Origin of the sequence: Dickeya sp. Secpp 1600 (assembly GCF_003049805.1) — a bacterium.
In the GTDB taxonomy this organism is placed as follows: domain Bacteria; phylum Pseudomonadota; class Gammaproteobacteria; order Enterobacterales; family Enterobacteriaceae; genus Dickeya; species Dickeya fangzhongdai.
The window spans coordinates 2,246,933-3,169,678 of sequence record NZ_CP023484.1 but is presented as its reverse complement, the minus strand read 5'-3'; the positions used below and the strand labels follow the sequence as shown (position 1 = coordinate 3,169,678).

Genomic DNA, 922,746 nt, shown 5'->3' with positions numbered 1-922,746 from the left:
GTCGCTCGCGCTGGTCAGCGTGACCCAAAATCCCTATCTGGCCATCATCCTGATTTCGATTGGCGGATTCGGCCACCAAATCATTTCCTGCATGCTGAGCGCCGTCGTGGTGGATTCGTTCGATAAAGGCCAGATGGCGACGGTCAACGGTATGCGCGGCGCCAGCGCGTGGATTGCCAGCTTCCTGTTTTCACTATTGATTGGCGTTACCGCCGACAGGATTGGCTTCAGTCCGCTGTTTGTCGCCATGGGCTTTTTTGATTTATTCGGCGCGCTGTTCCTGATTGCGTTCATCGCGGAACGTCGCCAGCGCGCGCACTGACAGAACTTCCGAATAGACGAGTGATGCTATGAAGACATTGAAACATTGGGTATTGCACCATCAGGCCGAGGATCGGGTTGAACTGCTGGTGGACGGCGCACACCGCTTTTTGTTGTACGTGCTGGCGCCGGGGCTGATGCGGGTACTGATTAAACAGCATGGGGAGCTGCGGTTGAATCGCACCTGGAGCATTGCGCCGCAGCAGGACGTACCGTGGCAGGGCAGGGAACGGGAGAGCAGCGAGGGATTTACGCTGCCGGGCTATACGCTAAGTTGGCAAGGCGATGCCTTGCAGATCAGCACCGGGCCATTGCGGGTGACGGTGCATCAGCCGCTGTGGCTGGCATGGGAATACCTTGATGCGCACGGGCAGTGGCAGCCGCTGGCGTCCGATCGGCCGACCGGCGCCTATCTGCTCAATATGCACGGCGACGGCGTGGCGCACTATCAGCGGCGTACCCCGCAGGAACGCTGCTACGGGCTGGGGGAAAAGGCGGGTGATTTAAACCGCGCCGGTCGTCGCTTTGAATTCCGCAATCTGGATGCGATGGGCTATAACGCGCAAAGCACCGATCCGCTCTACAAGCACCTGCCGTTCACCCTGGTCAATCAACCGGGGGCTAGCTACGGCGTGTTTTACGACAATCTCAGCACCACCTGGCTGGACCTGGGCAACGAGATCGATAATTACCACCCGGCTTACCGGCGCTATCAGGCCGACGCCGGGGATCTGGATTATTATTTTCTGCTCGGCCCCGCCATTCTCGATGTGACCAAAGCCTTTGTCCGACTCACCGGTAAAACCTGTTTCGGCCCCAAATGGAGCCTCGGTTACAGCGGGTCCACCATGCATTACACCGACGCGCCGGACGCTCAGCAACAGCTGTTGTCCTTTATCGAACTGTGTCGCCGGCATGCGATTCCGTGCGATTCGTTCCAGCTCTCGTCCGGCTATACCTCGATTGGCAACAAACGTTACGTGTTCAACTGGAACTACGACAAAGTGCCGCAGCCGGAGCAAATGAGCTGGGCATTCCATGATGCCGGTATGCACCTGGCGGCCAATATCAAGCCTTGCCTGTTACAGGATCACCCCCGCTATCAGGAGGTGGCGGCCAAAGGGCTGTTTGTGCGCGATTCGCAGTCGGACAATCCGGAACGCTCCAGCTTCTGGGACGACGAAGGTTCCCATCTGGATTTCACCAATCCGGACACCGTCGCCTGGTGGCAGGAGAACGTGACCCGGCAACTGCTGGAAAAAGGTATCGACTCCACCTGGAACGATAACAACGAATTCGAGATCTGGGACGGCGAAGCGCGCTGTCATGGCTTTGGTCAGCCGATTGCCATCAAGCATATCCGTCCGCTGATGCCGCTGCTGATGATGCGCGCCTCGATGGAGGCGCAGCAGCGGTTTGCGCCGGCGCTGCGGCCTTATCTGATTTCGCGCTCCGGCAGCGCCGGGATGCAGCGCTACGTGCAGACCTGGAGCGGGGACAACCGCACCAGTTGGCAGACGCTGCGCTACAACACCCGTATGGGGGTCGGCATGAGTCTGTCCGGCCTGTATAACGTGGGCCATGATGTGGGCGGTTTCGCCGGCAATAAGCCCGATGCCGAGCTGTTTGCGCGCTGGGTGCAAAACGGGGTGATGCATCCGCGGTTTACCATTCACTCGTGGAATGACGACGCCACGGTCAACGAACCCTGGATGTACCCGGCGGTGACGCCGATTATCCGTGACGCCATCCAACTGCGTTATCGGCTGTTGCCGTATCTGTATACCCTGCTGTGGCAGGCGCATGCGGATGACGAGCCGATGTTGCGCCCGACCTTTTTGGATCACGAGCATGACCCGCGTACCTTCGGGGAAACCGACGATTTCATGCTGGGACGCGATCTGTTGGTGGCGAGCGTGGTGAAGCCGGGACAACGCCGGCGGGAGGTCTATCTGCCGGATAATGGCGACGGCTGGTATGACTTTTATCGCGGCGGCTGGTTCAGCGGCGGGCAAACCGTGACGCTCGATGCGCCGCTGGAGCGGTTGCCGTTGCTGGTGCGGGCCGGAGCGATGCTGCCGCTGTCGGCGCGTACGGATTTCACCTGCCCGGCGGAAGATGACCAGCGCACCCTGTTGCTTTTCCCGCTGACGGGCAATGGCGTGCAGCAAGGGCTATTGTTTGAAGATGACGGAGAAACGCATCGCTGGCGCGACGGACAGGCGTTGTGGCTGCGTTGGGAGGTGTGTTGCAGCGCCCGGCGTATTGATATCACCTTCCGCCCGGAAGGCGACTTTATTCCGGCGTGGCGGATGTTGAGCATACAGCTACCGCCTGACGAACGGCGCGCACTCTATATCAACGGCGAGCGCAGCGCGCAGTATCGGTTGCCAGCCAACGGCTAACCCGACGGGCGGCGCGCGCCCGGTTGGTAGATGCGCCGCCCCGTGACCGGTATCGCCTTATTGCCTGCCGGATGCGGCGTCCCGTTTATCAATAGGCAGCGAAGGGGTATTATCAATCGCACATTGGAGGTTTTATACCGTCATACTTCAAGCTGCGGGTGTATTGGCCTTCCTGCAACTTGCAGTATGACGGGGATAGGCTTTTATTCAGGCACCGGGAAGACATATGCTGGATAATTCAGAAGTTCAACGCTATCTGCAACGTATTGGCGTCAGTTCATTGCCCGCGGAGCCGGCTTTACTGCTGCATCAGCTCCATCTTGCTCATCTTACGCACATTCCGTTTGAAAACCTGGATGTGGTGTTCGGGAAACCGATACGCCTGGACCCTTCCGCCATCTATCGCAAGATCGTTGATGAGCGACGCGGCGGGTTCTGCTACGAACTCAACTACGGATTTTATCTGCTGCTGAAGGCATTGGGGTTTGACGTGCAACTGCTGTCCGGTCAGGTGTGGAACGACGACGGTCATTACGGGCAGCCATTCGATCATCTGTTTCTGAAAGTCGAACTGCCGCAGGCGGCGGTGATCGCCGATATCAGTTTCGGCGATTCGTTCTGTGTGCCGGTGCCGTTGTCTGGCGCGGTGTCCCGCGAAGATCGGGTCAGCTATCGGGTGGCGGCCACGGATGACGGCTACCAGTTGCAGCAACTGACGGCGGGCCAGGCGTGGAAACCTCAGTACAAGTTTACGCTGCAACCCCGACAGCTGGAGGAGTACGCCGACATGGCGCATTACCACCAGACCTCGCCGTCGTCGCCTTTCACCAGCAAATCGCTTTGTACCCGCGTAACGCCGCAAGGGCGAGTGACGTTATCGGACAACCGTCTAATCGTGACCCGACATGGGCAGAAAAGCGAACGAAGGATCGACAGCCATCGTGATTATCTGGACTGCCTGCAACAGCAATTCGGGATTATGCTGACCGACGATTACGACAGCCAGCGCTGGTTTGAACGCCTCACGACAGCCGTGTCCTGAGGCGTTTGACGAACGGAATACCGTTTATCGGCACCGTGTTTTAACGGAATAATGTTTTAACGGGACAATGTCTTAACGGAACCGTGTCTTAACGGAACAGTGTCTTAACGGAACAGTGTCTCGGCCCAGCGGGCCAGTCCGGCGGTGACGGAACCGAAGTCGTCGCCGCTGGCGATCGGCACATCGGGCAGACATTCGCTGATGGCGGCGCGCAGCAACGGCGAGCGGGCGCTGCCGCCGGTCAGGTAAATCACATCCGGTCGGGTCTGACTGTTTTTCTGGGCCTGAATGAGCTGCTGTTTGATGTGCTCCAGCGGCTGGGCGATCGCCTCTTCCAGTTGATTCACGCTGACGCGGGTTTCCAGATCCGGCGCGATAAACGGCAGGCTAGCCTGTGAGGTGTCGGCCTGCGACAAGGCGATTTTCTGCTCTTCCGCCAGCCGAACCAAACGGTAGCTGAGCCGCTGGCGCCATACCGTCAGCAGGCGCTCTACCCGGTCGGGTTCGCGCGCATCGCGGATCAAATCGCGCAGCAGCTTGCCGCAGGCGCTGCTGTAGAATTCCGCCTGCGCCGGCACGTCGTTGATGGCGACGGCGTTCCACCAGGGCAACACCGGCAGCGCGGTGCCTTTCTCGGTGATGCCGTTCATCCCCAGCAGCGGGCAGAACTGCCGAAACGCCAGCATGATGTCCAGATCGTTGCCGCCGACCCGACAGCCGCTGTGACCCAGCAGACTTTCCTCGCGTTCGCGGCGGGCGCGCCAGTCTGGCCCCATCAGCAGCATCGAACAGTCGGTGGTGCCGCCGCCGATATCCACGACCAGCACCCGTTTTTCCTGCTGCAGCGTGGCTTCGAAATCGAGGCCGGCGGCCACCGGTTCAAACTGGAACGCGACCTGCCGGAACCCGGCGCGTTGCGCCGCCCGTTCCAGAATGCCTTGTGCCTGACGGTTGGACTCTTCGCCGCCTATTCCCTGAAAGTTGATCGGCCGGCCAATCACCGCCTGCTCGATCGGCTGGTCGAGCTGTTGCTCGGCCTGCTGGCGAATGTGCAGCATCATGGTGCAGACCAGATCTTCAAACAGCGCTATTTGCTGGGCTTTCAGCCCGGTGGCGCCGAGAAACGACTTGGGCGATTTCACGAACCACACGTCTTGCGGGTCATCCATGTAATGCGCCAGCGCCGCCAGCCCGAACCTGACGCTGTCCGGCTGAACCCGGATATCTTCCTCACGGTTGTGGTTGATGGCGCGTTGCAGCAGTTGGGCGTTTTCACCTTCCGCCGTGACCTGATGATGCCGCCACAGCCATTCGCTGACCGCCTCGCGGCTGGGCGCACACAGCATCGACTGCAAATAGGGAGACTGTTGCTCCAGCCGCAGCAAGCGCGGCGTCCCGTTTTCCATTACGGCCAGCGAGCAGTTGGCCGTACCATAGTCAAAGCCGACAAACATTGTTTTTTTATCCCCATGCCAGTAGAGAAGGGGCGGGAATTTACCGCTTGTCTCCGAGCTTGTAAAGACGGAGGGACGGATAAACCGTGTTTATCGTCAGACGTCGGTGAAGCGACACGCTGGCTCAGCGTTTGCTGAGCCAGGTTTGCGCCAGTTCGTCAAACGGCAGCGGTCGGGAGAAGAAATATCCCTGCATGAAATTGATCTGTTTGCGAGATAGAAACGCGGCCTGATATTCGGTTTCCACCCCTTCGGCGACGGTCATCAGGTTCATCTGTTGCGCCAGATCGATAACGCAGTTGACCAGCGTGCTGGATTGCGGATCGTCCTCGTCGATCATGCTGACAAACGACTGATCGATCTTGATGACGTTCACATGCAGTTTTCTGAGATAGTCAAAATTAGAATAGCCGGTGCCGAAATCGTCCAGCGCGATCAGCACGCCGGCGTCGCTTAGTTTTTTGAAGAAGGCGATAGTCTCCGGCGTAATTTCGATTTTTTCCCGCTCGGTAATTTCAATGATCAAATGCACTTTTTTCTCGCCAAAAGCGGCGATGAAGTTCTGACAGTCGGTAATAAAATCGTCGGACTGGCAGTGTTGGGCGCTGATATTGATGCCGATATGCAAATGGTCCGGCAGGGTGTCGAGATGGGATGTTAAATCGCGCACTACGCTGCTCATTAACGAGCGGGTCATCGGGATAATCAAACCGCTTTGTTCACACAGCGGAATAAAAATATCGGGGGAAATAAAACCGCTCTTCGGGTGATGCCAGCGCGCCAGCACTTCCACACCGTAAATTTCCTGTGATTCGGTGGCGATAACCGGCTGGTAATAGGGCAGCACTTCCTGATTTTCGATGGCGCGTCGAATGCCGTCATAAGGCGAGTTGAAACGTGTCGAATATTTATAAGCCAGAAAACCGGAGCCGAGGGCAATCAGGAACACCACCAGCAACGTCATTTTTTCCTGATCCCAAAAGTCGGCAAGAGAATATTTGTCGTCGTGGGGAAAAAGGATGGAAAAGTGGTAGCGGCTGGAAGGGATAATGACAAAATTACGCGAATCGTCGGGGTTAAATGCCGATACCTTATTATCACGCGATATCCAGGTATTGCCGACCAGTAAATACAGGTCCCGCCGCTTGCTGAGTAGATCCAGCACGTTGGTTAAATGCTGGCCATGTATCGCCACGCCGATGCTGCCGTCCGCCGTGGTGCCGAGATACATAATCAGCGTCCTTTCCGGCGTGACAGAGTTGCCGGCCAGCAGCGCCAGTTCCCGCATATGAAAGCGTCCCAGCGACGCCGGGCGATTATCCACGCCATACAGCGACGAACAGTACACCACATCATTTTTTATCAGGCTGACGGTACGCAGATGGCTGGCGATCGCCGCCGTCATATTCAACTGCCGGATGACGTCAGGCGTGCAGGACTGAGCCAGTAGCGGTTTGCTGTCTTCCACCGCATCTTTAGCTTCGTTGAGAATTTCCTCGATATTTCTAACTGCTCTTTCCGCATTGGCGTAAGCGCTCTTACGCTCAGCACGATAGTCCTGGTAGTAAATAGCACATAAGCCCACGGCGAACATCGCTAAAAAGGTCAAAAAAGCGATTAGTTTATTCATTTGTGTGTGGCCCTTTAGCTGACCTTATAGTTTTTCTATACCCGTTACATTTTAAGTTGCAGGTGTGTTGGCTTTATTACTCGGCCCTCCCTGGACCTTGCCTCTGCGGGGCTGCTGCACGCTGCGTTCAACTCTGCTTACTGTTGAGTTGTCGTTCCCCCGTCACTGATTTGAATAAGCGCCTGGGGATTCGCGCGGTTGCCGCCTTCCTGCAACTCGAATTACTTGGGTATATATCGGCGGTTATTCCTTTGATTTTAGTCGGGCCATCACAAATTAGGGCAGAAAAATAATCAGGCGGCACACGTATGCTGCGCCATCTCCTCCAACAGGGTGGTGATAAACGTCAGCCGTTGCGGGTATCCATTCAGATCCTTGATGAATTTCAACCGGCTGGGGCCATCCAGACGATAAACTTTTGGGTCGCGCTGCAGCAGGCCGATCAGATGGGTGGGATCGACGCGATTATGCTGGCTGAATTCGACAAAACCGCCCTTGTCGTTACCTTCGATACGCTTGATGCCCAGTATTTGCGCCTGCTGACGCAAACCGGCTACCTGCAACAGATGGCGGGCGGCGTCCGGCAGTTTGCCGAAACGGTCGATCAGTTCGGCCTTCAGGTCATCCAGTTCGTTGTCGTTTTTGGCGCTGGCGATACGTTTGTAAAACGACAAGCGGGTATTGACGTCCGGAATGAAGTCGTCCGGCAACAGGGCCGGCAAACGCAGTTCCACGTCGGTCTGGCTGCTGATCAGGTCCTCCAGCGATGGTTCTCGTCCAGCTTTGAGCGACTCCACCGCACTTTCCAGCAGGTCCATGTACAGCGAGAAGCCGACGCTTTCCATCTGGCCGCTCTGGTCTTCGCCGAGCAGTTCGCCCGCGCCGCGAATTTCCAAATCGTGGGTGGCGAGGGCGAAACCCGCCCCCAGATCTTCCAGCGAGGCGATGGCTTCCAGCCGTTTGTGGGCGTCGCTGCTCATCGCCTTGGGATTCGGCGTAAGCAGGTAGGCGTAAGCCTGATGGTGAGATCGCCCGACGCGGCCGCGCAGCTGATGCAACTGCGCCAGACCGAAGTGGTCGGCGCGTTCGATGATGATGGTATTGGCGCTCGGAATATCGATGCCGGTCTCAATGATAGTGGTGCATACCAGCACATTGAAACGCTGGTGATGGAAATCGTTCATCACCCGTTCCAGATCGCGCTCGCGCATCTGGCCGTGGCCGATGGTGATACGGGCTTCCGGCACCAGCTCGTTCAGCCGTTGGGCGGCTTTCTCGATGTTTTCTACGTCGTTGTAGAGGTAGTACACCTGCCCGCCGCGCAGGATTTCACGCAGGATAGCCTCACGCACCACCAGACTATCGTACTCGCGCACAAAGGTTTTGACCGCCAGACGGCGCGCCGGCGGCGTGGCGATGATCGACAGATCGCGGATGCCGCTCATCGCCATGTTCAGGGTACGCGGAATCGGCGTCGCGGTGAGCGTCAGGATATCGACGTTGGCGCGCATCGCCTTGATACGCTCTTTGTGGCGCACGCCGAAGCGGTGCTCTTCATCGACGATCAGCAACCCCAAATCCCGCCAGCGCACATCGCTTTGCAGTAATTTGTGGGTACCGATCAAAATATCCACCTTGCCTTCCTGCGTTTGCTCCAGCACCTGGGTTTGTTCTTTCTGGCTACGGAAGCGGGACAGCATTTCAATGCGCACCGGCCAGTTGGCGAAACGGTCGCGGAAATTGTCGAAGTGCTGCTGAGCAAGCAGGGTGGTCGGCACCAACACCGCCACCTGCTTGTGGTTTTCCACCGCCAGAAACGCGGCGCGCATCGCGACTTCGGTTTTGCCGAAGCCGACGTCGCCGCACACCAGACGGTCCATCGCCAGCGGGCGGCACATATCGCTCAGCACGGCGTTGATGGCCTGCGCCTGATCCGGCGTGGTATCAAACGGGAACCCCTGACAGAACAGCTGATACTGTTCCCGGTCGTGTTTGAAGGCGAAGCCGGTGTGAGCGGCGCGCTGGGCATAGACATCCAGCAGTTCGGCGGCCACGTCACGCACTTTTTCCGCCGCTTTCTGCCGCGCCCGCGTCCAGGCGTCGCCGCCCAGCTTGTGCAACGGCGCGCTGTCCTCGGCGCCGCCGGCATAGCGGCTGATAAGATGCAAAGACGACACCGGCACATACAGTTTGTCTTCGCCGGCGTAATGCAGAATCAGGTATTCCGCCTTGATGCCGCCCGCTTCCAGCGTGGTCAGCCCGGCATAACGGCCGACGCCGTGTTCGAGGTGCACCACCGGCTGGCCCGGGCGCAATTCCGCCAGGTTGCGGATCAGGGTATCGGTGTTGATGGTGCGGCGGCTGTCCTGGCGGCGACGGCTGACGCGCTCGCCCAGCAGATCGCTTTCGCAGATCAGGGTGCGCTGGCGCAGGGTATCAATAAAGCCGTGCTCGCTGGCGCCTATCATCAGGTAGCAACCCGGCGACGCCGTCTGCTCCAGGCTCTTCACCGGCGCAGGGGACAACTTGATACGGGACAGCAACTCCTGCAACGTTTCCCGGCGGCCTTCGCTTTCCACGGAAAAGACAATCTGCCCGCCGAACTGCTCCACGAAACGGCGCAGCGCATCCAGCGGCGATTTGTTCTGGTGCTGGACAGCCAGGTCCGGCAACGGCTGGTAACCCAGATTGATATTGGCGGCTTTATCCGGCAGCGTGTCGCTGCGCAGTTGTACGCGCGGCCATTGTTTGAGTTCGCCAAACAGCGAATCAACCGGCAACCACAGCGTATCCGGCGGCAACAGCGGGCGCATTGGGTCGACCCGGCGGCTGTCATGGCGCTGCTGGATATCCTGCCAGAAACGCTCGGCGCCTTGCTGAATATCGCCGGTATTAACCAGCAGCGTATCGGCCGGCAGATAGCTGAACAGCGCCGGCAACGGCTGACTGAAGAACAGCGGCTGCCAGTATTCGATCCCGGCGGGCAGGGTGCCTTTGCTCACCTGCTGATAGACGTGCTCGGCGTCGCGCCTGACCTCAAATTGCTCGCGCCACTGGCTGCGAAACAGCTCAATCGCGGTTTTGTCGGTAGGGAACTCGCGTGCCGGCAACAGATGAATGTGTTCGACTTCATTCAGCGTGCGTTGGGTATCGGCGTCAAACAGGCGCAGGCTGTCGATTTCATCGTCGAAGAAATCGATACGGAACGGCTCTTCGCTGCCCATCGGAAACAGGTCGAGCAGCGCGCCGCGGGTGGCGAACTCGCCATGCTCCATCACCTGATCGACGCTGCGGTAACCGGCCTGTTCCAATTGATTGCGCAGCCTATCGCGCGACAGACGCTGGCCTTTTTTCAGCATCAGCGCATGGCCGTGCAGGAACGCGTGCGGACACACTTTCTGCATCAGGGTATTGACCGGCAGGATCAACACGCCGCGCGTCAGCGAGGGTAACTGGTACAGCGTGGATAAACGGGCGGAGATAATTTCCTGGTGGGGCGAGAAACTGTCGTACGGAAGGGTTTCCCAATCCGGCAGCATCATGACCGGCTGAGCGGTAAACTGCCGAATTTCGTCGCGCAACCGCAGGGCATTCTGCATGTCAGGAGTAATCAGCACCACCAGTCCGGCGTGACGTTCAACGATCTCGGCGCATTCGACGGCGCAGGCTGCGCCGGTAAGCTGACCTAACAGGCGTTGTTCACCCGCTTTGCCAGGCAAGGTATAGCGATATTGTTCAGGCATCATCCGATTATCAGGTCTCGATATCCACTAAGAAAAAGTCGGGAAGAGAGAGGGTTAGGGTTCCATAAAGTGGTACTACCCTTTATTATCCTTGTTCACTTTGCTTTAGCAACCTCATCCAGACGGATTTCATGTATCAACCTGTCGCACTTTTCATCGGCCTGCGCTACATGCGAGGGCGGGCCGCGGACCGCTTCGGGCGGTTTGTTTCCTGGTTGTCCGCTATTGGCATCACCCTCGGCGTGATGGCACTGGTCACCGTGCTGTCGGTGATGAACGGCTTTGAGCGGGAACTGGAAAACAGCATTCTGGGGCTGATGCCTCAGGCCATCATCACCACGCCGCAAGGCTCCCTTGACCCGCAGACGCTGCCGTCTTCTTCGCTGTCCAGCCTGAAAGGCATCAGCCGTGTCGCGCCGCTGACGACCGGCGACGTGGTGCTGCAAAGCGCCCGCAGCGTGGCGGTGGGCGTGATGCTCGGCGTTAACCCCGACGAGCAGGAGCCGCTGGCGAACTACCTGGTCAATACCCGTTTGCAGCAACTGCAGCCGGGGCAGTATCAGGTGATTCTCGGCGAGCGGTTGGCCAGTCAGCTTGGCGTTAAGCCGGGCGACCAGTTACGGCTGATGGTCACCAGCGCCAGCCAACTGACGCCGATGGGGCGCGTGCCCAGCCAGCGTTTGTTTACCGTGGCCGGCACCTTTTCCGCCCGCAGCGAAGTGGATGGCTATCAGTTGCTGGTCAACCAGCAGGACGCCTCACGCCTGATGCGCTACCCGCTCGGCAACATTACCGGTTGGCGGCTGTGGCTCAATCAGCCGCTGGCGGTGGACACGCTCAGTCAGCAGGCGTTGCCGCCGGGGACGGCGTGGAAAGACTGGCGCGAACGCAAAGGCGAGCTGTTCCAGGCGGTGAGGATGGAGAAAAACATGATGGGGCTGCTGCTAAGCCTGATTGTGGCCGTCGCCGCGTTCAATATCATTACCTCGTTGGGCTTGCTGGTGATGGAAAAACAGGGCGAGGTCGCTATTTTGCAGACGCAGGGGCTGACCCGCCGCCAGATTATGGCGGTATTTATGGTACAGGGCGGCGGCGCCGGTGTGATGGGGGCGCTGGTCGGGGCGATACTGGGTATGGTGCTGGCCAGTCAGCTCAATACACTGATGCCGATGCTCGGGCTGCTGATTGACGGCGGCGCGCTGCCGGTGCAGATCCTGCCGGCGCAGGTGATCGCCATTGCGCTGGTGGCGATGCTGCTGGCGCTGCTTTCCACGCTTTATCCTTCCTGGCGCGCGGCCGCCACCCATCCCGCAGAGGCTTTACGTTATGAGTAATTCACCTTTATTGCAGTGTCGTCAGCTGTGTAAACGCTATCAGGAAGGCAACCTGTCCACCGATGTGCTGCGCGATGTGTCATTCGAGATGCAGACAGGCGAAATGATGGCGATCGTCGGCAGTTCCGGCTCGGGCAAGAGTACGTTGTTGCATTTGCTGGGCGGGTTGGATTCACCGACGTCCGGCGACGTGATATTTCAGGGCCAGACGCTGAACCAGCTGTCGGCCGCCGCCAAAGCGGCGATACGCAACCGCGAGCTGGGTTTCATCTATCAGTTTCATCACCTGCTGCCGGACTTCACCGCGCTGGAAAACGTGGCGATGCCGCTGTTGATAGGCAATGTGGCGCCGAAAGAGGCGAAAGAGAAGGCGCAGGCCATGCTGGCCGCCGTTGGTCTGGCTCAGCGCAGTCAGCACCGCTCTTCAGAACTGTCCGGCGGTGAGCGTCAGCGGGTGGCGATTGCGCGCGCGCTGGTCAATAGCCCGTCGCTGGTGCTGGCGGACGAACCTACCGGCAACCTCGATCAGCGCACTACCGACGCCATTTTCGAACTGCTGGGTGAGCTGAATGTGCGTCAGGGCACCGCTTTTCTGGTGGTGACCCATGACCTGCGTTTAGCCAGCCGCCTTGGCCGTCAGCTGGAAATGCGCGACGGTCAGTTGCAGCAGGAGTTGACCCTGATGGGGACGCCGCAATGACCTTTCCTCCGCTTTCGCTGCTGGTTGGATTGCGCTTCAGCCGTGGGCGCCGCCGCAGCGGCATGGTGTCGCTGATTTCGGTGATTTCCACCCTGGGCATTGCGCTCGGCGTGGCGGTGCTGATCGTCGGTCTGAGCGCGATGAACGGCTTCGAGCGCGAGCTAAACAACCGCATTCTGGCCGTGGTACCGCATGGTGAAATCGAAGCGGCCAACCAGCCGTTCCGGGACTGGCAACCGCTGTTGCCGAAGATTGAACGCGTTCCCGGCGTCGCCGCCGCGGCGCCTTACGTCAGTTTTACCGGGTTGCTGGAAAACGGCGCCAGCCTGAAGGCGATCCAGTTCAAAGGCGTGGATCCCCAACAGGAACTGAAACTTAGCGCGCTGCCGCAGTTCGTGCAGGATAACGCCTGGTCGCGTTTTCATGCCGGCGCACAGCAGGTCATTATCGGTAAGGGTGTGGCGGATGCGCTGGGCGTGAAAAACGGCGACTGGGTTACCGTGATGATCCCCAATAGCGACCCGCAGATGAAACTGTTGCAGCCGAAACGCATTCGGTTGCAGGTGGCCGGTATTTTGCAGCTAAGCGGCCAACTGGATCACAGCCTGGCGCTGGTGCCGCTGGCCGATGCTCAGCAGTATCTGGAACTGGGCGACGGCATCACCGGTATCGCCATCAAGGCGCAGGATGTGTTTGCCGCTCAGAAGCTGGTGCGTGACGCCGGCGAGGCCATCAATGTCTATGTGTATATTCGCAGTTGGATCGGCACTTACGGCTATATGTACCGCGATATTCAAATGGTCCGCACCATCATGTACCTGGCGATGGTGCTGGTCATCGGCGTGGCCTGCTTCAACATCGTTTCCACGCTGGTGATGGCGGTGAAAGACAAAAGCGGAGATATTGCCGTATTACGGACGCTAGGAGCGGGCGATGGCCTGATCCGCGCCATTTTTGTCTGGTACGGTCTGCTGGCCGGACTGCTCGGCAGCGTGGTGGGTACGGTCTTGGGGATTGTCGTCACGCTGCAACTGACCCCGATCATTCGCGGTCTTGAGGCGCTTACCGGCCATCGTTTTCTGTCCGGCGATATTTATTTCATCGATTTTCTGCCGTCGGAACTGCATATGCTGGATGTGATTATCGTGCTGGCCACTTCGCTGGTGCTGAGCCTGATTGCCAGCTGGTATCCGGCCCGCCGCGCCAGCCGCATCGACCCGGCCCGGATATTGAGCGGCCAGTAAACCCGCGCGTCACTGCGCGAGCGCAGTGGCGGCGTCATGCTGTCTGAAGCTGAGGGAGCGTCCATGTATTACGGTTTTGACATCGGAGGCACCAAGATCGAGCTGGCGGTGTTTGACGCCGATCTGCAGCGTATCTGGCAAAAACGGATTCCCACTCCCCGGGACGATTATGATCTCCTGCTGCGCACCCTGCTGACCCTGACTGAAGAAGCCGATGCGTTTGTCGGCGGGCGCGGATTGGTCGGCGTGGGGGTGCCCGGAATGGAGAATGCCGACGATGGTACTCTGTTCGCCGCGAATCTGCCCGCCGCCATGGGGCGGCCGTTGCGCGCCGATCTCAGCCGATTGCTGCAACGCGAGGTTCGGCTCAGCAACGACGCCAACTGTTTTGCGCTTTCGGAAGCCTGGGACGAGGCGTTTCGCTCCTATCCGGTGGTGCTGGGGATTATTCTCGGCACCGGCATGGGCGGCGGTCTGGTGGTCAATGGGCAGGTGGTGGACGGGAAGAATGGCATCGCCGGCGAATTCGGTCATTTTCGTTTGCCGGTTGACGCATTGGATATTCTCGGTGAGACGATCCCGCGCGTAAAATGCGGCTGCGGTCGCGTCGGTTGTGTGGAAAACTATCTCTCCGGGCGTGGGTTCGAATGGTTATATGCGCATTTCAACCCGCGTACGCTGTCGGCGCCGGAAATTATTGCGGCGTTCTACGCCGGCGATCCAGAGGCGCAGGCGCATGTGGATCGCTATCTGGCGTTGCTGGCGGTGTGTCTCGGCAATCTGCTGACGCTGGTTGACCCGCACCTGGTGGTGCTGGGCGGCGGCTTGTCGAATTTTGACGAGATTTATCGCCAGTTGCCGCAGCGATTGCCGGGCAGCCTGTTGCCGGTGGCCCGCGTGCCGCGTATTGAAAAAGCCCGTTATGGCGATGCGGGCGGCGTGCGCGGCGCAGCATTGCTACACTTGATGGGTCAGCCGACGCCGCGTCAGTCCTAATGACGGGCACGACTGACAATCCCGCTGTCAGGGCGGACGCAGAGCGTATTAGTCGATGCGCTCTCAAGACAATCTAAGGAGCAGACATGCACTCGCGTCAGCGATTACACCGTTTTCGGCAGCGAAAGCGTCTCCGTCATCAGCGTTTGTGTGCCCGCATTTTTCATCTTGATTATCTGGTGGTCAAAAACGTGAATAAACCACGTGTTGTTGTCCTTACCGGAGCAGGGATTTCTGCCGAATCCGGTATTCGCACGTTTCGTGCCTCGGATGGACTGTGGGAAGAGCATCGGGTGGAGGATGTCGCCACCCCGGAAGGGTTTCATCGCGATCCGCAAACGGTTCAGAATTTTTACAACCAGCGTCGCCGCCAGTTACAACAGCCGGAGATTGCGCCCAACGCCGCGCATCTGGCGCTGGCGGAACTGGAAGCGGCGCTTGGCGATCATTTTCTGCTGGTAACCCAGAACATTGACAATCTGCATGAGCGCGCCGGCAGCAAGCGCATCATCCACATGCATGGCGAGCTGTTGAAAGTGCGTTGCAGTCAGAGCGGGCAGGTCTTTGAGTGGACGGGCGACGTTTCGGTGGATGAGCGTTGCCACTGCTGCCAGTTTCCGGCGCCGTTGCGTCCGCACGTGGTGTGGTTCGGTGAAATGCCGCTGGAGATGGAACGCATTTATCATGCGTTGTCGCAAGCAGACCTGTTTGTTGCCATCGGTACCTCGGGCAACGTCTATCCGGCCGCCGGCTTTGTGCACGAAGCACAGGTACACGGCGCACATACCGTGGAACTGAACCTGGAGCCCAGCCAGGTGCAGAGCCAGTTCGACGAACACATCTATGGTCCTGCCAGCAAAGTGGTGGCGGAATTCGTTCGCACCTGGCTGGCGCGACACCCGTCAGCCTGAACCTGATGACTTGCCCGCCCAGCGCGGGCGTATGGCGCTGGGCATGGGGTCGTTCAGCGGCGGATGTTCCTGCATCAGCGCATCACGGCGGGCGCGCAGGCACTCTTCAATCTGGTCGAATGGCAGGTTGGCTTCGTGGTTGTAGAAGCTGTATTCGCATTCGACGCAGTTGCCGGATGGCTCGGTCTGCCGGCTTTCGTTTTTTCGCCGGCCGCGATACAGCGTGCGCCAAAGGGATGTCAGCATAATTTACCCCGCAGAATAACTGGTTGATGATGATCTAACAGATGTGTTGATAATGACCTATAGATATAAAGGTAGCCGAGATTGCGGCGATTAAAAAACAATCAATCTGGATAAGATAATCACATCTCATACAATGCGGCGGGGGAATGGGTCATGATCCCTGGCGGCATACTTTGCGAGCCGCTTTCCATTCCCTGGCGAAAATTCACGGCATCAGCTTGATATCACTGCGGATATGCGCATCATGATTGCCATTGTCCGATTTTTCATTGCAGGCGACCCCATGCAGTCAACCCCGGTGCGTTATACCCAACTGAAACAGCAGCAGCGCAGGCGAGATCGCCAACGGCTGTTGGGGTTATGGCTGTTGCTGGCGGTCGGCGTGGCGATAAGCCTGTGCGCCGGCGAGCGCTGGATTGGGCCGGCGCACTGGCTGGATTCGGACTCATCGTTGTTTATCTGGCAGCTTAGATTGCCGCGCACGCTGGCGGTGATGCTGGTCGGAGCGGGGTTGGCGATGGGCGGCGCGGTGATGCAGGCGGTGTTCGATAATCCGCTGGCCGAACCGGGGTTGCTCGGCGTATCCAGCGGCGCGGGCGTGGCGCTGGTGCTGGCGGTGCTGATAGGACAAGGGATGCTGCCGGTCTGGAGCCTCAGCCTGTGCGCCATCGCGGGCGCGCTGCTGGTGACACTGATGTTGCTGCGTTTTTCCCGCGCCGGGGTGTCCAACGCGCGCCTGCTGCTGATCGGGGTGGCGCTGAGCATTATCTGCAACGCGCTGATGACCTGGGTTGTCTATTTCAGCACCAGCCTCGATTTGCGCCAGCTGATGTACTGGATGATGGGGGGATTCAGCGGGGTCGACTGGCGTTACGGCGGATTGATGTTGCTGATGCTGCCGCTGCTGGCCTGGCTGGCGCGTTGCGGCGGGGTGCTCAATCAACTGGCGCTGGGCGAGCTGGCCGCCCGGCAGTTGGGGGTCGCGGTATTTTACTGGCGCAATGTGCTGGTGTTGGCTATGGGCGCGCTGGTGGGCATCAGCGTAGCGCTGGCTGGAGTGATCGGCTTTGTCGGGTTGGTCATCCCGCATATTTTGCGCTTGTGCGGGCTGACCGATCAGCGCTATCTATTAACCGGGTGCGGGCTGGCTGGCGCCGCTGTGCTGATGCTGGCGGATACGCTGGCGCGCACGTTGCTGGCGACGGCGGAGCTGCCGGTTGGCGTAGTCACCGCCACGTTGGGAGCGCCCTGGTTTATCTGGCTGCTGCTGCGCCATCAGGCGTGATCCCCGCAATGATGAACAGGCCGGCGGCAAGCCGGTGTGACGAAAAAGGAACAGACGATGAGCAATACGCTATACGCAATTCCCCTGCAAACTATCGATGGCCGTCAGGCATCGCTGGAAAACTGGCGCAACAACGTGCTGCTGGTGGTCAACGTCGCCTCGCAGTGCGGGCTGACCAAGCAATATGAAGCGCTGGAGAATCTGTATGAAACCTATCGTGACCGCGGGTTTGCGGTACTGGGGTTTCCCTCCAACGAATTTGCCGGGCAGGAGCCGGGCAGCAATGAAGAGATACACGCGTTTTGTCGCGGGACGTTCGGCGTACAGTTCCCGATGTTTGGCAAAATTGATGTCAACGGGAGCGGGCGCCATCCGTTGTATCAGGCGTTGATTCAGGCGCAACCGGAGGCGCTGCGGCCGCAGGGTAGCGAGTTTTACGAGCGCCGCGTCAGCAAAGGACAGGCGCCGGCTCATCCGGGCGATATCCTGTGGAACTTCGAAAAATTTCTGATCAATCGCCGTGGCGAGGTGATAGCGCGTTTCTCGCCGGATATGACGCCGGATGACGGCGCGATTATCAAAGCTATTGAGCAGGCGCTGGCGCAGTAACGGTGTCTGCCCAACCGCTGCTGTACCTGCACAACGTTAGCGTCGCCGGACGTTTGTCATCGGTGGCGGTGCGTTGCCGCCCGGGCGAACTGGTGCACATTATTGGCCCCAATGGCGCGGGTAAGAGCACGCTGCTGGCGTTAATGGCCGGATTACAGCCGGGGGACGGCGAGACGCTGCTGTTGGGGCAGGCGATTGCCGACTGGTCGGCGCGCGATCTGGCGAGGGTACGCGCCTACCTGCCGCAACACCATAGCGCACTGGCGTTGATGCCGGTGTTCCAGTACCTGCAGTTGCACCAGCCGTCGCGTTGCGATGCTGAAAGCGTGGATAAGGTGGTGCAGCAGTTGGCCGAGCGATTGTCGCTGACGGATAAACTACGTCGTCCGCTGGCCCGGCTTTCCGGCGGTGAATGGCAACGGGTCAGATTGGCGGCGGTGCTGCTGCAAGTCTGGCCGACGCTCAATCCTTCAGCCCGGTTATTGTTGCTGGATGAACCGGCCGCCAGTCTGGATATCGCCCAGCGTGTGGCGCTGGATTCATTGCTGGCAGAGCTGTGCCGGGCCGGGATTGCGGTCATCGCGTCGGGCCACGACCTGAACCATACCCTGCATCATGCCGACCGGGTATGGCTGATGTCGCGTGGCGGGCTGATGGCGCAAGGGGCGGTCGCTGATGTGATGCAGCCGGAAACGCTGTCCCCGGTATTTGGGGTGGCGTTTACGCGTTATGCGCTGGACGGCCGCCACTGGATGCTGGCGCAGCAGGAATGACGGCATCGGGGGAAGCCCCGATGCCGGGCCGATATGGTTTCCGGCTGGTTCGCGGGTGACGCCAGGCAAAATGTTCTTCGTAACGCGCTGTCACAACAGAAAAATTCTCTGTTTTCGGCCGATTAATGCCCGGGCGCAAATGATAATATGACGTAATTCGGTTTTTGTGGGTGTTCTTCACCAACAACTGTTCTTCATCAACAACTGTTCTTCGTCAACAGTTATTCCCCGTCAACAGCGAGCACGATGCATGAAGTTCTGGAGATTCTGGTTAATACTGATGGCGCTGTTTCTGGCTGGATGCAGCAGCCACGTTCCGCAGAGTACTCGCCTGGGCGATGCCGGCGAGGTGCGGGCGCAGTTGCACGCCCAACTGGCAAAGTGGCGTGGCACGCCATATCGCTATGGCGGGTTGGATCAGAACGGCATCGATTGTTCCGGTTTTGTTTATCTGACGTTTCGTGACCGGTTCGGCTTGACGCTGCCGCGCTCGACGGAGGAGCAGACTGAAGTCGGCACTCGCGTCGATCGTGACGCATTACTGCCGGGCGACCTGGTCTTTTTCCGTACCGGCAGCGGCGAAAATGGGCTGCATGTCGGCATCTACGACAACAATGATCAGTTTATTCATGCCTCCACCAGCCGTGGCGTTATGCGATCGTCGCTGAACAACGTTTACTGGAAACGGGCCTATTGGCAGGCCCGTCGCATCTGATTTTCCGACCGCCCGGCGGCGGTCAACTGCTATTCGGAGTTTCGCCATGCCTGCACTGCGTTTGCTGATTTCCGACTCTGTCGATCCCTGGTTCAATCTGGCGGTGGAGGAGTGCATTTTCCGGCAGATGCCGACCACGCAGCGGGTACTGTTTTTATGGCGCAATGCGGAAACCGTGGTGATCGGTCGGGCGCAGAACCCGTGGAAAGAATGTAATACCCGGCGCATGGAGCAGGATGGCATCAAACTGGCGCGGCGCAGTAGTGGCGGCGGGGCGGTATTCCACGATCTCGGCAATACCTGTTTTACCTTCATGGCGGGCAAACCCGGCTATGACAAGAGCGTTTCCACCGGCATTATCCTGCGGGCGCTGGCAATGTGCGGGGTGACGGCGCAGGCATCAGGGCGCAACGACCTGGTGGTTGAAACTGCGGATGGCGTGAGAAAGATTTCCGGTTCCGCCTATCGGGAAAGCGCCGATCGCGGTTTTCATCATGGGACGTTATTGCTGGCGGCCAACCTTTCCCGTCTGGCCGATTACCTCAATCCGGATGTTAAGAAATTGCAAGCCAAAGGCATTGCATCGGTACGTTCGCGGGTGGCTAATCTGGCGGAGTTGTTGCCGGGGATTAGCCATGAGACGATTTGCGATGCCGTTACGCAGGCATTTTTCGAACATTATCAAACCCGGTGCCAACCGGAGATTATCTCACCTGACGTTTTACCGGATCTGCCGGGGTTCGCTGAATTGTTCGCGCGCCAGAGCAGTTGGGCGTGGAATTTTGGTCAGGCGCCGGAATTTACCCATATGCTGGATACCCGTTTTGACTGGGGTGGCGTGGAACTGCATTTCGACGTGGAGCGTGGCGTCATCAGCCGTTGTCAGCTCTTTACCGATAGCCTCAATCCCACTCCGCTGGAAGCGCTGGCGGAGCGGCTGGAAGGGGTGTCATACCGTCCGGATGCGCTGGTGGCTGTTGGCGAGCGGCTGGCGGAGGATTTTCCCCAACAGCATAACGAAATAAACGCATTGATTGTCTGGTTATCGGAAAGTATTCGTTAATAATTTGAAATGGGTATTAGGGCTTTGTCTGAAAAATGAAAAACGGATTGTTTTTCGATACCACCGAATTATAGATTAGTGTCGGTTCCGGTAGTAACCAAATGGGTATTCGCGTGAAGAAAAGGATTGAGATTATTTATCATATCTTCTTACGGGTATTTAGGCGTACGATTGTTGAATCGGAATAATAGCTGCTGAATCAGCATAATATTATGCGCCCCGTTTGAGTATTATAGTTAATAATCTTTAATGTTTCTGGAGTGGTAGCAGCGAATAGGATTCAGGTCAGGCATGCATTGTCTGGCTGCCCGTTACGGCGGGTTTAACCTTTTTAATCTGGCTATAACACTATGCGTATCCAGCTTGAAGTTGACTATGTCAGTCAGTATCTTTTCTCTCCGATTTATCATCTGGATTCACGGTTGCTGGCGCTAGAGATGATCGGACGTTTTCAGAGCACGGCTGGAAGTCTGTCTATGCCACAGGATATCTTACTGGGCATGCTGAACCACCGGCAGAAGCGAACCTTGCTGAGAGAGCAACTGGCAATCCTGAAGGATAAATCAGCCTGGTTTATCAATAACCGGGTGACTGTTCTGCTGAAGATCGATCATACATTAACGAATTTTCTGATTAACGATGAATTGCTGGGCCAGGAGTTTCGCGCGCTGCCTTTTTTGCAGCTTGAAATTAATGAGAGTTTTCCTGATATATCCCGTGGGCGGGATAATTCCCAACTGACTAAATTAAGCCAGTCTTTCCATTTATGGCTGGATAATTTCGGTTCCGGGAAAATGAATCTGAAGCCATTTTATGATGGTATGGTTGCCAGTGTGAAAATGGACGCCGCGTTTATCAATAAATTATTAACCCGACCCGCGTCTGTTTCTATTATTAATCCGATGTTGCAGGTGATGAAAAAACATTGCCCTTCGCTGAAAGTCGTGGCGAAAGGGATTGATAATATAGCCAGTTTTGAAAAAATATGTGAGCTTGACGTCAACGCTGTCCAGGGACAATTATGGCCGAGCTTGCCGCCGGAAGCGTTGGATAATGCGCTGATGCCGGTTGCCTGTTACGGTTAGCCAATGCGGGCGTCCGGCTGCGGCTGGCGCCTGCTGCCTGTAGGCCATACGCTATCTATATTATTTGTTAATGTTTCCATACGGCTAATATCCCTGTATTTATTCCGTGTTAATTCTCCTGCCGCGGTTCTACACTGACGGAAAAGGGGGAATTATGTCGCATCACCTTCTGTTTAATAACCATTATCACCAGCAACTACCGGGGTTTTACACCGAGCTGACGCCCACGCCATTGCAGGGTGCGCGTTTGCTATATCATAACGCCACGCTTGCTCAGGAACTGGGGTTATCGGACGACTGGTTTGACGGCGACAACCGCCGAATCTGGACCGGAGAACAGCTGTTGCCGGGCATGGCGCCGCTGGCTCAGGTGTACAGCGGTCATCAGTTCGGGGGCTGGGCCGGGCAGTTGGGTGATGGACGCGGCATCCTGCTCGGACAACAGCAACTGGCGGATGGACGTACACAAGACTGGCATCTTAAAGGCGCGGGATTGACCCCCTATTCACGCATGGGCGACGGCCGGGCGGTATTGCGCTCGGTGGTGCGCGAATTTCTGGCGTCGGAAGCGCTACACCATCTCGGCATTCCCACTACGCGTGCGCTGACTATCGTCAGCAGCGACCATCCGGTACAGCGTGAGCAGGAAGAGCGGGGGGCGATGCTATTGCGAGTGGCGGATAGCCATGTCCGTTTCGGTCACTTCGAACATTTCTATTACCGCCGCGAACCGGAAAAGGTGCGTCAGCTGGCGGAGTATGTCATCGCATGCCATTGGCCGCAGTGGCAGCAGGAAACCGATCGCTATTACCTGTGGTTCAGCGATGTTGTGGAACGCACTGCGCGATTGATTGCTCACTGGCAGGCCGTTGGCTTTGCCCACGGTGTGATGAATACCGACAATATGTCCATTCTTGGCCTCACCATCGACTACGGCCCGTACGGTTTTATGGACGATTATCAGCCCGGCTACATCTGTAACCATTCGGACCATCAGGGGCGTTACGCATTCGATAATCAGCCGGCGGTGGCGTTGTGGAACCTGCACCGCCTGGCGCAGTCGCTATCGGGGTTGATGTCCAGCGATATCCTGCAACGGGCGTTGGATCGCTATGAACCCGCGTTGATGCAACGTTTCGGCGAACTGATGCGCGCCAAACTCGGTTTTGATACGCCGCAGGCGCAGGATAACGAGTTGCTGGTGGGGCTGTTGAAGCTGATGCAGCGCGAGCAGGCGGACTATACCCACATTTTTCGACTATTGTCGGAAACAGAACGGCACAGCAGCTACTCACCGTTACAGGACGTGTTTATCGATCGCCCGGTATTTGACGATTGGTTCAGCGCGTACCGTCAGCGGCTGACGCTGGAAAGCGTTGACGACGCTGAGCGCCAGCGTCGGATGAAGCAGACCAATCCGCGTTATGTGTTACGCAATTATTTGGCTCAGCAGGCGATAGCACAGGCGGAGCGGGAGGATATCGGCTTACTCGGGCGTTTGCACCGGGCGTTGCGTCAACCCTATGCGGAGCAGCCGGACATGGCCGATCTGGCCGCGTTGCCGCCGACATGGGGCAAGCATCTGGAGATTTCCTGTTCCAGCTAAAATACGTGGCCTCGGTAGGCGAGTCTGATGGGGAACGATAAGATAACTGACTGTATGATGGTCAGAATTAGGGGAGTAACTGGCTTATTATTTCCCATGCCACGCCGTAAAATCAGTATAAACTAGGGAGTACCCCGCCATTATTCGTGACGCGGTTTGCCCGTCAGGGCGAACTATTCCGAGCGCCACGGCGGTTTGTTGCAACGGATATATCGGTTGCGAAAAATAATTGGCTAACAGAAACAGGCCGGTTGCGAAAAACGCAGTGTGATAAAAGCAGTGTCATTTTATGTACAGGGGATAAATGGATGTTGTTAGTCAAACGAAATACACAAAGACTGCTTCTGGGGGTAGCCAGCTCGATTTGGCTGGGTAGTCTGTTGACTTCGTTTTCTGCTCAGGCGGCTTCGCCGATTGCACCGGGCAGTGCAGTGTCATCGGCCGCGTCAAAAAGTCATACCTCTGTTACCGCTGGTTTGCCCGCCGGTATTTCACCTCATTATCTTGGCGAATTGACCGCGCTTTATACGCGCCAGCACATGCAACCGATGTGGAGCGACAGCCACGTCGTCAAAGCGTTTCAGCAGCAACTGGCGGAAGTCGCGCTTTCCGGTATTCAACCGCAATTCACTACCTGGGTCACCTGGCTGACCGACCCGAAATTAAACGGTTTTGCCCGTGATGTGGTGCTGTCGGACGCCATGCTCGGGTACATGCAGTTTGTTGCCGGGGTGGAGAAAAACGGCAACAGCTGGTTGTACAGCAGCGTTCCCTATAAGTTGGCTATGCCATCGGCGGAGATGATTGAGCAGTGGCAGCGGGCGGTTGCATCGGGCAACGGGCTGGCGTTTATTGCGTCGCTGGCGCCTCGTCATTCCCAGTATGCAAAAATGCACGACGCGTTGAAAAACATGCTGACGGACAACCGTCCCTGGCCGAAACTTATACTGGCGGACTCATTGCGTCCCGGCGATGAAAGCAACGCGTTACCGGTTTTAAAAGAGATTCTGCTGCGAACCGGCATGTTGAATCAGGATGGTGCCGCGATGCCGCTGTTTAATGAGGCGTCGCCAGGTGATACATCGCCGCTGCGTTATGACGGGGCGGTTGTGGATGCGGTGAAACGCTTCCAGCACTCGCAAGGGCTGCAGGATGACGGCGTGATTGGTAAACGAACCCGCGACTGGCTCAATGTCTCTTCGCAGATGCGCGCTACGTTGCTGGCGTTGAATATCCAGCGCCTGCGGCTGGTGCCGGACAAGGTCAGCAGCGGCATCGTGGTCAATATTCCCAACTACTCGCTCAGTTACTATCAGAATGGCGCGGAGATTTTGTCGTCAAAGGTGATTGTCGGTCAGCCTAAACGCAAGACGCCGCTGATGAACAGTTCGTTGAGCAATGTGGTGATGAATCCGCCGTGGAACGTGCCTACCACGCTTACCCGTCAGGACATCATTCCTAAGGTGATTCAGGACCCGGGGTATCTGCAGCGCCACGGTTATACCGTACTGTCAGACTGGACCGAAAGCGCTCAGCCGATTGATCCTTCGATGATCGATTGGCCGATGGTTTCGGCCAGCAACTTCCCGTACCGCCTGCGTCAGGCGCCGGGGGACAGCAATTCGCTGGGGCGTTATAAGTTCAATATGCCGAATACGGACGCCATCTACCTGCATGATACGCCTAACCATAATTTGTTTCAGAGAGATATCCGGGCGCTGAGTTCGGGATGTGTGCGTGTTAACAAGGCATCGGAATTGGCGGCACTATTATTGCAGGATGCCGGCTGGAACAATGCCCGTATTTCGTCAACCCTTGAGCAGGGCAACACCACTTATGTGGCGGTGCGCCAAAGAGTACCGGTGAATTTTTACTACCTGACTGCCTGGGTGGCTGATGATGGCAAACCGCAGTTCCGCACAGATATTTACAATTATGATGATACGGTGAAAACCGGCGCGCTGGCTTTGTCTAAGGTTGGATTATTATTACAGTAAGTATCCGTAATGCGGGCAATTCTCGGGTTGCGTCCACGGGCGTTGTCAGGCGAAAAGCGGTGGGACCTCGCGCCAGAGTTGGCGTAAAGCCGGTTGACGCTCCTGCCGCAGGCAGTTAAGGTGCGAAGCGGTGCATTTTTTACGTACCGCTTCACCTGTTGTTCTTCTCTTCGCTTTTTTTAGCCCAGGGTACTCAAGCTTTATGGAACACATTGATAATCATCGACGCAAATGGCTGGCGCTCGGCGGCGCGGCGTTAGGGATAGCACTGCTACCGGGTCAATCGCTGGCTTCGTTATCTACGGCTCGTCCGCGCATTCTTACGCTGAACAATATCAATACCGGTGAGCGCCTCAAAGTCGAATTCTTCGATGGTCGTCGTTATAACAAAGAAGAGTTATCCCGGTTAAACCATTTCTTCCGCGATTATCGGGCGAACAAGGTCAAAACCATCGACCCGGCGCTGTTTGATCAGCTATACCGCCTGCAAGTCATGTTGGGTTCTGCCAAGCCGGTACAGCTGATCTCGGGTTATCGTTCTTACAGCACCAATGAGGATTTACGGTCGCACAGTAAGGGCGTGGCAAAACAGAGCTATCACACCCAGGGAAAAGCCATGGACTTCCATATCGAAGGGGTCCAACTGGCTAATATTCGAAAAGCCGCGTTGAAAATGCGTGCCGGCGGCGTTGGCTATTACCCGCAGAGCAATTTTGTGCACATTGATACCGGCGCGGTTCGCACCTGGTAACATGAATCACTGAGTAGGCGAAGTCGGCATTCCCTTGAACAAGGATTGAAGTAAAACGGAGCGGTATGAAGTACCAGATTATTCCTGTCACAGCTTTTAGCCAGAATTGCACGCTGTTATGGTGTGAAAAAACGTTGCAGGCTGCCATTGTTGATCCCGGCGGCGAAGCAGACAAAATCAAGCAGGTTGTGGCGCAGACCGGCGTGACGGTGACGCAGATTCTGTTGACGCATGGTCATCTGGACCATGTGGGCGCCGCCGCGGCGCTGGCTGAACATTTTCAGGTGCCGATCGTTGGCCCGCAACAGGCAGACGCCTTCTGGCTCGACGGGCTACCCGCCCAGAGTCGGATGTTTGGTTTGAATGATTGTCCGCCGCTGGTACCGACCCGCTGGCTGGAGGAAGGTGATACCGTCGCCATTGGCGAATCGGTATTATCGGTTCTGCACTGCCCGGGGCACACGCCGGGTCATGTGGTATTCATCGATGAACAGGCGCGTTTTGCACAGGTTGGCGATGTGATTTTTCGTGGCGGAGTAGGGCGTAGTGATTTCCCGCAAGGGAACCATCAGGCGCTGGTGGATTCCATCCGCAACAAGTTGTTCCCGTTGGGCGATGATATCGCTTTCATTCCGGGTCACGGACCCATGTCCACATTTGGTGAAGAGCGTCGTACTAACCCGTTTGTGCGCGATACTGACTGATTCCCATTGTATTGGGCAATAAAAAGGCCAGCATATTTGCTGGCCTTTTTGTCTGCATGCGCCCTTTAAAAAGGGCGGCAAGTATCATTACAGCACTGCAACGATGGCTTCGCACAGCGGCGCCATATTTTCCGGTGTCATGCCCGCCACGTTGATTCGGCCGGAGTTCACCGCGTAAATCCCAAATTCGTTGCGCAGACGCAGCACCTGATCCTTGCTCAGCCCGCTGAAAGAGAACATGCCATTCTGATTGATGATAAAGGAGAAATCCTGATTGGCGCCTTTTTCCTGCAGCGTACTGACGAACAGGTGACGCATGCGCTGAATACGTTCACGCATTGCCGTCAGTTCCTGTTCCCAGATGTTACGCAGCGACTCGTTGGAGAGCACCGTCGCCACAACCGCCGCACCGTGTGACGGTGGGTTGGAATAGTTGGCGCGGATCGCCGCCTTGACCTGGCTGAATGCGGTGTCGACAGTAGCGGTATCTGCCGCCACGATAGTGCAGGCGCCGACACGCTCGTTGTACAAGCCAAAGTTCTTGGAGTAAGAACTGGCGACGATTAATTCTTTGTGTTTGGCGGCAAAAATGCGCAACCCTTCGGCGTCTTCATCCAGACCACGGGCAAAGCCCTGATAGGCGAAGTCAAACAGCGGCAGCCAGCCTTTTTCCAGCGCCAGGTCGGCCAACTGCGCCCACTGCGCTTGTGTTGGGTCGATGCCGGTGGGGTTATGACAACAGCCATGGAACAGCACAACATCGCCGGCCTGAGCCGCATTGAGGCTGGTCAGCATACCGTCGAAATCCAGCGCGTGGTTAACCGCATCGTAGTAAGTGTAATCACAGACTTCGAGGCCGACGGCAGTGAAAATATTTTTGTGGTTCGGCCAGCTCGGGTTACTGACCCAGATACGCTTGGCGCTGGTCTGGTTGGCAATGAAGTCTGCGGCGACACGCAGGCCACCGGTGCCGCCCGGCGTTTGTGCGGTGCGTGCTCGTTTATTCGCAATGATCTCGCTCTGCTTACTGAACAACAGTTCCTGAGTGCAACGGGCAAATTCCGGTATGCCATCGATACTCAGGTAGTTTTTGGTGGTTTCTGTTTCCAGCAACAGCTGTTCCGCTTTTTTAACACTGGTGAGTACCGGCGTCTTACCTGTTTCGTCTTTATAGACACCAATCCCCAGATTGATTTTATGAGGACGCTCGTCAGCGCGAAACAGGTCGGCCAGCCCAAGAATCGGGTCGGCAGGTGCGGCAGAGATTTTTTCAAACATTGCGAAGTAATCCATGACAGAGAGTAAACAGAAATAGCAGGTTAACGCCAGCGCCCGGCTTTGCCAACCGTTTGCATCAAAAGAAACGGAAATAATGGCGGGAGGGAATGTGGTGGTATAAATACCCAGTAGAGAAGAAGCAGACGAGATACCGCAGAAATAATAAAGCCAGGAACATGTCCTGGCTTTGCCTCTTTACGTTGAAAACGTAAAAGGGATTAGAACTGGTAGGTCAGGCCGGTGAAGACGCTGTTGCCGGTTCTTACGCTGTACGGGTTGTTATCGTTGTCGATCAGGTTGATCGCGTATTCAACAGAGGCGGACAGATTCTTGTTGAAAGAATAAGTCGAACCCACGCTGACATACTTGAGGACATAACCGCTGGTACCTGCACCTGCGCCGGTTTCGTCATCTGCTTTAGCAGAGACGTAAGCCAGAGACGGTTTCAGACCGAAATCGAAGGTATACTGTGCAACAGCTTCAAAGACTTTGGTTTTATCAGCGAATGCAATATTGGCTGCGTTAACGAAAGTCAGGTTGCGGTACTGACCGTAGGTTGCGGCAACGTATACATTGTTCGCATCATATTTCAGACCGGTAGCCCAGGCTTCAGCTTTCTTGCCTTCACCCTGTGCCAGCTGCGCATCAGTGCGGTCCACGGCTTCATAAGAAGCGATGATACCTACGCCAAACGGAGCGGTGTAAGAAGAAGAAACACCCCAGCCGTCGCCATTCTGGCGTTTCAGAGCACGTTGCGGGTTGGAAGAAGAAACAGAGCCATCACCAGTGCGTTCATTTTTGGCCTGATACTGCAGACCAAAGTTCCAGCCATCAACCAGGCCGAAGAAGTTCTTGTTGCGATAGGTCAATACGCCAGAGTTACGGCCAGTAATGGTATCGGTGTAGCTGTTATCACCGCCCCATTCCGGCAGTACGTCGGTATAAGAAATACCGTCATAGGCGATGCCTTTGTTACGGCCGTAATCCAGAGAGCCAAATTGGGCAAACTTCAGACCGGCATAGGCATAGCGGGTTTTGCCTTTGCTGCCGTTGGTGTCTTCACCTTCGCTGCCATTGAATTCATATTCGAAACGACCGTAACCAGTCAGGTCGCTATTGATTTTGGTTTCGCCAGTGAAACCTAAACGGGCGTAGGTTTTGTCACCGTCGCCAAACAGCGTTTTGCTCTGATCACCGAAAATGTAACCTGCATGCAGTTTACCGTTCAGATCCAGTTTGTTGCCGTCTTTGTTGTAGATTTCAGCGGCGTTTGCTGCACCAGCAGCCAACAGCGCCGGGATAGCCACTGCCAGAATATTACGTTTCATCATTATGAATACCCTCATTGGTCATATCATCTCGGTTACAGGCAAAAATTCGTCACTAATGGAACTTTCAACCAGTACCGATGTCTTTTGTACCCGGAGGCAGTGTTTCATCCACTATAAGGTTTATCCACCTCACAAATGATACCAAATAGCACTTTGTGAAACAGAAAGAAACTCAATGTTTCAATATGTAAATTTAACTGTGTTTTTGAGTTTTTATCAGACCAATCGGATAGAAAAAAATGTAAACATTAATTTTTATTAAGATTTAAAGGTGATGTGGATGATTCTAAAATGAACATAATTAGCGATGTCATTCTTTTATTTTCATAAAATTGCAATGAAAGTCACATTTTATCGCAATGTATGTTGTGGAGAATGAAAGCGGCAAAAATGAGTTATGCATTAGCAATGTATAACTATTTTTAATTATTGTGACGCATGTAGCATAATTAAAAACGCTGGTTGCCGAAGCAAACCAGCGCTTTCTTGCATGATATTGGCCGATTAATTTTCTCGGCACTTCCCAATTTAGAACTGGTAAATCACGCCCGTTGCAACAGTGTTAGCAGTGCCAACGCCATATGGGTTGCTGTCATTGTTAATCAGATTGATTTTATACTCTGCAAACGCAGAGAAGTTTTTGTTAAATGCGTAAGTGGCTGCAACGCTGACATATTTAGTGATGTAAGCGCTGGTTTTCTGAGCTGAGGTATCATCGTCAGCTTTAGCAGAAACGTAAGCCAGAGACGGGGTCAGGCCAAAGTCAAAGTTGTACTGGGCGACAGCTTCGAAGATTTTGGTTTTATCAGCGAAAGTGTTAGGGCCTACAGCACTGAGGTTATGGTACTGACCGTAAGTTGCAGCAACGTATACATTGTTCGCATCATATTTCAGACCAGTTGCCCAAGCTTCAGCTTTTTCGCCGACACCGGTAGCTTTCTGAGCGTCTGTCAGGTCAACAGCTTCGTAAGAGGCGATAACACCAACACCAATCGGGGCGGTGTAAGATGAAGAAACACCCCAACCGTCGCCATTCTGACGGGAGATTTTACGCAGCGGGTTAGACGAAGAAACTGAACCGTCGCCAGTACGTTCGTTTTTGCTCTGATACTGCAGACCGAAGTCCCAGCCATCTACCAAACCAAAGAAGTTTTTGTTGCGGTAAGTAGCAACACCGCTTGAACGACCTGTGATGCTATCAGTTGCGCTCTGGTCGCCACCAAACTCCGGCAGAACATCGGTATAAGAAATACCGTCATAAGCGATACCCAGGTTACGACCGTAATCCAGAGAACCGAAATCAGCGAATTTCAGACCGGCATAAGCATAACGAGTTTTGCCTTTGCTGCCGTTGGTGTCTTCACCTTCTTTGCCATTAAACTGATATTCAAAACGCCCATAACCAGTTAAATCGCTGTTGATTTTGGTTTCGCCTTTGAAACCCAGACGGGCATAAGTCTGATCGCCGCTGCCATCTGCAGTGGTATTAGCATCAGAGAAATAGTGTTTTGCTGCAACACGGCCATTCAGATCCAGCTTGTTACCGTCTTTGTTGTAAATTTCAGCCGCGTTAGCTGCACCGGCAGCCAGCAGAGCAGGAATTACCACTGCAAGAACATTGCGCTTCATCATTATTAATTACCCTCATTGGTGTTATTCAGACTTCTGCATCACAATTAAAAACCTTAACGGAACTTTATTGCGAGCACAGTTGTCTTCCTGTGTCTTCACGCAGTTTTCCATTCACGCCCTCGTTTATCTACCGTTTAAATGATACTAATTTCGTAAAAACGTAATAATTAGAAAAAATATATTTCAAAATGTAAAAATAAGGGAACTTTATGACACATTCATTAAGCAAAAAAAGAAGGGCACCCATAAGGTGCCCTTCTTAGTGCAGATATCTGTTTTTCTTATGTTATTTTTTGCTTAGAAGGTGGCGCTGCGCGGTGTGCGCGGGAACGGAATAACATCGCGCACATTTTGTACACCGGTTACATAAGCAATCAAACGTTCAAAACCGAGACCGAAACCAGAATGGGGGATGGTGCCGTAACGACGCAGATCGCGGTACCACCAGTAGTCTTCTTTACTGAGTCCCATTTCCTCCAGACGGGCATCCAGTTGTTCCAGACGCTCTTCACGCTGGGAACCGCCGATAATTTCGCCGATGCCCGGCGCCAGTACGTCCATTGCCGCCACGGTTTTGCCGTCGCTGTTCATGCGCATATAAAATGCTTTGATATCTTTCGGGTAGTTTTTGACGACGACAGGCGCCTGGAAGTGTTTTTCTGCCAGATAGCGTTCGTGCTCGGAAGACAGGTCGATGCCCCAGGAAACCGGGTTTTCAAATGTCTGCCCACAGTTTTCCAGGATAGTGATGGCATCGGTGTAATCCACCTGGGCGAAGTCAGAGCTGACAAAACGCTCCAGCCGGCTGATGGCGTCTTTATCCACGCGTTCAGCAAAGAATTTCATGTCATCGGCACGTTCTTCCAGTACGGCCTTGAACACGAACTTCAACAGGTTTTCCGCCAGCGCGGCGACGTCGTCCAGCGTCGCAAACGCCACTTCCGGCTCGATCATCCAGAATTCCGCCAGGTGGCGGCTGGTGTTGGAGTTTTCAGCACGGAAGGTCGGCCCGAAGGTGTAGATTTTAGACAGGGCGCAGGCATAGGTTTCGCCGTTAAGCTGGCCGGATACGGTCAGGAATGCTTCTTTACCGAAGAAATCTTCGCTGAAATCCACTTTTCCCTGATCGTTGCGCGGCAGGTTTTCCAGATCCAGTGTGGATACCCGGAACATTTCGCCGGCGCCTTCGGTATCGGAGGCGGTAATGATCGGGGTGGAAACCCAGTAGAAACCGCTCTGATGGAAGAAGCGGTGGATAGCCTGCGCCAGCGTGTGACGCACACGGGCGACGGCGCCGACCAGGTTGGTGCGTGGACGCAAATGCGCGACTTCACGCAGGTATTCGATGCTGTGGCGTTTGGCCGCCATCGGATAGGTATCGGGATCTTCCACCCAGCCGACTACCTTGATTTCGGTCGCCTGCAGCTCAAAACTTTGGCCTTCGCCGGGAGATTCCACCACCTTGCCGGTGACTTCCACCGAACAACCGGTAGTCAAACGCAGAACATCGCTCTGGTAATTGGCAAGATTATTATTGACGACGGCCTGTAGCGAATCAAAGCAGGAACCGTCATAGACGGCAATAAAGGAAATACCGGCTTTAGAGTCTCTCCGGGTACGTACCCAGCCGCGCACGGTGACGTCACTGTCAACGGCGACACGGCCTTGCAGTACGTCGACTACAGGCACTACGCTCATAACATTCTCTCTATTGGTGAAATTTAATGGGTAACTGTCACTGCCCAGCAACGGGCGTTTCGTTATGTTACTTGTCGTTAGGCAGGACACAAGCAGAAATCACCGGAACGCGCCAAGTTTTACGCGATTCCGGTGCTGCCGGCTTAAAGAGTAGTCAGTCGTACAGGAGGCACGATGCTCAGGAGGCTTTTTTCACTCGCGGCAGATCAAACGCCTTGCGCAGCGCGCTGACGAACGCCTGATCCTGGCAAATGGTTTTTCCCGGGCTGTCTGACAGCTTGGCTACCGGTTTGCCGTTGCACTCCACCAGTTTGATGACGATATTCAACGGTTTGACGCCGGGGATATCGCAGGTCAGGCGGGTGCCGATACCGAAGACCACGTTGATGCGTTGCCCGAAGTGACGGTAAAGGTGCAGCGCTTTTTCCAGATTGAGGTTATCGGAAAACACCAGCGTTTTGCTCATCGGATCGATATCCAGCGCGTGATAATGGGCGATGGCTTTTTCACCCCATTCGATCGGGTCGCCGGAGTCATGCCGTAATCCCTGATAGCGCCGGGCGAATTGCCGGTCGAAGTCGCGCAGGAAAGCGTCCATGGTGATGCAGTCGGTCAGCGCGATACCAAGCTGCTCCGGATATTCCTGCAGCCAGGCGTCCAGCGCGGCCCGTTGACTGTTGGCCAGCGTCGGGCTGATCTGCTGATGGGCCTGGAACCATTCGTGCGCCTGGGTACCGACCGGCGTCAGTTGCAGGCGTCGCGCCAGATCGTAGTTGCTGGTGCCGATCAGATAAGGGAACTCCGCCTTGAGAGTCCGCACGATCTGGTGCTGAACCTCACGAGAGAAACGGCGGCGGGTGCCGAAATCCATCAGTCTGAAACGGCTGAGGTCGGTATCGGCGCTGTGCTGGCGAAAACGCGCCAGCGTGTCGTGCAACTGGCTGAGCGCGGCGGCGACGTGCTCGCCGGGCGTGCGGGCGCGGTGCACCACTTCACTGATGACCGCCAGCAGCGGCACTTCCCACAGAATCACTTCACGCCACGGCCCGGTGATACGAATATCCAGCTTGCCCTGATGATTGCTGACGCGGATTTGCGCCGGATTAAAGCGGAAGGTTTTCAGCCAGTCGAGATAATCGGTTTTGAAAAACGGCAGGGAAGCGAGGTAGGCGTACTCATCGTCATGCAGCGACAGTTGGCTCATGGCCTCTACCTGCGCCCGGATCTCATCGGCATAGCACCCTAACAACTCATCGCCGCGGCAGCGAAATTCAGCGGCCACATGCACATTATGATAGTGATGGTAGACCGCTTGCTGCATATGCAGTTTATAGGCGTCGGTATCCAGCAATGAGGTCAGTATCGGGGCAGTGTGTAAAGTCATAATGCGTTACCGCATCCTCGTTTAATACAATTTACAAGCTAATGCAAGTGACTGTCTTGGTCATCGACAGCGAGAGCCAACTGTCTGTTCAATTGGGCTTATCACATCATATTGGGCGGATGAAGGCGAGATTCAATCGTGCGATTGTGACAAAAAAGTATCTGTTTTTACCGCCTATTTAACATGAGTGGTTGAATTATAATGTTTTTTATACTAAACAAAATTACCGGGAAAATCGGCTTGCCGCCACGACAGCATATGAAAAGCAGGAAAGTTTGCATTCCGACAGTCACTCCCCTTTAATAGACGTAACAGCCTGTTGAATAACGGAACTGCGTACAAAGTAGACGGGATCAGGCGCGTAAGCAGGCGATAATGCGGTTTCCCGCTTACCGGCGGATAAATGCCGGCGCAGGGAGGCTGTTTACCCCTGTTTACTGTGTGAATACATAAAAGACGGCGATTATTGCCCGACTGCGCGGGTTCTTCGTAGCCGGTAGCATTCGGTGTGTTAACCGCGTTTTTGTTCTTCTATATATAAGGAAGAACGAATGCGCAGCCAGGGCATCCTGCGCCGTCATCATTACTGCTGTCATTAAGGTAATCAGTCATGAGTCAACAACCACAAGTCAAATACCGGCACGATTACCGCGCGCCGGACTATACCATTACCGACATCGCGCTGGATTTTGACCTGCACCCGGAACAGACCCGGGTGGTAGCCGTCAGTCAGGTAGTGCTGCAAGGAGAGCAGGGCGCAGCGCTGAAACTGGATGGTGAAGGACTGAAATTACTGAGCGTGCAGGTCGATGGTCAGGACTGGCAGGCTCACCGTTTGCTGGAAGGCGGCCTGGAACTGACCGGGTTGCCGGAGAAATTCACGCTGCGGATTGAAACGGAAATCAGCCCGGCGACCAACAGCGCGCTGGAAGGGTTGTATCAGTCAGGCGAAGCGCTGTGCACCCAATGCGAAGCGGAAGGATTCCGTCACATCACCTATTATCTGGACCGCCCGGACGTATTGGCGCGTTTCACCACCCGTATTACCGCCGATAAGGCGCGCTATCCGTACCTGCTCTCCAACGGTAACCGTGTGGCGCAGGGTGAACTGGGCGAAGGCCGCCACTGGGTGGAATGGCAAGATCCGTTCCCGAAACCCTGCTACCTGTTTGCGCTGGTGGCCGGCGATTTTGATGTGCTGCGCGACAGTTTCATCACCCGTTCCGGTCGAGAAGTGGCGCTGGAGCTGTTCGTGGATCGCGGCAATCTCGACCGCGCCGACTGGGCGATGACCTCGCTGAAGAACGCCATGAAGTGGGATGAAATCCGCTTTGGCCTGGAATACGACCTCGACATTTATATGATCGTGGCGGTGGATTTCTTCAACATGGGGGCGATGGAGAACAAGGGGCTGAACATTTTCAACTCCAAGTTTGTGCTGGCAAAGGCTGAAACCGCCACCGACAAGGATTACCTCGGTATCGAAGCGGTGATCGCCCACGAATATTTCCACAACTGGACCGGTAACCGCGTGACCTGCCGCGACTGGTTCCAACTGAGCCTGAAAGAAGGGCTGACGGTGTTCCGCGACCAGGAATTCAGCTCTGACATCGGCTCCCGCCCGGCCAATCGTATCGACAACGTGCGCGTCATGCGCGGCGCACAGTTCGCCGAAGATGCCAGCCCGATGTCCCACCCGATTCGTCCGGATCAGGTTATCGAGATGAATAACTTCTATACCCTGACGGTTTACGAAAAAGGGTCGGAAGTGATTCGTATGATGCACACGCTGCTGGGTGAAGAGAAATTCCAGGCGGGAATGCGACTGTATTTTGATCGTCATGACGGCAGCGCCGCCACCTGTGATGACTTTGTGCAGGCGATGGAGGACGCGTCCAGCGTCGATCTGTCCCAGTTCCGCCGCTGGTACAGCCAGTCCGGCACGCCGGTGGTGACGGTACGCGACGATTACGACGCCGCAACCCGTCAGTACCGCCTGCACGTCAGCCAGACGACGCCGGTCGGCGCCGATAAGCAACCCAAGCTGCCGCTGCATATCCCGCTGGATGTGGAATTGTACGATACCGAAGGGCTGGTGATCCCGCTGCGTCAGAAAGGGCAGAAGCTGGGTTCGGTGCTGAACGTGACCGAAGCGGAACAGACGTTCGTGTTTGACGATGTCCCCTGCCAGCCGGTGCCGTCGCTGCTGCGCGAATTCTCCGCGCCGGTAAAACTGAACTACCCCTGGAGCGATGAGCAACTGACGTTCCTGATGCGTCACGCCAGCAATGCGTTTTCCCGCTGGGACGCGGCTCAGAGTCTGCTGGCCAACTACATCCGCCTGAACGTGGCGCGTTATCAGCAGAAACAGCCGCTGTCGCTGCCGATGCACGTGGTGGATGCGTTCCGCGGCGTGCTGCTGGATGACCAACTGGATCCGATGCTGGCGTCTCAGATCCTGTCGCTGCCGAGCGAAAACGAAATGGCCGAACTGTTTGACGTCATCGATCCGGACGCTATTGCCGCGGTGCGTCAGTCGCTGGTGCAAACGCTGGCGCAGGAAATGGCGGATGAACTGCTGGCGGTATATCGCGCCAACAAACTGGCGTCCTACCGCGTTGATCAGCAGGATATGGGCAAACGTGCGCTGCGCAATGTGTGCCTGAGCTATCTGGCGTTTGCCGATCGCTCCCTGGCGGACGCGCTGGCGGCGGCGCAGTTTACCGATGCCGACAACATGACCGATTCGCTGGCGGCGATGGCGGCGGCTGTCGCTGCGCAACTGCCGTGCCGGGATACGCTGCTGGCGGCCTTTGACGAGCGCTGGCATCAGGATGGTCTGGTGATGGACAAATGGTTCGTCCTGCAGGCCAGCAGCCCGGCCAGCGACGTGTTGAACCGGGTGCGTGAATTGCTCAACCACCGTTCCTTCAGCCTGAACAACCCCAACCGTCTGCGTTCGCTGGTCGGCTCGTTCTGTGCGGGCAACCCGTCGGCGTTCCACGCGGTAGACGGCAGCGGCTATCAGTTCCTGACGGAGATGCTCAGCGATCTGAACACTCGCAACCCGCAGGTGGCTTCCCGTCTGATTGAACCGCTGATTCGCCTCAAGCGTTACGACAGCAACCGTCAGGCGCTGATGCGTCAGGCGCTGGAAACGCTGAAAGGGCTGGAAAACCTGTCCGGCGATCTGTTCGAGAAGATCACCAAGGCGCTGGGGGCGTAAGTCTCACATAAACAGCGGATGATTTATCTGTTCGCCGTAATGCTAAAGCCGGGAATAGGAATATCCCGGCTTTATTTTTGATTCCATCACATTTTCTGTTACTCCCTCAGTTATCTCTCTAACTGTGTTTCCTGCTTTATTGACATTTATTTATTCGGATGTAATAACTTCGGCCGTTAAACCGGATTGGTTTTTATTATTTTAATATAATTTAATTTCATGGGGCGGTTATGAGTACGAATAATAGTAGCGAGATTATTATTGATCTCGATAATGTATTTGACTTAAATCGATACGATGAAAACACCATGTTGCAGTATATGGCGAAAGAGCAGTTAGAGCAGTTGCTCACTGGGTTTGTTAAAAACCTGAAAAAGTATGGTGAGGATAGTTCGTGCCGTCAGCGTTGTGATGCTGACAAACGGTTAAATGATATACCCCGAAGCAATAATACCATTTTTATTAATGGCCAGCGCGGCACCGGTAAAACCACCTTCTTACGTGCGATGCTGGATTACTATTCAAATAATGATGAGGGAATTTGTCCGTTAGCATTTATCGACCCGACATTGATTGAAACGCATCAAAATATTCTTGTCGATATTGTGGTTAAATTTAAGCAATTATATGATGAAAGACTGAAATATTGTGCTGATGAAGAAATCAATCGCCACTTGAATACATGCCTTGAAGAAATGGCTGAAGGGCTGAGGATTGCCAGCCATCATAAAACAAACCATGATAAACATGACGATAGCTGGTTCTTGAGTCAGGCGTTGAAAAGTGCCAAAAGCGGGCAATATCTGGAAGAACGTTTTCATCATTTCATCAATGCGGTCGCTAAGGCATTAAATAAAGAATTGTTTATTATCGCTATTGATGATGTTGATACCCATACGCAAAAAGCCTACGACGTACTGGAGACCATCCGCCGCTATTTAAATCATCCCAGGTTGGTCGTGCTGATTTCAGGGGATTTACGGCTGTATAACCATATTGTCAAAAATAAAAAACAGAATGAATTACAGTCGGGTGGTAAAAAAGGAAATGATGATAAAGAAGCTGTGAGTTTGGTGAGTCATTTAACTCAGCAGTATATGACAAAAGTTTTTCCTGCGTATCAGCGAATAGATTTGAGACTATTGCTTCAATTATTCGAACGTGGAAATGTTCGCTTTGCAAAGAGTGGGTTGATATATCAAGGGATTGAAGGTGCAGAGCTGAACGGAGATAACATACCACCTGATCTTTTATCTAATATCATTTCTCTTTCACTAAAAATAAAGAACTCACAGCAAAAATATTATCGGGATTTTATTCTCTCTCAGCCAATACGAACCGTCGTTCAGTTGTTAAAAATGATACCCGTTAATCCAGATGGTAAACTGCTAAAATCGCCTGAACTGTCAGATACAGTAATCTCTGCATTAAGGCGACTTTTTATTAATGAAATCATTGGGAAAGGTGTTGGTGATTCTTTGTTGGGAGAAGGTGGTAAGGATGTTAATAAAATTGCCTGTGAGATATTTAGCTTATGTCATCGGCACGGCGACTTGGAAACCGGGTTTTATTTGCGTCCCGATAGTGACGATGAAGCCTATAATGCCGTCAAAATGTATTTGGCAATGCTGGTGAGCCGGTTATTAGAAAAAAATACATTATCAAACGCGCTGACCTTTATGTTAACCAGTGCGATGCCCGCCAATCTCTATATGCATTATCTGGCTGAAAAAGAGAATGTGGGAAACAATCTGCCACGAGCATATATTGAGTATCTTGGCTTAACCCGTGGTGAAAGCGTCACCGGCGTGGCAGCACATTGTAACCCAATTATTTTTCATGGGAATGATAAAAAATTAAAACAGATTCATGGTGGGGTGATAAATGTTGGCAGAAGGAGAAGTGAGAAATTTGTTGAAACCCGTTTTAAACGCATAACGGGATGGCAAAGAAAGGATGTTATAAGCTCGCTGGATTGGCTTTCCAGAAATTTAGGAGGAATTGATAATTATGTTGATGTAGTCGCGGCAGTGACTATTCTCGCATCATCCAGCAGTGTTCAGGAAGGGGCAGAAAAAAGAGATTATATTTCTATCTTTAGCTTACTGGCAGTGATGGCTCGATTGCTGGATAAAAATAGTAATTATTCAGTTGAGCGTTTTATTTCAGTGCTGACGTTCGGTTACCCAGCATTTTTAGATAGAAGAAAGGAGACGGATGATGAAGAAGGCGATGCTGATAGCAGTGATGATGATACACAGGATTCAGAAAATAAGTTTATAAGAACTCTGAACGAAAAAATCACTTTGTGGAAAGGCATGAGCGAATTGACCTGCTCCTCATTGCTGATGGGGAAAATATGGGAAAGAGTGCAATATACGTTGCTGTCTGCTTCCAAGGATTCTGCCAGCAGTAAATTCTCATATCCAGGTGGAGGTGAAAAAGAAGATATTCTACTCGGCCATCTTTTCTCATTTTTTGTCTTTGGGGTGATAAATGCTTTTCTGATAGAAGAGGTTTACTATAGTTCAAATACACCCGATGAACTTGTTGAGAGGTTTTATTCTGCTAAAAATACGGCCACTTCACCCAGAGAGCTAGTCAATAATATAAATCGCGTTGTTGGTTTCATTAACAGTGGTGCGAATGGTGTTAAGCCGTTTCTTGATTTACTTCCTGTAACCAGTGCAATTATTCGATGTCCGCTTGTTCTACCTTTTTTATTACCAGACACGAATTCATCATCTTTTTGTAAAGAAGATAAAGAAAAAATTTCTTTGCTAAAGATCAATGAGGAAGAGAAAGCAGATAGAGAAAAACTCTATCAGGCAATTTTATCTACTGGGTTATTGGAATGCTTATATTCTATTGAAGAAAATAACGCTGTGTCAGAGCAAGGGACTTCAGCATCTGCAACAGCTCAGAAAAACAGTACATCTTCGGGAGAAAAATATTTATATATTTCCCGGTTGCCTGTTTCCGGATGTTTTATAACCCCAAAAAAGAAGGAGTCATCAGCACCTGCAAGAAGAACGTCAACGGCAAACTCACAATCAGGTAGCAAATAAGGCCCCAACATGTTTATCAACCAATATCTCCTGTCCGAGCCTCGGTTGTATGAGCTTTTGCTAACGCAACTGCCGTTGTTGCTATCGGGTGAGTGCTCGATATTGCCGGAAAAAGACATTGAAGCAGTCACCTATAACAGTTGGTATCAGCGCCAGTTTATGCACACTGACCCGATGTTTGAGCGCCATTGGGATCATCTATTAGCGCGTCAGCGTGAAACCAAAGGCTGGTGCCGGGCGCTACTCGGGCAGGCGGCACGCTATCATCTGGAAGACGATTCGCGTCGGCTGGCGGTACGCCAGTCGCGCTTTGGCGAGTGGCAAAACTGGGTAGCGAATCAATCCGGTTTCCCGGTTATCGCTTATCAACTGGAACAGATGTGGTGCGGTAAGGTGTACCCACAGTCGTTTGAATTGCTGGCGCGGCTGAAGCAGACTTTGGGTTACCGGCCGATTGTGTCGCCCTGGCATCCACGGGTGGAAGATTATCTGCGGCGCGAAGGGCTACATGAAGCGCATATGCACCTTAACGGCACCACCTTTGTGGAACTGATGTGGCATCACAGCCTGCTGAATCCCGATGAGCTTATCAATGAAATGGAGAACTGCCGTAAAGATGACCCTACCCGGTTGCGGCGCTTTTATGCTGTAGCCAGTTCGCTGGATGCTCCGGTTAAAGTCAGCCGTATGCTGCATATCGCCCGTTATTGCCGCGAATGGCTATTGCGCTGGGCCGAGGGTCGGTATCACCCGGAATGTGAGGGTAAACCAGCACGGCAATGCTTTGCGGAGGTGCTGCGCTGTAACGATATTGTCGCTCCCGATTCGGGCTTTTTTGCCTGGGAGCAGGCGGCGTATGCCCAGGAGCAACAGTATCAGGGCCTGTGCGAGCTGCATTTTCATATTCGGGTGTTACATGCGCTACGCCAGCATCCGTCGGTGACGGAAGATGCCTGTTATTGGCTGTATGTATTGTGCATGAACCTGTTTCAACGCTTGCTGGTGCAGCGCACCGATCAGATAGGTTTTGATCAGTTCCAAAAGTTTACTGAATTGGGCCCGCGCGAGCCGATAGAAAAAGACTATGCCGCGCGCTTTTATCAGTTACATGGCGAGCAGGCATCGGGCACATCGGTAATGGCGACCGTTGAAGGACGCTTCGCTCCGAAGAGCAACATCGAGGAGAATGTCGCGTTAATAACACGCATTTTAGATGGGTTCTGGCGCTATCGGCATCCTTCAGTTTCATTGTTTGAGCAACCACAAGAGTTAAATGCGTTGGCGCGAGATTGCCATAGCGTTACGCGCCCGACGTTACGGCTGGTGGTGCATTTCATCAAACGTCGTTGGGATTATCGTGATGGCTCCTCCCATTTCAGCGTACTACGTGAAGATGTGTTGACGCGTGCTCACTCATTATTTCAGGTGTTGGACGAGTTTCCGGCGTTGCGATCGCTGCTTACCGGGTTTGATGCCGCAGCCAATGAGCGTGAGGCTCCACCTGACGTGTTTGCGGTGCTTTTTCGTCAGGCCCGCCGTCAGGGCATTGCCCATTTTACCTACCACGCCGGGGAGGATTTTGAGCACCTGATCAGCGGCATTCGCGCTGTCTACGACAGCCTGACGTTGCTGGAGTTATCGAATGGCGATCGTATCGGTCATGCCACGGCGATTGGCATCATGCCGACGTTTTGGCGCATGAAAATGACGGACACGCTGTTTATTAAGCAAGGTGAATGGCTCGAAGATCTGCTATTTGTGCGCAAATTGCTGCTGGAACAGCGTGAGGGAGGCGATTTATCGCTGGTACGACTGGATAGCGAAATTGCGATGCTGGCGTACCGGATTTTTGAACGGCATCCTTCAGCCGTCGTGTTACAGCACTTTTTTGACGGGCGCGGGCTTGACCCCATACAGGTGCGAAATTATCTGCAAGACCACTCTGACCGGCCGATAGGCTGGGTGGGTGAAGAGTTTGACCGGGTAGTCGAGTTTGCAAATCGCCACGGCCAAGAGGCGCTATCATTGCTAAAACAACGTTGGTTTGATGCAGAAGCGATCAAACGGTATGAAGTTTCTGCCGAGTTCGACACAGCCTTTCTGCCCGATGCCATCCTGTTGGCGGCACAGCAGTACGTGCAAAAGCGGATTCGTGAAAAGCAAGTGGTGATTGAAACGCTGCCCACCAGTAATGTCAGGATCAGTTATTACGATGATATTACCCAGCACCATGTGTTTCGCTGGATGCATATTCCTGGGCGTTATGTTGCAGGCGATCACCGCATGTCGGTGGCATTAGGGTCTGACGATCAAGGCATTTTTGTCACCGACATGAAAGGGGAGTTTTATCATCTGTTTACTGTGCTGATGAACGAATTTCACTACAGCGAGCAGGAAGCGCTGGCGCAGGTGGCGGCACTCAATGAAAACGGGCGTATTTATCGTTTTGACTATCCGCTCTGAGGGTAAGGTGCGGATATGACAAATACCGCACCTATTTTTATCAACGACATCCTTCACCAGCCGACGCGTTGAGGCTCGGCCAGCCCAACACGGGCGGAAGCATCAGCCGTAGGCATCAAAATCCGCTCCAGCACCTGCGCTTCCAGTTCCGCCAGCCGGGCGGAGCCGCGGCGGCGCGGTCGCGGCAGGTCAATCGCCACATCCAGCCCGACCCGGCCTTCTTCGATCAGGATCACCCGGTCGGCCAGCGCGACGGCTTCGCTGACGTCGTGGGTCACCAGCAGTACGGTAAATCCCTGTTGCAGCCATAGGGATTCGATCAACCCCTGCATTTCGATACGCGTCAGCGCGTCCAGCGCGCCAAGCGGTTCATCCAGCAATAATAGACCGGGGCGATGGATCAGCGCGCGCGCCAGCGCCACCCGTTGTTTTTGCCCGCCGGACAGCGCGGCCGGCCAGTCGGCGGCCCGTGATGACAGCCCGACCGCGTCCAGCGCCTGATGCGCAGCCGTGCGCCATTCGCCGCGCAATCCCAGTCCGACGTTGTCGAGCACCCGCTTCCAGGGCAACAACCGTGCTTCCTGAAACATCAGCCGGATATCGTCGCGCGCCTGATGCAGCGGGGCGCGGCCGGCCAGCAATTCCCCGCCGCTGGCGTGCTCCAGACCAGCCAGCAGGCGCAGCAGGGTGCTCTTACCGCAGCCGCTGCGGCCGACTACGGCGACGAACTGACCGGCCGGAATGTGCAGGTGTACGTCATGCAGAATAGTGCGCTGACCATAGCGCTTGGTGACGCCGTTGATCAGCAACGGGGTGCCGGCGTTAAGACGGGCCGGTGCGGCGGTATTGAGCGCAGTGGTGTCGAGAGTCATGCGTGTTCCTCCGTTAATTGCCAACTGGGGTGCCAACGCAGCCAGATGCGTTCCAGCGTCAGGGCGATGACGTCAGCCAGCTTGCCCAGCAGGGCGTACAGAATGATCGCCACCACCACCACATCGGTTTGCAGAAATTCGCGGGCGTTCATCGCCAGATAGCCGATGCCGGAACTGGCGGAGATGGTTTCCGCTACGATCAGCGTCAGCCACATCAAGCCGAGCGAGAAACGCACGCCGACCATGATCGAGGGCAGCGCGCCGGGCAGCAGCACCTCGCGGAACAGCCGGAAGCCGGACAGGCCGTAACTGCGCGACATTTCCAGCAGGCCGCTGTCGATATTACGGATACCGTGATAGGTATTGAGGTAGACAGGGAACAGGGTGCCGAGCGCCACCAGAAAGATCTTGGCGCTCTCTTCAATGCCGAACCACAGAATCACCAGTGGGATCAATGCCAGATGCGGCACGTTGCGCAGCATCTGCACCGAGGTGTCCAGCAGGCGCTCGCCGGTGCGGGACAGCCCGGTAATAAAGCCAAGCGCCAGCCCCAGCGCACCGCCGATGGCAAACCCGGTCAGCGCACGCCAGGTACTGATACTGAGGTGCTGCCACAGTTCACCGCTGCGGGTCAGCCGCCAGAAGGTCACGGCAATCGCTTCCGGCGAAGGCAGGATCCGGGTGGAGAGCCAGCCGACGCTGGACGCGAGCTGCCAGACCGCCACCAGCAGCAGCGGCAGCAGCCAGGGCGTCAGGCGTTCGGTAATAAGCGTCAGTGTCTTGCGCATGCGGCCGCCCTCAGCTCTGCGCCGCTTTCAGCAGCGGGACAAACTCGTTGCCGACGATTTCGCCTTGCGAACGCAGAGGCTGCGGTTGCGGCACTTCCGGTACCGCCACATCCAGATGTGGAAACAGCAGTTCGCCCACTTTGTAGGCTTCCTCCAGATGCGGATAGCCGGACAGAACAAACGTATCGATGCCCAGATCGGCGTATTCCTGAATGCGTTGCGCCACGGTTTGCGGGTCGCCCACCAGTGCGGTGCCGGCACCGCCGCGCACCAGACCGATGCCGGCCCACAGGTTGGGGCTGATCTCCAGCTTGTCGCGGCGACCGCCGTGCAGCGCCACCATGCGTTGCTGGCCCACCGAGTCAAAACGTTTCAGCGATGCCTGCGCCTGAGCGATGGTGTCGTCGTCCAGCCGGGATATCAGGCGGTTGGCGGCCTGCCAGGCCTCTTCATTGGTTTCGCGCACAATGACGTGCAGGCGGATGCCGAAACGTACGCTGCGCCCTTGTGCGGCGGCTTTGGCCCGTACGCTATCCAGCTTTTCTTTTACCTGCGCCGGCGGCTCGCCCCAGGTGAGGTAGAGTTCTACCTGTTCGGCGGCCAGATCCAGCGCCGCGTCGGATGAACCGCCGAAGTAGAGCGGCGGACGCGGCTGTTGTACCGGCGGGTAGTGCAGCTTGGCGCCTTTCACCTGAATGTGCTTGCCGTCGTAATCGACGGTTTCGCCCTCCAGCACCCGCCGCCAGATACGGGTAAATTCGGCGGACGCTTCATAGCGTGCTTCATGATCGAGAAACAGCCCTTCGGCGGCCAGTTCGTCCGGATCGCCGCCGGTCACCAGATTAAACAGCGCCCGGCCGTTGGACAGCCGATCCAGCGTGGCGGCCTGACGGGCGGCCAGCGTGGGCGAGATGATGCCCGGGCGCAGCGCCACCAGAAAACGCAGACGCTGGGTGACCGGGATCAGCGATGACGCCACCAGCCAGGAGTCTTCGCAAGAACGGCCGGTAGGGATCAGCACGCCGCCGAAACCCAGTCGGTCCGCCGCTTGCGCGATCTGCTGCAGGTAACCGTAATCAACCGGGCGAGCGTTTTCGCCTTTGCCAAAGTAGTGCCCATCGCCGTGAGTGGGCAGGAACCAGAAAATATTCAGACTCATTGTCATCGTCTCCATGAAATCAGGCAGGATTAGTGTGCTGCCGGGGCGCGCCAGATGCGGCTGGCGACATCCAGCCTGGTGGGAATCAGGCGGTTTTCGTAAAACAGGTCGGCGGTGTGCTGCTGCGCTTGCAGCGTGCGTTCATCCACCGGTTTGATCACCGTCACCGGACGATGATCGAAATAGGTGCTGATAACCGCTTCCGGCAACCCCATGGCGTTGGCCAGCAACGTAACGCTTTGCGAACGCTGGCTGATGGTCAGGGCGTCGGCCTGGGTCAGCGTATTGAGTAACTGTTGCAGGAACGCGCCGTGTTGTTCGGCATAACGGCGGGACGCCAGGTAAAACGAACCGGTCAGATTCAGGTCGGTACCGTCGGCCAGTACCCGCACGCCGCCTTGCAGCAGCGCGGCGGAATAGTAGGGATCCCAGATGGTCCAGGCATCGACGTTACCCTGCTGGAATGCGGCGCGAGCGTCGGCCGGCGTCAGGTAGGTCGGCTGAATATCGGCGAATGTCAGCCCTGCTTTCTTCAGATTGCGCAGCAGCAGGTTGTGGGAACTGGATCCTTTCTGGAACGCCACCTTGCGGCCTTTCAGGTCGGCGACGGTTTTGATCGGGCTGTCGCTCTTGACCAGAATCACTTCGGCTTTAGGTTTGGGCGGTTCGACACCGATGTAGACCAGATCGGCGCCGGCGGCCTGTGCGAAGAGCGGCGGGATATCGCCGGTACTGCCGACATCGATGCTGCCGATGTTCAGCGCTTCCAGCATTTGCGGCCCGGCTGGAAATTCAATCCAGCTGATTTTGGTGTGCGGGAACTGTTTTTCCAGCAACTGATGGGTCTTAGCCAGCACCAGGCTGACCGAACCTTTCTGAAAACCGATACGCAACTGTTCAGGGTCGCTGGCCGCGTGGGCGAGAGCGGACACGCCGAGCGCGCCAGAGAACAGCAGTGTCAGGGCGGCTTGTTTAATCCGGGACAACATAGCATTTCTTTCCTTATATAAAGCAGCCGGTCAGGCGCTCTGACGCAAGGGTTCGGGCTGACGGCGAATCAATGCCTGAAAGAAGATATTCAGGGCGTCTTGCAGACGGGCTTCCAGCGCATCGCTGAAGATCGGGGTACGGTCGTAGTGGCTGATCTGGCTGTCATCTGCGAACACGCCCTGCAGAATTTCCTGTGCTTTCAGCGCGTTCAGCACCGGTTTAAGGCTGTAATCCACAGCCAGCATGTGGGCGACGGAGCCGGCGGTGGACAGCGGCAGCACCACTTTGTGTTCCAGCGCTCGCTCCGGCAACACGTCCAGCAGCGCTTTCAGGCCGCCGGAAAACGACGCTTTGTAAATCGGGGTGGCGATCAGCAGGCCGTCGGCGCTGGCGAGTTGTTCATTCAGGGTTTGCAGCGCCGGGCTGTCGAAACGGGCATTGAGCAGGTCTTCCGGCGGAAAGTTGTGCAGGTGCCACGGCAACACCTCGGCGCCTTTGGCTTCCAGCCATTTTCCGGCGTGATGCAATAAAGCGGTTGAACGGGAAGGGTAACGCGGGCTACCTGCCAGTGTTATAACGCGCATGGTGACTCCTTATATACCCGTCATACTTCAAGTTGCCGATGCGTTGGCTTTATTACTCGGCCCATCCCTGGGACTCGCCCCTTGCGGGGCCGCAGCACGCTGCGTTCAACGCCGCCTTTCTGCAACTCGAACTATCTAGGGTATAACCAATAATTATCAATTATCACGATTTAATAACAGTTTGGTCAGTCTGGCAGACGCGGCGGCGGTTCGAAAAATGATTTATTGTGGAATGGAAAGTGAAAAAACGAATAAAAAATCCGCAATGCGCGGCGTATAAAGGAAAACGATTGCGTCGTCGCGGCGTTTTTTGGCCCAGGTCAATTCCCTTTCGCCTGACGATGGACGATAATACGCCCCCGGTTTGTAACCGGGAATCCAGGAGAAGTCATGTATCCCCTCATTCGTAAAGCGTTATTCCAGCTCGACCCTGAACAGGCGCACGAGTTTACCCTGCATCAGCTGCGCCGCATTACCCACACTCCGTTTGAATGGTTGGTTCGCCAGTCGGTTCCCACCAAGCCGGTGACCTGCATGGGGCTGTCGTTCCGCAATCCGCTGGGGCTGGCCGCCGGGCTGGATAAGGACGGCGAGTGTATCGATGCGCTCGGCGCCATGGGGTTCGGCTTTATTGAAGTCGGCACCGTTACGCCGCGCCCGCAGCCGGGCAATGACAAGCCGCGTTTGTTCCGGGTGGTGGAAGCCGAAGGGCTGATCAACCGCATGGGCTTCAACAATCGCGGGGTGGATAATCTGGTGGAGAATGTCAAACAGTCGCGTTTTGGCGGCGTGCTTGGCATCAATATCGGCAAGAATAAAGACACGCCGGTGGAACAGGGAAAAGACGATTACCTGATTTGTATGGATAAGGTCTATTCCCATGCCGGTTATATTGCCATCAATATTTCCTCTCCCAATACGCCGGGATTACGCACGCTGCAATATGGCGATGCGCTGGATGATTTGTTACAGGCTGTAAAAAATAAACAGGCTGAGCTGCACGCCCATTATCAGAAATATGTGCCGGTCGCGGTAAAAATTGCGCCGGATCTTTCTGAAGAAGAATTGATCCAAATTGCCGACAGTCTGGTGCGCCATAATATCGATGGCGTGATCGCCACCAATACGACGTTGGATCGTCAATTGATCCAGGGGCTGAATCATTGCGGGCAAACCGGTGGATTAAGCGGGCGTCCATTGCAGTCGCGCAGCACCGAAGTGATTCGTCGTCTGTCGCAGGAATTGCAGGGGCGGTTGCCGATTATTGGCGTAGGCGGAATTGATTCGGTGGTCGCCGCCAGAGAAAAATTAGCCGCCGGGGCGACGTTGGTTCAGATTTATAGCGGATTTATTTACCGCGGACCGCGCCTGATTAAAGATATTGTTACCCATATCTGATTTTTTCATTCCTGCTATACGGCGTGGGGGTTTATTTCTCCTCCGCGCTGGTCTATATTTTCTTCGTTTGTGCAAAAATACAGCATCACATGCCTGATGGGTTATTTTTAACGCGGTCGTACCCGATGACTCGCGTAATACCCTAAATAATTCGAGTTGCAGGTATGCTGGTTGCGCTAATTCATTCCGGTTGCTTATTGATGTGGTGGCCGATTATTCATCCGGGCCTGTTTTCCGGTACTTTGGCATCAGCAAGGCATAACTGAAGGTAATACGATGAAATTAATCCCTGACGATAGCTGGCGCTGGTATTTCGATACCGAACAGGCGCGCCTGATGCTCGACTTGGCTAACGGCGTGGTATTCCGTTCCCGTTTTTCTTCCTCAATGCTGACGCCGGATGCCTTTATGCCGAGCGTGTTCTGTGTGGAGGATGCCGCGCTGTTTTTCACCTATCAGGAGAAATGCCAGGCGCTGGCGTTGTCCGCCGAAGCCCGGGCTGAGCTGGTGCTGAATGCGCTGGTGGCTAACCGTTTCCTGAAACCGATGATGCCGAAAAGCTGGCACTTTGTGGCTCAGGGCGCGGTCGCATCATCACCGCAAACCGGCGATCAGGTTAGCGTGCAGTTGAATGAACGCCCGGAGGCGGCGAATTTCATGGTAGTGGAAGCCGGGGATAAAGCCAGCCTGTGCGTGCTGGCGCAGGAGCAGTTGGCACTCAGCGGCAAGACCATGCAACTGGGCGACGCCATCAAAATCATGCATGACCGTCTGCGCCCTGTTGCGGATAAGAACGACGAAGCATCGCCGCATTACGCTTTCGCCGGCTAAGAACCTATCTCAATCGGGCTTTTTACCGTCACTCATTCATCGCATTACTGGCGGCTGTCAGGCTAACTGGATATCTCCTGCCGGAATGCAACTGCACGCCAGAATCGTCCCGTCTTCGCCCAGCGCGCTGGCTTTCAGCGGCGATACTTCGCCATCGGTCAACGTCAGTCGGCAGCAACCGCACAACCCGGCACGGCAGGAATAGGGCACGCGGATCCCCTGTTGTTCGAGCTGTTCCAGCAGGATTTGCTGATTGTTGCCGGTAAAGCGCTGACCCTGATACGCGATCTGCACCGCTTTGACGGCGCTGGCCTGCGGCGTCAAACTTTCAGTGGCGGCGCCCGCGCCATAAGGCCGCGGCGGTTTGGTGGCGAGGATCTCGACGCTGTCGCCGGCGCGAATGACGCCGCTGTTGCGGGCGATCAGATTCATGCCGAAATCTACGTCGCCGTTTTCCGCCGTACGGTATTGCTGCAGCGTCGCCAACGGCTCGCCGGACGGATGACGGCACCCGCGTTCGACGCTCACCGTGGTCAGGACGCAGCGGCTGCAGGGTTTGGTCACATCGAACACTACTTCGCCGACCCGCACGGTCTGCCAGCTGTCTTCGGCGTAAGCCTCGGCGCCGCTGACGATCAGATTAGGGCGGAACTGCTCGATGCGGATGCCTGCGCTGCAACGGCGGCGCAGATCGTCGAATGAGGCGTCGTTGATCAGCAGGAAAGGGTAGCCGTCGGCAAATCCCAGCGGGATATCCGGGCGGCGTTTGACGCGGCGCGACGGTTCCGGTCCTTGCCAGCGCAGTTGCACCGGACGCTGCAGATAATCGCTCAGCCAGCGGTTAACCGCTTCCGGCGCGATGCGGGCCTGAAAATGGTTGCCCCAGACTTCGGTCGGTGCGGTAGCGGGGGCGAAATCGTCAAAGCGCACCAGGCATGTCCGGCCGTCGGGCGCGGACAGGAAAACGCCATCGTGGGTCAGCGCCGGCGTGAACAGCACCAGTTGCGGAAACTGGCGGGCGGTAATGAAGGTGCCATTGGGCTCGGTGATCATGAAGATGCGGTCAAACGCCAGGCCGCTGGCGCTGGCCATCGCCTGCGACAACTGGATACCGCGCATGGATTTGACCGGGTGAACAAAAAGCCGACTTAACACGATCACGGTGAGGATTTCCTTGCTGACGTAAAGCGGCAACTTTATGACAAGCCGCCGGGATTAGCTATAATGCGCCTCAATTTTCTTTAAGGCTCCCGGTTTTCCTGAGGGCGCGTTTTTCCAGGGCGCTTTCTGGTTGGGGAGCGTTCTTTATTAAGCTAGTTCTTCATTAAGGTACTAGTTCTTCATTAAGGTAATAGTCGCGATATGAACTCTCTGTTTGCCAGCACGGCGCGTGGTCTGGAAGAATTGTTAAAAAGTGAACTTGAAGCGCTGGGCGCGCAGCATTGCACCGTGGTGCAGGGCGGGGTGCACTTTCAGGGAGACGATCGGCTGCTGTACCAAAGCCTGATGTGGAGCCGGCTGGCGTCGCGCATCCTGCTGCCGCTCAACGAGTTTAAAGTCTACAGCGATCTGGACCTGTATCTGGGCGTGCAGGCGGTGGACTGGAGCTCGGTATTCAGCGTCAACCACACTTTTGCGGTGCATTTCACCGGCACCAATGACGAGATTCGCAACAGTCAGTACGGTGCGCTCAAGGTCAAGGACGCGATTGTGGACAGCTTTAGCCGCAAAACCGGCCAGCGCCCGGACGTCGCCCGTCAGCAGCCCGATATCCGTATTAATGTGTTTCTGCAACGCGAGAAAGCCAGCGTGGCGCTGGACCTGAGCGGCGAGAGTCTGCATCTGCGCGGTTATCGCGAAATGGCCGGGCAGGCGCCGCTGAAGGAGAATCTGGCGGCGGCGATCGTGTTGCGATCCGGCTGGGAAGCCGGCACGCCGATGGTGGATCCGATGTGCGGCTCCGGCACGCTGCTGATTGAGGCGGCAATGATGGCGGCGGATCGCGCGCCCGGTTTGCACCGTCAGCACTGGGGTTTCCTGGCCTGGCAGCAGCATAACCCGACGCTGTGGAAAAGCATCACCACCGAGGCGCAGGAGCGCGCCCGGGCCGGCCTGCAAGCCACGTCTTCCCGGTTCTTTGGCTCCGATGTCGACCGCCGCATGGTGGACATCGCCAGCGCTAACGCGCGTCGCGCCGGGGTCAGTTCCCTGATTCGGTTTGAATCCGCCGACGCCACGCAACTGAAAAATCCGTTGCCGCAGGGGCCGACGGGTACGGTGGTCAGCAACCCGCCTTACGGCGAGCGTCTGGAGAGCGAGCCGGCGCTGATTGCGTTGCATAACCTGCTCGGCCGCAAAATGAAAAGCGAATTCGGCGGCTGGAAACTGTCGCTGTTTAGCGCCTCGCCGGAACTGCTCAGTTGCCTGCAACTGCGTGCCGATCGCCAGTTCAAGGCCAAAAACGGCCCGCTGGAGTGCGTACAGAAAAATTATCAACTGGCGGAAAAAGAAGACGGCGCTGAGAACACGGCGACGTTCGCCGAGGATTTCGCCAATCGTCTGCGCAAAAACCTGCGCAAGCTGGAGAAATGGGCCGCGCAGCAGGGGATCGAATGTTATCGCCTGTATGACGCCGACCTGCCGGAATATAACGTGGCGGTGGACCGTTACGGCGAGCGGGTGGTGATTCAGGAGTATGCGCCGCCGAAAAGCGTCGATGCCCAGAAAGCCCGCCAGCGGTTGTTTGATGTGATCAACGCCACCCTGAGCGTGCTGGGGTTGCCCGCCAGCCATCTGGTGCTGAAAACCCGCGAACGTCAAAAAGGCAATAGCCAGTACGAAAAACTGGCCGAGAAAGGCGAGTTTCTGCAGGTATCGGAATTCAACGCCAAACTGTGGGTCAACCTGACCGACTATCTGGACACCGGGCTGTTTCTCGATCACCGCATCGCCCGCCGCATGCTGGGCGAGATGAGCAACGGCAAGGATTTCCTCAACCTGTTCGCCTACACCGGCAGCGCCAGCGTGCACGCCGGGCTGGGCGGCGCGCGTTCCACTACCACGGTGGACATGTCGCGCACTTATCTGGAATGGGCGGAGAAAAACCTGCGCCTCAACGGCCTGACCGGTCGCCAGCACCGGCTGCTCCACGCTGATTGTCTGGCGTGGATGCGCGAGACCCGTGAACAGTTTGACCTGATTTTTATCGACCCGCCGACCTTCTCCAACTCCAAGCGGATGGACGAGTCGTTCGATGTGCAGCGTGACCACCTGATGCTGATGACTCAGCTCAAACGTATGCTGCGCCCCCGCGGCACCATTCTATTTTCCAACAACAAACGCGGATTCCAGATGGATCTGGCCGGACTGGCCGCGCTGGGACTGGAGGCGAAGGAAATTACCGGACAAACCTTGTCGCAGGATTTCGCCCGTAACCGTCAGATTCACAACTGCTGGCTGCTGAAACACGCCGGCGAGGAAAAATAACTACTATGTCATTGATCAACTTATCCGGCGCCTGGCTGTCGTTCAGCGATGCGCCGCTGTTGGACAACACCGAACTGCATATTGAAGACAACGAGCGCGTGTGTCTGGTTGGGCGCAACGGCGCCGGCAAATCTACGTTGCTGAAAATTCTGGCGAAGGAAATACCGCTGGATGACGGCCGGCTGGTGTACGAGCAGGACCTGATTGTGGCGCGTTTGCAGCAGGACCCGCCGCGCGATGTGGCCGGCACGGTGTTCGATTTCGTGGCCGAAGGCGTGGCGGCGCAGGCCGAATACCTGAAAGCCTACCATGTCGCGTTGCGGCTGGTAGGGGAAGACCCCAGCGAGAAAAACCTGAACCAACTGGCGAAGATCCAGGAAGTGCTGGACCATCAGGGGTTGTGGAAGCTGGAAGACCGCATCAACGAGGTGCTGGAGCAACTGGGGCTATCGGCGGACACGCCGCTGTCGGCGCTGTCCGGCGGCTGGCTGCGTAAAGCGGCGCTGGGGCGTGCGCTGGTCAGCGCGCCGCGGGTGCTGTTGCTGGATGAACCCACCAACCACCTGGATATCGATACCATCGACTGGCTGGAAGGCTTCCTCAAGACGTTTTCCGGCAGCATCGTGTTCATTTCCCACGACCGTTCGTTTATCCGCAATATGGCGACCCGCATTGTCGATCTGGATCGCGGCAAGATGGTGTCCTGGCCGGGTGATTACGACAATTACCTGCTGGGTAAAGAAGAGGCGCTGCGGGTGGAAGAACTGCAGAATGCCGAATTCGACCGCAAGCTGGCGCAGGAAGAGGTGTGGATCCGTCAGGGCATCAAGGCCCGTCGTACCCGTAATGAAGGCCGCGTGCGGGCGCTCAAGGCGATGCGTCAGGAACGCGCCGAGCGCCGCGAAGTGATGGGCAGCGCCAAAATGCAGGTGGAAGAAGCGGCCCGCTCCGGCAAGATCGTCTTTGAACTGGAAGATGTTCATTATCAGGTGGACGGTAAGACGCTGGCGTCCGGTTTTTCCGCTCAGGTGCAGCGCGGCGATAAAATCGCGCTGGTCGGGCCGAACGGCTGCGGCAAGACCACGCTGCTGAAACTGATGCTGGGGCAACTGGCGCCGACGTCGGGACGCATTCACTGCGGCACCAAGCTGGAAGTGGCGTATTTCGATCAGCATCGCGCCGAGTTGGACCCGGAAAGAACGGTGATGGACAACCTCGCCGAAGGCAAGCAAGAGGTGATGGTCAACGGCCGTCCGCGCCATGTGCTGGGTTATCTGCAGGACTTCCTGTTTCACCCGAAACGCGCCATGACGCCGGTTAAAGCGCTGTCCGGCGGGGAGCGCAACCGTCTGCTGCTGGCCCGGTTGTTCCTGAAACCCAGCAACCTGCTGATTCTCGACGAACCGACTAACGATCTGGACGTGGAAACGTTGGAACTGCTGGAAGAGTTGCTGGAAAGTTATCAGGGCACGGTGCTGCTGGTGAGCCATGACCGTCAATTCGTCGACAACTCGGTGACCGAGTGCTGGATTTTTGAAGGGAATGGTCTGATTGGCCGCTATGTCGGCGGCTATTATGATGCCCAGCAACAGCGTGCCTCCGCCGCGCCGCTGCGAACGTCAGCATCGGTAAAAAGCGCGCCTCAGAAAGAAAACCGCAGCAGTGAGAACGTGCAGAGCGCGCCGGCCGCACAGCCAGCTAAACGCGGCGGCGGTAAGCTCAGTTATAACCAGCAGCGTGAACTGGAACAGTTGCCGCAACGTATTGAAGTGCTTGAGGCGGAAATCGAAAACCTGCAACAGCAGATGAACGATCCGGCGTTCTTTTCCCGGTCGCACGATGAAACCCAGCCGGTGCTGACGGCGCTGGCTGAAGCGGAGCAGCAACTGGAAACCTGCTTTGAGCGTTGGGAAACGCTCGAAGCCCAGAAGAATGGCTAAGGTATCGCCGGCGTTGACGGGGAGCGAGAATTCCCTGACCTAAACGCGACGCTGAGGCGAGCGCCTGTGTCGGTTGAACCGTCAAACGGGCATCATTAACCATGAGTTCGAGGCCAGGGCGGGGCGGCGGTTGCGCCTTTTCCTGGCCTGCGATCGTAGTGGTTGCAAGGAAGCGGTAGTTGCGAAGAAACACGCTGGCTTATCTCGCATGTTATCGTGCCTGTGCCGCCATAAATCCAGTATCGACAACATCGCGATTTTTCGTATCAGCCAGGCCACCGGAGGCGGCGAATGTGTGTTCATCACCATCACTATGACCGGCATATGCTGTGTCCGCACTGTGACTTGCTGGTAGAGCTGCCGACGTTGCATGATGGGCAGCGCGCGGTGTGTCCACGTTGTAAAACCTCGTTGTCCAGCCGTCAGCGTGAGCCGCGGTGGCGGCCGACCAGCTTTGCGTTTAGCGCGCTGATCATGCTGCTGCTGTCCATGCTATTTCCCTTTGTCTCGATGAGCGTCGCCGGTATTCGCAGCGAAATCACCCTGCTGGAAATCCCGCGGGTGATGGTGGCGGAAAACTATGCCAGCATGGCGACGCTGTTTCTGCTGTTTGCTCAACTGGTGCCGGCCTGTTCCATGGCGGTGATTCTGCTGCTGTGCCTGCGCGTGCCGTTGCCTGATACGGTGCGGCGTCTGTTCACCAAGACGCTGTTCCAGCTGAAAAGCTGGGGCATGGCGGAGATCTTTCTGGCGGGCGTGTTGGTCAGTTTTGTAAAACTGATGTCGTATGGCGATATCGGCATCGGCGCCAGTTTCGTTCCCTATATCGTTTTTTGCCTGTTGCAGTTGCTGGCGTTCCAGAGCCTCGATCGCCGCTGGCTGTGGGATGACGTTGCGCCGCCGCCGCCGATGCCGGCAGGGCTGGAAACCGGCCGCAGCGGGCTGGATCAAGGCGTGCGCGCCTGCACCTGCTGTAGCGCTATTCTGCCCGCCGATGAGGTTCGCTGTCCGCGCTGCCATACGCACGGCCATGCCCGACGGCGTCACAGCCTGCAATGGACGCTGGCGCTGCTGCTGACGTCGGTGCTGCTGTACGTACCCGCCAACGTGATGCCGATTATGGTTACCGAAGCGCTGGGTCATAGCATTACCTCGACGATCATGTCCGGCGTGATCCTACTGTGGGATTCCGGTTCGTGGCCGGTGGCGCTGGTGATTTTCATCGCCAGCATCATGGTGCCGACGCTGAAAATGCTGGCGATGGGCTGGCTGTGCTGGTGTGCCTACGGCTCGCGCCGTTACGATACTGAGCGGCTGCATCTGGTGTATGAGGTCGTGGAGTTTGTCGGCCGCTGGTCCATGATCGATGTCTTTGTCATCGCCGTGTTGTCGGCGATGGTGCGTATGGGCCGACTGATGAGCATTTATCCGGCCATCGGCGCGGTGTTGTTTGCCACCGTGGTCATACTGACCATGATTGCTGCGATGACCTTTGACCCCCGCCTGTTGTGGGATCGGCATCACGTGCAAGGAGAGGAGCGTTCCGTTGACGAAAACTAATCAAGGCATGGCGCAGATCGAAAGCATCAAACGCTGGTCGCCGGTATGGATTGTACCGATTGTGACCGTGCTGATTGGCGCCTGGATTCTGTTTTATCACGTGAGTCATCAGGGGCCGGAAATCACGCTGACCACCAGTAACGCCGAAGGGATCGAGGCGGGAAAAACGGCGATCAAGAGCCGCAGCGTGAACGTGGGAGTGGTAGAAAGCGTGATGCTGAGCGAAGACCTGCATCAGGTGGAAATCAAGGCGCGTCTTAACGACGGCATGGATAAACTGCTGAGCAAAGATTCGGCGTTCTGGGTGGTGAAACCGCAGATCGGCCGCGAAGGCGTTTCCGGGCTGGGGACGCTGTTGTCCGGTTCCTTCATCGAGCTTCAGCCGGGGTCCAGCAAGGAAGACAGCCGTGCTTTCAAACTGCTGGATTCGCCGCCGCTGGCGTCGCCTGACGCCAAAGGGATTCGCATCGTCCTGAATAGCGATCAGTCCGGGCAGTTGACCGCCGGCGATCCGGTGTTGTTCCGCGGCTACCGGGTCGGCTCGGTGGAAACCAGCCATTTTGATCCTACGGCCAGAAAGATGCAGTACCAGCTGTTTGTCGCCGCGCCCTATGACCAACTGGTAACGGCGAATGTCCGTTTCTGGAAAGACAGCGGCGTGGCGCTGAATTTGTCCGCGCAGGGGATGCGGGTGGAAATGGGGTCGCTCAGCACCTTGCTAAGCGGCGGCGTCAGCTTTGATGTGCCCACTGGTTGGGAGAAGGGCAATCAGTCCCATGAGCGCGACGAATTCCAGCTGTTTGACAACCAGAACAGCATTCAGGACTCGCTGTATACCGAGTACAAAGAATACCTGCTGTTTTTCGATGAGTCGGTACGCGGTCTGCAAGCGGGCGCGCCGGTCGAATTCCGCGGCATCCGGCTGGGAACCGTCGCCGAAGTGCCGTTCTTCCCGCGCAGTCTGCCGCAAAGTTTCGACAGCGACTACCGCATCCCGGTGCTGGTGCGCATCGAGCCGGGCCGGCTGAAACAAGGGCTGCGCGACCAGATCAATCTGGAACAGGAACTGAGCAAGGGCGCCGTATCTGGTCTGCGGGCGTCGATGAAAACCGCCAATCTTCTGACCGGCGCGCTGTACGTGGATCTGGATTTTTATCCGCAGCAGAAAGGCCGCGTGACGTCGCTGGCCTCGATGGAGGGGTATCCGGTGTTGCCGACGGTCAACGGCGGCCTGACGCAGATCCAGCAGAAGCTGATGTCGGTGCTGGATAAAATCAATAACCTGCCGCTCAACCCGATGGTGGAGCAGGCGACGAAGACGCTGGCGGAAAGCCAATCCACCCTGCGCGAACTGCAGAAAACGCTGGCGTCGCTCAACAAGCTTACCAACAGCGAGGCGATGCAGCAGTTGCCGGAGGACTTGCAGCGTACGCTGCGCGAACTGAACCGTAGCCTGCAGGGCGTACAGCCCGGTTCGCCGGCGTATAACCGTATGGTGGGCGATATGCAGCGTCTGGATCAGACGCTGCGTGAATTGCAGCCGTTGCTGCGTACCCTGAACGACAAGAGTAATGCTCTGATCTTCGAGGCACCGGGTGCCCGTGATCCACAACCGAAGAAGGCGAAACCATGATGAAACGATGGCCGTTGTGGCTGGTGTTGTTGCTGGGCGCCTGTAGCAGCCCGCAGAAAGTCTATTATCAACTGCCTGTCGCCACGCAGAGCACCAGCCTCTCGGTTGCGTCGACCGAAGGGCGCCAGCTGTGGGTGGCCCCGGTCACTCTGGTGGATTCGCTGGCAGGGAACGGCATCGTGTTCCAGACTTCGGCGGTGCGTTACACCATCGCGACCAATAATCTGTGGGCCAGCCCGCTGGACCAGCAGTTGCAGCAGGCGCTGGTGGCGTCGTTGCGTAACGGCCTGCCGGGCTGGCATGTCGCCGCCACCGGCGCCGCCAGCGATAGCGCCTCCAGTTTGCAGGTCAATGTGACGGCGTTCCAGGGGCGGTTTGACGGCAAGGCGGTGATTCGCGGCGAGTGGGTGCTGCAGGGGAGTAAACGTGTCGTCACCCAGCCGTTCAACATCGAAGTGCCGCAGGCCGAAGACGGTTATGACGCGCTGATCGGCGCGCTTGGCAAGGGCTGGCAGCAGGTGGCGGAGCAGGTGCGCCAGCGCCTGCAGGCTGGCGCCTGATACCCACCCGACAGTGGATACCGGGCTGCCTTATATACCGAGATGAATTGAGTTATAGCAAATACCTCTGGATCCCGTTTTTGTGATCGCGATCGGGTTCCAGGGGTTTTGTTTTTGTCTCAGCCTGTTAGGCCAAAATGTGGCTTTGTCTCACAGAAAATTTTTTATTCTGGTTCACAAATATGACAATGGCGTGAATTTTGCGCCTTGATCTTCGCCTCCCGAATGGCTATTCATAGGGTGTGGTTGCGCGAAAAGTAACCACTGTTTTCTTTCCACCAGAGTCGAAATGAGGGAAACAAGGCATGAAGAGACAGAAAAGAGATCGTCTGGCACGGGCGCATTCACGGGGCTACCAGGCTGGTATCGTTGGCCGGTCCAAGGAGCTCTGTCCTTATCAATCGATCGATGCCCGGTCTAACTGGTTGGGAGGTTGGCGAGAGGCCATGGAGGACAGGGCGGCGATTGCCTGATCGCACCTTGTCAATCGAAAAGGGAACGACCTCCGCCGCGGCGGAGGTTTTCTTTTTTAGAGCGCAACGATGCTTCGTAGCGGAATGATGCGCCGAATGGCTGTTGGTCAGTCCGCAAAACGACTGTCCACCGCATCCGCCAGCATCGCCAGCAGACGTTCGCTGTCCTGCCAGCCGAGGCAGGCGTCGGTAATCGACTGACCGTAGGTGAGTTGATCCGGATGGTGCAGCGGTTGGGTGCCTTCCACCAGAAAACTCTCCGCCATTACGCCGGCGATAGCGCCGGCGCCGCTGCGAATCTGGTCGCATACCGCCTGCGCTACGGTTAACTGGCGCTGAAATTGCTTCTGACTGTTGCCGTGGCTGAAATCCACCACCAGCCGTTCCGGCAGCGCAAATTCCCGCAGCGCGGCACAGGCTTCGGCAATGTGCTGCTCTTCGTAGTTGGGCGTTTTGCCGCCGCGCAGAATGATATGGCCGAACGGGTTGCCGTGGGTCTGGTACACCGTCATGCGGCCGTGTTTATCCGGCGACAAAAACATGTGGCGCGCCCGGGCGGCGCGGATGGCGTCAACCGCGATGCGCACATTGCCGTCGGTGCCGTTCTTGAATCCCACCGGACAGGATAGGGCGGAGGCCATTTCCCGGTGGATCTGACTCTCGGTGGTTCGTGCGCCGATCGCCCCCCAGCTAATGGTGTCGGCGATATATTGCCCGGTGACGATATCCAGAAACTCGGTGGCGGTCGGCAGGCCGAGCGCGTTGATATCCAGCAACAGCTGGCGCGCCTGCGTCAATCCCTCATTGATCAGGAAACTGCCGTTGAGCAGCGGGTCGGCAATCAGCCCTTTCCAGCCCACCACGGTGCGCGGTTTTTCGAAGTAAGTTCGCATCACGATTTCCAGCCGGTGCTGGTAGGTGGTGCGCAATGCCGCCAGCCGCTGGGCGTATTCTCTGGCGCTATCAATATGGTGAATGGAACACGGGCCAATGATCACCAGTAAACGGCGGTCTTGCCCGGAAAGAATGCGTTCTATGCGTGCGCGCGAGGCGATGACGGTGTCGGCGACATCCGGCGTGAGAGGAAGTGCGGTCAACAGTTCATGGGGCGTCATCAGACTGGCAAGTCGCTCACTGCGCAGCTCATCAGTTGGTTGCATGTGTAGTCTCTGAATGTACGTGGCGCCTATCCCGTTAGGTATAGGCTTTTTTATGAATAACCATCAGGTCTGGCAGAAAGCGCGGGGAGGTGGCCGTGGGGCCACCGATATTTTTCCGGGTCCGCCTGGCCGCGATGGCGATAGTCTATCACAGCCAACCCCTTACTCCGATGAGTGAAAAACAGCTAATACATACGTCGATTTATGCCCATCAGGTCGATAATGCGGGCGGAAATCTCTTCCACCGAATAATTAGTGGTGTTGATGTAACGGATTTGATGACGGCGGAACAGCGATTCCACCTCGCTCAGTTCCATACGGCATTGCCGCAGCGAAGCATACCGGCTGTTGCCGCGCCGCTCTTCACGAATGGCCGCCAGCCGTTCGGCGTCGATGGTGAGGCCGAACAGCTTTTGCTGATAAGGCTTGAGCGCTTCCGGCAGCAGCAGGTTGTCCATATCGTCGGCGGTGAAAGGATAGTTGGCGGCCCGGATGCCGAACTGCATCGCCAGATAAAGGCTGGTCGGGGTTTTGCCGCAGCGAGAAACCCCCAGCAGGATCACCTGCGCCTGATCGAGGTTGCGCAGCGAGATGCCGTCGTCGTGGGCCAGCGTGTAATCGATCGCGGCGATACGCGCGTCGTATTTGATCAGGTTGTTGGCGGTCAGCCCGTGGGTGCGGTTGGCCACCGGCATCGGCGAAACGTTCAGTTCCTGCTGCAACGGCGCCACCAGCGCCTGCACGATGTCCTGGCAGAATCCTTCGCTGCCGACGATGATATCGCGGATAGCCGGCGTGACAATCGAATAGAACACCAGCGGGCGCACGCCATGCTGACGGTACAGGGTGTCAATCTGCTCGCGGACGGCCGCCGCCCGGGCTTCGTTATCGACGAACGGCAGGGTATAACTGACGGTGCTAACCGGAAACTGGGACATCACCGCGTGACCGAGCACTTCCGCCGTGATGGCGGTGCCGTCGGACACATAAAATACGCTTCTTTCCATACAGACTCCTCCAATGCCTTCGCTGGCTATCATAAGACTTTTGTGCCGGAAATCAGGTGTTTCATGACTTTTTTATTAAAACGCCATTTCATTATCTTCATGATTACGATGGTATTATTCTACAATATTGGGATTTTTCTGACTTTTAGCAATCCAAAACCCTGAATTCCTCTTTTTTTCACCAGGTTGATCGATTCACCTTTCCGTCCTTTTTGAAACCCTGTGCTACGCTCATAAAGCCGAAACTCATTCATGGCGAAATATTTCACACCCTAATTCTTTACACCGTAACTGTATGCAAAAAGGATTATTTTCGATGTCTAACAACGGCCCTGATATGCGTAATGTCCTGTGGTATAACCAGCTTGGTATGCACGACGTTGAGCGGGTGGGAGGCAAAAATGCCTCTCTGGGGGAAATGATCACCAATCTGTCGGAACTTGGGGTGTCGGTTCCGAATGGTTTTGCGACAACCGCCCAGGCGTTTAATGACTTTCTCAACCAAAGCGGCATCAACCAGCGGATCTATGAACTGCTGGACCGTACCGATGCCGACGATGTCAGCCAGTTAGCCAAAGCCGGCGCGCAGATCCGCCAGTGGGTCATCGACACGCCGTTCCAGCCGGAGCTGGAGCAGGCAATCCGCGACGCGTACCGGCAACTGGCGGACGGCGAGCCGGACGCGTCGTTCGCGGTGCGTTCTTCCGCCACGGCGGAAGATATGCCGGACGCCTCCTTCGCCGGCCAGCAGGAAACCTTCCTTAACGTACAGGGCATTGATGCCGTGATGGTGGCGGTGAAGCATGTGTTTGCTTCGCTGTTCAACGATCGCGCCATTTCCTATCGCGTGCATCAGGGCTATGACCACCGCGGCGTGGCGTTGTCCGCCGGGGTGCAGCGCATGGTGCGCTCCGATCTGGCGTCTTCCGGCGTGATGTTTACGCTGGATACCGAGTCGGGCTTCGATCAGGTGGTGTTTATTACCGCCGCCTGGGGGCTGGGCGAGATGGTGGTGCAGGGCGCGGTCAACCCGGATGAGTTTTATGTGCACAAACCGACGTTGCTCAGTGGCAAACCGTCGATTGTGCGCCGCAATATGGGATCGAAAAAAATCCGCATGGTGTACGCCGCCACGCAGGAGCACGGCAAGCAGGTGCGGGTGGAGGATGTGGAAGAGGCGCAGCGCACTCGTTTCTGTCTGAGCGATGATGAAGTGCAGGCGCTGGCGCATCAGGCGTTGCTGATTGAAAAACACTACGGCCGCCCGATGGACATCGAATGGGCCAAAGACGGCCACACCGGCAAACTGTATATCGTGCAGGCGCGTCCGGAGACCGTACGTTCCAACGGCCAGGTGATGGAGCGTTATCATTTGCCGGCCGGCGGCAAGGTGCTGGTGGAAGGGCGCGCCATCGGCCATCGCATCGGCGCGGGCGAAGTGAAGATCGTCCATGACATTAGCGAAATGCATCGGGTGAATGCCGGCGACGTGCTGGTGACCGACATGACCGACCCGGACTGGGAACCGATCATGAAAAAAGCGGCGGCGATCGTCACCAACCGCGGCGGGCGGACCTGCCATGCGGCGATCATCGCTCGTGAACTGGGTATTCCGGCGGTGGTGGGCTGCGGCGACGCCACCGAGCGGCTGCAAAGCGGCCAGAAAGTGACGGTATCCTGCGCCGAGGGCGACACCGGCTATGTCTATCAGGACCTGCTGGATTTCACCGTAAAAAGCTCGCAGGTGGATGCCATGCCGTCGTTGCCGCTGAAAATTATGATGAACGTCGGCAACCCGGATCGGGCGTTCGATTTCGCCTGCCTGCCCAACGAAGGGGTGGGGCTGGCGCGGCTGGAGTTCATCATCAACCGCATGATCGGGGTGCATCCGCGCGCCTTGCTGGAGTTTGAACAGCAGACGCCGGAATTGCAGCGCGAAATCCGTATCCTGATGCAGGGATACGACGACCCGGTCGAGTTCTACATCGAACGGCTGAAGGAAGGCATCGCGACGCTGGCGGCGGCATTCTGGCCGAAGCGGGTGATCGTGCGTCTGTCCGACTTCAAGTCCAACGAGTACGCCAACCTGCTGGGCGGCGCGCGCTACGAGCCGGAAGAAGAAAACCCGATGCTGGGCTTCCGCGGCGCCGGTCGTTACGTGTCGCCGGACTTCCGCGCCTGCTTTGCGCTGGAGTGCGAGGCGGTGAAACGGGTGCGCAACGACATGGGGTTGAGCAACGTGGAAGTGATGATCCCGTTTGTGCGCACCGTGGCGCAGGCGCAGGCCGTGGTGGCCGAGCTGGCCAGTCAGGGGCTGAAACGTGGCGAGAACGGTCTGAAAATCATCATGATGTGCGAAATTCCGTCCAACGCGCTGCTGGCGGAGGAATTCCTGCAGCATTTCGACGGTTTCTCCATCGGTTCGAATGACATGACCCAACTGGCGTTGGGGCTGGACCGCGACTCCGGCGTGGTGTCTGAACTGTTCGACGAGCGCAACGACGCGGTGAAAGCGCTGCTGGCGATGGCGATCCGCGCCGCGAAAAAACAGGGCAAGTACGTCGGGATCTGTGGTCAGGGGCCGTCCGACCATGAGGATTTTGCCGCCTGGCTGATGGATGAAGGCATCGACAGTCTGTCGCTGAACCCGGACACCGTGGTGCAGACCTGGCTGAGTCTGGCAGAGAAACGCTAAGCCGTTATCCGTCTATTCGACGTTATTGAAGTCATACCCACCGCTCGCCGCACTGCGCCGGGCGGTTTTTTTATGCCCGCGTTTGGTGATGTGAGATAAGGCGAGTGAAGAAGACGGGAGGCAAAAACGGAGCAGGCGCCACAGGACGAGAAAGAGGGAAAGCAACAGATAAAAAAAAGCCCACCTCAGGGGATGGGCAAAGACTACACACAGCAATTCGTTACTAGCTCTGACGAGGAGAAACCTCACTGACAAACATTACGTTAACAATAGCTCCGGGTATGAATACTAGGTTTTGGGGCGATCGGAGTCATTAGGAATCATCCTAATGGTTAATTATTTTTGAATAATAGATTTGTCATGCAAGAATTTTTGTCAGGAAAACTGATCTAATAGCAGATTAACTGCCATAAATGATGAAAATCGGCTGAGAGGTTTCCTAAAAATATAAAATTATCTTACATATTAGGAGTAATCCCGATGCGTGATGCACCGGGAAATGGATGTGAAAATCAGGGTTTCTTGTGGTGGTGAGAAATTGCGCGGATCGGCGGCGGTTCCGGCGACTCTTTCATCCAGGCCGACAGCAGGCGATAAGATACCGCCAGCACGACCGGACCAATAAACAGCCCGATCATACCGAATGCCAGCAGGCCGCCGATCACGCCGGACAGGATCAGCAACATCGGCAAATCAGCGCCCATACGAATCAGCAACGGGCGGATGATGTTGTCCAGCGTGCCAACCACGCAGCTCCAGATCAGCAGGATGGTGCCCCAGGTGGTATCGCCGCTCCAGTAAAGCCAGATAATGGCGGGAATCAGCACCGTCAGCGGGCCGATTTGCGCCACGCAGGACAGAAACATCAGTACCGTCAGCAACGTGGTGTAGGGAATCCCGGCCAGCGCCAGACCAATGCCGCCCAGCACCGACTGCACAATCGCCGTCACCACCACCCCGAGGGCGACCGCCCGGATGGCTTGCGCCGCCAGAATCACCGCCGAGTCGCCGCCCTGACGCCCGAGGCGAATGGCGAAACGACGTACACCCAGCGCGACCTGGTCCCCCTTGCTGTACAGCAGTACGCTGAACAGCACCATCAGGGCGCAGTGCATCAGGAAACGGCCGATATGCGCCGCCTGTGATACCACCCAGGAAGCGGTCTGGCCGATATAGGGCTGAATTTTGGCCATCAGCGCCGGGCCGCCGCTGTGCGCCAGTGAATACCAACTGCTGTGCAGCTTGGCGCCCACCAGCGGGATGGACTGCAGCCAGTCCAGCTCCGGCGGGGTGATCCGCCCCTGCGCGCCGATCCAGCTAATCAGATTCGACGCGTTGTCAATCACGCTACTGACCAGAATCGAGGTCGGGAACACGAACAGCAGCACCAGCAGCACGGTCATGACCAGCACCGCCAGCGAGCGGGATCCCCAAAGTATTTGTTGCAGACGGATTAGCAGCGGCCAGGTGGCGATGACCACCATGCTGGCCCAGGCAAAGCCGAGGATAAACGGTTGCACCACCCAGAAACAGGCAATAATCAAAATACCAATAAACAACAAGCTGAACAGGATTCGCGCGAGGTCGAATCGCTGTGACTGAGATTGTTTCATCAAGAGAGGTTACCTCGTTAATTCAGGCGACAGGCCTAATGCAAAATGATGAAAACGGGGCTGGCTGTCGTCCCTGATGGCTGATAATGCAAAGGATTTGAGCCAGAATTTATCATGCGTGATTTCCGCCGGTTTGCACAGTGATTCCTGACCGGGAGGGCGAATCGTCAGCGTTATGCCGCAGGCGCGCCAGCCGCCGCAACCCTAAGTTTTTATTGATCCATTAACGCACAGCCGGGGGAAATGTGATAAAACGAAGGGGCCGCGGATGGCCGACGCGTCGCCTGCCGGCATTTAGTTTATTGGCAAACACCTCTCGCACGGACAGGGTCAACACATAATGATCCCACAGATCACACAAGCGCCGGGAATCGTTCAACCGGTGCTGAGCTTTTTGGAAGCCTTGAAGCAAAACGGTTTTACCGGCGATATCGCCACTCAGTACGCCGACCGCCTGACGATGGCGACGGATAACAGTATTTATCAACTGCTGCCGGACGCGGTGGTTTTTCCCCGCTCTACCGCCGACGTGGCGCTGCTGGCCCGTCTGGCTGATGAGGAGCGCTTTCGCGAGCTGGTCTTCACGCCGCGCGGCGGCGGCACCGGCACCAACGGACAGGCGCTCAATCACGGGATTGTGGTGGATATGTCCCGCTACATGAACCGTATTCTGGAAATCAACCCGGAGCAGGGCTGGGTACGGGTGGAAGCCGGGGTTATCAAGGATCAACTGAACCAGTACCTCAAGCCGTTCGGCTACTTTTTCGCGCCGGAGCTGTCTACCAGCAACCGCGCCACGCTCGGCGGCATGATCAATACCGACGCCTCGGGGCAGGGCTCGCTGGTGTATGGCAAAACCTCGGATCATGTACTGGGGCTGCGCGCGGTGCTGCCAGGCGGCGAACTGCTGGATACCCAGGCGATGCCGGTGGCGCTGGCGGAACAGCTGGCGCAGGACGATTCGCCGATCGGTCGCATTTATCACACCGTATTGCATCGCTGCCGTGAACGCCGCGAGCTGATTATAGAAAAGTTCCCCAAACTGAACCGCTTCCTGACCGGTTACGACCTGCGTCATGTTTTCAGCGATGACATGCAAACGTTTGACCTGACTCGCATCCTGACCGGCGCCGAGGGGACGCTGGCGTTCATTACCGAAGCGAAGCTGGATATCACGCCGTTGCCCAAGGTGCGGCGGCTGGTCAACGTCAAATATGACTCGTTTGATTCCGCGCTGCGCAACGCGCCGTTTATGGTGGAGGCGCGGGCGCTGTCGGTGGAAACGGTGGACTCGAAGGTGCTGAATCTGGCGCGCGAAGACATCGTGTGGCACTCGGTCAGCGAACTGATTACCGATGTGCCCGGCGAGGAGATGCTGGGGCTGAACATTGTCGAGTTCGCCGGCGACGACGAGCCGCTTATCGACAGTCAGGTGGCGTCGTTGTGCGAACGTCTGGATGGGCTGCTGGCTGCCCGCGAGGCGGGGGTGATCGGTTATCAGATTTGCCGCGATCTGGCGGGCATCGAACGCATTTACGGCATGCGCAAGAAAGCGGTCGGCCTGCTGGGCAACAGCAAAGGGCTGGCGAAACCGATTCCGTTTGCCGAAGACACCTGCGTGCCGCCTCAGCATCTGGCGGATTACATCGCCGAGTTCCGCACGTTGCTGGACAGTCACCATTTGAGTTACGGCATGTTTGGTCACGTGGACGCCGGTGTGCTGCATGTGCGTCCGGCGCTGGATATGTGCGACCCGCAGCAGGAAGTGCTGATGAAGCAGCTGTCCGATCAAATCGTGGCGCTGACCGCCAAATATGGCGGTTTGCTGTGGGGCGAACACGGCAAAGGCTTCCGCGCCGAATACAGCCCGGCATTCTTCGGTCCGGAGCTGTATGAAGAATTGCGCCGGGTCAAGGCGGCGTTCGACCCGGACAACCGCCTCAACCCCGGCAAGATCTGTGCGCCGCTGGGAGTGGACGCGCCGATGATGCAGGTGGATGCGGTGAAACGCGGCACCTACGATCGGCAGATTCCGCTGACGGTGCGCACCGCGTACCGCGGCGCGATGGAGTGCAACGGCAACGGCCTGTGCTTTAACTTCGATACCCGCAGCCCGATGTGCCCGTCGATGAAAATCACCGGCAACCGTATTCATTCGCCCAAAGGTCGCGCCACGCTGGTGCGCGAGTGGCTGCGACTGCTGTCGGAGCAGGGGGTGGATCCGCTGGCGCTGGAAAACGCGCTGCCGCATCAGCGCGTCAGTTTCCGCGGACTGATCGCCAAAACCCGCAACACGCTGGCCGCGCGTCAGGGCGTGTATGACTTCTCGCACGAGGTCAAAGAGGCGATGTCCGGCTGTCTGGCGTGCAAAGCTTGCTCCACCCAGTGCCCGATCAAGATTGACGTTCCCGGTTTTCGCGCGCGTTTCCTGCAGTTGTACCACACCCGCTATCTGCGGCCGGCGCGGGATTATCTGGTGGCCGGCGTGGAAAGTTATGCTCCGCTGATGGCGCACAGCCCGAAAACCTTCAACTTTTTCCTGCGCCAGCCGTGGGTGAATGCGGTCAGCCGCAAGTTCATCGGCATGGTGGATTTGCCGTTGCTGTCGACGCCGTCGCTGCGCCAGCAATTTGTCGGCCATCGGGTGATGACCACCACGCTGGAACAGCTGGAGCAGATGTCGCCGCAGGCGCGTGCCGATCATGTGCTGATCGTACAGGATCCGTTTACCAGCTATTACGACGCGCAGGTGGTGGCGGATTTTGTCCGGCTGGTGGAAAAGCTGGGGGTGCGACCGGTGCTGCTGCCGTTTTCGCCGAACGGCAAGCCGCAGCATATCAAAGGATTTCTGCAGCGCTTTGCCAAAACCGCCGGTAAAACCGCGGAATTCCTCAACCGGGTGGCCCGTCTTGGCCTGCCGATGGTGGGGGTGGATCCGGCGCTGGTGCTATGCTACCGGGATGAGTACCGGGAAGTGCTGGGCGATCGGCGCGGCGATTTTCAGGTGCAACTGGTGCATGAGTGGTTAACGGCGCTACTGACCCGCCGCGACGATCGCGCGCCGGCGCTGCGCGACGAACCGTGGTATCTGTTCGGTCACTGCACCGAAACTACGGCGCTGCCGGCCAGCGGGCAACAGTGGTCGGCCATTTTTGCCCATTTCGGCGCCCGGCTGGAAAACGTCAGCGTCGGTTGTTGCGGCATGGCGGGCACCTATGGTCATGAGAGCCGTAATCTGGCGCACTCTCAGGGGATCTATGCTCTCTCCTGGCAGCCGTCCCTGCAACGGTTGCCGCAGGCGCGCTGTCTGACCACCGGCTACTCCTGCCGCAGTCAGGTTAAGCGTATGGAAGGGCGTGGGTTGAAACATCCGTTGCAGGCGTTGCTGGAGCTGGTGTGATGCTGTGGAAACGTACCGTAGATATTGAGCAGTTGAATCAGATGGCGGTGGGCGGCATGGCCGGTCATATCGGCATCCGCATGACGCGCCTGACCGACGATACGCTGGAAGGCGTGATGCCGGTGGATCATCGCACGCGTCAGCCTTTCGGGCTGTTGCATGGCGGTGCATCGGTGGCGCTGGCGGAATCGCTGGGGTCGATCGCCGGTTATCTGTGTTCGGAAGGCGAGCAGCGGGTGGTGGGGGTGGAAATCAACGCCAACCATCTGCGCGCGGTAACGGAAGGCGAGGTGCGCGGCGTTTGCCGCGCGCTGCACACCGGCAAACGGATGCAGGTCTGGCAGATTGATATTTTTGACAGCCGGGATCGGTTGTGTTGCACCTCGCGGTTGACTACGGCGGTGATCACGCCGGACACTTGACCTCCCGCCAATCGTTACGCTGCTGTCGGGCACCCGGCCCGGCAGCCTCTCTCTTCAGGGTATAAAATTTCAGGGGATAAACGCCACCCGCTGCATAAAATCGGTTTGGAACGCGGTGGCTTTGTCCCAGTTGCCCATTAGGCTGAATTGCGTGCAGATGCGCTGCAACGTCTGGCGTGCAAAGTAGTAACTCTGTACCCGGAACAGGTGGTCGCGCTCGGCATTGTTGATTTCATGAATCAGGCGTTGGTGGATCTTGATCAGGCTGAACAGGTAACTGTTTTCGTCGCCCTGCTGCTGGCTCAGCTCCGCCATGTGAACACCGGTCAGGTAGTAGTGCCGCAATTCGCCAATCTCGCCGTTATCCCGCTCCAGCGATAACTCCGCCAGATAAAATTCCATCGTGGCATTCCGCAATTGCTGCCGGTAGTCATCAATCTGCGTCTGCAACCAGGCTCTGAACGGGAACATGTCCGGCACCTCATATCTTAAATAAGAATCATTATCATATTTTTAAGCGCCTCATCATGCAACGCTCCGGTGTGCATTCACCGGCAAGAGGCGATCGCGATCGCATTTTCTGCATGAAACGTGCTGAATTTATCATCATGTGCTTGCGGCGGAGAATTTTTGGCATGGCAGGGGCGTTCAAAAAATAGACTGATTCAGAGGTGTTATACTGATGATAAGAGAATGTTGATAGCACTAACAGGTAAAACCATAGGTATAAATTATCAATTTTTGCTATATCAATAGTCAGTTATTGGTTTTAGGGGCGGTGAGTGCCGAAACATCGCTTGCGGATGGCGCGTACTGAACCCTGTAACCGGGAAAAGCCCCACAATCATCCGGAAAAGCCCCCACAATCACCCGGTTGATGTAGTAATAATTATCATTAACATTGTGTGAGTTCTGACAGTATCGATATCCGAATCGATCAAGCCGAAGGAAACGGATGTCATGCGGTCGGTATCACAGCCCGCCGTGCGGGGGGCAATAACAGTAAACGAGGTGATTCCGATGCAAACGCACGATGTAGAAACTTTTTCACTGGACGAACAGGCATGGCAGGGATTGACGCTGACCGATAGCGCCGTGGCCCATATCAGTAACCTGATGCGGCGGGATGAGTCGGTGCAGGGTATCCGGCTGACGGTTAAGCAGTCGGGTTGTGCGGGTTTCGGTTATGTACTGGAACTGGTGCATCAGCCTGATCCCACCGATCTGCTCTATCAGCGCGAAAGCGCGCGATTGTTCATTCCGCTCAAGGCGATGCCGTTTCTCGACGGCACGGAAGTGGATTTTGTTCAGGAAGGCATCAATCAGGTATTCAAATTCAACAATCCCAAAGCCCGACATGCCTGTGGGTGTGGCGAAAGTTTTGGGCTTTAAGCGGCGACACGATTATGGCGCGTAGTAATGTAGACGTATCCGACGATGTCCAGACCTGGCTCGATGACGGCCGTTATAAAGAGGGCTTTTTCACCGAGCTGGCGATGGACCAACTGGCCCACGGCATCAATGAAGACGTGGTGCGGGCGATTTCCGCCAGACGTAATGAACCGGAGTGGATGCTGGAGTTCCGGCTCAGCGCCTACCGGGCCTGGTTGCAGATGGAGGAACCGCACTGGCTGAAAGCGCATTACGAGCGGTTGAACTATCAGGACTACAGCTATTACTCCGCGCCCTCCTGCGGGCAGTGCGACGACAGCTGCGGTTCCCAGCCGGGCGCACAGCAACAGCCGGCCGGCGATGTCGCCCACAGCAATTACCTGACCCGCGAAGTGGAGGACGCTTTCGACAAGCTGGGCGTACCGGTACGGGAAGGCAAAGACGTGGCGGTCGACGCCATTTTCGATTCGGTATCCGTCGCCACCACCTATCGGGATGAACTGGCGAAGCAGGGCATCATTTTCTGTTCGTTCAGCGAAGCGATTCAGGAACATCCGCAACTGGTGCGCCAGTATCTGGGCACGGTGGTGCCCGCCAACGACAATTTCTTCGCCGCGCTGAATGCCGCGGTGGCGTCGGACGGCACCTTTGTCTACATCCCGAAAGGGGTGCGCTGCCCGATGGAGCTGTCGACCTATTTCCGCATCAACGCCGCCAAAACCGGTCAGTTCGAGCGCACCATTCTGATTGCCGACGACGACAGTTATGTCAGCTATATCGAGGGCTGTTCGGCGCCGGTGCGCGACAGTTACCAACTGCATGCGGCGGTGGTGGAGGTGATCGTCAACAAGAATGCCGAAGTGAAATATTCCACGGTGCAGAACTGGTTCTCCGGCCAGGGCAGCGAAGGCGGCATTCTCAACTTCGTGACCAAACGCGCGCTGTGCGCCGGCGACCATTCGCGTATGTCGTGGACGCAATCGGAAACCGGGTCGGCGATCACCTGGAAATACCCGAGCGTGATCCTGCGCGGCGACTACTCGGTGGGCGAATTCTTCTCGGTGGCGCTGACCAGCGGTCACCAGCAGGCGGATACCGGCACCAAGATGATCCATATCGGCAAGAACACCCGCTCGACCATCATCGCCAAGGGGATTTCCGCCGGACGCAGCGAGAACACCTATCGCGGGCTGGTGAAGATCATGCCCAGCGCCACCAATGCACGCAATTTCACCCAGTGCGATTCGATGCTGATCGGCAGCGACTGCGGCGCGCACACCTTTCCCTACGTGGAGGTGAGGAACAACAGCGCACAACTGGAACACGAAGCCACCACTTCGCGCATCGGCGAGGATCAACTGTTCTATTGCCTGCAACGCGGTATCAGCGAAGACGACGCTATCTCGATGATAGTCAACGGTTTCTGCAAAGACGTGTTCTCGGAGCTGCCGCTGGAGTTCGCGGTGGAAGCCCAGAAATTGTTGTCCATCAGCCTCGAACACAGTGTGGGTTGATGATGCGCCAACACCACGGCACGCCATGCACCGCGCAGCGGTGTCGATAATCATGAGCGTCGGGTAAGACGCCGGAAGGGTAAGAGTATGTTAACGATTGAAAACTTGAACGTCAGCGTCGAAGACAAACCGATCATCAACGGGTTGAACCTGCAGGTTAACCCGGGCGAGGTCCACGCCATCATGGGGCCGAACGGTTCGGGCAAAAGTACTCTGTCCGCCACGCTGGCCGGGCGCGAGGACTATGAGGTAACCGGCGGGTCGCTGCGTTTCAAGGGCAAAGATCTGCTGGAACTGTCGCCGGAGGAACGGGCCGGCGAAGGGATCTTCATGGCGTTTCAGTACCCGGTGGAAATCCCCGGCGTCAGCAATCGCTTTTTCCTGCAAACCGCGCTGAACGCCGTGCGCGCCTATCGCCAGCAACCGACGCTGGATCGGTTCGATTTCGAGGATTTCATCGACGATAAAATCCGGCTGCTGAACATGCCGGACGACCTGCTGACGCGTTCGGTCAACGTCGGTTTTTCCGGCGGCGAGAAAAAGCGCAACGACATTCTGCAAATGGCGGTGCTGGAACCCGAGCTGTGCATCCTGGATGAAACCGACTCCGGGCTGGACATTGATGCGCTGAAAATCGTCTCCGGCGGCGTCAACGCGCTGCGCGACGGCAAGCGCGCCTTTATCATCGTCACCCATTACCAGCGTATTCTGGACTATATCCGGCCGGATTACGTACATGTGCTCTATCAGGGGCGAATTGTGAAATCCGGGGATTTCTCGCTGGTGAAACAGTTGGAGGAGCAGGGCTATGGCTGGCTTACCGACCAACAGTAAAGCGCAACAGGCGCTGCAGCAGTGGCAACGCCTGTTTGATACCGCAGCGCCGCGCGCCGATGAGGCGCAGCAGCACTGGCAACAGGTGATGCAACTGGGGATTCCCCACCGCAAGCTGGAGCACTGGAAGTACACCCCGCTGGAGCGGCTGCTTGAGCATGAATTCACCACGGTAGCGACCGAAAGCGAGGTCACGCCGGCGCAGCGCGACGCGCTGGCGCTGCCGGTCGACGGCTGGCGATTGGTGTTTGTCGACGGTTGCTTCAGCCGTGCGCTGAGCGACGCCGATACCGGGCCATATCAGGTGGAGGTGATTCCGTCAGCCCGGCGGCAGCCCGGTTTGCCGCCAATTCAGCCGGAGGTGTTTTTGCACCTGACGGAGAGCCTGGCGGCGGAACAGACGCTGATTCAGGTCGACAACGGCGTGACGGCGGAGAAGCCGCTCTATCTGCTGCATATCAGCAGTGGGCGGCCGGCGTCGCTCAATACGCTGCATTATCGCCATCATGTGCGTATCGGCGCAGGGGCCAACGCCACGCTGATCGAGCATTACGCCAGTCTGGAAGGGGCATCTCACTTTAGCGGCGCGCGCCTGACCATCGATGCGGGTGAAAACAGCCGTACCGAGCACTACAAGCTGGGGTTCGAAGCCGCCGACAGCTATCACTTCGCTCACAATGACTTACGTCTGGCACGAGACGCTCAGCTTCATAGCCATAGTTTTCTGCTGGGGGCCGGGCTGACCCGTCATCACACCAGCGCGCAGATAAACGGCGAAGGCGTGACGTTGTCGATGAACAGCCTGATGGTGCCGACCGGCAACGAGGTGTGCGATACCCGTACCTGGCTGGAACACAATCAGGGGTTTGGCGAAAGCCGCCAGTTGCACAAGGCGATTGTGCGCGATCGGGCGCGCGGCGTGTTCAACGGCTTGATCAAGGTGGCGCCCGGCGCCCTGAAGACCGACGGCAAGATGACCAACAACAACCTGTTGCTGGGGCGACTGGCGGAGGTGGACACCAAACCTCAGTTGGAAATCTATGCCGATGACGTGAAATGCAGCCACGGCGCGACGGTCGGGCGCATCGACGAAGAACAGCTGTTTTATCTGCGTTCACGCGGTATCGGCGAACAGGCGGCGCAGCAGATGATTATCTTCGCGTTTGCCGCCGAACTGACGGAGGCGATCCGCTATGACGCGCTGCGTGACGCGGTGCTGGAGCGAGTGGCCCGGCGCCTGCAGGCACTGGGAGGAGAAACAGCGTGAATTATTCCATCGATCATTACCCTATCGATCGGGTGCGGGCGGATTTCCCGATTTTGCAGCAATCGGTCAACGGGCAGCCGCTGGCCTATCTGGACAGCGCCGCCAGCGCGCAGAAACCGCTGGCGGTTATCGACCGTGAACGGGATTTTTACCTGCGCGAATACGCAGCGGTGCACCGCGGCATTCATACCCTGAGCGCCCGCGCCACCAGCGCGATGGAGGAGGTGAGGGCGAAGATCGCCACCTTTATTCATGCCGCTTCGGCGGAAAACATCGTGTTTGTGCGCGGCACCACCGAAGCGATCAATCTGGTGGCCAATAGTTATGGTCGCGTCGTGTTTCAGCCCGGCGACAACGTGGTGATCAGCGAAATGGAGCACCACGCCAACATCGTGCCCTGGCAGATGCTGGCGCAGGCGCGCGGGCTGACGCTGCGTATTTTGCCGATCACCGATGACGGCCAACTGGACATGGCGCAACTGCCGGCATTGCTGGATGAACGCACCCGGCTGGTGGCGGTGACGCAGGTTTCCAACGTGCTGGGCACGGTTAACCCGCTGGCGGAGATTATCCGTCAGGCGCATGCCTGTGGGGCGAAAGTGCTGGTGGATGGCGCGCAGGCGGTGATGCACCAGTCAATCGACGTACAGGCGCTGGATTGCGATTTCTACGCGTTTTCCGGCCATAAACTGTACGCGCCGTCAGGCATTGGCGTGCTGTACGGCAAAAGCGAGCTGTTGCAGGCGATGCCGCCGTGGGAAGGCGGCGGCGCCATGATCCGCGAGGTCAGCCTGACGCAGGGCACCACCTATGCCGATCCGCCGTGGCGCTTTGAGGCGGGCTCGCCGCATGTCGCCGGGATTATCGGTTTGGGAGCGGCGCTGGATTATGTCTCCGTGCTGGGTGTTGAGGCGATTCAGGCGCATGAGGACCAACTGATGCGCTATGCGCTGGCGTCGCTGGCCGAGGTGCCGACGCTTCATCTGTACGGTCCGGCGCATCGGCAGGGTGTGATCGCCTTCAATCTGGGGCGTCACCATGCGTTTGACGTCGGCAGCTTTCTCGACCAGTACGGCATCGCTATTCGCACCGGCCACCATTGCGCCATGCCGCTGATGAGCCGTTATGGCGTACCCAGTATGTGCCGCGCCTCGCTGGCGCTCTATTCCTGTCAGGATGAGATTGACCGATTAGTGGCGGGTCTGCACCGTATACATCGTCTGTTGGGTGAGTGAGCTGACGGCAGAAAGTCATTGTTTCTGGAGCATTGCTTCTGGAGTATTGTTATGGCGCAAATTGCTAGGGCGCAACTGCCGGAACCGCAGAAACTGCTGCGGAATTTTTCCCGTTGCAGCAACTGGGAAGAGAAGTACCTGTATATCATTGAACTGGGCGCCGGTCTGGCGCCGCTCAGCGACGCACAGCGTCAGGACGGCAACCGGGTGTCCGGCTGCCAGAGCCAGGTGTGGATCGATCTGGCCTGTGACGCACAAGGCAACGTGGTGCTGCACGGCGACAGCGATGCCGCTATCGTCAAGGGATTGATTGCCATCGTGTTCAGCCTGTATCAGGGGCTGACCGCCCGGGAGATTGTCGAGCTGGATGTGCGCCCCTTTTTCGCGTCGCTGGCGCTGACCCAGCACCTGACGCCATCACGATCGCAAGGGCTGGAAGCCATGCTGCGCGCCGTGCGGACGCGGGCGGCTGCGCGGGTATAACGCCCGCAGGGCGCGGCTCCCGCGCCCTGATACGTCACATTTCAGAATCCATCCGGTGGATTTCCTGCTAACCTGCTTTTATCCTTGGGAACTTCCAATGATCAAAAGAGATTCAACCTATTGATAAGCAATAAGAAAGAAGGTGTCTGCCAACGGCAATTCACCCGCGCCTTTTTAGGGCGTGACCTCGTGTCGCGCTCTGGCGCTCACCCGATCTTCAGCAGTAAAACAGGAAACCGATAATGAAACGTGCGCTTACCCTGATGGGATTATTGTTTACCTCCTGTCTGGCGGGCATGCAGCCTGCCAGTGCGACGGAATATCCTCTGCCACCCCCTGATAGTCGTCTGATCGGGGAAAATATCACCTATACCGTGCCCAATGACGGGCATCCGCTGGAAACCATCGCTTCCAAATTCAAAATCGGCCTGCTCGGTATGCTGGAAGCCAACCCCGGCACCGACCCCTACCTGCCCAAGCCCGGCTCCAGCCTGACGGTTCCGTTGCAGATGCTGCTGCCGGATACGCCGCGGGAAGGGGTGGTGGTCAATCTGGCGGAACTGCGGCTGTACTATTTCCCGAAAGGGAAAAATACGGTGGTCGTCTATCCGATCGGCATCGGTCAGCTTGGCCGCAATACGCCGGTGATGGTGACCCGCGTTATCGAGCGGCGTCCGAATCCGACCTGGATCCCTACCGCCAACATTCGTCGTCACTATAAAGAGCAGGGGATTACGCTGCCGGCGGTTGTGCCCGGCGGGCCGGACAACCCGATGGGACTGTTTGCGTTACGGCTGGAGAAAAGCGGCGGCGTGTACTCGATTCATGGCACGAATGCCGATTTCGGCATCGGTATGCGGGTGAGTTCCGGTTGTATCCGTCTGCGTCCGGAAGATATTGAAGCGCTGTTTAATGACGTGCCGGTAGGCACCCGGGTACAGATCATCAATGAACCGATCAAGATTGCGGTGGAACCTGACGGGAAACGCTATGTGGAAGTGCATCAGCCGCTGTCGCGCACCGATAAGGATGACCCGCAGACCATGCCGATTGCGCTGAGCCAGAAGGTAAAAGCCTTTATCCACAATGACGATACCGATGCCGAAGCGGCTCAGGACGCGATTGTGCGCCGTTCCGGTATGCCGGTGCTGGTCAATGCCGGGCAGAGCGTTCCTCATCAGCCGCTGCTGCAACAGCAAGGGGCGCCGATATCGGCGGTGGTGACATCCCCGTCGCACTGACTATTATTGCCTTAACTACTCACTTTAACTACTACCACCTTACCCACCACCTGTGTCAGGACGTCATAAACGGGCGTTCTGACACGCCAGACTTGTGTTTGGTAAGGCGATGCCCGGTAACGCGATGTGCAATAAGGCGAGCGGCACGCTCAGGAAGACGGTGTGGTGAGAGCAAAGGGAAGGGCAAAAAAAATGGCGCACAATGTGCGCCATTTTTCATTCAACCAGTTCTTACTTCTTGTAAGTACGAACCTGGTTGTCCAGGCGCTGGTTAGCACGAGCTGCGTCGTCTTTAGCAGCCTGCACGTCGGTAGCCAGAGCGTCAACTTTGCTGGTCAGAGCAGATACTTTTTCGTTCAGAGAAGAAACGTCAGAAGACAGCTGATCCAGTTTAGCATTGCTGGAGCAACCAGCCAGCAGAGTGGAACCCAGGATTACCGCGCCCAGTACCAGTTTAGTACGATTCATTATTAATACCCTCTAAATTGAGTTAATCTCCATGTAGCGTTACAAGTATTACACAAACCGTTTTCTGATGAGAATAAATTTTTGATGGGAACATGCTTAATTTTGATCGTTCGCTCAAAGAATCATCGAGTTTTACAGACAGGTTAAAAAAGTAAGGAAAACAGCGCTATCTTATCAGATTACTCCGACCTTCACGGCCGCGGATATACCTTTTTTGTATAACCGATCGCGCTATTTATCAGCGATAAACATGGCGACAAAATAAAAAGCGCCCCGCAGGGCGCTTTGAAATATTCTCATTATCGAATTACAGGCGGTGTACCGAAGAGGTATTGGTGGTGCCGCTCGACACCAGCGCGCCGGAAACCATCACCACTACGTCGCCTTCCTGAGCGAAGCCGCTCTTCAGCGCCGCTTCCTTGCCGATGCGGTAGAAATCATCGGTAGACGCGATCTCTTTCACCAGCAGCGTTTCCACGCCTTTGCTCAGCAGCAGCTGACGCGCGGTGATTTCGTTGGTGGTCAGCGCCAGAATGCGGGCATTCGGGAAGTACTTACGAATGGATTTGGCGGATTTGCCGCCGTGGGTGGCGACGACGATCAGCGGCGCTTCCAGTTTCTCTGCAGTTTCCACCGCACCGCGGCATACCGCTTCGGTAATGCGCAGTTTGCTGGTGTTTTGCAGTTTATCCAGACGCGATTTCATCACTTTATCGGTGCGTTCGCAGATGGTTGCCATGATGGTGACCGCTTCCAGCGGGTATTTGCCTTTGGCGCTCTCGCCGGACAGCATCACTGCGTCGGTGCCGTCGATGATGGCGTTGGCGACGTCACCGGCTTCAGCGCGGGTCGGACGCGGGTTCTTGATCATCGAGTCCAGCATCTGGGTCGCGGTGATCACCACTTTGCGAGCCTGGTTGCATTTTTCGATCATCATCTTCTGAGCGAAGATCACTTCTTCGACCGGGATCTCAACGCCCAGGTCGCCGCGGGCTACCATGATGCCGTCAGAGGCTTCCAGAATGTCGTCGAAGTTGTTCAGACCTTCCTGGTTTTCAATCTTGGAGATGATCTGGATGTGCTCGCCGCCATGCTGTTTCAGGTGGGCGCGGATCTCTTCCACGTCGGAACGTTTACGGATAAAGGACGCCGCTACGAAATCAACGCCTTGCTCGCAGCCGAAAATCAGGTCGCGTTTGTCTTTTTCCGCCAGCGCAGGCAATTGGATGGAAACGCCCGGCAGGTTAACGCCCTTGTTTTCACCCAGATCGCCGTTGTTCAGCACTTTACAGATAACTTCGCCGCCCTTGATCTCGATGACTTCCATACCGATCAGGCCGTCGTCGACCAGTACGGTGTTGCCGACGCTCAGGTCGTTGGCAAAACCGGCATAGGTTACCGCCACGCGTTCCTTATTGCCGATGACGCTCTGGTCGGTCGTGAAGGTGAAAGTCTGACCGGCGGTCAGGGAGGCGTCCGCGCCGTTTTCCAGCTTGATGGTCCGGATTTCCGGGCCTTTGGTATCCAGCAGGATCGCTGCTTTCTGGCCGGTTTTTTCCGTGATGGCGCGCAGGTTCTTGATACGTTGACCATGCTCGGCGTAGTCACCGTGGGAGAAATTCAGGCGCATTACATTCATGCCTGCGTTCAGCAGTTTGCCCAGTACTTCCTCTGATTCGGTTTTCGGGCCGATGGTACAAACGATTTTAGTCTTTTTCATAACGGTAGTTTCTACAAGTTGTGATGGATAAAAAAACAGGGTGACCGGCGGTTAACCGAAGCTGAACCTCCGGGGATAATACGTTTGCGACTGCGAGAGAATGATAAGTATAGATGGTGACAGGCGAGGGAGAGGAAGCTGCACGTGGCCGGATATTGCCCATAATCAAGAGTGGGCGAGGCGGCAATATCCCTGAGGATTGTGTTGTTAGTTGTGTTTTTGTCAGTGGCACGTGGATTCGCTGAAACCATTCAATGAAACGACGTTCCGTATTATAGTTATCAGGCAAAGAGATACAAGCCATTGAACGGAAGGATAACGCGTATTTTCGTGCTCTTGCGCAAAAAAATGTGCGATTTATTGTTTTTACACAAACTTGTTGCGCAAATGCACGAAGAATATCTGCCTGTCGGTGCGAAATGAGCCAGGTGCCTGGGGCGCTGCCGGCTGGTCTGGCAATGGTATACGCGGGTGATCCGGAGTTATTCAGGTACTATCGCCTGCTATCAAAAAATTGCCGTAATAATTTGATTCCTCAGTACATGGATTGCGGCGACTTGCGTCAGTCTGCGCCACCGGCTGGCGTTAACCCGTACAACGAGTGCTAACCTCATTCGGCGTTGAACGCCCCCCACGACTAACTGAACGCGGTATCCGACTCGAAAGCCGGTTATACCGCTAATATTCTCACTCACGGCACCCAAAAGGCGATGAGCTATGTGAGTAAAAAGGTGCAGCCTGGCTGATGTACAAAAATAGTTCCTCCCTGCTAACGGCTTGTTGTTAAGCTAATGCGATGAGTAATCGATAATTTGGGGAATATGATTCCCTAATTATGGGAAGGAAGGCACTTCCCTGCAAAGAGCGAGATTATGGAACTGAATCGTATAGGTGACATAGCGGCCTTTGTGGCTGCTGTTGACTTCGGGAGTTACACGCGCGCCTCCGGCAGTGTGGGTTTGTCCCGTTCGGCCATTGGAAAAAGCATCACAAGGCTGGAATCTCAGTTGGGCGTCAGGCTGCTCAACCGGACGACGCGCCAGCTCAGCCTTACGGAAGAGGGGCGCATCATGTATGAGCGGTGCAAACAAATTCTTGAGGATCTGGAAGAGGTCGACGCAACCATGGCGCGCCGGCGGGAAAAACCTACCGGAACCCTGCGGTTAACCGCGCCGCTCTCGTTAGGGCAACGGCACGTACTGCCCGTTATCGATCGATTTTTGAAAAAATGGCCGGAGCTGAGAGCCGATATTGTGTTTACCGATCGCTACGTCGACCTTATCGAAGAAGGGTTTGATATCGCTATCCGCATTGGCGAGCCCAAAGACGACTCGCGGATACTCACGCGAACCATCGCGACGCAGCATATGGTGACTTGCGCCTCGCCTGAATACCTGGCAAGGCGTGGCGTTCCTGTGACTCCGGAGGAATTAAGCAAACACGACACCGTTTTTTTCCGTAGCGCTGAGAAGCGCCGAAACTGGCGTTATATTACTCCGTCCGGGGAGTTTATTTATGACGGACCAAGCCGCATGGATATTGATAGTTCAGAAGCCATGTTATCTTCGGCCATTGCTGGATTTGGTATTATTCAATTACCCGATTATCTGGCCTTTCAGGCGCTTGAGAATGGCGAGTTGGTTGCTATCTTAACGGAATTTAAAATAGAACCTGAGCCGGTACGGATAATCTATCCATGTAAAAGACATCTGTCGCCCAGAGTTCGAGGCTTTGTTGATTTAATCGCCGATGAATGGCGAAACAAAGACGTACCCTGGCGAACAATAAGCTAGGTTAAATTCTTCTCATTTTTGTTTTTTTTATGTTATAGCCAAAATAATTCGCGTTGAATGACGGCGGTAACCGAGTGAATCTTCAGTTGTCTGAATAAATCAGTAACTGGGGGGCGCAAGTGCCGCCAGCGCACTTGTGACTTGAAGTATGACGAGGATATGGCATTAATGCGATGTATGGCGTTAATGCCTTCGTTTCACATCCGCTCTCCACGTTCCCCTGTTATGGGACGCACATTCCCTAATCTTTCCTCTAGTATGCGAATAACAGATAAATCTTACCGATGTAGTTATTATCATTCTGGAGCAAAAATGAAGGATTATCGTTTTATTAAACCTATAACACTTCCCAATGGCGTTGTGATTAAAAATCGTGTCGTGCTTCCACCCATGACTGAACAGATGTCTTTCGAGGACGGAACCGTAACGCTGGAAGAAATAAACTATATGCAACAGCGTGCGGGCGGCGTAGGTTTGTTTATTACACCGGTAGCGTACATTAATAAGGAAGGTAAAGGATTTGAAGGGCAACTGGGCGCTGATGACGACAGTAAAATCCCCGGGCTTGCAAAATTGGCTCATGCTATTAAATCACGCGGGGCAAAAGCCATTCTGCAAATTTTCAGCGCAGGGCGAATGACTAATTCATTGATAACCCGCGGGTTGCAGCCGGTTAGCGCCAGCGCCGTGGCCGCGCCGCGAAATGGTGCTGAGACGCCACGTGAACTCAGTTCCGCCGAGGTCGTCAGCCTAATCAGCGATTTTGCTCAGGCGACGCGAAGAGCGATTCAGGCCGGCTTTGATGGGATCGAACTGCATGGCGCCAATACGTATTTATTGCAGCAATTTGTTTCGCCTCACTCCAACCGGCGTACCGATGAATGGGGCGGAAGTCTTGATAAAAGATTAAACCTGCCCCTGACCGTAATCGATGAAGTGATGAAGATCAAAAACAAATATGCATCGCCTTCATTTATTGTGGGATATCGGTTATCGCCGGAGGAAATTGAAGAACCCGGCATCACGCTGGATGACACCAAATATTTCGTCGGGAAATTGCAGCAAACCGAACTTGATTATATCCATGTTTCTATGGGGTCGGTATGGCGTTCATCAATACGTGATAAAGACAATACGGCGCCGATTATTACGCAGCTTAAGCAAGAAAGTCATAAAAAACCGGTTATTGCGGTAGGTAATGTCAGAACGCCTGAACAGGCTGAAGAGGTGATGCAGAGCGGTATTGATTTTGTTGCGCTGGGTCATCAGCTTATTATTGAACCTAACTGGGTTGAAAAGGTGGTTTCTGGGCATGAAGATACGATTCGCTACCACTTGCATGCCGCCGATTTGGACGATTTAGGCATCAAACCTCCCTTCCTGGAGTTTATTCGGGATATGCCGGGTTTCGATATACTTGGCCTCAAAAATGACTCTGCCCGACAGATAGATAATGTGACTTATCTTTGATTGATATTCCCGTCAGCCCACTCATGCAGTGGGCTTTTTTTAATTCATGAACGGCAATAACAAATGTAGTGAATAAATACATCCCTTCACCTGGGAAGCATATTCCCCAGTTATTGTTTTATTGGATTGCAATACACTTCAGCGAATTATTTAACCGGTATTTACATGACCCAACTTATATTACCTCCGTACCTCCAGCAACATACCGCATTCAAACGTGTCCTTGCGGTAAATCGGATAAGGCGAGTGATCCATTTTCAGGGGTCGCTCGCCTCGGCCATAAACGTAGCGCTGCCCTTACGGCTGAGTATGGCAATCTGGCAGTGTGATGATTCAGGATTTCGTAAAATGATTAAAATGTGAAATCTGATGCCAATGTTGTTGGTTTTTACAACCAATACGCCCGCCAATTTCAACAGCGAAAATTTATAATATTCCTTCCTGAAAGGAGTATTTATGTCCCGCTTTTTTACATTTTCCCATGCCGGAACCTTTGCCTATGAATTCAGCAGGGGGCTGCTGGCCGCTATCCCGGTAATGATTGGGTTCGTGCCGTTCGGCTTATTGCTGGGCGCGCAGGCCGCGCAGAAAGGCTTTTCGGCGCCAGAATTGATGTTGATGACCGGACTGAATTTCGGTGGCGGTTCTGAATTCGCTGCGCTGTCACTCTGGACGTCACCTCCCCATGTTCTGACCATCGTGCTCGTCAGTATGTTGGTTAACAGCCGTCATCTTCTCATGGGGGCATCACTCGCGCCTTTTCTGGCCTATCTTCCGCGTCGTCACGCGTTTCTGGCGCTGTTTTTTATGTGTGATGAGAGCTGGGCAATGAGTGTCGCTGACGCCGCGAAGCGTCGCCGGCAGGGTGTTTCAGGCTTCAGTATGGGGTTTTATGCCGGGGTGGCATCTGCGCTGTGGCTCGCCTGGGTTATTTCAACGGGGGGCGGTGTCATTGTTGGACCGGTTCTCGGTGATGTGACTGCATGGGGCTTCGACATGGCATTCCCCGCCGTTTTTCTGGTGCTTTTAAAAGGGATGTGGCGCGGGTTGCTGCCCGCACTGCCGTGGCTGGTCAGCCTTGTTTGCGCGGCGGCGACCTATCATTTTTGGCCCGGCGCAGCCTATGTGCCTGTCGGCGCGACAACGGGGATCCTCGCAATATTGCTGCTGAACGGGAAAACATCATGAGCCTCACATTGCTGACCATCCTGCTGATGGCGATCACGACGTATCTGACACGCATAGCCGGTTATGCGCTGTTGCATGGAAGACGACTGGGGCCGCGTGTAAAAGCCGTGGTGGAGGCCGCTCCCGGCTGCGTGCTGATCACGGTCATCGCACCCCATTTCGTCACCACCGAACCGGCCGACCAACTGGCATTACTTATTTCATTGCTGGCCGCCATGCGATTTTCACTGCTCCCTGTGGTGATCATCAGCGTGCTGACAACGGCATTTTTACGCCATCTGCTTTGACGGAAGGCACCCGGCAACGGCGTTTGCAACCGACGTCATTACAATCGATGTCATTACAATCGATGTCATTACAATCGACGTCATTACAACCGAGCTCACGATAATGACGTCGATCCAGAAAGTCGTTCTGTATTCCTGTGTGGTCAGTATGGCGATGGTGATAGCGGGATGTCTGGAAAATCTGGTCTGGCGTCTGGCTGACAGTTATCCGCACGCGCTGTCACAGATACGTTATGTTGAGAAGGCGGAGTTGCTGACGCCGCAGGCGATGCGGCACATCTGCAATCTCCCGTTGACGCCACCGGAGCTGGTACGCAAAGCCAATGGCTTATTCTTGCGCTGCGGCACGCCGGGGTTTGAGGGGATGTACAGGATAGAACTCTACGGCAAGTGAAAGAGTGGATAAGCGTGGATGAAAGAATAGCGGGTGTGAGCCCGCTATTCTTCTTATCGGACCGGGAGTTCAGTTGTCTGTTTAATAGTCTGCATCGGGAGCTCGGTTTTGATGCTCTGCACCCCTTTAATCCGCGCCAGATGTTTGATCTGAAATTGCCGATAGGCATTTAAATCAGTTGCAACGACCCGCAAGATAAAATCGCAGTCGCCGACCATCAGATGACACTCAACGACTTCAGGCAGCCTCGCGACCTCGCGGCAGAAGTGCTCAACCGTTTCTTCCCCCTGACTTTGCAGCCAGATACGGACAAAAACGGTCAGGTTAAGCCCAACGGCCTGAGGATTCAGGATAGCCACATAGCGATCGATGGCGCCGCTGTCTTCGAGGTTTTTTACACGCCGAAGGCAAGGGGAGGGTGATAAGCCGACTTTTTCCGCCAAAATATTGTTTGGGATTCGGCCGTCTTTTTGCAATTCACGTAAAATGCGGCTATCAATTTCATCCATTTTTAGCATTGCATACCATTGGTAAGTGAGTCTTTGGTTCATTATGCTGCAAAATTCAAAATCATGCATTCCGGAAAGGTAAATGCGTGTTTTATAGCAATTTGATTGCGTTTCTGTCTGTATTTTTTGATTCCAGATTGGTATTTGCAGCCGGTGACAATTCATCGTACACCGCGATAAATTCTCCCGGTACGTCAGTGGATTGCAGTTCGAGAGTGAAGTCCCGGCCCATGTTGCCGTCAGAAGGCAATCGAGTTGTTGACGTCTGTTAATAATAGGCCGCGTTGGGTTTGTGTCGATCCCGGTCACGTTTCCGTCACCGGGAGGTTGAGCCCGCGCGCGCCGGTGGTAAGTTAGCGTCTACAGGTTGTGCCCGGTCAGCGACATTGTTGTGTTGCGGCGGCGCGCAATCCGGGGTTGCTACTGCCATTGGCAGGCAAAACCAGATGTTCGCGTTTGCGGCGAGCGTCTGGTTTTTTTGTTTTCAGGGGTCGGACAATGAAGATCGCCAAAATATTGAATAATAATGTCGTCACGGTCATGGATGAACAGAATAACGAACAGGTCGTGATGGGGCGGGGGCTGGGATTCAAAAAACGGCCGGGGGATACGGTGGACGCCGCGCTTATCGAAAAAATCTTCTCGCTGCGCAGCAGCGAGCTGACCGCACGGCTGAGCGACGTGCTGGAACGCATCCCGCTGGAGGTGGTGACCACCGCCGATCGGATCATCGCGCTGGCGAAAGAGAAGCTGAGCGGCAACCTGCAGAATAGCCTCTACATTTCATTGACCGACCATTGCCACTTTGCCATCGAACGCCACCGGCAAGGGGTGGATATCCGCAATGGGCTGCTGTGGGAGGTCAAGCGGCTGTATCAAAAAGAGTTCGCCATCGGGCTGGATGCGCTGGACATTATTCACCGGCGGCTGGGGGTCCGCCTGCCGGAAGATGAAGCGGGCTTTATCGCGTTGCATCTGGTGAACGCCCAGTTGGACAGCCATATGCCGGAAGTGATGCGTATTACCCGCGTGATGCAGGAAATCCTGAATATCGTCAAATACCAGCTGAATCTCGACTATAACGAGCAGGCATTCAGTTATCACCGGTTTGTGACTCACCTGAAGTTCTTTGCTCAGCGATTATTGGGGCACTCGCCGGTATTTAGCGAAGACGAATCGCTGCACGATGTGGTGAAAGCAAAATATACGCTGGCGTATCACTGCGCCGAGAAAATCCAGGATCACATTATGCTGCATTACGACTATAGCCTGACCAAGGAAGAGTTGATGTTTCTGGCCATTCATATCGAACGGGTGCGTTCGGAATTACAGGAGCAGGCGGCAGAGTAAATTTCGGGTACGGAAAACCGAAGTTTGCGTGATATCACAAAATAACAGATTGTCCGGGTGAAACGCTTGTCAGAATAAATCGCACTGGTAATCTGTAAAGCAATAAATATGGATTGCGACTGTATACCCCAGCGGAAAATACAGGCAAAACCTGAACCGTTTTTGCGAGCCTTGCGCCGCGATGAGACGGTTCAGGTTTTTTTTGTCTTGAATATGGGGTGTCCTGAAACCGTATATAGCGGTCACTCAGCGGTTTTCTCCGGGCATGGATCGAGCATTAAGGATGTAGCAATGAATTACGAAACATTAGCCAGTGAAATAAGAGATGGCGTAGGCGGTAAGGACAATATCATTAGCGTGATACATTGCGCCACGCGCCTGCGGTTTAAACTCAGGGACAATGCCAACGCCAATGCCGATGCGCTGAAAAATAATCCGGGCATTATCATGGTGGTGGAAAGCGGCGGTCAGTTTCAGGTGGTGGTGGGCAATCAGGTGGCTGATGTTTATCAGGCGCTGCTTTCCCTTGACGGTATGGCCCGCTTTAGCGACTCGGCCGCGCCGGAAGAGGAGAAGAAAAATAGCCTGTTTGCCGGTTTTATCGACATCATTTCCAGCATATTTACGCCATTTGTCGGCGTGATGGCGGCGACGGGGATCCTGAAAGGCTTTCTGGCGCTAGGCGTCGCCACCCATTTTATGTCGGAAAGCAGCGGCACCTATAAATTGCTGTTCGCCGCCAGCGACGCGCTGTTTTATTTCTTCCCCATTGTGCTGGGTTATACGGCCGGCAAGAAGTTTGGCGGCAACCCGTTTACCACGCTGGTGATTGGCGCCACGCTGGTGCATCCGAGCATGATCGCCGCTTTCAACGCCATGCAGACGCCGGATCACCCAACGCTCCATTTTCTGGGTATCCCGATTACCTTTATCAATTACAGCTCCTCGGTCATTCCGATTCTGTTCGCCAGTTGGGTATCCAGCAAACTGGAAAAACCGCTGAACCGCTGGCTGCATGCCAATATCCGCAATTTCTTTACCCCGTTGCTGTGTATTGTCATTAGCGTTCCGCTGACCTTTCTGCTGATTGGGCCGAGCGCCACCTGGCTGAGCCAGATGCTGGCGGGCGGATACCAGTGGCTGTACGGGCTGAATTCATTGCTGGCCGGCGCCGTGATGGGCGCGTTGTGGCAGGTGTGCGTGATTTTCGGGCTGCACTGGGGCTTTGTGCCGCTGATGCTGAACAATTTCAGTGTGATCGGACACGATACTCTACTGCCGCTGCTGGTGCCGGCGGTGTTGGGGCAGGCCGGCGCTACGCTGGGCGTGCTGCTGCGAACCCGCGACCTGAAGCGCAAGGGGATCGCCGGGTCGGCGTTTTCCGCGGCGATTTTCGGGATTACCGAACCGGCGGTGTACGGTGTGACGCTGCCGCTGCGTCGCCCCTTTATCTTTGGCTGTATCGGCGGGGCGCTGGGCGCGGCGGTGATGGGATATTCCCATACCACCATGTATTCATTCGGTTTTCCCAGCATTTTCTCCTTCACCCAGGTGATTCCGCCGACCGGCGTGGACAGCAGCGTGTGGGCGGCGGTGATCGGCACGCTGGCGGCCTTTACGTTTGCCGCGTTGACCAGTTGGTCGTTTGGCGTGCCGAAAGATGAAACGCAACCGGCGGCAGCGGATAGTCCGGCGGTACCGGTGGAAACGCAGGATAACGCTGGCGCCGTTCGTGACGAGACGCTGTTCAGTCCGCTGGCCGGTGAGGTACTGCCGCTGGAGCAGGTGGCCGATCGGACCTTCGCCAGCGGCGTGATGGGCAAGGGGATCGCCATTCGGCCTACGCAGGGACGGCTGTACGCGCCGGTAGACGGCACCGTGGCGTCGCTGTTTAAAACCCACCATGCCATCGGCCTGGCCTCGCGAGGCGGCGCAGAGGTGCTGATACATGTCGGCATCGACACCGTCCGGCTGGATGGCCGTTATTTTACCCCGCATGTGCGTGTCGGCGATGTGGTGCGCCAGGGCGACCTGCTGCTGGAATTTGATGGCCCGGCCATTGAGGCGGCAGGCTATGACCTCACCACCCCGATTGTGATTACCAACAGCGAAGACTATCGCGGGGTCGAACCTGTCGCCAGCGGCAAGGTGGACGCCAATGCGCCGCTGACGCAACTGGTGTGCTGAATGATTATTGAACAGAAAAAAGGAGACGAGTGATGAACAACCCTTTCCCGGAGCATTTTTTATGGGGCGGCGCGATTGCCGCCAATCAGGTGGAAGGCGCCTATCTGACGGATGGTAAAGGACTTTCCACGTCGGATTTACAGCCTCAGGGTATCTTCGGCGAGATTGTGACGCGCCAGCCGGGCGACAGTGGTATCAAAGATGTGGCGATTGATTTTTATCACCGTTACCCGCAGGACATCGCGCTGTTTGCCGAAATGGGATTTACCTGCCTGCGCATATCGATAGCCTGGACGCGTATTTTTCCGCAGGGTGATGAGGCAGAACCGAACGAAGCGGGGTTGGCGTTTTACGATCGGCTGTTTGACGAGCTGGCAAAGTACGGCATCCAGCCATTAGTGACGTTGTCACACTACGAAATGCCGTACGGACTGGTGGCAAAACACGGCGGCTGGGGCAACCGGTTGACCATCGATTGCTTTGAGCGCTACGCCCGCACGGTGTTTACGCGTTATCGTCACAAGGTCAAACGCTGGCTGACGTTCAACGAGATCAATATGTCGCTGCATGCGCCCTTTACCGGCGTGGGATTACCGGCGGGCAGCGATAAGGCGGCGATTTATCAGGCGATCCATCACCAACTGGTGGCCAGCGCCAGAGCAGTGAAGGCCTGCCACGACATCATTCCCGACGCGCAGATCGGCAATATGCTGCTGGGGGCGATGCTCTATCCGCTGACCAGCAAGCCGGAAGATGTGATGGAAAGCCTGCACCAGAACCGGGAATGGCTGTTCTTCGGCGATGTGCAGGTGCGCGGCGCGTATCCGGGGTATATGCATCGTTATTTCCGTGAACAGGGCATTACGCTGAATATTACGGCGCAGGATACGCAGGATCTGCAATCCACCGTCGATTTTATTTCCTTCAGCTATTACATGACCGGCTGCGTCAGCACCGATGAAGCGCAACTCGAAAAAACGCGCGGCAATATTTTGAATATGGTGCCGAACCCGTATCTGGAAAGCTCTGAATGGGGCTGGCAAATTGACCCGCTGGGGCTGCGTTATTTGCTCAATTTCCTGTACGACCGTTATCAAAAACCGCTGTTTATTGTCGAGAACGGTTTGGGTGCGAAAGATAAGCTCGAAGAGAATGGCGAGATTCACGACGATTATCGTATCCGCTACCTGAATGATCATCTGGTACAGGTCGGCGAAGCCATTGCCGACGGCGTTGAGGTGTTGGGGTATACATGCTGGGGGCCGATCGATCTGGTCAGCGCCTCGAAAGCGGAAATGTCCAAACGTTATGGCTTTATTTATGTTGACCGCGATGATGCCGGCCAGGGTTCGCTGGAACGTCGACGTAAAAAGAGTTTTTACTGGTATCAGTCGGTTATTGCCAGTCACGGAAAAACGCTGACGCGCTAATCTACCTCAATTTATTCGCATTGCAGGAAAGCCAATGTATCTGCAACGTGAATTATAGCGCGTATCAATATATCTGAAGTCAACCTGCGGGTAGTGATATCCGCAGGCTATTGACGCTCGCCGTTAATCGGCAGGCGTGAGTTGTTGTTTTTCTTTATCCGATTATCCGACGGGAATGAGAATATGAAAATAAAAAATAGCTATTTGGTGATAGCCAGTCTGTTATATCCGGTATCGTTTATTTCCACAGCGGCGCCATTAACAGTTGAACAACGACTGGCGGCGCTGGAAAAAGATTTACAGGAAACCAAACAGGAGTTGCAGCGTTATAAAGAACAGGAGAAGAAAAATAAAACCATCACCCTGGTCAGGGATAATTCCGCCGCCAGTACGGGGAATAAAAATAATACCGGCAGCGCAGCGAAAACCGCTACGCCGATCGCAGATAACGCCTTGTCTTCTGTGGCAGTATCACCCGACAGTCGCGCTTCCATGACATTGCATGAACTCAGCCAGTATGTAAAAGAGGATATCGGTTTTACCTATTCCGGTTATTTCCGTTCCGGCTGGGCCACCGGTTCGCAGGGGTCGCCCAAATCCTGGGCCATTGGTTCGCTGGGGCGATTTGGCAATGAGCACACCAGTTGGTATGACCTGATCCTTAAACAACGGGTGTTCAACAAAGACGGCAAATCCGCCTATGGGGTGATAAAACTGGACGGTAACGTCGGTCAGTCCTATTCCGGCGGCTGGTTTGGCGAAGACAGCAGCAATGAAAACAAATTGCAGTTCTCGGATATTTATCTCACCACCACAGGGTTCCTGCCGTTTGCGCCGGAGGCGGATTTCTGGGTCGGCAAGCATGCGTTGCCGGTGTATGAAATTCAGATGCTGGATTGGAAGAGTAATAAAACCGACTCCGCCGCCGGCGTAGGGGTGGAAAATATCAAAGCGGGCGTCGGCTCTATTGACTTGGCGCTGACCCGTGAAGACATCGATGTTTATAACCGCGACCTAACCAAATATCAGCAGATGAATACCAACGCGGTCGAGGCACGCTATAAAGGCATTCCGTTATGGAACGGCGCCAGCCTGATGATACTGGGGAAATACGCGATGGCTAATAAAAACGATACCCAGAAAAGTAATGAAGCCAACAACAACTATTTTCCGATGAAGGATTCCTGGCTGGGCGGCGTGGTGCTGCGTCAGGCATTGCCGAACAACGGCTTTAATGAGTTTACCGCCCAGATGGCCAATAACTCGATTGCCAGCAGCCTGGCGCGCTATGCCGGATCCAGCCCGTTTGTGGCGGTGAACGGTAAATACTACGGCGACCACAGCGGCGGCACGGCGCTGCGTCTGATTTCGCAGGGGGAGATGTATCTGCGCCCAGATGTGATCATGGCTAACGCGCTGGTGTATACCCGCGGGCAGGATGTCTACAGCTATGACACCGGCGCCCATACCGATTTCGACAGCGTGCGCGCGGTGGTCAGACCGGCCTACATCTGGAGCAATTACAACCAGAGCGGCGTCGAGCTCGGCTATTTCAGCCAGACCAACAAGAATCAGGCCGGGAAGTATTTTACCGAGTCAGGCTATAAAACCACGTTGTTCCACACCATCAAGGTCGACACCAGCATGCTGGCTTCCCGTCCGGAAATCCGCTTCTACGGCACTTATATCCGGGTGCTGGATAACGAACTGGATCAGTTCACCTTTGCCGATAGCAAGAAAAATCAATTTACCGCCGGCGTTCAGGCTGAGGTCTGGTGGTAAGCCCCCAGACACAGCCCGCCCGTTTTTACCCTGTACCAATAAAAAAGAGGTTGAGAATGAAAACCAGGAAAACCAGTCTGTGCCTGTTGCTCTCCGCATTGAGTTTATCCGCGCCGCTGGCGGCGCTGGCCGACGCGGGCGCTATCCCGGCGCTGCCGCGCGCCGACGTGGCGACCCGGCACTACCTGTCGCAGGTCAACGCGGATAACAGCATTACTTTCCGGCTGTTTGCGCCGGACGCCAAATCGGTAAGCGTGGTAACCGGCGCGACGCCGGAAACCTGGGTCGCGCACCCGATGACGAAAAACGATCTGGGCGTTTGGTCGTGGCGCAGCGAGCCGCAGCGGCCCAACCTGTACGAATACTTCTTTAATGTGGACGGCTTTCGCAGCATTGATACCGGTTCGGCGTTGCCCAAACCGCAGCGTCAGGTCAACACCAGCATGATTCTGGTGCCGGGCAGCGTGCTGGATACCCGGGCGGTGCCGCATGGCGAGCTGCGCACCGTGACGTATCACTCGGCGTCGCTGAAATCGGAACGGCAGGTCTATGTCTGGACGCCGCCGGGTTACACCGGCACCGGCAAGCCGCTGCCGGTGCTGTATTTCTACCACGGGTTTGGCGATGCCGGTGATTCCGCCGTCACGCAGGGCCGCATCCCGCAGATTATGGATAACCTGCTGGCGGAAAAAAAGATTACGCCGATGCTGGTGGTGATCCCGGATACCGAAACCGATGTTTCCGACGCCATTCCGGAGGATTTTCCACCGAAAGAGCGGCGCAAGACGTTTTATCCGCGTAACGCGGCGGCAGCCGATCGTGAGCTGATCCACGACATTATTCCGCTGGTCAGCGAACGGTTTAATGTGCGGCGCGATGCCGACGGCCGGGCGCTGGCCGGGCTGTCGCAAGGCGGTTATCAGGCGCTGGTGTCCGGGATGAGTCATCTGGAGCACTTCGGCTGGCTGGCGACCTTCAGCGGCGTGACCACCGAAACGGTGCCGAACGCTCAGGTCACGGCGCAGTTGGGTAACGCCGCCGGCATCAATCAGCAACTGCGCAATTTCACCGTGGCGGTGGGCGAGAAGGATACGGTGACCGGTAAGGATATCGCCGGGTTGAAAGCGCAGTTGGAACAGAAAGGCGTGAAATTCGATTACCGGCAGTATCCCGGTTTAGGGCATGAAATGGACGTCTGGCGGCCGGCGTACATCGAATTTGTGCAGAAAGTCTTCAAATAACCACCGTTGTCAGACTGCTGACAAACCCTATAAGTGCAAAATGACGGGTTTTCAGGCGTTAAAACTGTGCTGAGGTGGGTGACTTCGCCGGATGCGCGGCAGGGCAGCCGCGCAAGCCCGTGACGTGTTGGACAAAACGTCGGGAACGTTTTTGAACAGCGTTTACGCTGACCCGAAGGGCGAGCCCCAGGGATGGGGCGAGTAACCGCGTCACGGGCGGTCCGAACAGCGAAGGCAAACGCCGAAGGAACCGCGCAGCGGCACAGTTTAGCCATCAGCTAGTGGTCAAGGAGAGGTGGCGTTTGAGTAACCGTGTTGCCAGTCAAGTGTTTCAACTGGCTACCAACCCATAATTTGTATTAGCTCAGATTTGAACTGACATTTTTGTGGCTCAGGACCATACCTAATCTGACGGACAACTTTGTGCCAGAAACGGCCGTTGCTGGCACTATTTCTTCTTATTAAGCATCGACTTTAAATCGGCAAAGGGATTATAGGTGGCTGCGCCAACATCTTTTTGCGCGTCTTCCCCCGCCACAACGGTTGTACCGTACTGCTCGGCTTCAGTGTACTTCGCGTGTTCGTGGTCATGGCAATACAGACACAACAACTCCCAGTTGCTGCCATCTTCCGGGTTATTGGTATGGTCGTGATCGATATGGTGAACCGTTAATTCGCGTAGGTTTGAATAAACAAACTCCCGTGAGCAGCGCCCACACACCCATGGATAGATTTTTAGTGCTTTCTCACGGTAACCGCTTTCCAGCCGCGAGTAGTTTTTTGGGATCAAAGCCATTGCCGATGCCACCTGTTATAAAGAGATAATTTTACAATATATCCCATATATGGAACAGAAATAGACTGTTCGTCGTAGTCCGTTCCCCCGCTCGTTGCCGACTGTCAGGTTTAATCGTGTTCTAACACAGAACACTGCCAGACCAAGTTTGAGCCAATACACGCACGAAACTATTCACTTTCACTGACAAAATTCACTGACCAAACAACATTCATAAGACAACATGGCTGTTTGTCAACAGCCCCACGGTCACGGGCCCACGGGCAGGGTATCCTGCCCGTTTTTCTATTTAATATTCAAATCTTTATAGCGCCCAAAGATAATATAGGACCGGAGGGTGAAAAACCCGACAACAGCTCCCGAAGAGACGGCTAATAGCAGAATCATGGGAATGCTAAGAACATGATCAACCGCAATTTCCTGACGATAACCAATATAATAACGAAGAGGGAAATAGAGTAAAAAAATTGTAATAATAGAACACGTCCCCGGCACAGTTATTGTGCCTTCCTTACTGCCAGGGCTATAGATCTGAGATGAAAAAATTCGCTTTGCCGCAATCCCACCGACAATACAGCCCAATAACCATATCAGACTTGAAGTCAGGATGTTGCCTTGTCGTAGTAAAGAGATAATCGAAAAAACCATAAAACAGCCTGGGATAAGTAACAGCAGCTTAATGCTAACCTCTTTTTTAAAACAAAAACTTATACAATAAAATGTAGTTGAAACCAAAAGCACAATTACCCACGCAGGCATCCCTGTTACAATCTCTAACATAATAACTCCATTTAAAATATGCTATTCATCAGTAATAACAATTTGTCATCAATAACGCCATCAATATAGATAAAGGCCGTTTTTATGTTAGCTGACCGTCGTTGGTTGAACAAATAAAATCATTTCGTCCTCAATCCGGTTTTTTGTAATTTTTAGTATAAATAAGATTATTGTATGGCCAGGACGCCGAACGGTAGCCTCTGTCGTCCCTGTTCACAGGACATAATGTGTTATCAAACGCCGGGTATTGAGCACAATAGATTAACGCTCCCCAGGTAAAAGTCGTTGTTATATTTTTTAACGCGCAGCATTAATCATGGTGATAATGAATTCTTTGTATGCTAATTAATGTTGGTGGTCTTGATATGACATTTTGATGATGTTTTTATGACAATTTTATGATGCTTAAATATGTATTTAATAATTCGCAAGCGACTTAATTAAGATCTGGTAGATAATGTTGTGAAAAATATTTGCATTCCGTTATCTCATTAGTGAAATTTATTTTTTATGGTTTTTTCATTCTGAATATAGCGTAAGTTGTGTTTTTTTGTTTCAAGCATAATTTGATAAAAATCAGTATCTTATTGTTTTTCATCATTCGGATTTTTCTGATTGCATAGCCGTTATTTACATATTGACAAAAAAATTAAGAAAATTGCATTAGGTGGGTGAATGTTTTTGATGCAGTATTCGTTAAAACCATTTATTTAATGAAAATCGGATATCAAACTTGTTGATCTGCTAATGAGTCATACGTCGGAAAGACTATATCAAAAATAATTCGAATTGCAGGAAGGCGCGACGCAGCGAATCCCCAGGAGCTTGAACAAGTAAGTGGCTGGGGTGAGTGAGTAAAGCCAATGCGCCTGCAATTTGAAATGTGACGGGTATATTTGGTGGCTCAGGTGATGGCATCAATTCTTGCGGAAAATAATAAACATATGGACATGGATGATGGGTATGGATATTGCAATTATCGGGATCGCTTGTCGGTTCCCTGATGCCAATGACTACAATGAATTCTGGCAAAATATAATTCATCGGCGCAATTCGGTTGCTGAAGTTTCTGATGCTAACAAAGATACGTTGCCGTATAACCGAAAATTTTTACAGTGGCCAGACGCCAGTGAAAAACGATGGGCTGCTTTTGTTAATAACGTTGATGGTTTTGATAATCAATTCTTTGGCGTTATTCCTAAAGTTGCCGAGACAATGGATCCACAGCAACGGATTATGTTGGAACTTACCTGGTCTTGTTTGGAAGATGCAGGTATTCCTCCGTCAACACTGCGGGGGCATAAAGTCGGTGTTATTCTTGGTGTTTTCAATAACGATTATAAAGAATTACAGGAAAACACCAATGCGCCAATAGAGGCGCATCATTCTACGGGTACGGCAACATCTATTATTGCTAACCGTATTTCACATTTCTTTGGCTTTCACGGCCCGAGTATTGCCATTGATACCGCCTGTTCGGGTTCATTAAATGCGATTCACAGTGCGATTCAGGCAATCACTAATGGTGACTGCGATGTTGCTATTAGCGGCGGCGTGAATCTTATTTTAACCGCCACCCGGCATCAGTCTTTTGCCAAAATGGGAATGCTGTCGCCTACCGGCGCCTGCCACTCTTTTGATAGCCGTGCTGATGGTTATGTGCGTGGGGAAGGGGCGGGGGTTTTATTACTGAAGCCATTAGATAACGCGCTGGCTGACGGCGACGTTATTCACGGGGTCATCAAAGGCAGCGCCATTAACCATTGCGGCACCACCTATACGCTCACCTACCCAAGTGCCGAAGCGCAGGCGGAGGTGATTATTGCCGCCAATACGCACGCCGGCGTGCCGGTGCGTTCCATTGGCCTCATTGAGGCGCACGGAACCGGGACGCCGAAGGGCGATCCCATTGAGTTTGAAGGGCTTACCAACGCATTCAGCCGGCTCGCTCAGCAACAGGAAACCTCGCTGGATGAAGCTTTCTGCGGTGTGACGTCCGTTAAGAGCAATATTGGTCACCTTGAAGCGGCAGCCGGCGTTGCGGGCATCATCAAAGTATTGCAGGCTTTTAAACACCGCAAACTGCCGCCATTACGAAATTTCTCTGCGCTTAACCCTAAAATTGACACGACTTCCACGCCTTTCTTCTTCGTTGATGACGCCCGCGACTGGCCGCGTATTGATGCTGATACGCCGCGCCGGGCGGGGGTGAGCTCGTTTGGATTCGGCGGAACCAATGCCCATATCGTGCTGGAAGAAGCCCCTGAGCCGGTGAACCCGTCGCATCAGGACAACCAGCCTACGGCGGATACCCCTTATTTGATTGCGCTGTCTGCCAAAAGTCCGGCGGCGCTGTTGCAACGTCAAAAAGAGTTGATCGACTGGCTGGGTGAGCATCCCGAGGTATCGCTGAATGATGTGAGCGCGACCTTGCTGACTTGCCGCGATCACTTCGCTTATCGCTATAGCTGCGTGGGCCGTGATGGCACGGCGATTATTCAGGCACTGACGCAGGCGGCGGAGCAAGGCCCGCTGGCGTTGCAGGAACACGCGACGGATGATACGCAGGCCATGGAAAACGCCTGCGCTGAAGGGGCTGCTGTGCTTGATGCGATGCGCGAGGCGGATGCGACCGTAGCGAACCGGCTGTTGCAGCAACTGGGGGAATGTTATCAGCGTGGCGTGCCGCTTGATTGGGCCCGGCTATTTGACGGCGAGCGTCCAGCGCGCATTGCGTTGCCCGGTTACCCGTTTATTCATACGTCGTTTTGGCTGAGTGATGGTTACCGTACCGATTCCCCTTTCCCGGCGCTACGTGGCGCGCGTCACCGTGTGGTGAATGTCGGCAGTTCCCGTTATAAGGCTCAGCTTCAGGGCAATGAGTTTTTTATTGCCGGTCATCAGATCGGCGGTCAGACGATACTGCCGGGGGTGGCCTATCTGGAGCTGGTCCGTGCCGCCTTTACTGATGCCATTGATTTAAAAGACGTCGACGCGCTACGTTTCTCTCAGGTGGCCTGGTTAAAGCCGCTTGAGTTCCATGATGTCGCGACGGAACTGTACATTCAGCTTGATCCGCATGAACCCGGTAAACAGTGGCTGTTCCAGGTCCTCGATCACGAGCAAACGCTTTATTGTCGGGGAACTATCGGGTTTTCCAGAACTATCGGGTTTTCCAGGGAAGCGCGCCCGGCGTTGCCGACTGACGATGCGCATACACGCGATGCGATGGCCTGCTATCAACTGCTTGATAGTTTGCAGATGTGCTACGGCGCGGGGCTGAGGTCTATCCGTCAGATAACTTTCGATGACCGCGCCTGTGTGGCGCATCTGGTTCTGCCGGATGCGCATAGCACTGACTCGCATAGCACTGACTTTGTGATTCATCCGTCTTTGGCTGATGGCGCCTTGCAGGCTGCGGTGGTCTGGGCGACCGAGAAACGGCGTGCAGCGCTGCAGGAGAACGAGCCGGGGGCGCTGGTCATTCCCTTCGCGCTGGAAGGGCTGGAGTTATTGCGTCCTTGCAGTTCGGCGATGACCGCAACCATGACCTTGTCTGGCGAGCATACTACCCGCGATGGCGTCTTCAAGGTTGATATTCATGTCAGCGAGGCGAACCATCCTGAACGCGTGGCGCTGATATTCCGTGGCTTAAGCTTGCGCGTTCTCGGTGACAGCCTTGCTGCAACAGATCAGGCGAAATCCGAACATTCACCGCCTGCGCTGCCTGAAACCGTCAACCTCTATCAGCCGTACTGGATTGAAAAACCGGTGTCAGACGCTGATGAACCGATGGAGCAGGTGGTGCTGGTGGGCGGTGAACAGGATGTTGACTGGTTCGCCAACCTCATCGCGCAGTCGGAAAATCCGCCGCAAATGCAGCGGATCCTGTTGGCATCAACGCCTGATGTGAGCCGCGAACCGGATCGCGCGTGGGTTCGTGCGGGCAATCATGACGACTTCATCGCGGCGGTGGATGCGCTGTTGTCGCAGGGGGCTACGTTTGAACGTGTGCTGTGGGCCAGTGCGCCGCAGGCCGGCGCTGATTTTGCAGCTCGTCTGAACGACGGCCCGCATAGCCTTTTTGCCCTGACGAAGGCAATGATGCGTAAGGTTAAGAAGGCCCGGTTTGTCCATTTCCATCTGGCTGACGAGAGCCTGCCGGATGTCGCTGCCATCAGCGGCTTTTATCGGACGTTGCGTGTCGAAAAACCGGCCTACATTGGCCGTGTGGTGCACTGTGATTCGGTTGTGGAGGGCGCGCCGGATACGGGCATCGTCATCCCGGCGTTGATCAAAACCGAATTCAGTGACGTCTCCAAAGATGCGGATGTGCGCTATATCCAGGGCGTGCGTCGGGTGCGTCGTTTTGTCGTCGACGCGCCGTTGTCTGCCGCTGTCCACGCGTCATTGCGTGCAACGGATGCGGCGAATGTGGATGCGGTTAACCAACCGGTATCCGCCCCGGCGGCCTTGCGCCGACAGGGAACCTACCTGATTACCGGCGGGTTAGGCGCGTTAGGGCTGATTTTTGCCCGTTTCCTGTGCTCGCGCTATGACGCAACCGTTTATCTGAGCGGGCGCTCCGCGCTGGATGAAAAACGACAGCAACAGCTTGATACGCTTCATGCGCAGGGGGGCAATGCCATTTATCTGGCGTGCGATATGAGCGACCCTGATAGCGTTCATGATTTGATCGCAACGATCCGCGCATCGGGCCGCACGCTGAACGGCATCATTCATTCTGCCGGCGTCATCGAAGACAACTTTATTCTGCGTAAAAGCCCTGACGCGTTCGGGCGGGTCATTACCCCGAAGGCCATCGGCACCTGGCTGCTCGATGAGGCCACCAGCGACTTGTCGCTCGACTTTTTTGCGCTGTTCTCTTCGGTGACCGGCGTGCTCGGCAATATGGGCCAATGCGATTATGCCTTTGGCAATGCCTTTGAAGATTACTTCGCTTACCAACGCAATGTCCGGCAACAAGCAGGAGAGCGCAGCGGTAAAACCCTTTCGCTGAACTGGCCTTACTGGCAGGACGGCGGTATGCGGCTGACCGAGAAAGAAGCCGATTTCCTGAAGAGCCAGTTCGGGATTGTGCCGCTGCTGACCGACGACGGCATCGCTATTTTCGACTATGCCCTGCAAAGTCAGGCGTCGCAGATAGTGGTGATGCCGGGCGTGCCGGGTGAACGTGCGCGCATTGACGAGGTGCTGGGCGTTGTCGAACCCGCGCCGCAGCCTCTGCTGTCTGACCCGGCGGCGGCTGCCACGACTGATGCCAATGACCCTCACGCATTGCAGGATGTGGTGATCCGCTATTTGTCCGACTTGTTTGCCAAAAAGTTACACATCCCGCCGTATTTCGAGCGTCATGGCTTTTTTCGTGATTATGGCTTCGATTCGGTGGTGGTGATTGAACTGGTCAATGAGTTGAAAAACACCTTCGGCAGCGCGTTGCCGATGACGCTGTTCTTTGAATATCAAACCATGGACGAGCTGAGTCGCTTCCTGCTTGAAAACTGTCAGCAAGCCTGCCGTGGTTTGCCGGGCGGCGCACCGGCGGGCACTGGCGCGCCGCCTGCGCTGCATACCACCTCGTCGGCGGCGAATGCAGTACGTGCAGCGGCGCCAGCGCACCGGACGACGCAACCGAGGGTAAACGATGACGATATCGCCATTATCGGTATCGCCGGGCGTTACCCGCAAGCGGATAGTCTGGAGCAGTTCTGGAGCAACCTTGCTCAGGGGCGCGACTGCATCATCGATATTCCGTCCGATCGCTGGGATGCGCGTTGGTTTCAGGCCGGCGCGGCAACGCCAGGGAAAAGCTACAGTCGTTGGGGCGGGTTCCTTTCTGGCGTCGAACGCTTTGATTTCCGTTATTTCAATATTTCGCCGAAAGAAACGGAAATTATGGACCCGAACGAGTGGCTGTTCCTTGAAACGGCGACGCACGCCATTGAGGATGCGGGATACACCGCGGATCAACTGGCGCCGTTGCAGGCTGGGCGTGAGAACCGCGTCGGCGTCTATGTCGGCATCATGTGGGGGGATTACCAGCTTCATGCCGTCACCAGCCCGGAGAACGAGTGGACCACCTCTCACTCGTCTTACTGGTCGGTGGCAAACCGTGTTTCGCACTTCTTCAACTTCTCCGGCCCCAGCATGGCGCTGGATACGGCCTGTTCATCGTCATTGACGGCGATCCATATTGCGTGCCATGCCATTCGCAGCGGCGATATCTCGGTTGCCATTGTGGGCGGCGTCAACCTGTCGTTGCATCCTTATAAGTATCATCTGTTATCCAATATGCACTTCCTCTCTTCAGACGGTCGCTGCCGCAGCTTTGGCGAAGGCGGCACCGGGTATGTGCCGGGAGAAGGGGTTGGGGCGGTGGTGCTGAAGCCGTTGTCTCAGGCCCAGGAAGATGGCGACCATATCTACGGCATCATTCGCGGTACGGCGGTTAACCACGGCGGTAAAACATCGGGCTTTACGGTGCCTAACGCGAAACGGCAGGCGGAGTTGATCGCTGAGGCGCTGGAGACAGCCAATGTCAATCCGCGTCATATCAGCTATGTCGAAGCGCATGGCACCGGCACCAAACTTGGCGATCCGATTGAAGTCAGCGGCTTGAATAAGGCCTTTTCGATTGCCGGAGAGAATACCAAATACTGCGCCATCGGCTCGGTCAAGGCCAATATCGGGCATCTGGAAGCCGCCGCCGGCATGTCGGCGCTGACCAAAGTGCTGCTACAGATGAAACACCAGACGCTGGCGCCGTCCATCCAGTCAACGGCGATTAACCCGTTTATCGATTTTCAGGGCGGGCCGTTCCGTGTGCAGCAATCGCTGGAACACTGGCAGCGTCCGGTGCTCGACGTGACGCAGGAGGATGGTCAGCGCGTTAGCCGGGAAATTCCGCGTATCGCAGGCATCAGTTCGTTCGGCGCGGGTGGCAGCAATGCGCATCTGATCGTCGAAGAGTATATTGCGCCGCCGCCTTCGGCCGCTGACCCGCGAAAACCGGCGTTAATCGTGCTGTCCGCCCGTCGTGAGGCGGCGTTGCAGACGATGGCCGGGCAACTTGCCGACGCTATTGAACGCCATCCTGAACGGTCGCTACAGGATGTGGCTTATACGCTACAGGTTGGGCGCGTTGCGCACGAATACCGACTGGCTTTGGTGGCAGAGGTCGCGGCGGATGCGGTCAACATGCTGCGAGCGTATAGCCAGCAGCAGTTATCGGGATTGATCACCGGCCATCGCGACAACGCGCGTCAGGCGACCTCGACGCCGCCGTTGGCCGAGTGGATAAAGCAGGGGCGCCTTGGCGCGCTGGGCGAAGCCTGGGCCAATGGGCATGCGGTGGAATGGCGCCAGTTACACGCGGCGCATGCCCGTCGGCGTGTTTCTCTGCCCGGTTATGCGTTCCAGCGTCAGGACTGCTGGGCGCCGACCTTGCCCGCCGCCACGCTGTCAGGCTCCGCCGTGCCGGGCGCTGCTGCGCTGCACCCGTTGATTGACGCCAATATCTCCACGCTGGCCTCGCAGGCATTCCGCAAGCGGCTGCGTGCCGACGAGTTTTTCCTGAACGATCACCGTCTGGGCGATAACCGCATTTTGCCCGGCGCGGCCTATATTGAGATGGCATTGAGCGCCGGCGAGCTGGCGTGGCAAGGCCATGTGTTGCCGCTTACCGGCGGCAGGCCCCTGTTTGCGCAGGTGCAGCATGTTCAATGGCGTCAGCCGATTATGCTCGCCAGTGATGCTATGGAGATAGACATCTCGCTGGCGCCATCGCAGGGGGGGCTTGATTTTGAAATTTACCGGGCGGACGGCGAGCAACGTCATATCTATGGCTGTGGTCGCTTGTGTGACGAGACATCGCCTCAGCCAGAGCCTGCCAACCTGCAAAGGTTGTTGACCAACGGCCAGGTTTATCAGCGTAACGATATCGATGTGGCTTTCAAACAGCGTGGCTTTACTTTCGGCCCGACGTTTAAGGTGCTTGAGTGTTTGTACGCGAATGCGGAAGAGGCGCTGGCGGAGCTGAAGTTTCCTGACGGCTTGCAGATAACGCCGGTTGTGCAGCCGTTTATCCTGCCGCCTTCGCTGCTGGATGGGGCATTCCGCACCGCGCTGGGCATCGGCGGTTTTAGTGCAACGGCGAAGACGCTAGAGGTACCGGTGGCGCTGGCACGGTTGCAGATATTCAGGCCGATCGACGGTGTTTGCTATGCCTACGCCCGCCGCGACAACGCGCCCGGTTCGGCGACGGCAAGCTACCACATTGATTTGCTGGATAGCATCGGCAATGTGGTGGTCAGGCTCACCCAGTTGCAAACCCAGGCAGTGCCGCATCTGGGCATGAACGCTTCACGCGTCGTGACGCCGACGAAATCCACCGCGCCAATGCGTGCCGGCAATGCCGATGCGCCTCAGCCGGTTGCGACGACGCCGGCGATTTCTGCCTCGCCGCGCCAATCGTCCGGCACCGGTTCTGCGCATGATGCCGTCGTCAATACGTTAATCGCGCATGTCATCGAGGTGACCAAGCTGGATGCGGGCGAAGTCACCGCCAGCGGACCGTTAGCGAATTATGGCCTGGACTCCATGATGATTCTGGCGCTGAACGAGAAACTTGCCGCTGCGTTTGATGGCCTGCCGCAAACCCTGTTCTATGAATACCAGGACCTCGCTTCACTGGCGGATTTTCTGCTGGAAAACTACCCTGAGCAGGTGACGGCGCTCGCCGGCATCGCGTCGGCTGCGAGCGTGGCGGCGCCGGTGAGAGTAGGTACCCGCCCGGTACGTGACGACGTGTTGGATTATCTGATAGCCAGCATTATTGACGCCACGAAGCTTGATGCGAGCGAAGTGCGACCGGCTACGCAGTTGTCGGATTATGGCCTGGATTCCATGATGATCCTGGCCCTGAACGGTAAACTGGCGGCCACCTTCGGCGAGGTGTCGCAAACCCTGTTCTATGAGTATCAGGACCTCGACTCACTGGCCGATTTCCTCTGTGAGAGCTATCCCGAACAGGCTGCCGCCTTGCAGTCTGCGGCGGCGAGAGCCACGCCAGCGCCGGTAGCGTTGTCGCAGCCCAACGTCAGTCACGCTGCTGAACCGGATGGCGTGGTTAAACCGGATAGTTCGACAAACCCGGTGGCGGCGATCGGTGATGTGGTGTTTGACAGTTTGACGGCGGCTGTCGGTTCGGCGGCGGCAAACTGCTCCGTACTGACGCCGCTCTGGCAGTGGCCGCTGGATACGATCGATCTCATTCGCTTACAGCATGAGCTGGATGCGCGTGTTGCCGGCGTTGATGCCGCCGCCGTCTACCGTTATCAAACGCAGGCTGACTGGGCCGACGCGATACAGGTCGCGCAGCAGCCAGCGTCTCAGCACCCCGCCGCGACGCCGGTATCGTCCTCACGCCCGACGTTGGCCAGTCTGTTAAATCATTCTCGTCTTGATGCGCTGCGGCGTAATGCGCCGGGCGAAGCCGGATCGGCTGGTGTGAAAGATGACATTGCCGTTATCGGGCTCAGCGGCCGCTATCCGGGGGCCGGCAATGTGGATGAATTCTGGGCCAATCTTACCGGCGGCGTAGACAGCGTCACCGACATTCCCCTGTCACGCTGGGATTACCACCAACATTATTCGCCGGAGCGGGGGCCGAAGAATAAGGTCTACAGCAAATGGGGCGGGTTTATCGATGGTATTGATCAGTTCGATAGCCAATATTTCAATATATCGCCCCGCGAAGCGGAGCTGTTGGACCCGCAGGAGCGGCTGTTTCTGCAAACCGCCTGGGAGTGTATTTCGGACGCCAGCTATTCCCGTCATGCCCTGAGCAAGGCACAGGTCGGCGTCTATGTCGGGGTGATGTGGGCGCAGTATCAATGCATTGAAACGACGGAGAAACAGCATGAATCCGGCTGGGCCATGTCGTTGCACTCATCGGTCGCCAACCGGGTTTCCTTTTACTTCAATCTGAATGGTCCGAGCGTGGCGCTGGATACCATGTGTTCATCGTCACTCACCGCGCTGCATATGGCGTGCCAGGCGATCCAGAACGGTGACTGCAACATGGCGATAGCCGGCGGCATCAATCTGATCGTGCACCCGATGAAGTACTACCAACTGGGGCAAAACCAATTCCTGTCCAGCGATGGGCGCTGCCGCGCCTTTGGCGAAGGGGGCGATGGTTATGTTCCCGGCGAAGGGATGGGGGCGGTGTTGCTCAAACCGTTGCAACAGGCGATCACCGACGGCGACCAGATTTATGGCGTGATCAAGGCAACGGCTATCAACCACGGCGGCAAAACCAGCGGCTTTACCGTGCCGAATCAGGCGGCACAGAGCAACGTTATCAGCACCGCGTTAGCACGGGCAGGCTGGAACCCCGCCTCAGTGGATTATATTGAGGCGCACGGCACCGGCACCATGCTGGGCGACCCGATTGAAATCTCCGGGCTTGCCAAAGCCTTTTCGACTATCAACGCACAACGTAACGTACCGCAGGAGATCACCCTGCCGGGGCATTGCCGCATCGGCTCGGTGAAAAGCAATATCGGGCACCTTGAGTCTGCCGCCGGTATCGCCGGGTTGACCAAGATCCTGCTACAGATGCGTCATCGTCAGATTGTGCCGTCGCTGCACTCACAGACGCTGAATACGAAAATCAACTTCGTTGCCTCGCCGTTTCGCGTGGTGCAGTCGCTTGAGCCGTGGGAATCGGCGGCTGATCATCCGCGCCGCGCCGGCCTGAGCGCCTTCGGTGCGGGTGGTTCGAACGCCCATGTGTTGATAGAAGAAGCGCCGGCATTGGCAACGGCCGGCCTGCGGAGTGGCGAGCCGCGGTTGTTCGTGCTCTCGGCGGATAGTGAAGCGCGTTTATCGCGGTATGTAGAGCGCATGGTGCGCTTTCTCGGTCAGGCGGTACGTGAACCGCAGACGGCGCCTGATTTTGACTCGCTGGCCTTTTCTTCGCTGGTCGGGCGCGATGCCATGACGGAACGCCTCGCCGTGGTGGCGAGCAGTCTGGGCGACTTGCTGAGTCAGCTTGAGCAATACCAGCGCGACGGCGCGGCGAAACAGCTGTTCCGTGGGCGGATTGCCGGCGGCAGCGAGCGTCTGGATACCATTCTGGACGGCAAACAGCTTGATGAGCTGATCACCGGCCTGATGCAGGAACGTCAACTGCTGCGTTTAGGGCGGTTGTGGACCACGATGCTGGATGTGAACTGGCCGCAGTTCGCGCCAGCACTCTTTACTGGCAATGGTGCGGCGAGCGCGGTGCGCCGGGTGTCATTCCCGCCGTTGCCGCTGATGACGCGTAGTCACTGGCTGGCTCTGCCTGCTGAACAGGATAGACAAGGCCGCGTTAACTCGCTGCACCCGTTGATCGACGAGAATATTTCAACGCTGTCGCAGCAGAAATTTACCAAACAGTTGACCGGGCAGGAGCGCTATCTGCGCGATCATGTGGTGGGTAGCCGTGACGCACGGATGATCTTACCCGGTTCGGCTTACATCGAAATGATCCATGCGGCGGGCCAGTTGGCGATGGAAAGCGACTGGAGCGTGGCGTCAGTCCGCAACCTGATGTGGATGAACGCCATTCAGGTAGACGGCGAGCCGGTGGCGGTGGAAATCTCTCTGGCGCATGCCGGCGGCGATAACGTGCAGGTCACCATCCGTAACCGCCACACCGATGCGCTTTCGCTGGAAGCCGAACTGGTCTATCGCCCGGACACGGACGCGCCTGAAGAGGAGTGGATCGATCTTGACGCATTGCGTAACAGTGGCAAACACGACAGCGATCAGGCCGCCATCTACGCCGATTTTGCCAAAATGGGCTTTGCCTATGGCCCGAGCTATCAGGTAACGCGCGAGCGTTATCGCTTTGCGGATGCGGCGCTGAGCCACTTGTGCCTGCCGGATGGCCTACCTTCTGCCGATGCGTTTTATCTGCATCCGTCACTGTTGGACGGGGCGCTGCGTACCTGTCTGGCGGTGGGGCTGGAGCCGGTGGAACACGCCACGCCTATCGTGCCGTTCTCTTTGGGGGAGCTGGAGTTCCGCCACCCGCTCGGCGCAGAGTGCTATGCCTATGTCACGCCAGCCCAATCGCAGACGGCAGGCCAGCACCTGGGCAGCGCCATTCAAAAGCACGACATTACGCTGGTGGATACCACCGGCCGGGTACTGGCGCGTCTGAAAGACTTTGCCGCCCGCCGGCTGGAGAGTGATGCCGGCAATAAGGCACCGTCTGTGACGTCACAAGACGTGCAGTACTACGCCTATGAGTGGCAGGCATCGCCGCTGCCGGAGCGCGTATCCGGTACGGCGGTGAATTCTGAAGCGGCGCGGGTGTTGGTGCTCAGTGATGACGACACCCTGGCCGAGGCGCTGCGCGTGCGTTACGGCGATGACGCCAGCGTGATTGCGGCGATGTCAGCCAAGGCGTTTACCCAGCACGATGCCCATCGATTCAGCGTCGATACGCAATCCCAGGCCAGCGTACAGACATTGTGCGAGCAATTGGCGGCACAGCAGCTGTGGCCTACCCACATTGTGCATGCCATCGGCGCGGATAAGCACTTTGACGACTTGCCCGTCGCAGGCGCGGCGTCGTTATTGCATGCGGGATTGCAGTCGCTACGGCACCTGTTTGTGGCGCTGGAGACGGTAAAACCGGGGCAGGCGCTACGCTGCGTGAACGTTTATACCGCACAAGCGGAGCAGGTTGAGCCACAGCAGGATGCGCTCAGCGGCTATGCTCGCTCGTTGCTGACGATTAACCATCGCTTCGAGCTGTTCACCTTGCGTAGCGATGCGGATAACGCCACTACGCTGGCGAATGACGTTTATCAGGAGTTCGTACAACGCCCGATTCCGCTTGCCGGCGTCGAGGTGGCCTATCGGCAGGGTATCCGCTACCAGCGTCAGCCTGGCGAAATCACCCCGCCGGATGCCGACGGTATGGGAAGCCAGCCGCACCTGAATTTTGTTCATCGCGGTCACTATGTGATAACCGGCGGCGCCGGCAAGCTGGGGCTGCTGATGGCGCATTATCTGGCGTCCCGCTATCAGGCTCGCATCGTGTTGAGCGGCCGTTCGGCCCAGCCGGACGAGACGGTGCAGCAGCAATGGGTGGCGATGCGTGAGCACGGTGCCGAAGTGCGCTACATCGCGGCGGATGTGGCGCTGGAAGGGCAGGCGAAAGCCTTGATTGCCCAAGCCAAAGCGGCGTTCGGCGCGGTAGATGGCGTGCTGCACTGCGCGGGCGTCGCCAGCGCAACGCCTATCACGGCACTGTCGGATGCGGAGTTTTATGCGCTGATTGGCCCGAAGGTGGACGGTCTGGTCGCCCTCGACCGTGCCACGGCGCAAGAGCCGCTCTCTGTCTTTATCAACTTCTCTTCCGTTTCAGCGGTACTCGGTGATTTGGGATCTGGCGCTTACGCCGCCGGTAATCGCTTTATGGATAGCCATGCGGTATGGCGCGACAGCATGGTGAAAAAAGGGCTGCGCACCGGCCAGACGCTCTCGGTCAACTGGCCGCTGTGGGCCAGCGGTCAGATGAACATCGAGCAGGAGGATGCCAGCCTGTTTGAGTTTTCCGGTATGGCGGCATTAGGCCAGGACGCGGGCATTATCGCCCTCGAACGCGCCTTGCTCGAACAGCGTTCGGCATTACTGGTGGCGGTCGGCGACCGTAGCAAGGTTGCCCGCTCCCTGCGCATTCAGGCCGAGGCGATGGCGCTTCCTATCCCGCAAACCGCGGTGAGTGTCGTGACCGAAGCGCCGCGTCATCAGCCGACAGCGGCGGCAATGCAGCCCGGCGATAGCGCTTATCTGCACAGCGAACGCGCGCTCAAAGAGCGGATTTCCACCATCACCAAACTGCCGGCCAGCGATATCGCGGTGGACGCCACCTTTGAGCAGTTAGGGATGGATTCCGTCATGCTGATGGAACTGCGCGCGGTGCTGGAGAAAGAGTATGACGGGCTGCCGAAAACCGCGCCGTTTGAGTTTAATACCACCGCCAAACTGGCCGGGTATCTGTGTGAGCGTTATGGCGTAACGCCGGTGAATGATGGGGTAGCGGCGACGCGGCCGCATCCTGCTGCCGAAGCGGTAGATAGCCATCACGCCGGCGCGCCGGCTGCGGCGGATATCAAACGGACGATGCCTGCCGCCGCCAGGAATCCCCTGCGTTCACGGACGATGCGTACATCATTGTCGTCAGCCGCCAGTGCCGTCGGTTTTAATGCCGAAAGCGACGCCGTGGCGATTATCGGTGTGGCGGGCGAGTTCCCCGGCGCCGAGAATCTGGCGGATTTCTGGGCGGATATTCAGGCGGGCAAAGAAAATCTGACCACGATTCCGCAGGCGCGTTGGGCTATCACGCCGGACGATAACGGCAATCCGCATTACGTGAATCGCGGTGGTTTCCTCAACAACGTGGATTGCTTTGATCCCGAGATGTTCCGCATGAGCAGCGAGGAAGCCAGTCGCCTCGATCCGCAGGTTCGTGTGTTGCTGCGTAGCGCCTGGCATGCGCTGGAGAACGCGGGTTACACCCCGGCTGCGCTTAACGCGCAACAAGTCGGCGTGTATGTCGGGGCGATGAACGAAGATTTTACCTGGGTGATGGCCGAGATTTACGCCCGCACGGGGCGCTATCCGGGCGCCGGGTCGGTTGTCAGTGAGCTGGCGAATCGCATTTCGTTTTTGATGAATCTGCGCGGGCCTAGCTTCTGCGTTGCCACCACCTGCGCCTCATCGCTGACGAGCGTGCATGTCGCGCGCAAAGCCATCCTCGGCGGCGAATGCGATATGGCGCTGGCAGGCGGCATTAATCTGAGCCTGCATCCCAGCAAATATATGTTGCTGCAGGAGATGAAGGTGCTCTCTGCCGACGGCAAGGAGCATACCTTCGATGAGCGCGCCAATGGCCTGATCCCGAGCGAAGGCAGCGGCATGGTGGTGCTCAAACGCCTGAGTCGGGCGCTGGCTGATGGCGACCACATCTATGGCGTGCTGCGGGGTTCCAGCATCGGCCATGCCGGTACCGGGGCGGGGCAATACCTGCCGAACCTGACGGTGATGGAAGACACCGCCGTTCGGGCTATCAACGAGGCGCGTATCGATGTTAACGAACTGAGCCACATCGAAAGCCACGGTGCGGCGACCGAATTGGGCGACCCGATTGAGCTGAAGGCATTGTCCAACGCGCTGCGTCGTCAGACTAACGCGCAGCAGTTCTGCGCGTTGGGCACCAAAGCCAACCTGGGGCACATGGAAGCCGCATCGGGCATCTGTTCGTTGATTAAGGTGCTGTTGAGCATGCAGCACGGGCGTCTGTCGCCGTGCGTCAACCTGCACCGCATTAACACCTCGTTTGAACATGAAACCTCGGCGTTCCTGTTCCCGCGCGAGGCGCAGGAATGGCACGCCAATGCCAGAGGCACGCGTCTGGCCGGGATCAACGCCTATGGTATGGGCGGCTCTACCGCCTTTATGGTGGTGGAATCTGCCGAGGAGGTGGTAAGGCAGCACGCCCGCCACACCGCGACTGGCAGGGATAACGCGCCAAATAGTCCGCAAATCGTGGTGTTGTCGGCGCTGTCAGCGGAGCGTCTGGCGGCTTATGCCGTCGAGATGCGTGACTTTGTTAAGCAACAAGGCCGTGCGCTGTCGCTCGCTGACCTTGCCTACAGCAGCCAGATTGGGCGCGTCACGCTGGACCATCGGCTGGCGATCGTCGCCACCAGCATGGATGAGCTGGTGGCAAAACTGGACGGCTTTATTGCTCAACCGACCGCTGAACATAGCCTGCGGGAGATGTATAGCGGCAACGTACGCCACAGCAAAGACGTCCCGCAACTGATCGCCGGCGAGGCGGGTAAGAGCTTTATCCGTGCGCTGGTGCAAAACCAGCAGCTCGCCAACGTTGCCACGCTGTGGAGCCGAGGCTGCGACATCGACTGGAGCCTGTTGCACCACGGGGAACCTCGCCGTCGCGTGCCGTTCCCCGGCTATCCCTTTGCGAAAGAACCCTGTGATCTCTACGCCGCGCTGCGCCTTGACGCGCCGCAACGGCAAACCCCTCACCGCGACCCCGTGGTGGCTGATGCCGCAGACGCGCTCGCCCCGTTAACCGTGCCGCAGACATGGTTTGCCCGCACGTTGCCTGTGGGGGCGGTAGACGTTCGTAATGATGAGTCATTGCAGGCGTTCTGGGTGGAGCAGTTACACGCCAAAGAGGACGTGGGTTCGTTGACGGCGTCGGTATTGCTCGGCGGCGCCGCTGTGCAGGACGGCGAGGCGACTCAGCCGCTTAGCCTGTCTGTGGAGCAGCTAATCGACCCTGACACGGTGACGGCGGTGCAAGTCTGCACCCAGCGTCAGGAAATCGCGCTGGAAACGCTGGTAGCCGCCGGCTGGGCACTGCTCATCAATCGTCATGCGCGGGTCAAACAGGCGCAGTTTGGCCTGATCCGGCATGTTAATGACGACCGTTTCCAGATGATCCCCGCCCGTATTCAGGTGGTTGGCCGCTATAAGACCGCCGCCTGGCTCAACGGCGTTGAAACCCAACTGGAGAAATGCCTTGAGCATGCCGGGGCCACGCTTGAGCAGATAGCGCACTGGGTGGGCGATGCCGGACAGTTCGATAGCGCGGTGGCGCTCCTGGCCGACGGTATCGAGGTGAACCCGGCTATCCCGACGTTGTTTGCGGCGCACCCGCAGCTGCGTCTGGCGATGTTGGTCCGCACTGAGGAGAACGGCGTGCAGGTGCGTCTGGCGTGCCGGGGCGTGGATACCCAGATAGCACAGCTCAATCAACTGCTTGAGCAGTTCGTGCTGCTGCTGGAGGGGCTGGCCCGTCATCCTGATAAAAATCCGGCGGCGCTGCCGATGCGCAGTAAAGGGGAAGGGCGTAAGGCCTTTTTGAAAACGCTTGAAAAACTTCATCAGCAAGATCAAACACTATGAAAATACTGATTACCGGAGCAAACGGATTTGTTGGGCTCAACGTGGTAAAAGCGCTGGTTGCCGCCAACCATCAGGTAACGGCCTATGTGCGGGCGACATCCAACGTGAGCTTTCTGGAACCTTTCGGCGTCACCCTGGTGCGCGGCGAATTACAGGATAGCCAGCGCCTGCGCGCCGCGATGGCCGGGCACGACGGGGTGATCCATACCGCGGGCAATACCAGCAGCAACCCGCGTGACTGGCCGCTGCTAGCAGCCGTTAATGTGGAAGGGACCCGTTCGGTGATTGAGGCGGCGCTGGCGAGCGGGGTATCTCGCCTGGTGTATACCAGCACCAGCTCGACGATAGGGGCGGATAACGACCCGGCCGCCGAGGCGACTGAAAACACGGCGCTTGCCGGGTTTCGTGCCAAAAATCCGTATGCCCAAAGTAAGTTGCAGGCGGAGGAGCTGGTGTACCGCGCCTGCGATCGCGGCTTGTCCGCCGTCATCCTCAACCCGACGGAAGTGCTGGGGGCTTACGACTATTCCATGCAGTGGGGACGCATGGTGCTGGCTGTCGCCTATAACCAGCTGCCGTTCCTGCCCCCCGGCGGCGCCAGTTTTTGTGGCGCGAGCGCGGTGGGTGACGCGCACGTCAGTGCCTTGACCAACGGCAACGCCGGCGAGCGTTACCTGATTGCCGGAGCCAATACCCGTTATAGCGAGCTTATCAACACCATTGAAGCGGTTGTGCCGTGCAAGGCGAACCGGCCTCAAACCCCTTATTCGTCTGTCTATCTGAAAACGTGGCTTCAGGAAAAACTGCCCTGGCTGGTGCGTGGCGAACCGGTGCTGGACGCCTATCGTCTGCGTGTTTTCGGCGGGGTTTATTACTTTAGCAGCGCCAAAGCAGAGCGTGAGCTGGGCTATCAGCCTTCTCCCTTAAGCCAGATGGTGGATGAGTGCGTGTCCTGGTATCGGGGCAACGGTTTTATTGCGTCTTAGCGAGCGGAAGCATTCTCCGAGAGAGAATAAATAACCAAGGAGGTTTTTATAATGGATTTTCATGATCTGGTCGAACTTGAGCGTAAGCCTTTCAAAGAACGCGTCAAATTACGTTATGGCACCTATTTAAAAGAAGTAGAAAAAGGCTTTATGTTCAGCCGCCAGGGGATGGGGCCTGTCGATGCGCAGATGCAATACAAAGATCTGCACAGCGACGACTTCAGGAACGTGCTGGTGTTTGGCTCCAACAGCTATCTCGGTCTGGCTAACCATCCTTATGTAAAAAGTCAGGTGGTTGAAGCGGTAGAGAAATACGGTATCGGCACCGGCGGGTCACCGGCATTTTCCGGTTATACCAAGCAACATCGGGATCTTGAGCTGCGTCTGGCGGCGCTGGCCGGCCACGAAGACGCGGTGCTGCTGCCGAGCGGCTATATGGCAAACCTGTGCTGGGTTAACGGATTGATGAATCGTAACGACATCATCATCTATGACCAGAACAGTCATGCCAGCGTGATCAACGCCGTCAAAATGACCAACGTGCCGTTCTTTACCTTTGATCCCGAGCGTCTGGATGAGTTTGAGGCGATGCTGCCTAAAATTCGGGCGCGCTCCAAACCGAATGCCCAGATTTTCTCCACGGTTGAAGGGGTGCGTTCTACCGACGGTTCGATCATCGATCTGAAGCGTTATATCGAGATTTGCCGGGCGCACGACATCATCATCATTCTGGATGACGCTCATGGTTTAGGCACCATGGGGCGCACCGGCAAGGGGACGCTCGAACATTTAGACCTGTTAGGCCAGGTAGATTTGCGGATGTCCACCTGCAGCAAATCGCTGGGCGCGCAGGGCGCTTTTATTTCCGGCAGCCGCGAGCACATCTTTATGCTGCGGAACTTCTCTTACCCTTACCTGTTTACCTCGGGGTTGGCGCAACCGACGATTGCGGCGATTTCCGCGGCATTAGACGTGATGGAGCGTGAGCCGGAGCGCATTGCCCGCTTGCATGACAATGTGCGTTACATGCAAGACCTGCTGGAAGCGAAAGGCTTCAACATTCTTCGCGGCGAATCGGGGATTATCCCGGTCTTTTTCAGCAAGCTTTCTGTCGTAGGCAATATCAATCGCCGTCTTTTCGAACGCGGCGTGTTTGCCAACATCATGGAATACCCGATGGTTCCCCCCGATAAAGAACGCCTGCGTATTTCGGTGATGTCGACCCATACCCGGGAAGAGATCGAGCAGGTCGTTGAGCTTATCACTGAGGTAGCGCGCGAGTTTGACGCACTCTAATGGATTGGATGAAGGAGAGAAGAAATGGATGCTCAGAAAGAGATTCTCGCGGTGGTGCTCGACATTATTAACGGCATCAAAAATACCGGGTTTACGCCTGATGTCGTGGAGTTGGATTCGTTTATCGGCGGCGAGCTTGGCGTGGATTCGGTCGAGATGCTGGAGTCCTGGTACGAGATCGAGAAGCGGCTCCACATCAAGGTCAACGACGGCGATAAGCGCGGTATTTACACGCTTGGCGACCTGATCGGCACGATTGAGGCCCATCTACCGGCAGAGGCTGTCAAGTCCTGACCCCGCGAGCGGCTGGTGGGATAAGCAAGCAACGTTAAGTGACAATCCTAGGGAACAGTAATAGGAGATTTATGTCTTCTTCAATTTGGGTATTTCCTGGTCAGGGATCGCAGCAGAAAGGGATGGGGGATGGGCTGTTTGAGCGTTTCCCCGAACTCGTCAGAGAGGCCGACGACGTGCTCGGTTTCTCGATTCGAGAGCTGTGCCTCAACGATCCGCAGGGCGTACTTGGTGAGACGGAATTCACCCAGCCGGCGTTGTTTGTTGTCTCAGCGCTCGGGGTTCTTGCCAATCGACAAGACGGCGTGGACGCGCCGGACTGCTATGCCGGTCATAGTCTGGGGGAATTCGCCGCGCTGTTTGCGGCAGGGGCGTTTGACTTTGCCACCGGCGTCGCGCTGGTAAAAGAACGCGGTAGGCTGATGTCGACAGCGCCGCGCGGTGCGATGGCCGCCGTTCTGGGCATCGAGCTGAATCAGGTGACGGCGTTACTGGCTGCGTCACCGTTTAGCGGCATTGATATTGCCAACATCAACTGCGCGCAGCAGATCGTCATTTCAGGGCTGTATGATGACATTATTGCCTGTGAAACGCTGTTTACCGCTGCGGGTGCGCGTTATATCAAGCTGAATGTGAGTGCGGCGTTTCACTCGCGCTATATGCGTGATATCGAAGCCCGGTTTGCGCAGTTTGCCCAGCGTTTTACCTTCAATCCGCTCAATGCGCGGGTGATTTCCAACTATACCGCGCATGACTATCCCACATCCGATTACCTTGAGCTGTTGGCGCGCCAGATAAGCCACCCGGTCCGCTGGTACGAAAGTATGTCGCGGCTGCTGGCGTCTGGCGAGGTCAAACAGCACGAAATTGGGCCGGGGCAGGTGCTCACCAGCCTGTTTGCGAAAATCAGCGCGCAACCGATGACGTTGGCGGATGAGACGGCGCCCACGGTCAAAAACGTTGCCAGTTCCCCCGCCGCGCATGCATCCAACCATGCATCCAACCCCGGCGTGGTGTTTATGTTCGGCGGGCAGGGCTCGCAGTATTACGGCATGGGGCATGAGCTGTATCGTCGGAATGACGCGTTCCGCAGCCAGATGGACATCTGCGATGCCCTGTGTCGCCAACACACCGGCTACAGTCTGCTGGATACGCTGTATGACGACGCTCGCCGCCATCTGCCGCTCTCTGATGTCGCGTTGTCGAATGTGGCGTTACTCAGCGTGGGCGTCAGCCTGAGCCATATGCTGAAAGCCGAGGGCGTCAAACCTGACGCGGTTCTGGGATACAGCCTGGGAGAGTGCATCGCCGCGGTCGTCGCCGGCGTACTGACGCTGGATGACGCCATAAAACTGGTGGTGTCGCAGGCGCACTTACTGCGCGATAAAAGCGCAGGCGGCGGGATGATGAGTGTGCTGGCGCCGGTAGCGCATTTCCATACCCATGCCGCGCTGTATCAGGGAACCGAGTTAGCCAGCATTAATTTCCAGAATAACTTTGTGGTCAGCGGCAATCGGGCGAGTCTATCGGCGCTCAAAGAACGTCTGACGCAACGGGACGTTATCTCGATGCTGCTGCCGGTTGAGCAACCTTTCCACTCGTCCGGCATCGCCGCCATCGAGACGGATTTCCGGGCTCTGGTCGATACCTTGCCGAAACACCCCCCCGAAATGACGGTTTACTCCGCGCTGTTGGGGACGTCGGTTGAACGATGGGATAGCGAGTATTTCTGGCGCGTCCTGCGTGAACCGGTCGATTTCTACCGCTTAATGCAGGGGTTGGCGGCGAAAGACGAGGCATTTTTTGTTGATCTCAGCCCGACAGGCACCCTGTCAACGTTCATCAAATACGGTTTTGCCGCGCGCATTCAGCACGGCGCCGTCATCAATCAATTCGGCAGGAACGCCGAAAGCCTATCCAACTTACTGAATGTTATAAAAAATCATTCCAGGCAAGTTGTCACGGAGGGAGCATAACTCATGACTATCACGCAGGAAAATATGCTCTTGTCGCGTAAGGACACTGCCGTGGCGTATTGGCAGCGCTATCTTACCGGGGCGCAAACAACGGCCAACGCCAACCTTGTTAATGCCACGGAGAGCGAGGATGCCAAGGCCGCACTATCCTCCGCTGCGCAAAAGGCCGCACTATCCTCCGCTGCGCAAGAGGTCGGTGTGCTCGTCTCCCACGTGGGGCGGGCGCTGAGTACCGAACTGCTGGCGCTGGTGCAGCGTGAGTCCACTTCGTGGGATGTGTTGATGACGGCGGCATGGGCGCTGCTGTTAAGTAAGCACAGCGGCGAGGAGGAGGTGCTGTTCGGCAAGCGCTTTGCTGCCAGCGACGCAGGGGAAGACTGTGCCTTGCCGTTGCGGTTGATTATTGATGGCGACCGCTCCTTGCAGCACTGGTTTGGCGATATTGCCACCGTGTTTGAGCAGCATCAGCGCCATGCCGATCTGATGCCGGATGCCTTTGCGCACGGTGTCGGTTCCCCATCCAACCCACCGCTGTTTGAATCACTGATCGGTGTGTATGACGAGCAAGGCCCTGAGCAGGAAAGCCCCGTCGTGCCGGTGCCGCTGCAGCTTATCGTGCAGACCGGGACGACGTTGTCGTTAACGCTGCACTATCGTCAGGGCGAGATAAGCGATGCGGATGCGCATAACATTCTCAATCGGTTGCAGCAGCTGCTGTCCAGCTTTGCGCAAGGCAGCGAGCGGACAGTGGGTGAACAGTCACTGCTCAGTCGCGCCGAAAGTGAACGCGTTATTCACGAATGGAATGCGACCGAACTCGATGTGGCGTTGGATCGCTCGCTCTACGCCCTGTTTGCCGAGCAGGTCGCGGACAGAAACGACGCCACCGCGCTGGTGGCCGGTGATGAGCGGTTAAGCTATCGGCAGCTTGCCGAACGCGCCGAACAGATTGCCGAAGGGCTACGCCGTGTCGGCGTGACGCAGGGCGATCGCATCGTGCTGAGTATGGATAAAACGCCGAATCTGATCGCGTCCATGCTGGGTATCATCAAGTTAGGGGCCGCTTATGTGCCCGTCGGTCTGGATGCGCCGGCCGAACGTCGCGCCTTTATCATTAACGATGCGAACGTGCGCTGGACGCTGACCAGCCGGGCCGATCGGTCAAATTTCGACGAAGGCGCAAGCAGCGGCTTGCTGTGGGTTGAGGATTATCTGCAGCAGGCGCAGCCGGATGGCGGGCAGCGTGAGGATGCGTCCGCTGACACCATCGATCCGCACACCATCGATTCGCACGCTATTGCCTATATCATCTATACCTCTGGCACAACGGGCACGCCGAAAGGCGTGGAGATAGCGCATCGTAGCCTGATCAATTTCTGCGCCTGGTGCGAACACATCGGGATTTTTAGCGTCGGACAGCCCATTACCCAGTTCGCGCCTTATACCTTTGATGCGTCTGCGGGCGAAATTTTCGGTACCTTGACCCGCGGCTGTGAACTGCATCTGCTGTCGAATGCGGTGATCCAAAACCCGCCGGCGTTGATGGCGTACATGACCCAAAACGACATTCGTTTCTCGGCGTTCCCGCCGCCGTATCTCACGCACTTAGATCCGGCTCTCGTGCCGCAAGGCATGACCATTTTGACCGCGGGTTCGGCACCGACGATCGGGCTGATTGAGCGCTGGAGCGAGCGCTGCCGGTACATCAATGGTTATGGCCCGACGGAAACCACCATTATGTCGTCGGCATGGATGCGTGGTTTTGAGCAGAGCCAGGATACCCGCCTGAGTATCGGGCGGCCGATCGCCAATACCCGTATGTACGTTGTCGATAATCTGGGCCAGCTTTGTGCGCCCGGTATGGCGGGTGAAATCTGGATCGGCGGTGAAGGCGTCGCGGTGGGGTACATGAATCGCCCTGAATTGACCGCCCAGCAGTTTATCGCCGACCCCTGGGTTGCCGGGGGCCGAGTCTACCGCACCGGCGACATCGGGCGCTGGTTTGACGATGGTCGCATCGAGTTTCTTGGCCGCCGCGATCACCAAATCAAACTGAGCGGGTACCGTATTGAGCTGGGTGAAATCGAGTCGCGTATTGCCGCGCTTGAGCACATCAAAGACGCTACCGTTGTCGGTATCACGCCGGGTGGCGGCGAAGCGCGGCTGGTGGCGTATGTGGTGCCCGAGGCGGGTTGCAGCGGCGGTGCGATTGCGCAATGGCGCGAGGCGCTCGCCACGCAACTGCCCAGCTATATGATCCCGGCGGCGTTTGTGGTGATGGAGTCGCTGCCGCTGACCGTCAACGGCAAGATCGATCGCAAAGCCTTGCCGCTACCGGACAACAGCGCTTACGTGCAGCGTGACTTTGAAGCCCCCAACGCCGGTACGGAAGCGACGCTGGCGCAGTTATGGCAGACCATTCTTGGCGTGCATCAGGTCGGACGGCAGGACAACTTCTTCGAACTGGGCGGGCATTCACTGTTGGCGATGCAACTGCAAGCGATGCTGCGCGAGCAGCAGCTCTACACCGATGCGCCAACCATCTTCGCTCATCCGGTGCTGGCCGATCTGGCGGCACAGATTACCCATCAGGATGACGCTTCGCAGGCGTGGGTGGTTCCGGCTAATCGGGTGACGCCGGAAACCACGGCGCTTCATCCGGCGCTGTTCCCGTTGGTGTCGTTATCTCAGCAGCAGATAGATCAGATCGTGGCCCGCACGCCCGGTGGCATCGCCAATATTCAGGATATCTATGCGCTGGCGCCGCTGCAGGAAGGCATCCTCTTCCATCATCTGTTCGATGACGCCGGCGACCCTTACCTTCAGTGTGGTCACCTGTCGTTTACGCACCGACAGACGCTGGACCGATACCTGGAGGCTATTCAACGCGTTATCGATCGCCATGATATCTTGCGTACCGCGTTTATCTGGCAAGGCCTGGAGACGCCGGTGCAGGTTGTGCTGCGCGATGCACGTTTGCAGGTCACAACGCTCAGCGTTGACGCCCGGCATGGCCCGGTGGTGGCGCAGATGAAGGCGCGCTTTGATCCTCAATCCAACCGCATCGATCTCACCCAGCCGCCGCTGCTGCGCATGGTGGTAGCCTACGACGACGAGCAGGCATGCTGGCAAGCGTTGATGTACATCCATCATTTGGTGGATGACATTCCCTCATTGCAGATGTTGCTCGCTGAGATTCAGGCATTCCTCACTGGCAGGGGGGAGAGTTTGCCTGCGCCGGCGCCATTCCGTCATCACGTGGCGCGCCTGCAACAGCGTAGCGATACCCAGCAGCAACTGGCCTTTTTCAGCGACATGCTGGCAGATATCACCGAACCGTCGGCGCCGTTTAATCTCAAGAGCGGCCATCTTAACGGCCAGCGCATCAGTGAAACACGGCGTCCGCTTGAAGCTGCGCTTGCGCAGCGGCTACGCGCTCAGGCCCGCCGCCTTGGCGTCAGCGTGAGTAGTCTGTGCCATTTGAGCTGGGGACGGGTGCTGAGCGCCGCCTGCGGCAGCGATAGCGTGGTGTTCGGCACGGTACTGTCGGGGCGTATGCACGGCGAGAACAGCGATAAAATCATGGGACCGTGCATCAATACGCTGCCGCTGCGTCTTGACGTGGGGGCGGTGTATGCGGTTGATGCCGTGCGTCAGACGCATCAGCGTCTCTCTGCGCTGATAAAACATGAGCACACTACCTTATCGCTGGCGCAACAGGGCAGCGGCATTGTGGCGCCGACGCCGATGTTCAGTACGGTGTTCAACTACCGTCGTAACCGCCCGACAGACGTGGACGTGTTAGGGGGGATTGAGTTTGACGGCGTGGCCTGGCACGGCTTTGACGAGCGCACCAATTATCCTATCTCGATTTCTGTGGATGACGCCGATGTCGGCTTTGATATCGGCGTTCAGGTGATTGAGTCGCTGTCTGGCGAGCGCATTTGGGGTTACTTCCAGCAGAGTATGCTTAGCCTGGTGGAGGCGCTTGAAGTCGAGGCCACCGCGTCTGCTGCGCCGGTGCCGCTGTATGAACTGACGGTGCTTCCGCCAGAAGAGCGCCGGCATCTGCTGAACAGCTGGAATGATACGGCGCTGCCGTTCCCGGCGATGACGATGATTCATCAGTTGTTCGAGCAACAGGTCGCGCAACACCCCCAGGCGCCGGCGCTGCAAATGGGCCACGTCCGCCTCAGTTATGCCGAGCTTAACCAGCGCGCCAACCGGCTGGCTCACTACCTGATAGCGCAAGGCGTGGCGCCGGATACGCGCGTGGCGGTGTGTACGGAGCGCACCGAAACCATGCTCATCGCCTTACTGGCGATCCTCAAAGCCGGGGGCGCCTACGTGCCGCTCGACCCTGAATATCCCGCCACCCGGCTGGCCTATATTCTTGAGGATGCCACACCGAGGGTATTGGTGGTTGACCGGCGTGGGCGCGACCTCTTTGGGTCTGCGACCGGCGGTGATGTTACGGTGGTCGATCTGGAGCGTGACGGCGCACGTTGGGAAGAACTGCCTGGCGGCAACCCGGATGCGGCAATGCTCAACGCCAGACATCTGGCGTATGTGATTTACACCTCGGGGTCGACCGGCAAGCCGAAAGGCGTGATGGTTGAGCATCGTCAGGTGGTCAACTTCCTCACCGGGATGCAGGCGTTATTCCACCTCAGCGCTGAAGATTGCCTGCTCTCCGTCACCAGCATTTCATTCGATATTGCCGGGCTGGAGCTGTATTTGCCGTTGATGACGGGCGCGTCGATTGTGCTGGCGAGCCGTACTCAGGCGATGGATCCTTACGCGCTGCTTAATCTGTTGCAAACCCTGAATATCACTATCATGCAAGCCACGCCGACCACCTGGCGCTTGCTGGTGGATACCGACCCAACGCCACACCCGCAGTTGAAGATTCTCTGCGGCGGCGAAGCGCTGCCCAGTGATTTGGCCCGGCGTCTGCATGCCTTCGGCGAGTCACTGTGGAACCTCTACGGACCGACGGAAACCACGGTGTGGTCAACCTGCAATCGCGTCAATGCAGAGGACGTCACGCAATACAACCAGTCGATTGGCCGTCCGATTGCCAATACGCAGGTCTATCTGCTGGACAGACACGGCAAACCGGTGCCGATGGGTGCTATCGGGGAGCTGTATATCGGCGGTGACGGCGTTACCCGTGGTTATCACCAGCGCCCGGAGCTGACCGCCGAGCGTTTTATCCCCGATCCGTTCTCAACCGATCCGACCGCGCGTCTCTATCGCACCGGGGATTTCGCGCAATTTATGGACGATGGACGGCTGATTTTCCTCGGACGTACCGATCATCAGCTGAAGTTACGCGGGCATCGTATCGAACTGGGCGAAATCGAAGCGCGGCTGTTAAGCCATTCCTCGGTGCGTGAAGCGGTGGTGGTTGCCAGAGAAGATATTTCCGGGGAGACGCGGTTGGTGGCGTATGTGGTTCCCGGTGCGACCGAAGAGCGTGCAGCAGAGCCATCGCCCGACAGTAATCACCTTGATTTTAGCCTGTTCTTCTTCGGCGCGCATACTGATGCCCGACAGGGATATCACCATTGCGCCGAGGTGACGGAGTTCGGCGATCGGCACGGTTTCACCGCCGTGTGGACGCCGGAACGTCACTTCCACAGTGTCGGCGCGCTGTTCGCTAATCCGGCGCTGTTAAGCGCCTCGCTGGCGGCCAGAACGCGCCATATCCAGCTGCGCTCCGGCAGCGTGGTGTTGCCCTTGCACGACACGCTCTGCGTAGCTGAAGACTGGTCGATACTGGACAACCTGTCGAACGGCCGTGTCGGTATCGGCATCGCTTCCGGCTGGAATCAGCGGGATTTTGCGCTGGCGCCGCAGAACTACGATGCGCGTTGGGACGTGATGTATCAAGGCATTGAGGAACTGAAAACGCTGTGGCAGGGCGGTAGCGTTTCTCGCCGGGATCATCATGGGAATGACATCTCGGTACGGATTTACCCCACGCCGGTGCAAAAGGAGCTGCCGATATGGATAACCGCTGCCGGCGCGCCGGAAACCTTTGAGTATGCAGGCCGCAGTGGGGCGAATTTGCTGACCCACTTGCTGACGCAGAATATCGACAAGCTGGCTCACCATATCGGGATATACCGCACGGCGCGTGAAAACGCGGGGTTCGACCCCCGCACCGGCACGGTGACGGTGATGATCCATACCTACCTGGGGGAGAACCTTGACGAGGCATTAACGCAGGCCAAAGGACCGTTCCTTGATTATCTGGAGGGACATCTCAGCTTGCTCTCGGGCTGGCTGAAAGAGCAAAACATTCACCTCGATACGCTCCCCAGCGCGGATAAACAGAGCATGCTGGAGTTCGCGTTCAGGCGTTATACCCGTGAGTTGTCATTTATTGGTACGCCGGAATCCGCGCTGTCTGTGGCAGAGAGTCTGCAGGAAGCGGGGGTGAATGAGGTGGCGTGTCTGATCGATTGGATCGTGCCTGAGAATGCGTTATCGGCGCTGGAACACCTGGTGACGCTCAAAGGCATGGTTCAGAGCCTGTTTAGCCGTAAGGCATTGCGTAAACACCTGCAGGATGGGTTGCCGGATTATATGGTGCCGGCCGCCTTCGTGACGCTCAAAGCGTTACCGCTGACGCCGAACGGCAAGATAGACCGTAACGCCTTAGTGCCGCCGGATGAGATGTCTTTCGCCCGGCGCGCGTATGTTCCGCCACAGGGGAACATGGAAATCACGATGGCGTCTATCTGGGAAGAACTGCTCGGTGTCGAGCGGGTCGGCCGTCATGATCACTTTTTTGAACTCGGCGGATATTCGCTGTTAGCCGTGCGGTTGATTGAACAGTTGCGCCGCAGGGGGCTCAGTATCGAGATTCGCACACTTTTTGACACGCCTATTCTGGCAGACATTGCGGCCAGAACCATTGAGCTTGCGGAGACCCGACTGTGAGCAGGCTATTTCCCACATTTTTGCCAGACGGCCCTGACGGTTTCGTCGCATTGCATTACGTCAATCACTATCGACTACACGTTAGTATCACGGAGGATAAAGAATGAGCGATTTCGAACAATTACTGCTGACGTTGGAACAGGCAAAGATCTCGATATCGCTGGATAACGAGGATTTGGTTATTACTTCAGCCAAAGGCGCGCTAACCAGCGAGATTAAAAGTGCGCTACGCGAGCACAAAGCGACTATGGTGAACGCTCTGCGTAATGGGAAACGCCTGTCAAACGCGTTTGAGGTGGTGGTGCCCGAGAACAAGATTACGCCAGAGACGACGGTGATTACCCCTGAGCTGTTGCCCCTTATCGACTTCACGCAGAAAGATATCGATCACGTGGTGGAACAGGTGCCCGGCGGCGTGAGCAATATTCAGGATATCTACTCGCTGGCGCCGCTTCAGGAAGGGATTCTGTTCCATCACATGCTGGCCAGCAACGGCGACCCGTACCTGCAAACAGGGCAGATGACGTTTGATAGTCGCGAAAAGGTAGACAATTACCTTGCCGCGGTACAACAGGTTATCGATCGTCACGACATCATGCGCACCGGTTTTTACTGGGAAGGGGTATCGACCCCGTGCCAGGTGGTGCAGCGTCAGGCGACACTGCATGTGCTGGAGGTGGACTTGGATCCGGCAAACGGCCCGATCGCCGCACAACTGGCCGAGCGTTTCGACCCGTCACATTACCGCATCGACCTGGCTAAGCCGCCGTTACTGCACGCGTTTGTCGCTTATGACAAGCACAGCGAACGTTGGGAGATGTTCCGCGTGCTGCACCACCTGATCGATGACATTACCTCGGTGCTGATCCTGTCGGCCGAGATCCATACCTTTTTGGCCGGGCGCGGCCACACGCTGCCCCCGGCACAACCGTTCCGTCGCCTGATTGCGCAGGTTCGTCTTGGTAAAAGCCCGCAAGAGCATGAACGGTATTTCCGCTCGACGCTGGCGGATATCGATGAGCCCACCGCGCCTTATGGCCTGGTCAATATGCTGGATGACTTCGAGATAATCGAAGTCACGCGCAAGGTTCCCCAGCGTTTGAACGACACCCTGCGTGCGCATGCGCGTCGTCTGGGGGTGAGCCTCGGCAGTATTTGCCATCTGGCCTGGGGCCAGGTACTGGCCTGTATCAGCGGTCAGGATGCGGTGGTGTTCGGTACCATTTTGTTTGGCCGTATGCATGCCGGCGACGGCGCCGACCAGATTATGGGGCCATTCATTAATACGCTGCCGATCCGTCTTGATATGTCCGGCGTAAGCGTTGAGGACAGCGTACGCAACACCCACAAACGGCTGGCGGAACTGCTGAGTCATGAGCATGCCTCACTGGCATTAGCGCTGCGTTGCAGCGGCGTGAGCAGCTCCACACCGTTGTTCAACACCCTGTTTAACTATCGCCATAACCGCGAGTCGGAAAGTAAGTCGCTGGATTTTGTGGTGCCGGAAGCCGATCAGTGGGATGGCTTTGAAGAGCGCACCACCTACCCGATCACGCTGTCGGTGGACGACTACGGCAGCGCGCTGGGTTTGAATATTCAGGTGGTGGACTCGCTGGATCCCGAACTGCTGTTCGCCTATACGCAACAGGCGCTTGAGAATATCGCCAGGGCGCTGGATAACGCGCCCAATACGCCGATGCAGCAGATCGCGATTCTGCCCGAGTCAGAGCGCCATTTACTGCTGAATGAATGGAATAATACCGACAAGGTTTACCCTGATGTGGCCTATACGCATCAGATGTTCGAAGCGCAGGTAAAACTGACGCCAGCGGCAACGGCGCTGCGCTTTGGCGATCGTGAATTGAGCTACGCAGAGCTAAATGCCTTGTCCAACCAGCTGGCGCACCATTTGCACCAGCAGGGCGTCAAACCGGATGATCGCGTCGCCATCTGTCTGGATCGCAGTATCGAGATGGTGGTGGGATTGATGGGGATCATCAAAGCGGGCGGGGCCTACGTGCCGCTTGACCCTGATTATCCGCAGGAGCGCCTGTCCTACATTCTGCAAGACTCGGCGCCGAAGCTGTTATTGCTCGACAAACGCGGTCGTGAGGTGACCGCTGCACTCGATACCGCCGGTATCGTTACGCTTGAGCTGGATGCGGCGTCTCTGGCGCGCTCATCGTTATCGACAGCATCGCTATCGCCCGCTGAGTTGGGGCTGACGTCGCGCCATCTTGCCTATGTTATTTACACCTCTGGCTCGACCGGCAAACCCAAAGGCGTGGAAAACGAACATCGCGGGCTGATCAACCGCTTGCAGTGGATGCAGGATGCTTATCAGCTCGACGGCAGCGATGCCGTATTGCAAAAAACCACCTTCAGCTTTGACGTGTCGGTGTGGGAGTTCTTCTGGCCGCTTTCTGTCGGCGCGACGCTGGTGGTTGCCCCTCCGGGCGCGCATAAAGATACGCAGGCGCTCGCCGAGGTGATTCAGGCCAACAACATCACCACCCTGCACTTTGTCCCCTCGATGCTGAACCTGTTTCTGGCCAACGACAGCGTGGCGGCCTGCCGTTCACTGCGCCGCATTGTGTGTAGCGGCGAGGCGCTGAGTTCCGCCAGCGTGGCCCGTTGTCACAAATTGCTGCCGGACACGGCGGTACACAACCTGTATGGACCGACGGAAGCGGCCATCGACGTGACGTCATGGACCTGCCCGAAAGATTTGCCTGAAACCGCTACCGTGCCGATTGGCCGCCCCATCGCCAATCTGCGTATCTATTTGCTCGATCAGCACCTGCGCCCGGTGCCGCGCGGCGTGGTCGGCGAGTTGTATATCGGCGGGGTGGGGGTGGCGCGCGGATACCTCAACCGGCCTGACCTGACGGCGGAGCGCTTCGTTAACGACCCGTTTGTCGCCGATGCCGACGCCCGGATGTACCGCACCGGCGACGTGGCGCGCTATCTGGCGGACGGCGATATCGAGTACCTCGGACGTAACGATAACCAGGTCAAAATCCGCGGTTTCCGTATCGAATTGGGCGAAATTGACGCGGAGTTACTCAAACAGCCGTCGATTGGTGATGCCGTGGTGGTGGCCCGCGCCGATGCGCAGGGTGATTTGCGTCTGGTGGCGTATGTCGTGCTCAGCGCGCAAGCGCAGGCCGACGGCCTGAGCATCTCTGACCAGATCGCGCAGTGGCGCAGCAGCCTGGCGGCGCAGTTGCCGGAATACATGGTGCCTGCGGCATTCGTCAAACTGGATCAACTGCCGCTGACGGCCAATGGCAAGCTGGATCGCAAAGCGTTGCCGCAGCCCGATGATTCGTCGTTCTCTCGTCGTGCCTATGAAGCGCCGCAAGGCGATGTTGAAATCGCGATGGCGGAGCTGTGGCAGGAGTTGCTGGGCGTTGAACGTATCGGACGTCACGACAATTTCTTCGAACTGGGCGGTCATTCGCTGTTGGCGGTGCAATTAATGGAGCACCTGCGCCAGCGCGATTTGAGTACGGAGATCCGCGCCTTATTCGATAGCCCGACGTTGGCCGAGCTGTCCGCTCGCACCATTGAACTCGACGAGATGAGATTATGATCGATTTTGATGACCTTTTGCAGACACTGGATGAGGCCAACATCGCCCTATCGCTTGATGGTGAGGCGCTGGTCATCAAGGCAGCAAAGGGGTCGCTGACCCCTGATATCAAGGCGGCGTTGCGGGAGCACAAACCGGCTCTCGTTGACGCCCTGCGCCAGGGAAGAACGTTGTCCTCGCAAGGCGGGAATCAGGGTTCAAACGCGCCGGTGAATCGGATTACGCCGGCGACCACCCACCTGACGCCAGATATGCTGCCGCTGATCGATCTGACTCAGGCCGATATCGCGCATATTGTCGCCAATGTGCCGGGCGGTGTGGCGAATGTGCAGGATATCTACGCATTGACGCCGTTGCAGGAAGGGATCCTCTTTTTGCACCAGTTAAGCGACAAGGGCGACCCTTACCTGCAGTTTGCTAGGATCTCGCTGGCGAACCGCGAGGTGATGACGCAATACGTGCAGGCGGTTCAGCAAACCGTAAATCGGCACGACATTCTGCGCACGGCGTTTTTTTCGCGCGGGTTGTCGCGCTCGGCACAGGTGGTGCTGCGTCAGGCACGCGTGCAGCTCACTGAAATTGAACTGGATCCGGCCAAGGGTCCGATTATGGCGCAATTGGTCGAACGCTATCATCCATCGCATTACCGTATTGACCTGACTCAGGCGCCGCTGCTGAGTTTGTATACCGCGCAGGACCCGCAAAGCGGGCGCTTTGACATGCTGATGTTGCTGCATCATCTGATCGATGACATCGCGTCATTGCAGATCATGATTCAGGACATTACCGCGTTTCTGCTGGGCCGTGGTCAGCAATTGCCCGCGCCGCAACCCTTCCGCCGCCTGATCGCCAGCGTGCGTAACGGAACGACGGAGGCGGAGCACGAGCAATTTTTCCGTCAGATGCTGGGTGACATTGATGCCCCGACCCTTGCACTCGGCATGTCGACGGGAACGGCAAACAACGCCAGCGTGGTGGAACTGCGCCAGAATGTCGAACCGGCTGTTGTCGCGCGTTTGCGCGCGCATGCGCGTCGCCTCGGCGTCAGTATGGGAAGCCTGTGTCATCTGGTGTGGGGGCAGGTGATGGCGCGCGCCAGCGACAGCGATACGGTGGTGTTCGGCACCATCCTGCTGGGCCGTTTGCAGGCCGGGGAGGGAGCCGATCAGATCATGGGGCCGTTCATTAATACGCTACCGCTCCGCCTTGATCTGGGGAATGTGGGCGTGGAAGCGAGTGTGCGCTTAACGCACAAGCGGCTGGCGGCATTACTGAGTCATGAACACGCTTCACTCAGTCTGGCCCAGCGTTGCAGCGGGATTGCACCGCCAACGGCGTTGTTTAACGTGCTGTTCAACTACCGCCACAACCAGCAGGCTGAAGACGAAAGCGTGGATGTGTCCGGTGAACGTGATGACGTTGAATGGCACGGCTTTGAAGAGCGTACCGATTACCCGCTGACCGTGTCGGTGGATGACTTTGGTGAGACGTTGCGTTTGAACGTGCTCGCAGCGGCGCCGTTATCAGCGCAGCGGATTATTGGCTATCTCCAGCAGACCATGAAAAGCCTGGCCGAGGCGCTGGACAGCAATCCCGCGACGCCGATGCATGAACTGGAGATTCTCCCGGTCAGCGAACGCACCCAACTGCTGGTTGACTGGAACGCGACGGCGGCGCCTTATCCCGCGCAGGAACCCGTCCACCGCGTGTTCGAACAGCAGGTGTTACGTACACCGCAAGCGGTGGCGGTGATTGAGGGTGAAGAGCAGATTAGCTATTGCAGCCTGAATCAGCGTGCCAACCGTCTGGCGCAGACGCTGATTGCCCGGGGCGTCCGGCCGGGGGACGCGGTGGCGCTGCTGCTGCCGCGTAGCGGCGCATTGCTGGCGGCGACGCTGGCGATACTCAAGGCGGGCGCGGCTTACGTGCCGCTGGACCCGCTGGCGCCGCCAGAGCGCTTAACGTGGATTATTGAGGATTGCTCTGCTCGCTTTCTGATAAGCGATGCCCACCAAGAGCCGGCGGCGGCAATCAACCTGCCGGTGATTGATGTCAATAGCCCCGAGGCGGCGCAGGCGAGCGACGGCGCGGTAAGTGACGACGCGGTAAGTGACGACAAGGTAGAGGTGCGGGTTTCCGCCAGCGCGCCGGCCTATATCATCTACACCTCCGGTTCGACCGGCGTACCGAAAGGCGTCGTGGTGCCGCATTACGCCATTAACCGATTGGTGATAAACAGCGGCGTCGGTGTTTTTGCGCCCGGCGATCGCATGGCGCTGGCGGCCAACACCGCCTTTGACGCCAGCACGTTGGAAATTTGGGCGCCGTTGCTCAATGGCGGCAGTTGCGTGGTGATTGATCAGGATACCTTGCTCACGCCGGCACGGCTGGTACGCACCCTGCAGCATCAGCGCGTGAACCAGATGTGGCTGACTGTGGGCTTGTTCAATCAGCTTTATAACGAGCTGACCCCGGTTCTCGCCCAGTTCACGTCGCTGTTTATCGGCGGTGATGCGCTCGATCCGAACATTATTGCTCAGGTGCTGCGCACGGTGCCGTCGGCGAAGCTGGTGAATGGCTATGGCCCCACTGAAACCACCACCTTTGCCACCACCTATCCGATCCATGACGTGGCGACCCATGCCGCCGGCATTCCTATCGGGCGCCCCATCGGTAATACCCAGCTCTACGTGCTGGATAAGCATCGGCATCCGGTGCCATTAGGCGCCATTGGCGAGCTGTATATCGGCGGGGACGGCGTCGCGCTGGGTTATCTGAATCGTGATGACCTGACTGCCGAGCGTTTCGTGACCAATCCGTTTGTGGCCGACTCGCCCGCCCGCCTGTATCGCACCGGCGATCTGGTGTGCTATCAGGACGATGGCAACCTGATCTTTGTGGGGCGTAACGATCAACAGGTCAAGCTGCGCGGTTTTCGTATCGAGCTGGGCGAGATTGAGGCGCGTCTGACCGAACATCCACAGGTCGATAACGCGCTGGTGCTGGCGGTGGATAACGGCAGCGGCAAGCGTCTGGCGGCCTACGTCGTCGGCGCGGACTTGCAGGCTTCTGCGCCGGCATTCGCTGAGGAGATATCCCTTGAGGAAATGCTGCGGGATTACCTCAGCGAGCGCTTGCCTGACTACATGGTGCCCGCGCGTATCGTCGCGCTGGCGCAATTCCCGCTTACCGCTAACGGGAAAGTGGATCGCAAGGCGCTGCCAGCGGTTGAATTCAGTGATACCTCCACCTATCGGGCGCCACGCAATGCGCGCGAAGCGGTGCTTTGCGAGCTGTATGCCGAATTGCTTCAGCAGCCGCAAGTCGGCATTGACGATGACTTCTTTGCGCTGGGCGGACACTCGATTCTGGCTACCGGATTGATCGGGCGTATTCGCGCCAGGCTGGGTATTGAACTTCCGGTACGCGTGCTATTTGAAAACCCGACGGTGGCGAGCCTGGCGAAACAGCTTGATGATCACGCCAACGTGCGCCCGCCGTTAAGGAAAGTTGAGCCGCGTCCAGAACCGGTGCCGGTGTCCTACGGCCAGCAGTTGATGTGGGTTGGGCAGAATACGCGTGGTGATAACTCATCGCTCAATACGCCGATTGTCGTCTCGCTTGAAGGCGAGTTGGATCAGGCGGCGTTAACCGCCGCGCTGTACGATCTGGTGGAACGCCATGAGCCACTGCGCACCCGTTTTGCCGTGGTGGACGGGCAACCGGTGCAGGTGATCGAGCCCTTTGCCGCCGTAAATTTGGATATCCCGTATACGGAAGTGAGCGCAGAACAGACTCAACAGGCGGTGTTTGCGGCGATTACCTCGGTGTTCGATCTGTCGGTTGATCTGCCGTTTCGCCCTGCAATACTCCGGGTGGGGCCGCAGACGCACATTCTGGTGATGCTATTCCACCATATTGCCTGTGATGCGTTTTCACTGGCGCCGCTAACTCGGGATCTCACGCAGGCTTATCAGGCGCGTCTCGCCGGTCACGCGCCGCAGTTCACCCCGCTGCCCGTTCAATATGCCGACTACGCGGTGTGGCACCGTGAACTGCTCGGCTCTCCTGATGACCCGAACAGCGTATTTGCCGAGCAGTTGGCGTACTGGAAGACAACGCTCGCGGGCTTACCCGCGACGCTGGCGTTGCCGGAAGATTACCCGCGGCCGGAAAAACCCAGCTATCGCGGTGAGATGCTGCCTTTGCAGATCACTGCCCGTTTGCACCAGCGGCTGAGTACCCTGGCGCGTGAGCGCAACATGACGCTGTCGATGGTATTGCAGGCGGCGCTCGGCATCTATTACACCCAGATTGGCGCAGGCGAGGATATCCCGCTGGGGGCCGTTTCAGCAGGGCGCAGCGACGAAGCGTTGAACGATCTGGTGGGATGCTTCCTGACGCAGTGGGTGATGCGTGTTGATACCTCTGGAACGCCCCGGGTTAATGAGGTGCTCGAACGGGTACGCACGCAGGCGTTAAGTTCGTATGGTCATCAGGATATTCCTTACCTGAAACTGGTCGGTGAGTTATTGCCGGTGCGCTCGCCGTCGCATTATCCGCTGTTCCAGACCATGATGATCCTGCAAAACGCCCCATCGGAAACCTTTGCGGTCCCCGGTCTGGCGGCGCAGGTCTACCCCGCCCACAGCGGGAATGCCAAGTGGGATCTCTATGTCATGCTGTATGAAAAATATAGCGAGGAAGGGGAGCCGCTGGGGATGGAGGGCATTCTGGAATATTCCGTCGATCTGTTTCGCCGGGAAACGGCCGAGCGCATGGCGGCCGGCTACCTCGCAACGCTTGAAGCGATGGTCGCCAACCCTGATGCGCCGATAAACCAGCTCAATGCGCTCACTCACTCGATAGACGCCGGTGAGCCGCAACGCCCGGCAGCAGGTCAGACTTTCGCCGCGACGGCTGATTTCAAGCCGCTCATTACGTTGCAAAAAGGTACCGCCGATAGCACACCGCTGTTTTGTGTGCCCGGAGCCGGCGCGAGCGTCACGGACTTCCTGCCGTTCGTGCAGGCGTTGCCCGGCGGGCAGCCGGTTTATGGCCTGCTGCCGAAAGGGATCGACGGGGTTGGCGAACCGGATCCGTCGGTTGAGGCGGCGGCGATACGTAACCTTGCGGCGATGCGTCAGGCGGGTATCGGCGAGAAGACGCCCGTTCACCTGCTTGGTCACTCTTTTGGCGGGCAGGTGGCCTTCGAGATGGCGAGCCGATTGGCGGCTCAAGGCTACCGGGTGGCGTCGTTGACGCTGATCGATTCCGAAGCCCCGTCTGGCGGCAAGGAGGCGGCCGTCACGCCGAGCCTGGCTGAGTGCATGCGCGAGTACGTTGAGAGCATCGGCTTCACCTTAGAGATGGCGCTGGAGATGGATGAATCCCTTTACGCCGGTCACGACATTGAAACGATGCTGTCGGCTGTGCACCGGCATCTTCATCGCGTGGGGAAAATACCGGCCCATTCCTCTTCACGGTTACTGCAAGGTCCGTGGCAAACCTTTTATGCCGCGAGACAAACGCATTATCTACCGGCGGCGCACTACCACGGACAGGTCAACCTGATACAGGTGCGCGATCCGTGGATGAATACCGAAGCGGATCTTCAGCGCCGACATGACGATGCGGCGGCATGGGCCCGCTGGGCCAACGAGCTTGAAACCATCGCGGGGCCAGGGCAGCACTTTACGGTGTTGAAAGCCCCCCATGTGACCGAGCTGGTGCGATGGTGGCGTCAGTATGTTCATGCAGGCGCGGATCAATAAAGGTTTGCGCTTGCGTACCAGGGAAGGTGCCGGGGCAGGGTTCGCCAGGTGGCTCCTTCTGCAGTTACGTGCTGTAGCGCTATCGAGGCTCGCTATCGGCAGTGCTATAGCACATTCTCTAGAAACACAATGAGTGGATGAAAATGACGAAACAATTACAGGATGTTGTTGAGGATGTTAATGCTATCCCGTTAGAGAAAATTAACCCTGCGCGTCGGGATCGGTTTGTGAATGCGACTGAATTGCCGGTGTTTGAGCGTCTCAGACGTGAAGACCCGGTGCATTTCACGCCGGAAAGTGAGTTCGGGCCTTACTGGTCAGTGACATTGTGGGACGATATTCGCACGGTTGGCAATAATTACCACGATTTCACCTCCACCCAGAATATCGATCTGAAATCGCTTGAAGAGAAGGAGAAACTCGAAGCGGCGATGCAGGCTCTGGGTCATGAGCGGCGGAAAAATGTGGGTTTCATTACCATGGATCCCCCCGAGCATACTAAACACCGCAAGGCGGCGGCACCGTCGCTGGCTCCCTCCAACCTGGCTCAAATGGCGCCGATAATGCGTGAACGTGCGGGCATTATTCTCGATGGCTTGCCGATTGGCGAACCCTTTGACTGGGTGGATCGAGTCTCCAAGGAGATGACGGCGACGGTGCTGGCAACGCTGCTCGATTTTCCTTTTGAAGAGCGCCGTAAGCTGACGTATTGGTCTGACCTACTGATGTTTGAGCCGGGACATGGTCTGGTGAAAAGCTGGGAGCAAAAGGCGGAAGAAACCGTTAAATGCTATCAAGTTTTTGAGGAAATGTGGGAAAAACGCCGTAATGCACCGCCAAGCTATGACCTTATCTCAATGTTGGCCCAGCACCCCGACACGCGCGATATGACGTTAGAGCAGTACCGTGGCACCATTGTTCTGCTGATTATCGGTGGTAACGACACGACGCGTAACACGATTTCAGGCAGCCTTTACTTGCTGGATAAATATCCCGCCGAGTTTGCCAAGCTCAAGGCCAATCCTAAGCTGGTGATGCCAATGATATCGGAAACGCTGCGTTTTCACCCGCCAGTCAATTTTATGAGCCGTGTTGCCACCCGCGATGTTGAAATTCGTGGCAAAAACATCCAGAAAGGCGACCGTGTCGTGATGTGGTATGCGTCTGGCAACCGCGATGCCTCGGCGATTGAAGAACCTGATACCTTCAGCATCGACCGTGAGCGCGCCCGTCGGCATCTCTCCTTTGGTGTGGGTATACACGCCTGTATTGGCAGTCGGCTGGCTGAAATGCAACTGACGATTATCTGGGAAGAAATTCTCAAGCGTTTTTCCAGAATAGAGGTATTGGAAGAGCCAGAGCGTAATTACTCTAATTTTTTACATGGTTTTGAAAATCTGAAAGTCATTATTCATAAAGAGTAAGTTTCTTCTCCGGAGTCTGGTGACAACACCAGTGGAATATAGTCTGGAGTACAGTTTAAATAACCAGAAATGGGACGGCGATATCCGTACATCCTTATCGGTATCGCCGTAATTGGAATTGTTCATTGTTTTAAAATTTTCGTATGTGGCGAGAGCGGGATAATACCGACTGGATTGTTTTTGTATAGAGGTTTTATATCTTTAATTCTAACCAATGGTTGCGTATGGAAAACACAGTTGATTGGAATGCTTAACTGTTGGCATCCGGCGGATCTGTTCATGTTGGTAAGGGAGACTCGTGGATATGCGAGATGAAAATTATTTAAACGGCTATGTGAATAGTGCTAACGAGTACTTTATCGGAAGCGACGTAAGGGATGAAAGACCACCAAAGCTGTATTTTGATGATCTTAAAGTCGGTCAGGTTTTTCATAGTTCAGAGTATTATGTCAGTGCGGAAGAAATAGCTGAGTTTTCGATAAAATATGACCCGCAGCCCTTTCATATAGACGATGACCTGGCAAAGGATTCCATCTTCAGAGGCCTGGCGGCGAGCGGCTGGCACACCGTAAGTATTACCATGAATCTACTGGTTAAAAGCTTGCCTCTGGCACATGGCATCATTGGTAAAGGGGTGGAGAAGATCAACTGGCTTCGCCCTACGCGGCCCGGTGATATATTACGAATACGGGCAAAAATTACTGAAATAGATATCTCCCCAGCCAAACCGGATAGAGCATTGATGACGATTCATATTTCTACCATCGGCCAGGATAATAAAATCCGTCAGGAGCTGCTTGGTAAGCTTCTTATATTTCAGGGGAGTGGTACGGCCAAGACGCCTTAACCATGACCCTGTAATGAGGCTGCATGGTGTGAATGAATTTTTCATGCTTGCTGTTTGTTTATAACGGTAAGTTTTCCATAACGATTGACATTAAGGGATTAATTATTGTCTTCTGAACTCATTGATGAAAAACCAAACGCCTTATTGCAAGGTTCAATATTACGCTCACTGATAAAAATAGGCGTCCCTGTTATTTTGGCTAATCTTTTACAGTCAGGATACATCATGATTGATGCGTTCTGGGTAGGGCGTTTGGGTGATAAATCCGTGGCGGCGATATCGGTAAGTCAGCCCATCATTTTTCTTGCTTTTGCTTTGGGTATTGGCTTGAGTGTAGCGGGCACTACGCTGGTCGCACAGTGCATCGGCGCCCGTTTGCATCAGGATGCAAACGATATTGCGGCGCAGGTATTTATGCTGTCGTTGCTGTTTGCAATACCTATCTCGGCGGCAGGGTATTTTCTTGCCCCCTGGATGTTGCATTCGCTCGGCACTCAGGAAGAGGTCTTTCCGTTCGCACTCAGCTTTTTGCGCGTTATCATCAGTGGCTTAATATTTACCTTTGGTTTTGCCATGCTGCAATCCTTGATGAGGGGCTCAGGCGAAGTCCGTATCCCATTATTGATTACGCTGGGTACACTGATTCTTAACGCCATCATGTGTCCGCTATTTATCTTTGGTTATGGGATTATTCCCGCATTTGGCGTAACGGGGGCAGGCATTGCCACTCTCATTAATCAAGGCATTGCGATGACGGCTGGATTGCTGGTGTTACGGTTTGGTCATACTGGCCTTAAGATCTATTTTCGTGCGATGAAACCCAGATGGGATATGGTTAAATCCGTCGTTCGGCTGGGAATGCCATCGTCAATTGAACTGTGTGCTCATGCATTGGGCGCGAGTGGGATGATGTCCCTGGTAACAGGGCTGGGAACGGCGGTTACGGCGGCTTACGGTGTCGTTAATAATATTAATGCACTGGTTATTGTGCCCGCCATTGGTATGTCAATTGCTACAGCAACGCTTGTTGGACAAAATGTTGGCGCTGGACAATTTAAGCGTGCGCATGCCATTGGCCGTTTGAGCGCAACGATCTCATTTCTCACCCTGACCACTATTGGCCTGATAGGGTTCGTTTTTGCACCTTACATTATTGGGCAATTCGCCCCCGATCAGATCCAGGTTATTTATTACGGGACGAATTTCTTTCATATTATCGCGCCATGTTATGGATTAATTGGGCTACAGATGGCGCTAAATGGCGCCTTTCGCGCCACAGGGCGTACCATGACGACCATGACACTGGCGTTGGTGTCTCAATGGCTGATTCAGATCCCGCTGGCATGGGGATTATCCCACTATACCTCGCTAGGTATCTCTGGCCTGTGGTGGGCATTTCCGATGACTAACCTATTAATGGCGGCGATGACGATTATTTTGTTTGAACGGATTGATTGGGAACGCTCAAGGCTGAGCCATTCAATGACATCATCTGCTCAGTAACAAGCTGGAATCGAATTCACCCGTATTCGGGATGGACTTGAACCTGTACTTAAAATCATTGGGTACGGAAGAACTGCGATAGGTATTACTGGAAGGGGAGAAGATGAAAAATTTCTTTTTTTCAAGGTACTATAGACATCAGTGTACGTCTATAGAACATGAAATGGTGCGACCGAGTGGACTCGAACCACCGACCCCCACCATGTCAAGGTGGTGCTCTAACCAACTGAGCTACGGTCGCAAATTGAAGCGTTCATTTATCGGTATTTAAGGTAAGTACATGATAAATCATGCTGTTTCCTTTCCCGTTTTGAACGGGCGCTATTATGGCCTTGCACTGATGCAATGACAAGTATTTTGTTGCCATCCCCGTATCGAGTGCTGAATGTTTGGCCGGATTGAAAATCATTGCCGAAAGTGAGCAGGACAATCGCCGGTATGTGCTTGTCCTGCTTGCTTATGGTGCGTTCAGCGACGGCTTACAACAGCATGTCGTTGCCGTTAATCAGAACACAGAGTCATTGTGTGCAGCGGGCACCGCTGCAAGGCTTGAGTCGGCTAGCGGCGGGATAGCCAGGCGCTGGCCGGACGTTCAACAAATCGATAGAGCAACCATCCGCCCAAAATGCTCATTATACCGCCTAACACAATCAGGAGTGTGGCGTGAACGAGATCGTAGCTGGCTGTTCCCATTGTCCGTTTCAGCAATAGCAGAATCGCATAGTGGATCATGTAAAATCCAAACGAAATAGTGCCAAGCCATTGCATCAAGGCTGAACTCAAGAAATTAGGTTGGTTATTAATATCCCCCACGACCAGTGAACCCAGAAATAATACGAACGGTATCAACGTCACCAGATTAAAACTAAACTGAAAAGGCATGAAGAGATCGACCATATAGGCCAGAATGCTTAGTGCCACGCACGTTGTAATTGAAATTCGAATCCATTTTCCCTCTTGAATAATTCGCGCTGTGACCATGCCGATGAGGAACTCGTAAAGCCGCAATAGCGGAAAGGTATAGGCAAGGCACATCTGAGTATTGCCGATTGGCACGGGCCATCCACGAACGGGGAGGCCGGATGAGGTGAGTTCATATACCACTATCTGGCTGATAATCATACCCGCGTAACAAATCCAGATGGTCGGCCAAAGAAATGTCACCGGTATGCGTTTTACCAATTTAATTAACCAGGGGAAGGTCAAATAAAAAAATATGATGGCACTCAGGAACCAACTGGGTGTATTCGCACCAAAAAAAATATCAATATCAGGAATCCATGCCTGTATCAGTAACAGATTGGGTAGCCATATATCAGGTCGGTTAAAGCTGACGGCGCCGCATGCCATCAAAATAAGCAAGGTGACGACATGGCTGGGGTATATTTTCGCCAGTCTTTTCTTGTAAAAGCGAATCGGATCGTCAATGGGGCGTGCCGACCAGGTCATGACGAACCCACTGAGTATAAAGAAAAAAGAGACGCCTACCCATCCTGACTTGCTGAAGAAAAAGGCGTAACTATCGCTAATCTCAGCATCGGAGAATGGATTCCACATTCTTGGTATCGATACGTGAAATAAATAAACACCGATGGCAAGAATAAAGCGAATACCATTCAATGAAGGGAGTGTAGACGCAGTGCTTTTAACCTTTCTGTTTTCATGGGTAATAGCATGCGAAAATGTAGACGAGCTATGACTATAATCAACCATATTATTTACCACCTCCGTGAAGATTTATGAAAATAAAAAACGACCTGCCAGCCTGTTGGCCGGATAGGTTTTTGCTATAAAATCAAAACATTGCTTTTTGCAGGGTTTGGTTCTACTGGGTTCGATATTGTTGTCGATTGACGTGACAATATTTAAATTAAGGCCGTCTTATTGTGTAATGAGTAGGGTGCCTTGTTCTGTTATCAATAAATTCACATCTCATAAACAATAATTTAAACTTCGATGGCAATATAGGCAAGCGGTGAGATGGGTTTATTTCATCATCAATGTGGAATGCAATGAATTTATTGGGAAATTAGTGAGAAATTAATTAATGAGGCTATGCGGACACGAGGCCATTGGATAATATATTTTAGCTTGTTTATTATTTCTCTAATGTCTGGTTTTTATTTATGACGCATGACTATTCGGTATAAATAAATTAGTTAATGAATCGAGGTGTGTTTAATTTTTCTTTACGGATAACATAAGCCATCAAACCATGTCGCATGGCAATATTATCTGGATATGCCGCCGTCAAGCCACACAAGCCATATCCATATAAAGCCATATGTGGAATGCCTTATTTTTCCGTAAACTCGGTATCTTCGGCCCGAATGCCACCTCGGAACTCAACCGCTTCGTCGTGTATCTTGCGCTTCCCGCACTGCTTTTCGACATTATTGCGCATGCGCGCTGGTCTGATGTATGGCAGCCCGGTTTAATCATGGCGTTTGGTCTTGGCGCGGTGCTGGTATTCGCGGTTACTCTCATTTTCCAAATTTCCCGTTCGCGACATCTGGCCGATGCCGCGCTGGACGCATTGAATTCAAGCTATGCGAACACGGGTTTTATGGGGTTCCCGCTGGCGCTGGCGTTTCTGGGACCGACGGCGATGGCGCCGACTCTAATCGCGACGATTATCACGGTCTGCGTGCTCTTTGCATTTGCGATCGTGATTGTTGAAACGGGGATCCAGACCGAGAGGCGGCGTGCGCAACTGGTGGCGAAAGTCGTCGGGGCATTGGTGCGCAATCCGCTACTATACCGCCGTTCTGTTGGCTGCGCTGCCGACGGGAACTGGGCCTTTCATGTTGGCGGAGTTTTACCGCCGGGAAGCGCGCATTACTTCGCGAACCGTACTGTTTTCCACCATTATCTCGATTCTGACGATAACGCTTTATCTTTCCTGGATTCATCCGGAAGCCTGACTGGCGAAGGTATTTATCAACGGTCGGCATATTAACTTGCTTCATTTTTCAAGACTGGCGAGCATGAAGCGCAGCGATTAGGTTTTTCGACAGTCGGGTTGTTGGGAACGCGCGTCACGATGGAAGCGGATTTTTTCAAAAAACCGTTCCGTGAGGCGGGTATTAACGTGGTCATTCCCGACCGTGAAGCGATAACGTTTATTGCGGAAAAAATCCTGACGGAACTGGAACGGGGGATCGTCAGGCCGCAAACACAGGCGGTGTTTCTGAATATTGTGCAGCGCATGAAAGATGAACAGGGCATCGACGCGGTTATTCTGGGTTGTACCGAACTGCCGCTGTTGTTCAATGGGGTGACATTACCTGTGGCAAGCCTGGACACCATGCAAACTCATATCAATGCCTTACTTGACGTGATGCTGGCGGACAGGTCGATAGACTGATGGGGAAACCGTGCTGTGCCGGTTTTGTCGTCACGCCCGCATTTACACGCGGGCGTGCAACCGGCTATTACGGCGTACTAAATTAATAATTAATACGTACTAAATTAATACGTACTGAATTTCAGGCCGATAATTCCCGCTACAATCAGTGTCAAACTGATAATGCGCGGCGGGCTGACGGATTCGCCAAACAGGATAATCCCTGCCAGCGCAGTACCCACGGCGCCGATTCCCGTCCAGATGGCGTAAGCCGTACCGGTCGGTAAATTTTTTAGCGCTAAGGAAAGTAGCCCGATACTGGTGAACAGCGCGACAACGGTAATGACGCTGGGGACCAGACGGCTAAAGCCGTGGGTATATTTCAGGCCGATAGCCCAGACGACTTCTAATAATCCGGCAAGAAAAAGAATTAACCAGGACATGTTCACTCCATTATGAATAATGGGGTCGTCCCCACCACAACAAAAGCGCTTGCAGGTCGTCCAGCAAGGCGGAAAAGCCGAATGGCTTTTCTGACAGGATTAACGCTTACGGTTTATCCGGCGTGGTATTTTATTGCGCTGAGGTTTATTCCCGGCAGTCAGAACCGACAAGGGTCATCTCAATGCTGACCCCAGGCATCATGCGTTGCAGACCATCGCTCAGCCGTTCACCCGCGTCATATAATGCCGTCAACGGCATCACCGGCAAGCTTTCCAGAATAAACCACATTTGGCGGGTTTCTGAATTCAGCCGCGTTCTGACTCCCTGACGCCAGTTCCAGCGACGACAGGTTGCGCCTTCATCATCCCGCCAGATAACTTCTCCCGGTTCGGGGGACTCCTGAGCCGGCAGCCCGTCCTTCATGGTGTCGAACCGCTCGGTGCCATCTGCCATCGTCAGCCTGGGCGCACCGACATAGGCCGCGAGGTTTTCGCCGCCCACGGGGATTGCGTATTGAAGGCTAATGGCGTTGTAGAGATCCACCACCGGATCAATGCCCGGCATGCCGCCATCGCGCAGCACACGTTTACGCAGCGCCTCGGCTGAGCACGGGGTACGTTGCGGTTTAGCGCCGAACTTCCTGAAAACATCAGCCCAGGCGGCGAGGTGCGCATCAGCCCAGCGTGCTTCTCCCGCAATAACCGATTTGCAGGCAGCGACCAGCGCTTTATCAGCGATGTCAGGATCAGTGATCGGCGTTGCTGCCGCGGTGATGCTCAGTGCCCGGAAACCCGGTGCCAGTATAGCAACGCTGGCGTCGATTGACGGTAAAACGGAAAGCATTAGATAATCCTAAAATGACTAATTTATTTCACATTATCGACCGATGACCAAAAAAGTCAATATATCGACCGAGTCGGGCGCGGATATCCAGACGGTGAGCGAAGCCGTTTCCCGCAGAATCAAAGCGCACCGGAAAAAGCAGAAACTCTCGCTGGATGAGCTTTCACGACGCGCTGGCGTCAGCAAAGGTATGCTGGTGGAGATAGAGAAATGCACGGCCAATCCCAGCATCGCCATGTTGTGTAAGATCGCGGCGGCGCTTGGTTTGTCCGTTGCCGATATCGTCAACGTGACGGACGCTCCGGCGGTATACCTGATCGAACAGGGAAATATTCCAACGTTATGGAACGGCCCTCACGGCGGTACGGCGCGTCTGCTGGCGGGGACCAGCGGCCCCAACATGATAGAACTGTGGCGCTGGGAGATGTTCCCCGGTGAAGTATTTGAGTCGTCAGGCCACCCCCAGGGGACGCTTGAGCTGTTCCATGTTGAGACCGGGGTGTTGAGCATGAAGGTGGATAACACCGAGCTCATCATTCCTGCCGGGTGTTCAGCAGTGGCAAGAACCGATGTGCCGCATCGTTACGCAAACGTAGACGACGGCAAACTTATTTTTACGATGACGGTGGCTGAACTGCATCAATAGCCGGGAATAGTGGCGTTACTGGCGTCACCGGGTTTCCCGCTGGCGCTGGTTTGCTGTGATCATCAGGAAGAAAACAAACCGGAAAGCGGTAGCGCCAATGACTTGTGGGAAAGCGTATCGGTAAAAAAGGGGAGTCAGAGCTTTTACGTCGTTATAAACACGGGCTGAATGTTTATATTTGAAGGAATGGTGCGTTCAATTGGACTCGAACCAACGACCCCCACCATGTCAAGGTGGTGCTCTAACCAACTGAGCTATGAACGCATCGTGTTACTGAAACTGTCAGGGCGACAGCGGGGACGAATATTAACGGGCTACAGGGGCGCTGGCAAGGGAAAAAACGCAAAATTCCCGTTAGATCACACTGAGTGACGAGCTTGTAAGCAGAGCGCCGTTTTTTTCGGCGCTCTGCCGCCATCAACGAATCAACGTGCCGCCCGCGCCAGAATACGCGCCGGCGATTGGCGTTGCACCCAACGGATCCGCAGCACCATCATGGTGGCGGAGGAGGTCAGACCGATGATGAACCCCCACCAGAACCCGGCCGGCCCCATCCGCGGCACCAGTATGTCGGTCAGCGCCAGCGTATAGCCGCTGGGCAGCCCCAGTATCCAGTAGGCGATGAAGGTGATAAAGAAAATGGAGCGGGTATCCTTATAACCGCGCAGCACGCCGCTGCCAATGGTCTGCACCGCGTCGGAAATCTGATAGACCGCCGCCAGCAGCATCAGGTGCGAGGCCATCGCCACCACATCCGGGTTTTTGTTGTAAAGCATGGCGATGGGTTCACGCAGCGTGATGGTGAAGATAGCCGTGCACATCGCCAGCAACACGCCGGTAGCGATACCGGTATGCGCCGCTACCCGGGCAGCCTCCGCCGAACCTTCGCCCAGCCGGTGGCCGACGCGAATGGTGGCGGCGACGCCGACAGACAGCGGCAGCACGAACATCAGCGAGCTGAAGTTGAGCGCGATCTGGTGGCCCGCCACATCAACCACCCCGAGCGGCAATACCAGCAGCGCGACAATCGCAAACAACGTCACTTCGAACAGCAACGCCAGCGCGATGGGCAGCCCCATGCCGGACATCCGCTTGAGTACGGCCCAATCCGGCTTCAACTGGGTTTTGAACTGACGAATGTCTTTCAGCCAATAGGCGTGGCGGGAATAGGCCGCCATCATCAACATCATCATCCAGTATACCGAGGCGGTCGCCACCCCGCAGCCGACGCCGCCCAACTCCGGCATGCCCAGCTTACCGTGGATGAAAATGTAGTTGATGGGAATGTTGATCAGCAGGCCGATAAATCCGATCACCATCCCCGGCTTGGTCTTGGACAAACCTTCGCACTGGCTGCGAAATACCTGATAGAACAGGTAACCGGGCGCGCCCCACAACAAGGCATGCAGGTATTTCACCGCTTTGTCGGCCAGTTCCGGCGCGCCGTCATGCATCAGGTTAATGGCGTATTTTCCCTGATAGAGCACGAACATGGTCAGGATGGAGATAGCCGCGGCCAGCAAAAACGCCTGCTGAGTCTGATGAGCGATACGATCCCGGCGTCCGGAGCCGTTGAGGTTGGCCACGACCGGCGTCAGCGCCATCAGCAAACCGTGACCGAACAGGATGACCGGCAGCCAGATGGAGGTGCCCACCGCCACCGCCGCCATATCGGTGGCGCTATAGGAGCCCGCCATGATGGTATCCACCACACCCATTGAGGTTTGCGAGACTTGCGCGATGATGACCGGAATAGCCAGCGCCAGCAAATGACGGGCTTCTGATAAGTACTTCTGCACGAAAACACCTTCCTAAAGCAGGATGGAGAGAGATCTCTAATGGGGAGAGAAAGGCAATCATCCTTTATTTATAAAAAAAGATGAAGCATTGTAACGATTTGCCAACAGTAAACCAATGACTGACTGAACGGGAGTGATCCCGTTTGGTTTTCCTGAGGATATGGTGCAAACTGCCAGACATTAGTGAACGTTGTCTCTCCCGAGCGCAGGCTCGCCGCGCCATATCACTGTAGCGTCGCGTTCACGCTTAATACTGACCAGGAGGCAAGACCAGCACCATGTTTACCGGTATTGTTCAGGGCACGGCGACCGTCGTGTCGATTGATGAAAAACCCAATTTCCGCACTCATGTCGTTCAACTGCCCCCCGAACTGCTGCCGGGGCTGGAAACCGGGGCTTCCGTAGCGCACAACGGTTGTTGCCTGACCGTCACCAAAATCGATGGCGATCGGATCAGTTTCGACCTGATCAAAGAGACGCTGCGGCTGACCAACCTGGGCGAAGTCAAAGCCGGCGATCGGGTTAATGTGGAGCGCGCCGCCAAATATGGCGACGAAATCGGCGGGCATGTGATGTCCGGCCATATTATGTGTACGGCGGAGATCGTGAAAATCCTGACGTCGGAAAATAATCACCAGATCTGGTTCCGGTTGGCTGATGAATCGCAGATGAAATATGTGCTGCACAAAGGATTTATCGGCATTGACGGTATCAGCCTGACGGTAGGGGAAGTGACCCGCAGCCGTTTCTGCGTGCATCTGATTCCGGAAACGCTCCAGCGCACGACGCTGGGTCAGAAACGACTGGGCGACCGCATCAATATCGAAATCGACCCGCAAACCCAGGCCATCATCGACACGGTCGAACGCGTCCTGGCTCGTCAGGCGCAGCAGCAACAGGAGCAGGCCGCGGCGCAGGCGGAGCAGGGCGAATAAGCCATTCCTTCCCTGACGCTTTCTCCCCTATGAAAACCGGCAGCCTGGCTGCCGGTTTTTTGCTATTTAGGTACGATTCGCCGGATGGCGGTGATTATCTGGGGACTCGCAAGCCGCCTTCCACGCCGTCCACGCTGAACAACACCTGCCAGAGTTGAATGTTGCGGGCGCGGAATGAACCCGCGAAGCTGTTGAGATAATAGGTGAACATGCGCTGGAAACGTTCGGAGTAACGCCCGGACAATGCTGGCCAGTGCTGCTGGAAGCGGTGATACCAGGCCATCAACGTGCTGTCGTAGTCAGCACCGAAGTTATGCCAGTCTTCCATCACCAGATACGGCTCGCTGGTTACGGCGATTTGCTCTATCGACGGCAGGCTGCCGTTGGGGAAGATGTACTTGCTGGTCCACTTATCTCCCGTTGGCGTGGGGGTGTGAGTGCCGATCGTGTGCAGCAGGAACAGCCCATCAGGTTTAAGATTGCGCTTTACTATCTGGAAGTAGGTATCGTAGTTCTTGGCACCGACATGCTCGAACATGCCGACGGAAACGATACGGTCAAACTGCCGGTTCAGGTCGCGGTAGTCCTGCAGCAGGATGTTCACGTCCAGATCATGGCAGCGCTGTTGCGCCAGTTTCTGTTGCTCGCGGGAGATGGTCACGCCGGTGACGGAAACGCCGTAGTGACGCGCGGCGAATTCTGCCAGCCCGCCCCAGCCGCAGCCGATATCCAGCAGGGTCATGCCGCGGCGCAGCTGCAGTTTTTCGCAGATCAAGCGCAGCTTGTCCTGCTGTGCCTGCTCCAGGGTTTCGGCCTGTTTCCAGTAGCCGCAGGAGTACTGCATATAAGGGTCAAGCATCAGGGTGAAAAGATCATTACCGAGGTCGTAATGCTCCTTGCCCACGATCCAGGCCCGACGGCGGGACTGCAGGTTGGTCAGCCGCGCCATCAGGATCCGCAGCGTATCGCGCCAGCGGTGAGGGAGCTGGTTTTCCAACCCGGCGCGCAGCACGCGGTGGAAAAACATGTCCAGCCGCTCACACTCCCACCAGCCATCCATATAACTTTCGCCCAATCCCAACGAGCCTTCGCGCAGCACGCGCTTATACATGTCGGGATTTTTTACCTGAATATCAAACGGGCGTGAACCGTTAATGACGATGTCGGCGGCCGACAGCATTTCATTAACAATCTGGAACCAGGATAGGTTAGGGGTACCCAGTTCCTCCACATAAGATGAACTCATAACTTCTCCCTACCTTGCCGGAAAAATGCCTTTGCAAGGAAAAACATTAGACAAATGTACCCACGGAGGGCATTCGGTGGACCCAATCCATCGTCTACCCCTGAACGTCTCAGAGGAAAATAAGAGAAAAGCCGGTACGAAAGGCGTCTATCCCTGGCCGTAACAAAAAGGTGCAGCGGTCAACAGGCAGGATAGAAAAAGTAAGGCGATGCATGAGGCCGAAAGCATCGTCTGATCATGATTATTGTCGTCAACGACAGTGACAAGTGTATGACTGCTTTAACCCGACGACAAGATTCATTGGGTTAAAGCAGCACGTTAAGTCATGAGCTCAACAGCGATAGCATGCGCCGGCACCATGTGTGGTGCGGCCTGCCGCTTGATTGAATAGCCAGACAGAGATAACGGAATCGTCTGAATTTTAACGGCGGTAATCGAGGAACGGGCCGTCGGCGACGGAGCGGCGTTCGATCAGCGTCGGATGCACTTCAATGGTCTGGGCTTCCTCGCGTTTGCTGGTAATGCGGTCGAGCAACATGGAGAAGGCCGCCTGTCCCAGTCGCTCCTTGGGCTGGTGGATGGTGGTCAGCGCCGGGGTAAAATACCGGGAGTGGCGGACATTGTCATAACCGATCACCGAAATATCCTGCGGTACGCGCAGTCCCAGTTCGTCGGCGGCGCAAATGGCGCCCATCGCCATGATATCGCCGCCGCAGAACACCGCGGTCGGACGCTGTTTCTGGGCCAGAATCTGGTGCATCGCCTTGTAGCCGGATTCCGGTTCGAAGTCGCCCTGAACCACCCATTCTTCCCGCAACGGAATGTCGGCCTCTTTCAGCGCTTTCAGGAAACCCAGATAACGCCCACTGCCGGTATTGCGCCCCAGAGAACCGGGAATGGCGCCGATGTCGCGGTGGCCGCGCTCAATCAGGTAACGTCCGGCCATGTAGCCGCCAGCAAACGCGTTATCGATAATGGTATCGGTAAAATCGCTGTGGGCTTCGCCCCAGTCCATCACCACCATCGGGATATGGCGGTAATCCGCCAGCATCGATAGCAGTTCCGGCGGGTACTCGGCGCACATCACCAGCAGGCCGTCGACCCGTTTTTGCGCCAGCATGGACAGGTAGGCGCGCTGTTTGTCCTGATTATTATGGGAGTTGCACAGGATCAGCGTATAGCCTCTGGCGTAGCAGCTGTTTTCCACCGCCTCGATGATTTCGGCGAAATAGGGCGCCTCGCTGGATGTCGCCAGCAGGCCGATGGATTTGGTGTGGTTGACTTTCAGACTGCGGGCCACCGCACTCGGCGAATAATGCAATTCATCGATGGCCGCACGCACCGCAGCCTTGGTCTCTTCGGCGACGAAACGTGTTTTATTGATCACGTGTGATACGGTTGTGGTCGAAACGCCCGCGCGTTTTGCCACATCTTTGATCGTTGCCATCTAAAGTGACTCCTGAACTCATCTGTTACAGTAGCTTGTCTGTTACAGCAGTAAATATGTTGTTAATCGTTTGCCTGCGTGAATTCTTCTCCTGCCAGACAACAAGGCAACATTTCAGGAGGAGACATGCCGAGGTGTGTAGCTTGAAGGGAGGGCTGACGCTTCGACCAACGCAGTGTATACAGTAAACTGCGGATTTTGGCCGATTTAGAGCAAAAGTGGAAGAGGCAATTCGTTTTATCTCTGTGACGCAGAAACCGGTTTTTTGACGCTCGCCGGGTGATAATAGACCTATGCTTTATAATGTTTCCCCCGTCTGCCGGATAGGGGATTGATTCAGACATGACAGGATGACGGCGATCATCAGTCACATACAGGAGAATACTATGGATACCAACTTGAAAATGTCGCTGTTCACCACTGTGGCTTCACTGGCGATGATCATCATCTTTAGTCTGAGCGCGGTATTGAACTGACGGCGTGGCGCTAGCGGCGCCTGGAACGTCAGCGGCGCATCGTTGCCGTCAAAGACAGGAAAACAAAAAGGGGCGCGATGCCCCTTTTGTCGTATTGAGAACGGCCATTCCAGCGGAAGTTGTTTAGCGAATGGTTTTCGGCGTGACCACGCGACGGGCGCCGACATAGTGATCCTGCCAGTAGTCCTCGCTCAGTTTGCTGATTTTAATGTCAGAGCCGGAACGCGGCGACTGAATGAAACGACCATTGCCGAGGTAGACGCCGACATGGTCGGCGGCACCGCGGTTGGTTATCCGAAAGAACACCAGGTCGCCGCTTTCCAGCTCGCTTTTCTTGATAGGCGCGGCGTCACGTAAGTGGTACATCTCATTGGCGGTTCGCGGAATAGGGATTTTCACCACATCTTTATACGCGTAATACACCAGTCCGCTGCAATCGAAACCGGAGTAGGGGGTCGCGCCGCCCCAGTGGTAGGGTTTGCCGATTTGGCTCATCAGCTTGTTCATGGCGGTCAGTTTGGCATGCTGGTAGCGCTTTTGGTGAGCGGCGCTGATGGTCAGCGCGGCTTTATCCTGCCGGCCTTTTTTACTCTTGCCGTGTGGTGATGCGCTGGCGCTTTCTTCTCCGACGACGGCAGACTTGCCTTTTTTGCTCGCCGTTTTAGCAATCACGGTTTCGTGCGCCTTATGACTGCTTTTCGCCGGTGCCGGGGTGTCTTTTTTCGCGGTTTTGCCGGCGGGCGCTTTAGCCTGAACGCTTTTTTCCTGCTTCTGCGGCTTGCTGGTTGTGTGGGCTGCGGCCGCAGTGGTCACCGGTTTTTTATCATTGTGCGGTTTGACGTTTTTATCGTGAGCGGCGGTCGTTTTGGCAGGCGCGGTTTTGGTGGTTTTTTCCGGTTTTTTGTCATGAGTGGGCGCCGCACCCTTTTTGGTATTTTTGGCAACCTTGCTTTTTTTGGATTCCTCAATAGTTTTATTCGCCGTTTCTACGCCGGTTTTGCGCGGTAATACCGCAGCGCTATGTGGATTAGCCTGTGCCAGGTTAAAAAACAGATTACTGAAAAATAATACGAAAAGCGTAATAAATAAACGCATGATAATTCTGACCGAATGTTGTCCTCAATCGTTCAATCTTTACAGTATTCCCGAAAATGACCTGATAAAAAAGTGGGGAATAAGGCATTGTTACTACAAAATAGTGAGAAAACGTTAACAACGGAGCTCGCTGCTTAATTATCAGTCGATTCGGCGTTGTTTTGTGCTGGCGCGCGACCAGTCAGACAAAACCCTACAAAAGATAGCGTTTTTTTGTGGCCGTCGCTATCGTTAGAATACAAAACAACAGAAGCGGCACGGCACGGTATGCCGCGAGTCACATGAACAGCCGTTGATGGGCTGGTCATCACGCCCTTGAGGAAGCAATAGAATGACGACAACGACACTTGAAAAGATTCAGCGTCAGATCGCTGAAAACCCGATTCTGCTGTATATGAAAGGTTCTCCCAAACTGCCGAGCTGTGGTTTTTCTGCCCAGGCGGTACAGGCGTTGTCGGCGTGCGGCGAGCGTTTTGCCTATGTGGATATTCTGCAGAACCCGGATATCCGCGCTGAATTGCCCAAATACGCTAACTGGCCGACGTTCCCGCAGCTGTGGGTGGATGGTGAATTGGTTGGCGGCTGCGACATCGTGATTGAGATGTATCAGCGCGGCGAATTGCAGCAACTGATTAAAGAAACCGCCGACAAGTACCGATCCCAGCAGGCGGATCAGCAGTAATCCCCTTCTGTATCAGGCAGCCCGGCGCTGCCTGATGTCGTTTTACTCGTTACGATTATGGTGCTTTGATCGCGCAAGGTGTTTGCACGGACACACGCGTCCGCGCAGCCTTACTCTTCACTGCCGACAGCCAACGACGCTTCGGTATCGGTTCCCGATGCCAGCGGCCAGCCGCCCATACGCTTCCAGCGATTGACCAGTTCACAAAACAGTTGCGCTGTCCGTTCGGTGTCATAGAGCGCCGAGTGCGCCTGGCTGGCGTCGAATGGGATCTCCGCCGCAATGCAGGCTTTAGCCAGCACCGTCTGCCCCAGCACCAGCCCGCTGAGCGCGGCGGTGTCAAAGGTGGCGAAAGGGTGGAATGGGTTGCGCTTCAGGCCGCAGCGTTCTGCCGCCGCCATCAGAAAGCTGTGATCGAAGGTCGCGTTATGAGCCACGATGATGCCGCGATTACAGTTCTGATCTTTGATTCCCTTACGCACGGCCTTGAAGATTTCATGCAGCGCTTCATATTCGCTCACCGCGCCACGCAATGGGTTGGCAGGGTCGATGCCGTTGAAGGCCAGCGCTTCGGGCCGCAGGATAGCGCCTTCAAACGGTTCGATGTGAAAATGCAAGGTTTCGTCCGGCTGTAACCAACCGCTTTCATCCATTTTCAGCGTTACGGCTGCAATTTCCAGCAGCGCATCGGTTTTCGCGTTGAACCCGGCGGTTTCCACATCGATAACAACAGGGTAAAAGCCACGAAAACGCGCGTTCAGGGCGTTCAGGTTATTTTTCTCAGCCATTCGTTTCTTATTTCTTCAGTAACATGCAGTGCGCATTATGGCAAATTCCGGCGGGGGATGCAGCAGCCGTGCATGACGGCGAATAACCGTTCCCCCGAAAGACAGGCGCCTGTCGGCACCTGGACAGCAAAGGCGGGATGATCAGTTGCCCAGTCCCTGACCGGCCTGTGAACGTTCGATCAGCTCGATCTTGTAACCGTCGGGGTCTTCAACGAAGGCGATAACAGTGGTGCCGCCTTTGACCGGGCCTGCTTCACGGGTAACTTTGCCGCCGGCCTGACGGATACGTTCGCAGGCGCCCGCTACGTCATCCACGCCCAAGGCAATGTGACCGAAGGCGGTGCCCAGGTCATAGCTTTCCACGCCCCAGTTGTAGGTCAGTTCGATCACTGCGCCTTCGCTTTCCTCGGTATAGCCGACAAATGCCAGAGAATATTTGTATTCCGGATTGTCGCTGGTGCGCAGCAGGCGCATGCCCAGTACCTTGGTGTAAAAATCGATAGCGCGCTGCAGGTCGCCAACGCGTAGCATGGTATGAAGTAAACGCATAATGACCCCTATTTTGATCAGTGGGTTAACCGTCATGGGCGATATCGGTTGTGTTCCGTTACCGCCTGAAATAACAGGGCCTGAGTATAACGTCGTTGCCGGGGGGAGTCCAAACCTGTGGTCGGGCGCCGCTTTTCAGGCGCGGTTGCTGAAAAAAAGACGTGATAAGCGGGAAAATAGTAGTTAATTGCGCGCTAACGTTACGGAAAGCTTGCCAGTGACGGCAATCAAGGTTTCAATAAAGACGTCAGATGAGGAGGTCCTGTGGCTGAGCAGCTCGAACTTTTTCCTGTTCCCAACCCTTGCCGGGGTATCTGCCAGGCGGATGACCGGGGCTTCTGTCGTGGTTGTTTTCGAAGCCGCAGCGAGCGCTTTAATTGGGGAACGATGAGCGATGCGCAAAAACAGGATGTGCTGCGTTTGTGTCGGCAAAGGATGAAACGTTCGCAGCGAAGTGAAAAAAATTCAGCGCCCTCCGAGCCGGATCAACCAGCCTTGTTTTAACCGGCACGGTGATATTTAATGATATAAATTAAGTTCAAGATCATTTTTAATTAATTATTATTTGCTAGAATAGATTGATAACAATAAGACATTTTTTATTAGACTTTCGTTTTAAATCAGAGTTGATTGCAATCCAGGGAAGTTGCTTAGTATGCTAACTATAAGGAGAAGTGATGGAATTGCCGTTAGGTTCTGATTTAGCCCGGTTGGTTCGTGTATGGCGCGCTTTGATTGATCATCGATTAAAGCCTCTGGAACTCACGCAGACGCACTGGGTCACGCTGCATAATATTCACCAACTGCCTCCGGGGCAGTCCCAAATTCAGCTAGCCAAAGCGATAGGAATAGAACAGCCTTCGCTGGTGCGTACGTTGGATCAGCTTGAAGACAAGGGGTTAATTACCCGGCACATTTGTGCCCACGACCGACGCGCCAAGCGTATTCTGCTAACAGATATGGCGGATCCTATCATTCAGGCTGTTAATGACGTTATTGATCAGACACGCAGCGAAATATTAAATGGTATTACCCCGGAAGAAGTGGATGAGTTGGCCACTATTATCTCCCGGCTGGAAAAAAACATTTTGGCATTACATGAGAGTCAGTCTTAATTAATAGAAAAAGTAAATGTTTTGGCGGGCGAATTCGAATTCCAGGCAACATATACTTTAAATAATTCGCATTGCAGGATAAAACGCTCTCGTTTTGAACAATACAAAGCGTTGGCCCTTCAGGGTAAGGCACATTATGAGCCTTGCAACGCGACGATCGGTCAAATTCTCAGGAACTTGCATAAGTAAATGACTGGGATGAACGGCAACGTCGCCGGAAGCAGGGTTGAATGTGGCTTGTCGCAGCCCTTAAGGGCGAGGCCCACGGATGGGCTGAGTAATAAAGTCGGCGTACCTGCAACTCGAAATATGACAAGTATATGGCGTGAATGATGGTTATCTGGATATATCGAGCCGAATTGATGACATTAGACAATCACCACCCGGCGGGTGGTGATTGATAATCTAATCTTAGCGCGGAGAGACGGTGATGGAACGGCCGTTGCTGGCCATTGCCACACGTTGTCCAGCGTGGAATTTGGTATCGCCCTGTTTTTGCACCACCATGATGGTGCTGCCGTCGTCTTTACGGATTTCCAGCTCTACACCCTGAACGCGGTTGACCGCGCCTTCAATGCTGTTACCGGCAACGCCACCGGCAACCGCGCCTGCGGCTGTCGCCAGATTACGGCCGGTACCGCGACCGACGGTATTACCGACCAGCCCGCCCAGTACGGCGCCGCCGAGGGTGCCGATGACGTTACTGTCTTCACCGGCCTGAATCTGTACCGGACGAGTGGAGACAACGGTGCCGTAGGTTACAGTCTGAACCTGCTTGGCTTCGGATGCACTGTAAACGTCTCCTGACAGGGTGCTGGTATTGGCGCAGCCAGCCAGTGTGATACCTGCTAAAGTGATCACGAGAAAACGTTTCATCATAGAAAGACTCCTGTTATAGCTGTGTCTGTGTCGGGGGCGCAGCCTAAGCCGACGAATTATCTATTGTCACATCATGGTGTGGTCGAACGCACCATTCTACTGTTTCAATTGATGTTAAGGATAGAATAGCGCGCCTAAATTGATAATAAACGCGCTATAAAGTTCCCTGTGAATCCCGCTTTTTCTGAAAAACCGTGTCAAATGGCGATTTTTTACCTACGCTGGCATCAGTCTGACAAAAAAGACAAAATCTAAAGCCAATATACCGACAACGCGCCTGAATCGCCTGGTCATTTGAGGCCATTTCGTGACAGACGGTCATTTTACAAAACAAAGGTAATCCGATGAGGTCTGGAAGATATATTGGTGTGATGTCCGGCACCAGTCTGGATGGTGTCGACGTGGTGCTGGCCGCCATCGATGAGCACACCGTCGCACAGCAAGCCAGTTATTGCCACCCGATTCCGCCGGCGATTCGCCAGACGATACTGAGCATGAACCAGGGGCAGGCCGTGACGCTCTCCGAATTAGGGCGACTGGATACCCGGCTCGGGGCGCTGTTTGCCGAAGCAGTACAGGCGCTGCTGCGTCAGACCGGGTTGAGCGCGAGCGAGATTACCGCGATTGGCTGTCATGGACAGACGGTCTGGCATGAGCCGGACGGCGACGCGCCTTGCACCATGCAAATTGGCGATTGCAACCGTATCGCCGCGGTGACCGGCATCACTACGGTCGGCGATTTTCGCCGCCGCGACATGGCGTTGGGCGGGCAGGGTGCGCCGCTGGTGCCGGTGTTCCATCACGCGCTGTTGCAGCATCCGGTGGAGCGGCGAATTGTGCTGAATATCGGCGGGATCGCCAATATTTCGGTGCTGGTGCCGGGGCGCCCGGTAAAAGGCTATGACACCGGACCGGGCAATATGCTGCTGGATGCCTGGGTGTGGCGCAACCGGGCGCAGCCGTACGATAAAGACGCCGCCTGGGCGTTAACCGGCCAGGTGGATAACGCGTTGCTGAGCCACATGCTGTCCGATCCCTATTTCGGCTTACCGGCGCCCAAGAGCACCGGACGCGAGTATTTCAATCTGGCGTGGCTGGAAAGACAACTGGCGGCTTTTCCTCGTCTGCGGCCGGAAGATGTGCAGGCCACGCTGGTGGCGCTGAGCGCGGAAACCATCGCCGGGCAAGTGTTGCTGACCGGCGGCTGCGAACGTGTGCTGGTATGCGGCGGCGGAGCGCGCAATCCGCTGCTGATGAGTCAGCTGTCGGCGCGTCTGCCGGGCATTGAGGTCAGCGCGACCGACAATTTCGGCATTCGTGGCGATGATATGGAGGCGCTGGCGTTCGCCTGGCTGGCGTTCCGCACCCTGTCGGGGTTGCCGGGCAACTTGCCGTCCGTGACCGGCGCCAGCCGAGAAACCGTACTGGGCGCCATTTATCCGGCGATGATCGTGTAATCGGATTTTGCCGAGAGGTCCGTCAGCGGTCTGTTGATAGACTGCTCCGTTATTGGATTTATCTGGATGGGATGCCGGGATCCGCTAATAACAGGAGAAAAATAGAATGAAACCACTGCTGATTGCCGGTGTAGTGCTGTTAAGCGGCTGCGCTTACTTAATGCCGGCCGCGAAGCCGCAGACCTTGCACTACCAGTGCGGCACCATGCCGCTCACCGTCACCCTGAACCCCGGCCCGCAGAGCGACAGCGTGACTTTCCTGCTGGATGGCGAATCTCACACGCTGCCTCAGGTGCCCGCCGCGTCGGGCACGCGTTACAGCGATGACCGATACGCTTTCTGGAGTAAGGGAAATCAGGCGTTTATCGTGCGGGGCGATAGAATCATCGTCAATGATTGTGTGTTGAAGTAATCCGTGTCCATGCCGTTGCGGGCGTTGAGATTTTGGCGACGCGAGCGCAGAATGAGTCCTCTCTATTTCTCGCCCGGTTAGGCAACGGCAGGACCTCATGACCACAGAACACGATGATGCGCACACCCCTGACACCCGAAACCGCGTTGCGATCGCGCCCGGTGAAAATATTGCTTCCGGTGAAAACATTACTTCCGGTGAAAACATCGCCGCTATCGATATCGCCGATTTACGGCGCGAATATACACGTGGCGGGCTACGTCGCCACGATCTGACCGACAACCCGCTCGACCTGTTTGAACGCTGGCTAAAGCAGGCTTGCGAAGCGCAACTGGCGGATCCTACCGCGATGTGTGTGGCGACGGTCGACGAGCAGGGCCAGCCTTATCAGCGTATCGTGCTGCTGAAACACTATGATGAAAAAGGCATGGTGTTCTATACCAATATGGGCAGCCGCAAGGCGCAGCAACTGGCGGTGAATTCCCGTATCAGCCTGCTGTTTCCCTGGCACATGCTGGAGCGTCAGGTCATCGTGCTGGGCAAGGCGGAAAAACTGCCGATGCTGGACGTGATGAAGTATTTCCACAGCCGGCCGCGCGACAGCCAGATCGGCGCCTGGGTTTCAAAACAGTCAAGCCGTATCTCCGCCCGCAGCATGCTGGAAAGCAAGTTCTTCGAGATGAAGCAAAAGTTCCAGCAGGGCGAGATTCCGTTGCCGAGTTTCTGGGGCGGATTCCGCGTCACTATCGAGTCGATGGAATTCTGGCAGGGCGGCGAGCACCGCCTGCACGATCGTTTTCTGTACCAGCGCGAGAGCGATGGCTGGACAATCGACCGGCTGGCGCCCTAAATCACCGGAATTTGTTGCGCTAAGCGCTGGCACTCCCGGTGTCGGCGCTTTATTCTATGTCACCCTGAATTTTTCTTTCGCCAAAGAGGCGAAAAGTCGTGTACCGGCAAAGGTGCAGTCGTTTATACATGGAGACTTTGATGGCAAGCAATCTGATTCAACAATTGCAAGAGCGGGGCCTGGTGGCCCAGGTAACGGACGAGGGCGCGTTAGCAGAGCGACTGGCGCAGGGGCCAATTGCACTGTATTGCGGCTTTGATCCGACTGCCGACAGCTTGCATTTGGGACATCTGGTGCCACTGCTGTGCCTGAAACGCTTTCAGATGGCCGGTCACAAACCGGTGGCGCTGGTGGGCGGCGCGACGGGGCTTATCGGCGATCCGAGTTTCAAAGCCGCCGAGCGTAAGCTGAATACCGAAGATACGGTGCAGGAGTGGGTGGAAAAGATCCGCCGTCAGGCGGCGCCGTTCCTGGATTTCGACTGCGGCGACAACAGCGCCGTGGCGGCCAACAACTATGACTGGTTCGGCTCCATGAACGTGCTGACGTTTCTGCGCGATATCGGCAAGCACTTCTCCGTCAACCAGATGATCAACAAAGAAGCGGTCAAACAGCGCCTGAACCGGGACGATGTGGGTATTTCGTTCACCGAATTCTCCTACAACCTGCTGCAGGGCTATGACTTCGCCTCGCTGAACGCGCTGCACGGCGTGGAGTTGCAGATTGGCGGTTCCGACCAGTGGGGCAACATCACCTCCGGGATCGACCTGACCCGCCGTCTGCATCAGAAACAGGTATTCGGCCTGACCGTTCCGTTGATCACCAAGTCTGACGGCACCAAGTTCGGCAAAACCGAAAGCGGCGCGGTATGGCTGGATCCGAAGAAAACCAGTCCGTACAAGTTCTACCAGTTCTGGATCAACACCGCTGACGCTGACGTATACCGGTTCCTGAAATTCTTCACCTTCCTCGACATTGAAACGATTAATGCGCTGGAAGAGGAAGACAAGAACAGCGGCGTGGCGCCGCGCGCTCAGTATGTGCTGGCGGAAGAAGTGACCCGTCTGGTGCACGGCGAAGAGGGATTGACCGCGGCCAAGCGCATCACCCAGAGTCTGTTTAATGGCAACCTGAGCGACCTGACCGAAGCGGATTTCGCGCAGCTGGCGCAGGACGGCGTGCCGATGGTTGAGCTGGCGACAGGTGCTGACCTGCAGCAGGCGCTGGTGGATTCTGAATTGCAGCCTTCCCGTGGACAGGCGCGCAAGACCATCGCTTCCAACGCCATTACTATCAACGGCGAGAAGCAGTCGGATCCGGAATACGCTTTCACGGGCGCCGACCGTCTGTTCGGCCGTTACACCCTGCTGCGCCGGGGCAAGAAAAACTATTGTCTGGTCTGCTGGAAAGACTGATTGATCCATCAAAGGGAGCGAAATGCTCCCTTTGTTTTTAGGCGAGTTCCCCACCATGATGGGCGACGGGCCGACAACACCGGATAGTGCCGTATCGGTTACGCGCCGAGCGGCGCAACAAAAGCAACACGCGGTTTTATAGCAAGCTGCTTTATAAAAACAAGCACATCGCATTTGAGCAGGCAAGGGTAGTCACTTTCATGAAAAACATACTGTCGATTCAGTCTCACGTGGTTTTCGGTCATGCCGGCAACAGCGCGGCGGAGTTTCCCATGCGCCGGATGGGCGTGAATGTCTGGCCGTTGAATACCGTGCAATTTTCCAACCATACCCAATATGGTCAGTGGACCGGCTGCGTGATGCCCGCCGAGCATCTGACCGAGATTGCTCAGGGCATCAGTAATATCGATCATCTGAAGGACTGCGATGCAGTATTGAGCGGGTATATCGGTTCGCCGGAGCAGGGCGGGCATATTCTGGAAGTGGTACGCCGGGTGAAAGCCGCCAATCCGCGCGCCATCTACTTCTGCGACCCGGTAATGGGGACGCCGGAAAAAGGTTGTATCGTACCGGCGGGCGTGACCGATTTTCACTGTAATCAGTCACTGCTGGCGAGCGATATGATTGCCCCCAACCTGCCGGAGCTGGAACTGCTGAGCGGCCGCAGCGTGCATACGGTGGATGAGGCGGTGCAGGCCAGCCGCGAGCTGTGCCGGCGCGGGCCGAAGCTGGTGCTGGTCAAGCATCTGAGCCGCGCTGCCGCCAGCAAGGACAGCTTTGAGATGCTGCTGGTGACGCCGGAAGATGCCTGGCATATCCAGCGTCCGCTGGTGGATTTCGGGCCGCGCCAGCCGGTTGGCGTGGGCGACCTGACCAGCGGTCTGCTGCTGGTGAATCTGCTGAAAGGCGTTGCGCCGGAAAAAGCGCTGGAACATACCACCGCGGCGGTCTATGAAGTGATGCTGGTGACGAAAGAAATGGAGCAGTACGAACTGCAACTGGTGGCGGCACAGGATGGCATTGTGCAGCCACGCCATCATTTCCAGGCCGTTCGTCTCTAAACGACCATCAGCTCAACAACGGGGCGTGGCGTCCCGTTGTGTTCCTCTGTCTTGTACCCTGCTATCAGGGGGCGTCAGTATTTGACGTCAAGCCCTTCCGCCGTCAGCGCTTTTTCCACCGCCGGCCGCCCGGATACTCGTTCCAGATAAGCCGTCAGCGCCGGGAACTGAATCAGGTCGAATTTCAGATCGTGCGCCCAGCGACAGATGGTGAACAGGTAGGCGTCGGCGACGCCAAAGCGGTTGCCCACCAGATAGTCGTGTTCGCTCAATACCTGGTTCAGATAGCGGAAACGTTGCTCCAGATAGCTTTTCAGCAAATCTTTGTACAGCTCCGGCGTGCCGGGGCGGAACAGCGGCGTGAAGGACTTGTGCAGTTCAGTGGAGATGTAAGCCAGCCACTCGATGGCGCGGTAATGATGAATCGTGCTGGACGGCGCGATCAGATTGTATTGTGGTGCTTTGTCCGCCAGATACAGGGCGATGGCAATGGTTTCCGTCAGAATGGTGCCGTCATCCAACGCCAGCGCCGGCACCAGGCCTTTCGGGTTGATCAGCAGGTAATCATCTCCCTGCTCGGTTTTTTTGGTGCGCAGGTCGACTTTCACCAGCGTGAACTTGGTCCGGGTCTCGTGCAGAATAATGTGAGGAAACAGTGAGCAACTTCCCGGTTTGTAATAGAGTTTCATTCGCCATTCCTTCAGTAAACGTCTTTGCGGTGAGTCGCAGTGTCAGGTAAAGGTGTTAACAACGGTAAACGTTTTCACACGATCGTGTAAATCATATTGCAATAAATCAGTAGGGCTGGCTGTGCGCGGCATCGCAAGATAAGAGTGCTGTGAAATCAACGTACTGCCGGGCCATCGCTTTCTCCCGACATCCTTGTCCAGGGATAAACTGTCTCCTTTCTGTTGTTATCGGTTGCATCACGGGAATATTCACTCTCGCGTGTGGCTTATCTTGCTATCCAATATGTTGCAAATGCGTTAATCACAGTTTGTGTTATCTTTAAATAAGCGATACCTATCGCCGTAAGGCGATGCAACACCGATGGTTTTTAGCCATCCGATCATTTTGCAGCCATATCTGTGTGGCGTTCGCTGACGTGTGTCCGCCGTGCAGGTTGCCTGTCGGGGAGAAATCATGTCATCTCAATCTTATCGTGATGCTTGTCTCGCTACCCTTACGGTCCACAAGCAAACTTACCAATACTGGCGTTTACCGCTGGCGGCGCAACGGCTGGGGAACCTTGATCGGCTACCCAAGTCGTTGAAGATTCTGCTGGAGAATCTGCTGCGCCATCTGGACGGCGACACGGTGCAGGAAGCCGATCTGCAGGCGCTGGCGGACTGGCAGCGCGACGGTCATGCGGACCGCGAAATCACTTTTCATCCCGCCAGAGTGCTGATGCAGGATTTTACCGGCGTGCCGGCGGTGGTAGATCTGGCGGCGATGCGCGACGCGGTGCAGCGGCTGGGCGGGCAGGTCAGCCGGGTGAATCCGTTGACGCCGGTGGATCTGGTCATCGACCATTCGGTCACGGTGGATCATTTCGGCGATGAACACGCGCTGGTGGAAAACACTCGTCTGGAGATGACCCGCAACCACGAGCGTTACGCTTTTCTGCGCTGGGGACAAAAAGCCTTCCGGCATTTTCGCGTAGTACCGCCGGGCACCGGTATCTGCCATCAGGTCAATCTGGAGTATCTGGCGAAGGCGGTCTGGAGTCGGCAGCAGGACGATGTGCTGCTGGCTTACCCGGATACGCTGGTCGGCACCGATTCGCACACCACCATGATCAATGGGCTTGGCGTGCTGGGCTGGGGCGTCGGCGGTATCGAGGCGGAAGCGGCGATGCTGGGTCAGCCGGTTTCGATGCTGATCCCCGATGTGGTCGGGGTGCGGTTGAGCGGTAAATTGCGCGAAGGCATCACCGCCACCGATTTAGTGCTGACGGTGACCCAGATGCTGCGCCAGCACGGCGTGGTGGGGAAATTTGTCGAATTTTTCGGTGACGGTCTGGACCATCTGCCGCTGGCGGATCGCGCCACGTTGGCTAACATGGCGCCGGAGTACGGCGCTACCTGCGGTTTTTTTCCGATCGACGACATCACGCTGGATTACCTGCGGCTGACCAACCGCGGCGACGAGCAGGTCGCGCTGGTGGAGGCGTATTGCCGCGAGCAGGGCTTATGGCGTCATCCGGGCGATGAGCCGCGTTTCAGCAGTGTGCTGGAACTGGACATGGCGAGCGTTGAAACCAGCCTGGCCGGCCCCAAACGGCCGCAGGACCGGGTGACGCTGGCCGAGGCGCCGGGTGCGTTCAACGCCAGTCGGGAACTGGAGTTAACGACGGAAAACCGGGCGACCGTCGCACCGGCAACGCAGGAAAAGGACAAGCTGGCGCACGGCGCGGTGGTGATCGCCGCCATCACCTCCTGTACCAATACTTCGAACCCCAGCGTGTTGATTGCGGCGGGATTGCTGGCGCGGAATGCCGTCGCGCGCGGGCTGAAGGTTAAACCCTGGGTGAAAACCTCGCTGGCGCCCGGCTCCCGGGTGGTGTCAGACTATCTGGAACTGGCCAGGTTGACCGAACCGCTGGCGCAATTGGGTTTTCATCTGGTGGGATATGGTTGTACCACCTGCATCGGCAATTCCGGGCCGTTGCCGGAAGCCATCGAAAGCGCCATTCGTGAGGATGACCTGACCGTGGCGGCGGTGTTGTCCGGTAACCGTAACTTTGAAGGGCGCATTCATCCGCTGGTCAAAACCAACTGGCTGGCCTCGCCGCCGTTGGTGGTGGCCTACGCGCTGGCCGGGAACATGTCCCTGGACCTGACCCGCGATCCGCTGGGTGAGGACGCGCAGGGGCAGCCGGTTTATCTGCGCGATATCTGGCCGTCTGCCGACGCGGTGGCGGATACGGTACAGACGGTCAGCGCCGGGCTGTTCAGCAAAGCCTATGCGTCGGTGTTTGATGGCACACCCGAATGGCAGGCAATTGAGGTGGGCGAGGAGCAGACCTACCACTGGCCAGCGAACTCCACCTACATTCGGCGTACGCCGTTCTTCGACGATATGCAGAAAACACCCGCGCCGGTGCAGGATATTCGCGGCGCGCACATTCTGGCGATGCTGGGCGATTCGGTCACCACCGATCATATCTCGCCCGCAGGCAGCATCCGGCCTGACAGCCCGGCCGGGCGTTATCTGCAAGATCAGGGCGTCGCGCCGCCGGCGTTTAACGCTTACGGCGCGCGACGCGGCAACCATGAGGTGATGATGCGCGGCACCTTTGCCAATGTGCGCATCCGCAACGATATGGTGCCGGGCAAAGAGGGCGGTTTCACCCGGCATGTGCCGTCGCAGGAGGTGACAACGATCTATGACGCGGCGGTACGCTACCGCGAGCAGCACATACCACTGGCGGTGATCGCCGGGAAGGAGTATGGCTCGGGTTCCAGCCGCGACTGGGCAGCCAAAGGCCCGCGCCTGCTGGGCGTGCGGGTGGTGATTGCCGAGTCGTTTGAGCGTATTCACCGCTCTAACCTGATTGGAATGGGGATTTTGCCGCTGGAGTTTTTGAATGGCGAAAGCCGCAAAACGCTACACCTGACCGGCGACGAGCGGATTGAGGTCCTTGATCTGACAGACCTGACGCCGGGGGCGACGGTTGCGGTGACGATCACCCGACCGGATGGCGAGTCCCGGATGATTCAGACCCGCTGTCGTATCGATACCGCCACCGAACTGACCTATTTCCGCCATGACGGCATTTTGCACTACGTTATTCGCCGTATGCTTGGTGATTCGCCGCATACCTGATGCCTGAAAGGCCCCAGTCTTCTGTCTGCCATCAGCCTCCATCCGGGGGCTGATTTTTTTGCCATTGTGGCGGTGCCGCGGGAATTGTGCATTGCGCACTTGTACTGACCACTCGGATGCAGTATTAGTGTTTCATGGCTTAATGCCATGATTCATAACATAAAATTATCACACCCCAAATAGTTCGAGTTGTAGGATAAAACGCTCGCGTTTTGAGCAGCATATGCGTTGGTCCTTCAGGGCAAGGCGCATTACAAGCTTTGTAATGCGGCGACGCAGCGAATCCCCCGTGAGTTGGCGACAGACGTGAGTGGGGGAAGCAGCGTTGAACGCGGACCTGAGAAGGCGAGTCACCAAGCCAACGCACCTGTAACCTGAAGTATGGCGGGATAGAGGAGCAAGGAATGACGATAGACGAGGGTTGGCTGGCATCAATACTGGGTGTATTGAGCCTTACTGCGGTTTCGGTACAGGCGGCCGTGGTGCCTGCCGGCGTACAACTGGCGGATAAACAGGAACTGGTGCGCGCCAACGGTTCTGAACCCGCGTCGCTGGACCCGCATAAAGTGGAAAGCGACGTAGAAGGTAACCTGATCCACGATTTTTTCGAAAAACTGGTGTCGGTGCGCGATGACGGCACCGTGATGCCGGGCCTGGCGGATCGCTGGGAGAATAAAGATAACCAGGTCTGGACTTTCCATCTGCGCCCGGGGTTGAAATGGTCGGATGGTAGCCCGATCACCGCCGATGACGTGGTGTTCAGCTGGCAGCGTCTGGTGGATCCCAAAACATTGTCGCCGTACCAAACATATGTCAGCAGTATGCATGTGCTGAACGCCGCCGACATCATCGACGGCAAAAAGAGCCCGCAGGAACTGGGCATCAAGGCGCTGGACAAACAGACCGTACAGGTAACGCTGGATCAGCCGTTGTCCTATTTTCTGCCGATGGTGGATCACTATGTGATGATCACCGTCCCTAAAGCGGCGATTGAGAAATTCGGCGACAAGTGGACCCAGACCGCCAATTTTGTCGGCAGCGGCCCGTTTATTCCCTCCGAGTGGGTGGTTAACGAGCGCATCACCGCCAAGCGTAACCCCAACTATTGGGACAATGCCCACACCGTGCTGAACAAGGTGACGTATCTGGTGATTGTCTCCAACACCGCCGAAGTGAACCGCTATAAAGCCGGGGAAGTGGACGCGACTTACACTATGCCCAATCAGTTGTTTAAATCGCTGAAAGAAGAATTGCCGAATGAAGTGAAAGTCACGCCTTATCTCTCAACTTACCTCTACCGCTTCAATACTCAGAAACCGCCGTTTAATGACGCACGAGTCAGACGCGCGCTGGATCTGGCGCTGGATAAGAGCGTGATTGCCGACAAGGTGCTGGGGCAAGGCCAGGTGCCGGCTTATAACTATGTGCCGCGCGGTATGGCCGGCTATACCAGCAACCAGCCGGAATGGGCCGCTTGGACGCAGCAGCAGCGCAATGCCGAAGCGAAAAAATTGCTGAAGGAAGCGGGCTACGACGAAAGCCATCCGCTGAAATTCCAGTTGCTGTACAACACCTCCGAATCGCACCAGAAGATCGCCATCGCCGCCGCGTCAATGTGGAAGCAGAATCTCGGCGCGGAAGCCACCTTGTTGAATCAGGAATGGAAAACGCTGCTGGATACCTCTCGTACCGGCAACTTCGAGGTGGTGAGAAGCTCCTGGGGCGCCGACTATAACGAGCCGACGACCTATTTCGATACCCTGCGCGCCAACGACAGCAACAACACCGGCAAATTCAATGATAAAGCCTATGATGAGGTGCTGGATAAAGCGGTGAAAGCGTCGTCGCTGGATGACCGCAGCACACTCTATCATCAGGCGGAGGCTATCCTGCAACAGCAGATGCCGCTGATCCCGATTTACTACTACGTGCGCAGCCAGATGGTGAAGCCGTATGTGGGCGGGTTCCAACCCGATTTGAAAGGGGATTACTACAGTAAGGATATTTACATTATCAAGCATTGATGATGACACGCCAGGCGGGCGACCGCCTGGCGAGATGGCACGTATTTGGTGATGATACTTATTCGGTGTCCAGCAGGTGGCCCATCTTGGCCGCTTTGGTCGCCAGATAATGCTCGTTTTTCGGGTTGCGGCCGACAATCAGCGGCACGCGCTCCACGATGTTGATGCCCGCTTCGCTCAGGATCGCCACCTTTTTCGGGTTGTTGGTGAGCAGGCGCACCGCTTCCACGTTCAACAGCTTGAACATGTCGGCGCACAGCGTGAAGTCACGCTCGTCAGCGGCAAAGCCCAGTTGATGGTTGGCTTCCACCGTGTCGGCGCCCTGATCCTGCAAGGCATAAGCCCGGATCTTGTTCAACAGCCCGATGTTGCGCCCTTCCTGACGGTGATACAGCAGTACGCCGCGTCCTTCTTCGGCAATGTGATTCAGGGCAGCTTCCAGTTGAAAACCGCAATCACAACGCAGGCTAAACAGTGCATCACCGGTCAAACATTCAGAGTGTACTCTGGCCAGTACTGGTTCGGGACTGGAAATATCGCCATAAACCAACGCCAGGTGATCGCGCCCGGTCGCCGTTTCCTCGAATCCTACCATCAGGAAATCGCCCCACGGGGTGGGTAGTTTGGCTTCCGCCACCCGTTTTAGCTGCATGTTAATCTCCAACGCATAAATGATGAATTCCCGTTCCTCACAGGAAGAGAATTACGTATCGACGTCACCGGGCTATAACCCCGGCAGCGGGGTGGTCAGCCGTTCGCTGACCGGTGGCTGAATGATTCGGGATAATCGTGGTGTCGTTGACATAACTGACAAGTATTTTACGTCATACTGACAACTGATGTCCCCTTTTTTGATAAAATTGTGAAAATTTTGTTCTAATATCCTGCTGAATTATAGGGAGAAATAATGCACGACCTGGTCAGACGCATTCTGATTGGCACAATATCATTGATGGTGTTGCCCGTGTTGGTCTGGACGACGGGATGGCAGTGGCAGCCGACCGTGTCGGGGTGGTGGCTTAAGCCCTTGTTCTGGATGACGGAAACCGTGTCGGCGCCCTGGGGAATACTGACCAGCGTGGTGTTGTCGGCCTGGTTTTTATGGTTGCTGCGGGTGCGTATTCGCCCGGCGTTGGTGTTGGTAGCGATACTGCTCGCCTGCGTGGCGCTGGGGCAGGGCGTTAAATCGGTCATGAAAAACTGGACGCAGGAAGCCCGGCCGTTCGTAGTCTGGCTGGAACAGGCGCACCAGGTGGATGACCGCTATTTTTATTCACTGCCGGCCAGCGCGCGCGCCAGCCTGTTGGAACAGCAACTGCAGCAGGAATCACAACTGCCGCCGTGGCAGCGTCAGCATTGGCAGGAACAGGCTGATTATTCTTTCCCGTCCGGTCATGCCATGTTTGCCGCTACCTGGGCGTTGCTGGCGGTAGGATTGCTGTGGACCCGACGTCATTATGTGACGGTATTGTTAACCATCTTGTGGGCGAACAGTGTTATCGGTAGTCGACTGGCGCTGGGGATGCACTGGCCGCAGGATTTGGCGACCGCCACCCTGATTAGCGCCGGGTTGGCGGTGGTTGCCGTGTGGCTGGCGCAGCGTTGGTGTGGTCCGTTGTTCGCCGCCGCTGTGCCGCAGGCCGCAACCTATCACAAGCCTGCACGCCCGGACGCCTGACCGGTCACGTTCGTCGAACAGAAAGAAGGATGCCGGCGTTGGTCCGACATCCTTCTGCACATCGCTCGCTGTGCGCCGTCATCCGTTTTTCCCTCCGCTATTCCCGTTAGCGTTTCCCCTCCGATGAGGAAATGTTAAGTTAATAGGGTTCACTGCCGAAATTTGGCATAATTCATCCGTTTAAGGCGATATCACAGGAAGCGAACGTGAAATATATGCTGATTTTTTTTCTGGTGCTGGCGGTATTCATCGTATCGATCACGCTGGGAGCGCATAACGATCAGGTTATTACCTTCAACTATCTGCTGGCGCAGGGGGAATACCGGTTGTCGACGTTGCTGGCGACGCTATTTGCCGCCGGTTTTGCGCTCGGCTGGGTGATCTGCGGCCTGTTTTATCTGCGTCTGCGCATTGCGCTGGGGCGCGAACAACGTAAAATCAAACGTCTTGAGCAGCAACTGCCTGCCCCGGAGAACGCCAGCAGCGCCCCCTCCGCTGAGTCAGCTACCCACTAAGGATCGCTTCCATGCTAGAACTGCTGTTTCTGTTGCTGCCGGTTGCCGCCGCCTATGGCTGGTATATGGGGCGCAGGAGTGCACAGCAGGACAAACAGGACGAAACCAACCGCCTGTCGCGCGAATACGTCACCGGGGTTAACTTTCTGTTGTCCAACCAGCAGGATAAGGCCGTCGAGCTGTTCCTCGACATGCTCAAGGATGACAGCAACACCTTCGAAGCTCACCTGACCCTCGGCAATCTGTTCCGCTCGCGCGGCGAGGTGGATCGCGCCATCCGCATTCATCAGGCGCTGACCGAAAGCGCTTCCCTCAGTTTTGAACAGCGACTGCTGGCGGTGCAGCAACTGGGGCGCGACTACATGGTTGCCGGGCTGTACGACCGCGCCGAAGAAATCTTCAAACAACTGGTAGACGAAGAAGACTTTCGCGTCAGTGCGTTACAGCAACTGCTGCAGATTCACCAGTCCACCAGCGACTGGCCGAACGCCATCGATACCGCCGAAAAACTGGTCAAACTGGGCAAAACGCAGTTGCGCAGCGAAATCGCCCATTTCTATTGCGAGCAGTCGCTACAGGCGATGGGCAGCGATGATCTCGACAAGGCGATGGCGATGCTGAAAAAGGCCTCCGCTGCGGATAACCAGTGCGCCCGCGTGTCTATCATGCTGGGGCGCATCTATATGGCGCAGCAAAATTATGCCCAGGCTGTCGCCGTGCTGCAGCAGGTTCTGGAGCAGGATACGGAGTTGGTCAGTGAAACGCTGCCAATGCTGCAGGAGTGCTATCGTCACTTACAGCAGCCGGAAAACTGGGCGGCGTTTCTGCGTCGCTGCGTTGAAGAGAAAAGCGGTTCCACCGCGGACCTGATGATGGCTGATGTGCTCGAACAGTACGAAAGTAGCGAATCGGCTCAGACTTACGTCACCCGCCAGTTGCAGCGTCATCCCACCATGCGGGTGTTCCATCGGTTGATCGATTACCACCAGCGTGAAGCGGAAGATGGCCGCGCTAAGGAAAGCCTGCTGGTGCTGCGCAACATGGTTGGCGAGCAGATTCAGGCCAAGCCGCGCTATCGCTGTCACAAATGCGGCTTCACGTCGCAGTCGCTCTACTGGCATTGCCCTTCCTGTCGCACCTGGGCCAGTGTGAAACCTATCCGGGGGCTGGACGGGGAATAGACTCCCCGTCGTGCATCGTGGTTTGTCGTCCGTTCTATTAGTTACAACATACTAATGGACCTGCCGCCCGGCATGTCGGTCAGGCTATCGCGCGGTTTGGCATTTACCGGCAGGGGCGGGTAGAATGCGCGGCGGAAATGATTTAACTCACTCATGCTTAACGACGGGATCATACCAGTGAACGGCTCAAACACCTCTTCGAATACCACGGTTACAGGTTCTCCGATTATTGTTGCGCTGGATTATGCCGATCAGCGTGCGGCCTATGACTTTGTCGATCGCATCGACCCAAAAGACTGCCGGTTGAAGGTCGGCAAAGAGATGTTCACGCTGTTTGGGCCGCAGTTGGTCAAGGACCTGCAACAACGCGGCTTTGAGGTGTTTCTCGATCTCAAGTTTCACGATATTCCCAATACCACGGCCAGAGCCGTAGCCGCCGCTGCGGAGCTGGGAGTGTGGATGGTCAATGTGCACGCCAGCGGCGGCGCACGTATGATGACGGCGGCGCGTGAAGCGCTGACGCCGTTTGGCAGCGACGCGCCGTTGCTGATTGCGGTGACGGTGCTGACCAGCATGGATGACGCGGATCTGCAGGGGCTGGGGATTACCCTGTCGCCCGCGGAGCAGGCGGAGAAACTGGCGCGGCTGACGCAGCAATGCGGTCTGGATGGCGTGGTGTGTTCCGCCCATGAGGCCGTGCGGTTGAAGCAGGCCTGCGGCGCGAATTTCCGACTGGTGACGCCGGGAATTCGCCCGGCGGGCAGCGATGCGGGCGATCAGCGCCGCATTATGACGCCGCAGCAGGCGCAGCAGGCCGGGGTGGATTACATGGTGATTGGTCGTCCGATTACGCAGTCTGCCGAGCCAGCCCAGACGTTGAAAACTATTCTGGCTTCGCTGGGAGGCCAATAATGCGTGACGACAACAGCCGTCTGGTGTATTCCACCGCAACCGGGCGTATTGATGAGCCCGCAGCAAAAGCGGCCCGTCCGAAAGGGGACGGTATTGTTCGGATTCAGCGTCAGACCAGCGGACGCAAGGGTAAGGGCGTGTGCCTGATTACCGGTATCGATCTGGATGACGCGGCGCTGGAAACGTTGGCGGCGGAATTGAAAAAGAAGTGTGGCTGCGGCGGCGCGCTGAAGGATGGCGTGATTGAAATCCAGGGCGACAAGCGTGATCAACTCAAACTGCTGCTGGAAGCCAAAGGCATGAAGGTCAAGCTGGCCGGGGGTTAAGTCATGCTGCGCCGCGATATGCTGGCTGAAGAGTGAAAACAGTACAGGCTCCCGCGGGAGCCTGTTTGATTTTGTGGCGCGAGTTATTTGGTGGTCTGGTGACCGATGACGCCGCCCACCGCTGCGCCGCCAACGGTGCCGAGCGCGCTGCCGTTGGTCAGCACTGCGCCGCCGAGTGCGCCGATGCCGGCGCCGATGGCGGTATTACGCTGACGCTTGTTCATGCCCGCGCAGCCCGCCAGCGTGCTGACTATCACCATAGCCAGTACGGCTGCTGTAAATTTTTTATTGATTTGCATGGTTATTCTCCTGTTGTTCTCGCTCCATGATCTGCATAACCGCAGGCATGGAAAATCTTGTCGTAACGCGAAGTCAGCTTATGACATCGCGGTTACCTGCTGTGTGTTACCTGGCTGCCAGTATAATTACCGGCTGGGGCCGTAACAGGTGAAAAACTCTTAATTCACAGTGCCCTGACGGCGTTTGCCCATCTTTTGTCAAAAGCCCGTGTCGGCTCGATCCCTTTCCTGTGGTCCCAGCAGAACGCAGCCTGCTTTTCAGCCATTCAGCCCATACCTGCGCCGGTAGCCGGACGTGAGAATAAAGCAAATCACACAGGAGGGCGGATGATGTTGGAAGAACTGAAAATTCAGGTGCTTGAAGCCAATCTGGCTTTGCCCCGGCATCAGTTGGTGACCTTCACCTGGGGGAATGTCAGCGCGGTGGACCGCGAGCGTGGTCTGATGGTGATCAAGCCCTCGGGTGTGGAGTACGACGTCATGACTGCGCAGGATATGGTAGTGGTGGAGCTGGAAACCGGCCGGGTGGTGGAAGGCCAGCGCAAACCCTCGTCCGATACCGACACCCACCGCGTGTTGTATCTGGCTTTTGCATCGCTGGGCGGTATTGTCCATACCCATTCCCGACATGCCACCATCTGGGCGCAGGCCGGGAAAGATTTGCCGCCGTGGGGCACCACCCACGCCGATTATTTTTACGGCCCGATTCCCTGTACCCGGTTGATGACCGAAGCGGAAATCAACGGTCGCTACGAATGGGAAACCGGACAGGTCATTGTAGACACTTTCCGCGAGCGCGGCCTGTCGCCGCAGGATATCCCGGCGGTGCTGGTCAATGCGCACGGTCCGTTCGCCTGGGGAACCGACGCGCATAACGCGGTGCATAACGCGGTGGTGCTGGAAGAGATCGCTTATATGGGCATTTTCTCGCGCCAGTTAACCCCGGCGCTGGAGCCGATGCAGGCGGCGTTGCTGGATAAACACTATCTGCGCAAGCACGGCAAAAACGCGTACTACGGGCAGTGAGAATCTGAGCGTTCGTCGGTGCGTGGCGTGGCTGACGAACGTAACGATATTTTCACCTCGTTTGATGAGGTTTGGTCTATTTCGTCCTCTTCACTGCGATATAAATGAAATAATGATCTGTAAAAATAGAAACGTTGTTTTATTTATTTGCAGGCGATCACTTTTATCCCCTGACTAAACGACTACCTTCAGCAGTGAGAAGTGTTGGGCTGTGTCCCCCAGGAGTCGTTTTCTTCGTCGTCGCGCTGACGATGCATGTGCATGGATGTGGCGCAGCCCGGCCTTCGGGTGGGCTGAACGGGCGGTATCCGTCATGATGAGGATCATGACGGGTGGCGTCTGTATTGCTCATGGTTTCTGTCCCTTTCTCAGGCAATGAATCCTATGCATATCAAGCGTTCTATCGAAAAGATTCCGGGTGGCATGATGCTGGTGCCGTTGTTCCTCGGCGCGCTGTGCCATACCTTTGCGCCGGGGGCCGGCAAGTATTTCGGGTCCTTTACCAACGGGTTGATCAGCGGTACGGTGCCGATTCTGGCGGTGTGGTTCTTCTGTATGGGGGCGTCGATTCGACTGAGCGCCACCGGCACGGTGCTGCGTAAATCCGGCACGCTGGTCGTAACGAAAATTGCCGTGGCCTGGGTCGTCGCGGCGGTAGCTTCGCGCATTCTGCCGGAACACGGGGTGGAAGCGGGATTTTTCGCCGGGTTGTCCACGCTGGCGTTGGTGGCGGCGATGGACATGACCAACGGCGGGTTGTACGCCTCGATCATGCAGCAGTACGGCACCAAAGAGGAGTCGGGCGCGTTCGTGCTGATGTCGCTGGAGTCCGGCCCGCTGATGACGATGGTGATCCTGGGCACCGCCGGCATTGCCTCGTTTGAACCGCATGTGTTTGTCGGCGCGGTGCTGCCGTTTCTGGTGGGGTTTGCGCTGGGGAATCTGGATCCGGAATTACGTGACTTTTTCAGCCGTGCGGTACAGACATTGATCCCATTCTTTGCCTTCGCGCTCGGTAATACCATCGATCTGAGCGTCATTGCTCAAACCGGGCTGCTGGGGGTATTGCTGGGAATTTCGGTGATTATTATCACCGGCATTCCGCTGATAGTGGCGGACAAAGTGCTGGGCGGCGGCGACGGTACCGCGGGCATTGCCGCATCCAGCTCGGCGGGCGCGGCGGTGGCGACGCCGGTGCTGATTGCAGAAATGGTTCCGGCGTTTAAGCCGGTGGCGCCGGCCGCCACCACGCTGGTGGCGACGTCGGTGATTGTCACCTCCGTTCTGGTGCCGATCATTACCGCGATGTGGTCAAAACGCGTTAAAGGCGGCGATGGCACGGTGCCGCAGGAAGACGCGGCGGAAGAGAAGGCGGAGCAACAGCAGGCGGCGCATCGTTAAATGCCGGTCACGCCTCCTCCGTAAAAGAGGAGGCGTGCTCCGCCAGCGGAAACGCCCGGTGGGCATCAACGTTGGCGGGTACGGCTATCAGCCGTTATGCGCTTCCTCACGCCATGCCGCCGTTGTTTCGTGCGTGGTGGGTTTGTCGCTGCGCAGCGCCCGACGGATGGCGAAGAACGCGGCGACCAGCATGGTGACGGCGACCAGCATGAAGAAACCGCACAGGACGGCGTTAATCTGGTTGCTGAACACAATGGTTGCCATATCCTGCATGTTTTTCGCCGGGGCGATCAGCGTGCCGGATTCGATGCCGGTGGAGAAACGTTTGGCCTGCGCCAGAAAACCGATGCTGGGTTTTTCGTGGAAAATCTTCTGCCAGCCGGCGGTCATCGACGTGATGAACAGCCAGGCGGTAGGCAGCATCGTCACCCAGGCGTAGCGCTGTTTCTTCATTTTAAACAGCACCACGGTGCCGAGGATCAGCGCCATGGAAGCCAGCATCTGGTTACCGATGCCGAACAGCGGCCACAGCGTGTTGATGCCGCCCAGCGGGTCGATCACGCCCTGATAGACGAAGAATCCCCAGCCGGCCACCGCCACGGTGGTCCCGGACATATTGCCCAGCCAGGAGTGGCTCTTGCCCATATTCGGCACCACCAACCCGGCCAAATCCTGCACCATGAACCGGCAGGCGCGGGTACCGGCGTCCACGGCGGTAAGAATAAACAGCGCTTCGAACAGAATGGCAAAGTGGTACCAAAACGCCATCATGGCCCGGCTGTTGAAGATCTCCGTGATGATATGCGCCATGCCGACGGCAAAGGTCGGCGCGCCGCCGGCGCGGGACAGAATCGACGCTTCGCCCACGTCTTTGGCGATGTTGGTCAAATCATTCGGCGTGATGACGAAACCCCACCCGCTGATCACCTGCGCGGCGTTTTCCACGGTGGTGCCAATCAGCGCAGCCGGCGCATTCATGGCGAAGTAGACGCCGGGGTCGATCACTGAGGCGCAAATCAGCGCCATGATCGCCACGAAAGATTCCATCAGCATGGCGCCGTAACCGATAAAACGGATATGGCTTTCACGCTCAACCAGCTTGGGCGTGGTGCCGCTGGAGACCAGCGCATGGAAGCCGGAGATAGCGCCGCAGGCGATGGTGATGAACAGGAACGGGAACAGGCTGCCGGAGAACACCGGTCCGCTGCCGTCGATAAAGCGCGAAACCGCAGGCATTTTCAGCTCCGGCATCGCAAACAGAATGCCAATCGCCAGCCCGACGATCACGCCGATCTTCAGGAATGTGGACAGATAGTCACGCGGCGCCAGCAGCAGCCACACCGGCAGTACCGACGCGACAAACCCGTAAATCACCAGCACCCAGGTCAGCGTTGTGCCTTTGAGGGTGAAGAACGGTCCCCAATAGGGATGCGCGGCGATGTCGCCGCCGTAGACAATCGCCATCATCATCAGCACAAAGCCGATCAGCGACACTTCGGCAATCTTGCCCGGCCGCAGGAATCGCATATAGACGCCCATGAACAGCGCAATCGGGATGGTGGCGGCGATCGTGAACATCCCCCACGGGCTGTTGGCCAACGCTTTGACCACTACCAGCGCCAGCGCCGACAGGATGATGATCATGACGCCCAGCGCGCCCAGCATGGTGACTACCCCAGCGAGGGAGCCCAGTTCCTGACGCGCCATTTCACCCAATGAGCGGCCGTCGCGCCGGGTGGAGATAAACAACACCAGAAAATCCTGCACCGCACCGGCCAGCATGACGCCAATCAAGATCCACAACGTCCCCGGCAGAAAGCCCATCTGTGCGGCCAGAATCGGCCCCACCAGCGGGCCGGCGCCGGCGATGGCGGCAAAATGGTGGCCGAACAACACCCATTTGTTGGTCGGAACATAATCCAGCCCGTCGTTGCGGCGCTCGGCCGGGGTCAGACGGCGGTCATCCAGTTCAAACACCCGGCGCGCAATAAACAGACTGTAGAAGCGGTAAGCAATGCTGTAACAGGCGACAGCCGCAATCACCAGCCAGACGGCGTTCACATGCTCACCCCGGTTCAGGGCCAGCATGGCGAACGCCACGGCGCCCGCTATGGCTACGGCAATCCAGATCGATATGTTTTTAATGGTTTTCATCTCACTGACTCCTGACTGGTTGTCATTCCCGGCCGCTGGCGATGCCTGACGGCCTGTCAAGGCGTCGCCTTACGGCGAAACGGATAACGCGAGACATCATAAACACCGGGTCATCGCAGACGCCGGGATATCGATAAACACAGTGATATCAATAAATACCGTGTATCAATAAATAACATAGTGCAGCAGTTAGCCGGCGTAGCCAGAACAAGACAAAAATGTGAACAAAGCTATATTTTTGTTATGAAAACGGTTTTTCGCCGGTTTCCACAGCAGGAAGGGCAGTCGGTGCGCGGTGATGAAATGTGATGTCGGTACAGGCTGAATAACCTGCTGTCAGGGCAAAAGCGCGTAAGCGCGTGGGGATGATACGCCCGGCGAGCGCCGGGCGGAGATTTCAGGGCAGTTTGTTGCCGGCGGCACGGTAGATTTCGTACCACTCCTCGCGGCTGATGCGCAGTTCGGAAGCGGTGGCGATGTCTTGCAGACGATGCGGATCCATACTGCCGACAATCACCTGCATGCTGGCCGGATGGCGCAGGATCCAGGCCGCGGCGAGGGCGGTGGTGGACACGCCGTGCTGACCGGCGATGTGGCTCAGGGCGGCGTTCAGTTGCGGAAACTTATCATTATCTACGAACACGCCGTCAAAAAAGCCGTACTGGAACGGCGACCACGCCTGAATCGTCATCCCCTGCAACCGGCTGTATTCCAGCACCATGCCGTCGTGGTGGAGTGACGGCGCATGGGTCATATTGACGTTGAGGCCGACGTCGATCATCGGCGTGTGCATAATGCTGAGCTGCAACTGGTTGGCAATCAGCGGCTGGCGCACCGCGGTTTTCAGCAATTCAACCTGCAACGGATGCTGGTTGCTAACGCCAAAATGGCGCACCTTGCCGCTGGCTTCCAGGTCGTCAAACGCGGCGGCGACTTCGTCCGGCTCGCACAGCGTGTCCGGGCGGTGCAACAGTAAGGCATCAAGGTAATCGGTATTCAGGCGTTTCAGGCTGCCTTCGACGGCGGCGATGATGTGCGCTTTGGAGAAATCAAAAAAGCCGGGGCGGATACCGCATTTGCTTTGTATCAGCAGTTGGTCGCGGGCGATGCCGGCCTGACGCACTGCGGCGGCGAACACCTCTTCGGAACGCCCGCCGCCGTAGATATCGGCATGGTCAAAGAAATTGATCCCGGCGTCGAGCGCCGTCTGCAACAACGTCACCGCGTCCTGCTGCGTCTTGCCCGCCAGTCGCATGCAGCCCAGCGCAATGTTCGGGACCGACAGGGTACTTTTTCCCAGTGTGATGCTTTTCATGTTCACATCTCCGTTATGTCGCTATGTCTTGTAGGGGGAGGGCGGCGGTCGATCCGACGATAAAAAAAACGCCACCCGAATGGATGGCGTAGGACTGGCGTGAATCAGGCCGCCGGTTTGGCGATGATGCTGCGGGTTTCGAGCCGCACCTCGGTCAGCATCACCGTCAGGGTGTCGCTCTGACGGTAGACCGGTTCGCCTTTCACCGTGACGATGCCGGTGTCCTGACTGCACACCAGCTCGTCGCGCACCGCGTGAATGAACGAGGCCGGAATAAAGGCGGTGGCGCCATTGTCCAGCAACCGCACGCGCAGACCGCCGCGATTCACGTCGATAATCTCGGCGCTAAAACGAGCGTCGGTGCCGGCTTTGCCTTTCAGGAAACGGGCGTACAGCCAGTCGCTGACGTCGCGCTCCGCCATCCGGTTGAGACGGCGACGTTCGGCCAGTTGCAGCGTCACTTCATCCTGCGGTTTTTCCGCCGGGGTATGCGTGATGATCGCTTTCAGCAACCGGTGGTTGACCATATCGCCGTATTTACGGATCGGCGAGGTCCAGGTGGCGTAAGCCTCCAGCCCCAGACCGAAGTGCGGGCCGGGCGCGGTGCTGATTTCCGCAAATGTCTGGAAGCGGCGAATACGGCTGTCGAGGAACTGGGTCGGCTGGGCGTCCAGTTCGCGGCGTAAAATGCAGAAGCCGTCCAGCGTCAGCAGTTGCTGAGCATCGGCCTGAATACCGTTGCTTTCCAGTACCGCTACCGCCTGATCGATGCTGACCGGGTCGAAACCGTTGTGGACGTTGTAGATGCCAAAGCCCAGTTCGTCGCGCAATACCTGTGCCGCGCAGACGTTGGCGGCGATCATCGCTTCTTCCACGATGCGGTTGGCGATACGACGCGGTTCGGTGACGATATCCAGCACCTCGCCGTTTTCACCCAGCAGGAAACGGTAGTCCGGACGGTCGCGGAAAACCAGCGCGTGGGTGGTGCGCCAGGCGCTCCGGGCCTGACACACGCGATGCAGCAGGCGGATCTGGCCGGCAATATTATCGCTTTCCGGCTGCCAGTCGCCCTGTTGCTCCAGCCAGTCGGACACCTCGTCGTACACCAGTTTGGCGCGCGACTCGATCCAGGCGGCAAAGAAGCGAATCTGGCTCAGCGCGCCGTCGGCGGCGATCGTCATACGGCAGGCCAGCACCGGGCGACGTTCGTTCGGGCGCAGCGAGCAGATGTCGTCCGACAGGTGACGCGGCAGCATCGGAATATTGAAGCCGGGCAGGTAGTTGGTGAACGCGCGCTGACGGGCGATGGCGTCCAGCTCGCTGTCGGCGCGCACGTAGGCGGTCGGATCGGCGATTGCCACGGTCATGTCCAGCGTGCCGTCGCCGTTGTCCTGCACATACAGCGCGTCATCCATATCTTCGGTACTGGCGCTGTCGATGGTGACGAAGTCCAGCCCGGTCAGGTCTTCACGTTCAAGCTGGCCGTCGTCGAGATCGGCCGCGTCTGCGTCCGGCGCAACGCGTTCCAGATTATGGCGCGACAGCGTCACCCACCAGGGCGCCAGCGGGTCGTCGCCGGTGGTAATGTACTGTGTCAGATCGGCAAAAAATCCACGGTCGCCTTTCAGCGGATGGCGGCGCATTTCCGCTACCGCCCAGTCGCCTTCTTTAAAGTCCTGCTCAACCCCGCGCGCAGGGCGGCAGGGAATGGCGTCTTTCAGCAGCGGATGGTCCGGCACGATGGACAGACGGTCGTCTTTTTTCTGCACCCGACCGACAAAACGGGTCAGGAACGGTTCCACCAGCGTTTCCGGCTCGGCGATTTCACGTTCTTTCTCGGTATGCAGCGTGGCGATGATGCGGTCGCCGTGCATCACTTTCTTCATGTGCGGCGGCGGGATGAAATAGCTCTTCTGCGCGTCGGCTTCAAGAAAACCGAATCCTTTGTCGGTGGCTTTGACGATGCCTTCCGCTCGTGGCGTCTGAGAGTGGAGTTGCTGTTTAAGCTGCGCAAGCAGCGGATTGTCTTGAAACATAGCGTCCAGAATTGCGGTTAATAGTGGCTTTAGCGGCAGACAGTTTTACGCGAATCGGCCGCTGGCGGCAAGCGTTGCTGCACATGAATAGCCTGCGCAAGGCAGGTATGGTCGGGCCAAGTCTTGGGGTGTGCTGGTGGGTTACTCGCTGTTATTGGAAGGACGATATCTTCCAATAACAAACACTGAAGCCAGTCCGATTAAATCAAGGGTGATTAACGTCCCGGCAAATACCATTTCGCCCTTCCAGGCAAAAAGAGTTGCGATCACCAAGATAGTCATAGTAATGGCAAACGCCATCCATTGACCACGTTTGTCTCTGCTCATCTCACCGTCAAGACTCTTTTCAGTAATACGATGGCGATGAGCTTGCTCCCGCTCGCTTTTTGCCATGATCCTTTCAGCACCGTCTGGTACGATGTCGTTGTATTCCCTCAACATTTCTGGAGGGGGAAGAGGCCCACGGAAGAATGTGGAAGAAACCATGGCCTTGATCTGCGGCCGATCAAGCAGACGTTCAAGAAATATCGGGTTTTCAATCAGAGTGGACTCGACTTTTTCGGCAAGTGCTCGGGCTTCTTCATTTTCCCTATTATGCGTATCAGCGCTTTGCAATGCCTGATTCGATTCCTTTTTTTCTTCCGTATGCATTCATTGCTACTCTTAGGTCGTCGCCTATGGCCTGAAAATCACTGGCCATTCTTTCAGCATCGTTTTTCTTACCGATGTCTGCCAAATAGTCTGTCGCTGGCATCAGATCTAAAATGCTGCCGGCGGCGCGAAGATACCTGCGGGTTGCCTTCAACATGTTTTATCTCCTTGGGACCACAATTATTAAACCCTTCTTTTTAATCTTACTTGAGTATGGCGTGGTTGCAAATAACGACGAAACAATCCGTTGTCGTTGGTTGCTGGCAACCAGTCATGGATGGGGGATGTATCAGCCGGGTATGAAAGAAACCACCCGGCCCGATGCATCAGGCAATGCGTTGCAGCGCTACGGCCTCACTGGGCGTAATGCGTACCGGCACCGATTTGGAGGTCGGCGTAAAGGTGTCTTCGCCGTAGCTGGACAGCGGCACCAGCGGATTGGTTTCCGGGTAGTAGGCCGCCAGATTACCGCGCGGGATATCGTAGCTGACCAGCCGGAAACCGAGGACTTTGCGTTCGACATGGTCATGCCACAGGGTTTCGATATCCACCCGGTCGCCGTCCTGCAACCCAAGCGCGGCAATATCCTCCGGGTGCATGAACAGCACGTCGCGCTGGCCGTACACGCCGCGGTAACGGTCGTCCAGTCCATAAATGGTGGTGTTGTACTGGTCGTGGGAGCGCAAGGTTTGCAGCGTGAACGGCGCGGGCGCGTCGCCGGAAACGGGCACCACGCTGTCCGGCAGCGGCGCCGCGCCGAAACGGGCGTTGCCGGTGGCGGTGTTGAAACGGTATGCCGCCGCCGCGTTGCCGAGCCAGAAGCCGCCCGGTTCGGCGCAGCGTTGATTGAAGTCGGCGAAACCCGGCAGGGTGGCGGCGATGTGATCGCGGATCAGGTTATAGTCGGCGGCCAGCGCCGGCCAGTCGAGCCGGTCACGCCCCAAAACCGCGTGGGCGATGCCGGCGACGATGGCGGTTTCCGAGCGCTGCTGATCCGACAGCGGCGGGCTGATGCCTTCCGAGGCATGCACCATGCTGAACGAGTCTTCGACGGTAACAAACTGCGGGCCGCTGGCCTGCATGTCCCGTTCGGTGCGGCCCAGCGTCGGCAGAATCAGCGTATCCTGCCGCGCGGTAATCAGGTGGCTGCGGTTGAGCTTGGTGCTGATGTGCACTGTCAGGCCGCAACGGCTTAGCGCCTGTGCGGTGCGGTCGGTATCCGGCGCGGCGGCGGCCAGGTTGCCGCCCAGCGCGATCAGGACCCGAATCTCATCACGCAGCATCGCTTCCAGCGCCTGTACGGTGTTGTGGCCGTGGCCGCGCGGCGGGGTAAAGTTGAAATGACGCGCCAGACTGTCGAGCAGCGCATCAGCGGGTTTTTCATCGATCCCCATCGTGCGGTTGCCCTGTACGTTGCTGTGACCACGCACCGGGCACAAGCCGGCGCCCGGCTTGCCGAGCTGGCTGAACAACAGTTGCAGATTGACGATTTCCCGCACCGTCGCTACCGAATGCCGGTGCTGGGTGATGCCCATCGCCCAGGTGCAGATCACCCGTTCAGACTGCTGATAAATGCCGGCGACGTAGCGGATCTGCGCTTCGCTCAACCCGGACTGCTGTACGATTTTGTCCCACGAGGTGGCGTCCACCTGTTGCAGATACGCCGCCACGCCGTCGGTGTGCTGGTCGATAAAGGCCTGATCGAACAGTCCCGCTTCGCCCGCGGCCAGCCGCTGGCGGTGGGTTTCCAGCAGCGCTTTCACCATGCCGCGTACCGCCGCCATGTCGCCGCCCAGATGGGGTTGCAGATAGGTTTCGCTGATGGTGCCGGACAACGGCGTCAGCAGTTCCAGTGGGTTCTGCGGGTTGGCGAAACGTTCCAGACCGCGCTCGCGCAAGGTGTTAAACGCCACGATATGTGCGCCGCGATCGGCGGCGTGACGCAGGCTGTGCAGCATACGCGGGTGGTTGGTGCCGGGGTTCTGGCCGAAGACGAAAATGGCGTCGGCGTGTTCGAAATCCTGTAGTCGCACCGTGCCCTTACCGACGCCGATGCTCTGTTTCAGCCCGGTGCCGCTGGCTTCATGGCACATGTTGGAGCAGTCGGGGAAATTGTTGGTGCCGACCATACGGCCGAACAACTGATACAGATAAGAGGCTTCATTACTGGCGCGGCCGGAGGTATAGAGTTCCATCTGGTCCGGGTGGTCCAGTTCACGGATATGGCGGGCGATCAGCGCGAACGCGTCATCCCAGTCGATCGGCACGTAGTGGTCGTGTTCACGGTCATAGCGCAGCGGATGGGTCAACCGGCCCTGATACTCAAGAAAATAGTCGCTCTGGCGGCGCAACGTGCTGACGCTGTGTTCGGCGAAGAACTCTGGCCCGGCGGCTTTGCGGGTGGCTTCCCAACTGACCGCTTTAGCGCCGTTTTCACAGAAGCTAAAGGTGCTGCTGTTGTCGTCGCCCCAGGCACAGCCGGGACAGTCGAATCCTTTGCTTTTATTGACCCGCATCAAATTGCGGATATTTTTCAGGGCCTGTTTGCTGTCCAGGACAAAACGGGTGGTGGCTTCGAGAGAGCCCCAGCCGCCCGCGGCGGCGCGGTATGGCTTGATGGAGGATTTGAATTTCATGATTCGCTACGCAGGTGATGATGTTTTAAGTATGTAAAAAAATCTTTAAATCTTTGCTTGCTAACCAAGAGTGTAGGCGGCGGTCGGTATGGCGTCTAATCAAAGGGAGTGATAGTGGGATAGAGGCGGTTTATCGCGGCGTCGACCCCTGACGCAGATGGCGCGGTGGTATACTGACCCGGCCCGCAATGTTGGAGAACCTGATGGACATCAAGCAACTTATCTACTTGTGCAATCTGGAAAAAGAGCGCCATTTTGGTCGTGCGGCCGAAGCCAGCTTCGTCAGCCAGCCGACGCTGTCGATGCGGTTGAAGAATCTGGAGCGGGAACTGGGGCTGTCGCTCATCAATCGGGGCAACAATTTCGAGGGGTTTACCGCCGAAGGCGAGCGGGTATTGGCCTGGGCGCGGGAAATGGTGTCGGTGTATCAGGGGCTGCGGCTGGAGGTGGCGTCGCTCACGCGCGGCACCAGCGGGTTGCTGCGTATTGGCGCGGTGCCGCAATGCAGCATGGCGCTGCCCGAATTGCTGGCGGCGGTCAGCCGTGCTTACCCGGAGATGGACTATCAGGTATCGCTGTTCAGCGCCGATCGGTTGCTGGAGGCGCTGACCGCCCACACGGTGGATGTCGGGATCGGTTTTTTCGAATTGACCACGCTGCGCGAGCTGCATTTTCAGGCGTCGTCGCTGGCGGAGCAGGGCGCGTCGCTGCTGTATCATCCGCGCCATTTTCCTGAGCTGCACAGCGACAGTCCGCTGACGCTGTCGGATCTCGCCAATGTTCCGCTGTGTCTGGCTGAACCCAGCCGTTATTTCCGTCGCTATCTGGACAGTCAGTTCCGTGAAGCGGCAATCACGCCGCGGGTACGGGTGGAAAGCGCCTCGGTGCTGCAATTGATTCAAAGCGTGTTTGTCGGGTTGGGGTGCGGCATTGTGCCCAATGGCAGCCTGTTGCCGGCGATGACGCCGGCGCTGGCCTGGCGACCGTTGACGCTAGCGCCGATGCCGCGTCATGGCGCGGTGGTGATCGCCGAAGCCGGGCGCGCCACTATGCTGGCGCAGCATTTCTTTGAGGCGGCGCAGCAATGGCTGCTGGACCGCTAACGTAACGGCGGCGATTGGCGATTTTACTGAGAAAGAAAAGACGAGAAACAGCGGAGAGTACAGCAAACCGACAGAGAGCCGCGGAACTCACCACGCGGCAATCCTGTGCCGGACCGCTGCCCGGCACAGGGCGACGAGATTAATCGTTCAGTTCCAGCTCGTTCATCGCGGCGATGCTGAAACCGCCGTCAACGTGCAGAACTTCGCCGGAGATACCGGCGGCCAGGTCGGAGCACATGAAAGCCGCGGCGTTGCCTACGTCTTCAATGGTGACCACGCGACGGATCGGGGTGACCGCTTCGCAGTGAGACAGCATTTTCTTGAAGTTCTTGATGCCGGACGCCGCCAGTGTGCGGATCGGACCGGCGGAAACCGCATTGACGCGCACGCCGTCGCGGCCCATGGCGTTGGCCATGTAGCGCACGTTGGCTTCCAGCGACGCTTTCGCCAGGCCCATCACGTTGTAGTTCGGAATGGCGCGCTCGGCACCCAGGTAGGACAGGGTCATCAGCGCGGAATTCGGGTTCAGCATGCTGCGGCAGGCTTTCGCCATCGCCACAAAGCTGTAAGCGCTGATGTCGTGAGCGACGGCGAAACCTTCGCGGGTGACGGCGTTCACGTAGTCGCCGTCCAACTGGTCGCCCGGTGCATAGGCGATGGAGTGCACGAAGCCGTCAAATTTCGGCCAGACTTTCGCCAGTTCGGCAAACAGGGCGTCAATGCTGGCATCTTCCGCAACATCACACGGTAAAACGATGCTCGAACCAAACTCTTTGGCAAACTCTTCCACACGCGGTTTCAGCTTGTCGTTCTGGTAGGTGAACGCCAGTTCGGCGCCTTCGCGGTGCATCGCCTGGGCGATACCGTATGCAATGGAGCGGTTGCTGGCAACGCCTGTTACCAGAATGCGCTTACCGTTAAGAAAACCCATGGCAGTATCCTTTGTGATCATTGTTGCTGCGATCATCGTCAATAAAAATAATTATTTACCATGATCGGTGTGAATAAACCGGGCGATTCTAGCATGTGTGTCGGCTAAAGAAGTACTCCAACCACTTATCCTGCTGTCTCCGCCCGGCTAGTCAGACGTGGCTGCTGTCGCGGCGCCAGGCGTCGGCGCTTAGTGCTTCGCCAAAGTGACTGGTGATCAAACGCTTGGTCAGGTCGTGCAGCGGCGAGGCCAGCACATCGGCGGTGCTGCCGCGCTCTACCACTTCGCCGGCCTGCATCACCAGAATCTGGTCGCTGATGTGTTTCATCATGCCCAGATGCTGGGTGACATAAATATAGGAAATGCCGTGTTTTTCCTGCAGCTCCAGCATCAGGTTGATGATCTGGGAACGCACCGACATATCCAGCGACGCCAGCACTTCATCCGCCACGATGACCTTGGGCTGCAGGATCAATGCCCGCGCCAGCCCGATACGTTGTTTCTGACCGGGCGCCAGCGCGTGCGGGTAATAGGTCGCGTGATCGGCGCGCAGGCCGACCTGTCGCAGCGCCAGGTTAATGGCTTTTTCACGCTCCTGCGGCGTCAGGTCGGTATTGAGCCGCAGCGGCAATTCCAGTAACTGGCCGATGCGCTGACGCGGGTTGAGCGAGTTGGCCGAATCCTGAAAGATCATGCGAATACGCTGGCTACGATAGTTATAGTCGCCGTATTGCAGCGGATGATCGTCGATCACCAATTCGCCGGAGGTCGGCGGGATCACGCCGGTCAGCATCTTGGCCAGCGTAGATTTACCCGAGCCGTTTTCGCCGATGATCGCCAGCGTTTGCCGCTCCCGCAACGTAAAACTCACCGATTTCACCGCTTCGACGTGCTGACGCCGGAACCAGCCGGTACGGTAGCGGAAGGTCTTGGTGAGGTTACGGGCTTCCAGCAGGGTTTCCACCATCAGGATTCCTCCATGTTGAGCGGGAAGTGGCAGGCGTACCAGTGAGTTTTCACCGGGATGAGCGGCGGCGCCGTCATGCACTCTTTTTGTGAATAAGGGCAGCGTGGCCCCAGACGGCAACCCACCGGCAGGTGCGCCAGCGATGGGATCGCCCCCGGCAGCGCGTTAAGGCGGCTTTTGTGCGGCAGCGAGCAGCCGAAGTCCGGCATGGCGCGAATCAGCGCCTGGGTGTATGGATGATGCGGCGCGCTGATCAGCTCATCGCTGACCGCGCTTTCCACCGTCTGGCCGCAGTACAACACGTTGATGCGGTCCGCCCATTTGCTCATGGTCTGCAAATCGTGACTGATCAGCAAAATGGTGGTGTTGTTGTTCTGGTTGAGCCGGGCGAGCAGGCGGAAAATCTGCGCCTGCGTGGTGGCTTCCATCGCGTTGGTCGGTTCGTCGGCGATCAGCAATCTGGGCTGATTGGCGAGCGCGATGGCGATCATCACCTTCTGGCATTCCCCTTCGGTCAGTTCGTAGGGGAAGCTGCGCATGATGTCTTTGTGATCCTTGATGCCGACGCGGTGCAGCAGCTCGATGGCGCGGCGCTTGCGCCAGTTGAAACGCTGCCACCAGCGGCCTTTGTAAGTCCAGCCGGGGATCGATTGAATCAACTGACGGCCGACGCGGGCGGAAGGATCCAGACAGGACTGCGGCTCCTGAAAGATCATCGACATGTTGTGCCGCACCAGTTTGCGTCGCTGATGGGGCGTGAGTTGCAGCATGTCCACGTCATCGAAACGAAAACGGTCGGCGGTGATACGCCAGTTTTCCTTGTTGATGCCGCAGATAGCCTTGGCGATCAGGCTCTTGCCGGAGCCGGATTCGCCCACCAGTCCGCGAATTTCTCCCTCGTTGAGGCTGATGCTGACGCGATCCACCGCTTTCACCGGGCCGTCCGGCGTGAGGAATTCAATGGTCAGATTACGAATTTCCAGTAATGCCATGGTGTTGTTCCGTCACTATTCGGTTTGAGCAAGCAGGGCGCGGCGAATGCCATCCCCCAGCAGGTTGACGATCAGCACGCTGAGCGTGATGGCCGCGCCGGGCAGCATCACCGTCCAGGGCGCGGCGTAGACCAGTTCCAGCGAATTACCCAGCAAGACGCCCCATTCGGTGGTGGGTAACTGCGCGCCCAGATTGAGAAATCCGAGCGCGGCGATATCCAGAATGGCGATGGAAAGCGCGCGGGTCACTTCGCTGACCAGCAGCGGCAGGATATTGGGCAGCACCGCGTACCAGATAATGTAGCGCGTGGAGGCGCCGTCCAGCCGGGCGGCGGTCACATACTCTTTTTCCAGTTCGTCATGCACCGCGGTATAAATCGTGCGCACCATACGCGGCAGCAGCGCCATCCACACCGCCAACATGGCGTGCGTTAACTGCGGGCCGATAAAGGCGATCACTATCATTGCCAGCAGCAGCGAAGGAATCGACAACAGCGGGTCGAGAATGTGGTTCAGCACCGCGGAACGCAGGCCGTGGGTCACCCCGGCCAGCAGGCCGAGCAGAATGCCGGCCAGCATAACGGCCAGCGTGAGCAGCAATGCCGAACCAAAGGTCGGCGCCGTGCCGCTCAACAGTCGGCTCAGCAGGTCGCGCCCCAGATCGTCGGTGCCGAGAAAAAACGACACTTCGCCATAGCGCGACCAGGAGGGCGGCAGCAACTGGTAACCGAGAAACTGCTGATCCAGCGCGTAGGGCGCCAGCGTATCGCCGAACAGGCACAGCCCCAGCAGCAACAGAAACCCGTAGAAACCGACCATCGCCATCCGGTCCTGGCGGAACACAGTCCAGGTGTCGCGCCAGCGGCTGGGAAGCTCTTTCTCGCCGTAGATGTTATCGGAGTGCATACCATTCCTTATGTTTCAGCGGGTTTGTCATGGCGCCCCAGATATCGGACAGCACGTTGATGGTGATCACCAGCGCGCCGACCACCATCACCCCGGCGGCGATCGCCGCAAAGTCCTGCTGGCGGATGGCGTTGACCAGCCAGCGGCCGATGCCCGGCCAGTTAAAGACCACTTCGGTGATCATCTCCAGCGTCAGCATGGTGGAGAATTGCAAACCCAGTTGCGGAATGATCGGCGGTAGCGCGTTGTGCAGCAGGTGGCGGCGAATCACGGTGGAACGCGGTAGTCCGCGGATAACCGCCGCTTTGATGTAGTTCTGGGTGCCGACCTCGGTGGTGCTGATGCGCATCAGTCGGATAACTTCGGTGGTGGGGCCGACCGACAGCACCAGCACCGGCAGAATCAGGTGCTGTATGGCGCTGGCGATCATCTCTTCCCGGTAGGGCGAATTGGACAGCCAGGCGTCGATCAGCGCGAAGCCGGTCACCTGCGGCACCGGGTAGAGCAGGTCGAAACGGCCGGACACCGGCAGCCAGCCCAGATGCAGCGAAAAGAACAACGTCATCAGCAGCGCCAGCCAGAACACCGGCAGCGAAAATCCCAGCAACGCCAGCGCGCTGATAATCCGATCGGCGGCCTTGTGCTGGAGTACGCCGGTGGTGATGCCAAGCGGAATACCCACCAGCAGCGACAGCGAAAACGCCAGCAGACAGAGCTCGATAGTCGCGGGCAGCACATCGCGCAGCTGTTCGCTAATCGGCTGCCCGTTGGTGCTGGAAACGCCGAAATCCCACTGCAGCAGGCTGGCGAAATAAAAGCGGTAGGCGTCGAGCAGCGCCGCGCCGCTGAGCGGCGCATGCGGGGTGTAATACATCAGACTGAAGCCGATCAGCGACAGCAGAAATAGCGTGACCAGCAACAACAACAGGCGACGAAGCGTAAAGATAATCACGGTTGTTCTCCCTGGATCGGCGCGCTGGAGGAGGGATCCACGGCGGAGCCATCCGGTTTTTCCTCATTTTTTTCCTCACTGCCGTCATCGCGATAGACGCCGGCGAAGGAGGCGTTGCCGAACGGGCTGAGCACCAGTCCTTTCATGTCGTAGCGATAGGCCTGCATCCGCAACGACGACGCCAGCGGCAGCACCGGCAACTGCTCGGCCAGAATGTGGTGCGCCACCCGATAGTACTCCATGCGCCGGGATAGTTGCTGGGAAGAGAGCGCGTCCTGCAGCACCTGATCAAAGCCGGGATCGCACCAGTGGGCGTAATTGGTCTGGGAGCGGATGGCGGCGCAGCTCAGCAGCGGCCGGAATACGCTGTCCGGGTCGTTGCTGTCGGTGGCCCAGCCCGCCAGCGTCAGGTCATGGTTCATCTCCATCAGGCGCGCTTCCTGAAAACGCCCTTCCACCGGAATGATGGTCACCCGGATTCCCACCTGCGCCAGATCGGCCTGAATCAGTTCGGCGGTTTTCACCGGACTGGGGTTGTAGGACTGCGAGGCGCTCGGCACCCACAGTTGCAGTTGCAGGTTGGCGATCCCCAGCGCTTTCAACTGCTGGCGCGCTTTCTCCGGATTGTATTCGGTGACCTGCGCTTCGTTATCGTAAGCCCAGGAGGCGCGCGGCAGGATCGAGGCGGCGGTTTCCGCGGTGCCGTAGTAGATCGACTGCATCAGACGGTCGTTGTTGATCGCCAGCGCGATGGCGTGGCGCACGCGGGAATCGTCCAGCGGCGGTTTACGCACGTTGAACGCCAGATAAGCGACGTTCATCCCCGGTCGCAGCGACAGCCGCAGGCGCGGGTCGTTGCGCAGAATGGTCAGCTGGCTGGCGGCCGGGTAGGCCAGCACGTCGCACTCGCCGGTCAACAGTTTGGACAGGCGGCCGGTGCCGCCGGAGCCGAGGTCGACCAGCACTTGTTCCATACGCGGCAGGCCGCGCCAGTAATCGTCGTTGCGTTTTAGCCGCACGTACTGCCCGTAACGGTACTCATCCAGCCGGTAAGGGCCGGTGCCCACCGGCTGACGGTCAAGCAGTTCGCGCCGGTCCTGCTGGGTTAACTGTTGGGCGTACTCCGCCGACAGGATGGGCGCATAGTGGGTAGCCAGATGCCACAGGAACGAGGCATCGGGGCTGTGCAGACGGATCTCGATGCTGTAATCGCCCAGCTTGCGGATGCTCTGTACGTTGTCCGCCAGTTGCAGACTGTCGAAATAGGGGTAGTCGCCGCCGTTGACGTCGTGGAACGGGTGTTTTTTGTCCAGCATGCGCTGGAAGCTAAACAGCACGTCATCGGCGTTCATCGTGCGGCTGGGGGTAAACCAACTGGTGCGCTGGAACGGGACATCGCGGCGCAGGGTGAACCGGTAAGTGGAGCCATTGTCGGTGACGTCCCAGTGCTGCGCCAGCTCCGGCATCAGCCGGTAGGTGTACGGATCGACGCCCAGCAGACGGTCGTAGAGCTGGGCGGCCAGCGTGTCCACCATCAGCCCGCTGCGGGCCATCTGGGGGTTGAACGTGCTGAGCACGTCATTGACGCAATAAACAAAACCGCTGTGGCGGATGGCTTGCGCCGGCGTCGGAGCGGCGGGCGGCGTTTGTGCCAGAACCGGCAGCGCCAGCCAGGCCAGCGCCAGTGCGAGAGTGTGTTTTCCGGACATACGGTGTTTTTTCAGGCAATCGGCAATATACAGAGTGTACCGCACTCTGCCATTCCGCCCAATTTCTTACGTTTATCTGCCGGTTTTTTCAGCAAACTGATGGGGTTGTCAGCAGGATTGACAACGATTCACTCACGGCACGTATTCGCTCACGGCGCGGTCGGCTTCGTGAATGCTGTAATTGTTATGTTATAACATATCAATTATGATAATGTGCGTGCCCGAGTAGCGGTCATCCCGTTTCGGGCCGTAGATCAATCATTTCTGAGCAGGAGCACGCGTATGCAACCTTTACCCGTCACGGTATTGTCCGGTTTTCTTGGCGCCGGCAAGACCACGGTGCTGAATCATATTCTGAATAATCGCCAGGGGCGTCGGGTGGCGGTGATCGTCAATGACATGAGCGAAGTGAATATCGATGCCGATTTGGTCAGCCAGGAAGTGACGCTCGATCACCGCCAGGAAAAACTGGTGTCGATGAGCAACGGCTGCATTTGCTGTACCCTGCGGGAAGATTTGCTGGTGGCGGTGCGCGAACTGGCCCGCACCGGCCGTTACGATTATCTGCTGATCGAGTCCAGCGGTATTTCCGAACCGTTGCCGGTGGCGGAGACATTTACCTTTGAAGACGAGCAGGGGCAGTGCCTGTCGGATTTCGCCCGGCTGGATACGATGGTGACGGTGGTGGATGGCGCCGGTTTCCTGTCGCAGTATCAGGCGGCGGAAAGTCTGCAATCGATGGGGCAGAGCCTCGGCGAGGATGATATCCGCAGCGTGACCGACCTGCTGATTGAACAGATTGAGTTTTGCGATGTGCTGCTGGTGAGCAAAACCGATGAAATGACCGATAGCCAGCGTGATGAAGTGGTGGCGATTCTGCATACCCTGAATCCGTCGGCGCGTATTCTGCCGATCGCGCACGGCCAGGTGCCGCTGGACGAGGTGCTCAATACCGGGCGTTTCGATATGCAAACCGCGGCCACGGCGCCGGGCTGGCTGCAGGAATTGCACGGCACCCATACGCCGGAAACCGAACATTACGGCATCGGCAACTTTGTATATCAGGCGCGGCGGCCGTTTCATCCGCAGCGTTTCCATGATTTTCTGAGCAAGGATGAATGGGGGCCGGGCCGTCTGCTGCGTTCCAAAGGGTTCTTCTGGCTGGCGACCCGCCCGTTTCAGGCCGGTTCCTGGCATCAGGCCGGGGGCATTTTGCGCTACGGGCTGGCGGGCATGTTCTGGAAGGCGATTGCGCCGGAACGCTGGCCGCAGGATGAAGAAACGCGAGCGGCTATCAGGAATAAGTGGCAGGAACCGTTTGGCGATATGCGTCAGGAGATTGTGTTTATCGGTCAGCATCTGGATCAGGCGTGGATCGCCGCGCAGTTGGATGGCTGTCTGCTAACGGATGATGAATTGCTGGACGGCGTAGACAGCTGGCTGGAATTAGACGATCCGTTTGAGGCGTGGTAACCGCCGCGACGTTGTCCTGCCGAACACGGTGATCGCAGGCGCCTGACCGTGCGCGCCTGCGATCAGACAGGTTTGGCTTACGGGCTATTTCTGCGGTCGGTTGCCCGGGGCGCCGATAAGCGGAAGCGCCGCCAGCATGTTTTTCATCGCCAGCGCATCCCACGGCAAATGCTCCGTAATGCCAAGCCCGACGATGTCGGCTATTTGCGCCACCTCGCCAAGCAGGCGAACAACCTGTTCGATGGTCATTGCGCCCTGCGAGATGCCGTCAAACGTCCCGGCGGGTGTGTCGGGATTGGCAAACAGCAGGGCGCGAAACACCGCGGGGTCCAGCACGTCAAGGTCCAGGTGGACGGCAAGATGTTTTGCGCCGGTGGCGGCGAACCAGTCCATAACGGGCTGGCTGCTCTCCGCCAGCTGTGCCGGACCGGCATGTTTTAGCCCCAAACGCGTGATAAACGCCGTTTCCACATCCAGCGTTGGCTGAAGACCGGCGAACATGACGTTTTCAGGTTTAAGCGGCCGCTTAACCGCGTGGACAAAATCCTTGTCGCCTTCACCGAGCAGGTTGCCGAGCACCATGGCGTGGGCGTGTTCGAACGCTTTCGGGGTCATGACATCAGGGTGCGCGTCAAGCCACAGCACCGCCAGATCGCCGTCATAGCGTTCGTTGAGATAGGCGAATGGCGCCAGATCCACCAGACAATCGCCGCCCAACACCACGATGCGATCGGGACGGTGTTGGTCGATGGTTTTCCTCGCCCGGCGCAGTTGTTCAAGCAATACGCCGCGCCCGCGGATGCCGTCTTCCAGCGCCAGCGGGGTATCATGCGGTGGCGCGACGTCTACTGTTTCAACCGGTCCCGTAGGATCCGGCGCCAGCCATGACAGCAACTGTGCGCCGAAGTAATAGGGCGGATTGTTGCCGCCCTGCCATTGGGGGAAGAGTAAGCGAAGCGTATTTGCATGGTTGATAGGCATGGCGTGGTTGACAGACAGGGTGTAGTTGACAGACAGGGTGTAGTTGACAGACAAGGTGTGGTGACTCCGATTAGCACGCCAGTATTGAACGGCGCGGGAGAAGGGAGCGGTGGCATTGACGCATGCCCGCCGCGGTTGATGGCGCTGATTATCGCCATCAATCACGTCCGGCGCTTTGCTGTGCCGGCCAAACGCTGTGCCGGGGGCGTCAGATTGTCCGCATCCGGCGCGGTTTATGTCCGCTTAAGCACGTCCTGCGCGGACACGCCGAAAGCGCGCCGGAAGGCGCGGCTGAAGTGGGACAGATTGCTAAAGCCAAAACTCAGGGCGGCATCGCTGACGGTACGGAATTGACGGTGCCGGAGGGCGTCATGGCAGGCGGCGAGCCGTTGTTGCCACAGCCAGCGCATCACCGTGGTGCCTTCTTTGGCGAAAAGGCGGTTCAGCGTACGCGGCGAGACGTGCACCGCCTGCGCGATAACCTCGGGCGTGAGTGCGCGATTATCGAGATTGGCCAGCAAAAACGTCTGCGCCCGCCTCAACAGCTCGGTTTGATGCGAGTCGTGCGGTTCCCTGCCGCGGCCGTGCGCGGCTTCGAACGCGGTGTCCAGCACATCCAGTATGGAACCGATGAGCCTATCGCCGATCACGCCGGACAAGGGCGCCGCCTGCCAGGCTTCTTTGACCAGCGAACCGGCGAGCTTTCCCAGCGGCGAGTGGCCGTCCAGCGTCATGTTCAGCAGCCGATCCGGGTTCTGAATATGCGATAGCACCAATCCGCGGGGAAAGGAAAAGACGATCTGGTCATCACCCTGAGGATACTGGCAGACATACGGTCTGGCGCCGTCGAACAGCACGATATCCCCGGGGCGCTGCCGTGATTGCCTCGCATGTTGGGTCACGTAGGCTTCAGCACACAATGAAAAGGCGATAAAAAAATCGTCGGTGTTTTCCTTTCCCCGCTTTCCCTCGTACGCAATCGGCTGGGAACAGATTCGGGTGACCGCTGCGCCGCCCAGCGGTTTGACGCCGAGCCGGCCGTCAAAACTCGCGTTGGTCAACTGCTGATTGCAGGTGGGGCCAAACACCGAAGACGTCACTTCCCGCCAATAGGCAAAGCGATCCTTCTCTTGCAGGTGGTGTGTAGAAAATAGCCTTTCCATGTCATTCACTGTCATTGATGGCATGTTTCTTTAACAAGCCGCGAAACTGGTGGTAGGTCACCCCCAATAGTTCGGCCGCTTTGCGCTGGTTAAAGCGAGCCTGCGCCAGCGCCTGCTGCACCAGTTGCCGTTCCTGATCATGCTGCCAGCCGCGCAGGTCCAGCGGCAGCGCCGGGAGCGACGCCGATGCGGCGGTTTCCTTTTCGGGTATGAATGCCGCCAGCGGCTTGAACGGGTTGAGGATGATGCGATCCACCGGATCGCGGCTGTCGCCGTGCCGGTACAGCGAGCGCTCCACCACATTTTTCAGCTCGCGGATGTTGCCCGGCCAGGCGTAATCCAGCAGCGTGCGCTCCGCCTGCGGGCTGAAACCCGGAAACAGCGGCAGCCCCAATTCCCGGCACATCTGTACCGCGAAATGCTGCGCCAGCAGCATGATGTCCTGCTGGCGCTGGCGCAGCGGCGGCAGATGAACCACGTCGAACGCCAGCCGGTCCAGCAGGTCGGCGCGGAATTTCCCCTGTGCGGCCAGCGCGGGCAGGTCTTCGTTGGTGGCGCACACTAGCCGCACGTCCACCTGCAGCGACTGTCCGCCGCCCACGCGCTCCAGCACGCCGTATTCGATCACCCGCAACAGCTTTTCCTGCACCAGCATCGGCGCGGTGGCCAGTTCATCCAGAAACAGCGTGCCGCCGTCGGCGCGCTCAAAACGGCCCAGATGTCGCTTTTGCGCGCCGGTAAAGGCGCCGGCTTCATGGCCGAACAGTTCGGAGTCCAGCAGGTTTTCGTTCAGTGCCGCGCAGTTGAGCGAAATGAACGGCCCCTGCCAGCGCGGCGACAGGTAATGCAGGCGGCTGGCGATCAGTTCCTTACCGGTCCCCCGTTCGCCAATCACCAGCACCGGTTTGCTGAGCTGCGCCAGTTGCGACACCTGCTCCAGCACTTCCAGAAAACTGTTGGCTTCGCCCAGTAACGACTCTTGCTCATGCGCCATGACATTGCCTTGTATTTTTCACCACTTGTTAGTTAATTTGACCATAGCAAAGATAGCGCACGCTGTATACGCCGGTCGTTAATACGTTATTTATCAATGAATTATTTGATAAGGAAAAGTTGGCACGGCATTTGATTATGTCAGTGTGTCATCAGGCAACGGCTGATGGAGATAACGAACCGGGCGTCGCAGACGCCGGAAATCACTGAGGAGTAGAGTATGGGTATTTTTTCCCGTTTTGCCGACATCGTGAACGCCAATATCAATGCCTTGCTGGATAAAGCCGAGGACCCGCAGAAGCTGGTGCGGCTGATGATTCAGGAAATGGAAGATACACTGGTTGAAGTGCGTTCCACCTCCGCCCGGGCGCTGGCGGAAAAGAAACAGCTGGCCCGCCGCATTGAGCAGGCTCGTGGTCAGCAGGACGAGTGGCAGGAAAAAGCGGAACTGGCGCTGCGCCGCGAGCGTGAGGAACTGGCGCGCGCCGCGCTGGTGGAAAAACAGAAATTGACGGAACTGGTAGCGGTACTGGAACAGGAAGCGGCGGCGGTGGACGAAACGCTGGAACGCCTGAAACGGGAAATCGGCGAGCTGGAGAATAAGCTGACCGAAACCCGCGCTCGCCAGCAGGCGCTAACGCTGCGTCATCAGGCCGCCAGTTCATCCCGCGATATCCGCCGCCAGCTCGACAGCGGTAAACTGGATGAAGCGATGGCTCGCTTTGAACAGTTCGAACGCCGTATCGATACGCTGGAAGCCGAAGCGGAAAGCGTGGGTCTGGGCAAACAAAAATCGCTGGATCAGCAGTTTGCCGATTTGAAGGTCAGCGATGAGATCGATGCGCAACTGGCGGCGCTGAAAGCCAAAGTAAAACCGGCGGAGTAATCGCCACCGGCTGCCGCTGCGGCGGCAGCCTTGCCGCATTACCATAATAATTAAGGAGAAAAAATGGGTGCTCTGGTAATGACAATGATTCCGCTGACGGTGTTTCTGCTGTTTGTGGCGCCGCTGTGGCTGTGGCTGCACTACAGCCAGCGCCGCAACCGTGCGCCGCAATGGGATCCGGCTGAACAGCAGCGGCTGACCCGGTTAACGGAAGATGCACAGCGTATGCGCGAGCGGATTGACGCGCTGGAACAGATTCTGGATGCGGAGCATCCCAACTGGAGGCAATCCTGATGAACACCCGTTTTGAGCGAAAACTCTATCGTTTGCCGGAAGAGGGCATGATCAAAGGCGTATGCGCCGGGCTGGCGCGTTATTTTGATGTGCCGGTAAAGCTGGTGCGCCTCATCGCCGTGCTGTCGATTTTCTTCGGTCTGTTTCTGATTACCGTGGTGGCCTACATTATTCTCAGCTTCGTGCTGGACCCGGCGCCGCCGGAGGAATATCAGCCCGCCGACGCCGGCGTTTCGCCGAACACGCTGCTGGATCAGGCGGATGCGATACTGAGCGCCAGCGAGCAGCGGTTGCGTAGCATTGAACGCTATATCACGTCGGACACGTACGGCCTGCGCAGCAAGTTCCGTCAGCTATAATCGCCACGCCGGCCGACGGCTGGCCTATCTCTTCTGCGGGATTCGGCGCCCATCGAATCCCGTACATGATGTTGTCGTTTTTCATGTTGTCGTTTTTCGTTTTTTTGCGGCGGTCGCACCATAATGCGGTTATCGTCTGGCAGGACAATGAACAGGAGCGTCATGGCTTATTCCCTTCCTTTCAACCGGTTACAGAACGAATTCAACGCGCTGGTCAATCGCAGCGCCGATCGCCATCTGCGGCTGGCGGTCACCGGCCTGAGCCGCAGCGGCAAAACGGCGTTTATTACGTCGCTGGTCAATCAATTGCTCAACGCCCAGCATGGCGCGCGGTTGCCGTTGTTTTCGGTAGCGCGCGAAAACCGGCTGCTGGGCGCCAGGCGCATTCCACAACGGGATCTGGGCATTCCCCGATTTGCGTATGACGAAGGCATGGCGTCGCTGTACGGCGTGCCGCCCGCCTGGCCGACGCCGACCCGCGGCGTCAGCGAAATCAGGCTGGCACTGCGTTACCGTTCTCGCGACAGCCTGCTGCGCCACTTCCGCGATACCGCCACGCTCTATCTGGAAATCGTCGATTATCCCGGCGAATGGTTGCTGGATCTGCCGCTGCTGGAGCAGAGTTACGCCGACTGGTCGCGCCAGATGTCCACTATGTTGCAGGGCGATCGGCTCAATTGGGCGCAACCCTGGCTGGCGATGTGCGAAGGGCTCGACCCGCTGGCGCCGGCGGATGAGAACCGACTGGCGGCGATCGCCCGGGCATACACCGACTACCTGCTGCGCTGCAAACAGGAAGGTCTGCATTTCATTCAGCCGGGGCGCTTTGTGCTGCCGGGCGATCTGGCCGGCGCGCCGGTATTGCAGTTCTTTCCCTGGCCGTGGCCTGACGACCGGCTGGACGCCGCGCTGACGCAGGCCGGCGATCACACCCTGATCGGCATGCTGCGTCAGCGGTTTGATTACTACTGCCAGCATGTGGTGCGCGAATTCTACCGCCAGCATTTTGTGCGCTTCGACCGGCAAATCGTGCTGGTGGACTGCCTGCAACCGCTAAACCACGGCGTACAGTCGTTTAACGATATGCGGCTGGCGCTGACCCAACTGATGCAGAGCTTTCACTACGGCAAGCGCACGTTATTGCGTCGGCTGTTTTCGCCCTGCATCGACCGGCTGATGTTCGCCGCCAGCCAGTCCGACCATATCACCGCCGATCAGCACGCCAATCTGGTGTCGTTGCTACAGCAACTGGTGCAGGAAGCCTGGCGTAATGCGGCGTTCGAGGGGATTGAGATCGACTGTGCGGGGATTGCTTCGGTGCAGGCGACGCAAAGCGGCGTGGTGTCGCATCAGGGGCAGTCGCTGCCGGCTCTGCGCGGCAACCGGCTGGCGGACGGCGAGCCGGTCACCGTGTATCCCGGCGATGTACCGTCACGGCTGCCGGAACCGTCCTTCTGGCGCGAGCAGGGATTTCACTTTGAACCGTTTCGGCCGCTGGAAATGCAGACGGACGCGCCGTTGCCGCATATCCGCCTGGATACGGTGATGGAATTTTTACTGGGAGACAAATTGCGATGAATGAACCGTTGAAACCCCGCATCACCTTCGACAATACGCCGGTGGCGCCGGCCGATGCGCCGCTGCGGCCGTCGGTCGCCTTTGCCGGCGGCGAGGCGCAACGTTTTATTCCGGCGGCAACGGCCGACGACGACGAACCGGATGACGGCGAGAGCGCCGAGCAGGTGGTCAGCGACGCGTTGCGCCCGCGCCGAAGCCTGTGGCGGAGGATGCTGGGTCTGGGCGTGGCGCTGTTTGGCCTTAGCGCGCTGGCGCAGGGCGGGCGTTCGCTGTATCAGGCCTGGATGAGTCAGGACTGGATTGCGCTCGGCGGCGTGGCGGCGGGCACCCTGATTGTCGCCGCCGGCGTCGGAGCGTTGGCGGTCGAGTGGCGCCGGTTGTATCGGTTGCGCCAGCGGGCGGAAACGCGCGACCGGGCGCGGGAATTGCTCAACAGTCATGGTACGGGCAGCGCCCGCGCCTTCTGTGAGAATCTGGCCCGTCAGGCCGGGTTGGATGTCGGACATCCGGCGCTGCAACGCTGGCAGGCGTCGCTGCACGATACTCACAACGATCGTGAAGTCACCGAGTTGTACGCTCATATGGTGCAACCGGTGCTGGACGCCCGGGCGCGCCGCGAGATCAGCCGCTCCGCCGCCGAGTCGGCGCTGATGATTGCCGTCAGCCCGCTGGCGCTGGTAGACATGGCGTTCATCGCCTGGCGCAATCTGCGGCTGGTCAATCGCATTGCGCGGTTGTACGGCATCGAACTGGGCTATTTCAGCCGTATTCGCCTGTTCCGGCTGGTGCTGCTGAATGTGGCGTTTGCCGGCGCCAGCGAGCTGGTGCGGGAAATCGGTATGGACTGGATGTCTCAGGATTTGGCGGCGCGGCTGTCGGCGCGCGCGGCGCAAGGGCTGGGCGCCGGTCTACTGACCGCGCGGCTGGGGATTCGCGCTATGGAGCTGTGTCGCCCGCTGCCGTGGCTGGATGACAAACCCCGGCTGGGGGATTTCCGGCGTGAGCTGATTGGCCGGATTCGGGTGAAAACGCCGTCATCGTCGTCTGGGGAGTAATGCCCGGCGCTTGGCATAAAAGCACCTCCACAGGTTGTGCGTTATGTAACCAGTCATATCGCCCGTCGATCGCCATCACACTGCGGATGGCGATAACATCTGGATAACATTCGTAAAGCCCCGATGCAGGATATTGCCGCCCGGTTGCACTTTAATATCCTGCAAATAATGTTATCGACAAACAATAACAAATGATAATTATTGCCGCTATGGTTTGCCAGAACGTTTACCAACGACAACCGACCATCAATCAGGGGCAATACCATGGACTCGACTTTCAGTGCGCGCAACGCGCCGACGGTTTACGACGTCAATCATCCTCTTCCTCTTCACTCGCTGGCGACGCGTATTGATGCCTTACCCTCATCGTGGGGATTGTGGCGTTTCATCATCCTGCTGTCGCTGGGCGGCTTCTTTGAACTTTACGACCTGTTTCAGACGGCTTACATCAGCACCGGGCTGATTGGGGAGAAGATTTTCCACACCGGAAAGGAGGGATTGTTCGGCGTGTCGGATCAGGCTACGTTTGCGTCCGCCACCTTTTTCGGCCTGTTTATCGGCGCCAGCCTGCTAGCGCCGCAGGCGGATCGACTCGGGCGTCGCGCCGCTTTCATGTTTGCGCTGGCGTGGTATGGCGCGTTCTCGCTGTTGATGGCGTTCCAGACGCAGGCGGAATGGGTGATCCTCTGCCGCTTTCTGGTGGGGATTGGTTTGGGGGTAGAGCTGGTGACCATCGATACCTATCTATCCGAATGGGCGCCGACCCACCTGCGTAGCCAGGCGTTTGCGCTGGCATTCTTCATGCAGTTCCTGTCGGTGCCGACGGTGGCGCTGATGTCCTGGTGGCTGGTGCCGCAGACGTTCTGGGGGCTATCCGGCTGGCGTTATGTGGTGATCATCGGCGCGGTATGCTCGCTGGTGGTGTGGCTGCTGCGCCGTAATCTGGTGGAGTCGGCGCGTTGGCTGGCATCGCGCGGACGCTACCGGGAAGCGGAAAAGGTGATGACCGCGATGGAGCACCGCTGCGGCGTACCGCCGGGTAAGGCGCTGGAGCCGCAGACGAAGATTACGCTGCCGTCGCGCGGTCGATTTCTTGATATCTGGTCAGTGCGCTATCGCCGCCGCACCCTGATGCTGGTGGTCATGAATATCTTTCAGGCTATCGGGTTCTTCGGTTTTGGCAACTGGCTGCCGGCGCTGCTGGCGGGACGGGGCGCGACCGTGACCCACAGCCTGCTGTACGCGTTTTTCATTACGCTGGCCTACCCGCTGGGGTCGCTGCTGTGCAGTTGGTACGCCGGCAAACTCGAAAACAAGTGGCAAATCGTGTTGTCGTCGCTGATGACGGTGGTGTGCGGCACGCTGTTTGCCTTTCAGACGCAACCGCTGTGGTTGATTGTCTGTGGTTTTCTGATCACCTATTCCAACGCCTGGCTGACCATCAGCTATCACGCCTATCAGACCGAGGTTTTCCCCACGGCGATCCGCGCCCGCGGCGTGGGTTTCTGTTACTCCTTCAGCCGCCTGTCCACGGCGCTCAGCAGTATCGTCATCGGTTTGATTCTGCAACATTACGACACCAGCGGCGTGCTGGCGTTCATCATCATCAGCATGTTGACCGTGGTGGTGACGGTCGGTGTGTTCGGTCCGCGGACCCGCGGCGTCCGGCTGGAAAATATCTGATATCGGGGGAAAATGCTGTTCCTGCAGCCATAAAATGAATGGGTTGCGGCTTAAAAACAGCGGGGGTTTTGATATAGCCCGCATTCCGCTGCCACGAAGCATGCTTATCTATAAGTAGGTATAAAACCTAAGCAGGGATAAACCCAGGCAGGGATAACCCGGTGGGTGAATCGCGGCCAGATCGCTCAGGCGATGACCGATACTGCCGATAACCAGAAGATGGATGTTCTTTTTTTTCCTCTGGCTGGAAGGATACTTATGATGCTTCGTGGCAACAAACTCCTGTTGGCTGGCGCGCTCGGTGCGCTGGTGACGGCAGGTTCCGCTCAGGCGCAGTGGATCATGACGCCGACTGACGCCCAGCGCTTCGCTCAGGCCAGCTTTCCTGAATACCTCGACGGCTTGACGCTCAGCAACGATACCGACGTGGCGGCGGATATTCAGCGCAACCTCAACTGGCTGGACAAGGCTTTTCAGAAGCGGGGATTTACCACCCAGCAACTGGCCAATGGCGCGCACCCGATGCTGTATGCCGAGCTGGGGCCGATGCAACCCAACCGCCCGACCGTGCTGTTCCTGATGCACTTTGATGGTCAGTCGGCCAGCGCGTCCGAATGGAGTACCGACCCCTGGAAACCGACGCTGAAAATCAAGGATTCACGCGGTATCTGGGTGCCGCAACCCAACGAACGGCTGATGCAGCCGGGGCTGGATCCGGAATGGCGCGTGTTCGGGCGTTCGGCCTCTGACGGCAAAGGGGTCATCTCCCTGTTCCTGACCGCGGTGGATGCGCTGAAAAGCGCCAATACCGCCACCACGGTGAATATCAAGGTGCTGCTCGATTCGGAAGAGGAGCGCGGTTCGCCGCACCTGGCCGCGGTGGTCAATCAGAACGCCGCCCGGCTGAAAAATGACGGCGTGGTGATTTTTAACGGCGCAGTGAACACCAATAATGTGCCGGTGCTCACGTTTGGCTATCGCGGGTCGATACAGGTGGACATGACGGTGTTCGGTCCCGACCCGGCGGCCCACAGCGGCGCGTTCGGCAATGTGATCGTCAATCCGGTGCAACAGCTGGCGAGCCTGCTGGCTGGAATCAAAGACGCCAATGGTCGGGTGACGTTGCCGGGGTTTTATGACCGAGTCAAAATCTCCGATGACGAACGCAAACAGCTGGCCGCGCAGGCGCCGCAGCCGGGCACCATCGAAAGCCGCTACGGGGTGACCCAACTGGAAAAAATGGCGCCCAACCCGGTGGAAGCGGTGCAGTATCCGTCGCTGGACGTCATCGGTCTGAAGGCGGGCGATACCGGCCGCAAAGCCATCTACGCCATTCCGTCGACCGCGACCGCCAGCATCAACATTCGTACGGTGCCGGAAACCTCGCCCGATTACCTGTATGACCTGCTGAAAAGGTATGTAACCGCCAACGGTTTCTATATCGTGCGTTCCGACTCGCCCTCGCTGCAGGAGCGTAATCACAACCCCAAACTGATTTCGATGAGCATGATGACGTCGTCCGGTAGTTCGTTTGCCGTGCGTACGCAACTGGCGTCGCCGTTGGCGAAATGGGCGCAGGCCGGCGTGAAAGCGCCGCTTAAAGGCGATCCAGAGAAGAATCGTATGCTGGGGGTGTCGCCGCCGATCAACGGTGCGCTGGCCGCGCTGAAAAGCGCCTTTGCCGTGGTGTCGCTGGTGAATGCGGATAATAACGCCTACAGCAGCGACGAAAATATGCGCATCGGCAACTACATCGACGGTATCCGCATTATGGTGTCGATGATGACCACGCCGTTCCCGGAAGAGGAAAAAACCAAGTAAATTCGCTTTTCGGTTGCCGGGGTGTCAACTTTTGCTGACACCCCACTTCATCCGGTGGCGGTGAAAGGGTATGATGCAGCTCTCGTCCCTGCCGCACCTGATGAAGAAGGTTTTATTGATGCGTCTGGAAGTATTTTGTGAAGACCGGATTGGTCTGACTCGTGAGCTGCTCGATCTGCTGGTGCTGCGACATATCGACCTGCGCGGTATCGAAATTGATCCGACGGGTCGGATCTACCTCAATTTTACCACCCTCGGTTTTGATGCGTTCCGTGAGCTGATGACGGAGATTCGCCGCATTCCGGGCGTCAGCGATGTACGCACCGTGGCGTTTATGCCGTCCGAGCGGGAGCATCGGGCGCTGAACGCGCTGCTGGAATCGATGCCGGAGCCGGTGTTGTCGTTCGATCTCAAAGGCAAAGTGGAATTGGTCAACGCCGCCGCGCTCAGCCTGTTTGAGCTGACGCAGGAAAAAGCCCGCGTCCTTAACGTCAGCCAGTTGCTGAACGATTACCACTTTTCCCGCTGGCAGGAGCAGGGCGGCCAGCCGGAAACCACCCGTGTGGTGATCCGCGGGCAGGATTTTCTGCAGGAAGTGACGCCGGTTCATCTGGAAGACGATAAAGGCAAATCTACCGTCGCCGGCGCGCTGGTGACATTGAAGTCGGCAGCGCGCATGGGCCGTCAGTTACAGGACACGCCAGTCAACGACGAACGGGAATTCGACCATATTGTGGCGGTCAGCCCGCGTATGCGTCAGGTGGTGGAGCAGGCGCGCAAGCTGGCGATGCTGGACGCGCCGTTGCTGCTGGTGGGGGAAACCGGCACCGGCAAGGACATGCTGGCCCGCGCCTGTCATTTGCGCAGCCGCCGCGGCAAGCAGCCGTTTCTGGCGCTCAACTGCGCCGCACTGCCGGATGACGTGATGGAAAGCGAGCTTTACGGCCACGCGCCGGGCGCCTATCCCAACGCGCTGGAAGGCAAGAAAGGCTTTTTCGAGCAGGCTAACGGCGGTTCGGTACTGTTGGACGAAGTCGGCGAAATGTCGCCGCAGATGCAAACCAAACTGCTGCGTTTTCTCAATGACGGCACGTTCCGCCGGGTGGGTGAAGAACACGAGGTGCACGTGGATGTGCGCGTGATCTGCGCCACGCAGAAAAACATGCAGGATCTGGTGCAGCGCGGTCTGTTTCGGGAAGATCTCTATTACCGCCTGAACGTGCTGACGTTGCAACTGCCGCCGCTGCGCGAGTGCCCGGCGGATGTAATGCCGCTGGTGGAGCTGTTCGTGGCCCGTTTTGCCGATGAGCAGGGGATCGCGCGTCCCCACATCGCGCAGGAAGTGCGTAACCTGTTGCCCCAATACGGCTGGCCGGGTAACGTGCGTCAGCTGAAAAACACCATCTATCGGGCGCTGGCGCAACTGGAAGGGGACGAACTACGCCTACGCGATATCGACCTGCCTGCCTTCCAGCCGGAAATCGTCCACAACGACGATTTGCTGGAAGGGTCGCTGGATGACATCAGCAAACGGTTTGAACGCTCAGTATTGACCCGCCTTTATCAGACCTACCCCAGCACCCGCAAGCTGGCCAAACGGCTCGGCGTGTCTCATACCGCCATCGCCAATAAATTGCGGGAATATGGCCTGAGCAGCCGCAAGGGTGGGGATGAGGACGAGTAATTCTGATGAAAGTGAAAAAGCGGATGGTGTGCCATCCGTTTTTTACTACTGTATTAGTTCATACTTGGGCTGGCAGTGTTATGAGGTGAATAATGGTAAAAATTGGCTGTTTGGTTTGAGCGAGGAGCGGATGTTCATACGAGCCGCCATAACGCTTATGGACTGTAGCATCATTAATTTTCCAGAACGACGAGATATCATTTCCGCAACTGGAGAACCATTTCTATACAGTCACAAACTGACGGTTAATATTCAGTGTGCTTGCTGAGATTACTAAATGCTTAAAGGAATTTATATTTTTGCCGATAAGTATTTTCATCAAATGAAAAGTGACCATGGAACAAAAATACGGAAAAATATTATTTAAGGCGCAATGGAAACATAATGAACTGGTTGTGAAAATGGCATTTCAGTAAGTAAGGAAATAGTAATGAAGAAATTAATTGAGCTTGGTTTTATTTTGATTTTCGCATTTTTCATTTCAGGATGCAATACGCTTTTGAAACCTAATAAATTATATCGCTCTGATATTCACAAAAAAATTTATAACGAAGATAAACGTGTTTTTTTCGATTATAAAAATTATTCTGGGCCGATCCTTGCGGTAGGGTATGATAAGAGTACTGGGCTCGTGATGGAGGTTGGTCAAGGATGGCATTGGATTGGACGAACAGGTTGGGTAACGAAAGAAAACTATAGTACAAAAATGCTGCCTTTCATTAAATTCCTGGAATGGTGTGGCTCACCAAAAAAAGAGCAGGAATCACTGAGGTTAAAATATAATAGTGAAGATGTTATCAAAGATGCTGATGTTGAATTCCGCTACTTCAATGATGGTTCGCCTGCATTTGTTGACCTCGCATATTCACGTACGTCGACTTTAGAAAATATGCTGTTTGACCGTAGTTCAGACTACTACACTATGAAGGATGTTAATAATATGGTAAAGATGGTTAATGATACTTTAGAAATTAAATGAGACCATGAGTGAGGATATTTAAGCTTATCTCAGGTGACTCGGTAAATTAAGTATAACCAACACCATGTTAATTAACAGCTTGTGAAGTCGTTCGGAAAAGCCATTCTTCGGGGAGGTTTTTCACGTTTTAGTCCGTCAATAAGCCGATTGCCCCGTGGGCGGCAATCGCTGCGTAGAATATAGCGTATGGTGTGCAGGCACGCTATGGCGTATCAGGTCGGGCCGATGGTAAAATCAACGCAAGTTTTCGTCGCTACGGTTTCCCACGGACGCAGGCTGATTTAGCGATCCCTGCCTTGGGCTTGGCGTATGTCCCTGTAGAGCTGTTGCTTATGATTTAGAGCGTGGTGTACTTATCAGGGCCTTGAGGGATTATTCATTTATTACCTTCATCGCAATGTGTCACCCGCGCTGAGAATAGTTATTGAAACATTGAAAATTGATGGATGACGAAGGGTATTATCGCCATTCATTGAGACGTTGTAATCTGAGTCATGTCCGTTCCTGGCACACAGCGGACCTCTAATTAGGCATAGCTCAGAGCAGTAAAAATGTCAGGTCAGGTATGCGTCAATACCGATAAAGTCAATGAACCAGCACATCCCCCGGAATCAGCGAATACAAGGCCGCCGTTACCGGCTGGTCGCGAATAATAATCCGGTTGCGCAGCAATCCTTCGAAATGCGCGCCCACTTTTTCCGCCACCCGGCGGCTGGCGTGGTTTTCTTCCGCCGCGACGATTTCCAGCCGGGTCAGCCCTAGCGTGCCGAAACCGAACGGCACGATTTCCCGCACCGCTTCGGGAATCAATCCTTGCCCCTGTGCCGACTGGCGTACCCAGTAGCCGACATTACCGAGGCGATAGGCTTTGTTGATGCTGTTGATGGCGATGGTGCCGAGCAGGCGCCCGGCGGTGCGGTCGGTGATAGCTAGATCAAACGCCTCGCCCTCGTGGCGTTGCTGTTCGCAACAGGCTATCCAGTCCTGCGCCATCGGCAGATCGTAATCGGACATGCACCAGGGCAGCCAGCGCCCTACGGTTTCCTGCGATTCATGTATGGCGTCAAGCAGCGCGGCGGCATCGGAGGGGACAAACGGGCGCAGGCACAGGCGGGCGGTCAGTAACGGAAACATATCTCCTCCAAAAGCGACAATGGCAGATACAGGATGATACAAATGATAATGCAACAGTTTTCCGCCTCACGCTATTGTCATGATGGCTCGCCTGAATAACGAGGGAGGACAGGGTGGTGCGTTTGAACAACTGGCTACGGATAACGGTTGGCGGGCTGGCGCTGTGCGCCGTACTGGCGGCGGCGATCGCCATCGCCGTGTGGATGCTGTTGCGTCAGAGTTTGCCCCAGTTGGATGGCGAGCTGGGCGTGCTGGGGCTACATACGCCGGTGACGGTGGAGCGAGACGACGCCGGCGTGCCGATCATCCGGGCTGGCGACCGTCTGTCCGCCGCGTTCGCGCTGGGTTTTGTCCATGCGCAGGATCGCTTTTTCCAGATGGATTTGCTCCGGCGCAGCGCGTCAGGGGAACTGGCGGCGTTAGTCGGCGCGGCGGCGTTGCCGCTGGACCGCCAGCACCGGCTGTTTTTGCTGCGTCGGCTGGTTTCCGGACGCTGGCAACAACTGCCCGTCGACCAGCAGCAGATCCTGCGTAGCTATGCCGACGGCGTGAATGCCGGGTTGCATAGCCTGAAAACACGGCCGTTCGAATACTGGCTGCTGCGTGTTGAACCGCAAGTCTGGCTGCCGGAAGACACCCTGCTGACGATTGCCGCGATGTATTTTGATCTGCAGGATAATCAGTTCGGCCGCGAATACGCCCGCGGCTGGATTGCCAGCCAGAGCACGCCGGAGCAGGCCGACTTTCTGTTGCCGGACGCCAGCGTGTGGGATGCGCCGTTGGTGGGGCAATTGCCGCCAGCGCCGGCGTTGCCTGCCGCGCCGCCTGAGTGGTGGGGGCAGCAGAACAGTGCGGCGTTTGCTCCCGGCGGCGCCGACGAACAAGCTAAAGGCAGCAACGGTTGGCTGGTGCGTACGCCGGAGCGAGCGATACTGGCGAACGACATGCATCTTGGGTTGCGTTTGCCAACGGTGTGGTATCGCGCACAGCTTATCTATCCGACGGAAGACGGAACGCTGCGCCTGACCGGGCTCTCTCTGCCCGGCGCGCCCGCCATCGTCAGCGGCAGCAATGAGCATATCGCCTGGGGTTTTACCAATAGTTACGCCGATACCTTCGACTGGGTGAAACTGAATAGTGCCGAGGGCAATCCGCATCTGGTGCAGGAAACGCTGGCGGTCAGTCATGGCGAGTCGCAGTCAATGACGGTGCAAACCAGCGACTGGGGACCGATTGTCGATACCGGGCAAGGGCGCATGGCGATGCACTGGGTGTTGCAGTTGCCGGGCTCGCTGGATCTGTCGTTGATGGCGCTGGCGGAAACCCGCACGGTGCCGGAGGCGCTGACTACCGGGCAACGAACCGGCCTGCCGGTGCAAAATCTGCTGGTGGCCGACAGTCACGGGCACATCGGCTGGACGCTGGCCGGAGTGCTGCCGGACCGGCTGATGCCCGGCGTACAGAACAGTTTTCCGTTGACGAGCGTGCTGCAGGCGCGCTGGCGTGACACGGCGCTGCCGCCCGCATCCCATCCTCAACTGGTCGACCCGCCGCAAGGGGTGATTGTGACCGCCAACAACCGCTTGCTGTTTGATGAGCAAGGGGACATCGTCGGGGATGGCGGCGCCGACCCTGGCGTACGCGCGTCGGCGATTCATCAGGCGCTGGGCGACGTCAGGCAGCCGGATATCGCCGCGATGCATCGCATCCAGTTGGACAACCGTGCGCTGCTGGCGGCGAGCTGGCGTGACCGGCTGCTTGATTGCCTGAATGCCTCCGGCCCGGACGTTATCGCGGGTCAGTCGACAATCAACCTGTTATTGCAACAATGGAACGGGCAGGCGGCGGCCGACTCAACGGCTTATCTGTTGCTGAGCCGCTGGCGCGAGACGCTGTACCAGCGGTTGTTCGGCACGCTGGATCAGCAACTGGCGCAGGCGTGGCCGGAGGCCAGCTACCGTGCCGCTAATCCACGCTGGGATGTGACGGTGCAACAACTGATGCATGATGAAGCACGCCAGTGGGTGCCCGCGCCCGCTAAAGACTGGTGCCAGTTCTCGTTGCAACAGCTGGCGACGGTATGGCGGGAGAACGGGGAGGGCAGCCGTAAATGGGGGGACGTTAACCAGAGCCGCATTGCTCACCCGCTGGCCTCGTCGCTGCCGCTGCTGGGCCATCTGCTGCGGGTACCGGCGGAACCGCTCTCCGGAGACAATCATGTACCGCATGTTAATCGCCCAACGTTCGGCGCTTCGGAACGGCTGGTGATTTCGCCGGGCGATGAAGCCAACGCGACCCTAAGCCTGCCGGGCGGGCAGAGCGGTAATCCGCTCAGTCGCTGGTGGCTGGATGGGTATCGCCGCTGGATGAGCGAGGCGCTGACGCCGCTGCTGCCGGGCGTCGGCTCCAGCCGGCTGGAACTAAAACCGGCCTCCGCCCAGCCTTAAGGCGGCATCATAAGAGCCTATTCCATACGGCTATTTCACTTGCCATTTTGGCTCTGGGCAGTGCTCGAAATCCTCACGTACTACGTGTACGCTCCGGGTTCTGCGCGCTGCCCGTGTCTAAACTGGCTGCGCCAATAACGCCTACTGGGATAGGCTCTAAATCGCGGGGCGCAATCTGGCTTGTCTGAGGCTGTTCGCCGGGCGGCGGCAACTGCGCGAGTTGCGCCAGCCGCGCATTGTCCTGCTCGCTGGCAGGCATGTAAACCAGCATCCGGTCACCGTTGCGGGATGCGCTCCACCAGTTGATCTGACGCAGGGTGAAAATACCCAGCGTTGGATGACGAAAGCGCTTGATCTTGTCATCCACGCCTTGAATCTCGTAGCGCTGGTACCACAACTGGCGAAACTCTTCAGATGCGCTCAGGTAGCGCTGCAATTGTGCCTCCCACAGCGGTTCGTCCGCGTGTTCCGTCATCTGCGCCCGAAACATCGCCACCAGATTGGGTAACAGCTCGTGCTGATCCACCAGCCGTTCCCGCCAGTTCGGGTGGGTGAGCGCCAGCCAGATACAGTTGCGATCTTCCGGCGCCATCTGATGCAGGTCGATATCCAGCAACCGACACCAGGCGAGGTTAAACCCCAGAACGGTAAAGCGGGCGTTGACGATCACCGCCGGAAACGGGTTGAGCTGATCGAGGATACGCTGGCTATCGGCGCTGATTTTCTCGCAACTGGCCTGTGCGGCCGGGGAGAACGGCAGCCCCGCCAGCATAAACAGATGCCGGGTTTCCGCTTCGTTGAACTGCAGGGCTTTGGCAATGGCGGTCAGCGTTTTGGCGGAGGCGCGGATTTCCCGCCCTTGTTCCAGCCAGGTGTACCAGGTAATGCCCACGTCCGCCAGCAGCGCCACATCTTCGCGGCGTAGCCCCGGCGTACGCCGTTTACGAGGTAGCGACAGGCCCAGACGCAGTGGATCGAGGCTTTCACGTCGTGCGCGCAAAAACGCGCCCAGCCGTTTGCGGTTATCCGGTTGCAACGGTGTAACACGGGTGTCGGCCTGTGGGGTGGGTATCGTCATGACCATAGCGCGAGCCTCCGGATAACGCGGTGAATCGTTACAGACAGGTAGTTTTTATACCAGGATAAACAGGAACTGGTACCCGTTTAAATTATCGATAATGCTAACTGCCTCACAGAATTAGCACAATGGGTACATCGATGAAACAGGTTTCACTTTCACAGGGGCTTACCGGCATCGGCCTGATGGTGTTGCTGACCGGCCAGCTGCTGCCGATGATCGATTTTTCGATCGTTAACGTGGCGCTGGAAGCGATCGCCCATTCACTTTCCGCCAGCCCGGCTGAACTGGAACTGGTGGTGTCGGTTTATGGCGTGGCATTTGCCGTATCGCTGGCGATGGGCGGCCGGCTGGGCGATAACCTGGGTCGCCGCCAGGTGTTCATTGCCGGCGTGGCGCTGTTCGGCGTGGCTTCGCTGCTGTGCGGCATCGCTCAGGCGGTATGGGTGTTGCTGGCGGCCCGAGCGTTGCAGGGGATTGGCGCCGCGCTGGTGGTGCCGCAGATTCTGGCGACCATTCATGTCTGCCTGCGCGGGCGCGAGCATGCCCGGGCGCTGGGTTTTTATAGCGCCATCGGCGGACTGGCCTTCGTGGTCGGGCAGGTACTGGGCGGCTTTCTGATTCAGTTGGACATCGCTGGTTATGGCTGGCGCAGTGTGTTTCTGGTCAATCTGCCGGTCTGCCTGCTGGTGCTGCTGTTGGCGCCGTCGCGTCTGCCGGACACCCGCGGCGAAAAACCGGTGGCGCTGGATATGCCCGGTACGGTGCTGCTGTCGCTAATGCTGGCTAGCCTGCTGTTCCCGCTGGCCTTGGGTCCAATCTGGCACTGGCCGTGGTTCTGCGTTGCGGTGTTGCTGAGCAGTCTGGTGTGGTTTGCGCTGCTGTGGCGGGTGGAGCGTCGTCAGCCGGCGCCGTTGCTGCCGCCCGCGCTGTTTCGGCTGCCGGGGATCCGCTTCGGCTTGTTGTTGGCGCTGCTGTTTTTCTCCAGTTGGAGCGGCTTTATGTTTGCCGTTGCCTACACCCTGCAATCCGGCGCCGGTTTTACCCCGCTGCAGTCGGGCAACAGCTTTATCGGACTGGGGCTGTCCTATTTTGTTGCGTCGCTGTTCAGCGGCCGTCTCACCACCCGTATTGGCAATATAGGGGCGTTGCTGACCGGATGCGCCATCCAGATGAGCGGACTGGCGCTGCTGATGGCGTCGCTGGCGTGGCGCTGGCCGGTGTCGGTGCTGCAATTGCTGCCCGCGACCATGATGATTGGCTTTGGTCAGGCGTTTATCGTCAGCAGCTTTTATCGCATTGGGCTGTCTGATGTGCAGACGCATCAGGCCGGCGCGGGCAGCGCGCTGCTTTCCACCATGCAACAGGCGTCGCTGGGGCTGGGGCCCATTGTGCTGGGTACGGTGCTGGTGCAGGTGCTGCATACCAGCGGCGGGAATTTTGCCAGCGCGCTGATTGCCACGCTGATGGCGGAATGGGGACTGATGCTGGTATTGGTGTTGTGCGCGTTACGCAACCGGCTGACGCTGGCGCACCCACGATCAGTGGCATGAGGGCGATAACGGCGGCAAGGCGGTTTGGATAAAAAAATGCCAGTCGGTCGACTGGCATGGTTAACGCGGATATTGAGGACCGAACTTATTTCAGTACGGCGATAGCTGCGTCGTAGTCCGGTTCGGTGGTGATTTCGTTCACCAGTTCGCTGTGCAGCACGTTGTCGTTTTCGTCCAGCACCACGACGGCGCGTGCAGTCAGGCCTTTCAGCGCGCCTTCGGCAATCGCCACACCGTAGTTTTCCTTGAATTCGGCGCCGCGCAGGGTGGACAGCACCACCACATTGTTCAGGCCTTCAGCGCCGCAGAAGCGGGACTGGGCGAACGGCAGGTCGGCGGAGATGCAAAGTACAACGGTATTATCCAGGCTGGATGCCAGCTGATTGAATTTACGCACGGACGCGGCGCACACGCCGGTATCGATGCTCGGGAAAATGTTCAGGACTTTGCGCTTGCCTGCATAGTGGCTCAGCGCCACGTCAGAGAGGTCTTTGGCAACCAGTGAAAACGCCGGTGCTTTACCGCCGGCCGCCGGGAAAGATCCTGCTACCGGCACCGGGTTACCCTGGAAATGTACATTTGTTGACATGCTTACGTCCTTCATTACAGGTGATTAACATGTCGATCAGTGTAGGGCAACATGATCAACATTGGTATAAAAAATTATGGGTCAGCAGCCGGGTCAAGGCGGTCAGATAGCGGTGATTGGCGCTGTCGGCGGCAATCACCGGCAACTCGGCGGTGATGCAGTGCAGGCGGCGCTCGGCACACCAACTGCCAAATGAACCCGGCGTTGGGTATCCCACGCTGTCGACCAGCGGTAGCGCGAATTCACGCGCTAGCCAGCCGCCCAGCTCGGAACGTTGGGGATCGTCGATGCAGGCCAGCGGTTCATGAAAGGACACCACCCACGGCGGCGCCAACTGGTCGATCAGGCGGCACAACGCCTGGGTTTCCGGCTCGGAGCCGGGGCTATCGCCGGTGGAGAGCTGTACGTCGCGCACCGGGGTGTCTTCGCTCCAGCGATAGAGGGTGCCGTTCGGCTGCCAGTTGGTCGCCGGGAAATTACGGTTGAGATCAACGCCGCCGGCATTGGCGCGCAGGCCCAACTGACAGCCATCCGGGTTGACCGCCAGCACCACATGATGAGCCCGGCTGCCCGGCGGTAGCGTACGCAACGCGCAGGAGAGCGCCACCACCGATGCGGTTTCGTCGCCGTGCGTGCCGGCGAGGATCAAGCCGCTGTGTTTCCCTTCCACTTCCGCCGGGAACCACAGCAGCGGCGCACCTAGTCGTGAACGGCCATATTCCCGGCCCGGCGCAGCGAAGAACCCGCGTTCGGTACGGGGGCGATGAAGAAACTCGGCGTCTGTCATGGCGGCATCCTGAACAATAGTCGGCAGTGTTTTGCCTGATGATAACAAAAAATCCATGCTGGCCGCGGGAGCATGCCCGAAATCGCGGGACGCTCCGCAAACCGGTGTCGCGCCGCTGGCTGGAAGGCCGGGTTTGAGACTATGATAACTTCCAGCCTGATAACGATTTTTTCAGTAGATATGCCTTAAATGCTCTGGTGCGCCGGGCAGCTCACGCGCCTGCAACCTGAAGTATGCCGGGTATAGATGGATTCTTTTTTGACCGGTGATGATCGCGTGTCGCCTTCCGGGCGCAGAGATGACTCCCGGTCGTTCCTGAGTCGCTCCCGCGGCGTCGGCACGATGCAGCGGGCTGGCGAAGACAGGGCCTCTTTGGTTTAAGGACACAACATGCAATTTCGTTATTCCGCAGTTTCCGTGGGCGTGGTTTCCGCCGTGCTGATGACAGCCTTGATAACCCCGGCGGGCGCGGCGCAGGTTCCTCCCGGCGCCGTTCTGGCGGACCGACAGGAGATCGTCCGTCATATCAAGGATGAACCGGCTTCGCTGGACCCGATTAAAGCGGTTGGTTTGCCGGAGATTCAGGTGATTCGCGACCTGTTCGAAGGGCTGGTGAATCAGGACGCGCAGGGTAACCCGATTCCCGGCGTCGCCCAGCGCTGGCAGACTAACGATAACCGCACCTTCATTTTTACTCTGCGCCCTGATGCGCGCTGGTCGAACGGCGATCCGGTCACCGCTAAAGATTTTGTCTACAGCTGGCGGCGACTGGCGACGCCGCAAAATACCTCGCCGTTTAGCTGGTTCATCCGGCTGGCGGGGATCGCCAATGCTGATGATATCCTGGCTGGCAAGCTGCCCGCCGACAAGCTGGGCGTCATTGCGGTTGACGATCACACGTTAAAGGTGCAACTGAGTAAGCCGGTGCCTTATTTCATCAGCCTGATGGCTAATTTCAGCCTTTATCCGGTGCATCAGGCCACGGTGGAAAAGTACGGCAATGAGTGGATCAAACCGGGCAATCTGGTGGGTAACGGCGCCTTCGTGCTCAAAGATCGGGTGGTCAATGAAAAACTGGTGCTGGTGCCGAATAGCCATTACTGGGATCACGCCAATACCCGGCTGACGCAGGTCACCTTTGTGCCGATCAATCAGGAATCCAACGCCACCAAGCGCTATCAGGCCGGTGATATCGACATCACCGAGTCGTTTCCCAAGAATCAGTACCAGAAACTGCTGAAGGATCTGCCGGGGCAGATCTTTACCCCGGACCAGCTCGGTACTTACTACTATGCGTTTAACACGCAGCGCGCGCCGACCAACGACGTGCGGGTACGCAAGGCGCTGTCTTATGCCATCGACCGTAAGATTATCGCCGGGAAAGTGTTGGGAACCGGCGAGAAACCGGCCTATCGCTTTACGCCGGATGTCACCGCCGGGTTCAAACCGCAGCCGGGGCAACTGCAGCAGTATTCGCAGGCCGAACTGGATATGCAGGCCAAAGCGTTGATGGCGGCGGCCGGGTATGGTCCGTCAAAACCGCTGAAACTGACGCTGCTGTACAATACGCAGGAAGTGCATCAAAAAATCGCCATCGCCGTTGCGTCGATGTGGAAAACCAAGCTCGGCGTAGACGTGAAACTGGTGAATCAGGAATGGAAAACCTACATCGACAGCCGCAATACGGGGAATTTTGATGTCATACGCGCCTCCTGGGTCGGCGATTACAACGAGCCGTCTACCTTCCTGTCGCTGCTGACCGCCAGTCATAGCGGCAATATCGCCCGTTTCAACAACGCCGATTATGATCGACTGATGGCGGATACCGCCGGGCAGACTGACCGAAAGATACTGACCGAGGATTACAACCGCGCCGAGCAGATTTTGGCGGAGCAGGCGCCAATTGCGCCGATTTACCAGTACACCAACGGGCGGTTGATTAAACCCTGGGTGAAAGGGTATCCCATCACTAACCCTGAGGATGTTGCCTACAGCCAGACGCTCTATATTTTGAAACACTGACTGGCGGGCTTTCATACCGTTTGTTGCACACGGTGTTGCGCCTGCCACTCCGCCCAGGCACGGTGCAGCGGAGGATGCATCCCTTTCCGATTGCAGTCATTGATGCAGGCAGTAAGATGGACGCCGTGTGCATAGAGGGAGATAACGTGTGGAAGTGACTGAAAATAAAGCTATCCGACACACCGGCGCCGTCTTTACCTGTCAGTTGGACGGCAAGGGAGGCATTCTGCCGCTGGTGGAGAGCGCTCTGGGCGAGGAAGCGGAGCTGCCTGCCTGGCTGCATCTTGATTCGACGCAACCGGCCAGCGTGCGCTGGCTGCATGAAACCACCCTGTTGCCGGATAGCGTACGTAACGCGCTGGCGGGGGAGAGTGCGCGTCCTCGCGTAGTACGGCTTGGCGAAGGCACGCTGGTGACCCTGCGCAGCATCAATTACAACCCTAATGCCCGGCCGGATGAGCTGGTGGCGATTCGGGTGTTTATCTCCGACCGCCTGATTGTTTCCACCCGGCGCCGTAAAGTGGCGGCGATTGATGAGGTGATGAGCGATCTGAAAGAGGGCAACGGCCCTGCCAACAGCGGCGACTGGATAGTGTCTATCGCCGAGGCGTTAACGGATCACACCAGTGAGTTCATTGATGAGCTGCACGAAAAAATCATCGATCTGGAAGATGCGTTGCTGGAACAGCGTATTCCGCCGCGCGGCGAACTGGCGCTGATTCGCAAACAACTGATTGTGTTACGTCGCTACATGACGCCGCAGCGTGATATTTTCTCGCGCTTGTCCGGCGAGAAGTTTGGCTGGATGCAGGATGACGACCGCCGCCGCATGCAGGAGATTGCCGAACGTCTCGGCCGCGGTCTGGAAGATCTGGACGCCAGTATCGCCCGTACGACAGTGATTGCCGATGAAATCACCACGCTGATGACCGACGCCATGAACCGGCGCACGTATACCATGTCGTTGCTGGCGATGGTTTTCCTGCCTACTACTTTTTTGACCGGGTTGTTTGGCGTCAATCTGGGCGGGATTCCGGGAGCCAACAGCGGCATCGGATTTGGCGTATTCTGCCTGATGTTGGTGTTGTTGGTCAGCGGCGTTGCCTGGTGGTTAAAACGCAGTAAATGGTTGTGAGTGGCATGGCGAAATTATTGCGTGGGATATCACACAACCGCCGGCGGCGATAAAAACCATTGTTAATATTGCGCAATATCAACATTTTTGGTCTATGTCTGCGGCACTATCCTTCTCGCAGGTGAATGCAACGTCAAGCGATGGGCGTTGCGCTCCATATTGTCTTACTTCCTTTTTTGAATTACTGCATAGCACAATTAATTCACACCATGCCGACGTTTTGTCGGCTTTTTTTTGCCCGCGATTCCGGCGCGCGCCATGCTTGAACGAGTGCCTATAGCGAGTCTGTGAATGTGGGAGTCTCGTCTGAACAGCCGTTTTTATCTGGAAAGACAGCATGACGGAGAGAGGGGACGTTGGCGGCCGTGAAGCCGCCGGTGAATTAACGAATCTCCAGTACGTTCAGTCGCTCCAGCGGGCGGGCGTTGTCTTCTTCATCCTCATCCGGCTGCCAGCCTACCGGCTGTGATGGCATGTCTTCACGGTCGAACGCCAGATCGCCGCCGTCCACCACCTCGCTGCCCTGACGAATCGATTTGAAATCGAACAGGTTGGTGTCGCACAGATGCGACGGCACCGCATTCTGCATGGCGCTGAACATGGTTTCGATTCGGCCGGGATAGCGTTTGTCCCAGTCACGCAGCATGTCCTTGATCACCTGGCGTTGCAGGTTGGGCTGCGAGCCGCACAGATTACACGGGATGATCGGGAACTGGCGCGCGTCGGCAAAACGTTCAATGTCTTTTTCACGGCAGTACGCCAGCGGGCGGATCACCACATGTTTACCGTCGTCGCTCACCAGTTTCGGCGGCATGCCTTTCAGTTTGCCGCCGTAGAACATATTCAGAAACAGCGTTTGCAGGATATCGTCACGGTGGTGGCCGAGCGCAATCTTGGTGGCGCCCAGTTCGGTGGCGGTGCGGTACAGAATGCCGCGGCGCAGGCGCGAGCAAAGCGAACAGGTGGTCTTGCCTTCCGGAATCTTCTCTTTGACGATGCCGTAGGTATTCTCTTCCACAATCTTGTACTCAACGCCGATGCTGTCCAGATACTGCGGCAGCACATGCTCCGGGAACCCCGGCTGCTTCTGGTCCAGGTTCACCGCCACCAGCGAGAAATTCACCGGCGCGCTTTGCTGCAGATTGCGCAGGATCTCCAGCATGGTATAGCTGTCTTTGCCGCCGGACAGGCACACCATGATCCGATCGCCGTCTTCGATCATATTGAAATCGGCGATCGCTTCACCTACGTTGCGACGCAGGCGCTTTTGCAATTTGTTGAGGTTGTACTGCTGCTTGGGTGTAACGGATTGATTTTCTGACATTTAACGGTAACTCGTGTTCATGGGGCCGGTGCTCCAGCATTGCTGGGGGCTAAGTGTACCATTAAGTGCGTGGTAGGGGAGTCTGGTGGGGGGATAAACTGATAATGAATCATAACAGGTGGCCGTTTAAGCGACCACCTGTATCGGGACAGTGCTATATTCTCCCGTTATTAAGATCATCCTCTATTAATTTGGCTTCTCTTCCTCTTCTGGTCGGGTATTTATCGTGGAAATTGTTTAACTCTCTAACCAGTTCTTCCCATTGTTGATTTATTATGAATCCCCATGCTTTGGGTGTTTTCAATTTTAAATTTCCGTACTGATGTGCCAGATCTAAGATCATGGTTCGTGTATTTGCTGGTAATTGCGAGAATTTTACGCCTTTGCTTTCGCTATCAAATTCAGTTTCTAAAGACTGTATCGATTTTTGAATATATATGTTTGATAGTATACTGGCTTCATTCGATGTTAACCTTAATGGCATTTCCCGTATTTTTTGTATTGCATCTGTTTTCTTTAGTCTCATATAGGGCTTGAGTTTTTCTACAATGTTACCAGGTACACCATCACGTATTAAGTCTTCTGCTTTCCGTTGGCCTAAGTCAATCCCCATTCCTATAGTTACTCCTGAGTTTTCAACGGGAGTTCCATCTTTATTTAAAGGAACATATCCTTCAGTTTTCATTCCTTCAGAAACCCTTAAGAAGGATATATCTATATTGAATTCGTTGAGAAAATCTTGATCGGATGATATTGGTTTATTTTCCGATTGTGTAGACCTGGAGGCCGTAGTTCGGGGTGTTGGAACTGCAATGCGTGATGCTGGTACAGATGGTTGCACTGGTTGCGGCGCAGGGCGTGATACCGGCATAGACGGTCGTGCTGCAGGAGTAGCAGGGCGCGCAACAGGCGCCGATGTAGGCGACCGAGTAGCCTGAGTCACCGGACGCGTTACCGGCACAGCAGGTGCAGCTACCGGTGTTTGGGGTGCCGACTCGCCCCTCTGAGAAGCGTTGATGGCATTAATCTGAGCCTGCGTGGCAACCATTCGGTAAATGGTGTAGCCGGGCAGTGCCTTTCGGTAATCCTCGCCGGGATAGAATCCGGGTTGATGGAAGTCGGAAATCCATTTGCTGCCGTCGTACATGGCGGCATGACCATAAGGATGGTCTTTTTTGATCCCTTTACGCTCGTCTTGATTAAAACCTTCTAATACAACTACATCTCCAGGCAAGAGGTTGCTGCGGTCGTATTCGCTGGATGGTCTTGGCATGGAAAATATGGCGGTAAAACCTGCGGCAATTAGTTTTGGACCGAGATCCTTTGCGTTAGCACCTTCGATTCGTGTTCCGCCTGCTCTAATTGCATCTACAACGGCTCTTGCACAATATTTTGTGGATGCATTACCTGCATTGCGCCGTAGTGAACTTATTGTAGTCGCAGGATTCCAGGTTACCGTTGCGATAGGTTTGGGTGACGATGCTGTTGAATTACCGGCTAATGGCATGGCTGCAGGCGTTGATGCAGCAGACGAAGAAGCCGGTGTAACCGCGTTGACTTTAACATCAACCTCGATCGGCTTAACCTCAATGGGCTTGGCTTCCGCGGTGTTAACTGTTGGCGCTGTGTCTTTGGATTCAACCGGAGTCGGCTTGGATGTGGCTACGCTTGGCTTGTCTTTGGCTGCCTGCGCTATGGATTTAGACGCGGAAGAGAGCAATCCTGGAACTGTGCCCGCCAGCCGCGACAACGGTGCTGCCATCCCGGACATCAACTTGCTCAGCTGATTTCCAACTGCTGCATAGTCAGGAGCAAACGGTGGGGTAGTCGGTTCCTGTGCAGCCTCAGGTTCCGCGGTAGAAGCGGCGGCAACAGGCGCTGGCGCCGGAGACGGCAGGCTGGGTTGCGGCGCGCTGGCGGTTGATGGCTGTGCCGGTGGTGCGGACGGCGCTGCGGCCGCTTCAGCGTGCGGCTTGTTAAATTTGGGCAGCGGCGGAACGGTTGCCGCCGGCGGTGTGGCTGGAGGCGTCGGCTGGCTGGCGGCAGAGGCAGGAGCGCCCGGCTGGCTGGCTTGCGGTGCGGGCAAGCGAATATTGTCCAATCCGGCTGACGGGGCGTTGGGATAGCTCGATGCCGTGCCGTTGGCCGTAGCGGTATTTTGCCGGGAATGGGTCGTTATTTCTGTTTTCTTCGCAAAAGCGCGCGTTTTTTTTATCACGACGAAGAGTTGTTTCCGGGTGGTGTTATTTTTTTTCATAGGCGTTTAATAACAATATTATTTGACGTCAATCATGAAAATTAACGCCAATTGGATAAATGGGAGGCCGCTTCAGCGTTATTACGATCTGAAGTCGGGTATATTTCAGCGTCATGCAGAAGAACGATGGCGTTATATTATCGTTTGTGAGCGATTAAACTATTCAGGCGTGTTGGCTGGCGGCTCAGCAAACAGGTTGATGGATTTCAGGCGCAGGCTGGTGGTTGTCGATACGGATAAATATCCCCCGACTTGCCCCTTTTTCACTCCATCAACCCGCAGAATCACTGCTATTCTGTGGACGCGACCCGTTGCCTGCGTGTGTGTTGTCTGGCAGGTCATGACAGAAAAACTGGCCCGGCCCCTGTTCGGGGTGAAACTGTTGGCAAAAAGAGAAAAATACCCATGAAGAGACTGTTCCTGGCCGTGGCGGCCACGGTGATGCTGTCAGGATGTTCTATATTCAGTACGAAAACAACGAGCCTGAACAGTACGTTTATCTCGCCGTATTACTTTTCCTACACCACCGCCCATGTGCTGCAGGACAATACCAACTGGGTAGATTCCGTTTACCTGACGGGTAACCCGGCGCGTTGGGATGAGATCCGCGGCACCTATAAGGCGGCGTTGCCGAAAATTACCCTCAACTATCGGGTTGAGTCGTCCGGCGGCGATTATCGGATTACCTATAACGGCATGGTGAATTATCTGCTGTCGGCGCGGCATGGCGTTGAAAACGGCAAGGATATGATTGAGGGTGAGAGTGTACGCCAGTTCATCATTCCGCAGCGTACTGCGGTGGTAAGCCGGGATAAGAAGGCGATGCTGACCCTGACGGATGACATTAAGGTTGACGTGTCGCTGACGGAGAAAGTCGAGACGCATTCGATCGAGGATCGCTAACCGGGCAACCGCGGCAATGGCATAAAGTCCGTGGCGATTTACCAGGCTTCTTGTCAGAAAACCGGCATCCCTGCCGGTTTTTTTACTGCTGATGACAGCGGAAGGTTGTTCAGAAGCTTTCCCAGTCCTGCTGGCTCTGGCGGTTTTTACCGTTGAGGGCTAGCCTGGCCTGGCTCAAGGCGGGAGCAGGGGGGCGACTGGCGGGCAGCGCCGTGTGCCGGGGTAATAACGGTTGATTATCCTGCGCCAACCGGAAATGACTCACCAGCGCCTCCAGTTGTATCGACTGCTCTTCCAGCGAACTGGCGGACGACGCGGACGCCGTCACCAGCGACGCGTTTTGCTGGGTGGTGGAGTCCAGTTCGCCGACTGCGCTGGCGATCTGCTCGATGCCGCGGCGCTGTTCATCGGACGCCGAGGCGATTTCACCGATGATGTCGTTGACGCGGGAGACCGAGAGCAGGATTTTTTGCATGGCGTCGCCGGCTTCCGCCGCCAGCATCGAGCCGGTATCAATGCGGGTCACGGATTCGGCGATCAGACTGGCGATTTCACGGGCGGCCTGAGCGCTGCGCTGCGCCAGATTGCGCACCTCGCCGGCGACCACCGCGAAACCACGCCCTTGTTCGCCGGCGCGGGCCGCTTCCACCGCGGCATTAAGCGCCAGGATGTTGGTCTGAAAGGCGATGCTGTTGATGACGTCAGTGATATCGGAGATTTTTTTCGAACTGACGGCGATGTCATTCATGGTATTGACCACATTTTGCACCACGCCGCCGCCCGTGTGCGCGTCTCTGGATGCCTCCGCCGCGATTTGGCTGGCATGGCGGGCGTTGTCGGCGTTGTTTTTCACCGTTGAGGTTAGCTGTTCCATACTGGCGGCGGTCTGCACGACGGCGGCGGATTGCTGTTCGGTGCGGGACGACAGCTCGTGGTTACCGTGGGCGATTTGCGCCGCGGATGCCGCCACGCTGCCCACGCTGTCGCGGATATTGCCGATCATCTGACGCAACCGTTCGTTCATACCCGCCATCGCTGCGGTTAACTGGCCCAGTTCATCGTGACGGTCGGTTTCGATGTTGGCGGTCAGGTCGCCGCTGGCGATGCGTTCCGCCAACGCCAGATTGTGGGACACCGGCGCAGTAATCTGGCGGGTGATATAGCGCGATATCAGCAGGCCGAACAGCAGCGCCAGCAAGGCGAATGCGGAGGCGCCGGTGATGGCGTCGCTGGTGAGCGTGGTGTTGATCTCGCTCAGGCGGCTGATGACCTCTTTGGCGATATTGCTGACATTATCGCCGTCGGTCTTCACCGCCGCTTCTGCGCCCGACAACGCCTGGTAAGCGCTCAGGTAGCCTTCTGCGCCTGTTTTCAGGTTGACGATGTTGCCCCAGAATTCATCCAGCGCCGTTTTTTGATCGGCCGGGAGCTGCGCGGACAGGTCGCGGTAACTTTTCTCGATATCGCTGAAACGGCTTTGCAGGGTGCTAAGCGCGGCGGGAGTGCGCTCAATCACCACGGCATCGGCTGTCGCTTTATAAGACGCCAGCGCCAGAGCCAGTGCGGTCGCTTTTTCCCGGTCGCTGTCGGATGCAAAAGCGGGGGTCGCCAGGCTGCTGCGAAAGCGGGAGATAGCGCCGTCGACCGGAATGCGGCTGAACCGGGTGCCGGCGTCGGTCAGCGCCTGTTTGGCGCGGGCCATTTCGCTGATGGATTGCTGTAGTGCGGCCTGGTGTTTCTGCATGCGGGCCAGCGGATCCCTGAATTCGCTTTCGGTATATAACTGGCTGCCTTGCGCCAGATTTTTAGCCAGGTCATTGCTGTAGCTGAGCATGGTGTCGTAAGGCTCATTGTCATTGCTGGCGAAATATTTTGTTCTGGCGATTTTGACCTGAAAAATATCCATGATGACGGTGTGCATCAGGTCGGTCTTGCCGTAGTACGCCTTGATGGTGGAAAAACGGTGGATGCTCAGTGCTGAGGAAAGAACCACTAAAAACAAAATCATTGCAAAACCCAGGTACAGCTTGGTTGCGACATGCATGTCAAAAAAGCGTTTTCTTGCAGGTGCCATTATCTACTCCCGTTGGCGATGGCGCTGATTGCTTATCAGCCTAACCATTAATCGACCAACGATCTGCTGCCTTTAGTGGCTGAAAAATAAGATCATATAATTTATCCCCCTGAAAATAATTGTATTTGTTACTTACCGTGAGTAAAAACATGAGAGGTGAAAACCGGTGTCGAACCGTTGCTGCTCACACCGCAAAAATGTGGTAAAGAAGTGGGGCAAAGAAGTAGGGTAAATAGGATTAGGCCGAGTTCTGCTGCGTGGCGGCAAAATTGGCTGATTACCTTTCATATTTACGACATTTCATATTCACGACACAGGAATCGACAAAACATGACTATGCCGCAATGGCTGGTGGCGGGCGCCACCCTGATGCTGGTGGCTTGCAGTGGCGGACAAACGGAATCGGCGCAGGTGCCGGAATCGGTAGCGCCGCAGCGCGCGATGTGGCAGGGGCAGGGCACGCCGGCGGAGGTGAACTGTACGCTGGCGGGCGGGCGCATGGGGGTTTCGCGTCAACTGAGCGGAGCGAGCATCGGCACCTGTCTGCTGGCTAATGGCAAGCGCTGCGACGAAGCGGCGTTGATGAACGGTAGCTGTCCGGCGGGGTAAACCGCGTTAGCTGATAACCGGCGGCATGGCGCCACCGGTTGAACGATCAGGGATTGACCAGATTCGGGCAGGTTGTGCCTTCGTTAAGCTGCTTGATGTTGTGCAACGTGGTTTCGGAGATGCTGGTCAGCGCCTCTTCCGTCAAAAAGGCCTGATGGCCGGTGAACAACACGTTATGGCAGGCGGAGAGCCGGCGGAACACATCGTCCTGAATCACGTCGTTGGATTTGTCGGCAAAGAACAGATCGCGTTCGTTTTCATAAACGTCCATGCCCAGCGAACCGATTTTCTGCTGTTTCAGCGCGTCGATCGCCGCCTGAGAGTCAATCAGCCCGCCGCGGCTGGTGTTGATGATCATCACCCCGTTTTTCATGCGCGCAAACGCATCGCGGTCGAGCAGGTGGTGATTCTCCGGCGTCAGCGGGCAGTGCAGCGAAATGACGTCCGACCGGGCGTACAGGGTATCGAGATCGACATACTCCGCGCCCAGTTCCAGCGCCTGCGGATTCGGGTAAGGGTCGTGCGCCAGCAGCGTCATGCCGAACCCTTTGAGGATGCGCAGGGTGGCGATGCCGATTTTGCCGGTGCCTATCACCCCGGCGGTACGCTGATACATGTTGAAGCCAATCAGCCCTTCCAGCGAGAAATTGGCGTCGCGGGTGCGCTGATAGGCGCGGTGAATGCGACGGTTCAGGCTCATCATCATGCCTACCGCGTGTTCCGCCACCGCCTCCGGCGAGTAGGCCGGCACGCGCACTACCTGGATCCCCAGCTCGCGGGCGGCGTCCAGATCGACATTGTTAAAACCGGCGCAGCGCAATGCCAGTATTTTGATGCCGGTGTTCGCCAGTTCCGTCAGCACCTCACGTCCGGCTTCGTCGTTGACGAAGATGCAGACGGCATCGCAGCCGGCGGCCATTTTGACGGTGCGCGGACTAAGCATGAAATCGAAAAACTCCAGCTCATACCCGAACTGCTGATTCACCTGCTCAAGGTATTTGCGGTCATACTGTTTGGTACTGTAAATCGCCAGCTTCATGATTGTTTCTCCACAGGGTATTGTCAGCCGCGCCGTCATACGTGGTGACGGAGGCAGCCAGAGTAAGCTAGCAGAAAACCATGAACAGACAAACTGTTACCCTTGTCATGATAACAACTTGAAAAGGTTGTGACGGGTGAGCCTGCGGGAGCAATGCGGGAGAAATAAAGGAGGGGGAGTCCCCCTCCTGAATGGATGACGTCGTTTATTTTGACGCGCCGAATACCGAAACCGCCTGCGCCATGCTGGCGATTTGCTGCTGTAGGTGCCCGGTGGCGGAGTTGGACTGGCTGGCCAGCGCCGTATTCTGATGGGTCAGTTCATCGATACGGTTGACCGCGTCGTTGATCTGCTGCAATCCCTGCGACTGCTCCTTGGTGGCCTGGCTGATATCGTTCATCAGATGGGTGACGTCCTGCACTTTGACCAGAATGTTGTTCATCGAGCGGTTGGTATGCGCAACCTGCTGATCGCCGGCGCGAATGCTGGACAAGGTGTTGTCGATAAGCGCGGCGATGTCTTTGGCGGAAGCGGCGCTGCGCTGCGCCAGCGAGCGTACTTCGCTGGCTACCACCGCGAAGCTCTTGCCCTGTTCTCCGGCATGAGCGGCTTCCACCGCGGCGTTGACCGCCAGAATGTTGGTCTGGAACGCCAGATTGTCCAGCACGCTGATGATATCGGTGATACGTTCGCTGGCGCTGGTGATTGCCTCCATGGTATTGGCGACCTCCGATACCGCCTGTTCGCCCACATTCACCACCTGATTGACGTCTTCCGCGTACTGCGATGCACGCAGCGAGGCGTCGGCATTGCTCTTGATCGTGGCGGTTAACTGTTCCACCGACGCGGCGGTTTGCTGCAGGCTCTCTTCGGTTTTTTCGCAACACTCCGCCAGAATGTGATTGCCCTGCGCGATTTCGCTGCAGGCGATTTTCAGCTCCTGCAGGTTGGCGTTGACGTCATCGACAAAGGTGCGGAAGTTCATGCCGGATTGGTTGACGGCGCGCATCAGCATACCGATTTCATCGGCGCGATTGAGTTGGGCCAGGCTATTGGCCTGGCCGGCCGCGGAGCGCATCGCCTGTTCCAGAATCTGTTCCACCGGTCTGGCGACGTGTTGTACCAGCAGTTCGCAGAACAGGCAGGCGAACGCAATTAATGCCGGAAACAGCCCCCAGACCAGCGCCGTTTTGGGCAGCAGCGCGAACGCGACGGCCAGCGGCAGCAGCCCCAGCAAGCCAAAGTAGCTGCGGATGCGCCAGCGCAGCGGCATGGTTTTGAACAGGCTCAGCCATTTCAGCGGGCCGGTGTAAACCAGCAGGCCGTGATGGAAGGCACGGTTTTTCAACGTGCCCTGATTCACCTGGGCATAGAGCGCTTCGGCCTGGCTGATTTCCTCCGCCGTCGCCGCGGTACGTACCGACATGTAACCCATCAGCTTGCCGTCCCGCTTCAGAGGCGTCGTGCTGGAGCGTACCCAGTAGTGGTCGCCGTTCTTGCGACGGTTCTTGACCACGCCGGTCCAGATTTTTCCGGCTTTTAGGGTATTCCACATGTCCGCGAAGGCGGAAGGTGGCATATCAGGATGGCGGATAATATTATGCGGCTGATTCATCAGTTCTTCCGGCTCGTAGCCGCTGACTTTGATGAAATCGGCGTTGGCGTAGGTAATGCGGCTATCAGGGGTGGTCACCGACATCAGTTTGATCTTGGCATCCAGCGGATACTGACGTTGACTGACTGGATAATTTTTACGCATGGAGCATCCCTTTTTGCGATATTGAAGGGTAAAGCAGGTCCGTATTGTTTTAATAAGCAACAATATTGATGAATGTATAATCCGGGCAGGATTGACGCTCGCGCCACGGCGTCACAGAGCCTGTAACCGGCGCGTGGTGTAGTCAGATACTGCGCTTATGTAAAAATTTTATCACAATCAGGTAATTGACATGTACGGATTTTGCGGGGGAATGTGAACTGAATGGTGACTTTTAGTTCATAAACCGTAACTATTCGCACTGAATGACAAAGTGATGACGACCGGAATAAACCTGAAACATAACCCATGCTGAAGTTAATGCGCTATGCAGGCTGGCTGGTTGCGCTGGCGTTCGTGCTGGCGCTGGGCGTAGCGACCGCCTGCTGGACCATGCCGCGCTGGTTGCCGGTATTGCTGCGGCCCTATTTGCCCGTCGGGGTCAGCCTCGTGTTGCACGCGTCGCCGGGCTGGCGGCAAGGCGGATTCTGGCTGCCTGAGGTGCAACTGCGTCTGGCGCAGTGCCAGCCGGCCACGCTGTCGGGCCTGCTGGTTCGCTATCGGGAAGGACGCTGGCGGCTGGAGGCGGAGTCGCTGACGTTGGATGCCGCCTGTCTGCAACAATGGCCGGTTTCTTCCGGCATGACTACCCCACTGCTGGCCCAGTGGCAACAGCGGCTGCCGGAAGCCGAGCTTATACTGCATCGTTTCGCCATTACCCCCTGGCTGGCGCAGGCCGGCAGCCTGCAACTCTCTACTGACGCATTGCGTCAGCAACTCCGAATTCAGAGCGACCAGCTCCAGGTGCAGGCTGAACTGCACGGCACCGAGCTGACGCTGCAACAAGGTCAGATGCGTGCCACGACGGAGCGCCCGCCGTTGCAGATCAACGGCGCGATGCAACTGGCTCCGGCGCTCAACCGCCTGCCGGAACAGGGCGAAGTGCGGGGGCAGCAACTGCCGCTGTGGTTACCGGAACCGGCCAGCGCCACACTGCGCTGGCATGGCAATCAGGGCGAACTGACGGTCAGCGTGGCGTCGATGACGGAACCCTTGCTGACGCTGCCGTGGCAGGTGACCGACGGCAACCTTCGCATTCACGACGGTCGTTGGCGCTGGCCGTACGCCAGCCAGTCGCTGACAGGCGGCATCGCGTTGACGTTGTATGACGTGCTGAATTTGCACGATCCGTTACGGCTGGAGGCGCGGCTTAATGTTCTGACGCAAGGGCACAACGGTCGCGCCAACGCGGTGTTGTCGCTGGGGCCCGGCAATCTGGGCCTGACCGACAGCGATATCCATTTTCAGCTGACCGGGCAGGCTAATCTGCCCGATCTATCGATTTTCGCGTCGTTGCCGGGAACGGTGAAAGGCGCCGTGCTGGATCCAACCGTAGCGCTGTTGCCCGGGTCGTTATTACGGGCCTGGGGTTCGCCGCGCCCGACGGTAACGCTGGAAGAAGCGCGCTGGCCGCTGGCCGGCATCCAGCTCACCCGGCAGGGCGTCAGCGGCCGGTTGCAGGCGATTGTGAAAGTGCGCGATAGCTATTGGGGGCGTTTCCGGCTGCATCTGGATGGCAAGGCGCAACAGTTCTGGCCCGATAGCGGCGACTGGCGCTGGCGTTACTGGGGCGAAGGAGATTTGCCGCCGTTGCAGGGGCGCTGGGACATCGCCGGGCATGGCCGCTGGCAGGATGAACTGATAGAGATAGCGTCCTTATCCAGCGGTCTTAACCAGCTACGTTACGGCGTGGTGACGGTTGACCAGCCGCGGCTGACGCTGACCGAACCGTTGCGCTGGCGACGCGACCCGGCGGCGGCCTCGCTGCAAGGGGCATTGCGACTGGCGGCGGAACAGGTGACTTTTCAGGGCGCCGGCATGCTGCCCGCCACCGAACTGACCGTTGATATCCGCGGGCGCAATCCACAAGACTTCCAGTGGCGCGGTCAGTTGCAGGCGGATCCGGTCGGCCCGATCCAACTCAACGGCCGCTGGGACGGAAAACGCCTGCGCGGCAACGGTTGGTGGGCGCCTCAGCCGTTACGGGTGTTCCAGACGTTACTGCCGCCGAGCTGGGAACTGGCGATGCGTACCGGTCAGTTTTACGCGCAGACCGCGTTTTCCGCTGCTCGCGGCCAGGGATTCCGCGCCGGCGGCCATTGGGTGGTGAAAAATGGCGGCGCCTGGCTACAGGATGGCGAGGTTAGCGGCGTCAATTTTGTGCTGCCGTACCGGTTTGAAAACCACCGCTGGCAACTGGGAATTTCCCGGCCGGTGACATTGCGCATCAACCGGCTGGATAGCGTGTTCCCGATACGGAATATCGGCGTGCAGGTGTACGGCGCCTATCCCTACAGCGAACGCCGCCCGCTGACGCTGGCGCAGTTGGATATGGACGTGCTGGACGGTCATCTGTCGTTGTCGCCGCTGCGTCTGCCCGCGCGTGACGTCGCGGTGTTGCGGCTGCAGGGTATCGATCTCGGCGAACTGGTTACCGGGCTGCGGGCGAAAAAATTGTCGATGTCCGGCCGGGTAAGCGGGGTGTTGCCATTGAATTTTAATCATCCTTCGATGCTGGTGCAGGACGGTAAACTCACTAATGACACCCCGCTGACCGTAAAACTGGACCCGCAACTGGCGGACAAGCTGGCGCAAAACAGCGTAGCCAACGCTGCGGCGGTGGCCTGGCTGCGCTATATGGAGATCGGGCGTTCCTGGGTAACGCTGGATCTTAGCCAGCGCGGCGAATTGACGCTGGTGTCGCGTATTAGTGGCCACAGCGTGATGGATGACCAGTCGCGGCGCGACATTGTGCTGAATTACCGCCAGCAGGAGAACATTTTCCAACTGTGGCACAGCCTGCGCTTTGGCGATAACCTGAAGGCATCGCTGGAACAGCAGGCCGCCGAGTAACTAACGATGCGTCGGAATAACTCACTATGCCGCAAAGTAATTAACGATGAGGAAGGGGGATGAGATGAAAACAGCCTGTGCCGCGATGGCCGCCGTGTTGCTGGCCGGCTGCACCCCGCGCATTGAGGTGGCGGCGCCGAAAGAACCGATCACCATCAACATGAATGTACACATTGAGCACGACATTCGCATCCGCACGGATAAAGAGACGGTGCAACTGCTGGAGAAGTCGGATAACCGACTTGGCGATCAAATAAAGAAAAGCGCGCCGACAGACGCGCAAGACAAAGCCAGAATGCAAGATAAAAAACAGGAAGATTGAAATCCGCCGTGTACCGCGACACGGGGAGTTGCTGTCAAGGCAACACGGCGGCGAGTATGAGGGGAGTTAACGCGTAACTGTTACGCGGACGCCAGCTGGGACAGCTCTTCTTTAGCACCCTGCAGCGCTTTCTGCGCCATATCCGGGCCGTAACCGAAACCTTCCGCAAACACGAATTCCACGTCGCTGATGCCGATGAAGCCCAGGAACAGACGCAGGTACGGGGTCAGCAGATCGCTCGGCGCGTCTTTGTGGATGCCGCCGCGGCTGGTCAGCACCAGTGCGCGTTTACCTTTCACCAGACCTTCCGGACCCTGCTCGGTGTAGCGGAATGTCACGCCGGCGCGGGCGATAAAGTCGAAATAGTTCTTCAACTGGGTCGGGATGTTGAAGTTGTACATTGGAGCGGCCAGCACGATGACGTCGTGCGCCTGCAGTTCGGCAATCAGCTCGTCGGACAGGGCCAGCGCGTCCTGCTGACGCGGCGTCAGCGGTTTGTCGGAAGGACGCAGCGCGCCAACCAGTTCGCCATCCAACACCGGTACCGGTTTAGCAGCCAGGTCGCGCACGGTGATGGTGTCGGCGGGGTGGGCTGCCTGCCAGGAGGCGGTAAAGTGATCGGCCAGCTGGTTAGACTGGGAGAAGTCAGCCAGAATACTTGATTTCAGAACGAGTACTTTGCTCATTGCCAATTCCTTATTATGTGTGCCAGGGCGACAACCGTCGCCGAATGAATGCATCATAGGCGCGTTGCCGTCAGTGGGATAGCGTAATATTTCGAGACCTTTGTTCGATTTTATTGAACGATGCCCTCGAAACCGCGATGCGGTGCGGCGGAATCCCGCCTGATGGCGTATAGCCTGCGCGGTCAATGTGATACCATGCCCGCCGCACTATTTATGCCTGCAATACAATCAGGTTATGCCCGCAGTACCAGCAGGGCGCCGGAGCGTTGAGCGACCTTGTTCAACCGTACCCGGAATCAGACAGTAAGGAATTGCACCGTGACATCACCTCTCCATGCGTTAGAACCTCAGCTTAATGCGCTAATGCTGCGCGACCGGCAACGCCTGCGCCGCCGTTTGCAAGGCGCGATGAAAGTGGGAAATCCGCAGGCACAGGTTTCGATTGCGCAGGACATCAGCCAGGAAATCGATGCCGCGCGGCTGCGGGTGGAGCAGCGCAGGGCGTCGTTGCCGGCGATACGTTACCCGGAAGCCTTGCCGGTTAGCCAGAAGCGCGAGGCGATCCTCAGCGCTATCCGCGACCATCAGGTGGTGATCGTCGCCGGGGAAACCGGTTCCGGCAAAACCACCCAGTTGCCGAAGATGTGTCTGGAGTTGGGACGCGGCGTTACCGGGCTGATCGGTCATACTCAGCCGCGTCGGCTGGCGGCCCGCAGCGTGGCGGACCGCATCGCGGCGGAGCTGGAGACGCCACTTGGCAGCACGGTGGGCTACAAGGTGCGATTCAACGATCAGGTCGGCGACAACACGCTGGTCAAACTGATGACGGATGGTATCCTGCTGGCGGAGATTCAGCAGGATCGGCTGCTGATGCAGTACGACACGCTGATCATCGATGAAGCGCACGAACGCAGCCTCAACATTGACTTTATTCTCGGTTACCTCAAGCAACTGCTGCCCAGACGGCCGGACCTCAAGGTGATCATCACCTCCGCCACCATCGATCCGCAGCGTTTTTCACGTCACTTCGGCAATGCGCCGATTATTGAGGTGTCCGGAAGGACGTATCCGGTGGATGTCCGCTACCGGCCGGTGGTGGAAGAGGCGCAGGACAGCGATCGCGACCAGTTGCAGGCGATTCTGGATGCGGTGGATGAACTGTGTCGTGAAGGACCGGGCGATATTCTGGTGTTCATGAGCGGCGAGCGGGAAATCCGCGATACCGCCGACGCGCTGAGCAAGCAGGACCTGCCGCATACCGAGATTTTGCCGCTGTACGCGCGGCTTTCCAATCAGGAACAGAACCGGGTGTTCCAGTCTCACCACGGACGGCGCATTGTGCTGGCGACCAACGTGGCGGAAACCTCGCTGACGGTGCCGGGCATTCGTTACGTGATAGACCCCGGCACCGCACGCATCAGCCGCTACAGCTATCGCACCAAAGTGCAACGGCTGCCGATCGAGCCGGTGTCGCAGGCTTCCGCCAACCAGCGTAAAGGACGTTGCGGCCGTGTGGCGGCGGGCATCTGTATCCGGCTCTATTCCGAGCAGGATTTTCTCTCCCGGCCGGCGTTTACCGACCCGGAGATTTTGCGCACCAACCTGGCGTCGGTCATTTTGCAGATGACGGCGTTGGGGCTGGGCGATATCGCGGCGTTTCCATTTGTCGAAGCGCCGGATAAGCGCAACATTCAGGATGGGGTGCGGCTGCTGGAAGAACTGAGCGCGCTTCAGAGCAGCGACGACGGTCATTACCGCTTGACGCCGCAGGGGCGCCAGCTGGCGCAGTTGCCCATCGACCCGCGGCTGGCGCGCATGGTGCTGGAAGCGCGCCAGACCAGTTGCGTGCGCGAGGTGATGATCATCACCGCCGCGTTGTCGATTCAGGACCCGCGCGAGCGTCCGATAGAGAAAAAGCAGGCGGCGGAGGAGAAACACCGTCGTTTCGCCGACAAAGAGTCCGATTTTCTGGCCTTCGTCAAACTGTGGGATTACCTGCAAGAGCAGCAGAAAGCGCTGTCGTCCAGCCAGTTTCGCAAACTGTGCCGCAGCGATTACCTCAACTACCTGCGGGTGCGGGAATGGCAGGATATCTACACCCAATTGCGTCAGGTGGTAAAAGAACTGGGCTTCCCGGTCAACAGCGAGCCGGCGGATTACCGTAGCCTGCACGGCGCGTTGCTGACCGGGCTGCTGTCCCACATCGGACAAAAAGACGTTGAAAAGCAGGAATTCAGCGGCGCGCGCAACACCCGTTTCGCCATTTTCCCCGGTTCCGGTCTGTTCAAAAAGCCGCCGAAGTGGACCATCGTGGCGGAACTGGTGGAAACCAGCCGCCTGTGGGGGCGCATCGCCGCGCGGATCGAACCGGAATGGGTTGAACCGCTGGCGCAGCACCTGATCAAACGCAGCTACAGCGAGCCGCACTGGGAGAAAGCGCAGGGCGCGGTGATGGCGCAGGAAAAGGTCACGCTGTACGGTCTGCCGCTGGTGGCGGCCCGCAAGGTCAATTACGGCGCCATCGACCCGGTGGTGTCGCGCGAGCTGTTCATTCGCCATGCGCTGGTGGAAGGCGACTGGCAGACCCAGCATGCGTTTTTCCGCGCCAATCAGAAACTGCGTTTGGAAGTGGAAGAACTGGAGAACAAGTCCCGCCGCCGCGACATTCTGGTGGATGACGAGACGCTGTTTGCGTTCTACGACCAGCGCCTTCCTCATGACGTGGTGTCGAGCCGTCATTTCGACAACTGGTGGAAGCAGGCGTCGAAAACCGACCCGGATCAGCTGAATTTCGAAAAGACCATGCTGATCAAAGACGGGGCGGATCGCGTCAGCGCGCTGGACTACCCTAACCACTGGCAGCAGGGCGAGCTGCGTTTGCGGCTCACCTATCAGTTCGAGCCGGGAGCGGACGCCGACGGCGTCACCGTGCATATCCCGCTGCCGGTACTGAATCAGGTCAAAGAGGACGGATTCGAATGGCAGATCCCGGGGCTGCGCCGTGACGTGGTGGTGGCGCTGATCAAATCGCTGCCAAAACCGATACGGCGTAACTTCGTGCCGGCGCCCAACTATGCCGAAGCATTTCTGGCGCGGGTGACGCCGCTGGAGAAAGGGCTGCTGGAGGCGCTGGAGCGCGAGCTGCGGCTGATGACCGGCGTGACGGTCGATCGTGAGGCCTGGCAGTGGGATCAGGTGGACGAACACCTGAAAATGACCTTCCGGGTGATAGACGAGAAAAGCCGAACGCTGCGGGAAGGCAAGAATCTGCGTGCGCTGAAAGATCAGTTGCAGGAGAAGGTGCAGCAAACGCTGTCGGCGGTGGCGGATGACGGCATCGAACAGCGCGATCTGCATATCTGGAGTTTTGGCGATTTGCCGGAGCGTTACGAGCAGAAACGCGGCGGCTACGCAGTAAAAGCCTATCCGGCGCTGGTGGACGAGAAAGACAGCGTGGCGATTCGTCTGTTTGATTCGCCGCACCAGCAGCAACAGATGATGTGGCGCGGTCAGCGCCGCCTGCTGTTGCTCAACATTCCTTCTCCCATCAAGTATCTGCATGAAAAGCTGCCTAACAAGGCCAAGCTGGGGCTGTATTTCAACCCGTACGGCAAGGTACTGGAGCTGATCGACGATTGCATCGCCTGCGGCGTGGACAAGTTGATGGCGGTAGCGGGCGGCCCGGTGTGGCAGGAAGACGCGTTCCACCAGTTGCATGAGCGGGTACGTGCGGAACTGAATGACACGGTGGTGGACATCGCCCAGCAGGTGGAGCAGATTCTGACCACGGTCTTCTCGATCAACAAACGGCTCAAAGGCCGGGTGGATATGGCGCTGGCGCTGGCCTTGAGCGACATCAAGGCGCAGATGAGCGGGCTGGTGTTCCGCGGCTTCGTCACTGACAACGGCTGGAAGCGGCTGCCGGATGTGCTGCGCTATCTGCAGGCCATCGAGCGTCGGTTGGATAAACTGGCGCAGGACGTACACCGCGACCGCGCGCAAATGCTAAAAGTGGAGCAGGTGCAGCAGGCCTGGCAGCAGTGGCTGAACAAGCTGCCGCCGGAACGGCGTGAAGATGACGACGTGAAAGCCATTCGCTGGATGATCGAAGAACTGCGCGTCAGCTACTTCGCTCAGCAACTGGGCACGCCTTATCCTGTTTCCGATAAACGTATTTTGCAGGCGATGGGGCAGATCGAGGGGTAAGCCGCCAACGCTAGGCGGTGCTTGCGAACGTGGCGGCACCGCCTGTGCTGCAGTGGTTTATCCTGAAAAGAGATCGTTACCGGCGGATCGTTATCGGTGGATAGTTATTGGTGGATCGTTATCGGCGTCCAATCAAAGGACAAAGGAATCGGTTTGAAACCGGTAGCGCCATGCTTATCTGTCGCTGATGTTAATGGCGGGAAGGATCAGGCGCTGAATAGCCGGTATTTCAGGCAGAAATACCGGCGAAGGCGGATTAACGATCTTTTTTGGACAACGCTTCCAACTGCTGGCGGATGGCGGTGACCGCCACGGCGCGGTTGTCGGCAAGCTGGCGGTTGCTGGCGTCCGGCGCGGAGCTTTGGATACCCATCAGTACCCAACTGCCGGCGGTTTTCAGCATCAGCGGCGAGCCGCTGTCACCCGGTAGCGTATCGCAACGGTGAGCCATCACCGCTTTATGGACCCAACCGGTAATCAGACAGTCCTGATGACGGTACAGCGTATCCTGATGGTCTTCCGGGTAACCGGCCTGGGTGACCTTCTGTTGCGCGGCTTCCAACGCCGCTTTCAGTTCTTCCTGCGTTCCCTGCCAGATCGGCAACGGGCGGATGCCCGGCGGCGTCTGCTTGAGCCTAATCAGCGCGAAATCCCACGGTGCGGCGGAAGGCGGGACGATCCAGCCGTCGCCGTCTGCTTTCAGCATCCTGGCCAGTTTTTTATTGGTCAGCGCTTCAATTTTATCGGTTTCATAACGCCAGCCGTTTTCCGTTGCCAGAAAACGCAACGCCACCGGTTTGTCCGGCACGCCGGGCGGCGCCACCACGCAGTGGCCGGCGGTCAGCGCCAGATGCGGCGAGATCAGGGTTGCGGTGCAGAGGTTGCCGCTGGCGGTTTCCAGTTGACCAATTGCCTGCCACGGCCATTGGGTGGTATCCGGCACTTTGTCGCGGTCATCATGATTAAAGAACAGAGTCTGTTTTTGTTGTTCCGTCGTGGCTGACGGCTCGTTATCGGCCCACGCAGAAGCGGCGAGCACGCTCAATGAACATAACAACCAGGCTGATATGCGCATGTAATGAATGGCCTTTAAAGATGAAATTCAGCGTATTAACCGTCATCAATCCACTATAAACGTAGCATGCCGGAATCAGGCAGGAAACGACAGATTGGTTGGTCAGGCGAATCGGATGACCCGGTTTGGGCGCTCAGGCGAGGATGACATCGGGTTATAAGAAGAACACCACGATAACCAGCGCGCAGATAAGCAGGAAGGACAGCACGATTTCAAATGAGTAGCGTCGCAGCATTATCCGGTCCCCATGAAACAAACACCCGGCGAACCGGGTGTTTGATAACGCTATTGTCATGTCGGTAGTGGGGGAGCGTACTCCTGACTACCGGTGCTCATGACCATCAACAGTCACTTTGGTGAATTAAGCAGCCGGAGCGGTTTTTGCTTTTTTCACTTTTTTGTGTTTTTTAGCAGCCTGAGCCTTCTGGGCAGCCGGTTTTTTCTTGGCTACTTTTTTAGCAGCCTGAGCTTTCTGGGCAGCCGGTTTTTTCTTAGCTACTTTTTTAGCAGCCTGAGCCTTCTGGGCAGCCGGTTTTTTCTTGGCTACTTTTTTAGCAGCCTGAGCTTTCTGGGCAGCCGGTTTTTTCTTGGCTACTTTTTTGGCAGCCTGAGCCTTCTGAGCAGCCGGTTTTTTCTTAGCTACTTTTTTGGCAGCCTGAGCCTTCTGGGCAGCCGGTTTTTTCTTGGCTACTTTTTTAGCAGCCTGAGCTTTCTGGGCAGCCGGTTTTTTCTTGGCTACTTTTTTGGCAGCCTGAGCTTTCTGGGCAGCCGGTTTTTTGGCTTTTTTGTGTTTTTTAGCGGCCTGAGCTTTCTGAGCAGCCGGGGCTTTTTTCTTCGCTACTTTTTTGTGCTTTTTAGCAGCCTGTGCTTTCTGATCGGTTTTTTTCTTCTCAGCTTTTTTCACCGGTTTTTTGGCGGTGTCAGCTTTAGCAGCAGTAGTAGCAGTAGTAGTGGCCGGAGCAGCCGCCGGAGCAGTGGTACCTGCTGCGAAAGCTACAGAGGACAGACCCAGAGCCGCACCTGCGATCATCACTAAAAATTTATTCATCGTAAATTCCTCATTATCCAGTTCACGTTTCGAACCCCAGGGTGGGCCGATGACTGAAGAATAGGGGAACATAAGCTAGCGATCTGTGAGTGTTTGGTTTCCGCGTGTAACGGATTGTACAAGGTTTGCAGACGAAGAATTTGACGAGGATTTGTGCTCGATAATCGGCCAGCGGAACAGGAAGCGCGCGCCGCCCAGCGGGCTGCTGTCTACCTCGATCGTGCCGTTGTAAGCGCGCACGATGGCGTGAACAATCGCCAGCCCCAGACCACAGCCGCCGCTGCTGTTTTCGATACCGGCTTCCAACCGGATGAAGGGTTCGAAGATATGGGCGCGGTCTTCCGGCGCGATGCCCGGCCCGTCATCCTCCACCTGCAGGTAGGCGGTATGCTGGTCCAGCGTTAGCCCGACCCGCAGGCGATGCTGACAGAAACGCAAGCCGTTATTGACCAGATTGTTCAACACCCGTTCCATCAGGCGCAGGTCCACATAGCCGAAGTTGTTATCGCCGGTTACGTCCAGCTCAATCTGTTTATCGTCATGCACCAGCCGGAAATCGTCGATTCGCTTGTGCAGCCATTGCGACAGGTCGATCTCTTCGAGATGCAGCGTCACCTGCGGCCGGTCGAGGCGGGCGTAGGTCAGCAGTTCATCGATTAACGCCTCCAACTGGCCGACATCGCGGTTGATGGCTTCTTGTTCTTCGTCGGTCAGGTTGTCGCTCATCGCCAGCCGGTAGCGCAGCCGGACCAGCGGCGTGCGCAGCTCATGAGCGATATTGTCGATCAGCTGTTTTTTACTGGTAATCAACTGGTTGAGGTTGTCGGCCATGCGGTTGAACGCCACGCCGAGGCGGAACAGGCTGGAGGTGTTATCAAAGTGGGTTCGCTCTTCCAGATGACCGTCTCCCAGCCGCTGCGCGGCGCTTTCCAGTTGCAGCATCGCCTTCCAGTGCGGGCGTATCCACAGGAACACCGGCAGCGCCAGCGACAGGCCGATCAGCGCCAGAAACAGCAGGTTGACCAGCCGGATTTCGTGCAGGAAGAACAGATAGGGAATCGGGCCGACCGCCAGCACGTAGTGACTGCGCGGAATACGCTGGATAAACGTGTATTCGTCGTCCAGCGCGACGATTTCCCCCTGAATCAGCCGCTGCTGCGCCTGCGTGCTAAGCCGGTACTTGCTGATCGGCTCAATGTGCAACTTGAACGACAGGTTAAGGTCCATCTGGTTGATGGTCTTGTGCCACTCTCGTGGCGGAATGGAGCGTAGCTCGTTGCGGATCAGATACAGCGAGCTTTTCATCAGGTCATCCATCGACTGGCGTCCGGCCCGTTCCGCCGTGACTTTGTACACCAGCCCCACCAGCAGGGTCATCACCAAAAAGCTGGCGAACAGCAGCAGAAAGAACTGAATAAACAGTTTTTTCATGGCGTGAGGGTCTCCCAGGCATTGGGGGCGAACAGATAGCCTTTGTTGCGGATGGTTTTGATGCGCACCGGTTCCAGCGCGTTGTCGTACAGTTTTTTGCGCAGGCGGGAAATGGCGACGTCGATACTGCGATCCATCCCGTCGTAACTGACGCCGCGCAGCGCCTTAAGCAGCGCTTCGCGGTCCATGATCTGTCCGGCATGGGTGGCCAGCAGCCACAGCAGGTCGAAATCCGATGTGGAGAGGGCGATATTCTCGTCCGCCAGCGTGACGTCGCGGTTAACCGGATCGATGCACAGCAGGCCGAAGTGCAGCGATTTATGCACCTGAACCTGCGTTTTCACCGGCGCGCTTTTTTCCACCGCCGGCTGCGGCGCGGCGGCGTATTGACGGAAATGCAACCGCAAACGCGCCAGCAGCACCGCCGGCGGCGTGGTTTTCAGAATATAGTCATCGGCCCCCATTTCCAGCGACAGAATGTGGTTCATGTCGCTGTCGAGCGAGGTGAGCAATACGATGGGGCCGGTAAAGAGAGGGCGCAGTTCCCGGCAAATCGTCATACCGTCTTTGCCGGGCAGCATGATGTCCAGCAACACCAGGTCGGGCTGTTGTTCTTCGATGAAGGCCAGCGCGTTATCGCCGCGCGGCTCAATGCGTACATCAATATCATGTTTACCCAGATAGGCTGCAATCAGTTTGCCGACTTCCGGATCATCTTCAACAAAAACAACTTTATACATGACATCCCACTCACAACAGAACGCGTGTTATGGCTCATGCCGGCGCCGTCTGACGGCATGAGCGGCTACGACGCAAGCGTAGGGTGCGCTGGATCGCATTGCCAGCAGAAAAGTCCCTGCTTTTGTCTAATAGCTCTACAATTATTAGAGATACTATACCTTATTAATCCTTTTTACGTTGTAATGGTTAACGTGAAATGGCGTGATGCCAACGGTCGGTTGACGGAAAGGAGAAAAAGGATGGAAGAGGCTCATTCCGGGCCTGCGGGCTCCTCTGAAAGTGAACGGATGTGCATTGATTATACCGCGTACCTTGGCGCGCTGTGCCGCAAGCGCTGGCGCTTTATCGACGCGTTGTACGGTGTGATGCCGATTTTCGGCATGGTGACCAAGTCACCCGTGGTAGCCGGGAGCGCCGGCAAGGATAAACTGCTGGAACTGGCGATGCAGGTACTGTCCACTCAGGCCAGCGATGAAACCAATCTTTCCCGTCTGATTACACTGGCGCGCCAGCAAGGGGTAACGGAGCTGGACATCCGGCTGCCTTATGCGCTGTCCGGCGAGCAGTTGCAGGCGATAGGGCAGGCCTGCCGCGATCATGAACTGGCGCTGAGCCAGCATGCGGAGTGCCTGACGGTGCGTTCCGCCACATCGACGGCGCCGTCAGGGCTGCTCTGCTGAATATCTGAGGCGTACCGAATCGGACCCCGCATAAAGCGGGATCCGGTGAACGATCAGGAAGCCGGCTCGTCGGGAACGGGGGTGGTTTCCGCCAGCGCCTGTTCCAGCGTGGCGTAGAAACCCAGCCGGTTGGCGATCGGCGTAACGTTAGCCCGGGCCAGTGTTTTGAGCGGCTGGAACGGGATATCGGTAATGATCAGCTGTTTTTCCGGCGGCAGCAATTCCACAAAGTGGCGGAAAGCGTTAAGGCCGCCGGCATCCAGCACCGACACTGCATCCCACTGCAGAACAATCGTCGGGTAAGGCTGGGCGCGTTCCATCAGTTCATTAAACAGGCGCTCCGCCGCGGCGAAAAACAGCGGTCCGTTAATGCGCAGCACCAGCCGCTGGCCCGCGATGGTGCCTGGTAGCTCGCTCAGCCGCGTCATGCGCGCCACATTGCCCATGAACAGCAACGACGCCAACACAATCCCCACCGTAATGGCAATCACCATATCGAACAGTACGGTTAACGCCATGCACAGCACCAATACCAGAATGTCGTCCCGCGGCGCCCGGCGCAGCAGGTAGACAACTTTGTGCGCCTCGCTCATGTTCCACGCCACCAACAACAGCAGTGAGGCCATCGCCGACAGCGGCAGATAAGAGAGCCAGGGCGCCAGCACCAGCAGGGACAACAGCACCAGACCGGCGTGGATCACCGCCGCGATGGGCGAAGTCGCGCCTGCACGCACGTTGGCGGCGGAGCGGGCGATGGCGGCGGTAGCGGTAATGCCGCCGAAGAACGGCGCCACCATGTTGCCGATGCCCTGGCCGATCAATTCGCTGCTGGGATGGTGTTTGCGCCCGGTCATGCCGTCCAGCACCACCGCGCACAGCAGTGACTCAATGGCGCCGAGCATCGCCATGGAAAACGCCGCCGGCAGCAGCTCGGACAGGCTTTTCCAACTCAGCGTCATGGTGTGGCCGTCCGGCGCGGGAATGTTCCACGGCAGTAAAAACTGCGGCAGAATCGCCGGGATCCCCTGACCGTGACTGCCGTCGGCCAGCAGGTAGCTGAAACGCGAGCCGATGGTCGCCACGTCAAGGTGAAACTGCGATAACACGCCCATCACGGCGGTGCCTGCCAACAGCGCGGGGAGGTGACCCGGCAGGCGAATGCCCAGCTTCGGCCAGACGATCAGCACCAGCAGCGTCGTCGAGCCAACCAGCGTATCGCCGATGTTCAGCGTCGGTAGTGCCTGTACCAGCGCTGCCACTTTTTCGGCATAGTGCTCCGGCACCGTGGTCATGGTCAGGCCGAAAAAGTCTTTTACCTGCATGGTGGCGATGGTGATGGCGATACCGGAGGTAAACCCGAGCGTCACCGGCAAAGGAATGTATTCAATCAATCGCCCCAGCCGGCACAGGCCCATCAACAGCAAAAACACGCCGGAGAGTAGGGTGGCGACCAGCAGGCCGGAGATGCCGAACTGCTGGGATACGGGATGAAGAATAACCACAAATGCGGCGGTGGGGCCGGAGACGCTGTAGCGGGAGCCGCCGCACAGCGCGATCACCAGCCCGGCGATCGCCGACGTATAAAGTCCATACTGCGGGGGCACGCCGCTGGCGATAGCCAGCGCCATCGCCAGCGGGATAGCGATGATCCCGACGGTAATCCCGGCAATAACATCATGAGTAAAACGCGACAGCGTGTAGGTTTCTCGCCAGCAGGCTTCAATCAGCGCGCTGAACGGTCTGATACCGTTAATTCGGTGTGATTTCATGGAAAACAAGAACCAAACAATGAAAAACAGGCGGGTCGACAGCGGCCCGTCACGGCCAGGGCGTGTGCCGCCTGCGGTGGTTGCCGGAGAAGTGGAAACAAAAAGCGCAGCCGCCGCGGTAGGACACAGTCCAAAGCCGATACCATACGCCTGTTTTTTGACGCAGATCCAGCGGTAAATCAATGGAAAGGATTTTTTCGGGCAAGAAGAGAATATTGTCGTATAAATCGCTGCGTTGCCGATACGAGGCAGGAAGTTGCGGGCAGAAAAGCGTAGACCGGGAAGCGTAGAGAAAACGGCAAGATAACCGGGATGAGCTAACCGGTAATGAATAGAACGATGCCGGTATCGCTGGGCGGCGATACCGGCGGGGCGCTTACAGCATGATGGTCATCAGATAAGCGGCGAACAGCGCCAGGTGCGCGCTGCCGTTGAGGACGTTGGTGCGGCCGGTGGAAAAGGAAATATGGCACAGCACCAGCACCGACAGCATCACCACAATATGCGGCAGGTCGAGCGAAAACTGCAGGGTGCGGCCGGTGAGCGTGGCGATCAGCGTTACGGCGGGTACCGTCAGCGAAATGGTGGCCAGCACCGACCCGAAGAACAGGTTCATAGCGCGCTGTACCTGATTGCGCAATACGGCGGTGATGGCGCCCAGCCCTTCCGGCGACAGGATCAGCAGCGCCACCAGGAAACCGGTAAATTGAGCCGGCGCGTTCATCGCCTCCAGCAACCCTTCCAACTGCGGCGAGTCCATCTTGGTGACGCCAATCACCGCCACCAGATGCACCAGCAGCCAGATAGCGTGCCAGGCGGAGCTGTGTACCGACGGTTTGCCGTGGTGCGGGTTGTCATCATCGCTTTCATCTTCGTGCTCGTAGACAAACAGGCTCTGATGCGTGCGGGTCTGAATTAGCAGGAATACGCCGTACATCATGGCGGAAATCAGCGCGATGATGATGGATTGCGCCACGGAGAAATTGCCTTCCGGCAACGCGGCGGGAAACACCAGCACCAGTATCGCCAGCGGGAAGATTGCCATCAGATATTGCTTGATGCCGGCCAGATTGACGTACTGGGTGGCGAATTTGCGGCCGCCCAGCAATAGGGCGAAGCCGACCAGACCGCCGCTGACGATCATGATGATAGAATAAAGGGTGTCGCGCATCAGCGTCGGGCCGGCATCGCCGGTCGCCATCAGCGCCGAAATCAGGCTGACTTCCAGAATCACGACCGACAGACTGAGGATCAACGAGCCATAAGGTTCCCCCAGACGATGCGCCAGCACATCGGCGTGGCGCACCACGCTGAACGCGCTGGCGAGGATCCCCACCAGCGCCAGCAGGTTGATGCCGACCATAGCCGGCAGGCTGCGGGCATCGCCCCATAATGTCAGCGCCAGTAGCGCCAGCAACGGAAAAATCAGGGTGTATTCGTGGTGACGGGTTTTCACCGCGTCGGAGGATGTTGGCATGGTCGGGTCTCCTTATACCGTCTAAAGATAAGCGTTTTTTTATTGCATCCGGGCGTTGATTGACGCATTGGGCGATGCTGCGTTTTTGCCCGGATGATTTTTCCCTGCCTCTCCGACACCATCGGAGCCAAAAGTATTGTTACTTAAAACCCGGTGTAACCTGATTTAGCCGGTTTTTATGGGGTGTTTTCATTCTTTATGTTTTATCTGATTAATAGTAAAAGATTTTGTACTTTTTGTTTACTGTTTTTATCAAATGATAACGTATTTTATCTTTTTATAGGTTGTCATTTTTAAGCTAAACGACGCATAAATAAGATGGGATTGTCATTTTCTCATGAATGCGAAGGATGGGCGCGGTCTGACATCATTGCGAAACCGTTCATGAATGTCTGCCGCGCTATTGCATCGGGCGTTTAGCAAAATTCTGGTAAAGGTTAACGATATTTTGCCGTAGAAATAAGCAATACCTGCGTTGATTACAGGGTTGATGATCGGCCAGAATAGACGAGGCGATGCCGCCGCGCAGTAAGAAACGTTTTAGTGAGGGCAGTGGGTAGTGTTGACGCGTGATTTTTTGCAGAAAGCAGATTGTAAAACCTCGTTTGGCAATATTGATGAATCCTTGTTGCTGACCCCTCAGCAGCGTGCGGCGTCTCTGGCGTGTACGCTGGCATCCCGCCCTGACCAAAGCCCGGTCTGGGTGTTCGGTTACGGCTCCCTGATGTGGAATCCGGTATTCGATGCCGAAGAGGTTTGCGTGGCTACGCTCAACGGCTGGCACCGCACCTTTTGTCTGCGCCTCACCGCCGGCCGCGGCACCCATAGCCAGCCTGGCCGTATGCTGGGGCTGAAACCCGGCGGCGAAACCACCGGACTAGCCTACCGGTTGCCTGAAACTACCCTGCGCGAAGAGCTGGAACTGCTGTGGAAGCGTGAAATGCTGACCGGTTGTTACCGGCCGCTATGGTGCGAACTGCGCTGCCAAAGCGGCGAGCCGATCACCGCGCTGGTGTTTGTCACCGACCCCGAACATCCGCTGCTGGAAGCCGATACCTGCATACAGAGTATTGCGCCGCTGATTGCCTGCGCCAGCGGGCCGCTCGGCACCAACGCCCAGTATCTGTTCGCGCTGGAACAGGAACTGAAGCATTACGGCATGGCGGACGAAAGCCTGAGCGCGCTGGCGCAGCGGGTGCGGGAACTGCAGCAGGGTCCTTCCGCCGGTCAGGCGTAGCGTTAACCCTGCGCGGCGCTGGCCTGACGAGGGCGTGAACTGAGACGGAGGTTGTCTATACCAGTCCGGCGGCAGTGATGATACCATGCTGGCAACGTGTCACGACCTGGGGTTGCCTTCCCAGCAACAAGGCCTCCGTCAATGAGTCCATTTTATCAACAGATATGGGGAACTGCGGCGCGTCCCGGTAAAGTGCTGGGTAGTTTCCTTTCATTGTGCCTGACGCTGTTGGGTCTGTTGTTTTTTACCTTCCTGTTAACCCATCTGGCGCCGATCGATCAGGCTTTGCCCGTGACGGGCGAACATGCCAGCGACGCCACTTACAGCCAGGTGCGTCAGCAACTGGGGCTGGACCAGCCGATGTGGCTGCAATTCTGGCACTATCTCTCCGCGCTATTGCAAGGCGATTTCGGCGTATCACGCACCACCGCGCAGCCGGTGCTGCAGGATTTGCTGCGTACCTTTCCGGCGACCTTTGAACTGGCGACCTGCGCGATTGTGATTGGGTTTGGCGGCGGCGTCACGCTGGCGCTGCTGTCGGCGTTGAAGCCCGGCGGGGTGCTGGATTATCTGGTGCGCGGCGTTACGCTGCTGGGCTATTCGGTACCGGTGTTCTGGATCGGTCTGCTGAGTCTGTTGCTGTTTTATGCCGTGCTGCACTGGTCCGCGGGGCCGGGGCGCTTCGATGATATCTATCAGTACTCGGCGGAATTGCCGACCGGGTTTGTACTGCTGGGCGGCTGGAACAGCGATCTGGCGATGTTTCGCAACGCGCTGGCGCATTTGTGGCTGCCTGCCTGCGTGCTGGGCTTTGTGTCGATGGCCAGCATCGCCCGCATGTTGCGCACCGCTATTTTGGAAGAGTGCGGCAAAGAGTACGTGACGCTGGCCCGCGCGATGGGCGCCAGCCCGCTGCGCATCCTGTTTTTTCATATCCTGCCGAATATTCAGACGGTGATGGTAACGGTGCTGATGCTGTCTTACGCCAGCCTGCTGGAAGGCGCGATCCTGGTGGAAACCGTATTCTCCTGGCCGGGCGTGGGGCGCTATCTGACCACCGCGCTGTTTGCCGCCGATATCCCGGCGGTGCTGGGGGCGACGCTGCTGATTGGCGTCTGTTTCATCCTGCTCAACGCGCTGGCGGATGCATTGATCTTTTTGCTGGACCCCCGAACACGATGAGGCGGCGACATGCATTCTATACCGACCGCCAGTCGCGCCGGCCAACGCGCCGCACGTCGATGCTGAACAGCCTCAATGTCTGCATTGTGATGTTGAGCCTGCTGACGCTGCTCGCGCTGTTCGCTCCCTGGCTGGCGCCGTTCGACCCCTATAGTCAAAATGTGATGCATCGCCTGCAGCCGCCCGGCCCGGACCACTGGCTGGGGACCGACGGCTTCGGCCGCGACCTGCTCTCAAGGGTGATTTATGGCACTCGCCCGGCGCTGATAATGGTGGCGCTGATTCTGGTGATCACCATTCCCATCGGGCTGCTGATCGGGGTAGGCGCCGGTTATCTCGGCGGCTGGGTCGATCGGCTGCTGATGCGGCTGACCGACATCATGCTGGCATTACCCGGGCTGGTGATTGCGCTGGCGCTGGTGGCGGTGTTGGGCACAGGGCTGCTGCACGGCGCACTGGCGTTGGCGTTGACCGCCTGGCCGCAGTTTGCCCGTCAGGCGCGGGCTGAAACCATGTCGCTACGCAACAGCGAGTTTCTGGCTGCCGCCCGTATGCAGGGTATCGACGGATGGCGGCTGATGTACGGCCATGTGCTGCCGTTGTGCCTGCCCGGCGCGCTGACGCGGGCGGCCATGACGCCGGGCAACATGATTCTGGCGGCGGCCGGGCTCGGGTTTCTCGGCGTGGGCGCGCCGCCGCCGATGGCGGAGTGGGGCGCAATGGTGGCGGAAGGCAGCAGCGTGATGCTTGAGCAGTGGTGGGTCGCCACCATGCCGGGGCTGGCTATTTTCCTCACCAGCCTGACTTTTAATATGCTCGGCAACGCATTGCGCGACAGACTGGATCCCCGTTATGACAAACGCTGAATCCTGGCTGCTTGAGGTCGAAAATCTGTCGATTCGGCGCCATAACGGCGACTCGCAAACGCTGGTGCAACCGCTGTCATTCAGCATGCGGCGCGAACGGGTGGCGCTGGTGGGGGAGTCCGGCGCGGGCAAATCGCTGCTGGCCTGGGCGCTGATGGGGTTGCTGCCGCCCGAATGTCGAATGCAGGCAGAGCGGCTTGAACTGGCCGGGCAGGACTTGCTGAAGCTCAGCCCGCGGCAATGGCGGCAGTGGCGCGGTCGGCGCATGGCGATGGTGATGCAGGGGCCGAAACACGCGCTCAACCCGATGCGCACCATCGGCTGGCAAATGGCGGAGCCGCTGCGGCTGCACACAAGCCTGTCGCGTTCTGAACGGCGCGACCGGGTGCTGGAAAGCCTTAATGCGGTCGGTCTGGCGGAACCCAGCGGGGTACTGACGTGCTATCCCCACCAGATTTCCGGCGGCATGGCGCAGCGGGTCATGCTGGCGATGGCGATGATCACCCAGCCGGATCTATTGATTATCGATGAACGTACTTTTGCTCTGGACCGGGAAACCCGCGTGCAGGTGCTGTCGTTGCTCGATCACCTGCTGGCCGAACATCACATGGGCCTTTTATTGATTAGCCATGATTTGCCGCTGGTAGTGCATCATTGCGCCCGGATACTGGTGATGCGTCAGGGGAAACTGGTGGATGAACTGGCCGCCTCGCGCTTGCCGGATGCGACGCATCCTTACACCCGAACGTTGTGGCAAGCCCGACCGGGCAAGCATACCCACGGGCAGACGCTGCCGACAGCAGAGGACGAGCCGGAGGAGCCGCGTGATGCATGAGCCTATGGCGGTGATGCTGCAGCAGGTCAGCGTGGCCCACTGGCAGGGTTACCAGCGCCATGAGGTGGTGCATGATGCCAGTTTCAACGTGGCGCAAGGGGCGTGTTTTGGGCTGGCAGGGCCGTCCGGCAGCGGGAAATCCTCGTTATTATGGACGCTGGCGGGGCTTAACCCTCACTGGTCTGGCAGCATGACGCTGCTCGATCAGTCGGTACACCCCGGCCGATCGTTCGATGCGGTTCTGCGGCGTCAGGTACAGATGGTGTTTCAGGACCCTTACGCGTCGTTGCACCCGCGACACAGTCTGCGTAAAACCCTGAGCGACCCTTTGCGGTTGATGGGCGTGACGGATATCGATGCGCGGCTCGCGCAGGGCGCCGATCAGGTCGGCCTATCGTGCCGCTTACTGGATAACTATCCCCATCAACTGTCCGGCGGGCAACGTCAGCAAATGGCGTTGTTGCGTGCGCTGTTGCTGCGTCCGCAACTGCTGTTGCTGGACGAAGCGACGTCGGCCTTGGACACGGTCGGGCAGGCGCGTATTCTCAATCTGCTCAATCGCTGGCGGGAGACGGAGGAGATGACCATTATTATGGTCAGCCATGACTGCAATGTGATGGAGCATATGTGTGACCGCATGGTGTGGATACAGGAAGGGCGGCTGCATCCCCGCTGAATGGAATTTTTACGCGTTGCCGTCTGGCGGCGCAGACGAATTTCTAGTAAACAGATCCTCGCGCTGATGCAGTGATACCGAGGAATAAAAACGATGAAGGCATGGTTTGCCATTCTGCTGACGCTGACCCTGATGGCCAGCCCGCCGGTGAAGGCATTGACGCCGGATAATACGCTGGTGGTGGCTATCTCTCTGAATGGCATCATCAGTTTTGATCCGGCGGAAAGTTTCGAAACCGTCAGCAACAGCTGTCTTGCCTCGCTTTACCAGGGGCTGGTGGCGAGCGATCGTAATCAACCCACCCAACTGAACCCCGATCTGGCGCTTGCCTGGCGCGAAGGCCACGACGGGCGCAGCCTGATTTTTACCCTTGACCCCAACGCCGTATTCGCCTCCGGTAATCCGGTACTGGCCGATGACGTCATCTATTCGCTGACCCGGGCGGTAAAACTCAATAAAACCCCGGTGTTCATTCTGAATGAACTGGGGTGGATGTCGGCGAATATTGACGGGCAGTTCCGGAAAATCGACGATCATCAGCTGGAGATCCGCTGGACCAGCGATATCGGCAGCGAACTGGTATTACGCCTGTTATCGGCCAGCGTGGCGTTGATTGTCGACAGCAAGCTGGTAGAGAAACACAGCGACAGCGGTGATTTTGGCAATCAGTGGCTGAGAAGCCGCTCGGCGGGCAGCGGCAGCTATCAGATTCGCCATTATCTGCCGCAGCAGGCATTGTTGCTGGAGAGTAACCCGTATGCGCGCCGCCAGCCCGCGCTGGCGCAGGTGATTCTGAAAGACGTGGCGGACCCGAGCGTGCGCCGTTTGTTGCTGCTGCAGGGCGACGTCGACGTCGCCTTCGATCTGGGCGCGGACCAATTCAGCGCGCTGGAAAATCAGCCGGGCATCAATGTGAATCTGGCGTCGGGGGCGAAAATTTACTATCTGGGTTTCAACACCCGCAGTAGCACGGCGCCGTTTCTGGGGCAGCCCGCTTTCTGGCAGGCGGCGCGCTGGCTGGTCGACTATCAGGGCATCGCCAATCGCTTGCTGAAAAGGCAATTCCGGGTGCATCAGAATTTCCTGCCGCTGGGATTTGACGGCGCGGCAATGGAGAAACCGTTCCGGCTCGATGTGGATAAGGCCCGGAGCATATTGCACGACGGCGGGATCGCGCCGGGCAGCCGGTTTACGCTGCTGGTAGCCAACCAGCCGCCCTATGTCGAGGTGGCGCAGGCGTTGCAGGACAGTTTCGCCCGCGCCGATATCTATATCGACGTGCAGACGGTGGTGGAGAGCGAACTCTGGACGCGCATGCGCCGCGGGCGTTTTCAGGCGGTATTCACCTACTGGGGGCCGGACTATATTGACTCCAGCAGCAATGCCAGCGCGTTCGCCCTCAACCAGCCGGATACACCAGGTACGCTGGCGGCCCGTTTGGGCTGGGTAATTCCGGAGTTGAGCCGGTTGACCAACGCTGCCGCCGCCCAGCGCGATCCACAAACGCGACGCGACATCTACCTGCAATTGCAGCAGGCGGTCAGGGAAAACTCGCCGTTCGTGGTGATGCTGCAGGGCAACCGGCTGGTGGCGGTGCGCAATACGATATTGAATGTCCGGCAGAGCATCGCCAATTCGATGCTCTATTTTGATGAGATTATCAAGGTGAAGGCTGAGACGCCCGCATCGCCGTGAGGCGCGCCCAACCTGCCGCCGGCTTGATGGGAAACGAGCAGCGAATGAGGGCCGTCAGGACGGCGACGTCACTTTTTCAATCAGCATGTTGGTGCTGACCGCACCGGCGATACACAGCGCCATCGGTACGAAGAAGTCGTTGTTGATACGGGTAAATTCCATGATCAACACCAGACTGGTGACCGGCATTCTCATCGAGGTCGCCAGAAACGCCGCCGCGCCAATCACCGCGTAGGCGCCCGGCTGGTTGTGCGGGAAGAACCACGACCAGACGCCGCCCAACGCCACCGCCAGCAGCGCGCCGTTGGCCAGACCGGGCGTCAGCAGGCCGCCCTGCGCGCCGGCGCGCAAACTGCTCCATTGCACCAGTACCTTACAGCCCAACAGCAGCAATGCCAGCAGTATCGGCAACTGGCTGGTGAAGCTCAGTTCCGCCGGGCCTTTGCCGTTGCCCGCCAGTTGCGGCAGGATGATCACCAGCAATCCCAGCAGGGTGAAGTTGAGCAGGTTGGTGATGATAAGGCGGGCGTTCCGCGGCGAATGTTGCCGGGCGTGACGGGTGAGGCGAACAAACAGCCAGGCGGCCACCCCGAATACCGGCCCGGTGAGCAACGCCCAGACGGTTAAATCGCCGGACACGCTGAGCGGCAGATTGAGGTGGTACTGATACTCGTCGCCCAGACCGACGCGCGCCACCAGCGCCGCCAGCGAGCAGGTCAGCAGCGCCGCCAGGCTGGTTTTTACCTGAACGCGCGCCAGCAATACTTCGACCACAAACAGCGCGCCGCCCAGCGGCACGTTATACACCGCCGCCAGGCCGCCGCCGGCGCCGCAGGCGATCAGCAAACGGGTATCATCCGGGGTCATGCGCAGCGCACGGCTGAGATGATTGGCGGCCAGCGCTCCCAGTTCCCGCGGCGCCACTTCCCGCCCCAGCGGCGAACCCAGTGCCACGGTAACAATCTGCAGCAACGCGTGAATGAGGGTTTCTTTTACCGGCATATCGTTTACCGGCATATCCGGTTTTTCCGCCTGCAATGCCGAGGCGATGCTCACCAGCCGACGGCCGTAGCGGTATAGCGCATACCAGCCCAGACCGGCCACCACGCCGCCGATCAGCAAAGCCATAAAGCGCCGGGCGGGCTCCGCCGCCGAAACGCCCTGTAAAAAACTTTCTTCGCTGATGATATGGTCCAGACTGTAACCATAGGCCAGATGCTGAATGGCATGAAGCAGCAGCGCCAGCAGCATGCCGCCGAGGCCGGCCAGCACGCCGGTTAACGTTAGCGCGATGACAAAACGAATACGCAGGGAAATAGTCTCGGACATACAGGCTCACATCAGGTCTGGAAAACAGCATTGCCGCATTATACTGACTGTACCTCAACAGCGGGTCACAGTGCAGCACTGCGGCGACGGAGGGCGGCATCATGACGAGCGAACGACAACCGTCGGCCTATCAACGCATTACCGGCGCCGACTGGCGTCATATCTTTGTGGTGGGCGATGTACACGGTTGTTACCGGCAACTGATGACGACGCTGGAGCAGGCCGGGTTTGATACCGGGCGCGACCTGCTGGTGTCGGTGGGGGACCTGATCGACCGCGGGTCGCAGAGTCTCGCCTGTCTTGATCTGTTGCAGCAGCGCTGGTTTCGCGCGGTGCGCGGCAATCACGAGCAGATGGCGCTGGACGCGCTGGACGATACCGCACGGATTCCGCTGTGGCGAGCCAACGGCGGCGACTGGTTTTTCCGGCTGGATGACGAGCGTCAGACGCTGGCCCGCCGGCTGCTGGCGCTGGCGGCGCAGTTACCGTATGTCATCGAGGTTGAGACCGCCGGCCGGCGCACGGTGGTGGCGCATGCGGATTACCCGGCGGAATGCTATCAATTTGACCAGCCGCTGCCCTGGATACAGGTGTTATGGAACCGGCAGCGGATCAGCCAGGCGCTGGCCGGCGTCGGCGGGCCGATTAGCGGCGCGGACCTTTTCCTGTTCGGGCATACGCCGTTACGACAGGTGCTGACATGCTGGAATCTGCAGTATATCGATACCGGCGCCGTATTCGGCGGTGAACTGACGTTACGCTGTATTCAGAGCGGCGCTAGCGAATAAGCGCGCAGCGTAAAGACGGACGAAGAATGAAAAACAGGCGTCAGGGAAAATAAACCAACAGGGCTATTTATCCCCGGCTGATTAAATAAAGCGGTCTATTATTAATACTTCGGATTTTCAATTCGAATCGATGCGTGAGCAATAAATAAGAACCGTTGTATACCCGCCATACGTCAGATTGCAGGCGCCCTGACGCGCCCGCTCCAGACAGACTTTGCGCTGAAGGGCCAGCGCGGCGTGTTGTCCTGCAACCCGAATTATTGGGGGTATCTGCATTTTCCCAGGCGAGGATAGGGTCGTGAAAAAATATCTTTTCCAATTATTCTGCATGTCATGTTTTTTATTCGCCGCCACGGCGGACGCGAAAAATACCCGTTTGAGCGATAATCAGATCAGACAAATTATTATTGAAGAGTCGATTGCCGATTATTCGGGGAGTTGCGCCTGCCCGTACAGCTCGGCCAGAAACGGCAGCCGTTGCGGCGGACGCAGCGCCTGGAGCCGCAAAGGGGGCGCGGCGCCACTCTGTTATAAAGAAGAGGTCACGAAAGAGAGGGTGGCGCGCTGGCGCGCAGAAAACGGCGAACGCGCGCAGTAACGCATGACAACGCCAATGGTACGCGCCCTGAGGTCATCATCAGGGCGCGTTGCCGGGAACGGTTTATCGGAATACGTGCAATGCCTGTTCCAGCCGGTGTGCCTGTAGATTGAGTTGGTCTGATGCCTGCGCGCAGGCATTCACCCGCGAGGCGTTTTGTTGGGTAATCTGTTCCAGTTCCTCCACCGCCCGGCCGATTTCAGACAGCCCGACCGTTTGCTCTTTGGTTGAATCGGCAATGTGCGAAATCAACTGGCTGACGCTGTTTACTCTTGCCACGATGTTCTGTGTGCTGTCGCCGGCGTCCCTGACATGGGTAGAACCGTAACGAACCTGCGCGACGCTGGATTCGATCAGCTGTTTAATCTCATTGGCGGCGCTGGCGCTGCGTTGCGCCAGATTACGCACTTCACCGGCCACGACGGCAAACCCTTTGCCTTGCTCGCCGGCGCGGGCCGCTTCCACCGCCGCGTTCAGGGCCAGGATGTTGGTCTGAAACGCGATGTTATCAATGATGGAGGTGATACCGGCGATTTTCTCCGAACTGGCGACAATGCTGTCCATGGTCTTTTCCATTTCGCCGATCACCCGACCGCCGCTGATAGCCGCATCGCAGGCGGTTGCGGCCTGCTGACTGGCTTCGCTGGTGGTAGTGGTATTGGTCTGCACGGTAGTGTTGATCTCGTTCATGGCGGCGGCGGTCTGCTGCACGTTAGCGGCGGTGCGTTCGGCATGGCTGTTCATCTCTTCGCTGCCGCTGGCCAGTTCGTCGCTGGCGGAGCGAATATTCAACACCTGCGTGCTGATGTCGTCCACCAGCCAGCGGAACATCAGCCCCAGTTGCCCGATGGCGCGTTGAATCGTACCGATCTCATCGGCGCGGTTTTCATAATCAATGGTGTTGGCGTTGCCGGTAGCGATATTCAGCGCCTGCTGCTTAACCATTTCGATCGGTTTGATCAACTGCCATTCAAGTAAGGCATCCAGCAGCAGCATCATGCCCGTCATAAACGAGCTGGAAATATAAAAGTCAGAGTCAAACTCGCCATGAATCATCCAGAAAGCGACGTAACTGATCAGCGCCGTCAGCATGATCAACCCGCGTAGCCGCCAGCGCATGGAGATCAGCTTCAGGCGCGAAAACAGCCCTGTCAGGCCGGTGCGAAACAGTACCCCTCGGTGCAGCTTCAGGTTGTTACCTTCGGTGCGCATCGTCTGATACAGCTTTTCCGCCGCGTCCACCTCCTGACGAGAAGGTTGGGTGCGTACGGACATATAACCGGTCGTACGACCCTGACGCACAATCGGCACTGCATTGGCCCGCACCCAGTAGTGATCGCCATTTTTGCGCCGGTTCTTGACTAACGCGGTCCAGGGCTCCTGATGTTTCAGTGTTTGCCACATGTCCCGGAAAGCCTCGACCGGCATATCCGGATGGCGTACAAAATTATGCGGCTGACCATCGATTTCGTCGGGTTCGAAGCCACTCACCTGAATAAAGGCATCGTTAGCATAAACAATATGGCTGTTCACGTCGGTGACCGACATGAGTGTGGCATCCTTATCGAAAACGTATTCCCGCTGTGTGACTGGCTGATTGTTGCGCATTTCAGGTCCTCTTGAGGATTATTTTTAATCTGGACTTCAAGGTGTGTCGCATTGAAAAGGCATATATCCGTCATACTTCATGTTGCAGGCGCGTTGGCTTTATTACTCAACTTCTCCACGGGACTCGCCGCGGCAAACCACGTTCAGCCTTCCTGCAACTCGCATTATTTGGGGCATAACAATTTATTGGCTGATAACTATTTTCTCGACAAAGACGTGAATGAAAGGTAAAGCGTGTTTTTAATGAAAACCGTTTTTATTTACATGGCGGCCAACTCCCTGTTTGTAAAAATGATCATGCAGAACAATGAATTGTGTTTTTTCCCTTCGCGCACCGGTAGGTCCCCGCCAAAAGGCCGGCGATATATACCTACTATCCCGCGGTGAAAAGTCGGCGGTCGCGTCAGTTAACGCTTTTGCAACTTAATGATAACGGAGATATACGGGCTATCTGATCCGATATCATTTTAAATTTAGCATTTGTCCGGAGAATTTCATTTTCCGCAGAAAATAATCATGCGCTATCGCATGTGGCGATGAAAATAAAACGAGGTAACGGCTATCGGTGGAGTTTTTGATAGCAAAGAAAGGCAAAACGGAATCATGTTGCTCTGGTCTATGGCTTATTTAAGGCGGCCAATAAGCGCTGGCAGCTGTGGCGCAATGGTATGCCCCCACTGCGTCGTCATGAATTATTAAAGGATATCGCACCAGAATATGCTCTATGATGGCTGGCCGCGCCTGACTGCAAGGTGATGCGAGCGTGCCGTCAAGCCAATCGTCGACGCGCGCCGTGCGCCGCTGGTCTATGGGCGGCTGTTGCGCCGCAGAGCGGGCTAGTCGGGCGGCTTACCCGGCGCAGACTCTATTACTCAGCAAATCAGAAGGATCTCACCATGCTGTTTATCTCCATACGTGTTTTATGGCGTTCACTGTATCGCCGGGGGGATCGGATAAACCGGTCTCTCCGTTGTCTGCTGACGTTGTCGCTGCTGGTCTCGGCCGTTGCGCCGGCACAGGCGGCGACCGGCTTCGTTCACCCCGGTCTGCTGCATACCCAGGCGGACTTCGAGCGTATAAAAACCCAACTGGCGAATGACGCCGAACCCTGGAAAAGCGGCTGGAACAAGCTTATCAGCAATAACCATGCATCGCTGAACTGGAAAGCCAATCCGGTTGAAATTGTCTACCGTGGGGCTAATAGCGAAGGCGCGGAGAATTATGGGCGGTTGTATAACGACGCCGCTGCGGCCTACGCGCTGGCGCTGCGCTGGAAGCTGAGCGGCAATGTCGCCTATGCCGACAAGGCGGTGGAAATCCTTAATGCCTGGTCGTCCACGTTGAAAGATATTCGCGGCACCAGCGACCGCTATCTGGCCGCCGGAATTTACGGCTATGAACTGGCCAATGCGGCTGAACTGGTGCGTGATTACCGCGGCTGGAAACAGGCTGATTTCAACCGGTTCAGTACCATGATGCTGAAAGTGTTCTATCCGCTCTGCCATGATTTTCTGGTCCGCCATAACAACGCCCGCATCGATCACTACTGGTCGAACTGGGATCTGGCGCAGTTGAACACCATTCTGGCTATCGGGGTACTGACCGACAACCGCGATATCTACAACGAAGCCATCGGTTATTTCAAAACCGGCAGCGGCAACGGCGCCATCAACAATCTGGTCTGGAAGCTGTATCCGGAGGCCAATGTGGGGCAGATGCAGGAGAGCGGTCGCGATCAGGGGCACGCCACGCTGGCGGTGGGGTTGGTCGGTTCGCTGGCGCAAATGGCCTGGAGTCAGGGGGATGACCTGTTCGGTTACGCCGACAATCGTATTTTGAAAGGCGCGGAATACGTGGCGGCTTACAACCTCGGCAAAGACGTGCCCTATACGACTTACAGCAATAGCGACGGCATCGTGCAGACGGTAATTTCTCCCACCGGGCGCGGTACTCTGCGCCCGACCTGGGAAATGCTTTACAACCACTATGTGGTGCTGAAAAAACTGAATGCGCCGAATATCAAGGCGTTCGCTGAAAAAGTACGGGTGGAAGGCGGCGGCGGTGATTACGGCCCGAATAGCGGCGGATTTGATCACCTTGGCTACGGCACCCTGATGTATACGCTGGTGCAATAACCGTCAGCGTGTATGGCGTGAGAATACGGCCCGTGTACCAGATAGCCGGTACGCGGGCCGTTTTGCTATGTCGCGTTTGTCGGCGGCCGCGGGTTAGAACGTTTCCCAGTGGCTGGCGGTATTGTAGGCGCCGGCGGCCGCCACGCTGCGGCTGGCGGGCAACTGCGGCGGCGCTAACGGCGTGATGGCGGCCGATGCGGTTCTGGCGGCGGCGGGCGATGCGGCGGTATGGAGCCGGAACAGCGACACCGCGCGGTTGAGATGGTCGCTTTGCTCTTCCAGCGACGTCGCCGCATTGGCGGACTGTTCCACCAGCACCGCGTTCTGCTGTGTCACGCGATCCATCTCGCTGACGGCCTGACTGACCTGATCGATGCCGCGGCTTTGTTCTTCCGACGCGGAGGAGATTTCGCCCATGATGTCGGTGACGCGCGTAACGGCTTTCACCAAATCGCCCATGGTTTCCCCGGCGGAGCCGACCAGGACCGACCCTTCGCGCACCCGGCTGACCGAATCCTCGATCAGTCCCTTGATTTCGCGCGCGGCGTCGGCGCTGCGCTGGGCCAGACTCCGCACCTCGCCGGCCACCACCGCAAAGCCGCGGCCCTGTTCGCCGGCGCGCGCCGCTTCCACCGCGGCGTTCAGCGCCAGAATATTGGTCTGAAAGGCGATGCTGTCGATAAGCCCGGTAATGTCGCTGATTTTCTGCGAACTGCCGCTGATTTGTCCCATCGTGCTGACTACGTCATCGACCACCTGCAGCCCTTTGTGGGCGGTATCCGACGCGTCGCGCGCCAGCTGGGATGCGTGACGGGCGTTGTCGGCGTTCTGTTTTACGGTGGCGGTCAGCTGTTCCATGCTGGCGGCGGTTTGCACCAGCGAGGCGGACTGTTGCTCGGTACGGGAGGACAGATCGCTGTTGCCGCCGGCGATTTCGCTGGCGCTGCGATAAATTTCATGCGCGCTCACCCGCACTTTATCCACGGTATCGGTCAGCGAGTGCTGCATGTGACGAACGCTGTCCGCCAACTGACCGATTTCGTTTTTCGCCTGAATCTGCAGCGACTGCGTCAGGTCGCCCGTGGAAATATGGTGCAAATGGGTAATGACCCGATTTAACGGTTGCAACAGAACCCGACGAATATATACCCAGGCGCTGGTGGTAGCGAAAAACAGGATCAACACGCACACGGCAATGACGATAATACTGTAATGGTAATTTTGACCGCTGTCGCTGACCGCGCTGTCATTCAGCGCGTCGTTCTGGCGGAAATACGCATCAAAGGATTGCTGAAATGCGTCCTGCATTTTCTGGGTCGGCAGGGCCTGAATCGTTTTGACATCCTGTGTTTTGATCAGATCGACAATGCGTTGCAGCACGCTGCGTAATGCCTGGTAATTCTCGTTAATATTTTTTGCCAGCGCGGCGTCCTGTACCGGCAGGGGCAGAATCTGGCTGTAAGCGGCGAAATGTTTATCCGCTTCTGCCAGCGACTGGTTGGCGACATCGATCAGATCGGCGGACTTCCCGGCGCTGGGAATATTGTTGGTTTCCATGATCATCCGAGCGATGGCGCGGTTCATGGTATTGCGCGTCTGGATCAGCGCAATCCAGGAGGCGTTCAGTTCCCCGCTTTGCTTGCGTAGCGTTTGCGCGACGACAAAGTTATTCCTGTCACTTTTCATGGCGCCGAAGAAAAAACCGTAACTGACCAGCTGCAGCAGACTTAAGGCCAGCAGTAATGAAAATAGCCCGGTGACAATTTTTATATTCCTGAACATGGCTCGCTCTCGATAAATGAATAATGACGTCGGTAAAAAAGCCATCGGCAATAAAAAGTGAGAACTTTAAAAAAAACGTGATTTTCATCACAGGAAATACTTATATACCCAAAATAATTCGAGTTGCAGGAAGGCGGCAAGTGAGTGAATCCCCAGGAGCTTACACAAGTAAGTGACTGGGGTGAGCAAACGCAGCCAACACACCTGCAACTTGAAGTATGAAGGGTATAGGATAATGGTCAGGCGGATTAACGCGTTGAGGAGAAATAAACGGAATGATTCACCGGAAGTAATTCTTTTTATAGTTTTTCATTATTCTCATTCCGGCAAATCGGCTTACTGTTTATGGCAAATTAAAAGTCATTATCCGGTCGAATCAGGATGGGGAAACGTGGCGACGTTTGGCTTGGTACATGGCGGTGTCCGCCTGACGAATCAGCTCGTTGGCGTTAAGCGGCGCCCCCTGAGGCAAAATCGCGCGCCCCACGCTGGCCGATAGCGTGATGGTCTGCTGGCGAATGGTGATCGGTTTTTCAATCTTCGCTTTCAGTTTTTGGGTGATGGCGCGGATTTCGGTGGCCAGATTGCGCTGCTCATGAATCACCATCAGGAATTCGTCGCCCGCCAGACGACCGATAAAGTCGTAGGAACGGGTATTCTGACGCAGTAGGCGGGCGAAGGTTTTGATGACCCGATCGCCAAAATCGTGGCCGAAGCAGTCGTTATAGTATTTGAAGTTGTTGATATCAAAAAACAGCAGCGCCAGCGCGCCGCGCCGCTTTTTCCCCGCCTGCCGGTTCAGGTAGCTGATGACCGCCCGCCGATTGGGCAGGCCGGTCAGGTGATCGTGATTGGCTTCGAACGCCAGCTGGTCGCGCAATACCGTAAGGTGGGTGATGTCGGTGGAGAGAATGTAGGTGCCGAGCTCCGGCGATTCGGCGGGCACCAGTTCGGTGTGAAACGTGGTGAGTTGCCCATCAGGCATATCCAGCACATGTTCAAATGATAGAGAAAGCTGTTTTTGCCGCGACTCTTCCAGTTTAGGCAGAAACAGTGCCAGTTCCTGGGGGCGGAAGATCTCGCCGATATCACGTTGGTACAAGGTGTCATGCTCATGACCCATTAGTTTGCGCAGGTGGCGATTGGCGAAAACCAGTACGTTGTTCGGGTTAATGCAGGAGATCATCGCCGGAATATGATCGGTGATGTCCTGAATAAACTGGTGACTCTGGCGCAGTTCGGCGGTGCGTTGTTCCACCCGGTGCTCCAGTTCCAGACTCAGGCTGCGCAACGCCTGTTCGGACGCTTTCTGATCGCTAAGATCGGTCAGCGCCAGCAACAGGCCGAATTTTCCGCCATCCGGATTGTAGAGCACCGAAATGGAGACCTGCGCCCACAATTCGCTGCCGTCGGCGCGGATATAGCGGCGTTGCTGGGTGCTCTCCAGCAGATTACTGCCCATCAGCAGATCATGATCGCTGATGAGTTGGGGCATGTCGTCCGGGTGCACCACTTTATCCACCGGCAGCGTCAGCAGCGTTTCCTCGTCGTAGCCAAGCATATCGCAGAACGCGTGATTGAATTTTAGCGGCCGTTTGTCCGGGGCTATCAGCGCCAGGCCGATGGCGGCGCGGGAGAAAATCTGCTGACTGACGTAATCCGACTGATACAGCCTTTCCCGGGCGATCGCTTCGCGCGCCTGCATCTCCACCTTATGCAACACGGTTTCTACGATAAACGCCAAATCGCTGAGTTGCTGCATTTCTTCATCGCTGAAGGTGCGCGGCTGATGGTGATACAGGCACAGCGCGCCGAGCGGGGTGCCGAGCGAGGAACGCAGCGGGTAGCCGGCGTGAAAACGAATCGGGTCATTGCCAGTGACCATCGGATTAGCCGCGAAGCGCTCGTCCAACAGGGTATCGGGGATGACCAGCGGCGCATTGGCGCTCACCGTATGCACGCAGAAGGAAAACTCGATGTCCGGTTCCTGACGGGGAAAATTGGCCTTCGACAGAAACCATTGCCGCTCGTTGTTCACCAGTGAGATCACCACGCTCTTTACCTGAAAAAAGGTGCGGGTGATACGCGTCAGACGAGGGAGCTCTTCGGCGGGCTGCGTGTCAAAGATATTCAGCATACGCGCGAGGATATCTTGCTGTTCTTCGCTACAACGATGGCCTGGGGAAGTCATGACGAAACCTTATGGTACCTGGTGATGATTGCTAAGCTCTGCAAGAGGCAGAGCCCAGCTGATGTCGCCATCCCGCCGTTGGCCTGAGCGCTTGTCCGATATTATTCAAGGACAGTTATCGGTAAGCGACATATCGCAGCGCGATTTTTTTGGGCGAAATGTGCAATAGATCACTTTCTGGTGAAAACGCTGGTGTGTTTTATCTCCGCCATGCCGGACTGAATGCGATACCGCCGCGGCGTGCGGCCCGTAGCGGTATCCTTAAATCAGTCGGAGGGCGGGAAAGCCGACTCACTTGTCATCTGGCGTTTGACGGGTATAGACGCATTCGCCATGTACATAAGTGGCGCTGATGTTTCGGTCGTCGCCTTGCATCATCAGGGCGAACAGCCGATCGTCCAGCGAGGTAGACTGCTGTTGGCGCAACTGTTGCAGCGGGGTGGCGGCCCAGTCCAGCACCACGAAATCGGCGTCTTTGCCCGGCAGAAAGTTACCCAACCGATCGTCCAGCGACAAGGCGGCGGCGCTGCCCAGCGTGGCCTGGTACAGCCCTTCGCGCGCCGAGAGTTTTTCTCCCTGCAACTGCTGCACTTTATAGCCGTCGCTGAGGGTTTGCAGCAGCGACAGGCTGGTGCCGGCGCCGACGTCGGTGCCCATCCCGATGCGGATCCCCGCCGCTTTTAGCGGGTGCAACCGGAACAGGCCGCTGCCCAGAAACAGATTGGAACAGGGGCAAAACGCCACGGCGGACTGGCTTTGCGCCAGCGTGCGGACTTCGTCAGGCTGCAGATGGATGGCATGGGCAAACACCGAACGGCGTCCGGTCAGACCGTGGTGATGGTAGACATCCAAATAATGCCGATGCTCGGGAAACAGCGATTTGACCCAGGCGATTTCATCCGGGTTTTCGCAGAGGTGGGTATGCAGATACACATCCGGGTATTCCCGCAACAAGCGACCCGCCAGCGCCAGCTGCTCCGGGGTGGAAGTGGGCGCAAAACGCGGCGTGACCGCATAGCGCAACCGTCCGCGGTGGTGCCATTTTTCAATCAGCGCCTTGCTCTCGTCATAGCTTCGCTGCGCGGTATCGCACAGATAGTCCGGCGCATGACGGTCCATCATGACTTTGCCGGCGATGAGGCACATGTTTTTGGCTTCGGCGGCGCTGAACAGCGCGTCAACCGACTGCGGGTGCACGGTGGCGAAGACCAGCGCGCTGGTGGTGCCGTGCCGCAACAGTTCCTGAATGAAAAACGCGGCCCGTTCCCGGGCGTAATTCTCGTCGGCGAACTTGCGCTCGGTGGGAAAGGTGTAGGTATTGAGCCAGGACAGCAGCTGCTCGCCGTAACAGGCGATCATTTCCGTCTGCGGAAAATGGATGTGGGTATCGATAAATCCCGGCATCAGCAGCCGGCCGCGATAGTCGATCACCGTCATGGACTGGCGTTCGGCCTCGGTGAGGCTGTCATACGGCACGGCATCCTGAATACGCCCATCGCGCACCCGTAGCAGGCCGTCTTCGATAAAGCGAGTGGCCTGCGGGTTATGCAACGGGTCGGCGACAAAGTGCAACAAACTGGCGCGGTAAGCGCGGATGGATTCCGTCATCGGTGTTCTCCCTGCTGAGGACAGGAAAACAGGGGGTATACCCATCATTCTTTTCCTGAACCCGTGTTAATCAAAGCGGTGTCTGCGTCTGATTTTTGATGGTGAAGGGGGGAAGGGCACCATCGTCACGGCAGGATTCATCCCTTGCGGCGTTAACAACCGTAAGACGGGCGTCGACGCGGCAATTGACTGAAAATCAGCAAAAGCAGTTTGATACTAAAAGCCGACGGCGGTCAGCGTCAATAATACGTTTTTCCGATACGAGGCGTACGGGAGTGGTTAAAACACGTTTTGTGTATTTATGGCGGGATAAAAAACCCCGCCGGGCGGCGGGGAAAGACGGTCAAGAAAAGTAAGGAAACACGGAGGGAGAGAAACGTGGCGAATTACTTGCGTTCGCCGTCAACCGGCTCGGTTTTGCCCGGCACCATGATGGAGCGGGTGATGGCTTCCATGGTGACGAAGGTGTGACCGCAGTTCACGTTGGTGCACTGGTGGTAACGCTCCTTGGTATTTTCAGACAGGTAGCGGCTGGAACGGGCATGAGCGGAATGACGACAAAGAGGACAATGCATCATTTTGAAATCACCTTATGTGTACGGGTTAGTGAAACATCTTACACACATGGTACTGCAATGAATTCGAATTTGCAAATTTATAATTCGAAAAGTGAATCATGATGCTGAGGTTGCGTTGCCGATAACGCTGTAGCTGGTGTCGTATTCGACATCCAGCATCGACACTTCCAGTTCGATAGCGGTGATAAAACCACTGCCCGCAATCGTGTGGGTCAGCCGCTTGATGGTCCACTGGCGCTCATCCATCACCTGTTTGAAGCCTTTAAGCCGAACCAGCGCGCCGGGCTTCAGGTTTTCCATGCCTTTTGCCAGCGTGAGCGAGAATGTCACCGTGCCGCGCTGGGTTTCACGCCATTTGCTCAACGCCGCCTGGGTCGCGTCGTCCTGGGTGGAATAGGTGGTCTGTAACGTTTGCTGGCTTTCTTCTTCCCCAGCCAGGTAGTTGTCCGTCGACGGTGTTGATGACTGGGCGGACGATTTGGCGTTAGGGTGGGTTGCTACCGTATCCGGTTGGCTCTGACGCTTGCGGCTGATCTTCACAGTATGTGTTTTTGCGTCGTTGCTGTCGTGCCAGTTGGCGGTGACGGACGTATTGGCGATGCGGTCGGCGATCGTAAAACTGTGCGAGTCGCCGTCGCTGCGTTCGATCAGGTAGGTCGATACGTTTTTGCCGTCTGCAGCGGTGCCGGTACCGGCGACGAAAAGTCGCAGCGTGTCGCTTTTGATCGCCACGGTACCGCTGTATCGTCTGGCCAGGCGGCAAAGAAACGACAAGTCGGATTCTTTGGACTGGTTTTCATGAGCAATCGCGGTACCGGCCAGCGAGTTTTCGATCGACGCCATCAGACTGTAGCGTTCCGCAATCGTCCGGGCGATGTCGCCCAGGGTGGTAGCATCGTATGAGCCATCACGCGGCGTGTTTAAATCGCCGCGAAAGTTCACGCTGCGTGCGCTGAGGGTGATCCTGTCCGGTGCGCCGGTATGGCTGACCTGATCGACGATAAAGGTGCCCTTGTCGGCCAGCGCCTTGCCTTTCCAGCCGATCCTGAGGCTAATTTTCTCACCGCGTTTGGGCATTTGCACCTTGCCGTCGCTGTCGTCGATATCCAGCGATAGCTGGTCGGATTCGAAACCCATCACGTCGTGCAGCGACAGTGAAATGAGCCGCTGGCTGAGATTGCGGGTCGTTTTAGCGTCGCCTGACGCTTCCGATAGCGTTATCTGATAATCCGGGGCGAGTTGATCGGCAATGCCGATGCGATTATTCACTATCACGACAGGATTCCCCCGATGGCGGTTCTGGCGGATGAAATGGCCGGCGCGATCTGCTGGCTGTACAGATCGGAAGCCTGCTGGCTGAGGTCGCCGAACATCGCAATCAGCGATTCGTCAACGCGCGTCAGGTTCACGGAGAATTCAATGCGTTTGGCGCTGCCGTCGGAAAAGAACTCGGTGTTGGTGTGCTGCAGGCTTTCAATCACGTACATGCCGTAAATGGTGCCGCTGCCTTCGATCAGCGGCCAGGCGCGCCCCATTCCCGCCATGAGTTCGAGCGCCGACAGCGAGAGCTTGCTGAACTTGCCGTTAACTTCCGGACATAGCACGCCATTAAGGCTGATGGATTCATTTCCCTGTCCCAAAAACTGCTGTGCAGGGCGCAGGCCTATACGGCCGTTGTTGGCCCAGCGGTAATTGACATGGCGGCTGAGGGTGCTGTAAGGCAGCGTTTGCAATTGAAATACAAATAAACCAAGCGCAAGCATCATGGTATTTATCCTCATGAAATGAGATTAGAGGTCATGGAGTTGTAGGAATACGCGCTGCTATTCGGGGTGTATTTTCTCAGTGCCTCGTCGATGTATTGTTTAATCACGTCGAGGTTACTGTTCTCCGGCACATTGATCGTGATGTTATTCACCACGCGCTGGTCAAAATAACTTTGCTTTGCTGCCGGGGAGAGGGCGCTGTAATTGCCGTTAATCATGTCAGACAGCGGGTTTGACGGGTTTTCCGCGCTGTTCTGACCGGTCAACGCTGACTGACTGAGCAGTTGCATGGCCGGACTGGAAATAGCTTGCAGCGCGTCAATCCCACCGGCCGCGACGTTGCCGCCGTCGCCGTCATCCAGATCCGCATTGCTTAATGCAGACATCATCAGGCTGGTTTCTTCTACGCCGACAAACGATTCCTGCGCGGTTCCGGCGAGCGTGTTCAGCCCCTCCGCACCCATCTGCGAAGCGACGTCAGAGCCGACGGTCGGCAGCAGGTTCGTCGGCAGGTTGAGGTTTTGCTGCGCCTTCAGCAACGACGCTACGTTGCCCGGCAGCGACGGCGCGGTGATTCCGGAAGACCACTGCGCCGAAGGCACCAGACCGGCGATGCGCTGTTGCGCCTGCATGGCCGCCGTCGCGGATAAATAGATGCTGTTGACGCCGTCGCTGGCCTGAGCGATGAGCGATTGGGTTGCGCCGGCGTCGGGATACTGTCCGTTGCGGGAGAGCGCCGCATTATCCGCAGATGAGCGGTCATGTGCGGTTTTCAGGGCGGAATAGGCCGGCGCCAGGATGGCGGTCAGCGCGTCGAACCGTCTGGCGAGGTTTCCCAGGGTTCCCAGCTGTGCCGCGGCAGCGAGTCTGCCGCCTTTTTTTCCGCCCGTCGCGTTTTTTTTCGGCGACCCGGCGGCGTTGAACGCCGTCGTACCGTGGGTGATTTGGCCGGCCTTAGCCAAAAAATCCTGCAATACGCTGCTGATTTTATTCAGATAAACATTATCCCCAAGCGGCGAGAAGATGCTGTTATCCCCGGCGCTGCCGCTTCGTCCGTTGGCGCCGGTTGTCGTCGAACCGCCATTCGGGGTGGTTGATTGCTTAGGCATAGTCGTTTGCTTAGGCATAGTCTTTTGCTTAGGCATAGTCCTGTCCACTTCGTTGTAGCGCCTTGGCACGCCAGTTAATCAGCTCGGCCAGGCTCATGGGGAAAAGTGCGGATGGCGGCCAGTGGAACACCACGGCGATATCCGCCATCAGGTCGTCAACCGTGAGGCTCGGCGGCAGCGTCAGCGTACCGAGCCCGGCGATAAAAAACCGATCACCTTGCCGGCGAATTCAAGCAGGTCAGGCAGTTCCAGCCCCATGACGTCGGCTTCGGTCAGGGCAGGGTAAGTGATGCGCGGCAGCAATTTGATCAGCGCTTCCACATCGGCGCTCGCCAGCGCCGCCAGACCGATGCCGCGCAGCGTGCCCGCGGTCGGTGTGAGCAGCGTGATGGCGTCAATCAGGGTTTCGCCGCGTTTGATGGGGGCGTTCAGGATGATGACGCTGTTTTGTGTGGTTGTTTCAACCGTCATGATAAAAACTCCAGTGCTATCAATAAGAATGGCCAGCCGTAGCTGGCCATGAAGCGGTCGTTACAGACCGATATTGCGGCGGTGTTGTTCCAGACGGTCAACGCCGTTCACTTTCTCGATCATGTTGATGGTGTCGATTTCGATCATGTCGACGCCGTCAATGATCAGTTTGTAGTAAGTGCACTGGGTAGAGACGCGTACGTCAGTCTCTTCACCCTGTTTGGATTCGCCACTGTCAATCGACTTGTGGCGGCCGCGCAGCACGATTTCGACGGCGGTGATGTCGCCGGTGTCGTCACGCTGGTAAGAACCGGCGAAACGCAGCGGAACCGCATCGGCGCCCGGCAACGCGTACTGGCTCCAGAAGGCGCTGTCCGGCAGGCCGCCCATGTTCCATTCCATCACCAGCGCGTCGTTGTCCAGCCCAAAATCCACCGGCGCCGCGCCTTGCATACCGCCGCCGCGGTAGTTTTCCAGTTTGCGGGTCAGTTTCGGCAGGGTGACGGAGTGCACCTGGCCCATGTAGCTCATACCGTCGTTGAACAGGTTGAGATATTTAAGTTTACGTGGCAGTGCCATGAGTCTGTCGCTCCTTAGCTGTTAACGGATGCGGCCAGGTTCACCAGATACTTGTCGGTGATACGCTGACGCAGCGTGAGGTTTTCCAGTGGCGGCACCGGGGTGTACTCGTAGTCGATGTACAGCTTGCCCGCCTTCAGCGTTTCCTTATCGTTGGCGCTTTCATCGAACCAGCAGTCGGCGTCGATGATGTAGCCGTTGGATTTCAGCTCGCGGAATTTGGCCTTGATGCCCTCGATGATGTCGCGGATCAGGGTGGCGGTAACCGGTTTGTCGACGGCCCACATGTGCGCTTCAGCCATGGTGTCGGCCAGCACTTGCGCGGTGCGGGTGTAGTTTTCAAACAGGAAGAGCGGATCGTCGGAACAGGTGCGGTTACCCCAGAAGCGGAAACCGTCCTTACGCACCAGCGTGGTCACGCCGGCTTCGTTCAGCAGGTCGGCGTCGCTGCCGATGGTCTGCAGGTCCCAGTACACGCTGGCGGAGATACCGGTCACGCCGTTGACGCCGACGTTGGACAGGGTTTTGTGCCAGCCGGTTTCCTGGTCGATCTTGGCGCGCAGGCCCAGTGCACGCGCGGTAGCGTATGCGGTGGCGCTGGCGTTGGTAGCGGTGTTCCAGGCGATAAAGTCCGGCCAGATCACCATCAGTTCGCGCTGGCTGAAGTTGCCGCGGTATTTGATGGCGTCGGACAGGGTTTTACAGCCATAGGCGCTCACGTAACCGAAGGCGCGCAGCGACTGACAGATGGCGGCCAGCGCGGTGGCGACAGGCTGGGAATCCAGCCCCGGAACGCCGAGGATACGCGGCTTCACGCCAGTGACTGCCTGGGCGTCCAGCAGGGCTTTCATACCGGTGTATTTGCCGTTGGCATCGGCGCCGCCGATGATGTTGGACACCGTTTCAGCCTCGTTGGCGCCTTCAGCCACGCGAACGACTACCGTCACCGGTTTGGTCTGATCGCCGATGGCCTGCAGCGCGGCAGCCAGGGTACCGGTTTTACCGGCCTTGCCCGCGGCGGTCAGCACATCGGTAATCAGCACCGGTGTATTCAGTGGGAAAGTGGCGGCGTCAGCATCCGGTCCGGTACAGACCATACCGACGATCGCGGTTGATACAGTTGAAATGACGCGGGTACCGTCGTTGATTTCGACGACCTGCGTACCGTGATGAAAATCACTCATCAAGAATGTCTCCTGTTGTGGGGTGCGAGTAATAGTGCCTTGCCGGAAAACAGAAGGCATCCGAATAGGGTTTGGTATGGAATGGCACAACAGGGTGAAGCCGATAATGTTTTTATAATGATTAAAAACAATGGGTTAATTGAAATAAAAAACAGATGCCGTTGGGGTGACAACGGCATCTGTGGGGTTTTGGCGCATCAGTTTACGCCACCGGGAAAGGTGAATCAGGCGGGCATGACCGGCCAGTCGATAGCGGGCGCAGACGAAACGTCCACCCGGCTTAATTGCACCATATAGGTTTTCCAGCTTTTCAGCGCCTGGGTTTCCTGTTCGGTCGCCATCTCCAGTTCCACCGCATACTGCAGCACGGTCAGCCGTTTTTCCGCCTGAGCGAGATAGCTGGCCATCTGCTGTTGCGCCGCGCTGACCTGTGCGGTCTGCTGCGCTTTGGCATCCGTCACCCAGCCGTCGTTTTGCCAGACATCGTAAGCGGTGGCCGGCGGCAACAGCGTCAGGGTGTCGGAAAGGTCGCCAAGCTGGATTATCAGGCTGGATTGTCGCGTCTGCTTATCGTAGGCCGTCTGCCCGCGATAATCGGCAACGCTTCCCCAGGTCGCTCCATCCTGACTGCGCACGATAGCCTGACCGGATTGAGCGGCCGGAGGCGTATCAATAAAACTGTGCGCCGGAATGCCGACGCCTTCCATCAGATATTCACGGGTGTTGCCGATATATTCCCGAGTTTGCGGATCAATATGGTAAACCTGAATATATCCACTGCCGGTGCTCAGCCCCTGTTCATTCAGCTGAATCATATTTTCATTTTGTGTAGCCATGATTAACCTGCCTTAACGATGTAGCTGAAGGCGATATTACGCGGGCGAGTGGCACCCCAGAATTTTTCACTGGCTTGTTTTTCCGACTTGCTTGTATCTAACCAGTACAGAGTACGAGCAGTGCCATCTGGTTTATCTGCATTACATTCGGATAAGTTACCAATGCCGTTAAGTGTTGGATAGGTTCCATCGTCTCCAAGAATATGGGTACCTGCTTGAGCTGACATCAGTTTCCTGTCTGTATCCACTCCCCGGCCGTCATCCCAGCCACGGATAAATTCGCCACGCAGATCCGGCAAGGTGCCATCGGGATATAATTTTGCCAGCTGCGGGTATTTGGCGGTATCAAACGTCTGGCCGTTACATTTCAGCCAGCCTTCCGGCGCATCCGCCAGCGGCCAGGGTTGCGGAATACCCACCAGCTCTTTCAAGGCAGCAGTAGATGTATCTTGCTGTTCGCCACAGGCTTTCTGGCAGCATTGAAGAGAAATATTTTCAATATAGACATGATTATTTTTGTACAGGTTTTCTTTACCAAAACCAAAATCAAAGGCATGAGGGTGACAATGTTTTTCCATCTGTTTTATCTCAGCGTGAGTGAATGAATAATGCGTCATGATTTCTACGCGCTGATATTATCGTCGGGAATGACAGGCTATTCATTGTAAGGCTGTTGTATCATTAATGGGTAAGCAGTGAGTTTTTAAAATTAGAAATAAAATAATGCAATGTGATGTATTTTTTTTTCGGTTGTTATCTTGTTTTTATTTTCGTCGGTGTTGCCGGGAAGTATTTATAAATGGTTTTTTCCGACACGCCGATAATATTGGCTATTTGCCAGCGGGTTGCCCCATTACCCAACAGTGTTCTGGCATGCTCAATCGCATCAGGCGTCATAATGCGCCGACGACCGCCAATGCGACCCGCCGCCCGGGCGGCCGCCAGTCCGGCGCGGGTTCGTTCGACGATCAGTTCTCGCTCCATCTCGGCCAGCGCACTCATCACGTGGAAAAAGAAACGGCCGGCCGGCGTTGAGGTATCAATCGCATCGGTCAGGCTACGAAAGTGAATGCCACGACCCTGCAGGTCCGACACCATGGTAATCAGGTCCCGTACGCTGCGGCCCAGCCGGTCCAGTTTCCAGACGATCAGGGTGTCGCCGCGTTTGAGTTTGCGCAATGCCCGTTTCAACCCCGGTCGCCTGGCGTTTTTGCCGCTGGCCTGATCTTCAAAAATCAGTTCACAATTTGCGCCGACCAGCGCGTTTTTCTGTAATTCGGTATTTTGATCGCTGGTGGATACCCGGGCATAGCCAATAAGCATAACGTAACTTCCTGAAAAGGCTGATTGTATTTATCTTCTCACTTTCTCGCAAACCTGGGTTTAAGCGACGTACTGAAAACCGCCGACCTGGCGGGCATACCGCTGCCCTGGCCGCAGGCGACACCGCCCGCCGGCTGGCTGAAATGCAACGGTCAGGCGTTCGACAAAAACGCCTTTCCCAAACTGGCGCTGGCGTACCCCGGCGGCGTCCTGCCGGATCTGCGCGGCGAATTTATTCGTGGCTGGGATGATGGGCGCGGGGTGGATGCGGGGCGAGGATTGTTATCACGGCAGGCACCATCCCTCATTACTGCTAACATCGGTCCTGATGCAGCACAATTATTAGTTGTTGAAGGCTCCACGGCTAACACAGCGACAATTGCTGAATTTAATCAATCAATGCAAACCGATACGATCGTAGATGCTGATTATGGACCAGCGTTGAAAGGGTATGCTTTTGCTATAAATGAATATGCTTATACAGGAAATAGTAATAAGAGAACCATCGATACGAATGCTAATCGGCCGTTAAACAACAATCCCTATTTTATTGCTGGCGGTACCCGCCCGCGCAACATCGCGTTTAGCTACATCGTGAGGGCCGCCTGAAGACTAAGAACTTAGCTGGTGAAACGGAGCCGGACGGATGTCGCGGCGGCGTAGCCGGATAAACCCGGAGCATAACACCGGTAAACCACTGCGCGGTGAGGGGACTCACCGCGTTTTTACTCTGTGACCGGCAAGGTGATATTTCACCGTACTCTCGTTATAGTAGGCAGGTGGTTTGGATCAACGCGAGTGACATGATGGATACTGATGAAAAAACGCTGTTTCTGAATGCCATGGACGATGTCAAACCGCTAAAGCCGTCCGCCACTGTCGTTCATCTTAAACCCGCCCCGTCGAAAGCTGTACCTTCTCGCCTGGAAGAGCCGGATCTGGATAATTTTCTGATCACCGGTTTTCTCGACCTGTTTCCATGCGAGGTGCCGCTGGAATTTACAAGAGAAGGTATCCAGCAGGGGGTTGTGGATAAACTGCGTCAGGGAAAGTATCCGCTGGATGCCAGCCTCAACCTGCTGCGTCAGCCGGTCGAAACCTGTCGGCAGAACCTGTTTGCGTTCATGTTGCAGGCGCAACGGGACAATTTGCGTAATTTACTGATTATTCATGGTAAAGGCCGTCATGAAAAATCACACGCCAATGTCGTGCGCAATTACCTGTTCCGCTGGCTGCAGCAGTTTGATTCCGTGCAAGCCTTCTGTACCGCACAGCCGTTTCACGGCGGTGCCGGCGCCTGTTATGTGTCGCTTAGAAAATCCGATCAGGCCCGTCAGGATAACCGTGAGAGACACGCCAAACGTAGCCGTTGATCTTTCCTTCGAAGCCAAAGAAAACGCCCGGTTAACCGGGCGTTGGCGTATTAGTAACTGAGTTCTGCAACGACGGGCCGGCTATAGCCGAACTGTCCTTTGGCGAGAATCATCAACGACGTCAACAGGGCAGGAATCGCCAAAATAGTAAACATGGTCGTCAGCCCCCATCCCATGCTGACCACCTGTGCGCCGGCAAACGCACTCATGATGGCGCCCATTCGGCCAACGCCATGCATCCAGCCTGAGCCGGTGGCGCGGGCTTCCGTCGGGTAGTAACGGGCGGAAAGCGCATTCATGCCGGTGTTGGCGCCGTTAAGGCAAAATCCGCTGCTGAACGCCACCACCGCCAGAATCACAAAATAAGCGTGGGTGACGCCAATCATCGCGGTAGCTACGCCGCCGGCGGCGTAAATCATGCCAAGCGCCAGATGCGGGTTAACGCGGTCCATCAGCCAGCCGGCAAACAGCGAACCGAACGTGCCGCCGGCCTGATACAAGGCGGTAATCATGGTGGCTTCGGTCACGCTCATGCCGGCTTCCTTGATGACGGTCGGCAGCCAACTGCCCAGCAGATACACCATGAACAGGCCGAAGAAATAGCCGCCCCACAGCATGACGCTGCCAAAACGGTAAGAGCGGGACAGCACCAGCTGAACGGCAAACGCCGGCGTTTTTTCCGCCACAGGCATGGCGAAGTGGCTGTCGGCCTGGCAGATGCCGGGAGCGATTTTGTCCACGATTTGATGAATCTGACGCGAATCCGCCCGCTTGCTGACCAGAAACCGTACCGACTCCGGCAGCTTCATCAGTAGGAACGGCACCAGCAGCAGCGGCAAAATGCCGCCCATCAGCAGCACGGAATGCCAGCCCCACTGCGGGATCATCCAGGAGGCGGCAAACCCGCCGCTGGCGGCGCCGAAACTGAAACCGCAGAAGACCACGGTAATGATAAAGGATCGTTTTTTCTCCGGCGCAAACTCCGAAACCAGCGTACCGACATTCGGCATCGCCGCCCCCAGACCTAAACCGGTCAGAAAGCGGAAAATCACCATATGCTGCAGCGTCTGAGAAAATGCGGTTAACAAGGTCCACAGGCCGAACAAAAATACGCTGGCGATGATGATCGTTTTACGGCCGCGCCAGTCCGCCAGCGGCCCGGAAACCATCGCTCCCACCGCCAGGCCGATCAGCGCCGCGCTGATAACCACGGCCAGTTCCGCGTTGCCGATTCCCCAGGCTGCTTTCAACGATGGCGCAATAAAGCCCATGATGGCGATGTCCATACCATCAAGCGCAATAATACAAAAGCAAAGAAAAACAATCAGTTTCTGGTAAGCGCCAAGAGGACGCTGATTAATCAGCTGGCGTACGTCAATCGCGGTGGAACCTGTCACGCTTTTTCTCCAACAATACCGCACAAATGTTCACAATGGCTTACACTGTAAACAATTATTTCCGATAGGGAAATATAATGACGGGAAAAAATTTCAGGGACCGGGTAAATAAAAGCGGCGCACCGTAAACGGAGCGCCGCCGGGTAATAAATGCGAAGCGGACTAGTAAAGCGGCTGGGGCAGATGGATAACCCATAACTGGCTGGTTGCCTCATCCTTCGGCAGCGGTTCCAGCTCCAGTCGGGTATCGACGGGTTTGCCATCCAGCAGCAGCGTGCCATCAGGGCCGGCCTGATATTTACCGATCTTCTTTACATCCTTGGCGGGATTAACCAGCACGGACTGTAAACCAAAATCGTTGTCGTTGGTGACCACCAGCGTGCGGGCATCGATTAACGCTAGCCCTTCTGCTTTCTCAGGTTTCCAGCCCAACTGGCGCAAGTCGACCAGTTGCTGCTTTTTCGCCAGCACGACGCCGCGTTTCGCCAGCGTTTCGGCATCATTCCACTCAGCCGGCTGTTGCGCATCCAACGCGCTCAGATCGCTGGCCTGGCTCAGGTCAACACGGTAAATCAGGTTATGCATCACCTTGTTTTTATCCGCGCCTTGCTCAATCACCAGCACTTCATGATCGTTGAGCGCAACCATATCGCCGATTTTGGCGTCGCCGGTTTTTTTCCACTGATCCGCATCCAGCGGATAGCCGTACATGGCGGTTTTGCCCGTAGCCGGATCAAAGCTGACCAGGCGAGTAAATAACGCCTTGTTTTGGGTTTTCCCTTCTATATCCAGCGTACTTTGCACCGCGGCCAGAATGCGGCCGTCCGGCATGCGGGTGATGCCTTCAAAACCACGGTTAGGCTGGCGCCATTTAAGAATATTGGGTAAGCCACTGGCTACGCCTTGTTCGCCGTTGAGCGGCGTCGGGCCGACTTTCTTCAGGATTTTTCCCTGCGCATCCACCTGAATCAGGAACGGACCGTACTCATCCGATAGCCAAAATCCCCCCTGACCATCTGGAGTAATGCCCTCGGTGTCCAGCCCACGGCGGTCATCCGTTAATTTTTGTAGTGTATCGCTGAGCGCCACTTCATTGGTGGTGCCGACCAGCGAGCCGGGTAGTGGCAAGCCGCTGATAGGGCCGGCTTCATCATGCAATTTGCGCAGCGCCGTGGCCTGCGCGCTTTTGGCATCCACGGTAATGGTCATGATGGCGGGGGTAAAATCAGGCGCGGCGAAGATCTTCGCATCTTTACCCTGATATTCCGGCGCATCGGCATTCGGGCCGCGATCGGTAACGGTAACGAACGTCAGTTTGTCGCCATCCCGCCCGATAAATGACAACCCGGAACCGACCCCCATTGGAAAACCGTTGGGGAAACGCGTCCGCCATTTACCGTGGTAATTGACCCGATCGTTATCAGGAAAGGTAATCTGGTACTGTTCGGTTTGAATATCCGCAGCCTGAACTATCTGGGCCAGCAGAAGCAAGGGGAAAAAGGATAAATGAAGGCGCATGGTCGAACCCCGTAAAAGAAATCGGCGACATTACACTAGAACTGTAATACGACGCTTTTATGACAGTACAGGCTGACAACAATACATATTGTAAAACGCGGTGAGTCTCCTCACCGCGTTGCGGTTTATAGAAGATTAGGCACCGGGTTTATCCGGTCAGGACACTACTGATGCGATATCTGCTATCAGGCAGCCCTTACGATGTAGTTAAAAGCGATATTGCGGGGGCGGGTGGCACCATACCCAAACTGCCAACCATTTGAATCCAAATCTTGCGCACCCGACGCCTCCACATTTATAGCGGAGCGTAGCATGCCATAATCGCCTTTATTAACAACATCAAACCCCATGGATTTGTATGTATTGGCACTATCGTTGTTTGCATGTATCAACGCTCCAACATTTACTGAAGCTAAGTTAGGATCTGAAATAGTCAGAGTTCCTTTTTGCCAACTTAGCAATTCACGGGCAACATCCGCCCCGCGCCCATCATCCCAGCCACGAATAAATTCGCCGCGCAGATCCGGCAGGACGCCGCCGGGGTACGCCAGCGCCAGTTTGGGAAAGGCGTTTTTGTCGAACGCCTGACCGTTGCATTTCAGCCAGCCGGCGGGCGGTGTCGCCTGCGGCCAGGGCAACGGTATGCCCGCCAGGTCGGCGGTTTTCAGCACGTCGCTTAAACCCAGGTTTGCGAGAAAAGCTGATTTGTCTGCGATGTCGGCGCCGTTCTGCTCTTTTTGCAGGGCGACGTTTTTGACAAACGCAGTGGTGGCCAACTGTGTGGAGTTTGCGCTTTTCTGCGCCGTTGGCGCGGTGGGCGCGCCGGTCAGCGCCGGACTATTGAGCGGAGCGTACTGCGGGTGAGGGTTGGCGGCGGCAATATGGGTGCCGAGTTGGGTGTCGGCGTAAGCCTTGGCCTTAATGGCGCTATCATCGACGTATTGACGAGTAGCCAGCACCACCGCCGGGTCAATCTTCAGGGTAATGGCTTCGGTCGTGCTGACAATCAGGATCATGCGCACGGTTTGCACCCGGCCTGATCCTTCCTGTAACTGTGGTTTATAGGTTTCGGCGCAGTTTGCGACCGCGATCAGATCGCCGTCGCTGTCGTACAAGCCGATTTCCCGGATCCACCAGCCGCCTTCATTCTCAGGAATAACCTGCTCGGCAATGATCTGGTTGGTGTTTTGCGCGTCGATGCTTAGCGCGTTGAGAGCGGCGCGGCGTTTCTCATTGACCAGTTTGGTTTGAGCGGGCGTCGGCGTCGGCAGGCTGCCGCTGCCATCGCCCACCGCCATTTGCGTGATAGCCAGGTGGCTACCCAGCGCGGTGGCGTTAGCCAGCTTCGCCGCGCCGGTGTTCGTCAGTAAAGCAAAGTATTTTGTACTCATGCAGATTACTCATACGGTTAACAGAATAGGATGCCGCAGGGCGACATCGGAGAAGCCGGGCTGGCCGACAGGTGATGACCACCGGTATGCCCGGCTGCGGGTAGGCGGTGTCCCGGCGCGCGTTGCGGGCGCAGACCCCAAAGGCGTTATCGGGTTATAGAACGATGAGCTGGGGTACGCGCGCCCGCTTTGGTCGTGAAGAGCTTTACCCGGGGACAACTGCCTGGGTAGAGGTAGTATGCGAAGTCAGCGTCGCCAGCGCATCCAGCGGGCGTTGTTCGCAGAGGGAGACAACATGTGAAGACCACATTCGGCGGCGATGCAGCCATAAAAAAAGCCAGCTCAGGCTGGCTTGGAACGAGTGGGGAAATCAACCGCCGACACGTATGTCATCAATCAGGTGGATAGCCGCGCCATTGATCTCGTCGCCAGAAACGCTGATGGTTTCCGGGAAGTAAGGGTAGATGGTGAGTTCGTCGCCGCTATAGGAACTGGCGCCCATTGACAGCGGACCCGAACTGTCCAGATTGATGTTTAACCCCAGCATCTGGCGGCTCACCGGTTTGGCGTCGGCAATCAGGCGCTCCAGTTCCTGAAAGGACTCTTCCGTGATCCCTGACTCCTGGACACCGATATCCAGCCGGAAGGTGCCGGGGGCGTCGCCGGTTTGCCACCATTCCTTGATGCGAATCAGATATCCCAGCGGTTCAACGACCCGGCGCAGCGCGCCGATCGTGCCCTTGTGGCGGTGGATAAAAAACGCATCTTTGATGACTTTGCGTTTGACGGCTTCCGACCAGCTTTCATCCCAACGATCGACCGATAGCGTCCAGGCCAGATAGGGCAGCAGTTTGACCGGACAGGTATCCGGATTCCAGATCTGACGCAGCGGAATCGGCACCTGCTCCAGCCCGGCGCCGGTGAGGGCAACGGCATGTTCCAGCGGCGATGAACCGGGTGGCAGTAGGGGGCTTTTATTCATCCGTTCCCCCCAGCGTTAGGGTATAGCCGGTACAGTGCGACGCCTGAGTATCGTCCAGCACGATATCCGCCGCTGGGCTGGTCAATTCCACCCGCTGTACCCCTTCCACATGCAATGCGGCGTAGATGGCGGAGCGGCGGATATCGCGGCCCAGCCGGTGCTGGCTGCTGACGTAACTCTGCAGTTTTTTCTCGGCGGCGGCGCGAATCGGCTCGACTTCCGGGCCGGGATACAGGTAAAGCGTGGCATTGATATCGTAAGGAACGATCACCGCCGATTTGACGGTAACCCGGTCAGCCACCGGCCGGACGTCTTCGGCGTTCAGCGCCGCATTGACGGTGGCGAGCAGCGTATCGCTGGCGGTGCCGTCGTTTTCCCGCGACAGGACCGACACCAGCACCTGAGCGGGGCCGGGGCTGATGACCGAAATATCCGCCACCTGGCCGCTGGCGCTGCGCCCGTGGAACTGGTAGGCGCCGATGGAACCTGCCACGCTCAGGCCCTCATAAGCCTGCTGAATGCGCAGACGAAAATCGGTATCGGACTCCATCACGGCGGCGGTCGGGGGAACGGTGGAGGTGTCGGCCGGGGTGATTAGCAGTCGGGAGACGTTGACGTTGGCGCCCAACTGGTCCAGATCGTTGCCCTGAGCAAACGCCAGCATCCCGGCCTGAGCGGCCTCATTGATGCGCTGGCGCAGCAGTAGCTCACGGTAGGCGTTTTCCTGCAGCAGTTTCACCATCGGCTCCGATTCCAGCGTCAGGGCGCGCGCGATGGCTTCACGCTCGTCGGCGCTGTAGAGCGACAGCAGGGTTTCTTTGCGTGTGGCGTACAGGGTTTCATAATCCAGCGTTTCGACCACGCTGGGGGCGGGTAACTGACTTAAATCGATAAGAGGCATGATCTCAGCTCACGGGAATGGTTAACGAAAGGGATGTGCCGTTGCCGGCCAGGGTGCCGGAAATATCCACAATCAACTGGCCGTCGTAGTGGCTTTCCATTGAGATGGAGGTCAGCGTCAGCCGCGGCTCCCACTTCAGCAACGCGACATAGCAGGCCGCCTGCACCTGTAGTTTCAGCGCGGGCGTTTGCGGTTGGTCGATCAGGGTGGAAAGCAGCGAACCGTAATCGCGCCGCATGACCCGGCTGCCTTGCGGAGTGGTCAGAATATCGCGCACGCTCTGGCGCAGATGTTCCAGATCGCTGAGGCTGCCGCCGGTGCTGCGATTCATGCCGGTGTATGACGTGCTGGTCATAAAGGTCCTCCTGTTGTGCCGCCGCCATTCTGTACGCCGCTGTGCTGATGGGTATGCACCACCACGCCATTGGAGGAGAAACTTCCCCCCGAGTGGGTGACGCTGCCGGTGATGCTGCCGCCTTGCTGAACGTCGATGGTCTGGGTGATTAATTTGTGTGTACAGACGACTTCCGGGGTGTCCAGCGTGATGCGCTGGCTGGCGTTGACGGTGACGTTTTTCGTGGTGACGGTCACCGATTCCGATGCGACGACCGTCGCGCTCTTGATGCCGGTGACGGTCAGCGCGCCGTTGGCCGGTTCGTATTCCATCACCGCGCCATCAGGGAAACGGATGTGGCAGGCATCCGCAGAGGCCGATGGGGCCGGATGGTGTTCGCTGTAAATACCCGGTAAAACAAATGCCGTATTGAGTTCGCCTCCTATTGCAAGCAATAACACCTGTTCACCCACCGACGGCGCCCACCATTCGCGGGAACTCCCCGCACGACGGGACAGCCAGTGGAGCCATCCGGTGACCATGCCACCGGTCTGCACGCGGCAGCGTGCCTGTCGGGTATCGACTTCGGTAATGACGCCGATACGAATCAGGTTACGCAGCGCGCGCTGGATTTCGGAGAGATATTCGTATGTATTCATGGTGGGAAGCATGCGTCTTCCCGCGGAATGAGACAATTTGCCGTGGTTGTGTGGCGGATGGCCCCACCGATCTTTGCGCCACGACTTTTACGTTACGACTTTTGCCTCACGGTAAACCACAGTGGAGTGGCCAGACAGGCGTAAGGGATTCAGTGTCGCGCCGGGTCCGGTTTATTGACGAACATGTGCGTCAGATAAGGCGAGTCCTGTCGGAAGAACGGGGTGAATGGCACGCAGGTGTGGGTACTGCGACGGTTGTCGATAATGAGCAGATCGCCCCGCTTCAGATTGAGCCATTGCATGCTGTTTTTCAGCAGCGGGTCGAGCTTCAACAGCGCATGTCTGGCGGGCGAAGTCAGGGGATACGCCAGGTCAGGCGTACAGGTCAGAAATGGATCGTGGTCGGCGCTGAGGAGACTGAACGGCGTTTTTTCCTGGCTGACGGCGCCGGGGCGCAGCGCATACTGCGGCAGGCATAATTCGGTGCGGGTGTGCTGATCCACATGCTGAATGACATGGCGAAGACTGGCGATGCCGACCAGTATTTTGAAGACGGACGTTTCACACAGGCAATACAGCAGCAGAAAGTCGGGCTGGGTAAACACCGGCGTTGGCGAGTCCGCGGCGGACTTCAGCAATCCGTAGGAAGAAAAAATGCTGGCGAGCTGCGGTGAGGCACCGGGAACGGCAGTTTGGCTGCAATACGGGTCGCCTAAATGACAGCCGAACAGATTGAGCAACTTTCTGGATTTTTCACGATTGCCGTTGCAATAGGGGGGCGTGTTTTCAGGAAGGGAAGGACGGATATCTTCCATGATTTTCGGGTAATAAAGAAATCCTTCATTGTTACCGAAATGTTTAAAGTGGAATAATTCCTTTCGTATATTACGTGGCAAACTTCGGCTTTTATCCAATTGTGTTTCCCTTCAGTTATTCAATCCAAAAGAGAGTAGGCGAGGTAATAACATCAGCCGGTTTTCGCTGACGAAACATGGAAGGTAATAGGGTATTACTGATTAATCCCGGGCGATAACAGTAGAAAACGATTTCTGAAATAATTTGCGATGAAGAAAATGAGGGGAAGCGTGTCAGATAGATTGTGGTGATAATCTTTTATTATGAAAATTACGAGCTGGAAATAAATATACCCGTCATACTTCACGTTGCAGGTGCGTTGGCTTTATTACTCGGCCCATCCCTGGGCCTCGCCCCTGCGGGGCCGCGGTAAACCGCGTTCAACGCTGCTCCCGGCAGCGTTGTCGCTCATCCCAGTCACTTACTTACTTATGTAAGCTCCTGGGGATTCACTCGGTTGCCGCGTTACAAGGCTCTTATGAGCCTTGCCCTAAAGGGCCAACGCGTAGCGTTGTTCAACACGCCAGCGTGTTGTCCTGCAACTCGAATTATTTAGGGTATAGGACAAGTATTTTAAATCATAAAATAATCATGATTTATCGTTTCCTGTGAAGAAAACAGGCCGTATTCGCAACGGCCCTCACGGAAGAAATGATATCTGAAGGGATCAGTTCCCTTTCCACTGGCTGACCAGCTCGCCGGCGATATACAGCGCAGTGGGTCGACTCACCGGCTCAGGCGGTGTTGGTTCCGGTTCATAATGCACCTGCAGGCTTTGATTCTGTTCATTGACACGGTTGCGCTCCGTCAGATTGAGCCGAACGGATAGTGTGCTGGTGTTGTCCGCATTGTTGTCGATCGTAAAACTGATGCCTTTATTGCGAATGCCTTCGCGCGTTAACAAATCCGGCTGGTTCTGGCGCACCCAGAGCAGCAGGGTGACAAAAAGGGTGTCGGGATTGTCAGAGAAATTATTCAGCGTCAGCAGCAACTGATAGCGGTATTCAAACGACAGGGACGGCTCCTGCAACGCGGCGATTTCCCCCTCCTGGATCCGAAACTGTAACGCATTACCCAGCGCGGGTAATGCGGTGGTCAGTGCAAGTCTGAGGCTTTGTGGTTTTTGCATGATAAGGTTCCTGGTGTGGCGGCGATCTCCATGTGGTATTTGCCGAAGGCGAGCATGGAGCCGGATAGTCCGGAATTATTCCCAGATATTGACGCTTTCCTGCGAGCCGGAAGCATTCATGTCGGGCAGCGTGACGGCGGTGCCGTGCGGCAGAATCGGACCAAGATCCGCAAGCCCCGGATTGGATTGCATAACCGTCTCCACCACATCTTGCGTGCGGCCGTAATAGCGGTAGCAGAGCACATCCAGGGTGTCGTCCTGATGGGCGTAAACTTTCATGTGATACCTTTAAGTTCGGATAAAATAAGGTCGGATAAAACAGGTTATTTCTGGTCCTTTATCCTCCAGAGGATCGGTACTGGTCGCAATGCCGGAAAGGTGTCGGACGGATGGCACAACAACAGGCGGGAAATACGGGAAATAATGTTGGGGGTTTATTGATTGTGTCTGCTGCTTATTGTCACTCTACCTATTTTGACCCCTGCCAATCTTTGCTGGCAGGGGGTATTGCGCATTAAAGGTACTGGAAAAGCCGGGGTAATGTCGCTAACAAATTTTTTTACATGGGATTACCCTAATTCCGTACTACGGTGTTAAAGAAAAAACGTCACCAACGAACAGGTTCGCACTGAGTCGAAATTAAAATTAATGCCAAAATGTATATACCAGCTTTGGCCGGTCAGACCGTTTTATGGAATGGTCTGGATACGAAAAAATTTTTGCTGCGTATTAGTCTGGCGTGTTAGCCACAGAGAAAATCCATTAATTTGCACGTGCCTCTGGCGATCGGCCAGGGAATTTCACGTCGGTCATTATTATCCATCGAAATCCCTTACAACATTTGTTGTTCGAACCATGCTTTAAGCTGCTGTCCATCACTGCTGTTCTTCAGAAACTGTTGATAATCACTCTCCGGGAGCTCGCCGTGAGATAAGTCGGCGATCAACGACATGGCGATTTTCATTTCTTCAGGATCGCATTGTGATATCAATGACATATCGGCAATTAATCGAATCCTTGACAAGGTCAGCTCTCTGTTTTCAGTCTGTTCCACGGTACCTCTTCCATTGTGAGACTGTATTTATATACAGTACTTTATTCAGTAGTATTCGTCAACTCATAAGTGCAGGCGCTGTGCGCTCATGATGCACTTTTCATCAACGGCGGATATCGCGTTATTCCTAAATTCATCAATCAGTTGGCCGTCAATTTTCACGCTGGCGCCGCGTACCAGCGCCTCCCGCTCCCAGCGTGAGATTTCGATACCCTGCCGGCTAAGACGGGGGCGCAACGACGCCAGCCGATCGCGCTGAAAATAGGTTAGCCGCGCTGAAGGAACGCGGGGAATATCGCGAAATGGGTAAGGGAGCGCGCCGGGTGAAAACGCGCCCCCACAGTTATTGACAGAACTCCAAGGCAGAGCCGGCCGGCGGCGATCGGTGATATCGACAGCGGCGTGGTTTTTGGCCACGATCTGCCATTCATCCGGGCGGGTGGTGAATACACGTTCACGGCCGCGCTGGGCGGAAAAAATACCGACGGTACGCACGATCGTTTCATCGTAGGCGTTCAGCCGTTCGCTGGCGGCTCTGGCGACACGAACCGACTGATGTTGCCGGGCGACATTCGCGCCGCCCTGCGCCTCGATATAGGCGGCGAAGTCGCCGCGATCCGCCGCGTTCCTCACCGTTTCTGCCTGTTCGCCCAGCGCATCCTGTAATGACCGGCTGCGAATGCGTCGGCATTCGCGGTAGGCGCCAATCGTGGGCAGCCCGATGAAATGGAATTGAGGAATGCGCCAGAGCGAGGCCCAGGCCGAGGCCGAGGCGGCCATGTCTTTCAGCGGCTTGCCGGTTTCGTGGTCGGATTCGCCGTCCAGCGCATAGCCATCGATATTTTTGGCGATGTACTTGGCGACGTACGCCGCCGCGCCGCCCTTGTTGATATGCTTGCAGTCAAACCGGCGGCGGTGCGCCACGGCGCGGTCGCTTTCATTTGACTGGGCGTAACGGCGCAGGATATCGACGATCGCCTGACGCTGCGCGCGCTCGCAATACAGCATCATGTGCCAGTGCGGCGTGCCGTCGTGATGGGGTTCAACGACCCGCAATCCGTAGATTTGCAGTTTACGGTCTTTGAGCGCAGTGCGGATTTTTCCCCATAGCCGGACCAGATAATGCTGGGTCATTTTGGGCGAAGGACAGTCCGGCATCCACCCTGTGTTGACCAATACCCGGTCGTGACCGCGAGTACGGGTGGGATGGTAGTGGCCGGGAGCGGTGAACGTCACCAGCATGCCGATGTGATGGTGTGCGGTAGCGTAACGCTCAATACCCGCCAGCATGGTCATCAGTTCCATACGGCGAATATCCGGATTGGCGATACTGCCCATGACTTTATCGATCAAATCGACCCGCTCGCCGTTGCGGGTATTTTCCAGCTCGCGACTTTTCAGAAAATCCAGCGTCGCCAGACGGCGGTAGCGGATATCCTGCAGCGCCTGACGGCTGAGAAAGGGGGATGCGGCTCGGCTCACCTCGCCGCTGGCAATCCATAATGCTTCACGCCAGCGGGTGCGCTGAATTTTCAACTGACGTTCCCACCAGCGGGGGGTGACCAGCCGCATAATGCCGGCGCATGCCTGTTCCAGCGTGAGCGTCCCGTTTTGATGACGCTGCCAGTGGGCGGGCGCCACGTTTAGGGCTTGCGCCAGCGTCGCTAACTGACCATAGATGCGCGCTTGTGTTTCATCGCTGAATAAATTCGCCTGACTATCGCCGGGGCATTCCTGCAGGTAGCGTTCGCAGTGAGCATGGTAGGCATCGTTCATGTGGGCGGCGATGCGGCTGGCAAACGCCCGCAGAACCTTGTCCGGCATATCCGGCAACTGATGATACTGCTCCGCTTCGCTGATGAAGCGTGAAGAGCAGGCGGTATTCATCCGATAGCGGGCGTTGACGGCGTCGATTCGGGGCCAGAGCCGACGCTGAACCACCGATAACAGGTAGTTGAACGCGGCGCCCAGTCCCTGATGCTGCTTCAAATAATCGAAACGGCGGCGGAAATGGCCGGCCAGAAAACGCGGCAGCAACGCCAGCCGATACAGTACCGCCTGTCCCTGCTGCAGGGTATCCGCGGACAATGCGCTGGATTCGGGCAGAATGGCGGAACGGGGCGCATTCCACGGGTATGCCCAGCGGTTGCCCCGGTTGTCGGCGTTTTTTTTAGCTTCGTCAGACGTCATAACCAGCCAGCGTTTACCTGCTCGATGAGTGTTTGCCGGGTTGTCGGCGGGAATAAATAGCCGCAGATCGACCCTGGCTTGTCTGTCAGTGACCGCACGTTTAGGACGGTGAGCGGTAGTGACGTTGCTTCTGTTCGCGAATTTCCTGACACGCTACGCAGCACGTCACGCCGGGGATCGCCTGGCGGCGGGCCTCGGGAATCGGCGCATCGCAGTCCTCACAAACGTGGGCGGTGTGAGCGGCTGGGGCTTTGCGGGCATGGGCGATTTGCGCATCCAGCAGCATGGCCTGCTGCTCCTGGGAAATGTCCATACTGTCTGCCATTAGTGCGCCTCCCAAATCTGGTGACGGATGTTTTCGGCTTCCTGTTGCAGCAAGGCCACCAGTTCCTGAGCGGATAACTGCTCCAGCCGGGCGTGTTGCGCCAGTTGGTCCAGATGTTCGCTATAGCGATGAGCAAGGTCTGTACGCCAGACGTCATTCGGGATTTGCCGCCTTGCGACAGACTGAGTCTTGTGATTGGTTGGTGTGTTTTTCATACAATTTCCTGATGTTAAGCAGCAACAATGCGGACCTGCCTGAGCGGCGGCCTATGTGCTGGCGGTTGAGTTAACGAGGGTCGTTTTTTCTGGCGAGATCTGTCGTCAGCGAAACTGTCGTCAACGAGAATGGTGTTCGGGTCTGAAATAGTGTTCGGGTCTGATGCTGGTCAGAATGTCGGGTGCTCCGGTAAACATACTGTGCAGCTCGCCGAGGGCGCGGCTAAGCGCTGTCGACCACTGGCAATCCGACTCGTCAATGCGTCGCAAGGGTTGATCGAATTCCCGGGTCGTGAGTCCGGCATGGAAAAACAGCGTGCGGCGCTCGCTGAGGGTGAGGACCCGAACCGCGTGCAGCAACTGATCGTGCTCCTGTTTTTCCGGCAAGCCGAATGCGCTACGCAGTTCATTCAGCGCGCTGACAATTCTTTCTCGCGCCATTTCATCCATCTCTTCCAGTTGATAGACGCACCAGCGGTGATGCAGTGCGGCATGAAAACACAGCGTACGGCGATAGCGTTCGGAGAGACGCCGGTAAAAAACGCACGTCTGCGCCCAGCGCGAATCCGCGAAGTGTTTTCCGATCAGCGCCCGCAAATTGGGCGGCAGGGTCTGCAGATGGTCGGCGGTAAAGGCATAATGGGGCTTCATGATTACGCTCGGTTGCCATCGCTGCCGCCTGTTTTCGGCAGCAGGCGCAGAATATAACCGAAATTCGAATTTCCGAATTCGATGTTAAAATCATTGCCGCCATTCACAACGGTTGAACCGCCATACCGTACTGATAGCGCACAGGCAGCAATGAGGCTGGAAAATAGGGCTGCCGTCGTGGCGGTGATGAATGCTGTTTTTGCATTTGCAAAATCATGCTGAAGCGCGGTGCGGGTAAACCGGAACCGCTGCTTCCTTGTATGGCGCGTTGCGCGCCACGCCACGGATATCGGCGCTGTGGCGTAGGCTGCGTTACGCAAGCCGGTGAAAGAAAACAGCGCCCGAACAGGGATAGCATGGGGCTGTCGGCTGACGTCCGAAAAGCCGGTTTCTGTCACCGCGGATGGACTCGCTGTGGTAGGATTTTCCTCAGAAATGTGCGTTAGAATTGAAATCTCGTCCGACATAAAGCAATATCTCCCCCAGGCCAGGGTGTTCTATGGTGTTACATGTGCTGTGTAGACACTATAAAACACGTAACGTGTATATGTAAATACTCGTGAGGTGTTTTTGAATACAAATAGTAATGCCGTGTCTGCGGCCTTCGTGCTTGAACGCATCATGTCAAGTTACGGAGTAAAGACTCAGAAGGAACTGAGCGAGGTCACTGAGATACCTACCAATACAATCAGTAACTGGGTTCAGCGAGGGAATGTGCCGGGTAATATTATTTTGAAGTGTGCGCTTGATACCGGAGCCGATGCCGGATGGCTGGTCACCGGAGAGTTCGCAAATGCGAATGTTTTTACGCATAAATCGCCGCTGAAAGGCAAAGCGCTTTATGAGCAGATCCTGTCATCGGGCGGCAAGGCGGTACTGCGTCGAATGCTTGATGCCTATGGCTTCAGTACGCAAAAAGAGTTGGGCGACTTGCTGGGCATCGCGCCCGGTACGATCAGTACCTGGATTCGCCGTGATTTCTTTCCCGGGGATGTGGTGGTCACCTGCGCGCTGGATACCGGCGTGTCGTTGGCGTGGCTGGCAACCGGTAAAGGCTCGCCGCAGCAGGATGACGCGCCCGTCAGCCGTCAGGATGACAGCGGTATCTGCCTGATCCCGCGCAATCTGCTGAAAACCGGAAAACTGCAGGACGCGGGGGAGTGGAAGGCGGATCCGCAGTTTATTCCGGCAGGGTTGCATGCGCCTTTGCTGGTGGAGGGGAGTTCATCTTCCTGGCTGGTGGATACCGGAATTACCAGTATCAGCAATGGTCGCTGGTTGCTGGATATCGACGGCAAGAGCGATATCTACGATGTGGCGCTGTTGCCGGGTCGTAAAATGCAGGTTGAAGGCGGCGGCTCACAATTCCAGTGCGGGGTGGATGAAGTTACCCCGCGCGGTGTGGTGGTACTGACGCTAACCCCCAGCTTCTGAGATCCGAATACCCGGCGCGCGCAGGCTGCGCCGGGTATTTCCATCTGCAGAGAAACCGTCGCCGTTGCAAAAGGTCGACCGCGTCAAGAGTTGAGCGCCCCATTGCGCCATCACAGGTTGAGCGCGTCATAAAGGTTTAGTTCGTCAAAGGACGGATTTGTCATAAAGAGAAGGCCACGCCTGAGTATCATCCCGAGGTATATGCTGTTTTCCCGCTGTTGTTAACGAGCTATTTATTTTCACTGAAATATCCAGTCATGATAGATCTGCGGGGGTTCTTATACCCTTGTATTATATGTCTTTCTATTATGGGAAGGATGATATATAGATTATGAGGGATTAAACGGTTAACGGAAATTCTGATAATCAACGTAAATCGTTTTTCTTTCACCATTCTTAACGGCGCCCCGGTTAATTCACAATCGCATGATTTATCGGCTATTTTAATCATGCAAGACGGTATGACACATTCCGGTGTCCATTATTTTTTACTGAATTTGGCTTTATACTCAAAATAATTCGAGTTGCAGGACAACACGCTGGCGTGTTGAACAACGCAACGCGTTGGCCCTTTAGGGCAAGGCTCAGAATGAGCCTTGTAACGCGGCGACGCAGCGAATCCCCAGGAACTTACTCAAGTAAGTGACTGGGGTGAGCGACAACGCTGCCGGGAGCAGCGTTGAACGCGGTTTACCGCGGCCCCGCAAGGGGCGAGGCCCAGGGATGGGCCGAGTAATAAAGCCAACGCACCTGCAACGTGAAGTATGACGGGTATATACGTATCAATCGATTTTTGACGGCAGGATGGCAGTAAAAAATGGACGTTGATTATCTTCGTAATTATTAAATGACGATATTTAATTTTTCATGGCATGTCATTGATATACATGGAATGACAATCACATCATGAGAGCCATAAATGGTGATTCTATGACTATTTTGGGTGGAAAATACGAAAACCTTAAGCTGGGAACCAAACTGTCATTAGGCTTTGGTTCGGTTTTGTTATTGTCGCTGGTGGTGTTGATCGCCGGCGTTATTGGATTTCGCAGTGTGGCGGATAATAACGATAAGGCGCTGGCGACTAATCAACTTAACGCCACATTGGCGCAGGCCCGCATTCTGCGCACACAATTTCAATTCACGCATGATTACAGCTTTATCGATAAAAATGGCGAGCTGATTAATAAAATGGACGATATTCTCCGGCAGGCGAGGGCGCTGAGTTGGGATAAGGATACGATTGACGATGTAAACCGAATTGAGCAGGACCTGAAAGCGTATCGGGTCGTGCGGGACGCGTTCATCGCCGCCAGCAAAAAGCGGGATACGGCCGGTCTGGCTATCGGTCAGGATGAAAGCGGCAGTGTGCTGGAAGCATTCCATAATAAATGGCAGCAGGTTGCGAGCGTGCCGTCAGACATCCAGGTGCTGTTGTACCAATTGGGCGAGTACATGGCGGACATTCGCGACCTGGCGCATGACCTGCTGCTGACGCCCTCGGATAATACGCTGGGCGCGACCATGAAAAGCATTGATGTCGCCGAAACCGCCATCAGGGAAAAAGCCGGGCGGTTGTCTGCGGAACAACAGGCATGGCTGAACACCGCCTGGGAGTATTTCGCGGGCTACCGCCGTTCTGCGCCGGCTTATCTGGCCGCCTTTCAGGATGAAACCCGCGCCAGTCAGGCGATGAGTGAAGCGGCGGAAAAACTGAATGCGGATGTCGGCGGCTTGTTCAATCAACAACTGGCGAATTCCAACCAAACTACTCAGTCGTCGGAATTCAATATGGTGGTGACCGGCCTGCTGGTGATCCTGCTGGGTATCGTCATGGCGTGGCGTATCTCGGTACAGCTGATTACCCCGCTTAAACTGAGCCTGTCGGTCGCGGAACGGATTGCCAGCGGCGACCTGTCGTCTGTCGTCAGCACAACGCGTCGCGACGAGCTGGGGCAGTTGCTCACCGCGATGGGCAACATGAATGACAAGCTGCGCACCATGATCCGGGATATCCGCGAAGGGGTGGGTCATGTCGAATCCGCATCGGCGGAAATCGCGGCGGGCAATACCGATCTCTCATCCCGCACCGAACAGCAATCGGCGGCGGTGGTGGAAACAGCCGCCAGCATGGAGCAGTTGACCTCGACGGTGAAACAGAACTCTGAAAACGCCCACCATGCGTCGCAACTGGCGTCTGAAGCGTCGCGGAACGCGGTCAAGGGCGGTGAAATCGTCAATAACGTGGTGAAGACCATGGACGACATTTCCAGCAGCTCCAAACGTATTTCTGATATTACGACGGTGATCAACAGCATCGCCTTTCAGACTAATATTCTGGCGCTGAATGCGGCGGTTGAGGCGGCGAGAGCCGGCGAGCAAGGACGAGGATTCGCGGTAGTCGCCAGCGAGGTGCGCAATCTGGCGCAGCGCAGCGCCCAGGCTGCAAAGGAAATCGAGGGGTTGATTCATGAATCGGTATCGCGGGTCAATACCGGTTCAGCGCTGGTGGGGGAAGCGGGAAAAACCATGCAGGATATTGTCAGCTCGGTAGCCCATGTATTTGACATCATGGGGGAAATCGCGTCGGCTTCGGATGAGCAAAGCCGGGGAATATCCCAGATCGCGCAGGCGGTATCGGAACTTGACACCACGACCCAGCAAAACGCGGCGCTGGTGGAGGAGTCGTCATCGGCGGCCAATTCGCTTGAGGAACAGTCGCGGATGCTGGCGCAGGCGGTATCGGCGTTTCATTTGGGCGACGATGGGCATCCTCACCATGTCAGTTCACCAGCAAGTCATCAGACATTACTGCTGAATAAACCGGGCCAGACCGACCGAAAACCGGCGCAGAAGAAAGATACTCACCGCAAGGCGACTGAATCGGCGAAACATCATCCCGCCGAAGATGAGTGGGTGAAATTCTGACCGTTATGAAATTCCAATAATAACAGGCAATAACCATCACACCTGTTTGGGCAACGCCGTCACAGCTGCGGCGTTGCTTTTTTTTGCGGTGCCATCAGCGTCAGCGGTCACGATACTCGTGAGCCGGTTTCCAGTACCCGCTGCGAAAATCATCAACCGGAAAACAGCCGCCGTTACGGATTTGCTGTTCCTCCATGGCACCCAGACATTGTGGTTCATTGATATAGGTTCCCGCGACCAGACTCTCGCAGTTACCTCCCAGGTAACAGACAAAGATCACCAGTGCGAACATAGATTCCTCAACAGGTTGCCACGCCCTGCTTGTGAGTGTAGATGAAAAAAACGCACTGGGGACGCCGCGTACGGCGGCCCGGTCAAAGATTATCCGATGGCGGAGACAAGGTTGGCGCCATCGCGAACCAGATCACGAGGCAGGTTGTTTTTCAGGCGTTGGCCGACACGTTTGGTCAATCCCAGCGTGGTCTGCTGCCAGGTCAACAACACCTCGTCGTGGCTGACGGGCGAGGGCGGATAAATGTCTTTGCCGCGGAACCAGTCGACGACCTGCTCCGCGCTGAGCGCGTAGGTGTTTGGGCTGTCGGGGTTGCCCAGCGCCACAACGGCTTCATGCTGCCAGCGATACCCTTTGGCAAAGCGCTCCGCCAGCTTGACGCCCATGCGGGAGAAACGCATTTTGCCCAGCATCGGCTGCAATGCCGCCGGAAATAACCAGATCTCATCGTCCCGTTGCCACAGCTGTAATTGCTGTTCTGACCACCGCAGGCCCAACCGCTGCGCGCTTTGGCGAATCAACTGCGCATCCTTGGGGTTGATGGGGGTAAACGGCAGCTTGCCGAGTTTGTAATCCGGCGCCGCCAGCGGCGTTACGCTGGCGGTTTTACGCAAGCGCGCCACAAAAAAACCTTCGCTGTCGTAAATCTGCGGGAAGACGTGCAAAAAGCCGTCTTCGGTGATAGCGCGGTGCGCTTGCGGGAACAACGCCTCCAGCGATTCGATCTCGCAGGCGTCGGGGAACTGCTGCATCAGCCAGCGGCAAACATGCTGGTTTTCTTGATGGTTCAGGGTACAGGTGGAATAAATCAGCACGCCGCCCGGCTTCAGGGCATGGAAGGCGCTTAGGATCAGTTCGCGCTGGGTCGCGGCGATATCGGCGATGCTCTCCAGCGACCAGTGACTCATGGCGGCGGGATCTTTTCTGACTACGCCTTCCCCGGAGCAGGGCGCGTCCAGCAGGATGGCGTCAAATGTCTCCGGTAAGGCGTTGCCGAATACCCGGCCGTCAAAATGCGTCAGGGCGGTATTGCTGACGCCGCAGCGGTGCAGGTTGGCGTGCAATACCTTGACCCGGCTGGCGGAATATTCGTTGGCGACAATCAATCCCTGATTGTTGAGCCGGGCGGCGATCTGGGTGGTTTTGGAGCCGGGGGCGGCCGCCATGTCCAGCACCCGCTCCGGGGCGTCATCCCCCATGAACAGCGCGCTGACCGGCAGCATCGAACTGGCTTCCTGAATGTAGAACAGGCCGGCCAGGTGCTCCAGCGCGTTGCCCAGCCGCATGGCTTCCTCATCGGCGTTCAGCAGCCAGAATCCTTCATCGCACCAGGGCACCGCCTCCAACTCCCAGCCGTAGGGCGCGACCAGCGCGAGAAAATCGGGCACGCTGATTTTCAGGGTGTTAACGCGGAGGCTGCGTCGCAGCGGTCGCTGGCAGGCGTCGATGAACGTGTCCATGCTCAGGTGCGCAGGCATGATCGCCTGCATGGCGGTCAGAAAGTCGGGAGTGAGAGACGCGGGAATAGGTTTGGCCACAGAAATGGTTCCGTTACAGCTACAATCAGGACGCGAATCTTACCATATCTCTTCCGCTGGAAGGGATGACGACTCACCGCTATAAGCCGGTGAGTCGCAGACATGACGCCTATCGTTCCGGCAGCGCGGTTCCCCAGTCGCGCCAGCCGCCGGGCTCTTCGCCGTGCAGCAGGAAGTGTTTGCCCGCCTGTGCCGCAGGCGCCAGCGGGGTGGCCGGCGGGGTGGCGAAGGCGATGCCGCCGCGAATAAATTGCTGGAAGGTGCCGCTTTTGATCACGCCGCCGGTCAGGCCAAACTGCAGGTTGTAGCCGGAGGCCAGCCAGAACACCGAATTGTCGCGCACCAGATGTGCATGGCGTTTGCTGATGCGCAGCGCCACCGATACCCGGTCGGACAGCGAACCAAGCGACAGGCCGGTCACCGTGCCGACCTCAATCCCGCGGAACAACACCGGAGTACCGATTTGCAGCGACCCGGCTTCGGCGGTATCAACACTGATGTTCAGCCCGTCCTGATAGCGGGAATCGGAAATGGTGGCTTTTTGTAGTTCAAAGCTGCGGGTAAACGCGCCGCTGCCCGGCTCGACGTTGATATAGGGCTGGATCAGGGTTTCCAGGTGGTTGACGCCGGCGGCGGAAATCTCCGGCGTCACCACCGAGAAGCGGGTGCCGGCGCGGGCGAAGTTGCGGACATATTCCGGATAGAGCACCGCCTGCACCAATACTTCATCCCGCTGCTCCGCCAGTTTCAGCGACTCCAACTGGCCGATATCGATGCCGAGATAACGAATCGGCATCCCGGCGGAGAGTTTGCTGGCGTCGTAGGTACGTAACGTAATGCGGCTGCCAATCGCCCGGGCGGCGGTTTCGTTACTGTATAACGGCCGTTTGCCGCCCTGTACGTCGGCGGCGCCGTCCACGTTGTCGAAGCTAATGGCGCCTTTCAGCGCCCGGCTGAGCGGAGACGCCTGCACGGTCAGTCCGGCGCCGCTAAGTTGCACGCGCGCGCCGCCTTCCGCCCAGAAGACACTGTTGTCGGTCAATAGGTTGCGGTATTCCGGCCGGACATAAACATCGATTTCGAAGGTGTCGGCTTTCGGGCGAATGCGGGTGATTTCACCCACCTGAAACTTGCGGTACAGTACGACCGAACCTTCCTGAATATCCGGCAGGCTGTCGGTCAGTAGCGTCAACGTGGTGGGCGGGGTAGCGCCCTGAATCCCGGCGACGGCTTTTTCCCGATCGCTGTAGAGCGGATAACGCGGCTGGGCGTCGCCGGTGCGTCCCGGCAGCACCGTCACGCCGCCGCTCAACCATTCCTGGGCGCTGGCGCCCAGCACCTGAACGCCATCCAGCCCCATTTTGACGTTGACCCGGCTACTGGCGATGAACTGGCTGTCTTTATGCAACAAATGACGGTACTGACGGTCGATAACGGCGGTAAAGCTGACGCCGTTATCGGTTAAGGCGCGCTGAACAATCCGGCCGATTTGTACGCCGTGCAGGACAACTGGCTGACCGCTGTCGATACCGTAACTCTGGCTGGCGGTCAATTCAACGGTGAGCGCGCCGGGCTGCTGTAGCTGCTGTTGGGTGGCGTCGGGCACGGTGAAGCGCTGCTTCGGCTCGCCATCGCCGGGGATCAACGTCAGGGTCGTGCCGCCCAGCAGGCTGGGCAGATTGAGGTCGTTCAGCGACAGACGCGGCGCGGCCAGTTCGATACGGGTGTTTTCCCGCATTAGCGGCACCACGGACGGGTCGACAATCAGCTCCCCGGTGACGCGCTGATCCGCTTCCAGTGCGATGCGTTGCAGCGTGCCTACTTCCAGCCCCTGATACAACAGCGGTGTATGTCCGGCCCGCAGTTTATCGCCGGAGGGCAGATCCAGCGTGATCAGCACGCCGCGCTGGCTGCGCGCCAGATCCGGGTACAGGGTGTAATTCTGGTCTGCGGCCGCCGCTTCCCCTTGCTCGGGGGAGTCGAACGCGATGGCGCCGTTGACCAGCGCGGACAGATTCTGCATTTCGACGGTCGCGCCGCTGAGACTGACGTCGGCTTTCAAACCGGACACGTTCCAGAAACGGCTGTCCTTTTTCACCAGCCCGGTAAAACGGCGGTCGATCAACACATCGATCATCACGCCGTTGTGATCGGGGTTGATGCTGTAATCGTAGACTTTCCCTACCGGCATTTTACGAAAATAGACCAGCGAGCCGGCGTTCAGCGAACCCAGATCGTCGGCGCGCAGATGTATCAGCAATTCGCCGCTGTTAACGCGGTATTTGGGCTGAGTGTCCTGGGCGGTGAAGTGACTGACGGGATCGCCGCCGCCGGGCAGCATGCCGATGTAGTTGCCGCCGACCAGCGCATCCAGACCGGACACGCCGGCCAGCGATGCTTTGGGGGTAACCAGCCAGAACTGGGTGCCGCTGCGCAACGCGTCTTTCATGTCGTTGCGAATGCTGGCGATGACCTGGATGGTGCGCAAATCGTCGCTGAGCTTAATGTTGCGCACGGTGCCGATCTCGACGCCCTGATAGCGTACCGGCGTGCGGCCGGGGACGATGCCGTCCGCCGACACGAAATCGATGGTCACCGTCGCGCCGCGTTCCTGCTGGTTGGTGTACAGCAGCCAGCCGGCGATCAGCAGGGCGATAAAAGGAAGCAGCCAGAATGGCGACAGGCGGCGCCGGGTTTTGACGTTGGCTTCAGTTGGTGTCATCGGCGTTTGGTTCTGCATTGTTATCCTACGATTATTAATCGTTATCCCACATCAGTCGGCTATCCAGCCACTCGACAGACAATATTGTCAGAATAACGGCGGCGCCAAAATAGAACGCCGCCGGTCCCATGGTAAAAGCAAGCAATTGGTCGCGGTTAACCAGCGACATGGTCAGGGCGATCACGAACAGATCGAGCATCGACCAGCGCCCGATCCAGGTCATCAGGCGCAGCAGCCGCATGCGCGTCATTAGGCTGTGTTTGACCCGAAAATGAATACTCAGCAGCAAAGTTGAGGTAATGAGCACCTTGCTGAACGGCACCAGAATACTGGCGATAAAAACCACCAGCGCCACGGGGACATTCCCGGCGGCCAGCGACATAATTCCTGAAAAAATCGTGTCTTCCCGGCGAACGCCGTTGACGTAAATCACCGATATCGGCAGCAGATTGGCGGGAAACAGCAGGATCACGGAGGTAATCAGCGCGGCCCAGGATTTCTGCAGGCTATAGGGGCGGCGCAGCGTCAGCGGAATATGACAGCGGCGGCAGCGGCCCCGGTGGTCCGGCGCGCCGGTGAAGCGGCAGGACAGGCAGACCAGCGCCTGCGACGAGGCCGGAGCGGCGCGCTGCGGATAGAAGCGTTGCCAGAGTTGTTCGGGATTAAGATGAATCAGGGTCAGCAGACTGAGCGCCATCAGCGCCAGAAACGCCAGCAGGCCGTTGCCGGGCAGCACCTCGGAAAACTCGCGCACCTTAATCGAGGCGACCGCCAGACCGACCAGATACACATCCAGCATGACCCACTCTTTCAGGCGCTCAAACAGCAACAGCACCGGGCGCAGGTTCATGCCGACCCGCGGGGCGAAGAACAGATACAGCAGGGCGAATACCAGCGTCACCGGCGCGCCGATGATACAAAACGCCACCATGCTGGCGGTGACCGGGTGGCCCTGACGGGTCATTTGCCAGATGCCTTCCAGCAGGCTGGCGTTAATCGACACCCCCAGCAGCCGGATATTGATCAACGGCTCGGTATAGGCGAAGGGCATTAGCACCAGCATGGCGAGCGCCATCGCCACCAGTCGAACAATCGGCCAGTCGCGGCCGCTGGCGATATGCGCCGCGCAGCGCGGGCAGTGGCCGTGCTGATGGCGTTTGAGCCGGGGCAGCGTGAACAGCAGGTCGCATTGCGGGCAACGTTGAAGCCGCCGCGGCGCGGCAGGCGGGGAATCAGCCGGCCCGGCGGACGGGGCGGCGTTATAAATTTTCATATTTCCTGCGGGCAGGTTAACAGGACAGGTATTATCATAGTGTAACTGAATGATGGACGACACAAAATCACTGCTACCCTTGTCAGTTGACATTGATGGCGTCACCAGGCGGTAGCCCGTACGGCAAGGACAGGATGCCAGGCGGAAAGGTATAACCCGCTGTCCTGTGACGGCGCCGTGCGGTGAAGGTTGGGCTAACAAGAGAAATCCTGTAGCATCCTGATCCGAAACTTTATTAATGTGCTGCGGGCGTCAGCCGTCAGGCGGTCCGTAAAGACAATTTCTGCCTATTACAAGCTATGAAAAAAGAACAATTCTACGATGAGCTGGTGCGTGATCTGACGGCGCTGATTGCCGGTGAAGATCGCTTCATCACGATATTATCAAACAGCAGCGCGTTACTGTTTGAACGACTGGATGGTGTGAATTGGGCCGGCTTTTACCTGCTGGACGGCGATACGTTGTTTCTGGGGCCGTTTCAGGGGCGCCCGGCCTGCGTGCGTATTCCGGCGGGAAAAGGGGTCTGTGGTCGGGCGGTTGCGGAAAACCGCGTGCAGCGGGTCGGCGATGTGCATGAATTTCCCGGTCATATCGCCTGCGATGCCGCCAGCAATGCCGAAATTGTGTTACCGCTGACGGTCGACGGGCAGTTGATTGGCGTACTGGATATCGACAGCACCATTCATCACCGTTTTGATGCCGTGGACGAAGACGGGCTGAATGCTGTGACGGCCGCGCTATGCCGCCAGTTGTCACAGAGCGACGTGCTGGCTTTCATCAATTCTCTTACGTTGCGACAAGGATAACGTAGCAATTGCCGATGGCGTCATTATAATGACGCCTGTTCATGCCTGCGCTGGTTGGCAAACCCGTTGTAATCAGGAAATTTCATGGAAAATCAACCTAAGTTGAACAGTAGTAAAGAAGTGATCGCCTATCTGGCAGAGCGTTTTCCGCTTTGTTTCACACTTGAAGGCGAAGCGCGTCCGTTAAAGATTGGTATTTTTCAGGATCTGGTCGAACGCGTGTCCGAATCTGAACACGTCAGCAAGACGCAGCTGCGTTCCGCACTCCGTCTTTACACGTCAAGCTGGCGCTATCTGTATGGCGTCAAACTGGGCGCCCAGCGCGTCGATCTTGATGGCAATTCGTGCGGCGAGCTTGAGCAGCAGCATGTAGAACATGCGCGCAAGCAGCTGGAAGAGGCCAAAGCCCGCGTTCAGGCCCAGCGGGCGGAGCAGCAGGCGAAGAAACGCGAGTCCGGCGAAGCCGAACCCTCCCGTCCGCGTCCGGCTGGCGGCAGAAATGCCCCGCGTCGTGAGCGTGATGCCGCCGGCGCCGCGCCGCGCAAGCCGCGTTCTTCCTCTTCCCGTTCCGCACAGACTGCTTCTCCGTCATCCGAAAAATCCCAACCCCGTCAGCCTAAAGCGGCCCGAGCGGTGCAACCGGAACGGCAGGCGGTGACGGATATTTCCAGCCTGCAAATCGGCCAGGAAATCAAAGTCAGGGCTGGCAAAAACGCCATGGATGCCACTGTGCTTGAGATCGCCAAAGATGGAGTCAGGGTACAGCTGGCTTCCGGACTGGCGATGATCGTACGCGCAGAACATTTGCAGTTCTGATACGGAGGCCAACCTGGGCATGAACAAATTTGTCAAAGCAGCGGCTTTAATCTGGCTTTTGCTGTCTGGATGCAGTTTTGCCAGTGAGAATATCACCCGCGCGGATCAAATCCCCCAATTGCAGCCGGAAGCGCAGCATTCCACCGTTAGCGAACGCGTCGCGTCGCGTTTCCTGCGTTCCCACTATCGCCAGTTCATGTTGGATGCGCAGTTTTCCGGCAAGATTTTTGATCGTTACCTCAACATGCTGGATTACAGCCATAACGTGCTGCTGGCTTCCGACGTGGCGCAATTTTCCGGTCAGAAAGGCGAGTTGGGCGACGATCTGAAAAGCGGCAAACTCAGCCTGCCGTACGCCATGTACAATCTGGCCCAGAAGCGCCGTTTCGAACGTTACCAGTACGCGCTGACGCTGCTGGAAAAACCGATCAGCCTGAACGGCAACGATGCTATCGATCTCGATCGCGCCAAGGCGCCCTGGCCGCAAAGCGTGGATGAGCTTAACGCGTTGTGGGACGCCAAGGTCAAATATGACTGGCTGAGCCTGAAGTTGACCGGCAAGGCCGATGCGGAAATCAAGGAAACGCTGACCAAACGTTATCAGTTTGCGATTCGCCGTCTGGTGCAGACCAACAGCGAAGACGTGTTTCAGCTGATCATGAACGCCTTCGCGCGGGAAATCGATCCGCACACCAGTTATCTGTCGCCGCGCAATACCGAGCAGTTCAATACCGAGATGAGCCTGTCGCTGGAAGGCATCGGCGCGGTGCTGCAGATGGATGAAGATTACACCGTGATCAACTCCATGGTGCCGGGCGGCCCGGCGGCGAAAAGCAAACGCATCAGCGTTGGCGATCGCATCGTGGGCGTCGGTCAGGCCGGCAAGCCGATGGTGGATGTGATCGGCTGGCGTCTGGATGACGTGGTGGCGTTGATCAAAGGGCCGAAAGGCAGCAAGGTGCGTCTGGAAGTGCTGCCGGCCGGCAAAGGCACCAAAACGCAAACCATTACCCTGACCCGTGAACGTATCCGGCTGGAAGATCGCGCGGTGAAAATGTCGATCAAGGATGCGGGTAAAGACAAGGTCGGCGTACTGGATATCCCCGGTTTCTACGTCGGGTTGACGGATGATGTGAAAGTGCAGTTGCAGAAGCTTGAGAAAGAGCATGTCAGCAGCATCATCATTGACCTGCGCGGCAACGGCGGCGGCGCGCTGACGGAAGCGGTCAGTCTGTCAGGGCTGTTCATTCCCACCGGGCCGGTAGTGCAGGTGCGCGACAACAACGGCAAAGTGCGTGAAGACAGCGATACCGACGACACTATCTATTACAAAGGTCCGTTGGTGGTGCTGGTCGATCGCTTTAGCGCCTCGGCGTCGGAAATTTTCGCGGCGGCGATGCAGGACTACGGCCGCGCGCTGATTGTCGGCGAGCCGACCTTCGGTAAGGGTACGGTGCAACAATACCGTTCGCTCAACCGCATTTACGATCAGATGCTGCGCCCGGAATGGCCAGCGCTGGGTTCGGTGCAATACACCATCCAGAAGTTCTATCGTATCAATGGCGGCAGCACCCAGCGTAAAGGGGTCACGCCTGATATCGTGATGCCGACCGGCAACGAGATGGTGGATACCGGCGAGAAGTTTGAAGACAACGCCTTGCCGTGGGACAGCATCAAGCCGGCCAGCTATACGGTGATGGGCGACATGAAACCGCTGTTGCCGGGGCTGCTCGACCAGCATAACGCGCGTATCGCCAAGGATCCGGAGTTCCAGTACATCCAGCAGGATGTGGCCCGGTACCAGGAGCTGAAAGAGAAGCGCAACCACGTGTCGTTGAATCTGGCTCAACGCCAGAAAGAAAACAACGAAGACGAAGCTACGCGTCTGCAGCGCATCAACGATCGACTGAAGCGTCAGGGTAAACCGCCGTTGAAAACGCTGGATGATTTGCCGAAGGATTATCAGGATCCGGACGCTTACCTGAATGAAACCGTCCAGATTGCGGAAGACCTGTCTAAACAGGAACCGAAACCGCAGTAAAGGCGAGCGGTAGCACTAAAGAAAAGCCCGGTGAGAAAACCGGGCTTTTTTATGGGTGATGATCCGTCCTGAATAGCGTTGACACGTTCCTGACTTAAATCTGGAGAACGTGATGATGACTGAGTTCAAACGTACCCAACGTGATTATCCTCTATCCTTTAAAATAGCCGTCGTTGAGCAAGTCGAAAAAGGCGAAATGACCTACAAACAGGCTCAGCAACGATACGGTATTCAGGGGCGCTCCACTGTCCTTGTCTGGCTGCGTAAATACGGCCGGCTTGACTGGAGCCCCGGACTTCCGAATTTGGTGAAGAGGAAATTGCTTGTGGCTCAGACAAATACACCACTCACCCCCGAGCAAAGAATCAAAGAGCTTGAAGAACAGCTTGAGCTGGCGAACCAGAAGGCTGAGTTTTTTGAGTCGGTTATCAATGTCCTGAAAAATGATTACGGGGTGAGTGTCGTAAAAAAGCGGCCCGGCAAGTCCTTGCTCAAGGTCAGACCTCAAAAATAACCGTTACGCGCGCCTGCCAATTTCTGGGTCACAGCAGACAGGCATGGTATCAGTACAATGCCCGCTGCAATCAACGACATGCACACCATAGTAAGGTCCTTGATGTTATTGCCCGGATCCGGTGCCGCCAGCCGAGGATCGGCACACGTAAACTGCACCATCTATTGAACAGTCACCCGGACAAGACACTGAAGGCACGGTTTATCTGAGTCTGGTCACTGATGCCTGCTCAAGAAAAATCATGGGTTATCATGTGGATGAAAACCTGCACACTGAAAATGTAGTAAAAGCGTTCAAACAGGCACTGCGGCAAAGGCAAACAGAAGGCCCTCTGATACATCACTCAGACAAGGGGATACAATACTGTTCAGCACTTTATCAGTCAGTGCATAAAGAATACGGAATAACCTGTTCGATGACAGATGGTTACGACTGCTACCAGAATGCACTGGCGGAACGAATAAACGGGATCCTGAAGAGTGAATTTTTACTCTCACGTCCGGCCGATCTGGCACAGGCAAGGAAAATGGTGAAAGAGTCTGTAGCAATTTATAACCATGAACGGCCACATCTGGCCCTGAAATACAAAACGCCTGATGAAGTTCATCAGGCGTTTTGCGGGCAAACAACTGTCAACCTATATCAGGACTAGTCATGAAACTTTTTATGGACCGAACACACGGTGGTACAGGGAAACGGTTCCTGCGGCAATCGCAGGAACCGGGCCGGAAATTACCAGCCGACGCCCAGACCCAGCGAGTACAGGGTATCGTTGACGTTACCCTGAACGCTTTCGGTACGGTTGCGGGATACCTTCATGCTGACGGATGACCAGTCGGTAACCTTGAGGCGCAGACCGGCGCCAGCTTTGAAGTAGAGCGGGGTGGTGCTGTCAAACGAGCGGCCCACTTCGCCATCGGTGAACAATTCGGTGCGCTTGCTGAACAGGAAGCGATCATAGTTCCACTTCAGGCCGCCGGAGTAGAAATTGTCTTCGCTGTTGTTCTGATAAGTAAAGGTCTGGGAGTTCACCAGCGTGGTGACGGAGAAGGAACCCAGATCGTTATCCCAGAACTGGTAACCCGGACCGGTACCGACGGAGCGGTTGATCTTGATGTTTTCCACCCAGTCGCGTTTGTATTCATAACGGCCCTGCCAGAACCAGTGCTCGTCGATGAATTTATCCAGCGCGTATTCGCCGGCGGCGTTTTTGGTGCTCTCCACATTGTCTTCTTTGGTCATGTGGTAGCTGGCATCCAGATTGTGACGCCAGGTGCCGTGACGCAGGCGGGTGTTCAATGTGACATCGCGGTTGTCGGTTTCGGTGGAGCTTTTCTTGTGGGCCAGGCTGACATCAACGTTGCCTTTCCAGGAGAAATCTTCCACCCAGCGGCGCGGCACCACCATTGAGTTGATGTCAGACAGTGGCAGGGTTTCCTGACCGGCGCTGACCTGCTGGCCATCTACGCTTGCCGGCTGGGCAACGATGGCGCGTGAACTGTCGGATGCCTTGATGGACGGGTAGAGCACGCCTTTTTCGTAGCGTTGTCCCTGAATTACCATCCCGTGGTCGGTCTGGAAGGTTTTGACTTTGTCCCAGGTGACCGACACGGTGTCGGCATAGTCGGTTTTGATGAATAATTTACCGCTGTCCAGCAGCGTAATCTGGCCGCTGATCTTGTCACCGTTGGTTAACCAGACGGTGTCCGCATGGCTGGTGGAAATGCCTGCGGCGCTGAGGGCGATAAACAGACTCAGCGACGAAAGTGCGTGTTTGGAATGTGTCATGATGTCAGATAAAACAGTGGGTGACTAAAAGTGAAAGACGCCGTTCAGACGGTCTGCCGATGCATCGATGTACCGGTTTTTTCCGGCGAGGCAAACATTAACAGGAATCGCGCTGCGCCTCTAGGTATAAGTGTCCCATAATTAGAATGGAAATTGTTATAAACCGTGCGATTAATGATTTACGGCTATAACGGTGATGACGATCACATCACCGCGATAGCCGTTATCATCAGGCTGCGCTGCGGGAGGGTTGGAAACGGCGGCCCAGGAAACGTTCGGTCAAGGCCTGTTTCATGCGGATGACCACCTGTTCCTGAAACACCACGCACAGTGCGACAGTGGTCAGCAGGAACACGCCATAACCGGTCATGGACAGTTCGACTCGTCCGGCTGCGTCGATACAGGCCGTCCAGTCGGTGAAGCACTGCAACGGGTCGCCGCGCAACAGCTGTTCCAGCGTGCGGAACAGATTGAACAGCGGTACATGCAGGGCGAAGATCGACAGCGATGCCGCACCGAGGCGGGTGGCCCAGATTTTCAGCGTGTCGCTGTCCGGCTCGCGGAAGTGAGCGCACAGGCACACCAGCGCCACCTGCGCCGGTAACAACAGACCGTTGTGCAACAGGAAATACCAGTAGCGGTCGCCATGGGTAAACAGCCAGGTGGCGACGATAAAACTCAGGCTGATAAAGACGCCCAGCGCTTTACGCTGCATACGGCTCAGCGCCGGCAGCGTGCCGTCGCGGTATTGACGGAAAATGGCGTAGCCCAGCACCCCGGCCAGAAATTCCGGCAGACGCAGCAGGGGGCTGCGTTGCAGCAGACCGGTGTAAGGCGCGCCATATAATTGATGCCAGACAACCCATATCGGCGGCAGCAGGTACAGCACAAACATCGCGATCAGCCACAGGCGCGGGTAACGGCTGCCTAAAAGCCGCGGCGCCAGCAGCGGGAACAGTAGATAAAAGAAGAACAGCGTCGAAACCGACCACAACGGCGCGTTGAACGTCAGAAAATAAGGGTTCCACGCCTGCAGCATCAGTAATTGCAGCAAGCCGTTAAAAGCCAGTTGAGCATTGTCCATGTAATGACGCAATGTCTCCGGCGCGACGCTGGGGTCGTTGCTGTCGTAAATGACGAAGCGGGCGCTGGCGACCTGGCCTTCCGGCGGAATCGCCAGCCAGTGCATCAGGCTGACCACCACGATGGATGACACCAGCCCGATGATATGGATCGGGTAAAGGTTAAAGAACCGTTTGGCCAAAAAGTGTCGGGCAGGCTCCCGCAACTGGCCGTCACGCAGATAAACGTGCGTCAGCAGAAAGCCGGATAACACAAAAAAAGTACTGGTGGCGAAGAACCCCATGCTGGTCAGTTCGTTCATAAAGAGGATCTTTTCGCGCTGTGGATAGATATGTACGGTGTGATAGACCATGACATAACATCCAAGTAGAAACCGGAGCCATTCCAGTCCAATAAATCGTTCTCTGACTTTCATTCTCTTTTTCCTCCGGTTAAGCCTGGCGAAAGCGCAATGAAACGCCGAACAAGGTGAGTCTAGGAAAGGAATATGGGGAAATATCTAGGAAAATGGCGATAAAGTACTAAAAACCATGATCAGGTGTTACTTTATCACCCCCAGTGCAAACAAATGTATAGAAGTGTAGGCGAGGGTATTTTACTGTAATTTCTGACATTAAAAGGTAAGGGCGACATCGCTGGCGTTATTTCGGCTGGCGGCGTCCGGCCGCCAGCGGTTAAAAAATCTTCTCCTGTACCACCCAGACAGCGGCTTCTACCCGGGAGCGCAATTTCATTTTTTTCAGCAGATGTTTGACGTGCACTTTCACCGTGCTTTCGGTGATCGTCAGCTTGCGGGCGATGACCTTGTTGGGCAGGCCCTGGGCGATCAGCTTCAGGATATCCTTTTCCCGCGGGGTCAGTTGCTGGATATCCCGCGTGTCGCTGCTGCGCGTTTCCCGCAGGCTGGCCGCCAGAACCGGCGTCAGGGCATCGCTGAGCACCATTTTGCCGGCGGCGGCCTGATGCAGCGCCACCAGCAGGTCTTCCGGCTCCATGTCCTTGAGCAGATAACCGTCGGCGCCGTTTTTAAATGCGCTGATGACATCTTCTTCGTGGTTGGAAACGGTGAACACCACGATACGCCCGGACAGTGGCGTTTCCCTCAACCGGGCCAGCGTTTCCAGCCCATTCATGCCGGGCATGTTCAGGTCCAGCAGAATCAGATCCGGATCCAGCTGTTCCGCCAGCGTAACGCCCTGCTCGCCGTGGCTGGCTTCGCCGACTACGCGCAGGTCGGGCGCCATGCTAAGCAACTGCTTGACGCCGTTGCGCAGCATCGGATGGTCGTCAATTAGCAGCACGGTGGCGGCGTCGTTAGTCATGGTGTTCTCCTGGTAATACGGGGGGCTGGCGGTAGTCTGCCAGAAAGCTGACGCAGACTTCTGTGCCGCCGGACGCAAGACGTTGAATAGTACAGTCGCCGTGCAGGCTTCGGGCGCGGTCGCGCATGATGATCAAACCGTAATGATTCGCGCGGCCGATGTCATCGCTGATGCCGATGCCGTTATCGCGCACGCGCAGCTCAATATACCGCTGCTGCTGACGCAGGGTGATGCCGACGGCTGTAGCCTGCGCATGTTTGTAAATATTGCTCAATGCCTCACGCACGATCTGCAGCAGATGGATGCCCTGATGAGCGGAAACCGCCTGTAGCGGCAGCTGGTAGTCCAGCGCGATATCGTAGCCGAGGCGCTGGCTGAATTCGTCCGCCGTGGCCCGCAACGCCGCCAGCAGACCGGACTCCGACAGTTTGAGCCGGAAGGTGGTCAGCAACTCGCGTAACTGGCGGTAGGCGGTATTGGTTTCATCGCGCATCGCGTCCAGTTGCTGTTGTATCTCCGGCGTCAGCGCGGTGTGCTGCATCTGCAGGCAACTGATCTGAATCTTCAGACAGGAGAGCGACTGGGCGATGGAGTCATGTAATTCGCGGGCGATGGTGGCGCGTTCTTCCATCAGCATCAGCTGCTGCTGATGGCTGGACTGCCGCTCCAGCGCCAGCGTGCTGGTCAGTTGCTCCAGCAAGGTATTGAACAACTGGTGTTGGTCGGGCGTCAGCTGCTGGTGATCGGGCAGCCGCGCCAGCACCACGCCGTAATGGCCGAGCTTGTCGTGCAGATCCCAGCTTACCGGTTTGCCTTCGGTCGCCATGCGGGGCGGGGCAAGGCGATCGCAGCGTTGGCAGTGACTGTCCGGGCAGGCGTCGGGGTCGGGAATGTGCGTCAGGCTGGAGGGCGTCACATGCGCCTGATGATTGTCTTCATAGAGCTGTAAGCGGATATCGGACAGCGGCATCAGCGCGCTCAGCTCGTCCAGCACCGGCAGCAGTCGGCTGCAGAGCGGCGCGCTGGTATGCAGCTGGCGGCTGGCGCGATAGAGAAACGCCAGCGTGTCGTTCTTCTGTTGCAGGTCAGCGGTCTTTTCCGCCACCCGCCGTTCCAGATCGCGGTACATCGCCGACAGCTCATCCGACATATTGTTCAGCGCCTGCGCCAGCGTGCTCATTTCATCCTGACCGCGCAGCGTCACCCGCTGATGGAATTCGCCCTGACCGATGGCCTGCGCCATCGACACCAACTTACGCCAGGGGGCCAGCAAGCGGTGGCGCAAATAGAAAAAGGTGATCAGCAATAGCGACAGCATGATGCCGATGAAAACGCGCTGCACCAGCGTCACCAGCCGCAGGTGCGCCTCGGTTTTCTGGTCGATGGCCAGCACCAGCGTATCCAGATGGTGGACAAAATCGGCCACCGCGGCGGCGGCGTCGGTCGGGCGTTCGGCCTGGCGCAGGCGCGGTTTAAGCTGCTCCGCCCAGTAATGGCGTAGGGTGCTGAATTGGTCGCTCAGCCCCTCGCGCACCACCGCCTGACGCAGGTCGTCGTCGTTTTCATCCTGCTCCAGCTCCTGCAAATAGCGCTCGCCGCCGGCGTCGAGCGGCACCATCGACAGTAGCCGGTAGCTCTGCATGCGCAGAGAGCCGGCGGTATTGATGGCGTGCGCATTGCCCTGAATGCTTTGCGACATCCAACTGGAAACCGCCATGCCCGCAATCCCCAACAGACCCTGCAGCAACATCAGCAACGCCACCTGATTGACCAGCGAGAGTGGAAGCCGAAAGCGTCTGAACATCGGGAAACCGCCTGTGACGAAAGTGGAAACGCGTTTGTGTGATAAAACTGTACTGCGGGTATGGTGTTACGCGTTGATGGAGATCGACAAAAAACCGAACCCTGCTGCCTGCCGTGAGAACAGCCTCACGCATCACAAGGTCATTTTTTCTTATTTTCAGGGGTAACCCTATACCCCTAAAGAGGTACCTCCCAATTTCCACAAGGGGGAGGCGGTGAGTACAGTGACAAAATAAATGACTATAACAGTATGAAACTATGACATTAACTTGTCATTATCGCTTACCTATTTGGGAGGGGGCGCAAAAGAGACGCATTTTTTTACCCAACAACCTGTTGATGTATATCAACTTTGCCCCGGTCATACCTTCTAATGTGGCGCGTAGTGTTATAGGCATTTTTACTGACCGAGGCTTTTTATGACGCAGTCAACCATTACGCCAGGCGCTTCACGGCAGACTGTTATCCGGGAATGGCGCCCGGAAGACGTTCAGTTCTGGCAAACACAGGGGCGCGGTATCGCCCAGCGCAACCTGTGGATTTCAATTCCTTGTCTGTTGCTGGCTTTCTGTGTCTGGATGTTGTTCAGCACCGTGGCCGTCAACCTGAACAAGGTTGGGTTCCATTTCACTACCGACCAGCTGTTTATGCTGACCGCCTTGCCGTCGGTATCCGGCGCGCTGCTGCGGGTGCCGTATTCGTTCATTATTCCACTGGCGGGCGGGCGCCGCTGGACCACCTTCAGTACGCTGATTCTTATCATCCCGTGCGTGTGGCTGGGGTTCGTGGTGCAGGATCCGCAGACGCCCTACGGCGTATTCATCATTATCTCGTTGCTGTGCGGGTTCGCCGGCGCCAATTTTGCCTCCAGCATGGCTAACATCAGCTTCTTTTTTCCCAAGGCGCAGCAGGGCAGCGCGCTGGGCCTGAATGGCGGCTTTGGTAATCTGGGCGTTAGCGTGATGCAGTTACTGGTGCCGGTGGTGATTTTTCTGCCGGTGCTGAGTTTTACCGGCAATGGCGTGGCGCAGCCGGACGGCGGTCAGGTCTGGTTGCAGAATGCGCCCTGGGTGTGGGTGCCGCTGCTGCTTATCGCGTCGGCGGCGGCCTGGTTCGGCATGAACGATCTGTCCACCGCCAAAGCGTCGCTCCGCCAGCAGTTGCCGGTGCTCAAACGGGCGCACTTGTGGATCCTCAGCGTACTGTATCTGTCGGCGTTCGGCTCTTTTATCGGTTTTTCCGCCGGTTTCGCCATGCTGTCGAAAACCCAGTTCCCGGATGTGATTATCCTGCATTACGCCTTTTGCGGTCCGTTGTTGGGGGCGCTGGCGCGTCCGGTGGGCGGCATGCTGTCGGACCGCTTCGGCGGCGTGCGGGTGACGCTGATCAATTTCGTGCTGATGGCGATCCTGTCCGTGCTGTTGTTCACCGCGTTGCCGGGTGACAATCAGCCCGGTTCCTTCCTGCTGTTCTTCGGTATCTTCATGCTGTTGTTTTTAACGGCCGGGCTGGGAAGCGGGTCGACCTTCCAGATGATCGCGGTGATTTTCCGCGGGCTGACAGTGGCGAGGGTGACCGCAGCAGGCGGCGGCGAAGATGAAGCGCAGCGCAGCGCGGTGACCGATACCGCCGCGGCGCTGGGATTTATTTCCGCCATCGGCGCTATCGGCGGCTTTTTTATCCCGAAAGCGTTCGGCACCTCGCTGGCGTTGACCGGCTCGCCCGCCGGCGCCATGAAGATCTTCGTGGTGTTTTACGTGGCCTGCGTGGTTATCACCTGGCTGTGTTACGGACGTAAAGCCCGCGCCTGATCGCCGAACAATGCTATTTATCGCCGAGCAATGCTATTTATCGGCAAACAATGCTTTTGATCGTTGAATAATTGTTCGATGAACAATCCTACCGCGTTGAGGCCGTGAAACCTCAACGCGGTAGCGTTTCCGCACGCTTTCATCCCATCCACCCATCCACCCATCCACGCCATAATCCTACATGCTCGTTCTTGGGCTGCTTTTGTGCCCGATTACCGATCTTAAATCTTCCTGCCATCTGTAGCGGCGTTTACACCTGCCACGGCCTTACTCTGCCGCAGAATTGACCGGCTTACATTTACCACCCACTTATGGCTGCACTCATTCAGGCTAAAGCGTCGGGGTGAAAAACCGGTTTTGGTCGCCTGATACGACCTACTACCTCCAAATAGTCACCGGGGGTGAGTATCCTCTTCCCTGATCATTGCGTATCAATAAATTCCATTAATTATCAGTCTATTGGGTTGTTTTTTTCGCGTAATCCTTTGGTGGTATCTCCGCTGTTCCCCGCGTAAACCGGCCCGGGCTGGCTTGATCGCTGTCAATTCTGGCACTTATCCGGCTGGCTACCCTACGCCTCAGTGAGCAAAACCCACGTGTACTTCATAACGACAGGAACCGTCAGGTTCCGCAGCAGGAGAGTCCGGATGAGCAAATTTCTTGACCGGTTACGTTATTTCAAACAGGTGGCCGAGCCGTTTTCCGGCGATCACGGCCAGACGCTGAATACCAATCGTGACTGGGAGGACGGCTATCGCAGCCGCTGGCAACATGACAAGGTGGTGCGTTCGACGCATGGCGTCAACTGTACCGGTTCATGCAGCTGGAAGATTTACGTTAAAAACGGGCTGGTCACCTGGGAGACACAGCAAACCGATTACCCCCGCACCCGGCCGGACCTGCCGAATCACGAGCCGCGCGGCTGCCCGCGCGGCGCCAGCTATTCCTGGTATCTCTACAGCGCTAACCGGCTGAAATACCCGATGGTGCGCAAACGCCTGATGAAGCTGTGGCGCGAGGCGCGTCAGCATCATGCCGACCCGGTGGACGCCTGGGCGTCAATCGTCGGCGACGCGGGCAAAACGCGGGAATATAAGCAGGTGCGCGGGCGCGGCGGTTTTGTGCGCGCCGACTGGCAGGAGGTGAATGAACTGATCGCCGCCGCCAACGTGTATACCGCCAAAACCTTTGGCCCGGACCGGGTGATTGGCTTTTCACCGATCCCGGCGATGTCGATGGTGTCCTATGCCGCCGGCGCCCGCTATCTGTCGCTGTTGGGCGGGGTATGCCTCAGTTTTTACGACTGGTATTGCGACCTGCCGCCGGCCTCGCCGCAAACCTGGGGCGAACAGACCGACGTGCCGGAATCGGCCGACTGGTATAACGCATCGTACATCATCGCCTGGGGTTCCAACGTACCGCAGACCCGTACCCCCGATGCACACTTTTTTGCGGAAGTTCGCTATAAAGGCACCAAAACCGTTGCCATCACCCCGGATTATGCGGAAATCGCCAAGCTGTGCGATCAGTGGCTGAATCCGAAACAGGGCACCGACAGCGCGCTGGCGCTGGCGATGGGTCACGTGATCCTCAACGAATTTCATCTCAAACAGCCGCGCCAGTACTTCACCGATTACGTGCGCCGCTATACCGACATGCCGATGCTGGTGCTGCTGGAGGCGCGTGCGGATGGTAGCTACGCCGCCGGGCGTTTGCTGCGCGCCGCCGATCTGGTGGGCAACCTGGGGCAGGAGAACAACCCGGAGTGGAAAACCGTCGCGATTGACGAACCCACCGGCGAACTGGTCGCGCCGCAGGGCTCCATCGGTTATCGCTGGGGTGAGCAGGGCAAATGGAATCTGGAACAGCGTGAAGGCAGCGCCCAGCGTGATGTCAATCTGCAACTGAGCCTGCTGGGCAAGCACGACGACGTGGTGTCCGTCGGTTTCCCCTATTTTGGCGGCGCATCCAGTGAAAACTTCGCCAGCGTCGCGCTGGACGAGGTGCTGCTGCATCAACTGCCGGTCAAACGCCTGACGCTGGCCGATGGTCAGGAAGGGCTGGTCACCAGCGTTTATGACCTGACGCTCGCCAACTACGGCGTGGATCGCGGTCTGGACGACGCGCAGTGCGCGACCGGCGATGATCAGGTAACGGATTATGATCAGGTAAAAGCCTACACCCCGGCATGGGCGGAGCAGATCACCGGCGTGTCGCGTCAGAACATTATCCGCATCGCCCGTGAGTTCGCCGATAACGCCGACAAAACCCACGGCCGTTCGATGATTATCGTCGGCGCGGGTATGAACCACTGGTATCACCTCGACATGAACTACCGCGGGCTGATCAATATGCTGATCTTCTGCGGCTGCGTCGGGCAGAGCGGCGGCGGCTGGGCGCATTATGTCGGTCAGGAGAAACTGCGTCCGCAAACCGGCTGGCTGCCGCTGGCATTCGGTCTGGACTGGCAGCGCCCGCCGCGTCATATGAACAGCACCTCGTTCTTCTATAACCACTCCAGCCAGTGGCGTTACGAAACCATCGCGCCGCAGGAGCTGCTGTCGCCGCTGGCGGACCGCTCCCGTTTCAGCGGCAGCCTGATCGATTTCAACGTGCGCGCCGAACGCATGGGCTGGTTGCCGTCGGCGCCGCAGCTGGGCGCAAACCCGCTGCGTATCGCCGGGCAGGCCGCGGCCGCCGGCATGTCGCCGCAGGATTACACCGTAGCGGAACTGAAAGCCGGCCGCCTGCGTTTTGCCGCCGAGCAGCCGGATAACCCGCAAAACTTCCCGCGCAACCTGTTTATCTGGCGTTCCAACTTGCTGGGTTCATCCGGTAAGGGGCATGAGTACATGCTCAAGTACCTGCTGGGCACCGAACACGGTATTCAGGGGCAGGATTTGGGCCAGCAGGGCGGCGTGACGCCGGAAGAGGTGGAATGGCGCGAGCAGGGCGGCGAAGGCAAGCTGGATCTGGTGGTCACGCTCGATTTCCGCATGTCCAGCACCTGTCTCTATTCCGACATCGTGTTGCCGACCGCCACCTGGTATGAAAAGGACGACATGAACACCTCGGACATGCATCCGTTCATCCACCCGCTGTCGGCGGCGGTTGACCCGGCCTGGGAGTCGAAAACCGACTGGGAAATCTATAAAGGGCTGGCGAAAACCTTCTCTCGCGTCTGTCAGGGGCATCTGGGGGTGGAAACCGATGTAGTGACGCTGCCGATCCAGCATGATTCGGCGGCCGAAATGGCGCAGCCGCTGGGGGTGCAAGACTGGAAAAAAGGCGAGTGCGACCTGATTCCGGGCAAAACCGCGCCGCACATCATGACGGTAGAGCGCGACTACCCGAACCTGTATACCCGCTTTACCTCGCTCGGTCCGTTGCTGGATAAGCTGGGCAACGGCGGTAAAGGCATTAGCTGGAATACCCAGAATGAAGTCGATTTCCTCAAGCGTCTGAACCGGGTGCAGGAAGACGGCCCGGCCGCCGGCCGCCCGAGAATCGACACCGCGATAGACGCCGCCGAGGTGATTCTGTCGCTGGCGCCGGAAACCAACGGCCAGGTGGCGGTAAAAGCCTGGGCGGCGCTGAGCAAGGTCACCGGGCGCGATCACACCCATCTGGCGCACCCGAAAGAGGAAGAAAAAATCCGCTTCCGGGATATTCAGGCGCAGCCGCGCAAAATCATTTCCAGCCCGACCTGGTCCGGTCTGGAAGACGAGCATGTGTCTTACAACGCCTGTTACACCAACGTGCATGAACTGATTCCGTGGCGCACGATTTCCGGTCGCCAGCAACTGTATCAGGATCACGAGTGGATGCGCGCCTTCGGCGAAAGCCTGCTGGTGTATCGCCCGCCGGTAGATACCCGCGCGGCGCAGCCGTTGCTGAATAAAAAGCCCAACGGTAACCCGGAAAAGGCGCTCAACTTCCTGACGCCGCATCAGAAGTGGGGGATTCACTCCACCTACAGCGAAAACCTGTTGATGCTGACGCTGGGGCGCGGCGGGCCGATTGTCTGGCTGAGCGAGGATGATGCCCGCGAGCTGACCATCGCCGACAACGACTGGGTGGAAGTGTTTAACGCCAACGGCGCGCTGACCGCCCGTGCGGTGGTGAGCCAGCGTATTCCGTCCGGCATGACCATGATGTACCACGCTCAGGAGCGGCTGGTGAACCTGCCCGGCTCGGAAGTCACCGGCCAGCGCGGCGGCATTCATAACTCGGTCACGCGCGTTTGCCCGAAACCGACCCACATGATCGGCGGCTACGCCCAACTGGCGTATGGCTTTAACTACTATGGCACCGTCGGTTCCAACCGCGATGAATTCGTGGTGGTCCGCAAGATGAACCGTATCGACTGGCTGGATGAGGACAGCCATGACGACCTGTCTTCCCATGTGCAACCTCATCTGCAGGAGAAAGCCTGATGAAAATTCGTTCACAAGTCGGCATGGTGCTGAATCTGGATAAATGCATTGGCTGCCATACCTGTTCGGTGACCTGCAAGAACGTCTGGACCAGCCGCGAAGGGATGGAGTACGCCTGGTTCAATAACGTGGAAACCAAACCCGGCACCGGTTATCCGCACGCCTGGGAAGATCAGGAAAAATGGAAAGGCGGCTGGATTCGTAAAATCAACGGGCGGCTTGAGCCGCGCATGGGCAATCGCGTCGGGGTGCTGTCGAAGATTTTCGCCAACCCGGACGTCCCGACGCTGGACGATTATTACGAGCCGTTCGACTACGACTACGCCCATCTGCAACGCGCCGGTGAAAGCCGGCACCAGCCGGTGGCGCGCCCGCGTTCGCTGGTAACCGGCCAGCGCATGGAGAAGATCGAAAACGGCCCGAACTGGGAAGACGATCTGGGCGGCGAGTTCAGCAAACGTTCGCAGGACAAGAACTTCGACGACATGCAGAAAGCCATGTACGGGCAGTTCGAGAACACCTTCATGATGTACCTGCCGAGACTGTGCGAGCACTGCCTGAACCCGGCCTGTGTCGCTACCTGTCCGAGCGGCGCCATCTACAAACGGGCGGAAGACGGCATTGTGCTGATCGACCAGGATAAATGCCGCGGCTGGCGCATGTGCCTGACCGGCTGCCCGTACAAGAAAATCTATTTCAACTGGAAGAGCGGCAAGTCGGAAAAATGCATTTTCTGCTATCCGCGCATCGAATCCGGCATGCCGACGCTGTGCTCGGAAACCTGCGTCGGGCGTATCCGCTATCTGGGGGTGCTGCTGTACGATGCCGATCGTATCGAGCAGGCGGCATCGGTAGAAAGCGAAACCGATCTGTACGGTCGCCAACTGGATATTTTCCTCGACCCGCACGACCCCGAAGTGATCGCGCAGGCGCAGCGCGACGGTATTCCGCTCAGCGTGATTGACGCGGCGCAGCAGTCGCCGGTGTACAAGCTGGCGGTGGAATGGCAACTGGCGCTGCCGCTGCACCCGGAATACCGCACGCTGCCGATGGTGTGGTACGTGCCGCCGTTGTCGCCGATCCAGTCCGCCGCCGATGCGGGCAATCTGGCGCACAGCGGCGTACTGCCGGACGTGGAAAGCCTGCGTATCCCGGTGCAGTATCTGGCGAATCTGCTGACCGCGGGCGATACCCGCCCGGTACTGCGCGCGCTGCGGCGTATGCTGGCGATGCGCCATTACAAGCGGGCGCAGACGGTGGAACAGGTCACCGATGTCAGCGCGCTGGAGCAGGTGGGGCTGACGCAGGCGCAGGCCGAGGAAATGTACCGCTATCTGGCGATCGCCAACTATGAGGATCGCTTTGTGGTGCCGTCCAGCCATCGGGAACTGGCGCGGGACGCGTTTCCGGAAACCCGCGGCTGCGGCTTCAGCTTTGGCGATGGCTGCCACGGCAGCGACTCGTCGTTCAACCTGTTCAACAGCCGACGTATCGACGCTATCGACGTTACCAGCAAAACCCAGACCATGAGCAACCGGCGGATGCAGGAGAACAAGTCATGATCAGTCTTCGCGTTATCGCCCGACTGCTGGAGTATCCGGATGCGGAACTGTGGCAGCAGCGTCAGGCCATGCTGGAGGCGCTGGAACAGGCCGACGAACTGCCGCTGCGCCAAAGCGCGCAACTGCTGCAGTTCATCGCCGACTTTTATCAGGGCGACCTGCTCGACCGGCAGGCGCGCTACAGCGAACTGTTTGACCGCGGTCGCGCGTTGTCGCTGCTGCTGTTCGAACATGTGCATGGCGAGTCGCGCGACCGCGGTCAGGCGATGGTGGATTTGCTGGCGCAGTACCGTGAGGTCGGGCTGGAACTGGATTGCCGCGAACTGCCGGATTTCCTGCCGCTCTATCTGGAGTACCTGACGTTGCGCGATCCGCAGACCGTGCGCGATGGGCTGCGCGATATTGCGCCGATCCTGACGCTGTTGGCGGAGCGGTTACGCCAGCGCGACAGCGAGTATGCCCTGCTGCCGGATCTGCTGTTGGCGCTGGCGGCGATCGAGCCCTCGCGTGAATCCGTAGCGGCGAAAGTGGCGGAAGAGGCGCGCGACGACACGCCGCAGGCGCTGGATGCCGTGTGGGAAGAGGAGCAGGTCCGCTTTCTGGCCGATGCGGGCTGCGCCCCGGCGCAACAGACTGGTCACCAGCGTCGTTTCGTCGACGCGGTGGCGCCGCACTACCTGAACCTTGACGCATCACGCGCCAAAGGAGACTGCTGATGCATTATCTCAATCTGTTTTTGTTTGATATCTACCCCTACATCGCCGGCGCGGTTTTTCTGATCGGCAGTTGGCTGCGCTACGACTACGGTCAGTACAGCTGGCGCGCCGGCTCCAGCCAGATGCTGGATAAGAAAGGCATGCGGCTGGCGTCGAACCTGTTCCATCTCGGCATTCTGGGCGTGTTGGGCGGCCATTTTCTGGGCATGATGACGCCGCACTGGATGTATGAGTCGTTTTTGCCGCTGGAGATAAAACAGAAGATGGCGATGATCGGCGGCGGAACCTGCGGCGTGCTGACGCTGGTGGGCGGCGTGCTGTTGCTGAAGCGTCGGCTGACGAATCCGCGGGTGCGCGCTACCTCAACCACCGGCGATATTCTGATCCTGTCGCTGCTGGTGATTCAGGCGGCGTTGGGGCTGCTGACCATTCCGTTTTCCGCGCAACACATGGACGGCAGCGAGATGATGAAACTGGTGAACTGGGCGCAGGCGGTGGTGACGTTTCGCGGCGGCGCCTCGGCGCATCTGGATGGCGTAGCGCTGATTTTCCGCCTGCATCTGGTGCTGGGAATGACGCTGTTCCTGCTGTTCCCGTTCTGCCGGCTGGTGCATATCTGGAGCGCGCCGGTTGAGTATCTGACCCGTCGTTACCAACTGGTCAGAAACCGGCGCTAACGCCGTCTGTCATTCGGCATGGTTAACGCGATACGCTCCGGCGTATCGCGTTGTCATTTGGGGAAGAGAGAATCAGTGCGTATCGCGCCAGAGCAGGTTCAGGGCGCGCATGACATAGGGCACAACCGGCAGATGCGCGATTTGCTCGCGGGTGAAGAACGCAAACCCGGAACCTTCCTGCAGCACGATATCGCCCGGCGTCAGCGCCGTTGTCAGCGAGAAGATATAAATCCGGGCGTTTTTGCTGTCATCCGACAGCGTGACGATCAGCGGCGTTAACTCCCGGTCGTCAAGGGTGATGCCGATCTCTTCATTTAATTCACGCACCGCCGCCTGGGCGGGCGTCTCTTCACCTTCAAGTCCGCCGCCGAACAGCGACCAGTAACCGGGGTAGGGTATGTCTTTATCCGAATCCCGCAATTGCAGCAGGATTTTTCCGTACGGATCGACGAGTACAACCAGCGCCGCGCTACAGGCGCTGGCCGTGCTGATATCGCCGATCACCTTAAATGTGATCTCATTCGTCATGGGTATTGTCGACATTAAAAGCCCCGAGTAGTCATGACACGACCGCCTGTCTCTGTTCACTAATACTGATACGGTTCGGTCTGGCGCGATACGCCGATGTAACACCTTTTCAGGCCGTAATCTATGTAATAACGGCAGATTGACCCGCTTGTTTACGATGAAAATACCACCCGCCCCGTTACGCCGGTTCTATGCGCAACCTGGAAGTAAAATAATTGTTTATTTGTGCGGCGCAGTTTTTTCATTCATACATGATATTCCTCAGAAAAAACGGTTCAGCATTTTAGCGAAGAGTGGATGAAATTTGTTTTTGGTCAATTTTACCGATAAATGTCAATGCTAGGATGGCTGTAAGTTAAGACTCTGTAATAAATGGATGGTGATCTATGAGCAGCGCATTTTATATTCCGGCTTTAAACCTGATGGGTGAGGGTGCGTTAGAGGAAGCGGCCAGGCAGATTCAGTTGCAGGGTTTCAAACATGCCTTGATCGTGACTGACGGCGTGCTGAACAAAATCGGCGTCGCAGCCTCCGTGCAGCAATTGCTGAAAAAATACCAGATCGATAGCGCCATTTATGATGGCGTGCAGCCGAACCCGACCGTTGCCAACGTGGATGCGGGCCTGAAAATTCTTAAAGCAAACCACAGCGATTGCGTGGTGTCGTTGGGCGGCGGTTCTTCCCACGACTGCGCTAAAGGTATCGCTCTGCTGGCGACCAACGGCGGCGAAATCGCCGACTACGAAGGCGTGGATGTTTCCGCCAAACCGCAGTTGCCGCTGATCGGCATCAACACCACGGCGGGCACCGCGTCTGAAATGACCCGCTTCTGCATCATTACCGATGAAGTGCGTCATGTGAAAATGGCGATCGTGGATAAAAACGTGACCCCGGTGATGTCCGTCAACGACCCGGTCCTGATGGTTGGAATGCCGGCATCGCTGACCGCTGCTACCGGGATGGACGCCTTGACCCACGCCATCGAAGCTTATGTGTCGACCGCCGCTAACCCGATTACCGATGCGGTGGCGATCAAAGCGATTGAACTGATCCGCGACCATCTGCGTGATGCGGTCAAAGACGGTAAAAACATGGTGGCGCGTGAACAGATGGCTTACGCCCAGTTTATGGCCGGCATGGCGTTCAACAATGCATCGCTGGGGTATGTGCATGCGATGGCGCACCAGTTGGGCGGCTTCTATAACCTGCCGCACGGGGTGTGCAATGCGGTGCTGCTGCCGCACGTAGAGCGTTACAACGCCACCGTCGCCGCAGGGCGTCTGAAAGACGTTGCGGTCGCGCTGGGCGTCGACGTTGCCGGGCTGAGCGATCAACAGGCTGCTGACGCGGCGATCGCGGCGATCAGCCAGATGGCGCGCGATGTCGGTATCCCGGCCGGATTGAAAGATCTGGGCGTGAAAGAAGAAGACTTCAACATTCTGGCGGACAACGCGCTGAAAGACGCCTGCGGGTTGACCAACCCGAAACAGGCGACCCACGCGGAAATCGTCGAGATTTTTGCCGCCGCGTTCTAACTGTCATCTGAATATTATCGACGAGCCCCCGGCCTTTCATGGCCGAGGGCTTTTTTATAACTGTCTCCTGTCTATAGTCAGGATGATGGGCTGTTTTATTAATCGGGTGTATTTTACTGGCTTGTAATTAATTTTAATTTGACATTATTGTTGATGTAATTATTTCTGCTGGTCAGTTAAATGCCGGTAGCGGACATTACGCACATCACGGTTTATTAATTAATGGGAGCAGACCATAGTGCTATGCACAAACTCCATGCATAAGAGAGGAGGCCGCACAAAAGGTGCGGCCGTCAGTGTCAGGCTGCTAGTTCAGGCATCTGCTCCATCACGAACTTTAAAACTTTCTCCGCGTCGAGTGATGCATAGAGTAGACTTTCAATAATCGCAATTGAACGAGAGTCTCCGACAATCTCTCTAATCTCTGTGAGTTTGTACTGAATGTGCGGCGCAATGAGAAAACCGTCGAAAACGGAAGCTACGCTGGCGAAATTATCCAGACCCACAGCACTAATGATCAGATGGTAGCCCTTCCTTTCTGCCACTAACTGCATCTTTTTGGCGAGAGAGTTTGCTGTATTCCCGAACAAACAACATATCAGAAGCTTTTTCATGGTATTTCCTCCTGAGAGCTATTCACAGAATATGACTCGCTAAGGTAATAAAATGAGCGCTACCTCTTATTTGCATGACAAATCAATAGCTGAGTTGACTGTACCACCCCGGAAAGACGAACCTGCCGTATAGTTGAACCGCCACTGAGCATTCACACCTTTTCGAGTAGCAGCTCTTGTATAAGCAATTCGCTATTGGGGTCTTAAGTCTGCTTCTCGCTTATAGCTGCCCAGTGAAGTTTCCGCAGACACGGCTTCGTGCCAGAAACGGACAATACGAAGCATGACGAGCTTGTGCCGATCATCATGGTGGTAATCGAACCAGCCCGGTCTGACGATGGTGTAGAAATGACCGTATCAATATCTTTCGCCACGCCAGCCAATGTCTTAAGCATTGAAACGTCACCGTAGAAAACGTCGACCTCATGGGGAAACTGTTTTACTTTGCGCCGATTTCTGACCAATGCTTTGGGTTGGCGGCCCATTTCCATTGCGGTCTTCACGACATGCAGACCAATACTTCCCGTCGCCCCGACAACGAGTATTTTCATGAGAAACCGTCTGTTAATTCAGACATATTTTCAATACAGACAGAATATCAATTATCATTATTGCCAGTGGCGGGACTAAAATGATGGCGTCTATGGACACCCTTCATAAGTTCTCTTTGAGGGGGGATAGGAATAAGGAAATGGCCGATGCTTAAAGAAAACTTCAATGAGTTGCAGATCTTTCTTGTTGTGGCAAGAGAGCGAAGTTTTACCAAAGCGGCCGGTAAGCTTGGCGTTTCGCAGTCGGCGCTGAGCCATGCAATGAAAGCGCTGGAAGAGCGCTTAAACATCCGTCTTTTGACCCGAACCACCAGAAGCGTAGCCCCCACAGAGGCTGGCGAGAGAATTATTGCCTGCCTTGAGCCACGAATTGCCGATCTTGAGCAGGAACTGGAGGCGCTGATTCAACGGGATGGTACTGCTTCAGGTAACATCCGCTTATCAGCCGGGGAGCATGCCGCACGTAGCTTGGTGTGGCCGAAGCTGAAACCCTTCCTCAGGGAATATCCAGAAATCAATGTCGAACTGGTGGTTGATAATGGTTTTGTCGATATTGTCGAAGGACGTTTTGATGCCGGGATTCGCCTTGGCGAAAGTGTTGATAAGGATATGATCGCCGTAAGAATTGGGCCGGATATGCGAATGGCCCTGGTCGGCGCGCCGGCATATTTTGCCGCAAACCCTGTTCCTGATTCGCCGCATGAGCTACAAAATCATCGATGTATCAATATGCGCCTGCCTACCGCCGGTGGCCTGTATCATTGGGAGTTTGAACGGGAGGGGAAACCCCTGCGCGTCAGAGTCGAAGGGCAACTGACGTTTAACCTGTTGTCGGAAAGAATCGATGCGGCGTTATCCGGCTTTGGCATCGCCTGTGTGCCAGAGGATACGGTTCAGGCTTTTATAACATCAGGCGAACTTATCCATATTTTGCAGGATTGGTGTCCCTCTTTCCCTGGATACTATCTTTACTACCCCAGCCGTAAACAGCACCCTCCAGCCTTTGCGTTAATGATAGATGCGCTGCGGTACTCGGAATAACCGGGCCGTAGCCGTGGCTGAGCCCCATGCAACCCAGCCCCAGAGCCGACACTTCAAGCCCGGATGTTCCGAGATAACGTTTTTGCATCAAGAGGTGCCTCTTCTGCCGTGGCTTAAACGTCAAGCTTACGGCCGGTCAGCCATTCCACCATCGCCGGGTCACGATGCGAGAAGAATGCGCTGGTTGCGGTATCGAGAGCGGCAATCTGCAGCATATCGTCAGCGCTTAACTCGAAGTCGAGGATGTTGATATTCTCTTCCATTCGCGCTTTTCGTACAGATTTTGCCAGCGAAGCGATGCCACGCTGGAAGATCCAACGCAGGACAACCTGACCCACGCTTTTGCCATACTTCTCACCAATCGCCGTTAATACCGGATGCTGGAACAGACCGTTTTTCCCTTCTGCAAAAGGCGCCCAGGCTTCAGGCTGAATTGCGCGGCTTTTCATCCACGGCACGGCATGCAGTTGCTGGTTAAAGGGGTTTACTTCAATCTGATTTACGGCAGGGACGACTTTGTTGAAGGCGATAAGATCGGCAAGTCTGTCGGGATGAAAGTTGCTTACGCCAATCGCGCGAATTTTTCCTGCCTGATGCAGTTCTTCCATCGCGCGCCAGGCCCCATGAACATCGCCATAGGGTTGGTGAATCAGGTACAGGTCGACATAATCCAGCTGCAGCCGATTCAGTGAGCGTTCGAACTGTGCTTTAGCACCTGCGTAATTGGTATCCTGCAGCCAAAGTTTAGTGGTAATAAAAAGTTCGTTACGTGCGATGCCGCTTTGTTTCAGCGCGTTCCCGACCTGAGTCTCATTTTGATAGGACGCTGCGGTATCAATCAGACGATATCCTGTTTCGATGGCATCAAGAACGGCGCTCTCACACTCGGCGGCATCCGTCATCTGAAATACACCAAAGCCCAGCAGGGGCATTTTAATACCGTTGTTCAGTGTTACTGTTTGCATGACGTTATCCTTCAGCTTGTTATGTATGAAAAGCATACCGCAAGGTGATTTATTCGATTAGAGGGTGAAATTCGCTAGGGTTAATTAGTAGAGTTCATTAATACTCTTTGAGCCTTGCTTGCGGCTCTTTTACTACGGCAGGTTTTTTCTTGCAGGAACCGGCTAACCAGATCAGCGATCTGAACATTATTCAGATCGGAGAACGGGAAGTGGAATGTCTTTTATCCCCCCTCCGGCAGGTGCGTAACGGTCACATCACCTCCGGATTTGTTAACCACGTCTCGCCATTGCCGGGCCATTGCCAGGCGTACCCGACAGCTGTCTTGTGCTGCCGGAGCAAGGCCGGCAAGAATATCGTCGCTGTCACCTTTGCCGTAACCGCCGTGAGTAATAGGGCCCCTTTATTTTGCGCCAGCCAGTGCCTGTTGCTGCGCATGTTCAGCCCGTATTGCGGCATCATTTTCGCCATGTTCACGCAGTGCCTGTACCAGCTGGCGCAGTTGTCCTGCCGTCAGGCCGACCCGCATGCCTGCACGCGTATGCGATAGCAACTGAGCTTCAACGCCCGGTGTGGCCGCTAATGCGCCGACCGTTGCCAGTTCGCGGCTTTGCCAGTCGAGGTTATCGCGGGCAAAAATGTCACCGAACAGATGTGTTTGCAGGAACTGATTAATGACCGGAGCGAAATCAAACAATGGGCCCTGAACCGGGGCGCCTGAGATTCTGGTCTGGTTTGCGGTGCCAATACGGCGGAGTTCATCGCCGACGGGAACAGGGTTGACAGGTTCTTTACCCTCAACATCGCTGATGCCGCGTTGTTTACGTGCTTCAACGACCTTCATGAGTTCATTTAACGCATTCAGGCTGCGAGGGAAGCCGGTATAGGCATAGAGCTGAACGAGAATTTCTTTGGCTTCGTTTATGGTGAGTCCGGCGTCCAGGCCCTGATTAAGCGCAGCATTAAGCTTTTCCATCTGGCTGCTTGCCATATACGCCGCAATCAAAGGGATAGCCTGCTGGCGTGCGGACAATGTATCTGCAACGGTTTGCTCCTGATTCATTGCGGTGATTCCTTGCGTTACTGTCGCCGCATTTGCCGTGAGGCTGTAACCAACGATCAGCAATGCTGCTACCGTGAATGCCTTAATGGGCGTGGTATTGTTCATCAGTCACTTTCTCCATCCAGTTAACGCTTTTCCCATCCACGATCCCGGTTATCGCCAGGTGCGTCATGGCGCTGCCAGAGGCTGCACCATGCCAGTGTTTGACACCAGGGGGGCATGACACAACATCACCAGAACGAATTATCTGTACCGGCTGGCCTTCCTGCTGGGTCAGCCCTACGCCGGAGGTCACAATAAGCCGCTGACCTGCTGGGTGCGTATGCCAGGCGGAGCGAGCACCTGGCTCAAAAGTGACGTAAGCCCCCGAAACACGCATGTCCTTATCAGGCTTGAACAGCGGATCTACCCGGACGCGTCCGGTAAAATTCTCCGCTGGCCCATATACCGCGTTCTGACTTCCGGCGGGGGTAATATGAACGGGGACATTTTGCTCCACCGCCCAGGATGAAAAAGTGAAGAGGGGTAGTAACAGCCCGAAGTAACGTATTTTTCCGGTCATGCAAAGCATCCTTTTCGTCGATGAAGGGAATAGCCTGCAATGATTCTAATCAGGGTGACATGTCGTCAGGCTGACGACCCCCTGACAATTTTGTCAGTTGGGCCGGAAATTGGCAGGGCCTGGGAGGCCCCTCGGTGGCAAATACCATTGCTATAACTCTGGCTTTTAAAGCAGCCGTTCTAACCACTCAGCAAACACGCGTACTTTGCGTGAGAGGTGACGGTGCGGATAAAGCAGCGACAATTTGCGATCCGGAGCGGGATAGTCTGGTAAAACTTCCACCAGACTGCCACTGTCGAGATAAGGCTGTAAAAAGAAGGTCATCCCCTGCAGAAGCCCCAGCCCGGCAAGACCCGCGGCGGTATAGGCTTCTGTGTTGTCCAGTACCAGCTTGCCGGGCAGTTGTATTTCCTCTGTTCCCGATGCGGTCTGAAATATCCACGGCATAATCCGGCGATTGCTGCTGTTAATCCAGTTTACAGCCTGATGCTGTTTCAGCGATTCCAGCGTGTCGGGCTTACCATAAGCGGCAAGATAAGCCGGGCTTGCGCAGGTCGTCATTTTTATATTGCCCATCGGCCGGGCGATATACTCTCCATCTTCCAGTTCCCCCACGCGCAGCACACAATCCAGGCCATCATGCAGCATATCCCGGCGGAGGTCAGAACAGCTCAGAATGATCTCGATACCGGGGTTTTCGCGGTAAAAATCAGGCAGGTTGGGTACGATCAGTAACGTTGCGAAAGCGATTGGCATATCTACACGCAGTTGCCCGTGCAGTGCGCGTTCTGGGGCGAATGACTCCAGTAGGTCATCCGCCTGCACCAGTAAGGGCTTGCTGCGGCGATAAAATTCTTCGCCATCAGGCGTCAGGTAAATTCGGCGAGTGGTTCGCTGCATTAAACGAACGCCGCTGTGTTGCTCCAGCTGCTGCAACGCTTTGGTCACGGCAGGACGGTGGAGTTGCAAGTTTTCTGCCGCTTGGGTAAGGCTGCCGGATTCGATAATTTCAATAAAAATCTTAATTGATTCAAAAAGATTAATTTGCATAGCGGGCTTCTTTTACAGGGGAAGAAAAGCGGCTCAGAAGAAATCGGATAGCGTTATTGTTACTCATTTTATAATAGTGATGAACTATATCTGCTATTTTTCCAAATAATCTTGCGTCCTACACTCTCCGCATTCCGAAGCTGAGCTGCCCCGCAGCATCATCTCGAAACGTAAAAGCACTATGAAACGTAAAAGCAATATTAAGACGGCCTCATCCGATGGTCTGAGTCTCTGTTAAGGAAATTCCGCGATGCAAAATCAAAAGAACCGTATCTGCCAGATTTTGGGCATTGAAAAACCTGTCATCCAGGGGCCATTATCCTGGCTTACCGACGCCCGTTTGGTCGCCGCTGTCAGCAATGCCGGGGGCTTGGGCGTTCTGGGACCAAACGCGGGTTTAACGGCTGAAACCGCCGTATCCACACCGGAAGAAACCGCTGAAAAAATGCGCGAAGAAATTCGTAAAACCAAAGCACTTACCGAAAAACCTTTTGGCGTTAACCTGATCCCAATGCCGGAGAATGACGTATGGACCCTGCCAATATTGCAGGTGATTAAGGAAGAAGGGGTGAGGGTGGTTGTTTATACCGGCTATAGCGAAGGCTCGATAATCCCCGGGCTGTTTGACGAACTGAAAGACGCGGGCATCAGCATCATCTATCGCGACATCAATCCCTCCCCCGAAAACACCCGCCTCGCCGAAGCCGCAGGGGCGGATATTATTGTCGCCACCGGTTTTGACGAAGGCGGAACGTTACCAGGAAAGGCCCTGGGCACGTTTTCCATCGTCCCGCTGATCGCCGATGCAGTTCAACATGTTCCTGTGCTGGCGGCGGGGGGGATCTCCGATAGCCGTACCGCCAGAGCGGCCCATGCCTTAGGGGCCAGCGGGGTCTTCGCAGGCTCCGTATTCATCAGCACGGAAGAAAGCCGCGTACCCCAGTCGGTAAAAGACAAGATCGTCGATTCCGACGGACTGGATATGCTGCTTTTTCGCACGCAGCCCGACTACTATCGCTCTTTGCCCGGCAAGCTGGCAGAGAAACTGGTGCAGATGGACAAAGCGGGTGCCAGTAACGAAGAGCTTGGCAAAACGATGGGCGGTCTACGCGGTTTGCGGATCGGTATGCTCGAAGGAAATACCGACGAAGGCTATATCTCACTGGGCACCGGCATCGGCGCTATCCGGGGCGTAAAAAGCGTGGCTGACGTGGTTAATGAATTAGCTCCGTGATATCGCAAAGGTTAGCCCAAACGTATTGATACCGTCCTCACTACGCGCAAAGACGTCTCCCCGGTGCATAATGGCGACGGCGCGTACGATCGATAACCCCAGACCATGATGGGTGTCGCTCCTGGCCCGGGAGGAGTCAACCCGATAAAAACGTTCAAAAAGCCGGTTTACATGCTCCAGAGCAATGGGATTGCCTGGGTTCGAAACCTCAACGCAGGCGTGATTATTTTTTTCGCTCAACCGAACGGTAATCGTACTTTGGGGGAGCGAATGCCTTGCACTGTTTTCCAGTAAATTGGCGAGGGAGCGGTGGAATAACCGTCGATCAATATGGGCTGTCACATCGCCTTCAACGTCCAGGGTAAGCTGTTTTTCAGCAAAGGAGGGCTCAACATATTCCGCCGTTTTAAGCGTTTCTTCACGCAGGGAGACCAGCATAAGCTGGGAGGCATATTCACCGGCGTGAGCATGGGACAGGAAAAGCATATCGTTAACGATTGATGTCATCCGCTCAAGCTCTTCGAGGTTTGAACCCAGTAACTCTTCCAGCTCATCGTATGAACGTCGGCGTGATAGCCCCAACTGCGTTTGACCAATCAGGTTGGTGAGAGGAGTGCGAAGTTCGTGGGCTACATCAGCATTAAAGCTTTCGAGCTGCCGCCAGGCGATCTCCTGACGCGCCAGTACACCGTTAAATGATGAAGCGAGCTGCTGTAATTCTTCGGGTAATGCCGTGGCATCAAGGCGTTGTCCATGATCTCCCGGGGCGAGATGTTGCGCTTGTTTACTGAGCGCCACCACCGGACGCAGACCGATTCTTGAGACTAGATATCCCAGCAGCGCTACGATAAACACACCCAGCGCGGCAATAACCAGCAGGGTACGCGTGAACGCATCCAGTGTCCCCATGTACGGCGTGGAGTCGATGGCAACCACATAGCGCACCTCAGGCCTTTCGCCGTTTGCGGGGATAGTTTTCACCAGCAGAAAAAGTGAGCATGCGCCGTCCGATGCGCCGGGCATTTTGTTAAAACCTTCCTGCAAAGAAGACCACTGAACACCCACAGGCGGCGTTCCGCCCACACTGAAACGTGGGTTATCGCTCACTATCCAGTAGCGAACGCGCTCACCTTCAGAATTGGCTAATACGGTAAATTTATTCGCCAGCGTAGACCAGCCCTCAGCCGAGGTTCGCGCTGCAATCCACGAGCTCATTAATGATTCCCGAAATAACAGCTCGTTGTGCATCTGTTTTTGCAGCGAGTCATGCAATGAGCTTCTGAGCAGAATACCGATGACGGAAACAATCAGAAGCGCGGATAACGCAAACATCAGTGCCAGATGGACCGAAATGGCGCGCTTAAGCATGCTGATCCCTTTTATTTATTCGCACCTGACTTCGAGGACGTACCCCATACCGCGTACGGTATGCAGCAATTTAACATCGAACGGAGTATCAACTTTGGCCCGCAGGCGTTTAATGGCGACTTCAACCACGTTGGCGTCGCTGTCGAAATTCATGTCCCATACCTGCTCGGCGATCATCATCTTTGACAGAATTTCCCCCTGATGACGGGCCAGAAGGCTCAGTAGAGAAAACTCTTTCGCCGTCAGTTCCAGTCGCGTTCCGGCACGAAATACCCGACGAGCCAGCAGATCAAGATGGAGATCGTTAATTTGCAGCTGTGTGATATCCGCTCCATCGGTTGAGCGGCGACGCACCAGCGCCTGAATGCGCGCCACCAGCTCAATGAGCGAGAAAGGTTTAGGGAGATAATCATCAGCGCCAAGCCGAAGCCCTTTGACGCGCTCGTCGACCGATCCCCGTGCAGATAACATCAATACAGGGGTCTGTTTACTGGCTCGTACGCCTTCCAGTACCCGATAACCATCCATTCCCGGTAACATTACATCGAGGATTATCGCGTCGTAGTCGAATTCCAGTGCGTAATGAAGACCTTCGGCCCCATCCGCTGAAACATCTACTGTAAACCCGGATTCACCCAGCGCACGGCTGAGATAGGTTGATGTTTTTTCCTCATCCTCGACTAACAACAGCCGCATAACGTGACATCCTCATTAACTTTTCAACGGAGCGTCTACATCTGAATAAACCTGTACCGCATCCGGCAACCGTTGACCCTGAATAGTGATGGCATCCAGTGAACGGGTGAGTTCGGTCATTTCGCTAGACGTCAGTGAGATCCGTGCGGCGGCCGTGTTTTGCAGCATATGATCTTTGTTTGTGGTGCCTGGGATCGGGACAATCCAGGGTTTGCGAGCTAGTAACCATGCCAGCGCAATCTGGCCCGGTGCGGCATTTTTTCTTACCGCCCAGGTTTTCAGTAATGCCACTAACTGTAAGTTGTGCTGGCGGTTGTCAGGCGAGAAGCGAGTTTCTGTCGCGCGGAAATCACCGGCAGCGAATCGGGTATTCTCATCAATCCAGCCCGTTAAAAACTGCACGCCTAATGGGCTCCATGGCACAAACCCTATCCCCAGCTCTTCGCATGTCGAAAGCACATGCTTTTCAGGGCCTCGCCAGAGCATGGAATATTCACTTTGTACGGCTGTGACGGGTAATACCGCATGAGCTCGTCTTAACGTATTAATCCCCATTTCTGACAGACCCCAGTGCAGGACTTTTCCCTGATCCATTAAATCCTTAATCACACCGGCGACATCTTCGATCGGAACCTGAGGATCCACCCGGTGCTGATACAGCAAATCGATGCGATCGGTACGCAGGCGTTTGAGCATATTTTCGACGACCAGTCTGATATGCTCCGGTCGGCTATTGAGGCCAGTCAGGCGCTTACCTGTCTGCTGATCGATGTTCCAGCCAAATTTAGTGGCGATAACTATTTTGTCCCGAAAAGGGGCGACGCCTTCACCCAGGATCTTCTCCACCTCAAAGGGACCATAAGCTTCAGCAGCATCAAAAAACGTCACGCCCTCATCAAATGCCCGACGGATAATGCTTACCATTTCGGGACGCCACGGGACAGACGTGTCGTATTTACGGCTCATGTTCTGGACACCCAGACCCACGGCAGAAACGTCAAGGCTGCCTAGTTTACGTTTACCCGGTGAGGCTGAGCGCTGGCTGCCTTGTCTGGAGGCATCACCCTGAGAGGATTTCCCCGTTGCTGAAGCATGAGGAATCAGTGATGCTGCGGCGATACCCGCCCCGGCAACTAATAACTTACGTCGCTCGGGCATCGCCGGGTTGTGTTGACTTTTCATGGATCATTCCTTTTCTCAGTAAATTGAACATGAACCTCATTTAATCTGAGCGCATTCTGCCCCTTGATTACCAACATAAAGCTGACGGTTACCTGACAGCGTTGTCAGAAACCATTGCCTGCCGCACAGTGGCTTCCTGACAAAAATGTTATTCGCCTGTCACGAGGCTGACAGCCCTCACTCCCTAATCTGAGCCTGCATATTCGATATCACGAGCCTGCATGGACAGGCCGTCACTCATCGGGAGAGATCATGAAATTCACGCTGTTAAGTGCAATGTTGCTTACGGCAATGGCCGGAGTTACCTCGGTTAATGCTGCTGACTATAAAAAGAATCCATTTACCCTCGTCTACGACGGTGCCATCACCGAGAACGTCAAAGGCAAGGTCAACATTCATCCGGTGAAATACGATCTGCATGGCATCCAGATTGCCGCGAATGTCTACACGCCAGCCAACTACGACCCCGCGAAAAAATACCCTGCGGTTGTGGTTGCGCATCCGAATGGCGGCGTAAAAGAGCAGGTCGCCGGGTTATATGCTCAGCGTCTGGCCGAGCACGGATATATCACTATTACCGCCGATGCGGCTTATCAGGGGGCCAGTGGCGGCATGCCTCGTAGCGTTGATAAGCCTGCCAATCGCATTGAGGATATTCACGGTATGGCTGACTACATCAGCCAGTACCCAGGGGTTGATACCGCCCGCATCGGCTTGCTGGGCATCTGCGGCGGCGGTGGCTATTCATTAAAAGCCGCCCAGACAGATAAGCGCTTTAAAGCGCTGGCGACGCTGAGCATGTTTGATTCCGGGCTCGTGCGCCGCAATGGTTATCAGGACTCGCAGATTTCCACTATTCAGGAGCGTTTGAAACAGGCAAGTGATGCGCGCGCCAAAGAAGTCACCACCGGTGAGGTCAGCTATTCCGGAGACGCCAACCTGACAGATGAACAAATCGCGAAACTTCCGTACGATTTGTACCGTCAGGGTTACGAGTATTACTGGAAAACGCATGCTCACCCGAACTCAACGTTCCGCTACACCACAAGCAGCCTGCTTGATTTGATGAACTTTGATGCGCAAAGCAATATTGATCTCATCAATCAGCCGCTGCTAATGATGGCCGGTACTAAAGCTGACTCGCTTTACATGACAGAAAGCGCATTCAAAAAGGCCACCGGTACGAAGAATAAACAACTGTTCCTGATTGATGGCGCAACGCATATCGAAACCTACTGGGTACCTCGTTACGTTGATCAGGCGATGAAAAAATTAGATACATTCTTCGATCAAAATATTTAATCCGTTCTACCGATACCCTGGCCAGCCTTGCAGGCTGGCCGTTATATGGTCCCGCCGCGACTATCCACTTACCGGCTTAATATTCGTTGCGCCTGGTAACGTGATGTGCCCAGATTAACGAAGTTGGGGGGAAAGATAATTACGCCCATTAACTAGGCGCTATGAATGAAATTCATAGACCCAGTCCGGAAACTCCGAATAAATTCAGCCTGGGCCATGTCATTTAATAGGTCTGGATTACGGTTATTGTTGCCATATGTCTGCTTCACGCTCATGACAGCCCGGGTTATGCACCTCCCGAAGGCAGCCCTGTGCCATAAAAGCATAAGCTCACGAATGCGACGCAACCATGTCAGTGCTCTGCTGCCAGTAGCAAGAAGATATTAGGTTGGTGTATTGTTTTAAACGATTAATCACGCGGAAGGACATTCGAAGTATGCTTAAAATACTTGGCAAAACGACGTCAATAAATGTGCGCAAAGTGCTCTGGACCTGCGAGGAAGTGGGGCTGGATTATGTTCAGGAAGATTACGGTAGCGGGTTTGCCTCAACGGAAACCGATGCATTTCGCGCTATGAACCCAAACGCCATGGTGCCCGTGTTGATTGACGATGAATTCGTGCTGTGGGAATCGAATTCGATTTGCCGCTATCTGGCGCGCAAAGCCGGGCGCGATGACTTGCTCCCCAACGAAGCGCAGGCGTGCGCTAACGTCGAGCACTGGATGGACTGGCAGGCGACCGAGTTTAACAACGCCTGGCGTTATGTCTTCCCGGCCCTGGCGCGTAAGAACCCGGCCTATAACGATCAAAACGCGATTGCCGCAGGCATTAAAGAGTGGAATCACTGTATTGGTATTCTTGAACAACAACTCCGGCGCACCGGCGCATGGGCGGCAGGTGAGACGTTTACGCTGGCCGATGTGGTGCTCGGACTGTCGGTGAATCGCTGGAAAATGACACCGTTTCCCCACCCTGAAGTCCCTGCCATTGACGCGTGGTTTACGCGCTTGAATCAGCGACCGGCATTCTTGCGTCATGGGAATAATGGCATGGTCTAAAAGCCGGATTGGCGGCGATGTGTCAGCACGCTATATCACGCTTTACGACAGTCAAAGGGCGGCCCGGTTTACTCCGCCGGCCGCCGGTGGTTTTGTTTCGCTACTGGTTCACGGCATCATATAAATTAGCCGTTCTTCATCAGTAATTGCGCAATGTTCGGTATTGCTCAGTCCGGTTGGTGGTTCAGGTTATTTGGCGATTGATCAGATCGCCTGACACGGACTGAGTTTTTTAATGATCGACAATGCCGTGGTGTTATTGAGCAGAGAGCTCTCTGCGGATGATGTCTGCGCCTGCACTTAACGCATTGAGCTTGCCTATGGCTACCCGACGAGATAGGGGGGCCATACCGCAGTTGGTAGAAGGATAGAGCTTGTCGGCATCGACAAACTGAAGTGCTTTTCGTAGCGTATTGGCGACTTCCTCTGGTGTCTCTATCGTATTGGTTGCCACATCAATGGCCCCTACCATGACTTTTTTACCGCGAATCAGCTCAAGCAGATCCATCGGAACACGCGAGTTATGGCATTCCAGCGAGATGATATCGATAGTCGATGTTTGCAGTTTGGGAAACGCTTCTTCATATTGCCGCCACTCTGACCCCAGCGTCTTTTTCCAATCGGTATTGGCCTTGATGCCATAGCCATAGCAAATATGTACAGCCGTTTCACATTTCAGCCCTTCAATGGCTTTTTCTAACGCGGCGATCCCCCAGTCATTCACTTCATCAAAGAAAACATTAAATGCGGGCTCATCAAACTGGATGATATCGACACCCGCAGCCTCTAATTCTTTCGCTTCCTGATTGAGTATTTTTGCGAATTCCCAGGCGAGCTTTTCGCGGCTTTTGTAGTGGTTATCATAGAGCGTATCAATCATCGTCATCGGCCCTGGCAAGGCCCATTTAATGGGTTGCTTGGTGAGTTGACGTAAGAATTTGGCATCTTCAACAAACACGGGTTTTTGACGCGCCACCGCACCGACCACTGTCGGTACGCTCGCGTCATAGCGATTACGAATTTTAACCACTTCACGTTTCTCAAAATCCACGCCGCTAAGGTGTTCAATAAACGTGGTGACAAAGTGTTGGCGTGTTTGTTCGCCATCGCTGACAATATCAATACCCGCACGCAGTTGATCAAACAGCGACAAGCTTAAGGCATCTTTTTTCCCCTCAATCAACTCGTCGTTTTGTAATTTCCAGGGGGACCACAGTTTCTCCGGCTCGGCGAGCCAGGAAGGCTTGGGTAAACTGCCGGCAGTCGAGGTAGGTAGCAATGTTTTCATAGCAGGTGACCTTATATTTTTGGTGAATTAGCGCGCGTAATGAGCCGACCATTGCTCAAGAATATTTTTGTACGGTTTGATGAAGTGCTCTTCAGTAAACTTCCCTTGCTTAATGGCCAACTGGCTGCGCTCTTCCCGATCATAAACAATTTTTGTTAATGAATGATCATGATGATTCAGGTTGGGGCAATAGTATTGCCCGGCAGCGGAGTTCGCATTGTAAATCTCAGGGCGGTAGATTTTTTGGAACGTCTCCATCGTGCTGATGGTACTGATAAGCTCAAGATCCGTGTAATCACTCAGTAAATCACCAAAGAAATAAAAAGCCAAAGGAGCCACACTATTTTGTGGCATAAAGTAGCGAACCTGTAGCCCCATTTTTTCGAAATACTGTTCGGTTAAAGAAGAACCATTTGGCTGGTACTCGATGCCCAATACAGGATGCTGGTTTCCCGTTCTATGATAGGTTTCTTTGCTGGAAACACTTAAGCATATTACCGGCCGCTTGCTAAATTTGTCTTTGTATTCCTGCGAATTGACGAAATATTTAAATATATTCCCATGCAAATCGCCAAAGTTATCGGGAATGCTAAATTCGGATTGACTATTATTATGCTCTAACAACAACACACTAAAATCATAATCACGCACGTAAGACGAGAAGTTATTACCTACAATACCTTCAATCCGTTGGTTTGTTTTTTTATCAATGATGTTTGTTTTCAAAATTTCAATTGCCGGGAAGGTGGCGTTATTGTCGGCAATGTGCATATCAACAGAAATGATTTCAAGTTCGACGGAATAACGGTCACCTTTGGGGTTATCCCAATACGCCAATGTATTGAAGCGATTGTCAATCATCACTAATGTATTGCGTAAGTTCTCCTGGCGGCGCTCTCCTCTGGCCAGATTCGCAAAGTTAGTCGTGATACGCGTATTTTCGGAGGGGTTATAGTTCTCATCGAAGCAACTGCTTTTAATCGTAAATGTAAAATTTTTAGTCATCGCGTTCTTTTTTCCTGATGCTTGATATGAAAACCCGGTTAACGTGTTGATATTAAATAACTTTATTTTGTCATTTGGTGGTCTTCATGTTGCTGGCAAGTTAATTTAGCATATTTTATGCCAGAGTTGATGGGCGAGGGAAAGCGACTTAATTTCATTACAACATGAGCCATATTCATGGTCGGGTATACGGTCAGGTCAGGGATGGTTGCAGACGTCGCTCAACGTCTTATCTTGGCACGGTGATGGCGTTGTTTTCTCGCCGCATTATTTGGTTGATGGGCAGCCGAATAACCAAAGAACGCGTGTTAGATGCACGAGTAATCGCCGTGACAAGACTGATCATCAGCCTTGTCCTAAAGGGCCAACGCAACATTAACGTGTTGGCCTGCAACTCGAATTATTTTGGGTATACACAGGGTAATGAAAGCCGTTCAGCACCGCTATCGGTAAGGCAATACCAGCCTGTTGTCACCGGCGTGCATGCGGGCGTTGACGTTACATCGTATATCCCGGCTTTTTGGTGAGATTATCCAGTTCCGGCCCGATTTCGATATCGTAAACCGCGTCTTTCCAGCGCTCCGGCGCGATTTCCGTCAGGGCAACCGAGATCGACTTGTCTTCCGCGTTCAGGTACTTCTTGAGCAATTCGCTGATTTCGTTTGCCAAATCCTGTTTGACGGTTTCCGGCAGATTGCGGGGGAAATACTTGATGGCAACATGTGGCATAGATAAGGCTCCGTGTATTGCGTCCGGTATATGGCGGACAGCGGTTAAACCTAACGCCGACGGCCATCCGCGCAGTGTCTGCGCCGGCATGGCCTCGGGCGGCAAGCGTTAGTGCTTTATTATTGACGTCGGCTTAACCGGTGGCAACGTTTGTCGCCATCATCAGTGCGTCGTGACTGCATCCAGCGCGCGCAGGTGTTCCGGCTGCCAGGACAGATTGATTTCGCTGCCGATTTGCCAGTCCGGGTTAACGTCGCTGGCCGGCAGTTTCACCATAAACTGCGGTTGACCGGCAACCTCGGTCATCATGCGCACATGATCGCCGAGATAGATAAATTGCTGGATACGGGCTCTGACCTGTTGTGCGCCGTCCGGCAGTACGCTGGCGTTGACCCGTACCCGCTCCGGGCGAATACACAAATGGATTTTCCTACCCGGCGAGCTGGGGCGGACTTTCAGCGCGCGTAATTCGGTGCCGTCATCCAACTGAGCCTGATAGTAGTCGCCGTCGCCGCCGGACTGGGTGCCAATCAGCGTGTTGTTTTCGCCGATAAACTGCGCCACGAAGGCATTCTGCGGGCGTTCGTAGATGTCGCTGGGGCTGTCCATCTGCTGAATAATCCCGTCGTTGAAGACCGCGACCCGGTCCGACATGGTCATGGCTTCGCTCTGATCGTGGGTGACGTACACCACGGTGAGTTCCAGCGCCCGGTGTAGCTCCTTGATTTCCAACTGCATGTGCTCGCGCAACTGCTTGTCCAGCGCGCCCAGCGGTTCATCCATCAGTACCAGACGCGGCTCGAACACCAGCGCTCTGGCCAGCGCCACGCGCTGTTGCTGACCGCCGGACATCTGCGCCGGGTAACGATCGGCCAGATTGGTCAGTTTGACGCGGTCCAGCACCCGATCCACTTTGTCCTTGATATCGCTGCGGTTCATGCGACGAATGGAGAGCGGAAACGCCAGGTTTTCCGCCACCGTCATGTGCGGGAACAGCGCATAGTTCTGAAACACCATGCCGATACCGCGCTGGTGCGGCGGCAGGTTGTGCAGCGGCGTGTCACGCAGCAGAATTTCGCCCTGTGTCGGCGTTTCAAACCCGGCCAGCATCATCAGGCTGGTGGTTTTGCCGGAGCCGGACGGGCCCAGCATGGTCAGAAACTCGCCTTCCTGAATATCCAGATTCAGATTTTTGACCACCAGACGATCGCCATCGTAGGTTTTTTGAATATTTTTGAAGCTAACGTAGGTTTTCATTCTTCCCTTCTCTCACGTGTCGTAGCGCGGTGCTGATGACTGATGTATGCATAAGTCATGCCTGATAGTTAATTAAGAAATTATTCTTATAAATTTGAGCATGAAAAAAGATCAGTTAAGGGGTTTGCTTCGGCGGAAAATCACAGCAAAAAATCAGGCTGAAGCTCGGCCGTTAAGATCAGAGTATTGTGCATGTTGCACAATAGTAAAATCGCAAGAGTTAGCAGCAGCAGTGAACAATAAGGTGCACGACAATCCGCCTTTGCCTCAAAATGGTGAGCGCGTGTTAAATAAAGGCACTGATATTGTGCGTGACGGCAAGGCGAAAAACCGGGGCGGATAGGGTGTCTGCCGGGCCGGTTTTTCTGCGGCGAGCGGGGCGCTCAAACCGCGTGTGGGGGATTCAGGCGCGCGCGTTTTCCAGCGTGCGTAAACAGGAAAGAATGACGTCAAACGCCCGCACCATCTCGGCGTCGTCCACGCTGGCGTAACCGAGCAGCAGCCCGCGCTGGTGTGTCGGCCGCAGATAGTAACTGGACAGCGGTTTGACCATCACGCCGTGTTGCAGGATACGGGCGCTCAGCACCACATCGTCGATGCGGTCGGGTAACCGCAAAATCAGGTGCAGACCGGCATTACTGTTGTAGCCAAGGTACGCTTCGCCCAGATGCTGCACGATCAACTCGCTCAGCAGGGCGCGGCGGCGTGCATACAGCAGGCGCATGCGGCGGATGTGGGCGGCGTAGTGGCCTTCGCTGATGAACTGACTCAGCGTCAGTTGCGTCAACAGGTGGCCGCCCCGGTATAGCTCGGCGTGCGCCGTTTTCAGCTCACGCGCCAGATGCGGCGGCAGCACCATGTAACTGACGCGCAATCCCGGATAGAGGGTTTTACTGCAGGTGCCGATGTAAATCACCGGCGGCTGGGTTTGCAGCCCCTGTAATGCCGGGATGGGGCTGCCGGAAAAACGGAACTCGCTGTCGTAATCGTCTTCGATGACCCAACTGCTGTGTTCCTGCGCCAGCGCCAGCAGACGCTGGCGGCGCGCCAGGCTCATCACCGCGCCCAGCGGGTACTGGTGCGACGGGGTGACGCAAATCAGCCGCGGCACCGATTGGGGCGAGACGTCGTCCGGCGGCACCATCCCTTGCTCATCCACCTCGATGGGCGCGACGCGCAACCCGTTGATGGTCAACACATTGCGCATTCCCCAGTAGCAGGGGTCTTCAATCCACGCCAGATCGCCGGGGTTGCACAGCATTTTGGCCAGCAGGTCCATCGCCTGATGGGTGCCTTCGGTAATCAGGATTTGCTCCGGGGTACAGGTGACCGAGCGCGCCACCCGCAGGTAGTCCACCAGCGCCTGTTGCAGTTCCGGGCAGCCGCCGATCGGCGAGTAGGAGAGTTGTTCCGGTTTCAGGCGGCGAGACAGCCGGGTTTGCAGCCGCCGCCACAGGTCATGCGGAAAGCTGGCGATATCCGGGATGCCCGGCATAAACGCGCCCCACTGGCGCGCCGACGCGCCGGCGTAGCCCAGCAGATGCATGCCGCGCCGGGAAATTTCCTGCACCACCGGGCGCAACGGCGACTGGGTATCGTCGCGGACATCCGGCGGGCGGGTGTCCGGCAACTGCTCGGTGACGTAACTGCCGCTGCCGGTGCGGGTTTCGATATAGCCTTCCGCCAGCAGCTGTTCGAAGGCGGCGATCACCGTATTGCGCGACAGCGACAGCTGCTGCGCCAGGTCGCGGGACGAGGGCAGCCGCCTCCCCGGCGTGATGTCGCCGGTCAGAATCGCCAGCCGGATAGTGTCGTACAGCCGCTTGTTAAGCGTGCCTTCCTGCTGTTGTTCCAGCCCCTGTAGTAGCAAATCGGTCAGTAGCGAGCGCAAAGTGGATCCTTTAAATATTAAAAACTGGCTCTGGATTATAGGGCCATGCAGGGGATAAATAGCAACATCAGAACGTTAATCGTCAGCCCCCGTCGGGCGGTGTGTTCATCGAATCGGAGCAGAATAATGAGTAACAGCGAATTGAATCAACGTCGTTTGGCCGCCACGCCGCGTGGCGTGGGCGTCATGTGCGATTTCTTTGCCGACAAGGCCGAAAACGCCACCCTGTGGGATGTTGAAGGGCGCGAGTATATTGATTTTGCTGCCGGGATTGCGGTGCTGAACACCGGCCACCGTCACCCGAAACTGGTGGCGGCGGTGCGCGAACAACTGGAGAAATTCACCCATACCGCGTATCAAATCGTCCCCTACGGCAGCTATGTGACGCTGGCGGAACGCTTGAACGCGCTGGCGCCGATCGCCGGCCCGGCCAAGACCGCTTTCTTCACCACGGGTGCCGAAGCGGTTGAAAATGCGGTGAAAATCGCCCGCGCTTATACCAAACGTCCGGGCGTGATCGCGTTTGGCGCGGCGTTCCACGGCCGTACGCTGCTGACCCTGACGCTGACCGGTAAAGTGGCGCCGTATTCCACCGGCTTCGGCCCGTTCCCTGGGTCCATTTTCCACGCGCTGTACCCGAATGCCCAGCATGGCATCACCGTGGAACAGGCGCTGGAGAGCATTGACCGCCTGCTGCACACCGATATCGCCGCCGATCAGGTCGCGGCCATTCTGCTGGAGCCGATACAGGGCGAGGGCGGCTTCAACGTCGCGCCGCCGGAATTCATCAGCGGCGTGCGCCAGCTGTGCGACAAGTACGGCATGCTGCTGATCGCCGATGAAGTGCAGACCGGTTTTGCCCGTACCGGCAAAGTGTTCGCTATGGAATATTACGACGATAAAGCGGACCTGATCACCATGGCGAAAAGCCTGGGCGGCGGTTTCCCGATTTCCGGCGTGGTGGGTCGCGCCGAGGTGATGGACGCGCCGGGCCCCGGCGGGCTGGGCGGTACCTATGCCGGTAACCCGCTGGCGGTGGCGTCGGCGCTGGCGGTGCTGGATGTGATTGAAGAAGAACAGTTGTGTCAGCGCGCCCAGCGCCTGGGCGCTACACTGGTAGAAGCGCTGGAGCGGGCGAAAGCCGGCAATGCGGCGATCGCCGATATTCGCGCCCGCGGCTCAATGGTGGCGGTGGAGTTTAACGATCCGCAGACCGGCAAACCGAGCGCGGAGATCACCAAAAAATACCAGCAGGCGGCGCTGGAACAGGGACTGCTGCTGTTGACCTGCGGCACGCACGGCAACGTGATTCGTTTCCTGTATCCACTGACCATTCCGGATACCCAGTTTAGCAAGGCGCTGTCGATTCTGAGCAGCGTTCTGGCGAAGTGAGACGTGAGTGAAAGGGTAGTTATGCAACTGAAAAATAAAACGTTATTCCGTCAACAATGTCTGATCGGCGGCGAATGGCAGGATAGCAGCAACGGGGCGCGTCTGAGCGTGACCAATCCTGCGACCGGCGCCGAGCTGGGCAGCATTCCGCTGGTGACGGCGGAACAGACCCAGCAGGCGATTAGCGCCGCCGAACAGGCGCTGAGCGCGTGGCGCCAGCGCACCGGCAAAGAGCGTGCTGCGCTGATGCAGGCCTGGGCGCAGTTGATTCGCGCGAATCAGGACGATCTGGCGGCCATTCTGACCGCCGAGCAGGGCAAATCGCTGGCGGAAGCCAGCGGTGAAATCGCTTACGCCACCTCGTTTATCGACTGGTTTGCCGAAGAAGCCAAGCGGGTGGAAGGCAGCGTGCTGCAGTCGCCGCAGGCCAGCCAGCGCTTGCTGGTGATCAAACAGGGTATCGGCGTGTGCGCCGCGATCACGCCGTGGAACTTCCCGGCGGCGATGATCACCCGCAAAGCCGCACCGGCGCTGGCGGCTGGCTGCGCCATGATCGTCAAACCGGCGGAGCAGACGCCGTTTACCGCATTGGCGCTGGCGGAACTGGCGCAACAGGCCGGTATTCCCGCCGGCGTGTTGCAGGTGGTGACCGGCGAAGCGCCGTCGGTGGGTAAAATCCTGTGCGACAGCCCGGTGGTACGCAAGTTGAGTTTTACCGGCTCTACAGAAGTTGGCCGTATCTTGATGGCGCAATGTGCGCCGACGGTGAAAAAGCTGTCGCTGGAACTGGGCGGCAATGCGCCGTTTATCGTGTTTGACGATGCTGATCTGGAGCAGGCGATAAAAGGCATTCTGGCGTCCAAATTCCGCAACAGCGGCCAGACCTGCGTCTGCGCCAACCGCATTTATGTCCAGCGCGGCATCTATCCGGCGCTGGCGGCCCGGCTGGTGGCAGAGGTGGAAAAGCTGAAAGTGGGCGACGGCACCCAACCCGGCGTGATGCAAGGCCCGCTGATCGACCAGGATGCGGTCGGCAAAGTCGAGCAACATATTGACGATGCGCTGTCAAAAGGGGCGGAACTGCTGACCGGCGGCTCACGCCACGCGCTCGGCGGCACCTTCTTCACCCCGACGGTGATTGGCGGCGTGACGCGCGAGATGCGTTTTGCCCGCGAAGAAACGTTCGGCCCGGTGGCGCCGCTGTTTCCGTTTGACGATGAAGCGCAGGCGGTGGCGATGGCCAACGATACCGAATTCGGCCTGGCCGCCTACGTCTACACCCGCGACGCTGTCCGTCAGTGGCGGGTGCCGGAAGCACTCGAATACGGCATGGTGGGGATCAACACCGGCCTCATTTCCAACGAAGTGGCCCCCTTTGGCGGGGTGAAACAATCCGGATTGGGACGTGAAGGCTCACGCTTTGGCATCGAGGAATACCTGGAGATGAAATATCTCTGCGTTGACCTCACCCCCTCAGCCTGACGGCGGATGAACAGGGATGTTCATCCCGCGTACTGGCGAGCCAGAGTGGTGCAATTGTCTTGTTCTATTGCACCACAATAAGGCGAATTCGGCACGGCTTGCTCATCACGCGCCACGCAATGTATCAGGCAGAAAACAAGTCACCAGGTAAAAAAACAAGCCATCACGCGAAAAACAGCATAGGCACTGTGCACATTGCACAGTGCGGTTTCTCCACGGCGCCGTTCAGCGGTTTTTCAACACAGACAACAGAAACTGGCACGAAAACTGCTTTATAAAATGATGCCTATGCATCAAAAAAATTTAAGGGTTTCGCCCTCGTGGGCATACGTTGACTACTCTCTTCAGGAGCCAGACCATGTTGAAAAAATTTGCATTATCCGCTCTGCTCGTTGCCATGGCTTCCCAGAGCTGGGCCGAGAACCTGACCGTGATTTCCTTTGGCGGCACCAACAAGGACGCGCAGGATAAAGCGTTTTACAAACCGTTCCAGGCGGCAGGCAAGGGCGCGATTGAAGCCGGCGAATACAACGGTGAAATGGCTCGCATCCGCGCTATGGTGCAGACCGGCCAGGTCGGTTGGGACGTGGTGGAAGTGGAAGGTCCGGAACTGCTGCGCGGTTGCAACGAAGGGTTGTTTGAAACGCTGGACTGGAAAAAGCTGGGCGATCAGGCTGATTTCGTAAAAGGTTCGGTGTCCGAGTGCGGCGCCGGGATCTTTGTCTGGTCCACCGTGCTGACCTATAACGCCAACAAACTGCAACAGGCGCCGAAAAGCTGGGCCGATTTCTGGGATGTGAAAAATTTCCCCGGCAAGCGCGCGCTGCGTAAAAGCGCCAAGTTCACGCTGGAAATCGCCTTGCTGGCGGACGGCGTGAAACGTGAAGAGGTCTACAAAGTGCTGGCGACCCCGGCCGGCGTCGATCGCGCGTTTAAGAAACTCGATCAGATCAAATCCAATATCCAGTGGTGGGAATCCGGCGCGCAGCCGTTGCAGTGGCTGGTAGCGGGCGACGTGGTGATGACGTCCGCCTACAACGGCCGCGTGGCGGTGGCGCAGAAAGAGAAACCGGGCATCAATATCGTCTGGAACGACGGCCTGTACGATCTGGATAGCTGGGCCATCGTGAAAGGCACCAAACACAAAGCGTTGGCCGAGCAGTTCATCGCGTTCGCCAACCAGCCGGAAAACCAGAAAGTGTTCGCGGAAAACATCGCCTACGGCCCGACCAACGCGAAAACCACCGCCTTGCTGGACCCGGCCGTCAGTAAAAACCTGCCGACCGCGCCGGATAACCTGGCTCAGTCGGTGCAGGTAGATACCGAGTTCTGGATCGATCACGGCGAAGAGCTGGAGCAGCGTTTCAACGCCTGGGCCGCCCAGAAGTAATCCCGAACCGGTATTGATCACAAGGAGAGAGCGCTTATGTCCCAGAACGAGATGTTGAAGGCAGAGCCGCCTGCCGGCGGCGAGGGAAACCGTACCAGTCTGAAACAGCAGTTACATCAGGCGCAGGCCCGCTATCAGAAACGGTCGCTGCTGCTGATCGCGCCGTTGTTCCTGTTCATTCTGGTCAGTTTTCTGTTCCCGATACTGTCGATTCTGGGCAAAAGCGTGTCCAACCCGGACCTGCGCGTCAGCATGCCGACCACTATCGAGGCGATGCGGCAATGGTCCGGCAAGAATGTGCCGGATGAGAGCGTGTTCCGGGCGCTGGTGAGCGATCTGCGCAATGCCCGCAGCACCGGGCAGGTCGCCACCATCACCAAACGGTTGGGTTATGAAGATGGTCAGTACCGCCAGCTTATCACCCGCACGCTGCGCAAGCTGCCGTCAGATGAGCAGCAGGGGCTGCGCGAACAGTTGATTGCCGACCAACCGATGTGGGGCGAACTGACCACCTGGAAAACCATCGACCGCGCGTCACGGCCTTTCACCAGCTACTATCTGTTGGCGGTATTCGACCACAAGGTAGACCCGCAGACCGACAACGTGGTGGCGCAACCGGCGGATCAGGCGCTGTACGTCGATGTGCTGCTGCGCACGCTGCTGATGGCGGGCGTGGTCACGTTGCTGTGCGTGGCGCTGGGCTACCCGCTGGCTTACTGGTTGGCGAAACAGCCGGATAATCGCGCCAACCTGCTGATGATTCTGGTGTTGCTGCCGTTCTGGACCTCACTGATTGTGCGTACCGCCAGTTGGATCGTGTTGTTGCAATCCGGCGGGTTGATCAACCGCTCGCTGATGGGGCTGGGCATCATTGATGAGCCGCTGGTGCTGGTGTTTAACCGTATCGGCGTCTACATCTCCATGACCCACATTCTGTTGCCGTTCTTCGTGTTGCCGCTGTATGCGGTGATGAAAGGCATTTCGCCCAACTATGTGCGGGCGGCGATTTCGCTGGGCGCGCATCCGTTTCTGGCGTTCTGGCGGGTGTATGTGCCGCAGACCTACGCCGGGGTGACCGCCGGCGCGTTGCTGGTGTTCATGATGGCGATTGGCTACTACATTACGCCGGCGCTGCTGGGCGGGCCGGGTGACCAGATGCTCAGCTATTTTGTGGCGTTTTTCACCAACACCACCATGAACTGGGGGATGGCGGCGGCGCTGGGGACACAACTGCTGGTGATCGTGGTGCTGCTGTATGTGGTGTATATCCGTGTCACCCGCACCGACGCCGACGCGGCGGCGCGTTAACCGAAGGAGCAAGCGATGAAACCGATGAAGGAAATGAGACAACAGGGTTCGCAGCTGCTGCGGGTGTGGAATGGCTTCTTCAATTTTTACGGTGCGGCGATGCTGCTGTTTCTGATCGTGCCGGTGTTGGTGATCGTGCCGCTGTCGTTCAACGCCGGGTCGTTCCTCAGCTACCCGCTGGCGGGCTTTTCCCTGCGCTGGTACCGGGAGTTCTTCCACTCCAGCGAATGGCTTAGCGCGCTCGGTAACAGCCTGTTGATTGCGCCGCTGGCGACGGTGCTGGCAACCGTACTGGGCGTGCTGGCGTCGGTGGGGCTGGTGCGCGGCGAGTTTCGCGGCAAGTCGCTGGTGATGGCGGTGTTGATTTCGCCGATGATTGCGCCGGTGGTGATCGTGGCGGTAGGGATGTTCTTCTTTTTCGCCAAGCTGTCATTGCTGAACAGCTATATTGGCCTGGTGCTGGCCCATGCGGTACTGGGCGTGCCGTTTGTGGTGATCACCGTGACCGCGGTGCTGAAAAATTACGATCAGAACCTGACCCGCGCCGCCGCCAGTCTGGGCGCGCCGCCGTTGCTGGCGTTTCGTAAGGTGACGCTGCCGTTGATCGCCCCCGGCGTATTCTCCGGCGCATTGTTCGCGTTCGCCACCTCGTTTGATGAAGTGATCGTCACGCTGTTTCTCGCCAGCCCGCGCCAGCGCACGCTGCCGTTGCAGATGTTCGCCGGGATCCGCGAAAACCTCGATCCGACCATCGCCGCCGCCGCGACCATGATGGTGGCCGCCGCGCTGGTGTTGCTGGTGGTGATGGAGGTGCTACGCCGTCGTGCGGAGAAACTACGCGGCGGGCGTTGATTCCGACGGTGGGTTGATGTCAGTAGCAATATCTATGAAGCGCCCTTGCCGGAATTGGCAGGGGCGTTGTTGTTTGTTATAGCGGCGGTGCGATTGCATTAATCTACTGGCGTTGTTTCTGATTCAATGCGGCGCAAAATAATCCATCCGGTAATTTTCCCTCTGTTGAATATTTATTCCTTTGGATATTAATCCTGCTGTTATTAAAAATAATAACAATAAAAATCATGCAATTAATGTTTTTAACGCAATTGTGAATGCAGGCGGCTTGCATTGTTGATTTATTACGTCATTCTTAAAGAACTCTCTGTGTTTTCCATAATTTTATAATGCGCCATGATGGCGATATTTTTTGTGCTTTATTTTTCATTCCTTGAAAAACGGATTTGTTGTTTTTATAAAACCAATCATGTCTGGGCGAGGGTTAATATGAAAAAGTACATTATCGTATCAATGATGGTGCTGTCGGGCTGTGCAGTAAAACCGGAAGTGTCGTATCAAATCATTCAGGGGGACAAGCCTGCAGGCGAAAAACTGCTGGATAAAAAGATATCCGATAGCTTTTATCTGGCATCATCTTCTGTGATTTTTGAGCCTGAATATGAAAAAAAATCCAATGGCGAAAATGGCGCTTTAAAATATAAGGTCACTGTTTTAAATCATGATTACAAGAAATTTAAAGTGGGTATTTCTCCTAAAGAAAGTCTGTTCACCAAAACAAACATTAGTATGTCCAAAATTGAAAATACAGACAGAGTGAAAGACATTGGAGTTGATACAGAGGATAACAGAGAAAAGGCTGTTAAAGAGTTTGGTGCATTGGCGATTGCAGTGACTAAATTTATACCAATACCTCTCTCTTCTACGAATAATAATAAAACCGTTCAGACTAAAATAGTCGAAACCAAAACAGTAGACATTGACGACAAGATATTAAATGAGAATGGAACATCCATTGATTTATCTGATGGTTATAGTGCAGAAATAGCATTGGGGAGTGTGCCCGTCGATGCCATTTCTGCCGACTGGGTTGTGCCATCATTGCCGGAGAACCTGGATAAGATTAAGCACCATTTTATCTACGCCTCCTGTAGAGACGCCGTCATTAAGGTAAAAAAGGCAGGGGCAGTTGAAGAGACTGTTTATGTCAGAGTGAATGACCCAAGATATTTGCAGGCGGTGGCTTTACCGGTGAAAGGGAAAGTGACCACCCATTCTCAGTGTGGCGTGTCGGTTGTTACCGAAAAGAATAGCCAGTCAACGGATACCGCCGTCTTAACCGCGTTGCTGAATGAAATGAAAAACGTTAAAGACGCAGTGGCGAAAAAGTAATGCCATTACCTGCCGGGTTGCTGCCGGATATGACTTATGGTTGCAATATCTAGACATATTATGGTCGCGGTATTGGCCGCGACCACCATGAAATGCCGCCTAATCAGAACCGGAACGTGGCGGTCGCGGTAACGCGACGTTCGCTGCCCCAGTAGCAGGCGTAATCGGTATAACAGCTGGCCACGTACTGGCGATTCAGCAGGTTATCGACATTGACGGCCAGGCTGGAGCCGGGCATACCGAACGCCGCCAGATCGTATTTCACCATCGCATCCAGCAATCCGTAAGGCGCCACCTTAAAGGTATTGTTCGCATCGCCGTAGGAACTGCCGACGTAGCGCACGCCGGAACCGATGGTCAGCCCGCTGAGCGTGGAATGGTTAAAGGTGTAATCCGCCCACAGCGAGGCCTGATTGTTGGGAATCTGATACGGGCGTTTACCTTGCAGATCGGTGTCGTGGGTATATTTGGCATTAACATGCGAATACGCCGCCGTCACGTTGATGTTCTGCGTCAGCGCGCTCTTGGCCTCCAGCTCCAGCCCGCGCACCGTGATTTCACCGCTCTGGACACTGAAGTTGGTGTTGTCGGGATCGGTAGTCAGGTTGTTGCTCTTGGTCAGCGAATAGACCGCCGCCGTCAGCACCAGCGGGCGATCCTTCGGTACGTATTTCACCCCGGCTTCATACTGCTTGCCGAGCGACGGTTTGAAGGTCTGGCCGCTGGCGCTGGCGCCCGATGTCGGTTCAAAGGATTCGCTGTAACTGAAATACGGCGTGATGCCGTTGTCAAACAGGTAGTTCACCCCGCCTCGCCAGGTAAATTGCCCCTGACTGTTCGAGTCGGTGGTCCCGGCGGTGCGATTCTGCGCCGAGGTTTTCGCCCGGTCGTAACGCCCGCCCAGCGTCACCAGCCACTGATTCCACTGTGCCTGATCCTGCACATAAACCCCGGTCTGCTCCTGACGATTCAGGTAGTTCCAGGGCGACAGCGAATCCGCTGGAATGCTATCGTCGCCGTAAGCCGGATTCAGCAGGTTCAGCGATGATGCCGAGCCAAAGTACTCGTCGATATCGTTACGCATCCGCATGTAATCCACGCCAAACAGCATCGTATGACTGACATCGGCGGTTGAAAACGTCGCCTGCGCCTGATTATCGACAGTAAGGCTGTTCAGACGCTCGTGAGAGATAACGGATGCGCGATCCATGACATACGGCAGCGAGGCGGAAATGCCCGAACCATAGATGCCGCGGTACTGCGTTTCCAACTGCATATAACGCAGGTTCTGCCGCACGGTCCAGGTGTCGTTAAACGCATGTTCGGCGCTGTATCCCACCATCTTTTGGTTACGCGCCATCTTGTTGCTGGCTTCGCCATCGTTAAACGACGTGGACAGCTTATGCGGATTGCCGTTGCTGTCGAGGAACGGGTTAACCGTGCCCTGACGCGGCAGCCAGCCGTAGAAACCGGCATACGGGTCGTTCTGGAAATGGGTCAGCAGCGTAAAGCGGGTATTTTCATCCGGCTGCCAGCTAAATGATGGAGCGATGGCATAACGTTTCTCTTTAGCGAAATCCTGCTGGGTATCGCTGCTTTTCGCCACGCCGGTCAGGCGGTAGGTATACACGCCTTGATCATCGATCGCGCCGCCGAAATCGAAACCGGTCTGGAACAGGTTATCGGTTCCCATCTTGAACTGGACTTCGCGGATGGTTTCAGCCGTCGGCCGCTTGCTGACCAGCGCCACCAGGCCGCCCGGGCTGCTTTTGCCGTACAACACCGACACCGGTCCGCGCAGTACTTCCACCCGTTCCAGCATGTAAGGATCCAGCGACGCTTCCGAATAGTTGTCGCCCTGCAATTTCAGACCGTCGAGGTACTGGTTGGTGTTGACCGCGGTGAAACCACGCAGGTTAACCACGTCATAGGTGTTTGAGCTGCCGCGGTTGCCGGCAAAAACCCCCGGCGTATAGTTCAGCGCGTCTTTGACGCTGACCACCTGACGCGTTTGCATCTCCTCACTGGTCACGACGGACACCGACTGAGGATTTTTTTCAATCGACGTGTCGGTTTTGGTGCCGGTGGCGCTGCGTTTGGCGGCAATCGTCGGTGCGGCGCCCCACGCATTTTCCGGCGCGGCCGCCGTTGAGGCGTCAACGTTGATGGTGTCGTCCGCATAGGCCGTTACCGATGCCGTACCCGCCAGAGCGGCGGAAATCAGCAGCGCCAGCGCGCGTTTGTGGGCATGCGAAGGGGAGACCTGGCCGAAGCCTGCGCCTTGTATTGTTATCATTACGATTTCCCTGACTATTTTTAATTAAAAACAAAAGAAAATGACAATGATTATCATAATCAATAACGATAATACTGTCAGAGAAAGAATTCGTAACCTGATGTGTACGAATGTATAGATAAGGTAAAGCTAAGAGGCTTACCTGAAACAGACGGTGTCACAGGCCGGGACGGCGAGGTGGCTAACCCCGCGTTACCCGCCCGCGCGCCGGGGCGGGTAATACGTGCGGCATAAGGGCTGATTTATCGCACATCGGCAAAGCGGATAGGCAGCTGTTTGTCGATAAACGGCGCGAGTTTATCCGCCGGGATCGCCGGTTCCACCACCAGGGTGGTGATGTCTTCGCAGGGGATGACATGGTAGCGGGCGATCGCCGGGAGCTTGTCCGACGTCATCGCCACCACAATCTCGTTGCTCTTGCGCGCCGCCGCCTGCTTGAACTCCGCGTCTTCGTAGTCAAACACGGTCAGCCCTTCGGCGGCGTCCAGCGCGCAGCCGCCCAGAAAGCAGAGGTCGAAATAGATGTTCTCCAGCTGTTTTTGCGGTGTGATGCCAAGCGCGCCGCCGGTGCGCGGTTGTACCCGTCCACCGAGCATGATCACCTCCGCATGGGGTGATTTCATCATTTCCAGCGCGATAGCGGGGGAGTTGGTGACCACGGTCACGGATAACGAGGCCGGAATCGCCCGGGCGATAGCCAGATTGGTGGAGCCGGAATCGATAAACACGCATTGACCCGCCTGAACCAGCGCCGCGCAGGACTGACCCAGCCGATCTTTGGCCTCGCTGTCGGCAGCGGCGCGGGTGATGAAATGACCGTCAGCGGGAGCCAGGCTGACGGCGCCGCCATAGACCCGCTTACACACGCCTTCGCGCGCCAGTTCCTGCAAGTCGCGCCGTATGGTGTGTTCCGATACCTGCAATTCCTGCGACAGCAATGTACATACCACCCGGCCTTCCTGGTGCAGCCGATCCCGGATCAGGGATTGTCGCTGCTCAGGAAAAGATGCATAATCGAGCATAACCAATCCTTATAGATAAATAAATCGAGCGTAACGAGCAGAATCAATCATCGTGACGCGCTTTGTCAATCCAATATTGTTGATGTGCATGCTATCGCAAGAGGTGAATACCATGAGTCAGCCACTGCCGGATATGGCGTTTTTTCATACGTTGGCCGAAGCGGCCAGCCAGCAAACCCTGCCACGTTTTCGCTCACACCAGAATCTGCATGTCGGCAGCAAACCCAAAGAGGGATTTCGCTTCGATCCGGTGACGGATGCCGATCGGGAAGCGGAACGGGCGATTCGGGCATTGATTACCGAACACTATCCGGAACACGCGATTTTGGGCGAGGAATTCGGCGCGACCGGCAGCGGCGACATTCAGTGGATTCTGGACCCGGTCGACGGCACCCGGCCGTTTTTGTGCGGACTGCCGGTATGGGGCACGCTGATCGGGTTGTTATATCAGGGGCGCGCCGTGATGGGCATGATGAGCCAGCCGTTCACCGGCGAGGCGTTTTGGGCCGATGGGCGGCATGCCTGGTATCGCGGTCCACAGGGGGACGAACGCCGGCTTGCGACACGCAAGAATGTCCCGCTCGGTCAGGCCATTCTGCATACCACCTCGCCGGAACCGATTGAACGTCATCCACAGATTCGCTTCGCCGAACTGACCGGGCGCACGCTGATGACCCGTTACGGCGGCGAATGCTACGCGATGGCGATGCTGGCCGCCGGGCACATCGATATCTGCCTGGAGTATGCGCTGCAACCTTATGACATTGCGGCTTTTATCCCGATTGTGGAGCAGGCGGGCGGCGTGGTGACCACGCTACAGGGCGAACGGCCGGAAGCCGGCGGGCAAATTCTGGCGACGGGGTGCCCGCGGTTGCATGAAGACGTGCTGCAAGTCCTTAATGGATAGTTTACTGAATAGCCTAATGGATAGTTGATATGCGGCGCGCGCCGCGGCGGTTATTGGTCAATACCTTTCACACGAGACAGTATCGTTTATGCCACAGTTAACGGATTCCCTGAAAAATTCCCCTTTGTCGGGCCGCGTCATCGACGAACCCGGACGGCGCGAACAACGGGCGACGCGCGTCATGTTTTTTCTGGCCGGGTTCGCCACCGCCGTCTGGGCGGCGCTGGTGCCCTTTGCCAAGCTGAATACCGCTGTCGATGACGGTACGCTCGGCCTGCTGTTGCTGTGTCTGGGCGGCGGCGCGCTGGTGGCGATGCCGGTCACGGGGATGCTGACCACTCGCTTTGGCTGCCGTAAGGTTATCGCGCTGGCGGTGTTGCTGTTTAGCCTGACGCTGCCGTGGCTGGCGGTGATTCCGGATACTCTGTGGCTGGCGATCGCGCTGCTGGTATTCGGCGTCGGGGTCGGCACCACCGACTGCGCCATGAACGTGCAGGCGATTCTGGTGGAAAAGGCGGCGGGCAAAGCCATGATGTCGGGGTTTCACGGGTTTTACAGCATTGGCGGCATCGTTGGCGCCGGGGCGATGAGCGGCATGATGTCGCTGGGGCTGTCGCCGCTGGCGGCCAGCCTGCTTAGCGTACTGGCGGCGCTCTTGTTATTGCTGACGCATCTGTCCGGCCTGCTAACGTACGCCAATCCGCCGGAAGGCCCGGCGTTCGCCATTCCCCGCGGCGCGGTGCTGGTGCTGGGCCTCATCTGTTTTGCCGTGTTCCTGGCCGAAGGCACGGTGTTGGACTGGAGCGCGGTCTTTCTGACCGAGCATCGCGGGATGCCGGACGCGCAAGGGGCGCTCGGTTTTGCGTGTTTTGCCGCCGCCATGACGCTCGGTCGCCTGACCGGGGACCGGGTGGTGACGAAACTGGGGCCGCAACCCGTGGTGATGCTGGGGGCGTCGATGGCGGTCGCCGGTCTGATGCTGGCGGTGTGGGTGCCGTTCTGGCCGGTGGCGCTGCTGGGGTATGCGCTGATCGGGCTGGGGTGCTCCAATATCGTGCCGATCATGTTCTCCGCCATTGGCCGTCAGACCAGTATGCCGCAGGCGGCTGCGGTGCCGGCGGTGACGACGCTGGGCTATCTCGGGGTATTGGCCGGACCGGCGAGTATCGGGTTTATCGCCCATCACAGCAGCCTGTCGGCCGCGTTTCTGGTGGTGGCGGCGTTGCTGGCGCTGGTTGGGCTGAGCGCCAAAGCAGTGAAGGTCTAATCGTTCGGACACATGACGGAGAAAAGTGATGATTAAGCTGATTATTACCGATCTGGACGGCACGTTTCTCAACCGCCACGGCGAGTTCAATCAGGCGTTGTTTGCCGAGGTCAGGGCGCTAATGCAACGCAAGCAGGTACAGTTTGCGCCCTGTACCGGCAAGCAGTGCGACCGGGTTGAAGAACTGTTCGGCGCGCCGGCGGCGGATTTCTGGATTCTGGGCGACAGCGCCACCCGTATCCGGCACCGGGGCGAGTACGTCTATCAGTCGCTGATCGACAATGCGCTCGGCCGGCAGATGATCGCCACGCTGGACGCGGTGAATCAGGAACATGTGATCATCGCCTGTACCCCCGATGGCGCGGTGCTGAAAGATTCGCTGGCGCCGGCGATGATCGAGAAAGTGAAAAAATCCTACGCTACCGTCCGGCTGGTGGCGGATTTCAACGCTGTGCGGGATGATTTTGTCAAAATCTCCCTGTTCGATGAAAAAGGGCGTTGCCATCAGACCCGCACCCATCTGGCGCCCTATGACGATCGCGCTTATATCGTGGTGTCCGAAGCGGCCTGGATTGATATCGCCGATGTCGGGGTGCACAAAGGCAGCACGGTGGCCCGATTGCAGAACATGTTGCAGGTAATGCCGGAAGAAACCGCGGTCTTCGGCGACGGGTTAAACGACATTGAGCTGATGCGTTGCGGCGACTACAGTTTCGCCATGCGCAATGCGTTTGAGGAAACCAAGGCCGCCGCCCGCTTTATTACCGGTTCTAACGACGACGACGCGGTGATGCACACCATCATCCGGCTGCTGAATTTGCAGCCGGACGCAGTGTAGCCGGGGTCAGGCGTAGCCCTGACGGATGCGTCGCCGGAAGGCGTCCGGCGACAGGGTATCCAGCGCCAGCGCGGGCAGGATGTTATTCTGTCGGCGCAGGTCCTGTCCCCAGATGGCGCTGGCGACATGGATGGCGGCGGTGTGCAACGGCAGCGGCAGCCCCGCGTAACGAGCGATAGTCTCGGCAAACACCAGTCCGTACGGGGTATCCTCCAGAATAAACCGGGTGTCCAGCGTTTGCGGTCCCGCCGGGCCGCCGCGTCGGCGGTGCAGTTCGGCGGCGATATCCGCCAGTTCTTGCTGCGGCAGGTCGAATGACTGCCGGAAGTGTTCCTCAATGCTGTGCAGCGACAGATCGAACGCCGCCGCCAACTGCTGCCGTTCCCTCTCCAGCGCGCCAATCAACCGCGCCACGCCGTCGGTCAGGTAGTGATACTGCGGCCAGCTTTCATGGCGCTCAATGCGGGTCACATTACATAGCGCCAGCCCGAGGTGGGCAATCGGGTTGATATTGATGAGCGATGTCGCCAGGACGTCGGATTGCGCCCGGAAGCGCGCGCCGAAAAGCCCGGCGCACAGCGCGATGCTCTGCGCGTTATGCGTGACTGGCACAGTGGCGACATCCACGAACTGACGGGCCGCCATGAGGGCGACGGAGTGACCGTCCGGCTGGCGTCGGGCGGTCAGCAGCGTGGTACCCCAGGTGATGATCGGCAGCGTAAGGCCGCGCGCTGCCAGCCGATCCGCCAGATACAGCGCGCTGAGCGAGCAGGCGCTGTTGATGATAACCGACTGGCCCGGTTGCAGATGGGGCGCCAGCGCGTCCATCACCGCCCGGTGACCATAGCCGGGTACGCACAGCAGGACGGCCTGCGCGTCCGCCACCGCTTTTGCGATATCCGGCGTGATCGTCAGCCGGTACTGCCCGGCGAGGACCCCGGAACAGGTCAGCAGACCTCCCGCTTGCTGCAACGCCAGCAGTTCGTCCGCCACTGCCGACCACAGCACCGGCGTATGCCCGGCGTGCGCCAGCCAGCCCGCGCTGGCCAGGCCGATATTGCCGGCTCCCAGAATAGCGACTTTCATAATTGAGTCCTTACAACGAATCGGATTTCGTCCGGGTTATCTTTGCTCTGGTTATATTTGCGATAGCGTATTCCGCCCGGCGGGCATGAATTATTCCCCTCGGTGGATGAAAATAACGGAATGCTGCTCCAGCACCGCCCGGCAGGCGCGGTCAGATAGCGCGATGCCTGAAACAAGCGCGCACGAAGCCCGTCCCGCCAGAGGCGGTAATTTATCTTCGCCGGTAGCCGACGGTGTTTTTATGCTTTACGCGCATGATTCATTCATTAATTGCTGATGAATGAACATGGCGGAAATATATTTTTTTGCGCAATAAATCCGGATAAGCGATTTTTAATTCCGGTGATGATTATCGCTATATCCCAGAATCTACGCAGCAGCGCTTCATCCTGACGGTCGCCCCGCGTGCCTCGATTCCTGGCTGCCTAGTTATTCAGCGTGGTCATGATGCGGTGATGATCGTCTGAATGAAACAGGGTAAACGCCGGTAAGCGTTCCCGGGCGCTGGCCTCCAGCGCGTCGATCAGTTGCAGCACCGGCGTTCTTGGCGTCCGGGACTGCGGCGTCACCACGCCGAAGTGGTAGGGAATGTCCGTATCCAGTTCCCGAATCGCCAGCCCGTCCAGCGGCAGGCCGTAGGCCGTCACCGGTTCGGTAATCGCCGCGCCCAATCCGGCGCGCACGCAGGACAGAATGGTGGCGGAAGAATTGGTTTCGATCACGTACCGGGGTTTGATGCCCGCTTTTTTTAGCACCTGCTCAAAGCGGTTGCGCAGCCGGTACGGGTTGTACAGCGTAATTAGCCGACGGCTGGCCAGCGCCTGCAACGTCACCACCGGCGCCTGCGCCAGCGGATCGCTATCGTTTAGCACTACCACGCAGCGGGACTGGCCGATCCAGTGGCGATTCACATTCTGATGCTCCAGCGGCAGGCTGCTGATGGCCAGATCGGCATGTCCTGCAATCACCGCCTGCAGCGTCTGCTCGGCGGACTGGCTGAGCAACTGTAACGGCGCGGTCAGCGTCAGCCGCGACAGCGCCTGCGGCAACAGGCCGACCGCCATCGCCGGCGTGGCGGCCACCACCAGCGGTTTCTCTTCGTCGTCGGCGATCTCCCGTACCCGCACCTGCACCTGCCGCAGCGAGATCAGCGCATGCTCTACCGATTCGTGCAACTGATACGCCTGCTCGGTCGGGGTAATGCGCGGCCCGTTGCGCTGGAACAGCGGGTAACCGATTTTGCTTTCGAACTCCTGAATCAGACGGGTCACGGCAGGCTGGGAACGATGCAGCAGCCTGGCCGCCGCGGTAATGCTGCCTGCGGAAATCACCGTGGCGAAGGCTTCCAACTGGCGTAAATCCAGATCGTCCAGCAGGGTGGTATGGGTCATGGCGCCGTCTTCCGTCCGTTGTGGTTTTTTCACAGGATCTCCCGCATAGCTCGTTGACGCACTCCGTGTCTTCCCGACGGGAAAACGCGGCGGGATTATCACCAACGCGCGGTCTGTCCGTCGTGAGCCTGGTCAATTTTGGCGACAGGATGCGGCATTTTCCCGGTGATGTATATGCAATTTTCCTCATAACCTCAGTGTTTTTTATCATTAATAAAACAAATCAAAGCGCGTTAATAATGTGAAAAAAACATATTAAGCGGATGTCCGTCCGCTGGCATGACCGAACACAGGAGCAGGATTCATGGCGTCACAACAAGAGGGCGGGCTGCCCGCGCTGGAAGCCCGATTGAAAGAGGAACTGCAATGGCTGGAATTGCCCGCCCGGTCCTGGGTGCCGCCGCGACAGACGGAGGATGGGCAACCGGTGCTGGATGTGGCGATTCTGGGGGCTGGCATGTGCGGATTGGCCGCCGCTGCGGCGTTGCGGCTGGCGGGGGTGGATAATGTGCGCTGCTTTGACCGGGCGCCCGCCGGGCGTGAAGGACCGTGGAAAACCTACGCGCGCATGGAAACGCTGCGATCGCCGAAGCAGTTGACCGGCCCGGCGCTGGGGTTGGCGTCGCTGACGTTTCGCGCCTGGTATCAGGCGCAGTTCGGCGCCGACGCCTGGGCGGAGCTGGATAAGATCCCCCGCACCCAGTGGATGGATTATCTGGTCTGGTACCGGCGGGCGTTGGATTTGCCGGTGCAGAACGACACCGAGATCACCCGTATTTTGCCGGGCGTGGACGGGCTGCTGGCGCTGGAAACCCGCCATCTGACCACCGGCGAGGTGCGGCGCCGCTACGCACGCCGGGTGGTGGTGGCGAGCGGGCGTGACGGGCTGGGCGGGCCGTATGTGCCGGCCATCGCCGATACGCTGGATCGGCGCTACTGGGCGCACACCTCCGACGACATCGACTTTGACGCCCTGCGCGGTAAACGTGTGGCGGTGATCGGTGCGGGCGCGTCGGCGATGGACAATGCCGCCGAAGCGTTGGAGCGTGGGGCAGGCGAAGCGCATCTGTTTTTCCGACGGCAGGATATTCCGCGCATCAACAAATTTACCGGCATTTCCAGTCAGGGGGTGGTGCAGGGGTTTCTGGGGCTCAGCGACGACTGGAAGTGGCAATTTCTGCACACCACGTTGGCGGCCCAGACGCCGCCGCCGCGGGATTCCACCCTGCGGGTGTCGCGCCATGCCAACGCCTTTTTCCATGCCGGCAGCCCGGTCGAGGCGTTGAGCGCGACGGATGGCGCGGTGCGCCTGACCACGCCCAAAGGCGACTGGTCGGTTGATTTCGTGATTTTCGCCACCGGTTTTCAGGTGGATTTGCCGCAGCGTAGCGAACTGGCGTACTTCGTTCCGGCCATCAAACAGTGGCGCGATGTGTTTACGCCCGCGGCGGGTCTGGAAAACGCGGAGCTGGCGGCGGCGCCCTATCTGGGGCCGGCGTTCGAATTTCAGACCAAAACGCCGGAACAAAGCCCGCTGCTGGCGCGGATCCACTGTTTCAATTACCCCTCGACCCTTACCCACGGCAAGCTGTCCGGCGATATTCCGGCGGTGAGCGACGGCGCTCGCCGGCTGACGCAGGGCATCATCCGCAGCCTGTTCGTGGAGGATCGTGAACAACACTACGCCGACCTGCTGGCGTTTGAGACGCCGGAGTTGCTGGGCGACGAATGGCGCGACGTCGACGAGGTGCGGCATGGCTGAAATTGTCGTCAACGGCGCCTCGCTGGTGTACGCGCAGGCGGGAGAATCACATCCGCAAGCCGTCATTATCCTGCATGGCGGCCGCGGCATCGGCGATCACCGCGGTGACTTTCAGGCGTTTCTGCCGCTGGCGGATCGCTACCATCTCATTGCCTACGATCAGCGCGGCTGCGGGCGGTCGAGCCTGACGCCGCCGTTTACCTTCGACCAGTTGGTGGACGATCTGGACGCGGTGCGCCGACAGCTGGCCGGCGACAAGCCGGTTATCGTGCTCGGCGGTTCCTTCGGCGGGATGATCGCCCTGAGCTACGCGCTGAAATATCCGCAGGGGCTGTCGCATCTGATTCTGCGCGGCACCGCCCCCAGCCATCACCACGAGGCGCAAGCCGTCGCCAACTTCAAAGCGCGGTTGCACAAGGCGCCCAGCGCGTCGCTGGCTATGATCGACAAACTGTTTTCCGACCGCGTGACGGATGACGTCGAACTGCGCCTGATCTGGCTGGCGTTGCAGCCGCTGTATTACGAGCAGTTTGACGCCGACGCCGCGCTGGAGCGCACTCGCACGCTGTCGCTGCACGCCGCAACCCACAACGCATTGTTCGCCGACAAAGCCTATGACCTGCGGCACCGTCTGGCGGATATTCAGACGCCGACGCTGGTGGTGGTGGGCGGCGAAGACTGGATCTGCCCGCCGGAGCAATCCCGGCTGATCGCCGAAGGCATTCCGGGGGCGCGCTATCTGGAGATCGCCGGCGCCAACCATCCGGTGCATATCGAGCAGAACGCCCGCGTTCTGGCTGCGATCCGCGCCTTCCTGTCGCCGCAGGAGGTGTGATGGCGCGCTTTATTCTGGTTCGCCTATCGGAAGCGCTGATCGCCGTCTGGGGCGTGGTGACGCTGGTGTTTTTCGTCACCCGCGTACTGGGGGACCCCACCGTACTGCTGTTGCCGGTAGGGGCCGGGCAGGCGGAGCTGGACGCCATGCGGCATGCGTTGGGGCTGGACCGCCCCTTATACCAGCAGTACGCCCATACGCTGTGGGCCATGCTGCACGGGGATTTCGGCATCTCTTTTCAGTACATGCAGCCGGCGTTTGACGTGGTGCTGCGGCATATGCCCGCCACCGTGACGCTGGCGCTGACGGCGCTGCTGTTCGGGGTGCTGCTGGGCGCGGCGGCGGGCGCGGTCGCCGCCCTGATGCGCGGCACGTTGCTGGAGCTGTTGGTGATGGTGGCGGCGCTGCTGGGGCAGGCGACGCCGGTATTCTGGCTGGGCGTGATGCTGATCCTGCTGTTTGCGGTGCAATTGGGCTGGCTTCCCACCGGCGGCGCGGGCGGCGTGCGCCATGTGGTGCTACCTGCCGCCACGCTGGCGGTCTTCGTCACCGCCTCCATCGCTCGTCTGCTGCGCTCTTCCATGCTTGATGCCCTGCGGGAGGACTATGTGCGCACCGCCCGCGCTAAAGGGCTGTTGCCGCATACGGTGTTTTTCTGGCACGTGGCGCGCAATGCGCTGATCCCGGTGGTCACCATGGTGGGCATTATCGCCGGCGAGCTGCTGGGCGGTTCGGTGGTGACGGAAACGGTGTTTGCCTGGCCCGGGGTCGGACGGCTGATCGTGCAGGCGATTCAGGTGCACGATTTCCCGGTGATCCAGGCCGGCGTGGTGGTGGTCGCCGTGCTGTTCATCGTCATCAATGTGATGGTGGACATGCTGTACGGCGTGCTTGATCCGCGCATTTCCCGACGTCGTTAAGGAGGCGAAGCGATGAAAAGCTTGGTTGTAGCGCTGGGCCGCCACCGCGGCGGTCTGTTTGGTCTGGCGATGATCCTGTTGCTGTTGGCGGCGGCGCTGGCGGCGCCCTGGCTCGGATTGCCGTCGCCCACCCAGTCGAGCCTGCTGCTGCGTATGCAGCCGCCGAGCTGGAGCGGGCTGCTGGCGCCGGGAGCGCATCCATTTGGCACCGATGAGCTGGGGCGCGACGTGCTGTCGCGGCTGCTGTTCGGCAGCCGCGTCACGCTGATGGTGGCGCTGAGCGCGGTTCTGCTGGGCGGCGTCGTCGGCGTGCTGCTGGGCATGCTGGCCGGGTATCACGGCGGGCTAATCGACCGCGTGCTGATGCGACTGGTGGATATTCAACTGGCGTTGCCGCTGATGCTGCTGGCGCTGCTGGTGGTGGCTGCGCTGGGGCCGTCGCTGCAGAACCTGGTGTTGGTGCTGGCGTTGACCAGTTGGATCCGCTTTGCCCGCATTATCCGCGGGCAGACGCTGTCGCTGCGCGAACGGGAGTTCATCCTGTCGGCGCAGGCCATCGGCGCGAGCGGCTGGCGCATTCTGCTGCGCCATATTCTGCCCAATGTGCTGACGCCCGCGCTGGTGGTGGCGACGCTGGAACTGGCGCGCATCATCATCATGGATGCGGCGCTGTCGTTTCTCGGGCTGGGGGTTCAACCGCCCGCCCCAAGCTGGGGGCGGATGCTGGCGGACGGGCGGGTTTATCTGTCCAGCGCCTGGTGGATCGTCACCTTTCCCGGCCTGAGCATTCTGCTCACGGTTTTGAGCGTCAACCTGCTGGGCGATGGGTTGCGCGACTATTTTGACCCGACATTGAGGAACCAACGATGAATTCACCGCTTCATACTTCTGCCGCGTCGCGGCTTCCGGCCCGTATCGAGCGCGTTCGCCGGGCGATGACGGCGCAAGGCGTCGATGTCATGGTGTGCTTCAAGCCGGAGCACAGTTTCTACCTCAGCGGGTTTAACCCGATTATCTATTCCCACCCGGTGATCGCTATTGTCGCCGCCGGGCACGACCCGATCATGCTGGTACACGCGCTGCGCGACGATCACGGGCGCGGCAGCGCCTGGGTGGGCGATGTGCGACTGTATGGCGCCTGGTCGAACAAGGTGACGCTGGGCGCCGACTGGCAGACGGCGTTGGCGGCGATTCTGGGCGATCTCGGTCTGGCGGATAAAACCGTCGGCATCGAAGAGGATTTTCTGTCGTTGCGGCGGGTTCATGAACTGCGGCAGACGCTGCCGCAGGCGAGTTTTACCGACATTTCGGCGCTGCTGGAACATGCCCGCCTGGTCAAGGACGAGGATGAAATCGCCCATGCCCGCATCGCGGCGCGTCTGGCCGACCGGGGGATGGACGCGGCGATTGCGGCGGTCGCCGCCGGCGGCAACGAACGGGAAATCAGCCTGGCATCCACCGTCGCCATGCAACAGCTGTGGGCGCAGGATTATCCGCAGGTGGAAGTGTGCGACTTCGGCTCGCTGGAAGGCGGCGTCCAGAGCGGACTGGCGACCTGGGCGCTGGCGGGGGAACGGCTGTTTTTCAACTGCGACAACCCGACTACGCGTCGGCCGCAGCGTGGCGAAACCGTCGGCATATTTATCTGGAGCATCGCCAACGGCATCCATGCGGAAAACGAGCGCATGGTAGCGCTCGGTCCGCTGGCGGACCCGCAACGGCGGCTGCTGGACACCATTTTGACGATTCGCAGCGAGGTGGATGCGCTGATCCGCCCCGGCACGCCCTATCGGGAGCTGTTTCTGGCGGTGAAATCCCGGCTGACGGCGCAGGGGTACGGCGATTACATTCCCGGCCGCATCGGCCACGGCATCGGGTTGGGCGCGCATGAACACGCCTCGCTGGATCCGCGATCGTCGCTGGTACTGGAGCCGGGCATGCTGATCACCTTTGAACCGAACCTGCGGGTGCCGGGCGTCGGGGGCACCCAGATTTCCGATACCGTCCTGATTACCGACGGGGGGCGCGAATACCTGACGCGCACCGCCGGCGGTTACCTTGAGGTGTAACGCCGTGGCCTTGCTGGAAGTCAAAAATCTGAGTGTGGTGTTTGACGGCGCCGCCGGGCCGGTGCGGGCGGTAAACGATCTTTCCTATACGCTGACGGCCGGCGAAACGCTGGGGATCGTCGGTGAGTCCGGCTCCGGTAAAAGCGTACACGCGTTGGCGATGGTCGGGCTGCTGGCGTCGGCGGGACGGGTGACCGGCGGTGAAGTCTGGTTCGACGGACGCGACCTGCTGCGGCTTTCGCGGCGAGAGCGGCGCGCGGTATGGGGCCGGGAGATCGGTTTTGTGTTTCAGGACCCGATGACCTCGCTCAATCCGGTACTGACCATTGAGCGTCAGGTGGCGGAGCCGTTGCGGCGCCATCTGGGATTGTCGGCGCGCGCGGCGCGGGAGCAGGTGGTCGAGCTGCTGGATCGGGTGGGGATCGCCAATCCGCGTCAGCGGTTGAGCCAGTACCCGCACGAGTTTTCCGGCGGTATGCGCCAGCGGGTAATGATCGCCATCGGCATCGCCTGCCGTCCGAAGCTATTGATCGCCGACGAAGCCACCACCGCGCTGGATGTCACCGTCCAGGCGCAGATTCTGGCGCTGGTGCGCGACCTGAAACGTCAGATCGGCACCACCGTCATCTGGATTACCCACGACATGGGCGTGGTGGCCGGGCTGGCGGATACCGTACAGGTGATGTACGGCGGCCGCATCATGGAACGCGGCCCGGTGGAGGCCATTTTCGACGCGCCGCGCAGCGCCTATACCTGGGGGCTGCTGAAATCGCTGCCGACCACCGCCCGGCGCGGCGGCGGACGGTTGTATCAGATCCCCGGCAATCCGCCGGACCCGGCCCGGCTGCCGCCGGGCGATCCGTTCGCGCCCCGCAATCCGTTCGCCACCGAGCGCTGCTTGCGCGAGGTGCCGCCGCTGCGGCAGGTCGCCGACGGTGCGCCCGGCCATCAGGTGGCGGCCTGGTACGATTTGCCCGCGCTGCTGGCGGCGCAGGGAGGGGCGGCATGACTCATGGGAACCTCAACCCGTCGCCGCTGCTGCGCGTCGAGCGGTTACAGAAAACCTACCGCCCGGCGGCGGGCTGGCTCCATGCCGGCGAGACGCCGCACAAGGCGGTGGACGACCTCAGCTTCGATATTTGGCCGGGGGAAACGCTGGGGCTGGTGGGGGAGTCCGGTTCGGGTAAAAGCACCACCGGGCGTCTGGTGCTGCAACTGGAACGGCCCGACAGCGGCGAGATTCTCTTTGACGGCCAGCGCCTGAACGGGCTCTCGCCGCGGCAGCTCAAGCCCTATCGGCGCGATATGCAGGTCATTTTTCAGGATCCCTATTCCGCGCTCAACCCGCGTATGACCGTCGGCGACGTCGTGGCGGAGCCGCTGGTGGTGCACCGGCTGGAAACCGGCGCGCAGGCGCGGCGCGAACGGGTGGCGGAGCTGTTCCGGCAGGTGGGGCTATCGCCGGATTTCATGCGGCGGTATCCGCACGAGTTTTCCGGTGGCCAGCGTCAGCGGGTCTGCATTGCCCGGGCGATTGCGTTGCACCCGCGCTTTATCGTTGCCGACGAGCCCATTACCGCGCTGGATGTGTCGATTCAGGCACAGATCGTCAACCTGTTTCAGGATTTGCAGGAGCAGTTGGGCCTGACCTACCTGTTCATCGCACACGATCTGGCGATGGTGCGCTACCTGTGTCACCGGGTAGCGGTCATGCTGCGCGGGCGAATCGTGGAGATGGGGCCGACGGAAGCCCTGTTTTCGCACCCGCGCCACCCTTATACCCAGGCGCTGCTGTCCGCCATTCCGGTGCCCGATCCGCGTATTGAGCGGCAACGGCAGCCGCTGAGCGTGGATATCGCCGCCTGCCTGCCGGCTACGCCGATGCAATGGCGGGAAGTGGCGCCGCAGCACTTTGTTCTACAACCACAATGACCTACAGCCACCATGACCTACAACCACAATAAATCATTTTTCAACCAGGGGAGTTGCATGAAGAGAACCGTAATACCGTCCGGGGCGGCCGTCGCCATCGCCGCGGCGTTGATGTTTTCCGCCGTCGCCGGGGCGCAGACCGCCCGTATCGCGCTCGGCACCACCGTCAATACGCTGGACCCGCACATGACCGCGTCTGTGGGTACTGACCTGAGCGTACTCAGCCATATTTATCCGGCGCTGGTGCTACGCGGGCCGGATCTGAAACTGCAACCGGAGCTGGCGACGTCGTGGCAGGCGGTGAACGATACTACCTGGCGCTTCACGTTGCGTTCGGGGGCGAAATTCGCCGACGGCGAACCGCTGGACGCACAAGCGGTAAAGTGGAATCTGGATCGGGTGCGCGACCCGAAGGTCAACGCCCGCATCAAAGCCTGGTTTACGCAGGTTTCTGACGTCAAAGTGATTTCCCCCACCGAGCTGGAGGTGGTCACCGCGTCGCCTTATCCCGGTTTTGTCGATCAGATCTCCATGTTCCTGCTGTTGCCGCCGAAGTGGGCCGACAGCCATAACCCGGCGACGGAAACCCTGTCCGGCGGCCGCTATGTGCTGACGGAAAATGTGCCGGGAGATCACCTGACGCTGAAGGCCAACCCGGACTTTTTCGGCGCCAAGCCAGCGTTCGATACCGTCGAGTTTCGTATTATTCCGGAGTCGGCCAGCCGCATCGCCGCGTTGCTGGCCGGCGAGGTGTCGCTGATTACCGGCATCCCGACGGCGGAGCTGGCGCGCATCAACCAGAGCGGCAAAGCGGAGGCCGGCTCGGTGCCGTCGATGCGCAGCGTGATGATCAAGTTCAATACCGAGCAGGCGCCGCTGGATAACAAGACGGTGCGGCAGGCGCTCAACTACGCGGTGGACAAAAACGCGATTTCCCAGGTGCTGTTCGACGGTCAGGCGCCGGTATCCCAGTGTCAGGTGCTGACGCCGTCCTATTTCGGTTACAACCCGGCTCTCAAGGCGTATGACTACAACCCGGACAAGGCGCGCCAACTGCTGAAGCAGTCCGGTGCCGACCTGTCCCGGAGTATTACGCTGGACGTGCCTTCCGGCACCTACCTGCAGGGCAATGAAGTCGCGCAGGTGGTGGCGGCGCAGTTGGGCGAGGTCGGGCTGAAGGTGAACATCAATCAGCTTGAGTTCAGCAGCTACATGAACAAATACCTGAAAACCCGCGAACTGGCCCCGACGTCGCTGCTGGCGCAGGCCTGGCCGACGCTGGACGCCGATGGCCTGCTGACGCTATTTGCGCCGGGCAACAACTATGCGTACTGGAACCACGCCGGATTCGGTCAGGCGCTGGCGGACGGGCGCGCGGGCATCGACCCGGCGAAGCGGCTGGCGGCCTACCGCCAGGCGACGGAAATCATGTGCGATGAAGCGCCGGTGATCTTCCTGTATGCCCAGCCAGCCACCTACGGCGTGGCGAAAAACGTCCACTGGGCTAAACGCGGCGATGACTGGGTGCGCGCTTTTGACCTGACGCCGGCGCAATAAAACATCGAAAAAAGACATCGAAAACATCGTGCCGACCCGGCCGGTATCCATGCGGCACGCGATTGCCGTGCCGTAGCGAGAAAGGCCACCCGATTGGCTGATAACAGGAAGGAAGCATGAATAACCACAATCAGGATGCGGTGGACCGTCTCGCCGGTCTGGACCCGCAGGGCGAGCTGTCTGCTCTGCGTCGGCGGCGCCCGGAGTGGGTCGTCGGCATTGCCGACTGCCGCCAAAGCGTGCTGACGCCCGCCGACGAACGGCAACTGCCCGCCGCACTGCGGGTCGCACTGGCGATGCGTATGGCGATGCGGCTGGAACATCCGGCGTTGACGGCGGAGTATCAGCGCCGGCTGACGCGTCTGGATACTGAAGCCCGCTGGCAGCGCGTCGCGCAAGGAGAAGATGTCGCCGCGCCGTCGTGGCTGGCGGCGGTGATCGCGCACTGCGATAAAGTGACGTTGTCACCTGAGCGGTGCCGGCAGGATGACCTGCGCCGGCTCGAACGGGCCGGCCTGACGCCGCCGCAGGTGGTGGCGCTATCGGAACTGATTGCGTTTGTGAATTTTGAGGTTCGGGTGATTGCCGGGCTGGCGCTGCTGGAGACGCTGGCATGACGGCAACGGTAAAAATGCGGATTCATCCGCTGACCTGGCATCCCTATATTGAACCGGTCGCGCTGGAAACGGCGTCGGAAGAGCAGCGAGCGGCGATGCAGGTGACGCCGTCCAACACCCGGATATCGCCGTATGTGCGCACGCTGGCGCACGACCCGCAATCCTATGTGGCGCGTACCCGGCTGTTCAACGCCATTATGTACGACGCAGGCGGGCTGACGCGGGAACTGCGCGAACTGGGGGCGCTGCTCGCTTCCGTGGTCAACGGTTGCGCCTACTGCGGGTCGGTTCACGCGCGTCGCTATCTTGAACTGTCCGGCCGCCATGATGTGGTCCGCTTGATCTACACCCGTGGACTGGACGCCCGGTTTGACCCCAGGACCCAGGCGGTGGTGGATTTTTGCCGCGCCCTGTCGCAGTCGCCGGCGACGGTCACCGCCGTGCAGGTACAGGCGTTGCGAGGCGCGGGCTTCAGCCGCGAGGAAATACTGGATTTGATCCACGCCGCGGCGATTTTCGGCTGGGCCAATCGATTGATGCATACGTTGGGGCATGCGGAGAAAACCGCGTCTCCACGGGGTTCAGTCACTACCGGGAGCTGATATGCGACTCTTTCTCGATCACCTTGTCTTGAACGCTCACTACGATACCGATGGCGCCGCCGCGCTGTTCCGGCAACTGGGCTTTACGCTGACGCCCAAAGGCCATCATTCGCTGGGGTCGGTGAACCATCTGGTGCTGTTGGGCGACAGTTATCTGGAACTGCTCGGCCTGCCGGCCGAGCAAACGTCGCCGCGTCAGGAATTGCTGGCGGGGCCGCGCGGGTTGGATGGGGTGGTGTTCCGAAGCCGGGATATCGCCGCCAGCGCCGCCGCGCTGCAGGCGGCGGGGTTGGCGACGCAGCCGGTACGCCATTTCTCGCGCCCGGTGACGCTTAACGGCGAATCCCATCCGGCGCGCTTTAGCACCGTGCATCTGGCGGCCGAGCGGTTTACGGAAGGCCGGGTCTATTTCTGTCAACACCATACGCCGGAGTTGGTGTGGCGCGACGAGTGGCGGCGCCACGCCAACGGCGTAACGCATCTGAGCCGACTGGTGGGGGTGGCGGCGGCGCCGGACGGCGCGACGCAGCGCTTTCAGGCGCTGGGCGAACTGGATGCGGCATTCGCGCTGGAATTTGTGACGGCGACGGCGTTTGGCGAACGCTATGCCCGGTTGCTGCCGCCCGGCGGCGGGCGAACCAGCCAGTTTGCGGTACTGCGGCTGCATGGCGGCGATCGTCCGGCGATAGCCCGGCAGGCCGAACAGCTTTCGTTGCCCTGTCACGTTGAGCCGCAGCGGCTGCTGGTCGCCTTACCCGCATTCAATACGCTGTTGGAGTTTGTGGATTAACCGGCGTTTGCCGTCAGCAGCACGTCGCCTTGGGCGGTATCGGCGTCATTCCGCTGATTCAGCAACGCGTCGGCGCCGTCGTCCCATTTTATGGCGCTGTCCGCGCTATATCCTGTACTTTCACCCGCCATTATCCGTTTTTCCACATTACTTATCCAAAATTAAACGTTCGTTTCAAACAAGCGTTGGGTTAGTTTTTCCGCAGTTCGGATTCCCGCGATGCAATCGCAATCCCAACGAAATAACCAACAGGATTCGGTACATGCACACTCGCCTTTCCCCGCATAGCCACGCCGCCGGCCGCTGGTCGCAGCGATGTTGATCTGTAACGAGCGTGATTGACCGCCGTGGGCCCGGCGCGTTTCGGATACCGGCCGTACACGGGAGCATGTCCGGTCATCATGCTCCCGCGACACGAATAATGACTGGGCATCACTCATTTCACTCAGGGATAACGCAATGAAACATAAATCGCTTTTTGCAGCATTGCTGGTGGCTGCATCGCTGTTTGGCGCGATGAGCCAGGCAGCGGAGACGACGCCCAAACGCGGCGGTACGCTGAATTTTCTGGTCGAGCCGGAACCACCGGTGTTAACGTCGCTGGTGAACAGCGGCGGATCGGTGATCAAGGTCAACGCCAAGGTGATCGAAGGGTTGCTGAACTACGACTTCAACATGAAGCCGATTCCACAACTGGCGACCAGCTGGTCGGTGAGCCCGGACGGCAAACAGTACACTTTCCACTTGCGTCAGGGCGTGAAATGGCACGACGGCAAGGATTTCACCTCCGCCGACGTGGCGTTCTCCATTCTGACGGTCAAGAAATACAATTCCCGCGGGCAGGGCACTTTTGCCAATGTCACCGAGGTGAAAACGCCGGATCCCTATACCGCCATTGTGGAGCTGTCGCAGCCCGCGCCTTACCTGATCAGCGCGTTTTCCGCCAACGAAGCGCCGATCGTCCCCAAACATCTGTATGACGGCACCGATATTCGCACCAACCCTTACAACACGGCGCCGGTAGGCACCGGACCGTTTATCTTCAAAGAGTGGGTACGCGGCAGCCATATCGTGTACGAGCGCAACCCCAACTACTGGGATCAGCCGAAACCATACGTCGATCGCCTGGTGGTGAAATTCATCCCTGACGCCGCCACTCGCCTGATTGCCTTCGAAACCGGCGCGCTGGATCTGGGCAGCGAGTCGCCGGTGCCGCTCAATGAACTGGATCGCGTCAAGAAAAACCCCAGGCTGGCGATTGAAACCGGTGGTTACGGCTACGGCCCGACGCAGACCCGCATTGAGTTCAATCTGGACAATCAGTACCTGAAAAACCTGAAAGTGCGACAGGCTATCGCCCACAGCATCAACCGCGACGTGCTGCGCAACGTGGTGTGGTACGGCTACGCCGTCAATTCGCCGACGCCGATTACCCCGGAGCTGGCGCAGTTCCACGACAACGCGCCGTCGCCGTATCCGTTCGACCTGAAAAAAGCCGAACAGCTGCTGGATGAGGCCGGTTTTCCGCGTCAGGCCGACGGCATCCGTTTTCGTCTGGTGCATGACTACATGCCGTACGGCGATGGCTTCAAGCGGGTGGCGGAATACCTGAAATCCGCGCTGGCCAAAGTGGGGATCGAGGTCACCATCCGTTCGCAGGATTTCGCCACCTACGTCAAACGGGTGTACACCGATCGGGATTTCGAATTCACCAACCACTCCATCTCCAACCTGTTTGATCCGACGGTGGGCGTGCAGCGTCTGTACTGGTCGAAAGCCTTTAAACCGGGCGTTGCGTTCGGCAACGGTTCGCATTACGCCAACCCGGAAGTGGATCGACTGCTGGAACAGGCGGCGGTGGAAACCGACCCGGCCAAACGCGTGGAGGCGTTTCGCGCCTTCCAGCGCATCGTGGCGCAGGAACTGCCGGACATCAACCTGCTGCAGCTTAAACGCCTGACCATCTATAACACGCGTGTTCATAACCCACTGACGGATATCCAGGGCGCCAACGGCAGCCTGGCGGAAATCTGGTTGGATCAATAACCCGTGAACCCAGAGCACGCCGATTTGCGATGGCGTGCTCCGGGTCGCTCCGTAAATGACGCCGGTGCATAAAAGGTGAGTGATGAGAAACATTGAACGAATCCGACAGGTGCTGTGGCGTACGGTGCTGCATGCGGTGCCGGTGGCGATCGGCATCGTGATCGTCGTGTTCTTTTTGCTGCAGTTGGTGCCGGGCGACGCCGCCGATGTTCTGGCCGCCGAGGCGGGCAGCGCCACCGCTGAAACCACGGCGCAGATACGCCGGCAGTTCGGGCTTGATCTGCCGGTGCTGCACCAGCTGTACAACTACCTGTCCAACCTGGCGCACTTCAGTCTGGGGTTTTCGCCGCGCTACAACGCCCCGGTGACGGATCTGATCTTGTCCCGCCTGCCGCAGACGCTGTTTCTGATGCTGGCCTCGCAGCTGGTGGCGATTGTGGTGGGGATCGCTCTGGGCGCCGTGATGGCGGTGTGGGCGGGTAAATGGCCGGATCGGCTGCTGTCGTTTCTGGCGCTGTTGCTCTATTCCACACCGGGATTCTGGGTTGGCCTGATGGCGTTGATTCTGTTCTCGGTCCGGCTTGAGTGGTTGCCGGGCGGCGGCAGCGCCACCATCGGCGCGGAGCTGCACGGCTGGGCCTATCTTAGCGATCGGTTGCAGCATGCGGTGCTACCGGTCGGCGCCCTGAGCAGTTTCTTTATCGCTATTTACGCCCGCCTGACGCGCGCGGCGATGCTGGAGATCGACCGTCAGGATTTCGTGCGCACCGCCCATGCCAAGGGGCTAAGCCCGTGGCGGGTGACGCTGCGCCATATTCTGCGCTGCGCGCTGCTGCCGGTGACCACGGTCGCCGGGATGCATATCGGCAACCTGCTGGGCGGCGCGGCGGTGGTGGAAACCGTATTCAGCTGGCCGGGCCTGGGGCGGCTGGCGCTGGAGGCGGTGATGGCGCGCGATTTCAACGTGCTGCTGGGCGTGTTGTTGCTGTCGGCTTTTCTGGTGATCGTCGCCAATATTCTGGTCGATGTGCTGCAAAGCTGGCTGGACCCCCGAATCAAGGCGAACTGATATGAAAAATACCGTTTCTTCCCGCGCGGCCGTTGGCGAGCTGGCGCCGCCGCGCCGCCGCGTGCGGCTGTCGCCGGAGGTGAAGCTGTTTTTGCGCAATCCATCCGGCATGGCGGGCGTCGTGCTACTGGTGCTGGTGGCGGTGATGGCGCTGACGGCGTCGTGGGTGTACCCCGGCGACCCGCTGGATATGGTGGCGCCGCCGTTTCTGTGGCCGGGGCAGGACCCTGCTTTCCCGCTGGGCACCGACTCGCTGGGGCGTGATGTCGCCGCCGGGGTGGTGCATGGCGCGCAGGTTTCGTTGCAGATCGGTTTTTCCGCCGTGGCGGTCAGCCTGCTGATCGGCGTGACCGTCGGCGCAAGCGCCGGCTTCTTCGGCGGCAAGGTTGACCACTTGCTGGTGCATGCCACCGAGCTGTTCCAGACCTTTCCCACCTTTTTGCTGGTGGTGGTGCTGGTGGCCATCGGTCAGCCGTCGGTGATGCTGATCGCCTGCGCCATCGGCGTCGCTTCCTGGCCCACTATCGCCCGGCTGGTGCGGGCGGAATTTCGCACCTGGCGCGAAAGCGATTTCGTGCTGGCGGCGCGCAGCCAGGGGTTTTCCAGCCTGCGCATCATGGCGCAGGAGATCCTGCCCAACGCGCTGCCGTCGATTATCGTCACCACCTCGGTGATGGTGGCGTCGTCCATTCTGATCGAGTCCGCGCTGTCGTTCCTCGGGTTTGGCGATCCGAACCGGGTGAGCTGGGGCAGCATGATCGGCGCCGGGCGCGAGTCGCTGCGTTCGGCGTGGTTTTTAACCGCGATCCCCGGCGGGGCGCTGGTGCTGACCGTGCTGGCGCTCAATCTGGTGGGGGATGCGCTCAACGATGCGCTGAACCCGCGCTCACGGAGGGAACGTGTATGACCCCGCTGCTGGAGATTCAGGATTTACGGGTGACTTTCCCCGGCCATCAGGCGGTGCGCGGTCTTGATCTGGCGCTCAACCCGGGCGAAACGCTGGCGCTGGTAGGCGAGTCCGGCTGCGGCAAATCCGCCACCGCGCTTTCCATCATGCGGCTGGTGGGCGCGCCGGGGCAGGTCGCCGGACGCATTCTGTTCGACGGACAGGATCTGCTGGCGCTGCCGGATACGGCGATGCGCCAACTGCGCGGCAACGCAATTTCAATGATTTTTCAGGAGCCGATGACCTCGCTCAATCCGGTGTTGACCATCGGCCAGCAGATCGTCGAAACCCTGCGGACGCACCAGCCGCTGGCGCCTGTCCGGGCGCGGGCGCGCGCCATCGAGCTGCTGGATCTGGTGAAGATCCCGGAGCCGAGGCGGCGTATCGACGACTATCCGCACCAGCTGTCCGGCGGGCAGCGTCAGCGGGTGATGATCGCTATGGCGGTGGCCTGTCAGCCGAAGCTGCTGATTGCCGATGAGCCGACCACCGCGCTGGACGTCACCATTCAGGCGCAGATTCTGGCGCTGCTGGATCGACTGCGGCGCGAGCTTGCCATGAGCCTGCTGTTGATCACCCACGATCTGGGGGTGGTGGAGCAGTGGGCGGACCGCGTGGCGGTGATGGTCGGCGGGCGCAAGGTGGAGGAGGCTGCGACCGACGCGCTGTTCCGGGCGCCGCAGCACCCCTATACCCGCGGGCTGCTGGCGACGTCGCTGCATCTGGCCGATGACCTGCACTACCGGCGGCAACGCCTGCCGGAGATCCGTCATCCCGACAGCGGCGACGCCGGGCAGGTGTCGGTCGTCACGCCGCCCCCGCGCAGCGTACCGGTTCCGGATACCACCCGGACGCCCCTGCTGTCGCTGCATCGGGTGCATACCCGCTACGCCACGTCGCAGGGCGTGGTCAATGCGGTGAAGGATATGTCGCTGGACATTTATCCCGGCGAGACGCTGGGGCTGGTGGGGGAATCCGGCTGCGGCAAATCGACGCTGTCGAAGACCATTCTGCGCCTGCTGCCCGTTGCCGAAGGCCGGATGCTGTTTGACGGTCAGGATATTACCCATCTGAACGAGTCGCAGTTGCAGCCGCTGCGCCGCCGGGTGCAGATGATTTTTCAGGATCCCTACGCATCGCTCAATCCGCGTCACGATGTCCAGCGCATTCTGGAACGGCCGCTGATTGTGCATGGCGTGACACGGCGCGCCGAGCGTCAGCGGCTGATCGGTCAGACGCTGGAGCGGGTTGGTCTGCCGCTGAGCAGCCTCCATCGTTATCCGCACGCGTTTTCCGGCGGTCAGCGTCAGCGTATCGGTATTGCGCGTGCGCTGGTGGTTAACCCGTCGCTGGTGATCTGCGACGAGCCGGTATCGGCGCTGGATGTGTCGATTCAGGCGCAGATCCTCAATTTGCTGGTGGAACTGAAGAGTGAAATGGGGCTATCGCTGCTGTTCATTTCGCACGATTTGTCCGTGGTGCGCTACATCGCCGACCGGGTGATGGTGATGCGGCTCGGCGAGTGTGTGGAAAGCGGCGATTGCCAGCAAATTTGGCGGCAGCCGCAGCACCCCTATACTCGCCTGCTGCTGGACTCCGTGCCGGGGCGGCGGCAGGCGCCGGCGGATGCCGGCCGTTTTTCCGTGGTTAACGCATAAGGAACAACCGATATGGATTTGGGTATTGCCGGCAGACAGGCGCTGGTATGGGGCGGCAGCCGCGGGCTGGGCAAAGCCGTCGCCCGTCAACTGACGCAGGAAGGCGTGCAGGTCACGCTGTTGGCGCGCACGGCGACCGCGCTGCGTCAGGCGCAGGATGAGATCGAACAGGCGGTCGGCGTGCGTCCGCAGGCGACGGTGGCGGACATCACCCGTCATGAAGGACGACTGGCCGCGCTGGCGGCCTGTCCACAGCCGGACATTCTGATCAATAACGCCAGCGGCCCCGCGCCGGGCGATTTTCGTGACTGGACGCGCCAGCATTGGCTGGACGCGCTCGACAGCATGATGCTCGGCCCGATCGAGATGATGCGTTTGACGGTGGATGGGATGCGTCAGCGCGGCTTCGGGCGCATCGTTAACATCACCTCCCGCAGCGTGAAGATTCCGCAACTGGAACTGGGGTTGTCGAACAGCGCCCGCTCGGGGCTGACCGGCTTTGTCGCCGGGCTGTCCCGCACGGTGGTGCGGGACAATGTCACCATTAACAATATTCTGCCGGGAATCTTCGATACCGACGGCCAGTGGCAACACATTCAGTCACTGACGACGCAGACCGGCAAATCCTATAAACAGTTGCACCGGGAGCGAGCCGCGGCCAACCCGGCCGGGCGCTATGGGCAGCCGGAAGAATTCGGCGCCGCCTGCGCGTTCCTGTGCTCGCGGCAGGCCGCGTTCATCACCGGGCAGAATTGGCTGATCGACGGCGGCAGCTATCCAGGCACTTTTTAACCGTTTAACCGCTTAACCGTTGCGCCCGCCGTCGGCAGGCGCAGACCAGAGGGAACACGACATGGCGGACTATGAACAGACGCTGCGGCAGATGGTTCCGGCACTGACCGGGATTCGCCGTCATATTCATCAGCATCCGGAAATCGGTTTTGAGGAGTTCGGCACCGCGGCGTTGGTGGCGGAGAAATTGCGCCAATGGGGGCTGGAGGTGACCACCGGCATCGGCGGCACTGGCGTGGTGGGGTCGCTGCGCGGGAAACAATCGGGCGAGGGCGTGATAGGCCTGCGTGCCGATATGGACGCGCTGCGTTTGCAAGAGAAAACCGGCCTGCCGTATGCCTCGGCGTACGACGGCAAGATGCACGCCTGCGGTCATGACGGCCATACCGCCATGTTGCTGGGCGCGGCGTGGCTGCTTTCCCGCCATCCGGATTTCGCCGGGACGGTGCATTTCATCTTCCAGCCCGCCGAAGAGGGGCTGGGCGGCGCGCGGGCGATGCTCGACGATGGCCTGCTGAACCGCTTCCCGTGCCAGCGCCTGTTCGGGCTGCATAACAAGCCCGGCATAGCGCTAGGGCGCTTTTCGTTGTGCAGCGGGCCGATGCTGTGCGCCAGCGACACCTGGCGGGTGGTGTTCCGCGGCACCGGCGGCCACGGCGGCTCCGGCGCGCACCTGTCGATTGACCCGACGCTGCCCGCGGCACAGTTTGTATTGGCGTTGCAGACCGTGGTCAGCCGCAATGTACCGGCGATGGAGGCGGCGGTATTGAGCGTCGGGCATATCGGCGGCGGCGATCCGCAGGCGCCCAACGTGATCCCCGACCACGTCGCCGTGACCGGCACCGGGCGCAGCTACTCGGCCGTCGTCCGCGAACTGCTGGTAAAGCGACTAACCGCTCTGGCGCAGCACAGCGCGCAGGCGTTCGGCGCGACGGCGGAAGTCGATTACGAATTTCAGTATCCGGTGCTGGTTAACGACCGGGAGATGGCAGGGCGTGCGCGGCAGGCCGCCGGTCGGGTATCCGGCGCGGACGCGGTCGATGGCGACATGACGCCGTTGCTGGGGGCGGAGGATTTCGCCTATCTGCTGGAACAGCGCCCCGGCGCGTTCATCATGGTGGGCAACGGCAATGACGACGACGCGCACGGCAGGCCGCTGCATACCCCGCATTACGATTTCAACGATGCATTGATTCCGGTCGGAGTGCGTTACTGGGCGGAGCTGGTGCGTCAGGAACTGCCGATCGCAGGAGGTATCGCATGAAGGTGATGGTGCTTGGCGCGGGCGTGGTGGGCGTCGCCAGCGCCTGGTATTTGCATCAGCAAGGGTTTGAGGTCGAGGTGATCGACCGCCAGCCCGGTCCGGCGCTGGAGGCCAGTTTCGCCAACGCGGGCGGCGTGTGTCCCGGCTTCGCCGGCCCCTGGGCATCGCCCGGTATGCTGCTCAAGGCATTCCGCTGGCTGTTTGTGCCGCAGGCGCCGCTCAAATGGCGCCCGGCCCTCAGCCCGGCGCAGTGGCGGTGGCTGTGGCGCTTCGCCCGCAACTGCCGGCTTGACGCCTACCGCGCCAACAAAGGCCGGATGCAGCGTATCGCCCACTACAGCCAGCAGTGCCTGCACCAGTTGCAAAACGAGCTGGGGCTGGATTACGCCCGATCGTCGTTGGGGGTGCTGCAACTGTTCGGCAACGAACAGGAACTGGCGATGGCGCACCATGCTTCGCAGGTGTTGACGCAGTTCGACGTCAATCACCGGTTGGTGGACCGTCAGGAGGTGACCCGTATCGAACCGGCGCTCTTGCAGGCGAGCGTGCCGCTGACCGGCGGTCTTTATCTGCCGGACGACGAAGCGGGCGACTGCGCGCTGTTTACCCGGCAGTTAGCTGAGGTGTTGCAGCAGCGCGGCGTGCGCTTCCATTTCAATACCCCGATTGAACGCCTGCGGACGAACGACGACCGGCGGCGGGTGACCGGCGTGGAAACCGGCGCCGGTACGCTGGCGGCGGATGCGGTGGTGGTGGCGCTGGGGTGCGCCTCGGTGCCTTTGCTGCATCAGGTGGGCATCCGGCTGCCGATTTATCCGGTGAAAGGGTATTCGGTGACGCTGCCGATCGTCGACGACACCGCCGCGCCGCGGGTGTGCGTGATGTACGAACACCATAAGGTGATGATCGCCCGTCTGGGGAACCAGTTGCGGGCGGCGGGTATCGCCGAAATTTCCGATTTCAGCACCCATCCGGACGCGAAGAAGAGCGCCTTTGTGGCGAGCGTGGCGCAACGGCTGTTTCCGGGCGCGGGCGACTATCAGGCGGCGCAGCGCTGGTGCGGTCTGCGGCCGATGACGCCGGACGGTCCCGGCTATGTGGGCGCTACGCCGGTAGCCGGCCTGTTTCTGGCTTGCGGACAGGGTTCCAATGGCTGGACGCAGGCGGCAGGCGTCGGGCGTATCGTCGCGGATGTGGTAGCCGGCAGAACGCCGGATATCGATCTGGACGGGTTGACGTTGGCGCATCGTTAACCGACGGACCGGGGGAGAGAGGCCCAGATGCGTCGGGGCAGGTGGATTCACTATAAAGGGGCGGCAAAAAGGACAATCAATGAATACAGCAGCCAAAGAAAAAGAGGTGGATGTTCGCCAGCGCATCCTGCAGGAAGCGATGACGCGTTTCGCCCATAAAGGCAGCGACCTGACTACGGTGCGGGAGATTACCGAAGCGACGCAGGTCAACGTTGCCGCCATCAACTACCACTTCGGTTCCAAAGACGGGTTGTTGCAGGCGGTGCTGGATGCGGTGTTGCAGCCGTTGAACACCGAACGCGGCCGGTTGCTGGACGAGGCGGAGCGGCGGTGGGGCGATTCGCCGCCGCTGGCGGCGTTGCTGGATGCCCTGTTGCGCCCGCTGGTGCAGAGCGCCCGCACGCCGGACGGCGGCCGTATCGCGGTACGGCTGTTGCAGCACCTGCGCGCCACGCCGCAGGGCGAGGTATCGCTGTTGCTGTCGGACCGTTTTGATGGCACCGCCCACCGCTTTATTCAGGCGTTCGTCCGGGCGGTGCCGCATATTTCACGCGCCGAGGCTATCTGGCGCTATGAGTTTGCCCGCGGCGCGGCCATGCACGTGCTGGCGGACGTCGATCCGCGTTCCGGCCGTTTGTCGCTGTTATCGCAGGGATTATGCGACAACAACGACGACGAGCAGGTGCTGCGGCAACTGTTACGGTTCGTCAGCGCGGGCTTCGCCGCGCCGTCGACGGATTCCGCGCCGGGCGAATAACCGTTTTTCATGACAACCACGTTTCATCAGACAGGAATGGCTATGAGCAGAGAAAAAATCGAAGGGTCGTTTGTGGCTCTGATCACCCCGTTTAACGACAACGGCAGCGTGGATTTCGGCGCGTTCGAAACCCTGCTGCAGTTTCAGGAGCAAAACGGCACCGCCGCGGTGCTGATCATGGGGTCCACCGGCGAAGTGTCGATGCTGTCGCCGGAAGAACGCCGGGAAATCATTCGTCGCACCGCCCGTTTCAACAGCGGCAAGATGAAGATCTTTTTCGGTTGTACCGGCAACAATACCGATACCACCATCGACTATGTGCGTTTTGCCAAAGACAACGGCGCTGATGGCGCCATCATCGCCGCGCCTGCCTATATCTGCGCCAGCGAAAGCGATATCGAGCACTATTTTCTGGAGATCGCCGACGCCACCGACCTGCCGCTCGGTATCTATAACAACCCGCCGCGGGTGAAAACCGACCTGCACTGGACGTCGCTGCTGCGTATCTTCAGGCACCCGAACTACGTGATCCATAAGGAATCCACCACCCGTGTCGGCCAGGTGGCGCAAGTGTTGGCGGGCAACCCGGACGTGTCGGTGATGTGCTGCGATTCGCCTAATCTCGGGCTGGTCGTACCCACGATGTCGCTGGGCGGTCACGGCACCGCCAATATGACCGGCAATATCGCGCCGGCGGAGCTGGCGGCGATCTCCCGGCCGTGGCGAGAGGCGGGCGATGCCGAGCGTTTTCGCAACGCGTATCAGCATCTGCTGCCGCTGCTGCACTACACCTATTCCGCCATTAATCCGGTGGCGGTGAAATCGCTGATGAAGGCGTTCGGCCTGCCTGCGGGCAGCCTGCGCCGCCCGCTGCGCGATCTGGACGGCGACGCGCTGGAGCGCGGGGTGCGTATCGTGGCGGAGCTGGGGCTACGCGAGAAGTATGGGTTTCGCTGACTGACGGCAACCGGGGCGCGGCCCCGGTTTTTTGACGGTGCCTGCCGGGCGGCGTATCAGGTTTCGATAAAGGTCTGATAACACGCTTTGAGTTGCTGGGTGATGTGGCGCTGCGTCGGATCAAATTCCCGTCCATCCAGCTTACGCACCGGGGTGATGCCCGCCAGCGTGCCGGTGACGAAGGCTTCATCGGCGGTCAGCGCCTCCGCCAGCGTGAAATCATTCACCCGTACCGTCAGGCCGTGGGCGCGCGCCAGATCGATCACCGTCTGGCGGGTGATGCCGTTGAAGCAGTAGCGGCCGCTGGAGGTCCAGAGTTCGCCGCGCCGCACGATAAAAAAGTTGGTGGAGTTGCAACTGGCGACGAAACCGTGCGGGTCCAGCATCAGCGCTTCGTCAGCGCCGGCCTCGATCGCCTGCAGCAGCGCCTGAATCAGATTCAGGCGGCTGTGGGAATTGAGCCGCAGGTCGAACACGTCCGGCGTGCTGGTGCGGTAGCTGGAGGTGAACAGCGCCAGTCCGCGTTGTTTGGCCGCTTCATCCACCACTTTGTATTCCGCCACGCACACCACCGTCGCGCCGCCAAGGATAAAGCGCGGATCCTGATTAGGCGTGCTTTTGCGCCCGCGGGTGATCATCAGCCGCAGGTGCGCGCCGTCGGTCATGCCATTGATAGCCAGCGTGCGCAGCAAAATGTCGATCAGTTCAGCACGGCTGTGGCCGATATCCAGCCGGATGGCGGCCGCGCCGGCCAACAGCCTGTCCAGATGGGCGTCGAGGGAAATCAGACGGCCATTGACCAGCCGCAGGCCTTCCCAGACGCCGTCGCCGCAGACGTAACCCGAATCAAACACCGATACCACCGCCTGTGAGCGATGCACGAATTCACCGTTGACGTACACCAGCACGTCGTCGTTGCGGGGATCCTGCCGGTAAGCCTGGCTGCTGACGGCGGAAGGGGATGAAGCGTTCATGACGACTCCTTAAAACGCGCGTTCGGCGAAGCGGGCCAGAAACGCCTGCGTGCGGGGTTGTTGGGGATGACGCAGCACCTGTTCGGCGCTGCCCATTTCGTGAATAACGCCGTCGGCGATGAAGATCACCCGGTCGGCGAAGTGCCAGGCGAAGCCCAGTTCATGGGTCACCAGCAGCAGGGTACGCCCGTCGTCCGCCAGCGCGCGAATGGTGTGCAGCACTTCGCCCACCAGTTCCGGGTCAAGCGACGAAGTGGGCTCGTCGAACAGCATGATTTCCGGCTCCATCGCCAGCGCGCGGGCAATCGCCACCCGCTGTTGCTGGCCGCCGGACAGGTTGCCGGGGCGGGCGTGGAGTTTGTCCGCCAGCCCGACTTTCTCCAGTTGCCGGCGGGCAATGACCGCGGCGTCGGCGCGCGGCAGCTTTTTCACCGACAGCAGCGCTTCCTGCACGTTTTGCAGCACCGTCAGGTGCGGAAACAGGTTGAACTGCTGGAACACCATGCCGACGCGCTGACGTACCGCGCACAATTGCTTTTCCGCATAGCGCCGCGCGCCGTCCGGCAACGGTTGACCCAGCACCTCGCCGTCCAGCTCGATGGTGCCGCCGCTCGGCACCTCCATGAAATTCAGGCAGCGCAGCAGGGTGCTCTTGCCGGAACCGCTGCCGCCGATAATGGCGATTTTCTCCCCGCGCCGCACATCAAGGTCGATGCCTTTCAGCACCGGCTGACCGTGAAATGCTTTGGTCAGTCCGCGCAGCCGTAAAACGATATCCTGCGAATCAGTCATAAAGGGTTTCCGGGTTGATAAAAGGTTATCGGGTTGATAAAGGCGAGCGCCAGCGCCGCTCCAGCCGCGCGGCCAGATAGCTGCCGGGCCAGATCAGCACGAAATAGAACAACGCCACTACGGTGAGGATTTCCAGCGGCCGATAGGTATCGCTGCTTAGCAGCCGGCCCTGATACATCAGTTCATTGACCGCCAGCATCGACGCCAGCGAGGTGACTTTGGCCAGTTCGATCAGGCGGTTGGTCAGCGCGGGCAACATGCGTTGCAACACCTGCGGCAGGATCACCCGCCGCAACGCCAGCGGGTAAGACATACCGAGCGCTTTGGCGCCTTCCCACTGGCCTTGCTCCATCGATTGCAGACCGGCACGGAAGATTTCGGTGCTGTAGGCGGCGGTGTAGAGCGTCAGCGCCAACGTCGCCGCGCCAAAGGTGCTGAACTGGATGCCCGCCAGCACCGGCAGAGCGTAGTAAAACCAGATCAGCTGAATCAGTACCGGCGTATTGCGAAACAGCTCGACGAACGCCATCACCGGCAGACGGACGGCGCGGCGACGCGCAGTGCGGGCGATGCCCAGCGCCAGCCCAAGCAGGGTGCCGCCGATACCCGCCAGCAGCCACAGCTCCAGCGTGACGCCCAGCCCGCGCAGCAGGACGGGCAACTGTTGCCAGATGAAGCCAAAGTTCCATTGATAGTGCATCGGCGACCTCACTGTACACGGGCGTAAGACAGCCGCCGCTCGACGTACTGGCTCAGCAGGCTAAGGACAAACAGCAGCGTGAAATAGAGCAGCGCCGCCAGGCTGTAGACTTCCAGCGGACGGAAGCTCTGGCTGTTGATCTGCATCGCCTGATACAACAGCTCGCCGTAGGCCAGCGACGACGCCAGCGAAGTGGATTTAATCAGCTCGAACGAGCGTTCAATCAACGGCGGGATCATGCGTCGCAGCGCCTGCGGCAGGATCACGCGGCGCAGCGCCAGCGGGCGCGACATGCCGAGCGCTTTGGCGCCTTCCCACTGACCCTCGGCAATCGACAGGATGCCGCCGCGGTAGACTTCGGCGTAAAACGCGGCCGACTGCGCCGACAGGGCCGTTACTGCGGCCGCGAACGGCGACAGGGTCAGCGGGCTGACGACCGGCAGCGCGTAGTAAATCCAGAAAAAATGCACGATGGCGGGCGTGTTGCGGTAAAAGCCGATGAACAGGTGAGCGGGCAGGCGCAACAGCCGGGTGGACGACAGTTTCATGGCGGCCAGCAGCGCGCCGACCAGCATCCCGATCAGAATGCTGGTAAACCCGATGCGGACCGTTCCCCATAACCCGTCCAGCAGCAATGGCCACCAGTGCGGCAGGGCGGAAAAATCCCATTGATAACGCATGTGTTTTTCCCTGATAACGCCAATGGCGTACGAATTGTTATATCGATAATGTTTTTTATATCCACCGCATCTTAGCAGCCGAAAAATGTGATAAGTAAATGCTAAAAAAGCGGATTGATAGCCGATTTTTGGCTAAGGAAAGCGGGAAATTCGCTGAGTCGCAGATAGAAAATCGGGCTTTCGCCGCGTCCGTGCGGCTCACCCGGCGAAGTCGCCTGCCTCAGCACAGTTTTTGACGCCGGAAAACCCCCTCACCCTTGTACTTAAGGGGTTTGTCAGTCATCTGGGGCTGTCGACGACAGCCCTGATAAGCGGGATTACGCCGTCTGGCCGGTTAACGCCTGCCGGATATCGGCGATCAGGTCTTCCACGTTTTCGATGCCGACCGACAGACGCAGCAACTGCGGCGTGATGCCGAGGCGCAGGCGCTGTTCCAGCGGCAAGGAAGCGTGGGTCATGTTGAAGGGCTGGCTGATCAGGCTTTCGACTCCGCCCAGACTTTCCGCCAGCGTAAACAGCCGGGTGCGCTTAATCACCGCGCCGGCGTAGTCGGCGTCGCCGCGCAGCCTGACGCTTATCATGCCGCCGAACGCGCTCATTTGCCGACGCGCCAGCGCATGCTGCGGGTGAGACGGCAGGCCGGGATAGTACACCTGCTCCACCTGCGGTTGCTGCTCCAGCCAGCGCGCCAGCGTCAGCGCGTTGTCGCTATGGCGGGCAAGGCGCAGCGCCAGCGTGCGAATACCGCGCAGCGTCAGGAAGCTGCTGAACGGATCGAGTACCCCGCCCACCGCATTCTGCAAAAACGCCAGTTGCGCCGCCAGCTCCTGGTCCCGCCCGACTACCGCCAGCCCGGCGACCACATCCGAGTGGCCGTTCAGATACTTGGTGGCCGAGTGCACCACGATATCGAAGCCCAGATCCAGCGGCCGCTGCAAGGCCGGGGAGGCGAAGGTGTTGTCCGCCACGCTGATCACGCCGCGGCGCTGGGCCAGTTCGGCGATGGCGCGCAGGTCGGCCAGTTTCAGCAGCGGATTGGTGGGCGTTTCTACCCAGATCATGCGGGTTTGCGGGGTGATAGCCTGCTCCAGCGTGGTCAGGTCGGCCGGGTCGACGTAGGTGACGCTCAGTCCGGCGGTACGCTTGCGCACCCGGTCCAGCAATCGCCAGGTGCCGCCGTAAATATCATCCACCGCGACGATGTGGCTGCCCTGATCGAGCAGTTCCAGCACCGTGGCGCTGGCCGCCAGCCCGGAGGCGAAGGCAAAGCCCTGAATGCCGCCTTCCAGCGCGGCGATATTGGCTTCCAGCGCGTGGCGGGTCGGGTTGCCGCTGCGTGAGTACTCGTAGCCGGTGTGCTGACCGGGCGCCGGCTGGGCGAAGGTGGAGGTGGCGTAAATGGCGGGCATCACCGCGCCGGTGCTGTCCGGCGTGTAGCCGGCGTGAACGGTCAGGGTATCGAAATGGCTCATGGTTAATCCTTGTGGTAATCGGTAGAAAGGTCAGCGCACCAGATGCCGCCAGTGATTGAGCACATCGGTGCGGGTGATCAGGCCGAGGAAACGCTGGCCGTCCAGAATCACCGCCACATGCCCGCGATCAAAGGTGGTCAGCAGTTGATCGAACGACGCATCTTTCTGCAAGGTGTTGACCTGATCGGTCATCGCGTCGCGGGCGGTCAGCGAGAAATGGCGCGGGTTGGTCTTGAGATTGTTGAGCAGGTCCCACTCGTCGATCACCCCGACCACCCGGTCGTGTTCCAGCACCGGCAACTGGGAAATGTCGTACAGCCGCATCCGGGCATGAACAATCGCCAGCGAGTCAGCCGGGGAGACCGACACGGTGGCGCCTTCGTTATGGCGATAGGTGATCAGATCGCGCAGGTCGCCCAGCGGCGGGCGTTGGATTAACCCTTGCTCAATCATCCAGTAGTCGTTGAACATCTTCGACAGGTACTTGTTGCCGCTGTCGCACACCAGCGTTACCACCCGGCGCGGTTCGGTCTGGGCGCGGCAGTAGCGCAGCGCCGCCGCCAGCAATGTGCCGCTGGAGGAGCCGGCCAGCACGCCTTCTTTGAGCAACAGCGCGCGGGCGGCCTGAAACGATTCCCGATCGCTGATGGCGTAGGCGTGTTTCACCTGGCTGAAATTCGCCAGCGCCGGCAGGAAATCCTCGCCGATGCCCTCCACCAGCCAGCTTCCCGCTTCGCCCGTGGTGCCTTGCCGCACGTAATCGGTCAGGATCGACCCGGCCGGGTCCGCCAGCACCAGCTCGGTTTTCGGCGACACCTCGGCGAAGTAGCGGCTCAGTCCGCCCAGTGTTCCGCCGGAGCCGACGCCGACCACGATAGCATCGATGTCGTTCTCCATCTGCCGCCACAGTTCCGGCGCGGTGGTACGGTAGTGGGCCAGCGGGTTGGCCGGGTTATTGAACTGGTCGATGTAGAACGCGCCGGGGATCTCGTCCGCCAGTCGTTGCGCGTAGTCCTGATAGTAGTCCGGGTGGCCTTTAGCCACATCGGAACGGGTCAGGCGCACGTCGACGCCCAGCGCGCGCAGGTGGAAGATTTTCTCCCGGCTCATCTTGTCCGGCACCACCAGAATCAGGCGGTAGCCTTTGAGCGCCGCCACTAATGCCAGCCCAAGCCCGGTATTACCGGCGGTGGCTTCGATCAGCGTGCCGCCGGGCTGCAGTTTTCCCTGCTGCTCAGCCGCCTCGATCATCGATAGCGCGACGCGATCTTTGATCGAGCCGCCGGGATTCTGGTTTTCCAGCTTGGCGAATAACCGGCAGGGGCCGGTATCGAACTGCGTCAGCTCCAGCAACGGGGTGTTGCCGATCAGGCCGAGTACCGACGTAGGTACGGATGTAGGAATAGGCATAGTCATCACCTCGGTTAATAACGAGGTGGACATGGTAAAACTCAGGCGTAATGCCATAAAAATAATATAACTAACCATCTATATGCGATTTTTAGAAATAAAATGCTATTTAGCGGTAAAGCCATACAGCCTGATAGCCGTGCGGGTAGATAGACATGCAGGTTGATAGACATATGGGGTGATAGCCATGCAGCGGTATATCCATCCGCTACCGGAACGACGGGTTATGTCGTTTGGTTGCAACCGGTAGCGAAAATGGCATAAAGCAGCCGGAAAACGGAGTGTTATCATCGATATATTTGATATGCCGTCCCTGACGCCGACAGGAATCTAAACCGATGACTTCCCTGAACCACGCCGCTCCGATAACCCTGACGCTGGCCCGCTTTGCCTGCCGGCTAACCCCGGCGGCGATCCCGGCGGTCTGGCGGCGAAAAATTCTGCTGCATTTGTTGGATACGCTGGGGTGCGGCATCGCCGGGCTGGATAGCGAGGTGTTTCAGCAGGCGCAGCGCATGGCGCGCCAGCAGTATGCCGCCGGGACGTCGCCGGTGCTGGGACGCCGGGACGGGCTGTCGGCGCTGGGGGCGGCGTTCGTCAATTCGGCGGCGATGAACGCGCTGGATTATGACGACGGCTTTGAGCGGGATGGTCGCGGCATGGGTCACCCCGGCGCCACGCTGGTGGCGGCGGCGCTGGCGGCGCTGGGCGAGCGGCAGGTATCCGGCGCGCAATTGCTGTGCGCGCTGGCGGCGGCCTGGGAAATCAACGGGCGCGTGATTCTCGCTCAGCAACCCAGTCCGGAGCGTTTTCGGCAGGTGTACGGCGTGTGCCAGCACCAGTCGCTGGGCGCGGCGGTCGTGTTCGGTTTGCTGAGCGGCTGCGATGCCGCCGGGCTGGAAAACGCCATCGGGTTGGCGGCGTCGCTGACCCCGCTGCCGGGGCTGCACAAGTACAACTGGCGGCAGCGGCCGCTGGTGGCGTTCAAGGATTATAACGCGCCGGCGACGGAGGCCGGGGTGCGCGGGGTGTTGCTGCACAGGGAAGGCATTATCGGGCCGCGCGACGTACTGGACGGAGAGCACGGGTTCTGGCGCATGATCGGCTCCGACCGCTGTGATGCGTCGCTACTGGTCGACGGGCTGGGGGATGCGTGGCGGCTGCGCCATGCCAGTTTCAAACGTTACCCGGTTTGCCGCTGGATGCACACCGCGCTGGCGGCGTTTGAGCAATTGCTGACGCAGCAGGCGCTAACGCCGGATCGGATCGCGCGGATTCAGGTCATCGGCAGCCAGACGCTGGTGCAGCAATTCGCCGATACCCAGCTGTTGAGCGAAACCGATGCCCAGTTCAGCGTGCCGCTGGCGTTGGCCTGCCTGGCCTACGGCCTTCCCCGACAGAGCTGGAGCAACGCGGCGGCGCGGCAGGATGCGACGCTGCTGGCGTTTGCCCGCCGGGTCGAGTTAGTGGTGGATGACGAGCTGGATCGGTTGATGGCGGTGCAGCGGCGGCCGGTTAATCGGGTGAGGGTGGTCGTTGACGGGCAGTGGCTGAACGCGCCGGCAGTGGATTATCCGCCAGGGTGCGAAGAGAACCCGATGGCGGAAGCGGAGATTGTGCGCAAGTGCCGCGACAATCTGTCGCGGCGGCTGGGCGAGAACGAGGTCGATCGCCTTATTGATACGCTGCTTGAACTGGAACGCCAGCCGGATGCGGCGCTGGCGCTGGCGCCGCTGTTCGCGGGCTGACGTTCCTCGCTCGCCGGTTATTTCCACGCTTCGCGGATCACCGGCGGCACCTTGCTGATGTCCACGCCGCGGGCTTTCAGCGCCTGCTCGTAGAACTGCTGAATCTGACCGGACTGATAGAGCTTGCCGAATTCGTCGTTGAGGAACTGATGGAAGGTCTGGTCGCTTTCCTTGCGGATAGCGCCGCTGGTGCTGACCGCCACAATGGGTTTCGGCAGGATCAGGTTGCCTTTGCCGACTTTAGCCTGTTGCAGCGCCAGCGCCGGATGGAAGTAGGACAACGCATCCACCCGCCCGGCATAAAACGCCGCCACGCCTTCATCCATGTTGGGGAAACGCACCAACTGCGCTTTCGGCAGATTTTTGGTCAGCAGCAGGTCCGGGCTGGACCCGAGCGTGACGCCGATTTTGACATCCGGCCGGTTGAGGTCTTCCCAGTTGGTGACGCTGATGCCGTCGCGCACCAGTACGCCCTGGGCATACCAGAAGAACGGTTGTTCAGGAAAATCGACCGCTTTCTTGCGCTCGTCGGTGGGGTCAAGCACCAGCATGGTGTCGATCTGGCCGGTTTGCAGCGCGGCGACCGCGTTGCCCCAGGTGGTTTCCACCGTCACCAGCTTAACCCCAAGGTCTGTCGCCAGCACCTTACCGACCTGATAGCCGATACCGTCCCATTCGCCGGTCGCCGCGTTCTTGAAATACCAGGGTTCGCCCTGCGCCACGCCGATGCGCAGTTCGCCGGTCTGTTTGATGTGTTGCCAGGTGGAGGCGGGCGCTTCGGCCCGAGCCAGCCAGGGCGTGGCGACCAGCGCCAGCGCGGCAATCATGGTACGAAAAGATAAATGCATAATGTCCCCGTGTGTGAATGGTTAAGCGCCTGTCTCCGTGGGGATGTTACATGCCAGTGTGAGCCTGGCTACGCCGGTTATCCCCCGATAAAAATAGGCGTTGAATTAATCAATAAATAAAAGGCGAGCACCACGCGCGGCATCGGCTTATTGCATAAATAATGCTTAAATATCATTAACATGATGACGGCGCGCTCAGGCAGTATTGCAGGAAATCACCGCGACATTAAATGCGAAGAGTGACTGAGCTTATGCGCTGGGTGGTAAAACGAGGAAAGTGATAAAACATGGCGGGCGACGCCCGCCATGATGAGGCTGGATTAACGGGTTAGAACGACTCCCACTCGTCGTTGCCGGAGCGGGTGCCTGCTCCGGCGCTGGCCAGCATCAGCGGTTTTTTAGCGCTGACGGCGCCGGGTTTGTGCGCGGTGCGGGCAAAGCGATGGCTGTCGTCATTATCGAGGCGGAATATCGAGACGGCCTGTTCCAGCGCTTGTGCCTGCTCTTCCAGTGAGTTGGCCGCCGCGGAAGACTCTTCCACCAGCGCGGCGTTCTGCTGGGTGGTGGCGTCCATTTCGGCTACCGCGTTGGAGATCTGATTGATGCCGCGGCTCTGCTCGTCGGAAGCTGAGGCGATTTCCCCCATGATGTCATGCACATGGGCGATGGAACGGATAATCTCGTCCATGGTTTTGCCGGCGCTTTCCACCAGCGAGGAGCCGGTATTCACCCGGATGACCGACTCGCCGATCAGGGTTTCAATCTCTTTGGCGGCCTGGGCGCTACGCTGGGCCAGGCTGCGTACCTCACCGGCCACCACCGCGAAGCCGCGGCCCTGTTCGCCGGCGCGCGCCGCTTCCACCGCAGCATTGAGCGCCAGAATGTTGGTCTGGAAGGCGATACCGTTGATGACGGTGGTGATTTCGGAAATGCGCCGGGAACTGACGGCGATTTCGTTCATGGTGCTCACTACGTTGGTGACGATCTCGCCGCCTTTGGTGGCGTTGCCTGACGCATCGGCCGCCAGTTGCGAGGCGTGATGCGCGTTGTCGGCGTTCTGTTTCACCGTTGAGGTCAACTGCTCCATGCTGGCGGCGGTTTCCACGACGGCGGCCGACTGTTGCTCGGTGCGGGAGGAGAGATCGGTGTTGCCGGCGGCGATTTCCGACGCGGCGGACGCCACATTGCTCACCCCCTCGCGAATGGTGCCGATCATCTCGCGCAGTTTGTGGTTCATCGCATTCATCGCCGTCATCAACTGACCCAATTCATCCTTACGGGTGACGGTGATGGAGGCGGTCAGGTCGCCCTGGGCGATCCGCTCAGCCAGCGACAGGCTCTGACGCAACGGGCGGGTAAGTTGCAGGGTGATGCGCCAGGCCATCAGCACGCCGATGGCGATAATCGCCAGCCCGATGATCCACTGCTGGTATTGCGACTGGCGGGTAATGTTATCCACCTTATCCAACTGGGTTTGATAAAGCTGGGTCGCAGACTGGTTAAGAACCAGCGCGATATCCGCCATGCGCTGGGACGCCGCGTTCTCTTCCTGATAGGCCGCCATGTAAAGGGTGATATCCCCGCTGTAGGTGGCGAAAGGCAGCCAGGTCTGATTCAGCCAGGCCTGCTGCTCCGTGCTGAATTTCGGTAGCGCCTGCGTGATGGCGCGTTGTGCGGTGTCCAGCGTCTTGCGAAGCGCCGTTTCAGTTTCGGCGGACGGCATCAACGTCAGTTCATGGGCGGTGTCTTTAATATCAGACAGCCCCTCGTTGATATACATAAATTCCAGCCGTAATTCCGCCGGCAGCGTGGCGGCATCAAATTTCCCGCGCAGGGTATCAATGATTTTACCGATGGTATCCTGAGATAGTTTCTGACCGATAGCGTCCCGCTTCTGACTGGCGCTGATCAGGTTTTCCCGCGCGACATTATATTCCTTGCCGGACTGGATAATCCTGTCCAGTACAATACGGGTGTCCGCATCCCATTTCATTGTCTGGGCGACATTCAGCGATTGCGTCATTTTATTTAGCAATTCGCCGTTTTTATTAATCGCCGCATAATCATGGGTATATTGGAAGCGCAGACGCTCCCGCCGGGCCTCTTCCAGATAACTGTTAATATTATTGCTGATAATGGATTTCTGGGAATACGCATCAATATTACGAAAGCCATTGATCCCTGACAGCATGATTATCGCCGCCATTAATAATATCAGTCCGAATCCCATCGCCAGCTTCACACCGACTCTGAAATTGTTATAAGCGCCAAAAACAGTATTCATTGGGCCTTCCTTTTTCTTGATTTACCAGGGTAGTGACGGGGAAAAAACCGAATTGAACATATCAACGTGTTATCGCTTCAGAGGCGTGAACGCTGAAGCTATTTCTTACTGTTATGGTTATAGAATAGTCGACGGCGATGCTGCCGTTTTATAAACAGGCTGTTACTGTCGCGGACATCATAACCTCATCTCAGGAACAGGGAAAGATAATGTAAAAATTATGTTTCATTTTCGTAAAATTCTACAGTGATATTATCAATCAGCTTATTGAAAGAAAGTATAGCCACGGTTAACGCCTCATTAGTTTTTTTTAATTTTTTAAGTGACGGACATAAAAACGTAATAAAGGCTGAGTTCAGGAGTAATTTCGGGCGCGGGTTTGGCTGGAAAGACAAGTGATGAATGGCAGGATAACGCTGCGGGAAAGGGAAGGGAGCGGCGTTGAAATGAATAAAATAAACACAGCATGGCCGTTTATCGCCATGCTGTGTTGCCGGTGGTTAAAACCGGTTAGAACGATTCCCAGTCATCTTTGCCGCTGACCGAAGGGCGGCTCACGACAGTGGTTTTGGCGACGGTGGTTGCTTTAGCGGCGGATGTCGTCAGCTTCAGCGGCTTACTGACGCTAAGGCTGGCGCGTTGCGCCGGGCGCGTCGAAACGTCGTCATTACCGAGGCGGAACACCGATACCGCATGTTCCAGCGTTTGCGCCTGCTCTTCCAGCGAATTGGCCGCGGCGGAAGACTCTTCCACCAGCGCGGCGTTCTGCTGGGTGGTGGCGTCCATTTCGGCTACCGCGGTGGAGATCTGGTTGATGCCGCGGCTTTGCTCGTCAGAGGCCGAGGCGATCTCGTCCATGATGTCATGCACATGGGAGATGGAGCGGATAATCTCGTCCATGGTTTTGCCGGCGCTTTCCACCAGCGTGGAGCCGGTATTCACCCGGGTGACCGACTCGCCGATCAGGGTTTCGATCTCTTTGGCGGCCTGAGCGCTGCGCTGGGCCAGATTGCGCACCTCGCCCGCCACCACCGCGAAGCCGCGGCCCTGTTCGCCGGCGCGCGCGGCTTCCACCGCGGCGTTGAGCGCCAGAATGTTGGTCTGGAAGGCAATGCCGTTGATGACCGAGGTGATTTCGGAAATGCGCCGGGAACTGACGGCGATTTCGTTCATGGTGCTCACCACGTTGGTGACGATCTCGCCGCCTTTGGTGGCGTTGCCTGACGCATCGGCCGCCAGCTGCGAGGCGTGATGCGCGTTGTCGGCGTTCTGTTTCACCGTTGAGGTCAACTGCTCCATGCTGGCGGCGGTTTCCACGACGGCGGCCGACTGCTGCTCGGTGCGGGAGGAGAGATCGGTGTTGCCGGCGGCGATTTCCGACGCGGCGGACGCCACATTGCTCACCCCTTCACGAATTTCGCCGATCATCTCGCGCAGTTTGTGGTTCATGGACGCCATGGCGGACATCAGCATCCCCAGTTCGTCGCGGCGAACGACGTTGATGGAGGCGGTCAGGTCGCCCTGAGCGATCCGTTCAGCCAGCGACAGGCTCTGATGCAGCGGACGGGTAATCTGCAGGGTGATGCGCCAGGCCATCAGTACCCCGATAGCGATAATCACCAGACCGGTAAACAATAACTGCCATTGCGAACTGGTGGTGGTGGCGCTGACCAGCGACAGCTGGCGTTCATACAGTGCGCTGGAGGCGTTATCCAGAATCACCGCGGCTTCCAGCATGGCGCTGGTGGCGGTATTTTCGTCCTGGAAGGCACGCATGTAATCGTTGATGTAGCCGTTGTAGGCGGAGAACAGCCCCCATGATTGGTTCAGCCAACCCTGTTGTTCGGGGCTGAAGTGGGGCAACGCCTGGCTGACGGCGGTCGTTGTAGCGGCGAGCGCCTTGCGCAGGCTGGATTCAGACTGGGTGGACGGTTGCAGCAGCAGTTCGTGAGCAAGGTCGCGAATGCCCATCAGTTGTTCGAACAGCGTGATGAATTCCAGTCGTAATTCCGGCGTCAGGGTGCTGCCGTTGAACTGGGCGCGCAGCGTATCGAGCGTTTTGGCGCTGCTGTCCTGATTCAGTTTCTGCGCGATGGCGTCACGTTGGCGGCTGGCGGTGATCAGCGCTTCGCGCGCAGGCTGGTATTTTTTGTAGGCCTCGTTCAACTGATCCAGCAATTGCTGCGACGCGGGCAACCAGGTTAATTGATTGGCCTGATTGAGCGACTGACCGACTTTTTCCATCAGTGTGCCGGTTTTATTAATGGCGGCATAATCGTGAGTATATTGAAAGTTGAGACGTGCCCGGCGGGCCTCGTCCAGATTGTTATTAATGTCGTTACTGATAATGGATTTATTGACGTAGCCGTCAATGTGACGAAAACCATTTATGCCTGACAGCATGATGAAGGCAGACATGATCAAAATCAGGCCAAACCCAATCGCCAGCTTAATACCAACCTTTAGATTGTTATAGGTATGTAGAATTGTGCTCATCAAGGGATTCCTATTGGGGCTAACGCTTTGATAACGCAAGATCAACAGAGGATGCTCATCTGTCTACGTCCTTGTTTTTTCAGAATAAAAAATATCTAATTTCCAGAGGTGAGAAAAAACGCGTGAATAGTATCACATTTCTTAGAGATATAAATAGCCTGCTGGCTAATCACCTGGCCCGCTATTTACCGGTTTTTGTTACGAGTTAAATTATATGGTTTACTCTTTTTTTGTTTTTTATTTGTTAAATGGTTTCGCGTACTAGTCTGGAGATATGTTCAGGGTTGTCTATTTTGCTGTTCATTCCAAAATTCAGCCTGAAATAAAGCATTAAATCCTATTTTTTTATTTTATTCGCTGGCGGGGAGATAACGTTTTATCGCATTTTTTTCCCTTAGCTGATAAATGGCGGAGTGAAAAAAGCGCACTTTTTGTTGCGATGGCGTTCAGGTATCCGATTTTTCCAACGGCAATCCCAACCGATTTTTGATGCTGGCGCAGACGGCGTCTCGCATTGCCCGGGCGGGGCGCCGGCGTCTGTCTGAATCCGCCGGCGCCGGGATGATGGCGAGATGTTGCAGGGCTCCGCGCTGCCGCTCGGCAGCGCGGAAAGGGGCTCACCTATCAGGCGCCGGAAGTCATATCCGCGGCGTCGCTGGTCATCGGCACGTCCTGAATTACCGACTCGAAACTGCGCAGACGTTTATAAATCGACATCAGTTCCACGATGGTGGTCCAGGAGTTGATCAGGTACTGGAACGAACCGCGTACCTGATCGAACACGTTGGTGATCTGGGTCATCAGGCCGAGCGTCAGGCTGCCCGCCACGATCGACGGCAGCAGCATGATGATGCCGAACACGTTGTCGCTTTGCAGATAGAGCACCCGCGCGATATTGAAATAGGTGTAATGGAAGTAGAGACGGAAATAGTTTTTCCGCACATTGCCGAACAGCTGTCTTACCGTGGGCGGCGTGGCGCGGCTGGCGTCATCCTCGCCATACACCAGTTCTTTACGGTAGGCGGCTTCCACCCGCTGGTTGTTGAATTCCAGCCCCGGCAGTTTGATACCGATTAATGCCAGCACGCCGGTGCCCGCCAGCGACCAGATGATGGCGGCGATCACCAGGCCGTAAGGAATTTCGCCGATCAGCGGCAGCGATTTGACGTGAGACGAGAGGCTGACCAGCACCGGCAAAAAGGCGATCAACGTCATCAGCGATTTCACCAGGTCCACCCCCAGGCTTTCCACCGTGGAAGCGAAACGCATGGTGTCTTCCTGAATACGCTGCGCCGCCCCTTCAATGTGACGCAACGCTTGCCAGTGCGAGGTGTAGTAGTCGTTCATGGCGGTACGCCAGCGGAAGACGTAATGGCTGACGAAAAACAGGTTCAGCACGCCGACGGTCACCGCGGTCAGCGCGATACCGAGGAAAATCAGCAACTGCTGGTAAAACGCCTGAATAGTCACCGCGTTCGGCGCGCTCAGCGCTTTCTGGATCAGATCGTAAAACGGGACGTACCAGTCGTTGACCGCCACGCCGACTTCGACCGAAAAGTAGGTCACGAAAATGATCAGCGAGGAACCGAGAATCGACCAGCGTTGCCAGGGATGCGGGTTTAACAGCGCCCAGGCGCCGGCGAATATGGCTACGCACAGCAGGTAGTAACCGTAGAACCACAGAAAGGCGGGCGACAGGAACCGTATCGCGCCTTGCGGCAGCGGTTGGGTGATGTGCAGCAGGCTATCGCCCAGCGGTCGCCCCCAGCTATACCAGATGATGACGGCTACCAGCGACCAGAGCAGCGCGGAGGAGAAAAACAGTTTGGGGTTGGGAAAAAACGATTTGAACATAAACGCACTTCTATCCGTAAAAGGAGAATAACTGTCGTGATAGCAAATATTTAACGCAGACGCAGGATTATATTGAAACGATTTTTGACTGGATAACGATTTTCTTTACGCAGCAATAAGCAAGGCGATGCAGAAATAGGCAGAGCGCAAAAAATACAGAGCGGCGGCGACAGAGGTACAGATATCGCCGCCGTGGTGTTACTGGCAAGGCGAGGGCGCGTCGACCACGATGTCCGGCTGGTGGGTGACGGTAAAATTGACCGAGCGGGCGATAAAGCACATCTCGTGAGCCTGATGATGTAACGCGAGAGCGGTCTGCGCGTCGCTGTCGGCGCTGATCACCACGCGCGGACGCAGCGTGACCGACAGAAACTGCCCGGCGCCGCCAGCCTCTTCCACCATTTCCCCTTCTGCCCGATCGTCGTAGGCCAGCACCGTGACGCCGGCTCCCGCGCACAGCCCGAGATACCACAGCTTGTGGCAGGCGGACAGCGACGCGACCAGCAGCTCTTCCGGATTCCAGCGCGTTGGGTCGCCGCGGAAACTCGGGTCGGATGAGCCGGGCAGCGTCGGTTTGCCCGGCGCGCAGATATCATGGTCGCGGCTGTAGCCGCGATAACTCTTGGTGCCGGTGCCCTGGTTACCGGTCCAGCTAACCTGGACCTGATAGCGATGAATTTTGTCTGCCATGTCGCCCTCGTATTCCGATTAAAAAAATATTCGGCTGTAGTTTAACAGGCAATGGCGTCGATGCCATGGCGGCAGCAAACGGCGACGCGACGCGCCCCTTAGCCCATCTCGATCACATCCTGAGGCGGCAGGTCTTTCTCCAGCTGTCGTAACACCCGGTAAACCTGCGCCACCGGTTGCAGGGTATCACGCGGAATGTAGTGACCTTCCGGTATCCGGTATAGGGTGCGCGCCAGCCAGATAAAACGGATTACCGGCACCCCGGCCTGATGGGCGCGGGCGATCAACGCTTTGGCCTGATCGTCTTCACCTTTGAGCAGGATGCGCGGCAGCGGTGTTTTGCCGGGGCGGTAGAACAGCGCCACCGCGTAGTGGGTTGGGTTGACCAGCAGCAGATCGGCGTCCTCCACTTTGGGTTTGGCGCGCGGGCTGGCGGGCTCGTTGAGGATTTCCTGCGCCACCGATTTACGATGGCCTTTCATGTGCGGGTCGCCTTCCGAGTTTTTAAACTCGTTGCGGATATCTTCATGACTCATGCGCTGCTGTTTGAGGAAGTAGTATTTTTGCAGGCCGAAGTCGAGTAACCCCAGCGCCAGCAGTGCGGAAAGGGTGGTGCGCGCCACGCTTTTCAGCACGCCCTCCACCCCTTTCCAGAACGCGGTCAGATCGCCGTAAGCCAGCTCCACCAGCCACTCCAGCTGCGGCATCACCACCAGCCAGAACACCAGCCCGATGGTCACCGCCTTCAGGATGTTGGTCAGCATGTCGGTGAGTTTGCGCATGGTGAACATTTGTTTGATCTGGTTGATCGGGTTGAGGCGGTTGAAGTCAATTTTCAGCGCTTCGACGGCAAACAGTGGACCGTACTGGATCCAGCCGCCCACGACGCGCATCAGCAACGCCACGCTGATGGTCAGCAGGCAGAAGGTCGCCAGCAGCGACAGCGCTTCACTGAAAATTTCATCCGCCGCGTGGCCGAACGGGTCGGTGATGCGGCTTACCGGTAACTGCATCAGCGCCTGTAACTTGCTCATGCCGCTGTCGGTCAGCGCCAGAATCATCTCCAGCAGCGCGAAGCTGATCAGCAGCTTGGGTACGTCCTGACTCTGTCCCACTTCCCCTTTTTTGCGGGCGTCCTGCAATTTTTTGGGGGTGGGTTTTTCGGTTTTTTCACTCATCGCAGTACCTCGTGGTTACTAACCGTATCTCGCGTTTTGCCATTTCAGGGTGACGCCTGAAAAAATAGCGGGAACAGGTGTTTCAGGTCGGTGAGCGCCTTGAGCCGGCCTTCGCCGAGAAACTGCAGCACCGGCATGTAGAGCACGAAAAACGCCATGCCGGCCAGACACTTGGCCGGGGTGGACAGCACGTAAACCTGCAACTGCGGGCTGTAGAGACTGAGAATGGCGATACTGAATTCCAGCAACAGCAACAGCGCCACCAGCGGCCCGGCGTACACCACCATGTGCTGAAAGGTGTCTTTAAGCAGGTCGAGATAAGTGTGAAACCCCTGTTCCGACAACGGCGGCAGGAAGTCTAACGCCGGCCACAGCCGGTAGCTGTCCCACAGTAACTGGGTAAAACCGGGAAAACCGATGGTGATGATCAGCAGCATGATGAACAGCTCTTTCATCATGTGACCGAGCGGGGTAGCGTCGCTGCCCAGCGCCGGGTTGAGCTGGCCGCCGGTGAGCGCGCCGCGCTGGTTATCAAACAGCGCGCCGACCGACTCGAACAGCCAGAACGGCATCGCCAGCACCACTCCGAGCAGCAGCCCGATCACCAGCTCTTTGAGCAGCAGGCCGGGCAACATCGGCCAGGTGAGCGTGGTGGTCAGCATCTGTTGCTGGATGGCGCCGGCCGGCACCAGCGCCAGCGCGATCGCCACCGCATTGCGCAGCATGCCTTTGATGATGGTGAACGAGAACAGCGGCACCAGGAACAGGCACGGATACAGCCGGGCCACGCCGAGCGTCAGCGCGTAAATAAAATCGTAGATATTCTGGATTGTGGCGATGGAGAACATGGCCGCCTCACGCCCGGGTTTGTTCGATCATGTTGAAAGCCATCATCGCCAGTTGGATCAGCTCTACGCCGATCCAACGGCCGGTCATGGCCAACACCAGTCCTACCGCCACCAGCTTGACGGCAAAGGGCAGGGTTTGATCCTGCAACTGCATTACCGCCTGCAACAGCGAAATCAGCACGCCGACCACCACCGCCACCAGCAGCGGCGGCGCCGACAGCATCACCACCAGCACCATCGCCTGTCTAAACAGATTGAGCGTTTCCATGATCGCCTCACAGGTAGCTGTAGAACAGGCCGTCGAGCAGGCGCGTCCAGCCGTTGACCAGCACGAACAGCAGCAGCTTGAGCGGCAGCGAAAGGGTGGTGGGCGCCACCATTTGCATCCCCAGCGCCAGCAGCACGTTGGAGACGATCAGGTCGATAACGATGAACGGGATATAAATCAGAAAACCGATCTTAAACCCGGCCTGCAGTTCCGACAGCACATAGGCCGGCAGCACCAGCAGGATGCTTTGGGTGGTGATTTTTTCGGCCATCGCCGCCGGCCACATGCGCAGGCTGTTTTCATGCAGGTGGGTAAGAATGTCCGGATCGGTGTTGCGCGACATGAATTTCTGCAACGGTTCGATACCTCGGGTCACGCTGCTTTCCAGCGCGTCGAGGCTGCTGAAATCCACCGGGTTGTCCTGAAAACGCTGTTTGATGTCGCTGAATACCGGCGCCATCACGAACAGCGTGGCGGCGAGGGCGATGCCGTACAACGCCATGTTGGGCGGCACCTGCTGCACCCCGATGGCGTTGCGGGTAATCATCAGCACCATGGAAACCTTGAGAAAGCAGGTGCAGACGATCATCATCAGCGGAATCAACGACAACGTGCCCAGAAACAGGGCAAACATCACCGGGTCGAAGCTGCCCGAGGTCATAACGATGGCTCCGGGGCGATGTCCCCATCCACGCCAAGACGGCGGGTGATTTGCAGCCCCAGCCGGCCTTCCACGTCCACCAATTCGCCCAGCGCCAGCGGTTGCTCGCCGTGGTACAGGGTCGCTTCGCCGGGCGTCGCCTGCTGCAGAGTCAATACCGTGCCGGGGGCGAGCTGCTGCAAATCCTGCAACGTCAGCGTCAGGTAGCCGCAGCGCACGGTCAGCGCCAGCGTCAGCGGCGGCAGCGCGTAGCCCGACGGCGCGCCGGTGTGATTGTCGCTATCCGGGGCGTGCTGCGACGTCTCGGGAACGGCGTAGGCCTCAAAAGGGGTTGCGTCGTCAAAGGGTGTTGTCACGGGACATTCCTCCAGTTCTGTCACGGTAAACCAGTAAGGGGCGAGCGCATCCATCCTGAGCTGCCCGGTCAGCCGCCGGTCGGCCAGCGTGATGCAGCCGTTGCCCTGCGGTGAAAAGTACTGTTTGAGTGGACAGATCAGGTCGCCCGGTTCCAGCGTCGCCAATTGTTCGTGTGACAATGTCACGTCTGCCAGCGTCAACGGCACGCGCATCGCCAGATGACCGGGCAGCGGGTAGCGGGGCGCGTACCACCCCGGCTGGCTTTGCCACTGCTGCAAGGTCCGGGTCGATGTCCGCAACCGGCTGCGAACCCGGAAATCCCCGCGCATAACCTCCAGCCACAGCGTCAGGTCGCCATGCGCTTCGCTGTCCGGCTGCGGCGATGACGCCGGCTGAATCTCGCCGAACAGCTCGCGCAGCGCCGGGCTGAGATGGTGGTTATACTGCGTCCAGTACCAGTCGGCGGTTTCCGCGGCGACGTCGGGGCCGGGCGTGAGCGCCGGGCAGGCGGAAAGCAGCGACAACAACGGCGCGGCGTTGTCGTCCAGCCACAGCGTGCCGGCATGGCAGCGCCAGCGGCTTTCCTGCCCGCCGGGCGGCGCGTCGTCCGCCAGTTGCAGGCGTAATTCGCCGGGCTGACCGTCCAGCATGAAGGCAAAACGGTGCGCCGACGCCAGCTGGCGGGAGAGCGCGGCTCGCGCCTGGCTGACCGGGCGCAGCGTCCGGGTGAGCGGGATCATTCCTCGTCCTCCCGGCTTTCAAACTGCAGGCGCACCGGCGCGCGCAGCGTATCCGCCAGCGAACGGCGGCAGGCGTCGCGCTGGCTTTTCAACTGCTCGTAGGCGGATTTGCCGAAGCGCAGCGAAACGTCCCAGCCGCTGGCGGGCAGCGTCACCATCCGAACGTCCACGCTGCCCAACTGCGGCAGTTGCAGGCTGAACGACAGCGGTTCCCCGCGGCGCAATAGCGGCATGTCGGTCAGCGACGACTCCAGCGCCGGCCAGTACGCCGGTGTGACCGGTTCCGCCTGCGACGGGGCATCGGCGAAGGCATCCAGATTCAGCGACGGATTCAGCGCCAGCGGCGGACCAAACGGCAGCCAACTGGCGTCGGGAAAGCGCATTTCCGGCTCGGACAGTTCGCCGAACGGTTCCCAGAAGGCACCGTCGTCGTAACCGTAGCCGGGGAAATCCTGTTCCTGACCGTGCGGCAACGGGCGCAGGGCAGGCAGAGAAACATCTTGTGTTGCGGGCAGATGAGGGGTCATATCGCCTCCTGATAGGTGGTTAACAGAAACTCCAGTTTTTCAACGGCTTTCTGGCAGAGCCGGGCCGCTTCCCGGGCCTGGCCGACCTGCTGCTGCCGGTTCAGATACTGTTGCTGCCAGTCGGTACACAGCAGCACCTGCGCCTGAATCTGACGAATATGCTTTTGCTCCTGCTCCAACTGGTTTTTCAGCGACTCCAGCGTCTGGGTTTTACCCAGCGCCTCGCGCAGGAAGATATCGCGCTGTTGCTGCCAGTCGGCCTGGAGCTGTTCCAGTTGCGCCTGTTGCGTGCGTAGCGCCGCTTCGGTTTGCCTGAGCGCTTGTTCGGACAGACGTAACTGGCGTTCGGCGCGACTGAGGCGCTGCCGACGGATCGGCAGCAACTGGTTAAGCACCGCGCCCAGCTCCTGCGCGCTGCTGTCCGGCTGTTCCTCTTCCATCGCGCTGACGGGTTTCATGGCGTTAGAGATTGGCATACTGGCTCACCTCTTCGAGTTGCGACTGAATGTGGTCGAAGCCCTGCGGCTCGCGCATCGCCTGTTGCAGAAAACGGTTGATGTCGTCGTTGGCGCTGACGGCGGCATCGGTAAAGGCGTCGTGTCCCGGCTGGTATTCACCGAGGCGGATCAACATTTCCACCTGCTTGTAGGCGGCCATCAGCCGCCGCACCGCGTTGGCGTGGCGGGTGTGTTCCCGCTCCACCACGTTGCTCATGGTGCGGCTCAGGCTCATCAATACGTCGATCGCCGGGTAGTGGTTGCGTTCGGCCAGCCGGCGCGACAGCACAATGTGGCCGTCGATCAGCGACCGTACTTCGTCGGCCACCGGGTCGTTCATCGAGTCCTGTTCGATCAGCACCGAATAGAGCGCGGTAATCGCGCCCTGACGGGTTTGCCCGGCGCGTTCCACCAGCCGGGGCAACAGGGTGTAGACCGAGGGCGGCAACCCGCCGCGCCCCTGCGGCTCGCCCAGCGCCAGGCCGATTTCACGCTGGGCGCGGGCAAAGCGGGTCAGCGAGTCGATAATCAACAGCACCTGTTTGCCCGCTGCGCGAAAGGCTTCGGCGATGGCGGTGGCGGTAAAGGCGGCGCGGGCGCGTTCCATACTGCTGCGATCGGAGGTGGAGCAGACCAGCACGGTGCGGCTGCGCAACTGCTCGTCCAGCTCGTGATCGAGGAATTCGCGCAGTTCGCGGCCGCGTTCGCCGATCAGCCCAAACACGATGGCGTCGCACGGCGTGTTGCGCGCCAGTTCCGCCAGCAGGGTGGTTTTGCCGCAGCCGGCGCCGGCGAATATCCCGACGCGCTGGCCGCAGCCGATAGTCAGCAGGCCGTCGATGGCGCGCATACCGGTGGGCAGCGGGTCGGCGATGCGTGGGCGCTCGGTTGGCGGCGGCGCGTCGCCGATCACCGGGATGGGGTTGGCGTTGAGTGAGCCCGGCTCGACAAACGCGCTGTGGCCGCCGTCTTCCAGCGGACGGCCGAAGCCGTCCAGCACGCTGCCGAACAGCGCGTCGGACACCTGCACGCAATGCGGCTGGTACAGCGGCGTGACCACCGCGCCCTGCGCGATGCCGTCCAGCGCGCCCAGCGCCGATAAAAAGGTGTTCTCCGGGCTGAAGCCGACAATTTCCGCCAGCACCTGCGAGCTGTCGTCACGCGCCACCAGACACAGGTCGCCGATGCGGGCGTTCGGCAGGCTGGACTCCAGCAGAATGCCGCTGATGCCGATGATCTGCCCCTGTCGCGTCACCGGCGAATACGCCGCCAGCTGGCGTTGTTGCTGTTGCAGCCACTGGCTCAGTCGGGGATAGCGGGTATCGATTGCGTTCTGCGCGTTCATCACCAGTTCACCTTGATCTGTTGTTTGCCGCGAAACTCGATCTGGCTGTCGTTGATGCTGACCAGCCGCAGGTTGTCCACTTCGTCGCCGACGAAGATGCGTCGCCCGTCCGAGGTCACCACGTTGGCTTTCGGGCCGCTGGTGACCTGCACGATCTGGAACGGCAACTGGTCGTCCTTCACGGTGGTGTGGTTTTCAATCTGCAAGGCGGTGACGTAACGCTGGTGGAATTGCGCCAGCATGCGCGCCAGCCGGGTGTGCTGCGCGGGCGGCAGCGCGCCGCTCAGCACGATGCGGTTGTTATCCTGACTGGTCGAAACCAATCGCTCCAGTTCGCGGTCGGTCAGCATGGTTTGCAGGGTGCTGTTCAACTGCGGCAAGGTGCCGATCGGTAAACGGTTATCCTGCGGCGGCGGCGCGGACGGCATCGCCGCCGTTTCCTGCAACATCCAGCTACCGACGATCATGAACAGCAGCACCGCCAGCAGCAGGTAGCTGAATTTGGCCCACAGCGGCAGGCGCGGCTTTTCCCGGCGCGTCACCGTCGGTTCCGGCGTCGGCGCGGGGGGCGTGTGCGAGGCGGCGGCGTCAGGCGGGGCGTCTTGCGTGCCGGTGACGGCGTCGTCGGTAGCCTGGTCGTCGTCCGGCGGCGTTTCTTCCGCCTCATCCTGCCAGGGGGTGTCGGCGCTCACCACGCACAGCCAGATGCCGCCGGCGGCGAACGGCGTGCCGGGCGGCAGCCAGAGCGATTGCGCCGCCGCGTGGCCTTCGCTGTTGCTGATCGGTCCGTCCAGTACGGATACCAGCCAGCCGTCGGGTTGTTTTTCCAGCAGGCAATGCTGCTCACGGATGCCGGGATCGTAGAGCACCATATCCGCCTCATCGGCGGAACCGATACGCCATGAGGTTCCGCTCAGCGGCAGCGCGGCCCCACGGTGCAATCCGGTCAGAACACGGAGTTCAAACATTTTGCGTTATCCTATGCGTTAAAGGGGTCAACCCGGTCCTGCAGGTCGATACGGCCCGCTACGTTGATCGACAGGTGCGATTCCAATTCGGTGAACGACAGCACCGGGACATGATGGAATTCGTCCTGCAACAGAATGCGCAGCGGACTGCGCAGGTCCTGCGCCACCAGAATCAGCGCCGACGGCGGCGTCATCGGCGGGAACGCCCGCCGCAGCTGACCGAGCAGGACGGCGGCGTATTCCTGGGTCAGCGCGAAGAAGGTTTCGTTTTGCGTCTGGCGCAACGCGTCGCGCAGCAACTCTTCGGTTTCCGGCGTCAGCAGCCAGACGGTGAGGCTGTCGTCCTGACTGTACTGGTGGCAAATCTGGGCTTTCAGCTCCAGCCGTACGTAGTCGGTGAGGGCGTTGATGTCACGCTCGTGCTGACCGACTTCGATCAGCGCTTCGGCAATCGGCCGCACCGAGCGCAGCGGCACTCGCTCCGACGCCAGCCGTTGCAGTACGCTGGCGAAGCGCGATAACGGCATGATGCGCTGCAGTTCCTGCGCCAGCTCCGGCTGTTCGGCTTCCAGCCAGGCGAGGATCGATTTGGTTTCCTGCAGGCCGATAAACTGCGCGCCGCTGCGATGAATCGCGTTCTCCATGCGGCTGAGGATCAGCGCGTCCGGGCTCCAGGGGCTCAGTTCCGGCTGCTGCAATAGCGGATGTTCCGGCGTCAGCCACAGCAGGTGGTGTTCGTCGCGGGCGGACAGGCCGGGCATCATGCCGTCGTCCAGCGTCTCTTCCGGCAGTTGTCCGCGCGGCACCGCCAGCAGCGGCACGCCGAAGCTGGCCCGCAACTGCGGGATTTCATACACGCAGAAGCGGAACTCATCTTCCGGCACGTTGGGGTTAAACTCGATGTCGAACGACGGCAGCGTAAAGCCGAAGTGATACACCAGCCGGTTGCGCAGGCGACGGATGTCCTGTACCAGCACCGCGGCGGCGGCGGCGCCTTGCCACACGGTATGGAACTGCAACAGGTAGGCGCGGGTCGGGTTGAAGCGCCGCAAATCCTGATAGCCGTTCTGCTCGGCGGGCATGCTGTCGTCCGCCAGCAGCGCATCCTGCAGGCCGCTCTGTTTGACGCGCCACAGCTGAAATAACCCGCTGCCGAGCGACAGCAGGCTGATGATGAGAAACACCAGCGTCGGCATCCCGGGCAGCAGCGCAAACCCCAGCATGCCCACCGACGAGATGATCCACGCCTTGGGCTGGCTGGTCAGCTGCTCGGCGATCTCGCGGCCGATATTGTTGTCCATTTTCTGGCCGTCGGCGGAGACGCGGGTGATGATCATCCCGGCGGTCAGCGAAATCAGCAGCGCTGGAATCTGGGCAATCAGGCCGTCGCCGATGGTCAGCACCGAGTAAATGTGCATAGCGTCGCCGGCGGCCATGCCGTTTTGCAGCACGCCGATGGCGAAGCCGCCGATCATGTTGATGAACACGATCACCAGACTGGCGATGGCGTCCCCTTTGACGAACTTCATCGCCCCGTCCATAGCGCCGAACAACTGACTCTCCTTGGCCAGGTTTTCCCGTCGCTGGCGAGCCTGCTGGGAATCGATCAACCCGGCGCGCAGGTCGCTGTCGATGGACATCTGTTTGCCGGGCATGGCGTCGAGGGTGAAACGCGCCGCCACTTCCGCCACGCGCTCCGACCCTTTGGTGATCACCAGAAAGTTCACCACCGTCAGAATCATGAAGATCACCAGGCCGACCGCCAGATTGCCGCCTACCACGAAGTTGCCGAATGCCTCCACCACGTGACCCGCATCCTGTTGCAGCAGGATCTGCCGGGTGGTGGAGATGGACAGCGCCAGCCGGAACATGGTGGTCAGCAGCAGCACCGCCGGGAAGGTGGAGAACGCCAGCGGTTTGGGCAGGTACATCGCCAGCACAATCAGCAGTGATGAAATACAGATGTTGAACGCAATCAGCACGTCGATCAGGCCGGTCGGCAGCGGGATGATCATCATGAACACAATCGCCATGACGATCACGGCGCCCACCACCTCGGAGCGCTGCATGGCGCTCATGGCAAAACGGTTAAGCCAGGCGATCAGCACAGCCATCGGTTACCCCTTGTTCCGAGATCGGTCATTCATCGGTTTGGTTTCATCCTGCTGCTGCTTTTCGTATTGGGCGAAATCGCCGATCAGGCTACGAATCAGCTGCAGGGCGGTGAGGCGGTTTTTGGCGTCGCGCCACAGCGGGTGCGGCAGGTCGTTAACCAGCGGCAGCAGGCCGTTGAAAAACAGCAGCTGGCGCTGGGCGTCCTGCCCGGCGACTTCACGACCCAGGTTGTGCAGGTCGCGGGCGTAGGCGCCGTTGGCGCTTAGGCCGATCAACCGCCGGGTCAGTTCCACCGCGCCCAGCGTGCATTCCGGCATGCGCGACGCCAGTCGGGCGAGCAACGATTGGCTGGCCGACAGCGTATGGCTGAGCTGACGCGAGTCGTTCAGGCTGCTGAGCATTTTGCTGAGCGCATTCTTCGAGATGGACGGCGCCAGCGAGGCGATATCCGCCGCCAGCGCCCGTTGCAGCGTACGCAGCCCGGCGGCGAAGTGCTGGGCGTCAAAACGCTCCAGCAGCGCGTCGAGCAGGGCGCTGGGCGACTGTTGATGGACGATGCGCTGGTAGTAGAGGTCGCGCAGCGCCTGTTTCTGGTTCGGGTCGGTGCTGAACAGGGAAATGGCGGCGGCGGTGTTCAACCCCGCCCGGACTTCCGGCCCTTTTTCCTGATGCAACTGGTCCAGGCTCTGGCTGGTCGACTGCGCGAGTGAGGCGTCCTGCTGCTGTTGCGCCTGGCTCAGCACATGGCGCAGCACGATATCGCTGCGTGCGGCGTCGCCGCCTGCCGCCTGCATGATGGCCTCGACCGATGGCGGCGATGACTGGCGCAGCAGCGCCTGCATCTGCCGGATCTGCTGGTCCAGCGTCGGGTGCTTCGGATTTTCCAGTAGCTGGAACAGTTCGGTCAGTTTTTCGATGCGTTCGATGTTGGCCAGCATGCGGCTTTGCGGCTGGCTGATTTGCCGCCGGTTCAGCGCCTTGCTTTTGCGTTCGACCTGCTCGCCGAAGCTGGCCGCGACTTCTTCCATCGAGTCATGAAGGGTTTTGTCGTGCGACGGTCTGGCTTCGCTGGTTTTGACCGGCGTGCCGACCGGCTCCTGATCGTCAATATCATTGGCGATGGCCGCGCTGCTGGTATTGAGCACGGAAGAAACGTTGTTGAGTGAAATCATGGTCCTGTCCTGCCTGAAGCAGCCTCTGCTTTAACGGTGTGCTGTTATGTGGCCGGACCGGGAAGCGGGTTCCCATTGAATGATGTAAGTCAACGAAAATAAGTAACTTAATGTTATTATAATCTTGATTACTATTTGGTTGGTTGGTTCTGCAAAAGCTTGCAATTCAGGCCGGATTTTACCGGCAAAAAATGGCATGAAAAGCCAGTGCGATAAAAAATAAAACACTATATAACAATAAGTTAATTCGTTTTCATTGGCTGGCACGCGCCTTGCTCTCCCAGATGCGCCAATTAGGGCATAACGATGGAGAGTTAATGAAATGGAAACGATTGCACTGAAACAAATGGACGCGTGTCAGCTTCATACCCCTGCCAATACCGTGGACTGGGAGCAGGTTTTTCGCCTGCATGGCAAGCGACTGCAAAACTTCATTCGCAAGCGCGTATCGAACCGTGAAGATGTGGAAGATTTACAGCAGATGACCTATCTGGAAGTGCTGAAAAACCGCGAAAAGTTCGCCGGCGCCTCGCGCCCGGAAACCTGGGTATTCGGCATTGCCCTGAATCTGGTGCGAAACCACTTCAAACAGGCGCGTTATCGTGCCGTCGATATCAGCGACGATGCGTTGGAAGCGATGGAAATTCTGTCGACGGATATCGATCCCAGCCGCATTACGGAGTGCGATCATTCGCTGAACCGCGCGCTGACGGCCAGTGCGCACCTGCCGGAGGAAACGCGTAAGATGTTGATGATGCTGCTGGATGCCGATGTCAGCTATCAGGATATCGCCGAACAGCTCAACATTCCTATTGGCACTGTACGTTCGCGTCTTTCCCGCGCCAGGGGATATCTCCGCCAGGCCGTTGATGCATAAGTTGAATCCCCCGTGCGGCAGCCTGGCGCGGGGGCTCGCTTATATTGCCATGCCCCGGGAGGGCATCTCCCTTGAGTCAGGGGAGGAGAAGGAACCTGTCAGTATCAGGCTGTGTACCCGCACGTCGTGCGGTGAACAGCCTAACAGGGCCGCAGGCCACCTTCCCCGGGGGCGATTTCTGCGGCTTTCCTTTCTGCTGTCGGCGCCCGGTTTACGGGGGCCGGCAGGCTTAGCGATAGCAAGGAGATGGCAATGTTATATACCCCGACTTCCCCACAACCCCACCATCCGGATGACGTACCGCCGCTTGAACTGGTGGATTTCGCCTTTAGTCGTATCAAAGATGCTATTTATATTGTCAACGACATGGAGCAGTTTTGTTACGCCAATGATGAAGCCTGCCGCATGCTGGGCTACAGTCGCCGCGAGTTTCGTCGCATGCGGATACAGGACATCGACCTTGGCTGGACAAAGGAAGAGACCAACCGCCACTGGAGCGATCCCCGCTGCTGGAAGCGCGGGCTGACGTTTGAAACCCGGCATAAAACCCGCTTTGGCATGGTGCTGCCGGTCGAGGTCAGCGTGAATCATTTTCTACATAAAGGACGAAAGTACAGTATGTGCGTAGTAAGGGATATTCGTGAACGCAAGCATATCGAACAGTTGGCTTACGCCCGTGAGCAGGAGTTCCGGGCGCTGGTGGAGAATACGCCGGATCTGATCACGCGCTTTGATCCGCAGCTCAACTGCCAGTACGCCAATCCCGCCACACTGGCCCACCTGCGTTTTACCGCCGAGCAGCTGCGCGGGCGGCGGCTGACCGATCTGCTGCCGAACGCCCGCTGCGCCCAGCGCATTCTGCAACTGGTGCAGATGGTGGTGGATTCGGAAAGCAGCGTCGAAGGCGAGCTGGAGGAAGACATCGGCGCGACGGAAACGCGCCACCGGGTGATTCACCATATCCGCTGTGTGCCGGAGTTCGATCAAAGCGGTAAGCTGACGTCGATCCTGACCGTCGGGCGCGATATCACCGCCATCCGCTATGCCGAAAAAAAGCTGGAGGATTCCCATATGCAGCTGCGGCTGCTGGCGCGCCAGCGGGAAATCTCCCGCGAAGAAGAACGCAAGCACATCGCCAGGGAGATCCACGATGAGCTGGGACAGCATCTGACATCAATGCGCATGAGCCTGTCGCTGATGCGTATGCAGTTCGCCCGCGATAACCCGCATATGCTGACGCAGCTACAGAATTTGATGGCGCTGTCTGATAAAACCATTCAGGTGGTGCGACATGTCGCGACCCGGTTACGTCCCAACGTGCTGGATATGGGGCTGACCCCCGCGCTGGAGTGGCTGCGTGATGATTTTATCCGCCAGTATCGCTGCCCTTGTCTGTTGCGGGCGCCGGAGCCGGAAGTGGTGCTGAATGACGAATGCGCCACCGCGGCGTTCCGGGTGGTGCAGGAGTCGCTGACCAATATCGCCCGTTACGCCGAGGCGACGCAGGTAGTGATTGCGCTGGAAAACCGCGAAGGATTGATCGTGCTGAGCGTGCGCGACAACGGCAAAGGGTTTGACGCTCAGGCCCGTAAACCTCACGCCTTCGGTCTGATGAGCATGAAAGAGCGCGGCCGGATGCTGGGGGGAGAAGTGGTAATAGAAAGTCAGCCTGGCGTAGGTACGCTGGTTCGGCTGACGTTTCCGCAGGATACCGCGTAGAATAGATTTTCTCTGGAGAGGACGAAACGCGAATGGATAGACTCATAAAGCTGATGATCGCTGACGATCACGTAATTATGCGTGAAGGATTAAAGCAGATCTTTGCATTAGACGAGAATCTGGAAGTGGTGGCGGAAGCGGGGACCGGGTCGCAGGTGCTGGCGCAACTGCGGGAGAGCCAGATCGATTTACTGCTGCTGGACATGAGCATGCCGGGCATTTGCGGCGAAGAACTGATTATCCGCATTGTGGCGCAGTATCCGCGTCTGCCGATTCTGGTGTTGAGCATGTACAGTGAACCGCAGATCGCCCGGCGGGTACTGAAAAGCGGGGCGCTCGGCTATATCACCAAAGACAAAGACCCGGAAGCGCTGCTGTCGGCTATTCGTCGGGTGGCGCAGGGCGCGCGCTATATCGACCACAGTATCGCCGAGCAGATTGTGTTTGCGGATTGCCAGACCCGCGGCGACGGGCGCCATGAACTGCTGACCTCGCGGGAGCATCAGATCATGGTGATGCTGGCTCAGGGACAGGGGGTTAACGCCATCGCCGAAACGCTGGCCATCAGCAACAAAACCGTCAGCACCCATAAATCGCGGTTAATGGAAAAAATGCAGTTCACCACCAACGCGGACATTGTGAAATATGCATTGAGCCAGCGTTTAATCGCCTGACAGTAACCTATTGTCCTCCCTTCGCTGATGACCTTGCTGTAAGACAATGCCATGACGAAGGGGGGAACCACGCCTTCAGTACCCGGAACGCCGCCAGCGTCATTGTCTCCGGGGTCAGATTATTCCTACTTTTCGCTCTGAAATTCCTACCACAACTTCAGCGGTTGGCTGATGGTTTGTTTTGCCGTTGGCGGTAATGCTTACACACACCATGAATAATTTGTTAATACTCGCAGGTTATCGATTGTTAAGTGTTAAGGAATTGTCAGGACGACAATGGGGCTATTGGAACTTAAAACCGTGCCAGCGTTCAGGATTAGGGTGTATCCCGTAATGATGCAATGACAGCTACTGATGGCGATGTTGCGGCGGGAGACAGTCTGGAACGGGATAGATTCGACAGTTTGATAATGGAATACAGAAAAAGGTACAGGAGTTGTCATGACGATAAGGAATAGCAATGAATCCGTGCAGTCACTTCATTGTGTCTCCCATGAGTCCTCGTTAACGCATCCGTCGGAAGATATACATGGATCGCTATCTTCTCTCATCCACACTATTGCGCCCCTTAACGTTGATATCGTACTGGAAGGTGAAACCGGCACCGGCAAAGACACGCTGGCGCGCCGTATTCATCAGCTTTCCGGTTGCGCCGGCCCGTTGGTGGCGGTGAACTGCGCCGCCGTGCCGGAAACGCTGGCGGAAAGCGAGTTGTTCGGGGTGGTGTCCGGGGCTTACACCGGCGCCAGCCGGTCCCGCGCCGGGTACCTTGAAACCGCGGACAAAGGCATTCTGTTTCTGGATGAGATCGACAGTATGCCGCTGACGCTGCAGGCCAAAATGTTACGGGTGCTGGAAAGCCGCGGCATCGAACGGCTGGGCAGCACGCAGTTCAAACCGGTGGATATGCGGGTGATCGTCGCCACGCAGACGCCGCTACAGAAGCTGGTGGACGAAGGGCGTTTTCGGCGCGACCTCTACTTCCGGCTGGATACGGTAAAAATCCAGCTGCCGACGCTGCGTTCGCGCACGGAAGTCATTTTGCCGTTATTCCAGCGCTTTTTGCGCGAAGCGTCGGCGCGGCTGAAACGGCCGGCGCCGGGTCTGTCGGCCATCATTCAGGAACAACTGCTGATGCACGGCTGGCCCGGCAACATTCGTGAACTGAAAGCAGCGGCCGAACGCTGGGTGCTGGGGCTGTCGCCGGTGCCGATAGCCGCTGACGGCGATGGGCAGGGAATGGGGGCGGATACGCCGCTGACCTCGCTGAAAGTGCGCCTGCGCCGTATTGAACGGTTCCTGATTCAGGAGGCGTTGCAGCGCAACGACCACTGTATCGATACGGTGGTTAATGAGCTGGGCATTCCTAAACGCACGCTCTATCACCGCATCAAGCTGCTGAATGTGGCGGCGCGCGGACTGTAATTTATCGGCTGTATCCTGTTATCACCACCAGGGGAAAAAAAGTGAATATCTTTCGGAACCACCTCTCGCTATCTCCTACTTAACTTATGAACACGATGACTGTGTAAGTCGCAAAGTTCATTAGCGAAATCACTTTATCAATCAACTGTTAACTGGAGATATCTATCATGATGGGACTTTCTAACGCAGCAGCATTGGCAGGCATGCAGACTCTGGACAAAACCATGGCTTCTACCACGGCGATGACCACGGCCGCCCAGGCGCAAAAAATGAAAACCGATGCTATCAGCTCAATCACCGACGGTCAGATGGACTCCGCCACCAAAGCCATGAACTCCGGGCAGAAAGCGGCAAAAGCCATCCAGTTCTGATGTTGTGTAGGTAGTCGACTACCGGGGGGAAGTTCCCCCGGTTTTTTGTCACATTAACATCCATCAAAGAGGAACGGATTCATGATGAAAATCACCCGCGTCAATGAGCTTCAGGGACTGATCGGTGACGGTGAGCCGCGCAGCGTTGATATTCCTGCGCAATCGGATGTGACCTGGTTTAGCGCCGCGATGGAACCCGCCGCGCCGGCAACGCCGACAGCGGACAACAAGGCCTGGCTGGGCGCGCTGGCGGAGAAATCCGATAACCTGGAAAACCTGTTGCAGAAAGCAGAACGTCAGGTAGGCAAAAGCATCAACAGCAATAACCCAAAGGATGTGATGGATGCCACCCGGACGCTGTCCTCGTTTTATCTGGAAAGTTTGCTCAATGCCAAAGTGGTGGCTAAAAGCGTCCAGAGCCTGGAAAAACTGACCAACCTGCAATAGCCAGGATCAAACCTGTAATCAACACGATCGTGATGAGTTAACACTGTCGTGATTAGTCAACGCCATCGTGACTAATCCAATCATGATCGAATCATGAACAACTCACAATAATGGCACCATGATGAGTAAATCCGTCCTGCACCGATTCCTGACCCTGCTGCTGGCGTTGCTGATCGCTGGCTGCGGCGATCGCGTGGAACTCCATCGCGGTCTTTCCGAAAACGATGCCAACGAAGTGATCGCCGCGCTGGGGGGATATCACATCGGGGCGGAAAAGCGCACGGAGAAAGCCGGCGTCAGTATTCTGATTGATGTCAAAGACATGGAACGGGCGGTCAATATTCTCAACGCCGCGGGATTGCCCCGTCAGGCCCGCACCAATCTGGGCCAGGTGTTTCAGAAAACCGGTGTGATCTCGACGCCGTTGGAAGAACGCGCCCGTTACATTTATGCCTTGTCTCAGGAAGTGGAATCCACACTCACGCAAATTGACGGCGTGCTGGTGGCTCGGGTTCATGTCGTGCTGCCTGAGCGTATTGCACCGGGGGAACCCATTCAACCGGCGTCCGCCGCGGTATTCATCAAATACCGGCCGGAGCTGGAGCCGGACAGTATCGAACCGCGTATCCGCCGCATGGTGGCCAGCAGTATTCCGGGGCTGGCCGGCAAGAGCGATAAAGATCTGGCCATCGTGTTTGTTCCGGCGGAACCGTACAAAGATCATATTCCAACCGTGTCGCTGGGGCCGTTTCAGTTGACGCCGCAGACCATGACGCAGCTGCAATGGCTGGCCGGGTTGTTGGCGCTGGGGCTGGCCGGCGTGCTGGGCTGGCGTTTCGGCAAGCCCTGGTGGGAACAACAGCAGGCGCGCAGGAAATCGGCGCAACCGGACGCAGGGGCTTAAGCATGATAAGCGTAGCCGATGACAACGACGCCCTGCGCTGGAGCCGATGGTGGTGCTATGACTGCCTGCGGCAGGCGGACCCCAGCTGGCGGGACGCGACGGTTTTCAGCGAGAGCGAGATGGCGCTGGCGCCAGTGCACCATGCCACGATGCGCCGTTGTCTCGGTGTGGTCGAGGCGTTTCCCCCTGCGCCGGAGAGCACGTTGCTGCAACTCGGGCAACTGGAGGTGGGGCGGCGGCGTCAGGTGTTGCAACTGATGGCGGCGGTATGCCGCGAAACGCCGGGCGACCTGCCGGAGACGCTGGCCGTCTGGTGCCGGCGACTGGCGAAAGCGCTACGCCCCGGCCTGTGGCTGCCGCCGTCGCTGGCGTTTGACCAGCACCGGGAGCGTGATGCGCTGATTGTTCTGCGCTGTCGTTTCCCGCCGGCCTGTTGGTCGCGGCTGCAGCTGTTGTACCCGCGCGACTGGCGCGACGGCGCCGGTCGGCCGCTGGGCGAGGCGTTGCCCGCCAGCCGTATCGCCAGCCTGTGCGATGCCATCATCTGGAAAGCGGCGGATGGCAACCCGGCGGCGCATGAGGGCGGTTTAGTATAAAATAATTTACCAACTAAACTATATTGAAGGTAAATTATCAATCGTAAGCATCATCGACATCAGGGAGGGAGAGTATGTTGACCAGGCGGTGTTTAAAACTGGTGGCCGGCACGGATGTGCAGGAAGCAGAACTGATCCGGGTTGAACAATTGCAGCAGCATCAGCGCGGGCTGGCGGTGATGGCCGAAGCGCGGCAACAGGCGGATGCGCTGCTGGACGAGGCGCGCCAGCAGGCGCACGAGGCGATCGCCATCGCTACCGGTCAGGCGGAACAGCAATTCTGGCAGCAGGCGGATGAGATACTGCGCGGCTGGCAGCAGGAACGCGAGCAGATGGAAAACTGGCTGCTGGCGCGGTGCGGTCAGTTGCTGAGCGACGCGATGACCCAAATTCTCAAAGCGGTGCCCGACGCTGAACGCTACCCGGCGCTGTTGCGTCAACTGCTGCGCACGCAGGGCGGAGAAGGGCGCGGCACGCTGTACTGTCACCCCGACCGTCAGGCCGATGTCGCCGCCTGGCTGAGCGAACACAGCCATCTGGGCTGGAAACTGAGCCATGACGACGCGCTGGCGCAGGATACCCTGAAATTGATCACCGCGCAGGGCGTCATGACCCTGAGCTGGCAACGGGCGGTCGAACAGCTGTTGCCGCAGGCGGAGGTGCTATCGTTAAACTGAGTGCGACGGCGAGAGCTGGAGAGCAGGAGACAAGGCCGCAATACGCCGTTACGAAAACAGAGGGAATACTACGGATAAACTCTGTCAGTGACACTTATGTCAGCGGTGGTCTGTATATTCCCGCCGGTTGCTGCACTATTACTGTCAGAGATGTTGCACGATTCCGGCGGCGTCCGACGACGATGTTCCGGCAACCCTGATCGGGCCGATGATGTTACGGACCTGCTTTTGGCCTGTTTCCATACCCTAAATAATCCAAGTTACGGTATGACGGGTATATCTCTTATGGAATAGTCAAATGGTCAATAACAGAACACAGGCATCAGCAATGATGTCGATGGCAAAGGTGATGGTGTTGCTGATCGGTACCGGGGTGCTGAGTTCATGCGCCCACACCCATTACCCCTCACGTGAATGCCGGGATATTGAGGGCTTGCTGAAATCGCACGGCGTCACTGACACGCCAGCGGGGTTGCCGACGCCAGACGAAAGTTTTGAACAGTGGAAAGCCGTGCTGCGTCAGGAGGTCCTTTCTCAGGGCATTACAGCCGGCACCTTTGATAACGCGTTTGCTGGTTTGACGCCGGACAGCGACGTGGTGGCGGCCACGCAAAAACAGCCTGAGCTGGTCACGCCGGTGTGGACCTATATTGAACAACGGGTGACGCCGGAGAACATTGCGCAGGGGAAAACACTGCTTAAGCAATACGCTGGGGCGGCGGCCCGTATCGAGCATCGTTATCAGGTTGAACCGCCGCTGCTGTTCGCGTTTCTCTCCATTGAAAGCCATTATGGCGCCAATACCGGTGATAAAGCGGTCATTCGCTCGCTGGCTACGCTGGATTACTACAATTATCGTCGGGCGTTTAACCGGCAGAATCTGATTGCGGCGTTACGCATGATTCAAAACGGCGATGCGCGGCCAGAACAGATAAAAGGGTCCTGGGCCGGGGCGATGGGGATGCCGCAGTTTATACCGACTTCTTACCTGCAATACGCCGTGGATTTTGATGGCGACCATCACCCCGATATCTGGACCTCATTCCCGGACACGCTGGCGTCGGTGGCGAACTATATGCAGCAGGCCAAATGGAAAGCGGGCGTCCCCTGGGGATTTGAAGTGACGCTGCCCGCCGGTTTTGACTATTCCCTTTCCGGGCTGGATAACCAGAAAAACGTTGCCGACTGGCAGGCGTTCGGGGTGAAAACCGCGGTGCCCGGAGATCTGGCCGCGCTGTCTTCGGAGCAAGCCTCGATATTGCTGCCGGTTGGGAAGAATGGCCCGGCGTTTCTGGTGACGGCGAATTTCCGCGCCATTCTTCGTTATAACAATGACATTTCCTATGCGCTGACCGTCGGCTTGCTGGCGGATAACTACCAGCGCGAGACACCGGTACTCAAGCCCTGGCCGCGTCAGGAGACGCCGTTAACCCGTAAAGAGCGCGAGGCGCTGCAAATTCTGCTGCAGGAAAAGCAGCTTTATCCGGGTGCTATCGACGGCAACATTGGCCGTGCCACGACGCGGGCGATCCGCGCCTATCAGCAGCAGGAAGGGTTGCCGGCGGATGGGTATCCCGACCATGCGCTGCTTGAGAGACTGCGCTGTCGTTAAACGCCGGCGTTTAGCGCGCCGTCACGATATCGTGCGCCGTCCGCACCAGCAGTTCGGCGCACGATTCCGTCATCGGCCCCAGCAGACCATGCAGGCCGAGGGTATGCCCGACATCCGGCAGCAGGGTGATATCGATATGCGGAAAGCGGTGTTTTACACCCTCGAACCATGCCGCTTCGGCGGCGGCGTTCAACTGGGTATCCATCATGCCGAAATAGCAGACCACCCGGCTTTGACACCGTACCAACTGCTCAATTTCCGGCTGCTCATTCTGATACCACTGTTTCCACCAGGCGTAGGATGACTGGGTGAACGGCGCGTCGGCCGGCCAGGGCTCCCGATCGTCGTGGCTTAAAACCATGTCGCGCTGCGTATCGAAACTGGCCTGCAGCCTGGCGGTCATGCTGTCGAAATCTGCTTCATCCCAGTATCCCTTGTAGGGCAACAGGCTGCTGATGGGTTGTAAAAAAGCCAGCGGACTGCGGCCGAATCCGTTTTTCAGATCCTCCAGCGTGAGCCGGTCGCCGGTGTGTGGGATCGCCTTGAGCCAGGCGATGGTGCGGTGGATGAGCTGCCATTCCAGCACGTGTTTCATGGACGAAAAAACCGGCGACACCAGCATCAGGGCTTTGGCGGCGACCGGATAGCGCGCCACCATGCGCCCGATGTTGATGGCGCCTTCGGAGTGACCGAGCAGGATAAGATTGTGACGGTCAATATGCGGCAGTTCGCTGGCATACCGGTACAACGTATACAGGTCTTCATACTGGCTTTGCGGGGTCACCGTCTGGCGGACGGCGGCGTCGATAAACATCTGCCGGTAAGCCAGTTCGCGGTTGAACAGATATTCCGGGCTATCCAGCGTGTTGTCGCGCAGGTTGCCTTTGACGCCGCGGCAGTCAAACCGTAGCACCGCCAGCCCGGCGGCCAGAAAATCCTGCGCCAGACAGCTAAAGACAAAATCCGCCTGGGTGCCGCTGTCGCCAATCAGATAGTGACGGTCGTGCATGCCGCTGCCGGGCGCCAGCATCACCAGCGGATACACGCCCGCCGGTGTCTGCGGATAGTTGATCTGACCGGTCAGGGTCGCGTTCCCATCCTGCGATCGCAACGCAAACGGGTACACCGGGTATTTTTCATTCAGTTCGTCATTTCCAAGATAGGTTTTCACGGGGATTGCTCCTGATTGTCCGGCACGCCGTCCGGCAATGTAAGACGGTTGATGCGCCGCCGCATTGCGCTGGCGCAGGTCCGCCCGGTTTTTCTATCGCCGGCATGACCCGGCCTGTGCTGCGTTTTTTCCCTCTCGCGTGACTCACCACTCCTCCTTTTCGGCCGTATTTTCCCGCCGGTCGACCACACAACCTCCGCGCCGTTAACCGACGGGCATCATCCTGTAGTCTGCACGTGTTCAGCGCCGCCGGTCAGCTGAAAGGCTGTGATGGAAGGCTGGCGCTGTAATGAATCGTTATCGCAATGGACGCGGCGTCGCAGGCTCTAATGCCGTCGACAATAGACTTCATTCCGCTTATCCGGGCGCGAGCGTTCCCGGCCTCTCTCTGGTTCTCTGGCGTGTTTGTCCGGGCAGGTTCGCCGTTGTTACGGCCTGAATTCGCGTTGTTCTGACGCAGCATGCCGGCCTGCGCCTCCGCTACATTGCCTGACGAAGACACCACTGATCTTAATCGATTTAAAACCAAGAGGTTACATATGGAAAAGGTACTAATCTGGTTCTGCGGCACCGGCACCACCAAACAGGATTTTCTCGCCAACGTTGAAATCAGCGGCTTTAGCGCCGTGGTCGCCATTGACGGCATCGGCACCGCCGCGATGCTGACTAAAACCCAGGCGCTGGCAAAACGCGCCGGCTGGGGCGGCAGTTTTGTGGATATGAGTGAAAAGATGGGCGTGCTCTACGATCAGGTCAACGGTTATGACGACCGTGCCGGCGTGGTGACGCTGGACAGCCTGTTCCCGCTGGTGGATTACCTGAAAACGCTGAAAGAGTACCAACTGGTGGTCGGCGGGCATAGCCGCGGCGCGGCGGTCGGTTTAACCGAGTTTCTGGCCGAGCTGTACCATCTGGCGGTGCAGAATCAGGCGGCCGGCGTGTGGGCCAATGCGAAAACCATCCGGCTGGTGGTGGTGGACCCGGTGCAGGGGCAGCAGGATTCCGACAAGGACACCAACGCGTTTAATGCGATTCTCAAAGATAAAACTCTTGCTCAGATTCTGGCCGAACTGGAAACCAAATGGTTTGGCGGGCGGGAAGTGTTCGACACGCTGGTGTACAGCGCGCGTTACGATGCCCGCTCCAGCTTTGCCTTCGATTCCCGCTGGTATCGCTTCATCACCGAGCAGATGGGCAAACAGGCCGGCCCGGCTAAACGCGCCAAACTGGTGATGGCCGGTTTCCGCCATTCTGCGCCGGTCAGCAAAGAGGATGAAATCTCCGCGCTGTATCAGGGCAAAGGCGTGGCGCCGATTGCGTTTCTGCAACAGCTGGTGTCGTTCGACCCCAACTGGGAGCAATCGGCCCGCCTGCTGAGCCAGATTGAAAACGGCTATCTCGACCAGCTTGCCGCCGGCGCGAAAACCGATCTGATCAGCCTGCTGGACAAACAGACCAGCCTGCTGTCCTACGGCATTACCGGTTTGATCGGCGGTAAATCGCTGCAGAAAACGCTGTCGACGGATAACCCGCAGAAACCGGAGTACCGCCGTTTTTACCGCTATCAGTACGGTAAGACCACGTTTTAATCTTCCTTCGGTTTAATCCACAGACCACAGGCCGCTATCGGGGATAGCGGCCTGTTTTTATATTATTTATTTGTACTATGCACACGCATTTCGCTCGCATTGCATTTCCAGACGCCGCCGATTGCCATTCATCTTTCCCTCACCCGATGGAACCGCCGTTACTCCCCGGCCACACAACTGCAGGCCAACCATACCAGCTTAATCAACGGGAGTAGCAACCATGTCTTCATCTTCACCTATTCAGCGCCGGCTGGACGGCGCGTTTGTCGATGCGCAGTCCCGGCTCGACGAGATGGCGCTGACCGTCTCGGAGGGGGAGGTCAGCGCGGCGGATACCTATGCCTTTTATGAAGCCAGCATGGACTATTCGAACGCCAACTGGGCCGCCGGGCAGATGCTGAGCGTCAAGCACGGTCTGGCGAAGGCCATCATCAATGACTTCAACTGAGTTGATCGGGGTCATCGAACGCTGGCTCAACAGCGCCGCAGGCCAGTTGATGCTGCACATTGACGGCAGCCCGGTGGTGTTGACCCGTTATCACGATGGGGTGGGCTGTTCCGCCGTCGTCACGCTGTCGGTCAAGGTGGATGACCGGCTGTTGCACAAGGCGCTGCGCTACTCGTCAGCCGCCGTGTTGCGACTGGGCATGGATGCCGCCGCGCTCTGCTGGTCCGCCGCCGACGAGCAATTATGGTTACTGATGCGACGCGAGCCGGATGACCCGATTCGGCTGTGTCGCTCACTGGAAGCGCTGGTTAATCAGCGGGATGTCTGGCAGAGCCTGTTGGCGCCGCTTGCCAGACCGGCATCGCCGCCGCCGCTGAATCTGAAAACACTGGCTTTTTTGCAAGGAGATCAGCATGCGTAACGCGCTGTATGCACTATTGTTCAACCTCTACCGCCTGTTCTGCTGGTCGCTGGTGCTGATGGGGATGTTGCCCATCGCCCATGCGGCGACGCCGTCTGACTGGAGCAAAGGCGCGTATGCCTATTCCGCCGAACAGACGCCGCTGTCGGCGGTATTGCAGGATTTCGCCAACAGCCACGGCGTCGATCTGGTGCTGGGCAACATTCAGGACATCAACGTAGAGGCCAAAATCCGCGCCGACAACGCGGTGGCGTTTTTGGATCGGCTGGCGCTGGAGCACCGTTTTCAGTGGTTCGTCTACAACAACGTGTTGTACGTCAGCCCACAGGATGAACAGACGTCGGTGCGCATTGAGGTGTCGCAGGATGCCGCGCCGGACATGAAGCAGGCGCTGACCGGCATTGGTTTGCTGGATGCGCGTTTCGGCTGGGGGGAACTGCCGGAAGAGGGCGTGGTGCTGGTCACCGGCCCGGCGGAGTACGTCAACCTGATCCGTAACTTCAGCCAGCAGCGTGAAACCAAAGAAGATCGTCGCAAGGTGATGATCTTCCCGCTGCGTTATGCCTCGGTGTCGGATCGTACCATTCAGTATCGCGACCAGCGTCTGGTGATCCCCGGCGTGGCGACCATTCTCAATGAACTGATGGATGGCAGCCGCAACACGCCTGCCGGCGCGTCGGCCGCCGCCAGTGGTATGGGCAACGACGGTGCGATGGCGGCCGCCAGCGGCGGCGGGCAGGATGCCAGTCAGGCGATTGAGGTCAATGCCCGCGCCATGCTGGCTCGGCTGGCTAGCCGCAGCAGCGGGGGAGCCGGCGCAACGGCCCGGCGCAAGGATCAACTTAACGGCAAGGTATCGGCGGATGTGCGTAACAACGCGCTGTTGATCCGCGACGACGAAAAGCGCCGGGACGAATACCAGCAACTGATCGACAAGATCGACGTGCCGCAAAATCTGGTCAACATCGACGCGATCATCCTGGATGTCGATCGCACCGCGCTGTCAAGACTGGAGGCCAACTGGCAGGGCAAACTGGGCGCGGTCACCGGCGGCGCCAGCATGATGTCCGGCTCCAGCACGCTGTTTGTCAGCGATTTCAAACGTTTCTTCGCCGATATTCAGGCGCTGGAAGGCGAAGGCACCGCGTCGATTGTCGCCAATCCGTCGGTGCTGACGCTGGAAAACCAGCCGGCGGTGATCGATTTCAGCCGCACCGCCTTCATCACCGCCACCGGCGAGCGGGTGGCTAACGTACAACCGGTGACGGCCGGCACCAGCCTGCAGGTAACGCCGCGCGTGGTCGGCCGCGGCAGCCTCAGCAGCATTCAACTGGTGATCGATATTGAAGACGGTCAGGTGGAAACCAATACCGAAGGCACCGCCTCCGGCGTGAAGCGCGGCACCGTCAGCACGCAGGCGCTGATTGGCGAAAACCGGGCGCTGGTGCTGGGCGGGTTCCACGTGGAAGAGAGCGGCGATCGTGATAAGCGCGTACCGCTGCTGGGCGATATTCCCTGGATCGGCAAACTGTTCACCTCGCGTCAGCACGAAGTATCCCGCCGCGAACGGCTGTTCATTCTTACCCCGCACCTGATTGGCGATCAGAACGATCCCACCCGATTTGTGTCGACGGATAACCGCCGCCAGCTCAACGACGCTATGGGGCGCGTGGCGCAGCGCAACAGCAAAACCGATCTGTTCGGCATGGTTGAGAACGCCATGCGCGATCTGGCCAGCGGCCAGACGCCCGCCGGATTCACCATCGACAGCAGCGGGGCGCGCCTGTCGGAGTTCTGCCGCACGTCGCCGTCGCTGAGTTATCAGAGCAATCGCCATCAGTGGTACAGCAATTTGACCCTCAGTCTGGCGGTGGGCGTGGTGAAAAACACCGGTACTCGCCCCCAGCGTTTTGATGAAGCCAACTGTGCCGGCAGCCGCACGCTGGCGGTAGCCGCCTGGCCGAAAACCACGCTGGCGCCCGGCGAATCCACCGAGGTGTATCTGGCGCTGTTGCCGGCCAAAAACGCGCAGCCATCGCGCGCGTCACTGATTAAACCCTGACGATTTACCACCATAGCCTTTAGGGAGAAAAGCCATGCGTTATCAACTCTTGCTGGTGCTGTGCGGTTCGCTGCTACTCAGCGCCTGTGCCGCCCGGGCTCCGCTTGGCGCCTGCGATTCGGTCAGTTGCCGTCCCGAACCGGATAACCGGCAGATGGTGATCTGGTGGCAGACGGACATGCGCCCCGGCGCCGTCGATTTTACCCGGGTGAGTGTGCCATGACCGACAACATCACGGTTTTCGAGACCGGTACGGCCTTTATGGCGGCGATGAACCGGCATCAGGCGGCGCGCTGGTCGCCGCAATCCGGCGTCGATCTGGTGTTTCAGTACGGTGATACCGGCCGCGAACTGATGCTGCAGATTCAGCCGGGGCAACAGTATCCCGGCATGTTGCGCAACATGCTTGGCCGTCGTCATCAGCAGGCGGCGGAGTGCGATGGTTGCCACCTGTGCCTGAACGGCAGCGACGTGCTGATTCTTTGGTGGCCGCTGCCGCCGACGCCTGATACCTATCCGCAACTCATTGAACGCCTGTTTGAGCTGGCGGGGCTGACGCTGCCGCCGGTTTCGGCGGAGCGAGCGGTACGCCCGCAAACCGGCGTCGGCATTGCCCGGCCGTTGGGGTGACACGCGGTTTTTTACGGTAAACCGGCGCCAGCGGGGAACCGTTTCGCCGCTGGCGTCACTCAGTAACAAGTATCCATCATGATGCCCGCATCGGGATCGGAGCGGGCATCCGTTGCAGATACTTTTGCGAACACCTGACATGAATGAGGAAACGAAATTATGCAAATTACGATCAAAGCGCACATCGGCGGTGATTTGGGCGTCTCCGGCCTGGGCCTGGGCGCTCAGGGGCTGAAGGGGCTTAACGCCGCGACATCATCCCTGGGTTCCAGCGTAGACAAACTCAGTAGCACCATCGATAAGCTGACTTCCGCGCTGACGTCGATGATGTTTGCCGGCGCGCTGACACAGGGGCTGGGTGCTGGTTCGAAGGGGCTTGGGGCGGGTAATCAACTGGGCCAGTCGTTCGGCAGTGGCGCACAGGGTGCGAGCAACCTGCTGTCGCCGCCGAAATCCGACAGCGATGCCTTGTCAAAAATGTTTGATAAAGCGCTGGACGACTTGCTGGGCCACGACACCGTGACCAAGCTGACTAACCAGAGCAACCAACTAGCTAACTCGCTGCTGAATGGCAGCCAGATGACCCAGGGCAATATGGATGCGTTCGGCAGCGGCGTTGGCAACGCACTGTCGTCCATTCTCGGTAACGGCCTGGGTCAGGCGATGGGCGGTTCTTCGCCGCTGACGCTGGGCGCCGGCGGTTTGCAGGGGCTGAGCGGTGCCGGCTCGTTCAATCAGCTGGGCAACGCAATTGGTATGGGTGTGGGTCAGAACGCGGCGCTGAACTCGCTGAGCAATGTCAGCACCCATGTTGACGGCAACAACCGTCATTTCGTGGATAAAGAAGATCGTGGTCTGGCTAAAGAGATCGGTCAGTTTATGGATCAGTATCCGGAAATTTTTGGTAAGCCGCAGTATCAGAAAGATGGCTGGAGTTCAGCGAAAACTGACGACAAGTCCTGGGCCAAAGCGCTGAGCAAACCGGATGATGACGGCATGACCGGCGCCAGCATGGACAAATTCCGTCAGGCGCTGGGCATGATCAAAAGCGCCGTGGCGGGCGATACCGGCAATACCAACCTGAACCTGCGCGGTGCGGGCGGTGCGTCGCTGGGTATCGATGCCGCGGTCGTCGGCGACAAGATCGCCAATCTGGCGCTGGGTAAGCTGGCCCACGCCTGATACGCCTCGGTTGTCCGATAAAGCGGAAAAGAAAACAGAGACGGGGAAGCCTGTCTCTTTTTCTTTGTGGAAACCGGGGTTTGCTGACAAACCGACCGCGCGCCGAAACGCAGGCCGAAACGCAGATAGCCGCCCGGCGGCTATTGTCATGTCGCGTTGCGTGGCTTGACCCGGCCTTATGCGTTGTCATCCACCACCCGGTACAAACGCACGTTTTCCCGTTCATTGGCGTCGTTGCGCGCCACAATCGCGATAGCGTCTTCCTCATCGCTCAGGTTGCGAGGCTGGTGGGGCACGCCGGGCGGAATATAGAGAAACTCGCCGGCCAGATGGAGGCAGGTCTGCGATAAATCAGTGCCGTAACGTGTTTCGACCCGCCCCTTCAGCAGATAGATCGCGGTTTCGTAATCAACGTGGTAGTGCGGTTCCGCTTCCGCACCGGCGGGAATCACCACGATATTCATGGAGATGTGCTTAGCGCCGACGGTATCGCGGGAAATACCGACAAAATAGGGTAAATTCTGCTGTGTTTCCGTGGGATTAACCGGTCTGACAATCTTGAGTTGGTTAGTCATCATTTTTTCTCCGTCTGGTGCTGCGACCCGAAATAATCAGTTCTGCAAATGAACTGGCGGAGAGATCTCACACAATGTATTGCTTAAAAAGCGAGCAACTGTTACATCCGATGAAAATTCAGTTTCCGTATGTTTACATTTCCTTTCGCCATACCTCGTGACATTAACGATTCTTTTTAGGTTTTCTTTTTATAAAAATTAAATTATTCATTTAAAATCAATAAATTGTTTTTAAATGTCGTCGACTTTACTGTCAGCTGAATTGTAAATATTTGTATTGTTTTTGAAAGAAATGCGCATTATTATTTCGGCAATTTTTACCATCTGTTTCTATTACATGGACGTGCATGATGTTTGTCAGTAGCAGGAAAACTGGCCTGATCGTCTGTTTTTCCCTCATTGGTTACACCGCCTCTGCGTTTTCCGCTCTGTTGGATCCGTCGGAGCGAAACGAAACCCAGCAACGCCAGTCGGAAGTGATTGAGCAATCCCGTCAGCAGCGGGAAGCGTTGCAACAATTGAACAATATCGTGCAGGCGCCGCTGAAAGCGGACAACACGCCGCAAGGCCCCTGTTTTACCCTGCGCGAGATTCGCTTCAATCACAGTACCTTGCTGGGCCCGCGCGACCAGACGGCGCTGACCGCCGGCTACCTTAATCGCTGTAACAACCTTGAGCAGATCAACCAACTGGTGCACGACGTCAGCAACTGGTATATCCAGCGCGGCTACATCACCAGCCGGGCGTTTCTGAGCGAACAGGATCTGTCGGGCGGCGTGCTGCAACTGGAGATCCTGGAAGGTCGGCTGGAAAAGATCACCATCAATAACCAGACGGAACGGATGACCCGCACCGCGTTTCCTGCGCGGGAAGGGGAGATCCTGAACCTGCGCGATATCGAACAGGGCATGGAGCAGATGAACCGCATGCCGTCCCAGCAGGTCACGATCGAGATTCTGCCGGGCAGCCAGCCGGGGTATTCGGTGGTAAACCTGACCCGTGAGGCTCACCTGCCGTTCACCGGCGGGCTCACCTTCGATAACAGCGGCCAAAAAAGCACCGGCGAACAGCAGCTCAACGGCAGCCTGGCGCTGGATAATCTGTTCGGCGTGGCCGATCAGTGGTTTATCAGCGCCGGCCATAGCAGCCGCTTTGCCACCAGCCATGATGCCGAAAGCCTGCAGGCCGGTTTTTCCATGCCGTATGGCTACTGGAACCTGGGTTATAGCTACTCCCAAAGCCGTTATCGCAATACGTTTATCAGCCGCGATTTTCCCTGGCATTCCACCGGCGACAGCGATACCCATCGGCTATTGCTCTCCCGCGTAGTGTTCCGCAACGGCACCATGAAAACCGCCATTGCCGGCACGCTCAGCCAGCGCACCGGCAATAACTATCTTAACGGAACGCTATTGCCGTCCAGCAGCCGTAAGCTGAGCAGCGTGTCGCTGGGCGTCAATCACAGTCAGAAACTGTGGGGCGGGCTGGCGACCTTCAACCCGACTTACAACCGCGGCGTGCGCTGGCTTGGCGCGGAAACCGACACCGATAAAAGCGCGGACGAACCGCGAGCCGAGTTCAATAAGTGGACGCTGTCGGCCAGCTATTACTACCCCGTTACCGACAACATCACCTACCTTGGCAGCCTGTACGGCCAGTACGCGGCCCGCGCGCTTTACGGCAGCGAACAGCTGACGCTGGGCGGGGAATCCTCCGTGCGGGGATTTCGCGAGCAGTACACCTCCGGCAACCGGGGCGCCTACTGGCGTAACGAGCTGAACTGGCAGGCATGGCAACTGCCGGTGCTGGGCAACGTCACCTTCATGGCGGCGGTCGATGGCGGTCATCTCTACAACCATAAACAGGATGACTCGACGGCGGCCTCATTATGGGGCGGCGCAGTCGGCGTGACCGTCGCCAGCCGCTGGCTGAGCCAGCAGGTAACGGTGGGGTGGCCGATCTCCTACCCGGCATGGTTACAACCCGACACTATGGTGGTGGGTTACCGGGTAGGTTTGTCGTTTTAACTCATTTAATAAAGTCGTTTTAACACATTCAATAAATCAACATATTTTTCAATGCTTTCATGGCATTGAATTTTTCATGCAGCAGGAGTTCAGGGATGAAAGCGGTGAAGACGTCGCAGCGGGTGCTGGTATGGGTGCTGGTGTGGCTGACGGGGCTGCAGCCGGTGCTGCCGGCGCTGGCGGCGGGGGTGACGGTGGCGTCGGGGAGCACGGCGCTGGAGGCGGCGGGCAACGGGGTGCCGGTGGTGAACATCGCCGCGCCGGATGCCGCGGGGCTGTCGCACAACCGCTACCACGACTTCAACGTTGACAGCCGCGGGCTCATCCTCAACAACGGCACGGCCCAGCTCAATCCGAGCCAGCTGGGCGGGCTGATACAGACCAACCCCAACCTGCAGGGCCGGGCGGCCGCGGCCATCCTCAACGAGGTGGTGTCGCCGAACCGCAGCCGGCTGGCGGGCTACCTGGAGGTGGCCGGTCAGGCGGCGAACGTGGTGGTGGCGAACCCGTACGGCATCACCTGCAGCGGCTGCGGCTTTCTCAACACCCCGCGCATTACCCTGACCACCGGCACCCCGCAGTTCGACGCGGCGGGGCAACTGAGCGGGCTGGACGTGCGCGGCGGGGACATCCTGATAGACGGGGCGGGGCTGGACGCGAGCGGGAGCGACTACTTTGCGCTGATAGCGCGCACGGCGAGCCTGCAGGCGGGGCTGACCGCGCGCGACGCCCGGGTGGTGCTGGGGGCGAACCGGGTGGGCATGGACGGCGGGGTGACGGCGCAGACGGGGGACGGGCCGTCGCCGGCGCTGGCGCTGGACACCGGGGCGCTGGGGGGCATGTACGCCCACCGCATCAGTCTGGTGTCGACGGAGCAGGGGGTGGGGGTGAACACCGCCGGGCTGAGCGCGCGGCAGGGGGACATCCGGCTGGCGGCGAACGGGCGGCTGCAGGTGGGCAGCGCGATAGCGCAGGGCGACCTGACGGCGCAGGGGGCGACGCTGGCGCTGCAGGACCAACAGCAGGCGCAGGGGGCGATTGCGCTGAGCGGGACGCAGGGCATCACGCTGACGGGGAGCCAGACGCGGGCGGGCCGGGACCTGACGCTGGCGAGCGACGGGCGCATTGCGGCGGACGGCGGGCGGCTGAGCGCCGGGGTGGGCGACGACGGGGCAGTGCAGCCGGGGTACGGGCTGACGCTGGGCGGGTCGGCGCTGGCGCTGGGTCAGGCGCAGCTGGCGGGCGACCGGGTGAGCCTGAGCGCCTCGGGGGCGGTGAGCCAGGCGGCGGGCGGGGCGTGGCAGGCGGGCCGCGCGCTGACGGTGAGCGGCGGGGCGCTGACGCTGGACGGTGACGCCGGGGCGCCGACGGTGGCGTTGCGCGGTACGCAACTGAGCGGCGCGGGCCGCTGGCAGGCGGCGGGCGAGCTGACGCTGGACGGCGCGGGGGAGATGCAGTGGGACGGGGCGCTGCTGGCGGGGAGCGGCCTGACGGTGAGCGCGGGGTCGCTGAGCAACCGGGGCACGCTGGCGGGCGGGACGGTGAGGCTGACGACGCCGGTGCTGGACAACCGGGGCACGGTGAGCGGGCGGCAGGTGACGGTGCAGACGCCGCAGCTGAGCAACCGCGGGACGCTGTCGGCGGACGAGACGCTGGCGGTGCAGGCGGCGGCGCGGCTGGACAACGGCGGGTCGCTGCTGGCCGGACGCGGGCTGACGATACAGGCGGGCGAGACGGCCAACCGGGGGACGGTGTCGGGCGGCACGGTGACGGTGACGGGGGACGGGCTGACCAACAGCGGCGTGCTGCAGGGGCGGGAGGCGGTGAGCCTCAATACCGTCGGGTGGCTGAGCCAGACGGCGACGGGGTCGCTGGTAAGCGGCGGCGGGATGACGCTCTCAACGGGCGACATGGACACGGCCGGCCAGCTGACGGCGCAGGGGCTGTCGCTGAGCGCCGGGCAGTGGCGCAACAGCGGGGCAGTAAGCCTGGACGGCACGCTGACGGCGACGCTGGACGGGCTGACCAACAGCGGCACGCTTGCGGCCAACGGCGACACCCGGCTGACGCTGGGCCAGTTGACCAACAGTGGCGGGCTGTCGGTGCGCGGGGCGCTGACGGTGGATGGCCGTGCGCTGCACAACGCCGGACAGCTGGCCTCACAGGGGGCGCTGACGCTGAGCGGCAATTACGACGGCGCGGGCAGCCTGAGCAGTGAGGGCGCACTGAGCCTGCGCGGCAGCACAATCACCAACGACGGCGGCAACTGGCAGGGCAGGACGATAGCGGTCACCGGACAGCAGATGGACAACCGGGGCACGCTGAGCGGCGGTCGCGTCACGCTTGAAGGCGGGCCACTGACCAACAGCGGCACCGTCACCGGGGTGGAGTCACTGACGGTGACCCTGCCCGGCACGCTGAGCAACCGCGGGCGGCTGGAAGGGCAGACGCTGAGCCTGACGGCCGACCAGCTTGACAACAGCGGCACCCTGCTGGGGGTGGACGCGCTGACGCTGGCGATTACCGGCACGGCGCGCAACCGGGCGGACGGCCAGTGGCTGAGCAGCGGGCTCAGCCGGCTGACGGCGACGGCGCTGGACAACCAGGGCCAGTGGCAGTCCGGCGCGATTGACGCCACGGCGGACCGCGTGCGCAACGCCGGCGAGCTGCTCGGCCTGTCGGCGCTGACGCTGACCGCCCGCGACACCCTCGCCAACAGCGCCACCGGCACACTGCTGACGCAGGGGGCGGCGGTGCTGAACGCCGCCGCGGCGGAGAACGACGGCGGGTGGCAGTCCGGCAGCCTGCTGCTGACGGCGGCCAGCCTGCGCAACGGCGGGCAGATACAGAGCGACGGCACGCTGACGGCGACGCTGGACGGGCTGACCAACAGCGGCACGCTTGCCGCCAACGGCGACACCCGGCTGACGCTGGGCCAGCTGACCAACAGCGGCGGGGTATCGGTGCGCGGGGCGCTGACGGTGGATGGCCGTGCGCTGCACAACGGCGGGCAGCTGGCCTCACAGGGGGCGCTGACGCTGAGCGGCAATTACGACGGCGCGGGCAGCCTGAGCAGTGAGGGCGCACTGAGCCTGCGCGGCAACACCCTCACCAACGACGGCGGCAACTGGCAGGGCAGGACGATAGCGGTCACCGGGCAGCAGATGGACAACCGGGGCACGCTGAGCGGCGGTCGCGTCACCCTTGAAGGCGGGCCACTGACCAACAGCGGCACCGTCACCGGGGTGGAGTCACTGACGGTGACCCTGCCCGGCACGCTGAGCAACCGCGGGCGGCTGGAAGGGCAGACGCTGAGCGTGACGGCAGACCAGCTTGACAACAGCGGCACCCTGCTGGGGGTGGACGCGCTGACGCTGGCGATTACCGGCACGGCACGCAACCGGGCGGACGGCCAGTGGCTGAGCAACGGCGCGGGCCGGCTGACGGCGGGCGCGCTGGACAACCAGGGCCGCTGGCAGTCCGGCGCGATTGACGCCACGGCGGATACGGTCCGCAACGCCGGGCAACTGCTCGGCCTGTCGGCGCTGACGCTGACCGCCCGCGACACCCTCGCCAACAGCGCCACCGGCACACTGCTGACGCAGGGGGCGGCGGTGCTGAACGCTGCGGCGGCGGAGAACGACGGCGAGTGGCAGGCCGGCAGCCTGACGCTGACGGCGGACAGCCTGCGCAACGGCGGGCGTATCGCCGGCGACGGCGGGCTGCATATCACGCTGCCGGTCAGGGACGACGACCCGCTACGCACCCCGCGGCGGGCGGTGCGGCAACTGGCGCAGGATGTGCAGGCGGTCAGCCTGCCGGCGGGCAGCCTGAGCAACACCGGCACGCTGGTCAGCGGCGGCGACAGCCGGCTAACCGGCCGTCGGCTGGACAACCAGGGCACACTGTCGAGCGGCGGTACGCTGTGGCTGACGGCCGGCGACACCACCAACGGCGGCCGACTGGAAAGCCGCACCCTGCAACTGGTCGGCAACCAACTGAGCAATGGCGGCACGCTGCTGGCGGAGCAGGGCGGCGAGCTGAACCTGACCGGTGCGCTGACGGTGGGCGAACCGGGCCGGCTGCTGAGCAACGGCGACTGGCAGGTGCAGGCCGGCGCGGTGACCAGCCTGGGGGGCTGGCAGGGGCGTAACCTGCTGCTGACGGCGGACTCGCTCACCAACGGCGGCACGCTGCTGGCGGCGAACGACGCCACGCTGACCCTGACGCAGGGCTACAACGGTGGGGCGGGCAGCCGGGTCGTGGGCAATGGCCGGGTAACCGTCACTGCCGACACGCTGACGCAACTGGGCGAGCTGGGCGGTGACCGGCTGCAACTGACCACCGGCACGCTGGAGAACGGCGGGCGGCTGGTGGGGCTGTCGCAGCTGGAGGTGACCAGCCGGGGGCAGCTGACCAATACCGCCGACGGTGCGCTGCTGAGCAACGGCGCGGCCACCGTGACGGCGGTGGGCCTCGACAACGCGGGGACCCTGCAGGGGGACGCGCTGACGCTGCAGGCGGGGACGGTGGACAACGCCGGCCGGGTGCAGGGCACGTCGGCGCTGACGCTGAGCGGGGTATCCCGCTATACCGGCGGGGCCGGCAGTCAGCTGCTGAGCGGCGGCACGGCGGCGCTGGCCATCGACAACGCCGACAACGCCGGGCGGTGGCAGGCGGGTGAACTGCGCGTTACCGGCGCCACGCTGACCAACGGCGGCACGCTGACCGGCCTGAACGGCCTGTCTCTTGACACCGCCAGCCTGACCAATACCGGACAGCTGACCACCCAGGGCGAGGCGACGCTGCGCGGGCAGCAGTTCGACAACGGCGGCACGCTGACCGCGCTGGGCGGCTTCAGCGCACAATTTAGTGACCGTGTCACCAACCGGAGCAACGGCCAACTGCTGAGCGGCGGCCGCGGCCGCCTGACCACCGGCACGCTGCTCAATCAGGGGCTGTGGCAGTCGGACCGGCTGACGCTGGAGGCGGCGACGCTGGACAACCGGGGCACGCTGCTGGGGGTCACCGACGGCGCGATACAGCTCACCGGCGCCTATCAGGGCGGGGCGGACAGCCGGCTGCTGGGCAACGGGGCGTTCAGCCTGACGGCGGCGACGCTGGACAACGCCGGGCAGTTGCAGGCGCAGGACGTGACGCTGCGGGCGACCAGTCTGCGCAATCAGGGCGGCATCAGCGGCGCCGGGCAGCTGAACGTCACGGTGGACAACCAGCTGGAGAACACGGCCGGGGCGACGCTGCTCGGCGGGGCGGTGTCGCTGAGCGGGGCGTCGGTCAGCAATGCCGGGCAGATACAGGGGGGCGGGCTGACGGTACAGAGTGGCGGCGTGCTGGACAACCTGGGCGGCGGGCAACTGCTGTCGGGCGGGGCGCTGACGCTGACCGCCGCGCAACTGAACAACGCGGGCTGGGCGCAGGGCGCGGAGCTGCTGCTGAGCACCGCGCAGCTGGACAACGGCGGCACGCTGCAGGCGCAGAACGGGCTGACGCTGCACCTGCCGCAGTGGACCAACCGCGGGACGGTGCAGGCGGGGCAGCTGGACATCACCACCGACGGGGCGCTGGAGAACCGGGGTACGCTGCTGGGGCTGACGCGGCTGGCGCTGCAGGCGGCGAGCCTGACCAACGCGGACGGGGCGCGGCTGTACAGCGCGGGCGGGCTGCAGCTGCGTACCGGGCAGCTGACGCAGAACGGTCAGCTGGCGGCGCTGGGCGACCTGCGGGCGGACCTCGGCAACCCGTTCACCCTGACGCGCACGCTGGCGGCGGGGGGACAGCTGACGCTGAACGTGACGGGCGACCTGGTGCAGGCGGGGACGCTGCAGGGGAACGGGGTGACGGTGAGCAGCACCGGCACGCTGACGCAGCAGGGCCGCATCGTGGCGGGCAGTGGCAACAGCACGCTGTCGGCGGCGGCCATCAGCCAGACCGAGAGCGGGAGTATCCAGAGCGGCGGGCCGCTGAGCCTGCTGGCGAGCGGCGATATCACCAACCGGGGATTTATCGGGACGGCGGGCGACCTGCTGATGCAGGCGGGGGGGCTGATAGACAACAGCAGCCTGCTGTACGGCGGGGGCAATCTGCAGCTGCTGTCGGCCGCGCTGGTGAACCGGTACGGGAACATCCTGGCGGGGAACAGCCTGTGGATACAGCGTGACGCGGCGGGCAATGCGAGCGACAGCGTGCTGAACAGTTCGGGGACGATTGAGACGCAGCGGGGGGATATCCGCATTAATACCGGCACGCTGACCAACCAGCGGGAAGGGCTGACGGTGACGGATGGCGGTGTTGTCTCTGAAGAAGCCCCATCATGGGTTGGGCAAACTACCGTGAAAATCCCAATATCATGGTTTAAGAAGGAGGAATATGGCATTTATTATGCCGACAGAGGCCCAAGCATGGCGGATAAGGTGCTATTGTATGTACCGTATAAAGAATATTTAACGAAAAAACTGGTTCTTTCTAGAAAAAGTACGAATATTTCTTCACAAGGTGGAACGGGATTAATCAATTCAGGTAACGATATTAGCTTCAGCACATCATCATTGATAAATCAGGCATCGTCGATTATTGCTAACCGCAATATAAACATAGATGGTTCTGTATTGGCTAATAATTCTTACAATACGGGGGCGTTGGTAGAGTATCTGATTTATAAATCTATCAATTATCCTCTACCCAATACAGAGAGTGTTCCAAATCAATATCTGAGTCAATTTGATCCTTGGATAGAATATAAATTGGTCAGTGGTCCTGTTTATGAGCAGGAAGTAGGACCATCATATAATTCCACCATCCAGGCCGGCGGCGCAATAACCGCTAATTTCTCGCAGAATATCAGCAATACCAGTTTACAGCCGGGCAGCGGCGGCTTTATGCCGTCGATTGCCACGCCGACGCTGGCCGGGGTGAATGCGCCGACCCCGGTGGGGGCGCAGGCCGACCGCGGGCTGGGTGGGGCGTCGGGTAACGTCACGACTACCGCCCTGGGCGGCGCCGGCAGCGTGGCGCTGGCCGGGCAGGCGGGCAGCCTGAATGCCGGTTACGGTGCGGTCACCCGCGATACCCCCACGTCTTCCGGCAGTCCGCTGACCCCGGTGGGTATCGGCTCCGGGCTGAGCGCCGCCGCCGGCGTGCCGGTGGCCGGGGCCAGCCTGACACCGCTGTCGGCCCTGCCGTTCGGCCAACTGCAGGCGGCGCTGACCCAGGGGCTGACGCCGCTGTCCGGTCCGTCGCTCACCGACTACCCGCTGCCCACCAGCCAGAACGGGCTGTTCGTGGCGGATACCGCCAGCGACAGCCGCTACCTGATACGCACCAACCCGACGCTGAGCCAGCTTGGCCAGGTGGACAACGGCCTGTTCGGCGACCTGCGCGGCCTGCTGGGCCAGACGCCGGGCACCACGGTGCCGGTGGAGCGCAGCCCGACGCTGACCGACCCGACGAAGGTGCTGGGGTCGTCCTACCTGCTGGGCAAGCTGAATCTGGACGCGGAGCACGACTACCGTTTTCTGGGCGACGCGGCGTTCGACACCCGTTATATCAGCAACGCGGTGCTGAGCCAGACCGGGCAGCGCTACCTGAACGGGGTTGGCTCGGAGCTGGCGCAGATGCAGCAGCTGATGGACAACGCGGCGGCGGAGAAAAGCCGGCTGAACCTGCAACTGGGGGTGAGCCTGACGCCGGAGCAGGTGGCGGGGCTGAGCCACAGCCTGGTGTGGTGGGAGAACATCACGGTGGGCGGACAGACGGTGCTGGCGCCGAAGCTGTATCTGGCGCAGGCGGACAAAACCCATCTGCAGGGCAGTCGCATCGTGGCCAACAGCGTCAGCCTGAATGCGGGCGGGGATATCGATAACCGGGGCAGCACGGTGACGGCGGTGGAGGCGCTCAACATCGCCGGCGGCGGCACCCTGAGCAACCGTGAAGGCGGGCTGCTGAGCGCTGGCGGCGCGCTGAACCTGGTGGCGCTGGGCAATCTGACCAACAGCAGCGCGACGATACAGGGCAACCAGGTGACGCTGGCGAGCGTCAACGGCGATATCGTCAATACGACCACTACAAAAAACTGGGAAAGTATATCTGAAGATACCGGACAGGGACGCGGCTCATACTCTTTCTCTTTATTAGGCAAAGTGGGCGGTATTAATGCGAATAATCTGGTGCTGAGTGCAGGTCAAAATATCCGTAATGAGGCGGCTCGAATTGAGGTGCAAGGCAATATTACTTTGCAGGCAGCAAATAATATATTGCTAAGTGATAGATTGCTTCATGAAGCCAGAGTTGATAGTGGTCCATATGGTGGTGCAACGAGAACAGCCTCGGCTTCGGGTAGTCTCGTTAATGCTAATGGCACATTGACGCTGCAAGCGGGGCACGATATCGCGCTGAACGGGGCGCAACTGAGCGCGGGCGGGCCGCTGCAACTGGCGGCGGGCAACGACATCCGGCTGGCGGCGCTGACCACGGTGACGGACACGGTGAATCAGACGGGCGGGGCTAGCACCGAGCGACGCAGTCAGGGGCTGGTACAGAGTACGCTTGCCAGCGGGGGCGAGCTGAGCCTGAGCGCGGGACGTGACCTGAGCAGCACGGCGGCGCAGCTGAGCGCGGCGGGGACGCTGGCGCTGTCGGCGGGGCGGGACCTGAGCCTGCTGTCGGCCAGCGAGGAGCAGTTCAGCTCGAACGCGTGGACGCGGCACCTGGACTGGCAGCAGACGGTGACGCAGCAGGGCACGGTGCTGAACGCGGGCGGGGGGCTGAGCCTGCGGGCGGGTCAGGACCTGACGCTCGAGGGGGCGCAGGCGGAAACGCGTGGCGCGCTGACGGCGCAGGCGGGACGGGACCTGAACCTGCTGTCGGCGACGGAAAGCCGGCATGATTTTTTTGAAGAGACGACGGTGAAGAAGGGTTTCCTGTCGAAGACCACCACGCACACGCTGCGGGAAACGGCGCAGACGACGGAGAAGGGGACGCTGCTGTCGGGGGGCAGCGTGGCGCTGACGGCGGGGCATGATATCGGGGTGCAGGGCTCGGCGGTGGCGGCGGACGGTGACGTGACGCTGACGGCGGGGCATGACATCACGACCGCGGCCAGTGTGGAAACCTACCGTAACTACGAGGAGCACAGTCGCAAGAAGAGCGGGGTGTTCAGCGGAGGCGGCATCGGTTTCACCATCGGCAGCACCTCCCTGAGCCAGAAACTGGACGACAAGGCGACCACCCAGAGCCAGAGCGTCAGCACGCTGGGCAGCACCGGCGGGTCGGTGCGGCTGAATGCCGGGCAGGATGTGTCGGTGGCGGCCACCGATGTGATCGCTGCCCGGGACATTCAGGTGACGGGCAACAGCGTGACGATTGATCCGGGCTACGATACCCGTAAACAGTCCCGCCAGATGGAGCAAAAAACCGCCGGACTGACGGTAACGCTGTCGGGTGTGGTGGGATCGGCGCTGAACAGTGCGGTACAAGCGGTACAGGCAGTTCGGGAACAGAGTGATAGCCGTCTGCAGGCGTTGCAGGGGATGAAGGCGGCGCTGTCGGGGTATCAGGCCTATCAGGGCACCCAGATTGATACCAACAATAAAGGCGCGTCGTCGTTTGTCGGCATTAGTGTGTCGCTGGGGGCGCAGCGCTCCAGCAGCAGCCAGACCAGCGAACAGTCGCAGAGTTTTGCCTCGACGCTGAATGCGGGCCATGATATTAGCGTGGTGGCGCGTCAGGGTGATATCACCGCAGTTGGCAGCCAGTTGAAAGCGGCCAACAATGTGGAGCTGAATGCTTCCCGGGCGATTAATCTGCTATCGGCGCGTAATACTGAGTCGATGACCGGCAGCAACAGCAGCAGCGGCGGGAATATCGGCGTCAGCTTTGGTCTGAGCAACGGCGGGGCGGGATTCAGCGTCTTTGCCAATGTCAATGCGGCCAAAGGTCGTGAACTGGGCAATGGCAACAGTTGGTCGGAAACCACCGTGGACGCCGGGCAGCAGGTTGGCCTGACCAGCGGCGGTGATACGCGCCTGACCGGGGCGCAGGTCAGCGGCGAGCGCATTGTGGCGAACGTGGGCGGCGACCTGCTGCTGAAAAGCCAGCAGGACAGCAACCGCTATGACTCGAAGCAGACCAGCGTGTCGGCGGGCGGTAGCTTTACCTTTGGCAGCATGACCGGCAGCGGTTATCTGAGCGCCAGTCAGGACAAAATGCACAGCAGTTATGACAGCGTGCAGCAGCAGACCGGATTGTTTGCGGGCAAAGGCGGTTACGACATCAGCGTCGGCAATCACACGCAACTGGACGGCGCGGTAATTGGTTCAACCGCCAGTGCGGATAAAAATCGGCTGGATACCGGTACGCTGGGCTTCAGCAATATCGATAACCGTGCAGAATTTTCGGTGTCGCACAGCGGTATCGGGTTGAGTGCCAGCCCGTCGCTGAGTATGTCGGATATGCTGAAATCGGCAGCCCTGACCGCGCCTTCGGCGTTGATGTCGATGGGTAACGGCGGCAATGCCAGCAGCACCACCTACGCGGCGGTGAGCGACGGGGCGCTGATTATCCGTAATCAGGCCGGTCAGCAGCAGGATATTACCGGTCTGAGCCGGGATGTGGAGCACGCCAACAATGCGCTGAGCCCGATCTTTGACAAGGAAAAAGAGCAGAAGCGCCTGCAGACAGCGCAGATGGTGGGTGAACTGGGCGCGCAGGTGATGGATGTTATCCGCACCGAAGGCGAAATCCGGGCGACGCGGGCGGCGGAAGCCAAAGGCGATGTGAAACGGCCAGCCGATAACGCGACCGAAAAAGAGTGGGATAAATACAAAAAAGATCTGACGGAAACGTCGGATTACAAGGCGGTGATGCAGTCTTACGGCACCGGTAGCGATCTGCAACGGGCGGCGCAAGCGGCAACGGCGGCGATTCAGGCGCTGGCGGGCGGCGGCAACCTGCAGCAGGCGCTGGCCGGCGCCTCGGCGCCGTATCTGGCGCAACTGGTCAAAGACGTGACGATGCCGGCGGACGAGAAGAACGCGACGGCATCGGACATCGCGGCCAACGCAATGGGGCATGCGCTGATGGGCGCGGTGGTGGCGCAGCTGTCCGGTAAGGATGCGGTGGCGGGTGCCGTGGGCGCAGCCGGTGGCGAACTGGCTGCGCGCCTGCTGATCATGAAGGAGTTGTACCCAGGGCGGGACACCAGCGACCTGACGGAAACAGAAAAGCAGTCGGTAAGCGCGCTGGCCTCGCTGGCGGCTGGTCTGGCCTCAGGGATTGCGTCGGGTAACACTACCGGTGCGGCGACTGGTGCGCAGGCCGGGCGTAATGCGGTGGAGAATAACTATCTGAGTGCGACGGAAGCCGAAAGGAAAGGGGTGCTGGAGCGCAAGGAAAAAGCCGGAACACTGACGGCGGACGAAGCCAAAGAGCTGGCAGATACCCGCAAGCTGGATAAAGACCGTGATCAGGCCATCCATGATATCTGCACGCAGGGCAACAAATCGGGCGGGGCGTGCTCGGCACTGGTAGCACAGGCACAGCAGGCGCTGAATACCTATGGCGGCAATGTCAGCTACAACCTGATATTTAAAGACCTGTACCCGCAGGATGCGGCCAATGCGAGCGCGATACTGAAAGGGCTGGATGAAGGGAGCATCACCCGCGACGCGGCCATCACGGCCATCGCCAAAGCGACCGGAAAAGGCTGGGATGAAGTGGCGTCGCAGTATGATACAGCTATGCAGTTGCAGGCGATCGCAATTGCTTTGGTTGGTATGAAAGGGATGCAGGTAGAATCAGCAGTGAATAAAGGCTCTAGTGCGAAACCAGGCAATAGTTCACTCTCAAGTTTTGATGCTAATGAAATTCGCTTTTCACAAAATACAGTTTCAAATAATAAAACAGATCGAGGTACAGGTGTGAAATACACTTATGATGATCTTGTTTCCAGCATGAGAAAAGATGGCTGGAAGGGGGATCCGGTTGATGTTGTGAAAATGCCTGATGGTAATATGACAAGTATGGATAATACTCGGATCAGCGCTGCCAGGGATGCGGGGATTAAAGTTGAAGCAAATGTTAGAAACTATGATGACAAGCTAACTTCTTCAGAAGTTGAACGCTTTTCGGATAGAAAACGTGATTTCGTTCCCCAAACTTGGGGGGAAGCAATAACTGGAAGAATTAATAAACAGTCAGGAGGATTTGGTGATAAAAATCCCTATGGTTCTTATGATGCACCTAGAATAACTGGGAGAGGGAAGTAAGAAATGAATGGCTATTTATATAAAGAAGATGATCTTTTTGATGGATTTAAATATCCGGATCTTTATCTAGAGATAATGTCTTTAGATATTATCCCTGATATAGAGCCATGGTCATTCATTTGTGAATTTAAAGAGTCCTCAGTGTTTTGGATGCATGAAGTTAAGACGCAATATCCTAATAGAAAGCTAGTGCCTTTTGCCAAAATGAGTTACTCAGATGATATTGTTTGTTTTGACGGTGAGGATACATCTGGTAATCCAAAGGTATACTATGTTCATGTCTTTGCTGCCGCTGGTTGGGAAGACAGAGGTTACACAGATAATTTTTCTGAATGGTTGGAGACGGCCCGTTTAGAGTCTGCTCGTTATAAGGCTGAACGAGCAGACGATGGTGAATAGCTATTCATCAATATACTGACAGGGAACAGAATCAGTTAACCAAACACCATTGTCAGCCTGAAAAAATTTAAAGCCCTGTTCATGCATAGTCAGGGCTTTTATTTTTAGTACAATCGGTTTTCCATGCCGACTTCCAACTTGAATTGCTGTCTCTTCATCACCAGATAGATGGACATATTGTCGATCTTTTGCATGTAATCCCTGAGCGCGAATTGATATTAGGAATCGTGTTGCAGTTCCATGATATAAAAACTCGGGAGGGATTTTTTCTTCATACGTTATATCTACCTGTTGTGATGAATGCCCTTGAGCTGCCCTGATACGTAATCCATCATCTGAAATCGTAAAGCGTTTTTTATCACTATTATCCACGATACTATGAATAAGACTATTATCGAGTGTATAGCCTTCTTTAACGGCACAAAGGATAAGATCGCTTATAATGGCCCATCCCTCTTTGTCCAAAGATAAACCTATGGCTTCAGGTTGATGGCGTAATATGTAACTTAAAAACTTACTGATATCTGTGTTTTTTTTGCTCATGATAATGATCTCAAGTAAATCCCGGCCCTTGCGCCGGGATCTTTGTTTTTACCGGTTAGATCCTAATCTCCGCCTCAATCACCAGCCGCCCGCGCTCGACGGTGACGATAACCGGCTGGCCGGTGTTAAAACCGAGATCTTCCAGCCAGCGGCCCTTGAGCGTGAGTTGCGGCGGCGGGTTGCCCTTCATGCCGTTGGGGGCGTAGCCGACGGTGTAATGCCGTTGGGGTTCTTTTACTTCAGTTACGCGGGGTTCTGCCTTAGAATCGCGTCCAGCCATAGTAACTACCTCTCGTTAGTTGCTTGTGGTTAGCGGAGGTGATGAGGTGCGAACTCATCGCCGCCGCGTTAAAAATCCTGTCTTTTTAGCCGTCCAGTCCGTCCGCTCCGGCCTGTTGCGCCTGAGCAATCACGGCGTCGAGCATCTCCGACACTAGCTTCTGCCTGCTTCTGGGCAACTGGCCTATCACCTGAATCTGCTGCTCCAGCCGTGACGCCGGGCCGCGCTTGCGCGGTGGCGGGGTATGGCTGTCGCCCAGCAGGGCATCAAGAGAAACGGAAAGCTGTCTTGCCACGGCAGGCAGCACTGAAATCTGTATCCGCCGCCGCCCGGACTCCCATGACTGAACAGCCTGCTGGGAAACGTTCAGTGCCTGCGCGAGCTGAACCTGAGTGAGTCCGGCGTCTTTACGCAGGGCGGTGATACGCTTGCCGAGTTCGGTCATAAAAATCTGTTCTTCACTACTGATAGATGCCGCCATCGTGGATGAACCCTGTGCTGGTAAAGTCCTGATGGCCATAATCTACCTCCTATTTTACATCTCACTGTTGTAAATACTACCCACTGCGGTATATGCTTGTCGAGTTATTTTTACTGAAACCCTATTGACAGGTTTTTGACAGGAGCAGCGGAAATGGGACGAATGACACCGGCAGAGCTGGAGCAACTGAAACGCGGGGTGTCGCTGCGGGCCGTGGCGCAGAGTCAGGGTCATACACTGAAAAAGCAGGGGGCGGACAGTTATGTCTGCCGGTGCCCGTTCCATCAGGAAAACACGCCGTCCTGCGTCATCACGCCGTCGAAAAACCTGTATCACTGCTTCGGCTGCGGGGCGTCGGGGTCGGTGCTGGACTGGCTGCAACACACCGAGCGGCTGACCTGGCCGCAAACCCTGTTGCGGCTGCGGGAACTGGCTGGCAATCCGTCTTTTTTAGCCGCCCCGGTGGTTCCGGCTTCGCCGTCTGCGGCGCGTACCAGACTCGCCGATCTGGATGATGACGGTCAGGCGCTGCTGAATCAGGTTATCCAGTTCTACCACCAGAGCCTGCTCAACAGCCCGGAGGCGCAGCAGTGGCTGGCCGGTCGCGGGCTGGCTCATCCTGAACTGGTGAGCCACTTCCGGCTGGGGTTCGCCGGTCATCATGGTATCGGCGGCAGCGCGGGGCTGCTGCCGTCCTCGTCGAGTCAGGAGGGCAAGCGGCTGCGCGAGAAACTGGCCGGGCTGGGGGTGCTGCGGTCCGCCACCAGACAGGACCACTTCCGGGGCTGCGTGGTGATGCCGGTTATCGGCTGGTCGGAATCGGCGAATGTGGCGCAGCGTGGCCGGGTGATGCAGTTGTACGGGCGTCGGGTGCAGCCGGACCACAAAATCCTCAAAGGCTCGCCGAAGCACCTGTACCTGCCGTCGCCACTGGCCGGGGTGTGGAACGAGGAAGCCCTGAAGGCGTCGTCGGACCTTATCCTGTGCGAGTCGCTGATCGATGCGATGACGTTCTGGTGTGCCGGGTTCCGCAATGTCACCACGGCTTACGGGGCCAACGGCTTTACCGCTGACCATCTGGCCGCGTTGCAGTATCACGGGGTGAAGCGGGTGCAGATAGCCTATGACCGTGATGAGGCGGGCGACCGGGGCGCGGCGTCGGTGGCGGCGGAGCTGCTGGAAGCGGGTATCGAGGCGTGGCGGGTGCGGTTCCCGCCGGGGCTGGATGCGAATGCCTATGCACTGAACAGCGGCAACCCGGAAAGCGCGTTAGGGCTGGCACTGGAGCAGGCGCAGTGGATGGGGAACGGGTCCGGCCCCGGCGTGGTGTTCCGCGCTGACGCGGGGGTAAACGGTGAGTCTGAACCTTCTTCCTTAGCCGCCCCGGCGGGCGTACCGGCACCGACGGTGGCGGGCGAGTTAACCGCGTCCGGCGACCTGCTGCTGACTCACGGCCCACGGGTGTGGCGGGTGCGCGGCTGGCAGAAAAACACCGTACAGGACGTGATGAAGGTCAACGTGCAGGTGCGGGACGCGTCAACCGGCGCGCTGTATGTGGACTCGCTGGACCTGTACAGCTCGCGGCAGCGTCAGGGGTATGTGAGCGCGGCGGCGGCGGAACTGGGCTGTGAGGCGTCGGTCATCAAGCGCGAGTGCGGGCGGGTGCTGCTGATGCTGGAGCAAAAGCAGGATGACGTGCGGCAGGCGGCAGCGCAGGCCGAACGTGCTCCGGCGGTCACGGTGAGTGCGGAAGACGAAGCGGCGGCACTGGAGCTACTGACATCCCCCGACCTTGCGGCGCGTATCGTGGACGACCTCGCGGCCTGCGGGGTGGTGGGGGAAAGTACCAATCTGCTGACCGGGTATCTGGCGGCGACGTCGCGCAAGCTGGATAAACCGCTGGCCGTCCTGATACAGAGCAGTTCGGCGGCGGGAAAATCCTCGCTGATGGACGCGGTGCTGGGGATGATGCCGGAGGAAGAGCGTATCCAGTACAGCGCGATGACCGGGCAGAGCCTGTATTACCTCGGTGAAACCTCGTTACAGCACAAGATACTGGCGATAGCCGAGGAAGAGGGGGTGCGGCAGGCGGCGTATGCGCTCAAGCTGTTGCAGTCGGACGGGGAACTGAAAATCGCGTCAACCGGCAAGAACGAGCAGAGCGGCGAACTGGTGACGCGGGAATACAAGGTGCAGGGGCCGGTGATGCTGATGCTGACCACCACGGCCAGCGACGTGGACGAAGAGCTGCTGAACCGCTGTCTGGTGTTGACGGTGAACGAATCGCGGGAGCAGACGCAGGCCATCCATGCGATGCAGCGCCACGGGCAGACGCTGGCCGGACTGCTCCAGTCTTCAGAAAAGCAGTACCTGACCCGGCTACACCAGAACGCACAGCGGCTGTTACGGCCGCTGAAGGTGGTGAATCCGTATGCCGACCGGCTGACGTTCCTGTCGGACAAGACCCGCACCCGGCGCGACCATATGAAGTACCTGACCTTAATCCAGGCCATCGCGCTGTTGCATCAGTACCAGCGTGAGGTGAAACGGGTGACGCACCGGGGCACGGTCATCGAGTATATCGAGGTGGAAAAGGGCGATATCGCGCTGGCCAATCAGCTGGCCCACGAGGTGCTGGGCCGGACGCTGGATGAAATGCCGCCGCAGACGAGGAAGCTGCTGGTGTGGCTGAAGGGCTGGGTACAGGAGCGGGCGCAGGGTCAGGCGGTGAAGGCGGACGAGATACGGTTCACGCGGCGGGAGGTGCGGGCAGCGCTGGGGTGGGGTGACACGCAACTGAAAATCCACCTTGGCAGGCTGCTGGAAATGGAATACCTGCTGCTGTTCCGTCGCGGTCTGACGTATGAATACGGGCTGCTGTGGGACAGTGACGACAACGGCGGGGCGCACCTGTGCGGGCTGCTGGAGGTGGAAGACGCGACCCCGGAGACAGAGGGCAATGCCGACCGGTCGGGGTCGGATACCGCTCAGTCGGCCCCCGGTCGGGGTATGGTCGGCAGCCGGTCGGTGGGTGAAAAACCGGCGTCAGGCCAGACAGGGCAAGGGCTGACGGCAAAAGCGGTCGGGTCTGAGCCAGACGCGGTAATCAGGGGAAAACCCACATCGCCTGCCGTGCCGCTGCCTGCGAGTAAAAACGGCGTGGCTGAGGGCAATGCCGACCGGTCGGGGCTGGAGGTCACTCAGTCGGCCCCCGGTCGGGGTGTGGTCGGCAGCCGGTCGGGGCGTGAAAAACCGGCGTCAGGCCAGACAGGACAAGGCTCGGATACCGAACTGGTCGGGGTGAAGCCGGATACGGTAAACAGGCGGAAACAACAATCGCCATCCGCGCCGCTGCCTGCGGTCGGCGATACGCCGGTTGAGAACGCGGGGGTGACACATGGCTAACCGTAAACCCCGCGCCGATGCGCTGCTGACGGTGGATGACGTCTACAGAAAACCCATCGGCCCGGCCAGTGACCCGAAAAGCCTGTACGCGCTGCTGCTGCGGTTCGTGGCGTGGCGTCGGGAGCGGAACTGGTCGGAGACCACGCTGAAGACGCAAACCCATCATCAGTACCGGTTCATCCTGTGGGCGGCGGAGCGCGGGTTGTACTATGGACGTGACATCACCTTACCGATACTGGAGCACTATCAGCGTCACCTGTACCAGTACCGCAAACCGAACGGGGAGCCGCTGAGCACCCGGACGCAACGCAGCCAGTTGGGGCCACTGGTGGTGTGGTTCGGCTGGATGACCCGCCATCATCTGCTGCTGGCCGACCCGGCGTCGGGTCTGGTGTTGCCGCGACTGGAAAAGCGGCTGCCGCGTCATATCCTGAGCGTGGCGGATGTGGAGCAGGTGCTGGCGTTGCCGGACCTGACCACGCTTCAGGGCATCCGTGACCGGGCGCTGATGGAGCTGCTGTGGTCAACCGGGATACGGCGGGGTGAAGTGGCGATGCTGGAGGTGTACAGCGTGGACGCGAGCCGGCATATCGTGACCATCGTGCAGGGCAAGGGAAAGAAAGACCGGGTTATCCCGGTCGGCAAACGGGCGTTAGGATGGATAGCGCGCTATGTGTGTGAGGTGAGGCCGCAACTGCTGGTGAATCCGCACTGCCCGGCGCTGTTCGTGGCACTGGACGGCATCGAGGGTCTGACGCCGAACGGCATCACCAATCTGGTGAGTCACTACATCAGGGCGTCGGGAATAGCGAAGTGGGGAAGCTGCCACCTGTTCCGTCACGCGATGGCGACGCAGATGCTGGAGAACGGGGCGGACCTGCGGTGGATACAGGCGATGCTGGGCCACGCGAGCGTGGAGAGCACGCAAATCTACACGCAGGTCTCAATCCGGGCGTTGCAGGCGGTTCATGCGAGTACCCATCCGGCGGAGCAGCCGGACACCCCGGAGCCGGACGACACGCCCGCGTTGCCGGACAGCCCGCAACGTTAGCGCTCTCCGGTTGAGTGCGGCGGGAGCGGGTTCGGCAGACAGCCCGTGGGGCTGACTGCCGTCATGCCACGTCGCGGGCGGGGGTAAACGTCCGCCCGGCCAGCGTTGTGCGGCGGTGCTCTCCGTCAACCCGGCGGCTGGCCGGTCAGCCGTTCAACATAATGCGGGGGATTATACGAAGCTCGCCGGGCAAGCTCACTGCTCTTTCCCGCCGCGTGGAGCGGCTCGTATCGTATAATCCGCATTATGTCTTGCGCCCCCGCCACCGGCATCGTGGGTCAGGCGCGGCGCGCAAGGCGGCGCCTTCCGCTGTCGGCGGCGGTGTGCGTTCTTCGGCTTCCTGGCCGCCTTGTGTCGCCGGAAACACCGGCGTCGGCGTTGAGTCCCGACGTCATCCGGTATCCCCCTCGCGTTATCCTCAACATCCACCCCCAGGAAGAAGTCGGCCCGTCGGGCCTCCGCTGAAAGGCATTACCTCGCCCCCGCCCCAACCCCGCTTCACTGGCTGCGCCCGGCTCGCAGTCGCAGGCTCCTTGCTCGTTCCCGTGCTCGCCATCTCCGCCCCGTGCGGCCCCCGCCGGGGGCCTCCCTGCTTAACATCTTCTCTTGTGGGCTTCGCCAGCCCACGCCCGGCAGACGCTTCACCGTCCCGCAGGCAAGCTGCGGAACGGCTCGCGCCGCGATAAGGGCGAAAGGCGAAACGTGTAATGGCAGCGGCTGCCGCCGCTGCTATGATGCGAGGGTTGCAGGCAAAAGCCCCGGCAGGGCGGTAGCGTGTCGGGGTGAAAAAGTGCATATCGGGGCTTGGGTGTCCGGGTATCAAAACGCATCAGGGAAAACCGGCTGTAACCGGCTGACGGCACAGGGAAAAGTGGTGTTCGTCGGCTGACTTCGCAACGGATGACGTTGTTACCGAGAATAACTTCCTGAGTGCCGATCAGTCTCTGAGCTTCGATAAAGAACTCTCGGAGTGCCGGAAATCTGGCGGTGATTGCCAGGCTGTCATTGATAAATGGAAGAAAATTAGTGATAGGCAAAGTGCTGAAACCGATCAGAAGCTGGAAGGCGATCCGGTTGGAGCACAGGTCTGGGATAAAGAAGTTGCCCAGGGTGGTTCGGATATGGCGAATCGTCCGGGCTGGCTGGGTAATCTTCCCGGTGTCGATGTGATGACCAGCGACGAAGCCAAAGCCTATGTTCAGCAGTGGAACGGTCAGGATTTGGCAAATATTGATGTTAACAGCCCAGGCTGGACGAAGTTTGCGGTATTTGCCTCAGATCCAGACAATCAGGCGATGTTAGTTTCGGGTGGGTTACTGGCAAAGAATTTAGTACAACTAGCAAAAGCTACAATAACCAACTTATCCCAAGGCGGTGCTCCATTTGCAATAAAAAGTATGCAAGTTGGATTACGTAATCCACAACAGGTGGATCAGCTTAAAAACGATATGGTGAGTGGAAATTATAAATTTACAGCACCTGAGGGGCGTATTGCTGGATATGTTGATAGTAAAGGAAATTATTATATATCTGAAGGTAACCACCGAATGGTTGCAGCTCAGGAAATATATAAGAAAACAGGGGATGCTTCGTATATAGAAAAGCTTATACAAAATGGCTCATGGACTCAGACTAAAAATGCTCCGGCTGGAGCTTCTTCTATGCCGACAAGGAAGTGATAAATTTTATGCATATTAATCATGAGGATGGCTGCATGTATAAAAATGAAATATACGTGAAAATGTTAGGGCTTGCACTGCCCTACATACGAAATCTACAGCGACTGGAAAAGAAAGAAAAAAACTTGAATTTATCTTGCTATCTGGAAGCTGAGCTTGTTCATAATTTGACTGTTACTATCTTGGATAAGAGTTTTACAGAACACGATATATGGTTTTTAAATAACCAAGCAAAATATTATTTTGAAAAATGCAATGAGGATATATCACCAAATTACAATCAGCATCTTATTTATATAAAAGAGTTATTTAATATAGTTCCTGACGATTTGAAGTCTAAATTAACGTGGTTTGGCCCATAATAAAAGAAATCCCAACCCTTCGCGGTTGGGATTTTTGTTAGTAATCCTCCGCCAGGAACATTGACTAAAGTTCGTGGTAATGGCAAGACGGTATATTACAACCCAGCTACCAATACATTTGCGGTGAAAAGGGTAGATGTTGTCCCCAGAACGATGTTTAAACCAGACCCATCTGGTCATGGGTATAAAACAAACTTGGATTACTTTAATGCACAGTAACAATGATATTTATATATGCCGGGTCTGTGGCGCTGAGCAATTAGATCCTCCGTGGGGCGATGATGGAAAAAATGCCAGTTTTAATATCTGTGATTGTTGTGGCGTTGAATTTGGCTATGAAGATACCACCTTGGAGGGATTAAAACGCTACAGGGATAAGTGGTTATCCAATGGAGCTAAATGGAATAACTCGAAACGCAGGCCAGAAGATTGGTCGTTGGATGAACAGCTAAAAAATATTCCACAGGAATACCGGTAAAAACGACGATCCCGACCCTTAGCAGGTCGGGATTTTTTTATCTGCCAGTCAGCCCCTGAGTGAGTGCATCTTAATCCCCCGCCGCCCTTGAGTCTGGAGTCGTGGGGTTGTCTGAAAGCACTTCATTAACCGGACAGGAAATGTTTTGGGGCCACCGCCAGTTGGCCGTGTCCCCAAAACCACCCGGTCAGGGCCATGCCCCGACACCCCAGCGTTAAAACAAAAACCCCCGGCGCGGGCCGGGGGTGAGGTGTGATTACTCGGCAAAAGTCAGCCCGCCGGGGTAATGCTTGATCCAGTTGGCCGCCGCGTCCGGGTCAAAGGGTTCGATGCTCAGCCCTTCGAGACAGTGCCACAGCTCGCGGGTGTTCTGCACGGTGATCACCATGCAGCCGGGCATGACACGTATTTCTAACGGCATCCCGTCGGTAAATCCGGCCTCGGTAAGCCACGCCCCTTGCCTTGAGCGCGAGTTATGTCGTCGGTGTGTTCTTCATTCCATCAGGAGAGCCGATGGCATAGTTCTCCTCGCTGCTGCTTCACTCATAAACTCCGTGCCTTCCCGCTATTCCCCCAATCTTCACCTCCCTTGACGCACGTCAAGGGACGACCCGCAGACAGGAATATGATTGATAATCGTTATTACTTGCTTTGATGCATTGCCGTCTGTGAGTTGGCGGAATGCCGCGTACTGTCAGTGAAGGAATGTTGTATGGCCCTGAGTCTTCAAACGCTGCTTGATCTCCCTCTTAACGTGAATGCCGTGGTGGCGCGTATCCGTTCAACGGGCGAATACCAGCAACGGCTGACCGAGCTTGGCATCCGCGTCGGCGGGCAGGTGCGCGTGATTCAGCGCGACGCCAATCAGCCTCTGATGTTGGCCGCCGGCGATAGCCGGGTGGCGATCAACTGGGAAATGGGCAAGCAGGTGTGGGTGTCGCCACAGCAATAATCAGCCTGACAATCGGTCTATAACCGCAGGTTTTAGAATAACGGTGTTTATAACAACCGTTTTTACAACAACAGGTTTACGACAACGGTCGTTCTTCTGACGCAACAATGGGTATGAGGTCAACACAGCGATGACACTGGAAGCATTGGCGGTGGGCACACAGTGGCGTGTGCTGGGGTTTCAGAAGGGCTCGGCGGATTACCGCAAGCGTCTGCTGGCGCTGGGCGTTACGCCGGGAGTGGAGTTTTCGGTGTCGCGCGTGGCGCCGTTGGGCGACCCGATTGAGCTGCGTCTGCGCGGCGCGGCGATCAGCGTGCGCAAAGGCGAAGCGCAGATTTTGATTCTGGAAAAATGTTAATCCGGGCAGGTAAGGATTTTTTATGAGTACGCAATCGGTAATTTGCGTGGTGGGTAACCCGAACTGTGGCAAAACGACGTTATTCAACGTCCTGACCGGCGGTAAGCAAACTGTCGGCAACTGGCCGGGCGTGACGGTGGAAAAGAAGGTCGGGAGCTACCGTTATCAGCAACAGCAGGTGACGCTGGTGGATCTGCCTGGGGTTTACTCGCTGAACCCGTCTTCCGAGAGTTCGGAAGATGAGCGGGTGGCACGCGATTACATCCTGTCCGGTGAAGCCAACCTGGTGCTGAATATCGTCGATGCTTCCAATCTGGAGCGTAACCTGTATCTCACCGCGCAGTTGCTGGATATGCAGGTGCCGATGGTGGTGGCCGTCAACATGATGGATATCGCCATCGCCCGCAAACTGGACATTGATATCGCCGGTTTGCAGCAGCGATTGGGATGTCCGGTCATCCCGATTACCGCCAGCCAGAAGAAAGGCATCGAGATGCTGCGCGAGGTGTGTCAGGCGGCGCTGGCGCAACCGGTCATTCCACCGGTGTCGATTCCTTACGACGCGCCGCTGAGCCAGGCTGCGCAGGCGATTGCGGAACAGTTGCAGGGGCAGAGTGCCATTCGCAATCCGCATTGGCTGGCGATTCAGTTGCTGGAAGGCGATGTTACCGTGCGTCACCGGGTGCCTGCTGACGCGCTGGCGTTTGCCGATGCGCAGGTGACCCGGCTGGTGGCGGAATATGAAGATGAGCTGGATATCTTTCTGGCGGACGCGCGTTATCAGTTTGTGGGAGCGGTGGCTCGTGAGGTGATCACCCGGCGCGGCGAAGTTTCCGCCACCCTGACCGACAAGATCGACCGCATTGTGCTGCATCGTTTTTTCGGTATTCCGATCTTCCTGCTGGTGATGTACCTGATGTTTGTGTTCACCATCAATGTCGGCAGCGCGTTTATCGACTTCTTCGATAAGCTGTTCGGCACATTGCTGGTGGAGGGGTTCGGCGAACTGCTGCTGGCGCTGCACACCCCTGAATGGCTGAAAACCTTGCTGGCGGATGGCGTGGGCGGCGGTATTCAGACCGTGTCCACCTTTATTCCGGTGATCGGTTGTCTGTATCTGTTCCTGTCCTGGCTGGAAGACTCCGGTTACATGGCGCGGGCGGCGTTCGTGATGGACCGGTTCATGCGCAGCATCGGTTTGCCGGGTAAGGCGTTTGTGCCGTTGATCGTCGGTTTTGGCTGTAATGTGCCCGCGGTGATGGCGACCCGTACTATGGAACGTCACAGCGATCGCGTGGTCACGGTGATGATGGCGCCGTTTATGTCTTGCGGCGCGCGGCTGCCGGTATACGTGTTGTTTGCCTCGGCGCTGTTTGTCGAAGGCGGGCAGAATCTGGTGTTCGGGTTGTATCTGGTGGGGATTGCCGCCGCCATTGCCACCGGTTTTCTGCTGAAAAACACCGCGCTGAAAGGCGATGCTTCCGCCTTCGTCATGGAGATTCCTCCTTACCATCTGCCCAGTCTGCGCAGCGTGTTGATCCGTACCTGGGAGCGCCTGAAAGGGTTCCTGTTGCGCGCCGGCCGGCTGATTGTGGTGGTGGTGACGGTGTTGGGTTTCCTGAACTCGATGGGGACGGACGGTTCGTTCGGCAACCAGAATACCCAGAAGTCGGTGCTGTCGGCAGTGGGACAAGCCATCGTGCCGGTGTTCAAACCGATGGGGATCCGGGAAGAGAACTGGCCGGCGGCGGTGGGTGTCTTCACCGGGATCTTCGCCAAAGAGGCGGTCGTCGGTACGCTGGATTCACTGTATGGCGCCATGGCGGCCTCGCAGAGCGGCGGCGCGAAGGAGGAAAAAACCTTCAGCCTGATCGATGGTATTCACGGCGCGCTGGCGACCATTCCGGAAAACCTGGGCAAGCTGGGCGACGCGCTGCTTAACCCGATGGGGATCAACGTCGGGGATTTGACCGATACCGACACCATCGCCAAAGACAACAAGTTTTCCGTCACCTCGCTGACCGTGATTAGTCAGCTGTTTGACGGCCGGTTGGGCGCATTCAGCTACTTGCTGATGGTGCTGCTGTACATCCCGTGCGTGGCGGCGGTGTCGGCTATTTGGCGTGAAGTGGGAACCGCCTGGACGCTATTCTGCGCCGGGTGGACCATTCAGGTCGGGTATAGCACCGCGGTGGTGGTGTATCAGATCGGACGTTTTGCCCAGCATCCGCTGTATTCGTCATGCGCGCTGGTAGGTGTGGCGGCGATGCTGTGCGTCACGGTGATGATGCTGCGCCGTAATGGCTTGCAACGCCAGCGAATAGCGGTGGGTGAAGCGAAGTAACCAGTCGGGCGGGCCTGCCGCCCGCCGGGGAGAACATAATGACGCTACTGGAATTGCGGGATTTTGTCCGCGAAAGAAAAAAGGTGTCGCTGCAGGACATCAGCACCGCTTTTAAGGCGGATCCCGGCGTAGTGGAAGGGATGCTGGCGGTGTGGGTGCAGAAAGGCAAAATTCGCTTTCACAGCGGCGAAGCCGCGCCAAAATGCGGCAGTTGCTGCGGCTGCGATAAAAGTCTGGGCCAGTATTACGAGTGGTTGTAACCTACGCAGGCCGGCGGGCGTCAAGCCGCCGGCCCATGCTCCTGCCTTGTGGCGACACGTGGTCGCCAGTCTCTATGTGTTAATGGTTTGTTGTTTAATTGCTGAGCCTCATGGCGCGGCCGGTATGCCGGTGTGTTCGCTGCCCCGCGGCGCTGGCGGCCTGAGCGGTGGCTCCGGGGGGAAAACCAATAAAAACTGACCTGACGCAATATCTGACGCTGACACCCTCTACATAATGAAACACGTAATCCATCGGAGGGGGTGGTGATGGAAAAATTACTTGATCGTTTTTTGAATTATGTTGCGTTTGACACCCAGTCCAAACCGGGTGTACGGCAGGTGCCGAGTACCGAAGGGCAATTAAAACTGGCGCAGGCGCTGCAACAGGAATTGACCGAACTGGGATTTGAGCAGGTATCCGTCAGCAAGCACGGCTGCGTGATGGCGACGTTGCCGTCCAATGTGGCCTGGTCGGTACCGGCGGTGGGGTTTATCGCTCATATGGATACCTCGCCGGATTTCAGCGGCAAGCACGTTAATCCGCAGATTGTGGAGAATTACCGCGGCGGTGATATCGCGTTGGGCGTGGGCGACGAGGTGCTGTCGCCGGTGATGTTCCCGGTGTTGCACCATCTGCTGGGGCAGACGCTGATTACGACCGACGGCAAAACGCTGTTGGGCGCTGATGACAAGGCGGGGATCGCGGAGATCATTACCGCGCTGGTGCGGCTGAAAAAGCGGCAGATCCCACATGGCGATATTCGCGTCGCCTTTACGCCGGATGAGGAAGTGGGCAAGGGCGCGCAGCATTTTGATGTCGAGGCGTTCCGGGCCGAGTGGGCTTATACGGTGGACGGCGGCGGTGTGGGCGAGCTGGAGTATGAAAACTTCAATGCCGCGTCGGCAGTGGTGAAGATTGTCGGCAACAATGTGCATCCTGGCTGGGCTAAAGGGGTGATGGTTAATGCGCTGTCGCTGGCGACGCGTTTCCACCAACTGGTGCCGGCTGATGAGACCCCGGAACAGACCGAAGGCTATCAGGGGTTCTACCACCTGCACAGCGCGAAAGGGACCGTGGAGCGGGCCGAGCTGCATTACAGCATCCGGGATTTTGAGCGCGACGGTTTTGAGCGGCGCAAGAAAACCCTGCTGGATATTGCTGAAACGGTGGGTAAAGGGTTGCACCCGGATTGTTATATCGAGGTCACGATTACCGACAGCTACTACAACATGCGCGAGCAGGTAGAGCAGTACCCGCATATTATCGCGCTGGCGCAGCAGGCGATGCGCGATTGCGACATTACGCCGCTGATGCAGCCGATTCGCGGCGGCACCGATGGCGCGCAGCTTTCCTTCCGGGGGCTGCCGTGCCCTAATCTGTTCACCGGTGGCTACAATGCCCACGGTAAGCACGAGTTTGTCACGCTGGAAGGGATGGAAAGCGCGGTGGCGGTGATTATGCGTATCGCCGAACTGACCGCGCTGCGTGCCAAAACCCGGCAGAGCAGCAGTGAGAGCATGTCGGTTAAAGCCTGATAATGGTTTGGGCTTTGGGCAAAAAAAGAGACGCCGAATGGCGTCTCTTGCGTTTCTGATGACCGGGAAACCGATAATCAGTCGACAAAATACCAGTAGCCGCTGTTGACCAGCGCGGTCAACTGAGCAAGGAACGAGGGATCGTCCAGCGCGTCGCCAAGGCGTTCGGCATTCAGCACGTCATAGTGCGCCAGCGCGGCAATTGCCTGCGACTGGCGGCTGTCCAGATGCTCGCCGTTTACGAAGCAGTCCTCGCCGATACGCACAACCCGCAGCCCGCCAAGACGGCGCAATGCCTCGCCCTGTTGTAGCAGATCGTACATCTCGCCCGGCTGATAAGGCGGCTCTGGCGGCGCCAGGTCCAATTCATGACGCGACTGAGAGACAAATTCGCCGAACCACTGGCGGAAAGCGTCTTTATGCTGCACCAGATCCAGCATCATGTGCTGCAGTTTATCCAGCTCCTGCGGCAGTATGTCCGCCGGATGCGCGCGCGAAGGGATATCCGGGTCGCTGTAGCGCTGGCCGCCCAGTTCACGAGACAGCACATAGTCGGCGAAACCGCTGACCAGTTCACGGGAACTGGGCGCGCGGAAGCCTACCGAGTAGTTGAGCGAATTTTCCAGCGAATAGCCTTCATGCGGGAAACTGGGCGGAATATAGAGAATATCGCCGGGTTCCAGTTCCTCATCAATAATGGCGTCGAACGGGTCGACTTGCAGCAGATCAGGATGCGGGCAGTGCTGCTTCATCGGCACTTTGTCGCCCACGCGCCAACGGCGGCGGCCGGTGCCCTGAATGATAAACACGTCGTACTGGTCAAGATGCGGACCAACGCCGCCGCCCGGCACCGAGAAGGAAATCATCAGGTCGTCAATGCGCCAGTCAGGCAACTGACGGAAAGGGCGCATCAGCGCGGCGGAAGGTTCATGCCAGTGATCGACTGCCTGCACCAGCAGAGACCAGTTGCTTTCTCCCAGGTGGTCGTAGCTTTCGAACGGACCGTGGCTAACATCCCAGCGGCCGTCCTGATGGCTGACCAGCCGGCTGTCCACCTCGTTTTCCATAGCAAGCCCGGCTAATTCGTCGGGGGTAATTGGATCGATGAAATGGCGGAAACCACCTTTGATGATTACCGGTTTTTTTTGCCAGTGGTGGGCCAGAAAATCCTGCCAGTCGAGATTAAGTTGGTAGTCCATAACGCATTTCCAGTAACAGGGAGCTGTCGGCGATTATAACGAAGTCGCCGCGATGGTGTCCCGTCCTTAATTCACGGGCGAGACGGCGGGTTAAAAAATCCTGAACCGTGTCGACCGGCAGACGGTGGTTTTCCCTGTATTGTAGACGGTTAATGCCAGACGGTGTCAGTTCTCATTCTGACCAAGGTGCTGACGGCCGAAAATGGCTTCCACCTTGGCGCCGCCGAGCGCGCTGGCGCCGATCAGAATTTCCCCTTGATACTGATCGATGATTTCCGCCGCGACCGCCAGCCCGATGCCCTGACCGGGGCGCAATGTGTCCGCCCGTTGTCCGCGCTGGAAAATCACTTCCCGTTTGCTGTCGGGAATGCCGGGGCCGTCGTCCTCAATCACCAGATGCAGTTTTTGACCGGAATAGCGGGCGCTGATTTCCACGAACTCCAGACAGTATTTACAGGCGTTGTCGAGGATGTTGCCCATCACCTCCATAAAATCGTTTTTCTCGCCAATGAAGGTCAGTTCCGGAGCGATGTCCATCGTCAGCACCACGCCTTTACGCTGGTACACTTTGTTCAGCGCAGAGCAGAGCGCGTCCAACTGCGCCGGAACGGAGTGCACTTCCCGCGTGATGGCCAGATGTTCCGTTCGCACGCTGGCGCGGTGCAGGTAATAGCCGATTTGCTGCGAGATACGGCTGATTTGCGTCAGCATGATCGGTTCGGCCTGCTCGATGGTCAATTCTTTACCGGTACGCAACGAACGCAGCGTGGTTTGCAGCACGGCCAGCGGCGTTTTCAGGCTGTGGGTCAGGTCGGTGAGGGTAGTGCGGTATTTGTGATAGCGCTGGCGCTCATTACTCAACAACGTATTCAGGTTGCGCACCAGACTGTTCAGTTCCCGCGGCGGATTTTCGTCCAGATGCTCGCGGGAGCCGTGCTCCAGCTCGCTGATCTGATGCACCAGGTGTTTGATCGGCCGCAGGCTCCAGTGCGCCGCCAGCCACAGCAGCGGCAATACCAGCACCAGATGGGCGATAAACACGTAGCGGAACCACTCCCAGACTACGTCCGCCTGTTGCAGTTCCTGCGGCACCCGGTCCACCACCACAATCACCATTTTGGGCAGGCGTTCGGACGCCGGGTAAACATTAACGGCGATAGAATGGGTAAACGGCGTTTTGTCTTCTGAACTGTAGGCGTGCAGTTTGTCCAGCATCTGCGGGTTGCTGCCCTGCAATACCGCATTACTGGTGTTGGTGTCGGCGTCCAGCTCGTGATAGTCGGTTTTTTCCAGCCATTCCGATTTGATCTGGGATTCCAGCTCTGGGACGGCGCGCTCCCGCCACAGCAGTTTGCCGTGCTTATCGTAGATAAACACCAGCGTCGGGTAATTGATGTCGATTTCAGGCGGCGTGGCGATAGTCAGTTGATTGTCGTGCCATTGCGCCAGGCTGTAGAACAGGTTGCTTTCGCCGCGCAGCAGGCGGAATGAGGTTTTGTCGAAACTGACGCTGTATCCCACCACGGCGACGATGCCGTAGGAGAGCGTCAGCGCCAGCACCACCGCAGCGGTGGCGATCAGAAAGCGAAAACGCAGCGAAAAAGGAGATTTTTTCAATATGCCATCCAAAATAATATGCCATCCAAAATAAAACATACCGTCCAGAATGATTAGATATCGAAGCGGTAACCCTGCCCGCGAACGGTAGTGATGACATCGTGGGAATTGGCGGACTGCAATTTTTTGCGCAGTCGGCCCATCAGCACGTCAATGGTATGGCTTTCCCGCAATTCGGCGTCCGGGTACAGCTGCAGCATCAGCGACTCCTTGCTGACCACCTTGCCATTATTGCGGATCAGGGTTTCGATGATGGTGTATTCAAACGCCGTCAGCTTCACCGAGTCGCCATTCACCAGTAATTCCCGCCGCGACAGGTCCACCTCAAAAGGCGGCAGGCTGATGATTTGAGAAGCCAGGCCGCTGTTGCGACGCATCAGCGCCTGCATGCGCGCCACCACTTCCTCGATGTGAAACGGCTTCGTGACGTAATCGTCGGCGCCGGCTTCCAGCACAGCCACTTTTTCCTGCCAGCTTTCCCGTGCGGTAAGCACCAGAATCGGCAATTTGATCTGATGCGCGCGCCAGCGGCGGATCAAACTGGTGCCGTCTTCTACCGGCAGGCCCAGGTCGATAATGGCGATGTCCGGCGCATGTTCCTGAAGGAAATAATCCGCTTCTTTCGCGTCCGCCGCCGCGTCAACCTGATGCCCCATTTCATTCAACTGGACATTGAGGTGATGGCGTAACAGAACATTATCTTCAACGACAAGAATGCGCATGACGTTTTCCTCGGTCATTTTCCTGATGGGATCTATCCAAACTTAGTGAACTATCAACGTGTTGTACAGACCTTGCAGCCTGCGCCCGCACGTTTACCGCAATCCGGGATAGTCATAGGTAGAAATACGCCATTGTCGGCGGTACGTCAGCATTATCCACAGTCGTTATCAACTGAGGCTAAACAGTGAGGCAGGAAATAAGCGTCTCTCCCAATAGGGTTGGGATAGACGCTAAGCCGGGCGGCGGGATAATGCCGCCCGGAGCAGGGTCAGAGTTCGTCGACCAGTTTCACGGCGCGGCCGATGTAATTGGCCGGGGTCAGCGCTTTGAGCCGCGTTTTTTCGTCGTCCGGCAGCGCCAGCCCGTCGATAAAGGCTTTCATGCCTTCGGCGTCCACGCGCTTGCCGCGAGTCAGTTCTTTGAGTTTCTCGTATGGTTTCTCAATGCCGTAACGGCGCATCACCGTCTGGATCGGCTCGGCCAGCACTTCCCAGTTATGATCCAGCTCGTCCAGCAGGCGATCGCGGTTGACTTCCAGCTTGCTGATGCCTTTCAGGGACGCCTGATAGGCGATGACCGCATAACCTACGCCGACGCCGAGGTTACGCAGCACCGTGGAGTCGGTCAGGTCGCGCTGCCAGCGCGATACCGGCAGTTTGCTGGCAAGGTGGCTCATTACCGCATTAGCCAGACCCAGGTTGCCTTCGGAGTTCTCGAAATCGATCGGGTTGACTTTGTGCGGCATGGTTGACGAACCGATTTCACCCGCGATGGTTTTCTGTTTGAAATGATTGAGGGCAATGTAGCCCCACACATCGCGGTCGAAGTCGATCAGAATGGTGTTGAAACGGGCGACGCAGTCGAACAGTTCGGCAATGTAGTCGTGAGGCTCAATCTGCGTGGTGTAGGGGTTCCACTGGATGCCCAGCGAGGTGACGAAACTTTCGCTGAACTGGTGCCAATCGACTGCCGGGTAGGCCACCATATGGGCGTTATAGTTCCCGACGGCGCCGTTGATTTTGCCCAGGATTTCCACCTGCTGCAGTTGACGGAACTGGCGTTCCATACGGTAGGCGACGTTGGCGAATTCTTTACCGATGGTGGACGGCGTGGCCGGCTGGCCGTGGGTACGGGACAGCAACGGAATGTCGCGATACTGCAGCGCCAGCTGTTTGATGGCGTCAATGATGTTGCGCCAGAACGGCAACAGCACATCGCGACGGGCTGTGTCCAGCATCAGGGCGTGGGACAGGTTGTTGATATCCTCGGAGGTGCAGGCGAAATGGATAAATTCGCTCACGGCGTGCAGCGCCGGAACCGCCGCCACTTTTTCCTTCAGGAAATACTCCACCGCTTTGACGTCGTGGTTAGTGGTACGCTCGATGGTTTTGATGCGCGCGGCGTCTTCTTCGCTGAATTCGGCGACAATTTTGTCAAGGAAAGCGTTTGCGTCAGCGTCAAATGCAGGAACTTCCCTGATTTCTGCACAGGCCGCCAGTTTTTGCAGCCAACGTACTTCAACCTGCACACGGAATTTCAGCAGACCGTATTCGCTGAAAATAGTGCGCAACATGCTGACTTTATCGCCATAGCGTCCATCAATGGGGGAAACGGCGGTCAGTGAGGATAATTCCATCGCAAGCAACTCCTGGGATTGTTTTCAAATAAAGAACATCGTTTGTCGTCATCCTATCGCATGACGAATAGCATTTCATGACGAATGGTATTTCATGGCGGATAGCATTTCATGGTAGACAGTATCTCATGGCGGCGGCTGAACCGGAATAAGCGGCCGCCGTCAATGAGCAGATGCATTGGTTCGGGTCAGTCCTGGCAGCGGGCCAGGATCTCCTGCGCATGGCGCACCAGCTTGCTGCGGGAGAACATCAATTGCAGCCGGCTGCCGCCCACCTGTTGCCAGAGCACGGCGGCGCGGATCCCGGCCAGCAGCGCCGCCCGAACCTTCGCCTGAATCTGTGGGTTCCGCAGCACTTCCTGCGCGCCGGTCACCTGGATGCGCGGGCCGAGTTTGCTGATCACGTCCACGTAAACGCCTGCCAGCACATTAATGAAGGTGTCCGACAGCAGATCGTAGTGCTCCAGTTGTCGGTCCAACTGGCTGATGCGGCTGCCCAGTTCGTCCATCGCTTCGCGGTTATTGTGCAGGCGGCGTTCCAGCACCATCAGGCTGAAAGTATAACGCGACAGTTCCGCGCCCAGCCCTTCGCGTGATGAATTGAGAATACCCAGCAGGGTTTCCAGCCCGGTTTTTAGATTACGTTCCGTGTTGCCAAAAACATCCAGCGTGTTGGGCGGGTTAATGTTCATGATGCTTTTCAGCGACGCTTTTAGCGCGTCCATATTACAACTGCCCTGGTGTGCCAATTGCTGCACCAAATGAGCAGACTGGCAGATTCCTGCCATTGCCAGCGTAATGTCATGATAGTTTTTAGCCACAATTGCTCCTGTCAACATCATCTGGCCGGCGTGCGAGTCCGGAATACCTGTACTATCTGTGTTTCCGGCTCGGCTGTGTTTCCGGTTCGATCCAGAGGAAAAGTAAACGCCGGCGAACATGCCCTGGCTTTTTCACTCACACAGCCTAAAAGGGCGGTGATCATGCCATAAAAATCAGCATGAACCCAGCCTGAACCCGGTAAAACCTTGTTCAGGCTGAAAATCGTCAGACTCGATCGTCCGGCAATTCAAGTTTAGTGTCATGAAAACGGAAAAGGTGCCCGAGCCGCGTTTTATTTGACGCAGCGCACTGGTGTGATTGGTTTCTTGTGGGGATGTCAGAAATGCCAGAGGAACCGATGCGGTTCCTCTGACTGATGCGACGACCGATTATTGCGCCGCGCGCAGACGTTCTTCAATGATGCCGCCGCCAAGGCAGACTTCGCCCAGATAAAATACGGCGGACTGACCCGGCGTGACCGCGGCCACCGGCTCGTCAAAACGGACGTCGATGCGGTCCGCGTCGATAGGCGTTAAAAGGCAGGGAATATCGGCCTGACGATAGCGGGTTTTTACCATGCAACGCAGCGGTTGAGTCAGCGGTTCACGATCGACCCAGTGCAGTTGCTGAGCTATCAGGCCGACGGACATCAGGCGCGGGTGTTCATGACCCTGAGCGACATACAGCACGTTGCTGGCGACATCTTTGTCGACCACGTACCACGGATCGTCGCCGCCTTCTTTAACGCCGCCAATGCCAAGACCTTTGCGCTGACCCAGCGTGTGGTACATCAGCCCCTGGTGTTCGCCCATGACCTTACCGTCGTCGACGGACAGAATCGGACCGGGCTGTGCGGGCAGGTAGCGCGCCAGAAAGTCGCGGAATTTGCGCTCGCCGATGAAACAGATGCCGGTGGAGTCTTTTTTCCGGGCGGTGGCCAGATCCAGCTGCTCCGCGATTTTGCGTACCTGCGGTTTTTCCAGCTCGCCGACCGGGAACAGGCTCTGCGCCAGTTGCTGGTGGCTCAGGGTGTAAAGGAAATAACTCTGGTCCTTGTTGCCGTCCAGACCGCGCAGCAGGCGGCTTTTACCGTCCACATCCTTACGGCGCACGTAATGGCCGGTGGCGATGTAATCCGCCCCCAAATCCTCGGCGGCAAACTCCAGGAAGGCTTTGAACTTGATTTCCTTGTTGCACAAAATATCGGGATTGGGAGTGCGCCCGGCGCGGTATTCCGCCAGAAAGTGCTCAAAAACGTTGTCCCAATATTCGGCGGCGAAATTGACGGTGTGCAGTTCAATGCCCAGTTTGTCGCAGACAGCCTGCGCATCGGCCAAATCAGTGGCGGCGGAGCAATACTCCGTATCGTCATCTTCTTCCCAGTTCTTCATGAACAGGCCTTCTACCCGATACCCCTGCTGTTGCAGCAGGTAGGCGGATACCGATGAGTCAACACCGCCGGACATACCGACAATGACTTTTTTCTGGCTGTTATCTGACATGGCAGTCTCGCGAACTCTTAATAAAGCGTCTTAATTCTTAATGATGTAAAGCGTTAAGGCGAAAAACAGGCGTAATACTATAACACACTCGCCCCGCGGAAGCACGGCCGATGCCTGCGCAGGGATAGGCTGTTCCGGTACGCCGCATGCCGTACCGGACGTGGTTTTTCCAACGTTATGCCGGGTCAGGAAACGGCCAGTTGAAGGCTTCCAGTATACTTAGCGGGTAGCGCTGGCCGCGCTGATAGCATGTCAGGCTGGCGGCCACGAGGGGGGAGCGCAGGCAGTCGGCCTTGAGAATGTCTTCCGGCTTCAGCCAGTGGCAGCAGGCGATATCGCTATCGTGCGGGATGGTGGGCAGCCGTTCGGGCAGGTCGATGGTGAAACTAAAACGCAGAAAGGGTGTTTTGTCCGGCGCGATCCACTGGTGTAGTTGCAGGAAGCTTTGCGGCGTGGCGTGAATGCCGGTTTCCTCAAACAGTTCTCGCTGCGCCGCCTGAATCAGGGTTTCGTCCGCCTCCAGATGGCCGGCAGGCTGGTTCCACAGACGCCGGTGGTTAATTTCTTCCTCAACAACCAGAAAATAGCCTTCCGCCTGTACGACACAGGCCACGGTCACATGCGGTTTAAACATGGTCGATCTCCCTCCATTCGCCGGGGTGCAATCCATCAAGCGTTTGATTCGCCATACTGTAGCGAATCAAACGCAGCGTTGGGTAGCCGATATGCGCCGTCATACGCCTTACCTGGCGGTTACGCCCTTCGTACAACGTGATTTTCAGCCAGCTAACCGGAATATTTTTACGTTCGCGGATCGGCGGCTGGCGCGGCCACAACCAGGACGGCTCTTCCACCTGTTCAGCACCGGCGGGTAGGGTCGGGCCGTCACTCAGTATCAGGCCGGTACGAAACGCGTGCAAAGCCTCTTCGTCGGGAACGCCTTCTACCTGGGTGTAATAGATTTTGGGCGTTTTCTTGCCGGGCTGGGTAAGACGCGCCTGCAGTTTGCCGTCGTTGGTCAGTATCATCAGGCCTTCGCTATCCCGATCCAGTCGCCCGGCGGAATAAACGTCGCGAAAGGGGACATAGTCCTTCAGCGTGGCGCGGCCGCCCTCGTCGGTAAACTGGGAAAGCACATCGAAAGGCTTATTGAACAACACGATGCGTGTTTTCGTTACGGCGGTGGATTCATTTTTTGCCGGTCGAGAGCTGAATCGTTTAAGTCGGTGATTTTTAACAGGGAATTTATTCATCTTATTACTGGCTGTGGATGGCAAAACCATTATACTCGAAATGGTTTGTGATTGGCTCAGGCTAAATATTCAAGTAGTATTGACACGCATCTTACAAGTCATTAACAAAATGGCGCTCGAAGGAGAGGTTAATGGAAAGTAAAGTAGTTGTACCGGCAGAAGGGCAGAAAATCACGGTTGACGCCCAGGGTAAACTGGTCGTGCCGGCTAATCCGATCATTCCGTTTATCGAAGGCGACGGTATCGGTGTCGATGTTACGCCAGCCATGATTAACGTAGTCGATGCCGCGGTGAACAAAGCTTACCAGGGCAAGCGCAAAATTTCCTGGATGGAAATTTACACCGGTGAGAAATCCACTCAGGTGTATGGTCAAGATGTTTGGTTGCCGGATGAAACGCTGGATCTGATCCGCGAATACCGTGTAGCCATTAAAGGGCCGCTGACCACGCCGGTAGGCGGCGGTATCCGTTCTTTGAACGTGGCGCTGCGCCAGCAACTGGATCTGTACGTTTGTCTGCGTCCGGTTCGTTATTACGAAGGCACGCCAAGCCCGGTTAAACATCCCGAACTGACCGACATGGTCATTTTCCGCGAAAACGCCGAAGACATTTATGCCGGTATCGAGTGGAAAGCCGGTACGCCGGAAGCGGACAAAGTCATCAAGTTCCTGCAAGACGAAATGGGCGTGAAGAAAATCCGTTTCCCGCAACAGTGCGGTATCGGTGTGAAGCCTTGCTCTGAAGAAGGGACTAAACGTCTGGTTCGTGCCGCGATCGAATACGCCATCACCAATGATCGCGATTCCGTGACGCTGGTGCACAAAGGCAACATCATGAAGTTCACCGAAGGCGCGTTCAAAGACTGGGGTTACCAGTTGGCTCGCGAAGAGTTCGGCGGTGAGCTGATTGATGGCGGGCCGTGGGTAAAAATCAAGAACCCGAAAACCGGCAAGGACATCATCGTTAAAGATGTGATCGCCGACGCCTTCCTGCAGCAGATTCTGCTGCGTCCGGCAGAGTACGATGTCATCGCCTGTATGAACCTGAACGGCGACTATATTTCCGATGCGCTGGCGGCGCAGGTAGGCGGGATCGGCATCGCGCCGGGCGCCAACATCGGTGATGAATGCGCACTGTTCGAAGCCACTCACGGCACGGCGCCGAAGTACGCCGGCCAGGATAAAGTGAACCCGGGTTCCGTGATCCTGTCTGCTGAAATGATGCTGCGTCACCTGCAGTGGTTTGAAGCGGCTGACCTGATCGTGAAAGGTATGGAAGGCGCGATCAAGAACAAGACCGTCACCTATGACTTTGAGCGACTGATGGAAGGCGCTACGCTGCGTAAATGTAGCGAGTTTGCCCAGGACATCATCAGCAATATGTAATCGACGATTACATCGAACCTCACGGCGGCGCTGGCCTCCGTGAGGTTTTTTTCTGGGTGAGGTTGCTTTCCGGCGATGTTTGCCGTTTTTCTGACGTACTATTCCGCATTAATTGTGAGTCTTTGGGCTTGCCGTTCCGCATTTTTGTACTATTACTTTACTTTCTCTTCTCTTTTTTAGCGCATTTTCTTCGTGCGAACCGTCGATCTCGTCCGGAATAAAGCGAGTGAACCCACAGCAGCCTGTTTTTCCTGTTCATTTCCGCATCGGTTCAGAATGAGATTGGCATCGGATATAACGCCGGTAGGTATAATTGTTATTTCGGTTTTACGCGCCAATTTTCTTAAAGAGAAAGTCTTTTATCGGCATTTAACCGATCAGAGAAAACGTATCCGCTGATCTGCCAGTTATGATAAGCCGTAAATAAGAACATTTTTATAGTGATAAGTTATCAACTTTGCATTGACGATTGGGAATAACGATCTATTAAGATAATTAACCACTTGCGTTGTCCTCTATTTTTTATAGGAACCGAGGAATCTTAGAAAATCTTGACGGCAGGTCTTCCTCCTTGTCTGCATTTTGCTATTCTGTTGACGCTGCCCGCTAATTTGCATGAAAGAGGCGAACCCTGGTGTGGGGAAGAAACCGAGCAAAGAGGGATAGTAGCCAGTTATCGTTTTAAATTTAATCGAAAGAGATCGATGGATTTTATTCATCGATGATTTTTTTTGCGTGAAAAGTTACGGTAAGCACCGTCACGACAACAGGCTACAATTTTTTCTGAAAGAAAAAACAATGGATAATGTGAGGGGAACCCCCATGAGTCGAGCCCCAGCAAATAAAGATGAAAAAAGCCGACTTGAGGCATTGAGAGAGTACGGCATCAGTAAACCACTGTCTGATCCTGGTTTTGACAATTTGATCAATTTGGCGGCTAACGTTTTCAATGTCCCTATCGTATTGATTTCGCTGATAGAGGAAGAACGACAATTGTTTGCCGCCAGCGTCGGCATGTCGGTGTGCGAAACGTCAAGAGACGAATCATTCTGTGCGCATGCGATTCTCAAAAAACGGATCATGGTGATCCCCGATACGCGCAAGGATCCCCGCTTCCAGGATAATCCATTGGTAACCGGTGAGCCGCACATCCGTTTTTACGCTGGTATCCCATTGCGGACGCCGAGCGGCTTTCCCATCGGCGTGTTATGCATTATTGATAACAAGCCCCGATCTTCTCTCAGTGCCCGCGATGCGCATAATTTGCAGGATTTTGCCGCACTGGTGATGGACAAATTGGAGATGCGGCGGCTGGATCTGGCGCGTCGCGCTAGTCAGGCTCGTTTTGAGAGCATCGCCGAGTCCTCGCCGGATGCCATTCTCTGCGTCAACGACAGAGGCACGATCACCTTCTGGAACGAGTCGGCAGAAAAAATGCTGGAGTACAGCCGTGAGCAGATTGTCGGCGAACACATCAGCATCATCGTGCCGGATATGTTCGTGGTGCAGTTGCATCATCTGGCGACGGACAAAACCGCGATATTCAAAGGTAGCTCGATCGAGCTGGAAACGCGCGCATTGCCCGGCACCCTGATTCCAACCGAGCTAACGGTGTCGATGTGGCATGACAACCATCAGACGCGTTACGGCATCATTCTGCGCGATATCACTGAAAGGCAACGTTACGAAGAGCGGTTGTTCCTGCAGGCGCACCGCGATCCGCTGACCGGGCTGGCCAACCGCACGTTACTGACATCCACGCTGGAGCAGGTGCTGAAGAACGGTGAGCCAACCGCCATCATGATCATTGATCTGGATGGCTTTAAGGATATCAACGACAGTCTTGGTCATGCCAGTGGCGATGAGATTCTGTCCAGTGTCGCCAAACGATTACAGGATAACGTGCGTTCCGGCGACCTGGTGGCCCGTATGGGGGGCGATGAGTTCGCGATTCTGTTGCCGAAGCAGAATGACGAGGCGCAGGTGGCAACGCTGGCGGAAAAAATCATTTATGATATTTCGCAAGCTGTGCCGGTTGATGACAAACAAATCAACACCAGCGCCAGCATCGGGCTGGTCATGTATCCGGCGCATGGCACAACCGTGCAGGATCTGCTCACCAGCGCCGATCTGGCGTTATACCAGGCGAAGGCGGACGGGCGTAACTGCTACCGCTTCTTTACCCGTGAGCTGAGAGAAGTATTTCAGGCGCGGCATGCTTTCCAGCTGGAATTTATCCGGGCGTATGAACAGGAAGAGTTCGAGGTGTTTTATCAGCCGCAGGTCAGCCTGGTTAACAGTAAGGTTGTGGGCGCTGAGGCGTTGCTGCGCTGGCGTCATCCTTATAAAGGGCTGCTGGGGCCGGCGGCGTTTATGTCCGCGCTGGAGCGAGGCCCTTGGGCTGAGCGTATTGGCGACTGGGTCGTGCGGTCCGCCTGCCAGCAGGCATCTGACTGGTGCCGGTCTGGCGCGGGGAATTTCCGTATCAGCATCAACCTGTTCGCGGCCCAGTTCCGTTCCGGCATGCTGGCGCAGAAAATCAAGGAAGTCCTGACGCAAACGGGTCTTAAACCTGGCGCGCTGGAGCTGGAAATCACGGAGAACATCATATTGCGGCACGATGAGAATATGATGAAACCTCTCAATGAACTGCGTAATAGCGGCGTCGGCATCGCTTTTGACGACTATGGTACAGGTTATGCGTCACTCAGCATGTTGAAGCATTACCCGGTCACGCGGCTTAAGATCGATCAAACCTTTGTGCGCGCTATGTGTGAGTCGGCGCCGGATGCGGCGATTGTCCGCGCGATTCTCTATCTGGGAAAAAGCTTCGGTCTGGATGTAATCGCTGAAGGTGTGGAAACACAGGAGCAATGTGAAAGATTGCTCAACAAAGGGTGTGAGCAGGCGCAGGGCTACCTGTTTGGCCGGCCGATGCCGGCAGATGAGTTCGAAAAACTGTTGGGTTTAGAGGATGCGCCGTTGGCCCATTGATATTGCAGTGATGTAACTGGCATCTGTTAAGTAGCGAAGATGAGCATGGATGCCACGATATTTTTGAATAATTCGTGTGAAACGCGGTAAAGCAGGTCCGGTTGCATCGCTTTTGAGCATACGGCCTGTGCCATCGGTCAGGCTGCTTAATGTTTTTCGCCGGCTCGGGATAAATATTACGCAAATTATATTTTATTACATCTCAACCTGCGGATATGTCAGGCCCTTTCATGGTATCCAACATAATCACATCAGATTTCCTGCTGTTGACTGTCGTTGCAAACAGTCCGCTATGCATGGATGACATTCTTTATTTTTCCCGAATCTTCCATCAATAAAAATGTAAAGTTATGTTAATTTGGTAACATAAAGGTTATGGATGCTTGAAAATGACGGCGCAACCCATACGATGTGGTTGTTGCAAACACTTTTGTTGCTTTTGCTGAAAGAGGAAATCTGAATCATATGATGCGTATTGCGCTTTTCCTGCTCACCAACCTGGCGGTGATGGTGGTATTCGGACTGGTGCTTAGTCTGACGGGCGTTCAGCACAACAGCATGGCGGGCTTGATTATCATGGCCGGCGTGTTCGGCTTCGGCGGGTCGATTATTTCACTGCTGATGTCTAAGTGGATGGCGTTGCGCTCCGTTGGCGGTGAGGTGATTGAACAACCGCGTGATGAAACCGAGCGCTGGCTGCTAGACACGGTGCGCGCCCAGTCTCAGCAGGTGGGGATCGCCATGCCGCAGGTCGCTATCTACCATGCGCCTGATATTAATGCGTTCGCGACGGGCGCTCGCCGCGACAGTTCGCTGGTTGCGGTCAGCACGGGGCTGTTGCAGAACATGAGCCGTGATGAAGCCGAAGCGGTTATCGCTCACGAAATCAGCCACATCGCTAACGGCGACATGGTCACGATGACGCTGGTGCAGGGTGTGGTGAATACCTTTGTGATCTTTATTTCCCGCATCATTGCGCAAATCGTTACCAGTTTTCTTTCCGGCAATCGTGACGACGGCGAAGAGAGCAGCAACGGCAACCCGTTGGTTTACATGGCGGTTTCCATGGTGCTGGAGCTGGTGTTCGGTATTCTGGCCAGCATCATTACCATGTGGTTCTCTCGTTACCGTGAGTTTCATGCCGATGCCGGTTCAGCGAAACTGGTCGGGCGTGAGAAGATGATTGCTGCATTGCAGCGACTGAAAACCAGTTATGAGCCGCAGGAAGCGGGCAACATGATGGCATTCTGCATCAATGGCAAATCCAAGTCCCTTAGCGAGCTGTTCATGTCGCACCCGCCGTTGGACAAACGTATCGAAGCGCTGCGTGCAGGCGAGTACCTCAAATAATCGCTGGTTCTATTCGCAAAGGCCCCTCGGGGCCTTTGTTTTTTCTGGCGTTCGGTCAGACTCTTCATTGCCGCATCTGGATCAATATCGGGCAAAATAATCTTGCGTCAGCGCAAACAGTCAGTGAAAAGTGAAAGAATGTTTTATAAAATAAAACCACGATCACGGAAAAATGAAACATTGTTTCTACAATATCGGTATAACAAGGCGATTGGCCGGGATGACGGGTAATCTTTCACCTGGCTGCGTCGATTTTTCACGATAAGTGCTAAGGATTTACGGATGGCCAAAGGTAAAAAGCTTTCTTTTTCGTTCCATACCTACCAGGATTCAGTCACCGGCACCGAAGTGGTGCGTCTCACTCCTCCCGATGTTATCTGCCACCGCAACTACTTCTATCAGAAGTGTTTTTCCAATGATGGCAGCAAGCTGCTGTTTGGTGGCGCCTTTGACGGGCCGTGGAACTACTATTTGCTGGATCTGAAAACCCAGCAGGCAACGCAGTTGACCGAAGGTACTGGCGACAATACGTTCGGCGGTTTCCTGTCTCCAGATGATGATGCGCTGTATTATGTAAAGAACGTTCGTAATCTGATGCGCGTTGACCTAAATACACTGGAAGAAACCAATATTTATCAGGTACCGGACGATTGGGTCGGGTACGGTACCTGGGTTGCTAATTCCGATTGCACCAAAATGGTTGGCATCGAGATTAAGAAAGAGGATTGGAAACCGCTGACCGACTGGAAAAAATTCCAGGAATTCTACTTTACCAACCCATGCTGCCGTTTGATTCGTATCGATCTGAAAACCGGCGAAGCCACCACCATCCTGCAGGAAAACCAATGGCTGGGTCATCCCATTTATCGTCCGGGCGACGATAATACGGTGGCGTTCTGCCATGAAGGCCCGCATGACCTGGTTGATGCGCGTATGTGGTTCATCAATGAAGACGGCACCAATATGCGTAAGGTGAAAGAACATGCGGTGGGTGAAAGTTGCACCCACGAGTTCTGGGTGCCGAATGGTTCTGCGCTGGCTTATGTTTCCTATCTGAAAGGCAGCACCAACCGCTTCATTTGCAGTGTCGATCCGGTAACGCTGGAAAACCGTCAGTTGACTGAAATGCCGCCGTGTTCTCACCTGATGAGCAACTACGATGGCACGCTGATGGTGGGAGATGGGTGTAATGCGCCGGTGGATGTGAAAGATGACGGTGGCTACAAAATTGAAAACGATCCGTTCTTGTATGTGTTCAATATGAAGACCGGGAAACATTTCCAGGTCGCGCAACACAACACCTCGTGGGAAGTGCTGGAGGGCGACCGTCAGGTAACGCATCCGCACCCGTCCTTCACGCCGGATGACAAACATATTCTGTTTACGTCTGATGTCGATGGCAAGCCGGCGTTATATCTGGCAAAAGTGCCTGATTCGGTCTGGCAATAACAGCACCTGCAACCGTGCCCGCCAAGGGCGCGGTTTTTTTCGCTTTTACAATAAGATTATTAATCCGGCAGCGCCATTATAATGGACAATATTTAATCATACTGTCAGTTATAGTAATGCCTGATTGCCATATTCAAAGCGTTCCCTTTATACTAAAACAAGTGTTCTATTTTTTTTAAAACAAAAAATACTGAGTAGGGTAACCACAAAAATGGCTATTGCAGATTTAGATAAACAACCCGATTCCGTGTCATCTGTCTTAAAGGTTTTTGGTATTTTGCAGGCGTTGGGCGAAGAGCGTGAGATTGGCATTACTGAACTTTCACAGCGCGTGATGATGTCTAAAAGTACTGTTTATCGTTTCCTGCAGACGATGAAATCTCTGGGATATGTTGCCCAGGAAGGTGAATCAGAGAAATACTCGCTGACGCTGAAATTGTTCGAGCTGGGCGCTAAAGCGCTGCAGAACGTTGATCTGATCCGCAGTGCGGATATTCAGATGCGTGAATTGTCGGCATTAACGCGTGAAACCATCCACCTCGGCGCGTTGGATGAAGACAGCATTGTCTACATCCATAAAATCGATTCCATGTACAACCTGCGCATGTATTCCCGCATCGGCCGTCGGAATCCGCTGCACAGCACGGCGATTGGCAAGGTGTTGCTGGCCTGGCGCGACCGTGAAGAGGTTAAAGAAATTCTGTCTCAGGTGGAATTCAAGCGTAGCACTGTGCGCACCATCGGTAGTACGGAAGAATTGTTGCCTCAGCTTGATCTGGTGCGTCAACAGGGATACGGCGAAGACAACGAAGAGCAGGAAGAAGGGTTGCGTTGTATCGCGGTTCCGGTATTTGATCGCTTTGGCGTGGTAATTGCCGGCCTGAGTATCTCTTTCCCGACTATTCGTTTCTCGGAAGAGAATAAACATGAGTATGTCGCCATGTTGCATACAGCAGCACGCAACATCTCCGATCAAATGGGATATCACGATTATCCGTTCTGACACCGAAAGGTGTGGGGCCAATTTGACCATCAGCCTGTCCCGGTGACAGGCTTTTTTATGGGCGAAAGTCGGTATTCCAGACAATGAATCTCGGCATGACTGTCGAATTGTCTGTCGGCACAGTGCTAGAATGCGCGGCTGAGTCAGGTTACGTAACAGGTTTTAGACATGAGTAGTTTTGCTTCAGACATGCTGGAAGTGGTTTTTGTCGCGCTGATTGTGCTACTGGTGATTTTGGTCTGGTTCTTTATCAACCGGGCCAGTGTGCGGGCCAATGAACAGATCAGGCTGTTGCATGAAATTGTCGAGCAGCAGAAACAGCAAATCGCGCTGTTGCAATCGCTGTCGCCAGTGCCGGCACAGGAGGTAGTGGTAGAGCCTGCTCCCGAGCAGCCGGTTTCCTTACCGGAGATTAAGGAAAGCGAGATTGATCCGCTGTTTAAGGACATGATTCCGGAGCGTTGATTCTCCGCCCTCCGGCATATTGCCGAGGGTATCAACAAGACCCGCTGTAATGACGGGTCTTCGCCCGTATCTCAATGACGTCAATCCGTATTTCTGCCGCCTGTTTTGACCGGATGGGTGGCATCCCCAGGAGCATGGTGCTACTCTACGCCGTCGGGTTAAGGCATTGGCGCGTTATCCCGTTGAAGTGTCACGCCGTGACCATTGCCATGCCACCTGACGACAGGGCGGAACTGATTTAACAATTGTGGGTTAAATCCTTTTCCACCGACCACCTAAATCAAACGCAAATATCTTTTGCACGTGAGCTTTCGTGTGGCTCACCACTGCAAATAAGGGAATTTACATGCCTGTTATTACGCTTCCTGACGGCAGTCAGCGTCATTATGACCATGCCGTTTCTCCTCTTGATGTCGCACTGGATATCGGCCCGGGTCTGGCGAAAGCCTGCGTTGCCGGCCGGGTCAATGGTGAGCTGGTTGACGCCGTCGATTTGATTGAGTCCGACGTACAGCTGTCCATCATCACGGCCAAAGATGAAGAGGGGATGGAAATTATTCGCCATTCCTGCGCGCACTTGCTGGGTCATGCCATCAAGCAGCTGTGGCCGGACACCAAAATGGCGATTGGCCCGGTGATCGACAACGGTTTCTATTATGACGTTGATCTGGACCGCACCCTGACTCAGGAAGATCTGGACCTGCTTGAAAAGCGGATGCATGAACTGGCGGGCAAAGATTACGACGTTATCAAGAAAAAAGTCAGTTGGCAGGAAGCGCGTGATACATTTGTAGCGCGTGGCGAAAGCTACAAAGTGGCGATTCTGGATGAAAATATCAGCCATGATGACCGCCCAGGGTTATACCACCACGAAGAATATATCGATATGTGCCGTGGGCCGCACGTACCGAACATGCGTTTCTGCCATCATTTCAAACTGCAGAAAACGTCCGGCGCTTACTGGCGCGGCGACAGCAAGAATAAAATGCTGCAGCGCATTTATGGCACCGCTTGGGCAGACAAGAAACAGCTGAGCGCTTATCTGCAACGCCTTGAAGAAGCCGCCAAGCGCGACCACCGTAAAATCGGTAAACAGCTGGACCTGTATCACATGCAGGAAGAAGCGCCGGGCATGGTGTTCTGGCATAACGATGGCTGGACGATTTTCCGCGAGCTGGAAGCCTTTGTGCGCATGAAGCTCAAAGAGTACCAATATCAGGAAGTAAAAGGTCCGTTCATGATGGACCGTGTGCTGTGGGAAAAAACCGGCCATTGGGAAAACTACAAAGAGGCCATGTTCACGACGTCGTCTGAAAACCGTGAATACTGCATCAAACCGATGAACTGCCCGGGCCACGTGCAGATCTTCAATCAGGGGCTGAAATCCTACCGCGACCTGCCGCTGCGTATGGCGGAGTTCGGCAGTTGCCATCGTAACGAGCCGTCAGGCTCCCTGCATGGCTTGATGCGCGTGCGCGGCTTTACGCAGGATGATGCCCACATCTTCTGTACCGAAGAGCAGGTGCGCGATGAAGTAAACAGCTGCATCAAGATGGTGTACGACATGTACAGCACCTTCGGTTTTGAAAAAATCGTGGTGAAACTGTCAACGCGTCCTGAAAAACGTATCGGCAGCGATGACATGTGGGATCGCGCGGAAGAAGATCTGGCGGCTGCGCTGACTGAAAACGGCATTCCGTTTGACTATCAGCCGGGCGAGGGCGCGTTTTACGGTCCGAAAATCGAGTTCACCCTGCATGACTGCCTGGATCGCGCCTGGCAGTGCGGTACGGTGCAGCTTGACTTCTCGCTGCCGGGGCGTCTGAGCGCATCTTATGTCGGCGAAAACAACGAGCGTCAGGTACCGGTGATGATTCACCGTGCGATACTGGGGTCGATGGAGCGCTTTATCGGGATTCTGACCGAAGAATTCGCGGGCTTCTTCCCAACCTGGCTGGCGCCGGTACAGGTCGTGGTGATGAATATCACTGATACACAGTCTGATTATGTCAGCGAATTGACAAGAAAATTGCAAGATGCGGGAATTCGCGTTAAAGCAGACTTGAGAAATGAGAAGATAGGCTTTAAAATCCGCGAGCACACTTTACGGCGTGTTCCCTATATGCTTGTTTGTGGCGACAAAGAGGTGGAGGCAGGCAAAGTGGCTGTCCGTACCCGCCGCGGCAAGGACCTGGGAAGCATGGACGTCAGTGAAGTAATCACGAAGCTGCAGGAAGAGATTCGCAGCCGTAGTCTTCATCAGTTGGAGGAATAAGGTATTAAAGGCGGAAAACGAGTTCAACCGGCGCGTCCTAATCGCATCAACAGAGAAATTCGCGCACAAGAGGTACGTCTGACAGGCGTTGATGGCGAACAGCTCGGTATTGTCAGCCTGAATGAAGCGTTAGAGAAAGCTGAGGAAGCAGGAGTTGATTTAGTTGAAATCAGCCCGAACGCCGAGCCGCCGGTTTGCCGAATCATGGATTACGGCAAGTTCCTCTATGAGAAGAGTAAGGCCACTAAAGAACAGAAGAAGAAGCAAAAAGTTATTCAGGTTAAGGAAATCAAATTCCGACCTGGTACCGATGATGGCGACTATCAGGTCAAACTACGCAACCTGGTTCGCTTTCTGGAAGATGGTGACAAAGCTAAAATCACGCTGCGTTTCCGCGGCCGTGAAATGGCGCACCAGCAGATCGGCATCGAAATGCTTAACCGCATTCGTGACGACCTGAGTGAATTGTCTGTCGTCGAGTCGTTCCCGAGTAAGATCGAAGGGCGTCAGATGATTATGGTGCTGGCACCGAAGAAGAAACAGTAAGGCACTCAAGTAACACGTTCCGCGCTGCCTTCGTGTGGCGCGGTTTTTGTTCGCCTTCTCTGATTCATTGTTTAACAATGCGAAGTGGAAATAACAATGCCAAAGATTAAAACTGTACGTGGCGCCGCTAAACGCTTCAAAAAAACCGCCAGCGGTGGTTTCAAGCGTAAGCATGCTAACCTGCGTCATATTCTGACCAAAAAAGCGACTAAACGTAAACGTCATCTGCGTCCGAAAGCTATGGTTTCCAAAGGAGATCTGGGCTTGGTTGCAGCATGTCTGCCTTACGCATAAGTAACCTTTTTTTAATTCAGAATAAGACTTTAGGAGAGAGCATATGGCTCGCGTAAAACGTGGTGTGGTTGCTCGCGCACGTCACAAAAAGATCCTGAAACAAGCGAAAGGTTACTACGGTGCCCGTTCGCGCGTTTATCGTGTTGCCTTCCAGGCAGTAATCAAAGCTGGTCAGTACGCTTACCGTGACCGTCGTCAGCGTAAGCGTCAATTCCGCCAGCTGTGGATTGCACGTATCAATGCAGCAGCCCGCCAGAATGGCTTGTCTTACAGCAAATTCATCAATGGCCTGAAAAAAGCCTCTGTTGAAATTGACCGTAAGATTCTGGCTGACATCGCCGTATTCGACAAAGTGGCGTTCAGCGCACTGGTTGAAAAAGCGAAATCAGCTCTGGCGTAAGTCAGTGAAAGAGGGAGCTTGTCTCCCTCTTTTCGTCTTTGATGACGGTTGGAAGCTGACACCCCCCCGCAATTGCCGACGAAAAACTTTCAGAAAGAGTGAAATTGGTATATTGTCAACGGGTTAGACAATAATTAGCTAAACAACGATAAGGTAACGCAAGTATGAACGCTGCTATTTTCCGTTTCTTTTTTTACTTTAGCGCCTGAACGTCGGGGGCTTTGCGCGTAAGAATAGAAACGAAAAGTAGCGCCTAAGCCTCCTCTGTGGAGGCTTTTTTATTGGACCCGATTCCTGAATCCGTGGGTAGTGTTAACGTCCGGCGCACTGAAAACCGTATCTTTCCAATCATGATTGTCGGCCATACAGGCAGAAGAAGAGGAATGCAATGCAACATCTCGCAGAACTGGTTGCCAAAGCCAGAACAGCCATAGAACAGGCTGGAGACGTCGCCGCACTGGAAAATGTGCGCGTCGAGTTTCTGGGCAAAAAAGGTCACTTAACCCTTCAGATGACCTCGCTGCGCGAGCTGCCTGCTGAAGAACGTCCTGCCGCGGGAGCGGTTATCAATCAGGCGAAGCAGGAAGTGCAGGATGCGCTGAATGCGCGCAAGCAGGCGCTGGAAGGCGCTGAATTGAATGCGCGTCTGGCGGCGGAAACCATTGACGTCTCTCTGCCGGGTCGCACGATTGAAAACGGTGGCCTGCACCCGATCACCCGTACCATCGATCGCATCGAAACCTTCTTTGGCGAACTGGGGTTTGCGGTGGCGTCCGGTCCGGAAATTGAAGACGATTACCACAACTTCGACGCGCTGAATATTCCGGGTCACCACCCGGCACGCGCCGATCACGATACCTTCTGGTTCGACGCCAAGCGCCTGCTGCGTACCCAGACCTCCGGGGTGCAGATCCGCACCATGCAGAAACAACAGCCGCCGATTCGCATCATCGCGCCAGGCCGTGTTTACCGTAACGACTACGATCAGACCCACACTCCGATGTTCCATCAGATGGAAGGGTTGATCGTGGATAAAGACATCAGCTTCACCAACCTGAAGGGAACGCTGCATGATTTCCTGCGCAATTTCTTTGAGGAAGATTTGCAGGTGCGTTTTCGTCCGTCCTATTTCCCGTTCACCGAACCGTCCGCCGAAGTGGATGTGATGGGCAAGAACGGCAAATGGCTTGAAGTGCTGGGATGCGGCATGGTGCACCCGAACGTGTTGCGTAACGTCGGCATCGACCCGGAAGTGTACTCCGGTTTTGCCTTCGGTATGGGGATGGAGCGCCTGACCATGCTGCGTTATGGCGTGACGGACCTGCGCGCCTTCTTCGAAAACGATTTACGCTTCCTCAAACAGTTTAAATAAGGCAGGAATCAACATGAAATTCAGTGAACTCTGGTTACGGGAATGGGTTAACCCAGCCATCAGCAGCGATGCCTTATCTGAACAAATCACCATGGCCGGTCTGGAAGTGGACGGCGTTGAGCCGGTTGCAGGCTCATTCCACGGCGTGGTTGTTGGGGAAGTGGTGGAGTGCGCACAGCATCCGAACGCGGACAAATTGCGGGTGACGAAAGTCAACGTCGGCGGCGATCGTTTGCTGGATATCGTTTGCGGCGCGCCTAATTGCCGTCAGAGCCTCAAAGTCGCGGTGGCTACCGTGGGCGCCGTTCTGCCGGGCGATTTCAAAATCAAGGCGGCCAAGCTGCGCGGCGAACCGTCTGAAGGGATGTTGTGCTCCTTCTCCGAACTGGGGATCTCCGACGATCACAGCGGCATTATCGAATTGCCGGCTGACGCGCCGCTGGGCACTGACATCCGCGAGTACCTGAAGCTGGATGACAATACCATCGAAATCAGCGTGACCCCGAACCGTGCCGATTGCCTGGGGATTCTGGGCGTGGCGCGTGACGTCGCGGTGCTGAATGAGCAGGCGCTGGCTGCGCCGGCTATCGAGCCGGTGAGCGCGACCATCGCCGACCGTTTCCCGATTCAGGTGGATGCGACTGAAGCATGTCCGCGCTATCTGGGACGAGTGGTTAAGGGAATCAACGTAAAGGCCGCCACGCCGCTGTGGATGCGCGAAAAATTGCGTCGTTGCGGTATCCGCTCTATCGATCCGGTCGTGGATGTCACCAACTATGTGCTGCTGGAACTGGGGCAGCCGATGCATGCGTTCGATCTTAACCGTCTGGAAGGCGGCATCGTGGTGCGCATGGCGAAAGAAGGGGAAATCCTGCGTCTGCTGGACGGCACTGACGCTACGCTGAGCGCCGACACCCTGGTGATTGCCGATCATCAGAAAGCGCTGGCTATGGGCGGCATCTTCGGCGGCGAGCATTCCGGTGTGAATGGCGACACGCAGGATGTGCTGCTGGAGTGCGCTTACTTTAATCCGCTGTCGATCACGGGGCGTGCGCGCCGTTACGGCCTGCATACTGATGCGTCGCACCGCTATGAGCGCGGCGTGGACCCGGCATTGCAACATCAGGCGATGGAGCGAGCAACCCGTCTGCTGCTGGATATCTGCGGCGGTGAGGCCGGTCCGGTGGTGGAAGTCGTCAGCGAGAAAGACCTGCCGGCACGCGCCACTATCACATTGCGTCGCGACAAGCTGGATCGTCTGATCGGTCATGTGATTTCCGATGAGAAAGTCAGCGATATTCTGAATCGTCTGGGTTGCCAGGTAACCAAAACTGCCGATGGCTGGCAGGCGGCGGCGCCGAGCTGGCGTTTCGACATGGAGATTGAGGAAGATTTGGTGGAAGAAGTAGCGCGTGTTTACGGCTACAACAACATTCCGAATATTCCTACTCAGGCGCCGTTGAAGATGACGCAACATCGCGAGGCGGATCTGGCGCTTAAGCGCGTGAAAACCCTGCTGGTCGATCACGGCTTCCAGGAAGCGATCACGTACAGTTTTGTCGATCCCAAAATTCAGTCGCTGATTCACCCCGGTGAAGAGGCGCTGATTCTGCCGAGCCCGATTTCGGTGGAAATGTCCGCGATGCGCCTGTCGCTGTGGAGCGGTCTGCTGGGAGCGGTGGTGTATAACCAGAACCGCCAGCAAAGCCGGTTGCGCCTGTTTGAGAGCGGCCTGCGCTTTGTTCCGGATCAGAGCGCCGATTTGGGTGTGCGTCAGGAAACCATGCTGGCGGGCGTGATTACCGGCACCCGTTACGAAGAACACTGGGATCTGGCGCGTCAGGCGGTTGACTTCTATGATTTAAAAGGTGATTTGGAAGCCGTATTGGCATTGACCGGGAAACTGTCTGCGCTTGAGTTCCGGTCCGAAAGCCATCCGGCGTTGCATCCGGGACAGACTGCGGCCGTTTATCTGGCTGGCGAGCGCATCGGTTATATCGGCGTGATTCACCCGGAGCTGGAACGCAAGCTGGATCTGAACGGGCGCACCGTGGTGTTTGAAGTCCTGTGGGACAAGCTTGCCGAGCGTGTGGTGCCTGAGGCGGCGGACATTTCCCGTTTCCCGGCGAATCGCCGTGATATTGCTGTGGTGGTGGCTGAAAGCGTGCCGGCGGGCGACGTTTTGGCCGAGTGCAAGAAAGTTGGCGCAAATCAGTTAGTTGGCGTAAACTTATTTGACGTGTACCGGGGCAAGGGCGTAGCGGAAGGGTATAAGAGTCTGGCTATTAGTCTGGTATTGCAGGATACCGCTCGTACACTGGCAGAAGAGGAAATTGCCGCTACCGTTGCGCAATGCGTAGCAGCACTAAAACAGCGATTCCAAGCATCCTTGAGGGATTAACCTATGGCGCTTACTAAAGCTGAAATGTCTGAATACCTGTTTGAAAAGCTTGGGCTCAGCAAACGGGATGCCAAAGAGCTCGTCGAGTTGTTTTTCGAAGAAGTTCGGCGCGCTCTGGAGAATGGTGAGCAGGTTAAGTTGTCGGGGTTTGGCAACTTTGATTTGCGGGACAAGAACCAGCGCCCGGGACGTAACCCAAAAACCGGCGAAGATATTCCGATTACGGCGCGTCGGGTCGTCACGTTCCGTCCAGGGCAGAAATTGAAGAGCAGGGTGGAAAATGCTTCACCCAAAGTGTCTTGATTTGGCAAAAAGTGTCTTGATTTGACAAAAAGGCCGCATTAGCGGCCTTTTTCTTTTGCAGAATCGTCTGAAAGTGAGGCGGGCGATTCAGGTCTTTCCCCTGTGCGCGGACGTTGCGGCGCAGCAGGCGCAGGTTTACGGTCATCCAACAGGTGGCGGATAGCCAGTATCGGGTGATACAACAGCATTCTCGGTCCCGCCCAGCGCATAACCACTTTGATGGCTTCCCGTTTTGCCGGCTGGTAGCAGTGGATTGGGCACTGTTTACAGGCGGGTTTGTTTTCACCGTAATAGCATTTTTGCAGCCGGTTCAGCGCGTAATCGCGCAGTTTGGCATAGTAGTCCGCGTCATCCGCCGGAGCAGGGAACGCGTTTTCATACAGCGTGAGCATCGCCTGAATCGTTTGGATTTCACGCTGGATACGTTTGCCGGAAGAAGAGGACATCGTGGCGCTCTCGTGGTTGTGTTAAATTGTATAATACATGCAATTTAACACGGGAACCGTGTTCTGAGGCAGATTAACCGGTTGAGCGCGTGGCCAGCCACGAAAGCAGCGATCCCAGCGTCACCATGATGACGCCTTGCCAGAAAGTGAAGGTAGGTACGGTTTGCAGCCACAATGCCGCCATCAGCGTCGTGAGTATCGGCGTAAAGTAAGACGCGGTTGCCAGTAGCGCCATGTTGCCACGTTGAATACCGACATCCCAGGCGGCATAGGCCAGCGCGGTGGAGCCGCCGATGAACAACAGTTCCAGCAGGGTTTGCGCCGGGAAGGAAAAACCGGGCGCGTCGCTGAGCAAATACTTCCCCCACAGGACGGCGGAAACGGTGATGAAAAACAGCAGGATGCCGCTTTTTCCGTTGCCGAAGCGGCGTGAAACGTTACAGTACAACGCCCAGACCAGCGCCGCGATCAGCGCCATGCCATAGGCCAGCGGATTGGCGCTGATATTCCGCCACATCAGCGCGGGCGACCAGTCGCCATCGCCCTTCAGAATCCACAGGACCCCCGTTACCGACAAGGCCAGACCCGGCCACAGCCAAAACCGGCTTTTCTGTTGATTGATAAACAGCGAAAACAGAATCGTCAGGCAGGGCCATAGGTAATTGATCATTCCCAATTCCATCGCCTGCATCCGATTTTGCGCCAGCCCAATCGACAGCGAGAAACAGATTTCGTAGCTGACAAACAGCGCGCCGCCGAGCAGCAGGTAGATTTTTGAGTGGGAACGAAATGTGGGACGATGCCCGAATAACAGCAGGAAGAGGGCGCTGGTGGTATAGATCATGGCAGCGCCGCCTAACGCGCCCAGCGCCTCGGTCAGGCTGCGAATCAGGCCAACAGAGGTGCTCCAGAGCATAATCGCCAACAGGCCGGCCAGCGTGGCGCGATAAGGGGTTATGGCTATCATCAAAGGGTTATCGTTATGGCATGGCATAAAAAGGCGGATACCAGGCGGTATCCGCATGAATGTTTTGGCTCTGGGATGAATGTTCCGGGTCTAACGCCGTGCAGTCATCAACGCCAGAAATCATCAAACACGGTAACAGGAGGACGGCGCTTGTGCTCGGTTCTGCGATACCAGGTTTCGATAATCGCGGTATCTATTGGGTCAAGTTGCTTGCCTTCCAGATAGTCGTCGATTTTCTCGTAGGTTACGCCCAGCGCTACTTCATCCGGCAGGGATGGACGGTCGTCCTCCAGATCGGCCGTCGGCGCCTTGGTATAAAGGTGTGACGGGCAGCCCAGCAGTTTGAGCAGCGCTTTGCCCTGGCGCTTGTTGAGGCGGAAAATCGGGTTGATGTCGGTGCCGCCATCGCCGTATTTGGTGAAAAAGCCGGTGACCGCTTCCGCCGCGTGATCGGTTCCGACGACCAGACCGGCGTTCATGCCCGCAATACTGTACTGGGCTTTCATGCGTTCGCGCGCCTTTTCGTTACCTTTGACGAAATCAGACAGCTCGATGCCGATGGCGCGCAACGTCGCTTCGCTGGCGTCCACCGCCGGTTTGATATTAACGGTCAACACCCGGTCCGGCTGGATAAATTGGATGGCGTCCTGACAGTCCTGCTCATCGGCCTGCACGCCATACGGTAAGCGTACCGCGATGAACTGATAATCGGTTTTGCCGGTTTCTTCGCGCAATTCGGTGATAGCCGTCTGACATAATTTACCGGTGAGCGTCGAGTCCTGTCCGCCGCTGAGCCCCAGTACCAGGCTTTTGGCGAACGGATGCGCCTTCAGATAATTCTTTAAAAAATCAACGCTCACCCGAACTTCCTGCGCCGGATCGATGGTGCTTTTCACCCCGAGCGCCTGAATGATTTCCTGCTGTAATGACATGTCACCCCCTCCTGAACCTATTGATGTGCCAGAATAATTATTCACATCACCAAAGGGTAACGTTAATTCCGGCGGAACAAAAGAACAAGAGAAAGCCGGAGGTTTTACATCGAACCGGGGGCTTTTTCGCCAACTATCAGCCTGTTGAAAAAACGCGGCCGATTTGAAAAAGCCGCGGTTGCTATCTAGTCTTAGCAACACCGATAGCCAATGAGGTCATGCCATGAAGAAAAATCGTTTACTCATGTGTATCGCGGCAAGTGCGCTGATGCTTTCTGGCTGTGTCGCTTATGATCGTGCGGAAAATTTCCTCACCAAACCGGTAGTGAAGGATGTGAAAAAAGGCATGAGCCGCCAGGAAGTGAACCGGATTGCCGGTCCCGCATCGACGGAGGCCACGATGATTCACGCCCGCGGCACCTGTAATACCTATGTACTCGGCACACGTGACGGCAAGATTCAGTACTACTTCGTCAGCTTTGATGAAACCGGCCATGTGTTGAACAAAGGATTCCAGAGTTGTCAGGAATATGACACCAATCCGAAACTCTGATCGGAGCGTAAAAAAATGCCGGAGGGGGAAACCGCTCCGGCATTTTTTATGCCATGACAGAAAGAACTAACGCTGCGTCAATGCGGCGTCGTCGTCCTGATTGAACACGGTTTTATCGGTTTGCTTCAGCAACTGGCTGGTAATGGTGCCTGCTGTCATCGAGCCGCTGACGTTCAGCGCGGTACGCCCCATGTCGATCAACGGTTCAATGGAAATCAGCAGGGCAACCAGCGTCACCGGCAGGCCCATAGCGGGCAGGACAATCAGCGCGGCGAAAGTCGCGCCGCCGCCGACACCGGCCACGCCTGCCGAGCTGAGCGTCACGATGCCTGCCAGAGTGGCAATCCACATCGGATCCCACGGGTTGATGCCTACCGTCGGCGCGACCATGACCGCCAGCATAGCCGGATAAAGCCCGGCACAGCCGTTCTGGCCGATGGTAGTACCAAAGGAAGCGGCAAAGCTGGCGATAGATTCCGGTACGCCGATACGGCGCGTCTGAGCCTCAATATTCAGCGGAATGGTGGCTGCGCTGGAGCGGCTGGTGAAGGCGAAGCTCAGTACCGGCCAAACCTTACGGTAGAAACGAGCCGGGTTCACGCCTGTCAGCGCCAGCAGCACGGCATGTACGCCAAACATCAGTCCCAGTCCGAGATAGGACGCCACGACAAAGCCGCCCAGCTTGAGGATGTCCTGCAGGTTAGAACTGGCGACCATTTTGGTCATCAGCGCCATAACGCCATAAGGCGTGAGACGCATCACCAGGCGGACCAGCTTCATCACCCAGGATTGCAGCGTATCAATGGCCGTCAGCACGCGTTCGCCTTTTACCGCATCGTCTTTCAGCAGGTGCAGCGCGGCGACGCCGAGAAACGCAGCGAAAATCACCACGCTGATAATTGAGGTCGGGTTGGCGCCGGTCAGGTCGGCAAACGGGTTTTTGGGGATAAACGACAGCAGCAACTGCGGGACGCTCAGGTCCGCGACTTTGCCGGCATAGCTATTCTGGATCGTAGACAGACGAGCGCTTTCCTGCGCGCCTTGTACCAGTCCTGTGGCGGTAAGGCCAAACAGGTTGGTGACGAAGATACCGATCAGTGCGGCAATCAAGGTGGTCAACAGTAACGTGCCCAGCGCCAGCAGGCTGATTTTCCCCAGCGATGAGGCGTTATGCAACCGGGCAACCGAGTTGAGAATTGAAACGAATACCAGCGGCATCACAATCATCTGCAGTAATTGTACGTAGCCGTTGCCGACGATGTTAAACCAGGCGATGGATTGCTTTACGACCGGATTGTCGTCGCCATAGATCAGATGCAACACCAACCCAAACAAGACGCCGGTGATCAGACCCAGCAGCACCTTTTTGGACAGACTCCAGTTTTTATTACCGCCATACCCTAGTGCGAAGAGCAACACAGCAAAAACCACCACATTTATTATCAGCGGAAAATTCATCCCACTACTCCTTTTTTAATGTTCAAAATGGCTACGGTCAGAGAAACGTAGCCAGCGCAGTAGCATAGCAGGTCTTTTATATCGCGGTTATAGAGATAACTAACATGGGGTGATAAGAATGGAATAACGCGCCAGATTAGAGCGTCAGCAACTGACGGAGTTGCTGGCTGAACTGTTGCAGCCATCGCGCCGGTTCGCCGTAATGCCAGGATTCCAGCGGTTGTTGCGGTTGCCATAGCATAAACAGAATCAGTCCTACGCACAGTAATCGCTCCAGCTGATTTCCTTTGTCGCTGTTGAGGATGGGAAAACGAAAGCGCCAGCGACAGGGCCATAACAACGGTACGCCCGCAGTAGTCAGCATATCGGCGACGATATGGCTCAAATACCCTACGATCATGGCGTGGTAAACATCACCCGGCAACGGCCAGTCTGCGGGTAGCCGGGTGCGGATAACATAAACGCCGGCCAGAATCGCCAGCAGGCTGTGCGTAAAACCGCGGTGACCGCATAGCCTGGCGATCGGCACCGAAATCCATTTCAGGCGCTGGCCCAGAATGGATTTCGGGTGATCGATGTCGGGCAGCAGCGCCGTCAGCATGGCGGCGGGAATAATGTGCCACCAGTCGCCGGCTGCCAGAACGGGCGATAATTCTGCTTTTTTGGCGAAGATTGCGCTGGCTACGGCAAACAGGAGGTGGCCTTCCGCGGTCATGAAACATCTCAAAAACTGTCATTTTATACAGTATAGGAGATTGTGATAGACGGCGGAAGGTGTGACGGTGTAACTAGTTATGTTTTATCCGGTTGATTCGCCGTATTTTTCTTTGACGGCAGCGATGTTAGCCAATTATCCAGCAGTTGCGGCCAGATAGCGGCCGGCAATCCGACCGTGCCGCGGATACCAAACCCATGTTTTCCCTGTTCAAACAGATGGATTTCTGCCGGAATCTGGTGCGCGCGTAGCGCCGCCAGCATCACCAGACTGTTGTCTACCGATACGGAAGGATCGTCAATGGCGTGGACCAAAAATGTCGGCGGAGTTTTCGCGCTGACCTGTTTCTCCGCGGAGTAGCGCTGGACTTGCGCGTCGCTGGGGTGAGAGCCGATCAGCGCTTTACGGGAGCCGGCGTGCGCAATGTCCTCCTGCATGGAGATGACCGGGTACATCAGCACCATAAAGTCCGGGCGGGCGCTCAGATGGTCGATCTCATCCTGCGCCGGGTAAACGGTTTGCGCAAAGCGGGTGCCCAGGCTGGCGGCGACATGCCCGCCGGCAGAGAAGCCCATGATGCCAATGCGTTGCGGGTCAATGTGCCATTGCGCGGCATGGGCCCGCAACGTGCGGATAGCGCGCTGGGCATCGGCCAGTGGCGCATCCGCGCCTTCCTGATGACCATCGCCCGGCATACGGTATGTCATGACGAACAGGGTGTAACCCTGCCGGGTGAAAAAGGGCGCCAAATCGCTGCCTTCTTTGTCCAGCACCACGCGCTGATAGGAGCCGCCGGGGGTAATCAACAACGCTGTGCCATTCGGCTTTTCCGGTGCATAAACCGTGATTTCCGGGCTGCGGATACCGGTCACGGCCCGGTCTGGCAAGGTAGGGTCTTTACTGCGTTCAACGACCTGCTGTTGTACTGACGATGTTGCCGCACCAGGCGCTTCACCCTGCGGCCATACCGGGAAGATGGTGTCGGCGAGACTGAGTCCACTGACAGACATCATAAGCGTTCCTGCAATTACCCTTCGTAGTGACATGACAGTTTACCTATTTGATTAATAGAAATTAGTATGACGCTGGTGGGGATAAAAAAACAGGTAAACATTTCATCGAAGAGAGCAAAATGTTTACCCAAATTGGCGAATGGTATTATTTCCCTCGGAGGGAAATAGACGCAGAAATTTAAAAGACGAATTGATGGTTTGGCTAATTCCCGTCAGGTGATTAGCCGGGATGATAAATAACAGCCTATTGACATGTTATTTATTATCCATTTTTGGCGCCGATATTCCGGCGCCACGGGCAGCTATCAGAAGCTGTACTGCACGCCTACGCGATAACGAGTCTGGCGGTTATCGGTTGTTTTACTTTCCGATACGTTGCCGACTTCAACATACGGCTTCCAGTTTTTGTCCCATTTATAGGACAATTTCACGTTATGGGTAATATCGTAATTATCATTGTCGGCCAGAATAGTCTCGCCAGAGGTACCTTTTTTGTACTCAAGCTCGTAACCGATGGTGTAATCCTTCAGGAAGGTATAATCGATATTACCGGTCAGCGTATAACCTTTATCGGTAGTACTTGAAGCGCTACCAATACTACCGCTATTACGTTTGAAATAAGGACGGTAGCGCAGAGCAACAGACAGATCGTCGGTTACATTAGCGCGACCCCGGAGGTATGGACGGTAGTTGTTGCTAGATGATCCTGATTCTAAAGAGAAACCTGGTTCGATAGAGAAAGTGTTGTTGAATTTGTATACATAACTGGCAACGACCTCTGTACCATTGCTCACCTGCTCATTATACGGCTTATTAGGCGTATTATCCTTGGAGGATTGTGTCCATTTTACTTCGGAAGATAATCCGAAACCGTTAGCAAAGCGGTGAGAAATTAACAGACGATCTTTATGATCGGCTTTAGCGGTATCCTGCATTTCATGACGATAGTCGATAGATACAGCCAGAGCGTTGACGCTAACCAGAGATGCAACAGCCAAAGTTAATAATTTAATCTTCATTGTATTTTCCCTATAGATATACAGATAAAGAAAAGAATAAAAAAATAAAGTCGATGTGTTCTTATGGAACAAGTTCTATTTTATGGATTATTTAATATCGTTTTGTGATCTCGATCTTTTAGAACCACAATAAATTCAAAATGATTTCAAATTGTGACGATGATCGACAGGATGATTCATTTTGTTTCATTTTTAATAAAAAAGCCCCGGCGGAGAGCACGGGGCTTAAAACAGACAGCCAATTAAAGATTATTCTTTCATGGCGCGTTTCAGAATACGATCGGCCTGACGCTGGAAGTATTTGGCCGTTTCTTCCACGGATTTCTGATCGTAATCGATATATTGAATGGCATCGCCAAACAGGGCAACAATCTGCGGATCATCGAAATAAGGCGATGTCTTGGTTTCATGCGGCAAAGACAATGCCAGATTCAGGCCGGCTACCGACGGGTCGCTGTCCTTGATGACGCCATCGGCACGCAACTGGGCGACAGCCGCTTTGCTCAACGGCACGCCACGCTCCAGCCCCAGCGCCTGAATGCCTTCCTTGTTGTTCAACAGGTAGTTGATCAGCATGGCCGCTTCTTTCGGGTGCTTGGTGGATTTGCCGATGGACAACATCTGGGCCGGTTTGAAGAACAGACCCGCTTCCTTGGCACCCGCCAACATCGGGTAGGCGCCCAGTTCCAGTTTGGCCGGCGGCTGCAGGTTGTCGGAGTACTTGTTGATGGTGGAGTTCCACATGTATATGCCGCCCCAGTCACCGGTAATCCACGGTTTCATTTCATACATGTTGCTCTTGCCGAACGATGCGTAATATTTCGCAGACGGCATGACGTGGGCATCGACCATTTTTTTGTACATCTGGAAGAATTCCACCCATTGCGCGTCGGTATAAGAGAATTTCTTGTTCTTCTCGTCTACCGCCGGAATGTTGTATTTCTGCACCATGTAGGAATTCAGCAGCGCCAGCGAGTCCTGATGCTCCAGCACCAGCGGGTAGGACTGGTCGCCCAGCTTTTCCTTGAACACTTTACCGGCGTTCAGCAGCTCATCCCAGTTTTTCGGGGCGGTCAAACCGGATTTCTTCCAGGTTTCGGTGTTGTAATAGAACACGCGCGCCGTCACGGAGATCGGAATCCCGTTCAGTTTGCCGTCTACCGTGGTGGCCTGCAGTTCTTTGGCTTCAAACTGCGACAGATCCAGCACGTCCTTCACCTTGTTCAGGTCGTAGAAACCGTCACCGGTGCGGGAGAAAATGGGCAGCCAGTTCCAGTTGGTCTGCATCACGTCCGGTTCGGTGTTGCCAGCGATCTGGGTGGTCAAACGGGACAGATGCCCGTCCCAACCCGTGTATTCCGCCTTCACTTTGATGTTCGGGTACTGTTTCTGGAATTCCTCGATGGCTTTCAGCGTGACCTGGTGGCGTCCGTTGCCGCCCCACCATGACATGCGCAGGTCAACCTGGTCAGCGGCGAAAGACTGATGTGCCATCAGCGCCAAAGAAGAGGCAATCAATGTGCGTAGGATTACTTTTTTCATCGGTTATACTCCTTTAAAGAGAGATATTTTGTTCTGTTTTTGCATCAAAGATATGGCATTTATCCATATCAAACTTGAAATACACCTTACTATTCATTCTGTTATTGATAATCAGCCGGGCTTCGTCTGAAGGCATGCGGCTGGTCAGTTCAAAACCATCGACCTTGATGTACATAAAGAATTCGTGGCCCATGTTTTCGGCGCGCACCAGTTCGCCCTGGAAGTGACCGCCGTCGAAAGGCGCTTCCGATACCGTGACGTATTCCGGGCGAACACCGAAGCAGATGTCCTTGCCGATGTAATCACGAACTTTATCCTGCTTGGTTTGGTTAAGGCCCATGGTGTACTGGCCTACCTGCAGCGTGATCTGGCCGTTTTCTTCCAGCAGCTTGCCCGGTTTGATGTTCATTTCCGGTGCGCCGATAAAACCGGCGACGAACATGTTTTTCGGGAAGTGATAGAGATTATCCGGCGTATCCACCTGCATGATGTGGCCGAGCTTCATGACGCAGATACGATCGCCCATGGTCATGGCTTCGGTCTGGTCGTGGGTAACGTAGACGCTGGTGGCCGGGTGACCGCTCTTTTTCAGCTGCTTATGCAGATCCGAAATACGGATGCGCATTGAGGCGCGCAGTTTGGCGTCCAGGTTGGAAAGCGGTTCGTCGAACAGGAACACATCCGGTTTTTTCACGATGGCGCGACCTACCGCCACACGCTGGGCCTGACCGCCGGACAGCTGGCGCGGCAGGCGATCCATCAGCTCTTCCAGTTCCAGAATCTTGGCCGCTTCGTTAACCTGCGCTTCGATCTTGTCTTTCGGCATCTTGCTCAGTTTCAGGCCGAAGGCCAGGTTTTCGCGAACCGTCATGTGCGGATAGAGCGCATAGTTCTGGAACACCATCGCAATGCCGCGATCCTTCGGCGCCAGGTTGTTGACGATCTTGTCGCCGATGCGAACTTCGCCGCCGCTGATGGTTTCCAGCCCGGCCAGCATGCGCAGGGTAGTGGATTTCGCACAGCCGGACGGCCCTACGATCACCATGAATTCACCGTCTTTGATCGTCAGGTTGATACCGTGAACTGCTTTGAAACCGTTGGAGTAGACTTTTTCCAGTTTGTTGAAAATGACTTCAGCCATGATAAATCCTCAATTAACCTTTAATTCCGCTGCTGGTAACGCCCTGAACGAAGTAGCGCTGAGCCATGAAGAAGATGATGATAGACGGCAGAATGGAGATGCTCGCCATTGCCAGAATTTCGTTCCACGGTGCGCCTTCCGTAACGTCGATAGACATTTTCAGAGCCAACGCAATCGGGTATTTGTCCACGCTGTAAACGTAAATCAGCGGGCCGATAAAGTCGTTCATTGACCACATGAACTGGAACAGGGCGACCGAAATAATGGCCGGTTTCAGAATCGGCACGACTACGTACCACAACACCTGCCAGGAGTTGCAGCCATCGATTTGCGCCGCTTCTTCCATATCGCGCGGTACGCCGCGCAGGAACTGGATCAGCATGAATACGAAGAACCCTTGCGTCGCGAACGCAACCGGCACATACAGCGGCAGGTAGCTGTTCAGCATGCCCATTTCGCGGAACATGATGTACTGAGGAATCAACAGCACAGTGCTCGGCAGCAGCATGGTGGCGATCAGGGTGGCGAACCAGAAGTTCTTCCACGGAATCTCAAACCGGGCGAAGCCGTAAGCCACGATGGTGGAGGAGATCACCGTCAACGCCACCTTCGGAATCACATACTTGAAGGTATTGATCATGTAGTGACCGAAGTTGTATTCGGTGCCGGTTTTCCAGCCGTTGATAAAGCCATCCCAGGTCGCATGTGCAGGCCACAGACTGAGGGTGGTGAAGATCTCATGGTTCGGTTTGAACGACGCCGAGAACATCCACGCCAGCGGGTAGAGCATCAGAATGCCGACAGCCAACAGAATGGTGTAACGGATGCCCGCGCTGATTTTTTCACGGCGCAGCGTACGGCGAACTTCTGCCGCTGCAATAGCCTGCGCAGACAGTGGGGAATGAATATCAGCCATTTTTTCCTCCTTTATCGGCGGAATAGAACACCCAGTATTTAGACGATTTGAAGGAGATAGCGGCGAAGACGGCTACCACCAGGAACAGCACCCATGCCAGAGCTGCGCCGTACCCCATATCGAAATACTTGAAGGCCGTATCATAGATATAGAGCGAGAACAGATAGGTGTAGTGGGTTGGTCCACCACCGGTAATGACGTAGGGCGCGGTAAATTCCTGGAACGCCTGCGTCGTCTGCATGATGAAGTTGAAGAAGATAACCGGTGTAATCAGCGGCACGGTCACTTTCATGAACATCTGCCATTTCGAGGCACCGTCGATCATCGCGGCTTCATACTGGGATTGCGGTACGTTTTGCAGCGCAGCCAGGAAGATCACCATCGCGGAACCAAACTGCCAGACGCGCAGCAGGGTTACCGACATCAACGCCAGCGACGGTTCGCCCAGCCAGTTGACCGGGTCGAGCCCGAAAACGCCGATAAAACTGTTCAGCAACCCGTCGATAGCGAACAGGGCGCGCCACAGTACGGCGATAGCTACGCTACTGCCAAGAATCGACGGCACGTAGTAGGCGGTACGGAAAAAACCGATTCCACGTAACTTGAAATTCAGCACGAACGCGATCAGCAGTGCGAAAATCAGTTTTAACGGGATGGTCAGGAACACATAAGCAAAGGTGACTCCCATGGATTTCCAGAAAAGATCGTCCTCCATAAACATCCGGTGGTAATTTTCCAGACCGGTGAATGTGGGCGGACTCATTAAATCATACTCAGTAAAACTGAGTACAAACGATGAAAGAAAGGGGAAAGCGGTAAAAACTATCAACCCTATTATATAGGGGGAGATATAAGCTAACCCCAGCATTCTGTTTTCATTCATAATGCCTACCTACTTTTAGTAATGGTGAATCTGTAAAAAATAAAATCAGTGGATTAATTTTTCTGGGTAAATAAACTCCGTGTCGTAAATAACCCGGCTTTCCCCATTAATTCGATAATCTCCATGGATGTATCCCCCTTGTGTCAGGACAGCAGGAACTTCCGGCCATTTATTTCTGCAGGCAGCGATCAGCGTTAACAGAATGGCTGGGAAAGGATCATCAAGTCGTACATAGCGATGATGTTCAGAACGCACGAACAAACCGTGATGGAAATAACGCTTAAATAAAATCTCCGCCATTTGCCAGGCATATTCCGCCCATTGCGCCGATTGTTTGGCTTGCGCCAGCTCGGTAATCGCCAGCAGCAGGAAAGGCGAAGCGGATTGATGGATACCCTGTTTTTCCAGCCGGGACAGCATGGTGACGATCAGCGTGTACAGGTCGTTATCGTCGCTCAGGCGCCAGGCGCGTACCAGCGGCAGCAGGTAGTCGCCTTCCAGCGGGAAGGGCTTCAACACAGTACCGGCTTTGCCGTAGTAACCGTCGCGTTTGAAGCAGTAGCCGGTCATGTCCTGACCATTGTTCCACATCGGACGCAGGCTGTTGCTGTCAACGTCGTAAGCGTACTGATAGTAGTTTTTCAGGCCGGCGATCACCCATGTCAGGATTTCGGCGTCGGGTTGATGGCGCAGAATATCGAGCATGGCCAGCGGGTTATCAATCAGCAGCGGGCGCATGTCGCGGAACAGCACGTTGGCTTCACGGGCAATGGCGCCAAACTCAGGCCCGAACTGCCGCTGGGCGCGGTCACCGAACCAGGATTGGGTCTGGTTATCGTCTGCCGGCACCGGCTGGCGCTGTAAGGGCGAGCTAAACTGGTAAACCGGCATACCGGTTTCCGGGTTACGCGCCAGCACATATTGGCGGTAGAGGTGTTTACCCCAGGCTGCCGCGTGCGCGTCGCCAGTGTGGCGCGCATAGACGAAGGCGGCATAGATCAGGTCGGTGCCGGCATTGACGAAGGTCAGTCCTTTGGTCAGCGGCAATTCCGGCCATTTGGCTGGGGTGACCACATCATGTCGGGAATGCAGAAACACGTCCGGATCGCGTTGCTTGGCGTAATCACCGTGGCGGCCCAGATCCAGGCAACTCCAGTCTTCTACGTGAGCATTCCAGAATCCCTGAATGAAATGGCGGGTTTTTTCCGGATTCACCTGATGCAGAAATTCATAATAGGGCAGATGGTGTTTTAATTCATGCACCATCGACTTGGATTCCGGACCTTCGCCGGCCAGCGTATCAAGATTAATAAAACGGTGGCCGCCCCAATAAAAAAGTCCGCTATTTTCATCGACAAAGCAATCCAGAAAATATTCGCTCTGAGAGAACGCCATCTGACGATATTTTTCTGTTTCTGTGACGGCACTCATGGAAATTAATAACCGCAACCAGTTTTGCTGGCTGGCGAAGTTAGAGATCGGTGCATCATGGCCGTCGGGAAACTGCCAGACAACTGGAGACTGTGTTTTTATCTCAAATCCGTCAGCTAATAACGGCGTTGGGTTGACAGCGCTGTGGCCGTATTGCTGAATCTTTTCAATGTGGCTGTTAATCGCCGATAGCCATTGGTCGATTTGCCATTTTCTGCTGGTGTTCAAATCAGTAAAAATACTCATGGAGTACCTTCTTTCAGAACTGTGCGAAACAGTTCCTTATAAATAGAAACATTGTTTTGATTGATTATATTGCCCAACTTCTATTTTCGTCATGCGCTCAATATCGAAAGTGTGATCAAAGTCGGAACGTTGTTTTGAAAATTTTTTATGGAAGATTTGGAAACGGGAGGGAAAGAGTGTTGGAAGATAACTTACTGATAGATAAAAGAAAGGCACAATTCAGTATTGTGCCTTTGATCACAAAAAAATTTTGCGGAAAAACTTAGCGAGCCAGCCAGCCGCCGTCAACGGCAATGGTGTAACCGTTCACATAGTCGGACGCGCTGGAAGCCAGGAACACGGCCGGACCCTGCAGGTCCTGCGGCAGACCCCAGCGACCCGCCGGGATACGGTCCAGGATTTCTTTGCTGCGGTCCTGGTCGGCGCGCAGTTGCTGGGTGTTGTTGGTCGCCATGTAACCGGGGGCAATCGCGTTGACGTTGATGTTATGTTTTGCCCATTCGTTGGCCAGCAGACGGGTGATCCCCATAACCGCGCTCTTGGAAGCGGTGTAAGACGGTACGCGGATACCGCCCTGGAAGGACAGCATGGATGCGATATTGATGATTTTACCGCCATGACCCTGTTTGATGAACTGACGGGCAACCGTCTGCGACATGAAGAATACGCTCTTGATGTTCAGATTCATCACATCGTCCCAGTTCTTTTCGCTGAACTCGATGGCGTCTTCACGACGGATGATGCCGGCGTTGTTGACCAGAATGTCCACTTTACCGAACTCGGCAACGGCTTTTTCCACCAGCGCGGCATGACCGGAGATATCGCTCATGTCAGCGGTCAGGCTGAGGAAACGACGGCCTGTGGCAGTGACTTTTTCGATGGTTTCTTTCGGCTCAACGATGTTGACGCCGACGATGTCACAGCCCGCTTCAGCCAGACCGACAGCCATACCCTGACCCAGGCCGGTATCGCAACCGGTGATCAGCGCCACTTTGCCCTGTAAATTGAATGTATTTAGAATCATAGCCTTGATCTCTCTGTAAACGACATGTTTTGTCGTGAGCTTGTTACTGTAGGGAAATACCGGTTTATACCCGTCATATTTCAGGTTGCCGGCTTGCTGGCTGCTTTCACTCATCCCGGTCATTGACTGGGGATGCGCTCACTTGCCACTTTCCCGCAACGCGAAATTATTGGGTAAGCCGTTAGCGTAGTTCGCTAACTTTGACGTGATCCATGTCTGAGAAAACCTGATTCTCGCCAACCATACCCCAGATAAAGGTGTAGCGTTTGGTGCCTACACCCGAATGAATCGACCAGCTCGGTGAAATCACCGCCTGTTCGTTGTGCACCAGAATGTGGCGGGTTTCCTGTGGTTGTCCCATCATGTGGAACACCGCCGTTTCTTCATCCATATCGAAATAAAAATAGACTTCCATGCGACGCTCATGGGTATGGCACGGCATGGTATTCCAGAGACTACCTTCCGCCAGTTTGGTTAACCCCATAGTGAGCTGGCAGGTGGGCAACACATCCGGAACGATATACTTGTTGATGGTCCGACGATTGCTGGTCGCATCATCACCGATGGTCTGCGGGGATGCTTCTGCAGCGGTAATTTTGCGTGTCGGATAGGAAGTGTGCGCCGGCGCACTGTTATAGTAGAAGCGGGCGGGCTTGGCCGGGTCCACGCTGGTAAAACGGATATCCCGCGCGCCTTTGCCGATATAAATGGCTTCTTCATGGCCGATTTCATAGCGCTCGCCGTCTACGCTGACTACGCCGGCGCCGCCGATATTAATCGCGCCCAGTTCACGGCGTTCAAGAAAGTAGCTGACGCCCAGCTGTTTTCCCACATCCTCGCCGATAGTGACCGCCTGATGAACGGGCATTACCCCGCCCACGATGATTCGATCGATGTGGCTGTAGGTCATGGTGCAGGCATCTGCATCAAAAATGTGTTCGATCAGAAACTCGCGCCGCAGGCCAGCGGTATCAAGCTGACGGGCGTGGTCGCTGTGGATGCTCTGACGGACTTGCATGGTTGCTCCTCGCTTTCAGATGGAAATCAGGCTGAGGGCCTGACAGGAAAGCGCCGGGCGGAACAGGTCACCTTGCGTGGCAGTGACAACGTCACCTGAACCTTTTTTGCCCGGTTCTTTCGTGTTATGGCGCGATGATAGTGTGGTTGAGATGTGAATTCAATAAAAATGAAATAATGTTTTATTTATTTCTTGAGAGGCGTCATGGTTTTGCTTATTTTATGTTTCATCTGATGCCGATGTTACTAGAATATCGGTATTTACCCTTTGTGTTACCTTGTTCACACAAGGGAGGCACGCTGAATGATCTTTAAGGAGAAACCATGAGAAGGTACTTTATTGACGATGAAACGCCGTGGGAAGAGCTGGGCGGTGGCATTAAACGTAAAATCATCACCTGGAGCGATGATCTAATGATGGTGTGCGTGCATTTCGCCAAGGGCGCCATCGGTACGCCGCACAAACACGATATCCACGATCAGATCGCCTATGTGGCGGCCGGCAGCTTCGAGGTGGTGATCGAAGGCGAAAAACGCATCCTGAAAACCGGCGATGCCTATATGGCGGTGAAGAACGAAATGCACGGCGTGGTATCGCTGGAAGAAGGCAGCGTGTTGATCGACACCTTCTCGCCGAAACGTGCCGACTTCCTCTGATCCTTTCTATTAATAAGGTGCCGGCGATGTTGCCGGCGCCTTGCCGAAATTCCTTCCTTCTATAGTCTGCTTTTCATCAGTCTGACGGTGGGCGTAGCCTGCAACGTGCGGTAGGACTGTGCCATCGGGAAAGAAAACGTTGACTCTGCTAAAACCTGAAGTACCCTGCTAACGGGTTTTATGGGTCTACACTTTTCTTGCTCATCGTGGCACTGGGTGTGACGTCACGCACAAGGGGAACACATGACGTATCGACAGGCTGGCCTTTTTGCCGTGATCAAACGTATTGCGGGATGGGTCATCTTTCTCCCGGCTTTGCTCTCGACCATTATCTCGCTGGCCAATCTTATTCATGCCTTTACCGAGAAGAAGCAGGGGATTAATGGCGTGATGCAGGATTTTTTGCATCTGGTGGTGGAAGTGCTGCGCTTCAATACGCCGTTCCTGAACATTTTTTGGTACAACTCGCCGGTGCCTGATTTCGGCCGTCTGTCGGCGTCAGCCACCATCATGTTCTGGCTGATCTATCTGTTGATGTTTGTCGGTCTGGCGCTGCAGGTGTCGGGTTCCCGGCTGTCCCGCCAGGTCAAACATATCCGTGAAGGGCTGGAGGATCAGTTGATTCTGGAGAAGGTCAAAGGCGATGAAGGCAAAACCCGTGATGAACTGGAATCCCGGGTGGAATTACCCCGCCATACTATTCTGCTGCAGTTTTTTCCGTTGTATATCCTGCCGGTCGTCGTTGCCGTGATCGGTTATCTCACGCTGAAAACCGTGGGTATCCTGGCCTGACTGCACTGCCGGGGCTATGTAGCCCCGGCATCGGTTTCGTCCTTCGTTATAGCAACTGACTTTCTATCGCCTGTTGGGCGGTAACCACATGTTTGCCGCCGAACAGATTGGCCCGGTTAAGCAGGTAGTAGATCTGATAAATCGGCTGACGCTCGACAAAATCCTTTTCCAGCGACCAGACGCTCTGATAGCCGTCATAAATTTGCGGCGGGAGTTCGGCGTGCAGCGGCAGCATCGCCAAGTCACATTCCCGATCGCCCCAGTAACAGGCCGGATCGAACAGGTAATAACCGCGGTCGGTATTGAGGCAATTGCTGGACCACAGATCGCCGTGCAGTAGTGACGGCTGAGGCTGATGGCCTGAGAGCCGTTTTTCCACCTGTGCTATCAGGGTGTCGATATCACCGAAATGAAGCCCTTTTTCTGCCGCCAGTTGCAGTTGCCAGCCGATACGCTGCTCTGCAAAAAAACTGGACCAGCGGCGCTGCCAGGTGTTGGGTTGCGGCGTAGTGGACAGATCGTTGTCGAAATCAAGGCCAAACTGGGGCTGATCGCTCCACTGGTGCAGTTGTGCCAATTGTTGCCCCAGACGCCAGGCATCGTGGGCAGAAGCGGGTTTGGGTGAGAGGTATTCCAGCAGCAGGAAACTGTAATCGCGGTTACTGCCTACGCCGTACACCGTTGGGACCTGCACCGTTTTACTGCGGGCCAGCAGTTCCAACTGCTCGGCTTCCGCGCGAAATTTGGTCAGCAGTTCACGAGCATCGCATTTGACGAAGACATCATGCTGACCATAACGCAGATGCCAGGCAGGATGCACTTCGCCGCCAGGTAATTCCCGTCGATCCAGAATATCACCGGGGCCGAGATGTTCTTCCAGCAGTTGATCAATCGTCTGCCACATAGGTCACCTCCCGTTGATGTTGCCGATTATCATTACATTAGCGATTTGTGCAGTGTAAAAACGGAATCTGGCGCACAGCTGACAGCGCTATCGGGGCTGCCGAAACGGGGGAAAGCAGGTGGTCGTTACAACAACCGTAATGTCTGGCGGCTTCCCTCAAAAAAGTGTGAGCCCGCCGGGTATGATGTGATTGGAAGATGGCGGCAGGGACACAATAACGCGCTCTGCCGGGGTTGTCACGGTGGATGTCAAAAAACGGAGGCGATATCTGTGCGAATGACCGACGTGATGGCTGATTTGACCCAGACCGGTATTTGGGATCTGGCACAACGATCCTGACGATTGATTCAGATTAATTTTTTGTTAGGCATAAAATGTGATCGCGATAGATGAATCAACGGCGTGTATTCGGGGAGAAAGAATATAACTCAGTAACATAATTGAAGGGTTGAGAAATAAGCGGGAGGGGCGCGGCATAAAGCACGGCATAAACATTTTTTTAGCGGCTAAAAAACAGAAATAAAACCGGAATAGGGCAAAGGAAAGTCATCGGTAAATCATTTTTTTGCAAAAATAATGTTATCTCTGTTCTAAGTTGCGGAAGAGTATACTTGCTATGTTTCATTATTATTATATGACCAGATAGTCACTATCAGGATTCGATCGATTGCATCTGTTTGTCATAAAAGGATTTTCTTATCATTGATAGCTGAAAAAAGAATGCCTTAATCACATTTTTGATAAACAGTGGCTGGACAATCGATACATCCTGTAACCAGTGGGGTAATATCATTTTGTTATGGCATGACGCGACTGGCAATAAGTCAATCATGCCGACTTGCGTAATTGGAATACCATGCACATAATCAAACGATTGGATGTGCCGCAGAGAATGCTTTAGCGTGTCAATATCCCGGGATATTGTAGAGTGGATATTAATGATACATTAAAGACTCTAATTTGTGCGACGCATCCATCGGTGGCAAAAAATGGCTTGCCAACGATTACAGAGTATGTAATAACGCATCTGGGTAAAACGAGGTACAGTTCTGTATATGAATGGCATTTTCAGTAAAGAAGTCTTGAGTACAAACGTTAGCGTTGAATACCACTTCTCTGCCGATCCTTATTTTAGTGCCTCAAGCAGTAACGACTCTGGTTTTTCTGTATAACGCCTCTGTGCGGTTTAAACTATTAAAGGAAACTTTGAAATGGCAAAGATTAAAGGTCAGGTTAAGTGGTTCAACGAGTCTAAAGGCTTCGGTTTCATCACTCCGGCTGATGGCAGCAAAGACGTGTTCGTACACTTCTCTGCAATTCAGGGCAACGGTTTTAAAACCTTAGCCGAAGGCCAGAATGTTGAGTTTGAAATTCAGGATGGCCAGAAAGGTCCTTCTGCAGTGAACGTTACTGCGCTGTAATTTTCAGCTCATGCCATAAAACCCGCCTTGTGCGGGTTTTTTGCTTTTCTGGTGTTATCCGCGAAATCATCAAGAGTGTTATGCAAAAATCTTCAGTGCCTTATCAATGCCCTCTGTGTCATCAACCCCTGAATGTTGAAGCGGGTCGATGGTCCTGCGGACGTCATCATTTCGATCGTGCGCGGGAAGGGTACGTCAATTTACTGCCGGTGCAGTTTAAACGTTCCAGACAGCCGGGAGACAGCGCCGAAATGATGCAGGCCAGGCGGGCGTTTCTTGATAATGGACACTATCAGCCATTACGGGATCGGGTATCGGAGCAGTTGGCGGCCCGCCTGCAGATGCAACCGGGCGCGCTGCTGGATATTGGATGTGGGGAAGGGTATTACACGGCTGCGTTGGCAGATAAACTGACGCCGCAGGGGATGGCGGTTTATGGGCTGGATGTCTCCAAAGCGGCGATACAGCGCGCGGCGAAACGTTATGCCCAGGTGATGTTCTGCGTGGCGTCCAGTCAGCGGCTGCCTTTTCAGGACCATTCTCTGGCTGCGGTATTGAAAATCTACGCGCCCTGTAACGGTGACGAACTGGCACGAGTCATCCGGCCTGGCGGCGGGCTGATGACGGTTTCTCCGGGGCCAAATCATTTGCTGTCTCTGAAGGCGCGGGTGTATCAGGAAGTCAGGCCGCACCCCGACGTAGAAGAGGTATTTCCGGGGTTTGTATTGGAAACGGTCGAACGGTTGCAGTACCGCATGACCATGACGGGAGCCGATGCCGCCAGTCTGCTACAGATGACGCCGTTCGCCTGGCGAGCCACGCCGGACGTGAGTGAAGGGTTGAAGGCGGAAGCGCAGTTCGAGTGTGAAACCGATTTTTTGATTCGTTTTCATTGCCGCGAGGGGTGAACAAAAGGCGGGCAGTCGGGCTGCCCGCTGTGCGTATCAGGCGAGGTCGAGCAGATGTTCGTAAAGAATGTTACAGCCAATGCCGATCAGTACGATACCACCGAGGATTTCAGCACGTTTGCCGAGGATCGGGCCGACATAACGGCCAATCATCATGCCGAGAGTCACCATAATCATGGTGGCGCAGCCGATAACCATCGCGGTGTGGAAGATATTTACCTGCAGGAAAGCCAAACCGACGCCAATCGCCATCGCATCCAGACTGGTGGCGACAGCCGTACAGATCAAAACAAACAGGCTGTGTTTGGAGATTTTTTCACAGTTGTGGCTGTCTTCGCCTTTCAGGCCTTCCATAATCATGCGGCCGCCTAAAATCAGCAGCAGACTGAAAGCCACCCAGTGGTCCCAGGCGATAATGAAACGGCTGGCATAAAAACCCAGCGCCCAGCCGATTAACGGCGTCAACGCCTCAATCAGACCGAAGATCAAGCCGGTTCGAATTGCTTCACGAAAGCGGGGTTTGTGCAGTGCGGCACCTTTACCAATGGACGCAGCAAAAGCGTCCATTGACATGCCAAAAGCAAGAATGAGTGTAGCTGATAAGTTCATGTGTAATAGCCTCGGCTGGGCGGTTCTCCATATCCACGTAACCCACCCCCAACCAGACGACGGATCACGTGTCTATGGTCTCGCCTGCCAACCTGGCCGCCCGTACCACGTTCAGTGAAGAACGAGTATGTTGATACGAGCATTCCTGAATTTAAGGCTTCAGGAACCGGCTACTCCCCAATGACGGCGCAACGATATCATATTATTCCTACATTAAACAACAATAAATAATATATGGATTATCAATGCAATTGATAATTATTTTCATCTTTAATGAATTGGAAACAATTGGTGTTAATTACATCAGTAACCATGTGGTCAAAATAACAGCACGTTTTTTATGGAGAGATGAGTCATTATTTATCCGGAAAAGAAAAATATTTTAACCTACTGATTTTCAATCATAAAATGATATATCTTTTCCAAGTCATCCAATTCATTAACCGCGATAAGTAGTCGACTTTTTTCAAGTTCTATCACCAAAATGCCGTCTTCCGATAAATTCATATGTTTAATGCGGTGATAAGCAATATAGGTATTGGCATAAAAGAAACCCTGATCTTTGAAGAGTAATTTCGGGTAACGAATTAGGGTCAGATATATCGCCATCAGTATCAGCGAGAAAAGCAGCAGCGTGGTGAAAGGCGAGCCGTGAGTCGTGACATTTTTATAGATGAGTATTGCCACCAGCAGGCTGAAGATCAGCGCATCCAGACGATGTGCGCGCCGCAGCCGCACCTTGAGTCGGGTCTGGCCTTGCCGCCGGTCCATGATGAATTCATCGTAAATTGCATACAGCAGGGCCAGGGCAATGGATACCATCAGAACGATGTCGGTGAAAGTCATGAGCAACTCCGGTGGTGGCGTGAATACAGGATGTGAGACAACGGGTTAGAGTGATGAAAACAGAATGCATCATGCGGGATGCGAAATGGCCGGGTTGCCCCGGCCGGTAGATTCAGAGCCCCAACAGGCCGATCCAGTAGCCTATGATGCCGATAACGAAAAAGCCGACGATCAGCCAGAGCGCATTAACCTTGCGCCGCAGTAGCCACATACAGCCAAACGTCAGCAGTAACGGCACCAGGCCGGGCATCAGTTGATCAAGGATCGATTGCACCGTGGTGACGGCCGTTTTCCCATCCTGCCCGGTTACGCGGGATACCACCAGCGGGATGTTGACGTGGGTCCACTTGTTGACCAGCGCGCCCATGACGAACAACCCCAGAATCGATGCCCCTTCGGTCATTTTCTGCAGGAGGCCGCCGCCCATGTCGCTTACGATATCCGCGCCTTTGCGATAGCCGTAGGCGACGCCGTAATAACGCACCAGCAAACGCACCAGATTAAACAGCACGAAAAACAGGATCGGCCCGAGCAGGCTACCGCTCATGGCGATACCGGCGCCGAGCGCGGCGAAGACCGGGCGCGCGGTTCCCCAGAATATCGGGTCGCCAACGCCGGCCAGCGGCCCCATCAGTCCGACCTTCAGGCCGTTGATGGCCCCGTCGTCAATCGGCGCGCCGTTGGCACGCTGCTCTTCCATTGCCATGGTCACGCCCAAGACCGGCGCGGCGACGAAAGGCTGGGTATTGAAAAACTCCAGATGACGTTTGATCGCTTGTTTACGCTCTTCCGAATTTTCCGGGTAAAGGCGACGGATCACCGGTACCATGGAAAAGCAGAATCCCAGTGCCTGCATGCGTTCGAAATTCCACGACCCCTGGAACAGGTTGGAACGCAGAAATACGGCGCGAATATCGCCGGGAGTCAGTTTCTTTGTCGTATCCACCATTTCTTGCTCTCCTGTTAATCCAGTTCGTTATCAAGATCGTTGTTTGACGATGCGGCCGCCACACCCTGAGCCTTGTTGTATTTGGGGCTAAGCTGAATATACAGCACCGCCATGACGACACCGATGACGCCCAGCGCCACCAGATTGAAGTTGGTGAAGGCTGCGGTAACGAACCCCAGATAGAAGAAAGGCATCAGATAACCGGCCCGCATCATATTGATGACCATGGCATAACCGACGACCACAATCATGCCGCCGGCGATGTTCAGACCGGTGGTGACCACCTCGGGGATGGAAGAGAGCAGGCCGTGTACCGCTTCAGTCCCGACCGAGACGGCGACAATCACCGCCGGAATGGCGATACGCATCGCCTGCAACAGCAGGGCGGAAACGTGAATCCAACTGATGGCGGAAAGATTGCCGCGCTCGGCCGCGCTGTCGGCGGCATGCTGGAAGGCGACGGTGATGGTGCGCACAATAATAGTCAGGACCTGGCCTGCGGCCGCCAGCGGAATCGCCAGCGCAATCCCGGCACCGACGCTTTGCCCGCCGGCGATGACCAGAATGGTGGAAATAATGGAAGCCAGCGCCGCATCAGGCGCAACAGCAGCCCCGATGTTCATCCAGCCCAACGCGATCATTTCGAGCGTACCGCCGATAATGATCCCGGTTTTGATGTCGCCCAGCACCAGCCCGATCAGGGTACAAGCCACCAGCGGCCGGTGAAACTGGAATTCATCGAGAATGGAACCCATACCTGAAATACAGGCTACGATAAATATCAGCACGATTTGAAACGTGGTGATCTCCATGGTACTTCTCCTGTGAGAATAGTGGTCCGAAAAATAACGTCGTTACCCAATCCGTTGCTTCGGAAGTGCTAACGCGCCATCTTGGTGATCAAATCCATCATATTGATTTTGGTATCTGTCGACACTTTGCGGACTTCCAGTTCAATACCGCGCTTATGGAGCTTGTTGAACGCCTCGATATCCTTGTCGTCAATCGAGACGGCGTTATTGACCTGGGTTTTGCCCTGACGATAGGCCATGCCGCCGATGTTGACCGAGGTAATCTTGACGCCATCCTCCACCAGCCGCAGCACATCGGTTGGATTGGTGAACAGCAGCATGACGCGGTCAGCGGCGTATTTCGGGTTGTCGTAGACCCTGACCGCTTTGGCGACATCGACCACGTGGGCCGTGACGCCGGGCGGGGCCACCTGCGTCAGCAGGGTTTTTCGCACGTTGTCCGCCGCCACTTCATCGCTAACCACGATAATCCGGCTGACGTTGGTTTCCTTGGTCCAGCGGGTGGCGACCTGCCCGTGGATCAGACGGTCGTCGATACGCGCCAGTCCGATCTTCATGTGCCCGCCGGCTCCCGGCGCTGCTGCCGGTTTGGCGATGACGGGCGCGGGGCGGGGCGCTTTTTCCGGGTCGGGCGCCTTCAGCGCTTTGACGCCAGCGCGACCGGCCTCCACCGCGATCGCGACCAGTTCGCCAAATTCAGGGTTGTCATCGCGGGCCATAAACGTTTCGGCCAGCATTGGAATATTGACCCCGGCGATCACTTCATGATTTTTCTTGTCGTTCACCAGACGGCTGGCGGCGTTGAACGGGCTGCCTCCCCAGGTGTCCACCAAAAAAAGCACACCTTCCGAGGTGTCCAGTTCGGCCAGCTTCGCCTGATATTTTTCCATCAGGATCTCGGCGTTTTCGCCGGGAACAAAATCAATCCAGCCAACGTTACTCTGTTCACCAAGAATCATTTCAGCTGTATTTAGCAGCGGACCGGCAGTGGCGCCGTGAGTGCATAGCATGATGGCAATACTCACTTGCTCCCTCCTTTCATGAGTCACTGTTTTGTTGAGAGTGAAATCTGTCTGATAATCTGGATAAATTAGTCACGTTTATCCGTGAGCGATATTCAGTATGGCTGTAATACTGTTTCTTGCCCGATAGATGGCACAAAAAGCGTTTACGACACTCATCACGCCGGGTTATGAATCGATTCAGGCCAGTCTGATATCGGCAGGATTTATTTTAGGGGTCGAAGAAATAAATTATGTGATACCGGTCGATAATCGGCGGCGGAATATATTCAGGGAGAACGGTGATGCCAATGAATGCGACCCGCTTCGCGGAGTGGAGGAAAATCGTTGTGGAAAATCGCATTAACTCTGTTAAAGTTGTTCTCCCTTTAATTACAGAGGAGTAACGGGTAAACACCCTTCCTATGGACTGTCACCGACGATTCATTTCTTTTGCCCCGGCGCTGGCCGGTGGTGTTCTTCACCCAGTGGGCCATTCAGGCCGAATTCAGCCTTATACTGACACTTCCCTTTCGTTTTCGTCGCACAATGCTGCTGCATTGATGTCGTTCGCTCGTTCATTTTCCGGAGTCTGACATGGAATTTTTGCTGGATCCCTCAATCTGGGCAGGCTTACTGACGTTGGTGGTACTCGAAATTGTATTGGGTATCGACAACCTGGTGTTCATCGCCATTCTGGCGGATAAACTGCCGGCCAAACAGCGTGACAAGGCGCGTATCATCGGCCTGTCGCTGGCGCTGCTGATGCGGCTTGGCCTGCTATCGCTGATCTCCTGGATGGTGACGCTGACGCGACCGCTGTTTTCTGTCGGGGAGTTCAGTTTTTCCGGCCGTGACCTGATTTTGCTGGCCGGGGGGCTGTTTTTGCTGTTCAAAGCTACGATGGAGCTGCATGAACGGCTGGAAAACCGTCCGCACGACCCGAATGCCAACCGTACGCATGCCAGTTTCTGGGCGGTGGTGGTGCAGATTGTTATTCTGGACGCGGTGTTCTCCCTCGATGCGGTCATTACCGCCGTGGGGATGGTGAACCACCTGGGCGTGATGATGACCGCCGTGGTGATCGCCATGGCCGTGATGCTGCTGGCATCCAAACCGCTGACCCGCTTTGTCAACGCCCATCCGACGGTGGTGGTGCTCTGTCTCAGCTTCCTGCTGATGATCGGTTTGAGTCTGGTGGCGGAAGGGTTTGGTTTCCATATTCCGAAAGGCTACCTGTATGCCGCGATCGGTTTTTCGATCGTCATTGAGATGTTTAACCAGATTGCCCGGCACAACTTCATCAAACATCAGTCGCACCGGCCGATGCGCGAGCGCACCGCCGAAGCGATTCTGCGCCTGATGGGGGCGCGCAAAGCCAGCCATGACGATCAGGAAGAACAGCCGCAGCAGCAACCGGAAGAAACGTTCGCTGAAGAAGAGCGCTATATGATCAGCGGCGTGCTGACGCTGGCCTCCCGTTCCCTGCGCAGCGTGATGACGCCGCGTACCGATATCTCCTGGGTGGACTGCGAACGTTCGGTGGAAGACATTCGCCTGCAACTGCTGGACACGCCGCACAGCCTGTTCCCGGTGTGCCGCGGCTCGCTGGATGAACTGGTCGGCGTAGTGCGCGCCAAAGACCTGCTGGTGGCGCTGGATGAACACACCGATGTGGAACAGTTCGCCGCCGCCAACCCGCCGATCGTGGTGCCGGAAACGCTGGATGTCATCAACCTGTTGCCGGTGCTGCGTCGCGCGAAAGGCAGCCTGGTGATGATCACCAACGAATTTGGCGTGGTGCAGGGGCTGGTGACGCCGCTGGATATTCTGGAAGCGATCGCCGGCGAATTCCCGGATGAAGATGAAACGCTGGATATCATCGAGGACGGCGACGGCTGGCTGGTGCGAGGCGGCACCGATCTGCATTCGTTGCAGCAGGTGCTCAACGTGCAGGATTTGGTCGATCCGAAAGAAGACTATACCTCGCTGGCCGGTCTGTTGCTGGCGCACAGCGATGAGTTCCCCAAAGTGGGAGACTGGCTGGAACTGAACCGGTTACGGTTCCTGATCGTGGAAGCGACGGACTATCGTATCGAACTGGTTCGTATTGTCCGTATTCCTGAGACGGCTACGGAAGACGAGGCGTAATGCCAGGCGCGGAGGCCTGCCCTGACCGGCGGCCTCCGCGGTTAAATGATATTGCATTGCGTGGTTAGTCGAACCATGCCGAAGCGAGCCTAAGGTTCGCTTTTTTCTTATCTTTTCGGCCTACCGCTGAAGAAGGGCTGAAGTGATTTCATCATCGTTTGTTCCTCGCTACGGCAAGCCCAATCCATCGGTTCATCATTTATTACAATTCATGGCCGCTCTTTTCAGCCATTAAGTATCTTTTGCGTTCAAGTGCCACTGCCGGCTGTCGATACCATTTAAGTACGAAACAATTTCGTCACATTACAGATCATACCGCAAGGTCATCTGTGTCTACTTCATCAGATCGTTATAATTTGAGAACAACCTATGAACGTATGGACTGTTAAAAAAAAGCTGGCAATGATGATCGCCGTTATCATCATATCCTTTATGGTATTGGCCGCATTTCTGCTTTCCCGCCAGACCGCCACCACCTCAGAATTACAACGTTTGTATGAAAAGGACTACCAGGCTGCGTCGATTATCGGCCAGATTGACGGCCTGCTCACGCGTGTGGATATCAACATCTTGCGTATGATTGCCATTGGCGACCCCACGTCGATTGCCGGCTGGAAAAGTCAGAATACCGAGAACTTCACGAAGGTGGAGGGGCTGTTGAGTAAACTGAAAGCCATTATTGATCCTACGATGGCGCAATCTTTTGACGGACTGGTGTCATCGTACACGCTAATGCGCAAAGGCATGGAGCATCAGGTACAGGCCGTTGAGTCTGGTGATATGAAAAACGCCAGCGAAATTAATAAAAATGAAGTCAAGGGGCCGGCAGACAAGACATTTGGCGAATTGTCCGCGTTAAAAAAATATCAGGATGAACTGGCAAACAAGAAAGTAGTTGAACAGCAAAGCAGCAATGTCACGACACGCATCATTTCACTGTTTGCCGCAGGCATCGTTGCGCTGGGGTCAATGGTGCTGGGCGCGGTGATTCTACGCAGTCTGCTGCGGCAACTGGGCGGCGAGCCGGTGGTAGCGACACAGGTGGTTAACCTGATGGCGCAGGGCGATCTTTCCAGCCCGATCCCGGTAAAAGACCATGATCAGGTAAGCCTGCTCGCCCAACTGAACGAGATGCAGTCGTCCCTGGCGGGGATTGTCACCAGCGTACGCAGCAATGCGGAAAGTCTGGCGACCGCAAGTATTCAGATATCCCAGGGTAATCAGGACCTGAGTCAGCGTACGGAAGAGCAGGCCAGCGCGCTGCAACAGACCTCCGCCACCATGGAACAGTTAGGGTCTACCGTCAGCAACAACGCTGAAAACGCGCGTCAGGCCAACCAACTGGCGCTGGGCGCATCAACGCTGGCGGCGGAAGGCGGGAGCATGGTCGAACGCGTGATCGAAACCATGAAAGGCATCAACGACAGTTCGAAAAAGATTTCGGACATCATTAATGTGATCGACAGCATCGCTTTCCAGACTAATATCCTGGCGCTGAATGCGGCGGTGGAAGCTGCGCGGGCGGGCGAGCAAGGGCGTGGTTTTGCGGTCGTAGCTTCCGAAGTGCGCAGTCTTGCGCAGCGAAGCGCGAACGCCGCCAAAGAGATCAGCACGTTGATTACCAACAGCGTCGGACAGGTTGAACAGGGCAGTCAGCTGGTGGATGAAACCGGCGCGACCATGACGCAGATTGTGGCGGCGATCAATCAGGTTACCGATATTGTGTCAGAAATCAGCGCGTCCAGCCTGGAACAGAGTTCGGGAGTGAAACAGGTGGGACAGGCCATCACGCAGATCGATACCGTCACACAGCAGAACGCGGCACTGGTGGAAGAGAGCGCGGCGGCGGCAGAGAATCTGAAAGAACAGGCCCAGCAACTGGTACAGGCGGTAGCGGTGTTCCAGGTGGCCTCAACTGCGGCCCAACCCCGATTGTTTTTGGGGCGGTAATGGCGGTCGCCAGCACTTTTTTAACGGGTAGCGTCACGCCGGCGGGGGAACTCGCCGGCGTTGTATTTGGTTAGTCGCACTGCACCTTGATGGCAAGACCGCCGCGGGAGGTTTCGCGGTATTTGGCGTTCATGTCTTTACCGGTTTCGTACATGGTTTCAATCACCTTGTCGAGCGATACGCGAGCTTCGGTGGTGCGACGCACCGCCATGCGGGTGGCGTTGATGGCTTTGACCGCGGCGATGGCGTTACGCTCGATACAAGGCACCTGCACCTGACCGGCCACCGGATCGCAGGTCAGCCCCAGATTGTGTTCCATGCCGATTTCCGCGGCCACGCACACCTGTTCCGGACTGGCGCCCAGCAGCTCGGCCAGGCCGGCAGCCGCCATCGAACAGGCCACGCCCACTTCGCCCTGACAACCGACTTCCGCCCCGGAAATCGAGGCGTTCATTTTATACAGCGACCCGATCGCGCCAGCCGCCATGAAATAACGCAGATAAATGCCGGGACCGACCGGCTCGATAAAATGATCGTAGTAGGCCAGCACCGCCGGCACGATGCCGCAGGCGCCGTTAGTGGGCGCGGTGACCACGCGCCCGCCGGCGGCGTTTTCCTCATTGACCGCCAGTGCGAACATGTTGACCCAATCCACCACGTTCATCGGGTCGTTGGACAGCTTGTCCGAGGACACCAGCATGCGGCGCAGCGCGGCGGCGCGGCGCGGTACCCGCAGCGGGCCGGGCAGCACGCCCTCGGTGTTCATGCCGCGCTCCATACAGGCGCGCATGGTCTGCCAGACGGCGGCGAAATAGTCTTCGATCTCCTGACGGCTATGCAGCGCCAGCTCGTTGCGCATCATCATGCCGGAGATAGACAGACCGCTCTGTTTGCACTGCTCCAGAATTTCCCGCGCGGAGCGGTAAGGGTGCGGCACGGTGAAAGTGGATTCCTGAGACTGACCAAAGTGCGCTTCATCGACGATAAAACCGCCGCCGATCGAGTAATAGGTTTGGCGAAACAGCGGAAGGTCGGCGGCAAAGGCGGTCAGCGTCATGCCGTTTTCATGCAGCGGCAGGTTTTCGCCACGGAAAATCATACCGCCTTCACGAGGGAAAGCGACGTCATGCGTGCCTGCCAGCGATAACCGCTCAGTTTGCTCCACGTCCCGGATAAACGCCGGGATGGCGTCGATATCCACGGTATCCGGCTGATTGCCCGCCAGCCCCAGGATAATCGCAATATCGGTGTGGTGGCCTTTGCCGGTCAGGGCGAGGGAGCCGTAAACCTCCACCGTCACCCGATCGGTGCGAGACAACAAATCCCGTTGTTGCAGTTCATCGACAAATTGTTTACCGGCTTTCATCGGTCCGACTGTGTGAGAGCTGGAGGGGCCAATACCGATTTTGAACATGTCGAATACGCTTATCACGCTGAAACTCCTTTAGGGCACTGCTGTTACTATAGGGGAACGAGGGGGGCATCGCTCGCCATACCACCATTTATCTGGCGTTATGGCCGACGACACGACTCGCTCCAGAATAAAACTCGATAGATCGCGCTATTGTAGTGGAGAGTATGCTGCCATATTCGGCTTTTCACATGAAATAAAGTTATGTTATGCCGAAAAATAACTTATGGCAGATTCGACGTTTGGCCGGGAGATTACGCCGGTTCCGGCGTCGCCACCTGCAATGCCAACTGGCGGATAATGGCGGCGGTCAGCCCCCAGACGAACTGCTGCCGATACCAGGAAAGGTAGACGCGGTGATGCTGCTGGCGGCGCTCGATATCCAGCGAATAGTAGCGCTGGAGGGCAAAGGCATCCCGCAGCGGCATTTCAAACAGTTCCGCCACTTCGTCGGCGTTGGGATGAAAAGGCGTGTTCTCCGGCAACAGACCGACCACCGGGGTGACCTGATAACCGCTGGTGCTGTCGAACGCCGGCAGCGTTCCCAGTATCTGGACCGATGCCGGGGGAATCGCCACTTCCTCCTGCGCTTCGCGCAGCGCGGTGGCGATCAGCGAATGATCGTCCGGGTCCGCCGCGCCGCCGGGAAAAGCTACCTGTCCGGCGTGTTTGCGCAAACGAAGCGAGCGGCGGGTCAGCAGCAGGCACGGATCGGGGCGACGGATGATCGGCACCAGCACCGCTGCCTGCCGGTGGTGCTGGGTGACCGGCAGATCGGGGGCGCTCTGCAACTGAAAGCGGGTAATAAACGCGTCCAGATCATAAGGATGGTATTCGTCAGTGCGGTCTGAGAGAGGCAACAGCGTGGCGTCGGTCATGTCGGTCAGCCCTGTTTAATCCGTGGTCGATACGGTTAATAACGGCAGAATGCGGCCAATCTTGTCGAATGTTTCCTGATATTCTGCCTGTTCTTCGCTGTCGGCCACAATTCCGCCGCCAGCCCAGCAGGAAAGCGTGCTATTGGCGGCGATCAGCGTACGAATGGTGATGTTGGTGTCCATCGTGCCGCAGACGCTGAGATAGCCGATGCTGCCGCAATAGGCGTTGCGGCGATGCGGTTCCAGCTCTTCGATGATCTCCATGGCCCGAACTTTGGGCGCGCCGGTAATGGAACCGCCGGGAAAGCAGGCGCGCAGCACATCCGTGGCGTGCTGCTGCGCGGGTAATCGCGCTTCAATGGTGCTGACCAGATGGTGCACCGCCGGAAACGGCTCCACCACAAACAATTCCGGCACCCGCACGCTGCCCGGCACCGCTACCCGGCCGATATCGTTACGCAGTAGATCGACAATCATCAGGTTCTCGGCGCGATCTTTCTCGGAGGCAGCCAGTCGCTGCGCCTGACGGGCATCGGCGTCCGCATCCGGCAGCCGCGGCAGCGTACCTTTGATCGGCCGGGTCTGAATGTGGTTATCGTGCAGCCACAGGAAACGCTCCGGCGAAATGCTGAGCACCGCGCTGTGCGGCAACCGCAGGAACGCGGAAAACGGCGCCCGGTTGCTGGCGGAAAGCGTCAGGAACGCCTGCCATTCGTCGCCCTGATAACCGGCTTGAAAACGCTGGGCCAGATTGACCTGATAGCAGTCTCCGGCACGCAGATAATCCTGAATACGGCGAAATTTTTCGCCGTACTGCTCCCGGCTCATGTTGGCTTGCCAGTCGCTGGTCAGGCGAAATGCGCCCGGTTCGGCAGGCGACAGAGCGTTGAGCCAGGCCAGTCTGGCGTCGATATCGCCGTGGGCGACCAGGGTCAGGCGTTGTTGATGATGGTCGGCAATCAACGCCCAGTCGTACATGCCCACCGCCATGTCGGGCAGGTCGATATCCCGGTCGGCGATGGCCGGCAACTGCTCCACCCGTCGCCCCAGATCGTAACCGAACAGACCGAGAGCGCCGCCCTGAAACGGATAATCCGGATGCGGCGGCACATCCAGCGCCAGCGCATCGAGCTGCTGTTGCAGCAGGTGAAACGGGTCTTCCGCGGAGGTCTGCCGGGCATCGCCGTGTTGGATCGTGGTCAGTTCGCCGACGGTCTGCAGGGTCAGGCGCGGCTCCGCCACCAGAATGTCAAAACGGTTATGAGGATGGTCGGCAAACCCGGAATGAAGCAACATCGCCCAGGGCTGGCGCGACAGGGAACTAAAAAGGCGCAACAGCGCATCCGGCTGATACGGGAGCGCGTGATAGACTATCGGTGTCGGCATAGCGGTATTGGTATGGTTTCTCGGCGTTGGTCATGCCGGCAGCCGTACGCTGAACCGGCAGCATGCATCACAGCGGTGCAAGCGTACCACAAACCGTGGCGGATCGCTGGCGTGGCCGGCATAAAAAGGTTTTCAGGAGAAGAATGATGTTTGCAGGTATCCCGGCGCTGACCCATGAGCAGCAGCAACAGGCGGTGGAAAGAATACAACAGCTGATGGCGGAAGGCATGAGCAGCGGCGAAGCCATCGCGCAGGTGGCGGAAGAGCTGCGCCAGAATCATCAGGGGGCGCGGGTGGTGGCGCGTTTTGAGGACGACGAGGCTTCTTCGCAGGAGTAACAGGAATAATGGCTTTCGGGCGGCGTGTAAACCGCCGCCCGCGCAGGATCAGCCGACTGCGGCGATCGCTTTGATTTCCACTTTGAATTTCGGGTTCATCAGTTTGGCTTCCACGGTGCAACGCACCGGCGCGCTGCCGGCCACTACCCAGGCGTCCCAGGCGGCGTTCATGGCGGCGAAATCAGCTTTATCGGCCAGAAAAATGGTCACGTCCAGCAGGCGGCTTTTATCGCTGCCGGCCTGTTGCAGGATGGCGTCCAGCGACGCCAGCGCGTTTTCGGTCTGGGCGAGGGCGTCGTCGTCCAGATTTTCCGGCACGCTGGTGTAGTACAGCGTGTTGTTGTGGATCACGGCGTCGGACCAGCGTGCGTCGGGATTGATGCGGGTAATCGACATGAAGTCAGGCTCCTCGTTTCAGTCTACGCGCCTGCCGGGACAGGCGCTAAAACCGCAGAGACTAACACAGTTCTTCCCAACAGGTGATCCCTGAGCTGGACGGCAGACACGACCCGAAGTGGTGTCGTGCGCGCAGGCTTGGCATAATCAGCCACCTTTATCCAGCCGAATCAGGGCGACGGTAGTGTCAGACAAGAGAGGCAGCGTGGCAGCAGACAGCTCAATCGACGATTTTGCAACCGATGGCGTACTGGCGCAGGCGATTCGGGGTTTCCAGCCGCGCGAACCGCAGCGTCAGATGGCGGCCGCCGTGCTGGAGGCGATCGACGCCAAAAAACCACTGGTGGTGGAAGCGGGCACCGGTACCGGCAAGACCTACGCCTACCTGGCGCCCGCGCTGCGTTCCGGCAAAAAGGTGATTGTCTCCACCGGCTCGCGCGCGCTGCAGGATCAACTGTACAGCCGCGATTTACCGACTGTCGCCAACGCGCTGAATTTTCAAGGTAAGCTGGCGCTGTTGAAAGGGCGCGCCAATTATCTGTGCATCGAACGACTGGAACAGCAATCGCTGGCGGGCGGCGATCTTGGCCGCGACGTGCTGCGCGAACTGGTGAGGCTGCGCGGCTGGAGTTCCGAAACCGAAGACGGCGACATCAGCCAGTGCGGCGATGTGGCTGAAGACAGCGCGGTATGGCCTCTGGTGACTAGCACCAACGATAACTGTCTCGGCAGCGACTGCCCGCACTACAAGGAGTGCTTTGTGGTGAAGGCGCGCCGACGGGCGATGGATGCCGATGTGGTGGTGGTGAATCATCATCTTTATCTGGCGGATATGGTGGTCAAGGAGAGCGGATTTGCCGAACTGATCCCCGACAGCGACGTGGTGATATTTGATGAAGCCCACCAGATCCCGGATATCGCCAGCCAGTACTTCGGCCAGCAGCTCTCCAGTCGCCAGTTGCTGGACCTCGCCAAAGATATCGTGATTGCCTACCGCACCGAAGTGCGGGACGCCAGCCAGTTACAGAAAAGCGCCGATCGTCTGAGCCAGAGTACCCAAGATTTTCGTCTGGCGCTGGGCGACCCGGGATTTCGCGGCAATTTACGTGACATTGTCACGGATAACATGTTGCAGCGGTCGCTGACGTTGCTGGATGACGCGCTGGAACTGTGTTGCGATGTCGCCAAGCTGTCGCTGGGCCGCTCCGCGTTGCTGGATGCGGCGTTTGAACGCGCGACCATATATCGTGCGCGGCTGAAGCGGCTGCGGGACGTGCAGCAACCCGGTTACAGCTACTGGTACGAATGCACCTCGCGTCATTTCGTGCTGGCGCTGACGCCGCTGTCAGTCGCGGACCGTTTCCGGGACGTAATGAAAGAAAAACCGGCCTGCTGGGTATTTACCTCAGCTACGCTGTCGGTAAACGATCAGCTCACACATTTCATTGACCGGCTGGGGCTGGAGCAGGCCCGGACGTTGCTGCTGCCGAGCCCGTTTGATTACGCGCGTCAGGCGTTGTTGTGCGTGCCGCGTTACCTGCCGGAAACCAACCGACCCGGCGCGGCCAGACAACTGGCGCGCATGTTGCGCCCGCTGATTGAGGCCAATCAGGGGCGTTGCTTCATGCTGTGTACCTCGCACCAGATGATGCGCGACCTGGCCGCCGAGTTTCGGGCGTCGCTGACGTTGCCGGTGCTGGTGCAGGGCGAAACCAGCAAGCCGCAGCTGCTGGCGCAGTTTCTGGCGGCAGGCAACGCGTTGCTGGTAGCGACCGGCAGTTTCTGGGAAGGCGTGGATGTGCGGGGCGATGCGCTGTCGTGCGTGATTATCGACAAGCTGCCTTTTACCTCCCCGGACGATCCGTTGCTCAAGGCGCGCATGGAGGATTGCCGGGTGCGCGGCGGCGACCCGTTCGACGAGGTGCAATTGCCCGATGCGGTGATTACGCTAAAGCAGGGCGTCGGCCGATTGATCCGCGACGTGGAAGACCGCGGCGTGCTGGTGATTTGCGACAACCGTCTGGTGACGCGGCCGTATGGCGAAGTGTTTCTCACCAGCCTGCCGCCGGCGCCAAGAACACGGGATTTGCGGCAAGCCATCGATTTTCTGACGCGCAAACCGTGACGGTCACCGGCGCTGGCTGCTATGATGCGCGCCGTTGAAATATTCTCTCCCTGCCTGAGGTTGGCATGTCTACGCGAATTTTAGCGCTTGATACCGCAACGGAAGCCTGTTCCGTTGCACTCTGGAATGACGGTGAAATCCATTCCCTGTTTGAAGTTTGCCCCCGCGAGCATACCCAGCGGGTATTGCCGATGGTCCGGCAATTGCTGGCCGATCACGGCATGACGCTCGGCCAGTTGGATGCGCTGGCATTCGGACGCGGGCCGGGCAGCTTCACCGGCGTGCGTATCGGCATCGGCATCGCGCAAGGGCTGGCGCTGGGCGCGGATTTACCGATGCTCGGCGTGTCGACGCTGGCGACGCTGGCGCAAGGGGCGCACCGCCTGACCGGCGCCAGCCGGGTGCTGACCGCCATTGATGCCCGCATGGGCGAAGTCTACTGGGCAAGCTACCAGCGCGACGAACAAGGCGACTGGCGCGGCGAGGCGAGTGAAGCCGTGCTGGCGCCGGTTCAGGTGCAGTCACTGGCGGCATCGCTGAACGGCGACTGGGCCACCGCGGGAACCGGTTGGCAAACCTATCCGGATTTGATCGGCCATCCCGATATCGTCCTGAATCACACCGATATGCTGTTGCCGCAGGCGCAGGACATGCTGCCGCTGGCGTGGCGGTTATGGACGTCGGATGGTGCGGTGAGCGTGGAACAGGCCGAACCCCGTTATCTGCGCAACGAAGTAGCGTGGAAAAAATTACCCGGCCGCGAATAACAGCAACTTATCGCATCGGCTACAGTCTAAGTCAGGTATCTGTCATAAATTGACGATGGCAAGCGGGATGTATGTGATGACTATCCAATCTTTCGGAAATAGAACGTCGATGCGGCTGCGTCGGACCGGGCTGTGCGGACTGCTGTTGCTGAGTCTGAGCGTGTTGTCTGGCTGCGTTACGTTACCGGATGAAATCCGTGGGACCTCGGCCACGCCGCAGATGGACCTGATTCGGGTGATGAATGCGCCGAATCTGTACGTTGGGCAGGAATCGCGCTTTGGCGGCCGGATTGCGGATATTCGCAACGAGGCCAATCGCACCCGGCTGGAGATTGTCAGCTTGCCGCTGGATGATGCTGGCCGGCCGCGACTGGGCGAGCCGTCTGGCGGTCGTCTGGTCGCCTACGTCAATGGGTTTCTGGAGCCGGTGGATTTCAAAAACCAGCTGATCACCGTGGTAGGGCCAATTAGCGGTACCGAGCAGGGTAAAATCGGTGAACGGCCATATCAGTACGTAGTGATTAACGTGCAGGGCTATAAACGCTGGCGCGTGGTACAGCAGGTGGTGTTGCCGCCGCGAGCCTACGATCCGTGGTGGGATCGCCGCTACCGTCATGTCTGGGGACCCGGTTGGGGCCCGGACTGGAACGACGGGTATGCGCCGGCTCAGGTGGAGTCTGTCGTCACGGAGTAACGATCGTCAGCAATCAGGCGATAGCCTGACAGTGAATAGAGGCGGCCTGGGTCGCCTCGTTTTTTTTTCGGCACTGATAACAAGTTGAAATAAGTGATCATCTTCTCAACCTGAACATTGTGAATTTCACAGTTGTTAATATGAGTTAAAATGTTGTTACAGATCACTCGGGTTGGGATTGATTATGCCACTTAAAAAATATCTCGGGAGTGACGTTTTGGAAAAAATCTGGTTAGCGCGTTATCCGGCGGATGTCCCCGCGGAAATTGACCCGGATCGCTACGCTTCGCTAATCGAGTTGTTTGAACACGCGGTGGCGCGTTATGCCGACCAGCCCGCCTTTATCAATATGGGCGAGGTGATGACCTTCCGTCGGCTGGAGGAGCGCAGCCGCGCTTTTGCCGCTTACCTGCAGCATCAGTTGAAACTGAAAAAGGGCGATCGCGTCGCGTTGATGATGCCGAACCTGTTGCAGTATCCGATCGCGCTATTCGGCGTCCTGCGGGCCGGTCTGGTGGTGGTCAACGTCAATCCGCTGTATACGCCGCGCGAGCTGGAGCACCAGTTGAAAGACTGCGGCGCTTCGGCCATCGTTATCGTCTCCAATTTTGCTCATACGCTGGAAAAGGTGGTGTACAACACCTCGGTGAAACATGTGATCCTGACCCGCATGGGCGATCAACTGGCGCCGGCCAAAGGCACGCTGGTCAACTTCGTGGTCAAGTACATCAAGCGTCTGGTGCCGAAATATCACCTGCCGGACGCCATTTCGTTCCGTCAGGTACTGCAGCAGGGCAAACGGATGCCGTATGTGAAGCCGGAGGTGAACAATCAGGATCTGGCGTTCCTGCAATATACCGGCGGCACCACCGGCGTCGCCAAGGGCGCGATGCTGACTCACCGGAATATGCAGGCCAATCTGATGCAGGCCAGAGCGGCTTATGGCCCGGTATTGCAGGAGGGGCAGGAACTGGTGGTGACGGCGCTGCCGCTCTATCACATTTTTGCGCTGACGGTGAATTGTCTGTTGTTTGTCGAAATCGGTGGAAAAAACCTGCTGATCACCAACCCGCGCGATATTCCCGGCATGATCAAAGAGCTTACGCACTATCCGTTTACCGCCATTACCGGGGTGAATACGCTGTTCAACGCCTTGCTGAATAACGCCGCGTTTAGCCGGCTGGATTTCTCCACGCTGCGGCTGTCGGTAGGCGGTGGCGCATCGGTGCAACAGGTGGTGGCCGAGCGCTGGGAAAAACTGACCGGCATCCATCTGCTGGAAGGCTATGGATTGACGGAAAGTGCGCCGCTGGTGGCGGGGAATCCGTATGATCTGCAACATTACAGCGGCAGCATCGGCTTGCCGGTGCCGTCCACCGATGTGCGTATCGTCAATGATGACGGTCAGGATGTGGCGCCCGGCGAACCCGGCGAATTGTGGGTGCGCGGCCCGCAGGTGATGTCCGGCTACTGGCAGCAGCCTGCCGCGACTCACGACGTGCTGAAAGAGGGCTGGCTGGCGACCGGTGACATTGTCACGGCGAACGAGCAGGGGTTCCTGAAAATCGTCGACCGTAAAAAAGACATGATTCTGGTGTCCGGCTTCAATGTTTATCCCAATGAAATCGAGGAAGTGGTGGCGCGCCATCCGAAGGTATCCGAAGCGGCGGCGATTGGCGTGCCCAGCGAAACGTCGGGCGAAGCGGTCAAAGTTTTCGTGGTGTGCCGCGATCCCTCGCTGACGGTGGAGGAGCTGATCAGTCACTGCCGTCGTAACCTCACCGGGTATAAGGTGCCGCGGCTATTCGAATTCCGCGCCGAGTTACCGAAGTCCAACGTGGGAAAAATTCTCCGGCGTGAGCTGCGTAATGAGCAGTCAGCCGCCTGAAGGTTGCCTGTGGTAGCCATGACGGGTATGGTGGGGGCCTGCCTGCTGAGCACCACAGGACAACATCGCCTTTCGCGTCAAGCCATTACCTGCCCTGATGGAGCGGTCTGACCCGCGTGATGTTGATTGTCCGCCATGAATATGTTCCATGCCCCGGTCGCGGTTGCCGCACCGGGGCGCAACCAAGAGAATACCGTTTTGAATTATCAGTTGATTACTACCGATGAAGGATTATCAGCGGTGTGCGCGCAGGCGTGCGCAGTGCCTGAGGTGGCGCTGGACACCGAGTTTGTCCGTACCCGCACCTATTATCCGCAACTGGGGCTGATTCAGTTGTATGACGGTGACAATCTGTCGCTGATCGACCCGTTGGCGATCGGTGACTGGGCGCCGTTTCGCGCGCTGTTGCAGAACCCGCAGGTGACCAAGTTTCTGCATGCCGGCAGCGAAGACCTGGAGGTGTTTCTGAATGCGTTCGGCTGCCTGCCGTCGCCGTTCATCGATACCCAGATTCTGGCGGCGTTTCTGGGTAAGCCGTTGTCCTATGGTTTTGCCGCGCTGGTGGCGGATTACCGTCAGGTCACGCTGGATAAAAGCGAATCCCGCACCGACTGGCTGGCGCGTCCGCTCAGCGAAAAACAGTGCCAGTACGCCGCGGCGGACGTGTTCTATCTGCTGCCGGTAGCCAGAACGCTGGTGGAGGAAACCCGTACCGCAGGCCGGCTGGAAGCGGCGCTGGACGAGTGCCTGTTACTGTGCCAGCGCCGTCAGGAGGTGCTGGCGCCGGAATTGGCGTATCGGGAGATCGGCAATGCCTGGCAACTGCGCGGCCGTCATCTGGCCTGTTTGCAGAAACTGGCGGCGTGGCGTCTTCGTAAGGCGCGGGAGCGCGACAGCGCGGTCAATTTCATTGTTCGGGAAGAGAACCTGTGGCAAGTGGCCCGTTGTCTGCCCGGTTCGCTTGGCGAGCTGGATTCGCTGGGGTTGAGCGGGCCGGAAATTCGTTATCACGGCAAGACGCTACTGGCGCTGGTGGCGGAAACCGCAGCGCTGAGCGAGGCGGATTATCCGCCGCCGGTGGTCAATCTGATCGACTATCCCGGTTATAAGAAAGCGTTTCGCGACATCAAGGCGCTGGTGCAGCAGTGTGCGGAGCAAAGCGGATTGTCGGCCGAATTGCTGGCATCCCGGCGGCAGATTAACCGATTGCTGAACTGGCACTGGAAACTGACATTGCCGGAGAATGAACCTGAAATGGTAACCGGCTGGCGTGGCCGCCTGTTTGGACCAGGTCTGAAAGATATTCTGGCGCATTACTGATATCGACATGCCGCCCTTGCAGACAAGGGCGGCGGCCGCAACCGTTTCCTGCTGGAGCAGGGGAAACGGTGATTACTTATCGGCGGGCGTCGTGGGCTCGTCGGCTTCCGGCAAGGTGACGTTCAGTTCCAGCACGGAAATGTCGTCGCCTTTCTGTTCCAACTGCACCGTCACCATTTCCGGGTCAATCTGCACGTATTTGCAGATGACTTCCAGAATATCGCGCTTCAACTGCGGCAGGTAATGCGGTTCACTGTCCCCACGGCGTCGCTCCGCGACAATAATCTGTAGCCGTTCCTTGGCGATATTGGCTGTCGTTTTTTTGCGGGACAAAAAGAAATCGAGTAACGCCATGATTTACCCCCCAAAGAGTCGTTTCAGGAAGCTTTTCTTCTCTTCCTCGATAAAACGGTAAGGCCGTTCTTCTCCCAACAGACGATCCACGGTGTCCTCATAGGCTTTGCCCGCGTCGGCGTCTTTGTCCAGAATGACCGGCTCGCCCTGGTTGGACGCACGCAGCACCGACTGATCTTCCGGGATCACGCCGACCAGAGGAATGCGCAGAATTTCCAGCACGTCCTCCATGCTCAGCATGTCGCCGCGGCTGACGCGGCCCGGGTTGTAACGGGTGAGCAGCAAATGCTCTTTGATCGGCTCCTGGCCCTGTTCGGCACGGCGCGACTTGGAGGACAAAATCCCCAGGATTCGGTCGGAGTCGCGTACTGACGACACTTCCGGGTTGGTGGTGATGATGGCTTCATCCGCGAAGTAAAGCGCCATCAACGCACCGGTTTCAATACCGGCGGGGGAATCGCAGATAATGAAGTCGAACTCCATGTCGGCCAGATCCTTGAGTACCTTGTCCACGCCTTCACGGGTCAGGGCTTCTTTATCGCGGGTCTGTGACGCCGGCAGGATATACAGATTTTCGGTACGCTTATCTTTTATCAGCGCCTGATTCAGGGTGGCGTCGTTCTGGATGACATTCACAAAGTCATACACGACCCGGCGCTCACATCCCATGATCAGGTCGAGGTTACGCAGACCGATGTCAAAATCGATGACAACCGTCTTCTTACCTTTTTGGGCTAAACCGGTAGCAATGGCCGCGCTTGAAGTGGTCTTGCCAACGCCCCCTTTACCTGAAGTAACAACAATGATGCGTGCCATAAATAATTCCTTTCAAGGGCCTAGTCTAGAGGTTGTATGGTCAGAACATGGTCGGGCGGACTGAGTTTCAGGCGCGCCGCCTTCCCGAAATAGTTTTCCGGTATCTGATCGCTGAGCCAGTAACGCCCGGCGATCGACACCAACTCGGCGGCCAGATGGGTGCAGAAGATCTGGCTGCTGACATCGCCAGAAACCCCCGCCAGCGCACGGCCGCGCATCATGCCGTAAATATGGATATTGCCATCGGCAATGACCTCGGCACCGGCGCTAACATGGCTGGTAACGATAAGGTCACAGTCGCGGGCGTAAATTTGCTGTCCGGAACGAACGGGGGTATTGACCACCCGGGTTTTAACCGGCACGGCGACCGGCGCCGGCGGTTGAGTCGCCCGGCGTTCCTTGCCTTCGCGCAACAGCGGGAGCCCCGCTTTGGCGATAGATAGCCTGAGTTGCTCATCATCGCACCCGCTTACCCCCACGACCCGCAGACCGGCGGCGGTAATCGCCTGCTGGAGCTTAATCCAGTCAGCGTCAACGGGCAGCGCCGAGACATTGACGACTACCGGCGCGTTTTTAAGAAACGCCGGCGCCTGTTCGATTTTTTCCTGCAGGGCCTGGTGAATAATATCGGGCTGCGCATCATGCAGATGAACAACGGATAAGGTAAAGTTGCTGCCTTTCAACTCAATTGGCGTTTGTGACATCTGTCCTGACTCAGTTTCAGCATCTTTAAATCCCCAGAGTAGCATTTAAGGCATGATATTCCAGAGCGCTTCAAGCATGTTATAGTCACATGAAAATACAGGCAAGACACCATTCCCCTAGTTCAGAGTAAAAAACATGTATTGTGTGATCTACAGAAGTTCCAAACGCGATCAAACATATCTCTATGTCGAAAAAAAAGACGATTTTTCCCGCGTGCCTGACGAACTGATGAAAAGTTTCGGCCTGCCGCATCTGGTGATGTTATTACCGCTTGATGGCAGGAAAAAACTGGCGTCAGCGGATATTGATAAAGTAAAACAGATGCTTATTGAACAGGGTTTTTATCTGCAACTGCCGCCGCCGCCGGAAAATCTATTGGATGAACTGCAGGCAAGTGTAAAAAAATAATACCCGAATTATTTTTCAGATAATGTTCGCTGCCGCGACGGGAATTGGCCGCTGTTTTTTAATACAGGGGTGTCAGAAATAAACCGGGCAATGGTTTAATCCTGTTCATGCTATTTTCCCAATACTGATTTATATACAGGTATATTCGTCGCAGCGATTAAATAAACGAATTTTCATCCACCCCGCGTAATTCCTTTCTTCGGCCGGCGTATTGATAGCGGTCGCAAAAGGTAGCACGGGGGTTATGATAAATTTCGGATACCGTTGTTCATCAATCGCGCTTACTTTTTTGATAGCGATGCCGGTATGATGGGCAAGCCGAGTCTGTCATGACAGGCTGGCGCCATCCGCTAACAGAAGGTCAGGAGAGGGTACATGTATCAACACAGAGACTGGCAGGGCGCATTACTGGATTTTCCGGTTAACAAAGTGGTATGCGTCGGCAGCAACTATTCCGAGCACATTCGTGAAATGGGCAGCGCCAAATCGGCGGAACCGGTTCTGTTCATCAAGCCAGAAACCGCGTTGTGCGATTTGCGTCAGCCGGTGGCGATTCCTAAAGAGCTGGGTTCGGTACACCACGAGGTTGAACTGGCGGTGTTGATCGGCACGCCGCTCAAACAGGCTAATGAAGAACGGGTTGCCAGAGCGATTGCCGGTTACGGCGTAGCGCTGGATCTGACGCTGCGTGATTTGCAGGCCGGGTTCAAGAAAGCCGGGCAACCGTGGGAAAAAGCCAAAGGGTTCGATGGTTCCTGTCCGGTATCCGGGTTTATCCCGGTGGCGGAATTTGGCGATCCGCAGCAGGCGGAACTGGGCATTAGCATCAATGGCGAAGTGCGTCAGCAGGGGAATACGCGTGACATGATCACGCCGATTCTGCCGCTGATCGCTTACATGAGCCGCTTTTTCACCCTGCGCGCCGGCGACATCATCCTGACCGGTACGCCGCAAGGGGTGGGGCCGCTGCAGCCGGGCGATGCATTAACCATCACGCTCAACGAGCGCACGCTGACAACCCACGTTATCTGAGTATTCTGTCACCGCTCGCGGCGTTGCCGCGGGTGGTATCCCGCCGCATCCCCCTTTACAATACACAGTCAGATACAATACACAGTCAGACGCCCTGTTTATCATCATCGGAATTGCAGTTATGACTCAAAAACCCTTTTGGGAAACCCAAACCCTGGAGCAAATGTCGGACGACGAGTGGGAAGCGCTTTGTGACGGCTGCGGGCGTTGCTGTTTGCACAAGCTGATCGATGAGGACACGGACGAACTCTATTTCACCAATGTGGCCTGTAATCAGCTGAATATTAAAAGCTGCCAGTGCCGTAATTATGCGCGCCGGTTTGAATACGAGCCGGATTGCATCAAGCTGACGCGGGAAAACCTGTTGTCGTTCGACTGGTTGCCCGAAACCTGCGCTTACCGGTTGATACACGAAGGGAAAGGGCTGCAACCGTGGCATCCGTTGCTGTCTGGCTCGAAAGCGGCGATGCATCAGCAAAGGATCTCGGTGCGCAACATCGCCGTGCGTGAAAGTGATGTGATGGATTGGCAGGACCACATCCTGAACAAGCCGGAGTGGGCCAGATAATTCGTTGTTTATCGCCGCTCTGGCGACGGCTGATTTGCTCGACTCTGCTGCTTTTGACGGGGGAGGATAACAGCCAAAACCGGGCCGGCGATAGCCTGACCCGGTTCAGGACGCTTTTACCGACCGAACAGGTCGCGGCGTTTGGGGCGGAAAGGTTGGGCGATCAGCACCAGTACGGCGACCAGCAGGTAGGCGCCGAAAATCACGATCATCCACTGCGGCATTTCCAGATTCAGGAAACTCCACTGGCGCTCGGCGCAGTCGCCGGTGGCGGTGAAAATCGCCGGCAGCCATTTATCCAGCGGCAACCAGGACGGGAAACTGACAAAAAAGTCGCAGGTGACGAACGGCGACGGGTGCAACTGAATATTGGTGTGTTTGATGGCCAGCGACAGTCCTTCCCAGGCACTGTAAATCCATAACCCGATTGCCGGATAGCGCAGCAGCGTACCGGGGGCAACGGCGCCCACCAGACCGGCGGCCATCACGCCGTAGAGCGCGGCGCGCTGATAGATGCACAGTACGCAGGGCTTAAGCATCATCACGTACTGGAAGTAGAGGGCAATCAGTTCAAAAGCCAGTGCCGTGAACGCCATCAAAAGCCAGGCGCCCCGACCGCGGGAGCAACGGTTCAAAAATCGCAACATAAAAAATATTCCATGCTAAAAACGATAGTATGGGCAGTGATAACCGTGCTCGCTGCCCTCATTGAATCTCTGATCCGGATGAACTGACGTTTCTTGCGGCGGCGCCAGTGACGCCTGTACCGCTCGGAATCTGCATCAGTGCCTGAGGAGATTCTGCTGTGCCAACAAATACTCTGCTGTTTTTAACGCTTTCTATGAGGGATCGCCAGTTTCATGGCGAAATCCGCCCCTTACTATACACGATTTATGCTGGTGCATGACGGTATTGATCAATGAAGTGTCCGCATCATCTTCTGAGAGCACAACACGATGATAAATAGCGGAAAAGCTAAATAGGGTACGGAGAAATGATCGATACGGCGGCAGGGCAGAGGAAAAAGTGAAAATAAAACCCCACGCGCCCAAAAATCGGCACCCGCTTGAGGTGGTGCGGATATCCAGCAGCCTGCGGTAAGTACAAGCAGCAATAGCTGTTTGATAAACGCAATTCCCGTTATCATTGGAAACCGGCAATGACAAAACTTTTATATTATTGGCAACGTCATGCCATACTTGATCTGGACTGATCAAGCCAGTGAAAATAGCCTCCGGCGCCAGCAGATCCGCCGGGTTACGACAGGCCGTATTTCAGGGCATGCCCAGAATGAAAATAAACCCGACGACCGGCCGACGGCAAATGCGTTAACCGAAAGAACAGCAGGTGATTGATAATTAGAAATAATAGAATGGCTGGCTTGTACCCGTTCGGAATGTTGCCAGGAACGTTTTTCAGAAGAATGCGGTTGAAGTGGCGGATCCCGCACCGTTGGCTTTCTTCTTTAACGTTAATTTAATTTAACAATCGATGTGTGTTTAAAGAAAATTACCGTAAAGCGGGGCATATTCGCGTTTGTCTGGCAGGAATTGTCTTTAGTCACAGTTTTTATATCGAATTAAGATTTTCAGGTCCTGCTATGCTATGTGATGTAGGGTTCGTTTGGTATGATGATGTTGACTTTCACTAGTAAACATCGCTACGGAATATAAACTTATGGTTATAAAGGCGCAAAGTCCGGCGGGATTCGCGGAAGAGTACATTATTGAAAGTATATGGAATAATCGTTTTCCCCCGGGATCCATTCTGCCTGCGGAACGGGAGTTGTCCGAGTTGATCGGGGTCACGCGCACTACGTTGCGCGAGGTGCTACAGCGCCTGTCCCGTGATGGGTGGCTAACGATTCAGCACGGTAAACCTACCAAAATCAACAACTTTTGGGAAACTTCAGGGCTGAATATTCTTGAAACGCTGGCCCGGCTGGATCACGACAGCGTTCCTCAATTGATTGACAACCTACTGGCGGTGCGCACCAATATCGCCGGGATTTTCATTCGCACCGCGATTCGTCTGCACCCGGCTAAATCGGTCGAAATACTTAAGCTGACTGAATCAGTTAAGGACACATCGGATGCCTACGCCGAACTGGATTACAACGTGTTCCGCGGATTGGCGTTCGCCTCCGGCAACCCGATTTACGGCCTGATTATCAACGGGTTGAAAGGGCTGTATATCCGCGTTGGACGCTACTATTTCTCCAATACGGAAGCTCGCAAAACCGCACTGGCGTTCTATCGCCGTCTGGAGTCGCTGAGCCGTGACGGGCTGTATGAGCAGGTTCCCGATGTGATCCGCCAATACGGCAAAGAGAGCGGAGCGCTGTGGCACAGCATGCAGAACACCATTCCGCGTGATCTGGCCGAAGGCCGCGGTTAGCTGATAAAAAGCCCGGTTTATGAAAAACCGGGTTGTAAAAAACGGGTAGCCATCTCAGCTACCCGTTTTTGTTGCTGGCGATCCGCCAGGGCGTCACAGGGCGGCGTTGCGTGGCGGGCAGCGATCAATCAGTTCGACGCTGCCGTCCTCATTCATTTGCTCCAGCGTTACCTCAAATCCCCATAAACGGTACACATGTTTCATCACCTCATGGCTGCTTTTGTCCAGCGGTGCGCGATTCTGCGGCACATAACGCAAGGTCAGCGAGCGATTGCCGCGTAAATCCACGTTCCAGACCTGAATATTGGGTTCGATGTTGCTCAGGTTGTACTGGGAAGACAGTTCCTGACGGATCTTCCGGTAGCCTTTTTCATCGTGGATGGCGGCGATCTCCAGATAATTATTGCGGTCGTCATCCAGTACGGTAAACAGACGGAAATCGCGCATCACTTTGGGCGAGAGGAACTGGCTGATGAAACTCTCATCCTTAAAGTTCTGCATCGCGAAGTGCAGGGTATCCAGCCAGTCTTTGCCCGCGATGTCCGGGAACCAGTAACGGTCTTCTTCCGTCGGCTCCTGACAGATACGCTTGATGTCCTGAAACATGGCGAAGCCGAGCGCATACGGGTTGATGCCACTATAGTAAGGGCTGTTGTACGGCGGCTGGTAGACCACGTTGGTGTGGCTGTGGAGAAACTCCAGCATAAAGCGGTCGGACAATTTGCCCTCGTCATACAGATGATTGAGGATGCTGTAGTGCCAGAACGTGGCCCAACCTTCATTCATCACCTGCGTCTGTTTTTGCGGGTAAAAATACTGGCTGATCTTACGCACGATACGCAGGATTTCGCGCTGCCAGGGTTCCAGCAACGGGGCATTTTTCTCCATGAAATAGAGCAGGTTTTCCTGTGGCTCATTCGGGAAACGACGGGCTTTTTCCGGCGATGTTTCCTGTTCGCGGCGGGGAAGCGTACGCCAGAGTTCGTTTACCTGGCTTTGCAGATAGGCTTCGCGGCTTTTTTGACGTAGTTTTTCCTCTTCCAGCGAGATTTTCTGCGGTCGTTTGTAGCGATCCACGCCGTAATTCATCAAGGCGTGGCAGGAGTCGAGCAACTTCTCCACCTCGTCAACGCCGTGGCGCTCTTCGCATTGGGCGATGTACTGACGGGCAAACAGCAGATAATCGACGATTGAGCTGGCGTCGGTCCAACTGCGAAACAGGTAGTTGCCCTTGAAAAACGAGTTGTGGCCGTAACAGGCATGAGCCATCACCAGCGCCTGCATCGGCATGGTGTTCTCTTCCATCAGGTAGGCGATGCAGGGATTGGAGTTGATGACGATTTCGTAGGCCAGTCCCTGCTGACCGTGCTTGTAACGTTGCTCGGTTTCGATGAATTTCTTGCCGAACGACCAGTGGGCATAGTTGATGGGCATCCCGATGCTGGAATAGGCGTCCATCATCTGCTCGGAGGTGATCACCTCGATTTGGTGGGGATAGGTATCCAGACGGTACAGTTTGGCTACCCGGTCAATTTCATCCAGATAGACCTGCAGCAAATCGAATGTCCAGTCAGGTCCGTCACTCAGACGTTGTGGGCTCGTTACCCGCTCATCAGTCGATATAACCATCAGCGCACCCCTCACTATAACTGCCGCCACCTCATTGCGCCGGCATACTTAATCGTAGCTTACTTTGGGAAAAGTGATGTGAAATCGGTAGCTTGGATGAAGCCTTCGGGTGAAAAAACGGATGGCATGCTGCCAGCGCTACGCCTGATTGGCTGCACGTCGCCAATGTTTATCCTACGTTGCCGTGTTCACTCTCTCATAATAAATAAAAGCTATATCTGCAACAGATGACAATTAACGGCCAAATGCTAAAGTAGACTTTTATTTTGGTGTTTACGGCGTTAAGCAGCATATTCCGCGGGATTAGCGGAGGAAGTGGGGAGAACGGTAATAATGAAGGTGGTTGTTTTAGGGAGTGGTGTTATTGGCGTCAGCACAGCCTGGTATCTGGCGCAATCAGGACATGACGTCACCGTTATTGACCGGCAGGCTGAACCCGCGCTGGAAACCAGCGCCGCCAACGCCGGTCAGATTTCCCCGGGCTATTCTGCGCCCTGGGCCGCGCCGGGTATTCCGCTCAAGGCGGTTAAGTGGTTGTTTCAGCGGCATGCGCCACTGGCGATTCGCCCGGACTTTACCGCCACGCAACTGCGCTGGATGTGGCAGATGCTGCTGAATTGCGACAGCGCGCATTATCGCGTCAATAAAGCCCGCATGGTCAGACTGGCTGAATACAGCCGCGATTGCCTGCAGGCGCTGCGCGCCAAAACCGGTATTGCCTATGAAGGGCGTCAGGGCGGCACGTTACAACTGTTTCGTACCCCGCAGCAGTATGAAAACGCTTACCGTGATATCGCGGTGCTGAAAGAAGCCGGCGTACCTTATGAACTGCTGGAGGCCGATCAACTGGCCACGGTCGAACCGGCGCTGGCTGGCGTGCGTCATAAACTGTCCGGCGGGTTGCGCCTGCCGCACGATGAAACCGGCGATTGCCAGCTGTTTACCCGGCAACTGGCGACGATGGCGGCGGAGGCGGGCGTCACGTTCCGTTTCGACAGCGTGGTGCAGCAGCTCGACGTAGACGGTCAGCGGGTCAGCGCGGTGTATTGCAACGGCGAAAAGATCACGGCTGACGCGTATGTCATGGCGTGCGGCTCTTATTCCCGCGGTCTGCTGGAAAAATGGTTCGACATCCCGGTCTATCCGCTGAAGGGCTATTCGCTGACCATTCCGCTGTCCAGCGAGGAGGGAGCGCCAGTTTCCACCGTATTGGATGAAACCTATAAGATCGCTATTACCCGCTTTGACCAGCGCATCCGTGTCGGCGGGATGGCGGAGATCGCCGGATTTGATCTTTCGCTGAATCAGAAACGCCGTGAAACGCTGGAGATGGTGGTGCGCGACCTGTACCCGGACTGCGGACCGGTGGAGCAGGCGACTTTCTGGACCGGATTACGGCCAATGACGCCGGATGGCACGCCGCTGGTCGGGCGCTCGCCGTTACACAATCTTTATCTGAACACCGGGCACGGTACATTGGGCTGGACTATGGGATGCGGTTCCGGTCAATTGCTGGCCGATATCATTTCCGGCAACACGCCGGCAATTGAATACGACGATCTCTCCTTCTCCCGTTATGCCTAGTCTGTAATTCCGATCGTTAGCTAACCGCCCGATTGGGGCGGTTAGGCTTATAAGTAAACCCTGTTAAAAAACCGTGAAACATAATGGGTGGAAACAACACGCCCCCGTTATCCGGTTGTCATTCAAACTTCCGTCTGGTTCTCACTCGCTTACTTTTTCATGAATAAATAATCCATCAGTTTATTCCCGGAGATGGAAAAAAGAAGCGGAATTGAAAAAATATGATTAATATCAGTTTGTTGGGTTATTCCTTTTCGGCATATTAATTGAAATTTTTTTGTAAATTTTTGTATTGTTTTTGAAAAGATGACGAATTAATATGTCGCCGATTATTACTGCATGGATGTGGTCTGCGTAACAGGACGTTGGCGGTTCCCGCTGTCATTCTTCTTTGCCTCTCCCTTCCAGCTTTTTCCTCGCCGTCGGCCCCGACGGAAATACACAGCAGCCGATATCGCGGCAGCGTTTTGGCGCAAAAAATAAAAAACGGTACAGGTCTGTTCAACCGCGTTCGTTCCACACGATCTGAATGGGTTATGCAGGTGTGCCGTTAGGTTACTGGTTTGCCTTGTGCATTATTATTCAGGAGTTCAGGGATGAAAGCGGTGAAGACGTCGCAGCGGGTGCTGGTATGGGTGCTGGTGTGGCTGACGGGGCTGCAGCCGGTGCTGCCGGCGCTGGCGGCGGGGGTGACGGTGGCGTCGGGGAGCACGGCGCTGGAGGCGGCGGGCAACGGGGTGCCGGTGGTGAACATCGCCGCGCCGGATGCCGCGGGGCTGTCGCACAACCGCTACCACGACTTCAACGTTGACAGCCGCGGGCTCATCCTCAACAACGGCACGGCCCAGCTCAATCCGAGCCAGCTGGGCGGGCTGATACAGACCAACCCCAACCTGCAGGGCCGGGCGGCCGCGGCCATCCTCAACGAGGTGGTGTCGCCGAACCGCAGCCGGCTGGCGGGCTACCTGGAGGTGGCCGGTCAGGCGGCGAACGTGGTGGTGGCGAACCCGTACGGCATCACCTGCAGCGGCTGCGGCTTTCTCAACACCCCGCGCATTACCCTGACCACCGGCACCCCGCAGTTCGACGCGGCGGGGCAACTGAGCGGGCTGGACGTGCGCGGCGGGGACATACTGATAGACGGGGCGGGGCTGGACGCGAGCGGGAGCGACTACTTTGCGCTGATAGCGCGCACGGCGAGCCTGCAGGCGGGGCTGACCGCGCGCGACGCCCGGGTGGTGCTGGGGGCGAACCGGGTGGGCATGGACGGCGGGGTGACGGCGCAGACGGGGGACGGGCCGTCGCCGGCGCTGGCGCTGGACACCGGGGCGCTGGGGGGCATGTACGCCCACCGCATCAGTCTGGTGTCGACGGAGCAGGGGGTGGGGGTGAACACCGCCGGGCTGAGCGCGCGGCAGGGGGACATCCGGCTGGCGGCGAACGGGCGGCTGCAGGTGGGCAGCGCGATAGCGCAGGGCGACCTGACGGCGCAGGGGGCGACGCTGGCGCTGCAGGACCAACAGCAGGCGCAGGGGGCGATTGCGCTGAGCGGGACGCAGGGCATCACGCTGACGGGGAGCCAGACGCGGGCGGGCCGGGACCTGACGCTGGCGAGCGACGGGCGCATTGCGGCGGACGGCGGGCGGCTGAGCGCCGGGGTGGGCGACGACGGGGCGGTGCAGCCGGGGTACGGGCTGACGCTGAGCGGGTCGGCGCTGGCGCTGGGTCAGGCGCAACTGGCGGGCGACCGGGTAAGCCTGACGGCGTCGGGGGCGGTGAGCCAGGCGGCGGGCGGGGCGTGGCAGGCGGGCCGCGCGCTGACGGTGAGCGGCGGGGCGCTGACGCTGGACGGGGACGCCGGGGCGCCGACGGTGACGGTGAGCGGCGGCGACGTACGCGGCGCGGGCCGCTGGCAGGCGACGGGCGAGCTGACGCTGGACGGCGCGGGGGAGATGCAGTGGGACGGGGCGCTGCTGGCGGGGAGCGGGCTGACGGTGAGCGCGGGGTCGCTGAGCAGCCGGGGCACGCTGGCGGGCGGGACGGTGAGGCTGACGACGCCGGTGCTGGACAACCGGGGCACGGTGAGCGGGCGGCAGGTGACGGTGCAGACGCCGCAGCTGAGCAACCGCGGGACGCTGTCGGCGGACGAGACGCTGGCGGTGCAGGCGGCGGCGCGGCTGGACAACGGCGGGTCGCTGCTGGCCGGACGCGGGCTGACGATACAGGCGGGCGAGACGGCCAACCGGGGTACGGTGTCGGGCGGCACGGTGACGGTGACGGGGGACGGGCTGACCAACAGCGGCGCGCTGCAGGGGCGGGAGGCGGTGAGCCTCAATACCGTCGGGTGGCTGAGCCAGACGACGACGGGGTCGCTGGTAAGCGGCGGCGGGATGACGCTCTCAACGGGCGACATGGACACGGCCGGCCAGCTGACGGCGCAGGGGCTGTCGCTGAGCGCCGGGCAGTGGCGCAACAGCGGGGTGGTGAGCCTGGACGGCACGCTGACGGCGATGCTGGACGGGCTGACCAACAGCGGCACGCTTGCGGCCAACGGCGACACCCGGCTGACGCTGGGTACGCTGGATAACCGGGGCGTGCTGTCGGTGCGCGGGGCGCTGACGGTCAGCGGGGCCGACCTGTACAACGCCGGACAGTTGTCCTCACAGGGGGCGCTGACGCTGAGCGGCAATTACGACGGCGCGGGCAGCCTGAGCAGCGGCGCGGCGCTGCGCCTGCGCGGAACCACCCTCACCAACGACGGCGGCAACTGGCAGGGCAAGACGATAGCGGTCACCGGGCAGCAGATGGACAACCGGGGCACGCTGAGCGGCGGTCGCGTCACGCTTGAAGGCGGGCCACTGACCAACAGCGGTACCGTCACCGGGGTGGAGGCACTGACGGTGACCCTGCCCGGCGCGCTGAGCAACCGCGGGCGGCTGGAAGGGCAGACGCTGAGCGTGACGGCAGACCAGCTTGACAACAGCGGCACCCTGCTGGGGGTGGACGCGCTGACGCTGGCGATTACCGGCACGGCACGCAACCGGGCGGACGGCCAGTGGCTGAGCAACGGCGCGGGCCGGCTGACGGCGGGCGCGCTGGACAACCAGGGCCAGTGGCAGTCCGGCGCGATTGCCGCCACGGCGGATACGGTCCGCAACGCCGGGCAGTTGCTGGGGCTGTCGGCGCTGACGCTGACGACAACCGGCGCGCTGACCAACAGCGGGACCGGTCAACTGCTGACGCAGGGGGCGGCGGTGCTGAATGCGGCGGCGGCGGAGAACGACGGCGGGTGGCAGAGCGGCAGCCTGCTGCTGACGGTGGCCAGCCTGCGCAACGGCGGGCAGATACAGAGCGACGGCACGCTGACGGCGACGCTGGACGGGCTGACCAACAGCGGCACGCTTGCCGCCAACGGCGACACCCGGCTGACGCTGGGCCAGCTGACCAACAGCGGCGGGGTATCGGTGCGCGGGGCGCTGACGGTGGATGGCCGTGCGCTGCACAACGGCGGGCAGCTGGCCTCACAGGGGGCGCTGACGCTGAGCGGCAATTACGACGGCGCGGGCAGCCTGAGCAGTGAGGGCGCACTGAGCCTGCGCGGCAACACCCTCACCAACGACGGCGGCAACTGGCAGGGCAGGACGATAGCGGTCACCGGGCAGCAGATGGACAACCGGGGCACGCTGAGCGGCGGTCGCGTCACCCTTGAAGGCGGGCCACTGACCAACAGCGGCACGGTCACCGGGGTGGAGGCACTGACGGTGACCCTGCCCGGCGCGCTGAGCAACCGCGGGCGGCTGGAAGGGCAGACGCTGAGCGTGACGGCAGACCAGCTTGACAACAGCGGCACCCTGCTGGGGGTGGACGCGCTGACGCTGGCGATTACCGGCACGGCACGCAACCGGGCGGACGGCCAGTGGCTGAGCAACGGCGCGGGCCGGCTGACGGCGGGCGCGCTGGACAACCAGGGCCAGTGGCAGTCCGGCGCGATTGCCGCCACGGCGGATACGGTCCGCAACGCCGGGCAGTTGCTGGGGCTGTCGGCGCTGACGCTGACGACAACCGGCGCGCTGACCAACAGCGGGACCGGCACACTGCTGACGCAGGGGGCGGCGGTGCTGAACGCCGCGGCGGCGGAGAACGACGGCGCGTGGCAGGCCGCCAGCCTGACGCTGACGGCGGACAGCCTGCGCAACGGCGGGCGTATCGCCGGCGATGGCGGGCTGCATATCACGCTGCCGGTCGGGGACGACGACCCGCGGCGCACCCCGCGGCGGGCGGTGCGGCAGCTGGCGCAGGATGTGCAGGCGGTCAGCCTGCCGGCGGGCAGCCTGAGCAACACCGGCACGCTGGTCAGCGGCGGCGACAGCCGGCTAACCGGTCGTCGGCTGGATAACCAGGGCACACTGTCGAGCGGCGGTACACTGTGGCTGACGGCCGGCGACACCACCAACGGCGGCCGACTGGAAAGCCGCACCCTGCAACTGGTCGGCAACCAACTGAGCAATGGCGGCACGCTGCTGGCCGAGCAGGGCGGCGTGCTGAACCTGACCGGTGCGCTGACGGTGGGCGAACCGGGCCGGTTGCTGAGCAACGGCGACTGGCAGGTGCAGGCCGGCGCGGTGACCAGCCAGGGGGGCTGGCAGGGGCGTAACCTGCTGCTGACGGCGGATTCGCTCACCAACGGCGGCACGCTGCTGGCGGCGAACGACGTCACGCTGACCCTGACGCAGGGCTACAACGGTGGGGCGGGCAGCCGGGTCGTGGGCAATGGGGCGGTGACGGTGACGGCGGACACGGTCACGCAACTGGGCGAGCTGGGCGGTGAGCGGCTGCAACTGACCACCGGCACGCTGACCAACGGCGGGCGGCTGGTGGGGCTGTCGCAACTGGACGTGACCAGCCGGGGACAGCTGACCAACACCGCCGGCGGGGCGCTGCTGGGCAACGGTACCGCCACCGTGACGGCGGCGGGCCTCGACAACGCGGGGACCCTGCAGGGGGACGCGCTGACGCTGCAGGCGGGGACGGTGGACAACGCCGGCCGGGTGCAGGGCACGTCGGCGCTGACGCTGAGCGGGGTGTCGCGCTATACCGGCGGGGCCGGCAGTCAGCTGCTGAGCGGCGGCACGGCGGCGCTGGCCATCGACAACGCCGACAACGCCGGGCGGTGGCAGGCGGATGAACTGCGCGTTACCGGCGCGACGCTGACCAACGGCGGCACGCTGACCGGCCTGAACGGCCTGTCTCTTGACACCGCCAGCCTGACCAATACCGGGCAACTGACCACCCAGGGGCTGGCGACACTGCGCGGGCAGCAGTTCGACAACGGCGGCACGCTGACCGCGCTGGGCGGTTTTGACGCCCGCTACGGTGACCGTGTCACCAATCGCGCCGGCAGCCAGTTACTGAGCGGCGGCACCGGCCGCCTGACCACCGGCACGCTGCTCAATCAGGGGCTGTGGCAGTCGGACCGGCTGACGCTGGAGGCGGCGACGCTGGACAACCGGGGCACGCTGCTGGGGGTCACCGACGGCGTGATACAGCTCACCGGCGCCTATCAGGGCGGGGCGGCCAGCCGGCTGCTGGGCAACGGGGCGTTCAGCCTGACGGCGGCGACGCTGGACAACGCCGGGCAGATGCAGGCGCAGGACGTGACGCTGCGGGCGGCCCGCCTGCGCAATCAGGGCAGCATCAGCGGCGCCGGTCAACTGACGGCGACGCTGGATGACCTGCTGGAGAACACCGCCGGGGCGACGCTGCTCGGCGGGGCGGTGTCGCTGAGCGGGGCGTCGGTCAGCAATGCCGGGCAGATACAGGGGCGCGGCGGGCTGACGGTACAGAGTGGCGGCGTGCTGGACAACCTGGGCGGCGGGCAGCTGCTGTCGGGCGGGACGCTGACGCTGAACGCCGCGCAGCTGAACAACGCGGGCTGGGCGCAGGGCACGGAGCTGCTGCTGAGCACCGCGCAGCTGGACAACGGCGGCACGCTGCAGGCGCAGAACGGGCTGACGCTGCACCTGCCGCAGTGGACCAACCGCGGGACGGTGCAGGCGGGACTGTTGGACATCACCACCGACGGGGCGCTGGAGAACCGGGGTACGCTGCTGGGGCTGACGCGGCTGGCGCTGCAGGCGGCGAGCCTGACCAACGCGGACGGGGCGCGGCTGTACAGCGCGGGCGGGCTGCAGCTGCGTACCGGGCAGCTGACGCAGAACGGTCAGCTGGCGGCGCTGGGCGACCTGCGGGCGGACCTCGGCAACCCGTTCACCCTGACGCGCACGCTGGCGGCGGGGGGACAGCTGACGCTGAACGTGACGGGCGACCTGGTGCAGGGGGGGACGCTGCAGGGGAACGGGGTGACGGTGAGCAGCACCGGCACGCTGACGCAGCAGGGGCGCATCGTGGCGGGCAGTGGCAACAGCACGCTGTCGGCGGCGGCCATCAGCCAGACCGAGAGCGGCACTGTCCAGGGGGGCGGGCCGCTGAGCCTGCTGGCGAGCGGCGATATCACCAACCGGGGATTTATCGGCACGGCGGGCGACCTGCTGGTGCAGGCGGGGGGGATGATAGACAACAGCAGCCTGCTGTACGGCGGGGGCAATCTGCAGCTGCTGTCGGCCGCGCTGGTGAACCGGTACGGGAACATCCTGGCGGGGAACAGCCTGTGGATACAGCGTGACGCGGCAGGCAATGCGAGCGACAGCGTGCTGAACAGTTCGGGGACTATCGAGACGCAGCGGGGGGATATCCGCATCAATACCGGGACGCTGACCAACCAGCGGGAAGGGCTGACGGTGACGGAGAGCAGCAGCACGGCGGCGGACATGCCGGACTGGGCGGGGGGGACTACGGCACAGATCCCGGTGAGCTGGTTTAAAGACGGGGATTTGGGTTATACCAGTACTCAAATTTGCAGCTACCATGGGGGAGATTTTGGAGGGGATATTTGTGGCCCATCTAAATATTATGTTGTTCCCTATAATGTGGCTGATATTCAAAGAGTGGCTGTATATTCAAATGAGATAAAAGTTGTAAGCCAAAATGAGCCGGGGAGAATTTATTCCGGGAATGATATCATTTCTAATGCACAGAGTTTCATTAATAGTGCATCTAGTCTGTCGGCTAAAAATAATATTTTTTTGTCAGGGGGTAGCTTAAATAACACTTCTTATCAGGATGGGTATTACAAAAGAACATTAAAATATGTTTATAAAGCCAATTATCTTGATTTTGACCATGGGCTAGAATATAGAACTGTAGGTTTTGTTACAGCGCTTCCATCATCATATAGAATTAGGCCAAGTGAAGGGATTGAAATTCCTAATAATTTTTTACAAAACAAATTCATTCCCTATGAGCTTGAAGGGGAGCCTTTAGTTGATTTTGTAAGTGGCCAGTCCTACGCCGCCACCATTCAGGCGGGCGGCGCAATAACCGCTAATTTCACCCAGAATATCAGCAACACCAGCCTGCAGCCGGGCAGCGGCGGCTTTATGCCGTCGATTGCCACGCCCACACTCAGTGGCGTGAATGCGCCGACCCCGGTGGGGGCGCAGGCCGACCGCGGGCTGGGTGGGGCGTCGGGTAACGTCACGACTACCGCCCTGAGCGGCGCCGGCAGCGTGGCGCTGGCCGGGCAGGCGGGCAGCCTGAATGCCGGTTACGGCACGGTCACCCGCGATACCCCCACGTCCTCCGGCAGTCCGCTGACCCCGGTGGGTATCGGCTCCGGGCTGAGCGCCGCCGCCGGCGTGCCGGTGGCCGGGGCCAGCCTGACGCCGCTGGCGCCGTCCTCATTAAGCCCGCTGTCGCCGGGCGACCTGCAGGCGGCGCTGGCTCAGGGGCTGCAGCAGCTGGGCAGCCCGTCGCTGACCGACTACCCGCTGCCCACCAGCCAGAACGGGCTGTTCGTGGCGGATACCGCTAGCGACAGCCGCTACCTGATACGCACCAACCCGACGCTGAGCCGGCTCGGCCAGGTGGACAACGGCCTGTTCGGCGACCTGCGCGGCCTGCTGGGCCAGACGCCGGGCACCACGGTGCCGGTGGAGCGCAGCCCGACGCTGACCGACCCGACGCAGGTGCTGGGGTCGTCCTACCTGCTGGGCAAACTGAATCTGGACGCGGAGCACGACTACCGTTTTCTGGGCGACGCGGCGTTCGACACCCGTTATATCAGCAACGCGGTGCTGAGCCAGACCGGGCAGCGCTACCTGAACGGGGTGGGCTCGGAGCTGGCGCAGATGCAGCAGCTGATGGACAACGCGGCGGCGGAGAAAAGCCGGCTGAACCTGCAGCTGGGGGTGAGCCTGACGCCGGAGCAGGTGGCGGGGCTGAGCCACAGCCTGGTGTGGTGGGAGAACATCACGGTGGGCGGACAGACGGTGCTGGCGCCGAAGCTGTATCTGGCGCAGGCGGATAAAACCAACCTGCAGGGCAGCCGCATCGTGGCCAACAGCGTCAGCCTGAATGCGGGCGGGGATATCGATAACCGGGGCAGCACGGTGACGGCGGTGGAGGCGCTCAACATCGCCGGCGGCGGCACCCTGAGCAACCGTGAAGGCGGGCTGCTGAGCGCCGGCGGCGCGCTGAATCTGGTGGCGCTGGGCAATCTGACCAACAGCAGCGCGACGATACAGGGCAACCGGGTGACGCTGGCGAGCGTCAACGGTGACATCACCAATACCACCACCAGTAACCAGTGGCAGACGGCGGCGAAGGACGGCCGGGGAAGCGGGTCGCTGACGCGCACCGATATCGGCCAGGCCGGGCTGATAACGGCGCAAAACGGGCTGACGCTGCAGGCGGGGCACGATATCGCGCTGAACGGGGCGCAGCTGAGCGCGGGCGGGCCGCTGCAACTGGCGGCGGGCAACGACATCCGACTGACGGCGCTGACCACGGTGACGGATACGGTGCGCGAGGGCGGCGGGGCTACCACCGAACGTCGTCGTCAGGGGCTGGTGCAGAGTACGCTCGCCAGCGGGGGCGAGCTGAGTCTGAGCGCGGGACGTGACCTGAGCAGCACGGCGGGGCAGCTGAGCGCGGCGGGGACGCTGGCGCTGTCGGCGGGGCGTGACCTGAGCCTGCTGTCGGCCAGCGAGGAGCAGTTCAGTTCGAACGCGTGGACGCGGCACCTGGACTGGCAGCAGACGGTGACGCAGCAGGGCACGGTGCTGAATGCGGGCGGGGGACTGAGCCTGCGGGCGGGTCAGGACCTGACGCTCGAGGGGGCGCAGGCGGAAACGCGTGGCGCGCTGACGGCGCAGGCGGGACGGGACCTGAACCTGCTGTCGGCGACGGAAAGCCGGCATGATTTTTTTGAAGAGACGACGGTGAAGAAGGGGTTCCTGTCGAAGACCACCACGCACACGCTGCGTGAGACGGCGCAGACGACGGAGAAGGGGACGCTGCTGTCGGGGGGCAGCGTGGCGCTGACGGCGGGGCATGATATCGGGGTGCAGGCGTCCGCTATTGCCGGAGACAAGGCTGTCTCGCTGAACGCCGGTAACGATGTCAACCTGGTCGCGGGTATTGAAGAACAATGGCATCACGAGGAACAGACCAGAAAGAAATCCGGCTTGATGAGCAGCGGCGGTCTGGGATTCACCATCGGGTCACAGTCCAGCAAGGCCGGGTATGACGGAGCGGAAACCCGCCAGAGCGCCGCTCGCAGCGTGGTTGGCGCATCAGATGGCAATGTGGTTATTCAGGCCGGGAGAAATGTCGCCATTATTGGCAGTGACGTTATTGCTGCCAGTCAGACACCAACGGATGGGCGTCAGACTGGGAACATCAATGTTATTGCTGAAAATATTGCCGTTGCCCCCGGAATAGATACCCGTGACATCACCACCCGGCTTGAAACGAAAAGCAGCGGGATAAGTGTTGCGCTGAAAGGTACCCCGTACGATAGCTATCAGAATCTGCGCGATATCGCCAACGTGGACGGGGCAACACAGAAAGCCAGATTGTTTGCCGGTGAAATGGCGGCGATGGTGTTTGATGTGCCGCAACTGGCGATCTCGGTCGGACGTCAGGTGAGCCAGTCTGTACAGCATATCCAGGGGGTTTACCAAAGCGGCAGTGCGTTGACTGCTGCAGGCAATATCCAATTACATGCCGTCGGCAACGGCCAGCAGGATGCGGCCGGAAAGGCGCTGAGCGGCGATATTGTCGCCTCGGGCAGCGCGATACATGCCGGTGGCGATGTTCTCCTCAATGCAGCGCGTAATATCGTGCTGCAGAGCGCCAGTGATGCAGAACAAACCGGGCTGCAGTCCTCCAGTCATGGGACATCGTTCAGCCTGGCTACGCCCGGTATTGGCTCTGCCATTCGTCAGATTGGCGGTGGACCCAATCATGGTGTCGGGCTGGTGCCGTTTGCCAGTGAGAGCGCCCGGGAGACGCAGTCCGGGGATACGCAGGCGCAGACGCCCAGTACGATTAGTGGCCGGTCAGTGACGCTGAACAGTCAGACGGGTGATATCCGTGTCGCAGGAAGTGCGATAACAGGGGAACAGGATGTTGTGCTGCAGGCCGGCAACGGGAATGTGGTGATTACCCCCGGACAGAATCACGCCCGCAGTGAAACCAGCGGCAGTCGCAGTGTGATTGGCGACTTGGGCGGTGATGGGTACAGCGGAACCGTGGGTTGGCGGTCAACGACCTATCATTCACTGGATGACGTCAGCCAGCAAAGTGTGCTGAGAAGCCATATACAGAGCGGTGACGGTAATGTGCGTGTGTCGGCCGGGGAAAATGTGGCGATTGCCGGCGCCGATCTGCGCGCCGGTCAGTCCCTGCTGCTATCTGGACGTAATGTGACGCTTGATCCGGCAACCGATACCGAACATCGCACACGTGAACAGCAAAGCCGTCAATACGGGGTGACGACGGCCCTGTCCGGCTATGCGGTGAGTGCGGTGCAGTCCCTTGAGAAGCTGTCGCAGTCCGTGGAAGACAACCGTGACCCAAGATTAAGTGCGATTTATGCCGCACAGGCTGCGCTGAATCTGGCAACCAAAACCACGGTCACGCAAATGAACGGCGCGGCGATAAAAGTCACGGTCAGCGCCGGGGGCGGCAGCAGCCGTAGCGTGCAGCAGCAGGATAAAGTCAGCCGTGAAGGCAGCACCCTGTATGCCGGCGGGGATGTGCAGGTGAAGGCCGCTCAGGACATTAGCGCGACAGGCGCAGATATCCGGGGGCAAAATGTTGATCTGTCGGCAGGCCGAACGCTGACGCTGAAGGCGGCGCAAAGTCAGGATAGTGTGAATGGAAGTAGCAGCGGCAGCCAGTTTGGTGCCGGCGTGGGCTTTGGTCTGGGCGGGACGCAGAACGGCTTCACCATTGAACTGTCCGCCAGTGGGCAGAAAGGCCAGGAAGCCGGCAACAGTCAGCGTAATCAGTTGTCGCGGGTTACGGCAACTGGCGCGGTGAACCTGAACAGCGGCGGCGATACGACGCTGGATGGTGCGGTGGTATCCGGTGAACGGGTCAATGCGGATGTGGGTGGCAATCTGCACATCAGCAGCGTACAGGACAGTGCCACGTATGCCAGCAAAAACACCAGCGCAGGCGTCAACGTTAGCATTTGTGTTCCGCCTATTTGTGCCGGACAGACGGTGTCGGGTAATGCCAGCCTGAGCCAGCAGATTTTGAACAACCGTTATGCCTCCGTGATAGAACAGAGCGGCATAAAAGCGGGTGAGGACGGGTTTGCTATCCGGGTGGGCGGGCATACCCAACTGGACGGTGCTGTCCTGGCCTCGGCAGCCGGGGCGGAGAAGAACCGGCTGGAGACGGGAACGCTGGGCTGGCGTGATATAGCCAACGTCTCGAATTATCAGGGGCGGGGGATAAGCCTTACCGCCTCGACGGACAGCATGCCGGTAGGTGGCTTGTTACAGAGCACGGGTAAGGCGTCGGGAACGACCCGCTCTGCGGTGGCGCCGGGTACGATTCTAATCCGTGATGCGTCACAGTCGCAGGACATCGGGCAGCTCAGGCGGGATACGTCGGGCACGCTCGGGGCTGTGGCGGATGGTTTTAATCGCAGTGAGGTGGAAGACCGGCTGGCTATCCAGAAAGAGATGACCTCGCTGGGTGTGCAGGCGATGGGCGCGTATGGGGAGTATAAAAAGCGGGAAGCGGCCACCGCGGCAGCGCAGCGCCTGACCCAGGAAGGGGTGCCAGCCAGTGAGATGGAAAGCCGAATAAAGAACAGCGAGGAAGTCAGGAAGGCGGGGGAAAGTTACGCACCAGGAAGCGCCTACTGGGCGGCGGGTACCGCGCTGACGGCGGCGTTATCGGGAGGGTTGGGAGGAAACCTGGGTGGCGCGGTAAGTGGCGCGGCGGCGCCGTATCTGGCGAAACTGGTGAAGGATGTGAGCGATGGCAACGAGCCGGTGCGGGTGGCGTTGCATACGGTATTGGGTGCGTTTCTTGCACGGACACAGGGAGGAAGTGCGACCGGAGGAGCGCTGGGCGGTTTCACCGCGGCGGCGGCAAGCGGGCTGATTGCGCAGGCGCTGTACCCGAAAGAGAAGACGCTGTCGGCAGAGCAAAAACAGCTGGTGGCGAATCTGGTGATGATAGCGGGCGCTGGCGTGGGCGGTATAGCCGGTGGTAACCTGACGGAGGCCGGAAGTGCTGCGAATACGGCCAGGAATGAGGTGGAGAATAACTATCTGAGTGCGACGGAAGCCGAAAGGAAAGGGGTGCTGGAGCGCAAGGAAAAAGCCGGAACACTGACGGCGGACGAAGCCAAAGAGCTGGCAGATACCCGCAAGCTGGATAAAGACCGTGATCAGGCCATCCATGATATCTGCACGCAGGGCAACAAATCGGGCGGGGCGTGCTCGGCACTGGTAGCACAGGCACAGCAGGCGCTGAATACCTATGGCGGCAATGTCAGCTACAACCTGATATTTAAAGACCTGTACCCGCAGGATGCGGCCAATGCGAGCGCGATACTGAAAGGGCTGGATGAAGGGAGCATCACCCGCGACGCGGCCATCACGGCCATCGCCAAAGCGACCGGAAAAGGCTGGGATGAAGTGGCGTCGCAGTATGATACAGCTATGCAGTTGCAGGCGATCGCAATTGCTTTGGTTGGTATGAAAGGGATGCAGGTAGAATCAGCAGTGAATAAAGGCTCTAGTGCGAAACCAGGCAATAGTTCACTCTCAAGTTTTGATGCTAATGAAATTCGCTTTTCACAAAATACAGTTTCAAATAATAAAACAGATCGAGGTACAGGTGTGAAATACACTTATGATGATCTTGTTTCCAGCATGAGAAAAGATGGCTGGAAGGGGGATCCGGTTGATGTTGTGAAAATGCCTGATGGTAATATGACAAGTATGGATAATACTCGGATCAGCGCTGCCAGGGATGCGGGGATTAAAGTTGAAGCAAATGTTAGAAACTATGATGACAAGCTAACTTCTTCAGAAGTTGAACGCTTTTCGGATAGAAAACGTGATTTCGTTCCCCAAACTTGGGGGGAAGCAATAACTGGAAGAATTAATAAACAGTCAGGAGGATTTGGTGATAAAAATCCCTATGGTTCTTATGATGCACCTAGAATAACTGGGAGAGGGAAGTAAGAAATGAATGGCTATTTATATAAAGAAGATGATCTTTTTGATGGATTTAAATATCCGGATCTTTATCTAGAGATAATGTCTTTAGATATTATCCCTGATATAGAGCCATGGTCATTCATTTGTGAATTTAAAGAGTCCTCAGTGTTTTGGATGCATGAAGTTAAGACGCAATATCCTAATAGAAAGCTAGTGCCTTTTGCCAAAATGAGTTACTCAGATGATATTGTTTGTTTTGACGGTGAGGATACATCTGGTAATCCAAAGGTATACTATGTTCATGTCTTTGCTGCCGCTGGTTGGGAAGACAGAGGTTACACAGATAATTTTTCTGAATGGTTGGAGACGGCCCGTTTAGAGTCTGCTCGTTATAAGGCTGAACGAGCAGACGATGGTGAATAGCTATTCATCAATATACTGACAGGGAACAGAATCAGTTAACCAAACACCATTGTCAGCCTGAAAAAATTTAAAGCCCTGTTCATGCATAGTCAGGGCTTTTATTTTTAGTACAATCGGTTTTCCATGCCGACTTCCAACTTGAATTGCTGTCTCTTCATCACCAGATAGATGGACATATTGTCGATCTTTTGCATGTAATCCCTGAGCGCGAATTGATATTAGGAATCGTGTTGCAGTTCCATGATATAAAAACTCGGGAGGGATTTTTTCTTCATACGTTATATCTACCTGTTGTGATGAATGCCCTTGAGCTGCCCTGATACGTAATCCATCATCTGAAATCGTAAAGCGTTTTTTATCACTATTATCCACGATACTATGAATAAGACTATTATCGAGTGTATAGCCTTCTTTAACGGCACAAAGGATAAGATCGCTTATAATGGCCCATCCCTCTTTGTCCAAAGATAAACCTATGGCTTCAGGTTGATGGCGTAATATGTAACTTAAAAACTTACTGATATCTGTGTTTTTTTTGCTCATGATAATGATCTCAAGTAAATCCCGGCCCTTGCGCCGGGATCTTTGTTTTTACCGGTTAGATCCTAATCTCCGCCTCAATCACCAGCCGCCCGCGCTCGACGGTGACGATAACCGGCTGGCCGGTGTTAAAACCGAGATCTTCCAGCCAGCGGCCCTTGAGCGTGAGTTGCGGCGGCGGGTTGCCCTTCATGCCGTTGGGGGCGTAGCCGACGGTGTAATGCCGTTGGGGTTCTTTTACTTCAGTTACGCGGGGTTCTGCCTTAGAATCGCGTCCAGCCATAGTAACTACCTCTCGTTAGTTGCTTGTGGTTAGCGGAGGTGATGAGGTGCGAACTCATCGCCGCCGCGTTAAAAATCCTGTCTTTTTAGCCGTCCAGTCCGTCCGCTCCGGCCTGTTGCGCCTGAGCAATCACGGCGTCGAGCATCTCCGACACTAGCTTCTGCCTGCTTCTGGGCAACTGGCCTATCACCTGAATCTGCTGCTCCAGCCGTGACGCCGGGCCGCGCTTGCGCGGTGGCGGGGTATGGCTGTCGCCCAGCAGGGCATCAAGAGAAACGGAAAGCTGTCTTGCCACGGCAGGCAGCACTGAAATCTGTATCCGCCGCCGCCCGGACTCCCATGACTGAACAGCCTGCTGGGAAACGTTCAGTGCCTGCGCGAGCTGAACCTGAGTGAGTCCGGCGTCTTTACGCAGGGCGGTGATACGCTTGCCGAGTTCGGTCATAAAAATCTGTTCTTCACTACTGATAGATGCCGCCATCGTGGATGAACCCTGTGCTGGTAAAGTCCTGATGGCCATAATCTACCTCCTATTTTACATCTCACTGTTGTAAATACTACCCACTGCGGTATATGCTTGTCGAGTTATTTTTACTGAAACCCTATTGACAGGTTTTTGACAGGAGCAGCGGAAATGGGACGAATGACACCGGCAGAGCTGGAGCAACTGAAACGCGGGGTGTCGCTGCGGGCCGTGGCGCAGAGTCAGGGTCATACACTGAAAAAGCAGGGGGCGGACAGTTATGTCTGCCGGTGCCCGTTCCATCAGGAAAACACGCCGTCCTGCGTCATCACGCCGTCGAAAAACCTGTATCACTGCTTCGGCTGCGGGGCGTCGGGGTCGGTGCTGGACTGGCTGCAACACACCGAGCGGCTGACCTGGCCGCAAACCCTGTTGCGGCTGCGGGAACTGGCTGGCAATCCGTCTTTTTTAGCCGCCCCGGTGGTTCCGGCTTCGCCGTCTGCGGCGCGTACCAGACTCGCCGATCTGGATGATGACGGTCAGGCGCTGCTGAATCAGGTTATCCAGTTCTACCACCAGAGCCTGCTCAACAGCCCGGAGGCGCAGCAGTGGCTGGCCGGTCGCGGGCTGGCTCATCCTGAACTGGTGAGCCACTTCCGGCTGGGGTTCGCCGGTCATCATGGTATCGGCGGCAGCGCGGGGCTGCTGCCGTCCTCGTCGAGTCAGGAGGGCAAGCGGCTGCGCGAGAAACTGGCCGGGCTGGGGGTGCTGCGGTCCGCCACCAGACAGGACCACTTCCGGGGCTGCGTGGTGATGCCGGTTATCGGCTGGTCGGAATCGGCGAATGTGGCGCAGCGTGGCCGGGTGATGCAGTTGTACGGGCGTCGGGTGCAGCCGGACCACAAAATCCTCAAAGGCTCGCCGAAGCACCTGTACCTGCCGTCGCCACTGGCCGGGGTGTGGAACGAGGAAGCCCTGAAGGCGTCGTCGGACCTTATCCTGTGCGAGTCGCTGATCGATGCGATGACGTTCTGGTGTGCCGGGTTCCGCAATGTCACCACGGCTTACGGGGCCAACGGCTTTACCGCTGACCATCTGGCCGCGTTGCAGTATCACGGGGTGAAGCGGGTGCAGATAGCCTATGACCGTGATGAGGCGGGCGACCGGGGCGCGGCGTCGGTGGCGGCGGAGCTGCTGGAAGCGGGTATCGAGGCGTGGCGGGTGCGGTTCCCGCCGGGGCTGGATGCGAATGCCTATGCACTGAACAGCGGCAACCCGGAAAGCGCGTTAGGGCTGGCACTGGAGCAGGCGCAGTGGATGGGGAACGGGTCCGGCCCCGGCGTGGTGTTCCGCGCTGACGCGGGGGTAAACGGTGAGTCTGAACCTTCTTCCTTAGCCGCCCCGGCGGGCGTACCGGCACCGACGGTGGCGGGCGAGTTAACCGCGTCCGGCGACCTGCTGCTGACTCACGGCCCACGGGTGTGGCGGGTGCGCGGCTGGCAGAAAAACACCGTACAGGACGTGATGAAGGTCAACGTGCAGGTGCGGGACGCGTCAACCGGCGCGCTGTATGTGGACTCGCTGGACCTGTACAGCTCGCGGCAGCGTCAGGGGTATGTGAGCGCGGCGGCGGCGGAACTGGGCTGTGAGGCGTCGGTCATCAAGCGCGAGTGCGGGCGGGTGCTGCTGATGCTGGAGCAAAAGCAGGATGACGTGCGGCAGGCGGCAGCGCAGGCCGAACGTGCTCCGGCGGTCACGGTGAGTGCGGAAGACGAAGCGGCGGCACTGGAGCTACTGACATCCCCCGACCTTGCGGCGCGTATCGTGGACGACCTCGCGGCCTGCGGGGTGGTGGGGGAAAGTACCAATCTGCTGACCGGGTATCTGGCGGCGACGTCGCGCAAGCTGGATAAACCGCTGGCCGTCCTGATACAGAGCAGTTCGGCGGCGGGAAAATCCTCGCTGATGGACGCGGTGCTGGGGATGATGCCGGAGGAAGAGCGTATCCAGTACAGCGCGATGACCGGGCAGAGCCTGTATTACCTCGGTGAAACCTCGTTACAGCACAAGATACTGGCGATAGCCGAGGAAGAGGGGGTGCGGCAGGCGGCGTATGCGCTCAAGCTGTTGCAGTCGGACGGGGAACTGAAAATCGCGTCAACCGGCAAGAACGAGCAGAGCGGCGAACTGGTGACGCGGGAATACAAGGTGCAGGGGCCGGTGATGCTGATGCTGACCACCACGGCCAGCGACGTGGACGAAGAGCTGCTGAACCGCTGTCTGGTGTTGACGGTGAACGAATCGCGGGAGCAGACGCAGGCCATCCATGCGATGCAGCGCCACGGGCAGACGCTGGCCGGACTGCTCCAGTCTTCAGAAAAGCAGTACCTGACCCGGCTACACCAGAACGCACAGCGGCTGTTACGGCCGCTGAAGGTGGTGAATCCGTATGCCGACCGGCTGACGTTCCTGTCGGACAAGACCCGCACCCGGCGCGACCATATGAAGTACCTGACCTTAATCCAGGCCATCGCGCTGTTGCATCAGTACCAGCGTGAGGTGAAACGGGTGACGCACCGGGGCACGGTCATCGAGTATATCGAGGTGGAAAAGGGCGATATCGCGCTGGCCAATCAGCTGGCCCACGAGGTGCTGGGCCGGACGCTGGATGAAATGCCGCCGCAGACGAGGAAGCTGCTGGTGTGGCTGAAGGGCTGGGTACAGGAGCGGGCGCAGGGTCAGGCGGTGAAGGCGGACGAGATACGGTTCACGCGGCGGGAGGTGCGGGCAGCGCTGGGGTGGGGTGACACGCAACTGAAAATCCACCTTGGCAGGCTGCTGGAAATGGAATACCTGCTGCTGTTCCGTCGCGGTCTGACGTATGAATACGGGCTGCTGTGGGACAGTGACGACAACGGCGGGGCGCACCTGTGCGGGCTGCTGGAGGTGGAAGACGCGACCCCGGAGACAGAGGGCAATGCCGACCGGTCGGGGTCGGATACCGCTCAGTCGGCCCCCGGTCGGGGTATGGTCGGCAGCCGGTCGGTGGGTGAAAAACCGGCGTCAGGCCAGACAGGGCAAGGGCTGACGGCAAAAGCGGTCGGGTCTGAGCCAGACGCGGTAATCAGGGGAAAACCCACATCGCCTGCCGTGCCGCTGCCTGCGAGTAAAAACGGCGTGGCTGAGGGCAATGCCGACCGGTCGGGGCTGGAGGTCACTCAGTCGGCCCCCGGTCGGGGTGTGGTCGGCAGCCGGTCGGGGCGTGAAAAACCGGCGTCAGGCCAGACAGGACAAGGCTCGGATACCGAACTGGTCGGGGTGAAGCCGGATACGGTAAACAGGCGGAAACAACAATCGCCATCCGCGCCGCTGCCTGCGGTCGGCGATACGCCGGTTGAGAACGCGGGGGTGACACATGGCTAACCGTAAACCCCGCGCCGATGCGCTGCTGACGGTGGATGACGTCTACAGAAAACCCATCGGCCCGGCCAGTGACCCGAAAAGCCTGTACGCGCTGCTGCTGCGGTTCGTGGCGTGGCGTCGGGAGCGGAACTGGTCGGAGACCACGCTGAAGACGCAAACCCATCATCAGTACCGGTTCATCCTGTGGGCGGCGGAGCGCGGGTTGTACTATGGACGTGACATCACCTTACCGATACTGGAGCACTATCAGCGTCACCTGTACCAGTACCGCAAACCGAACGGGGAGCCGCTGAGCACCCGGACGCAACGCAGCCAGTTGGGGCCACTGGTGGTGTGGTTCGGCTGGATGACCCGCCATCATCTGCTGCTGGCCGACCCGGCGTCGGGTCTGGTGTTGCCGCGACTGGAAAAGCGGCTGCCGCGTCATATCCTGAGCGTGGCGGATGTGGAGCAGGTGCTGGCGTTGCCGGACCTGACCACGCTTCAGGGCATCCGTGACCGGGCGCTGATGGAGCTGCTGTGGTCAACCGGGATACGGCGGGGTGAAGTGGCGATGCTGGAGGTGTACAGCGTGGACGCGAGCCGGCATATCGTGACCATCGTGCAGGGCAAGGGAAAGAAAGACCGGGTTATCCCGGTCGGCAAACGGGCGTTAGGATGGATAGCGCGCTATGTGTGTGAGGTGAGGCCGCAACTGCTGGTGAATCCGCACTGCCCGGCGCTGTTCGTGGCACTGGACGGCATCGAGGGTCTGACGCCGAACGGCATCACCAATCTGGTGAGTCACTACATCAGGGCGTCGGGAATAGCGAAGTGGGGAAGCTGCCACCTGTTCCGTCACGCGATGGCGACGCAGATGCTGGAGAACGGGGCGGACCTGCGGTGGATACAGGCGATGCTGGGCCACGCGAGCGTGGAGAGCACGCAAATCTACACGCAGGTCTCAATCCGGGCGTTGCAGGCGGTTCATGCGAGTACCCATCCGGCGGAGCAGCCGGACACCCCGGAGCCGGACGACACGCCCGCGTTGCCGGACAGCCCGCAACGTTAGCGCTCTCCGGTTGAGTGCGGCGGGAGCGGGTTCGGCAGACAGCCCGTGGGGCTGACTGCCGTCATGCCACGTCGCGGGCGGGGGTAAACGTCCGCCCGGCCAGCGTTGTGCGGCGGTGCTCTCCGTCAACCCGGCGGCTGGCCGGTCAGCCGTTCAACATAATGCGGGGGATTATACGAAGCTCGCCGGGCAAGCTCACTGCTCTTTCCCGCCGCGTGGAGCGGCTCGTATCGTATAATCCGCATTATGTCTTGCGCCCCCGCCACCGGCATCGTGGGTCAGGCGCGGCGCGCAAGGCGGCGCCTTCCGCTGTCGGCGGCGGTGTGCGTTCTTCGGCTTCCTGGCCGCCTTGTGTCGCCGGAAACACCGGCGTCGGCGTTGAGTCCCGACGTCATCCGGTATCCCCCTCGCGTTATCCTCAACATCCACCCCCAGGAAGAAGTCGGCCCGTCGGGCCTCCGCTGAAAGGCATTACCTCGCCCCCGCCCCAACCCCGCTTCACTGGCTGCGCCCGGCTCGCAGTCGCAGGCTCCTTGCTCGTTCCCGTGCTCGCCATCTCCGCCCCGTGCGGCCCCCGCCGGGGGCCTCCCTGCTTAACATCTTCTCTTGTGGGCTTCGCCAGCCCACGCCCGGCAGACGCTTCACCGTCCCGCAGGCAAGCTGCGGAACGGCTCGCGCCGCGATAAGGGCGAAAGGCGAAACGTGTAATGGCAGCGGCTGCCGCCGCTGCTATGATGCGAGGGTTGCAGGCAAAAGCCCCGGCAGGGCGGTAGCGTGTCGGGGTGAAAAAGTGCATATCGGGGCTTGGGTGTCCGGGTATCAAAACGCATCAGGGAAAACCGGCTGTAACCGGCTGACGGCACAGGGAAAAGTGGTGTTCGTCGGCTGACTTCGCAACGGATGACGTTGTTGTGGAGAATAACTATCTGAGTGCGACGGAAGCCGAAAGGAAAGGGGTGCTGGAGCGCAAGGAAAAAGCCGGAACACTGACGGCGGACGAAGCCAAAGAGCTGGCAGATACCCGCAAGCTGGATAAAGACCGTGATCAGGCCATCCATGATATCTGCACGCAGGGCAACAAATCGGGCGGGGCGTGCTCGGCACTGGTAGCACAGGCACAGCAGGCGCTGAATACCTATGGCGGCAATGTCAGCTACAACCTGATATTTAAAGACCTGTACCCGCAGGATGCGGCCAATGCGAGCGCGATACTGAAAGGGCTGGATGAAGGGAGCATCACCCGCGACGCGGCCATCACGGCCATCGCCAAAGCGACCGGAAAAGGCTGGGATGAAGTGGCGTCGCAGTATGATACAGCTATGCAGTTGCAGGCGATCGCAATTGCTTTGGTTGGTATGAAAGGGATGCAGGTAGAATCAGCAGTGAATAAAGGCTCTAGTGCGAAACCAGGCAATAGTTCACTCTCAAGTTTTGATGCTAATGAAATTCGCTTTTCACAAAATACAGTTTCAAATAATAAAACAGATCGAGGTACAGGTGTGAAATACACTTATGATGATCTTGTTTCCAGCATGAGAAAAGATGGCTGGAAGGGGGATCCGGTTGATGTTGTGAAAATGCCTGATGGTAATATGACAAGTATGGATAATACTCGGATCAGCGCTGCCAGGGATGCGGGGATTAAAGTTGAAGCAAATGTTAGAAACTATGATGACAAGCTAACTTCTTCAGAAGTTGAACGCTTTTCGGATAGAAAACGTGATTTCGTTCCCCAAACTTGGGGGGAAGCAATAACTGGAAGAATTAATAAACAGTCAGGAGGATTTGGTGATAAAAATCCCTATGGTTCTTATGATGCACCTAGAATAACTGGGAGAGGGAAGTAAGAAATGAATGGCTATTTATATAAAGAAGATGATCTTTTTGATGGATTTAAATATCCGGATCTTTATCTAGAGATAATGTCTTTAGATATTATCCCTGATATAGAGCCATGGTCATTCATTTGTGAATTTAAAGAGTCCTCAGTGTTTTGGATGCATGAAGTTAAGACGCAATATCCTAATAGAAAGCTAGTGCCTTTTGCCAAAATGAGTTACTCAGATGATATTGTTTGTTTTGACGGTGAGGATACATCTGGTAATCCAAAGGTATACTATGTTCATGTCTTTGCTGCCGCTGGTTGGGAAGACAGAGGTTACACAGATAATTTTTCTGAATGGTTGGAGACGGCCCGTTTAGAGTCTGCTCGTTATAAGGCTGAACGAGCAGACGATGGTGAATAGCTATTCATCAATATACTGACAGGGAACAGAATCAGTTAACCAAACACCATTGTCAGCCTGAAAAAATTTAAAGCCCTGTTCATGCATAGTCAGGGCTTTTATTTTTAGTACAATCGGTTTTCCATGCCGACTTCCAACTTGAATTGCTGTCTCTTCATCACCAGATAGATGGACATATTGTCGATCTTTTGCATGTAATCCCTGAGCGCGAATTGATATTAGGAATCGTGTTGCAGTTCCATGATATAAAAACTCGGGAGGGATTTTTTCTTCATACGTTATATCTACCTGTTGTGATGAATGCCCTTGAGCTGCCCTGATACGTAATCCATCATCTGAAATCGTAAAGCGTTTTTTATCACTATTATCCACGATACTATGAATAAGACTATTATCGAGTGTATAGCCTTCTTTAACGGCACAAAGGATAAGATCGCTTATAATGGCCCATCCCTCTTTGTCCAAAGATAAACCTATGGCTTCAGGTTGATGGCGTAATATGTAACTTAAAAACTTACTGATATCTGTGTTTTTTTTGCTCATGATAATGATCTCAAGTAAATCCCGGCCCTTGCGCCGGGATCTTTGTTTTTACCGGTTAGATCCTAATCTCCGCCTCAATCACCAGCCGCCCGCGCTCGACGGTGACGATAACCGGCTGGCCGGTGTTAAAACCGAGATCTTCCAGCCAGCGGCCCTTGAGCGTGAGTTGCGGCGGCGGGTTGCCCTTCATGCCGTTGGGGGCGTAGCCGACGGTGTAATGCCGTTGGGGTTCTTTTACTTCAGTTACGCGGGGTTCTGCCTTAGAATCGCGTCCAGCCATAGTAACTACCTCTCGTTAGTTGCTTGTGGTTAGCGGAGGTGATGAGGTGCGAACTCATCGCCGCCGCGTTAAAAATCCTGTCTTTTTAGCCGTCCAGTCCGTCCGCTCCGGCCTGTTGCGCCTGAGCAATCACGGCGTCGAGCATCTCCGACACTAGCTTCTGCCTGCTTCTGGGCAACTGGCCTATCACCTGAATCTGCTGCTCCAGCCGTGACGCCGGGCCGCGCTTGCGCGGTGGCGGGGTATGGCTGTCGCCCAGCAGGGCATCAAGAGAAACGGAAAGCTGTCTTGCCACGGCAGGCAGCACTGAAATCTGTATCCGCCGCCGCCCGGACTCCCATGACTGAACAGCCTGCTGGGAAACGTTCAGTGCCTGCGCGAGCTGAACCTGAGTGAGTCCGGCGTCTTTACGCAGGGCGGTGATACGCTTGCCGAGTTCGGTCATAAAAATCTGTTCTTCACTACTGATAGATGCCGCCATCGTGGATGAACCCTGTGCTGGTAAAGTCCTGATGGCCATAATCTACCTCCTATTTTACATCTCACTGTTGTAAATACTACCCACTGCGGTATATGCTTGTCGAGTTATTTTTACTGAAACCCTATTGACAGGTTTTTGACAGGAGCAGCGGAAATGGGACGAATGACACCGGCAGAGCTGGAGCAACTGAAACGCGGGGTGTCGCTGCGGGCCGTGGCGCAGAGTCAGGGTCATACACTGAAAAAGCAGGGGGCGGACAGTTATGTCTGCCGGTGCCCGTTCCATCAGGAAAACACGCCGTCCTGCGTCATCACGCCGTCGAAAAACCTGTATCACTGCTTCGGCTGCGGGGCGTCGGGGTCGGTGCTGGACTGGCTGCAACACACCGAGCGGCTGACCTGGCCGCAAACCCTGTTGCGGCTGCGGGAACTGGCTGGCAATCCGTCTTTTTTAGCCGCCCCGGTGGTTCCGGCTTCGCCGTCTGCGGCGCGTACCAGACTCGCCGATCTGGATGATGACGGTCAGGCGCTGCTGAATCAGGTTATCCAGTTCTACCACCAGAGCCTGCTCAACAGCCCGGAGGCGCAGCAGTGGCTGGCCGGTCGCGGGCTGGCTCATCCTGAACTGGTGAGCCACTTCCGGCTGGGGTTCGCCGGTCATCATGGTATCGGCGGCAGCGCGGGGCTGCTGCCGTCCTCGTCGAGTCAGGAGGGCAAGCGGCTGCGCGAGAAACTGGCCGGGCTGGGGGTGCTGCGGTCCGCCACCAGACAGGACCACTTCCGGGGCTGCGTGGTGATGCCGGTTATCGGCTGGTCGGAATCGGCGAATGTGGCGCAGCGTGGCCGGGTGATGCAGTTGTACGGGCGTCGGGTGCAGCCGGACCACAAAATCCTCAAAGGCTCGCCGAAGCACCTGTACCTGCCGTCGCCACTGGCCGGGGTGTGGAACGAGGAAGCCCTGAAGGCGTCGTCGGACCTTATCCTGTGCGAGTCGCTGATCGATGCGATGACGTTCTGGTGTGCCGGGTTCCGCAATGTCACCACGGCTTACGGGGCCAACGGCTTTACCGCTGACCATCTGGCCGCGTTGCAGTATCACGGGGTGAAGCGGGTGCAGATAGCCTATGACCGTGATGAGGCGGGCGACCGGGGCGCGGCGTCGGTGGCGGCGGAGCTGCTGGAAGCGGGTATCGAGGCGTGGCGGGTGCGGTTCCCGCCGGGGCTGGATGCGAATGCCTATGCACTGAACAGCGGCAACCCGGAAAGCGCGTTAGGGCTGGCACTGGAGCAGGCGCAGTGGATGGGGAACGGGTCCGGCCCCGGCGTGGTGTTCCGCGCTGACGCGGGGGTAAACGGTGAGTCTGAACCTTCTTCCTTAGCCGCCCCGGCGGGCGTACCGGCACCGACGGTGGCGGGCGAGTTAACCGCGTCCGGCGACCTGCTGCTGACTCACGGCCCACGGGTGTGGCGGGTGCGCGGCTGGCAGAAAAACACCGTACAGGACGTGATGAAGGTCAACGTGCAGGTGCGGGACGCGTCAACCGGCGCGCTGTATGTGGACTCGCTGGACCTGTACAGCTCGCGGCAGCGTCAGGGGTATGTGAGCGCGGCGGCGGCGGAACTGGGCTGTGAGGCGTCGGTCATCAAGCGCGAGTGCGGGCGGGTGCTGCTGATGCTGGAGCAAAAGCAGGATGACGTGCGGCAGGCGGCAGCGCAGGCCGAACGTGCTCCGGCGGTCACGGTGAGTGCGGAAGACGAAGCGGCGGCACTGGAGCTACTGACATCCCCCGACCTTGCGGCGCGTATCGTGGACGACCTCGCGGCCTGCGGGGTGGTGGGGGAAAGTACCAATCTGCTGACCGGGTATCTGGCGGCGACGTCGCGCAAGCTGGATAAACCGCTGGCCGTCCTGATACAGAGCAGTTCGGCGGCGGGAAAATCCTCGCTGATGGACGCGGTGCTGGGGATGATGCCGGAGGAAGAGCGTATCCAGTACAGCGCGATGACCGGGCAGAGCCTGTATTACCTCGGTGAAACCTCGTTACAGCACAAGATACTGGCGATAGCCGAGGAAGAGGGGGTGCGGCAGGCGGCGTATGCGCTCAAGCTGTTGCAGTCGGACGGGGAACTGAAAATCGCGTCAACCGGCAAGAACGAGCAGAGCGGCGAACTGGTGACGCGGGAATACAAGGTGCAGGGGCCGGTGATGCTGATGCTGACCACCACGGCCAGCGACGTGGACGAAGAGCTGCTGAACCGCTGTCTGGTGTTGACGGTGAACGAATCGCGGGAGCAGACGCAGGCCATCCATGCGATGCAGCGCCACGGGCAGACGCTGGCCGGACTGCTCCAGTCTTCAGAAAAGCAGTACCTGACCCGGCTACACCAGAACGCACAGCGGCTGTTACGGCCGCTGAAGGTGGTGAATCCGTATGCCGACCGGCTGACGTTCCTGTCGGACAAGACCCGCACCCGGCGCGACCATATGAAGTACCTGACCTTAATCCAGGCCATCGCGCTGTTGCATCAGTACCAGCGTGAGGTGAAACGGGTGACGCACCGGGGCACGGTCATCGAGTATATCGAGGTGGAAAAGGGCGATATCGCGCTGGCCAATCAGCTGGCCCACGAGGTGCTGGGCCGGACGCTGGATGAAATGCCGCCGCAGACGAGGAAGCTGCTGGTGTGGCTGAAGGGCTGGGTACAGGAGCGGGCGCAGGGTCAGGCGGTGAAGGCGGACGAGATACGGTTCACGCGGCGGGAGGTGCGGGCAGCGCTGGGGTGGGGTGACACGCAACTGAAAATCCACCTTGGCAGGCTGCTGGAAATGGAATACCTGCTGCTGTTCCGTCGCGGTCTGACGTATGAATACGGGCTGCTGTGGGACAGTGACGACAACGGCGGGGCGCACCTGTGCGGGCTGCTGGAGGTGGAAGACGCGACCCCGGAGACAGAGGGCAATGCCGACCGGTCGGGGTCGGATACCGCTCAGTCGGCCCCCGGTCGGGGTATGGTCGGCAGCCGGTCGGTGGGTGAAAAACCGGCGTCAGGCCAGACAGGGCAAGGGCTGACGGCAAAAGCGGTCGGGTCTGAGCCAGACGCGGTAATCAGGGGAAAACCCACATCGCCTGCCGTGCCGCTGCCTGCGAGTAAAAACGGCGTGGCTGAGGGCAATGCCGACCGGTCGGGGCTGGAGGTCACTCAGTCGGCCCCCGGTCGGGGTGTGGTCGGCAGCCGGTCGGGGCGTGAAAAACCGGCGTCAGGCCAGACAGGACAAGGCTCGGATACCGAACTGGTCGGGGTGAAGCCGGATACGGTAAACAGGCGGAAACAACAATCGCCATCCGCGCCGCTGCCTGCGGTCGGCGATACGCCGGTTGAGAACGCGGGGGTGACACATGGCTAACCGTAAACCCCGCGCCGATGCGCTGCTGACGGTGGATGACGTCTACAGAAAACCCATCGGCCCGGCCAGTGACCCGAAAAGCCTGTACGCGCTGCTGCTGCGGTTCGTGGCGTGGCGTCGGGAGCGGAACTGGTCGGAGACCACGCTGAAGACGCAAACCCATCATCAGTACCGGTTCATCCTGTGGGCGGCGGAGCGCGGGTTGTACTATGGACGTGACATCACCTTACCGATACTGGAGCACTATCAGCGTCACCTGTACCAGTACCGCAAACCGAACGGGGAGCCGCTGAGCACCCGGACGCAACGCAGCCAGTTGGGGCCACTGGTGGTGTGGTTCGGCTGGATGACCCGCCATCATCTGCTGCTGGCCGACCCGGCGTCGGGTCTGGTGTTGCCGCGACTGGAAAAGCGGCTGCCGCGTCATATCCTGAGCGTGGCGGATGTGGAGCAGGTGCTGGCGTTGCCGGACCTGACCACGCTTCAGGGCATCCGTGACCGGGCGCTGATGGAGCTGCTGTGGTCAACCGGGATACGGCGGGGTGAAGTGGCGATGCTGGAGGTGTACAGCGTGGACGCGAGCCGGCATATCGTGACCATCGTGCAGGGCAAGGGAAAGAAAGACCGGGTTATCCCGGTCGGCAAACGGGCGTTAGGATGGATAGCGCGCTATGTGTGTGAGGTGAGGCCGCAACTGCTGGTGAATCCGCACTGCCCGGCGCTGTTCGTGGCACTGGACGGCATCGAGGGTCTGACGCCGAACGGCATCACCAATCTGGTGAGTCACTACATCAGGGCGTCGGGAATAGCGAAGTGGGGAAGCTGCCACCTGTTCCGTCACGCGATGGCGACGCAGATGCTGGAGAACGGGGCGGACCTGCGGTGGATACAGGCGATGCTGGGCCACGCGAGCGTGGAGAGCACGCAAATCTACACGCAGGTCTCAATCCGGGCGTTGCAGGCGGTTCATGCGAGTACCCATCCGGCGGAGCAGCCGGACACCCCGGAGCCGGACGACACGCCCGCGTTGCCGGACAGCCCGCAACGTTAGCGCTCTCCGGTTGAGTGCGGCGGGAGCGGGTTCGGCAGACAGCCCGTGGGGCTGACTGCCGTCATGCCACGTCGCGGGCGGGGGTAAACGTCCGCCCGGCCAGCGTTGTGCGGCGGTGCTCTCCGTCAACCCGGCGGCTGGCCGGTCAGCCGTTCAACATAATGCGGGGGATTATACGAAGCTCGCCGGGCAAGCTCACTGCTCTTTCCCGCCGCGTGGAGCGGCTCGTATCGTATAATCCGCATTATGTCTTGCGCCCCCGCCACCGGCATCGTGGGTCAGGCGCGGCGCGCAAGGCGGCGCCTTCCGCTGTCGGCGGCGGTGTGCGTTCTTCGGCTTCCTGGCCGCCTTGTGTCGCCGGAAACACCGGCGTCGGCGTTGAGTCCCGACGTCATCCGGTATCCCCCTCGCGTTATCCTCAACATCCACCCCCAGGAAGAAGTCGGCCCGTCGGGCCTCCGCTGAAAGGCATTACCTCGCCCCCGCCCCAACCCCGCTTCACTGGCTGCGCCCGGCTCGCAGTCGCAGGCTCCTTGCTCGTTCCCGTGCTCGCCATCTCCGCCCCGTGCGGCCCCCGCCGGGGGCCTCCCTGCTTAACATCTTCTCTTGTGGGCTTCGCCAGCCCACGCCCGGCAGACGCTTCACCGTCCCGCAGGCAAGCTGCGGAACGGCTCGCGCCGCGATAAGGGCGAAAGGCGAAACGTGTAATGGCAGCGGCTGCCGCCGCTGCTATGATGCGAGGGTTGCAGGCAAAAGCCCCGGCAGGGCGGTAGCGTGTCGGGGTGAAAAAGTGCATATCGGGGCTTGGGTGTCCGGGTATCAAAACGCATCAGGGAAAACCGGCTGTAACCGGCTGACGGCACAGGGAAAAGTGGTGTTCGTCGGCTGACTTCGCAACGGATGACGTTGTTGTGGAGAATAACCATCTGAGTCAGCCACAGCAGCAAAGCCGCAGTGAAGAGCTGGTTGCCTGTAACGGAAATGCCACCTGCCGCGCAGAGGTCAGGGAGAAATATGCGGCTGAGTACGACAAGCTACAGAATGAGATAGCGAATTGTTCCTCACCAGAACAGTGTGTTGCCCTGGCAAAAGAGTTAAAAGGATGGCAAGGGGATTACAGCGCCCGCATGACCGAGCTGGAAAAGAAAGAGCGGAATGAGGGAGTAAGTGCACTGACTGAGGCGGAGGTTCAGGAATGGGCTAACCTGCGTGGTGCGATGTCGAATATTGATGCATCGCGCAATTTGCTGATGCATCGTGCTCAGTTGCTGGGTGGTTCCGAGGATACCTCGACGGAAATCGCCAATATCATGGGGCACGCCGGAATCGCCAGTGCGGCGGGGATTGCTGGGGGAGTAAGTAAGGCAGGTAGTAATTCTGTAAATGCAACTGCTCAAGTAGTTACTAAGAACATGGATCCAGGCACTTTAATTAGCAGGCAAAATAAAAATGAAATGTCAGGGTCACAAGTAAAACGGCTTGTAAAAGATATGAAAGAAAATGGCTTTGATGCCAATGAACCTGTTGATGTTGCCATCGTAAATGGTAAGGCAATTATTATTGATGGTCACCATAGGGCTGAGGCAGCAGCAAAGGCTGGAATTAAAGATATACCAGTTAGAATACATGAGGTTACGAAAGAACAAGGTGATCAACTTTTACGTGAAGCTGCTGAGGCAAGGGTAAGGTATTGATATGATGAACGAAAGGGAAATTATCAGGTTTATCAGTCTTCAAGAGATGTTAATGAAGGCTTTCTTTATCGCTTATCCAAGCTTAAAGGACTTTGATTTCTTGCTGGACTTCCCGAAGAAAGGGACTGTTCTTGTTAATGATGATGAGTGGGGCTTTGTTAAACACGGTAAAGGTATTAAGTTTTTAATAAGCAACGATCAGAAAGAGATGGTGGTCGATATTAACAATGTCAAAAATCCCAAGTTGATAGATATATGGCGTTTATCTCAATATTTTTCATCATATAATGATCATGAAATAAAGGGAGTGTTAGATGGAATGGTTCAGTCTGGGATTTTACAAAAAATATCAGAAAAGCAATATGAGTTAATATGATTAAGTAGTCAAAGGATCCTGGCCCCGCGCCGGAATCGTCATTTTTACCGGTCAGAATCTCCATGCAGCCTTCATCCCATCGCTCTTGTTCGTGATCTGTGGCGGTGGCCTGAAAATGCGTAAGCCCCCGGACAGGAAATGTTTTGTGGCCACCGCCAGTTGGCCGTGTCCCCAAAACCACCCGGTCAGGGCCATGCCCCGACACCCCACCCATAAAACAAAACCCCCGGTGCTGGCCGGGGGTAGTATCGATTGCTCGGCGAACGTCAGGCCGCCGGGGTAATGCCTGATCCAGTTGGCGGCGGCGTCCGGGTCAAAGGGTTCGATGCTGAGTCCTTCGAGACAGTGCCACAGCTCGCGGGTGTTCTGGGCGGTGATCACCATGCAGCCGGGCATGACCCGTATTTTTAACGGCATCCCGTCGGTAAATCCGGCCTCGGTGAGCCATGCACCTTGCAGGGAAACTGCCTGAAAGCGGGCGTGTTCATAGCGTTCGGCTTGGGAAATACGTTGTATTGCCAGCAGCACTGATATAAGACCGTAATTGGATGCGCTGCGGGCGGTGGTAGAGCTGGGCGTGAACAGCGGCCCGGGAAAGGAGGCGCAGGCGGTGTTCAGTCGGCTGTCGGAGAAATACCGTCGAATGGCGGAAGGTGAGCAGGCGGAATGAAAGTGAGCATATCGCCGCTGGCCGAGCAGGATATCGAGGCGATAGGTGACTGTATTTTGTTCGCCTTCGCACAACAAGGGGACCCCACCGGATCCCCACAATACAGTAAATCTTAGTTTGCCAGCGGCACTTCCGGATGCAGGCCGAGCCAGCCTGGGGTCGGGTCGCCTTTGGCTTCGCCCACGTACAGACTCAGCTGCGCGCGGAAACGCTCGACCGCGCCGCGGTCAGACATGAAATCGGCGAAAGCCTGCGGGCGAGTGTTGCGGTATTCCCAGATGTGCTTGTAACCGGCCGGCGGGGCGACATCGGTGCGTACCGACCACATGCGCGCGACCTGGGTTTGCGTTTGCGGGTCCAGCAGCCAGCTCAGGTACAGTTTGGCGCTTTCCGGATGCTTGGCCTGTTTGAAGATGGCGGCGCGTTGCGCCCAGGAAACAAACGGGTCGGTCTTCGGCAACACAAAGCGGGTTACTGAACCTGCCGCCGGGACCAGCGCGCCGGAGCTGGTGAAGGTGGCGCTGTATTTGCCGGTGGTAATCTGAGCGCCCGGTACGTTGGTGCCGCGCACGTAGACCGGATCCTGTTCCTGCAGTTTTTCGACAAACTCCCAGCCGTATTTATCCACTACCTGCTTGTACCAGAACAATACCGCGTCGTCGTCGTTAGGGTAGGCCAGAATCAGGTTGCCTTTCAGATCGGGGCGCAGATAGTCATTGGCTTCCCGCGGCCAGGATTTTTCATCCAGCAGTTGGGTGTTGACCAGGTTGCTGAAAGCGATGACATACGCACCGATCCAGGCGCCGTCCGCATCACGAAACTCCGGGTAGATTTTGTCCCAACCCACCGGTTTGTAGTTCAGCAGTACACCCTGTTTTTTCCAGCGCGGGAAATCCTGCACCGTTTGCAACTGCACCACATCCGGAATCAGGGTGTCGGTCGCCAGCTGGTTATCGATACGCGCGTCATGGTATTTGCTGTAATCGACGATCACGTTCAGTTTGATGCCGGGAAACCGGTTCTCAAAAGCCTGCTTGAAGCCTGTTTGCTGTGACTGTACATCGCCGCCGGCATAAACGGTGACTGTGCCGCCTTCCTTCAATGCGCTCTGATAGATTTCATCCAGCGAACGGGTGTCCGGCGCGACCGCGGCCTGACTTTGCCAGGCGCTGAGACCGGCCATCATGGTCAGCATCAATGCGGTTTTCTTCAGGTACTTCCCAGTGTATTGCATAGTGGTTTCCTTTACTTAGGATAAAAATCCGGGCCGACGTACACGATGTAGTAAGCAGGTGCCGAACGACGGTCGCGGCGTGACCGGCGAATCACCAACGAATGACGCGCCGGGCTGGTCCGGCGATGCGGGATCGCCAGAGCCAGAATCAGGGGAAAATTACGGCGGAGAGCTGATAACGAATGAAAAGATCTGTCTGGCGAAGCGGGAGATAACGGGGAAAGCAACAGCATGGGCTGGCGCATGGCGGTGCCATAAAGCAAGCCGCGCCGACTTGCCGGTTACTGATATAGAACGCGCATGGACCTTCATGGTGAACTCTCCCGTCTGAGGCTAATTTCCCCTTTTTCCGTCAGGGAATTGAAATCGAGTGTATCGGATTGCATAAAAACGAACAGGAAGAAAAAGTGAATAATATAGTTAAAAACCTTGAATGATTAATAAGGATAGCTTGTTCTGGGTAAGGCGGATTTGCTGGTGTTAAATGACGTATCGGCGGGGCTGGAATAATAGAATGGTTTATTTTTTCTAATAATTTGCTGTTGGGTAATGTAATGGTCTGATTATGGCAAAAGCAGAGACGGATCACAGACAACCGACTGTGATATGAAAACGCCCTGCCAGGCAGGGCGGAGTAGCGCTATCAGGCGGCGGTATTAACCAGATTGCCCTGTGACGAGAACGAGGCCAGCGAAGACGAGAAGCTTTGCAGGAAAGACGACAGCGAAGCGTTGCTGCTGTCGCCGCCCAGTGCGCTGACCATTGAGCTGAAGGCGCTCTGCAATTCGCTCAATTGGCTGCTGGAAACCGAACTGCTGCTGGAGGACGAGTCGGAAGAGAGCGCGCTGATCAGCGAAGACAGGTCGTTCTTCATCGGGTTGTCGGACAAGGACGACGAGTTGGACGACGCGCCGATGCTGTGCAACGTATCCATCAGCGTATGCAGGAAGGTCGCCACGGCTTCTTTCGCGCTGGAAGACGAGGTGTCCGACGTGCTGTCCGTCGAGGATGTTGTGGAACTGGTCGCGCTGGTTTCCGAGGTGCTGCTGGTGCCCAGCGTGATACCGATGGAGGACAAGGCGCTGGTCAGCGCTGCAAATAATCCCCCCTCCTGGTCATCGTCCGATTTACGGTAAGGGATCGCCGTAACGGCAGAGGATGTGGAGGACGACGCGGAACCGACGCCAGACACCTGCCAGACGGAATTGTATAATCCCGAATAGTTGGAGGAAATGGACATCACCATGGTATTTCTCCTTGTAATATTCGCCAGAAAATTAACTGCTGTCTTACGTGTTAACGTCGAAGATATAAAAAACACGATGCTGCATAGGTATATATACCCGTCATACTTCAAGTTGCAGATGCGTTGGCTGCCCTCGCTCACCCCAGTCACTTACTTATGTAAGCTCCTGGGGATTCACTCGGTTGCCGCCTTCCTGCAACTCGAATTATCTGTGTATAGAATAATTGAAATTGTTTTTCTATCAGGGGTGATTTTGCGCTGGAGTTAGCCAATAAAACCCAAAAAATCAATCGAATGAAAAGACGATGAATTATTTGTCATTTAGGAGGATAAACAAAAATTGAACGTAATTTGCGTAAGGAACAAGAAAGAAAAATAGCGAGCTGTTCATAGATTGAAATAAATGACGCGAAGAGTAAGGAAAACGTAAATTTATTATCAGCCAATCATAATAAATGAAAAAATGAATCACAGAGCCTGCGGCAAATACGCATGAAATGATGTGCGGGGAGGAAAGGCCCGTACCGCAGGCCAGCGCTGGCGCACATCTCCATTGGTTTTAGCATGGGGACGCCAGACGGCGGGGCGCGGTACCGAGCAGCACCAAAAAGAAGACGCGTCCGGCAGGGCGTTCAGAGTTCAAAGCCGGGCGCCACTTCTTTCACCGGTTTTCGGCAGGCTTCCGGTAATTCAGATTTGGCTACCTGAGCGGAGCAGTCCGGTTTAAACGGATTGAGCGACTCGCGATTAGCGTAGATCAGCAGCAGAAGCAGAATGAGCAGAACGGTGCGCAGGCGTTTTCTCTTTTTCATATTTATGTGTCGGATTGTGTCAAAAAAGGGGAGTCAGGTTACTGAAGTGATTCGCCGCTGTCTCGCTTTGCAAACTTTTGTCATCACTGTTATTGCTCCAGACCGTTCAGGGAACCGGACGGGTTTGTGATCCACTCAGAGAGGGGACGTTATTGACCAAATTCTGAGGGGGATCGACACCATGAGTCGTATTGATAACCGCGTCGGCCTTTGGCCCGGCGCCGGACCGGCTGCACAGCCATTGACCACACCTGACCATCGCCCGCCGTTGTTGCCTGCTACCAGCGGGCAAGCGGTGGAGTTCGGCGGCCCGGCGCCGTCTTTCGCAACCGTGTCTGCCGCACCGGTTACGGCGGCGGGCCGAACCCGCGTCGCGCCGCCGGCAACAACGCTGGCTGCGGAACAGGCAACAGCCATGCTGGATCGATCGAGTTACAGCGATGCAAAGGCGCTGGAGAAATGGATGCCGTTGTTGGGTTCGTTGCCGGAGCAGGAGCGGGCGTCGGCGGCGAAAGCGCTGAACCGACCGATTGCCGCCGCCAATATGCTAAAAGCGGGCGGGGCGGAAGCGGAGGTAGCGATGATCTACCTGAAGGCAAATCCGGCGTTGATGACGGCGCTGGATACGGGCAAAGACGGTGGTAAAGCCGATGGCTACATTTCCCGGCGGGATAGTGGCGCGTTCATAAAAAACATGACACTCAGCGCCCAGAGCGCGCAGCGCAGCCTTGATGACTATCGGCAGGCGCATCCGCAGGCGGACGCGCGCTCGTTACGGCTGGTGGAAACTTCGGCGCTGTTGCTGGCTAATGAGCCTTTGCTGCGCGCGGCCGACCCAAGCCGCTCGGCGGCAAATGCCGCACCGCAGAGCGTCTCGTCACTCTCCCGTCAGACCGATTTGGCCGCGCTGGCCAACGGCAATCCGCTGCTGTCGCCGGAATTGCAAAATGCGGCCCGGCTCTGGTCGCATCCGGGGTTATTTAGCCTGCTGGAGCATGCGGATGTGAAAGGGGAAAAGCTGGCGCGGGTGCCCCATGACGGTAAGCTGTCGGCAGGCGATATCAGAAGCTGGATAGCGGATCAGGCGCCAGCGGATGATGGGCAGGCGACGGCGCTGTTTCACGACGCCGCCGCGCTGGGGCTGGCGGGCAGAACCGATATCAGCCGTCTGAATGATGACGTGTTTGCGCATCCCGACCGCTATAGCGGTGCGCAGAAAGCGGCCACGCTGGTCAAACTGCAACAGACGCTGGAACAGGTGGTGGCTGGCCGACAGTATCGCAAGACCGACGAAACCGAGCGGGCGTTGAATGAACGAATCGGCCAATTGCAGCAGGACGCCGATGTGGTGCGGCATTTCGAACAGGCGGTGCCCGCCGATGCGTTACGGTTACAGATGTCCGATCCTCAACTGGCGCGGTTAGCGCGCCCTGGGGATAGCGGCCTGTTGACGCCGACCACCACCGGGCTTGGGGCAAATTCCGTCGCTCAAAACGCGGCCGATCGTCGCGCGCCCGGCGATGCGCAACTGACCGGGCAGATGGGGCGCCACCTGATGGATGCCGCCAAATCGTCGTTGCATATCACCGATCTGAGCAAGACGGCCGGCAGCAAAACCGCGATCGGCCTGGCGGGACGAGTCGGCGCGGCGGTAGCCGGCAAGGTGGTTGGCGCGGTGGCGGGCGAAGCCGCGGGGGCGGCGGCGGCATCGGCGGTGGGCGCCGCGGCCGGGCCGGTGGGCTGGGCGGTCAGCGGCGCGCTGAGTATAGGGATGGGGATTGCCGAACTGGTCAACTTCTTCAAGGCGAAAAGCAAGCTTAAACATCGCCGGGCGGATTTTGCCAACACCGTCAACCCAACCCTGACGCAGTTCAACATTCCCAAACCGCGCTGAGCGGTTTTATCCCCTCCGTTGATTTTACGGCGCGCCGGCCCCGGTTATCGGACGCTGGCGCGCGGTATCACCATGCCAGTCGGTTGCCGGCATAGTCGACAAAATGGTGGCCGCCTTTGCCCTGATAACGCGCTATCTGTTGCAACAGGCCGCTGACGCTGCTCTCCACCGTTAGCGGCGCGCCGCTGCCGCCAAGGTCGGTTTGTACCCAGCCGGGGTGTAATGACAGCAGGGTAACCTGACGGTCGGACACGGCGTCGCTCAGCCCGCGCGTCAGCATGTTCAGCGCCGCCTTGCTGGCGGCATAGAAGGGCAGTTCCGCGCTGGCGTTTTCCGTCAGGCTGCCCAGCCGTGACGTCATGAACGCCAGCGTGGCGTGCTCCGCCAGATGCGGCAACAGCGCCGACGCCAGCGCGATCGGCGCCAGCGTGTTGGTCAGAAATAAGGGAATCAACTGCTCGGGATCGAGAGCGGTCAGATTCTGTCGCTCCGGGCCATAGACGCCTGCATTAATCAGCACCAGATCAAAACTGTCCTGCGCCAGCGTCTGGCAACATGCGGCGCGCTGCGAGGCGGCGTCATTGATATCCAGCGCCAGCCAGCGCACCGGCAGGTTGTCGGTGGCGGCGGAAGGCGAGCGTCGGGTAGCGGTGACGGCCCAACCCTGCTGATGCAGGGCGGTGGCGATGCCTAATCCCAGCCCGCGGGAAGCGCCGATAATCAGTGCGCGTTGTCCTGAACTCATAACCTGTCATCTCCTGAGTGGTCATATCGGGCGATTTTGCCAAAAAACGTCCTTCTCCAAAAGATAGGTTTTTTTGCTTTCAGTACGGTGGACTCTCCATCGACGCTGCATTCGATGACTCATTACCCGCCGGGGTGGAATTGTCATAGGTATCCCGTTTAGCCCATATATTCCCATTTTCAACATAAGTCCATATCCTGCTCAGGCCGGTTCTGAATGGAACATGCACATGCAGCCTACCGACCAGGTCGCAGCCATGACATTTACATCATCTGTATTAAGGATATTCAAATGATTGTATTTAGGAGTTTTTTCGCCCTCTTTTGTTTTTTCCTGGCGCTGTTCATCCCTCATACCGTTGGAGCAGCTCTTAAAACGGACCTGTCCTATGTCGCCAACCAACTGACGTTGAACTTTGACGCTGGTGCGTCGAGCGGCGGTGAAGGCATCATCAGCTATAGCTGGAGTTTCGGCGATGGCGATACCGGTAGCGGCGCTCGCGTCAGCCACACTTACGCATCATCCGGCAAGTACACCATCACGCTGACCGCCACCGACAGCACCGGCAACAGCGCAACGCAAAGCGCCGCAGTATCGGTCGGCGAGGTCCGTACCGGCTTCGAGGAGGGGGTCATGTCGCCGATGTCCGTCTGCACGACCCAGGGGCCCAATTTCGTCGTGCCGGCCCAGGTGGCCGATGAGGGGCTTAATACTGCCGGCGCCGGTGGCGAAACGGCCATCAAGGTGAAATGGTTTCAGTCCTCCTACAACGGAACCCGCATGACCAAAGGGGCTGAAATGTGCTCGCCGATCAATGTCTACAAGGAAGCCTGGATCGGTTTCATGTTCTATCTGCCCGCCAACGGCTACCCTACGGATAAGGAAGCCGGCATGTTCCAGATCTTTGAGGCGGGCGGTTGCAGCTCCTGGGCTGGAATGCTGAGTATCGTAAACAATAGCTTGCGCATTGCGCATCGGGGTTCCTGCGGCGGCGCCACGCAAAAAACCATTGTTTCCGATCTGGCGCGCGACGCCTGGATTCCGGTCGTGGTTCATCTGGTGGCATCGCACCAGTCGGACGGGCAAATTCAGATATGGGTGGGTAACGCCGCGCAGAGTTCGCCCACTTACAGCGCCACCGGCATCAATTTGGGCTTTGGCGACTGGAACGGCGACGAGCTCGCCAGTGGCAGCCAGCTTTATTTCAAATTTGGTCAGTACGATTATGACACCGGGAACTACACCGCCGGAGAGACACGCACCTCGTACTACGACAACGTGCACATCATCGGTACGGCCGCCGGCAACGGCTGGAGCGCCGTTCATCCCACCGTCAGCAGTTTCGCCTATTCCGGTATTGCCTATGCGGCCAGCACCCAGCCGGTGGTCACCCGGACCGCAGAATACGCCTTCGACGGTTCCGCCGACACCAAATGGCAGGGCAGCGGCCAGAACGGCTGGCTGCAATACCGCTATGCTGCTCGCGCCGCCACCGCCATCACCAGCTATACGCTGACCAGTGCCAGCTCCGACGCCGCTCGTGACCCGCTCGACTGGGCGTTGTTGGGCTCCAAAGACGGCAAAAGCTGGACCACGCTGGATACACGCAGCGGCCAGACCTTTGCCAGTCGCGCAATGGCGCGTCGTTTCACCATTACCTCGCCCGGCAGCTACGCTTACTACCGCCTGCGGATCGACGCCAACAATGGCGATACGGCGGCCACCCACCTCGGCGAACTGACCCTCGCGCCCTGATTGACCAACGTGCGAGCCCCAAACGCAAAGCGAGCCTGCTGTCGCAGGCTCGCCGATTTTCCAGGATAACGCACCCAACACCGCCGACGATCAGGTGGGTTAAATCAGTGTGATTGCAGGGGATTAGCCTTCATCCATTCCGGCACCTGGAAAGCGGTAATTAAAAAAAGGGTCCATGATGAACATGAACCCTTTTTACACCAGCCACTGGATCGTTCAACCGATCCTTAGCCGTTCTGCATTACAACGCCTGCCGCTGCTGTTGCAGGGCGATCAGGTGGTCCGCTATCTGGCGAATCACCCAGAACGCCGTCTGCCCCACGTCGCTGTTCATTTCCGGATCCAGCGAGGTATCCACGCTTTTCAGGAAATCCGCTTCCAGTGAATCGACAAAGGCGTCGAAATCGAACTGACCGCTGCGCGGCAGCTCTTTCTGGCTCAACACCAGACTGAGACGCCGGGTCACCATCTGGATGGCCTGCTCGAACGCCTGACGCTGCGCTGGCGTGATATACCCGCCCCGGTCGACCAGTTCGGTCCAGCGGGCAGGGGTGTCGGTATCATGCTCGGTCATGTTTGGCTCCCTGTCAGCTTACCTGCAGATTAGTGGATTTGGGGACTTTGTAGTGATTGTTGACGTTGTCCAGGTTGGCGTTGTTGACCTTCACGTTCAGCCCTTCACTGTCGCTTTTCACAAACGAGAACTTGCCGTTCTGCGCATCGATGTTGCTCAGGTTGAGGTTCCAGTTACCCTGCTGGCCGCCGTTGGTGCGAACGAAGGTACCGAAATCTTTCACCTTGAAGTTATCGACGTTGAAGTTGGCGTCGGCATTCAGCTGGAACACCTTATCAGAGGCGCCCTGTGCGCTGCTGTTGGTGATGTTGACGTTAGCCGGTTTACCGGTGTTGCTCTTCACCGTCAGCGCGTCTTCACCGACGTTGGTCCAGTGCACGTTGTCGATTTTGGCGTCGCCGTGCAGGTGGATACCGTCAGCCGCGTTGTTGCCGAAAATCACGTTCTTGACGGAGCCGCCGTCAGCCACTTCAAACAGCGGTTTCTGCCCCTCTTTCTGGCCGCCATCGCCTAATGCCGGGCCGGCTACGTAGGTTTTACCCTTACCGTCAAACACTTCGCCCGGGCCAACCTTGATCGGCTCATTGACTACGATGGCGTTGGCGTTATCGGCGGTGGGGAACGACACGGGGCCAGCCTTGCCTGCGCTGCCAGTGGATGCCGTACTGTTAGCGTCGCCGGTGGCGCCGGTAGCGTTACCCCCGCCTACGGTTGGCGTTGCGCCACCGCCAGTGCCGCCACCGACTGACGGAGCTGCGCCACCGCCAGTGCCGCCACCAACTGATGGAGTTGCGCCACCGCCGGCGCCGCCACCGACCGACGGAGCTGCGCCACCGCCAGTGCCGCCACCGACCGACGGAGTTGCGCCACCGCCGGCGCCGCCACCGACTGACGGAGCTGCGTCACCGCCGGCGCCGCCACCGACCGACGGAGTTGCGCCGCCACCAGTACCACCACCTGATGTCGGGGCTGCGCCGCCGCTATTGCCGCCTGAGCCGTCCTGCGGCTGACCAAACTGATTTTTCTGGTTTTCCATCAGCATGGCGATCAGCGCCAGCAGAATTTTCAGCAGCGGATTGTCGCTGATCTGGCCGCCGCCGTCCTGGGTAGGGGAGATGCCATTGCTGAGCGCGCTTTCGCCGGTATCCTGCAGCAGCGATTTGCCAAGACCCTCAAGGCCGGATGAACCGCCCGTACCCTGTGCTCCACCGGTTCCCTGTGCGCCGCCCGCACCCTGTGCACCGGAAAGCCCGCCGTTGCCGCCCGCGCCGCCGGTCAGACCGTTGCCTTGCTGCCCCTGACCGCCCTGCGCGCCGTTTTTCGGCATTAATATATCCAGCAACTTGGTCAGCAGGTCACCCAGGCCGTTCTGACCCTGTTGCCCGCCGCCCAGCCCCTGGCTGTTGCCCAGACCGCCGTTCTGCGCGCCGCCTGCGCCATTGTTACTACCAAGTGTATTGTTGCCGCCGAGCGCGTCGTTGCTGCGTTCCAGCGGATTATTGCCGCTTCCCTGCGCACCGCCGTTGTTGCTCAGCAGAGCGGTCAGAACGATCGCCAGCGCTTCCAGTAACTTGGTTTCCTGCGAAGAGGATTTATTGCCGGAAAGCCCGTTATTGCCCAGCCCGCTGTTGCTGGTGCGGTCCGCGCCGCCCAAACCGCCCAGCCCGCCTTGCAGACCTGAGTTGGGGATACTGAGTGTGATACTGATGTCAGCCATAATGTGCCTCTTTACCCAAAGATGAGATGCCGTTCCCGAAACAGGCAGATCTCTGCCTGCCACCAGATAAGTGAAAAAAGCGCCCGATGAGTTCCACGGTGTGGGTAACGATCAGGCGCATAAGACGATTAAACCGTGGTTTTCCCGCTATCGACGCCGATGGCATCCGGTGCGGGCGTCAGGCCGGGTTGCCCTTTGCCGTCAGCCAGTTCGCTGGCGTTATTGCCAGCGCCAGCGGCGGCGATACCACCGGTTTCAGGGGCGGCGCCACTGAGGATGGGAGCAGCACCGCCGCCAACGGCGGGCGCAGCGCCGGTCGCGTTGCCAACGCCGGGGGCGGAACTGCCACCGGAAACCGGCGCCGCGCCGCCGGAACCATTGCCGCCGCCCGAACCGCCTTGCGGCTGGCCGAACTGGTTTTTCTGGCTTTCCATCAGCAGCGCCACCAGCGCCAGCAGGATCTTCAACAGCGGGTTGTCGCTGATCTGGCCGCCGCCGTCCTGCGTTGGGGAAATGCCATTGCCGAGGCTGCTTTCGCCGGTATCCTGCAACAGCGATTTACTCAGATCCTCCAGCCCGCCCGTGCCGGATGCACCCCCAGCACCCCCAGCACCCCCAGCGCCTTGCGCGCCGGAAGCTCCGCCGCTGCCGCCTGCGCCGCCCAGCCCGCCGCCCTGCAATCCCTGACCGCCTTGCGCCCCGTCTTTCGGCATCAGCAGGTCCAGCAATTTGGTCAAAATATCGGTCAGGCCGTTCTGACCCTGACCGCCGCTCGCGCCGAGCCCATCGGCCAGCCCGCCCGAACCGCTTCCCAGCACCTTGTCCAGCCCGCCGCCCAACCCATTGCCCTGACCGCCGCCGAGCGCGTTGCCCGCGCCGCCGCCGCCAAGCGCATCGCTGGTGCGGCCGAGCGGACTGTCACCGCCGCCCTGACCGCCGTTATTGTTCAACAAACTGGGCAGCAGGGCGGTCAGGACTACCGCCAGCGCCTCCAGCAGTTGGTTTTCCTGCGCGGTCGATTTCTTGCCGGAAAGCCCGTTATTGCCCAGACCGCTATTCAGATTGTCTGCGCCGCCAACGCCCCCCAGCCCGCCGTTCAGGCCGGCACTGGGAATACTGAGCGTGATGTTGATATCAGCCATAGTTCGCCTCTTTTCATCAGGATGTGGACGCCCGTTATGGAAAACGTGCGTGTGTCAGCACGGCAAATGCCCGCTGTTTGCTGAGTAAGAAAAGTGCGGCGGCGGTTCCGCGCCGTTAGCGACGACGCCGGAAAGAAATTCCGCGACGGACGGGAACCGACGGCGGCGGCATACCACTCAGCAGTCATCACCCCTATTTATCCAGCACACGGGAGAAGGCCAATGTTGGGCAATATCAATCATATTCAGCGTCAGCAGTCGGTGACGGACACACAGCCCGCCGCCGCTAACGCAAGCCATGCTTTGACGCAAGGCAGCGCGTCGGTACCCGGGCAGTCCGCCTCGGCATCATTGCAGCGGGAAGGCATGCATGCCGGTATGGCGCAGGTCAGTCAGCAACCGTCGTTGCCAAAAAACGAAGGCGCGCAGATTGGCCGCTCTCCCAATCTGAAGGACATGCAGCCGGCTATCGACCGCGCGCTGTCGCCCGCCTCGGCGAAAGACCTGGTGTCGCTGGATAAAAAGGGCCAGCTTACGTTGGGCGATGGGGTGTCCGATCACCTGAAAACGCTGCTGTCGCAGACAATAGGCAAAAACAGCCAGCCGTTTGTGGCGCATCAGGCCGCGGAGGACGGCAGCCAGCATCTGCTGATGGACAAAAGCGGCCGTCTGTTCAGCCTGCAACAATCCGGCGACAGCTTTGTGGCGCTGCACACCAGCACGCCGACGCAGGCCGGCAAAGCCGGCGAGGCGCTGTCGGGTAAGAATAAGGCCAGCTACACGCTGGGGATGGATGACACCCACGTGCGCGCGTCTGTCGTCAATCACAGCGGCGTCAACACCATCAACCTGCCGCAGCCCGGTCAGGCCGCGCAGGCGCAGTTGACCGGGGTGCATACCGATCCGGCGCACGGCAATGAAAAACTGCAAATACATGACAAGGCGCTTTACAGCCTGAACGCCGATCAGGTGTGGGAGAAGAAAAACGATACGCCGCACGGCCAGCTTGCCGGGCAGGCGGATGGCAAGCTGTATGCCGTCAAAGATGACAAGACGCTGGCTAACCTGTCGGCGGGGCACGATTCAGCGCCGTTTGCCGACAAAATCAAGTCGTTCTCAGCCAATGCGCAGGGCAATGTGGCGGTGCTGACGGAGAAAGACAACAGCACCACGCAGATTCATCTGCTGCCGAAAGCGGATGCGCCCGCCGCGGACCACAAAACGCTCGACCTGAAACTGGACGGTCAGGTGGCGCTGGCGCGCGGCAGCGAGCAGGTGAACGCCAAAGCGGTTGGGCTGGAAGGCAATCGGCTGTTTGTCGCCGATGACGAAGGTAAGGTTTTCGCCGGCAAACTGCCGCAGGATGGCGGCAACACCGTCAAACTGGAACCGTACCATAGCCCGGCGCTGGAGGCGGCGTTTGGCGATAACCATAAGGTGCAGGGGTTTGTGGCCGGCGAGCACGGCACGATGCATGCGCTGGTCAACGACGCCGCCGGTCAGAAGCATCTGGCGCCTCTGGCTGACGGTAGTAAACCGGGGGAAACCGAAGGATTCAAACCCGGCTGGAACCTGAGCGACGCGCTGGTGGTGGATAACAAGGCCGGGTTGAATCCGGCGCGGCCGCAGCCCCACGATGTGATGGACATGGGGCGGCTCGGCACCATGGCGTTGCATGAAGGCAAAGTCCACTACCTTGACGGCACCACCCAGAACTGGACCAAAACCGACGTCGGCGCCAGCCAGTTGAAACGCGGTCTGGATAATCAGGCGTATGTGCTGGATGACGGGCAGGTGAAGAAGCTGTCCATCAACCAGAAGGCGGACAGCGTTACCCACGGCGATAACAACGTGTTTGCCGTGACACAGGGGCGCAATTCGCCATCGGCGGGCGACCCGCTGCCGGGGTTAGAGAAAAAAAGTGGTGCCACTGCACTGGCGGTGGTGGACGGCAATAAATTTGTCACCGCCAATGATCAGGGTGAGTTGCAGTTGCACCTCAACAAACCCGGCCTGCAGCGCGCGGCGGTACCGCCTCAACCACTGCCGACCGCCGGTTTGAGCGGAGAGGTGAAGGATCTGGCGCTGGATAAGGATCAGAACCTGTTTGCCCTGAATAAGGACGGCCAGTTATTCAAACTGGATAAACAGGCGTTACAGGGTAACGCCGAAGCGCGCGCCAATGCCCAGTGGCAACCGGTGACGTTGCCTGACAATGTCAAAGCCGAACACCTGTCCACCACCAAAAATCATGAACCGGCGATCTCCGAAGATGGTCATCAGCAGCACCAACTGACTCAGGGCGGCTGGAAAACCACGGTGCCAGAGGCGCACACCGCCGGCAGTCAGCCGCGTGCGGCTGAAACCACCTATGACCGTCTGGCTGGCGGCACCCACGCGGCCCGCATTCCGTTGACGAATCTCACCGGGAAAGTGGAGGCGCAGGTCCTGGGACGCTCCGGTATGGAAAGCCATAAGCTCAACAGCAATTTTGGCGACTTCCTGGGCGCTTATGTCAAAGAAACCGCCAAAGAGATGGTGAGAAAGCCGATTGACGCCGCACAGCATCAGATAAAGGGGCGCGACGGATTGTCATCGGTCTATGACGCGCAGGCGAATATGTTCAAAAAGCTGGAACAGGCGGTGTCATCCCATACCTGGAGCGCCAAACGCGATGACCTGCAAAGCCGAATGGATAAACTCGATCTGGGCGAGGCGGGCAAGCCGCTGATGGCGGAGCTGAAATCGTTCCAGAACGATCTGGAAATGAGCGCCGCCAAGTCCGCGACCCTGCTGGGTAAACATCAGGGCGTGCTAAAAAACAGCGGCGAGGTGAACGAAAAATTCAAGCCGTCGGCCTTCAAAGCGGTCGTGCAATCCATGAACGACAAGCGTTCCGGCAAGGACCTGAGCGTGGCATTGTCGACGGTGATGAACGCGGCGCCTTTGTCCAAAGACAGCAAGGCGGGGGAATTGCTGAACGCCTTTGTGGATAAGAAAGTCGACATGAGTTACCAGAGCGACAAGGTGGCGACCGGGCCGCGCCGCGATCTGGGGGATGCGATGGCGCTGACCAAGTCCCGTCTGGCGCTGGATGTGATGACCGCGAGCGATCTGCACCGCGTCGTCGACAAGCTGGAAACGTTGTCCGGCAAACAGCCGACCGCGGCTGACCTGAAACCGATTCAGGCGGCGCTCGGCGAGCTGCGCGACCAGCAGTACGGCGGCAACGAGGTGAAAAAGATCACCGATATGGGCTTTACCCGTTTTGGCGCGCTGGAAGCCGATTACGATGCGGTGAAAACCTTTACCCAGGCGTTTGGCAATGACAAGAGCGCGGTGAACCTGACAGCCCGTACCACGCTGGAAGCGAGCGATAAAGCGGGGCTGGCGAGCAAGCTGAAGGACACCATTCTGTCGCTGGATAACGGTGAAAGTCTGGCGGTGAACCGTAACTATAACGCCGGGGCCAGCACGGCCTATGTGCCGGCCAAAGCCAAAGTGATGCTCAACGCCACCGCGTTCCCGATTATCCCCAGCGGCGGCGTCACCGGCGACCGCGCCTACAGCCTCAGTTTCAGCCGCGGCGAAAACGGCATTGACGTCAACTTCGGGCGCAACGGCGGGCTGAACGCCAAAGTGGGGGTGGCGACCGGTCAGTCGCCGAATGACGCCAAGAAAGGCTTTGATTTTGATGACAAAAAACACACGCTGGCGCTGGATGTCCGCTTTGGCGGCAGCGTCAACGCCGGGGTGGGGACCGTACAGCAAAACGGCCTGAAGTTTACGCTGAGCGAAAAAGAGCTGCCCGGTTTTATCGACAATCTGATAGAGGGCAAGGTGAACCCGCTGGATTTGGTCGCCAAGGGCAATGACCACCGGGTGAAAGAGGGGTTCTCGATTAAATTCGATCTGGATGCCGCGCTGACAGCCGATGCGCGCGCCGAGGTCAATCTGGCGGATAAACCCAGCGCGGCGCAAAAAGGCAAAGTGCCGACGTCGGCAGGCCGACTTTCCGTCGGGGTGGGCGCCGGGGCGAACCTGATGTCGGCAAGTCATGAGCACAGTACGGTACGCGGCGAGTTCACCGAGCAGAACGCCACCACCAATAACCGGGCCCGCTTTATGAACCAGGTCAACGTGAGCGCCAATGCCACGGCGTTCGCCGGCATCACCAATCCTACGCCGAGCGGCTCGTGGACCGCGCCGATAACGAACAACGCCTCCATCACGATGACGGTGGATACCAAAACCAACCACAGCATCAGTATGCAGATGAAACCGGCCCAGCCGCTGCAGGGCAAGGACATGGACAGCCTGATTTCATCGCTGGAGAAAAACTTCGCCGATCCGGAAACGCAACAGGTGCTGAAAGGGGTGAAAGACCTGACGGACACCGGAGAAAAACTGGCGATCCTCAATAAACATTTTGAGGCTAAAACCCCGGCGGGCGATGCGCAGTACGGCGCCATTCAGGGATTGCAGTCCAAAACCCGGCAACATGAGGCGGCGGAAAAACAGGGGGCGACGCTGGACAGCGCCAGCTACAGCACGACTTACGCCAACCTGTCGAAACTTGACAGCAACGGTATTTTCCATGCGCTGCGTAAGCTGGTCAGCGATAACCTGCCGCCGACCAACGCCGAGCGTATTCACGGCTTCATGGAGGAAAACCCGGCGCTGAAAGCCGTGGTGCAGAAGATGCAGTCGCTGACCAACGCCACCGCCGGCGTCAGCCTGGAGCTGAAAGACGAGGTGAAAACCAAAGTCGAAAAAGGCATTCAGAACAATACGCTGGGCAAGGATGACATCGCGGCGATTTTCCGCGACAGCAACAACCTGCGCATCAAATCCATCGATTTCACCCAGACGGTGAAAAACAAGGAAGGGCTGGCGTTCCCGCTGCCGATTGTCAGTGCCGGCAGTAGCGCTGACGTCAGCATGACCAAGCTGCTGGGCAAGATCAATTTCAGCTACGGTCAAAACCAGAACAGCCCGAGCAGCTTCAGTCTGGAAGGGGCGATCGCCAAAGCCAACCCGGAAGTCTCTCAGGCGGTCAATCATATGCACCAGCAGGGCATCACGCTGGCGAAACAGTAATACGGCAACGGAACGAAAAACCACAGGAGCAAAGCGATGACATCAGCACGACAAACCTCAGCACAACAACTGGCGGCGCGGCTGCTGCAACATTTCAGCCAGTTCAATAAAACCCGTCTGACGCTGAATAACGGCATCTGTGTACTGAACGGCGCGGACGGTCGGGAAGCGGCGGTGATTGAGGTGCCGGGGCAAAGCGACAGCCTGTTGCTGCACTGCCAGTTGATTAGCCTGAAAGGCGAAGACCGACCGGCTATCTACCGCCTGATGCTGCTGCTCAATTTCGAGATGGCGGCGATGCGCGGTTGCTGGCTGGCGCTGGATGAGTACGACAATTTACGCCTGTGCAGTCAGTATCCGCTCGACAAGCTGGATGACGCCGGTTTCAGCGCGCTGCTGAACGGCTATATCCGGCAGGTTGAAGAAACCCGTACCTTTATCGAACAGACGCTGGCGCAGGCTAACGCCGCCTGACCTCACTGCCGACAACGCACGCCCCTGATACCGCCGTATCAGGAACATCACGCCGGTCAGGCGTCCTGAGCCTGACCGGTTTCTCCCTGACTCGCTTCACAGTACCCCAGCCAATCTCATGAATGCTAAGATATTTACTGATTGTACCGTTATTCGGTACACCGGTGTGGCAACGAGCAGAGAGAGCGATGAGCAAAAACAGGCTACAACCCGGTTTGATGGCGATCCACAGCAACCATCCTGAAGCCCTGCGCGACGTGTTGGTGTCGTGGATGGCGGCCAATCCGCTGGCCGGGCTGGAAAACGAGCTGATTCTGGTTCAGAGCAACGGCATCGGACAGTGGCTGAAACTGGCGCTGGCGCGCGATGCCCGCGACGGCGGATGCGGCGTCGCGGCGGCGCTGGATGTGCAGTTGCCGTCGCGCTTTTTCTGGCAGGTTTACCGTGCGGTGCTGGGTCAGGAACAGGTGCCGGAAACTTCGCCGTTCGATAAATCCCTGCTGGTGTGGCGGCTGCTGCGGCTGCTGCCGGGTCTGCTCGCCCAGCCTGAATTTGCCGCGCTGGCGCGCTTTCTGCAGCAGGACGCCGACTTGCGCAAGCGCTACCAGCTGGCTGAGCGGCTGGCCGACCTGTTTGACCAGTATCAGGTGTATCGCGCCGACTGGCTGGCAGAGTGGGCCGCCGGGCATGATGTGCTGGCGACCAGCCGGCGCGGCGTGGAGCCATTGCCGGACGATCAGCGCTGGCAGCCCCTGCTGTGGCGGGCGCTGTTGCAGGATACCGGCGAGGCGCTGTCCGGCACCAGCCGTGCGGCGTTGCACCGGCGTTTTCTGGATGAAGTACAGCGGCGGGGAGACGCCGACCGACCGGCGGGATTGCCGTCCCGGGTGATGGTATTCGGTATTTCATCGCTGCCGCAGCAGGCGCTGGAACTGCTGGCGGCCATCGGTCGCTGGACCCAGATATTCATGTGCGTGCATAACCCGTGCGAGCACTATTGGGGCAACATCATTGCCGACAAGGATCTGCTGCGCGCCGAACGCGCCCGCCAGCAACGCAAACCCGGTATGCCGGAGGTCATCGCGCTGGAAGAACTGCATCAGCATGCCCACCCGCTGCTGGCGGCCTGGGGTAAACAAGGGCGCGATTACATCGGCCTGCTGGATGAATACGACCAGCGCGAGCAGTACGAACCGCTGTTGCAGCCGTTGATTTCACGCATTGATCTGTTCGACAGCAACGGCGAAGGCTGCCTGCTCAATCAACTGCAGGAAGACATTCGGGATTTGCGTCCGCTGGCGGAAAGCCGGGCGCGCTGGCCGGCCATCGATCCGCATCAGGACTGTTCGATCCGTTTTCATGTCGCGCATAGCGCGCAGCGTGAAGTGGAAGTGCTGCACGATCAACTGCTGGCGGCGTTTGCCGCCGACCCGACGCTGCGCCCGCGCGATGTGATTGTGATGGTGCCGGACATCAACGGCTACGCGCCGCATATTCAGGCGGTGTTTGGGCTGATCGATCGGCAGGACCCGCGCTATATCCCGTTCAGCGTAGCGGACCGCGGACCGCGTCAGAACAACCTGTTGCTGGCGGCGCTGGAGCGGTTGTTGAATTTGCCGCAGTCGCGCGTGGCGGTGAGCGACGTGCTGGATTTGCTGGAGGTGCCGGCGGTGCGCCAGCGGTTTGCCATCACCGAAGAGCAACTGCCGCTGCTGCAACGCTGGATTCGGGCCGCCAACGTGCGCTGGGGGCTGCATGCCCGCCAGCGTCAGAGCCTCGACCTGCCGGACGCGCCGGAACAGAACAGCTGGTTTTTCGGCCTGCGTCGCATGTTGCTGGGGTACGCGGTGGGCGCCGGCGACGCCTGGCGGGATATTGAGCCGCTGGATGAAATCGGCGGGCTGGATGCGGTGCTGGCCGGTCAACTGGCGTTGCTGCTCGACCGGCTGGATTACAGCTGGCAGCAGCTCTGTCAGCCCGCGACGCCGGTGCAATGGGGCGAGCGGTTACGCGCGCTGCTGAACACGTTTTTTGCGGCGGATGAGGGCGAAGACGGCTTCATGCTGCTGCAACTGGATGAAGGGTTGCAGAATTGGCTGGAGGCCTGCGAGTCGGTGGCGCTGGAACAGGCATTGCCGCTGTCGGTGGTGCGGGAGCACTGGCTGGGGCTGTTTGAGCAGTCGAGCCTGACCCAGCCTTTTTTTGCCGGCGCCGTCACCTTCGCCACGCTGATGCCGATGCGCGCCATCCCGTTTCGCCACGTCTGCCTGCTGGGCATGAACGATGGCGATTATCCCCGCAACCGGGTGCCGCTGGATTTCGACCTGATGGGGCAGGATTACCGCCCCGGCGACCGTTCCCGACGCGAAGACGACCGCTATCTGTTTCTGGAGGCGCTGCTGTCGGCGCGCGAGCAACTGTACATCAGTTGGGTGGGACGCAGTATCCACGATAACAGCGAGCGGCCGCCCTCGGTGCTGGTGGCGCAGTTGCGCGACCATCTGAGCAACGGCTGGCAGACTGCCGACGGGCAGGCGGTGTTGTCGGCGCTGACGGTGGAACACCGGTTACAGCCATTCAGCCCGGATTATTTTACCGCCGGTAGCCCGTTGTTCAGCTATGCCCGCGAATGGCGCGCCGGTCTGTTGCCGCAGGAGGTGTCGATGGCGGATGCTGCGCTGGACGAGTATCGGCAGGATGGCGTGCTGACGCTGCGTCAGCTGGCGGATTTTGTCCGCGACCCGGTGCGCAGTTTCTTCCGTCTGCGCCTTAACGTCTGGTTCGAGCAGGAAGACGCCACCAGTCAGGATCAGGAGCCGTTTGCCATTGATGCGCTGGAAAACTGGCGCCTGCAACATGAGCTGATTCAGGTGCAGCAAGCGGCGTTGCGCCAGCATATTCCCCGTGAACAGGCGCTGACGGAACAACTGGCGCGCATCGCCCGGCGCGGCGAACTGGCGCCGGGCGGCTTTACCGCGGTGCTGGAGCAGGATTTGGCGGAGCCGATGGCGGATCTGTTCACCCGTTATGAGCAGGAACGGGAAAAATGGCCGGAGTCGTCGCCTGACGAACCGCTATCGCTACCCGATATCCCGCTGGAAGACTGGCTGAACGAGCTGCGCGTCGACGAGCAGGGCAACCGGTGCCGGCTGGTGCTGGAAAGCGGCGGGTTGCTGCATGCTACGCGTCGCAGCTATCGGCTCGACAAGCTGGTGCCGTTCTGGGTGGCGCATCTGGCCGGGCACCTTGGCGGACAACCGTTGCACAGCACGCTGGTCAGCAAGAACGGCACCGTTCACCTGCCGGCGCTGGAGCCTGAGCAGGCGAAAGCCTACTGGCAGACGCTGGTGGAGGCCTGGCGGGAGGGGATGCGTTACCCGCTGCCGCTGGCGGTGAAGACCGGATTTCGCTGGCTGGAGGCGGGCGGAGAGCCGGATCAACCGCCGGACGACGAGGCGGGCAAGGCGGCGCGCCAGTGCTACGACGAGCATGATCCCGCCAACCGCAAGTTTGCCGAGTCGGCGTCTAACGCCTATCTGGCGCGGGCTTTCCCGAATTTCGACCAACTGTGGGCCAATGGCGAGTTCGCCCGCTGGACACAGCTATTGCTGGCGCCGCTGTACCAGACGCTGAAAGCGGCGTCGGCGAAAAATAAAAAACCAGGAGGCCAGTCATGACGGCGCGTGCGTTACCTTCTGTGCTGGATGTGCTGCGCTTTCCGCTTTCCGGCAGCCGCCTGATCGAAGCCAGCGCCGGCACCGGCAAAACCTTTACCATCGCCATGCTGTATGTGCGGCTGGTGCTGGGGCACGGCGGCGAGCAGGCGTTCTCGCGCCCGCTCAACCCGCCGGACATACTGGTGGTGACCTTTACCGATGCCGCCACCCGCGAGCTGCGCGATCGTATTCGCGCCCGGCTGGCGCAGGCGGCCGCTTACTTTCAGCCGGATGGCAAGGATGAGTCGGTCGATCCGTTGCTGCATGAACTGCGCGCCGACTACCCGCCGGAACAATGGCCGGACTGCGCGCGCAAATTGCAACTGGCCGCCGAATGGATGGATGAGGCGGCGGTGTCCACCATCCACAGTTGGTGTAACCGGATGCTGGGCGAACACGCTTTTGACAGCGGCAGCCTGTTTAACCAGACGCTGGAAACCGACCAGAGCGACTTGCTGCTGGAGGTGGTGCGCGATTACTGGCGGACGTTCTTTTTCCCGCTCGATGCCCGCGATGTGCTGGAACTGCGCGATAGCTGGCCGTCGCCGGAAAGCTTTTATCGCAGCGTGACGCCGCTGCTGGAGTACGCCGACGACATCGGCATCGATGACCTGCCCGCGCAGATTTTCAGCGCGGTCCGCGAAGAGAAAACGCGCCGGCTGGCGGCGCTAAAAGCGCCCTGGCCGCAGTGGTGTGGCGAGTTGCGCGACCTGCTGAACGAAGCGGTGGCACAGAAGCAGGCCAACGGACACAAGCTGCAGGCCCGCTATTTCGACCCGTGGCTGGACAAACTGCAACACTGGGCCGCCAGCGACGAGACGACGCTGGATATCGGCACCGGCTGGACGCGGCTCACCCCGCAAGGACTGCGGGAAGTTTGGAAAATCCCCGACGAGGCGCCGCAACATCCGGCATTGACCGCGATGGAGACGCTGCAACAGCAGTTAGACGCGCTGCCGGAACCGCGTAGTCAGTTACTGAGACACGCTTGTCGCTGGATAAGTCAGCGATTCCAGCACGAGCAGGAGAGCCGGGCGCAAATGGGGTTTCAGGACCTGCTGACCCGGCTGGATGCCGCATTGCGCGGCGACAACGGCGAGCGGCTGGCGCAGCGTATTCGCCGTCAGTTCCCGGTGGCGATGATCGACGAATTTCAGGACACCGACCCGCTGCAATACCGTATTTTCGATACCTTGTACCGGGTGGCGGACAACGACCCGCAGCAGGGACTGATCCTGATCGGCGACCCAAAACAGGCGATTTACGCGTTTCGCGGCGCCGATATCTACACCTATTTGCGCGCTCGCCGCGATACCGACGGGCGGCATTACACGCTGGGCACGAATTTCCGCTCTACTCAGGCGATGGTCGGCGCTGTCAATCAGGTGTTTATGCAGGCGGAAAACCGTGCCGACGGCGCGGGCGCGTTTCTGTTTCGGCAAAGCGACGGCGGCAATCCGGTGCCGTTTTTGCCGGTGCAGGCCAACGGGCGCGACGAGGCGTGGGTACTGGAGGGCGCTGACGCCGCGGCGCTGACCTGCTGGACGCCGGCGACGGACGAGCCGCTGTCGTCGGCGGAATACCGCCAGCGCATGGCCGCCGGTTGCGCCCGCGAAATGGTGCGGCTGCTGCAGCTCGGCGGGCAAGGTCGGGCCGGTTTTGCCGTACCGGGGCAGCCGCTGCGCCCGGTCAGACCGGGGGACATGGCGGTGCTGGTCAATACCGGGCGCGAAGCGATGGCGGTGCGTGCGCAACTGTCCGCTCGCGGCGTGCGCAGCGTGTATCTGTCGGACCGGGAGTCGGTCTTCGACAGCCCGCAGGCCGGCGAACTGCACTGCTGGCTGGCGGCCTGCGCCGATCCGGAGAACGATCGGCTGCTACGCGCCGCGCTGGCGACTCCCTCGCTGGGGCTAAGCTGGCAGGCGCTTGACCGCCTTAACCACGACGAGCAGGAGTGGGAACGCCGGGTAATGCAGTTTGTCCGCTACCAGAGCTGCTGGCGACAGCAGGGCGTATTGCCGATGCTGCGGCGGCTAATGTGGGAATTCGATGTGCCGCGCCGGTTGCTGGCCGCCGATAACGCCCGCGCGCTGACCGATGTGCTGCACCTGTCGGAATTGCTGCAACAGGCCAGCGTGCATCTGGACGGCGAGCACGCGCTGATCCGCTATCTGGCGGAGCAGTGTCAGGCGGATAATCCCGGCGGCGACACCCTGAAACTGCGGCTGGAAAGCGATGCCGATCTGGTGAAGGTGGTTACCGTCCACAAGTCCAAAGGGCTGGAGTATCCGCTGGTGTTTCTGCCGTTTGCCTGCGCGTTTCGTGCCGTCAGCCAGCGGGATGTGCCGCTGAAATTTCATGATGATGACGGGCAGCCGCGCCTTGAACTGACAGCCAGCGACGAGGCGGTGCGACGCGCCGACCATGAGCGGCTGGGCGAGGACCTGCGTAAATTTTATGTGGCGCTGACCCGCGCCCGCTACGCCATGTGGCTTGGCATGGCGCCGTTGAAAGAGCTGGAAAAAAGCGCGCCCGGTTACCTGCTCGGCGCCGGTGAACCGTTAGACCCGGCGCAGCTGGCGCAACAGTTGTCGGCCTGGTGCGGCGCGGACAGCCAGATTACGCCGTTGCCGGAAACGGACGAGGACATTTACCGCGCCGAACAGGATACGTCGGCGCTGGGGCAGGAGCCGCCGTTGCCGAATATGCGCAGCCACCGCTGGCGCATTACCAGCTATTCCGGGTTGCAACTGGCGCCGGAAGGGCATTACCGCGAATATCGTGAGCCTGCTGTGGGCGACGTGCCCGAAGTGCAGAGCGCGAAGCAGGAAACCTTTAGCGAACCGCAGGCAACAGCGGAGCGTCTGCCGCCGTTGCCGACCGGCCACGATATGTACAGTTTTCCTCGCGGGGCGGCGCCGGGCAGCTTTCTGCACGGCTTGCTGGAGTGGGCCGGAAAAGAGGGCTTTGCCGTGCTGGCGGCGGATCGGCCCCGGGTGGAGGATCAGGTGGCGCGGCGCTGTAACCGGCAAGGCTGGACACAGTGGATACCGATGCTTACCGATTGGCTGATGGCGTTGCTCAATCAGCCGCTGGCGCTGCCGACGCAGCCCGGCAGCGCAGTCTCACTGGCCGGGTTGAGGCAGTATCAGGTGGAAATGGAGTTCTGGTTTGCGCTCAGTCAGGTCGACACGCAAGTCTTGGATCAACAGGTCAGGGCCGCCACGCTGGCGGGCGAACCGCGAGCGATGCTGATGCGCGAACAGCTCAACGGCATGCTGAAAGGGTTTATCGATTTGGTGTTTGAACATCAGGGGCGCTACTACGTGCTGGACTACAAATCCAACTGGCTGGGGGCGGATGCCGCCGACTATGACCCACCGCGTATGGCGCGCGCCATGCTGGATCACCGTTACGATCTGCAACTGGCGTTGTATCTGTTTGCGTTGCACCGCTTGCTGAAGTCCCGCCTGCCGGATTACGACTACGACCGCCACGTCGGCGGCGCGTTATACCTGTTTTTGCGCGGCAGTCAGGCGCCGGGCGGCGGCGTCTGCGCCCAACGGCCGGACAAGGCGCTGATTGACGCGCTGGAGAGCCTGTTTAGCGGCGAAACGGAGGCGACGGCATGAACATGACCAGTCATGACGAATTAACCCTGTTGCTGGACCAGTGGGTGGGCTGCGGCTGGTTGCGGGAGCTGGACCGGGCGCTGGTGCGCTTCCTGCATCAGGAATGCCCTGATGCGTCGCCTTTGCTGCTGCTGGGGGCGGCGCTGGTCAGCTATCAGCTTGGGCGCGGGCATGTGTGCCTCGATCTGGGCGCCACGCTTGCCGACAGCGGGTTTTCGCTGGCGTTGCCGCCGGAAGGCGATCGTAGCGAAAACCGTAAGATCGCGCGTCCGGCGGAGGTGCTGGCGGGCGTTACCCTGTCGGCCTGGCAGGCGGCGTTGCAACAGCCGCAGTTGGTATCGTCGGGGGAAGGCTGCACGCCGCTGGTGCTGGTCGGCGCGCGTCTTTATCTGCGCCGCTACTGGCGGTATGAGCAGGATGTGCGGCACGCCATCACGCAGCAACTGAAACAAAACGACGCGCTGCGGGCGGCGATAGCGCCAGCGGCGCTGCGTCAGCGGCTGGATGCGCTGTTTCCTGGCGACGCGGCCGGCGCTGCCAACTGGCAGAAACTGGCCTGTGCGTTGGCGGCGGGCAGTGCCTTTAGCATTATCACCGGCGGGCCGGGCACCGGAAAAACCACCACCGTGGTGAAACTGCTGGCGCTGTTGCAATCGCTGGCGCTGGAACAGCACGGCAAACCGTTGCGTATTCGGCTGGCGGCGCCCACCGGCAAGGCGGCGGCCCGCCTGAACGAGTCGATTGCCGGGGCCATTGCCGGCCTGACGCTGGAGGGGCTGGCGCAGGGCGAGGCTATCCGGGAACAGATCAACAGCGAAGTGGTGACCTTGCACCGTTTGCTGGGCAGTCGGCCGGATACCCGGCATTTCCGGCACCATGCCGATAACCCGCTGATGCTGGATGTGCTGGTGGTGGACGAAGCGTCGATGGTGGATCTGGAGATGATGGCGGCGCTGCTGGCGGCGATGCCGGCCCGTTCCCGCCTGATTCTGCTGGGCGACAAGGATCAATTGGCGTCGGTGGAAGCCGGCGCGTTGATGGGCGAACTGTGTCAGCGCGCCGCACAGGGGCATTACCTGCCACAGACCCGCGACTGGCTACGGCAGGTCGCGGGGGAGACGCCGGACGATTCGCTGCTCGACCCGCAAGGCAGCGCGTTGGATCAATCCATCGCCATGCTGCGCCACAGCTATCGCTTTGGCGCCCACAGTGGCATCGGCCAACTGGCGGAGGCGGTGAATGCCGGCGACGTGGCGGCGCTGGCGTCGATCTGGCAGCAGGGGTATGCCGACCTGGCGCACCTGACGTTGACGGCGAATGATAACCGCACGCTGCGTGAATGGGTTATCGACGGCGCCGCCGATCGATTCGGCGCGCAGCCCTCTGCGGCTACGCCGGTGGGCTACGGCGGCTACCTGCGACGGATGGCCTCGACGCGGCCGGAACTGACGGCGCCGCAAAGCGAGTTCGACCTCTGGGCGGCGCAGATTCTGGACGCTTTCGGTCAGTTCCAACTGCTGTGCGCATTGCGTAACGGACCGTGGGGCGTCGACAGTATGAATGAGCGCATCGCCCATCTGCTGTATCGGGACGGCTTGCTGGCGGCCTGGCAAGGCTGGTATCCGGGGCGGCCGGTGATGGTGACCCGCAACGATTATAGTCAGCGGCTGATGAACGGCGATATCGGCATCACCCTACAGGTGCCGCTGCTCCAGCCGGACGGCTCACGGGGATGGGCTACCCGGGTGGCGTTTCCCGCCGGCGATGGCTCATCGGGCATCCGCTGGGTGCTGCCGGGGCGATTATCGGCGGTGGAAACGGTGTTCGCCATGACGGTGCACAAATCGCAAGGGTCGGAATTCGCCCACACCGCTTTACTGCTGCCGGAGTCCTTAAGCCCGATCCTGACCCGCGAACTGGTGTACACCGGCATTACCCGCGCCAAATACGCGTTCAGCCTCGGCTGCGTGGGGGAGCACAGTACGGTGCTGGCGGAAGCGGTCGGTCGGCGGGTATTACGGGTGAGCGGACTGGTGGAATAAACGGCGGTTATTCTTAAGGCGGCATGATGGATTATGCGATGATGCCGCCTGTCTGGAACAATTGGTGCCGTAATATAGCGATTTTTTAACGAATTATTATCTAAATAAGTAGTTTTGATAATACATTGACACTGAAATACATTTGGGAATTTGAGGTAAGTTGGGTACACTCCGTGGCGTCAACAGGGGCCACGAGTTTGTCAGTCGACGTCGTAGGACATAATGAAAACAACTTACTGTTAATTTAATAATGCATACTGAACAAAGAGATAATAGTGAATTGCTGCTCACTGAGTGGCAAGAGCTTGTTAATTTGACTCCTTCTGGCGCTCACCAATTATTGAGCGATTTATGCGAAGAAGAATTGCGTCAGCTGGTCAGCGTGTTTTACGACTATATGCTTCAGGATAAACAGGCCAGTATTTATCTCAATACCCAAAAAGTAGCCGATAAACTCAGTGAAAGTATGTATCACTGGCTACGTTCAGTATTGGGCAGCGCCAAAGGGTCATTATCTGTATTGCTGGAACGGCAGCAGCAGGTTGGCGTTATTCATGCGCGCATCGGCATTCCGACCGATCTGGTGGCCCGAGGGGCGCGTAAACTGAAAAATGAACTGTTCAAGCTGCTGGCCAGAAAACGAAACCTGGATGCCGCACTGATTAATCAGGCGGTCTGTTTTAGCAGTCTGGTTATGGATACTGCGATTGAGGCCATGACAACCGCGTATTCTCCCGGTTACAAAAGTGCGATGCGCGATCAGGAACGCTATCGCATTTTGTCGATTTATGATGATGTGAATGTTGAAAGGGAGCGGCAGCTTGGCGCATTAATGAATTGGGAGAATCAGTTCATTTATAACGTGGCGACCGGGCTGCCGTCTGAAGAGATTATCCTGCTGGAAAAATCGGAATTTGGCCTGTGGTTTTTTCATAAAGGCCGGCATTTGTTCAATGGTCCTGATTTATTGCAAAAGCTGGAGGGATTGATCCGGCAGGTGGATAGTCGGGTGAGAGAGACATTTCCCCATCACGTTGAAAATACGGCAATACGCACGCAATTATTACGCGACATCCGTCAGTTAATTGGGCAGGTTAATGCAATTCTGTGCTCAATGTTTGATGAATTGATCCGATTCGAAAATGGCAAGGACCCACTGACGAATCTGCTCAATCGTCGCTTCATCCCGACTATTATGCGGCGGGAAATCGCACTGGCTATCAGTTCGGGAAAACCCTTTATTCTGGCTATGATTGATATCGATCATTTTAAAAAGATCAATGATAGTTACGGGCATGAAACCGGCAATCTGACACTTAAGACGATCGCGACGAAAATATACGAAAGCGTGCGAAGCAGCGATTATGTTTTTCGTTATGGCGGCGAAGAGTTTATGGTGTTGCTGGTCGAAACCCAGGCGCAGCAAGCTTCCATGATCTTTGATTCGATTCGTCAAATGGTCGCCGGGTTGTCTATTCCGGCAATGGTGGAACAGGGGGTATCGGTGACCATCAGCGTTGGGATTGCCGAGTTCGATAACCACCCCGATTATCAGCAGCTTATCAAAAAGGCTGACAGTGCGTTGTATCAGGCCAAAGCTAACGGCCGCAATCGAATCGAGATATTTAATTAACGCAAAAATGCCGGTATTTACCCGGTCCCGCCAACCGGGATCGTTACGTTTGCCGTGGTGAAGGCGATTAGCGCATGGTTTAACGTTACGGCGATTGCCCGGCTTTGATGCGGTCGGTTTTGTTTGTTTGGCTGGGGAATGAATAGATCAGCTTCTTGAAGCGTTTACGCGTTGTCTGCTTTGAGGAGATTCCCGTTATGATGCGCATCATTTCCGTCGTGGCCGCCGGGCTGCTGATAAGTCCAACGCTTCACGCAACGCCGCTCAACTATACTATTTCAACCAATAAAACCGTCATTAAGCTTTCATGGCGCGCATTTGGCGGTACGTCACAGGCGTATCTGGATGGCGTAACCGGGGACGTTATGCTGGATTCCGCCAAAGAAATCGATGACCGTATTGAAGTGAAAATCCCCGTTGCGACGCTCGAAGCGTCCAACAGCCTGCTGACCTATCAGCTGAAAAGCGGCCTGTTTTTTGATGCAACACACTACCCCTGGATTGTTTTCACCAGCAGCAGAGTGGTGGCGCAAGGGCATGGTCACTTTCGTGTGTTTGGTTCGCTGTCCGTCAAAAACGTTCAGCGTCCGGTCATTCTGGAGGCGACGCTGGAGGAATATGGCGGTGCATCGCCGGCGGGGGGGACGTTGTTTCTCCATGCGACAACCGCTATTTCACGTTCGGCCTTTAATATGGATCGGTTTACGGCGCTGGTGGATGACAAGGTCGCGATTAATATTGACCTTCAGGCGCAAGTCCGACGCGCATTATAACCGTCCTCCCTTATAACAGTCCGTCCTTATAACAGCCCTCCCTTCGCGCTTTGGCTGTTGCAGCGTGGAGGGAAGGGCCGCGTTATGTCAGTGACGTCTGCAATCTGAGCGCGCTATCGGCCAGTTGTGAAACCGGATTGCGGCCGATCAATACGAACTGATAGCCTCCGGTATGCCACCAGGCAAGGTGCATTCCATGCCGTTGTTCATTGTTGATCGCCGTTGCGCTTCGCTGCTGCTCCGGGGAGATGCACAATGCCATCGGCCCGTAATCGGCATGCATCCAGGCAATTTGGGCGATTGAGGTGCTGTCGTAGCGCAGCATACGTACCATTTTCAGCTCGGCGCCTTGAATAGCGAGCTGCTGTTCGTTCAGATGAATGCCGATGTCCTGCGCGGTACGCGCCAGTCCCCGAGCCAGAGCGGACGATGAACTGTCCATGTCGAGCAGTGTTTCAGCGCTGTACAGTGACATGTATTGGGCCTCAAGATCGCGAATTTTCTCGCTATCGTTACGAACAGCCGAGGCGGGGCGCGCAAGATAGCCCAACCCTGAGCCAATCACCAGAAAACTGAGCGAGGCGGCAATCAGCGAACGGCGGCTAACCCCGATGCGAGGCGGCGTTTCTCCCACGACGGGAGTCGCCGCCAGCAGTTGCTCAAGTCGATTCTGCATCCGGGCCTGGGGCGCGTCATCAAGTAAAGGTGCGAAGGCTTCTTTAAACGCCAGATCGCTTTTTTGCAGCCTGGCGATGCGTTCGGCAAGCTGATCGTCATTCCTGAGCAACTGCTCGAACTGCTGCGCGTCGGTGTCATTCATCTCGCCGTCAAGCCAGGCGACGATAGCTTCGTCACTGTAGGGGGGCGTAAAATTTATTGTTCTCATGAACGTTTTTCCTTCGCGGGCGTCTGGGCGTCAACCGATTTGACCAGAATTGTTCGTGCCGCCGCCAGCCGGCTCATAATCGTGCCGATCGGTACCGATAACGTGTCTGCCGCCTCCTGATAGGTAAACCCTTCGACATAAACTAAAAATATGGCATTGCGCTGCGCTTCAGGAAGCGCGTTTACCCGTTGCATGATTTTCTGGTAATGCCGGCGATCGTCATTCAGCGCGTGGGTGTCCGGCGCCGGCAACTCATCGCTTTCGACAAATCCTTGCCCCATACGCACACGGCTGGCGCGCAGATCGGAAATCCAGATGGAGTGAAGAATGGAGAACAACCATCTGTCGATGCGGGTTCCCGGCGTAAATTGCGCGCTCTTTTCAAGCGCGCGAACGCAGGTGGACTGCACTAATTCTTCAGCAACATCGTGACTGCGCGAGAGCACCAGACCATAACGCCACAGGCGTGTCAGATGCGCGGCAAGCTGCTGGCGAACGTCACTGGTAGTGATTTTTTTGTCCTCGCGGTGATACTCAGGATTCAGGATGCCCGTTAATAGCAGCCTGTAAGTCACGATACTCTTCGCAGCTTTGGCCGCACAGGCTGGCGATCGTTTTCAGTTGCTCCCGCGCCAGATCGGGGCGGCCTTTCACCAGCCACGCTTCACCAAGATATTCGCGTACTTTGGCATAATTCGGGTTGAGCGCCAGCGAGCGTTGATAATAGCCGATGCCTTCGTCGGTACGCCCGAGTTTTCGCGTGGCGTAACCCCGGTAGTTCCAGGCTTCGGCGGTATTGCCATTTTTCAGGGTATCGAGCAGGTTCAGCGCCGCCTGATACTCACCTTTTTTAGCCAGGTGATAAGCGTAGTTGGTCTTATCCTGGTCGCTCAGTCGGCTGGTTTTTTCAGGGACACACTGTTTCGTCGCGCTGTTATAAACCTGTCCGGCCGGGCAATCCGGCGTTTTACTGTTGGTATCGTCGTCGCCTGCAGCCAAGACCTGCGGGATATGCAAAGAAAATAGCAGTACCGGGATGGTTAGACGGCGAGCGATAGAGAGTTGGAAAGAAGAAACAGGGTTCATTTTATTTACTCCTGGGTGAATGCGTGGTGTAAGTGATGGGTAAACGCATCAGCGGTCATTTCTATTCACCGATTATTTTTATTTCACCGATTATTTTTATTCGGAAAAAATCGAACCGGACTCAACCCGATGACGTGAGGTGAAAACTCCTCACGGCGCGGCAGGAAAGGGGTGGTATCATATCGGCCTCTTTCATCTGGAATTTTCACTGTGACCTTATTGACCTCATTTGCTGAACTGAACGCGCTTCCTGCGGAGCAACTCACCACCCTTAACGAGCTGGGCTACCAGACCATGACGCCGATTCAGGCGGCGGCGTTACCGGCGATTCTGGCAGGAAAAGACGTCCGCGCGCAGGCGAAAACCGGCAGCGGCAAAACCGCTGCTTTCGGCCTGGGCCTGTTACAGCATCTTGATGCCGGGCAGTTCAATACCCAGTCGCTGGTGCTGTGCCCGACCCGTGAACTCGCCGATCAGGTAGCAAACGAGCTGCGTCGTCTGGCTCGCTACATGCCGAACATCAAGGTGCTGACCCTCTGCGGCGGCGTACCGTTCAGCATCCAGCGCGACTCGCTGACCCATGCCCCCCACATCATTGTCGCCACGCCGGGCCGACTGCTGGATCACCTGAAAAAGGAGACGGTAAGCCTTGATGCCCTGCAGACGCTGGTGCTGGATGAAGCTGACCGGATGCTCGATATGGGCTTTGCCGACGCCATCAACGAGGTTATCGCCCACGTACCCGCTCAGCGTCAGACGCTGCTGTTTTCCGCCACCTGGCCGGATGCCATTGCCGCCATCAGTCATCGTATTCAGCGCGATCCGCTGATCATTGAAATCGGTACGGTGGATGAACTCCCGGCGGTTGAGCAGCAGTTCTATGAGGTTTCCCGCAACGGCAAACTCGATCTGCTGCAGAAACTGCTGAGCCGCGAACAGCCTGCTTCCTGCGTGGTGTTCTGTAACACCAAAAAAGACTGTCAGGCGGTATACGACGCCCTGACCGCCAGTAACCAGAGCGTACTGGCGCTGCATGGAGATATGGAACAGCGTGACCGCGATCAGACGCTGGTGCGCTTCGCTAACGGTAGCAGCCGTGTGCTGGTGGCAACCGACGTTGCCGCGCGTGGGCTGGATATCAAAGCGCTGGAGATGGTGGTTAACTACGAGCTGTCGTGGGATCCCGAAGTGCATATCCACCGCATCGGCCGTACCGCCCGCGCCGGTGAAAGCGGGCTGGCCATCAGCCTCTGCGCGCCGGAAGAGGCCCAGCGTGCGAATGCGCTCGAAGAAATGCTGAATATGAAACTCAACTGGCACCCGCTGCCGACCGGGCTGCGCATCACCCCGCTGGAAGCCACTATGGCGACGCTGTGCATCGACGGCGGCAAGAAAGCCAAAATGCGTCCCGGCGATATTCTGGGAGCGTTAACCGGTGACATGGGGTTGGATGGCGCCGATATCGGTAAGATTATGATTCACCCGACGCATGCCTACGTGGCGGTGAAGCAGTCGGTAGCCCGCCATGCGTGGAAGCAGTTGCAGCAGGGGAAAATTAAAGGCAAGGCGGTGAAAGTCCGGTTGCTGAAGTGATGTGAGAAAAAAATCACGTATGCGCTGTGGTCCTCGATTAACTGATAACGCATAAGGTTTTCTGGCCGCTCGGCGGTCAGAACCTGCTTTGTCTTTCCTATTTTAGATTTCAGAGAAAAGAGGGGAAATAGACGGTAAGCTAATTATTAGATCAGAGTAAACTATCCACTCAAGATGAAAAACAGGAGCCACGCACTTTACACTAGCGCTCCGTATAAGAATGACCTATAAATAAGTCACCGTCACCACGTTAATTCAGACGGTTTATACGTTATCTCTATGCTTTTTAGGAATAAATAGTTCGCTTTTTCTAATTGTTTCCCAATATTCATATTATTAAGGATGAATGCTATGAATGGAAATATAGTTTGCTGGGTTCGTCATTGTTTCAGTGCGGCTGTTTTTGTATCAGCCACGGCAGGTTCGTTCTCTGCCGCTGCTGATACAGTAAAAATTGACGCAAAAATCAATTACCAGACAATTCAAGGGTTTGGTGGAATGAGTGGGGTTGGTTGGATCAATGATCTGACAACAGAACAAATTAATACTGCATTCGGTAGTGATGTCGACCAGATAGGGCTATCAATTATGCGAATCAGAATTGATCCAGACTCCAGTAAATGGAATATACAGCTTCCGAGTGCACGTCAGGCCGTCTCGCTAGGGGCTAAATTAATGGCAACCCCCTGGACACCTCCCGCGTATATGAAAAGCAACAACAGCCTGATAAACGGCGGGCGTTTGCTGCCGGCATATTATTCCGCCTATACCTCGCACCTGCTGGATTTTTCCAAATACATGCAGACTAATGGTGCTTCTCTTTATGCCATTTCTATACAAAATGAACCTGACTGGAAACCCGACTATGAATCTTGTGAGTGGAGTGGTGATGAATTTAAAAGCTATCTTAAATCGCAAGGCTCTAAATTTGGTTCTCTTAAAGTAATTGTCGGAGAGTCATTAGGATTTAATCCTAAATTAACTGACCCGGTATTGAATGATAGTGACGCATCAAAATACGTTGCAATCGTAGGGGGACACTTATATGGCACAACGCCTAAAGCGTATCCTTTAGCTCAAAACGCGGGTAAACAGATTTGGATGACCGAGCACTATGTTGACTCAAAGCAATCGGCTAATAACTGGACGTCAGCCCTTGAAGTGGGAACTGAGCTGAATGCCAGCATGGTGGCAAACTATAATGCTTATGTATGGTGGTATATCCGCCGCTCCTATGGATTGCTTACTGAGGACGGCAAAGTCAGTAAGCGTGGTTATGTGATGTCTCAATATGCCCGGTTCGTTCGCCCAGGGTTCCAGCGTATTCAGGCTACGGAAAACCCCCAGTCAAATGTTCATCTGACAGCCTACAAGAACGCAGATGGAAAAATGGTCATTGTTGCGGTAAACACGAATGATTCAGATCAAATGCTGTCGTTGAATATCAGTAATGCCAACGTCGGTAAATTTGAAAAATACAGCACATCCGCGGTGATGAATGTTGAATATGGCGGAACATATCAGGTCGATAATAGCGGCAAAGCGACGGTATGGCTAAATCCGTTAAGTGTGACGACCTTTGTCAGTAAATAACCAGCCCTGTTAGCCCGATTGGTTCTGATAAATCAGACTGAAAGCATGAGAGTTACCGATTGCGATAGGGGATAGCGCCCTGATGCAAAAAAGTAACTCTCATGTTGCTTACTAATAATCGTCATTAAATACAACGCATGCTTACTGAATCAGGCTGAAGAAATCGGTAATCTGATTGATTGGGGAAGAGAATAATCAGGGAAGAGATCAACGTTTGGCGTTGTATTCGACCTGCACGAGCGTTTTCCATAATTTTATCTGGCTGTGTTTTGGATTAAAAAATCAATCAGCGTCTTGACTCTTTTGGTTTTACCCGCGCTTTTAGGGTAGTAGAGATAAACTGGCGGATAGGTTTTCCAGTAAGACTCCATCACGGGAATAAACTTCTCTTTATCCGGCTGTAACCGATAAATGGGTTCAAATAGCCTGCCAATACCCAAGCCGTTACGTATTCCGTCAGCCATAACGTCAATATCGTTGCTGATTAACTGGCCCGGCATATCAACGGTCAATTGCTCTCCTTTATAATCCAGAATCAGTGGAAGGATGCGATTATTAGTAATGAATCGGTAACCGATAAGTCTGTGCTGGTGAAGATCGGCCGGTGACGCCGGCGTACCGAACGCTTTAAGATATGCCGCTGAAGCGTACAGCCCTTCCCGAAAAGGCTTCATCAGCTGGCGCGCAACAACGCCGCCCTCAAGAATGTCGCCAAACCGAATCCCCAGATCGAATCTTTCATCAATGATATTGATGGTCCCGTCGTAAACGGAAATCTCAAGTTGGATCCCCGGATAACGCTGGCAAAACTCCGCCATCGCGGGTTTGAGTATAAGCAGGTAAGCGAAGCGGGAGAGGGTAATCCTGATCAGACCTGATGGTTCCTGATTTTGATCTTTTATGCTTTCCAGTGCTTTTTCCAACGAGTCCACGGCGACAGCGGTCTGCTCTAACAACTGCTGCCCGGCATCCGTCAGTTCAATACGCCGCGTTGTGCGGACAAACAGGGGATGACCAATGTGCTGTTCAAGGAGTTTGAGCGCCTTACTGACCGAGGGAGGGGTGATCTCCAGTTTTCTTGCGGCAGCCGAGATACTGCCCTCGCGCGCAATGCTCTGGAAGATGCGTATTTGGTTGTATATCACGTTATTCATCACGTCATCCTGATGCAATGGGCTACTGATTATTAACCACAGGCTAAATATCCTTGAATCAATGATGGCCTAATCTTATCAAAATCGCGAGCTTATACTTCTCCTCGGTTACTCCCCTGTTTGTTAAGTTCAGGAGCCTGAAATGAGAATGTTGTGTCTGGATATACCTGCCACCGGAGCCACTCTGGAAAATTATGCCCCTCATCTGACTTCGGAGGCTTTACATGCCTGGGGTTTGTATAAATCCGGTGTTATCAGGGATATCTATTTCCGTCAGGATCGCCCTGGCGTAGCAATTTTTCTGGAGTGCGATTCGGTAGACGAAGCCAGAACGGTCATGGCGGATTTCCCGCTTGCAAAAGCCGGTCTGCTTGCCTTTGAGTGCATCCCTCTTGGCTCATTTACTAACTGGGAAACGCTTTTTTCCAGCGAGTACAAAAATCGGTCAGAGGAAGCGATGAAATGAAATCAGACCTGAAGCCCGTATTGTGCGTCGTCACCAGCCATCCGATAAAAGGTGCGTCCGGTGTTGCTACCGGATTCTACATGGCCGAACTCACGCATCCCATGAAAGTTCTGGAAGACGCAGGGATCAAAACGATTATTGCCAGCATACGCGGAGGCCAGCCGCCGGTGGACGGCTTCGAGCTTAGCGATCCCGCGAACGCCTGGTTCTGGAACGAAACCGATTTTCAGCATCGATTGGCCAACACACCGTCCTTATCTGAACTGAATGGCGCAGACTATTCCGCCGTCTTCTTTGCCGGTGGGCACGGAACCATGTGGGACTACCGCGATAGTCAAGATGCGCAGCGGATTATCCGGGAAGTTTACGAAAGCGGTGGGATCGTCTCTGCCGTATGTCACGGCCCGGCTGCGCTTGTCGATGCAAAACTCAGTAACGGTGAATACCTTGTGAAAGGTAAGAATGTTGCGGCTTTCACCAATAAAGAAGAGCACGAAGTACAGGGAACGGCAATCGTGCCTTTTCTGTTAGAAACCGCCCTCAGGGAGCATGGCGCACTTCACCATGAGGCGCCTAATTGGTCAGTAAATATTATTACTGATGGGCGCTTAATTACCGGTCAAAACCCGGCCTCAGCGCACGGCGTTGGCGTGGCTCTGGTGGACGCGCTGCTATAGCGATTGGCTGATTTCTCCACTTATCAGGACACTGATACCGGATTGCCGCGGTTCTCACTGCTTCAATTTTGCCTTACGTTCAACAACCCTCAATCTTTGTGGCCGGATGCAGCAGCATGCCGCCGGCCGTTTTTTCCGGAGAAAGAAATGAAACATTTACCGAAAATAGCGCTGGGAACCTGGTCCTGGGGGGCGGGATTCGCAGGTGGAGACACCGTATTCGGTAACAGTCTCTCTGATAAACAGATGGAAGACGTGTTCAGTACCGCTATGGATAAGGGGCTTAACCTTTGGGACACCGCCGCCGTTTATGGGATGGGCAGCTCCGAAACGGCTCTGGGGACGCTGGTTCGCCGGTATCCGCGTAACGACATCATTTTATCCACTAAATTTACGCCGCAAATTGCTGATGAGAAAGCCGCCCAGCCCGTGACCGCCATGCTTGAGGAAAGCCTTGAGCGTCTTGGCGTTCAGGCGATTGATATCTACTGGATCCATAATCCTTCTGATGTAGAGAAATGGGTGCCGGGTCTTATTCCACTTTTACAAAGTGGCAGGGTTAAGCACGTTGGGGTGTCCAATCACAGTCTGGAGCAGATCAAGCGGGCAAATGAAATCCTTAAGCCGGCAGGTTTTTCAGTAAGCGCGGTTCAGAATCACTACAGTCTGTTGTATCGGTCATCAGAAGATGCCGGGATCCTCGACTATTGCCATAAGAATAACATCATATTTTTTGCCTACATGGTGCTGGAACAAGGGGCGCTGAGCGGTCGTTACAGCCCGGAAAACCCTATGCCTCCCGGCAGCGGGCGAGCTGAAACCTATAACAACGTTTTACCGCAGTTGGAAAATCTAACCGAGGCGATGAAGGCTATTGGTGCAGCCAGAAACGCCAGCGTCGCGCAGGTCGCCATCGCATGGGCAGTGGCGAAAGGCACACTGCCTATTATCGGAGCCACAAAAGTACATCATGTGCTGGACGCTGCCGGCGCAGCGGAAATCCAACTCAGCGCCGACGAAACTGAAATGCTGGAACGCCTGGCTGAAGAAACGGGCGTTGATACCCGCGGCGCATGGGAAAAACCGATGATTTAGCACGTTTATCATGGAATAAGCGGCTGAGATTAAGCCATTGATTCGTGGCTTAGCGCTGACAACACGGACAGTTAAAGGGAAGAACCGTTATGACATCAGGATTTTCCGTCGGGCGTCGCAACGTGCTACGGGCTGGATTCAACGTTCTGGCGGGTATAGCCATGTCCAGCCTGTTCTCTCGTTTTACTACGGCTGCGGTCATCCACCTCCACGAGCGGAGAGCGAAAACGATGAAAGTCATTTGCCTTGAAGAACATACTCTGGATAAACCGCTGGGCATGGCATCCTTGCCCGTAGCGCTTGCTCAGGCACCGTTTCTTTCTGACTGGGGACGGACCGTGTCTGATGGCAATAATCCGGATCGACGCCGTCCACAAATCGAAAAAAACGGCCTGATTAATGTTAAGGGCGCAGACATTGGCGACGGGCGTTTAAACGATATGGACAATGCCGGTATTACCATGCAGGTTTTGTCGATCGGAGGATTTCCTCATCTTGCCCCGGCCGCTGACGTCATCAATCTGAGCCGCGCGGCTAACGACCGCCTCGCCGAGGCGGTGAGCCGTAATCCCGGCCGGTTCGCAGCTTTCGCGACGCTTCCCTGGGCGCAGCCCGATGCGGCCGAAGAGGAGCTTGGGAGGGCGGTCAATCAGTTGGGGTTCAAAGGCGCGCTGTTAAACGGCAGGCCATCAGAAAATTTTCTCGACCATCCGGACTTCGAAAGCCTTTTGTCCCGTTTTAACGAGCTCAAAGTGCCGCTCTATCTGCATCCGGGGCTGCCGGTTCACACCGTGCAGCAGGCTTATTACAGTGGCTTCAGCGATGAGGTTTCCGCCAGGCTGTCAATGTTTGGCTGGGGATGGCATCACGAAGCGGGGATTCATTTGCTGCGATTAATCCTGTCCGGCGCATTCGACCGATACCCTGATTTGCAGGTGATCAGTGGTCACTGGGGAGAGATGTTGCCGTTCTGGTTACAACGTCTTGACGATAGTATTCCGCAGGCTGCTTCAGGTTTGCATCGCTCCATGACGCAGACCTTTCAGGAGCAGGTTTACGTTACGCCCAGCGGTATGCTGACTTTGCCCCATTTCCGGTTTATTTATGAACTTATGGGGGCTAAGCGAATTCTTTTCTCTGTCGATTATCCCTACCAGACCCTGGATGGCGTGATGGAGTTTATCCAACGCTTGCCCATCGCTGAAGAAGAAAAAGAAGCGATAGCCTTCCGCAATGCGGAGCAGTTACTCGGCTTAATATCTTAACGAGAGACTAACTCCGGCATCACAAGGGAAGGTCAATCTGGCTTTTGCTTATTATTAGTTTTTAGCTAAAAGTCCTTAAGCTATTAGTACCCTAAAAAACAGAATCTGACCTGCCTATACTGTACATCTGTGATACAACGCACTGTTAACGAGCTAAAAATGCAAAACATATTGATTATTTCAGGACATCCTAATCTTAAGGAGTCCGTAGGTAATGTGGTAATTCTGGACGAGGTGGCTCAGGCTCTGCCTGACGTTGAAATCCGTTGTCTGGATACGCTCTATCCGGATTACAACATCGACGTTGCAGCGGAGCAGGAAGCGCTGCTGAAAGCCGACGTAATTGTCTGGCAGTTTCCTTTTTCCTGGTATTCGCTGCCAGGAATTATGAAATTATGGCTCGATCGGGTTTTTGTTCACGGATTTGCTCATGGGTCAACGGCAAAACTCGGTGGTAAAAAACTCATTCTCTCTTTCACTACCGGGGCACCTCAAGCGCTTTATTCCTCTGAAGGATTCTTTGGTCATACCATTGAAGATTATCTGACTCAGTTTGAGACTACCGCGGTGCTGTGTAATCTGGATATGCAGGAACCGGTTTATACCTGCGGCATTAGTTATGCGGATCGCGACGAAGCCAAAATAGCGCAACAGCAAACGATGGCAAAAGAACACGCCTCACGTCTGATTGCTATCTTGAAAGCGTTATCACCCGAATAGATGAAGGAGCAACGGATGAAATGGATTCAATTCTGTAGAGCAGCAAAAATTGCCATTATTTTTATGTTTCTGTTTCCGGTCAGTAAAGCCACCAGCAACGATAAGACTAATATTAAAACACTCGTTATCGTTTCCCATCCTTATCCGGAACGCTCTGTTATGACCAAGGGTTTGCAGGCGGCAGCGGAGCGCGTTGAAGGCGTGACGGTTCGTAATCTCGAAACGCTCTATGGTTTTGACACGCGCAAAATTAATGCTGAAGAAGAGCGGCGGATAATGCGGGAACATGCACGCATTGTTTTTATATTTCCGACCCACTGGTTCAATATTACCCCCATGATGAAAGCCTGGATGAATGACACATGGGGCAATGTTGGGCCGGGATTATGGCAAGGTAAAGAGATGCTCATCGTCAGCACGGCGGCTGGCGGAGACTCTACTTATGGCGAAGCAGGCAGAATCGGCGTCACGCTTGCTGATGTATTTTTGCCAATGAAAGCAAGCGCTTTACACGCCGGTATGACTTATCTTGCACCGCTTGTCTTTCTGCACGCCAGCAGCAGCCGGCTTGCAGAATATCAGCGACAACTTATTGAACGTCTTAAAATGTAGATTGATAGATTCTCATCCGATAACCCGTTATTAAACAAAGGCAAACTGTGAAAAATATCATAGCCATTGCACTATTCCTGCTGAGCAGTAGCCCTGTTTTTGCTCAGAGTGCAGCATCTGTGGATAAACCCATTATGAATATCTTCGAACTCGACATCAAAACGGGGAAAAACCATCTATATAACGAAATTGCCAGAAGCAATATTACCGCTTCCATAGAAAATGAACGCGGCACATTAGCGATGTACGCTTTACGGCGTAAAGATAATCCTCATCATGCGTATATGATTGAAATTTATTCGGGCCATGATGCTTACAACAAACATTTAGATTCAAATCAGTATAAGGATTTTATTAAACGAGCGCCCGAACTGATTGATCAGAAGCGCAAAACGGAAGTCACGTCACAGTTTCTAAGCGATAAGAAAATCGTACAGAACGAAAAGACGATAAATAACCTGGTTATTGTCGATGTGAAACCTGAGTATCAGCAAGCGTTCAGAAATATTGTGCTACCTGAAATGGCCGAATCTTTGAGGGTTGAGGAGGGCGTACTGGCTATGTACGCCGCGACCGATGCTAATAAGGAAAACCGCTGGTACTTCTATGAAATTTACGCCAGTGAAACTGAATATCAACGGCACCGAGAAACGCCGCACTTCAGGGCTTATATAACGCAAACGACAGAAATGACGACCAGGAAAGCGTCTATTCCGGTTGTGCCGGACTTTCTCAGGAATAAGGGTGATATGAAGGCGAGTGATGAACAACATTAAATATCATCTCTGAAACATCATCTACTTAATTGATAAATGAGGTTTTGCTATGAAAAAGGCTATTGCCGCCGCCGCGATGTCACTCGTCCTGGCAGAGTTTGCATCTGCTGAAGAAAAACAAGGTGAAGCTATGTTGAAAGTTAATCCATCAATCCTGTCAGTTGCCGATATTCAGTCGGTTTCACCCGCACTGGCCCGCTTCGGGAGTGAAGTGATAACGAATGACCTCTGGAAACGAGGCGAGCTATCCCAGCGCGACCGTAGCATTGTAACGGTGGCTATTCTTATTGCCAGAAACCAGCCCGCAGAGCTCAAACATTATGTCGGGGTCGCCCTCGATAGCGGGGTTACGACGGTTGAAATATCAGAAATAGTTACCCACCTGGCTTTTTATTCCGGTTGGCCAAATGCGATGTCCGCCATTGCGGTCATCAAAGGCGTTTTTCACGATCGCGGAATTGGGGCAGAACAGTTAGCCGAAGCCTCTCCGGCGCTTCTGCCGCTTAATCAGGAGGCGGAGAAACAGCGTTCAGAAACGGTAGAAAAAAACGTCGGGCCTATTTCTCCCGGGCTGGTGAAATTTACGGCCGACCCTCTCTTTCTTGACTTGTGGCAGAGGCCCGCGCTGAAGCCCCGCGATCGAAGCCTCGTGACGGTCAGCGCGCTGATTGCATCGGGACAGAGTGCGCAAATTAGTTACCACCTTAACCGGGCGATGGACAATGGGCTGACCGCCGAAGAGGCTGGTGAGCTTGTGACTCATGCCGCGTTCTATGCCGGCTGGCCAAATGCTTTTTCAGCAGCCCCGGTTGTAGGCGAGGTTTTGCGCGCCCGCGTAACGAAAGCAGGATAAGAAGGGCGGTAGATAAGAATACAACGTTCAATAATATAAAAACGATTTTATCATGGCCGGTGCTGTGTAATACCAGTGAGCATAATGTCCTTATACCGTTATGGTACTCACCTATGTGTTCAGTTTGGGCTGGGCTTCCATAAGATCATCTGAGCATTCTGAAAAGAAAAACCCACGCAATTACGTGGGTTTTATCAGGTATGTTGTTTCTTATGAGATTCGGCGAAATCTCATGAGACAACAGAAATTATTTTTAGACGTTGAACAAGAAGTTCATAATATCGCCATCCTTAACGATATATTCTTTCCCTTCTGAACGCATTTTGCCGGCTTCTTTGGCGCCTTGTTCACCTTTGTACGTGATGAAATCGTCAAAGGCGATGGTCTGGGCGCGGATAAAACCTTTTTCGAAGTCGGTGTGGATTTTACCGGCCGCCTGCGGGGCAGTGGCGCCGACCGGGATGGTCCAGGCGCGGACTTCTTTCACCCCGGCGGTGAAGTAGGTTTGCAGGTTAAGCAACTCATAACCGGCGCGGATCACGCGGTTCAGCCCCGGCTCTTCCAGACCTAACTCGGCCATAAACTCTTCGCGATCGGCATCATCGAGTTCCGCAATATCTGATTCAACGGCGGCACAGACGGCCACGACAACAGAACCTTCAGCGGCAGCGATTTCACGTACTTTATCGAGGTACGGGTTGTTTTCGAAACCGTCTTCGTTGACGTTGGCGATGTACATGGTTGGCTTCAGTGTCAGGAAACTCAGATATTTGATTGCTGCTTTATCTTCATCGCTTAAATCCAGCGAACGCAGCATGCCTGCGTTTTCCAACTGCGGTAAGCATTTCTCCAACGCGGCCAGTTCAGCTTTCGCATCTTTATCGCCGCCTTTGGCTCTTTTCTGCACGCGATGAATGGCGCGCTCGCAGGTATCGAGGTCAGACAACGCCAGTTCGGTGTTGATCACGTCGATGTCATCGGCCGGATCAACTTTGTTGTTTACGTGGATGATGTTGTCGTTTTCAAAACAGCGCACCACGTGGCCGATGGCTTCGGTTTCACGGATGTTGGTCAGGAACTGGTTGCCCAAACCTTCGCCTTTGGACGCGCCTTTTACCAGACCGGCGATATCCACAAATTCCATGGTGGTGGGGACGGTACGCTGTGGTTTGACAATCTCGGCCAACTGGTCGAGGCGCAGGTCCGGCATCGGCACTACGCCGGTGTTAGGCTCGATAGTACAAAACGGAAAGTTGGCCGCTTCGATGCCGGCTTTGGTCAGCGCGTTGAACAGAGTGGATTTACCCACGTTAGGCAGCCCAACGATACCGCATTTGAATCCCATGTTTATGTCACCTTAAAAATCACTAATCATCAGACTTTCGTTGCAAAAAGCCTGTCAGAATGGAAAAAGTCAGTCTTGACGCCAATTATACACATAATGCGGCATGAACTCGATCCGCCCGATCGCCCATTACGACGCTTTGAACGCGTGCAGACGGTTCATGGCTTTGATCATGTCTTCCTTCATCAGGATATCGGTGCAGCGCAATGATTCGTCAATCGCCTGATCGATCAGCGCCTGTTCGCTGGTGGGCGGCTTACCCAGCACAAATCCCACCACCTTGTTTTTATCGCCCGGATGGCCGATGCCGATGCGCAACCGATGAAAATTGGGGTTGTTGCCGAGTTTGCTAACGATATCCTTCAGCCCATTGTGGCCGCCGTGACCGCCGCCGAGCTTCAGTTTGGCGACGCCGGGCGGCAGATCCAGTTCATCATGCGCCACCAGAATTTCATCCGGCGCGATACGGTAAAAGGTCGCCATCGCCGCCACCGCTTTGCCGCTCAGGTTCATGAACGTGGTGGGCACCAGCAGGCGCACATCCTTGCCTGCCAGCGTCAGGCGCGCGGTATAGCCGAAAAACTTGCTCTCTTCTTTCAGCGACTGCCGGTAGGCTTCCGCCAGACGGTCAACGTACCAGGCGCCGGCGTTATGGCGGGTGGCGGCGTATTCGGCGCCGGGGTTGGCCAGACCTACAATCAATTTGATGCCACTCACAGTTTAATACCACTCATAATTCGATACGACTCACGCGATACGTTTCCGGATTGGGTGCCGCCGGAGGCAACGCAACTCACCGGGATAATTGGCAAAGTCGTTAGTTTAACTCAGGGGAAGTTGATCACCAACATGTGATCCTTCACGCAGCCCCATTGTGAAGTGCTGTTTATACTGTGAACAGATCAGAAAGACACGCAGCAATATTCTGATTATTTCCACTGGATATTTCTGGAGGTGAAATATGAAACGTAGAAATGCTGTGATGGTAGGCAACGCATTTATGGGATTAGGTATGTTGCTTATGATTGCCGGAATAGCCTATTCGATTGCCAATCAGCTGCCTGAATTGAATTTGCCGGGTTCGCTCTATTATATAGAACTGCTGGCTATTTTTGCCGGTGCTATTCTGTGGCTGGCCGGCGCGCGTATTGGTGGGCGGGAAAACGTGACGGATCGTTATTGGTGGCTGAAGCACTTTGATAAGCGCTGCCGCCGCGAACGGCATCTATAAATAGTTCTGCATATTAATGGGTTATCTTTTTCCATTCTGGCGCATAACGTTGACCGGATAAAGCGGAACGGCAGATAAGAACAAGGATAATATTATGTGCTCACATGGCTATTTAGGCGCGATAGACAACTTCCTTATTTAGCAAAAAGTTGATTTTAACCTGGTAGTGGCTGAATGCGGTGGCGGACACCCGCAACGTTAATGCTTAAAAATCAGCATATAACCCCATGATGTTAATGGGGAGAATTATATTTACTCAAATATTCATTGTACGTGAGCATATATCGATAAAGGCACGCAGCTTGGGTTGATTTCTGCCCGCTTTGGAAAAGTAGAGAAAAAGACCATCATTGCCTGGAGAACTGTCAAGCAGCGCAGGCTCCAGCGTTCCCATTGCCAGTTCGCGCGAAGTATGAAACGTAGAAGAATAAATGAGTCCAACCCCTTTAACGGCAAGGCTACGCATAAGCTCGCCATCGTTGACAGTAATAGGGCCAGCCGGATCAATTCGTACTGTTTCATTGTTCTCAATAAACTCCCAACGGTAAATATCGCCTTTTTCCGGGCGACGAAACCGGATGCATTCATGATGAACAAGATCGCTGGTAACGTTGGGCTTCCCCTTTGCTTTGAAATAGGCGGGTGATCCAAAAACGGCCCATTGGAAAGGTTTGGAAAGCCTAATTGCAATCATATCCTGCTCAATGTATGAACCGATCAAAATACCGGCATCATAACCTTCAGAAATAAAATTGTTGTGACGATTACTGACGGTAATGTCCAGGTTTACATTTGGCCACGCCTGACGAAATGCGGGCAGTAGAGGCTCGATGACATGCGGTAAGGCCAGGCGTTCCACAATCAACCGCAATGTGCCGGCAGGCGCTCTGGACGACTGAATGGTATCTTCAAGGCTGGTTGCAATTGCACGCGCAGCAGGTTCAATCTTCAAAAGCAGGTTTTTTCCTGCTTCTGTCAGTGCCATTTTGCGGGTTGTTCTATGAAAGAGCAGTACGCCGAGACGGTGTTCCAGTTTCTGTAGCGCCAGGCTGATGGCCCCCGGTGTTTTGCCAAGATCAAGAGCCGCCTTCCGGATACTGAGCCTTTTCGAGATGGCTAGAAATTCCTGCAATCCATCAAAGTTATTGTCCTGGCTCATCTCGCATTCTCATCTGTTTTAGCTCGTCCGCATATTGACATTCTGCGGTAATAATCCTCATCAATACAAGATTATTAGCCTGTTTTTTTAAACAATCTGTCCCGTTTTAGCTGTCTACTTCTGGTTATTGAACTTGGATACAGTGAGGACAACTCCAACAACCTGAAGGAAATCATATGTCACTTGCAAAGTATTTCGTTCGTCTCATCGTCGCAATTACCGCATTCACGGCTTCTATCGTTGCGGAGGCAGCTCAGGACACTCAAAAGCAAGAAAAAATACTCATCGTCGTTTCCAGTCTGGATAAGAAAACCGAGAATCTCGTCGGCGGGTTTTGGTTTCCAGAACTGACTCATCCGGTTAAGGTGTTTGATAAAGCGGGCCTTGATTTTGATATCGCCAGTCCCAAAGGCGGTTTGGCGCCTTTCGATGGTTTTGATTTGAAAGATCAGGCCAGTCTGGATTTCTGGACCAATCCTCGTCACCGAAACAAGCTGGGGCAAACGATTAAACTATCGGATATCGACCCATCAAAATATTCTGCGATTCTGCTTGTCGGCGGTCATGGCCCGATGTGGGATTTTGTAAATAACGCCGAACTTAGTCGCATTGCGCGGGCTATGTATGAAAATAACGACATTATTAGTGCCGTTTGTCATGGTCCCGCAGGGCTCATAAACGTGAAACTCAGCAACGGTGAAAACTTAATTAAAGGCCGTCGCCTCACGGGGTTCACCGCTGAGGAAGAGGTTTCGCGTCAGTACGACAAGATCGTTCCATTTGAACTGGAAAGCGCTTTGGAAAAGGGCGGCGCCAGGTTTGAACAGGCCCCCATATTTGAGAACAAAGTCGTGGTGGATGGCCGCCTGATCACCGGACAAAATCCAGCTTCGGCAACGGCGCTGGGAGAAGCAGTGGTCAAGGCGTTACAAGCCAGGACACGGTAAAAAACGACTGCATAGCCGATAGTTCCACGCGGCTAAGAATCGGCTGCTGGTTCGGTGTCTCGGTCAAAACCCGGAAATATTTTTCGCTGCCAGTAAAAACGCCATCGGATGATGATTATCCGATGGCGTAGTTATTTGCAGCGAAAATATCGATTAGTGCTCAAACATCGCAGAAATGGATTCTTCGTTGCTGATACGGCGGATGGCTTCCGCCAGCATGCCTGACAAGGTCAGCGTGCGTACGTTAGGCAGCGATTTGATATTTTCTGACAGCGGAATGGTATCGCAGACAATCACTTCATCAATAACAGAGTTCTTGATGTTCTCGTAAGCGTTGCCAGAGAAAATCGGATGGGTGGCGTAAGCGAAGACGCGTTTGGCGCCACGCTCTTTCAGGGCTTCCGCCGCTTTGCACAAGGTGCCGCCGGTGTCGATCATGTCGTCGACCAGCACGCAGTCGCGGCCGGCTACGTCACCGATGATGTGCATCACCTGAGAGACGTTGGCGCGCGGGCGGCGCTTGTCGATGATCGCCATATCGGTGTCGTTCAGCAGTTTGGCGATAGCGCGGGCGCGAACCACGCCGCCGATATCCGGAGAAACGACGATCGGGTTGTCCAGATTCTGTTGCAACATGTCTTCCAACAGGATCGGGCTGCCGAACACGTTGTCCACCGGCACGTCGAAGAACCCCTGAATCTGCTCGGCGTGGAGATCCACCGTCAGGACACGGTCAACGCCGACGCTGGAGAGGAAGTCAGCCACAACTTTGGCGGTAATCGGCACACGGGCGGAACGCACACGGCGATCCTGACGGGCATAGCCGAAGTAGGGGATAACAGCGGTAATACGTCCTGCGGAAGCGCGGCGCAGGGCATCAACCATAACGACCAGCTCCATCAGATTGTCATTGGTGGGAGCACAGGTCGACTGGATGATGAAAATATCACCACCGCGTACATTTTCGTTGATTTGTACGCTGACTTCGCCGTCGCTAAAACGACCAACAGCAGCGTCGCCCAGACTGGTGTACAAACGGTTGGCAATACGTTGTGCTAGTTCCGGTGTGGCGTTACCAGCAAAAAGCTTCATATCAGGCACGAGAAGAACCTCAAGCTTGCGTCCAGAGAAATATCCGCCTGCGGAAGGCCGTGTGTCGTACCGCAAGCAGGATATACATACGGGTGTATGGAAAAGATCGCTAGAACATCACGGTCGGCGGTGGTGTTTTAGCAATCCTTAGATTGCCCGGAAAGCCGCCGTTGCAGCGGGGAAACGTTAACACCACGCGCAACAAAGCCATGCAATAATCCTTCCGGGGCCCGGTTTAGCACCTGACGAGCGGCGGACTCGGTGTCGAATTCGGCAAACACGCAAGCGCCGGTGCCGGTCAGGCGCGACGGTGCGTATTCTAACAGCCATAAAAGTCGCTCTTCAACCTCACGAAAACGTTTTCTTGCGACGGCTTCACAATCGTTGCTGAAAGTTTGTGTCAGTAATTGTGACAGCGGGCGTACCGGCGTATCTCGCGTCAAATCCGGATCGGCAAAGATGAGCGGGGTCGGAATGCTGACGCCGGGATGAACCACCAGATACCATTTTTCCGGCGGCGACACGGGGGTCAGCTGTTCTCCCACGCCTTCGGCGAACGCGGCGTGCCCATGCACGAATACCGGGACATCCGCTCCCAGCTTCAGGCCCAGTGCGGCCAGCGTGTCGACCGGTATCTGGCAGCGCCACAACTGGTTCAGCGCCACTAATACGGTAGCGGCGTTTGACGAACCGCCGCCCAAGCCGCCGCCCATCGGCAGACGTTTGTCGACGGCGATGTCGGCGCCGGCAAACGGTAACCCCGCCTGTTGACAATAGGTCTGCAACTGGCGAGCGGCGCGAACCACCAGATTTTGTTCATCGGGGACGCCGGGCAACGGCGTCGACAACACAATGTGCTGATCCTGACGCGGGGTGATGGTCAGGGTGTCGCCGTAATCCAGAAACTGAAACAGCGTCTGCAGATTATGGTATCCGTCCGGGCGGCGGCCGGTGATGTACAAAAACAGATTCAGCTTGGCCGGGGAAGGCCAGCGATTGCATGCGGTCGCCATGATTTATTGCGTCGTCCAGTTGTCCATTTTCAGTTTGATGCGCTGCTCGCCCTGCGTCAGTTCCAGGCTTTGCGGCAACGGCAGCGGACCATCGGTATAGGACTGATAGGACACGCTCCAGTGCTGGTCGCCCTGCTGATAGTTTACGCTGCGCAGCAGGGCGCGCTCATCCAGTGCGAAATCCTGCGCGTCGCCCGGCAGGCCGAGCATCCACTGGCGCAAATTATCGAGCGGAATAGCCATGCCGGTTAGCTGCTGAACCATGTATTGCGCGTCTTTACCCACATAGCGCTTGCCCTGACCGTCGGTAATTTGAACGCTGTTCGCGCCGGCCTGCAGTTCCAGTTCGGTACTGCCCAGCGGGCTGGTCAGCAGCAGACGGTAACGCTGCGGCGAAAATTGCTGCCAGAAGAAACGGGCATACAGCTTTTTCCTATCGGAAATATAGGCGAATGAGCCGCGGGTCTGATAGTTGGTCAGATTCTGCACTTTTTGCTCATGCTCGCGCCACTCGGGAGAGGTCGGTTTTTTACCCGGCAAGGTGGGCTGCGTCAGGGTACAGGCAGTCAGTAACACACTCGCCAAAGGCAGTAACCGTAAGGCGCGAACGGGATTATTGGGCATGTCGAAAAGGTCCTGTTACAAGCATCATGGGTTCACAACAAGGCGTCACGCTAGCGGGGTTGGCTGGCAGCGTCAATGCCTGTGATGCTGCCCGGCGCGCTGGCGACAACGTGAACGCGGTTGCCCTGGGTCACTTTTCTTGCCCGCAGGCTTCAAGTAGAATGCCCCTCAGATGAAACCCATACTAACACCGGGATTACTCTGTAAACCATGACCCTGCTTGCGCTTGGCATCAATCATAAAACAGCACCAGTCTCTCTGCGGGAGCGCGTAGCGTTCTCTCCGGACAGACAGGGGCAGGCGCTGCACAGTCTGTTACAGCAACCGTTAGTTCAGGGCGGCGTGTTGCTTTCCACCTGCAACCGTACCGAACTCTATCTCAGCGTGGACGAGCAGGAAAACCGGCACGAGCAACTGATTGCCTGGCTGTGTGATTATCACCGGCTCAATCCTGAGGAAATCCGTAAAAATCTCTACTGGCATGAAGGCAACGCTGCTGTTAGTCATCTGATGCGCGTCGCCAGCGGGCTGGATTCGCTGGTGCTGGGTGAACCCCAGATTCTGGGGCAGGTCAAGAAAGCGTTTGCCGATTCTCAGCGCGAACGTTCGCTGTCCGGCGATCTGGAGCGCATGTTCCAGAAATCGTTTACCGTCGCCAAACGGGTGCGTACCGAAACCGATATCGGCGCCAGCGCGGTGTCGGTAGCGTTTGCCGCCTGTACGCTGGCGCGGCAGATCTTCGAATCTTTGGCCGACGTCAATGTGCTGCTGGTGGGCGCAGGCGAAACCATCGAACTGGTGTCCCGCCATCTGCGCGAACACCGCGTGAAGCGGATGGTGATTGCCAACCGGACGCGCGAGCGCGCTCAGGCGCTGGCGGAAGAAGTGGGCGCCGACGTGATTACACTGGCGGAACTGGATGCGTATTTGCCGCAGGCGGACATTGTCATCAGTTCCACCGCCAGTACGCTGCCCATCATCGGCAAAGGGATGATGGAGCGTACGATGAAAACCCGCCGTAATCAGCCGATGCTGATGGTGGATATCGCCGTTCCGCGCGACATCGAACCTGAAGTAGGGCGGCTGCCGAACATTTATCTGTATAGCGTCGACGACCTGCAGGCCATCATTCAGCACAATCTGGCGCAGCGCAAAGCGGCGGCCATTCAGGCTGAGTCCATCGTGCAGCAGGAGTGCTCGGAGTTCATGGCCTGGCTGCGCGCGCAGGCGGCGGTGGACACCATCCGCGATTATCGCTCTCAGGCGGATCGCCTGCGCGAGGACATGACCGCCAAAGCGCTGGCGGCGATACAGAATGGCGGCGATGTAGATGCCATCGTACAGGAACTGGCGCACCGGCTGACCAACCGCCTGATTCATGCTCCCACCCGGTCATTGCAACAGGCCGCCCGCGACGGCGATCTGGAGCGTTTGCAGATTTTGCGTGACAGCCTCGGTCTGAACTAGCATTCTTCTTCCCCCATAATGATTCAACACAGGATTGAACCGCCCGCATGAAGTCTTCTATTGTTGCCAAACTGGAAGCGTTACAAGAGCGCCATGAAGAAGTGCAGGCGCTGCTGGGAGAACCCAGCGTGATTGCCGATATGGACCGTTTCCGGGCGTTGTCCCGCGAGTACGCGCAACTTACCGACATTACCCGTTGCTTTCAGCGCTGGCAGCAGACGCAGGACGATCTTGCCACGGCCGAACTGATGCTGGATGACCCCGAAATGCGCGATTTGGCGCAAGACGAACTGAAAGCGGCCAAAGCGGCCAGCGAAGAACTGGAACAGCAACTGCAGGTGTTGCTGCTGCCGAAGGATCCGGATGATGAACGCGGTTGTTTCCTCGAAATCCGCGCCGGCACCGGTGGCGATGAAGCCGCGCTGTTTGCCGGCGATTTGTTCCGTATGTACAGCCGTTATGCCGAATCCCGTCGCTGGAAGATTGAAATCATGAGCGCAAACGACGGCGAACACGGCGGCTATAAAGAGATGATTGCCAAGGTGGTGGGCGACGGCGCCTACGGCCAGTTGAAATTCGAGTCCGGCGGTCACCGGGTGCAACGCGTGCCGGCCACCGAGTCGCAGGGGCGTATCCATACCTCCGCCTGTACCGTCGCGGTCATGCCGGAAGTGCCGGAAGCGGAACTGCCGGATATCAACCCTTCCGATCTGAAAATCGATACCTTCCGCTCCTCCGGCGCGGGTGGGCAGCACGTCAACACTACCGATTCCGCTATCCGTATCACCCATCTGCCGACCGGCATTGTGGTGGAGTGTCAGGATGAGCGTTCACAGCACAAGAACAAAGCCAAGGCGTTGTCGGTGCTGGCGGCCCGTATTCGCGCCGCGGAAATGAAAAAACGTCAGCAGGAAGAAGCCTCAACCCGGCGTAACTTGTTGGGCAGCGGCGACCGCTCCGACCGTATCCGCACCTATAACTTTCCGCAGGGAAGGGTGACCGATCACCGCATCAACCTGACGCTCTACCGGCTGGACGAAGCGATGGAAGGCAAACTGGATATGTTGATTCAGCCTATCGTGCAGGAATATCAGGCGGATCAACTGGCGGCGCTGGCCGAGCAGGATCAATGAATTATCAGCACTGGCTGAAACAGGCGGCGGCCCGGCTGCAAGGTAGTGACAGCCCGAAACGAGACGCCGAGATCCTACTGGAACATGTGACCGGTAAACGCCGTACGTTTCTGCTGGCTTTTGGTGAAACCGCTTTAACCGACGAAGAAATCCCGGTGCTTGAAGCCTTGCTGGCGCGTCGCGCCACCGGCGAGCCGATTGCCTATCTGGTCGGGCAGCGGGAGTTTTGGTCGCTGCCGCTGGCCGTATCGCCCGCGACGCTGATCCCGCGGCCGGATACCGAGTGTCTGGTCGAGCAGGCGCTGGCGCATTTACCCACCGGCGCCTCATCGGTGCTGGATTTGGGCACCGGCACCGGGGCGATTGCGCTGGCGATTGCGCATGAGCGACCGGATTGTCAGGTGGTGGGGATTGATCGCCAGCCCGACGCGGTAGCGTTGGCCAGTCATAATGCCAGCCAGTTGGGGATCGCCAACGCCCGGTTTTTGCCGGGAGACTGGTTTTCGCCGCTGGATGGACAACGTTTCGCTCTGATTGTCAGCAATCCACCGTACATCGACGAGCATGACCCTCACTTGTCGCGCGGCGATGTGCGCTTCGAGCCTGCCAGCGCGCTGGTGGCGGGAGAGGCGGGGCTGGCCGATTTACGGCAGATTATCCGGCAGGCGGGGGTATTTTTGCTGGATAACGGCTGGTTGCTGCTGGAACATGGCTGGCAGCAGGGCGAGGCGGTACGGTCATTACTGACGCAGTACGGTTTTGTGCAGGTGAAAACCTGCCGCGATTATGGCGATAATGAGCGGGTGACGCTGGGGCAATGGCCCGCTGGGGCGACCTGCGTGTGTTGAGTGCGACCTCAGCCTGTGTCATCGGGGCTTGAGCAGGATCACATTGGTAATGATTAGCCATGATTATCGCTTGTCGTTCCGGACAGACCTGCTGACGAGCGCCAGGTTTGGCATTATTATCTGATCCGCTGGCTTCCGCACCCGCAAGGCATGCATGGGCCGATAGAGAAGTTTGCTTTTTCAGACGTGCAGCTGACGTTATCTTTGCTTGATGGAATAACTATGAGTTCTATTGCTGATTTTGAATTTAACCAGTCACCCTTAAGTGAAGGCGTGATTCTGGTTTCCCAGTCAATACGCCGTGATTTTTCCGCGCAGGAAGTGAGACAAAATCTGCAGCAACTCGTTGAAGAAGCGCGGGCGACCATCTCCGCCGATCTGGATCAGGATCAACAGCTGGAGCAGCTCATTGAGCTCTTCTTCCATACCTGGGGCTTTGGCGGCGCCAGCGGCGTTTACCATTTGTCCGACGTCCTGTGGCTGGACAACGTGCTGGCGACCCGACAGGGGATGCCGGTGTCGTTGGGAATCATCTTCCTGCATATTGCCAATCAGCTGGGGCTGCCGCTGATGCCGGTAATTTTCCCTACCCAACTGATTTTACGCGCCGACTGGCTCGACGATGAAATGTGGCTGATTAATCCGCTGAACGGCGACACGCTGAGTGAACACGTGCTGGAAGTGTGGCTAAAAGGCAACATTGGTCTTTCCGCCAGGCTGATGGATAGCGATCTGGATGAGGCGGAAAACGTGATGATTGTCCGCAAGCTGCTGGATACGCTCAAGGTCGCGTTGATGGAAGAGAAACAGATGGAGCTGGCGTTGCGCGCCAGTGAAGCCGTGTTGCAGTTCGATCCGGAAGATCCGTATGAAATCCGTGACCGCGGCCTGATTTACGCACAGCTGGAGTGCGACCATATCGCCTTGTCAGACCTGAGCTATTTCGTGGAACAATGCCCGGAAGATCCGGTTAGCGAAATGATCAAGGTGCAGATCCACTCCATCGAGCAGAAGCAGATTGTGCTGCACTAGTTCGGGAAAGCGCCTGAACCCCGATCATCTGATTTATCCGACAATAAGGTAAGTTTATGAACAATAAAGTGGTTAACATCGGAGATATCCCGGTTGCCAACTCTCTGCCGTTTGTACTGTTTGGTGGCATGAATGTGCTCGAGTCCCGCGATCTGGCGATGCGGATTTGCGAACACTATGTCGCGGTAACGCAGAAACTGGGCATCCCCTATGTCTTCAAGGCGTCTTTTGATAAGGCGAACCGCTCCTCCATCCACTCTTACCGTGGTCCGGGTCTGGAAGAAGGGATGAAGATTTTCCAGGAACTGAAGCAAACTTTTGGCGTGAAAATCATTACCGACGTGCATGAACCGCAGCAGGCACAACCGGTATCCGAGGTGGTGGATGTGATTCAGTTGCCGGCGTTCCTCGCTCGCCAGACCGACCTGGTGGAAGCGATGGCGAAAACCGGCGCGGTCATCAACATCAAAAAACCGCAGTTCATCAGCCCGGGGCAGGTGGGCAATATCGTGGATAAATTCCGCGAGGGCGGCAACGAGCAGGTAATTCTGTGCGATCGCGGCAGCAACTTTGGTTACGACAACCTGGTGGTGGATATGCTGGGCTTTAATGTCATGAAGCAGGTTTCCCACGGCGCGCCGGTGATTTTCGATGTGACCCACGCGCTGCAATGTCGCGATCCGTTCGGCGCCGCGTCTGGCGGACGCCGTGCCCAGGTGGCTGAACTGGCGCGTGCCGGTATGGCGGTCGGGATTGCGGGGCTGTTTATTGAAGCCCATCCTGAGCCGAATAGCGCCATGTGTGACGGTCCTTCCGCTTTGCCGCTGGATAAACTGGAACCGTTCCTGCAGCAGATGAAAGCGATCGATGATCTGGTCAAAAGCTTCCCGGAACTGGATACCAGCAACTGAACCGTCTGCAAGATACAAAAAAACCGCCAACTGGCGGTTTTTTTATGCATCGAGCAATAGTTATTTGCACAAATGGTTATTTGTACAAATCGGCGCCGATGGTGTAGTGGTCGCCTTTTTCCTGCCACTCTTTGGTGATGTGGTAGAACTTGGCGCCTTTTTTCGCCGCCTGTTTGGCAACCTCTTCGGAGATATCGGTCGGGCTATTGAAACTACCGCGCAGAGTAATGGAATCAAACGGCGCCATCTGTGCAGCAGTCGCGTTATTCAGTTCCTGAATTTTTGTGCCATCGGGCATGGTGACGGTATAACGTGAGCCACCTGATGACGACTGGGTCTGGAAGAAATTGCCGACCTTGTTACTCAGGCTGGAAGACGTCGCCACGCCGGGGATTTCCACTTTGGAAGCCGCTACGCCGCCAGCGGCAATCGCGGCTTTACCGGCTTCAGAGTCTGCCGGAATGGCATCCGGGCTTTGCACCTGACGTTTCGGCGCATCTTTCTTGTAGACGAAAGCGGTGATGGACTGGGTTGCGCCGCTGGAGTTGATATCGACCTGACGCACGATATAGAAGGAATAAGCGTTTTTCTGTTTGGCTGCTTTGCCGATGGATTCATTGACTTCCGGCTGGTTGCCGAAATAGCCGGTGACCGTGACGGTGTCATAGGGTTCCAGACGTACCGCTTCATCTTTCGGCAGTTCTTTCACGCCGCTGAATTCACGGTAACTCGTGTCTTTGGTCGCTTCCGGCGCGTCCTTGTGGTACAGATCCACAGTGACAGCCCAACGTCCGCCGTTCACTTCCGAGGTGCTTTGAATATAAAAAGCCGCCGCGCCGCGCTCATCCGCCTTTTTAGAGGCATCGGCCGCCGCTTCGTAAATGGCATCGTAACGACCTAGAAAGGTAATACGCTCAAAGGGTTTTAGTGATTCTGCTTTCTCTGGCGTAAGTTCCTGCGCAGCCTGCGCCGAAAACGCTACTATTGATAAAAGAGTGGATGCAACAACGCTAGTTTTCAGCTTCATAAAAAATCCTTTCGCCTGACGCATACGGTAAATACGTACCAAGCCATCTTCTGTGGTAGCCGCTGATTATGGCACGGAACCTGACGTTATGCCTCTGCATTTTAAGCCAAATCCCGCAAAACCACCGAGTGATAATGGAAGAAGAGAAAAATGGAAATAATCACTATTAATAACCGAATTCCTTTTATAAACGATATTTATCGGAATTAATGCGCTTAACAAAGCGTTAACAGGGTCTTTTTGTGAGATGGCTCGAAACATTGACGTGGTAATAATGGTAGAAAAATCTGTTTTAGCTGTGATTTTTGACCACAAATAAGCATCGTAACCTGCCAAAATTCTGCTTTTAGAACCAAATGGTTTTAGCGGTGGATCATTAATTCCATTTTAAGTAGGTTATAAAGGGACTTATCGCTATCGCCGAGGGTGCTGGCAACGGCGACAAGTTAGTTTTTAGGTGATTGACACAACCATATAAAACCTTCGTGACAACGAAAAGGGATTCACAATGCGTATTGGTGTACCAAAAGAGAGGTTGGCCAATGAAGCCCGTGTCGCAGCCACGCCAAAAACGGTGGAGCAACTGCTGAAACTGGGCTTTGAGGTCGCCATTGAGCGTGGGGCTGGAAAACTCGCCAGTTTTGAGGATGAGGCTTACGAGCAAGCCGGCGCGACGATTCTGGATACAGCGGCTGTCTGGCAGAGCGATATCCTGCTCAAGGTTAATGCTCCGCTGGATGAGGAAGTGGAATTGACCCGTGCCGGCAGCACGATTATCAGCTTCATCTGGCCGGCACAGAACCCGGCATTGCTGGAAACGCTGGCGGCGCGCCAGGTGACGGTGCTGGCGATGGATTCCGTGCCCCGTATTTCGCGCGCCCAGTCCATGGATGCGCTGAGTTCGATGGCGAATATTGCCGGCTATCGCGCTATTGTTGAAGCCGCGCATGAATTCGGCCGTTTCTTCACCGGTCAGATCACGGCCGCAGGTAAAGTGCCGCCGGCTAAGGTGCTGATTATCGGCGCCGGTGTGGCTGGCCTGGCCGCGATTGGCGCGGCAGGCAGCCTGGGCGCCATTGTGCGTGCGTTCGATACCCGCCCCGAAGTGAAAGAGCAGGTTAAAAGTATGGGCGCCGAGTTCCTGGAACTGGAATTCGAAGAAGAAGCCGGCAGCGGCGACGGCTACGCCAAGGTGATGTCCGAAGCCTTTATCAAAGCTGAAATGGCGTTGTTCGCGGCGCAGGCGCAAGAGGTGGATATTATTGTCACCACCGCGCTGATCCCAGGCAAACCGGCCCCACGCCTGATCACCAAAGAAATGGTGCAGGGTATGAAGCCCGGCAGCGTGATTGTCGACCTGGCGGCCCAGACCGGCGGCAACTGCGAACTGACCGTCGCGGATCGGGTCACGGTAACGGAAAATGGTGTGAAAATCATCGGTTATACCGATCTGCCGAGCCGTTTGTCGACGCAATCTTCGCAGTTGTACGGCACCAATCTGGTGAATCTGCTGAAGCTTCTGTGCAAAGAGAAAAACGGCGAGATCGATATCGATTTCGACGACAACGTCATCCGTGGCGTGACGGTCATCAAGTCTGGCGAAATCACCTGGCCGGCGCCGCCGATTCAGGTTTCCGCTCAGCCGCAGCAGGCCAAACCGGCCGCCGCCGCCGTCGCGCAGCAGGACGCTAAGCCCGCGTCGCCCTGGAAAAAATTCATTTTCATCGCAATCGCTATTGTGTTGTTTGGCTGGCTGGCGAATGTGGCGCCGAAAGAGTTCCTGTCGCACTTCACCGTATTTGCGCTGTCCTGCGTGGTGGGGTACTACGTGGTCTGGAACGTCAGCCACGCGCTGCATACGCCGTTGATGTCGGTCACCAATGCCATTTCCGGCATCATTGTGGTGGGCGCGTTGTTGCAGATCGGGCATGGTGGATGGGTGTCCTTTTTCTCCTTCATCGCCGTGCTGATCGCCAGCATCAATATTTTCGGCGGGTTTACCGTCACTCAGCGCATGCTGAAAATGTTCCGCAAGAATTAAGGGGTAACGGATGTCTGGAGGACTAGTGACGGCAGCGTATATCGTTGCTGCAATTTTGTTTATTTTCAGCCTGGCTGGCTTATCCAAACACGAGACGTCCCGTCAGGGGAACATTTTCGGCATCAGCGGGATGACCATTGCGCTGCTGGCGACCATTCTGGGGCCGAACGCCGGCAACGTGGGATGGATTATCGCGGCGATGGTGATTGGTGGCGCTATCGGCGTGCATCTGGCCCGCAAGGTGGAAATGACCGAAATGCCGGAACTGGTGGCGATTCTGCACAGTTTTGTCGGTTTTGCGGCGGTGCTGGTCGGTTTTAACAGCTTTATCGGCGAAGGCGATATTGCTGACCCGATCATGGAAAATATCCACCTGACCGAAGTGTTTCTGGGGATTTTCATCGGTGCGGTGACCTTTACCGGCTCGATCGTCGCGTTTGGCAAACTGCGCGGTCTGATCTCATCCAAACCGCTGATGCTGCCTAATCGTCATAAGCTGAATCTGCTGGCGCTGGTATTGTCATTCCTACTGTTGCTGGTGTTTGTTAAAACCGGAAGCGTAGCCATGCAGGTGTTTGCGCTGTTGCTGATGACGCTGATTGCGCTGGCGTTTGGCTGGCATCTGGTGGCGTCTATCGGCGGCGCGGACATGCCGGTGGTGGTTTCCATGCTGAACTCCTATTCCGGTTGGGCCGCGGCGGCGGCGGGCTTCATGCTGAGCAACGATCTGCTGATCGTTACCGGCGCGCTGGTGGGTTCTTCCGGCGCCATCCTGTCCTACATCATGTGCAAGGCGATGAACCGATCGTTCATTAGCGTGATTGCCGGCGGTTTCGGTACCGACGGTTCTTCTACTGGCAGTGATGAAGCGGTTGGCGAGCATCGTGAAACCACGGCGGAAGAGGTGGCGGAACTGCTGAAAAACTCCACTTCGGTGATCATTACGCCGGGATACGGCATGGCGGTGGCGCAGGCGCAGTATCCGGTGCATGACATTACCGCCAAACTGCGGGCACGCGGCGTTAATGTGCGCTTCGGTATTCACCCGGTCGCCGGGCGTTTGCCGGGACATATGAACGTTCTGCTGGCGGAAGCCAAGGTGCCTTACGACATCGTGCTGGAAATGGATGAAATCAATGATGATTTCGCCGAGACCGACACCGTGCTGGTGATTGGCGCCAACGACACCGTCAATCCGGCGGCGCAGGAAGATCCGCATAGCCCGATTGCCGGTATGCCGGTGCTGGAAGTGTGGAAGGCGCAAAACGTGATTGTGTTCAAGCGTTCGATGAATACCGGCTATGCCGGTGTGCAGAACCCGCTGTTCTTTAAAGAAAATACCCAGATGCTGTTTGGCGATGCCAAGGAAAGCGTCGAGGCGATTCTGAAAGCGCTGTAAGCCCGATCCCGCCAGAAGGCGGTCGGTTGCAGGAACACAACGGGGGCCGTCTGGCCCCCGTTGTCATTTGGTGGTATACGCGACGGACGTCAGGCGTTTTCATCCGGATTGTCGGCTTCTCCCTGCTGGGTTACCGGCGAGACGAAATCGTCTGGTTTGATAGCCAGCAGGTCGCACTTCAGGTGGTCAATGACATGTTCCACCGTGTTGCCGATAAACGCAGCGGACAAACCGGTGCGCCCCAGCGAGCCCAGTACCACCACGCCAGCCTGCAAATGTTCTGCCAGGTCGGGAATGACCTCTTCCGGCAGTCCCTTCTCCACATGGGTTACACGTTCGTCCAGGTTGAATTTCTGTCGCAGCGATTTCATCGCCAGCAGGTGCTGACCACGAATGGCGCCGTTGTAAACACCGGGGTCGAAATCCGGCAATTCGATGGCGATATTGATGGGCGTGACCGGGTAGGCGCCCACCAGATGAACTTCGGTCTGATTGACCTGACGAGCCAGATCCAACGCTTCCGACACCAGTTTGATATTGAGCGGATCGTGATACGGGTCTTCGCTGGCCAGATTGACCGCCACCAGCGCACGGCCGTCTTCCGGCCACGGCTGATCTTTCACCATCCACACCGGGCAGGGGCATTTACGCAACAGCTGCCAGTCGGTTGGGGTGAAAATCACCGCTTCCAGCCGGTCGTGCTGATGAGCCATTTTGAGCAATAAGTCGTGTTTACCGGCAATCACCTCCTGAATAATGGCTTCATAAGGTTTGTTATGCCAGACCACCTTGATATCAATAGCGATTCCCGCATCAAGATAGTATTTACACTGTTCCGCAATCCATTCGGTTCGTTGGGCGATAACCCCTTGTCTCATCTCGGTTCTTTCATCCGGAGAGAGCAGGGTGGTCATTTCGTAGGAAAAGTCGTAGATAGGCAAAAACGCCTTGATACGGCCACCAAGTCGCTGGACCAGATAAACGGCCCGTCGCAACGCGGGCTGGTCATCCTGATTGGGGTCAATAGCTACCAGTAAGTTCTGATACTTCGCCATAGCTCCTCCTGTTGGCTGTCACTCTGCAGCCTGCCCGTTAAGAGTAACGCAAGGAAATCGCTTTGAACAACTGGTGATGAAGACCGGATCGACAATTCAGAGCAATCATTGATCCGGTCAGGGGAAGGCGGTGTTACGCTTTGCTACGTGAAGTACCGGCCAGCTCGGCCAGCGTTTCGATATTTTCGATAGTGATGTATTTGCCTTTTACCGCCAGCATGCCGCTTTTCTGGAAACGGCCGAGCAGGCGACTGATGGTTTCCACCGTCAGGCCAAGATAGTTGCCGATATCGCCACGGGTCATGGTCAGGCGAAATTCGCGGGGCGAGAAGCCGCGCTGAGCGAAACGGCGGGAAGGTTGTAGATGAACGCCGCCAGACGCTCTTCGGCGTTTTTCTTTGACAACAGCAGGATCATGTCCTGATCGCCACGGATTTCGCCGCTCATCAGCCGCATCATCTGCTGACGCAGATTGGGCATCTTACCGGACAGATCGTCCAGCGTTTCAAACGGGATCTCGCACACCATGGAGGTTTCCAGCGCCTGAGCGAAGCTGGGATGCTGGGCGTTGCCGATGGCGTCAAACCCGACCAGATCGCCCGCCAGATGGAAACCGGTGATCTGTTCATCACCCTGCTCGGTGATGGTGTAGCTTTTGATGGTACCTGAGCGGATGGCGTACAGCGATTTCAGTTCATCACCGGCCTTGAACAACGCTTGCCCTTTCTGGATGGGTTTCTTCCTTTCGATGATGTTGTCGAGCTGGTCAAGTTCATGCTCGTTCAGCGTGAAAGGAATACACAGTTGGCTGATGCTGCAGTCCTGACAATGGATTGCACAACCGCCAGACTGAATGCGTCGGATTATTCGCTTTTCAGGAATCATAGACTTTACTCAGGCGATAATTGATATCGGTCAATTTTAACAGCTTTTATTGGGTCTGATAAGATCCGCTATCTCTGGAACTGACCAATAAATAGTGAGCTTATTAATATTTTTACCATCACATTCGGATTTTTTACCCTGGCGACACGCCATCCACGGTAAGTTAATGGTCGGTATTGAATAAATTTTGCTGCGGCAAATACCCTTCGTGAGTTAATAACCATTGTTTGCGATGAATGCCGCCGGCATAACCGGTGAGCGCGCCTTGCGCGCCGATAACCCGATGGCAGGGAACCACGATGCTGATCGGGTTGGCGCCATTAGCCAGACCGACGGCGCGGGCGGCGCCCGGTTGGCCGAGTCTGGCGGCCAGCTCGCCATAAGTAGTTGTACTACCGCAGGATATAGTGCGAAGCGCCTGCCATACCTGGCGCTGGAAATCCGTCCCGGCGGCGGCTACCGGCAGCGTTTCAATGCTATGCAGGTCGCCGGCGAAATAGGCGCGCAGAGTATCGGTTAATCCACCAGGATTATTACAGGCTTTTAACACGAACGGATCGTGGCGATAACGCTTATTCAGAGATTGATATAATTTTTCTTCATATTCACGCCATTCCACTGCCCTAAGGTGATAATTTTCATCGGCAATCAATAATAATTCCCCGATGGGCGTAGATAGCGTGTCAAATAAAAATGTCTGCATGGATATCGTGTTGTGAAACGTCGGTCAATTAAGATGACGCTATAACCTGATTTAAGCGTGGTCAGCATTGTCGCTTTAATAGCGCCGTCTGTCACATAAAAACTGCATGATTTTTTCAGGAAAACGCGGAGGCGGCGGGGGGAAAACGGCCGTCGCCTCCGGCTGTCGGCTGGTTTAGGAAGAGGCGAGTTTTTGCAGAGTAGTCAACTGGTTGACGGCATCCTGCATGGCATCCATGCCCCTGGCGAGATCCTTCAGATTGCTCAGGTTGGCGGTCATATTGGCCCGGTCCCTGTCTGTTTCAGCGCTCATGTCGGCGATTTGATTCGCCGCCGAGATGCTTTTATCCGCCATCTGTGCTGTCGTCGTTACCGTCTGTTGTGCAATGGCGCGGATATGCGCGATGGTTTCGACGGCTTCGTTGATGCTGTGAGTGGTGGCGTCCACCTGCTCTTTGGATGAGCTGGCCAGTTTGCGCACTTCGTCGGCGACCACGGCGAATCCCCGGCCCGCCTCGCCGGCGCGCGCGGCTTCCACCGCCGCATTCAGCGCCAGCAGATTGGTTTTATCCGCAATGGCGTTAATGCCGCTGGTGATATGACTGATGCCTTTTGAAATACGCTCCAGATCGTTGAGGCCGGTTTCAAGCCGGGACTGTGCTTCCTGTGTCTTCGAAGCGGAGTCGCTAATCGCGCGAATACTGGTTTGGGCCACATCCAGCGTCTCGCTTTGCCGTAACGTCGCCTGCTCCAGTTGCGGCATGGCCGTTAACAATGGCGCCAGCGCCTGCTCGTAATCGACTACTTGCTTGACCACGGTAGACTGAATGTCGTGCAGGGCTTCCCAGCGTCGCAACGCGCGCTGGGCGTAGTGGCCGGCGTACGCGGCGTATTCGACCGGGAAATGCGTCATCGCTTTAACGTCACGACTGAAAAATGCCAGCGCCGATAGCGTCTGGTTAATCGGCACGCCCAGAATTTCACCAAAACTGGAAAAACCCGCCGCGGGGATCTGATCAAAAAAATGGGCCTGTTCCAGATTGGTGTTGCCGGCCCGGCGTAATACGCAGTCGTTGAGCAGGACAAGATCCGGCTTGCCGTATTGCGACATGAACTGTTGCCAGTCCCGCTCTGTCGTGGCGATAAAATCCGTTGACTGCATAAGATACAGACGGTCGCCAAACTCCAGATCGCAGAAAAACGCAATGCGGTCTTCTTTAATCGATGCGACAGAGCGGACGAAGTATTCGTCATTAACTTTAACCGCAAAGGTTTTTCCTGTCAGATGCTGGCCGACCTGGTCGGGCGGACAACGTAAACATGAGGCGATCGCCTCAATGATTGGCTGCTCATGACCGTTGGCGTCAAAGACGGATTTAACCGTGCGGGCGACGGGGTCGGCCTCCGCCACCAGCCAGCTTTGTTTCGTCGGGGTAAAGTTCTGGCTCTTGAACGGCGCAAAGGACTTACCGGGCGCCATCTGGCAGAACACGATCACCGCTTTTCCCTGCAACACCGCGTTATCCGCACCGATGTAGGTTCCGCTGAAATCCAGCCGCCCGCCCGCCGCGCCGCCAATAGTCAGGCAGGGGAAACGGCGACAGGCATACCAGGCTTGCATCAGAAACCCTTCCGACGCGGCCAGGCCATCGCAATAAATCAGCGCAAACGTGTTATCCGAGGAGAGCGGCATACTGACGTCCAGGCGCTCCAGTTCCCGCCTGATGGCATCGTTCCTGACGCGGGCATTGGGTTTGTCATGCATGTGCAGATCCACCAGATGCACCTCATGTTTGGCGATCAGCGACTGGGGCATCCACAGCCAACTGCCATACGGACCATCCATGTCACAGTAAGTGGAGTGATGTCGCTGACTGCATAATGCGCCGGTGGACGAGAGGGTGATGACGGTGCGATGAGGGGCGGAAAAACGTTGCCAGGCGCGATTAACCTCCGAGAAATTGGCTTCAGGCGGCACAAATACCAGCAGTAACCCCGGTTTTGACGGTAACCCGAGGGTCGACAGCGAAGTGGGCAAAGCATCACAGCGATAGGCCCCGCGTGCAGGGCGGTTCCTTTTTAAACCCGGAATTGTGATATGGCTCAGGAAAGATGACATGATATTCCCACTCCCTATATTTAAATTAATTTAATGGGAAGCCCAAGTCATCCTACGAGATGCCGTCAGGTCAGTGGGTGATCCCGATCACCCACTACCACCAGAACAAGCAAGAAACTCATTTCCGTGTACGGGATCACATCGACCAGTCGTGGCTTGTTATCGGCCGATATATCGGCGGCAGAACATTCATAACTTATCGGAACAGTTTATATATTCTAATGATTTTCGTGTTCTCCACGCTTCAGTGCAAACATCAGGCGTCAGGAAATGGTGTGGAAGTCAGCGATGCAGCCGTCTGTCTTCGGCCGCATCAACTGACAAAATGTTAGTGGATAACGCCGCAGGCGATACGCATACCGCCGCCGCCCAGCTCTTTCGGCGTATCCGCGTAGTTATCGCCGCCGGTGTGAATCATCAGTGCGTGTTCTTTCACCTCCGACAGCGACTTCAACCGCGGCGCCAGTAATTCATAACTGGCGGTGCCGTCGGCATTAACCACCAGCCCTGGCAGGTCGCCAAGATGTCCTTTGTCGTTGTAAGGGCCAAGGTGTCGACCGGTTTTTTGTGGATCCAGATGGCCGCCGGCCGCCAATGCCGGCACCTTGTTGCCGTTCTGCTCGCCCGGCGCACAGCTGGCGTTGGCATGCACGTGGAAGCCGTGGATGCCAGGCGGCAATCCTTTCAGATTGGGGCTGAACAGCAGACCGTATTCTGTTTCGGTGATGGTGATATCGCCAAGCGTGTTGCCGTCTCCGGTTGGCAACGCTTCTTTTAGCGTTACCGTGGTGCTGGCGGCGCCGGCTATCGCGCTGACGAACAGGCTGGACAGAATCAATGCTTTCAGTTTCATGATGTTCCCTTCTTTGCCATTGTCATGGGTTTTCAGCGTGTTGGTTCACTGCGCCGCGCAACCGGCGGCCATGCAGAGGACTGAGTGGTGTCGGGTCACCCAACAAAACTATAGTTGCCGTGGTACGGCGCGCCAGTCTTTGTGGTGACGTTGTCACTTTTTGCTTCGCGATTTGCCCGCAGCGGCGCGGAAAAAGGCGTGTATAGCCTGCTCTGGGTTTCGGTTTCGTCGCTGACGTGCGTGTCGGGTTGAACAGGGTAAGAAAGGGGAAGCGTCGGGAAAAAGCCGAACGGCGGATTACCGATCGTCGCGCCGAATCGGCGATAGCGTTTCGGAACAACCGAATTGCGGTAAAAATTGACGCTATCACACTGATAAAAAAACAATTCGATATATAGTGTTATCAGGGGATGGTTCATATCAAAAAATCAGGCGTATTAAGGAGAGAAGAAAATGAGTAAGGGCGTGATAACGAAAGGACTGTGCGGTTTGTTACTGGCTATGCCGCTCTATGGTTTTGCCGACAACAGCAATCCGGATCTGATCGCCGGCTATACCTCGCAACAACTGGCCGATGCACTGCCGACGGTTGTCGATGGTTTGAAACGGCAGAGGGTGGAGGTGGATGCGAAAGAGCATTCGGTACAGGCGGAATATGTGGATACCGCAACCAAGCGTAAGGCGCTGGTCACCATTTATACGCCGCCGTTGGCAAACGGGCAGGCGGTGGCTGGCGACAGTGAACTGGATGCCGTGGTCGCCAGTTCCGAAAAAGAGATGCTGCGCCAACGCATCCGGCCGGAAAAAAAGGATCTGGTTGCTGATGGCTCACCCAAATTCCGTTGCCTGTTGACCATTCTGAATGACCAGGTGGTGCATTCGCTGTGCTCCGCCGTGGTTAAAGGCCGTATCGTTGAAATCCAGCCGGTGACGCTGGTGGACAACAAATTGTTTGAGCCGGCGCAGCAGCGTCAGGCCAGCGTGGCGCTGGCGATTGGGAAAAATCTACTGGCGGCAAAATAACCACATTTTTGCCCGACTGCTCAGCCCTTGCCTTCCGGCAGGGGCTTGTTTTGTTGAGAATCACGGTGCTGATGATGACAACCAATCATTTTTGATTGAAATAAAGCATTGTTTTGCACGAAATGTGATTTCTGTCACCCAATTTTGCTAAAAAAACACCATTTTATTCCGATAAGTAAAAATATCTGTCGCCTTTATCACGGCGCCTTCCACCCAGTCGGAGAAGCAAGGATGAGTGTGTTTGGGAATTATGTGCGAAATCTAAAGATCTCTCACAAGATGTATGGCGGATTTGGCCTTGTGCTGCTGCTGGTTATTTTGGCGTCGGCCTTCAGTTCGGTCCGTTTTTTCATGATTCAGGATTTGTATGTCAAAAGTTCGATCATGAATGAAATGGGAAACTTTATTGATCTTACCCGAATTGCTCGTATTAAATTCACGTATACGCTCAATAATGACAACCTCAACAACCTGAATAAATACCTTGAACAGGCTCGTCAGCTAAATGAAAAAGCCAACGCGCTGCGTTGGGATGCGACGTATCAGAGCGATTTTAGCAATGTGGCGCAGGACTTTACGGAATACGCCAAAAATATCGATCGTGTCAAAAACAGTGTTGACGGCATGAACGATGTCACCAAAGAGATCGCCGCGCTTGACCAGAAAGAAGCCCTGAGCGATGCGCTTTACACCAGTTTAAGCGATACCACTCTGTTGCGTCAGTACCATCAAACCACCGTGCTCTACGCACAGCTGGTGGATAAAGTGCATCTGTTGCAAAAGGAAGGCAGCGAAGCGGCGTTTAAATCGATGCAGGGGGGGTATGATCAGGCGAAAAAATCCTTCGACACCCTGAATGGATTGCTCCCTGCGGAGGCTAAAAATAGCGTCGGCGAACTCGGTAACCGAATTGAGCGCTATAACCAGAGCGGAGTGAAATACAACGACAAGGTTAATCAGTTGAGAACGACTGATTCCGCGCTCAGGGCGACCGGTGACAAACTGATTAGCGATATCGATGGCATTCTCAAAAAAATCGGCGTTCGTAACAACGATATTATCAATAACTCGGTGTTCCAGACGGTCATTTCCGGCATCGCCGCTGTAGTGCTGGGGCTATTCATTGCCTGGTCGGTTACCCGCCAGATTACCCGACCGGTGATCGCCAACCTGAAACTGGCGGAGAAGATCGCCGGCGGCGATCTGTCGGCCAGTGTGGTGGTGGAACGCCATGATGAGCTGGGGCAACTGACGCTGGCGATGATGTCGATGACTGAAAAATTGCGTCAGCTGATCGCCGATATCCGGCACAGCGTCTACAGCGTGGCGAAAGCCTCTTCGGATATCGCCGCCGGTAACAATGATCTGTCGTCGCGTACTGAACAGCAGTCGTCGGCGATCGTGGAAACCGCCGCCAGCATGGAGCAGTTGACCGCCACGGTGAAAAACAACGCCGACAATGCCCGGCATGCCAGCCAGATTTCCGAGCAGGCTTCCGGTAACGCCAATCGGGGCGGCGAGATCATCCACAAGGTGATCCAGACCATGGATGATATTTCCGGTAGTTCGAAAAAGATTTCCGATATTACCACCGTCATCAACAGCATTGCGTTCCAGACCAATATCCTGGCGCTGAACGCCGCGGTGGAAGCGGCGCGCGCAGGGGAACAGGGGCGCGGTTTTGCGGTGGTGGCCGGTGAGGTGCGCAATCTGGCGCAGCGCAGTTCCCAGGCGGCAAAAGAGATTGAAGGGCTGATTTCAGAGTCGGTGACCCGGGTGAATACCGGGACGGTGCTGGTGTCGGACGCAGGGAGCGCGATGGATGACATTATGGCATCCGTCAAACGGGTACATGACATCATGGGCGAAATCGCTTCGGCGTCGGATGAACAGAGCCGCGGCATCGCGCAAATAGGCGCGGCGGTATCGGAAATGGATACCACCATTCAGCAGAACGCCTCAATGGTGCATGAATCGTCTGCGGCGTCGAATTCGTTGGAAGATGAGGCGGCGAAGTTGTCGCGGCTGGTGTCGGTATTCCGTCTGTCGCCACAGGATGAGCCGGCGCTTGCCGCTCGCCCGCGCATGGCGGACAGCAGAGCGCAGATAGCGGATCGCAGCGCTCGTCCCGCCGCCTTGCCCGCCGGTCGTTCAGACAGTTCGTCAGCGGATAACTGGACGACTTTCTGAGCCGACGTATTCGGTATGGCAGAGAAAAACGGCAGGCCCTGGTGGCCTGCCGTTGTGTTTTGGGATGGGCTGAACAATACGTCAGTTAAACCAGCGCAGCAGACGATCCAGAATCAGCGCCGGCAGCGTGAAATCCGGGTCGGCGAACGTGACGCCCTGCGCGCCAAGATGCGAAAACAACGGCAATGTCAGCGCCGGCAGCACGCACAGCAGCAGACCATTCAGGCTGCTGGCGATCACCGCGCCGCGCACGCCGCCGGTGGCGTTGCCGAAAATGGCGGCGGCGCCGCCGGTGATAAAACTGGCCATGATGCCGGGCACGATAATCGGCAGCCCAATCAGCGGGAACAGCAGAATGCACACCAGCTCCACCGAGAAACTGATCAGAAAGCCGATCAGTGTGGCGTTGGGCGCTTTGGTAAACAGCACCATCACATCGACCGCCGGAATGGCGCCGGGAGCGAACACATTGGCGAAGCCCTTGAACGCCGGCACGATTTCAGCCGTGAACAGGTTCACGCCGGCCTTGGCCAGATAAAGACCGCAGGCGAAGGTGGCGGACTGTTCCAGAATGAAAATCACCACGTTTTTATCCGCAGCGCCCGCGCCGTACACCATCACCATCGCGTCCCTGATTTGCGGCCGGGTGGCGAACAGGCAGGAAAGCAGCAACAGCACCAGCATGGTCAACAGCGTGGCCACATTCGGTTCGCGGAGAAAGTCGAAGCGTTGACTGAGCGTCAGATGTTCGGTGTCGCTGTTTTTGTTGCCGAACCATTTTCCCATATACGACCCCAACACATAGGACGAGATGGCGGCATGGGAAATGGCGTATTCGTTGGAGCCGATGATGGTGCGGCTGAATCGGCTGAGAATATAGGGCGACGCGGCCATGTAAACGCCGATCAGCAGTGAGGACACCACAATGATGGTGGTATTGCTGTAATTGAGCTGAATCAGTACCGCGGTAAAGGCAAAGGCCATGAACAGCACCAGATGTAGCGACAGGTAGATGTATTTCAACCGGGTAAATCGGGCCAACAGAATATTCAGCACCATGGCGAACAACAGGATCAGCGCGGCGGTCGCGCCAATTTTGTCAATGGTCGCCGCCATGATGGCCTCATTGCTGGGCACCACGCCGACAATATCGAAGGCGTGAGAAAACAGCGAACTGAAGGCGGTCAGCACTTTCATCAGAATGCTGCCGCCAATTTTTATCATGGTAAAACCGATAAAAGACAGAAAGGTGCCGGTAATCAGGCGGGAAAGCGGGGCGCGCTGAAACAGCAACCCGAGAAACGCCACGATGGCGATAATCACCGCCGGGGTTTTGACCAGACTAAGCAAAATATCCATATTTCTTCATCCATAAAGTTAACGGTTATTCTGTAAAGCGTGAAAACGGGCGTATTCACGCGGAACGGGTGATTTTTGCATTTTTCAAAACGGCGTTCCACTTCAATTTGATGATGTCTGATTTTGCCCGGCGCAGGCGTATAGCGTTGGTATGAATGCGGTACGGCTGGGGAAAAGAGACGGCGAACCGGGCGGCCCGCCGCAGGGTGACTTAACGCAGATTCTGCGGGAAATTGTCCGGCAGGTCGCTGGCCGGGCAATTGATAACGTTGTTATCGTCTTCGCCGCAGTCGCGCACAAAGGTAATGGTGGCGAATTCGTCAATCACTTCAGTCGGGTAGGCCGGTCCTGCCGCACGATAAGACTCCATCAGCGGAATGTGATCGTTCTGGAAGCAGACGGTTTTTTCCGGGTTATTGATGACCCAACGGGGGAAGAAAATGGTGCCGTGGAAAATCCGATCGCCCAGATTGATGATCAGGCTCACGTCGGTGCCGGTCGGTTCCGTCCAGGAGATTTTGTAGACGTCACGGGCGACGCGGGCGATAAATACCTGTTGGTCCTTCACCCAGCGATTGCCCACGATACCGCTGTGAATGCGGTAATCCAGCGTGTGATCGTTTTTCACGTAGATCTCGTAATTCCAGCCGTTGTCGTAGGTGTAGACCAGATGTTTTCCCACAAAACCGCTGAGATCCTGTTTGTCGAAGCTACTCATACTGTTTTCCTTTTGTTGACTTAGAGCCTGTCCCAATAGGCTATTTTACTTGCCATTTTGGCTCTGGGCAGTGCTCGAACTCCTCACGTACTACGTGTACGCTCCGGGTTCTCCGCGGCTTCCCGTGTCCAAACTGGCTACGCCAATTACGCCTATTGGGATAGGCTGTTAACGGGAGTATAAAAGCGGATTAAATTGATGAATAACGCTGTTTTTAGCGCTAATTAATTCGATAATTAGATGAATTGAGGCGATGGCTGAACGATACACTCGGTACACAAAGGCGGGCTGAAGCATGATGTTGACGAAAACCACACTGGAACAATGGACGCTGCTGCAGGCGGTGGTGGAGCTGGGCGGTTTTGCCCCGGCGGCGCAGGCGTTCAACCGCAGTCAATCTTCGGTCAGTTACCAATTGTCGTTGATGCAGGAGCGGCTGGGTGTGTCGCTGCTGGCGCCATCCGGGCGCAGAACGGTGCTGACGGCGCAGGGGCAGCAATTGCTGGCGCAGGTGATTCCGTTGCTAAACGCTTTTCAGGCGCTGGAGTCGCGGGCGGAAGTGCTACGGCGTGGCGGGCGAGCCAGAATCGATCTGGTGGTGGACAGTATTTTTCCTAAATCCATGCTGTTTAGCGCGCTGCGCACCTTTCAGTCTCGCCACCCGCATACGCAGGTGCATCTGATGGAGGTGCTGCGCAGTGAAAGCCGGGCGCAACTGGCGGATTATCAGGCGGATATCTGGCTGATTTCCCGACCGTGGGAGGGCATCAACCGGGGGCGGCTACTGATGGAAATGGCGTTTGTGGCCGTCGCCCGGGCTGAACATCCGTTGCACCGGCTAGCCGCGCCGTTATCGTTTCAGGATCTCGCAGCGTATCCGCTGATTGAAATCATCGACCGGCAACAGCAAAAAGACAGTTTGCGTAAGCCGGCCAGCGCCGAAAACTGGACGTTCACCACGGTCGAAGCCGCGATAGAAGCCGTCATGCATGGCGTCGGTTATGGCTGGATGCCGGAGGCGCGCATCGCGCCCTGGCTGGCTTCCGGCGAGCTGAAACCGCTGCCGCTGCCGCAGGGCGGGCGGCGTTTCACACCGTTGTATCTGGTGGTGGAGGAAGAAAAACAGCCCTGCGACGCAGAGGTCGCCACTCTGGTAACGTTGCTGACAGCTGCGGCAACGTCAGTCTGAAAAGTGACGTTGTCACCCTGACTTACCGGCGGTTTACACCAAGTAGCCGTCAGGCGAAATAACGCGCTTTGAACGGCATCAACGCCGCGCCAATCACCGACGGGTCGTGCTGGATCCGGCTTAGCAACAGCTGGGGATAGTGGGCGGCGAGGCCGTAACGCGGCGGCTGTTGGATCGGCGGTACGTCGAGCAGCATCTCGCCCAGCGCCGTCGGCAATTCGCCGCCAAACACGATAGCGGCCGGGTCAATCACCGCCCGCAACGCGTCAATCGCCCGGTTCAGGTACGGCCTGACTTCCGCCACCCACTCGTCCACGCCCGGCCATTGCGGGTCGAACTGCTGGCGCAGGGCGCTGACCCGCTGGATATCGATCCCGCGCGCATTGAGCCGCTTGAGCAGTTCGCCCAGCGCCGGGCGGGAGGTAAATTCCTGTTCGGTATAAATACGGCTGATCTCCCCGGCATTGCCGAACGCGCCGGAAAAAGGCTGCCCATTGAGGATGAGGCCGGCGCCAAACCCGTAATTGAACGACAGGTAGCCAAAGGTGGGGTATTGCAGCCCCGCGCCTAGCACGGATTCGCCGATGGCGCCGGTGGTGGCGTTGTTCTCCGTCCAGACATCCAGATCGAAAAGGGTTTCCAGCTCGCTTTTAAGATCCACCAGTGACCAGTCGCGTAGCGGTTCCGGTGCATTGAACAGCCGTTTCTCTTCCATCAGATAACCGGCGATGGCGAACCCGATGCCGACGACGGCCGACGCCGGAATGGCATAGCGTTGCAGCGCCTTGCGCACCCGGTCTTTCAGCGCAAACATCGCCCGCGTGCGGTCATCCAGCGCGATATCCAGCGTTTCTTCATGCACGACCTGGCAACTGAAATCGCACAGGCAGAACGCCAGCATATCGGTATTTACCGAAATGCCGATGCTGTAGCGCGCGGCGGGCGTCAGTTCCAGCGACGGGCTGGGTTTGCCGCGTCCGTGCACGACGCTTTCGCCCAGCCGCAGCAGTCCGCGTTCCAGCAGGCTGTCGATGATGCGGTGTACCGACGGTTGGGTGAGGTTGGTCTGCGGGGACACCGCCGAACGCATGATGTGCCGATGGCGGCGGACAATGTCCAGCACCATACGTTCGTTCACGGTAATGCTTTCGTCAGCGTGAAGTATTGACCGCATCAGATGCTGGTTCCAGGGCGAGTATTCATGGTGTGCCGATCCTTTTTATATCGCTAAATCGTGCGGTTAAATCAGCGCCAACGAGGCGTCGCCGCTAATGCATATCGTGTGAATTATTAAACATAACGAATGATAATTTCACCATGCATGATATACAACCCCAAAATAAGCGTGTCGAAAACGAATCTGTAGGATGTTTTTATATATTTATCTTGATATCAATAAATTAAGTCTTCTTCTTTTGACTACATCTTTGCAACATATCTGTCATTATTATTATGCATACTGCATTATAAGTTGAATTAACGACGTTTTCACCTTGCTGAACATGATGCCTTGCGACTCACGGGAGACTATGTAATGAGTAGACTGGAAGTGGAGCGCGCCAGTGTGGCCTACGGTGATGTTGCTGTCCTCAAAGGGGTGTCGTTTGACGTTAACGAAGGAGAGTTCGTCACGCTGCTGGGGCCGTCCGGATGCGGCAAAACCACGCTGCTGCGCGCCATTGCCGGTTTTGTCCCGCTGGACGGCGGGCATATCCGCATTGGCGGCCGGGAAATGAACGGCCTGGAGCCGGAAAAACGCAATACGGCGATGTGCTTTCAGTCTTATGCGCTGTTTCCCCACCTGACGGTATCGGAAAACATCGCCTTTGGATTACAGCAGCGCAAAATACCGCGGGAAGCGTTGAGCCACCGGGTCGTTGAAACTGCGCTGACCGTGGCGATGGCCGGGCATCTGGATAAATTGCCCACCCAGCTATCAGGCGGTCAGCAGCAGCGAGTGGCGCTGGCGCGTTCAATGGCGGTGCGCCCGGATGTGATGCTGTTCGACGAGCCTTTGTCCAATCTGGATGCCCGGCTGCGCGAGCAACTGCGGTTGCAGATCCGCGCCTTGCAGCGTAAGCACGGTTTTACCGCGGTTTATGTGACTCACGACCAGGCGGAGGCGCTGGCGATGTCCGATAGGGTAATCGTGATGCACGGCGGCAGCGTGATTCAGTCTGGAACCCCGCAGGAGATTTATCACCGGCCGGTCAACCGCTTTGTGGCCGATTTTATCGGCACCGCCAACATTATGGTGGGTACGGTCACCGCGCGGGATGGGGACGCCGGGCAGTATCGGGTCGCCACCGCGCTGGGCGAATTCACAGTGGCGTCGGACGAGCCGCCGGCTCAGCAGCGGGTCTATCTCTGCTGGCGGCCGGAAAACGCCTGCCTGCTGTCGTTGCCCGCGCTGGGGCAGAATATCTTTTCGCTGCGGGTTAAACGCCAGACCTTTCTCGGCAATCTGACGGATGTTGAAGGCTATCATCAGGATACCGACAACGTTCATTACCGTATCCAACTGTTGGGTTATCAGCCGCTGCTGGAGGGCGAAACCTACTATTTTTCGCTGGCGCCCGGCGCGTTGCGGTTTTTACGCGAGGCGGTGGCGGCATGAGATCGTCGTTGATGGCTTACCTGATGCTGCTGCCGGGGCTGGGGATCATCGTGCTGGCGATGGGCGCGGTGCTGGGGATGGCGTTTTCCCAGTCGCTGGGGTTCTTCAATTTTGCCGGTGACAGCGGGTTATCGCTGCGTTTCTGGCAAACCATGCTGATCGACGAACAACTGTGGCGCTCTTTTTTCTACTCGGCGCGCATTGCGCTGCTCAGCGCGCTGCTGTCGGTGGCGCTGGCCTACCCGCTGGCGATTTGGCTGCGCAAGCCGTTTCCGGGGGCCGTCACCCTGCGTGCGTTGCTGAAAGCGCCGCTGCTGGTGCCGGGGCTGACCGCGGCGTTTCTGTTCGTCAATTTCATCTCTTATCAGGGGTTTCTCAATGTCGCCATGCTACGGCTGGGGCTGACGGAGCGGCCGATTCGGATGCAAAACGACGCCAGCGGCATCGGCGTGGTTCTGTTGCAGATCTGGAAACAGATGCCGTTTGCGTTGCTGCTGCTGAGCGGTTCGGTACAGACCATCGGCGACGCGGTGCTGGACGCCGCCCGTAATCTCGGCGCCGGCGCCTGGGTCCGTTTTCGCCGCATTGTGCTGCCGCTGACGCTGCGGGCGTTGCAGACGGCGATGATGCTGATCTTTATCGGCGCCGCCGGCGATTTTTCCTTTCAGTCGGTGGCGGGGCCGGTCAATCTCAATTCCATGTCGCAACTGATGCTGCGCGTGCAGCAGTCGGGCGCTGAGGGTTGGAATCAGGCGGCGGTGGTGGCGGTGATGCTGATGTTGTTGTCGCTGGCGGGCGCCGGGTTGTTGGCGGTGGCGGCGCGCGTGGTTGTGAACGGGATGAGGAGATAGCCGATGCAACAGGCTGTGATTGACCGACTCAACCGCCTGCTGGTAGCGGTGATCCTGCTGTTGGGGACCGTCTGGCTGATTCTGCCGTTTGCTATGGCGGTGCTGTGGTCATTGGTGGATCCGTCGCACCCGTGGGCGTACCCGGATGTCTTCCCGCCGGTATTGTCGCTGCTGCGCTGGCGTGAATTATGGCACAACACATCGCTGCCCGACGCGCTGTTGCACAGCTATCTGCTGGCGCCGATGGTGACGCTGACCTGCCTGCTGTTGGCGATGCCGACCGCCTACGCGTTTGGTCGGCTGTCGTTTCCCGGCAAAGGGCTGGCGCAGGCGTTGACGCTGCTGCCGATTGTGCTGCCGGGGTTCGTGGTGGCGATCTTCTTCTCCTCGTTACTGACGAGGCTGGGCGTGTACTCGCGTTTCATGGGGATCTTTCTCGGTCACACGGTGCTGTTTCTGCCGTACGCCATCCGCATTCTGAGCGTCTCTTTCAGTCAGGTCCGGCAGGATCTGGTGGATGCGGCGCGCAACCTGGGGGCCTCCCGACGGGAAATCTTCCGGGTGGCTTACTGGCCGGCGCTTCAGTCCGGGACGATGGCGGCGATGATCATGGTGTTCATTCTGTCCATCGAAGAGTTTTCCGTTTCCTACATTGTGGGCGCGCCCGACTTTATCACCGTGCCGACCATTCTGTATTCGTACCTGGGTTATAACTTCATTCGGCCCAACGCGGCGGTGGTGTCGCTGATTCTGGTGGTACCCAACGTGGTGTTGATGCTGCTGATGGAGCGCTGTCTCAAAAATGTTCCGGCGTCTGCGTTCGTCAACAAAGGATAGCGACGATGCCGCTTAACCATTCAGGGGAATCTTGCATGCTTACTCGACTCAAGCTGTCAAACCTACGAAAGCTGATGGCGCTGCCGGCACTGCTGTTGCCGTTGTATCCGGCGCAGGCGGCGGACCTGAACGCGATGTCCTGGCAGGATGTGGAGACGCAGGCGCGTCAGGAAGGTCAGCTTACCTGGTTCAACTGGTACTATCAGGACCGGTTGCGCGAAGAAGTGAAGGCGTTCGAGAAACAGTATGGCATTCGGGTCACCATTCCGGATGGCGAGGCGATGGCCAGCATCAATAAACTGCTGGCGGAACAGCACCGTGAGCAAGGCGATATCGACGTAATCTCGGTGGGCGGCAGCCAGTTCGGGTTGTTAAACGGCTCCAAACTGTTCTGGGGGCCGCTCAGATCCCGGTTGCCGGCCGGCGACAAGCTGACCTACCAGATCGAAGGGGTCGATACCCAGGGCTACGCGGTGGCGTTCTGGGGCAATCAGACCGTGATCGCCTACAATTCGGCCCGCATCGACGCGGCCGCGCTGCCGCACTCACTGCCTCAGTTCGAACAGTTTCTGGTGAAAAACCCCGGTGAGTTCGCCTTTAACGTGGAAAATGGCGGCTCCGGTCCGGCGTTTATCGAATCCGTCACCCGGGCATTGGTCACCGACGTGAACTACCGCGACGGCAATGCCGCGCCGGAGGTGTTGCAACGGCTTGCGCCGTCCTGGCGCTGGTTCAACCGTTACAAGAGCAGCATGGTGATCAGCGCGTCCAATGCCGACAGCATTACCCGACTGAATGCCGGCGAATTTAAACTCGCCGCGTCATGGGAGGATTTGGTGCTTTCGCTACAGCGCAAAGGCGAAGTGTCGCCGGACATCAAGTTCTACCTGCCTGATTTTGGCATGCCGGGCGGCGGCAATGTGGTGGGGATTCCGGCCAACGCCAAACACAAGGCGGCGGCGTTACTGTTTATCCACTGGCTGACGCAGCCGGACACGCAACAGCGCTTTCATACGCAGTTCGGCACTGCGTTGTTGACGCCGACAGGCGACGGCGCGCAGGCGGCGGATGCGCTGGATCGGTCGCGCAGTTTTGCCTGGGCGGCCAAGCCGTTGGGCGATGAAATCAAAAAGCAGTTTATCCAAAACGTGATGCTGAAATGACATCGCGCGGTCTTGTTATGACGTTTGAACCGTTGACGTTTAGCCAACTGATGTTTAACCAACTGATGTTTAACCAACTGAGGCTTGAACAACGATGTTTGGACAACTGACGTTTGAAAACCGTTTTCTGTATCCGACGCGGGCAAGGCCGAACGTATTTTTAATTCAACATATTTGCTTACTCAACACCGATGCATTGAAACACCAGGGAAACCATTATGTCTGATGCGATAACTGATCACCTCCGTCGTCACCGCGTGGTAAATGACGCGCTAATCGCCCACCGCGGCGCCTCGGCGCTGGCGCCGGAAAATACGCTGGCAGCCATGCGTAAGGCGGCGCAGCTGGGAGCGACGTGGCTGGAGGTGGATGTCAAACTGACGCGGGATAACCAGCCGGTGATCATCCATGATGATCGGGTGGATCGTACCACCAACGGGCGCGGTTGGGTCGCCGGCCTGACGCTGGAGGAAATTCGCCGGCTGGATGCGCGAGCGCAATTCGGCGAAGCGTTCGCCGGGGTGACCATCCCGACGCTGCAGGAGCTGATCGCGTGCGTGCTGGAGCTGGATATGGGATTACAGCTGGAGCTGAAACCGACGGCGGGTGACGACGTTGAAACGGCGGAGGTGGCGCTGGGCGTGCTGAAATCGATGTGGCCCGCCAACCGTGACCGCCTGTTTCTGTCGAGTTTTTCCGTTCGTTCCATCCAGGCGGCGGCGCGACTGATGCCGGATGTGCCGCGAGCGTTTGCCGTGGTGGTGCCGCCCAAACGGCCGGTGGCGTTGTTGCAGGAAACCCACTGCCAGATTTTGCACTGCCTGTCGGCACTGCTGGATGACGAAGCCCAGCACATTCTGGCGGACAGCGGCATCGAATACGCGGTGGCGATCGTCAATGACGCCGCACAGGCCCGGCGCTTCCTCGCTAATGGCGCGCAGACGATCCTGTCTGATATTCCTGATTTGCTGGGTTGATAACTGGAGTGGGTTGATAACCGGAGGATGTCATGTCTGATCTGCAGTTACGCTTTGAGACCGCCAACACGGTCATGGAGGAAGCCGCGTTGCTGGCGAGGCAGTTGTTTGCCCGGCGTGACAGCGTGGTGGTGGAACAGAAATCCGCCAATGATTTTGTGTCGGATGCGGACCGGCAGGTCGAGCAGTTAATCCGCGACCGCCTGCGGGAGGCGTTCCCACAGGACGCTATTTTGGGCGAGGAAATGGGCGGCGAGGCCAGCGATAGCTTTTGGGCCGTCGACCCGATAGACGGCACCACCAACTTTTTGCGCGGTTTGCCGTTGTGGGGCATTTCCATCGGATACGTCGAAAACGGGCTGGCGATGGTCGGCACCATTGCGTTGCCGATGCTGAACCTGACGCTGTCGGCGGCGATCGGCTGCGGCGTATGGCGTAACGGGATGCCGTATCGCCGTCAGGTGCCGTTCAGCGAAGTCCGTCTGGTGGCGCTGGGGGAAAGCAATAAATGGGCGGCGGCGGAAGTGGCGATGCTGGACGGCTACCTGCGCGACGAAGGCTGGGCGGTGGCGCGCTATCGCTGCGCTACCGTCGGGCTGGGGTTTGCCGCATTGGGGTTTACTGACGGTTATGTGGAGAAAAACACCAGCATCTGGGATATCGCCGCCGGGGTGGTGATCTGTACGGAAGCCGGGCTGGTGGTGAAATATCGGGGAAACTATGAGGTGGGCGGTATGCATGTGGCGACGGCCACCCCCGATGTGCAACAGATTGTGGAGCCGTTTTTCAGCCTGTGACGCGCCCAAAAAAAAGCACCGCCAGACTGGCGGTGCGGGAAAGGGAAGAATTAAAGCGCGTTACTCATTCCGGACGTACGACTCATTCCGGACGCATTACTTGTTGATGAACGAGCGCGGTTTCGGCGGCGTAGCGGCCAGCGCAGCCTGAATACGCATTGGGTTGAAGTAGTTGCGCATCAGGCGGATACGGTGGTCGTCGGTGAATTCATACCGTATCGCCCAGTCGTAGCTGTAAGGCACGCGGGTCGATTTGGTGATCCCCTGCTGGCTGCCGTAAGCCATCGCCTGATTGTCGCTGAAGAAGACTTTTTCCACTACTTCGCTACTGAATTCTACCGTCTGGCTCATCAGCGACCAGAAACGGGAGAAGCCTTCGTGACCGTAGAACACGCCGGTATAAGGCACATCCACCGGGCCGGTCATGTCCCATACCAACTGTTCGCTCAGGCAGGTCAGCGCCATCGGCAGATCGCCAGCGGCATAGGCCTGACCGAGTTTCTCCAGCGTCGCCTGATTGTTGGAGAACGTCACCGCCTGACTCTTGGCCTGGAAACGCGGCGGCGGCGGCGGGGTATATTCGAACGTCGGCGCCGCGCGGTAGGCGTTGTCGCCGGGGAATGGATGGGAGACGATCGCCCGGAAATCCTCACGCAGCGCGCCCATCGCCATCACCGCCGGGGTGAGTTTTAACGGGCGGCCGGACAGCGCCAGTTGCAGGTTTTCCAGCAGTTCGCAGTAGCGACGGTTGAAACGCATAATCGCCTTGTGCAACTCGCCTTCCGGATAGTCGCTGACTTTGGCTGCGCTGTGGGTTCTGACCGCTTTGTCCCATTCGATCGTCAACGGGTCACCGGTCGGGCCGCTGGCGATGGTGTCGCCGCGCGCATACAGACGCTCGCAGTAGATTTCGTTGAAGCGATAGTAGTGCGGGACGTCATTGTCGTCGCCCTGCCAGATATTGTGCGGCGAACCCTCGCCCTGATCGCAAATCTGACGCAGGCTGGTGATCGCACTGTCCAGATTGGTCACCGGAACGACAGTGCCGTAGGAGCCGTGGCAGAACTGCTCCGGCTCAATCTGGCGCGTGGGATCGCCGCAGAACACGGCTTTTTCGCCGAAAGACTCTACCGCCGCTCGCAGGCGCGACTCGATATAGACGTAGTATTCACCGATCGACATGTCGCTGCAGACATGGCTGGCCACCACTTCCGGGCGCACATATTTCGGGTGTTCGATTTGCATCGCCTGATGTATGGCGTGCTGAGAAAACGGGTGCAGCTGAATTTCCAGGTCTTCGATGCCGAACGGCAATGTGGCCGGGTAATCGGGTAAAAAGTCGGGGCCGCTGATATTCGGCGTGCCGCCCACGGCATTCAGCAGGTTGCCAACCATGACGAAATGCAGCATTTCTTCAATCACGACGGAATGGATCACCTCAGGGACACGCGGATCGATGTCGTCATCCATCGTATAGAGCATGGTCAGATAGGGGGGAATCACCGCGTGTTCCAGCACCATCGCTTTTTGCAACAAGTCCCGAATATCGTCTAATTCGTGAGCCAGATCCTTATGGCTGGTTAGTTTGACATAACCTTTTTCCCTGAACATAGTGTCCAAATCTTGGTGTGCGGCGTGTTCGTTTAAGTTCATGATGTTATTCCGTCTTAGTCAGTTGCGGCAGTGACGAAGTGTGTAGTTAGTCTTATCTATTTATTCGTAGCATGAAACCCGAATATCATCATCTTTTGTAGCGCTTTTTTCGCGTTTAACGTGTGCTGGCACACATTCTGTCCAGTTCGGAAAGAATTGTGTGCGCGGCCCATAGCGTCAGCGCCGCCAGCGTCAGGGTGGGCGGCGCCGTTCCCATGCTGACCATGTTTCCAGCCCCCACCAGATAGAGATTCTTATGAATCCAACTGCGCTGTTGACGATCAACCACCGAATGATGGGGCGAGCTGCCCATACAGTGAGTGCCGGCGATATGCCCGGCGCCGACGAACGCCAGCGGCTGTCCCTGACAGGTAAAGTAGCCGGGGTCGGCGGGCGAATAATGGCTGTGATCGCGAATGCCGGCGTGGCGGAAAATCTGCCGCATGACGGTGCCGGCGCGCGCGACGCCGGTGCGGGTGTACAGCGACAGGTCATAGTGGATTACCGGACGGTAATTGCCCAGCGCATCGCGGTAGTCAGGATGAATGGTTACCCGGTTGTTGTATTCCGGCAACTGTTCCACCAGGCAGCGCGCGCTGAATTGCCGTGACAGCCGTTCGCGCATTTGACTGCGTAAGCGGGGACCGCACAACGGCTCCGCCAGCAACTGTTCGACATCGTGATATAAGGCGTCGACCGGCCAGCGCCAGCCGTCGTTGCTCAGCTCGATGCGATAGGCCGCCCGATTGGCGCGGGCCGCGCCGCCCCGCATGGCTTCGATCCCCGAGGTGGTAAGCGGACCGCGCATCGGCCACAACGGCGCATCGGCCCGACCCCAGACCGGCAGCACCGGGTGATCCATCAGATGTCGTCCCACCAGATCATTACCTTTGCAGGCGTCGGACGCCAGCAACAGCACCGCATTGGCAATGGCGTTGCCGGCCAGCACATAACGTCTGGCGCTGACGGTATGCAGGTGATGCAACGCCGTTTCCTGATGCACATAATGGCGAAACTGAACGCCGGTGACGGCATCGGTCGACGGGTCGATCAGCAACTTGTGCGCCACGCTACAGGTGACGACATCCAGCAAGGCCGGATCGGCGTCTTCCAGCGTTTTCAGTGCGTTGTAGCGAGCCTGCGTCGGGCAGAGCGGCGTGCAGTAGCTATTGCCGGAGCAGCGCAGGCCAAGGTGCGGGCTGCCTGCCGCACCGCGAGGATGATAGCCGCGGCCGTGGTCATAACCGGGGTGCGGCACGCCGTTGCGCGCGGACGGCGTGCCGCGCAGGGTCAGCGGCGTAGCCTGTCCGTCTTCCATGACCGTCATGCCGTTGAGGCGGCGCGCCAGTTGTCGATCGCCCCAGGCGGGGGGAAGACCTTGCATCGGATAAACATAATCCGGCGGAAACCGGATCCCCAGATAGGCCTGCTCCTCCACATTGGCCGAGACGCCCAGTTCGTACTCCGCCGCCCGATACCAGGGTTCAAGGTCGTTATAGCGCAACGGCCAGTCCAGCCCGATGCCGTAGCGGCTTTGCAGCTCAAAATCTTCCGGCAGCATGCGCATGGCGCTGCCGAGCCATTGTAGCGAGGTGCCGCCGAGCTGGCGGCAATAGGTGGAACTGAATGGCAACGGGCCGCGTTGTACCAGATAGCCGCGGTCGTCATAACCGTCGGGCATCAGGGGCTGGAGGGCGGTATCGTGCGGCGCCGGCGCGTTGACGTTACGCGGCCCGGATACCTGATGGCTTTTACCCGGGTGCTGCCGATAACGCTGCAGCGTCTGCCGGTATCCGGCGTAATGCAGGTTCTCGCCGTCGCCCGCCTCCAGTATCAGGCAGCGTTTTCCCCCGCGTGTCAGGGTTTTGGCCATTAGCGCACCGGCAATGCCGCCGCCGACGATCACCACGTCGTAATCGGTCTGCTCAGCCTGATGAGGGGTAATGACATTCATCCGCGCGTTCTCCACTCAGCAATGGGCGGCTCGGCCCAGGCGCCGAACTCCTGCTGGCGGATCGCCTGTGGGTGGGCGTGGATGGCCTGCCAGATCAATGCCTCGCGCCAGGCGGCGTCGCTGAGAAAATAGGCGGCGGCGTCCGGCTCTGGACTGATGGGGACCCACTGACCGGTGTACCACAGACGCAGCAGACTGCGGGCGATTGGGCCGAGCGTCAGCGATGTCAGCACCGTGGCTTCCAGCCAGTTGAGCCGTAATGCGTCATCATTCGGTTGCGCCGCAAAGTCGTGCAGCAGTTGTTTGAACGGACCGGCGGCGTTGTGCTGCAGCCAGGTGAAATAGTCGCGGGCCAACCCGGTTCCGGTCAGTTCAAACTGACTGAAACCGGTAAGCAGGGCGGATAAGGTCATGAAATCGTCAAAGGCGGTGTCGGGTTCACTACTGTTACTCATGATGCGTTACCTGTGCCATGTCGTGAACAGCTGAGAGAAAACCGCGCGTCTGAGTCGGGCGTCAGGCGTCGTGGAGCGGGGATATCAATCGTTTTCCGGCGACGTTGCCGATCAGGCGACATCACCGCAGTCTGGTATGTCAATACGGGTGTTAGTGCGTTTTAGAACACACCCAATGGATAGCTGTAACCCGATATCCCTGGAAGGAAGGGCCAATCCGTTTTCCTTTACAGGAATAACCGAGTGGTCGTCATGATGGTGGAAAAAAAGAGCGGGGTAGCCTGCGTTCCTTTTTTTAGCGTCACAGTGTTGTTTTAAACCGGGCGAATCAAAGAAAAAAACATGGCAATAAAAGTATTCGTTACACATTCGGTACCACAGTGCATACCCCGTGTAAAACTATGACGTGAGAGCCGCGTTTTTGCAAGACCAGCCTGATTTCTAACGTGATTTTATCGAAATAGGGGATAAGGAAAGCAGCATAATTATTTGATTGTGTAAACTTTTATGCTGAAAGGGCGGAGCATAACGCTCCGCCGCAGGGGTTAGCTTTCGGCCGGTTTGATTAGACCCAGAATCGCTCCCAGACGTTCGCGCTGTTTGGGTTTGATATCACGCCCGGCCGCATAGCCGGCGTTCTGGATAATCATCTCGTTCAGGCCGATCAGCCAGTCATAAATGTAATAGGCGGTATTGTTGACCGGCGTCGCCGACAGTCTGGTCAACCGGCGGGAGGTGCCGAAGTTGGCGGTCTGCTTTTCCGGTTTGGCAAAGATCTTGTTGCCTTTGTTGACGCGGCTGTCCGGTCGACTGGCTTCGGGCACCTGCTGGAAACCCAACCAGGCGACGAAATCGCCGAGGACGTTGAGCGCGCGCGATACCTGGCGATCCGCCTTGCTTTCCCGGTTAATGCCCAGTTGCCCGGAATCCACCAGCATGGTTTGCAACTCATCTTCAATCTTCAGCCGCACGCTGGCCGTAATCAGTTCCTCCACCAGCATTTCGATGGTAGGGCGGTTAATCCCCAGCAATTCAATGATGGCGATGTTTTCCGGCAGGTTACGCAGGTGGTTGATCCAATACCGGTACAGATTACGGGCGAACTCCGCTTCATAGCTGTGGTTTTCGGTTTGCTCTTCCTCGGTCGGCGCCGGAGCGATGACCGTTTCGTCTTCTTCGCTCGGGTCGGCGTCGTCGCTGAACAGGTCGATATCCATCCCGACGCCAAACGGTTCGTAGCTGGCCAGCGGCACCGCCGTATCCTGCGTTTCCTGATAGGACGCGAAGTTGCGTTGCGTCTGCTCCTGCTGTTGCAGATACAGTCGGCGCAGTTCATCGCGGGAGGGCAATAACCGCTCCAGCAGCTCGCCGTGCACGCCGGTTCGGGTTTGCAACGCCTTGAGCATCGACTCGGCGATATGCTGTTTGTGCGCCGGATCATCAGCGCCGGCCGGCTGATACCAACTGCCGAGCAGGTTATCGGACAGCTCGCGCTGCAATTCGCTCAGCTGTTCGTTGATTCGCCCCAGCTTGACTTCACGGCGGACTTCCGCGTCCAGCCAGGCCGCCATCCGGTTGATGCCGCGCTTGTCCATCGCCAGCATGGTGCCCCAGGCATCGCCGGGGTTACCCACGTAACGCTGCACCGCTTCATCGTTGTTGTAACCGTGGGTGAAACGCCGGTCATGACGGGTCACCGCCCAGATCAGGCCGGGTTTACGGCGGCTGCGGACCTGCGGGTTTTCGCCCTGGGTATGACGCACCCAAAAATCCAGCGCCCGGCCGACGTGGCGCACGTCCGCTTTGCAGGCGGCGGCGGTACAGACCATCAGCAGATTCATTTCCTGATCGTCGGTATAACGCTCCAGCAGATAGGCGCGTTTGGCGCGCAGCAACGCGCGGGACAACGGGTGAGGCTTAAGGCGCAACAGTCGCTCCGGGTTGTCCTCGTCCGGCTCGAATTCCGGCTCGTCCTGCAGGCTGAATCCCGGAAAATCGAGCAGGTCCACCTGTTCGAACAACGTTTCCTTTGGCGGCGACAGCAGCGGAATTTGCACTTCGGCCGCCAGCATAAGCAGTTCCGCCAGCGACAGCTCCACATTTCTGGCCGCGCGGCCGTTGACGATGGGGCGCACCTGTGCGCTGAGATCGGAAGGGCTATTAAGTCGATCGAACAGGCTGGCGTTGAAAATACCGCTGTCGGGTTGCAGCGATTCATCCACCAGCAGGCTGATCGGCGCCAGTACCTTCCGGGCGCCGGACAATTGCTCCAGCGTGTGGGCGAAATGACGGTAAAGCGAGGTGTATTCCGACTGTTCGCCCCACAGAATCGAGAACAGACTGGCGCGGTCGTCGATGCTGAGATGCGGCGCCAGTTCCACCGCCAGCGGCCAGAACTTGCGTTCCAGCGGCTTTTGACGCCGGGCGTCGTGGCGCACCAGATAATCCCACAGCGCGACCACGTCATCGCCGTCCAGCCCGGGCACCGCTTCCTGCTGACGGTGCAACGTCAGGGTTTTCAGGTGCTCGGCGATATGTTGCTCGTCGAGCTCCGGCGCCGGGTTTTGGCTCTCTTCCAGTACGAAGGCATAGGCCATAATACGGGCGATATCGGCCTCGTTGAGCAACTGGACCTGCACCGGGTTCGGGGTGTTCTTGCCTTCAGCCTGCCGGGTAAAGCGAGTGACAAAGGCCAGCTGCTGGTTGTCCGGATTGATGTTCTTCTGGTAATCCAGCGTGACGCCGCCGACGGAGGTTTCAATGCGCCCGTTTTCACCGCCGGCCAGCGAGGTCAGCAGATAGGTTTTGCCGCCCTGAGCCAACCCGAACATGCCCATGGCGATCTCTTTTAGCGACGAATCGGACAGCCCGCGGGCCTTGTTGCGGCAACGCCGCAGCTTAACGATGAGTCGATCGGCTTCCATATCCAGGCGCGGGACGTTGCGCCGGGTTTCATCCACCCAGGCGATCGCCTGATCTACGCCTTGCGAAACGGACTGTAACTGACGGCTGAGACGGCTCGACAGCTGTTTGGGCGTTAATGGTTTCATTTCTTGAAGACGCTCCCGCTATCGATCCAGTAATGTGCCATGCCGGAAACCGTGCTGGACAAGGTATTGAGTTTCAGCCTTAGCTGATGCGGCGAAATAGCGAGCCCGGAGCCCAGCACCGCGTCGGCGATCTCGACGCGTTCCGGCGTGAGATTATCGTTGCCCGGCACCACTTTCAGGCGAACGTGCAGTACGCTGTCGCCGGCTACCTTGCGGGCCAGTTCCGGATCGACGATCGACAGCGAATAGAGCGGCGACGCGGGCCAGCGTTCGTTGTCCAACTGGCGGAAGCCGAGGCACAGCGAGCCGCGCACTTCGAAACCGGACTGATCGTCCAGCGTGAAATCGGCGTCATCCAGATCGATATCGTTATAGTAGACGTTATCGGCGGTGAGGGTGTGGCTGCTGTCCAGCATCCCGAGATAGCGCACGGTGGAATAGGGTTCGAAATCGCCGGCCTTGAAGTAGAAACCGGGCAGGCGCAGATCCAACGCCAGCAGGCACAGCATCGCCCCCACCGCGGCGGTGGATTTCGGGTTTTCGATACGTCCGCGCTTGTTAAACGGATACCAGTCGCTGGTGTGATAGCCATCCAGCGACATCATGCGGTTAATCGGCAGTGGCTGCAGGTGGCGGAATAGCGCCTGAATGCCCGGAAAACGGGACGGCCGGCCGGTCAGCAACAGCACGTCGCAGGCATACAGCGACACCACTTCCGACATCAGCCGCAGATGCTGGGTAATGCTCATGCGGTTGGCCAGAAATTCGCTGTGCAGCTTGGCAAGGCGCAGGATCAACGGCACCTGCAGGATGTCGAACGGGGTTTCCTCGTCCGGCAGTTCGCGCTGGATCTCGTTGTTGACGTATTCCAGCACTTTGCGCGTCGGCGCCTGCGGCAGCATTTCACCGAACGTGGTGTCGATTTCCGCGTTCAGATCGAGCGGATCGAACTGTTCATAGGCTTCCAGAATCGCCTGGCCGATAGGAATGAACATCTGCAACGTGACCTGCTGGCGTAACGTCAGCTGGCCGTCCATGCGACCTTCGCTGCCGAACAGGCGGGTCATCAGGCTGTCCGGGCTGGTGACGCCGGCTTTTTTCAGCGCGACCTGCAACGCGGGCAGGACATATAACTGGATCACGTCCAGCAGGATGTCGTCGCCGGCGACTTTAAACCCTTCACGAAACAGCAGGCGGGGGATGATTTTGACGTTGCTGCCGACGCCGTCGTCCAGCCAGTATTGGGTAATCGCCAGATCGGTGGTGCCGCCGCCGATATCGATAGACGCGATACGCAAGGTTTTCCCCGGCTGCTCGTCGTCCGCCAGTTCTTTATCCGGGCGCGCCATGCTGGCGAAGAACGCTTCCGCCCGGCCGCCGAAATTCACCTGCGCTTCGTTATAGAGGTACACCATCTGTCCGCAGGTGGCTTCATCCCACTCCATCTGAACGTCCGGCACTGGCACGCTGCTGCGGCGCTTGTCATCCTCTGTCAGGAAATCCTCATCGGCCGGGTGCCAGCCCATCGCTTTCCACACCAGCCCGATCGCTTCGATCATGCGGCGGCGGAAGATCTCGCGTTCCGGCTTAGGCATGGCCGAGGGCAGGGTCAGAATAATGTTGCGCAGCTGGCGCGGCGCGTTGGCGTGAATCATCTTCAGGCGTTGGGCGGCGCTGTTCATTTGCATCAGCGCCTGCGCCAGCAGCTCGGAAAGCATGAACGTCATTACCGAACTGCGGCTGTAGTGCGGGTCGAACACCGGCAGGCGCTCGTCCAGCGGCAGGCTGAACAGCGGCTGGCCTTCATCGTTGACCAGCATGGTCAGCGGCATGGCGGTCGCCAGCGGCTCCTGCTGACGCGGGCTGTTGGTCTGGCTGAAACGCCAGCCCGGCACATACGGCTCTTCGTCCCACAGATAGCGGCGCGGGCTGGAAATACCGCTGGAGCCTTCGGTTCCCTGACGCTGCAGCGCCAGACGGCTGGCCTCGCGGCCGACACGGGTAATGGACGGCCAGACAAACGCATCGTCGCGGCCGCTTTCGAAGGAAAAATTCTGCTTGCCGAAACGCGCCTGGGCGAATTCCACCCGGCTGTCGAACAGCTCGTTGTACAAATAATGGGGCTGGCCCAAATCGCGGATCTGTAGCTCGTAGGTCTGCTTGAGGCCGTTGCTCTCGTCGGCGTGATCCTCCACCAGAATCCCGGCGGTGTGGGAATTGCCGACATCCAGAATCAGATCCACATTGATGGCCGGCTCTTTCAGCGTACTGCTGGTGATGCGGATTTCCGGCACATCCAGCAGCGTCGCCATAATATCCAGCAGATTCAGGTAATGCGCCTGATATTCGAATTCACGCAGATTCTGGCGGATATCGCGGGGTTTGCGGCTTTCCACCTGCAGCGCCTGCTGGGAAAACGCTTCGCGCAGCCAGCCGTCCACCCAGGTTTGGTCGAGAAAATCGTCCAGTTCTTCACTGCGATAGGCCAGCGTGAATAACCGCCCGGCGTTGATGTCGTTTTCGCTGGGCGCCAGCGCTTCCAGATCGTGGCTTTCCGGATAAACGCGGGTATCGAAGGCCAGACAGAGGCGGTGGGTGTTGCCGTCATCGTCCGGTTCGCCCAGTTCCAGCACTTGCACCCGCGCCCAGTTGTTCGGGCCGCCCATGAAGGTACGCGGCGGGTTAAAGCGGAAGAACGGCAGCGGCAGCCATACGTTGCTCAGCAGACGCAACGACTGTTCCAGCGTATAACTGGATTCCGGGTTGACCGCCTCCGGCAGCACCTGCATATCGCTCGGCAATGCGTATTTGCCGCTGTGCTCGTTGTACGTCAGCCGCAACAGCGGCCCGTTGGCGCTCTTGCGAACAAAGCGATTGGCGAAGCTTGACCGGGCTGGCGGGAGCTTTAACGCAAAATCGAGAAACTGAATACCGCTATTCTGAATCAGCGTAATGTGTTGTTTGTAATCTGTCAGTGTTGCCAGCATGGTTATTTGCTCTCACGCTTAATCGTCATCGGTAGCACAGTGTCGGCATCGTAGCGGCCTTTACATTCTGCGGCCTCGCTCGATTCCTGTCGGGTACAGACGATTTCCGGCATCGGATAACGGGAACCATCGCTGCAGCGCGCCCGATAGCGGCTGTTGATCACCAGATTGCCGGACTGGTGCAACCCGGCTTCCACCTCGGCCTGACAGGTGACTTTTTCGCCGTAGGTAAAGCGTACCCGGCCTTTGCCGTCTTTGATCTGGTAGCGGAGAACCGGCGGTTTGCCGGTCAGCGGATTTTTCGCCATGAGCGTCGCCTGCCAGTTGCCGTCCAGAAAACGGATGGAGCCGATTTTTACGGCGTCGGCAGGCATCACCAGCGCGCCTTTCGGGGCGGCGCTTACCTCGACATGCGCGGGAGCTTCCGGCGCTTTTTCTTCGGTTTTTTTCTGCTCAACCACTGCCGGCGGCGGCAACAGCGTAGCCACCTCCAGCGGCAGATTCGGCTGTGGAAGCGTATCCGCCGGCGTGGCGCTCAGCGCGCGTTTTTCCGGTTTGATGGTGGTCACCGCCGGCGGGGTGTTGCTTTCGGGGTGAGAAACGCAGCCGCGGATCTGGAACGCCAGCGTCGCCAACAGCGCGGCGCCCGGCGCCAGCAACCAGATACTGGTCCAGACCCGGCGCGGCGACGGGGCGGTTTGCGGCGGCGCGGCCGGTTCGGCAATCACCACGGGTTCCGGTTCGACCGGCAGCGCCGGTTGTTCCGGTTCGGGGTCGTCGACCTGCGTGGTCACTTCCGGCAGCGGTTCAGGAACCGGCTCGGGAATCTCGACCGGTTCAACCGGGCGCAGGCACTCCAGCACGTCAACGCGGGATTTTTTGCCCAGGCTGACAAATCCCCAGAAGGTGATGACCGGTTTATCGTCCACCAGATAGACATGATTGGAACCCGGAAACTGAAAAGCTTTCGCCAACAATACGCCGAAGAGTTTCTGGGCCGGTTTGTTGGATTGACGCGCCCGCTCGCTAATGGCGTCAACGGTGCCGAGATACTGTTCGAGCAAGAGCAACGCCTGCTCGCGCTGCTCGTCGCTGGCTGCCATCCAGGAGGTGATTTTACCGGCGAAGGGCGCATACCAGTCGATGCGATCGCCATCCTCGTTAGGTTGGGGGATGGCCAGACAGTCAGCGATGTGCTGTTGTTTGCGAAGACGCAGTGTCTCCCGTAATTGCAGCGCTGAAGCATAAACGGGCTGGCCGTTCTCTCCCAACGCAAGAAAATCGTCTAAATTTCCACTGCGTAAAAATAATTTTGCCACGCCAAAGAGACCCTTTGTGATAAACCGTCAAGGCAGAAAATCGTGTTCAATATCTGCGATTATAATTCTGATGATCACGAATCAAATACGTAAAGAAGTGACAAATATGACAAATATTTGCGTCATCAGCTCTCTGAAAAAGCAATATCGCATAAGTGCGATGTGACTGAAACTAAAAAACCGGCAGGTCGATTATCTTACAGGTTACCCGGCAGCATACCAGCGGGAAGCCGATGGCGAGCATTCTGTGATGATGTCGGCATTTTTATTTCACACTAACATTTCTGTAAGTACTTACTAAAAGTGAGTTTGAGTCATATGCTGCTGGCACGAGCTTCAACCTGTCTGGCGTTGAGCGTATTCGGGTTGAAGCATGGCACAGGGTTTTCTCATTAACAGGAGTTCGTTATGTTTGCGATTACAGGAGCAACCGGCCAACTGGGCCGTCTGGTGATTGATTCGCTGGTGAAATCGGTACCGGCAGAACAGATCGTTGCGGTAGTACGCGACCCGGCTAAGGCCAGCGCTCTGGCCGCGCAGGGGATTCATGTACGACATGGCGATTATGACCGGCCGGATACGCTGGTCAGCGCGCTGAGCGGAGTAGACAAGTTGCTGTTGATTTCATCAAGTGAAGTCGGCAAGCGCGAAACCCAGCACAAAGCGGTGATCGACGCGGCGAAAAAAGCCGGTGTCGGGCTGATTGTCTACACCAGTCTGCTGCACGCGGATACCTCGTCGCTGGGCTTGGCGGTCGAGCATCTGGCGACCGAAGGTGCGCTGCGCGATTCAGGCATTCCTCATGTTATTTTGCGTAACGGCTGGTATACCGAAAACTATGCCGCCAGCATCGCGCCGGCTTTGGCGCACGGCGCGTTTATCGGCGCCGCCGGCGAAGGCCGCATTGCTTCGGCGGCGCGCAGCGACTATGCGCAAGCGGCTGCAATCGTGCTGCAATTGAATGGTCAGGAAGGGAAAGTTTATGAGCTGGCCGGCGATAACAGTTACACGCTGGCGGAATTTACCGCGGAAATTGCGAAGCAGAGCAGCAAACCGGTGCAATATGTCAACCTGTCCCAGGCGGATTTCGCCAACGCGCTGAAAGGCGCGGGATTGCCGGATTTCCTGGCTGATATGTTGGCGGATTCCGACGCCGGCGCTGAAAAAGGCGGGCTGTTTGATGACAAGAACGCGCTGGCGGCATTGCTGGGTCGCCCGACGACGCCTTATGCCGAGGTCATCCGCGGTACGCTGGCGTCGCTGTAATTTGTTTTCACGTTATTAAACGCGATGGCGCGTCTGGCGACAGATGCGCCACTTTTTATTCTGCCAATTTTCCCTTCCGCAATGTTCTATGTGGTTTTTTTTCGTAGCCTGAACGCATGGTAATGAAACGTCGATTTTCCTGACAGAATCTTGTCATTTTATTTCTGTTTTACTAACCTGTCTGTGTTGTCAGCCTATGCTGCATTTCAATCTGATTGACGCGCCACAGGGAGCATTCACTTTCAATAGGACAAAAAGTGAAGAAGTTGGTGTTTAGCTGCGGCTTTATAAACAAGCGGTTCTATAAACAGATGTCATACCCGCAAGGGATGGTATACCCAGTGCAACTTGCAGTATGTCGGGTATAAAGGCGAATTTCATGGAGGAAATGTTATGGCTTTATATGGAAAGAAAACCGATCTTTCTTCCGCATCGTCCGGCGGCTATACCGGCGTGGCGGATGTCTATCAATTATGGAATTACCACGCCCGTGGAAATGGCAATATCGGCGATAAACCATCCTATTCGCTGGAGCAGGCCCGCGATCAAATAACCCGTGGCAATATTACCTGGAATGGTGAAAAGGTTTTCGGTAAATCCGTTGCGCTGACTTACTCTTTTCTTCAGTCGGTTTCTGATGCCGACATGCCTGATAATTTCAAAGGCTTTGTCAAATTTAATGCCGCGCAGATTCAGCAGGCCAAACTGGCATTGCAATCCTGGGCTGATGTGGCGAACGTCACTTTTAGCGAAATTAAAGACGATCAACACGCCACCATCCGGTTTGGCAACTATACATTGAGCCCGGATGGTAATACCGATAACAACAGTCAGGCGTTCGGTTTCTATCCCGGCAGCTGGAAGTGGGCCGGTTCAGCCTGGTTTAATTATAATCAGGCTGACAATCAACGGCCGGATATCAATGAATTTGGTCGTAATACATTAGCGCATGAAATCGGCCATACGCTGGGGTTGTATCATCCGGGCGATTATGACGCTTCCGACGGCAATCCGGGTTATAAAGACGTGACCTACGCGGAGGATACCCGCCAGTTCAGCATTATGAGTTACTGGAATGAAGGGTACACCGGCGGCGATTTTCATGGCTATCATGCCGCCGCGCCGCTAATGGATGATATTGCGGCCATTCAAAAATTGTATGGCGCCAATATGTCGACCCGTACGGGCGATACCGTATACGGGTTTCACTCCAATAGCGGTCGTGATTTTTATACGGCGACAGACAGCAAAACACCGCTGATATTCTCCGTTTGGGATGCCGGCGGCAACGATACGTTTGATTTTTCCGGTTATAGCGCTAATCAGCGCATCAGCCTGATTAGCGGCACTTTCTCGGATGTCGGCGGATTGAAAGGCAACGTTTCCATTGCCGCGGACGCGGTGATTGAAAATGCGATTGGCGGTTCAGGCCATGATGTGATTGTGGGGAATCTGTCTGATAATCGTATTGACGGCGGTGCGGGTAATGATGTGCTTTATGGCGACGGCGGCGCTGATATTTTAACCGGCGGCGCCGGGAAAGACATTTTTGTTTATGCCTGGGAAAAGGATTCGCTATTGTCGTCGCCGGATACCATTACCGATTTCCAGCGTGGAGAAGACAGGATCGATTTATCCGCGTTTAATAAAAATCATGATCTCCGCTTTGTTGATAATTTCTCGGGAAAAGGAAACGAAGTGTTGTTGAATTGGGATAGTCAGTCTCATCAAACCAATATGTGGTTGCAGTTAAGCGGGCACGACACGGCTGATTTTCTGGTCAACATTGTCGGTGCGGCATTACAGCCGTCGGATTTTATTGTTTAACGATAATGGGCGCGTTCCCGTTATTTTTTGATTGATTGAATAACGGCAGGTATTTTCTCGCGTGGGAGATATGCCTGCCGTTATCCACGTATTTAACACGATGGTTTCAATTATTAAACGCGTTCACTGATGACCGAATGATGGGAATATCATGAAACAGCTGATTATTGCGACATTATTGAGTGCACTGAGTGGAGGATGTATGGCGAGCAGTCTGAGATTGCCGTCCGCGGCGGAACTGAGCGGGCAGTGGGTATTGAGCGGAGCGGAGCAACACTGTGATATCCGCTTGAACACGGATGTGCTTGACGGCACGACCTGGCGGCTGGCTGGCGACAGCGCGTGCCTGCAAAAATTGCTGCCGGAAGCGCCGGTCGGCTGGCGGCCTACGCCAGACGGTCTGACGCTGACGCAGCAAGACGGCTCGGCAGTGGCGTTTTTCAGCCGCAACCGCGATCACTACGAACATAAGCTGGCTGACGGCAGCGTTCGCACCCTGAAAAAGAAAGCCTGAGGGAGAGTGCCCAGCCGTGAATGCTTCCTCTGAGCGAGATCGTTCGTTGTTCGGCGTGCTGCGCCAGTTCCGCCGCAGTTTCTGGAGCGTCGGGATTTTCAGCGCCGTCATCAATATACTGATGCTGGCGCCTTCGGTATATATGCTGCAGGTATATGACCGGGTGCTGGCGTCCGGCAACGGTATAACCCTGCTGATGCTGACGTTGCTGATGGCGGGACTGTGTGCCTTTATGGGCGCGCTGGAGTGGGTTCGTAGTCTGTTGGTGGTGAGGCTGGGCACCCGTATCGATCTGGCGCTCAATCAGGATGTCTTCAATGCGGCGTTTGCCCGTAATCTGGAGGCCGGCGACGGCCGCGCCGGGCTGGCGCTGACCGATTTGACGCTGCTGCGCCAGTTCATCACCGGCAATGCGCTGTTTGCCTTCTTCGACGTGCCCTGGTTTCCGCTGTTTTTGTTGGTGTTGTTTTTGCTGCATCCCTGGTTGGGGATGCTGGCGCTGGGCGGCACCATAGTGCTGGTGGCGCTGGCCTGGCTGAACCAGCGTTTGACCAACCAACCGCTGGCGGAAGCCAATCAGCAATCGCAACAGGCGACCCATCTGGCTGACGCCCAGTTGCGCAATGCCGACGTCATTGAAGCGATGGGAATGCTGGGCAACCTGCGTCGGCGCTGGCTGACGCGCCACTACCGTTTTATTTCCCTGCAGAATCTGGCCAGCGAGCGTGCCGCCGCGGTGGGCGGCGCGTCCAAGTACAGCCGCATTGCGTTGCAGTCGCTGATGCTGGGGCTGGGGGCGTTGCTGGCGATCGACGGCAAGATCACGCCGGGGATGATGATCGCCGGTTCGATTCTGGTTGGTCGGGTGCTGAGCCCGATCGATCAGTTAATCGCGGTATGGAAACAATGGAGCAGCGCGCGCATTGCCTGGCAGCGCCTGACCCGGCTGATTGTCGCCTATCCGCCGCGCCCGGCGGCAATGGCGCTGCCTGCGCCGGAAGGGCATCTCAGCGTGGAACAGGTTTCGCTGCGTCCGGCACAGGGCAACGCCCGGCTGCAGAACATTCATTTCTCGTTGCAGGCTGGCGAAACGCTGGTGATTCTGGGCGCATCCGGATCCGGCAAATCCTCGCTGGCGCGTTTGCTGGTCGGCGCGCAGGCGCCGACGCAAGGCAAAGTGCGTTTGGATGGCGCTGATCTGAATCAGGTGGACAAAAACACGTTTGGGCCGACCATCGGTTATTTGCCGCAGGACGTACAGTTGTTCAAGGGCACGTTGGCGGAGAACATCGCCCGTTTTGGCGAGGCCGATCCGGAAAAAGTCGTGGCGGCCGCAAAGCTGGCCGGGGTGCATGAACTGATTTTGTCGTTGCCCAATGGCTATGACACCGAATTGGGCGATGGCGGCAGCGGTTTGTCCGGCGGTCAGCGGCAGCGTATCGGCCTGGCGCGCGCCATGTACGGCGACCCTTGTCTGCTGATTCTGGATGAACCGAACGCCAGCCTCGACAGTGAAGGCGATCAGGCCTTGATGCAGGCTATTGTCGCGTTGCAGAAACGGGGCGCGACCGTGGTGTTGATTACCCATCGCCCGGCGTTGACGACGCTGGCGCAAAAAATTCTGATCCTCCATGAGGGCCAGCAGCAGCGTATGGGACTGGCGCGGGATGTGTTGACGGAACTGCAACAGCGCAGCGCCGCCAATCAGGCCCGGATGAACCCCACGGCCGCAATGCCGCAATGACAGGGATCTCGTGATGACAGGCATGGATATAACCACTCAGGATGAATTGAACGAAGCGGCAATGCGCGATCGCGCCAGCCGGGATGAAGAGCGGGCGTTACGGCTGGGCTGGTGGCTGGTGCTGGCCGGTTTTGGCGGTTTTCTGCTGTGGGCGTTGCTGGCGCCGCTGGATAAAGGGGTGGCGGTGCAAGGCAATGTCGTGGTGTCCGGCAATCGCAAGGTGATCCAGCACATGCAGGGCGGCATTGTCGACCGGATCCAGGTGAAAGAGGGGGACCGCGTTGCCGCCGGCCAGGTGCTGCTGACGCTGAATGCGGTAGACGCCCGTACCACCAGCGAAGGGCTTGGCTCCCAATATGATCAACTAATCGCCCGCGAAGCCCGCCTGCTGGCGGAACAGCGTAATCAGTCGTCGCTGGTGGCGACGCCCCGGCTGACGCAGGCGCGCCAGCGGCCGGAAATGGCCGTCATCATCGCGTTGCAGGAAGACCTGCTGCATAGCCGTCAGCAGGCGCTAAAGCTGGAAACCGACGGCGTGCGCGCCAGTATTGATGGGCTGGAAACGTCGCTCGGCGCGTTGCAAAAGGTGATGAGCAGCAAGCAGTCCGAGCAGGCGGCGTTGAACCAGCAGTTGCAGGGGCTGCGGCCGTTGGCGGCGGATAACTATGTCCCGCGCAATAAAATGCTGGAAACGGAACGGTTGTTTGCGCAGGTCAGTGGTGAAATTGCCCAGACCAGCGGCGAAGTGGGGCGAACCCGGCGTGATATTCAGCAACAGAAATTGCGCATCGCCCAACGCCAGCAGGAATATGACAAAGAGGTCAACAGCGAATTGTCCGACGTGCAGGCCAAACTGAATGAAGTGATCAGCCAGCGCGAGAAGGCGGATTTCAATCTGGCCAATGTGCAGGTGCGCGCGCCGGTTGCCGGCACCGTAGTGGACATGAAGATCTTCACCGAAGGCGGAGTGATCGCTCCCGGGCAGGTCATGATGGAAATCGTTCCCGAAGATCAGCCGCTGCTGGTGGATGGCCGTATTCCGGTAGAAATGGTGGACAAGGTGTGGTCCGGGCTACCGGTGGAGTTGCAGTTCACTGCATTTAGCCAAAGCACCACACCGCGAGTGCCGGGAACGGTGACCTTGCTGTCCGCTGACCGGCTGGTGGACGAAAAAGACGGCACGCCGTACTACAGCCTGCGCATTCAGGTGAGCGAAGAAGGCAAGCGTTCGTTGCATGGGCTGGAAATTAAACCCGGTATGCCGGTGCAGGGGTTTGTCCGCACCGGGGAGCGTTCGTTTATCAATTATCTGTTTAAACCCCTGATGGATCGCATGCATCTGGCGTTGACGGAAGAGTAACGGAAGGAAGCAATGCGAAGGAAAGCGGTATTACTGACGGTGGTGTTATCCCTGTCGGGCGGCAGCGCCCAGGCGATGGGGTTGCTGGATGCGTGGGAACTGGCGCTGCGCAATGACGCGCAGTTGCGGGCGGCCGGCTTCGAACGGGACGCCGGGCAAGAGGAAGTGGCGATCGGCCGCGCCGGATTGCTGCCCTCGCTGCAATATAACTATGGCGCCAATTACAGTCATTCCAAAGTGACGCAACGGGACCGGACGGTGAATAACACGACGAAACGTGATTACGATAACTACGTCTCGACGTTGACGCTGCGCCAGCCGCTGCTGGACTATGCCGCCTGGGCGCGTTACCAGCAGGGCGTCACCCGCAAACTGATGGCCGATCAGCGATTTCGCGATCGCAGTCAGGACCTGATGGTGCGTCTGTATCAGTCCTGGAGCGAAGCATTGCTGGCAAAGGAAAAGCTGATGCTGCTGGATGCGCAGCGCCGCGCCTATCAGGAACAACTGGCGCTGAACCGTCGCTTATTGGCGGCGGGGGAAGGAACGCAAACCGACCTGCGGGAAACGGAGGCACGTTACACCGTCACTGAAGCGCAGCGTATCGAGCAGGAAGATACGCTGGATGCCGCGATGACCGATCTGGAAAACATGATTGGTTCGCCGCTGCAAATTCAGGACCTGTCGCCGCTGGCGCTGGACGCGTTGCCGGATAACGTCACCGAAAATCGTTCGCTGTCGCAATGGCGTGAGCTGGCGGTGCGACACAACGCCAAGCTGGCGGTGCAGCGTGAAAACGTCGATTACAGCCGCTATGAAATTGAGCGTAACCGCGCCGGTCATCTGCCGACATTGGATCTGGTGGCATCCACCCGCAACAGCCTGTCGGAGTCCGAATACAACTACAACCAGAAATACGACACCCAGACCGTTGGTCTGCAGGTACGTGTGCCGCTGTATTCCGGCGGCGCCGTTTCGGCATCGATGCGTCAGGCCGCGGCGGAATACCAGCAAAGTCAGGCGGAACTGGATAACCAGACCCGGCAGACCTTTGCGGAATTGCGTCGTCAGTTCAACCTGTGCACCAACGGAGCCGCCAAAATCCGGGCCTGGCAGATGAGCGTGGCTGCCGCCGCGGAAGCGATCCGCGCTACGCGGCAAAGCGTCGCCGGCGGCGAACGTATCAATCTGGACGTGCTGATGGCGGAACAGGAGTGGTATAACGCCCGCCGCGAGCTGACGGAAGTCAAATATCGCTGGTTACAGGCATGGCTGAATTTGCGCTATACCGCCGGTACGCTAAATGAGCAGGATATGATGCAACTGGCGGCCTGGTTTCAGGCTGCGCATCCAATAAATAAAAACGGAATGAATACGGCTGCCGGCAATAAAGCGAATTAACGGTAACCTTTTGCGTTAACTGATTTATTTTTATACTAAAATTGATGGTTGTTTCCACAAAAAATTGATTGTCGTTTCCACGAAATTTCTTTCGCAGCCTGCTGCGAGGGATTGGTATGTCATTAAATTAGCCGTCGTGATAATGGTCGGCGACGTAATGGCGAAAAAAGGCATTCTGACAGTAATACGTCAGACTTTATGGAAGAAGTTATATGCAACAAAACGAAAAAGCTTCGTTAAATACCTCTGCCGCCGCTGCCAAGGCAGGCAGTTATACCGGCTATGCCGATGTGTATGATTTTTGGTTTTACCATCAGCGTGGCGACGGTCTGACTGTCAATGGCAAACCGTCTTATACCACCGACAAGGCGGTGAGTGAGGGATTAACGCGGCCGCATACCACCTGGAACGGTGATAACGTATTCGGCAAAGCGGCAAATCTGACTTATTCATTCCTTAACTCGTTTAGCTCGACGCCTAACGGTCATACCGGCCCGGTAAAATTTACGCCGGTGCAGATGCAGCAGGCGAAACTGTCATTGCAGTCCTGGGCGGATGCGGCAAACCTGACGTTTACCGAAGTCAGCCCCAATCAAAAGGCCAACATCACATTCGCTAACTATACGCGCAATGCCGACGGCAGCCTGAATACGGATACGCAGGCTTATGCCGCTTATCCGGGCACGCATCCGGTGTCCGGCAGCGCCTGGTTCAACTACAACCAATCGAGTATTCGTAACCCGGATACCGATGAGTATGGACGGCATTCGTTCACGCATGAAATCGGCCATGCGCTGGGGCTGAGCCACCCGGCGGAATACAACGCCGGCGAAGGGGATATCAGTTACAAAAACAGCGCTGCCTATGCGGAAGATTCCCGTCAGTTCAGCATCATGAGCTACTGGGAGGTGGAAAACACCGGCGGCGACTTCAAAGGGCACTACTCGGCGGGTCCGCTGATGGATGATATCGCCGCGATCCAGAAACTGTACGGCGCCAACATGACCACCCGTACCGGCGATACCGTCTATGGCTTTAACTCCAACACCGATCGTGATTTCTATACCGCGACCAGCAGCAGCAAGGCGCTGGTTTTCTCGGTATGGGATGCGGGCGGCAACGATACTTTCGACTTCTCCGGCTACAGCAACAACCAGCGTATCAACCTGAATGAAGGGTCGTTCTCGGATGTCGGCGGGCTGAAAGGCAACGTGTCGATCGCGCACGGCGTGACCATTGAGAACGCGATTAGCGGTTCCGGCAACGATATTCTGGTGGGCAACAGCGCCGACAACGTGCTGCAGGGCGGCGCCGGCGACGACGTGCTGTACGGCAGCCTCGGCGCGGATACGCTGACCGGCGGCGCCGGGCGCGACATCTTCGTATACGGCAGTGGTCAGGATTCCACCGTGTCGGCATACGACTGGATTACCGATTTCCAGACCGGTGTGGACAAGATCGATCTGTCGGCGTTCCGCAATCAGGGTCAGTTGAACTTTGTGCAGGATCAGTTCACCGGCAAAGGGCAGGAAGTGATGCTGCAGTGGGATGCGGCCAACAGCATCACCAACCTGTGGCTGCATGAAGCGGGTCACAGCTCGGTGGATTTTCTGGTGCGTATCGTCGGCCAGACTGCACAATCCGATATTATTGTGTAATCAACCACTGAAAATATTAAACAGGGTGGTTTAACTACCCTGTTTAATAAGATTTCCAAGGGAATCTTATTATCATGTCATTCCGGCAGGGCGTTGTTCGCCCTGAATAAAGAGTGACAGTATTTCTTTATGCTATTTCCAGAGGATTTTATGGGAAAAAATCTGTCTTTACGTCAAGATGACGCTCAACACGCATTATCGGCCAATACCAGCAGTGCGTATAATTCTGTTTATGATTTCCTGCATTACCACGACAGGGGTAATGGCCTGACCGTCAATGGCAAAACATCCTATTCCGTTGACCAGGCTGCGGCGCAAATTACCCGGGAGAATGTCAGCTGGAATGGAACCAATGTATTTGGCAAATCAGCCAATCTGACGTTTAAGTTTCTGCAATCAGTCAGTTCCATTCCATCCGGCGATACCGGGTTTGTGAAATTTAATGCCGAACAGATTGAGCAGGCGAAATTGTCGCTGCAATCCTGGTCGGACGTGGCAAATCTGACGTTCACCGAAGTGACGGGAAATAAGTCTGCCAATATCACCTTTGGTAACTATACGCGTGATGCGAATGGCAACCTGGATTATGGCACTCAGGCTTATGCCTATTATCCGGGAAATTATCAGAGCGCAGGCAGCAGCTGGTACAACTATAACCAGTCTAATATCCGTAATCCGGGGTCGGAAGAGTACGGCCGTCAGACATTTACCCACGAGATTGGCCACGCGCTCGGCCTGGCGCATCCGGGTGAATACAACGCCGGCGAAGGGGATCCGTCTTATCACGATGCCGTGTATGCCGAGGATAGCTACCAGTTCAGTATTATGAGTTACTGGGGCGAGAATGAAACCGGCGCTGACTACAACGGTCACTATGGCGGCGCGCCGATGATTGATGATATCGCGGCGATTCAGCGGCTGTATGGCGCCAACATGACCACCCGCACCGGTGACAGCGTGTATGGCTTCAACTCCAATACCGATCGTGATTTCTACACCGCGACCAGCAGCAGTAAGGCGCTGATTTTCTCGGTATGGGATGCGGGCGGCAACGATACTTTCGACTTCTCCGGCTACAGCAACAACCAGCGTATCAACCTGAATGAAGGGTCGTTCTCGGATGTCGGCGGCCTGAAAGGCAACGTGTCGATCGCGCACGGCGTGACCATTGAGAACGCGATTGGCGGTTCCGGCAACGATATTCTGGTGGGCAACAGCGCCGACAACGTGCTGCAGGGCGGCGCGGGCAACGACGTGCTGTACGGCGGTGCCGGTGCTGATACGCTGTACGGCGGCGCCGGGCGTGATACGTTCGTTTACGGCAGCGGTCAGGACTCCACCGTAGCGGCGTATGACTGGATTGCCGATTTCCAGAAAGGTATTGATAAAATCGACCTGTCGGCGTTCCGCAGCGAAGGCCAACTGAGCTTTGTACAGGATCAGTTCACCGGCAAAGGACAGGAAGTGATGCTGCAGTGGGATGCGGCCAACAGCATCACCAACCTGTGGCTGCATGAAGCCGGACACAGCTCGGTAGACTTCCTGGTACGAATCGTCGGTCAGGCGACACAGTCCGATATTATTGTGTAATGATATTCTGAAAATATTGCACAGGGCAGTTTATCTGCCCTGTTTCATTAATAATATATTGATAATTGCCAAAGGTTTATTTGTGAAATGATTTCGTCTTGTTTTTAATTTCAGCTTTAAAAAAGCAATCGTTTTCTTTTCTTTCTATTTCCCGCCATTCAAATAACTTATTTCATTTTAATCAATTAGCACCATATTGAAGCTGTGGGCTAAATCGCCAATAAATAGAAAATTAACCAATGAACCTTTACAAAAACATTACAGTGGCTTATATAAATATTAGCGCCAGTGATGGCGCTGTTTGTTTGCGTTAAATATCATCAAGATTATATGCCGAAAATATGTCATTAAATTGGCAGAGATGTTCTTTATCTAAAATTTAATGGCTATGGAATTTTCTGATTATTTATACCAATGAGGGTTTTATGGAAAAAAATCTGTCTTCACGTGATGATGACGCGTTGCATTCATTATCTGCCAGCAGCAGCTATGACTCTGTTTATGATCTGTTGCATTATCACGGGCGAGGAAATGGATTGACGATTAACGGCAAACCATCCTATTCGATTGAGGATGCGGGCGAACAAATTACCCGTGACAACGTCAGCTGGAATGGTTCGAATGTATTTGGTAAATCCGCCAACCTGACCTTCAAGTTTCTTCAGTCCGCGCGCTCCACACCGGACGGCGATACCGGGTTTGTCAAATTCAATGCCGCACAGGTTGCTCAGGCCAAACTGGCATTACAGTCCTGGTCTGATCTGGCCAACATCACCTTCACGGAAGTGACAGGGAATCAGTCGGCCAACGTCACTTTTGGCAACTATACCCGTGACTCCAGCGGCCGTCTGGATTACGGCACGCAGGCGTATGCCTATCTGCCGGGCAGCGGCAGCGCATCCGGTACCACCTGGTACAACTACAATGTGGACAACATTCGCAGCCCGGACAAAATGGAGTACGGCCGTCAGACGCTGACGCATGAAATCGGCCACGCGCTGGGGCTGAATCATCCGGGCGACTATAACGCCGGCGAAGGGAACCCCAGCTACAGCGATGTGACCTATGCCGAAGATACCCGTCAGTTCAGCATCATGAGCTACTGGAGTGAGAAGAATACCGGTGGGGATTTCAAGGGCCATTATGCCGCCGGCCCGATGCTGGATGATATCGACGCCATTCAGCGCCTGTACGGCGCCAACATGACCACCCGCACCGGCGATACCGTCTATGGCTTCAACTCCAACACCGATCGTGATTTCTACACCGCGACCAGCAGCAGCAAAGCGCTGATTTTCTCGGTATGGGATGCGGGCGGCAACGATACCTTTGATTTCTCTGGTTACAGCAACAACCAGCGTATCAATCTGAACGAAGGGTCACTGTCTGATGTCGGCGGGCTGAAAGGCAACGTGTCGATCGCGCACGGCGTGACCATTGAGAATGCCATCGGCGGCTCCGGCAACGATGTGCTGATCGGCAACAGCGCTGATAACATTCTGAAGGGCGGCGCCGGCGACGATATTCTGTACGGCGGGGGCGGGGCAGACCGTCTGTATGGCGGCAGCGGTCGTGATACCTTTGTGTATACCGCGGTATCCGACTCCAAAGTGGCGGCGCCGGACTGGATTCTCGATTTCCAGACCGGTGTCGATAAAATCGACCTTTCTGCACTGAACACCGGTAATAACCTGCATTTTGTTAATCAGTTCAGCGGCGGCGGTGGTGAGCTCCTGCTCAACTGGGATTCATCAGCCAACGTCAGCAACCTTTATCTGAACCTTGATAACAATACCTCGCCGGAATTCCTGGTGAAAATTGTAGGTCAGGTATCACAGACAGCCGATTTCGTTGTGTAACCGACTGATAACCAAAGGGCGGGTTCTCCGCCCTTTATTTCTCGCTGAGCATTTCCTCACGTCGTTTTGCCTTTTTGATACCAATTTAGTTACAACATACTTATATCTTCAATACTCCCCACTCAACCTGAAATAGTAGTGTGCTTATCGCAAAGCAGGAGAGGAAAGGCGGATTTTACCCATGATGCGAACGTCTTACAGTCTTCTCTTTATCAAACAGGAAGACGTCGGGCGAAACGCGGGGGACAGGCTGGGAATATGCCTGCCCCGCATTGTAAATGACTAGATGGCGATGCGTCGACCGATCTCGATCACCTGATTACCCGGCAGTTGGTAGTATTCCGTGACATGCAGGCAGTTTCGCATCATCCAGGCGAACAGGTAGGATTGCCAGCGCGGCAGGGCGTCCGCACTGTCTTTGGCGACGATCGATTCATGGCCGATATAATAGGTCACGGATTCGTGATCGGCACACGCTTTCAGCGGCGGCGTTTGCTTGAGCAGCTCGGGAATATTGGGCTTCTCCATAAATCCGTAGTAGGCCACGCCTTGCCAGAAACCGGGAAGTTTTTCGGTCAGTACCAGTTTGTCTTCCTCCCTGACGCGCGGCACATCCAGCACCTGAATGGTCAGGGCGATGATCTTGTCATGCAAGGCCTGGTTACGTTTGACATGCCAGCGCATCACCGGCGGTGCAACATTCTGCACTCGGGTTAAAAATACGGCGACGCCCGGTACGCGTGAAATGCCATCAGCCTGCAGCGATGAAAGAAACTCGTCTACCGGCAGCGTTTTTTCCGCCACGGTTTGCGATACGCGCGTCACACCCTGACGCCAGATAAACATCACGCAGAAAATCAGCATCGCCAGCAGCAGCGGAACATAGCCGCCGTCGAACACTTTCAGCATGTTGGCGACGCAGAATCCCACGTCGATCAGGATAAAAATGGCGGTGATGCCGAGACTCAGCATCTTGTTCCAGTGCCAAATCTTACGCATTGCCATATACAGCAACAACGTCGTCATCAGCATCGTAATGGAAACGGCAATGCCATAAGCGGCGGCCAGCCGCTCCGAAGACTGGAAGAAAATCACCAGACTGAGCGTGACCACCATTAATAGCCAGTTGACGGTGCCCAGATAGATTTGCCCATAGCTTTGCTCCGCCGTCTGGGTGATTTTCATTCTGGGCAGCCAGCCAAGCTGAATCGCCTGTCGCGTCATGGAGAACGCGCCGGAGATAATCGCCTGACTGGCAATAATGGTGGCCAGCGTGGCGAGAATAACCATTGGTATTTGCAGTGCGGGGGGACACAGGCGGTAAAGAATATTATTGTTAGCCTCGGTGCCGGATAAGATAAATGCCGCCTGACCGGCATAATTGAGCAGCAGGCAGGGGAGCGCTATCGCATACCAGGCAATCCAGATGGGCTTACGGCCAAAATGCCCCATATCGGCATACAGCGCTTCCGCCCCGGTGACGCACAGAAACACGCCGCCCAAAATCAGCAGGCCGATATGCCCGTGGGTGGCGAAAAATGTCAGCGCGTGGACTGGGTTCAGCGCCCAGAGTACGGCCGGATAATCAATGATGCTCTTGATGCCCAATAGAGCCAGCGTAGCAAACCACAGCAACATCACCGGTGCGAAAAACCGACTGATTTTGTCCGTGCCCAGCGGCTGAATGGCGAAGATGAGAACCAGCAGGACCATCGTCAGCGGCAGGATGTAATTGGCGGTTTCCGGAAACACCAGTTCCAGCCCTTCCAACGCCGACAACACCGAGATTGCCGGCGTGATCGCGCCGTCGCCATAGATAAAGGCCGCGCCCAGTAGCCCGGCGGCAATAATCCATTTCTGACGCTTGGCCTGGTTATTCTGCAACAGCGACATCAACGCCAGCACGCCGCCTTCGCCTTTGTTGTCGATCCGCATGGCGAACAACGCGTACTTGATGGAAGTAACAATGATCAACGTCCAGAACAATGTGGAAAGCAGGCCCAGTATGGTTTCCGGTCGGGCGGCATCGCCGGCCAGTTGTATCACGGTATTGAAGGTATAAAGCGGGCTGGTACCGATATCGCCAAATACAATGCCCAGTGCGGAAATAGCCAGCAAACCTGGTGCTTTTTCTTGCTGCGTATGTGTCATATGCACATCCCGGTGAATGGTTAGAATCAGGAAAAATGCCGTGTAATCATAGTGTAGACTGTTATGTTCATCCGGACGTGACGGCGCCGAAATTCTGGATAACATCAGAAAACATAAAGTGACATGAGTGACGCGAGGCGTGATGAAGCCTGGCTTAGGTGCGGGAATGGGTTTTCAGCAACGATAAAAAAGGGATTCCAAGACACATCGGAATCCCTGGCAAATGAGCGGTATGTCATACGCTCACGTGTTTCGTGGCGGATAACTTAATGCGGCAACGCCTGTTCCGGGTGAAGGCCGAGCCAGCCCGGCGACGGTTCGCCTTTGACTTCGCCCAGATACAGACCGATCTGCGCTCTGAAGCGTTCGACTGCCGCCCGGTCGCTCATGAAACGCTCAAACGCTTCCGGACTGGCATTCTTGTATTCCCAAATGTGCTTATAACCGGCCGGCGGCGCTACATCGGTGCGAACCGACCACATATACCAGACGTCGGTCTGCGTTTTCGGGTCCAGCAGCCAGCTCAGATACAGCCTGGCGGATTCCGGGTGTTTGGCCTGTTTGAAGATCGCCGCGCGCTGTGCCCAGGCGACAAACGGATCTTGCGCCGGCAGCACAAAGCGGGAATTGGCTTTGGCGTCAGGAACCAGCGCGCCGTCAGTGGAGAAGGTTACCGCAGACTTGCCGCTTTCCACATCGTCCGCCGGTGCCTGGGTGCCACGCACGTAAACCGGCTCTTGCTCGCTGAACTTCGCCACATAATCCCAGCCGTATTTATCCACCACCTGTTTGAACCAGAACAGCACGGCATCATCGTCGTTCGGGTAGGTGACGACGATTTTCCCTCTCAGGTCCGGGCGCAGGTAATCATTGGCTTCACGCGGCCAGGCTTTCTGATCGACCAGTTTGGTGTTGACCACATTACTGAACGCATCGACGAAAACGCCGGTCCAGGCGCCGTCCTGATCCCGGAATGCCGGCCAGATCTTGTCCCAACCCGCGGGTTTATAGTTCAGCAACGCGCCTTCCTTTTTCCAGCGCGGATAATCCTGCAGCGTCTGTAACTGTACAACGTCCGGAATCAGGCTGTCGGTAGCCAGTTGGTTGTCGATGCGGGCGTCATGAAACTTGCTGTAATCCACGATGACATTCAGCGTCATGCCTGGAAAGCGTTTCTCGAACGCCTGCTTGATACCATCCTGCTGACCCGCGGTATCACCGCCGGCATAGACCGTGACCACGCCGCCTTCTCTCAGCGCGCTCTGGTAAATCTGGTCCAGCGATCGCTGCTCCGGCGTGGTGGCGGCATACCCTGAAAAGGCGGCCGTGCCTCCCGCGAGAGCCAGCATCAGCCCGGCTGCCTTCATCGCGTTATTCACATTCTTCATACGATAGTCCTTGGTTACGTGTAGGTACTTTTCCCATGCAGGTACTTTTTCATGCAGGTACTTTGCCCGTGTAGGTACTGCTCCAGTTTCGCCGGTTGGTTATTACCGGCAAAGCCATGCCTGCCGGGGCAGTTGGCCGCCCCGGAGGAACATGTTTCGTTTCAATAGTGGCGGGTGACCGTGACCCGCACAGGTGTGCCTTAAGGGCCGATGGCGGACCTGTTGGTGACGATGGCGTGAAAAGCCGCCCGAATCACCGCCGCATCCGGCAAATCATCGATGCCGCTCAGAATACCGCGCATCAACCAGGCATCGGTGAACGATACCGCCGTCTGTGACACCGGGCGGCTGAAACCGAAATGCTCGCCCAATATCGTTTCGTGAGCTTGTAGCCACTCGGCAGCGTGTGGACGCAGAAGAGGGCGGGAAACCGCAGCGACGAACAGTTCATATTCACGAGTCAGCCTTGAGCGCTCGCCGATAGTCCAGAAGACGAAATCGGTCAGGATCCCGGCGGGATCGTCGGCTCCGTGCAGAGAAAGCCAATGCCGGGTGCTGACCGCAAAGTCTTCAATCGCCTGATGCATCACCGCGGCCAGCAGGTCATCCAGCGTTTTAAAGTGGTAGGTGGTGGCGCCTAGCGACATCTGTGCTTCTTCAGCGACTGCCCGGTGTGTACAGGCGTGCAGGCCATCACGCCGAATGATGGTCGCTGCGCTGCGTATCAGCTGTTCTGCTGTGATTTCGCTTTTCGATCTCATGGTTCCTCTCCGGGCGTCAGCGGGAACGCCAGCCCACGATGAAAGCGGGCAATATCGGCGTTCCGTAATCTGGCCTGCATCGTATCCTTGCCGGCAGTAAGAAGAGAATAGCGTGGATTTGACAGTCTTGCTCAAAAAAACAGAATGAACTTTTGGATCAAAAAACCATTTGTTATCTTATATAAAGAATTTAATTCTGATTTTTTTTTATAAAATTTAACTTTACGAACTTAAATATCTATTTTAATACAAATGTACAATTTTAAGTGCTGAATGCGCTGCTATCGACATTCGTCTTGCGAATAAGGGGGGATGGCCGACGCCGTGCGGTTTCTTGAACTGCTGAAATATGGCATACTGCGACATAATTAAACTGTACTGTCCGGTTACCTAAAAATAACGCTGACTGAACCATCCGGACAGGTGCCAGAGGAGGAGTAATGCGAACACTGACCGAGGAAAAACGGCAGGCGATTATTGATGCCGCCACTCAGCTTTTTCAGGAAACCGGATACGAGCGGGCATCCATGAATGAAGTGGCTAAGCGTGTAGGGGGATCGAAAGCAACGCTCTATAACTACTTCACCTCAAAGGAAGAGTTGTTTGAGACGATCGTACGCACCTACAGTACGCGCTTTTTGACGGAGGCGGCGGCAGAACTCAGTACGCCGGAAGCGGAGCTGCTTTCCCTGGAGAATAAGCTGACGCGGTTTGGTGAGAAAATGATGCATGTGCTGACCGGCGGGAATCCGGCGCTGCAAATCTATCGTATTGTGGTTGGCGAGGCCGGCCATTCTGACATTGGCGAGTTATTTCAGGGCTCGGGGACGAAAGAGAGTATGGCCAGGCTGGCTGATCTCATGGCCGATGCCATGCAAAAAGGTGAGCTGACTCAGGCAGATCCCGCGCTAAGGGCCAAACAGTTTACGGCGTTGGTCAAAGCGGAAGCGGATGCGATGCTACTGCAGCGTGAACCGCCCGACTGTTCGCCGGCGCGGATCGGGGAAATGGTGAGAAACGGCGTCGAGCTTTTCCTGCATGGCGCTTCTTTCCGGAAAGACTAATAAGCCACTCGCAGGCCGGCGACTTATTTAGAAAATGAATCCCCGCCGGCTACTGATGTTCCAATCGACCATCGTCGGTTCTCCGACACCTCCGGTGCCACACCATGACGCGCTGAGCGCGCTTTTATCCGCTTCTTTTCAGACAATCAGCGGCTTGACAGTGTTTTTTCTTTATATAAACTAAACCGTACAGTTTAATTATTGAGGAATAGAGCATGAGAATTCTGGCTTTGGCAGGATTTACTGCGGCTGTCTGTATGCTGACCGGCTGTGTCTCCCTGTTCTAGGGAGATGCCATCTTATTCGGTTGTGAGTGAGGGAAGAACATGAGAATTGTTGGTCTGGTTTGCATCATCATGGCTGCTATGATCCTGAACGGTTGCCTGTCCATCGGCAGTCATATTTAGCGCGACGCCTCTGTGTATGAAACAGGAGCCAGACCGGGTAACCGAACTGGCTCCTGTTTCAGGAAATGCCTGCCATCACTGCACTGACGCCTCACTCGGTTGGTTCCTTCTGTTTATTTACATACCGCTTTTCTGTTTCACGATTGGCAGGCTATGTTGCCCTCATGTTGTTGCCACCGCCGGGCGGTTTCCGTCATCTGCGTCGCGACCTGTGCAATAATCTTTTGCCAGGCAGAAAACAGGTGCGCGTTATCGCCGACGGCGCTTTCCGTTAACTGGCTGCGGCAAGACAGTTTCAGGCGTTTATCTCCGTTTTTGACGCTAAGACTCCAGTCGGCGTCTAGCGAGACGAACTGACCGGGCCAGCTGTCAAAGCGTCGAATCTGCATTCGGATCCGCAGCACCGGGATATCGCGCGGCAGGGGCTGCCCCGATGCATCTTGGGCGCCCGACCGCTGGACCAGCAGTGATGACAGTGCCGTGTGAATCTCATCGCTCAGCGGGCTCAACCAGCGATCGTCGTCAAGAATCATGGCGCCATCCTGACCATCGCGAATTACCACCTGCTGCCTGTCCACCTGCGCCGGTACCTCGATCGGTAATAAATCAATCTCGAATAACGCCGGGTGCGGGTATACCACACCGGCGGCAGGGGGAACCAACGTATGGTAGCGAACCTGTGGGGAACGGCAGGCCGGTAGCGTCAGAACCGTGATGACAGCGAGCAGCGGCAGCATCAATCTCATGGATGTTTTCCTTTGGGCGAAGTAGCGCGGTCATCCGCTGCGTCAGGGGTCGGAGCCGGTGTACGCCCACGCAGCAGCGACTCCGGGTTGCGCTCCAGCTGTTCGGTAAATTCCCTCAGGGTGCGTAGCGTCCGGCTCGCTTCCTGCAACGTCTGGGTAAAATGAATCAGCAATGGCGAGTCTTCCGCTATCAGCTCCTGGGCGTTTTCCGTCGTCAGCTGCGTTTGTTTCATCAGGCTGTTCGCCGTCGGTAATGTCTGGCTATTGACCAGCCGCAGCGTTTTGTTCAGTTCAACCAGGGTGTTGTTCAGGTTGTTGCCGATGGACTCCAGCGGCATTTTGTTAACTTTGGCGACGATACTGCCCAATTGCGCCTGCAATTTATCCAGCCCGCCGCTGACGGTCGGTAATTCGATAGGGCGAGCGTTTGAATTAAAGGGAACGTTGGGGGCATCAGGCACAAAATCGAATGAAATATACAGCTGCCCGGTTAACAGGTTACCGGGAACCGCCTGGGCCCGCAGCCCGTGGGCGACCAGGTCGCGGGTGAATTGGGCGGCTCTGTTGACGGTTTCTGCCGGCGAAGAGGGTGCCGATGACGATGAACCAGAGAGTTTATTCAGCAAACTCCCCAGACGTGCGGGGTACACTTCAACATCCACTACCGTCGGGAAACGATAGCCGGTGGGATTATAATCCAGCGTGACGGCCACGACCCGGCCGATGGTAACACTGGAAAATTCTACCGGCGCGCCGACATCCAGACCATGCAAAGCACGTTCAAACCGAAGCCGGAATGGAATTGCCGGTCCGTCCGGCGCCGACAGGGCGGATTCCTGATCCTGCGCCAGTCGATAGCTAACAGAGGGGTTAATCGCCGGCGTTTTATTGCCATCCGGTGTGGCAAACGCGATGCCGCCGGCCAGCACCGCCGCCACGGTCTGTGTTTTCAGGCGAAAGCCGTTGGTGCCGACGGATAAGTCGACGCCGCTGACATTCCAGAAACGGGTGTCAGGCTGCACCAGTCGGTCATAAGGCGCGTCAATGAAAACCTGCAAACTGACGCCACGGCCGTCTTCTTTCAGATGGTAAGAGGCAAGGCGCCCAACCTGTACCCGGCGGTAATAAACCGGTGAGCCGATATCCAGCGATCCCAAATCGTCGGCGTCAATGGCAAAGTGGCTGCCGGGCATGTCATTAATAATGGCAGGAGGGGTTTCCAGACCGGTAAATTCGCGCCGGGTTTCCGATGAATAGCCTTTGTCCACACCGATATAGGCGCCGGACAACAGGGTATCAATACCGCTGACGCCGCTCATCCCCACGCGTGGCCTGACTACCCAAAACCGTGAGCCGGTACGCGCCAGATTCTCTGCGTTTTTGTTTAGTTGAACCCTGACCAGTACACGGGAACCGTCATCGTTAAGAACGATATCTTTTACTATTCCGACCGTAACGTCTTTGTATTTGACCGTGGTTTTACCGGCTTCAAGCCCTGTCGCACCGCGAAAGGAAAGGGTGATGTCAGGACCGGCGGCCAGCCGAGACTGAACCAGCATGGCGAGGCTGATCGCCAGCGCGATAACCGGGACGAACCAGATAGCGGCATGACGCCAGTTGCGACGAATGGCGGTGATCTCGCCCGGTAACATCTGATTCATTGCTCATCCTCCCAGATCGAACGCGGGTCGAAACTCATGGCGGAGAGCATGGTCAGGATAACCACCAGCCCAAAAAACAGAATGCCGGGGCGGGGTTCCGCTTCTCCCAGCGTATGAAAACGAACCAGGCTGCACACCACCGCAACGACAATCACATCCAGCATGGACCAACGGCCTATCCATTCCGTTATGCGATAGAGCCGGGTGCGCTCGCGTCTTGCCCATACGCTTTTCCGACGCGCGGTGACCAGCAGGATCATCAGGGACAGGAATTTCATGCAAGGAATCACGACGCTGGCAATGAATATTATCAGGGCGATGCCATACGAGCCGTGCTGCCAGAAATCGATAACGCCAGTCATAATCGTACTTTCGCCGGCGCTGGCGAGCAGACTGGTGTACATCACCGGCAAGGTATTGGCCGGAATATAAAGAATCAGGGCGGCAAGCAGCAAAGCCCACGACAAGGCGGTGCTTCCCGGGGAATGTGCATCAAGCCGGGTGTGACAACGTGGGCAACGGGCTGCGCTGTCATTCGGCGCCGGCGCGTCGCAAACCAGACCGCAAACCGGGCAATCGCAGACATTCATCTGACGAGCTGAAGGCGCTTTATGCATGATGCGTCCTTCCGCGATGAACGGCTGAGTCAAGCGACCAAAGCCAATGATTATCCTGACGGGTAATCATCAGAACCAGCATCAATGAGGCAACCAGAAACCACCCTCCGGGCTCGACAGCAACATCCAGCAGGCCGGACAGTTTCACCGCTGCGATCAGAAAACCGGGCAGGCCCACTTCCATCATGTTCCAGGGGCGTAGCCACCGCAGCGTTTTCATGAGGGCAATAAAGCCCGGCGCTCGTCGACCGGCGCTTGCGAACAACAAAATCCAGGTTAACAGCATGATTTGTAATGAAGGGGCAAGAATAAGGAACAACACCGCACACCACGCCAGCAGGAAGGTATCGCCCTGAGCAAGCGACCACATGGATTGCCAGAGCGTCACGTCATGCGTTAGCCCATGAAAACTCACCGTCATGACCGGCCAGGCATTGGCCATCAAAAAGGTGACGGCGCAAGCAAAGGCCAGAGGGAGTAAACGTGCCGGATCCATCGGGGGTGAGCGATAAAGAATGGTCAGACAACGCCTACATTGCGCCACATCTTTGCCGACCAGAGGGCGGAGGCGATACACGCAGCCGCAGTGTGGGCAGGCGATCAAATACGGGTAGCTTTTCATCGCGGCGGACAGACTCAGCAAGATTTAAGAGGTGAAACAGATAACCGGTTTTCGGTTATCTGTGGTCTTTAACATTCACCGGTATAACCGCGAGGGGCCCACGGGAACGCGTCGCGGGCGATTCTGCCGGTCAACGGGAATCGCTTATTTCAGGATGCCGGCCAGCTCTTCCGCGCCTTTATCGAGCCCGACTTCTGCCGCACTCAACGAGCCAATGCTGGCAGAGACATTCATAGCGTTCGGGTATTGTTTGGCGACATAGGCATGGAGCAAGCGATTGGAAGTAGAGTCGTAGATCTCGACAGCGTAACTCACCGATCCGCTGAACATGCCTTCTTTCCCACGGATAGACTGCACGATGTTGTAAGGCCCGCCGGCCAAGTCGAATTTGGTGAATGTCCCCACAACCTGCGTGGTGGTTTCCGCACCGGTAAGCGTCAATTTCAAACGTAAAACATCTGGCGCAGATGCTGTCGCTGGTCTGAAACGCGGGCGCAGCGCCTCTTCGAACTTTGTTTGCATATAGGCGGCAAGTTGTTGCCTGTCAGCGGTGGACAGGTCGCCAAACTGATTGTCGCTGCCTGAATAAACCACGACAGGCTCAATGATAATGCTGTTGTACTTTTTCCAGTCCACCGGCGCGGCGTACCTGAAGGGGATTCGGTCGGATGCATCACCACTGTTAGGGGTCAGCTGGGCTGATGACCCAATACCGGTGTAGCGTAAGGGTTGCTGGCTACCAGAACAACCGGCCAAAAAGATGGCGAGAGTCACGATGGCTGGCTGGGCGGCCCGGGCGAATGCTTTCATTTGACGTATCCTGTAATAAAGAACTTGTTGTTGATGACGTAACACTTCCCTGATGAAGGCGGAAACCTTCTCTACACGGTGTTAGCTCCCCGGTTAGCGATAAGATCGTGCCGAGTATTTAACTGAACTGTACGGTATAGTTTTGCATTGGCATTCTTGAACTGTCAAGGGAATGTTGCGGGCATGCCGCATGGTGTTGGTTGTCAGAGCGGCAGGTGAGGGTGTCGGTGGGCAGCACGCTGTGCGGTTAGAAACACACGGCGTGGATAGCCGGCTTGCGGACAAAAACACGAATGTCGCGATTGCGATTTAATGAAAAAAGCGAAGGGGACTAAAAAGAGAGTTACCGGTATAACCGGCAACTCTCATTACTCAAGGGCATCTTGTCATCATGGAGATTAGGGCAGTTGGACTTTTCCGGTGATCAAATAGGCGGATGACGTGCTGTCTGACATCGGCGGAAGCGTATCGCTTAATATATTGCCTTTGATATCGGTAAATTCGATCGGAATATCATTTTTGCCAACGAATTCCAGAATAAAGTGATTGTAATCTGTTTTTGGCGCACTAACCCACTGACTGCCTCGCAGATATTTCATCCCAATAATTGGATATTTGACATTTCTGAATTGTACTGCCGCCCAATAAGGATTAGAACCTTCTTTAACTCTGTACACCACATTGCCGCTTACCGGCGCTTTTACCAGCTCCCACTGGATATTAATTTTCCCATCCTGCAAATTGCCAATTTTCTCGAACGCATTGAATGACAAGTCCAGTGCGCAATCACCGCCTTCAGGATATAAATCAGTAACATATACAATAGTGCTTCCCTTCGGCCCGGTGACTTTGAGATAAGCGCCGGCGAGTGCGGCTTTAACACCTTTATAGTCCAGTTGCGTCCTGTTTAACGCGGTTATCTCCATATTGGCAGGGATCGGATCCAACAATAAAGCGCCGCCGGAATAACCCGAACCCGTGGCGGTCGCATAGCCATAGCAGATATCGCCAAGTTCCCAGGCAGCCTGAGAACTGTGGGACAGAGGTAATAACACTGAAGATATTAATAAAGCCGTTTTGAATTTCATCATATTCACGTCCATATATTATTTGATGTAAGATAGAAGCACGTCCTGCTTCACATTAACATTGTTAAATATTTATATTTCAGTGAATGAGATAAGTCTCAAAATTAATTAATAGAGTAACCATTCATCATGAAAAATTATTTTTCATGGCGTTGATTAAATATAACGTCAGGAGGAATAAGTAGGGAAATCACATGATGTAATGCAATGATACTCATCATCTTCAATCAAGAACTGATTGGAAATTAGTGACAGCGGTCGGGAGTGTTCATGCCAGCCTGGCCGGTGAGCCTTAGCATCAGGGCATCATCACCACTCATCGTTGCGCATGCACCCGGCACTGCTCTGAACCCGTGTTTTCTCATGAGTCTTCCCCTGTTGTGATGAGTGGTACATAATTGATTGCTTTTCAAACACCAGACACTGCCTTCATATCATCTGTTTTAAACCTGAGAGGGAATTCTTGATGGGTGTCCCACAAACAAAGTCTGATCTGCTCTCCGCTATTGATAAAAATTTCAATAAATTAATCGGTTACCTTAGCGCGATTCCGCCTGAACTCACTTCGGATAAATCGATGGATGGCCATGCAAAAGGCACGGAGATGAGCGTGTGTGATCTTGTTGCGTATTTGCTGGGATGGAACACGCTGGTGGTAAAGTGGATCACCGATGATGCAAGAGGTCAGCCTGTCGACTTCCCGGAAACCGGTTATAAGTGGAATCAACTTGGGCTACTGGCACAGAAATTTTACATGGATTACAAAGAATTAAATTACCCGTCATTAATAAACAATCTCCAGTCGGCAAAAGATGAAATAGTGAAGCTTATTGATGAGCGCACTAATGAAGAACTGTATGGAAAGTCATGGTATGGCAAATGGACAATGGGACGTATGATCTCATTTAACACATCGTCACCTTATGCCAATGCTAATGGCAGATTAAGGCAGTGGGCGAAAAATAATCACATTCGCTTAAAGTAAGACCGTGCTGACATGTCGTCAGCCGGAAGGTGGTGTGGAACGATGACACCACGCTCACAAACCAATTAGGAAAAAATTCCTTTTATAATGCCAGTAAGCGTGTTTTATGCGTGGAATGCTATTTTTACTGTGATATGATTGAGCCATTATCCCATTAGGATCATTTTAATTGCCATTTTTTAATCTGGGTAGCCTCGATATCTTTACATATTTCGGGGTGTTCGTTACGCCTGGCTATTGATCCGGACGATTCCCCTGTCCGTTAAAAATGCGCTATCCGGGGATACGTTCCGGTCACACCAATCAACAGTTATTGGTTAGGGTAAGTTCTAATTATTATCTATAAAATATAATGCATTATTGATTATTTATCATAAGTATAACAAAGAGAACATAATAAAATGGAATGGCTTTATATAGCGAGGATTGTGTCAACTTTTGCTGTTATTGTTTTGCATATCTCTGCTTATACGGTAACCCAGGCCGAGCTTGGGACTTTTTCCTGGTGGGCGGGTAATTTATATGATTCATCAGTTCGTTGGTGTGTTCCTGTTTTTATTATGATTAGCGGGGCGCTACTGCTTTCTCCTGGAAGGATCGAAAATCTATCTGATTTTTACAAAAAAAGGATAGGTAAGATATTGGTTCCATTATTATTTTGGTCTTTTTTCTTTATTTCATGGAGTTTATTTAAAGCCAAATTAAATGGTGAGGGGGAGGGCGACATACTAAAAAGCGTCATGAATGGAAGGCCTTATTATCATATGTGGTTTTTGTACATGATAATAGGGCTCTATATGTTCACTCCGCTGATTAGGGTGTTAGTGGCTAATATGAGTGAAGAACGGCTGTTGTTTTTCGTTTTCCTGATGTTTGTTTTTTGCTCTCTAAGTGACATGTATAATTTTTTAATCGGGAATAGTGATTTCTTGTTTGTTGGTGAATTCATTTATTATGTTCCATATTACATCTGTGGTCATCTGATCGCAAAAAATCATACCAGCAAACATCTTTCATTTTATATCTTTCTGTTTTTAATTTCATTGTCTTTAACTTGTATTGGTTACTATTCACTATCGTCTTTTTCAGGAAAAGAAATAGGTCTTTATTTTTATAGCTATTTAAGTTTTAACGTTATAGCTATGTCTATTTCTGTTATGTGGATTTTGAAATTTACCCGCCTACGTAAGTCTCATAGCAATAAATTGAGGTTTTTATCTGATGTTAGTCTGGGTATTTATCTAATTCATCCTGTTTTTATTGAGGTTTTTTATTATCTGGCCGCAAGACGATGGATCGATTATTCCATCGTCTCCATACCGTTGATGTCCATGATTGTTTTCGCATGTTGCGTGGTTTCGGTTTTTTTTATAAAAAAAGTCCCTTACTTAAGACGAATTGTGTGATTTTCGGCGCTTCACCGCGAACCGGATCGCAGCAGTGTCAGGGATGCAATCAGGCGGCGGCGAGGAGCCGATAAGGCAAAGTGTTACCTGCAAAGGACAACCACGTGCCGAAATGCATCATTTTGTGCCCCTAAGGGACATGCAACTGTAGAAGTGACAGTGGATAGTAATCTCCTCAGGACTGATGGGTGGCACCTGAGCGCTGAATCCGTGTGGCCACACAGAAATACTGGAACGGGATGACTCATCACAATCCGGAAAGAGATATTCTGTTGGAAGGGAGGATGACAGTAGTCAAAGTAGTGAACTAATGGTTCTTAAGCATCTATCCGATCGGGCTGGGTTAATGTCAACTGTGTGAGCCTTGACTTCGGCTACAACGCAACGGCGTGGAAAGGGTAAGTGTATGATTGATTGTAACTTGAATGAGCTAGTTTCCCGCCAAACACAATTTAACATAATATACATTATGCGAACCAAGATGAGATCCGGCGGGTTCTGGCGTTCCTGACTGGTAATCCCATTCAATATAATGCTTTTTTCAGCCTGAGGATCTCCATCGATTCACTGACTGGCCTGAACCCATGACGCTGATAAAGGACTTTGGCCGGATTATCCCGAAAGACACAAATGCGAAGGCTTTTTAGCCCCTGTTGCTGTGCTTGCCCTTCGATTTGTTCTAATACCCATGTCCCCATGCCTTTCTTTTGCCATTGTGGGTAAAGCTGCAAATCGTTTATCAGGCAAAATGAATCCTGGCTATTAATCTGCTGGCTGACAAACCCGGCGCTATGCTGGTGAGAACAGATAACCAATACATCGAGTGAATGCAGTAAGGTACTGTAACGTTCTCCATTCCAGATCAGGCCATAACGCCGATTGTAATCCATCATATTTGCTCTGCTTAACTCTTCTATCCATCGGTAATCGGCTTTACTGGCTGTGGACAGCCGCAGATCTTGCATCCTGGTCGTCATGAACATTCTCTTTCGATTGAGATCATCAATAGCTTTTACCTTATGCTCAGCCCTGATTTTTCGCCAGCAGTTTGCTTCAGCGGTCATTTTGGCGCTGAATTTGCGAAAACGGTGATCTGTGCATAGGCTTAATAGAGCACTCAAATCATTTTCATCAAAATAATCAGTCTAATAGCGTTTCCCGCCCGATCCGCATGTCAGTTTGTCTTGTGCCGTACTCTGGATAAATCAATACCTGTCGAGCGCCTATAGGAGACGAAATGCCTGAATTGACTAAAAACTGGGTTATTTTTACCGATCTTGATGGCTCGCTGCTGGACCATGACACCTATCGTTGGGATGAGGCTCTCCCGTGGCTGAGGCGACTGCGGTCCCACCGTGTGCCGGTGGTTATCACGACCAGTAAAACCGCGGCAGAAATTATGTCGATTCAGCAGGAACTGGAATTGCACGACATGCCGGCCATCGCGGAAAACGGCGCGCATATCCTGCTGCCGGCATCCTGGCAAACACGGTTGCAGACATCACGACCGCCCACTTCACGTACTTATCCCGACATTTGCCGACAGTTACAGGCTTTACGCGCGCAGTATGGTTTTCTGTTCCGAGGTTTTAGCGACATGGACGATGCCACTGTGGCGGCTGTCACCGGCCTAACGCTGTCGCAAGCTGCTCTGGCTCGCCAACGCACCGCCTCAGAACCCGTGCTGTGGCAAGGGGATGAGGTATCACTGGAAATGTTTAGGGCGTGTCTGGCTCAAAAACACTTGTCGCTGACCGAAGGCGGCCGTTTTTTTCACGTGATGCATGAAGGCATCGGTAAAGGCGTAGCAGTGAACTGGCTGAGGCAACATATTGAATCGACAGCCCATTCGTCGTTGGTCACCCTCGGTTTAGGTGACGGACCGAATGATATTTCGCTGCTGGAGGCAACCGATTATGCCGTCATCATTAAAGGGCGCGTTAGCGAAAAGGTGACGTTGTCACCCAATTTTTGTGGTCAATCCTATCGCACACAGGCAGTCGGACCGGCTGGCTGGAGTGAAGGATTAACCTATTTTATCAGCCGTTATGGGGCTGAACTGCTTGATTGATTAGGGAGGAACACAACATGAGTGAGTTTTATCAGGATGGTATTATCACCAATTTTCATAACCTTACCCGACGCAGCGTAGAGGAACTGGAATACGAGCTGCAGGTGTTTTCTGGTCAAAGCAGCATGGGGCTGATCCTCCCTTCCCTGTTTTCAGAACTGGAAGGTCCGGCGCTGGACAAGATTGTCGATATGCTGGCTCAGGTACCCTATCTGTCTGAAATTGTTATCGGGCTTGATCGGGCGGACCGCGATCAGTTTCTGTTTGCCCGGCAATTCTTTTCCCGACTCCCACAGCGGCACCGCATTTTGTGGAATGACGGCCCCCGTCTGACCCGGCTCAGCCAGGAGCTGGCCGATAAGGAACTGGCGCCGATGGAACAGGGAAAAGGCCGTAATGTCTGGTTTTGCGTCGGTTATACCCTGGCGTCGCGTCGTACTGCGTGCATCGCGCTGCATGATTGTGACATTGTCACCTATGATCGCGCCATGCTGGCCCGCCTGCTCTATCCGATCGCCAATCCCTATTTTCACTACGACTTTTGTAAAGGCTACTACGCTCGGGTAGCCGAAGGAAAATTAAACGGGCGCGTCGGGCGGCTACTGGTATTCCCGCTATTAAAATCACTGCAAAGCGTTTACGGTAATTCTGATTACCTCGAATATATGCGCAGTTTCCGCTACCCGTTATCCGGTGAGTTCGCCATGCGCAGCCATGTACTGCGTAATCTACGCATCCCAAGCGACTGGGGGCTGGAGATCGGCATGTTGTCGGAAATCCATCGGGGAACGGCGACCAGCCGTATCTGCCAGGTGGATATTGCCGACAACTATGACCACAAACATCAGCCGATATCGGAAAACGACCCCAGCTCCGGGTTGCAGCGTATGGCAATGGACATCACTAAAGCGCTGTACCGCAAACTGGCGATTCAGGGCGTCAACATCACGACCGATTCATTCCGGGTGCTGCGCGCCACTTACTACCGCACCGCGCTGGATATGATCGATTCGTTTGAACACGATGCGCGCATGAACGGCCTGCATTTTGACCGGCATACCGAGGAGTCGGCAGTGGAGCTGTTTGCCGATGTCATTACCCTATCCGGCCAGGCATACAGCGAAAGTCCGGGGGATAAACCGTTTGTACCCAGCTGGAACCGGGTTCAGTCGGCATTCCCTGATATTCTGGAGCGGCTGTACGACGCCGTTGAAGCAGATAATCAGGAAATGCACGGCGCATGACTCGTCGTATCGCCCCCAACGGGGCGATACCCTTAGCCCTGGCTGACGACGATAAACGCAATATCGGTGGTGAAAGAGCCATCTTGTCGAATGTCGTAATGGCGTGTGACCTCGGCTGACATCTGTTGCTGCAGAGCACGAATGGCGGTGACAAAATGTTCAGGGGTTCGCATGCGCGTCACCCAGCTCTGGAATTCCAGATGCAGGCGTGAAGTTTGCAGCGAACGTACTGTCAGCCCGGCTTCACTCAGCATCGTCAGCCATTCACCCGGCGTGTAATCGCGCACGTGAGAGGTGTCGCGCAGCATTTCTACGGTTTGTAAATACACATCTAGCACCGGGTGTCCTGGTGAAACCACATCCATGAGGATGGCTTCGCCTCCCGGTTTCAGCACCCTTCTTACTTCCCGCAAGGCTTGACCGACATCCTGCCAGTGATGGGCCGAATAACGGCTGATCACCACGTCAAAGCTGCCGTCGGCAAACGGCAATGATTCCGCCACCGCCTGTTGAGTCCTGATATTGGTCAGGCCTTTTTCCTGTGCGGCGCTGGCTACGACATCCAGCATGCGCGGCGATAAATCGCATGCCACCACGTTGCCGACCAGGCTGGCAACGGTAAAACTGACATGACCGGCGCCGGAGCCCAAGTCCAGCACGCTGGCATGGTTTTTACCCTGCAGACGGCGAGCCAATTCGGCCAAATCTTCTCCCTGCGCATGAACGGCACTGTTCAGATAGGCGCTGGCCTGCTCGCCAAATTGTTGTTCGACGGACTGCTGGTGACTTTTACTGCTTTCCATGTGTGTTCCTACCCGTGTTATCAATACCCAAACCAATAATTGCCTCGACAAAGCAATATAGTGTGAAAAAACCGCGTGTGACAAACCTGTTTTAGCTAAGCTGGAATCCTGCCCGAGGTTATGTTTGCAACATACTGCAAGTGTGAATCCTGCCTGCGAGGCTTCCCGAAAAGATCAATACTGACATAGAGATAGCTTCAGGGTTAAGGTATGCTCATTGTTATGATGGTGTCACAGCGGACGATGAGGCTGGCTCTTTGCGACAACGCATCACAGAGTCAGTGATCACTGCAGTCAGGAATGAAAGAGGAAAAATGCATGATTATTTTTGTTACCGGTGCAACGGCGGGATTTGGTGAAGCGATTACCCGGCGGTTTATCAAGGAAGGTCATCAGGTTATCGCCACGGGCCGCCGTCAGGATCGTCTTGATGCGCTGAAAGCCGAGTTTGGCGCGGCGCTTCTCACGCTGCGTCTCGATGTTCGCGATCGACAGGCTATCGAGCAGGCCATCGCCTCTCTGCCTGCTGAATGGCGCAATATTGATGTGCTGGTCAACAATGCCGGTTTGGCATTAGGGCTGGAGCCGGCTCACAAAGCCAACGTCAGCGACTGGGAAACCATGATCGATACCAACAATAAGGGGCTGGTGTTCATGACCCATGCGTTGTTGCCGGAAATGGTGAAACGCAATGCCGGCCATGTCATTAATATCGGCTCTACTGCAGGCAACTGGCCTTATCTGGGCGGGAACGTCTACGGTGCCAGCAAGGCGTTCGTACGCCAGTTCAGCCTGGGGTTGCGCGCCGACCTGTCCGGCACCCGGGTGCGGGTAACCAATATTGAGCCGGGTCTGGTGGGCGGAACCGAGTTCTCTGCCGTGCGTTTCAAAGGGGATGAGGCCAAGGTCAGCCAGACTTATGATAAATCCAACCCGCTGACGCCGGAAGATGTGACGGAAGCGGTATTCTGGGTAGCGACACTGCCGGCGCACGTCAACATCAACACGCTGGAAATGATGCCGGTGAGCCAAACCTACGGCGGTCTTAAGGTTAATCGCGACGAGTAAATCCCCCGTTCTGGCTTTTCGGCGCGGTAGCGGTTACCGCTTGCCACGCGTACGCCAACAGCGCGGGGCGATTCAGGGATCTATCTTTGCTGTTGAGCACGTGTCAATGTTCAGGATTATGGCCTCGCTGCTACCCTGAGGGCGTTAAGGCGTTTTCCTGAATATTTCGGGTTGGTTATAGTTTGGCTATGGCGGCGGATGCTATAGTCACCGTAATGATTCTTGGTTATGACAACGATCGTATTTACAGAAATTCCTGTCTGGGTGAAACATGCAGAAAAAAACACGTAATCTACTCCTTCTTCTTACTTCATCGCTGTTTAGTCTGAGTCTCTTGCAGTCTGCACAGGCAGCGCAACATATCATTATTGATAACGGCAACAGTGCGTTATCCAAAGAAGCGGCGCGTCAGAGCAGCGAGGATTGGAACGAAACACGCACCTTGCGTAATAAAGTCAACAAGCATCTCGAAAAACGGGTCGACAAGGCGGACAGAGATTTCGACAAGGCCGATATGGCCGAAGCGCTTGAAGAGAAATGCAAAGCCAGTTCCAACTTCAATGCTTACTGGGAGCCCAATTCATTACGTTGCCTTGATCGTCGCTCTGGCCGCCCGGTAACACCCTGATTTTTCACCTATACTGCCAGCGGATTTATCGGCTCATCGCTGGGCTTAGCAATCCATTGACTCGACAGGAGGATGTGATGAAGAAAGCAATGCTGGCCGGTACGTTGTTACTGCTGCTTACACCGCTAATGGCACAAGCGTCCTGCGAACGCGTTCGTGACGATATCGCCCGCAAGATTATCGCGAACGGTGTCCCTGAATCGGGTTTCGAACTGGATATTGTGCCTAATGATCAGGTCAGTCAGCACGGCGGACAGGTTGTTGGCCATTGCGAACAGGATACGCAAAAAATCGTCTATATTCGCCTGTCGGATGACACCGATGTTCTGACCCAACCTACGGCACCGACCGGCAAATCTCGCTGACCGGTTTCGGAAAACACGTCGTTACTGGCAGCACTGGCAGAAATAGTCAACCGATACAACACGTTGATGCTTAATGCTTAAACAGGCTAACCGATCTCCGGGGGACAACGTTCCCCCTTTTTTTGCCCTTCATTTAGACAAGTGAAAAGCGGGCGGATACGGATAATCAGGCACAGCTATAAAGAATGCCCTGCTCTTTGGGATAACGAACAGGGAATGTGTCTGCCAGATTAGTAAAACGACTGGTTAAATTAGAACGACTGGTTAATAGCAGAAAGGTCAATATAAGCGGACAGGTCCCGCTGTTCGGCACGAGGCAGATACGGTAATTCGCCTAGTTGAGGCGCGGGGATTTTTTCGCGCAGAGCGTGAATGATTTCGGCATAGTTGGCCAGACCTGGGTTGATGCGGTTCGCCACCCAGCCCACCAGCGGTAGCCCATCATTAATAACGGCTTGCGCCGTCAGCAGCGCATGGTTAATACAACCGAGCTTGATCCCAACCACCAGCACGACCGGCAGTTGCTCCTGAACCACCCACTCCGAATAGGTTCGCATGTCGTTCATCAATGTACGCCAGCCGCCGCTGCCTTCGACGACAACCATATCCGACAACTCGCTGAGCTGGTTCAAGCCCTCGGTCATCGCACAGTAATTGATCTCCAGCTCACTGGCGCTGATTTCATCTTCCTGCAACGACACCGGATTAACCTGCTGGTAAGTCAATGGGATCGACGACGCTTCCTGCAACACCAGCGCATCTTTGTTACGCAATCCCTCTTCCGTTTCCGTACAGCTCTTGGCGACAGGTTTATAACCCACTACGGTTTTTCCCGTTTTCGTCAGCGCCTGTAATAACGCCTTCGATACCACCGTTTTCCCCACGGCAGTATCCGTTCCTGTAACAAACATACGCTTTAACATGAAAACACCACTCCGGCAGGCCCCACCTGAAAAATAAACCTCAAAAAAACTTACTGATGAAGTCCAAAGTCTAGGGGATGGGCCGCCGGAGCGGCTTGCGTTAGCGCAATGTTTTGTCGGTCAACGGGAAACCGCGCCTTGATTGCGTCGTTGATTAGCCCTGCATCAGTTTAATCAGCAAAGAGCCGTTATAGAGCGCATCTTTGATTAGCGCCGCGCCGGGTACGGTCCCCTGATTGTAGAAATGGGTGGACGTCACCTGTAGGTGGTGACTATAGGCCGGCAGCGCCTGACGGCGAATGCAATCGATGATGGCGGGATACAGGATATCGGCGGCCTGATTCAGCGGCGAACCGATCAGAATTTTTTCCGGATTGAACAGATTAACCATGATGGCGGTAATCCGCCCCACGTTATTGCCGACATCAACAATGATATCTTTCGCCAGTTGATCGCCCTTCAGCGCGGCGTCGCATAAAGACTCTACCGTTAACGGCGAGCCGTGCAGCAGCGAACTCATTGACCCTTTCAGACGCTGTTGGGCCAGTTCCAGCATGCTTTCTATGCTGGCGACGGTTTCCAGACAACCGTGATTGCCGCAATAGCAACGTTTGCCGTAAGGATCGACCTGGGTATGGCCGATTTCCACCAGCGTCCGGCTGCCGGCATGCAGGATGCGGCCACCGGTAATGACGCCGGCGCCCACGTTATGGTCGATGACAATCTGGATGACGTTTTGGCAACCGCGTGACGCGCCAAACAGCGCCTCCGCCATAGTCCAGGCGCAGATATCGTGCTGTAAATAAACCGGCACGCCGGTGCGCTTTTCCAGCGCCGGGCCGATCGCCATCTCTTCCACATCGTAAAACGGCATACGATGAATGATGCCGGTGGACGAATCCACCATCCCCGGCGACGTGATGGCGATAGCCGTCAGGCGCTCCAGTTTGCGCTGATGGCGAATAAAAAACTGATCGATTTCAATCAGGATGCGATCAAGCAACGATTGCGGATGTTCTGTAGGTAAATCAACCAGTTCCTCCACGACCAAGTGCCCGCTGAGATCGCGCAGAGCCAGCGTCATGATCTGGTTGCTGATCCGTACCGACAGGTAGTGCCAGGCTTCGGTATCCAAAACCAGACCGATAGCCGGGCGCCCACGGCTGCCCATTTCCTGATACTCCGTTTCCCGTACCAGATGGGCTTCCATCAGTTCGCGCACAATCTTGGTAATGCTGGCAGGAGCAAGCTGGGCCTGTTTTGACAACTCGATGCGGGAGATGGGGCCATTTTCATCGATCAGCCGATAAACGCCACCTGCATTAATCTGTTTAATCTGATCGATGTGTCCCGGCTGACCACTGACAATCACTCTGAAACGGCTCCTGCGATTAGGCGTAATTGGTATTTTTTACGCTGTAAAATAAAAAACTGAGGCTATGGTGGAGCTTTTGTAAATAGCCGTCAAATATTTGATTCGATATGTGATTAACCGCACATATTTTTGACGGTGCTGCCCAGCATAAGTGTGATCAGCGTTTGAGCGGCGGTGTTCAGCGGCCGGTGTTGATGAGTGACCAACCACATTTCGCTAATAGCGTCTTTTTCCTGCAAAGACAGGTACTTGACGCCATCCACCCGGATACGACGGAATGACGCCGGCAGCAGGGACACCCCCAGACCGGAAGATACCAGCCCGATAATGGTCATCGCCTCGCCAACTTCCTGGGTAATGTAAGGGGTAATGCCGTATTTCTTGAGCAATGTCAGCACTTCGTCGTACAGCGCGGTTCCCACTTCCCGGGCGAAAAAAACAAACGGTTCGTTGGCCAACTGCTGAATACTGATGTGACCACCGGGGGCGGCGGCCAGCGGATGTTCTTCATGCACCACCGCGACCATCGGCTCGTGTAGCAACAGCTGATGGCGCAGTGTTTCCGGCAGCGGATTATTACGCATCACGCCCAGATCCAGCTTGCCGTCAAGCAGCGGCTCAATCTGCTGTTTGGTGTTGATCTCCAGCATCTGGATATGTACTTCGGGGTAACTCTGGCGAAACTGCAACAAACTGCGCGAAACCTGTTTGACGAAAGGCGCCGACGAGGTGAAACCGATATTGAGCTCCCCGATTTCCCCGCGCTGGATACGGGCGGCGCGCTCCGCCGCCTGATTAACCTGATTGATGATGGCCCAGGCTTCTTTCAGGAACAGCTCGCCCGCCTGGGTCAGGCGCACGTTGCGATTGTTACGTTCCAGCAGTTGGGCGCCGATTTGCTCTTCCAGCGCCTGTATCTGCTGACTGAGCGGTGGCTGGGAGATATGCAGCTTTTCAGCGGCGCGCCCGAAATGAAGTTCTTCCGCTACGGCAATAAAGTAGCGTAAATGTCTGAGTTCGATATTCATATTTATAAAGTATCATTATTAATGATTAATATATTATACAAAACAATCGAGCCAATTCTATGATGCGCTCACTGATGTTTCTGCCGTATTTTTTCCGGATAAGGATTGATTTTGAGTACCCCGCTGTCTGCACAAGGAATGTCCGTTTCTGTCACCGACGACATTCAACCTCAACGCAACATTCACGCGCCCATTTATAAAAATCCGTTTATCACCCGAGGTACGCCGGCGTTCATTCGCGTCACGTTGGCGCTGTTTTCCGCCGGCCTGGCGACGTTCGCTTTACTGTACTGCGTGCAACCGATACTGCCGGTACTGTCGCAGGCGTTTGGCGTGTCGCCGGCAACCAGCAGCCTGTCGCTCTCTGTCTCCACCATTACCATGGCGGTCGGGTTATTGTTTACCGGCCCGCTGTCGGACACCATCGGTCGTAAAAATGTGATGGTGGTGTCCCTGTTGCTGGCCTCGGTCTGTACCCTGATTGGTTCGATGATGACGAACTGGACGGGACTACTGGCCATGCGGGCGCTGGTTGGCTTATCGCTCAGCGGTGTGGCGGCGGTGGCGATGACGTACCTGAGCGAAGAAATTCACCCCAGCGTGGTGGCGTTCTCAATGGGGTTATACATCAGCGGCAATTCTATTGGCGGCATGAGCGGGCGCCTGCTGACCGGGGTTATTACCGATTTTTTCAACTGGCGTGTCTCTATCGCCTGCATCGGCGTGGTCGCCCTGCTGGCCTCGCTGACGTTCTGGCGGATCTTGCCTGATTCCCGCCATTTTCGCGCGGGTTCGCTGCGGCCCAAAACACTGTGGATCAATGTCCGCCTGCACTGGCGTGACGCGGGTTTGCCGTTGTTGTTCGCCGAGGGTTTCCTGCTGATGGGGACCTTTGTCACCCTGTTCAACTACATTGGCTATCGGTTGCTGGGCGCACCCTATAACCTGAGTCAGACTGTCGTAGGATTGTTGTCGGTGGTCTACCTGACCGGTAGCTACGCTTCCCCGCGCGCCGGGGCAATGATCGCCCGTTTTGGCCGGGGACCGGTGCTGGTCGGCAGTGTTGCCCTGATGCTGTCCGGCCTGCTGCTGACCCTGTTTAGCTCGCTGCTGATAATGTTCGCCGGGATGATGCTGTTCGCGGCGGGGTTCTTTGCCGCCCACTCGGTCGCCAGCAGTTGGATTGGCGTGCGGGCGCTGCGCGCCAGAGGCCAGGCATCATCCCAGTATCTGTTCTGCTATTATCTGGGGTCGAGCCTGGCTGGTACCTCCGGCGGTTTCTTCTGGTACCACTACGGCTGGACCGGTCTGGTACTGTTTCTGTCATGCCTGCTGGTACTGGCGCTGTGGATCGGGTTGAAACTGAAGTCCCTGAAAAACACGGTGTAATTCACCAGTAATGGTATCATTTGCGACTCACCGAGCCAGAACGCGCCGGCCGGTGAGTCTCCCCACCGTCTCTCTCCGCTTTTTTCGCTGCTAAAACGATAGCGATGCTGGTTGCTAAACTGAGCGTTTAGATTAGAATGCATAAGTATGTTGTAACTAAATGGATGTTGTATGGCCGCTTACGACCTGATCGAGCGTATGAATCATTGCTTCACTACCCTTGAAGCGCAATTGTCCGAAATGCATCAGTTGTTTCGGACCTTTCGCTTTGCCAGCGGGCATATCTTTACCCTTCCGCTGGTAGAGAAAGGCACCGAGCACGATCCGGTCACGCAGATTCACGTCACACCGGTCATCGGCGATGACGCATGCGACGCCGGCTTACAGCATTTTCGCCATCTGTTTATTCACCACCATGCGGAAACCGTCAGCAGCAAAGCGGCGATTCGCCTGCCCGGCGTGCTGTGTTTTCGGGTTGATCAGCCGGAATACCTGCAGGCGTATCAGTTAATTACCGATATCAACGCGCGGAAAAAAGAACTCGAACAGATCATTACGGTGGAATCCGGGCTGGAACCGGAGCAACGTTTCGATTTTGTTCATACCCACTTAAAAGGGCTAATCACACTCAGCGCCTACCGCACTATTACCCTGCTGGTCGACCCGACGTCGGTGCGATTTGGCTGGGCCAATAAGAACATCATCAAAAATATCACCCGCAATGAGTTGCTGGAAAAACTGGATAAAAGCTTGCGCGCCGGGCGCAGCCAGGCGCCGTACAGCAAGGAACAGTGGGCGTCCCTGCTGGAGCAGGAAATCCGTGATGTAAAACGCCTGCCGGAGCAGGCGTCGCTGAAAATAAAACGACCGGTGAAAGTGCAGCCTATCGCCAGAGTCTGGTATCAGGAACAGCAGAAGCAGGTGCAGTATCCCTGCCCTTCGCCGTTGCTGGTGTTATGCCGCCAGGACGCGGTACCCGTGATGGGCGAACTGAACGACTACGACGCTGACAACATTCAGCACCGGCACCGTCCCAAAGCCAAGCCATTACGGCTATTGATCCCCCGGCTGCATCTGTACACCGATGACGGCATGTGAGCGTTAAGACTTCATACTGCCAACCATATCTTCCGGACGTACCCACTGGGTGAACTGTTCTTCGGTCAGGTAGCCCAGCTTCAACGCCGACGCTTTCAGCGTCAGCCCTTCTTTATGGGCTTTTTTGGCGATTTCCGCCGCTTTGTCATAACCGATGTGCGGATTGAGCGCCGTCACCAGCATCAGCGACTCATTCAACAGCTGGTTGATGCGCTCGCGATTAGGCTCAATCCCGACGGCGCAATGCTCGTTGAAACTTTTCATGCCGTCAGCCAGCAGCCGTACCGACTGCAGGAAGTTGTGGATCACCATCGGACGGAACACGTTCAATTCGAAATTACCGGACGCGCCGCCCATGTTTACCGCCACATCGTTTCCCATCACCTGGCAACACAGCATGGTCATGGCTTCACACTGCGTAGGATTGACCTTGCCCGGCATGATGGAACTGCCCGGTTCGTTTTCCGGAATGGCGATTTCGCCGATACCGCAACGCGGCCCGGACGCCAGCCAGCGAACATCGTTGGCAATTTTCATCAACGATGCCGCCAGCCCTTTCAAGGCGCCGTGCCCGTGAACCAGTGCGTCGCAGGTGGCTAACGCTTCAAACTTGTTCGGCGCGGTGACAAACGGGTGACCAGTCAGCGACGCCAGTTCCGCCGCCACCCGCACCGCGTATTCCGGGTGCGTATTTAATCCGGTACCGACCGCGGTGCCGCCCAACGCCAGTTCGCACAGGTGCGGAATACTGTTTTCGATGTGACGCAAATTATGCGCCAGCATCGCCACCCAACCGGAAATCTCCTGCCCCAGCGTCAGCGGCGTCGCGTCCTGCAAATGGGTTCGGCCGATTTTGACGATATCGACGAATTGCGCGGCTTTATCCGCCAGCGTTTGCTGCAACACGTTCAGCTCAGGGATCAGGTGTTCCCGCACCACGGTGACCGCCGCCACATGCATCGCGGTGGGGAAAACATCGTTAGAACTCTGGCTCTTATTGACATCGTCATTCGGATGCACCAGTCGTTCGTTGCCCCGCACACCGCCCAACACTTCGCTGGCCCGATTCGCCAGCACTTCGTTCATATTCATATTGGTCTGGGTACCGGAGCCGGTCTGCCAGATAGCCAGCGGGAATTCGCCGGCGTGCAGCCCGTTCAGTACCTCGTCCGCGGCCTGAAGAATGGCATCGCCTTTGTCTGTGGGCAACAGCCCCAGATCCATATTAACGCGGGCGGCCGCCCGCTTGGTTTGCGCCAGCGCCACGATCAGCGCTCTCGGCATTTTTTCTTCCGAAATACGGAAATGCTCCAGCGAACGCTGGGTCTGAGCCCCCCAAAGGTGCGCTGCCGGTACGGCAATCGGCCCCATGGAGTCTTTTTCGATTCGAGTGTCTGACATGGTTTTCTCCTTTGCAAAACAAGTCACTTTCAGATGAGTGCGAATTTTTACCCTTCTGGAATCATGGCATATAAAGCATTAACATGGCGTGCATTAAGACGGTGCAGTCCTTTCCAGCGGAGTTTCCACCGTCGCCGTTATGGAAATTAACAATCTGTTTAATGACAGGAAAATATTATGCAAAAAATGCGCAACAGTGTGCAGAATTACGCTTGGGGCAGTAAACACGCGTTAACTGAACTGTATGGGATTGAAAACCCGGGTAATCTTCCAATGGCGGAACTGTGGATGGGCGCACATCCGAAAAGCAGTTCTCTGCTGCTTGACGAGCAAGGGCAAACGCACAATCTGCGGGAGTTGATCAATAGCGATCAGCCCGGTTTTCTGGGTGATGCGGTAGCCCAGCGCTTTGGCGAATTGCCGTTCCTGTTCAAGGTATTGTGCGCCGAACAGCCGCTGTCGATTCAGGTACACCCGAATAAATCCGCCGCCGAGGCGGGATTCGCCCGGGAAAATGCCGCCGGCATCGCGCTGGATTCTCCCCAACGCAATTACAAGGACGCCAACCACAAACCGGAACTGGTCTTCGCCCTTACCTCCTACCTGGCGATGAACGGCTTTCGCGAACTGACCGAGATTGCCGGTCTTTTGCAGCCGCTGGCCGGCGCCCATCCGGCGATCGCCGCGTTTTTACAGCGCCCGGACAGCCAGACGCTGACAACGCTGTTCTCCAGCCTGTTGAGCATGAACGGCGAACAGAAAGCGTCGGCTATCGCAGAACTGAAACGCGTGCTGGATAGTCAACACGGCGAACCCTGGGATACCATCCGATTTATTGCGCAGTTTTACCCTGATGACGGAGGTCTGTTCTCTCCGCTATTGCTGAATGTCGTCACACTGAAACCCGGCGAAGCCATGTTCCTGTATGCCGAAACCCCGCATGCCTACCTGCAGGGCGTGGCGCTGGAAGTGATGGCCAATTCGGACAACGTCCTGCGCGCCGGCCTGACGCCCAAATATATTGATATTCCCGAGCTGCTCGCCAACGTCCGTTTCGAATCGAAACCTGCCGCTTCTCTGCTCACCTCGCCGATAAAAACGGCCAATGAACTGAGTTTCCCCATTCCGGTCGATGACTTTGCCTTTTCACTGCATTATCTTACGGATGCGCCGCAAACGCTCAGCCAACAGAGCGCGGCGATAATTTTTTGCGTCGAAGGCCAGGCGGTGCTGGAAAAAGGAGCTCAACAGGTCAAGCTGCTGCCAGGCGAATCCTGCTTTATCTCCGCCAGCGAATCACCGGTTCAGGTTCAGGGCCAGGGTCAGATTGCCCGCGTCTATAACCGGCCTTTAATGGTATAAAGCTATGTACTCCCCGATGAGGGATACGACACCGTGAATCAACAAGGAAATATATAGCGTGGCCAAAAAAACAGTGGTAGCGGCGGGAATCGTTATTGCTCTCGCAGCGGCCTGGGGGGGCGCCTCCTGGTTTACCGGTAAACAGATTGAGCAACACATCGGCGAAGTTACCGACAACCTGAACAACGGGCTGAAAAACGCCTACCCGCAGGCGGGCATCAAGGTGACATTCCGCGACTATCAGCGCGGCATATTCACAAGCCAGGTTGCCCTGGTGGTACAGTCAGACGGTTCCGACGCCCGTCAGCATCTGTTGGCCGCGAACGAAGAAGTGGTGTTTAACACCACCGTCTTCCACGGCCCTTTCCCGCTCACCGCCAGCCAGTTTAGCCTGAAGCCGGCGATGGCGGCCGTGCACGGCGAACTGGCCAATACCGACTCGGTAAAAGCGCTGTTTGAACTGACCAAAAACAAACCGTTCATCACCGCCGATAGCCGTATCGATTACAGCGGCGACACGCACTCCGCCGTCACGCTGGAAGCGCTGGACGTTCAGAGCCCGGAAATGAAGGCCAATTTCAGCGGCACCACGCTGCTGGTGGATCTGGCCGGCGATCTGCGGGCGGGCAAAGTGATGGGGAATGTCGCTAATCTAACGATGGAAAAACCCAATCTGCAGGGACAGAACGAAAAGCTGACGCTGCAGGATCTGGCGCTTAACAGCGATACCCGCAAAGGCAAATTCGATCTCGAAGTCGGCGGCGTCAAGCTAACGCTGAAAAAACTGGCGCTGGACGTTCAGGGCGGCGATAGCCTGGCGCTGAACGATTTCGCGCTGGTCAACCACACCACGGAAGATGACGCCAACTTGGCGGGACAGATGACGCTGACCCTGGGCTCGGCACTGTTCCGCGATCAAAATCTGGGATCGCTGAACATGAACGTCAACTTCTCCGGGCTGGATGGCAAAGGCACTCGCCAGTTCATGACCGAATACCAGAAAAACCTGCAGTCGCTGTTGCAGAATATCGACCAGGTCACGCCGGAAATCTACGACCAGCAACTGGCCGCGCTGGTTCTGCACAACCTGCCGCAGTTGCTGAAAGGCAATCCAAGCGTCAAGGTCGCGCCGTTCAGTTGGAAGAGCGCCAAAGGCGAAAGTACCTTCACGCTGGCGCTGGACCTGACCGATCCGCTGCAGAAAAGCGCAGCGCCGACCGCTAATCTGTCTGATGAAGAAGCGATTATTCGCCAGTCGGTGAAAAATCTGGATGCTCGTCTCAACGTGCCGCTGGATATGATCACCGAGCTGATGGTGCAAACCGCGCCGAAAGCCTCTTCTGACGACGAGAGAAAGCAACTGGAACAGATGGCGCGTCAGCAGACGCAACTGATGGCGAACATCGGCCAGATGAGTCAGGTCACCGTGACCAAAGACAACGCCATTACCAGTTCGCTGCAATACAGCGACGGTACCGTGACCTTCAACGGCCGCAAGATTCCGCTGGCGGAGTTCATCGCCCCGTTCATCACGCTGCCGTCGGAGAACGTGCCTGAAGAAGGCGATGATTCCCAGGCCGCGCCGGAAGAACAGCAGCCGGACGCGTCAGTCAGCCCGTAACCCTTCACAGGCGCCCGGCAACAGGGCGCCTGTTTCTCACCCGCCTGCCTTTTCTCGCGCGTCGACGTTTAGACAAATTGAACGCCCATAACGGCACGCGTTCGCCCGCCATGCACAGGCGAGACAAACTCGTTTATGCTAAACCTGTGTTATGCCTGTTGTGATATACAAATTTCTTTTTATCAATCAATAGCAAAGTGCGTGACTTTATTCTTATACTGCACAGCGAGTTATCAGACCGTGTCCCTCACGGCGCAGTGGCGATAAAACCAGCGTCATGAGGAATGCCGCCTGACTGATGGATTTTTTTAATAAAAAAAGAGTAGAACATGATTAATCCGCACATTCCGCTGACGGATATCCATCGCCATCTCGATGGTAATATCCGTCCTCAGACCATCCTTGAATTGGGCCGCCAGTTTACTATCGAGCTGCCGGGTAACGACCTGGCTTCACTGCGCCCTCATGTCCAGATAGTCGACAACGAACCTGACCTGCTCCGTTTTCTGCAAAAACTGGACTGGGGCGTGGCCGTGCTGGGGTCGCTGGATGCCTGTCGCCGGGTGGCTTACGAAAACGTTGAAGACGCCATACGTGCCGGACTGGATTATGCCGAACTGCGCTTTTCCCCCTACTACATGGCCCGCAGCCATCAACTGCCTCTGGAAGGCGTAGTGGAAGCGGTGATTGACGGCATTGCCGCAGGTTGCCGCGACCATAACCACGACGTCATGATACGTCTGATCGGTATCATGAGCCGCACCTTTGGTACTCAGGCCTGCGAACAGGAACTGGATGCGTTGCTGGCGCACAAGGACAATATCGTCGCTATCGACCTGGCGGGTGATGAACTCGGTTTCCCCGGCGAACTGTTCACCACCCACTTTACCCGCGCTCGTGATGCGGGCTGGCATCTTACCACCCATGCTGGCGAGGCTGCCGGCCCGGAAAGCATCTGGCAGGCGATTAAGCAACTGGGTGCCGAGCGCATCGGTCATGGCGTGACCGCCATCGTCGATCGCGCATTAATGGAGTACATGGCTGAACACCAGATTGGCATCGAGTCCTGCCTGACCTCCAATCTGCAAACCAGTACGGTAAAAGCGATGAATGAACACCCGCTGGTGCATTTTCTGCACCACGGTATTCCGGCCACCATCAACACCGATGATCCGGCGGTTCAGGGGATCGAAATCCGTCATGAGTATGAGATAGCGGCTCCGCAGGCCGGTCTGTCGCCGGATGACATTCGCCAGGCTCAGGAAAACGGGCTGCGTGTCGCGTTTATCTCCGAACAGGAAAAGCAGCTGTTGCGCCAGCGAGCACAGCAACGGCAACCGTCCTGACGCAATACGCAAAAAGCGGATACCGAGGTATCCGCTTTTTGCATTTCGACCTGCTTACTGCATCGTCGTCATAACGACAATATCAGATCAGTCTTGCGGCTGGACAGACGAGTGGTGACTGGTGATAAGCCACTGCCCGTTCTTGAAGGCATAAGTGTAGGTATAGCGCGCCTTGGCCTGCGACTTGTCGCCGAAGGTAAAGGTGTAGTTTCCGGTATCCAGCGCTTCATTACAGCCGATTTTGATGACTCGCTTATCGATGCTGCCAGACGGTTTTTTCGGTAAGAAATGTTCAAAATAATCAATACGTTCTGCGTCGTTCGTCCGCATTTTTGAAGACAGCGTCGGCAACAGTACGGCGTCAGACGCATAATTGGCGTTCACTTTCTTTGCATCGCCGGTCTGCAGCGACTGATTCCAGCGATCGAACAAACTGGCGATAGTTTTTTCGTCAGTCTTAACACAGGTTTCGGTGTTGGCGGCATAAGCCTGAGAAGTGATGGCAGCGCTAAGCAAACTCAACGATAACAGAACTTTTTTATACATTGTGTCCCTCACTATAGTGACTAATCAGATACTGCGTGTGTCTGTGAGCCCACAATATGGGGCAGCACAGATAGTCACTATAATAAAAGATTAACGTTATGAACTGTAACCAATTGAAACTATATTAGTGATAGCCGCTGCCGATGAAAAACCGCATCTAACCACTTGTCTTAGCGATTATTTTTCTGTCGCCTCGCCGCCGGCAGACGCTGCCGATCTCTTGGCATAACGTTGCGCCAGCGTCGCACACACCATCAGTTGGATCTGGTGGAAAATCATCAACGGCAGCACCATCGCCCCCACTGCCGCCGCGGGAAACAGCACATTCGCCATTGGAATACCGTTGGCCAGGCTCTTTTTCGAACCACAGAACACGATGGTGATTTCATCTTCCGTACTGAATCCCAGTTTGCGAGCCGCCAGCGTGGTGCATACCAGTACAATGCCCAGCAGCACCAGCGAACAGACGACGACCGCCAGCAGCGACCAGCCATTAATCTGATGCCAAATCCCCTGGACCACCGCCTCGCTGAACGCCACATACACCACCAGCAGAATGGATGAACGGTCAGTGATATTGATCAGTTTGCGATGACGATCAACCCACTTGGCAATCAGCGGACGGGACAGGTGACCGATGACGAACGGCACCATCAGTTGCATGATAATCGCGCCAATCGCGTGCAGCGTATCCGTCTGTCCGCCCTGCGTATGCATCAGCAAGCCGACCAGTACCGGCGACAGAAAAACCCCGAGAATACTCGACGCCGAGGCGCTGCAGATCGCAGCCGCCACGTTGCCGCGCGCCATAGAAGTAAACGCGATGGCGGACTGCACGGTCGCCGGCAGCGCGCACAAATACAGGAAACCGAGATACAACCCCGGCGTTAATATCTGCGGCGACAGAAACGCCATGCCAATCCCCAACAGCGGGAACAGGATGAAGGTGCTGGCAAACACCACCAGATGCAAACGCCAATGGCCCATACCGGCGGTGATGGCGTCACGGGACAGCTTGGCGCCATGCATGAAGAACAGCAGTGCGATTGCCGCATTGGTCAGGTTCTCAAAGAAAACCTTGGCCGCGCCTTCACACGGGAAAATAGACGCGGTAATCACCACCGCAATCAAAACCAGCAAAAATTTGTCAATTTTTAAGCGTTGTAACCATGCCATAACGTGTTTGCATCCTCAGACATAAAAAATACAGGCGATCCTAAGATCGCCTGCATTAAACAATGCCCTACTATCAGCAATAAACACCCATAATGCAAGGCTGAAGCCCGCCTCACAGTCAAGGTTTTCCGTCACAAATCGTGACGAATCCCGGTTAGCTGCTTTTCAGGGTCATCGCCTTTTTCTGTTCATGAGAAGTCAGCCCCAGCTCAATCAGCTCCATCACCTTGATGGCCTGCTCAACCGGCACCGGGTTGTCGCCACGTCCCAGCAGCGCATCGCGGATCTCGGCGTAATAGGATTGATAATGTCCGGGGATGGTGGGCACCGTCTGCTCCGCCAGCACACCGTCACGATGCAGCGTCAGAATGCCGTCGCGGCTGTCCTGCCCCCAATCGCTATGGGCTTGCGGCTTCTCGCCGTCTTTCAGCCGAGCTTCCTGCGGGTCGAGGCCAAATTTCACATAACTGCCCTGGGTGCCGTGGACGATATAACGGGCGCTTTCCGCCGCCGCCAGCAGGCTACCGTGCACCACCACCCGACGCTGGGGATAGATCAATGTCGCGTGGAAGTAATCCGTGGATTTACTGCCCGGCCGCAGCTGCGCCAGATCGGCCTGAATCGCCACCGGCAGACCGAATAACTGCAACACCTGATCAATCAGATGCGGGGCCAAATCGAACCAGATGCCGCTGCCTTCGCCGCCGTCTTCACGCCAGCGCTGGCGCACTTCCGGGCGATAGCGGTCAAAATGCGACTCCATGTACACCACATCGCCCAGCACGCCGGTTTTCAGCAATTGCTTCAGCGTCAGAAAGTCGCTGTCCCAGCGCCGGTTATGAAAGACGGAAAGCAACTTACCCACATGCTCCGCTTGCTGATGCAGTTCCCGTGCTTGTGACAACGTCACGGTGAACGGTTTGTCGACGACCACATGCTTGCCGGCGATCAGCGCCTGACGGGCCAGCGGGAAATGGGTGTCATTCGGGGTGGGTATCACGATCAGATCGATATCCGGATCGTTGAACAGTTCCTGGGGCTCGCGCACGACTCGCATTGAGGGCCAGTCAGCCTGAACCTTCCCAGCATCACTGCTGGATACCGCCGCCAGTTTCATTCCTGACGTAGCGGCAATCAACGGCGCATGAAACGTCTTACTGGCATAACCATAGCCCAGCAGACCAACACGGATGGTATCCGTCATATATTTCCCCTCATTGGCGGATCTGAGGTTCAGACCCGTTGTCCTCATGAAATACGGCCGTGCATCGCAATCACGTTTTATGCTGTATCGCAATGCACAGCCTAGTATAGCACCGGGGAAACAGATGGTTATCGGACGGTTCCGTTATCCAAACCGGCCTGACCACCATCGGCGGCCAGGCCTGATTACACAATAGCGTCAGACAGTTACGGCGTGACCACCCACGGATGCGGGGCGGTTGATTCACCTCGCCAGATGGCCGTTTCCGCGGGTCTTTCCAACGCCGGGTGATGGATTTCGCTGTTGCGGCGGCGAAAATCGCTGGGGCTGACCCCCACCCGTTTGCGGAAGACACGGGAAAAATAGAGCTGGTCGTCATAGCCGACCACCCGCCCGACGGCGGCGATTGACTCCTGCGTGGTTTGCAGCAGCAGTTTGGCCCGAATCACCCGTTGGTCTTCCCGCCAGCGCAGAATATTCACCCCCACCTGCTCGCGGAACAGGTGCGCCAGCCGCGACGGCGACAGGCAAACGTGGCGCGCCACCTCATCGATACGCAGTTCTCCGGCCAGATTGCCGGTAATGAACTGACACGCTTCGATCACCCGTGGATCCATAATACGCTGCGGGCTCTGCGGATCTTCTTCCATCGCGCGCAGCAGCAGGCGCTCCAGAAGATTCATCGCCAGCTCTTCGGCAAAACGCCGGCCGGAACGGTGGGTCTGCTCAATATTGGCGAACAGCTTATCGAACTCCTGCAGCAAACCGGTGCTGGACAGCGTCAGCCGCCCGACGTCGCACCCTTTGCTGTGCCATTCCAGCCAATCGGCCCAGTAAGCACGCGGCCGGAAATAGACCCAGCGGTGATACCAGTTGTCGCTGCCGGGCGCGCGGCCGTAATAGTGGCGCGACCGGGGCGGAAACAGCAGCAGGTCGCCGGGATTGCAAAAAAAGGTGTCATCGCCATCCAGTACCTTGCCCTGTCCTTTGATGGTCAGGTTAATGATGTAACCCTTCATACCATCCGGCCTGTCGATAAAGAAATCCAGCGGCCCGCCCGCCAGAATCGGCGTCAGCCCGGCCACCAGATAGGCGTTAAACGCATAACCGGGCAGCAACGGGTTGGGCTGTGACTCATGCGCCATGCGGTGATACATGCGGCCTCCTGAAAAAAGAGTCTTGTCTGTTATGGATAGCGCCGGCTCATGCCGGCGCATCCGTCCATCAAACCGTTTTCTTCGCCAGCTGTTTGTAGCGGTCAAAAATCACCGCCGCCAGCAGAATCAACCCGCGCACCACATACTGAGCAAAAGGCGAGATATTCAGCAGGTTCATGGCGTTTTCCACCGTCCCCAAAATCAGCACCCCGGCCACCACATAGGATATCTTGCCGATGCCGCCTTTCAGTGACACGCCGCCCAGTACGCAGGCTGAAATCACGATCAGCTCATAACCAATCGACGTCATCGGCTGGCCGCTGGTCATGCGTGACGCCAGGATGATGCCCGCCGCGGCGGAAACCAGCCCGGACAGGCCGAAAATAATGATTTTGGTCCGCACCACCGGCACCCCGGCCAGCCGCGCGGCTTCCTCGTTGCCGCCGATCGCCAGCGTGTTGCGGCCAAAGGTGGTCTTGTTCAACAGCAAACCGAACAGCACCATGCAGAAAACCGTCAGCCAGATCGGCGCCGGCAATCCCAGCCAGTTAGCGTATCCCAGGGTGAAAAAGCGCTCGTCTTCAATACCGACCGCCTTACCGTCAGAGATGATGTACGCCAGCCCGCGCACAATCTGCATGGTGGCCAGCGTGGTGATCAGGGCGTTGATTTTTAGCTGGGCGATAACAAACCCGTTGAGCAGGCCGAACGCTACCCCCAGCAACAGCCCGGCGCCAACGCCCAGCCACAGGCTTTCGCTGACGTTGATCACCACCGCGGTGGTCACGCCGGCGCAGGCGATCACCGAGGCGACCGACAGGTCGAAATCGCCGGAAGCCAGACAAAACAGCATGCCGCAGGCCACCATGCCCGACATGGAAATCGCCAGCCCAAGTCCCTTCATGTTGACGAAGGTGGCGAAATTCGGCACGAATAACATACAAGCCAGAAACAGCGCAGCAAACACCACCAACATGCCGTAGTTATCCCAGATGCGGGACAGACTGAGGCCTTGAGATTTGCTGGCGTGGGAAGGAGAACTCACCGTAGACATTTATCGACTCCTTGGCGGTCAGGCAACCGCGGGTTCAGTGGCGGTCGTTTTTAACATCGCCAGACTCAGGACCTTCTGTTCGCTGGCCTCATCGTGCGGCACCTCGCCGGAGATGGCGCCCTCGCGCATCACCACGATGCGGTCCGCCAGCCCCAGCACTTCGGGCAGGTCGCTGGACGCAAACAGCACGGCAATCCCCTGACGGGCCAGTTCATAAATCACGTGGTAAATCTCGTGCTTGGCGCCGACGTCAATGCCGCGGGTTGGTTCATCCAGCATGATCACTTTCATCTCCTCCGACAGCCAGCGGCCGAGAATCGCCTTCTGCTGGTTGCCGCCGGACAGGTTCATGATCAACTGCGTCGGCGACGGCGTTTTGATATTCAGCGCCTGAATATGGTGGTCGGCGTTCTCCTCCTCCCAGGCTTCATTGATGATGAAACCGTTTTTGATATGTTTACGGCGGGCGCTGATATTGATGTTATCCCGCACCGAGTGCACCGGAATAATGCCGTCGGCTTTACGATCTTCCGGGCACAGCATCAGCCCGCGGCGGATCGCATCGCCGGGCGAACGGGCGTGCATCGGCTGCCCATCCAGCCGCACTTCGCCGCTGGTAATGCCGGTGGCGCCGAACAATGCCTTCATCAGTTCGCTGCGTCCGGCGCCCACCAGCCCGAACAGGCCGACAATTTCGCCGCTGCGCACCGACAACGAAATCGGCGACTTCACCCCGACCGCTTTCACCTCATGCAGTTCCAGCCGCGGCTCGCCATGCGGGCGCGGCTGATAACCATAGATATCCCCCAGATTGCGGCCCACCATCGCCTGCACCAGTTGTTCATGGTCAACCTGCTGCATGTCGGCGAAGGTTTTGACATAACGCCCGTCTTTGAACACGGTGATGGCATCGCTGAGAGCAAAGATTTCCTCCATACGATGCGACACATACAGAATCACCCGTCCTTCGCTGCGCAACTCGCGGATCACCCGGAACAGTTGTTCGATTTCCCGCGCCGACAGCGAGCTGGTTGGCTCGTCAAACGCGATAATCTTGGCGTTGCGCGCCAGCGCTTTGGCGATTTCCACCATCTGCCACTGGCCGATGGACAGGTATTTCAGCGGCGTATCCGGGTCGATATCCAACCCCAGATGTTCCAGTTGCAGACGCGATTCATAACGCAGCAACGTACGGTTCACCACCCCGCCCTTGTGCGGCAACTGCCCCAGATAGATGTTCTCCGCCACCGTCATTTCAGGCACCAGATGCAGTTCCTGATAGATGATCGCCACGCCGGCGTTCAGCGCGTCCATCGTATTGGCGAAGCGCACCGGCTGCCCTTTAATATGAATTTCTCCCTGTGACGGCGTGTAATTGCCGCTCAAAATTTTCAGCAATGTGGATTTTCCCGCGCCGTTTTCCCCCATCAGTGCATGGATTTGCCCGGCATGGCAGTCGAAACTGATGTCATCCAGCGCCTTGACGCCGGGAAACACTTTGCCAATCCCGCGAAAGGATAAATAAGGTGACTGTACGGTCATTTCAGCATCCTCAATGGTCTGCGCCGTCATTTATGAGGTATGACGGCGCGGCCAGTGTCCGCTCTCGCCGGCTAAGGCGGGAGCGGACAAGGGTCATTACATCAGGCCTTTCTTCTGCAGTTCAGTTTTGAAGTTATCGCGGGTGATCAGCACCACATCGGTCACTTCGGTGAATTTCTGCGGCTCGACGCCTTTGGTCACCCAGTCATGCAGCATCTGGATGCTCTTGTAGCCGTGCACGTCCGGGCTTGGCAGCAACGAACCGTAGAAACCGGTCGGCTGCGATTTGGACAGTTCGCTGACCGCGTCCACCCCGTTGATGCCGATACCGATCACGTTGCCCGCCTTGAATCCCTGTCCTTCAGTCGCACGCACGCCGCCCAGCACGGTGTTGTCGTTCATGCCGACCACCAGCCAGTTTTTCACGTTCGGATGCTGCACCAGCAGCGAGTTGGCGGCGTCAAACGCGCCGGGGATATCGTTGGATTTGGTGGGGACCTGATAAATCTGTTTTTCCGGGAATCCGGCCGCCTTCAGCGCATCCATCGACCCGGAAGTACGGCGACGGGCGGTATCCAGCTCGTTGGCGGTGATCGCCATAACGGCCGTTTCCTGCAGTTTCCAGCCGCGTTTCTGCATCTCTTTCCACAACTCCTGCCCCTGGCGTTCGCCAATCTTGGTGGCGGCCATCATTACCAGCGGTACCGTGTCCATCGGCTGCCCTTTGGCGTTGACGAACTGGTCGTCGACGGCGATCACTTTCAGGTTATAGCTGCGCGCTTTGGCGACGATGGCCGCGCCCAGTTTCGGGTCAGGGGTACAGATGACGAACCCTTTGGCGCCGCTGGCCGCCAGGCTGTCGATAGCATTGAGGGTTTTTTCGCCATCCGGTACGGCGATCTTGATAACGTCAAATCCCAGGTCTTTACCGGCCTTGTCAGCAAACCGCCATTCGGTCTGGAACCAGGGTTCTTCCGGCTGTTTGACCAGAAAGCCCAGTTTCATGTTTTCCGCGATAGCCGATTGTGACATAACCGCGGCCAGGCCAATTGCTGCCAGAACCTTAGTGAATTTATGCATGGTCTTCTCCGCTCGTTGTTATCTTTAACACGCAGGCAACCGGGGATGCCCTCACGGGTGTAAACGCTCCCGGCAAGATGTTCCTTTGGGGAGCGATGAAAAAACAAAGAGTTATTGTGATCTCATCCTCCGGTTTCCTTCAGACGCGTAAGTTGTAGCTGTTATTTTCATCACGAAGAGAGAGCATTATCACATTCAGAAACTACAGCTGATTCGTACATAGATTCAGCAAATTTAACCTGCCATTAACTTATGACCGCCATCACAAAACCCCTGTCCGTGACAGAAAAATGCATACTTCCAGCCAACCGCTCCTCACGGCGCCAGAACGGCCTGTCTATCGTAAACAGCGTGATCCCTACGATTAACAGGAGCAGCAACGATGAGTGCGGGCGCCATTACTCTTGGTCTTGATTTTGGCAGCGATTCTGTCCGTGCGCTGGCGGTGGATTGCCGCAGCGGGCAGGAGCTGGAAACAGAAGTGGTCTACTATCCGCGCTGGCGCCAGGGACAATATTGTCATCCCGCCAGCAATCAGTTCCGCCACCATCCGCTGGATTACATTGAATCGCTGGAGTTGGCGATCCGCGCGGTAGTGGCGCGGCTCACTCCTGAACAGCGTCGGCAGATAATCGGCATTGGCGTCGACTCCACCGGCTCCACCCCGGCGCCGATTGACGAACAGGGCGACGTGCTGGCATTGCGTCCGGAATTCGCGGACAACCCCAACGCCATGTTTGTGCTGTGGAAAGACCACACCGCGATTGACGAAGCGGAAGCCATCAACCAGCTGTGCCGCAGCGGCCAGTTCCCGGATTACACCCGCTACATCGGCGGGGTGTACTCATCGGAATGGTTCTGGGCCAAAATTCTCCATATCACCCGTGAAGATCCGTCGGTACGTCAGGCAGCGGTGTCCTGGATCGAATTGTGCGACTGGGTGCCCGCCCTGCTCTCCGGCACCACGGCGCCTGACGCCATCCGCCGCGGTCGTTGCAGCGCCGGACACAAATCGCTGTGGCATCCCGACTGGGGCGGCCTGCCGCCAAAAGACTTTTTGCAGGCGCTGGATCCCTGCCTGACGGAAAAACTGCAGTATCCGTTGTTCACCGATACCTGGACTGCCGATCGTCCGGTCGGCGCATTGACGCCGGAATGGGCTCGCCGGTTGGGGTTGTCAGAAAACGTCGTGATATCCGGCGGCGCTTTCGATTGTCATATGGGCGCCGTCGGCGCCGGGGCGCAACCCTATACGCTGGTCAAGGTGATCGGCACTTCAACCTGCGACATCCTGATCGCCGATGCGGATCGGGTGGGCAGCAATACGATCGCCGGGATCTGCGGTCAGGTGGACGGCAGCGTGGTGCCCGGTTTCATCGGGCTGGAAGCCGGTCAATCCGCCTTTGGCGACATGTACGCCTGGTTTGGCCGCGTGCTGGGCTGGCCGCTGCAACTGGCCGCCCGCGAACATCCAGACTGGCAACCGCAACTGGAACAGCTGCAAGCCAGCCTGCTGGCGCAGCTGACGCAAGCCTGGGCCGATTCCCCATCGCTCGATCACCTGCCGGTAGTGCTCGACTGGTTTAATGGCCGCCGCACGCCGTTCGCCAACCAACGGCTCAAAGGGGTGATCACCGACCTGAATCTCGGCACCGACGCGCCGGCACTGTTCGGCGGGCTGATCGCCGCCACCGCGTTTGGTGCCCGCGCTATCATGGCCTGCTTCGAGTCTCAGCAGATCCCGGTGGAAAACCTGCTGGCGCTGGGCGGCATCGCCCGGAAATCCACCACCATCATGCAAGTCTGTACCGACGTCATGAACCGCCCGATGCAGATCGTCGCCTCGGATCAATGCTGCGCGCTGGGCGCCGCTATTTTCGCCGCCGTGGCTGCCGGCGTTCACCCGGATATCCCCATCGCCCAGCAGCATATGGCCTGCGGCATCGAACGCACCCTGACGCCCGACCCGAACCGGGTCGCCCGTTATCAACAGCTTTATGAACGCTATCAGCAGTGGTGCCGGCTGGCGGAACCCGCCTACAGCCCCCGGACCGGGGCAGACCATTGAGAGTTTGCCGAACATCACTTTTACATCCCTTTGGGAACCCAAACAGGAGTCATCATGGAACAATTTAAGCCGCTCGAAGTCTGGTTTGTGATTGGCAGTCAGCATCTGTATGGCCCGGAAGCGCTGCGTCAGGTGAAAGAGAACGCCGAAAAAGTGGTGAATGGCCTTAACCGCGACGCCAACCTGCCGGTGCGGCTGGTACTCAAACCGCTGGTCAAAACCCCGGATGAAATCACCGCGCTGTGCCGCGACGCCAATTATCAGGATAACTGCATCGGGCTGCTGGCCTGGCTGCATACCTTCTCGCCCGCCAAAATGTGGATTGGCGGTCTGAGCATCCTCAACAAACCGCTGCTGCAGTTCCATACCCAGTTCAACGCCGATATCCCCTGGGACACCATGGACATGGATTTCATGAACCTGAACCAGACCGCTCACGGCGGGCGCGAATTCGGTTTTATCGGCGCGCGCATGCGCCAGCCTCATCAGGTGGTGGTCGGCCACTGGCAGGATCGTCACGCCCATGAACGTATCGCCAAATGGATGCGGGTCGCGGCGGCGCTGCAGGAAAGCCGTCAGCTCAAGGTAGCCCGTTTTGGCGATAACATGCGGGAAGTGGCGGTCACCGAAGGCGATAAAGTCGGGGCGCAAATCCAGTTTGGCTACGCGGTCAGCGCCTGGGGGCTGGGAGACCTGGTCGGCGTGGTGGACGATGTCAGCCAGGGCGATGTGAATACGCTGATTGAAGAGTATGAAGCCAGCTACACCCTCAGCGAAGCGCTCAGGCTGCATGGTCCGAAACGGCAAAATCTGCTGGATGCGGCCCGTATCGAGCTCGGCCTGAAACGCTTTCTCGATCAGGGCGGCTTTAAGGCTTTCACCACCAATTTCGAAAACCTCTACGGCCTCAAGCAGCTTCCCGGCGTGGCGGTACAACGTCTGATGCAGCAGGGATACGGTTTCGGCGCCGAAGGCGACTGGAAAACCGCCGCGCTGTTGCGCGTGATGAAGGTCATGGCGCAGGGATTACCCGGCGGCACCTCCTTCATGGAGGATTACACCTACCACTTCGCTCCCGGCAACAATCTGGTGCTCGGCGCCCATATGCTGGAAGTGTGCCCCAGCATCGCCAGCGAGGAAAAACCGCTGCTGGATGCGCAATACCTCGGGATCGGCGGCAAAGCGGATCCGGTGCGATTGATCTTCTCCGCGCCGGCCGGATCGGCGCTGAACGTCAGCGTGATCGATCTGGGCGATCGTTTCCGCCTGCTGGTTAATCAGGTGGATACCGTCGCCCAGCCGCATCCCTTGCCGAAACTGCCGGTCGCCCGCGCGCTCTGGCAGGCGCAGCCATCGCTGGAAACGGCGGCCGAAGCCTGGATTCTGGCGGGCGGCGCTCACCATACCGTGTTTACCCAATCGCTCGATCTCGATTATCTGCGGCTGTACGCCGACCTGCACAACATCGAGTTGACGGTGATTGATCAGGACACCACCCTACCGGCCCTCAGGGACGGGCTGCGCTGGAACGAGTTGTACTACAAACTGTGCGGACACCGGGCGTAATACCGGCTATCCGTTAACTTGCCTATCGTGACAACGCCTGCCGGCGCCCTGATGCCGGCAGGCGGCGATTTCGGTTATTGCATTCATGTCTGTTCAGCATCCGTCGCTGTACAATCCGTCTCTGTACATCCAACCTGACAATACGTGATATTCCGAATAATAAAATAAAAATTGTCATTATTACGCGTGAATATCACCGTATTTAAATGAAACAAAAGGTTTCCATAAACACGGAAAATAATAATAACGAAGCCCAAAAATGTGACATAGATCGAGTGGGTTGCGCAAAAAACATCATAAGATGAATAAAATGTTAACCGCCATATTCCAGCTTTTTCCGCTGCTGTATTTTTCAGCGCCCTGTAATTAGTAGGATACGTTAATTAAATCAATGATAAAGCCACGATGTTCGGCATCGGTAAGAAATGAAGTAGATTTATGCTTTTTTATTACGACTGCCTATCATAAGCTGCGTTTTTGAATTCAGTACTGGACAGAATCCCCGAGGCGAATATACTGAATTCCCTTTAAACTCTATTTGATTATTTTACGCAAATGAGTGTTTACGAATATTTATTGAAATTCAGAAAAGTGAGTACATTGGAAAGTCTTGAGAAGTTGTTTGATCATTTGAATTATTCTCTGACTGACAATCACGACATTATCAATATGTATCGGGCTGCCGATCATCGCCGGGCCGAATTAGCCGCTGGCGGAAAACTGTTTGACATCGGGCAAGTGCCGAAATCCGTCTGGCACTTTGTGATTTAATGGGACAGGTGATTTGATGGCATAGGTGGTCTGAGGGGTTAGCATGGATGCGCGTGCCGCCGCCGCACGCTATTCCCACCCGCATTTTCCCGCACGTATTTTCTTACCTTTTTTCTTACCTTTATCGCGCCCGATGAGTGCGATTGCCTAATATCCCCACAGAGGGTAAGTTGCCGAATGCCGGACAATGCCCGATAATACGCCGGTTTTATTTTGTAGGCACTGTAATGAGCGAATATGTCTTGCTGTTTGTTGGCACGCTTCTGGTCAACAATTTCGTACTGGTGAAATTCCTGGGCTTATGCCCGTTCATGGGCGTGTCCAAAAAGCTGGAAGCCGCCATCGGCATGGGGTTTGCCACGACATTTGTGATGACGATAGGGTCGGTGTTCTCCTGGCTGGTCAACACCTATGTGCTGCTGCCGTTAAACCTGCTCTACCTGCGCACGCTGGCCTTTATCCTGGTTTTTGCCGTTGTGGTGCAATTCACCGAACTGGCGGTGCGGAAAACCAGCCCGGCGCTCTACCGTTTACTGGGCATCTTTCTGCCGCTGATCACCACCAACTGCGCCGTTCTCGGCGTCGCGTTGCTTAGCGTGAATCAATCGCACAACTTTCTGCAATCAACCATCTATGGTTTCAGCGCCGCCGCCGGCTTTTCGCTGGTATTAGTGCTGTTTGCCGCGCTGCGCGAACGCCTTGCCGTAGCCGATGTGCCCGCGCCGTTCCGCGGATCGTCTATCGCCCTGGTAACGGCCGGCCTGATGTCGCTGGCCTTTATGGGCTTTACCGGGCTGGTGAAACTTTGATGATCACAATCTGGATAGCCATAGCAGCGCTCAGCGCGCTGGCGCTGGTGTTCGGGTTAGTCCTGGGCTTTGCCTCGCGCCGCTTTCAAGTGGAAGAAGACCCGGTGGTTGAGCAACTGGACGCCATGCTGCCGCAAAGCCAGTGCGGCCAGTGCGGTTATCCCGGCTGCCGCCCCTACGCCGAGGCGATCGCCCTCAACAACGAACAAATCAACAAATGCGTGCCGGGCGGCGAACCGCTGATGCTGAAGCTGGCGGAGCGGCTGAATGTCGATCCGCAGCCGCTTGACGCCGAGATGCCGCAAAAACCGGAACCGCTGGTCGCCTGGGTCGACGAAAACAACTGTATCGGCTGCACCAAATGCATCCAGGCCTGCCCGGTGGACGCGATTGTCGGCACAACCCGCGCCGTCCATACCGTCATCCGCGATCTGTGTACCGGCTGCAACCTGTGCGTGCCGCCCTGCCCAACGGATTGTATCGAATTAAGACCTTTAGCCCCGACAACCGCCAGTTGGAAATGGAATCTCGACGCCATTCCGGTGCGCGTTATCCAGGCGGAAAACCGTGTGATCGAAAATCATGTTTAAGCTGTTCGCCGCCTTCAGAAAAGACAGAATCTGGGATTTTTCAGGCGGAATTCATCCCCCGGAAATGAAAACCCAATCCAGTCAGGTGCCGCTGCGGCAGGTTCCTATGCCTGACTATTTGATTATCCCGCTCAAGCAGCACCTCGGGCCGGAAGGCGACCTGTGCGTCAAAGCCGGCGATCCGGTGCTGCGGGGACAGCCGCTGACACGCGGTACCGGCCGGATGCTGCCGGTGCACGCGCCGACCTCCGGGACGGTGCACGCCATCCGCCAGCATATGAGCAATCACCCTTCCGGGCTGACCGAGCTCAGCATCATTATCATTCCCGACGGTCAGGACCGCTGGTGCGAACGCCGCTCCTTCGCCGATTACCGTCAGGCAACGCCGTCCGAACTGGTTGAGCATCTGCATCAGGCCGGTATCGCCGGGCTGGGCGGCGCCGGCTTTCCCACCGCCGCTAAACTGCAGGGCGGTCTGCGCGGCATCGACACCCTGATTATCAACGCCGCCGAATGCGAACCCTATATTACCGCCGACGATCGTCTGATGCAGGAGTGTGCGCAGGAGATCGCGCAAGGGATCGACATCCTCGACCATCTGCTGCAACCGCAACGTATCCTGCTGGGCATTGAAGACAACAAGCCGGAAGCCATCGCGGCGCTGCGTTACGCGTTGGTGGATTACCCTCGTATCCAGATGCGGGTAATCCCCACGAAATACCCATCCGGCGGCGCCAAGCAGTTAACCAAGATCCTGACCGGCAAAGAAGTGCCCTTCGGCAAGCATTCAGCGTCTATCGGCGTATTGATGCAAAACGTCGGCACCGCGTACGCCATCAAACGTTCGGTCATTAACGGCGAGCCGCTGACCGAGCGGGTCGTCACCCTGACCGGCGATGCCTTGCGCCAGCCGGGCAACGTCTGGGCGCGGTTGGGCACGCCAGTGCGTCATCTGCTGCGCCACGCCGGCTACCATGTCACCACCACTCAGCCGATGGTGGTCATGGGCGGGCCGCTGATGGGGTTCACCCTGCCTGCGCTGGACGTACCGATCATCAAGACCAGTAACTGCATTCTGGCCCCCGCCCGCGATGAGATTCAGGCGCAGGAAGAGGAACAGGCCTGCATCCGTTGCGGCAAATGCGCCGATGCCTGCCCGGCCGGGCTGCTACCGCAGCAGCTTTACTGGTTTAGCCGGGGACAAGAGCACGAGAAGGCGCGCCAGCACCATCTGTTTGACTGTATCGAATGCGGCGCCTGCGCGTACGTTTGTCCGAGCAATATCCCGCTGGTGCAGTATTACCGTCAGGAAAAAGCCGAGATTCAGGCGCTGGATCAAGAATCTCGCAAGGCGGTAGAAGCCAAAGCGCGCTTTGATGCGCGTCAGGTCCGTCTGGAGCGGGAAAAACAGGCGCGCGAGCTACGCCATAAACAGGCCGCCGCCAGCGTGGCAGCCGCCGACAAAGATGCGGTGATGGCGGCGCTGGAAAGAGTGCGTACCAAACAGGCGACGGCCGTTCAGGCCGAAATCCGCATTGAACCGGGCCAGCAGCCGGATAACAGCGCCGTGATTGCCGCCCGCGAAGCCCGCAAGGCGCAGGCGCGCGAACATCAGGCGGAAAAAGCGCTGAACACGGCGGAAGACGACGCGCCGAAAGCCGCCATCGCGGCGGCGATCGCCCGCGTCAAAGCCAGACAGGCCGAGGCGCACGCGCCATCGTCTGTTACCGAAGTCGATTCGGTTGCCGGAACCGAAGAACTCGCGGCGTTAGATCCACGCAAAGCGGCGGTTGAAGCGGCGATTGCCCGGGTTAAAGCCCGTAAGGCCGCGCAGTCTGGTACCGCAGAAGAGGTGACATTGTCACCCCATGCATCGGTATCAACCACAGTGGAAGCGCTGGAAAGCGCGCTCCCGACCACACCGGCTGACGCCGCCCCAACCGAGATCACCGACCCGCGCAAAGCCGCCGTCGCCGCTGCCATCGCCCGGGTTAAAGCCCGTAAGGCTGTGCAGTCTGGTACCGCAGAAGAGGTGACATTGTCACCCGCTGCATCGGTATCAACCACAGTGGAAGCGCTGGAAAGCGCGCTCCCGGCCACACCGGCTGACGCCGCCCCAACCGAGATTATCGACCCGCGTAAAGCCGCCGTCGCCGCTGCCATCGCCCGGGTTAAAGCACGCAAGGCCGCCGCATCGCAGGCGTCGCAAGAGGACTAAATGGCTTTCAGAATCGCACCCTCACCGTTTACCCATAACCGCCAGTCCACCCGCAATATGATGCGCTGGGTTCTGGCCGCCTGTGTGCCCGGCATCGCGGCGCAAGCCTGGTTTTTCGGTTACGGCAACCTGATCCAGCTGGCGCTGGCCAGCATCACCGCGCTCTTTACCGAAGCGGCGATATTGTCATTGCGAAAACGACCGGTGCTGGAAACGCTGCAGGACAGTTCCGCGCTGTTGACGGCAGTTCTGCTGGCCATCAGCCTGCCGCCGTTTACGCCCTGGTGGATGGTGGTGTTGGCCACCCTCTTCGCCATTATTATCGCCAAGCAGCTGTACGGCGGACTGGGGCAAAACCCGTTCAATCCGGCAATGATCGGCTACGTGGTGCTGCTGATTTCCTTCCCGGTGCAGATGACCAGTTGGTTGCCGCCGGACGGGCTGCAGGCATCGCCGGTCGGGTTCATGGATGCGCTGACGGCGATCTTCACCGGTCACGGAACGGCGGGTCAGACTATCCAGCAGCTGATTCAGGGGGTGGATGGCGTCAGTCAGGCCACGCCGTTGGACGCATTCAAAACCGGCTTGCGCAGCGGTCATCAACCCGAAGCGTTGCTGCATCAGCCGTTATTTGGCGGCGTGCTGGCCGGGCTGGGCTGGCAATGGATTAATCTGGCTTTTCTGGCCGGCGGCCTGTTTATGCTGTTGCTGCGGGTCATCCACTGGCAGATTCCGTTCAGTTTCCTGCTCGCGTTGTCCGTATGCGCGCTGGCGGGTTGGTACCTGCATCCGGACGTCAGCGCCCCGCCGCTGCTGCACCTGTTTTCCGGCGCGACCATGCTGGGCGCGTTCTTTATCGCCACCGACCCGGTTACCGCCTCCACCACGCCCAGAGGTCGCCTGATTTTCGGCGCGTTGATCGGCGTGCTGGTATGGACCATCCGCACCTACGGCGGTTACCCTGATGGCGTGGCTTTCGCCGTGCTGTTGGCCAACATTACCGTGCCGTTGATCGACTACTTCACTAAACCACGCGCTTATGGCCATCGCTAAGGACGGATTATGCTGCTGACCACTATGCGCCGCCATGCCACCACGCTGGCTCTGTTTGCCGCCTTTACCACCGGGTTGACCGCACTGGTTAACTCCCTGACCGAAAAAACCATTTCGCAGCAGGTTATCGCACAGCAGCGCGCGCTGCTGGACCAGGTGATCCCTGCCGATCGCTATAACAACGATCTGCTCAGCGAGTGCTATCTGGTGAGCGACCCGGCGCTGGGCTCCGCTTCGCCACACCGTGTCTACATCGCTCGTCACGACGGCACACCGGTCGCCGCCGCGCTGGAAAGCACCGCGCCTGACGGTTATTCCGGCGCGATCCATCTGCTGATTGGCGCAGACTTTCATGGTACCGTGCTGGGCACGCGGGTTACCGAACATCATGAGACACCGGGGCTGGGCGACAAGATCGATATCCGTATTTCCGACTGGATAACGCGTTTTACCGGCCAGGCCGTTACAGATTCACAAGATAGCCGCTGGGCGGTGAAAAAAGACGGCGGCCAGTTTGATCAGTTTACCGGCGCCACCATTACCCCGCGCGCGGTGGTCAATGCGGTGAAACGCGGCGCCCTGTTTTTACAAACCTTGCCGCCGCGACTGTCCACCCTGACGCCATGTGGAGATAAACCATGAACCAGACCAAAGAATTGGCCCTGCAGGGATTGTGGAAAAACAACTCGGCACTGGTGCAACTGCTGGGGCTGTGCCCGCTGCTGGCGGTGACGTCCACCGCCACCAACGCGCTCGGACTGGGGCTCGCCACCACGCTGGTGCTGACATGCACCAATATTGCCGTTTCCGCGCTGCGCCGTTGGGTGCCGGACGAAATTCGTATTCCGATTTACGTCTTGCTGATTGCCTCGGTGGTCACCATCGTGCAGATGCTGATCAACGCTTACGCCTACGGTCTGTATCAGTCGCTGGGGATTTTTATCCCGCTGATCGTCACCAACTGTATCGTGATTGGGCGCGCGGAAGCCTTCGCGTCGAAGAATACGGTGATGCTGTCGGCATTGGACGGCCTGTTCATGGGGCTGGGCGCCACCAGCGCGCTGTTTGTGCTGGGCGCGATAAGAGAGATCCTCGGCAATGGCACCTTGTTTGACGGCGCCGACCTGCTGCTGGGCAGTTGGGCTCGGGTGTTACGGGTCGAGGTCGTGCATATGGACTCGCCGTTCCTGCTGATGATTCTGCCGCCCGGCGCCTTTATCGGACTGGGAATGATGCTGGCAGCCAAATATATTATTGATGAAAAACGCAAACAGCGCCGTGCCCGTGCGGTGCGGCTGTCGCCTCTTGGCTCATCTACGCTGACGGAATAATATGAACAAAGAGAAACGGATTGCCATTCTTAGCCGCCTGCGAGAAAACAACCCGCATCCAACCACCGAACTGAAATTCAACTCGCCGTTTGAACTGCTCATTTCGGTGCTGCTGTCCGCGCAGGCCACCGACGTCAGCGTTAACAAAGCCACGGAAAAGCTCTATCCGGTGGCGAATACGCCGCAGCCGATGCTGGATTTAGGCGTGGACGGCGTGAAGTCGTATATCAAGACCATCGGGCTGTTCAACAGCAAGGCTGAAAACATCATTAAAACCTGCCGCATTTTGCTGGATAAACATCAGGGCCAGGTGCCGGAAGATCGCGCCGCGCTGGAAGCCCTGCCCGGCGTCGGGCGTAAAACCGCCAACGTGGTGCTGAACACCGCTTTTGGCTGGCCAACCATCGCGGTGGATACCCATATCTTCCGCGTTTGCAATCGTACCCGCTTTGCACCGGGCAAAACCGTCGAGCAGGTGGAAGAAAAATTGCTGAAATACGTCCCGGCGGAATTCAAGGTCGACTGTCACCACTGGCTGATCCTGCACGGCCGTTATACCTGCGTCGCCCGCAAGCCGCGCTGCGGCGCCTGCCTGATAGAGGACTTGTGCGAATATAAGGAAAAGGTCGATATCTGACCGACGACGCTGTTATTCCGTAATGACAAGGGCAGGTTTTCACCTGCCCTTGTTGCATCATGTCGCACAGTGAAATGGATTGATTATTTCACCGGCAGCGTAACGTCCTTGAACATGGCTTCGATCTCTTCATTCGAGCGCAGCGAAATCGCCGTATCCACCACATCACGTGTCAGGTGCGGCGCAAAACGATGAATAAAATCGTACATGTAGCTACGCAGGAACGTACTGCGACGAAAACCGATTTTGGTGGTGCTATAACTGAACAGGTTATCGGCGTTGATAGCCACCAGATCCGGATCGCTGGCCGGGTCCACCGCCATATTGGCGATGACGCCGACGCCCAGTCCCAGGCGGACATAGGTTTTGATCACATCGGCATCGGTCGCGGTAAACACGATGCGCGGCGTCAGTCCGGCCCGGTTGAATGCGGTATCCAGTTCGGAACGGCCGGTAAAACCGAAGGTATAGGTGACGATCGGGTAGGCTGCCAGTTCTTCAATGCTGATATCGGTTTTACCCGCCAGCGGATGGTCCGGCTTCACTACCACAGCACGGTTCCAGTGGTAGCACGGCAGCATGATCAGGTCTTCATACAAATGCAGCGCTTCGGTGGCGATGGCGAAATCCGCTGAGCCTTTGGCCACAGCTTCGGCAATCTGCATCGGCGAGCCTTGATGCATATGCAGCGAAACGCGCGGATAACGCTCGATAAACCCTTTGATCACGTCAGGCAACGCGTAACGCGCCTGAGTGTGCGTAGTGGCGACATACAGCGAGCCTTTGTCTGGATAAGTGTGCTCGCCTGCCACCGCCTTGATGGCATCGACCTTGGACAGCACCTCACGGGCGATACGAATGATTTCCTGCCCGGCAGGCGTCACCTGGGTCAAATGTTTTCCGCTGCGTGCAAAGATCTGAATACCCAGTTCATCTTCAAGCATCCGAACCTGTTTACTGATCCCCGGCTGGGAGGTGTACAACCCCTCAGCGGTCGAAGAAACGTTCAGATTGTGATTAACAACTTCAACGATATAACGAAGCTGTTGCAGTTTCATAAGTTATCCCATTCCGTAATATGTCATGCGCGGCGGCATCTGTATTGTTGACGTTATCTGCGTTGACAAGGGGGCGACAGCTCAATGCAACGGTATAGATTCTCGCCACTTAAATGCCATTTAATCATAAAAAAATATTTTATATAACCACTTTCTGTATTACTTAGACAGTACTGGTACTGGAAAACGGGTTTTTATTTCCTTTTTTGTTATCGGCTGCCGGCGGATGATATTCATGGTTGATGGATCAAAAAAGCCAGCCTATGCAGGCTGGCTTAACGTAATGTAACCGCAAACAGATGGAAAAAATGCGGTTTTAGTCAATTATCGGCGTAATTAGCGGCTGCTTTCCACCCATTTGCCGTCCACATAAAATGCTGACCATCCGGTAGCTTTGCCCTCTTTTTCAGAGGAAACATACTGCTGTTTGGTTTTGCGGCTGAACCGCACCAGCGTTTTGTTGCCTTCCGGATCGACCACCGGCGCCTCGGCCAGATAGCGTAATTTCTCTGGCAAGCGATCGCGGAAACGCACCAGTTCTTCCACCAGCGGCGCGCGGGTTTCCCGCGATTTCGGGAAGGTATTGGCCGCCAGGAACACGCCCGCTGCGCCATCGCGCAGCACAAAATAGGCGTCGGATTTCTCGCACGGCAGCTCCGGCAACGGCACCGGATCTTCTTTCGGCGGCGCCACTTCCCCGTTACGCAGAATTTTGCGGGTATTGCCGCAGCTTTCGTTGGTACAGGCCATATATTTGCCGAAACGCCCCATTTTCAGGTGCATTTCCGAACCGCACTTCTCGCATTCCACTACCGGGCCGTCATAGCCTTTGAGGCGGAACTCGCCTTGTTCGATCTCATAGCCATCGCAGGACGGGTTGTTGCCGCACACATGCAGTTTGCGCTGATTGTCGATCAGGTAGCTGTCCATCGCCGTGCCGCATTTCGGGCAGCGGCGACGGGCGCGCAGCGCATTGGTTTCCGCCTCGTCGCCTTCCAGCACATTCAACACTTCCGCTTCCGGAATCAGGTTGATGGTGGTTTTGCAGCGTTCTTTGGGCGGCAACGCGTAACCGGAACAGCCGAGGAACACCCCGGTGCTGGCGGTACGGATCCCCATTTTGCGGCCGCAAGTCGGGCAATCAATGCTGGTCAGCACCATCTGGTTCGGCTTCATGCCGCCTTCGTCCGGCTCCAGCTCGGCGGTTTCCAGCTGTTTGTTGAATTCGGCGAAGAATTCATCCAGCACCGCTTTCCACTCGGCCTGGCTGTTCGCCACCAGGTCGAGGCTATTTTCCATACGGGCGGTAAAATCGTAGTTCATCAGCTCGCGGAAGTTATCTTCCAGCCGATCGGTCACGATCTCCCCCATCTTCTCGGCGTAGAAACGGCGGTTTTCCACCCGCACATAACCACGATCCTGAATGGTGGAGATGATGGCGGCATACGTGGAAGGACGGCCGATACCGCGCTTTTCCAGCTCCTTGACCAGCGATGCTTCGCTGTAACGCGCCGGCGGTTTGGTAAAGTGCTGACTTGGCAATAGTTTTTCCAGCGACAGGGATTGCCCCACGTCGACGGCCGGCAACGTGCGGTCTTCATCGCCCTTACGCAACGCCGGCATCACCTTGGTCCAGCCGTCGAAGCGCAGAGTGCGCCCTTTGGCACGCAGTTGATAGTCGCCGGCGCTAACCACCAGCGTGGTGGAATCGTATTGGGCCGGCATCATCTGACAGGCCACAAACTGCCGCCAAATCAGCTGATACAGCTTTTGCGCATCCGCTTCCATGTCTTTGAGCTGGTCGGCCAGCACCTTCACATCGGAAGGACGAATGGCTTCGTGCGCTTCCTGCGAGTTTTCCTTGCTGGTGTAAAGGTTGGGCGCTTCCGGCAGATAGCGTTTGCCAAATTCGTCATGGATATAATCACGCGCCATCGCCAGCGCATCCTGACTCAGGTTGGTGGAGTCGGTACGCATGTAAGTGATATGGCCGGCTTCATACAACCGTTGCGCCATCATCATGGTCTTTTTCACGCCGAAGCCCAGACGGGTACTGGCGGCCTGCTGCAGAGTAGAAGTAATAAACGGCGCGCCCGGTTTGCTGCTGGTCGGTTTGTCTTCCCGCTCAGCCACTACATAGCTGGCTTTTTCCAGCAGGCTGACCGCCGCTTGCGTCTGAGCCTGATTCACCGGCCGGAACGGTTTGCCGTTGTGGTGTGTTACCTGCATCTGCAGCGCGATTTCCGGGTTCGCCAGCAAATCGGCGTGCAATTCCCAGTATTCTTCCGGCACAAACGCTTTGATTTCGCGCTCGCGCTCCACCACCAGACGTACCGCCACTGACTGTACGCGACCGGCGGACAGCCCACGGGCAATTTTTTTCCACAGCAGCGGCGATACCATGTAACCCACCACGCGGTCCATGAAACGGCGGGCCTGCTGGGCGTTGACACGGTTGATATTCAGTTCGCCCGGATTGTCGAACGCCTGGCGAATGGCGTTTTTAGTGATCTCGTTGAACACCACGCGGCTAAAACGCGTATCGTCGCCACCGATGATTTCCCGCAGGTGCCAGGCAATGGCTTCCCCTTCGCGGTCAAGGTCGGTTGCGAGATAGACGTGCTCGGCGTTCTGCGCCAGCGTTTTCAGTTCCGATACGACTTTTTCCTTGCCGGGCAGAATCTCATACTGAGCCTGCCAGCCGCGATAGGGATCCACCCCCATGCGGTTGACCAGCGCGGTTTTTTCATCTTTCTTGACTGCTTTTTTGGCTTTTTCCCCGTTGGCCTCAGCGCTTTTCTTGCTCGCCGAACCGGAGCCGCTGGTCGGCAAGTCGCGTACATGCCCCACGCTGGATTTCACCACGTAATCATTGCCAAGGTACTTATTAATCGTTTTGGCTTTTGCCGGGGACTCGACGATAACGAGAGCTTTACCCATAATATATTGTTACCTACTGAATTCTTTGAAAAAAGAAGAAATTTTCTCAGTTATTCGCTCTGGCTTTCCAGCCGGCGTAGCCTGAACCATCATGGTTGCGGGAAAATCGTTCTGTTGGTGCGTCGACGGCGCGCCGCACGCACTCACCGCGTCGCAACCCTATGATCATTCAGGATTATTCATTTACTGCACCGCCCTTTGCGGTAACCGGTTCCGTCCCGGCGCAAAGCAATTATTCCGCTTGACGATGCAAAATCCCACACTCTACCTGATAAATAACACCACGCAACCTAATTAGCATGTAAAACCCGTTTTCGCCAATCGTTACTCTCGTGTTTATCGGCAAACAGGCGACTAAAAATCAGTCAGTTTGCGATAAATTCCGTTCAGGCGGTACAATAGCGCCAGCAAAACAAGGGTTATTTGCAGGAGAACAATCCCATGTCTGGTTTTACACACATAAATGAAGAAAAAACGCCAATTGGTCGCGAGGCTCTGCTGCTGGAAGCCAACACACTGATTAAAAACCACGAAGACTACCTGCACGGCATGGTAGCCAATGCGGTAGAACAAAAGAGTGGCGTGCTGGTGTTTCGTGGCGAATACTTTCTCGACAGCGATGGATTGCCGACGCACAAGACCACGGCGGTGTTCAATATGTTCAAACACCTGGCGCACGTTTTGTCGGAAAAATACCAGTTAATCGATTAACACCGGAATCCCGCCGGGCGCTACCTGCTGATGCGGGCCGCTCCCGGCGTACCCCCTGATGCAGAGCAAGGATCACAGCGTGACTCCGCTATTGTGCACTTCGATCATTCTGATTTTCTGAACGCCCTATCCGCCACGCATGCTTCTATTTTATCTCCTCCGGTTGATATCAGGCCGCCCGCATGATGTTTGGATGGAAAACGCCGTCAGCATAGGCTCAGCATGACTTAAAATAATCAACGAAACTATTTTTTAATAAATATACTCCACTTGATTTTAAAAAATATCATTTCAAATAGATTAATTTCACAAAATAAAATCAAAACAATTAAAAACAAATTTTTCAATTTATTTACAAACCAAATATCGTTATTTATACTCGCCACCGATGCCACCCAGGCATTAATTAAAAAACATTTACGGAGAGTGTTATGAAAAAGCAATTTGGATTGCCTTTGCTATTGTCACTCGCAGCAATTTTTAGCCACGCTGGCTATTCGCAAACCATCAATACTACCGATGAAGCAGGCCCGCCGATCGAATTAGGTATGTCGGCGTTTGATTCACTGGAAAACAACAGCCCGTTGTCTGCGGCCAAAGACACGTCCCGCGCCTCCACCTCTGGCGCCTTGCGGGCCCCCGCTCCGGCGTTGTCACGGGTCGCCGTGTATGCTGTCGGTTCATCAACCTGCGGCTGGGAATACATGACGTCTGTTGGTCAGTTCTCAACTACCTGTGACCACGGCGGCGCCCAGCTCAGAGTCGTGGTGCAGGAAATTGGTTACGGCAGCAACCCCGTTGCCTGGATGAATGGCGGCGCATTGCCTCGTTCGGCTAATTATCAAAGTGACGCCATTTGTATTGTCGGGAATCAATATACCTTCCCTTGCCCGGCCGGATATACCGTTGTTGGCTGGATGCGTTATTACAATCTGGATGGGACTGATAACGGTCAGTTTAAATTCCAGGACACATCCACCAACGCGCCGAGAAATACATTATTCACACAGATCTATATTAATTAATTCGCCATCTGAACGGCCCGATTCGGGCCGTTCAATCTGAATAAAACACACATTATTAGTGTGTATATTCTGATTTAGAAATAGAAATCGCCCGCACATTGATATAAATGGAATGCGCTATTTCAAGAAACCCCAAAAAATAAAAATCCAGAGTCCGCAGCATGCATGGCTATGGATAGGAGTGACGGTAAAAATAGCGTCTTAATGAAGGAAGGGTGGGAAATAATCGTGATGGATGGGAACCTGGCGTTCAACAATCAGGGTTAGAACCTGAGAGATGGAGAGTGGCGATTACATTACAGGAACCGGTTTACCCACCTATCCGGCCGCTAATATGCGGATGGCATTGCTCAGCGCGGACAGGCGGGGGGTTAAACACTAAGGTGAATTACAACTGGGGGTTACTGCCCCGCTGCCACCAGCGCAGCATCAGGCGTTCCAGAGCATCGCCGGTGCTGCCGGTAAGGCGGTCCAATAGACGTTTGCGGCGGGTATAGCGCACGGCCAGCACTTCGTGGTTTTCCATTTCCGCGATCAGCAGATCGTCGCTGGTGCCGATAGCATCCACCAGCCCCATCGCTCTGGCCTGCGTGCCGAACCAGTGCTCGCCGGTAGCAACCGACTCAATATCCAGCGACGGGCGCATCTCGCTGACAAACTGTTTGAACAGCAGGTGCGTTTCATTCAATTCCTCGCGAAACTTCTCCCGGCCTTCTTCGGTATTTTCGCCGAACAACGTCAGGGTACGTTTGTACTGACCCGCAGTATGCAGTTCCACATCGATATCTTTGCTTTTCAGCAGCCGGTTGAAGTTGGGGATTTGCGCCACCACGCCAATCGACCCGACAATGGCGAACGGCGCCGCCACAATGCGATCCGCTACGCACGCCATCATATAGCCGCCGCTGGCCGCCACCTTGTCTACCGCCACCGTCAGGCGGATGCCGCGCTGACGAAACCGCTGCAGTTGCGAAGCCGCCAGCCCGTAGCCGTGCACCACACCGCCGGGGCTTTCCAGACGCAACAACACTTCATCTTCCGGCCGGGCCACCGCCAGCACTGCGGACACTTCTTCACGCAGCGAACTCACCTCACCGGCATCCATGCTGCCGTTAAAATCGAGCACATACAAACACGAACGAGCGGATTTCTCTTCCCCCCGTTTGGCGCGTTTCTTCTCCTGTTTGGCGGTTTCCTTTTCTTCTTTCTTCTGCTTTTTCTCCAGCAGGCTGCGCGCGGTATCGCTCATGGCGGCGGACTGCATCTCCTGCCGCATTTCGCGGTATTGTTCGCCCAGATTAATCACCTGCAGTTCGCCCTTTCGATGGCGCTTACGCTGCGTCATACCGACTGTCAGCACCACCAATGCGCCGATGGCGACGACAAGGGTGACGACTTTTGCCAGGAATAAACCATACTGAGAAAGTAATTCCACAAATACCGCCTTCATTGACCAATGTGATATATGACGTTGATTCTTCAACAACCATTACGGTTCCAGCGCGGCGCGCCGAACTTCTAACCTAACGTATGACGGACGCAATGGCGATGATCTTCATACATAAATCGTACTTTCCGCTGCTTTTTACCGCACAAACTGTGAGAAAACCGGACCTTCTGATTGAAAACACCTATTGTTTCAGGCATAAAACACCCATTATGGCTTTTTCGGAAACACCTCATCATCCCCGGATGATGACAGCCAGAGGACACCGTTTTGCATTACCAACCCAAGCATGACCTGCTGCAACACCGTATCATTCTGGTCACCGGCGCCGGTGACGGCATTGGCCGCGAAGCGGCGCTGACCTACGCGCGCCACGGTGCGAAACTGGTGTTGCTGGGGCGCACAGAGAGCAAACTGCAGGAGGTGGAACAACAGATCCTGCAGGAATGCGGCGTCCACAGTTATCTGATTCCCTGCGATATGCTGACCGCCAGCCATCATGATTTCATACAGATCGCTGGGCAGCTCGGCCAGGCGCTGCCGCGGCTGGACGGCGTATTGCATAATGCCGGTCTGCTGGGTGACGTCGTGCCGATGGAAGAACAATCCGCCACCGTCTGGCATCAGGTGATGCAAGTCAACGTTAACGCGACCTTTATGCTGACGCAGGCGCTGTTGCCGTTGTTGCTGAAATCAGCCAGCCCGTCGCTGATTTTCACCAGCTCCAGCGTCGGCCGTCAGGGGCGCGCCAACTGGGGCGCCTACTCGGTATCCAAATTCGCCACCGAAGGCATGATGCAGGTACTGGCCGAGGAATACCGCAACCGCAACCTAAGGGTCAACTGCATCAATCCGGGCGGTACCCGCACATCAATGCGTGCCGCCGCGTTTCCCGATGAAGATCCGAATAAACTCAAAACCCCGGCCGACATCATGCCGCTTTACCTGTATTTAATGGGGGATGACAGCCGTCGCAAAACCGGCATGAGTTTCGATGCCCAACCCGGCCGCAAGCCCGGCCTGGCCGAGTGATTAAGCAAAGGATACCGACGCATGAGCGACGATCGCCATCAGCAACGACAGCAACGGCTGAAGGAAAAAGTAGACGCCCGCATCGCCGCCGCCACTGACGTGCGCGGCATAGTGATGGTGTTTACCGGCAACGGCAAAGGCAAGACCACCGCAGCCTTCGGCACCGTAACCCGGGCGGTGGGCCACGGTCTGAAAGCCGGGGTGATCCAGTTCATCAAAGGCGAATGGCCAAACGGCGAGAAAAATCTGCTGCAACAGCACGGGGTGGAATTTCAGGTGATGGCGACCGGTTTTACCTGGGAAACCCAAAATCGTCAGACCGACACCGATGCGGCCAGAGGTGTCTGGCAGCATGGATTACGTATGCTGGCGGATGACTCGCTCGATCTGGTGGTGCTCGACGAGTTGACCTACATGATCAGCTACGACTATTTACCGCTGGATGACGTGATTACCGCCCTGCAACAGCGCCCGGCGCACCAGAGCGTTATCATTACCGGCCGCGGCTGCCATCGTGATGTACTGGAACTGGCGGATACGGTGACGGAAATGCGCCCTATGAAGCACGCCTTTGATGCCGGCATTCAGGCTCAGCAAGGTATTGACTGGTAGGATAAAACAGGACGACGCTGCACCAGCGGCGCAGCGTTAAACAGACGGGTTAACCGTTACGCTTCGGCGCGCTACGGCGGCCGGCGGCCGGGCGGTTACTGACGCCCACCTGGCTGTGACGTTTCACCGCACGGCGGATCTGATTGGCTTTCACCCGGCGCCGCTCACGCTCCACCGGCAATTTGCTGACCGTTTCCGGCGTCAGTTGCACCAGTTCACGCAGGTAGTTGACGTCGGTCAGGCCCATCTCCATCCAGCCGCCGCGCGGCAATCCTTTCGGCAACTGAATGTCGCCGTAGCGCACGCGAATCAGCCGGCTAACCTGCACGTCGACCGCTTCCCACAAACGACGCACTTCGCGGTTGCGGCCTTCGGTCAGGGTCACGTTGTACCACTGGTTCAACCCTTCGCCCCCCTGATAGCGGATCGAGCGGAACGCCGCCGGACCGTCTTCCAGTTGTACGCCTTTACTCAGTTGACGAATTTTGTCATCGCCCACTTCGCCGAACACGCGCACGGCATACTCACGTTCCACTTCACGGCTGGGGTGCATCAGGCGATTCGCCAGCTCGCCGTCAGTCGTGAACAGCAACAGGCCGGAGGTATTCACATCCAGACGCCCTACCGCTACCCAGCGGTATCCCTGAATTCGCGGCAGACGGTCAAATACCGTTGGCCGTCCTTCCGGGTCGCTGCGGGTACAGAGTTCCCCTTCCGGCTTGTAATACATCAGCACACGGCACACGGCTTCTTCGGTTTCGCGCACCGACACCACATGCCCGTCAATACGAATTTTGGTCGCCCGGGTAACCTCAACGCGGTCCCCCAGCGTGGCAATCTTGCCGTCAACGCTAATGCGCCCGGCTTCAATCATACTTTCAATTTCGCGGCGTGAACCGTGCCCTGCACGCGCCAGCACTTTCTGTAGCTTTTCGCTCATTGAGCAACCTCTGTGTCGCCTTCACAGGCGTCGGGGGGAATGTCATGATGACCAGAAATCGCGTTAACTCATGAAAAATAAAGAGTTAACGCATATTTTCGCGATTATACCCTGATTTGTGCCGTTTGTATGCCAAATGTTAGCGGAGATGAATACGCATTGGGAAACGCCATTACGGCGTTTCTGCGTTACAGAAATGGCGTCACATCGCCGGTGCCTTCGCGCACCACCACCGGCACGGATTCGGTCAGATCGATAACCGTAGTGGGCTGTTGCCCCAGAAAACCGCCGTGAATGACCAAATCCACCCGTTTGCCCAGTTGTTCCTGAATTTCTTCCGGATCGGACTCGGCGAAATCGTTGCCCGGCAACATCAGCGTGGTCGACATCAGCGGCTCATTCAACGCCGCCAGCAATTCCAGCGCAATCGGATTGGACGGCACGCGCATGCCGATGGTTTTGCGTTTCTCATTCATCAGGCGACGCGGCACTTCCTTAGTCGCTTTGAGAATGAAGGTGTAATTGCCGGGGGTATTATTCTTGATCAACCGGAACGCGGCGTTATCCACATAGGCGTAAGAAGATAACTCCGACAGATCGCGGCACATCAGGGTGAAATTATGGTTCTGATCCAGATCACGAATGCGGCAGATGCGCTCCATCGCCGCTTTATCCTCCAGCATGCACCCTAGCGCGTACCCTGAATCGGTGGGGTACACAATTACCCCGCTTTTGTGCAGGATTTCCACCGTCTGGTTGATCAGCCGCGGTTGCGGGTTCTGCGGGTGAATATAGAAAAACTGACTCATGCTACGTCCTCTGCCTTCTGAAAACGTACACCCCGTCAGGCGACACCGCCATAACGGGTTGAACGAATGCTGTCGTGATATCTACCGGGGTTTAATCGGCCAACGCCGGATGTTGCCAGACCGGATCCACGCCGGCGGGCAGCCACAATTTTCGTCCCAGTTCTATCCAGGCGCAGGGCTGATGAAAATCCGACCCCTGCGACCCCAGCAAATGGTAGTCCTGCGCATAACGCGCCAAATGCGAACGCTCGTCCGGCGCCTGTTGACACTGGGCTATTTCCATCGCTTCTCCGCCGCACCCGGCAAAATGCCCGATCAACCGTTTCAGCCACTTGGCGGTCAGGTCATAACGGCCGGGATGCGCCAGCACCGCGACCCCGCCCGACTGGCGGATAGCGTCCACGGCTTGCTGTATTGTACACCACTGCGGCGGCACATAACCGGTTTTCCCTTTAGCCAGGTACTTTTTGAACACCTGCGCCACCGTGGCGGCTTTCCCTAATTCCACCAGATAACGCGCGAAATGCCCGCGCGTTATCATGCCGCCTTCCGCCAGCCGGGACGCCCCCGCCAGCGCATCCGGAATCAGCGCCTTTTCCAGCCGCTGCGCAATCTGCACGGCCCGCTGCTCGCGGTACTGCACCTGCTGTTGCAGTAATGACGTCAGCGCCGGATGTCGGCAATCCAGCCCCAGCCCGACGATATGGATCTCATGGTTTTCCCACACGGTGGAAATCTCGACGCCGGAAATCAACCGCAACGGCAGCGCCTGCTGCTGAATAGCGGTCTGCGCCTCATCCAGCGCCGCGGTAGTGTCGTGATCGGTGATCGCCAGCACGCTGACGCGCATGCTCACCGCGCGCTGCACCAGCTCGGTTGGCGTCAGCAAACCGTCGGAAGCCGTGGTGTGGCTGTGCAGATCATACAGGGGAAACGTCGGTGATACCGGCAACTCGTCTGGCACGTCAGGTGTCTCTCTGTTCAGGGAATTTCAGGCGGCATGATGCCACCAACCTCGCTAAAAAGGAAAAAAGATCGGTGGGCCCGATGTGGGTTGTCGGCCAGCCATCTACAGCCGGACATCTCCCCGAAAAAATCGTGTGAAATGTTATTGACTTCCCTTTCCCGTTCCAGTTAACTAGTACACAAGTTCAAACGTAGCGATAAATGAGGACAATGGCGATGACGGTAATGACCCTAACCCTGAAAAATCATGCTGGTTGGTGGCGCTTCTCCCTGTTGCGGGCGAAGTGATGACGCATAGCCATTATCTGACATGCATATCCTGAAGCCCGCTGATTAGCGGGTTTTTTTATGGACAAAATACGAGTAGACATCATGCAAATACCACAACCTGAACTTGAGCTGCTGCGCGTCGGTGCCGAATACCGCAACGACCCCAGCGCGATGTTCCACCAGCTGTGCGGCGCCCGCCCGGCAACCCTGCTGCTGGAGTCGGCGGAAATCGACAGCAAACAGAATCTGCAAAGCCTGCTTATCGTCGACAGCGCCCTGCGTATTACCGCCCTCGGACCACAGGTGTCGATTCAGGCGCTGACCGCCAACGGCGCGTCGCTGTTGCCGCTGTTGGATAACGCACTGCCTGCTGATGTCATCGTCGATGCGCGTCCGAACAGCCGCGAACTGACCTTCCCGACCATCGATATCATGCAGGACGAAGACGCGCGTCTGCGCTCCCTGTCGGTATTTGACGCGCTGCGCCAACTGCTGGCGCTGGTGGCATGCCCGGAGCATGAGCGTGAGGCCATGTTCTTCGGCGGGCTGTTCGCCTACGATCTGGTGGCGGGTTTCGAAAGTCTGCCGCCGCTCAGCCAGCAACAACGTTGCCCGGATTACTGCTTCTACCTGGCCGAAACCCTGCTGGTGGTGGACCATCAACAACGCGCTACCCATCTGCAGGCCAGCCTGTTTACCCCTAACGCCGCGGAACGTCAGCGCCTGCAACAGCGTCTGGAGCAGTTGCAGCATCAGTTGCGCCAGCCGGCCCCGGCGTTGCCGTGCCAGACGGTGGACACCATGACGCTGGCCTGTAACCAGAGCGATGAAGATTACGGCGCCGTGGTCAGCCAGATGCAGCAGGCGATCCGCATCGGCGAAATTTTCCAGGTGGTGCCGTCCCGCCGCTTCTCGCTGCCGTGCCCGTCGCCGCTGGCCGCCTACCAGACCCTGAAAGACAACAACCCCAGTCCTTACATGTTCTACATGCAGGATCAGGATTTCACCCTGTTCGGCGCGTCGCCGGAAAGTTCGCTCAAATACGACGCCGCCAGCCGCCAGATCGAAATCTATCCCATCGCCGGCACTCGCCCGCGCGGCCGCCACGCCGACGGCTCGCTGGACCGGGATCTGGACAGCCGTATCGAGCTGGAAATGCGTACCGATCATAAAGAACTGGCCGAACACCTGATGCTGGTGGACCTGGCCCGCAACGATCTGGCGCGAATCTGCGAACCCGGCAGCCGCTATGTGGCGGACCTGACCAAAGTAGACCGCTATTCGTTCGTGATGCATCTGGTGTCCCGCGTAGTCGGCACCCTGCGCGCGGATCTGGACGTGCTGCACGCCTACCGCGCCTGCATGAACATGGGCACGTTGAGCGGCGCCCCCAAAGTACGCGCCATGCAGCTGATCGCGGAAAGCGAGAAAACCCGCCGCGGCAGTTACGGCGGCGCAGTGGGCTACTTCACCGCCCGCGGCGACCTCGACACCTGCATCGTGATCCGCTCCGCTTACGTGGAAGACGGCATCGCCACCGTGCAGGCCGGCGCCGGCGTAGTGCTGGATTCCCACCCGCAGGCTGAGGCCGATGAAACCCGTAACAAAGCCCGCGCGGTTCTGCGCGCGATTGCCAGTGCGCATCATGCCCGGGAGGTGTTCTGATGGCCGATATCCTGTTGCTCGATAATATCGACTCTTTTACCTATAACCTGGTCGACCAGCTGCGCGCCAGCGGCCATAACGTGGTGGTGTACCGCAATCAACTGCCTGCCGATGTCATTATCGACCGACTGCAGCAGATGGAAAAACCGGTGCTGATGCTCTCGCCCGGCCCCGGAACGCCGTCTGAAGCCGGCTGCATGCCGGCACTGCTGCAACGCCTAAGCGGTCAGTTGCCGATCATCGGCATCTGTCTGGGCCATCAGGCTATCGTTGAAGCCTACGGCGGTCATGTCGGTCAGGCCGGTGAAATTCTGCATGGCAAAGCCTCCAGCATTGAGCACGACGGTCAGGCGATGTTCAGCGGCTTGCCCAACCCGCTGCCGGTGGCGCGTTACCACTCGCTGGTTGGCAGCGACATCCCGGCCGAACTGGTGATTAACGCCAGTTTTAACGGCATGGTGATGGCGGTGCGCCATGACGAGCATCGCGTTTGCGGTTTCCAGTTCCACCCGGAATCCATCCTCACCACTCACGGCGCACGTCTGCTGAACCAGACGCTGGACTGGGCACTGGCCTGATTTGACGGAGACACCACTGATGCAACCGATTCTTGAAAAACTGTACCGCGCCGACATCCTGAGTCAGGCAGAAAGCCAGCAGTTGTTTGCCGCCATCATTCAGGGCGAACTGGATCCGACGCAACTGGCGGCGGCGCTGATCAGCATGAAGGTACGCGGCGAGCACCCGGATGAAATCGCCGGGGCCGCCACCGCGCTGCTGGCCGACGCCAAGCCGTTCCCGCGCCCGGACTACCTGTTCGCGGACATCGTCGGCACCGGCGGCGACGGCACCAACAGCATCAACATCTCCACCGCCAGCGCGTTTGTGGCCGCCGCCTGTGGACTAAAGGTCGCCAAGCACGGCAACCGCAGCGTCTCCAGCCGTTCCGGCTCGTCGGATTTGCTGTCGGCGTTCGGCATCAAGCTCGATATGTCGGCTGAGGTATCACGTCAGGCGCTGGACGATCTGGGGGTATGCTTTCTGTTTGCGCCGCAATACCACACCGGTTTCCGTCACGCGATGCCGGTGCGCCAGCAGTTGAAAACCCGTACCGTGTTCAACGTGCTGGGGCCGCTGATCAACCCGGCCCGCCCGCCGTTGGCGCTGATCGGTGTCTACCGGCCGGAACTGGTACGGCCAATCGCCGAAACCCTGAAAGTGCTGGGATACCAGCGCGCGGCCGTGGTGCACGGCGGCGGTATGGATGAAGTCGCCATCCATGCGCCGACACAGGTTGCCGAACTGCGTGACGGTCAGGTGGAAACCTACCAGCTGACGCCTCATGATTTCGGGCTGGACTCCTTCGCACTGGATGATTTGCTGGGCGGCACGCCGGAAGAAAACCGTGATATTCTGGCTCGATTGCTTCAGGGTAAGGGCCAACCGGCGCACGGCGCGGCTGTCGCGTCCAATGTGGCGCTGTTGCTGAAATTGTTCGGACAGGAAGATCTGCGGCAGAATGCCCGACAGGCGCTGGACGTGATTCACAGCGGTCAGGCTTACCAGCGCGTGCTGGAACTGGCAGCCAGAGGATGATGAAGAAAATGCAGGAAACCGTATTAACCAAAATTGTGCGCGACAAAGCGCAGTGGATCGCCGAACGGCAGCAACGACAGCCGCTCGACAGCTTTCAGTCACAGGTAACACCCAGTTCGCGCCACTTCTATCAGTCGCTGAAACAGGCCAATCCGGCGTTTATTCTGGAGTGCAAAAAAGCCTCGCCCTCCAAGGGGTTGATTCGCGCCGATTTCGACCCGGTCGCAATTGCGCGAGTTTATCAGGATTACGCGTCCGCCATTTCGGTACTGACCGACGAGAAGTATTTCCAGGGCGATTTTGCTTTTCTGACCCAGGTCAGCGCGGCGGTTGCTCAGCCGGTGCTGTGCAAGGACTTCATTATCGACCCGTACCAGATCTATCTGGCCCGTTACTATCAGGCCGACGCGATTCTGCTGATGCTGTCGGTACTGGATGATGAACAGTATCGCCGGCTGGCGCAGGTAGCGCACAGCCTGAATATGGGCATCCTAACGGAAGTCAGCAACGAAGCCGAACTGGAACGCGCTATCGCGCTGGAAGCGCGCGTGGTCGGCATCAACAACCGCGACCTGCGCGACCTCTCTATCGACCTTAACCGTACCCGCACGCTGGCGCCGCGTCTGCCTGCCGGCGTGACGGTAATCAGCGAATCCGGCATCAGCCGTCATGCCCATATTCAGGAACTGAGCCAGTACGCCAATGGTTTTCTGATCGGCAGTTCGCTAATGGAAGAAGACGACCTGACGCTGGCGGTACGCCGGGTCATCCTCGGGGAAAACAAAGTGTGCGGGTTGACCCGGCCCGACGATGCCGCCGCGGCCTTTCAGGCGGGCGCGGTGTACGGCGGGTTGATTTTTGTCGCCAGTTCCCCGCGCTGCGTGACACCGTCACAGGCACGTGCCGTGATGGCGGGCGCGCCTTTGCGTTATGTCGGGGTATTCCGTAACGCGCCGCTGGCCGACATCGTGACAACCGCAGCGTCGCTCCAGCTGATGGCCGTACAGTTACACGGCAGCGAAGACGAAACCGCCATCGCCGCCTTACGTGAACAACTGCCCGCTGCCTGCCAGATCTGGAAAGCGCAAAGCGTCGGCGACACACTGCCCCCGCTGGCGCTGGCGCAGGTTGACCGGGTGCTGCTCGACAACGGTCAGGGCGGCAGCGGTCAGTCGTTCGACTGGTCATTGCTGCAGGGTCAATCGCTGCAGCAGGTGCTGCTGGCCGGCGGACTCGGCCCGGACAACGTGGCGCAGGCCGCGACACTCGGCGCCGCCGGGCTGGATTTCAACTCTGGCGTAGAGTCGCAACCCGGCATCAAAGATCCGCAGAAAATCGCGGCGGTATTCCGGACGCTGCGTACGGCGCAACCCCGCCGTACCTCTCATGAATAACAAGATACAGGCTGATTATGACGTTACTTAATCCTTATTTTGGTGAATTTGGTGGTCAGTACGTACCACAGATCCTGATGCCGGCTCTGCGCCAGTTGGAAGAGGCATTTGTCAGCGCGCAGCGTGACCCGGCGTTCCAGGCTGAGTTCAGCGACCTGCTGAAGAACTACGCCGGGCGGCCGACAGCGCTGACCCTGTGTAAAAACCTGACCGCAGGCACCCGAACCAAACTCTATCTGAAACGCGAAGACCTGCTGCACGGCGGCGCGCACAAGACCAATCAGGTACTGGGGCAAGCGCTGCTGGCGAAGCGTATGGGTAAAACCGAAATCATCGCCGAAACCGGCGCCGGCCAACATGGCGTCGCCACCGCGCTAGCCTGCGCCCTGCTGGGGTTGAAATGCCGCGTCTACATGGGCGCCAAGGACGTAGAGCGCCAGTCGCCGAACGTGTTCCGTATGCGATTGATGGGCGCAGAAGTCATTCCGGTGCACAGCGGCTCCGCCACCCTGAAAGACGCCTGCAACGAAGCGCTACGCGACTGGTCCGGCAGCTATGAGACCGCTCATTACCTGCTGGGGACTGCCGCCGGCCCACACCCTTACCCCACCATCGTGCGGGAATTTCAGCGCATGATCGGGGAAGAAACCAAAGCCCAGGTGAAAGAAAAAGAAGGTCGTCTGCCGGATGCGGTGCTGGCCTGCGTCGGCGGCGGTTCCAACGCCATCGGCATGTTTGCTGATTTCATTGACGAGCCGTCCGTGCGTTTGATCGGCGTGGAACCGGCAGGTCTGGGTATCGAAACCGGGCAGCACGGCGCACCGCTGAAACATGGCCGCGTCGGTATCTACTTCGGTATGAAATCACCGATGATGCAGACCGAAGACGGTCAAATCGAAGAGTCGTACTCTATTTCGGCCGGTCTGGACTTCCCCTCCGTCGGGCCGCAGCACGCACACCTGAACAGCATCGGGCGGGCGGATTATGTGTCGATCACCGACGATGAAGCGTTGAACGCATTCCGGGAATTGTCGCGTCACGAAGGGATTATCCCGGCGCTGGAATCCTCCCATGCGCTGGCCCACGCGCTGAAAATGATCAAAGCGGAACCGGAAAAAGAGCAAATTCTGGTGGTCAACCTGTCCGGCCGTGGCGATAAAGACATTTTTACGGTTCACGACATTCTGAAATCCCGGGGAGAGATTTGATGGAACGCTACCACGCTTTGTTTAAACGACTGTCGGAAAAACAGGAAGGGGCGTTTGTGCCGTTTGTTACGCTGGGCGACCCTTCCCCCGAGCTTTCGCTGCGCATTATCGATACGCTGGTGGCCGCGGGTGCGGACGCGCTGGAATTGGGGATCCCGTTCTCCGATCCGCTGGCGGATGGCCCGACCATTCAGAACGCCACGCTGCGCGCGTTCGCCGCCGGCGTGACCCCGGCCCACTGTTTTGAAATGCTGGCGACCATCCGCCAGAAATACCCTGACCTGCCGATCGGCTTGCTGATGTACGCCAACCTGGTGTTCAGCAATGGTATCGACGCTTTTTATCAGCGTTGCGCCGAAACCGGCGTTGACTCGGTGTTGGTAGCCGACGTACCGCTGGAAGAATCCGCGCCGTTTCGCACTGCGGCAATGAAGCATGGCGTCGCGCCAATCTTCATCTGCCCGCCGAATGCGGATGACGACCTGCTGCGTGAAGTGTCATCCTTCGGCCGCGGCTATACTTACCTGCTCTCCCGGGCCGGCGTAACTGGCGCAGAAACCCGCGCCCAACTGCCGCTGCACCATCTGCTGGAAAAACTGCAGGAATACCATGCGGCTCCGCCGCTGCTGGGTTTTGGCATTTCCGAACCGGCTCAGGTGCAAAAAGCGCTGGAATCCGGTGCCGCCGGCGCCATCTCTGGTTCCGCGATTGTCAAAATCATCGAGCAATACCATTCCCAGCCGGATGAAATGCTCGCAAAACTGACCGATTTTGTCCGCGGCATGAAAGCCGCCACCCGCGCACGTTAATCCCGCCAGACCTTCCCGCCATAGCCTGTTTTCCCGGCTATGGCGTTTTATTGTTCTTATTCTTATCAAATATTCCTGCCCATCACCGCAGAGGCTCGTGGATAGCCCCGGCACATTTACGCTATGCGCGTGGCTCAGCGTACAACATGACAATCTGGCGTCACGTCACAAAATGACAAACATACTCATAATTATGAATTTATTAAGAAGAAGTAAAAAAAGTTAAAAGCGCCAAAAACCAGAAACAAAAAACACAGAGTCAATAAGTTAAATGGTTTCCAAATATTAATCTTGTAAAAATAGATATCAAATAAATTCAAAAAATGAAATATTGTATTTGGTTTTATTGAAACGCCTTTTTATTTCTGTAGACATAGATTCATTGCTATGTAAATAGACGCCCATCACACAAATAAAATGGCTTTTCATTTTTTTGAGTTTGCCGTTCCGGATCACACATTTGTAAGCAGAGATAAATAAAAATCGGTTCCGTGCTGCGCTATGTCCGCAGCACAACACTAATAAGAATGATCTCTGAGAGGGTTATAGCGATGAAATTTAAAATTCTGACAGTGATGGTTGCATCTTTGGTAAGTATGAGCTCAATGGCGGTCACATTCGATTACCGCCATGAAATGCAGGACACCAAAAGTGCCGATCACAAAGATCGACTGCTGATTTCACACCGTTTTGAGAATGGGTTCGGTTTGTCTTCTGAAGTGAAATGGAAACAATCCAGCAATGACTCCACGCCAAACAAACCTTATAACGAGCAAGTAAGTAATGGCACCGAAGTTACTGCCAGCTATCAGTACAAATTCAATAAAATGTTTAATGCCGAGGCCGGTTTCAACCTGGTTTCCGACAATACGGGCAACACCTATCGTCCTTATATCAAAGGCGGCGTAAACTTTACCGATAGCCTTTACTATACCCTGCGTTATCGTCCTTTCTACCAGCGTTTCAGCAGCAGCATCAATACCCCGACCCCTGCTGATAACACCAATATGAAGGGTTATACCATCACCAGCGTGCTGGGATACAAATTCCTGGACAACTTCACCGTTGAATACGAACTGGAATACAATAAAAACACCAAAGCGGGTGCCGCAGGCTATCGCTTCGACAATGATAGCGACAACTTTACGCATGACGTGAAGCTGGCCTATAAAATCGACAAAAACTGGACCCCGTATGTTCAGGTCGCCAACGTTGAAGGCTCTAAAGTTACTGACGAACGTCAGACCCGTTACCGCGTCGGTGTTCAGTACAACTTCTAATACCGCCCCGGTTATCACCTGACGTAAAAAAGGCGGAACTCCGGTTCCGCCTTCTCTTTTTGTTTTCTACTTCGCTTATCAGAATTTATAACCGAAGCCAAACATAAATACCCAGGGATCCAGACGAGTTTTGATACTCTGATCCTGGCCGGCTGCCTTGAATTTCACGGTGGTGTCGATATCCATCCACCATACCGACATATTCAACAGCCAGTTTTTATTCAGGTTGTAATCCAGACCGGCCTGCGCGGCAACGCCCCAGGAGTTTTTCAGGCTCAGGTCGCTCAACCCGGCGTCTTTACCCGTCTGGTTAAATTTCTCGTCAAAGAACATGGTGTAGTTCAGACCGACACCCAGATAAGGGCGCAGCTTGTCCGTACTCTGCCCAAAATAATACTGCGCCATCAGCGTCGGCGGCAGGTGTTTAACTTCGGCGATCGGCCCAACATTGCCTACGCCGACCTTGTGCTGGAACGGCGTCGCAGCCAGCAGTTCCACGCCGATATTATCCGTCACCATGTAGCCAAGGGTCAGTCCCAGTTGGGTATTGTTATCCACGTTGAATGAACCCAACCCCAACACATTGTCCGAGCTTTCAACCGGGCGTACCGTCGCCGTTCCAGTACGAACAATCACATCGCCAGCCTGATGAGCTTGCGCCAATGCCGGCATCAACGCGGCAGCCATCATCAATAAAGAAACCTTCTTCATTATCCACTCCATTTGTAAGGTTAATATCCGGGCGAACTATACCCACTAAGGGGTATTTTTGTTTGAAGCCAGATCACATCCTGGCAGGATTTTTGCGACATTATGTCATCAATCAAAACACCCCAAGTCTCTAAAAAACAAAGAATTGATCCAAATCAAAAAGCACAGAAAAGACCAATTTTGCATCAGTACAAAAAAGGAGCTGCGCGACCCGGTATTCGGGCGTAAATTCTTCTGTTCACCTGAGATTCAACACGATTGAGGCCGGTGGATAATCAACCATGAGCGATAACGTCAACCCTTGTATGGAATGCGGTGCTTGCTGCGGTTACTTTCGAGTGTCTTTTTATTGGTCGGAAGCTGATGACGGCGGCGGAAGCGTTCCCGCCTCGCTGACGGAACCGGTAACGCCATTTCTGCGCTGTATGGCCGGCACCAACAGCAAACCGATTCGCTGTTGCGCACTGGAAGGCGAAATCGGTGAGTCGGTCAGTTGCCGTATCTATGCCCAACGGCCCACGCCTTGCCATGAATTTGCGCCATCGGGAGAAAATGGTCAGCGCAATGACGCCTGCGATCGGGCTCGCGCGGCCTATGGCCTGCCGCCGCTGGTTCCAGCCAGATTGCCGCTGCCGTGTGCATGAATCAGAATAAAAAGCAGAACGTCACGCCGGGGTGCCACGAAACAGCTGAACGGGTTACAATAGCCGGATAATATTTTTTGCTAAAAGCCCTATTGCTAACCTTTGCCAAGGAGTTTTCATGCCTATCACGGCCAGCAGATTATACCGTGACACCTTGAATTTTACGCGTAACCAGTTTTTCAGCATCCTGATGCTGGCGCTGCTGACGTCCTTGATCACCGTCGTCCTCGGGCACGTCTTTACGCCCGGCAACGATCAGCTGCAACTACTCAGCAACAGTAATGTAGATCTGTCCTCCATCGAGCAGCCTGGTATCAGCGATATCATCCAACAGCTTTCCCCCGAGCAACAAATGGTGCTGCTGAAAGCCTCTGCCGCCGGCACGTTTGCCACGCTGGTAGGCAACGCGCTGCTGACCGGCGGCATCCTGATGCTGATCCAACTGGTGTCGGCGGGTCATAAAATCAGCGCCCTGCGCGCCATTGGCGCCTCGGCGCCGCTGTTACCTCGCCTGTTTTTGCTGATACTGGTTTGCACCCTGTTGATTCAGTTAGGCATGTTATTGGTCGTGGTCCCGGGGATTTTGTTATCCATCGCCTTTAGCCTGTCACCCGTGATCGCCGTTACCGAAAAGCGCGGGATCGTTGCCTCCATGCGTGCCAGCAGCAAGCTGGCGTTCGCCCATTTCCGCCAGACTGCGCCGGCCGTAATACTGTGGCTGCTGGCCAAAGTCGCGCTGTTGTTGTTGCTGACCCGGTTACCGATGGTATCGCCTACCGCCATGGCCGTGATTCTGAACGGCATCAGCAACGTGCTTTCCGCCATGCTGCTGGTCTATGTATTCCGCCTTTACATGCTGGTGCGCGGCTAAATTCACACCGCTTATTCCGGAGCAGCGACAGCGCTGCTCCGCTATCGTCGCCCGCCATAACGTAATTTTCTGCAAATTGTTACGATAAATCGGGAATCGCGCTGCGCAAACGGCGATAATAATTCAGAAATAGATTGGCCCTTTTGATACATGCGGACCACCACCCCACACGGGTAAGTGACGGATTAACATAATGAAGCAACTGATTGATTTTATTCCTCTTATTGTTTTCTTTGTTTGTTATAAACTGTATGACATCTATGTCGCCTCCGGAGCATTGATTGCTGCAACGGCGGCGACGTTACTGTTGAGTTGGTTTATTTACCGCAAAATCGAAAAGATGATGCTGCTGACGTTCCTGATGGTTGCCGTATTCGGCACCCTGACGCTGGTATTCCACAATGACCAGTTCATCAAATGGAAAGTAACCATTATTTATACGCTGTTCGCCATTGCCTTGCTGTTCAGCCAGTTTGTGATGAAGAAAACCCTGATTCAGCGCATGCTGGGTAAAGAACTGGCGTTACCGGAAATGGTATGGGCAAAACTGAATATTTCATGGGCGGTATTTTTCCTGCTGTGCGGCCTGGCTAATATTTATATTGCATTCTGGCTGCCGCAAAGCGTTTGGGTTGACTTTAAAGTATTTGGCCTCACCGGCCTGACTCTGGTATTTACATTGCTGTGCGGCGTTTACATTTATCGTCATCTGCCGGCTGAGCCGGAAAAGACGGAAAACGAAAGCGACAAATGATCGCCCGACACAGACTGACATTGACTACTCACAAGCGGATTCGTTGACCCTATGAGCAAACAAGACGCATTACCTCACGGCGAACTGGTGCTGCGCACGCTGGCCATGCCGGCGGACACCAATGCCAACGGCGATATTTTTGGCGGCTGGCTGATGTCGCAGATGGATATCGGCGGCGCTATCCAGGCAAAAGAGATTGCAGAAGGTCGCGTCGTCACCGTTCGGGTTGACGGCATGACGTTCCTAAAACCTGTCGCCGTCGGCGATGTGGTGTGCTGCTATGCCCGCTGCGTCCGTACCGGTCGCAGCTCGATGACTATTAATGTGGAAGTGTGGGTGAAAAAGGTTTCGACCGACCCTATCGGCCAACGCTACCGCGCCACCGAAGCGCTGTTTACCTACGTTGCCGTGGACGAAGACGGTCGACCGCGCGAATTGCCGGAAGGGAAAAGCCATTTCGAGCCTGAGCAATAATGACAAATGATTAAGGCACCGCTAGCGGTGCCTTAATTTTTTCAACGTCAATCGGGCTGCGACTTACTCCATCGCGGCGCCGCCATTGATTCTAAAGATGATCGTCACCACCAGGTCTTTCCCCGGTTTGCTCTCTTCATAACGCCATTTACGCATCGCCTGCTTGATATCTCGCTCAAACATGTTCTTAGGCTCCGCCGACAGTACACGGACGTTATCCACCCGTCCCGATTCATCGACGTCAAACTGCACCTTAACCCGGCCTTCGATACGCAAGGCGAACGCCCGAGCCGGATATTCCGGCTGAGCCCGGCTCAACGGTCTTGGCCCCGAGGGCTGAGCGCTGGCGACCGGAGCCTGGCTGACCGGCGCCGTATTACGGCTGACTGTCTGGCTGGCCGACGGCGTCGCCGTCGGCTGCGGCGCGGTTTCACGCGGCGTTTCCTTCGGCTGTTCCACTTTTTTTACCGGTTTAGGTTTCGGCTTAGGTTTGGGCTGGGGCTTCGGCTCCGGCAACGGAACTGGAACCGGTTTTGGCAGCGGCGGCGGTTCTGGCTGAACTTCCGGCTCCGGCGTCGGTTCCGGCACCTTTTCCGGTTCTGGCTGAGGCGCAGCCGATGGGGCTGGCGCAGCTTCCTCCGGCGCGGTATTGACCATCACGACCTGGATCGGCTGCGGCGTCGACGGCAGCTTGACTGATGTATTAAATGAAGCAAACAGCAACCCGGCAATCAGTGAACCATGAAAACCCACGGAAATCAGCATCGGCCATGAATATCGGCGGGTCAGGAAAAATGTTTTCTGCGGCATAGTTATATGATGTCCTCTCACTGCGCAAGTTTAAATGCAAATGACAATCATATTCAATAGAAGCCGATCAATTCCCGCATGGGACGGCTCAATCCGCATCGGTTTTCATGCCGCAAAACCGGACGGACGGTAACAGGGATTGTCCTACCGGTATCATCGCGTATGATGGCGGTTCCGTCCCACAATGGTCTGACAGACCGAGGTTTACCATGCTGTATGTGATTTATGCCACCGATGTGCCCGGCTCACTGGAAAAACGTCTGGCCGCTCGCCCCGCTCATATCGCCCGCCTGCAAACACTGCGGGATCAGGGGCGTTTGTTGACCGCGGGCGCGCTGCCGGCTATCGACAGTGAAGACCCAGGCACCGCCGGATTTACCGGTTCAACGGTGATTGCCGAATTCCCGTCGCTGGAAGACGCCCGCCATTGGGCAGACGAAGATCCCTATGTCGCCGCCGGCGTCTACGAGTCTGTCAGCGTCAAGCCCTTCAGAAAAGCATTTTAATCCAAATTTGACGGAGGTCATGGCATTTTCACCAAATGACGCCTCCGTTTTCCTCTTAAATATCTGAAATATTTTAGTCATTTAATGATGTTATGTTGGCGGCAATTTATCTTTAGAGAGTAGATTGTCATGTCAACATCCGCCCCGTCACGCTCCGGTTTTCTGGGCAGAGTGCGTCAATACCGCCTGAGTTTTCTTTCCGGTTTGCTGCTAATCATTGGGTTATTTTCCTTACTACAGCTGTTGTCCGTAGGGATGATATCGAAAACCATGACTGAAGTACGTCAGGACAGCGCCGCCAACGAAGCCCTGCGCCAACAACAGGCACTGATGGATCAGGCTCGCATGGAAGTGATGAACGCCAGCGATAAGCTCAATCGTGCCGGCATTTACCTGATGTTTGACAAAGAAACCGGCTCGGTCGGCAGTTGGAACAGCCTGATGACCGAAGCGGAAGAGTCGTTAACCCACGCGCAGGCGTATTATCAAAAGCTAGAGCGCTTTTCTGGCGCCACCCGCAATGACGACGCCTTCACCGAGCTAAAAAGCAGTTATCAGCAGCTCTATAACGGGCTGCTCGAACTGGCGCAAGGCATCAAAAAAACCAACGAAATCGATATTTTCTTTGCCGTCCCCATCCAGGCTTACCAGACCCTGTTTACCCAAAAATACGCCCGGTACCTGCAGGAAAACGATGCCCGTCAAAAGCAACATGCTCAGCAGCTGTTGGATAATCTTGATGCCGCCCACACCCTGTTTATCGTCATTCTGGGATTGTTGCTGACGATTTCGCTGGTCGTCTGGATTGGCGTGAACAAAGTGATCGTTCATCCGCTTAAGCGCATCACCGACCACCTGCGGCTGATCGCAGCCGGCGATCTATCGCATGACATCGGCATAGAAAAACGTGCAACCCGTGAAATCGCGCTGCTAAACAGCAGCGTGGTGCAGATGCAGAGCGGTCTGGTGGACCTGATAAGTCAGGTTCGTCAGGGGATGGAAACCATGATGCAACAGGTCAGCCATGTCACTACCGACAACCGTTTGCTGTCTGAACAGGCCAATCGACAGTCCGCAGAGTTGAAAGTCACCACCGAGCACATCATCCAGATCAGTCAGCACCTGGAGCAGAACGCCCAGTACACCGAGCAAGCCAGTCATCACGCACAAGAAACCAGTCACATCGCCGAACAGGGCGAAACCATGATGAGCGACGTCAGAGACGCGATGCAGGACATTTCCGGCCGCAGCAAGGAAATGACGGAAGTCATTTCCTTGATTGAAAACGTGGCGTTTCAGACGCATATCCTGTCGCTCAATGCCGCAATTGAAGCGGCCCGGGCCGGCGAGATGGGTAAAGGTTTCTCGGTTGTCGCCCGCGAGGTGGGCGCGCTGGCTTCACAAAGCAGTCAGTCGGCCCAAAACATCAATGCGTTGATTCATGAATCGGACAGCAGCGTCGCTACCGGCGCCAGACTGGTCGGTCACCTCAACGATAGCCTGCAGGAAATCATTCAGGCGGCCAAAGGCACCAGCACATTCCTGAGTGAAATCACCGATATTTCGCAACAACAGAATCAAAGCATCCATGAAGTGACCAACCGCATCAGTTCACTCAACGATACGGTGAAACAGAATGCCCTGCAGGTGGACGCCTCTGCCCGCACCTGCCTTCAGTTGCTTGAGCAGACCGAGCAGCTCAATCTGTCGGTATCCCTGTTCCAGTTGCCCGGCACGGCGGCAGCGGCCGAATCTGACGCGCCTCGCGCTACGCCGGCTCCGGTCGCTAATGGCTATGTTGCCCTACCGCAACACTCGCCAGCCCTGTAATCCTCTCTTTCAGATAATAAAAAAAGCCCAACGCTCTGACGAGCGTTGGGCCTGACACGGACTACCTGATGGTTACCACTCGTAAGCCACCGCATACAATAACGCGCGACGTTGCTGCTTCTGGAGCAGGTAGCGCACGTGGTGGATATGCCGGTAACCGCGTGACTGGGCCTCAAGCCAGCGGCTGCGACGGCGCTGCACCTGACGTTGCATACGCCAACGGCTGACTTCATTCCGGCTGCGTTTCATGGCTCGACTCTTGTTTCATGGCACAACTCTGTAATAAGCGTGATGGGACCGGGTTATTATATCCCTCTGATATCCTCCGCCAAGCGATACGACAGGATTTTCCCGAATCCGCACGCTTGCCCTTCATGCGCTATAGTATTCAGAGTAAAGGACTTTCCCCTTTGGGGAACTATGCATACACTTGAACTCGTAAACATTTCGCAGCAGAGAACCGTGCATTGTTACTATGACAGCATTTTATACTGTACTGAGCGGATTACTGGTTTTCAGCTATTGGCTGCTCGTTGCCAGCATTACGCTGCGTATTCTGATGAAAAGACGCGCGGTTCCTTCCGCTATGGCCTGGCTGTTGGTGATTTATATTCTGCCGCTGGTCGGGATCGTCGCTTATCTGTTATTCGGCGAATTGCATCTGGGGAAACGCCGTGCGGAACGCGCCCGGCAAATGTGGCCGGTTACCGCGCAGTGGCTTCGTGAACTAAAAGAATATCGCCGCATTTTCGCCACTGAAAATAGTGAAGTGGCGCGATCGTTGTTTCAGCTCTGCGAGCGTCGTCAGGGCATTGGCGGCATCAAGGGTAATCAGTTGCAGTTGTTGACCTCATTCGACGACACCATCAGGACGTTGATTCGCGACATTGAACTGGCCCGCAATAACATCGAGATGGTGTTCTATATCTGGCAGGCCGGCGGATTGGTGGATCAGGTGATGACCGCCCTGCTGGCGGCGTCGCGACGCGGGGTCAAATGCCGCATCCTGCTGGATTCGGCAGGCAGCGTGCAGTTTTTTCACAGCACCTACCCGGAGGTCATGCGCGCCGCCGGCATCACGGTGGTGGATGCGCTACAGGTCAACCTGCTGCGCGCATTCCTGCGCCGGATGGACTTACGCCAGCACCGTAAGGTGATCCTAATTGATAACCGCATCGCCTACACCGGCAGCATGAACATGGTGGATCCGCGTTATTTCAAGCAGGACTCCGGCGTCGGCCAGTGGGTGGACCTGATGGTGCGCATCGAAGGCCCGGTGACCACCACGATGGGCGTTATCTATAGCCTCGACTGGGAAATGGAAACCGGTCAGCGCCTGCCGCCGCCGCCGCCCGACGTGAATATCATGCCGTTTGAGCAAGAGCGCGGCCATACGGTGCAGGTCATCGCCTCCGGTCCCGGCTACCCCGAGGATATGATCCATCAGGCGCTGCTGACCGCCGTTTACTCTGCTCGTCATCAGTTGATCATGACCACGCCCTATTTTGTGCCCAGCGACGACCTGCAACACGCCATCTGCACCGCCGCACAGCGCGGCGTAGAGGTCAGCGTCATCGTACCTTACAAAAACGATTCCGTGATGGTTGGCTGGGCCTGCAAAGCTTTTTTCACCGAATTACTGGCGGCGGGCGTTAAAATTTATCAGTTCGAAGGCGGGTTGCTGCACACCAAAAGCGTGCTGGTAGACGGCCAGCTCAGTCTGGTGGGGACGGTCAATCTGGATATGCGCAGCCTGTGGCTGAACTTCGAAATCACCCTGGTGATTGACGACGACGGGTTTGGCAGCGATCTGGCCTGCGTGCAGGAGGATTACATGTCCCGCTCTCGCCTGCTGAACACTAAAGAATGGCTAAAACGCCCCTACTGGCAGCGTATCGTCGAGCGGCTGTTTTACTTTTTCAGTCCACTGCTGTAATCACACCGCCCTTCATGCTCTAATACCTCCATCACGTTTTAACAGGAATGTTGTATGGATTTAAATAACCGCCTGACAGAAGATGAAACGCTGGAACAGGCCTACGATATCTTTCTGGAACTGGCGCCGGATAACCTGGACCCGGCAGATATCCTGCTGTTCAACCTGCAGTTCGAAGAGCGTGGCGGTGCGGAGCTGTTTGATCCGGCGGAAGACTGGCAGGAACACGTGGATTTCGACCTGAATCCGGACTTTTTCGCCGAAGTGGTTATTGGTCTGGCCGAGCAGGAAGGTGAGGAAATCAATGATATTTTCGCCCGCATTCTGATCTGCCGCGAAAAGGACCACAAACTGTGCCACATTCTGTGGAAAGAGTAACCGCCGCGATCGCAGCCTAATCGGCCATCATCAGCGATCAGCGACGAACAGCAAAACGCCCCTGACGGGGCGTTTTGTTTATTACCGGGTATTGCTTACACGAGCAGCGCCGGATTACGACAGCGGATCCACCTTCAGGCAGGATACCGCATGACGGAAGCTGCCTTCGAGCACCGGCCGGGTTTTGGTGCATTCCGGCCCGACAACCGGGCAACGGGTGCAGAACACACAGCCGGTAGGCGGATTAATCGGTGACGGCAGGTCGCCTTCCAGCAGTTGAATCTGCTTGTTGCGCTCCTTGTCCGGGTCAGGAATCGGCACCGCCGACATCAGGGCGCGGGTATAAGGATGCTGCGGATTGTGGTACAGCTCGTCGTAGGTTCCCAGCTCCACCGCATGACCCAGATACATCACCAGCACGCGGTCGGAGATGTGTTTGACCACCGACAAATCGTGGGCGATAAAGATCAGCGACAGCCCCATTTCCCGCTGTAACTGTTGCAGCAGGTTTACCACCTGAGCCTGAATCGACACGTCCAGCGCGGAAACCGGTTCGTCACAGATGATCAGTTTCGGTTCCAGAATCAGCGCGCGGGCAATACCGATACGCTGACACTGGCCACCGGAAAACTCGTGCGGGTAGCGGTTGATCAGGTTCGGCAGCAGGCCAACCTTCATCATCATCGCTTTGACGCGGTCTTTCACTTCCTGACGCGGCATCTCCGGGTGATAGGTGCGCAGCGGTTCGGCGATAATTTCGCCGATGGTCATACGCGGGTTCAGCGACGCCAGCGGATCCTGGAAAATCATCTGGATATCGCTGCGCACATTGCGCCATTCGGTATCACGCATCCCCAGCAGGTCTTTACCCAGCCAGCTAATGCGCCCGCTGGTGGCCTTCACCAGACCGATGATCGCGCGGGCCAGCGTGGATTTGCCGCAACCGGACTCCCCAACCACCCCCAGCGTTTCCCCTTCGTACAGCCGCAGGGTAACGCCATCAACCGCTTTCAGCTTCTTGGCGGGTTGCCAGAACCACTGTTTATCATCGCGGATATCAAAGTGGACTTTCAGTTCATCCACTTCAAGCAAGACTTTTTTGTTTTCCAGCTCGTTCATACTAATTCCCCCACACTCCGGAAACAGGCACGCAGACGGCCCTCGCCAAACGGCGTCAATTCAGGCGCCTGCTGGCACCGGTCCTGTGCATAGGGGCAACGCGGCTGGAAAGGACACCCTTTCGGCAAGCGCAACAGGTTAGGCGGATTGCCCGGAATAGTGGCCAGCGCTTCGTTCTCTTCGTCAAGACGGGGAACGGCTTTCAGCAAGCCGATTGAATACGGATGCGTCGGCTCGTAGAAAATTTCGCGCGCGCTGCCGTACTCCATGGTACGGCCGGCGTACATCACCAGCACCTTGTCGCAAATACCCGCTACCACGCCCAGATCGTGGGTAATCATGATAATGGCGGTATTGAACTCACGCTTCAGGTCGTTGAGCAATGTCATGATCTGCGCCTGCACCGTCACGTCGAGCGCGGTGGTCGGTTCGTCGGCGATCAGCAATTTAGGACGGCACAGCAGCGCCATCGCGATCATAACGCGCTGACGCATCCCGCCGGAAAACTCGTGCGGGTACATGCGCATACGTTTTCTGGCTTCCGGCATTTTCACCGCGTCCAGCATACGCACCGACTCGTCAAACGCTTCGCTTTTGCCGAGTTTCTTGTGCTGCATCAGCACTTCCATCAGCTGGTCGCCGACACGCATGTACGGGTTCAGCGACGTCATTGGGTCCTGGAAAATCATGGCGATCTCTTCCGCACGCAGGCGATTGAGCTCACGTTCCGGCAGATTGAGAATCTCGCGACCGTTGAAACGGGCGGAACCGCCGATACGGCCGTTCGCGGCCAGCAGGCCCATCAGCGCAAACGCTGTCTGGGATTTACCAGAGCCGGACTCCCCGACAATCCCCAGCGTCTCACCGGCGCTGAGAGAGAAATTAAGGTCGTTTACCGCGGTGACATCACCGTCAGGCGTACTGAAAGTCACGCGCAAATCTTTAACGTCAAGCAGCGCTTCACGGGGTTGTGACGTATTCATCATGATATGAAGCGTCTCCTTAGCGGTCTTTCGGGTCGAGGGCATCACGCAGGCCATCGCCGATAAAGTTGAAACAGAACAGGGTCACCACCAGGAAACCGGCGGGATACAGCAGCAGCCACGGCGCCACTTCCATTGAATTGGCGCCATCGTTCAGCAGCGCGCCCCAACTGCTCAGCGGTTCCTGGGTACCCAGGCCAAGGAAACTCAGAAAAGATTCGAACAGGATCATGCTCGGCACCAGCAGCGACGCGTAGACCACGACCACGCCCAGCACATTCGGCACGACATGGCGCAGCACGATACTACGGGTGGATACACCGCACACCAACGCGGCTTCAATGAACTCTTTACGTTTCAGGCTCAGGGTCTGGCCGCGAACGATACGGGCCATGTCCAGCCAGGACACCATGCCGATAGCCACAAAAATCAGCAGGATATTTTGCCCGAACAGCGTCACCAGCAGGATAACGAAGAACATGAACGGGAAGGAGTTAAGGATCTCCAGCAGACGCATCATGACCGAGTCCACTTTCCCACCCAGATAGCCGGATGCAGCGCCATACAGCGTTCCCACGACTACCGCCACCAACGCGGCGGCAACGCCGACCATCAGAGAAATACGTCCGCCGATCGCCACACGCACCAGCAGGTCGCGGCCGGACGAATCGGTGCCGAAATAGTGTTTGGACACCATGTCAGGCGCGCTGGACATCATATTCCAGTCGGTATCGGCATAGTTGAACGGCGCCACCATCGGGCCAATGACGACAAACAGCGTGATGAGCGTCAGTACGAACAGGCTGGCCAGCGCCGCCCGGTTGTGCATGAAGCGACGGCGCGCATCCTGCCACAGGCTGCGCCCTTCCACTTCCAGTTTTTCGCTGAAATTATCCAGCGCTTCGCGGTTACGTTTATTCCAAAACATCAGTGATTTACCTTAGTAACGGATCTTCGGATCGATGACCGCGTACAGCACATCGATGACCGCATTAAACAGAATGGTCAGCGCGCCCACCAAAACCGTCAGACTGAGCACCAGCGAATAGTCACGGTTAAGCGCACCGTTAACAAACAACTGACCAATACCAGGTAAACCGAAAATGGTTTCAATCACCATGGAGCCAGTGATGATCCCCACGAACGCCGGCCCCATGTAGGAAAGCACCGGCAACAGCGCCGGCTTCAGGGCATGGCGCAGAATAATCCGGTGCAGCGGCAGCCCTTTGGCGCGCGCGGTGCGGATAAAGTTCGAATGCAGCACTTCAATCATGGAGCCGCGGGTAATACGGGCGATACTGGCGATATAGGACAGGGACAGCGCAACCATCGGCAAAATGATGTATTTCGGCGCGCCGCCGTTCCAGCCGCCCCCGGGCAGCCAGCGCAGGGTTATCGCAAAGACCAGCACCAGCAGCGGCGCCACCACAAAGCTCGGGATTACCACCCCGGTCATGGCAAACCCCATTACCGTGTAGTCCCATTTACTGTTTTGATTCAATGCGGCAATCACGCCGGAGGTCACCCCCAGCACCACAGCCAGCAGAAAAGCGGCGGCACCCAATTTAGCCGACACCGGAAAAGCCCGGACGACCAAATCATTTACCGAATAATCTTTGTACTTGAAAGACGGCCCGAAGTCGCCTTGCAGCAACTGCACCAGATAATTACCGTACTGTTTGATCATCGGATCGTTCAGATGGTATTTGGCTTCGATATTCGCCATCACTTCAGGGGGAAGGTTGCGTTCTCCAGTAAACGGACTTCCCGGGGCCAGTCGCATCATGAAAAACGAGATGGTAATCAGGATGAACAACGTCGGGATTGCTTCCAGGCAACGACGGAAAATAAATTTTAACATTGACCTTACCTATAAAACCGGTCTGAGATTTTCTCTTCTATCTATCAAACCGAATAAGGACTGCGTGCCAGCACGCAGTCCCATCATCATTAATGCTTGATAATATAAAGATTTTTAACGTTGAGGTTATCCAGCGGATCTTTACCGGTCAGGCCGCCTACATACGGCTTAACCAGACGGGTATTGGCGTAGTAGTAAACCGGAACGATAACCGCGTCTTTTTCCAGCAGCGCTTCCGCTTCTCGGTAAACACCGGCGCGTTCATCCTCTGTTTTGGCCGCCAGCGCTTGCGCCATCAGCTTGTCGAAATCCGCGCTCTTGTAATGCGAGGTGTTGCTGCTGCTGTTGGCGATCATGATGTTCAGGAACGTAGTCGGTTCGTTATAGTCCGCACACCAGCCGGCACGAGCTACGTCAAAGGTCCCCTGATGACGGCTATCCAGGAAGGTTTTCCACTCCTGGTTTTCCAGCTTCGCATCTACGCCGATATTGCTTTTCCAGATGGAAGAAGCAGCGATCGCCAGTTTCTTGTGCAGATCGGAAGTATTGTACAGCAGGTTAAAGGTCAGCGGTTTTTCAGCAGTGAAGCCCGCTTCGGCCAGCAGTTTCTTCGCTTCGGCATTACGTTTTTCACGTGACCAGCTCACCCACTCCGGCGGAGTCAGTTTGCCGTCCAGGCCGTCGATGTACGGCGGGGTGAAACCAAACGCCGGGGTATCGCCCTGACCTTTCACCTTGTTAACCAGAATGTCCTGATCCAGACCCAGCACCAGCGCCTGACGCACGCGGGCGTCGGTAAACGGCGCTTTCTGGTTGTTGATTTCATAGTAGTAGGTGCACAGATACGGATCCGCCTTCACTTCATTGGGGATCTCTTTCTTCAGCTTCTGGAACAGTTCGATCGGCAGGTTGTTATAAGTCATGTCGATCTCGCCGCTGCGGTAGCGGTTCACGTCCGTTACTTCGGAGGAGATCGGCAGATAAGTCACTTTATTGATGATGGTGTTGGCGTTATCCCAGTAGTTCGGGTTGCGCTCCAGAACGATTTTTTCGTTCACGATCCATTCTTTCAGCTTGTAAGCGCCGTTGCCGACCCAGTTGGCCGGTTGGGTCCACTTGTCGCCGAACTGCTCAACCACTTTTTGGTTCACCGGGAAAGTGGACGGATGCACCAGCAGTTTATAGAAGTACGGAACCGGTTCGCTGAGGGTCACTTCCAGCGTGTGGTCGTCGATCGCTTTCACGCCCAGCGTGTCAGGTGATTTTTTGCCCGCGACGACATCATCGATGTTAACGATATGGCCGAACTGCAGGTAACTGGCATAAGGAGAGGCGGTTTTCGGGTTAGAAATGCGCTGCCAGCTGTAAACGAAATCCTGAGCGGTGACCGGATCGCCGTTGGACCATTTGGCGTTTTTACGCAGATGGAAGGTCCATACTTTGAAATCTTTATTGTCCCAGCTTTCTGCCACTCCCGGCGCAGGATGACCATCTGGGGACGTTACCAGCAGCCCTTCCAGCAGATCGCGCGCAATGTTGGATTCCGGCACGCCTTCAATTTTATGCGGGTCCAGCGAGGCAACCTCGGAACCATTATTGCGCACCAGCTCCTGTTTCTCAGCCAGTTGAACGCCGGCCGGCACCGTGGCGGCCCAGGCGGAAACGCCAGCAGAGGCAGTAATAGCAGCAAGAATGCTGACCGCCAGTCTTTTTTTAATAGTGTTGTTTACCATTATTTACCTTGCTCCTGTTCTACTGTTATCGCCCAATCAGGCACATAACTTTTTTTACGTATTAAGCGGACAGACATCATCGCCACCAGAGGAACGAATCTGGCAACATGGCCGCTCAATCACATCTAAATTGTTTTATCCACGCAACACGGTCAGATACGTCATAACGCCGCGTCAACGTGTCGGAAAAATCAACAGAGATAAAAACAGCACATTTCGGCAACCCAAAAACTGCCGCAGCCCTTTCCCAGACGCGACAGCCCACAGCCATTTCCACTCTTCCCTGATGGTACGCTCCCCACAAAAAAGCAGCCACGGATAAATCTCTAATAAAATTAACTTATCCATAACAGCCAAGGGGAATAGCGTGATGCCGAACGTATCAGAAGAATCCGTCTTCGCCAATAGATTTTGCAGGCTGTTACTTAAATTTCTTTTCCATCTCGGAAAGTCACAAAATGGCTCGAACGCGTAAATGGATATAAAAACATCCATGACGAGCGTCACTGGGGTAAAAATTCACCCGGCAGCAGATTGTCCAATAACTTGTAAGTATGAAAGAATTAACAGTAGATCAGGGCAAAAAATGCACGATAAAACACTTCCGCACACAATAACATCATTCCCGGCGCCACGCCCTCCGCGTGTGAATAAATTAACAGCGAAAGCGCATATGCGACTCGCCATAATGCCAGTCGCCTTTCACGCCATATGCATTAGCTTATCTAAGGCATGCGATAAAGAATGAAAATAAGCTATACCCTCTGAGATGATAAATGAGTGATAAATAATAGTGGGCGGCATGCTTTCCCCGGCCCAATTATTGCCGGGGAATAAACATAAGAAAAAAGTATTAATAAAAATAAAGTTAGCAGCCCTTGCGGCTATAGCAAACCGGGAAACAAGGTGCGAATTCCGGTGACGATAAATTCGATGCCGAGCGACATCAACAACAACCCCATGATACGCGTCACCACGTTAATGCCGGTCTGCCCCAACAGTCGCACCAGCGCCGGCGCGGCTCTGAACAGCAGCCAGCAGCAGAATGCGAAAAAGGCAATCGCCGCCGATAGCCCCAGCAGATTCTGCCAGCCGTGATAACGGGAACTCCAGACAATGGTGGAACTGATTGCCCCCGGCCCCGCCATCAGCGGCAATGCCAGCGGCACCACGCCAATACTTTCCCGATTGGCGGTTTCCGTTTTTTCCTGTTTATTCTGTTTATCCTCACCCAGCTTGCCGCTAATCATCGACATGGCGATGGTGACAATCAGAATGCCGCCCGCAATCCGAAACGAATCAATGGAAATACCGAACAACCGCAAAATCATGTCGCCGAAAAACAACGCGCCCCAGAGAATGATCACCACGGAGACATTCGCCGTGAGGTTGGTCTTAGACCGCCCCTCCGCTCCCTGATAACTGGTCATGCTTATAAAGATAGGCAAAATCCCCACCGGGTTAATCAGCGCAAACAACCCGATAAAGAATTTGATGTAACCGGAGAAGTCCAGGACAGGCTGAATCACATTCCACCTCTGAAGGTTATTGTCAACGTAGGGAATCCCTGATGGGCCACAACCGATACCGTGATGCTTCCTACAGTAATGTAAAGCATCGCGCGCCTCCATCCTCCGTCCTGATAATTATTCTCTGCACCCATTCAGATTTTCGATACAAATCCATATAAACCCACTCATATTATGGTCATTTATTTTTAACAAATCGTCGCTATAAATGATATTAATTCTCAAACACATCATGCTGAATGGTGTCAGCATTAAGATTTAGCGAGCATGATCACAAAAAATCGGCTAACAACGGGGTATTCTGCCTTCATCGTAACAAGAAGGATTAACGACAGCAGATTCTACCGCCAAATCGCCGACGACTTTAGGAGCAGGATTGAGAAACCAGGGTTTCTTTTATTAAACAAGGCGATCGCATTTATCGGGAGCGCTTTGAGTCAATGGATAATCACCGCCGCCAAAATCAGGTGCGTCAACCATTATCTATACTGCTTATTTACCGGGCTGACCATTGACTGAAAGAGCTTAACATTACAGGAGTGCATTATGGCCGTAACAAACGTTGCTGAACTTAACGCTTTGGTCGAACGCGTCAAAAAAGCGCAGCAGGAGTTCGCAAATTTCTCGCAGGAGCAGGTCGATCAGATCTTCCGTGCCGCCGCGCTGGCTGCTGCGGATGCCCGTATACCGCTGGCGAAAATGGCGGTCGCCGAATCCGGCATGGGTATCATTGAAGATAAAGTGATCAAAAACCACTTCGCTTCCGAGTACATTTATAACGCCTACAAGGATGAACAGACCTGCGGCGTGCTGTCCGTCGATGATACGTTCGGTACCATCACGATTGCCGAACCTATCGGCCTGATCTGCGGCATCGTTCCGACCACCAACCCAACCTCCACGGCTATCTTCAAGGCATTGATCAGCCTGAAAACCCGCAACGGCATTATCTTCTCCCCGCATCCGCGCGCCAAAAACGCCACCAACAAAGCAGCGGACATCGTACTGCAGGCCGCTATCGCCGCGGGCGCGCCCCAGGACATCATCGGCTGGATTGATGAACCATCGGTGGAACTGTCCAATCAGCTGATGCATCACCCGGATATCAATCTGATCCTGGCAACCGGTGGTCCGGGCATGGTAAAAGCGGCCTACAGTTCCGGTAAGCCGGCCATCGGCGTAGGCGCAGGCAACACCCCGGTAGTGATCGATGAAACGGCCGACATCAAACGCGCCGTAGCCTCGATTCTTATGTCAAAAACCTTCGACAACGGCGTGATCTGCGCTTCCGAGCAGTCGGTGATCGTGGTCGATGAGATCTATGATGCCGTACGCGAACGCTTCTCGACCCACGGCGGCTACCTGCTTCAGGGCAAAGAGCTCAGCGCGGTACAGGGTATTCTGCTGAAAAACGGCGCGCTCAACGCCGCCATCGTCGGCCAGCCGGCTATCAAGATTGCGGAAATGGCCGGTATTACCGTGCCTGCCAGCACCAAGGTGCTGATCGGTGAAGTGACGAACGCTGACGAGTCCGAACCGTTCGCTCACGAGAAACTCTCCCCGACGCTGGCCATGTACCGGGCGAAAGATTTTGAAGACGCGGTCGACAAAGCGGAAAAACTGGTCGCCATGGGCGGGATCGGCCACACCTCCTGCCTGTACACCGATCAGGACAATCAGGCTCGTCGCGTCAACTATTTTGGCGACAAGATGAAAACCGCCCGTATCCTGATCAACACCCCGGCCTCTCAGGGCGGGATCGGCGATCTGTACAACTTTAAACTGGCGCCGTCGCTGACGCTGGGTTGCGGTTCATGGGGCGGTAACTCCATCTCCGAGAACGTCGGGCCGAAACACCTGATCAACCGTAAAACCGTGGCTAAGCGAGCAGAGAATATGCTGTGGCACAAACTTCCCAAATCTATCTACTTCCGCCGCGGCTCTCTGCCGATCGCGCTGGAAGAAGTTGCGAGCGACGGTGCTAAACGCGCGTTCATCGTTACCGACCGTTTCCTGTTTAATAACGGCTATGTCGACCAGATTACGTCGGTACTGAAACAACAGGGTCTGGATACCGATGTCTTCTTTGAAGTGGAAGCCGACCCGACGCTCAGCGTCGTTCGTAAAGGCGCCGAACAGATGAACGCCTTCAAACCCGACGTCATCATCGCGCTGGGCGGCGGTTCGCCGATGGATGCCGCCAAGATCATGTGGGTCATGTACGAACACCCGGATACCCATTTTGAAGAACTGGCGCTGCGTTTCATGGATATCCGCAAACGTATCTACAAGTTCCCGAAAATGGGCGTGAAAGCCAAGCTGATCGCCGTCACCACCACCTCCGGCACCGGTTCGGAAGTAACACCGTTCGCCGTGGTGACCGATGACGCCACCGGCCAGAAATATCCGCTGGCGGACTACGCGCTGACCCCGGATATGGCGATTGTGGACGCCAATCTGGTGATGAACATGCCGAAATCGCTGTGCGCGTTCGGCGGCCTGGATGCGGTGACCCACTCGCTGGAAGCCTATGTATCCGTACTGGCGAACGAATACTCCGACGGACAGGCGTTGCAGGCACTGAAGCTGCTGAAAGAAAACCTGCCGACCAGCTACCATGAAGGCGCAAAAAATCCGGTTGCCCGCGAGCGCGTCCATAACGCGGCGACAATCGCCGGTATCGCCTTCGCTAACGCCTTCCTGGGCGTCTGCCACTCTATGGCGCACAAGCTGGGTTCCGAGTTCCATATCCCGCACGGGCTGGCCAATGCCCTGCTGATTAGCAACGTGATCCGCTATAACGCCAACGATAACCCAACCAAACAGACGGCGTTCAGCCAGTACGACCGTCCTCAGGCTCGCCGTCGCTATGCGGAAGTGGCCGACCATCTGGGTCTGAGCGCCGCTGGCGACCGTACGGCGCAGAAAATTGAAAAACTGCTGGCCTGGCTGGAAAGCATGAAGAAAGAGCTGGGGATTCCCACCTCTATTCGTGAAGCCGGCGTACAGGAAGCCGATTTCCTGGCCAAGGTGGATAAACTCTCTGAAGATGCGTTTGACGATCAGTGTACCGGCGCCAACCCGCGTTATCCGCTGATTGCCGAGTTGAAACAAATCCTGCTGGATTCGTTCTACGGCCGTCCGTTTGTCGAACATGCGGTCACCGAGAGCAAAGCGACCCCGGCGGCGGCCAGCGTGCCCGTCAAGGCGGAAAAAGCCGAGAAGAAAGAGAAAAAAGCCGTTAACTGATATCGCTGACGGCAGCATACTCAAAGCCCTGTGCGCACGCGCAGGGCTTTTTTTTGGGGGGGATTTACCACATCGCGAACAAGAAATAACTCCCCCCCACCGCCATCTCCCGCAAAGATATCATCTACTGAGGTACCATCTGCCGTGAACGCACCGCCATTCCCTGTAATCTGGAATCTGGCGATAAGTACCAGAATGCTCTCTGATAACGGTCCTGACAGCTACGGAGAGCCTTAGGCAGAGTAAAGCAAGGTTCGTGCATCAAGCATGCGTATAGCGCTCAAACGCCCTGCTACCGCGTATACCGTCCGTGTCGCCGATAACCCCGGTAGCAGGTTAATCTATCCTGGCTGTGACAAACGCGGCGGCAGCACCGCTATATCAGTAGAGGGCGGTGAGGGATTATTCGGCTCATAAAGCGAACGGCGCCCCGGAAATCGCATCAATAACACCGGGCGGAGCGGCTGTGAAAACAACGATAAAAGCGGCAAATACGCATCTGGTAACGAATATTTAATTTATATTATCAATTTTTACCAGAAGCGATAACCGGATAATCGCCGCCACTACCCGGTTATTAATAAGCCCGGCTAAATGCTTAGCCTATATAGATATGGATTATTTCGTTTCAGGTCGGGTCAATCCCAACGCGATTTTATAATGCTTTCGACACACCGATACGTAACTCTCATTTCCGCCGATAACGACTTGCTCGCCTTCAATGACGGGCTTGCCATGCGAATCCACCCGCAATACGTGATTCGCTTTACGCCCGCAATGGCAGACGGTTTTAAGTTCGATCAGTTTGTCTGCCCAGGCCAATAAATAATGACTTCCGCTGAACAATTCCCCGCGGAAATCGGTACGCAGGCCATAACAGAGAACCGGAATGTCTAATTGATCGACAACATCACACAGCGCATTCACTTGTTCACGTGTCAAAAACTGACTTTCATCAATTAACACACAGTGAATAGTTTGCTGACGATGCTCCAGCTCAAGCGTCTGGAATAAGTCTGTCTGTTCGTTAAACAATAACGCCGGTGAAGAGAGACCGATACGGGAACTAACGATGCCGCTTCGCCCGGAACGGTCATCTATTTCAGCCGTAAACACCAGGGTTCGCATTCCCCTTTCCTGGTAGTTATATGAAGACTGTAACAGTGCGGTGGATTTCCCTGCATTCATCGCGGAATAATAAAAATAAAGCTGCGCCATGGCTCCTCGTTCAACGGCATTCACCGGTCAGTAATCGTTAAAATTTATTGTAACATAGGTATTGCCGCTGACGAGGGTTTAGTCGCGCCGCCTCCCGCTCCGCACGCGCCCTGAATCATTCTGTGGTTTAGTAATATAGATAGTTCCATCGTGAGGGTTCAAAGAAACTATCGATACGCTCCACATGGCTATTTCCGCTGCAGATCGCGCTAACAGAATGTATTAGCTGGCTTGTCCGAAATTTATATTGGTCAGTCAACACGTGATTTCCGTTTTAAATTTGCTAAATTTTAACAACCTGACAATTTTACCTATTGCAGAAAATAAAACGGCACTCTATTATCTCTGTACTGTCACCAATAATATTTATTTTGAGATTAATCCAATGAGCGAAGCACTTAAGATTCTAAACAACATCCGCACCCTGCGCGCCCAGGCAAGAGAATGCAGCCTCGAAACGCTGGAAGAAATGCTGGAAAAGCTGGAAGTCGTGGTGAACGAGCGCCGCGAAGAAGAAAACCAGGCTCAGGCAGAAATTGAAGAACGCACACGCAAATTACAGCAGTATCGTGAAATGCTTATTGCCGATGGCATTGACCCGAACGAATTACTGCAATCTTTGGGTTCAAACAAAGTTGCCGGTAAAGCCAAACGTGCAGCACGCCCGGCTAAATATCAGTACACCGACGAAAACGGCGAGCTGAAAACCTGGACCGGTCAGGGCCGCACCCCGGCAGTCATCAAGAAAGCAATCGAAGAACAAGGCAAGTCTCTGGATGACTTCCTGCTGTAATTCACAGCTCGAGAATAAAAACAAAAACACCCCTCTCAAAGGGGTGTTTTTTTATGCCCTGATTCAGGCACTCCCCCATACTAACTAAAAGTACAGGGGGGAGAAGATTAATTGGCGTCTTCCTCTATCGCCTCTTTCAGCCACTGGGTAAAGTCTTCACCCAGAGCGTCATGGCGAATACCATATTCCACAAAAGCGGCCATGTATCCCAGCTTATTACCGCAGTCATGGCTTACCCCTTTCAGGTGATAAGCTTCAACGGTTTCTTTTTCCATCAGCATGGCGATAGCGTCGGTCAACTGAATTTCATTACCGGCACCCGGTTCTGTTTTCTTCAATAGATCCCAGATCTGTGCAGACAGCACATAACGCCCGACCACCGCCAAATTAGACGGCGCTTCCGACGCCTTGGGTTTTTCCACCACGCCGACCATCGGTGCGCTGTCGCCCGGTTTTAATTCCACGCCTTTGCAATCCACCACACCGTAACTGCTGACGTTTTCCACCGGCTCAACCATAATCTGGCTATGACCTGTACTATAAAAACGTTGCAGCATTTCGCTCAGGTTGTCTTTTTTCAGATCGGATTCATATTCGTCGATGATCACGTCCGGCAAAATAACCGCCACCGGCTCGTCGCCAACCAGCGGGTGGGCACAAAGTACCGCGTGCCCCAATCCTTTCGCCAGCCCCTGACGGACCTGCATAATAGTGACATGCTCCGGACAAATAGCCTGAACTTCTTTCAGCAACTGGCGCTGAACGCGTTTTTCCAGCATGGCTTCCAGTTCAAAACTGGTATCAAAATGGTTTTCTATTGAATTCTTAGAAGAATGTGTAACTAAAATTATTTCATTGATACCGGCAGCAATACATTCATTAACCACATACTGGATTAACGGCTTATCGACCAGCGGCAGCATTTCTTTGGGAATGGCCTTGGTAGCAGGCAACATACGCGTCCCCAACCCAGCCACTGGAATGACCGCTTTTTTTACTTTTTTATTAACAGTTGACATAAACAACCTCGTATATATCGTTCAAATAATGAGCTTTATTTATCCGGTGCATAAAACCGCGAAAGTATATCAGGTTCAATGCGCGATGCTCGACCAATCTGGATTCGTGATTAAAAATCATAGGCCACATACTAGGGAATAAAAAATAATAACGATAGATACACCTGGTCTGAAGTGCGGGGAAATTCGCAGCTATCGGATTAGTCTGTAGAAAGCATCAGTCGCAAGCGACCGCCGCTGCCCCACATCTGGCATTGCCATGACTCGCACTGATAACTGAGTTGATTAAGATAAGCGGCTTCCAGCGTGCCCAACGGCACCCCGTTATTTAGCCCGATATGTTGTTCTTCCACACTCAGGGTGGCATGCAACCCCGCCGAAATCAGGATCAACCGTTTCAGCTCCCGATGATAGTAACCGACCAGCAAGGGAAACTGCCCTTGCAGATTGGCCTGACGCAATAATTGGTTAACCTGATTGAGTAATACCGGTAATTCGGGCAACCGGCGCTGCTGATGCACCAGATGCTCCTGCAACAGGCTGTTGAACAGCGCCCGTAACAGCAACGCCGCCAGCACGCCGTGATTATTAGCCGCCTGCGTCACATCAAGACAATAAAACGCCAGGTCGTCCCCGGACAGCGCCGCAATATCAAGCACCAGCCCAGGGCGGTCCGCCGCCATTAGTTGCCGATAATTGACCCGGCAGCGCGCCAGCGTCTGCTGGACCGGCGGCTGCAACTGCTCAAGCAGCTTCAACGCCGCACCGGGCGACTGGTTCAGCGTATCCAAGTCATGCATCAGTTGTTCGACTTCATTGGCCTGCGAAGTAAACATCGTCGGGTACAGGCAAGCCATCACCGATTCGCGCAAGCGGGTGTAGTCATGGATAGGTTTGAGCAACACATCCTGAACGCCAAGACGTAATATTCTGGCGATGTCCGCCAGGTGACTGGTGGCGGACACAACCAGCACCGGCGTAGTGATATCGTGCAGCCGCAGCCGCTCGACGAATTCGAAACCGCCCATCATGGGCATGTTGAGATCGCAGATAATCAGATCGGGCGGCTGATGAGCCATTTTTTCCAGCGCATCCTTGCCGTTATCCGCTTCATGCACGTCTGCGCCCAGGGATGTCAGATAACCGGCCAGCACGGAACGGAAAACAGCCTCATCCTCAACAACCAAAATGTGTTTTCCCGTCAGTGGTTGTGCCATCAATGACCCCTTGCACCGCTCATCATCATTCGTTGCCGAATCCTAAATCGGAAATAACCCTATACGCCCCGGTTTACCAGCGGCAACAGCAGCTCCCGCTGTTTTTCCACCGCCAGCCTGCCGGACTCAATAGCTTCTTCCGCCCGATGAAAATCCAGCGTGGCGATTTGCGGACAATAGGGTTGAATCAATACATCCGGAGGATCGCCCGCCATGCGATTCATTTTCAGGCGATTCTCCAATACCTGTATGGAGGTACTCATGATCTCCATCGCGGTAGGCGTCGCTTCCGTCTGTCGACGAAAACGGTGAGACAGACGATACCGAAGACGCTGACGCCAGCCGTGCGGCGCGGCAATCGCTTCCGCCTGAGCCGCCGGTCTGGCAGACAGCAAATTATGCTGCTGCAAGCTGGCGTCGTGCTGCAAATCCACCGCAATCACCACATCCGCGCCCATCGCGCGGGTCAATGAAACCGGAACCGGATTAACGACAGCCCCATCCACCAGCCAGTAACCATTGAATTGTACGGGGGACAATAACCCCGGCATACTGCAGGAAGCGCGAACAGCCAAATGTAAGTCCCCTTGCGTTAGCCAAAGTTCCCTTCCCGTACTCAAATTAGTTGCCACTGCTCCATATTTGATAGCACACTCCTCAATATGTTGCGTACGTAGCAAATGCTTTACATGGTTGAAAACGCGATCCCCCCGCAATAATCCGCCGCGCCCCCAGGAGAAGTCCATCAGACGGATGACATCCCAGTAGCGAAAGCCGCACACCCAGTGCTCCATGCTGTCCAGCCGGTGCGTGGCGTAAGCGGCGCCGACCAGCGCCCCCACCGAACACCCCGCCACCACGTCAGGCACAATCCCCAGATCCTCCAGCGCTTTCAGCACGCCGATATGCGCCCATCCCTTAGCCGCGCCGGATCCCAATGCCAGACCGATTGTTACCTTCCGCATGGTATTTCTCCTGTATCTTATTCTAGGCGCTGCCCTGCTGTTATGTATCCGCCAGGCAGGATTATTGCGATACGCGAACCCTATTGGGTAACATAGCGCACGCCTTATCAGTGGCGTCTCAATTATTTAACCTTATTGCAGAGTTTTGCAGGAGATATTGTGTCCGAATGTTGCCCGTGCGGCAGTGATCAGCCTTACGAACACTGCTGCCAGCCCTATCTGCGCGGTGATACCCAGGCTTCGCGCCCTGATCTGTTGATGCGTTCACGGTACAGTGCCTACGTCAAACAGGATGTCGATTATCTGGTCGCCACCTGGCATCCGGATTGCCACGCGGAAAACTGGCGAGCCGACATCGCCGCCAGTTGCGCCGATACACACTGGCTCGGTCTGCGGATACTGGACGTCGCGCCGGGAAAAACGGCGGATGAAGGCTATGTCGAGTTCGCGGCCAGCTACAGCACAACCGAACATCCGGCGCGTCGGGTACTGATGAGAGAACGTTCTCGCTTCCTTCGTTATCGCGATCGCTGGTACTATGTCGACGGCGTTCACCTGCAAACCGGCAGGAACGACGCCTGTCCGTGCGGCTCCGGCAAAAAATACAAAAAGTGCTGTGGACAATAATACTCTCGATTACCGCGATGATTCCGGCATCGCGTAACGGCAACATCTGATTTATGTTTTGGACAGGATCCCAATTCCATGCAATCCCAGAATATCCAAAGAAAAATTTTACGGACAATCTGCCCTGACGCAAAAGGGCTTATCGCCAAGATCACCAACATCTGTTACAAGCACGAGCTGAATATCGTGCAGAACTCGGAATACGTTGATCACCGCACCGGTCGTTTCTTCATGCGTACGGAATTGGAAGGTATCTTCAACGACACCACGCTGCAGGCCGATCTGGACAGCGCCTTACCGGAAGGCTCCGTGCGTGAACTGAGCAGCGCCGGGCGTCGCCGTATCGTGATTCTGGTTACCAAGGAAGCTCACTGTCTCGGCGATCTGCTGATGAAAAGCGCCTATGGCGGTCTGGATGTCGAGATCGCGGCGATAATCGGCAACCACGAAACGCTGCGTACGCTGGTAGAGCGCTTTGATATTCCGTTCCATCTGGTCAGCCACGAAGGCCTGACGCGCGAAGAGCACGATCTGAAAATGATCGCGCAGATCGACCAATACAAGCCTGACTATGTGGTGCTGGCGAAATACATGCGCGTGCTGACGCCCGCCTTTGTTCAGCACTACCCCAACCGGGTCATCAACATCCATCATTCGTTCCTGCCGGCGTTTATCGGGGCGCGCCCGTACCATCAGGCTTACGAGCGCGGCGTGAAGATCATCGGCGCCACCGCCCATTATGTGAACGACAGTCTGGATGAAGGCCCGATCATCATGCAGGACGTGATTCACGTCGATCACACTTACACCGCGGACGACATGATGCGCGCCGGTCGCGACGTGGAAAAAAACGTACTCAGCCGGGCGTTGTACCATGTGCTGGCTCAGCGGGTGTTCGTTTACGGCAACCGCACGATTATTCTACGTTGATTAGCACTTCGCCGCCCTTCGCCTACAATTGCAGCGGGCGGCATAAAAAACCGGCAAACGAACTTGTTTTTGTTTTTTCGGTCTTTACAGGGGCGCGGCATTTGGTATGATGCGCCCCGCTCGACACGAAAGAGCAATCAGGCCAGTGGTGGGGTTCCCGAGCGGCCAAAGGGAGCAGACTGTAAATCTGCCGTCACAGACTTCGAAGGTTCGAATCCTTCCCCCACCACCATCTCTCAAGTCGCTACGACATCCTCACTCCATAGCTTCCCCCTCAAACAAAAAATCACCCGAAAGCGCAGCGAGAAAAACACATCGCAACGTCGCCACGACCGATTTATCGCACCATGAAGAATCGCCGCGATGACTCTGCGATATTCACATACCGGTGTCGCGGTGATAGCACAGCAGAATAACGTGATTACTCTTTCCAGCGTTCCGGCATATAACTAAATACCGGCAACTGCCAGGACCAGAAAATAGCCGCCAGACGCAGCGATAACCCGACAGAGAAAGAGATCAGCTGATTTAGATCGTGGTTGATGCCGATTTCGCGCAGGCCAAGGTAAACCAGCGCCACCAGCAATGAAACGCAGGCGTACAGCTCTTTGCGCAGCACCATCGGCGTCCGGTTGCAGAAAATATCCCGCAAGATCCCACCGAAAATACCGGTGGTAATCCCCGCCATCACCACCACGGTCGGCGAATACCCCAGCTCAATCGCCACATTGCAACCGATAATGGTGAATGCCACCAGCCCCATGGCGTCCAGCACCAGAAACAGCCGGTGCAGATGGTGCATCACGCGCGCAGCCAGCACCGCCAGCAGTCCGGCGCCAATCGTGAGGTAGATATAGACAGGATGCTGAGTCCAGACGATGGGATAGTTACCCAGCAGAATATCGCGCACCGTACCGCCGCCCAGCGCGGTAATAAAAGCGATCATTGAAACACCGAAGATATCCATGTTGCGGCGGCCCGCAGCCAGCGCGCCGGACATACCCTCAGCGGTAATAGCGATCAGATAGATATAGGTCAGCACACACGTACCCTTGTGAAATGTGCCCCTCCCTCTGTCCTTTTACCTGAGAGTTTACGCGGTAAAACCGCTTGCCCCTTCGGTGGGTTGTCTGGCAACCGCTCTCCAGTTGGCGTCATAGAAATGTGCAGTAAGGTAGCCTGAGCGATTATGGGAGTTTGCGCCTTCGGCGGGAAGGCGTGTCGTGACATTCGTGACATATAGTGCCTTCCGCTCTCCTGCAAGCCGCGGAGTATACGGGCTATCGCCGCCCGGTTCAACCAGCCATCACCGATAGTTATGACTGCTGATACAGCAGCGTAGCCGCCGTGACTCGACTCCCGCCTTTCTGCTAACATCGGGGCACGTTTTTTTAACAACGGCAGCGAACATGAAGTTTGTTTCTTTCAATATCAACGGGCTGCGCGCCCGACCACACCAGTTGGCCGCAATCATCGAACAACATCAGCCTGATGTGATCGGTCTGCAGGAAACTAAAGTCCACGACGATATGTTTCCGCTCGAAGAGGTGAAACAGTTTGGTTATCACGTCTTCTACCACGGGCAGAAAGGCCACTACGGCGTTGCGCTGCTGACCAAAGCCGAGCCGCTGGCGGTCCGTCGCGGATTCCCCACGGACGAAGAAGACGCCCAGCGCCGTATCATCATGGCGGACCTGGCGACGCCGCTCGGCACGCTGACCGTGGTCAACGGCTACTTTCCACAAGGCGAAAGCCGCGACCACCCGGTGAAATTCCCGGCCAAGACCCGTTTCTATCAGGATTTGCAGCATTATCTTGACCAGCACCATCAGGCGGACCAGCCGGTGCTGATTATGGGTGACATGAACATCAGCCCGACCGATCTGGATATCGGTATTGGCGAGGACAATCGTAAACGCTGGCTGCGCACCGGCAAGTGCTCATTCCTGCCGGAAGAGCGCGAATGGATGGAACGGCTGAAAAACTGGGGATTGGTCGATACCTTCCGCGCCGCCAATCCCGAGTGTCAGGACCGGTTTTCGTGGTTTGATTACCGCTCGGCCGGGTTTGACGACAACCGCGGCCTGCGCATCGACCTGATTATGGCCACGGCACCGCTGGCCAGCCGCTGCGCGGCCACTGGCATAGATTATGCTATCCGGGGAATGGAGAAACCTTCCGACCACGCGCCGGTGTGGGCGGAATTCACGCTCTGATGACGCGATCGGGGCTGCAAGCAGCCCCGCTATCACCGCGTACGTTTTTACTGCTGTTCTTTGATGATCCGCCACACCAGATTGTTGGTGCCGAGATTGCCCTTATCGCGCTGACATTGCAGCAACACGCCTTCCGCCCTCACCACCGAGCCTTCAGAGTAGTTTCTGTTCTGATAAATGCAGCAGCTCATGCAATTAACCTGAGCTTCACGCTGCACGTTGCCGCCATTGCCGTTCCCCCAGATCACCTGAGGAGGAACCGGCACCACCACCTCGGTGTTGGTGCTGCCCTGCGTTGTGGATACCGTGCCGTGGGTACTGCTGCCATTACCCGGCAGCACCACAGGATTCCCCTGCGTAATCACCGTGGTTTGCGTCGCCGCCTGCGCAGCGGAAGATAACAACAGGCCTGTTGCCATCAGGAAGGTGCCCCATGCTTTCATCTGCGTTACTCCTTTGTGCTGGCTGAACGTGACTGGCGACGTTTCCGCCCCGCGGGCGGAGAACGTTTAACCGGCGGTAATCCTCTGAATGCCGTGATATTACCACTTTGCCGGGCCTGCTGAATAAGTTCATACAGCGACTGGGTCAGAGGCTGCATGAAATCCTGATAGCGGCAGCGCTTTTCGCTGATCTGCGTCAGCGTGGCTTCCCAGTGCGCCGTCATGTCCGGGTGCGCCGCCATCGGCGGCAAAGCGTGAATCAACGCTTTGCCCGCATCAGTGGAATGAATATAACGCCCTTTCTTGATCAGAAACGCGCGTTTAAACAGAAGCTCGATAATGCCTGCGCGCGTGGCTTCGGTGCCCAACCCGTCGGTTTCGCGCAGGATTTTCTTCAACGCCTTATCCTGCACAAAGCGGGCGATACCGGTCATGGCGGACAACAAGGTTGCATCGGTGAAGTGTCGGGGCGGCTGAGTCTGCCGTTCCACTACCTCGCCCCGCTCGCACAAAAGTTCATCATCTTTTGCCACCACCGGCAACGGCATCCCCTCGTTTTCCTCATCCCGCTCTTTGTTGCCCAGCAGCGTCCGCCAGCCTGCCTCAGCCAGAAATCGCGCCTTGGCGACAAACTTGCCGCCGGCGATATCCAGATCGATAACGCATTTACGAAACACCGCATCCGCGCAAAACTGCATCAGGTACTGCCGGGCAATCAGCCCATAGACCTGGCTTTCATGTTCCGTCAATGAGGTGCGGGCGCTGCGCGCCGTGGGAATAATGGCGTGGTGGGCATCGACCTTGCCGTCATCCCAGCAGCGGTTGCGGCGCTCGGGATCAACGGCAGGCTGCGGCAACAAATCCGGCTGATGCGCTGCAATCGCGTTCAGCACCGCCTGTCGCCCGGCAAAATGCTCTTCCGGCAGATAACGGCAATCCGAACGCGGATAGGTGATCAACTTGTGCGTTTCATACAGCCGCTGGCAAACATCCAGCACCTGCTGGGCGCTAAGGCCAAAGCGTTTGGCGGCTTCAATCTGCAGAGCGGAAAGAGAATACGGCAGCGGCGCGGTTTCCGATTCCCGTTTATCATTATAGGCGGTAACCCTCGCCGGTTGCCCTTCGATGCGTTTGACGACGTGCTCGGCCAGCGGGCGATGCAGTAACCGCCCTTCTTCGTCCTGATACGGTTCGCAGGATTCACTGGGCTGCCACAAGGCGACAAACCGCTCGTCGGCCGGGGTGACGATATGCGCCTTAACCTCGAAATAGTCGCGGGCCACAAAATTGTCGATCTCTTCGTCACGCCGCACCACCAGCCCCAGCACCGGCGTCTGCACCCGACCGACCGATAGCACGCCTTCGTAACCGGCGTTTCGTCCCAGCAGGGTATAAGCACGGGTCATGTTGATGCCGTACAGCCAGTCGGCGCGCGAGCGGGCCAGCGCGGAGACGCACAGCGGAACGAATTCCCGGTTTTCACGCAGGCGCGACACCGCCCGCTCCACCGCCTGCGGATTCAGGTCGTTGATCAGGCAGCGGCTCACATGCTGACGCTTTTCTTCCGGCAGCGCCAGATACTCCAGCACTTCGTCCACCAGTAACTGTCCTTCGCGATCCGGGTCGCCGGCATGAATGATTTCATCGGCCTGAGTCAGTAATTTTTTTATAACATTTAGCTGTTTGCTGACAGACGGCCGCGGCTGCAACAGCCATTTCTGCGGTACAATCGGCAGATCCGCCAGCGACCAGCGCGCATAACGGGCGTCGTACACATCCGGTTGCGCCTGTTCCAGCAGGTGCCCCACGCACCAGGTCACGACATCCTGTTCGCCACAGGCAATAAAGCCATCGCTGCGTCGCTGCGGTTTGGGCAGCACATCGGCAATGGCTCTGGCAAGACTGGGTTTTTCCGCAATAAACAGTCGCATGTCACACCGCAAGGCAGAACGGATATTTCCTGACGCGCGCACCGTCAGGAGCGCGAATCAGGGGAAACATCGTCAATACAGAAATTAGAAATAGCTGACAAACTTCGCGCTATCAACGGGCGTGATCGCGGCGGAGGCTTTAAGCTGAGGCGTCCCTAAATAAAGGAAACCGACAATTTCATCCTGCGCACGGCAGCCAAAGGCGTCGCGCACCAGCGGATGATGAGTCCAGGCGCCGCTGCGCCAGATACCGTTGAACCCCTGCGCCAGCGCCGCCATTTGCATTGCCTGCACCGCGCAGCCGGCGGATACGACCTGTTCCCAGTGCGGAACTTTTGGATTTTCCTCACAGTGCGCGACAACGGTAATGATCATCGGGGCGCGGAATGGCGCCTGACGCGCTTTTTCAACCGCGGCCTCGTCCAGATTATCCTGCAATGCCGCGCTGACCAGCAGATCGCTGAAGCGGGATAACCCCTCATCCTGAATAAGGGAGAAACGCCACGGCTGCAGCGCGCCATGGTCCGGCGCCCGCAGGCCCGCGCGCAGAATATTCTCCAGCGCGTCGCCCGCCGGCGCAGGTGCCGCCAGACGGGACGCTGAACGACGATTCAGTAGCAATTCCAGAGCATCCATCACATCTCTCCTGTCATGAAAATCTGCTGTCGGTGAATAAAATCCGGTTGCGCGCCACGGTAGCACAGGTAGAAGATTTGTTACAAGTTAGCGCCCCGCCGCCAACCTTGCGGCAAGATAAATAGCTGACTTTTATCCTGTCGCTCATTAGGATACCGCCAGTGCCCCGCGTGCGGGCGTGATCGCGCTGATACTTTTTTTGGCAGCGCATCGCCCGGCAAACACGGGGCGCCGCTTAAACCCAGTTTTCTTTTGACGGAGTGGACATGCGCACAATGTGGCGAATTTTCAGTGGAATATTCAGATGGGGATGGCGCCTGCTGAATTTTATCCGCGAATTTATCCTCAACCTCTTTCTGGTGTTTTTGATCCTGGTCGGTATCGGGGTCTATAGCCAGCTAAAAACCACGCAGGCTGAGCCGGCGCGAGGAGCGTTGATGCTGGATCTGACGGGCGTGGTGGTGGATAAACCGTCCGTCAACAACAAACTACGCCAGTTCGGACGGGAATTCTTCGGCGTGTCCGCCAGCCGTCATCAGGAAAATGCGTTGTTTGATATTGTCGACAGCATCCGTCAGGCCAAAGACGACAGCAACATTACCGGCATGGTGATGGATCTGTCCGACTTCGTCAGCGCGGATCAGCCTTCGCTGCAATACATCGGCAAGGCGCTGCGTGAATTCCGCGATGCCGGCAAACCGATTTTCGCCGTCGGCGACAACTTCAACCAGACGCAATATTATCTGGCCAGTTTTGCCAACAAAATCTACCTGACCCCGCAGGGAAATATCGACCTGCACGGCTTCGCCACCAATAACCTTTACTATAAGACGCTGCTGGACAAGCTGAAGGTCACCACGCATATCTTCCGCGTCGGCACTTACAAATCGGCCGTCGAACCGTTCATCCGCGACGACATGTCGCCGGCCGCCCGTGAGGCCGATAATCGCTGGATTTCCACCCTGTGGCAGCATTATCTGGATACGGTAGCGGCCAACCGCCAGATCACGCCGCAACAGCTGTTCCCGGGCGCCGAAAACCTGCTCGCCGGTTTGCAAACGCTGAACGGCGACACCGCCCGTTATGCGCTGGAAAACAAACTGGTAGACGAAGTCGCATCCCGTTCGGTGATTGAGCAGTCATTAATCAAAGCCTTTGGATGGGACGCCAAAAACAAAAACTTCAACTTCACCAGCATCTATGATTACGCGCCGACCCCGCCGGTAACCAATGCCAACGAAATCGCCGTGGTGTTTGCCAACGGCACCATCGTCGACGGCAAGGAAACCCCGGGGTATGTCGGCGGCGATACCACGGCGGCGCAGATCCGCGACGCCCGTCTGGACCCGAAAGTCAAAGCCATCATCCTGCGGGTGAACAGCCCCGGCGGCAGCGTCACCGCCTCTGAGCTGATTCGTTCGGAACTGGCGGCGGCGCGACAGGCGGGCAAACCGGTGGTGGTTTCCATGGGCGGCATGGCGGCCTCCGGCGGCTACTGGATTTCCACGCCGGCCAACGCCATCATCGCCAGCCCCAGCACCCTGACCGGCTCAATCGGGATTTTCGGCGTCGTCACCACCTTCGAAAATTCGCTGGACAGCATCGGCGTACACACCGACGGCGTCGCCACTTCTCCGCTGGCCGCGCTGTCCCAGACCAGAGCCTTGCCGGCAGAAGCCAGCCAACTGATGCAACTCAATATTGAGCGTGGTTATCAGAACTTTATTTCACTGGTGGCGGAGTCACGCAAGAAAACCCCGCAGGAAGTGGATGCCATCGCGCAGGGGCATGTTTGGGTCGGCAGCGATGCCAAAACCAATGGGCTGGTGGATCAACTGGGCGACTTTGACGACGCCGTGAAGAAAGCGGCGGAACTGGCCAAACTGGAAAATTATCAATTGAGCTGGTATTCCGGCGAGCCGGACCTGCTTGATACGATGTTCAGCCAGGTCAGAAGTTCGGTCTACGCCATGCTGCCTTCCGCGTTGCAGGCGGTGGTGCCGGCGCCGGTGGCGCAGCTGGCGCAGACGGTTCGCGCGCAAACGTCGGTGCTGGACACCTTGAACGATCCGCAAAACCGTTACGCGCTGTGCCTGAATTGCGGCGACGTGCGTTAATGCTTCCCTGAACAGCCCGGTACTGCCGGGCTGTTTTTACCGCCGAAGCCTTTTTATTTACGACTGAACCTTTTTATAATCCTGGCCTTTGACGGCTAACCGTTTCTCTAACCAACAGTGTCCCGACCCAGACTATCCATGCAAAAGAAATCCATTTATGTCGCCTATACCGGCGGCACCATCGGTATGCAGCGCTCCGCCAACGGTTACATCCCGGTTTCCGGCCACCTGCAACAACAACTGGCGCAGATGCCGGAATTTCATCGTCCGGAAATGCCTTCGTTCACTATTCACGAATATACGCCGCTGATCGACTCATCCGATATGACGCCGTCTGACTGGCAATCGATTGCGAATGACATCCAGCAGCACTATGACCAGTACGACGGTTTCGTGATTCTGCATGGCACCGACACCATGGCATTCACCGCCTCCGCCCTGTCTTTCATGCTGGAGAATCTGTCTAAACCGGTCATTGTGACAGGGTCACAAATTCCGCTGGCGGAACTACGCTCCGACGGGCAAACCAACCTGCTCAATGCGTTATACGTGGCGGCCAATCACCCGGTCAACGAAGTCAGCTTGTTCTTCAATAACAAACTGCTGCGCGGCAACCGTACCACCAAAGCGCACGCCGACGGTTTTGACGCCTTTGCCTCCCCGAACTTTCCGCCGCTGCTGGAAGCCGGTATTCACATCCGCCGTCTGACGCCGGCCAACCCCGACCCGATTAGCGGGCCGCTGATCGTGCATGCCATCACGCCGCAGCCGATCGGTGTGGTGACGATCTACCCCGGCATCTCCGCCGATGTGGTAAGCAATTTCCTGCTTCAGCCGGTAAAAGCGCTGATTCTGCGCTCGTATGGCGTCGGCAACGCGCCCCAAAGCTCAGGCCTGCTTGATGAACTGCGCCGCGCATCCGAACGCGGCATCGTGGTGGTTAACCTGACGCAATGCATTTCAGGACGGGTCAACATGGACGGTTACGCCACCGGCAATGCGCTGGCGCAGGCTGGCGTCATCAGCGGGTTTGATATGACGGTTGAAGCGGCTCTGACGAAACTGCATTATCTGTTAAGCAGGAACGATCTTTCCCCTGACCAGATTCGCCAGCTAATGCAGCAAAACCTGCGCGGAGAACTGAGCGACAAAGATTAAATCGCCTGCAACCAACACAGCATCCAGAACATAAAAATTTTAATAAGAAGAACACCATATGAACAGAGCACTCTTGCTGGTGGATATCCAGAATGACTTCTGTGCAGGCGGGGCGCTGGCCGTCTCGGACGGCGATAGCGTGGTCGCGGTGGCGAATCAGGCTATCGCCGCCTGTCAGCAGGCCGGGGTAATAGTCGTTGCCTGTCAGGACTGGCATCCGGCGGATCACCGCAGTTTTGCCGTCAATTCCGGCACCCGCGTAGGCGACCAGGGCGAATTGGACGGCTTACCGCAGATCTGGTGGCCGGTGCATTGCGTTCAGGGTTCGCCCGGCGCCGATTTCCATCCCCGGCTGAATCAGCAGGCGATAAACTGGGTAGTACGCAAAGGAACGCATCCCTTTATCGACAGCTACAGCGCATTTTTCGACAACGGCCGCCGCACCCGTACCGAACTTTATGACTGGTTGAAAGCCAGAGACATTACCCAACTGACCATCATGGGGCTGGCAACCGATTACTGCGTCAAATATACCGTGCTGGATGCGCTGGCGCTGGGTTATCAGACCGAGGTGCTGACGGATGGCTGTCGCGGCGTAAATCTGCATCCGAAAGATAGCCAGCAGGCGCTGGACGTGATGGCGAAACACGGCGCCACGCTAATGGATCTGCCCGCGTTTACCGCGTCACTCAGCCGGTAATTCATGCTCGCATCACGCCAGTTGTCGATGCTGGCGCGATCGGGTTTAGTCTTGCGGTTTCAGGGTGGTGATAGGTTTCAGGGTAGCGGCAGGCGCTGAGGTCGTAGCAGACGTTGGGGTAGTAATAGCATCGCCGGCAAAACGCTGCTTGAGCTCCTGCTTGCTTTTCATTTCGATTTCACCACGGGTGTTGATCGTCATATGGTCCGCCTCGGCGTTATTGCGCGCCTGCCAAAGCATGACCATCTGCAACGCATTTTCCTTTTGTTCCGCCGTCAGGGTTACCCCGTCCGGCCATTTTCCCAGCTCCACCGCCGTCACCAGACGCTGGTAGATTTCCGGGGTCATGCTGTTTATTAAATCATCCAGTTGCATGTTTTTTCTGCCTGCAGTCAAATTTTAGCTGAAACGTTTCAAGTCAAAGTATTGTATTAGCGACGTTAACCATCCGTCTGTTGACCGTTTTCCGTATCGATAAAGCTGAGCGACGCGGAATTCACGCAATAACGTTCGCCGGTGGTGTCCTGCGGACCATCGGGGAACACGTGCCCCAGATGCGCATCGCAATGGCCACAGCGGATTTCGATCCGTTGCATATGGTGGGAGTTGTCTTCCAGATAGCGGATGGCGTCCTCCGCTACCGGGCGATCGAAGCTCGGCCAGCCGCAACCGGAGTCATATTTGTGGTCGGAATAAAACAGCGGCTGATGACAGCACAGGCAGTGGTAAACCCCGGTACGCTTGTTGTGCAACAGTTTGCCGGTATAGGGGCTTTCCGTCCCCCGCTGCTGCGTGACATGCCGCTGCAGATCGGTTAACTCGTTCAGATTACGTGGTGAAGCGGTTATCTTGGTCATCAGGTTCTCACTGAAACACGGGTTTTTCGCCAGCGCGATGAAGCATAATTCTAACAAAAAGTTAACACCGTCACAGCCTATTTTGGCCTACACTTAGCCCTACGCGGCAAAGGCACTTTTAATTGTGATCTCAATCACAATTACACCTATGGCAGGTGTTTTCATGCCTGTGTATTCCTCATATGATTAGGTTATGCACTTTAATTAGGCTGATAGCTGTTTATCGCGCAACTGTTGAACGGACTTTTGACTTACCGCAACGATTGACACGATTCCGCTTGACGCTCAGTAAGGTTTTTGTAATTTTACAACCAACCTTTTATTCACAAACCAATAGCTGGTGGAATATATGACTATCAAAGTAGGTATCAACGGGTTTGGCCGCATTGGCCGTATCGTTTTCCGCGCTGCCCAGGAGCGTTCTGACATCGAAATCGTTGCCATCAACGATTTGCTGGATGCGGATTACATGGCGTACATGCTGAAGTATGACTCCACCCACGGTCGTTTCAACGGCACCGTTGAAGTGAAAGACGGTCACCTGGTTGTCAACGGCAAAACCATCCGTGTTACCGCTGAGAAAGATCCGGCTAACCTGAAGTGGAACGAAATCGGTGTTGACGTTGTTGCTGAAGCAACAGGTATCTTCCTGACCGACGAAACTGCACGTAAACACATTCAGGCTGGCGCCAAGAAAGTGGTTCTGACCGGTCCGTCCAAAGACGACACCCCGATGTTCGTTATGGGTGTTAACCACGCCGCTTACGCCGGTCAGGACATCGTTTCCAACGCGTCCTGTACCACCAACTGCCTGGCGCCGCTGGCTAAAGTCATCAACGACAAATTCGGTATCGTTGAAGCACTGATGACCACCGTTCACGCTACCACCGCTACGCAGAAAACCGTTGACGGCCCGTCTCACAAAGACTGGCGCGGCGGCCGCGGCGCTTCTCAGAACATCATCCCGTCCTCTACCGGCGCAGCTAAAGCGGTAGGTAAAGTGATTCCGGCTCTGAACGGCAAACTGACTGGTATGGCGTTCCGCGTACCGACCCCGAACGTATCCGTGGTTGACCTGACTGCTCGTCTGGAAAAACCGGCTACTTACAAAGAAATTTGTGCCGCCATCAAAGCCGCTTCTGAAGGCGAGCTGAAAGGCGTTCTGGGTTACACCGAAGATGACGTGGTATCCACCGATTTCAACGGCGAAAAACTGACCTCCGTGTTCGATGCCAAAGCCGGTATCGCACTGAGCGACACCTTCGTGAAACTGGTTTCCTGGTATGACAACGAAACCGGCTACTCCAACAAGGTTCTGGATCTGATCGCCCACATCTCCAAATAATGTGGCGATGAACAGATGATGAAAGGGCGACATGAGTCGCCCTTTTTTATTGGGTATATACCCGTCATACTTCAAGTTGCAGGTGCGTTGGCTGCCCTCGCTCCCCCCAATCACTTACTGATGTAAGCTCCTGGGGACTCGCTCGATTGCCGCCTTCCTGTAACCCGAATTATTTGGGGTATACAACAAGAACATAAAGGCAAAACCAATACCATGAGCGATAAAATTTATTCACTTCCCATCAATAACGCGATCACCGCGCACCTTAGCCAACGTCAACTGGACCAACTGCCGATTATCGTGGTGGATCATCCGCAGGTTCGTGCCGCCGTCGCGCTGCAGGGCGCGCATCTGATTAGCTGGCAGCCCAAAGGTGAACAACCGGTACTGTGGCTGAGCGACAACACGCCATTCGAGCACGGCGTGGCGATTCGCGGCGGCGTGCCCATCTGTTTCCCCTGGTTTGGTCCGGCTGCACAGCCCAACCACGGTTTCGGCCGCCTGCTGGCGTGGGAGTTCACCTCTCACAGTGAAGATGCGAACGGCGTTACCCTCAGCTTCACGCTGCGCGATTCCGAGCAAACACGCGCCGCCTGGCCGCACGCGTTTACCGTTCTGGCTCGTTTCCATTTAAGCGCGCAGGAATGCCGCATGGAACTCGAATGCCACGGCGACTACAGCATCACCAGCGCGCTGCACACCTATTTCCAGATTGGGGATATCAGCAAAATCAGCATCGGCGGCCTGGGCAACACCTTTATCGACAAGGTTAACGACGGCAAAACCGATACTCAGCAGGGCGACCTGACGTTTGCTACCCGTACCGACCGCATTTATACCCAGCCAGCGTCACTCAGCCTGATTGAAGACCCGGTGTTGCAACGCACTATTGAAGTGCATCATGCTCACCACAGCGACGTGGTGGCCTGGAACCCGGGCGCAGAACTGTCTCGCACCATCAGCGATATGACCGATGACGGCTACCAGACTTTTGTTTGCGTTGAAACCGCGCACGTGACCCAACCGCTCGTGGCGACCACTCAGGCGCCGGCACGTCTTACCACCACCATTCGCCTGCGTAAATAATCTACTTTTGCTTCCTGCTCATGGCTGGCTTTCGCCAGCCATGCTTCGATTACACCACATCCAGCGGCTGTTTGCGGCGTGGGGCGGGATAAGCCTCATCCAGTATGGCGAGATCTTCAGGTGACAACGTCACTTGAAGCGCGGCGGCATTCTCTTTGACATGCGCCAGCGTACCGGCTTTGGGAATGGCGATGACGCCAGGCTGGCGCGTCACCCAGGCCAGCAGCACCTGTACGGGCGTCAGCGCATGTCGCTGTGCCACGCGCACGACCGCCGGGTGAGCAAACAGGTCATGGCGCAACTCCCCGGCCTGCGCCAGCGGGCAATAGGCCATGACGGGAAGCCGACGTTGCTGACACCAGGGCAGCAGGTCATACTCAATGCCCCGCGACGCCAGATGATACAGCACCTGATTGGTCTGACACTGCTCTCCACCCCGGCAGGACCACAGTTCTTCCATGTCGTCGGTATCCAGATTAGAGACGCCCCAGCGCCCAATCTTGCCCGCCTGTTGCAACGATTCCATCGCGGCGATGGTATCCACCAGCGGAATGCCGCCGCGCCAGTGCAGCAAATACAGATCGATATAATCGGTTTGCAGGCGTTTCAGGCTACGTTCACAGGCGGCGATCGCCCGCTCTCCGCCCGCATTATGCGGATACACCTTGGATACCAGATAGACACGGTCGCGACGGCCGCGTATCGCCTCTCCCACCACCTCTTCCGCCCCGCCGTCAGCGTACATTTCCGCCGTATCGATCAACGTCATTCCCGCGTCGATGCCGGCCTGTAACGCGCTGACTTCACTGCTCCGCCGTTGGGCGCTTTCTCCCATGAACCAGGTTCCCTGACCAATAGCGGGAACGGTGTTTCCACCCGGAAATGTTACCTGTTTCGTCATGTTATTCCTCCCTTGTAGCCCTCCCTTGTAGCAGAGTAGCAAACCCCGCTCGCTCCATTAATGTGCAAATGGGGTGAATCCACCCCATTTTTGTGCAGCCAATGCACAATGACCGTGCGGGTCGCTTTAGAAGGTATAACTGACGCCGCCTCCCAGCATCAGGTTATAGTTTTTATCGACCATCGGGCTGTTTTTGATCTCATCCGACAGCCGGACATAACGCCCGCTTACCCAGGTATTCCAACTGGAATTAATCTTGTAGCCGGCGTTCAACTCGACATACGGCGACCAGCCGTCATCCGGCTGATAATTGCGTAGTCCGGAGCGGGCCGATTCGTCGCCAGTGACGCCATAGTAGTAGCGATTCTGGTTTTCGCTCGACCAGGTAATCCCCACGCCCGGCGTCAGGCTCCAGTCGCCGTCGTTGAAGCGGTAAAGATAGGCGGAGTCCCACACCAGACCATTGCTGTAATTCAGCGTGTCGCCGGCCAGCAAGGTGCGCAAGGTGCCCCATTGCGCATCGTAGCGATAGGATAACCCCGCCATCAACGTACCGCGGCGACGTTCAAGCTGCTTCATCTGGTTATCGTCGCTATCGCCCGGTTTGAAACCAAACGGGTTGTAATACGCCGTCAGTGACAATTTGTTCTGCGCGTCATTCCACAGGTAATACCCACCCAGCAGACCGCGCAGGTAAAAACTCTCGCTTTCATAAGTCACCATCGGAAAAGGATAAACGTGACCGCTATCGCCACGGTATACCGGAGTCTCGCCGACCGCGCCCAGCCCGAGCGCGAACTCGTCCGCAAAGGCCGCCGGGGCCGCTACCGTTGCGGCCAACGCCGCCGTTAAGAAAGTTAATACGCAATTTTTCACGATTGTCGGTTCCCATTCAGTGTTACGTATTTGATCACTTCCAGCAGAATAGCAGCGCCGGAGTCCTACATACATCACATTAATGTGAAAGATACATAAGTTATAACGATTTCGTCTGCCCGCCAGCATCCCGCATCAGGGCTGCGTTAGCGGATAAAAAAGCCGGTTGCAGGCCGCCGCGCCGAAGTGAGTCATTGAAATATCTTAAAAATGCGACGCAAGAATAGAGGAAATTTTATGGATGCAAACTACGCTTTAAACAAGGATGAGGATTTCCGCTGAGTGTAGCCGGGCGCCAGTTGCCCGCCCCTTCCCGCCAACCAAAGTTGGCATAAGGGTTGCTGTATCTCAGCAGCGGTCTTCTTCCGGGAGAGCCATCCATTAAACAGGCTGTATACATACCATTCGCTCTCTTACTCTGTGTTAATCGACGAAGGACGGGCAACGCTATGAACATATTTGATCATTATCGCCAGCGTTACGACGCTGCCAAAGACGAAGAGTTCACTCTGCAAGAGTTCCTTACCATCTGCCAGCAGGATCGCAGTGCGTATGTGAACGCCGCTGAGCGATTGTTAATGGCTATCGGTGAACCGGTTATGGTCGACACCGCTCAGGAACCGCGTCTGTCTCGTTTATTTTCCAACCGGGTAATTGCCCGCTACCCTGCGTTCGAAGAGTTCTATGGTATGGAAGAAGCCATCGAACAAATCGTTTCCTACCTGAAACATGCCGCGCAAGGGCTCGAAGAGAAGAAGCAAATCCTCTATCTGCTGGGTCCGGTGGGCGGCGGTAAATCTTCGCTGGCTGAACGGCTGAAATCGCTGATGCAGCGCGTTCCCATCTACATTCTGAGCGCCAACGGCGAGCACAGCCCGGTCAACGACCATCCGCTCAGCCTGTTTAACCCGCAGGAGGATGCCTCGATTCTGGAGAAAGAATACGGTATCCCGCGCCGCTATCTGGGCACCATCATGTCGCCCTGGGCGGCCAAACGGCTGCAGGAATTCGGCGGCGACATCACCAAATTCCGCGTCGTCAAGGTGTGGCCGTCCATTCTGGCCCAGCTGGCGATCGCCAAAACCGAACCGGGTGATGAAAACAACCAGGACATTTCAGCGCTGGTCGGGAAAGTGGACATCCGTAAGCTGGAGCATTTCGCCCAGAATGACCCGGACGCCTATGGCTACTCTGGCGCGCTGTGCCGGGCCAACCAGGGCGTGATGGAATTTGTGGAAATGTTCAAGGCGCCGATCAAGGTGCTCCACCCGTTGCTGACCGCGACTCAGGAAGGCAACTACAACGGCACCGAAGGCATCGCCGCCCTGCCGTTCAACGGCATCATTCTGGCTCACTCCAACGAATCGGAATGGGTGCAGTTCCGCAACAACAAAAATAACGAGGCGTTCCTTGACCGTGTCTATATCGTCAAAGTGCCTTACTGCCTGCGGGTTTCCGAAGAGGTAAGAATCTACGACAAGTTGTTGATAAATAGTGAGCTGAGCCGCGCCCCCTGCGCGCCCGGCACGCTGGAAACACTGGCGCGCTTTTCCATTCTGTCGCGGCTGAAAGATCCGGAAAATTCCAGTATCTACTCCAAAATGCGGGTATACGATGGCGAAAGCCTGAAGGATACCGACCCGAAGGCCAAGTCGTATCAGGAATACCGCGATTACGCCGGCGTCGACGAAGGCATGAAAGGGCTTTCCACCCGTTTCGCCTTCAAGATCCTCTCCCGCGTGTTCAACTTTGATCACAGCGAAGTGGCGGCCAACCCGGTCCACCTGTTTTACGTGCTGGAACAGCAGATTGAACGGGAACAGTTCCCGCAGGATGTGTCGGAAAAATACCTGGAGCACCTGAAAGGCTACCTGATTCCGAAATACGCCGAGTTTATCGGCAAGGAAATTCAGACCGCCTACCTTGAGTCTTACTCGGAATACGGTCAGAACATTTTTGATCGCTACGTGACCTATGCCGACTTCTGGATTCAGGATCAGGAATACCGTGATCCGGACACCGGCCAGCTGTTTGACCGTGAGTCTCTGAACGCCGAACTGGAGAAAATCGAAAAACCGGCGGGCATCAGCAACCCGAAAGACTTCCGCAACGAGATCGTCAACTTCGTGTTACGCGCCCGGGCCAGCAACAGCGGCCGCAATCCGAACTGGACCAGCTATGAAAAACTGCGTACGGTCATTGAGAAGAAGATGTTCTCCAATACCGAAGAGCTGCTGCCGGTGATTTCGTTCAACACCAAAACGTCGACGGAAGAGCAGAAAAAACACGACGACTTTGTCGATCGCATGATGGAAAAAGGCTACACCCGCAAACAGGTGCGTTTGCTGTGCGAATGGTACCTGCGTGTGAGGAAGTCATCCTGATGCCGTACATCGACAGGCATGTCGTTTGGGGGAAACATGGCCTATTTCATTGATCGGCGTTTGAACGGCAAAAACAAAAGCGCGGTTAACCGCCAGCGCTTTTTGCGCCGCTACAAGTCGCAAATAAAACAGTCGATTGCCGGGGCCATCAACAAGCGTTCGGTTACCGACGTGGAAAACGGAGAGTCTATTTCGATCTCCAATTCGGATATCAGTGAACCGATGTTCCATCAGGGCCGTGGTGGGATTCGTCACCGGGTGCACCCCGGTAACGACCACTTCGTGCAGAACGACAAGATCGAACGGCCTCAGGGTGGCGGCGGAGGCGGCGGATCGGGTCAGGGCGACGCCGGCCAGGATGGCGAAGGTCAGGATGACTTCGTGTTCCAGATATCCAAAGACGAGTATCTTGACCTGTTGTTCGAAGATCTGGCGCTGCCCAACCTGAAAAAAACCGAACACCGGCAACTCAACGAGTACAAAACCCACCGTGCGGGGTACACCGCCAACGGCGTCCCCGCCAATATCAGCGTGGTGCGTTCGCTGCAGAACTCGCTGGCGCGCCGCATGGCGATGACCGCGGGTAAACGCCGCGAGCTTCACCAGCGGGAAGAAGATCTGGCGTTGCTGGAAAATACCGAGCCGGTCCAGTTGCTGGAGGAGGAGCGACTGCGGCAGGAAATCGCCGAGCTGCGCCAGCGCATCGCCAGCGTGCCGTTTATCGATACCTTCGACCTGCGTTACAAGAACTACGAACGCCGGCCGGAACCGTCAAGCCAGGCGGTGATGTTCTGTTTGATGGATGTTTCCGGTTCTATGGATCAGGCCACCAAGGACATCGCCAAACGTTTTTACATCCTGTTGTATCTGTTCCTGAGCCGCACCTATAAAAACGTGGAAGTGGTGTATATCCGCCACCATACGCAGGCCAAGGAAGTGGATGAGCAGGAGTTCTTCTACTCTCAGGAAACCGGCGGCACCATCGTCTCCAGCGCCCTGAAACTGATGGAGGATGTGGTCAAAGAACGCTACGACCCTGCGCAATGGAACATTTACGCCGCGCAGGCTTCCGACGGCGACAACTGGGCGGACGATTCGCCGCTGTGCCGTGAATTACTCGCCACCCGCCTGCTGCCGGTGGTGCGTTACTACAGCTACATCGAAATTACCCGTCGTTCGCACCAGACGCTGTGGCGGGAATATGAGATGTTGCAGGACAGCTTTGACAATTTCGCCATGCAGCATATTCGCGATCAGGACGATATCTATCCTGTCTTTCGGGAAATCTTCCACAAACAAACCGTCAACAACTAACCAACCTGCCCCAGCCAGCCGTTCACGCGCTGGCTGTTTTCCCTTCCATATGTCATGTCTTGCCTGTTGTTGAGAGCAGCCATAAATCCGTCGTTGAATAATCCAGGCCCGAATACCGGTACGAGCCGCACGCAACGCGAAGATCACCCGGTTTATCCCCCCATCGTCTCTGCCTGACCGCACCGGATGCCCCCTGCCGCCAGTCACAGCAGGCATCCGAAATCCGTTTTCCCATTGTTTCCCCCTTTTTAATAAGGGTTTTTATTTGAAATGTTATGTTATAACATAAATGTTATTGCAATAAATTTTCACATTTTCGGAGTGCTGTGTGCTGGATGTCAGGCAGTTAACACTTTGTATCGATGGGGACCACAAGATTCATGACCTCAGTTTCTCCCTCGCGCCCGGTGAGCGTGTCTGTCTGCTGGGCGGATCCGGTTCCGGCAAATCGCTGACGGCGCGTTGCCTGCTGGGCGCACTGCCCATCGGTAGTCAACTCAGCGGCAGCATCCGTCTTCAGAACCACGACGTGACGGGGTTGCCGTTGTCACAGCGCCCGCCTGCCGAACGTCCGGCGGCCATTTTTCAGGATTCAGCCACGTCGCTAAACCCGTTATTCACGATTGAAACGCAACTGCGCATGGCGTTAAAACACCAGCCGACTCATCGGGCGCTGCCGGATTTACTGCGTGCGGTCGGTTTTTCCGATCCGCAAGCCGTGCTCACGCGCTACCCCGGCGAACTCTCCGGCGGCCAGCGTCAGCGCCTTTGCATCGCGCTGGCGTTACTGTGCGAGCGTCCGTTATTGATCGCCGATGAACCCACCACGGCGCTGGACGTGGTCACCCAGGCGCAGGTACTGCAAACCCTACAGGATCGGCTGCAACAATCTCCACGCACCAGCCTGCTGTTCATCACCCACGACATCACGGTAGCAGCCATGGTCTGCCGGCGCGCGTTGGTAATGGAAAACGGCCGGCTGGTCGAGCAAGGCGAAATGCGTCAGTTGCTGACGCATCCCCGCCATCCTTATACCCGTGCGCTGGTGTCGGCGGCGCGTCAGGCATCCGCCGGCGCCGTTTTTTCCCGCCGGAACCGCACGCCGTCCGTATCATGGTCACAGGCCAGTTAATGCTATGCACCAAACCTCTTGCATGCTGAGTGAAGCTCCCTTTTTGCAACTTCATCAGGTCAGCCACCATTATCGAACGGCGGGTGTGTTTACGCGCCGGGCAACGGCCACCCCGTCGCTGCAGCACGTCAGCCTCGAACTTCATGCGGGAGAACGCGTGGCGCTGGTGGGCGCATCCGGCTGCGGCAAATCCACCTTGCTGAAAATTCTGCTGGCGCTGGAGTCACCGATTCAGGGCACGGTGCATTGCCAGGGGCGCGAGGTACGCCCGAATAGCGTATCCCGGTTGCGCTGGTATCGGCAATTGGTGCAATACATCCCGCAGGATCCGGCGGGATCGCTGGCGCCGCACGCCTCGGTATTCGCGCTGATCGCCGAACCGCTGCGCCAGCTAGGGATGACGGAAAACCTGAAACAGACGGTCTGTGAGGTGCTGGAGCAGGTTGATTTGCCGTTAACTCTGTTGCATCAGCGGGCCGAATCGCTATCCGGCGGTCAGGCCCAGCGGGTCGCCATTGCCAGAGCCATTGCGCTGCGCCCGGCGTTTCTGCTGGCGGATGAGCCGGTCAGCGGGCTTGACCTGCCTCTGCGTCAACAGATCACTACGTTGCTCGATACGCTGTCACGCCGTCATGGCATGGGACTATTGCTGGTTTCCCATGACCTGTCGGTCGTGGCCGCGCTCTGCCAGCGGGTACTGGTCATGTACAACGGCAGTCTGGTGGAAGACCGTCCGCTGCCCGATTTACTCGCCGAACCGCGCCATTTTCATACCCAGGCCTTGTTGGCGGCTGTGCCGACGCTGCCTGCTTTTGACTGATTTTTCCAATACCACAAGGAATGCGTATGTTTCGTTTCCCTTCTCTGACGATGGCCGCCACGCTGGCATCCACCCTGTTGCTCGCCGGTTGTTTTGACAAACCGGCGCCCGCCGCCACCGGCGCGGACAATCCGCGCATTCGTCTGGCGATGTTGTTGCCGCCGCGTTCAGCGCTGTCGCCTTTCAGTGACGATGCCTTCAAGCTGTCGCGCTGGCGCGCCGGTGAAACGCTGGTGGTGCTTGATGCCAACGGCGATGCGCAACCCGCGCTGGCGACACACTGGCAACAGATAGATGAGTTAACCTGGCGTTTCACCCTGCGCGACGGCGTAAAATTTCACGACGGCAGCGATTTCAACGCCAGCGCCGTGGTCAACGCCCTGACCGCCGCCACGCGCGCCACTCCCAAGCCACGCATTCTTGACGGCGTGACGCTGAGCGTGACGGCGGAAGACGCGCGCACCGTGCAGATTAAAACCGCCACCCGCGACCCGTTGCTACCGCAACGCTTGTCCAGCCCTCAGTTAACCCTACTCTCGCCCGCCGCTTACGGCGCCAACGGCGTGGTCAGCCCGATCAGAACCGGCACCGGCCCGTTCGTGCTGACGCAGGTTAACGGCACCAGCAGCGCCCGGCTGGATCGTTTTGACGGTTACTGGGGCAGCAAAGCCACGGCGCCGGGCATTGATGTCGATTTCGTCCCGGACAGCGCCGCCCGCACCGCCGCGCTGCGTACCGGCACGGCCGACCTGGTAGAAGCGATACCGGTGTCACAGGCGCCGCTGCTGGACCAAAACCTGGTGCATGAAGTGCCGATGCCCCGCACCAACACGCTGTACCTCAACACCCGGCGCGGCGTTTTCAGCGATCCGGGCCTGCGGGCCGCGGCGCGTGATGCGATCCAGCGGGACATTCTGGTCAAAAACGTGTATGAAAACCGGGCCGACGTGGCGGCCGGGCTGCTTGGCCCGGCGGTGCAATGGGCCGCGGCGTTGCGTCAACCGGTAGCGGCACCCACCGCAGCCCGTTCCCCTAACGGCGCGACGATCACGCTGGCGACCTTCAGCGACCGGGCGGAACTGCCGGAAGTGGCGGTTTATCTGGCTCAACAGTTAACCGCCGCCGGCTTCACGGTAAAACAGGAGGTCCGCGAATATTCGCAGATAGAAGCGGATGCGCTGGCCGGCCATTTCGATGCCTTTATTTTATCTCGCGCCACCGTGCTGGATTCCGGCGATCCGGTGGCTTACCTGTATAGCGATTTTTCCTGCAAAGGCTCATTCAATATTTCGCAACTGTGTAATCCTGCGGTGGACGACGCGCTGAAACAGGCTGCCGCCACCCCGGCTGGAGAGGCGCGTCGCCAGGCGATCATGGCCGCCGAGAACCTGATTCTGGCGACTAACGCCGCCATTCCATTGCTGCACGAACGGGTGATTCAGGGCGAGTCCGCCCGTTTGCGTCAGGCTATCCGGGACCCGCGTGAACGTGCCTTGATCGACGTACAGACGCACATCGATGGAGCGCATGCCAAGCCATGAGCGATACGCGGTTTCGGTTACCGGCAGAACTGCAACCATCGCTGCTGGTCATGACCTCGCGCCTGTTGACCGCCCTGACCATCATCGTATTGATCGGGCTGCTGCCCTGGCTGTCTGACACCGATCCGGCGCTCAGCCTGCTGCGCGCCCGCTCCAGCGAACAGGAAGCCACGGCGGAAGCGCTGGATGCCATTCGTCAGCATCTGGGGCTGGCGCAGGGGCCGTGGGCGTTGCTGAAGCACTGGTTAGCAGGTTTATTGCACGGCGATGCCGGCCTATCCTGGGTATCCGGCAAGCCGGTGTTGCCCGGTATGCTGGATGCCGCAGGCGTGTCGCTCACACTGATGCTGGCGGCACTGGCGGTGGCGCTCCTGTTGGCCCTGCTGCTGAGCTGGCCAACCCTGCAGCGCGGGCTGGCCGGCGATAACCGGCGCAGCAACGGGGCGCTAGCCACCGCCTTCACCGCCATGCCGGAATTTCTGCTGGCGTCGTTCCTGCTGATCGTCGGCGCGGTCTGGCTGAAGCTGTTGCCGCCTTATGGCTGGCAATCATGGCAACACCTGATTCTCCCCGCGCTGGCGTTGGGTATTCCGGCGGGCGGCTTGCTGGGTAAACTGTTCAGCGATGCGTTGACCAGCACATTCAGCGAGCCCTGGCTGCTGACCTGGCAGATGGCTGGTTTTTCCCGCCGAGACTGCCTGCTGGGCGTAGTTCGTCGCGCCCTGCCCGCTATTCTGCCGCAGGTCAGTCTGGTGCTGGTCGGGCTGACCGGCGGCGCGGTCGCGGTGGAAAAAGTGTTTGCCATTCCCGGGCTGGGGCGGGCAACGCTGGGTGCGGCGGCGGCTCAGGATCTGCCGGCGTTGCAATGCGGCGTGCTGATTCTACTGGTTATCGCGGTGATCGCCGGGATGGGGTCGACGCTGCTGCGCCGCTGTCTGCTTGGTCATGCGCTGGAAAACGGCTCCCTTTCTACGCCCGCCAGCGCCATTAAAGTGACGCGCCGTCATTATCGTCTGCCGCTGTTCATCGCGTTGCTGCTGGCGGCGATCGTGATTACCGGCCTGCCGCGTGATCCCTTCGGTTCCGACTTTGCCCGTCTGCAGTCGCCTGACTGGTCGTTACCGTTCGGCGCTGACGCCACCGGCCGCGACATGCTGGCGCGGGTTGCGCACGGTGCGCTATCCACCCTGTTTACCGCGCTGGCGGTGACGCTCTGCTGCCTGCTGCTCGGCCTGCTTTTCGGGCTGTTTCCACGGCTGTTCAGCGGCCCGGCCGAAGTAGCCAATGCCATGCCGCCGGTGATCGCCGGCATGGTGGTCGCCGCGTTGTACGGCCCTTCCACATCAGGCGCGGCGCTTGCCGTGGCGCTGGTTGCCTGGGCGCCGCTGGCGGCACACACCGCGTCGCTGGTGACCGAAATCACCGCCCAACCGTATATTCGCATCACGCCGCTGTTTGGCATCAGTCGTCTCCGGTGCCTGATACGCTATGTGATTCCCGCGCTGATCGGGCCGGTCACCCGCCATGCCATGCTACGTCTACCCGGCATCGCACTGGCGCTGGCATCGCTGGGTTTTCTGGGATTAGGCGAACAACCGCCGACGCCGGAATGGGGACGCGTGCTGGCGGAAGGCATGCCCTATGTCGAACGCGCTGTCTGGACAGTATTACCGCCCGTTTCAGCATTGATTCTGCTATCGGTACTGGCTGTTTCGCTCAGCCAATGGTCACGACGATAAAAGGCGACATCAGGTTGTGCAATATTGCACAACCTGATGCTATCGAATGATATCTGGTTGGTTATGGCAGACAAAAAACGCGGCTATCTGGCGGAATACTGTCGGTTCCCCGCATCAGTTACGTACTTTACGGTAAACCCATAACACCACAATGGCGCCGATTACCGCCACCGCAAAACTACCGAAATTAAAGCCATCGACTTTACCAAAACCAAAGAACGTGCTGATCCAACCGCCGACCACCGCACCGACCACGCCCAGCAACACGGTCATGATAAAACCACCGCCATCTCTACCCGGCATGATCCACTTTGCCAGAATGCCGGCAATAAGACCGAAAATAACCCATGAAATGATTCCCATCGTATCCTCTCTATCAGTCGCACATTAGGCGGTATCCCGCAATAATAATGTGTACCCGTGGTTAGTGGTTATGCCTATAAAAGCGTAGCATAAGATGCATCGCTTACTTTACCGCAGCGTTTTACGCCGCTTCTGGCGGTTATGGCTCAATACCGCAGCCTAACAAGATAGACAATGTCACGAGGGAGTGACAGCAAATTGACAATCACGCCAAACAAAAAATAACCACAATCTTTTACCGGAAATAAAAAAGCGCCCGAACAATCATTCCGAGCGCTCTCAATACCCGTATCAACATGAATACGCTAACTGTGCTATCAGCCTGCGGCAGGCCAGAGACGATTATTTGTCGGCCACAAAATAATCATTATTATCGGTCATCGGAATATAAATCCTGACCCATTCGTCACCGTCTGTCAGCTCCCAACTGTGCCCTTCGCCATTAGTATCCTCAGCCAGCAGAACCGTTCCCGGCGACAGAATAAACGTAGAACCGTCGCTGACTTTGAATTTCAGCTTACCTTTCAGTGTAATAACATACTGTTTTCTCGGCGCCGGATGCGTGTTTTTTTCCCACTCTTCAACCGAGTTATTAATCCAGAAATTTTGCGCGGGTATTTTTTCCAGCGCAGGAATGCTGCCTTTCAGATAAGCAGAATGGTTATCCGGTGTGGTGATGAGTTTAATTGCCGGGATACGCGAAGGCTGGGTTGACGTTTCTGCTATGCCTTTCAACGGCATTAACGATGCTATAACCATAAATAAGAATATTTTAAATTTACTCATTACCACCTCGACTCCCTGTTTAATTTAACGCCATCGATGACCGATAATCATCGCTCTAAAAATTTCGCCGTGAATTATACGAGAATAATCCGCCAGGTAAACAAACACGCATTCTGAATATAATTATTCATTCAATAGGCAATAACGATGAAGATATAGCGCATCATTCAGCTGTACTGGTGGGAAACCGGAACGTAAAATCAGATAACTGATCACCTTGCAAACAGGTATTGCATGGTCACTCACCTGTTGTTACACCGCGCCTCTGGCAAGAAAATCACCGCTACGTTTCCATCGCCCCGCAGATAACGCCGCCTTCTTCCTCTTCTTCGGCAACTTGCCTGCTCATGGATAAGATCAATGCCGGTCTGGCCGACTCGACTTCATCAAACCCGGCCGTTATGATCGCCTTTCCGGGCCTGCGACTCGCCGTCTCTCAGTGGTGTGTCTCGTTTCGCCCGGCGGTAGACCTGAGGTCATCTCCCGTCTGGGGAGCTTTACATGGAATATCACAATGAAAAAAGTAGTACTGTCGCTTATTGTCTCTGTGCTGTCTGCGCAGGCGTTGGCCGCGCCGCAACTGGCTAACCTGAGCAAGCTGGAATATGGTCCGCGCTGGGCGTTCAACCGTGAAGAAGTTCAGTTGATCTGCCGCCCCGGCCATGCCATGTACGTGATCAATCCCAGTACGCTGGTGCAATATCCGCTCAATGACGTGGCGCGTGAGCAGGTCAACACCGGCAAGGTGAATGCTCGCCCGCTGGAAACCATTCTTCTGGACGACCCGCAGAATCCGGGGCAAAAAATGAGTCTGCAACCCTTTATCGACCGGGCCAAAGACCTCTGTCAGTAGCGCATATAGCACTCCTGAAGCGAGTGTGGATCGCGAATACGCGGGTTTGCGCTGGTTGTCACAAAGTGTACAGATTGTTTCAGAATTGGCCGTCAAAAACCGGGCCAGACTGGAAAACAAAAGTGAGTCGTCTACGCTTAAAGTGCGGGCTGTGATGCAACCCGCAACAAATGCCAACTTTTAGCGCACGGCTCTCTCCCAAGAGCCATTTCCCTAGACCGGGCACAGGAATCGTGTTCGGTCTTTTTTTATAGCATTGATTTTTAACGATTTATTTTTCAATATCCGAAAATGTCCGAAATTTGTCCGAAAACCCGTACCCGGTGTAAATTGCAACGGGCTGGATAATCATCATTATCTATCGCAAGATAGGCCTTTCAATAACAAGGATGTAACAAAAAACACAAGCTAAACACCTCTAAATCGATCAGCACTACACCACTATCGCTTGCAACTCGAATAAATGCTTAGCATATCTCACAAACTGGCGTTTAACGTCTGGCTGCTGAATATTCAGGTTTGCCGGTTATTATTCGTTATGTTGCAGTTTTATCTACTGCGGTTCATGGGTCATTCTGGACTCCAGAATTCAGGCATAAAAAAGCCCCGCAGTTTAAGTCGAGGCTTGCTGTCATATTTAGAGATATTTAGCCCATTTCGATCTCAAAAGAAAGTAGCTTATTTTTATCAACCGTAATGAAACTTACCCTATTCAAGAAAAAATTAATCAGAAATCAGTCGAAAATCCATATTGAAATTTCAACATACAGCTATTACCTAGTATAGCTCTCAACTAAATCAGCATGTAAGACAGTCCCTTTCTCATCAAAAGAAAGCTTTAATACTTTATCCACTCCAGTTAATGCTGAAACAGGAGGAAGAAAAAATGGTATTTTTTCGTGCCTATAATGATAACGCCAAGAGCTAGATTTCATATAGTCATAGTTGTTATCCGGTGGTCCAAGACGAATTAACACGTCTTTTTTTGTTGTTTTTCCATAGATAAAAAAATTATTAACATTCTCTTTGTTTATATCCTCGATAGACTCAGAATGAGTGCGAACACTATCCAAAACACATCCTGAAGATGCCAAGGAAATAAAAAACAAAAAGGAAAACTTAAATATCTTATCACTCGAAATAATTATCATTTTTACCCAGATACACTTTAAATGGAACAGATTTAAGAACCGTAACACCACTAGACGACTCGCGGACAATTTCATTAAAATAAAAAACACACACCTTATTATTTTGATTAGGATCATAATTTATATCATAGTCTTTCCCTGGCTCAGGATTTATAATAAATGATGTTCCACAGTATCCATTAACCCCATTATCTGTATAAATTTTTATATAAGTAGGTTCAGCTTTTACTTTAACCTCAAAATAATATCCTTTATAGTCCTGTGGGCGATATGATATTTTAGGCATTCCGATGTCACGAGTTTCATTATAGAAACCAAGAAACGTGTGCGGAACTATATATCTAGGGGTTATGTTAGAATCACTTTTCTGTAAAATAGATGTGCCTGTTACATTGCTAACAAATCTAATCCTTGATGTTTTATCAAATCCAACAGGCTCCTTATAGACTCTTGGATCTTTGGGACCGCTAACCGTATAATTCAATGTTTTACATCCAGTCACATACGCACAAAGTGTCAAAGCGACTAAAGAGCATACAATCTTCACATCTTATCCCTAAAAAAAAGAAAGAATTATCATTATCGGAAGAAATAAAAATTTCTTTAAAAAAATCATGAACATTTATCTTTTATTCGTTTTAAAACTAATGAATACGCTATCACTCTATTATCTAACTTGTTTCATTCACCGATTCCAGATAGTGCGACCACGCTCCTGCTGCCATCACTGATCCATAATTCATAAATCACCATAAATTTTATTTAGTTGGAGCCATCCTTAACTCCGAAATAGACCAATAACGCTATCCGAAAAATTGAGAGCACCGTCAAAAACACTCCTTTTTAGTCTGATTTTTAACTCAAAATTCAGCACAAAACTCTCAGGTAAAAAACTTCGCGGTAATGAGCACAAATTTTCCGTATCATAATCAAAACCCCATCAGTTGGCTAACGCCTTATTCTATTTCGTACTTGTTATCAAAATGATAGCTTAACCGCCTACACATATGACACCAGCACATCACGATACACTGTATTGAAATTCCCCCAGCCCCAGACTGGTAGAGGAGATACTCCAGCACGACTTCAGTTTCCTGCCGCAGGGGTTAGGTGCCTGATCGTAAAACTCCGCTTTAACATGAGGCGGTTTAGGCAAATATTTCCAGTCCCCACTTCTTTAGTGACTTGCTTCTCGTCTTTGGAAAATCAGAATGCGATAGGAAAAGCTAGCGCTTTATCTATCCTTCATTTTCTTCAATGATATTGCGGAGCTACCGCTTAACGGATTGGATGTCCCGTTTATGCGCCGTCACTCATTGGTGGAAACGCAATAACATCATGTTCATGGAGGATTGGTATATGTCACACAAACTCACTCGCCTGTCGCTCATTAGTTTGAGCCTGCTGGCCGGTTTATCCGCTAACATTCAGGCCCATGCAGCATCATTGGGGTGTAATCAGAACTGTATCGACTATCTGCGCGAAAATGTGCAGGCCAGGCCGCTCACCGCGGCAAGCATCGCCACGTTGGGTAACGCCACCTTGCAATCGCAATTCACGTCTTATCTCAACACCTCAATCAGCGCTCGTAATTCAGATAAAGCAGCGCTCGCCGCCGAGCGAAATAACCTGACCAACATACCGGCGCCACGCTCGTCAGACGAAGGGCACGACCTTGATACCATGCCACTGAATAAACCGGCATCGTATTATCAGTCGGCGCAAGCGCTCAATATCGCCAGAGACATATTGAGTTTCCAAATCCCCTCTGGAGGCTGGGGCAAGAATATGCCGCATACCGGCGTCGAGCGCGCCAAAGGGCAATCGTACACCATCGACAACCTTGATCCGTCAGAGTCCGGGCGCTGGCGCTACGTCGGCACTATTGACAATGGGTCAACCACCACTGAACTGCGTTATCTCGCCAAAGTACAGGCTACTCGTGCAGAGGGTGCCGATACAACCCGCATACGGGCCGGTATCGTCCGTGGTCTAAAATATCTTCTCGCCGCACAGTACCCTAACGGCGGCTGGCCGCAGGTCTATCCGCTGGCGGGCGGATACAATGACGCCATTACGATCAATGACGATGCCATGTTAAGGGTGGTTATGCTGTTAAATGAGATTGGCAACGGCAGTAACAGCGATTTTGCTTTCCTCGACAGCCGTACCCGCAACAGCATTGCCCAGAGCGCGGCGAAAGGCGTCACCTGGCTGCTCGACAATCAGGTGTCGATCGGCGGTACGCTGACGGTCTGGGGGCAGCAACATGATGTGCTGACACAGGAGCCAACCGCCGCGCGGGCCTTCGAAATGGCATCGCTGACGTCGGGAGAAAGCGCAAAAATCGTGGAATTTTTGATGACGTTGCCGAATCCCAACGCGGCGGTACGCCGGTCGGTTTACGCCGCAGCGGATTTTTTTACCGCCACCCGCATAACCGGTCAGTCCTGGTCTAACGGCAAACTGTCCAGTTCGCCAAACGGCGTGCTGTGGGCGCGTTATTACGACCTGGCCTCCTACACGCCGGGAGCAAGCCGTGTGGAAAAACGTGCGCAAACCTTATTCGGCGACTTCCCGAAAACACACGACAGCAGTGCTTACGGCCTTGTCTTCGGCTCTATTGCCTCGGTGTCGACCGAGCGACTGACCGGTTACGCCCAGTACGTTTCCAGTCCGCAAAGAGTGCTGACGACATTCGCCGTCTGGAGCAAAAGTAACGCCCGCCCCTGACGTCCAACGCTTGCGGGAAAATTCACTGCGCAATCCGCTCTGAGGACGGATTGCGTTTTCACCGTTCACGCGCCAGCCAGCGAGGCTGGCCGCCCTGCTGATATGCATAGATAAGATAAAATTCTACATATTTGCTATTTGTAACACCACCACCTAACCTCTCTGAAGAGGGATAGATTACAGAGGGATACTGACTGAGGATAACGGGATAATGCAGGAGCGCGGGCGAAGGTTTCTGCTTAGCATCGGGAGAACTCGTCATGAATTTCCAACCCAAATATGCCAGTAGCGAATCACCGAACCCGGTCCAGGCTGTTGCCGAATTTGCCAGCCAGATTGGTCATGACGGCATCGATACCGTCATTTTCTTCTGTTCTCCAGACTACGACCTGGACGTCCTGGGTCGGGAGTTGCAGAACACCTTCTCCTGCCCCTGTATAGGTTGCACCTCTTCTGGTCAGATTGGCACAGAAGGCTTCCAGCACTCCGGACTGTTGGGGCTGGGATTGGGCAAAGACTTCCGCACTCGCTTTTTCATGATTCAGCCGTTGGTAAACTACACCGCGGTCGTGGCCGACATCGCCGAAGCCATTCGCCGCGACAGCGAGGCCAGACCGAACCTGCATCGCTTCGGCCTGCTGCTGGTAGATGGGCTGTCTATGGTCGAAGAGCGCCTGGTGGCGAACCTCTACCAGCAGATCGGCAACGTTCCCATCATCGGCGGTTCCGCTGGCGATGACCTGCGTTTCGAAAAAACCCATGTCTATGATGGAAATGGACGCTTCATTTCCGATGCGGCTGTATTCGCCGTTATCGAAACCAATTCGCCCGTCACCACCTTCAAAGTGCAGCACTTTGAACCCAGCGAGGTGGAGCTAGTCATCACCGAGGCCGATCCGGAGAAGCGACTCATTCTGGAGATAAACGGCGAACCCGCCGCTCAGGTTTATGCAGAAGCCCTTGGCCTCACAGTGCACGAATTGACGCCGACGGTATTTTCCCGCAATCCGCTGATGCTCTCCTTCGGCGATGAACCCTACGTCCGTTCCATACAGAAATGGAACGAAGACCTCTCTCTCACCTGCTACTGCGCCATTGAAGAAGGGCTGATCGTCGCCATCGGCAAGGCGGAGGACCCAGTCCAAACCCTCAGACAGGCTTTTGACAAGGTCCGCGAGACAATTCCGGAGCCCGCGGTAATCATTGGCTGCGATTGCATCCTGCGCCGCCTCCAGTTCGAACAGGAAGGACTTGAGCAACAGATCGGCGATGTAATGATGCAGAATCGGGTAGTGGGCTTTTCCACCTACGGCGAGCAGTACAACGGATTGCACGTGAACCAAACCTTCACGGGCATCGCTATTGGAGGACAACACGTTGACTGAAGGAACATTTTCCGAAGCGTCCGCCATTGTCTTGTCCGCCGCCGAATACCAGCGCAAGCTCACCGCCCGGGACAAGACCATTGAGGTACTCAAGCGCCGCATCGCACAAGAAGCCAGACACAGCCACGCCACGCCTTTTGCCATTCTGGAGCAAAACGTGGGTCTGGAGAAGGTGGTCGCCCGCAAGACCCTGGAGTTAGAGAATGAACGCCAGGAGCTAGAAAAAGCCCTCACCGAATTGCGCTTCACCCAGGCCCAGTTGCTGCAGGCTCAGAAGATGGAGTCCATCGGCCAACTCGCCGCCGGCATCGCCCACGAGATCAACACGCCAACCCAGTACGTCTCCGACAATGTGGGTTTCGTTAAAACCGCCACCGTTTCTCTGCTAAGCCTATTGGACGCCGCCCTCACGCTGGCCGAGGCCACGCGGGGGAAAATGGCCGAAGACCCCATCGTGGCGGAGTTCGACGCTGTCCTCAAACGCACTAAAGTGGAGTTCCTGCGCCGGCAGATCCCAAGCGCCCTAGACGAATCGCTGGAGGGCCTTAGTCATATCGCCAAGATCGTGGCCGCCATGAAGGAATTCTCCCACCCCTCCCACAACGAGAAAGCGTTGGTGGATGTGCGCGAGGTCATCAACACAACGGTGACCGTCGCCCGCAACGAATGGAAATACGTGGCAGAACTTGAGACGCACTTCGAAGACGACTTGCCGCAACTGCCGTGTCTGCGCGACATGATCGGCCAGGCCATTATCAATCTGGTGGTAAACGCCGCCCACGCCATCGCCGACACCATCCAGCAAGGCATCAAAGAGAAGGGCCGCATCATCATCTCCGCGGCGCGGGACGGCGAACATATGGAAATCCGGGTCAAAGACGACGGAGGCGGTATCCCTGCGGCGATCCGCGACCGCATCTTCGATCCCTTCTTTACGACCAAAGCCGTAGGCAAAGGCACCGGCCAGGGGCTCGCCATTGTCTATTCAACCGTGGTAGACAAACATGATGGGCTGATCCGTTGCGAGTCGGAAGAAGGCGTGGGCACGACGTTCATACTGAAATTGCCCCTCCACTGCCACAAAGAGGAAGGCCCCGCATGCAAGTGATGTTCGTCGATGACGAAAGTCGGGTGCTTTCTGGTATTGAGCGGGCCCTCATGATGCAAGACAGCGAATGGGAATGCCGTTTCGCCAATAGCGGTCAGGAAGCACTTGCGATGCTGGAGGAACAGCCGGCCGACGTGGTGGTGTCCGACATGCGAATGCCCTTCATGGATGGCGCTGAATTGCTTACTCAGGTACGCAACCGCTGGCCTGGCACAATACGAATTATCCTGTCCGGCTACTCCGAACCTGACGCCACCCTGCGTATGTTAGACGTGGCTCACCGGTTCGTGTCCAAACCCTGTGACAGCACGGTGCTACTGGATATGGTAGGAAGCGCTCTGGCCCTGCGCGACATGTTCCAGGACCCCACCGTAGTCGAGATAGTGGGCAGAACCAGCCGGCTGCCGGCTGCCCCCAAAGTGTTCAGCGAAATATGCAGTCTCATTGCCACCCCCGGCAGCGATACCCGACACATCGCCGAGCTTCTGGGCAGAGACCCTGCGCTGAGCACCAAGATTATGCAGCTTGCTAATTCAGCCTATTTCGCCAGAGGCGGACACATTAATGACATCGGAAACGCCATCACCCACTTAGGGCTGGATCAGGTGAAGTTGCTGGTTCTGGCCTCTCAGGTCTTTGCAGGCGCGAAGACGGATCCTTATGTGGACCGGCTACAACAACGCGCCCTGCTCGCCTCCACACTAGCCGCCCGCATTTCCGGCCATCAGGGAGTGGAGGCCACCGCCGCCCTGCTCGCCAACATTGCGCAACTTATCCCCGAACTGAGGGAGCCCGACGGAGAGGCTGCCACCACGCGCAGCGACATGCCCACGCACGCCGCGGTAGGTGCCTATCTGCTGGCCTTGTGGGGGTTGCCCATGGACATCGTGGAAACCGTGGCCTGTCATATACAGCCTTCCCGTTCTACGGAAAAAGTCTTCGGCGCGATCGGTACCGTGCATGTCGCGGTCACCCTCGCCAACAACGGTGTCCTCGATCTGGACTACCTCGAACAGACTGGCGTGCTGAACAAACTGCCGCAGTGGCAGGCGATGCTCGCCCACACGCAGGAAACTCTCAATGACTGAAACCGCCTTGCCCCGGGTTCTGTGCGTAGACGATGAACCCAATGTGCTCGCTGCGATGGAACGAAACCTGTTTGGCGAATTCGACGTCGTGGTCGCTCCCAGTGGTGAAGCCGGTCTGGACGCCGTTCGCTGGGGCCAGCGTTTTGCCGTGATCATGTCCGATATGCGCATGCCCGGCATGGACGGCGCTGCTTTCCTCGCCAAAGCACGGGAAATCTCCCCCGACAGCGTGCGTATCCTCCTCACTGGGCAGGCCGACGTGGAATCCTCCATCGCCGCCATCAACAAAGGGGCTATTTTTCGCTACCTCTGCAAACCGTGCCCCAAAGAGGAACTGGTTTCGGCGCTTAATGACGCAGTCGGTCAGTACCGTCTCGTTTGTGCGGAAAAGGAATTGCTGGAAACCACCCTCACCGCCTCGGTCAAGACACTGACTGAAGTGCTCGCCATGGTCGCGCCGTGGGCTTTTCAGCGGGCGGCGTTCGCCCAGTCCTGTGTCCGCCACGCGCTGCCCAAGCTGGAATGGCCTGATGGATGGATATACACCATCGCCGCCTCATTGAGCCAAATCGGCTGTGTGGGTATCCCCGCCGATATCGTCCAGGCCGACGCGGCCCAGCGCGATATCACGGAGGAGGAGAAAAAACTCCTTCAGGAACACCCGGATGTCGCCGGTCGCCTGGTGGAACACATCCCCCGCCTCGAACTGGTGGCCGAGATCATCCGTCACCAGGCCAGAGTTGCCCCGCACAGCGCCCCTACTGAGGTTATCCGCGGCGCTCACCTTCTGCGCGCCGCCCTCGAACTGGAGCGCTATTCAGCCCGGGGGCCGGCATTGGAACACCCTGGGGAAATCCTGCGCGCGGTACGGCCGGCGATCCCTGAGTACATCATCAAAACCCTGGCTGATTTTCGCGCCAATGTGGCAGGCGTTCGTTCTGTGCGCATTTGCGAATTGAAGTCCGGCTGGGTGATAGATGAAGACATCCGCACCACCAACGACTTGATGGTGCTCACCAAAGGTCATGAACTCACCGACACCGCCATCTCCGCCCTTCAACATCTCCTCGCCGCCAACGCCGTTAAGGAGCCGATTCGGGTGCGTGGAGTTCCAGACACCGCAGCGTCTTAGCGACGTCATGGACGGAATTCGCCAAACCCGAATAGCGCAGACGTGGGGCATCGTTGAATGTCAGGCTGGCGGCCATTCTGCTGCGGAGGATTAGCGTCTTTTACGCTCGCATTGGGGCAATGATTGGTGCAGTGAATATGGTGGAAGTGAGAATGTTGTGGCAGTGAGAATATTGTGGCAGTGAATAGTGCAATGCTCAGTGAGCAGGCGCCAAAGGCCGAGCACGGATAAAACCGCTTAGTCCGGCACCACAATAAATGCGTAATAATAATATTGGCCGTTCGATAATCGCCGACCGTGGTATTCGCTAAAAACCCACTGATTGCTCAGTGGGCCGTTTCCCTGGCGTTCAAATTAGCGTTTAGCATTGACATCATGTCATTAGAAGCGGTTATTTTATAGACGTTTTTACAGATCAATTTTTTGAAATTGATCGCTGCCACCGATCGGTTTAACCCGCACCGCCCTACAAATTATTAGCAGCGTTCACCGGTGTTCCCGCTATCGGCATTCAGGGCTGTTTAAGAGCTGGAAAGGGGTCGATGGAATACCGGGCGGAAAAGTCGCTGACTGACAGACGGGTGACAACACCGGTAGTGTTATCGCCCACAAAAACCTGTTGGGCAGACTGACTGCTGATGGCTTTATAAATCAGGGTCGGCACCGATACGCCGTTGCCGATTCTCCTGTTGCCGAATACGGCTCCCGTCACTACCCATACCTCGCCATCCTGCAACGCCAGTTTACGCACCGACGCTTCGATTTTACGCCAGGATACCCGGTTCAGTTTCGGCAACTGCGGCGTCATATTCGAAATGGAAAAAGACTCATGCTGCGCCAGAGGATTTGGCATATCCCCCGCTGGCGTCATATGCCCCTGATCGTACCCTGAATACTCATAATCTTCAGTTGCTGATCGCATTGCCTGAGGTATTAATGGCTCAACATGAAATGAGTCGCGCCGGGAAATGCCGTCCGCCGCCTTGACCCGCTCGGCGGTTAAACGTTGTGCGGAAATTAATGGCGCTTTATTCGCATAACTATAAAGCACGACAAATTCAGTGAAACAAATCTCTTCGTCATAATGAATATTGGGTGTTTCATCATTGATAAATTTACCGGGACATAACGACTGACCCGCTATTACCGGTAAATACGCCATCATCAGCATCAATGACAATAATAAATAACGCATCGTTTGTTTTAATGCCATCAGCTTGCTCTCTTACGGAAGTACGGTGAATTCGATTAATCCTGCTGGGCATCAACTTATCGAGCCCATCGCTAACCGACGGCGGCCCAGACTGAATCCGCCGGGAAGCCCCGTTATTATTCCGTCGGCCGTCGAAATAATCGTGTGTGTCCGGTACGTTCCGCGTTCACCAAACCGCAATGTCCACCAACGATGCATGCGATGGCGCATCAGCATCCGGGCAACAGACATCTCACCGCCCATATAATATTCAGACGGCGGATAAAATGTTCACAATCGGAAAGAAAGCAATGTTCATGCATAAAGTAATCATGCCTGATTACAAAAAAAGAATTGGCGTGTCGTTACGAAATGACGTTTAAATCGTGGAAAGAGTATGGCTGAGGGAAATACTGAAAATATACCGCATGCGGTGCGATAGCTATAATCGCCGATGCCCCAGAAAAATAGGTGGGAAATACCAGTAAACCGGGCAGCCGGATAACCTGCTGCCCGGCCATCATCAGGCTGACGGCGTGACGGATGCCGCCATTTTCTTCAGATCCTGATCAATAAAGAACAGACCGCCTTCCTGAGCATTCACCATGCCCATCTTGTCGAGGATAGACTTGAACAGTTTTTCTTCTTCATGCTGTTCCGCTACGTACCATTGCAGGAAGTTGAAGGTGGAGTAATCCTGCAACGTCATGGCTGCATGAGCCAGCTCATTGATTTTACTGGTGATCAATTGCTCATGTTCATAGGTCAGTTTGAACACATCCTGCAGTGAGTTGAAATCGACCGGCGGTGCGGCGATTGCACCCAGCACGGGCAGGCTGCCGGTATCGTCCAGATAATCGAACAAGCGCTGCATGTGTTCCATTTCTTCACGGGAATGCGATTTCAGGAAAGTCGACGCCCCTTCGAAACCTTTGTCGCCACACCAGGCGCTCATCTGCAGGTATAAATTGGCGGAGTAAAATTCAAGATTAAGCTGCTCATTCAGCTTTTGAATCATTTCTTTTTTTAACATGGCCGTTCCTTATTTTTACTGGCAGGTGACTGATGGATTGGCATTATGCCTGCAAATAATAAAATTTAAAACATTCCATTAACCAATAAGTGAATAATTTCGCTATAAATTCAAAGCATTATCATTTAACCATGATAATGCTTTTCATTATGGTAAAAATGATCGCAGATTATGATTTGATAATTATTTTCATTATCAACACTTGCTGTTAGAAAATAGGCCTGCGGTATTTATCTCACGCGTGCAATACGGCACAGGATATATTTCTCACCCTTGCACGATTCAAACCGGTGATAACGTAGCAAAAAAGCTGACCAGTGCGATGATCAGCACGGATAACGCCAGCTCCACCGTGGTTAGCCGCAGAAAATAGCCATACGCGGCGGTATTTTCCCGCCGAAAACGCGGCACCACCCAATACCGATTGAATAACGCCAGCAGCGCCATAACGGCCACCAGCAGAATTTTCACTGCCAGCAACGCGCCATACAACCCGGCGGCCGATAATGGCCAGCCGAGAATCAGCCTGGTATTCACCAGCCCGGTCAGGATCGCCAGTGCAACAGCCAGGTGACCATAACGGGAAAAACGCATCATCGTCAGGATAGCGTCCGTTCGTGTCTGCAACAGACGCGCATCCTGCAACACAAACAACAATGGAAACAGCCCTCCGACCCAAAACGTCACGGACAGCAAATGCACGATCTGATTGATGCAATGCAATACGCCGGGCCATCCTTCCAGCATCGCCGCGTGTCCCACCCACCCCATGCCGCATAATTGCAGTATGCCAAGCACCAGCACGCCCGCTTGCCGGCTACGGCTACGGCTACGGCTACGGCTACGCCAGAAAAACACCACGCAGGCCATCAGCGCCAGCACGGGCTGCCAGAGCCATATTTTCCCGAAGCGGGTGCCCAATACGGCGCGCCAGATGCCGGCATCGCCGATATTACGCCAATCGCCGCTCATCAAGCCGGTTTGCGCCGCCAGTATGGCTACGGCGGTCAATAACGCCGCCACACAGCTGATCGCCATCAGACCACGCAACTGCGATGCCAGCCGAACCCGATACGTTCGGGGAGCTAGCAGCGTGCCGTAACATGCCGAGCCGACCAACAGCATCAGGCTGGAAAAATGTCCGAAGCGCGACAACGCGTAGAGCCATTCCAGCGTCATCGCTTACTTAACGCCGAAGCGATAGCTTCCTTCCGTCTTGTGACCGTCAACCGACAGCACATGCCAGCGAACCTGATAATTGCCGCTGACCAGCGGCTTCTCAAGCGGCACCACCAGAACATTGCGATGGTCGCTTTCCACTGTCGCTTTGCCCACCGGCACGGTTTGTCCCGCCGACATCAATTCAACACCGCTGAAAGCCGGTTCGATCTCTTCGGAAAAAAGCAGCGACAGAGAAGAAGGCGCTTTTTGCACCGGGATATCTTTATCCGCTGCCGGCGTCTGGCTTTTGAGGTGCGCATGCGCCAGTGCCGAGTGGGAAATAACCAGACTCCCCATCAACATCGCTACACGCAGGGACGGAAAAACTTTACGTTTCAACATAATTTCATCCTTTCTGACGATCCCCATTGCGCTCGGGAACCAAGAGTCAGCGGCAAGGATACGAGCCCCCCGTCGCCTTGTCGAGGGACAGGACGGTAACAGAATTTGCCAATTCCACACTTCTGCTTTAATTTTGTGGCGCAACAGAGAGGAGGCAATCATGGGATACAATCTGGCCGAACTTCCTTATGAAGAAATGGAAAAGGTCAATGTGGATCTGGCGGCATCCGGCGTGGCGTTTCGCGAACGCTACAACATGCCGGTGATCCTGGATGAAATCGAGCAGCATCAGCCCGCGCACCTGCGCACCTATTTCCGGGAAAGGGTCAGCTATTACCGGGAGATGTCGCATCAGTTCTCCACCCTGCCTTACGACCCCAACAGTAAATAACGATCCCGTTTTCCAACATAGTTTCGGAGCGGCGCTACCCGGTACGGCCGGGTAGCGCCTGTTTGCCGTCTGATTACAGTTTCTGCCGTCTTGCCTGAACCGGTCGCCTGACGCGGCGCCGTCCGTCAAAAAAACGCTTTTTTCCCCTTGCATCTCTGCGCAAACAGGAGGTTAATAAACAGGCAAACCAACCTTTTACCAAGCGAGGCACAACATGAGTAAAGGAATGGACAGCAAGAAAAACGCCAAGAAAAAACCGCTGAAAACCGCCGCGCAGAAACGGGCAGAAAAGCGGGCTAAACGGGCTCAACCACAGCCTGAAACCAACTGAGTTGCCGCCGTTCTTCCTGTCAATTGAACAGCATCATCGCCAAGGCAACATTTCTGCGATCACCCTCTGCCTCCTGACACCCGGTGATCGCAGTTTCAAACGCTGCTCAGTCGCTGTTATTCCCCCGTTTCCCCTTCCACCGCCTTGAGAATACCTGGGAAGTTACCTGCCTGACGTACAGACGCTATTCAACGCCGACTAGCGCTCCAGCACCATCAGCAAGAAGGTGAACTCCTGGGCGATATCTTCAAACTGAGCCAGACGGCCGGATTTGCCGCCATGCCCTGACCCCATATCGGTATGCAACAGCAGCAGGTGGTCATCCGTTTTCAGTTCACGCAGTTTCGCGACCCATTTGGCCGGTTCCCAGTACTGAACCTGAGAATCATGCAGACCGGTGGTCACCAGCAGGTGCGGATACCCCTGCGCCGAGACGCTGTCATAAGGGCTGTATTGTTTGATGTACTGGTAATCCTGCGCATTGTTTGGGTTACCCCACTCGTCGTATTCACCGGTGGTGAGCGGGATGGACTCATCCAGCATGGTAGTAAGCACGTCGACAAACGGCACCTGCGCCACCACGCCACTGAACAACGACGGCGCTAGATTAATCACCGCTCCCATCAGCAACCCGCCCGCGCTGCCGCCCATCGCGAAGGTTTTCGCCGGATCGCCGTAACCGCGCGCCAGCAACGCCTGCGTGACATCAATGAAATCCGTAAAGGTATTCATCTTGTTGAACAGACGCCCCTGGTCGTGCCATTGCTGCCCCAACTCGCCGCCGCCGCGAATATGCGCCAGCGCATACACGAAGCCGCGATCCAGCAAGCTAAGACGACTGCTGCTGAATTCCGGATCCATACTGCTGCCATAAGCGCCGTAGCCATAGACCAGCAGCGGGCTTTGGCTCAGTTCGCAATCTTTGTGATACACCAGCGATACCGGCACCGACTCGCCATCGCGGGCCGTCACCCACAATCGCTCGCTCCGATAATTTCCGGCGTCAAAGTTTTTCACCTCTGATTGCTTGAGCACCACCTGAACGCCGGTCGTCATATCCAGCTCATAGATAGTCATCGGCGTGGTCATGGAGGAATAGCCGTAACGCAGCTGCGTGCTCTCCGGCGTCGGGTTATAGCTCAGCCAGGTCACATAGGCCGGGTCGTTAAAGGCAATCTGCCGAGATTCTTGCGTCTGCCAGTGAATATAGCGGATGTGAGTCAGCCCGTGCTCGCGCTCTTCGACCACGTACCAGTCGTCAAACAGCGAAAATCCTTCCAGCACCCGCTCCGGACGCGGGGCAATCAAGGCATCCCATGCCGACTCGCTGGCATCGTGGGCGCGGTAGAAACCAAAGGTTTTGCCGTCTTTGTTGGAGCGAACATAAAATGCGTCGCGGAAATGATCGACCACATATTCGTGATCCGGTCGCCGCGGCACAAACACGCGCGGCGTTGCCTGTGGGTCGGCGGCGTCCAGCAACAGAATTTCCGTGCTGGTGGTGCTGTCGAGATAAATCAGGATATAACGCTCGGACGTGGTTTTATCCAGACTAAGATAGAACGCGTCATCCGTTTCTTCGTACACCAGTTCGTCCTGCTGCGGATCCTCGCCCAGACGATGGCGATAAACCTGATAAGGCAGCAAGGTCTGCGGATTTTTACGCACGTAATAGAGAGTGCGGGAGTCCGCCGCCCACTCACTGCCGGCCGAGACATTTTCCAGCCGATCCGTCAGCCACTCGCCGGTGTCGAGGTCGCGAAACGTCACCACATACTGCCGACGGGACAGCAAATCTTCCGCCACGCTCATCAAATGGTTGTCAGGGCTGACGCCCAGCGCGCCCAGACTGTAGAACTCGCTGCCTGCCGCCCGCTGATTACCATCCAGCAATACCTGCCAGGAGTCGCTCCCCGTCTCCTGCTCCGGCTGACGCTGATAGATAGCGTAATCCTTACCGGGTTCATAGCGGCTCTGGTAGCGATAGCCGCGTTTCACGTAAGGCACGGAGACGTCCTCACCGGGGATCCGCGCCACCATTTCCTCGTACAAGGTCTGACGCAGCGCGGCATGGGGCGCCATGATCTGATCGCAATAGCGATTCTCCTCCTGCAGCCAGGCCAGCACATCCGGGTTGTTGCGTTCATCATCTCGCAGCCAGTAGTAATTATCGATGCGGGTATCGCCATGCATCGTCATCACATGCGGGCGTTTTTCGGCTTGCGGCGCTTTCATCCACGTCACTCCTTTCCATTCATTGATCAGGCTCTGCCTTACATCCCGCCACGCGCTGGCGAGCCAACGGTGGTGAGACGGCAAATGCCCAAAGCCTGTCATGAATCATCGGGGGAATCCAGCTTGTGCCGAGATCTGCATGAATTTTCACTCGCTTTTGCGTACCGGTACGCGAGTAATGCCAAACGCAAACGTTTTCGTTTATACTGCGGCCACGTTCGGGCCCAGGTCTGCCCGGTTTTTACTGCAAGCTCTTTTTTACAACACCATCAGGTATCAGGTTATGTTAACAATGGGAACTGCCCTGCGTCCCGGAGCCACCCGCGTTATGCTGTTAGGCTCCGGCGAGCTGGGAAAAGAAGTGGCGATTGAGTGTCAGCGTCTGGGTATTGAGGTCATCGCGGTCGATCGCTACGCCGATGCCCCGGCCATGCAAGTCGCCCACCGCAGCCACGTCATCAACATGCTGGATGGCGACGCGCTGAAACAACTGGTGGCGCAGGAACGTCCGGATTACATCGTGCCTGAAATCGAAGCTATCGCCACGGATATGCTGGTCGCGCTGGAACGGCAGGGTCAGCGCGTGGTGCCGTGCGCCGAAGCCACCCGTCTGACCATGAACCGCGAAGGCATCCGCCGGCTGGCGGCGGAAACGCTGGGCCTGCCGACGTCCAGTTACCGTTTTGCCGCTGACGAAACCGCGTTCCGCCAGGCTGCCCATGAGCTGGGTTTTCCCTGTATCGTCAAACCGGTGATGAGCTCATCGGGAAAAGGCCAGAGCCTGATCCGGTCGCCGGAACAGCTTGACCACGCCTGGCGCTATGCGCAGGAAGGCGGCCGGGCCGGCGGCGGAAAAGTGATTGTGGAAGGGCTGGTGAAATTCGATTTTGAAATCACGCTGCTGACCATCCATGCGGTTGACGGCCTGCACTTCTGCGAGCCGATCGGCCATCGTCAGGAAGACGGTGATTACCGCGAATCCTGGCAGCCGCAGCAGATGAGCGAGCTGGCGCTGACGCGAGCCAAAGAGATTGCCGGTAACGTGGTGAAGGCGCTGGGCGGTTTCGGCCTGTTTGGCGTGGAACTGTTTATTTGCGGCGACGAAGTCATCTTCAGCGAAGTGTCGCCACGCCCGCACGATACCGGCATGGTGACGCTCATTTCGCAGGATCTGTCCGAGTTTGCGCTGCATGTTCGCGCGTTCCTCGGCCTGCCGATCGGCGCGATTCGCCAGTACGGCCCGTCGGCCTCCGCGGTTATCCTGCCGGAACTGACCAGCAGCGATGTACGCTATCAGGGGCTGGAGCAGGCATTGCGGCCGTATACCCAGATTCGCCTGTTCGGCAAGCCGGACATCAGCGGGCGTCGTCGTATGGGCGTTGCGCTGGCGACCGCCGACAGCACGGATGCCGCCGTGCAACTGGCGAAGTCCACCGCGTCAGCCGTTAAGGTCAGCGGCTGACATGGCGTCAGGCTCATGCCTTCGCGTGAGCCTGAATCCTCTCCCCCAGTAATACCAGAGCCAGACGGCGGATTTGTTGTAACGACCGCTGTCACCAGAACAGGCGCAAGACGGTTTGCCGGCCCGCCGAGTAAGCACAAAAAAGCCCGCTGACGCGGGCTTGCAAGCATTAAGTAGGGAAAACGTCGGTCAGGCTGTCGCGCCGGCAACGGCTTCACGCGCCAACGCCGTGATGCGATCGTAATCGCCGCTTTCCAGCGCATCGGCCGGCACCAGCCAGGAGCCGCCAACGCACAGCACGCTTTTCAGCGCCAGATAGTCGCGGTAATTTTTCAGCGAGATCCCGCCGGTCGGGCAGAAACGAATCTTACCGAACGGACCGGCAATCGCCTGCAGCGCTTTCACCCCGCCGTTAGCTTCCGCTGGGAAGAATTTAAACTCACGCAAACCGTAATCCATCCCCAGCATCAGCTCGGATACGGTGCTGATCCCTGGGATCAACGGAATTGTGCCTTCCGTTGCGGCTTTCAGCAGCGGCTCAGTCAGGCCGGGGCTGATGGCAAACTGCGCACCGGCTGCGGTCACTTCCGCCAGCTGTTGCGGGTTGGTGACCGTACCGGCGCCGACGATCGCGTCCGGCACTTCCTGCGCGATCAGGCGAATCGCCTCTACCGCACAATCGGTACGCAGCGTCAGCTCCAGTACACGCACGCCACCCGCTACCAGGGCTTTCGCCATCGGCACCGCGTGTTCCAGTTTGTTAATCACAATCACAGGAACAACCGGACCGGCTGTCAGAATCTGTTCCGCACTGGTTTTCCAGTTTTTCATCGAGGGTAATCTCCAGTCATGCCCAACGGGCATCGATTAATGATCTGGCGCGCCCCTGCCACAGGGATCCGCAGTTACCCACGGACGTCCGACCGCACCGTCAGCCAAAAAACGCTAACGGCTTCGCCCCGCCTTCCGACGGGGCAAAACCGCTTATTCCACTTCGTTCCAGGAACGTCCATCGCGGGTAATCATGGCGACGGACGCTACCGGCCCCCAGGTCCCTGCCTGATAAGGCTTGGGCGAATCATTGTCCATTGCCCAGGCATCCATAATGGAGTCCACCCATTTCCAGGCTTCTTCTACTTCGTCGCGGCGCACGAACAGTGCCTGAATACCGCGCATGGTTTCCAGCAGCAGGCGCTCATAGGCGTCCGCCAGATGCTGCTGGTTAAAGGTTTCCGAGAAGCTCAGGTCAAGCTTGGTGGTCTGTAACCGATGTTTGTGGTCCAGCCCCGGAATCTTGTTCAGAATCTGAATTTCCACCCCTTCATCCGGCTGCAGACGAATGATCAGCTTGTTCTGCGGCAACTGCTGATAGGAATCGTGGAACAAATTGAGCGCCGGGTTTTTAAAGTAGACCACCACTTCCGAGCATTTTGACGGCAGACGCTTACCGGTACGCAGATAAAACGGCACGCCGGACCAGCGCCAGTCGTCGATATCGACGCGAATGGCCACAAAGGTTTCGGTATTGCTGGTCTTATTGGCCCCGTCTTCTTCCAGGTAGCCCGGCACTTTCTTGCCCTGCACGAACCCGCTGGTGTACTGGCCGCGTACCGTCACTTCATGCACATTGGAACGATCGATACGGCGCAGCGAGCGCAGCACCTTGACCTTTTCATCACGAATGCGATCGGTGCTCAGATCCGCCGGCGGCGACATGGCGATCATGGTCAGAATCTGCAACAGGTGATTCTGGATCATGTCGCGCATTTGCCCGGCCTGATCGAAATATCCCCAGCGCCCTTCAATACCCACCTCTTCCGCCACGGTAATCTGCACGTGATCGATAGTGCGGTTATCCCAGTTGTTGGCAAACAGGGAATTGGCGAAACGCAGCGCCAGCAGATTCAGCACGGTTTCCTTGCCGAGATAGTGGTCGATGCGGTAGACCTGACATTCGTTGAAAAACTCCGCCACCTGATTGTTGATCACCCGTGACGACGCCAGGTCAGTGCCCAGCGGTTTTTCCATCACCACGCGCGCCGGCTCCTTGTTCAGGCCGGCCTGCCCCAGACCGCGGCAGATTGCGCCGAAGGTGCTCGGCGGCATGGCGAAATAATTGATGGTGGTGCGATTTTGCTGATCGAGCATCGTTCCCAATCGCTTGAACCCTTCGGTGTCTTCCACATCAAGGTTGCAGAAGTCGAGCCGGTTGCTCAGGGTTGTCCACAATGCCGGGTCGAGCGGCTCCTTGAGAAAGGTTTCCAGCGCTTCGCGCACCACTTTGATATAGGCGTCTCGGTCCCACTCCGCCCGTCCCACGCCGATAATGCGGGTTTCCGGATGAATATGGCCTGCTTTTTCCAGTTGATACAGTGAAGGCAGCAATTTACGGCGCGCAAGGTCGCCCTTTGCACCGAAAATAACCAGGTCACACGCCTGGGCTGTTGACGTTACCGCCATTTTCAATCTCCTCATTGCAGGACGCTGTAATTTTATTACATTAATAATGTACTCTTTTTGACACAAACCAGTAAACCCGTAATAAAACCACATTATCGGCTGATTCTGATACTGCAAGGCCTCAGAACCTATTGTGCCGATGGAGAAAACGAGTCTGGCATCTGCCTAAAAGAGAAATTTTCCATCGTTTCTGACAGCCAGTTACTGTTCTGAAAGTTAGACACAGGTCATATTCTGACAAAAAAAGCCGATGACTTGTTGTGCCGACCTCTGCCAACCGTTACGGGCTCGTAGTATATTTCACAAAATCCGCATCGGTTTCACCTTTGGCTGAAATCCAAAATACCATAGATGGTCGTTGTCATATGAATATGCTGGAAAAAATCCAGGGTCATCTGGAGCTGTTGAGCAAATCGGAACGAAAAGTGGCGGAGGTCATTCTCGCGTCGCCTCAGACAGCCATCCACTCCAGTATCGCCACCCTCGCCGGCATGGCCGAGGTCAGCGAACCCACGGTCAACCGCTTCTGCCGCCGGCTGGATACCAAAGGCTTTCCCGATTTTAAACTGCATCTGGCGCAGAGTCTGGCCAACGGCACGCCTTATGTGAACCGCAACGTGGAAGAAGACGATTCGGTGGAGTCTTACACCAGCAAAATCTTCGAGTCCACCATGGCCGGGCTGGAACATGTGAAATCCTGCCTGGACATTCAGGCTATCAACCGGGCGGTGGATTTGCTCACCCAGGCGCGCAAGATTTCCTTCTTCGGCTTCGGTGCCTCGGCGGCGGTGGCCCACGATGCGATGAACAAATTTTTCCGCTTCAATATTCCGGTGGTTTACTTTGATGATCTGGTCATGCAGCGCATGAGCTGCATGAATTCCGGCGAAGGCGACGTGGTGGTGCTGATTTCGCACACCGGGCGTACCAAAAGTCTGGTGGATATGGCGCGGCTGGCGCGGGAAAACGACGCCACCGTTATCGCCATTACGTCGGACGGCTCCCCTCTTTCGCGGGAAGCTTCGCTTACATTGCGGGTCGAGGTGCCGGAAGACACCGATGTTTACATGCCGATGGTATCGCGCATCGCCCAGCTAACGCTGATTGATGTGTTAGCCACCGGTTTTACCCTGCGGCGCGGCGCAAAATTCCGCGATAACTTGAAGCGGGTCAAGGAAGCGTTACGCGAATCGAGATTTGATAAGGAAGAACGATTCAGCAACCCGTTTAACTAATTATGTTATAACATCGGGTGACAAGGGGTGATGCCCAACGGGAAGAAATCCTGTCACTCAATCATAATTACAGGCACGGCATCCGGACAGTGCAGAGCGGCAGAGACGGCACCCATGTTATGTCCTCTCCTGACGGCGTTACCACATTACAACAAGCTTCACCAGTCAACGGAGTTATACATGTCCAGACGGCTCAGAAGAACCAAAATCGTTACCACGCTGGGGCCGGCTACAGACCGCGACAATAATCTGGAAAAGATCATTGCCGCAGGCGCAAACGTAGTCCGCCTGAACTTTTCTCACGGCTCGCCGGAAGATCATCTTCTGCGCGCCAATAAAGTTCGCGAAATTGCGGCTAAACTTGGCCGTCATGTTGCTATTCTGGGCGACCTCCAGGGCCCCAAAATCCGTGTATCCACCTTCAAGGAAGGGAAAATTTTCCTCAACGTGGGTGACAAGTTCCTGCTGGACGCCAACCTTGGCAAAGGCGAAGGCGATAAAGAAAGAGTCGGTATCGACTACAAAGGGCTGCCCAGCGATGTGGTTCCCGGCGACATCCTGCTGCTGGATGATGGCCGTGTGCAGTTGAAAGTTCTGGCCGTGGACGACATGAAAGTGTTCACCGAAGTCACCGTCGGCGGCCCGTTGTCCAACAACAAAGGCATCAACAAACTGGGTGGCGGTCTGTCCGCCGAAGCGCTGACTGAAAAAGACAAGGCCGACATCATTACCGCGGCCAAAATCGGCGTGGATTTTCTGGCGGTATCATTCCCACGTACCGGTGAAGACCTGCACTATGCCCGCCGTCTGGCGCGCGAAGCCGGCAGCAACGCCAAAATCGTCTCCAAAGTGGAACGTGCAGAAGCGGTGTCAACCGACGAAGCGATGGACGACATCATTCTTGCCTCCGATATCGTGATGGTCGCTCGTGGCGACCTGGGCGTGGAAATCGGCGACCCGGAACTGGTTGGTATCCAGAAAAAACTGATTCGCCGCGCTCGCCAGTTGAACCGTGCGGTGATTACCGCTACGCAGATGATGGAGTCGATGATCACCAACCCGATGCCGACCCGCGCCGAAGTGATGGACGTCGCCAACGCCGTGCTGGACGGTACCGATGCGGTGATGCTCTCGGCGGAAACCGCTGCCGGTCAATACCCGGCGGAAACCGTCGCGGCCATGGCAAAAGTGTGTCTGGGTGCGGAAAAGATCCCCAGCATCAACGTATCCAAACACCGCCTTGATGTGCAGTTCGACAACGTGGAAGAGTCGATCGCCATGTCCGCCATGTACGCGGCCAACCACCTCAACGGCGTTACCGCGATTATCGCCATGACCGAATCCGGCCGCACCGCGCTGATGATGTCCCGTATCAGTTCCGGCCTGCCGATTTTCGCCATGTCTCGTCACGAGCATACGCTGAACCTGACCGCGCTTTATCGTGGCGTCACTCCGGTGCAGTTCACCAGCTACACTGACGGCGTAGCTGCGGCTAACGACGCCGTGCTTCTGCTGCGCGACAAAGGTTTCCTGATGTCCGGCGACCTGGTTATCGTGACCCAGGGGGACGTGATGGGAACGGTCGGCACCACCAATACGGTGCGTGTACTGCGGGTGGAATAATCGCGTAGCAATCGCGATACCACAACGTTCGACGAACGTTTATTCAGCTAAAAAGCGGGGCGCAATTATCGCCCCGCTTTGTTTTTGTTATCACACATCGTGTTCCGGCGGCTGAATCCCCGACCTGCCGCGAATCATCCGCCTATTGGCTATCCAGCCCACCAGACAGATTAGCCCTGCTGGAACTGGACTTGCCGTCGCTATAAGAAACGTCATAACCACCGGAGAGATTGGCACGGCTGGAACTGGCGTTACCATCGCTGTAACGGGTATCCAGCCCGCCCGACAGATTCGCGCGGCTGGTGCTGTGGGTGCCGTCACTAAAGTGGGTGTCATAACCGCCAGACAGGTTGGCCCGGCTGGTGCTGGTGCGCCCATCGCTGTAGCGGGTATCGAATCCGCCCGATAAATTGGCGCGGCTGGTGGATGTCGAACCATCGTTATAACGGCAGTCCTGACCACCGGACAGATTGGCTCGGCAGCTGTCAGCCTGGGAAAAAGGAATGTGTGCAGTCAGTAACGCAAGACATAAAAGTGATTTATTCATAAAACTCAACCTTTCTCCAAAAGGAATAAGTCATATTTCCCGGTCAGGAATAACGCTTTGGTTATTTTGCAATAACTCATGTTGTTATTTCCTGACCGGGTCAATTATTGCCATCTGCGCGAATGCTACTATTCCTTTTATTATCGCGCGATGTTCATCTTATTGTACGTTGACTGGCGGACGGTTTTCCTGGGTATCGCTACTATTGCTTTTCGTGTCGTCCGTTTTTTCCCCGGTGCTGGCTTTGGTTTTTCCCTTTGTCTTGGCGCTGTCGGCGTGGTGCTTTTTCACCGCCTTCTTCGCTGCTTTCTCTTCACCTTTCACGTGAGTTTCAGCGGCGACTTTTTCAGTCTTCGCCACGTTATCTCCGTCGACATTCGCTTTCACCGCTGAAACGTCACGTTCAGCCTTGGTTGCAGCGTCAGTGTTGGCTTTATCCACCGCCTTGCCCAGCGCAGATTCGGCGGATGCCGGTACTGTGCTGGTTGCCGTGGCGTCAGTTGCGCTTTTTCCCACCGTGGTGGTCGCTGCGTTGGCAGTTGCATAAGTTGTTGCCAGTAAAACGCCTAAAAACAGTGGTTTCAGATTCATGATATAAATCCTTTAGCAGAGATTCTTTTATTAGCCTGGATTAAATAGGCGGATAAATTATCCCGCAATATTTACAGTGGCTAACGGTTGAAGTCATGCATGCAGTGACCTCGGGGGTTATTAAATCAAAAACAATAACAAAAAGAATATGGAATACTCCGAGAAAAGATCAGGGGTAAACAACGCTATTTTTAAAGTTTTTTATAAGTTCCGGTGCGGATAAAATGAAATAAGACTTAACTGTTACAGATTATGTATTTCCGACAATGAATTCGTCGTGTTTAAATAAATAACGGATTGATTATTCAATACATAAACTCTGCGACAGGCTGGGCAGGCCATGAATAACGCTTATGTCTATACCGCAGCGGACATAGATAAAAAAAGCGGAGCCCCAGCTCCGCCTTTGTCGTTGTACTGTTGTGACCGCCTACGGTTTACTACTTTTTGCGCGGGTACAGATCCTTACGCAAATAGGGCTCGGTTTCCCCCGGTTTACGGGTTTTCAACAGCTTCAAAATCCAGGTGTACTGTTCCGGGTTAGGCGTGACCAGATGCTCAACCTCTTCATTCATGCGGCGGGCAATCGTGTGATCGTCAGCGCCATTAATATCGCTCATCGGCGGGCGAATATAGACATTTAGCTGAGAGGTTTTGCCATCATACACCGGAAACAGCGGCACGATTTCAGCACGGCATACCTTCATCAGCCGGCCGACAGCGGGCAAGGTGGCTTTATACGTCGCAAAAAAATCGACGAACTCGCTGTGCTCGGCGCCATGATCCTGATCCGGCAGATAGTAGCCCCAATAGCCTTCACGCACTGAGCTGATAAAAGGTTTAATGCCATCGTTACGGGTATGCAGACGGCCACCAAAACGGCGACGCAGGGTATTCCAAAGATAATCCTGCAACGGGTTTTTCTGATTGTGCATCATGGCGGCCATTTTCTGGCCGCGCAGGCTCATCAGCATGGCGGGAACATCCACCGCCCAGCCGTGGGGCACCATGAAAATAATGTTGCGCTGCTGCTCCCGCAACGCATCGACAATCTCCATGCCATGCCAGCGAACACGGCGTTCAGCCCGGCTGGCGGGCAATATCGCCAATTCCACCATCATCAGCATCGCCTGCGGCGCGGTCGCAAACATCTGATCGATGATATGCTCGCGTTCGGCTTCCGACAGTTGCGGCATACACAACAGCAAATTAATGCGGGCACGCCGTCTCGCGCCTGTGGAAAACCGCCCGACCAGTCGCCCTAACGCGCCCAGTACCGGGTCACGCAAGCGGGCTGGAATGCAGACGAGCAACGCTGTCACCCCCACAACCAGCCAGAGCGCCCAGTAGCGTGGATGAAAGAAGGCAGACGTAAACTGCGGGATAAACTCGGCGTTGGTTTTCTTCTCTTTTTTCTCTTGTTCCATGCAACCACTCTTCATCACAAAATCGGGTTAATGATAATCGCTGCCCGACGTTTTGCAATTGAACACGCACTGGTCTGATATTGCCCGTGCGACATAAAAAAACAGCCGGCAGCGCAAACTGCCGGCTGTCACTTATCCGCAACGGCTATTAGTCCAGTTGCAGTTGAGGTAATACTTCGCGCACGTGCGCCAGATAATCGCGACGCTCTTTGCCCATCAGCCCTTCGGAGCGCGGCAGTTTCGCCGTGAGCGGATTGACGGCTTGCTGGTTAACCCACAGTTCATAATGCAGGTGCGGGCCGGTGGAGCGCCCGGTATTGCCGGACAGACCAATACGATCGCCACGTTTGATCTTCTGCCCCGGTTTAACCAGCAAACGGTTCATGTGCATGTAACGGGTGGTGTATTGCCGCCCGTGGCGCACAGCCACAAAGTTGCCGGCTTCACTGTCCCGTTCAGCCACCACGACCTCGCCATCACCGACGGCCAGTACCGGCGTCCCCACCGGCATGGAGAAATCAACGCCACGGTGCGGCGCGATACGACCGGTTACCGGATTAAGACGGCGCGGGTTGAAGTTGGAGGATACCTTGAATTGCTTCATGGTTGGGAAACGCAGGAAGCCGCGGGTCAGGCCGGAAGCTTCGCGGTCATAAAATTTGCCGTCTTCAGCGCGGAACGCGTAGTAGTTTTTCCCGCCGGTACGCAACCGTACGCCCTGCAGCTCGCTCTGCTCGCTACGGCCATCCAGTATTTCACGGGAAATCAGCACGGCAAAACTGTCATCTTTACGCAGTTTGCGGAAATCCAGCTGCCATTGCAGCGCACGAATCACTTCCCGCACTTCGCTGCTGGTCAACCCGGCAGCCTGCGCGCTACTGGCGAAACTGCCGTCCAGACGACCGACCAGCACTTTGTTCTGCCAGTCCCCTTCCACGTTCTCGATTTCTTCACGGAACGCATCGCCGCTACGGGTGTAAGTACGAGTTTCCCGGCGAGATACCTGCCAGGTCAGGGTTTGCAGCGCGCCGTCGCTATCCAGCGTCCAGGTCAGTTGCTGGCCGATCTTCAGATTCCGCAACGCTGCATTACGATCCGCCAGCGCAGCGATATCCGACATATCAATACCGTATTGCGTCAGAATACTGCTCAGCGTATCGCCGGTAGACACCACATACTCATGGGTGTCGTCGGCGTCTTTATCGTCGAGTTCGTCTTTGATAATGCCGTTGGTGGTGGATGGCTGATCCAACGGTTCGCTGTTGGCTTCGGTAACATCCGCCGTCGGCGCCGAACCTGCGATCTGCGAAGTCGCTACCGGCGGCAACGGATTGCTGTCCAGGGGTTCACTGGCGGGAGGATTCAGAGCCTGGCTCTGAGTCTGGGTTTGATTTCTTTCGCTTTCCGCGTCTTTTACGATAACAGGTGCGTCATTGACCGGGGGATATGTCATCGGCCGCCAGACCGCGGCGGCCAGTGTGACGACAGTCAGTGACCCCAGCATCACGCGGTGAGGCCGGGGCAGGCTGTTATACGCCAGAGCGATAGTTCGGACTATCTGCTGCACTTGTTCCTATCCTCATTATTTTTCCTTCAGGCAGCTCAAATACTGTTCGGACAGTTGCAACAGGAACCGCGCATAGCTGTCCTTATCCAGTGCAATGTCACTTCCCAACGGGTCCAGCACGCCGATGCGCACGTCAGTTCCCTTGGCGACAGCATGTATGACCGCTGGCCTGAATTGTGGTTCAGCAAAAACGCAAACCGCTTTATGCTCAACCAACTGTGTTCGTATCTGGTTTAAGCGCTGTGCGCCGGGCGCAATAGCCGGGTTGATGGTGAAATGCCCCAGCGGGGTCAACCCATAATGCTGTTCAAAGTAGCCGTAGGCATCGTGAAACACGAAGTAACCCTTGCTACGCACAGGCGTCAGCATATTAACAACATTTTTATCTGTCTGCGCAAGTTTCTCAGTGAATTTACGCAGATTTGCATCCAGTTTGTCTTTATTCTGCGGCATGAGTTCCAACAATTTTGCATGAATTGCGACGGCAGATGCCTGCGCCATCTCCGGCGACAGCCAGATATGCATATTGAACTCACCGTGATGATGCCCGTCATCATCGCTATCCTGATGATTTTCAGGCTCATTGCCGTGATCATGCCGGTTGTCGGCATGGCTGTCATGATCGGAGTCATGATGCGCACCGTTTTCCGCCGCTGCATGCTCAGGATGTGACTCCTGTAACAATAGCGATTTAACGGCCGGCTGCAGCCCCAATGCGATTTGGCGCTCCGCCGGCAGCGGTTGCAACGCCTTGGGCAGAAACGCTTCCATTTCCGGCCCCACCCAAATCACCAGTTCTGCCGATTTAAGACGCTGTACATCGGACGGGCGTAGTGCATAATCATGCGGCGATGCGCCATCCGGCAACAGCACTTCCGTGGGCGTAGCACCATCAGCGATCGCCGCAGCAATAAACGCCAGCGGGCGAATCGAGGTAACCACGGCGGCAGAGGCAACCGGCGTGGCAGACAAGGAAGCCAGTAATGTACCGGCCGCAAGTACGGTGTTTAGCCATTTATAGTGAGTAACTCGCAACATACCCAATCATCCGTCGATTTATCAATAAAAACGCGTTATATTATAACGTCACACACCCTCTGCAAACAGAATTCTATGTCAACGCTGGTTTCACTGGAAAATATTGGCGTGCAGTTTGGCAACAAACCTGTACTCAATGATATTTCTCTCACATTGCAGGCTGGTCGTATTCTGACGCTGCTCGGGCCTAATGGCGCGGGGAAATCCACGCTGGTCCGGGTGGTGCTGGGATTACAGGCTCCAACCCGCGGTACGCTGACCCGGGCGGCGAATCTCCGCATCGGCTACGTACCGCAAAAGCTGCATCTGGACCCAACTTTGCCCCTGACCGTCAAACGCTTTATGCAGTTGCGCCCCGGAGTCAATAAGCAGGACATCATGCCGGCCTTGAAGCGCGTGCAGGCGGGTCATCTGCTTGAACAGCCAATGCAAAAGCTCTCCGGCGGCGAAACCCAGCGCGTTCTGCTGGCGCGTGCTATTCTCGCCCGCCCACAGTTGCTGGTGCTGGATGAGCCCACCCAGGGGGTGGACGTCAACGGTCAGTTGGCGCTGTACGAGTTGATCAACCAGCTACGACAGGAATATCAATGCGGTGTGCTGATGGTTTCCCACGACCTGCATCTGGTGATGGCAAAAACCGATGAGGTTCTGTGTCTCAATCAGCATATTTGCTGTTCCGGTACCCCCGAGGTGGTGTCGCTGCACCCGGAATTTCTGGCTATGTTCGGTCACCGCGGCGCCGGACAACTGGCGATTTACCGCCACCATCACAATCACCGTCACGATCTGAACGGAAAAATCATTTTAAAGCGACAGGATGGTAATCACGCATGATTGAGTTGTTGTTGCCCGGCTGGCTGGCAGGGGTGTGTCTGGCGGTGGCGGCAGGGCCGCTCGGTTCCTTCGTGGTGTGGCGCCGCATGTCCTATTTTGGCGATACCCTCGCCCATGCCTCATTGCTTGGCGTTGCGCTGGGTCTGTTGCTGGACATCAACCTGTTCTATGCGGTGATTGCGATCACTCTGCTGCTGGCCGTGGGGCTGGTCTGGCTGGAACGCCGTCCCGGACTGGCGATCGATACCCTGCTCGGCATCATGGCGCACAGCGCGCTGTCGTTGGGTCTGGTGGTGGTCAGCCTGATGAACAATGTCCGTGTCGATTTGATGGCTTACCTGTTTGGCGACCTGCTCGCGGTCACCAGCGAAGACTTATGGCTGATCGGCCCCGGCGTGTTGCTGGTGCTCGGCGTGCTGGGGTGGCAATGGCGCGCCCTACTCTCCATGACCGTCAGCCCGGAACTGGCGCACGTCGACGGCGTTGCCATCGCACGTACCAAGCTGGTGTTAATGCTAGTCACCGCCCTGACCATCGGTCTGGCGATGAAGTTTGTCGGCGCGCTAATCATCACCTCGCTGCTGATTATTCCAGCCGCTACCGCACGCCGATTTGCCCGCACGCCGGAGCAAATGGCCGTTTGCGCGATGGGCGTCGGCATTCTGGCCGTCACCGGCGGACTGGCTTTCTCGGCCGGCGCCAATACGCCTGCCGGCCCCTCCGTGGTGCTATGCGCTTCGCTGCTGTTTATGTTTAGCCTGCTGAAAAAACAGGCCGCCTGACGCCGCCCGTACTGCCCTTTATAGTGAAGAGGCAAGTCAGTCTGTCGATATGTTTTAACGTTGTCGGACTTATCGCCAGCCGACTGGCTGGCGATAACAATGAAAGGCGGCCTGCTACTTATTCTTACTTCTTCCTACTTTTTCCTACTTTTTCCTACTCTTCTTTTTTCCTACTCTTCGCGGGTCAGGCCGAAATGGCGATAGGCGTGCTGTGTAGCGATGCGGCCTCGCGGGGTGCGTTGCAGAAATCCCTGCTGAATCAGGTAGGGTTCCAGCACATCTTCAATGGTTTCACGTTCTTCGCCGATCGCCGCCGCCAGGTTGTCCAGCCCCACCGGGCCGCCCATAAACTTGTCGATCACCGCCAGCAGTAACTTGCGGTCCATGTAATCGAACCCTTCGGAGTCAACCGCCAGCATATCCAGTGCCTGAATTGCCACCTCGGCCGAAATGACCCCGTCCGATTTCACTTCAGAGAAATCTCGTACCCGGCGTAACAGCCGGTTGGCGATGCGCGGTGTACCGCGCGAACGGCGGGCCACTTCCAGCGCGCCTTCCTCGGTCATATCCAGCCCCAGACACTGGGCGCTGCGCCGCACAATATGTTGTAAATCAGCGACCTGGTAGAATTCGAGCCGCTGCACGATGCCGAAACGGTCGCGCAGCGGCGAGGTCAGCGAGCCGGCGCGCGTTGTCGCCCCGATCAGGGTAAACGGCGGCAAGTCCAGCTTGATGGAACGCGCCGCCGGCCCTTCGCCGATCATGATATCCAGTTGGTAATCTTCCATCGCCGGGTAGAGCACTTCTTCCACCACCGGCGAAAGACGATGAATTTCGTCGATGAACAACACGTCGTGCGGTTCAAGGTTGGTGAGCAACGCCGCCAGATCGCCCGCTTTCTCCAGCACCGGACCGGAGGTCGTGCGCAAATTCACGCCCATTTCGTTGGCAACGATATTAGCCAGCGTGGTTTTGCCCAACCCCGGAGGACCAAAAATCAGCAGATGATCGAGCGCATCGCCGCGCTTGCGGGCCGCCTCGATAAAAATCTCCATCTGCTCGCGGACCACCGGCTGCCCGACGTACTCTGACAGCAGTTTCGGCCGGATCGCGCGATCCTGCAGTTCTTCGTCGGCAACCACGCCGGGTGAAATCAGACGATCGGCTTCAATCATACATACCTCACAGCGCAGCGCGCAGCGCTTCCCTGATCAGGGTTTCGCAGTCGGCGCCCGGCCGCGCCACTTTGCTCACCATCCGGCCGGCCTCCTGCGGTTTATAACCGAGGGCGACCAATGCCGCTTCGGCCTCCGCCTGCGGGTCGGCTTCCGGCTCTGTGTTGCCCGCCGCGGCCGGCAAGGCGATATCGCTGGCGGCGTTGAACAGATCGCCGTTCAACCCTTTAAAGCGGTCTTTCATTTCCACCACCAGACGCTCCGCCGTTTTCTTGCCCACGCCCGGCAATTTCACCAGCGCGTTGATTTCCTGGCGCTCCACCGCGCTGACGAACTGCTGCGCCGACATGCCGGACAAAATCGCCAGCGCCAGTTTCGGCCCCACGCCATTCACTTTGATCAGTTCGCGGAACAGAGAACGTTCTTGCTTATTGTTGAAGCCAAACAATAATTGTGCGTCTTCACGTACCACAAAGTGGGTAAAAATCACCGCTTCCTGGCCGAGATCCGGCAACTCGTAAAAGCAGGTCATCGGCATATGAACTTCATATCCGACGCCGTTGGCTTCAATCAGCACCAGCGGCGGCTGTTTTTCTAATACGATGCCTCTCAAACGACCTATCACGTGATGTTTTCCTTAATCTGGCTGACGTAAACGTGGCGTATAGCTTATAACACAAAAAAAGAGGCGGATACAGAAAAGCTGGATGCATATCCAGATATCAGACAGGGTGGCGAGGCATCTCCGACGCCGGTATGAAAACCGTGAAACGCCGGAGAAGACGTGCTAACCGTTTCCCGTCCAACCGGAGAAACCGGCCGGGAAATGCGGTTACGCTATCGGGCTATTCAGCGCATCGTAATTCTTCCAGCGGTAGTTACACAGAGAAATCACCCAGCAGGCGACAAACAGCGCGATAACGTAAAAACCGGCGTTGCTCAGTTGGTCGTTCAAAGCGTCCACCAGACTCCACGCGCCGGAATGCAGATCGAGCTTGTCCGCCAGCAGGCCGAGCGCCTCCAGCCCGCCGATAAACACCGCCACCACCACCGACGTAGCGGTAATGGTCATGTTGTAGTAGAGCTTGCGCTGCGGCTTGCTAAACGCCCAGCCGTAGGCGCCCACCATCAGTACGTTATCGAGCGTATCCACCAGCGCCATGCCGCAGGTAAACAGGGCGGGAAACAGCATGATCGACCAGATCGATATGCCCTGCGAGGCGCCCGCCGCCGAGATGCCCAGCACGCCGATTTCCGTCGCGGTATCAAACCCCAGCCCGAACAGGAACCCCACCAGATACATGTGCCAGCTTTTGCGCACCAGCCGGAACGTGGCGCGAAACAGCCAGCCCAGCGCGCCGGAGGCCGGCACCGCGTCTATCACCTCCGGCGTCAGGCGGTGCCCCTGTTTGAAGCGCTGAAAATTCCGCCAGACGCTGCGCAAAATCACCAGATTCACCAACGCCATCAGTAGCAGAAAAGCGGCGGACACCGAGGTGCCGATAACGCCGCCCACCTCGTGGAACCAGGTCATATCGTCCTGAAACGCCGCGGCGGTCGCCGCCAGCGCCAGCGACGCCAGCACCACGATGGTGGAGTGACCGAGCGAAAACCAGGTGCCTATGCCCAGCGGGCGCTTCCCCTCCTGCATCATTTTGCGGGTCACATTGTCGATGGCGGCGATATGGTCCGCATCCACCGCATGACGCAACCCGAAACACCAGGCCAGCAGGCAGGTCGCCATCAGCGCGGCGTCATCGTGAAACATCGCCACAGCCAGCAGCCATACCGCAATATTGACAACGACCAGAGTTCCTAAGATAACCACAGCACGCGGGTTTTCCCGCAGTAGCGAAGACAACATGAAAGCCCTTCCAATCGATCCGGCGGCAAACGTCGTCGGGGGAAATACGAGTATGAAAGTCTATTAATTTTTCATACATCGCCATGTTGTCGCAGATCAAAGGCGGGCGGAATTTTCAGGCTGCACATCTGAACCTGAACATGTGATACAAAAAACCGGGTGCCCGCCGAATGACGGAAGCCCGGTATACGCCAACAGGAGGTACGCTAGCGCGTCAGCAACGCTTCCGCCTGCCGCAGCAGGTTATCGACGGTGAAGCCATAGCGCTCAAACAGTTGCCCAGCCGGGGCCGATTCGCCGAAGTCGCTCATCCCCACCACCGCGCCGTGCAGCCCGACGTACTTGTACCAGTAATCGGCAACGCTCGCCTCGACCGCTACGCGCGCGCTCACGGCCGCCGGTAGTACCGCTTCGCGGTAACCGGCATCCTGCTGGTCGAACACGTCGCAAGACGGCATCGATACCACGCGAACCGCCACCCCGCGCGCCGACAGCACTTCCCACGCGGCCACCGCCAGCGCTACTTCAGAACCGGTGGCGATCAAAATCAGCCTTGGCGACAGCGCACTGTCTTTCGGTACCCTGTCTTTAAGTACCCTGTCTTTAAGTACACTGTCCTTAAGTACATAGCCGCCCCGTGCAATCGCCGCCAGCTGTTCGTCGTTGCGCGGCTGCTGCGCCAGATTCTGACGCGACAGGATCAGCGCCGTCGGGCCGTCATGCCGCTGTACCGCCTGTTGCCAGGCCACCGCGGTTTCCACCTGATCGCACGGGCGCCAGACGCTGAGATTCGGCGTCACCCGCAGCATCGCCAGCTGTTCCACCGGCTGGTGAGTCGGGCCATCCTCGCCCAGCCCGATAGAGTCGTGGGTGTAGACCAGCACCTGACGCTGCTTCATCAGCGCCGCCATACGCACCGCGTTACGGGCATATTCGACGAACATCAGGAAGGTGGCGGTATACGGCAGGAAGCCGCCGTGCAACGCCATCCCGTTGGCGAGGGCGGTCATGCCGAACTCCCGCACACCGTAGTGCACGTAGTTGCCCGCCGGATCCTCATTCAACGGCCGGGAGCCGGACCACAGGGTCAGGTTGCTCGGCGCCAGATCGGCGGAGCCGCCCAACAGCTCCGGCAGCAACGGGCCAAAGGCATTCAGGGCGAGCTGTGACGCCTTACGGCTGGCGATCTCCGCCGGGTTAGCCTGCAACCCGGCGATGAACGCCTGCGCCGCATCCGCGAACGTTGACGGCAACTCGCCGCGCATGCGGCGGGTGAACGCCGCCGCCAGCTCGGGAAACGCGCGCGCATAGTCCGCCAACCGCGCCGCCCAGGCGCTTTCTCGCGCCTGACCGACCTCACGCGCATCCCATTGCGCGCGGATTTCCGGCGGAATCACGAACGGCGGGTATGGCCAGCCCAGCGCTTCGCGGGCCGCTGCCACCTCCGCCTCCCCCAGCGGCGCGCCGTGCGACTCATGGCTGCCGGCCTTGGCGGGCGAACCGAAGCCAATCACGGTTTTACACATCAGCAGCGACGGCTTATCGCCGACCGCGCGCGCTGCATTGATCGCCGCGCGGATCGCCTGCTCATCGTGCCCGTCAATGCCGCGCACCACATGCCAACCGTAAGCCTCAAACCGGGCGGCGGTGTCATCGGTAAACCACCCCTCGACGTGCCCATCGATGGAGATGCCGTTGTCGTCGTAAAACGCCACCAGCTTGCCTAACTTCAGCGTCCCCGCCAGCGAGCAAACCTCGTGGGAAATGCCCTCCATCATGCAGCCGTCGCCCAGGAACACATAGGTGTAATGGTCAACGATAGTATGCCCCGGCCGGTTGAACTGCGCCGCCAGAGTACGTTCGGCCAGCGCCATCCCTACGGCGTTGGCGATCCCCTGCCCCAACGGCCCGGTGGTGGTTTCCACGCCGGGCGTGACGTCCACCTCCGGGTGTCCCGGTGTTTTGCTGTGCAACTGCCGGAAATTTTTCAGTTCCTCCAGCGGTAGCGCATAGCCGGTCAGATGCAGCAGGCTGTAAAGCAGCATCGAGGCATGACCGTTGGAGAGCACAAACCGGTCGCGGTTAGCCCAATCGGGGTTGGCGGGGTTATGTTGCAGAAACTCACGCCACAGCACGGTGGCCATATCCGCCATGCCCATCGGCGCGCCCGGGTGGCCGGAATTGGCTCGTTGTACCGCGTCCATACTCAGCACGCGGACAGCATTGGCCAATGGCCGCGCGGCGTAATCAGAGTGTTTCATCGTTAGTCTCCCGCCACGTTACATCAGGCTGTGCAGCATATTTTCCAGCCGGACCTGATCGGCGGCGAACAGCCGGATGCCTTCCGCCAGTTTTTCCACCGCCATCGGGTCGTTGTGGTGCTGCCACAGGAATTCCGCCTGCGTCATCAGGCTGGGACGCGTTTCGCTTACCGCCTCGGCGGGCAGTTGGCGCGGCAGCGGCTCATCGCACGCCTTCAACTCGTTGAGCAATGTCGGGGAGATGGTCAGCCGGTCGCAGCCGGCCAGCGCCGTCACCTGGGATTTTTTGCGGAAACTGGCCCCCATCACCACGGTGTCGTAGCCGTGCGTTTTGTAGTACTGGTAAATACGCCGCACTGAGGCCACCCCCGGATCGTCGCCGGGTTCCGTCTGCGGCTGATGCGCCTGATACCAGTCATAGATGCGCCCGACAAACGGCGAGATCAGGTAGACGCCCGCTTCCGCACAGGCACGCGCCTGCGCAAAGGAGAACAGCAGCGTCAGGTTGCATTGGATCCCCTCCTGCTCCAGCTCCTCGGCCGCGCGGATCCCTTCCCAGGTCGCCGCCAGTTTGATCAGAATACGCGAACGGTCGATGCCCTGTTCCTGATACAGCGCGATCAGCCGCCGCGCTCTGGCGACGCACAGGCCGCGATCCCAGGACAACCGGGCGTCCACCTCGGTCGATACCCGTCCCGGCACCTGCCGCAGCACTTCCGCGCCGATGTTGACCGCCACCTGATCGCACGCGTTGAGCAACCGGGTAGCCTCACTGCCGCCCTGCCGCTGCGCCTGTCCGACCGCATCGCGGATCAGGCCCTGATACAGCGGCAATTGCGCCGCCTTCAGGATCAAAGAGGGATTGGTGGTGGCGTCCTGCGGCGCGAACTGCCGGATGGCGTCGATATCGCCGGTATCCGCCACCACTACCGTGTACTGTTTTAAGGCTTCCAGTTGGTTCATGGTTATTCCCCTGCGTTAGGTCTTCCGACGGATTATTCGGCAATGTGTTGATTTTGATAGTAATCAATACGCTCTACCTTCGGCGCCGAGCCGCCGCCTTCATACTCGGCGTTCAGCCAGGCATGAATAATCTGCTTGCCCAGTTCGGCGCCGATCACCCGCGCGCCCAGCGTGACGATCTGCGCGTTATTGCTTTTACGCGCCCGCTCCGCCGAAAACGTATCGTGACACTGGGCGGCGCGAATACCGGGCACCTTATTCGCCACAATGCTCATCCCGATGCCGGTGCCGCACATCAAAATACCGCGATCCTGCTGGCCTGCTTTAATCGACATGGCGACGGCGTGCGCCACGTCCGGGTAATAACGGTTATCCACATTGTTATCGCTGCTGAAATCCACCCAGGGAATATTTAACGAATCGAGATAACGGGTAATAATACTGCGTAATTCATACGCAGCGTCATCCGCACCAATGGCGATTGGTTTCATGATTAACATCCTTACTTCAGATTAATGAAAATTTAATTCGATCGATTTTTAACTCAGTTCAAAAATCGTGATATTTCCTAAACCCGGCAATTTATCCGGTATATTCCCCCTGACATGTACCGTCCCGGGTAATTCCGCCGCGGCACCGCCGTCAAATAACAGCGTGATATGTCCTAATTCGCGTAAATTATGGTTGGCGATATCGCCCACGGCGGTAATAACATAACTCTTGCCGTCTAATTCCAGTTGCTGATTCACCGCCAGCGGCCGATGCCATTCGCCATCCTGATGCAGCAGGCAATACGCGCCCAACTCCGGCGGCACGCGATCGCTGAACAGGATCAGGCGATTTTCCTGCCGCATCGCCTCCGCCTCATGGCCGATAGCGCGGATCGTCGCTTGCCACGCCACATGTCTCATCCCCGCGCCCTCACTTCGCCTTATCCGCGGGCGAGCTGAACGATTGTGCCGTCGGTTGCGGCGCCGTCACATCGGCATCGTTTTTGCGCAAGCGCTTGTCAAACCAGGCCACCAGCACCGGCGCGGTAAGCATGGTGATGATGCTGGCGGTCGCCAACTGGGCGGTGGCGGCATCGACAAACGCCTGCAGCGTCGGATCCGCCTGAGCCACCATCGCCGGCGTCAATGCCGAGCTGGCCGCCGTGGTGCCGAGCGCCGCGCCAAGCGCGGTTTTCTTCTTCAGAAACAGGTTGTACAGGAAGTAGAATACAATCGCGGTCAAGGCGGAAATACCGCCCAGCAGGATGCCGGACAGCCCGGCGCTGAACACCGTACTCATGCTGGAGTTGGCACCGATCGCAAACGACATGATGATAATGATCAGCGGCTGGGAAGCAGCACATAACTGCTTGAATTTTTCGTCAATATTGCCCCACATCATCCCGACCAGCAGCGGCACCAGCATCGACAACAGCGCCTCAAACGGAATATTGGCCAAACCGCTGACTCCCAGCACCACCATGGTAACGAACGGCCCATCCTTGATGCAGAACACGGAAATGGCCCCGGCGTCGCTGGCGTCGCCATAGTTGCTGCACAGCGCGATATACAATGAGCTGTTCGAACTGGTAATACAGGCCACCAGCGCCAGCGTGGAGATGCCGAAAAAGCCCGCCGGCCCGAACAGCGCCCCCATGATCCACACCGCCAGCGCGCCGGCGGCAAATTTCAGCATCAGCAGCACCGCGCCCTTATATAACGGCAACCCGGCCTGGCGAATATTGATCGACGCGCCGCAAATTAACAGGAATATCCCCATCATCGCGCTCGAACCGGCTTTAAATAAAGCGGTGGTCGGGCCGCCAATTTTTAGCACCGACGGGAAAAAGGTATTAATTAATATTGCGAGAATCAATGGAATAATAATCAACCCACCGGGGAACTTATTCATCTTGTCAAACAGATTTATATTTTTCATGGCGTTTCTCTTTTGTAGAGTAGAGTCACTTCAGGCCTATTATTATTGAATAGATTCGGCCCATATCCTGAATAATACCAATAGCAAAAATAAGTGAAGAACACCGCACGCAGAATCAGTACGAAATAACCCATCTGCGGATACGTTATTTTCCGGTTATGTTACTTTCCGGTTATATTACTGTGTCGCTTCGCGATAAATATGTTCGACGATGGTATGAATCACCTCATCCGAACCGGTCAAGCCGCCCTTGCCCACACACACCAGCCCGTTGTAATCGCCGCCGATAATCCTGACCAGATCGGTTTGCGGTATCACGTAATCCACCATTTCGATGCCGCTGGCGCCAAGCCGCCTGAGCACGTTCACCATGGTGTCGCCTCCGGTCATGTACAACCCGCGGATGTCGCCGCCGCCCGCATCCAGCACCGCCTGGACGATATCCCCCAGCCCGCGATTGATGTTGTCGGCCGCTTGTCCGTGCGCCAGCCCAAAACGCTGCTCCTCCTGCGCCAAATCCAGCAGCCGACCGGTCAGCGCCGATTCGAACACGAAAATGGCGTTATGATGCGTACGCACGCACTCCTGCGCCTGACGCACCACCCGCTGCACTTCAATCGCGGCGGAATGCTCCCGGTCAATCAGCAGTTCCGCATCCACCGGGATATGGCACACGCGCGAGTCCTGTTCGATCAGTCGGGTCAGCTGTCGTTTGGTCACCGGCGTGGCACTGCCCGCCACTACCACGATCGACCCTTGCTGTTGGCTCACCGGTACCGCGATCGGTTCCGGACGCGGTTCATCGCGGATCATCTCCCGCGCCCAGGCCAGCCGTTCGGTAAACGGCCCCGGATCCACCGCCAGTACGTTCCAGTTCAGCAGCGTCACCGCCCGGGCGATGGTTTCAACATCCGCCAGCGAGATAGCGTCCACCACCATGATACGCGCGCCGTCCTGTTGCAGCCGGCTCAGCGCCTGGCTGACCGCATCGTACCCCTTGAGCACGCACGACAAAGCGAGATGGCCGACGTGATGGTGCGTCTGCGCGGCCAGCAACTCCGGCACAAAGGTTTCCGTCACCGGTGTGCGGACGTCTTTAGCCACATCGGTGCACGACAGCGCCACCGAATCGATGACCGAGTAGCCCCCCACCAGAATCCGGCGCGACTGCGGCATCGCCGGCACGACGACCGCCACGGTTTCCTGCGGCAGCACCTCCAGCATGGCATCGATTTCATACCCAATGCCGCCGCGCAGCGTGGTATCGACGCGCTTGGTGAAGTAGCGCGCGCCCTGCGCCTGCAATGACAGCGTGGCCTGGCGCACCAGCTGTTGCGCTTCCGCTTTCGGCAGCGGTCGGCTATTGCTGCTGATCACCATCGCCTGCCACTCCGAATCGCAGGCGTCAAAGGAGTCGGTGTCAAAAAACGCCGCAGTTCGGATCCCGCTGCGCGCCAGCAGCACCCCGACGGTGGTCGCGCCGGTCAGGTCATCCGCCACAATGCCCAGCCGGTCGCCCTGCCCGCCTTCACTGCGCAACTGAACCCCGGCCGGCGTCACGCCGGACACGTAAATATCTTCACGAATAAACGCCGCCAGCGGCCCGGTTTTGCCGGTCGGGTGCAGGTTAACGGTGGGAATGCCGCGCTTGGGGTACAGGCCGCAGCGCAACGTGCCGCCGCAATCGATCACCACCAACCCGATGTCCTGCTCCGCCGGCTCGCCATGTTTGAACACATCCACGCCTTCCCAGCCGGTCAGCTCCATCAGTCGATCCACCACCGCGGGCCGTATCCCCCCGGTGATATAAGCAATTTTTTTCCCCGCCGCCACTTCGATGGTCAGCGGCCCGCCCCAGCCTTTGCTGCCGCGGGTAATTTCCAGATAACGTTTCATGCGGTTCTCCTTTCTCCGGAAAGACACGTACCCGGCTCGCGGGTACGTACCTGCGGTTATCGGTGTTTCATCTTCCAGTAGCGGGCCGCCACCAGGGTGGACTCCAGCATGCTGACGGTGCCGGCCTTGCCGGTCCCGGCAATATCAAACGCCGTGCCGTGGTCTACGGAACTGCGCATAAACGGCAGGCCGAAGGTGATGGTGACCGAGCGCTCGAAGTCCAGCGTTTTGCAGGCGATATGCCCCTGATCGTGGTAGAGAGAAAGGATCGCGTCGTAATGCCCCAGTTTGCCCAGGTGGAAAACCGAGTCGGCCGGAACCGGCCCGATAGCGTTGATCCCCAGCGCCTGCGCCGCCTGTACCGCCGGAATGAGGTTGTCTTTCTCCTCGCGTCCGAACAGCCCGTTGTCGGAGGCGTGGGGATTGAGCGCCGCGACCGCAATGCGCGGCTGCTTGATATTCAGCGCGGTGAATTCGTGGTGAATCTGTTGTACGCAGGCCAGCACCCGTTCCTTATTGGCGTAGTCGCACGCGTCTTTCAACGCCATGTGGCGGCTGACGAAGAACACCCGCAGCTTCTGCACGTGGAACATGGTCAGGCCGTAATCGGAGCCGGTTTCCACCTGATAGATTTCGGTGTGGCCGGGCAGCTTGCAGCCCGCCAGCTTGATGGCTTCTTTATGGATGGGCGCGGTAGATACCACGTCAATCTCGCCGGCCATCCCCAGCGCAATGGATTTCATCACGTAATCCAGCGACATCTGACCGGCCTGCTTCTGCACTTTCCCCCAGACAATGCCGTCGCAGTCGTAGTCGCCGGTTTCCAGCACGTCCAGCGTTCCCCAGGTGAAGCGGGCTTCGGCCGGCGAGTGAATCACGTTGATGGCGAAGTCGCAGTTCCAGATTGCCATCGCCCGCCGGATGATGGGCACTGAACCAATCAGGAACGGCCGGCACTCCTCATACACCGTTTGATTCATCATGGTGGCGACGGAGATTTCCGGGCCGATGCCCGCCGGGTCACCGACGGTAAGGGCTACAACAGGCTTTCTATCAACCACAGGTTTTTTCTCAACCGACATATTTTTCACCTTTTTCACATGGCCAGAACAACCAAATGCTCATATGTTCAATTAAATAACTTTTGTTAGGTGGCAGTTTACGGTAAGGAAAACAAATAACCTTGAATAAGGTCACGTTTTATACAGAAACATCCTTGACTGGGGAAATGTGTGATTGAACATTTGTTTTAGTCATGATTATAAGTAACAGCATCGAGACTTTTGTTACCCTCACCTCAGACGAATAGTGATAACGGGAGTGATTAATGAGAAACCTGATGCTGGGCACCAGCTGGAAAATGAACAAAACCCTGGACGACGCCAAAGCCTATTGCGATGTGCTGGCCGCCCGGCTCAATGCCGCCGCCGGCCCCCGCATCCAGCCGTTCGTCATCCCCCCTTTTACGCTGATCCGGGAGGTAACCGAACGGTTGCGCCAGCACGGCGTCAACTGTCTGACCGGCGCCCAGAACATGCACTATGCCGACGCGGGCGCCTGGACCGGGGAAATCTCACCGGTCATGGTGCGCGACTGCGGCGGCGCGCTGGTAGAGCTGGGCCATTCGGAGCGACGCCGCGACTTTGCTGAAAGTGACGCGAATATTCGGAAAAAAGTGCAGGCCGCGCTACGCTATCAGCTACGGCCGCTGGTGTGTGTCGGCGACAGCGCGCAGGAAAAAGGCTGGGGAGTCTCTACCGAAACCGTCGTGCGCCAGATGAAAATCGCCCTGGCCGGGCTGGAGCGCGCGCAGGTTGAACAGGTGATCATCGCGTATGAACCCGTGTGGGCGATCGGCGACGGCGGTACCCCGGCGACGGCCGCCGAAGCGCAGGCTATCCATCGCGCCCTACGGCAGGCGCTGGCTGACACTTACGGCGCCGCCACCGCGGAAAACGTGACGTTGCTGTACGGTGGCAGCGTAAATCAGCATAATAGCCCCGAGCTGATCCAATGCCCTGATATCGATGGATTATTCATCGGTCGGTCGGCATGGGACGCCGAGGATTTTTGTCGGTTGGTGCACGGCGTCGCGACGTTACTGGATCGCTAAGAACACCGCCGAGCCGCAGTTGGCGCTGCACAGGCGTCATTTTCAATTTTCGTCGCCCGCGGGGGCCGGTAGCCCACATTCAGCCAGCAGGCTCCCGCACGCCGGCCCATTTCGCAACCGGCCGGCGACGGAATAATGACGAGACATGGCCAGGAGCCTCTTTGCAACCACACAATGGCGAGTTAATCCATGAGTGAATTCGATTCAGACAGCGAACTACTGACGGAAATTGCCGTCGCCTATTACGAAAACGAACAGACGCAAGAGGAGATCGCCAGCCGTTTCGGCATCTCCCGCATCAAGGTGGGGCGCCTGCTGAAACGCGCGCGCGCGGAAGGTATCGTCGAAATCAATGTGCGCTACCATCCGGTTTTCAGTTCGCAGATTGAACAGCAGTTCATCCGGAGTTTCGGCATCAAACGCGCGCTGATCGCCCTCGACCATCATGATGAAGAGGAACAGCGTCAGCAGGTGGCGTCGCTGGTTTCCACCTATCTGTCCAGCATTATCAAAAACGGCATGACCATCGCGGTGGGACAAGGCCGCAACGTCGCCGCCGTCGCCAGCCATGTCGGCGTCTTTCCCGAACGGCAGTGCAAATTCATCTGCGGCATCGGCGGCACCAAACGCGACGGCGAACTGATCGACGCCGACCACATCAGCCGTCATCTGGCGCGCAAGTTCAACGCCAGCAGCGAAACCCTATACGCCCCGGCCTATGTGGAAAACCCGGCGATGAAAGCCGCCTTCATGCAGAACCGATTGATTAGCGAAACGCTGGAACGCGCAAGCAAAGCGGACATCGCGCTGGTGGGGTTGGGGGATATGAATGAAAACAGTTTCATGGTGCAACTGGGCTGGTTTACCTCGCAGGAGATCATCACCGCACGTCAGGAACAGGGGGTGGTGGGCGACATTGCCGGTTACTCCTTCCTCGATATGCAGGGTACGCCGGTGGACACCGTGATGAACGACCGGGTGATTGGGCTCAGCCCGGAGCAACTGCGCAAAATTCCCTGCGTCATCGCCATCGCCGCCGAGAATACCAAGGCTACGGCGATACTGGCGGCCTTACGCTCCGGGATTATCGATGTGATTGCCACCAGCGCCAGCAATGCCCGCACGGTGCTGAATCTGGAACAGGCGAAATAGCGCCCGGATGGAAAAGCGGCCGCGCATGGCGGCCGATGGGAAACCGATTATCGGGCTTCGCCCCTCACTTGACGAGCGGTGCCCACGGTGCAGAGTGAATAGCGAGGGAAACTGGCCGTCAACGCAGCCGACCACGCGCCAGCGTCAGTTTGTCATGGCTGATGCGCGACAAATTCTGGCTGAAATGACAATGCGTAATGGCAATCGCCAGTGCATCGGCGGCGTCGGCCTGCGGGCTGGCGGGCAATTTGAGCAGTGTTTTCACCATGTGTTGCACCTGGCTTTTTTCTGCCGCACCGGTGCCGACCACCGTTTGTTTCACCTGTCGTGCGGCGTATTCAAACACCGGCAACGACTGGTTCACCGCCGCGACGATCGCCGCGCCGCGCGCCTGCCCCAGCTTCAACGCCGAGTCAGCATTGCGAGCCATAAAAACCTGCTCGATAGCGAAATAATCGGGCTGAAACTGGGTGATGATTTCACTGACGCCGGCATAAATCAGCTTGAGGCGAGTGGGCAGATCATCCACCGCAGTGCGGATGCAACCGCTACCCAGATAGCTGATCTGCCGGCCTTGCTGGCGGACAATGCCATAACCGGTGACGCGGGAACCGGGGTCGATGCCAAGAATAATACTCATCGTTCTCCCCCGGTCGCCTGTTTAGCAAGGAAAACTGCCATTACAGCAGTGCCGCTACCTCGTCGGAGATCTCACCGTTGTGGTAAACCTCCTGCACGTCGTCGCAGTCTTCCAGCATGTCGATAAGACGCATCAGTTTCGGTGCGGTGTCAGCGTCCATGTCCGCTTTGGTGGACGGAATCATCGACACTTCGGCCGATTCGGCCACCAGACCGGCCGCGTCCAGCGCGTCTTTTACCTGACCGAAAATTTCCCACGGCGTAAACACGTCGATCGCGCCATCGTCATAGGACACCACGTCGTCAGCGCCGGCTTCCAGCGCCGCATCCATCACCGTATCTTCATCCAGACCCGGCGCATAGGAAATCACGCCTTTTTTGGTGAACAGGTAGGACACGGAACCGTCGGTTCCCAGGTTGCCGCCGCATTTAGTGAAAGCATGACGCACTTCGGACACGGTACGATTACGGTTGTCGCTCAGACACTCTACCATCACCGCGGTGCCGCCCGGGCCGTAGCCTTCATAAATGATGGTTTCCATGTTGGCGTCGTCATCGCCGCCCACGCCGCGCGCGATCGCCCGGTTCAGGGTGTCGCGCGTCATGTTGTTGGACAGCGCTTTATCGATGGCAGCACGCAGGCGGGGGTTGGAGCCGGGATCGCCGCCGCCCAGACGGGCCGCGGTAACCAGTTCGCGGATAATCTTGGTAAAAATCTTGCCGCGTTTGGCGTCCTGTGCTGCTTTGCGATGCTTAGTGTTGGCCCACTTACTATGACCTGCCATAAAAATCTCCGAAAAAAGCCTGTTGTTCCCTTTATCTTTCGCGCCGCCGCGGCGTTAGCGCCCTCGTTCCCCCGGACACTTACGCGGGTAAGCGCCGGGATTCGCTCGGTCGCCGTTTTGCCGCAACGCGAAATCTATCAGGCTAGGCTGGACAAATAACAAATTCTTCAATCGCCTGCCGGTTGCTCCAGGATTTGGTCAACCGCGCCGCATCGGGCGCACCCAGCCACTGATAAGCCAGATGTTCACTGATCTCCACCGGGCGTTCATCAGGTAACGCCAGGCAAAACCAGTGTTCCAGGTTATGCGTGACGCCAGGGGCATAGCGACGTCTCAAATGAGCAAAAAGCTCGAATTCCACACTGCGTTGACAGTCAACCAGCGTCAGCGCCTCGGCAGCGATGTCGATGTTAACTTCTTCTTTCACTTCACGCTGTGCGGCACATCGCGCGCTTTCATCCTCCTCCAGGCTGCCGGTGACCGACTGCCAGAAATCCGGATCATCGCGCCGCTGAAGCATGAGCACCCGTCCGGTATTCCGGGCATAAATCACCACCAGCACCGAAACGGGTCGCTTATAGTTCATCTTACTGGTTCTCTGCATCCTGCGCGGCTTTGCCCTTACCCACCACCGCGATGGAGAGTTCATCCAGTGCCGACGGGTTGGCGAAGCTCGGCGCTTCGGTCATCAGGCAGGCGGCTGCGGTGGTTTTCGGGAACGCTATCACGTCGCGAATATTGTCGGTGCCGGTCAGCAGCATCACCAGACGGTCGAGGCCGAAAGCCAGACCGGCGTGCGGCGGGGTGCCGAACTTCAGCGCATCCAGCAGGAAGCCGAATTTTTCGCGCTGCTGCCGCTCGTCAATGCCGAGAATGCGGAATACCGTCTGTTGCATTTCGCTACGGTGGATACGCACCGAACCGCCGCCGACTTCGTAACCGTTCAACACCATGTCGTAAGCGTTGGCGATAGCGGCCGTCGGGTTGGCTTCCAGCTCTGTCGGCGACATATCGCGCGGCGCGGTGAACGGGTGGTGCATCGCGGCCAGGCCGCCTTCGCCGTCATCCTCGAACATCGGGAAGTCGATGACCCACAGCGGCTGCCAGCTGTTTTCGTTGGTGATTTTCAGGTCGCGACCCAGTTTCAGGCGCAGTGCGCCCAGCGCGTCCGTCACCACTTTGGCGCTGTCGGCGCCGAAGAACAGGATGTCGCCGTCTTCCGCCGCGGTACGCTCCAGCAACGCTGTCAGAATACCGTCGTTCAGGAACTTGGCGACCGGGCTCTGAATACCTTCCAGGCCGTTGGCTTTCTCGTTAACCTTGATGTAAGCCAACCCTTTGGCGCCGTAGATTTCGATAAATTTGGCGTATTCGTCAATCTGTTTGCGGCTCAGCTGTGCGCCGCCCGGTACGCGAATAGCGGCAACGCGGCCTTTCGGATCGTTGGCCGGACTGGAGAAGACTTTGAAGTCCACGTCTTTGAGCAGATCGGCCACATCCACCAGTTCCAGCGGGTTGCGCAGGTCCGGTTTGTCGGAGCCGAAGCGACGCATGGCTTCAGCAAACGTCATGATCGGGAAGTCGCCCAGATCCACTCCGTGGATTTCCAGCCACAGCTCGCGCACCAGTTTTTCCATCACTTGACGCACCTGCGGCGCGGTCATGAAGGAGGTTTCCACGTCGATCTGGGTAAATTCCGGCTGACGGTCGGCACGCAGGTCTTCGTCGCGGAAGCATTTGACGATCTGATAGTAACGGTCAAAGCCGGACATCATCAGCAACTGCTTGAACAACTGCGGTGACTGCGGCAGCGCGTAGAATTTGCCTTTATGCACACGGCTCGGCACCAGATAGTCACGGGCGCCTTCCGGCGTGGCTTTGGTCAGCATCGGGGTTTCGATATCAAGGAAGCCGTGGCTGTCCATGAAGCGGCGCACAAAGCTGGTGATGCGGGCGCGGGTTTTCAGGCGCTGAGCCATCTCCGGACGACGCAGGTCAAGGTAACGGTACTTCAGGCGCGCTTCTTCGCTGTTGGTTTGGTTGGCATCCAGCGGCAGCGGTTCGGCCCGGTTGATGATGGTCAGCGCGGTCGCCAGCACTTCCACTTCGCCGGTCGCCATCTCTTTGTTGACCTGATTGTCCGGACGGGCGCGCACCACACCGGTCAGTTGGATGCAGAACTCGTTGCGCAATTCGGAAGCCAGAGTGAAGGCCTCCTGACGATCCGGGTCGAAGAACACCTGCACCAGACCTTCGCGGTCACGCATATCAATAAAAATCAGCCCACCCAGATCGCGGCGGCGATTGACCCAGCCGCACAACGTTACTTCCTGGCCCACATGGGACGAATTCAACAGCCCGCAATATTCAGTACGCATTACGATGTCCTTTTACACCGCCGCCGGCGCCCTGTTTCATACGCCAATTGGCGGCGACACAGGGTCTGTGAACCGGTCGGCATGGTTTTTCTGGATTACAGTCCAATGAAAAAAGGGGAGCATTATAAAGGAATTTCCCCACAACGATAAGTACGATGGTAGCGGTCTGCGGGCCGCCCCGCATACTCTTTTTTGCTTTTTGCCGTGCTTTTGCCTGTCGGTTACACAATTGCGGGGTATTATGCTAAAACCCTGTTACATCAGCCGTCATGGCGACTGGCTGTTTCAGGACGTTCACTCGCAGAGAAACCTATCGGGACCAAGGATTTATGTATATCGGCTTACCGCAGTGGCAGCACCCCGGCTGGAACCGGCTGGGCCTGCGCGATCTGGCGGATTATGCCCGCCACTTCAACTGCGTGGAGGGAAACACCACCTTTTATGCGCTGCCGTCGGCGGAGTCCGTGTTGCGCTGGCGCGATATGACGCATGACGATTTCCGATTCTGCTTCAAGTTTCCTTCCGCCATCAGTCATCAGGCCGGATTGCGCCATTGCCAGCAACAGGTGGCGGAGTTTTTCCGTTGTCTGGAACCCATTCACCACCGGCTGGGACAGTTGTGGCTACAGTTGCCGTCTGCCTTTGGGCCAGACCAGACAGACACGCTGTGGCAGTTTATGGACGCCTTGCCGGCAGGAGGATTCCGTTATGGCGTGGAAGTCCGCCACCCGCTGTTTTTCGCCAAAGGCGATGAAGAACGCCAGCTTAATCAGGGGTTGCACCAGCGCGGACTCAACCGGGTGATCATGGATAGCCGGCCGGTGCATCATGCCGCCCCCACCAGCGACGCGCTGCGGGACGCCCAGCGCAAAAAGCCGAAGGTGCCGTTGCATGTGGTGCGCACCGCCGAAGAACCGCTGATCCGGTTTATCGGCAATGAAGATCCGGATGATAACCTGCGCTGGTTCATGCCCTGGCTCGCCAAACTGGCGGAGTGGCAAACGCATTCCCCCTACCTGTTCATCCACACAGCCGGTACGGCCAGCGCGCCGGAACTGGCGCAACGGCTATGGCCGCATCTGAGCGCGGTAATTTCCGGCATGCCGCCCTGCCCGGACTGGCCGCAGCAGTCGTCGCTGTTTTAGGGCGTCATGTTGAAAAACACCGGGCAAACATCGCCGTCGGCTTTTATCACAGTTTCTTATTAATAGCGTTTGATATCCGCCAATTTCACCTACAATATCTTCGCGTTATGCAGGCGACAGGTCGGCGACAGACACGTTATGATAGCGTCTGCCGCTTCTGGTCAGGCAATGGAGTAAAAAATGGTAAGCGCGCTTTATGTGGTGCTCAGCGCATTGTTGTTAGTTAAATTGTCGGTTGATGTGGTGAAACTGCGAATGCAGTACCGGGTGGCCTACGGCGACGGCGGTTTTTACGAGTTGCAAACCGCCATTCGCGTCCACGGCAACGCGGTGGAATACATCCCTATCGGCGGCCTGCTGTTGGTGCTGATGGAGATGAATGGGGCGATGAACGCGATGATTCATCTGTGCGGAATTATGTTGTTGCTCGGGCGGTTATGTCACTACTACGGCCTGCGTCACCGTGAGTTGAACTGGCGGCGCTCCGGTATGGCGGCCACCTATGTTTCATTGCTGCTGATGATTCTGTTCAACCTCTACTACCTGCCCTGGGATCTGGTATTTACCCTGCGTTAATCCCGCCGGGTATCCACGGTAAGGCCTGCTGACGGCGCCTTACCGTCTTTCTCTCATACATCTTTGTCCCATCTTTCTGCTAGAATGCGCCCCTGTTCTTCCCTAGTATGCATTTTCCCTGCTATGTCAAACCGCGATATGCTTTTTTCCGCGCCCATCGCCAACCTGGGCGACTGGACGTTTGATGAACGCGTTGCTGAAGTGTTTCCGGACATGATTCAGCGCTCCGTTCCTGGCTATTCGAATATTATTTCCATGATCGGCATGCTGGCGGAGCGCTTTGTGCAGGCGGACACCCAGGTCTACGATCTCGGTTGTTCGCTGGGCGCCGCCACCTTGTCGATGCGCCGCAATATCCACGTGCCCGGTTGCCGAATCATCGCCGTCGATAACTCGTCGGCAATGGTGGCCCGCTGCCGCCGCCATATCGAGGCTTTTCGCGCCGATACGCCCGTCGACGTTCGTGAAGCGGACATTCTGGACACCGATATTGAAAACGCCTCGCTGGTGGTGCTCAATTTCACGCTGCAGTTTGTACCGCCAGACAACCGGCTGACCTTGCTAAAACGAATCTGGCAGGGGTTGCGCCCCGGCGGCGCGCTGGTGCTGTCGGAAAAATTCAGTTTTGCCGATGCGCCGATAGGCGAATTGCTGTTCAACATGCATCTGGATTTCAAACGCGCCAACGGGTACAGCGAACTGGAAATCAGCCAGAAACGCAGCATGCTGGAAAACGTCATGCTCACCGACTCGGTGGAAACACACAAAGCCCGGTTGCGCGAAGCCGGCTTCAGCCACAGCGACGTGTGGTTCCAGTGTTTTAACTTCGGTTCCCTGCTGGCGTTGAAAGCGGAGCAAGGTTCATGATCGATTTCGGCAATTTCTATCAGTTGATCGCTAAAGGTCCGCTCAGCCACTGGCTTAATACGCTTCCGGCTCAGATCAGCCAATGGCAGCAGGAATCGCTGCACGGCGAATTCAAACACTGGGTTAATACCGTGGAACACCTGCCGACGCTGACGCCAGAGCAGCTCGATCTGGTCCACGGCGTCACTGCCCGGATGAATACGCCGCTGTCAGCCGGCCAGCAGTCGGGCATTGAGAGTCTGCTGCGTAACCTGATGCCCTGGCGCAAAGGGCCGTTTTCACTCTATGGCGTCGACATCGACACCGAATGGCGTTCCGACTGGAAATGGGATCGGGTGTTCCCGCATCTCAGCCCGTTGCAGGATCGGCTGATTCTGGATGTCGGCTGCGGCAGCGGTTACCACCTATGGCGCATGATCGGCGCCGGCGCTCGTCTGGCGGTCGGCATCGACCCGATGCAACTGTTCCTGTGCCAGTTCGAATCGGTGCGCAAGCTGCTGGGCAACGACCAGCGCGCCCACCTGCTGCCGCTGGGCATTGAACAACTTCCGGCGCTGGCCGCGTTTGATACCGTGTTCTCAATGGGCGTGCTGTATCACCGGCGCTCTCCGCTCGACCATCTGTGGCAACTCAAGAATCAACTGGTTTCCGGCGGGGAACTGGTGCTGGAAACACTGGTGGTGGAAGGCGATGAGCACTGCGTTCTGCTGCCGGGCGAGCGTTATGCCCAGATGCGTAACGTCTATTTTCTGCCCTCGTCCGCCGCGCTCGCGCGCTGGCTGGAGAAATGCGGTTTTGTCGATATTCGCGTGGTAGACCAGTGCGTCACGACGCTGGAAGAACAACGTCGCACTAGCTGGATGCGCACGGCTTCGCTGGCGGATTTTCTCGACCCGGACGATCGCAGCAAAACCCTTGAAGGCTATCCGGCGCCGTTACGGGCGGTGCTGGTAGCGCGCAAACCCTAAGCGGGAACGGCTCATCGCCAATATCAGGGCGGCGCGGCGCATCCGTCGATCGCAGACCAGCGCCGACCGCCGCCCCAATCATCCTTAATACGGACCATCAGTTGCGGTTTTTAACGATCAGCTCGATGGCTGCATCCTCGGTCATATCGGTATTTTGGATCTCGACGTTGATATCCTGATTGTTGGTTTCATTAAAAAGCGTCGTATTGCCGACGGTCTGGAAATCGCCGGTTATCGCATCTCCCCTTTCCACTTCATAAATGTCCAGCAACTTAGCGACGATAAATCCGTCTTCCGGATCGCGGATAACGATGAAACCAATGCGATGCTCATGATGCACAACGATTCCACGCATAACAGGATTCCTTTTGGCTGTTGGGATAACAGGCAGCATATCACCGGCTCAGGGCGATAAAAGATAAACGTATAACAATTCAACACATTTTCTGGGCGTGATCACATTCAGTCCGGTAATAACCGCGACGTACAGCAACTGACGTATAACAACTATAGCGTACAGTGAGTGATGAAGCGGTCGTTCGACCGCCGTTACCATGGCAGAAAAAAAGCCCCGACAAGGCGTCGGGGCCTGGTACTCGCAAGCAGACCGCTAAGGGGAATGCTGCGCGGCAAAGGGCATCGGGATATGCCAGACGGTGCCAACGCCCATGCAGGCACGGTCTAGGAGGCGGATGTCGCAGAGGGAGCCGGTTCCGGGCTCAAGGCGTTTTTCATGGCCGCCACAACATCGCCATCAACACAGTAGTGCTGGAATTCATCCATTTCAGTTTCGGAACAGAGCGTGACACCCAATTTGCGATAACGCATCGGCGATGGCAACCATTGGCCTGCCGAGGTGTGCAATTCCTGAATACCACAGGCGCGGAATTTATGCAGGTTGGTCAGCCTGACGCCCGCGCCCGCCATAATAATAGGACCGCAGTTGGCCGCATTAAGTTCCCGTAACAACGTTAACCCATTTTCGGCGCTTTGCTGCTGGCCGGAAGTCAGAACGCGGGCAACGCCCAAATCCGCCAGTTGATTCAGCGCCAGACGCGGATTCAGGCACATGTCGAACGCCCGATGGAACGTGACCGCCAGCCCTTCGCACCGCGCCATAACCTGCCGCATACGCGCCATATCAATATGGCCTTCCTCATCCAGAATCCCCACTACCAATCCTGGAAACCCCATCGACCTGATCTGATCGATGTCATACAGCATCGCCGTAAACTCCTGATGACTGTAACAAAAATCCCCCCCACGCGGCCGCACCATCGGGTGCACCGGAATGGCAAGCGTTTCCCGCGCCTGTCGCAATACGCCATACCCGGGCGTCAGGCCGCCCTCACGTTGCGCGGCGCAGAGTTCTATCCGATCCGCCCCCGCCTGCTGTGCCGTCAGTGCGCAATCAAAGCTATAACAGCAGACCTCCAGCATTGGCATATCCGCCTCCCTTGCAAAAAATAACGAAACCGGAAACACAACGCATTTCCGAAAGAATTGCCCGCTTATCACCCTATGCCGGCATGATACACGCCTAATACTGGCATCCCCTTGCCAGCGGCGGAGAGAGGCGTGTCACACTGGCGACAGGATTTGCGCGTGGAATATGACACGCCACACAATTTAAATGACCGCGAGCTAACCTACTGACCGGCCGACTGTTCGCTGGCTACGATCTCCTGAATACGGTAGGGATGAAATTTCAGCGTGACCCGCCCGTTAGTCACCGCCAGCGTCGGATTGGGCAGGCGTTCATGTTCACCCTGAGGATGGCTGAATTTCAGTTTAATGCCGGGAGTGGTCAGAGCCGCGTCCGGCAGGCAGGCCAGCGCACGGGGATGTAAGGTAGCCGGGTCGCCGGGCAATACCAGCTCCACGTGCTCCCACCCTTCGTGCGGATAATGCTGATTCCCCGGCCACGGCAGTTCCACGCAATCAATCTGCCACGGCCCCACCGTTAACGGTTGATGAAGGATAAACAGACAGATAGGCCGGCCGTTGATCATGTTTTCCGACAGCAACGACCCACAGGCCAGCAACGCCGTACGCCATTGCTCCGCCGTACTGTTCTGATGACAGCGCAGAGAAATGTGGTCGGCGTCAAACGCGGCAAGGTCAAGTTCGAGCTGCTGTGCGAGTTGCTGAAGTTCAGTTTCAAAACGGGAAAGGTCATTCAATAAGGAGGGGGGAAGCGTCGACGGTAACAAAGCGGTCATTATTTCCTCATTAACCTAAATAAATAGTTTATCCAGTCTAATTTAACATAGACAGAAATAACCTCCATCTTTTTGCGACTTTGGTATCATACCGTGCTGGCATTAGCCCGACTTTCTTGTCTTTTCATGCCATTATTTGCAACGGTGGACAAACTTCATTTCAATCAAAGAATAATAACAACAAATACTGTTAACAAAATGACAGAAATATAATAAAAATTACAATGTATTGATTTTTAATGAATTTAAAAACCCGATGAGAGTATTCTTAAATATCCTCTGTAACATTGAGAAATAAACAAAAAACGGATAACTTCGAAACTACCCAACCTCCACTAAATGACCAAAGGGCATTTACCATGTTGCTAATAACCTTCTCTATGCTAGTTGTCATTGCCGGTTATTCACTGTTCCGTCATTTTAAAACGATGCAGAGCACACGACTGAGCACGGACCGTCGACACAAACGACGTTAAATTTTTTATTAATACTCCCCTTCCGCTATTCAGGCTTGCCGGAAAGCCGCGCCTTTCACCTTAAATTTTATTATCGATAATGGCAGCAGACATCTCGCCGCATTATCGGATGCTTTGTTTTATTTTTATTGACGCCCCGCCAGGGGCGCTTGTCATGGTGCTCTGCTGACTACACAACCCAAATATGGTATAAAGAAAGGCTTGATTCGTCATTTAGGGTAAACCGGTGAATATTCAGGCTCTTCTTTCAGAAAAAGTCCATCAGGCAATGATTGCGGCGGGCGCGCCCGCTGACAGCGAAGCAATGGTTCGCCAGTCAGCAAAAGCGCAATTTGGTGATTATCAGGCAAATGGCATCATGGCGGCCGCCAAGAAACTGGGCATGCCCCCGCGCCAGCTTGCCGAGAAAGTAGTACAAACGCTGCAGCTGGATGGCATTGCAGCCAAAACGGAAATTGCCGGTCCCGGTTTCATCAATATATTCCTCGATCCCCAGTGGCTATCCGGCCAGCTGGAACACGCGCTGACCGCCCCGAAACTGGGCGTCGCTGCGGTTGAGCCGCAAACTATCGTCGTTGACTACTCGGCTCCCAACGTAGCCAAAGAGATGCACGTCGGCAACCTGCGCTCGACCATCATTGGCGATGCCGCCGTACGTACCCTGGAATTCCTCGGTCATAACGTTATTCGCGCCAACCACGTCGGTGACTGGGGTACCCAGTTCGGTATGCTGATTGCTCATCTGGAAGATGTGCAAAACGACAACACCAGCGATCTGGAACTGGCGGATCTGGAAGCGTTCTACCGTGAAGCGAAAAAACACTACGATGACGATGCCGTCTTCGCCGAGCGCGCCCGCGGTTACGTAGTAAAATTGCAAAGCGGCGACGAATATTGCCGTTCGATGTGGCGCAAGCTGGTGGACATCACCATGGTCCAGAACCAGCATAGCTATGATCGTCTGAACGTGTCGCTGACCCCAAATGACGTCATGGGCGAAAGCCTCTATAACGCCATGCTGCCAGAAATCGTCGCCGACCTGAAAGCCAAAGGGCTGGCGGTGGAAAGCGAAGGCGCCATCGTGGTCTATCTGGACGAGTACAAAAACAAAGAAGGCGAAGCGATGGGCGTCATCATCCAGAAAAAGGATGGCGGCTACCTTTATACCACCACCGATATCGCCTGCGCCAAATACCGTTATGAAAAACTGGGCGCCAACCGTGTGCTGTACTATATCGACTCCCGCCAGCATCAACACCTGATGCAAGCCTGGAGCATCGTGCGTAAAGCCGGTTACGTGCCGGAATCCGTCAGCCTGGAACACCACATGTTCGGCATGATGCTGGGTAAAGACGGCAAGCCGTTTAAAACCCGCGCCGGCGGCACCATCAAGCTGTCCGAACTGTTGGACGAAGCCTACGAACGCGCGCTGACGCTGATTGCCGGCAAAAACCCGGAGATGGAGCGCGGCGAACTGGAGCAACTGGCGCAGGTGGTATCGGTAGGCGCGGTCAAATACGCCGACCTGTCGAAAAACCGCACCACTGACTATATCTTCGACTGGGATAACATGCTGGCGTTTGAAGGCAACACCGCGCCCTATATGCAGTATGCCTACACCCGCGTTGCGTCGATCTTCAAACGCGCCGGGGTGGAAGAAGCCAGTCTGACCCAGCCGATTGCGCTGACCGCCGAGCATGAACAAGCGCTGGCGACCCGCCTGCTGCAGTTCGAAGAAACCGTTACCACGGTGGCCCGCGACGGTACGCCGCATGTGATGTGCGCTTACCTGTACGATCTGGCCGGGCTGTTCTCCGGTTTTTACGAAAACTGCCCGATCCTCAACGCCGACAGCGACAGCGCACGCCAAAGCCGCCTCAAACTGGCGCTGCTGACCGCCAAAACGCTGAAAACCGGCCTGGATACGCTCGGCATCCAGACCGTCGAGAAGATGTAATTTCTGTCGCGCCTCCCCTTCCCGTCATGGGAAGGGGCCTTTCGATATCATCACGCATGCCTTCCAACCTGCGCGCAGTCCGGCTCATTGCACACTGGCTGATTTGAAACTCTCCAGCGCCGCTTTTGCCTGATTTTGCAATAGCATGACTATCGGCGTGCGTTTGCTGCGGCTGTTGTTCGTCAGATAAGTACCGATCGCACGCAGCAACGCTTCCACACTCGCCTGGGATTTTTGCTGATGAAAACTCGCCAGCGCCGTATCAACCGGAACGATGTTCTTGCGGGTCGTGACCATTAACAGCTCATGGGTGGTGGATTGTTGAATAAATTCGTTATACGGCATCACGCGATTGATACCGGCCATCACCACCGCATCTTTGTCTATCGCGGCCGTCAGCCCGTCGCTGGCCTCGGCAAGTGATTTACCGAACGCCTGGGAATCGGGAAGATGCAGTTGTTTGATGTGATTCTTGCTGTCTTCAACCGCCTCAAGCGATGACGTCAATCCCTGTTTTTCCAACACAGCGCCATCAACATGCGACAACGACCGCAACTTCTCTATGTTGGCTTCAATGCCTTGCATCAGCTTATGTTCTTCATCAACCAGTTCGGCATACTGGTTTTGCAACTTCTCGATGCCATATTTTTTGTTGAATTCAGCAAGCTGGCGATTGGCCTGTTCATCATTAAATTTTCCCACCAACGCCCGGTGGTACTGACTTTTACGCTGCAGCAGCTCCACATATTTCGTTTCCAGCGTTTTCCTTTTATTTCCTGCGCTCAGGCTGCGCTGTTTCAGTTTTTGCAGGTATTTTTCTATGGTCTTACGTTCATCACGCAAAATACGCATGCGCTCGTCGCCGCTGCCAGCAATCGGCTGATTCCCTTGCAGCAGGGTCTTCGCTTCCGTTCCTTTAATAGCGCGGTATTCCGGCGGGTTGGCTTTTTTCCCTATTCCCAGTGTTTCCGGTTTTTCCGGCGCCATCGCGTCTTTCGTGCTGCCGATTTTGCCCACCAGCTCGTAATTCCCCATGCGCCACTCGGCGGCGGTATATTCAAAGATAGTCTTATTAAAGAAATACAATGCTTTGGCCTTTACCACCACCCCAATGGACGCCACCGCTTCCGGCTTGAAGCGATAATCAATCATCAGCGGTTCGATCGTCTTGAACTGGCGCGCATCACGATCGAATCGGGCCTGCCCCCCCAAGTTCACCTGACTGTGCAGCATGGCCTTGCCTTCGGCGAAAGCCCCGGCGCTGAGCGCCAGCAGCAGTTGAGAACCCGCATTCACCCCCAGTTCGGCGCGCAGGCCGATCGCGCCGCTAAAATTGGCATGTTTGCCGACGGCCCATATACCGTCCTTGCCCTTCGCGTTCAGTAATATATTGATATCCAGATTGGCTTTCGCCTCCAGCGAGCCATAGACCTCCAGCCCCGGGAAAATCGGAAATATTATCTCAACCTTGAGCGGCAATCCGGCGGCCAGGCTCTCCAGCGACAGCTGTTTCTCGTAACCGACCTCGCCGAACATCTGCTCCGGATCCAACATCGCCGACGCGCCAAACGCCGAGAAACGCAGTTTCTTCAGATTCAACTGGACACGTTTTACGCTCAGCCCCTTCTGCGTCAGATCAATATCGAAAACCGTGAATGTCATCAAATCTAGCGGCAGAAAATCCATGATCCCGGTGTCGAAACCGGGAATAAACTCCGTCATGTTTTTATCGTCGCTGGCCGGCCGGTTCGGCAACAGCGTCAGGTCCGCTTCGTCGACGTGCAAACCGTCGCGGTTGATCTGCGCGTCTTTGATCCCCAACGAAAACAGCGACGTTTCTACACTAGCGGAAGCAACGGACCCTTTAATCCCATTAGCATCTATGCCAAAGCGCAACTGTTTCGCGCTGCCGGTGACTTTAGCCAGCTTGAGCGCCGCATCGCTGGTCAATGTCATCGACTCGCCGCTCTTTTCGATAAGGAATTGCGGCCGCTCCAGCATAAACCCGGGAAACAGCGCCAACTCCTGCGGACCGCTAACAATAGCGGAAGCGAAATTCACGCCGTTATGATCAATGCTAACGTCATTCACCTCGCCTTTAACACCAACAGCCTTGATATTGATGGTAGCGTCAGCCGACGCCTTCCATCCCTTGGCATCAGCGCTCAATTCACCCTGCACTTTTTCCAATATGACCTGATCGCCAAGCAGTGGGATCTGTTGACCGGTGACCGACCCTGTACCGGCTACCTCATTATTATTTACCGTTAAGTTCGCAATCATCCCCCGGATATCCAGCCCGGTCAGCGGCTGTAGATTCAGTTCGGCGTCGGTAAGCGTTAGCCCGCTCGTCTTGCTGATGGCCGCCTGCTTGATGGTGACGACGCCTTTGCTTTCATGAAAACCATCCATACTGCCCGACTGAAAATGCCCTGTTTCATCAAGCTCCAACATCAAATGCGCGCCCGCATTCCAGCCATACAGACCAATGCCGGCGTAGGCGGAAAAGGTCATCCCGGTATTTTTCTGGTACCTGGCCCGTATGTCCTCCGCCAGCACCGTGCGATTGCCGATGGAAAACTCCTTCAGGAAAAAGCCCAGCTGTTGCAGCCCTTCATTGCTGACCGACAGCGACGTCATATCCAACTGGCGCACTACAAACAAATCGCTGCCGAACACGATTTCCTTGATCAGGTTGATGCTTTCCTGCGATTCCAGAATCGCCCCGCCCTCCCACGGCAGGATCAGCGTCAACTTGCCGTTCTGCCCCAGCGATCCTTCATGATCAAACAGCCGGTAGCCGAGCGAAAACCCAGCGTGCAGCCCGCCCTGCGTCGTTTTTCCATCGCTCTCCTGCTGGGTATTTTTCAGTTTTACGGAGCCGACCTTCAGCCAGATGATGTGCAAATCCAGGCTGGCGATCGCTTTTTTCTGTTCATCCGGCGATGTTGTTTTTCCTTGCTTGCCTGTCGTTGATGTCGGTGCGCTTTCAGCGCCCGGCCCCTGCCACCAGTTGGCGTAGAGGTACTGACCGAATTTGACCGCGCTGCTGATCGGATGGCTGGCCGCGTTAATGGCGATCTTGAGGATATCCACCACCTGCAACAGCACATGGGTAGACGCCCCTTCATCGGCCGCCACCAGCAAGCTGTGGCTAAAGCTGACCGCCCGTTGACTCGGCAGGTAGCTCGCCACCTTGCCGGCCAGAAACAAGATACCGGTTCTCACCGGCGCCGGCAGCGCTTCCCAGATGCCGATGGCGGTACTGAGCGCATTGCTGAACGAGGTTGCCTTATCGATGATTTTTCCAAACGACTCGTAATGCGACAGCATCTTCAGCGCCTGAGCATCGGCAAACAGCAATATGTTGTTCAGACCCAGCGGCAGCAGATGGGTTTTCAGCAGAGAAAAAGTGAAATCGGACACGATGCTGCGCTGTATCGCCTGATGGGAATCCGGCCAGGTATAACGCTGCATCGGTACGGCGGGCGATGTTGCCAAACCGGGTTCCCCGGTCAGCGGCGCCGCGGTCAACATCTGCTGCGCCTGTTGCCCCATGCGGGTCGCCTCGGCTTCCAGCGCCGGATCATCATTGATGCCTGCGCCATGCAGTTGCGTTGTGGCGCGCACCCGCCCCTGCGCCTGTTGCACCACATGACCCAGTTCATGCGGCAGATGGTGCGATTGCCCTGGCGCGAGATGAATATCGGCGCCCTGCGCATAGGCATGCGCGCCGTAGCGCGCCGGTTTATCCGAGTTATAGTGCACCCGGACGTGATCCAGCGATTGCCCGGATAGCTGCTCCATCCCTGACTTCAACGACGACGGCAGGCCGGTTTGTCCCGCTGACGGCGCCGACTGACGATTATCCGGCAGCGCCGTACCTCCCCGACGCGGCTTACGCTGCGTGACGGACTGGGTGTGGTGGCGTTGCTGCCGCGATGCGGAATTAAAGTCAGCCATGTCGTTGCACTCTGGTCATTTGAATTTGGATGACGAATTTCCCTGACTGAACACCCCGCCGGGATACGCGCTTTTATTGGCCGCCCACCACTGGTTAGCCGCGGCATGGCTCTTGAACGAGCCAACGTAAGTCCAGTTCCCGCCTGCGGGTTTGACCCAGTAATAGCGATCGCCTTTGAGTTGCAAGGTAGCCGACGGCAATGCCCGATTATCCTGCAACGGCTGACGCGGCTGGCGTTGCGCCTGGCGCTGGGTCGTTGCGGTGTGATGCTGCAGACCGGCATGCTTCATGATGCACCCCGCGGTGAATGGGTTAAGCGAATGGTTTTGTTGTCTTTCTGGAATTCCTGACGGATACCGTTCAGCAGATCGTCACGATGCACAACGCGTTCGTTGCGACGGATGGCTTGCAGCGCGCACTGTCGCAGTACGTTGACGATTTGCCCGCCGGACAGCTCGAAATCTTCGGCGATGCGCGATAAGTCGATATCATCGCCCAGTTCGCACACCCCCCGAAAGGCGTTCTGCCACAGCAGCAGCCGCTCTTGCGGGCCGGGAAGAGCGAACTCCACCATGCTCTGGAAGCGGCGGGTGAAGGCATCATCCATATTGGCCTTCAGGTTGGTGGCCAGAATCACGGTGCCGGGAAAATCCTCAATGCGCTGCAACAAATAACCGGTGAGCTGGTTGGCATGGCGATCGTTGGAGGACTGGGTGACCGTACGCTTGCCGAACAAGGCGTCCGCTTCGTCAAAAAACAGGATCCAGTCTTTGTAACTGGCGGCATCAAATACCCGCGACAGGTTTTTCTCGGTTTCGCCGATGTATTTAGAAACCACCATCGACACGTCCACGCGATACACATCCCGGTCGGTGGCTTTGGCCAGCAACGCGGCGGTAAGGGTTTTTCCCGTCCCCGGCGGGCCGAAAAACAGCGCGCGATAACCGGGTTTGACTTTCTGATCGAGCCGCCACTCCTGCATCAGGGTATCGCCGTAAGACAGCCAGGCGCGGATCTCATTCACCCGGTTCATCACCCGATAGTCCAGAATCAGATCCTCCCAGCATAGCGGCGTCTCCAGCGGATGGGCTGGAAAGCTCATGCTCAGTTCGGGACGCGGATGCTCGCCGGTAATCAGATACGTCAGCCAGCGGTCGCTGAGCCGATAGACGCCGGCCCAGGCAGGCAACGCGGGGTCGGCCGGCAACAGTTCGGTGACCTGCTCCGCCATAAAGCGGTGCCGGGGCGATAGAATATGCATCACCTCCAGCCGCCAGGCCGGATCATTGCCGGCAATCAGGAAATTAAGGGTTTGTCCGGTGGGAATGAACCCGCTGAACGCTTTATCGCTCACCCCGCCGAACTCGCTGAACCCCCGCTCGGTACTCAGGTTCAGCCCGAACAATTTATCCAGCACGTTGGGGCTTAGTGCAGGAGCGATAGTCAGCGCCAGCGCCAGCCGCTCAAACGTATTCAGTTCCCAATTCAGGACCAGATCGGCATACACGCTGCCGTGGTGCTCCAGCCGCGGCGGGGTAATTTCCAGCCAGTGGTTTTCATGCCCTTCATGCTTCAGATAACAGCCAATCACCTGACTAACCACCTGCGACAGCCAGTGCATTTCCCGGTAAAGCGCGGCAATATTGTGCTCGGGTGAAATCATGACCATGACTCCTTATTAACATCCTGCGGCAGCAAACCGAGCTGCATTCATGGCCGGGGCGCGCTCGTGAAAGAACGGCCCGGCATGAACCAACGCCAACGTTACGTCACCTTTGCGGCTTATGCCGCGTAGGCCGCGGCTTTTGCAGCCCCCAATCCAGCCGTCAGTGAATTCAGCAGCACGGTGGCGCTCGCCAGGTCGGCCTGCGCCGTTTCCAACTGCATGTTCGCCATGTTCACGGCCGCCAGCGCGGACTGATAGCTTTCCACCGCCCGTTGGTAGCCTTTCTGGATCAGGGTGAACAGCGCATTATCCTGCTGACTCTGGATAACCTGATTCAGTTGGGCGATATAGATATCTACCTGAATCGTGATATCCACCAGCGCGTCGCTGGATTGCTGATACGCCTGGCGGGCCTGTTCCATTGACTGGTGCGCCTGGATCACCTGCTGTTGCTGTTGGCTCTGCGCCTTGTTGCTGTCCGCCGTTGCCGTTTCGGCCGGCGCACTCATCAAATTGAACTGTTTTTCATACGCTGCCGTTTGGGCGAACTGCGACGCCTGCAGCTTCTGGTTGTCCTGCTGCGCCTGCGTCAACGCCTGCAACGCCCCCTCGACATTGCCGATCGCCTCCAGCACACGGCCGTACAGCGCGCCCGCCTGTGGCGAAGCGTCCTGTTCGCCCACCAGCAGTCGCCGCAATTGCGAAGCCTGCCGGAATTCGAGCGAGGAAATGCTGCCCGCCTCATCCGTCGACGCCGCGGTGGCATAGCTGCTTTGTAGCGCGGTCAGCGTCAATGCTACGGCGCTGTTGGCATCGGTCGTCGCCTGATTCAGCACCGTGACCAAATCATCGGGGATGACATTATTGGCCGCTTTCTGACGGTTAACGAACCCGGACAACTTCTCGATCACGTCCACCGAAAAAATAAGCTGTTCGATCAACACCGCAATATCGTCGGTGGTGTCTTTCACCTTATTACGGCTCTTTTCGGTCTGCTGTTGTACCTGTTGAGAATAGCGCCGCAGCTCTTCCACATTAGCCACCAGCGACTTGGCCTGATTAAGATGAGCGAGAGCGGTATCTTTTTTCGTGTCGGCGTCGCTGAGCAACGACGCAAAATAAGCCTGTTTGGCCGTCAATGCCGTTACCACGGACGTCAATTCGTTGACCCGGTATTGCGCGCTATTAACCTGATTCGTCAGCGCCTCAATCTCGGCATTTTTCTTTTCAGCGATGCCAATTTTCATATTTTTCACGGTATGCGCTCCTCACGGATTAGCTTTCGGTCTGTTGTTCGTTGCTTTCGTCCCCGCCGGCCGGCGCCGCCGTACTGTCGCCGGATGCGCTCACCGCAGGGGGCGTGCTGACGGAAGTCACGTCTTCGCTGCCGGCCAGCGCCACCAGCACCGCGGGCGTTGTCGCCCACAGCGACGACATGGCGCTGGCGTAAGCGTTCTGCGCGACGTTGTCAGAGGGGACGGTGAGCACCACCGGCAGATAGTACATACCGGCGATCAACGGGGAGCCGAAGTTGTCGGTCATGTCATCCGGGATGGGCGCCTCCATAGTGCGAACCACCGCGCCATTGTCGATGTGCGTCGCTTTACAGTAAGCCAGTTGATAGTTGGCGCTGGATACCTGCGCCGCTATGGTCTTGTTGAAGTAGAAATTAATGAAGTTGCCGTTCGCGCTTTTTTCTTCAAACGAATCATCGGTCAGCAGGCCGCCGGTCAACGGCTGCCAGGCCGGCAGCAACATGACGCGAAACGCCTGCGCGCCAATATTGTCGGACTGAATGGTAAACAGGACGGATTTGTTATCCGTACTGAAACCAACGTCTTCCGCTACCGACAACGGTGTCTGCACGTTTACGCTCTGGGACGCGCTGGAAAGAATATTGCTGAAAGAATTGATGTATTTCTGGTAAGGCAGGCTCAGTACCATGTACAGATAGACCACGTAGTCCATGCCCGTGGTGAGCGGGTCGCCGTCAATATCGGTGATAGTCTTCCCATGATCCGGCAGCAGAATGGTGGTTTCATACGGCGCCGCCACCTGAACAAAACGCGATGTGGCATACGCGTTAAACAGCGCTTCTACCTGTTCCAGCTTCACCCCGGCGGATTTGTCCGCCCTGACGACAAACACATGGCAGACGGGGGCGGCATCCGGAATCGCGCCATCGTTTCCCTGATGCACGCCGGAGCCTGCCGGATAGGTTGGGAACGGTTGCGAATACGGGGTGAAACTGGCCGTAATGCCATCCGCCTTATCCGTGACCGCCGCGGTCAGGCCAAAATTGAGCGCCTGATTACTGTCGGTCACGGTTTTCCGGATGGCGTGCATTTCCCGTTTAGCGTCCTCCAGCACGCCCTCAGCCTGCTTTTCAGCCTTACTGGCGCCGGCCACCGCTTTCTGGCCGGTCACCGCCTGCGCCGACAAGGCATCAAACTGGGCATTGGTGGCCGTCAGCAGCGTTTTTAAGACAGACTGGGACTTGGTCGCCTGATTCAGCAGGTCGGTGGCGATAATCTCCGAGCTGGCCGCCGCCGCATCCATCGCCTGTTTCGAAACATACTCCGCATAATTCGCGGTGGTGCGGATGAAACTGTTGGCTTCCAGCGTCTTCTTGTAAATATCGGTGCCATAGCACGCCGCGGCGGCGATATTCAGCGCGCTGCCCAACTCCGCCGCCAGTTTCGAAATCGCTTTGGCGGCCGTCTGGATATTGACGGCGGCCGTGGCGCTATTGGTCACGGTGGTCGCCGTCGCGGTCTGAATCTGCGTGGATGACGACAGCAGATTCGTCAGTAGATTATCGTTTTTGACCCCTTGCTCGCTGATAACCTGGCTGGCGAGAAGTTGCGCGCCGGTGGCCGTCAGGTTCTCGATGGCGTTCAACTGCGCGCCCTGCGCGTAATACAGGCTGTACTGCGCGCTGTACAACTGTGATTGCTGTTGCTGCTGTTGCGTATACAGGGCCGAGAGGGAGTTTCCCACCGTGTCCTGCAAGTTTTCTCTATACGAATTCATAGTCTCACCTTCCCCTTCATTCGTTGATTAACGATTTACGGCACACCGATTCACGGCACATCGACTCACGGCACATCTAAGCAACCCGGCGGTCAGACTGGCCAGGTGACATAAATCGGTTTGTTCATCCACGGTAACCGTACAATGGTGTACGACAGCGATGAGCGGCTGATCAGGATGTCGTACGATCGTCGCGTCACCACCAGTTCCCAGTACTCGCTTTTTTCCGTCAGCGCGCCCTCCCTGACCAGCCAGTTTCCGCGAAAACCCGCCACGGACGTCTTGCCTATCGCCGGCCAATACTGCGCAATGGCCTCAATCAGGCTATGAATGGTGGCGATCTCATCACTACTGATATCGACACCCGCTTCGAGCGGATGCGACAGCGGCAAGCCGCACAACAGTTTGTTCAACGCCAGCTCATGCTCTTCACTATGGCTCTGACCGGTTATCAGATATTGCAGGTAATGCACGGCGGCGCGCTGCGCATCGGCGCTGACAAACGCGTTGTCGCTCACCAGCCGTAACCGCTCGAACAGCGGCCTGATATAGCTCTGCAACAGCACCACGCCGGCATTTCCGACCACCAGCGGCATCGTTTGCGGAGCATCGTCATGGCGTACGGGTTCTGCCGCCCGTGGTCGGGGCAGAGTGCGTGCCGGCGCATCGCCCCGCGCCAGCTCGTCGATCACCGCATCGAGCGCATGGCGCAGGCCGTGCCCGGCGGGCAGCCCCGGTGCACGCAATGCCCGGCGCAACTGGGCACGGCTGCACCCGCCATCGCGCAACAATCGCCAGAACAGTTGCCTGACCAGCGCGTCGGTATCCATGCGCCCGTTGCCGGGCAGCAACCAGACATCCAGCAGGCACGCCAGCAAACACTGTTGCCGCACCGCCTGACTGACCATCGACAACGCCAGCCGCGGCAGTAATGCGCGCAATGCCTGTACGGTCTGTATTGATATAGGTATGTCAGAATGGGCGAGCGCCTCCACCACCGCGCTCAATGACAGATGATTCAGCAGCCGGGTCTTTACCGCGGGTTGCGGATAAAGCGGCCGGACGCACTGTGCGAAATGACGGGGCGCACGCAGCAATAGCGCCATCAGCCAGGTCTGCGCATTGAATGGGATACCGCCCGTCGCCGATGCCGATGCCGGCAACGTTCCATGCGTCAGCCAGCGCGCCAGCACATTTGCCGTATCGGGCCACAGCCAGCAGGACTCGCCGGGAGCCGTCGCGTCCGAACGAGCCCTTTCCTCCGGCACGGCCGATAGCGGCGTCCCGGACGAGTCGCTCGCGTCGCCACTGTTTTTTGGTGACGGTGTCACTAATCGATTGTCGTATTGGTCGTCACGTACTGCCGCCGGCGCGTCAACCACACTCAGCCAGCGGCGCCACAGCGCATCGGTCTTCGCGCCATCTGATGCCGGCGTCGCACCGGTCAGCCGCTGCTGCAACACCGTTGTGATCTCGTGTGGATAAACCGGCTGTTGCCGGCACCAGCGCAACAGCAGCCGCGCCACAAACTCGTCGACATCCGTCAGGCTGCCCGTCAGCGTGCGGTGCGCCAGCCAGTACCTCCGCCATGTTTGACTTAATTGCAGCCAGAACAGCTGGCGAAGACGAAACAGCAAAAAAGCGTCGGAAACCGGTTCGGCACCCACCGAGCGGGACAACGCCTGACGCGTCACGCTGAGCAGGTCACGCCACAGCCGCTCCCGCTGCGCCACGGTACGCCAGGCTGCCGGCAACCCCTCCGCCAGCCACTGCTGGCCTTGCGGCGTCCGGCTCAGCGCCTCCAGCAGCCGGTCGGCCTGCGGATGACTCAGCAGGCTATCCGGTCGGATCGCCGGCATAGCGACCGGACGCGGGCGCGCCAATTCCCCACCGTCGGCCGCAAACGCATTCATGCTACTTTGGGCCGGCGCCGAAGCGCACAGTAAACCCGGCGTTGCCGATGCCTGGCGCCGGCGGGCGGAGTAGTTCAGCAACAGCGGCGCCAGCGCGGCGTCCAGTTGGCCGAAGGTTCTGTCGGCACGGGCATTGTCACGCCACTCGGCGACGATTCTCGCCGCTGGCGCGGCGGTGTGCCGGGACAAGATCGACAGCAGGCGGTGCATCCATCGTCTGGCATTCTGCGGCCCGTCAAGATCGCTCAGCATCGCCTCGACCATCGCCTCCGCCAGTTCCCGCGTCACGCCGACCAGCCACCGCTCCTGCCGCTGCCAAACCTGAAGCGCCGCCAATAACGCCATCGCCGGGGCGCACAGCGTCGCGGACAACGCCGTCATCAACCGCTGCAGGTCGGACAACGTCACGCCGCCGTCCCCCGCCAGCGCGGCAACCAGCCGCTGACTCAGTTGACGATTATCGGCGTGAGTCTGTCGTACCTGCCGCAATACGCTCCGCAGGCGGTCTGACGGGGACGGCATCAACAACACCGCGCGCAGCCCGGCTCGCCCGAACGCGGCCTGAGACGCCCAATCCTGACGGCGCGCGCCGTGCGCCACAGTGCCGTCCCGCAGATAACGACCCAGCGGCTGCCAGAGGCTATCGTCACGCTGCTGCGCGTTCAGCTGTTGTTTTTGCAGTTCATGCAGAATCGCCAGCAGCTCAAAGTGGCCCGGATGCAGTTGCTGTACCGACGCCTGCGTTAGCATCGTCAGCAACAGCGAATAGGCGATACGCGTCCGCTGGCTCAGGGCGAGCAGCGTCTCCTGCACAAACTGACGACGGCTGAAATGGCTGCCGGGGTTCACGAGCAGCCAGGCCAGCGACACGTCCCAGATGAGCCGGGAAGGACGGTGTTGCTGGCGGAGCGACATCTGCGTCCGGGTGACATGCAGCATGATGAAGCGGTGATCCTGAGGCGCCAGCACCTCCACCACCTGCGCCAGTTGCGCCTGATTCAGATGCCGCAGCAGGTGGTCGCGTACCTCGGCGGCGCGCCCTTCCTGCCGCAACAACGCCGCGGCGCGCGCCCGGTCCTGCCCGGCCAGCCGCATCAGCAACTCCGACAGGTGGATGCCTTCGCGCTGTTGCTGCAATATCGCTTCGCGGCGATGCAGCAGGCGCTGCAAATCACCCCATAACCCGCTGTCGTCCGGCGTTTCCGGCCGGGACACGTGCGCCCCCGCCTCGTCTTGCTGTAACCGCACCAGCGCCCGCAGGAACGACGGCGCGACCGCCCCGTCGCGCTGCAACCGGCTGACCGCCCGGCTTAGCTCGGCAATCAGCGTCTGAAAATCCAGTTGATAATGCTGCGCCATCTGCCACAGCGTCGAATGCACGAACTGCTGCGTATTGAACAGCGTGCCGCGATCCACCAACAGGTGCGTCAGGATCCAGTACCAGAGATGGGCGCCAAACCCGCTGTCCTGCCGGCGCACAATGGCATAGCGCTGCTGACTGTCGCGCACCTGATCGGCGTAGCGGCAGATAAAGCGCGCATGCCAGGGCTCCAGCAGCGTGACGGTGCGGCGCAGGCGGTTGTCGCCCCACTGCCACGCGATACGCCGCCGCGCCGCCGCTTCCTGACCGGCGTGCCGTACCAGCGACGTCAGCTGGTGCGGCTGTTCGTCCAGCAATTGGTCCACCAGCGACAGCAGCGATGCGCGCTCGTGGTTCCACCAGGGCGATGTTCCGTGCCGCAGGAACCAGCGCAGCGTTTCCCGCGCCGTCGTATCGGCGTCGGTTGCCGGACCGGCGGGGACGCGCGCAGGCAGACAGCGCACCTGTTGTTGCAAAAACGCCCTGCCCAGCGCCTCTTCCAGCGCGGCCACCAGCCGCTGCGTCAGGGTTTCGTCCAGCGACAGCAGCGGCACGCTCCCCAGATCGACCTCCAGACGCTCGATACGCCAGCGATCTGTCGCCGGGCAATGTGCATCGAAAAACCGGCACAGAATCTCCGGCATGACCTGATGGCTCCATTGGCTCAACGCATTTTGCAGCGCCACCGCGTGCGCTTCCTGATCAAAGCGGGTTTGCCATTCGCAACGCGCAATCACATGGTCGGACACCGTCATGCATCCTCCCGGCCCAAGGCCTGCAACGCGGCCATCAATGCCGATTGCACCGATGACGTCGCCGCCGGCTCTGTGTTCGCCGACTGAGCCTGACTGAGCTGACGCTGTTGATTGAACCAGACGCGATAAGCGTCGATCAGCGCCGCCATTTGCGAGTGGTTTCCACGCGCGACGCGCAGGCCGATATGCGCCGGCCAGTGCAACTGCTGCATGAGCGCCAGCCCATTCAGCAACGCGGGCTGGCCGGTCAGCGCTACGTAATCCGGCAGCGCCAGCGTCGCGCCAAGCCAGCCGCCCGGCGGCGTTAGCGCCGTATCGTCGGTTCCCGTCGGCGCGCCCGCCTCCGGCCGCAACAGGGTATGCTCCACCAACAGCGCCCCCTGCCGGGACTGACTCAGCCAGACCAGTTGATCCACATACTGCTGCACCCCTTCGGCGCGCATCCCCTCCGCCTCACTCGGTAAGTTCAGCACCGGCTGTGCGCCGATCAAGACCGCCAGACCCGACGAACTTTTCCGCACCGAAACATCGCCGGTGATGTGATCGTCATCGGTCGATGGCACGTAGGTCCCCGGCGCCGGCGACGGCAGCCAGGCAAGAAACAGGCGGTCCTGCAACAGTCGCGCCAGCGTAGCGGCCAGCATCCGCAAATGACGGGGCAGCCCCAGCAACAGAGCGCATTTCAGCTCAAATACGCTGACGTCGGCGTACGCCTGCGACGGCAACCTGGCCTGACGCTCCAGCGCCGGCAAGTCCCACTGCCCGTCATGGCGCAATAGCCGTTCGTCATCCCGGGAGGCGGCAATAACTCGCTGATTGCCGTCCTGCCGCAGCACCCCATCAAGGAGGCGCTGACGCCAGATTGCGCCTGACGCCGGGTCGCTATCGTCCGGCGACGCGGGTACCGAATCCAGGTAATGGATCAGCGCGTCACGGTGGTCAAAGCTTCTCTGGTATACCGACATCAACAGAACGCTCACGCTGGCCGGGCACTGATTCAGCCACTGGCGATAGTCTTCGTCGCCCAGTCGATAGCGCCCCGGCGGCGGCAGCGATTGGGCGCGGGTAAAGTCGCACGCCTGCGCCCGGCGGTAGGAAAGCGCCTGTAGATTTTGCAGCCAAATGCTTTTGACGAAGATGCGGCTCTTCAACCTGCCGCCGAACCACTGCAACCCATCGATGATGTCGTTGTAGGCATCGGCGGGCTCGCCATGCCGGGCCAGCAGGTGGCTGAGCATCGCGTCCCGGCGTTGTTCCGCGTCCTCCGTGTTTTCCATCGCCTGCACCAGCCCGTAGTGGTAAGCGTTGAACGGGTCGCGCTGAAAACGTTGCCAGACCAATTCCGCCCGCAGGCGCGGGTCGTCGGGGTCCCCCGGATAGAAATACTGATAGCGCGATTCGCCCTGTAGCAGCGCCTGAACATCCGGCACGTCATACAGCGGCTGGCAGAAAAAAGTACGGATGGCCGGCTCGGCGGGCAGCCCCGCCAGCGGATCCGGTTTTGCCGACGGCGGCAAGGCGTTATCCGGCCGCAGCGTCGGGGTGCGGGTAAAGCTGAACGAAAACAGGTTGCCGAGGTTTGCCAGCTGCGAGAACTGGTTGGCAATCACCTGATCGAACATCAGCAGGTAGCCCTTCAGTTGTCGCGCCTGCGCCACCCGATAGTCCGGCGTATCCGCCTGCAACGAATTCGGCCCGACGGCATAAATGTCTGGAAACGTGTTCTGGATCGAATAGTAGCGCTCGATATCACGATAGCGCCCGGACGGCAGCGGCGGCGCCAGATCAACGCTTGCGTCCACGCTGCTGGCCTGATGCCGCGCATGGAGCTGCGCCAGCGCGTTGAGCGCCGTGATGTTGTCCGGCGGCGCGGCGGCGTTCCCTTGCGGGTTCGCTATCTGCGGGACGAAACGCAGACGGGCGATACAATCCGCGGCGATCGTCAGGCTGGTCACCCCCGGTTGATGGCTGAATTGCCCTTGCTCGACGGCCAACACCCCCGGAATACCGCCGATCAGCACCACGATATCGATCAACTGGATGGTATTCCGTTTACCCGCCGACGCACTGTCGCCGGCCATCCAGCCGTTTTCCATCATCGGGCCGTTGAAGATTGCATCAGGCTCGATGCCCTGCTCCCGCAGTTGTCCATACCCCGACTGCTGTGCCAGCGGGCTGACGTAATCGGCCAGCGCCCGATCGATACGGGCATAAATCTGCTGCGCGTCCGCCTCCGGAGACAGTAATAATCGCCCGTTAATCACCACCGGCTGTTCCTTCAGCAGCGTCGGCGGTAAAAAGTATTCCCCGATATTACGCTGGCTGTTCAACAGGTCATGCACCCGCGTCGCCAGTTGCCGGGCCGCCGGGTCGCCGCCGCCCGGATCGCTATTGGCGATAATCGCCACCTGATACAACCCGGTAGGCTGCTGCTGTTGCATCACCGCGCTGAGATAGAGGTTGTCGACGTCAGGGATGCGATCAAGCACCAGACGCCGATAGTCCTCTTCGGTGATCGGTCCGGTGGTCAGAATCTGTTCCGCGGGGAAGAACTGCCGCGCGTAATCAATCTGGTGATTAGCCTGCGTCAGTACATCCTCAATCGGGAAACTGTTGACGTAACCCAATTCCGTCAAGGCATAGCAGAGCTGTTCCAGAATCGTGACGCCGGGATCGCTGTCGTTGTAGTTGCTCCAGCCATGACCGGCGATGGCCTTGATATGTTTAATCCCTTCCTGTTTGAGGAAGGTGAAGTTCTGCTCCGCCGGCAGCGGCCCGGCATTGATGCTGTTTGCCCCTACCTGTTGGTCTAACGGCAACGGCGCGGCCATATCGCTCATGCATACACCTCCGTCAGCGTGTTTTGCGGCATCGTCACGGCGTCCTGAGTCATTGACGACGCCGACAGCCCGGCACTGCCGGCGCGAATAAAGGTCAGTTGGTGGTCCAGTGCGGACACCAGCACCTGATCTTCGTCGGTTGGCTGCAACAGCGCGTCCTGCGCCGTTGTCCCACCAGACGGCGCCGCCGGAGCCGCGGTTTCAGGATGCGCCGGCGCCAGTTTGCGCAATTGCAGTTGCTGGATCGCCGCCACATCGTCAAAGCGGGTCAGGACGCTCGCCATCGCGGCGCTGCTGACGCCGGTAGCGATCGGGTATTGCGGCTGATCGGCCCGAATCCAGGGCGACAGGAACAGGTTGATGCTCTGCGTCAGCGCCTGCGCCAGATCGTTGGCGTTGGCCGTCGCGCTGATCACCAGCGTGGCGACGACCTGGACCGGTTCCGGGCGCAAATTGCACACGGACGCCTGCGCCATCGCCGACTGCCGGGACGACAGATACGCCAGTATCTGATTCAGCCCCTCACGCGGCACCGCCGGACGGAAAGCGCCCGCCGCACTGGCGTCGTCATATCCCTGCACCACCCCGAGGCGGACCTCGCCCGGCCGCGTCGCACTCAGGTTCTTCACGAAAAACAGGCCGGAATAGGCTTGTCGGGCCAGCAGAGCGCCGTCCCACTGGTTATGCATTCGGTCTTTGGTTTTCAGGCGCTGGCTGACGCGCTGGCGAAACAGCGTGTCGTCTTCCGCCGGGAATCCCCCCGTCGAGTCAAACGGCTGCACGATAGCGGCAATCGCCGGGTTTGCCGTCGCCAGCGCGGTGATGCTGCCGGCCGCCAGCCGCGGCTGCACGCCGGCGGGCAACGTCGTCAGCGTTTGCCGCTGCACCTGCATCCCCTGCGTATTGCAATAGACCACTCGTACCCGCCGCGGCGCAGATTGGGTCAGCAGCAGCCAACCGCGCTGTGGCACTGCGCCGGGAGCGTCGGCCTCGGTAGCCAGCACCGGCGTATCCAGCGCCATATCCGACGGCAGATCCAGCACGATCACCCCCGACGCGCTCAGGCCGCCGGTCTGATCGCTCAGTACGCCGAGCGGCTTCCAGCCCGTCTGGCTCCAGTAATACATCGGTATCGCCGCAGGCGACGATACCGTTTCAACCTCTTGCGCCAGTTCGATAAACAGGCTGAGACGACAGGGCGGCGCCACCGCCGTCAATGGCATGAAGACCGCGCAAGCCGCCTGACAGACCCCTTGATACAGCGCCAGCCCCGGCGTTGCTGTCGCCGCGCCCGGCTGTAACGCGACATCGGCGAGATTGACCTGCGGCGCCGTTGCGCCTGTCGACTGGCTGAAATAGCGATAACTCGTCAGCGTACCGAGATGCACCAGCGTAAATGCCTGCGTCAGCGTCTGTGGCTGAGTAAAATCCAGCGTCTGCCGGGCCCGATAGCTGGCAAGCACCTGGGTGACCTTCGGCGCCCACGGCGGATTCGGCATCGCCGTGGTGTCGCCTTTACCCCAAAACGACATCAGCGCTTTGGCGTTTTCCAGGCTAATGTCGGCTACCAGTTGCGGGTACATGCCAAACCCAAAAGCGGGCGACGGCGCGCTGATCGTCATGCGCATCTGGGGCGACGGTATCGCCGCCGTGGCGTCGTCCGCAGGCGTGCGCCACGCTATCCCCGTCGGGAAACGGAAACTGAAGGTGCTGGTGGACGCGTTGGCGTTTACCTTGCCCGTCTGCGTCTGGGCAAACAGGCCGCCGGTCGTCTGAACCGCGTCATCCGAAAAACGCCGGGTCGGGTGCCAGAACCACTGCAGAATCCGCTGGAGCCATGAACGGCGTTTGGGCGGCAGCGGCAGCGGAACGTCATCGGCAGGCGGCGCTATCGTCAGGATGGCCGGTTGCGTTTGCCATCCCGTCGCCGTGTCGGCCTGCCAGTCGACCTGAAACGCGGTATTGCTGAATGTGGTGGCGCTGCCGCCGTGTTTATCGAGCCAGCGGTTATACGCGGCGTAGTACTGGCTTAAATCGGTCGGCGGGTGGTCCCAGAAAAATTGCAGGCTCAGCTGCGTCAGCGGCTGGCTGAACACGTCGGGCGCGCTCAGGCAGCAACGGTCGCCGAGCGCGGGCGTCGGCCCGAACACGGCCATCGGCTTACCGGCCGGCAGCGGCGCGCCGTCGTTGAGCAAGGTCACCGCCGGGCTTTGATTCACCGCGACCGCGATCTGCAACGTCAGCAACCGCGGCGCGTGTTGCAAATCGACCGTCGGCGGCAGCCATAACCGGCAATAAGGCAACGCGGTATCAAAGGCTGAAGATGGCGCCACGGCAAACGCCGCCACCGCCGGGAATGCTTCGTCCAGCGTCACGACCACGCTTATCTGCGCGGGCGTGTCCCCCTGCCGCCAGCGGCAATGCGCGGTGACATCCAGCCAGTGTTGCGCGCTGCTGAGCGCGACGGCCGCCTGTTGGTACGCGGCCACGTCGACGGGCTGGTCCAGCGTGAGCGTGAGCGTCAGTACGCGCTCGCCGGCGCTGAGGCAAAACATCGGGCTGGCGAATGCCAGTCCTTGCGTTCGCGCCTGAACGCCGTTGCCCCCAAACCAGTCGCTGGCAAGGATGTGGCGATGCGAATCGCGCCGGACCTGCGTGCTGTCGGGGAGCGTATCGACATAAAGTTGTTTGTCGCCGCTCTCGCCCGGCGCGTAATAACTGTTGATCACCGCGCCCAGACGTATCCCGTTGATCTCGGTGTCTTGCGTACTGGTAAAGGTTATCGGACGCTGGTCGGCGGCGGTCCCGGCGAGAAACGCGGTGCCGGCCGCTATCGTCACCGGCGCCTGCCCGGCGACGAGCGTCAGGCAGAGGAAGGTCTGATCCGGCTCCGCCGGGCGCGGCAGCTGCTGTAACAGCGTCCGGTAATAAAAATCGAGATGGCGGCGACTGAAACTGTTCAGCCCGGTCTGAGAGAACTGCAGGAGCCGGTTGAAGGCGATGACCAACGCCGTATCAGGAAAATCGTTCTGCTGGTCGCACAGGGCATAAAATGCATCTTTGGCGCTGGTGATGACCTGCATAAAGAACGAAAACACCTGATGATAGAGCGTTTCGAGCAGCGATAGCGCCGCCAGCATTGACGCCGGACGCGCGATTTGCGGGCCGCGGTTCTGCCATAATTCGCCGAATTGACCGACATCCGGCGTCGTCAGCGTCCAGCCCGGCCGCGCCTCCGCCAGATAACGCTGCGCGCTGATGCGCTGCCACAGGCATTCGGACAGCGATTGCGGGATAGCCTCCAGCACAAACTGGCGCAGCGGGTAGGCCGCCGCGCTCTGCGATAAATACACGCCCCAGGTGTTGATGTGCCCGAACATCGTATCCAGCAGCAGCAACAGCTGGTGAACGGCCTCGGCGCGGTTGTCGGGCGTGTCTTCCGGCCCGGCCTGACGGTTTAGCAGGCTGAGTTTGTACTGCGACAGCGGGCGCTGTAACTGACTGAAGCGAAAATGCAGCGGCTGATACGGCGTTTTACTGATCACCGCCAGCAGGATGGCCGGGTCTTTCAGCATCAGGGCGCGCCAGTTTCCCGCCGCCTGATTCCGGGCATCATAGAACACGACCAGATCGGCGATAGCCGCGGCAAACGCCAGGCGATCGCGCATATCACGATCGTCTATCGCGAGGCTGTCCGGATCCAGGCGGCGATTGATCTCGCCAAGCAACGTGTCGCTGTCAACGCTGGTGCGCACCCTGCTGCTCCACTGTCAGATTGGTCCCTTCAAGCAGAGAAAACGGGAACACATGATTGTGCCGCGTATTGGTCTGCCTGATGATGTAATCGATATGAATCGCCACCATCGAGGCTGGCTCGGGCAGGAACGTGACCTCCACAGACGCGACGCTGATGCGCGGCTCATCGTTCAGCAACGTGGTCCGCACCGACTGCGCGATTTCATTTTGTAGCGTCGCGTCCGGATAGCGAAACAGGAAGCTGCGCAGTTCGCTGCCGAAATAGGGCAGCAGGCTGCGCTCCCCGCGCTGCGTCTGTAAAATCAGGTCGATGGACTGGTTGATGTTGGCTTCGGCGCTATTCATCGCCACCTGCCGGACCGCCCCGGAAAATACCGGGGGAAACTGCCAGCCGCGGCCGAGAAAGTGACTGTCGTCCATCCGCTATCCTCCGATAATCACCGTAAAATCCCCCAGCATGAGACTGCCGCCGTGCGCGGTGCTGTCGCCTATCCGCGCCGCGGGCATCCCGCCGATCAGCACGGTGGCTGACCCTTTGATAATGCTGTCCGGCGGCCCGACGCACACCAGCATGTCGCCCACTCTGGCGGCGGGCAGCTTGCCGATCAGCACGGTTGGACATCCCGGCCCGACAACCGGCCCGCCCACATGGGGTATCGGCGGCAATCCCGGCGTAACCATTGGGCACTGGTGAAAGTCAGTCAGTCTTGCTGCTGGCGGCATCGCATCCTCTCCTTTATCGGTTGATCATCATCGAGCAGTTTCACCATTGTTCAGTTTCACCATCGATCAGTTGATCATCACCACGGCGCCTTTGAGGGTCAGCTCGGCGCCGCCCTGAACTTCGGCGGTGGCGCTACCTTTGGCGTTAAACGACATATCGGCGCTGGCGTTAACGTTCAGACCGGAGACTTTCACATCCCCTGACGACGCCTGAACCGTCACCCCCAGATTGCCTTTGATATTGACCTTCTGATCGGCCTGAATATTGATGGTGGACGGGCTTTTGATATCGATGCCGGACGACGACATCGTGATGGCATTGTTGTGCTGGTCGGTGATGCTGATTTGCTGTTTTTTATCATCCAGCACAATGACGTTATTGCCCTTCGTGGTGATCGTCATGATGCTGTCCTTGTCATCGAAAACGATGCGCAGCTCGCTCTTCGTCACGATCGCTTTCTTGCTGTTTTCCGCGTTCGGGGTCAGTTCGCTGTAGGGTTTGCGGTTAGCGCTGTACACACTCCCGAGGATGATCGGGAAACGCGGGTCCTGATTAAGGAAACCGACAATCACTTCATCCCCGACTTCGGGCAGAAAAAAAGCCCCCACGCCGCTGCTGGAATAAAAATTCGCCAGCCGCGCCCACAGCCCCTTTCCGCCGTCATTGAACAGCGGCAACTCGACCAGAATGCGGTAAGCGTTATCGGGATCCTGATCAGTCTTCTTAACGGTGGCGTTGTACAGCCCTTCAACGCCGGGCAGCAGCCCCGCCGCCGACGGCGCCATGACATCGTGCTCCTGCACGAACCACAGCGGCGATAGCCCCAGATCCGCGCAGGTAAACCAGTTACCGTCGGCGTAATCGTGTTCGATACCGGAAACAAAATAATCGCCGTCAAACCGGCTACCCATGCCGCTGATGGTCAGGTAGTTCCCGGCGGTCACGGCGGCATCGCCCTGAAAGCGAACCTCGCCGGTGATCTTGGCCAGCTCGCTCTTGAGCATTTGCGCTTTGGACCACTGCGTCAGGGCGTCGTTATCCAGCGCGGCCGTGGTCTGCAAGGCGAAATCAGACAACCCCACCACGCCGGACAGCGTTTTGCTGCTGAGATTGCCCGGCCCGGCCAGGGAATTGGCGGCGGTGGCGGAAATGCATTGCTGGCTCTTGTCGTCCCACGCGCTGGCCTTGACCTGCGCCAGCTGGGTCACGGCGTTAAGCCCGGCGCTGAAATGGTAAAGCCCGGCGCCGTAGGTCACCGTCAACACCGACTGGGTGTTTGCCGTGGGCGAGAAAACCGACACCGTCCCGTTCAGGGTGCTCACCACCAGCCCGTTCACCTCGGCGCGGCTCAGCATGAAGTCCCAGTCGCTGCAGTAGTACTGCACCAGTTCCGGCAGCGTCGCCGTCGTGCTGGTGATTTTTTTGCTCAGACCATACTGACCAATCAGCGTACTCATCACATCGCTGTCGGTTTTATTCTGATAAGCGGCGCTTTTGCGCCCCACGCTCATCTTGATCGCGCTATCGCGGCACTCAACCACCAGCAGCGGACCGACGCCGGGATTCACCTGCAAGGATTGCCGGGTGACGATGCCGGAGAACACCTTTTTATTGGTGCTGTCATACCCCAGGTTGATCACGATTTCCGCCCCCGGCACAAACGTTGACGAGGCGCTCACGGTGAAATTTTCCTGCGAGGCGCTGCTGTCCAGAATTTCCAGCGTGGCGCGGCTAATGTGATTGATTCGCTGCTGTATCTGAATGCGGCGGACCTGATAGTCCCCCGGAATCGCCGTACCGTTGGCGGTAATCTCGTGCGTCGCGACTCCGCCTGACGTCGCTCCGCCGCTCATGCGTCACCTCCACGCTTGAGCGGCGGCACGCGCAGCTGTAGCCCGGCGGGCAGCGAGCGGATCTTGTCGAGTTGATTGAACGCCGCCAACTGGACATAGCATTCCGGATCGCGATAAATCATCTGGCTGATTTGCGGCAGGCTGTCGCCATCGACCACATCGACCCGGTGGGTCAGATCCGGCGATTTTTTGTCCTCCTGCTTCGCGGCGGTGGCCGGGTCAAGATAGGAAGTGAACTGCAGCGACACCCTGGCGCGCAGCGCCGTGCCGTCAGGTCGGAAAAAGGTATAGGTGGTGTCGAACCCCTGTAGCACGCCTTTGAACGACAGCCCCTGTCCCCAATAGATGACCACGTAGTTGGGGCGGTGAATATTGCCGTTGTAGTCGTACACCACCTTCTTCAACTGGGTCATTTCTTTGGTTAAATCCGTGCGCGTACTGTCGACCACGCCGGTACAGTCGAGCACCATCTCAAAGCTCAGCTGTTCCCCGAGCGTGGCGCGATATTTGGACGACAGTTTGCCGCTGCCCGGGGCTTGTTCTTCGTTATAACTGACGCTGCGGTTGATTCGGACTTGTTCAGGGTTGAGCATCACCACGAACTCGCCGCCGGCGACCTTGCTGGTGAACTTTTCATCACTGTAGGCCACCATCCGCATTTTCTTTAATCCGCCCATCGCACCCTTCCTGCCTCAGTTACTTTTCCATTCCGCGTGTTTTTTACGCGTGTTTTCATCGGCGCTGGTTGGCTCACGCACGGTGACTGGCGTTACACGCCGGTCACCGCTCCAGCGGGTGATGCCGCTCCCGCTTTTCCAACTGCCGCAGGCACTCCTGGACAATGCGCTGCTTAAGCGCCTGCAACTGCGCCGGATCCAGTTCGGCGGCCGCCGTCGTGTTCTGGCTCTGGATGTCGGTTTTAATCACCAACTCGCGGATTTCCACAGGCATGGTCAGTCATCTCCCAGTGAAAGGGTTTCAAAATTGGGCATTTCGAAGTACTGGTAGGCGAACTCCAGCGTTTCAATAAATATTTCACTTTCCTGCGACTTCAGGCTGCTGCCGGACCACTTCACCGGATAGGCGGCGATAAAATTCCAGTCCATGCTGACGTTGCCGTTTTCATTCAGCAGCCAGACCTTGATATCGCGGGTTTTGATCGGTGCGGACACGCCGTTGTCCAGCGTGTCCTTCACCCAACTAATCAACGCCGATTCCGCATTGAGCACGCCGCGCCGCAGGACCAGATTCTGAAACGTCGTGTGGGCGGGCAGCCGATACTTAAACCGGTTCTCCCCGCCGCACACCACCTCTTCAATCCCCATTTCTTTGCTCAGCCCGCTGACTTCCTGAAAGGCAGCATCGTTGCTGCCCATGCCGGAAATCGAAACACTGAAGTAAAAGCTGGTTTGCAGGTTAAGAGCCATTGGTCACAAGCAATTGTTCATGGGCGATTTCCAGGGTATCCACCGCCACTTCATTGGCGTCGGACTTCAGATCGGTGCCGGTGATTTTGGTCGGCCAGGCATTGTTCAATTGCCATTGCATGGTGACCGCGCCATTTTCATCCAGCAGTTTGATCAGCACCGTCCGCCGTTTGACGGTGTTCATCTCGATTTCGTCCATCCATTTCCAGAAGTTGTTGTCGTTGACAAACACGCCGCGCTTCATCGTGATGTTGCCGAACTTCGCAATCCCCGGCATTTTGATGGTCGAGAACAAGGTACTGTTGCTGTGACGGTACTCAATCACCTGAACCTCTTTGTCCATACCGGACACTTCCTGAAACGCCACCCCTTTCAATTCCGAGCCGAGATCGACCTCAAACCGAAATTTGGGCATCGGCCATGTGCTGCCTTCTTTGCTGCCGTCATCTGCCATGAGCATGCTCCTTAACAGTTGCTAATCAATGTGTTGAATAGAGTGAACCCCACAACCGGACTTAGCCCGACTTCGCCATTTCCTGCTCAAAGGTGATCACGAGGAATTCCGCCGGCCGGACGATCGCCACCTTGACCGTCACATTCAGGAAGCCGTTCAGCAGGTCATCGCCGGTCATGGTCGAGCCCAGCCCGCAGAGCACCTGAAACGCATCGGCCGCCGACGCCCCCTGCAAACCGCCCTCTTTCCAGATAGACGTCAGGAAGCTGATGATCTCGCTGCGGACCGCCGCCCAGGTATTGGCGTTATTGGGTTCAAACACATAGGCGCGCGCCGCGAGTTTGACCGACTGCTCCAGAAAGGTCATGGTTCGGCGCACCGACACATAGCGCCAGTCCTGACTGTTGCCATCGAGCGTTCGGGCGCCCCAGATCAAAATGCCTTGCCCGTTGAAAAAGCGGATCGCGTTGATCGATTTGCCCGACACCGCATTCACATTGAGATCCGCCTGCTGGGCATCCGTCAGGCGGATCGGCAGGTGCGCGGCCCCGACGATGCTGGTGTTCGCTGGGGCGTGCCAGACGCCGTTCAGGTTATCGTTAACGGTGTAGACGCCGGCCACCGCGCCGCTGGGCGGCAGTATGTTCGCGCTGGTCAACACGTGATTGATGATTTGCGAGTAGGTCTGCGACGCGTTGAGCAATGCCGCATTCAACTGCGAGTTGGTCATCGGATTGGTGGCGGGCGGGGTTTCAATCATGCCGATGATCTTGGCGACGACGGCATTCGGCGCCGACGGCGGATTCAGGATCGGCGCCAGTTGCTTGATATCGCCGCCAAACAGGTTGGTGAAGTTGATATCGCTGCTCTGCATGATCGTGGTGCCCACGAACGGGTAATAGGCAGCCCCGTAATTCAGCCCGTTCGATCCGGTGTTATTGCGGAACGTTTCAATATCGTTGGTGTACATGATGGGGTCTGGCGCATTGCCGCCAATGATATCGAACAGGCAAACCGCGGTTTGCAGCTCCGCCGCCTGCAGCAACATGCTCTGCATCAGCGTGCCGTTGTCATCCACCGACAGCAGCGTCGCTTCCGGGCAGATATAGATGGTCGGCTCTTGCTCGTTTTGCAACAACGCCAGCCCCCGTTGCAGATCCGCCAGCGTCACGTTCGGGTTAACGAGCGGCGCGCCGACATCGCCCGCTTTGCCGCTGGAAGCGCCATAGGTGCCGACGGACACGATATACGCATCGCCCCCGCCGTTCTGGTAAAACAGCCGGATGCTGTTATAGAGGTAATAGACCGTATTCGGGTCTGGCACAATAGAATAGTAACTGCCGTTCAGCAGCAGATACTCTCCCTGAGCAGGCTGGCTCTTCTGCTCTACCAGATAGTATTCCGGGTTGTATTGTGACGCGGGATCCGCCGGCGGCGCCGGATTCGGATTCATGTAGATGGCCTGAAATTCGGCAAAGGACGTGATCTTCTGCGCCTTGTTATAGTATGACTTGCCCTGATATTCCGCATTGGGTGTGTAGCCGATGAAGGCCGGAACCGCTGTGGCGACAGGGACCACAGAGTTCGGAAACGCATTCAGCTCATTGATGTACACACCCGGAGTTTTGATGTTGGATGCTAGCATGTCGTGGTTTTCCTTTGGTTCACTGAGTGAAATTCCTGTACTTCATTGATTGGCTGCCCGATAGCGTCTGGCTGTCGCCCTTCAACCGCGGTTTGCCGCCGACCGGCCGCGTCGGTCAGACGTACACATACATGACCGATACCGGCAAGTTATCGTCGGCGCGGTGTGTAAACGGCTGAGTGCCCGCCGGGGTCGGCAGCGCCGATAAGATGCGCCGCTGCCGGGCGCCGCCATCGGGCGTATCGGCAAGCTGGCTGTCCATCAGCGACAGGCGCTGCGCCGGTACCTGCTGAAAGGCGATCGCCGACATACTGCGGGTAACCCACCCGTCCGATTCACCGGATTCCGCTGTCAACGCGGCAGGCGACGAGAACGCTACCTGACCGGAGGTATCCACCACCTGCGGATCTTGTAGCCGGATCTGGCCGCGCGGAATCACGCGGTACTCCCAGGTGGTGGCACGCGGTTGCAAACTGACGGCGTAGGATTGTCGGGTCGCCAGGTCATCCGGATGACAACAGATCTCCGCCACCGCGCCATCCGGCGCATCGTCGCTCGCCGGCGCGCCGGCGATCAGTTGAACAGTATCCTGAGCGGCGCCCTCGCTCATCACGCGCTGGCTGCTAAACCCCAGCACGCCTTGCCAGTCGAGCGGCATATCGGTGATGAGCACAAAATACGGACGGGGCTGAACCACCCAAAAACGGAATGGCTGTGCATCCGCCAGCGTGGCGTAATACTGCAGGAATGCCGCCCGCCCGGTTATCGCACCCCCATAGAAGCGCCACGTATTGCCGAACGCCACCAGTTGCAAACCAAAGCGCCGCATCTGACGCCGGGTGTATTCATCCGGCACCAGCGAGGCTTCCCGCCAGTCCCCTTGCGGAAAATAGTGGTGCTGCAAGATGAGTTCCGCGATCGCAAACATCAGGGCGATACCTTATTGGTGACGTGCTGCAATACCGGTGTTTCACCCGCAATCTGATTCGACTGAATAGCGATGTGACGAATTTTGTAAATAATCGATGGTTGATACCGCGCGCCTAATGCGCTCCAGAGATTTTGCGTTTTTTCATAGGATGAATTCTCTATTTCGAATTGCAACTGCGTTAAATCATCCGGCATATCGGGAAATTTCTGTCTGACCAGCGTGGGGCTCGCCTGGAAAAAGGCGATGGTGGCGGATAGAAATTTCAAGGCTTCATGGTAATCGTCAAAGTGCGCGGTAAATAAAACGTCAAGATTAAACCTTACCGCAGGCATTATTTGCCTGACGCTGGTATTTTCCGGGCTGCTCGCTGAACGGCCGCCATAAAAGGGCTTTATAGTTTCATGTTCGAGATTGATCAGCGTCAGCACCATCTTATTCTGATTTTTCAATGGATAGCTGCCATTCAGCTCCACCAGATTATTCACCACGACCAGTTCGCCGTCACTGTCAAATTGATGGCATAATTGTTGGCTCAATATGCTTTTAACATAGCCTAGCGCGTCATCAATCATCAGAAATCCCTTATATACCCGCCATACTTCAGGTTGCAGGATTGCAGTTTTCCTGTAATTCGAATTATTTCGGGTATGTCGCGAAAATTAATCCGCAAAAAAATCACACAAAACCAGTCTGCGCAAAAATAAAATCATTTTTGCGTAAAGAAAACGATAATAATTCATCTGTCTTTTATATAGAGAGAAATATAAAAAAGACAACACAACACGCGTCAGAAAAAATCTGATGACAAACGGTTATTTTATGATGAATAAGGTGGCGTCGTATGCAATTTGAATACGTTGTGTATTGCCTCCGGCTGTAATCTGCTTTCCGTTAATATTATTGAAAAATGAATAGGATCAGGCTGTTTCGCAACATCCCTTTTATCATCCACAGTTGTTTTTCAGTATAAGCAGAAAATCCGAAAAAACCACAGATGCGCCAGAGTATAAATAAAAAATTCATAATTCATTGAATTTGCTTTTATTTATACGCCAGACTTTTTCGCTAAAAAATAACGGCGGTTCAATAGACAATAAAATGATTTTAGTCTACAGCCTGTCATGATGCGTGCGAACCAAACGAATAAAAAAGGCCATTCAGTCACGACTGAATGGCCTGCTATCTGCAGAATAAAACAGACTGCCCCACGGCTATGGGGCAGTGACGCATCAAATGCTACGGCGGGAAAAATCTTTCGGGCGGAACCCCAGTGCCGCCAGCGAGGCAAAATAGCTAACGACGCCAGCTGCCACGACCACCAGCAGACGCAACATCCGCTCCGTCATATTGCCCTGCTCCCAGGGTGGCATCCATAGATTCAGCACGAGCAGTACCGCAGACATCACCACAACGGCCGTCACCAGCTTCATCAAAAATACCTTCCAGCCCTGCAGAGGTTCAAAGATACGCTGACGACGCAACTGCCAGAACAACAACCCGGCGTTGAGACAGGACGCCAGACCAATCGACAGCGACAGCCCGGCATGTTGCAACGGGCCGATGAATACCAGGTTCATCAGTTGGGTCATCACCAGCGTCACCATGCCAATTTTTACCGGCGTTTTAATATCCTGTCGTGCGTAAAAACCCGGCACCAGCACTTTTACCAGAATCAACCCCATCAGCCCGATGGAGTAAGCGACCAGCGCACGCTGGGTCATCAGCGCGTCGAAGGCGCTGAACTTACCGTACTGGAACAATGCCACGGTCAGCGGCTTGGCCAGCACCCCCAGCGCGACCGTGGCCGGCAGCGCCAGCAGGAAACAGAGCCGCAGCCCCCAGTCCAGCAACCGTGAATACTCCTGCTGATTGCCGCTGGCGACGCTTTTCGACAGCGACGGCAACAGAATCGTCCCCAGCGCCACGCCCAGCACGCCGGATGGAAACTCCATCAGCCGGTCGGCGTAGTACATCCAGGACACCGCCCCCTGGCTGAGGAACGACGCAAAAATAGTATTGATGATCAGTGAAATCTGGCTGACCGACACGCCGAGGATCGCCGGCGCCATCAGCTTCATCACCCGGCTGACGCTGGGGTCGCGGAACTTGATGCGCGGCAGCACCAGCATGCCGATTTTCTTCAGATACGGCAGTTGGTAGCCCAGTTGCAACACCCCGCCCACTATGACCGCCCAGCCCAGCGCCATCACCGGCGGATTAAACCAGCGCGCGCCCAGCAACGCAAAACCAATCATGCTGATGTTCAGTAGCGTCGGCGCAAACGCCGGCACCGAAAAACGGTTCCAGGTATTCAGCACCGACCCCGCCATCGAGGTGAGCGAAATCAGTAAAATATAGGGAAAGGTAACCCGCAGCAGCGCCGAGGTCAGTTCAAAGCGCTCCGGCGTCGAGGCAAACCCCGGCGCGGTCACCATGATCACCCAGGGCGCAACCAGCATCCCGGCCACCGTCACCAACGCCAGTATTAGCGTCAGCATCCCGGACACATAGGCCAGAAAGGTACGCGCCGCCTCCTCGCCCTGCTGACTCTTGTATTCCGCCAGGATGGGCACAAATGCCTGGGAAAACGCGCCTTCGGCAAAAACGCGCCGCAGCAGATTCGGCAGTTTGAACGCCACAAAAAACGCGTCGGTCGCCATACCGGCGCCGAACACGCGGGCGACGATCGCGTCACGCACGAACCCCAGCACACGGGAAAGCATGGTCATGGAACTGACCGCAGCCAGTGATTTCAGTAGATTCATTCAGTTGTTCTGAGTATGGGAAAGAGAGGATGGCGGGTAAAACCGGCTCGTCCGCCATGTCCATGACGGTCAAACCGCCCGCGACGGTCAGTGCCGGCAACAGAAGTACTGACTCTGACCTGTAACGCCGCAGCGGCTATCGCGGCACACAGCCTAGTCGATTGCACCGCCAATAGCCACACGGATGCCCGATGGCCGCTGTTTTTTTCAGCGTTTTCTCAACAACATCTCGATCACCCGTTGCGCATGCAACGCCTGATCGCCGGAGGTTAACGGCGGCGTGTGCGAAACCACCGCGTCGATAAAATGCCGGACCGCGCCCGCAAAACCACGCTGTTCCAGCGTGCTCTGCCAGGACGGCGCCGGATGCAGCGACACCGTGCCGCCGCGCTCTTCACGCCACTCCCGCAGGTTATCCACCTGATACCAGCCGCCATCATTGACCAGTTGCACGCTTTCACGCTGGCTGCCGGCCTGACGGTGCATACTGGTGGTGATCACCCCATAAGCGCTCTGGAACTGGTGTTCGGCGTAAATCAACTGCCCCTGCGGATTGCAGCGTAGCAGGCCGCCGCACAGCGTGGCCGGCGCGTCCGCCAGCCACAAGGCGGTGTCCACCACGTGCAGATAGTCATCCAGCAGAGTAAACGCCAGCGGATGCGGCCCGATATTATTGATGCGGTGTTTTTCCATGCGCAGGCTGTCCGGAAAAGGCCGCAGTTGCCGGAGCCGTTGATAAAGCGGCGCAAAGCGACGGTTGAACCCCACCATCAGCAACAGATTACGGCTGGCCGCCAGCGCCACCAGCTCTTCCGCCTGCGCCAGCGTTTCCGCCAGCGGCTTGTCCACATAGACGTGTTTGCCTGCCAGCAGCAACGTTTTGACGACGTCGTAATGGCTGGCGGTGCTGCTGTGTACAAACACCGCGTCGCACTGGCTGCTCAACGCGTCCAGAGAGGAAAAGCAAGGAATACGGTACTGCTGACACAGCTGCCGGGCCCGCTCCTGCCCCGGCGACCAGGCGCCCGTCAGTTGCCAGTGATCGGCGTGCGACAAGATCGGCAAATAGGCCTTGCGGGCGATATCGCCCAATCCGGCCACCCCGATACGTAATGATTTCATGCTCTCGCTCCCGGTAACGTGCTGCATTCAGGCTGTTGTCAGGCAAGGCGCGCCTGTAAATCGGCTAACTGCGCCCGTAACTCGGCGACCTCGTTTTCCAGTGCGGAAACTCGCGCGGCCAGCCCGCCTTCGGCAGGTTCGTCGACGGGTTCAGAGGGCGCGACATCCGCCACCTCGCCGCTGAACAGGTGCATAAAGCGGCTTTCGCGCTTGCCCGGCTCCCGCGCCAGTCTCGCCACAAACGGCCCGTCCTCGCGCTGCTGCAACTGCTGCAGCACGTTTTCCACCTCGTCCATATCGGCAAATTCGTATAAACGGGCAGCCCGGGTACGAAGCTCGCCCGGCGTCTGCGCGCCGCGCAGCAGCAAGGTGGTCACCAGCGCCACTTCGGCCGTCGAAAATTTCAGGTCGCCGAACTCGGAGTTGCAGAAACGGTGTTCGTATTTCATCACCCGGTTGCCAAAACCGCTGACGGTGCGCAGAAAATGCCGTTTAACCAGCAGGTCCAACGTTTGCTGCACCTCGCTTTCCGTCAGGTCCATCACCGGCTCGCGGTTGGTTTTCTGATTACAGGCGGCGGTCAGGCCGTTCAGGGACATCGGGTACTGTTCCGGGGTAGTTACCTGTTTTTCCAGCAGGCACCCGATTACCCGCGCTTCGCGGGGCGTCAGTTGATATTTCATGGCTCATCCTCATTCACCCGCATGCTCAGCGCATCGGCGTCCATTCATTATTGGTCAGGGCGGTCAGTACGTGGTCCTGCCACTTGCCGTCAATCAACAGGTAGTTTTTGGCGTAGCCTTCCTTTTCGAACCCAAGTCGGGCCAGCAGGTTGCCGCTGCGCTGATTGTGCGGCATATAGTTAGCCATGATGCGGTGCATATGTTGCTGACGCTGCATGTAGCGCAGCGCCGACTGCAACGCCTCGTACATCATCCCTTGTCCCTGCCACTTTTCACCCAGCGAATAGCCGAGGTAGCAGGCGTGGAAAGAGCCGCGCAGCACGTTGCTGAAGTTGGCGACGCCCCGCACCTCGTTTTCATCCGGGTCCAGCAGCAAAAAGTAGTAGGCGCTGCCCTGTTTGTGCATATCGCAGATCACGCTCAGCCGCGCCTGCCAGCCGGAAGGGTAACAGTGGCTGGCATCGCGTACCGGCTCCCAGGGTTTCAAAAAATCACGGTTTTCCGCGTAATACTCAGCCAGACGCCAGGCATCGCGTTCGTGCGCCAGACGGACCACCAGCCGATCCGTGGTCAGACGGACCCTGGGTGTCGTTGAGCGATAGCCAAACATGCCTTCCCCCCTCAGGTGACGGATTGTCGATGAATAAATTTTATTGATGCGGTCAACGCCGACGCGGCGGACGCCATAACAGGATAAATCACCAATAGCGCTTACTATAAACACATAAATTCCATAGCGTAAAATCATGACCGCCGAGTTATTGCACAATCGACACGCCGTACTGACTTTTTTTCTTAAACTGCGCGTCAGATAACTGTTGAACGATAAAAAAATTTATTAGCCGGGTACTCTATCGCAACGGCGCAATCGGCGAGAGAATAGACAGGCTGCATTCCTTTCTTCTTTCCTCGTGGTGAAACATGTCATTGATGACGCAGGCCCGCAGCCTGGGTAAATATTTTCTGCTGCTGGATAACATGCTGGTGGTATTGGGTTTCTTCGTGGTATTCCCGTTGATTTCCATTCGCTTTGTCGATCAGATGGGCTGGGCGGCGCTAACGGTCGGGGTAGCACTTGGTCTGCGTCAATTCACCCAGCAGGGGCTCGGCATTTTCGGCGGCGCCATCGCCGACCGGTTCGGCGCCAAACCGATGATCGTCACCGGCATGCTGCTGCGTGCCTCCGGTTTTGTGTTCATGGCGCTGGCCACTACGCCGCTGATGCTGATGCTCTCCTGCGTGCTGTCGGCGCTGGGCGGCACCCTGTTCGAGCCGCCGCGCAACGCGATGGTCATCAAGCTGACCCGGCCGCACGAACGCAGCCGCTTTTTCTCGCTGTTAATGATGCAGGACAACGCCGGCGCAGTGATTGGCGCCCTGATCGGTAGCTGGTTGATGCAATACAACTTTTCGGTAGTGTGCTGGGCCGGCGCGGCGGTGTTCGTGCTGGCGGCCGCGCTGAATGCCCTGCTGCTGCCCGCCTATCGCATTTCCACCATTCGCACCCCGATTCGCGAAGGAATGATGCGGGTAATGCGCGACCGTCGCTTCGTCGTCTATGTGCTGACGCTGACCGGTTACTTCATGCTGGGCGTACAGGTGCTGTTGATGATGCCGATCATGGTTAACGAACTGGCCGGCACGCCGTCCGCGGTGAAATGGATGTACGCCATTGAAGCCGCGCTATCGCTGACGCTGCTTTACCCGGTCGCCCGCTGGAGTGAAAAACGCTACCGTCTGGAACAGCGGCTAATGTTCGGGCTGTTCATCATGACCCTGAGCCTGATTCCGATGGGTATGGTCACCAGCCTGCAATGGCTGTTGGGTCTGATCGGGCTGTTTTACATTGGCTCCATCATCGCCGAGCCGGCGCGGGAAACGCTGGGCGCATCGCTGGCCGACGCCCGCGCCCGCGGCAGCTATATGGGGTTCAGCCGTATGGGGCTGGCGCTGGGCGGCGCGCTCGGCTACAGCGGCGGCGGCTGGCTGTTCGATACCGGAAAAGCGCTCGGCCAACCGGCCTTGCCCTGGTGCATGCTGGGCATCATCGGCATGCTGACCCTGGCCGCCCTGTACTGGCAGTTCCATCTGAAACGCATCGAACCCGCCATGCTGAGCGAGCACTGATCCACCGCACCAGACCCTACCATCGCACGGGGCGCTCTCGTCGCCCCGCTTTTATCTTCAATTTCCACCGGTTACAGCGCACATTGGCTACGACGAACATTTTTTGCGACGCACATTTTTTGCGACGTACATTTTTTTGCGACGTACATTGCACATGGACGAGCCGGCGCTGACGATAGATAATCCCGCACGACATCATGATCGCGGTAGCGTCCGATACGACGCCGCTCAACCCAAGGAGTTCCGGTATGAAACTGTTTGTCTATGAACATTGTCCTTTCTGCGTGAAGGCACGCATGATTTTCGGCCTGAAGCAGTTGCCGGTGGAATTGCGCGTGTTGTCCAACGAGGATGAAGCCACGCCGATTTCGATGGTTGGTCAGAAAATGGTGCCGATTCTGCAAAAAGAGGACGGCAGCTACATGCCGGAAAGTCTGGATATCGTGAAATACGTCGACGCGCTGGACGGCAAACCGGTACTGACCGGCCCCGTCAATCCGGCCATCGACGCCTGGATCCGCAAGGTGTATGAATACGCGCCGCGTCTGCTGATTCCGCGTTTCTCCCGCGCCGACTTCGAAGAGTTCGCTACCGACGCCGGCCGCAACTACTTTATCCACAAGAAAGAGGGGCAAATCGGCAGCTTCGATACCCATTTCAGCCAGACAGCCGCGTTGATCAGCCAACTGGAAAGCGACCTGCAAGCGCTGGCGCCGCTGATTGTTTCGCCGCAGGCGTGCAACGGCACGCTGTCGCTGGATGACATCAATCTGTTTGCCCTGCTGCGCTCACTGACCATCGTCGCCGACGTCAATGTCCCGCCGGCCGTCGCCGCCTACTGCAACACGCTGTCCCAGAATGCCGACATCGATCTGCTGATCGAACAGGCGCAATAACCCCTTGTTGCCGCCGTCACTACCGGCTGACGGCGGCGTTTAGGTCTATTCCTATTGGCGATATCACCGGAATAACGCACCCTGCCGGCATTCCTCGCTCGGCGAGGGAGTCATGGAAAACAAGAGGTTATAACAATGAAAAAATCGGGACTGGCCGCTCTGGCGCTTCTGGGGACACTGCTGATAAGCGGGTGCAACCAGCTGGCGCAATACAGCCTGAGCGAGCAGGAAATCAATCAGTATTTACAACAGCATAATGACTACCAGAAGCAACTGGGCGTTCCCGGCGTGGTGGATGCGCAAATTACGCTGACCGAGCTGACCAGCCAGATCGGTCGCGCGGAACCCGGCAAAGTGACGCTGAGCGGCAACGCCAAGGTCGATATCAGTTCGCTGCTGGGTAAACAGCAGGCAGACATGAAACTGACGCTGAAAGCGCAGCCGGTGTTCAACAAGGACGAAGGCGCCATCTATCTGAAAGACATGGAATTGGTGGATTACAGCGTTCAGCCGGAGAAATTACAAACGGTGCTGCAAACGCTGACGCCCTACCTGAATCAGTCGTTGAAAAGCTACTTTGACCAAAAACCCGCCTACGTGCTGAACCCGGAGCGCAACAACAAAGAAGCGCTGGCGAAGAAACTGGCCAAAGGCATCGAAGTGAAGCCCGGCCAGTTGGTTATCATGTTGACCGACTAATGTTGACCGATAAGAAACAAACGGGTGGCGTTCGCCACCTACTTTTTACTGTTCAGACGCCTCGTCATCCGACTCTTCGTCGTCTTCCGCCAGCTCATCCCGCATCGCTTCCAGCGCTTCACGGCAAATGATCGCCAGCGTACGATAAAACGCGGTGGTGGCATGGCTTTCCACCTTGCCCAGAAAGCGATCGCTCCATGTCAGCAGGTAGCGGTCAAAAAATGCCGACTGCGCGGCGGTTTCATCCTCCTTCGCCTGATCTTCCAGCCAGGAAGCGGCCAACAGCAAGGCGCCGAAATGGTCCACCGGCCCGTCGCCCAGCGGCATGCCACGCTGTTGCAAAAACGCGCGCACCTCAGCTTCCTGCTCTGCCGGATCCCAACTGGAACGTCGCGGCGGCACCGACGGCTGCGCGCCGAATAATGCGTCATAATCCGCGCTCATCGCCGGCAAATCAACGCTGCGCTGCCAGCGCGCCATCAGCTCATCCTGCGCCAGCGGCCATTGTTGCGCCAGCTTGCCTTGCGCAATCAGATTAAACAACGGCGCCAGCAGCGGATCCTGCGGCGGGCGGTTAAACAGCGTGCCGAGAATACGGCACACTACGGAAAATTCATTCATCTCATCAACCTGTAAAAAGACATGACGGCACGTCTAGGTGACAACGTCACAAATCCGCAAACTCCGGAATCGCGGGCTTACCGCGCTGCTCCAGAAAATCCAGCACCCGGCGCGGGCTGACATTCAACACGCGATCCTGCGGAAAATCAACATCCCGCATAATGCGTTCACAATGCGGAAACTCGCCCAGCGACCAGGCGATATGCGAATCCGACCCCAGCGCCAGATAACCGCCGGCATCGCGCACCGCTTCGGCCACCGCTCGGCAATTCGGCTCGCTGCCCTTACGGGAATGGGTAAAAGACGAGTTATTCAGTTCCAGCGCTACGTTATATTTGGCGGCGGCTTGCGCAACCGCGCGGATATCAATCGGGAATTTGGGGTTGCCGGGATGACTAATGATATGCACCGAGCCCTGCGCCATCGCGGCAATCATCGCTTCGGTATGGGTATCGCGGTCCTGCGGAGGAAACACCGGTTCGTGGAAACCGGCGATAATCAGGTCCATGCAATCCAGCATCGGCCCGGTGCAGTCGATATCGCCCGCCAGATTCTTGATGTTGGCTTCAATGCCGCGCAGGATGCCGATACCGTCCACGACGCGCGGCCAGACGCGCATATTGATGAAATGCCAGTAATGCGGCGCATCCGCCATATCCGGTCCGTGATCGGTAATCGCAAACAGGCGGATCTGTTTGGCTTTGGCTTCAGCCACGTAGTCATGCAGGGTGCTGTAGGCGTGGGTGCTGGCGACGGTGTGCATGTGTAAATCGACGGGATACATGGTTTCTCCTGACTCGGCATTGATAAGCCAGCATAGCATTTATCCCGCACCGGCACAGCCGAGGCGTCGGCGCGATAACCACAAATTAACAGAACTGAAACATTCGCCACCTCGTTGCACGCCCGAACCACCGGTCAACAACACGAACTGGCGAGTAAAGCAGCATATTGCGCTAAGTTTGGCTAAACGCACGTTTTTATGAAAGAAGTGTGTTGACGCTGCAGCGGATTTTCCCTAGAGTAGCGCCCCGTTGCCCCTGATGGCAACGACCCGGTGAGGTGTCCGAGTGGCTGAAGGAGCACGCCTGGAAAGTGTGTATACGTGAAAACGTATCGAGGGTTCGAATCCCTCCCTCACCGCCAGATTAAAAACAAAAACCCCAGACGAAAGTCTGGGGTTTTTGTTTTTAAACCGATGATCGGCCGGATGAGAATCCGCGACAGGGTTCGGTAAAACGGCTTGTCGTTTTGGGACCGCCGCAGGCGGTCCGTAGGGCGAGCGCTCCGCGCGAGTCAATCCCGAGCGGGCCAGTTCAACCATCACTTCCCAGCTACAAGCCTGTTTTTTGGGTCACAAGAACGGCGAATAAGCATCGACGTCACAATTCAATATCGCCGCCAGCTTACATCACCTGCGGTGACTATTAGCGCTCTGGCCCTACGATTACGGATACGCTAACCTGCCATCAGAACCGATCCCCTATCCGTTGCGGGAGTACGTCACATGATGCAAATCCGTAGGGTGGTACTGGCGCTGGCGTTGTCGCTGACCTTCCCCGCAATCGCTGGTGAACTATTTCCCTTTACTTTGCCGCTGGATGTCCGCGCCGACGGCAGCATCACCGACCTTTCGTCATGGAACGACAAACCGGCAGGCGCACGCGGGTTTGTGACGGTCGACGGCAGCCACCTGACCGTTGGCGGTAAGCGGCTGCGATTCCTCGGCGTTAATATCGTCTTTGGTTCGACCGCGCCGACACATGCCGACGCGGATGCTATCGCCCGCCGTCTGGCGCGTTTCGGCATCAATCTGGTGCGTTTTCATCTGATGGACGCCCGCCCTACGCCCGACGGCATCCTACAGCGCGATCTGCGCACCCTTGACCCAGACACCCTCGACCGCGTCGATTATTTTATCGCGGCGCTGGCGCGAGAAGGCATCTACGCCGATCTCAACTTGCACGTCGGCCGACAATATCCCGGCATGGGGGAGATTTGGGCGGATGGGCCCAAATACTGGAAAGGCGTCGACCTGTTTTATCCGCCGATGTTTGTACAGCAGCAGGAGTATGCCCGCGTCCTGCTGACGCACCGCAATCCTTACACCGGTCATCGCTATACTGATGAACCCGCCGTGGCGTTCGTCGAGATCAATAACGAAGACGGATTGATCCGGGAATGGCGGTCTGGCTCGCTCGACATGATGCCCGCGCCGTTTCGCACCGAGCTCGCCCGTCAATGGCGTGTCTGGCTCGAACATCGTTATGCTGATGACGACGCGTTACGCGCGGGCTGGGGCGTGCGGGAAGAGCCTTACGGCGCGGAAATGCTTTCAGAGCGGATCGCGTCGAAAAGCAGCGACCCAGGCTGGGTGCTGCAAACGCTTGGCGGCGCCAGCGCGACGCTCGCCGCAACAGATTCCGGACTGATGCTGTCGATGACGACACCGGGGCAGCTCGGCTGGCATACGCAGTTGCACTACAATCACCTCTCGTTCCAAACCCGCCACGCCTATACGTTGTCGCTCCGGTTACGTGCCGATCACCCGCTGACGCTGTCCGTACAGGCGATGCAGGCGCACGCCCCCTGGCAAACGTTGTGGTCGCAGAAAATCCCGGTCGGCACCGACTGGCAGGATGTCACGGTGACATTTATGCCGCAGCAAGACGACGCGACGGCACGGCTCACACTGGGCGGCCTCGGGCTGGATACCGGTCATCTGGACATCGCCCATGTGCGGCTTCGTAGCGGCGGGTTGCTCGGACTACAACCCGATGAGAGCCTCACGCGCGGCACGCTCGATGTCATTCCGTTTGCCTCCCGGTTGAACCGGACCGTCGCGGCCCAGCGCGACTGGCTGAGCTTTCTGTGGGACACCGAAGCGCAGTATTGGCGAAACATGCGGGACTTTCTGAAAGGTGAACTGGGCGTACGCTCGCCAGTCATCGGAACGCAGGTTTCCTACAGCCCTGCGGCCATCCAGCAGGCGCTGGACGTAGTTGACGGTCATGCCTACTGGCAGCACCCGCGTTTTCCGGGCAAACCCTGGGATCGCAACAACTGGTTTATTGGCAACTCGCCAATGGCCGGTATTCCCGGCGGCGGCACGCTTGCCGACCTGGCATTACATCGTGTCCCCGGCAAGCCGTTTATCGTCAGCGAGTACAACCATCCGGCACCCAGCCTCTGGCAAGGCGAGGCGATGCCGCTGGCCGCCGCCTATGGCGCACTGCAGGACTGGGATGGCATCGCCGTTTACAACTATGGCGCCAGTAAGCGTAACTGGCAGGCCGACTTTATCACCGACTACTTCGACAGCGTCGCTAACCCGGTCAAGATGAGCAGTCTGGTGGCTGCCGCCGCGCTGCTACGGCGTGAGGATGTGCGCGCCGACAAGCCGCAACCACAGCCGATGCCGGATCGCACCGTCTTTATCGACGCGTTGCGTCAGGGCGGCCGCCTGCCGGGTGCGGACAGCCTGGGCGCGCCGCGCGACGCAGCGCTGGCAGAGTGGGTCAGCATCGCCACGCCAGCGTGCGAACCACCGTCATGGCCGGTGCGTAGCCGCACCGGGCAGTTGATCTGGGGTGTGGACGGCATCGGCGGAAAAACCGTGGTGGTCGATACGCCGCGCAGTAAAGGGCTAATCGGCGCCCGGCTCGGTCAGGTTTATGACGCACACGGCGTCGGGCTGGAAGTGACGGCGGCGCGCAACGACTGGGGAGTGCTGCTGGCGACCGTACTGGATGGGCAAAGTTTCACCGCGCCGAGCCGCATTCTGCTGACGACGCTGGGGCAGGAGGAAAACACCGGCCAGCACTGGCTTGATGCCGCAAAAACCACCATTGGCAGCCAATTCGGCACCGGGCCGGTGCTGGTCGAAGGCATCGGCGCCCGTATCACCCTGCCGGTTGCGCCGTCCCGGGTCAGCGCCTGGGCGCTTGACGCGCGCGGCCAGCGGCAGACTCCGATACCGGTCGGCGGCACGCAACATGCCATACTGAACGTCGATGAGCGCTATCGTACCCTGTGGTATGAAATCGATATTCGATGAGCGGTTCAGGGGTGGCTTATCACCGTTGATATTTCACTGATGAGCGCTCCCGCTCATCCACCGTCAGCGAGAACACGTCCGGCCGGGCGTAGTGGCCGACCACGTCCAGATCATAACGGGCGCCGACCAGCAGGTCGGTGTCGATTTCCGCCGTCAGCAAACCGGCCTGACCGGTCAGCGGCCCGGCCAGTACGTTGCCCAGCGGATCGACGATCAGGCTGCCGCCGTTGATCAGCGGTCGTTGCGGATCCCAGCCGGGCACCTCAATGCCCAACGCGGCAGGCGACGGTTGCACCTGACAGGCGGTAATCACGAAGCAGCGCCCTTCGTGGGCGATATGCCGCATCGAGGCTTGCCAGATATCGCGTTCGTCCACCGTCGGCGCGCACCAGATCTGTACCCCTTTGCCGTACATCGCCATACGCAGCAATGGCATGTGGTTTTCCCAACAGATCGCCGCGCCGACTTTACCCACCGGTGAATCCAGCACCGTCAGGGTGGAACCGTCGCCCTGCCCCCAGATCAGCCGCTCGGTGCCGGTGGGCATCAGTTTGCGGTGCTTGCCCGCCAGCCCGGCCTCCGGCGTGAAAAACAACGCCGTGCAATATAGCGTGTTGCCGTCGCGTTCAATGGCGCCCACCACCAGCGTGGCGCCGGTACGAGCCGACAACGCCGCCAGCGCCGCACACTCTTCGCCATCCAGATCGACGGCGTGGTGGTAATACTGTGCAAACGCTTCGCGCCCTTGCGGCAGGCGATAGCCCAGATAGGTGCCGAACGTCTCGCCCTTCGGGTATCCCCCCAATAGCGCTTCCGGCATTACCACCAGCTTCGCGCCGCTGCGGGCAATGTCCCCTTCCCATGCCAGAATCGCCTCCAGCGTCGCTGCTTTGCCGGCGGGTGAACTCCCGATTTGCAATGCTGCCACCACCGATGTCGCCATAGTTTGTTCTCCGGTTAGTTGCGATGGCCAGACGGGCCAGCGATAGTGATATGCTGCCTATCCCGCTGAGTTGAATGAAGCCCATTTCGTTGTTGATTGATATGAATGAAATAAATATCAGCAGTCTGGATTTGAACCTGCTCAAAACCTTTGAAGCGTTATACGAGGAAGGCAGCGCCAGCCGGGCCGGCTTACGCCTCGGCATCACCCAGTCCGCCGTCAGCGCGGCGCTAAAACGGCTGAAGCAGTGGTACGGCGACCCGCTGTTCGTGCGTACCGGACGGGGTTTGATGCCGACGCCGCGGGCACATGAGCTGCAACCGCTGGTCAGCGATGCGCTCAACAAGTGCCGTGAAACGCTGACGTTGCTTCAACCCAATCCGCAGGCGTATGCCGGCCGCACCGTAACCCTGGGGCTGTCGGATGATTTTGAACTGGCGCTGGGGCAGGCGCTGATCGCCCGCCTGCAACAGCGGGCGCCGGGATTACGGCTGGTGTTTCGTCAGGCCCACAGTCAGATCGCGGCGGACCTGCTGCTGCGCCACGAACTGGATCTGGCGCTGACGGCTGGCGGCTTCAGCTACCGCTCACTCTCGAAGGTACAGGTCGCCAGCGGCGGCTATGCCTGTCTGGTGGTCCGTGACGTGACCGCACTATCGCTGGAGCGGTTTATTCAGACGCCGCACCTGCTGATCTCGCACGGCGGGCACATCGGGCTGGTGGATGAACAGCTGGCGGAACAGGGGCTCAGTCGGCGTATTGCCGCCTCCACCACCCATTTTGCCGCGATCCCCTGGCTGTTGCAGGATGACACCCTGTTGGCGACGCTGCCCGCCCACGCCGCTCAGGCCATCGCCGCCCGTACGCCACATCTGCGCTGCCTGCCTTGTCCGTTGTCCATGCCGGATTATGCCATCGAGCTGGGATTCCGGCCGACCGTCATCCGTGACAGCGCGGTTCGTCTGGTGCGTGAAACGCTCAGCCAGCTGGCGGGCGAGTTTCAGTGGTTCGCGCCGGCTCGCCCGTTATCTGAGCAGTGATAGTCGACGTTTGCACTGGCGTATAGGCCGCGTCATGCACGTTTCTGCACGTTCTCCCATTACGATAGCGCTCACGTCGTATTACCGAGCCTAAGCCCGAACCAGGCTTAACCCGCCCTGCGCAAAAGGCGCAATAACCTCATCCGGGACGGTGGATTCCACAATCAGCGTGCCGGCCATGGTTAATTCGCCAATCGCATAGCGGGAGGCCACATTCAGCTTATCCTGCGTCGCCATGACCACCGTTTCCGCCGCGCGCGCCGCCAGCGCCCGCTTGATATACGCCTCTTCCAGATCGCCGGTGCTGAACCCCGCCTGCGGATGCACGCCGGTCACCCCCATAAAAAACACGTCGGCCCGAATCGGAGCCAGCGCTTCCACCGCAGCGGCACCCACCGCCACCAGAGAGTGTTTGTAGAGACGCCCGCCAATCAATACCACCTCAATGCCCGGATGGTTTACCAGCGCCACCGCCACGCTCGGGCTGTGGGTCACCACCGTGGCGGTCAGCGTAAGCGGCAGAGATTTCACCAGTTCGCCGCTGGTGGTGCCGCCGTCAATCATCACCACCTGCCCCGGCAGGATCATGGCGGCCGCGGCCCGCGCCAGCTGATGTTTGGCGCGTGTCGCCATCCGGCTGCGCGCTTCAAAGCTGACCACCGTGCCGGACGCGGGCAACGCGCCGCCGTGCACTCGTTGCAATCGGCCCTCGCTGGCCAGCTCCCGCAAATCACGCCGGATGGTATCTTCCGATACGCCAAATGCCTCGCTCAATTGTTTCGCCAGCACCTGCCCTTCGGCCGCCAGTTGTTCCAGAATCCGCTGTTTACGCTGCGTGGTCAGCATGATGTTCCCCGAATGAGTCAGTCACCCCCCTTATTTACCTGATACTGCCTGATTTTGCACGTTTTATGGTTATTAGCACGCTTTCCGGCACAAATGAATGCACGAAATTGCATGATAACAATTGAGATCGCACGAAAGATTACGTTAGGATAACCGCTCACTACTTGTTCAGGAGAGTCATGATGCTTGCCACACGGGACCGGATACGCATTATCGACAGCGTTGTATTGGCTAACGACTGGTATCTGCTGAAAAAAACCACCTTCGACTTTCTGCGCCGCGATGGCACCTGGCAGCGGCAGAGCCGGGAAACCTATGATCGCGGCAACGGCGCCGTTATCCTGCTGTATCATCGCCAGAAACAGACGCTGCTGCTGACCCGACAGTTTCGCTTCCCCGTGTTCGTCAACGGGCACGACGGGATGCTGATTGAAGCCGCCGCCGGCCTGCTCGACCACGAGGAACCCGAGGTGCGTATTCGCGCCGAGGCGGAGGAAGAAACCGGCTACCGGGTATTTAATGTCCGCAAGGTGATGGAGTCGTACATGAGCCCCGGTTCGGTGACGGAAAAACTCTACTTCTTTCTGGGCGAATACGACGACCATTCCCGTATCGGCGCGGGCGGCGGCGTGGAGGACGAAGGCGAAGACGTGGAAACGCTGGAAATGACCCTGCCGCAGGCACTGGCGGCGATTGACGACGGCACGATTATGGACGCCAAAACCATCATGCTGGTGCAATACGTCGCACTGCATCGCTGCCTGCCGTTCGACGGCACGAAGCGTTAATGCCAATTCACTGAATTTTGATAAGTTTTTCGGCGAGTGTAATAACTCGCCGTTCCCCTGAACATAATCCTGAACGTAATAATGGATGACTGAATCATCATGATGAAACTGTATTATTCTCCCGGTGCCTGCTCAATGGCATCCCATATCATTCTGCGCGAATCCGGGCTGCCTTTTACCGCAGTCCCCGTGAACCTTGCCACGCATACGCTGGAAGACGGCTCCGATTACTACCACATCCATGCCGCCGGGCAAGTGCCGTTGCTGGAGCTGGAAAATGGCGCGCGCCTGAGCGAAGGCGTCGCCATCCTGCAATATCTGGCCGATCAGGCTCCTGCCAAAGCGCTGGCGCCGGAAAACGGTACGCTGGGCCGCTACCAGTTACAGGAAGCCCTGAACTTCATCAGTTCCGAACTGCACAAATCCTTCTCGCCGCTCTTTCGCCCGAATACGCACGAAAGTACGCAGGCCACGGCGCGTGAACGTCTGCGCACGCTGTTCAACCGTATTAATCAGCGCCTGAGCACCCAGCCCTGGTTTTGCGGCGACACCTTCAGTGTGGCGGACGCCTACCTGTTCACCGTAACGCGCTGGGCTGGTTACGTCGGTATTGAGCTTGCCGACCTGAACGCGCTTAACGCCTATATGACGCGCGTCGCCGAACGACCGGCGGTAAAAGCGACGCTGGCGGCGGAACACCGCGACTGATGGTTATTCATGTGCGCGTACCGCGCACATGTTCTTTTCCCCACCGGGTGGGGAAAAATAATAATTAGCCAAAGAATTACTTGTCATCTTTATTTATTTCACTTCGATTATTATGCGTCTTTCTTTTTTTAGGATGACAACCAACGATAAATCGCCCCTTAGATTCACAGCTCGCCAACCCGTTTATTCAACAGACGTTTTTAATAAAACCCTCCCTGAAAATTGACATTTCGCGTTTTTATCTTCATACACTATTACACCTGTCTGCGATCATCGCACAGGTTTTACGGTTATTTATTCCCCGTTTTCGATCTTAAAAAATAAGGTCAATGGCAAAGGTTCATGGGTTATTTATCCGTGTTCAGGGGTGTGCTCATCGCATCCGAATGCGTTTATCAACACAAATTGGGCACGAGAATGCGTGCCTGAAACACAGAAATACACGACAGGAGAGGGTTATGAAGAAAATATGTTCGTTACTGGCCGGATTGATGCTGGCTGCCGGCATCATGTCCAGTCCCGCCGTTCAGGCCAAAGGTCAGGCGGGCGTTTTTGATTACTACCTGCTGACCTTATCCTGGTCGCCTACTTTCTGCCTGACCCACGCCAATAATGAACAATGCACCAAAGGGTATGGCTTTGTGCTGCACGGTTTATGGCCGCAATATGCCAACGGCGGCTGGCCGCAGGACTGCCCGCCGATTACCGCGCTTACCGCGCAGGAGCGCAAATACGGCAATACCCTGTTCCCCACCGATACCTTGCTCACCCACGAATGGACCAAGCACGGTACCTGCAGCGGACTGGGAGCGAATGGTTACCTTCAGGCGGCAGATAACGCGCTGACCAAGGTGAAAATTCCGGCCAGTTTCCAGGCGCCGGTCAAGCCGTTGCAACTGACGGCGCAGCAGATTCTGACCGCGTTTCACCAGAGTAATCCCGCGCTGCCGCAAGAGAGTATCGTCGCAGTTTGCAGCGGCGCGGAACTGTCTGAAATCCGCGTCTGTATGGACAAAGACCTGAACTTCCAGTCCTGCGGCAAAGCGGTAAAAACCCAGTGTCGCGACGGTAACATCCGCGTTCCTAACGTGCGTTGATCCGTCCTCTCATGCCTGACGCACGGTAGAATGCTCCTTTTAGCCCGCCTGACGGCGGGCTTACTGTCAGTGAATGTAGATACATTGAATAACAATATTTACTTTTGTAAAGATTTCTATTGTATTTATTCTGCATGTGAAATATCACTGTCATCCGGGATCGTTAGCATGCCCGGTTGGACATACCCCATTCACCCCAGTGCAGGTATACAGCATGTTTTTGTTTTCACCTCAGGACAGCACCTACACCAGGATGTTGTGCCAGTTTGAATTTCAGGCGCAACAGGAAGGGATTACCCGTCAGACAATGGCTGCCGCGGTAGTATTCCGGGGCGGAATTCTGCTGGTGCGCCGTAGCGCCAACGATCCGGTGCTGCCCGGCCACTGGGAGATCCCCGGCGGCAGCCGCGAGCCCGGCGATCACAACCTGCTTGCCACCCTGATGCGGGAATTACAGCAAGAGACCGGCCTGCGGTTGCGTTATATCCGTCATTATCTGGGCTTTTTCGATTATCTGACGCCGGTTAACGAGAAAGTTCGTCAGTGGAATTTTCTGGTCGACGTCATGCAGGAAGAGGTGTGTCTGAATGGACAAGAGCACGATGCCTGGCAGATCGTGCGTCAGCCTGCGGATATTCCGGAAGACTGCCCCATCAGCGAAGAGAGTCGCTTTGTCGTCAACGCCGCGATTCGGATGCTATAACCGCCGTAAATGCGATAAACGGAAGCAATAGCCCCGGCGCGCCGGGGCCTGATAACGTTTACACCAGTTGGCCGAGGGAAGCCGGTTCGAACCCTTTGAGGGTTTCCAGCTCCTGCTGGCGGACTTTCGCGGCCCAGTTTGGATCGGTCAGCAGCGCACGCCCCACCGCGATCAAATCAAACTCATCACGCGCCATGCGGTCCAGCAGCTTATCGAGGCTAGCCGGGTTGGAGCCTTTGCCGGCAAAGGCGCTGAAGAATTCATCCGACAGCCCGACGGAACCCACGCTGATCGTGGCCGCACCGGTCACTTTTTTGGTCCAGCCGGCGAAGTTCAGGCCGTTTTCGCCATCCACATCCGGGAATTCCGGTTCCCAGAAACGACGCTGGGAGCAGTGCAGAATATCCACACCGGCGGACACCAGCGGCGCCAGCCAGTCTTCCAGCGCCAGCGGCGTCGGCGCCAGACGGGCGCTGTAATCCTGCTGTTTCCACTGGCTAACGCGCAGAATCAACGGGAAGTCCGGTCCTACCGCTTCGCGGACGCTCTTCACTACCTCGGCGGCAAACCGTGCGCGTTGTTTGATCGTCGCGCCGCCGAATGCATCGGTGCGCTGGTTGGTTCCGCCCCAGAAGAACTGGTCGATCAGGTAGCCGTGCGCGCCGTGCAGTTCCAGCGTATCAAAACCCAGACGTTTCGCGTCGGCAGCCGCGCGGCCAAATGCGGAAATGGTATCGGCGATGTCTTCATCGGTCATGGCATGGCCGCGTTCCACCTCCGGCGAGAACAAACCAGACGGGCTTTCGATGTAATCCGGCTCCCAATCCACGCCGTTAAGCGGCGCCGAACCGACATGCCACAGCTGCGGCCCCATTTTGCCGCCCGCGGCGTGGACCTCGTTAATCACCTTCTGCCAGCCATTCAGCGCGCGTTCGCCGTGGAAGAACGGAATACCGGGATGGTTACGCGAACCGGAACGATCCACCACGGTGCCTTCCGACAGAATCAGGCCTACCTCGCCTTGCGCCCGACGGCGATAATAGGCGGCAATATCATCGCCCGGAATGCCTTCAGGCGCGAAGGTGCGGGTCATCGGCGCCATCACGATACGGTTTTTTAATTCCAGCGTTTTTAGCGTAAACGGACGGAACAGAACTTCAGTATTAGCCATGTAATTCATCTCCTTGGGCATGAACCCGTGATGGTATACAATGTAAACCTGGTGTCAATCAGGCACATGAATGCTACCAGGTAGCCTAAAGGAAACCACTATATGCTGAAACCCTGCGTACCCCCGTTCTCGCATGCCAACTGCCCCAGCCGCTTTCTGCTGGAACAGATCGCCGATAAATGGTCGGTGCTGGTGCTGGGCGCGCTGTGTGAAAAACCACTACGCTTTAACGAAATCAAACGCAGCCTGGAAGGCATTACGCAAAAAGCGCTGACGCAGTGTCTGCGCAAACTGGAGCGCAACGGTATCGTGGAGCGGCGGGTGCTGACTTTCTCGCCGATTGCGGTGGAATACCACATCACCCCGCTCGGACACACCCTGAAAGAACCGTTTCAGGCGCTTTACCGCTGGACGGTGGAATACCTGCCGCAGGTGGCGCTGGCGCGGGAAGTCTTTGATCAACGGCAGGAAGAACAAACCCGAGCGATGTCCGACAGCAACGCCTGAATGAAGGTCGTCAATGCGCGGACATCGCCTGTCAGGCGAGCGGTATCAGGACACGGTAAACGACATCATCATGCCGGTGTCTTCATGCTCCAGCAGATGGCAATGCGCCATAAACGCCCGCTCTTTCGGCGCCGGATGATTGAACTGCACCAGCACCTCGCTGCGAGCGCCTTCCACATGCACAATGTCTTTCCAGCCACGCCGGTGTGCGGCGGGCGGTTTGCCATTTTCAGACAGGATGCGAAAACGGGTGCCGTGAATATGGAAGGGATGCAGCATCATGTCGCCTTGCCCGGAAATGTTCCACACCTCGACGTCGCCGCGCCGGACGTCAAACAGGGGCTGCCCCATCTGGAACGCCGCGCCATTGATGCGGTTGCCGGACAGGATATCCAGCGGCGCCGACGCCTGACCTGTCTGATGGTTCATACCGCCGTGGTTCATACCTCCGTGGTTCATACCTCCGTGATTCATTCCACCCTGATCCATGCCGCCATGATTCATGCTCATACCGCCATGCTGCATTCCGGACAACGAGGATGACGACATGTCCATACCACCCTGCGACATCCCCTGCATAGCGCCGTGTCCCGCCATATCCATGCCCGCCATCGCCTGCATGCCATAGCGCTGCATCAGCGCCTGCATACCCAGCATATCGAGCTGCGGGTCCATGGTTAGCTGCAGTTGGCGCGTTTTCAGCCCCGACATTGACGGCAGCGCCGGCAGTGTCGCCAACGTTTCCGGCAGCGTGCCGGCGCCGGGTTGCAGGGTTGGCTGAATGCGTAATACCGGCAAGGGCTGATCAAACGGCGGCACGCTCATCCCCATCTGTGTAACCGGCAGCGTCACCACATCGAACGCCTTACCGTCACGTGCATCCACCAGCACCTCAAAACGTTCACCCATCAGTACGTTCAATGCGCTCACTGCCACCGGCTCCGCCAGCAGTCCGCCATCGCTGCCAATCACATACAGCGGTCGCCCATCGCTGGCCGCCAGCGTCAGCGAACGTGCGTTACAGCCGTTCAGGACCCGCAGCCGCAGCCACCCGCGCGGCGCAGCATGTTGCGGGTAGCGCGCGCCGTTGGTCAGCATCAGATCGCCAAACCAGCCGACCGCCGCCGACATAACATCCAGCTGATAGTCAATTTGCCCTTTCGTATCCAGACGTTTGTCCTGCAGGATCAGCGGGATATCATCCACGCCCCACTGCGACGGCAGCGGCAATGCCCGGCTGGCGGCATCCTGAATCAGAATCAGGCCGCCCAGCCCCATCGCCACCTGACGGCCGGTCACTCCGTGGGTATGCGGATGAAACCACGCTGTCGCCGCCGGCTGCTCGACCCGGAACGCGGCGGTCCAGGTTTTGCCCGGCGCGATCTCCGCCTGCGGACCGCCATCCGCATTGCCCGGAATTTCCAGCCCATGCCAGTGCAGCGTTGTGGTTTCAGGTAGGGTGTTGGTAACGTTGAGGATCACCGCCTGCCCCTGCTCCAGTTGCAGCGCCGGCCCCAGAAATCCGCCGTTGACGCCCCAGGTGGCGGTTTCCAGCCCTGTCAGCCAGCGCATGCTGCCGGTCTGCAACTTCAGGGCGATATTGCCGCCCGCATCCGGCGCCAGCAGCGGCGGCACCGGCAAGGTCGGGCGCTCCTCGGCCCAGACGGAACGGCTCCACCAGGGCAAAGCGCTAGCCGCCCCCAGCATGGCGCCCAATTTGATAAACTCGCGGCGACGCATACGTCTCTCCTCCATGCGGATATCATTCAGGAAAATGATTGGTAGTCGCTGGCAGACTGCACCTTCCAGTAACAGGAAGGTCAAGCGTTTTTATTCCGTTCCACTGCGTATTTCCGTACTGTGAATATAAGGCTCGACAGAATCCAAGCCCGTCTCAGGAACAACAAAAAGACATTTTTATTAAACAGTAGATATATTTTTATTTTTCATCATTCAGCCGCTATAACCGCTGAATGCTTTACTCGGACCACTCTGATTTTACTCCAGCGCATTTCAGCTCCCGCACCTCGCTTTGCAATAATAACGCCGAAGACAATGTCATTATCGGTAATACACCGTATAGCGAGATGAAAAATGAATTATCCCTTTGTTTCCGCTTTGCTATCAGAAATAGCACCCACATTAGGCATCCAAATCGAATTTGAGCCGGAATTCAGTTTTGTCGGTGAAATAATATTCCCTGACGGAAAGAAACATTTATTCAAAAACACCAATCTCAACCTTAATCCTTCCGCATCCTCCGCTATCGCTCAGGACAAGTCCTACACGAAATATTTCTTGCGCAAAAATGGGTTTAACGTGCCGCTGGGAAAAACCTTCTTTTCGGAAACGCTGAATAACCGACTGGCGCCGGAAAGCAGAAGAGGCATTGCTGCCGCCGGACGGTTTGCCGGCTCGCTCGGGTTGCCGGTATTTGTAAAACCCAACAATCTGAGTCAGGGAGCCTGGGTCACCAAAGTTTATGATATGCCGTCGATGGCGGCGATCTGCAACCATATTTTTTCCCGCACGGATGTGTTATTGGTGGAACAAGTGTGTCAGGGGCGGGACTACCGGGTGGTGGTGCTGGGTGGAACCGTGATCTCGGCATACGAGCGATTTCCGCTGGCCGTTTATGGCGATGGCGTGCGGACAATCCAGCAACTGCTGGTCGCGGCGCAACAGAGTCTGACTCATCGCGGGCGCCCCGGCAGCCAGATTAACCCGCACGACCCGCGTATCGATATCAAACTGGCCGATATGGGCCTGAGCCGCAAGACCATTCTGCCTGCGGGGCAGAAAACCTTTCTTCTTGATAACGCCAATCTCTCCACTGGCGGAACCTCGGTGGATTTTACCGATACCATCCATCAAAGCTTCGCCGAGTTGGCAATAACGGCCACGGCGTCATTGGGGCTGCGTATCGCCGGCGTGGATATTATCTGTCGTGATTTATGTACGGATGCCGCTACACAGCCCTGGAATATTATCGAAATCAATTCTGCGCCGGGATTAAACAATTACGCAGCGCTAGGACCGGAGCAACGAGAGCGCGTGAAAGCCCTTTACCGGCAAATCCTGCTGCTGATTCAACAGGAAAACACCATCACACAGCATTAATTGAGCGGATAAAAACGCCGCCACTCGGCAACCGGAAAAAGCCCGTCATCCATGACGCGGCCCGATTGAAAAGGTGTTCAGTTTACAGGGTGTTCTGCTTAAATGGCGCTTCGCAATTATTCGGAGCACGTCAGACCTGAATAATTGCAGAGCGTGCCTAATATTCCTTTCGTCCCAGCCAGCACTCTTTCAAAATACTGCCGCGTACGCCCATATCCAGCAACGGACGTGGCGGGATATAACTGGGTCGACCCAACGCCTGCATATCAGCGATCAGCGGGTTATCGACGCCGGTCGCCAGATCCGCCAGCGTGCTGCCTGCGACGGTCTGCTTAGAGATACCGGCGCCGTTGCACCCCACGGCGGCATACAAATTATCGCTATATTTTCCCCAGCCCGGCGCCCCGTTACGGGTGACGCTGATCATGCCGGACCAGGTATGGGCGACCGACACCTCGGCCAGTTGCGGGAAGCGGGACAGAAAAATCGCCTGATGCTGCCGCGTAATCTCCGCAGTGTGGCGCGCCGTGACAGTGTAACTCGGCACATAAGCCACATGCTGGCGAATCAGGAAACGACGATCGCGGGTGTAACGCAGCGTAGCGCCCGCGATGGCATTAGCCGGCGTCATACCCCACTCGCCAATCTGGCCGATCCGCTGTTGCTGTTCCGCCGTCAGCGGTTCAGTGAGCGTGGCAAACGTCGATAACCCCACCACCTGACGAGAGAACATCGGCAGTTGCCGGGCGCAGCCGTTGGTCGCCACCATCAGATGCCGGGCTCGCACCTCGCCGTAAGGCGTGCGCACCCGCACCGTTTTGCCGGGTTGGATCTCCAGCGCCGGCGAGCGCTCATACAGCGTCACGTTGTCGGGCAGGCTATCCGCCAGCCCCCGCACCAGCGCCGCCGGGTTGAGCAACACGCAATTCGGCGTATGGATCGCCGCATGGTAGTAGGACGTACCCAGCTTGCGGGCCAGCGCATCGCCCTGCACTAACTGGTACGGCTCCGACAGCGCCTGCAATTCGTGGGCGTACTGCTCCAGCAATCCATTCAGTTCAGGTCGAACAATGCAATGATACTTGCCGTGGCGGTTCCAGTCGCAATCAATGCCATAACGGGCGATCAGCGTTTCCAGTTGCGCCAGCCCAGCGTGCAGCAGGCGGCGATAGTTGGCGGCTTTTTCCAGCTCCGCGGTGGAGCTGCCGATATTGTGCGGCAGGTCGATAGCGAAGCCGGAATTCCGCGCGGACGCGCTGTCGTCAATGTCGACGGCATCCAGCACCACCACCTGCTCATGCGGGCGGTTCTCCGCTATCCGGCGGGCAAACGCCAGCCCGGCGTAACCCGCGCCAATCACCAGCCAATCGGCGGTGATCGAACGGCGCAACGCCGGTCGGCTTTCACGCGGCGACAATATCGCCGACCAGCCATTGGTGTTGTCATCCAGTGGTAATGCATTGATGTTCAAAATGTTCTCCCTGATCTGATGCTTATATTTATGTGCCGCATTTTACCCGGCGGATCGGGCGATGCACAGGCCGCCGTTTCTTCCGACAGTTCGGTGTTCCACGGCAATTCAGTCCCACATTCATACGACACTGGACGGCAGATAAAAAAATGCCCGCAGAATCGCGGGCATTAACAGGATGAGCGGTATTACGATCCCTGTTGCGTCGTTTCCGTCTGTTCGCCACCAAACCCACGCAGCCCGACCACGTGCACATGTTCGTGGTTCTGGAACACTTTCCGCACCAGTTTGTAAGTGGTGCCTTTTTCCGGGCTGATGTTCTCCGGCGCCGCGATAATCAGCTGCATTTCCAGCCGTTCGCACAGTTCGAACAAGGTGGCGATGGACTTGGCGTCCAAACGCGCCGCTTCGTCGAGGAACAGCAAACGGCACGGCGAAATATCCTTGCCGCGCAGGCGACGGGACTCTTCTTCCCAGCTCTGCACCACCATCACCAGAATCGACATCCCGGTACCGATAGCTTCACCGGTGGACAGCGCCCCGCTCTCGGCCCGCAGCCAGCCGTCGGCGCCGCGGTTGACTTCCACTTCCATCTCCAGATAGTTGCGGTAATCCAGCAGTTCTTCGCCGATGGTCTGCGGCGTGCGCTGCCCCATATCGATTTCCGGGTTCAGGCGCTGATACAGCTTCGCCAGCGCTTCGGAGAAGGTCAGGCGGGTGCTGTTGAACAGGTCCTGATGCAGTTCCTGCTGCTCGGACAGCACATTAAGCAGCGTGGTGTGAGTTTCGCGTACGTTGACATTCAGCCGCACGCTCTTCACCTGACCGAACGCTACCGCCTGTAGCCCCTGATTAAGCATACGGATACGGTTCTGCTCGCGCTGAATGGTCTTGCGGATAATGTTCGCCACGCTGCGTGAACTGATCGCCAGCGTCTTCTCGCGGGCAGTCAGCTCTTCGGTCAGCCGGTTCAGCTCAATCTCCATCTGTTCGATGGCTTCCACCGGGTCATCGGTACGGATGATGTCCTGACGGATACGCTCGCGCAGATGCTGGTACACCGCAATGTAGAACTGCACTTTGCGTTCCGGCCGTTTCGGATCTTCCGACATACGCAGCACATCGCGCAGATGTTCGTTGTCCGCCACCGCCTGACGCAACGCCCCCAGCGCCTTATCCGACATAGAGCGCAGTTCGTCGCCGCTCATGTACGCCAATTCACGGCGATGCAGACGGCGCTCGACGCCATTGTCTTTCACCAGCCGCATCACCGCGCACCAGCCCGCCTTGGCGGTCACCACCTGCTCGCGCATGACGTGGTAATCGCGCTCCAGCTTGCGCAGTTTCTTCTGCAGGCCGTCCATTTCCGCTTCACAGAAGGTGATCTGTTTCTCCAGTTGATTACGGCGGGAACGGTTGGCGCTCAGGGCGGCGTGCAGTTCATCGCGACGCGTACGAGCGCGTGCTTCGGCGTCCGCATCGGCGCGCACGCCGATGTCCGACAGTTCCTGCGTCAGTTCCTTCAGCATGTCGCGTTTGGCGTCGGAAGAGCTCTTCAGCGACGCCTGCAACTGGCTGTACTGCGTCAGTTGCGCCTGCTGCTGGCGCAGTTGTTCGCGGGCGCGGGTACGTTCCTGCTCCGCCTGCTCCAGCCGCTGACGCAGTTTATCGTTGAGATCGGCGTTGGCGTTGAGCATGCCCGCCGAATCGGTGTAACTGAAATGGGCGCGGCGTTGTACCACCTCAGTCAGGGCGAACGCCTGCTGTTTGGCGGCACGCTGCGCCGCCTGCGCCTGCGCGTAATCTTCGCGCATCTGCTCATGCTGTTGCGGGTCGTTCTGCAACACCGCCGCCAGCGGTTCCAGTTTCACCAGCGACGCACCGTGCTGCTGCATGAAACGGGCGGCCTCTTCGGCTTCGTCCAGCTCTTCGCGCAGTTCTTCCACCCGATCCGCCAGCGCGTCGTCGCACAACAGGCTGATACGCGGAATCAGGCGGTTCAGCATGCCGGCCTGCTCTTTGGCTTGTTCATACTGCTGACGCTGCTGCTGGTTTTCGCTATCGAAATTGCTGATGGCGCGCTCCAGCTCGCCGCGTCGGGTGCTGATCTGGCGAATTTCCGCTTCCGGATCCGATTCGAATACCACCGCCAGGTGGCTACCGATAAAGCGGCTGAACGCCTGATGCAAACGCTGAATCTTCTGCACGTCAAACGACAGCGTGGCGTACTGCTCGGCCAGTTGCTCGCGCTCTTCACGCAAGCTCTCCAGCCGCTGCTCGCGGGCGGCGCGGCCGAACAGCGGCACTTCCGGGAAGCGCGAGTAGCGCCACTGGCGCTCGGCGATTTTCACCACCACCGCTTTTTCCAGCTCTTCCACCTCGAACACGCTGTCGTCGAACGACTGCGGATCCCCCTCGATCAGGTAGAGATCTTCCGGGCAATCGTCCAGACCGGCCAGTTGCTCGCGCACCAGCGACAGATCCGCCACCACGATGGCGTGGCGCGACGGACCGTATAACGCGGAGAAATACGGCGCGTCATCCAACGTGACGTCGTCATAGATTTCGGATAGCAGCACCCCGCCAAACCGTTCCGCCAGCGCGTTAAGGCGCGGATCTTCGGAACCGCCCGGCTGGCTCAGGCGCTCAATCTGCGCATCCACCTGCTGCTTGCGTACCGCCACGCGGTCGCGCTCCACCGTGGTTTCACGTTCGCGCTCCAGCAGTTGCTGCATGAATTCGGTGACCTGCTGACTGTCGGCAAAGTTTTCGCCGCTCTGTTCGCCAAGCTGGGTCAGGGCTTCCTGCGCCGCCAGCCATACCGGCGCGCGGGCGGTCAGCTGCGCGATACGCTGCTGGATCTGCTCCAGTTCCTGACGCAGCGCCAGGCGATGCTCGCCGGCTTCCGACACGCGGACGGACAGGTCTTCGATACGGGCTTCCAGCTCCTGCTGCAGGCTGTCGAGATCTTCCGGCTGGTAATCCTGACCGCTGCGCTTGACGAACTCCTGCAACAGACGCTCGGCGTCCTGCTGCTCGCGCCGGCGTTGTTCCAGTTCCGACAACCGCATACGCAGCGGCTGCACCTGCTCGGCCAGATAGCGCTGAGAAGAGCTGTCGCGCAGCACATCGCGGGCCACGTCCCAGGCTTCGCTGCGGCTGATGGCGCCGGCGATGCGGCACACCAGTTGGTATGCTTGTTCGAACTGGCTGTTGGCGGCGTCCGCCACGCTCAGTTTCTGCTCCAGCATCAACAGCAGTTCGGTGGCTTCCTGCTCTTTAGCCTGGAAACTGTCGAGCCATTCATCGGCATTGTCCGGCGTCAGTTCCGGCACCTGACACAAGCTGCGGGCGCGCTCCAGCGCCTGCTGCGCCTGATTGTACTGAATGGCGCGCGTCTGCTGCACATCCAGCGCCTGCTGGTAGTCGGCCAGTTGGCTTTTCAGTTCATCCACTTCCTGCTCGGCGGCGTCGGCGCGGGCTTCGCTCTCTTCCAACTGATCGCGCGCCTCTTCCACCACCTCGTTTTGCTCTTCCAGCCGGTAGCTCAGTTCTTCCAGATCGGCGTTGTAACGTTCGATCTTCTCCTGCTGACGCATCGCGGTTTGCACCAGATTGAGGTGATCGCTGGCGGCCTGATAATCGGTTTCCAGATCGCTTTCAGCGCCGCTCTGCTCTTGCAGTTCCCGCGCCATTTCCACATGACGGGTCTGCTCGGTGATCAACTGCTTGCGGCTGGCGAACAATTCGCGACGCAGCGCCAGCGAGCCGTCCAGATGGATGCGCCGTTCATTGGCGTGGCGCATGTAATCCGCCGCCACGTAAGAGGTGGCTTCGGAAATCAGGTGCTTGAACAGGTCACGGTCCGACTGGGTGACGCGAATCGCCTCCAGCGTCATGCGGTTTTCGCGCAGCGCGGCCTCCATGTCCTGGAAAGCTTTACGCACCCCGCTGTTTTCCGGCAGCAGGTAGTCGCGCAGCGACCGGGTGATGGCGCTGGAAATCCCGCCGTACAACGAGGCTTCGATCAGGCGATAGAACTTGCTGCGATCCGATGCCGAACGCAGGCGCCGCGGCACGACGCCGAGATCAAACATCAGCGAATGGTAATCGGTAATGGAGTTGAACTGCTTGAACTGGACGCTTTCGTACTCGTCGAGCCGGTCTTTCACTTCCTGCAGCGACAACACCCGCGCCTGACGATCGCCCACCGTCTGGGTGAGGATCTGCGTCGGCGAGACGGCGACCGGCAGCCCCTGAATGGTAAAGGGTTTGATGTCGACCTTGCGGTCGCGCCCGGCGACCTGCTGCAGCCGGACCCCGACCAGCACGCGCTGATGGCGCGAATTGACCACATCCAGCACCGAGTAACACACGCCGGCGCGCAGCTTGCCGTGCAGCCCCTTGTCGCGGGAGCCGCTGGTGGCGCCCGCTTCCGTGGTATTACGGAAGTGCAGCAGCGTCAGGTCCGGGATCAGCGCGGTGATAAACGCCGCCATGGTAGTGGATTTCCCGGCGCCGTTGCCCCCGGACAGGGTGGTCACCAGTTCGTCCAGATCAAAGGTGCGGGCAAAGAAACCGTTCCAGTTAACCAGCGTCAGTGAGCGAAATTTACCGCGTTCAATCATTCCTGTTCATCCTCAGCACGTTGGTCATCACTGGAAGCGTTATCGCCGGCGCCGTCGCCATCATCGCTATCGTCCAGCGACAGGCTGCCATCAACCGGCATGGCTTCGCCGTCGCGAATCATCCGCAGTTGTGCTTCGCGCGGATCGTCGCCGCTGCGCACATCGGCGCCGAAGCGGAACACCGCCTCGGTAATGCGGAATTTGCTGCTGTCGGTCCCCATGAAATAAATCATGCCGAGACGGCGTAGACGGTTGAGCGAGGTGCGGACTTTCTCCTGCAGTTTCTGCCGGTCGAGGTCCGACCCGGTGGAACGCTGGTTCACCAGCTTCAACAGTTTGTTTTCGTCCGCCAGGCTCAGCAGCTCCTCGTACAGCTCCTGCTGGCTGAAAATCCCCTCGTGCGCCAGCCGTTCCGGGCTGAGGTAGAGGTAGCAAAGGATCTTGCCCACCATCATGTCCAGCTCGGACAGCACCGAGCGCGGGATCAGCGTGGTGGAGCGCGGCCGCAGGTAGAAAAAGCCTTCCGGCGCGCGAATCAGCTCCACGTTGTAACGGCCGTAGAATTGTTCCAGCTCATCCTGAAAATCCATCAGGAAAACGTGATTCTCCAGCTCCTCCACGCCAATGTGGCGCCCGGCGCGCAACTGGCTGTCCAGCGCCGGAAACAATGTGTTGGAGAGCGCGGTCATCAGCCGCGCAGAAACGTGTTGATCAATATTTATCGATGACATGGGCCTGCACCTTGGCTCCGTAATCATTGATTGCCTGCCACAGCGCAGGCAATCCAGTGAAATCAGCTTCGGCCACGCCCAGGCGAACCGCCTGGTCGACCACGATTCGGGCAACGTCGAAATGCTGCGAGCGCGGATACTGCGTCAGGTACTCCCGCACTACGTCGCCCAGATTAAGCGGTATTTGTTGCTGTTTGTATTTTTGCAGCGCCTGCTCGATCATCGCGGCGATCTGCTCGCGGATTTCGCTAAAGGCTTCATACTCCAGATCCGGCGGCAATTCGCCGGTGACTTCCTCGGAACGCAGCGCCAGCTCTTCATCGCGCATATCCAGCAGACGATCGGCATTGGCGTAGGTCAGCGCCCACGGCGCCTCGAAATAGCTCTGTACCGACTGGCGCAAACGCTGGGAAAACACGCGATTTTTATCCATGTCGATGGCAGTACGGATGAATTTATGTACGTGACGGTCATAGCCGATCCACAGGTCGATGCTCTGCTGACCCCAGCTAATGATGCGATCGAGTTTGCCCTGCAGGTCGAAGACCAGATTGTCGACAAACGACAGCGCCGCCTGACCGAGCGTGGCGTCCTGAATACGCAGCAGGCTGGTCTGTAGCTTGTCGCCCGCCGCTTCCAGCGTATCCTGCAATTCCCGCAGGGTATCGGAAGTCTCGGTCAACAGCTTTTCACAGCTGGAAATCGCAGCGCGCCAGTCCTGATTGAGCAGCCCGGCGATATTCTCTTTCACCCCTTGTTGCTGCTCATCCATCACCCGCTGCGACAGGTCGATGCTGTCGAAAATCTCCGCCACCGAATACTTGAGCGGCGCGAAAACATTGCGATGCCAGTGGAACTCGTCGCCGCCCTCTTCCGCCGCTTCCGCCGCTCGTCCCAGCTCCTGCGCCACGATCGACAACTGCATCGACAGGCGCAGTGCGGAAAACTCGCGCTGACGAATGTAATAGTCGGTGATGCCGATACCCAGCGGCGTCAGGCGATAAATAGCGTTGCCGTCCGCCAGTTCGCTGGTAAAACGGTTGATCAACCGCTGACGCACCAGATCGTTGATCGCATTATTGGCGCGCACCGGAATGGTTTCATTGGTCTGCTCAAAACCCTTGCTGACGTGACGGAAGGCGTCCACCAGTTCCCCTTCGCTCATTTCGCCGTCCATGCGCTCGCCGTTCAGGGTGGCGATAGCCAGCAAAAACGCCAGACGCTCGGTGGGCAGCGTAATGGCGAAGTCATTTTTTCTCGCCCAGGCAACCAGTTCGGGTACGGTCTGGGAAAAATCACTCATAATGCATCCTTCATAGGGGGCTTGTGCGCCATGACATGCTTGTGTGCCATAACATGCTTGTGTGCCATAACATGGATGTAGCGCCCCAGGCTGACAAAGGGTTCCTGCCGGCAGTAACGCTGTTCCAGCGCCAGCAGCAGATCAAAATCGTCAATCTGTTGTTGCTTGTTCTGTAGGTAGTCATGAAACACCCGTATGCCGGTCTTACCGTTCAGCTGTAGCCCCAGTTCGGCGAGCCACTGATAGACCTGCGGCGGGTCAAGCGGGTGATCCGGCGACAGCGAACGGCGTTTGCGCTTGGGCATGCCGGCGTCCACATAGCCGAAATTGCCCAGCACCATGTTGCGCATCACCAACGCCTGATGGTTGTAAAACATCAGCGACAGCGCGCCGCCCGGCGCCAGACAGTCGGTCAACGCACGCAACGCCTGCTGCGGCTCCGCCACCCACTCCAGCACGGCGTGAAACAGCACCAGATCCACCGGCTGCGACAAATGCGCGCCGACATCCTGCGCGGCGCACCGCACGAAGCGCATATTATCAGCCACCCCCGCTTCCTGCGCCGCCTCACGGGCGCGCGCAATCATCTCATCGGACAGGTCGCACAACAACACCTGATGCCCCAACGCGGCCAGACGACGGGACATCGGCCCTTCGCCGCCGCCTGCATCCAGAATACGCAGCGGTTGCGACGGCAGGCGCGTCAACAAGATTTCCAGATCCTGCCACAATACCGCCTGACGCAGCCGCCCTTTGGTGGTGCCATAAATGTTTCGGGCAAATTTGTCAGCGATATCGTTAAAATTACGATCCTGCATTCCACGGTTCCGCATGATGGGTGACTGCACTACCTAAACAACTGGTTTTTCTCTGAACCTGACATTCTGTCACAGGCTGGCCTAGAATAAATGGTCTGAACGCCTATTTTCGCCCGTATGGCGTTTTTTCATTCAAAAGGGACGCTATTTTATGCTGTTTGCCGTCAAAAAATACATCGGTAGTCTGTTGCTTCCGCTACCGCTGCTGATGCTGGTGATGGGGCTTGCCCTCGCCCTGCTGTGGTTTTCCCGTTGGCAGAAAACCGCCCGGATCCTGCTGACCGGAGGCTGGCTGGCGTTGCTGTTGCTGAGTCTGCAACCGGTGGCCGATCGGCTGCTGTTGCCGCTGGAGTCCCGCTATCCGACCTGGACGCCGGATTTCCCCACGGCGAATTACATCGTGGTGCTGGGCGGCGGTTACACCTTCAACCCGGACTGGCCCCCCAGCGCCAACCTGATCAACAACAGTCTGGCGCGCGTCACCGAAGGCATCAGGCTATGGCGCGCCAACCCTGGCTCCAAGCTGATCTTCACCGGCGCAGCCGCGCAGGGCAATCCGGTTACCAGCGCCAGCACTTCCGCCCGCGTCGCCGAAAGCCTGGGCGTCCCGGCGCAGGATATCCTGTTGGTGGATCAGGCGCGCGACACCGAAGAAGAGGCGGCCGGAACCGAAGCGCTGGTCGGCAAACAGCCGTTCCTGTTGGTGACGTCCGCCAATCATCTGCCTCGCGCCATCCACTTTTTCCAGGCGCGCGGGCTGCACCCGATCCCGGCGCCGGCCAACCAGTTGGCCATCACTTCGCCGCTTAATCCTTGGGAACGGGTATTTCCGTCCGCACTTTATCTGTCGCACAGCGAGCGCGCCTGGTATGAAGGATTGGGTCTGATCTGGCAACAAATGAAAGGCGTTACTCCGCCGCCGGAATCCTGATACCTGTACGCGGGTGATCAAGGATCGCCCGCGTCGCCGATTATTCCAGCCAGGGCAGTAATTCGCGGGTCGCGGTATCGAACAACGGGCGGTCCAACTGGCCGGTGTGGATGTAGCGGGAAACCGCGGCCCACAGGATGTACAGCCAGCGGCGGCAGACGAAGGATTCGGCCAGCGGCGCCTGCTTCAGGTAGTGGTAAAACAGTTGTTCCGGCATGCCCGACTCTTCGCATAAACGGAACAGGTCGTACTCACGCGGCGCCCACAGCATCATGCCGGGATTGATCATCGCCAGCAGTTGATCGCTGCGCGGATCTTTCAGCATGCTGCGCAGGGCCAGGTTGCCGTGCACCAATACGCAATTGTCATCGAAATCCTCAAACAGCGCGGGCAGACTCTGCCGGGATCGGTACAGCACGGCGCGATCCTGCTGCGTCAGCTGCGCGGCGTTGACATTCATCAGCGTAGCCCACAGTACCTCCAGCCGCTGGCGATACCAGTTCGGCCAGCTGTTGTCCTGCGTGCTGTCCACCGTGCCGACGCAGCCGTGGCTGTCGATACGATGCCACGCCAGCATGCTCTCGGCGATCTGGTCCATCAACAGCGTCCAACGCTGAGGCGAGCGGGACGGCGCTTCCACCGACACGCCGCGTAAGCGCTCGATAAGCAGCAGCTCTTTGTAAGGGGCCTGATGGGTCATCACCATCCCGTAGACCGTCGGCAGCCTGACTTCGCCCTCTCGGGCCAGCATGGTCAGCTTATAGGCTTCCTGTCCGGCGATCCCCTGACAGATATAACTTTTCGCCAGCAGCGGCATGGCGTTGCCCGCATGGTCATACAAGGCATACAGGTGCGCATAGGGTTGTTCACTGATGCGTTCAAGACGGCTGAGCGACTCGCCCAGCACCGTACTCAACTCGGCTTTTAACAGTTCCATAGGCGATAAGATCTCGCTGTTACAGGCACGCTCTTGCACTTATCATGCGAGCAGCACACAACAATTTCCCCAATACAGATCAAAGAAAACGGGATATGTAGCGACGCATGTCGGTTAACGAAAGGCGGAATTAAGCATAGACAGCGCGTCCACGCTGCAATTGCCGTCGTCATCGGCAAAAAAATGCCCGCCGAAGCGGGCATCTGTTACGTCATCGAGCGACTTCTCCGATGAACACCGCGGATAGCAGCATTTTCGCCGCTTATTTCAGCTCAAACGCGCCCAGATCCGGTGCAGCGCCTTTATAGGCGATCTTGACATCGCCGCCTTTGTCGATCATCCAGCTGTCTGACGCCAGACGCAGGTGCTTCAGCACCGGCAGACTACCGTCAGCCTGACGCGCCGCATCCCAGCCGGTGGTGGACACGCTCTGGAATTCAGAATCGGAAATCACGTTGCTGAAGTTCCAGGAGTTGTAACGCATGTTGGCGCCATCGGTATAAGCCAGCGATTGCGAACGTGCGGCATAAGAGATGTTGTTACGCAGCGTGCCCAACGCGATGGCGTTACCGCTCGCATCGATGCCCCGCATGCTGTAATTGACGGTATTTTTGAACGACGTATTGTTGAAGAAATCATTCGCCACCGGGTGATGGTTAGCATAGAAACCCGCGGCTTTATTCAGGAACGCCACCGAGTTCCGCACGATGTGTTTCGGCGCATTGCTCACGTACTGAGCGCCGTAACCCCCGGCTTTGAAACCGTTGCCGTTACCAGCGGGCAGCGACGTGGTAGTACCCGGCAGGTAGCCGTGCGACCAGGCCCAGGAGTTCTCAATCGTTACCGATGAGTAGGCGTTGATCAGGTCAAAGCCGTCATCCGAGTTGGCCCAGGCGCGGCAGCCGCTGAAAATGTTGCCCGGCATATTGGCGGCAATGTGCGCGCCGAAACCATCGCCACTCTGGCCGGCGCCATTGGAGGTCAGCGGGTCATAGTTGTGATGAGAATCGGTGTTGAGTACGGTATTGTTGGCTCCGTTCTTTAAAAACAGCCCAGTCCCCATGATGTGGTGAATATTGAGTTGTTCGAAACGGTTGTTGCTGCCGTTAATCCACACCCCCCAGGATTCGTGGTTCTTGTTGTTATTTTGCGGCACCCCTTTGATTTCCAACCCTTTGAGGGTAACCCAGCTGGCTACTACGTTAAATCCTTTAACGCGGCAATCATCTTTCATCTGGCTGAAATCAAACACCGGCGTTTCGCCGGTATAAGCCACATATTCGATACGGTTACCCGAAGTACCACTCTTATTCAGGGTAATGGCGTTCACGATATCCGTCTGGCTGGCGCAGCTGTTAATTCCGGCGGTGAAGGTGTAGGTTCCGCCGCGGACCCACAGGCGGTCGCCGGGAGAGAGGGTCTGCTGCGCGCGGGCAAAAGACTTCCAGGGTGCGCTTTTGCTGCCGCTGGCTGAATCACTGCCATTCGGCGCCAGATAATATTCGGCGGCCAGACTTTGTGCTGCCGTCCCGGCTAATACGCATCCAATTATTGCGGGTAAAAATTTTTTATTCACTTTCATTGTGTCACTCCATCCTTAAGTAAAACAAAACCCAGAGCATTTACCGCCATCGGATAAATGCCGACCAATAATAAGTCATGATTAACAATTGTGCACCTGCGGCACAGGTTTTTATTATTCCTGCTAATAAATTTATTAATTAAGCTATACCATTTGTGGCATAACAATAGCGGCGAGTGATTAGCGTATTTCCCGGCTTTAGTGATAGCCGATAATCTGCGGGATAAAAAAAAGCGTATACGCCAACAACGCATACGCTTATCGAAAAGATTCGCGGAGAGTCGGAATCAGGCTGCCGACATCACCGCTCTGACACGCGCCAGATCTTCAGGCGTGTCCACCCCGACGCTCGGCACTTCTTTGGCGACGGCCACATGGATTTTCTCGCCGTACCAGAGCACGCGCAGTTGCTCCAGCATTTCGATTTTCTCCAACTGGCTGGGCGCCCAACCGACATAGCGGCGAATAAATCCGGCACGGTAGGCATAAATACCAATATGGCGCAGGAAATGATCGCCAATAGCATCACGGGATTCGGCAAAACGGTCCCGCTCCCACGGAATGGTGGCGCGCGAGAAGTAAAGCGCATACCCTTCGGCATCCGTCACCACTTTTACCGCGTTCGGATTGAACGCTTCTTCACACGTGGTAATCGGCACCGCCAGCGTAGCCATACCTGCACGACTGCCGGCCAGATTGTCCGCTACCTGACGGATGATCACCGGTGGAATCAGCGGTTCATCGCCCTGCACGTTGACGATAATTTCATCATCGGCAAAACCGTAACGGTCGATAACCTCGGCCAGTCGTTCGGTGCCGGAGTTATGATCCGGGCTGGTCAGGCAAACTTCACCTCCCGCCAGTTCAATGGCGCGGGCGACATCCACGTGATCGGTTGCCACAACTACACGGCTGGCGCCAGACTCGCGGGCGCGTTCCATCACGTGTACCACCATCGGCTTGCCATGAATATCCGCCAGCGGCTTGCCCGGCAACCGGGTGGAGGCATAGCGGGCGGGAATAATTGCAGTAAACGTCATTGTGCGATCTCATCCGGCGCCAGCGTACGGGCTTCATTTTCCAGCAGGACAGGAATGCCGTCCCGCACCGGGTAAGCCAGCCCTTCGATTTTGCAAATCAGTTCCTGCTTTTCTTTGTCAAAAATCAGCCGCCCGTTACACACTGGACAAGCCACGATTTCAAGCAAACGATGATCCATGCTTCCTCCATCAAGAAGCGATTATCAAAAATATAGCCGGTCACCCGGTTTCCGTCTGGCGCGACACGCAATGCGTATCAATCAGGCGCGTCAGACGCTGTAACAGTAATGCCGATTCTGGCGCTGACAATACAGCGTCAACCGGCAGATACCACCAGTTGGCGCGAGCAAAGGCGCGGCATTTCACCGCATCCTTTTCCGTCATGATCAGGGGCTGCCGGTCATTGTCGGTCAGCGCCTGTAACTCTTCCGGTTGCCAGTGCTGATGGTCGGCAAACGCCACTTCACGCACCAGCGTGCTTCCCAGCGCTTTCAGCGTAGCAAAGAAGCGCGGTGGATGACCGATCCCCGCCATGGCGACCAGCGGAGGCAATGTTGATACCGGGCGGCGTTCTCCGGTCAGCAGATTAACCGCGTCCCCTGCCGTGAGCTGCATGGCGATTTCACCGCTTTTCGCCTCGCCGCCATTCACAATGACAGCGTCAACCGAACTCAGGCGCGAGGCTCGTTCCCGCATCGGCCCGGCTGGCAGCCACCAGCCATTGCCAAAGCGGCGCACGCCATCCACCACCACCAGTTCCATATCCCGCGCCAGCGCGTAATGCTGCAGGCCATCATCGGTCACGATTACGTCCAGCGGCTGATGAGCCAGCAATGCGGCTACCGCGTCACACCGTTTGGGCGCCACGGCGACCGGCGCGCCGGTGCGCTGATAAATCAGCACCGGCTCATCGCCGGCCTGGGCGGAGGTCACCTCATCGGTGACCCGCAGCGGATAGCGCTCCGTCTTACCACCATAACCACGCGATACCACCCCAACGCGATATCCCTGCTGTTGCAACTGCTCTACCAGCCAAATCACCACCGGTGTTTTGCCGTTGCCGCCGGCGGTCAGGTTACCCACCACGACCACCGGCACTGGTGCTCGCCACACCCTGCGCCAGCCGTAACGGTAACTCAGCCGGATAAGATGACTGATCAGGCCATAAAGCAACGACAGCGGCAGCAACAGCCGGTACAGCGGGGAGCGCCCCGACCAGATGCGTTCAATCATGCGCCAAACTGCAGTTTGTGCAGTTGGGCATACGCCCCGTTTCGGGCCAGCAACTCACCGTGCTGACCGCGTTCGATGATCTGCCCGTCTTCCACCACCAGAATTTCGTCCGCCTTCTCAATGGTGGACAACCGGTGGGCGATCACCAATGCGGTGCGGTTTTTCTGCAATTCGTCCAGCGCCGCCTGAATGGCGCGCTCCGACTCGGTATCCAGCGCCGAGGTGGCCTCATCCAGCACCAGAATCGGGCAATCGCGCAACAGGGCGCGGGCAATCGCGATACGCTGACGCTGGCCGCCGGACAGCAGCACGCCGTTTTCGCCGATCACCGTATCCAGGCCCTGCTCCAGCTTGCCGATGAAATCCATCGCATGCGCCATTTTGGCGGCGCGCTCAATATCCTCACGGCTATAGCGGTCACCGCAGGCATAAGCGATATTATTGGCAATCGTATCATTGAACAGGTGGACGTTCTGGGACACCAACGCAACCTGGCTACGCAATGACGGCAATGTGTAATCGCGCAGGTCGTGCCCATCCAGCAAAATCTCACCGGACTGAATATCGTAAAACCGGGTGATGAGGTTGGCGATAGTCGATTTACCTGAACCGGAACGCCCTACCAGCGCCACCGTTTTCCCCGGCGGAATATGCAGGCTGATATTTTTCAGCGCCAGCGTTTCTTTGCCCGGATAAGCGAAGTTGACGCCACGGAACTCGATGTCGCCCTTAGCATGCTCCAGTACACGTGTGCCGGTATCTTTTTCCTGCTCCATATCCAGAATGGTGAACAGGGTCTGGCAGGCCGCCATACCGCGCTGGAACTGGGCGTTGACGTTGGTGAGCGACTTAAGCGGGCGCATCAGGGTAAACATGGAAGAGAACACCACCGTGATGGTGCCGGCGGTCAGGGTTGCCATTACCGCCGGGAAACTGGCGGCGTACAGTACAAATGCCAGCGCCAGCGAGGCAATAAGCTGGACTACCGGATCAGAAATGGAGGATGCCGATACCATCTTCATGCCTTGTTGGCGCATGCGATTGCTGACCGCGTCGAAACGCTCCACTTCCACGGTTTGTCCGCCGAAAATCAGCACTTCTTTGTGCCCTTTCAACATTTGCTCGGCGCTGGTCGTCACCTGCCCCATGGTGTTCTGCATGTTTTTGCTGATGCTGCGAAAACGTTTGGACACCACGCGCATACTGTAGGAAACAATCGGCGCGATCAGCACCAGAATCAGCGACAACTGCCAGCTGTACCAGAACATCAGCACGAACAGGCCAATGATGGAGGCCCCTTCCCGCACCACGGTCACCAGCGCGTTTGACGAAGAGGCAGCCACCTGCTCGGAATCATAGGTAATACGTGACAACAACGTACCGGTAGACTGCTGATCGAAGAAGGAAACCGGCATCCCCATGATGTGGCTGAACAGACGACGACGCATGTTCATCACCACTTTGCCCGATACCCAGGCCACACAATAACTGGAAATATAGCTGGAGATACCGCGCATAATCATCAGTCCGATGATAGCCAGCGGCATCCACACCAGCACGCTGCGGTCGGCCTTACCGAATCCGTCATCCAGCAGCGGCTTAAGCAGGGACAGCATCAGCGTATCGCCAGCGGCGTTAACCACCAGCGCCACCGCCGCGACCGCAAGCCCGGCCTTATAAGGGGTGATCATCGGCCATAGGCGACGAAACGTCTGCCACGTGGAGAGATCTTTATCATTAATCATGCAATAAACCTGAGCCTTTGATAAATAGCCGTCTATTATTACTCATTATCCCGGTAAGCGCCAAACCACTGATGGTACCAGCGAGGGGATATTTCACCCCGGTAGCGCAACATTTCGATGCCTTCGTCGAAAAAACGCACACTCAGCTGTCCGTCGCTGGCGGTATCGCGCCAGCGATCTCCCCCCTGACGGTAACGACGCACCACGCCGACAGCCGGTAAACGCCACGGATTGTATCGGGAGTTGGACGACAACGCCTGCCCCGCCCCCACCGCCCGTAAAAATGGCGGCGATGATGACGTGGTACTGCCATGATGCGGCACCTGCAGAATATCCGCCGCCAGCATTTCGCGTTGCGTACGCAGCAGTATGGCTTCATCTTCACGCTCCAGATCGCCCGTCAGCAGAACCCGATAGCGTCCATCGTCCACCCGCACCACGCAGGAGTCGTGATTACCGGCTTCGCGCACCCGCAACGGCGGCCAGATAACGCTGAACGTCAACCCTTGCCAGCGCCATCGTTCGCCTTGTATGCAAGGTCGGTGCCCCGACTCAAGCAACGGGCTGTATACCGGGACATGCGGAAACGCGCGCTGTAATGTCTCCAGTCCGCCGCGGTGATCCAGATGGCTGTGACTGAGGATGATGCCCTCCAGCAGCAATCCCCGCCATTTAAGATAAGGCAGGATTTCACGATCGGCCATGTTGCCGCCGTCCCAGCCGGGACCGGTATCATACAGCCAGGCTTTGCCCTGTCGTTCAATCACCACCGCCAATCCGTGACCGACATCCAGCATGTCAACCCGCCACGACGGCGCGGGCGATTTGGGGCGCAGCAGCATCACCAGTACCAGCGCCAGTAGGCTAAAGGGATAAGTTCGCCACCAGGCGAAACGCCAGACGATCACCGCCAGCCATCCCGCCATACTGTAAGGCACCGCACTTTCGCCCAGCGACAACCAGCCCGGCGGCATAGCCTGCAACGGCAGGAAAACCAGCGCCAGTGAACGATCGGCCAGCCACCACAGGCCTTGCGCCGCCACCGGGATGACCATCAGCGGCAACGCCAGCAGAATCAATGGCGTTGTAATAAACGATACCAACGGCACCGCCCACAGATTGGCCGGCAACGAACTCAGGCTGACGCCGTGAAACAGCAACACTTGCAGCGGCATCAGCAACAGTGTGATTCCCGTCTGCAAATGCAATCCGCGTAGCCATACCCAACGTTTGGGCCGTTGCAGATGCGGCGGTAGCGGCGCCCACTGGTACCAGAAAATCAGCGCTGCGACCGCCAGCGCGGAGAGCCAGAAACTGTCCGACAACACGCTCAGTGGGTCACTGACCAGAATCAACGCCACACACCATAGCCATACTTGCCACGATGAAACCGATACGCCGCGTATCCTTAGCCACGACCAGCATGATAACGCCAGCGCAGCTCTTACCGCCGGCGGGTTTCCTCCGGCCAGCCAGACGTATCCCCAGGCGCAGCACAACCCACACCACAACGGCGCGCGATGTTCTACCCAATGAACCGGCAACAGATATTGCACCGCACGCACCACGCCCCAGCCAGACAATGCCGCCAGCACGATATGTAGCCCCGATATCGCCATCAGGTGCATGATTCCGGTTTGCCGAAGCACGTCGAGGATGTCATCCTCCACCAGTGTCATCTCACCGATCGCCAACGCCAGTATGATCGATCGCCACGGCAATGACCGCGTTTGCCGTTCCGCCTGTTCAACCAGACGCTGGCGCAAACCGCATTCTGGCGTCAGCACCGAGGCAGAGAGTATCCGTCCGGTCAATGGCTGCGCCTTAGCCAGCGCCCAACGCTGACGGTCAAAACCGCCCTCGTTCAACCGGCTGTGCACCGGACGTAACCGCAACCGGACTTCCCACTGCTGCCCGCCGCACCAGTCCGCCATCTGCGGCTGTGCATCCAGCCGCGCATAGAGCGGCGGGAACACCCAACGCCCGTTGATCTCCCACAACCGCACCACGACCTGCCCGGCATCCGCCTGCGCAAATCGGACGCTACTGACGCCAACCCTTGCCGTCACCGGTCGCAGGGTAAACTGATCCACCTGATTCAGTATCGCACGGCCACTGTAGAGGCTCCAAATCACCCCAAGCACCACCAGGCCGACCGGATAAAAGCGCGTCTTAAGCAGCCACAGCGCAGGCAGCCCCCACATCAGAGAACGTCTATCCGGCAAATCCGGCAATATCAGCAACAACAACGGGCCCGCTATCAACGTCGCCGCCAGTTGGTTCAATGAAATTCTGATGGTTTGTCCCTTACCATTTATCGCCGAATTTCCGGCGGTCATCCTGCTGGGACGCAGTGTGCCAACCCATGAACGTTAGCGAAAGCAACGCATGACAACCCCGGAATCGGCTACGCAAACAACCGCAACGGTTGCAATCCATTGCAACAACAATGCGAAGCGGCATGAGCGCGACAACAGCCCGCCGACTCTCGCCTTGACAAGCAGAAGTGGTTCATTGAATGGTATGCCGCAGGCCACGTCTGGCGGTTATGGTAATCGTGGCGCAAACAGGGATATGCCACGGACTATTGGCGAAAAACAAAAAGGAACATGGGACATGATGGATAAAAACAGGATTTTCATCATCAGCGTATTGGCGTTGTCAGCCTGCGCGATGACGCCGCGCAACGAGCCGACCGATAGCGCCTTCCAGCATGTGGCGCGCGCCGCCAACGAATGCACCACTGATTTACTGGCGCAGGTAAGGCACCTCGACGGGAAATACCGGGTAATGACGCGGTATTACATCAAAAACCAGACTATCGACACCACCGGCGGCAAGGTCATCGACACAAAAGTGAGGGAGATCCCCGCCATCAACGCAGACGCGCTGGATAAAGGCGAGACAGGCAACGCATGGCGCAACTGCATGATGCAGAGAAACGCGCTGGCGCCGGAAATCGTGATGAGTCAGTCATAGTCGGGCTGCCTGAATAGTCACACCGCCCCAAAAAGCATCAGGGCCGGAAGCCGGCCCTGAACGTCAGTGAAATTATTTCGCCTCCACCGGCGGTTTGATTTCACCCATTTCCTTGATTTTACGGGACAGCTCGCGGCGCTCTTTCGACAGTTCCGCGTTTTTGATGATGTATTCATCCACGCGGTCCTCATAGTCGCTACGCATGTTGGCGATAATGTTCTGGATATCTTCAATCGACATACCCGGTTTGATGTACTCGCTCAGGTTATCCAGCAGCAGCACACGTTTCTGGTTATCGCGGATTTTCTTTTCATTATCCGCAATTTCACGCTGCAGCTTGTTCTTGCGACGGAACATACGCACGAATTCCAGTACATCCTGGAAACATGGCTTAGTGTTACCCTTCTCCATTTTTCTACCCTTACTTAACGATCAAAATTCGTTATGCGGAGACCGCGTTACTCCAGGCTGTATCCCGTAATAATGCGCATCCTCCTCCGCCCTGATAACAATCGTTGCTTTGATAACACTGTGTGAGCGATACCAGCGACGCGCATCATTGCGGAACATAGACTAACCATACAGGTTAGCCACTATCGTCGACAAGGTGGTTTTCCCATATCGCCGATGCAATCGTTGTCTTTATGTGCACCCTATCACTCCCGCGTTCTGATTGCACCTGACTCGATTCAACACCGCAGGGCGGCACACATGTCGGCTTCTGTCAGACAGCAGGATGGTTTACCATGACGGCTTTGTGTTGTCCGTCACCGTTTTTACTGAAAGAACGATGATTTGCCCTTAAACTGGCGGGCCGTTCCGCATGGCGCTTACGCTGGGCAAAACCGACGGTGACAAACACGCTTCGCGGCGGTATGACTGGTTTACCAGCGCTTGCCGTCGCTAGGCTGAACAGAGAGAAACCGTGCAAAATCAACACACCGAACCCACTTTTTTCATTCATGACTATGAGACCTTTGGTAAACATCCGGCCAAAGATCGCCCGGCGCAGTTCGCCGGCATCCGTACCGATTTGAATTTTAACGTGATTGGCGAGCCGGTAGTGATCTACTGCCAGCCAACCGACGATTATCTGCCCGACCCGGAAGCGGTGATGATTACCGGCATCACGCCACAGGTGGCGCAAAGCCGTGGGATACGCGAAGCGGAGTTCGCCCGCCATATCCATGAGGCGTTCAGCGAGCCGGGCACCTGCATCATGGGGTACAACAACATTCGGTTTGATGACGAAGTCAGCCGGAATCTGTTTTATCGCAACTTCTACGACCCGTATGCCTACAGTTGGCAAAAAGGCAACTCTCGCTGGGATTTACTGGACATGCTGCGGGCGTGCTATGCCTTGCGTCCAGGTGGCATTATCTGGCCTGAAAACGACGACGGTTTTCCCAGCTTCAGGCTGGAACACCTGACGCACGCCAATGGCGTCGAACACACTCAGGCGCACGACGCCATGTCGGATGTGTATGCCACCATCGCCATGGCGCGCCTGCTCAAACAGTCGCAGCCGAAACTGTTCGACTATCTCTACGCGTTGCGTAACAAAAACAAGGTCAGCGCGTTAATCGATATTCCGCAAATGAAACCGCTGGTACACGTTTCCGGCATGTTTGGCGCCGCGCGCGGTAATACTAGCTGGATTGTGCCGCTGGCCTGGCATCCGGATAACCGCAATGCAGTCATCGTCTGCGATCTGGCGGGCGATATTCAGCCATTGCTGGAGCTGAATGCGGATGAACTGCGCACCCGGCTTTATACCCGTCGTGCGCTGCTGGCGGAAGATGAATCGCCGGTGCCGATCAAACTGGTGCATATCAATAAATGCCCGGTTCTGGCGCCGGCCAGCACGTTGCGTCCGGAAGACGCAGAGCGGCTGGGCATTGACCGTCAGCACTGCCTGAACAATCTGCAACTGCTGCGTCAGCATGGCAGCGTACGGGAGAAAGTGGTGGCGCTATTTGCCGATGCCCCGCCGTTTGAAGCGTCGACGGATGTGGACCTGCAACTGTACGATGGCTTTTTCAGCGACGCCGATCGGGCTGCGATGGACATCATTCGTAAAACCGATTCCCAGCACCTTCCGGCCCTGAACCTTCAGTTTGCCGATCGCCGGGTGGAGGAATTGTTGTTCCGCTACCGGGCGCGCAATTTCCCCGGCACGCTTGATGAGCAGGAGCAGCAGCGCTGGCTGGCGCATCGTCGCGAGGTCTTTACCCCGGAGCGGTTACAGTCTTATTCGGATGTGCTGGAGAGTTTGTATCAGCAGTACGCGGATGACGAGAAAAAAACCGCGCTACTAAAAGCACTGGTTGCCTATGCCCAACGGCTGGTCGCCTGAAATGTGGCAACATCACACCGGGACAAGCATCATGCGCTTACTGCCGCGGTTACACCGGATTGCCCGTTGTTGCAGCTCTGGCATCGTCTTTTTTGCTGCTTTGTCGGCCATCATGTTACCGACGGCCAGTGCCGCGCCGTTTATTCAGCCCGCGTCCGCTCAGGTCCAGTTAGTCTCACCGTCCCAGCAGGTTGCAGAAAAGTCTTTTGCTATCACGCCCAGGGAATTGGTCACACGCATTAATGACAACCTGTTCCGCCTGCACTGCACTTTCAGGTTCACGATGGGCAACGATCCGCTTAGTAGCGAAGCCTCTTCCGGCACTTACTCACACATCAAACTCACCAGTGAAGTTTCTCAAGCCACCGGGAGAATCACTGTGCTGAAACTGATAGTGGCTGGCGATGGGACGCAGCAGTCTGGCATCGATAATCTTGCCGCGGTTGTCGCTGCCTATGGCGCATTGCTGGACGAAAAAGATGAAATCACGACCATATCGCCGACCGTCAAGCAACTTCTGAACGCGAAAACGTCGCCCGCTATGCTGGTGCTAGACCATATCCGTTTTATTCGCGTATGGCAGGGTGGCACCAATTTGTTCGCCGCCGCTCCGCTATAAGCGCAGCATACAGATAAACGACACACATCCGGCGTATAAAAAAACAGGCTCCCGCGGGAGCCTGTCATCGTCAGTCAGCACATTACGCCAGATCTTCGTTGTACTGCGGTACCGGCTGTCTGAAACTGCGCGTCACGAACGTCAGATAGAGCAGACCAATCGCTGCCCATACCAGCCCCAGCGTCATTGAGGTACTTTCCAGATTCAGCCACAGCGCGCCGACGGTCAACGCGCCCATGACCGGCAGAATCAGGTAGTTCACGGTGTCTTTCAGCGTCTTGTTGCGGCGTTCACGGATATAGAACTGAGAAATCACCGACAGGTTGACGAAGGTGAAAGCCACCAGCGCCCCGAAGTTGATCAACGCCGTCGCGGTAACCAGATCGAACGAGATGGCAGACAGCGCGATAACGCCGACCAGCAGTACGTTCAGCGCCGGCGTCCGCCAACGCGGATGTACATAACCGAAGAAGCGTTCCGGGAATACGCCGTCACGCCCCATCACATACATCAGACGGGACACGCCGGCATGCGCCGCCATACCGGACGCCAGTACGGTGACGCAGGAGAAAATCAGAATGCCGAACTGGAAGGCCTTACCCGCCACGTACAGCATGATTTCAGGCTGAGAGGCATCCGGATGTTGAAAACGTGAAATATCCGGGAAGTACAGTTGCAGGAAATAGGACACTACCACGAAAATTACGCCGCCGAGCAACGCCGTCAGAAAAATGGCTTTCGGAATCACACGGCCTGCATCTTTGGTCTCTTCAGACAGCGAACTGATGCCGTCAAAACCAAGGAACGAAAAGCACAGGATCGTCGCGCCTGTGATCATCGGCACCACATGGGCGTTATCGGACCAGAACGGACGGCTGCTGGTCAGCGTACCCGCGCCCTCGCCATGCGCCACACCATAAATCACCATACCGGTGATGGCCACCATCACGGCAACCTGCAGCACGACGATCAGGCTATTGAAGTTGGCGACGGTTTTGATGCCGCGCAGGTTGGACAGCGTCATGAAGCCCACCAGCAACACCACAAAAATCCACGACGGAATGCTGGGGATCAGGGTTTCAAAATAGATTTTCGCCAGCAGGATGTTGATCATCGGCATGAACAGATAATCCAGCAACGACGACCATCCCACCATGAAGCCGACAGTCGGACTAATCGCTTTCTGGGCATAGGTATAGGCCGACCCGGCGGACGGGAAACGACGAACCAGTTTGCCGTAGCTGAGTGCGGTAAACAGAATGGCAATCAGCGCAAACGCGTATGCGGTGGCGACGTGACCATCGGTCAGACCGGAAACGATACCGAAGGTATCAAACAGCGTCATCGGCTGCATGTAGGCCAGGCCCATCATCACGACGGGAACCAGGGTCAGAGTTTTACGCAGTTGTACGCGCGGCGTGGAAACAGTGGAATCAGTCATGACGCAGACCTCCTTTACCGACAGCGGCCTTATCGGCGCCACTCACCATCCATGATCCCGCTATGAATGACGAAGACGCCGTGCGGCGGTGTTTCAGGTATCCAGAACGTCTGGAAGCGAACGGACGAGCGGTGTCGCCGTAGCCGAGGTGAGCAGCCGATACGCCGCCCGATGTCAGGCACGCCAGCATGGCGCCCTTGTCGCTGCGCTTGCAGCACCAGCCGGCGGGCACCGGCTCCAAAACAACTGATTGCCCCATTATGTCTCTCTATTAACTCTACGCAGCCCGTAGCATGCGTTTTACCGATATCTGTCCGGTGCCATCAACAGCGCCGGCCTCTTAATGAAATACAAAAAAATAACCGACGCGATAGGTATGCGTCGGTTTTTCAGGGCGCGTATTTTGCCCCAGTCGGCAATCAGAGACAAGACCTGTGAAGCCAATCGTGTACGACTTGCGCGGTCAATTCTGTCGCCGGCACGAATCAAACGGCTCAGCGAAGCCGTTTGCGTTTTTCGTTTTGATCCAGTTCAAGTTCGGTTATCACCTGCTGTAATCCCCGTTCTTGCGCGGCATTTAGCGTCGAAAACTTGAAGCTCAGACGCTCGATCTGCTTCACCTCGCCTTTACTGTCAACGACTTTGGTGGTGGCATGATTGACAAAATGCAAGTCCAGACAGAATTGCCCGTAGCTGGCGAGATCCACATCAATGTTTTTCAGGAGCATGCCCGGTTCAAACAATTCAGCCATCGCTTTGTCGTCGGTGTACATAGACAGACCGCCCAGCGACAAATCCTTCAGGCTAAATTCGAAATGGGTGTTATCCGGCAGCTCTCCCCGACAGCTCATGGGCGGCCAGGCAGGTGAATTGATGCGGAAAAAATTACGGCGCTGGATATAGTACAGCACGTCGGGAACCGCCGCGCAGAAGGCGGGAAAACCGTCATGTTCGACCGTTCTGATGATCGTGGAACGAAATTCAACCTTGGCGCCAGCCGTTTCTGCCGCAAACTCCAGTTCACCCGCAAACAACGCCCGACTGTTTTCACGCTCTAGCGCGCCGAGGTCAAACAGAAACTCCTCTTCGTCTGAATCAACCTCAAGGATCTTGCTGATGAACTGACCGTGCGTGTGATACACCATTACTGTGGCGTCTTGCTTTTGCAGTCCGCGTAATGTGGCGCAAATAGCCATTTTATTGCGCCTGGCGTACTGCTCTTTCATATTGTTATCCACTACATCCATCCCCACCGTCAATTGAATGGTTAATGCGTCATTCAGTGTCCCAGAACCCCCAGGATACAGCATGGCACTAGTATCGACATTCATGCCATCAACTTTAGGGTTTTATCTGTTCATTCGCTTATGCACTGTACGCATGGAACATGCCGGCACACAGTAACGCCCCGCAGCGCGAGGCGAAAACTCATGAAAAGAATGGGGGGACTGCTTGCCAATAATAGACGAGGTTCAGACGCGGGGATAGTGAGAAAGCAGCCAGGTTAGCGCCAGCAGATCGGCGCTGCCGCCAGGGCTGATGTTACGTTCGACCAGCGCCTGATTCATCTCCTGCAGCCCCTGTCGGGTCACACCGCCGGACAGCAATGCCCGCGCATGCGACTGTACGAACGCCAGCCCTTCCATTCCGCCACGGGAGACTACGTTGGTATCCGGATTGTGGGCCATTAATACCACCAGCGTCTGCAGCAAGGCCGATTCGTCGTCCTGCCCCTGGGCGCGAGCGCGCAGATAAGCGGGCAGCGCATGCTGACGAACGGTAGCAAAACCGCTGGCGGCTTCTCCCCGCGCACCGGTCAAGCCGTGACGCCGGAACAGATGTTCTCCAGCCGTCGCGGTGTGCTGGCTGTTCTCCAGTTCATTACGCACCAAATCGGCGCTCATCCGCGCGGCGCACTGGCACAGGCTGTCCTGCGTCAGTTGTAGCCGACGGCCCGCCAGCCAACCGGCTGCGCTGCACAGTAATCCAAAGGCGAAAATGCCGCCTTTGTGCGTATTCACGCCGCCCGTCGCAGCCAGCATCGCCTGTTCGGCGGCGATGCCGATAGGCCGCGCCTGCGGCAGGAGCTGGGTTATCGGCAACGCGCTATGCGCCATGCCTGCTTCGGTAAAACGTGAAAACCAGGGAGCCAGCGCGGCGATACTGGCCTGAAACAGCGGCACATCCATATCGCGATGAGCGCCGTTGTTATCCCGATCCACCAGACCGGGTTTTGGCGTCAGCATCACCTCAATGGTCAGGGCGTCAGCCACCTGCTGGTGAATAGTAGGTAGTGCCACCAGCGCGCCGGTGGCATCAGGAAATAGCGTTGTCAGTAACGGAGAGGAAACACTCGACTCAGTGTGCGTTAAACCAGGCATGGAGGATACCCTCGATTTTTTCAATCACGTCCGGTAACGCATGGCGGCGCGAACGCGCGCAGGCATGCGCCGATTCATCACAGAGTATACATCGACGACGATCATGCGCCAGTAACGTTCGGCTGATCGACCCTTCCTGCGGACAAAATACGTCAAAATCCCACAGCCGCCCCAACGGGTGCTGATCTTCCAGTGCAATGGCCGCCGCCTTAACGCTCAACGCATCCTTGGTGATGACCCAGAATGCCTCTGCGCCGGTATCCAGCCAGTGCAACTGTTGCTCCAGCGCTTCCCAGCCGCGCGCCAGGCACAAGTCATTGAACGCCGCGACCGCTTCCGTCATCGCCCGGCGATATAGCGGCGAATCTTTAACCGGACCCGGCGTCACCAGCGTCAGCGACACCAGCGTAGACTGGTGCCGCGCCAGCAATTGCTGCTGGCGGGCACAGCGGCGTTCCTTCGCCGCTAGCAGGCTTTCCAGTGAGACGGCGATCGTTGAGTCTATCGCAGCATCGCTCACTCGTTGTCCTCTTTAACCTGACGTACCACGTCAATCACGCTGCCGTCACGGTAGCGAATCACCCCGACGATGCGATCGTGGAATTCAATGGCTTTAGGTTCGCCCACCAGTTGAATCGCACGCTGGTACAGTTCTTCAATCGACATCACGCTCAGACCGGCGTTGATCAGGCGTTCCGCTACATCCGGACGCGCCGGGTTAACGGCGATGCCGTGGTCGGTCACCAACACGTCGATGGCGCTGCCCGGCGTCACGCAGGTCGTTACCTGACGGACTACCGTCGGAATACGGCTGCGAATCAACGGCGCGACCACGATAGTCAGGTTAGCCGCCGTCGCCACGTCGCAATGGCCGCCGGACGCGCCGCGCATGACACCGTCGGAACCGGTGATCACGTTGACGTTAAACTGGGTATCGATTTCCAGCGCGCTCAGGATCACCACGTCCAACTGGTCGCAACAGGCGGCCTTGGAGCTGGGGTTGGCGTAGACATTGGTGGAGATTTCTACATGGTTGGGGTTCTTCGCCAGCGATGCCGCGGCGTTGGCGTCAAAGCACTGGGTGTCCAGCAGCTTTTCAATCAGTCCTTTTTCATGCAGGTCGACAATGCTGCCGGTGATGCCGCCGAGTGCGAAACTCGCCACCACGCCCTGCTTCTGCATGCGATCTTCCAGAAAACGGGTACAGGCGGTAGAAGCCGCGCCGGAACCGGTCTGGATCGAAAAGCCCGGTTTGAAATAGCCGGAGTGTTCGATCACGTCTGCCGCGCTGCGGGCAATCAGCAGTTCACGCGGGTTGCTGGTGACGCGAGCCGCGCCTACGCTGATTTTCGCCGGGTCGCCGACTTCTTCCACCGGCACCACAAAGTCCACCTGATCCTGCACCAGACTGGCCGGCATGTTAGGGAACGGCACCAGACTTTCGGTCAGCAGCACTACTTTACCGGCGTACTGCGCATCGACCATCGCGTAGCCGAGCGAGCCGCAGCGGGATTTACCCGACGTGCCGTTGGCGTTGCCGAATTCGTCGCTGCTCGGCACCCCGAGGAATGCGACGTCAATCTTCAGCTCGCCGCTCTGCAGCAGATGCACGCGGCCGCCGTGAGAGTGAATCTGTACCGGCTCTTTCATCAGGCCGTGAGAGATGGCGTCCGCCAGCTTGCCGCGCATGCCGGAGGTGTAAATACGGGTAATCACGCCATTGCGGATATGCTCGATCAGCGGCGCATTGCAGGTCATCAACGAACTGGAAGCCAGCGTCAGGTTTTTAAAACCCAGACGGGCCAAGGTGTCCACCACATGGTTAATCACCTTGTCCCCTTCACGGAACGCGTGGTGGAACGAAATCGTCATGCCGTCCTGCAACCCGCTTTTGCGAATGGCTTCTTCCAGATCGGCGCACAGCTTGCGCTGGTGTTTTTCGGTGACGTCATTCAGCCAGGGGGTACTGTGGTTGGCATTGACGAACGGTTGCAGATGGCTTTTTTCTGGATATTGCTTCTGCAGTGCTTCAATAAAGTTACTCATGATCCAATCCTGTCATTGCGAGGCCCGCCAGCGCGATATCACGCCGCCAGCTGGCCAGTGCGGAAACTATTACAAACCAGACTCCATCCGGTTACCCGGCCTGCGTTTATTTGCGCACGCCGGAGGCCAGCGCACGCTCCACCACCCGGCGGGCGTGGTCGATAATCGGGCCGTCGATCATTTTTCCGTTCAGCGAAATTACCCCCAACCCGGCGCGTTCGCCGTCTTCCGCCGCCTTGATGACCAGATGAGCGTAATCCACCTCATCCTGAGTCGGCGCGTAGGCGTTGTGCAGCAGTTCAATCTGGCGCGGGTTGATCAGCGATTTGCCGTTGAAGCCCAGTTTGCGGATCAGTTCCACTTCTTTCAGGAACCCTTCTTCGTCGTTGACGTTGGAGTACACCACGTCAAAGGCGTCGATACCGGCAGCGCGAGCGGCATGCAGCACCGCGCAGCGGGCATAGAACAACTCGGTGCCGTCGCCGCGTTCGGTTTGCATATCCATCACATAGTCGAACGCCGCCAGCGCGATGCCGATCATGCGCTCGGAGGAGCGGGCGATAGACACGGCATTGATCACCCCGACCGCGGACTCGATCGCCGCCATGATGCGGGTCGAACCGACTTCACGACCGCACTCTTTTTCGATGCGCGCCAGATGGTGTTCCAGCTCGGCGACATCGTCGGTAGAGTCGGTTTTCGGCAAACGGATGACATCCGCGCCGCCTCGCACAGACGCTTCCAGATCCTTAAGACCGAACGGAGTATTGAGCTGATTGATACGCACCACGGTTTCGATGCCCTGATACATCGGGTGCTGCAACGCATGGTGAACCAGCAGGCGCGCGGTATCTTTCTCACGCAGGGAAACGGCGTCCTCCAGGTCAAACATGATGGAGTCCGGTTTGTAGATGAAAGCGTTGGACAACATGGCGGCATTCGCGCCCGGCAGGAACAGCATACTACGGCGCAGTTTTTTCGGCTGAGTGGTGCTCATCACAGTTTCTCCCAGTCAATCTGATCAACATCGGCGGCACGCAGCACGGCGCTCTGCACCCGGGCACGAATTACGCAATCCAGCGCGCCCTTGTCTTCAACCACGATGGTGCCGGACTCTACGCCCAGCGTGCTCAGGGTGTCGTTCACCACCTGCTTGATCTGTGCGCCAAACTGTTTGATGACTTCACTGTTTATCACCACGGTCAACTGGCCTTCCGCCGGCGCCACCTTGACCAGCAAGTCGCTGGATTCAAAGGTGCCCGCCAGGGCCTCCTTGATAATTTTCATGTTGTTTACCTGCTTAATACATTAAAAACACGTTACGCACAGGCGAGTTCGCCATAGCGTTGTAAATGCGCAAACGTAGTCGCCGGGACGATCTCGCGGATATGTTCAAACTGACGCAGCTTCAGTAACCGGCGCACTTCAGAGGCGGAAATCGCCAGGCCGGAGTGTTCGCGAGTGCGTTCAATTTCCACCACTTCCAGCGCCGGCGCGGCAACCTGCCCGGCCTGCTCCAGCCAGTGGTGCATATCCTGGTTATAACGGTGCGTTACCGGGCAGAAGGGTTCCGTGCCGACAAAGCGCCGGGTAATACCGAGCGCCGGTGCGATGTACTGGCGAAAGATGATCAGATCCAGCGCCGCATGGGCCTGAGTAATCAGTTGCTCTTCTTTCAGGAAATAGCCCGGAAACGTGGCTTTGGAGATCATGTATTCCGACCCGGCGTGAACCGTCAGATTCGGGATGTGCGCCACCCCCTGACGTACCATGTCCAGCCGTTCGGTGAACGGGAAAAAGGACACATCTTCCCGCACCACGAAAATATGCAGCCAGTCACAGGCGCGGGCGGCTTGCTCCGCCAGATAACAATGCCCCAGCGTGAACGGGTTGGCGTTCATCACGATGGCGCCGATATCCCGACCCGGTTTGACCTGTGTCGCCAGGGACTGGCAATACTGTTTGATGCCGATAGGCGTATTTTCCATCAGCACGGCCTTGTCTTCATAACAGGCCAGCGGGTAGAAACCGCAACCGCGGAAAACCGTGATATTGCAGGGGCGGGTGTAGAGAAACAGATGGAACTGGCCACGTTCGGCGGCGAACTGCACCACCTCGTTCACCACTTTCACCCCCAGGTTGAGGTCACGATAGCCGGGATCCACCGCCACACACTTGATGGTATTCGCGCACAACCCGGCACAGGCAACCAGTTGGCCGTTATGCCTGCCCACCACAAAAAACTCGATATCCTTGTCCATGCCCAACTGGCACATCCCGAGAAACTGACTGACTTCAGCCACTTCACGGGGTTGGACGCGAACATCCAGCGTGGAAAAAGTAAAACTCTCATCGGCGTACATAACGGTTATCCTGCTTTTTGCTGTACCACATAACTCGTGGGGTCGACGCCTCCGGCGAACCGGAGGCGATGCCTGTCAGTGCCCCACAGCGGCGGGTGCCGCTCGCGGGGTTTTCACCGGCTGAGCGACTTCACCAATGGTGTTGCGCAGGTGACCCACGTTTTCAATTTCCACTTCAATGCTGTCGCCCGGTTTCATGAACAGCGGCGGAGTACGTTTCTTACCGACGCCGCCAGGCGAACCGGTAATAATCACGTCACCGGCGCTCAGCGCGGTGAAGGTACTGATGTACTCAATCAGATCCGCCACTTTGTGAATCATGCTGGCGGTATTATCGTCCTGTACCATGCGGCCGTTCAGGTAGGTACGGATGGCCAGCGCGTGCGGATCCGGAATTTCGTCACGGGTAGTGAGGTAAGGCCCGAACGCACCGGTTTTCTGCCAGTTCTTACCGGCGGTAAACCAGCTGTGCTGCCAGTCGCGGGCGGAACCGTCCATATAGCAGCTGTAACCGGCGACAAACGACAGCGCTTCGTCGCGGCTGATGTTCTGACCATCTTTACCGATGATGACCGCCAGTTCGCCTTCATAGTCGAACTCGCTGGAGTAGTGCGGCTTGAGCACCTGGGTGCCGTGGCCGGTCTGCGAGTCGGCGAAACGCACAAACAGCGTCGGCGCCGGGTTCTGTTCGTTGAACTCTTTACGTTTGTCGGCATAGTTCATGCCGACGCACAGGATTTTGGACGGCGCCACAATCACCGGCAGGAAGGTCACGTCTGCCACGGCGACGTCCGGAGTCTCGCTCTGGAAAGCCGCAGCTTCCTGGAGCGCATCGCCAGCCAGCAACGCTTTCAGGTCCGAATAACGGTCGCCGAGCCGGCTTCCCAAATCAATCAGGCCCGCAGGCGTGTGGATCCCGTAGCTGTTTTTGCCGTGATGGCGGTAACTTGCAAGTTTCATAATCTTTCCTGTTTAAATAAGGCCGCTTGCTATCGCGGCGTTATTTGTTTTTGTCATACAACCGTCACACCAGGAACTTGCCAAGAACCAGCAAGGCCACGGAGACGTTGATTGCCCCACCAATACGGGTAGCAATCTGAGCGAATGGCATCAGCACCATACGGTTGCCAGCGGTGAGAATAGCCACGTCGCCGGTACCGCCCTGCCCGCTCTGGCAGCAGGAGATGATGGCAACATCAATCGGATGCATACCGATTTTCTTGCCGACGAAGAAACCGGTGGTAACCAGCGCTACCACGGTGGAAACAATCACCAGCAGGTTGGTAATGGTGAACGCGTGCACCAGCTCTTCCCACGGCGTGATCGCCACACCAACGGCGAACAGAATCGGATAGGTCACAGACGTCTGGAAGAATTTGTAAACCACCTGGGAGCCTTCCAGCAGACGCGGAGACGCACCATTGAGCAGTTTCACGATCACCGCGGCGAATAGCATGCCTACCGGGGCCGGCAGACCAATCAGCTTGTAGCCCAGCATACCGATCATGTACAGCAGGATAGCCAGCAGAGCGCCCGCAGCCAGATTGGCCGGGTCCATTTTGCCGCTCAGCGTGCTGGTGAGTGTGGCCGGAGCCTGTTCGGTGCCGTTTGCCTTGTTCGGCATCAGGTCGCCTTCACCGGTCAGGTGCGGATAACGTTTACCCAGTTGATTCAGTACACCGGCAAGAACGATAGCGGTCAGGCTGCCCAGCATGACGATTGGCAGGATACGGCCCAGCGCGACGCCCTGTTCCATGTGCAACAGCGTGGCGTAACCGATAGAAAGCGGAATCGCCCCTTCACCCACGCCGCCAGCCATGATCGGCAGCACCAGGAAGAAGAAGATCTGGAACGGGTCCATCCCCAGCATAATGCCGACGCCCATACCGACAATCATGCCCACTATTTCACCGCACAGCATGGGGAAGAAAATACGCAGGAAGCCCTGAATCAGCGTCTGCCGGTTCATGCTCATGATGCTGCCGACGATAATGCAGCAGATATACAGGTACAGAATGTTGGTGGATTTATAGAATTTGGTGGTGGAGTCTACAACTACCTGCGGCAGCAGGCCGTAATACACCAGCGCAGACGGAATAAAGGTGGCGCAGATGGCCGCCGCACCCATTTTGCCGATAAGCGGCAAACGCTTACCGAACTCACCACAGGCAAAACCGAAGAACGCCAGCGTGGCGACCATCACCACGATATCGCTGGGCAGTTTCCCTTCAAGGCAGTCCAGTGCAATCAATAGCCCGGCAAGGATAAACAGCGGCACTGGAATAACACCAATTTTATAGTTATCCAGAACATGCCACCATTTTTCTTTTAATGAAACCTTCCCAGAGGCCTCATCTTTTACAACGATATAAGAATCATCAGTGGTACTCATAACTTTCTCCCCTTGTTATTTTCCCGGGCATAGTAAGAGCTCAACACCAATTATTATGTGACAATCCTCAAATTAAAAAATGAGTTTTAATGGTGCTTATGGTTTTTATGGTTTTTATTAATTTTTGATTATAAATCAATAAAATAAAAGATCATCAAGCGAGGATTATTTTCGTGGTTTTTATGGTTTTTATGAAGCGAATGGCACCTATTCCGTCGATGGAATTATATGTTGAAAAAAAGTAATTAAAATGTCCTCTGTCCGTGACGCTTAATTTACGCTTTATTTAAAAATGCAGAAATAAGAATACTATTTTCACAATTTACGCGGAGCGCTTCACAAGACTATTTTTTATACCCTTTCTTGTACGCCTTTCATGATAAATTAGCCATCTTCGTTTCCGCGCTTTACCGGTGATTAGCACATTATGACTGTCAGGCTACCGTTCCATCTCAAGCTGTTCATCTACCTGATGATCTTTTTTTCTCTGCTGCTTATCACCGCGGGGCTTTACTATTACCGGGCGGTAGACCAGCAACTTTATGATGAACTGGGCAGCCGGGCGCAGATTCAGGCGCGTGAAATCGCGATTATTCCCTCACTGGTTGAGGCGGTAAAACACGGCGACACCGCCACCATCGACGACCTGGTCGACCAAATCAAGGCACGCAGCGACGCCAGCTTTATCGTCATCGGCGATCGCAACGCCACCCACCTTTATCACTCGGAAGAACCCTCGCTGCTCGGCACCGAAATGATCGGCGGCGATAACAAAGAGGTGCTGGAAGGGCAAAGCACCATCACGCTGCGCCGTGGCGCCATCGGTATTTCGCTGCGCAGCAAAGCGCCGATCATGGAAGGCGATCAGGTTATCGGCATTGTCTCGGTGGGGTATCTGAAAAAGCGCATCGACAACCTGACATTCAGTAAAGTCGCCCATGTCGGCCTGGCGATTGTCGCCATGCTGGTCGCCTTGTTCTTTTTCTCCTGGTGGTTTTCCCGTAACCTGAAAAAGCAGATGTTCGGGCTGGAGCCGCTGGAAATCCGGTTGCTGGTCAGGCAGCAAAAGGCGTTGCTGGAGTCCATTTATGAAGGCGTGATCGCCATCGACAAACAGCGCAACATCGCGGTGATCAACCATGCGGCAAAAGATTTGCTTGGTCTGACCATGCCCTCATATCAGTTACGCGGTAAACCGATCGATGATGTCATCGCGCCGGTGCCGTTTTTCTCCAATAAAGACATCTGGGTCAACGATACCCATGATGAGATCTGCCGCTTCAACCAGATTACGGTTATCGCCAGCCGCGTACGCATTATGCTGGAGGACGAACTGCAAGGTTGGGTCATCAGTTTTCGCGACAAGAACGACCTCCACACCCTGAGCATGCAGCTCAGCCAGGTGAAACGCTACGCCAACAGCCTGCGCATTCTGCGGCACGAACAACTGAACTGGACCGCCACGCTGGCCGGGCTGTTGCATTTACGCCGTTATGATGAAGCCGTGCGTTACATTGAGGCGCAGTCTGAAGGGGCGCAGGTAGTGCTGGATTTTATCTCCAGCCGCTTTTGTTCCCCGGCGCTTTGCGGCCTGCTGCTGGGTAAATACGCCAGCGCCCGAGAAAAAGGCATCGAACTGCGTTTTGATCCGCGCTGCCAGCTCAGCGGCATCCCTGCGTCCCTCAGTGAAACAGAGTTGATGTCAATTATTGGGAATTTAATCGATAATGCAGTAGAAGCCACGCTGGCCAGTACCCCGGCTTACCATCCTGTCGAAGTGTATATCCACGATGGTGAGCAGGAACTGGTCATTGAAGTCGCCGATCAAGGTACAGGGATTGACCCCGCCATTGCGGATCGGGTATTTGAAATGGGCGTCACCAGCAAACAGGAAGGCGATCACGGGCTGGGCCTGCATCTGGTTTCCAGCTATGTCAGCCAGGCACAGGGTGTGATCGAGGTTTCTGACAATTCGCCTCACGGCGCTATTTTTTCTATTTTCATTCCAAAAACCACCATATAACCAAAAACAGGGAATACGAGCACCATGCCGATTGCGAGCACCATGCCGACTGAACGAACCATTGAAAACTTCGACGTACTGATCGTTGAAGATGAAAGAAAGCTGGCAAATATCCACGCGGAATTTATCGAAAAGAATTTCGCGCTGCGGGTGGTGGGCACTGCGTCAACCCTGAACGAAGCCAAACGCATGCTGCAACAGTACAAACCCCGTCTGATGCTGCTGGATAACTACCTGCCGGACGGCGAAGGCGTTCAGTTGATCGAAAGCGACCTGATGCGCAGCATCAACTGTTCGGTGATTTTCATCACCGCCGCCAGCGACATGAACACCTGCGCGCAAGCCATTCGGTGCGGCGCCTTTGATTACATCATCAAGCCGGTGTCCTATCCGCGGCTGCGCTCATCGCTGGAGCGCTTTATCCAGTTCGTCAAAACCCAGCATACCTACAAGGTCGTCGATCAGCAGAACGTGGACGTGCTTTACCAGTTGCAGGCGTCTACCGTACCTAACGGGCCGGGCAGCAAAGGCATCGAAGAAAACACCCTTAGTCTGATCAAACAGATCTTTCAGGACGATCCACAAGCCCTGTTCTCCGTGGATGAAGTGGTGGAAAAAACCGGATTAAGCAAAACCACCGCCCGGCGTTATCTGGAGTTCGGGCTTGAAAACCATTTTCTGGATGTAGAAATGCGCTACGGCAAGATTGGCCACCCCCGGCGCCTCTACCGCAAAAAACACCTGGACTGACACGCGCGTTCGAGCGCCCTTTCCTGCCCGCCATACCAGCCTTGCCGGTATGGCGTCCCCCTCACCAGCCGCCTCTTCACGGTATGAAAGCCTCGTGTAACGTCAGAATGCCTGGGTGGATGGTGGTTCGGTAAGCGGCAGAATGGCGCGTTTCCAGCCGGCCGTCGATTTCAGTCAACAGACCTAACGTGCTTAGGCATTTCGCCAGATAAACAGCCTCACGTCACAAAAAACTATCAAGCAGCGCAAGTACAACTAAATCTCTATACTGCAGGCACCGATAACACACTGAACGGACGTCGCAAAAACGTGGCTTATGCACCACCGACGTTCACAGCACCAGACCAATAACAACACTCAGGTAATTTATTTCAAGGAGTACGGCAATGGGGTTCAGCAGCACGATAAAAAATACCAAAATTTCTCACAAACTCTACCTGGGATTCGGCGTAGTGTTATTGCTGGTGGTAATGGCTTCCTCACTCAGCGCGATACGCTTTCGCGACATTCGCGACATCTACGAAAAAACCAATCTGATTTACAACATCAATATTGAAGTCTTCCAGGCCAAAATCAACCGCCTGAAATATTTCTATACTCCGGACGACAGCACGCAAACCGTTTTGACCGGTTTCGTCAAACACGCCGCCGACCTGACCCAAAGCGCCCATACGCTCTCCTGGCACAGCGACGAACTCGGTTACATCAATGATCTGGATAAGATCATGGTGGATTTCCAGAAATCGGTCGCAGATATGTCAGCCGCCACGCAACAGGTGGTCGCACTGAGAAAGCAGATCGCCACGCTGAATGCGCAGGATGCCGTCAAAAGTTTTCGCGACGGCCTGCAAAATCAGCAACTGGACACCGCGTTGTACCAGCGCGTGGATGAATTGGCTTACGCCACCGCGTCGCTGAAGAACCTCTCGTATGAATTGCAGCTTACCGGCACTGACGATGCCGCCAAGGCGTTTAGCAGTCGCTATGTCGAGGTGCAGAAGGCTTATCAGGCTCTGCTGCCGACGCTCTCCGGCGAAACGCAGAAACTGGCGGAAGATCTCTGGAAATACACCGGGCAATACGCCTCGCAGAATCAGGACTATTCCCGTGCCTGGAGCGATCTGAAAAAAGCGGAAAATGCCGTGAAGACCGGCGGGGATAAAAGCAGCGCGGTGATCAAATCTCTGATCACGACGGTGAAAAACCAGAACGATGCGCTGGCGTACGGTTCAGCCAACATTACACTGCTGATCGGGTTGATCGCGGTGATCATCGGTATCCTGATTGCCGTCTATATCATTCGCCAGATCACCCGCCCGGTAATGCATAACCTGATGCTGGCGGAACGCATCGCCAGCGGCGACCTGACCGCCACTATCAACGTCGATCGCCACGATGAACTGGGCAAGCTGACCGCCGCGATGGCCGCCATGAACGACCGTCTGCGTCAGATGATTTCCGATGTCCGCGACAGCGTTGGTCATGTCACCCATTCTGCCGCCGACATTGCTGCCGGCAATAGCGATCTCGCCTCCCGAACCGAACAGCAATCCGCCGCCGTGGTGCAAACCGCCGCCAGCATGGAAGAACTGACGTCAACGGTGAAGAACAACACGGAAAACGCCCGTCATGCCAGCCAGATTGCTTCCGACGCATCCCAAAATGCGCATAAAGGCGGCGAAGTGGTGCAAAACGTGGTGAAAACTATGGATGATATCGCCGCCAGCTCGAGGAAAATCGCCGATATCACCGCGGTCATCAATAGCATCGCTTTCCAGACCAACATTCTGGCGCTGAACGCCGCCGTGGAGGCCGCTCGCGCCGGCGAACAAGGACGTGGTTTTGCCGTGGTGGCCGGCGAGGTGCGCAGCCTCTCCCAGCGTAGCTCTCAGGCCGCCAAAGATATCGCCGCCCTGATTGCCGAATCCGTGGAAAGAACCAATGCCGGCAGTACGCTGGTAGCGGAAGCGGGACAAACCATGGAGAGCATCGTCAACTCGGTATCTCGCGTTAACGATATTATGGGCGACATTTCCTCCGCCTCGGAAGAGCAAAGCCGCGGTATCGAACAGATCTCCCGCGCCATAACCGAACTGGACAGCACCACGCAGCAAAACGCCGCGCTGGTTTCGCAGTCATCCTCTGCCGCCAATGCGCTGGAAGAACAGGCGATGCTGTTGGAAAAACTGGTCGCCACGTTCCGGTTGTCCGAATCCCCGGCGACATCACCGCGCCCTGCTGCGCTAAATAACCCGCGTCGCCCGCTGCAGGCCCTGCCCGCCGCCGGTAAGGCATCGGCGAAACCGGCCGCTAAAAATCATCAGGACGACTGGGCTTCCTTTTGAGCGCACTGACTTGTGGTCGCGCTGACTTGATAGTTCAGACGTTATCCTGACAAACGGCCCGCTTCTGGCGGGCCGTTTCTTTTTGATACACACGAAAACCAGAGATGGCGGACGGATGTTAATGAGGAAACCGCCGCCATCCGGCCTAAAACACCATCGTCATCGGGTCCGGGTGCTGATACTCAAACCCCAGTTCGCTGCAGATCCGTTGCCCGTCAATCAATCGGGCCTGCGCGGGGTCGCCCGGCAGAAACTGTGGCGGCTCCATCCCCATCTGGCGCGCCTGCGCCGGATAGAAATCCTGTTTAGCCGGATGCGCCGGCGCGCACAGATTGTAGAGATGCCCGCCATGCGGACGCTGCAGCAACAGCGTAATCGCGCCGATCACGTCCTCCAGATGGACCAGATTCACGCCGTGACTGCCATCCGGTAGATCGCGCCGTCCGGCAAGAAAGCGCCCCGGATGGCGATTGCTCCCCACCAGCCCGGCCAGCCGCAAAATATCCACCTCGGTATGAGGCAACGCGTGCAGCCACTGCTCCAGCGCCAGTAAGACCTTGCCCGTACCGGTTTCCGGCTGCAACGGACTGTTTTCTTTCACCCGGCCGCTGAGCGGTCCGTAGACCGAAATGGAACTGGTGTACATAATGCGCGGCACCCCCAGCGCCAGCGCGCTGTTTACCACCTGCTGCACCGCCTGCAGATAAGCGCCGCCAGCCCGCTCAAGGCGCCCCGGCGGCAGAGTGATAATCAGCGTGTCCACGTTCAGCAGTATGTCCAGTTCGTCCGGTTCGCACTCCAGCTCCGGCGTCAGGCACAGGCGATAGCACTCCACACCGGACAGCCGCGCCGCCGTCACGCCATCATCGGTGCTCTTGCTGCCCACCACCCGATACCCCCGGCCCTGTAACGCCAACGCCAGCGGCATACCCAGCCAGCCCAGTCCGATTATCGCTACCTTTTTCATCGTCGTTCTCCTGCCCTTCCGGCGTTTCTGTTTCCGGATGCCTATTCCGCGCTTTTCATTATGTACCCTTATCGCCCATCTGGCGGCAATGTGATTTGCACGCACGATAATTTGTACACAATATGATTTGTACACTGTGGGGTAAAAAAATGTTGCGCTACCACATCAACATGGTTTAGGTTAACCAACAGACAACATCACTCTACTTTGACGACAAAGAGACGAATTCATGTTACGCGTTAAATTCAACCACCATCATCACCATCACCCTGACTAGTCTTTCAGGCGATAGGTGCTGGAAGACACTCAGATCTTCCAGTGGCGGTAAACGCGTAAGAAAAGCCCCCGGAAGATCGATTCCGGGGGCTTTTTTTTTTGGCCGGAATTTTTTAAAAAAGCCTGCTTAACAGGCATCACAGACAGGATAAATTGAGGTTCACATGCTGGATAAAACACGTTTACGTATCGCGATGCAGAAATCAGGCCGCCTGAGCGACGACTCCCGGGAACTGCTGGCCCGCTGCGGCATTAAAATCAATCTGCACCAGCAGCGCCTGATCGCGTTTGCCGAAAACATGCCTATCGATATTCTGCGCGTACGCGATGACGATATTCCGGGGCTGGTCATGGATGGCGTGGTGGATTTGGGCATCATCGGCGAAAACGTGCTGGAAGAAGAGTTGCTCAACCGTCGCGCACAGGGCGAAGACCCGCGCTACTTCACGCTGCGCCGTCTGGATTTCGGCGGTTGCCGCCTGTCGCTGGCGATGCCGCTCGACGAGGAATACACCGGTCCGCAATGTCTGCACAACAAACGTATCGCTACCTCCTACCCGCACCTGCTCAAACAGTACCTCGATAAGCAAGGCGTCAATTTCAAATCCTGTCTGCTCAATGGTTCGGTAGAAGTGGCGCCGCGCGCCGGCCTGGCTGACGCCATCTGCGATTTGGTTTCCACCGGCGCGACGCTGGAAGCCAACGGCCTGCGCGAAGTCGAGGTGATTTACCGCTCCAAAGCCTGCCTGATTCAGCGCGACGGCGAGATGCCGGCCGAGAAACAACAGCTGATCGACAAGCTGTTGACCCGTATGCAGGGCGTGATTCAGGCGCGTGAATCCAAGTACATCATGCTGCACGCGCCCAGCGAGCGTCTGGACGAAGTCATCGCGCTGTTGCCGGGCGCCGAACGCCCCACCATTCTGCCGCTGGCCGGTGATCAGAATCGCGTCGCCATGCACATGGTCAGCAGCGAAACCCTGTTTTGGGAAACCATGGAAAAACTGAAAGTGCTGGGCGCCAGCTCTATTCTGGTGTTGCCGATTGAGAAGATGATGGAGTAACGCCATGAGCAACCGCTTCAACACCCTGATTGACTGGCAGACCTGCACCGAAGAGGAGCAGCGCCGGTTGCTGACCCGCCCGGCCATCTCCGCTTCCGATCGCATCAGCGCGATTGTCGGCGAGATTCTGGCCAAGGTGCGTGATGACGGCGATGCCGCGCTGCGTGAATACAGCGCCCGCTTTGACAAGGTGCAGGTCGACAGCCTGCGCGTATCCGCCGAAGCGATTGACGCCGCCGTTGCACGACTGGGCGACGACATCAAACAGGCGATGGCGACCGCCGTTCGTAACATCGAAACCTTCCACAACGCGCAGAAACTGCCGTCGATCAATGTGGAAACCCAACCGGGCGTGCGGTGCCAGCAGGTAACCCGGCCGATCGCCAGCGTCGGTCTGTATATTCCGGGCGGCTCCGCTCCGCTGCTGTCCACGGTATTGATGCTGGCGACTCCGGCGCGCATCGCCGGCTGCCGGCGCGTGATTCTGTGTTCGCCGCCGCCGATCGCCGACGAGATCCTGTATGCGGCAAAACTGTGCGGCGTACAGGAAGTATTCCAACTGGGCGGCGCGCAGGCGATTGCCGCGATGGCGTTCGGCACCGACAGCGTGCCGAAGGTGGACAAGATTTTCGGCCCCGGCAATGCCTATGTGACGGAAGCCAAGCGTCAGGTTAGCCAGTTGCTTGACGGTGCGGCCATCGACATGCCGGCCGGTCCGTCAGAAGTGCTGGTGATTGCCGACAGCGGCGCCACGCCGGATTTTGTTGCCTCCGACCTGCTGTCGCAGGCGGAACACGGCCCGGATTCGCAGGTCATCCTGCTGACGCCGGATGCCGGCATGGCGCAGGCGGTAATCGACGCGGTGGAACGCCAGTTGGCAACGCTGTCCCGCGCGGACATCGCCCGTCAGGCGCTGGCCAGCAGCCGGGTGATCGTAGCGCGCGATCTGGACCAGTGCATCGACATCAGCAATCAATACGGCCCGGAGCACCTGATTATCCAGACCCGTAATGCCGAAACGCTTGTCGAGCGCATCACCAGCGCCGGGTCGGTATTTTTGGGTGACTGGTCACCGGAATCTGCCGGCGACTATGCCTCCGGCACCAACCACGTGCTGCCGACCTACGGCTACACCGCTACCTACTCCAGTCTGGGACTGGCGGATTTCCAGAAACGCATGACGGTACAACAGCTGTCGCCGCAAGGTTTGCTGGGGCTGGCGTCAACCATTGAAATCATGGCGCAAGCCGAACAGCTGACCGCCCACAAAAACGCCGTTACCCTGCGCGTCAACGCCCTCAAGGAGCAAGCATGAGTATTGAGAATCTGGCTCGCGACAACGTCCGCCGCCTGACCCCGTATCAGTCCGCGCGCCGTCTGGGCGGTAATGGCGATGTCTGGTTGAACGCCAACGAATACCCGCAAGCGCCGCAGTACCAACTGACCTTGCAGACGCTGAACCGTTACCCGGAATGCCAGCCCGTGCAGGTGATTGAACGCTATGCCGCCTATGCCGGGGTGAAACCGGAGCAGGTGCTGGCGAGCCGCGGCGCGGACGAAGGCATCGAGCTGCTGATCCGCGCGTTCTGCGAACCGGGCAAAGACGCCATTCTGTTCTGCCCGCCGACCTACGGCATGTACGCCGTCAGCGCCGAAACCTTCGGCGTGGAGCGCCGCGTCGTGCCGTCGACCGTCGACTGGCAACTGGACCTGGCCGCTATCGAAGGCGCGCTGGATAACGTCAAAGTAATTTATGTCTGTTCGCCCAACAATCCGACCGGCAACCTGATCAACCCGGAGGATCTGCGTCGCCTGCTGGAACTGGCGCGCGGGCGGGCCATCGTCGCCATCGACGAAGCCTATATCGAGTTTTGCCCGCAGGCGAGCACGGTCGGCTGGCTGGCGGAATACCCGCATCAGGTGGTGTTGCGCACGCTGTCCAAAGCGTTCGCCCTTGCCGGCCTGCGTTGCGGTTTCACCCTCGCCAGCGCCGAGGTGATTCAACTGCTGCTCAAAGTGATCGCCCCCTACCCGCTGGCGCTGCCGGTGGCGGATATCGCCGCGCAGGCGCTGAGCGAGGCCGGACTGGCTGACATGCGCCGCAATGTGACCGAGGTGAGCGAAAACCGCCGCTGGCTGAGTGAATCGCTGAAAACCCTGCCGAACGTAGAAACGGTATACGCCAGCGAAAGCAACTACCTGCTGGTGCGCTTCGCCGATTCGCCAACCGTCTTCAAAACCTTGTGGGATCAGGGCATTATTTTACGCGATCAGAACAAACAACCGGGGCTGGCGGGTTGTCTGCGCATTACCATCGGCAACCGCTACGAGTGCGAGCGCGTCATCAGCGCATTGCAGGCGTTGTCCGGCAAAACGGCATAATTTGAGGAATCACCGTGGGATTAAAGTATCTTTTCATCGACCGTGACGGCACGCTGATTGCCGAGCCGCCCGAGGACTTTCAGGTAGACCGACTGGATAAGCTGGCGCTGGAGCCGGATGTCATTCCGTCGCTGCTTTCCCTGCAAAAGGCAGGTTTCAAACTGGTGATGATCACCAATCAGGACGGCCTGGGCACCAGCAGTTTCCCGCAGGAGGATTTCGATCCGCCGCACAATCTGATGATGCAGATTTTCACCTCGCAGGGCGTGCGTTTCGAGCGAGTGCTGATTTGCCCGCACTTCCCCGGCGACAACTGCGACTGCCGCAAACCGAAAACCGCGCTGGTGGACGCTTTCCTGAAAGACAACGTGATGGACAGCGCCAACAGCTACGTGATTGGCGACCGCGAAACCGACGTCCAGCTGGCGCAGAACATGGGCATCACCGGCCTGCGTTACCAGCGCGACGACCTTAACTGGCAGGCAATTACCACCCAGTTGACCAAACGCGACCGTCATGCCCACGTCAACCGCGTCACCCGAGAAACCGCCATTGACGTTAACGTCTGGCTGGACCGCGAAGGCGGCAGCAAGATCCATACCGGCGTCGGTTTTTTCGACCACATGCTGGATCAGATTGCCACCCACGGCGGTTTTCGCATGAATATCGACGTAAAAGGCGATCTGTACATCGACGACCACCACACGGTGGAAGACACCGGTCTGGCGCTGGGCGAAGCGCTGAATAGCGCGCTGGGCGACAAACGCGGCATCGGCCGTTTCGGCTTTGTGCTGCCGATGGATGAATGTCTGGCGCGCTGCGCGCTCGATATCTCCGGCCGCCCGCATCTGGAATACAAGGCGGAGTTCAGCTATCAGCGTGTCGGCGATCTCAGCACCGAAATGGTGGAACACTTCTTCCGTTCCCTCTCCTACGCGATGGGTTGCACGCTGCACCTGAAAACCAAGGGCCGCAACGATCATCACCGTGTCGAAAGCCTGTTCAAGGTCTTTGGCCGCGCGCTGCGTCAGGCCATCCGGGTGGAAGGCGACACCTTGCCCAGCTCCAAAGGAGTGCTGTGATGAATGTGGTGATTCTGGATACCGGGTGCGCCAACCTGTCTTCCGTGATGTACGCGGTCAAGCGGCTGGGGTATGACCCGCAGGTCAGCCGCGAACCGGAGGTGGTGCTGCGCGCCGATAAACTGTTTCTGCCGGGCGTCGGCACCGCGCAGGCGGCGATGGATCAACTGGCCGAACGTCAGTTGATCGGCCTGGTTAAAGCCTGTACCCAGCCGGTGCTGGGCATCTGTCTCGGCATGCAGTTGCTGGGCAGCCGTAGCGACGAGAATAACGGCGTGGATACGCTGGGTCTCATCGATACGCCGGTGGTGCCGATGGTCGATCGCGGCCTGCCCTTGCCGCACATGGGCTGGAATCAGGTGACGCCGCAGGCCGGTCACCGCCTGTTCCGCGATATTCCGGACGGCTCGTACTTCTACTTTGTGCATAGCTACGCCATGCCGGTTTGCGCCAGTACCATTGCCCAGTCCCACTATGGCGATGCCTTTACCGCCGCGGTGCAGAAGGATAACTTCTATGGCGTCCAGTTCCATCCGGAACGCTCCGGCGCGGCGGGTGCCCAGCTACTGAAGAATTTTCTGGAGATGTAAACGGACATGATTATTCCCGCATTAGACCTGATTGATGGACAGGTAGTCCGTTTGCATCAGGGCGATTACGGTCAACAGCGCCAGTACGGCAGCGACCCGCTGCCCCGCTTGCAGGATTACCAGCAACAAGGGGCGCAGGTACTGCATCTGGTGGATTTGACCGGCGCCAAAGATCCGGCGGCGCGCCAGATTCCGTTGCTGAAAACCTTGCTGGCCGGCGTTTCCGTGCCGGTACAGGTTGGCGGCGGCATCCGCACCGAGCAGGATGTGGATGCGTTGCTGGCTGCCGGCGCCAGCCGGGTGGTGATCGGCTCCACCGCGGTAAAACAGCCGGAACTGGTGCAGCAATGGTTCACTCGCTACGGCGCGGACGCGCTGGTACTGGCGCTGGATGTCCGTATTGACGCCGACGGCGTGAAGAGCATCGCCATCAGCGGCTGGCAGGAAAATTCCGGCATCACGCTGGAGCAAACGGTAGAACGTTATCTGCCCTTCGGTCTGAAGCACGTGTTGTGTACCGATATCTCCCGCGACGGTACGCTGCAGGGCTCCAACGTCGAGCTATACCGTGAAATCAGCGCCCGCTATCCGCAGGTGGCGTTTCAGGCATCCGGCGGCATCGGCTCGCTGGCGGATATCGCCGCGCTACGCGGCAGCGGCGTACAAGGCGTGATTGTCGGTCGGGCCTTGCTGGAAGGTAAATTCAACGTGACGGAGGCGATTTCATGCTGGCAAAACGGATAATCCCTTGTCTGGACGTGCGTGACGGCCAGGTGGTGAAAGGCGTACAGTTCCGTAATCACGAAATCATCGGCGATATCGTACCGCTGGCTCAACGTTACGCGCAGGAAGGCGCCGACGAACTGGTATTCTACGATATCACCGCGTCATCCGACGGCCGGGTGGTGGATAAAAGCTGGGTGTCCCGCGTGGCGGAAGTGATCGATATTCCGTTCTGCGTCGCCGGCGGCATCAAAAGCGTGGAAGACGCCGGGCAAATCCTCTCTTTCGGCGCGGATAAAATCTCCATTAACTCGCCGGCGCTGGCGGATCCGGATCTGATCTCGCGTCTGGCGGATCGCTACGGCGTACAATGCATCGTCGTCGGCATCGATACCTGGCATGACGCCGAAACCGGCCGCTATCATGTCAATCAGTATACCGGCGATGAAAAGCGCACCCGCGTTACGCAGTGGGAAACACTCGACTGGGTGCAGGAAGTCCAGAAACGCGGCGCCGGTGAAATCGTACTGAACATGATGAATCAGGACGGCGTGCGTAATGGCTATGACCTGACGCAACTCAAGCAGGTGCGCGACGTCTGCCGCGTTCCGCTGATCGCTTCCGGCGGCGCCGGCACTATGCAGCACTTCCTTGAGGCGTTTCAGGACGCCGGGGTGGACGGCGCGCTGGCCGCGTCGGTATTCCATAAGCAAATCATCAATATTGGCGAACTCAAACAGTTCCTTAAGCAACAAGGCGTGGAGATCCGGGTGTGTTAACCGAACAACAGCGAAACCAGCTCGACTGGCAAAAAACCGATGGCATGATACCCGCCATCGTACAACATGCGGTTTCCGGCGAAGTGCTGATGCTGGGCTACATGAATCAGGACGCGTTACGGGTTACGGAAGAGACGGGTAACGTCACGTTCTATTCCCGCACCAAGCAGCGGTTATGGACCAAAGGCGAATCCTCCGGCCACTTTCTCAACGTTGTATCGATCACGCCGGATTGTGACAACGACACGCTGCTGATTCTGGTCAACCCGATTGGCCCGACCTGCCATCTGGGCAACAACAGCTGTTTCCACCCGGCAGAAACGCAGTGGCAGTTTTTGTACCAGCTGGAGCAACTCCTGGCGGAGCGTAAGCACGCCGATCCGGCCAGTTCCTATACCGCCCAGCTGTACGCCAGCGGTACCAAGCGCATCGCCCAGAAGGTCGGTGAAGAGGGCCTGGAAACCGCGCTGGCGGCCACGGTGCATGACCGTGAAGAATTGACCAATGAAGCCTCCGATCTGGTCTATCACCTGCTGGTGCTGTTGCAGGATCAGGGGTTGGATCTGGGTACGATCATTCAGCGCCTGAAAGCGCGCCATAACCGCTAATGCGTCATCCGCTTCACCAGCCATCCCCCGCCGGTGAAGCGTTTCCCCCTTTCCCCGTTCTTTCCCATCCTTGGCAAAATATTCGGCCGGTTTAACCGCGTCTGCGTGTGTCGCGTTGATTAAACTTTATTCGCTTACAGCAGCTGCGGACGCAGCAGAATTTCGCTACCGCAGTCAACCTGGCCCACTCCTGTGAGACGGAAATGCATCGCAGGATGCGGCTATTTCACCCAGCAAGGAAAACGATATGCAACAAAAAATACGAGGCTACAAACTCACGATGTTAGGTGCTGTGCTGGCGTCCCTGATTAGCCAGGGTGCATCAGCGGCGGACGCAAAAGTGGAAAGCCTGATCAAAAAGAACGGACTGGATAATACGCGGGTACTGAGCATGTACCAGAATGGCGGCCTACAGATTCAAACTGAAACGCCGAACAAACTTATCCTTGTTAATCCCAAAGTCCGCGCTACCGATGAGAATGCGGCCAAAGCGATGTACTGGTATCGAGGTATGCAATTTGCCGAATACAAAACTTTCGACGCCAATAAATATACAACCCTACCCTGCGTGCAACAGGACAGCTTTTGCGGCATTACACCGGAATATACTTACGCAGCTCAATATCTGACCATCGAAAAACCCGGTGTCATAATTCAATTCAGTACGATAGAACCAGGCTGGCTTTACAGTGATTTCAACAGTAAGCATCACTGCCAAATCAAAGCGGAAGGCGGCGGCACCTTTGGGCTCGGGGTAAAAGGAACATCGGGCAGTTGCGATGCCGAATATAAGCAAAAGGGCCTAGGTAACGTTTTCAACACTTGGCTGCGCTCTCCTCAAAAAATAGAGCCCATTCTCGCCTACGTGCTTCTGGCGAAATAATCCCGAACCAGTGTGTCGTCGATTCACTGCCAAAGAAACGCTGCGGTATTTATCCTCAGAGCGTAAACGGCATCAATAATTACGTATTCAGCTACAGGAATGACCTGTAGCTGATGTGCAACGGTCTGGATTTATGACGCTGATTTTGGATACGTCTGCCAGCCGCCTTTCCAGGTTTCCAGGACGGGAATATCGCGCATACCCGCCACAGGGTTATTTTTATCGGCGCCATGATAAGTGATGGGAGAATCGGCCAGAATGACAAAATCAGCGCATTTTCCGGCGGTCAGTGACCCAACCCATTGCTCAGCATGACATTGCCAGGCGGCATCATAGGTCATGGCTTTTAGCGCGTCGAACCGGGAAATGGATTCCTGCTCATTCAGCACAGGAGAGTCACCATTAGCCGGCGCGCCTTCCATCACACGGGAAATCGCCTGCTC

746 protein-coding genes, 4 tRNA genes, 1 other RNA gene, 15 pseudogenes, 2 riboswitches and 3 other annotated features (2 of these 771 only partly in view) are annotated in these 922,746 nt (G+C 57.0%); of the genes and pseudogenes, 389 read left to right on the top strand and 377 right to left on the bottom strand.

All coding sequences use genetic code 11. From position 1 onward, the window contains the following. The 3 genes from CPA59_RS13955 to CPA59_RS13945 all read left to right on the top strand — a co-directional run. Window positions 1–322, top strand: partial view of an MFS transporter gene (locus tag CPA59_RS13955; protein WP_107759752.1) — the 3' portion only. 977 nt of this gene lie to the left of the window's left edge; only the last 322 of its 1,299 coding nucleotides appear in the window; its start codon lies beyond the left edge, outside the window; the stop codon is at window positions 320–322. Window positions 323–350: 28 nt separating this feature from the next. Beyond that, window positions 351–2,726 carry a TIM-barrel domain-containing protein gene (locus CPA59_RS13950; RefSeq protein ID WP_107759749.1) on the top strand — a complete coding sequence of 792 codons (2,376 nt, stop codon included), beginning with the start codon at window positions 351–353 and terminating at the stop codon, window positions 2,724–2,726. 226 nt (window positions 2,727–2,952) lie between these two features. Further along, window positions 2,953–3,768, top strand: a complete 816-nt coding sequence (locus tag CPA59_RS13945; RefSeq protein WP_107759747.1) for an arylamine N-acetyltransferase — start codon at window positions 2,953–2,955, stop codon at window positions 3,766–3,768. A gap of 104 nt (window positions 3,769–3,872) precedes the next feature. Here CPA59_RS13945 and yegD read toward each other — a convergent pair whose 3' ends face one another. The 3 genes from yegD to mfd form a co-directional block, all read right to left on the bottom strand. Beyond that, a complete protein-coding gene (gene yegD, locus CPA59_RS13940; protein WP_038919498.1) occupies window positions 3,873–5,222 on the bottom strand; it encodes a molecular chaperone in 1,350 nt (449 codons plus the stop codon). A 124-nt stretch (window positions 5,223–5,346) separates the two neighbouring features. Next, a complete protein-coding gene (locus tag CPA59_RS13935; RefSeq protein ID WP_038919497.1) occupies window positions 5,347–6,852 on the bottom strand; it encodes an EAL domain-containing protein in 1,506 nt (501 codons plus the stop codon). A 293-nt stretch (window positions 6,853–7,145) separates the two neighbouring features. Next, complete coding sequence (gene mfd, locus CPA59_RS13925; protein WP_174213747.1) at window positions 7,146–10,598, bottom strand: transcription-repair coupling factor; 3,453 nt, start codon at window positions 10,596–10,598, stop codon at window positions 7,146–7,148. Between the two features lie 128 nt (window positions 10,599–10,726). On the opposite strand from mfd, the gene lolC reads away from it, so the two are divergent. From lolC to cobB, 5 genes are all read left to right on the top strand, one after another. After that, window positions 10,727–11,929, top strand: coding sequence for a lipoprotein-releasing ABC transporter permease subunit LolC (lolC, locus tag CPA59_RS13920; protein ID WP_038668061.1), 1,203 nt, complete (start codon window positions 10,727–10,729; stop codon window positions 11,927–11,929). Then, on the top strand, window positions 11,922–12,629 hold the full coding sequence (gene lolD, locus CPA59_RS13915) for a lipoprotein-releasing ABC transporter ATP-binding protein LolD (RefSeq protein ID WP_038919496.1): 708 nt from the start codon (window positions 11,922–11,924) through the stop codon (window positions 12,627–12,629). The genes lolC and lolD overlap by 8 nt, the downstream gene beginning before the upstream one ends. Beyond that, window positions 12,626–13,873 (top strand): lipoprotein-releasing ABC transporter permease subunit LolE, encoded by a 1,248-nt coding sequence (gene lolE / locus CPA59_RS13910; RefSeq protein ID WP_107759743.1) that lies wholly within the window; start codon window positions 12,626–12,628, stop codon window positions 13,871–13,873. Before lolD ends, lolE begins: the two co-directional genes overlap by 4 nt. A 63-nt stretch (window positions 13,874–13,936) precedes the next feature. Beyond that, window positions 13,937–14,869, top strand: coding sequence for an N-acetylglucosamine kinase (gene nagK, locus CPA59_RS13905; RefSeq protein ID WP_038919494.1), 933 nt, complete (start codon window positions 13,937–13,939; stop codon window positions 14,867–14,869). An 86-nt stretch (window positions 14,870–14,955) separates the two neighbouring features. Further along, window positions 14,956–15,780: a Sir2 family NAD+-dependent deacetylase gene (gene cobB / locus CPA59_RS13900; RefSeq protein ID WP_038919492.1), complete on the top strand. Its 825-nt coding sequence runs from the start codon at window positions 14,956–14,958 to the stop codon at window positions 15,778–15,780. Here the strand turns inward: cobB and CPA59_RS13895 are convergent. Beyond that, complete coding sequence (locus CPA59_RS13895; protein ID WP_049855087.1) at window positions 15,772–16,026, bottom strand: hypothetical protein; 255 nt, start codon at window positions 16,024–16,026, stop codon at window positions 15,772–15,774. The genes cobB and CPA59_RS13895 overlap by 9 nt on opposite strands. 283 nt (window positions 16,027–16,309) lie before the next feature. On the opposite strand from CPA59_RS13895, the gene btuC reads away from it, so the two are divergent. The 10 genes from btuC to CPA59_RS13845 all read left to right on the top strand — a co-directional run bounded on the left by btuC (window position 16,310) and on the right by CPA59_RS13845 (window position 26,614). Then, entirely contained in the window at window positions 16,310–17,311 is a 1,002-nt protein-coding gene (btuC, locus tag CPA59_RS13890) for a vitamin B12 ABC transporter permease BtuC (protein ID WP_038921027.1), read from the top strand. Window positions 17,312–17,368: 57 nt separating this feature from the next. Then, window positions 17,369–17,920 carry a glutathione peroxidase gene (locus CPA59_RS13885; RefSeq protein WP_038919490.1) on the top strand — a complete coding sequence of 184 codons (552 nt, stop codon included), beginning with the start codon at window positions 17,369–17,371 and terminating at the stop codon, window positions 17,918–17,920. 2 nt (window positions 17,921–17,922) lie between these two features. Beyond that, entirely contained in the window at window positions 17,923–18,693 is a 771-nt protein-coding gene (btuD, locus tag CPA59_RS13880) for a vitamin B12 ABC transporter ATP-binding protein BtuD (protein ID WP_038919489.1), read from the top strand. A 250-nt stretch (window positions 18,694–18,943) separates the two neighbouring features. Further along, window positions 18,944–19,408, top strand: coding sequence for an NlpC/P60 family protein (locus tag CPA59_RS13875; protein WP_038668077.1), 465 nt, complete (start codon window positions 18,944–18,946; stop codon window positions 19,406–19,408). A 46-nt stretch (window positions 19,409–19,454) separates the two neighbouring features. Further along, entirely contained in the window at window positions 19,455–20,471 is a 1,017-nt protein-coding gene (locus CPA59_RS13870; protein WP_049855088.1) for a lipoate--protein ligase A, read from the top strand. Between the two features lie 350 nt (window positions 20,472–20,821). Beyond that, entirely contained in the window at window positions 20,822–21,556 is a 735-nt protein-coding gene (locus tag CPA59_RS13865) for an EAL domain-containing protein (RefSeq protein WP_049855089.1), read from the top strand. A gap of 154 nt (window positions 21,557–21,710) precedes the next feature. Next, on the top strand, window positions 21,711–23,162 hold the full coding sequence (locus tag CPA59_RS13860) for a protein adenylyltransferase SelO (RefSeq protein WP_107759741.1): 1,452 nt from the start codon (window positions 21,711–21,713) through the stop codon (window positions 23,160–23,162). A gap of 308 nt (window positions 23,163–23,470) precedes the next feature. Beyond that, complete coding sequence (gene ldtD, locus CPA59_RS13855) at window positions 23,471–25,159, top strand: L,D-transpeptidase (RefSeq protein ID WP_107759739.1); 1,689 nt, start codon at window positions 23,471–23,473, stop codon at window positions 25,157–25,159. Between the two features lie 202 nt (window positions 25,160–25,361). Next, window positions 25,362–25,910, top strand: coding sequence for a YcbK family protein (locus CPA59_RS13850; RefSeq protein ID WP_049855092.1), 549 nt, complete (start codon window positions 25,362–25,364; stop codon window positions 25,908–25,910). Window positions 25,911–25,975: 65 nt separating this feature from the next. Then, window positions 25,976–26,614: an MBL fold metallo-hydrolase gene (locus CPA59_RS13845; RefSeq protein ID WP_038919484.1), complete on the top strand. Its 639-nt coding sequence runs from the start codon at window positions 25,976–25,978 to the stop codon at window positions 26,612–26,614. 87 nt (window positions 26,615–26,701) lie between these two features. Here the strand turns inward: CPA59_RS13845 and CPA59_RS13840 are convergent, their stop codons facing one another. The 5 genes from CPA59_RS13840 to pncB all read right to left on the bottom strand — a co-directional run bounded on the left by CPA59_RS13840 (window position 26,702) and on the right by pncB (window position 33,937). After that, window positions 26,702–27,892 (bottom strand): amino acid aminotransferase, encoded by a 1,191-nt coding sequence (locus CPA59_RS13840; protein ID WP_038919482.1) that lies wholly within the window; start codon window positions 27,890–27,892, stop codon window positions 26,702–26,704. 218 nt (window positions 27,893–28,110) lie between these two features. Continuing rightward, window positions 28,111–29,223 carry a porin gene (locus CPA59_RS13835; protein ID WP_100849747.1) on the bottom strand — a complete coding sequence of 371 codons (1,113 nt, stop codon included), beginning with the start codon at window positions 29,221–29,223 and terminating at the stop codon, window positions 28,111–28,113. Between the two features lie 528 nt (window positions 29,224–29,751). Beyond that, window positions 29,752–30,855, bottom strand: a complete 1,104-nt coding sequence (locus tag CPA59_RS13830) for a porin (RefSeq protein ID WP_049855095.1) — start codon at window positions 30,853–30,855, stop codon at window positions 29,752–29,754. Window positions 30,856–31,152: 297 nt separating this feature from the next. After that, a complete protein-coding gene (gene asnS / locus CPA59_RS13825) occupies window positions 31,153–32,553 on the bottom strand; it encodes an asparagine--tRNA ligase (RefSeq protein ID WP_038919478.1) in 1,401 nt (466 codons plus the stop codon). Between the two features lie 178 nt (window positions 32,554–32,731). Beyond that, window positions 32,732–33,937 (bottom strand): nicotinate phosphoribosyltransferase, encoded by a 1,206-nt coding sequence (gene pncB, locus CPA59_RS13820; RefSeq protein WP_107759738.1) that lies wholly within the window; start codon window positions 33,935–33,937, stop codon window positions 32,732–32,734. A 610-nt stretch (window positions 33,938–34,547) separates the two neighbouring features. Between pncB and pepN the strand changes: the two genes are divergently transcribed. The 3 genes from pepN to CPA59_RS13805 all read left to right on the top strand — a co-directional run bounded on the left by pepN (window position 34,548) and on the right by CPA59_RS13805 (window position 42,694). Further along, the gene (gene pepN, locus CPA59_RS13815; RefSeq protein ID WP_107759736.1) at window positions 34,548–37,163 is read left to right on the top strand and encodes an aminopeptidase N; all 2,616 of its coding nucleotides are present in this window, start codon (window positions 34,548–34,550) and stop codon (window positions 37,161–37,163) included. 230 nt (window positions 37,164–37,393) lie between these two features. After that, window positions 37,394–40,231, top strand: coding sequence for a P-loop NTPase fold protein (locus tag CPA59_RS13810; protein WP_107759734.1), 2,838 nt, complete (start codon window positions 37,394–37,396; stop codon window positions 40,229–40,231). Window positions 40,232–40,240: 9 nt separating this feature from the next. Continuing rightward, complete coding sequence (locus CPA59_RS13805) at window positions 40,241–42,694, top strand: hypothetical protein (RefSeq protein WP_107759732.1); 2,454 nt, start codon at window positions 40,241–40,243, stop codon at window positions 42,692–42,694. Between the two features lie 53 nt (window positions 42,695–42,747). Here the strand turns inward: CPA59_RS13805 and ssuB are convergent, their stop codons facing one another. Genes ssuB through ssuE form a run of 5 tightly spaced genes read right to left on the bottom strand, consistent with a single transcriptional unit; the run spans window position 42,748 to window position 47,087 of the window. Then, entirely contained in the window at window positions 42,748–43,566 is an 819-nt protein-coding gene (gene ssuB / locus CPA59_RS13800; protein ID WP_107759730.1) for an aliphatic sulfonates ABC transporter ATP-binding protein, read from the bottom strand. Then, window positions 43,563–44,354 (bottom strand): aliphatic sulfonate ABC transporter permease SsuC, encoded by a 792-nt coding sequence (gene ssuC / locus CPA59_RS13795; protein ID WP_107759728.1) that lies wholly within the window; start codon window positions 44,352–44,354, stop codon window positions 43,563–43,565. The genes ssuB and ssuC overlap by 4 nt, the downstream gene beginning before the upstream one ends. A 10-nt stretch (window positions 44,355–44,364) precedes the next feature. Further along, the gene (ssuD, locus tag CPA59_RS13790) at window positions 44,365–45,513 is read right to left on the bottom strand and encodes an FMNH2-dependent alkanesulfonate monooxygenase (protein WP_038668112.1); all 1,149 of its coding nucleotides are present in this window, start codon (window positions 45,511–45,513) and stop codon (window positions 44,365–44,367) included. A gap of 29 nt (window positions 45,514–45,542) precedes the next feature. Further along, window positions 45,543–46,502 carry a sulfonate ABC transporter substrate-binding protein gene (locus tag CPA59_RS13785; protein WP_107759726.1) on the bottom strand — a complete coding sequence of 320 codons (960 nt, stop codon included), beginning with the start codon at window positions 46,500–46,502 and terminating at the stop codon, window positions 45,543–45,545. 30 nt (window positions 46,503–46,532) lie between these two features. Then, complete coding sequence (gene ssuE, locus CPA59_RS13780; protein WP_038919471.1) at window positions 46,533–47,087, bottom strand: NADPH-dependent FMN reductase; 555 nt, start codon at window positions 47,085–47,087, stop codon at window positions 46,533–46,535. Between the two features lie 390 nt (window positions 47,088–47,477). On the opposite strand from ssuE, the gene pyrD reads away from it, so the two are divergent. Both pyrD and CPA59_RS13770 read left to right on the top strand, forming a co-directional pair. After that, window positions 47,478–48,485 carry a quinone-dependent dihydroorotate dehydrogenase gene (gene pyrD, locus CPA59_RS13775; protein ID WP_038668117.1) on the top strand — a complete coding sequence of 336 codons (1,008 nt, stop codon included), beginning with the start codon at window positions 47,478–47,480 and terminating at the stop codon, window positions 48,483–48,485. A gap of 276 nt (window positions 48,486–48,761) precedes the next feature. After that, the gene (locus CPA59_RS13770) at window positions 48,762–49,316 is read left to right on the top strand and encodes a cell division protein ZapC (RefSeq protein WP_049855101.1); all 555 of its coding nucleotides are present in this window, start codon (window positions 48,762–48,764) and stop codon (window positions 49,314–49,316) included. A 57-nt stretch (window positions 49,317–49,373) separates the two neighbouring features. Here the strand turns inward: CPA59_RS13770 and CPA59_RS13765 are convergent, their stop codons facing one another. Further along, a complete protein-coding gene (locus CPA59_RS13765; RefSeq protein ID WP_107759724.1) occupies window positions 49,374–50,477 on the bottom strand; it encodes a YcbX family protein in 1,104 nt (367 codons plus the stop codon). A 201-nt stretch (window positions 50,478–50,678) separates the two neighbouring features. On the opposite strand from CPA59_RS13765, the gene rlmKL reads away from it, so the two are divergent. From rlmKL to rmf, 6 genes are all read left to right on the top strand, one after another. Beyond that, window positions 50,679–52,802, top strand: a complete 2,124-nt coding sequence (gene rlmKL / locus CPA59_RS13760; protein ID WP_038919466.1) for a bifunctional 23S rRNA (guanine(2069)-N(7))-methyltransferase RlmK/23S rRNA (guanine(2445)-N(2))-methyltransferase RlmL — start codon at window positions 50,679–50,681, stop codon at window positions 52,800–52,802. Between the two features lie 5 nt (window positions 52,803–52,807). Further along, window positions 52,808–54,742, top strand: a complete 1,935-nt coding sequence (locus CPA59_RS13755; protein ID WP_049855102.1) for an ABC transporter ATP-binding protein — start codon at window positions 52,808–52,810, stop codon at window positions 54,740–54,742. 291 nt (window positions 54,743–55,033) lie between these two features. Then, window positions 55,034–56,302 carry a membrane integrity-associated transporter subunit PqiA gene (gene pqiA / locus CPA59_RS13750; RefSeq protein ID WP_071605212.1) on the top strand — a complete coding sequence of 423 codons (1,269 nt, stop codon included), beginning with the start codon at window positions 55,034–55,036 and terminating at the stop codon, window positions 56,300–56,302. Continuing rightward, window positions 56,289–57,935, top strand: coding sequence for an intermembrane transport protein PqiB (gene pqiB / locus CPA59_RS13745; RefSeq protein WP_038919463.1), 1,647 nt, complete (start codon window positions 56,289–56,291; stop codon window positions 57,933–57,935). The genes pqiA and pqiB overlap by 14 nt, the downstream gene beginning before the upstream one ends. Next, the gene (gene pqiC, locus CPA59_RS13740; protein WP_107759722.1) at window positions 57,932–58,495 is read left to right on the top strand and encodes a membrane integrity-associated transporter subunit PqiC; all 564 of its coding nucleotides are present in this window, start codon (window positions 57,932–57,934) and stop codon (window positions 58,493–58,495) included. The genes pqiB and pqiC overlap by 4 nt, the downstream gene beginning before the upstream one ends. A gap of 305 nt (window positions 58,496–58,800) precedes the next feature. Beyond that, window positions 58,801–58,968, top strand: coding sequence for a ribosome modulation factor (gene rmf, locus CPA59_RS13735; protein ID WP_012769408.1), 168 nt, complete (start codon window positions 58,801–58,803; stop codon window positions 58,966–58,968). 107 nt (window positions 58,969–59,075) lie between these two features. Here the strand turns inward: rmf and CPA59_RS13730 are convergent, their stop codons facing one another. After that, complete coding sequence (locus CPA59_RS13730) at window positions 59,076–60,128, bottom strand: 3-deoxy-7-phosphoheptulonate synthase (protein ID WP_038919460.1); 1,053 nt, start codon at window positions 60,126–60,128, stop codon at window positions 59,076–59,078. Between the two features lie 185 nt (window positions 60,129–60,313). Continuing rightward, complete coding sequence (locus CPA59_RS13725; RefSeq protein WP_038668134.1) at window positions 60,314–61,135, bottom strand: pyruvate, water dikinase regulatory protein; 822 nt, start codon at window positions 61,133–61,135, stop codon at window positions 60,314–60,316. A 316-nt stretch (window positions 61,136–61,451) separates the two neighbouring features. Here CPA59_RS13725 and ppsA point away from each other — a divergent pair, with 316 nt between their 5' ends. Then, on the top strand, window positions 61,452–63,830 hold the full coding sequence (gene ppsA, locus CPA59_RS13720) for a phosphoenolpyruvate synthase (RefSeq protein ID WP_038919459.1): 2,379 nt from the start codon (window positions 61,452–61,454) through the stop codon (window positions 63,828–63,830). A 168-nt stretch (window positions 63,831–63,998) separates the two neighbouring features. On the opposite strand, the gene rprA is transcribed toward ppsA, so the two are convergent. Both rprA and ydiK read right to left on the bottom strand, forming a co-directional pair. Next, an RNA gene (gene rprA / locus CPA59_RS13715) (antisense sRNA RprA) lies at window positions 63,999–64,109 on the bottom strand. Window positions 64,110–64,342: 233 nt separating this feature from the next. Further along, window positions 64,343–65,446, bottom strand: coding sequence for an AI-2E family transporter YdiK (gene ydiK, locus CPA59_RS13710; RefSeq protein ID WP_038668139.1), 1,104 nt, complete (start codon window positions 65,444–65,446; stop codon window positions 64,343–64,345). Window positions 65,447–65,783: 337 nt separating this feature from the next. Between ydiK and CPA59_RS13705 the strand changes: the two genes are divergently transcribed. Together CPA59_RS13705 and CPA59_RS13700 are read left to right on the top strand one after the other, a co-directional pair. Beyond that, window positions 65,784–68,843 carry an FAD-binding and (Fe-S)-binding domain-containing protein gene (locus tag CPA59_RS13705; RefSeq protein WP_107759720.1) on the top strand — a complete coding sequence of 1,020 codons (3,060 nt, stop codon included), beginning with the start codon at window positions 65,784–65,786 and terminating at the stop codon, window positions 68,841–68,843. After that, window positions 68,843–69,265, top strand: a complete 423-nt coding sequence (locus CPA59_RS13700) for a hotdog fold thioesterase (RefSeq protein ID WP_107759718.1) — start codon at window positions 68,843–68,845, stop codon at window positions 69,263–69,265. Before CPA59_RS13705 ends, CPA59_RS13700 begins: the two co-directional genes overlap by 1 nt. A gap of 69 nt (window positions 69,266–69,334) precedes the next feature. Here CPA59_RS13700 and CPA59_RS13695 read toward each other — a convergent pair whose 3' ends face one another. After that, complete coding sequence (locus tag CPA59_RS13695) at window positions 69,335–69,736, bottom strand: hypothetical protein (protein ID WP_107759716.1); 402 nt, start codon at window positions 69,734–69,736, stop codon at window positions 69,335–69,337. 549 nt (window positions 69,737–70,285) lie between these two features. On the opposite strand from CPA59_RS13695, the gene sufA reads away from it, so the two are divergent. The 7 genes from sufA (at window position 70,286) to CPA59_RS13660 (ending at window position 77,231) form a co-directional block, all read left to right on the top strand. Further along, a complete protein-coding gene (gene sufA / locus CPA59_RS13690; protein WP_038919454.1) occupies window positions 70,286–70,657 on the top strand; it encodes a Fe-S cluster assembly scaffold SufA in 372 nt (123 codons plus the stop codon). 14 nt (window positions 70,658–70,671) lie between these two features. Next, the gene (sufB, locus tag CPA59_RS13685; RefSeq protein WP_038919453.1) at window positions 70,672–72,171 is read left to right on the top strand and encodes a Fe-S cluster assembly protein SufB; all 1,500 of its coding nucleotides are present in this window, start codon (window positions 70,672–70,674) and stop codon (window positions 72,169–72,171) included. 87 nt (window positions 72,172–72,258) lie between these two features. Then, window positions 72,259–73,005 carry a Fe-S cluster assembly ATPase SufC gene (gene sufC / locus CPA59_RS13680; RefSeq protein WP_022633952.1) on the top strand — a complete coding sequence of 249 codons (747 nt, stop codon included), beginning with the start codon at window positions 72,259–72,261 and terminating at the stop codon, window positions 73,003–73,005. Further along, window positions 72,980–74,272, top strand: a complete 1,293-nt coding sequence (sufD, locus tag CPA59_RS13675; RefSeq protein ID WP_107759714.1) for a Fe-S cluster assembly protein SufD — start codon at window positions 72,980–72,982, stop codon at window positions 74,270–74,272. Before sufC ends, sufD begins: the two co-directional genes overlap by 26 nt. Next, complete coding sequence (sufS, locus tag CPA59_RS13670) at window positions 74,269–75,507, top strand: cysteine desulfurase SufS (protein WP_107759712.1); 1,239 nt, start codon at window positions 74,269–74,271, stop codon at window positions 75,505–75,507. Before sufD ends, sufS begins: the two co-directional genes overlap by 4 nt. A 51-nt stretch (window positions 75,508–75,558) precedes the next feature. Continuing rightward, entirely contained in the window at window positions 75,559–75,990 is a 432-nt protein-coding gene (sufE, locus tag CPA59_RS13665; RefSeq protein WP_049855106.1) for a cysteine desulfuration protein SufE, read from the top strand. Between the two features lie 242 nt (window positions 75,991–76,232). After that, window positions 76,233–77,231 carry a L,D-transpeptidase family protein gene (locus tag CPA59_RS13660; RefSeq protein WP_038919450.1) on the top strand — a complete coding sequence of 333 codons (999 nt, stop codon included), beginning with the start codon at window positions 76,233–76,235 and terminating at the stop codon, window positions 77,229–77,231. 231 nt (window positions 77,232–77,462) lie between these two features. Here the strand turns inward: CPA59_RS13660 and CPA59_RS13655 are convergent, their stop codons facing one another. Next, window positions 77,463–77,699, bottom strand: a complete 237-nt coding sequence (locus CPA59_RS13655) for a major outer membrane lipoprotein (RefSeq protein WP_012769424.1) — start codon at window positions 77,697–77,699, stop codon at window positions 77,463–77,465. 307 nt (window positions 77,700–78,006) lie between these two features. After that, window positions 78,007–79,419 (bottom strand): pyruvate kinase PykF, encoded by a 1,413-nt coding sequence (pykF, locus tag CPA59_RS13650; RefSeq protein WP_038668161.1) that lies wholly within the window; start codon window positions 79,417–79,419, stop codon window positions 78,007–78,009. A gap of 872 nt (window positions 79,420–80,291) precedes the next feature. On the opposite strand from pykF, the gene CPA59_RS13645 reads away from it, so the two are divergent. From CPA59_RS13645 to CPA59_RS13625, 5 genes are all read left to right on the top strand, one after another. Continuing rightward, a complete protein-coding gene (locus CPA59_RS13645) occupies window positions 80,292–81,212 on the top strand; it encodes a LysR family transcriptional regulator (RefSeq protein WP_107759710.1) in 921 nt (306 codons plus the stop codon). Between the two features lie 312 nt (window positions 81,213–81,524). Then, window positions 81,525–82,682: an NADH-dependent flavin oxidoreductase gene (locus CPA59_RS13640; RefSeq protein ID WP_107759708.1), complete on the top strand. Its 1,158-nt coding sequence runs from the start codon at window positions 81,525–81,527 to the stop codon at window positions 82,680–82,682. 456 nt (window positions 82,683–83,138) lie between these two features. Next, a complete protein-coding gene (locus tag CPA59_RS13635) occupies window positions 83,139–83,870 on the top strand; it encodes an AzlC family ABC transporter permease (RefSeq protein ID WP_107759706.1) in 732 nt (243 codons plus the stop codon). After that, the gene (locus CPA59_RS13630) at window positions 83,867–84,157 is read left to right on the top strand and encodes an AzlD family protein (protein ID WP_038668178.1); all 291 of its coding nucleotides are present in this window, start codon (window positions 83,867–83,869) and stop codon (window positions 84,155–84,157) included. The genes CPA59_RS13635 and CPA59_RS13630 overlap by 4 nt, the downstream gene beginning before the upstream one ends. A 103-nt stretch (window positions 84,158–84,260) precedes the next feature. Then, window positions 84,261–84,551, top strand: a complete 291-nt coding sequence (locus tag CPA59_RS13625) for a hypothetical protein (RefSeq protein ID WP_159077948.1) — start codon at window positions 84,261–84,263, stop codon at window positions 84,549–84,551. A gap of 53 nt (window positions 84,552–84,604) precedes the next feature. Here the strand turns inward: CPA59_RS13625 and CPA59_RS13620 are convergent, their stop codons facing one another. Continuing rightward, a complete protein-coding gene (locus CPA59_RS13620; RefSeq protein ID WP_049855109.1) occupies window positions 84,605–85,069 on the bottom strand; it encodes an Lrp/AsnC family transcriptional regulator in 465 nt (154 codons plus the stop codon). A gap of 489 nt (window positions 85,070–85,558) precedes the next feature. Here CPA59_RS13620 and licT point away from each other — a divergent pair, with 489 nt between their 5' ends. The 5 genes from licT (at window position 85,559) to CPA59_RS13595 (ending at window position 93,050) form a co-directional block, all read left to right on the top strand. Further along, window positions 85,559–86,410, top strand: a complete 852-nt coding sequence (gene licT / locus CPA59_RS13615) for a BglG family transcription antiterminator LicT (RefSeq protein ID WP_100849732.1) — start codon at window positions 85,559–85,561, stop codon at window positions 86,408–86,410. A 291-nt stretch (window positions 86,411–86,701) separates the two neighbouring features. Then, a complete protein-coding gene (gene bglF / locus CPA59_RS13610; protein ID WP_107759702.1) occupies window positions 86,702–88,597 on the top strand; it encodes a PTS beta-glucoside transporter subunit IIABC in 1,896 nt (631 codons plus the stop codon). Window positions 88,598–88,629: 32 nt separating this feature from the next. Next, window positions 88,630–90,027, top strand: coding sequence for a glycoside hydrolase family 1 protein (locus CPA59_RS13605; protein ID WP_107759700.1), 1,398 nt, complete (start codon window positions 88,630–88,632; stop codon window positions 90,025–90,027). Between the two features lie 183 nt (window positions 90,028–90,210). After that, window positions 90,211–91,809 carry a carbohydrate porin gene (locus CPA59_RS13600; RefSeq protein ID WP_107759698.1) on the top strand — a complete coding sequence of 533 codons (1,599 nt, stop codon included), beginning with the start codon at window positions 90,211–90,213 and terminating at the stop codon, window positions 91,807–91,809. Window positions 91,810–91,907: 98 nt separating this feature from the next. Then, window positions 91,908–93,050, top strand: a complete 1,143-nt coding sequence (locus tag CPA59_RS13595) for an alpha/beta hydrolase (RefSeq protein WP_369831435.1) — start codon at window positions 91,908–91,910, stop codon at window positions 93,048–93,050. A 448-nt stretch (window positions 93,051–93,498) separates the two neighbouring features. Here the strand turns inward: CPA59_RS13595 and yajD are convergent, their stop codons facing one another. From yajD to CPA59_RS22990, 3 genes are all read right to left on the bottom strand, one after another. Continuing rightward, complete coding sequence (yajD, locus tag CPA59_RS13585; protein WP_100849728.1) at window positions 93,499–93,846, bottom strand: HNH nuclease YajD; 348 nt, start codon at window positions 93,844–93,846, stop codon at window positions 93,499–93,501. Between the two features lie 285 nt (window positions 93,847–94,131). Continuing rightward, window positions 94,132–94,626, bottom strand: a complete 495-nt coding sequence (locus tag CPA59_RS13580) for a hypothetical protein (protein ID WP_038919435.1) — start codon at window positions 94,624–94,626, stop codon at window positions 94,132–94,134. A gap of 768 nt (window positions 94,627–95,394) precedes the next feature. Next, the gene (locus tag CPA59_RS22990; RefSeq protein WP_167389534.1) at window positions 95,395–95,670 is read right to left on the bottom strand and encodes a hypothetical protein; all 276 of its coding nucleotides are present in this window, start codon (window positions 95,668–95,670) and stop codon (window positions 95,395–95,397) included. Between CPA59_RS22990 and CPA59_RS13575 the strand changes: the two genes are divergently transcribed. The 12 genes and pseudogenes from CPA59_RS13575 (at window position 95,584) to solL (ending at window position 136,294) form a co-directional block, all read left to right on the top strand. Beyond that, window positions 95,584–111,648, top strand: a complete 16,065-nt coding sequence (locus CPA59_RS13575) for an SDR family NAD(P)-dependent oxidoreductase (protein ID WP_107759694.1) — start codon at window positions 95,584–95,586, stop codon at window positions 111,646–111,648. The genes CPA59_RS22990 and CPA59_RS13575 overlap by 87 nt on opposite strands. Then, window positions 111,645–112,634 carry an NAD-dependent epimerase/dehydratase family protein gene (locus CPA59_RS13570; protein WP_107759692.1) on the top strand — a complete coding sequence of 330 codons (990 nt, stop codon included), beginning with the start codon at window positions 111,645–111,647 and terminating at the stop codon, window positions 112,632–112,634. Before CPA59_RS13575 ends, CPA59_RS13570 begins: the two co-directional genes overlap by 4 nt. A 51-nt stretch (window positions 112,635–112,685) precedes the next feature. Then, window positions 112,686–113,930 carry an aminotransferase class I/II-fold pyridoxal phosphate-dependent enzyme gene (locus tag CPA59_RS13565; protein ID WP_038919431.1) on the top strand — a complete coding sequence of 415 codons (1,245 nt, stop codon included), beginning with the start codon at window positions 112,686–112,688 and terminating at the stop codon, window positions 113,928–113,930. Between the two features lie 24 nt (window positions 113,931–113,954). Next, window positions 113,955–114,224, top strand: a complete 270-nt coding sequence (locus CPA59_RS13560) for an acyl carrier protein (protein ID WP_038919430.1) — start codon at window positions 113,955–113,957, stop codon at window positions 114,222–114,224. A gap of 71 nt (window positions 114,225–114,295) precedes the next feature. Further along, entirely contained in the window at window positions 114,296–116,200 is a 1,905-nt protein-coding gene (gene fabD / locus CPA59_RS13555; RefSeq protein WP_107759691.1) for an ACP S-malonyltransferase, read from the top strand. A gap of 3 nt (window positions 116,201–116,203) precedes the next feature. Next, a complete protein-coding gene (locus CPA59_RS13550) occupies window positions 116,204–123,151 on the top strand; it encodes a non-ribosomal peptide synthetase (protein WP_107759689.1) in 6,948 nt (2,315 codons plus the stop codon). A 103-nt stretch (window positions 123,152–123,254) separates the two neighbouring features. Next, window positions 123,255–126,746: a solanimycin non-ribosomal peptide synthetase SolG gene (solG, locus tag CPA59_RS13545; RefSeq protein ID WP_107759687.1), complete on the top strand. Its 3,492-nt coding sequence runs from the start codon at window positions 123,255–123,257 to the stop codon at window positions 126,744–126,746. Then, window positions 126,743–126,847, top strand: a pseudogene (locus tag CPA59_RS23315) (hypothetical protein); the annotation flags it as partial. The gene solG and the pseudogene CPA59_RS23315, both read left to right, overlap by 4 nt. Before the next feature lie 135 nt (window positions 126,848–126,982). Continuing rightward, window positions 126,983–132,520: pseudogene (locus CPA59_RS13540) on the top strand (amino acid adenylation domain-containing protein); the annotation flags it as partial. Window positions 132,521–132,663: 143 nt separating this feature from the next. Next, on the top strand, window positions 132,664–133,944 hold the full coding sequence (gene solI / locus CPA59_RS13535; protein WP_255412226.1) for a solanimycin biosynthesis cytochrome P450 SolI: 1,281 nt from the start codon (window positions 132,664–132,666) through the stop codon (window positions 133,942–133,944). A gap of 304 nt (window positions 133,945–134,248) precedes the next feature. Continuing rightward, window positions 134,249–134,791, top strand: coding sequence for a MaoC family dehydratase (locus CPA59_RS13530; protein WP_049855119.1), 543 nt, complete (start codon window positions 134,249–134,251; stop codon window positions 134,789–134,791). A 105-nt stretch (window positions 134,792–134,896) separates the two neighbouring features. After that, the gene (gene solL, locus CPA59_RS13525) at window positions 134,897–136,294 is read left to right on the top strand and encodes a solanimycin export family MATE transporter SolL (RefSeq protein WP_049855120.1); all 1,398 of its coding nucleotides are present in this window, start codon (window positions 134,897–134,899) and stop codon (window positions 136,292–136,294) included. 164 nt (window positions 136,295–136,458) lie between these two features. Here the strand turns inward: solL and CPA59_RS13520 are convergent. Both CPA59_RS13520 and CPA59_RS13515 read right to left on the bottom strand, forming a co-directional pair. After that, window positions 136,459–136,535 (bottom strand) — tRNA-Val (locus tag CPA59_RS13520). A gap of 317 nt (window positions 136,536–136,852) precedes the next feature. Continuing rightward, window positions 136,853–138,007 (bottom strand): acyltransferase, encoded by a 1,155-nt coding sequence (locus CPA59_RS13515; RefSeq protein WP_107759681.1) that lies wholly within the window; start codon window positions 138,005–138,007, stop codon window positions 136,853–136,855. 571 nt (window positions 138,008–138,578) lie between these two features. Between CPA59_RS13515 and CPA59_RS23310 the strand changes: the two are divergent. From CPA59_RS23310 to CPA59_RS13505, 3 genes and pseudogenes are all read left to right on the top strand, one after another. Beyond that, window positions 138,579–138,914, top strand: a pseudogene (locus tag CPA59_RS23310) (AEC family transporter); the annotation flags it as partial. A gap of 184 nt (window positions 138,915–139,098) precedes the next feature. Further along, window positions 139,099–139,218: a hypothetical protein gene (locus tag CPA59_RS23305; protein ID WP_225622691.1), complete on the top strand. Its 120-nt coding sequence runs from the start codon at window positions 139,099–139,101 to the stop codon at window positions 139,216–139,218. Window positions 139,219–139,292: 74 nt separating this feature from the next. After that, window positions 139,293–139,661, top strand: a pseudogene (locus CPA59_RS13505) (aspartate/glutamate racemase family protein); the annotation flags it as partial. A gap of 104 nt (window positions 139,662–139,765) precedes the next feature. Here CPA59_RS13505 and sugE read toward each other — a convergent pair. Both sugE and CPA59_RS13495 read right to left on the bottom strand, forming a co-directional pair. Beyond that, window positions 139,766–140,083, bottom strand: a complete 318-nt coding sequence (gene sugE, locus CPA59_RS13500; protein ID WP_049855123.1) for a quaternary ammonium compound efflux SMR transporter SugE — start codon at window positions 140,081–140,083, stop codon at window positions 139,766–139,768. A gap of 145 nt (window positions 140,084–140,228) precedes the next feature. Beyond that, window positions 140,229–140,927 (bottom strand): B3/4 domain-containing protein, encoded by a 699-nt coding sequence (locus tag CPA59_RS13495; protein ID WP_049855124.1) that lies wholly within the window; start codon window positions 140,925–140,927, stop codon window positions 140,229–140,231. Window positions 140,928–140,970: 43 nt separating this feature from the next. Between CPA59_RS13495 and CPA59_RS13490 the strand changes: the two genes are divergently transcribed. Continuing rightward, complete coding sequence (locus tag CPA59_RS13490) at window positions 140,971–141,573, top strand: helix-turn-helix domain-containing protein (RefSeq protein ID WP_049855125.1); 603 nt, start codon at window positions 140,971–140,973, stop codon at window positions 141,571–141,573. A gap of 187 nt (window positions 141,574–141,760) precedes the next feature. Here the strand turns inward: CPA59_RS13490 and CPA59_RS13485 are convergent. Both CPA59_RS13485 and CPA59_RS13480 read right to left on the bottom strand, forming a co-directional pair. After that, window positions 141,761–141,837, bottom strand: a tRNA-Val gene (locus tag CPA59_RS13485). 161 nt (window positions 141,838–141,998) lie between these two features. Next, the gene (locus tag CPA59_RS13480; RefSeq protein WP_107759679.1) at window positions 141,999–143,372 is read right to left on the bottom strand and encodes an MATE family efflux transporter; all 1,374 of its coding nucleotides are present in this window, start codon (window positions 143,370–143,372) and stop codon (window positions 141,999–142,001) included. A 278-nt stretch (window positions 143,373–143,650) separates the two neighbouring features. Between CPA59_RS13480 and CPA59_RS13475 the strand changes: the two genes are divergently transcribed. Further along, entirely contained in the window at window positions 143,651–144,307 is a 657-nt protein-coding gene (locus tag CPA59_RS13475; RefSeq protein ID WP_049855126.1) for a riboflavin synthase, read from the top strand. A gap of 94 nt (window positions 144,308–144,401) precedes the next feature. Here CPA59_RS13475 and cfa read toward each other — a convergent pair whose 3' ends face one another. Beyond that, window positions 144,402–145,553 carry a cyclopropane fatty acyl phospholipid synthase gene (gene cfa, locus CPA59_RS13470; protein ID WP_107759677.1) on the bottom strand — a complete coding sequence of 384 codons (1,152 nt, stop codon included), beginning with the start codon at window positions 145,551–145,553 and terminating at the stop codon, window positions 144,402–144,404. Between the two features lie 421 nt (window positions 145,554–145,974). Continuing rightward, window positions 145,975–147,000 (bottom strand): HTH-type transcriptional repressor PurR, encoded by a 1,026-nt coding sequence (gene purR, locus CPA59_RS13465; protein WP_038668247.1) that lies wholly within the window; start codon window positions 146,998–147,000, stop codon window positions 145,975–145,977. A gap of 386 nt (window positions 147,001–147,386) precedes the next feature. On the opposite strand from purR, the gene CPA59_RS13460 reads away from it, so the two are divergent. Further along, window positions 147,387–147,476: a YnhF family membrane protein gene (locus CPA59_RS13460; protein WP_157987323.1), complete on the top strand. Its 90-nt coding sequence runs from the start codon at window positions 147,387–147,389 to the stop codon at window positions 147,474–147,476. A 123-nt stretch (window positions 147,477–147,599) separates the two neighbouring features. On the opposite strand, the gene CPA59_RS13455 is transcribed toward CPA59_RS13460, so the two are convergent. Then, window positions 147,600–148,571, bottom strand: coding sequence for a C40 family peptidase (locus CPA59_RS13455; RefSeq protein ID WP_107759675.1), 972 nt, complete (start codon window positions 148,569–148,571; stop codon window positions 147,600–147,602). Window positions 148,572–148,902: 331 nt separating this feature from the next. On the opposite strand from CPA59_RS13455, the gene CPA59_RS13450 reads away from it, so the two are divergent. Next, a complete protein-coding gene (locus CPA59_RS13450) occupies window positions 148,903–149,253 on the top strand; it encodes a Grx4 family monothiol glutaredoxin (RefSeq protein WP_038668251.1) in 351 nt (116 codons plus the stop codon). A 110-nt stretch (window positions 149,254–149,363) separates the two neighbouring features. On the opposite strand, the gene rnt is transcribed toward CPA59_RS13450, so the two are convergent. Then, window positions 149,364–150,041, bottom strand: a complete 678-nt coding sequence (gene rnt / locus CPA59_RS13445; RefSeq protein WP_038919415.1) for a ribonuclease T — start codon at window positions 150,039–150,041, stop codon at window positions 149,364–149,366. Window positions 150,042–150,182: 141 nt separating this feature from the next. Next, complete coding sequence (gene gloA, locus CPA59_RS13440) at window positions 150,183–150,590, bottom strand: lactoylglutathione lyase (RefSeq protein WP_038921020.1); 408 nt, start codon at window positions 150,588–150,590, stop codon at window positions 150,183–150,185. A gap of 264 nt (window positions 150,591–150,854) precedes the next feature. On the opposite strand from gloA, the gene CPA59_RS13435 reads away from it, so the two are divergent. Both CPA59_RS13435 and slyA read left to right on the top strand, forming a co-directional pair. Further along, entirely contained in the window at window positions 150,855–151,094 is a 240-nt protein-coding gene (locus tag CPA59_RS13435; RefSeq protein WP_071605209.1) for a DUF1289 domain-containing protein, read from the top strand. Window positions 151,095–151,267: 173 nt separating this feature from the next. Then, window positions 151,268–151,705, top strand: a complete 438-nt coding sequence (slyA, locus tag CPA59_RS13430) for a transcriptional regulator SlyA (RefSeq protein WP_038919414.1) — start codon at window positions 151,268–151,270, stop codon at window positions 151,703–151,705. Between the two features lie 411 nt (window positions 151,706–152,116). Here the strand turns inward: slyA and CPA59_RS13425 are convergent, their stop codons facing one another. Beyond that, window positions 152,117–152,584: a glycine zipper 2TM domain-containing protein gene (locus tag CPA59_RS13425; protein WP_013318322.1), complete on the bottom strand. Its 468-nt coding sequence runs from the start codon at window positions 152,582–152,584 to the stop codon at window positions 152,117–152,119. Between the two features lie 344 nt (window positions 152,585–152,928). On the opposite strand from CPA59_RS13425, the gene anmK reads away from it, so the two are divergent. The 5 genes from anmK (at window position 152,929) to pdxY (ending at window position 157,779) form a co-directional block, all read left to right on the top strand. Then, window positions 152,929–154,041: an anhydro-N-acetylmuramic acid kinase gene (gene anmK, locus CPA59_RS13420; RefSeq protein ID WP_107759673.1), complete on the top strand. Its 1,113-nt coding sequence runs from the start codon at window positions 152,929–152,931 to the stop codon at window positions 154,039–154,041. Window positions 154,042–154,147: 106 nt separating this feature from the next. Then, a complete protein-coding gene (locus CPA59_RS13415; RefSeq protein ID WP_049855130.1) occupies window positions 154,148–154,453 on the top strand; it encodes an MliC family protein in 306 nt (101 codons plus the stop codon). Window positions 154,454–154,550: 97 nt separating this feature from the next. Continuing rightward, complete coding sequence (gene pdxH, locus CPA59_RS13410) at window positions 154,551–155,303, top strand: pyridoxamine 5'-phosphate oxidase (RefSeq protein ID WP_245167367.1); 753 nt, start codon at window positions 154,551–154,553, stop codon at window positions 155,301–155,303. 137 nt (window positions 155,304–155,440) lie between these two features. After that, entirely contained in the window at window positions 155,441–156,718 is a 1,278-nt protein-coding gene (gene tyrS, locus CPA59_RS13405) for a tyrosine--tRNA ligase (protein WP_038669566.1), read from the top strand. A 200-nt stretch (window positions 156,719–156,918) separates the two neighbouring features. Further along, window positions 156,919–157,779, top strand: a complete 861-nt coding sequence (gene pdxY / locus CPA59_RS13400) for a pyridoxal kinase PdxY (protein WP_107760846.1) — start codon at window positions 156,919–156,921, stop codon at window positions 157,777–157,779. A gap of 74 nt (window positions 157,780–157,853) precedes the next feature. Here the strand turns inward: pdxY and gstA (CPA59_RS13395) are convergent, their stop codons facing one another. Continuing rightward, window positions 157,854–158,468 (bottom strand): glutathione transferase GstA, encoded by a 615-nt coding sequence (gene gstA, locus CPA59_RS13395; protein WP_038919410.1) that lies wholly within the window; start codon window positions 158,466–158,468, stop codon window positions 157,854–157,856. Between the two features lie 454 nt (window positions 158,469–158,922). Here gstA (CPA59_RS13395) and acnA point away from each other — a divergent pair, with 454 nt between their 5' ends. Together acnA and CPA59_RS13385 are read left to right on the top strand one after the other, a co-directional pair. Continuing rightward, window positions 158,923–161,607, top strand: coding sequence for an aconitate hydratase AcnA (acnA, locus tag CPA59_RS13390; RefSeq protein WP_107759671.1), 2,685 nt, complete (start codon window positions 158,923–158,925; stop codon window positions 161,605–161,607). 404 nt (window positions 161,608–162,011) lie between these two features. Then, entirely contained in the window at window positions 162,012–163,631 is a 1,620-nt protein-coding gene (locus CPA59_RS13385) for an ABC transporter substrate-binding protein (RefSeq protein ID WP_107759669.1), read from the top strand. Window positions 163,632–163,689: 58 nt separating this feature from the next. Here CPA59_RS13385 and ribA read toward each other — a convergent pair whose 3' ends face one another. Next, window positions 163,690–164,283, bottom strand: coding sequence for a GTP cyclohydrolase II (ribA, locus tag CPA59_RS13380; protein WP_038668276.1), 594 nt, complete (start codon window positions 164,281–164,283; stop codon window positions 163,690–163,692). A gap of 255 nt (window positions 164,284–164,538) precedes the next feature. Between ribA and pgpB the strand changes: the two genes are divergently transcribed. The 5 genes from pgpB to yciH all read left to right on the top strand — a co-directional run bounded on the left by pgpB (window position 164,539) and on the right by yciH (window position 168,243). Then, the gene (pgpB, locus tag CPA59_RS13375) at window positions 164,539–165,309 is read left to right on the top strand and encodes a phosphatidylglycerophosphatase B (RefSeq protein WP_049855133.1); all 771 of its coding nucleotides are present in this window, start codon (window positions 164,539–164,541) and stop codon (window positions 165,307–165,309) included. A gap of 206 nt (window positions 165,310–165,515) precedes the next feature. Continuing rightward, a complete protein-coding gene (locus CPA59_RS13370) occupies window positions 165,516–165,824 on the top strand; it encodes a LapA family protein (protein ID WP_038919404.1) in 309 nt (102 codons plus the stop codon). An 11-nt stretch (window positions 165,825–165,835) separates the two neighbouring features. Beyond that, window positions 165,836–167,005 (top strand): lipopolysaccharide assembly protein LapB, encoded by a 1,170-nt coding sequence (gene lapB, locus CPA59_RS13365; RefSeq protein WP_107759667.1) that lies wholly within the window; start codon window positions 165,836–165,838, stop codon window positions 167,003–167,005. 153 nt (window positions 167,006–167,158) lie between these two features. Then, on the top strand, window positions 167,159–167,917 hold the full coding sequence (pyrF, locus tag CPA59_RS13360; RefSeq protein WP_049855134.1) for an orotidine-5'-phosphate decarboxylase: 759 nt from the start codon (window positions 167,159–167,161) through the stop codon (window positions 167,915–167,917). Next, window positions 167,917–168,243 (top strand): stress response translation initiation inhibitor YciH, encoded by a 327-nt coding sequence (gene yciH, locus CPA59_RS13355; protein WP_100849710.1) that lies wholly within the window; start codon window positions 167,917–167,919, stop codon window positions 168,241–168,243. The genes pyrF and yciH overlap by 1 nt, the downstream gene beginning before the upstream one ends. A gap of 83 nt (window positions 168,244–168,326) precedes the next feature. Here yciH and osmB read toward each other — a convergent pair whose 3' ends face one another. Beyond that, window positions 168,327–168,542 (bottom strand): osmotically-inducible lipoprotein OsmB, encoded by a 216-nt coding sequence (gene osmB, locus CPA59_RS13350; protein WP_038668285.1) that lies wholly within the window; start codon window positions 168,540–168,542, stop codon window positions 168,327–168,329. 330 nt (window positions 168,543–168,872) lie between these two features. Between osmB and araD the strand changes: the two genes are divergently transcribed. Together araD and kdgT are read left to right on the top strand one after the other, a co-directional pair. Continuing rightward, window positions 168,873–169,568: an L-ribulose-5-phosphate 4-epimerase gene (gene araD, locus CPA59_RS13345; protein WP_038921017.1), complete on the top strand. Its 696-nt coding sequence runs from the start codon at window positions 168,873–168,875 to the stop codon at window positions 169,566–169,568. Between the two features lie 384 nt (window positions 169,569–169,952). Further along, entirely contained in the window at window positions 169,953–170,969 is a 1,017-nt protein-coding gene (gene kdgT / locus CPA59_RS13340; RefSeq protein WP_038919397.1) for a 2-keto-3-deoxygluconate transporter, read from the top strand. An 87-nt stretch (window positions 170,970–171,056) separates the two neighbouring features. Here kdgT and CPA59_RS13335 read toward each other — a convergent pair whose 3' ends face one another. From CPA59_RS13335 to CPA59_RS13310, 6 genes are all read right to left on the bottom strand, one after another. After that, complete coding sequence (locus CPA59_RS13335; protein WP_107759665.1) at window positions 171,057–173,123, bottom strand: carbon starvation CstA family protein; 2,067 nt, start codon at window positions 173,121–173,123, stop codon at window positions 171,057–171,059. A 397-nt stretch (window positions 173,124–173,520) separates the two neighbouring features. Then, window positions 173,521–174,438: an aldo/keto reductase family oxidoreductase gene (locus CPA59_RS13330; protein WP_107759663.1), complete on the bottom strand. Its 918-nt coding sequence runs from the start codon at window positions 174,436–174,438 to the stop codon at window positions 173,521–173,523. A 104-nt stretch (window positions 174,439–174,542) separates the two neighbouring features. Further along, the gene (locus tag CPA59_RS13325) at window positions 174,543–176,474 is read right to left on the bottom strand and encodes an exoribonuclease II (RefSeq protein WP_038668293.1); all 1,932 of its coding nucleotides are present in this window, start codon (window positions 176,472–176,474) and stop codon (window positions 174,543–174,545) included. Window positions 176,475–176,615: 141 nt separating this feature from the next. Beyond that, window positions 176,616–177,089 carry a DUF2335 domain-containing protein gene (locus CPA59_RS13320; RefSeq protein WP_100849706.1) on the bottom strand — a complete coding sequence of 158 codons (474 nt, stop codon included), beginning with the start codon at window positions 177,087–177,089 and terminating at the stop codon, window positions 176,616–176,618. Beyond that, complete coding sequence (locus CPA59_RS13315) at window positions 177,076–177,282, bottom strand: hypothetical protein (RefSeq protein WP_038919390.1); 207 nt, start codon at window positions 177,280–177,282, stop codon at window positions 177,076–177,078. Before CPA59_RS13315 ends, CPA59_RS13320 begins: the two co-directional genes overlap by 14 nt. 169 nt (window positions 177,283–177,451) lie before the next feature. Further along, entirely contained in the window at window positions 177,452–179,761 is a 2,310-nt protein-coding gene (locus CPA59_RS13310) for an FdhF/YdeP family oxidoreductase (RefSeq protein WP_038919389.1), read from the bottom strand. Between the two features lie 203 nt (window positions 179,762–179,964). On the opposite strand from CPA59_RS13310, the gene CPA59_RS13305 reads away from it, so the two are divergent. Further along, a complete protein-coding gene (locus CPA59_RS13305; RefSeq protein ID WP_107760844.1) occupies window positions 179,965–180,864 on the top strand; it encodes a LysR family transcriptional regulator in 900 nt (299 codons plus the stop codon). Window positions 180,865–181,003: 139 nt separating this feature from the next. Here the strand turns inward: CPA59_RS13305 and fabI are convergent, their stop codons facing one another. The 6 genes from fabI to sapA all read right to left on the bottom strand — a co-directional run bounded on the left by fabI (window position 181,004) and on the right by sapA (window position 187,321). Then, window positions 181,004–181,795 carry an enoyl-ACP reductase FabI gene (gene fabI, locus CPA59_RS13300; protein ID WP_038668297.1) on the bottom strand — a complete coding sequence of 264 codons (792 nt, stop codon included), beginning with the start codon at window positions 181,793–181,795 and terminating at the stop codon, window positions 181,004–181,006. A 151-nt stretch (window positions 181,796–181,946) separates the two neighbouring features. Then, window positions 181,947–182,762 carry a putrescine export ABC transporter ATP-binding protein SapF gene (sapF, locus tag CPA59_RS13295; RefSeq protein WP_038668299.1) on the bottom strand — a complete coding sequence of 272 codons (816 nt, stop codon included), beginning with the start codon at window positions 182,760–182,762 and terminating at the stop codon, window positions 181,947–181,949. Continuing rightward, window positions 182,762–183,754 (bottom strand): putrescine export ABC transporter ATP-binding protein SapD, encoded by a 993-nt coding sequence (sapD, locus tag CPA59_RS13290; protein WP_038668301.1) that lies wholly within the window; start codon window positions 183,752–183,754, stop codon window positions 182,762–182,764. The genes sapF and sapD overlap by 1 nt, the downstream gene beginning before the upstream one ends. Window positions 183,755–183,769: 15 nt before the next feature. Continuing rightward, on the bottom strand, window positions 183,770–184,660 hold the full coding sequence (gene sapC, locus CPA59_RS13285; RefSeq protein ID WP_107759661.1) for a putrescine export ABC transporter permease SapC: 891 nt from the start codon (window positions 184,658–184,660) through the stop codon (window positions 183,770–183,772). After that, window positions 184,647–185,612 carry a putrescine export ABC transporter permease SapB gene (sapB, locus tag CPA59_RS13280; RefSeq protein ID WP_038919387.1) on the bottom strand — a complete coding sequence of 322 codons (966 nt, stop codon included), beginning with the start codon at window positions 185,610–185,612 and terminating at the stop codon, window positions 184,647–184,649. The genes sapC and sapB overlap by 14 nt, the downstream gene beginning before the upstream one ends. After that, window positions 185,609–187,321 carry an ABC transporter substrate-binding protein SapA gene (sapA, locus tag CPA59_RS13275; RefSeq protein ID WP_049855163.1) on the bottom strand — a complete coding sequence of 571 codons (1,713 nt, stop codon included), beginning with the start codon at window positions 187,319–187,321 and terminating at the stop codon, window positions 185,609–185,611. The genes sapB and sapA overlap by 4 nt, the downstream gene beginning before the upstream one ends. A 282-nt stretch (window positions 187,322–187,603) precedes the next feature. Between sapA and zigA the strand changes: the two genes are divergently transcribed. Next, a complete protein-coding gene (zigA, locus tag CPA59_RS13270) occupies window positions 187,604–188,794 on the top strand; it encodes a zinc metallochaperone GTPase ZigA (RefSeq protein WP_107759659.1) in 1,191 nt (396 codons plus the stop codon). Window positions 188,795–188,878: 84 nt separating this feature from the next. Here the strand turns inward: zigA and CPA59_RS13265 are convergent, their stop codons facing one another. The 3 genes from CPA59_RS13265 to pspF all read right to left on the bottom strand — a co-directional run bounded on the left by CPA59_RS13265 (window position 188,879) and on the right by pspF (window position 191,932). Beyond that, a complete protein-coding gene (locus CPA59_RS13265; RefSeq protein ID WP_255412224.1) occupies window positions 188,879–189,940 on the bottom strand; it encodes an arginase family protein in 1,062 nt (353 codons plus the stop codon). Between the two features lie 68 nt (window positions 189,941–190,008). Beyond that, window positions 190,009–190,953, bottom strand: coding sequence for a helix-turn-helix domain-containing protein (locus CPA59_RS13260; protein ID WP_222844067.1), 945 nt, complete (start codon window positions 190,951–190,953; stop codon window positions 190,009–190,011). Beyond that, window positions 190,940–191,932, bottom strand: a complete 993-nt coding sequence (pspF, locus tag CPA59_RS13255; RefSeq protein WP_049855142.1) for a phage shock protein operon transcriptional activator — start codon at window positions 191,930–191,932, stop codon at window positions 190,940–190,942. The genes CPA59_RS13260 and pspF overlap by 14 nt, the downstream gene beginning before the upstream one ends. Before the next feature lie 219 nt (window positions 191,933–192,151). Here pspF and pspA point away from each other — a divergent pair, with 219 nt between their 5' ends. The 10 genes and pseudogenes from pspA to CPA59_RS13205 form a co-directional block, all read left to right on the top strand. Then, window positions 192,152–192,817: a phage shock protein PspA gene (pspA, locus tag CPA59_RS13250; protein WP_038919381.1), complete on the top strand. Its 666-nt coding sequence runs from the start codon at window positions 192,152–192,154 to the stop codon at window positions 192,815–192,817. Window positions 192,818–192,880: 63 nt separating this feature from the next. Continuing rightward, window positions 192,881–193,111, top strand: coding sequence for an envelope stress response membrane protein PspB (gene pspB / locus CPA59_RS13245; protein ID WP_038668316.1), 231 nt, complete (start codon window positions 192,881–192,883; stop codon window positions 193,109–193,111). Further along, entirely contained in the window at window positions 193,111–193,470 is a 360-nt protein-coding gene (gene pspC, locus CPA59_RS13240; RefSeq protein WP_049855143.1) for an envelope stress response membrane protein PspC, read from the top strand. The genes pspB and pspC overlap by 1 nt, the downstream gene beginning before the upstream one ends. Before the next feature lie 162 nt (window positions 193,471–193,632). Further along, window positions 193,633–195,048: a YcjX family protein gene (locus CPA59_RS13235; RefSeq protein WP_107759655.1), complete on the top strand. Its 1,416-nt coding sequence runs from the start codon at window positions 193,633–193,635 to the stop codon at window positions 195,046–195,048. Further along, a complete protein-coding gene (locus tag CPA59_RS13230) occupies window positions 195,045–196,103 on the top strand; it encodes a YcjF family protein (RefSeq protein WP_107759653.1) in 1,059 nt (352 codons plus the stop codon). The genes CPA59_RS13235 and CPA59_RS13230 overlap by 4 nt, the downstream gene beginning before the upstream one ends. 264 nt (window positions 196,104–196,367) lie before the next feature. Then, entirely contained in the window at window positions 196,368–197,786 is a 1,419-nt protein-coding gene (locus CPA59_RS13225; protein WP_038919375.1) for an MFS transporter, read from the top strand. A gap of 261 nt (window positions 197,787–198,047) precedes the next feature. Beyond that, the gene (locus CPA59_RS13220) at window positions 198,048–199,607 is read left to right on the top strand and encodes a M20/M25/M40 family metallo-hydrolase (RefSeq protein ID WP_100850466.1); all 1,560 of its coding nucleotides are present in this window, start codon (window positions 198,048–198,050) and stop codon (window positions 199,605–199,607) included. Window positions 199,608–199,725: 118 nt separating this feature from the next. Further along, the gene (tyrR, locus tag CPA59_RS13215; RefSeq protein WP_107760840.1) at window positions 199,726–201,291 is read left to right on the top strand and encodes a transcriptional regulator TyrR; all 1,566 of its coding nucleotides are present in this window, start codon (window positions 199,726–199,728) and stop codon (window positions 201,289–201,291) included. A gap of 430 nt (window positions 201,292–201,721) precedes the next feature. Next, entirely contained in the window at window positions 201,722–202,270 is a 549-nt protein-coding gene (locus CPA59_RS13210) for a hypothetical protein (protein WP_107759651.1), read from the top strand. Between the two features lie 290 nt (window positions 202,271–202,560). Then, window positions 202,561–202,720, top strand: a pseudogene (locus CPA59_RS13205) (LysR family transcriptional regulator); the annotation flags it as partial. A 135-nt stretch (window positions 202,721–202,855) separates the two neighbouring features. Here the strand turns inward: CPA59_RS13205 and CPA59_RS13200 are convergent. Next, the gene (locus tag CPA59_RS13200; protein ID WP_107759648.1) at window positions 202,856–203,404 is read right to left on the bottom strand and encodes a GNAT family N-acetyltransferase; all 549 of its coding nucleotides are present in this window, start codon (window positions 203,402–203,404) and stop codon (window positions 202,856–202,858) included. A 116-nt stretch (window positions 203,405–203,520) separates the two neighbouring features. On the opposite strand from CPA59_RS13200, the gene CPA59_RS13195 reads away from it, so the two are divergent. Beyond that, window positions 203,521–205,851: a penicillin acylase family protein gene (locus CPA59_RS13195; RefSeq protein ID WP_107760838.1), complete on the top strand. Its 2,331-nt coding sequence runs from the start codon at window positions 203,521–203,523 to the stop codon at window positions 205,849–205,851. Window positions 205,852–205,924: 73 nt separating this feature from the next. Here CPA59_RS13195 and CPA59_RS13185 read toward each other — a convergent pair whose 3' ends face one another. Then, window positions 205,925–206,935, bottom strand: a complete 1,011-nt coding sequence (locus CPA59_RS13185; RefSeq protein WP_225622590.1) for a helix-turn-helix transcriptional regulator — start codon at window positions 206,933–206,935, stop codon at window positions 205,925–205,927. 134 nt (window positions 206,936–207,069) lie between these two features. Here CPA59_RS13185 and CPA59_RS13180 point away from each other — a divergent pair, with 134 nt between their 5' ends. Continuing rightward, window positions 207,070–208,482 (top strand): MFS transporter, encoded by a 1,413-nt coding sequence (locus tag CPA59_RS13180; RefSeq protein ID WP_049855149.1) that lies wholly within the window; start codon window positions 207,070–207,072, stop codon window positions 208,480–208,482. 85 nt (window positions 208,483–208,567) lie between these two features. Here the strand turns inward: CPA59_RS13180 and tpx are convergent, their stop codons facing one another. Both tpx and mpaA read right to left on the bottom strand, forming a co-directional pair. Further along, a complete protein-coding gene (gene tpx, locus CPA59_RS13175) occupies window positions 208,568–209,071 on the bottom strand; it encodes a thiol peroxidase (protein WP_038668336.1) in 504 nt (167 codons plus the stop codon). 55 nt (window positions 209,072–209,126) lie between these two features. Beyond that, entirely contained in the window at window positions 209,127–209,858 is a 732-nt protein-coding gene (gene mpaA, locus CPA59_RS13170) for a murein tripeptide amidase MpaA (protein ID WP_107759646.1), read from the bottom strand. A 441-nt stretch (window positions 209,859–210,299) separates the two neighbouring features. Between mpaA and CPA59_RS13165 the strand changes: the two genes are divergently transcribed. Both CPA59_RS13165 and zntB read left to right on the top strand, forming a co-directional pair. Continuing rightward, window positions 210,300–211,880, top strand: a complete 1,581-nt coding sequence (locus tag CPA59_RS13165) for an ABC transporter substrate-binding protein (RefSeq protein WP_369831434.1) — start codon at window positions 210,300–210,302, stop codon at window positions 211,878–211,880. Between the two features lie 148 nt (window positions 211,881–212,028). After that, a complete protein-coding gene (zntB, locus tag CPA59_RS13160) occupies window positions 212,029–213,015 on the top strand; it encodes a zinc transporter ZntB (protein WP_038919364.1) in 987 nt (328 codons plus the stop codon). 382 nt (window positions 213,016–213,397) lie between these two features. Here zntB and ttcA read toward each other — a convergent pair whose 3' ends face one another. Together ttcA and CPA59_RS22910 are read right to left on the bottom strand one after the other, a co-directional pair. After that, window positions 213,398–214,339, bottom strand: a complete 942-nt coding sequence (gene ttcA / locus CPA59_RS13155) for a tRNA 2-thiocytidine(32) synthetase TtcA (protein WP_038919363.1) — start codon at window positions 214,337–214,339, stop codon at window positions 213,398–213,400. Window positions 214,340–214,493: 154 nt separating this feature from the next. Continuing rightward, window positions 214,494–216,596, bottom strand: coding sequence for a pesticin C-terminus-like muramidase (locus tag CPA59_RS22910; RefSeq protein WP_159077947.1), 2,103 nt, complete (start codon window positions 216,594–216,596; stop codon window positions 214,494–214,496). Window positions 216,597–216,630: 34 nt separating this feature from the next. Between CPA59_RS22910 and CPA59_RS22905 the strand changes: the two genes are divergently transcribed. After that, window positions 216,631–217,005 carry a hypothetical protein gene (locus CPA59_RS22905; RefSeq protein ID WP_159077946.1) on the top strand — a complete coding sequence of 125 codons (375 nt, stop codon included), beginning with the start codon at window positions 216,631–216,633 and terminating at the stop codon, window positions 217,003–217,005. Next, window positions 217,002–217,499, top strand: coding sequence for a hypothetical protein (locus CPA59_RS13140; RefSeq protein ID WP_038919357.1), 498 nt, complete (start codon window positions 217,002–217,004; stop codon window positions 217,497–217,499). Before CPA59_RS22905 ends, CPA59_RS13140 begins: the two co-directional genes overlap by 4 nt. 109 nt (window positions 217,500–217,608) lie before the next feature. Here CPA59_RS13140 and CPA59_RS13135 read toward each other — a convergent pair whose 3' ends face one another. Then, window positions 217,609–219,573 (bottom strand): methyl-accepting chemotaxis protein, encoded by a 1,965-nt coding sequence (locus CPA59_RS13135; RefSeq protein ID WP_107759640.1) that lies wholly within the window; start codon window positions 219,571–219,573, stop codon window positions 217,609–217,611. Between the two features lie 330 nt (window positions 219,574–219,903). Between CPA59_RS13135 and CPA59_RS13130 the strand changes: the two genes are divergently transcribed. Beyond that, the gene (locus CPA59_RS13130; protein ID WP_038919355.1) at window positions 219,904–220,182 is read left to right on the top strand and encodes a DUF333 domain-containing protein; all 279 of its coding nucleotides are present in this window, start codon (window positions 219,904–219,906) and stop codon (window positions 220,180–220,182) included. A 46-nt stretch (window positions 220,183–220,228) separates the two neighbouring features. Here the strand turns inward: CPA59_RS13130 and CPA59_RS13125 are convergent, their stop codons facing one another. Both CPA59_RS13125 and CPA59_RS13120 read right to left on the bottom strand, forming a co-directional pair. Then, window positions 220,229–221,221, bottom strand: coding sequence for a 2-hydroxyacid dehydrogenase (locus tag CPA59_RS13125; protein WP_038919354.1), 993 nt, complete (start codon window positions 221,219–221,221; stop codon window positions 220,229–220,231). Window positions 221,222–221,426: 205 nt separating this feature from the next. Next, window positions 221,427–222,980, bottom strand: coding sequence for a PAS domain-containing methyl-accepting chemotaxis protein (locus CPA59_RS13120; protein ID WP_107759638.1), 1,554 nt, complete (start codon window positions 222,978–222,980; stop codon window positions 221,427–221,429). Window positions 222,981–223,286: 306 nt separating this feature from the next. On the opposite strand from CPA59_RS13120, the gene CPA59_RS13115 reads away from it, so the two are divergent. After that, window positions 223,287–225,890: a YdbH family protein gene (locus CPA59_RS13115; protein ID WP_107759636.1), complete on the top strand. Its 2,604-nt coding sequence runs from the start codon at window positions 223,287–223,289 to the stop codon at window positions 225,888–225,890. A 64-nt stretch (window positions 225,891–225,954) separates the two neighbouring features. Continuing rightward, on the top strand, window positions 225,955–226,212 hold the full coding sequence (locus CPA59_RS13110; RefSeq protein ID WP_100849684.1) for a YnbE family lipoprotein: 258 nt from the start codon (window positions 225,955–225,957) through the stop codon (window positions 226,210–226,212). A gap of 80 nt (window positions 226,213–226,292) precedes the next feature. Here the strand turns inward: CPA59_RS13110 and CPA59_RS13105 are convergent, their stop codons facing one another. Next, entirely contained in the window at window positions 226,293–226,898 is a 606-nt protein-coding gene (locus tag CPA59_RS13105; protein ID WP_038668371.1) for an FMN-dependent NADH-azoreductase, read from the bottom strand. Window positions 226,899–227,216: 318 nt separating this feature from the next. Between CPA59_RS13105 and hrpA the strand changes: the two genes are divergently transcribed. Continuing rightward, window positions 227,217–231,104 carry an ATP-dependent RNA helicase HrpA gene (gene hrpA, locus CPA59_RS13100; RefSeq protein ID WP_107759634.1) on the top strand — a complete coding sequence of 1,296 codons (3,888 nt, stop codon included), beginning with the start codon at window positions 227,217–227,219 and terminating at the stop codon, window positions 231,102–231,104. A gap of 256 nt (window positions 231,105–231,360) precedes the next feature. Here the strand turns inward: hrpA and CPA59_RS13095 are convergent, their stop codons facing one another. From CPA59_RS13095 to rstA, 4 genes are all read right to left on the bottom strand, one after another. After that, on the bottom strand, window positions 231,361–232,179 hold the full coding sequence (locus CPA59_RS13095) for a serine protease (RefSeq protein ID WP_049854525.1): 819 nt from the start codon (window positions 232,177–232,179) through the stop codon (window positions 231,361–231,363). A gap of 361 nt (window positions 232,180–232,540) precedes the next feature. Further along, window positions 232,541–233,227: an acid resistance repetitive basic protein Asr gene (gene asr, locus CPA59_RS13090; protein WP_107759631.1), complete on the bottom strand. Its 687-nt coding sequence runs from the start codon at window positions 233,225–233,227 to the stop codon at window positions 232,541–232,543. Between the two features lie 75 nt (window positions 233,228–233,302). Further along, complete coding sequence (gene rstB / locus CPA59_RS13085; RefSeq protein WP_049854509.1) at window positions 233,303–234,658, bottom strand: two-component system sensor histidine kinase RstB; 1,356 nt, start codon at window positions 234,656–234,658, stop codon at window positions 233,303–233,305. Beyond that, window positions 234,655–235,398 carry a two-component system response regulator RstA gene (gene rstA / locus CPA59_RS13080; RefSeq protein ID WP_038668381.1) on the bottom strand — a complete coding sequence of 248 codons (744 nt, stop codon included), beginning with the start codon at window positions 235,396–235,398 and terminating at the stop codon, window positions 234,655–234,657. Before rstA ends, rstB begins: the two co-directional genes overlap by 4 nt. A 240-nt stretch (window positions 235,399–235,638) precedes the next feature. On the opposite strand from rstA, the gene CPA59_RS13075 reads away from it, so the two are divergent. Further along, window positions 235,639–236,079 (top strand): hypothetical protein, encoded by a 441-nt coding sequence (locus CPA59_RS13075; protein WP_038919346.1) that lies wholly within the window; start codon window positions 235,639–235,641, stop codon window positions 236,077–236,079. Between the two features lie 53 nt (window positions 236,080–236,132). Here the strand turns inward: CPA59_RS13075 and dauA are convergent, their stop codons facing one another. Together dauA and chaA are read right to left on the bottom strand one after the other, a co-directional pair. Continuing rightward, the gene (gene dauA, locus CPA59_RS13070) at window positions 236,133–237,848 is read right to left on the bottom strand and encodes a C4-dicarboxylic acid transporter DauA (protein ID WP_107760836.1); all 1,716 of its coding nucleotides are present in this window, start codon (window positions 237,846–237,848) and stop codon (window positions 236,133–236,135) included. 376 nt (window positions 237,849–238,224) lie between these two features. Beyond that, a complete protein-coding gene (gene chaA, locus CPA59_RS13065; protein WP_038919345.1) occupies window positions 238,225–239,325 on the bottom strand; it encodes a sodium-potassium/proton antiporter ChaA in 1,101 nt (366 codons plus the stop codon). 559 nt (window positions 239,326–239,884) lie between these two features. On the opposite strand from chaA, the gene CPA59_RS13060 reads away from it, so the two are divergent. The 6 genes from CPA59_RS13060 to CPA59_RS13035 all read left to right on the top strand — a co-directional run bounded on the left by CPA59_RS13060 (window position 239,885) and on the right by CPA59_RS13035 (window position 245,816). After that, window positions 239,885–240,562, top strand: coding sequence for a gamma-glutamylcyclotransferase (locus CPA59_RS13060; RefSeq protein WP_038919344.1), 678 nt, complete (start codon window positions 239,885–239,887; stop codon window positions 240,560–240,562). Between the two features lie 141 nt (window positions 240,563–240,703). Further along, the gene (locus CPA59_RS13055; RefSeq protein WP_049842424.1) at window positions 240,704–241,744 is read left to right on the top strand and encodes an ABC transporter permease; all 1,041 of its coding nucleotides are present in this window, start codon (window positions 240,704–240,706) and stop codon (window positions 241,742–241,744) included. A 59-nt stretch (window positions 241,745–241,803) separates the two neighbouring features. Then, window positions 241,804–242,610: an ABC transporter permease gene (locus CPA59_RS13050; protein ID WP_225622688.1), complete on the top strand. Its 807-nt coding sequence runs from the start codon at window positions 241,804–241,806 to the stop codon at window positions 242,608–242,610. Next, window positions 242,597–243,445: an ABC transporter ATP-binding protein gene (locus CPA59_RS13045; RefSeq protein WP_107759626.1), complete on the top strand. Its 849-nt coding sequence runs from the start codon at window positions 242,597–242,599 to the stop codon at window positions 243,443–243,445. The genes CPA59_RS13050 and CPA59_RS13045 overlap by 14 nt, the downstream gene beginning before the upstream one ends. Next, window positions 243,438–244,121 (top strand): ABC transporter ATP-binding protein, encoded by a 684-nt coding sequence (locus CPA59_RS13040; RefSeq protein ID WP_049842425.1) that lies wholly within the window; start codon window positions 243,438–243,440, stop codon window positions 244,119–244,121. Before CPA59_RS13045 ends, CPA59_RS13040 begins: the two co-directional genes overlap by 8 nt. A gap of 93 nt (window positions 244,122–244,214) precedes the next feature. Further along, the gene (locus CPA59_RS13035; protein ID WP_049854510.1) at window positions 244,215–245,816 is read left to right on the top strand and encodes an ABC transporter substrate-binding protein; all 1,602 of its coding nucleotides are present in this window, start codon (window positions 244,215–244,217) and stop codon (window positions 245,814–245,816) included. Between the two features lie 54 nt (window positions 245,817–245,870). On the opposite strand, the gene CPA59_RS13030 is transcribed toward CPA59_RS13035, so the two are convergent. Further along, window positions 245,871–247,145, bottom strand: coding sequence for a chloride channel protein (locus tag CPA59_RS13030; RefSeq protein ID WP_049842427.1), 1,275 nt, complete (start codon window positions 247,143–247,145; stop codon window positions 245,871–245,873). A gap of 101 nt (window positions 247,146–247,246) precedes the next feature. On the opposite strand from CPA59_RS13030, the gene CPA59_RS13025 reads away from it, so the two are divergent. Beyond that, entirely contained in the window at window positions 247,247–247,933 is a 687-nt protein-coding gene (locus CPA59_RS13025; RefSeq protein WP_038919336.1) for a metallophosphoesterase, read from the top strand. A 328-nt stretch (window positions 247,934–248,261) separates the two neighbouring features. After that, the gene (locus tag CPA59_RS13020) at window positions 248,262–248,531 is read left to right on the top strand and encodes a hypothetical protein (RefSeq protein ID WP_049854518.1); all 270 of its coding nucleotides are present in this window, start codon (window positions 248,262–248,264) and stop codon (window positions 248,529–248,531) included. A 63-nt stretch (window positions 248,532–248,594) separates the two neighbouring features. On the opposite strand, the gene CPA59_RS13015 is transcribed toward CPA59_RS13020, so the two are convergent. Then, complete coding sequence (locus tag CPA59_RS13015; protein ID WP_038919334.1) at window positions 248,595–250,139, bottom strand: PAS domain-containing methyl-accepting chemotaxis protein; 1,545 nt, start codon at window positions 250,137–250,139, stop codon at window positions 248,595–248,597. Window positions 250,140–251,035: 896 nt separating this feature from the next. On the opposite strand from CPA59_RS13015, the gene CPA59_RS13010 reads away from it, so the two are divergent. Beyond that, the gene (locus CPA59_RS13010; RefSeq protein ID WP_107759624.1) at window positions 251,036–252,274 is read left to right on the top strand and encodes an alginate lyase family protein; all 1,239 of its coding nucleotides are present in this window, start codon (window positions 251,036–251,038) and stop codon (window positions 252,272–252,274) included. 93 nt (window positions 252,275–252,367) lie between these two features. Here the strand turns inward: CPA59_RS13010 and CPA59_RS13005 are convergent, their stop codons facing one another. The 14 genes from CPA59_RS13005 to CPA59_RS12940 form a co-directional block, all read right to left on the bottom strand. After that, window positions 252,368–254,056, bottom strand: a complete 1,689-nt coding sequence (locus CPA59_RS13005) for a methyl-accepting chemotaxis protein (RefSeq protein ID WP_107759622.1) — start codon at window positions 254,054–254,056, stop codon at window positions 252,368–252,370. 376 nt (window positions 254,057–254,432) lie between these two features. Beyond that, a complete protein-coding gene (locus CPA59_RS13000) occupies window positions 254,433–256,247 on the bottom strand; it encodes a diguanylate cyclase domain-containing protein (protein ID WP_038919331.1) in 1,815 nt (604 codons plus the stop codon). A gap of 291 nt (window positions 256,248–256,538) precedes the next feature. Beyond that, window positions 256,539–257,855: a guanine deaminase gene (gene guaD, locus CPA59_RS12995; protein ID WP_107759620.1), complete on the bottom strand. Its 1,317-nt coding sequence runs from the start codon at window positions 257,853–257,855 to the stop codon at window positions 256,539–256,541. 386 nt (window positions 257,856–258,241) lie between these two features. Continuing rightward, the gene (locus tag CPA59_RS12990; protein ID WP_012769529.1) at window positions 258,242–258,433 is read right to left on the bottom strand and encodes an ogr/Delta-like zinc finger family protein; all 192 of its coding nucleotides are present in this window, start codon (window positions 258,431–258,433) and stop codon (window positions 258,242–258,244) included. 96 nt (window positions 258,434–258,529) lie between these two features. Next, complete coding sequence (locus CPA59_RS12985) at window positions 258,530–259,708, bottom strand: contractile injection system protein, VgrG/Pvc8 family (RefSeq protein WP_038919329.1); 1,179 nt, start codon at window positions 259,706–259,708, stop codon at window positions 258,530–258,532. Next, window positions 259,705–260,199, bottom strand: coding sequence for a phage tail protein (locus CPA59_RS12980; RefSeq protein ID WP_038919328.1), 495 nt, complete (start codon window positions 260,197–260,199; stop codon window positions 259,705–259,707). The genes CPA59_RS12985 and CPA59_RS12980 overlap by 4 nt, the downstream gene beginning before the upstream one ends. Window positions 260,200–260,210: 11 nt before the next feature. Beyond that, entirely contained in the window at window positions 260,211–261,308 is a 1,098-nt protein-coding gene (locus CPA59_RS12975; protein WP_255412221.1) for a hypothetical protein, read from the bottom strand. A 28-nt stretch (window positions 261,309–261,336) separates the two neighbouring features. Then, window positions 261,337–261,456 carry a GpE family phage tail protein gene (locus tag CPA59_RS12970; protein ID WP_013318226.1) on the bottom strand — a complete coding sequence of 40 codons (120 nt, stop codon included), beginning with the start codon at window positions 261,454–261,456 and terminating at the stop codon, window positions 261,337–261,339. 32 nt (window positions 261,457–261,488) lie between these two features. Then, complete coding sequence (locus CPA59_RS12965; RefSeq protein ID WP_038919327.1) at window positions 261,489–261,779, bottom strand: phage tail assembly protein; 291 nt, start codon at window positions 261,777–261,779, stop codon at window positions 261,489–261,491. A 60-nt stretch (window positions 261,780–261,839) separates the two neighbouring features. Further along, on the bottom strand, window positions 261,840–262,358 hold the full coding sequence (locus tag CPA59_RS12960; protein WP_012769535.1) for a phage major tail tube protein: 519 nt from the start codon (window positions 262,356–262,358) through the stop codon (window positions 261,840–261,842). Window positions 262,359–262,372: 14 nt separating this feature from the next. After that, a complete protein-coding gene (locus tag CPA59_RS12955) occupies window positions 262,373–263,542 on the bottom strand; it encodes a phage tail sheath protein (protein WP_038668429.1) in 1,170 nt (389 codons plus the stop codon). Between the two features lie 224 nt (window positions 263,543–263,766). Next, window positions 263,767–264,378 (bottom strand): tail fiber assembly protein, encoded by a 612-nt coding sequence (locus tag CPA59_RS12950; RefSeq protein WP_107759616.1) that lies wholly within the window; start codon window positions 264,376–264,378, stop codon window positions 263,767–263,769. A 2-nt stretch (window positions 264,379–264,380) separates the two neighbouring features. Then, window positions 264,381–264,995 carry a phage tail protein gene (locus tag CPA59_RS12945; protein WP_225622586.1) on the bottom strand — a complete coding sequence of 205 codons (615 nt, stop codon included), beginning with the start codon at window positions 264,993–264,995 and terminating at the stop codon, window positions 264,381–264,383. A 136-nt stretch (window positions 264,996–265,131) separates the two neighbouring features. Then, window positions 265,132–265,701, bottom strand: coding sequence for a recombinase family protein (locus CPA59_RS12940; protein WP_038919322.1), 570 nt, complete (start codon window positions 265,699–265,701; stop codon window positions 265,132–265,134). A gap of 81 nt (window positions 265,702–265,782) precedes the next feature. Here CPA59_RS12940 and CPA59_RS23155 point away from each other — a divergent pair. Together CPA59_RS23155 and smrA are read left to right on the top strand one after the other, a co-directional pair. Beyond that, window positions 265,783–266,310: pseudogene (locus tag CPA59_RS23155) on the top strand (phage tail protein); the annotation flags it as partial. 197 nt (window positions 266,311–266,507) lie between these two features. Then, a complete protein-coding gene (gene smrA, locus CPA59_RS12930; RefSeq protein WP_038921001.1) occupies window positions 266,508–267,074 on the top strand; it encodes a DNA endonuclease SmrA in 567 nt (188 codons plus the stop codon). 50 nt (window positions 267,075–267,124) lie between these two features. Here smrA and CPA59_RS12925 read toward each other — a convergent pair whose 3' ends face one another. The 16 genes from CPA59_RS12925 to CPA59_RS22900 all read right to left on the bottom strand — a co-directional run bounded on the left by CPA59_RS12925 (window position 267,125) and on the right by CPA59_RS22900 (window position 281,142). Then, on the bottom strand, window positions 267,125–268,471 hold the full coding sequence (locus tag CPA59_RS12925) for an aromatic acid/H+ symport family MFS transporter (RefSeq protein ID WP_038919321.1): 1,347 nt from the start codon (window positions 268,469–268,471) through the stop codon (window positions 267,125–267,127). Between the two features lie 162 nt (window positions 268,472–268,633). Beyond that, window positions 268,634–269,989 (bottom strand): esterase-like activity of phytase family protein, encoded by a 1,356-nt coding sequence (locus CPA59_RS12920; RefSeq protein WP_107759614.1) that lies wholly within the window; start codon window positions 269,987–269,989, stop codon window positions 268,634–268,636. Between the two features lie 185 nt (window positions 269,990–270,174). Beyond that, window positions 270,175–271,380, bottom strand: coding sequence for a phage tail protein (locus CPA59_RS12915; protein ID WP_107759612.1), 1,206 nt, complete (start codon window positions 271,378–271,380; stop codon window positions 270,175–270,177). Window positions 271,381–271,750: 370 nt separating this feature from the next. Further along, complete coding sequence (locus CPA59_RS12910) at window positions 271,751–272,362, bottom strand: phage tail protein I (RefSeq protein WP_107759610.1); 612 nt, start codon at window positions 272,360–272,362, stop codon at window positions 271,751–271,753. Next, the gene (locus tag CPA59_RS12905) at window positions 272,355–273,263 is read right to left on the bottom strand and encodes a baseplate J/gp47 family protein (RefSeq protein ID WP_038919318.1); all 909 of its coding nucleotides are present in this window, start codon (window positions 273,261–273,263) and stop codon (window positions 272,355–272,357) included. The genes CPA59_RS12910 and CPA59_RS12905 overlap by 8 nt, the downstream gene beginning before the upstream one ends. A 4-nt stretch (window positions 273,264–273,267) precedes the next feature. After that, the gene (locus CPA59_RS12900) at window positions 273,268–273,618 is read right to left on the bottom strand and encodes a GPW/gp25 family protein (protein ID WP_038919316.1); all 351 of its coding nucleotides are present in this window, start codon (window positions 273,616–273,618) and stop codon (window positions 273,268–273,270) included. Further along, complete coding sequence (locus tag CPA59_RS12895; RefSeq protein WP_174213746.1) at window positions 273,615–274,256, bottom strand: phage baseplate assembly protein V; 642 nt, start codon at window positions 274,254–274,256, stop codon at window positions 273,615–273,617. The genes CPA59_RS12900 and CPA59_RS12895 overlap by 4 nt, the downstream gene beginning before the upstream one ends. A gap of 149 nt (window positions 274,257–274,405) precedes the next feature. Next, window positions 274,406–275,071, bottom strand: coding sequence for a hypothetical protein (locus CPA59_RS12890; RefSeq protein ID WP_107759606.1), 666 nt, complete (start codon window positions 275,069–275,071; stop codon window positions 274,406–274,408). 707 nt (window positions 275,072–275,778) lie between these two features. Then, window positions 275,779–276,240 (bottom strand): phage tail protein, encoded by a 462-nt coding sequence (locus CPA59_RS12885; protein ID WP_038919313.1) that lies wholly within the window; start codon window positions 276,238–276,240, stop codon window positions 275,779–275,781. A 75-nt stretch (window positions 276,241–276,315) separates the two neighbouring features. Then, window positions 276,316–276,519, bottom strand: coding sequence for a tail protein X (locus CPA59_RS12880; protein WP_107759603.1), 204 nt, complete (start codon window positions 276,517–276,519; stop codon window positions 276,316–276,318). A gap of 553 nt (window positions 276,520–277,072) precedes the next feature. Continuing rightward, window positions 277,073–277,294: a hypothetical protein gene (locus tag CPA59_RS12875; RefSeq protein WP_038658013.1), complete on the bottom strand. Its 222-nt coding sequence runs from the start codon at window positions 277,292–277,294 to the stop codon at window positions 277,073–277,075. A 63-nt stretch (window positions 277,295–277,357) separates the two neighbouring features. Continuing rightward, a complete protein-coding gene (locus tag CPA59_RS12870; protein ID WP_107759601.1) occupies window positions 277,358–279,484 on the bottom strand; it encodes a replication endonuclease in 2,127 nt (708 codons plus the stop codon). Window positions 279,485–279,584: 100 nt separating this feature from the next. Then, a complete protein-coding gene (locus CPA59_RS12865; RefSeq protein WP_038919309.1) occupies window positions 279,585–279,809 on the bottom strand; it encodes a TraR/DksA family transcriptional regulator in 225 nt (74 codons plus the stop codon). Further along, window positions 279,809–280,024, bottom strand: coding sequence for a DUF2732 family protein (locus CPA59_RS12860; RefSeq protein ID WP_107759599.1), 216 nt, complete (start codon window positions 280,022–280,024; stop codon window positions 279,809–279,811). Before CPA59_RS12860 ends, CPA59_RS12865 begins: the two co-directional genes overlap by 1 nt. Before the next feature lie 120 nt (window positions 280,025–280,144). Next, window positions 280,145–280,675, bottom strand: coding sequence for a hypothetical protein (locus CPA59_RS12855; RefSeq protein ID WP_049842492.1), 531 nt, complete (start codon window positions 280,673–280,675; stop codon window positions 280,145–280,147). Between the two features lie 2 nt (window positions 280,676–280,677). After that, window positions 280,678–281,142 carry a hypothetical protein gene (locus CPA59_RS22900; RefSeq protein ID WP_159077945.1) on the bottom strand — a complete coding sequence of 155 codons (465 nt, stop codon included), beginning with the start codon at window positions 281,140–281,142 and terminating at the stop codon, window positions 280,678–280,680. 124 nt (window positions 281,143–281,266) lie between these two features. Here CPA59_RS22900 and CPA59_RS12850 point away from each other — a divergent pair, with 124 nt between their 5' ends. Continuing rightward, window positions 281,267–282,109: a phage repressor protein CI gene (locus CPA59_RS12850; protein ID WP_038919306.1), complete on the top strand. Its 843-nt coding sequence runs from the start codon at window positions 281,267–281,269 to the stop codon at window positions 282,107–282,109. A 930-nt stretch (window positions 282,110–283,039) separates the two neighbouring features. Further along, the gene (locus tag CPA59_RS12845; RefSeq protein ID WP_049854108.1) at window positions 283,040–285,037 is read left to right on the top strand and encodes a methyl-accepting chemotaxis protein; all 1,998 of its coding nucleotides are present in this window, start codon (window positions 283,040–283,042) and stop codon (window positions 285,035–285,037) included. Window positions 285,038–285,137: 100 nt separating this feature from the next. Here CPA59_RS12845 and CPA59_RS12840 read toward each other — a convergent pair whose 3' ends face one another. The 4 genes from CPA59_RS12840 to yebS all read right to left on the bottom strand — a co-directional run bounded on the left by CPA59_RS12840 (window position 285,138) and on the right by yebS (window position 290,862). After that, window positions 285,138–285,329 (bottom strand): YebW family protein, encoded by a 192-nt coding sequence (locus tag CPA59_RS12840; protein ID WP_038658027.1) that lies wholly within the window; start codon window positions 285,327–285,329, stop codon window positions 285,138–285,140. An 89-nt stretch (window positions 285,330–285,418) separates the two neighbouring features. Beyond that, entirely contained in the window at window positions 285,419–286,867 is a 1,449-nt protein-coding gene (rsmF, locus tag CPA59_RS12835; protein ID WP_107759597.1) for a 16S rRNA (cytosine(1407)-C(5))-methyltransferase RsmF, read from the bottom strand. A gap of 109 nt (window positions 286,868–286,976) precedes the next feature. Further along, window positions 286,977–289,607: a PqiB family protein gene (locus tag CPA59_RS12830; protein WP_107759595.1), complete on the bottom strand. Its 2,631-nt coding sequence runs from the start codon at window positions 289,605–289,607 to the stop codon at window positions 286,977–286,979. Between the two features lie 16 nt (window positions 289,608–289,623). Further along, window positions 289,624–290,862: a membrane integrity lipid transport subunit YebS gene (gene yebS / locus CPA59_RS12825; protein ID WP_159077944.1), complete on the bottom strand. Its 1,239-nt coding sequence runs from the start codon at window positions 290,860–290,862 to the stop codon at window positions 289,624–289,626. A gap of 299 nt (window positions 290,863–291,161) precedes the next feature. Here yebS and CPA59_RS12820 point away from each other — a divergent pair, with 299 nt between their 5' ends. The 4 genes and pseudogenes from CPA59_RS12820 (at window position 291,162) to CPA59_RS12805 (ending at window position 295,691) form a co-directional block, all read left to right on the top strand. Further along, on the top strand, window positions 291,162–291,668 hold the full coding sequence (locus tag CPA59_RS12820; RefSeq protein ID WP_038919300.1) for a GAF domain-containing protein: 507 nt from the start codon (window positions 291,162–291,164) through the stop codon (window positions 291,666–291,668). Window positions 291,669–291,752: 84 nt separating this feature from the next. After that, window positions 291,753–292,484 (top strand): RNA chaperone ProQ, encoded by a 732-nt coding sequence (gene proQ, locus CPA59_RS12815; RefSeq protein WP_038658037.1) that lies wholly within the window; start codon window positions 291,753–291,755, stop codon window positions 292,482–292,484. Window positions 292,485–292,503: 19 nt separating this feature from the next. Then, window positions 292,504–294,525, top strand: a complete 2,022-nt coding sequence (prc, locus tag CPA59_RS12810) for a carboxy terminal-processing peptidase (RefSeq protein ID WP_038919299.1) — start codon at window positions 292,504–292,506, stop codon at window positions 294,523–294,525. 112 nt (window positions 294,526–294,637) lie between these two features. Beyond that, window positions 294,638–295,691: pseudogene (locus CPA59_RS12805) on the top strand (IS3 family transposase). An 80-nt stretch (window positions 295,692–295,771) separates the two neighbouring features. Here the strand turns inward: CPA59_RS12805 and CPA59_RS12800 are convergent. The 4 genes from CPA59_RS12800 to narX all read right to left on the bottom strand — a co-directional run bounded on the left by CPA59_RS12800 (window position 295,772) and on the right by narX (window position 301,036). Next, a complete protein-coding gene (locus CPA59_RS12800; protein WP_038919297.1) occupies window positions 295,772–296,827 on the bottom strand; it encodes a DUF481 domain-containing protein in 1,056 nt (351 codons plus the stop codon). A 229-nt stretch (window positions 296,828–297,056) separates the two neighbouring features. Beyond that, on the bottom strand, window positions 297,057–298,325 hold the full coding sequence (locus tag CPA59_RS12795; protein ID WP_049854099.1) for an acyltransferase: 1,269 nt from the start codon (window positions 298,323–298,325) through the stop codon (window positions 297,057–297,059). A 259-nt stretch (window positions 298,326–298,584) separates the two neighbouring features. Next, window positions 298,585–299,232, bottom strand: a complete 648-nt coding sequence (narL, locus tag CPA59_RS12790) for a two-component system response regulator NarL (RefSeq protein ID WP_038658044.1) — start codon at window positions 299,230–299,232, stop codon at window positions 298,585–298,587. Then, window positions 299,225–301,036 (bottom strand): nitrate/nitrite two-component system sensor histidine kinase NarX, encoded by a 1,812-nt coding sequence (narX, locus tag CPA59_RS12785; RefSeq protein WP_107759590.1) that lies wholly within the window; start codon window positions 301,034–301,036, stop codon window positions 299,225–299,227. The genes narL and narX overlap by 8 nt, the downstream gene beginning before the upstream one ends. A gap of 418 nt (window positions 301,037–301,454) precedes the next feature. Here narX and CPA59_RS12780 point away from each other — a divergent pair, with 418 nt between their 5' ends. The 5 genes from CPA59_RS12780 to narI all read left to right on the top strand — a co-directional run bounded on the left by CPA59_RS12780 (window position 301,455) and on the right by narI (window position 310,237). Next, window positions 301,455–302,846 (top strand): NarK family nitrate/nitrite MFS transporter, encoded by a 1,392-nt coding sequence (locus CPA59_RS12780; RefSeq protein WP_038919294.1) that lies wholly within the window; start codon window positions 301,455–301,457, stop codon window positions 302,844–302,846. A 647-nt stretch (window positions 302,847–303,493) separates the two neighbouring features. Continuing rightward, complete coding sequence (locus CPA59_RS12775; RefSeq protein WP_049854097.1) at window positions 303,494–307,282, top strand: nitrate reductase subunit alpha; 3,789 nt, start codon at window positions 303,494–303,496, stop codon at window positions 307,280–307,282. Next, window positions 307,282–308,844 carry a nitrate reductase subunit beta gene (gene narH, locus CPA59_RS12770; protein ID WP_038658052.1) on the top strand — a complete coding sequence of 521 codons (1,563 nt, stop codon included), beginning with the start codon at window positions 307,282–307,284 and terminating at the stop codon, window positions 308,842–308,844. The genes CPA59_RS12775 and narH overlap by 1 nt, the downstream gene beginning before the upstream one ends. Beyond that, window positions 308,841–309,560, top strand: a complete 720-nt coding sequence (narJ, locus tag CPA59_RS12765) for a nitrate reductase molybdenum cofactor assembly chaperone (protein ID WP_038919292.1) — start codon at window positions 308,841–308,843, stop codon at window positions 309,558–309,560. Before narH ends, narJ begins: the two co-directional genes overlap by 4 nt. Then, entirely contained in the window at window positions 309,560–310,237 is a 678-nt protein-coding gene (gene narI, locus CPA59_RS12760) for a respiratory nitrate reductase subunit gamma (protein WP_038658056.1), read from the top strand. Before narJ ends, narI begins: the two co-directional genes overlap by 1 nt. Window positions 310,238–310,309: 72 nt before the next feature. On the opposite strand, the gene CPA59_RS12755 is transcribed toward narI, so the two are convergent. Further along, window positions 310,310–310,765 carry an NUDIX domain-containing protein gene (locus CPA59_RS12755; protein ID WP_231348795.1) on the bottom strand — a complete coding sequence of 152 codons (456 nt, stop codon included), beginning with the start codon at window positions 310,763–310,765 and terminating at the stop codon, window positions 310,310–310,312. A 386-nt stretch (window positions 310,766–311,151) separates the two neighbouring features. Here CPA59_RS12755 and yiaY point away from each other — a divergent pair, with 386 nt between their 5' ends. Beyond that, window positions 311,152–312,300: an L-threonine dehydrogenase gene (gene yiaY, locus CPA59_RS12750; protein WP_038919291.1), complete on the top strand. Its 1,149-nt coding sequence runs from the start codon at window positions 311,152–311,154 to the stop codon at window positions 312,298–312,300. Window positions 312,301–312,599: 299 nt separating this feature from the next. On the opposite strand, the gene CPA59_RS12745 is transcribed toward yiaY, so the two are convergent. Together CPA59_RS12745 and CPA59_RS23150 are read right to left on the bottom strand one after the other, a co-directional pair. Further along, window positions 312,600–312,914, bottom strand: a complete 315-nt coding sequence (locus CPA59_RS12745) for a PTS sugar transporter subunit IIB (protein ID WP_038919290.1) — start codon at window positions 312,912–312,914, stop codon at window positions 312,600–312,602. Window positions 312,915–313,228: 314 nt separating this feature from the next. After that, window positions 313,229–313,465 (bottom strand): annotated as a pseudogene (locus tag CPA59_RS23150) (NAD(P)H-binding protein); the annotation flags it as partial. Between the two features lie 147 nt (window positions 313,466–313,612). Between CPA59_RS23150 and CPA59_RS12735 the strand changes: the two are divergent. Continuing rightward, entirely contained in the window at window positions 313,613–314,506 is an 894-nt protein-coding gene (locus tag CPA59_RS12735; RefSeq protein WP_038919288.1) for a LysR family transcriptional regulator, read from the top strand. Here CPA59_RS12735 and CPA59_RS23300 read toward each other — a convergent pair. From CPA59_RS23300 to CPA59_RS12710, 6 genes and pseudogenes are all read right to left on the bottom strand, one after another. Beyond that, window positions 314,487–314,594 (bottom strand): annotated as a pseudogene (locus CPA59_RS23300) (aldo/keto reductase); the annotation flags it as partial. The gene CPA59_RS12735 and the pseudogene CPA59_RS23300 sit on opposite strands and share 20 nt — an antisense overlap. A 25-nt stretch (window positions 314,595–314,619) precedes the next feature. Next, window positions 314,620–315,471, bottom strand: coding sequence for an aldo/keto reductase (locus CPA59_RS12730; protein WP_107759584.1), 852 nt, complete (start codon window positions 315,469–315,471; stop codon window positions 314,620–314,622). Between the two features lie 80 nt (window positions 315,472–315,551). Continuing rightward, a pseudogene (locus tag CPA59_RS12725) lies at window positions 315,552–315,812 on the bottom strand (hypothetical protein); the annotation flags it as partial. Between the two features lie 60 nt (window positions 315,813–315,872). Beyond that, window positions 315,873–316,637, bottom strand: a complete 765-nt coding sequence (locus tag CPA59_RS12720; protein WP_107759582.1) for a carboxymuconolactone decarboxylase family protein — start codon at window positions 316,635–316,637, stop codon at window positions 315,873–315,875. After that, a complete protein-coding gene (locus CPA59_RS12715) occupies window positions 316,615–317,094 on the bottom strand; it encodes a cupin domain-containing protein (RefSeq protein WP_107759580.1) in 480 nt (159 codons plus the stop codon). The genes CPA59_RS12720 and CPA59_RS12715 overlap by 23 nt, the downstream gene beginning before the upstream one ends. Window positions 317,095–317,259: 165 nt before the next feature. Next, window positions 317,260–318,138, bottom strand: coding sequence for a LysR family transcriptional regulator (locus CPA59_RS12710; RefSeq protein WP_161130305.1), 879 nt, complete (start codon window positions 318,136–318,138; stop codon window positions 317,260–317,262). Window positions 318,139–318,394: 256 nt separating this feature from the next. Between CPA59_RS12710 and CPA59_RS12705 the strand changes: the two genes are divergently transcribed. Further along, window positions 318,395–319,378, top strand: a complete 984-nt coding sequence (locus CPA59_RS12705; protein WP_107759578.1) for a nitronate monooxygenase family protein — start codon at window positions 318,395–318,397, stop codon at window positions 319,376–319,378. Here the strand turns inward: CPA59_RS12705 and CPA59_RS12700 are convergent. The 3 genes from CPA59_RS12700 to CPA59_RS12690 are packed head-to-tail and all read right to left on the bottom strand — an operon-like array spanning window position 319,367 to window position 322,624. Next, a complete protein-coding gene (locus CPA59_RS12700; RefSeq protein WP_255412218.1) occupies window positions 319,367–320,746 on the bottom strand; it encodes a heavy metal sensor histidine kinase in 1,380 nt (459 codons plus the stop codon). The genes CPA59_RS12705 and CPA59_RS12700 overlap by 12 nt on opposite strands. A 15-nt stretch (window positions 320,747–320,761) precedes the next feature. Continuing rightward, window positions 320,762–321,442 carry a heavy metal response regulator transcription factor gene (locus CPA59_RS12695; RefSeq protein ID WP_038919281.1) on the bottom strand — a complete coding sequence of 227 codons (681 nt, stop codon included), beginning with the start codon at window positions 321,440–321,442 and terminating at the stop codon, window positions 320,762–320,764. 15 nt (window positions 321,443–321,457) lie between these two features. Then, entirely contained in the window at window positions 321,458–322,624 is a 1,167-nt protein-coding gene (locus CPA59_RS12690; RefSeq protein ID WP_174213744.1) for an aldo/keto reductase, read from the bottom strand. A gap of 252 nt (window positions 322,625–322,876) precedes the next feature. Between CPA59_RS12690 and CPA59_RS12685 the strand changes: the two genes are divergently transcribed. Both CPA59_RS12685 and CPA59_RS12680 read left to right on the top strand, forming a co-directional pair. After that, window positions 322,877–323,926: an alpha/beta hydrolase gene (locus tag CPA59_RS12685; protein WP_161130289.1), complete on the top strand. Its 1,050-nt coding sequence runs from the start codon at window positions 322,877–322,879 to the stop codon at window positions 323,924–323,926. 436 nt (window positions 323,927–324,362) lie between these two features. Beyond that, window positions 324,363–324,986, top strand: coding sequence for a glutathione S-transferase family protein (locus CPA59_RS12680; protein WP_107759576.1), 624 nt, complete (start codon window positions 324,363–324,365; stop codon window positions 324,984–324,986). Window positions 324,987–325,242: 256 nt separating this feature from the next. On the opposite strand, the gene CPA59_RS12675 is transcribed toward CPA59_RS12680, so the two are convergent. The 5 genes from CPA59_RS12675 to CPA59_RS12650 form a co-directional block, all read right to left on the bottom strand. Beyond that, window positions 325,243–326,274, bottom strand: a complete 1,032-nt coding sequence (locus CPA59_RS12675) for a methionine synthase (protein WP_107759574.1) — start codon at window positions 326,272–326,274, stop codon at window positions 325,243–325,245. A 27-nt stretch (window positions 326,275–326,301) separates the two neighbouring features. Then, entirely contained in the window at window positions 326,302–327,279 is a 978-nt protein-coding gene (locus CPA59_RS12670; RefSeq protein ID WP_107759572.1) for a DUF1852 domain-containing protein, read from the bottom strand. Window positions 327,280–327,777: 498 nt separating this feature from the next. Further along, a complete protein-coding gene (pptA, locus tag CPA59_RS12660) occupies window positions 327,778–328,008 on the bottom strand; it encodes a tautomerase PptA (RefSeq protein WP_107759568.1) in 231 nt (76 codons plus the stop codon). A gap of 162 nt (window positions 328,009–328,170) precedes the next feature. Further along, on the bottom strand, window positions 328,171–329,265 hold the full coding sequence (locus tag CPA59_RS12655; protein ID WP_038658090.1) for an ABC transporter ATP-binding protein: 1,095 nt from the start codon (window positions 329,263–329,265) through the stop codon (window positions 328,171–328,173). A 403-nt stretch (window positions 329,266–329,668) separates the two neighbouring features. Beyond that, window positions 329,669–331,156 carry a PLP-dependent aminotransferase family protein gene (locus tag CPA59_RS12650; protein WP_100849649.1) on the bottom strand — a complete coding sequence of 496 codons (1,488 nt, stop codon included), beginning with the start codon at window positions 331,154–331,156 and terminating at the stop codon, window positions 329,669–329,671. 126 nt (window positions 331,157–331,282) lie between these two features. Between CPA59_RS12650 and CPA59_RS12645 the strand changes: the two genes are divergently transcribed. The 6 genes from CPA59_RS12645 to CPA59_RS12620 all read left to right on the top strand — a co-directional run bounded on the left by CPA59_RS12645 (window position 331,283) and on the right by CPA59_RS12620 (window position 338,912). Continuing rightward, window positions 331,283–332,548 carry a 4-aminobutyrate--2-oxoglutarate transaminase gene (locus CPA59_RS12645; protein WP_038919272.1) on the top strand — a complete coding sequence of 422 codons (1,266 nt, stop codon included), beginning with the start codon at window positions 331,283–331,285 and terminating at the stop codon, window positions 332,546–332,548. Window positions 332,549–332,569: 21 nt separating this feature from the next. Then, window positions 332,570–334,030 (top strand): NAD-dependent succinate-semialdehyde dehydrogenase, encoded by a 1,461-nt coding sequence (locus CPA59_RS12640; RefSeq protein ID WP_107759566.1) that lies wholly within the window; start codon window positions 332,570–332,572, stop codon window positions 334,028–334,030. Window positions 334,031–334,388: 358 nt separating this feature from the next. Continuing rightward, a complete protein-coding gene (locus tag CPA59_RS12635; RefSeq protein ID WP_049842489.1) occupies window positions 334,389–335,420 on the top strand; it encodes an ABC transporter substrate-binding protein in 1,032 nt (343 codons plus the stop codon). 36 nt (window positions 335,421–335,456) lie between these two features. Then, window positions 335,457–336,728 (top strand): ABC transporter permease, encoded by a 1,272-nt coding sequence (locus CPA59_RS12630; protein ID WP_038919267.1) that lies wholly within the window; start codon window positions 335,457–335,459, stop codon window positions 336,726–336,728. Window positions 336,729–336,761: 33 nt separating this feature from the next. After that, window positions 336,762–337,580: an ABC transporter permease gene (locus CPA59_RS12625; protein WP_038920993.1), complete on the top strand. Its 819-nt coding sequence runs from the start codon at window positions 336,762–336,764 to the stop codon at window positions 337,578–337,580. A 429-nt stretch (window positions 337,581–338,009) separates the two neighbouring features. Continuing rightward, on the top strand, window positions 338,010–338,912 hold the full coding sequence (locus CPA59_RS12620) for a hypothetical protein (RefSeq protein WP_159077943.1): 903 nt from the start codon (window positions 338,010–338,012) through the stop codon (window positions 338,910–338,912). 103 nt (window positions 338,913–339,015) lie between these two features. Here the strand turns inward: CPA59_RS12620 and fhuA are convergent, their stop codons facing one another. Continuing rightward, window positions 339,016–341,208: a ferrichrome porin FhuA gene (gene fhuA, locus CPA59_RS12615; RefSeq protein WP_039695786.1), complete on the bottom strand. Its 2,193-nt coding sequence runs from the start codon at window positions 341,206–341,208 to the stop codon at window positions 339,016–339,018. Between the two features lie 242 nt (window positions 341,209–341,450). After that, window positions 341,451–342,230 carry a DeoR/GlpR family DNA-binding transcription regulator gene (locus CPA59_RS12610; RefSeq protein ID WP_038919264.1) on the bottom strand — a complete coding sequence of 260 codons (780 nt, stop codon included), beginning with the start codon at window positions 342,228–342,230 and terminating at the stop codon, window positions 341,451–341,453. Between the two features lie 112 nt (window positions 342,231–342,342). On the opposite strand from CPA59_RS12610, the gene hisN reads away from it, so the two are divergent. From hisN to CPA59_RS12595, 3 genes are all read left to right on the top strand, one after another. Continuing rightward, entirely contained in the window at window positions 342,343–343,137 is a 795-nt protein-coding gene (hisN, locus tag CPA59_RS12605; protein ID WP_107759562.1) for a histidinol-phosphatase, read from the top strand. Between the two features lie 88 nt (window positions 343,138–343,225). Then, on the top strand, window positions 343,226–344,404 hold the full coding sequence (locus CPA59_RS12600; protein WP_107759560.1) for an MFS transporter: 1,179 nt from the start codon (window positions 343,226–343,228) through the stop codon (window positions 344,402–344,404). 28 nt (window positions 344,405–344,432) lie between these two features. After that, window positions 344,433–345,242 (top strand): HAD family hydrolase, encoded by an 810-nt coding sequence (locus CPA59_RS12595; protein ID WP_107759558.1) that lies wholly within the window; start codon window positions 344,433–344,435, stop codon window positions 345,240–345,242. Between the two features lie 6 nt (window positions 345,243–345,248). Here the strand turns inward: CPA59_RS12595 and CPA59_RS12590 are convergent, their stop codons facing one another. Both CPA59_RS12590 and CPA59_RS12585 read right to left on the bottom strand, forming a co-directional pair. Next, complete coding sequence (locus CPA59_RS12590) at window positions 345,249–346,328, bottom strand: NAD/NADP-dependent octopine/nopaline dehydrogenase family protein (RefSeq protein WP_107759556.1); 1,080 nt, start codon at window positions 346,326–346,328, stop codon at window positions 345,249–345,251. A gap of 425 nt (window positions 346,329–346,753) precedes the next feature. Continuing rightward, entirely contained in the window at window positions 346,754–347,719 is a 966-nt protein-coding gene (locus CPA59_RS12585; RefSeq protein ID WP_107759555.1) for a LysR substrate-binding domain-containing protein, read from the bottom strand. 304 nt (window positions 347,720–348,023) lie between these two features. Between CPA59_RS12585 and CPA59_RS12580 the strand changes: the two genes are divergently transcribed. The 11 genes from CPA59_RS12580 (at window position 348,024) to CPA59_RS12530 (ending at window position 358,803) form a co-directional block, all read left to right on the top strand. Beyond that, window positions 348,024–349,481, top strand: a complete 1,458-nt coding sequence (locus tag CPA59_RS12580) for an NAD(P)-binding domain-containing protein (protein ID WP_107759553.1) — start codon at window positions 348,024–348,026, stop codon at window positions 349,479–349,481. Next, window positions 349,474–350,316 (top strand): alpha/beta fold hydrolase, encoded by an 843-nt coding sequence (locus CPA59_RS12575; RefSeq protein WP_107759551.1) that lies wholly within the window; start codon window positions 349,474–349,476, stop codon window positions 350,314–350,316. Before CPA59_RS12580 ends, CPA59_RS12575 begins: the two co-directional genes overlap by 8 nt. Further along, a complete protein-coding gene (locus tag CPA59_RS12570) occupies window positions 350,316–351,236 on the top strand; it encodes an ABC transporter permease (RefSeq protein ID WP_107759549.1) in 921 nt (306 codons plus the stop codon). Before CPA59_RS12575 ends, CPA59_RS12570 begins: the two co-directional genes overlap by 1 nt. A gap of 12 nt (window positions 351,237–351,248) precedes the next feature. Next, a complete protein-coding gene (locus CPA59_RS12565; protein ID WP_107759547.1) occupies window positions 351,249–352,106 on the top strand; it encodes an ABC transporter permease in 858 nt (285 codons plus the stop codon). Then, window positions 352,103–353,305, top strand: coding sequence for a Xaa-Pro peptidase family protein (locus CPA59_RS12560; protein WP_107759545.1), 1,203 nt, complete (start codon window positions 352,103–352,105; stop codon window positions 353,303–353,305). The genes CPA59_RS12565 and CPA59_RS12560 overlap by 4 nt, the downstream gene beginning before the upstream one ends. Before the next feature lie 4 nt (window positions 353,306–353,309). Beyond that, a complete protein-coding gene (locus CPA59_RS12555; RefSeq protein ID WP_107759543.1) occupies window positions 353,310–354,314 on the top strand; it encodes an ABC transporter ATP-binding protein in 1,005 nt (334 codons plus the stop codon). Further along, window positions 354,311–355,237, top strand: coding sequence for an ABC transporter ATP-binding protein (locus tag CPA59_RS12550; RefSeq protein ID WP_038919251.1), 927 nt, complete (start codon window positions 354,311–354,313; stop codon window positions 355,235–355,237). Before CPA59_RS12555 ends, CPA59_RS12550 begins: the two co-directional genes overlap by 4 nt. A 57-nt stretch (window positions 355,238–355,294) precedes the next feature. After that, window positions 355,295–356,794: an ABC transporter substrate-binding protein gene (locus tag CPA59_RS12545; protein WP_107759541.1), complete on the top strand. Its 1,500-nt coding sequence runs from the start codon at window positions 355,295–355,297 to the stop codon at window positions 356,792–356,794. A 116-nt stretch (window positions 356,795–356,910) separates the two neighbouring features. Beyond that, entirely contained in the window at window positions 356,911–357,411 is a 501-nt protein-coding gene (locus tag CPA59_RS12540) for a CMD domain-containing protein (RefSeq protein WP_107759539.1), read from the top strand. Beyond that, window positions 357,408–358,013 carry a peroxidase-related enzyme gene (locus CPA59_RS12535; RefSeq protein WP_107759537.1) on the top strand — a complete coding sequence of 202 codons (606 nt, stop codon included), beginning with the start codon at window positions 357,408–357,410 and terminating at the stop codon, window positions 358,011–358,013. Before CPA59_RS12540 ends, CPA59_RS12535 begins: the two co-directional genes overlap by 4 nt. A gap of 1 nt (window position 358,014) precedes the next feature. Continuing rightward, entirely contained in the window at window positions 358,015–358,803 is a 789-nt protein-coding gene (locus tag CPA59_RS12530; protein WP_107759535.1) for a VOC family protein, read from the top strand. Here CPA59_RS12530 and CPA59_RS22895 read toward each other — a convergent pair. Next, entirely contained in the window at window positions 358,800–358,949 is a 150-nt protein-coding gene (locus CPA59_RS22895; RefSeq protein ID WP_159077942.1) for a hypothetical protein, read from the bottom strand. The genes CPA59_RS12530 and CPA59_RS22895 overlap by 4 nt on opposite strands. 313 nt (window positions 358,950–359,262) lie before the next feature. On the opposite strand from CPA59_RS22895, the gene CPA59_RS12525 reads away from it, so the two are divergent. From CPA59_RS12525 to CPA59_RS12485, 9 genes are all read left to right on the top strand, one after another. Then, complete coding sequence (locus tag CPA59_RS12525) at window positions 359,263–360,849, top strand: ABC transporter substrate-binding protein (protein ID WP_038919245.1); 1,587 nt, start codon at window positions 359,263–359,265, stop codon at window positions 360,847–360,849. Window positions 360,850–360,931: 82 nt separating this feature from the next. Then, on the top strand, window positions 360,932–361,918 hold the full coding sequence (locus tag CPA59_RS12520) for an ABC transporter permease (RefSeq protein ID WP_038919244.1): 987 nt from the start codon (window positions 360,932–360,934) through the stop codon (window positions 361,916–361,918). Between the two features lies 1 nt (window position 361,919). Further along, window positions 361,920–362,825, top strand: a complete 906-nt coding sequence (locus tag CPA59_RS12515) for an ABC transporter permease (protein WP_038919242.1) — start codon at window positions 361,920–361,922, stop codon at window positions 362,823–362,825. Continuing rightward, window positions 362,822–364,522, top strand: a complete 1,701-nt coding sequence (locus tag CPA59_RS12510) for an ABC transporter ATP-binding protein (RefSeq protein ID WP_049854070.1) — start codon at window positions 362,822–362,824, stop codon at window positions 364,520–364,522. The genes CPA59_RS12515 and CPA59_RS12510 overlap by 4 nt, the downstream gene beginning before the upstream one ends. A 12-nt stretch (window positions 364,523–364,534) precedes the next feature. Next, entirely contained in the window at window positions 364,535–365,314 is a 780-nt protein-coding gene (locus tag CPA59_RS12505) for an SDR family oxidoreductase (RefSeq protein WP_107759533.1), read from the top strand. 61 nt (window positions 365,315–365,375) lie between these two features. Continuing rightward, window positions 365,376–366,578: an amidohydrolase gene (locus tag CPA59_RS12500; RefSeq protein ID WP_107759531.1), complete on the top strand. Its 1,203-nt coding sequence runs from the start codon at window positions 365,376–365,378 to the stop codon at window positions 366,576–366,578. After that, window positions 366,575–367,831, top strand: a complete 1,257-nt coding sequence (locus CPA59_RS12495) for a D-amino acid dehydrogenase (protein WP_107759529.1) — start codon at window positions 366,575–366,577, stop codon at window positions 367,829–367,831. Before CPA59_RS12500 ends, CPA59_RS12495 begins: the two co-directional genes overlap by 4 nt. Before the next feature lie 79 nt (window positions 367,832–367,910). After that, window positions 367,911–368,588 carry a TetR/AcrR family transcriptional regulator gene (locus tag CPA59_RS12490; RefSeq protein ID WP_049854066.1) on the top strand — a complete coding sequence of 226 codons (678 nt, stop codon included), beginning with the start codon at window positions 367,911–367,913 and terminating at the stop codon, window positions 368,586–368,588. A gap of 42 nt (window positions 368,589–368,630) precedes the next feature. After that, window positions 368,631–369,545: a 4-hydroxy-tetrahydrodipicolinate synthase gene (locus CPA59_RS12485; protein ID WP_107759527.1), complete on the top strand. Its 915-nt coding sequence runs from the start codon at window positions 368,631–368,633 to the stop codon at window positions 369,543–369,545. Window positions 369,546–369,601: 56 nt separating this feature from the next. Here CPA59_RS12485 and CPA59_RS12480 read toward each other — a convergent pair whose 3' ends face one another. From CPA59_RS12480 to CPA59_RS12455, 6 genes are all read right to left on the bottom strand, one after another. Then, window positions 369,602–370,519, bottom strand: coding sequence for an aminotransferase class IV (locus CPA59_RS12480; protein WP_107759525.1), 918 nt, complete (start codon window positions 370,517–370,519; stop codon window positions 369,602–369,604). Between the two features lie 9 nt (window positions 370,520–370,528). Continuing rightward, a complete protein-coding gene (locus CPA59_RS12475) occupies window positions 370,529–371,311 on the bottom strand; it encodes an amino acid ABC transporter ATP-binding protein (protein ID WP_038658117.1) in 783 nt (260 codons plus the stop codon). Between the two features lie 25 nt (window positions 371,312–371,336). Continuing rightward, entirely contained in the window at window positions 371,337–372,011 is a 675-nt protein-coding gene (locus CPA59_RS12470) for an amino acid ABC transporter permease (protein ID WP_038919234.1), read from the bottom strand. A gap of 8 nt (window positions 372,012–372,019) precedes the next feature. Further along, window positions 372,020–372,691 (bottom strand): amino acid ABC transporter permease, encoded by a 672-nt coding sequence (locus tag CPA59_RS12465; protein WP_038919233.1) that lies wholly within the window; start codon window positions 372,689–372,691, stop codon window positions 372,020–372,022. A 317-nt stretch (window positions 372,692–373,008) separates the two neighbouring features. Then, entirely contained in the window at window positions 373,009–374,163 is a 1,155-nt protein-coding gene (locus tag CPA59_RS12460) for a PLP-dependent aspartate aminotransferase family protein (RefSeq protein ID WP_038919231.1), read from the bottom strand. A gap of 30 nt (window positions 374,164–374,193) precedes the next feature. Beyond that, window positions 374,194–375,573 (bottom strand): cystathionine beta-synthase, encoded by a 1,380-nt coding sequence (locus CPA59_RS12455; RefSeq protein WP_038920992.1) that lies wholly within the window; start codon window positions 375,571–375,573, stop codon window positions 374,194–374,196. 338 nt (window positions 375,574–375,911) lie between these two features. Between CPA59_RS12455 and CPA59_RS12450 the strand changes: the two genes are divergently transcribed. Next, window positions 375,912–377,321, top strand: coding sequence for an MmgE/PrpD family protein (locus tag CPA59_RS12450; RefSeq protein ID WP_107759523.1), 1,410 nt, complete (start codon window positions 375,912–375,914; stop codon window positions 377,319–377,321). 17 nt (window positions 377,322–377,338) lie between these two features. On the opposite strand, the gene CPA59_RS12445 is transcribed toward CPA59_RS12450, so the two are convergent. The 16 genes from CPA59_RS12445 to sctW form a co-directional block, all read right to left on the bottom strand. Continuing rightward, window positions 377,339–378,148 carry a transporter substrate-binding domain-containing protein gene (locus tag CPA59_RS12445; protein ID WP_369831433.1) on the bottom strand — a complete coding sequence of 270 codons (810 nt, stop codon included), beginning with the start codon at window positions 378,146–378,148 and terminating at the stop codon, window positions 377,339–377,341. A gap of 349 nt (window positions 378,149–378,497) precedes the next feature. After that, entirely contained in the window at window positions 378,498–380,453 is a 1,956-nt protein-coding gene (locus CPA59_RS12440) for a methyl-accepting chemotaxis protein (RefSeq protein WP_038919228.1), read from the bottom strand. 510 nt (window positions 380,454–380,963) lie between these two features. Beyond that, window positions 380,964–382,949, bottom strand: coding sequence for a methyl-accepting chemotaxis protein (locus tag CPA59_RS12435; protein WP_107759519.1), 1,986 nt, complete (start codon window positions 382,947–382,949; stop codon window positions 380,964–380,966). 624 nt (window positions 382,950–383,573) lie between these two features. After that, window positions 383,574–384,803: a peptide antibiotic transporter SbmA gene (sbmA, locus tag CPA59_RS12430; protein ID WP_107759517.1), complete on the bottom strand. Its 1,230-nt coding sequence runs from the start codon at window positions 384,801–384,803 to the stop codon at window positions 383,574–383,576. A gap of 198 nt (window positions 384,804–385,001) precedes the next feature. Beyond that, on the bottom strand, window positions 385,002–385,493 hold the full coding sequence (locus CPA59_RS12425) for an OsmC family protein (RefSeq protein ID WP_038919225.1): 492 nt from the start codon (window positions 385,491–385,493) through the stop codon (window positions 385,002–385,004). A gap of 98 nt (window positions 385,494–385,591) precedes the next feature. Further along, the gene (sctU, locus tag CPA59_RS12420; RefSeq protein WP_107759515.1) at window positions 385,592–386,671 is read right to left on the bottom strand and encodes a type III secretion system export apparatus subunit SctU; all 1,080 of its coding nucleotides are present in this window, start codon (window positions 386,669–386,671) and stop codon (window positions 385,592–385,594) included. 44 nt (window positions 386,672–386,715) lie between these two features. Continuing rightward, complete coding sequence (gene sctT, locus CPA59_RS12415) at window positions 386,716–387,519, bottom strand: type III secretion system export apparatus subunit SctT (RefSeq protein ID WP_038658155.1); 804 nt, start codon at window positions 387,517–387,519, stop codon at window positions 386,716–386,718. A 7-nt stretch (window positions 387,520–387,526) separates the two neighbouring features. Then, window positions 387,527–387,787, bottom strand: a complete 261-nt coding sequence (sctS, locus tag CPA59_RS12410) for a type III secretion system export apparatus subunit SctS (RefSeq protein ID WP_033568601.1) — start codon at window positions 387,785–387,787, stop codon at window positions 387,527–387,529. 7 nt (window positions 387,788–387,794) lie between these two features. Then, window positions 387,795–388,448 (bottom strand): type III secretion system export apparatus subunit SctR, encoded by a 654-nt coding sequence (gene sctR / locus CPA59_RS12405; protein ID WP_049854063.1) that lies wholly within the window; start codon window positions 388,446–388,448, stop codon window positions 387,795–387,797. Next, window positions 388,445–389,545 (bottom strand): FliM/FliN family flagellar motor switch protein, encoded by a 1,101-nt coding sequence (locus CPA59_RS12400; protein WP_107759513.1) that lies wholly within the window; start codon window positions 389,543–389,545, stop codon window positions 388,445–388,447. The genes sctR and CPA59_RS12400 overlap by 4 nt, the downstream gene beginning before the upstream one ends. Continuing rightward, window positions 389,542–390,072 (bottom strand): type III secretion system HrpP C-terminal domain-containing protein, encoded by a 531-nt coding sequence (locus tag CPA59_RS12395; RefSeq protein ID WP_049854061.1) that lies wholly within the window; start codon window positions 390,070–390,072, stop codon window positions 389,542–389,544. Before CPA59_RS12395 ends, CPA59_RS12400 begins: the two co-directional genes overlap by 4 nt. Continuing rightward, window positions 390,069–390,548, bottom strand: coding sequence for a hypothetical protein (locus tag CPA59_RS12390; RefSeq protein ID WP_049854060.1), 480 nt, complete (start codon window positions 390,546–390,548; stop codon window positions 390,069–390,071). The genes CPA59_RS12395 and CPA59_RS12390 overlap by 4 nt, the downstream gene beginning before the upstream one ends. Continuing rightward, window positions 390,535–391,914, bottom strand: a complete 1,380-nt coding sequence (sctN, locus tag CPA59_RS12385; RefSeq protein WP_049854059.1) for a type III secretion system ATPase SctN — start codon at window positions 391,912–391,914, stop codon at window positions 390,535–390,537. The genes CPA59_RS12390 and sctN overlap by 14 nt, the downstream gene beginning before the upstream one ends. Continuing rightward, entirely contained in the window at window positions 391,914–392,882 is a 969-nt protein-coding gene (gene sctD, locus CPA59_RS12380; RefSeq protein ID WP_107759511.1) for a type III secretion system inner membrane ring subunit SctD, read from the bottom strand. The genes sctN and sctD overlap by 1 nt, the downstream gene beginning before the upstream one ends. An 11-nt stretch (window positions 392,883–392,893) precedes the next feature. Next, window positions 392,894–394,996 (bottom strand): type III secretion system export apparatus subunit SctV, encoded by a 2,103-nt coding sequence (gene sctV / locus CPA59_RS12375; RefSeq protein WP_038919218.1) that lies wholly within the window; start codon window positions 394,994–394,996, stop codon window positions 392,894–392,896. A 3-nt stretch (window positions 394,997–394,999) separates the two neighbouring features. Beyond that, window positions 395,000–396,169 carry a type III secretion system gatekeeper subunit SctW gene (sctW, locus tag CPA59_RS12370; protein WP_049854057.1) on the bottom strand — a complete coding sequence of 390 codons (1,170 nt, stop codon included), beginning with the start codon at window positions 396,167–396,169 and terminating at the stop codon, window positions 395,000–395,002. 322 nt (window positions 396,170–396,491) lie between these two features. On the opposite strand from sctW, the gene CPA59_RS12365 reads away from it, so the two are divergent. From CPA59_RS12365 to CPA59_RS12320, 10 genes are all read left to right on the top strand, one after another. Next, entirely contained in the window at window positions 396,492–397,046 is a 555-nt protein-coding gene (locus tag CPA59_RS12365) for an RNA polymerase sigma factor (RefSeq protein ID WP_038919216.1), read from the top strand. Window positions 397,047–397,298: 252 nt separating this feature from the next. Then, the gene (locus CPA59_RS12360; protein ID WP_038919215.1) at window positions 397,299–398,765 is read left to right on the top strand and encodes a PAS domain S-box protein; all 1,467 of its coding nucleotides are present in this window, start codon (window positions 397,299–397,301) and stop codon (window positions 398,763–398,765) included. A 32-nt stretch (window positions 398,766–398,797) separates the two neighbouring features. Further along, entirely contained in the window at window positions 398,798–399,439 is a 642-nt protein-coding gene (locus tag CPA59_RS12355; RefSeq protein WP_038919214.1) for a response regulator transcription factor, read from the top strand. Between the two features lie 441 nt (window positions 399,440–399,880). After that, window positions 399,881–400,864, top strand: a complete 984-nt coding sequence (locus CPA59_RS12350; RefSeq protein WP_049854056.1) for a sigma 54-interacting transcriptional regulator — start codon at window positions 399,881–399,883, stop codon at window positions 400,862–400,864. 164 nt (window positions 400,865–401,028) lie between these two features. After that, window positions 401,029–401,235: a hypothetical protein gene (locus CPA59_RS12345; RefSeq protein ID WP_033575736.1), complete on the top strand. Its 207-nt coding sequence runs from the start codon at window positions 401,029–401,031 to the stop codon at window positions 401,233–401,235. Between the two features lie 81 nt (window positions 401,236–401,316). Further along, window positions 401,317–401,682 carry an EscI/YscI/HrpB family type III secretion system inner rod protein gene (locus tag CPA59_RS12340; protein WP_038658200.1) on the top strand — a complete coding sequence of 122 codons (366 nt, stop codon included), beginning with the start codon at window positions 401,317–401,319 and terminating at the stop codon, window positions 401,680–401,682. 121 nt (window positions 401,683–401,803) lie between these two features. Beyond that, window positions 401,804–402,586 (top strand): type III secretion system inner membrane ring lipoprotein SctJ, encoded by a 783-nt coding sequence (sctJ, locus tag CPA59_RS12335; protein WP_038919212.1) that lies wholly within the window; start codon window positions 401,804–401,806, stop codon window positions 402,584–402,586. A gap of 2 nt (window positions 402,587–402,588) precedes the next feature. Beyond that, window positions 402,589–403,182 (top strand): serine kinase, encoded by a 594-nt coding sequence (locus CPA59_RS12330; RefSeq protein ID WP_038919211.1) that lies wholly within the window; start codon window positions 402,589–402,591, stop codon window positions 403,180–403,182. A 74-nt stretch (window positions 403,183–403,256) separates the two neighbouring features. Beyond that, window positions 403,257–403,859: a type III secretion system stator protein SctL gene (gene sctL, locus CPA59_RS12325; protein WP_038919210.1), complete on the top strand. Its 603-nt coding sequence runs from the start codon at window positions 403,257–403,259 to the stop codon at window positions 403,857–403,859. Between the two features lie 298 nt (window positions 403,860–404,157). Beyond that, a complete protein-coding gene (locus CPA59_RS12320) occupies window positions 404,158–405,471 on the top strand; it encodes a lytic murein transglycosylase (RefSeq protein ID WP_049854055.1) in 1,314 nt (437 codons plus the stop codon). Window positions 405,472–405,481: 10 nt separating this feature from the next. Here CPA59_RS12320 and CPA59_RS12315 read toward each other — a convergent pair whose 3' ends face one another. Beyond that, window positions 405,482–406,642: an alpha/beta hydrolase gene (locus tag CPA59_RS12315; protein ID WP_107759509.1), complete on the bottom strand. Its 1,161-nt coding sequence runs from the start codon at window positions 406,640–406,642 to the stop codon at window positions 405,482–405,484. Between the two features lie 539 nt (window positions 406,643–407,181). Here CPA59_RS12315 and CPA59_RS12310 point away from each other — a divergent pair. From CPA59_RS12310 to hrpN, 7 genes are all read left to right on the top strand, one after another. Further along, entirely contained in the window at window positions 407,182–408,231 is a 1,050-nt protein-coding gene (locus tag CPA59_RS12310) for a phospholipase (protein ID WP_107759507.1), read from the top strand. A 220-nt stretch (window positions 408,232–408,451) separates the two neighbouring features. After that, window positions 408,452–408,679, top strand: a complete 228-nt coding sequence (locus CPA59_RS12305; protein WP_038658225.1) for a type III secretion protein HrpF — start codon at window positions 408,452–408,454, stop codon at window positions 408,677–408,679. After that, the gene (locus CPA59_RS12300; RefSeq protein WP_049854052.1) at window positions 408,666–409,100 is read left to right on the top strand and encodes a type III secretion system chaperone; all 435 of its coding nucleotides are present in this window, start codon (window positions 408,666–408,668) and stop codon (window positions 409,098–409,100) included. Before CPA59_RS12305 ends, CPA59_RS12300 begins: the two co-directional genes overlap by 14 nt. Continuing rightward, entirely contained in the window at window positions 409,093–411,162 is a 2,070-nt protein-coding gene (gene sctC / locus CPA59_RS12295) for a type III secretion system outer membrane ring subunit SctC (protein ID WP_049854051.1), read from the top strand. Before CPA59_RS12300 ends, sctC begins: the two co-directional genes overlap by 8 nt. Before the next feature lie 34 nt (window positions 411,163–411,196). After that, a complete protein-coding gene (gene hrpT, locus CPA59_RS12290; protein WP_038919200.1) occupies window positions 411,197–411,385 on the top strand; it encodes an HrpT family type III secretion system protein in 189 nt (62 codons plus the stop codon). Next, window positions 411,382–411,792, top strand: coding sequence for an HrpV family type III secretion system protein (gene hrpV, locus CPA59_RS12285; protein WP_100849621.1), 411 nt, complete (start codon window positions 411,382–411,384; stop codon window positions 411,790–411,792). Before hrpT ends, hrpV begins: the two co-directional genes overlap by 4 nt. Window positions 411,793–411,951: 159 nt before the next feature. Continuing rightward, complete coding sequence (gene hrpN / locus CPA59_RS12280; RefSeq protein WP_038919198.1) at window positions 411,952–412,974, top strand: harpin HrpN; 1,023 nt, start codon at window positions 411,952–411,954, stop codon at window positions 412,972–412,974. A gap of 176 nt (window positions 412,975–413,150) precedes the next feature. Here hrpN and CPA59_RS12275 read toward each other — a convergent pair whose 3' ends face one another. Then, the gene (locus CPA59_RS12275; protein ID WP_082202657.1) at window positions 413,151–413,552 is read right to left on the bottom strand and encodes a cupin domain-containing protein; all 402 of its coding nucleotides are present in this window, start codon (window positions 413,550–413,552) and stop codon (window positions 413,151–413,153) included. Window positions 413,553–413,899: 347 nt separating this feature from the next. Here CPA59_RS12275 and CPA59_RS12270 point away from each other — a divergent pair, with 347 nt between their 5' ends. The 3 genes from CPA59_RS12270 to CPA59_RS12260 all read left to right on the top strand — a co-directional run bounded on the left by CPA59_RS12270 (window position 413,900) and on the right by CPA59_RS12260 (window position 428,256). Then, window positions 413,900–415,576, top strand: a complete 1,677-nt coding sequence (locus CPA59_RS12270) for a ShlB/FhaC/HecB family hemolysin secretion/activation protein (protein ID WP_107760832.1) — start codon at window positions 413,900–413,902, stop codon at window positions 415,574–415,576. Window positions 415,577–415,671: 95 nt separating this feature from the next. Further along, window positions 415,672–427,857 carry a hemagglutinin repeat-containing protein gene (locus CPA59_RS12265; RefSeq protein WP_107759505.1) on the top strand — a complete coding sequence of 4,062 codons (12,186 nt, stop codon included), beginning with the start codon at window positions 415,672–415,674 and terminating at the stop codon, window positions 427,855–427,857. 3 nt (window positions 427,858–427,860) lie between these two features. Further along, window positions 427,861–428,256, top strand: a complete 396-nt coding sequence (locus CPA59_RS12260) for an SMI1/KNR4 family protein (protein ID WP_107759465.1) — start codon at window positions 427,861–427,863, stop codon at window positions 428,254–428,256. Here the strand turns inward: CPA59_RS12260 and CPA59_RS12255 are convergent, their stop codons facing one another. The 3 genes from CPA59_RS12255 to CPA59_RS12245 all read right to left on the bottom strand — a co-directional run bounded on the left by CPA59_RS12255 (window position 428,257) and on the right by CPA59_RS12245 (window position 429,560). Beyond that, window positions 428,257–428,799, bottom strand: coding sequence for an RNA 2'-phosphotransferase (locus tag CPA59_RS12255; protein ID WP_107759463.1), 543 nt, complete (start codon window positions 428,797–428,799; stop codon window positions 428,257–428,259). 55 nt (window positions 428,800–428,854) lie between these two features. Then, complete coding sequence (locus tag CPA59_RS12250) at window positions 428,855–429,079, bottom strand: SymE family type I addiction module toxin (protein WP_107759462.1); 225 nt, start codon at window positions 429,077–429,079, stop codon at window positions 428,855–428,857. An 85-nt stretch (window positions 429,080–429,164) separates the two neighbouring features. Beyond that, the gene (locus CPA59_RS12245) at window positions 429,165–429,560 is read right to left on the bottom strand and encodes a helix-turn-helix domain-containing protein (protein ID WP_107759460.1); all 396 of its coding nucleotides are present in this window, start codon (window positions 429,558–429,560) and stop codon (window positions 429,165–429,167) included. A gap of 153 nt (window positions 429,561–429,713) precedes the next feature. On the opposite strand from CPA59_RS12245, the gene CPA59_RS12240 reads away from it, so the two are divergent. The 5 genes and pseudogenes from CPA59_RS12240 (at window position 429,714) to CPA59_RS12215 (ending at window position 436,535) form a co-directional block, all read left to right on the top strand. Continuing rightward, on the top strand, window positions 429,714–432,965 hold the full coding sequence (locus CPA59_RS12240) for a CHC2 zinc finger domain-containing protein (protein ID WP_107759458.1): 3,252 nt from the start codon (window positions 429,714–429,716) through the stop codon (window positions 432,963–432,965). Continuing rightward, entirely contained in the window at window positions 432,958–434,016 is a 1,059-nt protein-coding gene (gene xerC, locus CPA59_RS12235; RefSeq protein WP_107759456.1) for a site-specific tyrosine recombinase XerC, read from the top strand. The genes CPA59_RS12240 and xerC (CPA59_RS12235) overlap by 8 nt, the downstream gene beginning before the upstream one ends. A 914-nt stretch (window positions 434,017–434,930) precedes the next feature. Continuing rightward, a pseudogene (locus CPA59_RS12225) lies at window positions 434,931–435,695 on the top strand (adhesin); the annotation flags it as partial. A 35-nt stretch (window positions 435,696–435,730) separates the two neighbouring features. After that, the gene (locus CPA59_RS12220; protein ID WP_107760830.1) at window positions 435,731–436,057 is read left to right on the top strand and encodes a zinc ABC transporter substrate-binding protein; all 327 of its coding nucleotides are present in this window, start codon (window positions 435,731–435,733) and stop codon (window positions 436,055–436,057) included. A gap of 178 nt (window positions 436,058–436,235) precedes the next feature. Next, window positions 436,236–436,535 (top strand): hypothetical protein, encoded by a 300-nt coding sequence (locus tag CPA59_RS12215; protein ID WP_236883894.1) that lies wholly within the window; start codon window positions 436,236–436,238, stop codon window positions 436,533–436,535. A gap of 256 nt (window positions 436,536–436,791) precedes the next feature. Here the strand turns inward: CPA59_RS12215 and CPA59_RS12210 are convergent. Beyond that, window positions 436,792–436,983: pseudogene (locus CPA59_RS12210) on the bottom strand (SymE family type I addiction module toxin); the annotation flags it as partial. Window positions 436,984–437,247: 264 nt separating this feature from the next. Here CPA59_RS12210 and CPA59_RS12205 point away from each other — a divergent pair. The 5 genes from CPA59_RS12205 (at window position 437,248) to pepT (ending at window position 441,985) form a co-directional block, all read left to right on the top strand. Next, the gene (locus CPA59_RS12205) at window positions 437,248–437,487 is read left to right on the top strand and encodes a FeoA family protein (protein ID WP_016941525.1); all 240 of its coding nucleotides are present in this window, start codon (window positions 437,248–437,250) and stop codon (window positions 437,485–437,487) included. A gap of 130 nt (window positions 437,488–437,617) precedes the next feature. After that, window positions 437,618–437,845, top strand: a complete 228-nt coding sequence (locus tag CPA59_RS12200; RefSeq protein ID WP_012769649.1) for a FeoA family protein — start codon at window positions 437,618–437,620, stop codon at window positions 437,843–437,845. 22 nt (window positions 437,846–437,867) lie between these two features. Next, on the top strand, window positions 437,868–440,189 hold the full coding sequence (gene feoB, locus CPA59_RS12195) for a Fe(2+) transporter permease subunit FeoB (RefSeq protein WP_100849616.1): 2,322 nt from the start codon (window positions 437,868–437,870) through the stop codon (window positions 440,187–440,189). Window positions 440,190–440,227: 38 nt separating this feature from the next. Next, on the top strand, window positions 440,228–440,449 hold the full coding sequence (locus tag CPA59_RS12190) for a FeoC-like transcriptional regulator (RefSeq protein ID WP_033112326.1): 222 nt from the start codon (window positions 440,228–440,230) through the stop codon (window positions 440,447–440,449). A 267-nt stretch (window positions 440,450–440,716) separates the two neighbouring features. Continuing rightward, window positions 440,717–441,985 carry a peptidase T gene (gene pepT, locus CPA59_RS12185; RefSeq protein ID WP_038919194.1) on the top strand — a complete coding sequence of 423 codons (1,269 nt, stop codon included), beginning with the start codon at window positions 440,717–440,719 and terminating at the stop codon, window positions 441,983–441,985. Between the two features lie 77 nt (window positions 441,986–442,062). Here the strand turns inward: pepT and CPA59_RS12180 are convergent, their stop codons facing one another. The 8 genes from CPA59_RS12180 to rluE form a co-directional block, all read right to left on the bottom strand. Next, window positions 442,063–443,184 (bottom strand): cupin domain-containing protein, encoded by a 1,122-nt coding sequence (locus CPA59_RS12180; RefSeq protein WP_038919193.1) that lies wholly within the window; start codon window positions 443,182–443,184, stop codon window positions 442,063–442,065. A gap of 165 nt (window positions 443,185–443,349) precedes the next feature. Next, a complete protein-coding gene (gene phoQ / locus CPA59_RS12175) occupies window positions 443,350–444,840 on the bottom strand; it encodes a two-component system sensor histidine kinase PhoQ (protein ID WP_049842450.1) in 1,491 nt (496 codons plus the stop codon). Window positions 444,841–444,854: 14 nt separating this feature from the next. Then, the gene (gene phoP, locus CPA59_RS12170) at window positions 444,855–445,523 is read right to left on the bottom strand and encodes a two-component system response regulator PhoP (protein ID WP_038920986.1); all 669 of its coding nucleotides are present in this window, start codon (window positions 445,521–445,523) and stop codon (window positions 444,855–444,857) included. Window positions 445,524–445,792: 269 nt separating this feature from the next. Further along, window positions 445,793–447,160 carry an adenylosuccinate lyase gene (gene purB, locus CPA59_RS12165; protein WP_038919191.1) on the bottom strand — a complete coding sequence of 456 codons (1,368 nt, stop codon included), beginning with the start codon at window positions 447,158–447,160 and terminating at the stop codon, window positions 445,793–445,795. A 188-nt stretch (window positions 447,161–447,348) separates the two neighbouring features. After that, a complete protein-coding gene (gene hflD, locus CPA59_RS12160) occupies window positions 447,349–447,981 on the bottom strand; it encodes a high frequency lysogenization protein HflD (RefSeq protein WP_038919190.1) in 633 nt (210 codons plus the stop codon). A gap of 390 nt (window positions 447,982–448,371) precedes the next feature. Further along, the gene (mnmA, locus tag CPA59_RS12155; protein WP_038919189.1) at window positions 448,372–449,484 is read right to left on the bottom strand and encodes a tRNA 2-thiouridine(34) synthase MnmA; all 1,113 of its coding nucleotides are present in this window, start codon (window positions 449,482–449,484) and stop codon (window positions 448,372–448,374) included. Between the two features lie 175 nt (window positions 449,485–449,659). Next, on the bottom strand, window positions 449,660–450,118 hold the full coding sequence (locus CPA59_RS12150) for an NUDIX domain-containing protein (RefSeq protein ID WP_100849615.1): 459 nt from the start codon (window positions 450,116–450,118) through the stop codon (window positions 449,660–449,662). Continuing rightward, window positions 450,111–450,737 carry a 23S rRNA pseudouridine(2457) synthase RluE gene (gene rluE, locus CPA59_RS12145; RefSeq protein ID WP_107759501.1) on the bottom strand — a complete coding sequence of 209 codons (627 nt, stop codon included), beginning with the start codon at window positions 450,735–450,737 and terminating at the stop codon, window positions 450,111–450,113. Before rluE ends, CPA59_RS12150 begins: the two co-directional genes overlap by 8 nt. 131 nt (window positions 450,738–450,868) lie before the next feature. Here rluE and icd point away from each other — a divergent pair, with 131 nt between their 5' ends. The 14 genes from icd (at window position 450,869) to ihfA (ending at window position 466,974) form a co-directional block, all read left to right on the top strand. Beyond that, the gene (gene icd, locus CPA59_RS12140; protein WP_107759499.1) at window positions 450,869–452,122 is read left to right on the top strand and encodes an NADP-dependent isocitrate dehydrogenase; all 1,254 of its coding nucleotides are present in this window, start codon (window positions 450,869–450,871) and stop codon (window positions 452,120–452,122) included. A gap of 822 nt (window positions 452,123–452,944) precedes the next feature. Beyond that, entirely contained in the window at window positions 452,945–455,116 is a 2,172-nt protein-coding gene (locus tag CPA59_RS12135) for an EAL domain-containing protein (protein ID WP_038919184.1), read from the top strand. A gap of 465 nt (window positions 455,117–455,581) precedes the next feature. Next, window positions 455,582–456,466, top strand: a complete 885-nt coding sequence (htpX, locus tag CPA59_RS12130) for a protease HtpX (protein WP_107759497.1) — start codon at window positions 455,582–455,584, stop codon at window positions 456,464–456,466. A 282-nt stretch (window positions 456,467–456,748) separates the two neighbouring features. Then, window positions 456,749–457,915, top strand: a complete 1,167-nt coding sequence (gene ogl / locus CPA59_RS12125) for an oligogalacturonate lyase (RefSeq protein WP_107759495.1) — start codon at window positions 456,749–456,751, stop codon at window positions 457,913–457,915. Window positions 457,916–458,126: 211 nt separating this feature from the next. Next, on the top strand, window positions 458,127–458,918 hold the full coding sequence (gene kdgR, locus CPA59_RS12120) for a DNA-binding transcriptional regulator KdgR (protein ID WP_038658296.1): 792 nt from the start codon (window positions 458,127–458,129) through the stop codon (window positions 458,916–458,918). Between the two features lie 189 nt (window positions 458,919–459,107). After that, window positions 459,108–459,383 (top strand): YebO family protein, encoded by a 276-nt coding sequence (locus tag CPA59_RS12115; RefSeq protein ID WP_369831432.1) that lies wholly within the window; start codon window positions 459,108–459,110, stop codon window positions 459,381–459,383. Window positions 459,384–459,729: 346 nt separating this feature from the next. Beyond that, window positions 459,730–461,658 (top strand): threonine--tRNA ligase, encoded by a 1,929-nt coding sequence (thrS, locus tag CPA59_RS12110; RefSeq protein WP_038919180.1) that lies wholly within the window; start codon window positions 459,730–459,732, stop codon window positions 461,656–461,658. A 3-nt stretch (window positions 461,659–461,661) separates the two neighbouring features. Then, window positions 461,662–462,204, top strand: a complete 543-nt coding sequence (gene infC / locus CPA59_RS12105; protein ID WP_071605205.1) for a translation initiation factor IF-3 — start codon at window positions 461,662–461,664, stop codon at window positions 462,202–462,204. Window positions 462,205–462,300: 96 nt separating this feature from the next. Continuing rightward, entirely contained in the window at window positions 462,301–462,498 is a 198-nt protein-coding gene (gene rpmI, locus CPA59_RS12100; RefSeq protein WP_012769670.1) for a 50S ribosomal protein L35, read from the top strand. A gap of 43 nt (window positions 462,499–462,541) precedes the next feature. Next, a complete protein-coding gene (gene rplT / locus CPA59_RS12095; protein WP_012769671.1) occupies window positions 462,542–462,898 on the top strand; it encodes a 50S ribosomal protein L20 in 357 nt (118 codons plus the stop codon). A gap of 158 nt (window positions 462,899–463,056) precedes the next feature. After that, window positions 463,057–463,181, top strand: a sequence feature (Phe leader region). Beyond that, window positions 463,063–463,107, top strand: coding sequence for a pheST operon leader peptide PheM (pheM, locus tag CPA59_RS22890; RefSeq protein ID WP_106120997.1), 45 nt, complete (start codon window positions 463,063–463,065; stop codon window positions 463,105–463,107). (Overlaps the previous feature by 45 nt.) Window positions 463,182–463,286: 105 nt before the next feature. Then, the gene (gene pheS / locus CPA59_RS12090) at window positions 463,287–464,270 is read left to right on the top strand and encodes a phenylalanine--tRNA ligase subunit alpha (protein ID WP_033570774.1); all 984 of its coding nucleotides are present in this window, start codon (window positions 463,287–463,289) and stop codon (window positions 464,268–464,270) included. Window positions 464,271–464,283: 13 nt separating this feature from the next. Next, a complete protein-coding gene (pheT, locus tag CPA59_RS12085) occupies window positions 464,284–466,671 on the top strand; it encodes a phenylalanine--tRNA ligase subunit beta (RefSeq protein WP_107759491.1) in 2,388 nt (795 codons plus the stop codon). 3 nt (window positions 466,672–466,674) lie between these two features. After that, the gene (gene ihfA, locus CPA59_RS12080) at window positions 466,675–466,974 is read left to right on the top strand and encodes an integration host factor subunit alpha (protein WP_035341598.1); all 300 of its coding nucleotides are present in this window, start codon (window positions 466,675–466,677) and stop codon (window positions 466,972–466,974) included. 38 nt (window positions 466,975–467,012) lie between these two features. On the opposite strand, the gene CPA59_RS12075 is transcribed toward ihfA, so the two are convergent. From CPA59_RS12075 to nadE, 3 genes are all read right to left on the bottom strand, one after another. After that, the gene (locus tag CPA59_RS12075; protein WP_049853735.1) at window positions 467,013–467,420 is read right to left on the bottom strand and encodes a nitrous oxide-stimulated promoter family protein; all 408 of its coding nucleotides are present in this window, start codon (window positions 467,418–467,420) and stop codon (window positions 467,013–467,015) included. 73 nt (window positions 467,421–467,493) lie between these two features. After that, window positions 467,494–468,387, bottom strand: coding sequence for an aromatic amino acid DMT transporter YddG (gene yddG / locus CPA59_RS12070; RefSeq protein WP_107760827.1), 894 nt, complete (start codon window positions 468,385–468,387; stop codon window positions 467,494–467,496). 107 nt (window positions 468,388–468,494) lie between these two features. Further along, window positions 468,495–469,319: an ammonia-dependent NAD(+) synthetase gene (gene nadE, locus CPA59_RS12065; protein WP_038919176.1), complete on the bottom strand. Its 825-nt coding sequence runs from the start codon at window positions 469,317–469,319 to the stop codon at window positions 468,495–468,497. Window positions 469,320–469,542: 223 nt separating this feature from the next. Between nadE and osmE the strand changes: the two genes are divergently transcribed. Then, a complete protein-coding gene (gene osmE / locus CPA59_RS12060) occupies window positions 469,543–469,872 on the top strand; it encodes an osmotically-inducible lipoprotein OsmE (RefSeq protein WP_038658322.1) in 330 nt (109 codons plus the stop codon). A 66-nt stretch (window positions 469,873–469,938) separates the two neighbouring features. On the opposite strand, the gene CPA59_RS12055 is transcribed toward osmE, so the two are convergent. The 11 genes from CPA59_RS12055 to kduI form a co-directional block, all read right to left on the bottom strand. Beyond that, the gene (locus tag CPA59_RS12055) at window positions 469,939–471,330 is read right to left on the bottom strand and encodes an L-cystine transporter (RefSeq protein ID WP_038919175.1); all 1,392 of its coding nucleotides are present in this window, start codon (window positions 471,328–471,330) and stop codon (window positions 469,939–469,941) included. Between the two features lie 136 nt (window positions 471,331–471,466). Next, window positions 471,467–472,045, bottom strand: a complete 579-nt coding sequence (locus tag CPA59_RS12050) for a metal-dependent hydrolase (protein WP_038658328.1) — start codon at window positions 472,043–472,045, stop codon at window positions 471,467–471,469. Window positions 472,046–472,122: 77 nt separating this feature from the next. Then, on the bottom strand, window positions 472,123–473,091 hold the full coding sequence (gene paeX / locus CPA59_RS12045) for a pectin acetylesterase PaeX (RefSeq protein WP_038919174.1): 969 nt from the start codon (window positions 473,089–473,091) through the stop codon (window positions 472,123–472,125). A 272-nt stretch (window positions 473,092–473,363) separates the two neighbouring features. Next, window positions 473,364–474,077 (bottom strand): oligogalacturonate-specific porin KdgM, encoded by a 714-nt coding sequence (kdgM, locus tag CPA59_RS12040; RefSeq protein WP_038658334.1) that lies wholly within the window; start codon window positions 474,075–474,077, stop codon window positions 473,364–473,366. A 249-nt stretch (window positions 474,078–474,326) separates the two neighbouring features. After that, on the bottom strand, window positions 474,327–475,619 hold the full coding sequence (locus CPA59_RS12035; RefSeq protein WP_038919173.1) for an ABC transporter substrate-binding protein: 1,293 nt from the start codon (window positions 475,617–475,619) through the stop codon (window positions 474,327–474,329). A 13-nt stretch (window positions 475,620–475,632) separates the two neighbouring features. Then, window positions 475,633–476,760 (bottom strand): ABC transporter ATP-binding protein, encoded by a 1,128-nt coding sequence (locus CPA59_RS12030; protein WP_038658340.1) that lies wholly within the window; start codon window positions 476,758–476,760, stop codon window positions 475,633–475,635. Between the two features lie 13 nt (window positions 476,761–476,773). Continuing rightward, window positions 476,774–477,676: a carbohydrate ABC transporter permease gene (locus CPA59_RS12025; protein WP_038658343.1), complete on the bottom strand. Its 903-nt coding sequence runs from the start codon at window positions 477,674–477,676 to the stop codon at window positions 476,774–476,776. Beyond that, entirely contained in the window at window positions 477,669–478,559 is an 891-nt protein-coding gene (locus CPA59_RS12020; RefSeq protein WP_038919172.1) for a carbohydrate ABC transporter permease, read from the bottom strand. Before CPA59_RS12020 ends, CPA59_RS12025 begins: the two co-directional genes overlap by 8 nt. Before the next feature lie 45 nt (window positions 478,560–478,604). Then, complete coding sequence (pelW, locus tag CPA59_RS12015) at window positions 478,605–480,236, bottom strand: pectate disaccharide-lyase PelW (protein ID WP_107759489.1); 1,632 nt, start codon at window positions 480,234–480,236, stop codon at window positions 478,605–478,607. A 262-nt stretch (window positions 480,237–480,498) separates the two neighbouring features. Further along, window positions 480,499–481,260, bottom strand: a complete 762-nt coding sequence (gene kduD / locus CPA59_RS12010) for a 2-dehydro-3-deoxy-D-gluconate 5-dehydrogenase KduD (protein ID WP_038668473.1) — start codon at window positions 481,258–481,260, stop codon at window positions 480,499–480,501. A 181-nt stretch (window positions 481,261–481,441) separates the two neighbouring features. Then, the gene (gene kduI / locus CPA59_RS12005) at window positions 481,442–482,278 is read right to left on the bottom strand and encodes a 5-dehydro-4-deoxy-D-glucuronate isomerase (RefSeq protein WP_107759487.1); all 837 of its coding nucleotides are present in this window, start codon (window positions 482,276–482,278) and stop codon (window positions 481,442–481,444) included. A 323-nt stretch (window positions 482,279–482,601) separates the two neighbouring features. On the opposite strand from kduI, the gene CPA59_RS12000 reads away from it, so the two are divergent. Both CPA59_RS12000 and CPA59_RS11995 read left to right on the top strand, forming a co-directional pair. Continuing rightward, entirely contained in the window at window positions 482,602–482,934 is a 333-nt protein-coding gene (locus CPA59_RS12000) for a cupin domain-containing protein (protein ID WP_022633697.1), read from the top strand. A gap of 243 nt (window positions 482,935–483,177) precedes the next feature. After that, a complete protein-coding gene (locus tag CPA59_RS11995; protein WP_049853739.1) occupies window positions 483,178–483,726 on the top strand; it encodes a YniB family protein in 549 nt (182 codons plus the stop codon). 46 nt (window positions 483,727–483,772) lie between these two features. Here CPA59_RS11995 and CPA59_RS11990 read toward each other — a convergent pair whose 3' ends face one another. Then, complete coding sequence (locus tag CPA59_RS11990) at window positions 483,773–484,630, bottom strand: fructosamine kinase family protein (protein WP_038658358.1); 858 nt, start codon at window positions 484,628–484,630, stop codon at window positions 483,773–483,775. A gap of 1,055 nt (window positions 484,631–485,685) precedes the next feature. On the opposite strand from CPA59_RS11990, the gene CPA59_RS11980 reads away from it, so the two are divergent. The 3 genes from CPA59_RS11980 to rlmA all read left to right on the top strand — a co-directional run bounded on the left by CPA59_RS11980 (window position 485,686) and on the right by rlmA (window position 486,959). After that, window positions 485,686–485,802 (top strand): DUF2627 domain-containing protein, encoded by a 117-nt coding sequence (locus CPA59_RS11980; protein WP_071526204.1) that lies wholly within the window; start codon window positions 485,686–485,688, stop codon window positions 485,800–485,802. Window positions 485,803–485,841: 39 nt separating this feature from the next. Continuing rightward, complete coding sequence (gene cspE / locus CPA59_RS11975) at window positions 485,842–486,051, top strand: transcription antiterminator/RNA stability regulator CspE (RefSeq protein WP_005968829.1); 210 nt, start codon at window positions 485,842–485,844, stop codon at window positions 486,049–486,051. 80 nt (window positions 486,052–486,131) lie between these two features. Next, on the top strand, window positions 486,132–486,959 hold the full coding sequence (gene rlmA / locus CPA59_RS11970; RefSeq protein ID WP_255412215.1) for a 23S rRNA (guanine(745)-N(1))-methyltransferase: 828 nt from the start codon (window positions 486,132–486,134) through the stop codon (window positions 486,957–486,959). Between the two features lie 36 nt (window positions 486,960–486,995). On the opposite strand, the gene mntP is transcribed toward rlmA, so the two are convergent. From mntP to manX, 5 genes are all read right to left on the bottom strand, one after another. Then, window positions 486,996–487,568 (bottom strand): manganese efflux pump MntP, encoded by a 573-nt coding sequence (gene mntP, locus CPA59_RS11965; RefSeq protein ID WP_038658363.1) that lies wholly within the window; start codon window positions 487,566–487,568, stop codon window positions 486,996–486,998. Between the two features lie 7 nt (window positions 487,569–487,575). Then, a riboswitch (yybP-ykoY riboswitch) is annotated at window positions 487,576–487,759 on the bottom strand. Window positions 487,760–487,955: 196 nt separating this feature from the next. Beyond that, window positions 487,956–488,414, bottom strand: a complete 459-nt coding sequence (locus CPA59_RS11960) for a DUF986 family protein (protein ID WP_038919165.1) — start codon at window positions 488,412–488,414, stop codon at window positions 487,956–487,958. 112 nt (window positions 488,415–488,526) lie between these two features. After that, the gene (locus tag CPA59_RS11955; protein WP_038919164.1) at window positions 488,527–489,363 is read right to left on the bottom strand and encodes a PTS mannose transporter subunit IID; all 837 of its coding nucleotides are present in this window, start codon (window positions 489,361–489,363) and stop codon (window positions 488,527–488,529) included. A gap of 14 nt (window positions 489,364–489,377) precedes the next feature. After that, window positions 489,378–490,175, bottom strand: a complete 798-nt coding sequence (locus CPA59_RS11950) for a PTS mannose/fructose/sorbose transporter subunit IIC (protein ID WP_038919163.1) — start codon at window positions 490,173–490,175, stop codon at window positions 489,378–489,380. Window positions 490,176–490,243: 68 nt separating this feature from the next. Next, entirely contained in the window at window positions 490,244–491,200 is a 957-nt protein-coding gene (gene manX, locus CPA59_RS11945; protein ID WP_107759485.1) for a PTS mannose transporter subunit IIAB, read from the bottom strand. A gap of 573 nt (window positions 491,201–491,773) precedes the next feature. Here manX and CPA59_RS11940 point away from each other — a divergent pair. Both CPA59_RS11940 and CPA59_RS11935 read left to right on the top strand, forming a co-directional pair. Continuing rightward, window positions 491,774–493,327 (top strand): TerC family protein, encoded by a 1,554-nt coding sequence (locus CPA59_RS11940; RefSeq protein ID WP_049853741.1) that lies wholly within the window; start codon window positions 491,774–491,776, stop codon window positions 493,325–493,327. Window positions 493,328–493,696: 369 nt separating this feature from the next. Beyond that, entirely contained in the window at window positions 493,697–495,277 is a 1,581-nt protein-coding gene (locus CPA59_RS11935) for a methyl-accepting chemotaxis protein (protein ID WP_107759484.1), read from the top strand. Window positions 495,278–495,347: 70 nt separating this feature from the next. Here the strand turns inward: CPA59_RS11935 and CPA59_RS11930 are convergent, their stop codons facing one another. The 3 genes from CPA59_RS11930 to pabB all read right to left on the bottom strand — a co-directional run bounded on the left by CPA59_RS11930 (window position 495,348) and on the right by pabB (window position 498,952). Next, window positions 495,348–496,709 (bottom strand): L-serine ammonia-lyase, encoded by a 1,362-nt coding sequence (locus tag CPA59_RS11930; protein ID WP_107759482.1) that lies wholly within the window; start codon window positions 496,707–496,709, stop codon window positions 495,348–495,350. Between the two features lie 233 nt (window positions 496,710–496,942). Beyond that, window positions 496,943–497,566 (bottom strand): CoA pyrophosphatase, encoded by a 624-nt coding sequence (locus CPA59_RS11925; RefSeq protein ID WP_038919158.1) that lies wholly within the window; start codon window positions 497,564–497,566, stop codon window positions 496,943–496,945. Window positions 497,567–497,581: 15 nt separating this feature from the next. Further along, complete coding sequence (gene pabB / locus CPA59_RS11920; RefSeq protein ID WP_107759480.1) at window positions 497,582–498,952, bottom strand: aminodeoxychorismate synthase component 1; 1,371 nt, start codon at window positions 498,950–498,952, stop codon at window positions 497,582–497,584. Between the two features lie 146 nt (window positions 498,953–499,098). On the opposite strand from pabB, the gene CPA59_RS11915 reads away from it, so the two are divergent. After that, entirely contained in the window at window positions 499,099–499,290 is a 192-nt protein-coding gene (locus CPA59_RS11915; RefSeq protein ID WP_038658394.1) for a YoaH family protein, read from the top strand. A 48-nt stretch (window positions 499,291–499,338) separates the two neighbouring features. On the opposite strand, the gene CPA59_RS11910 is transcribed toward CPA59_RS11915, so the two are convergent. Then, window positions 499,339–499,686 (bottom strand): RidA family protein, encoded by a 348-nt coding sequence (locus CPA59_RS11910; RefSeq protein ID WP_038658397.1) that lies wholly within the window; start codon window positions 499,684–499,686, stop codon window positions 499,339–499,341. Window positions 499,687–499,891: 205 nt separating this feature from the next. Here CPA59_RS11910 and CPA59_RS11905 point away from each other — a divergent pair, with 205 nt between their 5' ends. The 5 genes from CPA59_RS11905 to rnd all read left to right on the top strand — a co-directional run bounded on the left by CPA59_RS11905 (window position 499,892) and on the right by rnd (window position 506,480). Continuing rightward, entirely contained in the window at window positions 499,892–501,811 is a 1,920-nt protein-coding gene (locus tag CPA59_RS11905; RefSeq protein WP_107759477.1) for an ATP-dependent DNA helicase, read from the top strand. Window positions 501,812–501,876: 65 nt separating this feature from the next. After that, complete coding sequence (gene tsaB / locus CPA59_RS11900; RefSeq protein WP_038919155.1) at window positions 501,877–502,578, top strand: tRNA (adenosine(37)-N6)-threonylcarbamoyltransferase complex dimerization subunit type 1 TsaB; 702 nt, start codon at window positions 501,877–501,879, stop codon at window positions 502,576–502,578. Window positions 502,579–502,687: 109 nt separating this feature from the next. Further along, a complete protein-coding gene (locus CPA59_RS11895) occupies window positions 502,688–503,272 on the top strand; it encodes a Slp family lipoprotein (protein ID WP_174213743.1) in 585 nt (194 codons plus the stop codon). A gap of 217 nt (window positions 503,273–503,489) precedes the next feature. Continuing rightward, entirely contained in the window at window positions 503,490–505,160 is a 1,671-nt protein-coding gene (fadD, locus tag CPA59_RS11890; protein WP_159077941.1) for a long-chain-fatty-acid--CoA ligase FadD, read from the top strand. A 198-nt stretch (window positions 505,161–505,358) separates the two neighbouring features. Next, complete coding sequence (gene rnd / locus CPA59_RS11885) at window positions 505,359–506,480, top strand: ribonuclease D (protein ID WP_107760824.1); 1,122 nt, start codon at window positions 505,359–505,361, stop codon at window positions 506,478–506,480. A 72-nt stretch (window positions 506,481–506,552) separates the two neighbouring features. Here the strand turns inward: rnd and minE are convergent, their stop codons facing one another. From minE to minC, 3 genes are read right to left on the bottom strand one after another with little or no spacing between them, the layout of a single operon-like run. Continuing rightward, a complete protein-coding gene (gene minE / locus CPA59_RS11880; RefSeq protein ID WP_033570808.1) occupies window positions 506,553–506,834 on the bottom strand; it encodes a cell division topological specificity factor MinE in 282 nt (93 codons plus the stop codon). A gap of 3 nt (window positions 506,835–506,837) precedes the next feature. Continuing rightward, window positions 506,838–507,650, bottom strand: a complete 813-nt coding sequence (gene minD, locus CPA59_RS11875; RefSeq protein WP_038658412.1) for a septum site-determining protein MinD — start codon at window positions 507,648–507,650, stop codon at window positions 506,838–506,840. 20 nt (window positions 507,651–507,670) lie between these two features. Next, window positions 507,671–508,354, bottom strand: coding sequence for a septum site-determining protein MinC (gene minC / locus CPA59_RS11870; protein WP_100849603.1), 684 nt, complete (start codon window positions 508,352–508,354; stop codon window positions 507,671–507,673). Window positions 508,355–508,490: 136 nt separating this feature from the next. Between minC and CPA59_RS11865 the strand changes: the two genes are divergently transcribed. The 3 genes from CPA59_RS11865 to CPA59_RS11855 all read left to right on the top strand — a co-directional run bounded on the left by CPA59_RS11865 (window position 508,491) and on the right by CPA59_RS11855 (window position 510,363). Beyond that, window positions 508,491–508,763 carry a YcgL domain-containing protein gene (locus CPA59_RS11865; protein ID WP_013318040.1) on the top strand — a complete coding sequence of 91 codons (273 nt, stop codon included), beginning with the start codon at window positions 508,491–508,493 and terminating at the stop codon, window positions 508,761–508,763. A gap of 375 nt (window positions 508,764–509,138) precedes the next feature. Beyond that, window positions 509,139–509,795: a fumarylacetoacetate hydrolase family protein gene (locus tag CPA59_RS11860; RefSeq protein ID WP_038658419.1), complete on the top strand. Its 657-nt coding sequence runs from the start codon at window positions 509,139–509,141 to the stop codon at window positions 509,793–509,795. Window positions 509,796–509,916: 121 nt separating this feature from the next. Continuing rightward, window positions 509,917–510,363, top strand: a complete 447-nt coding sequence (locus CPA59_RS11855; protein ID WP_022633724.1) for a YcgN family cysteine cluster protein — start codon at window positions 509,917–509,919, stop codon at window positions 510,361–510,363. Between the two features lie 116 nt (window positions 510,364–510,479). Here the strand turns inward: CPA59_RS11855 and dsbB are convergent, their stop codons facing one another. Both dsbB and CPA59_RS23295 read right to left on the bottom strand, forming a co-directional pair. Then, complete coding sequence (dsbB, locus tag CPA59_RS11850; RefSeq protein ID WP_038919151.1) at window positions 510,480–511,010, bottom strand: disulfide bond formation protein DsbB; 531 nt, start codon at window positions 511,008–511,010, stop codon at window positions 510,480–510,482. A gap of 192 nt (window positions 511,011–511,202) precedes the next feature. Further along, entirely contained in the window at window positions 511,203–511,610 is a 408-nt protein-coding gene (locus CPA59_RS23295) for a hypothetical protein (RefSeq protein WP_107759473.1), read from the bottom strand. Between the two features lie 430 nt (window positions 511,611–512,040). Between CPA59_RS23295 and fadR the strand changes: the two genes are divergently transcribed. Next, window positions 512,041–512,760, top strand: coding sequence for a fatty acid metabolism transcriptional regulator FadR (fadR, locus tag CPA59_RS11835; RefSeq protein WP_038919150.1), 720 nt, complete (start codon window positions 512,041–512,043; stop codon window positions 512,758–512,760). 93 nt (window positions 512,761–512,853) lie between these two features. Here the strand turns inward: fadR and CPA59_RS11830 are convergent, their stop codons facing one another. Beyond that, window positions 512,854–514,389 carry a SpoVR family protein gene (locus CPA59_RS11830; RefSeq protein WP_038919148.1) on the bottom strand — a complete coding sequence of 512 codons (1,536 nt, stop codon included), beginning with the start codon at window positions 514,387–514,389 and terminating at the stop codon, window positions 512,854–512,856. Window positions 514,390–514,722: 333 nt separating this feature from the next. On the opposite strand from CPA59_RS11830, the gene CPA59_RS11825 reads away from it, so the two are divergent. The 3 genes from CPA59_RS11825 (at window position 514,723) to CPA59_RS11815 (ending at window position 529,988) form a co-directional block, all read left to right on the top strand. After that, window positions 514,723–515,973: a D-amino acid dehydrogenase gene (locus CPA59_RS11825; RefSeq protein ID WP_107759472.1), complete on the top strand. Its 1,251-nt coding sequence runs from the start codon at window positions 514,723–514,725 to the stop codon at window positions 515,971–515,973. Window positions 515,974–516,569: 596 nt separating this feature from the next. After that, a complete protein-coding gene (locus tag CPA59_RS11820) occupies window positions 516,570–529,589 on the top strand; it encodes a hemagglutinin repeat-containing protein (protein ID WP_107759469.1) in 13,020 nt (4,339 codons plus the stop codon). Window positions 529,590–529,592: 3 nt separating this feature from the next. Further along, on the top strand, window positions 529,593–529,988 hold the full coding sequence (locus tag CPA59_RS11815; protein ID WP_107759465.1) for an SMI1/KNR4 family protein: 396 nt from the start codon (window positions 529,593–529,595) through the stop codon (window positions 529,986–529,988). Here CPA59_RS11815 and CPA59_RS11810 read toward each other — a convergent pair whose 3' ends face one another. From CPA59_RS11810 to CPA59_RS11800, 3 genes are all read right to left on the bottom strand, one after another. Further along, entirely contained in the window at window positions 529,989–530,531 is a 543-nt protein-coding gene (locus CPA59_RS11810) for an RNA 2'-phosphotransferase (protein ID WP_107759463.1), read from the bottom strand. It lies immediately after the preceding gene. A gap of 55 nt (window positions 530,532–530,586) precedes the next feature. Further along, entirely contained in the window at window positions 530,587–530,811 is a 225-nt protein-coding gene (locus CPA59_RS11805; RefSeq protein ID WP_107759462.1) for a SymE family type I addiction module toxin, read from the bottom strand. A gap of 85 nt (window positions 530,812–530,896) precedes the next feature. Next, a complete protein-coding gene (locus tag CPA59_RS11800) occupies window positions 530,897–531,292 on the bottom strand; it encodes a helix-turn-helix domain-containing protein (protein ID WP_107759460.1) in 396 nt (131 codons plus the stop codon). Between the two features lie 153 nt (window positions 531,293–531,445). Between CPA59_RS11800 and CPA59_RS11795 the strand changes: the two genes are divergently transcribed. The 4 genes from CPA59_RS11795 (at window position 531,446) to CPA59_RS11775 (ending at window position 537,994) form a co-directional block, all read left to right on the top strand. Then, a complete protein-coding gene (locus tag CPA59_RS11795) occupies window positions 531,446–534,697 on the top strand; it encodes a CHC2 zinc finger domain-containing protein (protein ID WP_107759458.1) in 3,252 nt (1,083 codons plus the stop codon). Continuing rightward, window positions 534,690–535,748: a site-specific tyrosine recombinase XerC gene (gene xerC, locus CPA59_RS11790; RefSeq protein WP_107759456.1), complete on the top strand. Its 1,059-nt coding sequence runs from the start codon at window positions 534,690–534,692 to the stop codon at window positions 535,746–535,748. Before CPA59_RS11795 ends, xerC (CPA59_RS11790) begins: the two co-directional genes overlap by 8 nt. A 911-nt stretch (window positions 535,749–536,659) precedes the next feature. Then, the gene (locus tag CPA59_RS23230; protein WP_107759467.1) at window positions 536,660–537,595 is read left to right on the top strand and encodes a DUF6862 domain-containing protein; all 936 of its coding nucleotides are present in this window, start codon (window positions 536,660–536,662) and stop codon (window positions 537,593–537,595) included. A 3-nt stretch (window positions 537,596–537,598) separates the two neighbouring features. Beyond that, complete coding sequence (locus CPA59_RS11775) at window positions 537,599–537,994, top strand: SMI1/KNR4 family protein (RefSeq protein WP_107759465.1); 396 nt, start codon at window positions 537,599–537,601, stop codon at window positions 537,992–537,994. Here the strand turns inward: CPA59_RS11775 and CPA59_RS11770 are convergent, their stop codons facing one another. The 3 genes from CPA59_RS11770 to CPA59_RS11760 all read right to left on the bottom strand — a co-directional run bounded on the left by CPA59_RS11770 (window position 537,995) and on the right by CPA59_RS11760 (window position 539,298). Continuing rightward, the gene (locus tag CPA59_RS11770; protein WP_107759463.1) at window positions 537,995–538,537 is read right to left on the bottom strand and encodes an RNA 2'-phosphotransferase; all 543 of its coding nucleotides are present in this window, start codon (window positions 538,535–538,537) and stop codon (window positions 537,995–537,997) included. Between the two features lie 55 nt (window positions 538,538–538,592). Then, on the bottom strand, window positions 538,593–538,817 hold the full coding sequence (locus CPA59_RS11765; protein WP_107759462.1) for a SymE family type I addiction module toxin: 225 nt from the start codon (window positions 538,815–538,817) through the stop codon (window positions 538,593–538,595). 85 nt (window positions 538,818–538,902) lie between these two features. Beyond that, entirely contained in the window at window positions 538,903–539,298 is a 396-nt protein-coding gene (locus tag CPA59_RS11760; protein WP_107759460.1) for a helix-turn-helix domain-containing protein, read from the bottom strand. A gap of 153 nt (window positions 539,299–539,451) precedes the next feature. Here CPA59_RS11760 and CPA59_RS11755 point away from each other — a divergent pair, with 153 nt between their 5' ends. The 4 genes from CPA59_RS11755 to CPA59_RS11735 all read left to right on the top strand — a co-directional run bounded on the left by CPA59_RS11755 (window position 539,452) and on the right by CPA59_RS11735 (window position 545,824). Continuing rightward, on the top strand, window positions 539,452–542,703 hold the full coding sequence (locus tag CPA59_RS11755; RefSeq protein ID WP_107759458.1) for a CHC2 zinc finger domain-containing protein: 3,252 nt from the start codon (window positions 539,452–539,454) through the stop codon (window positions 542,701–542,703). Then, window positions 542,696–543,754 (top strand): site-specific tyrosine recombinase XerC, encoded by a 1,059-nt coding sequence (gene xerC / locus CPA59_RS11750; protein ID WP_107759456.1) that lies wholly within the window; start codon window positions 542,696–542,698, stop codon window positions 543,752–543,754. Before CPA59_RS11755 ends, xerC (CPA59_RS11750) begins: the two co-directional genes overlap by 8 nt. Before the next feature lie 911 nt (window positions 543,755–544,665). Next, complete coding sequence (locus tag CPA59_RS11740; protein WP_222844066.1) at window positions 544,666–545,448, top strand: ParB N-terminal domain-containing protein; 783 nt, start codon at window positions 544,666–544,668, stop codon at window positions 545,446–545,448. A 1-nt stretch (window position 545,449) separates the two neighbouring features. Next, complete coding sequence (locus CPA59_RS11735; protein ID WP_049853691.1) at window positions 545,450–545,824, top strand: hypothetical protein; 375 nt, start codon at window positions 545,450–545,452, stop codon at window positions 545,822–545,824. A gap of 255 nt (window positions 545,825–546,079) precedes the next feature. On the opposite strand, the pseudogene CPA59_RS23290 reads toward CPA59_RS11735, so the two are convergent. From CPA59_RS23290 to CPA59_RS11705, 4 genes and pseudogenes are all read right to left on the bottom strand, one after another. Continuing rightward, window positions 546,080–546,358 (bottom strand): annotated as a pseudogene (locus tag CPA59_RS23290) (SymE family type I addiction module toxin); the annotation flags it as partial. 248 nt (window positions 546,359–546,606) lie between these two features. Further along, complete coding sequence (locus tag CPA59_RS11720; RefSeq protein WP_049853692.1) at window positions 546,607–547,728, bottom strand: ABC transporter substrate-binding protein; 1,122 nt, start codon at window positions 547,726–547,728, stop codon at window positions 546,607–546,609. A gap of 643 nt (window positions 547,729–548,371) precedes the next feature. Further along, the gene (locus CPA59_RS11715) at window positions 548,372–548,974 is read right to left on the bottom strand and encodes a hypothetical protein (RefSeq protein WP_038658445.1); all 603 of its coding nucleotides are present in this window, start codon (window positions 548,972–548,974) and stop codon (window positions 548,372–548,374) included. Between the two features lie 632 nt (window positions 548,975–549,606). Further along, window positions 549,607–549,786 carry a hypothetical protein gene (locus CPA59_RS11705; protein ID WP_038658448.1) on the bottom strand — a complete coding sequence of 60 codons (180 nt, stop codon included), beginning with the start codon at window positions 549,784–549,786 and terminating at the stop codon, window positions 549,607–549,609. A 181-nt stretch (window positions 549,787–549,967) separates the two neighbouring features. Between CPA59_RS11705 and CPA59_RS11700 the strand changes: the two genes are divergently transcribed. Beyond that, window positions 549,968–551,680: a type III effector HrpK domain-containing protein gene (locus tag CPA59_RS11700; RefSeq protein ID WP_107759453.1), complete on the top strand. Its 1,713-nt coding sequence runs from the start codon at window positions 549,968–549,970 to the stop codon at window positions 551,678–551,680. 67 nt (window positions 551,681–551,747) lie between these two features. Here the strand turns inward: CPA59_RS11700 and CPA59_RS11695 are convergent, their stop codons facing one another. After that, window positions 551,748–552,425: an SDR family oxidoreductase gene (locus tag CPA59_RS11695; RefSeq protein WP_107759451.1), complete on the bottom strand. Its 678-nt coding sequence runs from the start codon at window positions 552,423–552,425 to the stop codon at window positions 551,748–551,750. A 291-nt stretch (window positions 552,426–552,716) separates the two neighbouring features. On the opposite strand from CPA59_RS11695, the gene CPA59_RS11690 reads away from it, so the two are divergent. Next, window positions 552,717–554,180 carry a PKD domain-containing protein gene (locus tag CPA59_RS11690; RefSeq protein ID WP_159077940.1) on the top strand — a complete coding sequence of 488 codons (1,464 nt, stop codon included), beginning with the start codon at window positions 552,717–552,719 and terminating at the stop codon, window positions 554,178–554,180. Between the two features lie 241 nt (window positions 554,181–554,421). On the opposite strand, the gene CPA59_RS11685 is transcribed toward CPA59_RS11690, so the two are convergent. The 3 genes from CPA59_RS11685 to CPA59_RS11675 form a co-directional block, all read right to left on the bottom strand. Then, window positions 554,422–554,754: a hypothetical protein gene (locus CPA59_RS11685; RefSeq protein ID WP_049853698.1), complete on the bottom strand. Its 333-nt coding sequence runs from the start codon at window positions 554,752–554,754 to the stop codon at window positions 554,422–554,424. Between the two features lie 13 nt (window positions 554,755–554,767). Further along, window positions 554,768–556,471, bottom strand: coding sequence for a pectate lyase (locus tag CPA59_RS11680; RefSeq protein WP_107759447.1), 1,704 nt, complete (start codon window positions 556,469–556,471; stop codon window positions 554,768–554,770). A 128-nt stretch (window positions 556,472–556,599) separates the two neighbouring features. Further along, window positions 556,600–557,613 (bottom strand): type III effector protein, encoded by a 1,014-nt coding sequence (locus CPA59_RS11675; protein ID WP_107759445.1) that lies wholly within the window; start codon window positions 557,611–557,613, stop codon window positions 556,600–556,602. A gap of 222 nt (window positions 557,614–557,835) precedes the next feature. Between CPA59_RS11675 and CPA59_RS11670 the strand changes: the two genes are divergently transcribed. The 7 genes from CPA59_RS11670 to CPA59_RS11640 all read left to right on the top strand — a co-directional run bounded on the left by CPA59_RS11670 (window position 557,836) and on the right by CPA59_RS11640 (window position 574,983). After that, complete coding sequence (locus CPA59_RS11670; protein ID WP_107759443.1) at window positions 557,836–562,713, top strand: AvrE-family type 3 secretion system effector; 4,878 nt, start codon at window positions 557,836–557,838, stop codon at window positions 562,711–562,713. Between the two features lie 36 nt (window positions 562,714–562,749). Continuing rightward, window positions 562,750–563,187, top strand: coding sequence for a type III secretion system chaperone (locus CPA59_RS11665; protein ID WP_038919136.1), 438 nt, complete (start codon window positions 562,750–562,752; stop codon window positions 563,185–563,187). Between the two features lie 188 nt (window positions 563,188–563,375). Beyond that, entirely contained in the window at window positions 563,376–566,864 is a 3,489-nt protein-coding gene (recC, locus tag CPA59_RS11660; protein WP_107759441.1) for an exodeoxyribonuclease V subunit gamma, read from the top strand. Continuing rightward, window positions 566,861–570,535: an exodeoxyribonuclease V subunit beta gene (gene recB, locus CPA59_RS11655; protein ID WP_107759439.1), complete on the top strand. Its 3,675-nt coding sequence runs from the start codon at window positions 566,861–566,863 to the stop codon at window positions 570,533–570,535. The genes recC and recB overlap by 4 nt, the downstream gene beginning before the upstream one ends. Continuing rightward, window positions 570,532–572,577, top strand: coding sequence for an exodeoxyribonuclease V subunit alpha (gene recD, locus CPA59_RS11650; RefSeq protein ID WP_107759437.1), 2,046 nt, complete (start codon window positions 570,532–570,534; stop codon window positions 572,575–572,577). The genes recB and recD overlap by 4 nt, the downstream gene beginning before the upstream one ends. A 250-nt stretch (window positions 572,578–572,827) precedes the next feature. Continuing rightward, the gene (locus CPA59_RS11645; RefSeq protein WP_107759435.1) at window positions 572,828–574,210 is read left to right on the top strand and encodes a diguanylate cyclase; all 1,383 of its coding nucleotides are present in this window, start codon (window positions 572,828–572,830) and stop codon (window positions 574,208–574,210) included. Window positions 574,211–574,407: 197 nt separating this feature from the next. Next, on the top strand, window positions 574,408–574,983 hold the full coding sequence (locus tag CPA59_RS11640; protein ID WP_038919130.1) for a YceI family protein: 576 nt from the start codon (window positions 574,408–574,410) through the stop codon (window positions 574,981–574,983). A gap of 82 nt (window positions 574,984–575,065) precedes the next feature. On the opposite strand, the gene CPA59_RS11635 is transcribed toward CPA59_RS11640, so the two are convergent. From CPA59_RS11635 to CPA59_RS11625, 3 genes are read right to left on the bottom strand one after another with little or no spacing between them, the layout of a single operon-like run. After that, entirely contained in the window at window positions 575,066–575,869 is an 804-nt protein-coding gene (locus tag CPA59_RS11635) for an anti-sigma factor (RefSeq protein WP_049855414.1), read from the bottom strand. Then, window positions 575,866–576,444, bottom strand: a complete 579-nt coding sequence (locus tag CPA59_RS11630; RefSeq protein ID WP_369831403.1) for a sigma-70 family RNA polymerase sigma factor — start codon at window positions 576,442–576,444, stop codon at window positions 575,866–575,868. The genes CPA59_RS11635 and CPA59_RS11630 overlap by 4 nt, the downstream gene beginning before the upstream one ends. After that, window positions 576,404–576,955: a tetratricopeptide repeat protein gene (locus tag CPA59_RS11625; protein ID WP_049855415.1), complete on the bottom strand. Its 552-nt coding sequence runs from the start codon at window positions 576,953–576,955 to the stop codon at window positions 576,404–576,406. Before CPA59_RS11625 ends, CPA59_RS11630 begins: the two co-directional genes overlap by 41 nt. A gap of 219 nt (window positions 576,956–577,174) precedes the next feature. On the opposite strand from CPA59_RS11625, the gene dbpA reads away from it, so the two are divergent. After that, window positions 577,175–578,548, top strand: coding sequence for an ATP-dependent RNA helicase DbpA (gene dbpA / locus CPA59_RS11620; RefSeq protein WP_107760816.1), 1,374 nt, complete (start codon window positions 577,175–577,177; stop codon window positions 578,546–578,548). Between the two features lie 351 nt (window positions 578,549–578,899). Beyond that, window positions 578,900–580,141 (top strand): glycoside hydrolase family 30 beta sandwich domain-containing protein, encoded by a 1,242-nt coding sequence (locus CPA59_RS11615; RefSeq protein WP_107759433.1) that lies wholly within the window; start codon window positions 578,900–578,902, stop codon window positions 580,139–580,141. A gap of 254 nt (window positions 580,142–580,395) precedes the next feature. Here the strand turns inward: CPA59_RS11615 and CPA59_RS11610 are convergent, their stop codons facing one another. Next, window positions 580,396–581,295 carry a LysR family transcriptional regulator gene (locus tag CPA59_RS11610; protein WP_049855417.1) on the bottom strand — a complete coding sequence of 300 codons (900 nt, stop codon included), beginning with the start codon at window positions 581,293–581,295 and terminating at the stop codon, window positions 580,396–580,398. Window positions 581,296–581,437: 142 nt separating this feature from the next. Between CPA59_RS11610 and CPA59_RS11605 the strand changes: the two genes are divergently transcribed. The 8 genes from CPA59_RS11605 (at window position 581,438) to CPA59_RS11570 (ending at window position 587,759) form a co-directional block, all read left to right on the top strand. Then, window positions 581,438–581,761 (top strand): superoxide dismutase, encoded by a 324-nt coding sequence (locus tag CPA59_RS11605; RefSeq protein ID WP_107759431.1) that lies wholly within the window; start codon window positions 581,438–581,440, stop codon window positions 581,759–581,761. Then, the gene (locus tag CPA59_RS11600; protein WP_049855419.1) at window positions 581,758–582,438 is read left to right on the top strand and encodes a type 1 glutamine amidotransferase domain-containing protein; all 681 of its coding nucleotides are present in this window, start codon (window positions 581,758–581,760) and stop codon (window positions 582,436–582,438) included. The genes CPA59_RS11605 and CPA59_RS11600 overlap by 4 nt, the downstream gene beginning before the upstream one ends. 147 nt (window positions 582,439–582,585) lie before the next feature. Next, the gene (locus CPA59_RS11595) at window positions 582,586–583,533 is read left to right on the top strand and encodes an aldo/keto reductase (protein WP_038919122.1); all 948 of its coding nucleotides are present in this window, start codon (window positions 582,586–582,588) and stop codon (window positions 583,531–583,533) included. Window positions 583,534–583,763: 230 nt separating this feature from the next. Beyond that, entirely contained in the window at window positions 583,764–584,798 is a 1,035-nt protein-coding gene (locus CPA59_RS11590) for an amidohydrolase family protein (protein WP_049855432.1), read from the top strand. 159 nt (window positions 584,799–584,957) lie between these two features. Continuing rightward, window positions 584,958–585,518 (top strand): NAD(P)H-dependent oxidoreductase, encoded by a 561-nt coding sequence (locus CPA59_RS11585; protein WP_038919121.1) that lies wholly within the window; start codon window positions 584,958–584,960, stop codon window positions 585,516–585,518. 63 nt (window positions 585,519–585,581) lie between these two features. Further along, on the top strand, window positions 585,582–586,130 hold the full coding sequence (locus tag CPA59_RS11580) for an NAD(P)H-dependent oxidoreductase (protein WP_255412304.1): 549 nt from the start codon (window positions 585,582–585,584) through the stop codon (window positions 586,128–586,130). Between the two features lie 47 nt (window positions 586,131–586,177). Continuing rightward, window positions 586,178–586,906, top strand: a complete 729-nt coding sequence (locus CPA59_RS11575; protein WP_255412213.1) for a putative quinol monooxygenase — start codon at window positions 586,178–586,180, stop codon at window positions 586,904–586,906. Between the two features lie 49 nt (window positions 586,907–586,955). Further along, the gene (locus CPA59_RS11570; RefSeq protein WP_107759427.1) at window positions 586,956–587,759 is read left to right on the top strand and encodes a carboxymuconolactone decarboxylase family protein; all 804 of its coding nucleotides are present in this window, start codon (window positions 586,956–586,958) and stop codon (window positions 587,757–587,759) included. Between the two features lie 253 nt (window positions 587,760–588,012). Here CPA59_RS11570 and ychF read toward each other — a convergent pair whose 3' ends face one another. Beyond that, window positions 588,013–589,104, bottom strand: coding sequence for a redox-regulated ATPase YchF (ychF, locus tag CPA59_RS11560; protein ID WP_038658500.1), 1,092 nt, complete (start codon window positions 589,102–589,104; stop codon window positions 588,013–588,015). 129 nt (window positions 589,105–589,233) lie between these two features. Then, complete coding sequence (pth, locus tag CPA59_RS11555) at window positions 589,234–589,821, bottom strand: aminoacyl-tRNA hydrolase (protein ID WP_038658503.1); 588 nt, start codon at window positions 589,819–589,821, stop codon at window positions 589,234–589,236. Window positions 589,822–590,065: 244 nt separating this feature from the next. Between pth and ychH the strand changes: the two genes are divergently transcribed. Continuing rightward, a complete protein-coding gene (gene ychH, locus CPA59_RS11550) occupies window positions 590,066–590,335 on the top strand; it encodes a stress-induced protein YchH (RefSeq protein WP_038919116.1) in 270 nt (89 codons plus the stop codon). A 256-nt stretch (window positions 590,336–590,591) separates the two neighbouring features. Here ychH and CPA59_RS11545 read toward each other — a convergent pair whose 3' ends face one another. Then, window positions 590,592–591,494 carry a LysR family transcriptional regulator gene (locus tag CPA59_RS11545; RefSeq protein WP_038919115.1) on the bottom strand — a complete coding sequence of 301 codons (903 nt, stop codon included), beginning with the start codon at window positions 591,492–591,494 and terminating at the stop codon, window positions 590,592–590,594. A gap of 176 nt (window positions 591,495–591,670) precedes the next feature. Between CPA59_RS11545 and CPA59_RS11540 the strand changes: the two genes are divergently transcribed. Beyond that, window positions 591,671–592,441 (top strand): type 1 glutamine amidotransferase domain-containing protein, encoded by a 771-nt coding sequence (locus CPA59_RS11540; protein WP_107759423.1) that lies wholly within the window; start codon window positions 591,671–591,673, stop codon window positions 592,439–592,441. 153 nt (window positions 592,442–592,594) lie between these two features. On the opposite strand, the gene prs is transcribed toward CPA59_RS11540, so the two are convergent. From prs to lolB, 3 genes are all read right to left on the bottom strand, one after another. Continuing rightward, a complete protein-coding gene (prs, locus tag CPA59_RS11535) occupies window positions 592,595–593,542 on the bottom strand; it encodes a ribose-phosphate diphosphokinase (RefSeq protein WP_012769780.1) in 948 nt (315 codons plus the stop codon). Between the two features lie 128 nt (window positions 593,543–593,670). Further along, window positions 593,671–594,546, bottom strand: coding sequence for a 4-(cytidine 5'-diphospho)-2-C-methyl-D-erythritol kinase (ispE, locus tag CPA59_RS11530; protein ID WP_038919112.1), 876 nt, complete (start codon window positions 594,544–594,546; stop codon window positions 593,671–593,673). A gap of 3 nt (window positions 594,547–594,549) precedes the next feature. Then, window positions 594,550–595,170: a lipoprotein insertase outer membrane protein LolB gene (gene lolB / locus CPA59_RS11525; RefSeq protein ID WP_039695402.1), complete on the bottom strand. Its 621-nt coding sequence runs from the start codon at window positions 595,168–595,170 to the stop codon at window positions 594,550–594,552. 210 nt (window positions 595,171–595,380) lie between these two features. On the opposite strand from lolB, the gene hemA reads away from it, so the two are divergent. The 5 genes from hemA to kdsA all read left to right on the top strand — a co-directional run bounded on the left by hemA (window position 595,381) and on the right by kdsA (window position 600,561). Then, window positions 595,381–596,637, top strand: a complete 1,257-nt coding sequence (hemA, locus tag CPA59_RS11520) for a glutamyl-tRNA reductase (RefSeq protein ID WP_038919111.1) — start codon at window positions 595,381–595,383, stop codon at window positions 596,635–596,637. A gap of 47 nt (window positions 596,638–596,684) precedes the next feature. Next, on the top strand, window positions 596,685–597,770 hold the full coding sequence (prfA, locus tag CPA59_RS11515) for a peptide chain release factor 1 (RefSeq protein ID WP_038919110.1): 1,086 nt from the start codon (window positions 596,685–596,687) through the stop codon (window positions 597,768–597,770). Beyond that, complete coding sequence (gene prmC / locus CPA59_RS11510; protein ID WP_107759421.1) at window positions 597,767–598,618, top strand: peptide chain release factor N(5)-glutamine methyltransferase; 852 nt, start codon at window positions 597,767–597,769, stop codon at window positions 598,616–598,618. Before prfA ends, prmC begins: the two co-directional genes overlap by 4 nt. Before the next feature lie 222 nt (window positions 598,619–598,840). Continuing rightward, the gene (gene sirB1, locus CPA59_RS11505; protein WP_107760812.1) at window positions 598,841–599,650 is read left to right on the top strand and encodes an invasion regulator SirB1; all 810 of its coding nucleotides are present in this window, start codon (window positions 598,841–598,843) and stop codon (window positions 599,648–599,650) included. A gap of 56 nt (window positions 599,651–599,706) precedes the next feature. Continuing rightward, a complete protein-coding gene (gene kdsA / locus CPA59_RS11500; RefSeq protein WP_038919107.1) occupies window positions 599,707–600,561 on the top strand; it encodes a 3-deoxy-8-phosphooctulonate synthase in 855 nt (284 codons plus the stop codon). Window positions 600,562–600,637: 76 nt separating this feature from the next. Here the strand turns inward: kdsA and ydgH are convergent, their stop codons facing one another. Further along, the gene (ydgH, locus tag CPA59_RS11495; RefSeq protein WP_038920972.1) at window positions 600,638–601,588 is read right to left on the bottom strand and encodes a DUF1471 family protein YdgH; all 951 of its coding nucleotides are present in this window, start codon (window positions 601,586–601,588) and stop codon (window positions 600,638–600,640) included. Window positions 601,589–602,096: 508 nt separating this feature from the next. Between ydgH and pntA the strand changes: the two genes are divergently transcribed. Together pntA and pntB are read left to right on the top strand one after the other, a co-directional pair. Next, window positions 602,097–603,629: a Re/Si-specific NAD(P)(+) transhydrogenase subunit alpha gene (gene pntA / locus CPA59_RS11490; protein WP_038919105.1), complete on the top strand. Its 1,533-nt coding sequence runs from the start codon at window positions 602,097–602,099 to the stop codon at window positions 603,627–603,629. Between the two features lie 10 nt (window positions 603,630–603,639). Continuing rightward, window positions 603,640–605,028 carry a Re/Si-specific NAD(P)(+) transhydrogenase subunit beta gene (gene pntB / locus CPA59_RS11485; protein ID WP_038919104.1) on the top strand — a complete coding sequence of 463 codons (1,389 nt, stop codon included), beginning with the start codon at window positions 603,640–603,642 and terminating at the stop codon, window positions 605,026–605,028. A gap of 89 nt (window positions 605,029–605,117) precedes the next feature. Here pntB and uspE read toward each other — a convergent pair whose 3' ends face one another. The 6 genes and pseudogenes from uspE to CPA59_RS22885 all read right to left on the bottom strand — a co-directional run bounded on the left by uspE (window position 605,118) and on the right by CPA59_RS22885 (window position 611,061). After that, the gene (gene uspE / locus CPA59_RS11480) at window positions 605,118–606,083 is read right to left on the bottom strand and encodes a universal stress protein UspE (RefSeq protein WP_038919103.1); all 966 of its coding nucleotides are present in this window, start codon (window positions 606,081–606,083) and stop codon (window positions 605,118–605,120) included. Between the two features lie 133 nt (window positions 606,084–606,216). After that, a pseudogene (gene fnr / locus CPA59_RS11475) lies at window positions 606,217–606,968 on the bottom strand (fumarate/nitrate reduction transcriptional regulator Fnr). Window positions 606,969–607,131: 163 nt separating this feature from the next. Continuing rightward, on the bottom strand, window positions 607,132–607,671 hold the full coding sequence (gene ogt / locus CPA59_RS11470) for a methylated-DNA--[protein]-cysteine S-methyltransferase (RefSeq protein WP_038919102.1): 540 nt from the start codon (window positions 607,669–607,671) through the stop codon (window positions 607,132–607,134). A 174-nt stretch (window positions 607,672–607,845) separates the two neighbouring features. Then, complete coding sequence (locus tag CPA59_RS11465; protein ID WP_038919101.1) at window positions 607,846–609,789, bottom strand: methyl-accepting chemotaxis protein; 1,944 nt, start codon at window positions 609,787–609,789, stop codon at window positions 607,846–607,848. Window positions 609,790–610,117: 328 nt separating this feature from the next. Beyond that, window positions 610,118–610,642: a superoxide dismutase family protein gene (sodC, locus tag CPA59_RS11460; protein ID WP_049855429.1), complete on the bottom strand. Its 525-nt coding sequence runs from the start codon at window positions 610,640–610,642 to the stop codon at window positions 610,118–610,120. A 95-nt stretch (window positions 610,643–610,737) separates the two neighbouring features. Then, the gene (locus CPA59_RS22885; protein ID WP_159077939.1) at window positions 610,738–611,061 is read right to left on the bottom strand and encodes a hypothetical protein; all 324 of its coding nucleotides are present in this window, start codon (window positions 611,059–611,061) and stop codon (window positions 610,738–610,740) included. A gap of 34 nt (window positions 611,062–611,095) precedes the next feature. Here CPA59_RS22885 and CPA59_RS11455 point away from each other — a divergent pair, with 34 nt between their 5' ends. After that, a complete protein-coding gene (locus tag CPA59_RS11455) occupies window positions 611,096–611,665 on the top strand; it encodes a hypothetical protein (RefSeq protein ID WP_038919097.1) in 570 nt (189 codons plus the stop codon). A gap of 231 nt (window positions 611,666–611,896) precedes the next feature. Continuing rightward, on the top strand, window positions 611,897–613,855 hold the full coding sequence (locus tag CPA59_RS11450) for a methyl-accepting chemotaxis protein (RefSeq protein ID WP_038919096.1): 1,959 nt from the start codon (window positions 611,897–611,899) through the stop codon (window positions 613,853–613,855). Window positions 613,856–613,936: 81 nt separating this feature from the next. On the opposite strand, the gene CPA59_RS11445 is transcribed toward CPA59_RS11450, so the two are convergent. Together CPA59_RS11445 and CPA59_RS11440 are read right to left on the bottom strand one after the other, a co-directional pair. Then, window positions 613,937–615,214, bottom strand: coding sequence for a PTS ascorbate transporter subunit IIC (locus CPA59_RS11445; protein ID WP_038919095.1), 1,278 nt, complete (start codon window positions 615,212–615,214; stop codon window positions 613,937–613,939). Between the two features lie 211 nt (window positions 615,215–615,425). After that, window positions 615,426–615,932 carry a phenolic acid decarboxylase gene (locus CPA59_RS11440; protein ID WP_107759419.1) on the bottom strand — a complete coding sequence of 169 codons (507 nt, stop codon included), beginning with the start codon at window positions 615,930–615,932 and terminating at the stop codon, window positions 615,426–615,428. 298 nt (window positions 615,933–616,230) lie between these two features. Between CPA59_RS11440 and CPA59_RS11430 the strand changes: the two genes are divergently transcribed. After that, window positions 616,231–617,121, top strand: a complete 891-nt coding sequence (locus CPA59_RS11430; RefSeq protein ID WP_107760810.1) for a LysR family transcriptional regulator — start codon at window positions 616,231–616,233, stop codon at window positions 617,119–617,121. Between the two features lie 49 nt (window positions 617,122–617,170). On the opposite strand, the gene CPA59_RS11425 is transcribed toward CPA59_RS11430, so the two are convergent. After that, window positions 617,171–618,295 carry an ROK family protein gene (locus CPA59_RS11425; protein ID WP_038919093.1) on the bottom strand — a complete coding sequence of 375 codons (1,125 nt, stop codon included), beginning with the start codon at window positions 618,293–618,295 and terminating at the stop codon, window positions 617,171–617,173. 360 nt (window positions 618,296–618,655) lie between these two features. Here CPA59_RS11425 and CPA59_RS11420 point away from each other — a divergent pair, with 360 nt between their 5' ends. The 6 genes from CPA59_RS11420 (at window position 618,656) to CPA59_RS11395 (ending at window position 624,363) form a co-directional block, all read left to right on the top strand. Continuing rightward, window positions 618,656–619,738, top strand: a complete 1,083-nt coding sequence (locus tag CPA59_RS11420) for an ABC transporter ATP-binding protein (RefSeq protein ID WP_038919092.1) — start codon at window positions 618,656–618,658, stop codon at window positions 619,736–619,738. Further along, window positions 619,735–620,589 (top strand): ABC transporter permease, encoded by an 855-nt coding sequence (locus tag CPA59_RS11415; RefSeq protein WP_107759417.1) that lies wholly within the window; start codon window positions 619,735–619,737, stop codon window positions 620,587–620,589. The genes CPA59_RS11420 and CPA59_RS11415 overlap by 4 nt, the downstream gene beginning before the upstream one ends. Before the next feature lie 3 nt (window positions 620,590–620,592). Further along, on the top strand, window positions 620,593–621,426 hold the full coding sequence (locus CPA59_RS11410) for an ABC transporter permease (protein WP_038919090.1): 834 nt from the start codon (window positions 620,593–620,595) through the stop codon (window positions 621,424–621,426). A 35-nt stretch (window positions 621,427–621,461) separates the two neighbouring features. Further along, window positions 621,462–622,589 (top strand): extracellular solute-binding protein, encoded by a 1,128-nt coding sequence (locus CPA59_RS11405; protein WP_107759415.1) that lies wholly within the window; start codon window positions 621,462–621,464, stop codon window positions 622,587–622,589. 218 nt (window positions 622,590–622,807) lie between these two features. Further along, window positions 622,808–623,566, top strand: a complete 759-nt coding sequence (locus tag CPA59_RS11400; protein WP_038919089.1) for a glycerophosphodiester phosphodiesterase family protein — start codon at window positions 622,808–622,810, stop codon at window positions 623,564–623,566. Window positions 623,567–623,598: 32 nt separating this feature from the next. Beyond that, entirely contained in the window at window positions 623,599–624,363 is a 765-nt protein-coding gene (locus tag CPA59_RS11395; protein WP_107759413.1) for an inositol monophosphatase family protein, read from the top strand. Window positions 624,364–624,459: 96 nt separating this feature from the next. On the opposite strand, the gene CPA59_RS11390 is transcribed toward CPA59_RS11395, so the two are convergent. From CPA59_RS11390 to CPA59_RS11365, 6 genes are all read right to left on the bottom strand, one after another. Continuing rightward, window positions 624,460–626,016 (bottom strand): ferritin-like domain-containing protein, encoded by a 1,557-nt coding sequence (locus CPA59_RS11390; protein ID WP_107759411.1) that lies wholly within the window; start codon window positions 626,014–626,016, stop codon window positions 624,460–624,462. 115 nt (window positions 626,017–626,131) lie between these two features. Beyond that, on the bottom strand, window positions 626,132–627,970 hold the full coding sequence (locus CPA59_RS11385) for a GMC family oxidoreductase (protein ID WP_107759409.1): 1,839 nt from the start codon (window positions 627,968–627,970) through the stop codon (window positions 626,132–626,134). Then, window positions 627,967–628,425, bottom strand: a complete 459-nt coding sequence (locus CPA59_RS11380; RefSeq protein WP_107759407.1) for a hypothetical protein — start codon at window positions 628,423–628,425, stop codon at window positions 627,967–627,969. Before CPA59_RS11380 ends, CPA59_RS11385 begins: the two co-directional genes overlap by 4 nt. A gap of 545 nt (window positions 628,426–628,970) precedes the next feature. Continuing rightward, window positions 628,971–631,475 (bottom strand): putative virulence factor, encoded by a 2,505-nt coding sequence (locus CPA59_RS11375; protein WP_107759405.1) that lies wholly within the window; start codon window positions 631,473–631,475, stop codon window positions 628,971–628,973. Next, on the bottom strand, window positions 631,472–634,462 hold the full coding sequence (locus CPA59_RS11370) for a virulence factor SrfB (RefSeq protein ID WP_107759403.1): 2,991 nt from the start codon (window positions 634,460–634,462) through the stop codon (window positions 631,472–631,474). Before CPA59_RS11370 ends, CPA59_RS11375 begins: the two co-directional genes overlap by 4 nt. A gap of 2 nt (window positions 634,463–634,464) precedes the next feature. Further along, on the bottom strand, window positions 634,465–635,781 hold the full coding sequence (locus tag CPA59_RS11365) for an SrfA family protein (protein WP_038919082.1): 1,317 nt from the start codon (window positions 635,779–635,781) through the stop codon (window positions 634,465–634,467). A 408-nt stretch (window positions 635,782–636,189) separates the two neighbouring features. On the opposite strand from CPA59_RS11365, the gene CPA59_RS11360 reads away from it, so the two are divergent. The 9 genes from CPA59_RS11360 to CPA59_RS11320 all read left to right on the top strand — a co-directional run bounded on the left by CPA59_RS11360 (window position 636,190) and on the right by CPA59_RS11320 (window position 649,000). After that, entirely contained in the window at window positions 636,190–637,047 is an 858-nt protein-coding gene (locus CPA59_RS11360; RefSeq protein ID WP_038919081.1) for an SDR family oxidoreductase, read from the top strand. A gap of 393 nt (window positions 637,048–637,440) precedes the next feature. Continuing rightward, window positions 637,441–638,874, top strand: coding sequence for a serralysin family metalloprotease (locus tag CPA59_RS11355; protein ID WP_038919080.1), 1,434 nt, complete (start codon window positions 637,441–637,443; stop codon window positions 638,872–638,874). A 151-nt stretch (window positions 638,875–639,025) separates the two neighbouring features. Further along, window positions 639,026–639,388 (top strand): protease inhibitor Inh/omp19 family protein, encoded by a 363-nt coding sequence (locus CPA59_RS11350; RefSeq protein WP_082170938.1) that lies wholly within the window; start codon window positions 639,026–639,028, stop codon window positions 639,386–639,388. A gap of 16 nt (window positions 639,389–639,404) precedes the next feature. Continuing rightward, the gene (locus tag CPA59_RS11345) at window positions 639,405–641,132 is read left to right on the top strand and encodes a type I secretion system permease/ATPase (protein ID WP_100849565.1); all 1,728 of its coding nucleotides are present in this window, start codon (window positions 639,405–639,407) and stop codon (window positions 641,130–641,132) included. Window positions 641,133–641,145: 13 nt separating this feature from the next. After that, the gene (locus tag CPA59_RS11340) at window positions 641,146–642,492 is read left to right on the top strand and encodes an HlyD family type I secretion periplasmic adaptor subunit (protein WP_038919077.1); all 1,347 of its coding nucleotides are present in this window, start codon (window positions 641,146–641,148) and stop codon (window positions 642,490–642,492) included. A gap of 12 nt (window positions 642,493–642,504) precedes the next feature. Beyond that, window positions 642,505–643,893 carry a TolC family outer membrane protein gene (locus tag CPA59_RS11335; RefSeq protein WP_107759401.1) on the top strand — a complete coding sequence of 463 codons (1,389 nt, stop codon included), beginning with the start codon at window positions 642,505–642,507 and terminating at the stop codon, window positions 643,891–643,893. Between the two features lie 212 nt (window positions 643,894–644,105). Next, window positions 644,106–645,551: a serralysin family metalloprotease gene (locus CPA59_RS11330; RefSeq protein WP_038919075.1), complete on the top strand. Its 1,446-nt coding sequence runs from the start codon at window positions 644,106–644,108 to the stop codon at window positions 645,549–645,551. A gap of 150 nt (window positions 645,552–645,701) precedes the next feature. Continuing rightward, entirely contained in the window at window positions 645,702–647,141 is a 1,440-nt protein-coding gene (locus CPA59_RS11325) for a serralysin family metalloprotease (RefSeq protein WP_107759399.1), read from the top strand. A gap of 425 nt (window positions 647,142–647,566) precedes the next feature. Further along, window positions 647,567–649,000: a serralysin family metalloprotease gene (locus CPA59_RS11320; RefSeq protein WP_107759397.1), complete on the top strand. Its 1,434-nt coding sequence runs from the start codon at window positions 647,567–647,569 to the stop codon at window positions 648,998–649,000. Window positions 649,001–649,282: 282 nt separating this feature from the next. Here the strand turns inward: CPA59_RS11320 and CPA59_RS11315 are convergent, their stop codons facing one another. The 3 genes from CPA59_RS11315 to CPA59_RS11305 all read right to left on the bottom strand — a co-directional run bounded on the left by CPA59_RS11315 (window position 649,283) and on the right by CPA59_RS11305 (window position 653,300). Further along, entirely contained in the window at window positions 649,283–651,151 is a 1,869-nt protein-coding gene (locus tag CPA59_RS11315) for a potassium transporter Kup (RefSeq protein ID WP_107759395.1), read from the bottom strand. Between the two features lie 266 nt (window positions 651,152–651,417). Continuing rightward, on the bottom strand, window positions 651,418–652,518 hold the full coding sequence (locus CPA59_RS11310; RefSeq protein WP_107760807.1) for an extracellular solute-binding protein: 1,101 nt from the start codon (window positions 652,516–652,518) through the stop codon (window positions 651,418–651,420). Window positions 652,519–652,739: 221 nt separating this feature from the next. Continuing rightward, on the bottom strand, window positions 652,740–653,300 hold the full coding sequence (locus CPA59_RS11305) for a TetR/AcrR family transcriptional regulator (RefSeq protein ID WP_107759393.1): 561 nt from the start codon (window positions 653,298–653,300) through the stop codon (window positions 652,740–652,742). A 440-nt stretch (window positions 653,301–653,740) separates the two neighbouring features. On the opposite strand from CPA59_RS11305, the gene CPA59_RS11300 reads away from it, so the two are divergent. Next, window positions 653,741–654,364: a TetR/AcrR family transcriptional regulator gene (locus tag CPA59_RS11300; protein WP_038919070.1), complete on the top strand. Its 624-nt coding sequence runs from the start codon at window positions 653,741–653,743 to the stop codon at window positions 654,362–654,364. 544 nt (window positions 654,365–654,908) lie between these two features. Here the strand turns inward: CPA59_RS11300 and CPA59_RS11295 are convergent. From CPA59_RS11295 to CPA59_RS11270, 6 genes are all read right to left on the bottom strand, one after another. Further along, window positions 654,909–655,517 (bottom strand): membrane integrity-associated transporter subunit PqiC, encoded by a 609-nt coding sequence (locus tag CPA59_RS11295; RefSeq protein WP_107759391.1) that lies wholly within the window; start codon window positions 655,515–655,517, stop codon window positions 654,909–654,911. Beyond that, window positions 655,514–657,178 (bottom strand): intermembrane transport protein PqiB, encoded by a 1,665-nt coding sequence (locus CPA59_RS11290; protein WP_107759389.1) that lies wholly within the window; start codon window positions 657,176–657,178, stop codon window positions 655,514–655,516. The genes CPA59_RS11295 and CPA59_RS11290 overlap by 4 nt, the downstream gene beginning before the upstream one ends. After that, window positions 657,175–657,795: a paraquat-inducible protein A gene (locus CPA59_RS11285; protein ID WP_038919065.1), complete on the bottom strand. Its 621-nt coding sequence runs from the start codon at window positions 657,793–657,795 to the stop codon at window positions 657,175–657,177. Before CPA59_RS11285 ends, CPA59_RS11290 begins: the two co-directional genes overlap by 4 nt. Further along, entirely contained in the window at window positions 657,788–658,417 is a 630-nt protein-coding gene (locus CPA59_RS11280) for a paraquat-inducible protein A (RefSeq protein WP_159077938.1), read from the bottom strand. Before CPA59_RS11280 ends, CPA59_RS11285 begins: the two co-directional genes overlap by 8 nt. Before the next feature lie 144 nt (window positions 658,418–658,561). Further along, a complete protein-coding gene (locus CPA59_RS11275; protein ID WP_049853997.1) occupies window positions 658,562–659,227 on the bottom strand; it encodes a DUF3313 domain-containing protein in 666 nt (221 codons plus the stop codon). 398 nt (window positions 659,228–659,625) lie between these two features. Beyond that, a complete protein-coding gene (locus tag CPA59_RS11270) occupies window positions 659,626–660,318 on the bottom strand; it encodes an expansin EXLX1 family cellulose-binding protein (protein ID WP_038668498.1) in 693 nt (230 codons plus the stop codon). A gap of 463 nt (window positions 660,319–660,781) precedes the next feature. On the opposite strand from CPA59_RS11270, the gene CPA59_RS11265 reads away from it, so the two are divergent. Both CPA59_RS11265 and CPA59_RS11260 read left to right on the top strand, forming a co-directional pair. Continuing rightward, complete coding sequence (locus CPA59_RS11265; RefSeq protein ID WP_107759385.1) at window positions 660,782–661,300, top strand: ClbS/DfsB family four-helix bundle protein; 519 nt, start codon at window positions 660,782–660,784, stop codon at window positions 661,298–661,300. 401 nt (window positions 661,301–661,701) lie between these two features. Next, the gene (locus CPA59_RS11260) at window positions 661,702–662,706 is read left to right on the top strand and encodes an acyltransferase (protein WP_107759383.1); all 1,005 of its coding nucleotides are present in this window, start codon (window positions 661,702–661,704) and stop codon (window positions 662,704–662,706) included. Window positions 662,707–663,230: 524 nt separating this feature from the next. Here CPA59_RS11260 and CPA59_RS11255 read toward each other — a convergent pair. Further along, complete coding sequence (locus CPA59_RS11255; protein ID WP_159077937.1) at window positions 663,231–663,827, bottom strand: N-acetyltransferase; 597 nt, start codon at window positions 663,825–663,827, stop codon at window positions 663,231–663,233. A gap of 116 nt (window positions 663,828–663,943) precedes the next feature. Between CPA59_RS11255 and CPA59_RS11250 the strand changes: the two genes are divergently transcribed. After that, window positions 663,944–664,777: a mannosyl-3-phosphoglycerate phosphatase-related protein gene (locus tag CPA59_RS11250; protein WP_107759379.1), complete on the top strand. Its 834-nt coding sequence runs from the start codon at window positions 663,944–663,946 to the stop codon at window positions 664,775–664,777. 17 nt (window positions 664,778–664,794) lie between these two features. Continuing rightward, window positions 664,795–666,021, top strand: coding sequence for a glycosyl transferase (locus CPA59_RS11245; protein ID WP_038919058.1), 1,227 nt, complete (start codon window positions 664,795–664,797; stop codon window positions 666,019–666,021). A 32-nt stretch (window positions 666,022–666,053) separates the two neighbouring features. On the opposite strand, the gene CPA59_RS11240 is transcribed toward CPA59_RS11245, so the two are convergent. Then, the gene (locus CPA59_RS11240) at window positions 666,054–666,824 is read right to left on the bottom strand and encodes a class I SAM-dependent methyltransferase (protein WP_107759377.1); all 771 of its coding nucleotides are present in this window, start codon (window positions 666,822–666,824) and stop codon (window positions 666,054–666,056) included. Window positions 666,825–667,142: 318 nt separating this feature from the next. Between CPA59_RS11240 and ydfG the strand changes: the two genes are divergently transcribed. From ydfG to CPA59_RS11225, 3 genes are all read left to right on the top strand, one after another. Then, the gene (ydfG, locus tag CPA59_RS11235) at window positions 667,143–667,892 is read left to right on the top strand and encodes a bifunctional NADP-dependent 3-hydroxy acid dehydrogenase/3-hydroxypropionate dehydrogenase YdfG (RefSeq protein ID WP_038919056.1); all 750 of its coding nucleotides are present in this window, start codon (window positions 667,143–667,145) and stop codon (window positions 667,890–667,892) included. Window positions 667,893–668,163: 271 nt separating this feature from the next. Then, window positions 668,164–668,520, top strand: coding sequence for a DUF1283 family protein (locus CPA59_RS11230; protein ID WP_038919055.1), 357 nt, complete (start codon window positions 668,164–668,166; stop codon window positions 668,518–668,520). A gap of 77 nt (window positions 668,521–668,597) precedes the next feature. Further along, on the top strand, window positions 668,598–668,885 hold the full coding sequence (locus CPA59_RS11225) for a DUF1161 domain-containing protein (protein ID WP_038919053.1): 288 nt from the start codon (window positions 668,598–668,600) through the stop codon (window positions 668,883–668,885). A gap of 251 nt (window positions 668,886–669,136) precedes the next feature. Here the strand turns inward: CPA59_RS11225 and bioD are convergent, their stop codons facing one another. The 3 genes from bioD to CPA59_RS11210 form a co-directional block, all read right to left on the bottom strand. Then, entirely contained in the window at window positions 669,137–669,808 is a 672-nt protein-coding gene (gene bioD, locus CPA59_RS11220) for a dethiobiotin synthase (RefSeq protein WP_038658704.1), read from the bottom strand. 154 nt (window positions 669,809–669,962) lie between these two features. Further along, window positions 669,963–671,180, bottom strand: a complete 1,218-nt coding sequence (locus tag CPA59_RS11215; RefSeq protein WP_049853990.1) for an ROK family transcriptional regulator — start codon at window positions 671,178–671,180, stop codon at window positions 669,963–669,965. A gap of 116 nt (window positions 671,181–671,296) precedes the next feature. Beyond that, window positions 671,297–672,211, bottom strand: coding sequence for a LysR family transcriptional regulator (locus CPA59_RS11210; protein ID WP_049853989.1), 915 nt, complete (start codon window positions 672,209–672,211; stop codon window positions 671,297–671,299). 138 nt (window positions 672,212–672,349) lie between these two features. Here CPA59_RS11210 and CPA59_RS11205 point away from each other — a divergent pair, with 138 nt between their 5' ends. After that, entirely contained in the window at window positions 672,350–673,600 is a 1,251-nt protein-coding gene (locus CPA59_RS11205) for an MFS transporter (protein WP_107759375.1), read from the top strand. A 171-nt stretch (window positions 673,601–673,771) separates the two neighbouring features. After that, window positions 673,772–674,698: a DNA replication terminus site-binding protein gene (gene tus / locus CPA59_RS11200; RefSeq protein WP_107759373.1), complete on the top strand. Its 927-nt coding sequence runs from the start codon at window positions 673,772–673,774 to the stop codon at window positions 674,696–674,698. A gap of 3 nt (window positions 674,699–674,701) precedes the next feature. Here the strand turns inward: tus and fumC are convergent, their stop codons facing one another. Beyond that, window positions 674,702–676,099, bottom strand: coding sequence for a class II fumarate hydratase (fumC, locus tag CPA59_RS11195; RefSeq protein WP_049853986.1), 1,398 nt, complete (start codon window positions 676,097–676,099; stop codon window positions 674,702–674,704). Window positions 676,100–676,276: 177 nt separating this feature from the next. On the opposite strand from fumC, the gene manA reads away from it, so the two are divergent. The 3 genes from manA (at window position 676,277) to add (ending at window position 680,428) form a co-directional block, all read left to right on the top strand. Then, on the top strand, window positions 676,277–677,461 hold the full coding sequence (gene manA / locus CPA59_RS11190; protein ID WP_107759371.1) for a mannose-6-phosphate isomerase: 1,185 nt from the start codon (window positions 676,277–676,279) through the stop codon (window positions 677,459–677,461). A 58-nt stretch (window positions 677,462–677,519) separates the two neighbouring features. Beyond that, window positions 677,520–679,082 carry a YdgA family protein gene (locus CPA59_RS11185; protein WP_107759369.1) on the top strand — a complete coding sequence of 521 codons (1,563 nt, stop codon included), beginning with the start codon at window positions 677,520–677,522 and terminating at the stop codon, window positions 679,080–679,082. A 329-nt stretch (window positions 679,083–679,411) separates the two neighbouring features. Further along, a complete protein-coding gene (add, locus tag CPA59_RS11180; RefSeq protein ID WP_038919044.1) occupies window positions 679,412–680,428 on the top strand; it encodes an adenosine deaminase in 1,017 nt (338 codons plus the stop codon). 87 nt (window positions 680,429–680,515) lie between these two features. Here the strand turns inward: add and CPA59_RS11175 are convergent, their stop codons facing one another. The 7 genes from CPA59_RS11175 to CPA59_RS11145 form a co-directional block, all read right to left on the bottom strand. Continuing rightward, window positions 680,516–680,974, bottom strand: coding sequence for an SgcJ/EcaC family oxidoreductase (locus CPA59_RS11175; protein WP_038658728.1), 459 nt, complete (start codon window positions 680,972–680,974; stop codon window positions 680,516–680,518). Between the two features lie 177 nt (window positions 680,975–681,151). Next, window positions 681,152–682,150 (bottom strand): bile acid:sodium symporter family protein, encoded by a 999-nt coding sequence (locus CPA59_RS11170; protein WP_107759367.1) that lies wholly within the window; start codon window positions 682,148–682,150, stop codon window positions 681,152–681,154. Window positions 682,151–682,304: 154 nt separating this feature from the next. After that, window positions 682,305–683,354: an oxidoreductase gene (locus CPA59_RS11165; RefSeq protein WP_107759365.1), complete on the bottom strand. Its 1,050-nt coding sequence runs from the start codon at window positions 683,352–683,354 to the stop codon at window positions 682,305–682,307. 206 nt (window positions 683,355–683,560) lie between these two features. Next, window positions 683,561–684,511: an arabinose operon transcriptional regulator AraC gene (gene araC, locus CPA59_RS11160; RefSeq protein ID WP_038919040.1), complete on the bottom strand. Its 951-nt coding sequence runs from the start codon at window positions 684,509–684,511 to the stop codon at window positions 683,561–683,563. Window positions 684,512–684,578: 67 nt separating this feature from the next. After that, complete coding sequence (gene araH / locus CPA59_RS11155; protein WP_038919039.1) at window positions 684,579–685,565, bottom strand: L-arabinose ABC transporter permease AraH; 987 nt, start codon at window positions 685,563–685,565, stop codon at window positions 684,579–684,581. Between the two features lie 18 nt (window positions 685,566–685,583). After that, complete coding sequence (araG, locus tag CPA59_RS11150) at window positions 685,584–687,107, bottom strand: L-arabinose ABC transporter ATP-binding protein AraG (protein ID WP_038668506.1); 1,524 nt, start codon at window positions 687,105–687,107, stop codon at window positions 685,584–685,586. 96 nt (window positions 687,108–687,203) lie between these two features. Beyond that, window positions 687,204–688,187 carry an arabinose ABC transporter substrate-binding protein gene (locus tag CPA59_RS11145; protein ID WP_038919036.1) on the bottom strand — a complete coding sequence of 328 codons (984 nt, stop codon included), beginning with the start codon at window positions 688,185–688,187 and terminating at the stop codon, window positions 687,204–687,206. A gap of 382 nt (window positions 688,188–688,569) precedes the next feature. Here CPA59_RS11145 and CPA59_RS11140 point away from each other — a divergent pair, with 382 nt between their 5' ends. The 10 genes from CPA59_RS11140 to nth all read left to right on the top strand — a co-directional run bounded on the left by CPA59_RS11140 (window position 688,570) and on the right by nth (window position 699,230). Continuing rightward, window positions 688,570–690,255, top strand: coding sequence for a ribulokinase (locus tag CPA59_RS11140; RefSeq protein ID WP_107759363.1), 1,686 nt, complete (start codon window positions 688,570–688,572; stop codon window positions 690,253–690,255). Window positions 690,256–690,309: 54 nt separating this feature from the next. Beyond that, on the top strand, window positions 690,310–691,821 hold the full coding sequence (gene araA / locus CPA59_RS11135) for an L-arabinose isomerase (protein ID WP_049853978.1): 1,512 nt from the start codon (window positions 690,310–690,312) through the stop codon (window positions 691,819–691,821). 555 nt (window positions 691,822–692,376) lie between these two features. Next, on the top strand, window positions 692,377–692,592 hold the full coding sequence (gene ydgT, locus CPA59_RS11130; protein WP_038658750.1) for a transcription modulator YdgT: 216 nt from the start codon (window positions 692,377–692,379) through the stop codon (window positions 692,590–692,592). Window positions 692,593–692,819: 227 nt separating this feature from the next. Next, entirely contained in the window at window positions 692,820–693,401 is a 582-nt protein-coding gene (gene rsxA, locus CPA59_RS11125; protein ID WP_038919033.1) for an electron transport complex subunit RsxA, read from the top strand. Next, entirely contained in the window at window positions 693,401–693,991 is a 591-nt protein-coding gene (rsxB, locus tag CPA59_RS11120) for an electron transport complex subunit RsxB (RefSeq protein WP_107759361.1), read from the top strand. The genes rsxA and rsxB overlap by 1 nt, the downstream gene beginning before the upstream one ends. Further along, complete coding sequence (gene rsxC, locus CPA59_RS11115) at window positions 693,984–696,209, top strand: electron transport complex subunit RsxC (RefSeq protein WP_107759359.1); 2,226 nt, start codon at window positions 693,984–693,986, stop codon at window positions 696,207–696,209. Before rsxB ends, rsxC begins: the two co-directional genes overlap by 8 nt. Then, a complete protein-coding gene (gene rsxD / locus CPA59_RS11110; RefSeq protein ID WP_107759358.1) occupies window positions 696,210–697,262 on the top strand; it encodes an electron transport complex subunit RsxD in 1,053 nt (350 codons plus the stop codon). A gap of 12 nt (window positions 697,263–697,274) precedes the next feature. After that, complete coding sequence (gene rsxG, locus CPA59_RS11105) at window positions 697,275–697,904, top strand: electron transport complex subunit RsxG (RefSeq protein WP_174213769.1); 630 nt, start codon at window positions 697,275–697,277, stop codon at window positions 697,902–697,904. Beyond that, a complete protein-coding gene (locus CPA59_RS11100) occupies window positions 697,901–698,593 on the top strand; it encodes an electron transport complex subunit E (RefSeq protein WP_107759353.1) in 693 nt (230 codons plus the stop codon). Before rsxG ends, CPA59_RS11100 begins: the two co-directional genes overlap by 4 nt. Before the next feature lies 1 nt (window position 698,594). Further along, window positions 698,595–699,230: an endonuclease III gene (gene nth, locus CPA59_RS11095; RefSeq protein ID WP_107759351.1), complete on the top strand. Its 636-nt coding sequence runs from the start codon at window positions 698,595–698,597 to the stop codon at window positions 699,228–699,230. Window positions 699,231–699,313: 83 nt separating this feature from the next. On the opposite strand, the gene cysB is transcribed toward nth, so the two are convergent. Beyond that, window positions 699,314–700,288, bottom strand: coding sequence for an HTH-type transcriptional regulator CysB (cysB, locus tag CPA59_RS11090; protein ID WP_013317898.1), 975 nt, complete (start codon window positions 700,286–700,288; stop codon window positions 699,314–699,316). Window positions 700,289–700,624: 336 nt separating this feature from the next. Then, window positions 700,625–703,228: a type I DNA topoisomerase gene (gene topA / locus CPA59_RS11085; protein ID WP_107759349.1), complete on the bottom strand. Its 2,604-nt coding sequence runs from the start codon at window positions 703,226–703,228 to the stop codon at window positions 700,625–700,627. Window positions 703,229–703,669: 441 nt separating this feature from the next. On the opposite strand from topA, the gene CPA59_RS11080 reads away from it, so the two are divergent. Together CPA59_RS11080 and CPA59_RS11075 are read left to right on the top strand one after the other, a co-directional pair. Then, complete coding sequence (locus tag CPA59_RS11080) at window positions 703,670–703,939, top strand: YciN family protein (RefSeq protein ID WP_033568757.1); 270 nt, start codon at window positions 703,670–703,672, stop codon at window positions 703,937–703,939. Window positions 703,940–704,370: 431 nt separating this feature from the next. Further along, window positions 704,371–704,964 carry a YolA family protein gene (locus CPA59_RS11075; RefSeq protein ID WP_107759347.1) on the top strand — a complete coding sequence of 198 codons (594 nt, stop codon included), beginning with the start codon at window positions 704,371–704,373 and terminating at the stop codon, window positions 704,962–704,964. Window positions 704,965–705,352: 388 nt separating this feature from the next. On the opposite strand, the gene sohB is transcribed toward CPA59_RS11075, so the two are convergent. After that, window positions 705,353–706,399: a protease SohB gene (gene sohB / locus CPA59_RS11070; RefSeq protein ID WP_038920965.1), complete on the bottom strand. Its 1,047-nt coding sequence runs from the start codon at window positions 706,397–706,399 to the stop codon at window positions 705,353–705,355. Between the two features lie 282 nt (window positions 706,400–706,681). On the opposite strand from sohB, the gene CPA59_RS11065 reads away from it, so the two are divergent. After that, window positions 706,682–707,443: a YciK family oxidoreductase gene (locus CPA59_RS11065; RefSeq protein ID WP_038919023.1), complete on the top strand. Its 762-nt coding sequence runs from the start codon at window positions 706,682–706,684 to the stop codon at window positions 707,441–707,443. Window positions 707,444–707,464: 21 nt separating this feature from the next. After that, complete coding sequence (cobO, locus tag CPA59_RS11060) at window positions 707,465–708,055, top strand: cob(I)yrinic acid a,c-diamide adenosyltransferase (RefSeq protein ID WP_049853972.1); 591 nt, start codon at window positions 707,465–707,467, stop codon at window positions 708,053–708,055. Between the two features lie 49 nt (window positions 708,056–708,104). Here the strand turns inward: cobO and rluB are convergent, their stop codons facing one another. The 3 genes from rluB to CPA59_RS11045 form a co-directional block, all read right to left on the bottom strand. Further along, window positions 708,105–708,995, bottom strand: coding sequence for a 23S rRNA pseudouridine(2605) synthase RluB (gene rluB / locus CPA59_RS11055; protein ID WP_038658786.1), 891 nt, complete (start codon window positions 708,993–708,995; stop codon window positions 708,105–708,107). A 188-nt stretch (window positions 708,996–709,183) separates the two neighbouring features. Next, entirely contained in the window at window positions 709,184–709,804 is a 621-nt protein-coding gene (locus CPA59_RS11050) for an L-threonylcarbamoyladenylate synthase (RefSeq protein WP_038919022.1), read from the bottom strand. Window positions 709,805–709,895: 91 nt separating this feature from the next. Next, window positions 709,896–710,768, bottom strand: a complete 873-nt coding sequence (locus CPA59_RS11045) for a PHP domain-containing protein (protein WP_049853970.1) — start codon at window positions 710,766–710,768, stop codon at window positions 709,896–709,898. Between the two features lie 251 nt (window positions 710,769–711,019). After that, window positions 711,020–711,120 (top strand) — a sequence feature (Trp leader region). 22 nt (window positions 711,121–711,142) lie between these two features. Between CPA59_RS11045 and CPA59_RS11040 the strand changes: the two genes are divergently transcribed. From CPA59_RS11040 to CPA59_RS11010, 6 genes and pseudogenes are all read left to right on the top strand, one after another. After that, window positions 711,143–712,705, top strand: a complete 1,563-nt coding sequence (locus CPA59_RS11040; protein ID WP_038919020.1) for an anthranilate synthase component 1 — start codon at window positions 711,143–711,145, stop codon at window positions 712,703–712,705. Continuing rightward, window positions 712,705–714,301, top strand: a pseudogene (trpD, locus tag CPA59_RS23135) (bifunctional anthranilate synthase glutamate amidotransferase component TrpG/anthranilate phosphoribosyltransferase TrpD). The gene CPA59_RS11040 and the pseudogene trpD overlap by 1 nt, the downstream one beginning before the upstream one ends. 8 nt (window positions 714,302–714,309) lie before the next feature. Continuing rightward, window positions 714,310–715,695, top strand: a complete 1,386-nt coding sequence (gene trpCF / locus CPA59_RS11025) for a bifunctional indole-3-glycerol-phosphate synthase TrpC/phosphoribosylanthranilate isomerase TrpF (RefSeq protein ID WP_107760805.1) — start codon at window positions 714,310–714,312, stop codon at window positions 715,693–715,695. Window positions 715,696–715,712: 17 nt separating this feature from the next. Continuing rightward, complete coding sequence (trpB, locus tag CPA59_RS11020; protein WP_100849539.1) at window positions 715,713–716,903, top strand: tryptophan synthase subunit beta; 1,191 nt, start codon at window positions 715,713–715,715, stop codon at window positions 716,901–716,903. Continuing rightward, window positions 716,903–717,712 (top strand): tryptophan synthase subunit alpha, encoded by an 810-nt coding sequence (trpA, locus tag CPA59_RS11015; RefSeq protein ID WP_038919015.1) that lies wholly within the window; start codon window positions 716,903–716,905, stop codon window positions 717,710–717,712. The genes trpB and trpA overlap by 1 nt, the downstream gene beginning before the upstream one ends. Before the next feature lie 551 nt (window positions 717,713–718,263). Then, a complete protein-coding gene (locus CPA59_RS11010; protein ID WP_049853967.1) occupies window positions 718,264–718,992 on the top strand; it encodes an oligogalacturonate-specific porin KdgM family protein in 729 nt (242 codons plus the stop codon). A 78-nt stretch (window positions 718,993–719,070) separates the two neighbouring features. Here CPA59_RS11010 and ompW read toward each other — a convergent pair whose 3' ends face one another. Continuing rightward, window positions 719,071–719,703: an outer membrane protein OmpW gene (ompW, locus tag CPA59_RS11005; protein WP_013317880.1), complete on the bottom strand. Its 633-nt coding sequence runs from the start codon at window positions 719,701–719,703 to the stop codon at window positions 719,071–719,073. A 338-nt stretch (window positions 719,704–720,041) separates the two neighbouring features. On the opposite strand from ompW, the gene CPA59_RS11000 reads away from it, so the two are divergent. From CPA59_RS11000 to yciA, 4 genes are all read left to right on the top strand, one after another. Beyond that, window positions 720,042–720,347 carry a YkgJ family cysteine cluster protein gene (locus CPA59_RS11000; RefSeq protein ID WP_229705541.1) on the top strand — a complete coding sequence of 102 codons (306 nt, stop codon included), beginning with the start codon at window positions 720,042–720,044 and terminating at the stop codon, window positions 720,345–720,347. 118 nt (window positions 720,348–720,465) lie between these two features. Next, window positions 720,466–721,218 (top strand): YciC family protein, encoded by a 753-nt coding sequence (locus tag CPA59_RS10995; protein WP_049853965.1) that lies wholly within the window; start codon window positions 720,466–720,468, stop codon window positions 721,216–721,218. Window positions 721,219–721,411: 193 nt separating this feature from the next. Then, window positions 721,412–721,972: a septation protein A gene (locus CPA59_RS10990; protein WP_100849534.1), complete on the top strand. Its 561-nt coding sequence runs from the start codon at window positions 721,412–721,414 to the stop codon at window positions 721,970–721,972. A 51-nt stretch (window positions 721,973–722,023) separates the two neighbouring features. After that, entirely contained in the window at window positions 722,024–722,446 is a 423-nt protein-coding gene (gene yciA / locus CPA59_RS10985) for an acyl-CoA thioester hydrolase YciA (protein WP_013317876.1), read from the top strand. 63 nt (window positions 722,447–722,509) lie between these two features. Here the strand turns inward: yciA and tonB are convergent, their stop codons facing one another. After that, window positions 722,510–723,256, bottom strand: a complete 747-nt coding sequence (gene tonB / locus CPA59_RS10980; RefSeq protein ID WP_107759341.1) for a TonB system transport protein TonB — start codon at window positions 723,254–723,256, stop codon at window positions 722,510–722,512. 209 nt (window positions 723,257–723,465) lie between these two features. Here tonB and CPA59_RS10975 point away from each other — a divergent pair, with 209 nt between their 5' ends. Further along, on the top strand, window positions 723,466–723,762 hold the full coding sequence (locus CPA59_RS10975) for a YciI family protein (RefSeq protein ID WP_038658828.1): 297 nt from the start codon (window positions 723,466–723,468) through the stop codon (window positions 723,760–723,762). Window positions 723,763–723,891: 129 nt separating this feature from the next. Next, on the top strand, window positions 723,892–725,592 hold the full coding sequence (locus CPA59_RS10970) for a methyl-accepting chemotaxis protein (protein WP_107759339.1): 1,701 nt from the start codon (window positions 723,892–723,894) through the stop codon (window positions 725,590–725,592). 72 nt (window positions 725,593–725,664) lie between these two features. Here the strand turns inward: CPA59_RS10970 and CPA59_RS22880 are convergent, their stop codons facing one another. Continuing rightward, complete coding sequence (locus CPA59_RS22880) at window positions 725,665–725,841, bottom strand: YciY family protein (RefSeq protein WP_087881238.1); 177 nt, start codon at window positions 725,839–725,841, stop codon at window positions 725,665–725,667. A 226-nt stretch (window positions 725,842–726,067) separates the two neighbouring features. Here CPA59_RS22880 and cls point away from each other — a divergent pair, with 226 nt between their 5' ends. Then, window positions 726,068–727,528, top strand: coding sequence for a cardiolipin synthase (cls, locus tag CPA59_RS10965; RefSeq protein WP_107759337.1), 1,461 nt, complete (start codon window positions 726,068–726,070; stop codon window positions 727,526–727,528). 54 nt (window positions 727,529–727,582) lie between these two features. After that, window positions 727,583–727,906 carry an HI1450 family dsDNA-mimic protein gene (locus CPA59_RS10960; RefSeq protein ID WP_013317870.1) on the top strand — a complete coding sequence of 108 codons (324 nt, stop codon included), beginning with the start codon at window positions 727,583–727,585 and terminating at the stop codon, window positions 727,904–727,906. A gap of 114 nt (window positions 727,907–728,020) precedes the next feature. Here the strand turns inward: CPA59_RS10960 and oppF are convergent, their stop codons facing one another. The 7 genes from oppF to CPA59_RS10925 all read right to left on the bottom strand — a co-directional run bounded on the left by oppF (window position 728,021) and on the right by CPA59_RS10925 (window position 735,131). Beyond that, window positions 728,021–729,025, bottom strand: a complete 1,005-nt coding sequence (oppF, locus tag CPA59_RS10955) for a murein tripeptide/oligopeptide ABC transporter ATP binding protein OppF (protein ID WP_049853961.1) — start codon at window positions 729,023–729,025, stop codon at window positions 728,021–728,023. Further along, window positions 729,022–730,011 carry an ABC transporter ATP-binding protein gene (locus tag CPA59_RS10950; RefSeq protein WP_038919003.1) on the bottom strand — a complete coding sequence of 330 codons (990 nt, stop codon included), beginning with the start codon at window positions 730,009–730,011 and terminating at the stop codon, window positions 729,022–729,024. Before CPA59_RS10950 ends, oppF begins: the two co-directional genes overlap by 4 nt. A 16-nt stretch (window positions 730,012–730,027) precedes the next feature. After that, on the bottom strand, window positions 730,028–730,936 hold the full coding sequence (gene oppC, locus CPA59_RS10945) for an oligopeptide ABC transporter permease OppC (protein WP_038658842.1): 909 nt from the start codon (window positions 730,934–730,936) through the stop codon (window positions 730,028–730,030). Window positions 730,937–730,948: 12 nt separating this feature from the next. Beyond that, on the bottom strand, window positions 730,949–731,869 hold the full coding sequence (gene oppB, locus CPA59_RS10940; RefSeq protein ID WP_038658845.1) for an oligopeptide ABC transporter permease OppB: 921 nt from the start codon (window positions 731,867–731,869) through the stop codon (window positions 730,949–730,951). An 89-nt stretch (window positions 731,870–731,958) separates the two neighbouring features. Then, a complete protein-coding gene (gene oppA / locus CPA59_RS10935; protein ID WP_038919001.1) occupies window positions 731,959–733,602 on the bottom strand; it encodes an oligopeptide ABC transporter substrate-binding protein OppA in 1,644 nt (547 codons plus the stop codon). Between the two features lie 174 nt (window positions 733,603–733,776). After that, entirely contained in the window at window positions 733,777–734,097 is a 321-nt protein-coding gene (locus tag CPA59_RS10930) for a hypothetical protein (RefSeq protein ID WP_038919000.1), read from the bottom strand. Between the two features lie 389 nt (window positions 734,098–734,486). After that, window positions 734,487–735,131: a YchE family NAAT transporter gene (locus CPA59_RS10925; RefSeq protein WP_038918999.1), complete on the bottom strand. Its 645-nt coding sequence runs from the start codon at window positions 735,129–735,131 to the stop codon at window positions 734,487–734,489. A gap of 546 nt (window positions 735,132–735,677) precedes the next feature. Between CPA59_RS10925 and adhE the strand changes: the two genes are divergently transcribed. After that, a complete protein-coding gene (gene adhE, locus CPA59_RS10915) occupies window positions 735,678–738,380 on the top strand; it encodes a bifunctional acetaldehyde-CoA/alcohol dehydrogenase (RefSeq protein ID WP_038918997.1) in 2,703 nt (900 codons plus the stop codon). A gap of 618 nt (window positions 738,381–738,998) precedes the next feature. Here adhE and CPA59_RS10910 read toward each other — a convergent pair. Further along, complete coding sequence (locus tag CPA59_RS10910) at window positions 738,999–739,598, bottom strand: thymidine kinase (protein ID WP_038918996.1); 600 nt, start codon at window positions 739,596–739,598, stop codon at window positions 738,999–739,001. A 385-nt stretch (window positions 739,599–739,983) separates the two neighbouring features. Between CPA59_RS10910 and hns the strand changes: the two genes are divergently transcribed. After that, window positions 739,984–740,391, top strand: a complete 408-nt coding sequence (hns, locus tag CPA59_RS10905; protein WP_038668517.1) for a histone-like nucleoid-structuring protein H-NS — start codon at window positions 739,984–739,986, stop codon at window positions 740,389–740,391. Between the two features lie 107 nt (window positions 740,392–740,498). Here the strand turns inward: hns and galU are convergent, their stop codons facing one another. The 3 genes from galU to rssA all read right to left on the bottom strand — a co-directional run bounded on the left by galU (window position 740,499) and on the right by rssA (window position 743,592). Continuing rightward, window positions 740,499–741,410, bottom strand: a complete 912-nt coding sequence (gene galU, locus CPA59_RS10900; RefSeq protein ID WP_038918995.1) for a UTP--glucose-1-phosphate uridylyltransferase GalU — start codon at window positions 741,408–741,410, stop codon at window positions 740,499–740,501. A 200-nt stretch (window positions 741,411–741,610) separates the two neighbouring features. After that, entirely contained in the window at window positions 741,611–742,627 is a 1,017-nt protein-coding gene (gene rssB / locus CPA59_RS10895; protein WP_038658867.1) for a two-component system response regulator RssB, read from the bottom strand. A 59-nt stretch (window positions 742,628–742,686) separates the two neighbouring features. After that, on the bottom strand, window positions 742,687–743,592 hold the full coding sequence (rssA, locus tag CPA59_RS10890; protein WP_038918994.1) for a patatin-like phospholipase RssA: 906 nt from the start codon (window positions 743,590–743,592) through the stop codon (window positions 742,687–742,689). Between the two features lie 159 nt (window positions 743,593–743,751). Here rssA and CPA59_RS10885 point away from each other — a divergent pair, with 159 nt between their 5' ends. The 3 genes from CPA59_RS10885 (at window position 743,752) to CPA59_RS10875 (ending at window position 745,381) form a co-directional block, all read left to right on the top strand. Further along, window positions 743,752–744,219, top strand: coding sequence for a YchJ family protein (locus CPA59_RS10885; RefSeq protein WP_038918992.1), 468 nt, complete (start codon window positions 743,752–743,754; stop codon window positions 744,217–744,219). A 78-nt stretch (window positions 744,220–744,297) separates the two neighbouring features. Then, the gene (gene purU, locus CPA59_RS10880; RefSeq protein ID WP_038918991.1) at window positions 744,298–745,149 is read left to right on the top strand and encodes a formyltetrahydrofolate deformylase; all 852 of its coding nucleotides are present in this window, start codon (window positions 744,298–744,300) and stop codon (window positions 745,147–745,149) included. A 147-nt stretch (window positions 745,150–745,296) separates the two neighbouring features. Beyond that, window positions 745,297–745,381 (top strand) — tRNA-Tyr (locus tag CPA59_RS10875). 189 nt (window positions 745,382–745,570) lie between these two features. On the opposite strand, the gene CPA59_RS10870 is transcribed toward CPA59_RS10875, so the two are convergent. Next, window positions 745,571–746,191 (bottom strand): trimeric intracellular cation channel family protein, encoded by a 621-nt coding sequence (locus CPA59_RS10870; RefSeq protein WP_038658878.1) that lies wholly within the window; start codon window positions 746,189–746,191, stop codon window positions 745,571–745,573. Window positions 746,192–746,212: 21 nt separating this feature from the next. Next, window positions 746,213–746,307, bottom strand: a riboswitch (glycine riboswitch). A gap of 251 nt (window positions 746,308–746,558) precedes the next feature. Between CPA59_RS10870 and xthA the strand changes: the two genes are divergently transcribed. After that, the gene (gene xthA / locus CPA59_RS10865) at window positions 746,559–747,365 is read left to right on the top strand and encodes an exodeoxyribonuclease III (protein ID WP_038658881.1); all 807 of its coding nucleotides are present in this window, start codon (window positions 746,559–746,561) and stop codon (window positions 747,363–747,365) included. Window positions 747,366–747,412: 47 nt separating this feature from the next. Here the strand turns inward: xthA and CPA59_RS10860 are convergent, their stop codons facing one another. The 3 genes from CPA59_RS10860 to CPA59_RS10850 form a co-directional block, all read right to left on the bottom strand. Continuing rightward, entirely contained in the window at window positions 747,413–747,808 is a 396-nt protein-coding gene (locus tag CPA59_RS10860; protein ID WP_049853958.1) for a DUF1496 domain-containing protein, read from the bottom strand. A 5-nt stretch (window positions 747,809–747,813) separates the two neighbouring features. After that, on the bottom strand, window positions 747,814–749,739 hold the full coding sequence (locus tag CPA59_RS10855; RefSeq protein ID WP_038918989.1) for a DNA topoisomerase III: 1,926 nt from the start codon (window positions 749,737–749,739) through the stop codon (window positions 747,814–747,816). Window positions 749,740–749,823: 84 nt separating this feature from the next. Then, entirely contained in the window at window positions 749,824–750,375 is a 552-nt protein-coding gene (locus CPA59_RS10850) for an NAD(P)H nitroreductase (protein ID WP_038918988.1), read from the bottom strand. Between the two features lie 266 nt (window positions 750,376–750,641). Here CPA59_RS10850 and sppA point away from each other — a divergent pair, with 266 nt between their 5' ends. The 3 genes from sppA to pncA all read left to right on the top strand — a co-directional run bounded on the left by sppA (window position 750,642) and on the right by pncA (window position 754,350). Further along, entirely contained in the window at window positions 750,642–752,492 is a 1,851-nt protein-coding gene (gene sppA / locus CPA59_RS10840; RefSeq protein ID WP_107759333.1) for a signal peptide peptidase SppA, read from the top strand. A 138-nt stretch (window positions 752,493–752,630) separates the two neighbouring features. Then, window positions 752,631–753,650, top strand: a complete 1,020-nt coding sequence (gene ansA, locus CPA59_RS10835) for an asparaginase (RefSeq protein ID WP_038918986.1) — start codon at window positions 752,631–752,633, stop codon at window positions 753,648–753,650. A 58-nt stretch (window positions 753,651–753,708) separates the two neighbouring features. Next, window positions 753,709–754,350 (top strand): bifunctional nicotinamidase/pyrazinamidase, encoded by a 642-nt coding sequence (gene pncA, locus CPA59_RS10830; RefSeq protein ID WP_038918985.1) that lies wholly within the window; start codon window positions 753,709–753,711, stop codon window positions 754,348–754,350. 45 nt (window positions 754,351–754,395) lie between these two features. Here the strand turns inward: pncA and CPA59_RS10825 are convergent, their stop codons facing one another. Together CPA59_RS10825 and msrB are read right to left on the bottom strand one after the other, a co-directional pair. Next, on the bottom strand, window positions 754,396–754,725 hold the full coding sequence (locus CPA59_RS10825; protein WP_038918984.1) for a YeaC family protein: 330 nt from the start codon (window positions 754,723–754,725) through the stop codon (window positions 754,396–754,398). Window positions 754,726–754,790: 65 nt separating this feature from the next. Next, complete coding sequence (gene msrB / locus CPA59_RS10820; protein WP_038920962.1) at window positions 754,791–755,207, bottom strand: peptide-methionine (R)-S-oxide reductase MsrB; 417 nt, start codon at window positions 755,205–755,207, stop codon at window positions 754,791–754,793. 349 nt (window positions 755,208–755,556) lie between these two features. On the opposite strand from msrB, the gene gapA reads away from it, so the two are divergent. Next, window positions 755,557–756,552, top strand: coding sequence for a glyceraldehyde-3-phosphate dehydrogenase (gene gapA / locus CPA59_RS10815; RefSeq protein ID WP_013317844.1), 996 nt, complete (start codon window positions 755,557–755,559; stop codon window positions 756,550–756,552). 213 nt (window positions 756,553–756,765) lie between these two features. Next, a complete protein-coding gene (locus CPA59_RS10810) occupies window positions 756,766–757,638 on the top strand; it encodes a D-hexose-6-phosphate mutarotase (RefSeq protein ID WP_100849526.1) in 873 nt (290 codons plus the stop codon). A 49-nt stretch (window positions 757,639–757,687) separates the two neighbouring features. Here the strand turns inward: CPA59_RS10810 and CPA59_RS10805 are convergent, their stop codons facing one another. Continuing rightward, a complete protein-coding gene (locus CPA59_RS10805; protein ID WP_107759331.1) occupies window positions 757,688–758,539 on the bottom strand; it encodes an aldo/keto reductase in 852 nt (283 codons plus the stop codon). A gap of 126 nt (window positions 758,540–758,665) precedes the next feature. After that, on the bottom strand, window positions 758,666–759,415 hold the full coding sequence (locus tag CPA59_RS10800) for a MipA/OmpV family protein (RefSeq protein WP_038918980.1): 750 nt from the start codon (window positions 759,413–759,415) through the stop codon (window positions 758,666–758,668). Between the two features lie 449 nt (window positions 759,416–759,864). Between CPA59_RS10800 and yeaG the strand changes: the two genes are divergently transcribed. The 6 genes from yeaG to CPA59_RS10770 all read left to right on the top strand — a co-directional run bounded on the left by yeaG (window position 759,865) and on the right by CPA59_RS10770 (window position 768,345). After that, the gene (gene yeaG / locus CPA59_RS10795) at window positions 759,865–761,799 is read left to right on the top strand and encodes a protein kinase YeaG (RefSeq protein ID WP_038918979.1); all 1,935 of its coding nucleotides are present in this window, start codon (window positions 759,865–759,867) and stop codon (window positions 761,797–761,799) included. Between the two features lie 18 nt (window positions 761,800–761,817). Continuing rightward, window positions 761,818–763,113, top strand: coding sequence for a YeaH/YhbH family protein (locus CPA59_RS10790; RefSeq protein ID WP_071603941.1), 1,296 nt, complete (start codon window positions 761,818–761,820; stop codon window positions 763,111–763,113). 328 nt (window positions 763,114–763,441) lie between these two features. Then, on the top strand, window positions 763,442–764,245 hold the full coding sequence (locus tag CPA59_RS10785) for an ABC transporter ATP-binding protein (protein WP_107759329.1): 804 nt from the start codon (window positions 763,442–763,444) through the stop codon (window positions 764,243–764,245). 4 nt (window positions 764,246–764,249) lie between these two features. Further along, on the top strand, window positions 764,250–765,065 hold the full coding sequence (locus tag CPA59_RS10780; RefSeq protein WP_038918977.1) for an ABC transporter ATP-binding protein: 816 nt from the start codon (window positions 764,250–764,252) through the stop codon (window positions 765,063–765,065). Between the two features lie 26 nt (window positions 765,066–765,091). Then, entirely contained in the window at window positions 765,092–766,606 is a 1,515-nt protein-coding gene (locus CPA59_RS10775) for an ABC transporter substrate-binding protein (protein ID WP_107759327.1), read from the top strand. Beyond that, complete coding sequence (locus tag CPA59_RS10770) at window positions 766,603–768,345, top strand: ABC transporter permease subunit (RefSeq protein ID WP_107759325.1); 1,743 nt, start codon at window positions 766,603–766,605, stop codon at window positions 768,343–768,345. The genes CPA59_RS10775 and CPA59_RS10770 overlap by 4 nt, the downstream gene beginning before the upstream one ends. Window positions 768,346–768,459: 114 nt before the next feature. Here the strand turns inward: CPA59_RS10770 and CPA59_RS10765 are convergent, their stop codons facing one another. Continuing rightward, window positions 768,460–768,708, bottom strand: a complete 249-nt coding sequence (locus tag CPA59_RS10765) for a GlsB/YeaQ/YmgE family stress response membrane protein (protein ID WP_038918974.1) — start codon at window positions 768,706–768,708, stop codon at window positions 768,460–768,462. Between the two features lie 342 nt (window positions 768,709–769,050). Beyond that, on the bottom strand, window positions 769,051–769,467 hold the full coding sequence (locus CPA59_RS10760) for a hypothetical protein (RefSeq protein WP_255412303.1): 417 nt from the start codon (window positions 769,465–769,467) through the stop codon (window positions 769,051–769,053). Window positions 769,468–770,008: 541 nt separating this feature from the next. On the opposite strand from CPA59_RS10760, the gene CPA59_RS10755 reads away from it, so the two are divergent. Beyond that, window positions 770,009–770,347, top strand: coding sequence for a YebY family protein (locus CPA59_RS10755; RefSeq protein ID WP_038918972.1), 339 nt, complete (start codon window positions 770,009–770,011; stop codon window positions 770,345–770,347). A 773-nt stretch (window positions 770,348–771,120) separates the two neighbouring features. Here CPA59_RS10755 and CPA59_RS22875 read toward each other — a convergent pair. Both CPA59_RS22875 and CPA59_RS22870 read right to left on the bottom strand, forming a co-directional pair. Continuing rightward, window positions 771,121–771,420: a hypothetical protein gene (locus CPA59_RS22875; RefSeq protein WP_159077936.1), complete on the bottom strand. Its 300-nt coding sequence runs from the start codon at window positions 771,418–771,420 to the stop codon at window positions 771,121–771,123. Between the two features lie 58 nt (window positions 771,421–771,478). Continuing rightward, window positions 771,479–772,045: a hypothetical protein gene (locus CPA59_RS22870; protein WP_159077935.1), complete on the bottom strand. Its 567-nt coding sequence runs from the start codon at window positions 772,043–772,045 to the stop codon at window positions 771,479–771,481. Between the two features lie 812 nt (window positions 772,046–772,857). On the opposite strand from CPA59_RS22870, the gene pelA reads away from it, so the two are divergent. The 5 genes from pelA to CPA59_RS10725 all read left to right on the top strand — a co-directional run bounded on the left by pelA (window position 772,858) and on the right by CPA59_RS10725 (window position 778,944). Beyond that, window positions 772,858–774,231 (top strand): pectate lyase, encoded by a 1,374-nt coding sequence (pelA, locus tag CPA59_RS10745; RefSeq protein ID WP_049842555.1) that lies wholly within the window; start codon window positions 772,858–772,860, stop codon window positions 774,229–774,231. Window positions 774,232–774,491: 260 nt separating this feature from the next. After that, entirely contained in the window at window positions 774,492–775,616 is a 1,125-nt protein-coding gene (locus CPA59_RS10740) for an FIST N-terminal domain-containing protein (RefSeq protein WP_107759318.1), read from the top strand. Next, window positions 775,609–776,724, top strand: a complete 1,116-nt coding sequence (locus tag CPA59_RS10735) for a sensor histidine kinase (RefSeq protein ID WP_107760803.1) — start codon at window positions 775,609–775,611, stop codon at window positions 776,722–776,724. The genes CPA59_RS10740 and CPA59_RS10735 overlap by 8 nt, the downstream gene beginning before the upstream one ends. Beyond that, window positions 776,715–777,812, top strand: coding sequence for an HDOD domain-containing protein (locus CPA59_RS10730; protein ID WP_107759316.1), 1,098 nt, complete (start codon window positions 776,715–776,717; stop codon window positions 777,810–777,812). The genes CPA59_RS10735 and CPA59_RS10730 overlap by 10 nt, the downstream gene beginning before the upstream one ends. After that, the gene (locus CPA59_RS10725; RefSeq protein ID WP_038918967.1) at window positions 777,805–778,944 is read left to right on the top strand and encodes an HD domain-containing phosphohydrolase; all 1,140 of its coding nucleotides are present in this window, start codon (window positions 777,805–777,807) and stop codon (window positions 778,942–778,944) included. The genes CPA59_RS10730 and CPA59_RS10725 overlap by 8 nt, the downstream gene beginning before the upstream one ends. Window positions 778,945–779,455: 511 nt before the next feature. On the opposite strand, the gene CPA59_RS10720 is transcribed toward CPA59_RS10725, so the two are convergent. The 4 genes from CPA59_RS10720 to copC all read right to left on the bottom strand — a co-directional run bounded on the left by CPA59_RS10720 (window position 779,456) and on the right by copC (window position 782,732). Continuing rightward, window positions 779,456–780,157 carry a DNA/RNA non-specific endonuclease gene (locus tag CPA59_RS10720; protein ID WP_107759314.1) on the bottom strand — a complete coding sequence of 234 codons (702 nt, stop codon included), beginning with the start codon at window positions 780,155–780,157 and terminating at the stop codon, window positions 779,456–779,458. A 502-nt stretch (window positions 780,158–780,659) separates the two neighbouring features. Then, complete coding sequence (gene ftnA / locus CPA59_RS10715) at window positions 780,660–781,169, bottom strand: non-heme ferritin (protein WP_038658962.1); 510 nt, start codon at window positions 781,167–781,169, stop codon at window positions 780,660–780,662. 282 nt (window positions 781,170–781,451) lie between these two features. Then, window positions 781,452–782,348, bottom strand: a complete 897-nt coding sequence (gene copD / locus CPA59_RS10710) for a copper homeostasis membrane protein CopD (RefSeq protein WP_107759312.1) — start codon at window positions 782,346–782,348, stop codon at window positions 781,452–781,454. 3 nt (window positions 782,349–782,351) lie between these two features. Beyond that, the gene (gene copC, locus CPA59_RS10705; protein WP_107759310.1) at window positions 782,352–782,732 is read right to left on the bottom strand and encodes a copper homeostasis periplasmic binding protein CopC; all 381 of its coding nucleotides are present in this window, start codon (window positions 782,730–782,732) and stop codon (window positions 782,352–782,354) included. Window positions 782,733–782,892: 160 nt separating this feature from the next. On the opposite strand from copC, the gene CPA59_RS10700 reads away from it, so the two are divergent. Next, window positions 782,893–783,123, top strand: a complete 231-nt coding sequence (locus CPA59_RS10700) for a DNA polymerase III subunit theta (RefSeq protein ID WP_038658972.1) — start codon at window positions 782,893–782,895, stop codon at window positions 783,121–783,123. A 529-nt stretch (window positions 783,124–783,652) separates the two neighbouring features. On the opposite strand, the gene CPA59_RS10695 is transcribed toward CPA59_RS10700, so the two are convergent. Continuing rightward, on the bottom strand, window positions 783,653–785,689 hold the full coding sequence (locus tag CPA59_RS10695; protein ID WP_107759308.1) for a S9 family peptidase: 2,037 nt from the start codon (window positions 785,687–785,689) through the stop codon (window positions 783,653–783,655). Window positions 785,690–785,972: 283 nt separating this feature from the next. On the opposite strand from CPA59_RS10695, the gene purT reads away from it, so the two are divergent. Continuing rightward, window positions 785,973–787,151, top strand: a complete 1,179-nt coding sequence (gene purT / locus CPA59_RS10690; RefSeq protein ID WP_038918960.1) for a formate-dependent phosphoribosylglycinamide formyltransferase — start codon at window positions 785,973–785,975, stop codon at window positions 787,149–787,151. 189 nt (window positions 787,152–787,340) lie between these two features. Here the strand turns inward: purT and CPA59_RS10685 are convergent, their stop codons facing one another. Together CPA59_RS10685 and zwf are read right to left on the bottom strand one after the other, a co-directional pair. Then, window positions 787,341–787,982 (bottom strand): bifunctional 4-hydroxy-2-oxoglutarate aldolase/2-dehydro-3-deoxy-phosphogluconate aldolase, encoded by a 642-nt coding sequence (locus tag CPA59_RS10685; protein ID WP_012884856.1) that lies wholly within the window; start codon window positions 787,980–787,982, stop codon window positions 787,341–787,343. 153 nt (window positions 787,983–788,135) lie between these two features. Next, window positions 788,136–789,611, bottom strand: coding sequence for a glucose-6-phosphate dehydrogenase (gene zwf, locus CPA59_RS10680; protein WP_038918959.1), 1,476 nt, complete (start codon window positions 789,609–789,611; stop codon window positions 788,136–788,138). Window positions 789,612–789,976: 365 nt separating this feature from the next. Between zwf and CPA59_RS10675 the strand changes: the two genes are divergently transcribed. Both CPA59_RS10675 and pyk read left to right on the top strand, forming a co-directional pair. Then, complete coding sequence (locus CPA59_RS10675; RefSeq protein WP_013317811.1) at window positions 789,977–790,846, top strand: MurR/RpiR family transcriptional regulator; 870 nt, start codon at window positions 789,977–789,979, stop codon at window positions 790,844–790,846. 180 nt (window positions 790,847–791,026) lie between these two features. Beyond that, the gene (gene pyk, locus CPA59_RS10670) at window positions 791,027–792,469 is read left to right on the top strand and encodes a pyruvate kinase (RefSeq protein ID WP_038918958.1); all 1,443 of its coding nucleotides are present in this window, start codon (window positions 791,027–791,029) and stop codon (window positions 792,467–792,469) included. A gap of 142 nt (window positions 792,470–792,611) precedes the next feature. Here the strand turns inward: pyk and CPA59_RS10665 are convergent, their stop codons facing one another. The 5 genes from CPA59_RS10665 to znuA form a co-directional block, all read right to left on the bottom strand. Continuing rightward, complete coding sequence (locus CPA59_RS10665) at window positions 792,612–793,016, bottom strand: hypothetical protein (RefSeq protein ID WP_049853944.1); 405 nt, start codon at window positions 793,014–793,016, stop codon at window positions 792,612–792,614. Between the two features lie 159 nt (window positions 793,017–793,175). Next, complete coding sequence (locus CPA59_RS10660) at window positions 793,176–793,607, bottom strand: hypothetical protein (RefSeq protein ID WP_107759306.1); 432 nt, start codon at window positions 793,605–793,607, stop codon at window positions 793,176–793,178. A 440-nt stretch (window positions 793,608–794,047) separates the two neighbouring features. Then, window positions 794,048–795,034, bottom strand: coding sequence for a lauroyl-Kdo(2)-lipid IV(A) myristoyltransferase (gene lpxM / locus CPA59_RS10655; RefSeq protein WP_038918955.1), 987 nt, complete (start codon window positions 795,032–795,034; stop codon window positions 794,048–794,050). 148 nt (window positions 795,035–795,182) lie between these two features. After that, window positions 795,183–796,601: a murein DD-endopeptidase MepM gene (mepM, locus tag CPA59_RS10650; protein WP_038918954.1), complete on the bottom strand. Its 1,419-nt coding sequence runs from the start codon at window positions 796,599–796,601 to the stop codon at window positions 795,183–795,185. 15 nt (window positions 796,602–796,616) lie between these two features. Then, window positions 796,617–797,639: a zinc ABC transporter substrate-binding protein ZnuA gene (gene znuA, locus CPA59_RS10645; protein ID WP_107759304.1), complete on the bottom strand. Its 1,023-nt coding sequence runs from the start codon at window positions 797,637–797,639 to the stop codon at window positions 796,617–796,619. A 75-nt stretch (window positions 797,640–797,714) separates the two neighbouring features. On the opposite strand from znuA, the gene znuC reads away from it, so the two are divergent. Further along, window positions 797,715–798,473, top strand: coding sequence for a zinc ABC transporter ATP-binding protein ZnuC (gene znuC / locus CPA59_RS10640; protein ID WP_100849506.1), 759 nt, complete (start codon window positions 797,715–797,717; stop codon window positions 798,471–798,473). After that, window positions 798,470–799,255 (top strand): zinc ABC transporter permease subunit ZnuB, encoded by a 786-nt coding sequence (gene znuB / locus CPA59_RS10635; RefSeq protein WP_038918950.1) that lies wholly within the window; start codon window positions 798,470–798,472, stop codon window positions 799,253–799,255. The genes znuC and znuB overlap by 4 nt, the downstream gene beginning before the upstream one ends. A 170-nt stretch (window positions 799,256–799,425) precedes the next feature. On the opposite strand, the gene ruvB is transcribed toward znuB, so the two are convergent. The 10 genes from ruvB to pdxA all read right to left on the bottom strand — a co-directional run bounded on the left by ruvB (window position 799,426) and on the right by pdxA (window position 810,425). After that, window positions 799,426–800,430 (bottom strand): Holliday junction branch migration DNA helicase RuvB, encoded by a 1,005-nt coding sequence (gene ruvB, locus CPA59_RS10630; protein ID WP_038918949.1) that lies wholly within the window; start codon window positions 800,428–800,430, stop codon window positions 799,426–799,428. A 7-nt stretch (window positions 800,431–800,437) separates the two neighbouring features. Next, window positions 800,438–801,055: a Holliday junction branch migration protein RuvA gene (ruvA, locus tag CPA59_RS10625; RefSeq protein WP_038918948.1), complete on the bottom strand. Its 618-nt coding sequence runs from the start codon at window positions 801,053–801,055 to the stop codon at window positions 800,438–800,440. A 207-nt stretch (window positions 801,056–801,262) separates the two neighbouring features. Continuing rightward, entirely contained in the window at window positions 801,263–802,294 is a 1,032-nt protein-coding gene (locus CPA59_RS10620) for a HoxN/HupN/NixA family nickel/cobalt transporter (protein WP_107759302.1), read from the bottom strand. Window positions 802,295–802,500: 206 nt separating this feature from the next. Then, window positions 802,501–804,555 (bottom strand): transketolase, encoded by a 2,055-nt coding sequence (tkt, locus tag CPA59_RS10615; RefSeq protein ID WP_107759300.1) that lies wholly within the window; start codon window positions 804,553–804,555, stop codon window positions 802,501–802,503. A gap of 18 nt (window positions 804,556–804,573) precedes the next feature. Then, window positions 804,574–805,518 (bottom strand): transaldolase, encoded by a 945-nt coding sequence (gene tal / locus CPA59_RS10610; protein ID WP_107759298.1) that lies wholly within the window; start codon window positions 805,516–805,518, stop codon window positions 804,574–804,576. 32 nt (window positions 805,519–805,550) lie between these two features. Further along, entirely contained in the window at window positions 805,551–806,009 is a 459-nt protein-coding gene (locus CPA59_RS10605) for an RpiB/LacA/LacB family sugar-phosphate isomerase (protein ID WP_038918944.1), read from the bottom strand. Between the two features lie 48 nt (window positions 806,010–806,057). Continuing rightward, a complete protein-coding gene (locus tag CPA59_RS10600) occupies window positions 806,058–806,429 on the bottom strand; it encodes a PTS glucitol/sorbitol transporter subunit IIA (RefSeq protein WP_107759296.1) in 372 nt (123 codons plus the stop codon). A gap of 10 nt (window positions 806,430–806,439) precedes the next feature. Beyond that, entirely contained in the window at window positions 806,440–807,447 is a 1,008-nt protein-coding gene (locus CPA59_RS10595; protein WP_107759294.1) for a 2-keto-3-deoxygluconate permease, read from the bottom strand. 177 nt (window positions 807,448–807,624) lie between these two features. Further along, window positions 807,625–809,343 carry a four-carbon acid sugar kinase family protein gene (locus CPA59_RS10590; protein ID WP_107759292.1) on the bottom strand — a complete coding sequence of 573 codons (1,719 nt, stop codon included), beginning with the start codon at window positions 809,341–809,343 and terminating at the stop codon, window positions 807,625–807,627. 56 nt (window positions 809,344–809,399) lie between these two features. Next, entirely contained in the window at window positions 809,400–810,425 is a 1,026-nt protein-coding gene (gene pdxA, locus CPA59_RS10585) for a 4-hydroxythreonine-4-phosphate dehydrogenase PdxA (RefSeq protein WP_107759290.1), read from the bottom strand. Between the two features lie 245 nt (window positions 810,426–810,670). On the opposite strand from pdxA, the gene CPA59_RS10580 reads away from it, so the two are divergent. Both CPA59_RS10580 and CPA59_RS10575 read left to right on the top strand, forming a co-directional pair. After that, window positions 810,671–811,456, top strand: a complete 786-nt coding sequence (locus CPA59_RS10580) for a triose-phosphate isomerase (RefSeq protein ID WP_107759288.1) — start codon at window positions 810,671–810,673, stop codon at window positions 811,454–811,456. 189 nt (window positions 811,457–811,645) lie between these two features. After that, on the top strand, window positions 811,646–812,608 hold the full coding sequence (locus CPA59_RS10575; RefSeq protein WP_038918937.1) for a sugar-binding transcriptional regulator: 963 nt from the start codon (window positions 811,646–811,648) through the stop codon (window positions 812,606–812,608). 118 nt (window positions 812,609–812,726) lie between these two features. Here CPA59_RS10575 and ruvC read toward each other — a convergent pair whose 3' ends face one another. The 4 genes from ruvC to aspS form a co-directional block, all read right to left on the bottom strand. Then, window positions 812,727–813,248 carry a crossover junction endodeoxyribonuclease RuvC gene (gene ruvC / locus CPA59_RS10570; RefSeq protein WP_038659051.1) on the bottom strand — a complete coding sequence of 174 codons (522 nt, stop codon included), beginning with the start codon at window positions 813,246–813,248 and terminating at the stop codon, window positions 812,727–812,729. A gap of 40 nt (window positions 813,249–813,288) precedes the next feature. Beyond that, window positions 813,289–814,032: a YebC/PmpR family DNA-binding transcriptional regulator gene (locus tag CPA59_RS10565; protein WP_038918936.1), complete on the bottom strand. Its 744-nt coding sequence runs from the start codon at window positions 814,030–814,032 to the stop codon at window positions 813,289–813,291. Between the two features lie 142 nt (window positions 814,033–814,174). Continuing rightward, the gene (gene nudB / locus CPA59_RS10560) at window positions 814,175–814,618 is read right to left on the bottom strand and encodes a dihydroneopterin triphosphate diphosphatase (protein WP_038659057.1); all 444 of its coding nucleotides are present in this window, start codon (window positions 814,616–814,618) and stop codon (window positions 814,175–814,177) included. Window position 814,619: 1 nt separating this feature from the next. After that, window positions 814,620–816,410, bottom strand: coding sequence for an aspartate--tRNA ligase (aspS, locus tag CPA59_RS10555; protein ID WP_049853934.1), 1,791 nt, complete (start codon window positions 816,408–816,410; stop codon window positions 814,620–814,622). Between the two features lie 329 nt (window positions 816,411–816,739). Here aspS and CPA59_RS10550 point away from each other — a divergent pair, with 329 nt between their 5' ends. The 4 genes from CPA59_RS10550 to cmoB all read left to right on the top strand — a co-directional run bounded on the left by CPA59_RS10550 (window position 816,740) and on the right by cmoB (window position 819,966). Continuing rightward, the gene (locus CPA59_RS10550) at window positions 816,740–817,555 is read left to right on the top strand and encodes a DUF72 domain-containing protein (RefSeq protein ID WP_107759286.1); all 816 of its coding nucleotides are present in this window, start codon (window positions 816,740–816,742) and stop codon (window positions 817,553–817,555) included. A 180-nt stretch (window positions 817,556–817,735) separates the two neighbouring features. After that, on the top strand, window positions 817,736–818,131 hold the full coding sequence (locus tag CPA59_RS10545; RefSeq protein WP_038659066.1) for an MAPEG family protein: 396 nt from the start codon (window positions 817,736–817,738) through the stop codon (window positions 818,129–818,131). 123 nt (window positions 818,132–818,254) lie between these two features. Next, window positions 818,255–818,998, top strand: coding sequence for a carboxy-S-adenosyl-L-methionine synthase CmoA (cmoA, locus tag CPA59_RS10540; RefSeq protein ID WP_107759284.1), 744 nt, complete (start codon window positions 818,255–818,257; stop codon window positions 818,996–818,998). Beyond that, the gene (gene cmoB / locus CPA59_RS10535) at window positions 818,995–819,966 is read left to right on the top strand and encodes a tRNA 5-methoxyuridine(34)/uridine 5-oxyacetic acid(34) synthase CmoB (RefSeq protein WP_107759282.1); all 972 of its coding nucleotides are present in this window, start codon (window positions 818,995–818,997) and stop codon (window positions 819,964–819,966) included. The genes cmoA and cmoB overlap by 4 nt, the downstream gene beginning before the upstream one ends. A 97-nt stretch (window positions 819,967–820,063) precedes the next feature. Here cmoB and CPA59_RS10530 read toward each other — a convergent pair whose 3' ends face one another. The 3 genes from CPA59_RS10530 to CPA59_RS10520 form a co-directional block, all read right to left on the bottom strand. Beyond that, entirely contained in the window at window positions 820,064–820,360 is a 297-nt protein-coding gene (locus CPA59_RS10530; protein ID WP_038918930.1) for a hypothetical protein, read from the bottom strand. A gap of 287 nt (window positions 820,361–820,647) precedes the next feature. Beyond that, a complete protein-coding gene (gene cutC / locus CPA59_RS10525) occupies window positions 820,648–821,412 on the bottom strand; it encodes a copper homeostasis protein CutC (RefSeq protein WP_107759280.1) in 765 nt (254 codons plus the stop codon). A 203-nt stretch (window positions 821,413–821,615) separates the two neighbouring features. Then, a complete protein-coding gene (locus tag CPA59_RS10520) occupies window positions 821,616–822,188 on the bottom strand; it encodes a VOC family protein (RefSeq protein ID WP_038918928.1) in 573 nt (190 codons plus the stop codon). 702 nt (window positions 822,189–822,890) lie between these two features. Between CPA59_RS10520 and argS the strand changes: the two genes are divergently transcribed. Next, window positions 822,891–824,621 carry an arginine--tRNA ligase gene (gene argS, locus CPA59_RS10515; RefSeq protein ID WP_100849496.1) on the top strand — a complete coding sequence of 577 codons (1,731 nt, stop codon included), beginning with the start codon at window positions 822,891–822,893 and terminating at the stop codon, window positions 824,619–824,621. A gap of 84 nt (window positions 824,622–824,705) precedes the next feature. On the opposite strand, the gene CPA59_RS10510 is transcribed toward argS, so the two are convergent. From CPA59_RS10510 to rimJ, 22 genes are all read right to left on the bottom strand, one after another. Continuing rightward, window positions 824,706–828,584, bottom strand: a complete 3,879-nt coding sequence (locus CPA59_RS10510) for a DUF4157 domain-containing protein (RefSeq protein ID WP_107759278.1) — start codon at window positions 828,582–828,584, stop codon at window positions 824,706–824,708. Between the two features lie 15 nt (window positions 828,585–828,599). After that, entirely contained in the window at window positions 828,600–828,875 is a 276-nt protein-coding gene (locus CPA59_RS10505) for a hypothetical protein (RefSeq protein ID WP_107759276.1), read from the bottom strand. Beyond that, window positions 828,872–830,248 (bottom strand): ATP-binding protein, encoded by a 1,377-nt coding sequence (locus CPA59_RS10500; RefSeq protein ID WP_049853930.1) that lies wholly within the window; start codon window positions 830,246–830,248, stop codon window positions 828,872–828,874. The genes CPA59_RS10505 and CPA59_RS10500 overlap by 4 nt, the downstream gene beginning before the upstream one ends. A gap of 119 nt (window positions 830,249–830,367) precedes the next feature. Next, window positions 830,368–831,507, bottom strand: coding sequence for a hypothetical protein (locus CPA59_RS10495; RefSeq protein ID WP_107759274.1), 1,140 nt, complete (start codon window positions 831,505–831,507; stop codon window positions 830,368–830,370). A 19-nt stretch (window positions 831,508–831,526) separates the two neighbouring features. Then, on the bottom strand, window positions 831,527–833,284 hold the full coding sequence (locus CPA59_RS10490) for a hypothetical protein (RefSeq protein WP_107759271.1): 1,758 nt from the start codon (window positions 833,282–833,284) through the stop codon (window positions 831,527–831,529). A gap of 92 nt (window positions 833,285–833,376) precedes the next feature. Beyond that, a complete protein-coding gene (locus tag CPA59_RS10485) occupies window positions 833,377–837,312 on the bottom strand; it encodes a contractile injection system tape measure protein (RefSeq protein WP_107759269.1) in 3,936 nt (1,311 codons plus the stop codon). Continuing rightward, window positions 837,309–840,152, bottom strand: coding sequence for a hypothetical protein (locus CPA59_RS10480; RefSeq protein ID WP_107759267.1), 2,844 nt, complete (start codon window positions 840,150–840,152; stop codon window positions 837,309–837,311). Before CPA59_RS10480 ends, CPA59_RS10485 begins: the two co-directional genes overlap by 4 nt. Next, window positions 840,149–843,907, bottom strand: coding sequence for a baseplate J/gp47 family protein (locus CPA59_RS10475; protein WP_107759265.1), 3,759 nt, complete (start codon window positions 843,905–843,907; stop codon window positions 840,149–840,151). Before CPA59_RS10475 ends, CPA59_RS10480 begins: the two co-directional genes overlap by 4 nt. Beyond that, window positions 843,891–844,328 (bottom strand): GPW/gp25 family protein, encoded by a 438-nt coding sequence (locus CPA59_RS10470; protein ID WP_107759263.1) that lies wholly within the window; start codon window positions 844,326–844,328, stop codon window positions 843,891–843,893. The genes CPA59_RS10475 and CPA59_RS10470 overlap by 17 nt, the downstream gene beginning before the upstream one ends. A 3-nt stretch (window positions 844,329–844,331) precedes the next feature. Beyond that, a complete protein-coding gene (locus tag CPA59_RS10465; protein WP_038659106.1) occupies window positions 844,332–844,631 on the bottom strand; it encodes a PAAR domain-containing protein in 300 nt (99 codons plus the stop codon). Window positions 844,632–844,697: 66 nt separating this feature from the next. Beyond that, window positions 844,698–846,485 (bottom strand): type VI secretion system tip protein VgrG, encoded by a 1,788-nt coding sequence (gene vgrG / locus CPA59_RS10460; protein WP_107759261.1) that lies wholly within the window; start codon window positions 846,483–846,485, stop codon window positions 844,698–844,700. Beyond that, on the bottom strand, window positions 846,482–847,162 hold the full coding sequence (locus CPA59_RS10455) for a hypothetical protein (protein ID WP_082170931.1): 681 nt from the start codon (window positions 847,160–847,162) through the stop codon (window positions 846,482–846,484). The genes vgrG and CPA59_RS10455 overlap by 4 nt, the downstream gene beginning before the upstream one ends. Window positions 847,163–847,265: 103 nt before the next feature. Further along, window positions 847,266–847,436: a DUF5908 family protein gene (locus tag CPA59_RS22865; RefSeq protein WP_157987320.1), complete on the bottom strand. Its 171-nt coding sequence runs from the start codon at window positions 847,434–847,436 to the stop codon at window positions 847,266–847,268. Window positions 847,437–847,438: 2 nt separating this feature from the next. Further along, window positions 847,439–847,912 carry a phage tail protein gene (locus CPA59_RS10450; RefSeq protein WP_038918917.1) on the bottom strand — a complete coding sequence of 158 codons (474 nt, stop codon included), beginning with the start codon at window positions 847,910–847,912 and terminating at the stop codon, window positions 847,439–847,441. After that, window positions 847,902–848,366, bottom strand: a complete 465-nt coding sequence (locus CPA59_RS10445) for a phage tail protein (RefSeq protein WP_038659115.1) — start codon at window positions 848,364–848,366, stop codon at window positions 847,902–847,904. Before CPA59_RS10445 ends, CPA59_RS10450 begins: the two co-directional genes overlap by 11 nt. A gap of 61 nt (window positions 848,367–848,427) precedes the next feature. Continuing rightward, a complete protein-coding gene (locus tag CPA59_RS10440; RefSeq protein WP_038918916.1) occupies window positions 848,428–850,011 on the bottom strand; it encodes a phage tail sheath C-terminal domain-containing protein in 1,584 nt (527 codons plus the stop codon). Between the two features lie 115 nt (window positions 850,012–850,126). After that, complete coding sequence (locus tag CPA59_RS10435) at window positions 850,127–850,939, bottom strand: hypothetical protein (RefSeq protein WP_107759259.1); 813 nt, start codon at window positions 850,937–850,939, stop codon at window positions 850,127–850,129. After that, window positions 850,939–851,514 (bottom strand): DUF4255 domain-containing protein, encoded by a 576-nt coding sequence (locus tag CPA59_RS10430; RefSeq protein WP_107759257.1) that lies wholly within the window; start codon window positions 851,512–851,514, stop codon window positions 850,939–850,941. The genes CPA59_RS10435 and CPA59_RS10430 overlap by 1 nt, the downstream gene beginning before the upstream one ends. A 657-nt stretch (window positions 851,515–852,171) precedes the next feature. Further along, complete coding sequence (gene murJ / locus CPA59_RS10425; protein WP_107759255.1) at window positions 852,172–853,707, bottom strand: murein biosynthesis integral membrane protein MurJ; 1,536 nt, start codon at window positions 853,705–853,707, stop codon at window positions 852,172–852,174. 207 nt (window positions 853,708–853,914) lie between these two features. Continuing rightward, a complete protein-coding gene (locus CPA59_RS10420) occupies window positions 853,915–854,829 on the bottom strand; it encodes a Gfo/Idh/MocA family protein (protein WP_107759253.1) in 915 nt (304 codons plus the stop codon). A 38-nt stretch (window positions 854,830–854,867) separates the two neighbouring features. Beyond that, complete coding sequence (locus CPA59_RS10415; RefSeq protein ID WP_107759250.1) at window positions 854,868–855,512, bottom strand: YceH family protein; 645 nt, start codon at window positions 855,510–855,512, stop codon at window positions 854,868–854,870. A gap of 25 nt (window positions 855,513–855,537) precedes the next feature. After that, complete coding sequence (gene rimJ, locus CPA59_RS10410) at window positions 855,538–856,122, bottom strand: ribosomal protein S5-alanine N-acetyltransferase (RefSeq protein WP_033568451.1); 585 nt, start codon at window positions 856,120–856,122, stop codon at window positions 855,538–855,540. A 311-nt stretch (window positions 856,123–856,433) separates the two neighbouring features. On the opposite strand from rimJ, the gene mdtH reads away from it, so the two are divergent. From mdtH to CPA59_RS10395, 3 genes are all read left to right on the top strand, one after another. After that, window positions 856,434–857,639: a multidrug efflux MFS transporter MdtH gene (gene mdtH / locus CPA59_RS10405; protein ID WP_038918911.1), complete on the top strand. Its 1,206-nt coding sequence runs from the start codon at window positions 856,434–856,436 to the stop codon at window positions 857,637–857,639. A gap of 248 nt (window positions 857,640–857,887) precedes the next feature. Further along, window positions 857,888–858,535, top strand: a complete 648-nt coding sequence (gene grxB / locus CPA59_RS10400; protein ID WP_107759248.1) for a glutaredoxin 2 — start codon at window positions 857,888–857,890, stop codon at window positions 858,533–858,535. Window positions 858,536–858,670: 135 nt separating this feature from the next. Then, entirely contained in the window at window positions 858,671–859,234 is a 564-nt protein-coding gene (locus CPA59_RS10395) for a lipoprotein (protein ID WP_038918909.1), read from the top strand. Window positions 859,235–859,279: 45 nt separating this feature from the next. Here the strand turns inward: CPA59_RS10395 and CPA59_RS10390 are convergent, their stop codons facing one another. Both CPA59_RS10390 and CPA59_RS10385 read right to left on the bottom strand, forming a co-directional pair. Further along, window positions 859,280–859,855 (bottom strand): molecular chaperone, encoded by a 576-nt coding sequence (locus CPA59_RS10390; RefSeq protein WP_100849484.1) that lies wholly within the window; start codon window positions 859,853–859,855, stop codon window positions 859,280–859,282. Between the two features lie 46 nt (window positions 859,856–859,901). Further along, window positions 859,902–860,639, bottom strand: a complete 738-nt coding sequence (locus CPA59_RS10385; RefSeq protein ID WP_038918906.1) for a phosphatase — start codon at window positions 860,637–860,639, stop codon at window positions 859,902–859,904. A gap of 272 nt (window positions 860,640–860,911) precedes the next feature. Between CPA59_RS10385 and CPA59_RS10380 the strand changes: the two genes are divergently transcribed. Both CPA59_RS10380 and CPA59_RS10375 read left to right on the top strand, forming a co-directional pair. Then, window positions 860,912–861,001 (top strand) — tRNA-Ser (locus tag CPA59_RS10380). Window positions 861,002–861,362: 361 nt separating this feature from the next. Next, the gene (locus CPA59_RS10375; RefSeq protein ID WP_107759246.1) at window positions 861,363–863,912 is read left to right on the top strand and encodes a carbohydrate binding domain-containing protein; all 2,550 of its coding nucleotides are present in this window, start codon (window positions 861,363–861,365) and stop codon (window positions 863,910–863,912) included. A gap of 19 nt (window positions 863,913–863,931) precedes the next feature. Here CPA59_RS10375 and CPA59_RS10370 read toward each other — a convergent pair whose 3' ends face one another. Continuing rightward, a complete protein-coding gene (locus CPA59_RS10370; protein ID WP_107759244.1) occupies window positions 863,932–864,855 on the bottom strand; it encodes a carbon-nitrogen hydrolase family protein in 924 nt (307 codons plus the stop codon). 101 nt (window positions 864,856–864,956) lie between these two features. Here CPA59_RS10370 and CPA59_RS10365 point away from each other — a divergent pair, with 101 nt between their 5' ends. Continuing rightward, window positions 864,957–865,895: a LysR family transcriptional regulator gene (locus tag CPA59_RS10365; protein ID WP_107760801.1), complete on the top strand. Its 939-nt coding sequence runs from the start codon at window positions 864,957–864,959 to the stop codon at window positions 865,893–865,895. Window positions 865,896–865,985: 90 nt separating this feature from the next. On the opposite strand, the gene CPA59_RS10360 is transcribed toward CPA59_RS10365, so the two are convergent. Then, a complete protein-coding gene (locus CPA59_RS10360) occupies window positions 865,986–866,741 on the bottom strand; it encodes a DeoR/GlpR family DNA-binding transcription regulator (RefSeq protein WP_107759242.1) in 756 nt (251 codons plus the stop codon). A 182-nt stretch (window positions 866,742–866,923) separates the two neighbouring features. On the opposite strand from CPA59_RS10360, the gene CPA59_RS10355 reads away from it, so the two are divergent. The 4 genes from CPA59_RS10355 to CPA59_RS10340 all read left to right on the top strand — a co-directional run bounded on the left by CPA59_RS10355 (window position 866,924) and on the right by CPA59_RS10340 (window position 870,037). Beyond that, complete coding sequence (locus CPA59_RS10355) at window positions 866,924–867,529, top strand: NUDIX domain-containing protein (RefSeq protein WP_107759240.1); 606 nt, start codon at window positions 866,924–866,926, stop codon at window positions 867,527–867,529. Between the two features lie 102 nt (window positions 867,530–867,631). Beyond that, window positions 867,632–868,237: a glutathione transferase GstA gene (gstA, locus tag CPA59_RS10350; protein ID WP_038920952.1), complete on the top strand. Its 606-nt coding sequence runs from the start codon at window positions 867,632–867,634 to the stop codon at window positions 868,235–868,237. A 458-nt stretch (window positions 868,238–868,695) separates the two neighbouring features. Next, window positions 868,696–869,334, top strand: a complete 639-nt coding sequence (locus CPA59_RS10345; RefSeq protein WP_038918900.1) for a ribonuclease T2 — start codon at window positions 868,696–868,698, stop codon at window positions 869,332–869,334. Window positions 869,335–869,548: 214 nt separating this feature from the next. Further along, complete coding sequence (locus CPA59_RS10340; RefSeq protein ID WP_038659168.1) at window positions 869,549–870,037, top strand: NUDIX hydrolase; 489 nt, start codon at window positions 869,549–869,551, stop codon at window positions 870,035–870,037. Window positions 870,038–870,095: 58 nt separating this feature from the next. Here the strand turns inward: CPA59_RS10340 and CPA59_RS10335 are convergent, their stop codons facing one another. After that, on the bottom strand, window positions 870,096–871,208 hold the full coding sequence (locus tag CPA59_RS10335; protein WP_107759238.1) for an NADH:flavin oxidoreductase: 1,113 nt from the start codon (window positions 871,206–871,208) through the stop codon (window positions 870,096–870,098). Between the two features lie 102 nt (window positions 871,209–871,310). Here CPA59_RS10335 and CPA59_RS10330 point away from each other — a divergent pair, with 102 nt between their 5' ends. After that, window positions 871,311–871,715 (top strand): helix-turn-helix domain-containing protein, encoded by a 405-nt coding sequence (locus CPA59_RS10330; RefSeq protein ID WP_107759236.1) that lies wholly within the window; start codon window positions 871,311–871,313, stop codon window positions 871,713–871,715. Window positions 871,716–871,760: 45 nt separating this feature from the next. Here the strand turns inward: CPA59_RS10330 and cueO are convergent, their stop codons facing one another. After that, on the bottom strand, window positions 871,761–873,455 hold the full coding sequence (cueO, locus tag CPA59_RS10325; protein ID WP_107759234.1) for a multicopper oxidase CueO: 1,695 nt from the start codon (window positions 873,453–873,455) through the stop codon (window positions 871,761–871,763). A 558-nt stretch (window positions 873,456–874,013) separates the two neighbouring features. On the opposite strand from cueO, the gene CPA59_RS10320 reads away from it, so the two are divergent. Then, complete coding sequence (locus tag CPA59_RS10320) at window positions 874,014–874,835, top strand: cyanophycin synthetase (RefSeq protein WP_255412295.1); 822 nt, start codon at window positions 874,014–874,016, stop codon at window positions 874,833–874,835. A gap of 157 nt (window positions 874,836–874,992) precedes the next feature. Here CPA59_RS10320 and CPA59_RS10315 read toward each other — a convergent pair whose 3' ends face one another. The 5 genes from CPA59_RS10315 to cmoM form a co-directional block, all read right to left on the bottom strand. Beyond that, window positions 874,993–876,306, bottom strand: a complete 1,314-nt coding sequence (locus CPA59_RS10315; RefSeq protein ID WP_107759230.1) for an FAD-binding oxidoreductase — start codon at window positions 876,304–876,306, stop codon at window positions 874,993–874,995. A 188-nt stretch (window positions 876,307–876,494) separates the two neighbouring features. After that, entirely contained in the window at window positions 876,495–880,934 is a 4,440-nt protein-coding gene (gene mukB, locus CPA59_RS10310) for a chromosome partition protein MukB (RefSeq protein WP_107759228.1), read from the bottom strand. Continuing rightward, window positions 880,931–881,665 carry a chromosome partition protein MukE gene (mukE, locus tag CPA59_RS10305; protein ID WP_038659200.1) on the bottom strand — a complete coding sequence of 245 codons (735 nt, stop codon included), beginning with the start codon at window positions 881,663–881,665 and terminating at the stop codon, window positions 880,931–880,933. The genes mukB and mukE overlap by 4 nt, the downstream gene beginning before the upstream one ends. Further along, window positions 881,646–882,968: a chromosome partition protein MukF gene (gene mukF, locus CPA59_RS10300; protein WP_038659203.1), complete on the bottom strand. Its 1,323-nt coding sequence runs from the start codon at window positions 882,966–882,968 to the stop codon at window positions 881,646–881,648. The genes mukE and mukF overlap by 20 nt, the downstream gene beginning before the upstream one ends. Next, window positions 882,965–883,786 carry a tRNA uridine 5-oxyacetic acid(34) methyltransferase CmoM gene (cmoM, locus tag CPA59_RS10295; RefSeq protein ID WP_038659206.1) on the bottom strand — a complete coding sequence of 274 codons (822 nt, stop codon included), beginning with the start codon at window positions 883,784–883,786 and terminating at the stop codon, window positions 882,965–882,967. The genes mukF and cmoM overlap by 4 nt, the downstream gene beginning before the upstream one ends. Window positions 883,787–883,937: 151 nt before the next feature. Between cmoM and elyC the strand changes: the two genes are divergently transcribed. After that, window positions 883,938–884,717 carry an envelope biogenesis factor ElyC gene (gene elyC, locus CPA59_RS10290; RefSeq protein ID WP_038659208.1) on the top strand — a complete coding sequence of 260 codons (780 nt, stop codon included), beginning with the start codon at window positions 883,938–883,940 and terminating at the stop codon, window positions 884,715–884,717. Window positions 884,718–884,757: 40 nt separating this feature from the next. Here elyC and CPA59_RS10285 read toward each other — a convergent pair whose 3' ends face one another. The 7 genes from CPA59_RS10285 to CPA59_RS10255 form a co-directional block, all read right to left on the bottom strand. Continuing rightward, complete coding sequence (locus CPA59_RS10285; protein ID WP_107759227.1) at window positions 884,758–885,654, bottom strand: YcbJ family phosphotransferase; 897 nt, start codon at window positions 885,652–885,654, stop codon at window positions 884,758–884,760. Between the two features lie 262 nt (window positions 885,655–885,916). Further along, on the bottom strand, window positions 885,917–887,236 hold the full coding sequence (gene pelN, locus CPA59_RS10280; RefSeq protein WP_038918891.1) for a pectate lyase PelN: 1,320 nt from the start codon (window positions 887,234–887,236) through the stop codon (window positions 885,917–885,919). Window positions 887,237–887,523: 287 nt separating this feature from the next. After that, entirely contained in the window at window positions 887,524–888,276 is a 753-nt protein-coding gene (gene kdsB / locus CPA59_RS10275) for a 3-deoxy-manno-octulosonate cytidylyltransferase (protein WP_049853911.1), read from the bottom strand. Continuing rightward, entirely contained in the window at window positions 888,273–888,455 is a 183-nt protein-coding gene (locus tag CPA59_RS10270; protein ID WP_013317752.1) for a Trm112 family protein, read from the bottom strand. Before CPA59_RS10270 ends, kdsB begins: the two co-directional genes overlap by 4 nt. 40 nt (window positions 888,456–888,495) lie before the next feature. Then, on the bottom strand, window positions 888,496–889,509 hold the full coding sequence (gene lpxK / locus CPA59_RS10265) for a tetraacyldisaccharide 4'-kinase (RefSeq protein ID WP_038918888.1): 1,014 nt from the start codon (window positions 889,507–889,509) through the stop codon (window positions 888,496–888,498). Further along, a complete protein-coding gene (gene msbA, locus CPA59_RS10260; protein ID WP_038659221.1) occupies window positions 889,506–891,254 on the bottom strand; it encodes a lipid A ABC transporter ATP-binding protein/permease MsbA in 1,749 nt (582 codons plus the stop codon). The genes lpxK and msbA overlap by 4 nt, the downstream gene beginning before the upstream one ends. A 38-nt stretch (window positions 891,255–891,292) precedes the next feature. Beyond that, window positions 891,293–893,593: a ComEC family protein gene (locus CPA59_RS10255; protein ID WP_107759225.1), complete on the bottom strand. Its 2,301-nt coding sequence runs from the start codon at window positions 893,591–893,593 to the stop codon at window positions 891,293–891,295. Window positions 893,594–893,870: 277 nt separating this feature from the next. Here CPA59_RS10255 and CPA59_RS10250 point away from each other — a divergent pair, with 277 nt between their 5' ends. After that, entirely contained in the window at window positions 893,871–894,233 is a 363-nt protein-coding gene (locus tag CPA59_RS10250; protein ID WP_107759223.1) for a hypothetical protein, read from the top strand. Window positions 894,234–894,305: 72 nt separating this feature from the next. Here CPA59_RS10250 and CPA59_RS10245 read toward each other — a convergent pair whose 3' ends face one another. Next, the gene (locus CPA59_RS10245; protein ID WP_013317748.1) at window positions 894,306–894,644 is read right to left on the bottom strand and encodes a DUF496 family protein; all 339 of its coding nucleotides are present in this window, start codon (window positions 894,642–894,644) and stop codon (window positions 894,306–894,308) included. A gap of 514 nt (window positions 894,645–895,158) precedes the next feature. On the opposite strand from CPA59_RS10245, the gene sbcB reads away from it, so the two are divergent. Both sbcB and CPA59_RS10235 read left to right on the top strand, forming a co-directional pair. Further along, on the top strand, window positions 895,159–896,589 hold the full coding sequence (gene sbcB, locus CPA59_RS10240; RefSeq protein ID WP_107759221.1) for an exodeoxyribonuclease I: 1,431 nt from the start codon (window positions 895,159–895,161) through the stop codon (window positions 896,587–896,589). 31 nt (window positions 896,590–896,620) lie between these two features. Then, on the top strand, window positions 896,621–897,208 hold the full coding sequence (locus CPA59_RS10235; RefSeq protein WP_127350715.1) for a hypothetical protein: 588 nt from the start codon (window positions 896,621–896,623) through the stop codon (window positions 897,206–897,208). Between the two features lie 82 nt (window positions 897,209–897,290). Here CPA59_RS10235 and CPA59_RS10230 read toward each other — a convergent pair whose 3' ends face one another. The 11 genes from CPA59_RS10230 to CPA59_RS10180 all read right to left on the bottom strand — a co-directional run bounded on the left by CPA59_RS10230 (window position 897,291) and on the right by CPA59_RS10180 (window position 907,831). After that, on the bottom strand, window positions 897,291–898,649 hold the full coding sequence (locus CPA59_RS10230; RefSeq protein ID WP_038659232.1) for an APC family permease: 1,359 nt from the start codon (window positions 898,647–898,649) through the stop codon (window positions 897,291–897,293). Next, on the bottom strand, window positions 898,642–898,908 hold the full coding sequence (locus CPA59_RS10225; RefSeq protein ID WP_071605199.1) for a hypothetical protein: 267 nt from the start codon (window positions 898,906–898,908) through the stop codon (window positions 898,642–898,644). The genes CPA59_RS10230 and CPA59_RS10225 overlap by 8 nt, the downstream gene beginning before the upstream one ends. A gap of 235 nt (window positions 898,909–899,143) precedes the next feature. Then, window positions 899,144–899,896, bottom strand: coding sequence for a flagellar brake protein (locus CPA59_RS10220; protein WP_038918885.1), 753 nt, complete (start codon window positions 899,894–899,896; stop codon window positions 899,144–899,146). A 225-nt stretch (window positions 899,897–900,121) separates the two neighbouring features. Next, complete coding sequence (citG, locus tag CPA59_RS10215) at window positions 900,122–901,030, bottom strand: triphosphoribosyl-dephospho-CoA synthase CitG (RefSeq protein ID WP_107759219.1); 909 nt, start codon at window positions 901,028–901,030, stop codon at window positions 900,122–900,124. Then, on the bottom strand, window positions 901,008–901,550 hold the full coding sequence (citX, locus tag CPA59_RS10210) for a citrate lyase holo-[acyl-carrier protein] synthase (protein WP_174213742.1): 543 nt from the start codon (window positions 901,548–901,550) through the stop codon (window positions 901,008–901,010). Before citX ends, citG begins: the two co-directional genes overlap by 23 nt. After that, window positions 901,547–903,076 (bottom strand): citrate lyase subunit alpha, encoded by a 1,530-nt coding sequence (citF, locus tag CPA59_RS10205; RefSeq protein ID WP_038659240.1) that lies wholly within the window; start codon window positions 903,074–903,076, stop codon window positions 901,547–901,549. The genes citX and citF overlap by 4 nt, the downstream gene beginning before the upstream one ends. A gap of 106 nt (window positions 903,077–903,182) precedes the next feature. Then, entirely contained in the window at window positions 903,183–904,073 is an 891-nt protein-coding gene (gene citE, locus CPA59_RS10200) for a citrate (pro-3S)-lyase subunit beta (protein ID WP_038918883.1), read from the bottom strand. Then, window positions 904,073–904,363 (bottom strand): citrate lyase acyl carrier protein, encoded by a 291-nt coding sequence (gene citD / locus CPA59_RS10195; protein WP_033568418.1) that lies wholly within the window; start codon window positions 904,361–904,363, stop codon window positions 904,073–904,075. The genes citE and citD overlap by 1 nt, the downstream gene beginning before the upstream one ends. Window positions 904,364–904,395: 32 nt before the next feature. Then, window positions 904,396–905,439, bottom strand: coding sequence for a [citrate (pro-3S)-lyase] ligase (gene citC, locus CPA59_RS10190; RefSeq protein WP_049842552.1), 1,044 nt, complete (start codon window positions 905,437–905,439; stop codon window positions 904,396–904,398). Window positions 905,440–905,514: 75 nt separating this feature from the next. After that, window positions 905,515–906,399, bottom strand: a complete 885-nt coding sequence (locus tag CPA59_RS10185) for a fumarylacetoacetate hydrolase family protein (RefSeq protein ID WP_100849463.1) — start codon at window positions 906,397–906,399, stop codon at window positions 905,515–905,517. 64 nt (window positions 906,400–906,463) lie between these two features. Further along, a complete protein-coding gene (locus CPA59_RS10180) occupies window positions 906,464–907,831 on the bottom strand; it encodes a 2-hydroxycarboxylate transporter family protein (RefSeq protein ID WP_038659253.1) in 1,368 nt (455 codons plus the stop codon). A gap of 427 nt (window positions 907,832–908,258) precedes the next feature. Between CPA59_RS10180 and CPA59_RS10175 the strand changes: the two genes are divergently transcribed. The 3 genes from CPA59_RS10175 to CPA59_RS10165 all read left to right on the top strand — a co-directional run bounded on the left by CPA59_RS10175 (window position 908,259) and on the right by CPA59_RS10165 (window position 912,949). Then, window positions 908,259–909,854 carry a sensor histidine kinase gene (locus CPA59_RS10175; RefSeq protein WP_038918882.1) on the top strand — a complete coding sequence of 532 codons (1,596 nt, stop codon included), beginning with the start codon at window positions 908,259–908,261 and terminating at the stop codon, window positions 909,852–909,854. Window positions 909,855–909,878: 24 nt separating this feature from the next. Beyond that, window positions 909,879–910,604 (top strand): response regulator, encoded by a 726-nt coding sequence (locus CPA59_RS10170; RefSeq protein ID WP_033568413.1) that lies wholly within the window; start codon window positions 909,879–909,881, stop codon window positions 910,602–910,604. A 386-nt stretch (window positions 910,605–910,990) separates the two neighbouring features. After that, window positions 910,991–912,949 (top strand): methyl-accepting chemotaxis protein, encoded by a 1,959-nt coding sequence (locus CPA59_RS10165; RefSeq protein WP_107759217.1) that lies wholly within the window; start codon window positions 910,991–910,993, stop codon window positions 912,947–912,949. Window positions 912,950–913,094: 145 nt separating this feature from the next. On the opposite strand, the gene CPA59_RS10160 is transcribed toward CPA59_RS10165, so the two are convergent. Then, a complete protein-coding gene (locus tag CPA59_RS10160; protein ID WP_038918880.1) occupies window positions 913,095–913,916 on the bottom strand; it encodes an SDR family oxidoreductase in 822 nt (273 codons plus the stop codon). Between the two features lie 229 nt (window positions 913,917–914,145). Between CPA59_RS10160 and hisL the strand changes: the two genes are divergently transcribed. The 10 genes from hisL (at window position 914,146) to CPA59_RS10110 (ending at window position 922,303) form a co-directional block, all read left to right on the top strand. After that, entirely contained in the window at window positions 914,146–914,193 is a 48-nt protein-coding gene (hisL, locus tag CPA59_RS10155; RefSeq protein ID WP_107760798.1) for a his operon leader peptide, read from the top strand. After that, window positions 914,169–914,291 (top strand) — a sequence feature (His leader region). Its footprint overlaps the gene before it by 25 nt. Window positions 914,292–914,356: 65 nt before the next feature. After that, on the top strand, window positions 914,357–915,256 hold the full coding sequence (hisG, locus tag CPA59_RS10150; RefSeq protein WP_038659269.1) for an ATP phosphoribosyltransferase: 900 nt from the start codon (window positions 914,357–914,359) through the stop codon (window positions 915,254–915,256). A 4-nt stretch (window positions 915,257–915,260) separates the two neighbouring features. Then, window positions 915,261–916,571, top strand: coding sequence for a histidinol dehydrogenase (gene hisD / locus CPA59_RS10145; RefSeq protein ID WP_038918879.1), 1,311 nt, complete (start codon window positions 915,261–915,263; stop codon window positions 916,569–916,571). Continuing rightward, window positions 916,568–917,638, top strand: a complete 1,071-nt coding sequence (gene hisC, locus CPA59_RS10140) for a histidinol-phosphate transaminase (protein WP_107759215.1) — start codon at window positions 916,568–916,570, stop codon at window positions 917,636–917,638. The genes hisD and hisC overlap by 4 nt, the downstream gene beginning before the upstream one ends. A 14-nt stretch (window positions 917,639–917,652) precedes the next feature. Then, window positions 917,653–918,720, top strand: a complete 1,068-nt coding sequence (hisB, locus tag CPA59_RS10135) for a bifunctional histidinol-phosphatase/imidazoleglycerol-phosphate dehydratase HisB (protein WP_107759214.1) — start codon at window positions 917,653–917,655, stop codon at window positions 918,718–918,720. After that, complete coding sequence (gene hisH, locus CPA59_RS10130; protein WP_038918876.1) at window positions 918,720–919,310, top strand: imidazole glycerol phosphate synthase subunit HisH; 591 nt, start codon at window positions 918,720–918,722, stop codon at window positions 919,308–919,310. Before hisB ends, hisH begins: the two co-directional genes overlap by 1 nt. A gap of 6 nt (window positions 919,311–919,316) precedes the next feature. Continuing rightward, window positions 919,317–920,054: a 1-(5-phosphoribosyl)-5-[(5-phosphoribosylamino)methylideneamino]imidazole-4-carboxamide isomerase gene (gene hisA, locus CPA59_RS10125; RefSeq protein WP_107759212.1), complete on the top strand. Its 738-nt coding sequence runs from the start codon at window positions 919,317–919,319 to the stop codon at window positions 920,052–920,054. Next, complete coding sequence (gene hisF, locus CPA59_RS10120) at window positions 920,036–920,812, top strand: imidazole glycerol phosphate synthase subunit HisF (protein WP_038659291.1); 777 nt, start codon at window positions 920,036–920,038, stop codon at window positions 920,810–920,812. The genes hisA and hisF overlap by 19 nt, the downstream gene beginning before the upstream one ends. Further along, the gene (hisIE, locus tag CPA59_RS10115; protein WP_107759210.1) at window positions 920,806–921,420 is read left to right on the top strand and encodes a bifunctional phosphoribosyl-AMP cyclohydrolase/phosphoribosyl-ATP diphosphatase HisIE; all 615 of its coding nucleotides are present in this window, start codon (window positions 920,806–920,808) and stop codon (window positions 921,418–921,420) included. Before hisF ends, hisIE begins: the two co-directional genes overlap by 7 nt. Window positions 921,421–921,667: 247 nt before the next feature. Next, a complete protein-coding gene (locus CPA59_RS10110; RefSeq protein ID WP_174213741.1) occupies window positions 921,668–922,303 on the top strand; it encodes a hypothetical protein in 636 nt (211 codons plus the stop codon). A gap of 131 nt (window positions 922,304–922,434) precedes the next feature. Here the strand turns inward: CPA59_RS10110 and CPA59_RS10105 are convergent, their stop codons facing one another. Beyond that, on the bottom strand, window positions 922,435–922,746 hold the end of the coding sequence (locus tag CPA59_RS10105; protein WP_174213740.1) for an amidohydrolase. It continues 1,584 nt past the right edge of the window; the window shows 312 of its 1,896 coding nt (coding positions 1,585–1,896); its start codon lies beyond the right edge, outside the window; the stop codon is at window positions 922,435–922,437.

Bases quoted from the DNA above. Each gene is read 5' to 3' on its own strand.
- CPA59_RS13950 (WP_107759749.1), top strand. From the start codon at position 351: ATGAAGACATTGAAACATTGGGTATTGCACCATCAGGCCGAGGATCGG.
- CPA59_RS13945 (WP_107759747.1), top strand. From the start codon at position 2,953: ATGCTGGATAATTCAGAAGTTCAACGCTATCTGCAACGTATTGGCGTC.
- yegD (WP_038919498.1), bottom strand. From the start codon at position 5,222: ATGTTTGTCGGCTTTGACTATGGTACGGCCAACTGCTCGCTGGCCGTA.
- CPA59_RS13935 (WP_038919497.1), bottom strand. From the start codon at position 6,852: ATGAATAAACTAATCGCTTTTTTGACCTTTTTAGCGATGTTCGCCGTG.
- mfd (WP_174213747.1), bottom strand. From the start codon at position 10,598: ATGATGCCTGAACAATATCGCTATACCTTGCCTGGCAAAGCGGGTGAA.
- lolC (WP_038668061.1), top strand. From the start codon at position 10,727: ATGTATCAACCTGTCGCACTTTTCATCGGCCTGCGCTACATGCGAGGG.
- lolD (WP_038919496.1), top strand. From the start codon at position 11,922: ATGAGTAATTCACCTTTATTGCAGTGTCGTCAGCTGTGTAAACGCTAT.
- lolE (WP_107759743.1), top strand. From the start codon at position 12,626: ATGACCTTTCCTCCGCTTTCGCTGCTGGTTGGATTGCGCTTCAGCCGT.
- nagK (WP_038919494.1), top strand. From the start codon at position 13,937: ATGTATTACGGTTTTGACATCGGAGGCACCAAGATCGAGCTGGCGGTG.
- cobB (WP_038919492.1), top strand. From the start codon at position 14,956: ATGCACTCGCGTCAGCGATTACACCGTTTTCGGCAGCGAAAGCGTCTC.
- CPA59_RS13895 (WP_049855087.1), bottom strand. From the start codon at position 16,026: ATGCTGACATCCCTTTGGCGCACGCTGTATCGCGGCCGGCGAAAAAAC.
- btuC (WP_038921027.1), top strand. From the start codon at position 16,310: ATGCAGTCAACCCCGGTGCGTTATACCCAACTGAAACAGCAGCAGCGC.
- CPA59_RS13885 (WP_038919490.1), top strand. From the start codon at position 17,369: ATGAGCAATACGCTATACGCAATTCCCCTGCAAACTATCGATGGCCGT.
- CPA59_RS13875 (WP_038668077.1), top strand. From the start codon at position 18,944: ATGAAGTTCTGGAGATTCTGGTTAATACTGATGGCGCTGTTTCTGGCT.
- CPA59_RS13870 (WP_049855088.1), top strand. From the start codon at position 19,455: ATGCCTGCACTGCGTTTGCTGATTTCCGACTCTGTCGATCCCTGGTTC.
- CPA59_RS13865 (WP_049855089.1), top strand. From the start codon at position 20,822: ATGCGTATCCAGCTTGAAGTTGACTATGTCAGTCAGTATCTTTTCTCT.
- CPA59_RS13860 (WP_107759741.1), top strand. From the start codon at position 21,711: ATGTCGCATCACCTTCTGTTTAATAACCATTATCACCAGCAACTACCG.
- ldtD (WP_107759739.1), top strand. From the start codon at position 23,471: ATGTTGTTAGTCAAACGAAATACACAAAGACTGCTTCTGGGGGTAGCC.
- CPA59_RS13850 (WP_049855092.1), top strand. From the start codon at position 25,362: ATGGAACACATTGATAATCATCGACGCAAATGGCTGGCGCTCGGCGGC.
- CPA59_RS13845 (WP_038919484.1), top strand. From the start codon at position 25,976: ATGAAGTACCAGATTATTCCTGTCACAGCTTTTAGCCAGAATTGCACG.
- CPA59_RS13840 (WP_038919482.1), bottom strand. From the start codon at position 27,892: ATGTTTGAAAAAATCTCTGCCGCACCTGCCGACCCGATTCTTGGGCTG.
- CPA59_RS13835 (WP_100849747.1), bottom strand. From the start codon at position 29,223: ATGATGAAACGTAATATTCTGGCAGTGGCTATCCCGGCGCTGTTGGCT.
- CPA59_RS13830 (WP_049855095.1), bottom strand. From the start codon at position 30,855: ATGATGAAGCGCAATGTTCTTGCAGTGGTAATTCCTGCTCTGCTGGCT.
- asnS (WP_038919478.1), bottom strand. From the start codon at position 32,553: ATGAGCGTAGTGCCTGTAGTCGACGTACTGCAAGGCCGTGTCGCCGTT.
- pncB (WP_107759738.1), bottom strand. From the start codon at position 33,937: ATGACTTTACACACTGCCCCGATACTGACCTCATTGCTGGATACCGAC.
- pepN (WP_107759736.1), top strand. From the start codon at position 34,548: ATGAGTCAACAACCACAAGTCAAATACCGGCACGATTACCGCGCGCCG.
- CPA59_RS13810 (WP_107759734.1), top strand. From the start codon at position 37,394: ATGAGTACGAATAATAGTAGCGAGATTATTATTGATCTCGATAATGTA.
- CPA59_RS13805 (WP_107759732.1), top strand. From the start codon at position 40,241: ATGTTTATCAACCAATATCTCCTGTCCGAGCCTCGGTTGTATGAGCTT.
- ssuB (WP_107759730.1), bottom strand. From the start codon at position 43,566: ATGACTCTCGACACCACTGCGCTCAATACCGCCGCACCGGCCCGTCTT.
- ssuC (WP_107759728.1), bottom strand. From the start codon at position 44,354: ATGCGCAAGACACTGACGCTTATTACCGAACGCCTGACGCCCTGGCTG.
- ssuD (WP_038668112.1), bottom strand. From the start codon at position 45,513: ATGAGTCTGAATATTTTCTGGTTCCTGCCCACTCACGGCGATGGGCAC.
- CPA59_RS13785 (WP_107759726.1), bottom strand. From the start codon at position 46,502: ATGTTGTCCCGGATTAAACAAGCCGCCCTGACACTGCTGTTCTCTGGC.
- ssuE (WP_038919471.1), bottom strand. From the start codon at position 47,087: ATGCGCGTTATAACACTGGCAGGTAGCCCGCGTTACCCTTCCCGTTCA.
- pyrD (WP_038668117.1), top strand. From the start codon at position 47,478: ATGTATCCCCTCATTCGTAAAGCGTTATTCCAGCTCGACCCTGAACAG.
- CPA59_RS13770 (WP_049855101.1), top strand. From the start codon at position 48,762: ATGAAATTAATCCCTGACGATAGCTGGCGCTGGTATTTCGATACCGAA.
- rlmKL (WP_038919466.1), top strand. From the start codon at position 50,679: ATGAACTCTCTGTTTGCCAGCACGGCGCGTGGTCTGGAAGAATTGTTA.
- CPA59_RS13755 (WP_049855102.1), top strand. From the start codon at position 52,808: ATGTCATTGATCAACTTATCCGGCGCCTGGCTGTCGTTCAGCGATGCG.
- pqiA (WP_071605212.1), top strand. From the start codon at position 55,034: ATGTGTGTTCATCACCATCACTATGACCGGCATATGCTGTGTCCGCAC.
- pqiC (WP_107759722.1), top strand. From the start codon at position 57,932: ATGATGAAACGATGGCCGTTGTGGCTGGTGTTGTTGCTGGGCGCCTGT.
- rmf (WP_012769408.1), top strand. From the start codon at position 58,801: ATGAAGAGACAGAAAAGAGATCGTCTGGCACGGGCGCATTCACGGGGC.
- CPA59_RS13730 (WP_038919460.1), bottom strand. From the start codon at position 60,128: ATGCAACCAACTGATGAGCTGCGCAGTGAGCGACTTGCCAGTCTGATG.
- CPA59_RS13725 (WP_038668134.1), bottom strand. From the start codon at position 61,135: ATGGAAAGAAGCGTATTTTATGTGTCCGACGGCACCGCCATCACGGCG.
- ppsA (WP_038919459.1), top strand. From the start codon at position 61,452: ATGTCTAACAACGGCCCTGATATGCGTAATGTCCTGTGGTATAACCAG.
- CPA59_RS13705 (WP_107759720.1), top strand. From the start codon at position 65,784: ATGATCCCACAGATCACACAAGCGCCGGGAATCGTTCAACCGGTGCTG.
- CPA59_RS13700 (WP_107759718.1), top strand. From the start codon at position 68,843: ATGCTGTGGAAACGTACCGTAGATATTGAGCAGTTGAATCAGATGGCG.
- CPA59_RS13695 (WP_107759716.1), bottom strand. From the start codon at position 69,736: ATGTTCCCGTTCAGAGCCTGGTTGCAGACGCAGATTGATGACTACCGG.
- sufA (WP_038919454.1), top strand. From the start codon at position 70,286: ATGCAAACGCACGATGTAGAAACTTTTTCACTGGACGAACAGGCATGG.
- sufB (WP_038919453.1), top strand. From the start codon at position 70,672: ATGGCGCGTAGTAATGTAGACGTATCCGACGATGTCCAGACCTGGCTC.
- sufC (WP_022633952.1), top strand. From the start codon at position 72,259: ATGTTAACGATTGAAAACTTGAACGTCAGCGTCGAAGACAAACCGATC.
- sufD (WP_107759714.1), top strand. From the start codon at position 72,980: ATGGCTGGCTTACCGACCAACAGTAAAGCGCAACAGGCGCTGCAGCAG.
- sufE (WP_049855106.1), top strand. From the start codon at position 75,559: ATGGCGCAAATTGCTAGGGCGCAACTGCCGGAACCGCAGAAACTGCTG.
- CPA59_RS13660 (WP_038919450.1), top strand. From the start codon at position 76,233: ATGAAACGTGCGCTTACCCTGATGGGATTATTGTTTACCTCCTGTCTG.
- CPA59_RS13655 (WP_012769424.1), bottom strand. From the start codon at position 77,699: ATGAATCGTACTAAACTGGTACTGGGCGCGGTAATCCTGGGTTCCACT.
- pykF (WP_038668161.1), bottom strand. From the start codon at position 79,419: ATGAAAAAGACTAAAATCGTTTGTACCATCGGCCCGAAAACCGAATCA.
- CPA59_RS13645 (WP_107759710.1), top strand. From the start codon at position 80,292: ATGGAACTGAATCGTATAGGTGACATAGCGGCCTTTGTGGCTGCTGTT.
- CPA59_RS13640 (WP_107759708.1), top strand. From the start codon at position 81,525: ATGAAGGATTATCGTTTTATTAAACCTATAACACTTCCCAATGGCGTT.
- CPA59_RS13635 (WP_107759706.1), top strand. From the start codon at position 83,139: ATGTCCCGCTTTTTTACATTTTCCCATGCCGGAACCTTTGCCTATGAA.
- CPA59_RS13630 (WP_038668178.1), top strand. From the start codon at position 83,867: ATGAGCCTCACATTGCTGACCATCCTGCTGATGGCGATCACGACGTAT.
- CPA59_RS13625 (WP_159077948.1), top strand. From the start codon at position 84,261: ATGACGTCGATCCAGAAAGTCGTTCTGTATTCCTGTGTGGTCAGTATG.
- CPA59_RS13620 (WP_049855109.1), bottom strand. From the start codon at position 85,069: ATGCTAAAAATGGATGAAATTGATAGCCGCATTTTACGTGAATTGCAA.
- licT (WP_100849732.1), top strand. From the start codon at position 85,559: ATGAAGATCGCCAAAATATTGAATAATAATGTCGTCACGGTCATGGAT.
- bglF (WP_107759702.1), top strand. From the start codon at position 86,702: ATGAATTACGAAACATTAGCCAGTGAAATAAGAGATGGCGTAGGCGGT.
- CPA59_RS13605 (WP_107759700.1), top strand. From the start codon at position 88,630: ATGAACAACCCTTTCCCGGAGCATTTTTTATGGGGCGGCGCGATTGCC.
- CPA59_RS13600 (WP_107759698.1), top strand. From the start codon at position 90,211: ATGAAAATAAAAAATAGCTATTTGGTGATAGCCAGTCTGTTATATCCG.
- yajD (WP_100849728.1), bottom strand. From the start codon at position 93,846: ATGGCTTTGATCCCAAAAAACTACTCGCGGCTGGAAAGCGGTTACCGT.
- CPA59_RS13580 (WP_038919435.1), bottom strand. From the start codon at position 94,626: ATGTTAGAGATTGTAACAGGGATGCCTGCGTGGGTAATTGTGCTTTTG.
- CPA59_RS13575 (WP_107759694.1), top strand. From the start codon at position 95,584: ATGGGTATGGATATTGCAATTATCGGGATCGCTTGTCGGTTCCCTGAT.
- CPA59_RS22990 (WP_167389534.1), bottom strand. From the start codon at position 95,670: ATGAATTATATTTTGCCAGAATTCATTGTAGTCATTGGCATCAGGGAA.
- CPA59_RS13570 (WP_107759692.1), top strand. From the start codon at position 111,645: ATGAAAATACTGATTACCGGAGCAAACGGATTTGTTGGGCTCAACGTG.
- CPA59_RS13565 (WP_038919431.1), top strand. From the start codon at position 112,686: ATGGATTTTCATGATCTGGTCGAACTTGAGCGTAAGCCTTTCAAAGAA.
- CPA59_RS13560 (WP_038919430.1), top strand. From the start codon at position 113,955: ATGGATGCTCAGAAAGAGATTCTCGCGGTGGTGCTCGACATTATTAAC.
- fabD (WP_107759691.1), top strand. From the start codon at position 114,296: ATGTCTTCTTCAATTTGGGTATTTCCTGGTCAGGGATCGCAGCAGAAA.
- CPA59_RS13550 (WP_107759689.1), top strand. From the start codon at position 116,204: ATGACTATCACGCAGGAAAATATGCTCTTGTCGCGTAAGGACACTGCC.
- solG (WP_107759687.1), top strand. From the start codon at position 123,255: ATGAGCGATTTCGAACAATTACTGCTGACGTTGGAACAGGCAAAGATC.
- solI (WP_255412226.1), top strand. From the start codon at position 132,664: ATGACGAAACAATTACAGGATGTTGTTGAGGATGTTAATGCTATCCCG.
- CPA59_RS13530 (WP_049855119.1), top strand. From the start codon at position 134,249: ATGCGAGATGAAAATTATTTAAACGGCTATGTGAATAGTGCTAACGAG.
- CPA59_RS13515 (WP_107759681.1), bottom strand. From the start codon at position 138,007: ATGGTTGATTATAGTCATAGCTCGTCTACATTTTCGCATGCTATTACC.
- CPA59_RS23305 (WP_225622691.1), top strand. From the start codon at position 139,099: ATGTTGGCGGAGTTTTACCGCCGGGAAGCGCGCATTACTTCGCGAACC.
- sugE (WP_049855123.1), bottom strand. From the start codon at position 140,083: ATGTCCTGGTTAATTCTTTTTCTTGCCGGATTATTAGAAGTCGTCTGG.
- CPA59_RS13495 (WP_049855124.1), bottom strand. From the start codon at position 140,927: ATGCTTTCCGTTTTACCGTCAATCGACGCCAGCGTTGCTATACTGGCA.
- CPA59_RS13490 (WP_049855125.1), top strand. From the start codon at position 140,971: ATGACCAAAAAAGTCAATATATCGACCGAGTCGGGCGCGGATATCCAG.
- CPA59_RS13475 (WP_049855126.1), top strand. From the start codon at position 143,651: ATGTTTACCGGTATTGTTCAGGGCACGGCGACCGTCGTGTCGATTGAT.
- cfa (WP_107759677.1), bottom strand. From the start codon at position 145,553: ATGAGTTCATCTTATGTGGAGGAACTGGGTACCCCTAACCTATCCTGG.
- purR (WP_038668247.1), bottom strand. From the start codon at position 147,000: ATGGCAACGATCAAAGATGTGGCAAAACGCGCGGGCGTTTCGACCACA.
- CPA59_RS13460 (WP_157987323.1), top strand. From the start codon at position 147,387: ATGGATACCAACTTGAAAATGTCGCTGTTCACCACTGTGGCTTCACTG.
- CPA59_RS13455 (WP_107759675.1), bottom strand. From the start codon at position 148,571: ATGCGTTTATTTATTACGCTTTTCGTATTATTTTTCAGTAATCTGTTT.
- CPA59_RS13450 (WP_038668251.1), top strand. From the start codon at position 148,903: ATGACGACAACGACACTTGAAAAGATTCAGCGTCAGATCGCTGAAAAC.
- rnt (WP_038919415.1), bottom strand. From the start codon at position 150,041: ATGGCTGAGAAAAATAACCTGAACGCCCTGAACGCGCGTTTTCGTGGC.
- gloA (WP_038921020.1), bottom strand. From the start codon at position 150,590: ATGCGTTTACTTCATACCATGCTACGCGTTGGCGACCTGCAGCGCGCT.
- slyA (WP_038919414.1), top strand. From the start codon at position 151,268: ATGGAATTGCCGTTAGGTTCTGATTTAGCCCGGTTGGTTCGTGTATGG.
- CPA59_RS13425 (WP_013318322.1), bottom strand. From the start codon at position 152,584: ATGATGAAACGTTTTCTCGTGATCACTTTAGCAGGTATCACACTGGCT.
- anmK (WP_107759673.1), top strand. From the start codon at position 152,929: ATGAGGTCTGGAAGATATATTGGTGTGATGTCCGGCACCAGTCTGGAT.
- CPA59_RS13415 (WP_049855130.1), top strand. From the start codon at position 154,148: ATGAAACCACTGCTGATTGCCGGTGTAGTGCTGTTAAGCGGCTGCGCT.
- pdxH (WP_245167367.1), top strand. From the start codon at position 154,551: ATGACCACAGAACACGATGATGCGCACACCCCTGACACCCGAAACCGC.
- pdxY (WP_107760846.1), top strand. From the start codon at position 156,919: ATGAAAAACATACTGTCGATTCAGTCTCACGTGGTTTTCGGTCATGCC.
- gstA (WP_038919410.1), bottom strand. From the start codon at position 158,468: ATGAAACTCTATTACAAACCGGGAAGTTGCTCACTGTTTCCTCACATT.
- acnA (WP_107759671.1), top strand. From the start codon at position 158,923: ATGTCATCTCAATCTTATCGTGATGCTTGTCTCGCTACCCTTACGGTC.
- CPA59_RS13385 (WP_107759669.1), top strand. From the start codon at position 162,012: ATGACGATAGACGAGGGTTGGCTGGCATCAATACTGGGTGTATTGAGC.
- ribA (WP_038668276.1), bottom strand. From the start codon at position 164,283: ATGCAGCTAAAACGGGTGGCGGAAGCCAAACTACCCACCCCGTGGGGC.
- pgpB (WP_049855133.1), top strand. From the start codon at position 164,539: ATGCACGACCTGGTCAGACGCATTCTGATTGGCACAATATCATTGATG.
- lapB (WP_107759667.1), top strand. From the start codon at position 165,836: ATGCTAGAACTGCTGTTTCTGTTGCTGCCGGTTGCCGCCGCCTATGGC.
- pyrF (WP_049855134.1), top strand. From the start codon at position 167,159: ATGCTTAACGACGGGATCATACCAGTGAACGGCTCAAACACCTCTTCG.
- yciH (WP_100849710.1), top strand. From the start codon at position 167,917: ATGCGTGACGACAACAGCCGTCTGGTGTATTCCACCGCAACCGGGCGT.
- osmB (WP_038668285.1), bottom strand. From the start codon at position 168,542: ATGCAAATCAATAAAAAATTTACAGCAGCCGTACTGGCTATGGTGATA.
- araD (WP_038921017.1), top strand. From the start codon at position 168,873: ATGTTGGAAGAACTGAAAATTCAGGTGCTTGAAGCCAATCTGGCTTTG.
- kdgT (WP_038919397.1), top strand. From the start codon at position 169,953: ATGCATATCAAGCGTTCTATCGAAAAGATTCCGGGTGGCATGATGCTG.
- CPA59_RS13335 (WP_107759665.1), bottom strand. From the start codon at position 173,123: ATGAAAACCATTAAAAACATATCGATCTGGATTGCCGTAGCCATAGCG.
- CPA59_RS13330 (WP_107759663.1), bottom strand. From the start codon at position 174,438: ATGAAAAGCATCACACTGGGAAAAAGTACCCTGTCGGTCCCGAACATT.
- CPA59_RS13325 (WP_038668293.1), bottom strand. From the start codon at position 176,474: ATGTTTCAAGACAATCCGCTGCTTGCGCAGCTTAAACAGCAACTCCAC.
- CPA59_RS13315 (WP_038919390.1), bottom strand. From the start codon at position 177,282: ATGTTGAAGGCAACCCGCAGGTATCTTCGCGCCGCCGGCAGCATTTTA.
- CPA59_RS13310 (WP_038919389.1), bottom strand. From the start codon at position 179,761: ATGAAATTCAAATCCTCCATCAAGCCATACCGCGCCGCCGCGGGCGGC.
- CPA59_RS13305 (WP_107760844.1), top strand. From the start codon at position 179,965: ATGGACATCAAGCAACTTATCTACTTGTGCAATCTGGAAAAAGAGCGC.
- fabI (WP_038668297.1), bottom strand. From the start codon at position 181,795: ATGGGTTTTCTTAACGGTAAGCGCATTCTGGTAACAGGCGTTGCCAGC.
- sapF (WP_038668299.1), bottom strand. From the start codon at position 182,762: ATGGTGGAAACCCTGCTGGAAGCCCGTAACCTCACCAAGACCTTCCGC.
- sapD (WP_038668301.1), bottom strand. From the start codon at position 183,754: ATGGCATTACTGGAAATTCGTAATCTGACCATTGAATTCCTCACGCCG.
- sapC (WP_107759661.1), bottom strand. From the start codon at position 184,660: ATGCACTCCGATAACATCTACGGCGAGAAAGAGCTTCCCAGCCGCTGG.
- sapA (WP_049855163.1), bottom strand. From the start codon at position 187,321: ATGTCCGGAAAACACACTCTCGCACTGGCGCTGGCCTGGCTGGCGCTG.
- zigA (WP_107759659.1), top strand. From the start codon at position 187,604: ATGCAACCTTTACCCGTCACGGTATTGTCCGGTTTTCTTGGCGCCGGC.
- CPA59_RS13260 (WP_222844067.1), bottom strand. From the start codon at position 190,953: ATGACAGTGAATGACATGGAAAGGCTATTTTCTACACACCACCTGCAA.
- pspF (WP_049855142.1), bottom strand. From the start codon at position 191,932: ATGGCGCATGAGCAAGAGTCGTTACTGGGCGAAGCCAACAGTTTTCTG.
- pspA (WP_038919381.1), top strand. From the start codon at position 192,152: ATGGGTATTTTTTCCCGTTTTGCCGACATCGTGAACGCCAATATCAAT.
- pspB (WP_038668316.1), top strand. From the start codon at position 192,881: ATGGGTGCTCTGGTAATGACAATGATTCCGCTGACGGTGTTTCTGCTG.
- pspC (WP_049855143.1), top strand. From the start codon at position 193,111: ATGAACACCCGTTTTGAGCGAAAACTCTATCGTTTGCCGGAAGAGGGC.
- CPA59_RS13235 (WP_107759655.1), top strand. From the start codon at position 193,633: ATGGCTTATTCCCTTCCTTTCAACCGGTTACAGAACGAATTCAACGCG.
- CPA59_RS13230 (WP_107759653.1), top strand. From the start codon at position 195,045: ATGAATGAACCGTTGAAACCCCGCATCACCTTCGACAATACGCCGGTG.
- CPA59_RS13225 (WP_038919375.1), top strand. From the start codon at position 196,368: ATGGACTCGACTTTCAGTGCGCGCAACGCGCCGACGGTTTACGACGTC.
- CPA59_RS13220 (WP_100850466.1), top strand. From the start codon at position 198,048: ATGCTTCGTGGCAACAAACTCCTGTTGGCTGGCGCGCTCGGTGCGCTG.
- tyrR (WP_107760840.1), top strand. From the start codon at position 199,726: ATGCGTCTGGAAGTATTTTGTGAAGACCGGATTGGTCTGACTCGTGAG.
- CPA59_RS13210 (WP_107759651.1), top strand. From the start codon at position 201,722: ATGAAGAAATTAATTGAGCTTGGTTTTATTTTGATTTTCGCATTTTTC.
- CPA59_RS13200 (WP_107759648.1), bottom strand. From the start codon at position 203,404: ATGTTTCCGTTACTGACCGCCCGCCTGTGCCTGCGCCCGTTTGTCCCC.
- CPA59_RS13185 (WP_225622590.1), bottom strand. From the start codon at position 206,935: ATGGTCATGACGATACCCACCCCACAGGCCGACACCCGTGTTACACCG.
- CPA59_RS13180 (WP_049855149.1), top strand. From the start codon at position 207,070: ATGAAACAGGTTTCACTTTCACAGGGGCTTACCGGCATCGGCCTGATG.
- tpx (WP_038668336.1), bottom strand. From the start codon at position 209,071: ATGTCAACAAATGTACATTTCCAGGGTAACCCGGTGCCGGTAGCAGGA.
- mpaA (WP_107759646.1), bottom strand. From the start codon at position 209,858: ATGACAGACGCCGAGTTTCTTCATCGCCCCCGTACCGAACGCGGGTTC.
- CPA59_RS13165 (WP_369831434.1), top strand. From the start codon at position 210,300: ATGACAGCCTTGATAACCCCGGCGGGCGCGGCGCAGGTTCCTCCCGGC.
- ttcA (WP_038919363.1), bottom strand. From the start codon at position 214,339: ATGTCAGAAAATCAATCCGTTACACCCAAGCAGCAGTACAACCTCAAC.
- CPA59_RS22910 (WP_159077947.1), bottom strand. From the start codon at position 216,596: ATGAAAAAAAATAACACCACCCGGAAACAACTCTTCGTCGTGATAAAA.
- CPA59_RS22905 (WP_159077946.1), top strand. From the start codon at position 216,631: ATGAAAATTAACGCCAATTGGATAAATGGGAGGCCGCTTCAGCGTTAT.
- CPA59_RS13140 (WP_038919357.1), top strand. From the start codon at position 217,002: ATGAAGAGACTGTTCCTGGCCGTGGCGGCCACGGTGATGCTGTCAGGA.
- CPA59_RS13135 (WP_107759640.1), bottom strand. From the start codon at position 219,573: ATGGCACCTGCAAGAAAACGCTTTTTTGACATGCATGTCGCAACCAAG.
- CPA59_RS13130 (WP_038919355.1), top strand. From the start codon at position 219,904: ATGACTATGCCGCAATGGCTGGTGGCGGGCGCCACCCTGATGCTGGTG.
- CPA59_RS13125 (WP_038919354.1), bottom strand. From the start codon at position 221,221: ATGAAGCTGGCGATTTACAGTACCAAACAGTATGACCGCAAATACCTT.
- CPA59_RS13120 (WP_107759638.1), bottom strand. From the start codon at position 222,980: ATGCGTAAAAATTATCCAGTCAGTCAACGTCAGTATCCGCTGGATGCC.
- CPA59_RS13115 (WP_107759636.1), top strand. From the start codon at position 223,287: ATGCTGAAGTTAATGCGCTATGCAGGCTGGCTGGTTGCGCTGGCGTTC.
- CPA59_RS13110 (WP_100849684.1), top strand. From the start codon at position 225,955: ATGAAAACAGCCTGTGCCGCGATGGCCGCCGTGTTGCTGGCCGGCTGC.
- CPA59_RS13105 (WP_038668371.1), bottom strand. From the start codon at position 226,898: ATGAGCAAAGTACTCGTTCTGAAATCAAGTATTCTGGCTGACTTCTCC.
- CPA59_RS13095 (WP_049854525.1), bottom strand. From the start codon at position 232,179: ATGCGCATATCAGCCTGGTTGTTATGTTCATTGAGCGTGCTCGCCGCT.
- asr (WP_107759631.1), bottom strand. From the start codon at position 233,227: ATGAATAAATTTTTAGTGATGATCGCAGGTGCGGCTCTGGGTCTGTCC.
- rstB (WP_049854509.1), bottom strand. From the start codon at position 234,658: ATGAAAAAACTGTTTATTCAGTTCTTTCTGCTGCTGTTCGCCAGCTTT.
- rstA (WP_038668381.1), bottom strand. From the start codon at position 235,398: ATGTATAAAGTTGTTTTTGTTGAAGATGATCCGGAAGTCGGCAAACTG.
- CPA59_RS13075 (WP_038919346.1), top strand. From the start codon at position 235,639: ATGGAAGAGGCTCATTCCGGGCCTGCGGGCTCCTCTGAAAGTGAACGG.
- dauA (WP_107760836.1), bottom strand. From the start codon at position 237,848: ATGAAATCACACCGAATTAACGGTATCAGACCGTTCAGCGCGCTGATT.
- chaA (WP_038919345.1), bottom strand. From the start codon at position 239,325: ATGCCAACATCCTCCGACGCGGTGAAAACCCGTCACCACGAATACACC.
- CPA59_RS13055 (WP_049842424.1), top strand. From the start codon at position 240,704: ATGAGTCCATTTTATCAACAGATATGGGGAACTGCGGCGCGTCCCGGT.
- CPA59_RS13050 (WP_225622688.1), top strand. From the start codon at position 241,804: ATGCTGAACAGCCTCAATGTCTGCATTGTGATGTTGAGCCTGCTGACG.
- CPA59_RS13045 (WP_107759626.1), top strand. From the start codon at position 242,597: ATGACAAACGCTGAATCCTGGCTGCTTGAGGTCGAAAATCTGTCGATT.
- CPA59_RS13040 (WP_049842425.1), top strand. From the start codon at position 243,438: ATGCATGAGCCTATGGCGGTGATGCTGCAGCAGGTCAGCGTGGCCCAC.
- CPA59_RS13035 (WP_049854510.1), top strand. From the start codon at position 244,215: ATGAAGGCATGGTTTGCCATTCTGCTGACGCTGACCCTGATGGCCAGC.
- CPA59_RS13030 (WP_049842427.1), bottom strand. From the start codon at position 247,145: ATGTCCGAGACTATTTCCCTGCGTATTCGTTTTGTCATCGCGCTAACG.
- CPA59_RS13025 (WP_038919336.1), top strand. From the start codon at position 247,247: ATGACGAGCGAACGACAACCGTCGGCCTATCAACGCATTACCGGCGCC.
- CPA59_RS13020 (WP_049854518.1), top strand. From the start codon at position 248,262: ATGTCATGTTTTTTATTCGCCGCCACGGCGGACGCGAAAAATACCCGT.
- CPA59_RS13015 (WP_038919334.1), bottom strand. From the start codon at position 250,139: ATGCGCAACAATCAGCCAGTCACACAGCGGGAATACGTTTTCGATAAG.
- CPA59_RS13010 (WP_107759624.1), top strand. From the start codon at position 251,036: ATGCTGTTTATCTCCATACGTGTTTTATGGCGTTCACTGTATCGCCGG.
- CPA59_RS13005 (WP_107759622.1), bottom strand. From the start codon at position 254,056: ATGTTCAGGAATATAAAAATTGTCACCGGGCTATTTTCATTACTGCTG.
- CPA59_RS13000 (WP_038919331.1), bottom strand. From the start codon at position 256,247: ATGACTTCCCCAGGCCATCGTTGTAGCGAAGAACAGCAAGATATCCTC.
- guaD (WP_107759620.1), bottom strand. From the start codon at position 257,855: ATGACGGAATCCATCCGCGCTTACCGCGCCAGTTTGTTGCACTTTGTC.
- CPA59_RS12990 (WP_012769529.1), bottom strand. From the start codon at position 258,433: ATGATGCATTGTCCTCTTTGTCGTCATTCCGCTCATGCCCGTTCCAGC.
- CPA59_RS12980 (WP_038919328.1), bottom strand. From the start codon at position 260,199: ATGATGCTTGCGCTTGGTTTATTTGTATTTCAATTGCAAACGCTGCCT.
- CPA59_RS12975 (WP_255412221.1), bottom strand. From the start codon at position 261,308: ATGCCTAAGCAATCAACCACCCCGAATGGCGGTTCGACGACAACCGGC.
- CPA59_RS12970 (WP_013318226.1), bottom strand. From the start codon at position 261,456: ATGGCGGATATCGCCGTGGTGTTCCACTGGCCGCCATCCGCACTTTTC.
- CPA59_RS12965 (WP_038919327.1), bottom strand. From the start codon at position 261,779: ATGACGGTTGAAACAACCACACAAAACAGCGTCATCATCCTGAACGCC.
- CPA59_RS12960 (WP_012769535.1), bottom strand. From the start codon at position 262,358: ATGGCACTGCCACGTAAACTTAAATATCTCAACCTGTTCAACGACGGT.
- CPA59_RS12955 (WP_038668429.1), bottom strand. From the start codon at position 263,542: ATGAGTGATTTTCATCACGGTACGCAGGTCGTCGAAATCAACGACGGT.
- CPA59_RS12950 (WP_107759616.1), bottom strand. From the start codon at position 264,378: ATGGCTACACAAAATGAAAATATGATTCAGCTGAATGAACAGGGGCTG.
- CPA59_RS12945 (WP_225622586.1), bottom strand. From the start codon at position 264,995: ATGACGCATTATTCATTCACTCACGCTGAGATAAAACAGATGGAAAAA.
- CPA59_RS12940 (WP_038919322.1), bottom strand. From the start codon at position 265,701: ATGCTTATTGGCTATGCCCGGGTATCCACCAGCGATCAAAATACCGAA.
- smrA (WP_038921001.1), top strand. From the start codon at position 266,508: ATGGATACTGATGAAAAAACGCTGTTTCTGAATGCCATGGACGATGTC.
- CPA59_RS12920 (WP_107759614.1), bottom strand. From the start codon at position 269,989: ATGCGCCTTCATTTATCCTTTTTCCCCTTGCTTCTGCTGGCCCAGATA.
- CPA59_RS12915 (WP_107759612.1), bottom strand. From the start codon at position 271,380: ATGAGTACAAAATACTTTGCTTTACTGACGAACACCGGCGCGGCGAAG.
- CPA59_RS12910 (WP_107759610.1), bottom strand. From the start codon at position 272,362: ATGAATAAAAGCCCCCTACTGCCACCCGGTTCATCGCCGCTGGAACAT.
- CPA59_RS12905 (WP_038919318.1), bottom strand. From the start codon at position 273,263: ATGCCTCTTATCGATTTAAGTCAGTTACCCGCCCCCAGCGTGGTCGAA.
- CPA59_RS12900 (WP_038919316.1), bottom strand. From the start codon at position 273,618: ATGACCAGCACGTCATACACCGGCATGAATCGCAGCACCGGCGGCAGC.
- CPA59_RS12895 (WP_174213746.1), bottom strand. From the start codon at position 274,256: ATGAATACATACGAATATCTCTCCGAAATCCAGCGCGCGCTGCGTAAC.
- CPA59_RS12890 (WP_107759606.1), bottom strand. From the start codon at position 275,071: ATGGAAGATATCCGTCCTTCCCTTCCTGAAAACACGCCCCCCTATTGC.
- CPA59_RS12885 (WP_038919313.1), bottom strand. From the start codon at position 276,240: ATGCAAAAACCACAAAGCCTCAGACTTGCACTGACCACCGCATTACCC.
- CPA59_RS12880 (WP_107759603.1), bottom strand. From the start codon at position 276,519: ATGAAAGTTTACGCCCATCAGGACGACACCCTGGATGTGCTCTGCTAC.
- CPA59_RS12870 (WP_107759601.1), bottom strand. From the start codon at position 279,484: ATGACGTCTGACGAAGCTAAAAAAAACGCCGACAACCGGGGCAACCGC.
- CPA59_RS12865 (WP_038919309.1), bottom strand. From the start codon at position 279,809: ATGGCAGACAGTATGGACATTTCCCAGGAGCAGCAGGCCATGCTGCTG.
- CPA59_RS12860 (WP_107759599.1), bottom strand. From the start codon at position 280,024: ATGAAAAACACACCAACCAATCACAAGACTCAGTCTGTCGCAAGGCGG.
- CPA59_RS12855 (WP_049842492.1), bottom strand. From the start codon at position 280,675: ATGAAGCCCCATTATGCCTTTACCGCCGACCATCTGCAGACCCTGCCG.
- CPA59_RS22900 (WP_159077945.1), bottom strand. From the start codon at position 281,142: ATGTCGGACGAGATTTCAATTCTAACGCACATTTCTGAGGAAAATCCT.
- CPA59_RS12845 (WP_049854108.1), top strand. From the start codon at position 283,040: ATGACTATTTTGGGTGGAAAATACGAAAACCTTAAGCTGGGAACCAAA.
- CPA59_RS12840 (WP_038658027.1), bottom strand. From the start codon at position 285,329: ATGTTCGCACTGGTGATCTTTGTCTGTTACCTGGGAGGTAACTGCGAG.
- CPA59_RS12830 (WP_107759595.1), bottom strand. From the start codon at position 289,607: ATGCAGAACCAAACGCCGATGACACCAACTGAAGCCAACGTCAAAACC.
- yebS (WP_159077944.1), bottom strand. From the start codon at position 290,862: ATGAAAATTTATAACGCCGCCCCGTCCGCCGGGCCGGCTGATTCCCCG.
- CPA59_RS12820 (WP_038919300.1), top strand. From the start codon at position 291,162: ATGAAAAAAGAACAATTCTACGATGAGCTGGTGCGTGATCTGACGGCG.
- proQ (WP_038658037.1), top strand. From the start codon at position 291,753: ATGGAAAATCAACCTAAGTTGAACAGTAGTAAAGAAGTGATCGCCTAT.
- prc (WP_038919299.1), top strand. From the start codon at position 292,504: ATGAACAAATTTGTCAAAGCAGCGGCTTTAATCTGGCTTTTGCTGTCT.
- CPA59_RS12800 (WP_038919297.1), bottom strand. From the start codon at position 296,827: ATGACACATTCCAAACACGCACTTTCGTCGCTGAGTCTGTTTATCGCC.
- CPA59_RS12795 (WP_049854099.1), bottom strand. From the start codon at position 298,325: ATGAAAGTCAGAGAACGATTTATTGGACTGGAATGGCTCCGGTTTCTA.
- narL (WP_038658044.1), bottom strand. From the start codon at position 299,232: ATGACTAACGACGCCGCCACCGTGCTGCTAATTGACGACCATCCGATG.
- narX (WP_107759590.1), bottom strand. From the start codon at position 301,036: ATGTTCAGACGCTTTCGGCTTCCACTCTCGCTGGTCAATCAGGTGGCG.
- CPA59_RS12780 (WP_038919294.1), top strand. From the start codon at position 301,455: ATGACGCAGTCAACCATTACGCCAGGCGCTTCACGGCAGACTGTTATC.
- CPA59_RS12775 (WP_049854097.1), top strand. From the start codon at position 303,494: ATGAGCAAATTTCTTGACCGGTTACGTTATTTCAAACAGGTGGCCGAG.
- narH (WP_038658052.1), top strand. From the start codon at position 307,282: ATGAAAATTCGTTCACAAGTCGGCATGGTGCTGAATCTGGATAAATGC.
- narJ (WP_038919292.1), top strand. From the start codon at position 308,841: ATGATCAGTCTTCGCGTTATCGCCCGACTGCTGGAGTATCCGGATGCG.
- narI (WP_038658056.1), top strand. From the start codon at position 309,560: ATGCATTATCTCAATCTGTTTTTGTTTGATATCTACCCCTACATCGCC.
- CPA59_RS12755 (WP_231348795.1), bottom strand. From the start codon at position 310,765: ATGACGAATGAGATCACATTTAAGGTGATCGGCGATATCAGCACGGCC.
- yiaY (WP_038919291.1), top strand. From the start codon at position 311,152: ATGAGCAGCGCATTTTATATTCCGGCTTTAAACCTGATGGGTGAGGGT.
- CPA59_RS12745 (WP_038919290.1), bottom strand. From the start codon at position 312,914: ATGAAAAAGCTTCTGATATGTTGTTTGTTCGGGAATACAGCAAACTCT.
- CPA59_RS12735 (WP_038919288.1), top strand. From the start codon at position 313,613: ATGCTTAAAGAAAACTTCAATGAGTTGCAGATCTTTCTTGTTGTGGCA.
- CPA59_RS12730 (WP_107759584.1), bottom strand. From the start codon at position 315,471: ATGCAAACAGTAACACTGAACAACGGTATTAAAATGCCCCTGCTGGGC.
- CPA59_RS12720 (WP_107759582.1), bottom strand. From the start codon at position 316,637: ATGAACAATACCACGCCCATTAAGGCATTCACGGTAGCAGCATTGCTG.
- CPA59_RS12715 (WP_107759580.1), bottom strand. From the start codon at position 317,094: ATGACCGGAAAAATACGTTACTTCGGGCTGTTACTACCCCTCTTCACT.
- CPA59_RS12705 (WP_107759578.1), top strand. From the start codon at position 318,395: ATGCAAAATCAAAAGAACCGTATCTGCCAGATTTTGGGCATTGAAAAA.
- CPA59_RS12700 (WP_255412218.1), bottom strand. From the start codon at position 320,746: ATGCTTAAGCGCGCCATTTCGGTCCATCTGGCACTGATGTTTGCGTTA.
- CPA59_RS12695 (WP_038919281.1), bottom strand. From the start codon at position 321,442: ATGCGGCTGTTGTTAGTCGAGGATGAGGAAAAAACATCAACCTATCTC.
- CPA59_RS12690 (WP_174213744.1), bottom strand. From the start codon at position 322,624: ATGAAAAGTCAACACAACCCGGCGATGCCCGAGCGACGTAAGTTATTA.
- CPA59_RS12685 (WP_161130289.1), top strand. From the start codon at position 322,877: ATGAAATTCACGCTGTTAAGTGCAATGTTGCTTACGGCAATGGCCGGA.
- CPA59_RS12680 (WP_107759576.1), top strand. From the start codon at position 324,363: ATGCTTAAAATACTTGGCAAAACGACGTCAATAAATGTGCGCAAAGTG.
- CPA59_RS12675 (WP_107759574.1), bottom strand. From the start codon at position 326,274: ATGAAAACATTGCTACCTACCTCGACTGCCGGCAGTTTACCCAAGCCT.
- CPA59_RS12670 (WP_107759572.1), bottom strand. From the start codon at position 327,279: ATGACTAAAAATTTTACATTTACGATTAAAAGCAGTTGCTTCGATGAG.
- pptA (WP_107759568.1), bottom strand. From the start codon at position 328,008: ATGCCACATGTTGCCATCAAGTATTTCCCCCGCAATCTGCCGGAAACC.
- CPA59_RS12655 (WP_038658090.1), bottom strand. From the start codon at position 329,265: ATGAAAACCTACGTTAGCTTCAAAAATATTCAAAAAACCTACGATGGC.
- CPA59_RS12645 (WP_038919272.1), top strand. From the start codon at position 331,283: ATGAGTAACAGCGAATTGAATCAACGTCGTTTGGCCGCCACGCCGCGT.
- CPA59_RS12640 (WP_107759566.1), top strand. From the start codon at position 332,570: ATGCAACTGAAAAATAAAACGTTATTCCGTCAACAATGTCTGATCGGC.
- CPA59_RS12635 (WP_049842489.1), top strand. From the start codon at position 334,389: ATGTTGAAAAAATTTGCATTATCCGCTCTGCTCGTTGCCATGGCTTCC.
- CPA59_RS12630 (WP_038919267.1), top strand. From the start codon at position 335,457: ATGTCCCAGAACGAGATGTTGAAGGCAGAGCCGCCTGCCGGCGGCGAG.
- CPA59_RS12625 (WP_038920993.1), top strand. From the start codon at position 336,762: ATGAGACAACAGGGTTCGCAGCTGCTGCGGGTGTGGAATGGCTTCTTC.
- CPA59_RS12620 (WP_159077943.1), top strand. From the start codon at position 338,010: ATGAAAAAGTACATTATCGTATCAATGATGGTGCTGTCGGGCTGTGCA.
- fhuA (WP_039695786.1), bottom strand. From the start codon at position 341,208: ATGATAACAATACAAGGCGCAGGCTTCGGCCAGGTCTCCCCTTCGCAT.
- CPA59_RS12610 (WP_038919264.1), bottom strand. From the start codon at position 342,230: ATGCTCGATTATGCATCTTTTCCTGAGCAGCGACAATCCCTGATCCGG.
- hisN (WP_107759562.1), top strand. From the start codon at position 342,343: ATGAGTCAGCCACTGCCGGATATGGCGTTTTTTCATACGTTGGCCGAA.
- CPA59_RS12600 (WP_107759560.1), top strand. From the start codon at position 343,226: ATGCCACAGTTAACGGATTCCCTGAAAAATTCCCCTTTGTCGGGCCGC.
- CPA59_RS12595 (WP_107759558.1), top strand. From the start codon at position 344,433: ATGATTAAGCTGATTATTACCGATCTGGACGGCACGTTTCTCAACCGC.
- CPA59_RS12590 (WP_107759556.1), bottom strand. From the start codon at position 346,328: ATGAAAGTCGCTATTCTGGGAGCCGGCAATATCGGCCTGGCCAGCGCG.
- CPA59_RS12585 (WP_107759555.1), bottom strand. From the start codon at position 347,719: ATGACCCATACCACCCTGCTGGACGATCTGGATTTACGCCAGTTGGAA.
- CPA59_RS12580 (WP_107759553.1), top strand. From the start codon at position 348,024: ATGGCGTCACAACAAGAGGGCGGGCTGCCCGCGCTGGAAGCCCGATTG.
- CPA59_RS12575 (WP_107759551.1), top strand. From the start codon at position 349,474: ATGGCTGAAATTGTCGTCAACGGCGCCTCGCTGGTGTACGCGCAGGCG.
- CPA59_RS12570 (WP_107759549.1), top strand. From the start codon at position 350,316: ATGGCGCGCTTTATTCTGGTTCGCCTATCGGAAGCGCTGATCGCCGTC.
- CPA59_RS12565 (WP_107759547.1), top strand. From the start codon at position 351,249: ATGAAAAGCTTGGTTGTAGCGCTGGGCCGCCACCGCGGCGGTCTGTTT.
- CPA59_RS12560 (WP_107759545.1), top strand. From the start codon at position 352,103: ATGAATTCACCGCTTCATACTTCTGCCGCGTCGCGGCTTCCGGCCCGT.
- CPA59_RS12550 (WP_038919251.1), top strand. From the start codon at position 354,311: ATGACTCATGGGAACCTCAACCCGTCGCCGCTGCTGCGCGTCGAGCGG.
- CPA59_RS12545 (WP_107759541.1), top strand. From the start codon at position 355,295: ATGAAGAGAACCGTAATACCGTCCGGGGCGGCCGTCGCCATCGCCGCG.
- CPA59_RS12540 (WP_107759539.1), top strand. From the start codon at position 356,911: ATGAATAACCACAATCAGGATGCGGTGGACCGTCTCGCCGGTCTGGAC.
- CPA59_RS12535 (WP_107759537.1), top strand. From the start codon at position 357,408: ATGACGGCAACGGTAAAAATGCGGATTCATCCGCTGACCTGGCATCCC.
- CPA59_RS12530 (WP_107759535.1), top strand. From the start codon at position 358,015: ATGCGACTCTTTCTCGATCACCTTGTCTTGAACGCTCACTACGATACC.
- CPA59_RS12525 (WP_038919245.1), top strand. From the start codon at position 359,263: ATGAAACATAAATCGCTTTTTGCAGCATTGCTGGTGGCTGCATCGCTG.
- CPA59_RS12520 (WP_038919244.1), top strand. From the start codon at position 360,932: ATGAGAAACATTGAACGAATCCGACAGGTGCTGTGGCGTACGGTGCTG.
- CPA59_RS12515 (WP_038919242.1), top strand. From the start codon at position 361,920: ATGAAAAATACCGTTTCTTCCCGCGCGGCCGTTGGCGAGCTGGCGCCG.
- CPA59_RS12510 (WP_049854070.1), top strand. From the start codon at position 362,822: ATGACCCCGCTGCTGGAGATTCAGGATTTACGGGTGACTTTCCCCGGC.
- CPA59_RS12505 (WP_107759533.1), top strand. From the start codon at position 364,535: ATGGATTTGGGTATTGCCGGCAGACAGGCGCTGGTATGGGGCGGCAGC.
- CPA59_RS12500 (WP_107759531.1), top strand. From the start codon at position 365,376: ATGGCGGACTATGAACAGACGCTGCGGCAGATGGTTCCGGCACTGACC.
- CPA59_RS12495 (WP_107759529.1), top strand. From the start codon at position 366,575: ATGAAGGTGATGGTGCTTGGCGCGGGCGTGGTGGGCGTCGCCAGCGCC.
- CPA59_RS12490 (WP_049854066.1), top strand. From the start codon at position 367,911: ATGAATACAGCAGCCAAAGAAAAAGAGGTGGATGTTCGCCAGCGCATC.
- CPA59_RS12485 (WP_107759527.1), top strand. From the start codon at position 368,631: ATGAGCAGAGAAAAAATCGAAGGGTCGTTTGTGGCTCTGATCACCCCG.
- CPA59_RS12480 (WP_107759525.1), bottom strand. From the start codon at position 370,519: ATGAACGCTTCATCCCCTTCCGCCGTCAGCAGCCAGGCTTACCGGCAG.
- CPA59_RS12475 (WP_038658117.1), bottom strand. From the start codon at position 371,311: ATGACTGATTCGCAGGATATCGTTTTACGGCTGCGCGGACTGACCAAA.
- CPA59_RS12470 (WP_038919234.1), bottom strand. From the start codon at position 372,011: ATGCACTATCAATGGAACTTTGGCTTCATCTGGCAACAGTTGCCCGTC.
- CPA59_RS12465 (WP_038919233.1), bottom strand. From the start codon at position 372,691: ATGCGTTATCAATGGGATTTTTCCGCCCTGCCGCACTGGTGGCCATTG.
- CPA59_RS12460 (WP_038919231.1), bottom strand. From the start codon at position 374,163: ATGAGCCATTTCGATACCCTGACCGTTCACGCCGGCTACACGCCGGAC.
- CPA59_RS12455 (WP_038920992.1), bottom strand. From the start codon at position 375,573: ATGCCTATTCCTACATCCGTACCTACGTCGGTACTCGGCCTGATCGGC.
- CPA59_RS12450 (WP_107759523.1), top strand. From the start codon at position 375,912: ATGACTTCCCTGAACCACGCCGCTCCGATAACCCTGACGCTGGCCCGC.
- CPA59_RS12445 (WP_369831433.1), bottom strand. From the start codon at position 378,148: ATGATTGCCGCGCTGGCGCTGGTCGCCACGCCCTGGCTGGCTCGGGCC.
- CPA59_RS12440 (WP_038919228.1), bottom strand. From the start codon at position 380,453: ATGAATACTGTTTTTGGCGCTTATAACAATTTCAGAGTCGGTGTGAAG.
- CPA59_RS12435 (WP_107759519.1), bottom strand. From the start codon at position 382,949: ATGAGCACAATTCTACATACCTATAACAATCTAAAGGTTGGTATTAAG.
- sbmA (WP_107759517.1), bottom strand. From the start codon at position 384,803: ATGTTCAAATCGTTTTTTCCCAACCCCAAACTGTTTTTCTCCTCCGCG.
- CPA59_RS12425 (WP_038919225.1), bottom strand. From the start codon at position 385,493: ATGGCAGACAAAATTCATCGCTATCAGGTCCAGGTTAGCTGGACCGGT.
- sctU (WP_107759515.1), bottom strand. From the start codon at position 386,671: ATGAGTGAAAAAACCGAAAAACCCACCCCCAAAAAATTGCAGGACGCC.
- sctT (WP_038658155.1), bottom strand. From the start codon at position 387,519: ATGTTCTCCATCGCCACAATCCAGAATATCTACGATTTTATTTACGCG.
- sctS (WP_033568601.1), bottom strand. From the start codon at position 387,787: ATGGAAACGCTCAATCTGTTTAGACAGGCGATGGTGCTGGTGGTGATG.
- sctR (WP_049854063.1), bottom strand. From the start codon at position 388,448: ATGACCTCGGGCAGCTTCGACCCGGTGATGTTTGCCCTGTTTCTGGGC.
- CPA59_RS12400 (WP_107759513.1), bottom strand. From the start codon at position 389,545: ATGATCCCGCTCACCCGGACGCTGCGCCCGGTCAGCCAGGCGCGAGCC.
- CPA59_RS12395 (WP_049854061.1), bottom strand. From the start codon at position 390,072: ATGACCCCTCATCTGCCCGCAACACAAGATGTTTCTCTGCCTGCCCTG.
- CPA59_RS12390 (WP_049854060.1), bottom strand. From the start codon at position 390,548: ATGCCAATCTCTAACGCCATGAAACCCGTCAGCGCGATGGAAGAGGAA.
- sctN (WP_049854059.1), bottom strand. From the start codon at position 391,914: ATGAACGCGCAGAACGCAATCGATACCCGCTATCCCCGACTGAGCCAG.
- sctD (WP_107759511.1), bottom strand. From the start codon at position 392,882: ATGTTTGAACTCCGTGTTCTGACCGGATTGCACCGTGGGGCCGCGCTG.
- sctV (WP_038919218.1), bottom strand. From the start codon at position 394,996: ATGGCTGTGCTGATCGCCTGGCTTAACCGTTTTGCCATGAGCGCCATG.
- sctW (WP_049854057.1), bottom strand. From the start codon at position 396,169: ATGATTTCACTCAACAACGTTTCTTCCGTGCTCAATACCAGCAGCGCG.
- CPA59_RS12365 (WP_038919216.1), top strand. From the start codon at position 396,492: ATGGAAACGATTGCACTGAAACAAATGGACGCGTGTCAGCTTCATACC.
- CPA59_RS12360 (WP_038919215.1), top strand. From the start codon at position 397,299: ATGTTATATACCCCGACTTCCCCACAACCCCACCATCCGGATGACGTA.
- CPA59_RS12355 (WP_038919214.1), top strand. From the start codon at position 398,798: ATGGATAGACTCATAAAGCTGATGATCGCTGACGATCACGTAATTATG.
- CPA59_RS12350 (WP_049854056.1), top strand. From the start codon at position 399,881: ATGACGATAAGGAATAGCAATGAATCCGTGCAGTCACTTCATTGTGTC.
- CPA59_RS12340 (WP_038658200.1), top strand. From the start codon at position 401,317: ATGATGAAAATCACCCGCGTCAATGAGCTTCAGGGACTGATCGGTGAC.
- sctJ (WP_038919212.1), top strand. From the start codon at position 401,804: ATGAGTAAATCCGTCCTGCACCGATTCCTGACCCTGCTGCTGGCGTTG.
- CPA59_RS12330 (WP_038919211.1), top strand. From the start codon at position 402,589: ATGATAAGCGTAGCCGATGACAACGACGCCCTGCGCTGGAGCCGATGG.
- sctL (WP_038919210.1), top strand. From the start codon at position 403,257: ATGTTGACCAGGCGGTGTTTAAAACTGGTGGCCGGCACGGATGTGCAG.
- CPA59_RS12320 (WP_049854055.1), top strand. From the start codon at position 404,158: ATGGTCAATAACAGAACACAGGCATCAGCAATGATGTCGATGGCAAAG.
- CPA59_RS12310 (WP_107759507.1), top strand. From the start codon at position 407,182: ATGGAAAAGGTACTAATCTGGTTCTGCGGCACCGGCACCACCAAACAG.
- CPA59_RS12305 (WP_038658225.1), top strand. From the start codon at position 408,452: ATGTCTTCATCTTCACCTATTCAGCGCCGGCTGGACGGCGCGTTTGTC.
- CPA59_RS12300 (WP_049854052.1), top strand. From the start codon at position 408,666: ATGACTTCAACTGAGTTGATCGGGGTCATCGAACGCTGGCTCAACAGC.
- sctC (WP_049854051.1), top strand. From the start codon at position 409,093: ATGCGTAACGCGCTGTATGCACTATTGTTCAACCTCTACCGCCTGTTC.
- hrpT (WP_038919200.1), top strand. From the start codon at position 411,197: ATGCGTTATCAACTCTTGCTGGTGCTGTGCGGTTCGCTGCTACTCAGC.
- hrpV (WP_100849621.1), top strand. From the start codon at position 411,382: ATGACCGACAACATCACGGTTTTCGAGACCGGTACGGCCTTTATGGCG.
- hrpN (WP_038919198.1), top strand. From the start codon at position 411,952: ATGCAAATTACGATCAAAGCGCACATCGGCGGTGATTTGGGCGTCTCC.
- CPA59_RS12275 (WP_082202657.1), bottom strand. From the start codon at position 413,552: ATGATGACTAACCAACTCAAGATTGTCAGACCGGTTAATCCCACGGAA.
- CPA59_RS12270 (WP_107760832.1), top strand. From the start codon at position 413,900: ATGTTTGTCAGTAGCAGGAAAACTGGCCTGATCGTCTGTTTTTCCCTC.
- CPA59_RS12265 (WP_107759505.1), top strand. From the start codon at position 415,672: ATGAAAGCGGTGAAGACGTCGCAGCGGGTGCTGGTATGGGTGCTGGTG.
- CPA59_RS12260 (WP_107759465.1), top strand. From the start codon at position 427,861: ATGAATGGCTATTTATATAAAGAAGATGATCTTTTTGATGGATTTAAA.
- CPA59_RS12255 (WP_107759463.1), bottom strand. From the start codon at position 428,799: ATGAGCAAAAAAAACACAGATATCAGTAAGTTTTTAAGTTACATATTA.
- CPA59_RS12250 (WP_107759462.1), bottom strand. From the start codon at position 429,079: ATGGCTGGACGCGATTCTAAGGCAGAACCCCGCGTAACTGAAGTAAAA.
- CPA59_RS12245 (WP_107759460.1), bottom strand. From the start codon at position 429,560: ATGGCGGCATCTATCAGTAGTGAAGAACAGATTTTTATGACCGAACTC.
- CPA59_RS12240 (WP_107759458.1), top strand. From the start codon at position 429,714: ATGGGACGAATGACACCGGCAGAGCTGGAGCAACTGAAACGCGGGGTG.
- xerC (WP_107759456.1), top strand. From the start codon at position 432,958: ATGGCTAACCGTAAACCCCGCGCCGATGCGCTGCTGACGGTGGATGAC.
- CPA59_RS12220 (WP_107760830.1), top strand. From the start codon at position 435,731: ATGTATAAAAATGAAATATACGTGAAAATGTTAGGGCTTGCACTGCCC.
- CPA59_RS12215 (WP_236883894.1), top strand. From the start codon at position 436,236: ATGGGTATAAAACAAACTTGGATTACTTTAATGCACAGTAACAATGAT.
- CPA59_RS12205 (WP_016941525.1), top strand. From the start codon at position 437,248: ATGGCCCTGAGTCTTCAAACGCTGCTTGATCTCCCTCTTAACGTGAAT.
- CPA59_RS12200 (WP_012769649.1), top strand. From the start codon at position 437,618: ATGACACTGGAAGCATTGGCGGTGGGCACACAGTGGCGTGTGCTGGGG.
- feoB (WP_100849616.1), top strand. From the start codon at position 437,868: ATGAGTACGCAATCGGTAATTTGCGTGGTGGGTAACCCGAACTGTGGC.
- CPA59_RS12190 (WP_033112326.1), top strand. From the start codon at position 440,228: ATGACGCTACTGGAATTGCGGGATTTTGTCCGCGAAAGAAAAAAGGTG.
- pepT (WP_038919194.1), top strand. From the start codon at position 440,717: ATGGAAAAATTACTTGATCGTTTTTTGAATTATGTTGCGTTTGACACC.
- CPA59_RS12180 (WP_038919193.1), bottom strand. From the start codon at position 443,184: ATGGACTACCAACTTAATCTCGACTGGCAGGATTTTCTGGCCCACCAC.
- phoQ (WP_049842450.1), bottom strand. From the start codon at position 444,840: ATGTTTTATTTTGGATGGCATATTATTTTGGATGGCATATTGAAAAAA.
- phoP (WP_038920986.1), bottom strand. From the start codon at position 445,523: ATGCGCATTCTTGTCGTTGAAGATAATGTTCTGTTACGCCATCACCTC.
- purB (WP_038919191.1), bottom strand. From the start codon at position 447,160: ATGGAATTATCCTCACTGACCGCCGTTTCCCCCATTGATGGACGCTAT.
- mnmA (WP_038919189.1), bottom strand. From the start codon at position 449,484: ATGTCAGATAACAGCCAGAAAAAAGTCATTGTCGGTATGTCCGGCGGT.
- CPA59_RS12150 (WP_100849615.1), bottom strand. From the start codon at position 450,118: ATGTTTAAACCGCATGTGACCGTGGCCTGTGTCGTACAGGCGGAAGGC.
- rluE (WP_107759501.1), bottom strand. From the start codon at position 450,737: ATGAATAAATTCCCTGTTAAAAATCACCGACTTAAACGATTCAGCTCT.
- icd (WP_107759499.1), top strand. From the start codon at position 450,869: ATGGAAAGTAAAGTAGTTGTACCGGCAGAAGGGCAGAAAATCACGGTT.
- CPA59_RS12135 (WP_038919184.1), top strand. From the start codon at position 452,945: ATGAGTCGAGCCCCAGCAAATAAAGATGAAAAAAGCCGACTTGAGGCA.
- htpX (WP_107759497.1), top strand. From the start codon at position 455,582: ATGATGCGTATTGCGCTTTTCCTGCTCACCAACCTGGCGGTGATGGTG.
- ogl (WP_107759495.1), top strand. From the start codon at position 456,749: ATGGCCAAAGGTAAAAAGCTTTCTTTTTCGTTCCATACCTACCAGGAT.
- kdgR (WP_038658296.1), top strand. From the start codon at position 458,127: ATGGCTATTGCAGATTTAGATAAACAACCCGATTCCGTGTCATCTGTC.
- CPA59_RS12115 (WP_369831432.1), top strand. From the start codon at position 459,108: ATGCTGGAAGTGGTTTTTGTCGCGCTGATTGTGCTACTGGTGATTTTG.
- thrS (WP_038919180.1), top strand. From the start codon at position 459,730: ATGCCTGTTATTACGCTTCCTGACGGCAGTCAGCGTCATTATGACCAT.
- rpmI (WP_012769670.1), top strand. From the start codon at position 462,301: ATGCCAAAGATTAAAACTGTACGTGGCGCCGCTAAACGCTTCAAAAAA.
- rplT (WP_012769671.1), top strand. From the start codon at position 462,542: ATGGCTCGCGTAAAACGTGGTGTGGTTGCTCGCGCACGTCACAAAAAG.
- pheS (WP_033570774.1), top strand. From the start codon at position 463,287: ATGCAACATCTCGCAGAACTGGTTGCCAAAGCCAGAACAGCCATAGAA.
- pheT (WP_107759491.1), top strand. From the start codon at position 464,284: ATGAAATTCAGTGAACTCTGGTTACGGGAATGGGTTAACCCAGCCATC.
- ihfA (WP_035341598.1), top strand. From the start codon at position 466,675: ATGGCGCTTACTAAAGCTGAAATGTCTGAATACCTGTTTGAAAAGCTT.
- CPA59_RS12075 (WP_049853735.1), bottom strand. From the start codon at position 467,420: ATGTCCTCTTCTTCCGGCAAACGTATCCAGCGTGAAATCCAAACGATT.
- yddG (WP_107760827.1), bottom strand. From the start codon at position 468,387: ATGATAGCCATAACCCCTTATCGCGCCACGCTGGCCGGCCTGTTGGCG.
- nadE (WP_038919176.1), bottom strand. From the start codon at position 469,319: ATGTCATTACAGCAGGAAATCATTCAGGCGCTCGGGGTGAAAAGCACC.
- osmE (WP_038658322.1), top strand. From the start codon at position 469,543: ATGAAGAAAAATCGTTTACTCATGTGTATCGCGGCAAGTGCGCTGATG.
- CPA59_RS12055 (WP_038919175.1), bottom strand. From the start codon at position 471,330: ATGAATTTTCCGCTGATAATAAATGTGGTGGTTTTTGCTGTGTTGCTC.
- CPA59_RS12050 (WP_038658328.1), bottom strand. From the start codon at position 472,045: ATGACCGCGGAAGGCCACCTCCTGTTTGCCGTAGCCAGCGCAATCTTC.
- paeX (WP_038919174.1), bottom strand. From the start codon at position 473,091: ATGTCACTACGAAGGGTAATTGCAGGAACGCTTATGATGTCTGTCAGT.
- kdgM (WP_038658334.1), bottom strand. From the start codon at position 474,077: ATGAAGATTAAATTATTAACTTTGGCTGTTGCATCTCTGGTTAGCGTC.
- CPA59_RS12035 (WP_038919173.1), bottom strand. From the start codon at position 475,619: ATGAAAAAAGTAATCCTACGCACATTGATTGCCTCTTCTTTGGCGCTG.
- CPA59_RS12030 (WP_038658340.1), bottom strand. From the start codon at position 476,760: ATGGCTGAAGTCATTTTCAACAAACTGGAAAAAGTCTACTCCAACGGT.
- CPA59_RS12025 (WP_038658343.1), bottom strand. From the start codon at position 477,676: ATGGCTGATATTCATTCCCCACTGTCTGCGCAGGCTATTGCAGCGGCA.
- CPA59_RS12020 (WP_038919172.1), bottom strand. From the start codon at position 478,559: ATGAATGAAAACAGAATGCTGGGGTTAGCTTATATCTCCCCCTATATA.
- pelW (WP_107759489.1), bottom strand. From the start codon at position 480,236: ATGAGTATTTTTACTGATTTGAACACCAGCAGAAAATGGCAAATCGAC.
- kduD (WP_038668473.1), bottom strand. From the start codon at position 481,260: ATGATTCTAAATACATTCAATTTACAGGGCAAAGTGGCGCTGATCACC.
- kduI (WP_107759487.1), bottom strand. From the start codon at position 482,278: ATGCAAGTCCGTCAGAGCATCCACAGCGACCACGCCCGTCAGCTTGAT.
- CPA59_RS12000 (WP_022633697.1), top strand. From the start codon at position 482,602: ATGAGAAGGTACTTTATTGACGATGAAACGCCGTGGGAAGAGCTGGGC.
- CPA59_RS11995 (WP_049853739.1), top strand. From the start codon at position 483,178: ATGACGTATCGACAGGCTGGCCTTTTTGCCGTGATCAAACGTATTGCG.
- CPA59_RS11990 (WP_038658358.1), bottom strand. From the start codon at position 484,630: ATGTGGCAGACGATTGATCAACTGCTGGAAGAACATCTCGGCCCCGGT.
- CPA59_RS11980 (WP_071526204.1), top strand. From the start codon at position 485,686: ATGAATGGCATTTTCAGTAAAGAAGTCTTGAGTACAAACGTTAGCGTT.
- cspE (WP_005968829.1), top strand. From the start codon at position 485,842: ATGGCAAAGATTAAAGGTCAGGTTAAGTGGTTCAACGAGTCTAAAGGC.
- rlmA (WP_255412215.1), top strand. From the start codon at position 486,132: ATGCAAAAATCTTCAGTGCCTTATCAATGCCCTCTGTGTCATCAACCC.
- mntP (WP_038658363.1), bottom strand. From the start codon at position 487,568: ATGAACTTATCAGCTACACTCATTCTTGCTTTTGGCATGTCAATGGAC.
- CPA59_RS11960 (WP_038919165.1), bottom strand. From the start codon at position 488,414: ATGACTTTCACCGACATCGTTCTGATGGTATCCATTGCCCTGGCCCTG.
- CPA59_RS11955 (WP_038919164.1), bottom strand. From the start codon at position 489,363: ATGGTGGATACGACAAAGAAACTGACTCCCGGCGATATTCGCGCCGTA.
- CPA59_RS11950 (WP_038919163.1), bottom strand. From the start codon at position 490,175: ATGGAGATCACCACGTTTCAAATCGTGCTGATATTTATCGTAGCCTGT.
- CPA59_RS11940 (WP_049853741.1), top strand. From the start codon at position 491,774: ATGGAATTTTTGCTGGATCCCTCAATCTGGGCAGGCTTACTGACGTTG.
- CPA59_RS11935 (WP_107759484.1), top strand. From the start codon at position 493,697: ATGAACGTATGGACTGTTAAAAAAAAGCTGGCAATGATGATCGCCGTT.
- CPA59_RS11925 (WP_038919158.1), bottom strand. From the start codon at position 497,566: ATGACCGACGCCACGCTGTTGCCTCTCTCAGACCGCACTGACGAATAC.
- pabB (WP_107759480.1), bottom strand. From the start codon at position 498,952: ATGCCGACACCGATAGTCTATCACGCGCTCCCGTATCAGCCGGATGCG.
- CPA59_RS11915 (WP_038658394.1), top strand. From the start codon at position 499,099: ATGTTTGCAGGTATCCCGGCGCTGACCCATGAGCAGCAGCAACAGGCG.
- CPA59_RS11910 (WP_038658397.1), bottom strand. From the start codon at position 499,686: ATGTCGATTACCCGCATCAATCCCGACGCACGCTGGTCCGACGCCGTG.
- tsaB (WP_038919155.1), top strand. From the start codon at position 501,877: ATGTCTACGCGAATTTTAGCGCTTGATACCGCAACGGAAGCCTGTTCC.
- CPA59_RS11895 (WP_174213743.1), top strand. From the start codon at position 502,688: ATGCGGCTGCGTCGGACCGGGCTGTGCGGACTGCTGTTGCTGAGTCTG.
- minE (WP_033570808.1), bottom strand. From the start codon at position 506,834: ATGGCGTTACTCGATTTCTTTTTGTCCCGCAAAAAAACGACAGCCAAT.
- minD (WP_038658412.1), bottom strand. From the start codon at position 507,650: ATGGCACGCATCATTGTTGTTACTTCAGGTAAAGGGGGCGTTGGCAAG.
- minC (WP_100849603.1), bottom strand. From the start codon at position 508,354: ATGTCACAAACGCCAATTGAGTTGAAAGGCAGCAACTTTACCTTATCC.
- CPA59_RS11865 (WP_013318040.1), top strand. From the start codon at position 508,491: ATGTATTGTGTGATCTACAGAAGTTCCAAACGCGATCAAACATATCTC.
- CPA59_RS11860 (WP_038658419.1), top strand. From the start codon at position 509,139: ATGTATCAACACAGAGACTGGCAGGGCGCATTACTGGATTTTCCGGTT.
- CPA59_RS11855 (WP_022633724.1), top strand. From the start codon at position 509,917: ATGACTCAAAAACCCTTTTGGGAAACCCAAACCCTGGAGCAAATGTCG.
- dsbB (WP_038919151.1), bottom strand. From the start codon at position 511,010: ATGTTGCGATTTTTGAACCGTTGCTCCCGCGGTCGGGGCGCCTGGCTT.
- fadR (WP_038919150.1), top strand. From the start codon at position 512,041: ATGGTTATAAAGGCGCAAAGTCCGGCGGGATTCGCGGAAGAGTACATT.
- CPA59_RS11830 (WP_038919148.1), bottom strand. From the start codon at position 514,389: ATGGTTATATCGACTGATGAGCGGGTAACGAGCCCACAACGTCTGAGT.
- CPA59_RS11825 (WP_107759472.1), top strand. From the start codon at position 514,723: ATGAAGGTGGTTGTTTTAGGGAGTGGTGTTATTGGCGTCAGCACAGCC.
- CPA59_RS11820 (WP_107759469.1), top strand. From the start codon at position 516,570: ATGAAAGCGGTGAAGACGTCGCAGCGGGTGCTGGTATGGGTGCTGGTG.
- CPA59_RS11815 (WP_107759465.1), top strand. From the start codon at position 529,593: ATGAATGGCTATTTATATAAAGAAGATGATCTTTTTGATGGATTTAAA.
- CPA59_RS11810 (WP_107759463.1), bottom strand. From the start codon at position 530,531: ATGAGCAAAAAAAACACAGATATCAGTAAGTTTTTAAGTTACATATTA.
- CPA59_RS11805 (WP_107759462.1), bottom strand. From the start codon at position 530,811: ATGGCTGGACGCGATTCTAAGGCAGAACCCCGCGTAACTGAAGTAAAA.
- CPA59_RS11800 (WP_107759460.1), bottom strand. From the start codon at position 531,292: ATGGCGGCATCTATCAGTAGTGAAGAACAGATTTTTATGACCGAACTC.
- CPA59_RS11795 (WP_107759458.1), top strand. From the start codon at position 531,446: ATGGGACGAATGACACCGGCAGAGCTGGAGCAACTGAAACGCGGGGTG.
- xerC (WP_107759456.1), top strand. From the start codon at position 534,690: ATGGCTAACCGTAAACCCCGCGCCGATGCGCTGCTGACGGTGGATGAC.
- CPA59_RS11775 (WP_107759465.1), top strand. From the start codon at position 537,599: ATGAATGGCTATTTATATAAAGAAGATGATCTTTTTGATGGATTTAAA.
- CPA59_RS11770 (WP_107759463.1), bottom strand. From the start codon at position 538,537: ATGAGCAAAAAAAACACAGATATCAGTAAGTTTTTAAGTTACATATTA.
- CPA59_RS11765 (WP_107759462.1), bottom strand. From the start codon at position 538,817: ATGGCTGGACGCGATTCTAAGGCAGAACCCCGCGTAACTGAAGTAAAA.
- CPA59_RS11760 (WP_107759460.1), bottom strand. From the start codon at position 539,298: ATGGCGGCATCTATCAGTAGTGAAGAACAGATTTTTATGACCGAACTC.
- CPA59_RS11755 (WP_107759458.1), top strand. From the start codon at position 539,452: ATGGGACGAATGACACCGGCAGAGCTGGAGCAACTGAAACGCGGGGTG.
- xerC (WP_107759456.1), top strand. From the start codon at position 542,696: ATGGCTAACCGTAAACCCCGCGCCGATGCGCTGCTGACGGTGGATGAC.
- CPA59_RS11735 (WP_049853691.1), top strand. From the start codon at position 545,450: ATGATGAACGAAAGGGAAATTATCAGGTTTATCAGTCTTCAAGAGATG.
- CPA59_RS11720 (WP_049853692.1), bottom strand. From the start codon at position 547,728: ATGCAATACACTGGGAAGTACCTGAAGAAAACCGCATTGATGCTGACC.
- CPA59_RS11715 (WP_038658445.1), bottom strand. From the start codon at position 548,974: ATGGTGATGTCCATTTCCTCCAACTATTCGGGATTATACAATTCCGTC.
- CPA59_RS11705 (WP_038658448.1), bottom strand. From the start codon at position 549,786: ATGAAAAAGAGAAAACGCCTGCGCACCGTTCTGCTCATTCTGCTTCTG.
- CPA59_RS11700 (WP_107759453.1), top strand. From the start codon at position 549,968: ATGAGTCGTATTGATAACCGCGTCGGCCTTTGGCCCGGCGCCGGACCG.
- CPA59_RS11695 (WP_107759451.1), bottom strand. From the start codon at position 552,425: ATGAGTTCAGGACAACGCGCACTGATTATCGGCGCTTCCCGCGGGCTG.
- CPA59_RS11690 (WP_159077940.1), top strand. From the start codon at position 552,717: ATGATTGTATTTAGGAGTTTTTTCGCCCTCTTTTGTTTTTTCCTGGCG.
- CPA59_RS11685 (WP_049853698.1), bottom strand. From the start codon at position 554,754: ATGACCGAGCATGATACCGACACCCCTGCCCGCTGGACCGAACTGGTC.
- CPA59_RS11680 (WP_107759447.1), bottom strand. From the start codon at position 556,471: ATGGCTGACATCAGTATCACACTCAGTATCCCCAACTCAGGTCTGCAA.
- CPA59_RS11675 (WP_107759445.1), bottom strand. From the start codon at position 557,613: ATGGCTGATATCAACATCACGCTCAGTATTCCCAGTGCCGGCCTGAAC.
- CPA59_RS11670 (WP_107759443.1), top strand. From the start codon at position 557,836: ATGTTGGGCAATATCAATCATATTCAGCGTCAGCAGTCGGTGACGGAC.
- CPA59_RS11665 (WP_038919136.1), top strand. From the start codon at position 562,750: ATGACATCAGCACGACAAACCTCAGCACAACAACTGGCGGCGCGGCTG.
- recC (WP_107759441.1), top strand. From the start codon at position 563,376: ATGAGCAAAAACAGGCTACAACCCGGTTTGATGGCGATCCACAGCAAC.
- recB (WP_107759439.1), top strand. From the start codon at position 566,861: ATGACGGCGCGTGCGTTACCTTCTGTGCTGGATGTGCTGCGCTTTCCG.
- recD (WP_107759437.1), top strand. From the start codon at position 570,532: ATGAACATGACCAGTCATGACGAATTAACCCTGTTGCTGGACCAGTGG.
- CPA59_RS11645 (WP_107759435.1), top strand. From the start codon at position 572,828: ATGCATACTGAACAAAGAGATAATAGTGAATTGCTGCTCACTGAGTGG.
- CPA59_RS11640 (WP_038919130.1), top strand. From the start codon at position 574,408: ATGATGCGCATCATTTCCGTCGTGGCCGCCGGGCTGCTGATAAGTCCA.
- CPA59_RS11635 (WP_049855414.1), bottom strand. From the start codon at position 575,869: ATGAGAACAATAAATTTTACGCCCCCCTACAGTGACGAAGCTATCGTC.
- CPA59_RS11625 (WP_049855415.1), bottom strand. From the start codon at position 576,955: ATGAACCCTGTTTCTTCTTTCCAACTCTCTATCGCTCGCCGTCTAACC.
- CPA59_RS11615 (WP_107759433.1), top strand. From the start codon at position 578,900: ATGAATGGAAATATAGTTTGCTGGGTTCGTCATTGTTTCAGTGCGGCT.
- CPA59_RS11610 (WP_049855417.1), bottom strand. From the start codon at position 581,295: ATGAATAACGTGATATACAACCAAATACGCATCTTCCAGAGCATTGCG.
- CPA59_RS11605 (WP_107759431.1), top strand. From the start codon at position 581,438: ATGAGAATGTTGTGTCTGGATATACCTGCCACCGGAGCCACTCTGGAA.
- CPA59_RS11600 (WP_049855419.1), top strand. From the start codon at position 581,758: ATGAAATCAGACCTGAAGCCCGTATTGTGCGTCGTCACCAGCCATCCG.
- CPA59_RS11595 (WP_038919122.1), top strand. From the start codon at position 582,586: ATGAAACATTTACCGAAAATAGCGCTGGGAACCTGGTCCTGGGGGGCG.
- CPA59_RS11590 (WP_049855432.1), top strand. From the start codon at position 583,764: ATGAAAGTCATTTGCCTTGAAGAACATACTCTGGATAAACCGCTGGGC.
- CPA59_RS11585 (WP_038919121.1), top strand. From the start codon at position 584,958: ATGCAAAACATATTGATTATTTCAGGACATCCTAATCTTAAGGAGTCC.
- CPA59_RS11580 (WP_255412304.1), top strand. From the start codon at position 585,582: ATGTTTCTGTTTCCGGTCAGTAAAGCCACCAGCAACGATAAGACTAAT.
- CPA59_RS11570 (WP_107759427.1), top strand. From the start codon at position 586,956: ATGAAAAAGGCTATTGCCGCCGCCGCGATGTCACTCGTCCTGGCAGAG.
- ychF (WP_038658500.1), bottom strand. From the start codon at position 589,104: ATGGGATTCAAATGCGGTATCGTTGGGCTGCCTAACGTGGGTAAATCC.
- ychH (WP_038919116.1), top strand. From the start codon at position 590,066: ATGAAACGTAGAAATGCTGTGATGGTAGGCAACGCATTTATGGGATTA.
- CPA59_RS11545 (WP_038919115.1), bottom strand. From the start codon at position 591,494: ATGAGCCAGGACAATAACTTTGATGGATTGCAGGAATTTCTAGCCATC.
- CPA59_RS11540 (WP_107759423.1), top strand. From the start codon at position 591,671: ATGTCACTTGCAAAGTATTTCGTTCGTCTCATCGTCGCAATTACCGCA.
- ispE (WP_038919112.1), bottom strand. From the start codon at position 594,546: ATGGCGACCGCATGCAATCGCTGGCCTTCCCCGGCCAAGCTGAATCTG.
- lolB (WP_039695402.1), bottom strand. From the start codon at position 595,170: ATGCCCAATAATCCCGTTCGCGCCTTACGGTTACTGCCTTTGGCGAGT.
- hemA (WP_038919111.1), top strand. From the start codon at position 595,381: ATGACCCTGCTTGCGCTTGGCATCAATCATAAAACAGCACCAGTCTCT.
- prfA (WP_038919110.1), top strand. From the start codon at position 596,685: ATGAAGTCTTCTATTGTTGCCAAACTGGAAGCGTTACAAGAGCGCCAT.
- prmC (WP_107759421.1), top strand. From the start codon at position 597,767: ATGAATTATCAGCACTGGCTGAAACAGGCGGCGGCCCGGCTGCAAGGT.
- sirB1 (WP_107760812.1), top strand. From the start codon at position 598,841: ATGAGTTCTATTGCTGATTTTGAATTTAACCAGTCACCCTTAAGTGAA.
- kdsA (WP_038919107.1), top strand. From the start codon at position 599,707: ATGAACAATAAAGTGGTTAACATCGGAGATATCCCGGTTGCCAACTCT.
- ydgH (WP_038920972.1), bottom strand. From the start codon at position 601,588: ATGAAGCTGAAAACTAGCGTTGTTGCATCCACTCTTTTATCAATAGTA.
- pntA (WP_038919105.1), top strand. From the start codon at position 602,097: ATGCGTATTGGTGTACCAAAAGAGAGGTTGGCCAATGAAGCCCGTGTC.
- pntB (WP_038919104.1), top strand. From the start codon at position 603,640: ATGTCTGGAGGACTAGTGACGGCAGCGTATATCGTTGCTGCAATTTTG.
- uspE (WP_038919103.1), bottom strand. From the start codon at position 606,083: ATGGCGAAGTATCAGAACTTACTGGTAGCTATTGACCCCAATCAGGAT.
- ogt (WP_038919102.1), bottom strand. From the start codon at position 607,671: ATGCAGACATTTTTATTTGACACGCTATCTACGCCCATCGGGGAATTA.
- CPA59_RS11465 (WP_038919101.1), bottom strand. From the start codon at position 609,789: ATGTCATCTTTCCTGAGCCATATCACAATTCCGGGTTTAAAAAGGAAC.
- sodC (WP_049855429.1), bottom strand. From the start codon at position 610,642: ATGAAACTGAAAGCATTGATTCTGTCCAGCCTGTTCGTCAGCGCGATA.
- CPA59_RS22885 (WP_159077939.1), bottom strand. From the start codon at position 611,061: ATGAACCATCCCCTGATAACACTATATATCGAATTGTTTTTTTATCAG.
- CPA59_RS11455 (WP_038919097.1), top strand. From the start codon at position 611,096: ATGAGTAAGGGCGTGATAACGAAAGGACTGTGCGGTTTGTTACTGGCT.
- CPA59_RS11450 (WP_038919096.1), top strand. From the start codon at position 611,897: ATGAGTGTGTTTGGGAATTATGTGCGAAATCTAAAGATCTCTCACAAG.
- CPA59_RS11445 (WP_038919095.1), bottom strand. From the start codon at position 615,214: ATGGATATTTTGCTTAGTCTGGTCAAAACCCCGGCGGTGATTATCGCC.
- CPA59_RS11440 (WP_107759419.1), bottom strand. From the start codon at position 615,932: ATGAGTAGCTTCGACAAACAGGATCTCAGCGGTTTTGTGGGAAAACAT.
- CPA59_RS11430 (WP_107760810.1), top strand. From the start codon at position 616,231: ATGTTGACGAAAACCACACTGGAACAATGGACGCTGCTGCAGGCGGTG.
- CPA59_RS11425 (WP_038919093.1), bottom strand. From the start codon at position 618,295: ATGCGGTCAATACTTCACGCTGACGAAAGCATTACCGTGAACGAACGT.
- CPA59_RS11420 (WP_038919092.1), top strand. From the start codon at position 618,656: ATGAGTAGACTGGAAGTGGAGCGCGCCAGTGTGGCCTACGGTGATGTT.
- CPA59_RS11415 (WP_107759417.1), top strand. From the start codon at position 619,735: ATGAGATCGTCGTTGATGGCTTACCTGATGCTGCTGCCGGGGCTGGGG.
- CPA59_RS11410 (WP_038919090.1), top strand. From the start codon at position 620,593: ATGCAACAGGCTGTGATTGACCGACTCAACCGCCTGCTGGTAGCGGTG.
- CPA59_RS11405 (WP_107759415.1), top strand. From the start codon at position 621,462: ATGCTTACTCGACTCAAGCTGTCAAACCTACGAAAGCTGATGGCGCTG.
- CPA59_RS11400 (WP_038919089.1), top strand. From the start codon at position 622,808: ATGTCTGATGCGATAACTGATCACCTCCGTCGTCACCGCGTGGTAAAT.
- CPA59_RS11395 (WP_107759413.1), top strand. From the start codon at position 623,599: ATGTCTGATCTGCAGTTACGCTTTGAGACCGCCAACACGGTCATGGAG.
- CPA59_RS11390 (WP_107759411.1), bottom strand. From the start codon at position 626,016: ATGAACTTAAACGAACACGCCGCACACCAAGATTTGGACACTATGTTC.
- CPA59_RS11385 (WP_107759409.1), bottom strand. From the start codon at position 627,970: ATGAATGTCATTACCCCTCATCAGGCTGAGCAGACCGATTACGACGTG.
- CPA59_RS11380 (WP_107759407.1), bottom strand. From the start codon at position 628,425: ATGAGTAACAGTAGTGAACCCGACACCGCCTTTGACGATTTCATGACC.
- CPA59_RS11375 (WP_107759405.1), bottom strand. From the start codon at position 631,475: ATGAAACCATTAACGCCCAAACAGCTGTCGAGCCGTCTCAGCCGTCAG.
- CPA59_RS11370 (WP_107759403.1), bottom strand. From the start codon at position 634,462: ATGCTGGCAACACTGACAGATTACAAACAACACATTACGCTGATTCAG.
- CPA59_RS11360 (WP_038919081.1), top strand. From the start codon at position 636,190: ATGTTTGCGATTACAGGAGCAACCGGCCAACTGGGCCGTCTGGTGATT.
- CPA59_RS11355 (WP_038919080.1), top strand. From the start codon at position 637,441: ATGGCTTTATATGGAAAGAAAACCGATCTTTCTTCCGCATCGTCCGGC.
- CPA59_RS11350 (WP_082170938.1), top strand. From the start codon at position 639,026: ATGAAACAGCTGATTATTGCGACATTATTGAGTGCACTGAGTGGAGGA.
- CPA59_RS11340 (WP_038919077.1), top strand. From the start codon at position 641,146: ATGACAGGCATGGATATAACCACTCAGGATGAATTGAACGAAGCGGCA.
- CPA59_RS11335 (WP_107759401.1), top strand. From the start codon at position 642,505: ATGCGAAGGAAAGCGGTATTACTGACGGTGGTGTTATCCCTGTCGGGC.
- CPA59_RS11330 (WP_038919075.1), top strand. From the start codon at position 644,106: ATGCAACAAAACGAAAAAGCTTCGTTAAATACCTCTGCCGCCGCTGCC.
- CPA59_RS11325 (WP_107759399.1), top strand. From the start codon at position 645,702: ATGGGAAAAAATCTGTCTTTACGTCAAGATGACGCTCAACACGCATTA.
- CPA59_RS11320 (WP_107759397.1), top strand. From the start codon at position 647,567: ATGGAAAAAAATCTGTCTTCACGTGATGATGACGCGTTGCATTCATTA.
- CPA59_RS11315 (WP_107759395.1), bottom strand. From the start codon at position 651,151: ATGACACATACGCAGCAAGAAAAAGCACCAGGTTTGCTGGCTATTTCC.
- CPA59_RS11310 (WP_107760807.1), bottom strand. From the start codon at position 652,518: ATGAAGGCAGCCGGGCTGATGCTGGCTCTCGCGGGAGGCACGGCCGCC.
- CPA59_RS11305 (WP_107759393.1), bottom strand. From the start codon at position 653,300: ATGAGATCGAAAAGCGAAATCACAGCAGAACAGCTGATACGCAGCGCA.
- CPA59_RS11300 (WP_038919070.1), top strand. From the start codon at position 653,741: ATGCGAACACTGACCGAGGAAAAACGGCAGGCGATTATTGATGCCGCC.
- CPA59_RS11295 (WP_107759391.1), bottom strand. From the start codon at position 655,517: ATGAGATTGATGCTGCCGCTGCTCGCTGTCATCACGGTTCTGACGCTA.
- CPA59_RS11290 (WP_107759389.1), bottom strand. From the start codon at position 657,178: ATGAATCAGATGTTACCGGGCGAGATCACCGCCATTCGTCGCAACTGG.
- CPA59_RS11285 (WP_038919065.1), bottom strand. From the start codon at position 657,795: ATGCATAAAGCGCCTTCAGCTCGTCAGATGAATGTCTGCGATTGCCCG.
- CPA59_RS11280 (WP_159077938.1), bottom strand. From the start codon at position 658,417: ATGAAAAGCTACCCGTATTTGATCGCCTGCCCACACTGCGGCTGCGTG.
- CPA59_RS11275 (WP_049853997.1), bottom strand. From the start codon at position 659,227: ATGAAAGCATTCGCCCGGGCCGCCCAGCCAGCCATCGTGACTCTCGCC.
- CPA59_RS11270 (WP_038668498.1), bottom strand. From the start codon at position 660,318: ATGATGAAATTCAAAACGGCTTTATTAATATCTTCAGTGTTATTACCT.
- CPA59_RS11265 (WP_107759385.1), top strand. From the start codon at position 660,782: ATGGGTGTCCCACAAACAAAGTCTGATCTGCTCTCCGCTATTGATAAA.
- CPA59_RS11260 (WP_107759383.1), top strand. From the start codon at position 661,702: ATGGAATGGCTTTATATAGCGAGGATTGTGTCAACTTTTGCTGTTATT.
- CPA59_RS11250 (WP_107759379.1), top strand. From the start codon at position 663,944: ATGCCTGAATTGACTAAAAACTGGGTTATTTTTACCGATCTTGATGGC.
- CPA59_RS11245 (WP_038919058.1), top strand. From the start codon at position 664,795: ATGAGTGAGTTTTATCAGGATGGTATTATCACCAATTTTCATAACCTT.
- CPA59_RS11240 (WP_107759377.1), bottom strand. From the start codon at position 666,824: ATGGAAAGCAGTAAAAGTCACCAGCAGTCCGTCGAACAACAATTTGGC.
- ydfG (WP_038919056.1), top strand. From the start codon at position 667,143: ATGATTATTTTTGTTACCGGTGCAACGGCGGGATTTGGTGAAGCGATT.
- CPA59_RS11230 (WP_038919055.1), top strand. From the start codon at position 668,164: ATGCAGAAAAAAACACGTAATCTACTCCTTCTTCTTACTTCATCGCTG.
- CPA59_RS11225 (WP_038919053.1), top strand. From the start codon at position 668,598: ATGAAGAAAGCAATGCTGGCCGGTACGTTGTTACTGCTGCTTACACCG.
- bioD (WP_038658704.1), bottom strand. From the start codon at position 669,808: ATGTTAAAGCGTATGTTTGTTACAGGAACGGATACTGCCGTGGGGAAA.
- CPA59_RS11210 (WP_049853989.1), bottom strand. From the start codon at position 672,211: ATGAATATCGAACTCAGACATTTACGCTACTTTATTGCCGTAGCGGAA.
- CPA59_RS11205 (WP_107759375.1), top strand. From the start codon at position 672,350: ATGTCCGTTTCTGTCACCGACGACATTCAACCTCAACGCAACATTCAC.
- tus (WP_107759373.1), top strand. From the start codon at position 673,772: ATGGCCGCTTACGACCTGATCGAGCGTATGAATCATTGCTTCACTACC.
- fumC (WP_049853986.1), bottom strand. From the start codon at position 676,099: ATGTCAGACACTCGAATCGAAAAAGACTCCATGGGGCCGATTGCCGTA.
- manA (WP_107759371.1), top strand. From the start codon at position 676,277: ATGCAAAAAATGCGCAACAGTGTGCAGAATTACGCTTGGGGCAGTAAA.
- add (WP_038919044.1), top strand. From the start codon at position 679,412: ATGATTAATCCGCACATTCCGCTGACGGATATCCATCGCCATCTCGAT.
- CPA59_RS11175 (WP_038658728.1), bottom strand. From the start codon at position 680,974: ATGTATAAAAAAGTTCTGTTATCGTTGAGTTTGCTTAGCGCTGCCATC.
- CPA59_RS11170 (WP_107759367.1), bottom strand. From the start codon at position 682,150: ATGGCATGGTTACAACGCTTAAAAATTGACAAATTTTTGCTGGTTTTG.
- CPA59_RS11165 (WP_107759365.1), bottom strand. From the start codon at position 683,354: ATGACGGATACCATCCGTGTTGGTCTGCTGGGCTATGGTTATGCCAGT.
- araC (WP_038919040.1), bottom strand. From the start codon at position 684,511: ATGTATCACCGCATGGCGCATGAGTCACAGCCCAACCCGTTGCTGCCC.
- araH (WP_038919039.1), bottom strand. From the start codon at position 685,565: ATGTCTACGGTGAGTTCTCCTTCCCACGCCAGCAAATCTCAAGGCCTC.
- araG (WP_038668506.1), bottom strand. From the start codon at position 687,107: ATGACCGTACAGTCACCTTATTTATCCTTTCGCGGGATTGGCAAAGTG.
- CPA59_RS11145 (WP_038919036.1), bottom strand. From the start codon at position 688,187: ATGCATAAATTCACTAAGGTTCTGGCAGCAATTGGCCTGGCCGCGGTT.
- CPA59_RS11140 (WP_107759363.1), top strand. From the start codon at position 688,570: ATGAGTGCGGGCGCCATTACTCTTGGTCTTGATTTTGGCAGCGATTCT.
- araA (WP_049853978.1), top strand. From the start codon at position 690,310: ATGGAACAATTTAAGCCGCTCGAAGTCTGGTTTGTGATTGGCAGTCAG.
- ydgT (WP_038658750.1), top strand. From the start codon at position 692,377: ATGAGTGTTTACGAATATTTATTGAAATTCAGAAAAGTGAGTACATTG.
- rsxA (WP_038919033.1), top strand. From the start codon at position 692,820: ATGAGCGAATATGTCTTGCTGTTTGTTGGCACGCTTCTGGTCAACAAT.
- rsxB (WP_107759361.1), top strand. From the start codon at position 693,401: ATGATCACAATCTGGATAGCCATAGCAGCGCTCAGCGCGCTGGCGCTG.
- rsxC (WP_107759359.1), top strand. From the start codon at position 693,984: ATGTTTAAGCTGTTCGCCGCCTTCAGAAAAGACAGAATCTGGGATTTT.
- rsxD (WP_107759358.1), top strand. From the start codon at position 696,210: ATGGCTTTCAGAATCGCACCCTCACCGTTTACCCATAACCGCCAGTCC.
- CPA59_RS11100 (WP_107759353.1), top strand. From the start codon at position 697,901: ATGAACCAGACCAAAGAATTGGCCCTGCAGGGATTGTGGAAAAACAAC.
- nth (WP_107759351.1), top strand. From the start codon at position 698,595: ATGAACAAAGAGAAACGGATTGCCATTCTTAGCCGCCTGCGAGAAAAC.
- cysB (WP_013317898.1), bottom strand. From the start codon at position 700,288: ATGAAACTGCAACAGCTTCGTTATATCGTTGAAGTTGTTAATCACAAT.
- topA (WP_107759349.1), bottom strand. From the start codon at position 703,228: ATGGGTAAAGCTCTCGTTATCGTCGAGTCCCCGGCAAAAGCCAAAACG.
- CPA59_RS11080 (WP_033568757.1), top strand. From the start codon at position 703,670: ATGTCTGGTTTTACACACATAAATGAAGAAAAAACGCCAATTGGTCGC.
- CPA59_RS11075 (WP_107759347.1), top strand. From the start codon at position 704,371: ATGAAAAAGCAATTTGGATTGCCTTTGCTATTGTCACTCGCAGCAATT.
- cobO (WP_049853972.1), top strand. From the start codon at position 707,465: ATGAGCGACGATCGCCATCAGCAACGACAGCAACGGCTGAAGGAAAAA.
- rluB (WP_038658786.1), bottom strand. From the start codon at position 708,995: ATGAGCGAAAAGCTACAGAAAGTGCTGGCGCGTGCAGGGCACGGTTCA.
- CPA59_RS11050 (WP_038919022.1), bottom strand. From the start codon at position 709,804: ATGAGTCAGTTTTTCTATATTCACCCGCAGAACCCGCAACCGCGGCTG.
- CPA59_RS11040 (WP_038919020.1), top strand. From the start codon at position 711,143: ATGCAAATACCACAACCTGAACTTGAGCTGCTGCGCGTCGGTGCCGAA.
- trpCF (WP_107760805.1), top strand. From the start codon at position 714,310: ATGCAGGAAACCGTATTAACCAAAATTGTGCGCGACAAAGCGCAGTGG.
- trpB (WP_100849539.1), top strand. From the start codon at position 715,713: ATGACGTTACTTAATCCTTATTTTGGTGAATTTGGTGGTCAGTACGTA.
- trpA (WP_038919015.1), top strand. From the start codon at position 716,903: ATGGAACGCTACCACGCTTTGTTTAAACGACTGTCGGAAAAACAGGAA.
- CPA59_RS11010 (WP_049853967.1), top strand. From the start codon at position 718,264: ATGAAATTTAAAATTCTGACAGTGATGGTTGCATCTTTGGTAAGTATG.
- ompW (WP_013317880.1), bottom strand. From the start codon at position 719,703: ATGAAGAAGGTTTCTTTATTGATGATGGCTGCCGCGTTGATGCCGGCA.
- CPA59_RS10995 (WP_049853965.1), top strand. From the start codon at position 720,466: ATGCCTATCACGGCCAGCAGATTATACCGTGACACCTTGAATTTTACG.
- CPA59_RS10990 (WP_100849534.1), top strand. From the start codon at position 721,412: ATGAAGCAACTGATTGATTTTATTCCTCTTATTGTTTTCTTTGTTTGT.
- yciA (WP_013317876.1), top strand. From the start codon at position 722,024: ATGAGCAAACAAGACGCATTACCTCACGGCGAACTGGTGCTGCGCACG.
- tonB (WP_107759341.1), bottom strand. From the start codon at position 723,256: ATGCCGCAGAAAACATTTTTCCTGACCCGCCGATATTCATGGCCGATG.
- CPA59_RS10975 (WP_038658828.1), top strand. From the start codon at position 723,466: ATGCTGTATGTGATTTATGCCACCGATGTGCCCGGCTCACTGGAAAAA.
- CPA59_RS10970 (WP_107759339.1), top strand. From the start codon at position 723,892: ATGTCAACATCCGCCCCGTCACGCTCCGGTTTTCTGGGCAGAGTGCGT.
- CPA59_RS22880 (WP_087881238.1), bottom strand. From the start codon at position 725,841: ATGAAACGCAGCCGGAATGAAGTCAGCCGTTGGCGTATGCAACGTCAG.
- cls (WP_107759337.1), top strand. From the start codon at position 726,068: ATGACAGCATTTTATACTGTACTGAGCGGATTACTGGTTTTCAGCTAT.
- CPA59_RS10960 (WP_013317870.1), top strand. From the start codon at position 727,583: ATGGATTTAAATAACCGCCTGACAGAAGATGAAACGCTGGAACAGGCC.
- oppF (WP_049853961.1), bottom strand. From the start codon at position 729,025: ATGAACGAGCTGGAAAACAAAAAAGTCTTGCTTGAAGTGGATGAACTG.
- CPA59_RS10950 (WP_038919003.1), bottom strand. From the start codon at position 730,011: ATGATGAATACGTCACAACCCCGTGAAGCGCTGCTTGACGTTAAAGAT.
- oppC (WP_038658842.1), bottom strand. From the start codon at position 730,936: ATGTTTTGGAATAAACGTAACCGCGAAGCGCTGGATAATTTCAGCGAA.
- oppB (WP_038658845.1), bottom strand. From the start codon at position 731,869: ATGTTAAAATTTATTTTCCGTCGTTGCCTGGAAGCAATCCCGACGTTG.
- oppA (WP_038919001.1), bottom strand. From the start codon at position 733,602: ATGGTAAACAACACTATTAAAAAAAGACTGGCGGTCAGCATTCTTGCT.
- CPA59_RS10930 (WP_038919000.1), bottom strand. From the start codon at position 734,097: ATGGATGTTTTTATATCCATTTACGCGTTCGAGCCATTTTGTGACTTT.
- adhE (WP_038918997.1), top strand. From the start codon at position 735,678: ATGGCCGTAACAAACGTTGCTGAACTTAACGCTTTGGTCGAACGCGTC.
- CPA59_RS10910 (WP_038918996.1), bottom strand. From the start codon at position 739,598: ATGGCGCAGCTTTATTTTTATTATTCCGCGATGAATGCAGGGAAATCC.
- hns (WP_038668517.1), top strand. From the start codon at position 739,984: ATGAGCGAAGCACTTAAGATTCTAAACAACATCCGCACCCTGCGCGCC.
- galU (WP_038918995.1), bottom strand. From the start codon at position 741,410: ATGTCAACTGTTAATAAAAAAGTAAAAAAAGCGGTCATTCCAGTGGCT.
- rssB (WP_038658867.1), bottom strand. From the start codon at position 742,627: ATGGCACAACCACTGACGGGAAAACACATTTTGGTTGTTGAGGATGAG.
- rssA (WP_038918994.1), bottom strand. From the start codon at position 743,592: ATGCGGAAGGTAACAATCGGTCTGGCATTGGGATCCGGCGCGGCTAAG.
- purU (WP_038918991.1), top strand. From the start codon at position 744,298: ATGCAATCCCAGAATATCCAAAGAAAAATTTTACGGACAATCTGCCCT.
- xthA (WP_038658881.1), top strand. From the start codon at position 746,559: ATGAAGTTTGTTTCTTTCAATATCAACGGGCTGCGCGCCCGACCACAC.
- CPA59_RS10860 (WP_049853958.1), bottom strand. From the start codon at position 747,808: ATGAAAGCATGGGGCACCTTCCTGATGGCAACAGGCCTGTTGTTATCT.
- CPA59_RS10855 (WP_038918989.1), bottom strand. From the start codon at position 749,739: ATGCGACTGTTTATTGCGGAAAAACCCAGTCTTGCCAGAGCCATTGCC.
- CPA59_RS10850 (WP_038918988.1), bottom strand. From the start codon at position 750,375: ATGGATGCTCTGGAATTGCTACTGAATCGTCGTTCAGCGTCCCGTCTG.
- sppA (WP_107759333.1), top strand. From the start codon at position 750,642: ATGCGCACAATGTGGCGAATTTTCAGTGGAATATTCAGATGGGGATGG.
- ansA (WP_038918986.1), top strand. From the start codon at position 752,631: ATGCAAAAGAAATCCATTTATGTCGCCTATACCGGCGGCACCATCGGT.
- pncA (WP_038918985.1), top strand. From the start codon at position 753,709: ATGAACAGAGCACTCTTGCTGGTGGATATCCAGAATGACTTCTGTGCA.
- CPA59_RS10825 (WP_038918984.1), bottom strand. From the start codon at position 754,725: ATGCAACTGGATGATTTAATAAACAGCATGACCCCGGAAATCTACCAG.
- msrB (WP_038920962.1), bottom strand. From the start codon at position 755,207: ATGACCAAGATAACCGCTTCACCACGTAATCTGAACGAGTTAACCGAT.
- gapA (WP_013317844.1), top strand. From the start codon at position 755,557: ATGACTATCAAAGTAGGTATCAACGGGTTTGGCCGCATTGGCCGTATC.
- CPA59_RS10810 (WP_100849526.1), top strand. From the start codon at position 756,766: ATGAGCGATAAAATTTATTCACTTCCCATCAATAACGCGATCACCGCG.
- CPA59_RS10805 (WP_107759331.1), bottom strand. From the start codon at position 758,539: ATGACGAAACAGGTAACATTTCCGGGTGGAAACACCGTTCCCGCTATT.
- yeaG (WP_038918979.1), top strand. From the start codon at position 759,865: ATGAACATATTTGATCATTATCGCCAGCGTTACGACGCTGCCAAAGAC.
- CPA59_RS10790 (WP_071603941.1), top strand. From the start codon at position 761,818: ATGTCGTTTGGGGGAAACATGGCCTATTTCATTGATCGGCGTTTGAAC.
- CPA59_RS10780 (WP_038918977.1), top strand. From the start codon at position 764,250: ATGCACCAAACCTCTTGCATGCTGAGTGAAGCTCCCTTTTTGCAACTT.
- CPA59_RS10775 (WP_107759327.1), top strand. From the start codon at position 765,092: ATGTTTCGTTTCCCTTCTCTGACGATGGCCGCCACGCTGGCATCCACC.
- CPA59_RS10770 (WP_107759325.1), top strand. From the start codon at position 766,603: ATGAGCGATACGCGGTTTCGGTTACCGGCAGAACTGCAACCATCGCTG.
- CPA59_RS10765 (WP_038918974.1), bottom strand. From the start codon at position 768,708: ATGGGAATCATTTCATGGGTTATTTTCGGTCTTATTGCCGGCATTCTG.
- CPA59_RS10760 (WP_255412303.1), bottom strand. From the start codon at position 769,467: ATGGTTATAGCATCGTTAATGCCGTTGAAAGGCATAGCAGAAACGTCA.
- CPA59_RS10755 (WP_038918972.1), top strand. From the start codon at position 770,009: ATGAAAAAAGTAGTACTGTCGCTTATTGTCTCTGTGCTGTCTGCGCAG.
- pelA (WP_049842555.1), top strand. From the start codon at position 772,858: ATGTCACACAAACTCACTCGCCTGTCGCTCATTAGTTTGAGCCTGCTG.
- CPA59_RS10740 (WP_107759318.1), top strand. From the start codon at position 774,492: ATGAATTTCCAACCCAAATATGCCAGTAGCGAATCACCGAACCCGGTC.
- CPA59_RS10730 (WP_107759316.1), top strand. From the start codon at position 776,715: ATGCAAGTGATGTTCGTCGATGACGAAAGTCGGGTGCTTTCTGGTATT.
- CPA59_RS10725 (WP_038918967.1), top strand. From the start codon at position 777,805: ATGACTGAAACCGCCTTGCCCCGGGTTCTGTGCGTAGACGATGAACCC.
- CPA59_RS10720 (WP_107759314.1), bottom strand. From the start codon at position 780,157: ATGGCATTAAAACAAACGATGCGTTATTTATTATTGTCATTGATGCTG.
- ftnA (WP_038658962.1), bottom strand. From the start codon at position 781,169: ATGTTAAAAAAAGAAATGATTCAAAAGCTGAATGAGCAGCTTAATCTT.
- copD (WP_107759312.1), bottom strand. From the start codon at position 782,348: ATGACGCTGGAATGGCTCTACGCGTTGTCGCGCTTCGGACATTTTTCC.
- copC (WP_107759310.1), bottom strand. From the start codon at position 782,732: ATGTTGAAACGTAAAGTTTTTCCGTCCCTGCGTGTAGCGATGTTGATG.
- CPA59_RS10700 (WP_038658972.1), top strand. From the start codon at position 782,893: ATGGGATACAATCTGGCCGAACTTCCTTATGAAGAAATGGAAAAGGTC.
- CPA59_RS10695 (WP_107759308.1), bottom strand. From the start codon at position 785,689: ATGAAAGCGCCGCAAGCCGAAAAACGCCCGCATGTGATGACGATGCAT.
- purT (WP_038918960.1), top strand. From the start codon at position 785,973: ATGTTAACAATGGGAACTGCCCTGCGTCCCGGAGCCACCCGCGTTATG.
- CPA59_RS10685 (WP_012884856.1), bottom strand. From the start codon at position 787,982: ATGAAAAACTGGAAAACCAGTGCGGAACAGATTCTGACAGCCGGTCCG.
- zwf (WP_038918959.1), bottom strand. From the start codon at position 789,611: ATGGCGGTAACGTCAACAGCCCAGGCGTGTGACCTGGTTATTTTCGGT.
- CPA59_RS10675 (WP_013317811.1), top strand. From the start codon at position 789,977: ATGAATATGCTGGAAAAAATCCAGGGTCATCTGGAGCTGTTGAGCAAA.
- pyk (WP_038918958.1), top strand. From the start codon at position 791,027: ATGTCCAGACGGCTCAGAAGAACCAAAATCGTTACCACGCTGGGGCCG.
- CPA59_RS10665 (WP_049853944.1), bottom strand. From the start codon at position 793,016: ATGAATAAATCACTTTTATGTCTTGCGTTACTGACTGCACACATTCCT.
- CPA59_RS10660 (WP_107759306.1), bottom strand. From the start codon at position 793,607: ATGAATCTGAAACCACTGTTTTTAGGCGTTTTACTGGCAACAACTTAT.
- lpxM (WP_038918955.1), bottom strand. From the start codon at position 795,034: ATGGAACAAGAGAAAAAAGAGAAGAAAACCAACGCCGAGTTTATCCCG.
- znuA (WP_107759304.1), bottom strand. From the start codon at position 797,639: ATGTTGCGAGTTACTCACTATAAATGGCTAAACACCGTACTTGCGGCC.
- znuC (WP_100849506.1), top strand. From the start codon at position 797,715: ATGTCAACGCTGGTTTCACTGGAAAATATTGGCGTGCAGTTTGGCAAC.
- znuB (WP_038918950.1), top strand. From the start codon at position 798,470: ATGATTGAGTTGTTGTTGCCCGGCTGGCTGGCAGGGGTGTGTCTGGCG.
- ruvB (WP_038918949.1), bottom strand. From the start codon at position 800,430: ATGATTGAAGCCGATCGTCTGATTTCACCCGGCGTGGTTGCCGACGAA.
- CPA59_RS10620 (WP_107759302.1), bottom strand. From the start codon at position 802,294: ATGTTGTCTTCGCTACTGCGGGAAAACCCGCGTGCTGTGGTTATCTTA.
- tkt (WP_107759300.1), bottom strand. From the start codon at position 804,555: ATGAAACACTCTGATTACGCCGCGCGGCCATTGGCCAATGCTGTCCGC.
- tal (WP_107759298.1), bottom strand. From the start codon at position 805,518: ATGAACCAACTGGAAGCCTTAAAACAGTACACGGTAGTGGTGGCGGAT.
- CPA59_RS10605 (WP_038918944.1), bottom strand. From the start codon at position 806,009: ATGAAACCAATCGCCATTGGTGCGGATGACGCTGCGTATGAATTACGC.
- CPA59_RS10600 (WP_107759296.1), bottom strand. From the start codon at position 806,429: ATGAGACATGTGGCGTGGCAAGCGACGATCCGCGCTATCGGCCATGAG.
- CPA59_RS10595 (WP_107759294.1), bottom strand. From the start codon at position 807,447: ATGAAAAATATAAATCTGTTTGACAAGATGAATAAGTTCCCCGGTGGG.
- CPA59_RS10590 (WP_107759292.1), bottom strand. From the start codon at position 809,343: ATGAAACGTTATCTGGAAATTACCCGCGGCAGCAAAGGCTGGGGCGGG.
- pdxA (WP_107759290.1), bottom strand. From the start codon at position 810,425: ATGTCGGTTGAGAAAAAACCTGTGGTTGATAGAAAGCCTGTTGTAGCC.
- CPA59_RS10580 (WP_107759288.1), top strand. From the start codon at position 810,671: ATGAGAAACCTGATGCTGGGCACCAGCTGGAAAATGAACAAAACCCTG.
- CPA59_RS10575 (WP_038918937.1), top strand. From the start codon at position 811,646: ATGAGTGAATTCGATTCAGACAGCGAACTACTGACGGAAATTGCCGTC.
- ruvC (WP_038659051.1), bottom strand. From the start codon at position 813,248: ATGAGTATTATTCTTGGCATCGACCCCGGTTCCCGCGTCACCGGTTAT.
- CPA59_RS10565 (WP_038918936.1), bottom strand. From the start codon at position 814,032: ATGGCAGGTCATAGTAAGTGGGCCAACACTAAGCATCGCAAAGCAGCA.
- nudB (WP_038659057.1), bottom strand. From the start codon at position 814,618: ATGAACTATAAGCGACCCGTTTCGGTGCTGGTGGTGATTTATGCCCGG.
- aspS (WP_049853934.1), bottom strand. From the start codon at position 816,410: ATGCGTACTGAATATTGCGGGCTGTTGAATTCGTCCCATGTGGGCCAG.
- CPA59_RS10550 (WP_107759286.1), top strand. From the start codon at position 816,740: ATGTATATCGGCTTACCGCAGTGGCAGCACCCCGGCTGGAACCGGCTG.
- CPA59_RS10545 (WP_038659066.1), top strand. From the start codon at position 817,736: ATGGTAAGCGCGCTTTATGTGGTGCTCAGCGCATTGTTGTTAGTTAAA.
- cmoA (WP_107759284.1), top strand. From the start codon at position 818,255: ATGTCAAACCGCGATATGCTTTTTTCCGCGCCCATCGCCAACCTGGGC.
- cmoB (WP_107759282.1), top strand. From the start codon at position 818,995: ATGATCGATTTCGGCAATTTCTATCAGTTGATCGCTAAAGGTCCGCTC.
- CPA59_RS10530 (WP_038918930.1), bottom strand. From the start codon at position 820,360: ATGCTGCCTGTTATCCCAACAGCCAAAAGGAATCCTGTTATGCGTGGA.
- cutC (WP_107759280.1), bottom strand. From the start codon at position 821,412: ATGCCAATGCTGGAGGTCTGCTGTTATAGCTTTGATTGCGCACTGACG.
- CPA59_RS10520 (WP_038918928.1), bottom strand. From the start codon at position 822,188: ATGACCGCTTTGTTACCGTCGACGCTTCCCCCCTCCTTATTGAATGAC.
- CPA59_RS10510 (WP_107759278.1), bottom strand. From the start codon at position 828,584: ATGGCTGACTTTAATTCCGCATCGCGGCAGCAACGCCACCACACCCAG.
- CPA59_RS10505 (WP_107759276.1), bottom strand. From the start codon at position 828,875: ATGAAGCATGCCGGTCTGCAGCATCACACCGCAACGACCCAGCGCCAG.
- CPA59_RS10500 (WP_049853930.1), bottom strand. From the start codon at position 830,248: ATGATTTCACCCGAGCACAATATTGCCGCGCTTTACCGGGAAATGCAC.
- CPA59_RS10490 (WP_107759271.1), bottom strand. From the start codon at position 833,284: ATGAATTCGTATAGAGAAAACTTGCAGGACACGGTGGGAAACTCCCTC.
- CPA59_RS10485 (WP_107759269.1), bottom strand. From the start codon at position 837,312: ATGACGGTGTCCGACCATGTGATTGCGCGTTGCGAATGGCAAACCCGC.
- CPA59_RS10480 (WP_107759267.1), bottom strand. From the start codon at position 840,152: ATGAGCGATATGGCCGCGCCGTTGCCGTTAGACCAACAGGTAGGGGCA.
- CPA59_RS10470 (WP_107759263.1), bottom strand. From the start codon at position 844,328: ATGGACGACAGTCACTTTCTCGGCCGCGGCTGGCAGTTTCCCCCGGTA.
- CPA59_RS10465 (WP_038659106.1), bottom strand. From the start codon at position 844,631: ATGCCGCCAGCAGCAAGACTGACTGACTTTCACCAGTGCCCAATGGTT.
- vgrG (WP_107759261.1), bottom strand. From the start codon at position 846,485: ATGAGCGGCGGAGCGACGTCAGGCGGAGTCGCGACGCACGAGATTACC.
- CPA59_RS10455 (WP_082170931.1), bottom strand. From the start codon at position 847,162: ATGGGCGGATTAAAGAAAATGCGGATGGTGGCCTACAGTGATGAAAAG.
- CPA59_RS22865 (WP_157987320.1), bottom strand. From the start codon at position 847,436: ATGCCTGTGGAAATCCGCGAGTTGGTGATTAAAACCGACATCCAGAGC.
- CPA59_RS10450 (WP_038918917.1), bottom strand. From the start codon at position 847,912: ATGGCTCTTAACCTGCAAACCAGCTTTTACTTCAGTGTTTCGATTTCC.
- CPA59_RS10445 (WP_038659115.1), bottom strand. From the start codon at position 848,366: ATGGCAGATGACGGCAGCAAAGAAGGCAGCACATGGCCGATGCCCAAA.
- CPA59_RS10440 (WP_038918916.1), bottom strand. From the start codon at position 850,011: ATGCTAGCATCCAACATCAAAACTCCGGGTGTGTACATCAATGAGCTG.
- CPA59_RS10435 (WP_107759259.1), bottom strand. From the start codon at position 850,939: ATGTTTGCGATCGCGGAACTCATCTTGCAGCACCACTATTTTCCGCAA.
- CPA59_RS10430 (WP_107759257.1), bottom strand. From the start codon at position 851,514: ATGATTGATGACGCGCTAGGCTATGTTAAAAGCATATTGAGCCAACAA.
- murJ (WP_107759255.1), bottom strand. From the start codon at position 853,707: ATGAATCTACTGAAATCACTGGCTGCGGTCAGTTCCATGACCATGCTT.
- CPA59_RS10420 (WP_107759253.1), bottom strand. From the start codon at position 854,829: ATGAAATCATTACGTATCGGGGTGGCCGGATTGGGCGATATCGCCCGC.
- CPA59_RS10415 (WP_107759250.1), bottom strand. From the start codon at position 855,512: ATGAAATATCAACTGACGCCCCGCGAAGCGCGGGTAATCGGGTGCCTG.
- rimJ (WP_033568451.1), bottom strand. From the start codon at position 856,122: ATGTTTGGCTATCGCTCAACGACACCCAGGGTCCGTCTGACCACGGAT.
- mdtH (WP_038918911.1), top strand. From the start codon at position 856,434: ATGTCATTGATGACGCAGGCCCGCAGCCTGGGTAAATATTTTCTGCTG.
- grxB (WP_107759248.1), top strand. From the start codon at position 857,888: ATGAAACTGTTTGTCTATGAACATTGTCCTTTCTGCGTGAAGGCACGC.
- CPA59_RS10395 (WP_038918909.1), top strand. From the start codon at position 858,671: ATGAAAAAATCGGGACTGGCCGCTCTGGCGCTTCTGGGGACACTGCTG.
- CPA59_RS10390 (WP_100849484.1), bottom strand. From the start codon at position 859,855: ATGAATGAATTTTCCGTAGTGTGCCGTATTCTCGGCACGCTGTTTAAC.
- CPA59_RS10385 (WP_038918906.1), bottom strand. From the start codon at position 860,639: ATGTATCCCGTCGATTTACACATGCACACCGTCGCCAGCACCCACGCC.
- CPA59_RS10375 (WP_107759246.1), top strand. From the start codon at position 861,363: ATGATGCAAATCCGTAGGGTGGTACTGGCGCTGGCGTTGTCGCTGACC.
- CPA59_RS10370 (WP_107759244.1), bottom strand. From the start codon at position 864,855: ATGGCGACATCGGTGGTGGCAGCATTGCAAATCGGGAGTTCACCCGCC.
- CPA59_RS10365 (WP_107760801.1), top strand. From the start codon at position 864,957: ATGAATGAAATAAATATCAGCAGTCTGGATTTGAACCTGCTCAAAACC.
- CPA59_RS10360 (WP_107759242.1), bottom strand. From the start codon at position 866,741: ATGCTGACCACGCAGCGTAAACAGCGGATTCTGGAACAACTGGCGGCC.
- CPA59_RS10355 (WP_107759240.1), top strand. From the start codon at position 866,924: ATGCTTGCCACACGGGACCGGATACGCATTATCGACAGCGTTGTATTG.
- gstA (WP_038920952.1), top strand. From the start codon at position 867,632: ATGAAACTGTATTATTCTCCCGGTGCCTGCTCAATGGCATCCCATATC.
- CPA59_RS10345 (WP_038918900.1), top strand. From the start codon at position 868,696: ATGAAGAAAATATGTTCGTTACTGGCCGGATTGATGCTGGCTGCCGGC.
- CPA59_RS10340 (WP_038659168.1), top strand. From the start codon at position 869,549: ATGTTTTTGTTTTCACCTCAGGACAGCACCTACACCAGGATGTTGTGC.
- CPA59_RS10335 (WP_107759238.1), bottom strand. From the start codon at position 871,208: ATGGCTAATACTGAAGTTCTGTTCCGTCCGTTTACGCTAAAAACGCTG.
- CPA59_RS10330 (WP_107759236.1), top strand. From the start codon at position 871,311: ATGCTGAAACCCTGCGTACCCCCGTTCTCGCATGCCAACTGCCCCAGC.
- cueO (WP_107759234.1), bottom strand. From the start codon at position 873,455: ATGCGTCGCCGCGAGTTTATCAAATTGGGCGCCATGCTGGGGGCGGCT.
- mukB (WP_107759228.1), bottom strand. From the start codon at position 880,934: ATGATTGAACGCGGTAAATTTCGCTCACTGACGCTGGTTAACTGGAAC.
- mukE (WP_038659200.1), bottom strand. From the start codon at position 881,665: ATGTCATCGATAAATATTGATCAACACGTTTCTGCGCGGCTGATGACC.
- mukF (WP_038659203.1), bottom strand. From the start codon at position 882,968: ATGAGTGATTTTTCCCAGACCGTACCCGAACTGGTTGCCTGGGCGAGA.
- cmoM (WP_038659206.1), bottom strand. From the start codon at position 883,786: ATGCAGGATCGTAATTTTAACGATATCGCTGACAAATTTGCCCGAAAC.
- elyC (WP_038659208.1), top strand. From the start codon at position 883,938: ATGCTGTTTGCCGTCAAAAAATACATCGGTAGTCTGTTGCTTCCGCTA.
- CPA59_RS10285 (WP_107759227.1), bottom strand. From the start codon at position 885,654: ATGGAACTGTTAAAAGCCGAGTTGAGTACGGTGCTGGGCGAGTCGCTC.
- pelN (WP_038918891.1), bottom strand. From the start codon at position 887,236: ATGAAAGTGAATAAAAAATTTTTACCCGCAATAATTGGATGCGTATTA.
- kdsB (WP_049853911.1), bottom strand. From the start codon at position 888,276: ATGACGTTTACTGCAATTATTCCCGCCCGCTATGCCTCCACCCGGTTG.
- CPA59_RS10270 (WP_013317752.1), bottom strand. From the start codon at position 888,455: ATGGATCATCGTTTGCTTGAAATCGTGGCTTGTCCAGTGTGTAACGGG.
- lpxK (WP_038918888.1), bottom strand. From the start codon at position 889,509: ATGATTGAACGCATCTGGTCGGGGCGCTCCCCGCTGTACCGGCTGTTG.
- msbA (WP_038659221.1), bottom strand. From the start codon at position 891,254: ATGATTAATGATAAAGATCTCTCCACGTGGCAGACGTTTCGTCGCCTA.
- CPA59_RS10255 (WP_107759225.1), bottom strand. From the start codon at position 893,593: ATGACCGCCGGAAATTCGGCGATAAATGGTAAGGGACAAACCATCAGA.
- CPA59_RS10250 (WP_107759223.1), top strand. From the start codon at position 893,871: ATGATGGATAAAAACAGGATTTTCATCATCAGCGTATTGGCGTTGTCA.
- CPA59_RS10245 (WP_013317748.1), bottom strand. From the start codon at position 894,644: ATGGAGAAGGGTAACACTAAGCCATGTTTCCAGGATGTACTGGAATTC.
- CPA59_RS10235 (WP_127350715.1), top strand. From the start codon at position 896,621: ATGCGCTTACTGCCGCGGTTACACCGGATTGCCCGTTGTTGCAGCTCT.
- CPA59_RS10230 (WP_038659232.1), bottom strand. From the start codon at position 898,649: ATGACTGATTCCACTGTTTCCACGCCGCGCGTACAACTGCGTAAAACT.
- CPA59_RS10225 (WP_071605199.1), bottom strand. From the start codon at position 898,908: ATGGGGCAATCAGTTGTTTTGGAGCCGGTGCCCGCCGGCTGGTGCTGC.
- CPA59_RS10220 (WP_038918885.1), bottom strand. From the start codon at position 899,896: ATGGATGTAGTGGATAACAATATGAAAGAGCAGTACGCCAGGCGCAAT.
- citG (WP_107759219.1), bottom strand. From the start codon at position 901,030: ATGCCTGGTTTAACGCACACTGAGTCGAGTGTTTCCTCTCCGTTACTG.
- citF (WP_038659240.1), bottom strand. From the start codon at position 903,076: ATGAGTAACTTTATTGAAGCACTGCAGAAGCAATATCCAGAAAAAAGC.
- citE (WP_038918883.1), bottom strand. From the start codon at position 904,073: ATGAGCACCACTCAGCCGAAAAAACTGCGCCGTAGTATGCTGTTCCTG.
- citD (WP_033568418.1), bottom strand. From the start codon at position 904,363: ATGAAAATTATCAAGGAGGCCCTGGCGGGCACCTTTGAATCCAGCGAC.
- citC (WP_049842552.1), bottom strand. From the start codon at position 905,439: ATGTACGCCGATGAGAGTTTTACTTTTTCCACGCTGGATGTTCGCGTC.
- CPA59_RS10185 (WP_100849463.1), bottom strand. From the start codon at position 906,399: ATGAAACTTGCAAGTTACCGCCATCACGGCAAAAACAGCTACGGGATC.
- CPA59_RS10180 (WP_038659253.1), bottom strand. From the start codon at position 907,831: ATGAGTACCACTGATGATTCTTATATCGTTGTAAAAGATGAGGCCTCT.
- CPA59_RS10175 (WP_038918882.1), top strand. From the start codon at position 908,259: ATGACTGTCAGGCTACCGTTCCATCTCAAGCTGTTCATCTACCTGATG.
- CPA59_RS10170 (WP_033568413.1), top strand. From the start codon at position 909,879: ATGCCGATTGCGAGCACCATGCCGACTGAACGAACCATTGAAAACTTC.
- CPA59_RS10165 (WP_107759217.1), top strand. From the start codon at position 910,991: ATGGGGTTCAGCAGCACGATAAAAAATACCAAAATTTCTCACAAACTC.
- CPA59_RS10160 (WP_038918880.1), bottom strand. From the start codon at position 913,916: ATGAAAAAGGTAGCGATAATCGGACTGGGCTGGCTGGGTATGCCGCTG.
- hisG (WP_038659269.1), top strand. From the start codon at position 914,357: ATGCTGGATAAAACACGTTTACGTATCGCGATGCAGAAATCAGGCCGC.
- hisD (WP_038918879.1), top strand. From the start codon at position 915,261: ATGAGCAACCGCTTCAACACCCTGATTGACTGGCAGACCTGCACCGAA.
- hisC (WP_107759215.1), top strand. From the start codon at position 916,568: ATGAGTATTGAGAATCTGGCTCGCGACAACGTCCGCCGCCTGACCCCG.
- hisH (WP_038918876.1), top strand. From the start codon at position 918,720: ATGAATGTGGTGATTCTGGATACCGGGTGCGCCAACCTGTCTTCCGTG.
- hisA (WP_107759212.1), top strand. From the start codon at position 919,317: ATGATTATTCCCGCATTAGACCTGATTGATGGACAGGTAGTCCGTTTG.
- hisF (WP_038659291.1), top strand. From the start codon at position 920,036: ATGCTGGCAAAACGGATAATCCCTTGTCTGGACGTGCGTGACGGCCAG.
- CPA59_RS10110 (WP_174213741.1), top strand. From the start codon at position 921,668: ATGCAACAAAAAATACGAGGCTACAAACTCACGATGTTAGGTGCTGTG.